This is a genomic window from Chryseobacterium sp. G0162 (assembly GCF_003815715.1).
Taxonomy (GTDB): domain Bacteria; phylum Bacteroidota; class Bacteroidia; order Flavobacteriales; family Weeksellaceae; genus Chryseobacterium.
This window is the reverse complement of record NZ_CP033922.1, coordinates 2063015-2895000: the sequence shown is the minus strand read 5'-3', so window position 1 is coordinate 2895000 and position 831986 is coordinate 2063015. Positions and strand designations below refer to the sequence as shown.

The 831986-nt window shown below is 35.7% G+C and carries 734 protein-coding genes, 11 tRNA genes, 4 rRNA genes, 2 pseudogenes and 2 riboswitches (1 of these 753 cut by a window edge); of the genes and pseudogenes, 327 read left to right on the top strand and 424 right to left on the bottom strand.

Annotation, left to right across the window (positions count from 1 at the left end):
- The 21 genes from EG344_RS13195 to EG344_RS13095 all read right to left on the bottom strand — a co-directional run.
- Window positions 1-1216 (bottom strand): 16S ribosomal RNA (locus tag EG344_RS13195); it reaches 301 nt to the left of the window's first position.
- Window positions 1217-1804: 588 nt separating this feature from the next.
- Window positions 1805-2485, bottom strand: a complete 681-nt coding sequence (locus tag EG344_RS13190) for a hypothetical protein (protein WP_123909824.1) — start codon at window positions 2483-2485, stop codon at window positions 1805-1807.
- A gap of 4 nt (window positions 2486-2489) precedes the next feature.
- Window positions 2490-3353, bottom strand: a complete 864-nt coding sequence (rfbD, locus tag EG344_RS13185; RefSeq protein ID WP_123909823.1) for a dTDP-4-dehydrorhamnose reductase — start codon at window positions 3351-3353, stop codon at window positions 2490-2492.
- A gap of 47 nt (window positions 3354-3400) precedes the next feature.
- A complete protein-coding gene (locus EG344_RS13180) occupies window positions 3401-3886 on the bottom strand; it encodes an acyl-CoA thioesterase (protein ID WP_123909822.1) in 486 nt (161 codons plus the stop codon).
- Window positions 3887-3956: 70 nt separating this feature from the next.
- Window positions 3957-4460: an OmpH family outer membrane protein gene (locus EG344_RS13175; protein ID WP_123909821.1), complete on the bottom strand. Its 504-nt coding sequence runs from the start codon at window positions 4458-4460 to the stop codon at window positions 3957-3959.
- A gap of 66 nt (window positions 4461-4526) precedes the next feature.
- Window positions 4527-5081: an OmpH family outer membrane protein gene (locus tag EG344_RS13170; RefSeq protein WP_123909820.1), complete on the bottom strand. Its 555-nt coding sequence runs from the start codon at window positions 5079-5081 to the stop codon at window positions 4527-4529.
- A gap of 8 nt (window positions 5082-5089) precedes the next feature.
- Entirely contained in the window at window positions 5090-7624 is a 2535-nt protein-coding gene (locus EG344_RS13165) for an outer membrane protein assembly factor (protein WP_123909819.1), read from the bottom strand.
- A 28-nt stretch (window positions 7625-7652) separates the two neighbouring features.
- Entirely contained in the window at window positions 7653-8402 is a 750-nt protein-coding gene (locus tag EG344_RS13160; protein WP_123909818.1) for an isoprenyl transferase, read from the bottom strand.
- Window positions 8403-8407: 5 nt separating this feature from the next.
- On the bottom strand, window positions 8408-9298 hold the full coding sequence (locus tag EG344_RS13155; RefSeq protein WP_123909817.1) for a DUF6089 family protein: 891 nt from the start codon (window positions 9296-9298) through the stop codon (window positions 8408-8410).
- Between the two features lie 213 nt (window positions 9299-9511).
- Window positions 9512-12004 (bottom strand): exopolysaccharide transport family protein, encoded by a 2493-nt coding sequence (locus tag EG344_RS13150; RefSeq protein ID WP_123909816.1) that lies wholly within the window; start codon window positions 12002-12004, stop codon window positions 9512-9514.
- A 4-nt stretch (window positions 12005-12008) separates the two neighbouring features.
- Complete coding sequence (locus tag EG344_RS13145) at window positions 12009-12881, bottom strand: polysaccharide biosynthesis/export family protein (RefSeq protein WP_123909815.1); 873 nt, start codon at window positions 12879-12881, stop codon at window positions 12009-12011.
- A 35-nt stretch (window positions 12882-12916) separates the two neighbouring features.
- Entirely contained in the window at window positions 12917-14035 is a 1119-nt protein-coding gene (locus EG344_RS13140) for a glycosyltransferase family 4 protein (protein ID WP_123909814.1), read from the bottom strand.
- A gap of 101 nt (window positions 14036-14136) precedes the next feature.
- Window positions 14137-15138: a glycosyltransferase family 2 protein gene (locus EG344_RS13135; RefSeq protein WP_123909813.1), complete on the bottom strand. Its 1002-nt coding sequence runs from the start codon at window positions 15136-15138 to the stop codon at window positions 14137-14139.
- Between the two features lie 3 nt (window positions 15139-15141).
- The gene (locus EG344_RS13130) at window positions 15142-16212 is read right to left on the bottom strand and encodes a formimidoylglutamase (protein WP_123909812.1); all 1071 of its coding nucleotides are present in this window, start codon (window positions 16210-16212) and stop codon (window positions 15142-15144) included.
- A gap of 149 nt (window positions 16213-16361) precedes the next feature.
- A complete protein-coding gene (topA, locus tag EG344_RS13125) occupies window positions 16362-18923 on the bottom strand; it encodes a type I DNA topoisomerase (RefSeq protein ID WP_123909811.1) in 2562 nt (853 codons plus the stop codon).
- Between the two features lie 54 nt (window positions 18924-18977).
- Window positions 18978-20126, bottom strand: a complete 1149-nt coding sequence (locus EG344_RS13120; RefSeq protein WP_123909810.1) for a hypothetical protein — start codon at window positions 20124-20126, stop codon at window positions 18978-18980.
- A gap of 238 nt (window positions 20127-20364) precedes the next feature.
- Window positions 20365-23634, bottom strand: a complete 3270-nt coding sequence (locus EG344_RS13115) for a hypothetical protein (protein WP_123909809.1) — start codon at window positions 23632-23634, stop codon at window positions 20365-20367.
- A 299-nt stretch (window positions 23635-23933) separates the two neighbouring features.
- Window positions 23934-28646 carry a T9SS type A sorting domain-containing protein gene (locus EG344_RS13110; protein WP_123909808.1) on the bottom strand — a complete coding sequence of 1571 codons (4713 nt, stop codon included), beginning with the start codon at window positions 28644-28646 and terminating at the stop codon, window positions 23934-23936.
- Window positions 28647-28911: 265 nt separating this feature from the next.
- Window positions 28912-29970 (bottom strand): acyltransferase family protein, encoded by a 1059-nt coding sequence (locus EG344_RS13105; protein ID WP_123909807.1) that lies wholly within the window; start codon window positions 29968-29970, stop codon window positions 28912-28914.
- Window positions 29971-29993: 23 nt separating this feature from the next.
- Window positions 29994-31133 (bottom strand): EpsG family protein, encoded by a 1140-nt coding sequence (locus tag EG344_RS13100; protein ID WP_123909806.1) that lies wholly within the window; start codon window positions 31131-31133, stop codon window positions 29994-29996.
- On the bottom strand, window positions 31133-32134 hold the full coding sequence (locus EG344_RS13095) for a hypothetical protein (RefSeq protein WP_123909805.1): 1002 nt from the start codon (window positions 32132-32134) through the stop codon (window positions 31133-31135). The genes EG344_RS13100 and EG344_RS13095 overlap by 1 nt, the downstream gene beginning before the upstream one ends.
- Window positions 32135-32328: 194 nt before the next feature.
- On the opposite strand from EG344_RS13095, the gene EG344_RS13090 reads away from it, so the two are divergent.
- From EG344_RS13090 to EG344_RS13070, 5 genes are read left to right on the top strand one after another with little or no spacing between them, the layout of a single operon-like run.
- Window positions 32329-35982 (top strand): MMPL family transporter, encoded by a 3654-nt coding sequence (locus EG344_RS13090; protein ID WP_123909804.1) that lies wholly within the window; start codon window positions 32329-32331, stop codon window positions 35980-35982.
- A 42-nt stretch (window positions 35983-36024) separates the two neighbouring features.
- Window positions 36025-36939 carry a dialkylrecorsinol condensing enzyme DarA gene (locus EG344_RS13085; protein WP_123909803.1) on the top strand — a complete coding sequence of 305 codons (915 nt, stop codon included), beginning with the start codon at window positions 36025-36027 and terminating at the stop codon, window positions 36937-36939.
- Between the two features lies 1 nt (window position 36940).
- Window positions 36941-38080 (top strand): beta-ketoacyl-ACP synthase III, encoded by a 1140-nt coding sequence (locus EG344_RS13080; RefSeq protein WP_123909802.1) that lies wholly within the window; start codon window positions 36941-36943, stop codon window positions 38078-38080.
- Window positions 38080-38511 (top strand): hypothetical protein, encoded by a 432-nt coding sequence (locus tag EG344_RS13075; protein WP_123909801.1) that lies wholly within the window; start codon window positions 38080-38082, stop codon window positions 38509-38511. Before EG344_RS13080 ends, EG344_RS13075 begins: the two co-directional genes overlap by 1 nt.
- A gap of 5 nt (window positions 38512-38516) precedes the next feature.
- The gene (locus EG344_RS13070) at window positions 38517-38960 is read left to right on the top strand and encodes an ABC transporter permease (protein ID WP_123909800.1); all 444 of its coding nucleotides are present in this window, start codon (window positions 38517-38519) and stop codon (window positions 38958-38960) included.
- A gap of 517 nt (window positions 38961-39477) precedes the next feature.
- Here the strand turns inward: EG344_RS13070 and EG344_RS13065 are convergent.
- Window positions 39478-42390, bottom strand: coding sequence for an insulinase family protein (locus EG344_RS13065; RefSeq protein ID WP_123909799.1), 2913 nt, complete (start codon window positions 42388-42390; stop codon window positions 39478-39480).
- 424 nt (window positions 42391-42814) lie between these two features.
- On the opposite strand from EG344_RS13065, the gene EG344_RS13060 reads away from it, so the two are divergent.
- The 16 genes from EG344_RS13060 to EG344_RS12985 all read left to right on the top strand — a co-directional run bounded on the left by EG344_RS13060 (window position 42815) and on the right by EG344_RS12985 (window position 55400).
- Complete coding sequence (locus EG344_RS13060) at window positions 42815-43219, top strand: hypothetical protein (RefSeq protein WP_123909798.1); 405 nt, start codon at window positions 42815-42817, stop codon at window positions 43217-43219.
- Window positions 43220-43271: 52 nt separating this feature from the next.
- Window positions 43272-44267 carry a BtrH N-terminal domain-containing protein gene (locus EG344_RS13055; RefSeq protein WP_123858111.1) on the top strand — a complete coding sequence of 332 codons (996 nt, stop codon included), beginning with the start codon at window positions 43272-43274 and terminating at the stop codon, window positions 44265-44267.
- 1 nt (window position 44268) lies between these two features.
- Window positions 44269-45027, top strand: coding sequence for an ABC transporter ATP-binding protein (locus EG344_RS13050; protein WP_123909797.1), 759 nt, complete (start codon window positions 44269-44271; stop codon window positions 45025-45027).
- The gene (locus tag EG344_RS13045; protein ID WP_123909796.1) at window positions 45014-46282 is read left to right on the top strand and encodes an ABC transporter permease; all 1269 of its coding nucleotides are present in this window, start codon (window positions 45014-45016) and stop codon (window positions 46280-46282) included. The genes EG344_RS13050 and EG344_RS13045 overlap by 14 nt, the downstream gene beginning before the upstream one ends.
- A 67-nt stretch (window positions 46283-46349) precedes the next feature.
- Window positions 46350-46778, top strand: a complete 429-nt coding sequence (locus tag EG344_RS13040; RefSeq protein ID WP_123909795.1) for an acyl-CoA thioesterase — start codon at window positions 46350-46352, stop codon at window positions 46776-46778.
- Entirely contained in the window at window positions 46775-47917 is a 1143-nt protein-coding gene (locus tag EG344_RS13035; protein ID WP_123909794.1) for a beta-ketoacyl synthase N-terminal-like domain-containing protein, read from the top strand. Before EG344_RS13040 ends, EG344_RS13035 begins: the two co-directional genes overlap by 4 nt.
- 7 nt (window positions 47918-47924) lie before the next feature.
- Window positions 47925-48467, top strand: a complete 543-nt coding sequence (locus EG344_RS13030) for a 3-oxoacyl-ACP synthase (RefSeq protein WP_410493974.1) — start codon at window positions 47925-47927, stop codon at window positions 48465-48467.
- Window positions 48468-48554: 87 nt separating this feature from the next.
- Window positions 48555-48812, top strand: coding sequence for a phosphopantetheine-binding protein (locus EG344_RS13025; protein ID WP_034692439.1), 258 nt, complete (start codon window positions 48555-48557; stop codon window positions 48810-48812).
- A gap of 84 nt (window positions 48813-48896) precedes the next feature.
- Window positions 48897-50096 carry a beta-ketoacyl-[acyl-carrier-protein] synthase family protein gene (locus EG344_RS13020; protein ID WP_123909793.1) on the top strand — a complete coding sequence of 400 codons (1200 nt, stop codon included), beginning with the start codon at window positions 48897-48899 and terminating at the stop codon, window positions 50094-50096.
- Window positions 50093-51154 (top strand): beta-ketoacyl synthase N-terminal-like domain-containing protein, encoded by a 1062-nt coding sequence (locus EG344_RS13015; RefSeq protein WP_123909792.1) that lies wholly within the window; start codon window positions 50093-50095, stop codon window positions 51152-51154. Before EG344_RS13020 ends, EG344_RS13015 begins: the two co-directional genes overlap by 4 nt.
- Window positions 51155-51316: 162 nt before the next feature.
- On the top strand, window positions 51317-52072 hold the full coding sequence (locus EG344_RS13010; RefSeq protein ID WP_123909791.1) for a polysaccharide deacetylase family protein: 756 nt from the start codon (window positions 51317-51319) through the stop codon (window positions 52070-52072).
- Complete coding sequence (locus tag EG344_RS13005) at window positions 52065-52691, top strand: LolA family protein (RefSeq protein WP_123858119.1); 627 nt, start codon at window positions 52065-52067, stop codon at window positions 52689-52691. Before EG344_RS13010 ends, EG344_RS13005 begins: the two co-directional genes overlap by 8 nt.
- A complete protein-coding gene (locus tag EG344_RS13000; RefSeq protein WP_123909790.1) occupies window positions 52657-53292 on the top strand; it encodes a hypothetical protein in 636 nt (211 codons plus the stop codon). Before EG344_RS13005 ends, EG344_RS13000 begins: the two co-directional genes overlap by 35 nt.
- A 77-nt stretch (window positions 53293-53369) precedes the next feature.
- Window positions 53370-53750, top strand: a complete 381-nt coding sequence (locus tag EG344_RS12995) for a 3-hydroxyacyl-ACP dehydratase (RefSeq protein ID WP_123858121.1) — start codon at window positions 53370-53372, stop codon at window positions 53748-53750.
- On the top strand, window positions 53747-54223 hold the full coding sequence (locus tag EG344_RS12990; RefSeq protein ID WP_123858122.1) for a hypothetical protein: 477 nt from the start codon (window positions 53747-53749) through the stop codon (window positions 54221-54223). Before EG344_RS12995 ends, EG344_RS12990 begins: the two co-directional genes overlap by 4 nt.
- A gap of 4 nt (window positions 54224-54227) precedes the next feature.
- Window positions 54228-55400: a DUF2062 domain-containing protein gene (locus EG344_RS12985; protein ID WP_123909789.1), complete on the top strand. Its 1173-nt coding sequence runs from the start codon at window positions 54228-54230 to the stop codon at window positions 55398-55400.
- Between the two features lie 59 nt (window positions 55401-55459).
- Here EG344_RS12985 and EG344_RS12980 read toward each other — a convergent pair whose 3' ends face one another.
- The 8 genes from EG344_RS12980 to hutH form a co-directional block, all read right to left on the bottom strand.
- Entirely contained in the window at window positions 55460-58111 is a 2652-nt protein-coding gene (locus EG344_RS12980; RefSeq protein ID WP_123909788.1) for a T9SS-dependent M36 family metallopeptidase, read from the bottom strand.
- 290 nt (window positions 58112-58401) lie between these two features.
- Window positions 58402-60093 (bottom strand): C45 family autoproteolytic acyltransferase/hydolase, encoded by a 1692-nt coding sequence (locus EG344_RS12975; protein ID WP_123909787.1) that lies wholly within the window; start codon window positions 60091-60093, stop codon window positions 58402-58404.
- An 11-nt stretch (window positions 60094-60104) separates the two neighbouring features.
- Complete coding sequence (locus EG344_RS12970) at window positions 60105-61622, bottom strand: phytoene desaturase family protein (protein ID WP_123909786.1); 1518 nt, start codon at window positions 61620-61622, stop codon at window positions 60105-60107.
- Window positions 61623-61773: 151 nt separating this feature from the next.
- On the bottom strand, window positions 61774-62658 hold the full coding sequence (locus tag EG344_RS12965) for a lipid A biosynthesis acyltransferase (RefSeq protein WP_123909785.1): 885 nt from the start codon (window positions 62656-62658) through the stop codon (window positions 61774-61776).
- 105 nt (window positions 62659-62763) lie between these two features.
- Entirely contained in the window at window positions 62764-63018 is a 255-nt protein-coding gene (locus EG344_RS12960) for an acyl carrier protein (protein WP_123858127.1), read from the bottom strand.
- A 4-nt stretch (window positions 63019-63022) separates the two neighbouring features.
- Entirely contained in the window at window positions 63023-64243 is a 1221-nt protein-coding gene (locus tag EG344_RS12955) for a beta-ketoacyl-[acyl-carrier-protein] synthase family protein (protein WP_123909784.1), read from the bottom strand.
- 107 nt (window positions 64244-64350) lie between these two features.
- Window positions 64351-65082: a 3-oxoacyl-ACP reductase FabG gene (fabG, locus tag EG344_RS12950; RefSeq protein WP_123909783.1), complete on the bottom strand. Its 732-nt coding sequence runs from the start codon at window positions 65080-65082 to the stop codon at window positions 64351-64353.
- Between the two features lie 79 nt (window positions 65083-65161).
- Entirely contained in the window at window positions 65162-66682 is a 1521-nt protein-coding gene (gene hutH, locus EG344_RS12945) for a histidine ammonia-lyase (RefSeq protein ID WP_185145559.1), read from the bottom strand.
- Between the two features lie 98 nt (window positions 66683-66780).
- On the opposite strand from hutH, the gene EG344_RS12940 reads away from it, so the two are divergent.
- A complete protein-coding gene (locus tag EG344_RS12940; protein ID WP_123909781.1) occupies window positions 66781-68031 on the top strand; it encodes an NAD(P)/FAD-dependent oxidoreductase in 1251 nt (416 codons plus the stop codon).
- A gap of 33 nt (window positions 68032-68064) precedes the next feature.
- Here EG344_RS12940 and EG344_RS12935 read toward each other — a convergent pair whose 3' ends face one another.
- The 3 genes from EG344_RS12935 to EG344_RS24435 all read right to left on the bottom strand — a co-directional run bounded on the left by EG344_RS12935 (window position 68065) and on the right by EG344_RS24435 (window position 71791).
- The gene (locus EG344_RS12935) at window positions 68065-68673 is read right to left on the bottom strand and encodes a hypothetical protein (RefSeq protein WP_123909780.1); all 609 of its coding nucleotides are present in this window, start codon (window positions 68671-68673) and stop codon (window positions 68065-68067) included.
- 45 nt (window positions 68674-68718) lie between these two features.
- The gene (locus EG344_RS12930) at window positions 68719-70011 is read right to left on the bottom strand and encodes a phenylacetate--CoA ligase family protein (protein ID WP_123909779.1); all 1293 of its coding nucleotides are present in this window, start codon (window positions 70009-70011) and stop codon (window positions 68719-68721) included.
- Window positions 70012-70102: 91 nt separating this feature from the next.
- Window positions 70103-71791, bottom strand: coding sequence for a M23 family metallopeptidase (locus tag EG344_RS24435; protein WP_123909778.1), 1689 nt, complete (start codon window positions 71789-71791; stop codon window positions 70103-70105).
- A gap of 453 nt (window positions 71792-72244) precedes the next feature.
- Here EG344_RS24435 and ileS point away from each other — a divergent pair, with 453 nt between their 5' ends.
- The 9 genes from ileS to trpS all read left to right on the top strand — a co-directional run bounded on the left by ileS (window position 72245) and on the right by trpS (window position 80605).
- Window positions 72245-75640, top strand: a complete 3396-nt coding sequence (gene ileS / locus EG344_RS12920) for an isoleucine--tRNA ligase (RefSeq protein WP_123909777.1) — start codon at window positions 72245-72247, stop codon at window positions 75638-75640.
- A gap of 58 nt (window positions 75641-75698) precedes the next feature.
- Window positions 75699-76079 carry a TraR/DksA family transcriptional regulator gene (locus EG344_RS12915; RefSeq protein ID WP_045501318.1) on the top strand — a complete coding sequence of 127 codons (381 nt, stop codon included), beginning with the start codon at window positions 75699-75701 and terminating at the stop codon, window positions 76077-76079.
- Between the two features lie 78 nt (window positions 76080-76157).
- A complete protein-coding gene (locus EG344_RS12910; RefSeq protein ID WP_123909776.1) occupies window positions 76158-76403 on the top strand; it encodes a DUF6576 domain-containing protein in 246 nt (81 codons plus the stop codon).
- Between the two features lie 17 nt (window positions 76404-76420).
- On the top strand, window positions 76421-76615 hold the full coding sequence (locus tag EG344_RS12905; protein ID WP_123909775.1) for a DUF2683 family protein: 195 nt from the start codon (window positions 76421-76423) through the stop codon (window positions 76613-76615).
- Entirely contained in the window at window positions 76615-77256 is a 642-nt protein-coding gene (locus EG344_RS12900) for a lipoprotein signal peptidase (protein WP_123858138.1), read from the top strand. Before EG344_RS12905 ends, EG344_RS12900 begins: the two co-directional genes overlap by 1 nt.
- Before the next feature lie 14 nt (window positions 77257-77270).
- Window positions 77271-77915 (top strand): vancomycin high temperature exclusion protein, encoded by a 645-nt coding sequence (locus EG344_RS12895; protein WP_123909774.1) that lies wholly within the window; start codon window positions 77271-77273, stop codon window positions 77913-77915.
- A 27-nt stretch (window positions 77916-77942) separates the two neighbouring features.
- On the top strand, window positions 77943-78653 hold the full coding sequence (locus tag EG344_RS12890; protein ID WP_123909773.1) for a hypothetical protein: 711 nt from the start codon (window positions 77943-77945) through the stop codon (window positions 78651-78653).
- A 1-nt stretch (window position 78654) separates the two neighbouring features.
- Window positions 78655-79515: a hypothetical protein gene (locus EG344_RS12885; RefSeq protein ID WP_123909772.1), complete on the top strand. Its 861-nt coding sequence runs from the start codon at window positions 78655-78657 to the stop codon at window positions 79513-79515.
- Between the two features lie 121 nt (window positions 79516-79636).
- Window positions 79637-80605 (top strand): tryptophan--tRNA ligase, encoded by a 969-nt coding sequence (trpS, locus tag EG344_RS12880; RefSeq protein ID WP_123909771.1) that lies wholly within the window; start codon window positions 79637-79639, stop codon window positions 80603-80605.
- A 54-nt stretch (window positions 80606-80659) separates the two neighbouring features.
- Here the strand turns inward: trpS and EG344_RS12875 are convergent, their stop codons facing one another.
- From EG344_RS12875 to EG344_RS12835, 9 genes are all read right to left on the bottom strand, one after another.
- Complete coding sequence (locus EG344_RS12875; RefSeq protein ID WP_123909770.1) at window positions 80660-81943, bottom strand: sensor histidine kinase; 1284 nt, start codon at window positions 81941-81943, stop codon at window positions 80660-80662.
- Window positions 81943-82614, bottom strand: coding sequence for a response regulator transcription factor (locus EG344_RS12870; RefSeq protein WP_123909769.1), 672 nt, complete (start codon window positions 82612-82614; stop codon window positions 81943-81945). Before EG344_RS12870 ends, EG344_RS12875 begins: the two co-directional genes overlap by 1 nt.
- 196 nt (window positions 82615-82810) lie before the next feature.
- Window positions 82811-83017, bottom strand: a complete 207-nt coding sequence (locus tag EG344_RS12865) for a PepSY-like domain-containing protein (RefSeq protein WP_123909768.1) — start codon at window positions 83015-83017, stop codon at window positions 82811-82813.
- A gap of 34 nt (window positions 83018-83051) precedes the next feature.
- Window positions 83052-83501: a PepSY-like domain-containing protein gene (locus EG344_RS12860; RefSeq protein ID WP_123909767.1), complete on the bottom strand. Its 450-nt coding sequence runs from the start codon at window positions 83499-83501 to the stop codon at window positions 83052-83054.
- 347 nt (window positions 83502-83848) lie between these two features.
- Entirely contained in the window at window positions 83849-84544 is a 696-nt protein-coding gene (locus EG344_RS12855; RefSeq protein ID WP_123909766.1) for a YjjG family noncanonical pyrimidine nucleotidase, read from the bottom strand.
- Between the two features lie 202 nt (window positions 84545-84746).
- Entirely contained in the window at window positions 84747-85337 is a 591-nt protein-coding gene (locus EG344_RS12850) for an RNA polymerase sigma factor (protein ID WP_123858146.1), read from the bottom strand.
- Window positions 85338-85532: 195 nt separating this feature from the next.
- Window positions 85533-86024: a hypothetical protein gene (locus EG344_RS12845; RefSeq protein WP_123909765.1), complete on the bottom strand. Its 492-nt coding sequence runs from the start codon at window positions 86022-86024 to the stop codon at window positions 85533-85535.
- An 85-nt stretch (window positions 86025-86109) separates the two neighbouring features.
- Complete coding sequence (gene metK / locus EG344_RS12840) at window positions 86110-87390, bottom strand: methionine adenosyltransferase (RefSeq protein ID WP_123909764.1); 1281 nt, start codon at window positions 87388-87390, stop codon at window positions 86110-86112.
- 235 nt (window positions 87391-87625) lie between these two features.
- A complete protein-coding gene (locus tag EG344_RS12835) occupies window positions 87626-88576 on the bottom strand; it encodes a LysR substrate-binding domain-containing protein (protein WP_123858149.1) in 951 nt (316 codons plus the stop codon).
- A gap of 133 nt (window positions 88577-88709) precedes the next feature.
- Here EG344_RS12835 and EG344_RS12830 point away from each other — a divergent pair, with 133 nt between their 5' ends.
- The 5 genes from EG344_RS12830 (at window position 88710) to EG344_RS12810 (ending at window position 93019) form a co-directional block, all read left to right on the top strand.
- The gene (locus tag EG344_RS12830) at window positions 88710-90197 is read left to right on the top strand and encodes a catalase (RefSeq protein ID WP_123909763.1); all 1488 of its coding nucleotides are present in this window, start codon (window positions 88710-88712) and stop codon (window positions 90195-90197) included.
- Between the two features lie 105 nt (window positions 90198-90302).
- Window positions 90303-91070 carry an enoyl-CoA hydratase/isomerase family protein gene (locus tag EG344_RS12825; protein ID WP_123909762.1) on the top strand — a complete coding sequence of 256 codons (768 nt, stop codon included), beginning with the start codon at window positions 90303-90305 and terminating at the stop codon, window positions 91068-91070.
- 50 nt (window positions 91071-91120) lie between these two features.
- Window positions 91121-91543, top strand: coding sequence for a deoxycytidylate deaminase (locus tag EG344_RS12820; protein ID WP_123858152.1), 423 nt, complete (start codon window positions 91121-91123; stop codon window positions 91541-91543).
- A gap of 6 nt (window positions 91544-91549) precedes the next feature.
- Window positions 91550-92464 carry a site-specific tyrosine recombinase XerD gene (xerD, locus tag EG344_RS12815; protein ID WP_123909761.1) on the top strand — a complete coding sequence of 305 codons (915 nt, stop codon included), beginning with the start codon at window positions 91550-91552 and terminating at the stop codon, window positions 92462-92464.
- Window positions 92465-92506: 42 nt separating this feature from the next.
- The gene (locus tag EG344_RS12810) at window positions 92507-93019 is read left to right on the top strand and encodes an NUDIX hydrolase (protein WP_123909760.1); all 513 of its coding nucleotides are present in this window, start codon (window positions 92507-92509) and stop codon (window positions 93017-93019) included.
- Between the two features lie 196 nt (window positions 93020-93215).
- On the opposite strand, the gene EG344_RS12805 is transcribed toward EG344_RS12810, so the two are convergent.
- From EG344_RS12805 to EG344_RS12795, 3 genes are read right to left on the bottom strand one after another with little or no spacing between them, the layout of a single operon-like run.
- Window positions 93216-93674, bottom strand: a complete 459-nt coding sequence (locus EG344_RS12805; RefSeq protein WP_123909759.1) for a heme-binding domain-containing protein — start codon at window positions 93672-93674, stop codon at window positions 93216-93218.
- A 4-nt stretch (window positions 93675-93678) separates the two neighbouring features.
- Entirely contained in the window at window positions 93679-95457 is a 1779-nt protein-coding gene (locus EG344_RS12800) for an Ig-like domain-containing protein (RefSeq protein WP_123909758.1), read from the bottom strand.
- A gap of 25 nt (window positions 95458-95482) precedes the next feature.
- Window positions 95483-96745 (bottom strand): serine hydrolase domain-containing protein, encoded by a 1263-nt coding sequence (locus EG344_RS12795; RefSeq protein WP_123909757.1) that lies wholly within the window; start codon window positions 96743-96745, stop codon window positions 95483-95485.
- A gap of 339 nt (window positions 96746-97084) precedes the next feature.
- On the opposite strand from EG344_RS12795, the gene EG344_RS12790 reads away from it, so the two are divergent.
- Entirely contained in the window at window positions 97085-98503 is a 1419-nt protein-coding gene (locus tag EG344_RS12790; protein WP_123909756.1) for a BspA family leucine-rich repeat surface protein, read from the top strand.
- A gap of 203 nt (window positions 98504-98706) precedes the next feature.
- On the opposite strand, the gene EG344_RS12785 is transcribed toward EG344_RS12790, so the two are convergent.
- The 5 genes from EG344_RS12785 to EG344_RS12765 all read right to left on the bottom strand — a co-directional run bounded on the left by EG344_RS12785 (window position 98707) and on the right by EG344_RS12765 (window position 104465).
- A complete protein-coding gene (locus tag EG344_RS12785; RefSeq protein WP_123909755.1) occupies window positions 98707-99639 on the bottom strand; it encodes a 2-hydroxyacid dehydrogenase in 933 nt (310 codons plus the stop codon).
- A gap of 144 nt (window positions 99640-99783) precedes the next feature.
- Window positions 99784-100335 (bottom strand): acyl-CoA thioesterase, encoded by a 552-nt coding sequence (locus tag EG344_RS12780; RefSeq protein WP_115969889.1) that lies wholly within the window; start codon window positions 100333-100335, stop codon window positions 99784-99786.
- Entirely contained in the window at window positions 100323-101075 is a 753-nt protein-coding gene (locus EG344_RS12775) for a hypothetical protein (RefSeq protein ID WP_123909754.1), read from the bottom strand. The genes EG344_RS12780 and EG344_RS12775 overlap by 13 nt, the downstream gene beginning before the upstream one ends.
- 176 nt (window positions 101076-101251) lie before the next feature.
- Window positions 101252-103369: a TonB-dependent receptor gene (locus EG344_RS12770; RefSeq protein ID WP_123909753.1), complete on the bottom strand. Its 2118-nt coding sequence runs from the start codon at window positions 103367-103369 to the stop codon at window positions 101252-101254.
- A 322-nt stretch (window positions 103370-103691) separates the two neighbouring features.
- Window positions 103692-104465, bottom strand: a complete 774-nt coding sequence (locus EG344_RS12765; RefSeq protein WP_228412734.1) for a WG repeat-containing protein — start codon at window positions 104463-104465, stop codon at window positions 103692-103694.
- Window positions 104466-104757: 292 nt separating this feature from the next.
- Between EG344_RS12765 and EG344_RS12760 the strand changes: the two genes are divergently transcribed.
- Window positions 104758-107541, top strand: a complete 2784-nt coding sequence (locus tag EG344_RS12760) for a bifunctional aconitate hydratase 2/2-methylisocitrate dehydratase (protein ID WP_123909751.1) — start codon at window positions 104758-104760, stop codon at window positions 107539-107541.
- A gap of 319 nt (window positions 107542-107860) precedes the next feature.
- Window positions 107861-110128: an aconitate hydratase gene (locus EG344_RS12755; RefSeq protein WP_123909750.1), complete on the top strand. Its 2268-nt coding sequence runs from the start codon at window positions 107861-107863 to the stop codon at window positions 110126-110128.
- A gap of 255 nt (window positions 110129-110383) precedes the next feature.
- Here the strand turns inward: EG344_RS12755 and EG344_RS12750 are convergent, their stop codons facing one another.
- Window positions 110384-111058 (bottom strand): LytR/AlgR family response regulator transcription factor, encoded by a 675-nt coding sequence (locus tag EG344_RS12750; RefSeq protein ID WP_123909749.1) that lies wholly within the window; start codon window positions 111056-111058, stop codon window positions 110384-110386.
- Window positions 111051-112058, bottom strand: coding sequence for a sensor histidine kinase (locus EG344_RS12745; RefSeq protein WP_123909748.1), 1008 nt, complete (start codon window positions 112056-112058; stop codon window positions 111051-111053). The genes EG344_RS12750 and EG344_RS12745 overlap by 8 nt, the downstream gene beginning before the upstream one ends.
- A gap of 265 nt (window positions 112059-112323) precedes the next feature.
- Between EG344_RS12745 and EG344_RS12740 the strand changes: the two genes are divergently transcribed.
- Window positions 112324-114450 carry a TonB-dependent receptor domain-containing protein gene (locus tag EG344_RS12740; protein WP_123909747.1) on the top strand — a complete coding sequence of 709 codons (2127 nt, stop codon included), beginning with the start codon at window positions 112324-112326 and terminating at the stop codon, window positions 114448-114450.
- Window positions 114451-114839: 389 nt separating this feature from the next.
- Window positions 114840-117071, top strand: a complete 2232-nt coding sequence (locus EG344_RS12735) for an outer membrane beta-barrel protein (RefSeq protein ID WP_123909746.1) — start codon at window positions 114840-114842, stop codon at window positions 117069-117071.
- Between the two features lie 193 nt (window positions 117072-117264).
- On the opposite strand, the gene EG344_RS12730 is transcribed toward EG344_RS12735, so the two are convergent.
- From EG344_RS12730 to EG344_RS12675, 12 genes are all read right to left on the bottom strand, one after another.
- Window positions 117265-117975: a HesA/MoeB/ThiF family protein gene (locus tag EG344_RS12730; protein ID WP_123909745.1), complete on the bottom strand. Its 711-nt coding sequence runs from the start codon at window positions 117973-117975 to the stop codon at window positions 117265-117267.
- A 22-nt stretch (window positions 117976-117997) separates the two neighbouring features.
- Window positions 117998-119116 carry a 2-iminoacetate synthase ThiH gene (gene thiH, locus EG344_RS12725; protein ID WP_123909744.1) on the bottom strand — a complete coding sequence of 373 codons (1119 nt, stop codon included), beginning with the start codon at window positions 119114-119116 and terminating at the stop codon, window positions 117998-118000.
- 11 nt (window positions 119117-119127) lie between these two features.
- Window positions 119128-119904 carry a thiazole synthase gene (locus EG344_RS12720; RefSeq protein WP_123909743.1) on the bottom strand — a complete coding sequence of 259 codons (777 nt, stop codon included), beginning with the start codon at window positions 119902-119904 and terminating at the stop codon, window positions 119128-119130.
- Complete coding sequence (locus tag EG344_RS12715) at window positions 119897-120517, bottom strand: thiamine phosphate synthase (RefSeq protein ID WP_123909742.1); 621 nt, start codon at window positions 120515-120517, stop codon at window positions 119897-119899. The genes EG344_RS12720 and EG344_RS12715 overlap by 8 nt, the downstream gene beginning before the upstream one ends.
- 165 nt (window positions 120518-120682) lie before the next feature.
- A complete protein-coding gene (locus tag EG344_RS12710; RefSeq protein WP_123909741.1) occupies window positions 120683-121270 on the bottom strand; it encodes a thiamine phosphate synthase in 588 nt (195 codons plus the stop codon).
- A complete protein-coding gene (thiC, locus tag EG344_RS12705) occupies window positions 121267-123078 on the bottom strand; it encodes a phosphomethylpyrimidine synthase ThiC (protein ID WP_123909740.1) in 1812 nt (603 codons plus the stop codon). Before thiC ends, EG344_RS12710 begins: the two co-directional genes overlap by 4 nt.
- Window positions 123079-123102: 24 nt before the next feature.
- Window positions 123103-123309, bottom strand: a complete 207-nt coding sequence (gene thiS / locus EG344_RS12700) for a sulfur carrier protein ThiS (RefSeq protein ID WP_123858171.1) — start codon at window positions 123307-123309, stop codon at window positions 123103-123105.
- A 57-nt stretch (window positions 123310-123366) separates the two neighbouring features.
- A riboswitch (TPP riboswitch) is annotated at window positions 123367-123462 on the bottom strand.
- Between the two features lie 105 nt (window positions 123463-123567).
- On the bottom strand, window positions 123568-124410 hold the full coding sequence (locus EG344_RS12695) for a hypothetical protein (protein ID WP_123909739.1): 843 nt from the start codon (window positions 124408-124410) through the stop codon (window positions 123568-123570).
- Window positions 124411-124429: 19 nt separating this feature from the next.
- Window positions 124430-125107 (bottom strand): RluA family pseudouridine synthase, encoded by a 678-nt coding sequence (locus EG344_RS12690; RefSeq protein ID WP_123909738.1) that lies wholly within the window; start codon window positions 125105-125107, stop codon window positions 124430-124432.
- A 5-nt stretch (window positions 125108-125112) separates the two neighbouring features.
- Window positions 125113-125436: a hypothetical protein gene (locus tag EG344_RS12685; RefSeq protein WP_123909737.1), complete on the bottom strand. Its 324-nt coding sequence runs from the start codon at window positions 125434-125436 to the stop codon at window positions 125113-125115.
- Between the two features lie 9 nt (window positions 125437-125445).
- Window positions 125446-126261, bottom strand: a complete 816-nt coding sequence (gene panB, locus EG344_RS12680; protein ID WP_123909736.1) for a 3-methyl-2-oxobutanoate hydroxymethyltransferase — start codon at window positions 126259-126261, stop codon at window positions 125446-125448.
- A gap of 63 nt (window positions 126262-126324) precedes the next feature.
- Complete coding sequence (locus EG344_RS12675; RefSeq protein ID WP_065400912.1) at window positions 126325-127038, bottom strand: Crp/Fnr family transcriptional regulator; 714 nt, start codon at window positions 127036-127038, stop codon at window positions 126325-126327.
- A gap of 89 nt (window positions 127039-127127) precedes the next feature.
- Between EG344_RS12675 and EG344_RS12670 the strand changes: the two genes are divergently transcribed.
- The 9 genes from EG344_RS12670 to EG344_RS12630 all read left to right on the top strand — a co-directional run bounded on the left by EG344_RS12670 (window position 127128) and on the right by EG344_RS12630 (window position 136703).
- Window positions 127128-129506, top strand: a complete 2379-nt coding sequence (locus EG344_RS12670; RefSeq protein WP_123909735.1) for a heavy metal translocating P-type ATPase — start codon at window positions 127128-127130, stop codon at window positions 129504-129506.
- Window positions 129507-129615: 109 nt separating this feature from the next.
- Window positions 129616-129825 carry a cbb3-type cytochrome oxidase assembly protein CcoS gene (gene ccoS, locus EG344_RS12665; protein WP_068939164.1) on the top strand — a complete coding sequence of 70 codons (210 nt, stop codon included), beginning with the start codon at window positions 129616-129618 and terminating at the stop codon, window positions 129823-129825.
- Window positions 129826-129846: 21 nt separating this feature from the next.
- Window positions 129847-132108: a cytochrome-c oxidase, cbb3-type subunit I gene (ccoN, locus tag EG344_RS12660; RefSeq protein WP_123909734.1), complete on the top strand. Its 2262-nt coding sequence runs from the start codon at window positions 129847-129849 to the stop codon at window positions 132106-132108.
- Window positions 132109-132125: 17 nt separating this feature from the next.
- Window positions 132126-132326 (top strand): cbb3-type cytochrome oxidase subunit 3, encoded by a 201-nt coding sequence (locus tag EG344_RS12655; RefSeq protein ID WP_045501410.1) that lies wholly within the window; start codon window positions 132126-132128, stop codon window positions 132324-132326.
- Window positions 132327-132336: 10 nt separating this feature from the next.
- Entirely contained in the window at window positions 132337-133218 is an 882-nt protein-coding gene (locus tag EG344_RS12650; RefSeq protein ID WP_123858180.1) for a cbb3-type cytochrome c oxidase N-terminal domain-containing protein, read from the top strand.
- 95 nt (window positions 133219-133313) lie between these two features.
- Window positions 133314-134768: a cytochrome c oxidase accessory protein CcoG gene (gene ccoG / locus EG344_RS12645; protein ID WP_123909733.1), complete on the top strand. Its 1455-nt coding sequence runs from the start codon at window positions 133314-133316 to the stop codon at window positions 134766-134768.
- A gap of 9 nt (window positions 134769-134777) precedes the next feature.
- The gene (locus tag EG344_RS12640) at window positions 134778-135230 is read left to right on the top strand and encodes a FixH family protein (protein ID WP_123909732.1); all 453 of its coding nucleotides are present in this window, start codon (window positions 134778-134780) and stop codon (window positions 135228-135230) included.
- Window positions 135221-135946, top strand: coding sequence for a sulfite exporter TauE/SafE family protein (locus tag EG344_RS12635; protein WP_123909731.1), 726 nt, complete (start codon window positions 135221-135223; stop codon window positions 135944-135946). The genes EG344_RS12640 and EG344_RS12635 overlap by 10 nt, the downstream gene beginning before the upstream one ends.
- Before the next feature lie 58 nt (window positions 135947-136004).
- Window positions 136005-136703 carry a hypothetical protein gene (locus tag EG344_RS12630; protein ID WP_228412733.1) on the top strand — a complete coding sequence of 233 codons (699 nt, stop codon included), beginning with the start codon at window positions 136005-136007 and terminating at the stop codon, window positions 136701-136703.
- 52 nt (window positions 136704-136755) lie between these two features.
- Here EG344_RS12630 and serS read toward each other — a convergent pair whose 3' ends face one another.
- From serS to EG344_RS12575, 11 genes are all read right to left on the bottom strand, one after another.
- Window positions 136756-138024, bottom strand: coding sequence for a serine--tRNA ligase (gene serS / locus EG344_RS12625; RefSeq protein ID WP_123909729.1), 1269 nt, complete (start codon window positions 138022-138024; stop codon window positions 136756-136758).
- Between the two features lie 63 nt (window positions 138025-138087).
- A complete protein-coding gene (locus EG344_RS12620) occupies window positions 138088-138591 on the bottom strand; it encodes a hypothetical protein (RefSeq protein WP_123909728.1) in 504 nt (167 codons plus the stop codon).
- A 27-nt stretch (window positions 138592-138618) separates the two neighbouring features.
- Window positions 138619-139854, bottom strand: a complete 1236-nt coding sequence (locus tag EG344_RS12615) for an oligosaccharide flippase family protein (RefSeq protein WP_164464432.1) — start codon at window positions 139852-139854, stop codon at window positions 138619-138621.
- Window positions 139855-139901: 47 nt separating this feature from the next.
- Window positions 139902-141014, bottom strand: a complete 1113-nt coding sequence (locus EG344_RS12610) for a glycosyltransferase (protein ID WP_123909726.1) — start codon at window positions 141012-141014, stop codon at window positions 139902-139904.
- Between the two features lie 6 nt (window positions 141015-141020).
- Window positions 141021-141509: a hypothetical protein gene (locus EG344_RS12605; protein ID WP_123909725.1), complete on the bottom strand. Its 489-nt coding sequence runs from the start codon at window positions 141507-141509 to the stop codon at window positions 141021-141023.
- Between the two features lie 82 nt (window positions 141510-141591).
- A complete protein-coding gene (locus EG344_RS12600; RefSeq protein ID WP_123909724.1) occupies window positions 141592-142428 on the bottom strand; it encodes an FkbM family methyltransferase in 837 nt (278 codons plus the stop codon).
- A 130-nt stretch (window positions 142429-142558) separates the two neighbouring features.
- Window positions 142559-143683, bottom strand: a complete 1125-nt coding sequence (locus EG344_RS12595; RefSeq protein ID WP_123909723.1) for a hypothetical protein — start codon at window positions 143681-143683, stop codon at window positions 142559-142561.
- Between the two features lie 20 nt (window positions 143684-143703).
- Window positions 143704-144489: a (Fe-S)-binding protein gene (locus tag EG344_RS12590; protein WP_123858192.1), complete on the bottom strand. Its 786-nt coding sequence runs from the start codon at window positions 144487-144489 to the stop codon at window positions 143704-143706.
- A 90-nt stretch (window positions 144490-144579) separates the two neighbouring features.
- The gene (locus EG344_RS12585; protein ID WP_123909722.1) at window positions 144580-145911 is read right to left on the bottom strand and encodes a (Fe-S)-binding protein; all 1332 of its coding nucleotides are present in this window, start codon (window positions 145909-145911) and stop codon (window positions 144580-144582) included.
- An 8-nt stretch (window positions 145912-145919) separates the two neighbouring features.
- Window positions 145920-146870, bottom strand: coding sequence for an MlaD family protein (locus EG344_RS12580; RefSeq protein WP_123909721.1), 951 nt, complete (start codon window positions 146868-146870; stop codon window positions 145920-145922).
- A 127-nt stretch (window positions 146871-146997) separates the two neighbouring features.
- Window positions 146998-149151 carry a peptidylprolyl isomerase gene (locus EG344_RS12575; protein WP_123909720.1) on the bottom strand — a complete coding sequence of 718 codons (2154 nt, stop codon included), beginning with the start codon at window positions 149149-149151 and terminating at the stop codon, window positions 146998-147000.
- A gap of 261 nt (window positions 149152-149412) precedes the next feature.
- On the opposite strand from EG344_RS12575, the gene lon reads away from it, so the two are divergent.
- On the top strand, window positions 149413-151818 hold the full coding sequence (lon, locus tag EG344_RS12570) for an endopeptidase La (protein ID WP_123909719.1): 2406 nt from the start codon (window positions 149413-149415) through the stop codon (window positions 151816-151818).
- A 192-nt stretch (window positions 151819-152010) separates the two neighbouring features.
- Window positions 152011-153123 (top strand): AI-2E family transporter, encoded by a 1113-nt coding sequence (locus EG344_RS12565; protein ID WP_123909718.1) that lies wholly within the window; start codon window positions 152011-152013, stop codon window positions 153121-153123.
- A 141-nt stretch (window positions 153124-153264) separates the two neighbouring features.
- Here EG344_RS12565 and EG344_RS12560 read toward each other — a convergent pair whose 3' ends face one another.
- Entirely contained in the window at window positions 153265-153519 is a 255-nt protein-coding gene (locus tag EG344_RS12560) for a bacteriocin-like protein (RefSeq protein ID WP_123909717.1), read from the bottom strand.
- Between the two features lie 154 nt (window positions 153520-153673).
- On the opposite strand from EG344_RS12560, the gene EG344_RS12555 reads away from it, so the two are divergent.
- Window positions 153674-154051, top strand: a complete 378-nt coding sequence (locus tag EG344_RS12555; RefSeq protein WP_123909716.1) for a MauE/DoxX family redox-associated membrane protein — start codon at window positions 153674-153676, stop codon at window positions 154049-154051.
- 52 nt (window positions 154052-154103) lie between these two features.
- Here the strand turns inward: EG344_RS12555 and EG344_RS12550 are convergent, their stop codons facing one another.
- On the bottom strand, window positions 154104-155462 hold the full coding sequence (locus tag EG344_RS12550; protein ID WP_123909715.1) for an acyl-CoA dehydrogenase family protein: 1359 nt from the start codon (window positions 155460-155462) through the stop codon (window positions 154104-154106).
- A gap of 210 nt (window positions 155463-155672) precedes the next feature.
- Between EG344_RS12550 and EG344_RS12545 the strand changes: the two genes are divergently transcribed.
- From EG344_RS12545 to EG344_RS12490, 11 genes and pseudogenes are all read left to right on the top strand, one after another.
- Entirely contained in the window at window positions 155673-156593 is a 921-nt protein-coding gene (locus EG344_RS12545; RefSeq protein WP_123909714.1) for a DUF4349 domain-containing protein, read from the top strand.
- 144 nt (window positions 156594-156737) lie between these two features.
- A pseudogene (locus tag EG344_RS12540) lies at window positions 156738-157613 on the top strand (TraB/GumN family protein).
- 99 nt (window positions 157614-157712) lie between these two features.
- Complete coding sequence (locus EG344_RS12530) at window positions 157713-158147, top strand: RNA polymerase sigma factor (RefSeq protein ID WP_410494002.1); 435 nt, start codon at window positions 157713-157715, stop codon at window positions 158145-158147.
- Window positions 158137-158742, top strand: coding sequence for a hypothetical protein (locus EG344_RS12525; protein ID WP_123909710.1), 606 nt, complete (start codon window positions 158137-158139; stop codon window positions 158740-158742). Before EG344_RS12530 ends, EG344_RS12525 begins: the two co-directional genes overlap by 11 nt.
- Before the next feature lie 207 nt (window positions 158743-158949).
- Window positions 158950-160590 carry a glucose-6-phosphate isomerase gene (gene pgi / locus EG344_RS12520; RefSeq protein WP_123909709.1) on the top strand — a complete coding sequence of 547 codons (1641 nt, stop codon included), beginning with the start codon at window positions 158950-158952 and terminating at the stop codon, window positions 160588-160590.
- A 44-nt stretch (window positions 160591-160634) separates the two neighbouring features.
- Window positions 160635-161519 carry a bifunctional 5,10-methylenetetrahydrofolate dehydrogenase/5,10-methenyltetrahydrofolate cyclohydrolase gene (locus EG344_RS12515; protein ID WP_123858206.1) on the top strand — a complete coding sequence of 295 codons (885 nt, stop codon included), beginning with the start codon at window positions 160635-160637 and terminating at the stop codon, window positions 161517-161519.
- 7 nt (window positions 161520-161526) lie between these two features.
- Window positions 161527-162156 carry a 7-carboxy-7-deazaguanine synthase QueE gene (locus tag EG344_RS12510; protein ID WP_123909708.1) on the top strand — a complete coding sequence of 210 codons (630 nt, stop codon included), beginning with the start codon at window positions 161527-161529 and terminating at the stop codon, window positions 162154-162156.
- A 43-nt stretch (window positions 162157-162199) separates the two neighbouring features.
- Window positions 162200-163570 carry an exopolysaccharide biosynthesis polyprenyl glycosylphosphotransferase gene (locus tag EG344_RS12505; protein ID WP_123909707.1) on the top strand — a complete coding sequence of 457 codons (1371 nt, stop codon included), beginning with the start codon at window positions 162200-162202 and terminating at the stop codon, window positions 163568-163570.
- A 96-nt stretch (window positions 163571-163666) separates the two neighbouring features.
- A complete protein-coding gene (locus EG344_RS12500) occupies window positions 163667-164419 on the top strand; it encodes an MlaE family ABC transporter permease (RefSeq protein WP_047097199.1) in 753 nt (250 codons plus the stop codon).
- Window positions 164419-165228, top strand: a complete 810-nt coding sequence (locus EG344_RS12495) for an ABC transporter ATP-binding protein (protein WP_123909706.1) — start codon at window positions 164419-164421, stop codon at window positions 165226-165228. The genes EG344_RS12500 and EG344_RS12495 overlap by 1 nt, the downstream gene beginning before the upstream one ends.
- Window positions 165212-165823, top strand: a complete 612-nt coding sequence (locus EG344_RS12490; protein ID WP_123909705.1) for an outer membrane beta-barrel protein — start codon at window positions 165212-165214, stop codon at window positions 165821-165823. The genes EG344_RS12495 and EG344_RS12490 overlap by 17 nt, the downstream gene beginning before the upstream one ends.
- A 37-nt stretch (window positions 165824-165860) precedes the next feature.
- Here the strand turns inward: EG344_RS12490 and EG344_RS12485 are convergent, their stop codons facing one another.
- Both EG344_RS12485 and EG344_RS12480 read right to left on the bottom strand, forming a co-directional pair.
- Complete coding sequence (locus tag EG344_RS12485) at window positions 165861-166172, bottom strand: hypothetical protein (RefSeq protein ID WP_123858212.1); 312 nt, start codon at window positions 166170-166172, stop codon at window positions 165861-165863.
- A gap of 211 nt (window positions 166173-166383) precedes the next feature.
- The gene (locus EG344_RS12480) at window positions 166384-167190 is read right to left on the bottom strand and encodes a M48 family metallopeptidase (protein ID WP_068939094.1); all 807 of its coding nucleotides are present in this window, start codon (window positions 167188-167190) and stop codon (window positions 166384-166386) included.
- Window positions 167191-167296: 106 nt separating this feature from the next.
- Here EG344_RS12480 and EG344_RS12475 point away from each other — a divergent pair, with 106 nt between their 5' ends.
- A complete protein-coding gene (locus EG344_RS12475) occupies window positions 167297-167848 on the top strand; it encodes a DUF4251 domain-containing protein (RefSeq protein WP_123909704.1) in 552 nt (183 codons plus the stop codon).
- On the opposite strand, the gene meaB is transcribed toward EG344_RS12475, so the two are convergent.
- On the bottom strand, window positions 167845-168837 hold the full coding sequence (meaB, locus tag EG344_RS12470) for a methylmalonyl Co-A mutase-associated GTPase MeaB (RefSeq protein WP_123909703.1): 993 nt from the start codon (window positions 168835-168837) through the stop codon (window positions 167845-167847). The genes EG344_RS12475 and meaB overlap by 4 nt on opposite strands.
- A gap of 197 nt (window positions 168838-169034) precedes the next feature.
- On the opposite strand from meaB, the gene EG344_RS12465 reads away from it, so the two are divergent.
- Window positions 169035-169328, top strand: a complete 294-nt coding sequence (locus EG344_RS12465) for a c-type cytochrome (RefSeq protein WP_123909702.1) — start codon at window positions 169035-169037, stop codon at window positions 169326-169328.
- 23 nt (window positions 169329-169351) lie between these two features.
- Window positions 169352-169639 carry a c-type cytochrome gene (locus tag EG344_RS12460; protein ID WP_106918105.1) on the top strand — a complete coding sequence of 96 codons (288 nt, stop codon included), beginning with the start codon at window positions 169352-169354 and terminating at the stop codon, window positions 169637-169639.
- 47 nt (window positions 169640-169686) lie between these two features.
- Here the strand turns inward: EG344_RS12460 and EG344_RS12455 are convergent, their stop codons facing one another.
- The 9 genes from EG344_RS12455 to scpA form a co-directional block, all read right to left on the bottom strand.
- Window positions 169687-172275 (bottom strand): T9SS-dependent M36 family metallopeptidase, encoded by a 2589-nt coding sequence (locus tag EG344_RS12455; protein WP_123909701.1) that lies wholly within the window; start codon window positions 172273-172275, stop codon window positions 169687-169689.
- A gap of 82 nt (window positions 172276-172357) precedes the next feature.
- Window positions 172358-172873 carry a tetratricopeptide repeat protein gene (locus tag EG344_RS12450; protein WP_123909700.1) on the bottom strand — a complete coding sequence of 172 codons (516 nt, stop codon included), beginning with the start codon at window positions 172871-172873 and terminating at the stop codon, window positions 172358-172360.
- Entirely contained in the window at window positions 172860-173558 is a 699-nt protein-coding gene (gene prfH / locus EG344_RS12445; protein ID WP_123909699.1) for a peptide chain release factor H, read from the bottom strand. The genes EG344_RS12450 and prfH overlap by 14 nt, the downstream gene beginning before the upstream one ends.
- Window positions 173559-173560: 2 nt before the next feature.
- On the bottom strand, window positions 173561-174106 hold the full coding sequence (locus tag EG344_RS12440; protein WP_123909698.1) for a hypothetical protein: 546 nt from the start codon (window positions 174104-174106) through the stop codon (window positions 173561-173563).
- A gap of 100 nt (window positions 174107-174206) precedes the next feature.
- Window positions 174207-175598, bottom strand: coding sequence for an RtcB family protein (locus tag EG344_RS12435; RefSeq protein ID WP_123909697.1), 1392 nt, complete (start codon window positions 175596-175598; stop codon window positions 174207-174209).
- Between the two features lie 10 nt (window positions 175599-175608).
- On the bottom strand, window positions 175609-176178 hold the full coding sequence (locus EG344_RS12430) for a hypothetical protein (RefSeq protein WP_228412732.1): 570 nt from the start codon (window positions 176176-176178) through the stop codon (window positions 175609-175611).
- A 591-nt stretch (window positions 176179-176769) separates the two neighbouring features.
- Window positions 176770-177465 carry a M28 family peptidase gene (locus EG344_RS12425; protein ID WP_228412731.1) on the bottom strand — a complete coding sequence of 232 codons (696 nt, stop codon included), beginning with the start codon at window positions 177463-177465 and terminating at the stop codon, window positions 176770-176772.
- Window positions 177449-177757, bottom strand: coding sequence for a hypothetical protein (locus EG344_RS23950; protein WP_164464360.1), 309 nt, complete (start codon window positions 177755-177757; stop codon window positions 177449-177451). The genes EG344_RS12425 and EG344_RS23950 overlap by 17 nt, the downstream gene beginning before the upstream one ends.
- 44 nt (window positions 177758-177801) lie before the next feature.
- A complete protein-coding gene (gene scpA, locus EG344_RS12420) occupies window positions 177802-179922 on the bottom strand; it encodes a methylmalonyl-CoA mutase (protein ID WP_123909696.1) in 2121 nt (706 codons plus the stop codon).
- Window positions 179923-180054: 132 nt separating this feature from the next.
- Here scpA and EG344_RS12415 point away from each other — a divergent pair, with 132 nt between their 5' ends.
- On the top strand, window positions 180055-180399 hold the full coding sequence (locus EG344_RS12415; protein WP_123909695.1) for a T9SS type A sorting domain-containing protein: 345 nt from the start codon (window positions 180055-180057) through the stop codon (window positions 180397-180399).
- A gap of 75 nt (window positions 180400-180474) precedes the next feature.
- Here the strand turns inward: EG344_RS12415 and EG344_RS12410 are convergent, their stop codons facing one another.
- From EG344_RS12410 to EG344_RS12375, 8 genes are all read right to left on the bottom strand, one after another.
- A complete protein-coding gene (locus tag EG344_RS12410) occupies window positions 180475-183465 on the bottom strand; it encodes a reprolysin-like metallopeptidase (protein ID WP_123909694.1) in 2991 nt (996 codons plus the stop codon).
- A gap of 137 nt (window positions 183466-183602) precedes the next feature.
- Window positions 183603-185705 carry a prolyl oligopeptidase family serine peptidase gene (locus EG344_RS12405; protein WP_123909693.1) on the bottom strand — a complete coding sequence of 701 codons (2103 nt, stop codon included), beginning with the start codon at window positions 185703-185705 and terminating at the stop codon, window positions 183603-183605.
- 105 nt (window positions 185706-185810) lie between these two features.
- Entirely contained in the window at window positions 185811-186476 is a 666-nt protein-coding gene (locus EG344_RS12400; RefSeq protein WP_123909692.1) for a hypothetical protein, read from the bottom strand.
- An 83-nt stretch (window positions 186477-186559) separates the two neighbouring features.
- On the bottom strand, window positions 186560-187645 hold the full coding sequence (gene prfA, locus EG344_RS12395) for a peptide chain release factor 1 (RefSeq protein ID WP_045501508.1): 1086 nt from the start codon (window positions 187643-187645) through the stop codon (window positions 186560-186562).
- Between the two features lie 147 nt (window positions 187646-187792).
- Entirely contained in the window at window positions 187793-189091 is a 1299-nt protein-coding gene (locus EG344_RS12390) for an APC family permease (RefSeq protein ID WP_123909691.1), read from the bottom strand.
- 7 nt (window positions 189092-189098) lie between these two features.
- The gene (locus EG344_RS12385) at window positions 189099-191543 is read right to left on the bottom strand and encodes a TonB-dependent receptor plug domain-containing protein (RefSeq protein WP_123909690.1); all 2445 of its coding nucleotides are present in this window, start codon (window positions 191541-191543) and stop codon (window positions 189099-189101) included.
- A gap of 94 nt (window positions 191544-191637) precedes the next feature.
- Window positions 191638-191742: riboswitch (SAM riboswitch) on the bottom strand.
- 98 nt (window positions 191743-191840) lie between these two features.
- The gene (locus tag EG344_RS12380) at window positions 191841-194675 is read right to left on the bottom strand and encodes an alpha-amylase family glycosyl hydrolase (RefSeq protein ID WP_123909689.1); all 2835 of its coding nucleotides are present in this window, start codon (window positions 194673-194675) and stop codon (window positions 191841-191843) included.
- 199 nt (window positions 194676-194874) lie between these two features.
- The gene (locus EG344_RS12375) at window positions 194875-195903 is read right to left on the bottom strand and encodes a T9SS type A sorting domain-containing protein (RefSeq protein ID WP_123909688.1); all 1029 of its coding nucleotides are present in this window, start codon (window positions 195901-195903) and stop codon (window positions 194875-194877) included.
- A gap of 143 nt (window positions 195904-196046) precedes the next feature.
- On the opposite strand from EG344_RS12375, the gene EG344_RS12370 reads away from it, so the two are divergent.
- A complete protein-coding gene (locus tag EG344_RS12370) occupies window positions 196047-196919 on the top strand; it encodes a helix-turn-helix transcriptional regulator (protein ID WP_164464431.1) in 873 nt (290 codons plus the stop codon).
- A gap of 93 nt (window positions 196920-197012) precedes the next feature.
- Here EG344_RS12370 and EG344_RS12365 read toward each other — a convergent pair whose 3' ends face one another.
- A complete protein-coding gene (locus EG344_RS12365) occupies window positions 197013-197300 on the bottom strand; it encodes a hypothetical protein (protein WP_185145558.1) in 288 nt (95 codons plus the stop codon).
- Between the two features lie 170 nt (window positions 197301-197470).
- Window positions 197471-199078 (bottom strand): fumarate hydratase, encoded by a 1608-nt coding sequence (locus tag EG344_RS12360; protein ID WP_123909686.1) that lies wholly within the window; start codon window positions 199076-199078, stop codon window positions 197471-197473.
- A 198-nt stretch (window positions 199079-199276) separates the two neighbouring features.
- Here EG344_RS12360 and fumC point away from each other — a divergent pair, with 198 nt between their 5' ends.
- Window positions 199277-200671, top strand: coding sequence for a class II fumarate hydratase (gene fumC, locus EG344_RS12355; protein ID WP_123909685.1), 1395 nt, complete (start codon window positions 199277-199279; stop codon window positions 200669-200671).
- Between the two features lie 82 nt (window positions 200672-200753).
- On the opposite strand, the gene EG344_RS12350 is transcribed toward fumC, so the two are convergent.
- The 11 genes from EG344_RS12350 to EG344_RS12300 form a co-directional block, all read right to left on the bottom strand.
- Window positions 200754-201791 (bottom strand): porin family protein, encoded by a 1038-nt coding sequence (locus EG344_RS12350; protein WP_123909684.1) that lies wholly within the window; start codon window positions 201789-201791, stop codon window positions 200754-200756.
- A 30-nt stretch (window positions 201792-201821) separates the two neighbouring features.
- Window positions 201822-202433, bottom strand: coding sequence for a hypothetical protein (locus EG344_RS12345; protein WP_123909683.1), 612 nt, complete (start codon window positions 202431-202433; stop codon window positions 201822-201824).
- Window positions 202420-202980 carry an RNA polymerase sigma factor gene (locus EG344_RS12340; protein ID WP_123909682.1) on the bottom strand — a complete coding sequence of 187 codons (561 nt, stop codon included), beginning with the start codon at window positions 202978-202980 and terminating at the stop codon, window positions 202420-202422. Before EG344_RS12340 ends, EG344_RS12345 begins: the two co-directional genes overlap by 14 nt.
- A gap of 126 nt (window positions 202981-203106) precedes the next feature.
- Entirely contained in the window at window positions 203107-203835 is a 729-nt protein-coding gene (locus tag EG344_RS12335; RefSeq protein ID WP_123909681.1) for an ABC transporter ATP-binding protein, read from the bottom strand.
- A 3-nt stretch (window positions 203836-203838) separates the two neighbouring features.
- Entirely contained in the window at window positions 203839-205305 is a 1467-nt protein-coding gene (locus EG344_RS12330; protein ID WP_123909680.1) for a DUF5687 family protein, read from the bottom strand.
- Window positions 205306-205355: 50 nt separating this feature from the next.
- Window positions 205356-207005: a DNA repair protein RecN gene (locus tag EG344_RS12325; protein ID WP_123909679.1), complete on the bottom strand. Its 1650-nt coding sequence runs from the start codon at window positions 207003-207005 to the stop codon at window positions 205356-205358.
- Window positions 207006-207646: 641 nt separating this feature from the next.
- On the bottom strand, window positions 207647-208552 hold the full coding sequence (locus EG344_RS12320; protein ID WP_123909678.1) for a DUF4835 family protein: 906 nt from the start codon (window positions 208550-208552) through the stop codon (window positions 207647-207649).
- A 122-nt stretch (window positions 208553-208674) separates the two neighbouring features.
- A complete protein-coding gene (gene coaBC / locus EG344_RS12315) occupies window positions 208675-209880 on the bottom strand; it encodes a bifunctional phosphopantothenoylcysteine decarboxylase/phosphopantothenate--cysteine ligase CoaBC (RefSeq protein WP_123909677.1) in 1206 nt (401 codons plus the stop codon).
- A gap of 123 nt (window positions 209881-210003) precedes the next feature.
- Window positions 210004-210327: a DNA-directed RNA polymerase subunit omega gene (locus EG344_RS12310; protein WP_034681463.1), complete on the bottom strand. Its 324-nt coding sequence runs from the start codon at window positions 210325-210327 to the stop codon at window positions 210004-210006.
- A 42-nt stretch (window positions 210328-210369) separates the two neighbouring features.
- Window positions 210370-211365 carry an outer membrane protein assembly factor BamD gene (locus EG344_RS12305; RefSeq protein ID WP_123909676.1) on the bottom strand — a complete coding sequence of 332 codons (996 nt, stop codon included), beginning with the start codon at window positions 211363-211365 and terminating at the stop codon, window positions 210370-210372.
- Between the two features lie 103 nt (window positions 211366-211468).
- Window positions 211469-212098, bottom strand: coding sequence for a TetR/AcrR family transcriptional regulator (locus EG344_RS12300; RefSeq protein ID WP_066693165.1), 630 nt, complete (start codon window positions 212096-212098; stop codon window positions 211469-211471).
- Between the two features lie 96 nt (window positions 212099-212194).
- Between EG344_RS12300 and EG344_RS12295 the strand changes: the two genes are divergently transcribed.
- From EG344_RS12295 to EG344_RS12280, 4 genes are all read left to right on the top strand, one after another.
- Entirely contained in the window at window positions 212195-212821 is a 627-nt protein-coding gene (locus tag EG344_RS12295; RefSeq protein ID WP_123911812.1) for a TatD family hydrolase, read from the top strand.
- Window positions 212814-213539 (top strand): ThiF family adenylyltransferase, encoded by a 726-nt coding sequence (locus tag EG344_RS12290; protein WP_123909675.1) that lies wholly within the window; start codon window positions 212814-212816, stop codon window positions 213537-213539. Before EG344_RS12295 ends, EG344_RS12290 begins: the two co-directional genes overlap by 8 nt.
- On the top strand, window positions 213539-213910 hold the full coding sequence (gene rnpA / locus EG344_RS12285; RefSeq protein WP_123909674.1) for a ribonuclease P protein component: 372 nt from the start codon (window positions 213539-213541) through the stop codon (window positions 213908-213910). The genes EG344_RS12290 and rnpA overlap by 1 nt, the downstream gene beginning before the upstream one ends.
- Window positions 213911-214201: 291 nt before the next feature.
- On the top strand, window positions 214202-214807 hold the full coding sequence (locus tag EG344_RS12280; RefSeq protein ID WP_123909673.1) for a DUF4126 domain-containing protein: 606 nt from the start codon (window positions 214202-214204) through the stop codon (window positions 214805-214807).
- 46 nt (window positions 214808-214853) lie between these two features.
- Here the strand turns inward: EG344_RS12280 and EG344_RS12275 are convergent, their stop codons facing one another.
- The 13 genes from EG344_RS12275 to EG344_RS12215 all read right to left on the bottom strand — a co-directional run bounded on the left by EG344_RS12275 (window position 214854) and on the right by EG344_RS12215 (window position 229946).
- On the bottom strand, window positions 214854-216863 hold the full coding sequence (locus EG344_RS12275) for a hypothetical protein (protein ID WP_123909672.1): 2010 nt from the start codon (window positions 216861-216863) through the stop codon (window positions 214854-214856).
- A gap of 1 nt (window position 216864) precedes the next feature.
- Window positions 216865-217416, bottom strand: coding sequence for an LptE family protein (locus EG344_RS12270; protein ID WP_123909671.1), 552 nt, complete (start codon window positions 217414-217416; stop codon window positions 216865-216867).
- Window positions 217406-218113, bottom strand: coding sequence for a hypothetical protein (locus EG344_RS12265; RefSeq protein WP_123909670.1), 708 nt, complete (start codon window positions 218111-218113; stop codon window positions 217406-217408). The genes EG344_RS12270 and EG344_RS12265 overlap by 11 nt, the downstream gene beginning before the upstream one ends.
- A 17-nt stretch (window positions 218114-218130) precedes the next feature.
- A complete protein-coding gene (locus EG344_RS12260; protein WP_123909669.1) occupies window positions 218131-219417 on the bottom strand; it encodes a sigma-54 interaction domain-containing protein in 1287 nt (428 codons plus the stop codon).
- A 30-nt stretch (window positions 219418-219447) separates the two neighbouring features.
- Window positions 219448-220245 (bottom strand): tetratricopeptide repeat protein, encoded by a 798-nt coding sequence (locus EG344_RS12255; protein WP_123858254.1) that lies wholly within the window; start codon window positions 220243-220245, stop codon window positions 219448-219450.
- On the bottom strand, window positions 220217-220732 hold the full coding sequence (locus tag EG344_RS12250) for a hypothetical protein (RefSeq protein ID WP_123909668.1): 516 nt from the start codon (window positions 220730-220732) through the stop codon (window positions 220217-220219). The genes EG344_RS12255 and EG344_RS12250 overlap by 29 nt, the downstream gene beginning before the upstream one ends.
- A 9-nt stretch (window positions 220733-220741) precedes the next feature.
- Entirely contained in the window at window positions 220742-222178 is a 1437-nt protein-coding gene (gene miaB / locus EG344_RS12245) for a tRNA (N6-isopentenyl adenosine(37)-C2)-methylthiotransferase MiaB (protein WP_123909667.1), read from the bottom strand.
- A 170-nt stretch (window positions 222179-222348) separates the two neighbouring features.
- A complete protein-coding gene (locus EG344_RS12240) occupies window positions 222349-222762 on the bottom strand; it encodes an energy transducer TonB (RefSeq protein WP_123909666.1) in 414 nt (137 codons plus the stop codon).
- Window positions 222763-222883: 121 nt separating this feature from the next.
- Window positions 222884-223363: an energy transducer TonB gene (locus EG344_RS12235; protein ID WP_123909665.1), complete on the bottom strand. Its 480-nt coding sequence runs from the start codon at window positions 223361-223363 to the stop codon at window positions 222884-222886.
- A 132-nt stretch (window positions 223364-223495) separates the two neighbouring features.
- Entirely contained in the window at window positions 223496-225229 is a 1734-nt protein-coding gene (locus tag EG344_RS12230; RefSeq protein ID WP_123909664.1) for a thiamine pyrophosphate-dependent enzyme, read from the bottom strand.
- A gap of 362 nt (window positions 225230-225591) precedes the next feature.
- A complete protein-coding gene (gene lysA / locus EG344_RS12225) occupies window positions 225592-226794 on the bottom strand; it encodes a diaminopimelate decarboxylase (protein ID WP_185145557.1) in 1203 nt (400 codons plus the stop codon).
- Window positions 226795-227053: 259 nt separating this feature from the next.
- Entirely contained in the window at window positions 227054-228277 is a 1224-nt protein-coding gene (locus tag EG344_RS12220) for a PolC-type DNA polymerase III (protein WP_123909663.1), read from the bottom strand.
- 142 nt (window positions 228278-228419) lie between these two features.
- A complete protein-coding gene (locus EG344_RS12215; protein ID WP_123909662.1) occupies window positions 228420-229946 on the bottom strand; it encodes a helicase HerA-like domain-containing protein in 1527 nt (508 codons plus the stop codon).
- A 355-nt stretch (window positions 229947-230301) separates the two neighbouring features.
- On the opposite strand from EG344_RS12215, the gene EG344_RS12210 reads away from it, so the two are divergent.
- Genes EG344_RS12210 through EG344_RS12200 form a run of 3 tightly spaced genes read left to right on the top strand, consistent with a single transcriptional unit; the run spans window position 230302 to window position 232406 of the window.
- Window positions 230302-231711: an MBL fold metallo-hydrolase gene (locus tag EG344_RS12210; RefSeq protein WP_123909661.1), complete on the top strand. Its 1410-nt coding sequence runs from the start codon at window positions 230302-230304 to the stop codon at window positions 231709-231711.
- A gap of 4 nt (window positions 231712-231715) precedes the next feature.
- A complete protein-coding gene (locus EG344_RS12205; RefSeq protein WP_123909660.1) occupies window positions 231716-232087 on the top strand; it encodes a rhodanese-like domain-containing protein in 372 nt (123 codons plus the stop codon).
- Window positions 232088-232106: 19 nt separating this feature from the next.
- Entirely contained in the window at window positions 232107-232406 is a 300-nt protein-coding gene (locus EG344_RS12200; protein ID WP_065396340.1) for a thioredoxin family protein, read from the top strand.
- Between the two features lie 46 nt (window positions 232407-232452).
- On the opposite strand, the gene EG344_RS12195 is transcribed toward EG344_RS12200, so the two are convergent.
- A complete protein-coding gene (locus tag EG344_RS12195) occupies window positions 232453-233202 on the bottom strand; it encodes a nitrilase-related carbon-nitrogen hydrolase (RefSeq protein WP_123909659.1) in 750 nt (249 codons plus the stop codon).
- A gap of 185 nt (window positions 233203-233387) precedes the next feature.
- Here EG344_RS12195 and EG344_RS12190 point away from each other — a divergent pair, with 185 nt between their 5' ends.
- The 3 genes from EG344_RS12190 to EG344_RS12180 all read left to right on the top strand — a co-directional run bounded on the left by EG344_RS12190 (window position 233388) and on the right by EG344_RS12180 (window position 235570).
- Window positions 233388-233828, top strand: coding sequence for a DUF6646 family protein (locus tag EG344_RS12190; protein WP_089738896.1), 441 nt, complete (start codon window positions 233388-233390; stop codon window positions 233826-233828).
- Window positions 233829-233934: 106 nt separating this feature from the next.
- A complete protein-coding gene (rseP, locus tag EG344_RS12185; RefSeq protein WP_123909658.1) occupies window positions 233935-235416 on the top strand; it encodes an RIP metalloprotease RseP in 1482 nt (493 codons plus the stop codon).
- Between the two features lie 80 nt (window positions 235417-235496).
- Window positions 235497-235570, top strand: a tRNA-Asn gene (locus tag EG344_RS12180).
- A gap of 50 nt (window positions 235571-235620) precedes the next feature.
- Here EG344_RS12180 and EG344_RS12175 read toward each other — a convergent pair.
- Window positions 235621-236829, bottom strand: a complete 1209-nt coding sequence (locus EG344_RS12175) for a hypothetical protein (RefSeq protein ID WP_123909657.1) — start codon at window positions 236827-236829, stop codon at window positions 235621-235623.
- The gene (locus tag EG344_RS12170) at window positions 236826-237524 is read right to left on the bottom strand and encodes a class I SAM-dependent methyltransferase (RefSeq protein ID WP_123909656.1); all 699 of its coding nucleotides are present in this window, start codon (window positions 237522-237524) and stop codon (window positions 236826-236828) included. The genes EG344_RS12175 and EG344_RS12170 overlap by 4 nt, the downstream gene beginning before the upstream one ends.
- A gap of 655 nt (window positions 237525-238179) precedes the next feature.
- On the opposite strand from EG344_RS12170, the gene EG344_RS12165 reads away from it, so the two are divergent.
- A tRNA-Asn gene (locus EG344_RS12165) sits at window positions 238180-238253 on the top strand.
- A gap of 741 nt (window positions 238254-238994) precedes the next feature.
- On the opposite strand, the gene rrf is transcribed toward EG344_RS12165, so the two are convergent.
- The 5 genes from rrf to EG344_RS12140 all read right to left on the bottom strand — a co-directional run bounded on the left by rrf (window position 238995) and on the right by EG344_RS12140 (window position 244169).
- A 5S ribosomal RNA gene (gene rrf, locus EG344_RS12160) occupies window positions 238995-239102 on the bottom strand.
- A gap of 145 nt (window positions 239103-239247) precedes the next feature.
- Window positions 239248-242006: ribosomal RNA gene (locus tag EG344_RS12155) — 23S ribosomal RNA — on the bottom strand.
- 197 nt (window positions 242007-242203) lie between these two features.
- Window positions 242204-242277: transfer RNA gene (locus EG344_RS12150), tRNA-Ala, on the bottom strand.
- An 87-nt stretch (window positions 242278-242364) separates the two neighbouring features.
- A tRNA-Ile gene (locus EG344_RS12145) sits at window positions 242365-242438 on the bottom strand.
- 214 nt (window positions 242439-242652) lie between these two features.
- Window positions 242653-244169, bottom strand: a 16S ribosomal RNA gene (locus EG344_RS12140).
- Together the 16S, 23S and 5S rRNA genes with 2 tRNA genes alongside form the textbook arrangement of a ribosomal RNA operon.
- A gap of 1751 nt (window positions 244170-245920) precedes the next feature.
- Here EG344_RS12140 and EG344_RS12135 point away from each other — a divergent pair.
- Complete coding sequence (locus tag EG344_RS12135) at window positions 245921-248455, top strand: DUF5686 family protein (RefSeq protein ID WP_228412730.1); 2535 nt, start codon at window positions 245921-245923, stop codon at window positions 248453-248455.
- 72 nt (window positions 248456-248527) lie between these two features.
- On the opposite strand, the gene EG344_RS23945 is transcribed toward EG344_RS12135, so the two are convergent.
- The 6 genes from EG344_RS23945 to rplU all read right to left on the bottom strand — a co-directional run bounded on the left by EG344_RS23945 (window position 248528) and on the right by rplU (window position 250427).
- The gene (locus EG344_RS23945; protein ID WP_164464430.1) at window positions 248528-248668 is read right to left on the bottom strand and encodes a hypothetical protein; all 141 of its coding nucleotides are present in this window, start codon (window positions 248666-248668) and stop codon (window positions 248528-248530) included.
- Window positions 248669-248720: 52 nt separating this feature from the next.
- Window positions 248721-248888 (bottom strand): bacteriocin-like protein, encoded by a 168-nt coding sequence (locus tag EG344_RS23940; RefSeq protein ID WP_164464429.1) that lies wholly within the window; start codon window positions 248886-248888, stop codon window positions 248721-248723.
- A gap of 129 nt (window positions 248889-249017) precedes the next feature.
- A complete protein-coding gene (locus tag EG344_RS24515; protein WP_410493973.1) occupies window positions 249018-249182 on the bottom strand; it encodes a bacteriocin-like protein in 165 nt (54 codons plus the stop codon).
- 41 nt (window positions 249183-249223) lie between these two features.
- Complete coding sequence (locus tag EG344_RS12130) at window positions 249224-249385, bottom strand: bacteriocin-like protein (protein WP_262697346.1); 162 nt, start codon at window positions 249383-249385, stop codon at window positions 249224-249226.
- A gap of 196 nt (window positions 249386-249581) precedes the next feature.
- The gene (rpmA, locus tag EG344_RS12125) at window positions 249582-249839 is read right to left on the bottom strand and encodes a 50S ribosomal protein L27 (protein ID WP_123858271.1); all 258 of its coding nucleotides are present in this window, start codon (window positions 249837-249839) and stop codon (window positions 249582-249584) included.
- A 12-nt stretch (window positions 249840-249851) separates the two neighbouring features.
- Window positions 249852-250427, bottom strand: coding sequence for a 50S ribosomal protein L21 (gene rplU, locus EG344_RS12120; protein ID WP_123909653.1), 576 nt, complete (start codon window positions 250425-250427; stop codon window positions 249852-249854).
- A 183-nt stretch (window positions 250428-250610) separates the two neighbouring features.
- Between rplU and EG344_RS12115 the strand changes: the two genes are divergently transcribed.
- Both EG344_RS12115 and EG344_RS12110 read left to right on the top strand, forming a co-directional pair.
- Window positions 250611-251498: a metalloprotease gene (locus EG344_RS12115; RefSeq protein WP_123909652.1), complete on the top strand. Its 888-nt coding sequence runs from the start codon at window positions 250611-250613 to the stop codon at window positions 251496-251498.
- A gap of 117 nt (window positions 251499-251615) precedes the next feature.
- The gene (locus tag EG344_RS12110) at window positions 251616-252710 is read left to right on the top strand and encodes an acyltransferase family protein (RefSeq protein WP_123909651.1); all 1095 of its coding nucleotides are present in this window, start codon (window positions 251616-251618) and stop codon (window positions 252708-252710) included.
- Here the strand turns inward: EG344_RS12110 and EG344_RS12105 are convergent.
- Complete coding sequence (locus tag EG344_RS12105; RefSeq protein ID WP_228412729.1) at window positions 252700-253887, bottom strand: porin; 1188 nt, start codon at window positions 253885-253887, stop codon at window positions 252700-252702. The genes EG344_RS12110 and EG344_RS12105 overlap by 11 nt on opposite strands.
- Before the next feature lie 197 nt (window positions 253888-254084).
- On the opposite strand from EG344_RS12105, the gene EG344_RS12100 reads away from it, so the two are divergent.
- The 6 genes from EG344_RS12100 to EG344_RS12075 all read left to right on the top strand — a co-directional run bounded on the left by EG344_RS12100 (window position 254085) and on the right by EG344_RS12075 (window position 261865).
- Window positions 254085-254663, top strand: a complete 579-nt coding sequence (locus EG344_RS12100) for a tRNA-(ms[2]io[6]A)-hydroxylase (protein ID WP_123909650.1) — start codon at window positions 254085-254087, stop codon at window positions 254661-254663.
- A 25-nt stretch (window positions 254664-254688) separates the two neighbouring features.
- On the top strand, window positions 254689-255306 hold the full coding sequence (locus tag EG344_RS12095) for a DUF502 domain-containing protein (protein ID WP_123858277.1): 618 nt from the start codon (window positions 254689-254691) through the stop codon (window positions 255304-255306).
- Window positions 255307-255397: 91 nt separating this feature from the next.
- Complete coding sequence (locus EG344_RS12090; protein WP_123909649.1) at window positions 255398-256774, top strand: tryptophanase; 1377 nt, start codon at window positions 255398-255400, stop codon at window positions 256772-256774.
- 244 nt (window positions 256775-257018) lie between these two features.
- Complete coding sequence (locus tag EG344_RS12085) at window positions 257019-258095, top strand: FAD-dependent monooxygenase (protein WP_123909648.1); 1077 nt, start codon at window positions 257019-257021, stop codon at window positions 258093-258095.
- Between the two features lie 5 nt (window positions 258096-258100).
- Complete coding sequence (locus tag EG344_RS12080) at window positions 258101-259258, top strand: pyridoxal phosphate-dependent aminotransferase (protein WP_123909647.1); 1158 nt, start codon at window positions 258101-258103, stop codon at window positions 259256-259258.
- A gap of 162 nt (window positions 259259-259420) precedes the next feature.
- Complete coding sequence (locus EG344_RS12075; protein ID WP_123909646.1) at window positions 259421-261865, top strand: TonB-dependent receptor plug domain-containing protein; 2445 nt, start codon at window positions 259421-259423, stop codon at window positions 261863-261865.
- Window positions 261866-261975: 110 nt separating this feature from the next.
- Here EG344_RS12075 and EG344_RS12070 read toward each other — a convergent pair whose 3' ends face one another.
- Window positions 261976-263193 (bottom strand): PQQ-dependent sugar dehydrogenase, encoded by a 1218-nt coding sequence (locus EG344_RS12070; RefSeq protein WP_123909645.1) that lies wholly within the window; start codon window positions 263191-263193, stop codon window positions 261976-261978.
- A 186-nt stretch (window positions 263194-263379) separates the two neighbouring features.
- On the opposite strand from EG344_RS12070, the gene uvrB reads away from it, so the two are divergent.
- Window positions 263380-265371, top strand: a complete 1992-nt coding sequence (gene uvrB / locus EG344_RS12065) for an excinuclease ABC subunit UvrB (protein ID WP_123909644.1) — start codon at window positions 263380-263382, stop codon at window positions 265369-265371.
- Between the two features lie 69 nt (window positions 265372-265440).
- On the opposite strand, the gene EG344_RS12060 is transcribed toward uvrB, so the two are convergent.
- From EG344_RS12060 to EG344_RS12045, 4 genes are all read right to left on the bottom strand, one after another.
- Complete coding sequence (locus EG344_RS12060; protein WP_123860621.1) at window positions 265441-265668, bottom strand: DUF3820 family protein; 228 nt, start codon at window positions 265666-265668, stop codon at window positions 265441-265443.
- Window positions 265669-265693: 25 nt separating this feature from the next.
- Entirely contained in the window at window positions 265694-266761 is a 1068-nt protein-coding gene (locus tag EG344_RS12055; protein ID WP_123909643.1) for an AI-2E family transporter, read from the bottom strand.
- A gap of 17 nt (window positions 266762-266778) precedes the next feature.
- Window positions 266779-267516, bottom strand: coding sequence for a beta-carotene 15,15'-monooxygenase (locus tag EG344_RS12050; protein ID WP_123909642.1), 738 nt, complete (start codon window positions 267514-267516; stop codon window positions 266779-266781).
- 73 nt (window positions 267517-267589) lie between these two features.
- The gene (locus tag EG344_RS12045; protein WP_123909641.1) at window positions 267590-268315 is read right to left on the bottom strand and encodes a hypothetical protein; all 726 of its coding nucleotides are present in this window, start codon (window positions 268313-268315) and stop codon (window positions 267590-267592) included.
- A 44-nt stretch (window positions 268316-268359) separates the two neighbouring features.
- On the opposite strand from EG344_RS12045, the gene EG344_RS12040 reads away from it, so the two are divergent.
- Window positions 268360-269337, top strand: coding sequence for an aminodeoxychorismate synthase component I (locus tag EG344_RS12040; RefSeq protein WP_123909640.1), 978 nt, complete (start codon window positions 268360-268362; stop codon window positions 269335-269337).
- On the top strand, window positions 269321-269947 hold the full coding sequence (locus EG344_RS12035; RefSeq protein ID WP_123909639.1) for an aminotransferase class IV: 627 nt from the start codon (window positions 269321-269323) through the stop codon (window positions 269945-269947). Before EG344_RS12040 ends, EG344_RS12035 begins: the two co-directional genes overlap by 17 nt.
- Here EG344_RS12035 and menD read toward each other — a convergent pair.
- On the bottom strand, window positions 269944-271620 hold the full coding sequence (gene menD / locus EG344_RS12030; RefSeq protein ID WP_123909638.1) for a 2-succinyl-5-enolpyruvyl-6-hydroxy-3-cyclohexene-1-carboxylic-acid synthase: 1677 nt from the start codon (window positions 271618-271620) through the stop codon (window positions 269944-269946). The two genes, EG344_RS12035 and menD, sit on opposite strands and share 4 nt — an antisense overlap.
- An 84-nt stretch (window positions 271621-271704) precedes the next feature.
- On the opposite strand from menD, the gene EG344_RS12025 reads away from it, so the two are divergent.
- Window positions 271705-272655 carry an isopenicillin N synthase family dioxygenase gene (locus EG344_RS12025; RefSeq protein WP_123909637.1) on the top strand — a complete coding sequence of 317 codons (951 nt, stop codon included), beginning with the start codon at window positions 271705-271707 and terminating at the stop codon, window positions 272653-272655.
- Window positions 272656-272698: 43 nt separating this feature from the next.
- Here the strand turns inward: EG344_RS12025 and EG344_RS12020 are convergent, their stop codons facing one another.
- Window positions 272699-272971, bottom strand: a complete 273-nt coding sequence (locus tag EG344_RS12020) for a bacteriocin-like protein (protein WP_123909636.1) — start codon at window positions 272969-272971, stop codon at window positions 272699-272701.
- A 216-nt stretch (window positions 272972-273187) separates the two neighbouring features.
- Here EG344_RS12020 and EG344_RS23935 point away from each other — a divergent pair, with 216 nt between their 5' ends.
- Together EG344_RS23935 and EG344_RS12015 are read left to right on the top strand one after the other, a co-directional pair.
- Window positions 273188-273352 carry a bacteriocin-like protein gene (locus tag EG344_RS23935; protein ID WP_164464428.1) on the top strand — a complete coding sequence of 55 codons (165 nt, stop codon included), beginning with the start codon at window positions 273188-273190 and terminating at the stop codon, window positions 273350-273352.
- A gap of 141 nt (window positions 273353-273493) precedes the next feature.
- Entirely contained in the window at window positions 273494-273664 is a 171-nt protein-coding gene (locus tag EG344_RS12015) for a bacteriocin (RefSeq protein ID WP_123909635.1), read from the top strand.
- A 40-nt stretch (window positions 273665-273704) separates the two neighbouring features.
- Here EG344_RS12015 and EG344_RS12010 read toward each other — a convergent pair whose 3' ends face one another.
- Window positions 273705-274751 (bottom strand): PA0069 family radical SAM protein, encoded by a 1047-nt coding sequence (locus EG344_RS12010; RefSeq protein ID WP_123909634.1) that lies wholly within the window; start codon window positions 274749-274751, stop codon window positions 273705-273707.
- Between the two features lie 122 nt (window positions 274752-274873).
- Window positions 274874-275068 (bottom strand): hypothetical protein, encoded by a 195-nt coding sequence (locus EG344_RS12005; protein ID WP_123909633.1) that lies wholly within the window; start codon window positions 275066-275068, stop codon window positions 274874-274876.
- Between the two features lie 174 nt (window positions 275069-275242).
- On the opposite strand from EG344_RS12005, the gene EG344_RS12000 reads away from it, so the two are divergent.
- Window positions 275243-275593 carry a hypothetical protein gene (locus EG344_RS12000; protein ID WP_123909632.1) on the top strand — a complete coding sequence of 117 codons (351 nt, stop codon included), beginning with the start codon at window positions 275243-275245 and terminating at the stop codon, window positions 275591-275593.
- Window positions 275594-275702: 109 nt separating this feature from the next.
- Here EG344_RS12000 and EG344_RS11995 read toward each other — a convergent pair whose 3' ends face one another.
- From EG344_RS11995 to EG344_RS11985, 3 genes are read right to left on the bottom strand one after another with little or no spacing between them, the layout of a single operon-like run.
- Complete coding sequence (locus EG344_RS11995; RefSeq protein WP_123909631.1) at window positions 275703-278360, bottom strand: hypothetical protein; 2658 nt, start codon at window positions 278358-278360, stop codon at window positions 275703-275705.
- Between the two features lie 2 nt (window positions 278361-278362).
- Window positions 278363-280138, bottom strand: a complete 1776-nt coding sequence (locus tag EG344_RS11990) for a WG repeat-containing protein (protein ID WP_123909630.1) — start codon at window positions 280136-280138, stop codon at window positions 278363-278365.
- 3 nt (window positions 280139-280141) lie between these two features.
- Window positions 280142-280939 (bottom strand): DUF2797 domain-containing protein, encoded by a 798-nt coding sequence (locus tag EG344_RS11985; RefSeq protein ID WP_123909629.1) that lies wholly within the window; start codon window positions 280937-280939, stop codon window positions 280142-280144.
- A gap of 90 nt (window positions 280940-281029) precedes the next feature.
- On the opposite strand from EG344_RS11985, the gene EG344_RS11980 reads away from it, so the two are divergent.
- From EG344_RS11980 to msrA, 12 genes are all read left to right on the top strand, one after another.
- Window positions 281030-282058 (top strand): GDP-mannose 4,6-dehydratase, encoded by a 1029-nt coding sequence (locus tag EG344_RS11980; protein WP_123909628.1) that lies wholly within the window; start codon window positions 281030-281032, stop codon window positions 282056-282058.
- A 135-nt stretch (window positions 282059-282193) separates the two neighbouring features.
- Window positions 282194-282415, top strand: coding sequence for a DUF2795 domain-containing protein (locus tag EG344_RS11975; RefSeq protein ID WP_002662059.1), 222 nt, complete (start codon window positions 282194-282196; stop codon window positions 282413-282415).
- A gap of 123 nt (window positions 282416-282538) precedes the next feature.
- Window positions 282539-285613, top strand: coding sequence for a preprotein translocase subunit SecA (gene secA / locus EG344_RS11970; RefSeq protein ID WP_123909627.1), 3075 nt, complete (start codon window positions 282539-282541; stop codon window positions 285611-285613).
- A 154-nt stretch (window positions 285614-285767) separates the two neighbouring features.
- On the top strand, window positions 285768-286901 hold the full coding sequence (locus tag EG344_RS11965) for a PepSY-associated TM helix domain-containing protein (protein ID WP_123909626.1): 1134 nt from the start codon (window positions 285768-285770) through the stop codon (window positions 286899-286901).
- The gene (locus EG344_RS23930; protein ID WP_164464427.1) at window positions 286898-287062 is read left to right on the top strand and encodes a hypothetical protein; all 165 of its coding nucleotides are present in this window, start codon (window positions 286898-286900) and stop codon (window positions 287060-287062) included. The genes EG344_RS11965 and EG344_RS23930 overlap by 4 nt, the downstream gene beginning before the upstream one ends.
- Window positions 287063-287072: 10 nt before the next feature.
- Window positions 287073-289280, top strand: coding sequence for a TonB-dependent siderophore receptor (locus EG344_RS11960; protein ID WP_123909625.1), 2208 nt, complete (start codon window positions 287073-287075; stop codon window positions 289278-289280).
- 30 nt (window positions 289281-289310) lie between these two features.
- On the top strand, window positions 289311-291491 hold the full coding sequence (locus tag EG344_RS11955) for a TonB-dependent siderophore receptor (protein ID WP_123909624.1): 2181 nt from the start codon (window positions 289311-289313) through the stop codon (window positions 291489-291491).
- A 39-nt stretch (window positions 291492-291530) separates the two neighbouring features.
- Window positions 291531-292733, top strand: a complete 1203-nt coding sequence (locus EG344_RS11950; RefSeq protein WP_123909623.1) for a PepSY-associated TM helix domain-containing protein — start codon at window positions 291531-291533, stop codon at window positions 292731-292733.
- The gene (locus EG344_RS11945) at window positions 292733-294847 is read left to right on the top strand and encodes a TonB-dependent receptor (protein WP_123909622.1); all 2115 of its coding nucleotides are present in this window, start codon (window positions 292733-292735) and stop codon (window positions 294845-294847) included. Before EG344_RS11950 ends, EG344_RS11945 begins: the two co-directional genes overlap by 1 nt.
- Before the next feature lie 50 nt (window positions 294848-294897).
- Window positions 294898-296112, top strand: coding sequence for a PepSY-associated TM helix domain-containing protein (locus EG344_RS11940; RefSeq protein WP_123858303.1), 1215 nt, complete (start codon window positions 294898-294900; stop codon window positions 296110-296112).
- A gap of 79 nt (window positions 296113-296191) precedes the next feature.
- The gene (locus EG344_RS11935) at window positions 296192-297160 is read left to right on the top strand and encodes an ROK family protein (protein ID WP_123858304.1); all 969 of its coding nucleotides are present in this window, start codon (window positions 296192-296194) and stop codon (window positions 297158-297160) included.
- Window positions 297161-297429: 269 nt separating this feature from the next.
- Window positions 297430-297984, top strand: coding sequence for a peptide-methionine (S)-S-oxide reductase MsrA (msrA, locus tag EG344_RS11930; protein ID WP_123909621.1), 555 nt, complete (start codon window positions 297430-297432; stop codon window positions 297982-297984).
- 33 nt (window positions 297985-298017) lie between these two features.
- Here the strand turns inward: msrA and EG344_RS23925 are convergent, their stop codons facing one another.
- Together EG344_RS23925 and EG344_RS11925 are read right to left on the bottom strand one after the other, a co-directional pair.
- On the bottom strand, window positions 298018-298194 hold the full coding sequence (locus EG344_RS23925) for a hypothetical protein (protein WP_164464426.1): 177 nt from the start codon (window positions 298192-298194) through the stop codon (window positions 298018-298020).
- Between the two features lie 36 nt (window positions 298195-298230).
- The gene (locus tag EG344_RS11925) at window positions 298231-298986 is read right to left on the bottom strand and encodes a hypothetical protein (RefSeq protein WP_123909620.1); all 756 of its coding nucleotides are present in this window, start codon (window positions 298984-298986) and stop codon (window positions 298231-298233) included.
- Between the two features lie 375 nt (window positions 298987-299361).
- On the opposite strand from EG344_RS11925, the gene EG344_RS11920 reads away from it, so the two are divergent.
- The 6 genes from EG344_RS11920 (at window position 299362) to EG344_RS11895 (ending at window position 303079) form a co-directional block, all read left to right on the top strand.
- On the top strand, window positions 299362-299556 hold the full coding sequence (locus EG344_RS11920; RefSeq protein ID WP_123909619.1) for a hypothetical protein: 195 nt from the start codon (window positions 299362-299364) through the stop codon (window positions 299554-299556).
- Between the two features lie 72 nt (window positions 299557-299628).
- Window positions 299629-301281 (top strand): ATP-binding protein, encoded by a 1653-nt coding sequence (locus EG344_RS11915; RefSeq protein ID WP_123909618.1) that lies wholly within the window; start codon window positions 299629-299631, stop codon window positions 301279-301281.
- A 4-nt stretch (window positions 301282-301285) separates the two neighbouring features.
- Window positions 301286-301951, top strand: a complete 666-nt coding sequence (locus EG344_RS11910) for a response regulator (protein WP_123909617.1) — start codon at window positions 301286-301288, stop codon at window positions 301949-301951.
- A gap of 146 nt (window positions 301952-302097) precedes the next feature.
- Window positions 302098-302304 (top strand): hypothetical protein, encoded by a 207-nt coding sequence (locus EG344_RS11905; RefSeq protein WP_123909616.1) that lies wholly within the window; start codon window positions 302098-302100, stop codon window positions 302302-302304.
- A gap of 21 nt (window positions 302305-302325) precedes the next feature.
- Complete coding sequence (locus EG344_RS11900; protein ID WP_123909615.1) at window positions 302326-302706, top strand: DUF6232 family protein; 381 nt, start codon at window positions 302326-302328, stop codon at window positions 302704-302706.
- A gap of 28 nt (window positions 302707-302734) precedes the next feature.
- The gene (locus EG344_RS11895; RefSeq protein ID WP_123909614.1) at window positions 302735-303079 is read left to right on the top strand and encodes a hypothetical protein; all 345 of its coding nucleotides are present in this window, start codon (window positions 302735-302737) and stop codon (window positions 303077-303079) included.
- Between the two features lie 93 nt (window positions 303080-303172).
- On the opposite strand, the gene EG344_RS11890 is transcribed toward EG344_RS11895, so the two are convergent.
- The 3 genes from EG344_RS11890 to EG344_RS11880 all read right to left on the bottom strand — a co-directional run bounded on the left by EG344_RS11890 (window position 303173) and on the right by EG344_RS11880 (window position 305067).
- The gene (locus EG344_RS11890) at window positions 303173-303625 is read right to left on the bottom strand and encodes a GNAT family N-acetyltransferase (RefSeq protein ID WP_123909613.1); all 453 of its coding nucleotides are present in this window, start codon (window positions 303623-303625) and stop codon (window positions 303173-303175) included.
- Window positions 303615-304241, bottom strand: a complete 627-nt coding sequence (gene yihA, locus EG344_RS11885) for a ribosome biogenesis GTP-binding protein YihA/YsxC (protein ID WP_123909612.1) — start codon at window positions 304239-304241, stop codon at window positions 303615-303617. Before yihA ends, EG344_RS11890 begins: the two co-directional genes overlap by 11 nt.
- 64 nt (window positions 304242-304305) lie before the next feature.
- Window positions 304306-305067, bottom strand: coding sequence for an alpha/beta fold hydrolase (locus EG344_RS11880; RefSeq protein ID WP_123909611.1), 762 nt, complete (start codon window positions 305065-305067; stop codon window positions 304306-304308).
- A gap of 272 nt (window positions 305068-305339) precedes the next feature.
- Here EG344_RS11880 and mraZ point away from each other — a divergent pair, with 272 nt between their 5' ends.
- The 17 genes from mraZ to EG344_RS11795 all read left to right on the top strand — a co-directional run bounded on the left by mraZ (window position 305340) and on the right by EG344_RS11795 (window position 325258).
- The gene (gene mraZ / locus EG344_RS11875; protein ID WP_123909610.1) at window positions 305340-305798 is read left to right on the top strand and encodes a division/cell wall cluster transcriptional repressor MraZ; all 459 of its coding nucleotides are present in this window, start codon (window positions 305340-305342) and stop codon (window positions 305796-305798) included.
- 47 nt (window positions 305799-305845) lie between these two features.
- Window positions 305846-306739, top strand: coding sequence for a 16S rRNA (cytosine(1402)-N(4))-methyltransferase RsmH (gene rsmH, locus EG344_RS11870; RefSeq protein WP_123909609.1), 894 nt, complete (start codon window positions 305846-305848; stop codon window positions 306737-306739).
- Window positions 306740-306835: 96 nt separating this feature from the next.
- Entirely contained in the window at window positions 306836-307201 is a 366-nt protein-coding gene (locus tag EG344_RS11865) for an FtsL-like putative cell division protein (protein WP_123858318.1), read from the top strand.
- Window positions 307185-309176 carry a penicillin-binding transpeptidase domain-containing protein gene (locus EG344_RS11860; protein WP_123909608.1) on the top strand — a complete coding sequence of 664 codons (1992 nt, stop codon included), beginning with the start codon at window positions 307185-307187 and terminating at the stop codon, window positions 309174-309176. The genes EG344_RS11865 and EG344_RS11860 overlap by 17 nt, the downstream gene beginning before the upstream one ends.
- Window positions 309177-309236: 60 nt before the next feature.
- Entirely contained in the window at window positions 309237-310697 is a 1461-nt protein-coding gene (locus EG344_RS11855; protein ID WP_123909607.1) for a UDP-N-acetylmuramoyl-L-alanyl-D-glutamate--2,6-diaminopimelate ligase, read from the top strand.
- A 54-nt stretch (window positions 310698-310751) separates the two neighbouring features.
- The gene (locus EG344_RS11850; RefSeq protein WP_228412919.1) at window positions 310752-311096 is read left to right on the top strand and encodes a four helix bundle protein; all 345 of its coding nucleotides are present in this window, start codon (window positions 310752-310754) and stop codon (window positions 311094-311096) included.
- Between the two features lie 43 nt (window positions 311097-311139).
- The gene (mraY, locus tag EG344_RS11845; protein ID WP_123909606.1) at window positions 311140-312381 is read left to right on the top strand and encodes a phospho-N-acetylmuramoyl-pentapeptide-transferase; all 1242 of its coding nucleotides are present in this window, start codon (window positions 311140-311142) and stop codon (window positions 312379-312381) included.
- 80 nt (window positions 312382-312461) lie between these two features.
- Window positions 312462-313799 (top strand): UDP-N-acetylmuramoyl-L-alanine--D-glutamate ligase, encoded by a 1338-nt coding sequence (gene murD, locus EG344_RS11840; protein WP_123909605.1) that lies wholly within the window; start codon window positions 312462-312464, stop codon window positions 313797-313799.
- A gap of 22 nt (window positions 313800-313821) precedes the next feature.
- On the top strand, window positions 313822-315060 hold the full coding sequence (locus EG344_RS11835) for an FtsW/RodA/SpoVE family cell cycle protein (RefSeq protein ID WP_123909604.1): 1239 nt from the start codon (window positions 313822-313824) through the stop codon (window positions 315058-315060).
- Window positions 315061-315124: 64 nt separating this feature from the next.
- The gene (gene murG, locus EG344_RS11830; protein WP_123909603.1) at window positions 315125-316225 is read left to right on the top strand and encodes an undecaprenyldiphospho-muramoylpentapeptide beta-N-acetylglucosaminyltransferase; all 1101 of its coding nucleotides are present in this window, start codon (window positions 315125-315127) and stop codon (window positions 316223-316225) included.
- Between the two features lie 126 nt (window positions 316226-316351).
- Complete coding sequence (gene murC / locus EG344_RS11825) at window positions 316352-317710, top strand: UDP-N-acetylmuramate--L-alanine ligase (RefSeq protein WP_123909602.1); 1359 nt, start codon at window positions 316352-316354, stop codon at window positions 317708-317710.
- 65 nt (window positions 317711-317775) lie between these two features.
- The gene (locus EG344_RS11820) at window positions 317776-318744 is read left to right on the top strand and encodes a cell division protein FtsQ/DivIB (RefSeq protein ID WP_123909601.1); all 969 of its coding nucleotides are present in this window, start codon (window positions 317776-317778) and stop codon (window positions 318742-318744) included.
- 83 nt (window positions 318745-318827) lie between these two features.
- Window positions 318828-320213 carry a cell division protein FtsA gene (gene ftsA / locus EG344_RS11815; RefSeq protein WP_123909600.1) on the top strand — a complete coding sequence of 462 codons (1386 nt, stop codon included), beginning with the start codon at window positions 318828-318830 and terminating at the stop codon, window positions 320211-320213.
- 91 nt (window positions 320214-320304) lie between these two features.
- Window positions 320305-322206 carry a cell division protein FtsZ gene (gene ftsZ, locus EG344_RS11810; protein ID WP_123909599.1) on the top strand — a complete coding sequence of 634 codons (1902 nt, stop codon included), beginning with the start codon at window positions 320305-320307 and terminating at the stop codon, window positions 322204-322206.
- 119 nt (window positions 322207-322325) lie between these two features.
- Window positions 322326-322772 (top strand): GatB/YqeY domain-containing protein, encoded by a 447-nt coding sequence (locus tag EG344_RS11805; RefSeq protein WP_123909598.1) that lies wholly within the window; start codon window positions 322326-322328, stop codon window positions 322770-322772.
- Window positions 322773-323227: 455 nt separating this feature from the next.
- The gene (locus EG344_RS11800; protein ID WP_123909597.1) at window positions 323228-323638 is read left to right on the top strand and encodes a BrxA/BrxB family bacilliredoxin; all 411 of its coding nucleotides are present in this window, start codon (window positions 323228-323230) and stop codon (window positions 323636-323638) included.
- Between the two features lie 105 nt (window positions 323639-323743).
- Window positions 323744-325258 carry a GH3 auxin-responsive promoter family protein gene (locus tag EG344_RS11795; protein WP_123909596.1) on the top strand — a complete coding sequence of 505 codons (1515 nt, stop codon included), beginning with the start codon at window positions 323744-323746 and terminating at the stop codon, window positions 325256-325258.
- 73 nt (window positions 325259-325331) lie between these two features.
- On the opposite strand, the gene EG344_RS11790 is transcribed toward EG344_RS11795, so the two are convergent.
- The 10 genes from EG344_RS11790 to EG344_RS11745 all read right to left on the bottom strand — a co-directional run bounded on the left by EG344_RS11790 (window position 325332) and on the right by EG344_RS11745 (window position 335040).
- On the bottom strand, window positions 325332-325778 hold the full coding sequence (locus EG344_RS11790; protein ID WP_123909595.1) for a hypothetical protein: 447 nt from the start codon (window positions 325776-325778) through the stop codon (window positions 325332-325334).
- Window positions 325779-325807: 29 nt separating this feature from the next.
- Window positions 325808-326170: a hypothetical protein gene (locus tag EG344_RS11785; protein ID WP_123909594.1), complete on the bottom strand. Its 363-nt coding sequence runs from the start codon at window positions 326168-326170 to the stop codon at window positions 325808-325810.
- A 4-nt stretch (window positions 326171-326174) separates the two neighbouring features.
- Window positions 326175-327146 (bottom strand): endonuclease/exonuclease/phosphatase family protein, encoded by a 972-nt coding sequence (locus EG344_RS11780; protein WP_123858334.1) that lies wholly within the window; start codon window positions 327144-327146, stop codon window positions 326175-326177.
- Between the two features lie 74 nt (window positions 327147-327220).
- Entirely contained in the window at window positions 327221-328192 is a 972-nt protein-coding gene (locus EG344_RS11775) for an endonuclease/exonuclease/phosphatase family protein (protein WP_228412918.1), read from the bottom strand.
- Window positions 328193-328231: 39 nt separating this feature from the next.
- On the bottom strand, window positions 328232-328960 hold the full coding sequence (locus EG344_RS11770; protein ID WP_123909593.1) for a rhomboid family intramembrane serine protease: 729 nt from the start codon (window positions 328958-328960) through the stop codon (window positions 328232-328234).
- Between the two features lie 5 nt (window positions 328961-328965).
- Window positions 328966-330762: a DNA mismatch repair endonuclease MutL gene (gene mutL / locus EG344_RS11765; RefSeq protein WP_123909592.1), complete on the bottom strand. Its 1797-nt coding sequence runs from the start codon at window positions 330760-330762 to the stop codon at window positions 328966-328968.
- A gap of 247 nt (window positions 330763-331009) precedes the next feature.
- Window positions 331010-331837, bottom strand: coding sequence for a YoaK family protein (locus EG344_RS11760; RefSeq protein WP_123909591.1), 828 nt, complete (start codon window positions 331835-331837; stop codon window positions 331010-331012).
- Between the two features lie 31 nt (window positions 331838-331868).
- Window positions 331869-332363: a hypothetical protein gene (locus EG344_RS11755; protein WP_123909590.1), complete on the bottom strand. Its 495-nt coding sequence runs from the start codon at window positions 332361-332363 to the stop codon at window positions 331869-331871.
- A gap of 562 nt (window positions 332364-332925) precedes the next feature.
- On the bottom strand, window positions 332926-334329 hold the full coding sequence (locus EG344_RS11750; RefSeq protein ID WP_123909589.1) for a sensor histidine kinase: 1404 nt from the start codon (window positions 334327-334329) through the stop codon (window positions 332926-332928).
- Between the two features lie 3 nt (window positions 334330-334332).
- On the bottom strand, window positions 334333-335040 hold the full coding sequence (locus tag EG344_RS11745) for a response regulator transcription factor (protein WP_123909588.1): 708 nt from the start codon (window positions 335038-335040) through the stop codon (window positions 334333-334335).
- A 407-nt stretch (window positions 335041-335447) separates the two neighbouring features.
- On the opposite strand from EG344_RS11745, the gene EG344_RS11740 reads away from it, so the two are divergent.
- The 6 genes from EG344_RS11740 (at window position 335448) to EG344_RS11715 (ending at window position 344820) form a co-directional block, all read left to right on the top strand.
- Window positions 335448-336017 carry a helix-turn-helix domain-containing protein gene (locus tag EG344_RS11740; RefSeq protein ID WP_045492263.1) on the top strand — a complete coding sequence of 190 codons (570 nt, stop codon included), beginning with the start codon at window positions 335448-335450 and terminating at the stop codon, window positions 336015-336017.
- Window positions 336018-336509: 492 nt separating this feature from the next.
- Window positions 336510-339335, top strand: coding sequence for a TonB-dependent receptor (locus EG344_RS11735; RefSeq protein ID WP_123909587.1), 2826 nt, complete (start codon window positions 336510-336512; stop codon window positions 339333-339335).
- Between the two features lie 9 nt (window positions 339336-339344).
- A complete protein-coding gene (locus EG344_RS11730) occupies window positions 339345-340643 on the top strand; it encodes a DUF5690 family protein (protein WP_123909586.1) in 1299 nt (432 codons plus the stop codon).
- A gap of 11 nt (window positions 340644-340654) precedes the next feature.
- Entirely contained in the window at window positions 340655-341809 is a 1155-nt protein-coding gene (locus EG344_RS11725; protein WP_123858343.1) for a TIGR03364 family FAD-dependent oxidoreductase, read from the top strand.
- Window positions 341810-341815: 6 nt separating this feature from the next.
- Window positions 341816-342484 (top strand): HAD-IA family hydrolase, encoded by a 669-nt coding sequence (locus tag EG344_RS11720; RefSeq protein ID WP_123909585.1) that lies wholly within the window; start codon window positions 341816-341818, stop codon window positions 342482-342484.
- 503 nt (window positions 342485-342987) lie between these two features.
- The gene (locus EG344_RS11715) at window positions 342988-344820 is read left to right on the top strand and encodes an alkaline phosphatase family protein (protein WP_228412917.1); all 1833 of its coding nucleotides are present in this window, start codon (window positions 342988-342990) and stop codon (window positions 344818-344820) included.
- A 76-nt stretch (window positions 344821-344896) separates the two neighbouring features.
- Here EG344_RS11715 and EG344_RS11710 read toward each other — a convergent pair whose 3' ends face one another.
- Genes EG344_RS11710 through EG344_RS11700 form a run of 3 tightly spaced genes read right to left on the bottom strand, consistent with a single transcriptional unit; the run spans window position 344897 to window position 347220 of the window.
- Complete coding sequence (locus tag EG344_RS11710; protein WP_123909583.1) at window positions 344897-345382, bottom strand: GNAT family N-acetyltransferase; 486 nt, start codon at window positions 345380-345382, stop codon at window positions 344897-344899.
- Window positions 345383-345394: 12 nt separating this feature from the next.
- Window positions 345395-346810 (bottom strand): PLP-dependent aminotransferase family protein, encoded by a 1416-nt coding sequence (locus tag EG344_RS11705; protein ID WP_123909582.1) that lies wholly within the window; start codon window positions 346808-346810, stop codon window positions 345395-345397.
- A gap of 41 nt (window positions 346811-346851) precedes the next feature.
- Window positions 346852-347220: a hypothetical protein gene (locus EG344_RS11700; RefSeq protein WP_123909581.1), complete on the bottom strand. Its 369-nt coding sequence runs from the start codon at window positions 347218-347220 to the stop codon at window positions 346852-346854.
- Window positions 347221-347410: 190 nt separating this feature from the next.
- On the opposite strand from EG344_RS11700, the gene EG344_RS11695 reads away from it, so the two are divergent.
- On the top strand, window positions 347411-348703 hold the full coding sequence (locus EG344_RS11695) for a DUF389 domain-containing protein (RefSeq protein WP_123858349.1): 1293 nt from the start codon (window positions 347411-347413) through the stop codon (window positions 348701-348703).
- Window positions 348704-348769: 66 nt separating this feature from the next.
- Here the strand turns inward: EG344_RS11695 and EG344_RS11690 are convergent, their stop codons facing one another.
- The 5 genes from EG344_RS11690 to EG344_RS11670 form a co-directional block, all read right to left on the bottom strand.
- Entirely contained in the window at window positions 348770-353569 is a 4800-nt protein-coding gene (locus EG344_RS11690; RefSeq protein WP_123909580.1) for a DNA repair ATPase, read from the bottom strand.
- Window positions 353570-353744: 175 nt separating this feature from the next.
- Complete coding sequence (locus tag EG344_RS11685; protein WP_123909579.1) at window positions 353745-355766, bottom strand: SPFH domain-containing protein; 2022 nt, start codon at window positions 355764-355766, stop codon at window positions 353745-353747.
- A 117-nt stretch (window positions 355767-355883) separates the two neighbouring features.
- Window positions 355884-356546 (bottom strand): hypothetical protein, encoded by a 663-nt coding sequence (locus EG344_RS11680; protein ID WP_123909578.1) that lies wholly within the window; start codon window positions 356544-356546, stop codon window positions 355884-355886.
- A 3-nt stretch (window positions 356547-356549) separates the two neighbouring features.
- Window positions 356550-357251, bottom strand: a complete 702-nt coding sequence (locus tag EG344_RS11675; protein WP_123909577.1) for a PspA/IM30 family protein — start codon at window positions 357249-357251, stop codon at window positions 356550-356552.
- A gap of 19 nt (window positions 357252-357270) precedes the next feature.
- Window positions 357271-357666, bottom strand: coding sequence for a YbjN domain-containing protein (locus EG344_RS11670; RefSeq protein WP_123909576.1), 396 nt, complete (start codon window positions 357664-357666; stop codon window positions 357271-357273).
- A gap of 125 nt (window positions 357667-357791) precedes the next feature.
- Here EG344_RS11670 and EG344_RS11665 point away from each other — a divergent pair, with 125 nt between their 5' ends.
- Window positions 357792-358397, top strand: coding sequence for a helix-turn-helix domain-containing protein (locus EG344_RS11665; RefSeq protein ID WP_123909575.1), 606 nt, complete (start codon window positions 357792-357794; stop codon window positions 358395-358397).
- A 2-nt stretch (window positions 358398-358399) separates the two neighbouring features.
- Here EG344_RS11665 and EG344_RS11660 read toward each other — a convergent pair whose 3' ends face one another.
- The gene (locus EG344_RS11660) at window positions 358400-359563 is read right to left on the bottom strand and encodes a PepSY-associated TM helix domain-containing protein (RefSeq protein ID WP_123909574.1); all 1164 of its coding nucleotides are present in this window, start codon (window positions 359561-359563) and stop codon (window positions 358400-358402) included.
- Window positions 359564-361948 carry a TonB-dependent siderophore receptor gene (locus EG344_RS11655; protein WP_123909573.1) on the bottom strand — a complete coding sequence of 795 codons (2385 nt, stop codon included), beginning with the start codon at window positions 361946-361948 and terminating at the stop codon, window positions 359564-359566. It abuts the gene before it with no gap.
- A 98-nt stretch (window positions 361949-362046) separates the two neighbouring features.
- On the opposite strand from EG344_RS11655, the gene EG344_RS11650 reads away from it, so the two are divergent.
- Window positions 362047-363033: a helix-turn-helix domain-containing protein gene (locus tag EG344_RS11650; RefSeq protein WP_228412916.1), complete on the top strand. Its 987-nt coding sequence runs from the start codon at window positions 362047-362049 to the stop codon at window positions 363031-363033.
- A gap of 100 nt (window positions 363034-363133) precedes the next feature.
- On the opposite strand, the gene EG344_RS11645 is transcribed toward EG344_RS11650, so the two are convergent.
- The 5 genes from EG344_RS11645 to EG344_RS11625 form a co-directional block, all read right to left on the bottom strand.
- A tRNA-Leu gene (locus EG344_RS11645) sits at window positions 363134-363217 on the bottom strand.
- 50 nt (window positions 363218-363267) lie between these two features.
- Window positions 363268-363352, bottom strand: a tRNA-Leu gene (locus EG344_RS11640).
- A gap of 122 nt (window positions 363353-363474) precedes the next feature.
- Window positions 363475-363558: transfer RNA gene (locus EG344_RS11635), tRNA-Leu, on the bottom strand.
- Window positions 363559-363564: 6 nt separating this feature from the next.
- Window positions 363565-363640, bottom strand: a tRNA-Gly gene (locus EG344_RS11630).
- 4 nt (window positions 363641-363644) lie between these two features.
- Window positions 363645-363726, bottom strand: a tRNA-Leu gene (locus tag EG344_RS11625).
- A 179-nt stretch (window positions 363727-363905) separates the two neighbouring features.
- Between EG344_RS11625 and EG344_RS11620 the strand changes: the two genes are divergently transcribed.
- From EG344_RS11620 to EG344_RS11610, 3 genes are all read left to right on the top strand, one after another.
- Window positions 363906-364283 (top strand): DUF3127 domain-containing protein, encoded by a 378-nt coding sequence (locus EG344_RS11620; protein ID WP_123909572.1) that lies wholly within the window; start codon window positions 363906-363908, stop codon window positions 364281-364283.
- A 62-nt stretch (window positions 364284-364345) separates the two neighbouring features.
- Window positions 364346-364999, top strand: a complete 654-nt coding sequence (gene aat, locus EG344_RS11615; protein WP_123909571.1) for a leucyl/phenylalanyl-tRNA--protein transferase — start codon at window positions 364346-364348, stop codon at window positions 364997-364999.
- Window positions 364986-365864, top strand: coding sequence for a DMT family transporter (locus tag EG344_RS11610; RefSeq protein ID WP_123909570.1), 879 nt, complete (start codon window positions 364986-364988; stop codon window positions 365862-365864). Before aat ends, EG344_RS11610 begins: the two co-directional genes overlap by 14 nt.
- 209 nt (window positions 365865-366073) lie before the next feature.
- Here EG344_RS11610 and EG344_RS11605 read toward each other — a convergent pair whose 3' ends face one another.
- From EG344_RS11605 to EG344_RS11570, 8 genes are all read right to left on the bottom strand, one after another.
- Window positions 366074-367456, bottom strand: coding sequence for a tetratricopeptide repeat protein (locus EG344_RS11605; protein ID WP_123909569.1), 1383 nt, complete (start codon window positions 367454-367456; stop codon window positions 366074-366076).
- Window positions 367457-367665: 209 nt separating this feature from the next.
- Complete coding sequence (locus EG344_RS11600) at window positions 367666-368637, bottom strand: zinc-binding alcohol dehydrogenase family protein (protein ID WP_123909568.1); 972 nt, start codon at window positions 368635-368637, stop codon at window positions 367666-367668.
- Between the two features lie 229 nt (window positions 368638-368866).
- Entirely contained in the window at window positions 368867-369448 is a 582-nt protein-coding gene (locus EG344_RS11595) for a Crp/Fnr family transcriptional regulator (protein WP_123909567.1), read from the bottom strand.
- Window positions 369449-369492: 44 nt separating this feature from the next.
- Window positions 369493-370875: a phosphoglucosamine mutase gene (gene glmM / locus EG344_RS11590; RefSeq protein WP_123909566.1), complete on the bottom strand. Its 1383-nt coding sequence runs from the start codon at window positions 370873-370875 to the stop codon at window positions 369493-369495.
- Between the two features lie 20 nt (window positions 370876-370895).
- Window positions 370896-371822 carry a toxin-antitoxin system YwqK family antitoxin gene (locus EG344_RS11585; RefSeq protein WP_123909565.1) on the bottom strand — a complete coding sequence of 309 codons (927 nt, stop codon included), beginning with the start codon at window positions 371820-371822 and terminating at the stop codon, window positions 370896-370898.
- A gap of 249 nt (window positions 371823-372071) precedes the next feature.
- The gene (feoB, locus tag EG344_RS11580; RefSeq protein WP_123909564.1) at window positions 372072-374105 is read right to left on the bottom strand and encodes a ferrous iron transport protein B; all 2034 of its coding nucleotides are present in this window, start codon (window positions 374103-374105) and stop codon (window positions 372072-372074) included.
- A complete protein-coding gene (locus EG344_RS11575) occupies window positions 374105-374311 on the bottom strand; it encodes a ferrous iron transport protein A (RefSeq protein WP_045501762.1) in 207 nt (68 codons plus the stop codon). Before EG344_RS11575 ends, feoB begins: the two co-directional genes overlap by 1 nt.
- A gap of 182 nt (window positions 374312-374493) precedes the next feature.
- A complete protein-coding gene (locus tag EG344_RS11570) occupies window positions 374494-375393 on the bottom strand; it encodes a GLPGLI family protein (RefSeq protein ID WP_123858367.1) in 900 nt (299 codons plus the stop codon).
- Between the two features lie 203 nt (window positions 375394-375596).
- Here EG344_RS11570 and EG344_RS11565 point away from each other — a divergent pair, with 203 nt between their 5' ends.
- Window positions 375597-376094 carry a DinB family protein gene (locus tag EG344_RS11565; RefSeq protein WP_123858368.1) on the top strand — a complete coding sequence of 166 codons (498 nt, stop codon included), beginning with the start codon at window positions 375597-375599 and terminating at the stop codon, window positions 376092-376094.
- 51 nt (window positions 376095-376145) lie between these two features.
- Here the strand turns inward: EG344_RS11565 and EG344_RS11560 are convergent, their stop codons facing one another.
- On the bottom strand, window positions 376146-378857 hold the full coding sequence (locus tag EG344_RS11560) for a carboxypeptidase regulatory-like domain-containing protein (protein ID WP_123909563.1): 2712 nt from the start codon (window positions 378855-378857) through the stop codon (window positions 376146-376148).
- A 678-nt stretch (window positions 378858-379535) separates the two neighbouring features.
- Between EG344_RS11560 and EG344_RS11555 the strand changes: the two genes are divergently transcribed.
- On the top strand, window positions 379536-380417 hold the full coding sequence (locus tag EG344_RS11555; RefSeq protein WP_123909562.1) for a cupin-like domain-containing protein: 882 nt from the start codon (window positions 379536-379538) through the stop codon (window positions 380415-380417).
- A gap of 61 nt (window positions 380418-380478) precedes the next feature.
- On the opposite strand, the gene EG344_RS11550 is transcribed toward EG344_RS11555, so the two are convergent.
- The 15 genes from EG344_RS11550 to EG344_RS11480 form a co-directional block, all read right to left on the bottom strand.
- On the bottom strand, window positions 380479-382203 hold the full coding sequence (locus EG344_RS11550) for a hypothetical protein (protein WP_123911808.1): 1725 nt from the start codon (window positions 382201-382203) through the stop codon (window positions 380479-380481).
- 108 nt (window positions 382204-382311) lie between these two features.
- A complete protein-coding gene (locus EG344_RS11545) occupies window positions 382312-382569 on the bottom strand; it encodes a hypothetical protein (protein ID WP_123909561.1) in 258 nt (85 codons plus the stop codon).
- Window positions 382570-382736: 167 nt separating this feature from the next.
- Entirely contained in the window at window positions 382737-383483 is a 747-nt protein-coding gene (locus tag EG344_RS11540; RefSeq protein ID WP_123909560.1) for a metallophosphoesterase family protein, read from the bottom strand.
- 76 nt (window positions 383484-383559) lie between these two features.
- Window positions 383560-384102, bottom strand: coding sequence for an RNA 2'-phosphotransferase (locus EG344_RS11535; protein ID WP_123909559.1), 543 nt, complete (start codon window positions 384100-384102; stop codon window positions 383560-383562).
- A gap of 15 nt (window positions 384103-384117) precedes the next feature.
- On the bottom strand, window positions 384118-384597 hold the full coding sequence (locus EG344_RS11530; protein WP_123909558.1) for a hypothetical protein: 480 nt from the start codon (window positions 384595-384597) through the stop codon (window positions 384118-384120).
- 43 nt (window positions 384598-384640) lie between these two features.
- Window positions 384641-385327, bottom strand: a complete 687-nt coding sequence (locus EG344_RS11525; RefSeq protein ID WP_123909557.1) for a Sir2 family NAD-dependent protein deacetylase — start codon at window positions 385325-385327, stop codon at window positions 384641-384643.
- A gap of 65 nt (window positions 385328-385392) precedes the next feature.
- Entirely contained in the window at window positions 385393-385908 is a 516-nt protein-coding gene (locus tag EG344_RS11520) for an O-acetyl-ADP-ribose deacetylase (protein ID WP_123909556.1), read from the bottom strand.
- Window positions 385905-386720 (bottom strand): TIGR02452 family protein, encoded by an 816-nt coding sequence (locus tag EG344_RS11515; RefSeq protein WP_123909555.1) that lies wholly within the window; start codon window positions 386718-386720, stop codon window positions 385905-385907. The genes EG344_RS11520 and EG344_RS11515 overlap by 4 nt, the downstream gene beginning before the upstream one ends.
- Before the next feature lie 157 nt (window positions 386721-386877).
- Window positions 386878-387306, bottom strand: coding sequence for an ADP-ribosylation/crystallin J1 (locus EG344_RS11510; protein ID WP_123909554.1), 429 nt, complete (start codon window positions 387304-387306; stop codon window positions 386878-386880).
- 10 nt (window positions 387307-387316) lie between these two features.
- A complete protein-coding gene (locus EG344_RS11505) occupies window positions 387317-387910 on the bottom strand; it encodes a DUF4291 domain-containing protein (protein ID WP_123909553.1) in 594 nt (197 codons plus the stop codon).
- Window positions 387911-387982: 72 nt separating this feature from the next.
- Window positions 387983-389053, bottom strand: a complete 1071-nt coding sequence (locus EG344_RS11500) for an adenylosuccinate synthetase (RefSeq protein ID WP_123909552.1) — start codon at window positions 389051-389053, stop codon at window positions 387983-387985.
- A 44-nt stretch (window positions 389054-389097) separates the two neighbouring features.
- Complete coding sequence (locus tag EG344_RS11495) at window positions 389098-389952, bottom strand: hypothetical protein (protein WP_123909551.1); 855 nt, start codon at window positions 389950-389952, stop codon at window positions 389098-389100.
- Between the two features lie 2 nt (window positions 389953-389954).
- Window positions 389955-390290: a hypothetical protein gene (locus EG344_RS11490; protein WP_123909550.1), complete on the bottom strand. Its 336-nt coding sequence runs from the start codon at window positions 390288-390290 to the stop codon at window positions 389955-389957.
- A 124-nt stretch (window positions 390291-390414) separates the two neighbouring features.
- Window positions 390415-390957, bottom strand: coding sequence for an NADAR family protein (locus EG344_RS11485; RefSeq protein WP_123909549.1), 543 nt, complete (start codon window positions 390955-390957; stop codon window positions 390415-390417).
- 321 nt (window positions 390958-391278) lie between these two features.
- A complete protein-coding gene (locus tag EG344_RS11480; protein ID WP_123909548.1) occupies window positions 391279-391974 on the bottom strand; it encodes an NUDIX hydrolase in 696 nt (231 codons plus the stop codon).
- A gap of 122 nt (window positions 391975-392096) precedes the next feature.
- Between EG344_RS11480 and EG344_RS11475 the strand changes: the two genes are divergently transcribed.
- Window positions 392097-392738: a DUF1579 domain-containing protein gene (locus tag EG344_RS11475; protein ID WP_123909547.1), complete on the top strand. Its 642-nt coding sequence runs from the start codon at window positions 392097-392099 to the stop codon at window positions 392736-392738.
- Between the two features lie 48 nt (window positions 392739-392786).
- On the opposite strand, the gene lepA is transcribed toward EG344_RS11475, so the two are convergent.
- The 4 genes from lepA to EG344_RS11455 all read right to left on the bottom strand — a co-directional run bounded on the left by lepA (window position 392787) and on the right by EG344_RS11455 (window position 396465).
- Window positions 392787-394583 (bottom strand): translation elongation factor 4, encoded by a 1797-nt coding sequence (gene lepA / locus EG344_RS11470; protein WP_123909546.1) that lies wholly within the window; start codon window positions 394581-394583, stop codon window positions 392787-392789.
- A 239-nt stretch (window positions 394584-394822) separates the two neighbouring features.
- The gene (locus tag EG344_RS11465; protein ID WP_123909545.1) at window positions 394823-395338 is read right to left on the bottom strand and encodes a hypothetical protein; all 516 of its coding nucleotides are present in this window, start codon (window positions 395336-395338) and stop codon (window positions 394823-394825) included.
- Between the two features lie 9 nt (window positions 395339-395347).
- Window positions 395348-395896, bottom strand: a complete 549-nt coding sequence (locus EG344_RS11460) for a hypothetical protein (protein ID WP_123909544.1) — start codon at window positions 395894-395896, stop codon at window positions 395348-395350.
- A 17-nt stretch (window positions 395897-395913) separates the two neighbouring features.
- A complete protein-coding gene (locus EG344_RS11455; RefSeq protein ID WP_123909543.1) occupies window positions 395914-396465 on the bottom strand; it encodes an RNA polymerase sigma factor in 552 nt (183 codons plus the stop codon).
- 182 nt (window positions 396466-396647) lie between these two features.
- Between EG344_RS11455 and EG344_RS11450 the strand changes: the two genes are divergently transcribed.
- From EG344_RS11450 to EG344_RS11435, 4 genes are all read left to right on the top strand, one after another.
- A complete protein-coding gene (locus EG344_RS11450; protein ID WP_123909542.1) occupies window positions 396648-397400 on the top strand; it encodes a Rossmann-like and DUF2520 domain-containing protein in 753 nt (250 codons plus the stop codon).
- Window positions 397390-397908, top strand: coding sequence for a KdsC family phosphatase (locus tag EG344_RS11445; protein ID WP_123909541.1), 519 nt, complete (start codon window positions 397390-397392; stop codon window positions 397906-397908). Before EG344_RS11450 ends, EG344_RS11445 begins: the two co-directional genes overlap by 11 nt.
- Window positions 397909-397916: 8 nt before the next feature.
- On the top strand, window positions 397917-398480 hold the full coding sequence (locus EG344_RS11440) for a Maf family protein (RefSeq protein ID WP_123909540.1): 564 nt from the start codon (window positions 397917-397919) through the stop codon (window positions 398478-398480).
- 147 nt (window positions 398481-398627) lie between these two features.
- Complete coding sequence (locus tag EG344_RS11435; RefSeq protein WP_228412915.1) at window positions 398628-401216, top strand: tetratricopeptide repeat protein; 2589 nt, start codon at window positions 398628-398630, stop codon at window positions 401214-401216.
- 57 nt (window positions 401217-401273) lie between these two features.
- On the opposite strand, the gene tsaB is transcribed toward EG344_RS11435, so the two are convergent.
- The 3 genes from tsaB to EG344_RS11420 form a co-directional block, all read right to left on the bottom strand.
- Window positions 401274-401948, bottom strand: coding sequence for a tRNA (adenosine(37)-N6)-threonylcarbamoyltransferase complex dimerization subunit type 1 TsaB (gene tsaB / locus EG344_RS11430; protein ID WP_123909539.1), 675 nt, complete (start codon window positions 401946-401948; stop codon window positions 401274-401276).
- 86 nt (window positions 401949-402034) lie between these two features.
- On the bottom strand, window positions 402035-402784 hold the full coding sequence (locus EG344_RS11425; RefSeq protein WP_123909538.1) for an SDR family NAD(P)-dependent oxidoreductase: 750 nt from the start codon (window positions 402782-402784) through the stop codon (window positions 402035-402037).
- Between the two features lie 122 nt (window positions 402785-402906).
- A complete protein-coding gene (locus tag EG344_RS11420) occupies window positions 402907-403278 on the bottom strand; it encodes a YraN family protein (RefSeq protein ID WP_123909537.1) in 372 nt (123 codons plus the stop codon).
- Window positions 403279-403361: 83 nt separating this feature from the next.
- Here EG344_RS11420 and EG344_RS11415 point away from each other — a divergent pair, with 83 nt between their 5' ends.
- Window positions 403362-404429, top strand: a complete 1068-nt coding sequence (locus EG344_RS11415; protein ID WP_164464424.1) for a PQQ-binding-like beta-propeller repeat protein — start codon at window positions 403362-403364, stop codon at window positions 404427-404429.
- Window positions 404430-404435: 6 nt separating this feature from the next.
- Here the strand turns inward: EG344_RS11415 and EG344_RS11410 are convergent, their stop codons facing one another.
- From EG344_RS11410 to rpiB, 5 genes and pseudogenes are all read right to left on the bottom strand, one after another.
- A complete protein-coding gene (locus EG344_RS11410; protein WP_123909535.1) occupies window positions 404436-405365 on the bottom strand; it encodes an LD-carboxypeptidase in 930 nt (309 codons plus the stop codon).
- Window positions 405362-406048, bottom strand: coding sequence for a LysE family translocator (locus tag EG344_RS11405; RefSeq protein WP_123909534.1), 687 nt, complete (start codon window positions 406046-406048; stop codon window positions 405362-405364). Before EG344_RS11405 ends, EG344_RS11410 begins: the two co-directional genes overlap by 4 nt.
- A gap of 278 nt (window positions 406049-406326) precedes the next feature.
- The gene (gene rnr / locus EG344_RS11400; protein ID WP_123909533.1) at window positions 406327-408480 is read right to left on the bottom strand and encodes a ribonuclease R; all 2154 of its coding nucleotides are present in this window, start codon (window positions 408478-408480) and stop codon (window positions 406327-406329) included.
- Between the two features lie 530 nt (window positions 408481-409010).
- Window positions 409011-409340, bottom strand: a pseudogene (locus EG344_RS23920) (thrombospondin type 3 repeat-containing protein); the annotation flags it as partial.
- Window positions 409341-409699: 359 nt separating this feature from the next.
- Window positions 409700-410134 (bottom strand): ribose 5-phosphate isomerase B, encoded by a 435-nt coding sequence (rpiB, locus tag EG344_RS11390; RefSeq protein WP_065395543.1) that lies wholly within the window; start codon window positions 410132-410134, stop codon window positions 409700-409702.
- Between the two features lie 649 nt (window positions 410135-410783).
- Here rpiB and EG344_RS11385 point away from each other — a divergent pair.
- Together EG344_RS11385 and EG344_RS11380 are read left to right on the top strand one after the other, a co-directional pair.
- Window positions 410784-411974, top strand: a complete 1191-nt coding sequence (locus tag EG344_RS11385) for a phosphoglycerate kinase (protein ID WP_123911807.1) — start codon at window positions 410784-410786, stop codon at window positions 411972-411974.
- 391 nt (window positions 411975-412365) lie between these two features.
- Window positions 412366-414264 (top strand): hypothetical protein, encoded by a 1899-nt coding sequence (locus EG344_RS11380; RefSeq protein WP_123909531.1) that lies wholly within the window; start codon window positions 412366-412368, stop codon window positions 414262-414264.
- Between the two features lie 993 nt (window positions 414265-415257).
- Here EG344_RS11380 and EG344_RS11375 read toward each other — a convergent pair.
- From EG344_RS11375 to EG344_RS11350, 6 genes are all read right to left on the bottom strand, one after another.
- Window positions 415258-416079, bottom strand: a complete 822-nt coding sequence (locus EG344_RS11375) for a class I SAM-dependent methyltransferase (RefSeq protein ID WP_123909530.1) — start codon at window positions 416077-416079, stop codon at window positions 415258-415260.
- 114 nt (window positions 416080-416193) lie between these two features.
- A complete protein-coding gene (mnmG, locus tag EG344_RS11370) occupies window positions 416194-418056 on the bottom strand; it encodes a tRNA uridine-5-carboxymethylaminomethyl(34) synthesis enzyme MnmG (RefSeq protein WP_123909529.1) in 1863 nt (620 codons plus the stop codon).
- Window positions 418057-418202: 146 nt separating this feature from the next.
- Window positions 418203-418622: an rRNA maturation RNase YbeY gene (ybeY, locus tag EG344_RS11365; RefSeq protein ID WP_123909528.1), complete on the bottom strand. Its 420-nt coding sequence runs from the start codon at window positions 418620-418622 to the stop codon at window positions 418203-418205.
- A 4-nt stretch (window positions 418623-418626) separates the two neighbouring features.
- Window positions 418627-420783, bottom strand: a complete 2157-nt coding sequence (locus EG344_RS11360; protein ID WP_123909527.1) for a patatin-like phospholipase family protein — start codon at window positions 420781-420783, stop codon at window positions 418627-418629.
- 2 nt (window positions 420784-420785) lie between these two features.
- Window positions 420786-423230, bottom strand: coding sequence for a bifunctional UDP-N-acetylmuramoyl-tripeptide:D-alanyl-D-alanine ligase/alanine racemase (locus tag EG344_RS11355; RefSeq protein ID WP_123909526.1), 2445 nt, complete (start codon window positions 423228-423230; stop codon window positions 420786-420788).
- A gap of 183 nt (window positions 423231-423413) precedes the next feature.
- Entirely contained in the window at window positions 423414-424001 is a 588-nt protein-coding gene (locus EG344_RS11350; RefSeq protein WP_123909525.1) for a thymidine kinase, read from the bottom strand.
- 61 nt (window positions 424002-424062) lie between these two features.
- Between EG344_RS11350 and EG344_RS11345 the strand changes: the two genes are divergently transcribed.
- From EG344_RS11345 to fabG (EG344_RS11330), 4 genes are all read left to right on the top strand, one after another.
- Window positions 424063-425550, top strand: a complete 1488-nt coding sequence (locus tag EG344_RS11345) for a hypothetical protein (RefSeq protein ID WP_123909524.1) — start codon at window positions 424063-424065, stop codon at window positions 425548-425550.
- A gap of 2 nt (window positions 425551-425552) precedes the next feature.
- Window positions 425553-426227, top strand: coding sequence for a 16S rRNA (cytidine(1402)-2'-O)-methyltransferase (gene rsmI, locus EG344_RS11340; RefSeq protein WP_123909523.1), 675 nt, complete (start codon window positions 425553-425555; stop codon window positions 426225-426227).
- Between the two features lie 7 nt (window positions 426228-426234).
- Complete coding sequence (locus tag EG344_RS11335; protein WP_123909522.1) at window positions 426235-427746, top strand: WG repeat-containing protein; 1512 nt, start codon at window positions 426235-426237, stop codon at window positions 427744-427746.
- A 170-nt stretch (window positions 427747-427916) separates the two neighbouring features.
- On the top strand, window positions 427917-428660 hold the full coding sequence (gene fabG, locus EG344_RS11330; RefSeq protein WP_045492138.1) for a 3-oxoacyl-[acyl-carrier-protein] reductase: 744 nt from the start codon (window positions 427917-427919) through the stop codon (window positions 428658-428660).
- A 108-nt stretch (window positions 428661-428768) separates the two neighbouring features.
- Here fabG (EG344_RS11330) and EG344_RS11325 read toward each other — a convergent pair whose 3' ends face one another.
- The 3 genes from EG344_RS11325 to EG344_RS11315 form a co-directional block, all read right to left on the bottom strand.
- Complete coding sequence (locus EG344_RS11325; protein WP_123909521.1) at window positions 428769-429806, bottom strand: GMP reductase; 1038 nt, start codon at window positions 429804-429806, stop codon at window positions 428769-428771.
- A 297-nt stretch (window positions 429807-430103) separates the two neighbouring features.
- Window positions 430104-430892: a 5'/3'-nucleotidase SurE gene (surE, locus tag EG344_RS11320; RefSeq protein ID WP_123909520.1), complete on the bottom strand. Its 789-nt coding sequence runs from the start codon at window positions 430890-430892 to the stop codon at window positions 430104-430106.
- A gap of 312 nt (window positions 430893-431204) precedes the next feature.
- The gene (locus EG344_RS11315; protein ID WP_123858417.1) at window positions 431205-431375 is read right to left on the bottom strand and encodes a lmo0937 family membrane protein; all 171 of its coding nucleotides are present in this window, start codon (window positions 431373-431375) and stop codon (window positions 431205-431207) included.
- Between the two features lie 336 nt (window positions 431376-431711).
- On the opposite strand from EG344_RS11315, the gene EG344_RS11310 reads away from it, so the two are divergent.
- The gene (locus EG344_RS11310) at window positions 431712-433841 is read left to right on the top strand and encodes a carboxy terminal-processing peptidase (RefSeq protein ID WP_123909519.1); all 2130 of its coding nucleotides are present in this window, start codon (window positions 431712-431714) and stop codon (window positions 433839-433841) included.
- A gap of 55 nt (window positions 433842-433896) precedes the next feature.
- Here EG344_RS11310 and EG344_RS11305 read toward each other — a convergent pair whose 3' ends face one another.
- Window positions 433897-434400 (bottom strand): superoxide dismutase family protein, encoded by a 504-nt coding sequence (locus tag EG344_RS11305; protein WP_123858419.1) that lies wholly within the window; start codon window positions 434398-434400, stop codon window positions 433897-433899.
- A gap of 295 nt (window positions 434401-434695) precedes the next feature.
- Here EG344_RS11305 and EG344_RS11300 point away from each other — a divergent pair, with 295 nt between their 5' ends.
- The 3 genes from EG344_RS11300 (at window position 434696) to EG344_RS11290 (ending at window position 438664) form a co-directional block, all read left to right on the top strand.
- Complete coding sequence (locus EG344_RS11300) at window positions 434696-435598, top strand: GyrI-like domain-containing protein (RefSeq protein WP_123909518.1); 903 nt, start codon at window positions 434696-434698, stop codon at window positions 435596-435598.
- A 115-nt stretch (window positions 435599-435713) separates the two neighbouring features.
- Window positions 435714-437960 (top strand): TonB-dependent receptor, encoded by a 2247-nt coding sequence (locus EG344_RS11295; RefSeq protein ID WP_123909517.1) that lies wholly within the window; start codon window positions 435714-435716, stop codon window positions 437958-437960.
- A gap of 47 nt (window positions 437961-438007) precedes the next feature.
- Window positions 438008-438664 carry a hypothetical protein gene (locus tag EG344_RS11290; RefSeq protein WP_123909516.1) on the top strand — a complete coding sequence of 219 codons (657 nt, stop codon included), beginning with the start codon at window positions 438008-438010 and terminating at the stop codon, window positions 438662-438664.
- An 89-nt stretch (window positions 438665-438753) separates the two neighbouring features.
- Here EG344_RS11290 and EG344_RS23915 read toward each other — a convergent pair whose 3' ends face one another.
- Both EG344_RS23915 and EG344_RS23910 read right to left on the bottom strand, forming a co-directional pair.
- A complete protein-coding gene (locus EG344_RS23915) occupies window positions 438754-438927 on the bottom strand; it encodes a hypothetical protein (RefSeq protein ID WP_164464423.1) in 174 nt (57 codons plus the stop codon).
- A gap of 97 nt (window positions 438928-439024) precedes the next feature.
- Complete coding sequence (locus EG344_RS23910) at window positions 439025-439186, bottom strand: hypothetical protein (RefSeq protein ID WP_164464422.1); 162 nt, start codon at window positions 439184-439186, stop codon at window positions 439025-439027.
- Window positions 439187-439492: 306 nt separating this feature from the next.
- Here EG344_RS23910 and EG344_RS11285 point away from each other — a divergent pair, with 306 nt between their 5' ends.
- The 6 genes from EG344_RS11285 (at window position 439493) to EG344_RS11260 (ending at window position 443498) form a co-directional block, all read left to right on the top strand.
- On the top strand, window positions 439493-440824 hold the full coding sequence (locus EG344_RS11285) for a 2TM domain-containing protein (RefSeq protein WP_123858423.1): 1332 nt from the start codon (window positions 439493-439495) through the stop codon (window positions 440822-440824).
- Window positions 440808-441119, top strand: a complete 312-nt coding sequence (locus EG344_RS11280; protein WP_228412914.1) for a 2TM domain-containing protein — start codon at window positions 440808-440810, stop codon at window positions 441117-441119. The genes EG344_RS11285 and EG344_RS11280 overlap by 17 nt, the downstream gene beginning before the upstream one ends.
- Before the next feature lie 91 nt (window positions 441120-441210).
- Window positions 441211-441780, top strand: a complete 570-nt coding sequence (locus tag EG344_RS11275; protein WP_123909515.1) for a methyltransferase family protein — start codon at window positions 441211-441213, stop codon at window positions 441778-441780.
- A 331-nt stretch (window positions 441781-442111) separates the two neighbouring features.
- Window positions 442112-442402: a 2TM domain-containing protein gene (locus EG344_RS11270; protein ID WP_123909514.1), complete on the top strand. Its 291-nt coding sequence runs from the start codon at window positions 442112-442114 to the stop codon at window positions 442400-442402.
- Window positions 442403-442424: 22 nt separating this feature from the next.
- Complete coding sequence (locus EG344_RS11265) at window positions 442425-442697, top strand: 2TM domain-containing protein (protein WP_123909513.1); 273 nt, start codon at window positions 442425-442427, stop codon at window positions 442695-442697.
- 57 nt (window positions 442698-442754) lie between these two features.
- Window positions 442755-443498, top strand: coding sequence for a LytR/AlgR family response regulator transcription factor (locus tag EG344_RS11260; RefSeq protein WP_123909512.1), 744 nt, complete (start codon window positions 442755-442757; stop codon window positions 443496-443498).
- 138 nt (window positions 443499-443636) lie between these two features.
- On the opposite strand, the gene EG344_RS11255 is transcribed toward EG344_RS11260, so the two are convergent.
- Together EG344_RS11255 and EG344_RS11250 are read right to left on the bottom strand one after the other, a co-directional pair.
- Entirely contained in the window at window positions 443637-444872 is a 1236-nt protein-coding gene (locus EG344_RS11255; RefSeq protein ID WP_123909511.1) for a DUF6051 family protein, read from the bottom strand.
- A 253-nt stretch (window positions 444873-445125) separates the two neighbouring features.
- Window positions 445126-446022: a hypothetical protein gene (locus tag EG344_RS11250; RefSeq protein ID WP_123909510.1), complete on the bottom strand. Its 897-nt coding sequence runs from the start codon at window positions 446020-446022 to the stop codon at window positions 445126-445128.
- A gap of 114 nt (window positions 446023-446136) precedes the next feature.
- Here EG344_RS11250 and EG344_RS11245 point away from each other — a divergent pair, with 114 nt between their 5' ends.
- Window positions 446137-446859, top strand: coding sequence for a glycine-rich domain-containing protein (locus EG344_RS11245; protein ID WP_123909509.1), 723 nt, complete (start codon window positions 446137-446139; stop codon window positions 446857-446859).
- A 26-nt stretch (window positions 446860-446885) separates the two neighbouring features.
- On the top strand, window positions 446886-447239 hold the full coding sequence (locus tag EG344_RS11240) for a hypothetical protein (protein ID WP_123909508.1): 354 nt from the start codon (window positions 446886-446888) through the stop codon (window positions 447237-447239).
- A 49-nt stretch (window positions 447240-447288) separates the two neighbouring features.
- Here the strand turns inward: EG344_RS11240 and EG344_RS11235 are convergent, their stop codons facing one another.
- Window positions 447289-447498 carry a hypothetical protein gene (locus EG344_RS11235; protein WP_123909507.1) on the bottom strand — a complete coding sequence of 70 codons (210 nt, stop codon included), beginning with the start codon at window positions 447496-447498 and terminating at the stop codon, window positions 447289-447291.
- Between the two features lie 157 nt (window positions 447499-447655).
- Window positions 447656-448843: a tRNA 2-thiouridine(34) synthase MnmA gene (mnmA, locus tag EG344_RS11230; RefSeq protein WP_123909506.1), complete on the bottom strand. Its 1188-nt coding sequence runs from the start codon at window positions 448841-448843 to the stop codon at window positions 447656-447658.
- Between the two features lie 212 nt (window positions 448844-449055).
- Between mnmA and EG344_RS11225 the strand changes: the two genes are divergently transcribed.
- On the top strand, window positions 449056-449583 hold the full coding sequence (locus EG344_RS11225) for a transporter (protein WP_123909505.1): 528 nt from the start codon (window positions 449056-449058) through the stop codon (window positions 449581-449583).
- A gap of 282 nt (window positions 449584-449865) precedes the next feature.
- On the opposite strand, the gene EG344_RS11220 is transcribed toward EG344_RS11225, so the two are convergent.
- Window positions 449866-452406, bottom strand: a complete 2541-nt coding sequence (locus tag EG344_RS11220; RefSeq protein WP_123909504.1) for an ATP-dependent Clp protease ATP-binding subunit — start codon at window positions 452404-452406, stop codon at window positions 449866-449868.
- A gap of 152 nt (window positions 452407-452558) precedes the next feature.
- On the opposite strand from EG344_RS11220, the gene EG344_RS11215 reads away from it, so the two are divergent.
- The 6 genes from EG344_RS11215 to EG344_RS11190 all read left to right on the top strand — a co-directional run bounded on the left by EG344_RS11215 (window position 452559) and on the right by EG344_RS11190 (window position 457041).
- On the top strand, window positions 452559-452783 hold the full coding sequence (locus EG344_RS11215) for a uroporphyrinogen decarboxylase (RefSeq protein ID WP_123909503.1): 225 nt from the start codon (window positions 452559-452561) through the stop codon (window positions 452781-452783).
- Entirely contained in the window at window positions 452783-453892 is a 1110-nt protein-coding gene (locus EG344_RS11210; protein WP_123909502.1) for a glycosyltransferase, read from the top strand. The genes EG344_RS11215 and EG344_RS11210 overlap by 1 nt, the downstream gene beginning before the upstream one ends.
- A 103-nt stretch (window positions 453893-453995) precedes the next feature.
- Window positions 453996-454415: a SufE family protein gene (locus tag EG344_RS11205; protein ID WP_123909501.1), complete on the top strand. Its 420-nt coding sequence runs from the start codon at window positions 453996-453998 to the stop codon at window positions 454413-454415.
- Between the two features lie 2 nt (window positions 454416-454417).
- The gene (locus tag EG344_RS11200) at window positions 454418-455383 is read left to right on the top strand and encodes a glycosyltransferase family 9 protein (RefSeq protein WP_228412913.1); all 966 of its coding nucleotides are present in this window, start codon (window positions 454418-454420) and stop codon (window positions 455381-455383) included.
- Between the two features lie 4 nt (window positions 455384-455387).
- The gene (locus tag EG344_RS11195) at window positions 455388-456287 is read left to right on the top strand and encodes a glycosyltransferase family 2 protein (protein WP_123909500.1); all 900 of its coding nucleotides are present in this window, start codon (window positions 455388-455390) and stop codon (window positions 456285-456287) included.
- A gap of 112 nt (window positions 456288-456399) precedes the next feature.
- On the top strand, window positions 456400-457041 hold the full coding sequence (locus EG344_RS11190) for a 4'-phosphopantetheinyl transferase family protein (RefSeq protein ID WP_123909499.1): 642 nt from the start codon (window positions 456400-456402) through the stop codon (window positions 457039-457041).
- Between the two features lie 254 nt (window positions 457042-457295).
- Here the strand turns inward: EG344_RS11190 and EG344_RS11185 are convergent.
- The 3 genes from EG344_RS11185 to EG344_RS11175 all read right to left on the bottom strand — a co-directional run bounded on the left by EG344_RS11185 (window position 457296) and on the right by EG344_RS11175 (window position 458772).
- Window positions 457296-457370: transfer RNA gene (locus EG344_RS11185), tRNA-Val, on the bottom strand.
- Between the two features lie 33 nt (window positions 457371-457403).
- Window positions 457404-457478, bottom strand: a tRNA-Val gene (locus EG344_RS11180).
- A 49-nt stretch (window positions 457479-457527) separates the two neighbouring features.
- Window positions 457528-458772 (bottom strand): bifunctional folylpolyglutamate synthase/dihydrofolate synthase, encoded by a 1245-nt coding sequence (locus EG344_RS11175; protein WP_123909498.1) that lies wholly within the window; start codon window positions 458770-458772, stop codon window positions 457528-457530.
- 183 nt (window positions 458773-458955) lie between these two features.
- Between EG344_RS11175 and EG344_RS11170 the strand changes: the two genes are divergently transcribed.
- The 5 genes from EG344_RS11170 to EG344_RS11150 are packed head-to-tail and all read left to right on the top strand — an operon-like array spanning window position 458956 to window position 463155.
- A complete protein-coding gene (locus tag EG344_RS11170; protein ID WP_123909497.1) occupies window positions 458956-460278 on the top strand; it encodes a TolC family protein in 1323 nt (440 codons plus the stop codon).
- A 1-nt stretch (window position 460279) separates the two neighbouring features.
- A complete protein-coding gene (locus EG344_RS11165; protein ID WP_123858443.1) occupies window positions 460280-460870 on the top strand; it encodes a SprT-like domain-containing protein in 591 nt (196 codons plus the stop codon).
- A gap of 2 nt (window positions 460871-460872) precedes the next feature.
- Window positions 460873-461955, top strand: coding sequence for a mannose-1-phosphate guanylyltransferase (locus EG344_RS11160; RefSeq protein ID WP_228412912.1), 1083 nt, complete (start codon window positions 460873-460875; stop codon window positions 461953-461955).
- A gap of 32 nt (window positions 461956-461987) precedes the next feature.
- The gene (locus tag EG344_RS11155) at window positions 461988-462653 is read left to right on the top strand and encodes a hypothetical protein (RefSeq protein ID WP_123909496.1); all 666 of its coding nucleotides are present in this window, start codon (window positions 461988-461990) and stop codon (window positions 462651-462653) included.
- On the top strand, window positions 462622-463155 hold the full coding sequence (locus EG344_RS11150) for a GNAT family N-acetyltransferase (RefSeq protein WP_123909495.1): 534 nt from the start codon (window positions 462622-462624) through the stop codon (window positions 463153-463155). The genes EG344_RS11155 and EG344_RS11150 overlap by 32 nt, the downstream gene beginning before the upstream one ends.
- A gap of 66 nt (window positions 463156-463221) precedes the next feature.
- On the opposite strand, the gene bcp is transcribed toward EG344_RS11150, so the two are convergent.
- Window positions 463222-463671: a thioredoxin-dependent thiol peroxidase gene (bcp, locus tag EG344_RS11145; RefSeq protein WP_123909494.1), complete on the bottom strand. Its 450-nt coding sequence runs from the start codon at window positions 463669-463671 to the stop codon at window positions 463222-463224.
- Window positions 463672-463704: 33 nt separating this feature from the next.
- On the opposite strand from bcp, the gene EG344_RS11140 reads away from it, so the two are divergent.
- The gene (locus EG344_RS11140; RefSeq protein WP_123858447.1) at window positions 463705-464325 is read left to right on the top strand and encodes an endonuclease III domain-containing protein; all 621 of its coding nucleotides are present in this window, start codon (window positions 463705-463707) and stop codon (window positions 464323-464325) included.
- A gap of 180 nt (window positions 464326-464505) precedes the next feature.
- Here EG344_RS11140 and EG344_RS11135 read toward each other — a convergent pair whose 3' ends face one another.
- Window positions 464506-464952, bottom strand: a complete 447-nt coding sequence (locus EG344_RS11135) for a DinB family protein (RefSeq protein WP_185145604.1) — start codon at window positions 464950-464952, stop codon at window positions 464506-464508.
- Between the two features lie 81 nt (window positions 464953-465033).
- The gene (locus EG344_RS11130) at window positions 465034-466830 is read right to left on the bottom strand and encodes a DUF885 domain-containing protein (RefSeq protein ID WP_123909493.1); all 1797 of its coding nucleotides are present in this window, start codon (window positions 466828-466830) and stop codon (window positions 465034-465036) included.
- Window positions 466831-466998: 168 nt separating this feature from the next.
- On the opposite strand from EG344_RS11130, the gene EG344_RS11125 reads away from it, so the two are divergent.
- The 4 genes from EG344_RS11125 (at window position 466999) to EG344_RS11110 (ending at window position 469746) form a co-directional block, all read left to right on the top strand.
- Window positions 466999-467460, top strand: a complete 462-nt coding sequence (locus tag EG344_RS11125; protein ID WP_123909492.1) for a hypothetical protein — start codon at window positions 466999-467001, stop codon at window positions 467458-467460.
- A gap of 175 nt (window positions 467461-467635) precedes the next feature.
- A complete protein-coding gene (locus EG344_RS11120; RefSeq protein WP_123858450.1) occupies window positions 467636-468340 on the top strand; it encodes a MotA/TolQ/ExbB proton channel family protein in 705 nt (234 codons plus the stop codon).
- Between the two features lie 94 nt (window positions 468341-468434).
- Window positions 468435-468833 (top strand): ExbD/TolR family protein, encoded by a 399-nt coding sequence (locus tag EG344_RS11115; protein WP_068941092.1) that lies wholly within the window; start codon window positions 468435-468437, stop codon window positions 468831-468833.
- A 22-nt stretch (window positions 468834-468855) separates the two neighbouring features.
- A complete protein-coding gene (locus tag EG344_RS11110; protein ID WP_123909491.1) occupies window positions 468856-469746 on the top strand; it encodes a ferric siderophore ABC transporter substrate-binding protein in 891 nt (296 codons plus the stop codon).
- 15 nt (window positions 469747-469761) lie between these two features.
- Here the strand turns inward: EG344_RS11110 and EG344_RS11105 are convergent, their stop codons facing one another.
- From EG344_RS11105 to EG344_RS11060, 10 genes are all read right to left on the bottom strand, one after another.
- Entirely contained in the window at window positions 469762-470154 is a 393-nt protein-coding gene (locus tag EG344_RS11105; RefSeq protein WP_123909490.1) for a hypothetical protein, read from the bottom strand.
- A gap of 36 nt (window positions 470155-470190) precedes the next feature.
- On the bottom strand, window positions 470191-470556 hold the full coding sequence (locus tag EG344_RS11100) for a four helix bundle protein (RefSeq protein WP_123909489.1): 366 nt from the start codon (window positions 470554-470556) through the stop codon (window positions 470191-470193).
- 49 nt (window positions 470557-470605) lie between these two features.
- Window positions 470606-472009, bottom strand: coding sequence for a nucleoside recognition domain-containing protein (locus EG344_RS11095; RefSeq protein ID WP_123909488.1), 1404 nt, complete (start codon window positions 472007-472009; stop codon window positions 470606-470608).
- A gap of 475 nt (window positions 472010-472484) precedes the next feature.
- Window positions 472485-472994, bottom strand: coding sequence for a DUF6973 domain-containing protein (locus EG344_RS11090; RefSeq protein WP_123909487.1), 510 nt, complete (start codon window positions 472992-472994; stop codon window positions 472485-472487).
- 55 nt (window positions 472995-473049) lie between these two features.
- Window positions 473050-473904: an acetyl-CoA carboxylase, carboxyltransferase subunit beta gene (accD, locus tag EG344_RS11085; RefSeq protein ID WP_123909486.1), complete on the bottom strand. Its 855-nt coding sequence runs from the start codon at window positions 473902-473904 to the stop codon at window positions 473050-473052.
- 90 nt (window positions 473905-473994) lie between these two features.
- Window positions 473995-475065: a class II fructose-bisphosphate aldolase gene (gene fbaA, locus EG344_RS11080; RefSeq protein WP_123909485.1), complete on the bottom strand. Its 1071-nt coding sequence runs from the start codon at window positions 475063-475065 to the stop codon at window positions 473995-473997.
- 69 nt (window positions 475066-475134) lie between these two features.
- Window positions 475135-476001, bottom strand: a complete 867-nt coding sequence (locus tag EG344_RS11075) for an NAD kinase (RefSeq protein WP_068941078.1) — start codon at window positions 475999-476001, stop codon at window positions 475135-475137.
- Between the two features lies 1 nt (window position 476002).
- On the bottom strand, window positions 476003-476656 hold the full coding sequence (locus EG344_RS11070) for a CBS domain-containing protein (protein ID WP_123858458.1): 654 nt from the start codon (window positions 476654-476656) through the stop codon (window positions 476003-476005).
- A gap of 187 nt (window positions 476657-476843) precedes the next feature.
- Window positions 476844-477374 carry an RNA methyltransferase gene (locus EG344_RS11065; RefSeq protein ID WP_123909484.1) on the bottom strand — a complete coding sequence of 177 codons (531 nt, stop codon included), beginning with the start codon at window positions 477372-477374 and terminating at the stop codon, window positions 476844-476846.
- A 5-nt stretch (window positions 477375-477379) separates the two neighbouring features.
- The gene (locus tag EG344_RS11060; protein WP_123909483.1) at window positions 477380-478000 is read right to left on the bottom strand and encodes a toxin-antitoxin system YwqK family antitoxin; all 621 of its coding nucleotides are present in this window, start codon (window positions 477998-478000) and stop codon (window positions 477380-477382) included.
- Window positions 478001-478055: 55 nt separating this feature from the next.
- On the opposite strand from EG344_RS11060, the gene EG344_RS11055 reads away from it, so the two are divergent.
- On the top strand, window positions 478056-478655 hold the full coding sequence (locus EG344_RS11055) for a hypothetical protein (RefSeq protein ID WP_123909482.1): 600 nt from the start codon (window positions 478056-478058) through the stop codon (window positions 478653-478655).
- An 11-nt stretch (window positions 478656-478666) separates the two neighbouring features.
- Here the strand turns inward: EG344_RS11055 and EG344_RS11050 are convergent, their stop codons facing one another.
- Window positions 478667-479545: a bestrophin family protein gene (locus tag EG344_RS11050; RefSeq protein WP_123909481.1), complete on the bottom strand. Its 879-nt coding sequence runs from the start codon at window positions 479543-479545 to the stop codon at window positions 478667-478669.
- A 275-nt stretch (window positions 479546-479820) separates the two neighbouring features.
- Between EG344_RS11050 and EG344_RS11045 the strand changes: the two genes are divergently transcribed.
- Window positions 479821-480699 carry a cupin-like domain-containing protein gene (locus EG344_RS11045; protein ID WP_123909480.1) on the top strand — a complete coding sequence of 293 codons (879 nt, stop codon included), beginning with the start codon at window positions 479821-479823 and terminating at the stop codon, window positions 480697-480699.
- 39 nt (window positions 480700-480738) lie between these two features.
- On the opposite strand, the gene EG344_RS11040 is transcribed toward EG344_RS11045, so the two are convergent.
- Window positions 480739-481269: a GNAT family N-acetyltransferase gene (locus EG344_RS11040; protein WP_123909479.1), complete on the bottom strand. Its 531-nt coding sequence runs from the start codon at window positions 481267-481269 to the stop codon at window positions 480739-480741.
- 122 nt (window positions 481270-481391) lie between these two features.
- Here EG344_RS11040 and mutS point away from each other — a divergent pair, with 122 nt between their 5' ends.
- Window positions 481392-483980 carry a DNA mismatch repair protein MutS gene (gene mutS, locus EG344_RS11035; RefSeq protein WP_123909478.1) on the top strand — a complete coding sequence of 863 codons (2589 nt, stop codon included), beginning with the start codon at window positions 481392-481394 and terminating at the stop codon, window positions 483978-483980.
- A gap of 230 nt (window positions 483981-484210) precedes the next feature.
- On the opposite strand, the gene EG344_RS23905 is transcribed toward mutS, so the two are convergent.
- On the bottom strand, window positions 484211-484372 hold the full coding sequence (locus EG344_RS23905; protein ID WP_164464421.1) for a hypothetical protein: 162 nt from the start codon (window positions 484370-484372) through the stop codon (window positions 484211-484213).
- A 195-nt stretch (window positions 484373-484567) separates the two neighbouring features.
- On the opposite strand from EG344_RS23905, the gene EG344_RS11025 reads away from it, so the two are divergent.
- From EG344_RS11025 to EG344_RS11015, 3 genes are all read left to right on the top strand, one after another.
- A complete protein-coding gene (locus EG344_RS11025; RefSeq protein WP_123909476.1) occupies window positions 484568-485056 on the top strand; it encodes a TlpA family protein disulfide reductase in 489 nt (162 codons plus the stop codon).
- A gap of 10 nt (window positions 485057-485066) precedes the next feature.
- Window positions 485067-485723 (top strand): thioredoxin family protein, encoded by a 657-nt coding sequence (locus tag EG344_RS11020; protein ID WP_123858467.1) that lies wholly within the window; start codon window positions 485067-485069, stop codon window positions 485721-485723.
- A 77-nt stretch (window positions 485724-485800) separates the two neighbouring features.
- A complete protein-coding gene (locus EG344_RS11015; protein ID WP_123909475.1) occupies window positions 485801-486202 on the top strand; it encodes a DUF2809 domain-containing protein in 402 nt (133 codons plus the stop codon).
- A 6-nt stretch (window positions 486203-486208) separates the two neighbouring features.
- Here EG344_RS11015 and EG344_RS11010 read toward each other — a convergent pair whose 3' ends face one another.
- Genes EG344_RS11010 through EG344_RS10995 form a run of 4 tightly spaced genes read right to left on the bottom strand, consistent with a single transcriptional unit; the run spans window position 486209 to window position 489392 of the window.
- On the bottom strand, window positions 486209-487126 hold the full coding sequence (locus EG344_RS11010) for a YARHG domain-containing protein (protein WP_123909474.1): 918 nt from the start codon (window positions 487124-487126) through the stop codon (window positions 486209-486211).
- Window positions 487123-487758 (bottom strand): DUF2306 domain-containing protein, encoded by a 636-nt coding sequence (locus tag EG344_RS11005; RefSeq protein ID WP_123909473.1) that lies wholly within the window; start codon window positions 487756-487758, stop codon window positions 487123-487125. The genes EG344_RS11010 and EG344_RS11005 overlap by 4 nt, the downstream gene beginning before the upstream one ends.
- A gap of 9 nt (window positions 487759-487767) precedes the next feature.
- A complete protein-coding gene (locus tag EG344_RS11000; RefSeq protein ID WP_123909472.1) occupies window positions 487768-488160 on the bottom strand; it encodes a hypothetical protein in 393 nt (130 codons plus the stop codon).
- A gap of 29 nt (window positions 488161-488189) precedes the next feature.
- On the bottom strand, window positions 488190-489392 hold the full coding sequence (locus tag EG344_RS10995) for an NAD(P)/FAD-dependent oxidoreductase (protein WP_123909471.1): 1203 nt from the start codon (window positions 489390-489392) through the stop codon (window positions 488190-488192).
- Between the two features lie 115 nt (window positions 489393-489507).
- Between EG344_RS10995 and EG344_RS10990 the strand changes: the two genes are divergently transcribed.
- The 5 genes from EG344_RS10990 to EG344_RS10970 all read left to right on the top strand — a co-directional run bounded on the left by EG344_RS10990 (window position 489508) and on the right by EG344_RS10970 (window position 494536).
- Window positions 489508-490002: an acyl-CoA thioesterase gene (locus tag EG344_RS10990; protein WP_123909470.1), complete on the top strand. Its 495-nt coding sequence runs from the start codon at window positions 489508-489510 to the stop codon at window positions 490000-490002.
- 91 nt (window positions 490003-490093) lie between these two features.
- Window positions 490094-491155, top strand: a complete 1062-nt coding sequence (gene thiL / locus EG344_RS10985) for a thiamine-phosphate kinase (protein ID WP_123909469.1) — start codon at window positions 490094-490096, stop codon at window positions 491153-491155.
- Between the two features lie 88 nt (window positions 491156-491243).
- The gene (locus EG344_RS10980; protein ID WP_123909468.1) at window positions 491244-492065 is read left to right on the top strand and encodes a helix-turn-helix domain-containing protein; all 822 of its coding nucleotides are present in this window, start codon (window positions 491244-491246) and stop codon (window positions 492063-492065) included.
- 169 nt (window positions 492066-492234) lie between these two features.
- Window positions 492235-493443: a multidrug effflux MFS transporter gene (locus EG344_RS10975; RefSeq protein WP_123909467.1), complete on the top strand. Its 1209-nt coding sequence runs from the start codon at window positions 492235-492237 to the stop codon at window positions 493441-493443.
- Window positions 493444-493627: 184 nt separating this feature from the next.
- On the top strand, window positions 493628-494536 hold the full coding sequence (locus EG344_RS10970; RefSeq protein ID WP_123909466.1) for a DUF6268 family outer membrane beta-barrel protein: 909 nt from the start codon (window positions 493628-493630) through the stop codon (window positions 494534-494536).
- A gap of 84 nt (window positions 494537-494620) precedes the next feature.
- Here the strand turns inward: EG344_RS10970 and EG344_RS10965 are convergent, their stop codons facing one another.
- Together EG344_RS10965 and EG344_RS10960 are read right to left on the bottom strand one after the other, a co-directional pair.
- Complete coding sequence (locus EG344_RS10965) at window positions 494621-495355, bottom strand: LytR/AlgR family response regulator transcription factor (protein ID WP_123909465.1); 735 nt, start codon at window positions 495353-495355, stop codon at window positions 494621-494623.
- On the bottom strand, window positions 495345-496193 hold the full coding sequence (locus EG344_RS10960) for a sensor histidine kinase (RefSeq protein WP_228412911.1): 849 nt from the start codon (window positions 496191-496193) through the stop codon (window positions 495345-495347). Before EG344_RS10960 ends, EG344_RS10965 begins: the two co-directional genes overlap by 11 nt.
- Window positions 496194-496260: 67 nt before the next feature.
- Between EG344_RS10960 and EG344_RS24280 the strand changes: the two genes are divergently transcribed.
- Window positions 496261-496464, top strand: coding sequence for a hypothetical protein (locus tag EG344_RS24280; protein ID WP_228412910.1), 204 nt, complete (start codon window positions 496261-496263; stop codon window positions 496462-496464).
- A gap of 15 nt (window positions 496465-496479) precedes the next feature.
- Here EG344_RS24280 and EG344_RS10955 read toward each other — a convergent pair whose 3' ends face one another.
- The 4 genes from EG344_RS10955 to pepT all read right to left on the bottom strand — a co-directional run bounded on the left by EG344_RS10955 (window position 496480) and on the right by pepT (window position 499473).
- A complete protein-coding gene (locus EG344_RS10955; protein ID WP_123909463.1) occupies window positions 496480-497076 on the bottom strand; it encodes a porin family protein in 597 nt (198 codons plus the stop codon).
- 162 nt (window positions 497077-497238) lie between these two features.
- Window positions 497239-497481: a hypothetical protein gene (locus EG344_RS10950; RefSeq protein WP_123909462.1), complete on the bottom strand. Its 243-nt coding sequence runs from the start codon at window positions 497479-497481 to the stop codon at window positions 497239-497241.
- 173 nt (window positions 497482-497654) lie between these two features.
- Window positions 497655-498221 carry a hypothetical protein gene (locus EG344_RS10945; RefSeq protein WP_123909461.1) on the bottom strand — a complete coding sequence of 189 codons (567 nt, stop codon included), beginning with the start codon at window positions 498219-498221 and terminating at the stop codon, window positions 497655-497657.
- 4 nt (window positions 498222-498225) lie between these two features.
- Window positions 498226-499473 carry a peptidase T gene (gene pepT / locus EG344_RS10940; RefSeq protein ID WP_123858483.1) on the bottom strand — a complete coding sequence of 416 codons (1248 nt, stop codon included), beginning with the start codon at window positions 499471-499473 and terminating at the stop codon, window positions 498226-498228.
- Between the two features lie 189 nt (window positions 499474-499662).
- On the opposite strand from pepT, the gene EG344_RS10935 reads away from it, so the two are divergent.
- Window positions 499663-500511 (top strand): hydroxymethylglutaryl-CoA lyase, encoded by an 849-nt coding sequence (locus tag EG344_RS10935; RefSeq protein WP_123909460.1) that lies wholly within the window; start codon window positions 499663-499665, stop codon window positions 500509-500511.
- A 172-nt stretch (window positions 500512-500683) separates the two neighbouring features.
- Window positions 500684-501520, top strand: coding sequence for a sulfurtransferase (locus EG344_RS10930; RefSeq protein WP_123909459.1), 837 nt, complete (start codon window positions 500684-500686; stop codon window positions 501518-501520).
- Window positions 501521-501593: 73 nt separating this feature from the next.
- Here the strand turns inward: EG344_RS10930 and EG344_RS23900 are convergent, their stop codons facing one another.
- Genes EG344_RS23900 through EG344_RS10910 form a run of 5 tightly spaced genes read right to left on the bottom strand, consistent with a single transcriptional unit; the run spans window position 501594 to window position 503698 of the window.
- Window positions 501594-501737 carry a hypothetical protein gene (locus EG344_RS23900; RefSeq protein WP_164464420.1) on the bottom strand — a complete coding sequence of 48 codons (144 nt, stop codon included), beginning with the start codon at window positions 501735-501737 and terminating at the stop codon, window positions 501594-501596.
- 58 nt (window positions 501738-501795) lie between these two features.
- Window positions 501796-502122, bottom strand: a complete 327-nt coding sequence (locus EG344_RS10925; RefSeq protein ID WP_027372057.1) for an SUF system Fe-S cluster assembly protein — start codon at window positions 502120-502122, stop codon at window positions 501796-501798.
- Between the two features lie 3 nt (window positions 502123-502125).
- Window positions 502126-502827: a 3'-5' exonuclease gene (locus EG344_RS10920; protein ID WP_123909458.1), complete on the bottom strand. Its 702-nt coding sequence runs from the start codon at window positions 502825-502827 to the stop codon at window positions 502126-502128.
- 17 nt (window positions 502828-502844) lie between these two features.
- On the bottom strand, window positions 502845-503192 hold the full coding sequence (locus tag EG344_RS10915) for a tRNA-binding protein (protein WP_123909457.1): 348 nt from the start codon (window positions 503190-503192) through the stop codon (window positions 502845-502847).
- The gene (locus EG344_RS10910; RefSeq protein WP_123909456.1) at window positions 503189-503698 is read right to left on the bottom strand and encodes a hypothetical protein; all 510 of its coding nucleotides are present in this window, start codon (window positions 503696-503698) and stop codon (window positions 503189-503191) included. Before EG344_RS10910 ends, EG344_RS10915 begins: the two co-directional genes overlap by 4 nt.
- Before the next feature lie 476 nt (window positions 503699-504174).
- Between EG344_RS10910 and EG344_RS10905 the strand changes: the two genes are divergently transcribed.
- Window positions 504175-504519 carry a hypothetical protein gene (locus EG344_RS10905; protein WP_123909455.1) on the top strand — a complete coding sequence of 115 codons (345 nt, stop codon included), beginning with the start codon at window positions 504175-504177 and terminating at the stop codon, window positions 504517-504519.
- A gap of 52 nt (window positions 504520-504571) precedes the next feature.
- The gene (locus tag EG344_RS10900) at window positions 504572-506233 is read left to right on the top strand and encodes a hypothetical protein (protein WP_123909454.1); all 1662 of its coding nucleotides are present in this window, start codon (window positions 504572-504574) and stop codon (window positions 506231-506233) included.
- A 57-nt stretch (window positions 506234-506290) separates the two neighbouring features.
- Here the strand turns inward: EG344_RS10900 and EG344_RS10895 are convergent, their stop codons facing one another.
- From EG344_RS10895 to EG344_RS10885, 3 genes are all read right to left on the bottom strand, one after another.
- Window positions 506291-506617, bottom strand: coding sequence for a HigA family addiction module antitoxin (locus tag EG344_RS10895; RefSeq protein WP_123909453.1), 327 nt, complete (start codon window positions 506615-506617; stop codon window positions 506291-506293).
- Between the two features lie 126 nt (window positions 506618-506743).
- Complete coding sequence (locus tag EG344_RS10890; RefSeq protein ID WP_123909452.1) at window positions 506744-507721, bottom strand: hypothetical protein; 978 nt, start codon at window positions 507719-507721, stop codon at window positions 506744-506746.
- Window positions 507722-507871: 150 nt separating this feature from the next.
- A complete protein-coding gene (locus EG344_RS10885; RefSeq protein ID WP_123909451.1) occupies window positions 507872-508702 on the bottom strand; it encodes a hypothetical protein in 831 nt (276 codons plus the stop codon).
- Between the two features lie 183 nt (window positions 508703-508885).
- Here EG344_RS10885 and EG344_RS10880 point away from each other — a divergent pair, with 183 nt between their 5' ends.
- Window positions 508886-512680 (top strand): hypothetical protein, encoded by a 3795-nt coding sequence (locus tag EG344_RS10880; protein WP_123909450.1) that lies wholly within the window; start codon window positions 508886-508888, stop codon window positions 512678-512680.
- Between the two features lie 107 nt (window positions 512681-512787).
- Here EG344_RS10880 and EG344_RS10875 read toward each other — a convergent pair whose 3' ends face one another.
- The 5 genes from EG344_RS10875 to EG344_RS10855 form a co-directional block, all read right to left on the bottom strand.
- On the bottom strand, window positions 512788-513165 hold the full coding sequence (locus EG344_RS10875) for a hypothetical protein (protein WP_123909449.1): 378 nt from the start codon (window positions 513163-513165) through the stop codon (window positions 512788-512790).
- A gap of 14 nt (window positions 513166-513179) precedes the next feature.
- Entirely contained in the window at window positions 513180-514100 is a 921-nt protein-coding gene (locus tag EG344_RS10870) for a hypothetical protein (protein WP_123909448.1), read from the bottom strand.
- 16 nt (window positions 514101-514116) lie between these two features.
- Window positions 514117-515619 carry a PIN domain-containing protein gene (locus EG344_RS10865; protein ID WP_123909447.1) on the bottom strand — a complete coding sequence of 501 codons (1503 nt, stop codon included), beginning with the start codon at window positions 515617-515619 and terminating at the stop codon, window positions 514117-514119.
- Window positions 515616-516149, bottom strand: a complete 534-nt coding sequence (locus tag EG344_RS10860; RefSeq protein ID WP_123909446.1) for an ATP-binding protein — start codon at window positions 516147-516149, stop codon at window positions 515616-515618. Before EG344_RS10860 ends, EG344_RS10865 begins: the two co-directional genes overlap by 4 nt.
- A gap of 113 nt (window positions 516150-516262) precedes the next feature.
- Entirely contained in the window at window positions 516263-516832 is a 570-nt protein-coding gene (locus tag EG344_RS10855) for a recombinase family protein (protein WP_123909445.1), read from the bottom strand.
- Window positions 516833-517095: 263 nt separating this feature from the next.
- On the opposite strand from EG344_RS10855, the gene EG344_RS10850 reads away from it, so the two are divergent.
- Entirely contained in the window at window positions 517096-517965 is an 870-nt protein-coding gene (locus EG344_RS10850) for a RimK family alpha-L-glutamate ligase (protein WP_123909444.1), read from the top strand.
- Window positions 517966-518191: 226 nt separating this feature from the next.
- Here the strand turns inward: EG344_RS10850 and EG344_RS10845 are convergent, their stop codons facing one another.
- A complete protein-coding gene (locus EG344_RS10845) occupies window positions 518192-519019 on the bottom strand; it encodes a universal stress protein (RefSeq protein WP_123909443.1) in 828 nt (275 codons plus the stop codon).
- A gap of 290 nt (window positions 519020-519309) precedes the next feature.
- Here EG344_RS10845 and EG344_RS10840 point away from each other — a divergent pair, with 290 nt between their 5' ends.
- The gene (locus tag EG344_RS10840) at window positions 519310-520368 is read left to right on the top strand and encodes a sensor histidine kinase (RefSeq protein WP_228412909.1); all 1059 of its coding nucleotides are present in this window, start codon (window positions 519310-519312) and stop codon (window positions 520366-520368) included.
- On the top strand, window positions 520365-521129 hold the full coding sequence (locus EG344_RS10835) for a LytR/AlgR family response regulator transcription factor (RefSeq protein WP_123909441.1): 765 nt from the start codon (window positions 520365-520367) through the stop codon (window positions 521127-521129). Before EG344_RS10840 ends, EG344_RS10835 begins: the two co-directional genes overlap by 4 nt.
- Before the next feature lie 205 nt (window positions 521130-521334).
- Here EG344_RS10835 and EG344_RS10830 read toward each other — a convergent pair whose 3' ends face one another.
- Window positions 521335-521925 (bottom strand): porin family protein, encoded by a 591-nt coding sequence (locus tag EG344_RS10830; RefSeq protein WP_123909440.1) that lies wholly within the window; start codon window positions 521923-521925, stop codon window positions 521335-521337.
- 305 nt (window positions 521926-522230) lie between these two features.
- Here EG344_RS10830 and EG344_RS10825 point away from each other — a divergent pair, with 305 nt between their 5' ends.
- The 9 genes from EG344_RS10825 to EG344_RS10785 all read left to right on the top strand — a co-directional run bounded on the left by EG344_RS10825 (window position 522231) and on the right by EG344_RS10785 (window position 535179).
- Window positions 522231-523349, top strand: a complete 1119-nt coding sequence (locus EG344_RS10825) for an efflux RND transporter periplasmic adaptor subunit (RefSeq protein ID WP_123909439.1) — start codon at window positions 522231-522233, stop codon at window positions 523347-523349.
- A gap of 29 nt (window positions 523350-523378) precedes the next feature.
- Window positions 523379-526537 (top strand): efflux RND transporter permease subunit, encoded by a 3159-nt coding sequence (locus EG344_RS10820; RefSeq protein WP_123909438.1) that lies wholly within the window; start codon window positions 523379-523381, stop codon window positions 526535-526537.
- Window positions 526524-527939 (top strand): efflux transporter outer membrane subunit, encoded by a 1416-nt coding sequence (locus tag EG344_RS10815; protein WP_123909437.1) that lies wholly within the window; start codon window positions 526524-526526, stop codon window positions 527937-527939. Before EG344_RS10820 ends, EG344_RS10815 begins: the two co-directional genes overlap by 14 nt.
- 300 nt (window positions 527940-528239) lie before the next feature.
- Window positions 528240-528815, top strand: a complete 576-nt coding sequence (locus tag EG344_RS10810) for a DUF4840 domain-containing protein (protein WP_123909436.1) — start codon at window positions 528240-528242, stop codon at window positions 528813-528815.
- Between the two features lie 94 nt (window positions 528816-528909).
- Window positions 528910-529476 (top strand): RNA polymerase sigma factor, encoded by a 567-nt coding sequence (locus tag EG344_RS10805; RefSeq protein WP_123909435.1) that lies wholly within the window; start codon window positions 528910-528912, stop codon window positions 529474-529476.
- Window positions 529469-530866, top strand: a complete 1398-nt coding sequence (locus tag EG344_RS10800) for a porin family protein (RefSeq protein ID WP_123909434.1) — start codon at window positions 529469-529471, stop codon at window positions 530864-530866. Before EG344_RS10805 ends, EG344_RS10800 begins: the two co-directional genes overlap by 8 nt.
- 45 nt (window positions 530867-530911) lie before the next feature.
- Entirely contained in the window at window positions 530912-531874 is a 963-nt protein-coding gene (locus EG344_RS10795) for a T9SS type A sorting domain-containing protein (protein ID WP_123909433.1), read from the top strand.
- A 669-nt stretch (window positions 531875-532543) separates the two neighbouring features.
- Entirely contained in the window at window positions 532544-533338 is a 795-nt protein-coding gene (locus EG344_RS10790; protein ID WP_228412908.1) for a hypothetical protein, read from the top strand.
- Between the two features lie 305 nt (window positions 533339-533643).
- Window positions 533644-535179, top strand: coding sequence for a YifB family Mg chelatase-like AAA ATPase (locus EG344_RS10785; protein ID WP_123909432.1), 1536 nt, complete (start codon window positions 533644-533646; stop codon window positions 535177-535179).
- A 113-nt stretch (window positions 535180-535292) separates the two neighbouring features.
- Here EG344_RS10785 and EG344_RS10780 read toward each other — a convergent pair whose 3' ends face one another.
- Entirely contained in the window at window positions 535293-536495 is a 1203-nt protein-coding gene (locus EG344_RS10780) for a spondin domain-containing protein (protein ID WP_228412907.1), read from the bottom strand.
- 224 nt (window positions 536496-536719) lie between these two features.
- Between EG344_RS10780 and EG344_RS10775 the strand changes: the two genes are divergently transcribed.
- Both EG344_RS10775 and EG344_RS10770 read left to right on the top strand, forming a co-directional pair.
- Complete coding sequence (locus tag EG344_RS10775) at window positions 536720-538756, top strand: hypothetical protein (protein WP_123909431.1); 2037 nt, start codon at window positions 536720-536722, stop codon at window positions 538754-538756.
- Between the two features lie 204 nt (window positions 538757-538960).
- Window positions 538961-539242 carry a hypothetical protein gene (locus EG344_RS10770; protein ID WP_123909430.1) on the top strand — a complete coding sequence of 94 codons (282 nt, stop codon included), beginning with the start codon at window positions 538961-538963 and terminating at the stop codon, window positions 539240-539242.
- A gap of 17 nt (window positions 539243-539259) precedes the next feature.
- On the opposite strand, the gene EG344_RS10765 is transcribed toward EG344_RS10770, so the two are convergent.
- A complete protein-coding gene (locus EG344_RS10765; RefSeq protein ID WP_123909429.1) occupies window positions 539260-539736 on the bottom strand; it encodes a YdeI/OmpD-associated family protein in 477 nt (158 codons plus the stop codon).
- Window positions 539737-539812: 76 nt separating this feature from the next.
- Window positions 539813-542017 carry a S46 family peptidase gene (locus EG344_RS10760; RefSeq protein WP_123909428.1) on the bottom strand — a complete coding sequence of 735 codons (2205 nt, stop codon included), beginning with the start codon at window positions 542015-542017 and terminating at the stop codon, window positions 539813-539815.
- A gap of 86 nt (window positions 542018-542103) precedes the next feature.
- Between EG344_RS10760 and EG344_RS10755 the strand changes: the two genes are divergently transcribed.
- The gene (locus tag EG344_RS10755; RefSeq protein WP_228412906.1) at window positions 542104-542538 is read left to right on the top strand and encodes an META domain-containing protein; all 435 of its coding nucleotides are present in this window, start codon (window positions 542104-542106) and stop codon (window positions 542536-542538) included.
- Between the two features lie 417 nt (window positions 542539-542955).
- Here the strand turns inward: EG344_RS10755 and EG344_RS10750 are convergent, their stop codons facing one another.
- A complete protein-coding gene (locus EG344_RS10750; RefSeq protein WP_228412905.1) occupies window positions 542956-543663 on the bottom strand; it encodes a LytR/AlgR family response regulator transcription factor in 708 nt (235 codons plus the stop codon).
- Window positions 543664-543858: 195 nt separating this feature from the next.
- On the opposite strand from EG344_RS10750, the gene hflX reads away from it, so the two are divergent.
- From hflX to EG344_RS10705, 9 genes are all read left to right on the top strand, one after another.
- Window positions 543859-545082, top strand: coding sequence for a GTPase HflX (gene hflX, locus EG344_RS10745; RefSeq protein ID WP_123909427.1), 1224 nt, complete (start codon window positions 543859-543861; stop codon window positions 545080-545082).
- Window positions 545082-545711 carry a DUF4919 domain-containing protein gene (locus EG344_RS10740; protein ID WP_123909426.1) on the top strand — a complete coding sequence of 210 codons (630 nt, stop codon included), beginning with the start codon at window positions 545082-545084 and terminating at the stop codon, window positions 545709-545711. Before hflX ends, EG344_RS10740 begins: the two co-directional genes overlap by 1 nt.
- 23 nt (window positions 545712-545734) lie before the next feature.
- Window positions 545735-547021 (top strand): cation:proton antiporter, encoded by a 1287-nt coding sequence (locus tag EG344_RS10735; RefSeq protein WP_123909425.1) that lies wholly within the window; start codon window positions 545735-545737, stop codon window positions 547019-547021.
- A gap of 20 nt (window positions 547022-547041) precedes the next feature.
- Window positions 547042-547764, top strand: a complete 723-nt coding sequence (locus tag EG344_RS10730; protein WP_123909424.1) for a DNA alkylation repair protein — start codon at window positions 547042-547044, stop codon at window positions 547762-547764.
- 124 nt (window positions 547765-547888) lie between these two features.
- Window positions 547889-548557 (top strand): hypothetical protein, encoded by a 669-nt coding sequence (locus tag EG344_RS10725; protein WP_123909423.1) that lies wholly within the window; start codon window positions 547889-547891, stop codon window positions 548555-548557.
- A gap of 17 nt (window positions 548558-548574) precedes the next feature.
- A complete protein-coding gene (locus tag EG344_RS10720) occupies window positions 548575-550608 on the top strand; it encodes a hypothetical protein (RefSeq protein ID WP_123909422.1) in 2034 nt (677 codons plus the stop codon).
- A complete protein-coding gene (locus tag EG344_RS10715; RefSeq protein WP_123909421.1) occupies window positions 550609-551844 on the top strand; it encodes a hypothetical protein in 1236 nt (411 codons plus the stop codon).
- Between the two features lie 17 nt (window positions 551845-551861).
- Window positions 551862-552200 carry a DUF6122 family protein gene (locus tag EG344_RS10710; protein WP_185145603.1) on the top strand — a complete coding sequence of 113 codons (339 nt, stop codon included), beginning with the start codon at window positions 551862-551864 and terminating at the stop codon, window positions 552198-552200.
- 66 nt (window positions 552201-552266) lie between these two features.
- Window positions 552267-553337 (top strand): calcium:proton antiporter, encoded by a 1071-nt coding sequence (locus EG344_RS10705; RefSeq protein ID WP_123909420.1) that lies wholly within the window; start codon window positions 552267-552269, stop codon window positions 553335-553337.
- A gap of 65 nt (window positions 553338-553402) precedes the next feature.
- Here EG344_RS10705 and EG344_RS10700 read toward each other — a convergent pair whose 3' ends face one another.
- Complete coding sequence (locus tag EG344_RS10700; RefSeq protein WP_123909419.1) at window positions 553403-553783, bottom strand: group III truncated hemoglobin; 381 nt, start codon at window positions 553781-553783, stop codon at window positions 553403-553405.
- Between the two features lie 144 nt (window positions 553784-553927).
- Between EG344_RS10700 and EG344_RS10695 the strand changes: the two genes are divergently transcribed.
- From EG344_RS10695 to EG344_RS10685, 3 genes are all read left to right on the top strand, one after another.
- Window positions 553928-554899 (top strand): ion channel, encoded by a 972-nt coding sequence (locus EG344_RS10695; RefSeq protein ID WP_123909418.1) that lies wholly within the window; start codon window positions 553928-553930, stop codon window positions 554897-554899.
- The gene (locus EG344_RS10690; RefSeq protein ID WP_123909417.1) at window positions 554900-555388 is read left to right on the top strand and encodes a YkgJ family cysteine cluster protein; all 489 of its coding nucleotides are present in this window, start codon (window positions 554900-554902) and stop codon (window positions 555386-555388) included.
- Between the two features lie 240 nt (window positions 555389-555628).
- A complete protein-coding gene (locus EG344_RS10685; RefSeq protein WP_123909416.1) occupies window positions 555629-555943 on the top strand; it encodes a hypothetical protein in 315 nt (104 codons plus the stop codon).
- A 44-nt stretch (window positions 555944-555987) separates the two neighbouring features.
- Here the strand turns inward: EG344_RS10685 and EG344_RS10680 are convergent, their stop codons facing one another.
- The 4 genes from EG344_RS10680 to EG344_RS10665 form a co-directional block, all read right to left on the bottom strand.
- Window positions 555988-556356, bottom strand: coding sequence for an iron chaperone (locus EG344_RS10680; RefSeq protein WP_123909415.1), 369 nt, complete (start codon window positions 556354-556356; stop codon window positions 555988-555990).
- A gap of 132 nt (window positions 556357-556488) precedes the next feature.
- On the bottom strand, window positions 556489-557847 hold the full coding sequence (gene gdhA / locus EG344_RS10675) for an NADP-specific glutamate dehydrogenase (protein WP_123909414.1): 1359 nt from the start codon (window positions 557845-557847) through the stop codon (window positions 556489-556491).
- A 190-nt stretch (window positions 557848-558037) separates the two neighbouring features.
- Window positions 558038-559147 carry a DNA-processing protein DprA gene (dprA, locus tag EG344_RS10670; RefSeq protein ID WP_123909413.1) on the bottom strand — a complete coding sequence of 370 codons (1110 nt, stop codon included), beginning with the start codon at window positions 559145-559147 and terminating at the stop codon, window positions 558038-558040.
- A 33-nt stretch (window positions 559148-559180) separates the two neighbouring features.
- Window positions 559181-559948 carry a rhomboid family intramembrane serine protease gene (locus tag EG344_RS10665; protein WP_123909412.1) on the bottom strand — a complete coding sequence of 256 codons (768 nt, stop codon included), beginning with the start codon at window positions 559946-559948 and terminating at the stop codon, window positions 559181-559183.
- Between the two features lie 9 nt (window positions 559949-559957).
- Here EG344_RS10665 and EG344_RS10660 point away from each other — a divergent pair, with 9 nt between their 5' ends.
- The 3 genes from EG344_RS10660 (at window position 559958) to EG344_RS10650 (ending at window position 562276) form a co-directional block, all read left to right on the top strand.
- Window positions 559958-560197 carry a hypothetical protein gene (locus EG344_RS10660; RefSeq protein WP_123909411.1) on the top strand — a complete coding sequence of 80 codons (240 nt, stop codon included), beginning with the start codon at window positions 559958-559960 and terminating at the stop codon, window positions 560195-560197.
- On the top strand, window positions 560197-561123 hold the full coding sequence (locus EG344_RS10655) for a DUF3078 domain-containing protein (RefSeq protein WP_123909410.1): 927 nt from the start codon (window positions 560197-560199) through the stop codon (window positions 561121-561123). The genes EG344_RS10660 and EG344_RS10655 overlap by 1 nt, the downstream gene beginning before the upstream one ends.
- 229 nt (window positions 561124-561352) lie before the next feature.
- Entirely contained in the window at window positions 561353-562276 is a 924-nt protein-coding gene (locus EG344_RS10650; RefSeq protein ID WP_123909409.1) for a DUF3078 domain-containing protein, read from the top strand.
- Window positions 562277-562343: 67 nt separating this feature from the next.
- On the opposite strand, the gene sufD is transcribed toward EG344_RS10650, so the two are convergent.
- The 5 genes from sufD to EG344_RS10625 form a co-directional block, all read right to left on the bottom strand.
- Window positions 562344-563651, bottom strand: a complete 1308-nt coding sequence (sufD, locus tag EG344_RS10645; protein ID WP_123911800.1) for a Fe-S cluster assembly protein SufD — start codon at window positions 563649-563651, stop codon at window positions 562344-562346.
- 164 nt (window positions 563652-563815) lie between these two features.
- Window positions 563816-564559: a Fe-S cluster assembly ATPase SufC gene (sufC, locus tag EG344_RS10640; protein ID WP_123909408.1), complete on the bottom strand. Its 744-nt coding sequence runs from the start codon at window positions 564557-564559 to the stop codon at window positions 563816-563818.
- Between the two features lie 18 nt (window positions 564560-564577).
- The gene (locus EG344_RS10635; RefSeq protein ID WP_123909407.1) at window positions 564578-565084 is read right to left on the bottom strand and encodes a GNAT family N-acetyltransferase; all 507 of its coding nucleotides are present in this window, start codon (window positions 565082-565084) and stop codon (window positions 564578-564580) included.
- A 6-nt stretch (window positions 565085-565090) separates the two neighbouring features.
- Window positions 565091-566539, bottom strand: a complete 1449-nt coding sequence (gene sufB / locus EG344_RS10630; protein ID WP_123909406.1) for a Fe-S cluster assembly protein SufB — start codon at window positions 566537-566539, stop codon at window positions 565091-565093.
- Between the two features lie 68 nt (window positions 566540-566607).
- Complete coding sequence (locus EG344_RS10625) at window positions 566608-566937, bottom strand: HesB/IscA family protein (RefSeq protein WP_027372006.1); 330 nt, start codon at window positions 566935-566937, stop codon at window positions 566608-566610.
- A gap of 215 nt (window positions 566938-567152) precedes the next feature.
- On the opposite strand from EG344_RS10625, the gene EG344_RS10620 reads away from it, so the two are divergent.
- Window positions 567153-568106, top strand: a complete 954-nt coding sequence (locus EG344_RS10620; protein ID WP_123909405.1) for a GLPGLI family protein — start codon at window positions 567153-567155, stop codon at window positions 568104-568106.
- Between the two features lie 13 nt (window positions 568107-568119).
- Window positions 568120-568971 carry a GLPGLI family protein gene (locus EG344_RS10615; protein ID WP_123909404.1) on the top strand — a complete coding sequence of 284 codons (852 nt, stop codon included), beginning with the start codon at window positions 568120-568122 and terminating at the stop codon, window positions 568969-568971.
- A 57-nt stretch (window positions 568972-569028) separates the two neighbouring features.
- Here EG344_RS10615 and EG344_RS10610 read toward each other — a convergent pair whose 3' ends face one another.
- The 13 genes from EG344_RS10610 to EG344_RS10550 form a co-directional block, all read right to left on the bottom strand.
- A complete protein-coding gene (locus EG344_RS10610; protein WP_123909403.1) occupies window positions 569029-569892 on the bottom strand; it encodes a neutral zinc metallopeptidase in 864 nt (287 codons plus the stop codon).
- A 77-nt stretch (window positions 569893-569969) separates the two neighbouring features.
- The gene (locus EG344_RS10605) at window positions 569970-570812 is read right to left on the bottom strand and encodes a hypothetical protein (protein WP_123909402.1); all 843 of its coding nucleotides are present in this window, start codon (window positions 570810-570812) and stop codon (window positions 569970-569972) included.
- A 184-nt stretch (window positions 570813-570996) separates the two neighbouring features.
- Window positions 570997-573075 (bottom strand): LTA synthase family protein, encoded by a 2079-nt coding sequence (locus EG344_RS10600; RefSeq protein WP_123909401.1) that lies wholly within the window; start codon window positions 573073-573075, stop codon window positions 570997-570999.
- 213 nt (window positions 573076-573288) lie between these two features.
- Complete coding sequence (gene ribH, locus EG344_RS10595) at window positions 573289-573807, bottom strand: 6,7-dimethyl-8-ribityllumazine synthase (protein WP_123909400.1); 519 nt, start codon at window positions 573805-573807, stop codon at window positions 573289-573291.
- A gap of 3 nt (window positions 573808-573810) precedes the next feature.
- Window positions 573811-574518: a tetratricopeptide repeat protein gene (locus EG344_RS10590; protein WP_123320372.1), complete on the bottom strand. Its 708-nt coding sequence runs from the start codon at window positions 574516-574518 to the stop codon at window positions 573811-573813.
- 157 nt (window positions 574519-574675) lie between these two features.
- Window positions 574676-575212 (bottom strand): adenine phosphoribosyltransferase, encoded by a 537-nt coding sequence (locus EG344_RS10585; RefSeq protein ID WP_123909399.1) that lies wholly within the window; start codon window positions 575210-575212, stop codon window positions 574676-574678.
- Window positions 575213-575215: 3 nt separating this feature from the next.
- Window positions 575216-576421 (bottom strand): hypothetical protein, encoded by a 1206-nt coding sequence (locus EG344_RS10580; protein WP_123909398.1) that lies wholly within the window; start codon window positions 576419-576421, stop codon window positions 575216-575218.
- Window positions 576422-576604: 183 nt separating this feature from the next.
- Window positions 576605-577936 carry a quinol:cytochrome C oxidoreductase gene (locus EG344_RS10575; RefSeq protein ID WP_123909397.1) on the bottom strand — a complete coding sequence of 444 codons (1332 nt, stop codon included), beginning with the start codon at window positions 577934-577936 and terminating at the stop codon, window positions 576605-576607.
- Window positions 577937-577944: 8 nt separating this feature from the next.
- Window positions 577945-578622 carry a c-type cytochrome gene (locus tag EG344_RS10570; RefSeq protein ID WP_123909396.1) on the bottom strand — a complete coding sequence of 226 codons (678 nt, stop codon included), beginning with the start codon at window positions 578620-578622 and terminating at the stop codon, window positions 577945-577947.
- Between the two features lies 1 nt (window position 578623).
- Window positions 578624-579145, bottom strand: coding sequence for a DUF3341 domain-containing protein (locus EG344_RS10565; RefSeq protein WP_047376185.1), 522 nt, complete (start codon window positions 579143-579145; stop codon window positions 578624-578626).
- Entirely contained in the window at window positions 579132-580529 is a 1398-nt protein-coding gene (nrfD, locus tag EG344_RS10560; RefSeq protein WP_089735129.1) for an NrfD/PsrC family molybdoenzyme membrane anchor subunit, read from the bottom strand. The genes EG344_RS10565 and nrfD overlap by 14 nt, the downstream gene beginning before the upstream one ends.
- 25 nt (window positions 580530-580554) lie before the next feature.
- Window positions 580555-583620: a TAT-variant-translocated molybdopterin oxidoreductase gene (locus EG344_RS10555; RefSeq protein ID WP_123858566.1), complete on the bottom strand. Its 3066-nt coding sequence runs from the start codon at window positions 583618-583620 to the stop codon at window positions 580555-580557.
- Between the two features lie 23 nt (window positions 583621-583643).
- A complete protein-coding gene (locus tag EG344_RS10550; protein ID WP_123858567.1) occupies window positions 583644-585002 on the bottom strand; it encodes a c-type cytochrome in 1359 nt (452 codons plus the stop codon).
- A gap of 182 nt (window positions 585003-585184) precedes the next feature.
- Between EG344_RS10550 and EG344_RS10545 the strand changes: the two genes are divergently transcribed.
- Entirely contained in the window at window positions 585185-585742 is a 558-nt protein-coding gene (locus EG344_RS10545) for an SPOR domain-containing protein (RefSeq protein WP_123909395.1), read from the top strand.
- Between the two features lie 47 nt (window positions 585743-585789).
- On the opposite strand, the gene EG344_RS10540 is transcribed toward EG344_RS10545, so the two are convergent.
- The 6 genes from EG344_RS10540 to EG344_RS10515 form a co-directional block, all read right to left on the bottom strand.
- Window positions 585790-587067 (bottom strand): DUF6080 domain-containing protein, encoded by a 1278-nt coding sequence (locus EG344_RS10540; RefSeq protein ID WP_228412904.1) that lies wholly within the window; start codon window positions 587065-587067, stop codon window positions 585790-585792.
- A 76-nt stretch (window positions 587068-587143) separates the two neighbouring features.
- Complete coding sequence (locus tag EG344_RS10535) at window positions 587144-588004, bottom strand: T9SS type A sorting domain-containing protein (protein ID WP_123909394.1); 861 nt, start codon at window positions 588002-588004, stop codon at window positions 587144-587146.
- Between the two features lie 84 nt (window positions 588005-588088).
- Window positions 588089-589630: a protein adenylyltransferase SelO gene (locus EG344_RS10530; protein ID WP_123909393.1), complete on the bottom strand. Its 1542-nt coding sequence runs from the start codon at window positions 589628-589630 to the stop codon at window positions 588089-588091.
- 75 nt (window positions 589631-589705) lie between these two features.
- Window positions 589706-592081 carry a transglycosylase domain-containing protein gene (locus tag EG344_RS10525; RefSeq protein ID WP_123909392.1) on the bottom strand — a complete coding sequence of 792 codons (2376 nt, stop codon included), beginning with the start codon at window positions 592079-592081 and terminating at the stop codon, window positions 589706-589708.
- A gap of 6 nt (window positions 592082-592087) precedes the next feature.
- On the bottom strand, window positions 592088-592552 hold the full coding sequence (locus EG344_RS10520) for a gliding motility lipoprotein GldH (protein ID WP_123909391.1): 465 nt from the start codon (window positions 592550-592552) through the stop codon (window positions 592088-592090).
- The gene (locus EG344_RS10515) at window positions 592545-593978 is read right to left on the bottom strand and encodes a stage 0 sporulation family protein (protein WP_123909390.1); all 1434 of its coding nucleotides are present in this window, start codon (window positions 593976-593978) and stop codon (window positions 592545-592547) included. Before EG344_RS10515 ends, EG344_RS10520 begins: the two co-directional genes overlap by 8 nt.
- A 479-nt stretch (window positions 593979-594457) precedes the next feature.
- Here EG344_RS10515 and EG344_RS10510 point away from each other — a divergent pair, with 479 nt between their 5' ends.
- The 5 genes from EG344_RS10510 (at window position 594458) to EG344_RS10490 (ending at window position 600457) form a co-directional block, all read left to right on the top strand.
- The gene (locus tag EG344_RS10510) at window positions 594458-595693 is read left to right on the top strand and encodes an OmpP1/FadL family transporter (protein WP_123909389.1); all 1236 of its coding nucleotides are present in this window, start codon (window positions 594458-594460) and stop codon (window positions 595691-595693) included.
- 11 nt (window positions 595694-595704) lie between these two features.
- On the top strand, window positions 595705-597261 hold the full coding sequence (locus tag EG344_RS10505) for a G-D-S-L family lipolytic protein (protein ID WP_123909388.1): 1557 nt from the start codon (window positions 595705-595707) through the stop codon (window positions 597259-597261).
- A gap of 85 nt (window positions 597262-597346) precedes the next feature.
- Window positions 597347-598285, top strand: coding sequence for a ribose-phosphate pyrophosphokinase (locus EG344_RS10500; protein WP_123909387.1), 939 nt, complete (start codon window positions 597347-597349; stop codon window positions 598283-598285).
- 55 nt (window positions 598286-598340) lie between these two features.
- Entirely contained in the window at window positions 598341-598994 is a 654-nt protein-coding gene (locus EG344_RS10495) for a 50S ribosomal protein L25/general stress protein Ctc (protein ID WP_123909386.1), read from the top strand.
- A 242-nt stretch (window positions 598995-599236) separates the two neighbouring features.
- On the top strand, window positions 599237-600457 hold the full coding sequence (locus EG344_RS10490; RefSeq protein ID WP_123909385.1) for a cysteine desulfurase: 1221 nt from the start codon (window positions 599237-599239) through the stop codon (window positions 600455-600457).
- 99 nt (window positions 600458-600556) lie between these two features.
- Here the strand turns inward: EG344_RS10490 and hemE are convergent, their stop codons facing one another.
- From hemE to hemA, 4 genes are all read right to left on the bottom strand, one after another.
- A complete protein-coding gene (gene hemE, locus EG344_RS10485) occupies window positions 600557-601588 on the bottom strand; it encodes a uroporphyrinogen decarboxylase (RefSeq protein WP_123909384.1) in 1032 nt (343 codons plus the stop codon).
- 46 nt (window positions 601589-601634) lie between these two features.
- On the bottom strand, window positions 601635-602318 hold the full coding sequence (locus EG344_RS10480) for a uroporphyrinogen-III synthase (protein ID WP_123909383.1): 684 nt from the start codon (window positions 602316-602318) through the stop codon (window positions 601635-601637).
- A gap of 67 nt (window positions 602319-602385) precedes the next feature.
- The gene (gene hemC, locus EG344_RS10475) at window positions 602386-603294 is read right to left on the bottom strand and encodes a hydroxymethylbilane synthase (RefSeq protein ID WP_123909382.1); all 909 of its coding nucleotides are present in this window, start codon (window positions 603292-603294) and stop codon (window positions 602386-602388) included.
- Entirely contained in the window at window positions 603281-604555 is a 1275-nt protein-coding gene (hemA, locus tag EG344_RS10470) for a glutamyl-tRNA reductase (RefSeq protein WP_123909381.1), read from the bottom strand. Before hemA ends, hemC begins: the two co-directional genes overlap by 14 nt.
- Before the next feature lie 327 nt (window positions 604556-604882).
- Here hemA and EG344_RS10465 point away from each other — a divergent pair, with 327 nt between their 5' ends.
- From EG344_RS10465 to EG344_RS10440, 6 genes are all read left to right on the top strand, one after another.
- A complete protein-coding gene (locus EG344_RS10465) occupies window positions 604883-605908 on the top strand; it encodes a rod shape-determining protein (RefSeq protein ID WP_002982450.1) in 1026 nt (341 codons plus the stop codon).
- 28 nt (window positions 605909-605936) lie between these two features.
- Window positions 605937-606791, top strand: coding sequence for a rod shape-determining protein MreC (mreC, locus tag EG344_RS10460; protein ID WP_123858583.1), 855 nt, complete (start codon window positions 605937-605939; stop codon window positions 606789-606791).
- Window positions 606784-607290: a rod shape-determining protein MreD gene (locus EG344_RS10455; RefSeq protein ID WP_115968295.1), complete on the top strand. Its 507-nt coding sequence runs from the start codon at window positions 606784-606786 to the stop codon at window positions 607288-607290. The genes mreC and EG344_RS10455 overlap by 8 nt, the downstream gene beginning before the upstream one ends.
- Entirely contained in the window at window positions 607287-609332 is a 2046-nt protein-coding gene (locus EG344_RS10450) for a peptidoglycan D,D-transpeptidase FtsI family protein (RefSeq protein WP_123909380.1), read from the top strand. The genes EG344_RS10455 and EG344_RS10450 overlap by 4 nt, the downstream gene beginning before the upstream one ends.
- Window positions 609329-610558: a rod shape-determining protein RodA gene (gene rodA / locus EG344_RS10445; protein WP_123909379.1), complete on the top strand. Its 1230-nt coding sequence runs from the start codon at window positions 609329-609331 to the stop codon at window positions 610556-610558. The genes EG344_RS10450 and rodA overlap by 4 nt, the downstream gene beginning before the upstream one ends.
- A gap of 81 nt (window positions 610559-610639) precedes the next feature.
- Window positions 610640-611221, top strand: coding sequence for a pentapeptide repeat-containing protein (locus EG344_RS10440; RefSeq protein WP_123909378.1), 582 nt, complete (start codon window positions 610640-610642; stop codon window positions 611219-611221).
- A gap of 176 nt (window positions 611222-611397) precedes the next feature.
- Here EG344_RS10440 and EG344_RS10435 read toward each other — a convergent pair whose 3' ends face one another.
- Both EG344_RS10435 and EG344_RS10430 read right to left on the bottom strand, forming a co-directional pair.
- On the bottom strand, window positions 611398-612108 hold the full coding sequence (locus tag EG344_RS10435) for a C40 family peptidase (protein ID WP_089735083.1): 711 nt from the start codon (window positions 612106-612108) through the stop codon (window positions 611398-611400).
- A 511-nt stretch (window positions 612109-612619) separates the two neighbouring features.
- Entirely contained in the window at window positions 612620-614815 is a 2196-nt protein-coding gene (locus EG344_RS10430) for a glutamine synthetase III (RefSeq protein WP_123909377.1), read from the bottom strand.
- A 307-nt stretch (window positions 614816-615122) separates the two neighbouring features.
- Here EG344_RS10430 and EG344_RS10425 point away from each other — a divergent pair, with 307 nt between their 5' ends.
- From EG344_RS10425 to EG344_RS10405, 5 genes are all read left to right on the top strand, one after another.
- The gene (locus tag EG344_RS10425; protein WP_123909376.1) at window positions 615123-616814 is read left to right on the top strand and encodes a DUF6909 family protein; all 1692 of its coding nucleotides are present in this window, start codon (window positions 615123-615125) and stop codon (window positions 616812-616814) included.
- A 185-nt stretch (window positions 616815-616999) separates the two neighbouring features.
- The gene (locus EG344_RS10420) at window positions 617000-617479 is read left to right on the top strand and encodes a DUF1572 domain-containing protein (RefSeq protein WP_123909375.1); all 480 of its coding nucleotides are present in this window, start codon (window positions 617000-617002) and stop codon (window positions 617477-617479) included.
- Between the two features lie 182 nt (window positions 617480-617661).
- The gene (locus EG344_RS10415) at window positions 617662-619500 is read left to right on the top strand and encodes a M1 family metallopeptidase (protein ID WP_123909374.1); all 1839 of its coding nucleotides are present in this window, start codon (window positions 617662-617664) and stop codon (window positions 619498-619500) included.
- 103 nt (window positions 619501-619603) lie between these two features.
- Window positions 619604-620362: a type III pantothenate kinase gene (locus tag EG344_RS10410; protein ID WP_123909373.1), complete on the top strand. Its 759-nt coding sequence runs from the start codon at window positions 619604-619606 to the stop codon at window positions 620360-620362.
- Between the two features lie 60 nt (window positions 620363-620422).
- Complete coding sequence (locus EG344_RS10405; RefSeq protein WP_123909372.1) at window positions 620423-620959, top strand: GNAT family N-acetyltransferase; 537 nt, start codon at window positions 620423-620425, stop codon at window positions 620957-620959.
- Window positions 620960-621038: 79 nt separating this feature from the next.
- Here EG344_RS10405 and EG344_RS10400 read toward each other — a convergent pair whose 3' ends face one another.
- The 11 genes from EG344_RS10400 to EG344_RS10355 form a co-directional block, all read right to left on the bottom strand.
- Window positions 621039-621224, bottom strand: coding sequence for a hypothetical protein (locus tag EG344_RS10400; protein WP_123858594.1), 186 nt, complete (start codon window positions 621222-621224; stop codon window positions 621039-621041).
- A 52-nt stretch (window positions 621225-621276) separates the two neighbouring features.
- Window positions 621277-621471, bottom strand: coding sequence for a hypothetical protein (locus EG344_RS10395; protein WP_123858595.1), 195 nt, complete (start codon window positions 621469-621471; stop codon window positions 621277-621279).
- 88 nt (window positions 621472-621559) lie between these two features.
- On the bottom strand, window positions 621560-621991 hold the full coding sequence (locus EG344_RS10390) for a nucleoside deaminase (protein ID WP_123909371.1): 432 nt from the start codon (window positions 621989-621991) through the stop codon (window positions 621560-621562).
- 5 nt (window positions 621992-621996) lie between these two features.
- Window positions 621997-622593 carry a hypothetical protein gene (locus EG344_RS10385; protein WP_228412903.1) on the bottom strand — a complete coding sequence of 199 codons (597 nt, stop codon included), beginning with the start codon at window positions 622591-622593 and terminating at the stop codon, window positions 621997-621999.
- Window positions 622594-622676: 83 nt separating this feature from the next.
- Complete coding sequence (locus EG344_RS10380; protein WP_123909370.1) at window positions 622677-623597, bottom strand: helix-turn-helix transcriptional regulator; 921 nt, start codon at window positions 623595-623597, stop codon at window positions 622677-622679.
- Window positions 623598-623960: 363 nt separating this feature from the next.
- A complete protein-coding gene (locus tag EG344_RS23895; protein ID WP_164464419.1) occupies window positions 623961-624131 on the bottom strand; it encodes a hypothetical protein in 171 nt (56 codons plus the stop codon).
- A 204-nt stretch (window positions 624132-624335) separates the two neighbouring features.
- On the bottom strand, window positions 624336-624890 hold the full coding sequence (locus EG344_RS10375; RefSeq protein ID WP_123909369.1) for a hypothetical protein: 555 nt from the start codon (window positions 624888-624890) through the stop codon (window positions 624336-624338).
- Between the two features lie 4 nt (window positions 624891-624894).
- Entirely contained in the window at window positions 624895-625578 is a 684-nt protein-coding gene (locus tag EG344_RS10370) for a hypothetical protein (protein WP_123909368.1), read from the bottom strand.
- Between the two features lie 70 nt (window positions 625579-625648).
- Window positions 625649-626236 (bottom strand): DUF2589 domain-containing protein, encoded by a 588-nt coding sequence (locus EG344_RS10365; RefSeq protein WP_123909367.1) that lies wholly within the window; start codon window positions 626234-626236, stop codon window positions 625649-625651.
- A 356-nt stretch (window positions 626237-626592) separates the two neighbouring features.
- Window positions 626593-627630: a patatin-like phospholipase family protein gene (locus EG344_RS10360; RefSeq protein ID WP_123909366.1), complete on the bottom strand. Its 1038-nt coding sequence runs from the start codon at window positions 627628-627630 to the stop codon at window positions 626593-626595.
- 190 nt (window positions 627631-627820) lie between these two features.
- Window positions 627821-628321 (bottom strand): M15 family metallopeptidase, encoded by a 501-nt coding sequence (locus EG344_RS10355; RefSeq protein ID WP_123909365.1) that lies wholly within the window; start codon window positions 628319-628321, stop codon window positions 627821-627823.
- 248 nt (window positions 628322-628569) lie between these two features.
- Between EG344_RS10355 and EG344_RS10350 the strand changes: the two genes are divergently transcribed.
- The 5 genes from EG344_RS10350 to EG344_RS10330 all read left to right on the top strand — a co-directional run bounded on the left by EG344_RS10350 (window position 628570) and on the right by EG344_RS10330 (window position 634430).
- The gene (locus EG344_RS10350) at window positions 628570-630150 is read left to right on the top strand and encodes a Na+/H+ antiporter (RefSeq protein ID WP_123909364.1); all 1581 of its coding nucleotides are present in this window, start codon (window positions 628570-628572) and stop codon (window positions 630148-630150) included.
- 170 nt (window positions 630151-630320) lie between these two features.
- Window positions 630321-631592, top strand: a complete 1272-nt coding sequence (locus EG344_RS10345; protein ID WP_123909363.1) for a Y-family DNA polymerase — start codon at window positions 630321-630323, stop codon at window positions 631590-631592.
- Window positions 631593-631823: 231 nt separating this feature from the next.
- Window positions 631824-632684 carry a hypothetical protein gene (locus EG344_RS10340; protein ID WP_123858605.1) on the top strand — a complete coding sequence of 287 codons (861 nt, stop codon included), beginning with the start codon at window positions 631824-631826 and terminating at the stop codon, window positions 632682-632684.
- An 11-nt stretch (window positions 632685-632695) separates the two neighbouring features.
- Window positions 632696-633508, top strand: a complete 813-nt coding sequence (locus EG344_RS10335) for a hypothetical protein (protein WP_123909362.1) — start codon at window positions 632696-632698, stop codon at window positions 633506-633508.
- Between the two features lie 10 nt (window positions 633509-633518).
- A complete protein-coding gene (locus tag EG344_RS10330) occupies window positions 633519-634430 on the top strand; it encodes a hypothetical protein (protein WP_123909361.1) in 912 nt (303 codons plus the stop codon).
- Here EG344_RS10330 and EG344_RS10325 read toward each other — a convergent pair whose 3' ends face one another.
- The 3 genes from EG344_RS10325 to EG344_RS10315 are packed head-to-tail and all read right to left on the bottom strand — an operon-like array spanning window position 634431 to window position 637753.
- Window positions 634431-635990, bottom strand: coding sequence for a helix-turn-helix domain-containing protein (locus EG344_RS10325; protein WP_123909360.1), 1560 nt, complete (start codon window positions 635988-635990; stop codon window positions 634431-634433).
- Window positions 635991-636003: 13 nt separating this feature from the next.
- Window positions 636004-636645, bottom strand: a complete 642-nt coding sequence (locus tag EG344_RS10320; RefSeq protein ID WP_228412902.1) for a YdeI/OmpD-associated family protein — start codon at window positions 636643-636645, stop codon at window positions 636004-636006.
- On the bottom strand, window positions 636620-637753 hold the full coding sequence (locus EG344_RS10315; RefSeq protein WP_123909359.1) for a serine hydrolase domain-containing protein: 1134 nt from the start codon (window positions 637751-637753) through the stop codon (window positions 636620-636622). The genes EG344_RS10320 and EG344_RS10315 overlap by 26 nt, the downstream gene beginning before the upstream one ends.
- A 97-nt stretch (window positions 637754-637850) precedes the next feature.
- Between EG344_RS10315 and EG344_RS10310 the strand changes: the two genes are divergently transcribed.
- The gene (locus EG344_RS10310; RefSeq protein WP_228412901.1) at window positions 637851-639176 is read left to right on the top strand and encodes a M48 family metalloprotease; all 1326 of its coding nucleotides are present in this window, start codon (window positions 637851-637853) and stop codon (window positions 639174-639176) included.
- A gap of 209 nt (window positions 639177-639385) precedes the next feature.
- On the opposite strand, the gene EG344_RS10305 is transcribed toward EG344_RS10310, so the two are convergent.
- The 3 genes from EG344_RS10305 to EG344_RS10295 form a co-directional block, all read right to left on the bottom strand.
- The gene (locus EG344_RS10305) at window positions 639386-640915 is read right to left on the bottom strand and encodes a hypothetical protein (protein WP_123909357.1); all 1530 of its coding nucleotides are present in this window, start codon (window positions 640913-640915) and stop codon (window positions 639386-639388) included.
- Between the two features lie 100 nt (window positions 640916-641015).
- Window positions 641016-641840 (bottom strand): hypothetical protein, encoded by an 825-nt coding sequence (locus EG344_RS10300; RefSeq protein WP_123909356.1) that lies wholly within the window; start codon window positions 641838-641840, stop codon window positions 641016-641018.
- 105 nt (window positions 641841-641945) lie between these two features.
- A complete protein-coding gene (locus EG344_RS10295; protein WP_123909355.1) occupies window positions 641946-643487 on the bottom strand; it encodes a glycine--tRNA ligase in 1542 nt (513 codons plus the stop codon).
- Between the two features lie 326 nt (window positions 643488-643813).
- On the opposite strand from EG344_RS10295, the gene EG344_RS10290 reads away from it, so the two are divergent.
- Both EG344_RS10290 and EG344_RS10285 read left to right on the top strand, forming a co-directional pair.
- Window positions 643814-644530 (top strand): pseudouridine synthase, encoded by a 717-nt coding sequence (locus tag EG344_RS10290; protein WP_123909354.1) that lies wholly within the window; start codon window positions 643814-643816, stop codon window positions 644528-644530.
- Window positions 644531-644751: 221 nt separating this feature from the next.
- Window positions 644752-645789, top strand: a complete 1038-nt coding sequence (locus EG344_RS10285; RefSeq protein ID WP_123909353.1) for a quinone-dependent dihydroorotate dehydrogenase — start codon at window positions 644752-644754, stop codon at window positions 645787-645789.
- A gap of 169 nt (window positions 645790-645958) precedes the next feature.
- Here EG344_RS10285 and EG344_RS10280 read toward each other — a convergent pair whose 3' ends face one another.
- Both EG344_RS10280 and EG344_RS10275 read right to left on the bottom strand, forming a co-directional pair.
- Complete coding sequence (locus EG344_RS10280) at window positions 645959-646852, bottom strand: hypothetical protein (protein ID WP_123909352.1); 894 nt, start codon at window positions 646850-646852, stop codon at window positions 645959-645961.
- A 16-nt stretch (window positions 646853-646868) separates the two neighbouring features.
- The gene (locus EG344_RS10275; protein ID WP_123909351.1) at window positions 646869-648113 is read right to left on the bottom strand and encodes a DUF445 domain-containing protein; all 1245 of its coding nucleotides are present in this window, start codon (window positions 648111-648113) and stop codon (window positions 646869-646871) included.
- A 177-nt stretch (window positions 648114-648290) separates the two neighbouring features.
- Between EG344_RS10275 and msrB the strand changes: the two genes are divergently transcribed.
- From msrB to EG344_RS10260, 3 genes are all read left to right on the top strand, one after another.
- Entirely contained in the window at window positions 648291-648737 is a 447-nt protein-coding gene (gene msrB / locus EG344_RS10270) for a peptide-methionine (R)-S-oxide reductase MsrB (protein ID WP_410494001.1), read from the top strand.
- 20 nt (window positions 648738-648757) lie between these two features.
- A complete protein-coding gene (locus EG344_RS10265) occupies window positions 648758-649144 on the top strand; it encodes a hypothetical protein (RefSeq protein WP_123909350.1) in 387 nt (128 codons plus the stop codon).
- A gap of 98 nt (window positions 649145-649242) precedes the next feature.
- Window positions 649243-650001: a murein L,D-transpeptidase catalytic domain family protein gene (locus EG344_RS10260; RefSeq protein ID WP_123909349.1), complete on the top strand. Its 759-nt coding sequence runs from the start codon at window positions 649243-649245 to the stop codon at window positions 649999-650001.
- Window positions 650002-650016: 15 nt separating this feature from the next.
- Here the strand turns inward: EG344_RS10260 and EG344_RS10255 are convergent, their stop codons facing one another.
- Complete coding sequence (locus EG344_RS10255) at window positions 650017-651396, bottom strand: sensor histidine kinase (protein ID WP_123909348.1); 1380 nt, start codon at window positions 651394-651396, stop codon at window positions 650017-650019.
- Entirely contained in the window at window positions 651393-652079 is a 687-nt protein-coding gene (locus EG344_RS10250; protein ID WP_123909347.1) for a response regulator transcription factor, read from the bottom strand. The genes EG344_RS10255 and EG344_RS10250 overlap by 4 nt, the downstream gene beginning before the upstream one ends.
- 240 nt (window positions 652080-652319) lie before the next feature.
- On the opposite strand from EG344_RS10250, the gene EG344_RS10245 reads away from it, so the two are divergent.
- The 3 genes from EG344_RS10245 to EG344_RS10235 are packed head-to-tail and all read left to right on the top strand — an operon-like array spanning window position 652320 to window position 654580.
- Window positions 652320-653648: a hypothetical protein gene (locus EG344_RS10245; protein ID WP_123909346.1), complete on the top strand. Its 1329-nt coding sequence runs from the start codon at window positions 652320-652322 to the stop codon at window positions 653646-653648.
- An 11-nt stretch (window positions 653649-653659) separates the two neighbouring features.
- Window positions 653660-654079 (top strand): Dabb family protein, encoded by a 420-nt coding sequence (locus tag EG344_RS10240; protein ID WP_123858624.1) that lies wholly within the window; start codon window positions 653660-653662, stop codon window positions 654077-654079.
- Between the two features lie 21 nt (window positions 654080-654100).
- On the top strand, window positions 654101-654580 hold the full coding sequence (locus EG344_RS10235; protein ID WP_228412900.1) for a hypothetical protein: 480 nt from the start codon (window positions 654101-654103) through the stop codon (window positions 654578-654580).
- An 82-nt stretch (window positions 654581-654662) separates the two neighbouring features.
- On the opposite strand, the gene EG344_RS10230 is transcribed toward EG344_RS10235, so the two are convergent.
- From EG344_RS10230 to EG344_RS10210, 5 genes are all read right to left on the bottom strand, one after another.
- Window positions 654663-655787, bottom strand: coding sequence for a TlpA family protein disulfide reductase (locus tag EG344_RS10230; RefSeq protein WP_123909345.1), 1125 nt, complete (start codon window positions 655785-655787; stop codon window positions 654663-654665).
- Between the two features lie 168 nt (window positions 655788-655955).
- Window positions 655956-657197: a beta-ketoacyl-ACP synthase II gene (gene fabF / locus EG344_RS10225; RefSeq protein WP_123909344.1), complete on the bottom strand. Its 1242-nt coding sequence runs from the start codon at window positions 657195-657197 to the stop codon at window positions 655956-655958.
- A 190-nt stretch (window positions 657198-657387) separates the two neighbouring features.
- Window positions 657388-658656: an acetyl-CoA C-acetyltransferase gene (locus EG344_RS10220; RefSeq protein ID WP_123909343.1), complete on the bottom strand. Its 1269-nt coding sequence runs from the start codon at window positions 658654-658656 to the stop codon at window positions 657388-657390.
- A gap of 10 nt (window positions 658657-658666) precedes the next feature.
- Window positions 658667-659272: a TetR/AcrR family transcriptional regulator gene (locus EG344_RS10215; protein WP_123909342.1), complete on the bottom strand. Its 606-nt coding sequence runs from the start codon at window positions 659270-659272 to the stop codon at window positions 658667-658669.
- Window positions 659273-659390: 118 nt separating this feature from the next.
- Window positions 659391-659807: an OsmC family protein gene (locus EG344_RS10210; protein WP_123909341.1), complete on the bottom strand. Its 417-nt coding sequence runs from the start codon at window positions 659805-659807 to the stop codon at window positions 659391-659393.
- A 254-nt stretch (window positions 659808-660061) separates the two neighbouring features.
- On the opposite strand from EG344_RS10210, the gene EG344_RS10205 reads away from it, so the two are divergent.
- From EG344_RS10205 to EG344_RS10150, 12 genes are all read left to right on the top strand, one after another.
- Window positions 660062-660940, top strand: a complete 879-nt coding sequence (locus EG344_RS10205; protein WP_123909340.1) for an AraC family transcriptional regulator — start codon at window positions 660062-660064, stop codon at window positions 660938-660940.
- Window positions 660941-661319: 379 nt separating this feature from the next.
- Window positions 661320-664280, top strand: a complete 2961-nt coding sequence (locus EG344_RS10200; protein ID WP_123909339.1) for a SusC/RagA family TonB-linked outer membrane protein — start codon at window positions 661320-661322, stop codon at window positions 664278-664280.
- A gap of 15 nt (window positions 664281-664295) precedes the next feature.
- A complete protein-coding gene (locus EG344_RS10195; protein WP_123909338.1) occupies window positions 664296-665933 on the top strand; it encodes a SusD/RagB family nutrient-binding outer membrane lipoprotein in 1638 nt (545 codons plus the stop codon).
- A 151-nt stretch (window positions 665934-666084) separates the two neighbouring features.
- Window positions 666085-667383 carry an MFS transporter gene (locus tag EG344_RS10190; RefSeq protein WP_123909337.1) on the top strand — a complete coding sequence of 433 codons (1299 nt, stop codon included), beginning with the start codon at window positions 666085-666087 and terminating at the stop codon, window positions 667381-667383.
- A 35-nt stretch (window positions 667384-667418) separates the two neighbouring features.
- Window positions 667419-668390 carry a glycoside hydrolase family 130 protein gene (locus EG344_RS10185; RefSeq protein WP_123909336.1) on the top strand — a complete coding sequence of 324 codons (972 nt, stop codon included), beginning with the start codon at window positions 667419-667421 and terminating at the stop codon, window positions 668388-668390.
- Between the two features lie 122 nt (window positions 668391-668512).
- Window positions 668513-670744 (top strand): GH92 family glycosyl hydrolase, encoded by a 2232-nt coding sequence (locus EG344_RS10180; RefSeq protein WP_123909335.1) that lies wholly within the window; start codon window positions 668513-668515, stop codon window positions 670742-670744.
- Between the two features lie 32 nt (window positions 670745-670776).
- Window positions 670777-672204, top strand: coding sequence for a glycoside hydrolase family 125 protein (locus tag EG344_RS10175; protein ID WP_123909334.1), 1428 nt, complete (start codon window positions 670777-670779; stop codon window positions 672202-672204).
- Between the two features lie 109 nt (window positions 672205-672313).
- Window positions 672314-674470, top strand: a complete 2157-nt coding sequence (locus tag EG344_RS10170) for an endo-beta-N-acetylglucosaminidase H (protein ID WP_123909333.1) — start codon at window positions 672314-672316, stop codon at window positions 674468-674470.
- 62 nt (window positions 674471-674532) lie between these two features.
- Window positions 674533-676938 carry an endo-beta-N-acetylglucosaminidase H gene (locus tag EG344_RS10165; protein WP_123909332.1) on the top strand — a complete coding sequence of 802 codons (2406 nt, stop codon included), beginning with the start codon at window positions 674533-674535 and terminating at the stop codon, window positions 676936-676938.
- A 118-nt stretch (window positions 676939-677056) separates the two neighbouring features.
- Window positions 677057-677920 (top strand): ROK family protein, encoded by an 864-nt coding sequence (locus EG344_RS10160; protein ID WP_228412899.1) that lies wholly within the window; start codon window positions 677057-677059, stop codon window positions 677918-677920.
- A gap of 21 nt (window positions 677921-677941) precedes the next feature.
- Window positions 677942-680224 carry a GH92 family glycosyl hydrolase gene (locus EG344_RS10155; protein WP_123909331.1) on the top strand — a complete coding sequence of 761 codons (2283 nt, stop codon included), beginning with the start codon at window positions 677942-677944 and terminating at the stop codon, window positions 680222-680224.
- Window positions 680225-680249: 25 nt separating this feature from the next.
- Entirely contained in the window at window positions 680250-680747 is a 498-nt protein-coding gene (locus EG344_RS10150) for a phosphoheptose isomerase (RefSeq protein WP_123909330.1), read from the top strand.
- Between the two features lie 320 nt (window positions 680748-681067).
- Here the strand turns inward: EG344_RS10150 and EG344_RS10145 are convergent, their stop codons facing one another.
- From EG344_RS10145 to EG344_RS10125, 5 genes are all read right to left on the bottom strand, one after another.
- Window positions 681068-683752, bottom strand: a complete 2685-nt coding sequence (locus EG344_RS10145) for a TonB-dependent receptor domain-containing protein (protein ID WP_185145602.1) — start codon at window positions 683750-683752, stop codon at window positions 681068-681070.
- Between the two features lie 67 nt (window positions 683753-683819).
- Window positions 683820-684182, bottom strand: a complete 363-nt coding sequence (locus tag EG344_RS10140) for a hypothetical protein (RefSeq protein ID WP_164464418.1) — start codon at window positions 684180-684182, stop codon at window positions 683820-683822.
- 19 nt (window positions 684183-684201) lie between these two features.
- Window positions 684202-684843: a hypothetical protein gene (locus EG344_RS10135; protein ID WP_123909329.1), complete on the bottom strand. Its 642-nt coding sequence runs from the start codon at window positions 684841-684843 to the stop codon at window positions 684202-684204.
- Window positions 684844-684925: 82 nt separating this feature from the next.
- A complete protein-coding gene (locus EG344_RS10130; RefSeq protein WP_002982671.1) occupies window positions 684926-685612 on the bottom strand; it encodes a response regulator transcription factor in 687 nt (228 codons plus the stop codon).
- A 144-nt stretch (window positions 685613-685756) separates the two neighbouring features.
- Complete coding sequence (locus EG344_RS10125; protein WP_123909328.1) at window positions 685757-687295, bottom strand: sensor histidine kinase; 1539 nt, start codon at window positions 687293-687295, stop codon at window positions 685757-685759.
- A gap of 201 nt (window positions 687296-687496) precedes the next feature.
- Here EG344_RS10125 and EG344_RS10120 point away from each other — a divergent pair, with 201 nt between their 5' ends.
- A complete protein-coding gene (locus EG344_RS10120; protein WP_123909327.1) occupies window positions 687497-687982 on the top strand; it encodes an SRPBCC domain-containing protein in 486 nt (161 codons plus the stop codon).
- A 332-nt stretch (window positions 687983-688314) separates the two neighbouring features.
- Here the strand turns inward: EG344_RS10120 and EG344_RS10115 are convergent, their stop codons facing one another.
- From EG344_RS10115 to EG344_RS10100, 4 genes are all read right to left on the bottom strand, one after another.
- Entirely contained in the window at window positions 688315-688653 is a 339-nt protein-coding gene (locus EG344_RS10115) for a hypothetical protein (protein ID WP_066694474.1), read from the bottom strand.
- Window positions 688654-688740: 87 nt separating this feature from the next.
- The gene (locus EG344_RS10110) at window positions 688741-690786 is read right to left on the bottom strand and encodes a S9 family peptidase (RefSeq protein WP_123909326.1); all 2046 of its coding nucleotides are present in this window, start codon (window positions 690784-690786) and stop codon (window positions 688741-688743) included.
- A 139-nt stretch (window positions 690787-690925) separates the two neighbouring features.
- A complete protein-coding gene (locus EG344_RS10105; RefSeq protein ID WP_034721908.1) occupies window positions 690926-691666 on the bottom strand; it encodes a uroporphyrinogen-III synthase in 741 nt (246 codons plus the stop codon).
- A gap of 11 nt (window positions 691667-691677) precedes the next feature.
- Window positions 691678-692247 carry a DUF4271 domain-containing protein gene (locus tag EG344_RS10100; protein ID WP_250252225.1) on the bottom strand — a complete coding sequence of 190 codons (570 nt, stop codon included), beginning with the start codon at window positions 692245-692247 and terminating at the stop codon, window positions 691678-691680.
- A 339-nt stretch (window positions 692248-692586) separates the two neighbouring features.
- On the opposite strand from EG344_RS10100, the gene EG344_RS10095 reads away from it, so the two are divergent.
- From EG344_RS10095 to EG344_RS10080, 4 genes are all read left to right on the top strand, one after another.
- On the top strand, window positions 692587-693303 hold the full coding sequence (locus tag EG344_RS10095; RefSeq protein WP_123909324.1) for a polyprenol monophosphomannose synthase: 717 nt from the start codon (window positions 692587-692589) through the stop codon (window positions 693301-693303).
- A gap of 46 nt (window positions 693304-693349) precedes the next feature.
- A complete protein-coding gene (locus EG344_RS10090; RefSeq protein WP_123909323.1) occupies window positions 693350-693715 on the top strand; it encodes a DUF4296 domain-containing protein in 366 nt (121 codons plus the stop codon).
- A 69-nt stretch (window positions 693716-693784) separates the two neighbouring features.
- Complete coding sequence (gene tgt / locus EG344_RS10085) at window positions 693785-694915, top strand: tRNA guanosine(34) transglycosylase Tgt (protein WP_123909322.1); 1131 nt, start codon at window positions 693785-693787, stop codon at window positions 694913-694915.
- An 8-nt stretch (window positions 694916-694923) separates the two neighbouring features.
- Window positions 694924-696036, top strand: coding sequence for an LptF/LptG family permease (locus EG344_RS10080; RefSeq protein ID WP_123909321.1), 1113 nt, complete (start codon window positions 694924-694926; stop codon window positions 696034-696036).
- Here EG344_RS10080 and EG344_RS10075 read toward each other — a convergent pair.
- Window positions 696030-696746 (bottom strand): biotin--[acetyl-CoA-carboxylase] ligase, encoded by a 717-nt coding sequence (locus EG344_RS10075; RefSeq protein ID WP_123909320.1) that lies wholly within the window; start codon window positions 696744-696746, stop codon window positions 696030-696032. The two genes, EG344_RS10080 and EG344_RS10075, sit on opposite strands and share 7 nt — an antisense overlap.
- An 87-nt stretch (window positions 696747-696833) precedes the next feature.
- On the opposite strand from EG344_RS10075, the gene rsfS reads away from it, so the two are divergent.
- The 7 genes from rsfS (at window position 696834) to EG344_RS10035 (ending at window position 705747) form a co-directional block, all read left to right on the top strand.
- Entirely contained in the window at window positions 696834-697199 is a 366-nt protein-coding gene (rsfS, locus tag EG344_RS10070; protein WP_123909319.1) for a ribosome silencing factor, read from the top strand.
- Window positions 697200-697220: 21 nt separating this feature from the next.
- Window positions 697221-699242 carry an ATP-dependent zinc metalloprotease FtsH gene (gene ftsH / locus EG344_RS10065; RefSeq protein WP_123909318.1) on the top strand — a complete coding sequence of 674 codons (2022 nt, stop codon included), beginning with the start codon at window positions 697221-697223 and terminating at the stop codon, window positions 699240-699242.
- 136 nt (window positions 699243-699378) lie between these two features.
- On the top strand, window positions 699379-699960 hold the full coding sequence (locus EG344_RS10060; RefSeq protein WP_164464417.1) for an LUD domain-containing protein: 582 nt from the start codon (window positions 699379-699381) through the stop codon (window positions 699958-699960).
- A gap of 24 nt (window positions 699961-699984) precedes the next feature.
- Window positions 699985-700857 (top strand): phosphatidate cytidylyltransferase, encoded by an 873-nt coding sequence (locus EG344_RS10055; RefSeq protein WP_123909316.1) that lies wholly within the window; start codon window positions 699985-699987, stop codon window positions 700855-700857.
- Between the two features lie 4 nt (window positions 700858-700861).
- Entirely contained in the window at window positions 700862-701515 is a 654-nt protein-coding gene (locus EG344_RS10050; protein WP_123858654.1) for a phosphatidylserine decarboxylase family protein, read from the top strand.
- Window positions 701516-703216: 1701 nt separating this feature from the next.
- Window positions 703217-703792 carry a helix-turn-helix transcriptional regulator gene (locus EG344_RS24275; protein ID WP_228412898.1) on the top strand — a complete coding sequence of 192 codons (576 nt, stop codon included), beginning with the start codon at window positions 703217-703219 and terminating at the stop codon, window positions 703790-703792.
- 152 nt (window positions 703793-703944) lie between these two features.
- Window positions 703945-705747 carry a hypothetical protein gene (locus tag EG344_RS10035; protein WP_123909314.1) on the top strand — a complete coding sequence of 601 codons (1803 nt, stop codon included), beginning with the start codon at window positions 703945-703947 and terminating at the stop codon, window positions 705745-705747.
- Window positions 705748-705936: 189 nt separating this feature from the next.
- Here EG344_RS10035 and EG344_RS10030 read toward each other — a convergent pair whose 3' ends face one another.
- The 4 genes from EG344_RS10030 to EG344_RS10015 all read right to left on the bottom strand — a co-directional run bounded on the left by EG344_RS10030 (window position 705937) and on the right by EG344_RS10015 (window position 709869).
- On the bottom strand, window positions 705937-706287 hold the full coding sequence (locus EG344_RS10030) for a DUF1801 domain-containing protein (protein ID WP_123858657.1): 351 nt from the start codon (window positions 706285-706287) through the stop codon (window positions 705937-705939).
- Window positions 706288-706309: 22 nt separating this feature from the next.
- Window positions 706310-708148 carry an ABC transporter ATP-binding protein gene (locus tag EG344_RS10025; RefSeq protein ID WP_123858658.1) on the bottom strand — a complete coding sequence of 613 codons (1839 nt, stop codon included), beginning with the start codon at window positions 708146-708148 and terminating at the stop codon, window positions 706310-706312.
- Between the two features lie 231 nt (window positions 708149-708379).
- Window positions 708380-709303 carry a M28 family peptidase gene (locus EG344_RS10020; protein WP_123858659.1) on the bottom strand — a complete coding sequence of 308 codons (924 nt, stop codon included), beginning with the start codon at window positions 709301-709303 and terminating at the stop codon, window positions 708380-708382.
- Window positions 709304-709479: 176 nt separating this feature from the next.
- Window positions 709480-709869, bottom strand: a complete 390-nt coding sequence (locus tag EG344_RS10015) for a DUF4293 family protein (RefSeq protein WP_123909313.1) — start codon at window positions 709867-709869, stop codon at window positions 709480-709482.
- 143 nt (window positions 709870-710012) lie between these two features.
- Here EG344_RS10015 and rho point away from each other — a divergent pair, with 143 nt between their 5' ends.
- On the top strand, window positions 710013-711845 hold the full coding sequence (rho, locus tag EG344_RS10010; RefSeq protein WP_123909312.1) for a transcription termination factor Rho: 1833 nt from the start codon (window positions 710013-710015) through the stop codon (window positions 711843-711845).
- A gap of 28 nt (window positions 711846-711873) precedes the next feature.
- On the opposite strand, the gene EG344_RS10005 is transcribed toward rho, so the two are convergent.
- Window positions 711874-712623: a 4-hydroxy-tetrahydrodipicolinate reductase gene (locus EG344_RS10005; RefSeq protein WP_123909311.1), complete on the bottom strand. Its 750-nt coding sequence runs from the start codon at window positions 712621-712623 to the stop codon at window positions 711874-711876.
- Between the two features lie 278 nt (window positions 712624-712901).
- Between EG344_RS10005 and EG344_RS10000 the strand changes: the two genes are divergently transcribed.
- Window positions 712902-713498, top strand: a complete 597-nt coding sequence (locus EG344_RS10000) for a superoxide dismutase (RefSeq protein ID WP_123909310.1) — start codon at window positions 712902-712904, stop codon at window positions 713496-713498.
- A 70-nt stretch (window positions 713499-713568) separates the two neighbouring features.
- Here the strand turns inward: EG344_RS10000 and EG344_RS09995 are convergent, their stop codons facing one another.
- Entirely contained in the window at window positions 713569-714000 is a 432-nt protein-coding gene (locus EG344_RS09995) for a DUF6146 family protein (protein WP_123909309.1), read from the bottom strand.
- Between the two features lie 49 nt (window positions 714001-714049).
- Complete coding sequence (locus EG344_RS09990; RefSeq protein WP_123909308.1) at window positions 714050-715249, bottom strand: endonuclease; 1200 nt, start codon at window positions 715247-715249, stop codon at window positions 714050-714052.
- Window positions 715250-715663: 414 nt separating this feature from the next.
- Here EG344_RS09990 and EG344_RS09985 point away from each other — a divergent pair, with 414 nt between their 5' ends.
- The 3 genes from EG344_RS09985 to EG344_RS09975 all read left to right on the top strand — a co-directional run bounded on the left by EG344_RS09985 (window position 715664) and on the right by EG344_RS09975 (window position 721116).
- Window positions 715664-718408 carry a TonB-dependent receptor gene (locus tag EG344_RS09985; protein WP_123909307.1) on the top strand — a complete coding sequence of 915 codons (2745 nt, stop codon included), beginning with the start codon at window positions 715664-715666 and terminating at the stop codon, window positions 718406-718408.
- 12 nt (window positions 718409-718420) lie between these two features.
- Window positions 718421-720580, top strand: coding sequence for a DUF5689 domain-containing protein (locus EG344_RS09980; RefSeq protein WP_123909306.1), 2160 nt, complete (start codon window positions 718421-718423; stop codon window positions 720578-720580).
- 215 nt (window positions 720581-720795) lie between these two features.
- Window positions 720796-721116, top strand: a complete 321-nt coding sequence (locus EG344_RS09975; protein ID WP_123909305.1) for a hypothetical protein — start codon at window positions 720796-720798, stop codon at window positions 721114-721116.
- 62 nt (window positions 721117-721178) lie between these two features.
- On the opposite strand, the gene EG344_RS09970 is transcribed toward EG344_RS09975, so the two are convergent.
- The 5 genes from EG344_RS09970 to EG344_RS09950 form a co-directional block, all read right to left on the bottom strand.
- Complete coding sequence (locus EG344_RS09970) at window positions 721179-721649, bottom strand: DUF6702 family protein (protein WP_228407579.1); 471 nt, start codon at window positions 721647-721649, stop codon at window positions 721179-721181.
- Between the two features lie 58 nt (window positions 721650-721707).
- Entirely contained in the window at window positions 721708-722460 is a 753-nt protein-coding gene (locus tag EG344_RS09965) for a TIGR00730 family Rossman fold protein (protein WP_123858671.1), read from the bottom strand.
- Window positions 722461-722468: 8 nt separating this feature from the next.
- Entirely contained in the window at window positions 722469-723182 is a 714-nt protein-coding gene (locus EG344_RS09960) for a nucleotidyltransferase family protein (RefSeq protein WP_123909304.1), read from the bottom strand.
- Between the two features lie 58 nt (window positions 723183-723240).
- Window positions 723241-723654, bottom strand: a complete 414-nt coding sequence (locus EG344_RS09955; RefSeq protein WP_123858673.1) for an RNase adapter RapZ — start codon at window positions 723652-723654, stop codon at window positions 723241-723243.
- Between the two features lie 82 nt (window positions 723655-723736).
- The gene (locus EG344_RS09950; RefSeq protein WP_123911791.1) at window positions 723737-724753 is read right to left on the bottom strand and encodes an aminoglycoside phosphotransferase family protein; all 1017 of its coding nucleotides are present in this window, start codon (window positions 724751-724753) and stop codon (window positions 723737-723739) included.
- Between the two features lie 240 nt (window positions 724754-724993).
- Between EG344_RS09950 and xrtF the strand changes: the two genes are divergently transcribed.
- Together xrtF and EG344_RS09940 are read left to right on the top strand one after the other, a co-directional pair.
- Window positions 724994-725524, top strand: coding sequence for an exosortase family protein XrtF (gene xrtF / locus EG344_RS09945; RefSeq protein WP_123909303.1), 531 nt, complete (start codon window positions 724994-724996; stop codon window positions 725522-725524).
- On the top strand, window positions 725511-725945 hold the full coding sequence (locus tag EG344_RS09940) for an exosortase F system-associated membrane protein (RefSeq protein ID WP_123909302.1): 435 nt from the start codon (window positions 725511-725513) through the stop codon (window positions 725943-725945). Before xrtF ends, EG344_RS09940 begins: the two co-directional genes overlap by 14 nt.
- A gap of 70 nt (window positions 725946-726015) precedes the next feature.
- Here EG344_RS09940 and EG344_RS09935 read toward each other — a convergent pair whose 3' ends face one another.
- The 19 genes from EG344_RS09935 to EG344_RS09845 form a co-directional block, all read right to left on the bottom strand.
- Complete coding sequence (locus EG344_RS09935) at window positions 726016-727014, bottom strand: cation diffusion facilitator family transporter (RefSeq protein WP_123909301.1); 999 nt, start codon at window positions 727012-727014, stop codon at window positions 726016-726018.
- A gap of 57 nt (window positions 727015-727071) precedes the next feature.
- Entirely contained in the window at window positions 727072-728064 is a 993-nt protein-coding gene (locus EG344_RS09930; RefSeq protein WP_123858677.1) for an aspartate-semialdehyde dehydrogenase, read from the bottom strand.
- Window positions 728065-728131: 67 nt separating this feature from the next.
- Window positions 728132-728563 carry a hypothetical protein gene (locus EG344_RS09925; protein ID WP_123909300.1) on the bottom strand — a complete coding sequence of 144 codons (432 nt, stop codon included), beginning with the start codon at window positions 728561-728563 and terminating at the stop codon, window positions 728132-728134.
- A gap of 85 nt (window positions 728564-728648) precedes the next feature.
- On the bottom strand, window positions 728649-731324 hold the full coding sequence (locus tag EG344_RS09920) for a TonB-dependent receptor (RefSeq protein WP_123909299.1): 2676 nt from the start codon (window positions 731322-731324) through the stop codon (window positions 728649-728651).
- Between the two features lie 208 nt (window positions 731325-731532).
- Window positions 731533-732393, bottom strand: coding sequence for a carboxylating nicotinate-nucleotide diphosphorylase (gene nadC / locus EG344_RS09915; protein ID WP_123909298.1), 861 nt, complete (start codon window positions 732391-732393; stop codon window positions 731533-731535).
- A gap of 10 nt (window positions 732394-732403) precedes the next feature.
- Window positions 732404-732973, bottom strand: a complete 570-nt coding sequence (locus tag EG344_RS09910; RefSeq protein WP_123909297.1) for a hypothetical protein — start codon at window positions 732971-732973, stop codon at window positions 732404-732406.
- Between the two features lie 89 nt (window positions 732974-733062).
- A complete protein-coding gene (nadB, locus tag EG344_RS09905) occupies window positions 733063-734634 on the bottom strand; it encodes an L-aspartate oxidase (protein WP_123909296.1) in 1572 nt (523 codons plus the stop codon).
- 30 nt (window positions 734635-734664) lie between these two features.
- Window positions 734665-735291, bottom strand: coding sequence for an NAD(P)H-dependent oxidoreductase (locus EG344_RS09900; protein ID WP_123909295.1), 627 nt, complete (start codon window positions 735289-735291; stop codon window positions 734665-734667).
- A 123-nt stretch (window positions 735292-735414) separates the two neighbouring features.
- The gene (locus EG344_RS09895) at window positions 735415-737679 is read right to left on the bottom strand and encodes a T9SS type B sorting domain-containing protein (RefSeq protein ID WP_123909294.1); all 2265 of its coding nucleotides are present in this window, start codon (window positions 737677-737679) and stop codon (window positions 735415-735417) included.
- Between the two features lie 36 nt (window positions 737680-737715).
- Window positions 737716-739983, bottom strand: coding sequence for a T9SS type B sorting domain-containing protein (locus EG344_RS09890; protein WP_123909293.1), 2268 nt, complete (start codon window positions 739981-739983; stop codon window positions 737716-737718).
- A gap of 162 nt (window positions 739984-740145) precedes the next feature.
- Window positions 740146-740622, bottom strand: coding sequence for a ribonuclease HI (gene rnhA / locus EG344_RS09885; protein ID WP_123909292.1), 477 nt, complete (start codon window positions 740620-740622; stop codon window positions 740146-740148).
- 24 nt (window positions 740623-740646) lie between these two features.
- On the bottom strand, window positions 740647-742233 hold the full coding sequence (dnaB, locus tag EG344_RS09880) for a replicative DNA helicase (RefSeq protein ID WP_123909291.1): 1587 nt from the start codon (window positions 742231-742233) through the stop codon (window positions 740647-740649).
- A 152-nt stretch (window positions 742234-742385) separates the two neighbouring features.
- Window positions 742386-744485 (bottom strand): T9SS type B sorting domain-containing protein, encoded by a 2100-nt coding sequence (locus EG344_RS09875; protein WP_123909290.1) that lies wholly within the window; start codon window positions 744483-744485, stop codon window positions 742386-742388.
- A gap of 34 nt (window positions 744486-744519) precedes the next feature.
- Window positions 744520-745107 carry a hypothetical protein gene (locus tag EG344_RS09870; protein WP_123909289.1) on the bottom strand — a complete coding sequence of 196 codons (588 nt, stop codon included), beginning with the start codon at window positions 745105-745107 and terminating at the stop codon, window positions 744520-744522.
- 298 nt (window positions 745108-745405) lie between these two features.
- Window positions 745406-746641: an MFS transporter gene (locus EG344_RS09865; protein ID WP_123909288.1), complete on the bottom strand. Its 1236-nt coding sequence runs from the start codon at window positions 746639-746641 to the stop codon at window positions 745406-745408.
- Between the two features lie 92 nt (window positions 746642-746733).
- Window positions 746734-747096 (bottom strand): hypothetical protein, encoded by a 363-nt coding sequence (locus tag EG344_RS09860; RefSeq protein ID WP_123909287.1) that lies wholly within the window; start codon window positions 747094-747096, stop codon window positions 746734-746736.
- A 69-nt stretch (window positions 747097-747165) separates the two neighbouring features.
- The gene (locus EG344_RS09855) at window positions 747166-748665 is read right to left on the bottom strand and encodes a GH3 auxin-responsive promoter family protein (protein WP_123909286.1); all 1500 of its coding nucleotides are present in this window, start codon (window positions 748663-748665) and stop codon (window positions 747166-747168) included.
- Window positions 748666-748804: 139 nt separating this feature from the next.
- Window positions 748805-749101, bottom strand: a complete 297-nt coding sequence (locus EG344_RS09850; RefSeq protein WP_123909285.1) for a hypothetical protein — start codon at window positions 749099-749101, stop codon at window positions 748805-748807.
- A 176-nt stretch (window positions 749102-749277) separates the two neighbouring features.
- A complete protein-coding gene (locus tag EG344_RS09845; RefSeq protein ID WP_123909284.1) occupies window positions 749278-749673 on the bottom strand; it encodes a hypothetical protein in 396 nt (131 codons plus the stop codon).
- A gap of 251 nt (window positions 749674-749924) precedes the next feature.
- Between EG344_RS09845 and mfd the strand changes: the two genes are divergently transcribed.
- From mfd to pth, 6 genes are all read left to right on the top strand, one after another.
- Window positions 749925-753293: a transcription-repair coupling factor gene (gene mfd / locus EG344_RS09840; RefSeq protein WP_123909283.1), complete on the top strand. Its 3369-nt coding sequence runs from the start codon at window positions 749925-749927 to the stop codon at window positions 753291-753293.
- A gap of 370 nt (window positions 753294-753663) precedes the next feature.
- Window positions 753664-754485 (top strand): hypothetical protein, encoded by an 822-nt coding sequence (locus EG344_RS09835; RefSeq protein WP_123909282.1) that lies wholly within the window; start codon window positions 753664-753666, stop codon window positions 754483-754485.
- A 9-nt stretch (window positions 754486-754494) separates the two neighbouring features.
- Window positions 754495-755316: a hypothetical protein gene (locus EG344_RS09830; protein ID WP_123909281.1), complete on the top strand. Its 822-nt coding sequence runs from the start codon at window positions 754495-754497 to the stop codon at window positions 755314-755316.
- Window positions 755317-755324: 8 nt separating this feature from the next.
- The gene (locus EG344_RS09825; protein WP_123909280.1) at window positions 755325-756065 is read left to right on the top strand and encodes a hypothetical protein; all 741 of its coding nucleotides are present in this window, start codon (window positions 755325-755327) and stop codon (window positions 756063-756065) included.
- Window positions 756066-756458: 393 nt separating this feature from the next.
- Entirely contained in the window at window positions 756459-757400 is a 942-nt protein-coding gene (locus EG344_RS09820; protein WP_123909279.1) for a hypothetical protein, read from the top strand.
- A gap of 85 nt (window positions 757401-757485) precedes the next feature.
- The gene (gene pth / locus EG344_RS09815; protein WP_123909278.1) at window positions 757486-758049 is read left to right on the top strand and encodes an aminoacyl-tRNA hydrolase; all 564 of its coding nucleotides are present in this window, start codon (window positions 757486-757488) and stop codon (window positions 758047-758049) included.
- A 154-nt stretch (window positions 758050-758203) separates the two neighbouring features.
- On the opposite strand, the gene EG344_RS09810 is transcribed toward pth, so the two are convergent.
- The 4 genes from EG344_RS09810 to EG344_RS09795 all read right to left on the bottom strand — a co-directional run bounded on the left by EG344_RS09810 (window position 758204) and on the right by EG344_RS09795 (window position 761627).
- A complete protein-coding gene (locus EG344_RS09810; RefSeq protein WP_123909277.1) occupies window positions 758204-758839 on the bottom strand; it encodes a carbonic anhydrase in 636 nt (211 codons plus the stop codon).
- Between the two features lie 55 nt (window positions 758840-758894).
- Entirely contained in the window at window positions 758895-760487 is a 1593-nt protein-coding gene (locus EG344_RS09805) for a SulP family inorganic anion transporter (protein WP_123909276.1), read from the bottom strand.
- A gap of 149 nt (window positions 760488-760636) precedes the next feature.
- Entirely contained in the window at window positions 760637-760936 is a 300-nt protein-coding gene (locus tag EG344_RS09800) for a hypothetical protein (protein ID WP_123909275.1), read from the bottom strand.
- Window positions 760937-760958: 22 nt separating this feature from the next.
- Window positions 760959-761627 carry a carbonic anhydrase gene (locus tag EG344_RS09795; RefSeq protein ID WP_123909274.1) on the bottom strand — a complete coding sequence of 223 codons (669 nt, stop codon included), beginning with the start codon at window positions 761625-761627 and terminating at the stop codon, window positions 760959-760961.
- 392 nt (window positions 761628-762019) lie between these two features.
- On the opposite strand from EG344_RS09795, the gene EG344_RS09790 reads away from it, so the two are divergent.
- The gene (locus EG344_RS09790) at window positions 762020-763132 is read left to right on the top strand and encodes a helix-turn-helix domain-containing protein (protein WP_228412897.1); all 1113 of its coding nucleotides are present in this window, start codon (window positions 762020-762022) and stop codon (window positions 763130-763132) included.
- Window positions 763133-763236: 104 nt separating this feature from the next.
- Complete coding sequence (locus EG344_RS09785) at window positions 763237-763845, top strand: DUF2306 domain-containing protein (RefSeq protein WP_123909272.1); 609 nt, start codon at window positions 763237-763239, stop codon at window positions 763843-763845.
- Here the strand turns inward: EG344_RS09785 and EG344_RS09780 are convergent.
- The 3 genes from EG344_RS09780 to EG344_RS09770 are packed head-to-tail and all read right to left on the bottom strand — an operon-like array spanning window position 763842 to window position 766126.
- A complete protein-coding gene (locus EG344_RS09780; RefSeq protein ID WP_123909271.1) occupies window positions 763842-764399 on the bottom strand; it encodes a serine acetyltransferase in 558 nt (185 codons plus the stop codon). The two genes, EG344_RS09785 and EG344_RS09780, sit on opposite strands and share 4 nt — an antisense overlap.
- 11 nt (window positions 764400-764410) lie before the next feature.
- Window positions 764411-765562, bottom strand: a complete 1152-nt coding sequence (locus EG344_RS09775; RefSeq protein ID WP_123909270.1) for a glycosyltransferase — start codon at window positions 765560-765562, stop codon at window positions 764411-764413.
- Window positions 765563-766126, bottom strand: coding sequence for an acyltransferase (locus EG344_RS09770; RefSeq protein ID WP_123909269.1), 564 nt, complete (start codon window positions 766124-766126; stop codon window positions 765563-765565).
- Window positions 766127-766167: 41 nt separating this feature from the next.
- On the opposite strand from EG344_RS09770, the gene EG344_RS09765 reads away from it, so the two are divergent.
- Together EG344_RS09765 and EG344_RS09760 are read left to right on the top strand one after the other, a co-directional pair.
- Window positions 766168-767142, top strand: coding sequence for a 3-oxoacyl-ACP synthase III family protein (locus tag EG344_RS09765; protein ID WP_123909268.1), 975 nt, complete (start codon window positions 766168-766170; stop codon window positions 767140-767142).
- A 26-nt stretch (window positions 767143-767168) separates the two neighbouring features.
- Window positions 767169-767405, top strand: coding sequence for a phosphopantetheine-binding protein (locus EG344_RS09760; RefSeq protein ID WP_123909267.1), 237 nt, complete (start codon window positions 767169-767171; stop codon window positions 767403-767405).
- A gap of 14 nt (window positions 767406-767419) precedes the next feature.
- Here EG344_RS09760 and EG344_RS09755 read toward each other — a convergent pair whose 3' ends face one another.
- Together EG344_RS09755 and EG344_RS09750 are read right to left on the bottom strand one after the other, a co-directional pair.
- A complete protein-coding gene (locus EG344_RS09755) occupies window positions 767420-768592 on the bottom strand; it encodes a glycosyltransferase (protein WP_123909266.1) in 1173 nt (390 codons plus the stop codon).
- A complete protein-coding gene (locus tag EG344_RS09750; protein WP_123909265.1) occupies window positions 768592-769431 on the bottom strand; it encodes a glycosyltransferase family 2 protein in 840 nt (279 codons plus the stop codon). The genes EG344_RS09755 and EG344_RS09750 overlap by 1 nt, the downstream gene beginning before the upstream one ends.
- A gap of 256 nt (window positions 769432-769687) precedes the next feature.
- On the opposite strand from EG344_RS09750, the gene EG344_RS09745 reads away from it, so the two are divergent.
- From EG344_RS09745 to EG344_RS09730, 4 genes are all read left to right on the top strand, one after another.
- Window positions 769688-770458 carry a class I SAM-dependent methyltransferase gene (locus tag EG344_RS09745; protein WP_123909264.1) on the top strand — a complete coding sequence of 257 codons (771 nt, stop codon included), beginning with the start codon at window positions 769688-769690 and terminating at the stop codon, window positions 770456-770458.
- A 148-nt stretch (window positions 770459-770606) separates the two neighbouring features.
- Complete coding sequence (locus EG344_RS09740; RefSeq protein WP_123909263.1) at window positions 770607-771635, top strand: acyltransferase family protein; 1029 nt, start codon at window positions 770607-770609, stop codon at window positions 771633-771635.
- A gap of 167 nt (window positions 771636-771802) precedes the next feature.
- Complete coding sequence (locus tag EG344_RS09735) at window positions 771803-773236, top strand: MBOAT family O-acyltransferase (protein WP_123909262.1); 1434 nt, start codon at window positions 771803-771805, stop codon at window positions 773234-773236.
- A gap of 1 nt (window position 773237) precedes the next feature.
- On the top strand, window positions 773238-774155 hold the full coding sequence (locus tag EG344_RS09730; protein WP_228412896.1) for a hypothetical protein: 918 nt from the start codon (window positions 773238-773240) through the stop codon (window positions 774153-774155).
- 23 nt (window positions 774156-774178) lie between these two features.
- Here EG344_RS09730 and EG344_RS09725 read toward each other — a convergent pair whose 3' ends face one another.
- The 29 genes from EG344_RS09725 to EG344_RS09590 all read right to left on the bottom strand — a co-directional run bounded on the left by EG344_RS09725 (window position 774179) and on the right by EG344_RS09590 (window position 803952).
- Complete coding sequence (locus EG344_RS09725) at window positions 774179-775120, bottom strand: glycosyltransferase family 2 protein (protein ID WP_123909260.1); 942 nt, start codon at window positions 775118-775120, stop codon at window positions 774179-774181.
- Window positions 775121-775361: 241 nt separating this feature from the next.
- Complete coding sequence (locus EG344_RS09720) at window positions 775362-776306, bottom strand: glycosyltransferase family 2 protein (protein ID WP_123909259.1); 945 nt, start codon at window positions 776304-776306, stop codon at window positions 775362-775364.
- 284 nt (window positions 776307-776590) lie between these two features.
- Window positions 776591-777526 carry a glycosyltransferase family 2 protein gene (locus EG344_RS09715; RefSeq protein ID WP_123909258.1) on the bottom strand — a complete coding sequence of 312 codons (936 nt, stop codon included), beginning with the start codon at window positions 777524-777526 and terminating at the stop codon, window positions 776591-776593.
- Window positions 777527-777528: 2 nt separating this feature from the next.
- Window positions 777529-778467, bottom strand: coding sequence for a glycosyltransferase family 2 protein (locus EG344_RS09710; protein WP_123909257.1), 939 nt, complete (start codon window positions 778465-778467; stop codon window positions 777529-777531).
- Window positions 778467-780263 (bottom strand): asparagine synthase (glutamine-hydrolyzing), encoded by a 1797-nt coding sequence (gene asnB / locus EG344_RS09705; RefSeq protein ID WP_123909256.1) that lies wholly within the window; start codon window positions 780261-780263, stop codon window positions 778467-778469. The genes EG344_RS09710 and asnB overlap by 1 nt, the downstream gene beginning before the upstream one ends.
- Before the next feature lie 46 nt (window positions 780264-780309).
- The gene (locus tag EG344_RS09700; protein WP_123909255.1) at window positions 780310-781233 is read right to left on the bottom strand and encodes a glycosyltransferase family 2 protein; all 924 of its coding nucleotides are present in this window, start codon (window positions 781231-781233) and stop codon (window positions 780310-780312) included.
- A gap of 45 nt (window positions 781234-781278) precedes the next feature.
- Complete coding sequence (locus tag EG344_RS09695) at window positions 781279-782412, bottom strand: hypothetical protein (protein ID WP_123909254.1); 1134 nt, start codon at window positions 782410-782412, stop codon at window positions 781279-781281.
- Window positions 782413-782445: 33 nt separating this feature from the next.
- A complete protein-coding gene (locus EG344_RS09690) occupies window positions 782446-783570 on the bottom strand; it encodes a hypothetical protein (protein ID WP_123909253.1) in 1125 nt (374 codons plus the stop codon).
- Between the two features lie 42 nt (window positions 783571-783612).
- The gene (locus tag EG344_RS09685) at window positions 783613-784575 is read right to left on the bottom strand and encodes a hypothetical protein (RefSeq protein ID WP_123909252.1); all 963 of its coding nucleotides are present in this window, start codon (window positions 784573-784575) and stop codon (window positions 783613-783615) included.
- Window positions 784576-784585: 10 nt separating this feature from the next.
- Window positions 784586-785374: a glycosyltransferase family 2 protein gene (locus EG344_RS09680; protein WP_123909251.1), complete on the bottom strand. Its 789-nt coding sequence runs from the start codon at window positions 785372-785374 to the stop codon at window positions 784586-784588.
- 12 nt (window positions 785375-785386) lie between these two features.
- Complete coding sequence (locus EG344_RS09675) at window positions 785387-786337, bottom strand: glycosyltransferase family 2 protein (RefSeq protein ID WP_123909250.1); 951 nt, start codon at window positions 786335-786337, stop codon at window positions 785387-785389.
- A gap of 1 nt (window position 786338) precedes the next feature.
- Entirely contained in the window at window positions 786339-787007 is a 669-nt protein-coding gene (locus EG344_RS09670; RefSeq protein WP_123909249.1) for an NAD(P)-dependent oxidoreductase, read from the bottom strand.
- Window positions 787008-787058: 51 nt separating this feature from the next.
- On the bottom strand, window positions 787059-788807 hold the full coding sequence (locus tag EG344_RS09665; RefSeq protein WP_123909248.1) for a glycosyltransferase family 2 protein: 1749 nt from the start codon (window positions 788805-788807) through the stop codon (window positions 787059-787061).
- 50 nt (window positions 788808-788857) lie between these two features.
- A complete protein-coding gene (locus EG344_RS09660; RefSeq protein WP_123909247.1) occupies window positions 788858-790189 on the bottom strand; it encodes a GNAT family N-acetyltransferase in 1332 nt (443 codons plus the stop codon).
- Window positions 790174-791136 carry a hypothetical protein gene (locus EG344_RS09655; RefSeq protein ID WP_123909246.1) on the bottom strand — a complete coding sequence of 321 codons (963 nt, stop codon included), beginning with the start codon at window positions 791134-791136 and terminating at the stop codon, window positions 790174-790176. The genes EG344_RS09660 and EG344_RS09655 overlap by 16 nt, the downstream gene beginning before the upstream one ends.
- Complete coding sequence (locus EG344_RS09650; RefSeq protein ID WP_123909245.1) at window positions 791129-791845, bottom strand: WbqC family protein; 717 nt, start codon at window positions 791843-791845, stop codon at window positions 791129-791131. The genes EG344_RS09655 and EG344_RS09650 overlap by 8 nt, the downstream gene beginning before the upstream one ends.
- 1 nt (window position 791846) lies before the next feature.
- Entirely contained in the window at window positions 791847-792929 is a 1083-nt protein-coding gene (locus tag EG344_RS09645) for a DegT/DnrJ/EryC1/StrS family aminotransferase (protein WP_123858733.1), read from the bottom strand.
- 2 nt (window positions 792930-792931) lie between these two features.
- A complete protein-coding gene (locus EG344_RS09640; protein ID WP_123909244.1) occupies window positions 792932-793708 on the bottom strand; it encodes an FkbM family methyltransferase in 777 nt (258 codons plus the stop codon).
- Window positions 793709-793718: 10 nt separating this feature from the next.
- On the bottom strand, window positions 793719-794969 hold the full coding sequence (locus EG344_RS09635) for a polysaccharide ABC transporter ATP-binding protein (protein WP_123909243.1): 1251 nt from the start codon (window positions 794967-794969) through the stop codon (window positions 793719-793721).
- A 54-nt stretch (window positions 794970-795023) separates the two neighbouring features.
- On the bottom strand, window positions 795024-795872 hold the full coding sequence (locus EG344_RS09630) for an ABC transporter permease (RefSeq protein WP_123909242.1): 849 nt from the start codon (window positions 795870-795872) through the stop codon (window positions 795024-795026).
- A gap of 156 nt (window positions 795873-796028) precedes the next feature.
- Entirely contained in the window at window positions 796029-796157 is a 129-nt protein-coding gene (locus tag EG344_RS24385; protein ID WP_262698152.1) for a hypothetical protein, read from the bottom strand.
- Window positions 796158-796421: 264 nt separating this feature from the next.
- Window positions 796422-797318 carry a glycosyltransferase family 2 protein gene (locus tag EG344_RS09625; protein WP_123909241.1) on the bottom strand — a complete coding sequence of 299 codons (897 nt, stop codon included), beginning with the start codon at window positions 797316-797318 and terminating at the stop codon, window positions 796422-796424.
- Window positions 797319-798419: a DegT/DnrJ/EryC1/StrS family aminotransferase gene (locus EG344_RS09620; RefSeq protein ID WP_123909240.1), complete on the bottom strand. Its 1101-nt coding sequence runs from the start codon at window positions 798417-798419 to the stop codon at window positions 797319-797321. It lies immediately after the preceding gene.
- Window positions 798403-798873 (bottom strand): acyltransferase, encoded by a 471-nt coding sequence (locus EG344_RS09615; RefSeq protein ID WP_123858739.1) that lies wholly within the window; start codon window positions 798871-798873, stop codon window positions 798403-798405. The genes EG344_RS09620 and EG344_RS09615 overlap by 17 nt, the downstream gene beginning before the upstream one ends.
- A complete protein-coding gene (locus tag EG344_RS09610; RefSeq protein WP_123909239.1) occupies window positions 798870-799268 on the bottom strand; it encodes a sugar 3,4-ketoisomerase in 399 nt (132 codons plus the stop codon). The genes EG344_RS09615 and EG344_RS09610 overlap by 4 nt, the downstream gene beginning before the upstream one ends.
- A gap of 22 nt (window positions 799269-799290) precedes the next feature.
- The gene (locus EG344_RS09605; protein WP_123858741.1) at window positions 799291-800268 is read right to left on the bottom strand and encodes a hypothetical protein; all 978 of its coding nucleotides are present in this window, start codon (window positions 800266-800268) and stop codon (window positions 799291-799293) included.
- 312 nt (window positions 800269-800580) lie between these two features.
- Window positions 800581-801444 (bottom strand): glucose-1-phosphate thymidylyltransferase RfbA, encoded by an 864-nt coding sequence (gene rfbA, locus EG344_RS09600; RefSeq protein ID WP_123858742.1) that lies wholly within the window; start codon window positions 801442-801444, stop codon window positions 800581-800583.
- Window positions 801445-801554: 110 nt separating this feature from the next.
- Window positions 801555-802634, bottom strand: coding sequence for a dTDP-glucose 4,6-dehydratase (rfbB, locus tag EG344_RS09595; RefSeq protein ID WP_123909238.1), 1080 nt, complete (start codon window positions 802632-802634; stop codon window positions 801555-801557).
- Window positions 802635-802638: 4 nt separating this feature from the next.
- Window positions 802639-803952, bottom strand: a complete 1314-nt coding sequence (locus tag EG344_RS09590) for a UDP-glucose dehydrogenase family protein (protein ID WP_123858744.1) — start codon at window positions 803950-803952, stop codon at window positions 802639-802641.
- A gap of 217 nt (window positions 803953-804169) precedes the next feature.
- On the opposite strand from EG344_RS09590, the gene rimP reads away from it, so the two are divergent.
- The 12 genes from rimP to EG344_RS09530 all read left to right on the top strand — a co-directional run bounded on the left by rimP (window position 804170) and on the right by EG344_RS09530 (window position 825713).
- Entirely contained in the window at window positions 804170-804637 is a 468-nt protein-coding gene (rimP, locus tag EG344_RS09585) for a ribosome assembly cofactor RimP (RefSeq protein WP_065395843.1), read from the top strand.
- 16 nt (window positions 804638-804653) lie between these two features.
- Window positions 804654-805889 carry a transcription termination factor NusA gene (nusA, locus tag EG344_RS09580; protein WP_123909237.1) on the top strand — a complete coding sequence of 412 codons (1236 nt, stop codon included), beginning with the start codon at window positions 804654-804656 and terminating at the stop codon, window positions 805887-805889.
- A gap of 78 nt (window positions 805890-805967) precedes the next feature.
- Window positions 805968-808922, top strand: a complete 2955-nt coding sequence (gene infB / locus EG344_RS09575) for a translation initiation factor IF-2 (RefSeq protein WP_123909236.1) — start codon at window positions 805968-805970, stop codon at window positions 808920-808922.
- 596 nt (window positions 808923-809518) lie between these two features.
- Entirely contained in the window at window positions 809519-812386 is a 2868-nt protein-coding gene (locus tag EG344_RS09570) for a SusC/RagA family TonB-linked outer membrane protein (RefSeq protein WP_123909235.1), read from the top strand.
- A gap of 22 nt (window positions 812387-812408) precedes the next feature.
- On the top strand, window positions 812409-813872 hold the full coding sequence (locus tag EG344_RS09565; protein WP_123909234.1) for a RagB/SusD family nutrient uptake outer membrane protein: 1464 nt from the start codon (window positions 812409-812411) through the stop codon (window positions 813870-813872).
- Between the two features lie 90 nt (window positions 813873-813962).
- Window positions 813963-815900 carry a putative porin gene (locus EG344_RS09560; protein WP_123909233.1) on the top strand — a complete coding sequence of 646 codons (1938 nt, stop codon included), beginning with the start codon at window positions 813963-813965 and terminating at the stop codon, window positions 815898-815900.
- Between the two features lie 12 nt (window positions 815901-815912).
- Complete coding sequence (gene bshC / locus EG344_RS09555; protein WP_123909232.1) at window positions 815913-817499, top strand: bacillithiol biosynthesis cysteine-adding enzyme BshC; 1587 nt, start codon at window positions 815913-815915, stop codon at window positions 817497-817499.
- Window positions 817500-817537: 38 nt separating this feature from the next.
- Window positions 817538-819493 carry a LysM peptidoglycan-binding domain-containing protein gene (locus EG344_RS09550; protein WP_228412895.1) on the top strand — a complete coding sequence of 652 codons (1956 nt, stop codon included), beginning with the start codon at window positions 817538-817540 and terminating at the stop codon, window positions 819491-819493.
- A 70-nt stretch (window positions 819494-819563) separates the two neighbouring features.
- Window positions 819564-820439: an ACP S-malonyltransferase gene (gene fabD / locus EG344_RS09545; RefSeq protein WP_123909231.1), complete on the top strand. Its 876-nt coding sequence runs from the start codon at window positions 819564-819566 to the stop codon at window positions 820437-820439.
- 12 nt (window positions 820440-820451) lie between these two features.
- Window positions 820452-821357, top strand: a complete 906-nt coding sequence (locus EG344_RS09540; RefSeq protein ID WP_123909230.1) for a GYDIA family GHMP kinase — start codon at window positions 820452-820454, stop codon at window positions 821355-821357.
- Window positions 821358-821484: 127 nt separating this feature from the next.
- On the top strand, window positions 821485-823101 hold the full coding sequence (gene pckA / locus EG344_RS09535; RefSeq protein ID WP_123858755.1) for a phosphoenolpyruvate carboxykinase (ATP): 1617 nt from the start codon (window positions 821485-821487) through the stop codon (window positions 823099-823101).
- Between the two features lie 1295 nt (window positions 823102-824396).
- Window positions 824397-825713 (top strand): hypothetical protein, encoded by a 1317-nt coding sequence (locus EG344_RS09530; RefSeq protein WP_123858756.1) that lies wholly within the window; start codon window positions 824397-824399, stop codon window positions 825711-825713.
- A 205-nt stretch (window positions 825714-825918) separates the two neighbouring features.
- On the opposite strand, the gene EG344_RS09525 is transcribed toward EG344_RS09530, so the two are convergent.
- Both EG344_RS09525 and EG344_RS23890 read right to left on the bottom strand, forming a co-directional pair.
- Complete coding sequence (locus EG344_RS09525; RefSeq protein ID WP_123858757.1) at window positions 825919-826326, bottom strand: type II 3-dehydroquinate dehydratase; 408 nt, start codon at window positions 826324-826326, stop codon at window positions 825919-825921.
- Between the two features lie 53 nt (window positions 826327-826379).
- The gene (locus EG344_RS23890; protein WP_164464416.1) at window positions 826380-826952 is read right to left on the bottom strand and encodes a helix-turn-helix domain-containing protein; all 573 of its coding nucleotides are present in this window, start codon (window positions 826950-826952) and stop codon (window positions 826380-826382) included.
- Window positions 826953-828022: 1070 nt separating this feature from the next.
- On the opposite strand from EG344_RS23890, the gene EG344_RS09515 reads away from it, so the two are divergent.
- Both EG344_RS09515 and EG344_RS09510 read left to right on the top strand, forming a co-directional pair.
- Window positions 828023-828982 carry a hypothetical protein gene (locus tag EG344_RS09515; protein ID WP_123909229.1) on the top strand — a complete coding sequence of 320 codons (960 nt, stop codon included), beginning with the start codon at window positions 828023-828025 and terminating at the stop codon, window positions 828980-828982.
- 35 nt (window positions 828983-829017) lie between these two features.
- A complete protein-coding gene (locus EG344_RS09510) occupies window positions 829018-829962 on the top strand; it encodes a hypothetical protein (RefSeq protein ID WP_123909228.1) in 945 nt (314 codons plus the stop codon).
- A 200-nt stretch (window positions 829963-830162) separates the two neighbouring features.
- On the opposite strand, the gene EG344_RS09505 is transcribed toward EG344_RS09510, so the two are convergent.
- Window positions 830163-831092: a helix-turn-helix domain-containing protein gene (locus EG344_RS09505; protein ID WP_164464415.1), complete on the bottom strand. Its 930-nt coding sequence runs from the start codon at window positions 831090-831092 to the stop codon at window positions 830163-830165.
- Window positions 831093-831579: 487 nt separating this feature from the next.
- Between EG344_RS09505 and EG344_RS09500 the strand changes: the two genes are divergently transcribed.
- Entirely contained in the window at window positions 831580-831792 is a 213-nt protein-coding gene (locus EG344_RS09500) for a hypothetical protein (protein ID WP_123909227.1), read from the top strand.
- Window positions 831793-831986: the final 194 nt, after the last annotated feature.

Sequence of the window (831986 nt, the reverse complement as noted above, 5' to 3'; positions counted from 1 at the left end):
TTACGTGTGTGGCCCAAGGCGTAAGGGCCGTGATGATTTGACGTCATCCCCACCTTCCTCTCTACTTGCGTAGGCAGTCTCACTAGAGTCCCCAACTTAATGATGGCAACTAGTGACAGGGGTTGCGCTCGTTGCAGGACTTAACCTAACACCTCACGGCACGAGCTGACGACAACCATGCAGCACCTTGAAAAATGTCCGAAGAAAAGTCTATTTCTAAACCTGTCATTTCCCATTTAAGCCTTGGTAAGGTTCCTCGCGTATCATCGAATTAAACCACATAATCCACCGCTTGTGCGGGCCCCCGTCAATTCCTTTGAGTTTCATTCTTGCGAACGTACTCCCCAGGTGGCTAACTTATCACTTTCGCTTAGTCTCTGATTCCGAAAAACCAAAAACGAGTTAGCATCGTTTACGGCGTGGACTACCAGGGTATCTAATCCTGTTCGCTCCCCACGCTTTCGTCCATCAGCGTCAGTTGTTGCTTAGTAACCTGCCTTCGCAATTGGTGTTCTAAGTAATATCTATGCATTTCACCGCTACACTACTTATTCCAGCTACTTCAATAACACTCAAGACCTGCAGTATCAATGGCAGTTTCACAGTTAAGCTGTGAGATTTCACCACTGACTTACAGATCCGCCTACGGACCCTTTAAACCCAATAAATCCGGATAACGCTTGCACCCTCCGTATTACCGCGGCTGCTGGCACGGAGTTAGCCGGTGCTTATTCGTATAGTACCTTCAGCTACCCTCACGAGAGTAGGTTTATCCCTATACAAAAGAAGTTTACAACCCATAGGGCCGTCGTCCTTCACGCGGGATGGCTGGATCAGGCGCTAACCCATTGTCCAATATTCCTCACTGCTGCCTCCCGTAGGAGTCTGGTCCGTGTCTCAGTACCAGTGTGGGGGATCACCCTCTCAGGCCCCCTAAAGATCGCAGACTTGGTGAGCCGTTACCTCACCAACTATCTAATCTTGCGCGTGCCCATCTCTATCCACCGGAGTTTTCAATAAAAAACGATGCCGTTTCTTATATTATGGGGTATTAATCTTCCTTTCGAAAGGCTATCCCCCTGATAAAGGCAGGTTGCACACGTGTTCCGCACCCGTACGCCGCTCTCAAGATCCCGAAAGATCTCTACCGCTCAGCTTGCATGTGTTAGGCCTCCCGCTAGCGTTCATCCTGAGCCAGGATCAAACTCTCCATTGTATGTTTGTCTGACTCACTCAAAGTTTTTTAACGCTTTAGTTTTTCCTTACTTGGTTGTTATATTGTATGTCAATGATCTTTATATCTTTCGCTTTTCAACGAAGCAATCTTTCTGTCAGTGTCGCTCCGTATTTGCGAGTGCAAAAGTAAAACTTTATTTTGATTCGACCAAATGTTTTGAAAGAAAATTTTAAAGTTTTTTAAGTAACCTTAATCTCTTTCCTAACCCTCAATCCCTCTACTCCTGCGCTCCCTTAATTGGGACTGCAAAGATACAAACTTTATTTTAACTCGCAACTTTTAAATCCTAAAAATTAAAAGTTTTTTTTTCGTCTGTCTCTTTCGTAAAGTATAATGTTTATGCTTATTTAAAAGCTCTTCTGCGCTTACCGAATTCCTTTCGTTTTTCAGTGGGGCAAAGATAGAAACTTCATCCATTTCACGCAAGTTTATTTAACATAAAATTCATACTCAGGTAATGTTTTACCCTTAAAGTACTGGTACTATGGGAGAAAAATTTTAACCAAAATTTGGTCAATTAGGATTCTTGTATAAGTAAAAGACAAATTAAGGCTTTTGGCAATGTTTTTATGGCATCATTTCTGTGTAAATAGCGCTCAAAAATTCCGCATATGATTTTTCCAAGCCAATTACATCTCCTGATTTAAGGTTTAACCCTCCAACTCCTGAAGTGTCCGGCTTAATTTTTAATGATGATACCTGAAAGTATAAGTTTTCATCATTTGTCTTCGGCTGGACTTGTACTGTTGAACCTAAAAGTTTCTTAGTTGAAATGGTATACACTTCTCCCGGAACAATTTTTAATTTAAAAAATGACCTCGGCTTTATTGTATAATCTTTTCTATTAATATTAATCTTCTGATCTTTCTCTGAAGAGGCAAATATATACATTGATCCTTCCTGAACTTTGAGTTTTTCTTTTGGAGTGTAATATAACGCGATCTTATAATTAGAAGCATTAAAGGCTTGAGGTGATCCGTCAATATTTTCAAAAGGTTTTATTACAAAAGTATTCGCACCAATCTCTTTTGCTTTTTTGTATACTAATGAAAATACCATTGCATCATCTTTTGAGAATCCCTGGACTTCAGCTTCTCCTAAATAGATGGATTCTGTTTCTGCTTCATTTTTTTTATACAGAAACTTATCTGAATGGTCAACGGTTTTCTCCACCTTGCTCAGATAAACATTTTGTGCACTCCAAAACTGAGTACATACTAAGGAAAAGATGATGGCTATATTTTTCATATTATTATTGTTGAGTAAGGATGTCAACACATTCTTCAAGACTGTGTTCCCAGTGTTTAGGTTCAATTTTATAGATCTCTTCTATTTTATCCAGAGACATGGTACTTCTAACAGGTCTTTTGGCAGGAGTTGGATACTGCTCGGTTGTTAATGCATTTAATTGTATTGAGGATTTTGAGAATTCAGCAATTTTCTTCGCAAAATCAAACCATGTGGTTTCCGGGTAATTTGAAAAGTGGAAAATCCCAAAGGTTTTATTTGGATTTTCGATGATTTCCATGATAGCATCTGCAAGATCATTAGCATTTGTAGGCTGACCAAACTGGTCTGCTACAATTCCTAACTCGGTTTTCTGAGAAAACAGGTTCAACATTGTTTTCACAAAGTTTTTGTTAAACTCAGAATATAGCCAAGAAGTTCTTAGAATAATAGTATTAGGATTAATTTCCAATGCTAATTCTTCTCCTTTTCTTTTTGATGCTCCGTATACTCCTATTGGATTGGTAAAATCATCTTCTGAATAAGGTAGGTTTGTATCTCCATCAAAAACGTAGTCTGTAGAAACATGAATCAGGATAGTTTTATAATCAGCACAAGCCTGAGCAAGGTGAGCAACTCCATCAGCATTTACTGCAAAAGCTTTTTCTTCTTCTTTCTCTGCCAAGTCTACCGCTGTATATGCAGAAGCATTGATACAAAAATCTGGTTTATTATCGTAAAAGAAGTCATTTACCTGTTCCGCATTAGTAACATCTAAGATTGTGGAATCTGTAAAAAGAAACTCATATTGATTTTCAAAATCGGGAGCAATCTTTCTAATACAGTTTCCTAACTGGCCGTTGCTACCTATTACTGCTATTTTTTTCATATATAATTAATTTTAAATGATCAAAAAATTCTCAATAGAAATATCAATTAAGAGTTTTTGGCATTTTGGGATCTTAAAAACTTAACTCTCGATTGGAAATCTTTTTGTATCAGATCTACATAAAACTTATTAAAAGTTTCTTTTATATCTTCAGGATGTACTTCCGATTTTCTTGTTTTCATATTGAAATAAATAACGGTTACCCAAAGTACTGCATGAATTGTTTTCTCATCTAAGCTTTTCATCAGGATTTCAACTTTGGCTGTTCTGTCCTGTACATCGATAGTTTTACTGCTGATGACTACCTGAGTATTGTATCTTACTTCTTTAAGATAGGCAATTTCATTTTGAATGGCAATCCATGTGCAGCCTGTTTGTTTGGTATATTCTTCATAAGTAAATCCGTAAAAAGTCTCTACGTGATCTTCTCTGGCATTGAACATATAATCGAGATATTTTACATTATTCAAATGACCGATGGGATCGCAATCGCTAAACCTAACTTTTACTATAGTTGATACTTCTTTTTCCATTCCGCAAAAATAAACAAACCGCCTCTTTTGGAGGCGGTTTGTGTTATAAATCTTTGTTAATTTGCCGAAATTATTGAATTCCTAATTCTTTCTTTACAGCTGCAGTAGCATCAGCACCTGCTTTGTAAAGGAATGCAGGTGAATTTGCATCCATTACATACTCATATCCGTTAGCTTTAGCAACTTTGTCTACAGCATCGTTCAATTTTTTCTCAATTGGTCCGAAAGCTACTTCTTGCTTAGCTTGAAGATCTTTTTGAGCTTTATCCTGCATTTGAGCTATTTCTTCCTGAATTTTTTGTAATTCAGCTTCTCTAGCTTTGTTTTCGTCTGCAGACTTCTTAGGAGCTTCTTCGCTATATTGCTTTAGTTTAGCTTGCCCAGCATCATATTTTTTCTTGATCTCAGCTTGTTTAGTATCGTAGAATGTTTTAAGGTCAGCATCTGCTTTTTTCTTTTCAGGCATTGCATTAAGAACTCCCAATACATCTAAAGTAGCCATTTTTTGAGCTTTTGCCATACCTACAGAAACAACCATCATTACTGCTGCAAATAATACACTTAATTTTTTCATAATTGGTAAATAAATAATTTAATTTTTTTTTAGATTTCAAATTTACGTAAAAGTTAACTTACAATTTTACTTTTTACTTTTACTTGTAGTTTTCTCTTTTTTATCTGTTCCCTTCAGTAAAATAGTTAATACTTTTTCTGTATAATCATATTTTCCCTGAAGAAAAATAACACTAATGTTATTGCTTTTATCAAGAACTATGCCCAACCCATTTTTTTCGGACATTGTTTTGATGGCTTCCCAGATCTGGTCCTGAAATGGTAAAACGAGATTTGTTCTCAATTTTGCTATTTCACCATTAGCTCCGAAACGTAAGCTGGTAGTAGTTTTGACATTTTTATCAAGATCTACCACTTCTTTTTCTCGAAGTTTCAGCTGGTCACCTATCAATAACACTTTTTCACTTTCAAAAGCCGCTTTTTTTCTTTCATATTCTGACTGCATGTTTTGAAGTTCAGACTGCCAGGTATCGATCTGAGAGTTGAGTCTCGCTTCGGCTTCTTTATACTGAGGTAATTTATTTAAAATTTCATTAGTATCTACCACTCCGATTTTCTGAGCATTTCCCAACCCAAAAATTAAGAGTAATACAAAAGTGATGGTTATTTTAAAGTTCTTCATATTTATAATTATAATGATTGGTTCATCAAGAAGTGGTTTCGCCATCCTGATGGGTTTCCTGACATTGTCTTATCAAATCCATAAGCAAAGTCGAACCCGATCAATCCGAATGCCCCCATATACACTCTAACTCCTACACCCACTGATCTTTTCAATTGGAATGGATTATAATTACTCCATGAGTTCCAAACGTTACCTCCTTCAGCAAATGTTAATGCATAAATTTTAGCGGTTTGGTTCATTGAAATCGGGTATCTTAACTCTAAAGTAAATCTGTTATAGATTGTTCCTCCACCTCTTTGGGTAATATCTTCAGCTTCCCCTCCATAAGTACTTGCATTTTCATACCCTCTTAAAGGAATCAATTCTCTACCGTCATATCTACCTCCAAATAATCCCGTACCTCCTACATAGAATCTTTCAAATGGCGGTGCTCCAAGATTTTTGTTATATCCATCCATGAATCCCATTTCAGCAGAAGATCTCAACACCAATTTACCGGCAATTTCGTTATAGATATCTGTCTTAAATTTAATCTTATAGAATTCCATCCAATTGTATTTATCAATCGGTTTCATTGTATCGTAGTTTTTATTACTGAACAATGAATATGGCGGTGTTAATTTAGCAGAAAGTTCAATATTCGAACCCATTGTCGGGAAGATAGGATCTATCCCGGCGGAGTTTCTGCTTAACCCTAAATTGATACTGAAGTTATTAGCTGATCCATTATATTCTGTAGTCTCTCCAAACTGGAATGGATAATTATTAAAGTCATACTTCTGGAACTGAATTCCCGTATATAGAGAGAAATAGTCATCCGGCCAGTTCAATAGTCTGTTCAAACCTACTGTTGCCGAGAATATATTTAATTTCTGAGAACCTCCAAGTCCATCACTATATCTTACTCTTGAGTTATTTAAACTCACAGAAAGTGCTGTTGGTCTTGTACCAAATAACCAAGGTTCTACGAATGACACTCCATAGTTCTGGAAGTACTGACCTGCCTGCACCTGAATAGAGAAAGTTTGTCCATCTCCCTGTGGTACCGGTTTGAAATCCTTAAACTTAAGGAAGTTTCTCAATGAGAAGTTATTAAATGTCAATCCTAAAGTACCAATAAAGCTGTTACCTCCGTAACCTGCCTGTAACTGAACCTGAGAAGATCCTTTTTCTACAAGTTTCCAGTTAACATCTACAGTATTATCTACCTGATTAGGCTGAATATCCTGTCCGATCTGTTGTGGATCAAAGAATGACATCCCTGCTAAATCAAAATAGGTTCTCTTTATTTCAGTTTTTTTGAATAATTCTCCAGGTTTTGTTCTTAATGCTCTAAGGATTACGTGGTCATGGGTTGTTGTATTCCCCTGCCACGTTACTTTGTTCCAGGTAGCCTGTTCACCTTCGTTAATTCTAACTTCTAAGTTTACAGCATCACCGTTCACAGATTTTTCAACCGGTGTAACATTGGAGAAAAGGTATCCGTTGTTCATGTAAACGGATTTGATATCAGAATCATCTTCTTTACCTCCATCTTCACCAACTTTTTTGTTGAATCCTACTGCATCATAGATGTCTCCTTTCTTGTATCCTAATAATCTCTGTAAGTATTCTGTAGCATAAACCGTATTACCAGTGAATGTAATATCACCGATATAATACTTTTTACCCTCGTTAAGCTTTACATTGATTTCGTAGTTGTTTTTCTTATTTCTCCATACAGAATCCGAAACGACTTTCGCGTCTCTATATCCTAAAGAGTTATAATAATTGATCAGGTTTTGTTTGTCTTCCTGATATTTATCTTCAATGAATTTAGAGGGTTTCAAAATACCACCGATGCTGAAACGTTTTTGTTTTGTTTCTTTAAAAGCTTTATTTCTAAGCTTTCTATCGGTTACACTCTGATTTCCTTCAAATTCAATATGGTCGATTTTAATTTTTCTACCCTTATCTACATTAATCGTCCAGTCTACCAAAGCAGGATCTCCGGCATTTACTTTATCCTCGATTGTGATTTTTGCATCAGCAAAACCTTTTTTGATATAGTCTTTCGGGATGTTTGTTTTAAGACTTGACACCAAGTTCTGGGTAATCTTTGTACCAGGCTTCAGATTGTTGTCTTTTGCCAGTTTCTCACTTTTTGATTTCCCAATTCCTTTCCCCTTAAATTTCACTTCCCCAAGTTCTTTCAGATCCTGAAGATAGAATTTAAGAACTACAGTCTGTCCTTCAATACTTTGAACGTATACTTCCACTTCAGAGAAGGATTGGGTATCCCAAAGCTTTTTAACAGCATTACTGATTTTCTGCCCTGGAATGTCTACGCTTTCTCCTTTGGATAAGCCAGTAAATCTAAGGATCTGAGCTGGTGTATATTTTTTTACCCCATCTACAACAATGTCTTTAAGCGTGTAAGTACCTACCTCATTGTCTGCATGTACAGCATTGTTTACTTTCGTGCTGTCTTGTGGAGTTACTTGTCCATAAAAATGTGCAGAAGCAGCAAACATAATGATGGGTAATAGTCTAAACTTCATTTTATCGAGTCTTTCTTTTCTTTAAAATTTATTGGCCTTGTATCTGCTCTCCGGTTAATCCGTATCTTCTTTCTTTGTTTTGATAATCAACAATACATTGGAAGAAAATATCTTTGGTAAAATCCGGCCATAGAACATTTAAAAACTGTAATTCAGCATAAGCAATCTGCCAAAGAAGGAAATTACTTATTCTTATTTCGCCGCTAGTTCTTATCAATAGATCTACAGGAGGAAAATCTTTGGTATAGAGATAGTTTTCGAATAGTTTTTCATCTATATTCTCTACTTCTACTTTCCCTTCTTTTACATCTGAGCTGATATTTTTAACGGCTTCCAGTATTTCATTTTGTGAGCCATAGCTTATCGCCAGTACAAGGTTTCCTTTTGTGTTTTCTTTTGTAAGTTCTACCACACGTTGCAGCTGCTCTCTTACTAAAGCGGGCAGCTTTTCAAGATTCCCTATCACATGCATCCTCAACCCTTTGCTAAAGATTTCCTCTGCTTCTAACAGCAAAGTTTCCACAAGCAAATTCATGAGGGTATTCACTTCTTCAGAAGGACGGCTCCAATTTTCTGAAGAAAATGTGTACAGTGTTAAATAAGGGATATTGATCTCATTACATGCATTAATAGCATTTCTTACAGCATTAATGGCATTTTTGTGACCGAAGCTTCTTTCTTCGCCACGAGATTTAGCCCATCTCCCATTACCATCCATAATGATGGCTACGTGTTTTGGTAAATTCTCAGAATTTATTTTATCTTTAATCAACGACATATTAATTAATCACAATAACATGGAGGTCTTCCGAACGAAAACGTTAATCCTAAACTGAATGTATTCAACCAGTCTTTGGATCTTTCATCTCCAATATTTCTCTTTTTAATAAACTCTTCTTCTCTTTCCTTAGCAACTGCATAATAGTTACCAGACTGTAGTAAAGAACCTCCTGAAGCCGGATCCAAGATGTCGGCATTAAAGGAGCTTTTCACATCCTCAGGTAGAATTTTACTATGATCAAGCTGATCAGTCAAAGTGTATCTAAATGTTGCTTCTGCAAATATAGCCCAAGTATGGTTAAATTTGTACTTTAACCCTACACCAAAAGGGATATGCATGGTAACTTTTTTGCCTAATGAATATTCGGTAGTTGTTTTAAAGTCCATTTCATTAATTGGAGCCAAGGCTACACCGTCCGGATCTCTTCTGAAATCATGGGCGAGATTAGCTTTAGGTGCATCAAACATCAAAGCTCCGATACCTCCAAAAATATAGGGGCTTACCATACCTATTTGTTCATTATTAACTGGGAAAAAATTATATTCAAACATTAAACTTGCCTCATATACGTTATTTTTCCCGTATGCATTTCTATTTCTTCTATATTCTTCTTTTGCAGCTTTATCGCTAAATTGAACCTGATTATATCCTAAATCCAATCTAACAGTTTGGTGAGGGTTAAAATTAAATCTATATAAAATACCACCATAAAACGGGATCCCCCAATCCGACATTCTATTTAAATCCAACGGCTTTTGTAAAATATAACTTGTGCTCCCTACATCACCCACTAGGTTACTCATACCTAGACGAACCCCCAATTCGTTTCTTTGTGCTTTAACACTCACCACTCCAAGGAAGGCAAGGAAGCTAAACAATAATTTTTTATTCATAAAAGAATATGGATTTATGGTTATTTTAAAATTTAATTTTTGCAAATATAAAACATTTTTATATTAATGATAATCTTAATGTTTAGTTAAAAATAAACAAAAAAACATAATTTGTTATAAAGTAAACGACAAAGTGGCAAAAATATTCTTTTTTCCATAGAATGAAAATATATAAAGTATGAAAAAACCCCCATCGAATGAGGGTTTAAGGCTCTATTTTTTATTAAACATTCTCTGCATCTTATTCCGTATTCTAATTAATAACGGTTCTTTATAATTTTTATCCTCATCAAAATACCCATAACCATAGCCATAGCCGTAGCCATATCCATAGCCGTAGCCCTGCTTCGTATTATAGTCATTATAAATAAGTCCTAAATGTTCAATTTCACTATTCTGATACTTCTCCGTGATGAGCTTCATCATATATTTCTCAGTATATTCGTGGCGAACTACATAGATATTGGCATCAGAATATTTCATAAGTTCGTAAGAATCTGCTACCAACCCTACTGGCGGTGAATCTATAATAATGAAATCATATTTTTCCTTCAGTTCCTGTAAAAACTTAACATTTCTCTGACTCATCAGCAATTCTGAAGGATTCGGAGGAATGGGTCCAGATGTAGCAACATCCAGATTAGGAATTTTGGTATGATTAATAATCTGGTCAATATTCACTTCTCCTGTAAGATAGTTTGAAATACCATATTTATTATCAATTTTAAAGTCACCAAAAATCTTTGGCTTTCTAAGGTCCATCCCTAAAAGAATTGTTTTTTTATCACTTAATCCTAATACGGAAGCCAAGTTAATGGAAATATAAGTTTTCCCTTCTCCTCCTACTGAAGAAGTGATCAAGATCACTTTCCCTTTTTCATCCTCATTATTCATCAGGAATCTCATATTAGCTCGAATTCCTCTAAACGCTTCTGAAACAGACGACTTCGGTTGTTCCAAAACCGTAAGCATATTTTCACTACTGTTATTTCCAATGACACCAAGAAGTGGAATTTTCGTTACACTCAATAATTCTTTAATATTCCTAATCTTATTATCAAGCACTTCACCAATCAGAATAAACAGTATGGGTAAGAACAACATTCCTCCTATTATTGCTGCTTTTGCCATTTTAATATTAGGGCTTACAGGTGGCTGGCCAATGTTCTTAGCAGGGTCAATCACACTAATATCAGATTGATTGGTTGCCACATTCATCTGAGCTTCATTTTGTCTGTTTAAAAGACTATTATATGTAGCTTCAATCATATTATACCCTCTTTCAGCATCCAGATATTTTCTTTCTTTTTCCGGATAAGAAGTTAAATCCGAATTCGCATCTGAAACCTGACGATCAATTTTGTTGATCTCATCATAATACTTGGTGTAGTAATTTTTTAAACTATTAAAAGATCCTGTTTTAGCTTCATTAATTAACCTGTTTACTTCCTTCATGGGCTCGGAAGCAGGTTTGTAAATTTGGGCTAATTCTGATCTTTTGGTATACAAAGCCTTAAGTTCGCTCACAGAAGCGGAGAAAAACCCATCTTCAAAACCGGCAGCATTGGTAGCAATCATTTTATCAAAATTCTGTGACTGAAGAGTACTTTTAATAGTATTCAGAGAGGTAATTTTGCTTACAATATCAGCTTTTTTTGCTTCAAGATCTTTTATTTTTTCAAGAGATTTTTCGTCTCTGTCTTTAATATTGTAAAGTTTTTCTGAGGTTTTCAAATAATTCAGAACAAGGGCAGCAGAATCTAATTTTTTACGGATTCCATTTAAGCTTCCTTGTAGATAAGCCGTTGTATTTTTATTAACCGTATTTTTATCTTCAAGTCTTTTTTTCTGAAGTTCAGCAACTGATTTATTCAAGAAATTTACTGTACTGTTAAGATTATAGCCTTTTTTATTGATAATCATGATGGTATTGATCTCCTTATCAAAGTTCACTGCTATAGTAGACACAATATCATTAACACTCTGGTTGACTGTCGCCAAATTGACAATAATATTATCTAATTTGATACTAGGGGTAACCGGGTTTTGAATTAACCTAAATCTCAGATTCGGGGAATTATACCATTCATTAACTTTAATAATCTTATTTGCCGGCCTGTTGTAGGTATTTATATTATGAAAACTTTCTGTTGCATAGCTATACAACCCTGTAGACTGTCCTTCTTCCGGCAGCACCACCTCGTATGTTCCGTTTCCTTTTGGTCTTAATGTAATTGGATAATTTACCTGTTGAAGATGCTTCTTATCAACTTCGAGAAAAACCGGAGAATCATCTTTATCCAGATAAGTAGATTTGATAAGCCCTTTGGTAGAATAATTTACAAAAAGGTTTAGTTCTTTAACCAAATATTCATTGTGAGATCTGGAAAAGAGCATTTTCTTTAAGTAAACACCATCCTGATTCCCTCCTTGTCCCCAAATGAAATTAATAGACTGATTAGGACTAAAATAACTTGAAGTATTATTAGAAATACTTAAGGATAAATCTGAAGCATATACATTCTGAGCATAGTATTTACTGTATACCCAAGAAATGGCATAGCCAATAAGGAACATAAAGGCAAACCAATACCAGTTTTTGAGTAATCTTCTTAAAAAATGTTCAATATCAAACAGCGCAAAGGTTCCGTACTTTTCTTTGGGAGCTTCGCTTTTTCCTACGTTAGTATCTTTTCCTGGAATCATGGGATTAAAGTCTTTGTAGGATTGTGTATAGAGTTAATGCCGTTGTAATAGCCGTTACACCAGTAAGCAGCGTCTGGATAGGATCTTTACCGAATCCGTTCAAGCTTTTTCTTCTGGTATTAAGATAAATTTCGTCACCATTCTGTACATAATAGTAAGGAGAGTTCATCAGATCTTCACGGGTAAGGTCTATTTTAGCAATTTTGATTCCTTCCGGAAGTTTTCTGTGGATAACAATTTCTTTTTTATCAATTGTTCTGTTTAGTCCACCATTGATTGCTAATGCCTCAGTAATTGTAAGCGTAGTTTTATGCGCTACTTTTTCTCCGGAAAGGCCTGTAGTTTCCACATCGCCAAGTATGTAATAGGTAATTCCGTCTGTATTTAATCTTACTTCGGATTTTCCTTCCTGAAAGTTCTCATTTACTTTAGTCTGTATTTCCTTTGCAACATCATCAAGGGTTCTTCCTTCTGCTTTAATGTAGCCTATCCCAAAGACGTTAATATCTCCGTTGATATCCACTTTTAATCCATTAAAATAGAAATTAACATTTCCTCCGATAGTTGCACCTGCACCACCAGCTCTTCCACCTGCTGTAGCTGCACTGTTGACTGCACCTCCGCCTCCAATTCCGCCTGAAGTATTGTAAGCTGAGTAAAATTGCGCTGCATCCCCTTTAGGAGTGGTCACAATATTAAGGTTAAGCATATCATTTTTGGTAATCCTATAGACAGGAATATTGTAGGGAACAAGACCTTCTTCATTGATTACAAGACTTTCACTGGGCTGTAAATATCTTACATCCTTTGTAGTGATACACGAGGTAAGTAAAAAAGGTAATAATATTAAAAATAAATACTTAAAATTCTTCATCATATTTGAATATTGTTTACAAAAGTAATATTTAATTGTTAATTTTTGTTATTTCTCAATCGATATATCAAATCTGGTAAATATGCTCCCATAAAACCTAATGAAACAATTACCAACAACAACAGATTCACATTGATATGTCTCAGATAATATGCTATTGCCACAATCATTAAATAATATACAATAATATAGAATGTAGATCTTCTGTGGGTAAGATTTAATTTTAGAAGTTTGTGATGAATGTGGTTCTTATCAGCATCGAAAGGTGATTTTTTATTGTAAAGCCTTACGAAGATTACGTTCAGCGTATCCACAATAGGTAAGATCAAGATAGCTACTGCGACTACCGGAGCAGACTGCAGGTGATATCTGGGTACATCGGCAAGCTTTTTATCTATAAAAATATCTATAAAACAAATAGAAGTAAAAGCCAACAGAAAGCCTAAAAGCATGGATCCTGTATCGCCCATAAACACTTTATTGGTTCTGTAATTTGACAGATTGTAATATAAAAATGCCAAAACCGTTCCTATAATTACTACCGATAAGACAACCAAAGGATAGTTATACTCACCTAATCTATAATAACTTATCCCAAACAGCGCACTACAGATCACGGAATATCCACCTGCCAACCCATCAATCCCATCAATAAGGTTGAAAGCGTTGATCAGAATAATAAAAGTAACAATACTGAATAGCACGCTTACGAAATATCCCAATTCAAACACTCCGAATATTCCGAATAAGCTTCTGATTCTGATATCTGAACCAATGACAATTAATGAGGATACAAGGATTTGTGCCACAAGCTTTTTGTACGCTCTCATCACCACAATATCATCCATCACTCCAATATAAAGAAGGATAATCAGTGAAGCAAAAAGGAATTTATAGAGGTCAAACAGCTCGTATGCAAAAATAGAGGCACAGATTCCGATGGAATAAAAGATGGCAATTCCCCCAAGATTTGGGATTTTTCTAAGGTGCGAGCTTCTGATACCTGGTTCATCCATAAGGTTCTTCCTTCTGGAAATCTTTACAATAGTAGGTATAGAGAAAAAAGTAATTAAAAAGGAAAACACGAAACCTAATCCTATTTTTACATAGAAAATAGGTATCCCTGATCCGCTTAAGAACAATTCAAAATTTTTCATTCTTTTCTTATCCAGTAACATTATCTCTCCAATTAAACCGATGATGCATGTATGCTTTCATCATGTTCTACTGTCCGAAACAATAGTACTTACATTTGTGTTTATATCAATTTTCTTATCAACTTTTTCTGTCCGGCAAAAAATAACAGATAAAAAATCTTTTTTTTCACCGGCAAAGATAAAAGATAATTTGTACCAAAACGACTATAGTTCAATATATCTTGAATTTTTATTTGTCTTTCTCTTATGAAAACAGACAGTTTCTCAGCCATACTGTAAAACGTCTTTTCATCTTTTACAAAAGCCAGATAGGCCAGAAAAGAATATACTCCTTCAAAAATCTGGAAGTTTTTCAGTTCTTTTCTTTTATGAGCATACCCGGACTTCCCAAATACATTTTCTACATCTTGCACCGCCTTTAATATATCAAGTCCTTTTTCCGTATGGGTTTTAGTGATAGAATCCGTACGCTCAAGATATTGATAGTGAAAACCTTGCGTCTGCGCAATCGTTTCACATTCCAGTAACAATTGTGGAATCAACTGAATATCTTCAAAATGAACTCCTTTTTTAAACCTTTTCTGTTCAAAAAGCTCTTTTTTGAATAATTTATTGCAGGCAAAATAACTGATATCCGAAAAAACAGAGAAATGCTCTTCCAATTTTATTTTTTCTGGCATATTGGGAATTTGTGTCAGCTTTTGGGTTACCTTCCCATTTTCATCAACTTTCTGAATATTACAGATTACCATTTCTGCCTGATGTTTTTCAGCCAGATGAAGCATTTCTTCAAACATGGTTTCCGTAACATAGTCATCACTGTCTACAAAACCAATATATTCTCCTGTTGCTTTTTCCAACCCAAAGTTTCTGGCATCACTTAATCCTCCATTTTCTTTGGTAAAGGTTTTTATTTTGTCGGAATATTTATCCCCATAACCTTTAATGATTTCCCCGGAACGATCTTTACTTCCATCATCTACTACAAGAATCTCAATATTCTGATGGGTTTGATTCACCAGGGAATCGAGGCATTTTGCCAAATAATTTTCGACATTATAAACGGGAACAATAATTGAAATTCTTGGGGGAACATTCACCATACATTAAAATTTCGTCAGTCTTGCATTCAACCAGCCTTTTTTAGCATCATCAAAATCCTTTCTTGAACAGGGAATGCAGTTTTCTATATTTTCATCGTCACCAAAATACCACAAATTACTGAAAGTATCACGCTTAAATGCAAATTGCCTGTCATCAATTAAAACATAAAACAATTCATATTGTCTTTCTTTGGGGTGGGACTGCTGGATATTGAACCCTTCAATCAGATACCATAGCATTTGTGCTAGCAGCTGATGATTCAGTTGATTTTCCGAATAGATATTATAATTAAAGATTCCTACTGTTTTCAGGTTTTCGCTCAGCCCGATCTCTTTCATGTAAGCGCAAATTTCTCTTCTGTTCAGTCCATTAACCTGTGGATTCATAGAAAATGGATCACTGAAACTTTCTATAGCATCACAATTTACCGTCACCAGATCTGCTTTTCTGAAGAAAGGTTCTGTTTTTTCAGTTGAGTTCATCATTTCTGCTAGACGGATGATATCAAACTCCACTTCTTTAATCAACCGCACAGAATCCATTTCATTTAAATGTTTCTGATAGCCTAAATGGTGATAATTTTTAATGGAAAAATTCTTAGCTCCAAAAATTTTACCTAAAAAAGTATATTCATTAATTTCCTCCCCTTGCTTAAGGGAAATAATGTTGCTGATCTGGGTATAATTAATGCTTTTCTGGTGGAAATTCAATGCTGAGAACAGTGAAAAAGCAAAATCATTGGAGCCGCCGATAATCACAGGAAGTGCTCTTTTATAATGACAGGCTGATAAAACTTCCTGTAAAATATAATGGGTATCCTGAACAGATTTCCCTGAGACTAAATCACCCAAATCCACAATCGGAATTTCAAAATCCAACTGTGAAAGTTTATAAAATTCTTTTCTGACTGCTGTAAAATCCTGTACTTCTGCATCGCCGCCTGCTCCTCTATAATCCGAAACAAATAAAAGAACAATACTATCTTCTTTTATATCTTTTGTAATCCGATTTCCGATCTGCCAGCTTTCTGTTTTAAAATTTCTTGGTGAAATGATAAAGTCTTCAAAATCCATATTTTAACCTAAAAATATAATCGTTTAATAATTTCTTGATCTAACAAACATACAAAAAAACGCAGCAACTGAAAATCCTGTGGGGACTTTTATTCGCAAAAAAAGCCGCTAACACTATTTGTTAACGGCTTTGTATTATATAATTAATATTATTTCTTCTTAGCAGCAGGTTTTTTAGCAGCTGTAGTTTTCTTAGCAGTTGTTGCCTTTTTTGCTGCAGGTTTTTTCTTTTCTGCAAAAGCATTTTTATCCTGATCGGTGATCCATTTTTTAACTTCATCCAGAGAAATTTCTTTCAATTCTTCTGCGTCATATTTGGTATCATCACTTTTCTTCGGAATTTTGAACATGGCTTTACCAAACTTAATGAAAGGTCCCCATCTTCCATTTTCAAGGGAAATTTTTTCTTTTTCCCATTGCTGGATGTATCGGTTAGCCTCTTTTTCCAGTTTAGCATCAATCAGCTCATTGATATCACCCTGAGAAAGATTATCGAAATTGTATTTCTTCGGTACATTGATAAAAATGTCTTTGTACTTGATAAATGGTCCGAATCTTCCTGATCCCTTGGTTACAGGCTCTCCTTTATAAGTGGCAATCGGAGCATCTGCTTTTTTCTTCTCATTGATGATCTCCTCTGCACGGTTTTGATCTATGGAAAGCGGATCTTCACCTTTTGGAATACTGATAAACGTTTCTCCCCATTTCACATAAGGTCCGAATCTTCCTACACCCACAGAAACTGCATTTCCTTCAAACTCATTCAATTCAAAAGGCAATTTAAATAGTTCCAATGCCTCTTCAAAGGTAATGGTTGCAATATTTTGTCCGGACATTAATGATGCAAAGATTGGCTTTTCTTCATCATCTGTTTCTCCAATCTGGATCATCGCACCAAATCTTCCGATTCTGGCATGAACATTTTTACCGGTCTTCGGATCAACTCCTAAAAGCCTGTCTCCTGTTGCACGGTCTGCATTTTCTTCTACATCTTCAATTCTCGGGTGGAATTTTGAGTAGAAATTCGTCATCATTTCCTTCCATTTTTGATCTCCGCTTGCAATTTCGTCGAAACTTTCTTCTACTCTTGCCGTGAAACCATAATCCAGGATTTCTTTAAAGTTATCTGTCAAGAAGTCATTTACAACTTCTCCTATATCTGTAGGAATGAATTTATTTTTATCGCCACCAAATTTTTCATCCAGAACTACTTTCTTGATTGTGTCTTTTACTAAAGACATTTTGATGACTTCACGGGTATTCGGTTCTATTTCTCTTTTATCTACATATTCTCTGTTCTGAATCGTCTGAATCGTTGGAGCATAAGTAGAGGGTCTACCAATCCCTAATTCTTCAAGCTTTCTGACTAATCCGGCTTCCGTATATCTTGCACTTGGTCTTGTGAATTTTTCTGTTGCCGTAATGGATTTGTAGCTTAGCACTTCACCAACTTTTACTTTTGGTAATAGTTTTTCATTGTTTTCCTCATCATCTTCTTCAGTTTTTACAATCCCGTAAGCTTTCAGGAAACCATCAAAAATAATGACTTCTCCCTGTGCTTCAAAATGGTGTGGCAATGAAGTATTTCCGATTTCGATGACCGTTTTTTCAATTTTAGCATTCGACATCTGAGAAGCTAGTGTTCTTCTGTAGATCAATTGGTACAGTTTATTCAACTGTGCGTCTCCAATGCTTTTCACTCCGAAATCCGTAGGACGAATGGCTTCGTGGGCTTCCTGTGCAGAAGCTGATTTTGTAGTATAGTTTCTTGGAGAAGAATATTCAGCTCCGTATTCTGAGATAATTTGTTTCTTAGCCCCTTCAATTGCTTCCTGGGAAAGGTTTACGGAGTCTGTTCTCATATAGGTAATGAATCCTTCTTCGTATAATCTCTGAGCCAGACGCATTGTATTGGTCACATTGTACCCCAATCTGGATGAAGCTTCCTGCTGTAGTGTGGAAGTGGTAAAAGGAGCGGATGCAGAACGTGTTCCCGGTTTTGTTTCAACATTCAGAACTTTAAATTCTGTAGTTTTAGCCTGTTCCAGAAATTTTTCAGCCTCAGCTTCTTTTTCGAAGTCTCTTTTCAGTTTGGCAGCAATTTCCTGCTCTGTATTGTTTAAGAAAATTCCGTCAAGTTTAAAACTTGCTTTGGGTACAAATTCACGGATTTCTTTTTCTCTTTCAACAATTAATCTTACGGCTACCGACTGCACTCTTCCTGCTGATAGTCCTGGTTTTACTTTCTTCCATAAAACCGGAGACATTTCAAAACCTACAATTCTGTCCAGCACTCTTCTTGCCTGCTGGGCATTCACTAAGTTCTGATCAATATCCCTTGGATTTTCAATTGCTTTTAGAATGGCATTTTTAGTAATCTCGTGGAAAACAATTCTTTTTCTGTTTTCGGGCTTCAGTTTCAATTCATCTGCTAAGTGCCATGCAATAGCTTCTCCTTCGCGGTCCTCATCGGAAGCCAGCCAAACCATTTCTGCTTTCTTTACTGCGGCCTTTAATTCTGTTACCAATTTCTTCTTGTCTGCTGAAACTTCGTAATCAGGACTAAAGGTGGCAAGATCTATTCCCATTCCTTTTTTAGGTAAGTCCCGGATATGACCGAAACTGGATTTCACTTCAAAATCCTTACCTAAATATTTCTGAATAGTTTTTGCCTTTGCCGGGGACTCTACGATTACTAAATTTTTTGACATTCTAAAAAAAATTTTTTGCAAAAGTAAAGCTTTTTTATTATATACTTTTTGAAATCACATTTTATTTAATAATTCCAGAGGGGCAACAAACAGTCTGTAAAATACTCCTTCGAACGTGAAGCCCATCCCGGACATTTCTACTCTATATAGTAAGGATAACAGTATTATAGCTATTGTTATATAAAATTTCCGGTCAATAATTACGGCTTCATAAGCATATATAGAGGTCCCTTTTTTCAGCATCATGGCAAAAAGGATAATGATCAGCATCATGTGAATGTACATCCATCTACCCCAGTCTATAGCCAGATAAAATAGTGGAAATGAAAAGATAAAGGCTCCGATTAATAAAATATATAAAATCTTTCGGCCCTTTAGATATTTTAAATAATAGCCGATATGAAATACACTTATCCCTAAACTGATAAAGTAAAGCAGATATTCATTAAGATGTTCTTTAATATATTGTCTTTCATCAATATCCCAATAAAAGATTCCATAAGTTGGATACACCCCTCTTCTGTTCAGTATTTCCAGCGACATTCCTTCATTTACATTTTTTCCAAATACAATAATGGCTGCAGCAGGAATAATTACCGCCATAAAGAACTTGATATATCTTTTAATTTCCAGCTTTCCATTTTTCACATAGAGCGCGATTGCAAAATAAGGGACATAAAATAGGGTAACCTCATGCAAAAGTGTACTTATAAAAAGCAGTATACAGAAGAGATATTCTTTATATTTTGAAAGCTTATCATTATCTAAAAGGTATACAAAGTAAGTAAACAAAAGAAATACAATAAATTCTTTCTTTCCTACATAGGTTACAGTATTCAGCAGACCTACAAAACCAATGGACGACAATAAAAGTGAGAGATACAACAGATCTGTTATTTTATACCTAATGAGTTTTGTATAACACCAAAAGAACAGCGAAATAATAATAAATTGAAAAAAGTAAACAATATAATTAAGACTAAGCCCTGTTATATCCTGTAGAATAAAAAAGAAACTCCCGGATAAACCTCTTCTTTTAAACCCACCGTCTTCATAATTTATGAGCCAGTCTGCCAGAATATATCCGTCGTCTTTAAGATTAAATACAAGGGTAAATGCTAGGGTATAAATTGCCGTAATGGCAATAAGAAAATAAATAAAGATCTTACTATTAAAATGTTGTACAAACTTTTCTAACCTCATAGTGTATTTTTAAAACCTGCGAAACAATAAGAGTAAGAAACGGTCTAATTTTTCACAATTTTACAAGTGCTAAAATTATGAATTTACAGTTATCTACAGACATATATTTCTTTTTTTTAACAAGATTCCCAAGTCCCCTGAAAAGAAATTTCGTTTTTGCCACATATAAGCAAACAATAAAGCCGGCCCTATAGTGAACCGGCATGTTTTTTAGGGTTTCTTCCATAAATTTTATTTTTTACCTCAACGGTTCTTCATTGAAAGTAATTAGTTCTTTGGGGATCTCGTTCTTTGATGCAGGTAAAGTCGTCACCTGATCTTTAGGAATGGGTCCCAATTCGTTCCCACTGGCATCAAATTTCATTTTTACACATCTGCAATTCATCCCAAAATACGGATCATTGTTATCATGGAAAGCTAACATACGATTCGCTGTAGAAGCAGCATCCCAAAGAATATTGATCGATCTTCCTATATAATTTGACAACAAAGCTCCCGTCCAGATTCCCGGATATTGAAAATTAATCACATTGAAACTTCCTGCTGCACTTTGATTGCCAATGACACTTCGGAAGCCTCTGGATCCTGAATTCGGATAACTTCCCACGCTGTATGACTGGTCATTAAAAGCATATCCGATGGTAGAAGTGGTACTTGGGTTTCTGACCCTTGTCCCTAAATAATCGTTAAGCACACTCAATGCTGTTGCTACATTCTTATCTTTTTTATACCAGGGTGAAATCCCAAAATCCTGATTCGTTGTAATAGAAGTTCCGGTAAGATCCGGGATACGCCATCCTTCCGGACATGGATCAAAAGGTGATTTCTTTGTTCCTCTTCCCCATCGGTCTGGCGCTAAATTAGGTTCATCTGCCAACCAATCTGTTCCATTGGTAAAGTTTGGGGTTGCACTGTTATAAGCAGCGAAAGTGCTTGGTATCATATAAACTAAAGGATTTCTAACTGAATAGGTTAAAACTTTTGAAATCTTATCTGCTATTTTATCTTTAGGCAATACGTTTGCATTGGCAGCATTTGTATAAGTATTGAATGGTACGATATAGCTTCCGCCCAAATTATTATAGGCTGCTCCTGTTAAAGAAGTATAAGCTACTGTTCCATCTGCCCCTGCTGTTCCCAAAAATATATTAAATGAAGCTCTGTTGTCTGCATATTGAAAAGTAGGAATAGGGTCTTTTCTTCCCCATTGATAATGCATTCCAGTTGAAGCCCGGATTTTTGAAAGTTCAACTGCAGTAGGCGTTAATGGATTAGCAACTACGGGAAAAGCATCGGTAGCTCCTAAATTTCTATCCATAAATTCTGTCTGCAACGGGGATGAACCTTTATCCACGTAATTTACATAATTAGTTACAGCTGTATTAGGTAGTTCTGTAGTATAGGCATTAGAAGCAATGGGAGTATCTGTTACCCAAATATGCCAACTCCAATATACAGGACTTGTAATACTTCCGTTATGCAACGTAATCACCGCATTTCCGCTTTGATTAGGATTAATCGTAACTAGAATTTTAGTGTTTGGAATCCCGTCCAATGAGCTTGGTGAACCTCCTGGGATTGTTACTTTACTGACCAAAGCCGTATTCGTACTCCAAAGAACGTTTGCTTTTAAATTATTGAAACTTGATAAGGAAAGAATATCTTTATTATTCAAAATTTCACTTTGAACAGAAAATGCTTTACTCACAGGTATTTCAAGGAGAGTTGGCGTTGTATTCTTTACAAGCTGATAGGTATTTGGATTGTTAATTCCTTCTTTAAATTCAACAACAGCAGGCAAATATTCTGTTGGAAAATCGTAACTATCCACAACATACAGTGGATCTTTTATACATCTGCATGCATTTGCTCCCGAAGTTTCACCTGCTGCCAGCGGCATATACCAATACCTTCCTTTCACATTCGGAAAAGCAGCATCCGGAACATCGGGTTGACCTTTATCCGGAACCATAAACAGCGCCCGGGCTCCCACAACAGGAGTATTATCAAAATGTTTAGCCATAGTTGCGGTCCACAAACCGGTATGGTGCTGATCTGTATATTGCCCTTGATGAACAGTGAGCGCTAATTGGCCCGTTCCAGGAAAAAGCCCCATATTAAAGCCATTCACATTGGATAAATCAAAGCCCGTATTAGCGTATAATTTAAAGCCTTTCATATAGTTTGGAGTGTTTGCATCCGTTGGTTTTATCACCTGATATTTATTGGCTTCAAAAGTATTTTTCCCCATATTTGTTCTTACTCCAAATGGTGAAAAGTCTATTCTCACGTCATCTATATAGGTTTGAGAAGCTAAATTAGCAACCAACATAGAAGGAATTCGCCATCCATTCGGACATGGATCATAGGAAGATTTATCCTGATAAGGTTTTGCACTGCTGTCATCGTTATAGTTTGCACTCACCTTTCCCTGAGCGTTGTCTGACCATAAATTTAATTCTGAAAGCTGTGCATCCGGAATTGAAGCAGATTTCCCAAACCAGTTCACCATTAAGGCAGTATTGTTATTATAGTAAGCCGGTCCTGAATTATCATCTTTATTAACGTAAATAAGGCTTATCGGATTCTTAATGGAAAGCTTTACATTATTGCTTACCTCAGCATTGGAAAGCAGAACAAACTTTCTAAGATCATCAATTTTTACGGCTCCGGTAAAATTTTTAGCCCCTCTGTGACGTACCCGCCCTATTGATCCTGAAACCTCATAAAAATCGTCTCCTTTTAAAGCCAAAGGAGGAATGGGATCTTTTCTCCCCCATTGATATAACAATCCTCCATTTTTAGTCCATTCCGTTGCAGTAATCGAACTTCCGATTGCACCCAAATTTCGATCCATCCACCTCCATTCTGAGTCGGGAATCAATTCTACAGTTCCGTTGTTTCTTTGTCTTGAGACTCCCGTAAAACTCTTATAAGTAGATCCATTTTCAGGAGTATCCGTAACCCAAATATGCCATGACCAAAAAACTTCTCCATTGATCTTTAAGGTAACTACTGCATTTCCTTCTTTGGATTTATTAATGGGAACTTTTATTTTAGCATTATCTCCGGAGCCTAGTATTTCCAAAAGATAGTCTGTTCCCGATTTTATCAATCCCGGATTATCTTCCCAAAGAACATCTGCCGTAGCTTGTCCTGCAGGGATTCCCGAGGCTCCAAGAATTTTATCCTGTTGCCACATCGCGTACGCCTTTTTTACAGGAATATATAAACCTTCGTTATTTTGAGCGGGATCAAAGAGATAGCTATTGGGAGCTTTCGTCCAGTCTCTTTCGTCATTAATAATTTTTTTATCGGGATTTGAATTCCTGACCTTAGTTTGAATCCTTTTTTCAGCTGAAGGTTTAATTATTGTATCCTGATCTGTTTTTGTAAGCTTTTCTATTGAAACCGCTTGCTTTTCCATCGTCATACCCCTGATAAAACAGATACATACCAATACCAGGCAAATGATTGCCCTCCATTTTTTTAATACTGATTTTTTCATGTCAATGATTTTTATATAAACACAAGTACACCCCTATACTTTTGATATAAAAAAGCCACATAATACGCCAATTACAATCAATTAAATTAATTATTAAACAAATAATTCAACATAATCATTTTATTAATAACAATTAAACAACAAGAATCAAAAAATACACCAAAAAGAACAAAAGTAATACTCTTAACATTTTAATAATCAATAGAAAAGTTATCCAACACTCTGGATTCGGGATGTAATAAGGGCATAAAAAAACCGGAAGAAAAATCTCCCGGTTACAGTCTTATGGAACAGATTATTTATTCCTTAATGATCTTCACTACATTTTCAGAATTATTAATCCTTATAAGATAAATTCCTGTGGTTAAAACAGAAAGGTCTGTTTTTTCATTTTCAAATTTTCCTGATTTCACCAATTGTCCAGACATATTATAAACTTGGTAATGATATTCTTTGACTTTATCATTTCCCTTAATGTATAATATACTCTTTACCGGATTAGGGAATACTTCAAGTTTATTCTGAACGATCTGTTCTTCAACAGCTTTTTTTGCCAAAATGTTTGTGGCTCTGGCCGTAGAAACTGTAGTTACCTGCAATCTTGGTATTGGTCCGGCTTCATTTGTTCCATCAGTTTTTACTTTTACACAACGGCAGCTTGCTCCGAAATAAGGGTCATTATTATCATGAAATGCCTGAATAAAATTTTGAGGCACTCCACTGTCATACTTTTTGAGAAGCAGGTTAATGGGTCTGCCATTGAAATTGGAACTTAAGCCTGATGTCCAGAAACCGGTGTACAGACTTCCATTGCTATCTCCTTCAGAAGAAGCAAAATTAGGTGTTGTATTTGTGGTAACACTTCTGTATCCTCTCATTCCTGTAAATATAGCATAGTTACCAATCGTGTAATCATTATTTGGGAACATAAACCCTGCAATTCTTCTCTTTCCAACTCTCACCTGAATTCCAAAATTGTCTGTAATGATTCTATATGAACTTGCAGCTCTATATCCTTTTCTATACCAAGGGCTAAGACCAAAATCTTCCTGTGCTACAGGATTTGAAGGGACAGCAATTACCGAAACGGTTGTTAAATCCGGGATTCTCCATCCTTCCGGACAAGGATCAAAAGGAGATTTTTTATCACCTCTTCCCCAACGGTCGGCAGCTAAATTAGGCTCTGAAGCCAGCCAGTCTGAACCTTTTCCGGTAGCATCTAATGTACTTGGTACCATAAAGGCCAATGGATTTTTCACTGAGTATGATAGTACTTTTGCTATTTTTTCAGAAGGTTTATCTGTAGCTACAACATTCGCATTGGCAGAATTACTATAAGTAGCATAGGGTCTAATATAATTGGTATTATAATTTGATTCAATTAAAGGGGCATAAGTAATGGTCCCGTTTGCAGCAGTAGTTCCTGTCCAGTATTTTACAGCATCTGTTTTATAACGATATTGACCATAATCAATATCTGATGCCGTTCTATAGGTTGGAATAGGGTCTTTTCTTCCCCATTGATAATGAAGTCCGCCAGATAACATAATTTGTTCCGGAGAGCCTGGCAATGCTGTCTCAGGGTTTAAGTTATCTCCATTAATGGTCGGAAATACTTCTACCGCCCCTAAATTTCTATCCATGATTTCAGTATCCAGAACTTCACTTCTTTTGGCAAAGTTTATATAGTTCACGGCGTTAGCATCCGGCTGATCTGTTATATAGCGATTAGATGTAATAGCTGTATTGGTCACCCAGATATGCCAGCTCCAATATACCGGGTTGGTGATACTTCCGTTGTGTAGAGTAACGACAGCATTCCCGCTTTTGTTTGGATTAATGATTACTTTTATCTTTGAGCTGCTGATTGCAGATATAGAACCCGGCTGATCTACGGAAACCTGCTTAATGAGACCTGTATCCGTTGTCCATAGAACATTTGTTTTTAAATTATCAAAGCTTGATGCATTTAAAATATCAGGATTATTCAGCAATTGACTCTGAGCTGAAAAAGCTTTACTGATTGGAATTTCAAGAGTAGATTCACCAGTAGATTTTACTATTGTATAGGTGTTCGGATTATCTAATCCTTCCATATATTGTCCTTCTGCAAAGAAATCTGTAGGGAAATCATAATCGTTCACTACATATAAAGGATCCTTGATACATCTGCAACCATTAGCACCTGAAGTTTCTCCCATAGATAAGGGCTGATAGAAATATCTTCCGTTAATATTCGGGTAATTTGAATCCGGAATATCAGGCTGCTCTTTGTCAGGAACCATAAATAATGCTCTGGCTACTATGGATGGGGAGGCATCGAAATGTCTGGTCATAGTTGCTGTCCATAAAGCGGTATGATGCTGATCTGTATACTGACCTTCATGTCTGTTGATAAGCAATTGTCCGGTACCTGGAAATTTACCCATATTAAATCCACCCACATTGGAAAGATCATATCCTACGTTAGTGTACAGTTTAAATCCTTTCATAAAGTTAGGCGCTCCTGCATCTGTAGGTTTGATGATCTGATACGTATTGGCCTCGAAAGTATTCTTACCCATATTGGTTTTTACCCCTAAAGGAGAAAAGTCAATTCTTATATCATCAATATAAGTCTTTGATCCTGCATTGGCCACTAACACAGAAGGAACCCGCCAACCATTAGGACATGGATCATAAGAAGATTTATTTTTGTAGGGCTGTGCATCATTATCTTCCAGATAATTATCTCTATACTTCCCTTCTGAATTATCAGACCATAAATTCAACTCAGAAAGACGATTGCTCCCAAAATCAGGTGATTTCCCAAACCAGTTTAGCATGAGTGTCTTGCCACTGTCATAATAAGCAATATCTGCACTGTTATTCCCGACATAGATAAGGCTTAAAGGATTTTTAACAGCAAGAGAAAGATTATTTCTCACATTTGCATTCGCCAATGGAACAAATTTTCTAAGGGCATCAATTTTAACTGAATTTGTCGTATACTGAGCATTTCTATGTCTTACTCTTCCTATAGAACCAGATACTTCATAAGAGTCATTTCCTTTAGCTGTCAAAGGAGGAATAGGATCTTTTCTTCCCCATTGATAAAGCAATCCTCCATTTTTATTCCAGTTTCCTGAAGTTAAAGAATTACTCATCGCTCCTAAGTTTCTATCCATCCAGCCCCAATCCGAATCCGGAATCAATTCCACCGTTCCATCTTTCTTTTGTCTTTTGAGCCCGGCAAAGCTTTTATAAGTGGAACCATTCGTAGGATCATCTGTCACCCAGATATGCCATGACCAATACACTTCCCCGCCCACTTTTAATGCAATAACGGCATTTCCTTTTTTAGCTTTGTTAACAGGAACTTTTATCTTGGCATCTTCTCCTGAACCCATCATTTCAAGGCTATAATTAGTTCCTGATTTAATCAATCCATGAGCATCTTCCCATAAAACATCTGCAGTTAATGTTCCTGCAGGAATATTAGATCCACCTATATATTTATCCTTCTGCCACATGGCGAAAGCTTTTTTAATAGGAATATAAAGACCGTCCACAGCATTTCCTGTTTTATCTTTTCCTGTAAAAATATAACTATTGGGAGCTTTGGTCCAGTCTGCCACACTATAATCTGAGACAGCATCCGCATTAACCGTAAAACATCCTTGCGAACATTCTGAAGTATCATCATAAGCGGTAGTTGAACCAAAAACGCCAGTATATTTAATGAATTTGAATACTTCTTTTTCAACATCCTGCATAGACCTTTTGGGCTGGTATAAAGTATTAACATCATTCCTTAGCGCACCCACACCATATAAAGTCATTTCTGAGGTATTGGAAATAATAAGGTTTTCAGATCCGGGACCTCTTCTCGCCACGTTGTTTGTATATCCGAAATAAGGAGCTCCATAATTACTTGTACTGCTTGGAGTAAGGTCTATATAAGTTCCATCACTTTTATAGATTCTTAATCCGGTCGTAAGACTTGATACAATCACAACCGGTTCCTGATCCGGAATAAATTCAGATAAACTTTTCCATGTCTTGTTATACATATTAAAGTATCTGCTTTCTATAAAGTTTGGATTTTTCCAATTAAAATACCCTGGGCCATTAGGCTCTCCCGGCCATTGACTGAATTTCACAAAGAACCCGTTCGCTGAAAATTTACCGGCAAACATATATACAGGGTCATCATAGCTATACAGGTAAGGAATGGGGTGCCCTGCTGCTTCATTGTAAATAAATTCGGAAGTAGCTCCTAAGGTATCACTGACAGCTCCTGTATTAACCAATTTTACAGATTTGCTCCCATTTGCATCTGTTATCAGATCTGATGGCTGAGTTGGCGCAAACACGACATCGTCTTTTTTATTATCCATCAAAACATTGCTCAGCTTATTCCAGGAATAAGCGGAAGTCACCCTGTCTTTTACTCCAATCACTTTTCCACTGCTGTTGGTAAGCAATGATCCTTCTTTTTTGGGAGTTAAAAGCATGGTATATTCATTCTCATCCAGGTCACAGTTGGCAGCAACATAATCATTAAGTTTATAATGACTTATACTCTTATCCCATACCACACTATTAAAATTGCTGAGATTCGTATCTGAACTCAATTCTACTTTTACATGATAAGAACTTTGAGCAGAAGCAGGAAGTTCAAAACGAACCGTAAGAATTTCATTGTACTGGTTATACGAATACAGGGTTTTACACCATCCGGTAACCCAATTATCTTGCGCATCCTTATACTTTACCGAAAGTTTTATATGGTCGCTGGTAAAAGGTTTTGTAAGTTTTCCACTCATTACCACCAACCCTTTCTGATTGACGTTCTGATTGATCATAATAAGCGGATCCAGATCATAAGTAAATGGAGCGACAAGACCGTTAAACCTGAGAACATCAGGCTTTTCATAAGTTTCCGGGGGCGAAAATTCCCGCGAAAAAGCATGAGTTGACACCACGCAGAATGCTGTTGCCAAAATTTTAGAAATAAATTTTGCTTTCATAAACGTTGTTGTTTGAATAAATGTGTTAAAACTTGATTATTGTATCCCGAAAAGATGATATCGGGTAAAAGAAAAAAGGAAGATATGAGTGATTTCACTCCTATTTTTGTTCATCATGGTGTATTTGTTTTTTTAGTTCAAACCTTGCACAGGTTGGGAATTATTTATCACAAATATATGAAAAACAGTATTAGATCATAACAAATTTAACAGCAACACATTATAGAAATATATCTATAAAAAAAACGATAGTAGTACCGTTTTTTTATTTTATATTTTTAAGCAAAACTTTTAATTTTTTCTGAATTGGAGGTTCAAGATATTTTGCTACAAGATATGCTATAGGAATAACAAGCGAAAAAGAAATAATAGGCAGAAGCCAGTAGGGAACAGGAATATGTTTATCAATCTTCACCATCCATGAGATCATCATATTTTCATGCAATAGATAAACAGGATAACTTACAAAACCAATAAACGTGAATAGTCTCATAGAAAAGAAACGTTCCATTTTATCCCAGAATAATGCCCCTACAAAAATAAGAACCAGCATCATAAGATATAAATTTCTTGTCATATCCTGAAGCCTGTACATATAAAACATGGCACATATTGTGGCTATAACAAATGCATACAGATATCGTTTATCCCGTTCTTTATAGTAAATATAGATTAATGCCCCTGAAACAAACCATCCAAAATATACAAAATTCCCAATGTAAGCCTTAAACTTCAACAATTCTAAAGGAAGCAAATGATGGAATTCCAGGATCTGATAGGATACGGCTACCAAATAAATGATAAAGATCCCCAACAATGCCAGATTTCTTTTAAACAGATAATAAAGTGCACCAAAAATCACATAAAATTTCACTTCAATATATAAAGACCAAAATGATGATTCTAAAACGGGAAAGTCTGTTTTAAAAACACGTTCAAGCAGCCCCTCGTCTACGAATAAAATTCCTGGAAGCAGAGATTTAAGCTCCGGAATTCCCAAAGGTCTTTCAGAAAAGAACCCCGCAGTAATATAGATAATCACTGAACAGATCAGCATACTTGGAAAAAGTCTCACCCATCTGTTTTTAATAAACTGGATAAAACCGGGTGTTTTTTCCATAGACATCAGAATAACAAACCCGGAAATCAGAAAAAACAGCTGTACTCCAAGATCTCCATATTTTACCAGGATATTATCTTTATACAAACCTCCAAAAGGATAATTTTTTTCCCAAATATAGTATCCATGGAAAAGAAAGACCAACAAAATAGCAAGCCCTCTTAAACCGTCTAAAACCAATATCCTATTTCTTTGTTCAGCCATATATGATAAAATATAGAAACACCTTACGGAAGAATATGGTTATGATAAAGATCTATTGTAAATCTTCCTGCCGTAATATTTTTAAACATGGAGAATACCACAAAGTTAAAAATCACCAAAAATATAATGAAACTATGGATGGCAGCTTTCATCCCTTTAGAAACCACAAACATGGTATTTGGAATTAGAATATAGGAAAATGCCAGAAAAGTTCCCGTTAATCTGGATGAAAAGATAGGGTTATTTCTAAAGATAAAGTAAAAGCAGATTCCTATTACGGTATAATTCCGGTGATATTCGTAATAAGGATATTTTTCTTTCATTTTTGTATCAAAAACAAAGAGGAAGGCTGTACAAATAGCCAACATTACCTCCGGAATTCCAAACCCTCCGTTCAGCCTCTCTACAGATTCATTAACATAACCGTTGAAACCGTCTATCAAAGTATTCTCGGACGCTATACTTCCCAGTAAATCTCCAAAATAACGGTATACCTCAAATGGAGAAAGGAATACTGATATCAGAATAAAAATAAGCATCCACATTTTATTCAGTGGAATTCTGGCTACCCAATACATCGGAAGCATCAGATAACAAACATTATGAATACCTGCTGCAAGGTAAATCCATAAAAGATACATCCACAAATTCCGCTCTTTAATATACCGGATGGCCCAATATGCCATGAAACAGCCTAAATTTTGTCTGATCTGACCACTCTCTCCAATAAAGAATCCCGGAATAAAGACAAAAAGCAAAAAGGTGAAAGGATAGTGCGTATTCTCTTCAACAAATTTTGTTTTAAAAAATGTTACCAGTGCTGCAATTACAAACGTTAACATGTAAAAGGGAGCATCAAAAATATTGAGAAGAATCTTATTAATCAACACATAGAGCCACTCCTGTTCCACAACCTGAGGACCTTTTATTGAAAGTGCCGAAAGAAAAATACTCAAATAATCTTTCGTATCCGAATACACATAAATTCCTACATAACTTCCATAATCCGGCCCTACATCATCACGAAACCCTGCAATAATAACAAGATAAACCGCCAAAATATAAAGCGCCCCTTTGTTCGTTTTCTCGGAATACACTTCGTGAAAACTGAAAATCAACATATAGATGATTGCAATGATATAATATGGGTGCAATAAACTCATTAGACGGATATGGTATTTTTAAATTGATATGAAGTAAAAATAAATCCCGTAAGAATCAAAGGGATAAACAATCTGACTTCCCAGAAAAGCCCTACCATGGCAATCATGACCAGGTAAGGAATGGCAAAGAACAGATATTTTCTGATCAATATTTTTCCTTCATCATTACACAACAGGTAACTGAAATATAAACTTAATGTTCCAAACAGAAGACCGCTTATATTAAAAGGACTGCTGAAATTATCCAGGAAATAAATTCCTTCCACAAAAGACACATCCTGATGAATCATCATCCTAAGTCCTGCGTAAGGAATAATAAAAGCAACCACCAAAAATATAAGCTCTTTGATGAAAGTAAAATCCTTCTTTTTCAATTTTTCAAAATCAATACACATTGCGGCAAAAAAAGAAATGTTCAGGCATGAAGTTTCTCTTGCCAACGTAGAAATAAATACCACCGCACATAAAAGAATAAAATCTATGGTTCTCCGCTTCTGGAAATATTTCAACGTAAGTAATGCTCCTGAAAGATAAAAGAAAATTGCAATAGAATCACAATTAGTGGGAACGTACTGCACAATAACAATAAAAAAAACAGCCAGCAAGTGAATCATTCTCCTGATATTCAAATGTAGAAGAACTCCTGTATGACTTAATTTGAATAGTGAATGCAAAACAATTGAAGACAGCACAAAAAAGAAACTGTTAATCAAAAAAATACTGTGATAAAACAAAGTTCCCTGTTTTAAAAGAAAGTTCTTCAGAAAAGGAAGGTAATTATTTACGATGAGGGTTACCACCTCTGTAGCATGTACACTCAGATAATTGGGGATTACTCTGTAAGCATATACAGAGGAGAACATAAAGTCCGGAGCCTTCTCCATGGTTTTTAATCTTACATACGAAGACTCAAAGCCATAATAAGACATCGCAAACAGCAAAAACGGGAGTACTGCTACAAATAGAAATCCGTTTATTTTTTCATCATTTTTTGTCAACATATCAAAAACAGATTCTTATTTTTTTAATAATAATTGTGGTTTAAAATACATTTTATCAAAGGGGAACTTTTGCAAAAGTAGAATATTTTTTCATTCTGCCTAGAATATTTTGTTGATTTTCAGCCAAAACTTATCCCTAAACTATTTTGATGTAATCCTTAAAAATTTAAATTTGCAGACTTGATCCAAATGCAATGCATCGCTTTTTTATATTTTTATATTATCTGATTTCCAGAAACAAAATTCTTTCTGTTTTTACAGCATTGGGAATTGCTCTCTTATGTCTATTCTTTGCTTCTAAGATTAATTTTGAAGAAGATATCAATCAGATCATTCCTAAAAATGAAAAATCCGATCTTACGGCAAAGGTGCTTAAACAGCTTAATTTTTCGGACAAGATCATTGTTATCATAGAAAACAAATCCGGTGAAGACAGCTTTCAGCTTTCTGAAACGGCCGATACTTTTTTACAAAAAACAGAGACTTTACAAAAGTATATTGCCTCAATCCAGGGAAAAGTGAATGATAATGAGATTTCTGAAACCTTTGATTTCGTGAATCAAAACCTGCCTTTATTTCTCAATGAAAATGATTATCAAGAGATTGAAAGGAAACTTCAAAAAGATAGCATTGCCAAACAGGTAGAGGATAATTACATCTCTTTGGTTTCTCCTACAAGCCTTGTGACCAAAGAATTTATCAAAAAAGACCCTCTGGGATTAACCTTTCTGGGAATTAAAAAATTAAATGCACTCAATATCAGCAAGGATTTCAAATTGGAAGACAGCTATATTGTAACCAAGGATGGCAAAAACCTTTTGCTTTTTATTGAACCTAAAAATAAAAGTAATGATACAAAATCCAATGAAGCTTTTATTGACCAGCTTAATACCATAAAAGATAACCTGAATAAACAGTTCAAAGGAAAAACAGAGATCAGTTATTTTGGTTCTCCGGTGATTGCAGTGGCCAATGCCAAACAGATCAAAAAAGACATTCAGAATACGGTTGTGATTTCTATGACGGTACTGCTGATTCTGTTGATCTATTATTTCAGGAACTTCTTTACTCCAATTATAGTCTTCCTGCCAACAGTATTCTCTGTTTTACTGGCCTTATTGGTCTTATATTTTATTAAAGATAAAATTTCGGCCATTTCATTAAGTGTTGGGGCCATCCTTATCGGGATTACCATAGACTATGCCCTGCATATTCTTACCCATTACAAGCATAATAACAATATTGAGGAGCTTTATAAAGAAATCACACAGCCAATTATTTTGAGTAGTGCTACTACAGCTGTTTCCTTTTTATGCTTGGTATTTGTACGCTCCGAAGCCTTAAAGGATCTGGGACTTTTCGCTGCCATCACGGTAATTTTATCCTCTATTACCGCATTGATTATTGTTCCACAGCTTTATAAACCTAAACATACCAAAGAGAAACTTAGCACCAATTTTATTGATACAATAGGCTCATATCCATACGAGAAAAATAAACCTTTGATTATTGGATGTTCCATAATCATTGTAGCATGCTTATTTGGATTCAGACATGTTGGGTTTAATGAAGACATTGGAGATCTGAATTACATTCCGAAAGAAATGAAAATCAGTGAAGCCAAACTCCAAAAACTATCGGATATTACTTCAAAATCCATTTATACGATTTCTTATGGAAACTCAGAAGAACAGGCTTTGGCGAGAAACTCCCAATTAAATACATTCCTGGAACAAGAGAAAAAAGAGGGTAAAATCCTCAGCTATAATTCTATTGGAAGTATTGTCCTGTCGGAAAAAGATCAGCAAAAGAAAATTGAGGAGTGGAAAAGTTTCTGGAATGATAACAAAAAGAATCAAACCGTTTCTGAGCTTATCAGCAATGGGAATAAATTTGGATTCAACAGTTCTGCTTTTGATAATTTTAATGAGGTTTTAAATAAAAACTATTCTACGTTAGGCATCAAAGACTATGAAAAAGTAAAAGCACTTCAGATTTCAGAATTCATGAGCAATGAAAACGGTTTTTATACGGTTTCCAATGTAGTGAAGGTAGATGATAAAAAAAGAGATGCTTTCATCAAAGATATTGAAAAGAAACATGATGCTATTGCCATTGACCGCCAGCAGATGAATGAAAACTTTTTAGGGTTATTAAAAAGAGACTTCAATACCCTGATTAATTATTCTCTTCTGGCTATCGTCTTAACCATCATTATCTTCTTCAGAAATTTTGAGCTGACTGTTTTGACCATGTTCCCCATTGTACTGACCGGAGTGGTCACTGCCGGAATTCTTTATTTCTTAGGACTGGAATTAAATATTTTCAGTACGGTAGTCTGTACATTGGTCTTCGGAGTGGGTGATGATTTTAGTATTTTCCTTACCCAGGCCATGCAAAAGGAGCATACAACCGGAAAGAATGAGCTGCCTACTTATAGAACTTCAATTATTTTAGCAGTATTTACCACCATTTTATCCATAGGATCTCTGATTTTTGCCAAACATCCGGCTTTGCATTCATTAGCATTGGTTGCCTTGATCGGAATGTTCTCCGTGATTATCATCACTTCTACCCTATACCCATTCTGGTTCAGATTATTAATCACCAACAGAGCAAAAAAAGGACTTTCACCAATAACATTCAGATTATTGATCGTCTCCCTCTTCAGTTTTTTATATTATGGGCTTGGAGGCATGATATTTTCAGCCATAGGAAGTTTCTTTGTGAAAAATTCAAAGGGTAAAACGCTGAACATTATCAAAATTATTTTGGCTAAGTTTTTAACTTCTGTTCTTTATTCGAATCCATTTGTAAAGAAGAAGGTCATTAAAAATCCGAATGAGAACTTCAGTAAACCGGCAGTCATTATTGCTAATCATACCTCTTTCCTGGATACATTAGCTATTGCAATGGCCACTCATAAAATCATTTATTTAGTCAATGATTGGGTATACAAATCTCCGGTCTTCGGAAAACTGGTAAGGGCACTGGGCTTTTATCCGGTTTCCCAGGGTATTGAAAACGGAATGGATAAATTAAAGGAAAAAATAGCACAGGGATATTCTCTTGTTGTTTTTCCAGAGGCAGAACGCTCTTATACCAATGATGTGAAAAGATTTCATAAAGGAGCCTTTTATCTTGCAGAACAGTTTGAGCTGGATATTCTTCCTTTGTATATTCATGGAAATTCTGAAGTACTTCCGAAAGGAGATTTTATTATCTATGATGGCAGCATTATTGTAAAAGTAGGAAATAGAATCAGTAAAGATGATGTAAGCTTTGGTAAAAACTATTCTGAAAGAACGAAAAAGATTAATGCGTATTACAGAGAAGAATTTGCTCAACTGAGAGAAGAGATTGAAGACGAAAATTATTTTAAAAAGCAGTTATTATTAAGCTATCTATATAAAGACAATGAGGTTGTAACAGAAGTAAAGAAAGATTTCAACACCAATAAATCAGCTTATTTTGAACTGAATAAACACATTCCTGCCGATGCCAACATCCTGCATATTGCTGATGATTTTGGACAAAAAGATGCTTTACTCACCCTATATCAGGCCAGTAGAAGAATTTTTTCAAGGATTATAAATGAAGATAAAAGAGCAACTGCTTCTCATAATTATCTGGTAAAAAGGAGAAAGATCAACTATATAAAGGATGTGTCTGAAGTAACGAAAAGCATTGATGTTCTCCTGATTTCGGATGATAATTTTGATCTCAATGAAATTCAAAATCTTCCTGAAACGATCATTTTTATCAATACCACAAAAACGGTAATAGAAAATAAAAATTATATATTAGAATTTAGTTCTGAATCATTAAAAGTATTTAAAACTAAATAATAAATATGAAAAACATATTTTTGTAAACGCTAAAAAGATTCCATGAAAAAAAATATACTTGTCATATATTATTCTCAAACCGGTCAGCTGGAGGATATTATGAGAAATATTGCCAAGCCTTTTGAAGCTCAAAAGGAAGAATATGATATTACCTATTATAATATTAAGTTGAGGGAAGACTTCCCTTTTCCTTGGCCAGGTGATGTTTTTTTCAACACTTTTCCGGAATCTTATTTACAGATCCCCAAAGAAATTGTTCCCCCTTCAGAAGAAATACTGAACAAAAAGTATGACCTCATCCTGTTCGGATATCAGGTTTGGTATCTTACCCCCTCTATTCCGATCATTTCATTTTTGAAGAGCGGCTATGCAGAGCGCATCCTTAAAGACACGCCTGTAGTTACCGTTTCCGGAACAAGAAATATGTGGATGCTCTCACAGGAAAAGCTGAAAGTATATTTAAGAGATTTAAAAGCCCAACTTGTCGGAAACATTGCATTAGTAGACAGACATGACAATTATACCAGTGTACTGACTATTCTTCGCTGGCTGACTACAGGGCAAAAGGAAAAATCCGGACTGCTTCCGGCAGCAGGAGTTTCGGATGAAGAAATTTCAGGTTCGGTAAAATATGGAGAGATTATCGAAAAGCATTTTAAAAACAATGATCTGAACAATTTACAACCGGATCTTGTAAAAAATGGAGCCGTCGAAATCCGCCCGTTTTTAGTACGTGTAGAAAAGGTAGGGAACAAGATTTTCACAGTATGGTCTAATCTGATTATCAAGAAAAAAGAGAAACGTCCATTGCTGATAAAATTCTTTAAGGTATATTTGATGGCAGCGATATGGATTATCTCACCAATCGTTTTGGTATTACACCTGCTTACAACCCCTATATTTTGGTTTAAAAGACAAAAACAAAAAAGATATTTACAAGGAATTAATTTAAAATAGAATGTACGACGTATTTATAACAAAAGCTTCAAAATATTTACCCAATGAACCGGTATCAAATGAGGAAATGGAGACATATCTTGGGCTTATCAATGACGCACCTTCTAAAGCCAGATCACTTATTTTAAGAAATAATAAAATCACGACAAGATATTACGCTTTAGATAAAGAAGGAAACCCTACGCATTCCAATGCGCAGCTTACTGCCAAGGCAATTGAAGGACTTTTTGATGAGAATTTCAAGAAGGAAGATATGAAGTTACTATCCGTAGGCACTACTTCTCCTGACCAGATTCAGCCCTCACATGCTTCTATGGTTCATGGTGAACTGAACATCGGGAAATCTATTGAAATCAATACTGCCACCGGACTTTGCAACTCAGGAATGAATGCCCTTAACTACGGATTCCTCTCAGTACGAGCCGGTGTACAGGAAAGTGCTGTATGTGCGGGTTCTGAAAGAATGTCTGCATGGATGACGGCCGATAAATTCAACCATGAAGCTGAAAATTTAAAATTATTGGAAGAAAGACCTATTATCGCTTTCAAAAGAGAATTCCTTAGATGGATGCTCTCTGATGGAGCTGGTGCTTTCTTACTAGAAAATAAACCGAGAGAAAACGGGATCTCTTTAAGAGTGGAATTCATCGATTTCTATTCTTATGCCCACGAAATCGAGGCATGTATGTATGCAGGATGTGAAAAACAGGAAGACGGAAGCTTAAAATCATGGGCAGATTATCCATCTGATTCATGGTTGAAAGATTCTATTTTTGCCATTAAGCAGGATACTAAAATCCTTGATAAATATATTCTTGTAAAAGGGGCGGAAAGCTTAAGAGCTTCCTTTGACAAACACAATCTTGATCCTGAAAAAATAGACCACGTATTGGCTCACATCTCTTCAGGATATTTTAAAGATGGATTGAAAGAAGAATTTGCTAAAAAAGGAATGGACTTCCCTGCTGAAAAGTGGTTCTACAACCTTTCTGACATCGGAAATATCGGTGCCGGATCTATCTTTGTAGCATTAGAGGAACTCATGAACTCCGGAACATTGAAAAAAGGAGAAAAAATACTTCTTTGCGTTCCTGAGAGCGGAAGATTTGCCTATTCTTGTTCTTTATTAACAGTCTGCTAATGGAAAACAGACTCCCCACATCCGATCAGGGTTTTGTAGAAAGCCTTATTCCACAGCGTGCACCATTTGTTATGGTACATGAGCTATCAGAATATTCTGAAAGCCACCTTATTTCCGGATTTGAAGTAAAGGAAGACAACCTATTCATTCAGGATGGATTTTTTCAGGCTTCTGGATTGATTGAACATCAGGCACAAAGTGTAGCTCTTCATACAGGGTACAAGTATCATTTGCTTGGAAAAGATGCTCCTACCGGATACATTGGAGCCATCAAATCTTTTGAAGCCGCAATATTACCTAAAATTGGAGATCAACTGAAATCTGAAGTAACCATCCTCAATGAAGTAATGGGAGTAACACTTGTAGACATCATTACTAAATTAAATGGTGAAGTGATTGCAAAATCTCAAATGAAAACCGCTGTAAAATAATTTTAATGGAGATCAGGGAAGAAAATATCATCAATATACACCACTTTTTACCGCATCGCGAGCCAATGCTGATGGCAGACTATATCCTGGAACTGACCAAGGAAAAAGTAGTGACTTCCTTTGAAATAAAAGAAAACAATATCTTTGTTCATAACAATGAATTTGTAGAAGCCGGCTTAATTGAAAATCTGGCCCAAACCTGCTCATCTATCCTTGGACAAAGCTTCTTCGAAAATCCGGAAGCAGATACCAAAGTGATAGGCTTTATCACCAATATCAAAAAGATTGAGATATTCGGACTTCCCAAAGTAAATGACAAAATCATTTCAAAAGCATCGTTGATTTCCCAGTTTGAAAATATCTGCCACATCTTCTGCGAGACCTTCAACAAAGAAGAATTGTTGATCAGAGCAGAGATTAACCTGTTTATTCAGGAGGTAAAATCGTAAAAAGAAAGAAAAAGACTATAAAAGCTGTACATTTTGTGCAGCTTTTTTGTTTTACAAGGATTGATATATTCTTTATTACTTTTAATACTATGATCGCAAAGGAAGCACTGATTATTTTTGACTGAGGGTTGTTACCTATAAAACAATTAGGTTTTGGCTAAAGCCAAATGAATTTTATCTTTTTATTTAGGCGGGCTAAAGCCCACCTCTATTGAATTAAAACCCAATAAATTTATCCAAGGCTTCTCTTGCTGAGTGAAACGCCTTTGCGATCAAAAATCCCCATAATGAATGATCCTTTGCGAACTCTTGCGCTAAAAAATACAATCCTTTAAAAGACCCATAAATCATTGTGACTATTTGTGGAGTTATGGGTGACATTTGTGTTTAAAAAACGTCATATTTCACGTGAAACATTCTACAAATCTGTGAAACATTCACTATCAGACAAATACCTTATTCAAACAAAAAAGTGGAACATTTCTGCTCCACTTTACCTATTATTAAAACTAAAATATTAGTATCCGAAGATCTCTTCAAGTGATACCTCCTGGAATTGTCCCATTTTATTGATAGATTCCATATTCAGGTTTTCTTTCTTACCGATAATTGCGGTATTATATTGTACAGGTTTCACTTCTGTATTGTAGAATCCTGTCAACTGAGGTAATGTCAATCCCTGAATCTCAGCATACGTATCTTTTCTTAGGTCATAATCAACTCCTAATTTTTTCAAAGCTAACTGGCTAAAGAAAATATTAGTTCTGTTGATTCTGTTAGAGGCAATCTGCTTCAATGCTGAACCTCTTGCATTTTCAAACTGCGTTGGAATTTGTGGTAATTCAGCCATTAGCTCACTCATTGCATTTACAGCTAAAGGAAGTTTGTTAGACTGCGTTCCAATATAATTGGTAATATAGTTAGCATGTCCTTTTTCTGAAGCATTGGCATAAGAAACATACGCAGAATAAGCTAAAGACTTACTTTCTCTGATTTCCTGGAAAACGATAGAAGATAATCCTCTTCCGAAATACTCATTGAAAACATTGGCTTTACCGAAGTTACTCAGGTTTACAGGACTTCCTTTCGCTACTTTAGCCATTTCCATCTGTACCATGTCATAATTGGTGAAATATACATTCCCTGTTGTGGCAGGTTCTGCATATTCCTTAGCTTTTGCCGGTTGCAGACTTACATTAGTAATATAAGGTTTTACAGCACTCTCCATACCTGCCTGGTCTTGCCCGTAAAGCAATATCTGATAAGGATATTGGTTCAGTGTTTTTACCTTTTTCATTAATTCTGCAGCATCAATACTTTCAAGGCGGGCTTTAGAAATAACATCCGTCATTCTTGAGTCTTTCCCATATTTTGCATAGTTGGAAAGAGCACCCATAATTCTTACTTTATCCTTTTTAGCGACTTCTCTCGCTTCAAGAATTGTTTTTACAGTTTGACTGTAAATAGCTTTATCCGCTTTTACGTTGGTCATCCAGTGATTCATTAGTTCCACTCCTTTCTTCATATTACTTTCAAGTCCTGATAAAGTAACAGTAGTTTGGTCATTAGAGGTTCTGAAACTATAAGAGATTCCTAGCTTATAGAACTCTTCCTTCAATTGCTCCGGAGTATATTTATCTGTTCCAAGGTATTCGAAAAGAGTTCCCGCTAACGAAAGCTCCTTATCATGATCTGTTCCGAAAGGAAAAACGTAACTTACCTGGGCAATCTCATTGTATTTATTCTTTACAAAGCTTACCGTTTTATCTTTTACTTTTGAAGTCTGAATTGCTGTTTTATAATCGATGAATTCTGGTTTGATCTCAGTAACCTTAGTATTTAAAATATCTTTAAGGAAAGGTGATTGAGCCTCTCTGTTCAGCTTAATAGGAGTAATTCCTGGGTTTTCTACACGAACAAGCTTATCATTCACTCCTTTTTCTTTGTAAACTACTACATAGTTATCCTTAAAGAAATCATTTGCAAATTTCACCACATCAGCTTTAGTGATCTTTTCATACTGGTTGATCTCATCTAACTCCTGTTCCCACGTTCTTCCTTTAATATAAGAATCATAAAGCTCAGTAGCCAATCCATCAGCGGTTTCCCAACCTTTCATACGCTGAACCTTTTTGTCATTGACAATAGCTTTCAGCATCCAGTCTGGGAATTGACCTTTTTTAACCAAATCAAGCTGATCCAGTAATAATTTCTTAGCCTCATCAAAACTTTGACCATCCTTAGGAGTCACGACTAATCCGAATGTTCCATACATTTTGAATGGAGATTCGTACGCCCCGGCACCTAACGTTTTCTGCTTTTGATTAATATTAAGATCAATTAAACCGGCATCACCTCTGTTGCTTAAAATCTCCGCAACAACATCTGCCAGTCTAGCCTCCTGGCTTCCATAAGAATCTGTTCTCCATGCCATGGTCATTCTTGGCGTAGATGGGCTTTTTACAGTTCTGGAAACAATCTGAGTCATTGGCTCCTCTGTGACCATCTTTTTCATTGGAAGCTCCTTGTATTTGAAAGCCCCGAAATATTGGTCAACTAATTTTATAGTTTTGTCAAAATCAAGATCTCCAACCAGTACAACCGCCATATTATTAGGTACATAATAAGTATCAAAATACTTGTGGATGGCTACCATTGAAGGGCTTTTCAAATGCTCAGAAGTACCGATAGTCGTTTGCTGTCCGTTCGGATGCTTTGGAAAAAGAGCTTCCATTAATGCATAGTTTACCAAACGGCCGTCGTTATCCTGAGCTCTGTTGTACTCTTCGTACACTGCTTCCAATTCAGTATGGAAAAGGCGAAGGACTAATTCCGAAAAACGTTCTTTTTCAACCCTTAACCATTTTTCAAGTTCATTCGATGGAATATTGTTTTTGTAAACGGTTTCATCCAGCCAGGTATGAGCATTTGTTCCCGTAGCTCCCAGTGAAGAAATAGCTTTATCATATTCATTCGCAATCGCAAATTTTGAAGCCTCCTGGGAAACCTCATCAATCTTTTTGTAAAGCTCTTTTTTCTTTGCCGGATCTTTTTCAGCTTTATGCTGCTCATAAAGATCAGAGATCTGTTGTAATAAGGCTTTTTCCTTTGCCCAATCCTGAGTTCCCAAGTGGGAAGTTCCTTTGAAAACCATATGCTCTAAGTAGTGGGCCAATCCCGTATTATCACTCGGATCATTATTGGATCCCGTTCTTACCGGAATATAAGTCTGGATTCTCGGAGCATCTTCATTTTTTGCCAGATAAACCTTTAATCCGTTTTTTAGGGTATATACTCTTACCCCTGCCTGGTCGTTCTTTACTGTTTCATAAGTATAGCCCTGGGCATCTGTTAGTTTTTGAGTATCGAATTTCTGAGCCATAGCACTAAGCATACAGAAAAGCGAAACAGAAATAAAAAATTTCTTCATAGTGGTTATTTAATTTTATATTCAAATTTCTAATCCATTAGTCTTATGATATGAGGTACTTGTTACAGTTTACCTAATTATAAACATCCTTCATAAGTATTAACAGTATTTCTTAAGATTTCATTACATCCTATTAGTTAAACATCCTTACCGTAAAAACAGAAAAAAACAAATATTTTTCTCAATATGTGAGATTACAAAACGATTTCACCCTTCATTAAAACGAAGAAAAACGGCAATCAGTTCTATCATTAAATTTTGAATAAAAACTTCATACAACCTTTATTTCAAAGTAATCTTATAATCAAATCAGGTATAATTTTCATATTATGTATTTTCACTATTTTAGCCACCTGATTAAAATAATCAAAAACAGATGAATCCTATTTCATCCGGAACCTAAAAAAAATTAAACATTATTCAGATGAAAAAACAAAACCTGCCTCAAGACGAAAGTAATCTGAAATCCGCCAACATGACAGAAGTATTGTATGTAACGGATGAAAATGATAATTACACCACCGCAAACAGTACGGGCTGGGATGCAAAAAAGGCTGCTTTGGATGAATCTATGGAATTGATCTATGAAAGAATTGAAGAAGCAAAGCAAAACGTTGCCAATAATACAGTAAGCCCTATCGTTTATTTTATGGAATTTAATAAAATGGACTTAGGAGTACTGGCCTCTTATGTAGGAATGTGGCAATGGAGGGTAAAAAGACATTTTAAGCCCAACGTATTTAAAACACTGAGTGAAACTGCGCTGAAAAAATATGCCGATGCATTTGGAATTTCAGTCAATGAACTAAAAAACTTCGACGGGAAATAAATAAAGTGATTCGTTCCATTTTATTTACCTATGAAAAAGATATAAACTGCAAATGAAATTAAACTTTGAACACCATCAGACTGCGCATTGCGAAAACGGTGTTGCTTCTAATCTACTGCTTAACAGAGGACTAAAATTAAGTGAACCTATGATTTTCGGGATCGGTTCAGGATTATTTTTTGTCTACCTTCCCTTTTTAAAGGTGAATTTTGCTCCGGGCTTCAGCTATCGTCCGATGCCGGGTGCTATTTTCAGTAAAGCAGCGAAAAGATTAGGAATTAAAATCAAAAGAGAGAAATTCTCCAATCCTCTGGATGCCCAAAAAGCATTGGAAAGAAACTTAGAACAAAATATACCTACAGGACTTCAGGTAGGTGTTTTCAACCTCACCTATTTCCCTGAAGAATATAAATTCCATTTTAATGCCCATAATCTTGTTGTATATGGTAAAGAAGATGGAAAATTCCTTATCAGTGATCCGGTGATGGATTATACCACAACCCTTACGGAAGCAGAACTGGAAAAAGTAAGATATGCTAAGGGAGCGCTTCCTCCAAAAGGACACATGTACTATCCTATTTATATCCCAGAAGATGTTCATCTGGAAGAAGCTATAAAAAAAGGAATCAAAGACACCTGCAAAAATATGCTGGCTCCGGTACCATTGATTGGGGTAAAAGCCATGAGATGGGTGGCAAAAAGTATCCCGAAATGGGCAGAAAAGAAAGGAACAAAAGTAACCAACCATTATCTGGGTCAATTGATCAGAATGCAGGAAGAAATCGGAACAGGAGGTGGCGGATTCAGGTTTATTTATGGAGCATTTCTTCAGGAGGCAGCTGTTATCCTTAAAAATGACGAACTAAAAGAGCTTTCAAAAGAAATCACTTCTATTGGTGATCTTTGGAGAGATTTTGCGGTAGATATCGCCAGAGTGTATAAAAATAGAAACTCTAAAAGCAATATTTACAACGAATTATCGAAGACAATGCTTCATATTGCAGATTTAGAAGAAGCTTTCTATAAAAAACTGAGAAAAGCGATCTGATATGGCAGAGAATATGATTGAGATTAAAAATCTATATAAAAAATACAAAAATTCCGACGAATTTTCTGTGAATGATATCTCTTTGAATATCGACAAAAATGAGATCTATGGAATTCTTGGACCCAACGGAGCAGGGAAAACCACTTTGATTTCCATGCTTTCGGGATTAATTAAGCCTACTTCAGGACAATTCACAATCAACGGGCTGTCTCCACAAAAAGACAGTTTTAAGATCAGACAGATCACAGGAATTGTTCCTCAGGAATATGCTCTTTATCCCACCCTGACAGCCAAAGAAAATTTAATGTTTTTCGGAAGTTTATATGGTTTAAAACATAAGCAACTTACCAAGGCCATTGATGATTCCCTGGAAATTATGGGACTTTCAAAATTTGCCAATAAACAGGTCGGACAGTTCTCTGGAGGAATGAAACGCCGTTGCAACCTCATTGCCGGAACTCTTCACAATCCGAAAGTTTTATTTTTAGATGAACCTACCGTGGGAGTAGATGTACAGTCTAAAAAAGTAATCATTGATTTCCTTTTAGAACTGAATAAAAACGGGACATGCATCATCTATACTTCCCACCATCTTTCTGAAGCAGAAGAATTCTGTACCAAGATTGCTATTATTGACAGAGGGAGAATTCATGCCGTGGGAACTCCTGAAGAACTAGTTTCACAAATTGCCCATGCAGAAAACCTTGAAGATGTTTTCATTTCATTAACCGGAAAAGAATTAAGAGATGTTGTTGTATAAACTGTGGAGAAGTTTTATTAAAGAAATTCTTCTCCTGAAAAGAGATATCGGAGGAATTGTCATTATTTTTGTCATGCCGTTACTTTTGATTGTAACCATTACCCTGATTCAGGATTCTACCTTTAAAAACCTTGAAGGTTCTAAGATTCCAATCATTTTCATTGACAATGATAAATCCGAGGTTTCCAAAAATATAAAAGGCGAACTGGAAAACAGTAAAACATTCCAGCTGCTAATGAATTTCAATGAAAAATCAGCACAAGATGCGGTATTTTCTGGAGACTACCAGATGGCTATCGTTATCCCTGAAGATCTTACGAAAGATTTAAATTCCAATATCGATTCAAAAGTTCAGGCGATTGTAAGTTCATTTGGATTGGAAGGTGATTCTGCAAAAACGAAAATAGAAACTCCGAAAACCAAAGAGATTCATTTGTATTTTGACCCGGCGACCAATGCAGGATTCAAAAACTCAGTGATGAACTCAGTGAACAAAATGGTTTTTGAGATCGAGAATAAAAAAATCTATAAAGCTTTCCAGGATCAGTTGGGAACAACGGAAAACCTTGAGGAAAATAAAAACCTCATCAGTTTCAAAGAAATCACTCCTAAAAAAGGAGAAATGGACGTTATACCGAATTCTGTTCAGCACAACGTCCCTGCCTGGACGCTTTTTGCTATCTTTTTCATCGTAGTCCCTTTATCCATCAATCTTGTAAAAGAAAAAAGCCAGGGAACAAGCGTAAGAGCGAGAATAAGCCCTACTCCTTACTTCGTTCATATCTTAGGAAAGACATTTACCTATCTTATTATCTGTCTTATTCAGTTCTTACTGATGGTGGCTGTAGGGATCTATCTTTTCCCCTATATGGATCTTCCGGCGTTTGATGTATCCGGAAAAATGTTTCAGCTTGTCACGGTAACCTTATTTGCAGGACTTGCAGCTATTGGATTTGGAGTATTGCTGGGAACCATTGCAGACACTCAGGAACAATCAGCACCTTTTGGAGCTACATCTGTGGTAGTATTAGCCGCAATTGGAGGAATCTGGGTTCCGGTATTTTTAATGCCTGAATTTATGCAAACTGTAGCCAAGTTCTCTCCTATGAACTGGGGATTGAACGCATATTATGATATTATTTTAAGAAACAGTGGAATCGGCGGGATTGCCAAAGAGCTTGTATTCTTATTTTTATTTTATCTTGTCACCGTAGCCATTTCTATTTTTTACGAAAGGAAGCTTCATAATATTTAATCTATTTATTACTAATATTGTCAGGGCGTTTCTGACATCCATAAAAACAACACTCAGGAAGAAAAGCATGCAGTCTAACGAAAATATATTAACCTGTACTGAAGAAGTAAGAGTACGATTCAACGAGACAGACCCGCTGGGAATTGTCTGGCATGGTCATTACATCGTTTATTTTGAAGATGGAAGAGAAGCCTTCGGACGCCAGCATGGCCTTACCTACCTTGATATTCAGAATGCGGGATATGTAACGCCTATTGTAAAAAGCACCTGCGAACATTTTCTGCCTTTAAAATATGGAGAAACCTTCAGAATTGTAACCACTTTTGTTAATTCTGTTTCTGCCAAGCTTATTTATAAATATGAGCTTTTCAATCAGGAAGACAAATTGGTATGCAGTGGAGAAACCATTCAGGTATTTTTAGACAGCAACGGAAGTTTATGTCTGTACAACCCGGAATTTTTTCAAACCTGGAAAGATAAAATGGGACTATCATGAAGAAGGAAACTTATATCACAGACTACAATTGCGTCACTCCTCTTGGTTTTAATGTAGATTCTAACTGGAGGGCACTTTTAGCCGGAGAATCTGGAGTTGCTTTACATAAAATTATAGAAAGTCAGGATGCTTTTTATGCCTCTGGGATCAATTCTGAAAAACTGAATGAAGAATTTGGTAGAATTTTCGATCAAAATAGCCATCAGGAATTTACAAGGCTGGAAAAAATGCTCCTGCTAAGCATGAAACCACTTGTTGAAAAGCATAATATAACTGAAGACACCGCTCTTATTCTTTCTACAACAAAAGGAAATATAAGCTTATTAAAAAATCAAACTGAATTACCTGAAGGCGTTTATCTATCACAATTAGCACAAAAGATTGCGGACTTTTTCGGTTTTAAAACCCAACCTATTGTTGTTTCCAATGCTTGTGTTTCTGGCGTAATGGCTATTGCCGTAGCTAAGAATATGATTCAGGCAGGGAAATATAAAGATGCTTTTGTAATTGCAGGGGATGAAATCACAGAATTTGTAATTTCCGGCTTCAATTCATTTCAGGCTATTGGTTCAGAACCTTGCAAACCTTATGATAAAAACCGTAACGGAATCAATATTGGGGAAGCGGCAGCAGCAGTTTATATCACTGCAGAATCTTCCGAGAATGAAAAATTCAGTTTTAAAGTATTGGGGGATTCAGCCATCAATGATGCCAACCATATTTCCGGACCTTCCAGAACGGGAGATGGTCTATACGGAAGTATCCGAAATGCAATGATAGAAGCGAATGTCTCCGCAGAACAAATTGATTTTATATCTGCTCATGGAACAGCAACATTATACAACGACGAAATGGAAAGTATCGCCTTCGGAAGAATGAATCTTCAAAACGTTCCTTTAAACAGTATGAAGGGCTATTACGGGCACTGCCTGGGTGCTTCCGGTCTTCTGGAAAGCATTATTTCTATGGAAAGTGCTCTTCAAAATACCTTGATCCCCTCTAAAAATTTTGAAGAAATGGGAGTCTCTCAACCGTTGAATATTATCAGAGAAAATCAGACTGCAACGATTAAATATATTTTGAAAACAGCTTCTGGCTTTGGAGGCTGTAATGCGGCGATTGTTTTGGAAAAATGCTAAAATGAATATGATGAAGAAAATAAGCAGCTGCACTATAGAACATTCAAAAATAACCGTTGATGGAAACCTTATTTTTGAAACTGAAAATAATACATTCCCGGAATTTGCTAAAGAAGCCTATAAAACTTTAGAACTCAGCTATCCGAAATTTCACAAAATGGATCATTTGAGTAAATTGGCCTTTCTAGCTGCCGAAATGATTTTAAAAGAGGAAGATCACAGCAGAACAGCGCTGATTTTTGCTAACAAATCATCGAGTCTGGATACTGATTTCAAGTATCAGGAAAGTATCAATTCCCAGGAAAACTACTTTCCCAGCCCGGCAGTCTTTGTTTATACCCTACCTAACATCTGTGTAGGGGAAATCAGTATTAAACACAAAATGCAGACTGAAAATGCCTTTTTTGTTTTGGATGAATTTGATGAAAAATTTTTAACCGATTATAGCGAACAAATCCTTCAATCCGGAAAAGCGGATAAAGTATTATGTGGCTGGGTTGAATTATTTCAGGAAAATTACAAAGCTTTTGTATATTTGCTAACCTTGTAAAAATGTAACAATATAACAATGTAGAAATGTAACAATTTTAGATATTGGTAAACTGTTACAATGATACATTGGTAAATTAATTAAATTATGGAAAACTTAAAAACTGAATTGAAGCACAAAATTATCGAAGTTCTTAACCTTGAAGACGTTTCTGTAGAGGAAATCAAAGATACAGATCCTTTGTTCGGAGGTGGATTAGGATTAGATTCTATTGATGCTTTGGAATTAATCGTTCTTCTTGACAAAGATTACGGAATAAAATTAGCCGATCCTAAAAAAGGAAAGGAAATTTTCCAATCTATCGATACCATGGCTAAATTCATCGAAGACAACAGGACAAAATAAATTGATATAATAGTTTAACGGTGTATCAATGTAGTAATAATTGATAAACTGTTACATTGATACATTGTTACATTATTTAATAGAATGAGTCAAAAAATTGCCATAACAGGAATGGGCATCATTTCCTCCATCGGAAACAATGTGGAGGAAAATTTTATTTCCTTACAATCTGGAAAACATGGTATTTCAGATATTCAAATGTTTGAAACCCGTCATGCCGGAGCTATTAAAACTGGTGAAATAAAATTATCTAATGAGGAACTTGTACAGAAACTTCAGCTTAGTGAAGATAACAACATAACAAGAACTTCTTTATTAGGAATGGTTGCTGCGCAAGAAGCTGTAGAAAGTGCCGGAATCTCAGACATCAACGGTTACAGAACCGGACTGATCTCCTCCACCAGTGTCGGAGGAATGGATATTACCGAAAAATACTTCTATTCTTACGAAGACTTTCCTGAAAAGCAAAAATACATTGACGCTCATGATGCCGGAAATTCCTCATTGGCTATTGCCGATCATTTAGGAATAAAAGGCATGGTTTCTACCATAAGTACAGCTTGTTCATCTGCAGCTAATGCCATTATGATGGGAGCCAAACTTATTAAAAACGGAGTCTTGGATCGTGTTATCGTTGGGGGAACAGATTCCCTTTCAAAGTTTACATTAAACGGTTTTAATACCCTAATGATCCTTACAGATTCTTACAATACTCCTTTCGACAATGACAGAAAAGGGTTAAACCTTGGTGAAGCAGCCGCTTTCTTAGTCCTTGAATCCGAAGAAGTTGTTAAAAAGGAAAACAAACAGGTACTTGCTTATCTTTCCGGATATGGAAACGCTAATGATGCTCATCACCAGACCGCATCTTCAGAAAACGGACAAGGCGCATTCTTAGCAATGCAACAAGCTTTAAAAATTTCAGGCTTGAAAAAAGAAGACATCGATTATATCAACGTTCATGGAACAGCAACTCCTAATAATGATTTATCTGAAGGAATTGCCATGATCAGAATATTTGGAGAAGATAATGTCCCTGAATTCAGCTCTACAAAAGCATTTACAGGACATACATTAGCTGCCGCTGCCGGAATTGAAGCTGTATTTTCAATTTTAGCAATGCAGCACAGTGTAATCTTCCCGAACCTGAATTTCAAAACGAAAATGGAAGAATTTAATCTGATACCGGTTACTGAACTGAAGGAGAAAAATATCCATCATGTTCTTTCCAATTCATTTGGATTTGGTGGAAACTGTTCAACCTTAATTTTCTCGAAATCATGAGTGCAGTATACATTAACAGTGCATCCTGTATCTCAGTTCAGGACACTTTAAATGAAAATATTCTTCAGAATCTTAAGCCGGAAAATTCGGTGAAGCTGGTTAAAGCCATAGAACCTAATTATAAAGAGTTCATTCCTCCAGCTATGATCAGGAGAATGTCCAAAACTGTAAAAATGAGCTCTGTAGCATCACATTACGCTTTAAAAGAAGCCGGAATTGAACAACCGGATGCTATTATTGTAGGAACCGGTATGGGATGTTCACAGGATTCTGAAAAGTTTCTGAAAAACGTAATTGATAATCATGAGGAGTTTTTAACCCCTACATTTTTTATCCAATCCACTCATAATACCGTGGCTGGTCAGATTGCGCTGGGATTACAATGCCATGCCTACAACTTTACCTACGTTAACACCTCTTCATCACTGGAGTTTTCATTTTTGGATGCACAACTTCAGATCAATGACGGTGAAGCTGAAAATGTTCTGGTTGGATCTACTGATGAGCAAACTGACAGAACAATGGAACTTTACTGTCTGAATAATACAATTAAAAAAGAATCAGATTTTCCTGTGGATTATCTGCATTCTACTACCCATGGTGTTATCTGGGGAGAAGGAGCAAGCTTTTTTGTTATTGGAAAAGATAAAACAGAAAATTCCTATGCAAAACTGACTGATATTAAAATCAGTAATAGAGTGGAACTGCAAGAGACAACAGTTTTTATAGAGGATTTTTTAACAAAGAATCATCTTTCAGCACAAGATATTGATGCTGTAATTTTAGGGTTCAGTGGTGATGCAGACTCTGATCTTTATTACAAAAAAGCTATGGACTTGTTTCCAGATTCTGCCTTATTGTATTACAAACACCTGAGTGGGGAATTCAATACGGCGAGTGGTTTTTCTACGTTTATGGCTTGTCATATCCTTAAAGAACAGCAAATTCCGGAAATAATGATGATTAACTCAGAGAGAAAAGAAGAAGTGAAAAATGTACTTCTTTACAATCATCTCGCAGGCAGCGATCATAGTTTGGTATTGCTGGAAAGAGCATAATTAAGATACTACCCTACAACATAATTGTTGTTCTGTCATTCTGACGAAGGAAGAATCTATACTTTTGTATTTCGGATTCCTTTCGTGGCTATAGGCGACATTCTGAATGACAGTACGAATGTAGTTAGAAATCGTCAATCACGAACTCAAAAATAGTACATCATGAAACATTATTCATTCATCCTATTTTATCTCTTCTGTAACGTTTTTATCTATGCGTTTCAGGGAAGTTTTTGGGTGTATATTGCATGTTTCCTGGCCTTTTCTGCCGTAGTGGTTTGGGGATCATTTGCTATTGAACTGGGATATTTTGTCAACAGTATTACTCATAAAAGAACAAAAATTAAGGAAGTTGCCCTCACTTTTGATGATGGTCCTACTGAATTCACTCCTAAGTTTTTAGACTTACTTAAAGAACGTGAAATAAAGGCAACTTTTTTCTGTATCGGAAAACAGATTGAAAAATATCCTGAAACATTTCAGAGAATTATTAATGAAGGACATGCCATTGGAAATCATACTTTATCCCATTCCAATTCAACCGGCTTTTTATCGACTTCAAAAATGATTGCAGAGATTGAAAACTGTGATGAAGTTATGAGAAATATTGGGAACCTGCGAACAGATTTATACAGGCCTCCTTTCGGAGTTACCAATCCGAGCATTGCCAAAGCGATACAGCGAACTCATAAAATCAGCATCGGCTGGAACGTCCGTTCTCTGGACACCATTACTGATGATGAAAAGAAAATCTATAAAAGAATAACTAAAGGTCTTAGAAAAGGAAGCATTATTCTCCTTCACGACACCTCAGAAAAAACGTATCGTGTGCTGACAGATTTATTAGTATTTTTGGCGGATAAAAAGTATTCAACCTTTACCGTTGATTCCATTACAAATTCAAGAAAAAATGATTAAAAATATTGCTTTTGGAGCATTTTTATTAATTTCCGGTTTCTTTTTTGCCCAAAACACGGCAATGTCAGGAGCAGAGGCTAAAGCATTCGTATCGAAAGTTTCAGCAGACACCAAGGAAATTAAAACTTTGCAGAGTGATTTTACCCAGACTAAAAAAATGGATTTTCTGGATAAAAGCATTGTTACTTACGGAAAAATGTCTCTACAGACGCCCAATATGCTAAGCTGGAAATACACCAAGCCTTATCAATACAGCATTGTTTTTAAAAGCAATAAGATCTACATCAATGATCAGGGGAAAAAATCATCTGTAGATGCTAAGAGTAAAACTTTTGAAAAGATCAACAAACTGATTGTTGGCAGTTCAAACGGAACCATGTTCAATGATCCGGAATTTACAGTAACGTATTTCAAAAACGGGAATTACAATGTGGCGAAGTTTGTTCCGAAGACTTCTCAGTTGCTCAAATATATTAAGCAGATTGAACTTTATTTCCCTAAAAACCAGTCTACGGTTTCCCAAGTGAATATGACCGAAGCGTCCGGGGATACTACCAATATTGTTTTTAAAAATACCAAGATCAATGCTTCGATTCCTGCGTCAGAATTTACTTTATAGCCTGATTCTGATATCGGCTATTTCTTGTAAGACCTATAAGCTTACTGATATAAAACCGGTACCATCAACGGAAAAAATTGTTGAAAATCTTTACTTTTCATCAACTGAAGATTATATCTACAAATGTCAGATGGATATTTATAAAAATCATGTAAGTGGTATTCTTATTGTCAAAAAATTGAATGAAACAACACATCGTGTTGCATTAACTTCGGATTTTGGGAATAAACTGATTGATTTTGAAATCTCAGATAACGATTTTAAACTCAATTATGTACTTCCTGATCTGGATAAGAAAATTGTCATTAATTTCTTAAAAAATGATTTCCAACAGCTGTTAAAGAGACAATATCCGGTGAATGAAAGTTTTGAAAATGAAAATGCTAAAATCTTTCTCTCTAAGATTAATAATAAAAGCTATTATCTGTTCTTCAACAAAGAAAATAATTTGCTGAAACAGATCATTTACACAAAAAATAATAGGGAGAAAATCGATTTTACTTTTGATGCAAAAAAGCATATCTTCGCAGACAGCTTAAACTTACAACATAAGGATTTTAAGATCAATATAAAACTATTTCAAATAACCGAAACAGAATGATTTCCAACGGCAAAACAGATTAACCTTGTTTTCCAACCTGGAGTTTTATCATACATTTAATCTTAAAAAATAAGATCATGCAAACCATTCTTACAGATTTTTATACGCTTACATCATACGAAAAGGCAGACAACGGAAGTTTTGTCGCTCATATCCATTTAAATAAGGATCATGATATTTTTAAGGGACATTTTCCAGGAAACCCTGTAACTCCGGGAGTTTGTATGATGCAGATCATTAAAGAACTGACCGAAGAATTTACAGGTTCAAAATTATTTTTAAAAACAGCCTCCAATGTAAAGTTTATGGCGATCATTAATCCTTTTGAAACTCCTGATCTGAAACTTCAGCTGGATATTACAGAAGATGATGAAGATGTTAAAGTAAAAAATGTAACCTCTTTTGGCGAGACTATTGCATTGAAATTGTCTGTAAGCTATAAAAAATTAATGTCATGAAACTTATTTTATCCTTTGTAGCGGCATTTTTATTTTTCTTTCAGTCTGATCTTGAAGCACTGAGAAACAGCTATGCCAAGGCCAATGATTCCAGCACGAATACATCCAGTTTTATTGAAATTGCAGAAAAACAATCCGGTTCTGATCCGGTAACTTTAGGCTATAAAGCGGCAGCCAAAATTATGGAAGCCAAAGTCTCTAAAGGAAATAGAAAAGCTCTTGTAAAGACAGGAGCTACCAACCTTGAAGGAGTCATCAAAAGCAATCCCAATAATGCAGAACTTCGTCTGATCAGATTAAGCGTTCAGGAAAACATTCCTAAAATTGTAGGATACAGAGGAAGCTTAAAAGATGACAAAGCATTTCTTTTGAATAATTACAATAAGCAGAATACCGCTTTAAAAAACTATATCAAAAGGTTTGCAATGCAGTCTAAAACCATGACCGAGGCGGAAAGAGCCACTTTAAAATAAAAACATGTCCCTTGCTGAAGTACAGAATGCAATTTCTGAAAGGAAAATCTGCGTTTTAATACCTACCTACAATAATGAAAAGACCCTGAAAAGGGTCATTGACGGTGTTCTGGATTACACCGAAAGTATTATTGTCGTGAATGACGGTTCTACCGATTCTACCCCTCAGATTCTGAGCCAATATCCTCAGATCACAATAATCTCCTTACCTGAGAACAAAGGAAAGGGAAACGGGCTTAAAACAGGCTTCAGAAAGGCAAAAGAATTAGGTTATAACCATGCCATCACTATAGATTCTGATGGGCAGCATTATCCAGATGATATTCCTGTATTTGTAGAGGCTCTTCTTCAGGAAGATGAAGAGGTTATTTTGATTGGAAACAGAAATATGTCTCAGGATGGCATTCCAAAGAAAAGCAGTTTCGGAAATAGGTTTTCTAACTTCTGGTTTTGGTTTGAAACCGGAATTAAACTGGAAGACACGCAATCCGGGTATAGGCTCTATCCTTTGCATAAAATTCCAAAAAAATATTTTACCCCTAAGTTTGAATTTGAAATTGAGATCATTGTAAGAACCGCCTGGAGACATGTTCCCGTAAAAAATGTTCCGATAAAAGTCTTATATGATCCTGCAGAACGTGTTTCTCACTTCAGACCGTTTAAAGATTTTACCAGAATCAGTATTCTGAATACTATTTTGGTAACCATCACCCTATTCTACATTATTCCGAGGAACTTCGTGAATAATTTCAAAAAAAAAAGCTTTAAAAGGTTCATAAAAGAAGATGTACTGGAAAGCGACGGAACTAACCGTACCAAAGCTTTTTCCATTGCACTGGGAGTTTTTATCGGACTTTCTCCTTTCTGGGGATTTCAGACTTTACTTGTGATCAGCTTATCTGTACTTTTTAAACTGAATAAAGTGCTGGCATTTGTAGCTTCAAATGTGAGCCTTCCGCCCTTTATTCCTTTTATTATTGCCGCCTCTTTATTTCTGGGTGCTCCGTTTGTTGATGGAGACAGTAATTTCCTTAGCCAGGATCTTAATTTTGACTTGATTAAAAATAATTTGCTTCAATATGTGATTGGAAGCTTTATCCTGAGCACCACACTATCTGCTATCGCCGGAATAAGTACTTTTCTTTTCCTGAATAAACTGAATCCCGAGAATAATTAGCTTAAAAGAAAAACCCCGAAAATATTCCGGGGCTCTGAAAATTCATAAGTTTAAAGTCTCTATTTTGAAACGATAATCTTTTGACTATAATCGATTGAAGAATTGTTCTTAATCTTTACAATATAAGTTCCATTAATCAGGTTACTTGCATTAACAGTTGTCTGTCTGTTAAGATTGATATTTTCCTGGGAAATAAGCTTTCCTGTAAAGTCATAGATAGAAACTGTGGTAATTCCAGCGAGATTCATTCCTGAAGGAGTCTTTATAGTGAATTCATTTTTAACCGGGTTCGGATAGATAGAGATTCCTTTTGAGTTCTCTGCAACTTCATTTACAGCTAATGACTGGCATTCACTAGGAATCGTGAAATCTTCTACCTGGTCACTCATATCTAATAAAGGTTGATTAGCGCCGAATTCCAATCCGTTAAGAAGTCCTGCTGAAGCATTTACTCCTAAACCTCTCTTAGCAAATGTCTTCCAGATCATACATTTGTTTTCACCATTCGTAGATGCCTGATCGGCTGCAAGAATAGCGTTTCTTCCCTGTACAAAAGTTGGATTACATGGTTGTAACTTAAGGGCATCCATCACCAGCTGCAACACTTTCGCACTTCCACTGTTCGGATCAGCTAAAACATTGCTACTGTATCCATATTTTTCTACATATTTCCAGTTAAGATCCCAAAGCATTGAAGCCCAGATAAACCCGATACTATGAACATCCGGCACTGTAAGTGCTCCGAATATAGCATTGTTGGCATTCACCTTCATCCCGTTGGTTCTGCCATAAGTAAAGTTATTAATTGCAAAATCAGGTGAATATTTTGCTGGTCTTATTCCTGCTCCAGTTGTAGCTTCCCCTGAAGCAAAAGTACCTACTCCTCTTGCAATAGAAGCATTATCTCCTGGTCTGGTAGTCATCATCAAAGCAAAGAAGTCAGACCATCCTTCTCCCATTTGCTCATTGGAAGAAATATAAGATAAACATGAGCTTCCTGTTCCTGTAAGACGGTTAGAAATTCCATGCCCATATTCATGGCTGATGATTCCGTTATCTAAACTTGCGTCTTTATAAACTGCTTCAGTTTTTAAAGTAGCATTTACAACAGTTCCGTTTGTTAATTCACTTACCAGGAACTCTCCTTCGTCTTTCCCTACCATAATTGTAGGAATGGTGATCGTATTATCTACACCCCCCAACCCAACAGGGGTATTGCTATTTGGATGATATTGTATAACCCCCACAGCACCTGCATTTTGTAGGTTTTTTGTTTTAACACTAAAGTTACATCCTCCTGCACTTAATACCCCTATTTTTCCAGTAAGGCTTCCGGCGGTAACTGTAGTACATCCATCAGCTGGTATTGGAAGGGCTAGATCTCCAGTAACAGGAGTTCCTCCAATAAGCTGTGGTCCAAAATTAGCAGTGGCTGCTGCAGGAGTTCTTGTGATATAATTAGACGGGGCATTATAATAAAGGTATCTTGCTCCATTAGGAACGAAAAGGAACATTTGCATTCTTCCGCTTGTTCCATCAGCACCAGGGTTAAAATTAGCATTATTAATACCACTTCCATCTCTGGATTCAGCAAGAACAGGATCATTACCTACTCCTCCATTTCCAAAATTATTTTTTTGATAGTTTCTGGCAGACTCTGTAAATCCAAATTTGTAGAATACATCATGCATTTTATTCGTTGTGTAGAATAAATTGGTAACTGCCGCTGAGGTATAAGTTTGCTGTGGTTGTGTCACATCTAAAGGAAAATCAAAAGCTCTGTTGGGACCACCATCAGGAGAAAATTGAGGTGTATTACTATTAGCTTCATCAGTATATGCAAAGGCATTATTTCCTCTTGTTATGGTATAGCTGGTAGTACCGTCAGAATGCCATCCTTCAGGAGATGCAACCAGATCCCAAGGGTTAGAAAGTAATGTTCTGCTTCCAAATGTTGGTGCTTCCACAGGAAATGCAAACACATTGTAAGTTGCATTATCAGCAGCAAAAACAAAGTTTGTAGTCTTTTGTAAATCTGCAACATCTAAATGACCCGGAAGAGCAGAAGGCTCAATATTCAGACCCGTTAAAGCTTCCCCAGCATGTCGTTCGTAAGCTTCAGGATGAAAATCACAAGAAAGTGTTGTATTCTCCTGATATAAAATAGAACCATCTTCTGCACTTACAATCGTATTCCAAACATTACTGGTTCCTTTTTCTTCGATATTAAACTGATACCCCAGTATTAATTCTCCTTTCTTTGCAAAATAAACAGTATTTATTTTTATCGGTTCTTCCTGACCATCAATATTTTTTGCTACAGGTGAACCATTCAATTTTTTAATAGCCTGCACCATTAAAGCATCTTTTCTTCCACTTTCTTTCCCTTTAATTGCTGTAGGATATGTTTTAATAAAGGTATCTGCAAAATTCAATACTTTACCGTCTCTAATCAAAACATTGGCAGAACTACCAAAAACAGGAATACCATCAATCGTCTGCTGAATCCCTACAACGTCTCCCTTCAAACTGCTTGAAGGATCAATGTTGATAATTTTAAAGCTTTTTAATTCCGGATTAGATCTCTGAAATGATCCTGCTGAATTAACATAGTCTTTAATTGTCTGTTCATACTTTTGAGCAGAGACAACCCCAGCACTGAAAAGAGAACAAAACAACAATAGCTTAACACTAAGTCGAATTTTTTTCATACGTTTTTTTTTAACAAATATTAATTTCCAATTACTCAGTTAGTAGAGAAATATATTAAAACGTTACATATTTGTTTAAAAAAATCAAAAAATACAAGCAAACAAAATCTTAAAAAACGATAAAAAACTAAAAATAATTAAATATAAGACCCTTTGTATTATTTTGACACCATCATCTTTTGGTTCCCATCATTAGGAGGTATTCCCAATTTTCACTCATTGAATTTTTAGCTTACTTTATGAGAATATTTATAAAAAATTAAGTAATGATTTAATAAATAATATTTCAATTATTTATTAATTTTTTTATTGGTTTTATTAAGATATTTTTCAATCATTTTCTGATCCGGAACAGTCGTTATTTCTTTGGTAAGAGCCTTTTCAAATTCTATTTTTGCTTTTGAATATTCTTTTTTGTGATAATAATATTTTCCACCCAAAAAATATCCTTTCCAGAAATCCGGATTTAAAGACTCATAAGAAGGAATAAAATCATCCGTTAATTCCATATTCTTCTTTTCTGTAGCCTCAATTATTTCTTTACTCAGCATTCTATACAATTCATAACTTTCAAATTCTTCAGAATCTGCAAAAGGATCTCGCGGAATATTCAATTGTGACTTTGAGAATTTATCGGGCTGTAACGTTTTGCCTGAAAATATTTCATTGAGATCATAGCACACAAATTCTCCTAACTGATAGGGATTGGATGATACCCAAGCCAGTTTCTTTTCAGGTGAAAATATAACAGCATGATGAGCTAAAAGTTGGTTTAAAGCTTTCTCATTTCCATAACCTATGCTTTTATCTTTTAAACCGGAACGGTTTCTTAAAATAGCAGCTATTTTTTCTGGATTCAACTTTTTTTCTTCCTGTAAAAGTTCCTGTAATTTTTCATAACGGTATGCCGAGTGGCTCTCTTCAATCTGCTTTTTATTTTTAGTATCCTCTTTATAAGTATCAGACTGAAAATGATTGGTGCAAAGCACTTTACTTGTGTTTTGAACTCTATATACTCCGAAGTTTTTCGGTGAGACTTCAATAATTATTGCATTTTTATCATGAGCACTTCCTACTAAAATGGATTCTGAAACAAATACATGTCTTTTTTTAGCAATAGCAATCGCTTCATCTATGTTTTTAGCATATTGCAGGATTTCTCTGGTCACCAGAGAAATAGGTGTTTTCGCCGTCAGAGGAATCCTTGATTTTCCAGCATTGATCGTTACGGTTATTCCCTCTTTATTCATTCCGGAAACTACACCGATCATTCCCGGCCAGCTTACTGACATATAAGGAAATCCGTCTTCCGGTTCTACAAATTCAACCAGCTTATTTTGGGCAAACTCGTCTCCTACGTAAAAATCGAAGTTTCTTCCGATCAGCATATTCCCATCTTCCGTATTCTCGTTCCAGACCGCCAGAGAAGTACAACCTACCATCGCAAGATCCTGCATCGCATGCCCAATATCATGAGCTCCATGCAGATACAGATTTCTCAGATATCTTGGTGCAATAAAATCATACCGATCAGATGAGTATTGTGACAACCCATACAATTCTGCCTGATAATCTTCTCTTACATTGAGATACATTTTACGATTGTACCACTTTAAGAAGGTATTTAAAAGTTTCTGCTTAAATTTTGAAGGAACAAAGCCTTCTACTTTGGAGAAGAAAATTTCCTCCTGCTTCTGCATCAGATCCTGAGTTAACGCTCCGTTGTTATACCCTAATTGCAAAGGGTTTCCTTTAATATAAAGCTCCCAAAGCTGTTGTTTATTTTTGGTGAGAACATTTTGATTATAGCTAAAGGTACTGTCATTGATCCTGGTAACCTTCGGAATTTCTAATGCATATTGTTTGACATCAGGAAGGTGATGAATAGATTTTGATACTCCACAAGAGCTCAGGAGAAAGAAAAAAAGGAAGGAGATAAGAACCCTTTTATATGACAGATGTTGGATATTAGTTTTTTTCACGATTGTCTTAATTAAGTCATTGAGTGCAAGCGACTGTCAATCGTTTCTTTTCCCAGAATTTCAGCACAGGTATTGAATGCACCTATGGTTACTCCCAAAATTCCGTGCATATTCACAGATTGACCTGTAAGAAACAGATTATCAATTTTTGTACGGGGAGAAACCATGGTTTTCAGAGGATTCTCTGAGTTTTTCATATACCCGTACATATTTCCTTCAAAACTTCCGATATAATCCCGGTAAGATAAGGGAGAAGAGGTATATATTCGTTGGATAGCATGTCTCAAACCCGGAATTTTCTTTTCCAGAGCGTCAATCATTTTTTCAGTCTTTTCCAGCTTGAAGCCTTCATACTGTTTTCCTCTTTCATGCTCATCAGCTACGGTATTGACTGTATTTTCCCATTGTTTAACCTCATCAAAATCCATATAAGAAATAGCCGTTAGACTTTCTGCAAAAACAGAATTTTGTTTTGAGGGGGTGGATGAAAGCATATACGTCTCCGGCCAGGCTTGTTTATGATAACGATAGGCGTTCCAAACCTGCTCTTCTGAGGAATAATGATAAATATTATAATTAAAATTCGGTAGGCAATGAGGTTTTAAAACAATGTAAACACTGAAACATGAGGAAACCGGCTGCCAACTTAAAACTCTGTTCAGAAAAGATTTTTTCAGTCTTTCTTCTCCAATCAGCTTAATGGCAGAACGAATTTCAATATTGGAAATAAACTTCTTTGCGGCATATTCTTTCCCTGTCTTTGTCTTTACAGAAGTCAGTGTATTATTTCCATTAAAAATAAATTCAGAAACTTCTGAATGTTTGTGAACTTCAGCCCCATACTGACGAAGTTTTCGAATGAGCAATCTGGATATCTGACTCCCTCCTTTTACACATTTATAGGCACTTTGTATGTAAGAATTCACCGTTAAAGCATGAACGTAAAAAGGAACGTTTTCCGAATCTCCGGCATACAGGAAATTAGATCCTAATAAGACTGCCTGAAGTTTTTTATTCTGGGTTACAGATTCAACGAATCTTTTGGTATTTAAATGCAGGATCTCCTCATTGTAATTATCCTTTCCTACTACATGATACCTTGGAAACTGGCTGCATACATATTGAATCTCTTCACAATAATTTTCAAGATTTTCTTTTTCCTCAGGAAAACAGACCGATAATTGTTCTACAAAGTTTTGATAGCCTTGAGCATGCGGATATTCAACAGCATCATCTCCAAAGGAAATTCTGTCATACCCGTCCTCATCCATTTGCTGAAGTTCCAGATCATCCATAATCTCAAGATAGGAGAAAAAACGGTGCAGGTTCTGCCCTTTTGAAAGGCCACCCAAATAATGCACTCCTGTATCAAAAATAAGCTTATCTCTTGAAAAAGTCTGAAGATTACCTCCATACTGATTGTTTTTTTCCAGCACGCAAACCTTCAGGCCTTCTTTCGCTAAAACAAGAGCTGAAACAAGACCTCCCAATCCGCTGCCGATTACAAGTATGTCATATTCTTTTTTCAAAGGAGGATGTGCTTTTTTTAAATTAAGAAATTTGGATATTATTTTATGATTATTGTACAGGAAAATCCTATTTGAACAATATCATTTTTGAATTTCACTTCCTTAATATTTTTGAGTTTTTATTAGTTTTTAGGGAATAAAAATAGAAAAATTAATCAACATCATCCCAAAAATCAAAATAATTAAACCATTGAAGCGGATATTTTTTAAGCATGGTTTCAAGATTCTGAACGTAAGACTGTAAAAGCCCCTGAGAATCCCGGTTCTTGATATTCTGTGCTACTCGTGCATACAAATGGTAATGAAGGTTCTTTTCTTTCATCACATAAACATATACCACAGGTACTCCCAAACGGGAAGCAATGAGGAATGGTCCGGCCGGAAATTTGGCACTTTTTCCTAATAATTCGGCTTCCAGAAATTTTGATCCTTCAAAGTAACGGTCTCCCGTAAAACAGATCAGTTCATTATTGGACAAAGCCTGATTGATCTCAAAGATATGCGACATATCTTCTTTGACATAGATGAATTTAATAGTACTCTTTTTTACAGAAACACTCTCCAGATATTCCTTGATGACGGTAACTTCCTGATCTGTAGTGACGAGGTTAATTTGACAGTCAAAATCAATGTCTGCAAAGAAATGCTCTGCTACTTCAAAATTTCCGATGTGAGCACTGATAAGAACTCCACCTTTCTTAGCAGCCAAAAGATTTCTCAGGTTTTCAATACCATCAAATTCATAGGTATATTTCTCTCTCAAACCTGCAGAAATAGCCGTTTTATCGATCAGAACCTGTCCGAAGGTGAAATAGCTTTTAAAAATAGAGCGCTTAGCCTTCCAATAGCTGAAATTCAGTCTTTTTTGGAAATAATAGAGAATGTATTGGTTGCTTTTTTTCTGAAACAGAACGTAATAAGCAGCCACAAGGTACAATACGAGATATGAACTTCTGATTCCGATATTTCTAATACACCAGACGAATATCCTGTAGCCCAGCACCGTCCCTTTAGATTTACCTTTCCACTTGTTCATACATACAGTTTGCTAATATAAAAGAGTACCAATGTAACAATATCTCTGAGTATCCTCTTCTATTATTACATTGGTACATTGTAAGGAATATAGATTATTTAATAACTATGCGTTTTTTGCAACGATCTTATTTTCAATCGTTGTGTAGAAATCATCAAATGTTACCATTTTCTTGAAGTCTGCTTCTCCTAATTTCACTCCGAAATTGGATTCAATCACTACGACCATGTCAATATAATCCAAGCTGTCTAGTCCTAGTGTATTTTTAAGGTTGGCATCATTACTGATTTCATCTCCGTCAACTTCAAATTCGTTAACCAGAAAATCATTAACAATAGCAACAATTTTTTCCCTTTCCATGTTTTTAATCAAATTTTTTAACTATTAATGCAGAATTGGTTCCCCCGAACCCAAAAGAATTCGACAAAAATACATCAATTTTTTGATTTTTTGTTTTGGAGACTAAATTTATCTTTTGAGCCTCATTATCAGGATTTTCCAGGTTAATATTCGGAGCTACAAAATCATTCTGCATCATCAGAATTGAGTAAATAACTTCACTTGCACCAGCCATCCAGCACTCGTGTCCCGTCATGGATTTCGTAGAGCTTACAGGAACTTCGCTTCCAAAAATCTCATAGATAGCTTTCGCTTCATTGGCGTCACCAATTGGAGTAGAAGTAGCATGAGCGTTAATATAATCGATGTCTGAAGCTTTCAATCCGGATTGTTTCAAAGCTCTATCCATCGCTAAAGCCGGTCCGTCAACATTTGGAGTTGAAATATGTCCGCCATTGGATGAAAAACCATATCCTATGATTTCAGCAATGATAGGAGCTCCTCTTCTTTGGGCAGATTCCAGACTCTCAACGATTAAAGAAGCGGCTCCTCCACTCGGAATCAAGCCGTCTCTTCCGGCATCGAAAGGTCTTGATGCTTTTGTAGGGTCTTCCTCTCTTGCTGAAAAAACACCTAATCCATCAAAGCTTGCCATAGAGTATTTGTTGGTTTCCTGAGCCCCACCACAAATGATCATATCCTGAAAACCGTTCTTAATCATCATGTAAGCAAGCCCTAAGGAATGTGAACCACTTGCACAGGCTGCACTGATGGTAAGATTGATCCCTTTTAGTTTAAAGATCGTAGAAAGGTTCATCGTTACTGTTGAGTTCATTGATTTAAAGATCGCTCCTGATCCCATCAATGTAGTATCTTTCTTTTCCCTTGCAATGTCGATAGATTCTACCACTGCTTGGGAAACACTGTCATTTCCATATAAAATCCCCACTTCATGGGCATCTAAAAAAGTTTCATCAAGATTGGCCTGTTTCAGGGCATCAAGGGTAGCAAGATAAGCATATTCACTTTCTTCTCCCATGCTTACACGCTGGCGTCTGTTCAGGAGATTCTTTAAATCAGGTTTTGGAACTACTCCTGTAAGTCCTGATCTGAAACCGAACTCTTTTCTATCCTGATCTAAAACAATACCGGATTTTCCTTGATATAGGGATTCCCTGACCTCTTCTAAAGACGTCCCGATGCAGGAATAAATTCCCATTCCGGTAATTACAACCCTATTTTCCATTTGTATATATTGAATTTAACAATGTATCAGTCTAGCAATGTAACAATATTTTCATTGGGATCCAATCAACATTGGTACACTGGTACATTGGTATATTGTTAGATTATTTACGAGTAAATTCCACCGTTAATATTAATCACTTCTTCTGTGATGTATGACGATTTCCTGGAAGCTAAAAATGCGACAAGATCTGCAACCTCTTCTGCTTCTCCAAACCGGTTGGCAGGAATCATTGCCTTCAATTCATCTTCATTAAACTCCTGAGTCATATCTGTTCTGATAAATCCTGGAGCGACCGCATTTACCGTAATATTTCTCTTAGCAACTTCCTGAGCAAGAGCTTTTGTAGCACCTACCAACGCTCCTTTAGCGGCAGAATAATTGGTCTGACCGGCCGTTCCTTTTACTCCGGATACTGAAACCATATTGATGATTCTTCCGTATTTGTTGCGAAGCAGCTTTTGAATAAAGAAATTAGTAACATTGAAGAAGCCATCTAAACTTGTATTGATTACGGTATTCCAGTCTTCTTTCTGCATCCACATAAATAAACCGTCTCTTGTAATTCCAGCGTTGTTAACGATAACTTCTACCAAAGCTTCAGGATTATTGTCCTGCCATGCTGTTAATATCTGCCGTACTTCTTCGGTATTTCCTACATCAAATTTAAGAATTTCTCCTGTAGCCCCCAATTCTTCAACTTGAGCCAAAGTTTCCTTTGCCGCAGCTTCATTGGAAGTGTAGTTAATGAGTATGTGGTAAGTCTTCTCTTCAGCCAGTTTTATACAGATTGCTCTCCCGATTCCTCTGGAGCCACCTGTTACAATTGCACATTTCATGCGTTAGTGTTTATTTTGTTTTAGTTTTTTTAAGTTACCTTGTTTTTCTTTTTTATAGACAATCTACTATTGTTAATAGTTACATTGCTTTTAAATATTTCTTTACTTCCTCCAGATACGGATACATTACCATATCATCTGAGAATGCAGGAATTATTTTTCTGATCTCATCGTATAATTCTTTTGTAGACGATGAAATTTCATTCTGAAAACCAAGATATTCTATAGCCTGAACAATGGTAATCGCTTCAATCGCCAGTACTTCAAAAGCATTTTCAATTACTTTTCTGCAGATTACTGCAGCATTGGTTCCCATACTAACCACATCCTGATTGTCATTATTATTTGGAATGCTGTGAACATACATGGGATTTGACAACATTTGACTTTCTGCTGTAGTAGATGTTGCTGTAAACTGAACGCCCTGCATTCCGAAATTGAACCCTAATTTACCTAAATTTACAAAAGGAGGCAAAATTTCATTGATTTTAGCATTCAAAAGATAGTTTAACTGTCTTTCTGCAAGCATTGTAAGTTTTGTAACCACAATTTTTAATTTGTCCATTTCCAGAGAAATGTAGTCTCCATGGAAATTTCCTCCGTGGTAAACATGCTGATCTTCTACATTAATAATCGGGTTATCATTGGCAGAATTGATCTCATTTTCAAGAACTTTCTCCGTATATTCTAATGTATCTAATACCGGACCTAAAATCTGTGGTACACATCTTAAAGAATAATACTCCTGTACTTTTTCCTTGAATACCTTTTCCTGTTCTTCAAAATGGGTATACAGATGATCTGCTCTTTTTCTGATCAGCTTACTGTCAGCCAGGTGAGCACGCATTCTTTCTGCTACTTTCTGCTGACCGTAGTGTCTTTTTGTTCCGTTTAATGCTTCTGATAAATGATCGTCATAAGCCTGAACAATTTCATTAATGGCGCAAGAAAGCTTAATAGAAATATCTGTTAACTGATTTGCTTTATAAGCATTTACAATACCAATTCCTGACATTACGGAAGTTCCGTTCATCAGGGCAAGTCCTTCACGGATCTCCACCTGAATTGGTTTCAGCTCTTCGATTTCAAAAACCTCTTTGGTCAGTTTTCTTTCTCCTTTATAGAAAACTTCTCCTTCGCCTATTAGCACCAAAGCAAGGTGAGCCAGCTGGACAAGGTCACCACTTGCTCCTACTCCTCCATGTTCAAAAATTAATGGGGTAATATCTCTGTTGATTAATTCCTGAAGAAGATAAATAACAGATTCATGCACTCCTGAATTTCCTAATGATAAAGTATTCATTCTGGCCAGCATACAAGCTTTCACTTCCTGGGAAGGCAAAGGGTTTCCGATTCCGGAAGAGTGGCTTCTTATCAGGTTATACTGAAGCTGGTGAGTATCCTCATCACTGATCTTGAATTGTGCCATTGGCCCAAAACCGGTATTCACTCCGTATATTACTTTATTTTTTGAAAATTCCTTTAAAAACTGAAAACTTGCATTCACTCTTGACAAAAGTGATTCATCCAGTTCTATTTTTTCATTTTCAATGATAATTTTTTGAAAGTCTTTCAGTTCTAAAAAGTTATTTATTTTCATCAATTAAAAGTAATAGTTGATAATTTTGTAAAATATTAATTATTTGTCACTAATTTTGCGGCAAAGATAAAAGTTATTATTAAAATAAAAAATCAAAGATGAGCAAAGAATTTGTTGACGTTCTTGTAATCGGAGCCGGACCTTCTGGATGCGTATCTTCTTCTTACTTAAAGAACAATAACGTCAGCGTGAAAGTGGTGGAAAAAACAAAATTCCCAAGACTGGTAGTCGGTGAAAGCTTAATCCCAAGGGTGATGGACCACTTTGATGAGGCCGGACTGTTCCCTGCTTTGGATAAAATGGGCTTTGAAAAAAAACTGGGTGCCCGTTTCCTTCGTGGTGACGAAGTCTGCATTTTTGATTTCAGCAATAAATTTGGAGAAGGCTGGGATTGGACCTGGCAGGTTCCGAGAGCTGATTTTGATAATACTTTAGCTCAGGAGGTCATTAATAAAGGGGTTGATCTTGAATTTGAAACAGAAGTGATCGACATCAAGTTTGAGGGAACAGATTCCATAACAACCGTACGAACTAAAGAGGGTGAAACTAAGGAAATCCACGCAAAATTTGTAATTGATTCAAGTGGTTACGGAAGAGTACTACCTCGTTTGCTTGATCTTGAAAAGCCATCCAAATTATCTCCACACTCTGCTATTTTCTCTCATGTAAAAGATCTTAACAGAGAACCTGGTGAAGAAGGAACTTTGATTTCTTTTGATATTATTGAAACCGAAGTATGGCTTTGGGTCATTCCTTTTTCTAACGGAAACACAAGTTTAGGAATTGTAGGACCTACCGAATATATTGAAAAACTATCTGAAAATGGGGATACTGCTGAAGCTTTAAGAAAAGCAATTTCCCTTTCTGATTATTATATGAAACGTTTTGGGGATGTAGAGTTTCTCTTTGAGCCAAGACATCTGAAAGATTATTCATGTTCTGTTAAAAGTTTATTCGGAGACGGATTTGCCTTAACTGGTAATGCTTCTGAATTCCTTGATCCTGTTTTTTCATCAGGAATGGCTTTCGCTACAGAATCCGGAATGCTGGCTGCTAAACTGGCATTAAGACAGCTAAATGGTGAGAAAATCGACTGGCAGACAGAATACACGGATTATATTTTATACGGTGTAGATGTATTCACCACTTATGTAAAAGAATGGTATACCGGAAATCTTCAGGAATTATTCTTCCACCAACCGGAAAATCCGGATGTAAAGAAAAAGATTTGTGCGGTTCTCGCCGGATATGTCTGGAATAAAGACAATCCTTTTGTGAAAAAGCATGATACGGTGATTAAGAATCTTGCGAACCTCATCAAACTTGAAAAAGAACAAACTCAAGAATAAAAAAAACGGTCTGAAAATTCAGACCGTTTTTTATTATTTCATCGATTTTTTGATTTCTTTTCCCAGATACCTTCCTGCTGATTCATATACTGTAGCAATTCTTCCATATTCCATAACCTCATCCTTACTTTGAATAAATTTATCAAATTTATTCAAAGCCACTTCAGCTAAAACCACTGAAGGATTACTAGCTTCCACCAACTTAATTGTGCCGCTTACCTGTGCTTCCATCACTACAAGTCCAGCATGCCATCCCGGTAAAAGCCATTTTGTATCCAGTATCAATGTGTATTTTGCAGAGCCATCCTTTTTAAATGTGACTTCTTTATAGTATTTGCCTAAACCTTTTGCAAAATGGTTAATATACTCTTCTTTTTTATACCGTTCCCATTCTCCAATCCATTGTTTCCATCCTTCTTTTCCTCTTTTAGGATTAGACAGAACATCTTCTTTCCTATTTTCCAGATATTGAGCTTCCGTAAAGTTTTCTTTCATAAACAATACATTATCAAATCTAAGCTCTATATTCACTTCTTTCTGATCTTTTAAAGCTTGAAAATTTCCTGAAATGAGTTCCATTTTCTCCTGTCCGAACACCATTGTCACCAAGATCAGTAATGTCAGTAATAATATTTTTTTCATGGGTCTTAGTTTTACTATTTAAGTTCAGCATCTAATATATTACATTTATCTCAAATCAATAAAAGTAATTGGCTTTCTGCTGTTTGGATTAAAAACGGTTTTAGACAGAATATCAAAATCAATGATTTCAATTTTCGGACTTACTCTTAATTTTGCACGGAAATGGTCTCTTACCTCATTCACAAAGTTTTCATTTTCCTGATCTGTACTTAATTTGATGATGATTTCATCCAGTCCGATCTCATTGGCCTGAATCACGATCTGGTAACAGAGAATATTATTAAAATCATTCAGAATATCGTTCATTGCAGGTGGATAGAGGGTTGTTCCTTTATACTTTATCATCTGCTGTTTTCTTCCAATTACAGGCCCCAATCGCATGGTATTTCTTCCACATTGACAGGGTTCATAATGGGCTTTTACAATATCTCCGGTTTTAAATCTTAGCAAAGGAATGGCTTCCACTCCTAAAGTAGTGATGGTCAGCTCTCCACTTTCGCCTTCTTTCACTACATTTTCATCTTCATCCAGAATTTCTGTAATAATCAGCTCTGGGTGATGGTGTCCTCCGATCTGAAACTCACACTCTGTAAAAGCGGTACTCATTTCTGTAGAAGCATAAGTAGAAAAAAGTTTGATATCCCATTTCTCTTTGATCTTCTGGGAAAGAATATTATCTGTAAAATCCTGATTTTTAATACTCTCTCCGATACATACTGCTCCATAAACACTTGAATTTTTATAATCCAGACCATGTTTTTCAGCATAATCAATCATCTTCAATAAAAATGAAGGAACTGTAATCAGGTATTTAGGTTTGTATCTGAAAATAGAATCCCATTGTAATTCTGGAATTCCAGGGCCCATTCTGACAACACTGGCACCCATTTTTCTTAATCCTAAAAAATAAGCAAGCCCAGCCATGAAACGTTTATCAATCGTAGTGATCATCTGTACTACATCTCCCTTCTGAATTCCGGCACAGGCAAAGGATATGGCCTCATTGTAAGCCAATCTTTCAAGGTCTCCATCAGACAATCCAAAGGTTACCGGATCTCCTAACGTTCCGGAAGTCGTGCTGTAGTCTACAATCTTATCTGGTGTAATACAGAAAAAATCATGATTATGCTGCTGCAAATCATTCTTTGTTGTAACAGGAATCTTTTGCAGATCTTCCAATGTCCGGATTTCTCCAATATTGATATTCTTTTCCTTAAACAACCTCTGATAAAAAGGTGAATTTCCTTCAAGATAAGCCAGAAGCTGCTGAAGTTTTTCTTCCTGAAACGCCTTTATTTCCTGAGTACTCGATTTTTCGATGAACGGATGAAATTCCAATGATTTTAATTTTTAAAGGACAAATGTATTTAAAATTACATGATTGTAGGATGTATTCATGTAAAATGTATTCACGATTTCAACTACAGTTTTATCTACGGAATGTAAAAGTCTGTGTGTTTATATTTCCCGCGGTATTGATTGTGGTTATTTTTAAACTATGTTCTCCCGAAGTTTTTGGACACTTTTCATCAAAAATGTAGATAAAATCATTTTTCACACGGGCAAATCGCAGCCATTTCCCATCCAGTTCTGCCCGGAATGAAACAATATCCCCTACTTTTGTACTTCCTTTTAAGCGTAAAGAACTTCCGCTTACAACAGCTCCATCTTTCCATCCTGAAGAAACTGATGGTAAACTGTTATCCAGTATAAGTTCTGCTGTACCTAATCTATTGAACTGTGCCTCTGCCTGGTCGCCGTTCCATTTTGCTTTTACGGCATCCTTATCACTTCCATAATTGAACAAAACCACTACTTTATCTTTTTCATCTTTGGATAATTTCCTGTTGGGTTTTATTTTCAAGGTATAATAATCATGAACCGGGATGTATGGATTCTGTAGAACAATGGTATTGGAAATGGCATTTCCATCACTACTGTTTTTTTCATACATACTAAAATTCACGGCATCATACATTGCATTTTTACTGAAGTTGATCTCTGCATTTTCAGTGGTTAGCGTTTTTCCTTCATTAGGCAAAACCACTTTCCCGGAAGGAGAAATTCCGTTACCTGTATTAGCTAACTGAACCTTTGTAGTCAACCTGCTGGTATTTCCTTTTACATCTTTTAGAATAATTTCAATAGTGTGAATTTCCTGATCCTGAAGATTGATGACTCCTGAAAGATTGGAAGTACTATAATTAGCTAATTTCATTCCCGGCAATGTAGACAGATGCTGAATTCCTACTTTATCTCTGATGAATTTGGTATAATCTATACAGCCATTCAGATAGCGGGTATCATCATAACTCACTTTATCAATGCTAAAGCCGTAGATCAGTTTTCCATCCATCAATAATTCTGCTTTATAAATCCCCAGATTAAATCCCTGGTTGGCTTTATCTACTGCTTTAATTCCAAAACTTATCATCGGAGAATTAACTCTGACAACATCTGCTGTATAAGCATTTCCTATTTTCTTAACAGCAATTCCATTAGCTCCCGGTTCATACGTACTGAATCTGCGGTCATACCAATACAATCCACTGATAATAGGCGCTACAGAATCCGGGATATTAAATCCAAACAGCAACGGATTAAGACATTCTTCTGTTTTGGTATCTCTTATCTCAAAATGTAGATGAGGTCCCGCTGAACCTCCGGTATTTCCACTCAGGGCAATGAGCTGACCTTTCGTAACCGGAAACTGTCCCGGCTGGAAAGTAATATCCTGTTCCCACTTTTCATCTTTGTACTGCTTCTCCTTCACATATTCATCAAGCTTATCAAAATATTTATTCAAATGGGCATACACTGTTGTAAAACCATTCGGGTGGGTAATATATATGGCATTTCCAAAGCCATAACGCTCCACTTTTATTCTGCTTACATAACCGTCTGCTGCGGCCAGTACAGATAAATTTTCCTGACTGTTCGTCCTCAGATCCAATCCCATGTGAAAATGATTGGTTCTTACCGCTCCAAAATTAGCGGCCAGCTGCATGGGAATATTCAACGGGTTTCGGAAATAGTTTTGGGGATAGTTATTTTGGGCTTGTGTGAGGATGGCAGTAATCAAACAGATAGCCGCCATCAGTTTAGAGAAGATTTTCATACAGCATTTGGGTTTAGTTCTACTTAAATATACGAGATTTCAAGCAATGATCGTGCTATTGTTTTATTTCAAATTGGATGATTTTTTATTTTTAACCACAGATGACACAGATTATCACAGATGGCCGCTGATAACATCTGCGCAATCTATCTAATCTGCGAGAAGTTATATTAAGTTTTGGCTGAAGCCAATGGATTGTTTTCTATTTTTTCAGCGGGCTTTAGCCTGCTTCTATTGAATTTTTCTTTGAATTTAAAGAGTTAAAAACGTTCAAGAAAGCTTAAGAAATATTCACGTATTTAAGGCTCACCATTGGCTTTTTAGATGCTTCTTCATTTATATTTCTGAGATTGAAGTTTTTAATAGAAATTACCTGCATAAAACATATCTTATAAACCGACAAAATTCACTAAATTTGCAGACTTAATTAATCAACGAATTGAGATATTTACAATGAGCCAATTTAAAGAATACAAAAACCTCAACCTTATTGACGTAGCAGAGAATGTAGCGGAGTTTTGGAAACAAAATAAAACTTTCAATAAGAGTGTTGAGATTCGTCAGGGAAATCCTGAGTTTGTTTTTTATGAAGGTCCGCCTTCAGCAAATGGTATGCCTGGAATTCACCACGTAATGGCAAGAGCATTGAAGGATATTTTCTGCCGTTACCAGACTCAAAACGGGAAACAGGTTTTCCGTAAAGCAGGCTGGGATACGCATGGTCTTCCTGTGGAACTAGGTGTAGAAAAAGAATTAGGAATTACAAAAGAAGATATTGGCAAAAAAATCTCTATTGAAGATTATAATAAAGCTTGTCGTGAAGCTGTAATGCGTTATACCGATGTGTGGAATAACCTTACAGAGAAAATCGGATATTGGGTAGACCTTGATGATCCGTACATTACGTACAAGTCAAAATATATGGAAACTGTTTGGTGGTTGTTGAAGCAATTATATGACAAAAGCTTGTTGTATAAAGGATATACGATCCAGCCTTACTCTCCAAAAGCAGGTACAGGACTTTCTTCTCATGAATTGAACCAGCCCGGAACGTATCGTGATGTTTCAGATACAACAGTGGTTGCTCAGTTTAAAGTAAAGAAAGATTCATCTGCTTTATTCAACGATGTTGATGGAGACGTACATATCCTTGCATGGACGACAACTCCTTGGACGTTGCCATCCAACACCGCATTGACAGTAGGTAGAGATATTGAATATGTTGTGGTTAAAACATTTAATCAATATACATTTGAGCCGGTAACCGTTGTATTAGCCAGCGTTCTTTTACCTAAAGTATTCGGTAAGAAATATGCTGAAGGTACAGACGAAGATTTTGCCAACTATACTCCGGAAACGAAAGTAATTCCGTTCAGAATTTTAAAAGAATTCACAGGAGAACAACTTGTTGATACAAGATATGAGCAATTAGTTCCTTGGTTTACGCCAAACGACAACCCTGAAAATGCTTTCAGAGTAATCTTAGGTGATTTCGTAACCACTGAAGATGGTACAGGTATCGTACACACAGCTCCTACTTTTGGTGCTGATGATGCAAGAGTCTCTAAAATGGCTCAGCCTGAGATCCCGCCAATGTTGGTAAAGGATGAAAACGACAATCTTGTTCCTTTGGTAGATTTACAAGGTAAATTTATTCAGGGTGAGAATGTTCCTGAAGTATTCTCAGGAAAATATATCAAGAACGAATATTACGATGAAGGAACTGCGCCAGAGAAATCTTGGGATGTAGAGCTTGCAATCTTGTTGAAAACAGAGAACAAAGCTTTCAAAGTAGAAAAATATGTTCACTCCTACCCACACTGTTGGAGAACTGACAAGCCGGTATTATACTATCCTTTGGATTCATGGTTTGTGAAGATGACTGCTGTAAAAGACAGATTGGTTAATCTGAACAAGGAAATCAACTGGAAACCAAAAGCTACCGGGGAAGGACGTTTTGCCAACTGGTTGGAAAATGTAAACGACTGGAATCTGTCCCGTTCAAGATATTGGGGTATTCCATTGCCAATCTGGAGAACAGATGACCTGAAAGAAGAAAAGATCATCGGTTCTGTAGAAGAACTTTACAACGAAATTGAGAAATCAATTGCTGCAGGATTAATGACTGAAAATCCATTCAAAGGTTTTGAGATAGGCAATATGTCTGAATCAAACTACGAATTGGTTGATCTTCACAAAAATGTTGTAGATAAAGTTGTATTGGTTTCTGATTCAGGAAAAGCAATGAAGCGTGAAAGTGACTTGATCGACGTTTGGTTCGATTCAGGTTCTATGCCCTATGCACAATTGCACTATCCTTTCGAGAATAAAGAAATGATCGATAACAACAAGGCATTCCCTGCGGACTTCATCGCGGAAGGTGTTGACCAGACTCGTGGATGGTTCTATACGCTTCATGCAATCGGAACAGCTGTTTTTGATTCTGTTGCGTATAAAAACGTAATGAGTAACGGTCTTGTTTTGGATAAAAACGGACAAAAAATGTCCAAACGTTTAGGAAATGCAGTAGATCCGTTTGAAACCCTTTCTGTATACGGACCGGATGCTACCCGTTGGTACATGATTTCCAATGCAAATCCTTGGGAGAACCTGAAGTTTGATATCGAAGGAATTGATGAAGTAAGAAGAAAGTTCTTCGGAACCCTTTATAATACGTATTCATTCTTTGCATTATATGCGAATGTTGACGGATTCAATTATTCAGAAAAAGAAGTGGAGAACCGTCCTGAAATTGACAGATGGATCCTTTCTGAGCTGAACTTACTGATCAAAGAAGTAAAGGCATTCTATGAAGATTATGAACCGACAAGAGTAGCAAGAGCGATCAGTACATTTGTAAATGATAACTTGAGTAACTGGTATGTAAGATTATGCAGAAGACGTTTCTGGAAAGGAGATTATTCTGATGATAAGATCTCTGCCTACCAGACTTTATATACTTGTCTTGAAGTAGTAGCTAAACTATCTGCTCCTATTGCTCCATTCTTCATGGATCAGTTGTATCAGGACTTAAATAAAGTAACAGGTAAAGAAAACTGTGAATCTGTACACTTAACAGACTTCCCGGTTGCTGACGAAAGTTTAATCGATCAGGATCTGGTTGAAAAAACACACTTAGCACAAAACATTACAAGTATGGTTTTCTCTTTAAGAAAGAAAGAAAACGTGAAAGTTCGTCAGCCGTTACAAAAAGTATTGGTTCCTGTATTGGATGCTAAAACAGAAGAACAGATTCTTGCTGTTGCAGATCTTATCAAGCAGGAAGTCAACGTGAAAGAATTACAGTTAATTAATGCTGAAGAAGCCTCTCACTTAATTGTAAAACAGATAAAACCGAACTTCAAAGCTCTTGGTCCTAAACTAGGAAAAGACATGAAGGTGGTGGGTGCCGAGATTACCAATCTTACCACAGAACAGATTGCCGCTCTTGAAAAAGAAGGAAAACTGGATGTTCAAGGCTATGAGATTACGCTTGAAGACGTGGAAATCTCTACTAAAGATATCCCGGGATGGACAGTAACTTCTGATGGTAAAACAACTGTGGCATTAGATTTGACGTTAACCGATGAGTTAAAATCTGAAGGAATCGCAAGAGAATTCATCAACAGAATTCAGAACTTGAGAAAAGAGAAAGATTTCGAACTTACAGACAGAATTAATATCTCCATTGAAGAGAATTCACCATTCCTTGAAGATATTAAGAAAAATGAAGAATATATTTCTTCCGAGGTCTTGTCAAGTAAAATAGAAATTGTATCTTCACTTTCAAATTTTAACGAAATCGAAATAGATGAGGTTAATTTTAAGATAAATGTTGAAAAAAATTAACATGTAGTTATTATATTTCAAATTCCATTTCATAATTTTATTAAAAAAGAGAAAGAATATGTCAGACGAAAGAGTTAGATACAGCGATGCTGATTTACAGGAATTTAGAGCGATCATAAAAGAAAAAATAGAAAAGGCGGAGAAAGATCTTCAGCTTATCAGAGAAAGTTTTATCAATGACCAGAATAATGGGACGGATGATACTTCACCAACATTCAAAGCATTTGAAGAAGGTGCAGAGACTTTGAGCAAAGAGCAGAACTCTATTCTTGCAGGAAGACAGGAAAAATTCGTTCGTGATCTTAAGAATGCATTAATCAGAATCGAAAACAAGACTTACGGTGTTTGTAGAGTAACAGGAAAGTTAATTCCTAAGGAAAGACTTTTAGCCGTTCCTCATGCTACACTAAGCATTGAAGCGAAAAACATGCAGAAATAGCCGTAAGGTTTGTAAAATAATATTGGGTTTATATGGTATCTCCGGATACCTTATAAACCTAATTTTTAATGTATACCCATGAGCGAAGTATTAATATTGGTAATCATTGTGGCAGCAGTGCTGGTTTTTTTCAACAGAGAATGGATCAGAAGCAGATTCTTTCCTCCAAAGCACACAAACTACACTATTGATGACCAGTTTAATTCTGATAAACGTGACCGGGAGAAAGAAATAGACAGACTATTGAGTAAGATGGGCAAAAACGGAGTCAACGATCTATCTGAAAAAGATAGAAAAAGGCTTGACGAGTTGTCCAAAATGTAAAATTAAAATACTAAGAAATGGAATCAATCATAGTACATCCTAAAAATTCTATGGAATTGAGCGCATTAAAAAGCGTTTTGAAAGAAATGAACATTAAATTTGAGAAAGCTCATGTGAAAAGTTCATATAACGGACAAAAAGTGGTTAAGAAAGCAAGCGATAATAAAAACGCAAGACCTGCTTCAAAACCTTCAAAACCTAAAGGAGAGTAATGAAAAAGATCTTAGCTATCACTTTTTTGGTATTATTGATAGACCAGGCTTCAAAAATTTACATCAAAACTCATTTTGAGCTGAATGAAAGTATTCCTGTTATAGAAGGTTTCTTCAATAAAACTTTTGTTGAAAACCCAGGAATGGCTTATGGATTTCATTTTGGTGGTATTATCGGAAAGTATTTTCTTGTCATCCTAAGGATTTTCCTGATTGGAGGAATGGTTTACATGTTTAAAAAATGGATCAAAGAAGGTGCCTCCAACTACCTTTTAATTCCAATGGCGATTATCTTTGCAGGAGCTATCGGAAACCTTATTGATGGCATGTTTTATGGAATGATCTTCGATAGCGGAACGGTGTATGATGCCAGTACAGACCGATGGATTGGTTATGGCGGGGTTTCAAAATTTGTTCCTTTCGGACAGGGATACTCTACTTTTATGAAAGGATGCGTTGTGGATATGCTTCACTTCCCAGTAGTGGACTGGTATGTTCCCGATAGCTGGCCTATCATTGGTGGAAAACATATTGAATTCTTTAAATATATTTTCAATGTTGCCGATTCAGCCATTACCGTAGGAGCTGCTTTCTTATTAATATTCAGAAAAAAAGCTTTCCCGAACGGACTTGAATTCTAACAGATGTATTTCGAATGAGAAAAACAATCAAAAATATTTTTAAATTTTTCCTGCTTCTTCTGGTAGCAGGAATTATTTTTATTGCCTGGGCTAATTATAGCATTAAAAAGGAAAGTGCAGCTTCTGTATCTTACAATATCGCCGATGTACCAACCGCAAAAACCGCTTTACTCTTAGGAACAGGAAAAACCTTAAACAATGGAATGCCCAATGCTTATTTCTATAACAGAATTAAAGCAGCTACAGATCTTTTTAAAAGTGGAAAGATTCAATACATTATTGTAAGTGGTGACAACAGCAGCAAAGACTATAATGAACCGGAAGATATGCAAATTGCATTGGTTCAGCAGGGGATTCCACAGGATAAAATCATTTTAGACCATGCAGGATTTCGCACTTTGGATTCCGTAGTAAGAGCAAAGGATATTTTCGGACAAACCAAGATTATTATTATCTCTCAGAAATTCCACAACGAAAGAGCAGTATTTCTAGCTCAGAAAAACGGGATACAGGCTTTTGGGTATAATGCAGAAGATGTAAATAAATACGCAGGTTTAAAGACTAATTTGAGAGAGTATCTGGCAAAGGCTAAAGTATATTGGGATCTTATCCTTGGTGTACAGCCAAAATTTGGAGGAGAAAAGATTTTGATTCCTTAGTATTAAAAACAAATACAATCACAAAAAATGAGTGTCTTCACGTATCATTTAGTAAAAACAGATTACTTTTCTGCGCTCAGAATTCTTTTTTCTTCACCGAAATCAAGAAATATCTCTGGGTTAATTCACGCAGAAATTATGACGGTGATGACCTTAGGCTCTCCTATTTTTTCACCCTCCCGAATGTTGATAAGACAAATCGCTGTATTTGCACAATGGGAAAATGAAAGGGATATCGAAAATTTTTTAGCTAAAGACAGTCTAGGCAAAATTTTATCTGAAGGTTGGCACACAAGATTAACTTTTATGAGAAAATGGGGAAAATTCAACAAGTTTGAAATTCCTGATGAAACCCTAGAATTTGAAAATCCGAATTCGCCAGTCGTTGCAGTAACCATTGCCAGAATGAAATTTTTGGAAATTCCCAGATTTATTCATTGGGGAAGGCCGGTTGAAAAATTGGTTCGGGATCATCCGGCAACCACTTTGTCTTTAGCTTCCATCAAATTTCTTAATACCGTTTCCACTTTTTCAATTTGGAAAAATCAAAAAGAAATGACTGATATGGTTCATGGACATAGCAAAGTTCCAAAACCAGAAAGGCACGCCGATGCAATGAAAGAAAGAGATCGAAAAGATTTTCATTTTGAATTTACAACGTTGCGCTTTAAACCCATTTCAGAATTTGGGGAATGGAATGGGCAACGCAACATTATTCCAAATCTTAAAAACAACTAAAATGAGATTGGCTTATCCCATACAGAAGTTCCAGGATTGGTTTACTCAACAATGGGTAATTCTGCGTGGAAGAAAAATTAAGCCTGAAAATTCTCTCTGGCTGATGGGGCCTTTTGGGAGCTTGACTGCAATGAGCGAAGATTTTATTCATCAATTTGCAGAAAAAGAGAATTTAATTGTAGAAAAAGGCTCAAAAGTAAAAGGTATTATTCCTTCAATGCTAAAGCTTAACTTATCTGAAACTGAGTTCTCCAATTTATCCAAAAATGTGATTGACTTCTATGAAAACACCTCAAATTATAACTTAAATTTTTCTATAGAATGGAATCCATTTTTCAAATTTTTTGGAATTTTAATTAATAAATTATTCAGTAATAGAATTAACCAACTGAATATTCCTACAAAAAACATTGACAATTCAGAATCTCTAAAAAGCGAAATCATCAACCTCACCGACCCAACGACCAATGGAATAAAACACACATTTTGGTTTCGTTCTATTGAATCAACCGGGCAAGTGATCTATTCCGGAGTGTATGGCATCAGCAATTTACCGTCAGGAAAAACTTGCGTAAAGGCTGTATTTCCTTTACCTAATGGGAATGCAACCGTGTTGATGACTCCTAGCATCGGAAAAAGTGGGGAACTGATTTTAGATTCTTCAGGAAAAAAATTTGGGGATGCAGGTTTCTATTTTTTACTTAAAGATTCTAAAGGTGAATATTGGTCACAATTTATACGTTCTTTCCGTGATCGTCTCATTATTGGTTCCGAAAATGATATTATATCAGCAGAACAAACTTTAACACTTTGGCATTTCAAGGTTCTTACATTTATTTATAAAATTGAATTAAAGAAATAGGTTTATTGATCCAGAATTCTTCACTAAAGAAAAGAGTAGGAATCGAATACTATAACACAATTAGAAAGTAATTTTGCGTAAATTTGCAATTCATTAATTTTTAAATATAAATTTTAAACAAATGTCAAGAATTCTTACCGGCATTCAAGCCACCGGAACACCCCATCTTGGAAATTTATTAGGGGCAATTATTCCTGCGATCGAACTTTCAAAGCAGGAGGGAAATGAATCATTTTTATTTATTGCGAATCTTCATACGCTGACTCAGATTAAAGATGCGCAAACTTTAAGACAAAATACCTACGAGATTGCTGCGGCTTGGCTTGCTTGTGGATTAGATACCGAAAAAACATTTTTCTACAGACAAAGTGATATCGCTGAAACCTGTGAACTATCTTGGCATTTATCATGTTTTTTCCCTTATCAAAGATTAACATTAGCGCATTCATTTAAGGATAAAGCTGACAGACTTCAGGATGTAAATGCGGGTCTCTTTACCTACCCTATTTTAATGGCTGCCGATATTTTACTATATGATGCAGAGATTGTTCCTGTAGGAAAAGATCAGCTTCAGCATTTGGAAATTGCAAGAGATGTAGCTTCAAGGTTTAATAACCAAATGGGCGAAGTTTTTGTACTTCCACAATCTGAACTTCAGGAAGACACTAAATATGTTCCTGGAACGGATGGCCGTAAAATGTCAAAATCCATGGGAAATATCATCAACATCTTCTTACCTGAAAAAGAACTGAAAAAGCAGGTAATGAGTATTGAATCTGATTCTAAGTCTTTAGAAGATCCTAAAGATCCTGAAACAGATAAAACATTCCAGATTTATGAACTAATCGCTACCCCTGAGCAAACTGAGGAATTAAGAGCAAAATATCTTGCAGGAAACTTCGGATACGGACACGCTAAAAAAGAGCTTTTAGATCTTATTTTGGTTCGTTTTGAAAAGGAGAGAGAAACGTTCAATTATTATATGAACAATCTTGATGAGCTGGAAGCGAAACTTCAGCAAGGAGCTGAAAAGACAAAGCCTATCGCTATGGAAACTCTTAAAAGAGTAAGAACAAGCTTAGGATTTTAATCCTGAGTTTTAAACATACAAAGCCCTTCAATTGAAGGGCTTTTTTATTTCACATTACTTTTTATTTCTCATAAGAATAAAGTAATGCATAGTATCTTCAAATTCGTAAGAAATGTCCCAACCTGGATACTGTTTAATGATTGTCTTGATAATAGATAATCCTAAACCTGTAGAGGTATGATCTGAACCCTGTTTATAAAAGCGGTTAAAAATTCTGGTTTTATCTAGCGATTCCTGCATTCCGCTATTTTGAAAGATAATTCTGTTGTTCTCAATAAAAATATTTAAAGTTCCCTCTTCATTATTGTATTTAACAGCATTTTTAAGAAGGTTAGACAGGAGAATATCTGCAAGATCCTGATTAAAATCGGCTTTAAATACACCTTTTTCAATAATATTAACCTTTACATTTTTAAAGGCAATAAAATCTTCATAATTCTGCACAAGCTTATTAACCATAGCATTAAAATCAACGTCTGATATTGCATTGAACTGGCTGTTCTCAATTTTGGAAAGCATTAACAGAGATTTATTCAATCCTACCATTCTTCTCAGATCATTTTTAACTTCAGTGAGAAAGGTCAGGTTCTTTTTATCCAGATTTTCATTCTGAATCAAAAGGTCTATTTTATTAATAACAATCGCAAGCGGCGTTTGAAGCTCATGAGAAGCGTTTTCAATAAACTGTTTCTGCTGATAGAAAACAAGCTCATTACGCTCGATCATCTCATTGATTTCCACATTCAGCTCTTCAAATTCTTTGATTGAATAATTCTGCTCTTCCTGAGAAAAAGGAATTCCAAACTGATATTTTTTCAGTTTATCCAGAATCAAATAGAAAGGACGCATTGCTTTATTCAACAGATAACCATTAACTGCAACAATACTTATCACCAAAAAAATATAGAGAACAATTAAAGCCGTTGTAAGATCATAAATCAGTTCATCTTCTTCAACGGTTGAAGTTCTGATGACAAGCCTTTGATGATTTTTATACTGATCGATAAAATCCGCTTCCAATACCCGGTAAGGCTGGTCTTTATCATCATACTCCATATAATACATCTTATTATAAAGCCTGCTTTTATTCTTATATTCTCCAGCAGTAATCGGCATGATCTTAAATTCATTGAATCCAAAATCATTATTTTTCAACAACTGTGGATTAAGATATACAGCCTTGATAATCTGTATTTTTCTATCCTTAAGTCCATCATCTACATTATCATGTACCTCATCCAGAATATAGGCATAGAATAATCCGGCCCAAACGGCAATAATTACCAGCAGGATCATAATAAGGTACTTTATCGTGTAATATTTTAAGGAAACCTTCATCAGACGAATTTATATCCTATCCCGTATACAGCTTGAAAATCGGCTTCAGCGTTGAGCGTTTTCAGTTTTTTACGGAGATTTTTAATTTGTGAATAAATAAAATCAAGGCTGTCTGCCTGATCGATATAATCTCCCCAGATCGCTTCTGCAAGAGTGGTTTTCTGCAAAGTTTTTTCAGGATGAATGACAAAGTAATACAAAAGGTCATATTCTTTTCGGTTAAGTATCAACTCTTCATTTCCTACCTTAACATCTCTGTTTTCCGGATCAATACTGATATTTTTATATCTGATGACATTCTCACCATCCTGATTTTTTCTCCTTATTACAGACCTGATTCTCGCCATCAGCTCTGCAAGATGAAAAGGTTTTGCCAGATAATCATCGGCACCTATTTCCAGTCCTGTCACTTTATCATCCACAGAATCCTTGGCAGAAAGAATGATCACTGGGTCTTTTTTGTGCATTTTTTTGATTTCCCGTAACAAATCTATTCCATTTCCATCCGGCAGCATAATATCCAGAAGGATACAATCATATTCATAGGAAATAATCTTTTCCAACCCGGAACTGTAATTCTCAGCCTGTTCTACAATGAAATGTTCTGCTTCCAGAAACTTCTGTACAGTATCCCTTAAGTCCGGTTCATCTTCTACTATTAAAATCTTCATAGGTTCTGCTGCTTGGATAGCTTATATCAAATATATAAAATTACAGAATAATAAGAGGAAAGTATAGGAACTGAGGATGAAACAATTAATATCCAAACATCGTCAGAATAAGAACCATTTGATAAATGATACAAAGCAGATCAATGATATATACATACCCTCTGTTCCCTTCTTTCCAACTTTCTTTCATAAATCATTAACTCATTTTCACATAACGTCCATCTTCATCGAAAATAAGGCATAAGCCATTCATCAGGTGAATTTTATAAGCATTATATTTTTTCTCAATAGAATCTATAACACTGCACGGATGGTGCTTAGTCATAAAAGACACAATACTCTTTCTAATCTTAGCGGAAGACGTTTTTCTTCCTTCACTTTTTATGATGCTCCAGTTTACCATAATCTTAAAATTTTATTGTTACTCTTAAATAATTTTAGTCATCAATTTTTTTAAAATTCCCATTTCTGTCAAATTCAAGCTCCAATCCGTTGGAAAGTTCCGCTTTATAAGACCATCTCTTCTTTTCTATCTTAACGATGTAAGTGTTTGGGAAATTTCTGCTGCTGTAGTTTTTAATGGAGGCAGGAATAAAACCGTAAGGTATTTTTTGATGTTTACCATCTATTTCCTTCCAGTTTCCTTTACTATCAAATTCTGCCTTCATTCCGTTATTCAGATACACTTTATATTCGTCAATCCCATAGATTTCTCTGTCTTCAATAGCAGATGAAACTGGAATTCCTTTAAAATGGCCCGCAAGAAAAGTTTTGATAGTCTTAGGTAATTGATTAGGGTTAATTGCTCTGTCTTGTGCTGAAACCAAACCTCCTATCAATAAGAAGATTAAAATAAATATCCCTGTGATTTTCTTTACATTTTTCATAAGATTTAATTTTTCTGTCATTATTATGGAGCAAAGTTCCAAATCAATTTGGGAAAGAATTGGGAAAAACTTAATGTGCAGAAAATAAGAGGGTAAATTGAGTATGTGAAAGAAATGAGAATAATATATTTCACACTTCTATCATTTTACACCATTGTTGTCATTCTGACGTAAGGAATAATCTCACTTTATAATATTCAATAGATTCTTCATCCCACTTCTGAACTACAGTTTGTATTCAGAATGACAAACCGAAAACTATATTTTTATTATCAGTATATTTTAAACAGAAAAGCCATTAAGATGAACTTAATGGCTTTCATTTCAGACTGAATCGTCTTAAAATTTTATAAGTATTCCTTAATCTGTTGAAGATGGGTAATAGCCTTTAATCCGGCTTCTTTTTTATCTTCTTTATACACATCAAAGAAGATCGCTTCCATTCCGAAATCTCTTCCTCCCAATGCATCAGCAATCCAGTCATCACCAATCATGATACTCTCTTCCTTCTTAGCTTCAGAAAGCCCAAGGGAATATTCAAAAATCTTTGGATTCGGTTTCCTTACTCCCACCGCATCTGCACTGGTAATGGTTTCAAAATAAGGCGCAATTCCGGAAAGGGTACATTTTCTTTCTGTTACCTCCTGAAAGCCGTTAGAAATAATATGGAGTTTATAATTCTTAGACTTCAGATATTCAAGGACATCTTCTGCCCCTTCTACCAGTTCATTATGACTTACAATATTATCCAGGAAGTTTTCCTCAAAATAAAGGGAAAGCTCCTTATTGTCTACTCCAAAATGCATGAAGGAGTCATAAAAACGGTGTTCTCTCAAATACTCTTTGCCTATAATTCCATCTCTGATTTTCTCCCATAATTCTTCATTGATATCATGGTAAACAGCATGAAACTCTTCAAAGTCGATATTATACTTCGAATTGATTTCCTGTTTTTCGAAAAGTTCTTTGATGGCCAGATAGGCATTTCTGCGATGATCCCAGAGCGTATTGTCCAGGTCAAAAAAAACGTGCTGCATTTTCATACAGCACAAAGTTAATAATTTTAATTTTTTGTAATAGGATAATTCTTGCTCTTGCTTTTCACAATTTCAATACTTTTAGAAAAATTGAGCAGAAAATCGATGGTTTGTTTTTTAGGTTTCAAAGTTTTCACTTTTAAGGAGTCATTTTTTTTCATAAGCGAAGTATGTTTTCCTTAAAACGTGAAATTTCATAGAATATTATCTATCTGGTTAATATTATGTTATTTTCTTCCATGATTTTTCTCAGGTTTATCAACGCATATCTTACTCTCCCTAATGTGGTATTAATACTCATATCGGTATGATCGGCAATTTCCTTAAAACTCAATCCGTCAAAAAACCTCAATTTAATTACTTCTTGTTGATTTAAGGGAAGAAATTGTAACATCCTCAGTAGGTCTTCCTGGATCTGATTGGTCACCAGCTGATCTTCAATATTTTCAGAAGGCTCTCTGATCAGGTCAAAAATAGAATATTCGTCCGACTCAAAAGTAGTCTCCGAAACTTTAATGTTTTTGGCTTTTGATCTGAAATGATCGATGATAAGGTTGTGAGAGATTCTTTTAGCCCAAAGGATAAATTTACCCTCTTCGTTGTAACGTCCTTCTTTTAGCATCACAATAATTTTCATGAATGTATCCTGAAAAATATCATTGGCTAAATCTTCATCATTTATTTTGTAAAAAATGAATGTAAACAGTTCTCTCTGATGACGATGAATAAGGGTTGATAATGCGCCCTCGTCACCTTTCTGGTAAAGCGAAATTAGTAAACTATCCGATTTTGATTTCATAACTCTTCTCAATATAATATTTGCAGCCCAGCTATCGCCCAGATACATTATCTGGTTTTTGCTGTATATACAAAACAGTTCTTCAGAGTAGAGTCTCTTCGATAGGCGGTACAATTATATTATGGCGTAAATATAATAATTTTTTAATAACTGTTAAGCAATTATTAAATTTTCACTATAAAAATTTAAAAAAAATCATTTAAACATATCATGAATGAATACAGTAGGGATATTTAATGTAAAATTAATATTTAACCCTTTCATTTCTTTTCCATTTAATCTGGCATCTCCAATAGGAAAAGCATACCCTCCGGTAAGATCAAGCATACCAAATAAGGTAACCCCTATCTTGGGAGCAATATATTTGTTGGTTCCTTCCGCCCCCATTAAAAAGTAATAAGAGTGGTAGAAATCCACATTCTTTTCAAAATTAAGTAAAACGTCTGCCTGCAATTTCGGCATAATGGCAAACTTTGAATCTGCTACTCCCATTAAAGCAGAGCCGCCCAATCTGTAAATTACATCATCATTTTTAAGAAAAAGCAACTTCCCACCTACTTCTCCAAAGCTTTGATTCTGGTAGGTATATCCTACACTGATCATTTTATGCATGGTATATTGTGCTTTCACCAATGTACTTAGCAAAAACAGGGATAGAATGGCAACTGCAGTTCGAAAATTCATCATCTTTCAATTTATTAAGCTGTAAAATTAAAAAAAACTGCCTTATCAGAAGATAAAGCAGTTCATAATATTTAGTCTGGAGAAAAAATTAAATTCCGAAAGCGGCTTTAATTTCGTCAACTTTGTCTAGTTTTTCCCAAGTAAAGAACTCAAGCCCCTCCAACGTAAGCTCATTCTTATGACCTTTGTTGAATGTTTTGTCAGCTACATAATGCTCTTTACCCATATGTCCGTAAGAAGCCGTTTCCTGATAGATAGGGTTTCTTAATTTTAAGTTCTGCTCAATAGCGTAAGGTCTTAAATCGAAAATAGTAGACACTTTTTTAGCGATATCTCCATCGTGAAGATCAATTTTAGCCGTTCCATAAGTATTGATGTATAAACCACAAGGTTCAGCCACTCCAATCGCATAAGAAACCTGCACCAAAACTTCATCAGCAACACCAGCTGCTACAAGGTTTTTAGCAATATGTCTCGTTGCATACGCAGCACTTCTGTCTACTTTTGAAGGATCTTTTCCAGAGAAAGCACCTCCACCGTGAGCTCCTTTACCACCGTAAGTATCTACAATAATTTTTCTCCCTGTAAGACCTGTATCTCCGTGAGGACCACCGATTACAAATTTACCTGTAGGGTTAATGTGATATTTGATCTGATCGTTGAATAGAGCTTTGATTTCCTCAGTCTGCTGAGCAACCACTCTAGGAACAAGGATGTTCTTGATATCTTCACGGATTTTGTTCAGCATTTCTTCTTCTGTTCCGAAGTCATCGTGCTGAGTAGAAACTACGATAGAATCAATTCTGATTGGTTTATGATCGTCAGAGTACTCAATGGTTACCTGGCTTTTTGCATCAGGACGTAAGTAAGCAATCTCTTTATTTTCTCTTCTGATCGCAGAAAGTTCTTTAAGGATTGTGTGTGCTAAATCCAAAGCAAGAGGCATATAATTTGCCGTCTCGTTTGTAGCGTACCCAAACATCATTCCCTGATCACCAGCACCCTGAGCATTTGCCTTAGCTTCGAATGACTCATCATTTACGGCTCTGTCAACCCCCTGGTTGATATCCGGAGACTGCTCATGGATCGCAGAGATTACTCCACAAGAATCACCATTGAACATGTATTCACCTTTTGTATACCCAATTCCGTTGATTACTTCTCTGGCAATGGTCTGTACATCAAGGTAAGCATCAGATTTTACTTCTCCTGCCAGTACTACCTGTCCTGTTGTTACAAGAGTTTCACATGCTACTTTTGAACTTTTATCGTATGCTAAGAAATGATCGATTAATGCATCTGAGATTTGGTCGGCGATTTTATCCGGATGTCCTTCTGAAACTGATTCAGATGTAAATAAATAAGACATATTATTCTTTGTTTTTTAGATTAAAAAATAGTGATGAAGAAAAATAAGAATAAAATTGCCCAGAAAAAAGAATACTGTTTTAGCATATTTTTATAGAGGTTGCAATCAGGTCAAATTTTTCCTCGTTAATAAACGTCAGCAAATTTAAGCACTATTTTCGTAATACTCAAAATTTTTGTTTATTAATTATAATTTTCTTTAAATTAATGATTTGTATCATTGTAAAGCCTCTTGACTACTGAGGCTTGATGCTTACAAATTCTTTCGGACTTTCGTGGTAATTCAACTTAAGCTCCAAAGAATTTTTGATAGAGTGCGCCAATTCATCAATGATCTTTTGCTTAAAGGTTGGCTTATAGTAAATAATACTGATTTCTCTGTAAGGGAAAGGCTTCTTGAATCTGAAAACATTCTTTTTCTGCTCTTCAGAAAGTTGACTTAACGCCAATTCCGGAAGAATACTGATCCCTCCTACTTTGTCTACCATGTGTACCAAAGTCTGAATATTGGAAGCTAAGAAATCTAAATTTTTAGGCTTCAGGGTATTTTCTTTCAGATGGCAGATATTTTCGAACTGATTTCTCAAACAGTTTCCTTCTTCAAGCAACCAAACTTTTTCTACATTCAATTCTTCAGGAATAATGTAAGAGTTCTTTTTATTTGCTTCCGTATTGGAACTGTAGATCATTAACTCTTCATTGAATAAGAAATCCTGGTAAAACTCATCAGCGGTATCGTATGGCGTAGAAATAATTCCAGCATCCAATTCTCCTGCTTTCAAAGCTTTAATAATATTATCCGTTGTCATTTCCTTTACATTCATCTGGATCTTCGGATTCGTCTCTAGGAATTTGAAAATCTCAGTAGGCAAGATAAACGAAGAAACAGTTGGAATAATTCCAAGGTTAATGGTTCCACCTAAAATGTTATTCAACAGGTTGGCTTTGTTTTTCAGCTCATTGACAGATTCTATAATCACCTTCGCCTGATCGATGATCTGAAGACCTACATCTGTAGTACGGATCGGGTGTGTAGTTCTGTCGAAAACCTTCACATCCAATTCATCCTCAAATTTCTGTATCATGGCACTTAAGGTAGGCTGGGTAATGAAGCACGCCTGAGCCGCTTTTCCAAAATGTTTATACTTATCCACAGCGATAAGATACTCCAATTGTTGAATGTTCATTTGATTAATATTATCTATTACAAAGATATAACGTTTTTGTTATTAGCAATTAAAAATTCAAGTAAATTTGATAATTAGTACCTTTACACTTCGATTTAGAAAATACGAGAATAATTATTCAAATCATCAATATATGGATTCTAAAAAATTAACGTTAAGCAACGGCGCACCTTATTTTGAGCATCAGGATTCCCAGACGGTAGGACCAAGAGGCCCGGTATTGCTGCAAGACTTTGTCCTTCAGGAAAATCTTGCACATTTCGTTAGGGAAAGGATTCCTGAAAGAATTGTACACGCCAAAGGAAGCGGAGCGTATGGAACTTTTACCGTAACGCATGACATCAGCCAGTATACTAAGGCTAAATTATTTTCAAAAGTAGGAAACTCCTGCAGAATGTTTGCCCGTTTTTCTACCGTTGGTGGTGAAAAAGGAAGCGCAGATACAGCAAGGGACCCAAGAGGATTTGCGCTGAAGTTTTATACGGAAGATGGAAACTGGGATCTGGTAGGAAATAACACACCAGTATTCTTTATTAAGGATGCCAAAAAATTCCCGGATTTTATTCATACCCAAAAAAGGGTTCCAAAAACCAATTTAAAAAGCGCCACAATGATGTGGGATTTCTGGAGTTTAAACCCGGAATCACTTCATCAGGTTCTTATACTTATGTCAGACAGAGGAACTCCTTATGGCTATAGACATATGCATGGCTTCGGATCTCATACTTTCTCCATGATTAATGATAAAAATGAAAGAGTATGGGTAAAATTCCACTTCAAAACAAAACAAGGGGTGAAAAACTTCACCGATGGGGATGCAGTGAAAATGGCAGGAGAAAACCCGGACTTTGCACAGGAAGATCTTTGCAATGCTATCGAAAATGGAGATTTTCCGAAATGGACCATGTACATCCAGGTGATGACTGAGGAACAGGCAAAAGATTTCAGATGGAATCCTTTTGATGTGACAAAGGTTTGGTTCCATGATGACTTCCCTTTGATTGAAGTAGGAGAAATGGAATTGAATGAAGTTCCTGTCAACTATTTTGCTCATGTTGAACAATCTACATTCTCACCAAGCAGTCTGATCAACGGAATTAGTTTTTCTCCGGACAAAATGCTTCAGGGAAGATTATTCTCTTACCCAGACGCCCACCGATACAGAGTAGGTGTAAATGCTCATCAATTAGAAGTAAACAGATGTCCTTTTGCTGTCAATAATTATCAGAGAGATGGTTATATGGCAGATTCCAGCCAGTATCAGGATAAACCGAATTATTATCCCAATAGTTTTGATGACATCAACCCCGATGTTTCTTACAAAAACTATGAATATGAATTAGATAGCGCTCATGTTGCCAACTACAACAGAAATGATAATGACAGCGATCATTATACGCAACCGGGGCTTCTTTATTCTAAAGCAATGAATGCAGAAGACAGGAATAATCTGATCCAAAATATCGTAGGCAGCATGAAGGGAATCAGTGGACCTAAAAGAGAGGAAATTATCAACAGACAATTATGTCACTTTTTCCGCGCCAACATTGAGCTTGGCATGAAAGTAGCTTCACAACTAAATATCAATATCGATGCAAATATGATGAATCACTCGAAATAATCATATTGAACAATAAATTAAAAAAAGGGAAAAAAAAATAATATTTTTTCCTTTTTTTTGTAAAAAATTCATAATTTGCAAGGGATGATATTTTAAAGTGGAAAAATGAGTTACGAAAATATATTATTAAAAAAGGAAGATAAATTATCTATCATTACCATAAACAGACCTGAGAGTTTAAATGCATTAAATGCAAAGACTATTCAGGAGATCAGCACCGCATTGGATGAGCTTAATTCTGATACTTCCTGCAGGGTAATTATCCTTACAGGCAGCGGAGAAAAATCATTTGTAGCTGGAGCTGATATCAAGGAGTTCAGTGACTTCGGACAGGAAAAAGCTGAGGAACTTGCAAGAAACGGACAAAATACATTGTTTAACAAAATTGAAAACCTATCCAAACCTGTCATTGCTGCCGTCAACGGTTTTGCATTAGGAGGAGGTTTAGAGCTTGCCATGGCATGCCATATCAGATATGCATCGGAAAACGCCCGATTAGGACTTCCTGAAGTAACACTGGGATTAATTCCAGGATACGGAGGAACCCAAAGGCTTCCCAAACTTGTCGGAAAAGGTATTGCCAACGAAATGATCTTCTCTGCCAAAATGGTCCCTGCTCAAAAAGCAAAAGAGATTGGATTGGTCAATGAAGTATACCCTATTGAAGAATTATTAACCAAAACGAAAGAATTAGCGAGTACTATTGCCCATAATTCACCAATGGCAATATCGAAGGCGATCAACGCCGTAAATTTATCGGATACGGAGAAAGGTTTTGAAACTGAAATTAAATATTTTGGAGAACTTTTCGAAATGGAAGATAAGAAAGAAGGAGTAGCTGCTTTCCTAGAGAAAAGAAAGCCGAGCTTCTAATCTTTCTAAAAGATTTTAATCCAAATTATTTCGAAAACTAATGCTGCGGTATGAATAAGTTTGATAAAGCTTATCTAAAAATGGCCCAGGAATGGGCGCAACTCTCCTACTGTAAGAGAAAACAAGTAGGGGCTCTTATCGTAAAAGATAGGATGATTATTTCAGATGGTTACAACGGAACTCCTATGGGGTTCGAAAACTGCTGTGAAGATGGAGAGGGAAAAACGCACTGGTATGTATTGCATGCTGAAGCCAACGCAATTTTAAAGCTGGCAGCTTCAACACAATCTGCAAAAGGAGCAACGTTATATTTAACATTGTCACCCTGCAAGGAATGCAGTAAGCTGATCCTGCAGGCAGGTATTACAAGACTGGTGTATATTAATGAGTATTCGGACGACGATGGAATATCGTTCCTGAGAGGCCATAATATTGAAATAGAACAAATATCGGAATGTGAACTAAAAAAATAAGCACAAATGACTTGGGATGAAAAGATCAAAGATTTTGAAATATTTCTTCGTTTCGAAAGAAATTTTTCAGACAACACGCTCGACGCCTATGTTCGGGACATTAAGAAACTAAAAGATTACGCAGAAGAAGATCTGGCAAACATCGGTCCAGATTCTATCGGATACGAAAACCTGCAGGAATACATTTTCAATCTTTCCAAACAGAAATTCAGTGAGAGATCACAGGCAAGATGGATATCTTCCATCAAAGCCTTCTTTAAATTTCTACTGGAAGATGAATATCGTGAAGACAACCCTGCAGCGTTACTTGAAGGCCCTAAACTGGGACTATACCTGCCGGATACGTTAAGCCTGCCGGATATTAATAAAATCATTGCTGCCATTGAGGTCAATACAGATCTCGGAAAAAGAAACCAGTGTATCATAGAGGTACTGTATGGTTGCGGACTCCGTGTATCTGAACTTATTGATCTGAAAATCTCCAATATCAACTTCAAGGAGCAATATATTAAGGTACACGGAAAGGGAAATAAAACCCGCTTTGTGCCTTTAGCAGATTACACTGCTGAGCTTCTGGAAAGTTATATTAAGGAGGTGCGCTCTAAAGGAAAGATCAATAAGAAATATGAAGATACTCTGTTTTTGAACAGCCGTGGAACTTCCATGTCAAGAGTGATCGTATTTCTTATTATTAAAGAACTTACTGATAAAGCAGGCGTTAATAAGAAGATTTCTCCGCATACCTTCAGGCATTCTTTTGCGACTCATTTATTGCAGAATGGAGCGGATCTCCGTTATATCCAGGAAATGTTGGGTCACTCCAGCATTACCACGACAGAGATCTATACTCATCTGAAGACAGAAGAGTTAAGGGATGTGATCTTAAGTTATCACCCGAGAAATATGAATATTACTCAGTGAAGCTAAAGGTTTATCTGACCTTTGAAAAATAATTATAGACAGATGAAAGTATTGAAATATTGCCCAAGCTGTGGCAAAGAGACCTTACATTGGGATGATGAAAAGAAATGGAGCTGCCCCGAATGTGGTTTTACCCTGTACAACAACGTAGCAGGCGCTGTAGCGGTTGTTATAAGATGTGGCGATGAAGTTTACCTTACCAGACGAAACAGAGATCCTAAAAAAGGAAAACTGGATCTTGCCGGAGGTTTTGTTGACCCTAAAGAAAGTGCAGAGGAAACCTGTAAAAGAGAGCTTTTTGAAGAGCTACAGCTTGATATTGATATTTCTAACCTGAAATACCTTACCAGTCTTCCGAATATCTATCAGTATAAAGAAATTGATTATAATACCATTGATCTCTTTTATGAGTATACTATTTCGGAGAAATTTGAGGTAAATCTTGAGCTTTCAGAGATCTCGGAAGCGGTATGGATTCCTTTACAGGAACTTGACCTTAATGAGATTGCTTTTGATTCTCAAAAGAGATTTTTTGAAAGTTATCTGAATAAATAATTTTTGTAATATATGCTCCCGCAGATTTTGCAAATGAGGCAGATTACCGGATTCTATCCACCTGTTAAGTTTGTAAAATCTGCGGGAGTTTTTTTATAACTAAAAACAATTTTCCCACAGATTTCACGAATTACACAGATGCATTTTGCATAAACTCTGTGATGATCTGTGGAATCTGTGGGAATTATATTTTTAATTAATAGGTTTTCGATTTCAGCATTTCATCAAAATACTGAATAAGCAAAGTTCTTTCTGCTTCTGATAAATTAGCTTCTTTATGGTAGACAATATATCCTGGAAACGGCATTGTCTTATGTTTAAGAGCTTCCATAGACCTGTCGAGCATATTCTCTTTTAATTCCTTATTGTAGGTTCCCCAAACAGAAAAATTAAGATGCTGACGTCCATCATTCACATGACTTTTCACAGACCATGAAATAGGTGCTATATAAGCATACTTTGGATAAACCGTCTCGTTTGAATGACAGTCATAACAAGCATTTTTAAGAAGCGTACGCACTTTTTCCGGACTGTTCTTCATCTGAACAAAATTCACTTTAGAATCAACCGGTTGATTTACTGTATCAATTGGAAAAAACTGGATAAGAGCAAACGCCACCAGGGTCCAAAAAATTATTTTCTTTGCCGTCTTCATAAATCTATTTAACCGGAGTTATGACTGCATTTGCAGATTTTAACTCTTTTTTACTTTCCTGTATCACAGCTTTCTCTTTCTCTTCGGAAACCGGAGGAGTAACCGGTACGGTTGGAGCCGTTGTCCCTTTAGGATTATCCAGTGTCCTGGTATCTTTCAGGTCCCATTCTTCTCTTGTTTCCCATAAGGCTTTTATCAAAGCTTTTTTATAGAAAACATAGGCATCCTCTGCAAAAGTTTCACTGGCGAAATCAGCTTCCCCCCAATACTTATCATTATTATTATCCACCAATATTCTGACTACATATTCTTCTGGTTTCAGAATATCAAATTTCACTTTATCTCCTTTGGTATATTTCTGATACACCACTTTATCTGAGGAATCCAGTAACTGAATCCAATAGTTAGAAGCAGGAGCATTGGTAAGAGTGAATTCAAGGCTTCCGAATTGTTCTATTTTATCAACAGTAAAATCGAAACGCTTGGATTGAGTATTTTTTGTATAAAAAGAAGAAACGGTTTCTTTAGGAATGGTAAGCTGATAATCTTTTCCACTGATAAAATCGGAATTCACCTGAATCTGATAAGGATTAGTCTCTGAAATCTTAGCAGTAAACGGCAGAGTATTCAAAGAGTCTCCTTTAATAGCTAATTTCCACTTTGAAGGATCAATCTTTTCAATAAAGTAGTTGGATGAAATTTTAAAATCAGATTTTGGAGCTAATGAACCACCTCCATTATCACTGAAAACATCCATCGCATTTTTCTTATTATACTTATAGAATAGAGAAACTGAATAAACCGTATCTTTTTTCGGACCAATATTATGGCTGAATAATAGTTTTTCGTTCGCTTCCTGCCCTATATCATTCTTCACTGCATCAAACCAGATCCTAACGGAGTCTGATTTTGGTGTGTGGGTTACTTTTATATCTTTAAGCTTATCATTGAGTGACTGAACTTTTACTTCATCAGGATGGCCTTCAAACGTCATAAGAATTCCACCAGCAATCTCCTTCATATCTGAATACTTCAAAGGCTTTTTTGATGGATAAACACTTAAATTTAAACCTGAAATTGATTTTTCAACATCAATAGTTTCTTTTTTAAATCCTATTTTCTCTTTTCCCGGATCATATACAGAGTTTCCGTTTTCATCTTCAAAAGCAATGATCTTATATTTTCCCGGAGAAAGATAATTCAGCTCATAATATCCGTCATCATCAACCTTGGTGATATAATAGGGTTTTTGCTTATAGTTCATCGTATCTTTTACCTGATATAATCCAACTACCAGCTTATTTTCATTAGTCCCGGTTTTCTTTTTGATCTGCATGGCATCCTTTACTTCGCCACTGATGTACAGATCATCTAACTTATCTCCTGTAGAGAAAGCAAAATTAAAATACCGGAGAATATTGGACTCATTATTATCCGCAATAGAATTTCCAAAGTTGAAATTATAGGTGGTGTTGGCCTGAAGGGTATCCGTCCACTGAATAAGAACAAATTTATTGGCGATATTCGATGGAAGAATGCGCTTGATATTCTTGATGGGTGGAGAAATAATAAGATTTTTATTGATGTCCTTTAGAGTCACGTATTCATCAAAATCCAGACGAAGTTCGTGGATATCTCTTTTGACGTTGATCCTCGTGGTATCAATGTTTGAACTTAAAAACTTTGGCGCTAAAGTATCTTTTGGGCCACCCACAGGCGATCCCACTCTTGCACATGAATGCACAAGAAAGCTGATAACGAATAATAAAAGAAACCTTTTCATGAAAATGTTTAAGCAAAAGTAAACATTATTCTCCAAAAACTTCGTGTCCGTTATTCAAAGTATCCTTATTGTCATTCATTACAGAATGAAGCTTATCCTTCTGTAAAGGGAAATCCTCAAATAATCCTGATAATGCAAGTGCTGTATAAACTTTACCCGAATATTTGTTTCCAATGGCTACAATAGTAACTTTAGATTTTAAAAGGTGGGCAAATACGGAATTGGTTCCATGCCACCATCCATTATGATAGGTCAGTTTTTCACCGTTATCAAATATTTTCATTCTAAAACCAAGACCATAATTGTTCATTCCTGCTTTTTCATTGCTGTATGGCGCAAATACCATCTGCATCAGCTCAGGTTTCAGAAAGTCCTTCGAATACATTGCTTTTGAAAAATTAAGCAGGTCTCTCGGTGTGGTATAGACATTTTTGTCTCCATAGATCAGATCTAATCTATCCAGTGGATATAATTTGTTCCCACCATAGTAGAATGATTGTGAAGCCGTTGGGATATCTTTTTCCTGGAAAATATAAGAATGGGTCATTTTCAGCGGTGTGAATACCATTTCTTTCATCGCCTGTGGAAAAGGAGTTTGAGTTACTTTTTCAATCAGCAAAGCCAATAAGGCAAAGTTTGTATTACAATACATAAACCCAGTATCGGTATCTCTAGCCAGATCCGGTTTATATTTAATAATCATATTCAAAACATCCTGATTGGTAATAAACTGCTTGGAAAGCTCTGCCGGTGCAGGCTGTATTTTGGTAATAAAGTATTCGTATTTAGGCAATCCGCTTCTTTGGTCCAATAACGTCTGAACCGTTACATTTGGATAAGGAAATCCTGGAAAGAATTGGGTAAGATGATCGGTAAGTTTTATTTTTCCGGCTTCTACAAGCTTCATCATGGCCATGGCCGTTAATGTTTTTGAAACCGAAGCTACATGTAATGGTGTATTTTTATCAATAGGCATCTGGTTACCTTCTCTTCCGAAGCCTCTATAGTTTTCATATAAAATTTCGTCACCTTTTGCCACTAAGATTCCCCCGCTAAGATCCCCGCCTTCCCATACTTTTTTATAGTACTGATCTATATAACCTGTGAGTGATTCCTTATTGGAAAGCTGTCTATCTGCTTTTGTAAACACATTTCCCAGATCTACATTCCCATAGTTCGGAAGATTGGTGGTATTTTCAGCTGAAACCTCTTTGGATTCAGATTTATTTTTACAGGATAAAAGGGATAAAGCAACCGTTACAGCAAGTACTAAATTACGCATCTTCATAAGATTCAAAAATGAGCGGCAATTTAGTAAAACTCAAAATAAATTATGAAAGAACAGTATAGATTATGAATTATTTAACATTATTAATGTACTTTTTTGAAGAATATAAATCACTTTACGCAAATCTTCTTAATGTCGAGACACTTTTTTATAATATTAGATTAAGTATTTATTTTTTTAATTGTAAAACTAATTAAGAACAGATTTTTAGAAATACATATTTTAAATAAATACAGTACATACACAAAAAAAAATAATTTGTACTTAATTTACATTTTTAATTTTCAATTAATGTCTTATTTATGGGAAATATGTATTTTTACAACCAAAAAAAAATAAATGTTGAAAAAAATTTACTATTTCTCTTTCTTCTTTTTGGTCATGAATGCTCTACAGGCACAGTCTCCACTTATATTAAAATTTTTAGTGAGCGATGCTAGCAACCCAAAAATAAAATTAAATACTCAAGGCATCTACAGCTATTCATATGTAAAGACCAACAATTCTACTATTACAGGTAATGGAACAGGAAACACGGGCTTAACAGAAATAAGCGTTCCCTCAATAGGAACCTATAATGTTTCAATAATGCCAACTGGCACATTTAGACTTAACTCTGGAACTGACGCAGATAAAGTTGTAGAACTAACACAATGGGGGCAAATTACCTGGAATACTAATTTATCAGGAATGTTTTCGGGATATGCAAATATTCAAATTACGGCAACAGATATTCCTGATTTTTCAGGAGTTACCAACCTTAGTTCGTTCTTTTCAGGGTGTACAAACTTATCAATTGTAAACAATATTAATAACTGGAATGTTGGCAACGTGACTAATATGAGTAGTTTATTTTTTAATGCTAAAGCTTTTAATAAGCCAATTGGTAATTGGAATACATCAAAAGTTACAGACATGAACCAGATGTTTTTTTATGCTGACGCCTTCAATCAGGATATTGGCAATTGGAATGTTTCCAATGTAACCAATATGAGTTCCATGTTTAATCGTGCTAAAGCATTCAACCAGAATATTAATAATTGGAATGTTTCAAATGTTCAGAATATGTCATTGATGTTCGAAGCATCTCAGTCTTTTAACCAGCCATTAAATAACTGGAATACTTCAAATGTCACAAATATGGCTCAGATGTTTTCTTATCCAAGTTTTAACCAAGACATTTCCTCTTGGGATGTTTCTAATGTTACAAACATGTCTTACATGTTTTGGTCTAACAATAATTTTAATAAGAATTTAGGCAATTGGACACTTTCTCCAATAGTCAATTTGACAGAGATTTTTGGCTATAGTGGCTTAGATTGTGGAAATTATGGGGCAACATTAAAAGGCTGGGCTGAAAATCCTAATTCTCCACTTGGGCGACTTGTCGGAGCAGTTGGAAGAACTTATGGCAATGGCGGCCAAATATATCGTAATCAATTAATTAATGATAAGGGTTGGACATTTGTTGGAGACAGTTTTTCTCTAAACTGCTCGGAACCTTTGTTACATGTTGAAGAAATAAAATCAGGCAAAACAAAATTACTACTGTACCCAAATCCTGCCTCAGAAATGATCTTTATAAAATCAGAATACATAACTAAATCAGTACAAGTTTTAGATGCTTCAGGAAAAGTATTGATCAAAGTTGGAGAAACCAATCAATTAGACCTGCGAAAAATTCCTACTGGAACCTATTTTATTAAGATTGCAACAGCCGACGGATCTGAGAGTACACATAAACTCATAAAAAAATAAACAACAGCAAATTTCCTTTGCTATATAAGTATACCAGTTTTTGGGCAATAAACGGCAAAGCACAGATCTTTCGATCTGTGCTTTTTTATAATTTAAAATTTAAAAATATTGTTTACTGAAACTCATATGGAAACCTTACGTTAAAAATAGATTTGCAACTATATTCTAACATAAATCAGTAATTTCAGTAGGGATTATATTAATTAGCTTGCAAATTTTCCAACAATCTTATCTACAATAAACTGAGCTAATTTTTCTTTACTCTGATGCGTCCAGCCAGCAATATGTGGAGTAACTATTGCTTTTTCTGATCCCAGCAGATATTGTAAATCTTCATTTTCAATTTCAAGGTGCTCAAAAGAGGACTTTTCATATTCCAATACATCTAAACAGGCTCCTTTTACTTTACCCGACCTCAACGCTTCTACTAAACTTTTAGTTTGTACGTTTTTTCCTCTTGCCGTATTGACAAAATAGAAATCATTTTTCATCTCAGAAATAAATGTTTCATCAATAAGATAACGAGTTTCAGAAGTTAAGGGAATATGTAAGCTCAACACTTCGGCAGATTCCTTTAGCTCTTCTAAAGTAACCTGAGTAGCAAACTCATCTTCCAATCCCGGAAGAATATCATGGAAAATCACTTTACATCCAAAACCAGAAAGTCTTTTAGCCGTAGCCTTCCCCATATTTCCGTATCCGATTAAACCTACAGTCTTCCCAAGTAATTCATCACCTCTGTTTTCTTCACGTTTCCAAATCCCATTCTTCACTTCCTGAGAGGCGATGAAAAGCCTGTTCATAATGATCAACAACATTCCTACTACATGTTCTGCGACTGAATCTCTGTTTCCCTCCGGAGAATTAATTAATTGAATGCCTAATTTTTCAGCGACAGGAATATCAATATTTTCCATACCAGCACCTACCCTTGCAATAAACTTCAGATTTTGAGCCTGCTCAAGAAAATTTTTATCTAAAGGAATACGGCTTCTGATGATAATACCATCATAGTTTTTGATCTTATTACAAACCTCATCATAAGTAGAAGTAAAGTCTTCTTCCAATATAAAGCCTTTAGCTAAAAGCTGTTCGGTGATGAGTGGGTGATTTTTATCTAAAAGGAGAATTTTCATAGTTTAAACACAAATGTCAAGAATTGATTTCACAAAATAACACCATCATCATTTCAGAGAAAGGTGTCTGTAATTGTATTATATGGATATAAAAACAAAATGCTTTTAATTTGGATATTCCAGTATTAAAAGCATTTTAAAGTCTTATTTTTTATCTTTTTTTGAAGATTGTGGTTCTTCCGGCTCCTGGAATAATTTCTTAAGCTCCACAGATTCCAAAGGTTTCATTCTTCCGGAAAGAATTAATGAAAGTTCTTTTCTACGGAAAGCCGCTGCATATCTTTCTTTTTCATCTTCTGTTTCAGGAACCATATCCGGAATTGGAATAGGACGGTTGAATTCATCTACTGCAACGAAGGTATAAATTCCAGAATTGGTATGAATTTTTTTCTGATTAATCGGATCATCAGACCATACATCCACATATACCTCCATAGAAGTAGAGAATGCTCTAGAAACTTTAGATTCCAGCACAACAACTCCCCCTTCAGGAATCGGATGATTGAATGAAACGTGGTTTACAGATGCTGTTACTACTCTTCTTTCACAGTGTCTAGCTGCAGAAATAGAAGCACATCTGTCCATTTTTGCTAAAAGTTCACCACCAAATAGGTTTCTTAGAGAGTTAGTTTCGTTCGGAAGAACGATATTGGTCATAATGGTCAGGGATTCTGACGCTGTTTTTATTTTTGCCATTTATTCTTAGTGTTTTTTGGAGCAGCCGGAACTGGTTTAGTCGTTTTTCCGGCAGGTTTTGCCAATGAATCTTTCTTCAGGGAATCTGAAACCGGAGGTTCAGGAGTATGAACCATTACTTTCACGGTATCCTTTACAATTCTATGGGTAGAAGTCTGTACAGAAACTTTGTTAAAGGATTTCTTTCCAAAGAGAAGTTCCTTTTGGGTAAATGCGAAGTATACAATACCTAGAATCGGAATTATCAGTAGAAAGAACCAAAGAATGGTCTTCTTAAACTTATAATCCTTTTCGCGATTTTCTGAAGTATTTACTTTCTCTCCATTATTAATGTCGGAGAACCTGATCTCTTCTAATCCGAAAAAATCCGGACGTCCTGCTTCTACTCTTTTTCCTTTGAAATGAGTATGTCCTTCTTCAGTAAAGATGGTTCCCAGATTTTGAATGTCAAGAACCTGTTCTGCCTGAAGCTTTTTCTTCCAAAAATCAGTCTGTATCTTCAGATCACTTCTGGAAGCCTCTACAGACATTTGTTTTTCTTTAGCAATATAAACGGTAAGATCTTCAGCCTGTACTTCATAGTCAATTGTAAACTCAATCTGACTTGCAGGAGGCAGGATACTTCCGTTTTCTGAATTGATAATTGCCTTAGAATTTTTCAGAGAAAACACCCCAAAGCCTGGAACCGTGACAGTTCCAAATTGTTTTAAATATTCTAAAATGTATGCTGAAATATTCATTTGGCAGCAAATTTATAACTTTTTCATGACTTTTTGAAGATATTTAACGCATATAAAAAAAGACTGCCGAAGCAGCCTTTTGAGTATTTCATATTAAAATAGGTTCACTATTCATGATCTCTAATCTCTTTCAGGGTAAATTTACAATTCACTTATTTACATTCAGTTCTTTCAATCTATTGAATTTTCCAACTGATTCCAAACATGAAGTTTGTTCCTGCCTGTGCAAAGTAAAGTGGACTTCCATCTTCACTCACAGAACCATTATTCACATACTTTTTATTGAACAGGTTGTTTACCAATAGTTTTAGTGCAATATCATTGTTCCCAATTTTAAACTGATACTGTGCATTAAAATCTGTCAGTAAATAATCTTTAAGCTCTAGATTTTTGTCTTCCGTATTATCCAGGTACTGCTTTCCAACATACTGGTTCATTAAGGCAAACTGGAAATTTTTATTTGGATTAAACTTTATGCCCAAATTAGCAATCATATTCGGAGAAAATGAAATTTGAGTATTTCCTAAACTTACAGGTGTTTTTCCAATTTCAATATTAAAATCCTGATTTCTGTTCTGGCTTAAGGTAATGTTACCGGAAACCTCCCATTGTTTTGAAAGCTTTGCCAAAGCACCAATCTCCACACCACGTCTGTAACTCTTTCCTGAATTGCTTCGGATAAATGCCCCCACACTGTTAAGTTGTCCATTCAAAACCAACTGATTCACATAATACATGTAATAAACATTCGCTGTCAGGGATAAAAATCCAAACTGCTTTTCTAAACCGGCTTCAAAATCATGAAGCTTTTCAGGCTTCACGTCATTGTTAGCCATAATATCTGCTCTATTTGGTTCTCTATGAGCATGAGCATAAGACAAGAATATCTTTCCACCCTCTATTTTATAATTCACCCCCGCTTTAGGATTGAAGAACAGCCAGTTTTTATCCAGGTCAGCACCATCATCGTCTCCAGCCATGATGACCTTAGTATTATAGTTAATGCTTCTAAGCTGTAAATCTCCAAAGAACTCAAAATTATCCATTCTGTATAAGGCCTTGGCAAAACCAGAAACTTCATTCTTTACAGAACGATTTCTGTAATATTCACTTTCATGGATCTGTGGATAAAAAACTCCGGTAACGTTTCCGTAATGCCTTCCATAGTACTGATTGGCTACTGCTCCAAAGTTCAGGTCAAGATTTTCAAACTTCCCATAAAGCGTAGAAACAACTCCATAGAAATCATTATTTAACCATTTTTTTCGGATAAAATCTGATTTGGTAATCGTTACCCCATTCTCAATAATATTAGGCAGTTGATATTTAGAGAAAGAGCTTGCTTGCTTATAGTTTTCGTAATATCCCTTTCCTTTCGTGTAGTGGAAAGTTGTTTCAAGATTCCAACGGTCATTGAATTTCTGTTCCCAAAGTAACTGATAATGATTCTGTCTGTAGTTATCCGTTTCATTATCATAGAATCCGGTAATATTCCCATTAGCATCCACAATTTTACCCGAATTGTTGAATCTTGGATTGGTTTCCCACATTTCTCTGCTGATTCCGTTCCATGCCTGATATGTTTTTTCTTTCCCACCAAAAGCCATTAAACGCAATTTGGTTTTTCCTTCTTCAAATAAGGCAGTAAAGTTGTAAGAATGCAGATCAGAAGAAGCTCTGTCTATATATCCATCCGAATGAATATTGCTGTACCTTCCCATTACGGAAAGACGGTTCTTCCAGAATTTCCCGGAACCTACCTCAGCTGAATATTTATAGGTATTAAAAGAACCATAACTATCATCGGTTTTAAAATAAAATTTCTCTTCCGGCTCCCTTGAAATCACATTGATACTTGCTCCAAAAGCTGAAACTCCGTTATTGGAAGTTCCAACTCCTCTCTGAATTACAATCTGTGATGCCGAGCTCGTTAAATCCGGAACATTCACAAAAAAAGTCCCCTGACTTTCTGAGTCATTATAAGGAACTCCGTTCATCATCACGTTAATGGCTGTTCCGGAGACCCCACGAATTCTAAAACCAGTATATCCTACTCCGTTTCCGGCGTCCGAGGTCGAAATTATTGAAGTTTGATTTTTCAAAAGAATAGGGAGATCCTGTCCCAGATTTTTACCATCTAAATCTTTCTGAACGTTGATAATTTCCTTAGCAACAGGAAGTCTTTTGGTAAAGTTAACCGCTTCTATTTCCCTGATCTTCAGAGAATCTGTGTTTTGAGCCTGCATAAAGGCTACAGAGCCTACACTAAGCCCTAAAAAAAATAATCCTTTCATTCTATAAATCTTTAACATTTAATGAATAAAAGGGGATCGATAAGATATTATACAAATTCAACTCTCAGTAAAGTTGATGTCCCTAAACAGCATTACCTGTTCCAGGTTCAGTGGGTATAATCTCAGCCTGTTAAAGCACCCCTTTATTTCAGCCGCGAAATTACGAAAAATATACGAGATGCAGGTTTTCGTGGTACAGGATTCGAGGTTTAAGGTTACAAATTATAATAAAGGCGATTATCAGAAGGTTTATTGTATAAAAAAATTAGAGTTATAAATAATGAATCACTATTATTGATCAATAGTATTCATTGTTTATGTTCTAGTATGTTTTGTTATTCGCGTCTACATAATAATAGTTTTTGCCATCTTTTGTCACTTCAAACATCTTCCCTAATTTCCAGCTGAAGTTTCTTTTAATGTTTGAATATTCGAAAGGAATGATAATTTTATTATTAACATCAATCACGCCGAATTTATCATTGTTTGAAGCCACAATCATCGGATCTGCAACATCATCTCCTTCCATAATGTAGAGATACTGATATTGCGGATAGATCTGATACTGGCGATAGTCTGCAGCATTCACGAATTTTGATTTTTCAATAATTCCATAGAAACCATTCAGAACATAGGCTTGAAAAAGTTGTTGCTTATACTCTTCAAACTTACATTTTCCTAAATCCGAATCTTTAAACTGATACACTCTTTTTCCGGAGTGGTCTACTCGATAAGAAATCATATTTTTTTCTACAGTTGCATAGTCTTTTGTTCCAAATTTTCTAACTTTTTCATTCGGCGAATTCAAAAGATTACAGTCTTCATAAAAAAATACAGCAATATGGTATTCAGGTTGAATGATGAATTTTCTGTTTTGATTGACATACCCGAAGCTATCCCCTTTCTTTTTAGGGATCAGAAGGGGAAGATCTTTATTGAGAACGACAAGATCAGGATTATGCCTGATTACGGCATTTTTCTCCTTTTTCACAGCGGATTTTGTAACATTTTTCGCTATAGGTTTTTTCACAGATTTAGCCTGAGAGAAAATAGAAATCGAAATAAAAATGCACAAAACATTCAGGATATTTTTCATATTCACCATTTGACTGCAAAATTACGACCAAAAATAGAAATTATCAAATTCATATTTATAAAGAATCTAAATAATTTCATTCTCATAAAATCGTAAAATTTCGTAATTTTGGGGAACATTTTGAATTGTTTAATAATTTAAAAAACTTTTAAAAAAGAGTGTAGATTATGCTGACCTTATTGGATTAATGTTGCATCCCATGCGAGATCTCAAAATGTCATTAATTGTATTTATACAGACCAGTAAAGAAGCAGCGAAATATTCTGCCTTTTAATATTGAAAGACTTCTATTATGAATATTTATAAGGATTACATCAAAGAGATTGAAGAAAGAAAAGACCAGGGGCTTCATCCAAAGCCAATTGATGGTGCTGAATTACTAAGCGAAATTATTGCACAAATCAAAGACTCAGGTAATGCAGATCGAACGGACTCTCTTAAATTTTTCATCTACAATACCCTACCAGGAACTACAAGTGCAGCAGGTGTAAAAGCTAAATTTTTAAAAGAGATCATTCTAGGTGAATCCGTAGTAGAAGAAATCTCTCAGACTTTTGCTTTCGAATTATTATCTCACATGAAAGGAGGTAAATCAATCGAAGTATTATTAGACTTAGCTTTAGGTAATGATTCTGCTATTGCTCAGCAAGCTGCAGAAGTTCTTAAAACACAGGTTTTCCTTTATGAAGCGGATACCAACCGTTTAAAAGAAGCATACAACAACGGAAATGCAATTGCTAAAGAAATTCTAGAAAGCTATGCACAAGCTGAATTCTTTACTAAACTTCCTGAAGTCGCTGAAGAAATCAAAGTCGTTACTTTTATTGCTGGTGAAGGAGACATTTCTACTGATTTACTTTCTCCGGGTAACCAGGCACACTCAAGATCAGACCGTGAGCTTCACGGTAAATGTATGATTACTCCTGCAGCTCAGGAAGAAATCAAAGCTTTACAGGCACAACATCCTGATGCAAGCGTTATGCTTATCGCTGAAAAAGGAACCATGGGTGTAGGTTCATCCAGAATGTCTGGGGTAAACAATGTGGCTTTATGGACTGGTAAACAAGCTAGCCCTTATGTTCCATTTGTAAATATCGCTCCAATTGTAGGAGGAACAAACGGTATTTCTCCAATCTTCCTTACTACTGTTGACGTTACCGGAGGGATCGGTGTTGACCTTAAGAACTGGGTGAAGAAAGTAGATGAAAACGGAAATCCTGTTCGTAACGAAAATGGTGATATCGTTCTTGAAGAAGCTTATTCAGTAGCTACAGGAACTGTATTAACGATTAATACAAAAGAAAAGAAATTATATAACGGTGATCAGGAACTGATTGACCTTACCAAGTCTTTCACACCACAAAAGATGGAATTCATCAAAGCTGGTGGATCTTACGCCATCGTATTTGGGAAGAAACTACAGACATTCGCAGCTCAGACTTTAGGTGTTGAGGCTCCGGTTGTTTTTGCTCCATCTAAAGAAATTTCTCACGAAGGACAAGGTCTTACAGCTGTTGAAAAGATCTTCAACAGAAATGCTGTAGGAACTACACCAGGAAAAGTATTACATGCTGGTTCTGATGTACGTGTACAGGTAAACATCGTTGGATCTCAGGATACGACGGGTCTTATGACTTCTCAGGAGCTTGAATCAATGGCTGCTACTGTAATCTCTCCAGTGGTAGACGGTGCTTACCAATCAGGTTGTCACACGGCTTCGGTTTGGGATAAAAAAGCACAGGCTAACATTCCTAAGCTAATGAAATTCATGAACGATTTCGGATTAATCACGGCTCGTGACCCGAAAGGTGAATACCACTCAATGACTGACGTTATTCACAAAGTTCTTAATGATATCACTGTAGACGAGTGGGCAATCATCATTGGTGGTGACTCTCACACAAGAATGTCTAAAGGAGTTGCTTTCGGAGCTGACTCAGGAACAGTTGCACTTGCATTAGCTACAGGTGAGGCATCTATGCCAATTCCTGAATCTGTAAAAGTAACGTTCAAAGGAGAAATGAAACCTCACATGGATTTCCGTGATGTGGTACATGCTACTCAGGCTCAGATGTTGAAGCAATTCGGAGGAGAAAACGTATTCCAGGGAAGAATCATTGAGGTTCACATCGGAACACTTCCTGCTGACCAGGCATTTACCTTTACAGACTGGACTGCTGAAATGAAGGCTAAAGCATCTATCAACATTTCTGAAGATAACACCCTAATCGAATCATTGGAAATTGCTAAAGGCAGAATCCAAATCATGATCGACAAGGGAATGGATAACCATAACAAAGTTCTTCAGGGATTAATTGACAAAGCAAATAAGAGAATTGAAGAGATCAGATCTGGTGAAAAACCAGCACTGACTCCTGATGCAAATGCTAAATATTACGCTGAAGTGGTTGTAGATCTTGATGTCATCGTAGAACCTATGATTGCTGACCCGGATGTAAACAATGATGATGTATCTAAGAGATATACTCACGATACTATCAGAGATCTTTCTTACTATGGTGGTGAGAAAAAAGTAGATCTTGGTTTCGTAGGATCTTGTATGGTTCACAAAGGAGACCTTAAGATTGTTTCTCAGATGTTGAAAAATCTTGAAAAACAAAATGGTAAAGTAGAATTTAGCGCACCACTGGTTGTTGCTGCTCCTACTTATAATATCATTGATGAGTTAAAAGCTGAAGGTGACTGGGAATTATTAGAAAAATATTCAGGTTTTGAATTTAATGACAACGCTCCTAAAGGTGAGGCTCGTACAGAATATGAAAATGTAATGTATCTTGAGCGTCCTGGATGTAACCTTTGTATGGGTAACCAGGAAAAGGCAGCAAAAGGAGATACTGTTTTGGCTACTTCAACCCGTCTTTTCCAAGGAAGAGTAGTAGAAGATTCTGAACGTAAAAAAGGAGAATCTCTATTGGCTTCAACTCCGGTTGTTGTTCTTTCTGCCATCATCGGAAGAATCCCGAGCATTGAGGAATACAAAGCAGCAGTTGAAGGGATTGACCTGACAACTTTTGTACCTTCTATTAAGGAATTAACAAGTACAAGCGCTCACTAACAGCATTGATAAATTAGTCGCAAGACTATTGAAAATTATATAAATGAAAGATTTTAGTCCTTTTAGGATTTAAAATCTTTCATTTTTTTTGTTTAGAATCGTTCTATTTTAAGTTAAATACGATTTTTTTCCGAGAAAATCGAGAAAATAGAATCTATTTTTTCTTAAATTGAAAGTTATAAAATCTCTTGGTTTTATATTCAGAATCAGCCTATTCATAGATTATAGGAACGTTTTTTGATGTATAAAAAATGGTTTTTCTTTTTTCAAACAGGAGAAAAGGAAACATTAATGGAAAAAGAACAAAACTAAATACGATATGACTTTTGATATTGATATGATCAAAAAGGTGTATGAGCGCTATCCTGAGAGAATTGCTTCGGCAAGACAAATCGTGGGAAAACCTCTTACCCTTTCAGAAAAAATTCTTTACACCCACCTTTGGGAAGGAAATGCTACACAGGCATATGAAAGAGGAAACTCTTATGTAGATTTTGCACCGGACAGAGTAGCCATGCAGGATGCAACAGCACAAATGGCGCTTTTACAGTTCATGCAGGCTGGAAAAACCAAAGTAGCTGTTCCTTCTACAGCTCATGCGGATCACCTGATCCAGGCGAAAGTAGGTGCTGATAAAGATCTACAGGAAGGTATTAACAAAAACTCTGAGGTGTTCAACTTCTTAAGTTCTGTATGTGATAAATACGGAATCGGATTCTGGAAGCCGGGAGCAGGGATTATTCACCAGGTGGTATTGGAAAACTATGCTTTCCCTGGAGGAATGATGATTGGAACTGACTCTCACACCGTAAACGCCGGTGGACTAGGAATGGTTGCTATTGGAGTAGGAGGTGCTGATGCAGTAGATGTAATGGCGGGAATGGCCTGGGAACTTAAAATGCCAAAACTTATCGGGGTTAAATTAACCGGTAAAATGAACGGCTGGACTTCTGCTAAAGATGTGATCTTAAAAGTAGCAGGAATTCTTACTGTAAAAGGAGGTACAGGATGTATTGTAGAATACTTCGGTGAAGGGGCAGAATCTCTTTCTGCAACAGGTAAAGGTACCATCTGTAATATGGGTGCTGAAATCGGAGCTACCACTTCTACTTTCGGTTACGATGATTCAATGAGAAGATATCTGGCTGCTACTGGAAGACAGGATGTAGTGGATGCTGCTGATAAAATAGCTGAACACCTAACAGGTGATGCTGAAGTATATGCCAACCCTGAACAATATTTCGATCAATTAATTGAAATAAACCTTTCTGAGCTGACTCCACACTTAAACGGACCTTTCACTCCGGACTTAGCGACTCCAGTTGCTGAATTCAGAGCTAAAGCTGAGGCTAACGGATGGCCATTAGAAGTGGAATGGGCACTTATTGGTTCTTGTACCAACTCTTCGTATGAAGATTTATCAAGAGCTGCTTCTATTGTAGAAGATGCAGTATCCAAAGGAGTAAAGCCTAAAGCAATCTTAGGAATTAATCCAGGTTCTGAGCAGGTGAAATTCACAGCAGAAAGAGACGGATTCTTAGATTCCTTCAGAAAATTTGAAAATGCAAGAATCTTTACCAATGCTTGTGGGCCATGTATCGGACAATGGGACAGAGAAGGGGCTGAAAAAGGAGAGAAAAACTCTATTATTCACTCTTTTAACAGAAACTTTGCGAAAAGAGCTGATGGTAACCCCAATACTCATGCATTTGTAGCGTCTCCAGAAATGGTAGCAGCTGTTGCGATCTCTGGTAGACTGGATTTCAATCCGATTACTGATACTTTAACAAACCAAGCAGGTGAACAGGTAAAACTTAACGAGCCTAAAGGTTTCGAATTACCTGCAAAAGGATTTGCTGTGGACGACAACGGATATCAGGCTCCATCAGAAGATGGATCAAGTGTTGTTGTTAACGTAAGTCCTACTTCAGACCGACTTCAATTATTAGAGGAATTCCCGGCTTGGGATGGTAAAAATATTACCGGGGCTAAAGTATTGATCAAAGCTTTCGGAAAATGTACGACCGACCATATTTCTATGGCTGGGCCATGGTTGAAATACAGAGGTCATCTTGACAATATTTCCAACAACATGCTGATCGGAGCTGTAAATGCTTACAATATGGAAACCAACCACGTTAAAAATGAATTAACGGGTGAATATGGTGAAGTTCCTGCTGTACAAAGAGCTTACAAAGCTGCAGGTGTTCCAACTATTGTTGTAGGAGACCAAAACTATGGGGAAGGGTCTTCAAGAGAGCACGCTGCTATGGAGCCTAGACACCTTGGTGTAAAGGCGGTACTGGTAAAATCATTTGCGAGAATCCACGAAACTAACCTTAAAAAACAAGGGATGTTAGGGATCACTTTTGCTAATGAGGCTGATTATGACAAGATTCAGGAAGATGACACTGTTAATTTCTTAGATCTTGACCAGTTTGCTCCAGGCAAGCAATTAACACTAGAGTTCGTTCACAAAGACGGAACAAAAGATATCATTATGGCTAACCATACTTATAACGATCAACAGATTGATTGGTTCAAAGCTGGTTCTGCCCTAAACTTGATTAAACAACAAGAGAAATAAGAATTAATTGTTAGATCGATTAATAAAAAGACGGCTTCTATTGAAGTCGTCTTTTTTGTTTTTATTACTGAATATTATTATCAAATTTCAATGGGAATGGACTTTTCCGCTTTCAGAATTAATAAAAATACTATTGGATATAGTCAAAACCTAACATCTGCTTAATCTCCGAAATCTGCGTGAGAATAAATTTTTAAATTTCTCGCAGATCTTACAGATTACGCATGTTTTTAATGATTGGATCTTTCTTCTGACCTATTTCAATCTCTCTAATAAATTAGCTCTATAACTATCCCCTATTGGAATTTCCTGCTCTGATAGCACCAACTTTTTAGTCCCGATACTTTTAATTTTATCCAGATTAATGATAAAAGACTTATGAATTCTTACAAATTTATCCGAAAGCTGGTTTTCCATAGATTTAAGCGTATCCAGAACAATATATTCTTCTCTGTCTGTTCGGATATTCACATAGTCTTTAATACTTTCAATATAAAGGATCTCATTAAAATTGATACGATGCTGCTGCCCTGAGGATTTAACGAAAAAATGAGCATCTTCCTCCTGAAAAGAAAACCGTTCCTGAGCTTTCATAGCACTTTTCAGAAATCTTTCAAAAGATATGGGTTTGAGAAGGTAGTCAACGATATTATGTTCATAGCCTTCCAATGCGTATTCAGAATAGGCAGTTGTTAAAATATACTTTTGTTTCGCCCCTACAATCTTCATAAAATTGATTCCTGTAAGCTCCGGCATCTGGATATCCAGAAAGATAAGGTCTGAATCATTATTCTGAATATATTCTAATGCCTCAATGGGGTTTTCTGCGGAAAAAACCAGTTCAAGAAAAGGAATTTTCTGCATGTATTGTTCAAGAAGTGAAATAGCCAGAGGCTCGTCATCAACGATGATACATTTTATTTTATTCATCCCGCAAATCAATTTTTAAATCTACAATAAATTCCGTTTCCGAATCGTGTATGTTCAGCTCATGTTTCGGGTACAGGATTTCCAGTCTTTTCTTCACATTCTGAATTCCAATTCCTGAGCTGAAATCTTTCATTTTATCATTCTTAAAATTTAAAAGATAAAAATGCAATAGTTTATCCTGATCGGAAATTTTCAACTCGAATCCTTTGCCACGAAAATCACCATGTTTAAAAGCATTTTCTACAAAGGGCACCAAAAGCATAGGTGAAATATTCAAATGAGGGTCATGAATATTTTTTTCCACCAGAATAAGTTCCGGGTTTCTAAGCCTCAACTTTTCCAGTTCAATTAAACTGTCGATATAACCAATTTCCTGATCCAGAGTAATAGAGTCTTTTTCAAGATCTTTTGTGCTGTATCTCAACAATTGTCCGAGTTCTTCAATTGCAGGTAATGCTTTCTCTGATTGCTGATAGACTAATGAATAAATATTATTTAAGGTATTAAAGATAAAGTGAGGATTGATCTGGGTTTTCAGAGCTTTCAGTTCTGCATTTTTCTTTTCTTCCACAAGCTGAAGCCTTTCTTCATCAAGCGAAGAATATATCTTAAACAAACAGAAAACCGTACTGATAAAGATAGACGTTACACTATTATAAATATTATCAAAAAAATAATACGCAAATCCTGTTCCTTCAGGATAATTAAGGATTCCGAAAAAATGTTTCAACACTATTTCTTCAGTAAAATAACGTACCAAAACAAAGCAGGTTACACTGATAAAAAAACCAAGAATAGTCTTATACAGCCTCTTAATGTCAAAAAACCGGTAAACAATAAAAAAGTAATTGAAATAAAAACATATAAAACTGGTCATAAAGTAAGTCAGTCCCAAGATAAGATACTCTTTATGATAAATAAAATAAGGAACAATAATAGTCCCCACAAAATACATCGTCCAATAAAAGATATGCAGAAAAAGCAATTGTTTTTGTTTCATATGTTAGCTATTCATAATTTTTTAAAAGTTATATGCAATCGCGTCATCTTTATCAGTGTTTGCATTTACAAATCATGACGATTTCATAGTACAAAAATAACTGATCAACCTCATCAAAAGTGCGGTTTTCGATAAACCTGCTCATTTTATCGATGAAAATAAGTTCACAGATTAAATTTCCCCCTTTATCTAAAGGCCATTTCAGAGCAAAATCATTGCTAATACCTTTGCTTCAGAAAATAACAAAACAGAACCTGATACACTCATGAAACAGCATATTCTTCTTATCACTACTTTATTAAGCTCTTTTGCGGTAGGACAAACGAAAGATTCAGCCAATCAGGTAAAAACTATTGAAACGGTTACAGTAAACGGTAAGAGAGCTTTAGTAGAGCGTAAAGTAGACCGTCTTGTTTATAATGTTCAAAACTCTATGTTATCCAACGGGAGCAGCGGAGCTGAAGTACTGGCAAGCACTCCCTTACTGAAAGTAGATGAAGACAAAGGAATTATTTCAATTGCCGGAAAAAATGGTGTTTCAGTAATGGTGAATGACAGAATGCTTAATCTTTCGGGAGCTGAACTTACGAATTACCTGAGAAATCTTCGTTCAGAAAATATTTTAAAAATTGAAGTAATTACTACTCCACCTGCAAAATATGAGGCCCAGGGAAACAGCGGAATTATCAACATTGTATTAAAAAAGAATGTAGATCTTGGCTGGAGCGGTTATTTAAACACTTATTATAATCAAAGAACTTATGGTGGTTTTGGCGGTTCATCAGGAATCAACTATCAGGATAAAAAGATACAAGCCACAGTAAAGTTTCAGGGATTTGATACGGCAAAACGTTCGGTAGAAAACTTTCAGATTGTAGGAAAAGAATCGTCTTTCAGCAGAGATGAAAGAAGGGATATGTATAAAGGTCTTGGACTTAATGCTAATGTTGATTATTCTCTTTCTGATAAATCTTCTGTAGGATTCATCTATGATATCACAAAAGGAGATCTTGATATGGATATTTATTCTACACAAAATTATTTCAGCGGAAATACCCCAACTCTATTAACAGAAACAGATTCTAAACACCGTTCCACTTTTACCACTCAAATGCTGAACACTTATTTCGATCATAAATTTGGCGACCATAAACTAAGCCTTGGATATAATTATTATGGAAATGTTCCGGATACCCAGGTCAATTTTATCACAACAGATCTTTCAGACAAGTCTAAAGAAACGGTTCGAAATCTGTCTGCTGTAGATTATAAAATTTCATCCGCCCAGGCAGATCTTATCTTAAATTTTAAAAAGCTGCAGGTAGAAACCGGAGCCAAATACAACCAGTTCTCCAACAATTCAAACATTGAATATTTTGATCTGAAAAATAATAATTATGAAATTGACTTGGGCAAAACCAATCAGTTTGAATACAATGAAAAAAATTATGCAGCCTATATCAGTGCCAGTAAAGACTTTGGTGAAAAATGGTCCGCTAAGGCAGGGCTCCGTTATGAATATGTTCAGACCAGCAGCTTCTCTCCTACCACAGAGTTACTGACTGAAAACAACTATGGAAAGTTTTTTCCAACTGCTTATATTTCATATAAAGCCAATAGCAGCAGCCAGTTCAGTCTAAACTATTCCAGAAGAATTAGCCGTCCGAATTTCAATGCTTTAAATCCGTTTAGATGGTATTCTAATCCTCGTAGCTATTCTACAGGAAACCCAGAATTGCAGCCATCATTCAATGATAATATTGAGCTTAATTATATTTTCAAAAATAAGTTTTCTGCCAATCTGTATTATCAGAAAACAACCAATAATTATGGCCAGATATTATTTCTTAATGAAAAATCTGTTACCAGCAGCTATTATAATTACTACAATCAGGATACTTATGGTATCAATTTCAATTACACAGATACCTTCTTTAAATTCTGGGAAACCAATATCTCTACTTCTTTTAGTTATAATGAAACACAAGTTACAAGATTCAACCTTATCCCAAAGAGTGGGCAAGCATTTTATTATTCTTTGAAAAATACTTTTCAGCTTAATAAGGCTAAAACATTTTTCCTGTTTGTGAATTATTGGGAATCATTACCGTCCAGGGATGGAAATACCTATCAGAAAAATATGGGGAGCCTGGATACCGGATTAAAAATGAGCTTTATGGAAAAAACATTACAGGTAAACGTTTCCGTAACCGACATTTTTAGACAGGGCAGATTCATAGGAGATGCTTATTATACCGATAATACCCAGTCATTTAATAATTATTGGGATGCCAGAAAACTGAATGTAAGTGTGACCTATAATTTTGGAAATCAGAAAGTGAAATCCAATACAAGGGCTGTTGATTTTGAAGAAAAACAAAGGGCTCAATAACTTAAAAAACTTTTAACCTTCTCTATATAAAAACTAATAACCATGAAAGTTTTAATTAACCAAGAGAGTTAAAAGGTTGAAGGCTGGAAGTAAGAGGCTGGAAGTTAATTTTAGTCAGAATAATAACTGATTATAACCCTAAAACAATCTTTAAAAAAGGTAAAAAACACAATAATTTTAGGTCTTATAACTTTCAGCTACCAGCTTCAAATTCATTGGTTCAAATAAAAGGTTCTTTGACAGATAACATTGATTATTTTTTGTAGCTCAAAATTATCTTCTACAACTAAATAATGGCTCATTGGTTTCTAAGAAATATGTAAAATTCTCTAAGTATCTGTAACAAAGTCTCTTTTTTAGCGTCTAACCGGATAGTAGTAAAAAACATTATGAAAAAAACTCTATTCGCTATATCACTGGTAAGCTCAATATTCGCTTTTTCTCAGGAAAAAAACAATAATAGCACCAAAGAAAAACAGATTGATGGCATTGTGATCACCAAAACTAAAAAAGCCGTTGAACAAAAAGCTGACCGTACAATTTTTGATTTTTCTGAACAACCCCAGCTAAATAACGGAAACGTGCTGGAAGGAATTAAAAAACTTCCGGGGCTTGTAGCCACAGACATCGCAGGGATGATGTATCAGGGAAAAATGCTGGAAGTATACCTCAACGGAAGACCTTTGAACATTACATCTAATGATCTTACTGCTTTCCTTGAAGGAATGCCGGCCAACTCTGTAGAAAGAATTGAAGTAATTACCCAACCGGGCGCTGAGTATCCTGCCACTTCAGGAGGCGCCATAATGAATATCATCACTAATAAAAACGCCAATAAATATTTAACGGCTACTTATTCAGGGAATTATTCTTTCACTAATTATGATCAATACAGAAGCAGAACGACCAATTCTGTTAATTTAAATGCAAGAAATAAATATTTCGGATGGCAGCTGAATGTAGGACAAAATTACCGTGAAAGTATGCTGAATGGCCAGCAGGATGAACTTTTAACAAGTCATACCGACAGATACGCACGTGGTTATTTTGCGAAGTCAGGATTAAGTTTTGATCTGGGACAGGACAGATTATTATTAAACTACGATATTTATCACAATAATAATGACAACTACACCTTAAGTGACGGGCATGGAGATTTACCTTTCAAGAGGGATCTGAATGATTTAAGAGAAGCTTTTTATAATTCTTCGGATGTTGCCCATACCAATACTTTAAGACAGGAAGCAGTAGTAACCTACCAGAAACGCTTTGCTGACAAATCTCAAAAACTTGATTTCCAATTTGGTTACACCAGATCAGATAATAAATTCTCTCAGGATAATTACTTCCAGGATGGTACATTTGTAGACTACCCCAATGTACCTCTTGATAGCCCGACTAATGGTTTAAAAGATATTCTGAACAATAAATCTGTAATGAATATCGCCAATTTCAAAGTAGATTATGCACAGCCTATCAAGCTTCTTGATGGCGGAAAAGTAAGCTTTGGAGGATTGTATGAAAAACAGAATTACGATACAAAAAGTTTTGGTTTAACCAATCTTGAATACCAGAGACAAACGGCTTCTACTTATCTTGAATTTCAGGCAAAACTGAAAAAATTTGATTTCACATTGGGTACCCGTGCTGAAAATTATGATATTTCAGGAGTTACAAGGTATTTTGATAAAGACAAAAAGTTGAAGGAAGCTGATCTGATCCCTTTCAATAAGTTTAAGTTTTTCCCGAATGCCAGTGTACAATATAGCATGATGAATCAGGTTTATATTGCTGCAAACTACAACCGGAAAATAAGTTTACCGAGCATTTCTGCCCTGAACCCGAATAACGTAACATTCTCCGGACCCAGTACGGAAGTAAATGGTAACCCGAATCTACAGCCTACTATCTTTGATAATTATGAGATAAAAATATCAGCTTTTGATTATGCTTTTATCGGGTATAGTGTAAGCTCTGCAAGCAATCAGGTAGCTCAGATCATCAGAAAAGACGGAAGAAAACTTTTCAATGAGCAGGTGAATATTTCGAATATGAAAATTCACAACTTTAATATTGGATTACCGGTTCCTTTTATGCTTTTCACCAAACCTTTAAAGGATGTCATGAAGTTTAATTTTAATCCCGATAAAATTAATTTCATGTACTTATATGCCGGATATCAGAAACATGACATTGACAATCTGAATAATAAAGGGTTCTGGATCTTCAATATTATGACCCAGATCATTTTACCTAAAGATATCAAGCTGACGGCTAATTACAGCTATCTGACTCCAAAGGCAGGATATTTCTACTTTACCGCTGAGAAACCATTCAACAACTCACTGGATATTACCCTGACGAAGAAATTTATGAATAATCGTCTGACACTGTCTGTTTTTGCCAATGATATTTTCAACGGACAGATGATGCAGGTACGTTCTAATCCACCGTCAGGAAACCCGGTAATGATCAGCAGTAAATATGACACCAGAAACTTTGGACTTTCCATTAATTATAAAATCCCGACAAAAAATAAACTGGCAAAAGAGGATCCGAATATCCTGAACCAGACGAAAAAAGAGGATAACGGCGGAGTTATACAGCAACCACAGCAATAGATTAAATAATTAATAACCAAAAATGAGGCAGTGATACGATTACTGCCTCATTTTTTATTTCTATTGATTTTATAATAAGTTATATATCACGTAGATTTAGCTGATAATGCAGATTTTTTTACCAAACATCACCCGCCAGAATCTGTGAAATCTGTGTGATCCGCGAGAAATAAAAACATCCTCAGAGCATTATCTAAAAATCTAACGTTTGAAATCTCCAGTTCAGCGTATCAATCAATGTTAATTGATTAAGATTGACAGGAAGGTTGGTAATTATTTTCAAAGCTTGAAGTGCCATCATACTGCCTATAATTCCCGGTAAAGCACCTAAAACTCCCAAACTATCACAATCCGGCATTTCCTCATCAACAGGTGGTTCAGGAAACAGATCCCTTAAGTTCTTACTTCCTTTATGGTTGAATATGGCCAGCTGTCCGGAAAATCCTAAGATACTTCCGTACACCAATGTTTTCTCCAATGCTACACAGGTATCATTTACCAGATATCTTGTTGAGAAATTGTCTGATCCATCTACAATAATATCGTATTGGGAAAGAATTTGTGAAGCATTGACTGCGTCAATCTTTTGCTCAATTCCTATTACTTTTACCTGATGATTAAGGGTATTCACAAATTTCTCAGCACTTTTGATTTTCAATATTCCTATTTCATTTTCATTATGAATGATCTGGCGATTCAGATTATGAAGCTCCACCTGGTCAAAATCTGCTATTCCAATGGTTCCTACTCCTGCTGCTGACAGATATTGGATCACTGGGCTCCCCAACCCGCCGGCACCTATAACAAGTACTTTTGATGCCATTATTTTCTTTTGTCCTTCCAATCCTATTTCATCAATAAAGATTTGGCGACTGTATCTTTTAAAAATATCTTCGCTTTGCATATTAAACAATCATCATTGAAATTTAAACTCCACTGTAAACGGAATCCCAATCCTTCATCACAGGATCATACCCTGCTTTTTTAATCATATTCTTTATTTCCTCCATGCTTCTTTCATCACTGGTTTCAAACTGTTCCAATGATTCTTTATCTACAGCATATCCGCCCGGATTGGTTTTTGAACCCGCACTCATCGTGGTAGCTCCTAATGTTACAATATGGTTTCTAAAGGTTTCATTCTCCCTGGTGGAGATTGATATTTCAAGATCTTCATTCCAGATTCTGTAGGCACAGATCAGTTGTAGCAAATCCTTATCTTCCATAACAAAATTAGGTTCAATAATTCCTTCTGCCGGCCTTAATCTCGGAAATGATACTGAAAACTTGCTTTTCCAGTACTGTTTCTGCAGGTAATCGATGTGAAGAGCATTAAAGAAACTGTCTACACGCCAATCTTCCAGCCCAAGTAAAACCCCTAGACCCATTTTATGAATTCCGGCTCGGCCAATTCTATCGGGAGTATCTAAACGAAAATGAAAATTGGATTTTTTACCTTTCGGGTGATATTCTTTATAGACTTCTTGGTGATAGGTTTCCTGATAGACCAACACCGAATGCACACCCTCCTCATGAAGAAGTTTGTATTCTGCCTCCTCCAAAGGCTGTACTTCAATAGAAATATTGGAAAAATGGGGCTTCAGTAGACGAACGGCATTCTGGAAATAAGGAATACCTACTATTTTATTGGCTTCCCCACTCACCAAAAGAACATGGTTCACTCTCATCGACTTTAAAACAGAAGATTCTATCATCAGCTCTGTATTAGAAAGTGTTTTTCTCTTGAGATTGTTATCCAGACTGAATCCGCAATACGTACAGATATTCTGACACTCATTGCTAAGATACAATGGAGCATACAACTGAATTGTCTTTCCAAAACGTTTCTGAGTAAGAGCTCTTGTCATAGTAGCCATAAGTTCCAACTCTTGTGAAGCTGCCGGTGAAAGCAGATTCAGAAAGTCATCCAATGTTTTATGTCTTTTCTGGAGACTGTTTCGAACCTCGAAGATTGTTACTTTTTCAAGTCTGGCTTTTATCTCATCCCATTGGTACTTCTCGAAAACCTCCTTAAAACTATTCATTATTCTGATTTTTATTCAAATAAAAACGAAGTTAATGGGCTTGATGCTTCAGCATGATTTGCTATTGCTCCCAATCCTGATTCAAAGGCTCTTCTTCCGGCAATCACCCCTTCTTTAAAAGCCACAGCCATGTTCACCGGATTTCGTGCTACTGCAATGGCGGTATTAACCAAAACGGCATCGGCTCCCATTTCCATAGCTTTTGCTGCATCAGAAGGTGCTCCTATTCCCGCATCTACCACCACAGGAACCTTGCTTTGACTGATGATAATTTCCAGAAAGTCCAGGGTTCTAAGTCCTTTGTTGGTTCCAATAGGTGCTCCTAAAGGCATTACCACTGCTGTTCCTGCATCTTCAAGACGTTTGCATAAAACAGGATCTGCATGAATATAAGGCATTACTACAAAACCTAATTTCGCCAATTCTTCGGTGGCATATAGTGTTTCAATAGGATCTGGCAATAAATATTTCGGATCCGGATGAATTTCCAGCTTTACCCAGTTCGTTTCTAAAGCTTCTCTGGCTAATTGTGCTGCTAAAACTGCTTCTTTTGCTGTTCTAGCTCCTGAAGTATTGGGCAAAAGATGAACATTTGTGCCTTTTAATGAGCCAAGAAGATCATCTTCTTGTGATTGGGCATCAATTCTCTTTAAAGCCATCGTAACCATATTGGATTCTGATGCCACCACAGAGGCTGCCATATCTTCAAGACTTCCGAATTTTCCTGTTCCTAAAAATAATCTCGATTCAAAGGTTCTGTCTGCTATTATTAATTTTTGATTATGCATATATCATTGCTTTTTTAAATTCATTAATGATGGACGGCTGGTTGGTAATCTGACCTGAAACCGCTACTCCGTATATCCCGATCTGCTGTAAAAGCTGGATATCTTCAAGATTTACTCCTCCAATGGCAAATATTTTAGGAATCTCCATTGATTTTTCCTGAAGCTGGTCTATAATTTCCTGATAGCCTTCAAACCCAAGAATAGGGCTGAGCTTTTCTTTTGTAGAAGTGAATCTTAATGGCCCCAAACCAATATAATCACATGATTCATTTATTCTTTGAAGGACATCTGAAATGGTATTCGCGGTTCCACCAATGATTTTATGTTCACCTAAAATGAGCCTGGCTTCATCAGTAGAACCATCGCTTAACCCTAGATGAACTCCATCCACATCTATTGTCTTTGCCAGTTGAACGTTATCATTAATAATACAAATAGACTGATACTCTGAACAAAGCAGCTTTGAAGCTTCACAAAGGTTTATTAATTCATTTTCAGGCGCATTTTTCCAACGGACTTGCACCCATTTTATCCCATTATCTAAAGCTTTACGGATATTCTGTTCCTGCTCTTTCCTTGTATTTCCTTGTGATATGTATTGTAATTTTTCCATATTGACTATGAATGTCTTCCCAATAAAGAGGGATTGCTTTTTAAAAATTGTTCGGTATATAATTCTCTTTTTTTACAGGCTGTTTCCAGAATTTCATCTTTTGTAAACTCTCCTGCAATGGCTGAGGATAGGCCTCATATTGAAGCGGGCTTTGATAGTAGATAATTACAAAAGGACCTTGTCCCTGCATTTTCTAAAAACATGTATAGGTTCATCACTCTCCCAAATTGCGCCTAATAAAGCCACACCATTCACTCCAAGATCGAAGACTTCCTTAATACGATGAGAATCAATTCCTCCCAAAGCAATCAGTTTTACATCCGGATTATTTCTTTGTTTTAAACTTTCAATAACTGTTGAATCAATTCCATATCCTTTTTTGGAAATACTTGGAAAGAATGGACTTATGAAAGCATATTCCCATTCTTTTTCCAGAGCATTATAAGTAGTGATCTCATGAACAGAAGTTGAAATCGTATTACCATTCATAAAAGGTTTGTATCTTCTTACTTTTCGGTCTTCTTCTCTAAAGTGTAATCTTGAAATTCCATAGTTTTTTCCAAGCTCATAATGATTATGCAGTACCAATTGAGCATAAAATGAAGGATCAATACTATCAATAAATTCAGTCATTTCTTGTGGGTTGGTCCAAGGTTTCCTGATATGAAGCAAATCAAGCCCATCATGAAACATTTGATTGATAATCCCTGATTCATTCGGAACTATGGTTTCAGGAGTGATGACGAGAATCATATATAAATTTCCTTTCCTTTTTCAATAAACTCTTGTGACTTGTCAAACATTCCTTTCTCTGCAGACTCACGAATTTCCTGTGTGATTTTCATAGAGCAGAATTTTGGCCCGCACATCGAACAGAAATGGGCAATTTTAGCTCCATCAGCAGGAAGTGTTTCGTCATGATAAGCTCTGGCGGTATCCGGATCTAACGAAAGATTGAACTGATCTTCCCATCTGAATTCGAATCTCGCTTTACTTAATGCGTTGTCTCTGTATTGCGATCCCGGATGTCCTTTTGCCAAATCCGCAGCATGGGCTGCTAATTTGTAAGTAATTACCCCTACTTTTACATCGTCTTTATTCGGAAGACCTAAATGTTCTTTCGGGGTTACATAGCAAAGCATTGCACATCCAAACCATCCGATCATTGCTGCTCCAATTCCTGAAGTGATATGATCATAGCCTGGTGCAATATCTGTAGTTAGGGGACCTAAAGTATAGAAAGGTGCTTCATCACATACTTCCAATTGTTTCTCCATGTTTTCTTTGATCATGTGCATCGGAACGTGTCCAGGGCCTTCAATCATCACCTGTACGTTGTGCTTCCAGGCAATTTTTGTTAGTTCTCCTAATGTCTCCAGCTCTGCAAACTGAGCCGCATCATTGGCATCAGCAATAGATCCAGGACGTAAACCGTCTCCTAATGAAAAAGCCACATCATACTTCTTCATGATCTCGCAAATCTCCTCAAAATGAGTGTATAAAAAGTTTTCCTTATGATGATACAAGCACCATTTTGCCATAATAGAACCCCCTCTGGAAACGATTCCCGTTACTCTGTTTGCTGTCAGGTGAATATATCTTAATAAAACTCCGGCATGGATGGTAAAATAAGAAACACCCTGTTCTGCCTGTTCTATCAAGGTATCTTTAAAAACTTCCCAGGTTAAATCTTCAGGTACTCCTTTTACCTTTTCAAGCGCCTGATAAATCGGAACAGTACCAATTGGAACCGGACTATTTCTGATAATCCATTCTCTGGTTTCATGAATATTCTTTCCTGTAGAAAGATCCATAATGGTATCTGCACCCCATCGGCAAGCCCACACTGCTTTTTCCACTTCTTCATCAATACTTGATGAAACCGCACTGTTTCCGATATTTGCATTGATTTTTACCAGAAAATTTCGTCCTATAATCATCGGTTCACTTTCCGGATGATTGATATTATTCGGGATAATAGCTCTTCCTGCAGCAATTTCATCCCTTACAAACTCTGGAGTAATTTTGCTTTTGGGAGTATTCGCTCCAAAGCTGTTTCCGATATGTTGACAAGCCATTTCTTTTGGAACCGTCGCAAGCTGTTCTATTCTTTGGTTTTCTCTGATCGCAATATATTCCATTTCAGGAGTAATGATTCCCTGTTTTGCATAATAAAGTTGAGTCAGTTCCTTACCATCCTGAGCAACTTTAGGTTTATGATCGTAAGAAAAACGCAATTCATCAAGCTTTGGATCTGCCAGTCGGGCTTTCCCATATTCAGATGTAATTCCTTCCAGAATCGTAACATCTTCTCTGTCCAGAATCCATTGTTCTCTTATTCTTGGAAGTCCTTTCTGAATATCAATGATTGCATTTTCATCGGTATAAGGTCCTGATGTATCATAGATTGTTACCGGAGCATTTTCTTCAAAATTTCCATTAGTCAGCTTAGTAGGGCTAAGTTGTATTTCACGCATTGCTACATTGATAGGATGAATTTTTCCTTCAACATAAATTTTCTTTGAGTTCGGAAATGGCGAACATGTAATTGAATGAGCCATAAATATGGGTATTAAGTATGAGAATTATCCGCCCTGAGTGGCAGTAATGATTAAAATTGAATCTTGATTGTTAAGAGGAGTTTCCGCCCAGGCTGACAGCGGAACAATACGATTGTTGAGTGCTACGGCAATACCTTTCTTTTTTCCAGGTAATTCCATAGCCAATAATGCTTCCAGGTTCTCAGGAAGTACATCAAATGTTTTTCGGGTGTGGTTGATTATAAGTTCCATTCCTAATGATTTAAATATACTTTAGGAATGGCTATTATTGTACAATAGAATGTACAGCAAAAGTCATCTACTTTTCCCTACGCTGGTATAATCCAGATCAGGTTCAAAGGGTAAAGTCTCAGTCTGTAAAAACAGACACCCCTAAAGTGTGGGACGAAGTTAGCTATTTTTTCAGAATGGGCAAAATCAAATTTTCCGGAAACAAAAAATCCATCTCAACTTTGGAGATGGATCTTATTAATATTTATTCAAAATGCATTAATAGAAAAGCTTTAAGCTGCCATTGGTATTATATTGATTAGTCCAATTTGATTGATTCAGAAAAAATTCGGAGCTATAAGGTTGATATTCTTTTGAAATTCTTCTCTGAGGATTATTTTTTGATAATGAAAAGTAGAAATAATCTTCAAAAATTCCCAAATTCTTAAATGGATTTTGTGCAGAATCAAAATTATCAAATGTAATTTCGTTCGTAATGTATGCATCAACATTATTATGCTTTTCAGTTTTAGTTGCCTTTTCTAAATTTCCTGAATTATTATAAATAAACTTTTCTACATACGTCAAAATATAATCTTGTGGGTCAGTTGGATCGTATGGAACGTTAGGATATTGAGTTAAAATCTCCATTAACTTTCCTGAAGCGTCATAAGTATAGGTCAAATACTTATCCATATATGAATTATTAACCTCTGGAATAACTAATTTAATAACTCTACCTTGATTATCAAATTCAAACCTTCTTTCCTTCAATTGAACATTGAAACTAGGGTCAGAGCTATAGTTTTTCATAATTGCTGTATTTCCTGTATACGTTATCATTGTATACACTGATTTTGAATAAGCGTAAGAAAACCCCGTACTTCCAGAAAGTTCCAACTTTCCTCCTACTTTTTTACTAACTCTTCCCTGAGAATCATATTCGAAAATATAATTTTGTTCCAATTCATTAAATACAGGTGATAAAACAGGATAATTCCACGAGATTTTGCTTGTATTTTCAGTAACCGTCTGTTGTGAATTATCAATAGGCATTTCATCATTGTCTGAACAAGATGCCATAACCAGCAATGTGGCTAATAAAAGTGATTTGAATTTCATGTTATAGTTTATGATATGGTTATTCTTCGCAAGCTCTCCAAACCGCATCATTCTGCGGAACAGGAGCTATGATTTCTATGTTTTCTTTAGTAACAGGATGAATAAATTCCAGTTTCCTTGCATGAAGATTAATTCCTCCATCCGGATTCGAACGTGGAGATCCATATTTTAAATCTCCTTTGATCGGAACCCCTGTTTTAGATAACTGAGCTCTGATCTGGTGATGTCTTCCTGTTTCAAGATCTATTTCAAGAAGAAGATAATTATCTAAAGTCTTGATAACATTATAGGTCAGGATTGCTTCCTTAGCTCCTTCAGTAGCTTTTGGAAAAACAATCGCCTTGTTATTTTTTTCATTCTTCTTTAAATAATGAACCAATCTTTGGCTTTGTGGAATCATCTCTTTTCCCACTACTGCCCAATACGTCTTTTTAACTTCACGATTCTTCACCATCTGGGTAAGACGGGAAAGTGCTTTTGAAGTTTTAGCATAAATGACCAAGCCTGAAGTAGGGCGGTCTATACGATGAACCAAGCCGAGAAAAACATTTCCCGGCTTAGCATCTCTTATCTTTATAAAATTCTTAATAGATTCTAATAGTGATTCATCACCGGTCTTATCGCCTTGTACAAGCTGTCCGACTTTTTTGTTCACTACAAGAAGATGGTTATCTTCATATACAATCTGCTCCTTCATTCAATCTATCTGTTACGGTTTCTATTTGACATTGAAAGAATAATCCCTGCCAAAAGACCAATTGTTTTAAGTCCTGCAATCATTGAACTATCCGGCAACAAAGCTCCAATTACGCATACTCCTGCTGCGGCATACATCGCATACATAAAGTTTTTATTGGTCAGCATAGGTGCCTGAATAAAGAAACTTGCACCTATCAGAACATAGAATACTTTTCTGGAAAGCAAGTGATTGATTTCAGGTGAAAATAAATTGAACCAGCCTATAGCAAGACAGATTAATGCTGCAATAGATAATATTCCCTGGGCAGATTGTTGTTGATTTTGCATGAATTAATTTTAATAACTTTCGTTTTGGTTAGGGAACTCTACGCTCTTCACATCTTTTACATATTGAGAAACCGCTCCTGTAATTTCTGTGTAAAGGTCTAGGTATCTTCTCAAAAACTTTGGGCTGAAACCTTTGTTCATTCCCACCATATCATGATACACTAAAACCTGACCATCACAGTCTGCTCCGGCACCAATTCCTATTGTAGGAATAGAAATACTCTCAGTCACTTTTTTAGCTAATTCCGCAGGAATTTTTTCCAATACAACAGAAAAGCATCCCAGTTCTTCTAAAAGCTGAGCATCAGCAATCAGCTTTTCAGCTTCTGCCTCTTCTTTTGCTCTTACTTTATACGTTCCGAATTTATAAATAGACTGTGGAGTTAATCCTAAGTGTCCCATTACAGGAATTCCTGCATTGATTATTTTCTTAATAGATTTTGAAATTTCTTTTCCACCTTCAATTTTCACCGCATGAGCACCTCCCTCTTTCATCATTCTTACCGCAGACTCTAATGCTTTTTCAGGATTACTCTGATACGTTCCGAATGGTAAATCTGCTACCACTAGAGCTCTGTCGGTTCCTCTTACCACACTTTGAGCATGGTAGATCATTTGGTCTAATGTAATAGGTAATGTAGTTTCAAAACCTGCCATTACATTCGCTGCAGAGTCTCCAATCAAAATAGCATCTACTCCACCTGCATCTACCATCTTTGCCGTGGTAAAATCATAAGCAGTAAGCATTGTTATTTTTTCCTTGTCGAATTTCATTTTGCGCAAGGTTTCAGTCGTAACTTTTTTAATTTCAGAGTGAACAGACATAATTTATCTATTTTTTAAAAGTTAAAAAGTCGGCCATTCAGCCGACTTAAGTTTTTATGATTTTTATAAAACTACGTGACCGAGTTTCATGAGTTTATCGTGATTTAGAATCTTGATATTTCGTCCGTCAACTTCGATCAGGCTATCCTGTTTGAATTCTGAGATCAGACGGATGGCACTTTCTGTAGCTGTACCGATAATATTGGCAATTTCTTCTCTTGTTAACGAGATTTTGATAAATCCTTCCGGATCTACGCCTAATTTCTGTTCCAGAAGCAGCAATATTTCAGCCAGCCTTTCTCTTACCGTTTTCTGGGCAAGGAACGTAATAGTATTGGAAGATTCTCCTAATTCGTAAGAAATTTTCTGAAGCATTACGAAAGACAGTTGCGGATCCACCTCCAGAAGATACATAAAGATATCTGCTGGTAAGAAGACACACTCAATGTCTGTCATGGCTTCTGCTTTGGCTTGGAAGTTTTCCCCGCAAAGCAAAGAACGATAGCCGATAATATCCCCTTCTTTGATAAATCTTAAAATCTGATCTTTTCCAAATGCACCTGATTTTGAAAGTTTAGCGGCCCCTTTTTCAAGCACGAAAACCCCTTTTGGAGTCTCTCCGTCTTCAAAAATAGTATCGTGTTTCTGAAAACTCAATCTTTTTTTACCGTTAATATATTTTTCAAAATCTGCGCTAGAAAGTCTTTCCTTAAAAGATTTATCATTAAAAACTCTGGCGAACCTCTCTTCAATGGCTATCTGTTGTTCCTGCGGCATTTTATATGATATTTATCACAAAAATAGAACTTTTTAACTCGATAAACAAAAAAAATTGTTATAATTTTGTAGTTCAATATTTTAGGGAGGTGAGCGAGAACTGTTTTCATTGTGGTCAAGGTATAGAAAAAGAGAGAATTTTGTTTGACGAAAAGACTTTCTGTTGCAATGGCTGTAAGTCTGTTTATGAAATTCTGAATATAAATAATTTAAGTAATTTCTATGAACTTAATAAAGGGGCAGGAATTCGTCCAAACGATGAAAATTCTACCCAGTTCGATTATTTGGATACTCCGGAAATTTTTGAAAAAGTTACCGACTTCTCTGAAGGAAATACCAGTCTTGTCACATTCAAGATCCCTGTAATTCACTGTTCTTCTTGTATCTGGCTATTGGAAAGCCTTCATACGCTGAATCCTTACATTAAATATTCTCAGGTTAACTTCACAAGAAAGACCCTGCAGATCTCATTCAATCATAACGATCTAAAATTAAGCGAACTCGCTAATTTTTTAACGAATTTAGGATACAAACCTGTTATTAGCCTTGAAACTGCTGAAAAAAATGTTGACCATCTTGATAAATCACTTCTTGTAAAGTTTGCGATTGCAGGTTTTGCTTTCGGAAACGGGATGTTTTTAGCATTCCCTGAATATGTAGGTGGAGAAGATTATTGGATGGAGCATTACAAGGGGCTTTTCAGGGTTTTGATGTTCTTATTAGCCTGTCCTGTTGTATTTTATTCTGCTTCAGATTACTATAAATCTGCATGGTACGGATTAAAAAATAAAATTGTCAACATTGACGTCCCTATTGTATTAGGAATATTCGTTCTTTTTGGAAGAAGTATTTATGAAGTAGCAACAGATTACGGACCTGGTTATTTTGACACCCTTTGCGGACTTTTGTTCTTTATGCTGATGGGTAAACTGTTCCAGAAAAGAACCTATAGCGCTCTTTCTTACGACAGGGATTACAAATCATTCTACCCTATTGCTGTAACCAAGGTAGACTTTGAAGGAAAGCAAGAAAATATTCTTCTTTCCGAAATAAAAGTTGGAGACAGAATATTAGTTAGAAACCAGGAAATCATCCCGGTAGACGCAATTCTTATCAACGGAGAAGGAAACATTGACAACAGTTTTATCACAGGAGAAAGTGAAAGTATCAGCAAACAACCGGGAGACAAAATTTTTGCCGGTGGAAAACAGATAGGATCATCTCTGGAACTGGAGGTAATTAAGGATGTTGACCAGAGTTATCTTACTCAGCTCTGGAATAAAGAGGCCTTCAAGAAACACGAAACAGGTCTTGATACTCTAACCAACAATATCAGTAAATACTTTACATTTATCATCTTAGGAATTGCTCTTATTTCCGGAATTTACTGGGCATTCATCGATTTAGAGAAAATGTTCCAGGTTGTTTCAGCAATTCTCATCATTGCCTGTCCTTGTGCGCTTGCCCTATCCGCACCCTTCACTTTCGGACACATTATGAGAATTTTAGGTCGAAATAAATTTTATGTAAAAGACACCCTAACGATTGAAAAAATTGCCAAATTAGATACTATTGTTTTTGATAAAACCGGAACCATCACTCACAGGAAAAGATCAAACATTAAGTTTGAAGGTTCTGAAATCAGCGAATTTGATCAACTGAATATCAAAACATTATTAAAGAACTCCAATCACCCTCTTTCTAAATCACTTTATGAATTCATTGAAGTGAATGACGATTATTTCCCAGTGGAAGACTTCCAAGAAATCTCAGGAAAAGGATACTTGGCAAACGTAAGAGGAAATCTTTATAAAATTGGTTCTGCCCGTTATAACAATCAAGAACCTAAAAACCTAGAAACCGCTGTTTATATCAGCAAAAACAATGAATTCTTAGGCAAGTTTATCTTTAAGAATGAATACAGACCTAAACTTAAAGATCTATTCAAGAAACTCACCCACTACAAAATATTTATTCTGAGTGGAGATAATTCCTCAGAGGAAAATCAGCTTAAAGAGCTCATTCCAAACTACAAAGGAATGGCTTTCAATCAAAGTCCAGAAGACAAATTGAATTATATCAAAAATCTCCAGGATCAAAACATGAAAGTTGCCATGCTTGGAGATGGACTGAACGATGCAGGAGCCCTAAAGCAGAGCAATGTAGGTATTGCTATTGCCGATGACACCAACAGCTTTACCCCTTCTTCTGACGTTATCATGAATGGTGAAAAAGTAGTGACTTTAGACAACTATCTGAATGTCTGCAAAGGCTCCATCACCATTGTGAAAATGACATTTATAATTAGTTTTCTTTACAATATCGTTGGGTTAAGTTACGCAGTTACAGGGCACATGCATCCGCTGTTCGCTGCTCTCATCATGCCAGCAAGCTCCATCACGGTAGTCACATTTACGACAGTTTCAACATGGATACTGGGTCGCAAATACTTCAAAAAACAGGCTTAAACCCTCTTATTTAGACTGATTTTAAATTAGCTGAAATCGGCATTTCGTGATGAATGTCATTATTTTTCACTAAATTTGAACCCCGAAAATAGGTTAATTTTGTTGTCCAATGGATATTCTATATTTAATGATCGTCTGCAGTGTTTCTTTAGCTGCGATCTTCCTGGTCGTATTTATAGTGTATGCCAGAAAAGGGCAGTTTGAAGACGACGAATCTCCTGCTGTCAGAATCCTTTTCGATGATGAAGTCAAGGAAAAAGATGAAACTGGCGACAAAAATAAAGACGAGAAAGAAATAGGAGAAAATAATAAAAATTGAGAAAAATAGTGAATAGTTGATATGGAAACACAAAAGTTTAGTTATGACAATAGTATTGTCCGTGCGTTCCTCTATGCGACCATTATCTTTGGTTTCATAGGATTTACGTTCGGGCTTACGGCGGCATTAATGCTTTTCTACCCTGAATTACCTGAATTCTTATTCGGTACAGATGATACAACCATTAAAAGTTTGGCATCGGGTAATATTCAAGGGTTAATAAACACTCATGGAGCGTTTGGTTTTGGTAGAATCAGAATGTTGCACACCAATACCGTGATCTTTGCGTTCGTGTGTAATATTGTTTATGTAGGGGTATACTACTCTACGCAAAGATTATTGAAAACAAGAATGTACAGTGATACATTATCTTGGATTCATTTCTGGACATGGCAGTTTATGATCGTTGCTACGTTCATTACCTTCTTTATGGGTATTAACACTTCTAAAGAATATGCTGAACATGAGTGGCCGATCGATATCCTGATTGCATTCTCATGGATCATTTTCGGGGCTAATATGATTCTCACTATTTCAAAGAGAAGAGTAAGACACCTTTATGTTGCTATTTGGTTCTATCTTGGAACTTGGGTAGCAGTAGCAATGCTTCACATCTTCAACAATCTTGAAGTTCCATTATCTTTCTCTGGCTGGAAGTCTTATTCTGCATACGCAGGAGCAAAAGATGCCATCGTACAATGGTGGTATGGTCACAATGCGGTAGCATTCGTATTGACAACTCCGGTTCTAGGTTTAATGTATTACTTCTTACCAAAAGCGGCAGACAGACCTGTATTCTCATATAAGCTGTCTATTATTCACTTTTGGTCACTAATCTTCGTATATATCTGGGCTGGTCCTCACCACCTTCAGTATACCGCTCTTCCAGCATGGGCACAGGCAGTAGGAACAGGTTTCTCTATCATGCTTATCGCACCGTCTTGGGGAGGAATGTTAAATGGTCTTCTTACCTTAAGAGGAGCTTGGGATAAAGTAAGAGAAAATCCTATCCTTAAGTTCTTCGTAGTAGCTGTTACTTGTTATGGTATGGCAACGTTTGAAGGACCACTATTGGCAACGAAAAACATCAACAAAATTGGTCACTTTACTGACTGGGTTATTGGTCACGTACACTTAGGAGCTCTTGGATGGAATGGTTTCATGGCATTCGGGGTTATCTATTACCTGGTACCTATTATGTGGAGAACAAAAATTTGGTCTGTAAAATTAGCTAACTGGCATTTCTGGTTAGGGACTTTAGGAATTATTTTCTATGCAGTACCAATGTATATTTCCGGATTCACACAAGGATTAATGTGGAAACAATTCAACCCGGACGGAACATTATTATGGAAAAACTGGTTGGATACTGTTACAGCGATCATTCCTTACTTCAAAATGAGATTCTTAGGAGGTATCTTCTATATTTCCGGAGCAATCTTAATGATCGTTAACGTAATTGCTACGGTAAGAAAAGGATCATTCCAGAAAGAAGTTCCTGCTGAAGCACCTGCATTAGCAAACATCGGGAACAAACGTAAAGAAGGAGAAGGATTCCACCTTTGGTTGGAAAGAATGCCATTATTGTTAACAGTATTATCATTGTTTACAATTTCAATAGGAAGTATGGTTGAAATCATCCCTACCCTATCCCTTAAGAAAAGCGTACCTACTATTTCAGCAGTGAAGCCTTATTCTCCGCTTGAACTTGAAGGTAGAGATATTTATATCCGTGAAGGATGTAATGCTTGTCACTCTCAGATGATCAGACCGTTCAGGGATGAGATTACAAGATTTAACGGTAAAAACGGACAGTACTCTAAAGCTGGGGAATTTGTATATGACAGACCATTCCTTTGGGGATCTAAGAGAACAGGACCGGATTTACATAGAGAAGGAGGTAAAAACCCAAGTTCTTGGCACTACAAGCACATGTATAACCCAAGATCAACCTCTGCAGGTTCTATCATGCCTCGTTACCCTTGGTTAATTGCTACTAACTTAGACAGATCTAAAATGGTAGATAAATTGAAGCTGATGAAGAATACATTTGATGTACCTTATACAAAAGCTCAAATTGACTCTGCAGATAAGTGGGCAGACAACCAATCGGCAAAAATTGTAAAAGATATCTTCTCTGAAGCAAATGACTTGAAAGAGGCTTATGCTAAGAGACCTCAGGGAGAATTAGAGAAAAAAGAAATTATTGCTCTTATTTCTTACCTTCAGAGATTAGGAACAGATATTAAAACAACTGAAATTAAAACAGCAAGTAATAACTAAAAACATTAAAGGTTAGTATGATTCCTCAGAACTTTAAAGATATATTATCCAATACAGAAAATGCTGGCTTCTACCAGACACTGGCTCTGATTTTCTTTATGCTGTTCTTCGTAGCTCTGGTAATCTATGTTTTTAGCAAGCCTAAGAAATATTACAAAGAGGAAGAAGAAGCTCCCCTTGGAGAGGATGAAGACGACGATTTTAATTTAAAAAATTAAACTATTTTTTATGAAACAAAGAACACCTGTTGTTGTAAACATCTTGATAATAATCGGACTTTTAATAGTTTTTTATTATTTGTTTGTGCAGAGCTACGCGTTCCTAGCTTCGCCTTACTTCTGGGGAACTGTTGTGATAGCTGGTATCCTTGCCTTTATCCACAGTGCTATTGGAGATTTGATTGAAAACAACAAATTCAAAAAATTATCTCCGGAAGAGAAAGCGGCTTATTTAGCTGAAAAGAAAATCCCTTTCTTCAAAAGAATGTATGCAGCTGCCTTCAAAAAGCAATCTGATACGGAAGAAAAAGATATCCTTATTGACCATGGTTTCGATGGAATTATGGAGCTGGATAACCAATTACCAAAATGGTGGGTAGGTTTATTCTACTTTGGGACTGCTTTTTGTATTGTATATATTGCAGCGTATGCGTTTACAGATTTCGCTCACCCATTAAGCGAATATGAAAAAGAATACAAAGAACAATTGGCAAGTATTGCAATTTATGAAGCAAGCCAGCCACCTGTAACAATAGAAACAGCTAAATATTCAGCTGATAATATTGCAGAAGGTAAAGAATTATTCAAGACAAACTGTGCATCTTGTCACAAAGAAGACGGTAGTGGAGGTATTGGTCCAAACCTTACTGATAACTTCTGGATCAACCAGCCTGAGAAGACGTTATTCAAAAACGTATTCCACATGGACTGGAATGGTTCTCCTACTAACCCGGCGATGAGAGCATTTGGTAAAAACGGGGAAGTTTCTGGAGCTGAAATTGAAAAGATTGCAGCGTATGTATATCACATCAACCAGGAATTACCGCCAGTGACTCAGGCTCAAGGAGGAGCTGCTCCTCAGGGAACTGAAGCACATTGGGAAAAAGAATAATTTAGAAAATTAGAAACATATGAAAAAAACATAATTTGTTATTACCTTAAAAATAGTAACGAATTATGTTTTTTCTTTTTTAAACACATTACAATATGTCAGACATAGAAGAAATAGAAGTACGAGGCGGACAGGGACAGGTTCTGGACCCTGAGACTTACAGAGATTCTATCGGGACAATGGAGCAATCCGGTAAAAGAAGATGGGTATTTCCGAGAAAACCAAAAGGGAAATACACCAACTATAGAAACATTGTAAGTTATCTACTATTAATCATTTATTTTTCATTACCGTTCATCAAAATCAATGGTAACCCATTGTTGATGTTCAACGTCATAGACAGAGAGTTTTTCATTTTTGGACAGCCTTTCTATCCTCAAGACTTTTTTATCCTGACTTTAGGTGCCATCGCATCTTTAATCTTTATTATCGTTTTTACGATTGCATTCGGAAGAATTTTCTGCGGGTGGATTTGCCCTCAGACAATTTTTATGGAATCCATTTTCCGTAAAATCGAATATCTGATTGAAGGTGACCGAAACAAGCAGATGAAGCTGGACAGACAGGAATGGGACAGCGAGAAGATCTGGAAAAGAACTTTAAAATGGTCTGTTTATATCATTATTTCACTCATCATCACTCACTTTATGTTTATGTATATTGTGGGATATGAACAAGTATTCAAAATTGTTTCTGAAGGACCCTTTACGCATCCTACCAATTTCATTGTAATGATTCTGCTTACTGCTGCATTTTACTTTGTATTTGCGTGGTTCAGAGAACAGGTATGTACTTTGGTATGCCCATACGGAAGACTTCAGGGAGTATTGATTGATAAAGATACAATCAACGTTTTCTACGATTTCAAAAGAGGAGAAAACAGATCAAAATGGAGAAAGGGTGAAGACAGAAAAGCAGCCGGTAAAGGAGACTGTATAGATTGTCATCAGTGTGTAGTCGTATGTCCTACCGGAATTGATATCAGAGACGGACAGCAGCTGGAATGTATCAACTGTACGGCATGTATTGATGCCTGTGACGAAGTCATGGAAAAAGTAGGTCTTCCAAAAGGCTTGGTAAGGTATGCTTCTGAAAATGAAATTGAAAAACAAACTCAGTTTAAATTTACAGGAAGAATGAAAGGATTCAGTATATTCTTATTTCTTCTGGTAGGATTCTTAGGGTATCTATTATACAGCCGTGGGGAAATGGAAGCTAAATTCATTAAGCCCGCTGGAAGCACATTCTTTGTGAAAGAAGGAAAAATTATCAATACTTATAATTATACTTTCCTGAATAAAACCAATGAAAAGAAAATTGTTACCATCAAGGTAATAGATCCTGCACATGGAGAAATCACTTACAGTGCATCTAGTAAAATTCAGGTAGATAGAGATAAAATTACCAAAGGAACGATCAATATCAGCTTTCCGGAAGATGAAATGAAGCTTTCTAAACAGAACATTACGATCGGAGTTTACGATATGAAAGGTAAACTGGTAGATTCTTATCAAACTTATTTTGAAGGACCATTTAAATTACAATTTTAATTAGACAAAATGAAGAACTTTAGTTGGGGACACGGTGTTGTAATTGCATTATTAGCATTTATTATTTTCATATTATCCATGATGTTTCTTTTCCCGAACGGACAAAAGAACTCTGAAATGGTAACCGATAATTATTATGAAGAGGAATTACAATACCAGGATGTAATTGATTCCAAGAAAAGAGCAGATGAACTACAGGAAAAACCTGTATACAGCCAGGACACTCAAGGAATTAAAATCAATTTTCCAAAAGATTATAATAACTCAAACACTACGGTAAAGTTTGTTTTAAACAGAACCGACGACCAGAATTTAGATATCAAAAAATCTGTAGAACTTGATGCCAACCATTCTTTCATTATTCCTGCACAGGTATTGAAAATGGGTAATTATACCTTAAGACTGAGTTGGACGAAGGACAAAACAGACTATAGAATGGATTATGATGTGATATGGAAATAGGACTTGTTATATCGGCTATTGCGTTAGGCTTTGCTTCCGGTTTTCATTGTATCGGAATGTGTGGGCCTATAGCTTTATCGATGGGATTAACAAAAAAACAGGCAGCCAATTTTTATCTTCAAAATCTTACTTATCAGTTTGGAAGGATTTTCACCTATTCATTATTAGGTGCGCTTCTTGGAATTATAGGACAGGGATTTGAGATGGCTGGTTTTCAAAAATACCTGACCATCACTGCCGGCATCCTGCTTATTATTATGGCTGTATTTTCATTTGGTGGAAAAGATTTTGCTTCAAAGATTCCTTTTTTGTCCAAATTTTTATATTCAGTAAAGTCAAATTTAGGACGTCTCCTGCAAAAAGCTGATTACCGTTCAAGATTTACAACTGGAATTCTTAATGGCTTTTTACCCTGCGGAATGGTTTATATGGCTCTCACTGCAAGCCTTGCAGGCGGAGGAATATGGCAGGGAGCTTTATATATGGCTTTATTTGGTTTAGGAACCCTTCCATTCATGTTTGCCATCGTTCTAGCTGGAAACCTCATGAATCAGGCCTTCAGAACAAAAATTTTAAAGGCGGTGCCTGTCATTATGATTATTTTGGGTGGACTTTTCATTCTCAGAGGCCTAGAACTGGGCATTCCTTATGTTTCGCCAAAAGCAGAGTCCATGACTATTTCAAAAGATCCTAATGGAGCTGTGAACTGCCATTAACTAGAATTTATAATATACCATGAAAAAAGCAATCGTCTTATTTTTAATAAGCTTGTTTATGTTGCAATCCTGTAGTGTCAATTCTGAGATTATCTACCATACCGATAAAGTAATTACCTCTGTGACGGATGTTGATACAAGAGAATTTATATCAGAAATGATGGCGATGACTCCTGATTCGTTAAAACAACAAGAATTTGAACAAATAGATAAACTACCGACCACCTGGAAAAGTATGTATGATCTTGCAAAGCAGGAAGGCACGTTAAAGACTAAAGATCCGGATACCCTAAAAATCATGAAAAAGGTATTCATAAAATCAAATAAAGAAAACAATAAATTGGCAGGTTTTTCCCTTAAAATGGAAAGTTTTACAACAGAGGATTATCAGTCTGTGAAAAGTATGACCAAAGAGGGAAGATTAGCCATAGATCAGAATATTTACAATCATTGGGACGGAAAGACTCTTACCATTGATACAGATAACTTTAATTTGGGATCTATTGAAGCGGCAATCCGAGCCAAAACTTCAAAGGAAGAATCAGAAAAAATGGAAGGCATGATGGAAATGTTTTTCAAAAATATCGGGACTACTTTAAAGTTCGAAAGTAAAATAAAATCGATCACCGGCAGGCATGACTGGCTGAAACAGGTAGATGATTATTCAGTAAGAATAGAATACGATTTGAAAGCCATATATGATAAGGATGTAAAATTGAAAAATGCTGATAAAAAGATTATAATCATTACGGAATAAAATAACAAAACCCACCGGAATCCGGTGGGTTTTTATTTGGAGATCAATCAAATTAGTTGATTGTATCAAATCTTGCATATTCAGCAATCTTCTTAGGAAGTTTAATTCCTTCTGCTGTCTGATTGTTCTCTAACAATGCTGCCATAATTCTTGGCAATGCCATTGCAGACCCATTCAGGGTGTGAACCAATTGAGATTTTCCATCTGCTTTGTAACGGCACTTTAATCTGTTAGCCTGGAATGTTTCAAAGTTGGAAACAGAACTTACTTCTAACCACATTTCCTGTGCAGCACTCCATACTTCAAAGTCATACGTCATTGCAGAAGCAAAACCTGTATCCCCACCACAAAGTCTTAATACTCTGAATGGAAGCTCAAGATCAGTAAGAATCTCCTTGATATGCTCTACCATTTCTTCCAATACAGCATAAGAATTTTCAGGTTTTTCGATTCTTACAATCTCTACTTTTTCGAATTGGTGAAGACGGTTCAAACCTCTTACGTGAGCTCCATAGCTTCCCGCTTCTCTTCTATAACACTGAGAGAAAGCTGTATTTTTAATCGGAAGATCTTTCTCATCCAATAATACATCACGGTAAAGGTTTGTTACAGGGACTTCTGCAGTAGGAATCAGATATAAATTATCTTCGTTAATATAATACATCTGACCTTCTTTATCAGGTAACTGTCCTGTTCCATACCCTGAAGCTTCATTCACTACGTGAGGCGGGTTTACCTCTGTATATCCTTTCTCTACATTTTTATCAAGGAAATACTGAACTAAAGCTCTTTGTAATCTTGCTCCTTTCCCTAAATAAACCGGGAATCCTGCTCCAGCTATTTTTACCCCTAATTCAAAATCAATAAGGTTATATTTTTTAGCCAGTTCCCAGTGAGGAATAGCTCCTTCACCAAGACCTTCTACGGTATGAGACTGGAAAATATTTTCATTATCATCAGCAGAAGCACCGCTTTTTACCAATTCATTTGGAATGTTGGGAAGTTGGTACAAAATATTTAATAATTCTGTTTCTTTTACTTCCAGCTGAACTTTCAATTCTGAACTCGACTCTTTGTACTGTGCTGTTTTAGATTTTGCCGATTCCGCTTCTTCTTTCTTTCCTTCCTTCATTAAAAGTCCAATTTCCTTGGAGATTTTATTGATCTCGGAAAGCTGGGAATCTAATTCAAATTGGATTCTTTTTCTTTCATCGTCAGTAGCAATAGCTTCGTCTACCAACTCAAGATTTTTGAATTGTCTTTTTTGAAGACCTTCTAAAACGCGTTCTTTATTGTCGCGTAAAAAATTGACTTGTAACATTTTATTTAGATGTTAAATATTAAATTTAGCCTAATATAAGCTAACAATTTTACAAATTTAAAACTATTTTATGATAGTTACGTTATTTATCGAATTGGGAGTACCCGAATCTTTTGAAAATACAGATTTTGTGTTGTATAAAACTTCTGAAACCTGAAAAACTTCCGGCGAATTTCGATAATGAATTTCAAGAATATCCGTAACTGGCTGAGGAGTATTATTAACAGTCTTATTTAAGGTTACAGCCATCCTCGAATAATAAGTTGTGCCAGCAGAATCAAATTTCTTTCTTTTGGCTCCTGCAATATACTCTATATAGAAAACAGAATCCTGTCTCATTCTTAGAGGCATAGTCGTCACAGGAGAGTTATCTTTATCCCCCAATAGATCATTCACTGAATAGCTGGTAAAAGAACCACTTTTTTTAGCATTCAACAAATCCGGATTGGTATCCGATTTCATATAGATATTCATTATCTGGTCAATTCTTTGCAGAGATTCTTCATCCTGACCACAGCTGATAACCACACAACTAAATAATAAGATATAAAGAAAGATATTTTTCATTCCAACAAAGATAAAAAGATTTTATCATTAAGGCAGTTTCCTTAAGTAGGAAAAGAAAAAAAACAGAAAACCCAAACCTGAAATAAGCAATGTTGCCGTCATGGCAATTCCCATCCCAATGGTACCATAGACAGGAACCAATATATATGCTAATACAGCCAGAAATAAGAGCGAACCCGCACTGAGCCAAGTATTGATTTCTACTTTACCTACAGCCGGCAAAAGATTCCCGTAAAGATTTCTGGTCAGCATTCCTAGTGTAAAACCCACCGATAAAATCATGAATAATGTTGTATTCTCCGCATAAGTTTCTCCAAAAAAGAAAATGATAATGTACTTTTTAAATAGATAAAAGAAAAGCAGAATTCCCAGGCAAATGGGAATGAAAAATTTATTAAAGTTCACAACATAGGACTGCAGGAACTTTTTATTCTTAAAATTCTTTGAGAGAACCGGAAAGTCACTCTGCAGAAAACTGGTCGCCAAAAAAATGATATTAGAAGGAATCAGAATAGCAGTTCTGTAATTGGCAACGGCATTCTCATTCATCATCAATCCAAGTAACAGAATATCCAATGAAAACAGAGCATCTGAAGTAAGGGATGTAAGACCAGTAAAGATTCCGTATCTCCACATCTCTTTATAATTTTCAAGTTTGAATGCCCGATGCGAATAGATATCCTTCTTTAACCATACTAAAGATAAATACGGTGCAATACTGATGGCAATAAGATATCCGTAAAACTTAAAAAAATAGGTAAGAATTAAAACCAACAACAGTCCTCCGATATTCACAACATTATTGATTCTGGCAAATATCTGATTGCTGCCGGTAATTCGGTAAAATACCTGAATATGATTGAGAAAATAAAACCCTCCAAGCCTTACCGCACAGGCCATAAAAATAATGAAGATATCTTCATACTTATGAAAATAGAAAACAGAGGCACTTAGAAACAGAAGAATCAGAATGACTTCAAAAAAAATTCCTTTGAAAAAAAAATAAGATGAAATTTTTAATTTTTCCTCTTTATCAGATGAGATAGATCCGAAACGGATTAAACTCTGGCTGCTTCCAAATCCTGTAAATGGAGCAAAAATAGTTAAGACAGAAAGGACAATGCTTAAGACCCCAAATTCATTTTCAGGCAATAATCTGATAATCAGCAAAGATCCTAAAAAACTGCAGATTTTAGCAATAAGGAATGAAAAGAAAACATGATGTCCACTATTGTTAAAAAAATTTCTAAAAAAATCTTTCATGCTTTTCATTTCAACCTTATCAACGGAGCATTTAGACTTTAACAGTCTTATATTATATTTTTAAATGCCTGATTAAATTTATCTGCTATTGCTGATACTGAAAACTTTTCGACAACATATTGATGAAGTTTTTCCGGAGAATCTGCTTTATAATTTCCATTCAGCATATTCTTCATTGCTCTATAGAGTTCTTCTTTAGATTTTTCAATGATAATTCCCTGATTTTCTCCAATAATTTCAGGAATTGCTCCTACACGCGTAGCAATCACCGGAACCCCCGAAGCAAGAGATTCTAACAAAACACACGAGAAACTTTCATAGTCACTGAAAAGGACAAAGCAATTGCTTTTTTTCATTTTTTCAGCAACCTCTGTATATGAAATTTCTCCAAATGTTTTGATGTAACTCTTTCCATCATACTTTTCGATAAGTCTATTTAATTGCTCTACATCCCCGTCGCCTCCAATTTGGAGTTCAAAGTTCTTAAAATCCTTTCTTAGCCTAATTGCAGCTTCTATGATAGCATCTGGGTTCTTAAGGGAAATAAGATTCGATATATGAAGAAATGTAAATGTATTGCTTTGTTTATTTTCCGGAAAAAAAAGATCTGTGTTAACCACATTTCCGATGACCTTAAAGTTTTTACCGATTTTAAGGTCTTTTAAATTATCCATCAGAGTTTTACTTACAGGAAATAAGAAAGAGGCTTTCCGGGCAATATATCGTGCTGTAAGAATACTTGTAAATGAAATTTTGGATCTATTAATCTGAAGAAAACCTGACCAGTGTTCTGAAACCACAAAGGGAATCTTATATTTTTCCTTTAGATAAACCGCAAAAAGCATGGAATTATGCAATATGTTTGCATGTACCAAATCAGGCTTTTGTAACTCAAGGAAACCCTTTTGGTAAGCCTGCATTCTATTTCTAAAATTCAGTAACGGATTTTTTGAGCTTTTATAATATACAATAAGAGTTCTTATTCCGTTGATCTTCTGATCATCGAAAATAAATTCCTGATCTTGGGAGAAATCCCCTATAGCATGTAGTATTTCTACCTCATGCAACGACGCAACGGCTTCTGCATGACGTTGTACAAAGTTGCCATTCGTAGGCTCCAACTTGTTGGGAAACCATGAGGAAATATACAGGATTTTCAATAGAGATTATTTTATGGAAGAAGCCCAGCTTTTCTCCAATGGAAGAAGGAAATGGCTTAAAAAATCCAAATAAGTATTTTTAGAAAAATCAAAAACCTCAATATCTTTTGACAATTCACCGTTTCTTAATTTGTTCTTGAAATCAAGAAGCTTTAATGTTTTCATCTCTCCGTTTTCTACGAAACTGGCTTTCATTCTGTCAAATAATCCCAACTGATACTCTTCATCAATCTCTCTCATTACCTTCCCTAAAGCATCAATACTGCACCCTGAAGCCATCTCCTTCTCTTCATCAACACATACAATAATGAATTGATTTTTTTCAATTTTGAAGGATGATGAAAGTGGCTTTCCATGCGCAGCCCAAGTTGCCAGAAAATCAAATAGTTTTTCCGTAATAGCTTTTGCTTCTTTAGTTTCAAATGGCCTGGATGCCGGATATATAATAACTCTGTAATCGTTTGTTTCTACAACGTTTGATTCTTCAATTTTCATATCTAATCAATTTAGAGGATAAAATTACGCTTTTTTCTTCAGACAGAATGTGACTTATATCCTGTAAAGATATTCTTTCCAATTAAAGACATTCAAAAACAGCATTATAAGAATTCTCATTTCTACTTAATACTTTGGTCTGAGAATAGCCTTTTTCAACAAGTAAATGGATGAGTTCTTCTTCGCTATGATTTGAATTTTTCAGTGCTATATTGTTTATTTCTATGATAATTTTAGGTTGGTAATGGGTAAGTATTTCGTGCATCCCCTGTAGTGCTGAAAATTCACCCCCTTCAATATCTATTTTAATAAGATTAATCTTTGTAATCTTTTGATTTCTAACATAATCATCCAGAATGACACTTTTTACCTTCTCTTTTGCCGTGAAATCTTCAAGATACAATGAAGCCATGCCTACATTTCCATAACTTTCGTTGTATAAAATTTCAATGTAATCATTTTTATCCGCAACAGCCAGGTGCTCAAGAGTTACATTTTTAAAATTATTAATAGAAAGATGCTGGGAAAATTTTTTATAATTAGGATTAAAGGCTTCAAAAGCGTACACATGACCATTATTTCCAATAATTCTGGATGCATTTAATGAAAACAAACCAATATTCCCGCCTACGTCTATGAAAGTATCTCCATCCTGTAAAACAGAGTATAGATAATCTATTTCGTTCTTTTCATAGTCTCCAACAAAATAAAGTTGTTGCTGAATCCAGTCATCAAGATCTAAATTAAGGATAATATTACCTCGGTAAACAATGCTTTTCTTTACCCCATTAAAAAGATGATAAGGTTTAAAGATATATTTATGAAAGGCAAAAAACTTTTGTCTGAAAAAAGGGAAACCTATGATGAATTTAAAAAATGAAGCTAAAAGACTTCCCATACTCGTTTTATCTGACTGCAATTTACAGCATTTTGAATAAAAAAACAAAACCAGGGATTCTTCCTGAACTGTATGATTTGATGTTATACATCTTCGTTTACATTCTTGAAATGTCTAGATATTATATCCATTTCTTAAGCCATACAATCATTTAATTTTTAATAGTATAATATTTTTGACTCAATGCATAGAGCATCATAATGAAAAGCGGAAAAATAAACGGAAAGAAGAGTCTCAATGCTGCCGTATGCGGAAAGAAAAAGAATTTGATGTATACATTCACCAGGAAAAGTACTGAAATCATTCTTACCCATGCATCTTTGGAACACCAAAATATTATTGCAATCATGATGATTACAGACAGTGTCACTTTTTTAAAGTAGATCATCCTGATATAAATAACACTCAGATAGTCTCTTACGCTTACTTCAATAGGATGGGTGGAAATAAAAGGTCTTCTGTCGATAAAAGTATCGTAAAAAACGTCTTTCCAACCGGGATAATGGTAAAATTTAATAATTGCCAGATATATCAGCAGAAGTACCGCACCCTGTGCAATAAGGGAAAAATCAATCTTCTTTTCTTTAAAATAGTAAAAGAAGAAAACGGCAATAATATAAGTCAGGGTAAATGTAATATAGTCCGGACGTATAAAGGTGATGGCAGACAGAGGTACAAACATCCCCCATTTGTTCCATTTTTTGATCAAACCGATGATAAAAATCAGGATAAACTGAAAAATGAACATATCCGGTGTCGAAATTCTTGCCATATCCGTCATGGGCGGCAAAAGCATGGCTGCAACCGTTAGTCCTATTGCAAACCAATATTTCTTCGGAAATAGGAGTTTTAGAATATAAAATAATAGTAACCCTGAAAAAAAATAAGAAATAAGACTGGTAAACAAGACTGCCATTGGAGAGGAAAGTCCCAACTTATAAAAGAGAGTTATTACAAGAATATACCCTACTTTGATTTGAAAATAGGGTAATTGTTCTGTAAAAGATTGTGTATTTTTTACGAAATATTGCCTTGGAATGTTCCACTGCTTTATGCCGATGATATCTGTATACTGGTCTGCAGGTGCTTCTTTTTTTATTTCATCGTAAGTTATAATTCGAACTTTATCTTGTGAATTCGGGAACTCAGAAGTATACATACTTCCTAAATATCCCGGCATATCCCAGTTATATACTCTGTTTTGGTAATTCCAGAATGTAAGAGCAGCAAGTATCGAAATGATAAATAAAAAGGAGAGTTTCAATTCTACCTTCATAAACCTGTATAAGATTACAATTATAAATCGTCTGCTTCAGCAAGAAGCTCAACGATATCTTTTACCGCAACTTCTGTATTTTTGTTGAAGTGTTTTACCCCGTCCGTCATCATTGTATTACAGAATGGGCATCCTGTTGCAATTACCTTTGGTTCAAAAGATAAAGCTTCTTCTGTTCTTTCAATATTGATGTCTTTATTCCCTTTTTCAGGCTCTTTAAACATCTGGGCACCCCCCGCTCCACAGCAAAGTCCATTTGTTTTGCAACGCTTCATTTCTACAAGCTCTGCATCCAGTTTCTCAAGAAGCATTCTTGGAGCTTCATATTCATCATTGGCACGTCCCAGGTAGCATGGATCATGGAAGGTAATTTTCTTTCCTTTGAACGCTCCGCCTTCAATTTTCAATCTCCCTTCTTCCATTAAGGTTTTAAGGAATTGAGTGTGGTGAACAACGTCAAAGTGGCCTCCAAGACTTGGATATTCATTTTTAAGGGTATTGAAACAGTGTGGGCACGCTGTTACAATTTTCTTTACCTCATAAGCATTCAGAACTTCAATATTGGTAAGTGCCATCATTTGAAAAACAAACTCGTTACCTGCTCTTTTTGCAGGATCTCCGGTACAGCTTTCTTCCTGTCCTAAAACAGCAAATTCAACCCCTATTTTATTCAATATCTTGCAAAATGCTTTTGTAATTTTTTTGGCACGGTCATCAAAACTTCCGGCACATCCAACCCAAAATAAAACTTCCGGTGATTTTCCTTCGGCAGCATATTCTGCCATTGTTTTTATATTGAAATCCATTTCTTTTTCCAATTTGAAAATGTGAGAATTTGGAAATTTGAAAATGACTTAGCTATCAGCAGTTTTCAAACTTTCAAATCGATTAGTTTTTTAATTTTCTGAAGCCCAGTTCAGACGATCAGCCTGATTATACTGCCAAGGAGCAGCATTATTTTCCACATTCGTCATCATCAGATTCAACTCCTGCGGAGCAGCAGACTGTTCCATGACCAGGAATCTTCTCATTTCAAAGATAATGGAAAGTGGGTCTAACAATACAGGACAAGCCTCTGTACATGCATTACATGTAGTACAAGCCCAAAGTTCTTCTTTAGTGATATAGTCATTCAACAGCTTTTTGCCGTCGTCTACAAATTTCCCGTTTTTATCAATATTCCGTCCTACTTCTTCCAGTCTGTCTCTGGTCTTCATTAAGATCAATCTCGGAGACAATTTTTTCCCGGTAATATTTGCAGGACAAACAGAAGTACAACGTCCGCATTCTGTACAAGAATAGGCATTTAACAATTGTACCTGATTAAGGTCAAAAATATCTTCTGCTCCAAACTTGGAAGGAACATCTGCTTCAGCTCCCTCTGCTGGTGCAGCATAAGGATCTGCATTAGGATCCATCATCAATTTGATTTCTTTTGTTACAGAATCAAGATTGTTGAATTTCCCTTTTTTATCAAGATTCGCATACCAAGTACTTGGGAATGCTAAAATAATGTGTAAATGCTTTGAATAGTAAAGGTAGTTCATGAAGAAAAGAATTCCTACAAAGTGGAACCACCAAGCTCCTTTTTCTGTAAAGTGCAAAAATCCATCACCGAAATTACTAAAAACAGGACCTAAAATAGAAGAACTAATCGGGAAGCTTCCAAGCGCCGGTAATACACCTCTTTGCTGTAGCACCCAATCAGCAGCATTCATTTTAAAGAACGCCATCATTAAAGCAAATTCAATGATAAGAATCCAGTTGGCATCTTGTTTTGGCCATCCAAAAAGTTCTTTCATGGTTAATCTCTTTACTCCATAAAAGTTTCTTCTGATGAAGAAAACCACAACTCCGATAACAACAAGAAGTGCCAGAATTTCTAACGTTGCAGTAAAGAAACTATAGAATCCGTTTCCGAAAACTGAAGCCAGGAAACGATGAGTTCCAAACAGTCCATCAACAATAATTTCAATAAGTTCTATATTGATAATCACAAAACCTACGTACACGAAAAGGTGTAAAACACCAGCAATAGGACGTTTCACCATCTTGCTTTGCCCCATAGCTACTCTTGCCATGGTAGTCCAGCGTTCAGATTTTCTATCCGTTCTATTGATCTCGTGACCAAGTCTGATATTTCTATAGATCTTCAGTAGGCTCTTGGCAAACAGTCCAAATCCCGCTACTAATAAAATCAGGAAAATAATGTTATCGATGTACTGCATAAGGCGTATTAGTCTTTGTTATTTTTACCGAAAACTGAGAAATTGATATATCGCTTAGGATTCGCTTTCATATCCTCGATTAATGTATTCAGGTTAGAAGAAGCTGAATTAAGATTATTATACAACTGATCGTCTTTCATTAGTTTACCCAAACTTCCTTCTCCTTTATCTATTCCACCAATCACCTGATTCAGTTTTCCTACAGTAGCATCAAGATTAGCAATCGTTGCATTTAATTGTTTTGTATCAATGCTCTGTGCAAGATTTCCGTATTTATCCAGGGTTACCTTTCCACTTTGCATAGTAAGACTTGCATCATCCAATACTTTCTGTAGTTTTGGATCATTATGACCTACCAGGCTGTTTACATTTCCTGCTGTAGTCTGAAGTGCTCCTACTGTTTTGTTAAGGTTGGATAATAAAGCTTTTACTTCGGCTCTGTTTTGTGCATCTACGAGCAGGTTAGCATTTGCCATTAAAGAGTCTACTCTGTGGAGAACTACCTGCAATTGATCTTTTACCGGACCTACCTGAGAAGAAAGACTTCCCAGCGTTCCCAGCTTGAAAGCTCCTTTCAGAGTATCTCCATCTTTTGCTGTAGCACCGCCATACATCAGGTTTACTCTCATTTCTTTACCGGACATTAATCCCGGTTCAAAAATTTCCAATGTTGAATTTCTTGAAAATTCAAATTTGTTATCAACCGTAATTTTTACAACAAAACTGATTTTACCGTCCTTTGCTGTTTGAGGTATAATCTTATCAACCTGGCCTACTTTAAGACCATTAATAGAGACTGCCGAAGACTGCGCAAGGCCTTCTACATTTTCATATTTTGCGTAAAAGATATTGTCGGTAGTAAAAAGGCTTTTCCCTTTCATAAATTGAAACAACACCACAAAGCCTACGATAGCTAGAAGTGCAATCACACCAGCTTTTAATTCTTTACTGAACTTCACTTGCTAATTTTTTTCTAATAAGCAAATATAATACATTTTAAATAAATCTTTTCCTTTATTATTCTGCGTTAAATACAAAAAAAAGCGACAAAAAATTGTCGCTTTTATATTAATAGATAAGAATCTCTTATTGTTGCTGATTTCCCAGCTTGTTCCAGATCTCGATTCTATAGTCCTGGATATCTGCGTTATCCTGAAGACTCTTCAACCAAGCCTGTCCAAACATTCCTGCATTTCTCTGAGAAATAGACTCCGTGAACTGCTTAAGATCACCAGGTTGCTTGTTTACAGTTTCAGATTTTTTAATCAGTACGTAAACTCCTGTTCCTCCTTCAACCGGGTTAGACAGTTTACCTTTTGCAACACCGAAGGCTGCACCAGCAACTTTAGGCTCCATAGCACCAGCTACTGAAGGGTTTAATAGGTTTACCTGAGCGGTTTGTTTTGTAGTAGCAAACAAAGCAGCAATCTGATCTAAACCTGAAGCTTTTGCTCCTGCAATTTTATCAGAAATTTGTTTTGCAGCCAATTTATTTTTAACAATTACTTCAATCTGATCTCTTACAGATTCAGGATCAGCAAGACCAGCTTCCTGTTTTCCGTTCAGGAATACAACAATTTTGTCTCCTGTTCCGTCTACATTAAATAATTCAGTATCTCCTTTAGATCTTTTCTTATCAAAAGCCCAAGTAAGAATATCGCTATCTTTTTCAGTACCTAGTCCCTGAAGTTGTCCTTCGAATCTCTTCGCAGCTTTAGGGTTAGTGAACTGGAAGTTTCCTTTCTTAGCAATGTTCACGAAATCGTTGAAAGATTTTCCTTGAACCTGCTGAATGAATTTTCTTGAGTTTTTATCTGTTTCAGCTTCTGTAGCATCTGAAGGCTTAATCTCTTTTACAAGATTTGCCACCTTATACCCCATTGATCCAGATTTTTTATCTTCGATATTGATGATATGGTAACCAAACTGAGTTTCCACAACTCCTGTTGCTCCTTTAGGATTGTTTGCCAAATAAGTAAGGAATTCAGGAACGAAAGGGGTTTCCGGAGTTGTCCAACCAAGGCTACCTCCTTGTGCAGCAGAGTTTGGATCATTTGAAAGCTTAAGGAACTCTGTAAATTTAGCAGGTGTTGCTTTTACGATAGCTCCGATAGAGTCTGCTAATTTCTTAGCCTGTTCTTTAGATCTTGTTACTCCTTCTCCTGCAGGGCTTCCTTTGAAAGCGATCAGGATATGTCTTGATAATGTAGAATCTGAAGTCTTCTTCCCTACAAGCTTAGAAACTACATAGAAATTTTGTTCTTTATAAGGACCAAAAGTCTGTCCTATCGCAGCTGTTGCGATCTGACCTTGTATAGTAGCAGGCAATTGTGTAGGCTTTACATACTGAGGATTGAAAGGTGAATCTGAGTTTGCCATTACAAACATAGAGTCGTTCTTCGTATTCTGGAAGTTTTCAGTACCTCCACTCGCATCCGTACCTCCTGAGTATAATTTTGTAATTTCCTTTAAAGCGGCTGCATCATCTGCTGCACTTGGCTTAGACGGGAAAAATACGATACCTAAGTTTCTGCTAGGCTCAGCTTTGAACATTACCGGGTGCTGCTTGATGTAGTTGGCAAGATCTTCTGTCGTAACATTGATCTTTGTTTTTTGAAGATAAGCTGCATAGTCTACCTTTACAAAGTCGATGTCAGCAAGCTGATCTCTTTCTTTCATCAATTCTTCAGCTTCTTTCTTACCCGTAGTAATACCTGCTGAAATATTGGTAAACACCTGTCTTGCCATCAGTCTGTACTCAATTGATTTTCTAGTTTTCAACCATTGAGCATATCCCTGAGGGTTAGTGTTTTGTAATGTTTCAATTTCTTTTTTAAGGTCTTGAGTTTTAAAGTTCCCCTTCTCATCAAAAAACTGCTGATTTTGAGCGAACATCTGATCGTACTGGATTTGATTCCAGAAATAATCATCATTCATTTCAAAGCCCAATTTCTCAAACTGTTGCTTGATAAGTTTAGATTGAACAAGTAACTGCCAAGCCTGTTCTTCAAGACCGTTCTTTGGACGACCCTGTTGTTCAGCTTGTTGCTGCAGCACGAAAAGCTGATCATTGAACTCTTCGCGGGTGATTTTCTCACCATTTACTTTTCCTAAAACGTCAGGATTCTTACCAAAAACCTTGTCGATACTGTCTGGGTTCACCAAGAACGCCAAAAGCGCTAAGGCTATTACTCCCATTAAAAGCCAAGGCTTACTCCTAATCTGTCCTAAAATTGCCATTTTATAAATTATAGTTTTTTATCAGTTTGCGAAAATACACATTTTTAAGAAATTAGAGAAGCAGAAGTTCTTTATTTTAATTTTAAATCCTAAAGATTATGTAAAAAAGGAAATTTTGACCATATTTTTTAGCAAAAAACAAATGGCATAAGTATTGTGCAATCTAGTATATTATAATATACCACACGTTTTCAGGGCTTATTATAAAAAAATCCATTTAACGATTAAAAACGAAAATGACAATTTGTCATTCGATCCATTATGACAGAATTTGAAGATATAAGTTTAGAAGAAATGATCAGCGACGGTTTTGATATCGTCACTGAAGAAATCAATCTTTCCGACTTTGGTGAGACTGAAAAAAATTCCGAACAGAAAATATTCCCAATACTTCCCGTAAGAAATATGGTAATGTTCCCGAATGTAGTAATTCCTATTACTGCAGGAAGAAAAACCTCTATACAACTCCTTGAGGAAGCGCAGAAAAACGGAGATTTCATCGGAATTGTAAGCCAGAAGAATTCTGATCTTGAACAACCTACCGAAAAGGATATTTATACCACCGGTACATTAGCAAAGATCATCAAGATCATTAAACTTCCTGAAGGTAATATTACGGCTATTACCAAAGGCTTCCATAGGTTTAAAATCAAGAAAATTGTTGACATTCAACCTTATTTTAAAGCTGAAATCACAAAATTAAAGGATAATAAACCTAAAAATCAGGAGGAATATGAAGCGTTATTAGAAAATATCAAAGAGCTTGCTTTAAAAATCATTGAGCTGGACCCTAATATTCCTAATGCAGCTAATTTCGCCATCAAAAATATCAATAATAATGATGATCTGCTGAATTTCATCTGTACCAACGCCAGCTTCCCATCTCTGGAAAAGCAAAGGCTGCTTGAGGAAAAAAGCATGATGGAAAGGGCCAATAAATGCTACGAGATGATGCATGAAGATTTCAGAAAGCTGGAATTGAGAAATCAAATTCACCAGAAAACTTCAAAAGATCTTGATAAACAGCAAAGAGAGTATTTCCTGAACCAGCAGATCAGAACCATCCAGGAAGAATTGGGTGGTGGACCTGAAAGTGATGTTGCAGACCTTATTGCTAAAGCTAAAACAAAGAAATGGAGCCAGGAAGTTGAAGATCATTTCCAGAAAGAAATTGGCCGATTACAAAGACAAAACCCTAATTCTCCGGACTATAATGTACAGAGAAATTACCTTGATTTCTTCACAGATCTTCCATGGGAAACCTATACCAAAGATACTTTTGATATTGCAAGGGCTGAAAAGGTGTTAGATAAAGCACATTTCGGACTTGAAGATATTAAGAAAAGAATTTTGGAGCACATGGCTGTTTTAAAACTAAAGAACAACATGAAGTCTCCTATTCTACTATTAGTAGGGCCTCCGGGAGTAGGTAAAACATCCTTAGGTAAATCTATTGCAGATTCTTTAGGCAGAAAATATATAAGATTATCTTTAGGTGGACTTCATGATGAAAGTGAAATCCGTGGACACAGAAAAACCTATATTGGTGCGATGGCCGGAAGAATTCTTCAGTCTATCAAAAAGGCAGGAACTTCTAATCCTGTAATTGTTTTGGATGAGATTGATAAAATTGCTCAGGGACTTCACGGAGACCCAAGTTCTGCACTACTAGAAGTCCTTGACCCTGAACAAAATAAATCTTTCTACGACAACTTCCTTGAAATGGGATACGACCTGTCGAAAGTAATGTTTATTGCAACAGCAAACTCCCTTTCAACGATTCAGACTCCACTTTTGGACAGAACGGAGATCATTCAGATTGCCGGATATACATTGGAAGAAAAGATTGAGATTGCAAAAAGACACTTAATCAAAAAACAGCAGGAAGAGAATGGACTGGACACCAAATCATTCAAACTTGGAAATGCTGAACTTAAGCATATTATTGAGGCTCATACCTCTGAAAGCGGCGTAAGAACCTTAGAGAAAAGAATTGCTTCTGTGGCAAGATGGGTAGCATTACAGACTGCTTTGGTAAAAGAGTATGACCCAAAAATTTCGCTGGAAAAAGTAGATGAAATCCTTGGCGTTCCAAGACCGAAAAGTTTATCTGAAATCACAGGAGTTCCCGGTGTTGTAACAGGTCTTGCCTGGACAAGCGTAGGTGGAGATATTCTGTATATTGAAAGTATTCTAAGCAACGGTAAAGGAGCTTTAACGATGACCGGAAATCTGGGAACCGTAATGAAGGAATCTGCTACTATTGCCCTAGAATACATTAAGGCTAAACATGATGAGCTTGGAATTGCCCAGGAAGACCTGGATAAGAAAAACATCCACGTTCATGTCCCTGAAGGAGCAACTCCTAAAGATGGTCCTTCGGCTGGTATTGCCATGCTGACTTCAATGGTTTCTTCTTTTAAAAACAAAAAGATCAAACCTCACCTTGCCATGACGGGAGAAATTACTTTAAGAGGAAAAGTACTTCCTGTAGGCGGAATCAAGGAAAAGCTTCTTGCGGCAACCAGAGCCGGAGTAAAAGATGTTATTCTTTGTGAGGCTAACAGAAAAGATGTGGAAGAAATCAAAAAAGATTATTTAAAAAATCTGAAAGTGCATTATGTCAATAGAATGGAAGAAGTCATTGATATTGCTATTGAAAAATAAAAACAATTTATTTACATATTAACTTCTCAATAAGAAACACGTTCTGAATTCCAGAGCGTGTTTCTGTTTAAATAGTAAGGATTTAGGAATGGAATTTGATGTGCAGAAAGAAAAATCCACACTGTTTGAATAAAAAATTCTTCAAATCGACGGGTTTTTCTTATTTTTATTCCACACTGCAGATTTTAGATTATGAACTTTCTTAGACTTCCTTTCCTTGTCAAGCTTACCCTTGTCGTTATTTCGATCATTGGGATCGGGTATCTTTTAGCTTTGGGGCAAACCATTTTAGCTCCATTTTTCTTTGCATTCCTGATGGCCATGCTGTTTTTGCCGGCAGCCACTTTCATGGAAAAGAAACTAAGATTTCCAAGATCTATGTCAACAATGACTTCCGTATTCATTATGTTGATTATTTTAGCGGGGCTTATTTATTTTTTCACCAATCAATTATCAGATTTTAGCAAAGATTTGCCTCATTTAAGAGAGCAGCTGACTACCGTTTTTAATAATGCTCAACATTGGGTTTCCAAAACATTCAATGTAAAAGTAGACGAGCAGGTAGATTACATCAATCAGGGATTGAATAAGCTTTTATCTTCTTCCGGTGCCATTTTAGGATTTACTTTTGGTATTTTCTCAACAGGATTTGGTTTTATCATATTTTTCACCCTGTTTTTTATCTTTATTTTAAATTACAGAAGACTGTTGAACAACTTTATTGTAACGGTTTTTAATGAAAGACATAAATCAAGTGTTCAGGCAGCGGTGAATGAAATTCGTGTCATGACCAAGAAATACATCTTCGGACTGTGTCTTCAGGTGATTATTGTATCCATTCTTACCTCTATAGTACTCACTGTTTTAGGGGTAAAATACGCTATCCTTTTAGCTGTTTTAACAGGTTTATTAAACGTAATTCCTTATTTAGGTATTTTTATCTCACTCATTATATCCTGCTTTATTGCCTTTGCTACAGCCAGTCCTTCAACATGTATTTATGTTGCTATCGGATATATTGGTATTCATGCTGTAGATGGAAATATTGTACTTCCATTTGTTGTGGGTTCCCGAGTGAAGATCAATGCTTTATTTTCTTTCATAGGAATCCTTCTGGGTGAGCATCTTTGGGGAATTGCCGGGATGTTTCTTTGTATTCCTGCGATTGCTATTATCAAGATCATCTGCGAAAAGGTTGAAGATTTAAAGCCTTGGGGAAAACTACTAGGAGAAGAGGAAAAACCAAACAAAAAGAAGAAAAGCTACAAGATTTCAAAGAATATTACTCTGAAGGAAATGGACTAACATCATTGCCGATAAGTAATTAATAATGAGCAATAAAACATTCATTAGCAATGACCACTAAATTGATATTTACAGCATAAATGAACATATTAAACTTTAAACAATAAAGACTGCTTTTCACAGCAGTCTTTATTTATTGTATTATGGAAGAGCACAAAGCGGTCTCATTCCATTTGGACAAGATTCTTCACAAGGAATATAGGATTGATTATCCGGGCAATATCCTAAATTAGGAGTTGTAGAGCCACCTCCACCAGGACCACCTCCTAAACACGGATCTCCCGGAGGTATTTTACACGGACAACCAATAGGACCTATGTCACATTTTCCAATGCCAGCTCCCCCCTGAATTTCTCTTAAATCTGTACGGTTTAATTTTTTAAGGTTTTTCAACATAATTTTTATGAGTTTAGTTTGTACTCAAATATAAATAATAAAATGATACAGAATATCACATTAACCTACCGTTAACACAAACAATGTTATTTTTAAATTGCAAAATCACAATAAAATTGTATTTTTATTTTACATTTGATATAAAATATTTATTATGAAACTCATTAAACTTATCATCTGTATCTTATTTGGCATTATGTTTATTAATGCAGGTTTAGACAAATTCTTTCATTACAATCCAACCCCTCCCCTCACAGAAGCACAAATGAAAATTTATGCTGCATTCGGAGAAATTGGCTGGTTACTACCATTGGTAGGCACTGTAGAAGTAATAGGCGGTCTATTATTTATTTTTCCAAAGACAAGAGCATTAGGTGCCATTATAATCCTGCCTGTTTTGACAGGAATTTTAATCCATAATGCTTACAGAGATCCTTCAACCACTGGAATTTGTATTTCCGGTATCTTGTTTCTGATCAATATCTGGATATTGATTGATAATAGAGAGAAATATAAAAATCTGGTTGGATAGCAATTAGAAACCCATATTTAGCAGATGACATCAACTATCATCTGCTATTTTTTTATATAAAAGCACTGAATCCTGTAATAGATCGCCCTACAATGAGTGAGTTAATTTCTTTTGTTCCTTCATAGGAATAAATAGCCTCGGCATCTGCTACAAAACGGGCCACATCATATTCCAGGAGAATACCATTTCCACCCATCACTTCTCTCGCTCTGGAAACAATATCCCTTGTTCTTAATGTACAGAAAACCTTTGCTAATGAAGCATGTTCATCTTTTAGAATCCCTTCATCCTGCATTTCAGACAATCTGAAAACCATAGTCTGCATGGCCGTAAGATTGGATAACATTTCTACCAAATGTCCCTGAATCATCTGAAATGAGGCAATAGGTTTTCCAAACTGTTCTCTGGTTCTGGTATATGCTAAAGCACTTTCATAAGCTCCTCTTGCACATCCTGTTGCCATCCAGGCAACCCCTGCTCTTGTCATTCTCAGAACTTTTCCGGTATCTTTAAATGAATTGGCATTCTGCAAGCGATTTTCTTCTGTAACTACGCAATCTTTAAGAGTAATTAATCCGTTTTGGACAATCCTCAAAGCCATTTTCCCTTTGATCTTTTCTACAGAATATCCCGGATTATCTTTTTCAACAATAAATCCTTTTACTTCTCCACTATCCAGATCTCTTGCCCAAATAATAATAAGATCTGCAAAAGTTGCATTTCCGATCCATTTTTTCTGACCATTTAAAACCCATCCTTCAGCTGTTTTCTTACAAGTCACTGTAAGTCCCCCTGCAGCTCCGGAACCCACTTCCGGTTCAGTCAATCCAAAGGCTCCTATTTTTTCAAACTTCTGCATCTGTGGGAGCCATTTCTGTTTTTGCTCTTCTGAACCACATATATAAATAGAACCCATTGCCAACCCGGACTGTACTCCAAAAAATGTAGCAATAGAAGCATCAATTCTTGCCATTTCCATCGCAATAACACCTTCCATCAGAAAAGGCATTCCAGGACATCCATATCCTTCATAAGTTACTCCACAGATATCCAGTTTTTGAAATTTCGGAATTAACTCAAAAGGAAATTCATCCCTAAGCCAGTAATGATTGACCAAAGGCTTAACTTCTTTTTCCATAAAAGCTCTTACTTTCAGTTGAATTTCCCGCTGTTCAGGAGTTAAAGTATGGTAGATATCGTAAAAATCGCCATCAATGGGAGGAAGTTCTTTCTTTTTCTTATCGGGATCAAGCATTTTCATAAGCCCGGCAAGTTGTTTATCATCCAGCTTTGAAAAATTATGCATTAGTTTCGGCAAATCTACTTTTTGAGAAATAGCACTTAGTTGTTCAAAATCTATGGATGTGAATAATCCTATTGCATTTCTGATTTTAGAAAAGGTATTTGACATAATGATATATTGTGATTTTGGTTTGTAAAAAGATAAGCAAAAATTACTCCGAAAGCAAACCACCAACCTAGACTCTATTTTACAAACCATTGATATATAATTAATTAAAATAGAAAATTCTCTTTACAAGTTTTTTACTTTCAATTTTCAAGCATTACAAAGGATCCTTGCTGAACTTTGACTCAAGCAAAACCTCAAAAATCTTACGCTATGAAAACGACTTACATCAAATTATCATTATCCGCAGTTCTTTTATTAGGAATTTATTCATGTAAAAAAGGAGAAGCTACTAGCAACGAACTTAAAAGCTATGAAGCTGCAACAGATTCTGCAGCTGTTACAACAGACAGTGTTTCATCTGCTGCCAGTATGGAAGTGAAGGATAAAAAGTTCATCAAAACAGCAGATGTCAACATGGAAGTGAAAGATGTATATAATGCAACCATTGCCATTGAAAAATCAGTACAGGACCTTGGAGGATTTGTCACCAAAAGCAATCTACAAAGTAATGTTGTTTATGAAGACACTTATAACACTTCTGATACTGAAGCAATGCTGATAAAAAAATACAAAACCGAAAATTCAATGCAGGTAAGAGTGCCTACTGAAAAGCTGGGCGAGCTACTGACCTTTATCAACACCAACAAGTTATTTCTGAACTCAAGATCCATCAATGCGGAAGATGTTACTGCCCATATTAAATATTCTGAACTGGAAGCGAAAAGAAACCAGAAGACTTCTGAAAATATTGATAAAATAAAAAACAATAAGGACAAGGTAATCGTGGATGACAATAATATGTCTGAAGGAAATCTTCAAAAACTAAATACCATGAGTATGGCTGACAACCTGAAATACAGCACCGTTGATATTTACATCAAAGAACCGAAATTACGCATCGCAGAAATTGCCGTTACCAATACGGACAGTATTGACAACAAATACAAATACAACTTTATTCATGATGCAAAAGACGGCTTCATCTATGGATTCTATCTGATCCAGAGAATTATCGTAGGACTCATCAACATCTGGCCTCTCGTTCTCATCGCAGGTGGAATTATTTATTTCCTAAGAAAAAGAAAAATCAAAAGATCTGAGCTGCCTAAATCCTCAGAACAGAACTCCTAACCTATAGGTTATCATCATAATTTTAGATTTTACAGCCTCCTGTTTTCAGGAGGTTTTTATTTTTTTGAAAAAAAAACTGTAACGATTGTAATATACCTCTTACCTACTGTTTAAAAGAACAGAAAATCAAAAAAAACAAATACTATGAAAAATTTAATAAAACTTGGATTCGCAGCATTATTATCAATGAATTTCATGACGGCAACGGCACAGAATAATAATACAGAAAATGAAAACAGCCTGTTATGGGAAGTATCCGGGAACGGACTTTCTAAACCCTCTTATATTGCCGGAACATTTCATATCTTATGCAGCAAAGATTTTGAGATAAAACCAAAAACATGGAATGCTCTTAATCAGGCTGAAAATTTTGTAATGGAAATTAATTACACCGATCAGAATGAAATAGTCGCAATGCAAAAAATGATGGCCGCAGATAAAAAAATTTCTGAACAATTAACTCCTGAAGAGGCAAAAGAACTGGATAAAATACTTGCTGACTATGGAACCAACCTGAAAAACATTGACCACCAAACCCCTCAAGCTCTTTATGCTCTTATTGCAACAAAAGCAATTCCTTGTCCTCCTAATGAAGTGAAAATGTATGAAATTGAGCTTCTGAAAACAGCTTTGAAAAACAAAAAAAGTGTGAATGGGCTGGAAAAGGTTGATGATCAGATTTATTCAATTGGTCAATCCTACAATCTGAAAGAAGTGATTTCTCAACTGAAATTGAGTAAAGAGTATACTATTGCTTCACAAAAAATGACATAGGCATTCAAAAATGAAAATTTAAAAAGCCTGGATCAGCTTATTAAAGATCCAAAATTCATGAATAAAAAACAGGAGAAATTCATGCTGACTGACCGAAATACAAAATGGGTAGAAAAAATGCCTGAAATAATGAAAAAACAAAGCTCTTTCTTTGCCGTTGGAAGTGGTCATTTATGGGGAAATAATGGGCTCATCAACCTTCTTAAAGCAAAAGGATACACCGTAAAGCCTGTATCAAACTTATAACAATAACCCAACCATGAAACTATTGTGAGTACCCCAACCGGAACAGCCTTTCTAAAGCTTGTCAATCAGCACAAAGGCATATTATATAAAGCTTCCCGGATCTATGCAGATTCCATAGAAGACCGGGAAGATCTTCAGCAGGAAATTCTTATCCAGCTATGGAAATCTTATCAAAACTTTAAGGGAAACAGTAAATTTTCTACATGGATGTATCGCGTTGCCATCAATACTGCCATTACCTATTTAAAAAAAGAAAAACAGAGGACAAAAAATCATACGGATCCGTCTCATCATTTTGAGGTACAACAGGAGGACTACAACCCCACAAAGGACAGGCAGCTCGAAATTTTTTACCGTGCCGTCCAAGAACTGAATGCATTAGAGAAGGCAGTTATCTTTTATTTCATGGAGGGGATGTCACATAAAGAAATTGGAAGCAACCTCGGGCTCAGTGAAGGCAATGCCCGTGTAAAACTTAACAGAACCAAAGAAAAAATACAGCAAATCATAAAAAAAACAGGTTATGAATCTTGATCAATTAAAAGAACAGTGGAATAATGAAGACAGCAACGTTCATATTCCAGACGCTATAGAACAATTAAAGGAGAGTAAACATCCTATAGAAAAAATCCAGAAAAGCATGAAAAAAGAATTTCCGGCACAGATTTTAGCCATCATTCTTATCGGATTCTTTCCTCTTCAGTTTAAATTTCCCTCTTCTCAATACATTATTTATTATATATCTTATACAATGATGGTTGTAATATCATCTTATTATCTGTTTGGATTTTATAAATTCTACAAACAAACGGAGCTTTATACGGGAAATACCAAGAACAGCCTTTGGAAAATCTATCATGAACTACGATTAAACATGGAAAGATATCAGTCATTCGGCTTTTTATTATTACCTCATTTCCTTATTACTATTGGATTATTTATCTATAACACTTTGGAAAAAAAAGGGAAAGATCTGACTGAACTCGCAACCCATACTCAAATCTATTTAATAATTGCCGTTTTAATTGGAACACTTTCTCTACTGGTAAGCATTGTTTTATGGACAAAATATTTCTATGGTGCCCACGCTAAGCAATTGGAAAATATTTTGAATGAAATAGACGAATAATGTCTCAAAAAACATTTTTATACCCATAAAAAGTAAACCTCAGGTCATTTCTGGGGTTTTGTTTTTTAAAAAATCGTTATTTATCATCCTCAAATTTATTTGAGGTTTTATTTTTCCTTAAATTTGCACATCAGAAATAAATCGTTATAGATCTCTAAAGATTTTGATCCGCGATATTATTTTTCTGAACTATAAATTCCCAACAACATGCTATCAAAAATAAACCCTATACAAACCAACAGCTGGAAAGCCCTTGATGAACATTTTGCATCTAACGACCTTGAGCTAAGAAGTCTTTTCCAGTACAACCCGAATCGTTTCGAAGAATTCTCCCTGCAAAAAGATAATTACCTTTTTGATTATTCTAAAAACTTAATTGATTCAAGAACAAAAGAACTTTTATTACAGTTGGCAGAAGAATGTCAGTTAAAAGATGCTATTTCTAAAATGTTCTCTGGTGATAAAATCAATGAAACAGAGGGAAGAGCAGTTCTCCATACTGCTTTGAGAGATTTCTCTGACCGTGAAATTCTTGTAGACGGCGAAAATATTAAGCCAGAGATCAAAAGAGTATTGAACCATATGAAAGATTTTTCTGAAAAAATCATTTCAGGAGAACACAAAGGATTCAGTGGAAAGCAAATTACAGATGTGGTAAACATCGGAATCGGAGGTTCAGATTTGGGACCTGTGATGGTTTGTTCAGCTTTAAAGCATTTTAAAACAAGACTAGACGTTCACTTTGTTTCCAATGTGGACGGAAATCATATTGCAGAGGTTGTTAAAAACCTAAATCCGGAAACGACTCTATTCATCATTGCTTCTAAAACGTTTACTACGCAGGAAACAATGACAAATGCCAATTCAGCAAAAGACTGGTTCCTTAAAGCAGGTAATCAGGAAGATGTAGCAAAGCATTTTGTAGCTTTATCCACTAATATTGAAGCGGTTAAGCAGTTCGGAATTGCTGAAGAAAACATTTTCGAATTCTGGGATTGGGTAGGCGGAAGATACTCGCTTTGGAGTGCTATCGGATTAAGCATTGTACTGGCTGTAGGTTATGAAAACTTTGAACAGCTTTTAAAAGGAGCTTTCGATACAGACCAGCACTTCCAGACTGAAGACTTCTCTGAAAACGTTCCTGTACTCATGGGGCTTTTAGGAATCTGGTATCGTAATTTCTACGCAGCAACCACCTATGCAATCCTTCCCTATTCACAATACCTTGACAGATTTGCTGCTTATCTTCAACAGGGAGATATGGAAAGCAACGGAAAATGTGTAGACAGAAACGGTGAATTCGTAGAATACGAAACAGGACCAATCATTTGGGGAGAACCTGGAACCAATGGACAACATGCATTTTACCAATTGATTCACCAAGGTACAGAATTGATTCCTGCAGACTTTATTGCTTATACTAAAAGCTCTAATAAAGTTTCTGACCATCAGGATAAATTATTAGCGAACTTCTTTGCCCAGACTGAAGCACTTGCTTTCGGGAAAACAGAAGAAGAAGTAGAAGAAGAACTTAGAAATGCAGGAAAATCCGATGAAGAGATTGACCGATTATTAAACTATAAAGTTTTCCACGGAAACACACCTACTAACTCTATATTATTCAAAGAATTAACGCCTTTCACATTAGGACAGTTAATTGCTATGTATGAACACAAAATCTTCGTTCAAGGGGTTATATGGAATATTTTCAGCTTCGATCAGTTCGGAGTTGAATTAGGTAAAGTACTCGCTAACAAAATCTTACCGGAGCTTGAAAACAACGAGACGATAACTTCACATGATAGTTCTACCAACGGGTTGATTAACTATTATAAAGAATTTAAGTAAAAAAGTAAAGTAAAAATAAATCTAAATAAAAGTAAAAAGTAAAAATGGCAGAAATTCTTGACGGACTTAAGGTTTCCAAAGAAATCAAAGCTGAGATCAAAGTTGAAGTTGAAAAAATCCTGGCAAATAAAAGAAGAGCACCTCATTTGGTTGCTATTCTTGTAGGAAACAACGGAGCAAGCAAGGCTTATGTAAACGCTAAGGTAAAAGATTGTGAAGAGGTAGGATTTCAATCCAGCTTAATCAAATTCCCAAGCACAGTTTCAGAATCTGAACTATTGGAGACCATTGACGAGCTGAATAAATCTAAAGCAGTGGATGGTTTTATTGTTCAGCTCCCTTTACCGGATCAGGTGGACCAGGAGAAAATCATCAACGCTATTGATCCAAGAAAAGATGTGGATGGATTCCACCCTGAAAACTTCGGAAAAATGGCTCTTGAAATGGATACTTTCTTACCGGCAACTCCTTTCGGAATCTTAACATTATTGGAAAGATATAATATTGAAACCAAAGGAAAAGACTGTGTAATCATTGGTAGAAGTAAAATTGTAGGAAGACCAATGAGTATCTTAATGGGAAGAAAAGATTTCCCTGGAAACTCAACGGTTACCCTTACCCACTCCTACACAAAAGACATTGAAGAATATACTAAAAAGGCAGACATCGTTATTACAGCCTTGGGAGATCCTCATTTCTTAAAAGGAGAAATGATTAAAGAAGGTGCTGTAATCGTTGACGTGGGTATTACAAGAGTAGACGATGACTCTCCAAAAGGATATTACCTTGCCGGTGATGTAGATTTTGACAGCTGTGCAGCAAAGGCAAGCTGGATTACTCCGGTTCCTGGAGGAGTAGGCCCAATGACAAGAGCAATGTTGATGAAAAACACCATTATTGCTTATAAAACTTCGGTCTATAACGACTAATTTTAAAATGAATAAAGAACAAGATATTTTATTAAAAGAAGGTAAAATGCTCCCTGTAATGGAGCATTTTTACACTTTACAAGGAGAAGGAGCACATACTGGAAAAGCGGCTTATTTTATCAGGCTGGGAGGCTGCGATGTAGGCTGCCACTGGTGTGATGTGAAAGAAAGCTGGGACCCGGAGCTCCATCCTTTGATGAATGCTGAGGAAATTGCAGAAACAGCGGCTAAACATTGTAAAACTGTCGTTCTTACAGGAGGAGAACCTCTTACTTGGAATTTGGAAGTTCTTACCTCCAAATTAAAAGAACTTGGATGTACTATTCACATTGAAACTTCAGGAGCATATCCTATGAGCGGGCATCTGGACTGGATTACTCTTTCTCCAAAGAAAACAGGATTGCCTAAAGATGAGATCTATCAAAAGGCTCATGAGCTTAAAGTTATTGTTTTCAACAATCATGATTTTGCATTTGCACAGGAACAGGCTGCCAAAGTTTCTGAAAGCTGTAAGCTTTACCTCCAAAGTGAATGGAGTAAAAGAGATGATATGTATCCTAAAATTACAGATTTTATTCTGGAACACCCGGAATGGCAGGCTTCTGTTCAGACCCACAAATATCTGAATATACCGTAAAAATACGTACATTAGCTGGCCCTTCCTGTTATAATACCGATAGATGCAGAGAATTCGATACTCTAGATACCTGAAATCGATCATTATTTTGCTTGACCTCATGGTTATTGCATCTATTTTCATATTCTTTTTTATAAGCAGAAACGAAAACCTGAAGTATCATAAGGAAACCTGGTACCAGAACGCTTTTTCTCTGGTTTTGCTGTTTTTGTTCTGGGTGCTTCTCAGCGGTAGGACAAAAATATACAATATTCCGAGGAACCTTACGTATACTCTCTTTCTGGAAAGGCTTCTGATTCATTTCATATCCTTTATACTTGGTGTTTTGCTTATTGGGAAGGTCAGTAATAATGTATTCTTCAACTCTGATATTTACTGGTTATCATTTTATCTGTTTATATTTATCTTTTTAGCAAAATCACTCATCTATTTTTCTATTAAGTACTTACGGTCTTTAGGGGTTAACTATCGAAATATCATGTTTTTAGGAGATGGAGATTCTACGGAGATCCTAAAAAACATTTTTAAAGAACGTAAAGATTACGGATACCGAATATTTGAACATGAAAACGCAGATGCCAGCACCGCCGAATTGGTGAGCTTCTGGAAAAAAAACGGTATCCATACATTGTTTTTATCTACAGAAAATTCTTACGGTGAAAGTGTTGAGTCTGACATATTCAAACTTGCAGAGGAAAACAAGGTTCATATTTCATTGATCCCCAGTATTACCCAAAGTGATTTTTTCCTCTATGATCTGGCTTATATTCAAACTCAACCCGTTCTTAATCAGGCAAGATATCCATTAGATTATTATTCCAACTTCCTGATGAAAAGAACATTTGATATTTTCTTTTCCATATTTGTTCTGGCTTTCGTTTGTACATGGTTATTTCCGATCATCGCAATTTTAATCAGGGTAAGTTCCAAAGGACCTGTTTTCTTCTTTCAGAAAAGATATGGTTTTCATGAGGAGGTGTTCAGCTGTATAAAATTCAGAACCATGGTAGTCAATGATGAATCTACAACGAGTACAACCAGAGAAAACGACACCAGAATCACCAAGGTAGGTAAATTTTTAAGAAAGACCAGCCTTGATGAACTTCCGCAGTTTATCAATGTACTGAAAGGCGAAATGTCTGTAGTAGGTCCACGTCCTCACATGTTGGCTGTTGATAATTACTACAAACCAAAAATCGGAAGATATAGCCTAAGAAGCATGGTAAGTCCAGGAATTACAGGTCTTGCACAGGTAAGCGGATTGCGTGGTGACTTTGGAGATGTGGAGGTAGAAATGAAAAAAAGAGTTCTCGCAGACGCATTCTATGTAAGGAACTGGAGTTTTGTGCTGGATCTGGTTATCATATTAAAAACCATTTTACTGGTTATTGGTGGGGACAAAAACGCAAAATAAAGCTATAGCTAAGGTTAGGATAATTTTAACATTTTCCGGGCTTCTGTCTTCTCTTCAACCTTAGCCTAATTCAATAAAAAAGTCTAATTTAGCAGTATGTTAAAAAAGTTTTTCACAGCAGTAGGGGAATATATGATCCTTTTAGGAAAATCCCTGCAAAAACCCCAGAAAATGAGGGTTTTTTGGAAGCTGCTCATGAGGGAAATTAATGATTTGGGAGTTAATTCTTTCGGTCTCGTAGTCTTTACCTCGATCTTCGTGGGGGCAGTAGTAGCGATTCAAATGTTTAATAACTTTGATGCTTCATCATTTCCTATTCCTCCTTCATTTGTAGGATATGCAACAAAAGCAGTACTTGTTTTAGAATTTGCTCCTACCATTATCAGTTTGATTTTAGCAGGTAAAGTAGGATCATACATTGCTTCCAGTATTGGAACAATGAGGGTTTCTGAACAGATTGATGCCTTAGATATCATGGGAGTCAATTCACCCAATTTTTTGATCTTTCCAAAGATCATTGCCTGTATGATTTTTAATCCTCTTCTTATCGCTATCAGTATCGTATTTGGTATTGGCGGAGGCTATATTGCCGGGATTTTAACAGGAAACTGGACCGAAAACGATTATATTGTAGGGATCCAAATGTATATGCCTAATCTATTTATCTATTATGCATTTACCAAAACCATAGTTTTTGCATTCATTATTGCAACGGTTCCTTCTTATTTCGGATATTTTGTGAAAGGAGGATCTTTGGAAGTAGGTAGAGCAAGTACCCAGGCAGTGGTATGGACAATGGTCTTCATTATCATTTCCGAATTAATTTTAACCCAATTAATATTAAGCTGATGATTGAGGTAAAAGATCTTAAGAAAAGTTTTGGAGATGTTGAAGTACTTAAGGGAATTTCGACTTCATTTGATAAAGGAAAAGTAAACCTTATCATCGGACAGAGTGGCTCGGGAAAAACCGTTTTTCTTAAAAGTTTACTGAATGTCTATATGCCATCATCCGGAGAAATTTTGTTTGACGGCCGGGATGTCAATACCATGACGAGAGAAGAAAAGCAACACCTTCGTTCAGAAATTGGAACCGTATTTCAGGGAAGTGCCTTATTTGACTCTTTAACAGTAGAGGAGAATATTATGTTTCCATTGGATATGTTTACCAACCTTACTTTTAGAGAAAAAAAGAAGAGAGTTTTCGAAGTAATAGGAAGGGTACATCTTGATAAAGCAGGAAGGAAATATCCTTCTGAAATTTCCGGTGGAATGCAAAAAAGGGTTGCCATTGCAAGAGCAATTGTAAACAATCCGAAGTATTTATTCTGCGATGAACCTAACTCAGGGCTGGATCCATATACCTCTAAGGTTATTGATGATCTTCTTTATGAAATCACCAAGGAATACAATACTACAACCATCATCAATACTCACGATATGAATTCTGTAATGACGATTGGCGAGAAAATTGTATACCTAAGACTTGGTATCAAGGAATGGGAAGGGAATAAAGATATCCTGATTACAGCAGGCAATAAAAATCTGATTGACTTCGTTTATTCTTCAGAACTATTTAAAGAGCTGAGAGAATATTTACTTGAGAATAACAAAACAATTGAGAATACAAAATTAGACGATAATGAAAAAGGTACTTAGTATAGCGTTAATCGGGTTTTCAATGTGGGCTTCTGCACAGATCTCACTGGCGGGTAAAGCCAATTTAATATTTCCTACAGGTTCACCTTCATGGTCCAACATTAAAGGAACTGTGAATGATGCCATTGAGGGAACAGGAAAAAACAATGTAGGGTTCAACGTAGGACTTTCATTAAAAGTAGGATTACCTACGTCATTATTCTTGATGCCTGAAGTGTATTATACTCATTTTAAAAATGAGTTCACTACAGAAAACACAACTTTTGATGTGAAGAGCAACCGTATTGACGTTCCGGTTCTTTTAGGATATAACGTTTTAGGTAATATGTTAGGCGTTTTTGTAGGTCCGGTAGGAAGCTTTAACCTAAGCAAAGACAATACCTATAATGATTTTAAAGAAAATGCGAAAAATAACTTTACAGTAGGCTACCAGTTCGGAGCACAGCTTGAAATTAAAAAGCTTATTGTAAATGCAAAATATGAAGGGGCTTTCAGCAAAGATGAGAGAAACTTCATCAATAAAGTTTCCGGTTCGGAGATCAGATATGATAACAGACCTAACCTGTTTATGGTTGGTTTGGGATATAAATTTTAATCAACAATCGAAAATAACAACTTTAAATCCTCAAATTTTAGATTTGAGGATTTTTATTTTGATTTTCAAGTTCGGCCTGGCGTTGTGCAATTTCTGCTGCCTGTTTTTCCAGTTCTTCTTTTTCTTTCTGAAGCTGCTTGAATTCTTTTTTCTTCTGTTCAGCCTTTATAGCACTTCCTTTGCTTAAATATCCTACCATTCCACCAATGATAAGCCCGATTCCTATCCCAGCCATTATTCCCATAATATGAGAAATCCTGATCTGTTCTACAGCAAAATCAGTAGTAAGATAAAATAGTAAAGCAGAAACTGCTAGTAGGATAAGTCCGGTAATTGATAAACTCTTCATAATATTGTGTTTAAGTAATTATGTGATAAAAGCTCTACCAAATTTACTAAAAATTTAATAAGTCTTTATACAGGAATAGTATTTAAATGGTGTTTTCAATAATAAATACAACCATAATTATTCCAAATCATGTGAAAAGAAAAAATATTATTCATAAAAAAGCGAACTCATTTAAAAAATCAGTCCGCTTTTTGATTAATAAGCTAATACATTATAATTTTCCTCCTGCAGCCTTATAATACTCTAAAGCTTTCGGCAAGTCTTTATTAATATCTGAAATTCTTGTATCCGGGCTCGGGTGAGTAGATAAGAATTCTGGTTGTCTCGCTCCTGAAGATGCAGCTTCCATTCTGTTCCAGAAAGGGATGGCTGCTCTTGGGTCATATCCTGCCATAGACATCAGGTAAAGCCCCATTTCATCAGCTTCTGACTCCTGGCCTCTACCATACTTTAATAATGCAACCTGTGAACCAATAGGATATACTTTCTGGAAAACACTTGCCCATTGTGCATTTGAAATAGCTCCTCCAAGGATAGCTCCTCCATATTGAGCCATCATAGCCTGAGAAATTCTTTCATTTCCATGACCTGCCAATGCATGGGAAACTTCATGTCCCATTACTACTGCTAGTCCATTATCATCCTTTGTAACTGGTAAAATTCCTGTATAAACAGCTACTTTACCTCCCGGCATACACCATGCATTTAATTCATTGCTTTGCAGAAGAGCAAACTCCCAGCTGTAATTGGCTAAATCTGCCGATCTTCCTATGCTCTGATAATATCTCTCTGCTGCGTTTTTAATTCTGTTTCCTACATTTACCACTCTCTTTGCATCTGCTGTTCCGGTAATAAGTTTACCTTTAGACAATGTCGTTTTGTATTCCTGTGCAGACATTGTTAAAATTTCTGAATTATTGGCCAGCTGTAAAGATGATCTTCCTGTAATCGGATTTGTAGTACAGGCAGCGACCAACAGAGCGAATGCTCCCATTCCTAATAGATGTGTAACTTTCATAGTTTGAGTGTTAATAATTCAACCTTAACAATTTTTATTCCAAAATATTATAGAAGGAATATATTTGCATACATTTTGCTGTTTAAATTTAATAATTATATCGATTATGAAAAAGTATATTTCTATTCTGATAATCTTTGGATTTCTATTCAGTTTTCAAAGCTGTGCATCACAGGGTTCATCAGATCCAACAATAGTAAATGCGTTAGTGAATTCTCAGGAATTTACTTTCTACGCACAGAGAGCCAATCCTACAAATTATGATGTTATCAATGTTATGAACTCTATGCCCAATTCGACTTCAACCAGAATGTTGAATCTGAATTCCGGAGATTATACTATTGATGTAAGTAAAAGCAATGTGGATGTAGTTCTGCCGTATTTTGGAAGATTATTCAATCCTTCTTTCGGTAATAATGATAAAAACGGCTATAGATTTACTTCAAAGGATTTTGTCATCAATAAATCTCAAAATAAAAAAGGAACCTGGACTGTTCAGATTAAACCTAAGGATGTGAGCACAGTTGAAGAGATTAATATTGAAATTTTTAAAAACGGAAAAGCATTTGTTTCAATGAAAAGTAATGACCGACAGCCCATTACTTATGACGGGTATGTCGCTAAAAGTGAAGTTAAACAGGAAAAAGAAAAACTTTAAGCCCTGTTTTCTCCCGATAAAAATTTTTCAACAAATAATTTTGCTTCAGTGCTTGGATTGGAAACCATCTCTGAAGCATTTTTTTTATGCATTTGATAAGCTTCTTCTACATCATTACTCTTTTTCATCAGGGATAGGATATATTCTTGCACCCAATATTCGAATCGCTTTTCTGCCTGTTGGGTACGGATTTCATCAAAACGTCCAGCTTTTTTTTTCAAATTAATAAACTCAGAGATTTTGTCATATATCTCCAGCAGCCCTTCATTGTGCAAGGCAGAACCTAATAATACCGGGATTTTCCATTCTTTTTCTTTTGGCGGAATAAAATCCAGGGCTCTTTTTAATTCAAGTCTGGTATTTTTTGCTTTTTGAAGATTATCCTGATCTACTTTATTGATGAAAATAACATCTACCATTTCCATTATTCCTCGTTTTATCCCCTGTAGTTCGTCTCCACCACCAATGATTTTAAGAAACAGAAAAACATCAGTAATATCAGCCACCAAAACCTCAGATTGCCCTACTCCAACGGTTTCAATTAAAATATAATCATAACCGGCAGCTTCACAGATCATCATGGTTTCAAAGGTGGTATTCGCAACTCCGCCCAAAAATCCTGAGCTTGGAGAGGGCCGTATGAAGGCATTTTCTTCTTTTGCTAATTCTTCCATACGGGTTTTATCACCCAGAATACTTCCTTTATTGATTGAAGAACTGGGATCAATGGCAAGAACTGCCACTTTTTTGCCCTGGGCAATCGCCAACCTACCGAAACTTTCAATAAAAGTAGATTTCCCGGCACCGGGGACTCCAGTTACTCCTACTCTTATGGAGTTCCCTGTTAAAGGCATAATTTTTTTCAGAAGGTCTTCCGCCTGTACTCTATGCTCAGCTTTTTTACTTTCAACCAAAGTAATAGCTTTTGCAATCAGACGTTTGTTTCCTGATTGTATTCCCTCAATAAGTTCTTCTGTAGAAAATTTCATTGATTCAAAATTAATAATTAAAAAGTGAACGGTCAATAGTTCATTGCCAAAGGAAGAAGAAAAGCTTGAGAATGGATTTTTTCACATTGTATTATTCACACTATTTCAATTTTTATTTCTTCTAAATTAAAACTACATTACAGTGTATCAACGGGTTTCGGAAATTATTACATTTGTTATCTATCAAAATAAGAAACATGAAAAAACTCATTGCTGCGGCATCATTCACTGCGATTCTATTAGTTTCCTGTACCCCTAAAGCTTCAACATCTGCTGCTACAGCAGGGACTTTAACTTCTACTGCTGAAGAGATGGCTCAGGGAAAAACTATTTTTGAGAATTCTTGCGGAAAATGCCATAAGCTACCGGACCCTACGTCTCATAATTCTGTACAATGGGTTGGAATTATGAATGCTATGGCTCCTAAAGCAAAACTAACGGATGACCAGAACAAATGGGTTTATGATTACATTGTTTCTGTGAAAAAGTAATTCACCAAACAAAAAATAAAGGTATGAAAAAATTAATCTTAAGCGGTATTGCGGCATCGGCATTTCTGGTATCCTGCGGTCCTAAAAGTACGGCCGTAACAGGTCCTAAGTATACCTCATCTGAACAGTTGGCCCAGGGAAAGACCATTTTTGAAAATTCCTGTGCAAAATGTCATAAGCTGCCTGAGCCTACCAAGCATGACAATCAGGGCTGGATCAACACTTTAAGCAGAATGGCCCCTAAAGCTAAGCTTAATGATGACCAACATCAAATGGTCTATGACTATCTGATCTCTGTAAATAAAAAATAAGCTTTCAAATGAAAGCTTATTTTTTTAATTATCATTAAAAGAAACTCTTATCTTACAATAAGCTTTTCTGTCTGGGTTTTATCTCCCTGCTGAATATGAACCATATAAACTCCTTTCTGCAATCCCTTTGTAGAAATGGCTTTCTTCGACCCAGACTCCCTGGCGTCTGAAAACACTAATTTTCCGGACATATCGAACATTTTAATCTTAACTTCCTGGGAAGATTTGTCAATATTTCCAACGAAGAACTCATCATAAGTCGGATTAGGGAAAACAATAAATTTATTGTTTAAAGCTTTCACTTCATCAGTAGCCAATGAAACGTTACATTCTGCAGGTACGGTAAAATCCTCTACCTGATCATTAGCCACTACTTTACTTCCTGCGGAAGCGTTAACTCCTAATCCTCTTTTTGCAAAGGCTTTCCAAATCATGCATTTATCTCCGCCCCCATTTCCTAAAAGATCAGCCTTAAGAATAGCATCCCTTCCATCTATAAATGTAGGGCTACAAGGCTGAAGTTTTAATCCATCTATCACAATTTGCAGCGCTTTTGCATTTCCTGATGTTGTACTTGCCAAAACATCACTGTTGTATCCATACTTTTCAATATAGTTCCAGGTAAGATCCCAAAGCATAGTGGCCCAGATAAATCCTACCCCATGTGGAATAGCTGCTGTATTTGTTTGTGCATAGGTATAACCATTTACATTGAAATCCGGTGAATATTGGGCAGGTCTGATCCCTACTCCTGTAATAGGCTGTCCTTTTGGATAGGTTCCTACGCCTCTGGCAAGGGCAGAAGTATCACCTGGTCTTGTGGTAAGCATGAGCGCAAAATAATCTGACCATCCTTCTCCCATCTGCTCTGTTGTATTGGCCGTAGAAAGACAGCTATATCCTTGTCCTGTAAGTCTGTTTGAAATTCCGTGTCCGTATTCATGAGCAATAATCCCGTTATCGAAGCTTGAATGTTTAAATCCGCTGTAATCAAAGTTCAAAGTGGCATTGACTGTAGTCCCACTATTCAGTTGAGCGATCATAAATTCGCCTTCCGTTTTTCCAATATTGATAGATGGAATCGTTACTTGCCCCCCCGAATTTCCTGCTCCCATACTTACAGGAGTATCACTTGAAGGTCTGTATACTATAACTCCAATGGCACCTGCATTTTGTGCATTCAGAACTTTAAGGCCATATTCGCAGCTTGTACTGGTCACAATGGCTATTTTATTGATAAGACTTCCTGCAGCGGGTGCTATACATGCATCGGCAGGAACGGAAACAGCGAGATCTCCTGTAACTGCAGGGCCAAAGATAGGTCCGAATGAAGCTCCTCCGGTTAACACTTTAGGCCTGCTTACAATGGTAGCCGGAGAATTATACTGATATCTTACAATAGGATCATCTGCCGTTTGAGTTCTATCATACAGATACATTTGCATTCTTGGGGCTAAAACCTGATTTTGCCCTGAAACAACTCTTTCATATCCTGAGCTGAAATTGGCATTATTGAGACCGCTTCCGTCAAAAGCTTCAGCTCGTACTGCATCACCACCTATTCCTCCATTAGTAAAATTATTGGTTTGAAAATTTCGAGCACTTTCTGTAAATCCGAACTTATAAAATACATCATGCATTTTATTATTCATATAAAACAGATTGGTAACCGCTGCATCTCTGTATACAAACGGATCTGCATATCTGTCATCTGCAAATGGGAAATTGAAGTTTCTGGCACTGCCTCCGTCAGGTGAATAACCTGGCAGATTGGTATTACCCTGATCAGAATAGGCATAGACATTATTTCCCCGGGTATTGGTATAGCTATTGGTGCCGTCAGAATGCCACCCTTCCGGAGAAGCCGTCAAATCCCATGGATTATTTACAACAGCACGGCTTCCAAAAGTGGGAGCTTCTAGAGGAAGAGGGAAAATATTATAGGAAGCATTAGAAGGAACAAGCAGATTACCTGCTGTATTCTGAATAGTCCCTTTAAAAAAGGTGGGTTGATCTACGATATTTTGAGATTCCTGTATCTCTTCAGATTTTTCACCGGAATCTGAACTGTGATCAAATTGACAGCTCAGGGTCATATTATCTTTACTAAGTATCTCTCCACTGCTGGCATCTGCAATGACATGCCATACATCGGAAGAATGAGCGTCTGATACAAATAATTCCTTTGAAAGAACAAATACTCCATTTTTCTCGAAATAGACATCAGATGAATAATCGATTTCCAAAATTTTAATAAGTCCTAATTTTTGTTTGATTAGATCTTCAGAGAGCCTTCCTTGGGCTTTATTTTGTTGAGCCACTACAACGTTTCGGCTGAAGTCATTTTTTTCAGAGATAATTTTATCTCCTTTAACAATGACTTTGCCTAACGCATTATACACTCTTAGTCCGTCATAGGTTTGTTGTACATCCACGATGTGAGCTCCAAGGCTTTGTGACTTATCTTCGTTTAGAATAATCACCCCAACCTTATCATTGGCACCATTCTTTTGAAGTAATTTTCCACTTTTTTGATAGTAATCCTGAATAAGCTTCGTGGAGTTTTGTGCATTTATTTTACCAAAGGCAAAAAAAACCGCTACCGAAATCGGGAGTAAAAATAATTTTCTATTCATAAAATTGTTTATTTATAACAAATCTATCAATTATTTAAAACATTCAAAATATTTAAAGAAATCTCATAAACAAAAATTAAATTTACACAACATTTTCCTTAGTTTTCCTCATTCTCGTTTTAGGCATTTTATTCTGAAGAAGCTTCTCTCTATCCTCTAAAATTTCAAGTGAACTTCTGCAAAAACTAAATTTCTTTGCTTCTTTAAGCTTTTCCATAGCTAGTTTATATTCTCCTTTTCTTTCCAGTAAAAGAGATTTAGCGTTCAAAATTTCTGCTTTGTCTATTCCCTTCATCTTTAGAGCATATTCAATGAGCTTTTCTGCTTCCTCATAATCTTCATTACTCAAAAGGCATTCAATATAATATTTAGGGGTGTTTACATTTCCGATATTACTCTGCATGGCTTCTTCAAAGTATCTTTTTCCTGTTTCATAATCTTTCAAGACCTCTGAATATACTCTTCCCATTAGACAAAGGCTGTCTGCATCTTCGGGTTCATAGGAAAGAGCATAATTCAAAGCATCCAAACACTCGGACATATTGTAAGGGAAATAGTCCAGGGCTTCAAAATAGTATTTATTTTTAGTTAAGGTCATTGCTGTAGTTTTTTAATTTCTGTTTAAGAATATTCCTTTGTTTTTTATAGGACTTATCCTCATATGTATTTTTAAAATCTGTTCCTGAAAATGTACGGACCGGATTGCCTCGTTCTACCTGAAGATGAAGGTTCCAGGTTTCTTTCATTCTATGTTCCAGCTGTTGAACATAAACTCCCATTACCTTTTCTTTTAATCTGATAATAGAAAGTTTTTTATTATTCAACTGTGATCGTGTATCCTGTACAAATACCGATTCATTGGTGGGAATATGAGTAGCACGAACGGCAGTATTTACTTTATTAACATTTTGTCCACCACTTCCCTGGCTTCTGGCTGTCTGAAATCTGATATCTTTTTCATTGAAATTAACCGGTTCCAAATTTTCCAATTCGAATATACCGATGAACCATTTACTTCTTTTATGCAGCTTTCTGAATGTACTTTTGCCTTCCCAACAGATGCTTCCAAGCCATGTTTTTAAAAATTCTTTAACGTGCTTCCCTTTTAGAAGAACGGTTGCAGATTTTATGGTCATATTTACATCTCCGTTTTCGCGATGAATGATTTCGTAATCTATATTGTTTTCTTTTGCTTCTTCCAAAAAGCTTTTTAATACTTTAGAAACAACCCACTGGCATTCTAAAGGTCCTCTTCCGGAAGTGATCTGTATTAATTTTTCCATTGTTATGTTGGCATTTTGCTTAATAAAGGATGTCCAATAGGATCTATTCCCTTTTGTAATAATTCTTTTGCAGCCATTACTGCCCAGCATTTATCGCTGGAATGAATATTTCTGTAGAATGAAAGTAAAAGATCAGGTTTCACCACCGTAAATCCATTGGCTTGAATGGTATCTAGATCATTTCTTTCAAAAAAATCGATCGTGATTCTATGAAATTTTTCATTTTCTAATTCTACAATTTTCTCATATCGCTTGAAGTTTTCCTGGCTAGGTAAGTGGTCGTACCGTGTCCAGACTTTTTGAAATCCATCCTGCCGGAGAATCATCACTACTTCAGCGACATTTTCTTTTTTTACAAAAACGTCAATATCTTTGTGGTCATGAGCATGTTTATATTCTGTATGTCCTGTTACAGACATAAAGTGCCATGCCCAACCACCTGATATGATGACTTTATTTTTTAGTTTTTCTAAAATTCTGAGGCCCAGCAGGATTCTGAATTCCGGCCAGACTTCTCCATATCTTTTTATATTATGAGGTGCTCCCATTTTTTTTAAGTTAAAGGTTTATAATTGACAGCTCTATGATCTGTCATCGTATTAAACCTTATAGGTTTTTGAAACCTACAAGGTTTGATTTTCACTGAGATTATCTATCCATTCTCACAATTCTTGGCTGGAATGTTCCCAGAATGTCTACCAATTCGCTTTGCGCATTCATTACTTCATGAATATCTTTATAGGCCATTGGTGCTTCTTCTGTATTTCCACCCATTAGGGTAACATCTTTAAGTTTTAACTCTTTTTTAATGTCATTTTGGATGAAAAGGCTTCTGCATTCTCCTCTTGAATGAGCTCTACCCGCTCCGTGTGAAGCTGAATTCAAAGAGTCAGGATTTCCTTTTCCGCGAACGATAAATCCTTTGGCAGTCATAGATCCCGGAATCATTCCCAATTCATTTTCATTGGCTGGAGTGGCTCCTTTTCTATGAACAATCACTTCTTTTCCGTTATGAATTTCTTTCCATGCAAAGTTGTGATGGTTTTCGATTCGGGCTTTTACTCTTCCGCCTACCGCTTTCACCAATCTTCTATGAATATCATCATGGCAGGCTGAAGCGTAGTCTCCTGCAAGGTTCATTGCCGTCCAATATTCCAAACCAAGGTGCGTGCTTAGATCCAACCAGGCAAATTGCTGCGCTTCTTTAGGCAACGGGCACTGTTCTACTGCTACTCTTGAGTAATATTGGGCGATTTCTGCTCCTAATCCTCTTGATCCGCTGTGTGAAAGGATTCCCAGATATTTTCCTTTGGGTAAACCGATTTGTTCATCTTCTTCAGTGATTTCTACTTCCCCGAATTCCACAAAGTGATTTCCGCCTCCTGAAGATCCCATTTGCTTGATGGCTTTTCCTTTTAATCTTCTTAAAATAGGAATCAGATCAAATGTATCTCTGTCGAAGATTTCGTGATCTATATGAGATTTGTGAGTCTCATACATTCCAAATTTTGTATGTTCAGCAAGAGCTTTTTCATATTTATCCCTTGCACCGTTCAGATATGAAACTGGTGTATCTAAAATGCTAAGGCTCATTCTGCATCCAATATCCATACCTACTCCATAAGGGATTACAGCATTTTCTACCGCTAAAACGCCGCCGATTGGAAGGCCATAACCGCTGTGAGCATCAGGCATCAGTGCTCCCTGAACAGAAACCGGAAGTTTCAATGCAGTGTACAGCTGATTTTTTGCTTCTTCTGAAATATTGTTCCCGAAAATCTCAAATGCTGCACGCTGTGCATTCAACATTCGTTTTTCTGTTTTTTTAGATGAAAGCAGCGTTTCTGCAATCTGTCCGAAGGTTAAATCTTTTTCAAAATTTTCCGGATGAATCAAAATATCCTTCAGAAGAGATTTCACATAATGGATATTTTTGGTTGCAAAATTTCTCTTCATCACTTCCAGGGCTACGTTTACGCTCTGATTGTTTGGATAGCCCAGTTTTAATATATCTTTTCCTTTTAGTTTTAAATTTCCCATTTTTTTTGTTTTAAATTATGGACGTATCGTCCAAAAAACTTTCTGCAATTTCTGTTGCAGACATTGTACAGGTAACATATTTCCTGCTTTTGATAAGATCTGTTTCATATTCCATTTTCCATGGATTAGATTTTCCGTAATTTTTTTTCTGAAGGATTCCCACAATTTTATACTGTTCCAAATACGCATATAGCTCTGCTTTCTCTTTTTCCAGTTCTGCATCTATAGGCTTTTGATGGGTAATCATGTGAGGTCTTGTCCTTAGGATAAATCTCCACGGATCAGTAAATTCGTAGTAGGTTTCATTGCGTTTCCGAAAAGGACAGTATTCTTCTTTTTTCAGAAAATATTGCCTTTCTTTTGGTGTAAGTCCAAATTTTGGACAGTTCCAGGAGTATGAAGAAATACGATTGAGTTTTTGTTCTCTTGCTACATATATTCTTCGGCCAAATTTTCTTTTCTTTTTTAAAAACTGGCGGCTTTCAGAATACATGTAAGTATTGATTTTCTTCAAGAGTCCTTCAAAGAACTCTCCATCACCACTCCTCATGACATCATCTCTTACAACAAAGAATCTCACGAATCCTAATTGGTAAGGATTTTCAAGAGGAATGGAAGGTTTCTTAACATCTTCGAAACTTCTTTACTACGTTTAAACTTTTTTCTTATCTGTTTTTCTAAATCTTTTTTTATTGTTCTTTTTCTGCTTCTTAAGCTTTTCAGCCGGTAAGACAGAAGGTTATCATCTCCCATATAAGGCACAAGATATCAGATACAAATCCAAAATATTGAATTTGATCTTAGTCTATTTTCCTTATCAACTAAAATATTAGTTGATTGAATTAATAATGATGAACTGTCATAGTTTTGAGAATAAAACCTCAGCCTATTGAGTTCTTAATAACACTTAAAAAGATTTCGGGGGAAACTAAATTTGAGTTTTGAAATATTGCGCAATAAAACACCCGAAACCTTTATGGCTTCGGGTGTTGATATTTCATTGTACTGTTATTCTATGAGTGTACCAAACCACGAAGCCTCACCACTGTAAGCGGTAATCCAACTGTAGAATTCTGATTAGTTCTGAACATTTGCTTCGTTGTTTTTAATTGGTTAAACTTGATTTTCAGGTGCAAATATATTAATTTTTCTGATAATCCAACTATTTTTTTCACTTAAGGTGAATAATACTTAGAAAAATAGCATCAATAACCTTTGTCATTCGCCCTATATCCAGAGTTTCCAGAGTATCAGTTGTTTGGTGATAATTTTTATTTCTAAAAAAGGAAGTATCAGTAATCATGAGGGCGGGGAAATCGAATTTCCAATAATTCAGGTGATCCGAATAATCTAAACCACCTACAAACTTCGGGGCCGGGAATGTTTCTGTTTTTATCTGATGGGAATCTTTGAAGTGATCTATAAAATTTCCAACAAACGGTCCTGCTCCACTAAATTTTTTAACCAAAGTAATAAAGTCTCCTTTATCTCCATAAACCCAGGAGAGAATTCCTATAGGAAAGCTCTGGGATTCTTGTTCATCTTTGAAATAGCCAATCATTTCTACACTGGCCATTCCATAGACGTCTATATTGTTGTCTTTTAAATATTTTGCATGAACATAGCTCCCCATATTTTCAGTCCTGAAATATGGAGGTTCTTCTAAGGTATAGGCCACCAGATCTACTCTATAATTGAGTTTCTGTTTTTGAAGCATTCTTGCCAGTTCCAAAAGTGCCGTAACTCCGCTCGCATTATCATCTGCACCCTGCTGATCTCCACAAACGTCATAATGAGCTCCTATAATAATTCTTTTACTATTTTCAGTCCCAAAGGAGCAGATTACATTTTTATATTCTTTTTCCATCTACTTTATATTCCTGAAAGCCTGTACTGTCACTATAGATATTAAAAGTCTGATGAATATACTCTGCAATGGCATTCAGCTGCTCTACATTTTTATGATTCCGGAACTTTGGAGTTTGGGTAAGTGAGACCAAATGTTTCTTAACCTGTGAGCTATCTGCAGGAACAGGAGATTTTTGTACAATTCGCTCTTTCTTTTCGCCTGAAATGAATATCAAAATACCTATAAAGAGAAAGCCTACAAAGAAAATCAGCTTTTTCTTTGTAGGCTTAGTTATATTTTTTAAACCCATAGATGTGCTTTTAATTTCTTAATGAAAATTAAAGCTTTTTCGGATTAGTTTTCTAAAAATCTCTCTAAAATTTCCACAGCACATTTTGGAAGATTGGTCCCAGGACCGAAAATAAAATCGGCTCCATTGGCGTACAGGAATTCATAATCTTGTTGCGGAATAACTCCACCTACTACGATGGTAATATCATCTGCACCCAGCTTTTTCAATTCTCCTACAACCTGAGGAACTAATGTTTTGTGCCCAGCAGCTAATGAAGATACTCCCAGAATGTGAATATCATTTTCTACAGCTTGCTTTGCCACTTCTTCCGGAGTTTGGAATAATGGAGCTACATCAACGTCAAATCCCATATCAGCAAATGCTGTTGCTACTACTTTTGCTCCTCTGTCATGACCGTCCTGCCCCATTTTAGCTACCATAATTCTTGGACGACGTCCTTCTTCTTCTTCAAACTTCTGAGTCAGATTAAGGGCTTTTTCAAAATATTCGTTTTTACCAGCATTCATAGCGTATACTCCAGATATCGTTTTAATGTTTGCTTTATATCTTCCAAAAGTTTCCTCCATCGCATCACTCATTTCACCCAGGGTAACCCTTCTTCTTGCGGCTTCAATACAAAGTGCCAGTAGATTACCTTTTCCTGTTTTTGCACTTTCACGGATTTCATTCAGGATTTGCGTTACTGCTTCAGAACTTCTTTCTGCTTTAATGCTATTTAGTCGTTCAATTTGTTTTCTACGAACTTCAGTGTTATCAATATCAAGAATCTCAATTGCATCTTGTTTTAATGAGGACCTGAATGAGTTTACTCCAATGATGAATTCTTCACCACTATCGATCTTGGCCTGCTTTTTAGCAGCGGCTTCTTCAATTCTCATTTTTGGAATTCCTGCTTCAATCGCTTTGGTCATTCCTCCTTCCTGTTCTACCTCGTCAATAAACCTCATCGCTTCTTCAATCATCTGCTGAGTAAGGCTTTCTACAAGATTACTTCCTCCCATCGGATCTACTACATCACATATTCTGCTTTCCTGCTGAAGAATGATTTGTGTATTTCTTGCAATTTTTGCAGAATAATCCGTAGGAAGGGCAATTGCTTCATCCAATGCGTTGGTGTGTAACGATTGTGTTCCACCTAATGCAGAAGATAGTGCTTCAATAGCAGTTCTTGTAATATTATTGAAAGGTTCCTGCTCTGTTAATGACCATCCGGAAGTTTGGGAGTGGGTTCTTAAGGCTAAGGATTTAGGATTCTGAGGGTTAAATTGCTTTAAAAGATTAGCCCAGATATATCTTGCGGCACGCATTTTAGCAATTTCCATGAAGTGGTTCATCCCAATGGCCCAGAAAAATGATAATCGAGGTGCAAAATCATCTACGTTCATCCCTGCCTTGATTCCTGTTCTTACATACTCGAGGCCATCTGCCAGGGTGTAAGCCATTTCCAGTACCGGAGTGGCTCCTGCTTCCTGCATGTGATATCCTGAAATGGAAATTGAGTTGAATTTCGGAATATTTTGAGAAGTATATTCAAAAATATCTGCAATAATCTTCATGGATGGTGCGGGTGGGTAGATATAGGTATTTCTTACCATAAATTCTTTCAGAATATCATTTTGAATTGTTCCTGAAAGCAATTCCTGCTTTACACCCTGCTCTTCTGCTGCTACGATATAGAAAGATAGAATTGGCAGTACTGCCCCGTTCATCGTCATGGAAACGGAGATTTCGTCTAACGGAATTTCATTAAACAAGATTTTCATATCTTCTACTGAATCGATCGCAACTCCTGCTTTCCCAACATCTCCGACAACTCTTGAATGATCTGAATCATAACCTCTATGCGTAGCCAAATCAAATGCTACGGAAAGTCCTTTTTGTCCTGCAGCAAGGTTTCTTCTGTAAAAGGCATTGGATTCTTCAGCGGTGGAGAAACCGGCATACTGGCGGATCGTCCATGGTTTTTGAACATACATGGTGGAGTACGGACCTCTCAGATAAGGTTCAATTCCTGGAGAAGTCTGCGTTAATGATTCATTTTTAATATCTTCTTTTTGATAGGAAGATTTCAACTGTAATCCATCTTTTTCAAAAGGATAGATTTCAGTTATTTTTTCAGTTATATTAAATTGAGGAGTTTTATTTTGAACTTCTCTTCTCATACTTACGGATTTATTAGATGCTAAATTTAAGCATTTTTAGAATAATAGATAAGCATTGATAATCTTATGATTACGTGAGTTTTAAATTGCAATCTTCCTATATTAAATTCTGTTTAAAAACTTTATCAAAACATGTGGAATGAATCTCTAAATCGTATTTTCAATATAAATTTAAGTATCTTCGGCGTTCCATTAACGGAAGCGTATGCCTTACCCACTTCTGTTTTAGCTGCAAAAGAAATTCAGGCTGGAAGTAAATTATCTGCTTTCCCCGTTCCGACGAATAAAATATTGAATGTGATGAATCCCGGAAACGGAGCAAATAAAATTGAGATTTTTGATGTCACCGGAAAATTAGTTACTAACAAATCTTTTTCGGCTTCAGAAGGTAAGATTTCGGTTGCTGTAGAAAATCTTCCAAAGGGAGTGTATGTATATAAGATTGGGAATTTGAGTTCTAAGTTTACGAAGAATTAATCAACTCAGCAATAATAAATAAAACCCCGGATGAAATTCATCCGGGGTTTTTAAATTATAGTTATTTATATCCTATTATTTTTTAATAAGCTTAGTATTGTAAGTGTTTTTATCATCTTTGATCGTAACAACATACATCCCTTTGATTAATGAAGCAACATTAATTCTCTGTCCGTCAATCTGACCTTCCTGAACTAATCTTCCGTCAGCAGAGTAGATTTTGTAATCTGCCTTACCTTTTAGGTTTTTCACTTCTACGAAAGTATCTGCAGGGTTAGGATAGATGGATACTTCTGATGCTTTTGTACCTCTTACTTCATCTGTTCCTAATGTTTCTGTGATCTTAACCGGAAGATCCATTACACCTCCTGCACCTGAAGGGATTTCAACACATGGGTTCGATAAGTCTGTATTACCATACTTTCCAACAACTCTCATTCTTAATGTTTTATCACCTGAATAAGCCGTGGCTGGTACTGTAAAGTTTACAGCTCCTCCAATAGCTGCATTTACTTGAGCATTATTTGATCCTAATCCAAAAATTCTTTCTGTATCTTCAAACACTCCATTTCTGTTATAATCTATCCAAGCATTAATTCTTAATTGTCTTCCTGACATTTGAGAATAAGCACTGGAGATTACTGCTCTAGCATCTAAACTATAAGTAGTTCCTTTCACTAGGTTAATTGTCTTAGCAGGGTTATCACTCACATCTTTATAAGCTCTGAATGTACCATCAGTATGAATTGCTGTGTTATTCAATGACACCTGATATACCATTCCAAAATCAGGAATTCCTGAATTTAGTATACAATAATCAACCCCTGTTGTAAGTCCCTTAGTTTTAAATGTATAATTATTAGAGAATGCACCAGGAACGGTGTTTACAACAGCAGCAACCTGTACTTCATAATTTGTTTCATCCTCTAAACCTGTCAATACAACATTGTTTGTCTGACTTAACACGTTTGACCAGTTTGAAGTAGCACCTTTTCTATAATTGATTGAGTAAGTAGCACCCGGAACACTATTCCAAGATACTCTCGCTGTTGTTTTAAACACTTCTGTATTTATTGTTGAAACTCCTGTTGGGGCTAAAGTTGTAGAAGTAGGAGCATCGGCAACAGTAATAGTAGGAGATACTGCATAGAATACATTTCCAATAGCTGATACTCTTAACTTAATTGGAGTTGTAATTGTACTTGGCATCTGCACAGTATAGCTTCCGTTGTTTGGAGTAGAGGCAACAAGTTCCGTCCAAGTTGCTCCATTCACAAGATCTGTTGTATACTCAATTTTTACATTCGTTGAGTTATAAGGAGCCTGGTTGGTATTGGCAACTTCCCATTGAATAACGTTATTAGCATTTCTATATAATACTGAAGATGTAGTAATACCATTAAATTTGAATGGTCCATCATTTCCAACTACTGTATTAATTTCCTTAGAAGAAACCATTGGTCTCATTGCATTTTGATCTCTTACAGTAACAGCATATGTTAATGTTCTTGGAATATAAGACACTGTCTCCCATACTGTTTTATTCGTAAGATTACCAGACATTACAACTGGTAAACTAGGGAAATATCTTCTTCCACTTGCAGTACCAAAATAAGACCTTGTCAATGCACCCTGTGGATTATATCCCCATCCACTATCTCCAGAGATAGAAGCATAATCATCTACACTGTCATTCTGTTCCCATGTATAGGTCAATGCATCTCCTTCAGCATCTGTTGCTGATGCATCAAGATAGTAAGCTGTTCCTTTAGGTACTGTATAGGCAGTAAGCTCACCTATTGTAGGTGGAGTATTGTTAGTAATTGCTTCTGAAGTTCCACAGCCTGATTTTCCTTCCAGACTTGTCAAAATCTGATCTATTGATTTATAATGAAAATAAGCATCTGAAGCCATTGCAACGTTATCACTAGTAATTCCTGCATATCCCATAATGGTAGTTCCTCCTCCAGGCTCTACATTAGCTCCGGATCCTTCTGATTTATTTGAGAAAGTATGATTACCTCCCAATTGGTGTCCCATTTCGTGAGCAACATAATCAATATCAAAAGAATCTCCCATAGGGTTAGTATTCTGGGTAAAGGCAGCGCCTTTCGCTAAAGCAGTAGAAGATGCCGGGTTAACACACATTACCCCTATTCCTCCTGCATTGCCATTACCCCCTGCTGCATTGAATACATGCCCAATATCATAATTGTCATTTCCAACTTGGGAAGTTAATGTCTGCTGAAGTTGTAGATTTAAATTCCCCGTATAAGGGTCTGAAGCAGGATCTGTGAAAATAATACCTGGTAAATCTTTCATAATAAGCTTAACTCCAAAATCTTTCTGGAAAACACCATTTACACGATCCATAGTTGCATGCATCTGGATAACAGTATTTGTAATTCCACCAGTTGGGTCAAACTTTTTAGTATATTCACCTGTTGTTGAAAGAGCTAATCTATAGGTTCTGAAAGTTGTACTAGAAGGTCTGCTTGTTATTCCTACATTAGAAAGGCTATTTTTTCCATTAAGCTCTAAAGCCTTTATATCTTTAAAGTTCTTCTCCTCTGTAGTACATTCAAAGCCGTGCTCTCCTTCGGTTCTTTTTGTTTTATAAAAAACTCCATAAACTTGCTTATCAGTACTAATAGGCTCTATAAACTGGAATTTTCCATCTTTAATAATCATAGACTGCATCTGAGTTGGAGCAGTACTGAATCTTACATATTTTCCGGGATCATCTACTCCAACCCCTACGTAAGAACCTAGCTGATATCTATCTGCCATAGATTTCTCCACAATAGGATCACTATATACAGCAAATCTCTCAATTTTCCCCTCTGCTGTAGGTAAAGATACAACTACTGCCTGGGCACCTCTTCCTCTTTCTACAGCATCTTTTAAAGTATTTCTCAATGACTGTAAATCTAATCTGTAAGAATATTGAACTTCTACTTCTTTTCTTACTTCAGACGTTTTTTGTGAGGCTGGCGTCCACCTCTGTGCATTAAAGCTAGACAGTCCTGCTGCCAATGCACAAACTAGTAAAATTCTTTTTTTCATAATTACTTAATTAATCTAAGATTAATAAACTTTAAATATCCGGCGTAAAAATAACAATTATAAACACAACTAAGCATAAAAAAACGACTAATTTATTAAAAATTAGTCGTTACGTTAAATATTTTATTTTTTAAGTACTATTTCTTTATTCCCATTTCATACAATGCAAATGATATCAAATCTGCATTTTCACCGATTACCTGATCTGTCGATCTCCCGGCACCATGTCCTGCATTCTTCTCAATTCTCAATAAAATAGGGTTCTTACAAGCCTGTTTTTCTTGTAATTCTGCTCCAAACTTGAAAGAGTGAGCGGGAACAACCCTGTCATCATGATCACTGGTAATAATCATTGTAGATGGATAACATGTTTTCATTTTTACATTGTGTACCGGTGAGTATGATTTCAGATATTCAAACATTTCTTTGCTGTCTTCTGCCGTTCCATAATCGTAAGCCCATCCAGCACCAGCTGTAAATTTGTTATACCTTAGCATATCCAACACTCCAACTCCCGGGAACGCAACTCTTGCCAAATCAGGACGTAAAGTCATTGTGGCTCCTACCAACAAACCTCCGTTTGATCTTCCGGAAAGTGCCATATATTCTTTTGAAGTGTAGCCTTTACTTTGTAGATATTCTCCTGCCGCAATAAAGTCTTCAAAAACGTTTCTTTTCTGCATTTTTGTTCCTGCATCATGCCATTTTTTACCATATTCACCACCTCCACGGATGTTTGGAACAGCATAAATACCTCCATTTTCCATCCAAATGGCATTCACTACTGAGAAAGATGGCTGTAAACTGATATTGAAACCTCCGTAAGAGTATAGAATCGTAGGGTTTTTGCCATCAAGTTTAGTTCCTTTCTTATAATTAATCATCATAGGTACCTTTGTTCCATCTTTGGAAGTGTAAAATACCTGTTCAGAAACGTAATCATCCGGATTGAATTTCACCTTTGGTTTTTGATATACTTCAGATTTCCCTGAGTCTACATTGAATTTATACGTAGTTCCAGGGGTAATATAATTACTGAAAGAATAATAAATTTCTTTCTCTTTTTCTTTTCCTCCAAAACCTGAAATATTTCCTTTCCCAGGAAGTGTAATTTCTCTGACTAGTTTTCCAGTTTTATCGTATTGCTTTACCTGATCTATGGCATCAATCATATATGTTGCAAAGAAATATCCACCCCCCGTAGAAATTCCCAATACGTTTTCTGTTTGTGGAATGACATCTTTCCATGTTTCCGGAGCAGGGTTACTGATTGTTGTTTTGACAAGGCGCATATTCGGAGCGTCTTTATCTGTAGAAATGAAAAGATCATCTCCCTGAGTGTCTACAATATTTGCATTGATATCAAATCCTTTATTAATCTGTACAAAATCGCCGCCTTTTTTCAAATCTTTGATAAACAATTCATTTCCATTGGTTGCGTTAGCTGCTGAAATGATTACATATCTCTGATCGTCTGAAACGCTCGCTCCCAGATATCTTCTTGGCGTTTTTTCTCCGCCGAAAATCAATTTATCTTCAGACTGCTTTGTTCCCAGCTTGTGAAAATACACTTTATGTTTATCGGTCATTCCGGAAAGTACAGTTCCTTCCTTCGGTTTATCATAACTCGAGTAATAGAATCCTTCGTCTCCCTGCCATGAAATCCCACTGAACTTAACATCTACTAAGGTCTCATCGATCTGTTTTTTGGTAACAGCATCAATGATAATAATCTTGTTCCAGTCACTTCCGCCTTCTGAAATAGAATAAGCAGCAAGAGTTCCTTTTTTGTTGAAAGAAAGATTAGATAATGAAGTGGTTCCTTTTTCTGAGAATTTATTCGGATCTAAAAATACTTCTGTAGCCTTAGTCTTATTATTTGTTCTGTATAAAACTGACTGCGCCTGCAGACCATCATTTTTAGAATAGTAAGTGTAGTCTCCCTCTTTGAAAGGTGCAGAAATTTTCTCATAATTCCAGATATCTTTCAGTTGGTTTTTAATTTTATCCCTGAATGGAATTTTTGAAAGGTAATTCTGGCTATATGCTACTTCTTCATCTACCCATTTTTTGGTAGCATCAGAATCGTTTTCCAGATCTCTGTACGGATCAGAAACTGCTGTTCCAAAGTAAGTATCGGTTTGACTTCCCTTTAATGCTTTTGGATAATTCATTGTTTGAGAATAAAAAGATGCTGAAAACAGAACTCCAGCAGTTAATAACATAGGTTTAAAATTCATACTGAACGGTTTTTATCAAAAATACATAAAGTATGTGAAATAAAAAAAGTCCCATTTTGGGGGACTTTTAATTATTTAATAATCTATTAATCAATCCTTCACTGATTATAAGTTATCGAAATAGAAATCGGTAAGATTGGTTACAATTTCATCCGGACTTCCGTTCCAGTAGTATATTTTATCACCTTCCTTCAATTCGTATAAACTGAATTCCTGGTCTGTAGTGATCGTTTTATCAGCATTACTTATATTCTGCGTCATCTGAAGCAAATATTTTTTCAGTTCATCAGCCTTAATTTTGGCAGGCTCTACTTTAGGCTCAGGGGTTGGGTTTGCAGGCACCTTAAAACTTACAATATACTTCACCTCAGCAATTTTCTGATCTTCTATATATTCATTCTGAACAACTTTGATGTCCTTAATTATAAGTTTAGCATTTCTGAAATTGGAAAATAAGATTCTGAAATAATCCTCAGCTTCTTTTTGACAGGCAGAAGTGGCCGCTTTAGGGAATACAGAAAGGAAGCTCTCTGCACTTGTTTTTATCATCCCCTCTTCATTTTCTTTAAAGTTCACGTCAAAAGCGTCTTTCCCTTCCACTGTAGGTCTCAGATAATCATTCAGTTTAAGACGGGTGGCTTCATCATTATTCAAAAAAGATCCGAAGAAAAGTTCAAATACTTCTTTTGGTTTCTTTACTTCTGTCTGTGCACTAAGCTGCTGCCCCATCATCGTGAGTAACAGCAAAAAAATAATTTTGTAGTTTTTCATAGTTTAATAATTTGAATTCATTGTACGTTTAAAAGAAAAGCCCCTGAAAAAATCAGAGGCTTTGTTTTATTTTTTTGAAACTTTTAGTAGTTTTCTTCTTCTCCTTTCATTTTTTCTGCATTCTCAGCCATAATTACAGCATCAATCATTTCAGAAATATCTCCATTCATATAAGCATCCAGATTATACATAGACTTGTTGATTCTATGATCCGTTACTCTTCCCTGTGGATAATTGTACGTTTTAATTTTTGCAGAACGGTCACCTGTAGAAACCATAGATTTACGTTGTGCTGCAATATCTCCCTGCACTTTCTGTAGTTCGATATCGTATAGCTTCGTTCTTAGCATTTCCATTGCCAATTCACGGTTAGCTAACTGAGAACGAGCTTGTTGACAAACTACTACCAACCCTGAAGGCTTGTGTGTTAACTGTACTTTCGTTTCAACCTTGTTTACGTTCTGACCTCCGGCCCCTCCTGAACGGGAAGTCTGCATTTCGATATCAGCAGGATTCAGTTCAAAGTCTACTTCTTCCGCTTCCGGTAAAACAGCTATTGTAATCGCAGAGGTATGAACTCTACCCTGAGATTCTGTTTCCGGTACACGTTGTACACGGTGAACTCCTGATTCGAATTTCATGATTCCGTAAACACCTTCTCCTTCCACCTTCATGATCAATTCCTTGTACCCTTTTGCTGCTTCATTAGAATCTGTCACTTCATGTCTCCATCCTTTTGTTTTGAAATACATGGTATACATTCTGTAAATGTCTTCCACGAAGATCGCTGCTTCATCACCTCCGGTTCCGGCACGTAATTCAACGATAACGTTTTTATCATCCGCAGGATCTTTAGGAATCAAAAGAACTTTAAGTTCTTCTTCTAATCCCGGAAGTTTGGATTGAGCTTCTAATTTTTCTTCTTTTGCAAGATCTACAAGATCTCTATCTGAGCCATCTGCAATAATTTCATCAGATTCTTCGATGCTATCTAAGGCACCTTTATACTGATCATAAACTCTTACAATTTTTCCCAAATCACTATATTCTTTGTTCAAAGAAGAATATCTTTTTTGGTCTGAAATGACATCAGGCTGTATAATAAGGTCTGCAACCTCATTATATCTTTGTTTTATAGCTTCTAATTTTGGAATTAATGATTTAGACATTGTCGAATTTTTGTGGGTGCAAAGATAAGGATTATTAATTCAAAAGTAAAGTATAAATTTTTGAGCATTAGGGATCAAGGAAACAAAATAATAAAAAGATCTCTTTACGAATTGGCCCATCCTCTTTTTTAGGTTTTCAATCTTCCTTTAAACTCCTTTGGAAAGTCTTCTGTCAATCCAATATAAAATGAGTCCTACAGCAATAATTCCTAGTCCTATTAAACTTTCTTTAGGGTTATGAATAAAGGTAAAATAAAGGATATAAAAACTGAATAGTAAAAAAACAGTCGGAAAAATATAAAAAGCATTAGATTTAAATATTTTTCTATCCTTCTTTTTAAGAAAATATACCGTCGAAATTGCTAAACTGGCAAATAATTGAAGGATAAATGCGGTATATACAAAAATCTCCTTGAAGCTTCCTGTTAAAATTATGATGGTCGCGATAACTGCATGAGCAAAGATCGCTCTCACCGGAATTCCTTTTTTATTTCCTACTGAAAGAGGTTTCCAGATACGGGTATCTTTTGCAAAGGCCTGAGTCAATCTTGAACCTACCCATAAGTATCCACTAATTGTTGCAATAAGCTGTAATGCGATAAAAATATTTACAATTTTCCCGAAGGAAATCCCAAACATATTCACCGCAGCCTCACCCATTACATCTTCTTTTCCCGCCAGTTGACTTACCGGAGCATGTTTCAGCATGATATAGTTCACAAGAATATAACTTACCGTCACAAAAACGGTTCCTATAATCAGTGATTTAGGAAGATTCTTCTGAACATCCTTTATTTCCCCAGCAATATAAGACGCTGAATTCCATCCGGTATAGGAATAGGTAACAAAAACCAATGAGGTAGCAAAGGCAGGAAGCATCATTTCATTCTGCCAGCTATTACTGAAATTCAGGCTGTTTCCAATTTGTGGAGAGCCTGATAATCCAACACCCAAAATTATCAATATAATGATAAAGGCAATTTTGATGAATGTAAAAAAATTATGGAACCGGCTTGAAGTCTTTAAACTGAACGACAAGGTAATAGCTACCAAAAAGATCGCTGCAATCGCAAAGCCATTTCCGAATGAATAATCAAATACAGAAAGATATTTCGACATGGCTAAAGCTGCCAATGCGACTGGCGAAGAAAACCCAATAATTAAGGAAATCCAACTTATCAGGTATCCAAATAAAGGATGATACGTTTCTTTAAGATAAATAAAATCACCGCCGTTTCCTTTAAAATGGGAGCCTAATTCCGCATAGCAGAAAGCTCCGAACAGCGCCAGAATTCCTCCGATTATCCATAACAGGAAAATACTGTAGGTATTGGTAATATCTGATAATTGAAATCCCAGGGTTGTAAAAATCCCTGTCCCTATCATATTGGAAACGACAATGGCTGCGGCTGTTTTCCAGCCAATCTGATGTGAAGCAGTACTCATTTACTCATTAAAAATTAAAATTAAGCCTTCCAAAAAAATAGCTTCCCAATGTACCCATTTGAACCGGTGCATATTTGAACACTCCATAATATGAATTTTTATAGATCTGAAGATCCGGGAAAACATCAAATACGTTATTAGCTCCCACCGTAAAGTTGATATTTTTTGTAATATCATACCCTACACTTACATCAGTAACTACCTTTGGTGAAAACTCCTGAACCTCTCCGAAAGGAAATCCGTCTCTTATGACTTTACCAAAATAGGTATTTCTTACGAGAAAATTGAATTTTCCAATTCCATACGTCAATCCTAATGAAGCTTTTGTTTTTGGGGATAAAGTTTCAATAATATTAATCTGATCCGGGCCAAAAAATTCATTCTGAGGTGTTCCCAGATGTTCAGGAAAATGAAAGTCTGTAATTTTTGTTTCTGTATAGTTTCCGGCAAGATTGATATTTAAGTTTCCACCTGCCAGTTTCCAATCATAGGAAACCACTACATCTACTCCTTTTGTTTCCGTATCAATCGCGTTGGCAAAGAATCTGCCGCTTTCTACTGCACTTCCTTCTCCTACTACTGAAATATCAGATAATCTGGAATCTGTGATATTGCTGGTAATGACAATTCTGTCTTTCACTTTAATAATATATCCGTCTACAGTAATGAATAAGCCTTTGGCAGGTTGTAAGGTAAATCCGGCACTTCCGTTTACAGATGTTTCTTGTTTTAATTTATCAAATCCGAGAACCTCTGCTGCCTTGCTGTCATTATTAAAAATTCCTTTCCTTACAATTCCATCACCTGAAGTAGAAATATCCGCAAAAGAGTTATTAAAATACTGCTGCTGAAGTGATGGCGCCCTGAATCCTGTTCCTACAGCTGCTCTTACTGCATAATTTTTCACAAACTCATATCTCACAGCCAATTTTCCGTTCAGGGTACTTCCAAAATCTGAATAGTTTTCAAATCTGGCAGCAGCATCAATATTCAGTTTCTTAGCAAGATCATAGGAAATATCAGCATACACCGCTGTTGAATGCCTATCTTTTTTCAAGGCATTATCCGGTGAAAAACCTATAAAAGACTGAGAACCTCCTGCCCCAATCACTGTAGAACCTTGTGTTGCAACATTACCGTTCACATCATATTGGGTATAAGAAGCCTCATCGCCTGCTTTAATCTGGTATTGTTCAAACCTGAATTCTCCTCCAAAGGCAATATTGAAGTTCTTTATCTTTTTTGAAATATCAAGATTAATGGTATTTTGCAGAAAACTGTGTGCTCCTGCATAAAATCGGGTGGGTGATTTTATCCCAAGAGAAGCATTATTGGTATTGCTTACGTTATAATTGAAAGTATTGCTCCCAAAGGTATTACTCAGGTCTATCAGCCAATTATTAACATTATATTTCGCACCTACAGCATAGGAAATATCGTAGATCTGAGAATTCAGAACTGCCTGAAAACCGTTAGGGTATATTTCTTTAACAATATTAAAATCTTCATTGGGAAGTCTTCTGAAACCATACCCTTTTCCTTCTTTAATGCTGAAACCACCAAAGGAATAGAATTTAAAGTTATCGTTCAAAGGGTATTCTGCATTGAAAAACACTTGCCCTTGTCTGATTTGGGCATCTCCGATCTGGAAATTAAAATAGTCTCTTGTTAATCCTCTTTTATTTATTTCATCATCATCATTTTGTCTTGCAATATCTGGATTATCTGCAAATTCGTAGGCAAAATTATTTCCGAAAATATCAAGATCGTGATTTTGGGTTCTCGTTGTTTTTCCTCTGTGACTTAGCTGCAATGAAAGATTGATAAAACCTTCATCTTTACCCAAAGAAGTTCCATAATTAACGCCGGCCTGGTAAGTATCACCATCATTTCTTCCGCTTAATCCATAGGTTAAACTTGCTGAAGCGCCTGCATTCTTTTTTAGAATAATATTAATTACTCCTGCAATGGCATCAGAACCGTATTGTGCTGCTGCACCGTCTCTTAATACTTCAATTTTTTCAATAGCAATGACAGGAATTGTACTTAAATCTGTTCCTACAGATCCATTTCCTACCGTATTCTGATAGTTTACCAGGGAAGTCGTATGTCTTCTCTTCCCGTTAAGCAATACCAACACCTGATCCGGCCCCATTCCTCTTAGTGTTACAGGATCAATATGCTCCGTTCCATCAGAAGCAGACTGTCTTACAGCATTAAATGAAGGGATCACATAATTCAGAATGTCCTGAGCCGTAATTTGTGGAGATGATCTTTGGACTTTATCAATATTGATTACATCTACAGGAACCGGCGTCTCTAATTTTGTTCTTTTAACATTTCGGTTTCCGACGATGATAATGTCTTCGATTTGTTTTCCTTTTTCCTCCTGCTCCTGGGCAGCGACTAAAATTGTCCCTAGCAATAATATAGCAGTGCTTAATTTTTTCATCTTTGTTCTTGCCAATTAATAATATTCTTCCGCAGATGATTCTGCAGCTACACAAGACTTCAAGAAATGGAATTCGTATAAGAAATATTGACTTCACTTATCTCCCCATCGGGTTGGAATTAGCACCTTTACACTTTTGGAATCGTGTAGGTTGCTAAGGTTTCATTGGGCCAAATCCCTCCACCTTTCTTGATAAATCTAGTGCAAAGGTAGACTAATTTTTCAAATATGCAAAAAGCGGATAATCACTACCAAGAAAAAAGGCAAATTCGCTGAATTGCCAATTTGCCTTTGTATTTATTTCACGATCATTTTTTCAATAGCCATTCCGTTTTCTGATTTCAGATGAACCAGATACATTCCCGACGGATAATTGACTCTTAGTTCATAAGTCCCATTTTCTTTATTCAACTTAAATGAATCCAACTTTTTACCACTTCTATCGAAAATCATGATTTCTCCATTTCTGGCTTTGTTAAATATTAATTTTGCAACACCATTTTTAATCGGATTATCAGCAATCTGAAGGGATAGCTTGTTTGCAGCACTCACATCAGAGGTAGATAAAGCTCCGGCATAGTTTCCAAAAATTCTGAATTCTCCAGCCTGTAAAGTGATAGGAGCTGTTGTTGAAGCGATGTTTGAAACCGTATCATCCATCAGGTTTTTCCACTGGCCAGCATAAGGAAAATAAGGAACAACATTTTGTACAGCAGTAGAATAATTTGCCAGAACGACTACGTTTTTCATTCCGTTGATTGTATTGTCATATACATAAATTCTTGTGATAAGCCCATCAGGATCATTGGCAAGATTGTTTGACTCTATGGTATAAGTCTTTGATTTGAATACCGGATTGGTATTTCTGATATCAATAATCTTTGCCCAAGTATCATAAACTGCCTTTCTGTTGGCATCAGTATCATATCCTAATGTGAAGGCTACAGGTTTTTCATCGGTTCTGCATCCATTGTTAATGCTACCATCCGTGCATCGGTTGATACTGAATTCGTAGCCCAATTCTCCAAACTGCCAGATCATCTTAGGACCGGGAATGGTAAAGAAGGTAGCTCCAAATGTTTTCATCCTTTCCAAAGCCGTATTCAAATTCTTTACACTATAACTTCCATTGATCGCTCCATAAGCGAGATTTTTAAACATCAGCCTTTCTTCATCATGACTTTCTCCATATCCCACAGCACACATATCGGTAAAACCATGAAGACTATGATTCATGCGGTCATAATTGCTATTATCTTTATACCCCATCGTATTTTGATTATAAGGCTCTGTTTGTTTATTCCAAAGCATCACTCCTTTTCCTTCTGCCACTCTGTAATTGGCCCATTGTTGTTCTTCTGCATCAGTTCCCAAATGCTCAAATATCATATAAGAATTAGGATCCAGTGCCCATTGTCTGTCTGCATAGTTCTTCATAATATCTACCCTATCCTGCTGATAAGCATTTGTACAGTTTTCATCATTTTCAGAACAGTTTTGCGTAAAGCCTTTTGTCAAATCCCAACGAAACCCATCAATACGATACTCCTTTAACCACTGCTGAAGACACCTTTCAACGTAATATTGAGTTGAAGGACTGGTATGGTTAAAATCATTAAACACATTATATGAATGTTTAGGAACCTGATTGAAATAAGGATTATTAGCTGCCACATCACCGTAACCATCACCATCCGGATCTATATTCCAGAGTCTTACCAAAGGAGAACGCCCTGTTGCATGATTAAAGGCAACATCAAGAATGACAGCAATCCCATTCTGATGACACAGATCAACAAACTCTTTGAATTTTTCAGGTGTTCCATAAGCTTTGTCTAAAGCATAATGAAAAGAGGTATTATATCCCCAGGAAAGATTTCCTTCAAATTCCATAATAGGGAGCAATTCAATGGCATTAATCTTTAGATTTTTTAAATAAGAAATTTTGTTAATTAAAGACTGCCAGTTTTTTTCCTGTGTAAAATCTCTTAACAACAATTCATATACAATAAGATCTTCTTTTGCGGGTCTTTGAAAATTAGTCACCTGCCAGTTGTAAGGAGTTTGCCCCGTTTTGAATATTGAAACCTCAAAATCCTGTCCTGCCGGAAATGCCGGAAGATTCGGATAGGTAGAAGAGGAAATCCACTGGTCATCATAAGATGATAAGATCTGAGGAGAATAAGGGTCAGCCACTTTTTTCAAATCATTAGTCCTATATTGGAACGTATACATTTGTTGTGGAGTTAATCCATTTAATTCAATCCAGTAAAGATCGGGATTAGCGGTATCTCTTTTCATCAGATAGGTATCATTCACAACCCAGTTATTAAAACTTCCGATCACGTGGACAAAGCTTTTGTGAGGAGCATACAAAGCAAGCCCAATCTTCGTTTGATCTGCCAGATCATAATTTATTCCCTGTTTGATCCAACCCGGTATGGCTTCAGAAACAACATTTCGGGGAACCTGTAAAATAAATGTTGCATTTTTTGAGCTGCTTCCCTCTGTGGCGATTACTTCCATATTCGCATCTTGAGATACCGTGTAATTATAAGAATAAGACTGAGAGGGTGTAGATGTAGAATTTATTACAACCCCATTGGCTTTAAGCTGAAAAGTAGCATTAACGTTCGTTGTTGCCGTAATATTAATTGAATTCCCTGTTGGAACTGTTGTAAGGCTGTTTGCAGTTGGATTCGTTAAATTTAAATTCAGTACCCCTACATTCACAAAAATATCAGGGGAAGTCTGATGTGATCCGGTTTTATCTTTTAATAAAAATCCAAATCTTCCGATTCCTGTTCTACCGAAAAAAGCCGTTGGCGTTAATGTTAGAGTGTATGTATCTGTTGAAACATTGTAATTAAGCTTATTCAATTCATTGGAGTTGTTCCAGCTTCCGTTGGTTGGACAATCCTGGCTGTTCTGATAATTGGTATCAAAGGACCAGGACCACATATAAATTGAATTATTAGTTACTCCCCAGGCCGATTCATCAATCTGATCACCTGGAACTGTCAGTGTAATTGCATCTGTTTCATTAAACGGATTGGGTGAAATCGTATAATTAATCTGCCCGAAAACAACCGTTGTAATGATCAACAAAACAACGAAATAGAATTTTTTCATATCTTTATTTTTATCGAATATAATATTAATTTCTTTTTTGCAGTGATGATTTTATTCTTTTTTTGATTAAACAAGGATCAACATAGCATAAAAAAGGCCCATGAAAAAAATTCCATGAGCCTTTCAATAAAAGTAATTGTAATGAACTATCGTATGTAACGGAAATCTAACAGATATATTGATTCAAATGTTAAAAAAATTAGTCTTTCATAATTTTCTTTACCACAGATTCTCCGTTCTTTAATTTTAACTGTATCATGTATAAACCAGAGGGAAGAGCATTCATGTTGATCTGATTATCTGAGAATGGGGCTATTATACTTTGCCCAACAGCATTAATGATCTTGATTCCTTCAATCAAAGAAGTACTTTTTACTGTAAGAATTCCTTTTACGGGATTTGGAAAGACCTCAACCGTTTTTTTCTTCAAATTGAGATCAGAAGTTCCAAGCTCTGACTCTATTTTCATACATCTTACTGAAGATCCTTGTCCTCGTGAAGCTCCTGCAGAAGCATTAGTAATGGTAGTTCCTATGTACAAATATTTTCCTCCAATACCAGTAGGTGTAGAACTCCAGAAGTATCCTTTTTGTCCTGCAGAAGTAATCCCTCCATTTGATGAACTACGGAAACCTCCCATAGGTAATTTTAAAACTCCTGCATATGCTTTTATGGGTGAATGAATTCCTGTAACTTCAATAGCATCTGTCCAGTCTGCCTGGGTGGGTAATCTCCAGCCATCCCCTATTGCCTTACATGGATCAATTCCCACCGACTCTGCTACTTCTGAAAAACCTGTACCAGCCCATTTATCATTGAGCCCATTAGTAGACCACCATGCAGGAGATCCTGTAATAAAGGATCCACCTTCTAGACCATTCGGAGAGTTAACAGCAGGTACAGAAGTTGTGGAAGAAGCCCGTAATTGATGTCCGTCATCCCATCTTCCCCACTGAAACAAGTCTCCATAAGATTGTTCATCATCTATAGACTCCGCAACCCTTTCACTTCCAAGATTTTGCTGAAGCCAGATCTTTCCATCTGCAGTCCTTACCGTAGTATAAGTAACTAATTGCCCCTGATATGTAAAGGTCACACATCCCAGATCTCCAGTATTATTTCCCGGATTTGTATTATTGCAGCTTTGCTGGGCACTTAATGCACTTCCTCCCATCAGCAATATTCCAATTCCCAGATTTCGTACTGCAAAATATAAATCTCTAATCATAAATATTATTTTTAATTATTCTAAATTTAATTTAATTTTGCGCAAAAGTACCTTACGTAATTAATTCCGGGTTATCATTTCCCAACTTTTAGTTATCCTATAAAGGTGCTTTACATGGTACTATGGCTGTAAAAATGTGTTGTATGGGGGATCAACAGGAAAAAGAGGTCGTTTTCAAATCGGAGCATATTGAAATTAACATGCAGAATTCATCTGCCATTGCAGGCTCTCCAAGATCATATTTGCTTGAATCCATTTCAAGTTTCAATCTTCTGTTTTTATTAAGTCCGGATATTCATCTGAAGGCTCATGATTGTGATACCCAATTCTTATTTAAGAAAAACCAGTATATCCTTCATTATTCATCACAGAAAAACAAGGCAGAATTATGGACTGACAGTGAAGAGAATCTGAAATATCTGCACATTCAACTCAATTACCAATATATTTCAAACCTTATCAATCCTGAAACCAATAAAGAAGGCGCAGAAATCCTGGAAAATATGATTCATAATAACTTCATCTTTCTTCAAAAAGCCACTCCCCCCAACATGACGGTTGAAATGCATATTATTTTAAAAGAGATTTTAGCCTATTCTAAAAAAGGAGTGATGCAGAAGCTGTTTACTGAAGCAAAGATCATCAAGCTCCTGATTCTTATTTTTGAACAGTTTAATGAAAAAAACAGTCTAGAGGTCGCTTCAAAAACTCCTGAAATGATTAAAAAATTCATTGATGAAAATTATCACCGGAATATTAAAGCTGAGGAAATCGGAAAATTGATTGGATTAAATCAAAACCTCATCAGGAAAGCGTTCAAGACGGAATATCACACTACGATCAGTCATTACATTTCTGAACTTAGAATGTTAAAGGCCAGAAAACTTATTACAGACAAAAACATTATGATTAAAGAAATTGCCATTGAGTGTGGTTATGAATATCTTCAGAATTTTACCCGAGCCTTTAAAAAGAAGTTTGGGGTATCTCCGGAACATCTGAGGAATAATAAATAGAAAAACCGCTTAAAAAAATTAAGCGGTTTATATATGTTGTTTTGCTTTGATATTACTTTTTCAGAATTCAGGTGAAAAAGCAATGACAATCAATTAATGATGATGTCCGTGATCGTGATGAAGGAAAGGTCCGTTTCCTTTAGGCTGGCTGTAAATAGTTTCTACACCTTCCTGCTCAGTAATAAGCTTTCTTCTGATATCTTCAGGATCGAAAGGCTTCACTTTTCCGAAGTACTCTTTCAAACCTTCAGTTAGCCACATTGGGATAACTAATCCGAAGAACATAAAAATACACCAGAATCCTACTAAGAACATAGTAATAAAGAATACAGTCCAAAGGAACTGGTAGAACGGCCAAAATGCTGATAAAATAGTTATCATTCTCTTAAAGATTTTAGGCAAAAATAAAGCTTTTTTCTTTTTTACACAAAAGATACCGTCTCTATTTTTTAATTTATTTTAATTCTATATAGATTTTGAGACGGTGAGAAGGGAGATTTGAGGCTCATATAAACAGCTCATATCTCCGCTCTCAAGGTCTTTTTATCTGATTAATGAGCTAGATCAGCAAAGAAATCGTTTCCTTTATCATCGGTAATGATGAATGCAGGGAAATCTTTTACTTCAATTTTTCTTACCGCTTCCATTCCTAACTCAGGGAAATCTACTACATCTACGGATACAATATTATCTTTTGCCAGAATAGCAGCAGGTCCTCCAATTGATCCAAGGTAGAAACCTCCGTATTTGTTACAAGCATTGGCAACATCCTGACTTCTGTTTCCTTTTGCCAGCATAATCATACTTCCGCCATGGCTTTGGAATTCATCTACATACACATCCATTCTCCCTGCTGTTGTAGGTCCGAAACTTCCTGAAGCCATTCCTTCCGGTGTTTTTGCAGGTCCTGCGTAATAGATTGGGTGATTTTTGAAATACTCCGGCATTGGTTTTCCGCTGTCGATGATTTCTTTGATCTTAGCATGAGCAATATCTCTTGCTACGATCAGAGTTCCGTTAAGTTTTAGTCTAGTTTTGATCGGATATTTAGAAAGCTCAGCCAGGATTTCAGGCATTGGCTTATTCAAGTTAATTTCAACAGCTTCTTCAAGGTGTGGCGGTGTAGCGGGTAAGAATCTCTTTGGATCCTGTTCCAACTGTTCAAGGAATATCCCGTCTTTTGTAATTTTTCCTTTGATATTTCTATCTGCAGAACATGAAACTCCCATTCCTACCGGGCAAGAAGCAGCGTGTCTTGGAAGTCTTATTACTCTTACGTCGTGAGTAAGATATTTTCCTCCAAACTGTGCTCCAATAGCACTTTCCTGGCAGATTTTCTGAACTTTCGCTTCCCATTCAAGGTCTCTGAATGCCTGACCGGCTTCATTTCCTTCTGTTGGAAGGTTGTCATAATATTTTGCAGAAGCTTTTTTCACAGCGGCAAGATTCGCTTCAGCTGAAGTTCCTCCAATTACCAATGCTAAGTGATAGGGTGGACAGGCTGCTGTACCAAGATCTGAAATTCTTTCCTTTACGAATTCTTCAAGAGATTTCTCGTTTAATAAAGATTTTGTCTTTTGGTAAAGAAATGTTTTGTTCGCTGAGCCACCTCCTTTTGTTAAGAATAAGAATTCATAATAATCTCCTTTTTTAGCATAGATATCAATCTGCGCCGGAAGGTTAGATCCTGAATTTTTCTCATCAAACATCGTTAAAGGAACCACCTGAGAATATCTTAAGTTTCTTTTTTGATACGTATTATAGATTCCGCGGCTTAAGAATTCACCGTCATCCACACCTGTGTATACGTTTTCTCCTTTTTTACCCATTACAATCGCTGTTCCCGTATCCTGGCAAGAAGGAAGTGCTCCTTCTGCTGCTACAGCAGCATTTTGTAATAAATTATACGCAACGAATCTGTCATTGTCAGTAGCTTCAGGATCATCAATGATTCTTTTAAGGCTTTCTAAGTGTGAAGAACGCAACATGAAAGAAACATCTGCCATAGCTTCTTCAGCCAATAATTCCAATCCCTTTGGGTCAACTGTTAAAATTTCTCTGTCGCCCAGTTTTTCAATCTTTACATAATCTGATGTAAGCTTTTTATACACCGTATCATCTTTCTGAATTGGATACGGATCCTGATATCTAAATTCCATTCAATTTTTTTGTTTGTACAAAAATACGGCTTCCAATAAAAAAATATGAGCAAAATCAGTCATTAAAATTGATATTTATAATGATTATAAATTGCGAGTTTTTGAGTTTATAAGTACCTTTATACTAATCAAATAATGAAGCCAAAAAAGATAAAAACAAGGCTTCAGGAATAAAAATACTATAAAATTTCAACCACAATGAATTACAGAATAGAAAAAGACACCATGGGAGAAGTGCAGGTACCTGCAGATAAACTTTGGGGTGCGCAGACAGAACGCTCAAGAAACAATTTCAAAATTGGTCCTGAAGGATCTATGCCTCACGAGATTATTGAGGCTTTTGCCTATTTAAAAAAGGCTGCAGCCTACACCAATGCTGATTTGGGAGCTCTTTCCTCTGAAAAAAGAGACATGATCGCTAAAGTTTGTGATGAAATCCTTGAAGGAAAACTAAATGATCAGTTTCCTCTGGTAATCTGGCAAACCGGCTCAGGAACTCAGTCAAACATGAATGTGAATGAAGTAGTGTCTAACCGTGCTCATGTGAATAATGGCGGAACTTTAGGAGAGAAATCTGAAATTCACCCAAACGATGATGTGAATAAATCCCAATCATCCAATGATACTTATCCAACGGCTATGCATATTGCAGCCTATAAAAAAGTAGTGGAAGTTACCATTCCGGCAGTTGAAAAATTAAAAAATACGCTTGCTGAAAAATCCAAAGCTTTCAAAGATGTCGTAAAAATCGGAAGAACACACTTAATGGATGCAACTCCACTTACATTGGGACAGGAGTTTTCCGGGTATGTTGCTCAATTGGAATTTGGATTAAGAGCTTTAAGAAACACACTCCCTCACCTTTCTGAACTTGCTTTGGGGGGAACCGCAGTAGGAACAGGTTTAAATACACCCGCTGGCTACGATGTAAAGGTCGCAGAATATATTGCAAAATTTACTAACCATCCGTTTATTACAGCTGAGAATAAATTTGAAGCATTAGCCGCTCATGATGCGATTGTTGAAAGCCACGGCGCTTTAAAACAACTTGCGGTTTCTTTATTCAAAATTGCTCAGGATATCAGATTACTGGCCTCCGGACCTCGTTCAGGAATTGGGGAAATCTATATTCCGGAAAACGAACCTGGATCATCCATCATGCCTGGAAAAGTGAATCCTACTCAAAATGAAGCTTTAACAATGGTTTGTGCACAGGTTCTAGGGAATGACACGACGATTTCTTTTGCAGGAACTCAGGGTAATTACGAGCTGAATGTTTTCAAACCGGTAATGGCCTATAACTTCCTTCAATCTGCACAACTTATTGCTGATGCATGTATTTCATTCAACGACCACTGTGCTGTAGGTATTGAGCCCAACCACGAGAGAATTAAAGAACTTGTAGATAAATCTCTAATGCTTGTAACGGCTTTAAATACTCATATTGGGTACGAAAATGCTGCAAAAATTGCAAAAACAGCCCACAAAAATGGAACAACTCTCAAAGAAGAGGCCGTTAACCTTGGCCTTTTAACTGCGGAACAGTTTGATGAGTGGGTAAAACCTGAAGATATGGTAGGCAGTCTGAAATAACAATTCTAATTTTCATTCATAGACTTTAAATAAAAACACTGGAGAGCTTTCTCCAGTGTTTTTTAATTGATATGAATAAGTATTATTCTATTCCAATAGAAACTCCGAAAATAAGGGCTTTATCATTTTTAAAATAATTGTCTTTAAAGAAATTACTAAAATCTTTCTTCACAAATACACTGATACTGTTATACGAAAAAGTAAGCTGGGCTCCATACACAAAAGGATTTACCTGATAATTTCCTTTGTTTCTTATCTCGCCTTCGTTTCCTTTTACAATATTATTGGTCGTCATTTTCACTCCTCCGTATACATTGGCTCCTACTTTGAACCCTCTGTAATAATTTCGGTATTGAATATCCATTCCTCCATTTTTAAGTTTTGAAAAATTATACTGCATTCCTAGCGGAACCATAATATAGCCTGTTCTCAATTTATTTTTACTCAGGTTTCCGTTATATTGCTCAAGAGCAACTCCATACTCCGGACCTTTTGTAAATAGCATATTATTATCCATTCTAATGGTCCTCCAGGAAAATCCTAATCCGGAAATTACTGCCCACGGGCTTGTTCTGCTTAGCTGATAGTTTAGTTTTAATCCAAATTCGAGATTATTAGCGTATCCTATATTCTTATCTAACTCATTATCTGGTAAATTATTGGTAAGCGTCATTACACCATAAGAAAAATATCCGGTAAGGTTTCTCGTTGGGCGAAATTTCTTTAACAGCTTTGCTTTAAGTTCTTCATTAGAGTTCACATCAGTATTTAAAAGTGAATATCTGACCTGCTTTTGGATGACCTCATCCAGATCAAATCCAAGATCTTCAATTCTTTTATCCATTTTTTCTGAATAACGATCTGCAATCTGAGCTTTTTCTCTATTAAAATCTGCAGTATCAAGATTTCTGGATTTCAATACCTCAAGCTCTTCTCCCATCATTTTTTTTTCTTCCTGAATAATTGCATTAATTTTTGTTGCATATTCTTCAACTTTCTCTTTCACAATAGGGCTTACTTCAGTATCTTTTTTAGACAAATTGATATTGAACTTCTTTTGTGCATAAAATGATGTCGAAACAAGGCACACCATTCCCATTACGATTAATTTCTTGATCATGTTATTATTTTTTTTATTATTTGGAGATAATTATTTAGTATTCAATTCTATAGTAGCCACATTGCTTCCACCTTTTGTTTTTTCAATCACATCTTTATGTTCTACTGAGAAGAGAAGTGTGGAGGGATCCACATATTTTTTCTTTTTTATCTGAACTTTTGAAGAGTCTGTCTTTGCAAGAATTGTAGGAGTCTGAATTTGAAGTATTTCAAGTTTCTTTTCAGCCATTATTTCTTTGGAGCTCAATTTACTTTCTTTCGTTATAGGTAAAGCTGCTATCTCTTCAGTTCCTTTTGGAATGGAAGTGTTTTTCAGTTCTTTCTTTGTATTGCTCTTCTCTGCAAGCTGAGCAGGCTCCTGCTCCGGCATGGTGATTACTTGTTCCACATCATGTTGCGGTGTTTTCTTTACCAATTCGGGTTGAACAGATGATGAATCTTTCAGTAAAAATAAAACCGTTCCTAAGCTGAAACTTAGCACAATACATGCAGCGACTAAAAACCAGTTTATTTTTGATCCTGTGATCGTTTTATTTTCGGATTGCAGCTCAATTTCAGACCACAAATCTCTGGAAGGGGTAATTTCCCGTTCTTCAATCTGTTTTCTGATGTGCCATTCAAAATTATCTTTAGACGTGTTCATTTTTCATTTTTTTTTGTTGTTGAAAGTAGATCTTTCTTAATTTTTCTTTTGCTCTGAACAACTGTGTTTTGCTCACTGCAAGAGAAATCTGCAAGGTATCAGCAATCTCCTGATGAGAATACCCCTCTAATACATACAGATTGAAAACCATTCTGTAAGCATCCGGCAACTGATCCAACAATTCCTGTGCATTGAAATCAAATTCAATGTTCGGTTCATGAATATCTTCCTGAAAAGACTGATTGATCTCATCGAGATAAAATACCGTTTTATGGCTTTTAATAAAATTCAGACATTCATTCACAACAATTCTCCTTGCCCAGCTTTCCAGATTTGCTTCTTCCCTGAAGCTTTCTATATGCTTAAATATTTTACAGAATGCTTTAATGAGACAATCTTCCGCCTGGTACAAGTCACTTACGTAACTTTTTGCCACACTTAGAAATCTCTTTACATTCTGTTCATAGAAAAGCTTCTGTGCAGCCGGATCCTGTTTTTTCAGAAGGCTCAACAAATCATCTTTTTTATTTCCGAACAAAAATTTCATTCTAATACTGTTTCTACTATAATGACAATCAAAATTGTAAAAGGTTACACAAAAAAAAATATTTTTTACTTTGAATTATTTGAGTGGTAAAAAAGACAGGAAATAGAGCGTTCCTGTCTTTTAAATTTATAATCCGGCCAATTCATTCGGGCCGGATACCTGATCTGAAAAATACTGTTCCAGATCTTTCAGGGTCTCAGGTGTTGTTTGGATATCTTTTACTAATTGTCCTTTGTTTACCACTACAATTCTGTTGCAAACTTCTGTAGTATGGGATAAATCATGACTGGAAATAAGAAAAGTTACACCGTCCTGTTTTGATAATTCTTTGATGAGATTTTTAAGCTTGATCTGGGTAGAGGGATCCAGGTTAGCGAATGGTTCATCCAGAATAATGATTTCAGGATTTCCAATAATGGCTCCTACAATTCCTACTTTTTTCTGATTCCCTTTCGAAAGATCCCTGATATATTTACCGGATGCAAGGATCTCACCGTTAAAAAGATCGTGAAAGGGTTTTAAAAAATCATCTACGGAAGCCTTATTCTGTCCTCTCAATTCACCGATGAAATAAAAATATTCCTCCGGAGTCAGATAACCAATAAGAAAGGAATCATCTACAAATGCGGAAACTTTGTTTTTCCAGATCTCTGATTCATTTACTTTTATTCCATCAATGCTTACAAAACCTGTACTTGCCTGAATAAGATCCAGCATCAAACTGAAAAGAGTCGTTTTCCCAGCCCCATTATTTCCTACCAGACCAAAAGTTTCACCATTAGAAATTTCAAGATGTTCAATGTTCAGAACGGTTGCCGTCCCGTATGTTTTAGATAAATTATTGATAGTAATCATAGCTTAGTCTTTATTTTTAAATGCATCTAATGTGCTGTATTTTTCTCTTTTATAATGCCTTACAATGATATCAAAGATTTTTTCCCGGAGTAAAAATCCTATCAGTCCCATTATGGCAATACTTATAACGCCTGCCGTAATTCCAAAAAGAGATTTTGCACCTGCAAATACAGCCATAGGAAGCAACATTTTAGGAATCATCAATAACATTGACTTCAGATTGAAACTATTTTTCTGTCCAAATCTTTTTTCTTTTGAATTAAGATCAATCTGGGTTTTATTAAAGGCTCCGGACCAAAGGGTAAATTGTGAATTCACTCCAATATTATAAAGTCCGGCAGCAAAAAAAGTAACATAAATTTCCCATCCAAAATAAGTATAGACAGCGGCTATAATAATTGAAACTCCAGTCACAATATTCATCAGCCACCACTTGGCTTTTAAATATTCTTTGTAAGGGACATTCAGGGTCATCATCAAAGGGTAATAAGAGCTGTCAAACGCAGGAACCCTTTGCCCAAACAGAAACTGAAAACCACCGGTTACAAAAAGTCCCATAAACATAGTCATTGCCGGAGTTTTATAAGCTTTAGAAGTATACATCAACAATCCATAGAAAAGAAACATAAAACTTCCCAAAAGAATCCCTTTGGCTACTTTATTACGCTTCAACATTTTAATATCGTTATTGATGAACGTTCCTATGACCCCATATTTATTCAGAAATGCAATATTCTCTGTTTTCCCTACTGACTTTTTAGCCTCAAGACCCTGATCCAGATAAAATTCTTTACGGATATACCTAAAACAGAAGATCCAAAATAGGGCAAACAAAGCAATAGGAATCAGTGAAAGATATGGGTTTTCATAAAGACTATGGAAGGCCATTTCTGAATAAGAAAGTACCGGGATAATATTATAATAACCTAACGCGCCTACTATCGCAAATACTATCGCCACAGCAATCGCAATCTTTTCTGTACTGTTCAGAAAAATATTGATAAAACTATTCAGGTAAAATAATGATGAAATACCAATCAGCCACGACAAAACTCCCACGACACTATAGCCGTGAAATAATGCAATTCCAGAAAATGTAATAAAAAAGAGAGAGTTCAGCCAACTGAAGGCCGAAAAAAAGGTTTTTACTAAAAGATAATTGACCAGGGTTCTCTTTTTAATATTCAAAGTAAGAAAGGGCTTAATATTCTGCGTTGGAATTTCCTGCCAGAGATATTTAATGGCTAAATCTACCACCCAGCCTATAAGTAAGAATTTGGAAACAATCTTTAAAGGATCCTGATGCATTTCTTCCTGTACATACATAAAGACCAGAAAGGCCCCACCAGTAAGACAGCCCATGAAATAAAGAATCGCAATGAATCTTAAAATCTTCATGGTAAGATTGATCCCTAAAGATGTACCACGGAAGAAGCTTTTAATTTCCAGCTTAAGGAACTTTAGAAACATAGTTGAGTTTTTTACATTAGTAACTATAAGGTAAAAAACGTTACAGCCTCTTAGCCAATAAGTTCTTTAGCCTGAGCAAGAGCTGCTTCGGTAATCTTACTCCCTGAAAGCAATTGTGCAATTTCATTCAGTTTTTCACCATCACTCAATGGAATGATGGTAGATTGAGTTTTCCCGGCAATATCCTGCTTTACCACTTTATAATTATCATTTCCTTTGGCTGCAACCTGTGCAAGGTGGGAAATAACAATCAGCTGCATATCTTCAGACATTTCACGCATAAGATTTCCGATTTCTTCGGCTACTTTTCCTGAAACTCCGGTATCAATTTCGTCTAAAATCAATGTTGGTAATTCATCACTTTCTGCAATGATCTTTTTTACCGCCAACATCACTCTTGATCTTTCCCCACCAGAAATGGCTGTCTGGATTGGCTTTAAAGGAAATCCTGAATTGGCCTGGAATAAAAGCTGGATATTTTCTTTTCCAAATAGATTAAACTCTTCAGCATCCTGCAATTCTATATCTACTCTCGCTTTTTCAAGACCTAGCTTTTTAAGAAGTCCCTCTGCTTTTTTAATGAAAACAGGAACATTCTTTTTTCTGTTTTTGGAAAGTTTTTCAGCCAGAATCTGAAGTGTTTTTTCTTTTTCAGCAATGTTTTCTTCAGTTTCAATAATTTGTGCTTCCAGCTCTGAAGCTCCTTTCTGATCTCCTGCAAGTTCATTTCTGATCTCAATCAGCTCAGTAAGGCCTGAAACATTATGTTTAAGGAATAAAGCATTGATTTTGTTATTCAACTCGGTAAGAACGATAAGATTTTCCGGATCGATCTCCAGTTTCTCTGATTCATGTTCCAACTCGGAAATAATGTCTTTTAACTCTACAAATGAGATTTCAAGTCTTTGATCCAATTCAGCAAAACTGGTTGAAATACCCGCAATTCTGGAAAGCTTAGCTTTGGCTTCATTAAAGAATGAAAGAATTCCAATTTCTTCCTGATGAAACCTTGACAGAATCTGACCAACATTTTCAGAGATCATTCCTGCATTTTCCTGAACAGCTAACTGGTTTTGAATATCTTCGTAATCTACATCATCCAGTTTTAATTCTTCAAGTTCGTTAAGCAGAAAATCTTTATAATCACTTTCTTTATTGGCTTCTGAAAGTTGTGTTTTCAGTTTTTTCAGGAATGTTTTCAAATTCTGAAACGCTGAAAACTCCTGCTGATAATCATCAATGATCTTTTTATTTTCAGAAAGTCCATCAATGATTTTAAACTGATATTCTGAGGTAAAAAGATTGGAAGTTTCAAATTGAGAATGAATATCAATTAATTGAGAAGAAAGTTCTTTCAATATATCCAGTGTTACCGGAACATCATTGATAAATGCCCTTGACTTTCCGGATGGTAATATTTCTCTTCTGATGATGGTTTGCAATTCATAATCAAGATCGTTTTCAATAAAGAATTTCTTGAATTGATTATTTAAAGCAAACTCAGTTTCTACAACACTTTTTTCTTCTGCTTTTGAGATTGATTTTACATCTGCCCTTTCTCCGAGAATAAGGCGCAATGCACCCAAAATAATGGATTTCCCAGCTCCTGTTTCTCCGGTAATTACCTGAAGACCGTTATTCAATGATACTTCAAGGGTATCAATCAGGGCAAAATTCTTAATGTAAATTCTTGAAAGCATGGATAAACGACGAGTTACTTTAAATGCAAATATAGAACTTTAGAAGTCAGTATTCAATATCTGAGAATGGCAATCCTGTGAAATTTTTAAATCTCCATATTGAAACGGGGAAAACTTACCATTAGACCAGTTTCAAAAATCAAGATACTGAAATAACAACCCAACATGCCTTAATAAACATATTAAAAAAAGTAATCCTTAAAGCGATCTGAGGCTTTTGAGGATTACTTTTAAAAATTACAGCCGGCTACAAATACAATTCCTGTTTTTATATGGCTTTTATCTTTATACGATTGAGATCAATTCATATATATCTCAATACAGTATTTTAAACCATGCAAGTACAATCTCTGTTAGGAGGATAGTATCCTATACATGTTCTTACACCGTCTTGAGTTGCCCACAAGCAGCAGCCACTGCATCCGTAAGAGATTGGACCACTTCCTAAAATGTTTTTTTGCTGATCTCTGGTTAACTTTTGTGATTTGATTTTTGATTTCATAATATTAAGATTTGGTAATAATTAAGTATTATAATAACAAATATAGAAAATAATATCAAACACCAATGAAAAATTCAAAATGCTTACCCCAAAAACAATGGAACCATTTCATGCATTCACCTCTCATATAAGCAAGATGCTAAACCTTCCACTTATTCCACTTATTATCAATGTTTTTAGGAGAAAGAATAATCATAGTCTGCTTCAGATCATTAAGGATAAGTCCGCCATTATTACCGGAATTGAAAACATTGAAGATTTCATCACTCTTTGTATCCATGAAAAGATTGAAGAAAAACCCTTGTTGGAAAGTATTCTCATACATCTTAAGCTGCATAAGGGCATCAAAAATCACTTTTTTACCTGGAGTCTGATCCTGATTAAAAAGGTTATCCATCCCGGATCTGTGATAAGTATACATGGTAGATCTCAACTGGCTCCAGTTGGGATTCATAATTTCATTGATTAATATGGTACGGCTTCTCGGTTCGTTGATTGTATTCCAGCCGTCATAGTTTCTGTTTTGAGAATTTTGAGCAATCTGCTGAGCTTTTGAAAACCATTGAGTTCCCCCCATAGACTGGAAACTGTCTGCATCATAACCCAAAATAAGGTAAATATAGAAACTGATTACATCAGTAAGGTTCTTTCCGGAAAACTGTCTTTCATTGAAAATAAGGTTTTCGTTCTCAATATATTCAAAACTAAAGCGCTGATCTTGAAGATTCAGTAAAGGAGACTCATATGTGGTATTATAAACCGGACGCACTGCCTGTACAACGATAGACCCTTTGAATTTGTTGACATCTCTTTCAGCAACGACAATCGAAAACCCACACTTGATTTTTTCAAAATTCTGTAACTTCTTTCCCGTCCAGCTGGTATTATTGATAAAATCCCTAAGACTTTTCTCCAAAGCTTTAAAGGCCTGCTGGTTACTTCCTCCTATTTGTTGGGAGTTCACCTGAACAGTTGCCAACAACTCCTGGGAAAAACCAAGATTACAGATAAATAACAGAAAAAATAAACTTATAATTTTTTTCATATGGAGATGCTTATTGTTTTTTTTAATGTCATATGTAATCGTATTATCCCCATAGATATTGTCTTTGCAAATTCTGACGATTTCATGGTCTATTAAAAATTGAGAACGGAAATTTATTAAAATTATTTTAAAAGCTGAGATTCAACAAAATTGAGAATATCTTTTGCTACTTCTCCTTTCGACTTCAAATCAAATTCTCTTTTCTCTGTTTTGGTGAATATTTTAATTTTATTGGTATCATTTTTAAAACCAGCCCCTTCATCACGTAGAGAGTTCAGCACAATCATATCAAGATTTTTCTTCTCTAGTTTTCCTTTGGCATTTTCCTCTTCATTTTGAGTTTCCAAAGCAAAGCCTACCAGAAACTGATGGGTTTTCTTTTCACCCATTGTTTTAAGAATATCTGGATTTTTCACCAATTCAATGGTTAGGTTTTCATCATTTTTTTTGATCTTTTCCTTGGCAATATCCTTCGGCGCATAATCTGCCACAGCAGCACTTGCAATCCCGATATCGATCCTGTCATAAAACTCAAATACTTTAGCCAGCATTTCTTTTGCAGAAGTTACTTTATGCAGTTCTACCCTTTTATCGGTAAGGATTTGTGAACTTGGTCCTGAGATTAGAATAACTTTTGCACCTCTTTTTGAAGCCTCTTCAGCCAAAGAAAACCCCATTTTTCCTGAAGAATGGTTTCCGATGAATCTCACAGGATCAATTGCCTCATAGGTAGGACCTGCAGTAATTAAAACGGTTTTTCCCTCCAAACTTTTTTCAGTTGTATGATCTGCAAAATAATCTTCAATTGAACTGAAAATCGTTGATGGCTCAGCCATTCTTCCCTGCCCGATCAGGCCGCTTGCCAGCTCTCCGTTTTCAGCAGGAATGATGCTGTGTCCATAGCTTACCGCCAATTCGAGGTTTTTTTTCGTAGAAGGATGTGCGTACATATCCAAATCCATTGCCGGAGCAATAAATACAGGGCATTTTGCGGACATATATGTTGCAATAACGAGATTATCACACATTCCGTGCATCATTTTAGATAAAGTATTGGCGGTACATGGAGCCACAATCATTACATCTGCCCATAAAGCAAGTTCAACATGGCTGTTCCAGGTTCCGTTGTTATCATAAAAATCGGAATAAACAGGTTTCTTCGATAAAGTAGCCAAACTCAGTTTGGTTACAAAATGTTCTGCATCGGGGGTCATAATCACCTGTACTTCGGCTCCTTGTTTTACAAAGTCTCTTATCAGAAAGTGAACTTTATAGGCTGCTATTCCTCCAGAAACAGCAATAAGGATCTTTTTACCGGAAACACTCATTTAGCTTTAATTTTTTTGAAATACTAAAATACTTATTTTTTCTTACAATCACGGTTTAAAACAGCAAAGGTCATAAAAGAACGTAATTCCTTTATGACCTTTGTTTATAAAAAAGACAGAAGATTACTTTCTCTCTTCTGTTTTTCTGAAATACACGTCTTCATTTAACCACTCTTCAATAGCAATTGAAGTTGGCTTTGGAAGTTTTTCGTAATGCTTAGAGATCTCAATCTGTTCTCTGTTTTCGAAAACTTCTTCTAATGTAGAATTGTGAACAGCAAATTCATCCAATTTATTGTGAAGCTCCGTACGGATCTCCGCATTGATTTGCTCTGCTCTCTTTCCCATGATAACAATAGCTTCGTAGATTGAACCTACTTTATCTTCAATCTTATCTTTGTCGTAAGTAATAGTATTTACTTCTGCTTTTGTATCTTTTACACTCATTTTGAGAAAATTATTTTTATTTTAAGATGGCAAATTTACGAATTATCTTTTAATTTTGAAAGTCGCTGCAGGTGGAGGGGTCTGAAGTGCCGCACTATCCCTCTGCATCTGCTTTGCCTGCTTTTCATTGCTGATCTGATCTTTAATCTGCTGTTCTTTTTTATCCTGGCTGGCAAGCTTTTCAGCCTCTTTCTTTTGCTTAGCTGTTAAAGCGGCAATTTTTACTTCGGTTTCTTTTTTAACCACTACAAAATGCTCCTTTTCTTTTTCCAGTTTTGCTCTCAGATCAGATGCTGTCTTAGAGTACTCTGTATTAGGAAGCTCCTTTTCAACCATTTTCACATAGGTCAAAGCACTTTCAATACGTTCGTCTTTAAGATTATAAATAGACTTCATGGCCAATTCATAACGGGATTTCATGATATAATCATAAATTTTCGGACGAAGTTTCGTACTTGGGAAGTCTTCCAATACATTTTCCAAGGCTACATTAGCAGCTTTGTACTCACCCATTTTAAAGTATTGTCTTCCGTTCTCATAAGCCTTAAATTCTAGCTTATAAGTTAATTCGTCAATAAGCTGACTGATATTCTTTGATCTTTCTGAATTTGGATAGTTGTTCAGGAAGTCCTGAAGTTCATTCACCGCTAACTCTGTACTTGACTGATCCAGGTTATAATCCATAGACCCTTCATAGTAGCATAATGCAGACATATAAGCCGCTTCTTCTGCTCTTGGATCTTTTGGAAAGTTAACCGCAAAGTTTTTAAACTGATGACCTGCCAGTTTATAACTTTTATCATAGTAGTTGGCATAAGCTGTATTGAAACCTACGTTAGGAAAATCATCCGTTCCTGCTACAAGGTTCGCAAGTCTGTCATAAAGAGCCAATGCATTTTTCCACTTTTTCTTAGCAAAGTTTTCATTGGCAGCTTTTAAGATAAAATCTTTATCAGCACTCTTCATTGCTCTTTCTTGCTGGCTTACACATGATGCCACCACTGCTACAGCAAAAAGACCTAAAATATATTTTTTCATATAAAAAGTTCAACAGTTTTCGGATTATACAGCCGATTTACTAATTTGCAAAAATATAACTTTTTTGCCAATAGATTTTTTTTTATGAATATTTAACGTAATTTTAGTCTGCAGCGTATCCCAAAATTGCAAAAACACTCAATAAAAGATTCATTCTTACTTTTTTCTCAGCCTCTTTCGCATAAGCTTCTTCGTTTTTACTTGGTACATAAAGCTCATAAAAATTTTTATTCCGGATCACAAATAAAGTAGAGCCGATAATCATGGTAAGAATATCTTCCGGCTTTGGCGTAAAGGTAAACACTCCAGAGGCCACTCCTTTTTTGATGACTTCATCCAGTTTTTTTACAAACAGCTGATAAAAATCAAGCAATTCGTCCTTTAAATTCTCTGTATGACGGAGTTCCTGGGTAACAAACCCATGAAAATAATTATATTTGAAGAGCTGGGAAACAATATATTTTATCATTTCACGCATCTGCATTTCTGGCTTTCCTTCTTTGATCGTATCCGCAAATTCTGAAAAATTTTCCCTCGTCTTTAATACTCTATATTGATAAAGGTAAGACATCATTTTCTCTTTAGAACCGAAGTAATAAGAGATCATAGCGACATTGATATTGGCTTTAGAACAAATATCTCTCACAGAAGTTCCTTCGTACCCTTTTTTTGCAATTAATTCTTCTGCAATATCCAGTATGTGAATCTGTTTTTCAGTAAATTTTTTTTTCATGAAGTGCACTTTGAGTAAAGTTAAGAAATTTTTAACACATTTATAAACGATCGTTTAATAATTTTATATTAATTCCAAATAGTCGTATTTTTGAATATGGAATTTTTTGATTTTCATCATCATAAAAAATACATCAAAGACGGAATTTACAATTTGGACATAGGGCAAATTCCGCCGGATTCTCTTTATTCAATAGGAATACACCCGAATGATATTGATAGTAATAATATAGACCATCAGCTGAATTGGATGAGAAATATGATGTTTCAGAACTGTTTTGCCATAGGTGAATGTGGGCTGGATTCTTTGGTTCCAATCGATCAGAAAATTCAGGAGGAAGTTTTTTTAAGACAGATCAATATTTCCAATGAGCTAAAAAAACCTGTTATTGTACACTGTGTAAAAAAATTTTACGCGGTGATTTCTTTTAAGAAAAAAGCAGAACAGCCCATGATTATTCATGGTTTTAATAAAAAACAAAAAATTGCTGAGGATCTTCTGGCCAATAATTTTTACCTGAGTTTTGGAAAAGCTGTTTTGTATAATTTATCTTTGCAGCAAACTTTGAAATCTACTCCTTTACATCGTTTTTTTTTAGAAACGGATAATGATGATTTTGATATTAAAGAATTATATCTGAAAGTTTCAGAGCTCAAAGAGATTTCACTGGAAAGTTTAAATAAACAAATTATAGAAAATTTAGAGGCAATACAAAATGGATAAATACTGGTTGGAAAGAACAGAACTTCTTATTAAGGAAGAAGGTTTGGAAAAATTGAACAAAGCAACTGTTCTTGTTGTAGGGTTAGGTGGTGTGGGTTCCTTTGCAGCAGAATTCCTGGCAAGAGCTGGTGTTGGAACAATGACCATTGTAGATGGAGATACTGTAGACATTACCAACGTAAACAGACAACTTCCCGCCTTACGATCCACTGTTGGGAAACATAAAGTAGAAGTTGTTGCCGAAAGATTGCTGGATATTAATCCTGACCTTAAATTAACAAAAATCAATGAGTTTCTGAATCCTGAAAGAATGGAGGAAGTGCTGGATTCATCACCATTTGATTATGTCCTGGATTGTATAGACAGCGTCACTCCAAAATTAAGCTTAATTATTGCTGCTAAAAGGAAAAAAATAAAGGTGATAAGCTCAATGGGAGCTGGTGGAAAGACAGACCCGAGCAAGGTATTGGTAAGAGATATCAGTAAAACCGAGCATTGCCATCTTGCAAGACAGATAAGAAAAAGACTGAGAAAAGTAAAAATTGACAAAGGAGTGCGTTGTGTTTTTGCCAATGATATTCAGGACGAGGAAAGCCTGAAAATGACCGACGGAACAAATTATAAAAGATCTTTTTACGGAACGATAAGTTATATGCCTGCCATTTTTGGACTTTATGCTGCTGCTGAAGTGATTAATTATTTAGTGGAAAAAGATTAATGCAGAATTCCAAATATCCCAGAGCGGAAAAGCTCAAAAAAAATACAGAAATCAGTTTACTTTTTGAAAAAGGTAAATGGAGAACTTCTGGAAATCTAAGAATCATTATTCTCAAAGATAAGCCTACTCTTCCGATTGAAAGCGGAAAATTTGGGGTTTCTGTTTCTAAAAGATATTTTAAGAGAGCGGTTCACAGAAACCGTATCAAAAGGTTGCTTAGAGAATGTTATAGGCTAAACAAAGCTTTATTTCAAGAAGCTTTTGGAGAAAAAACTATCGCTATGATGTTCTGGGTTTCTTCTGAAATGCCTCCAAAATTTCAAGATGTAGAAACACAGTTTATCAAGCTTTGTGAGGCCCAGAAAAAGTAATTTTCCTTTACATAATAAGAATCCGTGAAAATCTGTGTTTAATACTTTATCACAGGTTTTTATTTCTTATTTGGCATATTATTTTTCTTACTACAGATAAGAGTAACACAGATAATTGCCTATACAAACTTCTATCAAGTCTGTATTTCATAGGGTTTTGCTTATTATGCAATATACAACCCGAAAACTACACACTTTGTCAACCGAATCCCAAATCGAACCTCCTCATAACACTTCAAATCTCACATACTTTTTGTAATTTTATAGGAAACAATAAATCTGAAAATTAATATGTTGGATCAAGTTCCCTATCTTTCGTATGTCATTAGTGCCTTTATCGGCATTGGGCTATCTGCTGCTACAGGCTTCAGAGTCTTTCTTCCTTTGTTTGCCGTAAGCCTTGCTTCTTATTTTCACTGGATTCCGATGAATGAGAGCTTTGAATGGCTGGCGGGTTTGCCTGCACTCATCACTACGGGAATAGCAACGGTTGTCGAGATTCTGGCTTATTATATTCCATTCGTAGATCATTTACTGGATACTATTTCTGTTCCTATGGCGACTGTAGCCGGTTCTATCTTATTCGCCAGCCAGTTTGCCGAATTGGGCACATTTCCACAATGGGCGCTGGCTCTAATTGCGGGTGGAGGAACAGCAGCTACCATAAGCTCGGGCTTTGCAGGAATACGGGCCGCTTCTACTGCGACCACAGGAGGATTGGGAAATTCTGTAGTAGGAACTACCGAAACAGCAGGAGCGGGTATCATGACTATACTTGCTATGGTTGCACCCATTATTGCAGCTGTTCTGGCTATTACTTTATTGATATTGGTAGTTGTATATGGGCGAAAAGCATGGCGAAAAATTCGGGGTAAAAAAACGCCTTCAACTGAATAAAAAACAAAGGTACAGTCTATTATAGCTGTACCTTTTATATTATATTTTAGTTTTTACTCCTAAAATCTTTGATCTCTTTAATTCTGGTTTCGAAATATTCTTTCTTCTCCGGATGCTTTTTAATCAGGATATCAAATGCTTTAATTGCTTTTGAATATAGTTTCTGTTCAAAATAAAGATTCGCCAATGTTTCGGTCATCAGGTGGGAAATATCATCATTCTTTTCTTTGACAACATATGAGCTTTCTTCTTTCAACTGACTGATCCTAGGATTGTTTTCAATAAAAGTTTCAATCGCTTTTTCCTTGATCTCTTCTTTTTCTTTTTCAACCTCATCTGGTCTGTCTATTTTCAGCCAACTCTGCCATGTATTGATAAATCCAGGGACGTTGCTGTTGATTGATGACTGAGGATTGCTTTCTACTGCCGCTTCCTTCATTGGTTCTTCTTTTATAGGCTCTTCTGTTTCTTGCTTCGCTTCTCCAACTTTCAAACTCGATATATCTGAACCAAAGAATGAAACATTCATTACAGGAACTTCTTCATTCTTCTGACGATCCGCTTCGGGAATGCCCTGAACTTCTTCAGTATTTGTAGGTTGTTTTTCCTCTTCTATAGAAGTATCTTCAGCAGAGACTTCTACTACCGTTTCAGGCTCTTCAACAGACTGTATATTTTCCGTTTTTGTCTCAGCCGCAGGTATTTCTGTTACTACAGGAATGTTTATTACAGGTGCAGCTGTATCTAGCTGTTTATTAATTAAAGAATCAGGCACATTAGATTCAAGACTCATAGGCTTCCATGTTGTCTGAACTTCAGGAACAACTTCTTCAACAACTTCTTCTTTTGTAGCTTCTACTTCAGATTCTGTATCCTCAATTATTACTTCCTGTACTGGCTCTTCATTTACTTCTTCTGATTCTTCTGAACTTTCCTGATCGGTTGACCAGAAGTGGAAACTTTGAGTTTCCGCAAAGCTTATTTCGTGATCTTCAACAACTTCCGGCCCTGCCTGCTCTTCTTGCGGAACAGATTTAGTCTCCTTCATCTTTTTCTCAACCTCTTCAATCAGACGTCTCATTTCCTCCTCATGCTTATTTACATTAAGTGGAGAAACTTCAACAGGTTCAATACCTTCTTCATTATTGGCCTGGATTTTCACATCTGGCAGGAATGCATCTGTTGCGTGGAAACTTAATTCTGCATCCGGTTGTTCTGTAAGCTCTTCTTCAAGTTCTGAAACAGGAACTTCTTCATCAGCAATAGCTTCGGCATCTTCTGTTCGAACTTCAGATACATTTTCTTCAACAGCTCCTTCCGGAGATAAGGATTCTGTTCCCTCAAAACTCAGATTTTCTTCTTCATCAACTTTTTCTTCTACAGTTTCTGAAGCGATCTGGTCTTCATTAATAACGGTTTCCGGTGTAAAATTTTCTCCTGCATTCTCTTCGATTTCCTCCTGTACTTTTTCTTCTTCCTGTTGAACCGATACTGTAGTTTCCGGTTCGGATTTCTGAGTAACCAACGTTCCTGATTCTAATGTAGATTCAAGATCTATCGTTTCTGTATTTTCCTCATCCAGGAAATTTTCTTCCCCTTCAAACAGAATTCTGTTACGTTCTCCATTTACATAGAGATGCTTAACTTCTTGTCCTGTCTGTAATAGACATGTTTCCTTTTCTTCTTCCTCATTTTTTTCCTGAGCCGGAGTGGTTTCATCTCTTTTTATCGGGAAACCTTTGACATTATAATTGTACTTAACAGGCTTTTCAGCTGCTATTACAGAAGGTTTATCTTCAGTTATTTTCTCTTTTACTTCCTGCTGAATTTTCCCGTTGATCAGCTGATAAAGAATTTTTTTATCAGTGGTATAGGCTGCCGTTGTAGAAAGCTCTTTCTGATAGTTTTCTTTTTCATACAGGTGTACTCCATACAGATGGAGCGCCCTGATATTTTGAATATAGGGAAATGCGTGAATCTCTTCCTTCAAAAGTCCAAGGTCTTCTGACTGAATATTTTTCGGATTTTTTATTAATTCTAGAACTCTGGGATTCATCTTACCAATTCGCTACAATATCGTTAAATATCTTATTAATAATTCTTTCTGTCACAATCTTCACTTGAGAGTTTTCGATCTCACTTTGTGATAAGCTACTGTTAAAAGCAGCTTCATCACTATAGGTTCTGTCAAAACTGGAATCCGGGTGTACTTTATTTTCGTAATGCACCTTCACAGTAATTGTAAGCTTATTCTGAGCCTGTTGTACTACACCACCGGAAGGGTTGGTCTGCGTATTGGAACTGATGGTGGTAGGCGTAATCGCATAATCTGTAATTTCTCCTTCTATCAGGATATCAGGATTTGATTTTGTTCCTTTCAGAGTGGTTCTCTGTAAAAACCTGTTCTGAATATCTGTTGAGAACTGTTGTGACAATGTCGGATTTACAAGAGATGCATTGTTCGGAAACTCATTGATCTGAACCGTTTTTTCGTCTGTAAGAGAAGATCCGGTAAAACTGTAACATGAATTCAACATTCCCAGCAAAGCAAAGAATACCATCATTAATAATGGCTGTTTCAGACTGATATTTTTAATTTTAAAATTCATTTTTAGATCCAATTTCAATGATTTCGTCATGTTCAATTTGTTGAATAGCGTCTTCATAAGCAAAATAATTAGCAGTATATACGAAAGGAAGGGTAAGAAATATCCCGATCCCACACGCAAGAACTCCGATTTGAGCTAAAAGGCCTACCACGAATGAGAAAAGAAGAATTGCTATAAGGTTTCCCTGAGTCATTACTCTTGAAATATTCCATGCTGTTTTTAAGTCTTTAATTCCTTTCAGGCTGATCAATGGAACAATGTAGAACGCTTTCAAAGCAAAATAGTAGATGGCTACTATGATAAAAACTACATAAGGAATTACAAATATCATGGCAAGCGGACCAGCATCATTCCCATTATTAGATAATGCTCCTGTTAAAGCCAATACAATAATCAGTGGAATGTAAATAATGAAAACTCCTCCAAAAATAATTAACTGTAGAATAAGGTAGGGCATAAAATCCTTAAAATCAAAAATATCCCCAGGGCTTGCAGGCTGGTTTCTATTGATTTTTTGAAGATATTTATACATATTACCCATTGCTAACAACCCACAAAAAGGAATAATCGACATAATCATGCATACTAAAAATGCGATAAAAATGTTCCCGAAGTCTTTCTTTAAAAGTTCGAAACCTTTGTTAATATATTCTCCGAATTTAAAATTGACCGGCTTAGGCATTAAATTTACATTCATACTTATTTTGTGCTTTACTAATCTTCCAGATTATACTGTTTTATTTTTCTATATAAGGTTCTCTGCGAAATTCCAAGCTCATCAGCAGCTCTGTTTCTTCTTCCTTTATGTTTTTCCAGGGCTTTTATAATCAAATCCTTTTCGTTATTCTGAAGAGAAAGTGATTCTGGTCTGTTTTCTTCTATTTCAATATCCTCAATATCTTCATAGCTGTCATCCGGACTTGAAATAATTGTAGGGGTTTGTACCGCCGGCGCATCGTTATTCTCAAAATACAGTAAAGAACCGGAATTTACCTGTGGCTGAGCTTCAGGAGTATAAATTCTGTTGATGAGACTTTTTTCATGATTGCTCAGATCTGCTGTTCCTCTGTTCTTTATCAATTCCGAAGTTAAGGATTTTAAATCATTAATATCGCTCCTCATATCGAATAGAATCTTATACATGATTTCTCTTTCGCTTCCAAAATCATTCGATTTTGGTGTACTCTGATTGTTTACCACCATTGGGAGATGGGTTTCCATCGGAATATATTCTGCAAGCTTTTCTGCCGTGATATTTCTGTTTCTTTCCACAACGGTCATCTGTTCTACAAGATTCCTCAATTGACGGACGTTACCCGGAAAAGAATAATTTTCTACATAATGAACAGCACTTGGCTCCAGTTCCAGTTCCGGCATTCTGTATTTTTCTGCAAAATCTATGGCAAATTTTCTGAACAACAAATGAATATCTCCCTTTCTTTCTCTTAAAGGAGGCATATCAATCTGAACGGTATTCAAACGATAGTACAAATCCTCGCGGAATCTTCCGTCATGAATAGCCTTCATCATGTTTACATTGGTAGCTGCCACGATTCTTACATTGGTCTTTTGTACCTGCGAAGATCCCACTTTCATAAACTCACCGCTTTCCAGCACTCTTAAAAGACGAACCTGTGTCTGTAACGGAAGTTCTCCTACCTCATCTAAAAAGATTGTTCCTCCGTCTGCTACTTCAAAATACCCTTTTCTGGTGGCAGTAGCTCCTGTAAATGCTCCTTTTTCATGCCCGAATAATTCTGAGTCTATGGTTCCTTCAGGAATAGCTCCACAGTTGACTACGATATAAGGCTGATGTTTTCTTCTGGATTCTGAATGAATGATCTTCGGAATAAATTCTTTCCCTACTCCACTTTCTCCAATCACAAGGACGGAGATATCTGTAGGGGCAACCTGTATCGATTTTTCCAATGCTCTGTTAAGTGCCGGAAAGTTCCCGATAATTCCGAAGCGGTTTTTTATGTTTTGTAGCTCGTTGCTCATAAGTAAATTTTTGATTATTGATTTAATGTTCTACAGCTCTTCAATCTGCTGTCTGTAAACTTTGTTAAAATGATGGGTATAGACATCTTTCATTGTCTTGCCTTCATCATACGTTTTTAAGGCTAACATTTTTAAATCCAAATAATCCTTGTTTCTGATCTTAGAAACTTTACTTTTAAAGTATATATTCTCGGCAAAGTTGTACTCTTTGCTTTGTTTTTCAAAATTTTCCAGGGCTTTATCATATCTGCCCAGTTCAAAATAGGTAACGCCAAGCTGGTAATGGTCAAACATTCCCTTTACATACCCTCTTGTAGCCAGAAGCTTTTCGATAATGCCGGCCGCTTTTTCTTTCTTCCCTAAACCACTGTAGGACATAGCTTTCACCACATCCAAATGATAATCTCCATTTAAAGATCTTCCAAGATCTTCAGGATAATATTGACGGAACTCTTCTAAGTCCTGAATTGCCCCTTTATAATCCCCTAAAAATTGAAATTTACACCAGCCTCTGTAACCAAGGTGCATTTTAGGATTTAAGGCAACGGCTTTATCAATCAGGATTTTCCAGGTTGAAAAATCTCCGTTTTTAAGATAAGGTACCGCTTTCTCCATATAAGCATTGGAGAAATCCGGACAAAGTTCAATAGCTTTATCAAAACCTTCCTGAGACTCGCGGAAACCTTGTAACTCTGAAGCTTTGTTGTAAAGTTCACACGCTTTTTTACAGTCCTCACCCTCTATTGCATTACAGTTGACCTGTGCAATAGTATTGGTGTACACGATAAGTAACAAAAAGCTAAGGTAATACCTCTGAAACTTTTCCATCTTCAATTTTATAGGTTAAATACTGATAGTAATCTACTTTTAAACCTTCTATCTCTTTCGGCATCCAGCCATTTAATGATTTTGTGAACTTCAACAGCCTATTTTCCAGTTCTTCATCCAAAGCAATATCTTTCAACTCTGAATTCATATGCTTTAGTCTGAACAATCCTGTTTTTCCTTCACAATTTACTAAAAATCTAACGGTAATATAACCATTGATCTTCTTTTCTGAATATATATATTCTTTTTTAAGTTTTTCGACGATAGCATTTTTTTCTCCCTGATAATTGAACTTTTGCGGTCCGTGGTAATATTGAAAACTGAAAGGCTTGTCTTTTCCTGCTCCACACTTCTTAAAACCTGCTTCATCTAACTTGCTGTCAAAAGCTATATCACCCACGGTATCCGGATATTTGCTCCTATTTTTCTCTGCCTGACAAGAAAACAGAACAAAAGAAAATAGAGTAAAAAGGTAAACCGCTTTCAAAACTTAAATTTATTCTGTGATTTTCCCTAAAAGTGTGCCTTGGGTATTATCATATACAAATACGTCCACAATGTCACCTATTTTCTGCCCCTCAAGCTTATCGAAGACACAAACTGCGTTTTGAGAGTTTCTTCCTTTCCATTGATTTTCATTCTTTCTGGAAGTTCCTTCGATCAGAATCTGGTGAACTCTTCCCACATACGACTGCATTCTCATTCTGGAAAGCTCACCCTGAAGTGCAATTACCTCAGCAAGACGTCTCTGCTTCACATCAGCCGGGATATTATCTTCCATTTTCTTGTGAGCAGGTGTTCCCGGTCTTTCCGAATAAGCGAACATATATCCATAGTCATATTCCACTTCTTTCATCAGACTTAACGTATCCTGATGGTCTTCTTCGGATTCGCTGCAGAATCCAACGATCATATCCTGGGAGAAGGCAACTTCAGGAACAATTTCCTTAGCTTTTCTGATGAGTTCAAGATATTCTTCACGGGTATGTTGTCTGTTCATTGCTTCAAGCATATTGTTGCTTCCACTCTGCACAGGAAGGTGAACATATTTACAGATGTTATTATGTTTCGCCATCATTCTGAATACATCCAGGCTCATATCCTGAGGATTTGATGTGGAGAATCTGATTCTCATTTCAGGAACTGCCTTGGCAACCAAATCTAATAACTGAGCGAAATTAACCGCAGTTGCTTTCTGCATTTCGGATGCTTTGGCAAAATCTTTTTTAGGACCGCCTCCATACCATAGGTAAGAATCTACATTTTGTCCTAAAAGCGTAATTTCTTTATAACCACTATTCGCAAGGCCTTTACATTCCTCAATAATGGAATGGGGATCACGGCTTCTTTCTCTTCCTCTGGTAAATGGTACTACACAGAATGTACACATGTTATCACAACCTCTTGTAATGGTAACAAAAGCGGTAACTCCGTTTCCGCCTAAACGAACAGGGTTGATATCTGCATAGGTTTCTTCTTTGGAAAGAATTACGTTGATGGCATCTCTACCATCGTCAGTTTCCTTTAGTAAGTTGGGTAAGTCTCTATAGGCGTCTGGTCCTACCACAAGGTCTACCAATTGTTCTTCTTCTAAGAACTTGGTTTTCAATCTTTCTGCCATACATCCCAGAACCCCTACCGTCATGTTTGGTTTTTCTCTCTTAAGATTTTTGAATTGGGAAAGACGCATTCTTACTGTCTGTTCCGCCTTTTCACGGATAGAACATGTATTTAACAGGATCAGATCAGCTTCTTCCACTTTCATCGTTGTATTATATCCTTGTTCGTTAAGAATGGAGGCAACAATTTCAGAATCAGAGAAGTTCATCTGACAACCATAGCTTTCTAAAAACAGTTTTTTAGAATTTTCAGGTCTTTCGGCAATCGCAAATGCTTCTCCCTGTTTTGTTTCGTCTATATATTTTTCCTGCACGATAATCAATTTAAGGTTCGGGATTAAAACACGGGAAACCTTTCCGTGAATTTTAATCTACGAACAGATGAGTCTGCAAAGATACAAAATATTGTGACAGAATGGCAGGAGGATTATTATGATATGTTAAACTCATGAAAAGAGTGATTTTCCTCTACTTAAAATGAGTATTAATCTCCGTGATCAAAATGATCTGATGTAAAATTAATTTTAATGATTTTTTTAGAAACGACCGGCTGACCATCTTTCATTGCAGGTTTCCATTTCTTTTTTACTTTTTTAATAGCAAACTGCATGTCATCTATAAACATCTCGCTATTTTTCACTTTAGGTAAGACATCAAGATTTTCGACTTTCCCACTTGTATTCACATCAAAGACAAAAACAAACATTCCGTTTACTGCATATTTTTTCAAATCAATATAGGAATGGATCATTTGTAAGAATTCTTTGGTAAAAGCGTCATCACCACCTGGAAACGCTGCATTTTGAGAATTCATAACGGTTTCTGCCGGATTTTTTGATCCTTGTGAATATCCTATAAATCCAAAGAACAGGAACAGGATTAAAATGTATTTTTTCATGGTTATTATTGGTTCTTCAGTACAATCAATTTCCAGTCAACCCCAATATTCAGGTCGACGCAATAAAAAAAGAAAAAGTAAATAAGAAAATGGTTAGTAGTTTTTCATTCATGCCTTTGGATTACATATCTACTGATAAGGATGAGAAGTTCATTTTCACTTTCATCTCAGATTTTACCGGTTGTCCATTACAGGTAGCTGGCTTCCAGGTTTTTTTGATCCTTCTTACGACATATTGCATATCATCAAAGAAAGCTTCACTGTGTAAAACTTTTGGAGCTCCTACAGCATCTATTACTTTTCCCGTTTCATTGATTATCAGAGTAAATGTAAAGTCTCCACTCAGCGTATAGAAATCTGCATTCAGGTATGTATACATGTATTTGCTCAAAATATCTCTATATGCCGAAGCTCCACCTTCAAATGCTGCCGGTTTAAAATCAGTACATTTTGCTGCAACCTGTAAAAAAGGTTCCTTAATGTCTATTTTAAAAAGGTTTTTATTATTTTCTACAATAAAGGAATCATCTCTATCTTCAAGCTCTTGTGCAAAAGCAAAGTTTGCAAAACATAAGGCAAAAAATAAAAGTATCGTTTTCATAGCTTGATCTTTTCATTAAATTAATAAACAAAGGTAAATATTTAAGAGTCTTACCAAAAAGAAAACTTCACACAATGTATGAAGTTTTCAATTTTTTTCACTTCATCTTTATAAAGATATCTAAAACTGCCTCTATAACAAGCCTTTAATATGCTTATAATTACTTTTTACCGTTTCGAGTACTTCATCCATTTTTCCCCCCAGCATCAGCTGAGCCATAGATTTGGTCATCCCGAGAACCTGATCCATTTCAATCTTAGGAGGAAGAGCCAGCGCATTAGGGTTGGTAAAAATATTAAGGAGATAAGGTCCGTTATAATCCAGACATTCTTTAATCGCACTTTCTACCTCTTCGGGTTGATGAACATTTTTTCCAGGATATCCCATAGCCTGGGCAACTAATGCAAAATCAGGATTAATCATATCGGTTTCGTTATCCGGCATTCCACCCACTTCCATTTCTAATTTTACCATTCCCAACGTCCTGTTATTAAAAACAATCAATTTTACGGGAAGCTTATATTGGAAAATGGTTGCCATATCTCCCAACAGCATAGATAAACCACCATCCCCACACATGGCAATAACCTGCTTATCCGGATGGGCAAGAGACGCTCCAATAGCCATTGGCATTGCATTGGCCATTGATCCGTGGTTAAAAGATCCCAACATTTTTCGTTCTCCGGTTCCTGTAATAAATCTTGCCCCCCAAACACAGCACATTCCTGTATCTACAGTGAAAATTGCATCTTTTTTAGCCAAACGGTCCAACGTATGGGCAACATACTCCGGCTGAATAGCATTTTCTTTCCCGTAATCCTTTACATATTCCAGCTGATTTTCCTTTACTTTATCGTAAAATGCCAATTGCTCATTGAGAAAGTCAACATCTGTTTTCTCATTCAGCATGGGAAGCAATGCCATAATCGATTGTTTTACATCTCCAGTAAGACCTAATTCAAGCTTTGCCCTTCTTCCCAGCCTTTCCGGACTTTCATCGATCTGAACTATTTTATTTTTTACCGGCATAAACTTTTGGTAAGGAAAGTCAGTTCCCAGAAGAATTACAACATCTGCTTCGTGCATGGCATGATAAGCGGAAGGAAATCCTAACAAACCTGTAAGACCAATCTCATTAGAATTATTAGGCTGAATCGCCATCTTTCCCCGGAATGAATATCCTACAGGAGCCTTTAGTAAGTGAGATAATTTGATAACCTCAGCACTCGCTTCAGCAGCTCCAATCCCGCAGTAAAGGGTTATCTTTTTATTTTCATTAATCAGCGTTGCCAGATTTTTCAACTCATCATCTGATGGTCTTATTACAGGATTGGTTTTAAAGATTTGAGTAGAAGTCGTTGTTTCCTGTGCATCCAGTTCTGAAACATCACCCGGAAGGCCGATGACCGCTACTCCTTTTTTAGAAATCGCATGTTGGATAGCCGTTTGAACTGTTCGTTGTACCTGCTCAGGACGGGTAATCATTTGATTATAATAACTGCAATCGTCAAATAATTTTATTGTGTTTGTCTCCTGAAAGTAATCCATTCCCATTTCATCACTGGGAATTGTAGATGCAATCACCAGCATCGGAACATGCGATCTGTGTGCCTCATATACTCCATTAATCAGGTGAACGTGTCCAGGACCGCAGCTTCCTGCACACACTGCAAGACCATCAAGTTCAGCTTCGGCAGCAGCAGCATAAGCTCCTACTTCTTCATGTCGTACATGAATCCACTGGATGCTGCTTTTCTTCACCGCAACATTTAGGTGATTGAGGCTGTCACCTGTCACTGCATAAATTCTTTTCACATTAGCGTTTTCGAGCATTTCTACAATTTGCTCTGCTATATTTTTAGCCATAAATAATAGATTTGGTAGTTCTTTTTAATATAATAACTAGGATAAAAGTACCCTAATCCTATCAAATTTAGCCAATTAATTGGAGTTTTCGAGACGTTTAACTATTAAAAAAATGGTAAATTTTTCATCAAACTCTAATTCAGTTGTTTTTATTTTAACGCAGCGCCCGCTAAGGTTTTAGATTGTATAATAACTTTTAGTCCGAAAAGGCGTTTCACTCAGCTATCCTAAATAAGTCCTTTGCTGACGTTCTACCAGACTTAGGGTTCATTTTTTTACCACATTGGTTAAACTTTGCCAATCCAGCATAAAACAAAACGGCCATCCTAAAGGACAGCCGTTCGTATATTATTTTCTATTGATTAGATAACCACTTCAATCTGGTTTCTCAATAAGTCTTCAAATTCGTCTCTTTTACGGATCAGATGAGCTTTTCCATCAAGGAACAGAACTTCAGCAGGCTTTAATCTTGAATTGAAATTTGAACTCATCTCAAAACCATACGCACCGGCGTTGTGGAACGCAAGGATATCACCTTCTCTTACTTCGTGTAGTTTTCTGTCCCATGCAAAGGTATCCGTTTCACAGATGTTCCCTACTACGGTATAAATTCTTTCCGCTCCTTTTGGATTAGATAAGTTTTCAATAGCGTGGTAAGAATCATAAAACATAGGGCGGATCAGGTGATTAAACCCTGAGTTCACTCCTACGAAAACAGTAGCAGTAGTTTGTTTGATTACATTCGCTTTCACTAAAAGGTAACCACTTTTTCCTACTAAGAATTTCCCTGGTTCAAACCAAAGCTCGAATTTTCTACCTGTTGTTTTTGAAAACTCTCCTAAAACTTTTTCTACTTTTCTGCCTAATGTTTTAACGTCAGTTTCTTCTTCGCTGTCCTGGTAAGGGATTTTGAAACCACTTCCCATGTCCAGATATTTCAGGTTAGGGAAATGTTCAGAAAGTTCAAGCATGATATCCAGCGCCTGCAGGAATACCTCAGGATCTTTAATCTCACTTCCTGTGTGCATGTGAAGACCTTCAACATTAAGGTTGGTACTTTTCATCACTCTTTCAATGTGACGAAGCTGATGAATGGAGATTCCGAACTTACTGTCGATATGCCCTGTTGAGATTTTATAGTTCCCTCCGGCAAAGATATGCGGGTTGATTCTAACAAAAATAGGGTAAGAATTTCCGTATTTATTCCCGAATTGCTCAAGAATAGAAATGTTATCAATATTAATATGAACTCCGAAAGACATTGCTTCCTCTATTTCAGCTAAGTCAACACAATTGGGAGTAAACAATATTTTTTCTTTTGGAAATCCTGCCTTTAATCCTAATTTGACTTCGTTAATAGATACGCAATCTAAAGATGCACCCAGCTTCTTGACATACTTAAGGATATTGATATTGGTCAACGCCTTCGCTGCATAGAAGAACTTAGTATGTTTTAAAAAAGAAGATGTAAGTTTTTCGTATTGAACTTTGATGGATTCTGCATCATACACATACACCGGGGTGCCAAACTCATTGGCGATCTTTAATAATTCTTGTGAATTCATAATTTCATTTTAACATAAAAAAAGGCAGATTCTTTGAAAAAGAGCCTGCCACATTGATTATTTTTTATGCAAGACAAGTCTTTTAAATATTCCAAACCTTAGAGAACTTAATAGCTCCCTTTTTTCCAGTTTTTATTTGTTTAAGAATTTGCATTGCTTCTATTTATTTTTTGCAAAAATACTATTTATTTTTTATTCTGAGAAAATTGATTTAAAAGTATCTTCTTTCTAATCAAAATTTAAGGCCTAAATTTCTGTATTATTTAGGCAGCGGTAAAGTCTCAAAATCACCGCGCAGAAGAGCCAACTGTAGTTCATTATTCAAATCCGTTGAAGACAGCTGAAGATCAATTTTTAATTTGGCAAGTTTACTGAGCGTTTGTATCTGTGTAAACAGCTCATAAAAACCAAAGGATATTACTTTTCCGTTTTCAATAATTAAAAATAATTTCTCGCCTAATTTTCTTCCGGTGCCCAGCCAAAGCTCATTCCTTTTTCTGAATTCTATCTTCTGTTTTAACACATTTACATCATTGTATTCTTCCTGAGCACCAATAAACTGAACGGCTTTTGCACCTTGAGTAAATGATCTGAATTTCAAGATTGCCTTTTCTGTTTTATTGAGAGTATTTTTTTCAACAACATATTTGTTGTTTCTGAAATAAAGTCCGAATGGCAGAACCTCTTTTTTCTTAACCTTTTTAGAGTTTAGGATTAATTTCGCGATAATATCCGTTCCGGTAAGTTCAAAATTAATCTGTTCAACGTCCTTTTGAACCTGTTCCCATTTCTTGGATTTGGAATTGAATACTTTTTTTGAAAATTTATTGATATCCTGCACATAATCGGAAAAAATAATTTTTCCTGCTTCATCCTGAAAATAAACGAACCCTTTTTCGTTGGGAAGATCCTGTGTCAATTGCTTAATCTTATTGATATAGGTTTTGGCATTGGTTTCTTCGTGCTGTTTTTGGATTATCTCGTTTTCGGTATCTTTGGATATTAAAAGTTTAAACAGTTCCAGCGTAGCTCTGGCATCTCCGTCTGCTCTGTGATGATTAGTCAAAGGAATCCCTAATGATTTTACCAATTTACCTAATGAATAGCTTACTTCATCAGGAATCAGTTTTTTAGCTAAAGGAATAGTATCTAAAGTATTGATTTTAAAATCATAACCCAATCTTTTAAACGATTGGCGAAGCATTCTGTAATCGAAATCAATATTATGTCCTACCAGGGTTGTATTTTGGGTAATTTCAATCACTCTTTTAGCTATTTCATGGAACTTCGGGGCCGTTTTCACCATCTTAGGAGTGATACTGGTAAGCTTCTGAACAAAAGGAGTAATATCTCCTTCCGGATTGACAAGGGATATAAACTGATCTGTAATTTTCTGTCCATCATATCTGTAGATGGCGATATCTATAATGCATTCATTTCTATAACCTGCACCATTACTTTCTATGTCTATAATTGAATACATTGATTTTCCCGTTAACTGCTGTGTTTATTATTTAAAATTTCAATTCTTTACCCCGATATCATTTTCCTATCAGTAAAGATAACCTGCTAAAATAACAAAAAATATATCAAAATATAGCAGGTTACTCTATATTAGGTTCGGATTATCTTTTTCTGCCTCCAAGACCAAACATTCCGAGAATAGCTTTTGCACCTTCCCGCATTAATGTATTGGTAAAAGTTCTTCCTGCCTGGCTTTGCAATACCTGCTCAAACATTCCCGGTTCTTCTTTTACCGGTCTTGTTCTCTGATTGGTTGTTGGATTTTGGGCTGCTTGCTCCATTCTGTTGGTTAGCATTTCATAAGCAGATTCTCTATCGATTGCTTGCTCATATTTGGCTACCATGGCTGAGCCGGACGTTAATTCTGTAATCTCCGCCTCACTCAAAACATCCATTCTTGATTCTGGAGAAATAAGATAGGTATGAACCAGTGGTGTTGGAATTCCTTTTTCATCCAAAGCTGTTACAAATGCTTCCCCAATTCCTAAATTCTGAATAAGATTGGAGGCATTATAATATTCTGTCGTTGGATAATTCTCAACAGCCTTGGAAATTTCCTTTTTATCTTTTGCTGTAAAACCTCTCAAAGCATGTTGTATTTTTAACCCTAATTGAGACAAAACACTCTCAGGTACATCACCAGGAATCTGGGTAATAAAATAAATACCCACTCCTTTTGAACGGATAAGCTTTACCATCGTTTCAATCTGTGAAAGAAGAGTTTTTGAGGCTTCATCAAAAAGTAAATGTGCTTCATCTATGAACAACACTAATTTTGGCTTACCACTATCTCCTTCTTCAGGAAAAGTCATATAAATTTCTGCAAAAAGAGAAAGCATAAAGGTAGAAAATAGTTGTGGCTTATTCTGAATATCTGATACTCTTAAAATATTCACAACTCCTTTTCCATCTCTGGTTTGTAATAAGTCCTGAACATCAAAGCTTAATTCACCAAAGAAATCTCCCGCACCCTGTTGCTCTAGAGCTACAATAGATCTTAGAATAGCTCCCAAAGAAGCTGGTGCTATCGATCCGTAATTAGCGGCAAGCTCAGCTTTCCCTTGTGCATTATCTGTCACATACTGAAGTACTTTCTTTAAATCTTTAAGATCAATCAGAGGAAGTCCTTTATCATCACAATATTTAAAGACAATAGACATGATACTTTGCTGGGTATCATTAAGTTCAAGAATTTTACTTAATAAAACAGGGCCGAATTCTGTTACAGTAGCTCTCAATTTTATTCCTTTTCCTCCTGAAATACTCATCAATTCTACCGGAAAACCCTGTGGAGTATAAGGAAGCTGAGTTTTCGCATACCTCTCTTCAATGATAGAATTCATCTGCCCGGCTTCTGCAATACCGGAAAAGTCACCTTTGATATCCAAAACCAATGATGGAATTCCCTGATGAGAAAGCTGTTCTGCAAATACCTGTAATGTTTTGGTCTTTCCTGTTCCCGTTGCTCCTGCAATAAGACCGTGACGGTTGATTGTTTTTAAAGGAATAGTTACATTCACTTCCGGAACGACTTCTCCGTCCAGCATTCCTTTCCCTAATATGATGTGATCTCCCTTTGGAGTGTATCTAGCATTTAATTCTTCAATAAATTGTGCTTTGTCTGCCATTTGATTGCTTTTTTAACTTATAAATATAAAGGTTTTTGTAAAATATTTTGTGATATTTCCCCTCTAACTTTCATTAGTAACCTAGGGGAACAACTTTTCCCTGTTTAAGCAAATTTCAAACCATGGTTTCTGAGATTGAAAAAACAACCCTGATAAAGAATTGCCATTCAATAGAGACATGATAAAAAACAGCATTTCTATCTTAACATTATGTAAGGCATTCTTTTTGCTGAAAAAAACAAAAGAACTTAAACAATCGTTTAACAAGTATTGAAAGAAACTATCAATTGAATTTAACATTTGATTTAGAATTTATCTAATACTTTGTATCTTTAACTATTAAAAAAATACCCCAATGAAAATTGAACAAATATATACGGGCTGTCTGGCTCAGGGTGCCTATTATATTGTATCAGAAAATGAAGCTGTCATTATTGATCCTTTAAGAGAGGTAACACCTTATCTGGATCGTCTGGAAAAAGACAATGTCACTTTAAAATATATTTTTGAAACTCATTTCCATGCTGATTTTGTTTCAGGACACTTAGATTTAAGCAAAAAAACCGGAGCTCCAATTGTATACGGACCTACGGCTGCTCCTGAATTTGAAGCGATTATCGCAGAAGACAATCAAATTTTTGAGCTTGGAAAAGTAAAAATAAAGGTACTTCACACTCCTGGACATACGATGGAGAGTACCACTTATCTTTTAATTGATGAAAATGGCAAAGAAACCGCCATCTTCACGGGAGATACTCTGTTCTTAGGAGATGTAGGAAGACCGGATCTTGCTCAGAAGGCTACTAACCTTACTCAGGAAGATCTTGCAGGGATTCTTTATGACAGTCTCCAGAACAAAATTATGCCTTTGGATGACAGCATCACTGTTTATCCCGCTCACGGAGCCGGTTCAGCATGCGGAAAAAATATGCAGAAGGAGACCGTAGATATTTTAGGCAACCAAAAAAGAACGAATTATGCACTTAATCAGCCAGACAAGGCCTCTTTCATTAGAGAAGTACTTGATGGGCTGACTGCACCTCCAAAATATTTCGGAATGAATGTAGCCATGAACAAAGGTGGCTATGAGAGCCTGGATACAGTAATGGATAAAGGACTAAACCCTGTTTCTCCGGAAGATTTCGAAGCAATGGCAGAAGAAACCGGAGCTTTAATTCTTGATACCAGAGGAGCCGCAGATTTCCATAAAGGTTTTGTTCCGAATGCTATCAATATCGGATTAAAAGGAGATTTTGCCCCTTGGGTAGGAACTTTAATCGTAGATGTTAAGCATCCATTATTATTGATAACTGACGAAGGAACTGAAGAAGAAGTTATTATCAGACTAAGCCGTGTAGGTTTTGACAATGTGGTAGGTTATCTAGAAGGAGGTTTTGAAGCCTGGAAAAACGCAGGTAAAGAAATTGATGAAGTAAAAAGAATCTCTCCAACTGAATTTGCAGAGCAGTTTACAGCAGATGCAAAAGTAATTGACGTGAGAAAACTAACAGAATATTCTGCTGAACATATTGACAATGCTTATAACAGACCTTTGGATACCATCAGTGACTGGACACGCAATCTTGATGATTCTGAACATTTCTTCCTACACTGTGCAGGAGGATACAGAAGCATGATTGCCGCAAGCATTCTTAATTCACACGGAATCAGAAACTTTACTGAAATAGAAGGTGGTTTTAACGGGATTAAAAAAACAGAAAAACTTCCGACAACAGACTTTGTCTGTCAATCCAAAACATCATAACATCATGAAAGTTAATTTTTTTGGAATTTCTTTATTTTCTATTTTAGTGTTAAGTAGCTGTAAAACAAATCATTTCACAGAAGCTCCCAAGACTAACATTAAGGAAGTGGTGACCAGTTCAAATGTAACATTGGTAGACGTAAGAATTCCTGAGCAATATGCTGCTGGAACGGCAAAGAATGCTATCAATATTCCATTGGCAGAAATTCAGAACAATATAGAAACTCTGAAGGGTAAAAAAGTAGTTGTTTTCTGTAATAAAGGAGTACAAGCAGATCAGGCAATTGAAATTTTAAAGAAAAACGGAGTAGAAGCTTATGATGGAACGAGCTGGAAAAATGTAAAAGGTATCCAGGACGAAGTTGATAAAAAATAAATAAAAAGAAACTTAAACTATGTCACAAAAATTTCAGGAAATCATCAATTCCGAAAGACCGGTACTTATTGACTTTTTTGCCACCTGGTGCCAACCTTGTAAGGTTCAGTCTTCGGTTTTAAATACTGTAAAAGAAAATATAGGCGAAGGAGCCAGAATCATTAAAGTTGATGTGGACCAATACCCTGCTTTGGCAGCACAATATGGAGTAAGAGGAGTTCCTACTTTAGCTGTCTTCAAAAATGGAGAACTTCTATGGAAGGAAAGTGGAGTGCATGATGTAAATACATTAACAAACCTCCTGCAACAATATATTTAAGACTAAAAATAAGGCTGAGTTTAAATTAACTCAGCCTTATTTTTTATCAATCCATTGAAAAATGATCACGATCATTTAAAAACTGGAAATGATTTCTGAAATCTTTCAATTCGTTCATATCCAGCTCTGCCGATACTATATTTCCATTTTTATTCGAAATTTCTCTTCCATCAGCAAAGAAACAATGAGAACTTTCCTGATAGAACAGATTATTTCCATCCGTTCCTATTCTGTTTAGGCCAAATACAAAAGAAAGATTTTCAATGGCTCTTGCTTTTAAAAGATGCTCCCAAGCTCCTACTCTTTTTTCAGGCCAGTTCGCAACGTATAAAATAGCATCATAATCATCATTATTCCTTGCAAACACAGGGAAGCGAAGATCATAACAGACCTGAAGCAAAAATCGTATTCCTTTATACTCTACAATGACTCTGTCTCTTCCTGAGGTATATACTTTATCTTCTCCTGAAAAAGAGAACAAATGTCTTTTATCATAAAAAGTAATTTCACCGTTCGGTTGTACAAAATACATTCTGTTATAAAATTTACCCTCTTCTTCTACTGCAGCGCTTCCGCAGAATGCTGCATTTTTTTCTTTTGAGATCTTTTTCAAAAACTCCAGAGACTCTTTATTTTTGTCAGAAACTTCAGCTGCATCCATACAGAATCCTGTTGAAAACATTTCAGGAAGCAGAAACAGATCTGCATCAAGATTTTGAAGTTCGTTCTCTATTATGGTAAAATTTTCAGCTTTATTTTTCCAGATGATATCCAAGTTCAGTCCTACAATCTTCATCTTTTTATTTTTAGTTATGACGATATATAATGTATAAAAATACACCTTTTATGTTTAATAAAGAAAAGTGACTTATAATTCTTAATATTTATTAAAGTCTGCTATTTTTATAATATTCAGGCTCTTTCGGTTTCATTTTTGATGCAGGTAATTTTTATTAATATCATTAAAAAAATATAAAATTTATGAAGAAATTGGTTTTTATGGTGATGATGTTCTTTTTTGGAATCACGGCGAATGCTCAAGCATGGACAGGAAAAGGAGATCAAAAGGTTCAACTGGGTCTAAGTGCCTGGGGATACGGAACCGGGATAACGGGAACTTATGATTATGGGTTGAATAAGCTTATATCTGTGGGTGCCGGGCTTAACGGTTACTTCAGTAATTATAAGAACAACGATAAAGACAATCGGGTGTTTGTTTTCGGAAGACTGAACTTCCACCTGCAAGAAGCCTTAAACCTCCCGCCAAAGTTGGATATATATCCGGGTGTTGACGTAGGAGTTGTTGGAAAAGATTTTGGAATAGGGGCTCATATTGGTGCCCGCTACTTCTTTACAGAAAGAATTGGAGTATTTGCAGAGGTGGGTAATAACGGAAGTCTTGGCGTTTCATTCAATTTATAATCAAATAGTCCTGAAATATGACAAAGCTTCTCGTTTAGAGAGGCTTTTTTATTTGGCATAGTTTTGATAATTGTTACCTTTGCAAATTAAAATCTAAAATTTATTAATGGAAATAGCAATCAAACTCTTCCAGTTCATTCTGAGTATCTCTATACTTGTAGTTCTTCATGAGCTTGGGCACTTCTTACCGGCAAAATGGTTCAAGACCAGAGCAGAGAAATTCTTCCTGTTTTTTGATCCTTACTTCTCCATATTTTCTATGAAGAAAGTCAACGGAAAATGGAAGTATAAATTCTTCTCTCAGAATCTACCCGATACTGAAGTGATAGAGGTAAACGGGAAAAAGGAAGAAGTTCCTATCGATATATCAAAACTTTCTGACGACGATTGGAGAAAATATCCGGAGCAAACCAAATATGGTATCGGGTGGCTTCCTTTCGGTGGTTATGTAAAAATTGCCGGAATGGTAGATGAAAGTATGGATACAGCCCAAATGAAAAAACCGGCTGAATCTTGGGAATTCAGATCTAAACCGGCCTGGCAGAGACTAATTATCATGTTAGGAGGTGTTACAGTAAACTTCTTTCTAGCTTGGATCATATTCTCAGCTTTAGTTGGAAAAAATGGAGAAACAATTTTTGACGCAGATAAAATCAATACGCCCCTTCACTATACGGCAGCAGCCAAGAAAATGGGCTTCCAGGATGGAGATAAAATCTTGAAAGTTGATGGAAAAGTTCAGAAAGACTTCAAAAAACTGGCGTTAGACGTTTTATTAAGTGATGAAATCACAGTTTCCAGAAATGGAAAAGAGGTTACTTTTCCTACCAGCGATGATGGAAAAGTAATGGCATTTCATGATCCGGAACCAAGATCATTCTTAACTCCAAGAATGGCTCCTATTATTGATACCATTGTAACCCAATCTACAATTGATGCAGGATTAAAGCTAGGTGATAAAATTGTTGCCATCAACGGGAAACCTGTTTCTTATTATGATGAAGTAAAGCCTTTGGTAGTTCCTAATGCAGGAAAAGTGGTAGACTTCCAGGTGTCAAGAAATAGTCAGCTTGAAGACCTTAAAATCCCAGTATCTAAAGAGGGAACCATTGGTGTTCTTTCTTTCAAAGAAGCTGAGAAATTTATGGTTCATAATGAATATAGTTTCTTTGGTTCTATAAAAAGAGGATTTACCCTTACAATTGAGAGTTTAACATATCAGATTAAACAGTTTAAATTAATCTTCAACAAAAAAATCCAAGGGTATAAAAAAGTAGGTGGTCCACTTGCTATTGTAAAGAATATGCCGGTAAGTAAAGATGCACAAGGAGGTGTTTCTATTGACTGGACAGCATTCTGGGGCTTTACAGCAATGTTCTCAGTATGGTTGGCATTCCTTAACCTTATTCCTATTCCGGGACTTGATGGTGGACATGTTATATTTACACTATATGAGATGATCGTAGGAAAACCGGTTCCACAAAAAGTATTGGAAAATGCTCAGATGGTGGGAGTTATCTTCCTATTAGGATTAATGGCTCTGATCTTTGGAAGCGATATTATTAAAGCCATTACAGGAACACTATAATTTTTTGAAAATTTTTCTTAAAAATATTTGCAGGGTATAAATATTCGTCCTATATTTGCACCACTTAAAACAAAGGACATTCCTCCTTAGCTCAGTTGGTTAGAGCATCTGACTGTTAATCAGAGGGTCGCTGGTTCGAGCCCAGCAGGAGGAGCAAAAAAGACTTACAGAAATGTAAGTCTTTTTTTATTTGTAATCATGTATCTAATGAGAAATGATATACGTTTTCTGTTCATTATAGATCAGATCTTCTGCTAAAATATAAAAATGGTTTCCGATAGCATTGCTGATTATACTTATTTTTATTAGAGAGCCATCATATTCAAGAAATTTATACCAAGACCTACCACAATCTTCCGAATACATAAGCAGGCTCCTATTGGGGCTTAAATGATTATATAGACTTGCCCAAATAATCCCATTTTCCAAATAAAGCATTCTGAATATTACAGATCTTCTATACGGATCCGGAATCATTACATAATCAAATGTTTTAAGATCTGTTGTGGATACCATAAAATTTGTTCCATGATAGTAATCGGTACCCAATACTATATTTTCTTTGGTTTCGGCGATGCTGGTATAGCCCCCTTTTTGAATATGAAATCTATTCCGTTTAAACCATCCGGACTTTTCATCCCTGCTTTGTAATGAATAATTATCGGATTTGTTTGTCCAAATCCCTTTTTTATCATCGCCTTCCGTAAGAATCAAACATTTTAATTGATTAACCCATTGTAGTATATGAATGTGTTTATTGATGTGTCTTTCTAAAAAGTCATTTTTTTCCCACGTCTCTCCTTCATCATTTGATACATACACATAACCAACAAAAGTCCATTTACCCTTTTTTTCAACATTTCCATATTCTCCAATTAATATATGATTATCAGTTTCTGTTATTGTTTCAAATAAGAATCTACTCTCATCTGAAGAAAAATCCAGGACCTTTTTAAATGTCAATCCCAAATCATTCGATTTATATACCATACCACCACTACAAATGAAAGTATTTTCCCTTTTATCTATAAAAATACCCTCGATCTTAGTTCCAAAATCAAAACATTCCGTAGTAATTCCATGATGGTCTTGAAAGAATAGTTTTGAAGGTTCCTCTATTCCGGAGCCAAAAATTCCAATATTTCCTTTAGCAAACACTAGACTTAAATCTACTGAACTTTCGTGAAGCTTTACATGTGAGATTTTCTTAAGACTATCTAATCCACTCTCAATCATTAAATCTGGAAAGGCATTATTAAATTGAAGCAGTTTTATATTTTTTTTAAAAAACCGCCAAGAAAACTCCCAAATTATAAACGATAAAAATTCCTCCGTTTTATTAGCTCTTACTACATTATAAGCGAACGGGATAATATTTCTTACATTGATTTTCGAATACTTCTGTGTTATCATTTTTTACCAATAATTAAAACTAACCAGGAAATATGTTTTATAAAATTAAAATTCATCAGAATCTTATCAATCTTTTTTAAGATTGGCTTCACAATTTTAAATCCTGATATATAAAGTAAAGGACCAAAGACATGATAAGTTTTAACCCTGATTAAGCTAAAAAACTTTTTCATTTCTTTAATTTCTTTTAAGGTTAAATGATTCCATGGATATGATTGATAATCAAATTTTCTCAATTTCAGATAAGCTCTACCAACTCTTGTAATAGGATTATTTTTTAGATTTTCAAGAAAAATGACACATCCTCCCTTCTTTAAAACTCTGAGGCACTCCCTAAAAAAAGTATCATGATCTATATACTGTACAACACTGCTTGAAAAAATTACATCAAATGAATTATCGGCAAAAGGCAGGACATCTGTATAATTATAATTCAAAAAGTTAACATTTGAATATTTTGCTTTTGCTTCAGTTATTCTTTCAATGTCTGAATCTATTCCAGTAACCTCAAATCCCGCCTGATAAAAGACATCAGAAAGGTCTCCGAATCCACATCCAAAGTCTAAAACATTAGTGTAAGTATCCCTATTTTCATCTAAGAAATTTGAAATTTCATCAACAAAAGGAGCTATATAATAGAGTTTGTATTCATCATGAATAAGTTCATAAAATTTCTCCTTGAATGAAGATCTCATAAGTAATACAAGTTTAGTGTTATAACCAAATATAACAAAAATAGTATATTCTGTGAACAAAAATAAAATTCTACTTATTATTAGAAAGGAAAAGGATAAGCAAGAAATTATATGGAAGTAATAGTATTTTGGTATTCGGGAATGATTAAGCTTATAAATAACAAAATACGAAAAAATTACAACTTACATCAGAAACATTTTTTGTTGCCTTTTATTTACAAAGTTTTTACCTATCCATAAATGAGGTGAAAAAATTAGAACTTACCCCCTCAATCATAAGGAAAATTGACGAATTGAGTCTATTATAGTCCAATTTCAGAGATAAGAACAAATGATTTGGATACCATTAGCAGACAAAGAATAAAGCCACTTCAAATTCTATTATTTCGGATATTTAAAAAAGATCTTGGCACTGCAAGATCTGTTAAAAGTGATCCTGTATAGATCATTTTATAGCTGAAATATCTTATCTTGTTTCAAAAGATAGAGTCTTTAAACCCATTTTTAGTGTTTGTCTTTTAAATTATATTTATTTTATGCAATTTTAATTTACTGAGAAATAAAACAATAGCAATTTTTGCTAAATATTAAGTTATAAAAACTTGCTTGGTACGGATATTCCTATTATATTTGCACCACTTAAAACAAAGGACATTCCTCCTTAGCTCAGTTGGTTAGAGCATCTGACTGTTAATCAGAGGGTCGCTGGTTCGAGCCCAGCAGGAGGAGCAAAAAGACTTACATTTCTGTAAGTCTTTTTTTATTTCTATATAATTCTATACATTAAATTGGAGACGATGATTCTATGATTATCTAAGCCAAGGTCAATAATTGGTTGATTCAATCTAATTTTATTCTTAAGAGCAATAAAACCTTCTTCCTTTTCATTATCTATATCATTAATTGCTTTGACTTTTTTCAGATCTAAATGTAATTCATTACAAGCTTTCCTTCATGGCTTTAAATAAGCCTTATTTTTACCACAATTACTTCTATTTAATAATAAATATACTACAAATAATTTTAGGGGGAAAAAGGCATCAATTTGTAAATAATAGATGAAAGTCAGATAATGAATGATGAGTATTAGTATGATACTTCAGTTTGTTAGCAACCTTTCTCCCCCTTGTCATTCTGCAGAGACCCAAAAGAGCATTATCCATAATTATTATACTACTATGTTTACTATTGAAAATAAAAGTATTATAATTCTTTTACGTTATGGGTAAAACTCCTTACAGGATGGCAATAGAGGGTATAATTAGAGTTGTAATGATAACAAGGAAAGATCCAGGATAAATAAAGGTAAAAACTTAGATAAATAATCATGATGGGTATTGAGAACAGTCCTGATTACTCATCATTCATTGCTTATTACTCATTACTTATCGATTCTTGTTTTCCTGTGGAGTATAGAGCAAAAAAAAAGTCTCATACATAATTGTATGAGACTTTTAAAAATAAAATAAAAACTGGCGGCGGCCTACTCTCCCGCGTTAGCAGTACCATCGGCGCTGGTGGGCTTAACTTCTGTGTTCGGAATGGGAACAGGTGAGCCCCACCGCTAAAACCACCCTAAAGGTTGTATATAAGATGTCAGATGCAAGACATCAGATGTCAGACGAATTTGTCTGATATCTGAGATCTAATCTCTGATATCTGGTTTAAGCGATAAAAACTTTCACAAAGAGCTAACCTTGCTGCACTTTCGTGCGCCATATCAGGCTATAAATCTACGGGTAATTAGTACTACTCGGCTATGACATTACTGTCTTTACACCTATAGCCTATCAACGTGGTCATCTCCCACGACCCTTAAAAGATGTCTCATCTTGAGGCGAGTTTCGCACTTATATGCTTTCAGTGCTTATCTCTTCCAAACGTAGCTACTCAGCAGTGCACCTGGCGGTACAACTGATACACCAGAGGTTTGTTCAATTCGGTCCTCTCGTACTAGAATCAAGCCCTCTCAAACATCTAACGCCCGCAATAGATAGAGACCGAACTGTCTCACGACGTTCTGAACCCAGCTCGCGTGCCACTTTAATGGGCGAACAGCCCAACCCTTGGGACCTTCTCCAGCCCCAGGATGTGACGAGCCGACATCGAGGTGCCGAACCTCCCCGTCGATGTGAGCTCTTGGGGGAGACTAGCCTGTTATCCCCGGAGTACCTTTTATCCTATGAGCGATGGCCCTTCCATACGGAACCACCGGATCACTATGTCCTGCTTTCGCACCTGATCGACTTGTTGGTCTCACAGTCAAGCACCCTTATGCCATTACACTCTACGCACGGTTACCAAGCGTGCTGAGGGTACCTTTGAAAGCCTCCGTTACTCTTTTGGAGGCGACCACCCCAGTCAAACTACCCACCACGCAATGTCCTTCTAAAAGAAGTTAGGCTCCAAGTAAGTAAAGGGTGGTATTTCAACGTCGGCTCCACAGACACTAGCGTGCCCACTTCATAGCCTCCCACCTATCCTACACATTACTTACTCAAAGTCAATACGAAGTTATAGTAAAGGTTCACAGGGTCTTTTCGTCCCATTGCGGGTAATCGGCATCTTCACCGATACTACAATTTCACAGAGCTCATGGTTGAGACAGTGCCCAGATCGTTACACCATTCGTGCAGGTCGGAACTTACCCGACAAGGAATTTCGCTACCTTAGGACCGTTATAGTTACGGCCGCCGTTTACTGGGGCTTCAGTCAATGCCTTCGGTTTAACCCTAAGCACCTTCCTTAACCTTCCAGCACCGGGCAGGTGTCAGACCCTATACTGCATCTTTCGATTTTGCAGAGTCCTGTGTTTTTGATAAACAGTCGCCTGGGCCTCTTTACTGCGGCCACCATTGCTGATGGCGTCTCTTCTCCCGAAGTTACGAGACTATTTTGCCTAGTTCCTTAACCATGATTCACTCTAGCACCTTAGGATTCTCTCCTCGACTACCTGTGTCGGTTTTGGTACGGGTTGCTTCACTTCGGCTTTTCTTGGAAGCACTTTCCCTACAGCAGCTTCGCCCGAAGGCTAGGCCTTGACTATTCCGTCAGTCTCCAGTAAGTACGGCACTCCGTCCCCTTTTTAGTGTGAGCAAGTATGGGAATATTAACCCATTGTCCATCCACTACCCCTTTCGGGTTCGCGTTAGGTCCCGACTAACCCTCAGCTGATTAGCATGGCTGAGGAAACCTTAGTCTTTCGGTGAGCGGGTTTCTCGCCCGCTTTATCGTTACTTATGCCTACATTTTCTTTTCTATCCGCTCCACAATACCTCACAGTACTGCTTCGGCGCAAATAGAATGCTCTCCTACCAGATGTATTCTAAAATACAAATCCATAGCTTCGGTAATATGTTTATGCCCGATTATTATCCATGCCGGACCGCTCGACTAGTGAGCTGTTACGCACTCTTTAAATGAATGGCTGCTTCCAAGCCAACATCCTAGCTGTCAATGCAGTCCAACCGCGTTGCTTCAACTTAACATATATTTGGGGACCTTAGCTGTTGGTCTGGGTTCTTTCCCTCTCGGACATGGACCTTAGCACCCATGCCCTCACTGCCGTAGAACATTTATTAGCATTCGGAGTTTGTCAGGAATTGGTAGGCGATGAAACCCCCGCATCCAATCAGTAGCTCTACCTCTAATAAACTTATATACGACGCTGCACCTAAATGCATTTCGGAGAGTACGAGCTATCTCCCAGTTTGATTGGCCTTTCACCCCTACCCACAGGTCATCCGAAGACTTTTCAACGTCAACCGGTTCGGTCCTCCACTCTGTGTTACCAGAGCTTCAACCTGCCCATGGGTAGATCACAAGGTTTCGCGTCTAATCCTACTAACTATGCGCCCTATTCAGACTCGCTTTCGCTCCGGCTCCGGTACTTAATACCTTAACCTCGCTAGTAAAATTAACTCGTAGGCTCATTATGCAAAAGGCACGCCGTCACAGCTTAATGCTGCTCCGACCGCTTGTAGGCGTACGGTTTCAGGTTCTATTTCACCCTTCTATTCGAAGTGCTTTTCACCTTTCCTTCACAGTACTTGTTCACTATCGGTCTTTCAGGAGTATTTAGCCTTGGAGGATGGTCCCCCCATATTCAGACAGGATTTCACGTGTCCCGCCCTACTCATTTATCACTTAAATATGCCTTTCATATACGGGGCTATCACCCGCTGCGGCTGTTCTTTCCAGAACATTCTATTAAACATATAAAAGCTTTTGGGCTAATCCGCTTTCGCTCGCCACTACTTACGGAATCTCTTCGATTTCTTTTCCTCCGGGTACTTAGATGTTTCAGTTCTCCGGGTTTGCTCCTCTTACGAGGTGACTGGTCTTCAACCAGCCGGGTTGCCCCATTCGGACATCTGCGGATCAATTCGTGTGTGCCAATCCCCGCAGCTTTTCGCAGCTTACCACGTCCTTCGTCGCCTCTGAAAGCCTAGGCATCCGCCATACGCCCTTAACGATTTCTTTCCTAATATTAAATTAGTTCAGTATTTTTTGATAAACTCTCGTCTATCGATATTTTTATAAACTCGGCACTCGAAAGTGCTCGGTTATCTCTTTGTGATGTCTTTACCGTTAATGTCAATGATCTTTATCTATTTCTGATCTAATTCGCAAATATTGTTTTTGGCTCTATTTGCTTTTTTAAAATTAAACCATCGATGTGGAGAATAAGGGAGTCGAACCCTTGACCTCCTGCGTGCAAGGCAGGCGCTCTAGCCAGCTGAGCTAATTCCCCCTCTAGTAGACTTCAGATTTTAGATCTCAGATTACAGACTTTATTGTCTGACATCTGATGTCTTATATCTTCCCGTCTTATAATTAGTAGTCTCGGGCAGGCTCGAACTGCCGACCTCTACATTATCAGTGTAGCGCTCTAACCAGCTGAGCTACGAGACTTCATTATTAATTTTAAATTTTAAATTGAAAATTTTAAATGATTCTTTAAATCTAAAATCTATAATTTATAATCTAAAATCTCTCTATCCCTTTACTAATTTCTAGTGGGTTTTGTATTTTTAATATAATCAACCAAACAAAAAACTAAAGCTTGAACTTTAAGTAAGTTCTGTATCTTGCGATACTAATTTTTTTATCGTCTAACGACGCTCTAAAATGAGATGTTCCAGCCGCACCTTCCGGTACGGCTACCTTGTTACGACTTAGCCCTAGTTACCTGTTTTACCCTAGGCAGCTCCTATTACGGTCACCGACTTCAGGTACCCCAGACTTCCATGGCTTGACGGGCGGTGTGTACAAGGCCCGGGAACGTATTCACCGCGCCATGGCTGATGCGCGATTACTAGCGATTCCAGCTTCATAGAGTCGAGTTGCAGACTCCAATCCGAACTGAGACCGGCTTTCGAGATTTGCATCACATCGCTGTGTAGCTGCCCTCTGTACCGGCCATTGTATTACGTGTGTGGCCCAAGGCGTAAGGGCCGTGATGATTTGACGTCATCCCCACCTTCCTCTCTACTTGCGTAGGCAGTCTCACTAGAGTCCCCAACTTAATGATGGCAACTAGTGACAGGGGTTGCGCTCGTTGCAGGACTTAACCTAACACCTCACGGCACGAGCTGACGACAACCATGCAGCACCTTGAAAAATGTCCGAAGAAAAGTCTATTTCTAAACCTGTCATTTCCCATTTAAGCCTTGGTAAGGTTCCTCGCGTATCATCGAATTAAACCACATAATCCACCGCTTGTGCGGGCCCCCGTCAATTCCTTTGAGTTTCATTCTTGCGAACGTACTCCCCAGGTGGCTAACTTATCACTTTCGCTTAGTCTCTGATTCCGAAAAACCAAAAACGAGTTAGCATCGTTTACGGCGTGGACTACCAGGGTATCTAATCCTGTTCGCTCCCCACGCTTTCGTCCATCAGCGTCAGTTGTTGCTTAGTAACCTGCCTTCGCAATTGGTGTTCTAAGTAATATCTATGCATTTCACCGCTACACTACTTATTCCAGCTACTTCAATAACACTCAAGACCTGCAGTATCAATGGCAGTTTCACAGTTAAGCTGTGAGATTTCACCACTGACTTACAGATCCGCCTACGGACCCTTTAAACCCAATAAATCCGGATAACGCTTGCACCCTCCGTATTACCGCGGCTGCTGGCACGGAGTTAGCCGGTGCTTATTCGTATAGTACCTTCAGCTACTCTCACGAGAGTAGGTTTATCCCTATACAAAAGAAGTTTACAACCCATAGGGCCGTCGTCCTTCACGCGGGATGGCTGGATCAGGCGCTAACCCATTGTCCAATATTCCTCACTGCTGCCTCCCGTAGGAGTCTGGTCCGTGTCTCAGTACCAGTGTGGGGGATCACCCTCTCAGGCCCCCTAAAGATCGCAGACTTGGTGAGCCGTTACCTCACCAACTATCTAATCTTGCGCGTGCCCATCTCTATCCACCGGAGTTTTCAATAAAAAACGATGCCGTCTCTTATATTATGGGGTATTAATCTTCCTTTCGAAAGGCTATCCCCCTGATAAAGGCAGGTTGCACACGTGTTCCGCACCCGTACGCCGCTCTCAAGATCCCGAAAGATCTCTACCGCTCAGCTTGCATGTGTTAGGCCTCCCGCTAGCGTTCATCCTGAGCCAGGATCAAACTCTCCATTGTATGTTTGTCTGACTCACTCAAAGTTTTTTAACGCTTTAGTTTTTCCTTACTTGGTTGTTATATTGTATGTCAATGATCTTTATATCTTTCGCTTTTCAACGAAGCAATCTTTCTGTCAGTGTCGCTCCGTATTTGCGAGTGCAAAAGTAAAACTTTATTTTGATTCGACCAAATGTTTTGAAAGAAAATTTTAAAGTTTTTTAAGTAACCTTAATCTCTTTCCTAACCATCAATCCCTCTACTCCTGCGCTCCCTTAATTGGGATTGCAAAGATACAAACTTTATTTTAACTCGCAACTTTTAAATCCTAAAAATTAAAAGTTTTTTTTCATCTGTCTCTTTCGTAGAGTATAATGTTTATGCTTATTTAAAAGCTCTTCTGCGCTTACTGAATCCCTTTCGTTTTTCAGTGGGGCAAAGATAGAAACTTCATCCATTACCCGCAAGTTTATTTAACATAAAATTCATATTCAGGTAATGTTTCACCCTTAAAGCACTGGTACTATGAGAGAAAAATTTTAAACATTTGTTTGGGGATTGGAGGGAAAGGGTCCAAGGGGATGAAAGTTGGGAAGAAATGGGGGTGTTTATATATGATATACCATCTATATAATGATGAGTAATGGGTAATGGGTAATGGGTAATGGGTAATGGGTAATGGAAGGTATACATGATAAATAATACATGGGGTAAGTTTTCAGAGTTATTTTGAAATAGGTTTGGGCTAAAGCCAATGGCTGGGCGTTTATTTTATTTGAGTGGGCTAAAGCCCACTCCTATTGATGGATTTCTGTACGTTGGAAATTATAGATAGAGGTTTATTTTAATAATGCGGTGTTGAGATCCTTACAGGATGACAAAAATTGTGCAGAGAAAATAGATAAATAAAGAGACAGGAGGATATGATGGTTATTCTGTAAGATTATTTTATAGAAAAACGCAGTGTTTTTTTATTTCCCACAGAGGACACGGATTTTCACAGATGATAGTGCTGGTTGTATTGTGAGTAGCTTTCTGGTATATCTAATTGAAAGAGCCACTCGATCTTCTTAAAGGAATAGGTAGCTTTTGTGGGAGTTCTTACCGGAATAGAAGATTAAACCTCGCCAATGACAAAGACTTCAGGAGATGTGATGTATACTTATATATAAGAAGACAGGTTTTTATAAAAAACACATTCTAGTTATTAATAATATGAATGCTTACCTATGCAATAAAACCTATCATCTATTACTTATTACTTATTACTTATTACTTATTACTTATTACTTATAATATATGCCTACTACCCTAGCCCCGATAGTAACGGTTACCCCGCAACAGGGTGTGGAGAGGTGGAGGGTTAGAGCCTTGGAGGGTAAAGGCGTGAGGAGTAAGAGTGGATAGCGGGAAATAGCTCCTAAAAAGTTTTATGGAATAATTTTAATTGATTAGGATAATTAAAAACAAGATCAAATTTGAAAAAATTCATTTTTTTGCTGGAGTCGTTAAAGATTTTTTAATCTATTATATCTTAAAAACGAGAATTTCAATGGCTATAAGTCATAAATACAGTGACTTTTTACGTTGTCATTAATCAATTGATCCTTATCTGTTAAGACAATAAACATAGAAATAATTTTTTCTCAAATGATAGTACTATTTTTGTTAAATTTGCCGTTTTACATAGAAATGTAAGAACATTTTATTTTTATATATATATTTTAAAAAACTGCATACTTTTTGTTTGTGCTAATTGCCTGAAGAAACGAATGATGTTAAACAACAACTCCAAAAAACACTATTTTTTATTTTTTTTCCTGACCATTACCAGCTTCGCATATGCTCAAAACAGGGCCAGCGGAAAGATTGTTGATGCCAAAAACAACAAAGAGGTAAACAAAGTTGATATTTTTATTAACGATAGCAAGGCTCCAATCCTTACAACAACTTCGGGAAGTTTCAGTGTTCAGTCCGACAGTATTATTCAAAGGTTAAGATTTGCCAGAAAGAACTATACTACAGAAACTATTGACGTTACTCCTGAAAATGCGGAAAATATTTTTGTTCAGCTTTCTCAGGCCAAGGTAAGCAATATTCAGGAAGTTGTGATCCAGGCTGGAAAACCTAAATATAAAAGCAAAAAGGAAAACCCGGCTTATGCCATTATGCAAAAGGTTTGGGCTCAAAAAAGAAATAACGGTCTGGAAAAGTTTGATACTTATTCCTACAAAGAATATGAAAAGACTCAATTTGACCTTAATAATATAGACAGCGCCTTTATGAAGAAGAAAATCTTCAATAAGCTGGATTTTATTTTTGATTACGCAGATTCTACTGCCAGTGGAAGGCTTGGTCTTCCTATATTCCTAAATGAGGCTGTTTATGAAAACTATGGTAAGAATAAACCGGACAAAGACAGTAAAAGAACTTTGGTTGCTCAAAAAACCTCAGGATTTCAAGATAATCAGGTCATTACTGTTTCCGCAAAGAACCTTTACAGGGATATCAATATTTATGATAATACTTTAAATTATTTTGATATTGGATTTCAGAGTCCGGCAGGAACAGATGGATTCGGAACTTATGACTATAATCTTGTAGATACCATTTCTATTCGTGGAGAAAAGGCTTTTCAGATAAGATATCAGCCTAAGCGTAAGGATGTGCTGGCATTTCAGGGAAATCTTTATATAGATACAGATACTTACGCTGTTCTGGGAGCGACTTTAAGATCAACACAAAAAATCAATGTTAATTTCGTGAATAGTGTTTATACTCAACTGGAATATGACAATCCAGATGAAACAACATTCCTTCCTAAGAAATTGGTTACTGAGGTTGAGATGAGTCCTTTTTCAAAGAAGAAAGGATCTAAGAGTATTATTGCGCGAAAATCTGTTGATTATTCTAATTATGAATTCAACATTCCTCTTGATCCGAAAGTTTTCAAACGAAAAGAAGAAGAATACGATGATAAGTTTACTGATAAAGAGGAAGCTTACTGGACAAAGGCAAGACCTGATACTTTATCTAAATCTGAACAGGGTGTTTATAAAATGTTGGATCAATTACAACAAACGCCTAAGTTCAACCGTATGGTAAAATTATTTGAGACTCTTGGTTCCCGTTATTATAATGCTTTTAAAGGCGTGGACTTCGGACCTATTTTCTCCATATATGGAAGAAATGAAGTGGAAGGAGACAGAATAAGAATCGGGGCAAGATCTTATTTTGGTTTGAATGACCCTTGGAGAGTTCAATTCTATACTGCTTACGGATTTAAAGACCATCAGGTAAAATACGGAGCTGAAGCACGATATATGTTCAACAGGCTTAATCGATTTATGATTGGAGCCGGAACCAGCAGAGACATTGTTCAGCTAGGAGGACAGCTTACATCTGGTGACGGAGTGGCATCACGTTCTTTATCTTCAAGTACGTTTTTTGCGAGAGGAGAGAATATTTCTTTAAGTTCTGTAAATCAGACAAGTGTTTTTGCTGCTATTGAACCCTGGAAAAACATACAGATAAGAGTTGATGGAGTTATGCAAAGTATCAAGTCTGCCATTCCGGAAAAATTTAACCTTATGTATTATCAGCCGGATGGTCAACTAAGAAAAACGGTAAATGATTCTCATGTTACCATTAGTTTGATCGCTAAACCGGGCGCAAGATTTTCCCAAACCGGAATTGACAGGTATCAGGCAAGAAACCTGGCTCCTACTATTGTACTAAGATACACAAGAGGTATTGAAGGTTTATTCAATGCTGATTTCAACTATGATAAGCTGCAGTTTATGTTCTACAAACCATTTTTGATCGGAACATTAGGGAAAACCGTTGTGAGTTTTGAAGCCGGTAAAAATTTCAACACAGTTCCTTTGGCTTTACAGAATATTATTCCAGCTAACCTTTCTTATGGTTTGGTTCCGAATACGTTCTCACAGCTTAATTATTATGAATTTGTAGCCGATGCTTATACTACTCTTCATTTGGAACACCATTTTAATGGTAAAATATTGTCTTATATTCCTTTAATCAAAAAGCTAAAGTTTAGAGAAGTAGCTTTTATAAGAGCAGCTTACGGGACTTTGAGCGATGCATCCAAAGCAATTAATGTGGAAGGTTTTAAATACTCTGCTCCAAATGAACATATTTACTATGAATATGGATTTGGTATTGAAAACATTGGTATTGGAAATTTAAGGCTATTCAGAGTAGATTTTAACTGGAGAGGAAATTATCTTGACAGACCTGATATTTCAAAATTTGGCGTTAAGGCCGGAATTCAGGTAGGGTTCTAAGTAAATAATATGATATAAAGAATCGGGCGGCTTCTTCGAAGCCGCCCGATTTATTTTATTATTCTTTAAAAATTAACACTGGCAAGGCATAATTTCTTCTGCTGCATTTGGGCAGTATTGTTGCTGCCAAGGAGTAAGCCCACACCATTGAGCACATGTTGTTGCCAAAAAATCAGGACACATATAGTCATTTCCTGCAATGATTGACTTCAATTGCTTCTTTGTAATTTTTTTATAATTTTTCATATCTATAGAATAATTTGCATTAGATACACTCACAAGGCTCTTCAAAGATATTACTCGGACAATGTAACTTTTGCCATGTAGTCCAACGGCACCATGCATTACAAGAACTTGCTACAGGAGGACAGTTTCCTGCCCCACCATTAATTACTTTCAGATTCTTTTTTGTTAATTTTTTCAGATTTTTCATAGTATTTAGTTTTAATTAATTATCTATTCTATATATTTTTTGATTTCTAGAACTCCTCTAGAATTTATTGAAGCAGATAAATTGAAAAACACTGCTTCTCAGAAACAATGCCTTCAGCTTTATTTTTATTTATTCATCGCAAGGCATACATAGCACTTCAAGTAAACAACGTTGTCTCTGCCGCGGTGTCCATCTGCACCAATTGAAACAATCATCTGTTACAGGAGGGCAATATTCTGAACCTCCGTTAATATTTTTCAGGCTCTTCTTTGTAAGTCTTTTTAAATTCTTCATAGGATTCTATGTCAATTTTCTGACTGTTTATATGAAATAGACTAGCAGTCGCAAGGCATATCAATAACTGCATTGGCACAATGTGCTTTTTGCCATGCACTCCATCCACACCATTCGCTGCACCATGAAGCTGGAATTGGACATCCCTCCCCTCCAGCAATTGTTTTCAGCTGTCTTTTTGATAATTTTTTTAAATTTTTCATAGTATTTAGTTTTAATTTGTTGCCTACTCTATAAGCTTTTCGGCTTTCGCATGTCATTTGTTATTTGATATATAGCAAATATATAAATATTTCACTACCCGTAGATTATTTATAATAAATTTAACTTTTAGATAAGAAAAACAAAAAAAGCCTCAGCAAAAATGCTGAGGCTTTAATTTTTATAAAACGCTTACAATTATGCGTTTGGCTCTACAGATACGAAAGATCTGTTGTTTGCTTTCTTTCTGAAAACTACTTTACCATCTACTAATGCAAACAAAGTGTGATCTTTACCGATTCCCACGTTATCACCTGGGTGGTGCTGAGTACCTCTTTGTCTAACAAGGATGTTTCCTGCAATAGCAGCTTGTCCTCCGAAAATCTTCACACCTAATCTTTTAGAGTGAGACTCTCTACCGTTCTTGGAACTACCGACTCCTTTCTTGTGTGCCATTTTATTACTGGATTATTTGTTAAGTGCTTTAAATTGATCGATATTCTTAATGATAGCAGCATCTACTTCTTCATGAGTAAGGATCTTCTTTTCTAATTCAACTTTAACTGCTTTACCTAAAGTAATTAAAGTTTCTCTGTTCTCTTTAGACTGAGACAAGTTGTTTTTCTTTAAGTGATAGTTCAACTCGTGATCTTCACTAAAGTTAACAGTTGCGTTGTCAGAAAGAACTTCAGACTTTACAGTTTCTTTTTTAGCTGCTTTTTTAGCTCCGCCTTCAAATCCTGTAATACCAGTGATTACGATTTGAGTTAAAGATTGTCTGTGACCGTTTTTCACTTTGTAACCTTTTCTTCTTTTCTTTTTGAAAACGATTACTTTATCAGCTTTTACGTGGTCTAGGATCTCTGCTTCCACAGTGATTCCGCTTACAGCTGGGGCGCCTACAGTGATTGCTCCGTTTACAGTAAGAAGAACTTTATCGAAAGAAACTTTTCCTCCTTTGTCTCCTTTTAAACGGTTCACAAACAACTTCTGGTCTTGCTCAACTTTGTATTGAAGCCCTGCTATTTCTACAATTGCAAACATTGTTTATAAATTTTTAGTTATTTCGAGGTGCAAATATACAAATAAAATTCTAATCACCTTACAATCAAAGCAATGTTTTTTATTGAAAAAATATATTCACTATGTTTTGAATAATTTTTACTACTAAAGTGCTCATACATAAAAGATAATTTCTTACCTTCGTTTTACCAACTAAATAATTATATGAAAAGAAACTTTAATCTCTGCTTTATAGCAGGCGCTATTGCTGCATCATTCCTGACAGCATGTAGTGATGACAAAATGGAAGAAGCTGCTCTTCCTCAACAGGAAAGCCTTAGTGCAAAAATTGAACAACCTGGAGCCGTTGAAAAAAATTGCTCTTATGTTGATAACAACTGGAGCTCCAATTCTGTTTTAATGACCGGACTTCAGAATGCCACAGACACCAATTTTATGAATGCTCAAATGACTAAAATTGCAAGTTTATGGGGAAGAAGCAATCCTACTCTGCGTTTTGTGAACGATGCATCCAATTTTAATTCAACGTATAATGCGATTTCCTATTCTACAGGAAAAATCTATTATGGATACGCCATCTATTATGATGCAAAAGCAAAAGGCGGTGATATTGTCAATGCGATGATTCTTGCTCATGAGTATGGACATCAGCTACAGTATATCTTTGGACTTCCTTCAGTCAATGAAAATACGGCAAGACCTAATGAGCTTGAAGCTGACGGTTTCGCAGGATATTATCTAAGAAGACCAAATGGTTATAACAAAACAAATTTCTCTGAAATTGCCGCTGCTTACGAATTTGCTCAAAGCATTGGAGATTATCAAACCAGTAGCCCAGGACACCATGGTACTCCTGCACAGAGAAGATCAGCTGTTCGTTTAGGTTTCCTTTTAGGACAGTATGACCTTAATGCATCCAACTTTGATTACAATTTCTTCTATTATTATCAGGGAGTTCTTAATGGAACTTACAAAATGGCTAAAAACAAGGTAAACCCAGAAATTGACGCCTACATGAGCCAATATATAGATGAATTAAGAAAAATTCAGTCCGGAGAAATTTCAGCGGAAGAATTTAAGCATCTTCAATAAAGAAACATTCATTTTTAGCATATTTAAGAAAGGAGGCAGATCATCAGGTTCTGCCTCTTTTTATTTGATTTGAAAAATAACGGAAGTTTATTTACTTTTGACCCCATATCTATCATAATGAACAGAGATCTCTATATTGACTTCGCCAAAGGATTGGCTACCCTATCCATTATCTTTATCCATACAGCTTTCTGGTCGGGGCAGTTTTATATTCCTGCAGAAGTAAGGGTCTTTTCCCTTGTTTTTGATGTTGCTTTATTTTATGCATTAAGCGGAATCACTTCAGGAACTAATATTGAGAAAACGTTCTATAGATTGCTCAAATTACAGATCACTTATATGATCTTTGTGACTTTTCTGTTCTTTTTGGATTATTTCTTTAAGGTATTTGGTCTTTCATTCTTTTCTTTGGAGTGGCTGCAGAGTTTTTATTCAACATTTGGATCAAAATATTCCACAACCAGCATTTCAACCATCCCTCAATGGCAGAACCTGGGCAACTGGTATCTTCATCAATATACCAATGCTGATACTTTCCCAGTAGTAATGGGAAGCTTTTGGTATCTTAAAGTCTATTATATTCTTACCGTTTTAGGAGTATTAATCTTAAGATTTTTCCCAAATCATATCAATTGGTTCATTGGGCTTTGTATAGGCCTCACTTTATTATTCAACATCTTCCCGGAATATTACCCAACAGGACAGGTGGGCTATGTAGCCTTTTACATGACAGTATTCTTAATTGGAAACAGAATGCGTGGAAAAAAGATTCCCACTAAAATTGTTCCTGTTTTATATACCCTTGTAGCAGTAGCTTTAATATGGATGTTCTGGTATTACGGAAATGAAATTTTCTATAAGATCAATAAGAATAAATTTCCGCCACAGATTCCTTATATTATTTGGGCGCAGTTTTCATTAGTTACCTTATTCGTTCTTTATAACAGATTAAAAGTCACTAAAGAAAATCTCATCACTTATATAGGTAAAAATGCTATCTTCTTCTATTTTGCACAGGGGATAAGCTCTTCCTTAGTTTACTTTCTGGTGGTTCCTCTGAAAGAAAATATGCCTTGGTGGCTCTTGATTGTTATCATTTATATCATTAATATTATTCTAGCATTCGCTATTTCTGCAGGATTGAAAAAAGTAGATGCATTGGGATGGAATATTCTTGAATTTTTAAAAAAGAAAACAGCTGTTAAAGACTAACTTTCTTACTAAAGGTTCCTGAAAGATCAATTCTGAGACCCAAAGTGAAAACACTCTTTTCTCTTTCTCCTGCTGCTGTTTTTCCCATAGAAAATCTTTGTTCGCTATAAATTTGAGCAAATCTGAAGGGAGAATATGAAAGTCCTACAATAATATCATTCTTTTTGAATCCGGGATCCAGGTGATATTGTTCTGATATAGCCTTTAGATCCGGAACGTAAAGATTATATCCTGCTAAAACCGAGAACTTCTGGAATTTATATTTCCCGAAGACTTCTACTCCTTTGGCATTGAAAACGGTTGTAAGAGGTAATGATCCCATCGCAGGATCAAGGTAAGAACCTTGAGAAAAATCCCCATTTTTCTGTACTACTCCAACAATACTAAAATCGATGATTGGTCCAATATATTTAGTTCCTAAAGAAAAATAAGTAGGTTGCCCTGTTAGCCCAATAATTCTTCCGGCATTGACAAGATCGTCACTAAGTAAAGCTCTGTTATAAGCAGCTCCTGCAAAAAAACCTTCTTTTATCTCATATTGAAGAGAAGCTCCGAATCCATCAATAAACTTAGCATTATTTCCTCCTCTGGCCTGAATCTGCCCACCAATATAGAATGGGCCGAAATGATTTCGATAAATAACTGCCTGATCTGCGCGCCCGGTTCCTGTTTCTCCACCATCCGTTCCTCCGATAAATGTTGCGGATGCCCGTGCTCCAAAAACATTAAACCGGTCTGTATAAGCAGTAACATCACGATAAACACTCCATTGTTTTCCGATGGTAAGGGTTCCGAATTTTCCGAAATCTAATCCTAAATACCCGAGACGGTTACCAAAAACCTGTTGTTTTTGTGCTGACTCTACACTAAAAAAACCGCCTGACAAATTTCCGTCAACATTAAAGGAGGTACCTCCTTTAAACATATTCAACTGAATTTCGCCTCCTGCAATAAACCCAAAGTCACGGTTTTTAACATTTACTTCCAATCCAATTCTGGAAGCATTTTCCTGAAGTTCCAACTTATTATCATATGCCGCCAAATGTCCGCGAAGGCTTGCATAGGGTTTGAACAAGATTTCAAGTGAATCTTTTGTCTCCTGCGCCTGCATGTTTCCTACCCCTATAAAAAGTAATAAATATCCTATTGACAAACAGAACGGTCTTATTATATTCATTCGAATGATTATCTGATTATTAGTTTCGTTACTAGATAGAAATTTAAGAAAAAATATAATAATCCAAGAGCTTTGCCATTTATAAATACGGCATAAAACAAGCGCCTCGTTAAACAAAACCTAACAGAATATAAATTCTACCTCATCAAAAGTACCGAATATGCCTAATTTGTTTTAAATTTACAAAAATTTAAAACATGTTTAAGTTGAAACTCCCAACCGATCCAAGGTGGGCAAACATTGCAGAAGGAAACATCGAAGAAATTTTAACGGATCATGCATGGTGCGAACAAAAAGCGGCTACCAATGCCATTGGTCTCATCACAATGCTTCCTGAATATCCGGAGATCGTGACAGAACTTCTTGCTATTGCACAGGAAGAGCTGGATCATTTCAATCAGGTTCATGAGATCATTAAAAAGCGCGGGTATCAATTTGGAAGAGCTAGAAAGGATGATTATGTAAATGAACTTGCCAAATTTATCATCCAGGGAAGCAGAGAGGATCTTATTGTAGACAAAATGCTTTTTGCAGCCATGATTGAAGCCAGAAGCTGTGAAAGATTTAAGGTTCTTACTGAAAATATCAAAGATGAAGAACTTAAAGTCTTCTACAGAGAGCTTATGATCTCTGAAGCCAACCATTATACAACTTTCATTGCATTTGCAAGACAGCTTGGAGATCCTGAAAAGGTAAATGAACGATGGGAAGCCTGGCTGGAATATGAAGCCAATATTATTAAATCCTACGGAAATAAAGAAACCATTCACGGTTAAAAATATAAACAGTAAAGAATAAACGTTGAAGAAACCAAGCTTTGAAAGTATTGCCAATCTATTCCTGAAAAACTTTTTTCAGGGGCTGGTTATCATTGGACCAATCGGACTTACAATTTTTGTAATCTGGTATATTGTAAGCGCAATAGACAATCTTGTTCCTTCACTTGCAAAACAGGTTCCGGGGCTTGTTTTCGTTTCAATCATATTACTTACTGCTATTTTAGGCTATCTTGGAAATAAATTTGTGGTGGGAAAATTCTTTTTTGACACCATGGATAGCTTACTGGAAAAAACACCGGGAGTAAAACATATTTACACTCCTACCAAGGACGTCATGTCCTCTTTTGTGGGTGACAAGAAAAAATTCAACGATCCTGTATGGGTAAAAACGAATGAAAATCCGGAAATCTGGAGAATCGGCTTTTTAACTCAAAAAGAAATGTCGGACGTTGACAAGCATAATTACGTTGCGGTATATTTACCCCATTCTTATGCCATTTCGGGCTGGGTAATTGTTACTGAAGAAAAAAACATCAAACCTGTAGTAGGAATGACTGCTGCTTCTGCTATGAAGTTTGCAGTAAGTGGCGGTGTTGCCGGGTTCCATTCTGATGAGAATATATTTAAAGCACCGGAATAATACCTATTCTTCTTTAGATGTACATTGATGAATTTGAAAATTATTTTCAAACACATTTTCTTTTACACACAATTTAAAAACATACCAACCCATGAATTTACCGTACGCGGAACCTTTCCGCATTAAAATGGTGGAAGAAATCCACCAATCTACAAGAGCTGAAAGAGAACAATGGCTTAAAGAAGCAAATTACAATCTCTTCAACCTAAAATCTTCACATGTTTATATCGATCTTTTAACAGATTCCGGAACCGGAGCAATGTCTGACAAACAATGGGCTGCATTGATGACTGGAGATGAAAGCTATGCAGGGTCCCGTTCTTTTGAGCAGCTGCAGAATACTGTTGAAAAAATTACCGGATTCAAATACTTATTACCTACCCACCAGGGAAGAGCTGCTGAAAATGTACTATTCTCCGTTTTGGTGAAAGAAGGTGATGTAGTTCCCGGAAATTCTCATTTCGATACGACAAAAGGACATATTGAGTTCAGAAAAGCACATGCCATCGACTGTACGATTGATGAAGCTTTTGATATCAATGACCTTCATCCTTTTAAAGGAAATATCAACCTTGAAAAACTTGAAGAAGTTTATAAAAGCAATCCTAAGGAAAATATACCTTTCTGTCTGATTACAATTACCTGTAATTCTTCCGGAGGGCAGCCTGTCTCTCTGGAAAATATGAAAGCAGTAAAAGCTCTTTCCGACCAATACGGTATTCCGGTATTCTTTGATTCCGCAAGATTTGCAGAGAATGCGTACTTCATTAAGAAAAGAGAGCAAGGGCAGGAAAACAGAAGCATCAAAGAGATCTGTAAAGAAATTTTCTCTTATGGTGAAGGAATGACAATGAGTTCTAAAAAAGACGGGCTCGTAAATATTGGAGGTTTTATCGCTTTAAATAACGAAGAAATCTTCAGAAAAGCATCAAATTTCACCATCATCTATGAAGGGTTCATTACTTATGGAGGAATGGCTGGAAGAGACATGGCAGCTTTGGCGGTAGGTCTTAATGAGGCTACAGAGTTTGCTTATCTCGAAAGCAGAATTTCTCAGGTTGAATATCTTGGAAACAAACTTATTGAGTACGGAATTCCGGTTCAGAAACCCATCGGAGGACATGCTGTTTTCATTGATTCTTTAAATTTCCTTCCTAATGTTTCCCGTGAGGAATATCCGGCCCAGACTTTAGGTCTTGAGATCTATAAAGAAGCTGGAATCAGAACTGTAGAAATTGGAACTTTATTGGCAGACAGAGATCCTGAAACGAGGCAAAACCGTTACCCAAAACTGGAATTGGTACGTCTTGCGATCCCTAGAAGAACCTATACCAACAATCATATGGACTATATTGCTGCCGCAATAAAGAACGTATATGAAAGACGTGAAGAAGTCGCGAAAGGGTATAAAATTACATGGGAGCCTGAAATATTAAGACATTTTACTGTGCAGCTTGAAAAAGCATAAATATAAAAAAAAGCCGGAATTGATTTCCGGCTTTTTATATTGTTCAATTATTCCACAAATACCTTCCTCAAAATCTCACTTATAGATCCTTATATTTTTACTCTTTTCATCTAATTTCTCAAAAAACAAGAATCAATTTAATTCATTTTTTAAAAATAATGAATGATTTTAATTTACTTTTGTACCATAAAAACAGACCGAAAAGTATTTAAACACCAACCTGAAAAAAACCATTATTCCGAACATGAACAAAATTGCTGTCGTGGGCGCTGGTATTTCCGGCTTAAGCATGGCGAATTATCTTGAAAAATATAACATTGATTACCATATTTATGAAAGAAGAAAAAAAGAAGATCTGGCAGGTCATGGCTTTCTTATCCCACAGGAAGGCATTGAGTATCTAACCCAGATTATAGATCCTGCTCTTCTTTTTAAACACGGAAGCTTTCTGAAAAAATATATACAATATTCCCATACAGGAAAAAAATTAGCAGAAAAGGACCTCAACAATGTATTTGCCATTTCAAGACATTCACTCATCCAGCTTCTGTCAGAAAACATCTCTCCTGAGAAAATAACATATAATGCCACAGTAATTCCTTCTGATACAGAAAAAGGAAAACTTAAGCATTCTGATGGAGCAGCTATAGATGCTGAAATAGCTATTGTTTCTGACGGTTCCAGAAGCAGAATCAGAAGAAATCTTTTTAAGGATGAAAAAATGAGACAGGTAAGAGAAAATGAGGTGGTTAATATTATTAAAAATCAAGACATCGCAGCTTCTATTGAAAATGATTTCATGAAATTCCATCACGATCAGGGTGGACTTACTTTTGGAATTCTTAAGCTTTCTCATGATACCATTCTTTGGTACTCTCAGTTTGACAATGAAAAATATAAAGTCAATGAACACACGGCAGAGAATCTGAAAAAGTATATGCTTGAACTTTTTGCAGACTGGCATCCTTTAGTATCCTCCATTATACAACAATCTAACTATGAAAATGTACATTTATGGTGCGTCTACGAGCTGGAAGAACTTAATCCTTTCTATAAAGATAACATTGTATTCATCGGAGACGCAGCCCATCCGCTTATCCCTTTTACCAGTCAGGGAGTAACCTCAGCATTGAAAGATTCTTATATACTGACTAAATATTTAGTTGAAGAACACTCTATTAGAGAAGCTTTCCGCAAATATGAAATGGAAAGGAAGCCTGAAATAGAAATCCACATCAATAATGGCAGAATATTATTGAACCAGTTTCTTCTCCCGACAGACCAACACACAGACAATATTTTACCCATATCTTACAAATAAAAAAAATGTTCACCAATAACGATATCAATTTTGAAGCTTTAAAAAGAAAAGCCTATAACGGAAGATGGGCCACCCTGGAAGAAGGAATTATCCCTTTAACAGCTGCTGATCCGGATTTTAGAACGGCTCCTGAAATAGAACAGGGAATCATTGATTATATAAAGGACGGCTATCTGAGCTATGGCCCGTTTTCCGGACTTCCTGAATTTAAGAAAAGTGTGGCCTATCATTTTAATCAGGAAAAGCATGGTAACTTTACTTCTGAGAATGTACTTGCTGTTAATAGCGCTGCACAGGGAATGTTCCTGATCGCTAAATATGTTTTACAACCTGGTGATGAAGCCATCATTCTGGATCCTGTAGATTTTTTATTTAAAAAATCTGTAGAAACGGCTGGTGGAATCGTAAGGCTGTGCCCGGTAAATACCCAAACCGGTGAAATTGATTTTGAGAAACTGGTTTCTTTAATTAATCCTCATACTCAACTGATAAGCATCTGTAATCCGCACAATCCACTTGGCAAGGTATATTCCAAGGAAGTATTAAAGAAGGTTTCAGAGATTGCTTCAGCTCATGATTTATGGGTAATGAGTGATGAAATATGGAGTGATATTATTTATGATAACAGGGATTTTCACACCTACTCATCTGTTTCTGAAGAAGCCAAAAGAAAAAGTTTTACTGTATATGGATTCTCAAAGTCATTTGGAATTGCAGGATTGAGAATTGGAGCTGTTCTATGTAATGATCAGGAAGTTCTTGAAGATTTTACAGAAAAATCCAATTTCAACTCTACGATAGAAGGTGTTTCTACTCTATCACAGATTGCAGGAAGTGTGGCATTGGAAAAGGCCAAACCTTGGTATAAAGAGTTTTTAAACCACTTGGAACAAAATAGAAATCTGGCTTTCCAGCTTCTGAATGGATCAGGACTTGTAACCCCTAATCTTCCCGAAGCTACTTTTGTATTATTTCCGAAGATTGAAAATGGAATGTCCAGCGATCAGTTTGCACAACATGTTTTACAACATGGAAAAGTAGCCATTGTTCCCGGTTCGGAAAGATGGTTTGGAAAAGGAGCTGAAGGGCACATCAGAATATGCTTTTCTACTTCCAAAGAAATTCTGGAAGAAGGTATTAACAGAATCATTACCAGCTTTTAATGTTGAAAATTTTAATTAAATCAAATATTTTAATTATTATTTTACTTTCATTTAACATAAACAAGATTAAATTAAGACATTCATAACAAATATTTAATTTAAGTATTGATTTACAAATAAATATTGATAATTTTGAGTTAACCACCACTCAAAATTATCAATATGAAGATAAAATACATTAGCGTCATTTTTCTTACGGCATCTTCACTATCTTATGCTCAGCTGGTAAAAGATACCCTGACAAAAGAATCTAAAATTGATGAAGTAGCTATTACCGGAAGCCGAAACAAAAAAAGAACGGTCATTAATACTCCTGTTCCTATTGATGTTATCGATATCAAACAGGTAAGCCAGGCGACAGGCCAGGTAGAAGTAAACCAACTTTTACAGTTCTCTGCCCCTTCCTTTAATTCTAACAAACAATCCGGATCGGATGGTGCCGACGCAGTAGATCCGGCTACATTAAGAGGGCTCGGCCCGGATCAGACTCTTTTACTCCTTAATGGAAAAAGATACCATCAATCTTCCCTGATTAATCTTTTTGGAACCAAAGGAAGAGGAAATACGGGATACGATATGAATACCATTCCTATCGGAGCAATTAAACGGGTTGAAGTGCTGCGTGACGGGGCTTCAGCTCAATATGGTTCGGATGCGATCGCCGGAGTCATTAATGTTATCCTTAATGATCGGGATAAAGGTTTTGAAGGAAATGCTTTTTATGGAATGAACCTTTTTAAAAGTCCGGGAAATAATGATGTCGTTTCCGATCATAAAGTTGATGGAATTACGTTTGATTTCAGCGGAAACCTGGGAACGAAAATAGGCAACAAGGGAGGTTTTGGTAACTTCACTGCTGAATTTATCAACAAAGACTACGCAATCAGAAATGCTAATCCTGAAATCTACAATGATCCTCCAGCTCCAAGACAACGCTTCGGAGATGCAAAAGCTCAAAATGTATATTTCTTTGGAAATATTGAGCTTCCTTTAACTGATGGGCTAAAGTTCTATTCCCGCCAGGGCTTTTCACACAGGAATACCAAAGCTTATGCATGGACAAGAACAGCGGATGATGATAAAAATATCCCTTCGATATATCCAAATGGATTCAATCCTATTGAAAATACAAGTATTACAGATTTTACCTTTGATAATGGGTTAAAATTCAAAGTTGCCAATTGGGATGTTGACTTTTATAATGCGTTTGGAAATAACAGATTTACTTATCAAATCGACCAAACCCTCAATGCAAGTCTGGGGGCCAAATCCCCCACCAGCTTTAATGCAGGAGGGCATTCGCTTTTACAAAACACAACAGGCTTTAACGCCGTTAGGCAATTTAAAGTTTTGAAAGGTCTGAATATTGCGTTTGGATCTGAATTTAGATATGAAAAATTTAATATTATAAAAGGAGAAGAAACTTCATATGCGATGTATGATATTAATGGAAATGTTGTAACCGCTGACACGTCGAAGAATTTATGGGTAGAAGTGCCGGGTTCTGATCCTGTGCGCTATCGCCCAGGAGGTTCACAAGGATTTCCCGGTTACTCAATTGATTTAGGTAAAAGCAGAAATAATTTTGCTGCCTATCTTGATACGGAACTTGACATAACAGATAAATGGATGATCAGTGTGGCAGGAAGATTTGAGAATTACAATGACTTTGGAAGTACATTAAATGGTAAATTTGCCACCCGCTATGCCATTACCCCGCAGTTTGCTTTTCGAGGATCTGTTTCCACTGGTTTCAGAGCTCCTTCTTTAGCTCAGAAATATTACAGTCAGCAATTTACCAACTTCCAAGGGGGTGAGTTAGTGACAATTCAATTGGCTTCAAATGACAGTGATCTTGCTAATAAACTTGGAATAGAGCAACTCAAGCAAGAAACTTCAGTAAATGGAAGTGCAGGATTTACATTCAATACCGGAAAATTCACAGCAACAGTTGATGGATACTATATCAGTGTAAAAAACAGAATCGTTTTGACAGGCTATTTTCCAAGAGAAGAGCTTCCTACAGAACTTCAACAACTCTATCCTTTTATAGATCAAGTTCAATTTTTTTCCAATGCCATAGATACCAAAACTAAAGGTATCGATGTCATATTAAGCTATAGCGAAAATCTGGGATCAGGAAAATTAACGGCTACTTTAGCAGGAAATTATAATGATATGGAAATCACCAGAGTAAATACTTCTGAACAGCTGAAAGGGAAAGAAGATACTTACCTAAGCCCAAGAGAAAGAGCTTTTATTCTTGCTTCTGCTCCAAAAACAAAAGTTAATTTAAACCTCAACTATAAGATCAGTAAATTCAATGTAAATCTTCAAATGGTAAGATTTGATAAAGTAACACTAATCGGATATGATGATTCAGAACAGGTATACAATCCCAAAGTAACCACTGATATCTCTTTTGGGTATGAATTTTCAAATAATCTCAATCTTACTCTGGGAAGCAAAAACATATTCAACAGGTACCCAACTTTGCAAAGTGCACACGTTAGTGATGGGAATACAGAAGCCGGTGGAATTTTTGATCCGGTACAGATGGGATTCGCCGGAAGGCAGGTTTTTGCCCGACTTAATTTTAAATTTTAATAAAGGCTGGAATTGGAAAAGGGAGCAGAAAGTTCCTATTTGACAATTATTGACAGATAATTATTTAACAAAAAAAGAGCCGGGTTGCACATCTTCAACCCGGCTTTTTCTTATTTCTTTGAAATTCTATAAAGCTTTCCACTATCTGTGACGGCGTAGAGGTTTCCATCCATTCCGTCCAGTACATCTCTGAATCGTTCACTTTGGTCTGCAAGAAGGCGTTCCTCTCCTACCACTTTATTATCTTTCATCACAATCCTGTTAATATGCTCACCACTCAGGCATCCAATGAAAAGGTTTCCTTTCCATTCTTCTATATTTCCGGTATAGAAAGTAACTCCGCTTGGAGAAATTACCGGATCCCAATAATAAACAGGTTGTTCAGTACCTTCTTTCTGGGTAATACCCTTTCCTACTTTAGCCCCGGAATATTCAATCCCATAGGTTACATCTCCCCATCCATAATTTTTTCCTGGCTGAATAAGATTAATTTCATCACCTCCTCTTGGTCCCATTTCCACATCCCAAAGGTTTCCGTTTGGGTCAATAGCTAAACCTTGAGGATTACGGACTCCATAAGCATAAATTTCAGGTTTATATCCTTGTTTTCCTATAAATGGATTTCCTGGAGCTGGCAATCCGTCTTTGGTGATCTTAATGATCTTTCCTAAATAATTATCTGTTTTCTGAGCATAGACTCTTGTTTCTTTATCAGATCTTTCTCCTGTACTAACAAATAAATTTCCATCTTTATCAAAAACAAGCCTGCTTCCATAGTGTTTATCTCCATCATAAGAAGGTTCTGCGCGGAAAATCACTTTTACATCTGAAATTGATTTAAAATCCTCTGATAATTTTCCTTTCGCTACAGAGGTAAGGTTTCCTTTTCCAAATGGCTCTGAAAAACTAAAATAAATAGTAGAATTGGCTTTAAAATCAGGATCCAATGCTACATCAAGCATTCCCCCTTGTCCTTTAGAGTCTACCTTTGGAAAGCCTTCTATCTTGGAGACCTGTTTTCCATCTTTTGATACAACATTCATAGATCCTCGTTTATCTGTGATGAGGAACCTTCCATCCGGTAAATTAATAATTCCCCATGGCTTCCCAAGGTCTTTATTCAATATCTCCACATTGTAAGCGGTATTTGTTTTTACGGCCTTTATCCGTGTTTGTCCTTTAAATGCAGGCTGATATTCAGAATTGGGTTTTTCTGTCTCTACGCTCCCTTCATTTCCGGTTTGTTGGGCATGTGCATTATTCTTTTTACACGAAGATAAAGTCAGAAAAAGACTAAGCATTGGAATATAAAATTGATTGATTTTCATACTATTATGATTAGGTGTTCGAAAATGAATGGAAAAATAATGCCATAAAATAGCTTATTCAAACTTTAAGACAACAACTATAATACATAGTGTGAATAAAAAGAACTAATGTGGAAAATATTCATCATCAAAACTTTATCACGCCTAATAATTTCTTTCGTATTTTTGTTCTATACATTCTTTCTTATGGATTTCAAGCTTCAATCAGAATACAAACCCACCGGGGATCAGCCCCAAGCCATTGATAAATTAACTGCAGGAATAGAGATTGGTGAAAAGTACCAGACTCTTCTTGGGGTAACAGGATCCGGGAAAACCTTTACGGTTGCTAATCTTGTTCAAAATGTTCAACGTCCCACCCTCGTTCTTGCTCATAATAAAACCCTGGCAGCACAGCTTTTCATGGAGTTTAAAGAATTCTTTCCTGAAAATGCAGTGGAGTACTTTGTCAGTTACTATGACTACTATCAGCCGGAAGCTTATATTGCCACAACCGGAACTTATATTGAAAAAGACCTGAGTATCAATGAAGAAGTTGAAAAATTACGTCTTTCTGCTACAGCAAGCCTTCTTTCGGGGAGAAGAGATGTTCTTATCGTAGCTTCCGTTTCATGCATTTACGGTATTGGGAACCCAACGGAATTTCATAAATCTTTAATTTCCATTGCTATTGGTGAAAAAGTTACGAGAACAGCACTCCTGCATTCTTTAGTGAATGCATTATATGCCAGAACATTAAATGAATTTCAAAGAGGAACGTTTCGTGTAAAAGGAGATGTCATAGATGTTTTCCCTGCTTATACAGATAATGCGATCAGAATCCAGTTTTTTGGGGATGAAATTGAAAAAATTCAAAGCTTTGATCCTGTTAGCGGAAATGTAGAGGATAATTTTGACCAAATTCAGATCTATCCGGCGAACCTTTTTGTTACATCAAAAGAAACACTAAATGGAGCGATCAAAGATATTCAGGATGACATGGTAAAACAGGTAGATTTCTTCAGCTCTATAGGAAAACCATTAGAAGCCAAAAGACTTCAGGAAAGAACAGAACTGGATCTGGAAATGATCAAGGAGCTTGGATATTGTTCAGGGATAGAAAACTATTCCCGATATCTTGACGGCAGACTTCCGGGAACAAGACCTTTCTGCCTGATTGATTATTTCCCTAAGGATTTCTTAATGGTTATTGATGAAAGCCATGTAACAGTTCCACAGGTTCATGCAATGTATGGTGGTGACCGAAGCAGAAAAGAAGCATTAGTAGAATATGGATTCAGGCTTCCTGCAGCGATGGATAACAGGCCTTTAAAGTTTGAAGAATTTGAAGCCATTCAGAATCAGGTAGTCTATGTTTCTGCAACTCCAGCGGATTATGAACTGGAAAAAACAGGAGGGGCTTATATTGAACAGATTATCCGCCCTACCGGACTTCTTGATCCTATTATTGAAGTAAGACCAAGCTTGAATCAGATTGATGATTTAATGGAAGAAATACAGAAAAGAGCTGATGCTGATGAAAGAGTTCTGGTGACCACTTTAACCAAAAAAATGGCGGAAGAGCTCACCAAATACTTCACCAAATTCGGGATCAGGACAAGATATATTCATTCCGATGTTGAAACGCTGGAACGTATCCAGATTATGCAGGACTTACGGTTAGGGCTTTTTGATGTTTTGATTGGGGTCAACTTATTAAGAGAAGGTTTGGATTTACCGGAAGTTTCATTAGTTGCTATTTTAGATGCTGATAAGGAAGGAATGCTGAGAAGCAGAAGATCCATGATTCAGACCGTGGGACGTGCTGCGAGAAATATCAACGGAAAAGCCATTATGTATGCTGATAAGATCACCAAATCTATGCAGGCAACATTGGATGAAACCGAATACCGCCGTGCAAAACAGATGAAGTACAATGAAGATAACGGCATGGTACCCAAAGCACTGAATAAAAAAATATCTGAGAATCTTGTGGGTAGAAGCAAAGATTTTCCAGATGAAAAATATACCCAAAAAGAAATCCTTCAAAAGGTTGCTGAAGTTAAAGCTACTTATGCCAGTGATGAAGTTGAAAAGATTATTGAACAGAAGCAAAAAGAAATGGAAGCGGCAGCTAAAAATCTCGATTTTATTAAAGCGGCTAAGCTGAGAGATGAAATTGCAGCTTTAAAGGCTTAGAATAATTCATAAAAAAAATCGGCGGCTTCTTCGAAGCCGCCGATTTTATATCATAAAACAGAACTTTCTTTATAATCCGTTTCTTACGGAAGCTCTGATCGGAGCTAACAGATCCATCAAACCATTTAATTTAATTTCATAAACAGTTGACAACTGCATGCCCAATTTACCTTTAGGCATTCCATTTTTATTGAACCATTCCAGATAACTTATCGGAAGATCAATCAAGACTGTTCCTTCATATTTGCCAAATGGCATTTTAAAAACACAGATTTCTTTTAATATTTCCGGATTTATTCCCTCCACTTTTTATATAATTAAATCAATTTATTACTTCATTCTGATTGGGTAACTCCAGATCAGGAGGCGCATTCTCATCAGCAAATTCATTTCTGTATACCTGTATCAAAAGAAGGGTAAATGAGATCAGAATAGGGCCAAAAATAAGTCCCATAAAGCCAAACAGGTTCATTCCCATGATAATTCCAAATACCGTATTCAGAGGATGGATATTTTCAAGTTTCTTTAAAAGTGTAAAACGAAGCAGATTATCTGTAAGCCCTACTACCACTACACAATAAATTGCAAGACCAAGCCCTTGTGCGGTGTCGCCTTCTGCAATCATAAATATACAGACCGGGACATACACAATAGCCGTTCCTACAACCGGAATAACAGAAGAAGCTGCAGTCAGAGCAAATAATAACACAGCTCCCGGAGCTCCAAAAATCAGATATCCGATAAGTGATACGATTCCCTGCCCAATAGCAACTACAGGAATACCAATTGCATTGGCCATGATGAGTTTCCTTAGTTTCTCGCCCAGCAATGAAACGTTTGATCGTTTTAAAGGCGCCGAATTCGTTAGAATTCTCTCAAACAATCTCGGCTTTTCCAACATAAAATACAGGATAAAGTACATGGACATTATTACTGTCAGGGTATTGAATGTCCCACTCAATGCTGAGGTAGAAAATTTCCCTACAAAGCTTTTCAGCTTATCCATATTTTCCTGACTCAAAATATCAAAACCTGTTTTGGTTTGGATATAAGAATGTATTTTATCCAAAAATACATTGAATTTGTCCATATAAGCCTGTGCATTTCCTAATTTATCAATAATGAGATCTGCAATGAAATAAATAGGCAGGATCAGCACGATAAGGCTTGCAAACATTAATGCAAAAGCTGCAAGAGAAGGTTTCCACTTTTTTTCTTCCTGAAGATAGAAATTATACTTTCTGCAAACCACATAAATGGTAATAGCCCCTAAAACTGATGGAATAAACAAGGCAAGATTAAAGCAGACTAAACCTGCCAACACCAAAATAATGGCGAGCAAAGACATCTGCTTTATGGCAACACTGCTTATTTGATTGTCTTTATTCATCAATTTTTATTTTATTTTTATTGTTTTGTATACATGATTTGTCTCGGCTTTCCAACAAAAGCACAATAAGCAGAGTACATTACGACCATAATGAATGGCGCCGTTAAAATAAACCCGATTCCACATAAAATAATACCTGCCAGTGAGATTAAAAGCCCAAGGAAACTTACTCCTAATAGTGTTCCGTAATTCTCTTTTGCAATATTGAATGACTTACTTAAAGCATCAATAGCTGAAGAGTTTTCAAATAATAAGATAGGATATCCTAATAACAGAAATGGGTAAATAAAAATAAACGGAAGAAAGCAAAGCGTCAATGCAACAGAAGAAATAATCCCTGAAAGGAAGCTATAGATCAATATATTTACAAAATTCTGGCGGTATCCAATGAAAAGGTCAGAGAATTCAATCGGATTTTTGGTATTAAATTTATTCACCATATAGATCAAACCTACATACAGCGGAGTCAATAACAGTAAAAAAAGACTGGAAAACGTCATATACATTGAGAACCCAGGAGTTTCCCAATATCTGAAATTCCCATAATCACCCGAAGTTTTCATTTCTTCCATGATGGCTGCAGAATTGAAACCGGTAAGACTTTGGATAACAATCCCTCCAACGATATAAATTATCATGGCAACAATAGCGTACCCAAAAACACCTTTATACATTTCAAAGGCATGTGAAATGATTGATCCCGTTTCCCTACTGGGAACAGAACCTTGCTGATCAAATTCGTTAAATTCAGACATAGTTTAAATATTTTAATGATTTTATCAAATTTAACTTTTTTTGATAAAAAAACACATTAAACCTAACTGAATTTTAGCTTTTCTCCGAAAATATTGTTTTATATAAAGAATAAATCATAGCATTCCAGAAAGGAAACGTGAAAAGTCCTCCAATTAAAAACAAACTGAACCCCAGGTATTTAAACAGAACAGCAACGAAGACACACACCATGATTTCTACAAAATACATTTTAAGAGCTTTAAAATTTAAAGAAATGGCTTCGAATATCCTTTTATTGGTAAAAAACATCAATGGAGCTACAAATACCGTCACTGCTACCCAAATAATGGCCAAAAGAATCGTAGGAACTGTAAACCTATAAATCATAAACCAGAAAAGATAATATCCCAGATATTTAAAAAAGTTAATTCCGTTATACCCTACAAACAAATCTCCCAGTTCAATTTTTTCGTTAAGATCCAGTTTTCTGAAGATCTGGAACATTCCCAGATTCAGAGGATATAGAAATGCTGTAGTTGCCCAGATGGCAAGAGTAAACATCTGATAGTTTTCAGTAGCACTTAATTGTCCTATCTTTTCCATATAGGCCTTTGTTCCTTCTTTCAAAGCTTCCGTAAGCACCTGATTCTGCTCCCATATTCCATACCTGTCTCCGAAGAAGAAAAGAGAGGTAAGAAAGATTCCAAAAAATATCATTGAAAACATCAACTGAAAAACCAGTGTTTTATTCCAATAGAAAAAAGCCTGCTTCAATATAAAATCAATTCCCGGTTTCTGAGGATATTTACTCTGCATCATAAAAATTTTATGCAAAAGTAAACATCAATAAGTATTTTTGCCGAATGTTTTCAGTGAATCATCAAAAATTTATGGAAATGGACGAGCTTTCCCTTCAGAAGGTTCCCTATTTCTTTGTGATCGATTTCCTTTCAGAGAAGGTGGAAATCTATAAAGAAAATGAGATCGAAAAATCAGGGTTATTAATTGATTTTCAAATGTTTTCAACCACAAAACAGAAACAAGCGCTTGATAAAAAAGTAGAATGGAAATTCTTTCCGGAGACCCTGGAAAGCTTTAAAACAGGATTTGATAAAGTTCAGAAAAATATTCGTCTTGGGAATTCCTATCTGGTAAATTATACCCGAAAAACTGAAATTGAGACCAATTTAAGCCTTAAAGAAATTTTTTATCACTCCGAGGCAAAGTACAAGGTTTTTTATAAAGATTTTTTTGTATTTTTTTCTCCTGAAACTTTCGTAAAGATTATTGACGGAAAAATTTTGACTTATCCTATGAAAGGCACTATTGATGCCTCCATAGAAAATGCGGCAGAAATCTTAAAGAATGACCCGAAGGAAAAAGCTGAGCATTATACAGTGGTAGATTTGCTCCGTAATGATCTAAGCATGGTAGCAGATAATGTACGTGTAGATCAGTTTCAGCATATTGACTTCCTCAAAACACGGCAGAAAGATTTATATGCCATGAGTTCGGAAATTTCAGGAATATTAAAACCTGAATTTGACGGAAAATTAGGAAGTATTATGCAAAAATTGCTTCCTGCAGGATCTATTTTAGGTGCCCCAAAACCTAAAACGCTGGAAATAATCCTGGAGGCAGAAGGCTATGACCGAGGATATTACACGGGAGTTTGTGGCTGGTTCGACGGTGAAAATGTCGACAGCTGTGTAATGATACGTTTTATTGAAAAAGAGGACAATAAGCTCTATTTCAAAAGCGGAGGCGGTATAACGCACATGAGTAAATTAGAAGACGAATATCAGGAAATGAAAAATAAAATCTATGTCCCAATTCATTGAAAGCATTAAGGTAGAAGATCAGGAGATTTTTCTATTAGAACTCCATCAAAAACGTGTTAATCAAACATTCTCTCATTTTGGAAAAGAGAGTTCTATTGATCTGGCCAAAATCTACAAAAATCTGGAGCATGATGAAGACGGGCTTTTCAAGCTAAGAATTTCCTATGATCTTGACAAAAGAATTCGCACTCAGATGATTCCTTACGCGATCCCTGAAATTCAGGATTTCCAACTGGTAGAAAACAATAGTTTCGATTACTCATTCAAATTTGAAGACCGCAAAGAATTAGATAAAATGAAGATGAAATCCAAAGCGGAGGAAATCATCATTGTGAAAAATAACCATATCACCGATACTTCTTTTTCCAACCTTTTATTTTTAAAGGGTAAAGACTGGTTTACTCCAAACTCTTATCTTTTGAATGGAGTACAAAGACAACATCTTTTGAAAAATAAGAAAATAAAAGAGGCTGAAATTACTCTACAAAATATAAAGCAGTTCAGCCACTTTCAACTCATCAATGCTTTAAACGACTTTGATGATATGTTTATCTATCCTATTGACAGAATTATGAATCTGCCAGGAAATGAAGAATATCTTGATCTTTAGTTTTCTTTCATGAAATTAAAGTAAGCTTTCTGAATGTCAGCACTGTTTTTCCCATAAGTATTTACTTCCAGGATTTTTGGTTGTGCATCAGGTTTGAAGAAGTTCTCCAACACTCTGTCCAACGTGAGTTCATCTTCCACCTTAATGTAAGAGAAGCCGAAATGCTTGGCTAAATGCTCAGCATTTTTACGGTGTTTGGTGGCAATAAATTCGTCTAACGTATTCGGGTTGGCATTTCCAGGTCCCGGAATAATCTTGAAAATATTCCCTTCTCCGTTGTTGAAGATCATAATTCTTACAAAAGGAGGAATATACTGGTTCCAAAGACCATTGATATCATAAAAGAAGCTTAAATCACCGGTAATCAACAAAGTTGGATTGGCATTTTTAATAGCAAATCCCATTGCAGTGGATGTTGAACCATCAATTCCGCTGGTTCCTCTGTTGCAGTACATTTTTCTTTTGCCAAAATCGAACAACTGTGCATATCTGATCCCGGACGAATTGCTGAAATGAATATTATAGTTTTCAGGAACAGTTTGTGCCGCTTTATTAAAGAAATAAAAATCTGAAAATTCTACCGTATTTAAAAATTGCTGGTGCTTGGCATCTTTTTTATCTCTCAAAACATCCCACAAATTAAAATAAGGTCTTGGCTCCAGGTTAATGAACTTTAATAATTTGGAAAAGAATATCTCAGGTTTTACCTCTATTTTCTCTGTCAATGAGAAATACGTATCCGGCTGCCAAACTTCATCCAGATGCCAGTGTTGCTTTGGCCTTGCACTTCTCAGAAACTGTTTTACTTTTTTGGAAACCACATTCTGTCCTATCGTAATTAACAGGTCCGGAGCATAGGTTTTATAATCTTCTTCTGTAAAATTGAAGATATAGCGGTCTATATGTCTGAAAAACTTCTCATGATACAAATTGGAATTTGCTTCGCTGAGTACAACTACAGAATGGTTTTTAACCAGTTGTGTCAACTGATTTTCCAATTCTGGGCTGTAATCTCTTGTTCCCACTAACAACATAATCCTCTGAGACGTATGCCAATCCGCAATCAGGTTGGATGGGATCTCATACTCTTTATGCTTGATTGTTTTTTCAACCGTTGGAAAAGTTGGAAGCTCTGATACCAGTTCATATAATGGCTCTTCCAAAGGAATATTGATATGTACCGGTCCTTGCTTTTCAAAGCAAAGCTCGATAGCCTTTTTAATTGTATCAAAATTAATATCTTCTGCATTCTCCTTACTGTCTTCCAGTAACTGAAAATCTCCGTAAGAATGCTGATGAAAAACATCCTTCTGCCTGATCGTCTGCCCATCAAAAATATCAATAAAATCTGTTGGCCGGTCTGCTGTCAGTACCAAAAGGGGAATGTTCTGGTAAAAAGCTTCCGTAACCGCCGGATAATAATTGACTACTGCAGATCCACTGGTACAGGTAATTGCTACTGGTTTTTTCTCACTTTTAGCCATCCCCATTGCTACGAAAGCAGCACTTCTTTCGTCTACAATACTGTAACAATTAAAGCTGTCTATTTCTGAAAAATGAATCGCCAAAGGAGCATTCCTTGATCCCGGTGAAATTACAATGTCTGCAATTCCGTACTGCTGAAGAAGATGTGCAAGTATTTGGATACTTCTCTTAGAAGAATATTTTTTCATACAGCAAATTTAACTTATAAATAATGATTTTAAAATCATTTAAATTAAAAAAAATGTAATTTTGCTATTCGTAAATTTCTAAAAATGGACAAAATACCTAGTGTAGACCTGCGTGATTTCCTTTCGGGTAACCCGGAACGCAAACAGAAATTTGTAAATGAAATCGGAAAAGCTTATGAAGAAATTGGTTTTGTAGCCTTAAAAGGCCACTTTCTTGATGACAACCTTGTAGAAGATTTATATGGAGAGGTAAAAAACTTTTTTGACCAACCAGTGGAAACGAAACAAAAGTATGAGATTCCAGGAATTGGTGGCCAGAGAGGGTATGTAGGATTCGGTAAAGAAACTGCAAAAGGTTTCAAAAAAGGAGACTTAAAAGAGTTTTGGCACTTTGGACAGTATCTGTCTGAGGATTCAAAATACAAAAAGGAGTATCCTGACAATGTAATCGTTGATGAACTTCCGAAATTCAACGAAGTAGGTAAAGAGGCATTCCAAATGCTTGAAAAGACAGGACAGTATGTTCTAAGAGCATTAGCACTGCACCTTGGCTTAGATGAGTTCTATTTTGACGATAAAATAGCTGAAGGAAACTCAATCTTAAGACCTATTCACTATCCACCAATCACTGAAGAACCGGATGATGCCGTAAGAGCTGCAGCTCACGGAGACATTAACCTGATCACTCTTTTAATGGGTGCACAAGGAAAAGGTCTTCAGGTTCAGAACCATAACGGAGAATGGATCGATGCGATCGCAGAACCGGATGAATTGATGATTAATGTTGGAGACATGCTTTCAAGACATACTAACAACAAATTAAAATCTACGATTCACAGAGTGGTAAACCCGCCAAGAGAATTGTGGAGCACTTCAAGATTTTCAATTCCTTTCTTTATGCACCCTATCAGTGCCATGTCATTAAATGCTCTTGATAATTGTGTAGACGAAAACAATCCAAAATTATACGAAGACACTACTGCAGGAGAATTCTTGCACGAGAGATTAATCGAATTAGGATTGATAAAAAAATAATCATAATGAATAATAGTCAGTAATTAAATTACTGACTATTTTTTTATCCTGTTATACAATAAAACTCTGGACAAGGAGTAGGCTGCGTGAAAGTACCCCAAGGACAAATACAAGTATAACTACTGCCACCTCCACCGGGGTTACCACCTCCGCCAGGATTTCCAACATAGGGCACACAGTTACCGCCTGAACAGATATATCCAGGTGCACAACCACCTGTACCAGGCAATTCACCATCAAAACAATAAGCAGGACCCATGTCTCCCGCAATCATTTTCTTTTGTTCTTCTCTTGAAATTTTTTTGAAATTTTTCATAGTTTTTGGTATTTAGTTTTTCCTACTCTATAAGCTTTTCGGATATCGCTCTTCTAAAATTAATTTTTATTTCTCTAATAATCAAACATTTGCATACAAAAACCACATGATAAATATTTTTTTTAATAATTTTTAATTTTTCTCACATGATAATTCATTTAATTGAAAATATTTTATTTAATTTTACTATACTATCAAATTTTTAATTAAATCTATATGAAAAATCTAAAAAAACTAAGAAAAGACCAATTGAAAGGCATTTCCGGAGGAGCTCAATTGCCTGTACCAGAATTCTGTATGTACTATTGCAACGGAACTGTGATTTGTGCAGATTGCAGTGATGATTTTAAATGCCCTGTTACAGGTGGAGAAACAATGTAAGGAACTTCAGCAAGATGTAAAAAGCCGCTTTGTTAAAGCGGTTTTTTATTGTCTCATATTCAGCTACAATAAAAATAAAATACTAGTATACAAATACTTATCAATATTTTCATATCTTTATTTAAACCAAAATCATGCAATATGAAACATTTAAAGAAATTAAGTAAAAACAAATTGAAGACAATTTCCGGAGGAATAAGTTTCCCTTATCCCGGAGAATGTTTTTATGGGTGTAGTGACGGTAAACAGTATAGAGAATTATGCAGAGTAGAATTCTTTTGCCCTGACGGTGAGCAGCCTATTATTTATTAAAACCAAAAAAACGCTTCTTCGGAGCGTTTTTTAATATAACTTAATCAAACAATCTTAGCTGCTGATCTTTAGTTCCTGTAAAGTTAGCTGTTGACAGTTTAGGAAATTCTTTCCCTTCAAAAAACTTTTTCCGTCCTATTTTAAAGGTAGTGTGAATCATTTCAGCGATATTCCCCTCTCCTCTCTGCCTTTCAAAATATCTTTTATCCCCCAGCTTTCCGCCACGCATAGAGCGGATCAGATTCAATACTTTCTGTGCTCTGTCTGGGAAATGAGATTCAATCCAATTGACAAAAACAGGTTCTACGGTATCATTCAATCTAACTAATGTATATCCAAATCCCAATGCTCCGGCATCAGAAATTGATTTTAAAATATTCAAAGGCTCATCACTATTCAGCCCTGGAATAATTGGCGCTACCATTACGTGTACAGGAATTTTATTTTCGGAAAGGATTTCAATAGCTTTTAGTTTATTGGGAGCAGAACTTGTCCTTGGCTCCATTTTTCTTCTCAGTTCTTCATTGATGGTAGGAATACTTAAGGAAACAGAAACCAGGTTTTGTTCCGCCATCGGTTTTAAGATATCCAAATCCCTCAGTACTAAGGCATTTTTTGTCAGAATATTGACAGGATGTCTGTAATCGAGACAAACCTGCAATAATTTTCTGGTAATTTCAAATTGTCTTTCGGCAGGCTGATAGCAATCGGTATTTCCAGAGAGCAAAATAGGAGCAGCTTTATATCCTCTTTTCTGAAAAAACTTCTCCAACAGTTCAGGAGCATTTTTCTTCACCATGATCTTTCTTTCAAAATCAATTCCGGCACTGTATCCCCAATATTCATGCGTAGACCTTGCAAAACAGTAGGAGCAACCATGCTCACAGCCTTGGTAAGGATTCATAGAATATTCCATCGGAAGATCCTCACTTTTCACCTGATTCACAATGGTTTTGGGAAACACTTCGGTAAAAGAAGTCTTTACGGTTTCGAAATCTTCATCTTCAGGCTCATAGGTATACCTGTCGAAACGATTGATAACGTTTCGCTGAGCTCCCTGACCTTTTATGAAATTTTCGTTTGACATTCTGATGTAAAATTAGAATGGATTTTTTATAAAATAATGAACTTTAACATTTAAGTTTTCCACAAAAAAATCCAACACTTTCAAAAGCGTTGGATTTAAACATAATTTAATATATTTTTTTACTACTTCAGCGCGTAAAATTCCACTCCGTGTGTTTCGTCTTCGTGGTTCTTTTCATCAAAGTGTCTGTGATAATCTGAATAACTATCACTATATTTTTTATCTTTTTTTGTCAATATTTTTTTGATGCTTATTAAACTTAATACTGCCAAAAGACCAACTCCCCCTGCCAGTAAAACTCCAACTTCTTTTTTCATATTTTCTTTGATTTATTGTTTTTGATATTGCAAAAAGTGTACCTATTTTATTCTTCTGAATTATAAATTTTGTTAACATTAAGCTATATTTTTAAGAAAATTATAATCAGTTATTTTTCTTATCTTTAGAAAAGCAATGGTTTAATTATTGTACTTATCAACAAAAATATTATTATGGAAAATCCAGAAAACATCGACAGAATGACCACCTTAAGCCAAGTCATGAAAACGCTTTCTGAAAGAGGGATACACAGAGAGTTTAGAATGAATGAAAACTGCGAGATGAAATTCGAAAATTCTGAAAAAATCTATACTCCTTCTGAACTGACTATTTTAAAGACCTATCGTTTTGAAGGTGATAGTAATCCTGACGACAATGCCGTATTATATGTCGTGAAGGATGATGCTGGAAACCGTGGGATGATTATCGATTCTTATGGCGCAGACAGTAATTATCCTGGTGCGGAATTTGATGAATTTCTGAGAGAGATACCAATCCTAGAAAGTGATGAATTCAATTTTTAAGTATTGAACCTCAATATTTATTTTTTAAACCATTAAGGATTTTTACATTAAAAATGATTTTCCGCCAATTGCAAAATCAACTTAGTATTACACTTAATGGTTTAAAAAATTACTTCTCTCCGGAGTTATCTTTCTTTTTAAAAATGCCATTTAAAAAACCTTTCTTCTCCTTTTTCTCTTCCTGAGGCTGAGAAGTATTTTTTTTGTGTTTGATTTCTTCTTTAATATCCTTTACCGATTCTTTCATGTCCTTCACTGAAGAAACTGCACTTTTTACTGTTTTTTCTGTTTTTTCAACATTCTTTCCAATGAGTGTCTTCTTCAATCCCTGTTCAATCCCTTTCCAGAAAAGATTAAAGAATGACTTTGTAGGATCGCGTTCCACATTTTCCACTGTTACTGATTCTGGATAATTTCCAGAGTTCGATTTTAAGAAAACATTCGCAACAGCTGTTAAAAAGCCTTTCTTCTCATGATTATTTTTGTTCAGAACAGCAATCTTCAGGTCTTTATGTTTTAAATTAAATGTTCCGTGCAATCCGGCTGGATTTCCTTTAAAATTAAACAGCATTTCCTGAATCGTTCCTGCAGTGGCTGTTACATGCAGATAAGGCCTGATAAACGGATTGATACCATTTGCCGGAAGATTAGAGGTCTTTCCTGAAATTGTAAAATTATCATACTGATCCGCAACATCAAAGCCCCAGTTCACTGCCAGAGGTGAAAGGTTCATGAAGGAACAATTGATCTTAATATCAACTTTGGTAGGTCTTCCCTTTGCCTTGGCAGAGTTTAGGTTTTTGACATTCATATTAAAATTACTGAATGTAAGTTTTCCCGGTCCCATACTTTCAGGAGTATCTTCTTCGTATACCAAAACTGAATTCTTCAGATCCAGCGTATTGACATTCATAGGAATTTTAATGGAACGAAGCATTTTAGAATACAGTGCTTTAATTTTCGGATCATCTTTCGGTATTTTACTCCTGAAAATATTAGCATCTGCGGACTGGATCTCCACATGGGAAGCATTAATGTACTTATGTTGTGAAAACAGCTCCCAATCTCCCTCAGCAGTCACCTGCCCAGCCTTTAGATCATATAGATCCCTCTCCACAGGTATCATTTTGATAAACTGGTTTCTCGAAACAAGAGGCTTCATTGCAAAGTTATTGATCTGTATTTTATTCTTATTCAGCTTCAAAAGTCCAAGGCTGATATTGTAGAATTGGGTTTTATAAGCCAAATTACGGGTCGTTAGGAAATAATCTTTGACTGTAAAAGAAAGTCCTTCATTATTTGCTTTCGGGCTTATCTCAATACCGTTTACAGTAGCATTCAGATCATGAAAAGCCAGTGGTTCTTTTCCTTTATCATAAGTAAGGTTTGAGTTCTTCAAAGATACTTTTCTTACCATGACAGACTGTATGATCCCGGAATTGGTATTTTTCTTTGGTTTAATCTCCCCAGCCTTTATCGTTCCGTTTGCATTTTCAACCAGAACGTCTTTAACATCTAGATTCAGTTTTTTATAAATAAATTCAAGTTTATTGATATTAAAAGCAATATGGTTGGATTTTAAATCCATTGTCATTTTTCCGTTGGGCTGAGAACCGGGGGTCAATGAAAGATCTCTGATTTCTCCGTTAGTAGGTTTCAAAGCAATGCTTCCAATTGCAATATTCTGATGATCAGCATATACAATATCTTTCCCAGAGAATGTAAAATCCTTATATGCCACCGGAATCACCTGCTCAGAAGTTTCTTTATTGAACACAAGTTGACTGATATTCAGATTCAGATTTCCAGCAGACAGAAGTTTGTTTCCATCCGGCTTGTTAATTTGAGCCACAGCATTTTTAAGCTTTATATTCTCAAGATTAACTTCAAAGTCAGAGTTCCTCTTTTCTTTCTTAATCTTTTTTACACCAGTATTATACACTGTGAAAATTGGGCTCTGAAAGTACGCATCAGCAAGAGAAACTTTATTTTTCTGTAAAACCACATCTTTAAACTCCATTGTTGGAATAGTAACTTCAAACAGTTGAGTTTTTTGAGGATAAAACTTTTTAAACTGAGTAAAAGAAAGTAACGGAATCAGCTTAAAGCTTTCAACAGCCATCTGTCCATCAGTAGTATTGATGGTATGAATAGTAATGGCATATATATTATCGGGTCTGAAAAAGAAATTTTGTCCCTTAATACTGTATCGATCAAAAACAATAGGTAGCTTATCTTCAACTGACTCTTCCGTCATCTGCAGATTTTCAACCATAAGATCAAGTTGTTCTACAGACAAAAACTTTTGCTTGGTATGTTTGAAAATGGCAATTTTCCCATCATTGATCCTGATATTTTCAAATAAGAAAGGATTTCGTTTTTTTCCTTTTTTTTGGTCAACAGGTTTGGCTAAAATGACATTCAGATTGGGTTTTGCCAACAACAGATCTGAAGAACTTATTGTTTTATTGAAAATAGCATCATAAATTCCGAAACGGTTGACTTTTAATGTGTCAATCGTTCCCTGAAGCCCAATGACATTCGTATTTTGTGGGTTCTTGGAGTTAACAGAAATTCCCGTTGCAAGAATATTTCCTGTACTAAGATCCACATCCAGATTTTTATACGAAACCTTGTAGTCTGTATTTTTTTTAATGTATTCGGGGAGCTGGGTTTTAAGCCAAAAATTCAGTCCGAAATTAGCTACAAGAAGAAGTCCTGCAAGGATTCCGAAACTGATTAATAGTCTTTTAACCCATTTATTCATATTTACATATTTTGGTGTTCAGTATTCTTTTTATATTCTTTCTGAGAAATTTCTTTTATAATTTTCCCTGTTAAGGTTATTTCGTAAAACTTATTATCTTTTTTAGAGTAAATCCTGTTCTCATCTTTACGATATCCAATCCCAAAAAAGTACCCAGGTTTAATCTCATCAAAAATAAAAGGGCAAATTTCTTTATTATTAATATCTAAGATACCTGATTTTCCATTTTTGTGAGCAAAAATCACACCCATTCTTTGAATAAACTCATCATAAACTGGTGGAATTATAATCCTGAATGTTTCATATTCTATTAATCCATGCTTACCCTTTTTAACAATAAAATGTCTTTTTTCCGGTCCATATTCTACCCAATTTGATATTTCATCATATTCTAAAGGTAGTAATATTTTATTTTTAATATCAACAATTCCGTACTTCTTATTTTTAGATACAATAAACCTCTGGTTATTATAATAAATTGGTGTAATACGATCATATCCAGATAGTATTGGTTTATTATCTAAGTTTATAATTTTATCATCTGCAATAAATAACTGGCCATTATCATCCAACCTATCTAGACTTTTATATTCAAAAGGGATTCTTAGTCTTCCGCTTTTATCAAGAATTCCAACCTTTCCGTTCTTTTTTCCAAGAAAGAGATCTTGATTCAGTTTTTCAAGCTCGCTATATTCAAAAGGAATTACAATACTGCCATTCGAATTTACCATTCCATATTGTCCTTTCAAATTTTTAAATATAAGATTCAGCGCAGAAACTGAAAAATTACTGGAAACCTTTTCATACGATTCTCCTATTTTCTTCAGGTTCCTGTTATAGATATGGAATATGTTACCCTTTTTTGCATTATAATATTCTGAAGAGTTTTGATTTGTACCAAAGTAACCTATCCAGTCATATTCTATAGGAACTTTTGCTATTCCATCAGGCTTTATAATCCCGTATTTATTATTTCTTTTAACAATGGCATTTTTATAGGTATCAAATACTGATGCTAAATCGAATATATTGTCCTGAAATGCAGATTTTATCTCTTCATTAAGAAACTCATACTTCTTATTCTTTAATACCAAAACAGCTCCATTTTGAAAATAAGTAGTGGCTTCACTTATATCTGGAGGAGGTGGTATATTTACATTATAACCCTTAAAAACCTTATCGTACATAAAGTCTGACAATTGTTTTCCTTTAGAATCAAAAAAGGCCCACTTTCCGTTTTTAGAAGCAATCACAATAGAATCAAGATCAGAATTATCAACTGCATCATAAATAATAGGAATAACAACCCTTCCTTTTGGATCAATAAATCCGTGTTTTTTATTCTTTGAAACCCCGCATAAGCCCTGGCTAAAAAAACCAACTTCATCATACTCCATCGGAATGGCTACATTCCCCTCTGTATCCAGAAAACCATACTTCCCTTTTCGTTTGACACTGAGCAACCCTTCTGAAAACAAACCCATTTCATCATAATCAGAAGAAATAGCAACTTTGCCCTGTTTGTTGATATAAAATTCTTTACTTCCGTCTTTTGTATAAGCTAATCCATTTTCATCAAAAGGATTTATAAAATCATATTTAAAAGGAATGATTGTGATGGTGTCTTTATCTACAAATCCCCACTTCCCATTTTTATGATGTACTCTGAACAGATCTGTATTTTTATCTTTTTCAAAATAATCAATATCCTGTCTTGTAATTTTGGGATGATCGGGAGTGCATGACAAAAGAAATATCAGGGGTAAATATCTACGCATCTATTAATTTTTCACATTCAGTTCTATCACATATCCTTCATGCCCTCTTACATTAATAAAGTTTCCACCTTCAAATCCAAGATACTGTCCTTTTATTCCTGTAAGCCTTCCGGTAAATTCCGGTTTCTTATCTAAAGTAAATGAAGTTACTTTCTCCGGTTTTTCAAATGGGTAATCAAATGCCCAAAGTTCTTCTCCTTCACTGTAGAACTTCTGGAAATCCTCAGGGAAATATTCCTTGATCTTTTGTCTGAAATCTGCAAGATCTATTTCTCCTTCAAAGTCATCCTGAAGCATCTTTCTCCAGTTTGTTTTATCTGCTAAATGTTCTTTTAATGCAACCTCTATCATCCCCGCTTCATAACGGTTTTCAGTTCTTGCAATAGGCAAAGCAAAAGTGGCACCCTGATCAATCCATCTTGTAGGAATCTGAGTATTTCTCGTCACCCCTACTTTTACATCTCCGGTATAGGCCAGATACACCGTATGAGGCTGTAACTGAATTTCTTTTTCTACTTCAAGATCACGTTCCGCCACTCCTAAATGAGCTGTAGAAAGCTCCGGGCGAATGATGGTATCACTGGCGTAAGGACTTTCAAAAAAACAGCTTTTACAAAAACCCATTCTATAAATAGGTTTATTTTCACCACAGTTTACACATTGAAACCCTACATGCTTAATGCTTAATTCTTTCCCCAATAACTCATTAATATGAATCAGATCTCCTGAAAGATTCAAATAATATTGGATGGGTTTAGCATCGTAGCTTATCATTTTTAAAATTTGCCCTTGAAACTGCATATTATATTTATATTACTTTTTTACGTAAATTTAATGATTATATTTTTCAAAAAGTAAAATTTATATTTTTGTATTCATAAAAAACCATTGATGATTTATCTTGTAACAGGCGGTAGTGGGTTCATCGGTTCCCATTTAGTTGAACAATTATTAAGAAATGGACATTCTGTCATAAACATTGACAATTTTGATGATTTCTATAGCTATCAGATCAAAATTAAAAATACTTTAGAGTCTATTGATATAATTTCGGATTTTGAATTCTCTGATAAAGAGGCTGATATTCAACGTCTGGTTTCCCTCTCCCAGTCTGATCAATATTCCCTTTATTATCAGGATATCAGAGACAAAAAAGGGCTTGAAAGTATTTTCAGAAATCACCCCATTGATATGGTGATCCATCTGGCGGCATTGGCTGGAGTTCGCCCCTCCATTGAAAGACCTTTGGATTACGAAGAAGTGAATGTTCGCGGGACAATGAATCTTTGGGAATTGTGTAAAGATTTCAATATCAAAAAATTCATTTGTGCATCTTCATCAAGCGTTTATGGGAATAATGAAAAAGTTCCGTTTTCAGAAACAGATAATGTAGACTATCCTATCTCTCCTTATGCTGCCACTAAAAAATGTGGGGAAATCCTTGGCCATGTGTATCATCATCTTTATCATATTGATATGATCCAGCTAAGGTTCTTTACCGTTTATGGTCCAAGACAGCGCCCAGACCTTGCTATACATAAATTCACAAAGCTCATTTCAGAAGGCTTAGAAATTCCTTTTTATGGTGATGGAACCACCGCCAGAGATTATACCTATATTGATGACATTATTGATGGAATAACCAAATCTGTGTTATATCTGGAAAACAATTCCCATGTTTATGAAGTTCTTAATTTAGGAGAAAATCAGGTTGTCACTTTAACGGATATGGTAGCCACTATAGAAGATGCCCTGAATATGACAGCCCACAGAAAAATTCTGCCAATGCAACCTGGAGATGTCACAAAAACCAATGCTGATATTACCAAAGCAAGGACTTTAATAGGATATAAACCTGACACAGACTTCCAAAATGGCATAAAAAAATTTGTGGAATGGTTTTTGAGAAAACGACAATAGTAAATTTCTGACATGACTGCCATGCAGTTGGTGACAGTCGTTTGCAAGAAAATATTATAAAAAGAATTGAAAATCAAGTATAAAAAAGTTTATTATACAACCTATTTTTATACTTTTGCAAAAAATTAGAAAATTATGTACTGGACATTAGAATTAGCTTCCTATCTAAGTGACGCACCTTGGCCAATGACAAAAGCAGAGCTTATTGACTACGCAATCAGAACTGGTGCACCTATGGAAGTAGTGGAAAACCTTCAGGCCATTGAGGACGAAGGAGAAATTTATGAATCTATCGAGGAAGTTTGGAGCGATTATCCAACAGACGAGGACTTCCTTTGGAACGAGGACGAATATTAATAAAGCGATAAGCTTTAGGCTGCTTGCTTAGAGCTTTTTTGCCCTTTTTATATATTAACTACACGATAAGCGTGTCATTAAAACGCTTAAAGCATCTTGCATTAAGCATAAAGCAAAAAATTTATGAGTTTTTTAAACAAAGTTCTTAAAGGGTTTTTGGGAGACAAAAAAGCGCAGGACCTAAAAGAAGTAAAAAAAGTTGTAACAAAAATCAAGGCTGTAGAGCCTAACATCCAACAATTGTCGGATGATGGACTGAGACAAAAAACTGCTGAGTTTAAAGCAAGTATTAAATCTGCAACCAGCAATATCACAGCTCAAATAGAACAGATTAAAGAGCAGATTAAAAATTCAACAAACGTTGACGAGAAAGAAGCTCTTTTCTCAAAGATTGAGTCTCTAAAGAAAGAATCATACGAAATTGAAGAAAAAGTTCTAGTTCAGGTTCTTCCGGAAGCTTTTGCATTGATCAAAGAAACGGCAAGAAGATGGGCTCAGAATGGAGAAATTCGTGTAACAGCAAGTGACTGGGATAGAGAACTGGCTGCTGCAGGGAAAGATTTCGTTAGCATTCAGGGAGACCAAGCTGTTTGGAAAAACTCATGGGACGCTGCCGGAACTCCAGTAGTTTGGGATATGGTCCACTATGATGTTCAGTTTATCGGGGGTATTATTCTTCACAGTGGTAAAATTGCCGAAATGGCAACCGGTGAAGGTAAAACTTTGGTAGGAACATTACCTATTTACTTAAATTCTCTTCCGGAAAGAGGGGTTCACGTAGTGACTGTGAATGACTACCTTGCCAAAAGAGACTCCGCTTGGATGGGACCTCTTTATCAGTTCCATGGAATGTCTATCGATTGTATCGATAACCACCAGCCGAACTCGGACGGAAGAAGAAAAGCATACAACTCAGATATTACTTACGGAACAAATAACGAATTTGGTTTCGATTACCTGAGAGATAACATGGTAACTTCACCTTCAGAACTGGTACAAAGAGAATTAAACTTTGCCATTGTGGATGAGGTGGATTCCGTATTGGTAGATGACGCAAGAACACCGTTGATTATTTCAGGTCCGGTTCCTCAGGGAGACAGACAGGAATTTGATGTTCTTAAGCCTTCTATCGACAGAATCGTTGAAGTTCAGAAAAAAACAGTTTCTGCCATCTTCAATGAAGCGAAAAAATTAATTGCGGCAGGAAACACAAAAGAAGGAGGATTCAAATTGCTTCAGGCATACAGAGGTCTTCCTAAAAACAGACAATTAATCAAATTCTTATCGGAAAGCGGAAACAGAGCATTGCTTCAGAAAGTTGAGGCACAATACATGCAGGACAATAACCGTGACATGCCGATCGTAGATAAAGATCTTTATTTCGTTATCGAGGAAAAGAACAATCAGGTAGACCTTACAGACAAAGGTGTTGAATACATGTCTCAAGGGAACTCTGATCCAAACTTCTTCGTACTTCCGGATATCGGAACTGAAATTGCTGAAGTAGAGGCTAAAAACTTATCTAAAGAAGAGGAATTCGAAGCTAAAGAAAAACTTTTCGGTGATTTTGCTGAAAAATCTGAAAGAGTTCACACGATGAGCCAGCTATTGAAGGCGTATACATTATTTGAAAAAGATGATGAATATGTAGTCATTGATGGTGAAGTAAAAATCGTTGACGAGCAGACAGGCCGTATCATGGAAGGAAGACGTTATTCTGATGGTCTTCACCAGGCAATTGAAGCGAAAGAAAATGTGAAAATTGAGGCAGCTACTCAAACTTTTGCAACCATTACGCTTCAGAACTATTTCCGTATGTACAACAAACTTGCGGGGATGACAGGTACTGCTGAAACAGAGGCTGGTGAGCTTTGGGAGATCTACAAATTAGATGTTGTGGTTATTCCAACCAACCGTCCTATATTAAGACATGACAGACAAGATTTAGTTTTCAAAACTAACAGAGAAAAATATAACGCTGTAATTGAAGAAATTGAAAAATTAACGGCACATAAAAGACCTGTACTGGTAGGTACAACTTCTGTTGAAATTTCTCAGTTGCTTTCAAAAGCACTTCAGTTAAGAAAAATTCCACACCAGGTATTGAACGCTAAGCTTCACAAAAAAGAAGCAGAGATTGTTGCAGGAGCTGGACAGCCGGGAGTTGTAACCATTGCAACGAACATGGCAGGACGTGGTACGGATATTAAATTATCTAAAGAAGTAAAAGATGCAGGAGGTCTGGCTATTATTGGTACTGAAAGACACGATTCAAGACGTGTTGACAGACAGTTAAGAGGTAGAGCTGGTCGTCAGGGAGATCCGGGAAGTTCCCAGTTCTATGTATCTCTTGAAGACAACTTAATGCGTCTATTCGGTTCTGAAAGAATCGCTAAAATGATGGACAGAATGGGTCATAAAGAAGGTGAAGTGATTCAGCATTCTATGATCAGCAAGTCTATTGAAAGAGCTCAGAAAAAAGTAGAAGAGAACAACTTCGGAACAAGAAAGAGACTTCTTGAGTATGATGACGTAATGAACAAACAACGTGACGTTATCTACAAGAGAAGAAAGAACGCTCTATTCGGAGATCACTTGAAATATGATATCACGAACATGATTTTCGATGTAGCCAACTCTATCGTTGCGAAAGGAAAAGCTACAGGAAATTATAAAGATTTTGAATACGAAATCATTAAAACATTTACAATGGAATCTCCGGTTTCTCAAAATGATTTTAATAATAAAACCATTCAGGATCTAACGAACATCCTATTCAAAGCTGCTCAGGAAGATTATCAAATGAAGCTGAACCTATTGAAGGAAAAATCATTCCCTATCATTGAGAATGTATACCAAAACCAAGGTTCAATGTTTAAGATGATTCAGGTTCCTTTCACAGACGGACACAAAACGATGACTATCGTGGCAGATCTTAAGGAAGCTTATGATACTCAGTGTGAAAGCTTAATCAATGATTTTGAAAAGAACATTACTTTATCTATTATTGATGAAAACTGGAAGCTTCACCTTCGTGAAATGGATGACTTAAGAAGATCTTCTCAGGGAGCTGTGTATGAACAGAAAGATCCACTTGTAATTTACAAACAAGAATCTTTCCACCTATTCAGTGAAATGATGGAAAAATTAAACAAAGAGATTATTTCTTTCTTATACAAAGGAGAAATTCCTGCATAAGAAATAATTAACAATATTATTAAAAAACCGCTCTGGCATTGGCTAGAGCGGTTTTTTGTTATTGATTGTATAATAATTGTATGATAAATATCAATCTTATTATTTATTTAGAATAGTTAAAAACAATATATTTGCAAAAAATATTGACTGCTTCATGAAGCTAAAAACTGCTAAACGCTGGTTTAATTGGCATAAATGGACAAGCCTTATCTGTACCGTTTTTCTACTGTATCTCTGTGTAACAGGTTTACCGTTGATCTTTCACGAAGAAATTGAACATCTTTTGGAAGACAACAAAGAAGCCTTAGCTCAAAATCATGAAAAACTGAGCTTAGATAAACTTGTAAAAATTGCTGAGTCCAGATATCCGGGAGAGAAGGCAAGATTTGTTTTCTGGGATGAAAATGAAAAAAACAAAGTCCTTTTTGATATTGTTGATCAACCTAACGCTCCATATGAAAAAAGTAAATATTTAGTTTTGAATGAATATACCGGCGAAGTTTTAGGAGCTCCCAGAACAGACGGTTTAATGAATATCATTTTAAAACTCCATACAGATATGTTTCTCGGTATACCGGGGAAACTTTTTTTAGGATTAATGGGAATACTTTTCATGATATCCATTGTTTCAGGAATCGTTCTTTATGGGCCTATTATGAAAAAGTACGACTTTGGAATGGTCCGTAAAAATAAATCCAAGAGACTTAAATGGCTGGATACTCATAACTTATTGGGAATTGCCATTACTGCGTGGATGGTTGTCGTAGGATTTACAGGGGTAATCAATACTCTTTCTGATGTAATTGTTGGTCTATGGCAGCAAGGCCAGCTAGCAGAAATGACCGCTCCTTATAAGAATCAGAAGCCATTGACCGGACATTTCAGTTCATTGGAAGATGCTAAGAAAGCAGCAGAAAATACGATTAAAGATATGAAAGTATCTATAATTGCTTACCCAGGCACTGATTTCACAAGTAAACACCATTACGCAGTTTTTATGCGTGGAAATACTGAACTTACTTCAAAACTTTTAAAACCTGTGCTAATAGATGCCAAAACCGGAACTGTAACAGATTCCAGGGATATGCCATGGTATGTTAATGCACTTTTTATTTCTGAGCCTCTACATTTTGGAAATTATGGAGGCATGATACTAAAGATTGTATGGACCGTTTTTGATGTTTTTACAATTCTTGTCCTCATCACGGGTCTTTATTTATGGATTGCCAGAAGAAAGTCTGAAAAACAACAAATGAAATTAATGACGCCCAAAAATACAGGAAGATGAAAAATAACTTTCTAAAACTTTGGGGAATGCCTATCCTACTTGCTTTCATATCCCTATTCGGATTAATCGCAGCATTACTGGGTGATGGTTTATGGGATGTACTAGGGTGGCTGACACTTTCTATCCCTTTATTTTTGATTATAAAACACTATTATAAATAATCCTATTCCAATGAAAAAGATAATACTGAGTGCATCCATACTTTCAAGTGTAGTAGTTCTTGCGCAACAGAAAGACACTCTAAAAACTAAAAGCATTGATGAAGTAATCATCAGCACTTATGTGAAAAAAGACAGTGAATATTCCAACAAAATGCCTTTAAAAGCGATAGAAGATCCGCAAGTATATTCTTCAATAGACAAAGGAGTACTGGAAAATCAATTGTTATTTACAGTAGATGATGCATTCAGGAATGTTGCCGGTGCACAAAAGATGTGGAGCGCAACAAACAGAGCGGGAGACGGAGGAGTCTATCTAAATCTAAGAGGTTTCGTAGCAGGAAATTCTATAAGAAACGGAATGGTTGCTCCTATTACAACGTCTATGGATGCCATTAATGTGGAAAGAATTGAAGTATTGAAAGGTCCTTCTGCTACATTATTCGGAAGTAATGTAACTTCTTATGGGGGAGTTGTAAACAGAGTTACCAAAAAACCTTTTGAAACTTTTGCTGGTGCTGTTTCTCTAGCAGGAGGAAGTTATAATTTTTATAGAGTACAGGCAGACGTAAACACTCCTCTTACACAAGATAAAAAATTATTATTCAGATTAAATACAGCTTATACTAACCAGGGAACTTTCCAGAGAACCAATGCGAAGAATTCTTTCTATGCATTTACTCCATCCATTACTTATCGTCCTACGGATAACTTAGAGATCAATGCTGAATTGGAAATGTTTGAAACCAACTCGTATCCTGAGACAGCTTTCTTCTTTTATGTGCCAAGTGCACAGCTTGGTGCAGATAGCATGGACAAACTGGAAAAGCTAGGTTATAATTATAAACAATCTTACACAGGAGAAGGTCTTAAAACTATAGGTAAGGCCAGAAATTTCTTTGGACAGGTTAACTATAAAATTAATGAGCATATTAAATCCTCTACGAATGTAAGTACGGCTTATTCTTATTCTGATGGATTTAACCCTTATTTCTATTTTGCTCCGAAAGGAATGGTTACAGGAAATGCAAGTGATACAGAATTAGGAGTTGTAAGAGCTGATCAGTCAACCAAAGACAGCAAAAGAACTTATTTCCAGATTCAGCAGAATTTCAATTTTGATTTTAATATAGGAAGTGTCAGAAATAGAACTGTAGCTGGTTTTGACTATATGAGATTAAATGACAATCAATACTTTATGTTTACCAACTTTGACTGGGTTCCGTTCACAGGTACAGACTATACTAATATGAACGGGCAGACATTAGGAGCAATGTATGATAATCTGAGAAATCAGCCTGATTTTGAAAAAAATAACACCTATATAAGCTCTGGTAAAAAAGATACCTATAGTGGCTATATTTCTAACGTTATTACACCAGTAGCCGGTCTTAACATTCTTACTTCAGTACGATATGAAACAAATAACTACAGAGGAGGCCAGGTAGGGCAAAATAAAACAGCCGAATATAAGCAGGGAGCATGGTCTCCAAAATTTGGAGTTGTTTACCAAATTCTTCCAGAAAAATTATCCGTATTTGGAAATTATCAAAACAGCTTTACTGTAAATGGATATTATACTTCAGACAAGGCTGGAAATGTAACACTTTCAACTCCTGAAAGAGCCAATCAGTTTGAAGGTGGTATCAAAACAAATCTTATCAAAGGAAGAATTACAACAACCTTGAGCTACTATAATATTCAGGTGAAAAATACCCTTCTTAATACGGGTGAAATGACAGGAACAGGACAGGCTGTACAAAACCAAGCTGGTTTATTAAGAAGCCAGGGAGTAGAATTGGAAGCAAACGCTTATCTGATCAAAGGATTCTCCGTGATTGCCGGAGTAAGCTATAATGATATGAAGTACACAGAAGCTGATAACACAGTAATCGGAAGAAGACCAGCTACTGCTTCATCTCCATGGTTGGTTAATTTCAATGCAAGCTACCAATTCCTTGACGGAAAATTAAAAGGACTTGGTTTCGGAGTTGGAGGAAACTATGCCAGTGACAACAAGATTGTGAACTCTACAACCATGGGTACGTTCATCCTTCCAAAATATCTGGTACTGAATGCCAATGCATTTTACGATACTAAAAAATTCAGAATCGGGGTAAAAGTAGACAACTTTACGAACGAACATTATTGGAGCGGATATACAACAGCCAATGCTCAGGCCCTTGCCAACGTATTGGGAAGCTTCACTTATAAATTTTAAACTTTTAGAATAATTATTCCCTTAAAAACAATGAAAAGAATAACAATAGGAGCTGCATTATTAACATCAATGTTAAGTTTTGCACAGGAAAAAAAAGACACCATCAAATCCAACGATATTGAAGAAGTAATTGTTAATGGAAGGTATTACCAAAAGTACAAACTAAACGAAGTTTCAGGTTCATTAAGAATTCAGACACCAATTCTTGAACTTCCTCAAAACGTACAATCAGTAAGTTCACAAGTTCTTTCTGATCAGATCACATTGAATATGTCTGAAGGAATTGTCCGTAATGTAAGTGGAGCAAGAAAAGTAGAACACTGGGATAACGTGTATTCCAATGTTTATATGAGAGGAGCCAGTATTGCCACGTTCATGAATGGAATGAATGTTTCTTCTACATGGGGTCCTATCAATCCTGATGCATCCATTATTGATAGAATAGAGTTTGTAAAAGGTCCTGCCGGATTTATGGGTTCTATGGGAGATCCTGCAGGGTTCTATAATGTAGTAACTAAAAAGCCAACAGGAAAATTTGCAAACAGTGTACGTTTCACTACGGGAAGCTATAATCTTTTCAGAGGTGAAGCAGATCTGGATGGAGTTCTTGTGAAAGACGGAGTTTTAGACTACCGAATTAACTTAATGGGAAGTTCCAACAAATCATGGGTCGAAAACGATAAAACAAGCAAAATCATTGTTGCTCCATCTATTACTTTCAGACCTACAAAGACAACTACATTTACAGCACAATACAATTATCAGTATTTAAAATTCAATCAGCCCGGAGCTTATCTGATGTCTAATGACGGATATGCTTCACTGAATGTACATACCAACTTTAATGATCCCAATTTCAAGCAAACTGAAGTTAAAGATCAAAGTTTATTCTTGAGCTTAGACCAGAAACTTTTCAAAGATTGGGTTTGGAGCACACAATATGCTTATATGGACTTGAACTATGACGGAGGCTCATGGTGGGGAACTTTTGACCCAGCTAATAAAAATATTTTAAATAGAACATTAAGCAACTGGCAGGCAAAAGGAAAAAACCACATTTTCCAGACCTATGTAAGAGGAACGCTTAATACTGGAAACATTGTTCATAAAATTATTGCTGGATTCGATTATGGAGATAGAAGATACGAAGCAGACTTTTCTTCCTATTCAAAAATTGTAGATGGTAAAGAAACCTTACAATTTCCTATTGATATTTATAATGTGAATTATGGAGTAGATCCTACCAGGCTACCTTCTTCTGACTTTTATACGTTAAACACCTCTGCTCCTTTTTATAATGATCAGGGAGTAAAATATACATCTTATTATGCTCAGGATCAGATTGAAATGTTTGATAATAAGTTAAGATTAACCTTAGCAGGAAGATATACAAGTGGAAAAACTTATTCTGCTTATCCTAACCTAAGCCCAGGCACTCCTATCGTACCCGATACAGCTGGTGAGTTTACACCAAGAGTTGGAATGAGCTATTCTATTAATGAAAACTTCTCTGCTTACGGAATTTATGATAAAACCTTTGTGCCACAATCCGCAACAGGGATTAATAATACAAAGATTACAGATCCTTTCAAAGGTCAAAATATTGAATTTGGTTTAAAAAAAGACTGGTTTGGCGGAAAATGGAACTCTACTTTCTCCGTATATGAAATCAGAAGGAAAAACATACTTGTGTCCGGACCTATAGCAGAAAATGGTGGAAATCCATTTCAGGTTGCTACCGGGGAGCAAAGAGCAAGAGGTTTTGAATCTGATATCAAAGGAGAAATTATCAAAGGGTTGAACATTATCATCAATTATGCTTATACTGATGCTAAAACAATTAAAGATAGTGAACCTGCCAACATTGGAATTCAGTCTCCGGGAAATGCCAAAAATGTTCAAAATACATGGATCAATTACAGATTTGAAAATGGTATGATGAAAGGTTTCGGAATCTCAGCAGGATATCAATATCAGGGTGGAAGACAGTCTTGGTATGGAGTAAATGCTAAAAAAGACCAAAGTCTTCCGGATTATTTTGACACCAACTTCGGAATTTCTTATGTTGCCAAAAAATTCGATGTTAATTTAATGCTGAACAATGTTCTTAACAGAGCACTTTACAGTGGATACAGAGGAGATCTTGGTGAATATGCGTGGATCTACAATGCGCCACGTAACTGGAGATTATCAATCGGATATAAATTCTAAAAAATAAAAGTTAGCCCTCTTGGGGGCTAACTTTTCGCTATGAGAAAAAAGCAACACCATAAAAAGAAAATTTCTCCAAAGAAGAAATGGTCTGCCAAACTGCATTTGTGGTTTGGTTTGTCAGTTGGTATCATTGTGTTCATAGTCTCTCTTACAGGGACTTTGTACGTTTTTAAAGATGAAGTACAAGATAGCCTTCGTAAAGAAGCCATCTATGTAAAACAGAATGAAATCAATAAAAAACCCTTATCCATCGAAATTCTTCGTGAAAAAGTAAGTCTGGAGCTTAACGAGAAATATCCTGTGAGCTCAGTTGAAATCCCTTTGGACAAAAGTAAATCCTATCGTTTTTTATACTATGATAAGAGTAAGAAAGGATGGAACTATTTTCAACAGGTTCTCATCAATAAACAGGTGTATGTCAACCAGTATACCGGAGAAATTCTTGCTGTTTACAATGAAAAGTATGATGTATTTAATATTCTGAAGTATATCCATTGGGGACTTTTACTGAATTCAGAATGGGGACCTTATGTAACGGGAATTCCAACGGTATTATTTATTATTATGCTGATCACCGGAATTATTCTATGGTGGCCGAAAAATAAAAATGCAAGAAAAGGAAGGTTCTGGTTCAACTGGGAAAATGTAAAAAACTGGAAACGCAAAAATTATGATCTTCATAATGTATTAGGGTTCTATGCCTCATTTATTGCCTTAATAATGAGTGTAACAGGGATTTACTTTGCCTATCCTTATGTAAAAAACACTTTTAATCTTACCTTATCCGGTTATTGGGAACCTCCAAAAGAAAAGGAAGTCAAATCCCCGGATTCTCTGATGGTAAAGAGAGATGCAGTTTTTGATATCGCAGCATTCCAGACAGAAAAACTATACGCAGGATCATCCAGTTTCAGAATTACTTTAAATGGAAAAAATAAAAAAGGAAAGGAGCTCAAAAACCTTCCGGTCACAGTATACGGCCAGGATGGAAGATTCAGTGAAAGAAACCTGCTTACTTTCGATAAATATTCAGGAAAACTACTAGCCAATAAACCTCATCACAAACTCAAAGCCGCAGAAAAATATGCGAATGCCAATTATGATGTCCACACCGGATCTTATTTCGGATTGTTTGGAAAAATCATCTGGTTTATCGCAGGACTTATCTGCACCTCACTCCCTGTTACCGGATTTTTGGTCTGGTGGGGAAAAAGAAAGAAACAAGGAAAGAAAATATAATGAAAAAAGCAATTTTATCAGCTGCCAGTCTGGGAACTATAATGGTTTTTGGCCAGGTAAAAGATACTTTACAAACCCAAAATGTGGATGAGGTTGTGATGACGGCTTCCAGAAAAAAGGAGAACATTAAAGAGGTTCCCAGTTCAATCACAGTAGTGGGAGAAAAGCAGATTCAGTCTCAATTGACGGTTAATTCTGATATTACAAGCATCCTGCAATACACCGTTCCCAGTTTAGGAACCAATTCCGGGCAGACTTCAAACACCGGACAGACCTTAAGAGGCCGTCAGGTATTAGTATTGATTGACGGAATTCCACAGTCTACTCCATTACGAAACGGTGCAAGAGATCTGAGATCCATAGATCCTTCAGCCATTGAAAGAGTGGAGGTTATTAAAGGAGCATCATCAATCTACGGAAATGGTGCTGACGGAGGGATTATCAATTATATCACAAAAAGAAATAAAACAGATCAAAAGATTTCCGGAATATCACAGATTGGTTTTACCGGACAACCTTACGGAGGAACATTAGGAGTAAGAGCCAGCCAGCTTTTATCCGGTAAGATGAACAGATTTGATTACACCCTTTCATTAGCATATGAAAGAACAGGCTATATGAAAGACGCTGACGGCGTTTTCCTAAGCCCTACTTACAGTACTGCGAAAATGGACAATTACAATGGTTTGTTGAAACTGGGCTATAACATTAATGATAATCAAAGAATTGAAGCATCTTATATTGGCTATTCCTCAAGATCAGATCTTAATCTGGGTCTAAGTACAGGAAAGTATGGTACGAAGCCTACGATTGGTGAAGGATTGGGAAAAGGATTGGAAACAACTCCTCAGGGAACACCAAAAAACCATAATATCAGGGTAAGTTATGATAATAAGAACCTGTTTGCAGGAACTGCATTAAACGTAAATCTTTATTATCAGGATTTTAAAACAGTTTACGGATACAGTGATACCTTTTTCAATGGTGGTCAGTCTAACGTTCTTTCTAAAAAAGCAGGTGCCCGATTCAATTTTGATACCCAGCTTTGGAATTCTGCGAATTCTCAGGGAGAAATCATCTATGGAGTGGATATTCTGAACGATCAAACCGTACAAAAACTGGAAGATGGCAGATTCTGGACTCCCAATATGAGCATGACCAATATCGCGCCTTTCTTATTGGCAAAAGTTGACCTGTTAAAAAAATTGACCATCAAGGCGGGACTTCGTTATGAAAACATCAAAGTGAATGTAGATGACTTTAATACCCTTTCTGTAATTAAAAGTGACGGAACATTTACCAAGAGTATTCCTGTGGAAGGAGGAAAACTTAACTATAATGCTTTAGTAGGAAATATTGGAATCCGTTACAATATTGAACCTTATATCAATCTTTTTGCAAGTTTTTCACAGGCCTACTCTATCAATGAATTGGGAAGAATCTTAAGAACCTCAACGTCAGAAACCATTAAAAGTCTTGAAACAAAACCCATTATTGTCAACAATTACGAACTGGGAGCCACAGGACAGCTTTCCAGCTGGCTTAATTATGAGTTGACTTCTTATGTAAGTACTTCAAAACTGGGAGCCTCATTCGTACAGAGTCCTGACAGAGCTCTGATGATCCAGAGGTCACCGGAAATAGTATATGGAGTGGAAGGATTTTTACACTTTACCCCAACAAAATGGATCCAGTTTGGTGGAAGCTACAGCTGGATGGAAGGAATTACCTCTGTAAAAGATGACGGAGATTATTCCACCAAGATCAACAACAGTAGAATCTCAGCACCTAAGGTGCTTGCCTACATTCAGGCAAAACCTGTTCCTGCATTATCTGTAGGGTTGGATATGCTTCATTCATTTACTCAAAACAGATTTACTCCAAATATCAAAACCGGATTATATTCTTATGGAGAAGGGTATGTCCCGGAATATACGGTTTTCAATTTCAAGTCAAGCTATGAAGTCAACCGCAACTGGAAGCTATCTTTAGGTATCGAGAACATATTCAATAAAAAATACCAACCTGCTATCGCGTGGTGGACAGCAAGAGACAGTGAATTCGTTAATGCGCTGGGGATGAGAGGAACTTTCATTATTGAATATAAATTTTAATTAATCTAAATAAAAAGTAAAGTTTATCTTTGCAGAACTTTAACGATTATATGAAGAAAAATCATCACCATAAGAAGAAACAACCTGGATTTTTTAAGAAATGGTCTGCTAAGCTCCATTTATGGTTTGGGCTCGTCATTGGATTTTTAATCTTTATTATCTCTATTACCGGAGCATTATATGTGTTTAAGGATGAGGTGGAAAACTACACCCGAAAGGATGTGATCTACCACAATGAACAGAATATTGATCAAAAACAGATTCTTCCCATCCGTGTTATGGAAAAGGCTGTTGCCGAGCAGGTAAAAGAAAAATACCCAATCCATTGGGTCAATATTCCTATGGATAAGAAAATGTCCTATATGTTCTTCTGGTATGAGCATAATACGGATGCCTGGAATTATTTTGATGAATTTCCGATCTATAAGCAGGCCTATGTAAACCCATACACGGGAAAAGTACTGAGAGTATATGATGAAAAGAACGGATTCTTCAATATTGTCAAAATGATCCACTGGAGCTACCTTCTGAAACAGGATTGGGGAACTTATGTAGTGGGAATACCTGTGATTATCTTTATCATTATGCTCATTACAGGAATCGTTTTATGGTGGCCTAAAAATAAAGCAGCAAGAAAACAACGTTTTTCTTTTAAATGGAAGAATATTAAAAGCTGGAAAAGAAAGAACTACGATCTTCATAACGTATTGGGCTTTTATGCTTCAATCTTTGCCCTTATCTTTTCGATTACCGGGTTGTTTTACGCATTCTTTGTAGTTCAGGCGATGATTTATGTGATATTTTCCGGAGGGGAAACCCAATATCCTGATTTCTCGCATATCAAAACAAAAGCTCCAATTGAACTAAGAACTGAAAATACTCTGGATAAAATTATCAATACAGTTAAAGAAAAATACCCTGAATCTTATGGTTTTGCTATCGATCTTGGACATGAGCATATGGATGATCATGAGCACCCTAATTTTGAGGTCTATGTAAAACACCTTACCTATTCATATCACAAAAGCAGCAGTCTTATTTTTGACGAAAACTCAGGAGAATTGCTGCATACTCATGATCCAAAAGATAAAAACTTTGGAGAAAAGGTAGTAGGCGCCAATTACGATATCCACGTAGGGGCTATTTTAGGGCTTCCTACAAAGATTATTGCTTTTATTGTAAGTCTTATCTGCGCTTCTCTTCCTGTAACAGGTTTTATGATCTGGTGGGGTCGAAGAAAGAAAAAACCGGTAAAAAAAGCTTAATCTTTTAAATAATACAAGGTTAATAAGCTATTAATACAATCTTTTTTATAATTTTAGCCCTTAGAATTTAATAATAGAAATGTCATTAATAGATTTATCAAAACAGGTTGCCCTTGGAGTTGACATCGGCGGAACCAATACCAAATTCGGAATTGTAAACCACCGTGGAGAAGTTCTGGATAAAGGAAACCTTAAAACCGATGCCTATGATAAAGTAGAAGATTTTATCGATGCTTTATATGAACATGTACGCCCTTTAATGGAAAAACATGGTGCTGAAAAGCACTTCGACGGAATTGGTGTAGGGGCTCCCAACGCCAACTATTATAAAGGAACAATAGAATTAGCACCCAATCTGCCATGGAAAGGAGTAATTCCTTTTGCTGAACTGATGACCGCAAAATTCAATTTGCCATGTACAGTAACCAATGATGCCAATGCAGCAGCTTTGGGGGAAATGCTTTTCGGGGCAGCACGCGGCATGAAGGATTTTATCATGATTACCCTGGGAACAGGAGTAGGAAGCGGAATTATCGCCAACGGAAATCTAATCTATGGCCATGACGGTTTTGCTGGAGAATTGGGACACACTATTGTAAAACCAGGCGGAAGAAAGCATTGGAGTACAGGATCTGAAGGAAGCCTGGAAGCTTATGCTTCAGCAACAGGAATTACCATCACGGCTAAGAAAATGAGAGCCGAATTCCCGGAATCTATGCTGAACCAATATCCTGAAGACGAGATCAATTCTAAAACCGTATATGAATGTGCGATGAAAGAAGACCCGATTGCTATTGAAGTTTTCAGATATACTGGGCAAAAGTTGGGGGAAGCGTTAGCCAATTTTGTGATGTTCTCTTCACCTCAAGCTATTTTGCTATTCGGTGGAGTGATCAAAGCCGGAGATTTTATCTTAAAGCCTGCTAAACTTCATATGGAAAGGAACCTTCTTCCGATCTTCAGAAATAAAGTAAAATTAGTATTCAGTGAACTGGATGAAGCCGATGCTGCTATTTTGGGAGCAAGTGCTTTGGTTTGGGAAAAATAACTAATACACTTATAATATTTAAAGCGATCTCAATGTGAGATCGCTTTTTTATTTTACAACGAATTCACGAATAAGTTTATTAATGCATTCGTTGCAAAAAAATAAATATTCTATACAGCCCAGCCATTCTCTTTATCATTAGCATTATCTATGAAAACAATTCATGAGATTCGTATCAAAATCCATGAAGTTTTTCTTACTTTTGATTAGCATTTTCCGTGGTCTTTAAGATTAAAAAAATGCCATTAAACAATAATAATTACCAAAAAATGGATAACAATAATTTAGAAACCATCGTTTTCGGTGGTGGATGCTTCTGGTGTGTAGAAAGTTGCTTCAACTTATTAAAAGGTGTTGAAGCTGCTATATCAGGGTATTCCGGTGGTCATAAAGAAAACCCAACCTACCAGGAAGTGTGTACCGGAGAAACAGGTCATGCAGAGGTAGTACAAATCACTTATAATCCATCCATAATTTCTTATGAACAACTTATGGATGTTTTCTTCTTCCTACACGATCCTACTCAGCTTAACAGACAGGGAAATGACATTGGAACACAATACCGTTCAGTTATTTATTATAAAGATGAGACTGAAAAACAAAAAGCAGAACAAGCCATCAAAGCATCTCAGGAATCAGGAAGATGGACAGGAACTTACGTAACTGAGCTGGCTCCATTTGAAAAATTCTGGCCTGCAGAACAATACCATCAAGGGTATTATAATGAAAACCCTACACAACCATATTGTAGTGCAGTGGTTGGACCTAAAATCCAGAAGTTTAAAAAATATTTTGGAGAGTTGGGGATGCTGAATGCAGAATAGAAATTAAAAACAACTATAACCATAAAACATGATTCAATTTATTTTAATGCTATTTGGCTTTGCATTTCCTAATAGCACAACCCATGTAGTAGTACCAAGTAATTCATTAATAATACAATCTTCAGCATCCGAATCAAGCGGATCAATAGAAGATACCGGAGGAGAAACTGGACAAACTCCACCTCCTCCAAAAAAATAAAGACTATACATAAAAGCGGAATATTCTCTATTCCGCTTTTTTATTGTTTAATACCCTGCATATTTCCCAATAATATATGCTGTAGAAGCTCTCAGCTCACGTCCAGTATCCGGATCTACTCCATCCATAGTAAAAAACTCAACATTCCCATTAAACTTTGAGTACCAAGTACTACCTAAGGCATTATCCACAGTAAGCGTATCTTTTCTTGTAATCCGTTTAAAATACTTTAGCTGAACGGTATCTTTAGGAATAAGACTTCGTTGAGGGTTTTTATCTTCACAATCCCCCAGCTTATATTCACTATCATCCCAAAACATACACTTTTTATCATCAAGAATACCTTGAGGGCGACCTTTTTCTCTTCCAAATGGATAATGATTTCCAATTAAAACACTTATAACAAGAAAAGCTCCAGCTATACCTAATCCATTTTGCTTTAAAACCTCTGGCATCGCAAGAATAGGTTTATTAATGATTGTTATTACAATTTTAGATATAGCCTGCTGAATAGTGTATTCCATTGTTCTCCATTCAGATCGATAATCTTTAAACGTTTCATATCCTAAATACCTACTTAAATTATCCAAAGTCGATGTTTTTATATTATAATCTTCATCATTTTCTACTATAGCTTTATAATAATTTTCAAAAGATTTATAACTAAGCGGTTCAAATTCGTCTTTCAAAGTTCGATCAAGATATTGAATAATTCCATTAAATGATGTCTCTGTGGCCTCATTTGAAGCTTTTTTATAAACATCTTCTAATAACTTTTTCTTTTCGGATAAAAATTTTGACATACTCATGGTTATTGTGTTGAAAATTATGAAGTCCTACTTCAAAAACATTACGGTTTTCCGTACATCTCTCCAAAAAAAATTTCCAAAAATTTTCCAGAATCTTTCTAACCCTTGCCCCCTTTTCCGTAGCATCTTTGCATCAGAGATCAGTGAAAAACAAAACATTACAAAAACAAATTTACAAAACTGATTTCAAAAATCACCAGATAAAACGGAGGGAAAACTCCGGGTTGGGAAGCAGATGTTTCTCCTCCGTTTTTGAAGGTTCACTTCCCAAAAAATTTAGAAGCGCTTCGAAATTTTAACTGTGTACTGCCTGAGACAAAATGTCTCGGGAGGAAGAAAAACAATTTCAAACGAAAAAATTTTTAAGGAATGATCCAGTTTTTTATGATGCTACTTTTAGCATTTACCAATAATGTCAATACAACACACTATAATGACAATCAAAAGTCAAATATCACAACTCTAAGCGCCAAAGAAGACCCTGAAACTGAAACGGGTGATGGACACGGAAACGGAGGTAATACAGGAGGCAATACAGGCCAACTTCCTCCTCCAGGCATGTAGGCTTAATAAATACGAAAGAACAGATTGTATAATCTGTTCTTTTTTTTTATTTTGGATACCACAAAGTAATCCATGAAAAAACTCTTTATCATATCTCTTGCTATTCTACTATTCTCATGTAGCGACAAACAGGCCGATACAGAAAATGGAATAGCCAAGACGTATTATGAAAAAGCTAAAACCGACACTACGGGCTCTTCATTCTATTATTTCAACTTGGCAAAGAATGCTTATCTGGCCACAAAAGACTCTGTGGGGGCGGCCAAAGCACTCGTAAACATGGCAATCCTTCAGGAAAGTAAAGGAGATTACTATGGAAGCATTGAAACCTCACTTGAAGCAGATCGATATCTGGGAAAAAAAGAAGATAGTATAAGCCGTCAAACGTTTGCTTCAAATTATAACAGCATGGCCATCTGTTCTTCCTATCTTTATGAATTTGAGGATTGCATCAGATATTATCAAAAAGCTCTTCAATATACATCTGCTAAGGAATACAGGTATATGATTTTAAATAACCTTGGGACAGCCCAAATAACCTTAAAAGATTATAAAGCAGCCATCAAAAACATACAGCTTGCATTGCCCACAACAGACAGTTTGAAGTATGCTATGGTCATTAATAATTTAGCAAGAGCAAAGAATTTCGATAATAAAAATTATAATCCTCTCTCAGAATTTTATAAAGCTCTTGAAATTAGAAAAAGAGCAAACAACAGTATCGGAGAAAATTCCAGTTATGCTACTTTATCCATCTTTTATCTTCATTCAGATAAAAAGAAAGCTCTTTATTTTGCTGAACAAATGCTCAATACTGCAAAGAAAAATAACAGTATTGAAGATCAGCTTCAGGCATTACAAAAAATAATCAGTCTTACACCCAACAATAATTTAGCCTATTTTGATGATTTTCAGAAACTAAATGACAGTGTCCAAATTTCACGAAACAAAGCAAAAAATCAATTTGCAACCATAAGGTATGATGTCGAAAAAAAGAATTTAGAAAATCAATCGTTAAAATTACAGAAAGCAGAAAAAGAAATTCAAATATTATGGCAGTATCTACTTTCAGCATTACTTATTGCACTATTAATTATTAGTATAGTTTTATATAAGAAAAGACAAAAAAAGCTTCAGCAAGAAAAAGAGATCGAAGTAAAAAATACAGAAATTAAATACTCAAAAAAGGTCCATGATAAAGTTGCCAATAAGGTGTATCATGTCATGTCAGAAGTTGAAAACACTGTAAATATTGACAAAAACGAGCTACTTGACAAATTAGAAAACATTTACCATATCTCCCGGGACATTTCTTATGAAGACCAGGATATTATTTTGGAAAAGGATTTTTCAAAACAGCTCTCTCAAATGCTCAAGTCTTATTCCTCTGACACTATTAAAGTTCCTATCATTGGAAATGAAGAAGGATTCTGGAATGGAGTATCAGGGAATACCAAAATTGAGATTTTCTATATTCTTCAGGAATTAATGACCAATATGAAAAAACACAGTAAAGCCGATCGTGTTATTATTGATTTTGAAAGAGAAAATAACCTTATCAATATTTCATATACAGATAACGGAGTAGGAATTCAGGAACATTCTCCTAAAAATGGTTTGAAAAATACGGAATCCCGTATAAATTCTATACACGGAACAATTAATTTTGAAACAAAAACAGAAAAGGGATTAAAGATAAATCTTTCATTTCCAGCCAAAAAATAAAAATATGTTTAAAAAAGTACTAATAGCCGAAGACTTTGAGAGTTTCAATATTTCCGTTCAAAAAATACTTGAAGAGTTAAAAATCCTTACAATGGAAACTGCCCACTACTGTGATGATGCTTGGTTGAAAATAAAAAAAGGGCTTAGAGATCAAAACCCATATGATCTACTTATTACAGATTTATCATTTGATTCTGATTATAGAGAACAGCATTTAACTACGGGAAGAGAGCTAATTGCTGCTGTTAAGTCTGAACAGCCTACAATTAAAACAATTGTCTTTTCAATAGAAAATAGACCTGAAATTGTAGATGTTCTTTTTAAGGAACAAAAAATAGATGGTTTTGTATCTAAAGGCAGAAATGATATTAAAGAGCTTAAAAAAGCAATAAAAGCAGTCTATAATAATGAAAAATATACTTCTGCAAAACTTAAGGAATCAATAAAAAATAAAAATTCTTATGATTTCACAAAGTTTGATAAAATTCTAGTCACATTGCTTTCCAAAGGTATGATTCAAAAAAATATCCCTGATTATTTGAAAGAAAATAATATCAAACCATCCAGTCTTAGCAGTGTTGAAAAATCTCTCAACAATCTTAAAGAATCACTAGATGTATCTAATAATGAGCAATTGATTGCTCATTGTAAAGATTGGGGAATTATATAACCTCGTATTAGTATTAGTATTAGTATTAGTATAAATAAGTAAACCTTCCGATAAACCGGAAGATTTTTGTTTTTACGGATTCCCGTAAGGATGGGATTTTAAAGGGTTATATTTTTGGAATGTTAAACCAACTAAAAATAAAATACATGAAAAAGTATTATGTAAACAAGAATGCACAAAGCAACGGTGATCATGAAGTTCATGATGAAAACTGTTATAGACTACCAACCCTTGATAATAGAAAATACCTAGGTACATTTTCTTCATGCAAAGAAGCTGTAAAAGAAGCAAAAAAAGACTATCCTCAATCAAATGGTTGTTATTATTGCTCTCAGGTCTGTCATACCAAATAACACCAAAAAAAAATTACCCCCATGGAAACCTCAAACCCAACCGAAACAACATTTTACAAAGATAGTTCTGTAATTGTTACACAATCAAGATTTGTAACCCAATCAAAAACATATGCAATGCGAAATATTTCTTCTGTTCATATTTTTGAAATTATTAAAAGTAAGACAAAAGCGATTCTAATGCTATTTGTAGGACTAGCATTTCTTTTGTCTAAAAATATTTTTTGGGTAGGAGTAATACTTTTAGGTTTAGGGGTTTGGTTAATTTTCTCTATTAAAAATGAATACGCTGTTCGAATAAGCACAAATGCAGGAGAAGCCAATAGCATCGTTTCAAAAGACAGAAATTATATTCAAAAAATTGTAAATGCTTTAAATGAAGCTATCATTCATCGAGGATAATAAACTAATTTAAAAAAAAACAAATACTATGAAAAAACTACTTTTTACAGGACTTCTAGGACTTGGATTATTATTCCCTGCCAATATTTCAGCATCTACAGTTAGTACAACTTCAACTAAAGAATTTTTCAAAAAGCCAGGAAAAGGAAAAACTAAAACCAGCAGAAAGAGTAAATCGTCTAGATCACGCTATACTCCTTCAAGTTCCTATTCAAGCTACTCTTCTCCAAGATCTTATTCTTCAAGTTCCAGAAGCCGGGGATGCACATACAATGGTAATCAATTGTACGTTGGCTCAAGAGGAGGCTGCTACTATTATTCAGGAAACAGTAAGCAATATGTAGATAGATCTTATTGTTCCGGATGCAATTAAAATACGAAGCTAATAACCATGAATTTTAAATAAAAAAACACTCAACATATAACCATTGAAAAAGGTATCTCATCTGAGATACCTTTCTTTATTTTATTTTCTAATCATTTCCGTATGCGGAATATCATCCTCCAGATACTTCTTTCCAGTATCCTCAAATCCGAAATCACCATAAAATCTCAACAGATAATCCTGCGCTGAAATTCTGATTTCAGAAGTATGAAAACGGTTTTCTATCGTATCAACAGCATATTTAATCAATAGCTTTCCTAAACTTTTTCCTCTGCCTTTCTCCGTTGTAAGAACCCTTCCAATAGAAGTTTCATCATATTTTATTCCTTTATCGAAAATACGGCAGTACGCCAATACATCCCCGTTTTCCTCCGCCCAGATATGAACCGCTTTCTGATCATAATTGTCCAAATCAGGATAAGGACAGTTTTGCTCAATAACAAAAACGTCTATACGAGCTTTCAATATGGCATACAATTCAGGAACTGTAAACTCATCAAAGGTTTTTATTTTCCAGAGAGTATTATTGCTCATCGAAGCTTACACTATTTTGAGTTAAAAAGTCATTCGTGGTGTCTATGAACTTCAGAATCTCATCACCACCTGTTTTCTTTTCAGCTGAAGTAATATATAATTCAGGAAGATCCTCCCATGTTTTATGCAATTCCGATTTATAATTTTCAAAGTTTTTAATAACCTCGCTTGGTTTTAACTTATCCGACTTGGTAAAAACGATTGAAAATGGCACCCCACTTTCTCCACACCATTGGATAAATTCCAGGTCAATCTTCTGAGGAGCGTGTCTTGAATCTACCAATACAAAAAGGTTTACAAGATTTCTTCTGTTCAGAATATAATTGGTAATCAGCTTCTCAAAATCCTTTCGAAGAGCCTTTGAAACCTTTGCATATCCATATCCCGGTAAATCTGTAAGATACCAGTTTTCATTAACTAGAAAATGATTAATCAGCTGGGTTTTTCCTGGAGTCTGTGATGTTTTAGCTAAATCTTTATGATTCATCATAGCGTTGATCAATGAAGACTTTCCTACATTGGACCTTCCAATAAAAGCATATTCAGGAAGATTTGGTTCAGGACAATCCTGCCATTTTCCACTACTTTTTACAAATGTTGCTGTCTTAATAACCATTTTGAAATATATTTTAGAAAAATAAACCATTAAGAAAAGCTCTTAATGGTCATTTATTATGTTTTTAAACTTTATCTTTTACCCAGTTGTATAGGATTTCATTGAACTCTTCTGGCTTTTCCATCATGGCAGCATGACCGCAATGATCTATCCAAAACAGGTCCGAATTAGGAATAAACTTATGCATATCCTCAGCCACTTCCGGAGGAGTTACATTGTCCTGTCTCCCCCAGATCAGACACGTAGGTGTTGTAATCTTAGGAAGGTCATTCAGCATATTGTGTTTGATGGCACTTCTGGCCAACATTACTGTTTTTATTCCCTTCATTCTGTCATTCACCACTGCAAAAACTTCATCTACAAGATCTTCAGTAGCAACTTTCGGGTCATAAAAAACCTCTTCTGTTTTCTTTCTGATATAAGATCTGTCATTCTTTCTTGGAAAACTGTCACCAAAAGTTCTTTCATACAATCCTGAGCTCCCGGTAAGAACTAAATTTTTTACCAGATCAGGTCTTGCCAAAGTCAAAATAAGCCCAACATGTCCTCCCATTGAGTTTCCAACAATGGTAACAGGTCCTGAAATATGACTTTCTATAAACTTGATGATATATTTCGCGATAGTGGTAAGATTCGTATTGAGTACTGGCAAATCATAGATGGGCAACTGAGGAACATATACCTTGAATCCTCTGTCCGAAAAAAAATCTACCATTTTATCGAAATTACTCAAACCACCCATTAACCCGTGCAGCAGCACTAATGGATGTCCTTCCCCAGCCTCTACATAGGAATATTTCTTTTCTTTTTTTGTACTAAATATCATATAATGCCTTAATAAAGCCTTGCAAAAATACAAATTAAACCTCAAAAATATTTTGATTATCCTAATTTAAGATAAAAATAATACAATATTCCCCTTTTTAACTTTTTTTTTCAAAACCGCTTTATTATGGCTTGAATAACAGTTTTAACAACCTTCTACATATCAACCAATTACATTCTTAGAGCTCAATCTTTAATAAAACTTATTAACATTGAGTCAAAAAGTGGGAAAAAGTGGGAAATTTTGGAAATTATTATATAAATTTGTCCCAAATGAAAAATTTCATTGGGACATATGAGTGTAAAATTGACGACAAAGGCCGCTTAAAAGTTCCTTCATCTTTAATCAAACAGATGGAAAACTTCGAAGACAAGGCATTTGTAGTCAAAAGATCTGTGTTCCAACCTTGTCTGGAAGTCTATCCAATGAATGCGTGGGATAAACTGATGGGCAAAATTAATAAACTGAACAGATTCATAAAAAAGAATGCTGATTTCATACGAATGTTTACGGCAGGAGTAAAAACAGTAGAATTGGATAATGCCGGAAGATTACAGATTTCCAAAGACCTGATGACTTTTTCAAATCTTCAGAAGGAAGTAGTAATCACCAGCGCGGGAGAACTTTTCGAAATTTGGGATAAAGAAGCCTACGAACAGGTAATCTCCACCAATGAAACTGATTTTGCCAGCCTTGCCGAAGATGTAATGGGCTCTTTTGACGAAGAATAACTGTAGAAGTTATTAAAGATTTTATTTAATAAAAAACACAATTAAGCATGTATCATAACCCCGTTTTGTTGAAGCAGAGTGTAGATGATTTGGTGACGAATCCTGACGGAATCTATGTGGACTGCACCTTTGGAGGTGGTGGCCACTCAAGAGAGATTTTGAGCAGACTTTCTGACAAAGGAAAACTGTTCAGCTTCGATCAGGATCTGGATGCGCTTAAAAATACAATTGATGATCCCAGATTTACATTAGTTAATCAGAATTTCAGATTTCTGGAAAACTCTTTATTAATGTATGGCATTCCTCAGGTTGATGGTGTTTTGGCTGATTTGGGAGTTTCTTCTCATCAGTTTGACGAAGCAGACAGAGGATTTTCTACAAGAAGCAATGCTCCTTTAGACATGCGAATGAACGTCATGCAGAGTCTTGACGCTAAAAGAGTAATCAATGAATACGGCGAGGAAGAACTTGCAGATATTTTTTATTACTATGGAGAATTAAGAGAAGCAAGAAAGCTGGCAAGGGAAATTGTTCATCATAGAAAAACAAAAAGTATAAATACCACAGAGGATTTGAAAAAGCTTTTCAGCTACATTCCCCCTCATAAGGTAAATAAATTCTATGCTCAGCTATTTCAGGCAGTAAGAATAGAGGTAAATCAGGAACTTGAAGTATTGAAAGAAATGCTGGTACAGGCTTTCAATGTTTTAAAACCAGAAGGAAGATTAGTCGTAATATCTTACCATTCTTTAGAAGACCGATTGGTAAAAAGATTCCTGAAAAATGGAATGTTCGAAGGAGAACCGGAAAGAGATATCTACGGAAATTATAAAAAGGCATTCGAATTGATGAAGAGTAAAGCAATCATTCCTGACAATAAGGAGATTGAAGAAAACTCAAGAGCAAGAAGTGCTAAAATGAGAACAGGAATTAAAGTGTAAAAGTGAACCAGTAGATTATCTAAAGTGAATTTTTAAAAATAAGATTGACAATTGATAACAAGGTAAGTTCGCAGAAAGCAAATTGATTGAATTAAAGTGGCAAAAAGAACAACAAATCGCCCCCAGAAAAGACTCACTTTTATAGACATTATAAAAGGAAACTTTCTGAATCGTGATGAGATCAAAATACATTACAGGTATTTTCTCTTGTTGTTTATCCTGATGATGGCTATGATTTACAGTAACCATCTCGTCAATAAAAAAATTAAAATTGTAAACGCCTTAAAGGAAGAAACAGAAGAATATAAATCGAGAAACGCTTACGCCCAGAGTAAGCTAATCAAGGTGAAAATGGAATCAGAGCTGGGGAAAGAGGTTGCACGAGACTCATTAATGACCTTAGAAAACCATCCTCATAAATTGCTAATAAAACTGGACAGTACAGATGCAAAAGCAAAATGAATACGACAACAAACGTAAAAAAACGTTACGATGGGGCTACCTCTTTGCAGTGGTAGCTTTGTGCGTGTTTGTAATGTTCTTGGCAAGGATTGTCATCCTTCAGAATACCAATGTCCAGGAAATTAAAGATGATTACATTAACAAAAACTATCGCGAAGCTACTTTAAAAGCTGCCCGCGGTAATTTATTCGCTTCCGATGGCTCTATTTTGGCCACAACCGTAATGCGATATGACATCTATCTTGACTTCAAAACGATGAAAGATACGATTTACAGCAACAACATCGGAGCTTTAACGGATTCTCTGAGCAAAATGTTCGGAAAATCCAGAGGAGAGTTCAGACAAAAATTTGACGAACAGAAGAAAAAGAAAAATCAATATTATACCCTGGTCAAAGGGCTTGATTTTGATCAGTACGATAGAATCAGAAACTTCCCGATCTTCAAAAGAGGTAAAAACAAAGGTGGTTTCATTGTAGACAGAAACTACAAAAGAGAGCTTGCCACTTCTGAAATCGGAGCCGGAACTATCGGTATGGATAACGGAGAACTTAAGTCCGGATTAGAAGGAGCTTTTTCAAAACATTTAACAGGAACTGACGGAAAAAGATTAGAACAAAGAATAAACTCTTCCCAGTGGAAACCTATTGACTTCTGGAAAGTTCAGGAACCTATCGACGGAGAAGATGTTTATACAACCTTAGACCTTAGAATTCAAGACATTGCACACTCTGCATTAGAGAAACAACTGGTCCATTATGAAGCCAAACACGGAACCGTAATTGTAATGGAAGTGGAAACCGGAAAAGTACGTGCTTTGGTTAACTTAAGAAGAACAGAATCAGGAGAATACGAAGACTCTTACAACTATGCGTTAAAAGATAATATCGAGCCAGGATCCACCTTCAAAACCATTTCGCTGCTAGCAGCAATGGATGATGGATTCATCGATGAAAACACAACGGTAAATGTAGGAAATGGAGTTTGGACGTATGCCAAGCAAAGAATTTCTGATGGTCACGGCGGAGGAACTTATGATATCAGTGATGTATTAGCAAAATCCAGTAACGTAGGAACAGCAAAACTCATCACAAAGTTTTATGCTGAAAAACCACAAATTTTCCTTGATCACCTGAAACGTTGGAAATTATTCGACAAAATGGACATCGAACTTCCGGGAATCACAAAACCGAAGATCGTAACCCCGGAAAATAAAAGATGGAATGCGGCAACACTAGCCTCTATCTCTTACGGATACTCTTCAAACATCAACCTGTTACAGCTGACAAGCTTCTATAATGGAGTTGCCAACGGAGGTAAAATGCTTAAACCACTGTTCATCGATAAGATCATGAAAGACGGAAAGGTAATGTACAGCGCAAAGCCTGAAGTTATGGTAAATAAAATGGCATCCGAAAAGGCCATCAAAATGATGACCAGCGCATTAACTAAGGCTGTAGAAAAAGGAACAGGACGAAGCATCTTCACTCCCAACCTGAAAATGGCAGGAAAAACAGGAACCGCAAGATTTGAATACTGGCTTCCTGGCCCAATGAAATATCGCGCATCATTTGCAGGATTCTATCCGGCTGATGCTCCAAAATATACATGTTATGTGATGGTAAGCGAACCCAATACATCAATTGGGTTTTATGGAGGACCAGTAGCAGCACCGGTGTTTAAAGAAATCGCAGGAAAAACCTTCCTGAAAACACCACAAAACATTGAAAAAGAAATGCTCGTGGACAAAAAGGTAAACCTGAGTAAAATGGTGGAACCTAATGTAAAAGTAGCAGTCAATGATAAGCAAATGCCTAATGTAGTAGGATTGATCGGTAAAAACGTCATCCCACAATTGGAAAATTTAGGATACCGTGTCGATTTTAAAGGAGTTGGACGAATAAAAGAACAATTCCCATTAGAAGGCACAACCATTAGTAAGAACCAGAGAATATATTTATCTCTACAGAATTAAAAAACAGAGTCCCAACTGGACGACTTAAGCCCAAATAGGATAAAGTCCTATTGATATAAAATGATAATAACAGAATTAGTAAACAGAATCCCAGTAATAGAAATCCACGGTGATAACAACCGTGAAGTATCCGAACTGGTGTTCGACAGCAGAAAGGTTACAGAAAACGCTCTTTACATCGCTATGAGAGGAACAGTTGTGGATGGACATTCATTCATTGCATCTTCTATTGAGAAAGGAGCAACAACGATTGTTTGTGAAGAATTTCCTGAAACACTGGCAGAAAACGTAACCTATATCAAGGTTAAAGATTCTGCTAAAGCTTTAGGTCACCTTGCTTCGAACTTCTACGGAAATCCATCCAGAAAACTGAAACTGATAGGAGTTACAGGAACAAACGGGAAAACCTCTGTTTCTACCCTGCTTTTTGATATTTTCAGAAATTTAGGATATGATTCTGCTTTATTATCAACCGTTGAAATCAGAATCGGGGAAGAAATTATTCCAGCGACTCATACCACTCCGGATGTTATTACCATCAACAAAATCTTAGCTGAAGCAGTTGAGAAAGGATGTGAATTTGCTTTCATGGAAGTAAGTTCTCACGGAATTGCTCAAAACAGAATCGAGGGACTACACTTTAAAATAGCCGGGTTTACAAACATTACCCATGATCATTTAGATTATCACAAAACATTTGAAGAATATTTAAAAACAAAGAAAAGATTCTTTGATGAATTAGAAGATACAGCCATTGCCATCACCAATGTAGATGACAAAAATGGGAATGTCATGCTTCAGAATACAAAGGCTAAAAAGAAGTCTTATGCTTTGAAAACAATGGCAGACTATCACGGAAAACTATTGGAAGTGGATTTCAACGGAATGTTGCTAAACTTCAACGGAAAAGAATTCTGGACAACGCTGACGGGTAAATTCAACGTATACAATCTATTGCTTGTATTTGGAATTGCAGAAGAACTTGGTTTTGAACAGGACGAAATCCTACAAGCTATCAGCAAGCTAAAAAGAGTTTCCGGAAGATTTGAAACCCTAAAATCAGATGGTGGGATTTTCTTTATCGTAGACTATGCACACACTCCGGATGCTTTAGAAAACATTCTGGACAGTATCAACGATATCAGAACCAAAAATGAAAGATTAATCACCGTTTTCGGTTGCGGAGGAGACAGAGATCACTCCAAAAGACCTGAAATGGGAAATATTGCCACTAAGAAATCAACATTGGCAATCATCACTTCAGATAACCCTAGAACAGAAGATCCGGGACAAATTATCAAGGAAATTGAAGCAGGTGTTGAGCCTCAGAACTTCAGCAAATACACTTCAATTCCAGACAGAAAAGAAGCCATAAAAATGGCCATAAAGTTTGCAGAACCTAAAGATATCATTCTCGTAGCCGGAAAAGGTCACGAAAATTATCAAGAGATAAATGGTGTGAAACATCATTTTGATGACAAAGAAGTAATTAATGAACTTTGGAAATTAATGTCCAAGTAAATTGAAAGATTGAATTCATTGAAAGATTTAATAATTTGATAATGACAAAGAATTTTGAAAATTTCCCAGTATATATCAAAAGTTTATTCATTTCTTCAAAGTCAAAGTTTTGAAAAAGAATTTGAATTTAATAACCAGATAAAAAGAGCGAGTTTTTCAATTAGCAACAATATTGCAGAAGGCTCGGAATATAACAATAACAGACAATTTATTAGATATTTAAAAATTGCAAAAGGCAGCTGTGCTGAAGTAAGAAGCATGCTGATTGTAAGTAAAAGATTAAAATTAGGTAACGAAAATAAAGCAGAAGAAATCATTACCCTTTCGAGAGAGATTTCTTCAAACATATCAAACTTTATTAAGTATTTAAGTGAAAATATTGAGAAACCCAATCTTTAAATCTTTAAATAAATTAAATTTTTAAATAATAAAAAACAGAAACATGCTATACTATCTATACGAATATCTAACAGACCATGGAATTCACGTTCCGGGATTAGGATTGTTGAAATACATCTCCTTCCGTGCCGGAATGGCTGTATTGTTCTCTTTAATTATTGCCCTTGTCTACGGAAAAAGAGTGATTAATTACCTGAGAACAAAACAAATGGGTGAATTAGTCCGTGATCTTGGATTGGATGGCCAAAAGCAAAAAGAAGGGACTCCTACCATGGGAGGACTTATCATCATTTTGGCAACCATTATTCCCGTATTATTGTTTACAAGAATTACCAACGTATATATTGTCTTGCTGTTGGTTTCAATGTTTTGGATGGGAGCCATCGGATTCCTGGATGATTATCTAAAGAAAATAAAGAAAAATAAAGACGGACTTAGTGGTAAATTCAAAATTGTCGGACAGGTTGGCCTAGGGTTAATTGTCGGAGTTACCATGTATTTTCACCCGGACATCACCGTTAAAAGAAAATATGCGGATGCAAAAGTGGTGAACCGAAACAACGTAGAGCAAAATTTCATGCCTACAGAGAAAATCACAGTTTCTACAGTACCTTTTGCAAAGAACAATGAGTTTGATTATAGCGGAATCCTGTTTTGGATGAATGAAAAAGATGCCCACGAATGGGCATGGATTGTCTTTATTCCTATTGTTATCTTCATTGTAACAGCTGTTTCCAATGGAGCTAATATCACAGACGGAATAGATGGCCTCGCCGCAGGGACCAGTGCTATTATACTGCTTACCCTTGCCCTCTTCGCCTACCTTTCAGGGAACATCATCTTTGCAGACTATCTGAATATCATGTTCCTTCCGAATATGGGAGAAACCACCATTTTCGCCGTCGCAATGGTAGGAGCCGTAATTGGCTTTTTCTGGTATAACACCTATCCTGCCCAGGTTTTCATGGGAGATACGGGAAGTTTAATGTTGGGAGGTGTGATTGCTGTTTTAGCCATTATCTTAAGAAAAGAATTATTGATTCCCGTTTTATGCGGAATATTTTTGATCGAAAACCTGTCTGTGATGCTTCAGGTAATCGTTTTCAAATACAGAAAGAAAAAATATGGGTTGGAATATGCCCAAAACAATAGACTATTCAAAATGTCACCATTGCACCACCACTATCAGAAAGACGGATTTCACGAGAGTAAAATCGTCAACAGAATGATTATCATTGGAGTAATATTGGCAATTGTTTGTCTGATCACCTTAAAAATGAGATAAGATCAATTTAAAAATTGAAAGATTTAAACATTGAAAAATTTTTTAATCATTAAATCTTTTAATCATTAAATCAAAATAATATGAAAATAGTTGTTTTAGGAGGAGGAGAAAGCGGATGTGGAGCTGCTTATTTGGCTAAAAAGAAAGGTCTGGAAGTATTTCTTTCAGACAAAGGAGCCATTAAAGATAACTATAAGCAGTTTCTTACCGAAAATGAAATTGAATTTGAAGAAGGAGACCACAACGAAGAAAGGATTCTAAATGCAGATTGGATCGTAAAAAGCCCGGGAATTCCGAAAAAAGCAGAGATCATCCATAAAATTCATGAAAAAGGAATAAGACTTTCTTCAGAAATTGAATTTGCTTCTGAATTTACAGATGCTAAGATCATTGCTATCACAGGAAGCAACGGAAAAACCACCACCACTTCTCTGATCTACTATATCCTGAAAAATGACGGATTAAACGTAGGTTTAGGAGGAAACATAGGCTATAGCTTTGCAAAACAGGTTGCAGATGAAAACCATGAATATTATGTACTGGAAGTAAGCTCTTTCCAGTTGGATGACATTCAGAACTTCAGACCCTACATCTCTTTATTGTTGAACTTATCTCAGGATCACCTGGATCAGTACAATTACAATTATGAAGAATATGCATTGGCAAAATTCAGAATCACTGAAAATCAGGAAAATGACAACTTCTTCATCTACAATAAAGATGATGAAATGAGCAAAAACCTGCTTGAAAAGCTAGAAATAAAAGCGAAGATGATTCCTTTCTCCACAAAGGAACAACTTCCTGAAGGAGGTTTTGTAAATGATGATCAGATTGTGGTAAAAATGAAACATGAATTCTCAATGAAAGTTGAAGAGTTATCTCTTTTAGGAAACCATAATGTTGCCAATAGCTTAGCCGCATCAATTGCAGGTAAAATACTGAAGATCAACAATGAAAGCATAAGACATTCATTAATGACATTCCAGGCCGTAGAACACAGATTGGAATTCGTAACGGAAACAGACGGTGTAAAATACATCAATGACAGTAAGGCAACCAATGTGAATGCCACTTACTATGCTTTAGAAAGTATGAAAACCCCAACCGTATGGATCGTGGGTGGATTAGATAAAGGGAATGACTATACTGAAATTGAAGATTTAGTCAAAAGAAAAGTAAAGGCAATTGTTTGCCTTGGTGTTGATAATAAGAAAATTATAGATTTTTTCAAGGATAAAAAGGAATTTATCTATGATACTTCAAGTATGGAAGAAGCGGTGAAAATATCAAAATCACTGGCTAAAAAAGGAGACACCGTTCTGCTTTCTCCATGCTGCGCAAGCTTTGATTTATTCAAAAGCTATGAAGACAGAGGACGTCAGTTTAAAGAGCAGGTATTAAAAGCCAATGGCCATTAGTCAGAAGCCAATAGCATTAATTATGGACGAGCAGAATACAGAAACCAGATTTGAATTTCTAAAGGGCGATAAAGTACTTTGGATGGTCATTCTTGTGATCTCCATTTTCTCTATTTTCCCTGTTTACTCTGCAAGTTCAAACCTGGAATATATTGTGAATAACGGAACCACCACAGGCCACGTTATCAAACATATGTTCTTTGTACTCCTTGGATTAGCCATTATGAGGCTTGTAGGAACTATAAAATACGAATACATCGGAAAGCTCAGCAGTATTCTACTGGGGCTGATGATCGTTTTATTGATTGTTACCATGTTTACCGGCCAAACCATTGATGGAGCCAGTGCTTCCAGATGGTTGAAAATTCCGGGTACCCCCATTTCCTTTCAGCCATCATCATTCGCCTTCCTGATGTTGATTATCTATTTATGCAGATACTTAACCAAGAAGATCACAAGAGAAAGGCTTCCAATAGAGAATATCATGTATATTTTCGGACCTATTCTTCTTGTTTTTGTACTGGTAGCAAAAGATAACGGTTCTACCGCATTAATGATTCTGATGGTTTCAGTAATTGTTTTGATTGTCGGACAGCTTCACTGGAAATACATTGCGGGTTTTATTTCAGCCTCATTTGTAGCCATTGTATTCTTCCTGTTGATTGCATTAAATACCAATATGATTGGCGGAAACCGTGTTCACACATGGATGAGCCGTATTGAAACATTTACATCAAGCAAAGCAAAATCAGCAGACACAGATGATGAAAGTGTAAAAGCAAAGAACTATCAGGTAATGCAGGCCAAAGCCGCCATTGTACACGGTGGAATTACAGGAATGGGACCAGGAAAAAGTGCCTTAAAGCAAATGCTTCCACAATCCGCCTCCGACTTTATCTTCGCGGTTATCGTAGAAGAATACGGAGTAATCGGAGCTGCCTTTTTGATCAGTCTCTATCTGATTATGATGATACGAATTGTGATGATCGCGAGTAAAATGCCAGCCTTCTTCGGATCGTTGCTGGTGCTCAGTCTCGGGGTAATGATTTTTATACAGTTATCGGTCAATATTGCCGTTGCTGTGAATCTGATCCCGGTAACAGGACAGCCATTACCACTGATCAGTTATGGAGGAACCTCGATGCTGGTAACCTATTTACAGCTAGGAATTATCTTAAATATAAGCTCCAGAATTCAGATTTACGATGAAGAAGGAATGGGCAAAAAACAAAGCATAGCAGAAATAAACGATATCGCATAAACCTAAAAGAGTCCCGAAGGGACGATTTAACAAAAAATCGGACGCAGTCCTATTATATTAAACAATGAGCAAAAGACTAAAAATATTACTATCAGGCGGAGGAACAGGAGGACATATCTTCCCTGCCATCGCCATCGCTGATGAGATCAAGAGCAGATTTCCTGATGCAGAATTTTTGTTCATTGGAGCCAACGGAAAAATGGAAATGGAAAAAGTTCCACAAGCCGGATACAAAATTGAAGGAATTGATATCGCCGGAATCGACAGAGGAAACCTGTTGTCCAACTTAGGACTCCCTTTCAAGATTTTGAAAAGTTTAAACAGATCAAAAGCCATCATCAAAGAATTTAAACCGGATGTTGCGATAGGAACAGGAGGATTTGCAAGCGGACCTGCTTTATATGAAGCTACCAAATTGGGAGTTCCGGTCTTTATTCAAGAACAGAACGCTCATGCTGGTGTAACCAATAAAATTTTAAGTAAAGCAGCTAAAGCGATATTTACAGCTTACCCTAAAGTAGCAGGCTTCCCAGCAGAAAAGATAAAATTTCTTGGAAATCCGATCCGTTCTGTTATTATTTCTGGGATGCAGGATACTGCTCAGGCAAAAGAAAAAATGGGATTAAATAAGGATAAACTTACCATTTTATCGGTAGGTGGATCTTTAGGCTCCAGAACATTAAATAATGCCTGGAAATCTCATTTAAAACAAATTGTAGACAAAGATTATCAGCTGATCTGGCAGACCGGAAAGCTTGATTATAAAGATATTATTGAAGAAACGAAAAATATTGATACCAGGAATATTCAGATCCGTGAATTTATCAAAGACATGGAATTGGCCTATTCTGCAGCAGACATCATCGTTTCAAGAGCCGGAGCCATTGCCATTTCAGAGTTGGCAGTAGCACAAAAGCCGGTATTATTGGTGCCATTCCCATTTGCGGCAGAAGACCACCAAACCAAAAATGCCATGAACCTGGTTGAAAAAAATGCTGCCAGAATGGTAAAAGACTCTGAAATGCAGGAGAAATTCTGGAATACATTATCAGAAATCTGCGAAAACGAAAATGTGAGAAAAGAAATGTCCGACAATCTTGAGTATTTTGCTAAGCCAAATGCCACGAAAGAGATTGTAGATGAGATATTTAAAATAATAAGATAAATATGTAGGGTTTGTCATTCTGAACGAAACGTAGTGAAGTGAAGAATCTCAATTATTGAGATTTCTTGGTCCTCGGAAATCACAGATTCGGCACAGCCAATGACAAATGAAAATTTTTAATAAATAATGAAGAACTTAGAAACATATCAAAACTTTTACTTCGTTGGAATCGGAGGTATCGGAATGAGTGCTTTAGCACGTTACTTCCATGCGTCCGGTAAAAAAGTATTGGGTTACGATAAAACCAACACCAAGCTTACCCAAAATCTGATGAAAGAAGGGATTGATATTGTTTTTGAAGATCTTATAGACAAAAGAATTACATCCCTTCATAAAGAAGATACATTGGTAATCTATACTCCTGCCATTAAAACGCTTGGAATCTTAGATCATTTCAATCAAAGTCAGTTTGAAGTGTTGAAACGTGCAAAAGTTTTAGGCTTAATTACGGAAAATACAGACTGCATCGCAGTAGCTGGAACCCACGGGAAGACCACTACCTCTACCCTGGTTTCTCACCTATGCAAAGAAGCAAACTTACCGTTCTCATGCTTTTTAGGAGGAATTTCTGAGAACTTTAAGTCAAACTTTCTATACAACGGTTCCACCTATTCAGTGGTGGAGGCAGATGAATATGACAGAAGCTTTCTGAACCTCTCTCCGGATTGGGCAGTAGTGACTTCAACTGATGCAGACCACCTGGATATTTATGGAGATAAAAGCCATATTGAAGAAGGCTTCAGACAATTTGCAGCCCTAGTTCCTGAAGATAAACAACTATTTGTAAGAAAAGGAATTGAAATCGGAAGAGCCCATCAGACTTACGCTGTAAACGAAAAAGCTGATTACTATTCGGATAACCTGAGAATGGATCATGATAAGATTTATTTTGACTTCCATACTCCAACAGAAACAATAAAAGATTTTGTTTGGGAAATCCCGGGAATCCATAATGTAGAAAATGCTACAGTAGCATTGGCAATTTTGCATAATTTGGGCGTAGATTTTGATACGCTGAAAAAAGCAATTGCCAATTTTAAGGGAATTAAAAGAAGATATACCAAGCATTTTTACGAAAACGGTAAAATTTATATTGATGATTATGCTCACCACCCTACAGAAATCAATGCGGTAATGAGCTCTATTAAAACATTTTACCCCAATAAAAAATTATTGGTAGCCTTCCAGCCGCACCTGTTTAGCAGAACAAGAGATTTTGCAGACGGATTTGCAGAAAGTCTGAGTAAGGCAGACGAATTGATCTTATTGGACATTTATCCGGCAAGAGAACTTCAGGAGAATTTTGAAGGAATTACTTCAAGCTGGTTGTTGGACAAAGTAACATTAGACAAAAAAGAAGTATCAACTTTATCTGATGCTTTTGAAAAAATAAAAGAAAAAGAATTTGACATCCTTCTCACCGTAGGAGCCGGGAATATAGATACCCTGTACGACCCAATCTGTGAATGGATAAATAAATTGTAAAAAGTAATAATGTATTTACGTATTCATGAATACATTTTACATAAATACATGAATACAGAAAATGTATGAAAAATAAGTACAGAATATTAAAAATTGTTATCACGGTAATCATCCTTGGATTGTTACTGAGTTTCTCGTTGAAGAGATTCGGTGGCCAAAAGATTACGGATAATAAGATTTCTGTAAAAATGAATGAAAAAACTCCTGTTTACTTTGTTGATGAAAAAGATATCAGGGAAATTGTAAAAAAAGAGAATCCATCAGGAAAAGTAGGAGATCTGAATATTCCGGCTTTGGAAAAAAAGATCAATGCACTTCCCGCAGTGGATAGTGCCAATGTTTATCTAAACCTAAACGGAAAATTGAACCTTGATATCAAACAGAGGGTTCCGGTATTCAGGCTTAATAAAGATGGAAAAGACTTTTATGTAGACGAAAAAGGAATTGAATTTCCTATTTCAAGAACCTATTCCCATCCTTGTATGCTTGTAACAGGAAATGTACAGCCGGATGAATATGAAAAACTGGCAGAACTGGTTGGAAAAATTGATAACGATGATTTTAGTAAGAAATATTTTATTGGAATTTCAAAAAGCAAGGACAGCTATAACCTCCTGACCAGCGAAGGAAACTACAGAGTGGAAATTGGAGATCTCGATAATATTGATTTTAAAGTAAAAGGATTTAAAACCTTTGTGGAAAAATACCTGGTCTATCAGGATCCGCAAAAATACAGTATGGTCTCTGTAAAGTATCAAAACCAGATTGTGACCACTCTCAATCCTCACTTCAAGGAAAACGACAGTATCCTGAAGGCGGGTAGATTAGAAATGGCAAAAGCTCCTGCACTCACTGCCGCTGCTAAAAAAGCAGAGGTAAAGCCAAAGATTGCAGAAGTAAAAAAAACAAGCTCACCCCCGGCAAAACCGAAAGAGAGTACAAAACCTAAAATACAGGCAAAGAAAACAGAGAAAAAAACAACGGCCCCGGCACAGTCCAAGCCAAAGCCGAAACCAAAGGTGAAAATAGAATAAAAAAGGTCCTAAAGGACTATTAACACAAAGCAGGACCTGATCCTGCCATGGAAAAAGTAGAAAAAAATCAAATCGATATAAAAATGGAAAATCAAGAGTATTCAGTAGGTCTGGACATCGGGACAACAAAGATAGTCGCGATTGTCGGAAGAAGGAATGCACACGGGAAAATAGAAGTTCTCGGTGTAGGAAAAGCTAAAAGTCTTGGTGTTCATAAAGGTATTGTGAATAATATTTCACAGACAATTAATTCAATCAAGGCTGCAGTATCCGAGGCACAATCCAGTGCCGGGGTTCCTATCCGCAAAGTTACGGTAGGTATTGCAGGAAAACACATTCGTTCTCTGCAGCACTCCGATTATATTATGCGTGAACATCCGGATAAATTCATCACAGATGATGATATTGAAGCATTAAAAGATCAGGTCAAGAAACTGGTTATGCTTCCTGGAGAAGAAATTATCCATGTCCTTCCACAAGAATATAAAGTGGATTCCGAAGGGGAAATTCAGGAACCTGTCGGAATGCACGGAAAACGTTTAGAAGCTAACTTCCACGTTGTTGTCGGGCAAATGGGAAGCATCAGAAATATTGCAAGATGCGTTCGCGAAGCCGGACTAGAAATGGAAGCCCTTACTTTAGAACCATTAGCCTCTTCTGAAGCTGTTCTTACCAAAGAAGAGAAAGAAGCCGGAGTTGCTATTGTAGACATCGGAGGAGGAACTACAGATATTGCAATCTTCAAAGACAATATCATCCGCCATACCTGCGTAATCCCTTACGGAGGTGGAATTATTACGGAAGATATCAAAGAAGGTTGCTCCATTATTGAAAAACATGCTGAACAATTGAAAGTAAAATTCGGTTCGGCTGTTTCCGAATTAGAAAAAGACAGTACTTTTGTAACAATTCCCGGACTTCATGGGCGACCAGATAAGGAAATCTCTTTAAAAACCCTTGCTCAAATCATCAATGCAAGAGTAGAAGAAGTTTTGGAAATGGTAAATACCGAGTTAAAAGCCTACGGAGCCTTTGAACAAAAGAAAAAGCTGATTGCCGGAATTGTTCTGACAGGTGGTGGATCAAACCTTAAGCACCTTAGACAACTGGCCAACTATACCACAGGTTTTGACAGCAGAATCGGTTTTGCGAATGAATATATCGCCAACGATAAAAATCAGTATCTGAAAGGCCCTGAATTTGCTACGTCTATTGGGTTGCTGATGGAAAGTTTGAAGATCAGAGATAAAAAGCAGACTATTGACGATATAGAGGAGGTTGTAAAAGAGCAAACTAAGCCTGAAGCAGCTCCTGTACAGACAGAAACTGTTCAACCCGTTCAACAGGCTGCAGCTCCAGTTCAGGAACAATTGGTTGCCGATGAAAAGCAGGAAAACAGAAAAGCGAAGTTGACCTTCGGGCAGTCGCTTATGGAAAAAGTAAAAAAATTCTTTGAAGAAGTAGAGTAAATTATAAATGATGAATGATAAGCGATAAACGATCTTTTCCTTATCAATTATCATCAGTCAATTATCAATTATAATTATTAAAAGTATAGTTATGGAAAATATAGGTACACAAGGATTTTCATTTGACCTACCAAAGGGAAATTCATCCATCATAAAAGTAATCGGTGTAGGAGGCGGAGGAAACAACGCACTAAAACACATGTACGAAAAAGGGATCCACGGGGTTGATTTCGTGATCTGTAATACAGATGCCCAAACCCTGGATAATAACCCTGTTGCCAATAAAGTTCAATTGGGAACTTCCATCACGGAAGGTCTTGGAGCTGGTGCAGATCCTGAAGTAGGAGAAAAATCTGCTATTGAAAGTATTGAAGATATCAAAGCCGCTATGGGGCAGAACACGAAAATGGTGTTCATCACTGCCGGAATGGGTGGTGGTACAGGTACCGGAGCAGCTCCTGTCATTGCTAAAGTAGCAAAAGACATGGGAATCCTAACCGTAGGTATTGTTACCGTCCCTTTCAGTTTCGAAGGAAAAAGAAGATTGGAACAAGCTGAAAACGGACTTGATAAATTAAAAAATAATGTTGATTCATTAATTGTCATCAACAACGATAAACTGAGACAGCAATTTGGAAACCTTGGATTCAAACAAGGATTCTCTAAGGCCGATGAAGTGTTAGCCAATGCCGCTAAAGGAATGGCAGAAGTTATTACAGGGTACTTTGATGTAAACATTGACTTTAGAGATGCTAAATCTGTCCTTCAGAACTCTGGTACAGCGCTAATGTCTACAGGTACTGCTTCAGGTGAAAATAAGGCTGAAGAAGCCGTAAGAAAAGCATTGGATTCTCCGTTATTGAATGATAACAAGATTACAGGTGCTAAAAATGTACTATTGTTGATCAGAAGTGGTGCTGAAGAAGTTACGATGGACGAGATCGGTATCATTATGGACCACATCCAGAAAGAAGCTGGAAATACCGCAGATATTATTTTCGGGGTGGGTGCTGATGAAGAATTAGGAGATGCAGTAAGTGTACTTGTTATCGCTACAGGATTCTCTAATGATAATAAGAAATTTTCAGGTCCTACAGAAAAGATCAGAATCAGTCTTAACGATAATTTAGAGTCCCCAAAATCTTCTCCTTTTAAAACAAGAGAAGAAAGAGAGTCTGCTCCTGAAATAACGCATGATTTCGGAGGAAAAAGCCTTTTCAGGTTGGATGATGAGGACCATGATACTCCATTCAATGTGACTTCTACCGAAAAAAAAATGATTATTGAGGAAGAGGAAATCAGAACAGAAATAAAATTCTTTGATAAAGAAGAAAGTACAGTTAACACTCCTGAACAAGGATGGAGAAATGAAGATGAGCAGGAGGAATATAGCCTACTTTCTATTGAAGAAGAGGAAGATCCAAACGATTTGGAAATTCAGTCTTTCTCATTTGATTTTGATAATAAAAAAGAAGACCCTCAGTCTGGTAATGTATTCAATAACAATTCTTCACAAGAGAAACCGGTTGAATTCAATTTCTTCGTTAATGAGCCTATCAGGAATGAACCTAAGACAGATTACGGACAGCCTAAAGCAGAGTTTAATGCTCCGGCAAGTGCTGTAGCAGAACCTGCTCAGAAAATTGAAACCTTCTATCAAAAAGAAGAACCAAAAGTTAAAACAAAGCCTGCTTTTGAAAGCAAAACAGAAGTTGAAGCTCCGAAAACAGAAGAATCAGAATTCACTTTCGTGAACAAAACGATCGACCAGGACAAGATAATTGAAAGAAGAAATAAATTAAAAGAATTCAATTCCCGTTATCAAAGCTTTGACAGCACGAGTGAATTCGAATCTATTCCTGCTTTCAAGAGAAAAAATATCTCTATTGACGGAACTAATGCTTCAGACCAAAATATCAACACGTATATGTCTGACAACAATGGTTCTATGCAGATCAGAGAAAACAGGTTTTTAAATAAAGACGTAGACTAAATTAATTTGAAAATGATATAATTTGAGAATTTGAAAATTATTCTGTGGGAACGATAACCCCATTGCAGCAAAATAATAATTTTCAAATTGTTTCATTTTCAGATTTTCAAATTATAATTATGAGTTTAGAAAATACAATAAGCGAAGCAATAAAAACAGCTATGAGAGAGAAAGACAGAGTTGCTCTGGATTCCCTTCGTGCTGTAAAATCTCAAATTCTTCTTTTACAAACAGAAGCCAGAGGGGCTGAAGTTTCCGCAGAACAGGAAATTGCTATTCTTCAGAGAATGATTAAGCAGCGTAAAGACTCTTTTGAGCAGTTTTCTGCTCAGGGAAGACAGGACCTTGCTGAAGTGGAAGAAGCTCAGATGAAAGTCATTGAGAAGTTTTTACCGAAACAGCTTTCTGCAGAAGAATTAGAAACAGAAATTAAAAACATAATTTCAGAAACCGGAGCTGAGTCTATTAAAGATTTAGGGAAGGTAATGGGAGCTGCTTCCAAAGCATTAGCTGGAAAATCAGATGGAAAAAGTATTTCCGAGATGGTTAAAAAGCTCCTTTCATAATGTGATCGAGTTCTGGGGTTCGGAGCGATTTCGAATCTCACAAACACGTATCTCATTCCATAACTAAGGATATACAACCTTTGCATATCGATTTGATTAAGAAGCCCGGGACTGTTGAGTCTCGGGCTTCATTTTTTGGATATTAAAGTCTATTCGTCTTTTTGATTCAAAAAACTTTAAAAAAGAGTTTAGATACGATCATATTTCAGACAGTATTAAGTGATTGATTGCTTGAGGGAAAGCCTAAATGTTTTTTTCATGGTCGTTTGTTTTTCAGAATCATTTCAAATTTAATAATAATATTTCATTATTCCTAATTTTAATTCACATTTTTATGAATATTGTTATATTATTAATATTCAGTTAATTTTATATACCTAATCCATTCATAGTTATTATATATTGAACAAACGTAAAGAATTGTTTAACTTTGCATTGATAAAAAAACAAAATATATGTATCCAACAGATTTAGTAATGCCTATGAAGGCTGAACTTACAGATAAAGGTTTCCAGGATTTAACAACACCTGCTCAGGTAGAAGATGCTTTAAAGCAATCCGGAACAACATTATTAGTTATCAATTCCGTATGCGGATGTGCGGCAGGTGCCGCAAGACCAGGAGTTGTGTATTCTTTAACAGGAGATAAAAAACCAGATCATTTAACTACTGTATTTGCAGGTTTTGATACTGAGGCTGTAGCAGAAGCAAGAAAACATCTTGCTCCATTCCCGCCAAGCTCTCCGTGTGTTGCACTTTTCAAAGATGGAGAATTAGTTCATATGCTGGAAAGACACCACATTGAAGGAAATCCTGCAGGAGCAATTGCTGCTAACCTTCAGGCTGCTTATGATGAGTATTGCTAATAAGCAATAAACTAGATACTAAACCGTTACAAATTTTGTAGCGGTTTTTTTATTTAACTTCACAAAAAATTCTCTAAACATTCAAATATCATTATATTTGTTGGAATGGCAACCAAAGCACTTTTTAATACTGTAGTCAACTGGTTCATCCGTCAGAGGATAGACCAGATACAAAATTTCATGGATCATCCCATTGAAACTCAGAAGGGTATATTATTTTCCCAGCTGTTTCATGCGGAAGATACAGAATATGGTAAGCAGTACGGGTTTAATTCTATCTCAAGTTATCAGGACTTTAAAAATAAAGTTCCTATTGTTACGTATGAAGAAATGGAGCCTTATATTGAAAAAGCAAGACAGGGCCAAAAAGACGTAAGTTGGCCAGGGCTGATTAAACATTTTGCCAAATCTTCAGGAACAACGAATGCTAAAAGCAAATTCATTCCTATTTCTGCAGAAAGCCTTGAATACTGCCATATGAAGGCAGGAAAAGACATGGTTTCCATTTACGCCAACAATCATCCGGAAAATCAGCTTTTTAATTATAAAAATTTACGCTTAGGCGGAAGTTCTGAGTTATACGCAGATTTTAATACAAAATTTGGCGACTTATCAGCAATTTTAATTGATAATCTTCCGTTTTGGGTAGAAATTACAACTACTCCAAGCAAGAAGGTTTCTTTGATGGGCGAATGGGAAAGCAAGCTTAGGGCTATCACCTCTGAGGTAAAAAACGAAGATGTAGGAAGTATCCTTGGCGTACCCAGCTGGATGTTGGTTCTTTTACAAAGGGTATTGACCGAGACTAATGTAGATAATATTTCAGAGCTATGGCCTAATTTAGAGGTGTTTTTTCACGGTGGAATCAGTTTTAAGCCCTACAGGGAACAATACCGTAAGATCATCGGAAAAAACATCAATTACTACGAAATATACAATGCTTCGGAAGGGTTCTTCGGGATACAGGATAGATCCAACAGTGATGAAATGCTTCTGATGCTTGATTATGGTATATTCTATGAATTTATTCCTATGGATCAGTTTCATTTTTCAAATCCAAAAGTCGTAAGCCTGGAAGATGTGGAAATCGGAAAAAACTATGCCATGGTGATCACTACCAACGGTGGACTTTGGAGATACCTGATTGGAGACACTGTTGTATTTACTTCTATTAATCCTTTCAGAATAAAAATAACAGGAAGAACCAAGCACTATATCAATGCTTTTGGAGAAGAACTAATGATTACCAATGTAGAATCTGCCTTATCCAGAGCCTGTGAGCTAACCGGCGCTCAAATTACAGATTTTACAGGGGCTCCGGTTTTTATGAAAGAAAATGAAGGAGGTGCTCATGAATGGATCTTTGAATTCAGCCAATATCCTGATAACCTTGATAGCTTCATTGATGCTTTTGACCAACATCTGAAGAAAATCAATTCGGATTATGAAGCGAAAAGATACAATAATATGACGCTTAGAAGACCTATCGTTCATATTGCCAAGGACAACCTATTCTATCATTGGCTAGAATCTAGAGGAAAACTTGGTGGACAAAATAAGGTTCCAAGGTTGAGTAACGACAGAGAATACATTGACCCCTTACTGGAATTGAATAGATAAGTGTAAGGAATTTCCTGACCTTCAATTAAATAAAAAATAAAACCCGCCATTGAATTCAATGGCGGGTTTCTTTTTATTTGCTTAAATCTTCTTTTAATTTTTTAGCGGCGTCTTCTACTTTCGCAGCTCCTTTTCTGGCAGCGTCTTTTGCATCTTTTCCGGCGTCTTGTGCTCCGGCTTTGATATCTTTTCCAACTTTATTAGCCTCATTTTTGATATCCTGTCCTGCTTTATTAAGATCTTGTTTTGTCTTATCCGCAGTAGCATCAATTTTATCTTTAGCTTTTTGAGCGGCATTATCAATCTTATCTCCAGCCTGATCTAATTTGGCATCAACTTTTTCCTTAGCTTCGCTAACTTTTGCCGAATCAACCATATGAGGAGATGTTTCAGAAACCGTTGTAGTAGTGGTAGTAACAGATCCATCTGCATTTTCTACCTGTTCTGTCTTTGATGTTGATTTTGTGCAGGCAACTGTGAATACTGAGATTGCAATTGCTGCAAGAATTTGCTTTTTCATATTATATATTTTTAAAGATGTTTTTGAATTTATTCTGTTTTGGTATTAGTAGAAGGAGGAGTTTCAGCAGTTTTTTTCTGCTTTTCAGCATCTGCTTTTTTCTTTTCTTCCTCTTCTTTCTTTTTGTTTTCTTTCTCCAGCTCCGTTTTCAGTTTTTGTTCGTCTGCCAGCGCTTTTTTAGCCTGCTTTACAGAGTCCAGATACTGAGGCGAAGACATTTTAATCTTACGGGCAATATCTACCGTAACAGCCCCATTGGAGAAAGAATCAACAGCCATTGTATCATAATGAATTTTCAAATCCTGTTCAGCTCCAAATCCCGGAGATTCTTTCTTTGAACAAGCCGTCAAAAGGAGTACAAAAATGAAAATGGCAGACAATAAATTTTTCATGGAACTAATTTAGCAGAAATTCTGCAATTACAGGATAGTGATCCGATAATTTCACAGACTGATCTACTTTATAGCTTAGTGGAATGATGGATTTTGAACTGAAAATATAATCAATTCTTAAAGGAATCTTATAATCATGAAAACTGGAAGCACTTCCCTTTCCTGCTGTTAAAAAAGCATCCTGAAGATCTTTTCCCAAGCTATAATATTCATAAGAATTCGGGACCGAATTAAAATCACCGGCTAAAATTACCGGATAAGGAGAAAAGTCAATAGCTTTTCTGATCTTTTTAATCTGATCTTCATGGGCCTGAAAAGTAGGAATCATATGAGAAAGAAGATTAGATACATTTCCAATTCCCATGGCATCAAGCTTTGTAAACATTGTTTTCTGAAGTCTGAAAGGTTCCAGATAAACATTTACAATTCTGATGATTTTCCCATTGATGTCTACATCTGCATAGAACGAATTTCCTCTTGAATTATCTTCTATGATCTCTGCCTGTCTTAGAATTTTATGCTTTGTTTTTAAGATTACAGAAGGGTATTTTACGAGATCTTGTCTTAAAGCACGATTAGTGTCTTTTTCCTGTACCAAAATAATGTCCGGATCTTGCTCTTTAATATAGTTTTTCACCTTATCCCATCCGTAATCACCATATTTTACATTAAAAGTAAGAACTTTGATATCTCTTATTGTCTTTTCTTTATCCGATTTAGGAACAAAATTAACCCATCTTCTGATCGGGTTGTAAAAAAGTAATGTTCCCAGTGCAAAAGCGATAGCAATTTTATTTTTTTTGAAAATCCATACCAAAGTAAGAAGGATATGCGCAGATATCAGATAGGGAAAACCAAGAGAAAGTAAATTAAGGTTCCCTAAAATATTAGGCGGAACCCATGCATTCCCCAATGTGCACAGCAGTAAAACAGCAATAGCGATATGTATAAATAGTAATATCTGATTCGACTTCATGAAAAAACATTCTTGGTACCCGTTTTTTTAAGCAAAAACCCTACCAAGCAGCCAAATTTTAACTATTTTTATGATTATTTGTCGTTTAAAGAAATCCTCGCAACTACTGGATAATGATCTGAAATACTGACAGAACGGTCAACAACATAGGAAATAGCCGTCAACGATTTTGAGTAAAAAACATAATCTATCCGGATCGGAAATTTATAATCATGAAAGCTGGTTGCGCTCCCCTTTCCTGCTGTCATAAATGCATCTTCAAGACCGTCTGATAAGTGATAGTACTCATAAGAATTAGGAACAGAATTGAAGTCTCCTGCAACGATAACCGGATATGGTGAGTTTTCTATCGTTTCACTAATTTTTCTTACCTGATCCTGATGTTTTTTAAAGGTCGGAATAAGTTTTCTTACAACGCCCTTTACTTTTTGCTCATTGTCTTCGGAATTTCCATCAAGTTTAACCATCTTTTTTTCAAACTGAAACGGATAAAGATAAACGTCTACAAATCTATACGTCTTACCTTTTATTTCAATATCTGCCTGAAGACCACTTTGTAAGTTCATACTTTCGTCTTCAGAAAAAATTAATTTTTCGCTGGATAAATGATGCTTTGTCAGAATGGTTAAAATTCCATTAGATTTGGTTCTATTATAGCCTTTAAGGGTTGGATATTCCATTCCTCCATCTTCCTGCAAGAGAATAACATCCGCATCTTGAGCTTTGAGATAATTTAAAACCTCTTCCCTGCCCATCAACCCTGCTTTTATATTAAAAGATACAATCTTTATAGGATCAGCACTTTCTTTCTTCTCCGAGGAAAAATTGACCCATCGCTTGACAGGATTAATAAATACTAACCCTACCAACATGAATACAAAAGCTCTTTTTTTCCAGCTGAATACCCAAAATACGGTTAAGATAATATACAGGATAATAAGAACAGGAAATCCTAAAGACAGCAAATTAAACCACGGAAATATTTTAGGCGGGATATAGGCATTTAATAGAGAACCCAGCAATAGACATAGGATTCCTATATGCAAGATCAGTACTATAAGTCGGAAAATCTTCACAGAAAATGATTAATTGAATCTATATAAATGCTTCTTCCAAATCCTTGCCAGCAGCCAACCAACCAAAGCTCCACCAACGTGAGCTAGGTGAGCAATTCCACCTCCATTACCGGAAACCCCCAAATAAATAGAAATAACGACAATAATCGGCAATAAATATTTTACTTTAATCGGAACTGGAATAAACATAATTCCAATTTTTGAATCCGGATATAATGTTGCAAAAGCAGCTACTACTCCGAAAATAGCTCCGGAAGCACCAACCATAGGGGTTGCTACAATAGCTTTTAAACTTTCTAATAAATCTCTCTGCTTCAGAACAGCATCTGCATTCCCTGCAAATTGCACACTTGCTCCGGACATATAAGCATCTACATTAAAGCCTAGCTGTTGTAATTCGCTGGAAAGTTGTTGAGCTTCAACAAAATTCCATAAATTAAACAGGAAGAAGGCACCCAGACCACTTAAAAAATACAGTATAAGGTATTTTTTTTCTCCAAGTGTTTGTTCCAGAATAGGACCAAAACTAAAGAGGGTCATCATATTAAATAAAATATGCATAATACTTCCGTGCATAAACATGTGAGTAATCACCTGCCATGAATGGAAGTAAGGAGAAAAGGGATAAAACCCGGCAAGATATTCAATAACTTGATTCCCCATTAAAGAAGTAACGATGAATACGATTACATTGATAATGATAATATTCCTTGTAATGGGTGGTATATTGTTAAACATATTTTTTAAAATTTGTTTTTAAAATCATTAAACGGAACTTCATAGAAACATCTCTTCCCATCTGGCAAAAACTCGGGGAAGCCTAATGCTGTAAAGTCTTTGATAACCTGTTCCGCATCTTTTTTATAAATAAAGTCAAATCTTGACTTCGAATGCATTTTGCTCCATTGGTTATGATAATACTGCATAAATTCACCTTCTGTTTTATAATCAAGAATCTCGAAAAGGTTTTCCAGGAACTTCATCGCCTGTGTTTCTTTCAGTCCTTCCGGAAGTGAATCTATTCTCAGTACACTTTCATGAGCAATTTTCATGTCAAACCCAAGTTCAGGAAGATATTTTTTGATGGATTCGTATTTACTTTTCTCAATCTCGTTCATATGATACTCCAGGGAGAAAAGCAAAGCATGACTGTTTGTACCTGTATTTGTTTTCCTGGTTGTTTTATTATTTTCTGAAACCAGTAATCTATGCATTCTTCCCAAATCAAGCATCAGGGTAACATCTCCTTTATTAAATAACCAATACCCGTTAGGAAGTCTCATCAAATCTTCATCAAAGTCTTCATCTTCAAAAAGATTGATCTTTGAAGGCTCTGCGGAAATATTCTGATGGTACATTTCAGTCAGATTCTGAATTTCTTCGGGGTGTACTACATTTTTTTCTTCTAAAAACGGATTATAATCCCTATCTACAATAATCTCAGGCATTTTGATAACGCCACCTCCGCCACCGTTTCCTTTGCTTGGAATGGGCTTGTTCATCATCTCATCCAATTCCGGATCTCTGTCGAAATCCAGACTTGGAGAAACATTATAGATTCCCAATGATCTCTTGATTGTGGAACGAAGCAGAGCGAAAATAAGATGTTCATCTTCAAATTTCACCTCTGTTTTCTGCGGATGAATATTGACATCTATTTTCTCCGGATCCATTTCCAGATAGAGGAAAAATGATGGAACATATCCGGGCTGAAGAAGACCTTCAAAGGCTTCCTGCACCGCTTTATTGAAATATGGGCTCTTGAAATATCTCCCGTTTACGAAAAGAAACTGTTCTCCTCTTGCTTTTTTAGCTCCTTCAGGTTTGGCCACAAATCCGTGAAGTTTACACCAAATAATATCTTCCTTGATAGGAATCAAAAGCGGTTGTAATTTTCTTCCGAAAACATCTACAATACGCTGCATCTGGCTTCCTTTTCTTAATCTGAAAACGGCTTCATCATCATGAAACAATGAGAATTCTAACCCCTCATGTGCCAGTGCAACACGCTGAAACTCATCAATAACGTGTCTGAATTCAATATTATTATTTTTCAGAAACTTTCTTCTGGCAGGAACATTATAAAAAAGATTCTTTACCAGGAAGTTGGATCCTTCTGCAGTCTGTATAGGGTCCTGAAACTGGAAAACTCCACCTTCAATATATATGTTGGTTCCAATGGAAGCCTCCTTTTGCTTTGTTCTCAGCTCCACCTGTGAAACGGCAGCAATAGAAGCTAACGCTTCTCCGCGGAATCCTTTTGTTGAGATCTTAAAGATATCTTCTGTTCCTCTGATTTTGGAGGTAGCATGCCTTTCAAATGCAAGTCTGGCATCTGTTTCGGACATTCCTTTTCCGTCATCTACGACCTGGATAAGATTTTTCCCGGAATCCCTGATAATCAGTTCAATCTTCGTTGCATCTGCATCTATAGCATTTTCCAAAAGTTCCTTCACGATGGATGCAGGTCTCTGCACCACCTCTCCTGCCGCAATTTGGTTGGCTACATGATCCGGTAAAAGCTGAATAATATCTGACATAAAAACGTAAATCAACTTACAAAAATAGTCAATGAAAATGGGAATTAAAACATTAAAAACGGGAATTAATATTTAATTATCAACATTTCAACAATACAGCTTTCTGCAAATTCTGCTCCAAACTGTTTGTGATATTAGCATTTCATAGAGAACAATCCCCTATTGCATTTACATCAATAGAGGATTGAACCAGCTAGTTTATACAAAAAATTAATAGTGATATTTACCCTGCACCAGGTATCTAATCCTAGTCTTCAAAGACCAGTTTTCTATTCTCTTTACTTTTAGGAATCCCATGGATCTTTTCATACAGATAAGCCAAAAGATTCGGTTTTTTATAAATTCTGTTGTATCTGTACTTTGTATTAAAGTGTCTTACATGAATTTTATAAGCATCATATCCAATTACAATCATAAGACATAAGCTAATTACATAAAATACTCTAAACTCCAGATAATAATAGGTTAATCCTGAGAATACAGCTCCTAATACATAAGCTACCATAATACTCATCAGCAATTTTGCTCTTCCGATTAATTCACCGTTTTTTCTGTATTTCTTTTGAGTAAACATAGAAACCAGGATTCCTAAATCGGTTGTTGTTCCTGTAAGGTGGGTCGTTTTAACGGAGAAGTTGGATATACTTGCCGTTAAACCATTTTGTAGTCCTGTGGCAAAAAGCATGATTGCTACTAAAACTTCTGTTTCCGCCAACGTTTTTTGATAATATAATTGGCCATACACTCCTACTCCAAACAAACATAAGATTTCCAATACAAGAGGCATTGCGTGAGCAAAATACTTACTCTTCCTGTTGAAATTAATCACAATAAAATTGGACAGGAAACTTCCGAAGAAGAATAAAAAGATCCAGCTTGCCATTATGGCTACCTGAGACCAGTTTCCTTTACTGATTTCTGCGGCCAAAATAGCATAATGACCTGTTACGTTGGAAGTAAAAGAGAGAAATATGAGTAGGGATGCAATATTTATAGTACCCGCCGTAAAGGCAGTCAGCGTCCCCAACCTGATATTGTCTCCCAATGTTCTGCTGTTACTATAATTCCTTAACATTTTTTATTTTTTTAGATTGTGTTGATGATGATTAGACCTCTACAAAGATCTCTGCCAGCCTTCCTCTTTCCGGAAGTCTTTCTTTAATTTCAAGGGTAATTTCCCCGGCTTGAAGCACTTTGCATTTTTTGATATATGGAACAAGATCAAATTTTCCTTTACCTTTACTTTTAATAGAGCTAGAATAATAAGCTTCTTCAATAGTATTAGCCTCCACATATTGGTTAAAGGTTCTCTGAAAGCTACCTGTAAAGATGTCGCAGATAATTTTATTAACTAAATGAGGATACTTATTCTTGATGATTTCATAGCCATCACAAAACTCCACAGGTCTGATCTTATTGAAAATGGTTGTCTTGGTATTGAATAGAAGATCTCTGATAGAATCTCCTGAATCATATCCTGAAACCAAAAGGATGTTATATTGGTTCTGATCTTCAGAAGCGTCCTTTTCTCTTAGAACTTTTTTTAATATGTTTAATGACTCAAGGGAGTAATCTGTTGCAATTAGAATTGTTTTAGCCATGTTCTTATTATTTTGTATTGTGTTTATCTTTTTTGATGATACAAAACTAGAACGGTCAGATTAAAAGTTCTTTGGAACGGAATTAAAATGTCATTAAAGAGATTAAAATGAGATTAGAAAATTGTTAAGGGGTATTAATATGAACAAATCTGTAGCAAACAAAGCTACCTAACAAACTCATTGTCATTAAAATAAAACAATATGATTAAATTTTATCGCAGATAAAATCTTTGCGCCTTAAAAACACATACCATATAAAATTCTTTTGCGCCTTTGCGTTTCTCCAGCATAATGAATATTTTTTGGGGAACGCAAAGGCGCAAAGGTTATAAATAATAAGTTGCCTTTAAGGCGCAAGAAAATCAAAGATTTTCAGCAAGTGCATATTTTAAAAGAAACATTCTATGCATCTATGTGGTTTAATTTTTCTAACCACATAGACTTATGGTAAAGTAAAAAATAATAAAAACCGTAGATTATGGATTTTTAGAAGATCATTAACATTGAAACATCAATCTAAAGCACTTCAAGAAAATTTTTTGATTACTTTATATATTTAGATTTACACGGTCTCTTTTTGTGTGCTGTAAAAGTTAGGAAAGCGCATCTGTACGGTAGTTCCTTCGTTCTCATTGGAAGTAACGATCAATTCACCGTGATGCATTCTTACAATGTTTCTGGCCAGAGGAAGTCCAATCCCATAGCCTTCATAATTATTAGTATTGGATGCCCTGAAAAACGGATCATAGATTTTGTTCATCTCCGATTGAGGAATTCCAATCCCATTATCTTTTACAATAATATAAACATCTGCATCTGTAGCTCCCAAGGAAACTTTCACCTGCTGGAAATTAGAATATTTACAGCCGTTACTGATAATATTGGCAACGGCAAGATGTAGAAGCTGCTCATTCCCCTGTACTTTCAGTTTTTTAGGATTATCGGGAAGCATACTGATATCCAGATAGATATTGTTTCTAGAGTCAATTTTTCTCAAGGTTTCAATAACATCCCAAAGTAACTGATCCATTCTTACTTTATCCATTTTCTGGATTTTACCGTCAAACCCGGTTTGCGCGATCATCAATAAGGCCTTAATCTTTCTGTCAAGCTTTTCCGCTTCATCCAGAATGATTTCAAGGGTTTCTTTATATTCTTCGGGTGTTCTGCTTATAGAAAGAGCAACATCCGCTTCTCCCATAATCGAAGTAAGAGGAGTTCGTAATTCATGGGAAACATTTCCGATCAGATGATTCTGGGTTTCAAAAGAAGTTTCAATACGGTTGAGCATTCCGTTGAATGTGTCTACTAATTCATTCAGTTCCTTATTATCAGGTTGTGGCTCTAGTCTTAAATGAAGATTTTCTGAACTGATCTCTTTTACTTTTCCTGTTATTTTCAGGATCGGCTTAAATAATGTTTTAGACAGATAAAAAGAGAATATCATACTGAAAAACAAAGAGAGCACAATACAGGTAAGCAGTGTTCTTTTTAAAAATCCAAGGTAATAAATTACATAATGGTTTTTGGCTGAAGCAATAGCAATATAATCTTTATCATCATATTTAAAGCTCTGCCCGATGTAATAGAATTCCTTATCATTATAATTGTCCTCTCCTTTTTTAAGAACATTTTTAAAGAAATAATCGGGAATATGAACTTCCTGAGAGATTTTTTTGAAATTAGAATCTGTTGGAACGGCAAAAACATAATCTTTTTCCATCGGAAGTTCCTCGTCATTCAGATTGCTGAGAATATAATTTTCAGGAAGATCCAGATGATCTTTACTCTTTTCTATCTGAACAATAGTGGCCGTACGGATTTTTAAGAGTTCATAAAACCTCTGGTGGGAAAAATTAACGATTGAAAAATAAACCAAACCACTGAACAATAAAATAATGACGGTAAAAACCAACATTAAAAGCACCATCGTTTTGGTCTGATTTGTAATCACTTTGTTAAACATCCTTTATGCTTTTTTCAGAACATAACCCATCCCTATCACAGTATGAATCAGTTTATTATCATCATGACTATCCAATTTTTTCCTCAGATAATTCACATACACATCTACCACATTGGTTCCCAGTTCATAATTTACACCCCAGACCGCATCTAAGATTTCAGCTCTGGAAATTACTTTTTCAGGGTTATTAAGGAAATACACCAACAATTTATATTCTGTAGAAGTCAATGTAATTTCTTCTCCTGCGCGGGTTACCTTCTTCGTATAATCATTGACCGTTAAATCTGAAAATTGAAATACATGTTCATTATCCGGTTCTGGTTCCGCAATTTCTTGTGGGCCGTTATTATGGCTTCTTCTCAGAAGAGATTTTACACGGGCAACCAACTCAATAAATTTGAAAGGTTTTACTAAATAATCATCGCCCCCACTTTCTAATCCCAACACAATATTTTCAGAAGTTCCTAAAGCTGTTAAAAATAAAATCGGAACACTCTGATTGGTTTTTCTGATCTCCTTACAGACATCTAATCCATTCATTTCCGGCAACATAATATCTAAAATAACCAAATCGAAATCATTAGCTTGTACCAGCTGTACCCCCGTACGGCCGTCAAAAGCCACAGAAATTTCATATCCGTTTTCCTGAAGTCCTTTTTTAATGAAAGATACTACACTGGTTTCGTCTTCGATAAGAATTATTTTTTTCATAAATGAAATAAGGAGTTTTACAAAAATAGTGAAATTTTATTGGGATAAAAGCATTGGAAGGAAAAGCTTTTTTAGACTGGAAGAGGGAGGCTGGAAGCTGGATGTTTCTTTAGAACAATGTAGAGCTGAAGATTATTCATTGTTTTTTTAACGCTATGTACGCAAAGAATCTTAAAAATGATGCTTATAAAATATTCGCAAAAGCGTTTCACTCAGCAATAGGCTCCATATTCTATGTTGAGCGAGGCTTACTCTTACCATCGTAAAAAAACAACATAATTACTCAGCTTGAGAGCCATACGTTTTTATTTTTTCACTTTTTTACAATTTTACCTTTTTGTGAATTCCTCTTTTTGCCATACAACCTATATAGAATAATACTACCTTTGCTTTTCATTGACTACAACATGAATGACTTTTTAATAGGAATCGGAAAGAGATTAAAGGATATTAGAAAAAAAAACAACCTGACCATTAACGAACTGGCTTTTAGAGCTAATGTAAGCAACGGTCTTGTTTCCCGTATTGAAAATGGAAGAACAATTCCTTCGCTTCCTGTTTTACTGGACCTGATTCAATCACTGGATATTGATGCCAGTTACTTCTTTGAAGGAGTGGAAAAAAAGTCCAATGCAAAATTCATTTATGTTCCTAAAGAAAGCCAGCAGGTTATAGAAAAAGAGGTTGAAGCTGAAGGCTTTAAATACATGCATATCTTCAGCAAAAGTCTTCATTCTTTAGGATTTGAAGCAGTATTGCTAACTCTTGAACCCAATTCTAAAAGGGAAAAAGTTATTACAGATGCCTGGGAATTCAAATATATTCTGAAAGGAGAGGTAAAATACATCATTGATAATGAAGAAGTCATCATGAAAGAAGGCGATTCTCTATACTTCAATGGAAAGTTTCCACACGTTCCGGTAAGCATCAGTAATGAAAGCTGCGTGATGCTTGTTCTTTATTTTTATACTGCTTAGGTCCTCATATTACACAGAATTTTTTAGCCACAAATACACGAATAATTTTCTTCTATGCGCCTATGTGGTTATTTTTTTTCAACCACACAGGTACATAGTTTTTAGAGCTATGCATTGTTGATTGTATTCAAGCATTCATGGCAAAAAATATATTTTATCAGTATCTACACAATTATATCCCATCAAAAAGTTTACTATTTGTAAACTTTTGGTTTTCTTATTTTGGCTTAAAATGAACGGTATGTTAATCAAAAACTCCATTTCAACAGAAAATACTGATTCGGAAAACCAGTTCTCAAAAGAGCTATAACACCTTAAAAATAAAACACTTATAAAAACCACAATTTATTTGCTTTTCTTCTTGACACATGTTTGGAAAGTAAAATTTGGGTAATAAACCGGCTTGATTTGTTAAATAATACTTAATACAAAATATTTATATATATTAAAATTATTAGCGTGATTTGCATAAAAAATTTAATATATGTAAAAATGAAAACAAATTTAGAGAAAATACTTACCCTTGCTTCTGTCTGTTTCATCACTTTTGTTTCAGCGCAAAAGCAGTTAATTATAGGAACTGTTCTTGATGACAACCAGCCGCTCCCCGGTGCGACCGTTAAAATAAAAGGTTTATCCAAAAACATAACCACGGATGTTGACGGAAAGTTTACAATCAATGATATCAAAGAAGGTGAATACAACCTACAAATTAGCTATATTGGTTATGCTACAACGGATATTACGGTTAATTTAAAATCTGACGAGACTACAGATCTTGGAACCATAAAGCTATCTCAACCGAGGAAGAATATTGATGAAGTAGTGGTTACCGGAACTTTAAAGAATACCGAGGCAAGAGCCTTAAATCTACAGAAAAATGCAATTAACATTACCAATGTCATTGCTTCTGACGGAATCGGAAAACTACCGGACAGAAATGCAGCGGAAACCGTACAGCGCGTCCAGGGAGTTTCTATTGAAAAGGATCAAGGAGAGGGAAGATTTGTTTCTCTAAGAGGACTTCCTCCATTCTGGGCATCTACCACCATCAATGGAAACAGACTTCCTACAGCAGAAGAGGAAACGACTTCCAGAGCTACTGCTTTTGACTTCTTTCCAACAGAACTGATCTCTTATGTACATGTCAATAAGTCTTTTACTCCTGATATTGAAGCCGACGGAATTGGTGGCGGAGTAAACTTTATTACGAAAACTCCACCTATGAAAACGGAGTTTAAAGCAACATTAGGAAGCGGTTACAATGCCAAAGCGGATAAAGGAGTCTATAATCTTGGATTCTTGTATGGAGGAAGAACAAAGGATAAAAAATTCGGGTATTTATTCAATTTTGCCCATTTCATCAGAAACTGGTCAACGGATAATTTCGAAGCAAGAAGAAGTGGTGATGAAGGCGTTTTCAGAATGGAACTGCGTGATTATAACGGGGTAAGAAAAACTACCGGAATTAATGCTGCTTTCGAATATGTACTTTCCCCAAAAAATACTTTGTATCTGAAGGGAATGTATGGAACATTATCTGATGATGAAACCCATTACAAACACAGAGTACGATTTGATAAGTTCAGTGCTGCCAATAATACGGCAAGAGTGGAGCTTCAAAACATTCACAACTTACTGATTACAGAACTTACTTCTGTTTCATTAGGTGGAGTTCATAATTTGAATAAAGGAAAAATTGATTGGGATCTTTCATATTATGATAACCAGTTTAAATATGGAAATATTCCTGATAAACAGAACAATTCTTATTATGTCATTAAATATACCCAATCTGGAGTAGGCATCAACCCAGATTATATAGCTGACCGTGGAAATGGGCCAAGAGCCTACTGGAAAGCTGATGGTGGAAAATTAGATTATAAAAATCCGGATGCTTTATTCGGTTTCTACAGCAATCCCGATTTTAAAATGGATGCTACTCAGATGAGATTTACTGATCTGGAATTTTATAAAGTATTTGTTGAAGAAAAAGATAAGATTGTAGCAGCTTTTAATCATGAAATTAATGCTTCTGATAACCTAACGATAAAGTATGGTTTCAAATACAGGGATAAGGAACGTAATGCTAAATTCTCTGATATTTTCTACAACTGGAGCAACGGAACGGCACCTCTGTTATCTGATTACGCCCAATATATTACGACTCAGCCTAACGGAAGAAAGTATTTAAGTGAAATGAATGCTCATATCGGAAATACATTCGGACCCGTACTTTCTACAGGAGGAATGAACCAGTTCTGGTATGATAATCAAGGAAATTTAAAGATCAACACCACTGATTCCGAAGCTTTGGAATACAATAAGGCACTAGGAAGAAACTTTGATGTTTTTGAAAAACATGCGGATGCATACGGAATGGCCACTTACAAACTGAATGATAAAATTACCTTTTTAGGAGGAATCAGATTATCGAATACCAATACAAAGGTAAAAGGATATAATGTGGTTGATGATGTGCTAACACCAGTTGAGCATACTAAAAATTATCTGGCTGTTCTCCCAATGATTCATCTGAAATATGCCTTAAATGATAAGACCAATCTTCGTTTTGCAGCAACAAGAACTTTTTCAAGGCCTAACTTCGGAGATCTGACTCCTGGCGGAACTTATATTGAAGCTGATAATGCATTCAAAGGAGGAAATCCCAACCTTAATCCTACCTATTCTTTGAATTTTGACCTGATGGGAGAATATTATTTTTCAAATGTCGGGATTCTGAGTGGTGGTGTTTTTTATAAATCCATTACAGACCCCATTTTTCAGGATTCTTTTATTGGAAACTATAATGGAATGAACGGGGTACAGTTTTCTGCTCCTAATAACGGTAGTGCAGCATGGCTGGGAGGTCTTGAATTAGGTATTACCAAAAGATTTGATTTCCTGCCAGGCTTCCTTAAATATTTCGGAGCTCAGGTCAACGCAACGTTTATGACTTCAGAAATGGAAAAACCAAGCGGAAGAAAAGTTGCCCTTCCTTATCAGGCTAAAGAGTTGTATAACATCCAGCTATTCTATGAGCAAAAGGGATTCAATGCCAGACTGGCCTACAATTATAAAGGAAAATATGCGGTTGAATATGCTGAAGATGACATCAATGATTCTTACTATGGGAAATACAGTAGCTTAGACTTTGGGGGATCTTATCAGTTTACCAAAAATCTGGGACTATATATGGATATCAATAATATTCTGAATAAACCTCTGATCTACCACTTCGGAAAAAGTGAAGACCGTCCTGAACAGGTAGAATATTATGGAGTAAGATGTAACCTTGGAATAAAATTAAACTTCTAAACCATCACCATGGCCAGAACGATCAATACAAAAACATTAGTAACACTGAAGGCTGCCTTTGCTGCCTTTGGTGTCTACTTCTGCATGTACGGTTTCAGAAAACCTTTTACCGTAGCTTCTTTTGAAGGGCTCTCCTATTTTGGAGTGGATTATAAGATCCTGATTATCATCGCACAGGCTGTAGGATATTTTATTTCCAAGTTTATTGGAATTAAATTTATATCCGAATTAAAACCAACGAAAAGACTGACTTATCTATTTTCTTTTATTGCCATCGCAGAGCTTTCCTTATTAGGATTTGCGGTAGTTCCTGCTCCTTACAACATTCTTTTTATGTTTCTGAACGGGATTCCGTTGGGAATGATCTGGGGGATTGTCTTTTCATATATTGAAGGCCGTAAAACAACAGAAATTATCGGACTTTTCCTTTGCTCAAGCTTTGTGGTTTCTTCAGGATTCACCAAGTCTGTAGGAAAGTTTTTGATGGATACCTTTTCTGTTTCGGAATTCTGGATGCCTTTCTCAGCAGGATTGATTTTTATTATTCCATTATTTCTTTTTGGAATCCTTTTAGAAAGAATCCCCAAGCCCAGTGAGGAAGATATTATGCTTAAAAGCAAAAGACAGCCTTTGAACGGAACGGAAAGAAAAGCGCTTATTCAGCAATTCTTCATTCCTATTGTCTGTATTATTTTTCTTTACATCTGTCTTACTGTTTTAAGAGATTTCAGAGATAATTTCAACCGTGAGATCTGGGATGGACTTCATTTTAGCTTTGACAGTTCTATTTTTACCCTTACAGAAATCCCGATTGCCATCATGGTTCTTCTCATCATGAGTTTCATGGTGAAAGTAAAAAATAACAAAAAGGCTTTTGCTTACTATCATTACATTCTTTTTGCAGGAATTCTGACAGTAGGGCTTTCCACTTATTTATTCCAACAGAATATATTATCTCCATTTTTATGGATGACCGTTTCCGGCTTTGGAATGTATATCTGTTATATTCCTTTTAACGGAATTTACTTTGACAGAATGATTGCAGCCTTTGATATTAAAGGAAATGTAGGCTTTCTGATCTATATTGTAGATTCTTTTGGATACCTGGGGAGCGTTTTGATCCTTCTTTATAAGAATTTTGGATCGTCCCAGACTTCCTGGCTTAGCTTTTATATCAGTTTAAATTATATTATTACTATCAGTGTTTTAATTCTTTCAATCATTGCCTTTCTGGCATTTAGAAAAAAAGCAAAACCTAATTCAAATTCTAATCAATACATCAATTTCGATACTTCGAAAATCTTATAAATTATAGTACAATGACAACAAAATTTGATTTACTCGTTGTGGGAGGTGGGATTTTAGGAACATTCCATGCTTATCATGCCCTGAAGAAAAATCTTAAAGTAGCTTTACTGGAAAGAAATTCTGTTCCTCAGGGTGCCACGGTAAGAAATTTCGGACAGGTAGTTCCTTCCGGAATGGATCTTAAATGGCAAAACTTCGGAAGAGAAAGTCTCGCAATATATAATGAACTTCATAATCAGGCTGATCTTACGATCAGGCAAAACGGCTCTGTTTATATCGCATCCAATGATGAGGAACTTCAGCTTATTGAAGAACTGTACGAGATCAACAGAAATAATGATTATGAATCAGTTTTATTCTCCAAAAGTGACTGCATCAAGAAGTTTGACGGCCTTCGTTCCGATTACTGTAAAGGTGGATTATTCTTCCCTCAGGAGCTTTCTGTGGATTCAGCAGATATGATTGTAAAACTTCACAAGCTTTTACAGGAAAAAATGGGTTTACAGATCATTTACAATACTACGGTTGTTGAAACGCATGAAGACGATCAGAAATGTACCGCTATTACTGCGGATGGAGAAGAATATATGGCTTCGAAGATCATTATTTGTGGTGGACATGAGTTCAAAACATTATATCCTAACGTATTCAATGAAAGTGATTTGGAAGTAAGCAAGCTTCAGATGCTTCAAACTAAGCCTCAGGGAATTTATTCTCTTCAGGGAAACATTCTGACAGGGCTTTCTATCAGAAGATATGAGTCTTTTAGTGAATGTCCTTCTTTTCAGAAAATCAAATCGTTAGAAGATCCGAATTCATTTGAAAAGAAATATGGAGTTCACATCCTGTTCAAGCAGGCATTAGACGGTTCTATCATTCTTGGAGATTCCCACGAATACGCTAGTGCTAAAAATGCAGACGATCTTGGCTTTGACCTTAATATGGAAATTGATGAATTTATGATTCTTGAAGCTAAGAAAATCATTGATCTTCCCACTTATGAAATCCAGAGAAGATGGTTTGGAGTATATTCTCAATGCAAAACAAAGGATATTTTTGAACACAGTCCCTCTCCGAACATTCATATTGTAACGGGTATCGGTGGAAAAGGAATGACAGGAAGCGGAGGCTTCTCTAAGTTTAACATAGAAAAAATTTACGCATAAATTTCAATGAAAAATATAGAATTATTGGTTCTGGATATGGCCGGAACTACAGTGAATGAAGATAATGTAGTGTATAAAACGCTAACTAAAGCTGTTAATGAACATGGTTATGAAGTTAAGTTGGAACAGGTACTTATCACCTGTGCCGGAATGGAAAAACTGGAAGCTATTACAAGCTTATTAAAAGAAATCAATGGAAATGAAGAAGATGCTGCTGCTATTTTTGAAAACTTCTCTGGAAAACTAAAGGATGCTTATCAGAATCTTGAGGTAAAACCTATCAACGGAACGGAAGATTTTCTCCTTAAAATGAAAGCTAAGCATAAAAAAGTGGTTCTGAATACCGGTTATACCTATGAAATCGCTCAACAGCTTTTGGATAAACTGCAGTGGAAAGAAAATATACACTTTGACGCCTTAATCACCGCTGATGATGTTTCAGAAAGCAGGCCGAGTCCGGAAATGATCAATCTGGCTATGAAAAAATTTAATATCCTGGAACCTGAAAAGGTTTTAAAAGCCGGAGATTCCGTGATCGATATTGAAGAGGGCAAAAATGCCGGTTGTGGACTCACTGTCGCAGTGCTTTCCGGAGCTCAAAACAGAGCAGCGCTGGAAAAGGCTGAACCTGATTATATTTTCAATACGATTTCCGAAGCTGAGGGAATTCTTTAGATACTTCTTTTTTAATACTTATGGCACAAATGTTTTCTAATGAGAGCATTTGTGTTTTTTAAAACCAGCCCCTTCAGAGGAGGGGAACTATTACGTTCTCGACTGTCGCTTTGCCCAATATTTCAATTGACCCACTGTCATTCTGAGCGAAATGAAATGGAGCGAAGAATCTCACATCTAAAATCCATCTATAAGATTAGAATGAAAATTTGAATATTTGTCAACTTCAAAATCCTCCCACTTCTTAAGCATGCTTCTAGCACAAAGTATTTTGCTTAAAAACAAATTAAGTATTAAAACATTAATAGACTTATAGTTGTAAACAGTTTTAAGTTATCCGCGTTTCAATTTCAAAGGAAGTTTTTAATTATCAATTAATTAATTTTCAGTTTACATATGTTTACAAATAGTAAATTAATTTTACAAATAATAAAAAATAAATTACTATTTGTAAAATTTTAATGTTCTAAATCTTTTATCCCATGAAAGCAAAACTATTCTCAATGGCAGTTTTAATAAGCTGTGTCCTTGGTGCCCAAACCAAAAAAGTTCTTTTTATTGGTATTGACGGTTGTCGTGCAGATGTCATGATGTCTACCAACACACCTAACATCCAAAACCTCATCAGCCAGTCTATTTATTCTCTTGATGGATTATGTGCTGCCACAACCTGGAGTGGAAATGGCTGGAGTACCATGCTTACCGGTGTATGGCATACTAAACATAATGTACAGGACAATAATTTTACCAACCCAAATTATGTGAATTATCCTGATTTTCTAACCAGAGCAGAAAATTATAATCCTAATCTTAGAACGATTTCCCTTGCCAATTGGGCTCCAATCAACGACAAAATTGTAAAGAATGCAGATATAAAATCTAACTTAGGAAGCGACCTTGCCGTAAAAAATGCGGCCGTAAATGCTTTACAGAATGATAATCCTGATATCCTTTTCGTAGATTTTGATGATGTAGATCATGCTGGTCATTCGTATGGGTTTTCTTCTGCTGTTCCCCAGTATGTTTCTTCTATTCAGACTACGGATGCTTACATTGGAGAGATTGTGAATGCTATGAAAAACAGATCCACCTACAATAATGAGGATTGGATGGTTGTTTTAACGACAGATCATGGCGCAACAGATACTTCCCACGGTGGCGGAAATCTTTCTGAACGGGATATTTTCACGATTTATTCTAATCCCGGTTTTACCCCTCAACAGATCAGTAAAACTATTCTGGAATCCAATAAGACTTTTAATCAGCTTACTCTTCCTGCAGGAGCTTATGCAAAGCCCACCAACCAAACTCCATTTAATTTTGGAGCCAATCAGGATTTCACTATTGAATTTTGGGTAAAGCCCAACGCAGCCTATTCCAGTGATCCTGTATTTATTGGAAATAAAAACTGGGCCAATGGAAAGAACAAAGGGATTATCTTCTCCGGCTACTCCGGACAAACTTTTAAAATGAATATTGCAGATGGTACTAACCGAATTGACCTTATTGGTGGAAAATTGGAAACTAATAAATGGAAACATATTGCAGCGAGCTTTGACAGAGATGGTCTTGTTACCTTATATGAGGACGGTGTTCCCGTAACTTTTGCTAAAATGAGTACTATAGGAAATATAGATTCTGTACTTCCATTAACATTAAATCAGGATGGAACCAATACTTACGGAGTGACTCTTGCCGCTTCTTACAAAGACGTAAGAATATGGAAATCTGCCCTTCCTAATGATGTGATTGCGAACTGGGCTAACCAGGATATTACAACATCTCATCCTTATTATTCTCAGTTATTGGCAAATTGGACATGTAATGAAACTTCAGGAAACTCCTTGACTGATTCCAGCTCTAATGCCAATCCTATGACGATCACAGGATCTCCAACTTATGCTCTTAATACCTCAAATAGTTTTAAAATCTATGATTACACCTCAACAACGAGAGAAACAGATCATTTCCCAACGGTATTGAACTGGTTGTGTATTCCGGTCCTGTCTTCATGGGGAATTGATGGTGTAAACAGAATCCCTGAATGTTCAAAAGGAACTTTGGCAACTCAGGAAGTAAAAGAAACAACAGATCATTTTATTATATATCCCAATCCTGCATCTACTTATGTAAGCATCCGATATCAATCTGGAGATAAGGAAATTAAAGCAGAAATTATAGATACTAAAGGGTCACTTATTACCACAAAAAGCCTAAAGTCTTCCCACGGAAATTATGATGAGAAAATCAATATTGAAGGGCTTCCTTCAGGAATGTATTTTATTAAACTTAAAGGAAGTAAAAAATCTCTGACCAAAGCTTTTATCAAGAAATAAAACAGTAAAACAATTAGATTTAAATTTTGATATTGGAACAAGGATATGATGATCCGAGTTCCAATATTTTTTTTGCCTATGACTTAAGATCAAGCTCCATCTGTACATCTACACGATCATAGCCCGGATTGGTAATTTCAGTATGTTTAAACCCTAGTTTTTCGTATAACTTTATGGCAGGAACCAATATAGAGTTTGTTTCCAGGAATACTTTCTCGGCTTTTAACGCTTTAGCTTTTTCTACAAGAGCATTACCCAACAGATAACCGATTTTCTTTCCCTGTGCTTTAGGGCTTACCGCCATTTTTGACAATTCAAAAGCAAGAGGTTCTTCCTGAGCTCTTACCAAGGCGCAGGTACCTACAGCTTCACCATCCAGCAAAGCAAAAGCAATATATCCGCCTTTGTCAATAATATGCTCTTCAGGATTATCAAGCAATTTAAAATCACTGGATTCCATAACAAAGAATGTTTTGATCCATTCTTCGTTTAAAGTTTTAAAGGCTTCCTTATACTGAGGTTCATAGCCTATAATTTTTACTTCATTATTAATATCATTCATCGCTTAGGTATATTATATTCTGTTTTTTATCATTTTTCCCAGTTTTTCGAGATCGCTTTCTACACGGTCTGTCCATTCGAGGGCATAATTTAATCGCATACAGTTTTGGTACTGATTGTATTGTGAAAACATTCTTCCCGGGGCAAAGTTTACTTTCTGGCTGACTGCTTCATCATATAAATCTTCGGTACAAATTCTTTTATCCAGTTCCAGCCACAACATAAACCCTCCTTTTGGTTCTGAGATCTTGGTATTATCCGGAAAATACTGTGTTACCGACTTCTGAATCTGGAGATAATTAGCATACAGCTTTTTCCTGAACATCCTTAAATGATGATCGTAACGCCCATGAGCAAGGAAGTCGGCAATCACATCCGAAAATAAGGAAGGGCCACTTACCGTTTGAACCAATTTCTGACGGATGATCTTTTCTTTAAATTTTCCGGGAGCTACCCATCCTACCCTGAATCCAGGAGCCAGTGTTTTAGAGACCGACCCCGTCCACATTACAATTCCCGCCTCATCATAAAACTTACAGGGTTTAGGTCTTCCAGCCCCGAAGTAAATATTTCCATAAACATCATCTTCCACCAGAGGAACATTATACTCAGTAAGCATTTTTACCAGTTCTTTCTTGTTCTCATCCGGCATCTGAAACCCCAGCGGATTATTATAATTCACCACAAAACAACAGGCTGAAAGATTGGGAAGCACTTTTTTTAAGGCATCCAAATCTACTCCTGTGATGGGATGGGTAGGAATTTCTACAGCTCTCAGCCCTAATAGCTGAATAGCCTGAAGGATTCCGAAATAAACAGGACTTTCCACCGCTACTGAATCTCCCGGCTGTGTTACTGCCATTAAACAATTGTATACAGCATTCATCGCTCCTGAGGTAATCACCAGATCATCTTCTGTAATTCTCCCTTCCATTACGATAGACCATTTGGCAATTTCACGGCGAAGCAATTCGCTTCCCTGTACCGGTTCATAGTTGGTTCCACTATCCCCTTTCCGCTTTATCACATCAATCATACATTTTTTCATCTTGGCTACCGGAAGAAGGCTTTTCCCGGGAATACCCAATGCAAACTGCGTAACGTCTGTTCCTCCAATCGTTCCAAACACTTTATCAATAAGATCTTGTGGTGTATTTTTCCCTTCTGACACTTTCATTTGGGTGATAGAAGGCAATGCCAACTTTCGTTGCGAAGTTTGGCTTACATAATATCCGTATTTAGGACGGGACTCAACCAAAGAACGGCTTTCCAGCTCCATATAAGCCTGTTTTACTGTATTCAGGCTGACATTGTAAAGTTTTTGGGCGCTCCTCAACGAGGGTAGCCTGTCTCCAAATTGCAGGGTCTCACTTTTGATCTGCTCCGTGACAGAATTCGCTATTTTGAGGTATAAAACATCTTTCAACATTGAATTACAGTTTTAAGTAAATGTACAATTTTATTCAGGTCCTACTGAAGTTCAAGCCAGCTCATCATACTTTTGATGCTGCTTTTTAATTGTTTGGGATTTCTGAAATTGGGGGCTGTATTCCTTTTAAAGTAGTTTTCAACTCTTACAGAAAAGGATCTCTTTTCTATTTCAGTTATTCCTTTCTTATCATATACTACAAATGTTATTTCTCCTTTCTCATTAATGATAAGACTGGCAAATAAGACAATTTCTTTTTTTTTCTTTGCTAAAAGGAATGGAATTCCAAAATCGGAAGCCGTCTTAGAAGTACTCTGTGTCTGTAAAAATATGTTTTTCAATGCTAACATGTCTGAAATATATACTTCAGCATATTGAAGCTGTTCCTGATGTTGTGCAATTGTTTCCATAGTATTTCTTCTTTACCTTAACAAAATTATGGAGTCTCTCAGTTTGGATACAGATACAGAAGAATAGAATATTATGGGTACAGATAATAAGCTAACAAGTCTCAGCTACAATGAAAATTTTTAAAGCTTTCGTGTAAAATAATCTATAAATATGTATTTTTATTTTTGAATCTAAACAAGTGAATAAACAATGATGGGAAAATTTTTGAGATTTATTAATCTTCATTTCGGAGAAGAAGATAAAGGGAAAGTTCTGGAGAACATCACCGATAATATTTCGTTCCGGGGTTCGAATCTATGGATTTTAGCCTGTGCGATTGTTATTGCGTCCGTGGGACTCAATGTAAACTCTACGGCAGTCATCATTGGAGCAATGCTTATATCTCCTCTTATGGGACCTATAGTAGGAGCGGGTTTTGCCTTAGGTACCTATAATTTTCACTTACTTAAAAGATCAGCTAAGAATCTTCTTATTGCAACTATAGTCAGTTTATTGGTATCTTTTATCTATTTCTCCTTAAGTCCTTTTAAAGAAACTCAATCTGAGCTATTAGCCCGTACATCTCCGAATATTTATGATGTCCTTATTGCTTTTTTTGGTGGTCTTGTAGGGGTTATAGCCATCACCCGTGTGAAACAAGGTAATCCAATACCGGGAGTTGCTATTGCTACGGCATTAATGCCTCCTCTCTGTACGGCAGGATACGGACTTGCTATAGGAAACTGGAGCTATTTTGCAGGAGCATTTTATCTTTATACCATCAACTGCTTTTTCATTTGTATCGCAACGTTTCTTATTATCAAATATCTGAGGTATGAGCCTATTGAACTGGTAGACAGAAAGTATGAAAGACAGATACGATATGGCATAACGGCATTGATCATTATTATGATTGTGCCAAGTTCTTATCTGGCTTATAATCTTTTGAATCAGAAGAAGTTTACTCAAAATATTGATCAGTTCATCAATAGTGAATTTACTCAGAAAGGGTATACTCTCATTTATAAAAAATTAAACTATAATTCTTCTCCAAAAACAGTGGAATTGGCTTTTTTATCTAAAAAATTTAATAAAAGTGAATTAGATACCATTAATAAAAAAATTAAAGATCTCGGAATTGCCAATACAAAATTGGTTATTAAACAGGATGCTACCGATATTAAATCCGAAATACTTAACGAAATTGGACAACGGAATAATGTATTGTCTGAAAAAGACCTTGTCATCAACCAATTAAGACAACAATTGGATAAATACACGGTAAAAGACTCAAGCCTTATTAAGGAAATACATATTCTATTCCCGGATTTTAACCATATTTCTATTGGTAAAGTAACCAATTTCCCCAATACAGACAGTGCCAATGTAAGCACCGTAATCCTTTATCGGTCTGAAAAAGAAGAAAAGGAGCAAGAAGAAAAAATGAAACAATGGCTCTCGGAAAAGTTATCCGATAAAAACGCCAAAGTTATTCGTCAATAAGTATTAATAAAACAGCACCCATATATACAGGGCGCTGTTTTTACTTTTATGATAAAGTAAGGTTTACTATTCTTTTCTCAAAACCTCTTTTATTCCTTCAAGGCCATCTCCAAACTGTGCAAGGAGTGCAACAATCTGAGACATTCTATCGTTTTCTCCAAGTCCTTTTAAGGTTTTATTTTTTACAAAGGTCTTCTTGATCTCTTCCCAACGTACTGTTTCTTCTTCCGAGATATTCCCTATCAGTTCTTTCAGCTTCAGCATATTCGCTTCTGCGCCAGTTGTCAGCGTTTGGGATTCATTCTGATAATGATTCAAGACTATCTGAATCACTTCATTTTCCTTTAGAATAGGCTGAATCTGAGTAATCAGCTTATTCATGTTACGATACGACCCCTGAAGTTTAAACGGAGGTTCATTTCTGTAATCATCAGCCATTGCTGCTGAAGCAATATACTCTTTATTGACCTTCAGAATCATATTTCTGACCATGATGGTATTTTTCAGTACTGCTCTGAAGTCTGATATTTCATTGGAACTGAAGTTTCCTTTCAGATTGTCTGCAGGATTATCTGTTACCACACAATCATAAAGTTCATAGAGGTTCTCTATGCCTGGCTGCGTAAGTCTGGTCAGATACTCGTTAGACATAAGGGCGTTTTCTATCAAACTTAAATCAAAAAGGGTTGTTTTTGAGCCTGATATTTCTCCCAGATTATAAGTATCCGAACGGTTTGCCAACATATCCGGAATTTTAAATTTTTCTCCACTTTCGGTGTACGGGTTTCCTGCCATGACCAGACAAAATCTTTTCGAGCGTAAATCATAGGTTTTACTTTCTCCGTTATAAATTCCTTCAATTTTTCTCTGACCATCGGCAAGGGAAATGAATTTCTGCAAAAATTCAGGATTACAATGCTGAATATCATCAAGGTACAACATCACATTATCTCCCATTTCCAAAGCAAGATTAAGTTTCTCCAATTCCTGTCTTGCTCCTGCATTTCTGGCTTCACTTGGATCTGTAGAAACAATATCATATCCTAAAGAAGGCCCATTGATTTTCATAAATACCAATCCCATACGCTCTGCCATATATTCCATCAGGGTGGTCTTCCCATATCCTGGAGGAGATACCAGAAGTAACATTCCCATTCTGTCTGTTCTCTTATCTGAACCCACTGTTCCCAACTGTTTTGACAGGTTAGCTCCAATCAAAGGAAAATAAACATCATTAATCAGTTTATTTCTGACAAATGAACTTAATATCTGTGGTTGGAAAGTATCCAGTTTCAGAGCTTTTTTCTTCTCACTCACCCAACTGTATTTCAATTCCTGAAGCCTTTTGTATTTTGGAACAGTAACTGTATTGAAATGGCTCAATCTGGATACAAATTCAAAATAATTCAAATGGTATTCTGTATCTTTTTCAAGGGATTTCAAATCTTTAATCCCCGCTTCATAGGAAATACATCTGATATTTTTCGGATCAAACTTCTGGGTAATGATAAATCCAAGCACCTCATCTATGATATTTTTTTCTGCATCCGGATCAAAAGCTTTTAATGCTCCTTCTGCAATATAATAACATGCTGAAGGATATTGGTACATAGCCTGTATCTGAGCAAAAAACTCCAGATCTTTACCTTTTTCTTTAAGTTCTTTTAAAAATAAACCATACAAAGCACCTGCTTTTTCCGAGATCAGGAAGTTTTCTTTGTCTTCCTGCTTCAGATATACCGCTGCATTGATATAATCTATCTCCGTAAAAATACCATTCACTGATGCAAATGATTTCATTTCTTCTGCCAACTCCCTGTTTAGGTATTCAAAACCTTGTTTTACGGCAAAGGATTGAGCAATGATAGCCGTTGCTTCAAACTGTTTGCTGTAATATTCTTTTCTTTCAGGATTCAGGAAAAACCAAAAAAGCTGTGAAAGAGCTCTTTCCTGAGCCGTAAACCGCATCAATCCCAGCTCATTATGCATCTGTTGAAGCCTAGTGACGATAATCTGCGCATCTTTATCATGGATTCCCTTTACCAAACCTTCGCCAAAATGCTCTGCTGTAAATTGCTGAACTTCCTGTTCGTTCTGGGGCTCTGCGGCAATTTCTTTATGATTGGAAAACACATTCCAGGCAAGATATTCAAACCGTTTTACCTTGGTATTTTCTGAAACAAATTCCTGGTTCCAGACTTCTTTGAATTCATCAGCTGTAGTGAAGTTCAAGGGTTCATAAAAGCTTGTTCCGGTAAGATGATAGTAATATTGGGCATTTCTCAGGACAAGGGTAAGATCCAGTTTCTGTTGATTGACTGCAAACTTATAATCCCCTAATGCTATAATACTTTCCCCGTCTACATAGATTTCTTTTTTATCCTTAAGCTTTCTTACGGATTCCTGCTGGCATGTTTTTAAAAGAGTTTGTATCTCTTCAGATTTTGCTGAATCTTCTAATTCCGCTAATTGTCTTGAAAGGTCTCTTACTTTCTCTACCATCAGATCTGAAGCAAAATAACCGTTGATTTCATTTTCAGAGTCAAAGGATTCTGCCTTGGTCTGAACGGATTTCAGGATTCTTTGGGCTGCATCAAAGAGACTTTGGGTTCTCTTGTTTCTTGATTCTGTAAGCTGTACCCTTTTATTCTGGAAATGTCCGTAAACTTCTTCTCTTTTGGTTCCTATCTGCTGAATAAACTCATCAAAATCAATGAATTTCGTTTCCATCTCTTCCAGTTGAATGGAAAGCTTGGTTAAATATTCATCACATTTCTCCGGAGTCTTGGAAAGTTCCAGAAAATTAATCACAGACTGATCGAATAAGGTAATCTGTGCTTGAAAATCGGAAGCAAGTTCTTTACCTGAGATTTCTCTTTTCCTTTTGCTGAGCTCAAGTCTTTCCTGATTCAATCGGGCAAAGATCAAAGATATGTTTTCAATGATCTGGGTAGACTGGGAAGTATCTTCAATCTTAAGATTATTGACGATATCTACCAACAGCTCCAATTGTCCGGATAAGGTGTTTATATTTTCATCGATAGTTTTGGCATCAATAGCTTTTTGTAATGAAACAATATCCTCTGAAATCTTTTGTGCTTTCTCCTCATAAGGCAATAAAGCACCTTCCTGCAACAGAAAATCCACACAGGCATTGGAAAGTTCAGTATAGCGGTCTGCAAGTGCATTTTCAAGGGAATCTAATAAGTTTATATCTGCATATTTCAATTCTCTTGCTCCTGTAACCTCCCCTCTTAGCGCTCTTATTTGTGAAAGAGCATCAATATATTCTGTGAGCTGAGAATAATGAAGCCTTTTGGTATCATCAAGGATCTTATCACAGCTATGCTTTATTTTTTCTAATGCTTCTTCCGTATTTTTTCTTTGTTCAACGACTTTTTCGTATTCGTTGATCGCTGAATGGGCAATTTTGCGAATTTCTTTAAGCGGCTGATCCAGTTTCTGAACTTCATTCTCACCCAAAAAGTAATACGTATCCAGAATAAAGGTGGAAAGCTTTACAATATCATCGTATAATCCGCTGTAGGAATCTTTCTTATTCAAAAGTGTGATAAGTTCCTGACTTTCTGCCATTACCCTTACAATATCCTTGTTTCCGATCTTATAGATCAGACTATCTGCTTTTTCAGCATTCGGCTGCAATTCTTTGGAGAAAGGAGTTTGCCAAATCTGAGCAAGATGATGTTTGGTAGTTTCAATACTCTCTCTAAGATAGATTAGTTTTCCATCATTCAGAAGTGAGAAACCACTGCAGCGGATAGGCGTTTCTATTGTTTGGGTGATAATATTATAGGAGATCAGCTGATAGTTATTCGTTTTATCATCATAGAAAACATATAAAAAGTTTTCTCCGTTTGGTTCTGTAACGGTTTTAAGATAATAAAGTCTGTTCTGCTCCTGTGAAATCACCTTTAACCCACCCGTCTGGAGAGCATACCCGTTTGAGAACAACACTCCTTGGTTTTCAGGGAGCAACAATCCGGAATATTTAAGCGCATCAGCTCTTGAAACCGTCTTTTCTTTATGATTATAAATAAAATAGCGTTCTGTTTCCTGATAGGGTTTTATTTTGAACAAAACAAGATTGTCCAGGTCACAAAAATGAATCTCTGCATCATCCAGGTTCTGATCTTTATGAATCACATCCTCGGAGTAAATTCCTTTCCCCGTATCTGTATTATCTTCAACTTTAATGGTAATATCTCCACCGATACTTTCTACGAAAACCTTATCGGCCAGGGAAATATGTGGATGTCTTCCAGACCGTTGCATATCTCTTGTAGCTTTTGTCCATGCAAAACCATGCTGAGGCGGATATGATGTTTCTGAAGCACTCCTTGAATCTACATAAATAAGCTGATTGTCTTTGATCAGCCATTTGAATGCTTTGATGTCTGTGGTACTTTCCGAAAGCTGGAAAACCATATAGAGATAATTCTCTGTAAAACTAAATCTTGCAAAGAATGTATTTCTGTAGTATTTGTAAAGGTTTTTAAACTCATCAATAAAGACCTCATCATTGATAAGGACCTGATCCTGAGGTTCAAACCTGTTATTATTAATGGTATAGATTGAAAAAACGTCCGAAATATTGACTTCAGTCTGTAATCCTAAATGGGCATTGGAACCAAATATTAGATAATTGCCTAATGAATAGATATCCTTGGCTATACAGTTATGTTCAGTGGAAATCCGTTCATTGGCAATTAGCGAAAAATCTATTCCACCGAAGATATTTTTACGGTCTTCATTAAGCTGATGAAGCCTTTTTATAAGGTCATTCTTCTGCTCATTCAAACGGCTCTGAATAATTTCGTAGGTTCCGGAATTAAGTTGTTCTGACATAGTGTTGGGTTAAATTGTATGACTGCTGTTGAGCAGCATATCTTGGTGTAGAACTTATCATTTTTTGCTTTTATCTTCATGGAAACCTTATAGGTTTTGAGAACCTATAAGGTTTGTCATGCAAACAGCTAATCTATTTTTAATCTGATTATCAATAAATTAACTATTCTATATATTAAACATGGTTATTGTTTACCGGTTTATGTTCTACCCCCATATGTCTGGCCATATCAAGAGCTCTTTCCAGAATTCCTTTTTCCTGGTGATTCGCTACGCTGTTTAACTTAAAGATCAGGGATGCAATACTCATGTTCTTGATATCGTCTGATGAAATTTTGTATTTATCTACCATTCCCATTACCTTGCCAATGATATTTTCCCCATCTCCCAGCAAATTTTCTCTCACCATCTGTGCATTTTCGCTATGGCTGACAAATTTATCCAGTCCTTTTCCTGCTGAAACCTGACGAATTACATTATCAAAGAAAGTGTTGTCACCTCCTACGATATCAATCTTAGCCGTTTTAAAAGCTTCTGCCAATACCAGGGCCTGAGCTTCTGCAATCTCTTTCTGAATAGCAATTTCAGCCAGTTCCACTTCTTTTTCTTTATTCAGTTTCAGACGGAATTCTTCGTGATCTTTTCCTGCATCATTCAGCTTCTTCATGGCTTCTGCTTTTTCATTGATTCCTGCAGCTTCTGCCAATGCTTTTTCTTTAATCACTTCTGCCTGTGCAATACCTTCTTTTTTGGCTGCATCTGCTTTTTTCTCAATGACAACAGCTTCAGCCACACCTTGTCTTTCTGCTGCGTCTGCTTTAGCATGCATTACCTGAGCTTCAGATAAACCTACTGTAGCTTCTTCTTTCGCTTTTGCATCTGCAATAATCTTGCGAGCTTCTGCTTCTTTTTCAGCTGCATCTCTTTTTGCCTGAGCTTCAATCACGTATTTCTGTGCATCCTTTTCGGCCGATAATCTTCTTGATTCTGCAGCTCTTGTTTCTTCAATCAGTTTTTTCTCCGCTTCCTGAGTAGCTACCGTAATTTCAACCTGTTTGTTTCTTTCTGCAGTTTTGAATGCTTCCAGATCTTTGATTCCCTGCTGTTCTTCCACCACTGTTTTTTCCATGGTCAGACGCTCACGGATGGCATCCTGAATACTTTTCTTTTCCAGTTCTATTGCCTTCTCTTTTTCAATCTGTGCAAGAGAAACAATTCTTTCTCTTTCTGTTGCTTCTAAAGCTTTGTCTTTTAATACTCTTTCTGTTTCTACCAGATCTGCACGTTCTTTATTTTTAGCAGCAATCACCACCTGACGAAGTTTATTTTCTTCTGCAATCTGTAATTTCTCTTCCGTTGCAATGCGAACGGTTTCATATCTCAGACGTTCTTCTTCTTCTACTTTTAAGATTTCGGCATTTTCACGGGCTTTAATATTGGCCACTTCCCTTTTCTGGGATTCCTGTTTTTCTGCCAACTGTTTTTCCAGTTCCAGAATTGCCTCACGAGCTTCTACATTCTGCTTTGTAATGGTTTTTTCTTCATCACGGCGAACCTGATTAGCTTTAATATTCTGTGTTGCAGTTAATTCAGTGATTTTTTTTATTCCTTCTGAGTCCAGGATATTATCTTTATCTAGCTTATCAATAGAAGTTTGTTCAAGATAATCGATGGCACAATCGTCCAAGACATATCCATTCAGGTCTGTTCCGATAATGTCAAGGATTTCCTGACGGAATTCACTTCTTGCTTCGTATAATTCGGTGAAATCAAATTTCTTTCCTACTGTTTTTAAGGCTTCCGAGAATTTGGCTTCAAAAAGCTCTCTTAACGTCTGCGCATCAGATGCTCTCTGGCAGCCAATTGTTTGCCCTACATTAACAATATCATCTACTGATTTGTTCACACGAATAAAGAATGCTACCTGAATATCAGCTCTCATATTATCTTTACAGATCAATCCGGCTCTTCCTTCTCTTGATATCTCCAGTTTTTTCACAGAAATATCCATAGATTCCATACGGTGGATGACAGGAATTACGATTCCTGCGTTAAAGAAAACCTTTGTGCCACCATAACCTGTTCTTAAAATAACAATTCCCTGAACAGTTTTTTTATACATGGATAAAATCCAGAAAATCAATCCGATTGATGCTACCGCAACCATGATAATTCCAGCAATTAATGGTAAGTTCATAGTTTTATAAGTTTAATAGTTTATATATAAATGTGTTTTTTTAAAAAGTGTTGAGAAAGATCTCCAACATAGAATTCAATATGATTAAAAATAAGCTGAGCATGGTATTGTGTTTTTTTAATATCTCATGGATTTCTGTACGTAGTAAATCCGTTTATCAAGATCTTCATCCACAATCATGACACGGGTTCCATGTTCCAGTTTTGTTCCGTCCTGGCTTCTTACCATCAGGGTCATTGGATCACTTCCAATAAAGACTTCCATCATTCCTATTTTATCATCCTGAATACTCGACTTCAGCCTTCCTTCTCTCCCTAAAAAGGCATAGGAAGCTTCTCCCTTATGGTTAATTTCTTTAAAAAATGGATTTAAAGGCTTCAAAATGATTTTGGTAAGTAACATTCCACCAATCAACAATGGAAATAAGATCAGTATTCCCAGCCATGTTGGCAATGGAATAAAATAATTCAGATAAAAAGATCCGAGCCATGTCATCAATAATGACAGTGTCATGAAATAGGTAATAGGAACAATATCCAGATTAAGAAACTTCAGGAAATGCATCCACGTAGAAGGATCGTGATTATGAGCATGAAAATGTCCATCCGGGACATGGGTATCTGCACCCGCATCAACATCAAGGTCAGAATGCAACCCCACATCGATGTCCAGGCCCGTGATTATGGTAAATAACCAATACACAACCGAAAGCCCTAGCAATACACTCAAAACAGTGTTTACCGGCGAAAATGCAATGTTTAAAAATTCCTGAAAGGTCATATATTAGCCTTTTTTAAGTGTTTCCTTTAATCTGTTCAAAGCTTCCTCAGCTTCGGTATCTTTATTGTTTACCATAGCCTCAATCTCTTCATCAATCGTCTTTCCCGATTTTGAAATATCAGAATAGGCTTCTGCCAGCGTTTCCTGCTGTACCACTCTTTCTTTCAGCTTTTCCAGCATGCTTACAGTACTTCCTGTATCCATCTGGGTCATTTTCTGATTAATATCTTTCGTGGCTTCGCTTACCTGAACTCTTGCTTTAAGGGTTTTTAATTCATTTTCCCATTTGGCAATACTGGATTTCAGATGATTGATGGCAGCCTGCATCTTTTCACATTCAGTGTGAAGCTTTTCATGTTCTTTATGCAGCTGATCTGCATTTTCCTTAGACGAAACCTGTCTTTTTAAGGCTTTTTTGGCAAGGCGATCTGCTTCTGAAGATTCTACATCTCCTTTTTCAGCTTTCTGAACAATCACTATGGCTTTGTTGTAATAATCTTTGGAGATTTGTTCTTCGGCTTCCGCTTCATTTTTCTTACGAATGGAAAGCGCTTTTAGCTGTGCAAGGGATTCGATACTTCTCCCCAATTCTTCCTTCATTTCACGGATTCCCTGTTCCGTTAAGTTGATAGGATCTTCAAAGCTATCGATCACAGAATGGACCTCTGCTTTTCCTATTGTTAATAATCTTTTGAAAATGTTCATTTTAAATATCTTTTGTGAATTACTTACTCATTTCAAGCATCTCGTTGGTAAACTCGCCTACCAGAATTCCCAGTGAATTGATGGAAGCCATCACTTCGTTCTGAGCCATATGATCTGTAGGAAGGGTATCCCTGAAAATTACCCGTTTTCCGGTACTGTCTAAAACAAAAGCTCCATGCACGATATCCCTGTTTTTCTGAAGCAGTCTTCTAAAGGTTTGTTCTGTAGGATTTTTTATTTCGAAAAGAAACTGTTCCATAATAAGGATAGAATCTGATATAATAAGAATCATATTTTTGATCCCGTTGGATTCTTTTTCAATGATTAAGATTCTCTGAGCCTCATCTTCCAGGGTGATGGTAAACTCATAATCTAACAACCACTCTTTGACCGTTCTAAATATTTGATTTTTCATGCAGGCTGGTTTAGTGTTTTGATTTTTCGTTCTACACAAATATACCATAAAATTTTCAATTTGCAAATATTTTTAGCATTCATTTGTTTAATAATCTCTATCTTTGCAAAAAAGATTAGACAAAAATGAGCTTCTTTGGAACTAATATTAAGAAAATAAGACAGGTTAAAGGACTGAGTCAAAAGGCTTTTGCTGATTTATTTGACTTAAACAGAGGAGTAATCAGTTCTTATGAAGAAGGACGTGCTGAACCGAAGATTGAAACCATACTAAAAGTTGCGAGTCATTTTAATCTTGATCTTGATAAATTACTTACTGAAACCCTACAGGTAAACCAATTAGCGAGTGTTTCAGACATTGATCAATTGATGCTTTTTCCCGAACTTGCCATCAGTGAAAGAAAAGAAGCAGCAAATTCAGGAAAGCATAATACTGAAAAAAGCTCTATTGTGCAAAAAATATTAGCATCTGTAGATCTGGTATTTGAATTTACTACAGAAAAGCCCTTGATCTCTCCTTATCATTATGGAGATATTTTATTTTTGAATAAAGCTGATGCTAAGAAGGATTCTGTTTCCCAGTTATTGGAATACACTGAAGGTCAATTGCATTACGCATCACCCCAAATCAATAAAGATCTTTATAAAATTGTAGGGCATGTTTCCCTTGCAGAAAAGAATATTTTTACAGAGATTTTTGAAAGGCTGGAAAGGCTGGAAAGAAAAAGATAAATCTACGGTTTACCTTTCTTCTTTCTCTTAAACCACCATACCAGAAACCCGGTAATAGGAAGTGAGGCTCCTATCACCGTAATAAAGAAGTATAATACCCTTCCCCATATACCTCCAAGAGCTGACCCCACATGCAAATCATAATTAAGCTTCTGTACTTTGGTTGCAAAATCAGCCTTATCAAAAGGAGCGGCATATGCTGACGTATTGGTCAAACGGCTGCCTGTATTCCTATCATAACTAAAGCTTTGAAGATCATAAAACTGGCGGTGTGAAGGGTACAAATAGATCCCAATAACTCCGGTAGAATCTTCCGGAACAGACAGATAATACCCCATCGCATCTGCCTTCCCTGAAGCATCTTTCCAGGCTATATGCAATGACTGAGGTAATTTTTCCGGTTGGTAAGAAGAAATATTTTTAATTTCCTGTCGTTCGGTAGTCGTTTTACCAAGAGAAGTTGTGAAATATAGGAATTTATTGAACCAGGGAAGTCCATAATACATTCCGGTCATCGAAATAACCAAAAGGATAATCAGGGTATAGAAGCCAAAGACATTGTGCAGGTCATAATTAAGCCTTTTGATTTTCGCATCCCATTTTACTGAAAAACTCTGTTTTCTCATGGCTTTTGTCCATTTTTTAGGCCACCACAAAACCAGTCCTGAGACTAAAGTAATGAAGAAAATTAAGGTAGAATAATTGATTACAGGCCTGCCGATTTCTGATGGCAGCCATAAGAACCGATGTCCTTTTAATGTCCATTCAAAAAAATCAAACTCTTGTTTAAATGAGGGTTTGCGAATCACTTCACCTGTGTAGGGATTCAGATGCAGAATAAATCCCGGATTTCTTTTTCCGAAACCTATCATTGCAGCCTTGCCTGTAGGGCGCCATACAAAGGAGATCTCCTGTTCAGGATATAAAGCCTTTGCTTTTGCGTAAAGATCAGCTGGATTAGCCAAGTCTTTTCCCGGAACAGACTCAATTTTTAATTCAGGATCCAGCCAGTCTTTGATTTCATCACGAAAAGACCAGGTGATCCCGGTGAGACAGATCACCACAATAATACCCCCGGAAATAAGACCTAGCCACAAATGCAGCCAGGCCGATATTCTATAAAAAAGGCTTCTGTTGTTTTTCTTTTTAGGTTTTCCGGAATTCATTTAGAAATTATATGAAAGGTTGAGTCTGAAATTGATCGGATTTGATGCTCGCCATCCATAGTGAGTATACCCCCAGGCACCGGGATAAAATCCTACATAATTATAACGGTCGGTTAAGTTATTCACAAGGAATGACAGTTGGTAATGATCCCGTTTATAAGAAACTCCAACATCCAAAGTGAAATAATCATCAGGAAGATAAGGATGATCTAAAACCACCGGCCACGCCGCTCTTTTAGCTTGATATTCATACCCAAAGGAAAAACCAAGCCCTTCCAGACCTCCTTCTGCAATCGTATATTTTAGCCAGGCATTGGTGATATGTTTTGCTGTTCCATAGAGCATTCCCCCAATTTTTTTAGGATCATTATCTTCTGTTACTTTTGCATCTGTGTAGGCATAATTAAAAAGAATACTCCAGTTTTTACTGATATTTCCATTCAGATCAAACTCAATTCCTTTTGAGACGCTTTTCCCAGATTGTTCAAAGAGACCCGGATATTCAATTCCGGCGGCAGTCAGCATATTGGTTTTGGTAAGATGATAAAAAGTAAGATTAGTCATCAGTTGTCCATTGAACCATGTTTTCTTTACTCCAAATTCTGTATTCTTTCCATACGAAGGATCTGCTGTACTTCCATTAAGAAGTTTTCCGGTCTGTTCCTGAAAAGTTTCATCATACAATCCGTACACAGTGAATGTCTGAGTCAGTAATCCGGTAATACTGAACCTTGGAGTTACCGCCGTATTTTTAACTTCCGCTCCTTTATCCGCCGCACTTGTTTTTACCGTTGAAGTATAGCGGAAGCCTGCTGCTATTCTTAATTTATCTTCCAGAAAACGGGCTTCATCCTGTAGATGAAATGAAGTATAAGAATAATCCGTAAGATAATTAGCACCCCGTTCTCTAAGAGATCTTGAACGATCATATTCCGGAATATCGGATTTTTTCAAATGGCCATAGACAGGATTATAAATATTAAATACAGGACCTACCTTTTGTGGAAGCACTGACCAATCGGCCACATAAGATTTTTTTCCCATATCTATTCCCGCAAGAATATTATGACTGATATTTCCAGTCTCAAATTTTCCTCTCGTAAATACCTGACCTATTGTTGATGTATTCAAAGCATCATTAATACTGATTCCTCGATCTACATCTCCTTTTTTTCTTCCCTTCACAGGATCGTCCGCCAATGCAATCGTATTATAGCTAGCATACAATGATTCTCCCTGCATCTGGGACCGTATGTACCCAAACTGACCGGTAATCATCCAGTTATCATTAAAATTATGATTTATGGTTCCATACACATTATGTTCCCATGAACGGGTTGGATCTATAATGGGATCAGAAAAACTGAATGATCTTTTTACGTCTTTAAACCCATCAATACCATAGGCATATTTAGCAAACCCTCCCTGAAAGTTATTCTGCGAAAGAATATATTCCAATGTAATATTGGTGTTCTCTGATGCAATATATTTGAAAGATGGGTTGATTACGTATTGTTCATGCTCTACATATTGCTGAAAAGATCCTGATTTTGTCCCCATCAAATTAAGTCTTCCCCAGAACTTTCCATCTTTACTTAATTTTTTCTCAACATCTGTAGATGCCCGGTACAGATTAAAACTGCCTAAAGTAAGCTGAACATTTCCTTTTTCTCTCCCCACTGGCTTTTTGGTAACAATATTATAGAAACCTCCGGGCTGTGTATTCCCCATCATAAATCCGGCAGGGCCTTTTACAAACTCTACACGATCTACAAACGACATATCTTCACGAAGAGGACCAAAGCTTCCACTTACATCCATTCCGTTTCTAAGATTAGAAGCAGAGAATCCACGTACGGCAATTCCCACACTTCCTTCCTCCTGATGCGTAATCGTACGTACTCCACTTACATTTCGGCTAAGCCCTTCAGCTGTTGTAAGAATTTGCTGATCGTTCAGTAGACGCTGATCTATCACCTGAATATTCTGAGGAGTTACCAAAAGATTCTCTCCTAATCTTAAAGTAGAAGAAGGAATTGTTTTACGGTTTGCAGTAACGTTTACAGCAACAATCTGGTAAGTATCTGTTGTTTGTATAAAATCATGAGTAATACTGTCACTTTCCTTTAATGTAAAAGAATAAGTTTTAAGAACCTCAGGATCATCCACTTTAAGTACATAATTTCCTGAGGGCATATTAGTAAAACGATAAAAACCGTTATCATCAGTATAAGTTTCTGATTCTCCGTTATTAAGAATAACTTTTACAGCCGGAACCGGTTTCTTTTGGGAATTCATTACCTTTCCTGTAATCTGTGCTGTACTTTGTGCCCAGATCACTGCAGGAAAAAGCACTGCAGGAAAAAGGAATCTGTTCTTATTCATAAATTGTTATTTAGAATTAGTTTAATTAAATTTACACAGGCAAAATTAGCGGTTGCCAATAGGAAAAACTTTTGAGCTTGGGATAAAGACTTTAGATTTTGGGAGAGATTGTACCGAACCATACGATAGCAAGACAGATTTTGGATTTTTTCGGGGAAAATCATCGCAGCAGTGTGCCCGAAACTTTCGTTAATGAGCTTGGAACATTTGAAACCCTTACTCTGTATGAAGGGGATGAATTTTTAGTAAAAGAATATCAATTTTCTTATATCAGGAATTATACGATGAAATTCCGTACAGAAGCCATAAAATATATTGAACTGGCTTTTTTCCTTGACGGAGCAGAAGTTATCAGGGATTTGGTTGATGGGAAGCCCGGAGAATATAAACTGTTTCATCATTATATTTATTTTACTCCGGAAAATGCAGATGTACAAATAGATTTCCAAAAAGACATCTCTTATAAAAATCTCGATATCTACGTTTCCAAGGATTACTTTCACCAATTGGCAGAAAGCAGCGGTATTTTACAGGATTTCATTTTTAAAATAGATCAGAACCAGCCTGCCAGTCTATTCCCTGAAGGACTCCCTATAACCCCACAAATGATGGGTATTTTGTTAGAAATCAAAAAATGCAGTCTGGAAGGGTTCTATAAAGATTATTTTATTAAAAGTAAAATACTCAGTCTTCTTCTGCTCATCTTTGAATTTGCAAAAAAAGAGGAAAACGAAACTGAAACAAAAAGCAAAACTTCCATCAGCAATTCTGAAATTCACAAACTCATGGCCGTAAAAGATTTTATAGAGGGAAACCTAAAATCATTCTACACCATTGAACAGCTTTCTATAAAATTTGGTATTAATGAGTTTAAATTAAAGAACGGCTTCAAGGAATTGTTTGGGGATGGTGTTTTCCATTATGCTTCCAAGCTTAGGATGAAAGAAGCGCTTTATCTGCTTAAAAATTCTGATTATTCTATTAAAGAGATTGGCTATCATTTGGGATATGCTTCTCCTTCATCATTTAGTGTGGCTTTTAAGAACGAAGTTGGGGTTGGACCTAGTTATTATCGTAAAAATTGAAAGAAGTCAATAGAAAAGCTTTCTTGGACTAAGATTAAAAATAAGGGCACAGAATACTAAAATAAAAAACCCTCCGTATTCAAAATACAGAGGGTTTTTGTACCCCAGACGGGACTTGAACCCGTACGTCCTTACGGACACAGGATTTTAAGTCCTGCGTGTCTACCAGTTCCACCACCAGGGCATGGTGTGTGGTACAAAAAAAGGATTTGAAAGCAAATCCTACTTTTTGTATGGTGCGGATGAAGGGACTCGAACCCCCACGCCTCACGGCACCAGATCCTAAGTCTGGCGTGGCTACCAATTACACCACATCCGCTGGTTATATTGATCTGTTTTCACAGATACAAAATCAATTCTCTTACAAATATAAGAAATCCTATTAAAGAACTCTCTCTATAAAAACAAAAAACCCTCCGTAATGAAATACAGAGGGATTTGTACCCCAGACGGGACTTGAACCCGTACGTCCTTACGGACACAGGATTTTAAGTCCTGCGTGTCTACCAGTTCCACCACCAGGGCATGGTGTGGAGCGAAAAACGGGATTCGAACCCGCGACCCCAACCTTGGCAAGGTTGTGCTCTACCAGCTGAGCTATTTTCGCATAGTGCGGATGAAGGGACTCGAACCCCCACGCCTCACGGCACCAGATCCTAAGTCTGGCGTGGCTACCAATTACACCACATCCGCTGGTTTTTTTGTATTGTAAGTTTTAAAGAGCTTGCTTCGTTTTTGTGAGTGCAAATATAGGACAATTTCCTTTACCTCCAAACTTTTTCGAGAAAAAAATTAAAATTTCCAGATTTTTTTTCAGCAGCACCTATTATTACATTTCATTTTCTTACTTTTACATCGTTAATAATTACGATATGGAATTACAAGGAACGGTAAAGAAACTTTTTGAAACTCAAACATTTGCAAGTGGATTTCAAAAAAGAGAATTGGTTATTTTAACCCAGGAACAGTATCCACAGCCGATAAACATAGAATTTTTGTCTGATAAAATTAGTTTATTAGATAATATTAAAGAAGGTGAGAACGTAAAAATAGGAATCAACATCAGAGGTAGAGAATGGGTTTCTCCACAGGGTGAAACTAAATACTTCAACTCTATCACAGGATGGAAAGTAGAGAAAGTTTTTGATAATGGATCAGAACCTACTCAGGCTATGCCTCAGCAATCCGCATCTCCTGTTTCTAATGAGAATCCGTTTGCCGGAGACGACGATGATGATTTGCCTTTCTAATTAAAGAATTAAGATCAAATATAAATCCTGCTTTCTTAAAAGTGGGATTTTTTTTCTAAAAAATGGTTCGATTAGACGAAAACGAGATTTCATTTCCTGATCCGGAGGTGTATGATGGCCATGATGGGCTTATTGCTTATGGTGGTGATCTGTCTGTAGAGCGCATTTGGTTCGCTTATCAATTAGGTATTTTCCCTTGGTATAACCCAGGAGAGGATATCTTATGGTGGTGTCCTGACCCAAGATTTGTTTTGGTACCTGATGAAATCAAGGTTTCAAAATCAATGAGAAAGATATTAAACAGAAATATTTTCACTTTTTCCGAGAACAAAAATTTCAGAGAAGTCATCAAAAACTGTCAGCAAACTATCCGAAAAGGACAATCCGGTACCTGGCTTTCCGATGAACTGATGGATTCTTTCATCCAACTTCATGAATATGGTCTGGCCAAGAGCATTGAAGTGTGGCAGGATGAAGAGCTTGTAGGAGGTTTTTACGGGTTACAAATCGGAAACATTTTCTGTGGTGAAAGTATGTTTGCCAAAGTCAGCAATGCCTCAAAAGCTGGGTTTATCCATTTTGTGGAAAGCAACAAAGATCAGATTGAATTAATTGACTGCCAATCTCATACAGAACATCTGGAGAGTCTGGGTGCTAAAATGATTCCCAAAAAAGAATTTTTAAAAATCCTACACGAAAATAATGAACGCAGATAAAGAAAAATGGCTTCTTCTGGTGATCCTGAGTATTATTTGGGGATCTTCTTTTATTTTGATCAAAAAATCACTGGATCATTTCAATCCATATCAGGTAGGATCACTAAGAGTGCTTATCGCTGGTATTATTTTGCTTCCCATTGCCATTTCCAATTACAAACTTTTTCCGAAGAAGCATTTAAAATGGCTTGTTTTAGCTGCCTTGACCGGAAACTTCATCCCTATGTTCCTGTTCCCGATTGCAGAAACGGAGGTCAGCAGCAGTATTGCCGGGATCATCAACTCCATGATGCCTATTTTCGTCATTATTGTAGGTGCTTTGGTTTGGAAGTTTGAAACCACAAAAAAACAGATCGTCGGAACACTGATAAGCTTTACAGGAGTCTGTATTCTGGCTTTTGGTGGCGGTGACAGTGGTGAACTTAAAATAATACCGATTTTATTGCTATTACTGGCTACTTTATGCTATGCTTTAAGTACAACAACCGTAAAATCAAAACTTATGGAGGTTTCTTCCGTGGTTTTATCTTCTTTTATCTTTTCTTTTGTTTTAATTTTTCCTTCCATTATCGCTCTTACGAGTACAGGATTCTTTTCTGAGTTCAGTTTTTCAAAGGACAATATGCTTGGGCTGATGTTCGTCAGTCTACTCTCCATTTTCGGAACCGGGCTTGCCATGACTATGAATTATAGGTTATTAAAAGTTTCCACTCCGCTTTTTGCTTCAACAGTTACCCTTATAATGCCTATTGTGGCAATTATCTGGGGGATAATTGATGGTGAAAAACTAACTCTATTCCAATTTATAGGCGCAGGAATTATCATTGCCGGATTGATCTTTTTAAGGAGTAATCCGAAAAAATAGATGTACTACAAAGACTGGAAGCTGGAAGTTACTGTTAGTGATATAATTGTTAATTGTCACTATAGATTTTAAAAATGGTAAAACAGAGAGAATGGTGATTCTTTATGACCTTCATAACTTTCCTTCTCCAGTTCCCAGCTTCAAATCCAATCCTTAATCAATAAAAAAAGCCTGCATTTCTGCAGACTTTTTCGTTATTTGGAGTACGTTTAGTTCTTTTTCTTCACTTTACTTACCTTCACCTTTTTTACCTCTTCCTTGATGAATGGATATTTCTTTTGCATATCCTTTACCAAAGACGGATCCAGTTCCAAAGCTTTCTGAAGTGATTCTATTCCTTTATCCTGATCTCTAAGGTTGAAAAAACAATTGCTTAACTGATAAAACAGCTCAGCTCTGTGGTGATGCTTTACTGCTGCATTTAAAACAGTAACCGCTTCTTCATATTCTCCTACAAGCATCAGAACTTCTGAGTACGCATACCAGTTGTAAAACCTTGATGGTTCAGCATCTACAAGCTTTTTAAGACAGGCAAGACTTTCTTCAAATTTCCCTGAATCTATGAACAGGAATGCAAGTCTTTTTTGATAATCCAGGTTATTCTCGTTCAACTGGGTAGCCTCTTTAGCAAAATAAAGTGCTTCAGACATGCCGCCCATTTCTTCATATAAATAAGACTGCTCCATCATCGCCAGATAAAACTGAGGGTCTTCTCTCAATGATTTCTGAAATGAGTTTAAAGCTAAAATAGGTTGCTTTAATGCTTTATTACACAGTCCGATTTTATAGAAAGTAAATGCTTTGGTATATTCCAGCTCAAGCATTTCCTCATAGGTTTCAATTGCTTTCTGGTATTGTCCTAAAGCTTCATAGCAAGCTGCTTTATTGGCATATACTCCTACAGAATTTGAATTAATGGCCAATAGATAATCATATCCTTTTATGGCTTCATCAAAATTCTTTCTATTGAAGTAGAATTGTCCATATTCAAACCATGCAGTTTCGGAATAAGGGAATTCATCTAAATATTCATTAAGAAAGGCAATAGCCTCCTCACTCTTATTCAAATCGCTAAAGCACACCATCGCATTTTCCATTGAATATTCATCAGAAGGATCTTCTTTGAGTGCTTTTCTATAATGCTTAAGAGCGTTAAAAGGATCACCCAGATTTACATATTCATCCGCAATAAAGTTGTGAAGGAAATTTTCTTCTTCCTCCAGCGTAAGGGCTTTTTTACAGATTTCAATGGATCTTCTAGGGTTACCCAGGTTCGAATAATACTTGGCGTAACAAACCAAAAAGTCTGTATTCTCCATAGAAGAACCTTTTAACTCATCAATAAGTTCTTTCGCCGTATTATATTCTTCCCACTCCAGAAGAATTTCAAGTTTTTTGATCTTGATATCTAATGAATTGGGATGAAGCTTCAGTCCATAATTAACGGCCATATCGGCGTAATTAAAATCACCAAGCTCCAAATAATAAACAATGATATCTTCCAACTCCTCGGTATCGAAGTAGAATTCGTCATTGTTTTCCATCATTTCTTCGAACTTTTTTACAAGTTCATTTCCAAAATACTCTTCCAATAGTGTCCTCTTTGTCGGCCCAATGCCTGAATTTACTTACAGACCTCGGCAAACTTTATTAATTAATAATATATCTGAAACTGATATTCAAATATTTATGCAAAGTTGCAACTTTTTTTTGAATTTTCCATTTCATAAATTTCTATTATAAAAATAGTAAAAAAAGAAAACCAATAAAAGGATTGTGGATAAAAAAATGGAAATTGGGGTTAAATTCTTACTACAAGCCTTTTTCCGGTTTGTACCTCAGCATTCCATACCGTTTCGATATTTTTTATATCAACCTCTTCAGTTTCTATTTTAATTTTTCCTTCCACAGCTGCTTTAAACATTTCGGGAATAATTTCTGAAAATAAAAGTGCTGATTCTTCTTTTGTCCAACTTCCCAATCCTGATCCAGAAATCCGGATATCTGTTGCTCTGAGAATCTGTGAGGACAATTGAATCGTATCACCGCTCATTCCACCAATAGTAACCAGTTTCGTTGTATGAGAAAATGTTCCATCTCCTTTAAACGCTGATAAAATCATTTCTACAGAATGTCCCCAGATATAATCGATAACAATATCGATAGGACTTTCATTATGAATTTCTTTTATTCTCGTTTTAAAATCTTCGTCACTTAACTGTAAGGAAACAACCTCATCTGCTCCCAATTCACGAAGTGCCTTTAGAGATTCTTCGTTTCGTCCGGTAACAATAATTTTTTTTGCGCCATACACCTTTGCAATCTGAACGGCTATTCTGCCTGTAATTCCTGTTGCTCCATTCACCAGCACAACGTTTCCAGGCTGTATACCGGCTTTGAACTTTAATGCCATTGCTGATCCCATTACCGCATTGGGAAGTGCTGCTGCTATGGAAAAGTCTAATCCTTCAGGAATAGCCACCATCATGTTGGGATTAGCAACTGCTTTTTCTGCAACGGTTCCCTTTTTACTGAAAAAATAGACTTTTGAACCGTTTTCAAGATACCCCACTCCGTCTGAACCTACAATTGTTGGTTTATGGACTTCGCTTTCCGTAGAATAATGTTTCCCGCTAGCTCTTGCTTTATCAAGGTTTTTAATGGATGCTGCCTTTACCGTTACTAATACTTCGTTTTCATTTGTTATTTCCGGCTCAGGACAATCTGCATATTGAGGGATACTTCCTTTTTCAAATACTATCGCTGCTTTCATTGTTTTACATTTTTATACAAAATTATGAAGGGGAAAATGAGGAAGCGATAACATTTGTTATCAGTTGAGGAAACATAGGAAAATGAAAGCGGAAGGCTGAGTTCGCAAGTGTTTTTACTATGTTTTTTTATTTTTTGAATGTTAGGGCAACTTAGCAAACAAGGTAAGCATAGCCTTCATTTCTACATGGCCTGCGAAAAACCTCCTGCTCCAAAACCCGTCTTCCTGCCTAAGAACTCTTCTCTTTCAATATTTTACTCTTTATCCTACTGAGATGCACCGTGGTAATCCCTAAATAAGAAGCAATATAATGCTGGGGGACTCTTTTGATGATCTCCGGCTTTTGCTGAGCAAGATGAATATACCGTTGCTGTGGAGTGTCTTTTATAAATGAAAAGAAATGTTTCATATAATCGAAGATTCTTTCAAAAAGGGCATCCATCAATAGGTTTCTAAGTTCAGGAGTTTCGTAAGCTTCTTCAAGAAATGCTTCTACATCAGGTTTTTTAATTTTATACAAAATACAGGGTTCCACTGTTTCAAAGGAGACCATGCTCGGAAGACCTTTTTTAAAACTTTCCAGGGAAGAGAACATGGTATTTTCCAGGAAAAACTGAAAGGTAACATCTTTACCGTCGTTATTATACCAAGCTCTTACAATTCCTTTTTCCAGATAGAAGGCATTATTTGAAACATCACCTTCATTTAAAAGTACGGTTTTAGCAGGAACTTCCATCCGCTCGAAGTTGCCTAAAAATTTTCTCCATTTTTCTTTCGGAAAGGGAAATTTGTTTTTGATATGTTCAAACATTCGGGGATAAAAAAAGAACGGAGCAAGTCCGTTCTTATGTTTATTTAAATTAAACTTTTAATCTTAGCGATGATATCATCTCCCAATTTATCAGCTTCTTCCTGAGATTTAGCCTCAGTATAAATTCTGATGATTGGCTCTGTATTGGATTTTCTAAGGTGTACCCAATTGTTTTCAAAGTCTATTTTAACGCCATCAACGGTAGAAACTTCTTCGTTCTCATATTCTTTCTCCATTTTACTTAGGATAGCATCTACATCAATTTCCGGAGTCAGTTCAATTTTCTTTTTCCCCATGAAATAGCTTGGATATCCAGCTCTTAGTTCGGAAACGGTTTTATTTTCTTTTGCCAAATGAGTCAGGAATAAGGCTACACCTACTAAAGAATCTCTTCCGTAGTGAAGTTCAGGATAGATAATTCCTCCATTTCCTTCTCCACCAATTACTGCATTTTTTTCTTTCATTAAAGTGACTACATTTACCTCTCCTACAGCACTTGCGAAATATTCTGAATTGTGAGTATGCGCAACGTCTCTCAAAGCACGGCTTGAAGAAAGGTTGGAAATTGCTGCTCCGTTTTTATGTTTTAAAAGATAATCTGCAACGGCTACCAAGGTATATTCTTCACCGAACATTTCTCCTTTTTCATCAATTAAAGCTAATCTGTCTACATCCGGATCTACTACTACTCCAAGATCTGCATTTTCTTTTTTAACCAATTCACAGATGTCCCCTAAATGTTCTTTTAACGGTTCAGGATTGTGTGGAAAATGGCCTGTTGGTTCGCAATATAGTTTAATGGTTTCACAACCTAATTTGTCTAATAACATTGGGATGGCAATTCCTCCTGTAGAGTTTACAGCATCTAATACTACTTTAAAGTTTTTAGCTTTGATTGCTTCAACGTCTACCATTGGCAAATCAAGGATCTGCTTAATATGAATGTCAAAAGCATCATCTCTTGTTTCGTATTTACCCAAATCGTCTACTTCTGCATAATTGAATTCTTCACTTTCTGCTAAAGCAAGAACCTCTGCTCCATTTTCACCACTGATGAATTCTCCTTTTTCGTTTAACAATTTAAGAGCGTTCCATTGTTTTGGGTTGTGAGATGCGGTAAGGATAATTCCTCCATCTGCATTTAGCTCAGGAACCATTACTTCAACGGTAGGCGTTGTAGAAAGACCCAGATCAACCACGTTGATTCCTAATCCCTGTAATGTTGCAGTAACCAGGGAAGAAACCATCTGTCCTGAGATTCTGGCATCTCTTCCGATGATAAGGGTTAAATCTTTTTTATTTTTATTATTCTGAAGCCATGTTCCGAATGCGGAAGCGAATTTTACTACATCAAGAGGTGTTAAGTTATCATTTACTTTCCCTCCTATGGTTCCGCGAATTCCCGAAATAGATTTTATTAACGACATTCTATTTTATTGTTTATTTTCTAATCTACAGATAATATTACTGATAATCTTAATTTTTGTTTGTTCGGAACACCTCTTACTTTGGGAAGGATGAATTTCCCTGGGTATTTTTTTACAATATTAATAAGTCTTTCTTTCACTTTCTCATCAACAATATTTTCTGTTAACACATCAAAAATGTTTCCGGACTCATCTATTGTTATAATCATAACTATCGCACTTGAATAATTTTCTCTTAGAATTTTATTAGGAAATCTAAAATTATTTGCTACAAAATTTCTCAGATCACTATTTCCATTTTGGGGATAAGCGATTTCCTGAATTTTTGTGTAGGTGTATTTTTTTCCTGCGTGTTGACTTATCCCCTCCACAAACACTCCATTACTATATCTGTCTTCATAAGTAATGTCTAGTTCTTTCATATACCCTTTCCATAAGCCATCTTCCTTTCCTTCTTTAAGATTTCCTTCAATAAAAGAACCATCATCATTTTTTGAGAAAAAGAACCCATTTCCTTCTTTTACTGCCTGTATTCCGTCTTCTTTCCAAAAATTGATATATTCCGAATTACCATCTGTATCCGTATATCTTCCTTCCCATTTTAATTGTCCGTTAGGATACCATTTTTTAAATTCTCCGACAGGTTTATTGTTTGTATAATTTTCAACTAAAGAAGTTTTACCATTTTCATAGTAATATTTGAATTCCCCCTCTTTATGAAGATAAAGGTTATCAGAATATGATCCCTCCATTTGCAGAGTTCCGTCATGATAATAGTCTTTTACTGTATAAGGTCCGTTAGTTATTCTTTCAGTCTGAATTACTCTATAAAAACTATATTCTTCAGAACACTTTACTTGCTTCCAAGAGTCATTATAGCATTTTTTTTCCTGCCCAAATAGAATGGAGACAAAAAAAGTGGAGACAAATATAATTATGGTTTTCATGAACTATTTTTTTAAAAAAACTGCTGTTAAGATTACCATGGAAAGATACATTAATTCAAACAAAAGAAGAAAATGTTTTATAATATTTTTGATGAATCTATGAACAGCCACAATCTTTATCGCAGCCTGATCTTTTGGAACTGAACTTATTGGGTGCAAAATTCTTTTTAAGTACCTTGAATAAAGAATAGCAGGCAAATGCTACTATTAACGCAATCAGTATGTATTGAAAAATTAATGAAGAATCCATTACTTTAAAATTTGATATACTATCATCGACACAAAATATGCCAAACCTGTCATCATAGCTACCTGAAAGCCTGTCCATTTCCAGCTTTTGGTTTCTCTATAGACTACTGCAAGTGTAGACACACACTGCATTGCAAACGCGTAGAACAGAAGAACGGAAATTCCGGTCGCAAAGCTGAAGACTTTTTCTCCATTAGGCTTTACATCTCTTCTCATTTTATCAATAACTTTTACTTCCGGAGCATCATCTTCAAGGCTATACAACGTTGACATAGTCCCTACGAAGACTTCTCTTGCTACAAAACTGGTTAGTATCCCTACTCCCATTTTCCAGTCGTATCCCAACGGAACGATTAACGGTTCTATACTTTTACCCATTTTGGCCAGATAAGAATGGTCTAAATGAACGTTTGAAGCAACCATCTCATTGGGTTGTTGTTTAGGTCCAAAATAGCTTAACACCCAGATAATAATACTTACAATGAAGATTATTTTTCCGGCTCCGGTGATGAAATCCCATACTTTACCTAAAACCATTTTAAGATCATATCCAAAAAGCGGTTTTTTATAGGCAGGAAGATCCATTACCAAATAGGTTTTTCCTTTATCTTTAATAAATCTCTTAAGAATTGCTGCAGAGAATAATGCAACTAAGAATCCTAACAGGTACATTCCCATTAGAACCAAAGCTTTATACTTTATTCCTAAAAATGATCCTTCTGAAATGATCAGTCCTATAATGATACTATATACCGGAAGTCTTGCCGAGCACGTCATAAACGGTGTTACCAATATGGTGAGCAATCTTTCTTTAACGTTCTCAATGTTTCTTGTTGAAATGACTGCCGGAATCGCACAGGCTGTTCCTGAAACAAGGGGAACGATACTTTTCCCGTTCAATCCAAAAGGACGCAACAGTCTATCCATCAGGAAGACAACTCTTGCCATATATCCTGAGTCCTCTAACAAATAAAGGAAGTACAGTAAAATACCAATCTGTGGAGCAAACACTACAATTCCTCCGATTCCCGGAACAATTCCATTGGAGATTAGTGAATTAATAGGTCCTTCCGGAAGATGTTCATTTGTAAAGGCTGAGAGCCATGAGAAAAATTCTTCGATCCAGTTCATTGGATATTCTGCCAGAAAGAAAACACTTTGGAAGATGACCAATAAGATTAATAAGAAAACCACATATCCCCAGAATTTATGAACTAAAACTTTATCCAGTTTTTCTGTTAGCAATTCTTTGAACTGCGGTTGCTTTGAAATTACGTTCTCTAATATTTTATCTACGTTCTGATATCTTCTAACGGTCTCCTGAACCTGTAATCTTTTCGGAACCAAACTTTTAGACTGAGAATCATTAATCTGATCCATTACAGATTCTAGTTTATCAAGATCTGTTCCCAATGAAAGGCTCATCCAGGCTTTATATTCATTATCAAAGCCTTTACCAGATACCAATTTCTGGATGAACTCTTTGTGTTCACCAGGTATTTCAAATGAGGCATTTTCTGTTTTTACAAACTCGTTATTATAAACGGCTTCTCTCACTTCATCAATCCCGATCTGCTCCTTGGCATTGGTTTGAATGATCTTAATTCCTAATGCTTCAGAAAATTTCTGAATATCTATGGTGATGCCTCTTCTCTCTGCCTGATCAATCTGATTAACGATCAGAATCATCGGGATCCCAAGATCCTGAATTTGCTGGAATAGAAGCAGACCTCTTTTTAAACTTAGGGCTTCAAGAATATAAACAACTCCTGCGTAATTTTTCTGCTCATCACGAAGGTATTTTGAGAAAATAGCCTCATCTTCTGAACTTGGATAAACGCTGTAAGAACCTGGAAGGTCAATGACTTCAACGTCTTCGTTTTTATGCGTATAGTTTCCCGAATGGCTTGCAACGGTAACACCCGCATAGTTTCCGGTTTTCTGCTTTTTGTTACAAAGTGCATTAAAAACCGTTGACTTTCCTACATTAGGATTCCCAACTAAAAGTATCTGTTTTTTCTTGTTTGCCTGCATTAATTCAATTCTTCAACAATGATATAATCTCCTTCTTCCTCACGAAGAGCAATCCGGCTTTTCTCTGCTCCAAACTCCACATACATCGGTCCATTGAATGGAGCCTGGTACAAAATCCTGAAAACGGTCTCCGGTAGAAGTCCCATTTCAATGATTTTATTGGGCATTTTCAGATGGTCATTATCATATCCCAATATCTTTCCCATTTTGTTTTTAGGAAATCCACTTAATTTATGTAAATCTTTCTCTTTCAAAGCCCTATTTTTTTGTAGTGCAAATATACGCTATTTAAATTTAATCTAAATAACGTTTAGCCTATAAAAAAATCAACCCAAATACATTACTGCACCTGGGTTGATTCGGAATATAATTTAGTTGATATGAATGCTTATTTTTTCTTTTTATCAGAAGAAGCCTGATCTTTTTCAATCGGATTATCATTTGAGTTAAAGTAATCCTTTGTCATTTTTTCTTGTCTTTTAAGTGCATCACCGATGGTTACATCAGATCCCGGCATTTTCATATTCATCATTTCCGGAGTTACTCTTTGTCTGATTTCAGCCATTGGATCCTGCTTAAAGCTAGCATAGGCCTTGTCAAATTTTTCTTTTGTTGTAGGTGTTACTGTGTTGGAAACACCATATTTCGCATTGATCTTATCTGAATAGGATAACTCATCATAATTTTCAATCTTCTTATTCCCGCTTAACATCCAGGAATAGTTTTTCTCGTCATCTTCAATCTTAACGATTAACCCTGGAAGACCGTAGAACTTATAGGGGCCATCCTGAAAAGGAATATCTGAACTAAACCATGCAGTCCATTTTCTGCCTCCATATTCTGTAGTCGCTTTTTGAGTATTGTATTCTCCTATTTTCTGCTTCTCCGGAAGAATATTCCAGGTAAACTTAACAGGGTCATCATATCCAAATAAATTCATGCTTACTCTATCAACATACTGCTCTTTCATTTCCGGATATGTTTTCACAATCTTGTAGGCAAACTTAGGCATCCTGATGAGTTTAGAAATATCTTTCCATGTTTTGGCTTTCTCCATTTCCTCAACAGCGAGCTTGATAATAGAATCCTGAGAAGGAATGGTATAATCCTGATAAATAGATTTTTTAGGAGTAATATCCAAAATCGTTATCAGCTTATCTAGCTTTACAGAGTCTTTTTTGGGCTTAAATGTAAGTTCATAAAAGAATCGGTTAGCCGTTTCTTTAGCTTCCTGAGCATTAGCAAAGGCAAAAAGCGTGATAAGAAATACTGAAAATAGCTTTTTCATTTCTCAAGTTTTATTAATTAGTGATCACTTTGGTGAATTTGTTACAGTTTTTTTTCAATTTTTTTTTAGATGGAAGCAGGAAGATGGAGGGTAGAATTTAATATTGGTCAAACAATAACTCTTTGTATGTAAAAATTATGATTCTCTTAAAACATTTTAAGGCTTAAAATTTTTAACTTTAATCCTCTCAAAAACAAAATATTATGGATACTTTATCACAATTTAAAAATGAGCTGGAAGCCGAATACCAAACCACCAGAAAATTCTTTGAAGCTTATCCTGACGAAAAAAATGACTTTTCCCCTCATGAAAAAAGTATGAAAATGCTGCCTCTCGCTACTCACATTGCTGAAATTTTTGAATGGCCGAACACCATGCTTACCACATCTGAGCTTGATTTTGCCAGTGGGGCCTATCAGCCTAAGCAACTTTCTACGAGAGAAGATCTTCTTCAAACGCTTGATCAGAATTTCAAATCAGGAAAAGAAGCCCTGGAAAATGCCAATGAGAATGATCTTACAGCAAGTTGGGCGCTGAAAAACAATGGAGAAGAACTTGCAAAATGGTCTAAATACGAATCCATTCGCCATGCTTTAAACCAAATTACTCATCACAGAGCACAATTGGGTGTTTATTACAGGATCAATGACATTCCTTTACCGGGAAGCTACGGTCCTTCTGCCGATCATCAGGCTTTTTAAATCTATACTATATCTCAACAAAAAACCAATCCTTTCGGATTGGTTTTTATTTTATTTAAAATTGAATTTTACCGTAAACATGACCTGACTAGGACGGAGCTGCATTGTGGTTTGTTTAATTGTAGCATCTTCTACAGTTACCTTTTCAAATACTTTTCTATCAGCAATATTCATCCATTTCAGTTCAAAATCAACTTTTTTCTTAGTCCAGCTGAATTGATAGGATACATCAAAAAATCCATTGTTAAATTTTGTATCGCCCAATTTTGAATTAATCTGATCCCAATAGAATCCAAGCGTATGACCTTCCAAAGGATAGAAGAATACATTTAAATTATGGGTATATCCTTCTATTTTTCCTAAGTTTCCTGTCAGATAGGCATTAGATTGTTTGCTCCATGTTTTAGTAGCATTAAAATCTATACTCATCCATGAGAAATATGTATTGTTCAACTTAAAGCCTAATGTATTGGCATCAGTCTTATTATCAATCAAATCTGTATTCCTTATCAATTGTGATTTTGATAGACTATTATTAAAGCTAAATGATGCATTGGTTTTAAATTTTGGAAAATATTTTCCTATTTCTGCATAATAGCTATTGCTTGTTCTTTTATTTTCACGCTCTATATATTCAGTCATACTGATCCCTGATGCATTAACGACACTTGAAGCCAATAAGTTATTTTTAGCATCACTTAGCCTATACCCAACATTAAAGAAAAGATTATTAAGTGGATTTCTATATTCCAACCTTACTCCTCCATTTTTTGTAGTAGTCTGAGGTATTGGATTTTCAGGACTCATTATACTGAACCCCCCAGGGCTTGTAAGAATATATCCTGCATAAGCAGTTTGTATATCCCCGAAATTATTACTGATTCCTCCGCTCATACTTGCTTTAAAGAATGATGCAAAAGAGTATTGAGCAAAAATATTAGGGGTAAAGGTCACTTTATTTAAAGACTTTGAAACATTTCTGAACTGGTCTTCTGCTTTTATATTATTAAAGTTAACCGGAAAGCTGGAAAATAAGCTCCATGATTCTGATTTATAGTTTATACCTACTGAAGCAGATGGGTTAACTCTAGTGAACTTTAAATCATTTTCATAAGCCAGGGTACTGAAATCAGGTTTGTTATCCTCTGTAATTGCATCAAAATTAGTAGTTAACTTATCTGTAGAAAAATCAATTCCAACTTGTGGTGTAAACGTCCATCCTTTTGTGGTAAAACTGATATTTGCAGAGTGTGATGTATCTAAACTTTTAATTCTAAAACTCTGTAAAGCAATACTTCCAGGTGCAAATTTCATATTTTTAATTTCATCATCATCTTTCTCTTTATAAGGAATTAGTAAATAATTGGCAGGAGAAATCTCCAATACCTGTTTATCATTCTGATAACTTATATAGGATTTAAAATTGACCATTTTCTCTTTCCATGGAATGATGGTACTTAAGGAGTTCTGAAATGACGAAGTTGGAGACTGCAATGCTTCATTTCCATATCTATATCCAAATTTATCATTTCTCTCTGCAAAGGCTCTATCTGCATTCCAAAACTGGGAGAAAGTTGTTGTATTTTTAAAGAATCCCTTTTTAGCATTCTTTGTGAAAATTAATTCTCCTTTAAGTTTATCTGTATAAAAATTATTCAGAAACCTGGTATTGTACTTTATTCCCTGCTGGATATCTGTAGTTATAGCATTTGACTCTCTTTCCACCGCATTATTAGTATAATTGGCATTGGCTTTAAGTTCCCATTCTTTTTTCTTATCAATATTGGTAAGGTAATTGGCAGAGAGGTAATGTACACTATTCAGCAAATATCTTTTCACAGGAAGATTGGGTGCATCTGCATTTTCTACACTCAGCCAGTTATTCTGGGAAATATTGGATCTCTTCCCTTCCCATCCACTTCCGAATGCCAGAATATTTCCTTCATTTTCCACCTGCTCACCCATATTGTTGGTTTTATAGTTGACTACCCACTGGCTTTTCTGTCCGAAAAACATAGGAGTAAGCTTCACATTCCATAGCCATGGTTCACCAAAACCGGTCCCCACTTCGCCACGGCCGGTCATAGTTACTGAGTTTTTAAGTTTAATATTGATCGCCGCCTGGTCTGAAGGTACTTTATCCTGAAGGATTTTTACCGGCTGGTGATTTTCAAGGACTTCCACTTTTTGTACAGCATCTTTGGGAAGCGAATTATTGATCGTCCCATAACCGCCTTCCATAAGGTCTTTACCGTTAACATAGAATTTATTGATTGCATTCCCCTGATACAAGATGGTTCCGTCTGTATTGACTTCAATCCCGGGAATCTTTTTCATGACATCGGCCAGAGTCCTGTCATTTTTACTGTTGAATGCTTTAAGATCATAGGAAATGGTATCTCCTCTCGCAGTGATCATTTTTGTTTTCAGTTGTACTTCCTTAATTTCTGTAGCTTCAGACTGCATTTTAAAATTCAAGGTCTGATCACTGTTGCTGATTTGCTTTGTAAGCGATTTCAGGTTGAAAGCTTTTACCTTAAGATCCACATTGGATTCCGGAGAAGTGAAAGTAACCTTGTACTCCCCTTTGGAATTCGTTATTCCATAAGCTAAAATGGCATCTTTACCCGGTTCTTCAATGGTTACACTTGCACTCGGTATACCTACCCCATCATCATCCGTAATTTTTCCGGAAATTGTTTTCTGAGCAAAGGTGAATACCGTTATAAAAAGCATCAGAAATAAGGAAATTTTTTTTTTCATATCCACTATTTGAGTAATTAGTTAATCATTGTAGTTTTTCGTTACACTTTCTTTAAAGATATATTTTTAACTGAAAAGTTAAATTGTATCACTATAAAAATAGTTATTATTTGTTTTTCAGCAAAAGAAATAAGTCAATCCGGTCAATTATAGTTTTCTATTCTTTATCTTACCGTAATGGAAATTTATATAAATGAAGAATATTAAAAATCACTAACGAATGAATAACATTTAAATATAAAAATGTTAAAATAAGCACCTTTATATTAAATATTAAAAATTTGGTCATTTTCTTTGAATATAAAATATTCATAAGTAGTCTTCTTTAAAAATAAAATTTAAAAATATTTCCCTAAATTTTGAATTGAAATCGTTTAAGTCTCTTTTAATTCTTAAATTTATTCTCCTTTTAAAAAAAGTTTGTAAGTAAAAGGAATAGTTATACCCTCAAAATGGATTTTTATTCATGGATTTTTATGTTTTTACCCTGAAATTCTATTACAAGGCATTTTTTGTTCATATTGGTAATAAAATTAAACATCGGATAAACAATTGTAAATGTTTATATTTTTTATTTAGACTAAATAAGAAAATTTGAATTGAATCATATATTAAAAAAAAATTAAACACGGGTTCATAAATATTTATTTAATAATTTTGTAACATAAAATTTACAAAATGGGAATTATTTTAAAGCCTATAGATGTTGTCGATGATATTTCTAAAGAGGAATTCTACGAAAAATATCTAAAGCCAAGAAGGCCCGTTGTCATCAAAAATATGGCAAAAAAGTGGCCTGCTTATCAAAAATGGACGATGGAATATATGAAGGAGGTTGTAGGAGATGTGGAGGTCCCTTTATATGACAGCTCAAAGGCAGATCCTTCTGCTCCCATCAATTCTTCGGCGGCCAAAATGAAATTCGGAGATTATATAGATCTTATTCAGAGAGAGCCTACTGATCTTAGAATTTTCCTTTTTGACCCAATAAAATACGCTCCAAAACTTTTAGAAGATTATATTTCACCCAAAGAGCTTATGGGAGGGTTTCTTGATAAATACCCGAATATGTTCTTCGGTGGGAAAGGCTCCGTTACCTTTTTGCATTTTGATATAGATATGGCGCACATTTTCCATACTCATTTTAACGGAAGAAAGCATATTCTTCTTTTTGATTATAAATGGAGAGAAAGGCTGTACCAGATTCCTTATGCAACCTATGCTCTGGAGGATTATGATATTGAAAATCCTGATTTCACAAAGTTCCCGGCATTGGATGGTGTAGAAGGTATTGAATGTTTTCTTGAGCATGGTGATACCCTATTCATGCCTACAGGATGGTGGCACTGGATGAAATATCTTGATGGTTCTTTCTCTATCTCGTTGAGGGCTTGGGATAAATCATGGGCAGTAAAGGCACATTCTTTATGGAACCTTACCGTACAACGAAAGTTTGATGACATTATGAAGTCTAACTTCAAGAACAAGTACATGGACTGGAAGGAAAAGATGGCCATTAAGAGAGCAGAGATCGCTTTAAAAAGAGGCTTACCAAAATAAATCAAAAAAAGACGTTTCAATGAAACGTCTTTTTTGATTTTATCTATTTATTTTCAATTATTTACAGAACCCTAAACACCGGATACTGTTTGAAAGTTTTTTCTTCAAAATAAGGCGAATGTCTGTACACCCAATCCAGTTGGGCCTCTCCATCTTCTGCCAGTCTTTTATCTGATTTCTTTGCCATTTCAAATGCTTCCCTAAGCTTTTGATCTTTTTTGAGTAACTCAGCAGCTGTGTCTTCAAAAATATAGGCTGAATAATATTCTTTCTGAGCCAAGATGCCATCAAAGAAATTCCAGTTAAAAAAAGAATCCAATGCTTCAGGTTCAAGGGTTTCTATAATGTATTTAACTCCAGACTGATGGGTAGAAACAATATAATCACCTGCCGCAAATTTCTGATCTTTTTTGGAGGTCTCTACGGTGGTTTCATAATGCAGATAGTGTCCTTCGTAAGGGTTTTTTACCGTTTTAAAATCTTTGATCTTATAGGACTCCACGGCAATGGTACTGTCCTTCAGGATTGGCTTCATCTGGATGCCGTTTCTCTTAAATTCTTCAATGATCCTGTACTGCGATTGTGGAATAACATAGTATTTAGGAATAGTGATATATCCAGTAGGTACAGCTGTGGTAAAAAGTTTTATATTCTTAGTAAAGGGTTTGTTTCTATCATAATACAGCCTTGGTTTTCCTGAGATTTCGCTTGGTTTATACTTTCCTTCATACCCTTTAAAATCCATAGTTGTATATTGGGTAGAGTCTATTTTCCAACGAATTCCGTACTGTTTGCCGGCCTGGTATTGCTTAAGATTCTCTATACGAAGCTGTTTTATCTTCTGGTAGTCTTTATCAAGATTCTGTACATTGACCAACATATATTTGTAGGTAGCATCTACCCTTTTATCATAAGGCTTGAGCATGTGCGTTTCGGGAACGGTTCCTAAAGAATTGAACAAAGTAGTATACCCTGTAGAATATCTGGGTGAATCTTCGAATGATGCAAAGCCTACTTCCGGAACATCGCCATGAATATTAACATAAGGTGTACTCTCATAACCCAGCTTCTTCATATCATCAAGGTTTTTAGCCTGATAATCATTATAAAAATAGGTTCCTAATGTATTTCCTAACCGTTCTTTAAAGGTTGAGATATAGGTAAAAGTATATTGGTAATCTGCTCCATTACTAACGTGGTTATCAATAAAAACATCGGGTTTCAGCCATTGATAGATTTCCTGAAAGCTTTTAGCATTTTTAGAATCTGCTTTAATGAAGTCTCTGTTAAGATCATAGTTCCTTGCATTTCCTCTGAATCCATATTGCTCCGGACCATTCTGATTAGCTCTGGAATATGATCCCCTGTTCAGCATCCCACTGACATTATAGGCTGAAATAGCAGCGATGATAAAGTTTTGTGGAGTTTTAATCTTTTTCGTGGCTAAATCTCTCATCAGCATCATGGTAGCATCAATTCCGTCCGGTTCACCCGGGTGAATTCCGTTGTTGACAAAGAGAATAGCTTTATCTTTTCTCAGTTTTTCGGGATCTTTTTCAGGAAAAGGATTGTATATAACAACATAAATAGGCTTTCCGTTGTCATCTTCTCCTTTTTTAAGATACTGAATGGTATTAAAATTTTTGGCCAGATCCTGATAATAGGCATTCATTTCATCATAGGTAACAGTTTGGTTACCGTTTCCTTTTTCAAAAGGGGTCTGGAATGATTTCTGAGCAAAAAGAAGAGAAGAACTTAAGGTAAGCAGGAGATATTTCAGTTTCATTATTGACATAATTTTCAGGATTTAAAATTAATCAATATGATCCTGCCAAAAAAGCAAAATATACATCAATATAGTATTTTTTCTGCTTCCTGTCCAATGATAAGGGGATTAGAGATTTCTTGATTTGACCTCTTTATTGACTAAATTTAAATTGATAAACAAAGGAGCCATCGTTACAGGCATTACAATGAATGGAGTAAATGCTGCAAAGGGAAAGCCTTTCGCCCCTTTTATGACCAGAATTGTAATAAATGCTATAATGCCTAGTATAAAAACAATTCCAAAGCCAATAGAAACTCCTCTGAATGTATTTCTTTTTTTAAGCAGCTCTTCATCAGATAATTGTTCGTAGATATTTTTCTTCATAGCGGATCGTTTTTACAAATATAGAAGGTTTCAGGGATATAAAATACGAAAAGAAGAGAGGAAATCACTAAGTTTTAAAGTAGGCGCAATCCAACAAGATTAGTGCCTACGAACAAAAGGAAGAACACATTAATTTATGATCCTTGAAAAGTTTAATTCCTTATCTATCATCTATTTAACATATCGCCATTCCTTCCTTTTTCATTAGGATATAATGAGGGAAGCGGATCACTTTGCCAGAATTCATTGGTATCAATATCCATGATGGATAATGCACCTGTAAATGCAGCTCCGGTATCCATATTCCAGATATTGGCTTTATTGGTTGGAGTTTTACTTCCAATATACAGCGTTGGAGTATGTCCGATAAATATTTCCTTATAAAGAAGCAGCCTTTTGGGATATAACATGGAGTGCTTTTCCAGTTTCTTATCCATGGCTACAGCTGTTTCCCAAAGGGTTCTGTCCCAGCGGTAATTGCTGGAATACACTTCTTTTTCAGGTCCGTGCATGGACGAGTATCCGGCATGAATAAACAGACGGTTCTGGTCATCAACGTGATAACTTTTCATACGCTGGAAAAACTCAAGATGTAACTCTTGATCTTCCTGAGAATAATTCTCATAACTGTCTACCGTACTTTTCCCGCCATTGGAAAGCCATACACCAGGCCCTTCTCCACGGGCTAACCAATCTTCACACCATACGTCATGATTTCCTTTGATAAAAATACAGTTGTTCTTTTCGGAAAGTTCTATTAAAGTTTGAATAACCTGGAAAGATTCACTCCAACCGTCTACATAATCTCCAAGGAAGATCAGCTTGTCATTTGGGGCCACTTCAGCCCTTTCAAGTACCTGTTCTAATGCTCTAAATCCGCCGTGAATGTCTCCTATTAATAATGTTCTGTTCATTTCATGCTTTAGTTGGTGAAAAGATAAGCCATTATCTTTAAATAATGGCTCTTCCAGTTCAACACTGCTATTTTTATTATTTTGAAATGTATTTCGGATCTATAAACTCTGTGAGCCATACTCCATTAGCGGATTGGAAAAAGAATAAGCCATCCTCATGCATTTTTCCGGTTCTGATCGTCAGGATTATAGGTTTACCGTGTCTCATTCCTACTTTCGTAGCGGTCTCTTTATCAGCGCTTAAGTGTACATGCTGGCGGGTTCTTTTTTCAATTCCTTTTTCTAAAATGGAGGAAATATTGGCTTCAGCCGTTCCGTGATATAAAAACTCAGGCGGTTGTAGAGCTTCCAAAGCTAAATTGATGTCGATAGAATGTCCCTGGCTGGCTCTGATTTTTGTTTTATCATCATTAAAGGCAAATCTTTTTTTATTATTGGTTTCAACCACCTCATCTAATTCTTCAAAAGAAAAATGTACTCTTTTTTTTGCTGATTTTGCTCTCAGCTCTTCTACATCTGCCCAACCGTTTTCATCCAGCTTTAAGCCGATAGTTTCAGGTTGATGCCTCAAAATAAGGCTTAAAAATTTACTTATTCTTTTTGTTTCTATTTCGTTCATTGGTTTTTGTTTTAATTAAGCATTATAAAATTCCGGGGAAAAGGTCACTATAAATCCTGTTGTTTTATTGATTTCCTCTACATATTGATCAAAATAATAAATCTCCGGTGATATTGAAAGCATTACAAATGATTTTTCATACAGATAAACCCACAAACAAGCTTCAGCGGGCCCCCTTCCTTTAAGGACATTTTGAATTTCGATTCTACTGATCTTATTCAGAGGAACTAATAAGGTTCTCTTTTGATCCGTAAACCCCAGCAGGCTATTTTGACGATCCATCCAAAGTAAAGACTTATCCTTTAAAATATTCAATACTTCATCCGGTGTCTGAAATAAATAATCCGGCGAATAATGAACATGACAATCTCCTAATTCTACCACTTTATTGATATCTATTCTTCCTATATATTGCTGCAAAGGGAAATTCTGAATATCATTATCGGAATCATATTTGGAAAACATATTGAGAATAGCTTTTAGGAAAGATTTCATTCGCTTATAGGGTATTTATGGTTTAACTTTTCACATAGCTATCTCAGGCAAGGTTTACCAGTTTATCAAACAACAGTTTCATTCCCTGTGTGGCTGTTTCTTTCATCACTACTGCTCTTTGCCCATAACCAAAACCTGTTTCATTAGGATTGATAACAATTAAAAGACAATCATCTTTGATATCGTGGATCAGGCCCGCAGCCGGATATACCTGCAAAGAGGTTCCAATAACCAACAAAATATCTGAATCTTTTACTATTTCTCTGGCATCCTGATATAAAGGAACATCTTCCCCAAACCAAACGATAAAAGGCCTCAACTGAGCTCCGTCTTCTGCTTTATCTCCTATCTTAATATCGTCTTTCTGCTCATAGATCAATCTTTTATTATTGCATGAGCATGATTTGAACAATTCTCCATGGATGTGAAGGATCTTGGTGGAACCGGCTCTTTCATGCAGGTCATCAATATTTTGGGTGATGATCTGAACATCAAAGTATTTTTCCAGTTCTGTCACCAATTTGTGGGCTTCATTAGGTTGTACTTCATGAAGCTGACGTCTTCTCTGGTTGTAAAATTCCAATACCAAGGTTCTATCTTTTCTCCATCCTTCCGGACTGGCTACATCGGTTACATTATGATTTTCCCAAAGGCCGTCTCCATCTCTGAAGGTTTGTATTCCGCTTTCAGCACTGATTCCCGCACCGCTTAATATGGTTAGTTTTTTCATTGGTTTTAAATTTTTGTTTTTGTACACTGTGGTTTTTAGCCACGAATGCACGAATATAATTGATTCTAAAGAGGAGACTTTAAAAGCTTTTTATAAATCTCTTCATTTTCTTCATCAAAACACACAAAAATAACTGTCTCTATACTATTTGAGCGAAACTTTCTTACTTCATTAATAGCTATTTCTCCTGCCAGATCTTTTGGAAATTTATAAATTCCTGTGCTGATATTGGGAAAAGCTATGGTTTTCACTCCAAAACTTTCTGCCAACAGTAAAGAGTTCTTATAACATTCTGATAAAAGCTTTAAACTCTTTTCTTTATCATTATTCCAGACTGGTCCTACAGTATGGATGACATATTTTGCAGGAAGATTTCCAGCTGTTGTCACTACTGCTTCTCCTGTATTGCATTTACCTTGTCTGTTTCTGATCGCCATGCATTCTTCCAATATTTTTGGTCCTCCTACTCGATGAATAGCTCCATCTACACCTCCTCCTCCCAATAAGGAAGAGTTGGCTGCATTGACAACAGCCTCTGCATGAATCTTTGTGATGTCTCCTTTTATAACTTCAATTTTCATTGTATTTCTTCAAATGGTTTCAGCATCTCCTCTTTTTTTGTAAGCACTGCAAAAACCACTCTTTTAAATTTGTTCTTATATTTTCCGTGAAGATATTTTTTGAACAGTCCGGCGATTTCTTTCGGATCATTTTTGAATACGCCACAACCCCAGGCCCCTAAAATAAGGGTTTCATTTCCCTGGTGTAAGGCCAGTGCAAGCATCTTATCTGTCCTAATATCCATTGCTCCCAATATCTCATTTTCTCTTTGGGGTTCCTGTCGCTTTACAACCCCTGCATTCACTGCCGGAGAAGTAATGAAATTACATAGTACCGGTTTCGATAGCAATTCTCCTTTATCCTTTCTGAAAACAGGAACTTTAGGGCTGTAAATCATCGTATCCGTGTAAAAGCAAGAGGTCATACTGCGATGTAATGTATAATAATCTTCTGCCATTAACAGGGTTTCATACAATCCCGAAGTTCTTGCTAAGCTTTCTTCCTGCGCTTCGGCTCCATTGATAAATCCGCCACCCGGATTTTTTGCTGAGGCAAAATTCAGGCACATTACTTTTTCCGGATCTTCTTTTTGTGTTAAGTCTAAAATAGCCTTTAGTGAACTACAACACCAGGTTTCAAATTGAGTTTCAAAATGAGTTTCCGGCATTGGAGCAGCTGTGAGCTCAGAAAGTTGTTCCGGGGTGAAAAGAACGGTTTCCTTTTTACTGATTTCCAGCTCTTTTCCTATATCTATTCTTTCGTTTTCCGTATTTATATAATATTTCCTGGCCAGGATATCCAATGTATCTTTTGCCATTCCTTTATTTGTCATGATTCTTTTTTTTTTAGCCACGAATGCACTAATTTTTTTTAGGTTTATGGGTCGTTTTAAACTTCATAATGATTGCATTATCTTTTTTATTCGTGCATTCGTGACACTATTCATTTAATTCTTTTTTGGTCACGAATGCACGAATATTTTTACAATCCTATGGATTCGTGGTGGTTGTTTTTAAAGTCTTTACCAGACCTTCTATTTCGTTATTTGCAGATCCTTTAAAATCCTTTCCTACAAATACTTTGAAGACCTCTATATTTCCAATGATAGCCTGATTGAATGCTGCCAGTTCTTCTGAAGGAACCCACAATTCATTATGATTTCTGGCTCCTACGTTCTGTGCCGGATACTGATTGGCAACATCTTCCAACACTTCAAAACGGGTAACAAAACCAAGATAGTTTCCAAACTCATCTCTGGTATTCCATTTCTCAGCAATTTCCGAAGCATAATCTTCATCCAGAACCGGGTAAAAAATGGGCTGCCATTCCAGTCTTGGAGGAAATTTTTGATATCCGTTCTCAATAATAAGAACCATTTCCTTTTCTCCTACCGGTCTGTACAATCTTGTTGTTTTCATTTTGTTCATTTTAATTTTCTGATCCTATTCTCCGGGCAATTTCTTTGGATAATGGATATATTTTTTCTGTCGGTAATAGTTTTTTTGCCTTATTATATTCTCCCTTCTTTGTAAGATCTAAGATCTTTTTTACTAAAGGGGAATAATCTTCTATTTTTACGATCCAGTCTTCATTAAATTCTTCTATCAGATAACGGCTGATTCCCACCTGAATGGAGCGGTATTCAAGTTTATTTCCTTTGATATTCCTTTCCGGGTCCCATTGTACATACACTTTGGCATTTTCAAATGCTTCTTCCCAGGTTTTGGGATTGGGATAAACTCTTTTTTCAGGAGAGGTTAAAATCGCCAGTTCCAGTGCTTTTTCCCATGCTTCCCTTTTAATATGGATGGCAAGAGTACATTCCTGGTTGGATTTTTGTCCGTAATTGCTCCGTTCCATCATCCAAAGAAAAGAAGGCTTAATCCATGTCATTCTGCTGAATGAAAAAGGAGTACTGAACTTCTGATTTTCAACGGCAGTTTTTGCAATAGCTTTATTATAAGCCTGATAGACCACTATCGTATCACGGGTATAATCTGCTCTTATTTCAAATTCTTTCATTACTTATTAATCAAAATCATGTATACTTCACACTTTTACCTAAATATAAAATTAAAACCTTTATCTTCAGTATTAAATCAGTCTTTTAAAATCTTTTGAATAGGGAGAATAAGATCCTAAAATGGTATCAAATTTCATTTCTAGTTTCTCAAATTTAAACTCCTCGTCAATCTGATCCAGGCAAGTAACCACTAAGTTCTTTTTTGTTGCATTGATATAGGCTCCATCCAATTTCAAAGCATAATTCAGCAGGCTATAATCCAGTTCACCGAACCTCAACTCTCTTTGATATTCATTAAAGATACAGGTTTCCTCTTCATTGTTTTTTAAAACAAATTCTTTTTCATTGCTCATCCAGCCATTTCCATGGCGTGTTGCGTAGCTTCTGGTTACATAATACATTTCAATATCCTCAATATCAAGTTTCTTACAGATCTCATAAGCATTCTTTGAGGTCGTATGAGCATAAGTTACATTCGGAAAAACACCATGATCCATATCTAATAAAATGCCTTGGCTTCCCTCAAAAATGAGATTTTCAAACAAGTTCAGATAACTATAATCATCTATTTTCCAATCTATTTCCTCTACAGCTTCTAAAAAAGTAATGATCTGTTCATTGATCTGCTCTTCTTCCATAAAACCATAGTAATAAGCAATTCCTTTCAACTTTTCTATTAACATTTCCTTAGGAGCAATAAGATCAATGGCAAATAATTTATAAGGGCTTTCATTTCTTTTCATGGTAGCTCCTACTCCTTTTCCGCAGGTTCCATGTTCCAGATTTTTTGAATTGGTCCTGTTTTGCCAGACATCAAAAGGCGTAGTTACCTTGGCCAAAGGATGAATGTGTACCTCTGTATTTCCATTTTTTATTTTTAATTCCTCCTTTTCATTAAATAAAAATAAGGGATGAATTGTACAATGTTCGGTAAAATAAGAAGGCAATCCACGAAGCGCTCCACTTCCAAAACTGGAATGAACATGTTTCCTGTCATCCATCATTACTGTATGAGCAGCCTGCTGTCCTCCTGAGAATCTGATAACCACAGACTCAGGATTTTGCTGAGCAAGAAAATCTGTAGTAATTCCTTTTCCTTCATCTCCGAAACCTAATCCTATAACGATTTGCGCCTTTTTCATGTCTAGCATTTTTAAAGTGAGTGCCATTCCGGCAAATTTGTGATTTAAAGCATCTGGAAGTTGTCTAATCCTTCTCTGTTTGGTGTTCCAAAGGTTTTGTCTTTAAATGTATTACAGATAATCTTTGTGATCACCTTTGGAATGTCTCTATGGTCATGTATTGATATACAGTGTTGTCCTAATAATTCTTTCCAGTCTCTATCTGCTCTTATAGCCTGATCAGAATGCAGAACATTGATGTGATATACCTCATATCGTTTTTTAGCTTCTTCCAACAGCTCATAATGAGTGTAGGTTTGTTGTCCTGAGCCCATAATCTCTCTGATAGCTGATGCCGGAAGTACTTTTAAATAAGGTTCGTCACCTACGGTAAACAAAATCCCTTTCTGGTTTCTTTTTTCAAAAGCATCTGTTCTGGTATGGAAAGCGGCAAAATACCACGCTAAAAGATAACTTTCACCTCCATTTCCACCACCACCGGATTCAATATAAGTTCGGGTAAGCCACATATCCAGTTCTTCATCTCCTGATTCAAATTGTCCTACCTGTAATGGATAGCTGTCACATTCATGATCTCCTATTCCCAGGAAAAGTAATGCCGGATCCGGAACTCCACCCTGGATAATACCACCCATCAGCTTAGGTAAACCTTCTTTGATGAGTTGATGTGGAATATGTCCCATGCTTCCCGTTACATCCAATCCCAGAATGATAGGAACTGAATTGGGATGCACTTCAGAATCCCTGGATTCCCTGAAAGAAATTCCCTGTGGAACCATTGAAGGATGCGCCTGTCTTTTGGCATTCTGTGTGAAAATTTCACCTGCGGATTTTGTTCCGTAACCTGCTTTGCTTGCTCTGTCATAACGAGCGTCTATATCGTATCTTGTACTTCCCATGATTAAAATGTTTTTCCGAATAAATATTCAAATCTTTTTTGACTCACTTCTAACTGAATATTCAGATTTCTGATGGTTAATGATAATTCCATGTCTTTCTGAACAAATGCTTCAGGATTAAAATCTACAAAAGTCAGACTGTTCCTGTCCAAAGGACTGACATCAATAAGTCCTTCCTGCTCACGCTCGAGTCTTTTTATTTTCAACTCGATGTCTTCTACCTTGCGCCTGTAAATCAATTCCGAATCTTCTCCGATCGTTCGCGCACGGTCTTCTCTGATCTGATCATTATTTCTTTGTAATGACTCGATAAATCTTGGTTTTAATTCATCTTCCATACTGATCATTTTTTTGTGTTGTTATTACGCTAATTCAATAGGACATAGTTTTACTCCTCAATTTTTTGCTATTTATCCGGGATAATTTTCCATGATGCCTATTGTGTGATTGGTTATTGTGTTTTTACCCTCTTAATTCGTCTCTTACTTCCATCAAAGCAAATCCTAATAGGTTTTCTCCGTTCCATAATAAAGGATTTTCTGCTCTTGAATCTGTTTCCAGCATCCCGATTCCCCAAATGGTATCGTAAGGACTAGCTTCTACCAGGATTTTATCTCCTGTTGACAAAAGAAAGTCTTTATACTTTTTATTCTGAGAAAATTTTAAAAGATTTCCCTGTTTTACAATCTCATATTTGTGTTCATCCCAAAGTTTAGGATCAAAGTTTTTAACCTTTCTTCCCAGACTTTTAACCTGATTCGGACTTGCAGCTTTCAATATTTTTTCCAGGGTTTCAGCATCATTAAATAATCTTGCTTTACCAGCCATCATATAATGCTCTGCCGTTTTATAAACGGTCCCGTTTTCTTCAAAATTTCCTGTAAACCATTGGCTAAAACATGACTTGGTGATCTCATCTTTAGCAGTATGCCCCCAGAAAAATAAAAACTTTATTCTTTGTTTCTTCTGAAACTTCTCTTTACTATTTTGTAGGGTGTATTTCATATTGTGTTATTTCTACGCAAATGTAAAACAATATCATTTTATTTGCCAAATTTATTTGCGTTTATTTTACACTAATATACATGAATTACTGATTATCAGATAGTAAAATTTATTCAGAATTTTATTACTTTGCAATACCTGACAAAATATAAATACTTTTTGTTCAATAATTTACGATTACCGGAGTTAATAAACTGCCCATAGAAAGAATTCGCTTATTATGGCATTTCTTATTTCATCTGCGTTCCCCATGAACAATCAAAATGGTCGACTCAATTTGAGCCGACCACTTGATTTTAAGTATAATTTGTAGTTTTAAAACTATTTGATCTCGAAGTAGAATCCCTGTTCTTCCAGTTCTTTATATTTCTCCTGATTGAAAGTAAAGAGTTTTCCGGGCCTTCCACTTCCTTCTTTTTTAACGTTGTTGGTTTCATTAAGCAATCCGTAGCTCATGATTTTTTTGCGGAAATTTCTTCGGTCTATTTCCTGTCCTACGATGGTTTTATAAAGGTTTTCAAGGTCTGAAAAAGGGAATTCTTCATTGAGAAGATTAAAGCCGATCGGTTGATATTGAATTTTGGTACGAAGCCTTTTTAGAGCAATATCAATGATATTTTTGTGGTCAAAAGCCACTAAAGGAAGTTGATTTACACTGAACCACTGCGCATCATCTGCATCAGAGTCAGCAAAGAGTTCATGATAAGAAGGGTTCACCAACCCCAGATAAGCCACAGAAACCACTCTGTTTCTCGGATCACGGCCTACGTTACCAAATGTATAGAGTTGTTCTAAAAAATCGGGCTTTATTCCAGCCTCTTCATGTAGCTCTCTTTTTACAGCATCATCAAGGTTTTCATCATCCAGAACCAGTCCACCCGGAAGCGCCCAACCCCCTTTAAAAGGTTCAATATTTCTTTTAATCAGAAGGATTTGAAGATCTTTTTTATCGAAATACCCGAAAATGACTGCATCTACAGCCACTTTGATATCCTGTAATTTTTTTGGAGACTCCATAAATTTATTTGCGTTACGAATACGCAAAACTACAATTTATCATGAGAATAAAAAAGATTTTATATATAATAAAAGTTCATACCTTTAAGTTATCATCATAACCAACTTAAAATTAAATATTTATGAAAAATTTACTAGCAATCATTTCTCTAGCTTTTTTATGTACAGCTTGTGAGAAAGGAAAAACAAAAGCTTCAGATTATTCTGATAAAAATGATTCTGCCACAACATCTGAATGGAAACCTGTAGATTCTGCCACAGCAACTAAGGCATGGATGGACTTTGCAACGCCTGGCGATATGCATAAAATGCTGGCGAAATTTGACGGAAACTGGACGGGTTCTACGAGTATGTGGATGGATGACAGTGGAAAGGCAGCTACCAGTACCTCTGAATGTACTAATAAAATGATCTTTGATGGACGTTATCAGGTAAGTAATTACAAAGGAAACTTCATGGGAATGCCATTTGAAGGAATGAGTATTATGGGATATGACAATGCCAAGAAAAAATTTGTAAGTACATGGATTGACAATATGGGAACAGGCCTAATGCATGCAGAAGGAGATTGGAACCCTAGTAAAAAATCAATTGATTTTAAGGGCAAAATGACGGATCCAAGCCGACCTGGAAAAGAATGTGAAGTAAGAGAAGTCTATATATTCACTGATGATAACAACCATACTTTAGAGATGTACGGACCTAATCCGAAAACAGGAAAGGAAATGAAAACAATGGAAATAAAATTCACCCGTAAAAAGTAAAATAAAAACCCCCGTCTCAGTTTGAAGCGGGGGTTATTTTATAACAAATTAGTCATTAAGCTTTAATACAGCCATAAACGCAGACTGTGGTACTTCTACTCTTCCGATCTGTTTCATTTTCTTTTTACCTTCTTTCTGCTTTTCCAATAGCTTACGCTTTCTGGAAATATCCCCTCCGTAACATTTTGCGGTAACGTCTTTTCTTAAGGCTTTGATGGTTTCTCTTGCAATAACCTTCGTTCCTAATGCTGCCTGAACAGCGATATCAAACTGCTGTCTTGGGATCAACTCACGAAGCTTTTCACACATTCTCTTACCAATATAGTAAGCATTACTATCGTGAATCAATGATGAAAGAGCATCTACCATGTCACCGTTGATCAGAATGTCCATTTTTACAAGCTTGGAAGCTCTAAATCCGATCGGGTGGTAATCGAATGATGCATATCCTTTAGAGATTGATTTCAGTCTGTCATAGAAATCGAAAACAACCTCAGCCAAAGGCATATTGAAAATTAATTCAACTCTTTCCGATGTTAAATAACTTTGGTTAACGATCTCTCCTCTTTTTTCAATACATAAAGTCATTACCGCTCCAATAAAGTCAGATTTTGTAATGATAGAAGCCTTAATGAAAGGTTCTTCTACTCTATCCATTGTAGAAGGATCCATCATTTCAGATGGGTTATTGATCAGAATCGGAACTTCAGGTTCTTTTTTAGTATATCCGAAGTATGATACGTTAGGTACTGTAGTAATTACGTTCATATTGAACTCTCTATCCAAACGTTCCTGAACAATTTCCATGTGAAGCATTCCTAAGAATCCACAACGGAAACCGAAACCAAGAGCGGCTGAACTTTCCGGTTCAAAAACCAAAGAAGCGTCATTCAATCTTAATTTTTCAAGAGAGAATCTCAATTCTTCAAAATCCTCAGAATCAATTGGATAAATACCAGCAAATACCATTGGTTTTACTTCTTCAAATCCATCAATCGGTCCATCAGCAGGTTTCTCGAAAGAAGTAATGGTATCTCCTACTTTTACTTCACGGGCATCTTTAATCCCTGAAACAAGGTAACCTACATCTCCACACTGAATGGTTTTCTTTGGAACCTGCTTCAATTTCAGGGTACCTACCTCATCAGCTCCATATTCTTTTCCTGTAGCAAAGAATTTAATCTTTTCATTTTTGGTAATGCTACCGTTTACTACTTTGAAGTAAGCTTCAATCCCTCTGAATGGGTTGTAAACAGAGTCAAAGATCAAGGCCTGAAGTGGTCCGTCAGGATTTCCTACCGGTGCAGGGATTCTTTCAACGATCTGCTCCAATAAATGATGAACTCCTTCACCTGTTTTTCCTGAAACTCTCAATACATCTTCATATTCGCATCCGATAAGATTCATGATCTCATCAGTTACTTCTTCAGGATTAGCAGACGGAAGGTCAATTTTATTCAAAATCGGAATGATTGTTAAATCATTTTCCAATGCTAAATACAGGTTACTAATTGTTTGTGCCTGAATACTCTGAGCAGCATCTACAATAAGAAGCGCCCCTTCACAGGCAGCAATAGAACGGGAAACTTCGTAAGAAAAGTCTACGTGTCCCGGTGTATCAATCAGGTTTAGAATATATTTTTCTCCTTTATATTCATAATCCATCTGGATCGCGTGAGATTTAATCGTAATCCCACGTTCCTTTTCCAAATCCATATCATCAAGCGTCTGAGACTGTAATTCTCTTTGAGTAACGGTATTCGTGTACTCCAAAAGACGGTCTGCCAGGGTACTTTTACCGTGGTCGATATGAGCGATTATGCAAAAATTTCGTATGTTTTTCATTTAAGAATCTTGTAATTTGCAAAGATAAAAAAAAGCGAGAGATTATTGTCTTTCATCATCTTATTGTATCAATTTATTTAAATTTTCATCAGAATTATCATACTCTCTCTTGTTCGGAATATTTCTCTTCAACATAATAATCTCTTTATTCTCCGACAAAATATAGATTTAAAGAGATAATTAAACGGCTCTCACAAAAAGAAATTGTAAGAGCCGTCCAACATTAAAAAAATAAACTATTATGGGTTTTGTTTAGGTCCCGAAGTATTACTGTGTACATGGGGTTTTCTTTCGTTCATTTTATCTCTCATCATACCCTCAGACTGAAATAACTTCAGAACTTTCTGACAGGGAATTACCTCCTGCATTTTCTCTGCGTATTTTTTTCTGTTATCCAAAAGCTTCTGCCCTATTTCAAAGCTTTGCTGTAATTTAGCTTTCGCTTCGTCATCGGATAGTGTTTCAGGATTAAAGCCTGGATCAAATTGACTTTTTATCTGTTTCTGACTGTCAAGATACTCATTATAAAGCTGTGTAAATTCCGCCTTATCTCCCGGATCTACATTTAGGTTATCCATGATCATATTATTCCTGAATTTTTTAAGGAGTTCCTTTCTTTCTTCAGGAGAAAGATTGTTGATGACCTCCTTCCTTTGTTTAGGATCCATCTTTTTCCAGTCATAATCGGTTCTTTGAGCATTTAAGCCAAGACTAAAACCATAAATAATAAAAAACGTCAATAGTATCTTTTTCATCTTTCTTTATTAATTATATAAATCCAAATAAACATCCTGAGTCGAGTTACTTGCCAGTTCTGCAATTTCAGAATTGGAGAACGAATCCAGATATTCATTCATCCGTGTTTCTTCTTTTTTATTTACTGGTTTCACTACTTTTTGTGAAACAGTTTCTTTTTCATTTCCTCCCTCGCTTTTCACAGCTAAAGAAGTATTATTTTTCTGATTTACAACTGTTTGATTATTATTTTCAACAGAGGTTAAATCTCCTTTCAATGTTTCATAAGCAAGCTCAGCTTCCGTCTGAGGTTCTCCTTTATGCATCGCATACGCCTCTTTTGAATTCAGCTCTTTATCTGCAGAATCATTATTGGAATTATAAATAAAAGTTACTCCAAAGATCAAAGCCAGTGACGCTGCTGCTGCATACATCCAATTTAATTTAAAGACCGGTGCTGGTGCTTTTTGCTCCGCCTTTATATCATTCATAACCCTCTCCTGAATATTTTCAAACAAATTATCAGGGACTGTGTAAATGTTTTTACGTTCTAGTTTTTCTATGTCGAACTCTTTCATCTTTGTTTTGTCAAAAATTATCTTTCGTAATTTTCCTTAATATATTCTTCTATTTTCTGTTTGGCATAATGATAATTTGTTTTTAATGTTCCTACGGACATCTCTACAATTTTAGATATCTCTTCATAGGGCAAATCATCATAATACCGCATCATAAATACCAGTTTCTGCTTTTCCGGCAGGCTTTGTATGGCGTTCTGCAGTAACAGCTGTATTTCTTCGGCATCTCCTTCCACATTGTCTGCTACAAGATTTTGCATATGATACTCCGGATCTTCATCTGTTTTCTGCATTTTCTTCAGTTTATTAACCTGCTGTAGAGCTTCATTGGTAGCAATTCTATACAGCCAGGTATACAACTGGCTATCGTTTTTAAACTGATGAAAATTCTGATAAGCTTTAATAAAAGTTTCCTGCAAAGTATCCTGGGCAAGATCTCCGTCCACAATAATTCTTCGTATGTGCCAGTACAATCTGCTTTGATAGGCATCCATCAAGGCACGAACACCTTTATCCTGTGTCCGTGGATTCTGCATCAACGAAATAATCTCCGCGTCCTTAATCTTCATAAGATGCCTTTCACTATTTTGGATTACAAAAATAACTGAAAGTTAAATTAATTATTCAATTTTCAGTATAAATATTAAAAATAATATGAGACAGTTACGCAATAAACGTGCCTATATTTAAGTTTCAAGCTTCTGTATTACTCTTCCTTTCCCGACTCAGCTTAAAATCTTATATTTGTTAGATGCAAATTGTAATTATCGGTTCCGGAAATGTTGCGTATCACATGGCAAAAGCCTTCAACCTGAAAGGTATTTCCCTTGCTCAGATTTTTGGGCGGAACGAAAAAGAATTGAGTAAAATTTCTGAAGAACTGAATATTCCTTATTCTACGGAACATCTTGAAGATGCAGATCTTTATATCATCTGTGTAAGTGATAATTCTGTAGGAGAAGTCTCGACATTGATTACTAAAAATAACTGTCTGGTTGCCCATACTTCAGGTTCTCTTCCAAAGGAAACTTTGAACGGACAATACAGAAAGGCAAGTTTTTATCCGCTACAAACCTTTTCAAAATCCAAAGAACTTGAATACGACAAGATTCCGTTTTTCATTGAAGCTGAAAATGAAGAGGATACAAAAATACTCTTTGAACTGGCTTCGAGGATTTCGAAAAATGTGATGGAAAGCAATCATGAAAAAAGAAAGTACATTCACCTGACTGCAGTTTTTGCGTGCAATTTTGTGAATCATCTTTTTTCAAGAGCTAAGGAAATTTCGGATTCTCAGGAGATTCCATTTGATTATTTTTTACCCTTGATTGATGAAACGGTTCAGAAGATTCATGAGATAGATCCTAAAATGGCTCAAACGGGACCGGCTGTAAGAAATGATCTTAGGGTTTTAGAATTACATGAGCAATTATTACAAGACGAAGAAAGTCTTAGCATTTATAAGACAATGAATCATTCTATTCAAAAAATGTATGAGTTATAAAGAGAAATTAAAGGATATTAAGGCCTTTGTATTTGATGTAGACGGAGTTTTCACAGATGGAAGTGTTTATCTGATGCCAGGAGGAAATATGTGCAGGGTAATGAATGTACTGGATGGCTATGCAGTAGTTAAAGCCCTAAAAAACAACTATTTAATAGGAGTTATTACAGGTGGGAATGATGATATGGTAAAACATAGAATCAATTACCTTGGTATTCAGGACTATTATCCGAAATCCCATAATAAAATGGAAGATTTTGAAGATTTTAAAAAGAAGTATAACCTTAAAAATGAGGAGATTCTAACCATGGGAGATGATCTTCCGGATATTCATATCATGGAAAACTCTGCCATTGCGGCATGTCCTGAAAATGCTGTTCCTGAAGTAAAAGGAGTAGCTGATTATATTTCTCCAATAAAAGGAGGAAGCGGTGCTGTACGCGATGTCATTGAACAGGTAATGAAAGTTCAGGGGAACTGGCATGATGATAACACACAATCTGTATAATCCTACTTATGAAATTACTTTTAGCATCACAATCACCAAGAAGAAAGGAACTCCTTTCCAGCCTTGGTTTTGAATTTGAAGTGGTAAAAATCGACTGTGAGGAAATTATTCCTGAATCTATAAAAATAGAGGAAGCTGCTGCCTATTTAGCTGAATTAAAAGCAGATGCTTTCAGAAGTCTTACAGCTGATGAAGTTTTACTGACCGCTGACACTGTCGTTGCCATAGATCAGCAGATTCTGGGGAAGCCAAAGGATGAAGCAGATGCTTATCATATGCTCAGAAGCCTTTCAGGAAAAACCCATCAGGTATATACTGGAATAACCATCAAAACTGCAGATAAGGTATTTACGGAAACAGATGTTGCTGATGTGACTTTTGATGAGATCACTGATGAAGAAATTCAGTATTATATTCAAAATTACAAGCCTTTTGATAAAGCCGGAAGTTATGGTATCCAGGAATGGCTGGGAATGGCAAAAATCAAAAACCTTACAGGTAGTTTTTATACTATTATGGGGCTTCCGACCCACATGGTTTACAAAATTTTAAAAGAGATCTCCGCTAATTAAAAATCATAGCGGTTTCTGATCCTCATAAAGATGAAATAAAATATTTCCGGAAGAAATATAAATATTATTCATTATAAAATTTTATTATTTTTACAAAATCATCAAACTGCTGATAATAAAAAGCAGATTAGCGAGTTATATTGAATAATGAAAAAGAATATATTGTTCCTTTTAGTGATTTGCCTTGTTGCTTCCTGTGCTACCAAAACAAAGAAGCCGGAGCAGCGTTCCAAACTATTGAAAGGATTTTCCACATATTATAACACCCTGTTTAATGCTAAGGATGCCTTAAACAGTGAGTTTACAGCTAGAGATAAGGGACATAAGGACAATTTTTATGCTCCTTACATTCCTATTCTTACCTTTGAAGAACAGCCTTTAGGAAGTGACTTAGGACAATCAACTGCTTTTGCAGAGAATTCCATGAAAATGGCAGAAGTTGCCAACAGACCCTCCGGAAGAAATTCTGGAATTCCTAATATACCAAATATGCCAAGTAATCAGGGAAATACTTCTTCTAATCCTGATGGAGGAACGGCAACTAAAGGAGCAACAACTCTCGAAATTGCTGAAGCCAAGGCATTAAAAGCTATCAATAAATATTCTGTTACCAGAAACGGCGAGGAAAAAAACAAACAGATTTTTGATGCCTATATTATTCTTGCGCAGTCCAGAATTTATAGAAATAAACCGTTGGAAGCGATGGATGCACTTAATTATGTCTTCACTCATATGAAGGATGATAAAAGGATTCCATTGGCCAGAATTTATCAAGGGGTAGCTTATGATAAAATCAAAGACTACCACAGAGCCCATGAAACTTTTGCCAAGCTAAAGGGTGATGGAATCAATAAAACTTATTCCAAACTTTTAAGCATTTATTATGCTGAATCACTCTTGGATGCCGGAAAAAAGGAAGATGCTGCGAAAGAGCTTGATTTGGCTTTTGAGCTGAATTCCAATAGAAAGCTGAAGAGCAGAATTGCTTATTTGAGAGGTCAGGTTCTGGAAAATCTCGGACAAAACGATAAAGCAAGAGAAAGCTATACTGCAGCCTATAAGTATTCCAGTGATTTTGAATTTGAAGTAAAATCCCAAATTGCCATTGCCAAAACGTTCAATGGTAAAGGAGATTATAACGGAGCTAAAAACTATCTGGAAGGGATTAGTAAAAAAGGAACTTATTCTTCCAGAAAAAATGAATTTTACTATGCGTTAGGGCTTATGGCCAATAAAGCCGGAAAAAAGGATGAAGCACAGCAGTTTTTCAGAAAGTCTTTGTTTGAGAAGGTTTCTGATCCTCAGATTCGTGGATTGGCTTATTATGAGATAGGGAAAAGTTATCTTGAAAAGAATGATTATATTGGTGCGGGAACGTATTATGATTCAGCTCTTGCCGTAATGACTTATGAACCTTCAAAGATCTTACTACAGGATCAGTCTGCCTACATTAAAAAGATTTCTAAAAACTATTATCTGATCAAAAAGAATGACAGTATTCTTTCTTTAGCTAAGATGGATAATACACAACGAACAGAATTTTTCTCAAAATATATTGCCAAATTAAAGATTAAGGAGGAGAAAGAGGAACAGGAAAGAAGACGTGCAGAGCGAAACAAGGGATTTGATACCGGAGATTATAACGCCAATTCTATTTTTGCCAATAACAATTCTAATTCTTTTGAAGATTTTGGAGTAACAACGAAAGGTTTTTATTTCAACAATACAGGTACGGTAAGCAAAGGAACGTCTTCATTTAAACAGGTTTGGGGAGAAAGAGCTCTATCTGATAACTGGCGTTTTTCCAAGAAAATGGCTTCTATTGAGGATATGAAAAGTGAAGCGCTTGGGGTAACTACTGTTGCTAATCCGAGACGTTTTGAACCTGCTTATTACATTGAGCAGATTCCTACCGATCAGGGTAAACTGGCACTTCTTAAAAAGGACAGAGATACTGCATCTTTAGGCCTTGGGATTATGTATCAGAATTATTTTACCAATACTCCACTGGCCACGAAAACGTTGTATGACCTTGTAGATGTAAAACCGGAAGAAAAGGTAATGCTTCAGGCATTGTATGAGATTTTTGCCATGAATTATGAGAAAACTCCTCAGGCGGCTGAAAGAGCAAAACAAATTCTATTAGCTGATTATCCTTATACTTCATATGCTGAGTTTGCCCGAAATCCTAAAAACAATTCATTTGTAAAATCAACAGAGGATGTTGAAAATGAATACAAAAAAGCTTATGCGTTATATGAAGCTGAGAAATTCGGGGAAAGTAAAGAAGTTATTGACCAAACACTCCAAAAGTATCCGAAAGACGCATTAGTTCCGAAATTATACCTATTGAATGCTTTTAATACAGGAAAAGCCAGTGGGAAGGAAGTAATGATCTTACAGCTTGAACAGATTGCCTTAAACTACTCCAAAACTCCTGAAGGCATAAGAGCTAAAGAGATGCTGAATTATCTGAAAAGTGATCTCAGCTTCCAGGCAACTGATAATAAAGGGAATTCTATTCCCCAACAACCGGGGGCTCCTACTCCACCTGTAAACAACAATATTCAGCCAATGGCCAATGAGAACCTCAATGGAAACTCAAATGGAGCGCCGAAGGATCTTAAACAGGCACAACCAAAGCCTTCAGTGAATATGAACAACACACCTCAACAAAAAACTGATAAGCCAAAATTTAGAAATAAGAGTATTCCTGATAGGCCACAAAATCAATAAAATAAAAAAGCGAAGATGTACTCTTCGCTTTTTTTATTTTTCTGAGGGTATAGAATTCTATGAACCCTTTTTCTTTACCCCGTGGAAGTCTTTAAGATAAAAAGGCTCAAAGTAAGCCATATCTTCAAACTCCTTCTTTTCTATTTTCCCCAATGTCTTTTTGATCAGATATTGGGCAGATGGATAAATATCTTCTCTAAAGTCTGCATCAGGTAGGTTTAAAATATCTTTAGCCTTCTTAGCACCATCTCCTACAAAGACTACTTTCTTATCTCTAAACTCTTCAAAGGAAGTTTCATCTAAAATCTTTGCTTCCGTTACAGAAATTTCTCTCCCTGTAGAACCGTCATAAACACCTGTATAAACCTCCATTCTTCTTGCATCGATCAATGGCACTATAAAATCATAGTTCTGCCCTAAAAACGGCTCTATCATGCTTTCAAGAGAATTGATTGCTATAAACGGAACCTTCAGCCCATAACAAAACCCTTTTGCAGAGGCTGCTCCAATTCTTAATCCGGTATAAGAACCCGGTCCTTTTCCTAAGGAAACTGCTTCAATGTCTTTCAGTGATATTCCTGCGCCTTCCAGCGCCCATTCAACATAGGTATGAAGACTTTCAGATTGTTTATAGTTTTCAGAAACCTCTTCACATACACACAGCAGCTTTTCGTTATCTGATACGGCTACCGAACAGTTTTTAGAGGATGTTTCAAGATATAGAATTTTCATTTTCTTGTTTTAAGCTAAATGGTAACCTTGCGGAAAAGCAAAATTACTTTTAAAATTTTCTACAAATTTAGTCCTTTATTTTGAGACTATTTTCTGTAGATTGTTCTTGGTTCTGCCTGAGCACTTGGATAAATACACATATCGGCAATGGTAACATGTTTGGGAGCATTTACACAGTAAGCAATAGCATCTGCAATATCTTCAGCTTTTAATGCTTCGTATCCTGTATATACAGTTGCTGCCTTTTCGCTATCTCCTTTGAATCTTACCAATGAAAAATCTGTTTCCACAGCTCCGGGTTGGATATTGGTTACTTTGACCCCGAATTCAGTAAGCTCTAATCTCATTCCTTCAGAAATAACGTCTACTGCTTTTTTGGTAGCACAGTACACTACTCCATTGGCGTATGTCTGCCTTGCTGCCACAGAACTGATATTTACAATATGACCTAAATTTTTAGTTTTCATACCTGGGATAATCATTTTGGAAACATAGAGAAGTCCTTTCACATTCCCATCGATCATAGAATCCCAGTCATCTGTCTTTCCCGATGAAAGTGGATCAAGACCATGGGCATTCCCAGCATTATTAATCAGAACATCAATATCTTTCCATTCTTCGGGAAGCGAATTTATTGCGGTTTCTACTTCTTCTAGATTCCTTACATCGAACATTAGACTAAAAATTTCGGTAAAATGAGATAATTCTTCCTTTAAAGATTCCAGTACTTCATGTCTTCTTCCACAAATGATGATTCTGTTTCCCTGTTTTGCCAGAAGCTCAGCTGTAGATTTACCGATACCGGAAGTAGCTCCGGTGATGAATATTGTTTTCATAAAACTGATTATTATTGAATGTAATATTGAATCAGGTTAACAATTTATCAATGCATGTTCTTTATTGTTACACTGATATCTTCTTAAAGTGATACACCATTTATTATTATTTTTTAAGATGATTAATTGGCATCAAATGCCTGAAAAGCATCAACTATATGGTCAATCGTTAGATTTTTGTTGTGATCAGGCAAAACAGAAATGATATCAAATCTCACCTCATTCTGCTTATTGAATTCTTCCAGATAATGATTTGCTGCAGATACAATGGATCTGATCTTGGTTTTAGTCACCGCTTCCTGAGGCAATATAAAAGCATCGGTGGATCTAGCTTTTACCTCAACAATGATAATGAACTCATCCTTTTCAGCAATAATATCAATCTCTGCTTTCTGAAATCGGAAGTTCCTGGCCAGAATTTTATACCCGTTTTTTTCCAAATAATCAGCTGCTAATTCTTCTGCTAAGATACCGAAGTCATTGTGATTTGCCATATTAATTTTTGTATTTTCGCCTTGACTATATCAAACCTATGAAAATTAAATTACTTTTTGGCTGCATTATATTAACATGCGCAATGAGCTGCTCTTCATCTGAAGATACTACCGAAAATCCAACTAATTACACGAAGAACGTCATGTTCATTGGCGGGCAAAATAAATATTATGCACTTGACTCTCAAAGTGGTCAGCTAAAATGGTCTTTTCCTGTGACTAAAGGAACGTTTCAATATAGTACTGCTTTTTATAATAATAACGTATTATATGTGGGTTGTACAGATGAATATTTGTATGCTCTTGACGCAACTAATGGAACACTCATATGGAAATTCAAAGCAGGGGAAGCGATTGAATCAAGCGTGTATGTTTCTAACAATACCGTTTTCTTTGGCAGTGATGATGATAACTTTTATGCCTTAAATGCTGCAACAGGAGAATTAAAATGGAAATATAAAACTGATTTTAACGTTAGTTCAAGTCCAACAGTCTCCGGAGAAATCGTTTATTTTGGGAGTGATGATGGTTATCTTTATGCATTGGATCAAAGTAATGGAGTACTGAAATGGAAATATTATGCAGGTAGTTTTTTTAATTCCTCTTCGCCTTCAATAGTACAAAATAACCTCTATATCGGGAATAGAAATGGATATATTTATAACATTAATAAAGTAACAGGTGAATTAAATTGGAAAAAGCAGCTTGGAAGCTCTCTTGAATCTTCTTCTCCTACAATTTTAGATGGATATTTATATATAACCGATCAAAATTATTTATACAAATTAAATGCTTTAACAGGAGATATCATTTGGCAATCTTATAATTCAGGTAAATATTCGAGCAGCCCATTTGTCAATGAAAACTATGTTTCTGCAAATTCCAGTTCGGGAAATATTACTGTTATGGATAAGCAGACAGGAAACATAAAATGGCAAAAAACAATTTATTCTAATAGTGCAGAATCTGTTTCAACAGATGCCACAGTATTTGTTGGTGGTGGCGGTTCAAACTTTGTATATGCTTTCTTAGAAAGCAATGGCGCAGAAAAATGGAAATTTCCAATAAACTCAACCGCCACTTCAGCTCCTGTAATCATTAATAAAGATGGAAAAGTAGTTTACCCAAGTAAATCCGGGGGTAGGGATTAATTCTTACTAAAACTCAATCTTTGTCTTATCACCAATCTTTATTGTAACCGTCCCGCCAATTAAAAGAGGGCGGTTATCTTTGATATGTCCATTTGGAAAACCGAATACTACAGGGAATTTATATTTTGAAATTCTTTCAGAGATCAGTTTGTAGGCAAATTCATCAAAGCTGGATTCATAATCATTGTTGTCTTTTTCATCACCCATATTGGTCATTCCTCCTACGATAAGTCCTTTGATTTTATTAAAAACACCTGCAAGCTCAAGACTCATCATCATACGATCTAGAGCATAAAAGTTTTCACCGATATCTTCAATAAATAAGATTTTATCTTTAAAGTCAAAAGAATATTTGGTCCCCAGAAGAGCATAGATAAGGGCTAAATTCCCTCCAACTAATTCTCCTTCAATATTACCCTGTTTATTTAATGGGTGAGATTTTAGGCTGTATTTAGGCGTTTTTCCTTTTAAAATATCGAAGATTAAATCATAACTATCATCGGTAACCCCAAAACTGGAGGTTTTGATGGTTTGTCCGTGGATGGAAGCAAACCCTTTTTTCAACAGATAGCTTTGTATAACCGTATTATCGGAATAGCCAATATACCATTTTGGATTTTCGGTAAAATTTTTCAGTTTCAGGTGCTGGATCAGGTGCTGACATCCGTAACCGCCTCTTGAAGCCCAGATGGCACCAATCTCTTTATCATTTAAAGCCCAATTGATATCTTTTATTCTTTCCTTTTCTGTTCCTGCGTAATTGTATCCGTTTGAAAATTTGGTATAAAGGTGTTCCCCTAAAACAGGTTCAAATCCTTTACTTTTAATTAATTCTATTCCCTTTTCGAGTTGGGAAGCATCTACAGCTCCTGCAGGGGAAATAACAGCTATTTTAGCTCCTTTTTTAAGAGCTTTTGGAAAGATAATTTTTTTCATTTTGTTTGTTGATATTTTACTTCTTTTTTCTCAGCTTCTTCCAGTTGCCTGTCAAACTGATTGAACTTCTTAAAGCTCTGCAGGAAGATAAAGAAACTGAAAACGATAAGAATCACTCCTACAACTCTTCTGATCCTGTTGGCCAGTTTTTGGGTAAGTTTATCGTGAAACTGTTTAGCCAAAAATATCTTGGCAAGGTCAATGCCCAGATAAGTTCCTATTACAATGCTTATATATAAAATAAAACTGCTGGTATCCGGATATTGATTTCTCACAGAAATTACCGTTACCAGCCAAAAAAGGATGACCCCAACATTTAAAAGATTAAAGAAAAAACCATTGAAAAAGGTCTTAATATAGTTTTGGCTAATGATCTTCTCTTCACCAGGCATGTGCATTTTGGTCTTTGTTACCAGCATTACAATTCCATATATAAAAATAAGAATAGAAGTGATCCTATAAAAGCCCGGATGTTTATCTATTAAGGTAACAATATCTGCACTGGCATAATATGCTGCTACAATACACAGTAAATCTGCAGTGATGACTCCAAGATCCAATGATAAGGCATGTTTTGGGCCTCTTGAGAAACTGGTCTCTATTAACAGGAAAAATATAGGTCCTATAAAAACCAGACTCAACATGAATCCTAAAATAATGGCAGATAGTACAAGTTCAAGCATTTAATAAATTTTAAAATGAAAAAAATTCATTCCGTTTTATACAAAGTTATACTTTATGATTTAATTATTCAATAAAGATGTGATATATCAACTTTTATTTTATCTGGTATTTGAGACATGATTTTTAGAAATGAAGCGGGAATCGGGGAGGAGGGAAGTTTTGATAGTATGAAAAAACGGATCTGGTTTAAAGCACATTTTTTTTAATTTTCTAAAAATAAAAAGGTCATTCCAGCTTAGGAACAACCTCTTTTATTATGAATTTTTGCTGTTTGATTTTACTCAACAATCTTAAAGTCTAATTGTTTTTGGATCAGATTCGCTTTTACTACTTTGATCTGAACCTGATCTCCCAATTGATATTTATTTCCATGTCTTGTTCCGTATACTGCGTGTGTTTTGGCATCATACATGTAAGAATCGTCTACTAAATCTCTTAATTTGATAAGACCTTCAGCTCCGTTTTCAGGAATTTCTACCCAGAATCCAAATTCTGCCACTCCGGAAATTACTCCTGTGAAAGTTTCACCAAGGTGTTTTTCCATAAATTTCACCTGCATAAACTTGATGGAATCTCTTTCTGCATCAGCAGCTAATCTTTCCATGGAACTGCAGTGTTTTGCTTTTTCTTCCAATTCTTGTCTGCTTGGAGATTTTCCTCCATCCAGATAGTGCTGAAGAAGACGGTGAGCAAGCAAATCAGGATAACGACGGATAGGAGAGGTAAAGTGACTATAATAGGCAAAACCAAGACCGTAGTGTCCGATAGGTTCTGTAGAATATACCGCTTTGCTCATACTTCTCATCGCAAGGGTTTCGATCATATTTTCTTCTCCTTTTCCTTTGACGTCATGAAGAAGTTTATTTAAAGACTCTGCAACCTTTTTGGTATTGGCAAGGTTCATTTTATATCCGAACGTAGAGACAAAATCTCTTAATGATTCTAACTTAGCAGGATCCGGATCATCATGGACCCTGTAAATGAAAGTATTATTAGTGATTTCTCCTTTTCTTGTTAAAGAAATAAATTCAGATACTTTTTTGTTGGCTAAAAGCATGAATTCCTCAATCAGGTGATTGGAGTCTTTACTGATTTTAAAGTACACCCCAATTGGCTCATTATTTTCATCCAGGTTGAATCTTACTTCACTTCTGTCAAATGTAATAGCTCCGTTTCTGATACGTTCGTTACGCATGATCTTCGCTAATTTGTCAAGAGTATTAATCTCTTCAGCCAAATCTCCCTGCCCGCTTTCAATACGTTCCTGAGCTTCTTCATAAGTAAATCTTCTGTCGGAATGAATAACCGTTCTTCCAAACCACTGCTTTTGGATTTCTGCCTGATCATTCAGTTCAAAAACTGCTGAAAAGGTATATTTATCTTCATGTGGACGAAGAGAACATACATCATTACTTAACACTTCCGGTAACATCGGTACAACTCTGTCCACCAAATAAACCGAAGTTGCTCTCTGATACGCTTCATCATCCAGAATTGTTCCCGGAACTACATAATGAGATACATCAGCAATATGAACCCCGATTTCCCAGTTTCCATTTTCCAGTTTTCTAATTGATAGGGCATCATCAAAATCTTTCGCATCCTTAGGGTCAATAGTAAACGTACAAATAGAACGCATATCCCAACGTTTTGCTACTTCTTCATCTGTAATGCTTCTGTCTATTTTATCTGCATCCAATTCTACTTCCTGAGGAAATTCATAAGGTAAACCATATTCAGCAAGAATAGAGTGGATCTCTGTTTCGTGTTCTCCCGGAGCACCCAATACCTGTGTGATTTTTCCTTCAGGATTTTTATCTCCGGGTTTCCATTCAGTCATCTTCACAATTACCTTATCACCATCCTGAGCATCATTGAAGTTTGCTTTCGAAATAAAGATATCTGTATTGATTGATTTTTTATCACAAACTACAAATCCAAAATCCTTGTGCGCTACTTTCTGAAAAGTCCCTACAAACTCTGTTCTGTTTCTTTCCAAAACTTCCAAAACAGACCCTTCCATTTTCTTTCCTTTATAATGATAAGTTATAATAAGAACCTTATCTCCCTGAAGGGCATCCTTTACATTTTTGGCATGAACGAAAACATCAGTCTCTAATCCTTCTACATTTACATAAGCATTTCCGCTTTGGTTGAAATCGATAATTCCTGTTAACGTCCCTTCTATTTTCAGATTGACGATATACTTTCCTTTTTCTACTTCTTTAATCTTTTCAGAACCCTGAAGTTTATGCAGTGCCTGAATGACAAGCTCCCTTTGTCTTGGGTTTTTGTAATCTATTCCGTCAGCGATCTGCTTATAATTATAAATTTTTGATGCATTTGCATTCATGAAACGAAGGATCAATCTTCCGATCTCCATCATTTTCAAATCATTTTTATGACTTATATATTTTCTTTTTTTTGGCATTTTAATTTTTTTTAATTGTTATATTCCGACTCTGTGATCTCTACTATTTTTGAACTTTTACATTTAAAATAAAAATCTTTTTTATTCAGAGAAATGGCAACCTTATTGTCTTGAACATATACAAAAAGATCCATTTTATCACTGTCTGGAATCATTTTCTCATTAGAATTCGGTATTCCTGCAAATTTTCCTTTTGCATTATAAACCGTTCCATATTTCGTTTCTAGTTTAGGTACTCCTTTGAGACCTTTTATATTTTCTATACTTTCATAATCAAAAATACGGGGTCTTCCTATTGGAAGAATCATTTTATCAGGAAAAAGATTGGCAAATTTCTTAAAATTTCTCTCATCCCAGAATGATTGAAATATCAATTGCTGTACCATATTCCCTGCTGAATTATCAGATCTGTCCATCCCACAACCCGCTTCAAATTTTCTATACATGGAAAGATAAAGCACTTTATTTTTTAGATCCTTTCCCTCTATTTTTTTGAAAATAAAATCTGCTAATGCATGATAATTAATATGTTTATTATTAGCTAAAAAATCACTCTTTATTTTTTGCAACTCTTCTTCAGTAAACCTTTTTGGAGTAGGAATCGTCTTACAGCCTTTGCTTTCCGCATCCCCGGGTATCGTAGGACAGTCATCATCTTTATCTAAAATTCCATCACCATCTGTATCCGGCCATGGGCATCCATTATTTTCCATGGGTCCTGCTACAGTAGGACAGGCATCATCTTTATCTATAATTCCATCATCGTCTGTATCCGGCCAGGGACAACCATTATTCAGTTCTGGTCCTGATATCTCAGGGCAGAGATCCATATAAAATGGTACTCTGTCTTCATCCTTATCAGAAAGGCACGTTTTTTTACTGAATTCTTCTCTGCATTTTTTAAAGGCATTACGATCCGTGATCTCTTGGGCATGGAAACAACTGATCGTAAAAAATAATACTGCAGATCCTTTTATTTTCATCAAACCTTAATGTTTAATTTAATCTTAATTTTTCTAAATCTACTTTATAACGGAAGCTTTAGTTTTGTATAAATTTAATACAAATTTGGAGAAGAAAAGAGAAAAACCTTCTATAAAATATCTTTTAAATATTACAAAGGTTCAGGAGAAGTATAGAATGTTATTTCTATTGAACACTGCAAATGTACAAATAAAAAATAAATAAGGCCTGCAATAAATTACAGGCCTCAGTATATTTAGCAAACAGCAATCTTATCAACTCTGTTTTGGTGTCTTCCACCTTCAAATTCTGTTGAAAGAAATTTATCTACAATTTCAATCGCCAGTTCTTTTGATATAAATCTTGCCGGCATAGAAATCATGTTGGCATCATTATGCAGTCTTGCCAGTGTTGCAATCTCAGGCATCCAGCAAAGTGCACATCTGATTTTCTGATGTTTGTTCGCCGTGATCTGAACCCCATTTCCGCTTCCGCAGATCAAAATTCCAAGCTCATTTTCTCCGTTTTCCACAGAGGTTGCAGCAGGGTGGACAAAGTCCGGATAATCCACACTGTTTGTGGAAAACGTTCCAAAATCCTGAACTTCAAACTTTTCTGAAAGGTAGTTCTTAACAATCTCCTTATATTCATAGCCTGCATGGTCCGCTGCAATAGCAATTTTTCTTTTCATAATACTCTTATTAAGCTTTTTTAGATTTTATTTCCTTACAAAGGTAAGAATAATAACAATTCGTGTTAGTAAACCGTGAGTTAATTGTGAAAAGGTATGTTAATAAGTGTGGAAAACTTTTTTCAACTTTCTATTTTCAAAGATAAATTTATTTCGTATTAGAAAATCTATCGTAAAGTTTTCCCCACAACTTTCCAGATCTTTTCTTCAGCTATCCCCAGGTTTTTCCATAATAAAATAACTAATAATGCTTTGTTGGCAAAGTTATCAACAATTGTGAATAAGTGTGTGAATATGCAGGTTTACAGAGATTTATATTGTGAGTTATTTATGAATTATGTACCAGTTGAGTATTATGAACTTTATGCTTAAAACTTATCCCCGTTACTAACAATACATAACAACAACAACCTTATTTTTTTTTTAAAAGAGATAAAGAATGTTGATTAGTGAGTGATTGGGTTCGGGGAAAGTTTTTGAAAACTTTTATTTCGATCAATCTGTTGAAAAAGTTTAAAACCTTACATTTGTGAAACGAAAAATCAAAGAAGTTAACGGAATTGTCCCTGCCGAAATTTGCAGCAATGTAACCTGGCCCGGAGAGGACGATTGTTCGAAACCGAAGAAAAAAATAAATCTAAAGATAAAAATGAAAACAATTAACGACTTCAATTTTAAAGATAAGAAAGCTCTTGTAAGAGTTGACTTCAATGTTCCACAGGATGACCAGTTGAATGTGACTGATAATACCAGAATTGTTGCGGTGAAACCTACCGTTGAAAAAATCCTTCAGGATGGCGGTTCTGTTATTTTAATGACACACCTTGGGAGACCGAAAGGAGAAGTGAAAGATGAGTTTTCCCTAAAACATATTATTGGCGAGGTTTCAAATGTTCTTGGAAAGGAAGTGAAGTTCGTTGATGAATGCATCGGAGAGAAAGCTGAACAGGCTGCTGCTGATTTGAAGCCGGGAGAAATTTTATTATTGGAAAATGTTCGTTTTCATAATGAAGAAGAAAAAGGTGATGAAGGTTTTGCTGAGAAACTTTCTAAATTAGGAGATGCTTATGTAAATGATGCTTTCGGAACTGCACACAGAGCTCATGCTTCTACAGCTGTAATTGCTCAATTCTTTCAATCAACTAAATTTTTCGGTTTACTGATGGCTAAAGAACTTCAGGCTATCGATAAAGTTTTGAAAAGTGGTGAGAAACCAATTACTGCAATTTTGGGTGGATCTAAGGTTTCAACTAAGATTACTATTATAGAAAATATTCTTCCTGCAATAGATAATCTGATCATAGGTGGAGGAATGGCGTTCACATTTATTAAAGCATTAGGAGGGAAAATCGGAAACTCATTGGTAGAAGATGATAAACTTCCTTTGGCATTGGAAATTTTAGCGAAAGCAAAAGAACATAAGGTAAAGGTATATCTTCCGTCTGATGCGATCATCGCTGAAAGTTTCAGTAATGATGTTGAAAGAAAAGAAGTAGATATTTATGCAATTCCTGAAGGATGGATGGGATTGGATGCCGGTCACAAATCAAGAGATCAGTTCAATGATGTGCTATTGAATTCAAGAACGATTCTTTGGAATGGCCCGATAGGTGTTTTTGAAATGTCACATTTTGCCGGAGGAACAATTGCACTTGGAGATAGTATTGCTGAAGCAACAAGATTGGGAGCTTTCTCTTTAGTAGGAGGTGGAGACAGTGTTGCGTTCGTAAAGCAATTTGGATATGCTGATAAAGTAAGTTATGTTTCTACAGGAGGGGGAGCAATGCTTGAAAGCCTTGAAGGATTAGAGCTTCCTGGAGTAGCCGCAATCAACAATTAATAGAGATTAAATTTCAATATTTTGAAGCCTGCTAATAATATTAGCAGGCTTTTTTATGCTTATATTTTCATTGAGAAATCCTGAATTGATCGATGTTTTTATAACTTTTAGATATAACTACAGGTTATATTTAAATAAGGTGTTTTGATTTAGTGTGAGTTACGTTTTTATAGCGATAAATAAAGGAAAAATTGAGATATAGATTCTCTTAAAATAGAGCAATAATCAATAGTTAATTACAAATTTATCTTTAATAATTATATCCTGTTTTGTTTGAATTTTATAATTTTTAGTTGGGTGACTCATTAGAATCTTTTGAATTAAAAATCATTTTATACGTCGACTTTTGACGCTGGTGAGGGATACATTTGCAGTACTAAATTACAATATTATGATGTATACAAATGAATTTTTTGCAGTAGGAAATACAGCTCTCAATGATGATCTTGTTCAGCTCATTGATAGTTTTACTGGAGAGAATGTTAATTTTAAAAAAGTAAGTACGTGGATTGATGAAACCTTACTTGTTGCTAATGATTCTAGAGTATTAAATGATGAAATTATTTATCGCTCCAGGGGAAATGATTACTATGTAAACACAGTAATTTTTTCTACAAAAAGAGTGTATGTAACAATGTTTGGAGCAAAGTCTTCATATACTGTAGATCAAAGAGCTTCTATTCAAAAGGCTTTTGATATTACTTCTCAATTAGGATTGAAACTTGTTTTTCCCAGTGGTCACTTTCTTGTTAATTCTTATACTGATAATGTAGCTACGCGAATACACTCAAATATTTTTGAATTAAGATCTTATTTAGACATAGAATTCGAGGACTACAGTGTTCTAAAAGTGGGAACATATTTTGATGATAAACCTTTTCTATTATTTTCTGGATTTAATGCTAAAGAAGTCATTGATTTTATGCCGATTTACAATATCACACTGAAAGGTAGGGGAGTAATAGATTTCAATGGTCAATTTTCGCAAATGAGAACCTCCTATATGCGTAGAATAGGGTTTGAGGGCGGAAATTGTACCAATGTTGATATCGATGGATTATACTGGACAAATGGTGATTTAAGTAATTGTATAGGAGCCGGTTGGGAAGGAAATGGAAATAAAGTAACCATTCAAAATTGTGTTTTTGAAGATCTGGCTAAAAGTATTGAAACAATCAATTATGATCATTCCACCATTTATGGAAATGCTAATTTTCTATCGGTTCACAACAATATTTTTATAGGAAATGAGCAGATGAGATTAATAGGTTGTGCCTGTGAGATCCATGCTAGTAACAGCTCCTTCTCGAACAATAAGGTTTATAATTACACCAGAATGAATTTTATTGCAGGGATTGGGACTGAAAAAGGAAATATTACCAATATTTCAATTTCAGATAATATTGCGGAAATTGTTAATTCCGGAGTATACATCTGGCCGGATAAAAACTGTACAATCTCAAACTTACTCATTACTTCTAACAACATTAAGCATAGCCATGTACAAGGTAAAAATAACATGTTGTATAATGGAGGTCAGGCTTTATTTGTTATTCAAGGAAAAGGTGGAAACTGCCAAAGGATTACTGTTAAAGGTAATACTTCACATATCCTTTATACGGAAGGAAATTACTCCAGGGTTGCAGCTGGTATTTTTGCAGATACAGAATCTCTTGAAATCTCTGATAATAACTTTATCGGCCATTATTTAGGAATTTTATTTGATTTGGACCAAGATGAGACTATTAAAAAACTTAATAATTATTCTTTTGTAAAAATTTCAGGAAACAATATTACAGCAGCTTCCCAATTAGTAAAGATGGTAGCAGAAAAAGTTAATTATTGCCTAATTGCCAATAATTCAACGGTTCTTGAACATAACGGGATGGCAGATCTTATTACAATTGAAAGTCCTAGTATCCAATCAACAACTGTGAGAGATAATATTTACATCTCTAATCAGCCAAAAATTGAATTTACACCCTCTTCTGTATTTTTGGCAGATCCATCCAATAAGGCTAAATACGTTTTATCACTTGTAAGTACTCCTGTGCCTAGTATCAATGCCGGAGCGTCAGTTTTGATCAGTCCTGTGCTTTCTAGTAACCATAAAAGGGTAGGAGGGATGTATACGATTCAGCCAACATATCCTTTTCCTGAACTTTTCTTCAATGCCCATACTTTTGGTGCTGGCGGAACAATGGATGTTAAGTTTAAAGTTGATAACATGACTTCATCTATTTTCTCAGATAACCCAAATTTAGTTAGTAATTTGATTATTAACTTATAAAAGACAAGACTGGATTTGTTCCAGTCTTTTTTATTGAGTGTTATTGTTACTTTGTTTTGTGTGTAATATATTTAATTTTAATTGATTGTTTTTCAGGTTTTAAACTATGTTATTGATTGATGTATTATGTGTTTTTTATCAGTTTTTTAATTGATTTTTAGATAAAATATATTTTCATACGTCTTATAGTAAATATTAAACTTTAATTTATTGTAAATCAATATTTAAGCTTATTTATTAGTTGGCTTTTGTTTCTAATTTTTTTAGAGCTCTTATTTTTTTAAATTTCACATGCCATGATTTCGTAACAACATCAAAATCTGTTTTATTTCAGATTAGTTTTTCTGTGCAAAGATTTTTAGTCTTGAGATTATTTCAATTTTGAATAATTGATGAAGAGTAAGCTCTTAATTTTTTTCTAAGCCTTATTTTTTATTAATGATAATTTTTTATAAGAAGGTGATGAGAGATTTTTTGTTTTTTTAAGATTAATTTGAATTTCTTGAAAAATTACTATTTACTTCTGATTGACGCCAAAATATTTTGCTGGCATTTTTTGGCTAAACGCGGAAAATCGGATTCCAGAAATGGCTCAAAAATCAAAAAACTTTAATTTATTGAGTTTATATATGTAAATCAAAAATAAAACCTTAAATAGTGTATTTATGAAAGTATTCATGTTCTGAAATTCATTTTTTTGTCTTTAGCATTAATTTTTCTCTTTTTCTAAATGTAAATTTTTAATAACTTGAATTTATTATGTTTTTTTATCTCGTACAAAAAAATATGAGTTCATGTAAAAATGGAGTAGGGGAGTTCAAAAAAATTGCCCGAAGAAATTTACTTTGAATTTTTGAAATGAAAACGAGAATAAAATATAGCTTAGTATTTTTATAAAAATAAAAAACCCAGAAAGTATTTTCTGAGTTTTTTAAAGTTTTTCGCTCAAAATGCTGAAAAATGGCTTTCAGAAATGGCTTAAAAATCGATTTTCTATCTTTTTTCGATAATATATATCAAACTTGAAAATTCATTCGAAAAAAGGGCTTTTATGTTCGAAATTGTTCCGTAAATGGTTGCTTTCAGCCAGAATAGAGGAGATTTTTTATATTTTTCGCTCAACATAGAGATATAATACGAATCAAGCACCAAAGGTTTGATCTTTCTCATTTTCCAGTTAGGTTTTTTTGATATCAGATTTTCCATTCCATTTTTGGAAAAATGATAAATGTGTCTTGGGACATCATACGCAGCCCAATACTCTTTATAATGTTTTGCATCATAAGAAGTAGGGTTGGGTACGGCAATAATAAGAAGTCCTTTATCTTTTAATTTCGAATGGAAAATATTGAGCATTTCGTCCTGGTTCTCTACATGTTCAAATACATGCCACAAGGTAATAGCATCTAAACTTTTATCTTCAATTTTTTGAACATCGTCCAGAATTTTTGCTTTTACAATTTTTCCTTGTGCTGCTTTTCTAGCATCGGTATCAGGTTCAAAACCTAAAGTTTCAAAATCATTTTCTATATACTTTACAAATTCTCCAGCGCCGCATCCATAGTCTAATACTCTGGATCCTTTTTTAATTCTGTCAACCAGAATATTTTTTTTGTATTGCAAATTAAAAGACTGAAGAAATTTATATAGTTTTTCTTTCAGGCTCCCGGAATCCTGATGATGGGAAATATAATCTTCGCTTTCGTAGTACCTGGAAATATTGGATGGGATAGGGGAAGTTTTATAAACTCCCTTTGTTTCTGTTTCTTTAATTTCAAATATTTCCTGTGAAAGAAAATGATCTTTTATTTTCATTGAAGTCGAAATCTGTTATATTAAAAAATTAAGATATTCATAAACTTTATAAGCTTTTAAACACCTTAATTTTCGTTTTTATTGTAAAAAATGTTTCACGTGAAACATTTTATTTTAACGTCCTAAATACACTAGCAAAACGTTAATATCAGCTGGAGAAACCCCACTTATCCTTCCTGCCTGTGCAATAGTCTTTGGACGTACATTAGACATTTTCTGTTTTGCTTCTGCCGAAAGGCTAGAAAGACTCATATAATCAAAGTCTTCCGGTATTTTAATGTTTTCCAGACGGTTTAGCTTGGCTACATTCTCCTTTTCTTTTTCAATATATCCTCTATATTTAATATTGATCTCAGCTTGTTCTCTTACTTCATCATTATATTGAGAAGAAGCTTCCTTAATGAAGTCAATTTCATCAAGTTTTTCTAAAGTAATATTAGGTCTTGTAAGAATCTGAGATGCTCTATAAGCTTGATCTACCGGATTGCTTTCTACTGACTCTAAAATAGGGTTAATGACACCTGGTTTTAAAGAAGTTTCACGTAAAAATTCTTCAAGTTGCTGACTTTCAGATATTTTAGCTTCTACTTTTCTTAATCTGTCTTCTTTTGCTAATCCAAGGTTATAGGCTTTCTCAGTTAATCTGATATCCGCATTATCTTGTCTTAATAAAAGTCTATATTCAGCACGTGAAGTAAACATTCTGTATGGTTCTTCAGTTCCTTTTGTGATCAGGTCGTCAATCAATACTCCGATATAGGCTTCATCTCTGTTTAAGATAAAGTCATCTTTTTCGTGAACTTTATTGTGAGCATTGATTCCGGCAATCAGACCTTGTCCTGCTGCTTCTTCATATCCTGTCGTTCCATTGATCTGTCCTGCGAAATATAAATTGTCAATTAATTTTGTTTCCAGAGTATGTTTCAATTGGGTAGGAGGGAAGTAATCATATTCAATAGCGTATCCCGGACGGAAAACTTTTACATTTTCAAATCCTGGAATATGTTTCATCGCTTTGATCTGTACATCTTCAGGAAGTGAAGAACTGAATCCGTTTACATAAATCTCAACAGTTTTCCATCCTTCCGGTTCTACGAAAAGTTGATGTCTGTTTCTTTCTGCAAAACGATTAATTTTATCTTCAATACTTGGGCAGTATCTTGGACCTAAACTTTGAATGGTACCATTGAACATTGGACTTCTATCAAAACCTTCACGAAGAATATCATGAACCGTTTCATTAGTATATACAATATGGCAACTTAATTGTTTCGTTAATTTTGGTGTATCAAGATAGCTGAACTTTTGAGGATTTTCATCTCCTTTCTGTTCTTCCATTTTTGAATAGTCCAAACTTCTTCCATCTACTCTTGGTGGAGTACCGGTTTTCATCCTTCCGGCTTCAAAACCTAAAGTGACTAATTGTTCTGTGATACCAAATGCTCTTGGTTCACCCATTCTTCCGCCACCTAGTTGTTTGTCTCCAACATGAATCAATCCATTAAGGAAAGTTCCATTCGTTAGAACTACAGATTTTGCTTTAATCTCAATTCCTAAAGAAGTGATGACTCCGGTAACTTTATTATTTTCAACAATCAGTTGTTTCACCATATCCTGAAAGAAATCAAGATTAGGAGTATTCTCTAAAGCTAGTCGCCATTCTTCGGCAAAAAGCATTCTGTCATTTTGGGTTCTTGGGGACCACATGGCAGGACCTTTTGAAAGATTAAGCATTTTGAATTGGATGGCAGATTTGTCTGCTACAATTCCGGAGTATCCTCCCATTGCGTCAATCTCTCTTACGATTTGTCCTTTTGCGATTCCACCCATTGCGGGGTTGCAACTCATCTGTCCGATGGTCTGCATATTCATTGTAATCAATAGTGTTTTTGAACCCAGGTTGGCTGCTGCTGCTGCTGCCTCACATCCTGCGTGTCCTGCACCTACTACGATCACATCATATATTTCTGAAATCATTTTTATCTCGCTTATTTAAGCTTAAACTTTATCTTTAATCACTAATGTTTCACGTGAAACATTTTTGAAGAATGCACTCTAAGTAAACTTGTATTGTTGCTATAATAGAGTGCTTTAGATATAGGACTTTAAGTGATTGTTTAATTTTAATTCTTTAAATCCCTATACTTAGCCAGGTATAAATCCTCCATTCTTCTCATCTCTTTTTCCTCTTCTTCCGTCTTGTCTTTATAGCCAATAAGGTGTAAAACTCCATGGGCTAAAACCCTTCTTAATTCATCTTCATAATCTCGGGAAAGGGTAGAGGCGTTATCAGAAATGCGTTGCAAAGATACGAAAATCTCAGCGCTTATTGTCTTGCCTTTTACATAATCAAAAGTGATGATATCGGTATAATAATCATGCTGTAAATAATCCTGATTGATCTTCAGAAGATATTCATCATCGCAGAAAATGTAGTTGATTTCTCCTAGTTTTTTTCCTTCTGAAAGAATTAAATCTTCCAGCCATTGTTTGTAATCTGTATCTACCGACTCCGGTAAATTTTCGTAAAAAAATTGTATCATTGTATTAAAACCAGTGTCCTAAAATAACACTGAATATGCCTTTTTGATTGTTTTTAAGTGAATGGCTGAAGTTAACTTTAATCTGCCCGAAAGGAGATTTGTATCCAGCCGTAATGCCAAGCGAGCTATAATTTACTTTAACTGCATCTTCAAATTTAATGTCATTGGATAGGTTGGCAAAGCTAAAGTTTCCACTGATAAAATAGTTTTTATTAAACCTGAATTGAAGATCATTGGATGCCAGGATTACGTTATTCGTATATAATTGGGCAAAATAAAATCCTCCAAAACGTTTAAAGTTGAGAACATTCTGTTCAAAAATTCCTCCCAATCTATATTGATAATAGGGTGGAAGATGTTCTCCAAGGGTAATCCCTCCAAATAAATTAAGCTTGTAAGTAAACTGTTTTCCCAATAGAATATTGATCTTTAAATCTGCCTTTATCTGAACAATTCTTTTTTCTACTTCAGATTTTAAAAGGTCAATTACTTTTCCCTCAGCAGCAAAATAAATTCCTTTTGTTGCAAATTCTTTGTCATCCTGAGTATCCGTCTTCAGGAATATATATGGATTTAAAAAGCGGCTGTAACGTCTGTTATCACCATTAATTTCAGCTTTAAAGTAGTCATGGCTTATACCACCCCCAATAGCGTATTTATCCTTCCATACAGATTGTATATACGCTTCGTTTCTCATCCATTCCCATTTATCAATAACATTGTTATCTACATTTTTAAGATCAAAGCTCATTCCCGATGAATAAATACCAAATCCGGGAATGTAACCGTTATCAATAAAGTAGTTCAGATAATATCTTAATTTATCACCTACCACTACATCTACCGAAAGGTTAGAATTTTTAAATAAAAGTCTTTTTGCCGAATAGTTCAGAAGCAGACCTGTTTTAAAAATTTCATCATAATGCAATCCGAATTTTACGAAATGTCTTGCATCATCTTCCGTGACATAAAGCTTTAAATAATTGGCATCATTCTCCTGAACAATATCATAGTTAATGAATTTATAGTTGTTGGTAGCAACCAATTTATCAACCATTTTATTGATGTTTCCATAGGTTTGTAAAGAAGGGAGACGCAGTCCCATTTTTCCAAGAGTATAGTTTTTACCATAAATCTTGCTTCCTTCTATGGAAATACTGTCTATCTTATAGACGTTGGAATATATTGGATTTACACGCTGTCTGAGACGGTCAAACGGACGTTTAGGCAGTTGATCCAATACCTGAGAATATTTTAAACCTTCCACATAACCGCTGTCAAGTATTTTTTTCTTTTCATCATAACTTGTAGCAGACATTCCTTTAAGGTTAGGTTTAATGTTAATATCCGTGTATTTATACTGTTTTCTTGTATCTTTCTTGATTCCGAAATCAATGACCTGGTTCAGAATTGATATAATATTGTTTAAATCCTCTCTTTTGGACAGATCCTGGTTCAGATCTACTCCAATAACGATATCAATTCCTCGATCTTTTAATGGCTTAGAAGGGTAATTGACCGTCATTGCTCCATCAATATAAATGCTATCCCCAATTTTAACGGGATCCATTAGAGATGGAAAAGCAGAACTGGCCATGATAGACTGTACCAAATCTCCTTTTTCGAAGATCTGCATATTTCCGCTTTCAAGGTTGGTAGCTACACATAAAAAAGGGATGGGCATTTTAGAAAAGTCTTCAATATTGGAGACGTTTTTTAAAAGTTCTTTGAGAAGATAAACGTTTCGCTGTCCCGTACTGATGGAAGAGGGAAGTGTAATTTTTCCGTTTTTTAATGGAATAGATAAAAGATATTTATCAACAGATTTATTGAAAAAGCTGGATTCCTGTCTTGATTTTGGATCCATAATTAAAGAATAGAAATCCGTATCCATCACGATTTTTTCTATTTCTTTACCGGAATATCCGGAAGCGTACAGACCACCAACAATGGCACCCATACTGGTTCCGGCAATATAATCTACTTTTACTCCTAATGAATCTAATACTTTAAGTACTCCTACATGTGAAAAACCTTTGGCACCACCACCGGCAAGCGACAGTCCTATTTTAGGGTTTTTCGGAATCACCAGGTCTTTTTTTACCTGTGATTGGATCCATAGCAATTGGAATAGGAAAAGAAGAATCAGGAGTTTTCTCATAGTTAATCTTTTATATAAATCCGTTTCACCCGAGGCGAAATGGATGTTAATACTTCATAGGTTATCGTTTTGCAGTATCCTGCGAATTCTTTTAAACTTGGTTTTGCATTAAAGACGGTTACCATGTCACCTTCCTTTACATTCGGAACATTTTCTACATTAATCATCATCATATCCATACAGATATTTCCAACAATTGGAACCAATACCTTATTGACTCCCAGACTTCCAACCTGGTTTCCGATCAGTCTTGGAATACCATCAGCATATCCAACCGGGATCGTAGCGATCTTTGTCAGATGATCTGGTTTAAATCTTCTGCTGTATCCAACAGATTCACCGTTTTCAACCATTGATATCTGTGAAATTACGGTTTTAAAACTTACCACAGACTGTAATTGTTTCTGAATTTCAATATCCGGAGATTCTCCAAGCATGCCAATACCAATTCTTACCATATCATATTGATGATCTGTATAGCTGGTTATTCCAGAAGAATTTAAAATATGTCGCAGGGGAGCATAGCCTAATTTTTCAATCAGATAGCTTGAATTTTTTTCAAAAACTTCCATTTGTCTTAAAGTAAATTCTTTCTCTTCCGGCATGTCTGAGGAAGATAAATGACTGAAGATACTTTGAATTGTAAGATTTTTCTGACTTAAAGTTTCACTTAATTGATCCAGTTCAAAATCTTTAAATCCAAGACGATGCATTCCTGTTTCCAGTTTAATATGGATAGGATATTTTTTATCATATCCGGATTTCTGTACTGCTTCATAAAATAATTCCAATACCCTGAAACTATAAATTTCAGGTTCCAGATTATATTCAATGATGGTCTGATAGCTATGTTGCTCCGGATTCATTACAATAATAGGAGTGGTAATTCCTTTTTTACGAAGTTCAACCCCTTCATCGGCGAAAGCTACTCCTAAATAATCAATGTGGTGATGTTGCAAAAACTCTGCAATTTCATAACTCCCCAAACCGTAAGCATTGGCTTTTACCATAGCCATCATTTTTGTTTGTGGCTTTAAAAGAGATTTGTGATAATTGATATTATGAAGAATAGCATTTAAATTAATTTCTAAAACCGTATCATGTTTTCTGAGCTCAAGAACATCTTTTAATTTTTCAATTTCAAATTTTCGGGCTCCTTTCAGAAGAATGATCTGGTTTTCGATTTCAGATAGATGTTTGCTTTCGATCAGTTCTTTGGTATCAATGAAAGTATAAGTTTTAGATTTAAATAATTCACTGAACTTTGATATTTCATCACCAATCAGGTATACTGAGTCAAAATTTTGTTCATTAACCAATTCTGAAACTTCTTCGTATAATTCCTGAGAATTGGTATTCACTCCTACAATATCAGTTAAGACCAAAGATTTTTTGGGTTTATTGTATTCCTTCAAAAATTGCAGGGCAGTTTTCAAAGAATCAAGATCCAGATTGAAAGAATCGTTGATGACAATATTGCCTTTAATTCCTTCAATTGCTTCAAGCCTCATTTCGACGGCCTTTAAAAGATTGATTTTTTCAACGATCTTTTTATTTTCTATCTGTAACACCTTAAGGACTGCGATAAGCGCCGTAGCATTGGTTAACGTTGATTCGTCTCTCTGATGAGCCGGAAAACTGATTTCTTCACCAAAATATTCAACAATGATGTTTTCATCCTTAATATTTTTTTTGATGAAGACATTATTTGTTTCTTTAAATCCGTAAGAGATTAATTTTTTATCAGCGTATAATTTTTTTATTTTCTGATCTACCAAAGAATGATCACCATTATAAATAATCACTTCAGAATCTTTGAAAAGTTTAATCTTTTCATCAATCAGTTCCTCTTCGGAAGAAAAGTTGGCAGCATGAGCTGTTCCGATATGCGTTAACAATCCGATCTGAGGATGGAAAATATTTTCAAGCTTTTCCATTTCATTCGGTTGAGAAATTCCTACTTCAAAAATTCCCAGCTGATGAGAATTGTTGATTTGAAGGAGTGAAAGGGGAAGTCCTATCTGAGAATTAAAACTCTTAGGACTTTTTACAGTAGGAAATTCATTCCATAAACATTGGTACAGCCACTCTTTTAAAATTGTTTTTCCATTACTTCCGGTGATTCCGATGGATCTTAAATGAGAATTTTCGAAGTGATACTTAGCTAATTGCTGCAGAAAACCCACAGAATTTTTAACAATAATCCATGTTATATTTTCAAACTGTGGATATTGATGTTCAGAAATAATAATATTAATTCCTCTGTCTATAGCAGCTTCAATGAACTTTTCACCAGAATTTTTATGGGTGTTGATTGCAATAAACGCAGCATTCTTAATTGAATAAATAATTCTGCTGTCATAGGCTATATTTTTAACCACTAAATTTTTGTCTCCAATAACCTCTGCATTGGTGATCTCTGCAATTTGTTGTACTGTATAGTTCATTGGTACCCTTTCTGCTTTATTTTTAAGGCGAAATTGCAAACAGGTAAAATTGCAAAGAGGTTAGAAGAGCTCATTATGGTAAGCAGATCTCCTTTTAGAATTTTACAATATTGCTTTTTCGTTTTTCATTTATATTATATGAAGTGAATATATTTTATGTTTTCGAGCTTTTATTGATACTCATTACTTTCTTTTTGAAAGCACTTCATCAATAAAAACACGACGGCTTACGGCTTCGTAGCTTTCCGTTTCACCCAGTTCTACCAGATTATCTCCTTGGGAGGTTCTCATAGAGTAGTTGGCAAGGTTACCTGTTCTCTTGCAAATAGCATGCACTTTTGTAACGTATTCTGCGGTAGCCATCAAATTGGGCATGGGTCCGAAAGGACGCCCCAGGAAATCCATGTCTAATCCTGCAATAACAACTCTTATGCCGCTGTTGGCCAGTTGGTTTGCTATCTCAACAATGCTTTCATCAAAAAACTGTGCTTCATCTATTCCTACTACATCACAATTGGATGCCAATAGAAGAATCTCATTCGGATTATCTACTGCGGTACTGCGGATTTTATTCTGATTATGAGAAACAACATCCTCTTCAGAATACCGGATATCCAGTTTCGGTTTAAAAATTTCCACATTCTGTCCTGCCATTTCCGCTCTACGTAATCTTCGGATCAACTCCTCGGTTTTACCCGAAAACATAGAGCCACAAATCACTTCCATCCAACCACTTTGTTTGGAATGATTAATTGTATTTTCTAAAAACATTTGTTAAATTAGCCGTATATTTTCAACATCAAAAGTAAGCAATTTTAATAAGAATCTTATCATGCAAAATATCCAAGATTTAAAGGAAAAGATTTTATTTGAGTCCAAGAATATCATCGATAATCTTGACAAAATAAATAACGTAGATGAATTACTTTCCAAGCAAGATCTTGTGGATGAGCTTGCTAACAGAATTTCTTTTTTGAAATTGCTGGAAAAGAACATAGAATATTTCGTGACAGAAGAGCCTGCTTTACACTCAGGCAGTCATCCTATTTCTTTTGTTTCTAGTGAAGGAGATCATCATCATCATGATACTGGAAATGAAGTAACAGAAGAAGAAGCTATTTTTAATAATGAGCTGAACGAAATTGATGAGCACGAAAATGACAACTTTATCATCGGATCTGATGAAGAGGAAGCAGTCTTTAACAATCAATTGAATGAGATTGTTGAAAATGAGTTCCATGAAAATATCATTAGCTTTGTGGCCGAAAATAATGAGGTAAGAACTGTTGGAAATATTCAACAATCAGCCAACTCTGATGAAGTAACGGAAGAGGAAGCTATTTTTAATAACCAGCTGAATGAAATAGATGAAAATGAACATTCAGTTGCTCATGAAGATGTGCTAAACTTTGTAGATGAAGAGAAAATTCTTGCTGATGCAAAACCGGATTCAGATGAAGATATCAATGAAGATATGTTTGAAGATGAAGTAACAGAAGAAGAAGCCATCTTTAATAACCAGCTGAATGAAATGGATGATGATGAAATTGAAAATAAAAAAGAGGTAGATTTTGCAGAAGTAAGCGATACCAAAGAAAATAAAGTCAGAGAGACCATTCCAAGTATTTTTGATACTGAAATGCTTGATGACGAAATGCTGATTGAAGAAAATGAAGAACAATTTGTGGCTTCCACGATCTCTTTAGAACAAGGAGAACTGGCCACCGAAACTTCCAATGTAGAAAATATTGTGAATGACATCAAAAATGATCATTCTGAAGAAAAAACACAGGACGAACAGATACTTGCTGAAGTATATGACAGAAGAAAAATTGTTGAAATAGATAAACCTGTTCCCGAAGAAACAGAAATACATCCTTCTGATGAGAGTTTTGAAAATTTAGATGAATATCATCAGGAGAAAAAAATAAAATTAGCCAATATCAAAGGGTTGAAAGCTGTTCAATCTCTGTTTGATGACGATCCGCTGGAAAGAGATTTTCCAAAGGAAATCCAACCTGAATCTTTAAAAGAAGATGCCGGAAGTCTCCTGAAATCTAATATTCCTACCAACTTTATGGAAGCTGAAAAGCCAAAACCGGAGTTTAAATTGGATTTGAATGACAGGATAGCTTTTTCAAAAATGTTATTTGAAGGAAGCCAGGCAGATCTTAATGATACAGTAGCACAATTGAATCATTTCAGAACACTGGAGGAAGCCAAAGAATATCTAAGCGACCTTTATTACGAAAGAAAATGGAGTAAAGTAGATGAATATGCTCAACGACTTTGGATATTGGTGGAAAATAAATTTTTATAATTTTGAGCGGAATCCTATATTTTGTTCCCACACCCGTTGGGAACCTGGAAGATATGACTTTCAGGGCAGTAAATGTCCTTAAAGATGTTGATTATATTTTATGTGAAGATACCAGAACTTCCGGAATACTTTTAAAACATTTTGAAATCTCTAAGCCTTTAAAATCTTATCATTTACATAATGAACATCAGGCCACAGAGAAAGTAATTACAGACCTTAAAAACGGTCAGAATATTGCCATCATTACTGATGCAGGAACCCCAGGAATTTCAGATCCGGGGTATTTATTGGCAAAAGCAGGAGCAGATAATACCATAGAAATGATCTGTCTTCCCGGTGCAACAGCCTTAATTCCGGCTTTGGTGGTTTCTGGGCTGCCGAACAATGAATTTCTATTTGCAGGATTTTTACCACAAAAAAAGGGAAGACAAACCAAGTTAAAGCAGCTTGCTGAAGAAAAGAAAACCATTGTGCTGTACGAAAGTCCACACAAGATCAACACGACATTAGAACAGATTAAGGAATTCTTTGGTGAAAACACAAAAGCAAGTTTAAGCCGTGAAATTTCCAAGAAGTTTGAAGAAACTAAACGAGGAACAATCAATGAATTAATTGAATTTTCCAAGAGTAAAACTTTAAAGGGGGAGATTGTTCTTATTGTCAATAATTCTATTTAAATTTTAATTGAAAAAACTGATTTTTGTATTGTGTTCTACAGTTTGTATGGGGCAAACTAACCAATACACTAAGGTTCTTCTTTCCAAAAAGACCGGGAAGGAGGTAAGTTCATATTCTGATGGATTCGGGGTTGCATTTGATCCTGTTTCCAAAAAGCAGGGCATTATAGATGCTAAAGGCAATATTACTTTTGAATCTTCATATAAAGGAGGTATTTCCCACATTTTCAAAAACAGGTTTATTCTTTATTCTGAAGAAGAAAACAGGAGGAAATCAGCAATTATTGACGAAAAAGGAAATGAATTGCTTCCTTTTGAAGATCAGGATTTCAATACACCCTGGTGGAGCAAAGAACGCATTATTGCTTCCAGACAAGGAAAAGAATCTGTTTATGATTATAACGGAAAACTTATTATTCCGGATTCAGATAAGATCCGTTTTGCCGGAAAGGACACTTTTTTTGTTTTAAAAGATAAAAAATGGTTCCTGTATGATTTCAGTGGAAAACAGCTTAGCGATAGAGAATTTAAGGATGATTACAGCTTTGAAAATGAAAGAGCCCTAATCACTAATGAAGACAACCAAAGAGAGATCATAGGGACCAAAGGCCAAACTTTGCATAAGTTTTCAAAGAATGTAGTCGATATAAATGCCTATCCTTATCTGATTACTCAGAATAAAGCCACTGGAAAATATGGGCTGATTGATACTGAAAACAATATTTTAGCTGATGAAATTTACAGTGATATCACTCCGGAGTACTTTGGTAAAAAAGAATATATTTATCTGAGAAAAAGCAATAAAACAGCAGTTTTTTATAAAAAAGACAGGAGTATTTATCCTAATAGTTTTAAATATTTATATTCATTATCCAACCATTTTTTCAGAGTGTATAGAGACAAGTCAGATCAATCAGGGATAGCAGACCTGCAGGGGAATATCGTGGTTCCTCAAGAATATGACTTTATTAAAAACTTTATAGTCTCTGGAAAGGATTTTATTTATCTTAAAAACAGAAATGAGGAAAAGCTTTTGGATCATGAACTCAAAAATATTCTGAATGAGGGTGATCAGATTGTTGGTTTTTATTCTGAAAATATAATTATTAAAAGGCAGGATCAATATTATCGATTTTCAGTAATGAATCAATCTGCAGTTGAAATTAAGGATGTGAAGCAGGTAAAGCACCAAGATGTTGAATACTTTAATATTCTTAATGAATATTCAAAACCCCTTGTCTGTATGAATAATGCTAATCTTTATGGCATTCTGGACGCTAAGGGTACAGAAATTGTTCCGTTTGTTTATGAAGATATTATTGCCTTTGAAAACTTTGAAAATGAAATCGTGGTAAAGAAAGAAGGAAAATATGGAGTTTTAAATTTTCAAAATGAGCCTTTAACAGAGATTATTTATGATAAATATATCTGGATGAAGGAAGCATTAAAATTGAATAAAGATAAAAAAACAGACGTAATTTATTTCACCAGATTTAGAAATGATGTAGCAAAATTATAGCTAAATCATAGAAAATTAACAAAAAAGTTCAGTATTTTGATGTTTTCAATGTGTTGAATAACAATTTATAATATCTTTGCACACCGTTTAATTCTGAAAAGGAATTATGATACTAAGTGAGTCAGCTTTCACTAGCTGAATGAGTTATAAAAAAATAATCGTCAAGAGATATGAAATTATTAGAAGGAAAGGTAGCGCTAATTACCGGAGCTACAAGAGGAATCGGGAAGGGGATTGCTGAAATGTATGCTCAGCAAGGAGCAAAAGTAGCATTTACTTATGCCGGTTCTGTAGACAAAGCTAAAGAATTAGAAGCAGCTTTAAGTTCTGTAACCCAAATTAAAGGATATCAGTCTGACGCATCAGATTATGATGCGGCTCAAAAATTAGTAGAAGAAGTAATGGCAGAGTTTGGGCAGATTGATATTTTGGTAAACAATGCAGGGATTACAAAAGATAACTTATTATTGAGAATGTCTAAAGAAGATTGGGATCAGGTAATCAAAGTAAACCTTGATTCAGTTTTCAACCTTACAAAAGCGGTGATCAAACCGATGATGAAGGCAAGATCAGGATCTATTATTAATATGACTTCTGTAGTAGGAATTCAGGGACACGCAGGACAGGCAAATTATGCAGCTTCTAAAGCAGGTGTAATTGGATTTACAAAATCTGTGGCATTAGAATTAGGTTCCAGAAATATCAGATGTAACGCTATTGCTCCAGGATTCATTGAAACAGAAATGACTGCTATTCTGGATGAAAAAATAGTTCAGGAATGGAGAGATGGAATTCCAATGAAAAAAGGAGGACAGCCTGCTGATGTAGCCAATGCTTGTGTTTTCTTAGGAAGCGAAATGGCATCATACATTACCGGACAGACCCTAAACGTTGACGGAGGAATGTTAACTTAAAATATAAAGGCTACACAAAATGTGTAGCCTATTTTTTTGTTTCTCTTTTACGCAAAATTATATTCAGGGGTCTGGGTAATCTGAAAAATCAGCGAGAAAAATTATTTATTAGTTAAAAACCTGATTTTCCTGTTCCTGAACCCTTATAAAAGTGGTTCTTTTGGAAAGTTCTTTAAGCTTGGAAGCTCCTACATAGGTACAGGTAGAACGTACTCCTCCTAAAATATCTTTCACGGTTTCAGCAACCGGGCCTTTATAAGCTACTTTTACAGTTTTCCCTTCTGAAGCACGGTATTCAGCTACTCCTCCTGAATGTTTATCCATTGCTGTTTTCGAACTCATTCCGTAGAATAAACGGTATTTCTTACCATTTTCTTCAATCATTTCACCACCACTTTCATCATGTCCGGCAAACATTCCGCCCAACATCACGAAATCGGCACCGCCACCAAAAGCTTTGGCAACATCTCCCGGAACTTTACAGCCTCCGTCTGCAATAATATGGCCTCCTAAGCCATGTGCGGCATCAGCACATTCTATGATCGCAGATAATTGCGGATAACCAACGCCTGTTTTTACACGAGTGGTACATACTGAACCAGGTCCAATTCCTACTTTAATGATGTCTGCCCCTACTAAAAGAAGCTCTTCTACCATTTCACCAGTTACAACGTTACCGGCTATGATAATCTTATCAGGAAAATTAGCCCTTGCCGTCTTCACAAATTGAACGAAATGCTCAGAATAACCATTGGCAACATCTATACATAGAAACTCAATTTTTGGATGCTTATCAAGAATCATTCTGATTTTTTCTTCATCTGCTTTCCCTGTTCCGGTACTTAAAGCGATATATTGATGAATACTTTCAGGCTGGCTTTGCAGAAATTGCGTCCATTCTTCAGGAGTATAATGTTTATGTACAGCGGTGATGATCTTATCTTTAGCCAGTTCTACTGCCATTTCAAAAGTTCCTACGGTATCCATATTGGCAGCGATAACAGGAACTCCACTCCATTTCTTTCGGGTATGTTTAAAGATAAATTCCCTTTCCAGATTTACTTCTGAGCGGGATTTCAATGTGGAACGCTTAGGGCGGAACATTACATCCTTAAACCCTAATTTTATGTCATATTCTATACGCATTTTGTAATTATTTGTCAGAATAAAGGTAGTAAATAATCTGAAATGGACTGTTTTTGAAGCGATGGATTTTCCTGTATTATTTCATATTTCCGGTAAGAATATTACTGTCTATCTTCTTTTTGAGGCGGTTAGAAGGTTGCCGGGGAAGCGATATTATTTTTATTTTTTACCACAGGTGATTGGGCATAAGTCACAGTTGCGAAGGGTAAATTTGCATCATCTGCTTAATATGCAGGATCTCAAAAATAAAAAGCGTGAAATCAAATTTCACGCTTTTTTTATCTTTAAATAACAGTATTATTTAGTTTCCTTTACGGTATCAAAAACCATTACTTCTTCCAATGTTTTTATATATTCATACGCGGTAAGGTCAAACTTTACAGGTACAATAGAAATATATCCGTTAGCCAAAGCTGTTTCATCAGCATCTTCAGAATCATCCATATTATTGAAGTACCCAGTTAGCCAGTAATACTTTTTCCCATGTGGATTTACTCTTTCATCAAAGCTTTCTTCCCATTTAGCATGAGCCTGTTTGCAGACCTTTACGCCTTTTATTTCTGATGCAGGAAGTTTCGGAATGTTCACATTCAGAACAATTCCTTTCGGCATTGGATTTTCAAGAGTTCTTCTTACAATACTCTGAATATATTCTTTAGCCTGACTAAAATCTGCTTCCCAACTGAAATCCAGTAATGAGAATCCGATCGCAGGAATTCCTTCAACACCTGCTTCAACAGCAGCAGACATTGTTCCGGAATAGATTACATTAATGGATGAATTAGCACCATGATTAATCCCTGAAACTACAATATCAGGTCTTCTTTTCAGAATTTTATCAAGAGCCATTTTTACACAATCTACAGGAGTTCCACTGCAGGAATAATCTGTTTGTGGGCCATCAAGGGTAACTTCTTCGTAACTAAGTGTAGAGTTAATCGTAATAGCGTGGCCTTTGCCACTTTGAGGAGAGTTGGGGGCTACCACAACTACTTCTCCGATTTCATTCATAAAACTGATCAAATTTCTGATACCCGGAGCTGTAATTCCATCATCATTAGTAACCAGAATAAGCGGTCTTTCCATATATTATCTTAATTTTTTATACAAATGCAGTACAATCTGTTCATTTTAGAATGGAACAAAAAGAATTTTCAACACATCAAATGTAGTTAAAAATAAGACGCAATAAAACAACAGGTTATCATTCATTGATTTAATTTCAGGAATATACACACTACATTTTAGTATGGAAAGGAGCCTGGATAAAGAATGAAATAAACTCCCAATGGGTTAAATTACTTTTGAAATTTAGCATAAGTTTATCATCTTCCAAAGAAAATTTAACAATGAAATTAAAACAGAATAATACTGTGCAGTATTATGTATGGTTTATCATTAATCCAGTGGTTTTCTCCCTGTAATAATGTTATAAAGAATAACAATAATAGCTATTATAAGCAAAACATGAATTAAATAACCTGTGCTTATTCCCGGAACAATTCCTAGCATTCCTAAAAGCCATACAACGATGCAGATGACTGCAACTAACCATAATAAACTTCTCATAATAATAAATTTTAGTGATTTGTTTAAATCTTAGCATATTTTATGCCTTTATGGGGCAAAAGTATTTTTTGTGGTATATATTTATGAATTTTTAAGAAAGCTTTTTTTAAGTTTAAACTTTTAAAAATGGAAGAAATAGTGTGGCTTCACTTTATATTTTCATCAGAGGAGAAGCCTTTGGAAAATAAAACATAAAGATCTCATTGAATAAAAATTCTTAAAACTGTGCGATATTTGTAAATAAGGTATTAAATTTGATCGTTTGTAACAGTCTGCAAATTATTGCTACTTATTACAATACTTATTTTTCAAAAAATTAATAAATAAAGACAGTTTATGTGGAAAAATTTCAAACTGAATAAATTTTTACTACTTATTCCATTAACCAGTCTAATGTTTTGCTTCAACTCGCCGAAGAACGATGATGAAAAGATGCAGACAATAATGGTGAGCGTAAAAAACACTCTTTCTTACCTGCATTATAGTCCGAAGCCTATCAATGATGCCTACTCAAAAGATGTTTATAAGCACTATTTCGAATTGGTAGACCCTGCCAAAAGATACTTCCTGCAATCTGATATGGATGAATTCAATAAGCATGAAACAAAGCTTGATGATTATATCAACCAGGGGGATTTGAGTTTCTATAAACTCACGATAGACAGGCTTTACCAAAGAGTAGATGAAATTGATAAAATTACTCAGGATATTTTCAGCAAGCCTATCAACCTTCAGGAAGATGAAACGCTTACCCTGGAGCCAAAGCTTAAAAAAGTACCCGCAAATAAGCAGGAACAATATAATGAGTGGAAAAAATTCATCAAATACAACATTCTTCAGGAAGTTGAATCGATGAACAGTAAGGAAGAAGCTCAGAAAGAGAAGAAAGACTCTGTTCAGAAGTATAAATTAAACGATACCATTAAGCTTAAAGTTCTTACTCAGGATGAAAAGATCAAAAAAGCTACAGATGAAGTAAAAGATCTTGTAAAAGAGACTTTTACCCGATTTAAAAAGAGAAAGAAAATGGATTGGTTTACGGTGTACATGAATGCTTATACTGAAGTATTCGATCCGCATACCAACTATTATTCTCCAAAAGATAAAGAAGATTTTGATACTCAGTTTACCGGTAAAGTAATTGGTATTGGAGCATTAATTCAGGAGAAAAAAGGAAATCTTTATCTTGGGGCTCTTACCATTGGTGCTCCTGCATGGAAATCCAAGCAGCTTTCAGAAGGAGATAAGATCCTGAAGGTAAAATCAAAACCAAAAGATGATGCTGTAAATGTAGTAGGAATGCTTTCTGATGAAGCTGTAAGATTAATCAGAGGAGAAAAAGGGACACCTGTTACCTTAACCGTTCAGAAAAAAGACGGAACTATTAAAGATGTAACCATGATCCGTGAAGAAGTTGCTATTGAAGATACTTTTGCAAGAAGTATTGTGGTAAATGCTCCGAATGGTAAGAAATATGGATTTATCAACCTTCCAAGCTTTAACGCTGATTTTGAAAATTCAAAAGGAAGAAATGCTTCTGATGATATCAAAAATGAGATTGTTAAACTTAAAGCTCAGAATATTGAAGGAATCATTCTAGATCTTAGAAACAATGGTGGTGGATCACTAACGGAAGTAGGGGATATTATGGGGCTTTTCATGGATGCAGGACCTTACGTACAGGTGAAGGACGGAAATGGAAAAATACAGACTCTAAAGAATAAATATGAAGCTCCAATCTGGACAGGTCCGCTTGTTATCATGCAAAACGAACTTTCAGCATCGGCTTCTGAGATCCTTGCAGGAGTAATGCAGGACTACGGAAGAGCTATGGTAATCGGATCTCCACAGTCTTTCGGAAAAGGAACCGTTCAGACTTTTGTTGACCTGAACAGATTCCTGAATACAGAAGATGATTTCGGATCTTTAAAACTGACGATTCAGAAGTTCTATAGAATCACAGGTGAGTCTACACAGAGAAAAGGAATTGTTTCGGATATTCAGATGAAAGATTTCTTTACCTATGCAGAAGTAGGAGAGCGTTATGACGACTTTGCCCTGGCTTGGGATAAAATTCCGGCTACAAAATTTGAGAAACTTAACTACTTTAATATCCAGGCTCTTGAAAAAGCAAGTTCAGACAGAATGGCCAAGAACAAAAATTACCAGCTTCTGTTAGAATCAGCTCAATGGAGAGAAAAACTGGATAAGGAGGAAAACATTACTTTGAACATCAATAAATTCAATGAAGTGATGAAACACAGAAAATCTCAGATTGAAAAGTTCAAAGTATTGACAAAATTTGAGAACGGATTACAGTTTATTATGTATCCAAGTGAAGTTGAAAGAGAGAAGAAAGACGAAGCTTTCAAAAAGAAATCTGAAATGTGGATCAAGAATCTGAAAAAAGATCTTTACCTGCAGGAAGCAATGAATATTGTATCAGAGATGGGAGTAAAATCATAAACATAAAAAAACCGATAATGAAAATTATCGGTTTTTTTATTGCGTAAATAATAGATTACTTAATTTCTACACATCCTACTCTTCCTCCGGCATTTCCGGTAGGCTGAGTATGGAAATCATCAGCTGCAGCGTGTACAATAAGACCTTTTCCGATGATGTTTTTAGATTCATCTGTACAGCCCAGGCACCATTTATCAGTCTTGAAGGTTAAAACGGCAGTTCCGTTCTGGTCAGCTACCAAATTTCCTATATCTCCCATGTGGAAGTGCTCAGCACCCCATTTTCCGTGATCGTTCTTGGATGGGTTCCAATGTCCGCCTGTAGAGGTTCCGTCTGCTGCAGAGCAGTCACCTTTTTCATGAATGTGTACTGCGTGGATTCCAGGGGTAAGGTTGGTTACATTCAGTTTCATGATAACATCATTTCCCTGCTGGGTAAACTTTGCCGTTCCACCTGTTTGAGTTCCGCTTTTGGCATTTACGGCATACGTTTTTGTAGTTCCGCATGAAGCTGCCAAAAATGCACATCCTGCCAATAATGCTAGTGTTTGTACTTTCATTTTTAAATGATTTATAGTGATATTTATGCTAAAATTAATAAAGATTTTCCAAAACGCTTTATGATTTCAGTTTTTTTTCTGAAGCTCTAGTGAGTATTGCGCTTTAATTAGTTTCCTTTAGTCTCAGAATGTGCATGTTTACCATCCTGATAATTCAGGTTGAAAAAACAACTTTAAAAATCCTTTTTCATTAAAGCATAGTGTTTATAAAGACTATGAAACAATATTATTTAGCAACAATAGACAACTGAAATATACTTAGGATCAATACCTTTGTGATTCTACACTTTTTATTTTGGAAGACTATAAAAAACGGATTGTAAAAACCATACAATATATTGATGCAAACTTTGACGCAGATCTCTCTCTGGAAAGGATAGCAGAGATCAGTGCCTATTCACCTTTTCATTTTCACAGGATTTTTAAGCTGGTTACAGGAGAAACTCTTCAAAATTATATCATCAGGAAAAAAACCGAGAAAAGTGCTTTTTTTCTGGCGGTAAAGAAAGAAATGGAAATCAAAGATATTTACTTTGATCTTGGCTTTTCAAATCACTCGGTTTTCAGCAAGACATTTAAAAAATATTACGGACTTCCTCCTTCAGAATTTCGAAAGAAAGCTCCCGAAACATTTCACAAGATTTTACAAACAGAGCGCAAGAACGGACAAGTTGATACGGTTTTCAGCCAATACATTTGCACTATCGAAAACCTATTAAATTGGGCAATAATGAACTTAAAAATCGAAGTGAAAGAAATGCCGGAAATGAATCTGGCTGCAGTAATGAGCCTGGGGATTGCTAATGTAGAACCCTCATTCAATGTATTGATAGATTGGGCAAAAAAGAATCATTTGTTTCCCCGGGAAAATATCAAAATGCTTTCTGTTTATCATGACAGTTTCAAAGTAACCCCTCCGGATAAAGTCAGAATTCATGCATGTATGCTTCTGGATCAAAAACTTGAGGACTCAAAAGGAGAGGTTTTTTCAGAAACTATTGAAGCTGGAAAGTTTATAGTCGGGAGTGGTGAAGTGACGCTCAACGACTTTGAACAGTGCTGGGTATCCTTATTTTTATGGATGAATGAACACCATTACTCAATGAGAAGAACATTTCCTTTTGAAATCTATCATTCTAATTTTAAAGAACATCCGGAAGGAAAAATGATCGTGGATTTTTGTATTCCTATCGGGTAATTTTAACAGGTAAGTCTTGGTATTTACCATTCGGTTACAAAAGAATGCCTTTCAGTAATTATTTTTTTACAAAAAGGCATTTTTCATATTATTTTTGAACCAGATATTAAAAACTATGAAAACTCAAGGACAAAAAATACTACTTCTGCTTTCCTTTTTTGCTTTTATACTGGGATATTCCCAGGTGAAAGTTTCAGGAAAAGTAACGTATAGAAACAAAGGAATAGGAGAAGTAAATGTCACTTTAAAAGATACATATGATGGTGCAACAACTGATGCTCAGGGGAACTTTTCTTTTGAAACGACTGAAAAAGGCAATCACATATTAACTTTTACTCATCCCAAGTATGAAGAAGTGGAAAGAAGCATTGTTATTGATAATCAGGAGGTAATGTTGAATATGCAGCTTAAAGAACAAATCAGTGAAATTGATGCCGTAGTGGTTTCTGCGGGTTCCATTGAGGCCAGTGATAAAAAAAGAGCAACCGCATTGCTTTCTCCTATCGATATCTATACTACAGCCGGTGCGGACGGACAAATTTCTTCAGCTTTAACATATCTTCCGGGAGTACAGAAAGTTGGAGGTACCGAAGGGTTATTCATCAGAGGAGGTACCGGAACTGAAACCAAAATCTTTATGGATGGCAGCCTTATCAACAATTATTTTTCCAATTCTATTCCGGGAATTGCAGGGAGAGATCAGTTCAATACTTCTTTGTTTAAAGGAAATATATTTTCCAGTGGCGGATACTCTGCATTATACGGACAGGCTCTTTCCGGGGCATTATTACTGGAAAGTGTTGACCTGCCGGATCAGAGTTCCTATGATTTTGGAATTTCACCGATCTTTTTAAGCGCAGGTTTCCAGAGGCTTAGTGAAGATAAAAACCATTCCTATGGAGCGACCCTTGGATATTCAATGTTGAATTTGATGCAAAAGGTTTTTAATTTCAATACAAATTTTATTGATGCTCCCAAAGGATTGAACAGTGACTTCAACTTTAGAATTAAAACAAAGTCAGGAGGATTTTTAAAATATTACGGAATGTATAATTCCAACAAAATGGGGGTGAAAACAGAGAGTTTGGAACCCGGATATGATTTTGCCCTGGTAAGATTAAATGGTGCAAATACGTATCATAACCTCTCTTTCAGGCAGAAATTCGGAAAATATCTTCTCAATGTGGGTGGTTCTTACTCATATAACAAATCAGATCTTAATTTCTCTACCGAAACCAATGAAGTAGAATCAGGTAAAACCAGATTGTTAACAGATGGAAATTATATTAATTTCAAGGCTGTTATGGAAAGAAAAATAAATAGGATCAGTGCATTGAGAGGAGGTTTAGAGTTCAATAATACGAATGAAAAGCTAGACTTTGAGCAGGTGAACAAACGATATAAAGATTTGATTTCTTCTGCTTTTGTAGAAACAGATTTAGGCTTCAGTAATGCATTGTCTGCTAAAGTAGGGGTGCGAGCAGAGCATTCATCCTATTTAAATAAAAGTAATATTGCTCCCCGGTTAGCATTGGCTTATCGTTTTGCAAAAGACTGGACAAGCTCTATTGCGTATGGACTTTTCTATCAAAATCCTGAAAGTAAATATATCAAGGGCCCGGCTAACCTGGGTTTTCAAAAATCACAACATTATATTTTTCAGATTCAGAGAGCTTCAGAAGGAAGAACCTTACGTTTTGAGGCATTTTATAAAAAATATGATCAGTTAATTAAAACATTTAATGTAACACCGGACAAAGAACAAAATCAACAGGTACAAACTGCAATGAATAATGACGGTTATGGTTATGCCAAAGGACTTGAATTGTTCTGGAGAGACAATAAAAAAACATTCAAAAATATAGATTACTGGATTACCTATTCATTCCTGGATTCTAAAAGAGATTTTCTCAATTATCCGGTGAGTCTCAAACCGAGTTTTGCAGCAGAACACACCCTTTCTGCTGTGGTAAAGAGATTCATTCCTGAATGGAAACTTGGGGTAAACCTGTCATACACTTATGCAAAAGGACGACCTTATTATGATATTGCCTCTACATTTGAGAATGGAAAGGCAGTTAATTATACCAGAAATGAAGGAAGACTGAAAGACTATAATGCCCTTAATTTCAGTATCAATTATCTTCCCAATCTTGGAAAAAAGGATGCACGGGCATTTACGGTATTTGTGTTAAGTATTTCCAACGTGCTGGGATCGAAAAATGTGTATGGCTATAATTTTTCAGTAGACGGGGCAAGAAGCTCAGCTGTGGTTCCACCTGTAAACACCTTTGTATTTGTGGGAGCTTTTATAAGTTTCGGAGCAGATAAAACACAAGACGCTATCAATAATAACCTATAAAAAACTAACTTCGAAGAACCTTATTACTAACTTTTAAAATTAATAGTATGAAAAAATACCTTTTAAGCTTTGCTTTAGCTTTTATGAGTTTAACTGCTTTTGCTCAGACAGATTATGAAAAAATAATGACTGAGAAAATTGCAAAAATTGAAACGTGCAAAACTGCAGAAGACTTTCAGACCCTTGCCAATGACTTTCAAAGAATAGGAAGTAAAGAAAGTTCACAATGGCTTCCTCAATACTATGCTGCTTTCGCTTCTATCCAAAAAGGAAGAATTATGATGCGAGGCGGACAGGTGCAGGATCTCGATGGGGTTGCTGCACAGGCTGAAAAATACCTGGGAATGGCTCAGAATCTCGCAGGGGCAGATAATGCTGAAATTCATTTATTGAGAAAAATGGCCTATTCTATGCGAATGATGGTGAATCCGCAGCAACGATATATGACCGATGGAGCAAGAGCCGGGGAAGAGCTTAATATTGCAGAGAAATTGGATCCGGGCAATCCGAGAATAGCCTTGATTAAAGCAGAAGACACTTATTTTACGCCTGAACAATATGGTGGGAGTAAAACTAAAGGAATAGAGCAGTTTAAGGCTGCATTGGCAAAATTTAATGCTTATAAGCCGAAAACTTCCTTAGATCCGAACTGGGGTAAATCTGAAGCCGAATACTTTCTAAGCTTACCGGCAGAAAATAAATAATAATCTAATCGAAGGGCCTCAAATATCAGGCTTAAAAAAGAAAAAGTACCACATCACTATGGTACTTTTTCTTTATATAAAAGTGAATTTTACTCACATAGACTCCAGTCTTTGGTACAAAATCCTGCTTTGTTTCTGCACATATTCCATGCGCAACCATCATCATTTCCTGGTTCTCTTGGAATTGTATCTCCGCCTGAAATATTCTTTTGTTCGTTTCTGGAAAGGCTCTTTAAACCTTTTAGTTTAATTTGTTTCTTCATTATTAGTTTGTTTCTTGATGTTCCTATTTTTTAACTTTTTTCGGAAATACAATATTATATTTTCCTAATGTTTAGATTAATTTTACTTGTTCGGGTATTAGCATGCAAATACTGAGCATCTTCCATACTGATTTCTGCACATATTCCATCCGCAGCCATCATCCTCAAAAGGATCTTTTGGAATTAAACCACCACCCACTTTCTTTTGCTCATCTCTAGTCAGTTTTTTTAGCTCTTTGAATTTAATTTGTTTTTTCATTTTTAGTTTGTTTTTTGATATTCCTACTCTTTAAGCTTTTCGGATAACGCTGTTTTTATATTTCTCCAATTTAGGATAAATATTGTTATTCGCAAAATTATTATTATTAAAATATTTGTTTTTCAATGAATATATTGCTGATTTATGTTTTTTTTGTGTGAAATTAATAATACTGTGTATGGGGCCTGATGAGGCACAATTCAATATTATTTATATGTACGGCTCAGCGATAAAAACTAACCTTTCGGTAAAAAATAATTTTTGATACCTTTAATAAAAGCTATTTTTGAATCAAGAAAACTCATCATGAAACGTAAGGATATTATCACCATGTTTTGGATTTCATTCATAGTCTCCATGTTTTTCTTTTTTGCCTTTACAGGAGAGAAAAATCTGGAAAACTTTGTACTGACCATACTCATTTCACTTCTGTATACATTTGTATTAGGTGGTGGAAACGGCTTGTTGAACAACTTTCTCAACAAAAAGTTTCCCTGGTCTGAGGAGACATCCAAAAGAGCGGTGATAAGCATTATTTCCGTTATCATTATCAACATTATATTAGTCTATTTTTGTAACTATATCAATTTTGTATTGATCCAGAAAGCGGCTACTACGGAAGAATATTTTTCAGGAAAATATAACCTTGCCAACTGGTTTACCATCAACATTGCATTGCTTATTTCTGCCTTTCTTCACGCCAAAGGTTTTATGCAGGAACTGAAGAAGACTTCCAGAAAAGAAGTGGTAGAGCAGAAGCTCATTGCCAAGTCTGCCAATGCACAGTTTGAAAGTTTAAAAAATCAGCTGGACCCTCACTTTCTTTTTAATTCTTTAAATGTTTTAAGTTCATTGATTGATGAGAACCCTAATCAGGCACAGAAGTTTACCGCTTCAATGTCAAAGATTTACCGTTATGTACTTGAACAGAAAGATAAAGAGCTGGTAACAGTGGAAGATGAAATAGAATTTGCCAGAACCTATTGTGATCTTTTAAAAACTAGGTTTGAAGACAGTGTTGATTTTACTTTTGATGTTAAGAAAGAAGACTACCGGAAATTTGTGGTACCCCTGTCATTACAGCTTCTGTTGGAAAACTGTATTAAACATAATTTTGCCACATCATCAAAGCCATTGGTCATTAGAATTTTTTCAGAAAATGATATTCTTTGTATTGAGAATAATTTACAGGTAAGGGAACAGATCAAAGAAAGCTCGGGCATTGGATTGGCGAATATTGTACAACGGTATTCTCTGCTTACTAAAAGAAATGTTTTCATTGAAAAATCTGAAGATTATTTTAAAGTAAAACTTCCGATGCTTATTAATAAGCCTCATATTGTCAGTGAAAAGTCTGATGATGATCTTAAAGCTTATAAGAAAGCTCAGAAGAGAATGAAAGAGATCAAGGATTTCTATATGAACCTGATTTCTTACTGTATTGTGATTCCCTTTTTGATCTTTATTAATCTTTTTACCAAAAGCTCGTTTCACTGGTTTTGGTTTCCGGTATTCGGATGGGGAATTGGAGTAGCTTCTCATGCTTTTCAGGTTTTCGGAGTGGGAGATTCATGGCAGGAAAAGAAGATCCGTGAAATTATGAACAATCAAAAAAATAATAATGATGGAAACATTTAACGAAAATGATATTCAATATCAGAAAGCAAAAAGATATGTTGAGAAACTAAGAGGTTTTTACGCTCATTTATTTGTCTATGTCATTATTAATGTGTTGATTGTCTTTTACAATTATAGCCATCTGAAGCCCGGAGAAAGTTATTTTGAGTTCAAGAATTTCTTTACCCTTACATTCTGGGGTATTGGGATATTGGCGCATGCCATGACAGTCTTCCTTTCAAAAAATGGCTACCTGCAGAATTGGGAGGAAAAGAAGATTCGTGAATTGATGGAAAAAGACAGGAAAAACCAATAGGATAGTGAAATAATAAGACAAAATTTTCATTAAGTCTTTTAATCTCCTTTTTACTTTTTATCTATAAAAACACCTTAAAACAGTAATAAAAATGAATGCTTTAGAAATTCTGTACATACTATCCATGATGGCTTGGTTTCTTAGTGAGTTTCTTTATAAAAACATGTTGAAATCCGGAAAAGATGATAAAAAAGGAAAGGACAAATCCACCCTTAATATTCTCTGGCTGGCGATCCCTTTTTCAATTGCAGCAGCAATAACGATTTCCAATCTTTCAACGTTACCGATTAGCCAAGGAAACTGGATAATGTATGGGGGAGAGGCCCTTATTCTTATCGGTATTATTTTCAGGTTTATCATTATCAGATCTTTAGGGAAATACTTTACGGTGGATGTTACCATTAAAGAAGATCACAAGATCAAAAGAGAAGGCTTTTATAAGTATTTGAGACATCCATCATATGCTTTTTCTCTGCTTACTTCTTTGGGACTTGGGTTATATCTCAATAATTGGCTGTCACTTGTTTTTGCTTTTTTACCTCCGTTTTTAGCCTTTGCTTATAGAATCAAAATAGAAGAACAGGCTCTCGTAGAACAATTCGGTGACGAATATATTCAATACAGAAAAACGACAAAAAAACTCATTCCGTTTATCTACTAAATTTCTTAAATATCCAGCTTATAAGACTATGTGGCTCTATGGCTTAATTTAGTGTAACCACGTAAAATATGCTTGCTGCAAATTCTGGATTTTCTTTCGCCTAAATGCAGAATATTACTTAAAAATTTTAGGACTTTACATTCCAACAAACAATATCAAAGAAATTTTGATTTTTGTATCCCTTTCAACTCTATACAATTCATTACTCCTTTATTTTTTACCATTCGGGAAGCATAATCTACCGTTCGGTCATATAAAATTGATTTGAGGATCATTTCCGCCATACATTTGACTCAAGAAAAGAACAAATTAACCTTAAAAAATAAAAAATATGGAAACTTTTAATAAAGATACAACCGCTTATGAAAGAGCATCAAGAAGAGTAAAAGAATTAAAAGAATTCTACGGAAATCTTACCTCATTCTGTATTGTAATTCCGTTTCTGGCTTTTTTAAATCTTATGACGGCTCCTGGCTATTTATGGTTCCTATGGCCAATGCTGGGCTGGGGAATCGGAATCACATTTCACGCTGTAAATGTATTTGGAATTGGAAAAAGCTGGGAAGAGAACAAGATTAAAGAACTGATGGCTGAAGAGAACAAAAAAACTAAAACATTATAATAACTTAAAAAAACAATATATCATGGATTATAACAGAGCATACAACAGAGTTCAGCAATTGAAAAAATTCTATAAAAACCTAATGTGGTTTGGGATTATATCAGTAATTGTTATTGGAGATGATTGGTTTAATGATGAATTGCATTACCAAATGTTTGGTGGGCACTTACTGTTAGGCATTTGGGCGCTGATTCTTATAGTGAAAGCTATTTCATTATTTATTTTTAATGATGAATGGGAGGCAGGAATCATTGAAAAAGAGGTGGGAAAAAATAAGAAAACGTTAGATTTTTAAATTTGATTATTTTGTCTAATTTTATTTCTCAATTTTAAAACTAAAACTATTAGCTCAATGATCAAGACTGTAATAATCGAAGACGAAAAACCCGCTTCAAGGAAATTAGAGAGAATGTTAAGTAATTTTCCTGATATTGAGGTAGTTGCTAAAATAGAATCTGTAGAAGAAGGAGTTGTCTGGTTTTCTGAAAATGAACATCCGCAGTTGATTTTTTCAGATATTGTTCTTGGAGACGGATTGTCATTCGATATCTTTGAAAAAGTTCCAACCAAAGGATTTATCATTTATACGACAGCATTTGATCAATATACCCTAAAAGCCTTTAAATTAAATAGTATAGATTACCTATTAAAACCAATTCTTGAAGAGGATCTTTCAGGCGCTATCGAGAAATTTAAATCTTTTATACCTTCCAATAATGATATTGGATCACAGGACATCAAGCAGCTGATAAAAAAAGAAAAATCTGTTCTTTCAAGAGTTTTAGTGAAAATAGGATACAACCTGAAAATTGTTCAGACTCACGAAATAAGTTGTTTTTTCAGTGAGAATAAGATTGTGTATCTTCAGACTGATGAACGTTCGTATCCTTCAGATTTTACATTGGATGAACTGGCTGAAATTCTGGATGAGAAAAAGTTTTTTCGTGTTAACAGACAGTTTATTATCAATTCTGAATACATTAAGAATATTCACACTTCACCTTATTACAAAGTAGAACTTGAATTTCAGCCTCAGGAAGAAATTACAATAAGCCGGGACCGTGTCAAAGACTTTAAAGACTGGCTCGTAAGCTAAAAAATACAAAACACCCCGAATCCTGTATCCCAATTTACACCTCACTCACCCAGCACCTCCTAATCCGCATTTCGAATCACCAAAAACATAACCATGGATCTCATTCTCTTACTTTTCAGACTTCTCCTTTCCATTTTTTCATCCTGATGACCGGGAATAAAAATCACTGGCAGATTTTGTAAACTGATGAAAGGCTTTTGTTATTTCTGTTTTGTGTTTATGCGTCAGTGGGAAAGGAACCATGTGAGAATAATCAAAAGGAAAATCCTTTATTTCAACATCTACATGGATGTTTCTGTAACCTCCTTGTAGTGTATTTAATGCTTCCATTGGCGGAGCTACCGTATCTTTTTCTAAGACATAAGCTTTTATTTGGGACTGGATTTCATGAATTCGGTCCTCTCTTTCTCTTTGGAAATAATTGTACCTGAGCATTTTTTTGAACCAGCTTTCCTGTGGATGAAGTTCATCATCCTGATAATGCTTCAGCCTGCTATCAAATTTAAAATCAGAACTTAATAATTCTGTAAAAACAGACTGCATTTTAATCGTAGCCTGGGAATCCATGATGTATTTTGAAATCGGAAACATCCGGTCAATGGTCATACCGCCGCAAAAACAAAATACTTTGGATTGCGTGAAGAAGCTATGTGGATCAGCCATTTTAATAATCATAGACAGAAATGAACCTATTGAATATCCAAACAGATCCAGGCTGGCATCCGAAGCGATGCTTTTAATTTTGTGACCTTTAATTTCCTTCACTACTTCAATGATATCCGAGTAGGTTTGTAATCCTGACCAGAAAATTCGTTGGGGATGAGCTTCCAATCTCGAACTTGTTGCGGCATTTACATAAGAAAAGTGAGTGTTTTCCGGATATTTCTCTTTTCTGAACTTGACGATTTCTGTCATTTGGTGCCGGTCGCTCCACATAGCTTCAGCGCGATCCATGTGAAAAGCAATAGGAAATAATAGGATTGCTTTACGGGTTTTCTGAGCCAATTCATAAGCCCACGGAAGGTACTTATCCCATTTTTTTTCATTCAGCCCGTGGAAAAAGATAATACAGCCGTCAGCCGTTTCTATATCAGCCCTTTTGAGAACATGATACTCAAACTTTTTATTGCATTCAATGTCAAAATCCTTTATATCTATTGAAGATTGTTGATATGCCAGATAAGCATTTTCATTGACTTGTAAAGGATGATGATGTTTAGGACAATCCAGATTATCAGAACCATAAAGCAGGTCCGAAACTTTGGATTCAAAAGGAATAGATTCAATGGTTACATTCAGATCTCTGATTTCCACAATGTCTTTTCTGGAATCAAAATGATTTTTCAATACTTCATACAATTCATAATATTCCATAACAAGATCATTGAGGGTTCATATTTAGAACAATTAATTTATGTATTTATTTCAGTAAAGTATTGATTTTTAAAGGGTAAAAGTATTCCAGACATAACATCAATAAGAATCCATCCAAAACAAAACTGTTTCGGGTGGATATGGTGAATAACTGTTGATGTTTATAGAGTGTTTTTCTTAGCAGTTTTGGTTCCCTATTTCTGAACCATCCTTGTATCTAGTTCCAAATTTCCCGTACCCAGCATATCGCGTCCTACCTGTAATCAATCCTGTTAGATTCAGTATCCTCAAGCTGTTTAAGTATGGACTCCGGAATCTCATCACTGTCAATTGGAAAACTGATGGAGTCCGAAATAAAGTTTTTACGATCTGCTTTCCGGAAAATTTCAAATAAGGCAATAGGTTCCTGATTGAAACTTATACATGTGCTGATGAAGTGTAATTCATGAAGCTTATAATCTGGATTTTTAAGTTTTTCTTTACTATCCTTTATTCTTGATATAAAATGTCTTTGACGGATAAAAGTATTGCTGTTCATGATGATAAAAACATAATCAGAGTAGGCTGTTACTTTTCCGAAATATTTGTGATGGTCTCCGCCGCTTCTTTCTATGAAATATTCCCCGGTGGTTTCAGATTTATAAATCTCCATGGCAGAGCGCCATATCCGGTCTTCCAGGGCTTGTGTAGGGTTCTCCGGAAGATTTCTGTTATATGAATACCAACAGCCTACAAGACGCTCTAAAAGGGCTGTATTCTGATTCACATTATTCATATCGATCTTAAGATCATTAAAATTGAATGATTCAGTATTGGAATTGATAAAATCAATATAATTGGAATACCCTAAGACTTTGACAATCAGGCTTAATTTGGCAAGGTTAGGTCTGCTTAAAACAGCATTTTCATTCTGTCTGAATCTTTTCAGCTTATTGATAATCAGATGTTCATAAAGATAATGGGGTCCCAGAAGATTAGGATTCTTCTTTATTTCTTTCTCTGAATGTTCATTGGTAATAAGTTCATTAAGTTCAGCACAGATGTATGACCATTCCGTTTTGGTAACATCTTCCCACTGGTTTTTCTTTAAAAAATGCTGACTTAAGAAATTCATCAACTTCTCAAGATGTAGAATATCTTCCTTTTTCATATTTTGATTTTGTAAGACTAATTTAAGATTTTTATCAAACCAAATAAGATTTTTGAAAGACTTTTATATTTTAAAATCCATTGATATTTGAGTAGAAAAACAAAAGAAAAAACAATGGAAACAAAAATGTTATTAAAAGATGAGTCCCTTTGGAATAGAATCCAAGGATTCTCACTGGACGCTTCCGATGCTGATTTCCCTTTTTCAAAAAAACTGGCAAAAGAAGAAAACTGGAGCATGGACTTTACCAGAAAAGCCATCGAAGAATATAAAAAATTTGTCTATCTCTGCTGTATTCTTCCCAAAGGAGCTTCACCAAGTGAAATCGTAGATAAAGTGTGGCATATGCATTTGATCTATACTCAGAGTTATTGGGAAGAATTTTGTCCTAATATTTTAAAAAGATCCTTACATCATCATCCTTCAAAAGGAGGATTTAATGAGAAAATAAAGCATTATAATTGGTTTTCAACAACTTTGAAAAACTATAAAGAGGTCTTTCATTGTGAGGCGCCTCAGGATATTTGGCTAAATGGGAATGTGATTAAAGACATAAAAAGGAATTCACCAATATGGAAATGGATTCCGTTTCTGATTGTAATCTTAACGCTTAGTTCCTGCCTTGGAGAAGTGATAACGACTGTTGGTTCTATCTTCTTTTCCTTCGTAGGAATTATCATTTTTGGAGGAATAATATCTGCCATTACAAACACTAAAGATAAAAAAGACGGCAATTCCGACTTAAATGATAGTGGAGGCAGTAGTTGTAGTGGCGGAAGTAGCTGTGGCGGAGGCTGTGGTGGAGGTTGTGGCGGCTGCGGAGGTTGTGGCGGATAAGACAAATAATTAAAATATAATGAATCATGAAAAAGCTGATTATTCATGCTATACCGGTTGCAATAAGTTATATATGGCTTATTAGTGAATGTCAGACATTCAATCCGATTGCAATCAAAGGCCCTGACTTTTTAAAGTTCTATCTGATCCTGGTCATTGGATTTTACCTGTCTGTCTTTATTCTAAAATCAGTAGGGGAAATGATTTCACAGACAACTTTTTATTTTTTAATGCTTATTGGTGGCTTGGGAATTATCAAACTAATTCGCGGAGTCATGTTGGGAAAACCTATTGGATTCTTGACCATGATTTTGATCCTGGAGTTGATTATAATATTCTTGTTGGCCGCAATTAAACCTAAGGATGAATTCAGAAAATAAATCCAAAACAAACCCGAAACAAAAATGCTTCGGGCGTTATATATTGAGATTAATTATTTTCTTTTTTATCCCTGACCTGTTTGTATCCATATTTTCTGACCATAATGGACGTAAGAACCACCAAAATAAGGCTTAGAGCAATATTGGATTGGGCTGGATGTACAATCAACTGATAGAGATTATATCCAAAAACAGCTGATACCAAAACGATTAAAATGCTGTTGGCATAAGCATATTGATTTCTTGTAGTTGTTTTCATAATGATATTTTTTATTGTTATTTACTCAGTAAGTATGACAATTTAAAATACGTTACAAAAAAAATCAAAAAATATTTCTTTTAAAAAAACAAACCCGAAACAAAATGCTTCGGGCTTTATGATATCGTTAAGTAATGATATTAATATAATCCGGTTTTTACGAAATTACACCACTTCCAATCAGTTCTTCATCAATATACCATGAAGCGAACTGCCCTTCAGCAATGGCAGATTGTGGTTCTTCAAACTCAACATAAAAATCGTTTTCAAACTGATAGAGAGTCGCTTTTTGTAAAGACTGTCTGTATCTGAATCTGGCCATTACCTCCATAGATTCTCCATTTTGAAGTCTCATATCCTCACGAACCCAATGAAGTTCAGCATTATCTATTTTTAAAGCCTTCTTGTAAAGACCTGGAAAATGACTTCCTTCTCCCACAAAAATAATATTGTTTTCCATGTCTCTTGAAACGATGAAACAACTTTCTTTATGTCCGCCAATTCCTAATCCTCTACTTTGGCCGATCGTGAAAAATTGAGCACCCTGATGCTTTCCGATAACCTTTCCGTCAGCTTTTTTATAATTGATTTTTCTGGATAAGAAGCTAAGTTCTTCTTCTTTATTAGAAAATTCAGGAGTTTCTTCTGCAAATAAAGGGGAATCTTTGAAGATCTCTACAATTTCTCCTTCATTCGGTTTCAATTGCTGTTGCAAAAACTGTGGTAAACTCACTTTTCCGATGAAACATAACCCTTGAGAATCCTTTTTATCAGCGGTAACCAACCCGATTTCTTTGGCGATCTCTCTTACCTGAGGTTTGGTAAGTTCTCCGATAGGGAATAAAGCTTTTGACAACTGATCCTGGCTTAGCTGGCAAAGGAAATAAGACTGGTCCTTATTGTTATCTTTTCCTGCTAAAAGATGAAAGATTTCCTTTCCGTTTTCATCAATAGTAGAATCCACTCTGGCATAATGTCCTGTAGCTACCTTATCAGCACCTAAAGACATGGCCGTTTTCATAAAAACATCGAATTTAACTTCTCTGTTGCATAAAACATCAGGATTCGGAGTTCTTCCTTTTTGATATTCATCGAACATATAATCTACAATACGTTCCTTATAAAGCTCGCTCATATCAATCACCTGGAAAGGAATTCCAAGTTTTTGTGCCACCATAAGGGCATCATTACTGTCCTCAATCCAGGGACATTCATCTTCTAATGTTACAGAAGCATCATTCCAGTTTCTCATAAACAAAGCCACTACTTCATGACCTTGCTGTTGTAGCAAATGTGCTGTAACACTTGAATCTACACCTCCGGAGAGGCCTACTACTACTTTCATTGTATTTCAATTTTACGAAACTCTTAACGGGAGTTCTTAGTTTGACGTGGCAAAAATACAACTAAATAAATTCGTAAAAAAACCATAATTTTAAACATTGATAAAAACGATGTTAAAATAAAAACACCATTAATAAAGTTTTTTAAGTGATAAACACAGATGAAAATGTGATTATTTATCCCTTACTTTAGAACAAAATAAAATATTTACATATGAAAAAGTTTATTATTTCTATGATGCTGATGATCTCAGGACTCTCATTTTCCCAGGTTTCAATAGGTGCTCCGGTGCAGGAAAATAACAAATGGACTTTTGGAGGAGGAATAGGCCTTGGGTTCGGGAGCAATAGTTCGTTTTATCTGCAGGCCTCTCCAAGAGTAGGATACCGCCTTACTGAAGATCTTGAAGGAGGAGTGGTAGGAAGTATTTCCTGGCAGACTTCAGATTATTTTAGATCCACCATGTTTGGAGTAGGACCTTTTGTGAATTATTATTTTGCCCGTTCTTTTTATTTAAGCGCTAACTTCCAGCATTATTTCATCAATTACAATGATAAATATTACGATTATAAGTATAACAGAGAAGAAAATGCCTTGTACCTTGGTGGAGGATATATGCAGAGAATCGGAAATAATTCTTTTATGCAGATCGGTTTGATGTACAATGTACTTTGGAAAGAGAAATCAAGTGTATTTGCAAATGGGTTGGTTCCGAATATCGGATTTGTGGTGGGACTTTAAAATCTGACTGAATCTGTTTTCAAATGTAGAGAAAGGACTTTGGGTCTGGTGTTGAGGATGAAGTATTTGAGATTCTTTCTTCTTCAGAATGACATTAGACGGATTAAATATCATCTCACAGATTTTCCAGATTATACAGAGGATTTATTCTAGTATAAATATTCAATTAGCCATTCGATAAAAATTAAAAAAATCAATTGGTTGCAGCCAAAACCTATTGATGATAAAAGCAAAAAGCACCGGGATTTCCCGGTGCTTTTCTATTGAAATTAAATTATTTATTTAAGATTGAGAAGATTTCTCAGCAGCTGAAGACTTCTTAGGTTTTGAAGTTTTTCCTACTAATCCATCTTTCGCCTCATTAAGGTCAAGAACTACAGTTTCACCTTCGTTCAGTTGTTTATTGACCAGCATTTCAGCCAATAAATCCTCAATGTATTTCTGAATGGCTCTCTTCAATGGTCTTGCACCGAAGTCTTTATCCCATCCTTTTTCAGAAATAAAGTCTTTTGCTTCTTCAGTTAATTCCACTTTATATCCTAATTTTTCAAGTCTGCCATACAGCTTATTCAGTTCAATATCAATGATTTTCTTGATATCATCCTGTACAAGAGAGTTGAAGATCACAATGTCGTCAATTCTGTTTAAGAATTCTGGAGCAAATGCCTTTTTAAGGGCATTTTCAATTGTACTTCTTGCTCTTGAATCTGAAGTTGTTTTTTTCGCTGAGGTACCAAATCCTACACCGTCTCCGAAATCTTTAAGATCTCTTGTTCCGATATTAGAAGTAAGGATGATGATCGTATTTCTAAAGTCGATTTTTCTACCTAAACTATCGGTAACATGACCTTCATCAAGAATCTGTAACAGGATATTGAATACGTCCGGGTGGGCTTTTTCAATCTCATCGAGAAGAACCACAGCATAAGGCTTTCTTCTTACAGCTTCGGTTAACTGACCACCTTCTTCGTATCCAACGTATCCCGGAGGCGCTCCAACCAATCTTGAAACAGCGAATTTCTCCATGTATTCACTCATGTCAATTCGGATAAGAGACTCATCGGATTCAAAAAGCTCTCTGGCCATTACCTTTGCCAACTCAGTTTTACCAACCCCTGTGGTTCCAAGGAAAATAAATGTACCGATAGGGCGGTTAGGGTCTTTAAGACCAGCTCTGTTTCTTTGAATAGCCTTTACGACTTTCTTCACAGCATCTTCCTGACCGATAACTTTTCCATTCAGTTTTTCATCCATCTGAGCTAATTTATCAAGCTCATTTTTGCCAACTTTCGTTACTGGAACTCCACTCATCATAGAAACCACTTCAGCTACATTTTCTTCACTTACGGTTTCTTTTTTCTCTTTTACATCTTTATCCCATTTTTCCTGAGCGGCATTCAGTTCCATCTGAAGACGTTCCTCCTCATCCTTAAGCTTTCTGGCCTCAAGATAATCCTGAGCTTTTACAGCTTTTTGTTTCATTTCCTTGATCTCTTCAATTTTCTTTTCAAAATCAATGATCTCAGTAGGAACTTTCATGTTCTTGATGTAAACTCTTGACCCTGCTTCATCCATCGCATCAATTGCTTTGTCTGGTAAGAAACGGTCTGTAATATATCTTGATGTCAGGTTGACACACGCATTAATTGCTTCAGGTGTATAAATTACATTGTGGTGTTCTTCATACTTATCCTTAATCTGGTTCAAAATCTGAATGGTTTCCTCAATAGAAGTAGGTTCCACCATTACTTTCTGGAATCTTCTTTCTAAAGCTCCGTCTTTTTCAATATACTGACGGTATTCATCCAGAGTAGTAGCCCCGATGCATTGAATCTCACCTCTTGCTAATGCCGGTTTGAACATATTGGATGCATCTAAGCTTCCTGTAGAACTTCCTGCCCCTACAATCGTGTGTAGCTCATCAATAAATAAGATGACATCTCTGTTTTTTTCCAGTTCAGTCATGATAGCCTTCATTCTTTCTTCAAACTGACCACGGTATTTCGTTCCGGCCACTAAACTAGCCAGATCTAATGTGATGACACGTTTTCCGTAAAGAACTCTTGACACCTTTTTCTGTTGAATTCTTAAAGCTAGCCCTTCCGCAATGGCAGATTTACCAACCCCAGGTTCTCCAATAAGAAGCGGGTTGTTTTTCTTTCTACGGGATAAGATCTGAGAGACTCTCTCAATTTCTTTTTCACGTCCAATTACCGGGTCTAATTTTCCATCTCTGGCCAAAGACGTTAAATCTCTACCAAAGTTGTCTAATGTAGGGGTTTTGCTTTTTGCAGAGCCTAAATTGCCTGTAGGCTTTCTCATTTGCTCGAATTCCTCTCTTTCATCATCATCATCATACGCACTCATTTGTGGTGACTGCCCGGAATTTTTAAGCATAGTCTGGTACTCTCTTGAAACACCTTCATAGTCGATGTCGTAAGCTCCCAAAATATTTGAAGTAGGGTCCTCATATTTATATAGAATACCTAAAAGCAGATGAACGGTATTAATTTCATTGCTTTTGTATTGACGGCATTCTAACTCCGCACGTTTAATAGCATGATCTGCCATTTTGGTGAAAGAAATATTGGTAACCTCCTCAGAAATAGGATTAAGACTTGCTGTATTTAGAGTTTCAATTTTTCTTCTGATTTGTGTTAAATCCGCATTGAGGTTTTGAAGGATTTCTTTAGCAGAGTTTTCCGTTTTTATAATACCTAAAAGTAGATGTTCTGTATTAAGAAATTCACTTTTCAGCCTTTTAGCTTCGCTTTTGCTTTGTTTGAACACCTGGCTCAAACCTTGTGAAAACTTATAATCCATAATATATCTCATTAGAACAAAGGCAACATTACCTTTTATTCATTATCTAAATTACAAATATTTTACCAAAAATCAATTAATGACTTTATGGCAGTAAAAAATTTTATTATCTTCTTGAAAATGATTAAGTTTGTTATCCTTAAAAATCTCTCATGAATCCCGAAATTACTACTTACATCGGATACTCAGCCTCAGTTTTTATCGTATTGAGTTTCATACTGAAAGATGTAAGAAAAATCAGAGTTGTTAACATGATCGGTTGTATCTGTTTTGTCATTTATGGTTTCTTTAGTGGACCGTTATGGCCGGTTATTATTCCGAATGGGCTTATTTGCTTTATCCAAATCTATCATTTGCTGTTTGGAAAAAAAGCATAATGAAGAAAAAAATAATTACATCTGCCTTCAGTAATTTGTATACAGACCAGCGTATTGAAAAGGTATGCCGGACTTTACATGAAAACGGTTATGAAATTGATCTGATCGGAAATGACTGGAATGGAGCTGAAGAAATGCAGCGTCCTTATCCATTCTCACGGATTCATTTGGATTCAAAAAGTTTGAAAACAGCTTACTTTGAATTTAACTGGAAACTGTACCATGAGCTTAAAAGAAAGGCAGATCAAAATACAATTCTTCATGCCAATGATATTGATGCACTATACCCAAACTATCTTATTGCCCAAAAATTAAATATTCCACTGGTTTTTGACAGCCATGAAATTTTTTCAGAGATGCCAGCTGTTCAAGGCAAAATGTCACAAAAACTGTGGCGTTATGTCGAAAAGACTGTCATTCCGAAGCTTACCTTGATGATTACAGCAAGCGGAAGTTATGCAAAATGGTTTCAGAAAAAGTATGGCATATATCCGGTGGTGGTTCAAAATGCACCCAGGAAATTAGAGTCTAGTGTTGAAATTCCAGAAAATAATCCTAAAATTCTTCTGTATCAGGGCGCTATTAATCCTTTCAGAGGAATTGATAAAGTGATTCTTTCCATGCATCATATCAACGATGTACAATTGAGAATTGCAGGAGATGGCCCCAGAAAAAAAGAATATGAAGAGCTTGTGAAGAGTGAAAAGCTTCAGCATAAAGTTGAATTTCTTGGAAAATTAAAACCTGAAGATCTAAGAAAAGTAACTGCCACTGCGGATTGTGGAATGAGCATTGAAGAAAATGGGGGAGACAGTTACCTGTATTCCTTACCTAATAAAGTTTTAGACTGTATCCAGGCCAAAGTTCCTTTAATTTTGTCCAATCTTCCAGAACTTCAGAATATTAAAGATCAGTTTGATATTGGTGAGTTAATTAAAGATCATCATCCCGAAAATATTGCAGCGGCGATCAAAAAGGTTTTAGCAAAAGGAAGAATAAACTATCAGCCGGAACTGGAAAAGGCATCTAAAGTCCTTTGCTGGGAAAATGAAGAAATAAAGCTATTACAGGTTTTTCAGAAAGCTTCTAATGCATTAGGTTTTAAGTGATAGACGCTTCTCATAATATAATACTTCCAAAATCAATCTGTGGTTTACCGCTTTAGGCCTAAAGCATAATTTACTATCTTTGCACAAAGAAATTTGTTTTAAAATGACCATTAAAGAAAAACAGCAGGAAATAATTGACGAATTTGCGTTTCTTGACGACTGGGAGCAGAAATATGAATATATCATTGACCTCGGAAAAGAATTGAAAGGGCTTCCTGAAGATAAGAAAATAGAAGAAAATCTGATCAAAGGCTGCCAGAGTAAAGTTTGGATTGATGCTGAATTTAAGGACGGTAAACTTTTCTTTAATGCAGATTCAGACGGAATTTTACCAAAAGGTATTGTTTCTCTTTTGGTGAGCATTTATAGTGGGCATTCTACTCAGGAAATTTTAGATTCTGACTTTGAGTTTATTTCAGAGATTGGATTACAGGAGTTTCTTTCGCCATCCAGAGCTAATGGTTTGATGGCCATGACTAAACAGATCAAATTTTACGCAGTCGCTTATCAGTTGAAATCATAATCGTGACCAGAATTTTAGCATATCGTTTTTCTGCATTTGGAGATGTTGCCATGACGGTTCCTGTTTTTAAGGAATTTTTGGAGCAAAATCCCGGTGTGGAGATTGTCATGGTTTCCAGAAAAAACTTCGAAGCTTTGTTTACAGGGATTCCTAATGTTATATTCAAAGGAATTAATGTAGATGATTATAAAGGGTTCTTTGGACTGAGAAGATTGGGGGATGAATTGATTAAAGAATTTAACCCGGATTATATTGCCAATCTTCATGATGTCATCAGAACCAAAATTTTAGATAGAATCTATAGAAGAAAGGGATTAAAGGTTTTCAAAATAAATAAAGGAAAAGAAGAAAAAGAACATCTTACAGATGTCTGGAATCTGGATAAAATTCAATTGAAAAAAACAGTTGAGCGTTATGCGGATGTCTTCCGGGATATGGGTTTTAAAGTAGAGCTTTCCCAAAAACTCAGACCCGTTTCAGAGCATAAATCCGGAATAGGCTTTGCACCTTTTGCTCAGCATAAAGGAAAAATGCTTCCGTTGGAAAAATCATTTGAGCTGGCCAGGATTTTGGCTCAGAAACATACGGTATACTTCTTTGGGGGCGGGAAAAAGGAGACTGAAACTCTTGAGTCCTGGGAAAGTCAGATCCCCAATACTAAAAGTCTTTCCGGAAAATTAAGTCTTACTGAAGAGCTTCAAAAGATTTCTGAACTGGAAGTAATGATCTCTATGGATTCTGCCAATATGCATTTAGCAAGCCTTATGGGAACCCGATGTGTTTCTATATGGTGTGCAACGCATCCTTATGCGGGATTTTTAGGATTCGGGCAGAGTGAAGATGATGTGGTGCAGGTGAAAGATCTTTCCTGCAGACCTTGTTCTGTTTTTGGAGATAAAGAATGTTATAGGGGAGATTGGGCTTGTCTCGAAGAGTTCAGTATTCAAAAAGTTGTTGAGAAAATCTGACATCATGAAGCTTTCGATCTGTATTCCTATCTATAATTTTGATGTCCGTGAATTGGTTTTTGATTTAAAAAAAGAGATTGATAGCCAGAAAATTGATGCTGAAATTATCTTGATAGATGATGCTTCGAAAGAAGAATGCAAGCAGATCAACAGAGAGCTTCAAAATAGCATTCATCATTTTATATTTCTTGAAAAAAATATCGGACGATCCCGGATTCGGAATCTTTTTCTGCAATATGCAGTGGGAGAATATCTTTTGTTTCTGGACTGCGATGGAAAAATCGTGGGAGAGGACTTCTTAAAAAATTACACACAGTTTTTACAGAAACATTCTAATACTCAAATTATCTATGGCGGGCGAATGGTTTTAGACGCGGCAACAGATTCTAATCATTATTTACGATGGAAGTTTGCTGTTGAGAGAGAAAATCTTCCGCTAGAACTACGTAAAGAAAACCCCTATTTAAGTTTTCAGACCAATAATTTTATAATTCAAAAGGATGTATTGGGAAAAGTTGGCTTTAATCCTGAATTTCAAAAATACGGATATGAAGATCTTCTTTTTGCAATGGATTTAAAAGCAGAAGGTATCAAAATTGATCATATTGATAATCCAATCCTTAATAATGATCTGGAAAGCAATACCGTTTATCTTGGTAAAGTAGAAGAATCTGTGGAAAGTTTATCCAACATGCTTAAAGATGAAACCCTGAGTTCAAAATTATCTGAAGTTAAACTTATTAAGCTGTATAATAAGCTTAAAAACACACCTTTTAAAATCATTTTAGGACCCTTATTCAAAATGGGAGAGGGAAGTATAAAAAGAAAGCTTTCCAAAGGAAATGTAAGCCTCCGTTATCTGGATATATATAAGCTTGGGCTTCTTTTCAGGAAGATGAGATAGATCCCTTTTCCGGTTATAATGAACTTATAATGCTCACTCCCAATATTTCATTTCAAAAAATAGTAATATTTGGAGGTGATCTAATTATTGAAATTGATGATAAGCTTAAATTATGACAGCAATATATTATACCCAATGCAAGCAGCTGCCCGATCATGCTTTTGAAGAAGCTGTTTTTTTGTTACCCATAGAGATGCAACAAAAAATACGAAAGTATAGCCGGTGGCAAGATGCCCATGCCTGCTTATATGGGAACCTATTACTAAAAGAAGCAATCTCTCAATTAGGATATGATTACTCTCTTGAGTTAATACAAAAAACTAAATATGGAAAACCTTATTTTAAGGATAGTGATTTTGGATTTAATATTTCTCATTCAGGCGAATATATCGTTTGTGTAATTAGTACGGATGAAAAACAAAACTTAGGAATTGATATTGAAGAAAACAAACCCATAGCACTGGAGGGTTTTATGAATATATTTACTGAGGAAGAGCAAAAAGAGATTGGTGAACAAAATAACTTTTACACTTTTTGGACTCGTAAAGAAGCGATCGCGAAAGCAGATGGGAGAGGAATGCTTATACCCTTTGATACGATAAATACTTTGAGTTTATCCGTACAATTAGACAATAAAGAATACAATTTGTACGAAGTGGATATCGATCAAAATTATACTATTTATATAGCCGCTTCCGTAAGTCTTGGGAATAATATAAAATACTTTTACAAAGATCCTGGCTCCCTCTATTGATATAAATGTATCTTGGGATGTCAGATAGAGTTATTCCATGTTTATATCCGCAAAAGTTTGTCTGGAATAACAAAGACGTTTTTTATATTATTTATAGACTGAAGAAAATGAACGAGTCAATATTTAAAATGTTAATAACTGTCAGATGAAATATTGACTCGTCCATTTTAAATGATCTTAAAAATTTGAAGATTGCTAAGTGAACCTCTATAGAGGTAAAATAAAAAAACTCTCAGATTTCTGAGAGTTTTTTGTGGGCCCTGAGGGATTCGAACCCCCGACCCTCTGGGTGTAAACCAGATGCTCTGAACCAACTGAGCTAAGAGCCCGAATTTTTTTGAAAGGTTTCGTTTCCTTTTCTGTGGGTCCTGAGGGATTCGAACCCCCGACCCTCTGGGTGTAAACCAGATGCTCTGAACCAACTGAGCTAAGAACCCTCTAGACTTTGTTATTGTTTCCTCGTTTAGAGTGGTGCAAATATACAACTTATTCTTTACACTCCAAATTTTTTTCTAAAAAATCTCCAACAACAAAGTTACTTCCGCCAATAAAAATCATTTCTTCATTTGTACACCGTTCTTTTGCAGATAGATATGCTTCCTGCACAGAATTAAAAATTTTATAAAAAATTTTTGCCTCCTGAAGTAAATTTTCATAATCTTCGGGATGTCTTCCCCTGTTGATGGATGGTTTGGCAAAATAAAACTCAGAATTTTCAGGAAGCAAATTCATCACTTCATCTATTTTTTTATCATTTACAAACCCCAAAATAACATGCTTGTGCCTGTCAATAGAATTTAATTGTGAAAAAACATATTCCAAACCTGCCTGATTGTGTCCCGTATCACAAATAGTGAGCGGATCTTTTGAGAATTCAAACCAACGACCAATGAACCCTGTATTCTGATGCACATTCAATAAGCCGTTCTCTATATCTTGAGAGGTAATCTTTACCCCTAGTTTTCTTAATTCTTCAACAATGGCCAGAACCACCCGAATGTTCTTTCGTTGATAATTTCCTTTCAAATCAGAAGACAGGTCAGTATGAAGAAGAGTAGCATCTATGAAAGGAGCATTTTCTTTCGTAGCCTTTTCTCTAATGATTGTTTTTACAGGTTCATTTTCATCTCCTGAAATGATTGGAGTATTCTTTTTAACGATTCCCGCTTTTTCCCTCGCAATCTCTTCAATAGTATCCCCTAATATATTCTGATGGTCAAGCTGAACATTCGTAATAGCAGAAACCATAGGATTTATAATATTTGTAGAATCCAGTCTTCCGCCTAACCCTACCTCAATAATGGCAAAATCTACCTGCTGCTGATAGAAATATTCAAAAGCCATAATGGTGGTAAACTCGAAAAACGAAGGGCGGATATCTTCCGGAATATTTTTAAGCTTTTGGATAAAATCAAAGACAAACTCTTTACTACAGTTTTTACCATTCACCTTAATACGTTCTGTAAAATCAATAAGATGGGGAGAATTGTATAAACCTACTTTGTAACCGGCTTCCTGAAGTACGGATGCCAGCATATTGCTTGATGATCCCTTTCCATTGGTACCACCAACGTGGATGCATTTTATTTTTTCCTGAGGATTTCCAAAGTAATTACAAAGCTTGGTGATATTGTCAAGACCCGGCTTATAAGCCTGCTGTCCATCTACCTGGTAGTTGGGCATTTGTACGAAAAGCCATTCGATAGCTTCCTGATATTGTTCGTTTGTCATGATACAAAATTCTCAAAAGTTTTATTAAAATAAAACTATTTTTTTCAATCTGTAACTTTTTTATATTTACTTCGTCTAATAGGGAAAAATCTTAATATGAAATCGTCATGATTTGCAGACACAAATACTGATGAAGATGACGTAGATTTCATATGACCATTAAAAACAAATAAACATTTATATATGAAAAAAGTTTGGATTATCGTTTTTGGATTAGGCTATCTGGGTTTAAGTGCTCAGAAGAAATGGTCCTTAAAAGAGTGTGTAAGCTATGCAGTGGAGCATAATCTTCAGGTTATCCAAAATCAATATACCAAGCAAAATCAAGAATACAACCTTAAAGCAGCCAGAAAAGATTATTTACCTTCTGTATCGGGAAGTATGATGAACGGAGTGAGTTTCGGACAAGGATCATTAGGAGCAGGTAGTTATAGAAACGATAGATTCAATAACAGTGTTGGAGTAAGTGCCGATGTTCTGGTCTACAATAATGGAAGATTAGAGAAGAATGTGAGAAAGCTTCAGTTTGATGTAGAAGCCAGCCAATACGATATCGAAGCCATCAAAAATGATATCTCTGTACAAATTGCCCAACAATACTTAACAGCTTTGCTAAACAAAGAAATTGTTAAGATTTCTCAAAGTGCTGTAGAAAATGCTAAAAAACAGTACGATAGAGCGAAGATAACAACCCAGGTTGGAACTACAGCCCAAACTGTTTTGGCAGAAGCCGAAGCAGCACTAGCCAGAGAAAAACAAAATCTAAAAACAGCAGAAGTTAATGTGGGAAGAGCTCTATTTGCAATCGCTCAGCTTTTACAGCTTTCAGATTATAAAGATTTTGATGTAGAAAATGTAGATGTCCCTGAAGCATTAGATTCACAGTTGGTAACTACTGATGAGGTTCTGACAAAAGCCTATGAAATTCAGCCTCAGATCAAAGCCGCCGAAAGCAGGATAAGATCTGCCGAAGCACAAACTGAGGTAAGTAAAACAGCATTCTGGCCTACATTAACAGCGAGTGCTGGGCTTAATACTTTCTACAACAGATCATTTAATGTTCCTCCCGGTATCGTACAGGGAACTTTTTTTGAACAATATAAAGATCAGTTTGGACAAAATGTAGGATTGTCATTGAACATCCCTATCTTCAATAAAGGGAAAACAAAATTACAGGTTGAGCAGTCTAAATTAAATGAAAGCGTTAGCAAAATTACCCTTGAACAACAAAAACAAACCGTAAGACAGAATATACAGAAGGCTCAGTTTGATGCTGATGCGAACTATGAATCATATTTAGCTGCATTAGAAGCAGAAAAAAGCTCTAAGCTGGCACTTGATTTTGCAGATAAGAGTTACGCGGCGGGAAAAACAACCATTTACGACGTTAATGTTGCAAGAAATAATTATGCAAATGCACAGGGATCAGTAGCGCAGGCGAAATATAATTATCTTTTCAGCCTTAAATTATTGAATTTCTATGCAGGAATTCCACTAAGTTTGTAGAATGTCTATCCAATCGTTAGAAAAATATTTACCACAAAACACGCTTAAGTATTTAAGAATTTGGTTTTCAGATTATTATATTCATATAAAAGTCACAAGAAACAGGAATTCTAAACTGGGAGATTATAGAAAGCTTCCGGATAATTCTCATGAAATTACAGTAAACTCTACGCTTACTCCACAACTTTTTTTCTTTGTGCTTACTCATGAACTTGCACACCTGATTGCTTTTGAAAAATACGGAAGAAGAATTTCTCCCCATGGTAATGAATGGAAAGAAACCTTTAGAAATATGCTGCTGGAAAGCCTTGAAATTTACGATGAAGAACTGAAACCTATCATTGTGAAATTTTCAAAATCACCAAAGGCTAATTTTATGGCGAGCCCTGATCTTGTAAGATATTTTCATACTGAAAAACAAGATGATAGCCTCCATTTTATCGAGCAGCTTCAAAAAGGAGAATTTTTTATATATCGCAACGAAAAGTATTTATTAGAAGGTCTGATTAAAAAAAACTATCTTTGTAAGAACCTGGCTACGGGAAGGAAGTATTCTTTCAAGCCTTTAGCAAGGGTAGAAAAATGTAGCTAAGAATGTTAAAATCAGATAGATACTGCGTAATAATGGCTGGAGGAATCGGGAGCAGATTCTGGCCAATGAGCACGCAGAAATTTCCCAAACAATTTCAGGATATTTTAGGAACAGGACGTACCATGATTCAGCAGACTTATGATAGAATCAGCAAGGTAATTCCAAAAGAACATATATTCGTTATTACAAATAAAGAATATATTGCGCTTTCCCATCAGCAACTTCCGGAAATTCCTGAGGAAAATATTGTGGGAGAGCCTCTGATGAAAAATACAGCAGCCTGTAATCTGTACATGGCTAATAAAATTGGTGAGATCAATCCGAATGCTACTATGATTGTTCTTCCGGCAGACCATCTGATCCTGAAGGAAGATGTATTTCTGGAAAAAGTAATGCTGGCATTTGACTTAGCTTCTAAAAATGACTACCTGGTAACACTGGGAATTACCCCAACAAGACCTGATACAGGCTATGGATACATCCAGTTTGTAGAAAAGAAAAATTCAGAATATTTCAAAGTAAAAACATTTACTGAAAAACCAATTCTTGAAATTGCCCAAAACTTTTTGGAAAGCGGTGATTTCCTTTGGAATGCAGGAATTTTTATCTGGAATATCAAAAGTATTCAACATGCCTTCGAGAGTTATCTTCCCGATATGACACAACATTTTATGGCTTGTGAATACAATTCTGAGAAAGAAAATAACTGTATAGAAATCATTTATCCTAAGGTTCAGAAAATTTCCATTGATAATGGAATTTTAGAGAAAGCCAAAAATGTATACGTTATTCCATCTGATCTGGGTTGGAGTGATCTTGGAACATGGACTTCTATCTATGAAAATACAGAAAAGGATAAGAACGAAAATGCAGTGAAAATAAAGCATTTACTCACTTATAATTCAAAAGGAAATATTATCCGTTTAAAAAATAACAACAAAGCAGTTATTATTGACGGTCTTGAAAACTATATCGTAGTAGATACAGACAAAGCTCTTCTTATTTGCCCCAGAGACAATGACCAATTCATCAAGGATTATGTTCTGGATCTGAAAAATTTCAAGAAAGGAGATAAATTTATGTAGTATTTGGTATCTTTTATGCTTATTTTTAGGCTATGATTAAATATACACTCCGATTCGCGACTTTAGCCCTTTTACTTTTTAGTATTCTGGGATATGCTCAGGAAAAGAAAAAGTTTTCTGGTATCTCCAATATATTACAGAGAATTGAACCTGATGCTAAGGTAGATTCCTGGGTTTTGGTATACAACAGCTATGGAAAAGGAGAGGAGATTAAAACTTCCGGAGGGAAGTTAAGCTATACACCCCAGTTTTCCGGATTTAATCTGTTTCCTAATGAAGACAGTTTTTATTATATAGCCTATTCTTCCGGAGGGAAAATTAATTACATTCTTGATACAGAAACTTTAAAGAATTTTGTAGGAAAAATTGATAATGCTCAGGAAGCTGCTATTATATTGGCTTCCGATGGTTATATGGTGGATGAGGAATTCAAAGATCTTGCAGGTAATTATCATGAAGATCAAAAGAACTACTACCTGGACCTTGGAAAACTAACTTCAAAGGAATGCCCTTATCAGAAAACCCATTACACATTAACGGTTAATAAAACAACCGGGCTTGTAACGAATGTAAAAGATAATGGGACCTATATTGAGCTTTACAATAAAAAATGTGCTAATAACCCAAGACTTCTAAAAGTCGAAAAAAAAGAAGAACCAAAGAAAAATGAGCCTCAAAAAACACCCAAACGCAGATAATACCTATCAAACTGAACGACTGATACTTCGTCCCATGTCTGGTGAAGACAGAGATTTTATTTTTGAACTTTATAATCGGCCTAAATTTGTTCAATATATCGGTAACCGAAATGTAAATACAATTGAAGATGCTGAAAACTATATCCTCAACAGATTTGCCCCACAGATCGAAAGACTGGGGTTCGGGAACTACCTTTTAATAACCAAGGATACTAACGAAAAAATAGGAGCCGTGGGAATCTTTGAAAGAGAAGGGCTTGACATTGTAGATATCGGTTATTCTTTATTGGAAGAATTTGAAGGTAAAGGGTATGCTTATGAAGCGGCTCAGAAGGTGAAATCGATCGGTATGGAAGAATTTGGACTGCCAAAAATATCTGCAATTATATCAAAAGATAACCTTTCTTCACAAAAACTGATCGAAAAATTAGGGTTGAAGTTTAAGAAACATGTTACCCTGCCCGGTGAAACAGAAGAACTGAATTATTACGAAACAGAATAATCATTACAATACAAAAAATCCACAAAGACTCTTGTGGATTTTTTTTCTTTTTATCAGTACTGGAAATTATCCTTCTAAGATCTGTTCAGCAGCTGTTTTTGAAGTTACTTTCTCAATAACTCTTGTACAAACGCCATTTTCATCAAAAATAAATGTGGTTCTTACAATTCCCATATACGTTTTTCCAAACGTCTTTTTCTCCTGCCAAACCCCAAATTTTTCAATAATATCACGGTTTTCATCCGCAATAAGATCATAAGGAAAAGCAAATTTACTATGGAAATTTTTCTGTTTTTTTACAGAGTCTCCACTTACTCCCAATAGCTGATATCCAGCTTTTTCAAGCTTTGAATAATTGTCACTCAGATTGCAAGCTTCAACAGTACATGTAGGAGTACTAGCCTGTGGATAAAAGAAAACAACTAATTTTTTTCCGATTAAGTTTGATGAAGATACTGCTTCTCCATCTTGATTCGTTCCTTCAAATTGAGGTAATTTATCTCCAACTTTCAACATAATGATTTAATTTTGTTCAAATTTAAGGGTAAAATGACAAAAAAGCAAAGAGCTGAGCTCGTTCAGATTGAACTGGATAAATTGTATCCTACTACGCCTATTCCTTTGGATCACACTGATCCTTATACTTTAATGGTTGCCGTTGCCCTTTCTGCACAGACGACAGATAAAAAAGTAAATGAAGTTACCCCAAACCTTTTCGAGGTTGCAGGAACTCCACAGAGAATGGCGAAATTGGAAGAATTTCAGATCAAGGAATTAATTAAAGAAATAGGATTATCCAATACCAAAGCCAAAAACTTAAAGAGAATGGCCGAACTGTTACTGGAGAGGCATAATGGTATTGTTCCGCAAACATACGAAGAATTAGAGGCGCTTCCGGGGGTTGGACATAAGACGGCTTCTGTAGTGATGAGCCAGGGATTTGGATTCCCAGCTTTTCCGGTAGATACCCATATTCACCGCCTGATGACACAATGGAAACTTACTTCAGGGAAAAATGTAGTGGAAACGGAAAAGGATGCCAAGAAATTATTTCCCGAAGAAGTATGGAACAAACTTCATCTTCAGATCATTTTCTATGGAAGGGAATATTCTCCGGCAAGAGGAAAGGGAGAGAAAGACTTTATTACCAAAATGATGTTTGAAAAATAGCCAACATTTCTAGTGTAATGTTCGCGAATTTTATAATAATTGCATTAAAATAGTTCGCAAGGATACTTCATTTAGTTGTGGAAATCAAATTCTTAGCTGAGTAAAGCGTCCTTGCGAACTTAAGATAAAGCGCAGCGTGATATCACCTTATTTCCTTTGTATTCAATAGACTGTAAAAAACTAAATATCCAATAACCGTCTATGATAATTAATCTGTCCTAAATGATAATCCAGATGAGAGAGCAGATGAATCAGAAAATAGCCTGTTGTCATTTTATCTTCAAAAACAACAAGTGGATATTCTTTTTCCATTTCGCTCTCCGGAAGTTGGCTTACAACAAAATCTATCATGGTTGCTGTTGCCCCTATTTTGTCAATAAGTTCTGCTCTTGGAACGTCTTTTAATGAAAACTCTAACTCACGATTCCTTACATAACCGGTGTTCCCAAGGTAGGTTCCGATGAAATGATTAAGGTTTCCTATCAGGTGCAGACATAGATTTCCTGCAGAATTGGAAATGTTTTTATCAACTTTCCAAAGGTTTTCTTCTTTTTGATAAGCTTCTATCTCTGTTTTCAGTTTATTTAAATCTCTGTTGTAAAGAGATCTGAGGCTTTCTGTGATCATGTTTTTATTTTTTTAATTATTCAATTTTTTGAATAAGAAAGACAAGAAAAAAGGTACTGTTTTTTTCAGCACCTTTTGTTTTTATTTTTGTTTTTTAGCCCAAAGCTCCATCTTTCTGTTCAGAACATCTAATGGAAGGCATCCTTGGCTTAATACTTCATCATGGAAGCTTGCCAGATTAAACTTATTACCCAGCTCTTTCTGATATTTTTCTCTCAATTCACGGATTCTTAAAGACCCTATTTTATATCCTAAAGCCTGCCCCGGCATAGCCATATATCTTTCCACTTCAGCTATTGCCGCTCCTTCATCATAAGAAATATTGCTCAGAAAATACTTTATAGCTTCTTCTCTGCTCATTTTTCCAGTGTGTAAGCCAGTATCTACTACTAATCTTACCGCTCTAAGCATCTGGTCACTTAAATAACCCATTTTCTGGTAAGGATCAGTATACAAACCAAATTCAGGACCTAAAGTCTCACAATAGTGTGCCCATCCTTCTCCATACGCTCCAAACCATCCGAATCTCATGAATTTTGGAAGTTTTGTGTTCTCCTGTTGCAGAGAAACCTGATAATGGTGACCCGGAATCGCTTCGTGTAAGAATAAAGATTCCATTCCTGAAGTGACATTGAACTTGGTAGGATCAGGAAGTGGAACATAGAAAATTCCAGCTCTTTTTCCATCAGGAGTTCCGGGAATATATTCTGCACTTGCACTGGCTTCTCTGAATTTTTCCGTTTGTCTGATCTCAAACTTTGTTTTAGGAGTAACGTTGAACATAGTCTTCAGCTTCGGAGTAATCTTTGTCAGAATGCTATTGAATCCATTTAAGACATCCTTAGACGTCTTATAAGGCATTGCTTTTGGATCTGTTTTCACATAAGTGATAAACTCTTCCAGGGTTCCTTTAAAACCAACCTGCTGCTTTACTTTCTCCATTTCTGCGCGAAGCATAGCAACCTGCTGTTGTCCGATTTTGTTGATCTCATCCGGAGATTTTTTCGTTGTTGTCCAGCTTTTTACATAATAACCATAGATTTCATTTCCGTTAGGAAGACTGTTGTATCCGTCAGTATCTCTGCCTTTTGGTAGATATTCTTTTTCAAGGAATGCTCCCATTTTAGTATAGGCCGGAATAATTTTTTTAGTAATAGCGTCCTTGTAAAGTGCTGAAAATTTATCTTTTTGAGCCTGAGTGAAATTCTTCGGGAAGTTTTTAATCGGGCCATAGAAAATATTTTTCTCCATATCCTGAGTCGTGATTTCCTCGGCTTTCATTTGAGGAATCATTTTCACAATCAGTTTTTTAGGAAGCACTATTTTATTATTAATCCCTTCACGGAAGTTATCTGCAGCTGCATCCATCCATTCCGGGAATTTTTCCATTCTTTTGAGCCAATCACTGTAATCTTTTTCAGTTTTGAAAGGCTGGCTTCCCTGTCCGCTTCCGTACAAAGGAAAGTTCAAAGGAAGACCTCCAAACTGAGTGAACGGGATATATTCCGGATGATAGGCATAGGCTTCAATTTTATCTTTTAAAGTATAATCCAATACATCGTATACCACTTTGTCTTCATCAGAAAGTGCCTTATAATCTACATTTTCCAGCTGTTTCTGTACCGAATTGTAAAAAGCAATTTCTCCTGAGATGAAATCTTTATCAATATTGATGGGAAGTTGGTCATTATATCTTAGATCTCCCTGAGAAGTTGCATCTAAAGGATAGAGTTTAAGATACTGTTCATAATAATTGGATGCAATAGAATCCAGATTGGTAGGAGTCACCTTTGTTAGGGGAGAATCGGTCTTTTTGCACGAGGCAAGGCCAATCAAGAGCCCCAGTCCCAGAATACTTTTCGATAAAATACTTTTCATTTTCAGAATCTTTATAACAACAAAAGTAAGTATTATTGGGAGATTCATACCATTCTATGAATTGATTTTAAAAAATAATATTCAAAATCCTTTTCACATTAAATCAATTTTTTATCTTTGTCTAAAACGTTTAACAATCATATTATTACAGCTCTTTTTTAAGAAAAAATGAAAGGGATTTTAAAAATTTACCATCCGGACGAAACGCTAAAATACAATATCAGAAATACTTATTGTAAAGCAGTTTACAGCAACCAGCAACATTTTTTAGAGGTTGAAATTATTACGGATGACGGTCTGGATCACGTAGACGATGATTCATTACAGTACAATTTTCCGCAGCTTTCACTTGAGGTCTTCGATTTTCCTATCGACTCTGCGGAAATAGAAGGAAAAACAATCAAAATCAATGACTCTGATGAAGAAACTTATACAGAGGTAGATCTCTTCGATGATGAAGAGGCCTATATCTATGATAATGAGCTTCTTTTTGAAAAAAATGAGGAGGGTGAGCTTCAGATGATATGGAAGGGAACCATTGATGATTTCTATACCGGATCAGATATTCCGATTCCGTTTAGGCTAAAATGCGAGTTCAAACAGGATGATATTGAAGTAGACGAAGATTAAACGCTGCTTATCATTCTTTATTAATACCAGATTTCTTTTCAAAATTTCTTTTGGAAAGAAATTTGCTATTTATAAATCATAACAAACTTTAAGTTGTTTTTAAGCAATTTTTAAGAGAGCAATTCATAATATTCCACTACATTTGTCGTTGAAACTTTAATAAAATTCACATTTAATGCTGTTAACGGAACTTTCTCAGATTTTATTTGCACAAATCACTACACCTGCAGTTGCCGCAGACAATTTAGAATTTTCATTCTGGAAAATCATGTTCCACGGAGGAGCCTTCGCTAAAATAGTGATGGCGACCGTATTACTGTTGGGCGTATTTTCCCTGTATCTGTTTTTTGAAAGATTTTTCTTTATTAAAAGGCTAACCTCAAAGACAGATTCCAACTTCATGAATAATATTGAAGACTTTATTAAGGCAGGAAAGATAGAAGCTGCAGCAGATTATTGTAAAACACAGAACTCTCCGGAAGGAAGAATTCTGGAAAAAGGGATCTCAAGACTGGGACGTCCTGTTTCTGATATCGTAAGTGCGATGGAGTCTCAGGCTCAGGTAGAAGTGGCCAATATGGAAAAAAACCTGAACCTTTTGGCGGTGGTGCCGAGTATTGCACCAATGTTGGGGCTTTTGGGAACAGTAATCGGGATGATTATTGCCTTCTTTAATCTATCACATGCAACCGGATCTTTCTCTCCGAAGACCCTTTCGGAAGGGATTTATACAGCCTTAGGACAAACGGCGGTGGGTCTTGCAGTGGCAATTCCTGCGAACTTCTGTTATAATATTCTTTTGACAAAAATTGACAAGTTTGTACTGAAAGCTCAGAATATGTCTGGAGAATTTTTAGATCTTATCAACAAACCTTTATAAGTCTTGTTATGAAATCGCTTTCAGAAAAAGTTCTTTATAAAGAGTTATCATTTGAGCGATTCCATCTGACCCTTAAAAATAATAGAATAAACAGATGAAAATTCAGAGAAGAAATAAAGCGAATCCGGAATTCAGTTTAGCAGCGATGACAGACGTTATCCTGTTAATGTTGATATTCTTTATGATTACCTCTTCTGCAGCCAATCAAAGTGCTATAGAGGTGAATCTGCCGAAAGCCGGAGCTGTTGAAGATAATATTCCCAATCCTGTAGTTGTAAGCATTAAACCGGATGGGGCTTATTTTGTAGATGACAATCCTGTGAACAGAGGTGATCTGGAGAAGATTATTGTGGATAAATTGACAAGCCAGACCAATAAGTCTTTTACGATCAGAGCAGATGAAAATACGATGCATAAAGATGTTGTTTTCGTAATGGAAATCGCTGAGAAACATAAATTTAACATTGCTATTGCCACCGTTAAAGATAAATAAATGCTAAGAATCATTTTTTAAGATGAGAAGCTATACTACAAACAAAAACGAGGAAAACCGGGACCGGATAAAGAGCGCATTACTTTCTATCCTGATTTGGTGTGCCATTCTGCTTTTTGTTTTTTATTATAAATTAAAGCCTGAACTGGATAAAGACCCTGAAGTAATTACAACAATGTTAGTGAACTTCGGAGACAACAGAAACGGAAATGGAGCTGAAGAACCTGCAGAACAACCGGGAAGTTTAGCTGCTGAGACAGAAGTGGTAACACCGGAACCTGTAGAAGTTCCTGTTCCTGAAACAAAAACAGAAGTAAAGCCTGAACCGGTAGTAAAACCTGAACCCAAGAAAATAGAAGCAAAGGATAAGGTTATTACTGGAAATAATTCAAAGAATACCGTTCCTAAAAAAGAGGAGTCTAAAAAAGCTGAGAAAAAAGAAGCAACAAGTACGAGTACCTCTAAAAATACTAAAAAATCAGGAGCTGCTAAAAGCAATTCAAAAACCGGAAACGGAGACGGACAAGGAAATGCTGCCATTGGTAAGTTTCTTGGAGGAAAAGGACAAAAAACTGGAGGACAGGGAGATGGAAATGGCCCAGGAAATGCAGGAGATCCACTAGGTGGAGAAGGAAATGGGGACAGTAAAGTAGGCATCGATAGAAAATTGGTAGGATATATTCCCGGAACCATGGGAAGAGGAGGTGCTCAACCTTCTCACAGTTGTACAGCCAGTGGATCTATTACCATTGCCTATACGGTAGATAAAGCAGGAAATGTAGTATCTGCAAGAAGGGCAGGAGGTATTTCAGATGCTTGTGTATCGTCTACATCCGTTGCCTGGGTGAAGAAATATGTAAAGGCTGAGAAAGCCAACGTATCCTCAAGCGGAACTTATAAAATAACATTCTAAAAATACAAAAGCACTTTATTCAAGTGCTTTTTTTAATTCGTTTATTCTGTTGATAACGGGAAGGGCAAAGATTCCACTGGTCTGAAGATATAGTTCATAGAATGTCTTTGCTTTATCCTGAAAATCTTTATCTTGATCACGTTTGCCTGTGAAATAAAAGAGGTTTCCAAGCATTTCATAATAATCTTTATGATCTCTTTCCTGTCTTTCATTGACAAGGGTAATCATTTCTTCTTTGGTCATTGAAGATACTTCTGCGAAGTTCATCTTAAAAATATCCCGCATCAAAGTATCAAAATCCAGTTCTTTCTGTAGTAAACTTTCTTCTGGTTTATCCAGTATGAGTTTTTCTAATGCCTGAGTGAGCTGGCGGATAAGTCTTAATGTGAATTCTTTATCTGTAATCATAAGGGGTAATTTAGTTGCTAGTTGCTAGTTATTGGATTATGTACGCCAGCTTAGCTGAACATATTTTATAAAATTATTTATTTTTCCTCCTAATAGTTTATATTGTTCAGATTTGTCTTTAAATTCTTGGCTTAATTCTGGGTAAAGTCTTGTGATTTTTGATAAGTGACATACAGTTTCATCACAACTTGCCTGAGAATAAGTGAGAAATCTGATAAAGTCTCCTTTGTAATTATTTCTTCCATAGCCTTCTGCAATATTTGTGACAACTGAGTCTGCTGAGCGTCTTAATTGACTACCAAGTTCATATAGTTCATACTTTGGTAGTTGAAGTGACAATTGATGTGTTTCAATAAACAATTCAAAAGCAATATTATAAATATCAAGTTTATTGTAGCTCATATATCATTTTTTAACGGTAAGAACCAGCAACTGACAACCAGCAACTATATTAAGCAAAGAATAAATAAGCAAGCGCTATAGAGGTAATAATACCTACCAAATCGGCCAGAAGCATAGCTATTACCGTATATCTTGTGTTTTTTATAGCTACGGCACCAAAGTATACTGCAATTACGTAAAATGTAGTATCTGAACTTCCCTGAAGAACGGCTGCTAACTTCCCTTGGAAACTGTCTGCTCCAAAAGTTGCCATCGTGTCTACCATCATTCCCCTTGCTCCGGAACCTGATAAAGGCTTGATTAATGCTGTAGGAAGTCCATCCACAAATCTCGGATCCAGGTTGGCTGCATTGGCGATCCATTTCATGCCGTCAATAAGAACATCGAAAACTCCGGAAGTTCTTAATAAGGAGATAGCGATCAGCATTCCAACCAGGTAAGGAATAATCTTTACACAGGTGGTAAATCCTTCTTTAGCACCTTCAATAAAGGCATCAAAAACGTTGATCTTTTTATACACAGCTCCAAGTACGATCGCAAGGAAAATAAACAGAATAAGCCCGTTGCTTAATACTTTGCTGAAGTCATCAAGCTCGTCTTTGCTCAATTGTACAAGATAGACAACTAATAATCCGATAATCGCTGAAATTCCCCCCACATAAGCAATAACTATTGGACGAAGAAGATTGATTTTTTGGTATAAAGAAACAATAATCATAGCTGCCATAGTTGCGGTAAAGGTGGCAATCATACAAGGAAGGAAGATATCAGTAGGTGTTTTGGAACCCATCGAAGCCCTGATGGCAATAATTGACACCGGAATAAGTGTCATTCCTCCTGCGTGAAGACACAGGAACATGATCTGAGAATTACTGGCAGTATCTTTATTGGGATTTAAGGTCTGTAGACTTTCCATTGCTTTCAGTCCGAATGGAGTAGCAGCATTATCCAATCCCAGAAGATTAGCACTGAAATTCATCAGCATATGGCCAAATGCCGGGTGATTTTTAGGGATGTCTGGAAATAGTTTCGAAAAGAAAGGTTGAATAAACCGGCTTAAAAGATTAATTCCGCCTGCTTTTTCAGCAATACTCATGAATCCCATAAAAAGGGTCATGATTCCAATCAAACCCAAACATATTTTTACTGCAGTTTCTGAAGTTCCAATAACTCCATCAGCTTCCTGAACACGGTAAACTTTTACATTTTGCTTTAAAGAATCTGTTTTATAATGAATTCTGCTGTCTGCAAAATCATTTTTTTTCATCAGGCTGTCCTTCACAATTGGAGACAGGGTATTCATAGGCTGGGAGGTGATCTTCACTGTGTCACCGCCTTTTCCTACCACCATATCATTAAAAATGGTTTTGTAATGGCTTGATGAAATGTATTTTATACTGGCAATGGCAATGGCAATGATAATAAAAGCCGACCAAATTCTGCTAAGAACCATTCGATTGATTTAATTGTTTAAACTTATCAAAAATACTTTAAACTACAAAAGTCACAAAAGAATTAAGTATTTAAGTTTTTAAAAAGTTGGTACTATATGGCTGAAAGGGTATTTAAGCTTTTGAAAATCTTTGATTTCGACTTATGTTTTTATACAGATTTATTTTAATGCAAAATTCACAAAGGTTTTTATTGGAAAATATAAGTTTTACGTTAGTATTCAGCAGAGATTATTATTAAAGACCATTGCTGAATGAAGTGGCCTTGTGAACGAAAAATACCCACAAGGTTTTATTGTTTATTTGCGCATTTTTAGCGTTTGAAATAAAAATAACAGGCACTCATCATTGTAATTCTGAGAAAGAAAGAATCTCAATGATACTTAGATTCTTCATTTGAATTCGTTACATTAAAAATGACAGAACATCATGACTACCCCATAAGAGCAATATAAAATTTTATATACTTATTAAAAATTACTCTTCCAGATAAACAAGATGCCCTTCAAAATCATCATCCAGATTTTTTAACACCTTGGCATCATCCATCTTTTTTACTAATCCGTCTATAAAAAAGCTTTTTTCAAAGAACTGGCGGTGGATTCCTGGCAATAGCTCCATAAAATAATCCATTCCGAACTTGTTATTATGAAGATCCATTTTGGTTTCCAGAGGTTGATTGGGGAAAAGTTCTTCGTGCATATCGGTCATTCTTTTACAGAAATCCAAAGCTTTTTTAGGCGAAGAAATTTTGCTGCAATACATCATAATGAAACAGCACCAGAGCGCATGTCTGAAAGCGTTTCCTATCCCATTATTAGAGGCAGTAGCGGGAAATTTTGTCTGTGCAATGGTATATGCTTTAACGGTAGCATGAAAGCTGAGTATGGCAAAAAGAGGATGGGGGAGAATCAGTGATAAGAGACGGATGATCTTCTTAAAACTCATACTCCTGATGGTATTGAAAAATATTTTAAAAGTCCTCATAAAATAAAAATCTCTCCCTAATTAGAGAGAGATTGTATTGTTTTTGTTACAGAAACTATGCTTTAGCAGCTAATAAATTAACAGTTTTAGCTACAGTATCCTGAATTTCAGTTCTTTTTACAATGAAGTCAACAAATCCTTTTTCCTGTAGGAATTCAGAGGTCTGGAATCCTTCCGGTAGGTCTCTACCGATGGTTTCACGGATTACTCTTGGACCTGCAAATCCGATTAATGCTCCCGGTTCAGCCATGATGATATCAGCAGTCATCGCGAAAGATGCTGTAATTCCACCAAAAGTTGGGTCACAAAGGTAAGCGATATATAAAAGACCAGCTTCTGAAAGCTGAGCCAATTTAGCCTGCACCTTAGCCAATTGCATCAAAGAATAAGTGGCTTCCTGCATTCTTGCACCTCCCGACTGACAGATAATCATATACGGAAGTTTGTGCTGGATACAGTAGTCTACTGCTCTTCTGATTTTTTCACCCATTACAGAACCTAAAGATCCTCCAATAAAAGCAAAGTCCATACAAGAAACTACCATTTCAGTTCCTTTTACAGTTCCTACAGCGTTTCTGATAGAATCTGTAAGTTTTGTTTTTGCTTTTACTTCTTTTAAACGGTCTTTATAAGGTTTTGTATCCTTGAAGTTTAAGATATCAATACTTTCAACATTGGCATCCAGTTCGGTAAATTTACCACCGTCAAAAAGGATGTCAAAAAATTCCGCACTTCCTATTCTTACATGAAATCCGTCTTCAGGAGAAACATAACTATTTCTCTTTAATTCATCATGTTCCACAACTTTTCCGGATGGAGTCTGATGCCATAGACCTTTGGGAACGTCCTTTTTCTCATCAGTAGAGGTGGTAATGTTTTTTGCTTTTCTTTTAAACCAGTCGAATGCCATTTTTAATTGTATTAATGTATAAATGTAAAATGTACCAATGTAATTATATTCATTAGGAATACGTATTACATTGATACAGATGTACAGTTCTTATTTTAAAGTATTTACGTTATTTAAATCTTCAAATGCTTGTACCAATCTTGTAGAGAAAGTTTCCTCACCTTTTCTTACCCAAACTCTTGGGTCATAGAATTTTTTGTTTGGTTTTTCTTCACCTTCAGGGTTTCCGATTTGAGCTCTTAAATAATCAATATTGTTTACCATATAATCTCTAACGCCTTCTGTATATGCAAACTGAAGGTCAGTATCGATATTCATTTTGATTACTCCGTAGTCGATTGCTTCTCTGATTTCTTCCAAAGTAGATCCTGAACCTCCGTGGAATACAAAGTTAATTGGCTTATCAGCAGTTCCGAATTTCTCCTGAACATATTTCTGAGAGTTGTCAAGGATTTTTGGGGTAAGAACCACGTTTCCTGGCTTGTAAACTCCATGTACGTTACCAAATGCAGCCGCAATCGTAAAGTTATCAGAAATAGCTTTTAATTTTTCATAAGTATAAGCTACATCTTCAGGTTGAGTATATAATTTAGAGTTATCAACGTCTGAGTTGTCAACACCATCTTCTTCACCACCCGTTACTCCGATTTCTACTTCAAGAGTCATCTGAAGTTTAGCCATTCTTTCAAAATATTGAGCTGAAATTTCAATGTTTTCTTCTAAAGGCTCTTCAGAAAGGTCTAACATGTGAGAAGAGTAAAGAGATTTTCCTGTCTGCTTGAAGAATTCTTCGTTAGCATCCATTAATCCGTCGATCCAAGGCAATAATTTCTTTGCACAGTGGTCTGTGTGAAGAATTACAGTTGCTCCGTAAGCTTCTGCAAGAGTATGAATATGTTTTGCTCCTGCGATAGCTCCTAAGATTGCAGACTTTTGTCCGTCATTGCTTAATCCTTTTCCTGCATTGAAAGCCGCTCCACCGTTTGAAAACTGAATAATTACAGGAGAGTTTAATTTCGCTGCAGTTTCCATTGTAGCGTTTATGTTGCTTGATCCAATTACGTTTACTGCAGGTAATGCAAATTTGTTTTCTTTAGCATACTGAAAAATATCAGTAACTAACTGACCTGTGGCAACTCCTGCCGGAAAAATTCTGCTCATGTTTTACTTTTTATTATAAATTTATTAGGTGCTTAATTTCGTGTAAAGGTAATCATTTTTAAGAAATCATTAATTTCTTTTGTCACGTCCCCAAAGCAGCTTCTGACGGATGGTTTCGTAAAAGCTCAAATTGTTCGGTTGTACCAGAAGGAGCTGAAAGTCTGCTTTTCTGATGATGATTTCCTTATCGGTTTCAATATGGATCAGTCTGGAGTCTAAAGACAATGAATATTGAGGGACTCTGCTTTCTACTCTGAATTTAATTTCCACTTTATCGTTTACTACTAAAGGTCTCACATTCAGGTTGTGAGGGGCAATAGGAGTGATGACGAAGTTTTCGTTATTCGGAGAAATGATGGGGCCGCCGCAGCTTAAAGAATAAGCCGTAGATCCGGTAGGAGTGGAGATAATCACTCCATCCCCCCAGAATACATTTAAAAATTCATTATTAATATAAGAATCTACCGTAATCATGGAGGTGGTCTCCTTTCTTGAAATCGTTACGTCATTTAAGGCATAAGGAAAAGATCCTTCCAGATTTGGAGAAACCACTTCAATGACTGAACGACGGCTTGTTTTTACATCTCCTTTTAAGATAGAATCCAGTTCTTTAAAGGCCTCTTCTTTGGTAAAAAAGGCAAGAAATCCTAATCTTCCGGTATTTACACCTACGACTGGGATCTCAAGATCTTCAATAAATGTAAGGGAATTTACAATGGTTCCATCTCCCCCGAAGGTAAAGAAAAGATCTACCTCTTTATCTAAAAGGTCCTGTTTATTATTGAACGTTTCGAAAATTTTTGAAAACTGAAGTGCTTCAGCCATTTCATCATACAGAACAGATTTTACACCTCTGGTTTCAAGTTCAGAGATAAACTTGCTTAAATATAAAAAAGTATCAAGATCTTTTTTCTGAGAATATATGGCTGCCTTCATGTTATATTTCTATAAATTTTTGGAAAAAACCGAAGCGGTCTTTAAACAGATCGGATTTCTCATCAGAATAGTATTTTTCAACAATTCTGTAGTCGTACCGGTCAAAAGTTGAGTCTATCGAGGCTAAGTTTTCATTGCTGATCTTGATGGTAATGTGAATGACCTCATCTGACATAAAGCTAATGAATCCCCCATAAAATTTCGAATTATTGCTTTCCACAATATTGGCAATTTCCGTCATTGAGTATTTTCTGGCAGGCGTCTCTATCGTAAGAATAGCTCCTGATTCTGAAAATAGGGGATAACGGGAAAGGTCCTGAAAAATATCATCACAGGTAATATAACCCAAATACTTTTCACTCTTATTAATTACCGGGATCACATTGGTGCTAAACGTATAAAACAGACGGATACTGTCCATAATATTATTATCATCCAAAATGGCAAATCGTTCGATTTGATGCTCAAGATCCTTCAAAGTTCCCCCTTCCTCTTCGTATAAAAAGTCCTTAGCAAGGGCTCCATAAAAGTGGTGGGATTTTTTGATGAAAATATGAGAATATCCGAAGGCTTCCAATGTATTTCTTGCCGACTCTATAGAGTCCGACAAGCTAAAACATGGAAAATCTTTTGAGATATAGTCCTTGATAAACATTGTGCTAATTTATAAAAAATTAAACGAAACTGTTTCTGAAAACACGACTTTTTTTAAGTTAAAACAAAAAAAATGCCGTTAAAATTTGTTTGTAAACAAAAAAAAGGTACCTTTGTCGCCTTTCATTTTTACTTTTTATTAGATTTATTTCAAACTGCACTGTCTACTAATGACATATGCAGTTTTTTTATTTTAGGGCTTTTGCAAACTCCCACATTACAATTCCACCACATACACTTACATTAAGAGAATGCTTGGTACCAAGCTGTGGAATCTCTAGAAATACATCTACATTAGGGAGTACCTCATCACTGATTCCTTCCACTTCATTTCCTAAAATCAAAGCATATTTTTTTGATTTGTCAATAGTGAAATCTGTAATCATCTGGCTGCCGGTAGTCTGTTCAATTCCTATGATTTCATATCCTTTGCTTTTCAGATCTGCAATAGCATTGTTGGTGTCTTCTTCATGAGACCAGTCCACACTTTCTGTTGCACCCAAAGCCGCTTTGTGAATTTCACGATGGGGCGGTTGTGGAGTAATTCCGCAAAGAATTATTTTTTCAATTAAAAAGGCATCTGCCGTTCTGAAGGCAGCACCTACGTTGTGCATACTTCTGATGTTATCTAAAATGACGACCAACGGAATTTTTTCAACTTTCTTAAATGTTTCTACATCTATTCTGTTCAGTTCCTCCAGTTTTAGTTTCTGTACCAATTGTATTATTTTGTTGAGATTAATTTTCCGTCTTTATAGACCTCTGTTTTTTCAATGCTTCCGTCTTCACGGTAATGGATTCTGTTGCCGTTCCATTTATCATTGACAAATTCTGTTTCACGCTGTAGCTTGCCTGATGGATAAAATACTTTCCATTTTCCGGTGGCAAGACCATTATCATACAATCCGGTCTGCTTTATGGATTTTCCATCTTCATGAAAAAGTTTGGTTTCTCCATTCAGTTTTGCAAATTTATAATTAGAAACTTCTTCTACAACTCCTTTGGGAGAATAAAAAGTAGCGGTAAAGCTGTTATCATAAACATTTTTATCACCATTTCTATATATTTCTTTAGCAGTAAGCGTTCCATTTTTATCATAGTAAACCCATTCTTTTACTTTGAAATCTTTTTTGAATTCACCTTTTGCGTTTACTTTTCCGTTATCGTAATAAAAAACAGCATCCCCTTCTTTTTTCCCTTTCTTCCATTCGACCGTATTTTTTACCTGTCCGTTGTCATAGAATTCCTTGCAGCTTCCTTCCTGCAATCCGTCTTTATATCCACAAGGTTTCTGTGCCAGTCCCATCATGGAAAAAGAAAAAAACAATAGAAAAATGTATTTCATAGCTATTTTTATTTCAAAAATAGTAAAATACTTATATTTGATTCAAAAATATACTATGAAAAAATTATTCACTTTATTTATACTGATGTTTGCTTTTTTGCATACACAAGCACAAAATACGTATTATCCACAAGCTTTCTTTGATAAAAAATTAGCCCGTGATATGCTGGCATTCGGAAATTCAACGATTGAAGGGGTTGCTTCTACCAAACAAAAAAATAATTGGGGAATCAAACCATTGCTAGGACAGAAACATTATGCTCCGAAAGGAACAGTCATCATGCTTTTTCCGGTAACTCCTTATTTTGAAGAGTTTTATAATATGAGAAAGAAGTATGAAAATAAAAAAACAACGGTGTATATGTCTGAAGAGGCCTTTAAATATAGAGTGGAGGCTTTAACGGATGACCACGGGAGATTTAAATTTGAAAAACTGAAGCCTGGCAAGTATTACCTCGAAACGATTGTGAACTTTACGGCAACGGGAAGCTATCAGCAGCAGACCGGAACAACAGATACTTATAATGGATTGGGTAACTATTTGTATTCATCCCCTATCTATTCCACATTTTTCTACGGTTACGATGCTGCCAACAGAGAAAGTAAGTTTGTAGAAATTAAACAAGACGGAGAACTCAAAGAAATCAACCTTTAAAGGTTGATTTCTTATTTTTTGCTCATGATCTGATGAACATTTTTCTCAATATTCTGGGCTATTGTCTCCATTGGGATATCATTTTCATCATTGTTGAAAGGATCTTCTATCTCTTCAGCAATCATTTCAAGACTCATCAGTACATAATAGACAAAAACAGTAAGAGGTATCATGAAAAGCCCTATCGTAATCACGTAAGCAATAGGAAGAGCAAGTACATATAGGATGATGAATTTTTTAATAAACGAGGAATAAGAATAGGGAATAGGAGTATTTTTAATCCTTTCACATCCACCACATACATCAAGAAACCCTGACAGCTGAGTGTCCAGATACAGCATTTCAATCTCTGAAATCTTGCCTTCTTTTTTTAATTGGCTAAGTTTATGACTTAAAAGAATAATAATTTCACTCGGCCCATGGTTTTTCAACGTTTTTTCAATCTCTGAATAATCTTCGTCCAATGCCAGTCGGGTAGACTCCTTAGAAAGGTGTTTGGCTAAAAAGTGAGGGAAATATTTTAAATATCTTGAAACCTGTTCTGCATCCTGACGGTTATCTCCAAGAATGGTATTGATTTTTATAGCAAAGTTTCGGGTATCATTCACCAGCTTTCCCCAAAGTTTTCTTCCTTCCCACCATCTGTCATACGCAGTATTGGTTCTGAAGACCAGTAAAAGAGACAATACAAATCCCAGCAGGGAATGAATCATCCCTACATTACTGATGCCTGATTTTGCAGTAAGGTGAAAATATCCTACTTCCAGATACTGAATTCCCCAGGAATATAATCCAACCATAATCATACTTGGAAAAAGAATCTTCAGGGTATCACTTTTGTGTAAACTGAAAAGTATTTTAAGGAAATGTTTCGTGTTATAGACTCTCATAAATTCGCTTAATACCACAAATATAAATTTTTCATCCGAGCTCTGCTAATAAAGTAAGGAAGTCTGAAGTTGGAAAAGGGAAGTAATTGAAGCAAAAGAACAGGGATATCACGCTTTTAATGTCTTTGACAAATCCCGTCAATTTTATTATAACCGAATTCTTTTTTGAACCAACATTAACCTCGGGCCTCCTTTTTCCGGCTTCCCACCTTTTATCTTAATTTTTACGGTTTTCAAAAAAACACTATTTTTAATTCACATTAAATACAAAGTATATGATCCTCGAAAACGTAGATGTAGTCAATGATATCAGTAAAGAAGATTTTCAGAAGAATTATTTCAAAAAGCAGAAACCTCTTTTAATCAAGAATTTTGCGAGCCGTTGGGATGCTTTTGATCAATGGAATCTTGCCTATATCCGAGAGAAGGCAGGCGACCAGGATGTTCCTTTGTATGACAATAAACCTGCTGATGCGGCTAAAAGTTCCGATGCTCCGGTAGCCAATATGAAAATGAGGGATTATATTGATACGATAAAAAGTAAACCTTCAGATCTCAGGATTTTCTTCTACATTATTACAGACAGACTTCCGGAACTGCTTAAAAATTTCACCTACCCTGATCTTGGGATAAAATTCTTTAAAAGGCTTCCTACGTTATTCTTTGGGGGAAGTGAAGCTCATGTTTTGATGCATTATGATGTAGATTTGGGGGACTTTATGCACATCCATTTTGAAGGGAAAAAGAGAATTTTGTTATTCGATCAGAAACAGTCGCCGTTTTTATATAAAGTTCCATTATCTGTTCATACTATCTATGAGGTAGATTATGAGAATCCTGATTATGAAAAATTCCCGGCACTGAAGTACGCGAAAGGATATGAAATCTTTATGGAACACGGAGATGCTCTTTTCATTCCTGGAGCATTCTGGCATTTCAACCGATATCTTGAACCTGGATTTTCATTATCATTAAGAGCACTTCCCAATAAACCCAATGTGTTTGCCAATATGCTGTATCATGTCTTTATCATGAGATATACAGATAAGATTATGCGTAAGCTGTTTAAATCAAAATGGGTAGATTATAAACAAAAGTGGGCCTATAAGAAGAGTTCAGAAGCTTTGGAAAAGCACTTGAGGGAAGGAAATTAGAAGTTTCAAACCTCCAGTAACTTCATTCAATTTCCAGCCTTATTTATTAATCAACCCGAAGATTTTAGCGTCTACAAATTTTCCTTTTTCGAAAAAATAGTCCTTGAGGGTTCCTTCTTCCTGAAAATTCAGTGAGGTCAGAAGCTTTTCGGAAGAAATATTAGCAGGATCAATAAAAGCATCTACACGATGTAATCTCATACGTTCAAAACCGAATGTAAGAATAGGAAGAATGGCTTCTTTCATATAAGCCTGTCTCCAGTAAAGAGGATTGAGTTCATATCCAATTTCAGCTTTGAAATGTTCTTTGTACCAGTTATGATAACCGCAGGTACCAATTACTTTACCATCTGATTTTAGCTGTAATGCCCAACGGTAACCTTTTTCTTTCTCAAATTCACTGTTGAAATGCTGAATAATTTGCTGGGCATCTTCAATAGATTTGAATGCTTCAAGATCATAATATTCCATGACTTCTTCCAAAGAAAAATATTCGAACAGATCTTGGGTATCATTAAGGGAAAGCTGTCGCAAAATAAGTCTTTCAGTTTCTAAAACAGGAAATTCCATGGATGTGATTTTATGGTGAAAATACAATTAATTCCTGATAAAGAAAAGTTATTCAGGGATAACCGTGAAACAATTCTGTAACCCTGGATTTATTTTTTTAAATTTGGGGCTCATTTTTTACTATGGCAAAATCGAAGAAGGAAACTCCACTCATGAATCAGTATAATACCATCAAGGGCAAATACCCGGATGCACTTTTGCTTTTCAGAGTAGGAGATTTTTATGAAACTTTTGGGCAAGATGCCGTGAAGACCTCTCAGATACTGGGAATTGTTCTTACCAAAAGGAATAACGGAGAAGGAAGTGTAGAATTGGCAGGATTTCCGCACCATTCAATAGATTCTTATCTTCCCAAATTGGTAAGAGCTGGAATGAGGGTGGCTATCTGCGATCAGCTGGAAGATCCCAAAATGGTTAAAGGCATTGTAAAAAGAGGCGTTACAGAATTGGTAACTCCAGGGGTTACTTTCAATGACCAGGTTTTAAATTCCAAAAAAAATAACTTCCTGCTTTCCCTTCATAAAGAAAAGGAAAAATATGGAATTGCTTTAGTAGATATCTCTACTGGTGAATTTTTAGTAAGTGAGGGTAATCTTGAAAAGCTATTGCATATTGTCAATACTTTTGATCCCAGTGAAATCATTTTCCAGAGAAGCGTACAGATTCCTGAGCAAATTAAGAATAAAAACGCCTTTAAGTTGGAAGACTGGGCTTTTCAATACAGTTTTGCCTACGAGAAATTAACCAATCATTTTAAAACGAATTCCTTAAAGGGATTTGGAGTGGAAGCTCTTCCGTTAGCTATTACTGCAGCAGGAGCTATTTTTGCATATCTTGTAGAAGATACTCACCATAATTTACTTTCTCATATCACCAAACTTCAGATCATTCCACAGGAAGATTATCTGATGATGGATAATTTTACATTAAGAAACCTGGAGATCGTTTATCCAAGCAACCCACAAGGAAAATCATTGCTGGATATTATTGATAAAACCTCAACCCCAATGGGAGGAAGGTTGCTAAGAAGAAGGATTATTCTTCCTTTAAAATCTGTTGATGAAATTTCGAGAAGACTTTCCCTGATTGATTTTTTAAACGAAAACGATCATCTTAAATATGAAATAGGGCAGCTATTAAAGTCAATTTCCGATCTTGACCGATTGATGGGGAAACTGGCTGCAGAGAAAATTTCGCCTAGGGAATTAGGGCATCTGCGTCAAAGTTTAATCAATATTCATAAAATTAAAGCATTATTGCATCCTCATGCGGATGTACTGGCATGGTTAGAGCCTCTGTTTGATCTTGAAGAACTGATCAAGTTCCTGCAAAATAACCTTAATGAAGAACTTCCGGTAAGTATTGCCAAAGGAAACGTAGTAAAAGATGGGGTTTCTGAAGAACTGGACCGATTGAGAAATCTTCAGAGCAAAGGACGTGGATTTCTGGATGAAATGTGCCAGAGAGAGATTGAAAGAACAGGTATTACAAGCCTTAAAATTGATTTTAATAATGTTTTCGGATACTATATTGAAGTCCGAAATACTCATAAAGACAAAGTTCCGGATGACTGGGTGAGAAAACAAACCCTTGTGAATGCGGAACGATACATCACTGAAGAGTTAAAGGAATATGAAAGCCAGATTCTGGGTGCCGAAGAAAAAATAGGCGCTTTGGAAAGCCAACTGTACAAAAATGTATGTGCTGAAACTATGGTTTACATTGATCAGATTCAAGGAAACTCTAGTATTATTGCCCAGATTGATGTTGCTGCAGGGCTATCTGAGTTAGCAGTGTCAGAAAGCTATACTAAGCCTATCTTAAATGACGGCTATGCTATTGATTTGAAAGAAGCAAGGCACCCGATCATTGAAAATGCGCTTCCGTTAGGAGAAAAATATATTCCGAACGATATCTTCCTGGATAAAGATTCCCAGCAGATTATCATGGTTACTGGTCCCAACATGGCCGGTAAATCTGCGATTTTGCGTCAGACAGCTATTGTGTGTCTTTTAGCTCAGATTGGAAGTTTTGTACCTGCTAAATATGCGGAAATCGGGCTGCTGGACAAGATCTTTACAAGAGTAGGAGCTACAGATAATATTTCTGCAGGAGAATCTACTTTCATGGTGGAAATGAATGAAGCAGCCAATATCTTGAATAATATATCAGAACGAAGCCTTATTCTTTTGGATGAAATTGGGCGTGGAACGTCTACGTATGATGGGGTTTCCATTGCATGGGCTATTGCGGAGTATCTTCATCAGCATGTTACACAGGCTAAAACTTTATTTGCGACTCATTACCATGAACTGAATGAGATGACTGTGAATTTTGAAAGAGTAAAAAATTTCCATGTTTCTATTCAGGAGAACAAAGGGAATATTATCTTCATGAGAAAATTGGTTCCAGGGGGCAGTGAGCATAGTTTTGGTATTCATGTGGCTAAATTAGCCGGGATGCCTGCCAAAGTAGTAAACAGAGCGAATGAAATTCTTAAAACCCTTGAGGCGAGTAGAAGCCAGGAAGGGGGAGCTTCAGAAAATATCAAAAGGGTAACCGAAGAAAATATGCAGCTTTCTTTCTTCCAGCTGGACGATCCGGTTTTGGAGAATATTCGGGAAGAGCTTACAAAGATAGATATCAATACTTTGACCCCGATTGAAGCTTTAATGAAGCTCAACGCCATAAAAAAAATGATTGGGGGATAATCCAATCATTTTTTATTTTTAATATTTAAACTTGATTAACAGCAGTATCCGTCTTTACCTCTAGGACCGATAATCATAAAATGGCTGCTTACTCCTCTAAGTTTGCATAGGTCTTCTGCACAGTTGGCCTTAGCCCCACCGCTAATCTCCTTGAGCTCAGCTTTGGTAAGCTTCTTTTTTTGAGTGAATGATTTTTTCATATTTCTTAATTGGGTATTATTAATCTGTAACTAGCAGCAAGGTCCATCCTGAATGCCATAAACTCCATATAATTCTTCTCCTGTATTTCTGTCAGTACAGCTGAATACTAACGGACAGATAGGCCCTGCTCCGTTAATTGATTTCATTTCTCTCTTAGTAAGCTTCTTTTTTTGAATGGTTGATTTTTTCATAATAATTTGTTTTGATTGTATTCAAATATACAAAATTATCCAAATAATTCTATTGATCGTGAAAAAGATGTCAATGTAAGATAATAAAAAAGAGAGACTTAAGCTTTGTTGTATGTTTTAGAGAGGGAAAGGAGATGTTTCGAAGTGATTATGTTTTGTATACTTTTGATTTACATTATTTTATTAAATTTGAAGATGAAGAATTTATTAACACTCCTTGCAATCTTTATGTTCTGCACACTATATAAAGCTCAGCAGACCGAAATTTCTGTTTTGAAATACGAAGATCTGGAAAAGAAAATCCAATCGGAGAAAAATAAGTTTCTGGTCGTTAATTTTTGGGCAACCACCTGTGCTCCTTGTGTGAAAGAGCTTCCTCATTTTATGGAAATCAATAATCAATATGCCGGTAATTCTAAGTTTAAGATGATTCTGGTTTCACTAGACAGGCTGGTAGATAAAGAAAGGGTTTTAAAATTCATTAAAAACAAAAATCTGACCGCTGAAGTTGTGCTTTTAGATGATATTAAAAGAATGAATACCTGGATTCCAAGATTTGAAAAAAAGTGGGATGGAAATATTCCTGTAACAATTTTTTATAAAAACGGAGAAAAAGTATATTTCAATGACGGAGAAATGAGTAAAGAGGATCTTGGGAAAACAATTACTGAAAATCTACAATAAATAATTGATTATGAAAAATCTGAAAATTTTAATGGCAGCTTTTATCGCTGGATTAGGCTTATTAAGCTTTACAACAATGAATCACGATAAAAATAAACCTCAAAAAGAAAGTATTTCAGCTGTAAAAGGCTACGAAGTGGGAGATGAGGCTACTGACTTTAAGCTTAAAAATATTGATGGAAAAATGGTTTCCCTGAGTGATTTTAAAACAGCCAAGGGGTTCATTGTTATTTTTACCTGTAACCATTGTCCGTATGCCAAGAAGTATGAAGACAGAATCATTGAGCTTGATAAGAAATATAAAGATCAGGGATATCCGGTCATAGCAATCAATCCAAATGATCCAAATGTACAGCCTGAAGACGGCTACAAGCAGATGATAGATAGAGCGAAACAGAAAGGATTTACTTTTCCATATCTGGTGGACGAAGGGCAGAAGATCTATCCGCAGTATGGAGCTACCAAAACTCCGCATGTTTTTATACTACAGAAGGAAAACGGGAAGAATATTGTAAAATATATAGGCGCTATTGATAACAATTATGATAATCCTAATGATGTATCAGAATACTATGCTCAGGACGCGGTAAATGCTCTAATAAAAAGTGAACCAGTAAAAATGACAAAAACGGTTGCTATTGGCTGTACAATCAAGGTAAAGAAATAATATATTTGTCAGAATAAAAATCGGTGTTTTTAATGAATGCCGATTTTTTATGTCCTAACTTTTAATAAAACATACACATGAAATTCCAATTTAGCCTGAAATATCTCCTTATCTCCATTTTTATTTTCCTTGTTGAGGTACTGATCGCAACAAGATTAAAGAATATTTTCTTTGTAAGAGCTTATCTTGGAGATGTCATTGTTGTCATACTTCTTTATACTTTGGTGAAAAGCTTTTTCAGAGTTAATAATGAAAAACTTATTCTTGGAATTTTAATTTTTTCTTGTTTCGTAGAGTTTGCCCAATATTTCAATATTGCGGAAAAACTAGGCTTCCGTCCTGGAAGCCTGATGTATATTGTGATTGGAAATTCTTTTTCCTGGATTGATATTCTGTGTTATGTCGCAGGTTGTGTATTCCTCTATGTGTTTGTAAAGCTGATAAAAAAAGAAAACTTAATCTCACCTTCAAACTCCTAGTTTTTTCTATCTTCCAAAGCTGTCATATTTATCTTCAGCATATTTAATAAATTTGTTCAGGAGTGCCACATTATCTTTTTCCATAGGGGAAAGCTCGTTATCTACATTATTGGAAACCGGAATATACCAATTGGTCTGTTCAAAGAAATCCCTGTAAGTTTCTTTTTTAAAGGAATATCCATGTCTTGCAAATACGGAGTTCTTGATAATTTCCAGATCCAGTTTTCTTAAGTTTTTAAGGTCTTTTTCATTGAGTTTTTGTTTAGAGGCATTCAGCTTAAAGACGGCATCAGAAGCTACCCGATTTTTTGATGTTGTATAGCTTTCGGTTTTCCCATCACTATCTGTGTACTTCTCAACAAAAGACTTAGGATTATTCCAGTCTACCAGGTTTGAATCCGGATCAAGCATAAAATTGGGGTTATAAACAAATTCCTTTTTAATGAGTTTGAGTGATTTTAGAGGAGCTTTTACTCCTTTTGTGTTGAAGGCATTCCATTTTCCAGTTAAGCTATCTCCACTCAGTTTTACCTCAAATCTGCCATCTGTTTTATCATTACCCGGCTCATCCAGTACAAAAGATTTTGACGTTTCATTAAAAACTCCTCTTACCGGGCGTTGGTTTCCATTCACAATGCTTTGTCCATACACACTGTCTTTGGTAATCCTGTTGATTTTTAGAGAAATTTTTTTGTAGACGCTCTCATTATATTCAGAGCCATCTACATCGTCAACCATTTTTTCCATTCCTGCAAAATCACCGGTGTAAATCCCGTAATATTCTTTATGGATCTCAGGAATGACCACAGAGTCTTTTTTTGCTGTTAGGGAATCTTTGTTTGATTCATTCGGTTTTCCATCTTTTTTACAGCTAATAAGCGCTGCTGCAAGAAGAGAAATAAAGGTGTAATTTAAAATTTTCATATCTGTTTTTTTGTGATTAAATATTCAATTAAAAGGATATTGGGAATCCATCCCAGCCATGCAATGATTTGGTAAACATCCATAGGATTGGGATGAAATAAATATACGATAATAACTTTCCACATCCGTAATGTGATGGCTGATAATGTAAAAGCAAAGCTCCGCCACATCCATTGCTTATGTTCTTTAAACCTTTTCTGTCTGGCCAGCTGATAAGCTTTGAAGGTAGAAAACCACCATAAAAAGCCCAGTATAACGAATGAAATCTTTGAAAAAAGTCCTCCATTGGCAAAAAATCCCATATAAATTCCAGAAGGGGCAGCCAAAAACAATATAAGAAGAATATAGAGCTTTCCTATATTTCTGTGGAAATTTTTTAGCCTGAAATCTTTTCGGAGTATTGCAAGAAACCCTGAAAGAAGTACAAAAATACTGGTGTACACATGAGCGTAGAAAAAATAGAGATATTCCGGCCTGTGCTCCACTTCAGTTTGTTTAATCATCAGGAAGCTAACGTTAGGATTCAAAGGAATATATTCCAGAGTAATCATAACCATCAGCCAAAAGAAATATATAAATCCCATGATGAGCAGGATTTTGAAAAAAGTGATATTTCTTTTGGCTGAAAGCATACCCATATTTTAATCAAAATCTATCGACATTGGAAGGGTATACCAATAATCTACAGGTTTGTTTTTATAAACTGCGGGCTCCCATTTTTTGTTTATGGTATTGATGACCCGTATCAATTCTTTATTAAAGCTTTCCTGCTCTCCGTTCGCTGTCACAGAGCTCAGTTCTCCCTTGGAATCAATTAGAAACCGTATCTCTGAGTTTGCTGAGTCTGTAATGGTACTAAAATTTAATTTACTCATAATGAGTGTTTTGAATACAGCAATTCCTCCTGGAAATTCAGGTCTTATATCTGCTTTATTGGTGTAATCTTTTACAGGGGATTCTGCCGGGTCCTGTTTTGCCTGAGAAAAACACAATGTGAACCCAAACGTAAATAATAGAAATATTAATTTTTTCATGTGTCGTTATCCTTATTTTTAGTGATTTTTTATAGGGAATTTAAATCCTGTGCAATCAGCCAGCCTTCACTCCAGCATGCCTGGAAATTGAATCCACCTGTTACAGCATCTATATTCAATACCTCTCCGGCAATATAAAATTTGGGAAGAAGTTTTGAAGACATGTTCTTAAAGTTAATTTCCTTTAAATCAACACCTCCTGCCGTTACAAATTCGTCTTTAAATGTTGATTTTCCGGTTACCTGAAGCTTTTTCTTACATAAATTTTCAAGGATTTTCTGCATCTCCTTGCCTGAAATATTGGCTACCTGCTTATTGAGATCTACCTTTGAAATATCCAGAATTTTCTGCCAGAATCTGTTCGTAATATCAAAAATCTTCGATTGTCCGATGGTCTTTTTAGGATTGCTCTGTTTAAAGTTATGGAACATTTCCTCAGCATCTTCTAAATCAATCGAAATAAAATTAACCTCAATTTCAAAATTATATTTAAGCTTAGCCAAACTTATAGCCTCCCATGCAGAAATTTTCAAAACAGCAGGTCCGGAAAGTCCCCAATGGGTAATCAATAGAGGTCCGCTTTCTTCAGTTTTCAATTGAGGAATCGAAATTCCTGCATTTTCAAAACTGGTTCCTGGAAGATCTTTTAAAAGTTCATCCTTAATATTAAAAGTAAAAAGAGAAGGGACAAGGTCTACGATTTTATGGCCCAGATTTTCAATAATTTTTAAAGATTTGGGTGAACTTCCGGTAGTATATACAAGATAATCTGCTTCAAAATCTCCGGAATTGGTTTTTACAAGATATTTTTCATCCTGTTTTTCAATTTCCTTTACAGAGCATTTTGTCTGCACCACCACATTTTTCTTTTGAGCTTCATTCAAAAAGGTATTGATGATGGTCTGTGAAGAGTTGCTTTCAGGAAAAGTTCTGTTGTCATTTTCTATTTTCAACGGAACATTGCGCTGATCGAACCATTCCATGGTGTCACCCGGTTGAAATTTGGTGAAAACGCTCAATAATTCCTTGTTTCCACGAGGATAGAACTGTACCAGTTCTCTTGGATCGAAGCAGGCGTGGGTCACATTACAGCGTCCCCCTCCGGAAATTTTAACTTTCTGAAGGACATCTGAGTTCTGTTCTAAAATCGTAATTTTATATTTCTTTTCGTCAAGGTTGGATGCGCAGAAAAAGCCTGCAGCACCACCTCCGATAATAATGATCTGTTTCATGTATGGGTAATCCTATGCTGAAGATTATTTTTTCAAAAGTACAATTTTTATAAACCATCTTATTTGAGTATTTTTGAAGATTATAATTTTTTATTATACCCAAAACGATTTCAGTATGATTTTCTACCATAAATTTGAAGTGCGATGGAGCGACCTTGATGCCAATAAGCACTTAGCCAATTCATCATATGTACAATATTGTGCGCAAGCCAGGATGGCTTTTATGACCAAAGAGAAAATGGGGGTTACCCAATTAAGCAGATGGGGAATCGGTCCTGTTATCCTGCACGAAAGATATTCTTTCTTCAAGGAGATCTATGCTGATCAGGTAGTTATTGTAAGCGTAGAAATAGATGGATGTTCAGATGACTCTGCTATCTATCGTTTCGTTCATAAATTCTACACTCCGGATGGGGCACACTGTGCTACTGCCGAAGCTACGGGAGTTTGGATCGATATGATGTTAAGAAAAATGACAACACCACCAGATGATGTGGTGGAAGCAATGAATAAATACAAAACGCCGGAAACTGTGGTACTATCAAAAGAAGACTTTAAAAAGTTTCCTTTTCATCCACACAATGTTGATCCGGCAGAATTTACAAAGTAATTCAACGTTTAAAGTTCAGAGTTCAATGGTATAACAGACTTCCAAAGCTTTATACCATTTTGCCGTGAACATTGTACAAAAAAGAAATTTTATGTTTGAAGATAAATCCCAGGAGCTGACGCCCATTTCTAAATTAGGAGAATTCGGTCTTATTAAGCATTTGACTGAGCATTTTCCTCTATCCAATGAATCTTCGGAGCTTGGAGTAGGAGATGATGCAGCAGTGATTAACCCAGATAATAAAAAAGTAGTTCTTACTACGGATGTTCTGGCGGAAGGCGTGCATTTTAATTTAGGGTATGTTCCATTAAAGCATTTAGGTTATAAAGCAGTAGTTGTAAATCTGAGTGATATTGCCGCTATGAATGCGGTTCCTACACAGATTTTGGTCTCTTTAGCAGTTTCCAACCGTTTTCCGGTAGAGGCTTTGGAAGAAATCTATGCAGGAATTCAGGCTGCGTGTGTAAGATATAAAGTAGACCTGATTGGTGGAGATACCACAAGTTCCAACTCTGGATTGGTAATGAGCATTACAGCAGTAGGAATTGAAGCGGATGAAAATATCGTGAAGAGAAGTGGAGCAAAACCTAATGATCTTCTTGTGGTAACAGGAGACTTAGGAGGAGCTTATATGGGACTGCAAATTCTGGAAAGAGAGCATGCTGTTTACCTTGCAGATCCGAATATGCAGCCGGAAATGGAAGGGTATGATTATATCCTGGAAAGACAATTGAAACCTGAGGCAAGAACAGATGTTAAAGCAATTCTGGAAGAGTTGGATATTAAACCGACTTCCATGATTGATATTTCAGACGGTTTAGCTTCTGAAATCCTTCATCTTTCCGATCAGTCTAAAGTAGGATTCAGACTGTATGAAGAAAAGGTACCGTTGGATAACCTTACCATCTCTACCGCAGACGAAATGAACTTAAATCCTGTAATGACGGCATTAAGCGGCGGTGAAGATTATGAATTACTATTCACAATTTCACCAGACGATTTTGATAAAATTAAAAATCATCCTGACTTTACCATCATAGGACATGCTGTTGAAAAAGAAGAAGGGAACTTTATGGTAGCAAGAGGATCAAACCAATTGGTCGCTCTTACTGCTCAGGGATGGGATGCCTTTTTAGGAAACCAGAACGGATAAAATTATTTAATTTTAAATATTGTAGAAAACCGCAGCACTTTTTTTGCTGTGGTTTTTGTTTATAGCGTAACGATTAAAAAATACATTGATGATTATACCAGAAAAAGAAATACCAATGCATCATCTGACTTCTGAAAAATTTCAGATGAGCACTTTGAGTGCGGCTGGTCCAGAGAATTTTCATGATGTTCACCGGCATAATTTTTTTGAAATTATCTGGTTCAGAGAGGTGTATGACAATAGTTGTTTAGAACTGGATTTTGAAAGCTATACACTTGAAAACAATCAAATCTGTATTATTGCACCAGGGCAGGCTTTCAATATGAAAATAGAAGGAGAGGAAGGATATGCCATGGCCATAAGCCGCGAAATCTTCAACGAAGCCTGTGATATTGAATCTGTACTTACCGGAGGAGTGCTTCCGTTTTTTTTAGACCCTAAAAATGAGAAAACATGCAGTACAATCCTTTCATTGATTGAGCAGGAATACAAAGCAACGTCAAGGACAGAACTTTTAAAGGCCTATCTGAAAGCGTTTTGTATCATCATTGGAGAACAAATTAAGTCTCAGGAACCTTTATTGAATGACCGTCAGCGAATTCAGGACCTGGTAGGATTCATTGAGAAACATTATATAGAGCACAAAGAAACAAGTTTCTATGCTGAAAAATTGAAGATAAGTTCCCACCACCTTAATGACATTGTGCGTGTTCTTAGGGGAACAACAGTAAAAAAAATGATTGCCCAACGCCTTATCCTGGAAGCTAAAAGAGAACTAAGTTTTGGAGCGCTCACTGTAAAAGAGATTGCTTTTAAACTCGGTTTTAACGATGCTTCATATTTTTCAAGGTTTTTTAAGAAACATACCGGTCAAAACCCTGACTATTTTAAGAATAATGAAAAAAGATAATCTTCAGTATTTACAATTTTGATAAGCCTAAACTGATTGTTTTCATTTGTTTCTGTCTTTTAATCTTCAGTTTGTCCTATACTTCCTTCAGTTCTTTTATTGTAATTTTTTGCTTTTTAAGGCAATTTTGCATCCTGAAAAAAAAATCGCCTGTGAAGGCTTACAATTTATGAAGAAGTTAGGTATTGTAGTGTTTATTTTAGCATTACTCAACACGTTAGAATCCTTAAGTATAGATCTTTATCTTCCTGCTTTTCCGAGCATGGCTGAAATTTTTAAAACCGATATCGGGCATATTCAGATTTCTATTTCTGTTTTCTTTGCCGGATTTGCTTTTGGACAATTATTATGGGGACCTTTATCAGACAAAACAGGTCGTAAACCGATGTTATATTGCGGGCTTCTCCTTTTTATCATAGGAGCTACAGCCATCTATTTTACCTCAGACATTTACGTTTTATGGGCCATGCGTTTCTTACAGGCTTTTGGAGGAAGTGCAGGGATTGTTATTGGAAGAGCAATTATTATTGATCTTTATGATAAACAAAAATCAGTAACCATTTTCGCGCAGCAATCTCAGATCAGTGGAATTGCCCCTATTGTAGCACCCTTGATGGGAAGTGTATTTCTGAAATATTGGGGCTGGAACAGTTCATTTGCATTTTTATGTATCATGGGACTTATTACCTTCTTTATGGTATACAAATACGTACCGGAAACGAATACTAGAATCAACCTTCCTGATCATGAACGAGTTGATGAAAAAGGGTTAAAAGATCAGCTGAAAATGATTATTTCCAACAAAGAGTTTATCAACAGTACAATGGTTGGAAGTATTGCGTTTGCTTCTCTGATTATTTATATTTCAAATGCTCCGTTTTTATTTATGGAACTTCACGGGTTTTCCAGTGAGACTTTCAGTTTTATATTTGCATTTAATTCACTGGCCCTGATAACTGCGGCTTATATTACTCCGAGACTGATTAAAAGAATCAGTAATTCAGATCTTTTATTTGGAGCTACATTAATGTTGTTGCTGGTATGTGCGCTGCATATTCTGATTGCAGCAGGAAGTCTTTCTGTAGCATTGGAAATAGCAATGCTGTATTTATCATTGCTGGCCATAGGAATTCTGTTTCCTATTACTTCGGCACACGCTTTATCTCCTTTTAAAGAGGGAAGAGGGACTGCTGCAGCATTATTAGGATTCATGCAGCTTATGGTAACCTTTTTAATTTCGGGATTATTGGGTTTCCTGGAAGCAGATTCTATTATGCCGATGGTGGTTACACGCACCGGAATGGCGGTGGTGGCTGTATGGTTTGGATATCAGATTTTTAAAAGTAAAAAAACTACAATACAGCAATCTGTTGCTTAAATGAGTAGGGAAGGGGAAAGAATAGATATTATTGAAAACTGAGAATTGCTAAATTTCCCATTCCTCATTCCGAATGAAAATGTTTATCCTGCCATTGCTTCTATTGGTCATACTAATTAGACACTTAATCAAGTAATTTTTGTAAAAAATAGTCAAAAGGTTCTCTTTGCATAAAATTTAGAATATGAAAAGAAACCTTTTGACGGCTTTTTGCTGTCTGCTGCCGTTAGGGTATTGGGTAAATGCACAATCGGGAATCTCTGCAGAACTTAAAACAGAATACATTCCGTCCTCCAATTATATCCGCCCGGAAGACAGTGTGAAAACCAATTCCAAAAGTGATTTTAAAAGAGTAAATCTGAACCTCAGCATTCCATTATCAGTAAAAAAAGACAAAGAAGGGAAGGTAAAAGCATGGTCAATGCTGCTGAGTGGGTCTTATGCAAAAATGTCACACAAAAACTACGAAACTCCGTTATTTCCGGAGCAGATGCTGAACGCACAGGTCGGATTACAGCATGTAAGACCTTTAGGAAAAAAATGGAGTATGATGATGATGGCTTCAGTAGGAGTATATACTGATATGGAAAAAGTAAGCTTTGATGATGTGCTGGGGCAGGGAGGTATCGTATTTATCAGGCATTTTAGTCCGAATCTTGCTTTGGGTGGAGGTCCGGTGCTTACGACGGCATTTGGGGTTCCAATGGTTCTGCCATGGATTTATTTCGACTGGAAAACCAACGGGAAGGTCAAGTTCAGAATTAATTTCCCGGAAGGTGCGGAAGCCGGATATGAGTTTTCAGATGCTTTTACCTTAAAAGCAGTGGTTAACCTTAGTGGAATGACCGTAGAAAGAAAGAAAGACGGAGAATCTATAATGTTTGGTTATCAGCAGATCACAGCAGGACTAAGACCGGAAATAAAGCTCAATGATAAGCTGAGCATAGGAGTTACAGGAGGGTCAACCTTGGTAAGAAGCTTCACAGAAAGTGAGCGAAAAATCAAAAGTATCTTTAAAGAGAAAAAAATTGCAGATCCTAAGTTTGCCAGTACGTTTTATGTAGCTGTTTCTTTACGCTGGAATTTACCTTAAAATAGAAGAAAAGAGGCCGGAATGTATTTATTTGATCTTTTTTTTAACTTGAATAATTCCCCTATCATTTTCCGGCTTCTTCTTTTATTTACTAATCAGCTTTTTATACACCACCTGATTGAGCAATTCTTCTTTTCGGGTACGGGAAATAGGAAGCTCTGTTTTATTGATAAACAGGCGGCCTCCGGAGATCATATCAATATGGATGATGTTGATTAAAAACGATTTATGAATTCTGAAAAAATGTTCAGAAGGTAAGGATTCTTCAATGGCTTTCATCGTCTGATGAATGACCAGAGATTTATCCTTAAAATGAAGCTTGGTATAGTTCTGCATACTTTCAATATATAATATATCTACCCAGGAAACCTTGATAAAGGTATCAGACTGCCTCACATAAAGAAAAGGATCATCCAGAGGGGTATTTTTCCTTAATTTTTCATTAATGATAAACTGTTGCTGAGCCTTATTCACCGCCTGATAAAAACGGTTAAAGGCAATAGGTTTTAAAAGATAATCCACCACCTGAAGCCTGAATCCTTCCAATGCGTACTCGGAATAAGCGGTTGTGAAAATACATAATGGCGGGTTTTCAAGCTGCTCAAGGAAATCAATACCATTCAGATAGGGCATGTTGATATCCAGGAAAAGAAGGTCTATTTCACTTTCTTTTACTTTGGCATCTGCTTCCAGAGCGGTGGCACAGGTTCCTTCTACAGACACAAAATCAATCTTGTCTGCCAGCTCCTTAAGGTGGAATCTTGCCAGAGGCTCATCATCTACGATAAGGCATTTCATTTTAGGAATATTATTGCTCATTTTCAGATAGTTTTAAGGTTAAATTTACTTTATAGATCAGATTATCGGACTCAATTTTAAGATCATAAGCATCTGGATACTGCAATTTCAGACGTTTCTGTACATTTTGGAGCCCAATTCCGCCATCTTTCTTTTTATGAACTGCCATTTCTGAATATGAATTCTCGACATAAAAATAAAGAGTATTATTTTCCTCTTTGCAAGAAATTTTAACATAGCCGGTTTGCCCAGGCAGCCTGCAGACATATTTAAAGGCATTTTCAATAAAAGGAACCAATAATAGTGGAGCAATAAGAGCTTTTTTACTGTTCAGTTTAAAGGTTGATTTTACATCCAATTCATTTCCCCATCTTAATTTTTCTACCTCAATGAGATTTTGAAGATATTCAATTTCCTTGTCCAGAGGAACTAGATTTTGATTGCAATGATACAGCTGATACCGTAGAATATCTGAAAATTTCATTAATAAATAATCTGCAAGCTCTGTATCATGTTTCATCAGGATATGAATGTGGTTCAGAATATTGAATACCACATGTGGATTAATCTGATCCTGAAGAAGCTTAAGTTGATTTTCCAAATGTGCCTGTTGAAGAAGAATATGATCTCGCTCTATTTTTCCGAGCTCCTGATAGAACTTAATGCCACATGCGGAGCCATTAATTAAAAAAGAGGCTGGTAAACCCATATAAAAACCCCGCCATAAAAAAGAAAGGTGACCGGAAAAATTATCAGGAAGAGAGCCTTCAAATGCTACATCAACATAGGTATAGATACAAGAGTATATTAAACTCAGAATCAGTATTATAATTGAAATCTCAATAAGGAATCTCTTCATTTTTTTTAACCGTAAAGCCTTAGGAAGTAGCTTATTGGTGAGAAAATGGGTCAAAATAAAAGAGCTGATGATAATAAGAATAGACTGGATAAGGGCAGACAAAGCTCCTGCCGAAACCTGTATATTACACCATAATACAACAGCGAGGGCAAGCCAAAAAATAAATGAAAAAATATATTCTTTTAAAACAATGGGTTTTGTCATAGGACGATTGGAAGAATGGGTTTATAAAAAATTAGAAACTGTAGAGGGCACAGTTTCTAATAAGTAAAGATAATTCAAGTTTTTAGAATAAGAAATAACCGATCCCAAGACTAAAGCTGTGAGGCTTGGATTTAAATTCCTTACTGATGTTGGAAAGCCCGTTTTCGTATCTCAGGTCTACCGTGAAATTTTTATAGTCTACACCTACACCTCCAGTAATTCCAATATTTGACTTGTCAAATTTTTTAAAACCCTCCTGTATTGATTCAGAAGTGGATAATTTGTTATTTAAAGCATAGCTGTATACACCACCGGCAAATATTCTTACATTAAAATCATCATTTTTGACAAGTTTGTATCCAATTACTACAGGAATATCAATGGCGTTCCATGTTAGCTTGGCAGAACCGGAATCCTTTGCTTCGTAAGTTGTTTTTCTTTTGTTGAACAAGGTTTCTCCTTGTACATACAGGCTTCCAATATCCACTCTTGCCATTACACCTGCCTGATAACCGAAACCGTATTTCCCTTCCAAGGAAGAAGATTCCGTTGAGGTTTTTGTAAAATTTGTACCTCCCTTTATTCCGATGTGAATAGATGGAGTCTGCTGGGCCTGTGTATCCATAGAACAAGTGATACATAATAACAGTGAGCAGAATGCTAAAAATTGTTGCTTCATAAATTGATTGCTTTTAAAAATTTGATACAAAGCAAAGAATCTTAAAGAACGCTGGAAATTTTATTTGATGAATGGTAGAGATGCTTTGATAAGAATTCGGTTTTGGATGAATAAAAAAACGGAAGCCATTGTAGCTTCCGTAGATTGTTATTTGATTTATTTTTAATAAGGCTGTTCTGTGCAGTCATTTGGTGGAATACATCCACCGGTACCTCCACCACCAGGATTTCCACCGCCTCCGACGGCAATGCATTGTCCCGGGCTTCCGTCGTCATACATTTCGCAGGCTTTCCCCCAGGCACATTGGCAGTCACTCTGGCAGTTATAGGAATCTCCTCCCATATGGCAGTTGTCTATTCCATTACCAAGAATCGTTGAAAGATCCTTTCTCAAAAGTTTTTTCATGTTTTTCATAATGTAATCTGATATTAAAATTAATAGTTTTGTTAATCTGTCATCAGTAAATATAATGAAAAATGAGATTGGTTATGCTTTTAACTCTCCGTAAATGAATGGAATATAAGTTGGGTTGGGTAAGAGGTAAAAAATAAACCCACTGTGAAGCGGGTCTATTGTATTTATTTTTTAAATGTTAAAACTAGTGGTAGAGATACCGTAGATGATACCGGCTTCCCATTAATTTCTGCGGGTTTCCACTTGCCTTTTTCCTTAATACGATAAAAGGCAGCTTCAATAAATGCATTCACATCTTCGTTATTTCCCTTTGCTTGGGCATCCAAAGCATTTCCTTTAGAATCTACTACAAAGCTTAACGTTGCTTTATAAGAATTCGAAGCGTAGTTTAAGAAAACAAGATCAACTGCTTCATACAATGACTTTTGAAAAACTGTTTTTCCAGCTTCGTATTCCGCTTCTTTTGTCAATTTAGTTTTCACAGGAGGATCATTGGCCACTGCTTTCTTATCGTTTTCGGAAATCTTATCCAGAGCATTTTTATAAGATGTTATTTTGTCTTCTGTAAGAAGCCACTCTAGCTTAGTTCTCAAATCATTGGGCTTAGGGTATTTGTTGTACAATGCCGTTTTTTTTCTTTCATACTTAGAATCGGCCTTCTGAAATGCAGATATCTGAGCACTTCCGAAAGCAAAAGATAATATGAAGGCTAATGCTAAGAGTTTTTTCATCTCATTATGCTTTTACAATATTAATAATCACTTCTGTTGCCTTCTCCATACTTTCCAAGGCAACATATTCATACGGTCCGTGAAAGTTGATTCCTCCAGCAAAGATATTCGGACAAGGAAGTCCCATATAGGAAAGCTGAGCACCGTCTGTACCACCTCTGATGGCTTTGATTTTAGGCTCAATACCGGCTTCAGTCATTGCTTTGGCAGCAAGATCTACGATGTGCATTTTGCCTTCAAACTGCTGTTTCATGTTTCTGTATTGCTCCTTGATCTCCACTTCAGCGGTTCCTTCACCATGTTTTTGGTTGAATTCAGCCACTTTTTCTTCCATGAATTTCTTTCTTGCTTCAAATTTATCAGCATCGTGGTCACGGATGATGTATTGAAGTTTCGCTTCAGAAATATCAGCTGTAATGTCCATTAAGTGATAGAATCCTTCAAATCCTTTAGTGGTTGCTGGGGTTTCATTAGCAGGTAATGTTTGAGCGAACTCTGCAGCTAACAAAGCCGCATTAATCATTTTACCATAAGCATAACCAGGGTGTACACTTAATCCGTGGATTTTCACTACGGCTCCGGCAGCGTTAAAGTTTTCGTATTCAAGTTCTCCAACTTCTCCACCATCCATTGTATAGGCCCATTCAGCCCCGAATTTAGCCACATCAAATTTGTGGGCACCTCTTCCGATTTCTTCATCAGGAGTAAATCCTACAGCAATTCTTCCGTGCTTAATTTCAGGGTGAGCGATAAGATATTCCGCCGCAGTTACAATTTCGGCACAACCTGCTTTATCATCAGCTCCAAGAAGGGTATTTCCATCTGTAGTAATTAACGTCTGGCCAATATATTTTTTTAAACTTTCAAATCTTGAAGGTGATAAAGTAAATCCTGTGGTCTGGTTCAGTAAAAGATCATTTCCATCATAGTTTTTCCAAACCTGAGGTTTTACATTTTCTCCGTTGAAATCAGGAGATGTATCGTAGTGTGAAATGAACCCAATCGTAGGCCTGTCATCATTTTCAAGGTTAGAAGGAACATAGCCCATAATATAACCGTGTTCGTCAATTGAAACATCTTCCAAACCGATTGTTTTCAGCTCTTCTGTGATGTAATTGGCAATATCCCACTGGCGCTCAGTAGAAGGTGTTGATTCACTTTCAGCATCACTTGTTGAATATATTTTTACATAGCTAAGAAAACGGTTCAGTAATTTCTCTTTCCATAATGGATTGAATTCTATTGTACTCATCAGATTTATCATAAATTTTAACAAAGTTAGCAAATTTGATGCTCAGAATACATTATTTGCGAGTTAATATCAGTTATCGAAATTATAAATCAGATATAAAACTTTGAAAATCAAAATAATGTTAGATTTGTATGTACAGTATACTAAGTAGTTTAGTTTTATTATATTTGAGAAAATCAAAAAGTAAAAATGTTTCTTACCGAATGTCCTAGAGATGCAATGCAGGGATGGGGAGAGTTTATCCCTACTGATAAAAAGATAGATTATATAAACTCCTTAATGGATGTTGGTTTTGATGTATTGGATTGTCTGAGCTTTGTTTCTCCCAAAGCAATTCCCCAAATGGCTGACTCTGATGAGGTGGCTGAAAATATTGATAAATCCCACTCCAAGACCAAAGTTTCTGCTATTATCGGAAACTATAGAGGGGCTGAAAAAGCTTTAAAGCATGAGTCTGTAGATATCTTGGGGTTTCCCTTCTCTATTTCTGAAACATTTCAGCATAGAAATACCAATAAAAGTCAGGAAGAAGCTTTTGATGAGATCATTAAGATGCTTGAGTTGGTAAAAACTGAAGGAAAGCAGCTGAATATTTATTTCTCTATGGCCTTTGGAAATCCTTATGGAGAAATGTGGAAGTGGGAAGATGTAGACCAGTGGGCACAAAGATTCTCGGATATCGGCGTTAAAGATATTCTGCTTTCTGATACCACAGGAGTCGCAACACCTGAAACCATTGCTCTTCTATTTGAAAAAATTCCAGCAAAATACCCTGGAATTAATTTCGGTGGGCATTTCCATAACCGTTATGAAGAGTCATATTCAAAACTGAAGGCAGCTTATGATCAAGGTTGCAGAAGATTTGACAGTGCCATCAAAGGAATTGGCGGATGTCCTATGGCAAAAGATGATCTGGTAGGAAATATGCCTACAGAACAGGTGATTAATTTTATGAGTGTTGAAAAAGCAGATCACAAGCTGAATCTTTTAAACTTTGAAAGCTCTTATAATAAGGCTAAGGATATTTTTCATTTTTAAAATGACTTAGAATCTCTGGCAGATATAGCAAATTACGCAGATAAGACACTGGAAAATGAGGATCTGCTTGAAATCAAAATATAAACAGGAGCGGACTTTAGTCCGCTTTACTATATTCATTAATCCATTGGCTTTGGCCCAAACTTTATTACAATAACCTAAAATCAACACAATGTCTCCAATAGTTTCACCCTCTGATTTAAAAAAACTTCCAACGGAAAACCTCATCATTCTTGATGCAAGAGTAGGGAAAGATGTACAACAAAACTATCTTGAAAAGCATATCAAAGGAGCAAGGTTCATTGATTTGGATAAAGATCTGGCTGAAATAGGACCAGATGCTGCTTTTGGAGGAAGACATCCGCTTCCAACACCAGAAAAATTTGCAGAAACATTATCCGACCTTGGAATAGCTGAAAATTCTCATGTTGTTGTATATGATGATAAAAACGGTTCAAATGCTGCTGCCAGAGCATGGTGGATGCTCAGATCCTTTGGTTTTGAAAACATACAGGTTTTGGATGGCGGAATCCAGGCTGCTGAAAAGAACGCGATAGAACTTTCATCAGGAAAAGAGACTTTTGAAAAAGCTCCAACGATAAAAAAAGAAAATTGGACTCTTCCTATTTCAAGTTTGGAAGACGTTGAAAATGAATTAAAAAGCAATGTTTCCACCGTTGTTGATGTAAGAGATGCTTACCGGTACAGAGGGGAATCTGAACCTATTGACCTGGTTGCAGGACATATTCCGGGGGCAATCAATATTCCTTTTTCTGAAAATCTGGATGAAAATGGATTCTTCCTGAGCCCTGAAGTTCTTAAGGAAAAATATAGCCGATTACTGGAAAATAGACCTGGGAACCTGATTGTTCACTGTGGTTCAGGAGTTACGGCATGTCATACTATTTTAGCATTAGCTTATGCGGGGTTAAAAATCCCTAATCTTTATGTAGGTTCATGGAGTGAATGGAGCAGGAGAGAAGGAAAAACAATCGCAAAAGAAGTGTAAGAGCAACCCTGAATTTGAGGTTTAACAATACAAAAAAGGATGTCATATCATGACATCCTTTTATATTTTCATATTACTTTTTACCCAATTGCAGCAGTGAGATAATGATAAACCCTATGCCGGTTATAAAAGGAGGCTGAGCCTGCATTTTAGATCCCAGATAAAGCATATATATACCTAAGAAAGCAAGGAGTATTGCTCCTATCTTTTTTGCCATAATTACTGAATAAATAGTTAGTAATATTAATTTTATCTGAGTAGAAAATGCTTAAGGTTTATAGCATTCCCAATTCAAATTTTGCTTCTTCGCTCATCATATCCTTATTCCAGCTCGGTTCAAAAGTAAGTTCTAAGTCAACACTTTTTACATGTTCTACTTCTGCTACTTTATCTTTTACTTCCTGAGGAAGTGTTTCTGCCACCGGGCAGTTTGGAGTGGTAAGGGTCATTATTATTTTTACGTCAGCATCATCGGAGATCTGTACATCATAAATAAGCCCTAATTCGTAAATATCTACCGGAATTTCGGGATCATATACGGTTTTTAGCACGCTGATGATTTCTTCACCAATGTCTGCAATTTGATCGTCTGTAAATTTCATTTTTTAATCTAAATTGATATTCCTTTTCAACAAATCTTCCTGACGCATGCGTCGGAAAATATTTGCCAAAGTTAAGACATCTTTTTCACAATAATCAACAATTCGCTGCAAGTCTTTTTCTATGTAGTAAATTGATGAAACCATTGAGCCATCGATATCATCCTTGGGAGTGGGAATACCAAAGACATGAGCTAATAATTCCAGTGATACAAAACTTTTATAATCCCCGAATTTCCACAGTTCCATCGTATCTATATGAGGAATTTCCCACGGCTTTTTCCCAAACATCTGAAAAGGAGCAGGCGGCTGCATTCCATTGATGAGATACCTTCGTGCAATCCATGGAAAATCAAATTCTTTTCCGTTGTGGGCGCAAAGAATGACATTATAAAGCCTTGGACTGTTGAAAATTTCTCCAAATTCCTGGAGCATCTTTTTTTCATCATGCCCTGAGAAGCTTTTGATCTTTAAAGTTTCGTTCTTCTCCACCATTCCGATCGTGATGCAGATGATCTTACCGAATTCTGCCATAATTCCGGCTCTGTCATAAAATTCAGCTGCCGAAACATCTTCTTTTCTCTGAAATCTGGTTTTCTTATCCCAAAGATGCTGATCTGTTTCAGATAAATCGTCCCATGATCCGGCCTGTGGAACAGTTTCAATATCAAGGAATAAGACCTTTTCTAATGGTATGTTTTGTATCATTGTGTGTTTTTTATTTGCTATCCTACCTGCATTCCGTTTTTAGTAGGTAATGAAGGGGTTAAAAGAGTGACATCATTTTTATCTTCTCCATATAATCCGAGAACTAAACATTCGCTGAAGAAGTTGGCAATCTGTTTTTTAGGAAAGTTAACCACTGCCAGAATCTGTTTTCCTATCAATTCTTCTTTCTGATAAAGAGAAGTGATTTGTGCAGATGATTTCCTGATTCCTAAGTCACCAAAATCAATCTCCAATTGATAGGAAGGGTTTCTGGCTTTTTCAAAATCATTTACTGAAAGAATGGTTCCGCATCTGATGTCTATTTTTTCAAAATCTGCCCAGGTTATGTCTGGTTTTACGTTCATGGTAATGTATTAATTAAATGTTCTACTTCTATTTTCTGTTCTGCATATTTTTGTTGTAATTCCGAACCTTCGCCCATTCTTTTATAATATTCCAGGGCTTTTCCGCCAAAGAATTTTTTATGAAAAGCCGAAACCTCAGGAACTTGTGGGAAAACCTTGTGAAAAAGCATTTCATAGTAAGCCTGAAACTCTCTTTCATTTTTATTTTCAATTACCTGCCCCGGAGCCTTTTGTCTTACATGAAGCATTTCGTGGGCTACCATATTGAGGACAAGATTCAGATCAAAATCAAATAAATTTCTAGGAATCATCACAGTTTGAGGTCCTCCCAATTCTCCTTCTGCAGTAAGAAGTATCGAAGTAGGGGAAAGCTCTTCTCTGAAACCAAACCCTGCAAAATTGTCATGTTCCAGATCAAAAGAATGAATCAGATATTTTGCCGCATCCAGAATCTGATTATGTTCTTTATAGGCTTCAAGGTGTAGATTTACCTGCTCGAAATTCATTTGAAGTATGTTTTATAACAAATGTATTAAAATATTGAGAATTTAAGAGAGTGTTTGGGAATTAATGAATTCTAGGGTTGAATTTATAAATTTGACCTTTTAGATCTCCACATCATACAGTTTTTGAGCATGGGATGTGGGGTTTTGTGTCAATTTCAAAAGAAGATGATAATTTATAATTTAAATTGATAAAATAACAATTGTCGTTTAATTTATAATTAAAACTCTTATTACTTCAATTATTTTGAGGGCTATCTGAAATTATCGTAGGTAGCTAAAATATTTTCTAACTACTAAAAGCTTTAGAAATTCATTTTTCAAACAATTTACTTTTCCATTTTTTTATATATGGTCAGAGGTTACAATTGCCCAAAATACAGCTGTAATTGATATTGTTTTATGTTTCTGACAATGTGTTAAATAATATTCAGTTCATTGGATTTTTTGTTATCTTTAATTCTATAAAAACTAATAAAATGAGCGCAGAGATATTTATTCAATTACATAATATTCCTAAACATGAAATAGGGCTTGAAGAGTTTACTGGAATTGATCTTATTCCAGAAGAGATTCCAGAAGGAGCAATTGGGGAACCATTGACCTTTACTTTAGCCGTTACTGTTGGAGGGCTTGGTATTGTTGCTGCATATTTATTAAGAAAATCAAAATATAAGTCATTTGAAGAAAATATTGAGATTGTTAAGCCTGATGGAACCAAGATAAAGAAAGTTATTCGCTATAAGGAAAAACAAGCAGAAGCAGGTAAGGCTGAAGTAATAAATCAAATAGTAAAGTCTATTGAAGAACTTATGAATTTATAACAAGGCCATGTATACTCGATCTTTTACTCATCCTTTATCTAATACAATTGTATTGGATAAAATTGATGTATCAATAGTATTAGCAGACTTACTAACAGGGAAATTAAGTAAACACTTATTACCCTATGTCCTTCATGAAGTTACACATTATTGGACTTTTACTTCACTTGTAGGGCAGTCATTATCTATTATTGGCTTAGAAAGTAAAAGTAAATTAACTAAGATAAATGATGATGACCTATTATATGTTAAAGAGATGGCTAGCCTTGATATAATGTATAATTCTGTTTTTACTTTTCTACAACCTCTTTTAGAAGGAATGGCTGAATTTGCTGAGTTCGACTTAGCTCCAGGCTCTTCATCTCTTATTTCACAGGTAAGTAATATAATGGGAATCCTGTTTCTAATGAAAGATTTGAGGGAATTAGATATTCATAATATTAATGATGTAGATGTAAGTCAACTTTTAATTGAATCATTATATAGTAAACGATTAACAAATTTATTTATTGAACGAAAAAAAGCTCTTTACTATCATTCGATTGATCCATTGAAAAGTAGTTATTTAACAGGTTACCTCACTGTTAAAAACATGCAAAGAACGTTGATTCTGAACTGTAAAAGATTTACTGATTCTGAACTTTTTTTCATATACCTAAAAGCTTTTTTCTTTGAAGATCCAGAACTCGCTAAAATAATTCTTTCTGAATATAAAGATCCTTTTGAAATACCCTCAATTGTTATCAATTATTTCCATAAAAGAATTATGAAATTTTTTCAAATAGATCATTCAAAGTACATTGATGTATTTATTAATGAATTATTAAATAAAAAGAGCTCTATCTACAAAATTGATTCTTATGTTACGGGGAAAATTGAATCTTTTTCTGTTGATCAGCAAAAAACGGATGAATTAATTGAAGTATTAATGAATTCACGAATCAAATCAATGATTGATATTCATCCAGACAGTGATTCTAAAATAAGGAAACTGTTTATCTCATTACTTCTACAAAGAAATGTGATAACAATTGCAAATAATCAGGTATTAATTAAGACGGACAAAGCAGGTAGGTTGACATTATTTGATATTAATGGTAAACCAATGCTAAGTTTAGACACAGAACATACAATATGTAATAATTTTGAAGGCTTATTAGATGTTAATGTGTTCCTTCTTTTTGAACCTTTGGGATTACATGTTGTTATATCTGAACAAGATAAAGTTTTGAGTTCCTTTTGTCTAAATGGAAAAAAGATTCCTGATGATAAATTAGACTATTTTATAGGTAGAAATCAAACACTTGCCACAATAAAAGAATTAACAAAAGGATCTAGTTTCTTAAAAACAGACGAAGTATTTAATATTTATGTAAAATACATGGAAGAAAATATATTTCCAAACTTAAAAAATCTCTTTAATGGAGCTGCATTGTTCAATATACCTGACGATTTTTATTTGCAGACGTTAGAAAAAATGGAAATAGCAGGTTTGAGTAGTATTTTAGATGATGATGATTTGTTGTATGATTTTACTATCGCTTCTATTGTTTCTACACATTATCTTAATCCATATTCTTCAGAAATTAACTCTTTTGTTAGAGGCAAGTCACTTATTAATTCTATAAAAAAGATTAATTTTAAAATAGAAAAGATTTTAGGGTTCAAGAATTTTATTTTGGTTGGCAATGAAACTATACACACTTCTCTATAATTATCAATTTATAATACTAATTAATAAACTATATTTTATATTGTTACCAGAATGGAGCTATTTTAAAATATTGTGTAATTTAAAATCAAATTTATCTAATTTAATTTGTTTCTTTTTAAACTCCTTTTCGGCTTCTCTTAAATCATAAGCAGCTTGCAGTTTTATCCATAAATTAGCGCTTCCTCCGAAAACTTTGGAGATACGAATTGCCATTAAAGGGCTAATAGCACTTTTACCATTAACAACTTTAGATAAGGTCGGTTTTGTCACACCCAAAAGTTTAGCTGTTTTTTCAACAGATAATTTATTGGGTTTAATAATCTGATTGGAAAGAATTTCTCCAGGATGCGTGTTTTGCTTAATAGTACGAGCTAAAGGTTTCATATACTATAAATTTTATAAGAATTATGTAAATAGAATGATAGCATAATTAATTTATTTAGTCCATAAAGGAATTTCTTCTTTACAACCTACAATTATAAAACCTAGAATAAACTAATAATATTAGATTTAAAAATGCTTTGTTGCATCTCCAACTAGCTCTTCTGTAAATTCTTTTTTGATAATATTAAAAACTGTTTTTACATATCCATATCCCATAGGGCCTCTGCCTGTGGAATTAAAAGATGTGACAAACTGCCGGTAATCTTCAATTAATTCTGATTTAGGAAGATTGAATGCTTTATATGTTGTTGTAACTGCAGTTGGTATTTTTGTCCCATCAAAACTTTTTTCAATCTTATCTAATAATTTTGTAGATGTATTGGAAGTATGATGTGGGGTCTTTACATAGGATAATCCTTCAAAGTGATAGTCTGGAATTAAATTTATTGTTTGGTTTTCAATGTCTCCACTAAATAATAGACTTAATTCTCCAACTTTGAAAACAGTTGCTATTGAAAAGTCGTTTGCGTTCACATGAGTTGCTCCTGCTATTTTAGCCTGTTTCCTTCTTTTAATAATAGCAGATAAAGGAGCTATGCAAAAAACCTGAAAATTAAATTGTTTTGTTGTTTTTTCTTCTTTGATGATCCTTCGTACAATCTCTAGGTTTCCATCAACAGGTAGTGTTAAAGTATGAACGTTGTAATTTTGCTGCTTATTTAAAGAATTAATTTTTTCAAAACAATTTTTAACATCTTGATTATAGCTGAAAATATCTAATTCAGTTCCATCAATTCCTTCTGGAAGGTAAAAATTTGTCTTGGCTGAACAATAATTGTCAACTAATATATCAATTCCAACAGAATGGTCTTCATCAGTGTGTGTCCAAATGAAATAATCAATATTTGAAATTTTGTAATAATCTAGAATGTCTTTTGTTTTATGAAGCGTTGCAGTAGAATAACAGTCAATAACAAAACTGAATAAGACCTGATCTTTAACATTATCATAAAGCAAGATAACTTGACTTTCTCCTTTTTCGGAATAACCGATAGTAAAAACGTCAAGAGTTATCTCATTAATATCCTCAACATAATAAGTCACTTTTCTTTTCTAATTATAGGTTTACTAGTGCGGAGAAAATGAGAGACATTTACCTCTTTGGATATTGCACTTTTCCTAACAGATGGTTTAAATTCAAGTTTCTTAGGTTTGCCATCTTTTAAAGGGATGAAATTTTTATCAATAGATATTTTATTCATTTTGTGAATGATTTTTCAAATAATTTTCTGTTACGCTTAATTTAAAAATGTTAAATAAGTGATTGTGATTAATATTTTTTAAAATTGTTTCGACTTGTGTCTTATCAAAGTTAATTTTATTCAGAATATATTCTGGGTAGTATCCTTCAAGATCTAAAAGAATCTGAAATGCTGGAATGTCCTCCGATTTTTCATTTTTGTAGGCCCCATATTCAAAAGAACGGATTATATTAATAATTGGTTCATCGGAACCGCTTTGTAAAGTATCTTCGTATCTGTTTTGAATTGAATGATAACCATGATCTTTAAAGCCTGATTTAAAAAGATTGGGCTCAAAATCATCATAAATACTTTTAATATCGAAATATATATTACCACCTAGTTTACGCAATGCAATTTTTTTGATCTTTAGAAATTCATTTTCAGAATATAAAAACTCCAAATAATTAGTAAAAAAATTTAGATATGGATCTATATTTATATAATCCGTACATTCAATTGTTAAAGAAGAAAAATATTTATTAATGTCAAATGTTAGTTTATCTGTTCCAAAAGTATTTTCTGTAAATCTGAAAATTTCTTGGGACTGTATTTCGGTACGAGGTATTAACAAAGTATCAATAAGATCATCAATATTATTAAAGTCTAGTTCTAATCTATTATAGAAAGTTGTTTCAAATGATTTAAAATATTCTTTGAATCTTTCATAAAACCCTCTAATAATGTCTTCAGAATCAAGAATTCCTTGATAATATACGCGGAATATGATATTTTTCATCATATTCTTTTTTAAATCTTCACGCTGAATCTGGTCTTTATTCATTTGGTATATATCTGTATAACAAAGTTATTATAAATAATCGGTATTTTACACACACACAAGACTCTTAGTTTCGAATAGTATTAGTAAATTTCATATTTTATAGATGACCTCATTAAACTAATAAAAAAACAATTGTAAATTAATTTAAAAAATAAAACACCATAAATATATTATAGAAAAATAATGAATGAGATAAATATTGAAGATATAAAAAGACTTAAAGATCTACAGTTGTCACAACTATTACACCATTTAATTGGATTAGAAGCTGATAAATATCAACTTCAAGAATTTGAAAGATCCGTTCCCTTTAACATTACATCTGCTGATGGAGGATCTGATGGAAGAGCTATTTGGAATGGTAATCCTGAAACAACACGATGGCTCAAAAATAAATTTACAATCTTTCAAAATAAAGCAACAGATCTTATGCCATCTCTATGTGCAGATGAAATTTTAGAACCTGAAAAGAAAAATGTTAAAAGAAAGCTGAAGGAACAGATTGAAAAGCTAGTTAAGTCAAATGGGTGTTATATTTTATTTACTAATAAGCCTATTGTTGACAATGGTAAGGATAATAGAATAAAAGGTTTTAGAGATGCAATCAAGATTGCCGGAGAAGCAAATTATGCTACGTTTCATATAGAAGTATATGATGCTAACTCGATTAAGGACTGGGTTAATGAATATATATCAGCAGTAACTTTAGTACAAGGATTTAATGGAATACATAGACCGGATGGCTTTAGAACCTGGGAGGAATGGGAAATTTTTTCAAGGGCAAATCAGAATACATTTAAATTAGATGATATAGTAAGGAATAATATTTCACTTATAAATCTAATCGATGAAAAAAAATCTATTCGTATAACAGGACACTCTGGTCTTGGTAAAACAAGATTAGCTTTAGAAGCATTTAGAGAATCTTTAACACAGAAAGCTGTAGTTTATTATGATTTGGAAGGAAATGAAAATATTGCTGTAATTAAAAACTATATTATATCACATCAAGATAGTCAGAATGGAATTATAGTAATTGATAATTGTGATGCCAGAAGCCATAATATTTTGTCTAATACAATTAGCCCAACAAGTAAAATTAAGATTATTACTATAGGCCTAGACGATAATAATTCGATTGAGGATTTAAAAATTAAAATAGAAAGGGATAAACAACGTGATCTTGTAAGAGAAATTGTACAAAACAAAATTGGATACACTCATAATGTCTCAGATATAGAATATATAAATACTATATCAGAAGGTTATCCTTCTATGGCGATCAAATTTTGTGATATAGTTCTTAAGGATGGAATGTCAGAATTACATAAAATTCCGCTTGATGAGTTCACTAGAAAATTAATATTTGGTAATGGAGTTGAAAATGATATAGAATATGGTGTAGTTAGGGCATGTTCTGTCTTTTCCTCGTTTGGATTTTTAGATGATAGTTTTAGAGAAGTAATAAATACTGAAGTTAAAGAATCACTAAGAGCACAGATGGACTTTATTAGGACAAGAATATATGATGGAGATATTACATCTACGAAATTTAGAGAAATATGTACCAAATTTCTAAAACTTGATATTATTGAGAGAAGAGGAATCTATTATGTTGTAAAACCTACTTTATTAGCGATTAATTTAGCTGCTGATTGGTTATTGCATACAGATGCAGACCAAATTATTATAATTATTAAGGAACTCAAAAATGTTGGGCTTGATGAAAAATTTGTAGATAGGTTAAAAGATCTTGATCAAATTGATAAAGCTAAAGATATTGTTGCCGAGTTATGGGGCCCGAATAGCCCTTTTGGTTCAGCGGAGGTTCTTAATACTTCTTGGGGTTCACAACTCTTCCGCTATGTTGTAGAAGTGAACCCGATAATAACGGCTAAGGCTTTAGAATCTTCATTTGGTAAGATGTCTAAGCAAGAAATTTACTCTATAGATATTGGGAGAAGGAATTTAGTTTGGTCATTAGAAAAACTGTGTTTCAGAAAAGAATCATTTGATACTGCTGTAAAAATCTTATACTCATTCGCCGTATCAGAAAATGAAACATGGGGAAATAATTCAATAAGTCAATTTAAACAACTTTTTCAATTGTTTCTTTCAGGAACAGAAGTTTCATTAAATAATAGATTGAAAATTTTAAAGTGGGGGCTTGAAAAAAATGATGATGATTATACTAAAATTGCAATAGAAGCTATGGGACGGGCATTGATAGTAGATAATTTCATAAGATTAGGGGGATCAGAAAAACAAGGTAATAATGCTCCCTTACAAGATTATCATCCATCACAGGAAGAAATTCATATTTATTGGATACAAATTATGGAAATGCTCACAAGTGTTGCTTGTTCAAATAATATAAATGCCAATTTAGCAAAAGATAAAATTGCTAAATCAATTAGGGGGCTGTCGAGAATAGGAGAATTAACATTAATAATTAATTCTATTAGAGAAATTATAGAATTTAAAGATGAAATATGGTCTGAAGCCTTAAATAACTTAAAAATGACTTTGTCTTATGAAACGCATCTATCTCATATGGACAAAGAACAAATAAATTCATTGATTGATGATCTTTCTCCTAGAGATTTAAAAAATCAGTTGTTAATAAAAGTCATAAAACCTGAATGGGAGCCATTTGAAAGAGACGAAGAAGATGAATACCTTGATAAACCTAAGCTAAACGCCCAAAATTTGGCGTTAGAAATTATCAATAATAATCTGAAATGGGAATTATATTTAGATGATTTACTACAAGGAGATCAAAGACAAACATTTAATTTTGGTCAAAAAATTGGTGAATTAACAGTAGATAAGAAAAATTTAATTATTAATATCCTTGAAAGGTTAAAAGAAATACCACAAGAATCACAAAACTTAGACCTTTTAGCAGGAATTCTCTCTAATCCTGAGGATAAGCGTCTTGCAGAAAGTATTATTGATGATTTTCTTTTAGACTCGAATATGATGCGTCATGCTTTCTATCTTACTAGAGTAATAAATCCTTCTTTGATTGATATTGAAAAGCTTTTTATTTTGGTTGATAATCATAACTTTTCAATATATCAGTTTAAAAATTTTCAATATGGAATGATATTAGATCATCTCAATGTCGATGAGATGTTGAGGTTGTGTAAAAAGATAAGTCTATATGCAAATGCAGGTAAATGGACAGCTTTGTCTCTCGTTTATATGTATTGTCGTGGAGACAATCAAAGATGGGATAATTGTAAATCTTTTTTAAAAGATCTAATTTCAAGTGGAAATATGACAATAGATAATGATTCTACTGGTCAATTAGAGGGGTATTATTGGTCAGAAACCGTACGTAGAATATTGTCTGAGAATAAAGTAAAAGAATTTGCAGTAGTTATTACAAAGCAAATTATTGATTTTTGTTCTCAAAGAAATTTTAATTATTCATTTGACTCTTATATTTCAAATGTATTAAGTTTATTATTCGAGAAATATTTTAAAGATGTATGGGATTATATTGGTAATGGTATTATAGGGGATTACACTACTTATTTTCACTTAGAAAGTTTGGTAGGGTCTAAAAATGGATCATTAGCAGGAAGAGAGGGAATGTTATTTTTAAATCCCCAAAATTATGATTTTATTTTAGGATGGTGTAGACATTATCCAGATATTGCACCTAAAAGACTAGCGCGATTAATGCCTCTAAGTATTCTGAGAAATGAAGAAGTAGTATGGCACCCTTTTTCCAAAGCTATTTTAGATGAATTTGGGTATGACGAAAAAGTGCTTTCAGAATTATCAGCAAATATTGGAACCTTTGGAACTATTGGATCTCGAGTTCCATATTTTGAAACTATTAAATTGCTTTTGGAAGAATTAATTGATCATCCAATTCAGCAAGTTAAAGATTGGGCTGTTCAAATGTTAGAATATAATGCTCTTGATATTAAAAGAGAAAAACTAGATGACGAGCAATGGATTTAAACTAAAAATTTTAAGCTTTATTCTTTAATTGTAATAGCTACGATTGTTTTTGAAATAATGAAAAAACCTGTGTCTCTCACAGGTTTTTTCATTATTTCAAATTTCATTTATACAGTATCTAAATACATATAAGATTGAGGAGGAGAAACTTTAAAATCATCTTTTAACGATAAAGGTTCTGAATACTTTTTAACATCTTTGATTTTTATAGCATGAGCGACCTCTCTCTCTCCAAAATATTCATAAAAATATTTTTCAGTAATTCCCGATTGCTTTTTTGTCTTTTCCCATATATCTTCAGGGGCAGATGTTAAAATAGTATCAATTTCAAATTCTCCAATAACCTTTTGTACAGGTGATGATGCATAAACAACAACTGTTGTTACATCCATTTTTTTAAAAATAACTTTTCTGAATTCAAACTTTTTTTTACCCTCAAATATTTTAAAGGCAAACTCTGGTTTGATAGATAATAAAACTCTCATTATAATTTAATTCGTTATAATAACTTTAATAGTAAAAACTTAAATATATCATACAAAAAGCATCCCACTAATGATATACTTACCACAACTCCTAAATATTTTGCAATCGTTTTCCAATTATTTTTCTCATACTTAGATTTAATCAAAAGGGAACTGTTTTCTTGATTTGTCCATTTCCAATGATAGGCTAGGAAAATAGCATTCTCTATATCGGGTAAATCGACATAACCATTCCATCTATAATTTTCCAAATTACGGCAACTTAAATAAGGTGTATGATATCCTATAACATCTTCACTATTGCTGCAAATGTAAAAGAAATGTTGTTTTTCGATGTGACACATTTTGCCACAATATTCCATAAGATCTTTGTTTAGATCCCTTATTTCATTAACTCTAAAATCAATCATTTCTAGTTCAGAAAATGCACTTTCGAAAATTGAGTTAGACGGGCTCGTGATTGTAGAGAGTTGATTTAAAAAAGGGCCTGAAATTCTAAGTCTAATATATAATTTTTTGTTTATTTTCGGTACTTTTAAACTCACTATTGTCCCTCCATATTTATTTTCAAAGCTGATGTCATTATCAGAAAATTCATAAACAGTAAAAACTTCATCATCTTGATCACTGAGAATTTTATGCTGTTTACTTCCTTCAATGACAACTTTGTAGTTTTCATTAAATATTGCACTAACTAAATCAGGTTTCTTTATAAATTTGGAAACTATATCACAAAAGTCTTTTTTTTCTATCTTGGCTGGAAAATAGAAATTGATATACTCCGTATTCTGAGTCGATTTTAATTTAAGGCCAACATCTAAAAACTTGTGAAAATTTTTATCGTTATTAGGTATTTTCCAATAATTAAAATGTAATTCTATTTCTTGAAAGGGCTGCTTATCATTCCTTGACTCCCAAATAGCTATACTTTTCATTTTTTTAAATTAACTATTAATCAAGAATAAAGCTCTCATCACTTTTTGTATTTTTTAAAATATCGTTGAATTTTTTTTCGCTGATATGTTTAAATCCTCTTGGCGAATCATTTATGCCGTTAAGAACTTTTAAATCAATTAATTCCTTCATATTAATTCTGTGTGGAAAAGAATAGATATATAAAAAATTAACAACAAAAGGCTTATCATGAGAATGATTCCACATTTTCCGTAGGTCATATTCAGGAAATACTGTACTTTTTCTACAGTATAAAACGAAGTCGTCTTCGTCTTTAAAATCATATTTAACTTCTTGTACTATTCCTATTGTGGAAACTACACTCTTGTAATACCCCCCTGTCCTATAAAAAATAAGAATATCTCCACGTTCAGGGTGTGGTTCATAAGCTCGTGACACATATACTTTATTAATACCATTTCTGTGCGGAAAGTCTTCGATAAACTCCTCTGGAGATTCTGTGTTTAAAATTGAATCGGGTAATAGGTTAGTATGATAATCTGGGTAAATTGGTACTATGTAGCAATTTTGTGATCGTGAAATATAGGGATAATGTGCTTTTAGATTCTCTTTGTTAAAAGCTTTAGTAAAGTCTCTTACATATATTAACTCCTCATTTTTCTTCCCCCAGAAAATAAATCCCCATTGCTCCAACAGGTCGATGAGTCTTTTTTGTTCATCTCTTTTGTCAAATATAGTAACATATATCTCATCAACTTTATTTTTTAAAGCATTATCAAAAATAATTTTCATAAATCTTTCCCCAAGACGAAATCCATTATTAATTACCTTGAAAGTTCCAATTTTTAGTCTTTTCTTAGGAGTAAATAAAGGGATAATATCTTTATAATTTTCATCACTATCTTCAATCTTTAAATATAGGAAGGATAATAGTAAACCATTATTTGAGTTTACAGTAATATATGCTTCTTCATCAAATTTCTTTATAAACCACTTATCAAATCCATTATAATCTTCTTTAAGACTTTCGAAAAAATTATCATCTAAATTAATTCTACCGAACTTAAGCTTTTGAACATTAAGAACTTTATAATTGACAAGATCTGGATGTTCTGCAAATGTTTTTTCCAGAAAAGAATCTATAGTAAAGACTTTATCTTGAATTTTCAATTCAAGCGCTTTGCGATGCATTTTTTTATCTTCTGTAATTAATATATCCACTCTGCCAATATAAACTTCATTTAAAAGTTGAGTGTCATTTCTATCATTGTCATTAGCATCTATTATAGAAGATAACTCTATAACTTCCTTTTGTAAGGGAGATGGTAACTCGATTTGTTCATAACTGTCTAACTTTATATGAAAACTATTAACAGCTGTCTTATCCTTATATTTCTCAATTTCAACAATTGAAAGAGAATGTACGCATTTCGTATACTTGGCTCGTTCCAACCATCGATAAAGAATTCCAACATCTTGATTAATTACCCGAGAGGCCTCTCTATGTATAATAATGTTTGTATCTAATAATGCTTTCATGGTGTATTTAGTTTCTTATAAATTTTTTCTAATATTTCAGAATAATTATCTTGTGTTCCTATATTAAGATCTATGTTTAATTTTTTTGATAGTTCTTGTGCATATGATAGTTCGTAATTTTGAAATTTTTTTAGAAGCTCTATTGAATAAACTATGTTATCTCTATTTTGAAGTCTAGTACTAATTTCTGATACATTACCTAGAATAATGTTTAAGTTTATAGGATTAATTTGAATAAATGTGTCATGTGGAACGGGTTGCACTTTATTTTTTTTATTCAATAAACAATAATGCCCATCTAAAAGATAATTTTTATTAACATCAGTATTAAGTTTCAAACCAATTATTAATTTATTTTGCATTTGTAAAATGTTACTAACCTTTTTGTTTTTTGGGTCCTCAGATTCATCCCATTTCAAAAGTTGACTTGCTGATAAGTATTTTAGATTTAAATCCTTGCAGATGCTTTTACATATAGTACTTTTGCCAACTCCATGGATTCCTCCTATAAAAAATATTTTACCTGACATGATTTTACCTGTTATGAATATACAATTACTTCTTAAACAAAATTGGTAGAATGATTTATTACTATTTTTTGCAAAAATATATTTTAATACGACAAAATGTGACGTATTAAATATTAAGTTGTTTTTATTTTATCAATACGATAGAATGTTGCTTTGCTTATTGCTGCTTGCTGACAAGCTTTATTAATGGGAATATTTTTATTATCATACAGATGTTTAGCATATTGATATTTTTCTATACTTTTTTGGCTTGATCCTTTGGGTCTGCCTAAAAGTTTTTTTCTTTTTCGAGCACCTTCTAATCCAGATTTTGTTCTTTCACTAATTAGGCTTCTTTCAAACTCGGCTACAGCTCCAAAAATTTGAATAATAAACTTTCCATTGGCTGAAGTTGTATCAAAGGCTGGTTCGGTAATGCTTTTAAAAAGAATGCCCTTTTCATTGAATTTATCGATAAGTTCAATCATGTTTTTTAGTGATCTAAAAATTCGATCTGTTTTATATACTAGTATGATATCATCCTTTCGCAAATAGGAGAGCATTTCATTTAATCCTAATCTATCTTCTCGAACACCACTTGCAATGTCGGTGAATATTTTTTCACATCCATTATCTTTTAACATTTCAACTTGAGTAGAAATATTTTGTTCGGGAGTCGATACTCTGGCGTAACCTACAGTCATAATTTGGTTTTAAAAAACGATCGTTTTACTATGCAATATAAAAATTTAATTAGTCCATCCAAAATCAATTTTATTTTCCGTCTAATATAATTGTATTACAAATAAATGCTTTTTTGTTTGTTGTTCACTATTTAAAGGAAAATAATTGGTGTCAATATTTTATCATTTTCAATTGTACCCTTCCAAATATAAAAATCTGTGTCTGTGTTCATTCATAAGTTCTTTGCAACTTTACACCAAGAAAAACGTATAATAACAGACGCATGAAAATTACACTAGTAGGCTTTAAAAAAGAAGACCGTTTTTCGGTGGGAGTAACCAATGATGAAGATACGGAATTGATTAATTTTCTGAACAACAAAGGTGTGGATATTGTTCCCACCATTTGGAATGATGAAAATGTGGACTGGAGTCAGTTTGATGTGGCTATTATCAAGTCTCCGTGGGATTATCATAATCATTTGCATGAATTTCTGAACTGGCTGGATCATCTTGAAAGATTAGGAATTAAAGTGTTAAATCCAGTGGAAATCATCAAATGGAATTCAGATAAACATTACCTGAAAGATATTGCGGACAAGCAACTTCCGGTCATTGCCTCAGAATATGTGGAAAAAGGATCTTCTTTTGGTAAACATTTTTTTGAAGTTTTTGGAGCTGATCAATTGGTTGTAAAGCCTTGTGTGAGTGCTGGAGCTCAAAATACGGTAACCATAAACCGAGATAATTTTGATAAACGATCTAAAGAAATTAATGAGTTTCTGAAAGAACAGGATTATATGGTACAGCCTTTTGTAGAGGAAATTAAAAATGGAGAATGGTCATTCCTGTTTTTCAACGGAAAATATAGCCATTGTTCATTAAAAACGCCTAAACAAGGTGATTTCAGAGTGCAGCATTATCATGGCGGAAGTATTAGTTATCCAACCCCGGATCCGGTGCATATAGAACAGGCTGGGACGTATTTAAAAACTTTACCCCAATCAACATTGTATGCGAGGGTAGATGGTGTATTAATCAATAATTCATTTCACTTAATGGAACTGGAGCTTATTGAGCCTTATTTGTTCCTTAATGGCAGCAGTGAATTGCAAGAAAATTATTATCAGACATTAATGACTTTGATTTCCTGATAATTTTATATTATTATATTAAGGATGATCTTCTACGTTGATAGCGTAGAAGATTTTTATTATTAGAGCTTTATGATCTTGAACAGTAAATAATTTACAGCGAGTGAGGTTAAAATCAAAATAAGACCGAAGAAAACTCCGGTCTTATTAAACAAGATTAAGTGTAAAATTTAACCTTAAAAAGGCAAAAAAGGATAATTCAAATATGATTTTTATTGATTGAGTCTTAATCTATGTTTAGGGGGATTGATAGTAATGGAACTTTATTTTTATAGGCCATGATGGCTGTTTTGCTTCGATGGAAAAGAGATTCTACAAGATTATACCGGTAAGGAACCATTGTCAGGAGATCTGCATTGGCTAATTTTACTTCCTCCTCAATCGCTTTGATGATTTCAATAGATTTTATCATCTTAAAGCTGTATTTAATATCATCAAGATCATAACCGGAATTCAGATCGATATCATGAATGACTTCCGTAAAATCCTCTACACCCTCACTTACATTAAATACTTCAATTTCTGCATTGAACTCATTAATGAAAGAATAAATGTCATTCATGGCAGACCAGGTAATGGATTTATGAGTATCATAGGCAAAGAGAACCTTTTGGATTCCTGTATATTCTATATGTCCCGGAATAATTAATATCGGTTTTTTGATCCTGTGAATAGCCTTGATCACATTGTTCCCTAAAAGCCTCTGTTCAAGCGTTTTTTCTCCCATCCCCATCACAACAAAATCCCCATTTGTGGCTTGTATACAGTTATTCAGCTCATCAATAAAATTTCCTGAAGCTAGATAATACTCTGTTTTTACAGCATATAAAAGATTTATCTCCATGGATTTATCAGTAAGCTTTTGTTGGTTTTTAAGGGTCTGTTCATAGAAAAAATCAGCAGAAATCTGAGCATTCAGGGCATGGATAGAAATGCTCTGTAAATTGAACAGTATAATAATATGATATTGGTTTTCTTTAGCCATAGAAGCTGCATAATGAATTGCATTTTCAGCTTCCTGGGAAAAATCTGTGCAGACAATTATTGTTTTCATTGTACCGATTTTAATACTGCAAAACTAGGGTAGAAGCCCGTGGCCTTTTATTAAAAATATGGTGATGTTGCATAAAATGATGATGAAATGTATTTTTCAGGTGATGAAACGTCAGGTTTCATTTGAACTTGTTTATTTTACGTTTCAGGGACGGTTTTGGCGGTCTCGTTAAAAATAGGGCATGGGCTTCTAAAATCTATTTTTATATTTACATTCACAAAGTCCCGGATATGAATAGGGTTTCTACGATTAGAAAAAATTTAGTACGAAGTAAAAAGATCCTTTCCGCTATGAAAAGGAGGCTGGTAATTTGGGCCGTAGCAGTAATTGCTTTCTGCGGATTTTCCTATCTTATTGATCCTTTTGATCCGGTTTGGCAAAGGTATTGGGAAACTCCATTGAAAATGTTTATTGAAGATGCTTTGTGGGTATTCTTTTTTTCAATCATCATTTCAGAGGTTAGTATTTTTATAGATTCTACTCTCAATAAGCTGCTTCCGTGGAAAGATAGGACGGTTAAGCGATTACTCATCCAGGGATTTCTTCAGATTGTAGGAAGTGTTTTGATTGTAATGATTATTAATGCCATTGTAGACTGTACCTCTGATAATTTACCGGAAATGGATTCCCGAAAAGAATATACACTATTAGGACAATGGGTTGCTACGAATATTGTGATTTCGTTGATTATAAGTGGTTTTAATACAGTGGATTATCTGCTTCAAAATTGGAAAAGGACCGCTGTAGAAGCAGCTCAGCATAAACTTAGAGCCTCCAAGCATAAACAGGCAGCTATGGCCGCTGAACTTCAGGTTCTTAAATTACAAATAGATCCCCATTTTATCTTTAACAACCTGAGTGTTCTTTCCGAACTAATTCTGGAAGATCAACAGTTAGGATATGAATATTCAGAAAAATTTGCCCGTGTATACCGGTATTTGTTGGTGAACTCTAAAAAAGATATCATAGCCGTAGAAGAAGAACTGAAATTTTTAGATTCCTATATTTTCCTGATTGAAAAAAGAATTGGCGAGGGAGTATTATTTAAAATTGACATCCAAGAAGAATACAGATCTATGTATACGCTTCCATTATCCCTGCAGCTGTTGGTTGAAAATGCTATTAAGCATAATCAGACCTCAAAGGCGAACCCACTGGAAATTCATGTGTATACAAACTCAGAAAAAGAGCTGGTAGTTGCTAATACCTTTTTGCCATTACTCAATAAGCCGGATTCTTCAGGAGTTGGGCTTACCAATATCATTGCAAGGTATGAGATTCTGGGCTATACAAAACCGATTATAGAAAAAACTGAAGATAAATTTATTGTAAAACTCCCGTTGATATGAAGATTAATAAAATTTTAATAGTTGAGGATGAAAGACCCAATGCAGACCGGTTAAAAAGGCTGTTGCTAAAGTTAAGACCCCATATTGAAATTCTTTCCGTAGAAGATTCCATAACCTCTACTGTTAATTGGCTGGAAAACAATGTTGTTCCGGATGTCATTATGATGGATATTCGCCTGGCAGATGGTTTAAGCTTTGAAATTTTTAATAAACATGAGGTCAAAAGCGCCGTAATCTTTACAACAGCGTATGATGAATATGCCGTACAGGCTTTTAAATACAATAGCATAGATTACCTTCTGAAACCCATAGAAGAGGAAGAACTGGATGCCGCATTGAAGCGCTATGAGACCTTTATGGAAGCAGTTCCTGTTGTAGGATCAGCCATTGAGGGGCTTCTCAATTATATCCAGCCCAAAGACTATAGAAAACGATTCCTTATCGTTCATCGTGATGGATATAAAACAGTATTGGCAGAAGACATTTTATACTTTTATACAGAATTGGGAATCAGTAAGGCCATGCTGAACACTGGTGTAGTAGAAAATATTCCTCAAACATTGGAGGAGCTTGAAAAACAATTGGATCCGAAGTTCTTCTTCCGGGCCAATAGACAGTTTATCATTCATATTGATTCTGTAAAGCAGATTTTCAATCATTTCAATGGAAAACTGAAACTGGAGCTGAGAAAACAACCTGAGATGGAAGTGATCGTAAGCCGGGAAAAGGCATCAATTTTTAAATCCTGGATGGATTATTAATGGTAGGATGCTGGAGGTTATTGAAGACTGAAAAACAAAAGAAAAATCAATTTAATTAACGCTTTTCAGAGAGCCTCAAACCTTTCTGTAGCTATTAGATTTTGTCTGCACAATAGTAACTTCCAGCTTCCAATCTTATAAATAAAAATCCCCCCAAGAATTGCTCATGAAGGGATCATATGAAGAAAAAGCTATGAATTAAAGATTACAATGGAATAGCATATCCTAGAGAGATCGCAAAACCTCTGTTTTTTACATCTACTCCTTTCTCATCGGAGATATTATTTAATCCTAAATTATATCTGCCATCTACAATTACTTTTCCGGGTCCTGCAGGAATGGCTACACCTGCTCCCATCTGTAATCCAAAATCTATGGATTTGGTTTTACCATATGCTGCTTTTACCTTATCATTCTTTCCCATCAGGAAGCCTATAGAAGGTCCTGCATTTACATACACCGGACCAAAGCTGTATTTGGCTAACACCGGAACTTCTAAATAATTAAAGTTGTATGTTTCACTTCCAAAGCTGTTTTTAAACTTTGTTCCCTTGCTGATAAAGTTAACTTCAGGCTGTACAGAAAAGTTTTTTATTCCTGTTTGAATATTTACCCCTAAGCCGGCCTGAAAGGATGTTTTTGATTTCTCACCATTTACATTTTTAATAGATTGATTGGCAATATTGATTCCGGCCTTTGGAATTAATTCTATCCCTGATTCCTTTTTCGGTGTTGTAGTTTGAGCCTGTACTCCTACTCCTAATACGATCGCTGTGATTGCTAAAAACTTTTTCATTTGATAAAAATTTAAATTATTGACTTATTTTTTGATGTTTTGATACTGCGAAATTAGAAGGGAAAATAACCTGAACGATGAGTTTTAAAAGTGAAACGTATAAATTGAAACCTCAACCGTATTTTTGAAATACTAAAGTGATAAAGCCGTTTTTTATCGATCTGAATGGTAGAAATAACCACTTTTCCTTTCATTTTTGGTATCATACGTTTCACCTGCGATTAACTACGTTTCACCGGATTTTTACATGCACATCCTTATTATATGAACTTATTTTGCTGTTGTAAAATTTAAAAACAAATGTTATGAACTACAGAAAAGGATATCTGGCACTTTCACTTATAACTGCAGCAATATTGTACTCCTGCGGTTCGGGAAACGCGCAGGAAAATGCGCAGCAGGTACAGGCACTTCCTACTGACTTTATCCAGGTGAAGTCAGGAAATGAAGACGTTGCAACGGGGTATCCCGGAAGTATAGAAGGGCAGGACAATGTAGAAATAAAAGCTCAGGTAACAGGATACCTGGAAGCTGTATACATAAAAGAAGGACAATATGTGAGCAAAGGGCAAACATTGTTTAGAATTAATCCATCGGTATACAATGAACAGGTAAATACCAATGCAGCCGCTTTGAAATCCGCTTTAGCAGCTCAGGAATCGGCAAAACTGGAAGTTGAAAAGCTGAAACCTCTTGTAGAAGGAAAAGTAGTTTCTGATATGCAGCTGAAAACAGCACAGGCAAGTTTAAAGGCAGCATCAGCACAAGTGGCTCAGGCACAATCTTCTTTAGGTTCTTCAAAGATCAATGCTAATTTCGCATACATTAAGGCACCGGTGAGCGGTTATATAGGAAGAATCCCAAACAGGGTAGGAAACCTCATCAGCCCGTCTGATGCATCACCATTAACAACACTTTCTAATATAAGCAGTGTAAATGTCTATTTCTCAATGAATGAGGCAGACTTTATTGCTCATAGCAGAGCTGCTGCTTCAGGTGAAAACACAGAGAATGTAGAGCTTATTTTAGCAGACGGTTCTACCTATGGTTTTAAAGGAAGGTTGGAAAATGCCAGTGGGAACTTTGACAGAAATACAGGAAGTATCCAGATGAAAGCTGTGTTCCAGAATCCGGATAAACTTCTAAGATCCGGAGGAACAGGACGTGTGATGATACACAATGCATTAGATGGTGTAGTAAAGCTTCCGAAAACGTCTGTAAAAGATATTCAGGATAAGTTCTTCGTCTATAAATTAGAAGGAAAAGATAAAGTGAAAATGATGCAGATTGAAGTATCTGGAAGCACTTCTCAAGATTACTTTGTGAAAAATGGAGTGAATGCAGGAGACAAAATCGCCATCAACAGAATAGATGCCCTTGCAGATGGGGCACAGGTTGTGGCAAAAGTATCTCCTTCAAAATAATTTTATAATCATTCTTAGAAAATTCGAAAATGTTAAAAAAGATAATAGACCGTCCGGTACTGGCGACGGTAATATCCCTTATCATTGTCATTTTAGGGATCATCGGGTTAAACCAGCTGGCAGTGACCAGGTTCCCGGACATTTCTCCACCCACCATTACCGTTTCAGGTTCGTACCCAGGAGGAAACAGTGAAACGGTAATCCGTTCTGTGGTAACCCCTTTGGAAGAGCAGATCAACGGGGTAGAAGACATGAGCTACATGAAGTCTACGGCAAGTAATGACGGAACATTTACCATTTCTGTAATATTTAAGCAGGGAGTAAATGCCGACCAGGCGGCGGTAAATGTACAGAACAGAGTACAGCAGGCCACACCGATATTACCTCAGGAAGTGGTAAGAATGGGATTAACGACCTCAAAGCAACAGAATAGTATGGTATTGATTTTCAATATTTATACTGAAGATAATAAACAATATGATGAAACTTTCCTGCAGAACTTTGCCAACATCAACCTTATCCCACAAATTAAAAGGGTAAAAGGAGTAGGACAAGCACAGATTTTTGGAATTAAAGATTATTCCATGAGAATCTGGCTGAACCCTCAGAAAATGGCATCTTATGGATTGGAACCAACGGATGTTTCGAATGCAATTGCCGATCACAGTTTAGAATCTGCTCCTGGTAAATTGGGGGAAGAATCAGATGCTGCATTGGAATATGTGATCCGATACAAAGGAAAGAAGAATAAGCCGGAACAATACGAAAATATCGTGGTTAAAAATGATGGAACCAATGTAATCAGGCTTAAAGATGTTGCCAGGGTAGAATTTGGTTCCATTAATAACAGTGGAGATAACCTTTCCAATGGTAAAAATGCGGTTACCGTAGCCATTATGCAGACCACAGGGTCTAATGCCAATGAAATTGAAATAGGAGTCAATAAAGCGATTGACCAGCTTTCAAAATCCTTCCCTCCAGGTATTAAATATACCAAGGTAATGAGTACCAAGGAAAGATTGGATGAAGCAACAGGACAGGTGAAATCTACCCTGATAGAAGCATTTATCCTTGTGTTTATTGTTGTATTTATTTTCTTACAGGATTTCAGGTCTACCATTATTCCGGCGATTGCGGTTCCGGTAGCCATTATCGGTACTTTTTTCTTCCTCTTGGTATTAGGATTTACAATTAACGTATTGACATTGTTCGCTCTTGTACTGGCGATCGGTATTGTCGTAGATGATGCAATTGTCGTTGTAGAGGCGGTTCACAGTAATATGGAAGGGACAGACCTTTCAGGAAGAGATGCTACACACAAAGCGATGGGTGAAATTACAGGGGCTGTTATTTCCATTACATTGGTGATGTCTGCGGTGTTTATTCCCATTGGGTTTATGTCAGGTTCTGCCGGGTTATTCTATAAGCAGTTTGCCTATACTTTAGCGATTGCGATTATTATCTCGGCGGTAAACGCTCTTACTTTAACACCAGCCTTATGTGCGGTATTTTTGAAAAACCACCATGCAGAAGAAGGCGGAAAGAAAAAAGGCTTCGGACAAAGATTCGCCGTTGCTTTTAATGCAGGCTTCAATAATATGACAGAACGTTATGCAAAAGGTGTAAGATTTTTAATTGGTCGTAAATGGATTGCAGCAGGATTAGTAGCCGGAATTATAGGACTTTCGGCATGGTTGATGACAAGTACTACCAAGAGTTTTGTTCCAATGGAAGATGACGGATTCTTTATTTATTCATTGAGCATGCCTCCGGGAACCGGATTGACAAAAACTACAGAAGTTTCCAATAAGATCAATTCCATTTTAAAAACGGTAGATGCTGTTCAGGAGAATACTTCCATTACAGGATTTAACTTGTTAAGTAACAGTGCCGGACCAGCTTATGCCATGGGGTTTGTGAAATTAAAACCTAAGAAAGAAAGGGGAGCCGTTCAGGATATTGATGAAATCATGAATATCGTTAATGATAAGCTGTCTGTTATCAAAGAAGGAAGTGTAATGAGCTTCAGAATGCCTCCGGTTGAAGGATATGGAGTAACGAATGATGCAGAGATCGTTCTTCAGGACCGTATGGGTAGAGATCCACAGGTTCTTAAGGCAAAAGCAGATGATGTGATCGGACAATTGATGCAGGTACCGGAAGTAGCTTATGCCTACACGATGTTCAGAGCAGATTATCCACAGCTTGAACTTGAAGTAAACGAAGATAAAGCCAAACAGTTAGGAGTAAGTATCGCTAATTTATTAGGATCTATTCAGACGTATTTCTCAGGAGATCAGTCTCAGAACTTCTCAAGATTTGGAAAATTTTACAGAGTAAATATCAAGGCTGATGGTGTTTTTAGAATGGATGAACAGGCGTTTAATGATATTTTCGTGAAAAATAATAAAGGAGAAATGGTTCCTGCCAATACCTTAATCACCTTGAAAAAAGTCTATGGTCCGGAATCCGTTCAACGTTATAACCTATATAATTCATTGAACATTAATGTGGTACCAAAACCAGGGATCAGTAACGGAGCTTTGATGGATAAAATTGAACCAACCTTGAATAAACTTCCTTCTGATTATAGTTATGAATGGACCGGATTAAGTTTAGAAGAAAAATCAGCAGGAAACCAGACGGCTGTAATCCTCGGATTATGTTTACTGTTCGTATATCTGCTTCTTGCAGCACAATATGAAAGTTACATCCTTCCATTGGCAGTAATGCTTTCTATCCCAACGGGAATTGTAGGAGCATTCCTTGGAATCAAAGCTATTGGATTGGATAATAATATCTATGTACAGGTAGGATTGATTATGCTTATCGGATTGCTGGCTAAAAATGCAATTCTTATTGTGGAGTTTGCTGTCCAGAGGAGAAAAACGGGGCTTTCCATTCTGGATTCTGCATTGGAAGGAGCGAAGGCAAGATTACGTCCGATCATTATGACATCATTAGCCTTTATTGTGGGGATGATTCCATTAATGATCTCTACAGGAGGAATGGCTTCAGGAAATAAATCTATCAGTGTGAGTGCGGCCATAGGAATGCTGAGTGGAGTGGTGTTAGGGGTATTTGTAATTCCTATCCTGTATATGTTTTTCCAATATCTGGATGAGAAATTTTCATCTAAAAAGAAGTATCCCATAATCCAAAATCAATTGACAAATGAGAATATTTAATATAAAGAATTTCCTTATTTCAGGGGCAATGGCAGCGATACTGGTGTCCTGCACTGTAGGGAAACCTTATGCAAGAACAGAGCTTCAGGTGCCGGAATCCTACAAAGAATCTATGCAGGTAACAGGAGATACTGTAGTGCTACCGTGGAAAACGTTCTTCAAAGATCCTAAACTGATTGGTTTAATAGATAAAGCTTTAACAAGAAATAATGAAGTAAACGTTGCGCTGAAAAATATAGAACAGCTTGATCTGATGTATAAGCAAGCGAAGTTATCTCTTCTTCCAACATTGGATCTCAATGCCGGAGCCAACAGAAGCTGGGCTTCTAAAAATACACTTAACGGATCGCTTAATGAGCAGTTTGTAGGAACAACGCACATGGATGATTTCAGTGCCAATCTGAGACTTTCATGGGAGGTTGATATCTGGGGAAAAGCGAAAATGCAGAAAGAATCGGCGGCAGCGGAATACTTTGCTCAAAAAGAAAATTTAAATGCTGTAAAAAGCAGAATTATTGTTCAGGTGGCCCAGGCGTATTATAATCTGATAAGTTTAGATGAGCAGATGAAAATCGCGGAGCAGAATATTGAATTAAGTAATAATACCCTGAAAATGATGGATCTTCAGTTTAAGGCAGGACAGATCAACTCATTAGCGGTACAGCAATCAGAAGCGCAGAAGAAAACAGCAGAACTTTTGATTCCTTTAGCCAAACAGAATATATCCATTCAGGAGAATGCTTTGAGTATTCTTTGTGGAGAGTATCCAGCGAAGATTGAAAGATCAGGAGATTTGAAAATGATGATCCCGGGAAATAAGCTTTCAGAAGGACTTCCTGCACAATTATTAAGCCGCAGACCGGATCTTAAGATGGCTGAATTTAATGTGATAAGCCTGAATTCAAAAACAGGATTGGCAAAAGCAGCGATGTACCCAAGCATTAGTTTGAGTCCGCAGATTGGGGTAAATTCAAATAAATTCAGTTCATGGTTTGATATTCCGGGTTCTATTACTAAAGCAATTGCGGCGAACCTGGCAGCACCAATTTTTCAGAAAAAACAACTGAAAACAGCTTATGAAACGGCATTAATTGAACAGGAAAAAGCAGCAATCAACTTTAAACAGTCAGTAATGACGGCTGTTGGAGAAGTTTCTGATGCCATGGCGAAATCCCAGGGCACTTCAGAAAGATTACAGCTTTTAGAACAGAGAACAGCCATTTTAGATAAAGGAATCGGCGATGCGCTGAAGCTGTATAAAAGCGGAATGGCAACCTATCTTGAAGTGATTACAGCTCAGAATAATAAGCTTCAGAACGATCTGGAAGCGATCAACGTAACGTTGGAAAGATTAAATGCTGAGGTAGATCTATACCGTGCCCTAGGTGGTGGTGTAGAGTAAAATGCAGATGAAAACATAGGAAAGGAAGTTACACAATGTAGCTTCCTTTTTTGATTACAGAGATCATATACTAAAGGGATAAGTGGATCGAAAACCTAAACATGACAATATGAATTCCAGAATAATTATCATTTTTTATTGAAAAACTAATCATTTGAATTGATTTTTTTTATTCATGAAATCAATGAGTTACGTAAAAATTTGATAGTTTTTGAAAAAAACATGCAAGATTTCCGGGAAATGAGATTTATATCAATGAGTACTCAAAATAATTAATGTTTAATGAAAAAAAATAATGGAATGAAAAAATTTACAGTAACTCAATTTTTAACAGCTATTTTAATCGTATTAACAGGATTTTCTTTGTATTCATGCAGTGTTGATGGTCCGGAAATAAGACCCGTAAAACTGGAAGATGTGAATGGAAATTATAAAGGAAGACTTATTACCATACAAGGAGATAGCAAGTCAGAAAAAATAAAAAATTTTAAAGCAAAAAAAGATACGATTATGTTTTCAGAATTTCCGGTGGATGAAATTGTGAAAACAGTGGTGAAAGATCCGTTAAAAGCAGAAGCAGCGATTAAAGCAGTAGGAAAGGTAAAATATGATATTAAATATACAGCGTCTATAAATGCAGGCAATAATGTGATTGAATTATCCTTGAGCCCTAAACCATTGATGATTCTGATTCCTGTAGATGGTGTGAACAAAAAGACAGAAGTGGTATTGAATGCAAAGCAGAAAGGGTTTTATGTGGGAATGGATGGCTCACTGCGATTTGCTTTAACAGCAGAGAAAATTACCGTAGACGGTACAGTACTTGCCCCTTATGAAGCTATTAATTATAATTTTCCGTTCTGTGTAAAATATTAATTAACGGTTATTACTATAAATAGATTGTATTTATACGATGCAATCTATTTTAGCTTTAAAATTTTAATCAAAATATCGTATACTGGAGCAGTACATGGGAGAAAGTAAAGAACAGATGTTGGTAAACCGCCTTCTGCAGAAGGAGGAAACCGCCTGGAAGGAGCTTTTTGGAGCTTATTCAGGTAATCTGTCCTATGTGTGCTCCCGGTATATAACAGAAAAAGAAGATGTGCATGATGTCCTTCAGAACAGTTTTATCAAAATGTTTCGCTCCATAGAATCATTTGAATATAGAGGTGATGGTTCTCTTAGAGCATGGACTACCCGTATTACCGTAAATGAATCTCTGAAGCATATCAGGCAGAAAGGAGACTTTAAATCTTCCGTTGAAGTAGAGGAGCTTCCTGATCTTCCCAATGAAGAAGAACCTGATTTTGAGGAAATTCCGAAAGAAGACATTATGAAGTTAATTCATTCTCTTCCAGATGGATATAGAACTGTTTTCAACCTATACGTGTTTGAAAAGAAAAGTCATAAAGAAATTGCATTGTTGCTGGGAATTGCAGAAAATTCTTCAGCATCACAGTTTCACCGTGCAAAAGGGCTGTTGGTTCAGAAAGTAAAGGAATTTAAAATGTCAAAAAAAGCACAATATGAATAACGAATGGCTCAATAACCTGCGAAGCAGAATGGAGAACCATGAAGAAGAGGTTCCGGAAGGATTGTGGGATGACATCAAGGATGAATTGTTCTCAGGAGAAGAGGAAAATAAGCTGGTGACAGGAATTATTCCTGCAACCGACACTGAAAATGAAGAAAAGAAGACCGATAGAGGAGGTGTTGGAAGTACAATCTGGCTTTATCATATCGGAAGTGTAGCTGCAGCAGCTGTTCTGATTTTTATGATGATAAAGATGTGGCCGGAAGAAAATCAAAAAAAACTTACACAAAATTTGTCAGATCCTCATAAAGAAACAGATAGAAAGCTGCCTTTGAAAAATGAACAACAGCAGGAGAATATAAAGATTGAGGAGAAATCAAAGGCGGATTTTTCTTTAGCACAAAATGATTTTAATACAATAGATTCTCCTGTCAAAAATATAAAATACACAAAGGCTGAAGAGAAAGGGAAAAGAGGCGCTGAAAATCAAGGAAATAATCAGGTTATTATCAAAATACCTGTAACAAAGGAATCAGTATCCATTTATGATAATAAACCGCAGGAAATGCCTCTGGCGAATGATAAACTAGAGTATAAAGAGGCTGAAAAAGAAATAAATAAGGTGGAAAATGAGCTGTCTGAAAAATATGCAGATAATGCTAAAGTGAAGAATATAAAGGCTCGTTCTGAGAGGAAATGGATGCTCAGTATGCTTACAGGGAATGCCTCCTCCAATTCTGCAGAGCAGCAGTTTCATGGTTATGCTTCTGTCAGCGGAAAACCAATGAATTTTGAGCAGGTATGGAGCGCTTCCGAGTATGTAGATGATCCTTTGACACAAATACTATTGGCCAACCAAAGTAAGCCGATAGAAGCCAGGATCAGACATAAAGTTCCGGTAACATTCGGGCTATCGGTGTATTATAATCTGGGAAAAAGATGGGGAATTGGGACAGGTTTGAATTATACCAAACTGGCTTCAGAACTTCATTCAGGAAGCAATGATAATTATATTAAAGGAGAGCAGAAAGTTCACTATCTCGGAATTCCTGTTCAGGTTAATTATAATGTTATTCAGAAAGGAAGGTTTACAGGGTATATTACAGGAGGTGCACTGGTAGAGAAACCAATAGCAGGGAGTATTACAACAAGTTATGTAGTACATGATGAAGTAAAGGAGACTTCTAAGGAAAATCTGGATCATAAACCGCTGTCATTTTCAGTGAATACGGCAGTAGGGCTCCAGGTGAAAGTGGTTAATAGACTAGGAATTTATGCGGAGCCGGGGATTGGTTATCATTTCAAAGATGAGAATTCTCCCAACACCATTTATAAAGAAAAACCCCTGCATTTTAATGTGAAATTCGGGATCAGATTGTTGATTGATTAATGATGATGACTTTTAAAACAGAAATCAACTTAAATGTCAATATATATGAAAACAAAACTGATTTTTTTAACATTTTTATTATTTAACCTTCTGATTGTAAAGGCGCAGTGTAACCCTACCATTACCAGTCCAAGGCTGGGGGCTATCTTTGCAGATAAGATCCTGTTTTGTGAAAGTGAAGATGAAATTCTTTCTACTACACAGACGTACTCTTCTTATCAGTGGTACAAACAGGAATGGACCTGGCAAAGTCCTAATAATAATCCTTGGGAAGTCATTCCCGGAGCCACATCACAGCAGTTAACCATCAATGGGAATGATCAATTGTATTATTTCAAAGTAAAAGTTACACAAGGAGATTGTATTGAAGAAAGCCCTGCAGTAATGGCAGATGGGTATGTTTATGGTCTTCCTGCCATGATGTCTACCTTTGTTCCCGGAACTTATGAGATTGTAGATGGTGGAATAGCCCATGTATGCAATGAGGCTCCTGTAAAGTTTGATGATGTATTTCCTGTAGTGTATGGCCCTCATACATGGTTCAAATGTGTTCCGACAACTACGGCCCCATTTACCGGAGATCCTTGTGCAATTCCTAATCAGACCGGGGATAGCTATACCACTTCTGAACCTGGAGAATATGGTTTCTATGCCTGTACAGAATATTGTCCCAATCAATGCCAAATGTTAGATCCTTTTGCCTTTGTAAAATTAGAATATGGTAATTGGGAGTTCTGTGGAAAATTAGGAACAGGAGAAGTAAAACCTAAAGAAAATAAATTAAATATATACCCCAATCCTACAGCACAGTTCCTTTATATTGGCAAAGAATCAGAAGAATATAAAGAGATTAACATTATGGATATGTCCGGGAAACTGATTTTGAAGAAAAATGACCATCAATACAGACAAGCCATTGATGTAAGCCATTTGGTTCCCGGAAATTATATCATCGTTTCTAAAAGTAGTAAAGGAGAAGTCTATAGAAATAAATTCATAAAAAAATAAAGGATTAAATAATCTTTTCGTTAGTTTTTAATAGTGGTTAAATCGGTACATGTATTTGTGCCGATTTTATTTTGATACAGATTATCTATAATTCTGTGATGAGTATCTTATAAAAAACAGCTATAAATTGAAAGATTTATCTATATATCTGCTTTGTATGTAGGGATAAAGACTTTGTTATTTGAACTTGATTTTATATAATATTGTGTTTCTGTTTGATTATCAATGATATTGAAATATGGCCTGATGAAATGAGAAATAATAGACTTTTTATGTTTCACATGAAACAATGAGTATGTTTTTTTGTTATTATGAATCATTTTTTATTGTAAGGTATTTTATTTTAATAAGTTATCCGAAGTGTGTTTTTGCCGTGTTTGATAATATCTTCTATGAATAAAGCAAAAATCATCAAATAATACTTTATCCAACAACTAAAATTTGCAAGAATCCGGAGATTGTTCTGCCATTATTCATCATTCACATAAAACTACCATAGGCTTTACCCTTTCCAAACGAATCAGATCCATGTATTTCATGATACTTTGTATGGTTATAAAAGTCTAGTTTACAATCATTTTTTTAGATCAATTCAAGTGAAAATTCACCTTTATGAAAATTTTTTAGAGTTCTGCCGTGAGATTTTTACGATATTTATCAAAATGTTTAATGATGGAATTGAATCTTAATAAACTGCTTTTGCCTTTGATGGTATTCTGTACCGTGTTGGTATATGCTCAAAAAAATGAAGAAAACATCGATGGGGTGTATAAAGCAAAGGGCGCGGCCTTCGTTATTAATAAAAATAAAACATTTGTGATCATTGCCTATGCAACCTTGATAAAAGGAACATGGACTGTTGAAAAAGATCTTCTCTATCTGAAGCCTATAAATCCAGAAGCTAAATTTTATATGTATGCCCGCAAAAACCCTGACATAAAAGAAGGAATGAGAGTCAATTTTACTGGTGATGGTATAGGAAATAGCAATATTGTAGTGGGTGAATTTCCAAACAAAATGCAATCTCTTTTCAACAATGGAGCTAACTGCCTGGATTATCCCAATGTCCATATTTTCAAAGAAAAATTTTCTGCTATTACCTTATTGGAAGAAAAAAACTCTGAAAATAGGATAGAGGCAGATATTCCAAAATTGATGTATCAATTTTCAACCGGTGATTATAATGATTTTATTGTTCAGCATATGCAGGATAGCTTATATCACCATGATTTTATTTTTAAAATTACAAAAAAAGGGTTGTCAGATGTGAATAGAGATTCAGATGAAGTTATTAAAAAACATTCTGTTAAAGAGGTGTTTTCCAATGAAAAAGAATTAGAATTTTTGAATCAATCTTTCAATATGGCTTTTGCCGCAGATTATAAGTTGGTGAACAATTCCTATAATACAAATGATGATATGAACGGCACAATAGATTTGATGACTATAAATATGACAAATTAAGGAATGTATATGTAAATCCTGCTGTACCAGTCAAACAACTGAATTTTAAAAGTAAAGACTATCATTATAATGATGTATTGATGAAATTTGATAGAATTACGGGCACTTCACAGCCTCGGGTTGCTGTAAAAAAGTTAGGGAAACCTCTGTTTGTTGCCAATTGTAATAACTAAGAATTAAATAGATTTTAAACATTCACTTTTCTTAAAATCATTTTCAAAATTTTATTTTCTATAGAAAATTATCAGTATAACTATCAGATTTTTAAAATAGTATATTAATTACATTTACTTCAAAAACACATTATGCTGATCAAAATTTATGGCAGTGCTATTCATGGCGTTGCGGCCCAGACGATAACGATTGAAGTAAATGTAGATACTGGTGGAGTAGGATACCATCTGGTAGGGCTTCCTGATAATGCCATCAAAGAAAGCAGTTACAGGATTTCTGCTGCATTGAAAAATGTAGGGTATAAAATTCCCGGAAAAAAAATTACAATTAATATGGCTCCGGCTGATCTGAGAAAAGAAGGTTCCGCTTATGATCTAAGTATAGCTATTGGCATTTTAGCCGCATCAGATCAGATTCTGGCCGAAGAAATTCAAAACTATATCATTATGGGTGAGCTTTCGCTGGACGGAAGCCTACAGCCTATCAAAGGAGTTTTACCAATCGCAATTCAGGCTAGGGAAGAGGGTTTTAAAGGAATTATTCTTCCCATACAAAATGCAAGGGAGGCGGCGATTGTTAACGATCTTGAGGTTTATGGGGTAGAAAATATAAAGACAGTTATTGATTTTTTTAATGAAGGAAAACCTATTGAGAAGGTGATACTGGATACCCAAAAAGAATTTCATGAAAGAATTAATAATTTTCCATTTGATTTCTCAGAAGTTAAGGGCCAGGAAACGGCAAAAAGAGCCATGGAAGTGGCTGCTGCCGGTGGTCATAATATCATTCTGATCGGCCCTCCAGGAAGTGGAAAAACAATGTTGGCCAAAAGAGTTCCGAGTATTTTACCTCCCTTAACATTAAAAGAGGCTCTGGAAACTACAAAAATACATTCCGTGGCAGGGAAAATAGGAACAGAAGCTTCATTAATGACGGTTCGCCCTTTTAGATCTCCCCACCACACGATTTCAGATGTTGCCCTTGTAGGTGGAGGGAGTTACCCTCAGCCAGGAGAAATTTCACTGGCTCATAATGGAGTTCTGTTTCTGGATGAAATGCCAGAATTTAAACGGACAGTGCTGGAAGTGATGAGGCAACCTTTAGAAGATCGGGAAGTGACCATTTCAAGAGCTAGGTTTACTGTCAATTATCCTGCAAGTTTTATGCTGGTCGCTTCAATGAACCCCAGTCCAAGTGGCTTTTTTCCGGATGACCCCAATAATACCTCATCTGTATATGAAATGCAGCGGTATATGAATAAGCTTTCCGGACCGCTTTTAGACAGGATTGATATCCATATTGAAGTTCAGAAAGTAGAATTTGAACAGCTTTCAGAAAAGAGAAAAGGAGAGAAAAGTAAAGATATCCGGGAAAGGGTTCTGAAAGCAAGAGAGATTCAGAATGAACGATATAAAAATCTTAATATCAGCAGCAATGCCCAGATTGGTCCAAAGGAAATTGAAGCATTCTGTGAATTGGATGAAGCGTCTTTCAAACTTATTAAGTTGGCTATGGAAAAACTGAACCTTTCCGCCAGAGCATATGACAGGATCCTTAAGGTTGCCCGTACCATTGCTGATCTTGAAGCATCCGAAAAAATACTCTCCCATCATATTTCTGAAGCCATACAGTACAGGAGTTTAGACCGGGAATTTTGGAATGCTTAGTGACAATTAGAATGTTGTCTTTGTAATTTAACCTCCTAACATAAAAATACCAGACAGAAAGCTGCCTGGTATTTTTTATTTCATCATATGAATTTAGTTCACCGTGACCTTAATTACATTTTGTACAGCAGGAACAGGATACTGGTTTCCAACTTTTGAAATAACCATGGATTCACTTTGTGGGTTCCTCCAAATAACGCCTGGCGGTTTCCAGCTCCAGGGTATTGATCTACTCCAGTACCGGAATCAAATAAAGCTGTTTTGGAGCTCAGCTCACCCTTTACTGTTGCGTCAATACTTACTTCATTTGCATAGAACCAATCATTGGAAAAACCAAACATGGTAACGTAAGCAATTTTATCCCCCGGATCTGCTTTGAAATTAGTCATAATTTTATTTCCCGGTGGAACAGGAGCATTTCCGGCAACATAGATTCCTTTAATCCCTGGTAAAGATTGTAAGCTGCTTTGAAGTTTACTTACATTTCCAAATTGGGCAATCTCCTTTAATCCCATTCCATTATCCATTTTTCCCAATTCATAGATTGGATTTTTATCTCCGCGATAAATTACAACCAAAGCAGGGGAAAGGCCTGTTATAATCCCAGTATTGGCGCTAAGCTTTGCTGTCATCTTACCAATACTTCCCATCTGGGCTATGTCCGTAATTTCGGGATTAGATAAAGCATTCGGAGTAAAGAACGGTGCGTTGTTTAGCAGCTGAGAGCCGTTGTAATTAGAAACAGCCCAGACTCCAGGTGAAAAAGGCGTTTCATTGGCTGTTCCACCAGAAGTATTGGTAATTGTTAATGTGAATTCCGACGTCATCTCATTGTAGTCAAGATTAAGTTTCATCAGCTGTGAGGCATTCACATTAGGAACCTGAGCAATAGGCTTGCTTTCCACTTGTCCGGTCATATTATCCTTCGTTCCGTTGTCCCACAGCAATACGCTGGAAGAAACATCGCCGGTAATGGCTTTCCCGTTGGTGTCAAACAATTTGATGCCTGGCTGTTGAGAAGCAAAGAACCAATCTTTTGAAGCGCCATACATCGTTGCGAACATCAATGCCTGTGTTTTCCCCGCACTGAACTTGACGGATACGGATTGTCCGGGTAAAATGACAGGAACGGCTCCGGTTCCCTGAAAGCTCCCACTTTCTACAAAATCTTTTGGGGTAATGACATTTTCAAAAATGATGGTTCTTTGAGAAGATAAATCCATCATATTATTGTCTGAATCATTGCAGGAAGAAAGAGTAAATGCTGTCATAATTCCTGCTACAGCCACCGTAATTTTTAAAAAGGTCCTTTTCATAATAGTGATTTTTTTAAGTTGTATTTAAAAGGATAGTCGGGGACTTTTTCTAATCCTGACAAAAAAATTTTTTAATAATGGAAATAAAGGGGGGTAGGAGGATTTTTTTAGAAATAATACGTCAAGTTTTGGCGTTGGGTAGGACTAAATTTGCTTGAGAACAAAAGATGAATAGTTACCTAAGATAATCTTTGTTTCAAAACTAACCAACAAAAAATATTTTTATGAGTTTTCCATGTATTGTAAAGAACACTATGGCTGAGATGAAAAACCTATCGGCTTCAGAAGTAACAGATCTTCAAAATGGTGTTTATAAGGGAGTCTGTCTTTTAGGATATTATGAAAAAAGAGATACTCCCAACCCTATTGTTTATCACTTGTCTGCCACACTAGATGCAGATGATGCTGGGAGTATCGTTGAGACCGGAGGGATCAAGCTGGAACATAATTTTGCCCATGATTTGGATATCAGATACTTTGGGGTAAAAGGGAATGGAATGTATGATGATTCTCAATCTGTAATATCCTATTTTAAGTATGTAAATGCTAATAACCTCTTTTGGGTGATTCCGGGAAAATGTAAAGTGGTTGTAAAGCAGTCTTTTGAAATTAAAACAAGTGGGAGATGTGATGGGAAATTTATCCTGATTAATGAAAATACAGAGGTTGCCATAAAGATTACCCGAAAATTTAATGAGGAAATAGTGGATATAAGTTCATGGATTCCTGGAAAAATGAAAAGAGGAAGTGTTGATGTAGGCTTTAGTAATATTGGAGCTGTTAACTTATTCTTTCAATCTGAGGAGATTTTAACTGATCGTGATAATTCTTTAGAAACAGCTTATAAAAAGAGTGAGTTTATTAGAAGTTTAGATGGTAGATTGACAACGCCTTTAGTTTGTTCTTATCTGCAAGAAGCTAATTCACCCCCGCTAAATGTGAAGAAATTTGTTCCGGAGGAACATATCACTATAGATAATCTAACAATTGAAATAGCAGAGTCTTTAAATAAAGAAGCATATTTATTTGTATATAGGGATAATGTTACTCTTAATAGTCCACAAATTCTTAATAAGCTTAATAATTTTGGTGCCGTAGCACTGGAAGTGAATGCTTGCGCTGATGTTATCATAAATAGTCCTTTTATACATGGATTCAGGAAAGATGGTAGTGGTTATGGTATTGCAAATTATTATTCAATAGGACTTGTTATTAATGATGGAAACGTAATAGAATGCAGACATGGTTATACCGGTAGAAATAGTGTAGATGTTACGATCAACAGAGGTGTTTGGGAAGATGGGATAGATGACCATTGGACAGATAGATTTATAGCTAATCATACTATAGTAAAAACAGGTCTAGGGGCGGCGGCATTTCAATTTGCAGGCAATGATATTACTCTAAATTCTCCCGTAGTAAATGGGAGTGCTACTATATTCTTTGGAATCAGATTGGATACTCCCAGCTTAGGAGGAATTGTAAAGATAAATACCCCTGTTTTTAATAGCGAAAATCCTAATGACCAATCAGGCAAAAGAGATATCTATATGTTCTCGTATACTACTCCTGGGGGTAATGTTGGAGATAAAATGCTGGATAAATATAAGGTAACTCCAAAACTTCCTGAAAGTCTTCATATAATCAATCCAATTATTAATACAGATGCAGGTAAAGTATATGGATTTTTTTTAGGTGTGTTGAATAGGGAGTATGTTAACATTAAACACCTGAGAATTACAGATACGATTCTCAATGCGAAGTCTACGACAAGTTATGCTGCTGTACAAATTATTAAAGATGATATCAAACAGTTGATCTACGATACAAATATAGAAATTAGCGGGAGGTTGACAACAAATGCACTTGATACAACATGTGTCTATTTAAATTCTATAGATCACAAAGTTAATAGCCGCCGAGCTAATATATATTTAACTGACTGTTTTGGGTATGGTAGAATTGTGTTTAGTGGCGCAAATTTAGGAGAACTGATTATGGATGGAGGATCGATTAATAGTTTCAATACCGATTACGCAAGTGCATCGTTTTCTACTTCTAATATCCAGTTTAAAAATGTAGAATGGAAAGGCGGAGTTATTGACATGTTGAGTCATGCTCTTTTTCAAAACTGTGTCTTTACCGGAGATTATACATTTCCTTCAGCAGACAGTGTGTCTTTTGTAAATAATGTAAAACATGCCAATGTTTCAGGGTTGCCAACAAATATTGTAAATGATTTAAAGGCTCCATTTGTATAAAATAGATCTAAATGATCCAAATGAGATAAAGGCTGCCCGGAATTTTTCGGGCAACCTTTTTATATATTCCTTTTTTTTAAATAAGTTGATTATCTGTCAGGTTATTTTTGATAGCTCATTTTTAATAAATAATACGTCGAGTTCTGTCGCTACAGATCAAGATTTTTGTTTCAGGATAAAAAATATAATCAAAAATAATAGAAAATGAATAATTGTATGGTAATAGCTAAGGAATTTGTAGCCTATGAAAGTGTAGTGATAGATCTTAAATCATCTGGCGTTGCAAGCAGGCTCAATTCATTGATCTTTAAGAACCAAAGAGGAAAATCTGCACAGTTTTTATGGCAACCTGATAATATACAAAAGAGAGGATATTTTAAAGAGGTGATAAACGATCTTGGTGTGAAGATTGCTCATTATGACGGATTTCTAACAGTTACCAACGGCGGTGGGCAACAATATTTAGAAGCAGAAGTGAAAATGTAATAGGTAAAGAAAGGAGTCTATATCCCCTTTTTTCCTTCAAGAATCATCTGAATCATTTTTATCTTTCTGTTTTCTCTTGTTTCAGGCTTCTTAGCCTCTTCAATCCAGCGGATATATTCTTTTTTATGAGTATAACTCATCTTATCAAATAATACTTTTGCATCCAGATTTTCATTAAATATAAAAGCAATATCATTGGCAATCTCAACAATTCGTTCTTCCTTATCTTCAATAAGAGAAACGGAAATTTCATCTCCAAATGTTTTTCCAAGCTGTTTTCTGATTTCCTGAGTCAGCCCTAATATAGGGCAATCGGATTTCATTTTAGCTAGACTTCCGCGATATTCAACCTTCCCATCTAATGTGGCTTTAATTTTTATCTGGCCTTTTTTGTTGAATAGCTCTTCTGTTGAAAAAGGAAACTCTACAAAAGCAGCATTCATTGTTCCGTTTTGTTTAATGATAGCATTGAATAATATAGGTTGAGAACTCATGATCAGTATTTTAATATTCAAAAATAAAAAAACCGTGAAAATTACTTCCACGGTTTTAAAAATATATCAGATAAGATTATTTTTTCTTTGTTTTCTTAGGCATTGTTGTAGTACCTGAGTTTTTAGTTTTTGTATCAGCCGGAGTGTTTGCATCTCTCACAAGCTTTAATTCATCAACTAATCTTCTTGCCCCAGCAAATTTATCAATCGTCCAAAGAACGAAACGAACATCTACGTTGATTGTTTTCTGCCATTCAGGCTCGAATACGATATCTCCGCTTAATGCTTCGCTGTTTCCGTCAAATGCAATACCGATAAGGTTTCCGTCTCCATCAATTACCGGAGAACCAGAGTTACCTCCTGTAATGTCATTGTTAGAAAGGAAATTTACAGGCATATAACCTTTTGCGTCAGCATACTGTCCAAAATCTTTAAGGTTATAAAGATCGATTACTCTTTGAGGAAGGTCGAATTCTTCATCACCTTTCTTGTATTTTCCAACAAGACCAGACATGTCTGTATAGTAGTTATCTGTAACACCAAAATAGTTTCTGTCTTCTCTGATAGGAAGTTTATCTACAGTACCATAAGTTAATCTCATCGTAGAGTTCGCATCCGGATAGAATTTCTTCTCAGGCATAGCTTTTACTAACCCAGCTAAGAATAGACGGCTGTTTTTAGCGAAATTATCATCTATTTTAACAAATCTTTCATTATTCATTTTCTGATCTGCAACGATACCGTTTGCTGCTTTCCAAAGTGGATCAGCATCAAGTTTTAAAGCATCAGGATTTAATAAGAAGTTTGTAACAGAAGTTTTGTTTGCAAAAATAGAAGAGTAAGCTAAGTTAGAAACTGTTTTAGCATCTAATGCTAAGATGGTAGCAGAAGCAACATCTTTATTTACTCTTGCCTGATAAAGGCTGGTCATTGCAGCAAGCATTTCTCCTTCTAGTGGAGTGCTGAAGTTTTCATAAGCAGCTTTAATTGCAGCTTCAGTTTTAGCCTTCATAGCCAATCTTCCTTGCATATCTTGAGCAGCATAAGCTTTTAAAGCAGAACCTACCTGTAACGCAAGGGAAATATATTTAGCATTTCTAGTGAACTGAGCAGCATAGTTTCTTTCAACACTTCTGTCAGAAGTTTGTTTGTAATAGATACTGATATCATCTAAAATACCATCATACATAGTATTTCCTGGTTGAGCCGCCCATGTTTTGAACTTGTCCTCAATACCTATCTTATCAGTGATCGTTCCGTTTTTCATCACGGCATCAATGGTTCCCTGTCTGTTTTTCCAATAGTTAGCAACAGAAGCATATTGAGAAGCATAGTTAAGCTGAGTCGCTTTATCTTTATCCATGTACTTCTTCATTACGTCCATTGCCGTTTTAGAAGCTTCAACCCAAGCCGGATAGTCTTTGTTTACCATCTGCTGAATTCCGTAAGAAGTAAGGTAACGGTTTGTTCTGCCAGGATATCCAAGAATCATAGAGAAATCACCAGGCTTAATTCCTTTAAGAGAAACCGGTAAGAAATGCTTAGGCTTCATAGGAACGTTGCTAGGAGAATATTCAGCAGGATTTCCAGCAGCATCAGCATACACTCTGAAAACAGTAAAGTCCGCAGTGTGTCTTGGCCACTCCCAGTTATCCGTATCACCACCGAATTTTCCTAATGATGAAGGAGGTGCACCTACTAATCTAACATCTTTATAGTCTTGATATACAAAATAGTAGAATTCATTTCCGTTGAAGAAATCTTTTACCACTACAGTATATTTTCCGTTTTCAGAGTTTTCTGTTTGGATGGCTTTAGTTTCAGCATCAATTACAGCTTTTCTCTCTGCTCCGGTCATGTTGTTGTTTAGCTTGGATGTGATTCTTTGGGTAGCATCATCCATTCTTACTAAAAATCTTACGTAAAGATCCTTTGCATTGAATTCATCCTTCTGTTTCATGGCCCAGAAACCATTCTTCAGATAATCTTTTTCAGGAGTAGAAGCCGCAGCTACAGCTCCGTAACCACAGTGGTGGTTTGTGAATAAAAGTCCTTTATCAGAAACAATCTCTCCAGTACAGAATCCGCCAAAACTTACAATAGCGTCTTTTAAGCTGGAATTGTTAACTGAATAAATTTCTTCAGGCGTCAGATGTAAACCTTCTTTTTGCATATCAACACCGTTAAGTCTTTTGACAAGCATAAGAAGCCACATCCCCTCATCCGCCCTCATCTGAGCAAAACTCAGCAAGAAAGTGAATAGTAGAAATAGTCTTTTCATTTTATAAAATAATTTTTGTGTCGCTAATTTACTAATTTTTATGAGATTCTGCCCCGGATTGGTACGAAAATGGGATGATAATCAGCATGAAAAAAATATTATTCTCCCTTTTGGCTGTCTTATTCTTAGGACTTATGTTCAATTGTTCCGTTGTCCCGGATAAAAATCCTTATTTACAAAGACAATGGATGTTGGTTTCTTTCGATGGTTTTTCTAAAGATCAGTTGATCGCTCATAAAGCAGAGATGAACCTGACCGGAAAGATGGAAAAAGATAAGATTTATGGAACTGCATATATGGGTTGTAATCAGATGTCTTTTACTTCCGAATTTAAAAAAGGCGGAGCTGTGAAGATTTCCCAAGGAGTAAGTACGATGAAAGCCTGTCAGGATATGAATCTGGAAAGCTCTTTTCAGAAGAAGCTTGAGACTATGACAAGGTATTCTGTTGAAGGACATTTTCTTACGTTGTCTGACAACCAAGGGAATACTATGAAATTTGTAGCAGCTGATTGGGATTGATAATCTCAATGCTTACATATAAAAGTCCGCTAATGAGCGGACTTCTTTTGTTTGAAAAATCTAGTTTGGTTATCAGCTTTTCTGGGCTATTAGTTTTTAAGGGTCATTAGTTTTTAGAAATTGTTTTTTTATTTCTGCCAAAGAGGCAGTAGTGGATAGCCCGATCATTGTTTTTGTGTTCCTAGAATTTATTGTATTATGATTTGCCTGTCTGTTGGGAATTGTTTTGTAATCTCCTGAAATAAATGTTTTTTCATGGGTAACTGTTTTAAGATGATGAATTCAATTTTTTTTCCATAAGAAAATTGGGAAGACTAAATTACTACCTATCATAACCAGATTGCTGGAAAATAGACCAACTGCAAAAATAATCGACCAATGGCATTTTGATAATTATTGTTGATTTGTAATCGATTTTTAAGGCTCAAAGAAAGACAGGTTATTTTTATACGTTCTGCCGATAGGAAGCTTGATATGATGAATTAACTCTATTTCATGACAGCTTTTCCCACGGATGAGATGTTTGGGTACCGCATAGCTTCTGTGTATCCTCACAAAAGAATCGAAAAAACTTTTATGTAAAAGGTTTCCCAGAGAATCAAGAATACAGTGTTTTTTTTCAAGTGTAATGATTCGGGTGTAATCTTTGAGTGCCTCCAGGTAAAGAATATCCGTCTTTCTGATCTGAAAGATGTTTCCACTTTCCTTAATTTTAATAAAATCATGCCCCAATATAGCATCATAGTGTTCACATTTTTCTTTTACCTTGAAAAACTCGAAGAGCCTCTGCATGGAGTAATGAAAACGTTCTGAAGTGAGGGGTTTGGTGATAAAATCCAGGGTGTTGATCTCAAAAACACAGGCGGCCACTTCCGGATGGGAGCTTACAAAGATACAAGCAGGAATTCGATGCGCTAGTTTGCGAAACTCCAGGCCGCTCATCCCTTTTAAATTGGTTTCGGCGATCAGAAGATCAATGGGAAGTTCGAGATAAGGAATTGCTTTTTCAGCCGAATCAAAAGAAGCGACAATTTCTATATTCTCATACTGTTTAATATAATGCTGAAGAACCAGCCTGTCCAGTTCATCATCATCAATAATCATACATTTAATATGGGTAATCATGATTTTCTGGAAATTAATTTTTAAGTTAAACGTTTAAAAATCAGAAAATTATTATATAAAGTTATTGATTTTTTATAAAATAATAAATAATTGAGATTAAATTTATATTAAAAAATGTTATTAACGAAAAATTGATTTTGTTTTTTTTCTGAAAAATATTATCTTGTAAAAATCATAAACATAGACAGAACTTTAATGTTAGAAAAGAAAGAACATAATTATGAGAAGGCAGTCCTGGTGGGTATTATTACTCAAAATCAGGATGAAGAAAAACTGGTGGAATATATGGATGAACTGGAGTTTTTGGCTTTCACAGCTGGGGCAACCGTACAAAAGCGGTTCACTCAAAAATTAACACAGCCTGACTCCAAAACCTTTATTGGAAGCGGAAAAGCACTCGAAATAAAAGAATATGTAAAGGAAAACGAAATCGGAACAGTAATTTTTGACGACGAACTTTCTCCTTCACAGCTTAAAAATCTGGAAAGAGAAATGGAGGTTAAAATCTTAGACCGTACCAATCTTATTCTCGATATTTTTGCCCAAAGAGCACAGACTTCTTATGCAAGAACTCAGGTAGAATTGGCTCAATACCAATATCTTTTACCTCGATTGACCAGAATGTGGACTCACTTGGAACGTCAGAAGGGAGGTATCGGGATGAGAGGTCCCGGTGAAACGGAGATTGAAACTGACCGTCGTATCATTCGTGACAGAATTACTTTATTGAAGGATAAACTGAAAATCATCGATAAGCAAATGGCTACTCAGCGTAACAATCGCGGAAAAGTGGTGCGAGCAGCTTTGGTAGGATACACGAACGTTGGAAAATCTACCTTGATGAATTCTATTTCAAAATCTGAGGTATTTGCTGAAAATAAATTATTTGCGACCCTGGATACCACAGTACGAAAAGTTGTAATCGGAAATCTTCCGTTTCTGCTTACGGATACTGTAGGTTTTATCAGAAAATTGCCTACTCAGCTGGTAGAGTCATTTAAATCTACGTTGGATGAGGTTCGTGAAGCAGATCTTTTGATTCATGTGGTTGATATTTCTCACGAAAGTTTTGAAGATCACATTGACTCTGTTAATCAGATATTAATGGATATTAATGCTCATCAGAAGCCAATGATTATGGTGTTCAACAAAATTGATGGCTTTAGCTATGAGAAAAAAGATGAAGATGATCTGACCCCTGGTACAAAGAAGAATATTTCTCTTGATGAATGGAAAAAAACGTGGATGGCCAAATCAAAGCACCCCACCGTTTTCATTTCTGCTTTGACCAAGGAGAACTTCCCTGAAATGAAAAAAATGATCTACGATGAGGTTATGAAAATTCATATCTCCAGATTCCCATACAATGATTTCCTTTTCGAATACTTTGATGACGAAGAGGAAGAAAACAACAATTAATGAAATATCATTTTTTCCTTTTATTCATTCTGCTTTCGGTTTTTGGGTTCAGCCAGAAATCAAAAGTAGACTTTAAAGCCATTGAAAAGAGCCTTAAAAGTTCTGATTCTCCATATAATTACGAGAAACTTATTTTTAAGTACAAAGGATATCCGAAATCTCTGGATAGTATAGAAGCACAATATCTTTACTATGGAAGGAGTTTTAGAGAAGATAAGATAAGTACTTCAGACGAAGGTTTCAAAAATCTGGCAGAAGCTTTTAAGCAAAATAATTTTGAAGAATGTATCAAACAGGGAAAGGCTTTGTATGAGAAAGACCCTACCAATCTGGACATTTTGCTAATCTTGCTCAGAGCATATGATTCTCTAAAGGATGGGAATAATTTTATACATCACCTGAGTCAGTTTCGGGCTTTGGCAGATGGAATAAAAAGTTCCGGAGACGGAAAGTCTGAGAAAACGGCTTACCTGGTGAATTCGGTGGGAGACGAATACATTCTGCTGAATATTCTGAATATAGGAAATGATTACACCAGAGGATCAAAGCCATCGAAGGATGGCATGTTTGATATCTGGGAAAAAGGCGGTCAGAAGATATACATCAAGGTCCTTTACTTAGACTTATAAATTAATTTTAAAAAGAACACTGAGTGGAATTATATTATTCATTTTCAGCATTAATCGTATTAGCATCCATATTTGCCTATCTTAATTACAGATTCTTAAAACTTCCGAGTACCATCGGGATTATGGTAATTGCCATTGTGGTTTCCATTTTTCTGGTATTATTTGGAGAAACGATACTTCCAAGAACTTTTGGACATCTTCATAATCTGATGAACAGCATCGACTTTACGGAGGTTCTGATGGGAGCGATGCTTAATTTTCTTCTTTTTGCAGGAGGAATTCACATTAATATCAACGATCTTAAAGAACAATTCAGGCCTGTACTGATATTTTCTACTGTAGGCGTTGTGATTTCTACATTTGTAGTAGGTTTTGGGATGTTCTATTTACTCCCATATGTAGGTATTCAGCTTCCATTTATCTACTGTCTTGTTTTTGGAGCACTGATTTCACCTACCGATCCGGTGGCAGTTCTGAGTGTACTGAAACAGGCGAAAGTTTCCAAATCGCTGGAAACAAAGGTTGCCGGTGAATCTCTTTTCAATGATGGTATGGCCGTTGTGGTCTTTACAGTTGTATTACAGCTTGCTGTTGGTAAAGAAGTAGATCTTGGAGTAGAAAGTATTGGACTGCTATTGCTTCATGAAGCCGGTGGTGGTCTTTTATTGGGTGTTTTATTAGGATGGGTTACTTCCAGATTAATGCGTGAAGTGGATGATTATATTATTTCCGTACTGGTAACACTTTCTGTTGTGATGGGAGGTTATCTTATTGCAAGACAGATGCATATTTCAGGACCATTAACGATGGTAGCTGCAGGGTTATTTATGGGGAACTTTAATAGGAACTTTAAAATGAAATCTGTTACTCAGGATTACTTAATCAAATTTTGGGAGCTTATTGATGAAATTCTGAATGCAGTATTATTCTTATTCATTGGATTTGAACTTCTAATGATTAAAGATTTGAAACACTTCATGATCCCAGGCTTATTGGCCATTTTTGTAGTTCTGTTTGCAAGGTTTATTTCCATCTGGGGACCTACGAAGTTTACTTCTCTGAGAAGGAGTTTTAGCCCACAAACGGTAAAAGTTTTAGTTTGGGGAGGAATTCGTGGTGGTGTTTCCATTGCATTGGCGATGTCTATTCCTAAAAGTGAATATAGTGAGACAATCTTAAGTATTACGTATTGTGTAGTGGTATTTTCTATTATTGTTCAGGGGCTTACCATAGCGAAGGTTGCCAATCCTAAACAGATTGTAAAAGAAGAAGAGGAGCAGGAAAATAGTGTTTTAGAGAAGAATGCTTAGTTTTTAAAATTAGATGATCCATGCATACGGGTATTGTTAAAGAAATACAGGTGGCTCTTGCAGTTTTATCCATTCCTGAAAAAGCTGAATTCTTTCCAAGATTTTTCAAAACAGGAAAGGGAGAATACGGTGAGGGAGATCTGTTTTTAGGGGTAAAAGTTCCTGATCAGAGAACTGTTGCTAAAGAATATTACTCAAAAATCAGTTTGAAAGAATTGAGTGAAGTACTTTCTTCAGCATATCATGAACACCGGTTAACAGCTCTTTTTATGCTGATTTCAAAGTTTGAAAAGGCAAAAGACATAGTCGTAAAAGATGAAATCGTGGAGTTTTATCTTAAACATCTTCAGTATGTTAATAATTGGGATCTGGTAGATTCCAGCTGTTATAAGATTCTTGGCAGATATGCTTATGAAAATAAGAAAGAAATCCTATTGAGAGATCTTTCTAAGGCGGATGAGATGTGGCATAAGAGAATTGCGGTTGTGGGAACCATGCATTACATTAAAAAGGGATCTTTTGACCTCACCAAAGAATTTGTTACAAGAAATCTAAAGCATCCCCATGATCTGATGCACAAAGCCAATGGCTGGCTGTTGCGGGAAATGGGAAATAAAAATGAACAGGAACTCATTGGCTATCTGAATGAGTTCTATAAAGAAATGCCAAGAACCTGTCTGCGCTATGCTATCGAAAAACTGGACGAGGATCTTCGCCAGGATTATTTGAAAGGACGTATTTAAAAATAAAAAGTAGTAGAGTTTCCGGTCTTAAAAAGTACCGGAAAACAGCTATTTATGCTCAAAAAAATAAAGATTGTAAGGATTTAAGGCCAGAATTAAGTAATTTTGTGGTTTTAAACCAATCATGAAAAATTTCCTTAAATTATTTCTTCTATTTTTCCCCTTGCTATTCCTGACAAGTTGTTTTGATATTCTTGATAAAGTGAATGTAAAAGCAGATGGTACAGGAGAATACACCATCATTCTTAATGCCAGCAAGAGCAAGACAAGATTAGCTTCAATCTCCAAGATGGAAACCATCAATGGGAAAAAAGTTCCCAAAAAAGCTGAAATTGAAAACAAAATCAATGAAGCGGCTAAGATTTTTAAAGGAACTCCGGGAATCAGCAATGTAAAAACGTCCCTGGATTTTGATAATTATATCATCAAACTGAGCTGTAATTTCAAAAAAATTGAAAACATCAATGCAGGGCTGGAAAAACTAAAAGCTCAGAAAATATTGGGCAAAATGATTCCAACACAAGTCTACAGCCAGAATCTTGAGAAAAAGACATTGACAAGAAATAAAGTCAATACCTTCAAAGAAGATTATGATAAGATGAGTAAGGCAGATAAAGAAGTTTTTAATGATGCGCGATACACTTCCATCATGCAATTCGAAAATGCCGTGAAATCACAAACAAACAATACTTATGTGCTTTCTCCTAACAAAAAAGCACTTAAACTGGATGCTGATATCCTGGATTTGATTCTTCAGAAAAAACAAATACAAAACACAATTCTTTTTCAATAAATTTCTAAACTATAGTCATGAAATCTATCTTATTAAAAACGCAAAAAATTATTTTCATACTTTTTGGCTTTACATTGATTTTTGCTCAAAACAGCATGAAAATTCCGTCTGATGCTGTATTTTATATGGAAGTCAATGGAAAACAGCTTAATAATAAAATAAACTGGGATAAACTGAATCCTTTGCTGCATGAACTGAGCAAGAAGAGTAAAGAAAAACCTTCATGGACAGATTATTCCAAAACAGGAATCAAATACGATGCTGTTCAGTATCACTATGCAAGTTTTAATGATTCTATTAAGACTTACAATACTCATTTTATCATTGATAATAACGAGAAATTCCAGGATTTTGTCAATTCTATGAAGAAAAAGGGACAGGAAGTTTTCAAGAAAAAGAACTATTCTTATGTAGATATTGATGATGATATCTTTGTTGCCTGGAATGGAAGTAGAGCCGTTCTGAGCATGATAAGTTATACCAAACCTTACAAAGATTTGTGGGCTGCAGAAGCCGTTGCAGACAGTACGGCAGTTGCCGTTGATGCTGTTGCGGTTGATTCTGTTGCAGTAGATGCCACCACAGATGGTGTTTATACTGATGAACCGGAAAAACCTTTTAATTATAAAGAGGAAATTAAAAGTCTGAAGGAAGATATTAAGTATCTGAAAGAAAGTATTAAAGACAATAACAACGAGATCGCAAGAATTCAGAAAGATATTAAATACCTGCAAAAGCATCATCAATATCCTAAAGAAAAAGAAAGTGCAGAGAATCCTGAAAACGGAGAGGAGATGCCTAACGAAGCTTATGATGAGGAATATGAAAAAGCCTACCAGAAAGAACAGGATTCTATCCGCAAAGAAAACTTCAAAGTTGTTCAAAAGAATGCTGAGGACAGGTTTGATCTATATTTCAATTCAAATTTAGAGATTGAAGTTCCTAAAGAAATGCTTTCATTCAGAGATGCTAATTCTGATGTTTTTGTTTACACAGATTACGGAAGAATTGTAAATGAGGGCATCTATGGTAAAATGACGAAGTATTATACCTACGGGCAATTCTTCAAAAATATGTACAATTCTAACTATGCATACAACCTGTATTTTGATAAAGACAAAGTAAGGCTGGTTAATAATTATCAGCACAAAAATACTGAGATTCAGAAGAATATTTCTGCCATTTATAAAGGAAAGAAAAACAAAAAACTTCTACAGCTTATCAATGAAAAAAGTGTTGGTTACTATGCGATGAACGTAAATGGAGCGAAATGTTTTGACATGATGTACAGCTTACTTCAGAATTCAGGAGAAAATGAGTACAAAAAAGAAATGGAGCTTATTATGGAAACCATGAAAATTGTTCTGGATGAAGAAGCCATTACGAAAATCGCTCCAGGAAACGGAATTTTTGTTTTGAATGAATTGAAATCCAAAAAAGTAGAGTACACTGATTATGAATATGATGCTGATTTCAATGAAAAAGAGGTAAAGAAAACTAAGGAGATCGCTGTTCCGAATTTCACTTTTGCCTTTGCAACGGAGAACGAAGGATATTGGACCCGTATTTTTGATTTGCTGACTACCAATAAGAAACTGTCTAAAAGATTTTCTAAAAAAGGAAACCTATACACTTTTAAAGAAGATAAAAATGGAGGGTATATTGACCAGCTGTTCTTTACTGTAAAAGATGGAATTGTCTATCTGATGAGCTCTGCAGACAATATCTTACCTGTTAATCAGTCTGATATTTCCAGAAAATGGGCGAAAGATTCTGCCAAATATCCTTTATCCGGAAGATTGGATATCCAAAAACTTTTAACCGGTTTAGATAAAGAATTCAAAAGTCCTAAAGAAAGAAAAGCATTGGATGCGATCAGAAAAAGTGTAGGAGAATTGTATTATAAAACTGAAGTTAAAGGAGAAAGTATCCAGACAGAAATGAATTATAATATCAAAGGTTCTTCGGAGAATAGCTTAATGTATTTCTTTGATGTGTTCGATCAGGTTTTTAAAACAAAAGAAATAGAAAAGAAACCACAAATCTTATAGATGAAAAAAAAGAAGATTATTGTCCCGTTGCTTTTGTTGCTTGCTGTTGCTGTGTATTTTGTAGGTTTCTATAAAGACAAAAACCTTAAATATATTCCTGAACATGCAGATGCAGTTGTTTTAATTGATACTAAGAAATTAACGGGACAATATCTCTTCAGTTTTGTAACGCACCCTTCAAAGTGGTCTGGAAATAAAACAAAAAACAAAACCGGTTCGGTGAGAGATTCGGGAATCAAAATTCCGGATTTTTTGCAGATTTTTCATATTAAAGATACCAAATTCTCCGAGTGGTACAGTGTTTTAGAACTTAAAGATCCACAAAGGCTTATTGCCTTTTTAAAAAAGCAAAAGTTTACTGTTAAAGGGAATAATCACTTTCAAAAGGACCAGATTTTCTTAATGATAGAAGGTAGTCATTGCATTGTAGGAACTTCTGATCTTGCTTTTGAAACAATTAAGAAGGGACTTCTCCAATCTCCTGCAAATCCGGTTTGGGAGGCAGATCAGTTTATTCAAAATACATTGGGGAGTATTTCTGTTATTTCAGGACAGAAAATTCAAAACTTTTCTATCGAATTACATGATGATGAAATTGAAATAAAAAATAATTCAAACCCTGAAGCTTTTCACTCCATCGCTTCAAAACTTGAGAAAAGAAATCAGTTTCTGGAACTTGAATTAGATAAAGAGAACCTCAGAAATTTCAGCCTTTTTTTCCATAAGAGTATCGTAGATTCCTCGCAGGCAACTTCTTTAAAGGCTACTGCAAATATTGAACAGGTCAATGATACCATTATCAGTTATGAATATGATGATAATTTTAATGAGGTTGAAAAAAAGAGCTTCCAAAAGATTACACAACCTAATTATATCATTGATATTCAAAGTAAAAATCCTGAGAAAACATGGGGGTATTTCCAATCTAAAAAGTGGATTAATGGAGAAAGCCAATTCACAGCAATTCCTTTTCAGCCCAATGAGATCACCCGAAATAATAATGGGGTTATCATAAAATCGACCAGAAAACCTGTAATATTATCCCCTCAATTAAAAGAAAATTACATCCTGATCAGAAACAATGCTTTGTTGTATTCATCTTTGAAAGCATTGAGCAACACGGAGAAAAGGATTATTTCTGACATCGATTATGTGCTGTATGGAAATAAATCACAGAATTATTGGGTGAAAATAAAAGCGAAGAAAGGAGATTTACCCTTAATTTTACGGTGGTAACTGAAAAATATCCATTAATGGCTCCGTCAGAAATTGCTTTGCTCAAAACCTGTACACATTATTTTTTACATTTTGTATTTCCAGTCTTTATAGCACTGGTCTTTTATCCTAAAAACTGGAAGAAGGTATATCTTATTTTATTGGCGACCATGCTGGTAGATCTGGACCACCTTTTTGCCAATCCCATTTTTGATCCGTCACGGGAAAGTATAGGTTTTCACTTTTTACATTCCTATTATGCCATTGCGGTGTATTTTTTGATGTTATTTTTTAGAGGAAATGTCAGAATTATAGGAATTGGATTATTATTTCATATGTTGACGGATTATCAGGACTTTAACTTCTGGCCTCATTAAAATATTATTAATATTTTCTTTTGATATTTAAAATATTATAGATTTTTTGTATTTTGTAGTCACTTTATGAGACCAAAAGAATTTTTACACTACACTTATATTTTTCCTGTCCTTGCGGTAGGTTACTACTTTTCCGGACTAATGGGAAGTGGTGTTATTTATGATGTTATTGCCGGTATTTTACTTATTGGAAGTGTTTTATCTGCAGTACATCATGCAGAAATGGTGGCTCATAAAGTAGGAGAACCCTTTGGAACAATTATCCTTGCCCTTTGTATTACGATTATTGAAGTAGCGCTAATCATCTCACTGATGATTGCCGGCGGGGATCAGGCGATCACGCTGGCCAGAGATACCGTTTTTGCTGCTGTTATGCTTATTCTTAATGGTATTTTGGGAATCTGTATATTGGTGGGTGGTGTTAAATATCATGAACAGTTTTTTGCCAGAACTTCCGCTACAACCTATTTGGTGAGTACGGTTTCAATTCTTATTCTTACCCTGGTTCTTCCTAACTTTACATCAAGCGTTAACGGACCGTTTTACAACCAGGCACAGCTTATTTTTGTATCGATTGCCTGTCTGATCATCTATGGTGTTTTCCTGATGGTACAGACCGTGAGACACAGAAGCTATTTTATTGTTCCCGATGAACATCCTGAAGAACATTATATTCCTACATTAACTAAAACACTGATCAGTTTTGGCTTTTTAGTCGTTTGTCTGGTTATCGTTGTTTTGATGGCTAAAGGTCTATCTGATACCATTGAAGGAATGGTACAGAGTGTAGGGGCTCCTAAATCTTTAGTAGGAGTAATCATTGCTGCTGTTGTTCTTCTTCCCGAAGGTGTTGCAGCAATACGTGCCGCGAGAGCCAATCAAATCCAATCCAGTTTAAATCTTGCACTAGGTTCAGCGCTGGCAAGTATCGGATTGACGATTCCTGCAGTTTCTGTAGTGTGTATTACCTATGATATTCCGTTAGTTCTGGGATTGGATAAAAAAGATATTATTTTACTTTCTTTATCGGTATTTATCGTAATGCTTTCATTAAGCCGGGGAAAAACAAATATCCTGTATGGAACTGTACTATTAGTGAATCTGGCTGCCTATATCTTTACGGTAATTGTTCCTTAAAGAGAGCTGCCTCGTAGTATGAATTTCATCTCCCGGAACCCGAACTCCGAAAAGCCCGGAACTTACTAAAGTCTTCTCGCCAATTCCATTTTAAAAGCCATCAGTTTGGCAATATTCTCGGATTTGTATATCGCCATATCAGCGTTTTCACCTACGAAGTTCTCTTCAATAGTTGTTCTCCATAGCTCAAGCCATTTGTCGAAGTGCTTTTGCTCCATAGCCTGTATTTCATTAATCGGAAAATGGACGCCCATCGGATTTCCTTTGTAGGTCATCTGTCCAAAAAGAATAGATTCCCAAAACGAATACATTTTTGGAAGGTGTTTATCCCAGTCAACTTTAGCAATATCATTGAAGAAGAAACTAATGGTTTCATCCTTTATTACTTTGGCATAAAATGCGTTCACCAGATGTTCAATATCTTCTCTTGATTCAAGCTTTTTCATATTCCAAATTTACTGTAAAATCAAATTGAATGAGTAAAGGTTTCAATTGATAAAATTCATGAAAACAATATTTTATCTTTGTATCCGGAAACGCGATAAGGTGAATGATAAGTAATTAAGTTATTGAAAAACAAATAATATAAGATGACAAGAGGATTCAGAAAAAAGATCCGCCAGAAAAACACTGAGAATAGTGGTTTCGGAAGCAATGCCTCAGGAAGATTCATCAATAAAGATGGTCTCCCGAATGTGAAGAGAACAGGGGTGAATGTTTTCAACAGTCTTAGTTGGTATCATACCATGCTGAATTTGTCCTCATTTCGTTTTATTTCGTATCTCGTCGTAGCATATATTGTGATTAACCTCATATTTGCCATGATATATTACCTGATTGGAGTAGAGCATCTTACAGGAATAGATAAAAGTGACCCATTGAATGAGTTTATTGACGTTTTCTTTTTCAGTTCACAGACCTTTACTACTGTAGGATATGGAAGAATTGCTCCTGTTGGTTTTTTGGCGAGTTTAGTGGCCACTTTTGAAGCTTTTCTGGGATTGCTTACCTTTGCCATTGCAACGGGACTCTTCTATGGGAGATTTTCAAGGCCGAGAGCTTATTTAAGGTTCTCAGATATTGCAGTAATTGCACCTTTTGAAGAAAGTACGGCTCTCATGTTCAGATTAGCTCCTTATAAAAACAATGCACTGACAGATGCTGATGTGATTGTGTCTACAGCTATCGAAGTGATTGAGAACGATGTTCCTAAAAGTAATTTTTACAGGTTGGAAACACATTTAAGTAAAATCAATACGCTGGCTCTGAATTGGACGGTTGTTCATAAAATAAATGAAAGTTCACCGTTTTTCGGTTTCTCTGAGGACGATTTTAAAAGCACAGATATCGAGATCATTGTTCAGGTACGGGCATTTGATGAAGTGTTTTCAAATACTGTTGTTCAGCGATCTTCGTATGTGACGGGTGAGATTGTATACGGGGCGAAATTTGTTCCTATGTATTATCCTGATAAAAAGAATCTTGCTACCATTTTAGATCTGGATAAGATCAATGAATATCAAAGAGCTGATCTCCCGGTGCAGGTAGGAAATAAAGAATAAATGAATTTAGATTTTTATAAAAAGCAAGCTTTACAAAAGCAGAAAGAACATAAAAAATTTCTGGACGGATTAAAGAAAAAGCCGCCCAAAAATCTTGATTATATCGTACAGGAAACCCATGATGAAGTTTTTGACGAAATAGATTGTTTACAGTGTGCCAATTGCTGTAAAACCACAGGCCCGTTATATACTGAGAAGGATATTGAGCGTATTGCCAAACACCTCCGTATGAAATCAGCTGATTTTGAAGCTAAATTCCTGAGAGTGGACGAAGATAATGATAAGGTGTTACAGAACCTTCCGTGCTTTTTTCTGAATGGTGACAATACTTGTTCCATCTATGAAGTAAGACCAAAAGCCTGCAGAGAATATCCTCATACTGACCGTAAAAAGATCTACCAGATCAATAATCTGATGCTGAAAAATACAGTGATTTGTCCTGCCGCTTTTGAGTTTGTAGAAAAGATGATGAAGAATATAACGAAGTGATTTTGAAGGGAGAACGGGAATCTTTGTTAAGATTTTAAACCTTGTCAAGGATGAAGAAAAAAAGCCTCCTATAACTAAGACATATTTTCATATCCAGCTTCGGTTTTCCTTAAAATTTCAACTGAAATATTTTTGTAAATTCTTCTTAAAAAATGATAAAGTACGTTAAATAAGTAACTTACATATAATTTTTATAAATGATGTCTCGTTTAGTTTAAACAATCATTTAAATATTACATTATGAAAAAGTTATTTTTAACGGCAGCATTTGCATTAGTCGGAGTCACCGCAGTATCGGCTCAAACACAAACTCAGAAGCCAGCTGAAAGCACGACTAATACCCAAACAACAACGCAAACTCAACCACAGACATCGGAAACCAAAACAGATTGGAGTTCTACCACTACTAATGGGAAGAATCAAAGTACCACTACAACGGAAGCTTCAACAGCAACACCTGTCGCTGAAGCCACTGTTAGTACAGGAACTACGATGGAAGCTACAAAGCCTGCGGAAGCAACAAAAGAAGAAAAGAAATCTAAAAAGAAAAAGTGATAGTATTTTAGCAAACACTAGTCTGAATCCTGGAATCTTGTATTTCAGGATTTTTTTTGATCAATTTCTCTGATTTTGAATGCTACAATCCGGTTAATCAGATCCCGTGGGGTATCTTCATCTATCGGAAACTGTACTGCTCCTTTAGAGAACTTGTAATTCATTTCTTCAAAATCTTTTTCAAAATTTTTGATTCCTTCAGCACCGGGATAGAACCCGATGTGTTTTTTATATCCTGCAAAATAAACTAAAGGTTTTCCTTTATATTTAAAAGCTGGCATCTGATAGCCAATATATTCTTCAAGATCGGAAACCTCTGAATGAATGGACTTTCTCAGTTCAAGAAGTTTCTCCTGAACATTAATAGGAAAAAAGAGGATGTAATCATCAATATTTTTAAAGGTGCTTTTCATACTTATAAAAATAAAAAAAGCGCTGCATATAGCAGCGCTTTCTCCTTTCACTTTTTACTTTTTTCCCATTATCCCGGGAACAGGCTATATCAAAAAAGGTCGGGAGTTTTTCCCAACCTTTATCTTTTTATGCTACACAACTCCTTGAGCTAACATTGCTTCTGCTACTTTTACGAAGCCGGCAATATTGGCACCTTTTACGTAGTTTACATAACCGTCTTCGTCTTTTCCGTAGTCTCTACAAGCTTTGTGGATACCGATCATGATTTCCTTTAATCTTGCGTCAACTTCTTCAGAAGTCCAGTTAAGACGGATAGAGTTCTGAGTCATTTCTAATCCTGATGTAGCAACACCTCCAGCGTTGGAAGCTTTACCAGGAGAGAATAATACTTTATTGTCTAAGAAATAGTTGATTGCGTCAAGTGTAGAAGGCATGTTAGCCGCTTCAGTTACACAAAGACATCCGTTTTCAACTAATTTTCTTGCATCATCTAAATCTAATTCGTTTTGAGTTGCAGAAGGGAATGCTACGTCACACTTCACTTCCCAAGGACGTTTTCCAGCGTGGAATTCAGCAGATGGATATTTTTTAGCATAGTCCTCAGCTCTGTTGTTTCCAGAAGCTCTAAGTTCTAATAAATAGTCAATTTTTTCTCCGCTGATACCATCTTTATCATAGATATATCCATCAGGACCAGAAAGTGTTACAACTTTTGCTCCAAGCTCAGTTGCTTTTTTGATAACTCCCCAAGCTACGTTTCCGAAACCTGAAACAGTTACTATTTTTCCTTGGAAATTCTGTCCGATCGTTTTAAGCATTTGCTCAGCGAAGTATACCACTCCGTATCCTGTAGCTTCAGGACGGATTAATGAACCTCCGTAAGCAAGACCTTTTCCTGTAAGAACTCCGGTAAATTCGTTTCTGATTTTCTTGTATTGTCCGAATAAGTAACCGATTTCTCTTGCTCCTACACCAATATCTCCTGCAGGTACATCTGTTTCAGGACCAATGTGCTTACATAATTCCGTCATGAAAGCCTGGCAGAAACGCATCACTTCCATATCAGATTTTCCTTGTGGATCAAAATCTGAACCTCCTTTACCTCCACCCATTGGAAGAGTCGTTAAAGAGTTTTTAAACACTTGTTCGAAAGCTAAGAATTTAAGAACTGATAAGTTTACAGTAGGGTGGAAACGGATTCCTCCTTTGTATGGTCCAATAGCAGAGTTCATTTGGATTCTGAAACCTCTGTTAACCTGAATTTCTCCTTTATCGTCAACCCATGGAACTCTGAAGATAATAATTCTTTCAGCTTCAGCCATTCTTTCAAGCAGCTTCATTCCGGTATATTCTTTTCTCGTAGCAATGAATGGAATTACAGTTACGGCAACTTCTTTTACAGCCTGTAAGAATTCCGGTTCGTTAGGATTTTTTGCTTCAATTTTTGCAATAAACTCTTGGATTTTCTGGTCAATATTATATTGTTCCATATATTAAGGTTGAATATTATTGTCAACAAATTTAATTTTTTTTTCAAGATTCACAACACTCTATTTTAAGATTGTTAAAAATTAAATAATAATGTTTGGAAATATTATTAAATTAATAATTTATGATTAAAATTTATTAAAAATGAAATGTTATGTGTGAAATAATGCAGTATTAAGAAATCGTTAATTCTTAATTTGCTATAAATTGCCTCCCGGAAAATGATTTTACTTTCCCTAAAAGTTCTAATTCCAAAATAATCGGTAAGATTTTATGCGAAGAAAGGTCAATTTCCTGTGCAAGATCGTCCAGAGAAATCTGTGGATTTTGTTTAATAAATTGATAGACATTTTTCTGATTGTCAGTTAATTGTATTGTTGTTTCGCTATAAGGAAAAAGCTCAGCAATTTTTTCTTTTGGATTATGGAGGCCAAGCATACTGATAAGATCTTTGAGGGTAGAAATAGCAGTGGCTTTATTGTGTAAAATCAATTGATTACAGCCTTGGCTATGAACATCGGTAATCTTTCCCGGAAGAGCAAAGACCTCTCTGTTATAATCATTGGCGAAAGTTGCTGTACTTACAGATCCGCCACCAAATCCCGTTTCAACTACAATGGTTGCAGGAGAAAGTCCTGCCACAATTCTGTTCCTCTGAATAAAGTTTTCACGGTCCGGCTTTCTTGCCGAACAAAATTCTGTTAATAAAACACCCCCTTCCTGGAGAATTTTTTCTGAAAGTTTTCTGTTTTTGGCAGGATATAAAAACTCAAAACCATGGGCAAGAACTGCGATGGTTGGTTTCTGACTACAGATAGACTGCTCATGAACCTCTTTGTCTACTCCTAAAGCAAGACCACTCACAGAAACATATTTTGAAGATTGGGTGGCTTCAAAAAAATCTATGATAAACTGTTTTCCATAAGAAGTCATATTGCGGGTTCCGACCAAGCTAATCTTTTGAAGGGATTCATCAATGTTTCCTTTTTGGTAGAGAATAGCAGGAGCGTCTATGCATTCATTAAGAAGGGAGGGAGCTTCATCCAGATGCCTTAATCTGACCTGGATACTATTTTTTTCGCAAAATAACAGTTCTTTTTCTGCAAATTTCAGATGGGTTTCATTCCCAATATCAGCAACTGTTTTTTGTCCTATACCTTCAAGCTTTTTGTATTCTCTTTTTGCTTTTTTCCATGCATTTTCTGCACTACCAAAGGTTTTTACAAGTTTATGGAAATTGATGTCGCCAATCTGACTGCTTTCGCGCAAGGCGATGGCATATAAATATTCTTCGGAGATCATGTGTGTTTTTTATCAAATGTAATGAAATAAGTTTTATTTTCCTCTTAATTCATCCAAATGATCCCATATATCATCTCTTTTTTTATACGGGAGTTCCATGAAATCTTCCGGGTGGTTTTCTTTATATTCCTGCCAAAGTTTATCATCTTTTTCACTGTAATAATTAGGATATTCCCAGATGAATTTTTTCTTTTTCTCCCCTACATTTTTAAAAGCAAAAGCGATGATACTTCCTACAATCGCTCCGGAAAGGTGAGCCTGCCATGATATTTTACTAGGTTCCTGCATATTATAGAACAGTTCCTCGGGAAGCATTCCCCATACTAAACTTCCATAATATAAAACAACCAGTAAGGAAATAGTCAGAAATTTCATATTCCATTTAAAAACCCCACTGAAGAAGAGGAAAAAGGCTAATACATATACTACACCACTGGCTCCGATGGTACAGGTATACATATATTCACCAGTCATGATGTCAATAGGAGGGAGCAGCCATACCAAAAGTCCTGTTGCAATCCATCCGATAAAGAATACTTTATTGGCCACTAGGGGATAGAATTGATACAACAGAAACATCAATGCTGCTATGGGGATAGAGTTTCCAATAATATGGTCTATATTTCCATGTAATAGAGGAGAGGTTAGGATTCCCAGCAGCCCTTCCGGTACCAATGGAATAATGGCTCCGAAGCAACTTCCAAAAAAGCCATGCATTTGTAAAAAATATCCGAACCACATTGCAGAGAGCATCAGCAAAGGGTATATAATCGCTTTTTTGGAAATTACATTTTTAAACATGGAGATTGTATGTCAAATCAAAAGCCAATGATAAATTTCGGAAAATTTGTCGATGAAATTATTTATACTTCCCTGATTTTAAGACAAAAGGTATTAAATTTACCTTTTAAACCTTTTATTTTGGCATTTGTTTCATTGAAGTATTTTGTTGTCAATGGGTTGAAAATTAGAAAAAGTATATTGTTTAAGGCTAAATTTACCTTTAAAAAAAATTATATTAATACTTTTGCATTGAAATTATTAGAGTAATGAAGAAGTTTTTATTGATTCTTTCCATATTTATGGGGGTTTATGCAAGTGCACAAGAAGAGTTGAAAAAAGATTCCGTGAAGGTAGATACAGTAAAATACTGGTCAGTATTAGGAAAAAACACTGTAATGATTAATCAGGCAGCCTTTTCAAATTGGGTAGGAGGAGGAGCCAATAACGTTGGTTGGTTGGCTGGTGCTAATTATAATATTACCTATGAAAAAGACAATGATCTTTGGGAAAATATTATTGTCCTAGGATATGGACAGAATGATACTAAAGGGCTGGGAATAAGAAAAACCCAAGACGTCATCAACGTTTCTACAAACTACGGGCGAAAGTTTTCCAAGAGTTGGTACTTTTCTTTAGGAGCAGGCTTTCAGTCTCAATTTGCTCCGGGATATGAGGATGGAAATAATCCGGAAGCAAAGAAAATTTCAAACTTTATGGCTCCGGGCTATATGAACCTCGGGATGGGTATCACTTACAGGCCTAATGACAATCTTACGGTCACTCTACGTCCTACCAACGCCAGATGGACGTTTGTCTTGGATAAAGAACTTCAGTTTGCAGGCAGTTATGGTTTGAAAAGTGACGGTGATTCTTCTCTTTTCCAGTTCGGTTTCCTGGGAACAGCAATGTATAAGCTGAAAATCATGGAAGATGTTCATTTAACAAATACAGCTTCAATCTTTTCCAATTACCTGGATCGACCGGATAGACTGGTGTTGGCTTATGGAGCGCTTCTGAATCTAAAAGTTAACAAATATATCTCATCCAATATCTCATTAGATTTACTGTATGACCATAATCAGATTGAAAAAACACAGTTAAAGCAGACGCTGGGAATTGGATTTGCCTATACATTGGATAATGGGGTAAAACGTTCTGATCGTAAAGACAGCCAATGGTGGATTAAAAAATAAATCAACAATCAGAATTCAATCATAAAAGCACTTCAGCAACGAGGTGCTTTTTTCTTGTTTAAATGTTAAGATTTTAAGTTGTTTTAAGTTTGCTGTGTGTGGGATGATTATTTAAGTGGTTTATTTTCATTTTGTTATCACCGTGTTTTTAATTAAGAGCAATTCATTTTAATGTGAGTTTTATCTTGGCGTAAATTATTATTTATACATTTGTAGGAAATCGTTAATTATGAAAAAAGTTTTATTGATCGCTTCCGTTTCTTTTGGAGCTATGGCCATGGCTCAGGAAACAAAAACCGATGCTCCTGCAGCAGACACTGTTAAGGCCTGGTCTATTCAGGGACAAAATACTTTAATGCTTAACCAGGCTGCCTTTTCAAACTGGGTAGGTGGTGGAGCCAACAACGTAGGATGGCTTGCCGGTGTCAATTACAATCTTACTTATGAAAAAGGCAAAGACCTTTGGGAAAACATCATTATTCTTGGTTACGGACAAAACAACACACAAGGTACCGGAGTAAGAAAAACTCAGGATGTTATTAACTTATCTACAAACTATGGTAGAGAGTTTGCCAAACATTGGTATATTTCCGGAGGTATGGGTATTCAGACCCAATTTGCTCCAGGTTATGAAGATGGTAACAATCCTGATGCAAAGAAAATTTCAAACTTTATGGCACCTGGTTACTTGAGCGTTGGGGCAGGGGTTACTTATCGTCCGGATGATAATCTTACCGTGACACTACGTCCTGCAAATGCCAGATGGACCTTTGTTTTGGATAAAGATCTTCAAAAAGCAGGAACTTATGGACTTAAAAATGATGGTGATTCTTCTCTTTTCCAGTTCGGTTTCTTGGGAACAGCCATGTATAAGCTGAAAATTATGGAGAACATCACTTTGCTTAACACAGCTTCCGTATTTTCAAACTACCTGGACCACCCGGAAAGGTTAGTGCTTGGATATAGCGGAATTTTAAGTATGAAGATCAATAAATATATCTCTACGAATGTGACACTGGATCTGTTGTATGACCATAACCAGATATGGAAAACCCAGTTGAAACAAACGTTAGGAGTAGGTTTAGCTTATAATTTTGATAACGGAAAGAAACGCTCAGAAAATAAGGATAACCAAAGCTGGTTAAAGAAATAGCCCAAAAGGGTATAAATATAAAAAGCACTTCGTAAGAAGTGCTTTTTTATTGTCAATTATATAAGAATTAAAATTCTATATCTACTTCCAATTTCTCAGCTAAAAGCTTTGAAATTTTCTCTTTTAGAGGTTCAATATCGATATTTTGCATGGCATCATTGGCAAAGGCATATAAAAGTAGTGCCTGTGCTTCTTTTTTAGAGATTCCTCTCGCTCTCAGATAAAATAGGGCATCTTCATTAAGCTGACCTACTGTACATCCGTGAGAACATTTTACATCATCCGCAAAGATCTCCAATTGAGGTTTGGTATCAATACTTGCTCCCTCGCTTAGCAATACGTTATTATTCTGTTGATAAGCATTGGTTTTCTGAGCGATTTTATCAACAAAAACTTTTCCGTTGAAAACTCCGTGGGCATTACCATCGAAGATTCCTTTGTAGTTCTGGTAACTTTCACAGTTCGGGAAATTGTGGTGAACAGCAGTATGATGATCTACCAACTGATCTTTTCCGATAATTGTGATTCCGTTCATGAATGAATTGATATTTGATCCATTATGAATAAAATCGAGGTTATTTCTTACCAATTTTCCTCCAAAAGAGAATGTATTCACAGTGGTTAAGCTGTCTTTCTCCTGTTTTGCGAAGGTATGATCTACAAGGTAAGAAGTATTATTGTCGTTCTGAAGTTTGTGCCAGTCTGCTTTTGCATTTGGATAAGTGAAGATTTCCGTCACAGAGTTCGTTAAGACATAAGTGTCATCAAAATTGTGGTGACTTTCAATAACTTCAACTTTCGCTCCATCTTCTACAATTAGTAAGTTTCTTGTATTGTAGAATGTGTTTTCTTCTTGATTTTGAGAAATATAGAAAACATGAATAGGCTTTTCAATCACTACATTTTTAGGCACCTTCAGGAAGAAACCATACTTGCAGTACGCAAGATTTAAGTTGGTGAAAGCTAAATCTTTGGAAGCAATTGTATTGAAATATTTTTCAAATACCTCTTTATGTTTGTCATCATTCAATGCATAATTGAATGACAGAAATTCTACATTTTCAATAGAAACTTTTGAAAGTTCTTTGTGAAGTTTACCGTTTACAAAAACAATCCAATCAAAATTTTCTTCTCCAAGATGCAATTCATCAAACTGCTCTTTAGTGATATTGTGGCTTTCTTTCGGGAAGAAGTTGTAGCTTTTTTCCGTGATCTCCTTTAGATTGGTATATTTATATTCTTCGTCTTTTTTTGTCGGAAAACCCATGTTTTCAAACTTTTGAAGAGCAGCTTTTCTATTGTCATCCAGAAATCTGTGACGAAGACTCTCCAAAAACTCATGATGGTTTTCGATGATTTGTTCTTTTAATGCCATTACTGGTATATCTGTGGTTTGCACCATTTTTTCTTTTTATTTTGAACTAAAAATATTGCTGTTCCGAGAAACAGTGAAATCCAATTTTTAATATTAGAGATTCTTTTTTTGCTACATTTATGAATGACCGCGAAAGTTTTTAATCTCTGAAATAATGTTTCTTCTTAGTTAAGAAGCCAGTCGTACCCTTTTTCTTCAAGCTCTAATGCTAAAGACTTATCACCTGTTTTGATGATTTTTCCATTAGCTAAAACGTGAACGAAATCAGGTTGAATATAGTTAAGCAATCTTTGATAGTGAGTAATCAAAAGGACTGCGTTTCCTTCATTTTTAAAGTGGTTTACCCCATCCGCTACAATTCTTAATGCATCGATGTCTAATCCTGAATCCGTTTCATCAAGGATAGCCAATTTAGGGTTCAGCATCATCATCTGGAAGATCTCATTTCTTTTCTTCTCCCCTCCGGAGAATCCTTCGTTCAATGATCTTGAAAGGAAGTCTTTTTTGATGCCTAATTTTTCAGATTTTTCACGGATTAATGCAAGCATTTCTTTTGCCGGCATTTCTTCCAATCCATTTGCTTTTCTTGTTTCGTTTAAAGCAGCTTTGATGAAGTTCGTTACAGAAACTCCCGGAATTTCCACTGGATATTGGAAAGATAGGAAGATTCCTTTGTGTGCTCTGTCTTCCGGAGCATCTTCGATGATATCTTCTCCCTGGAACAAGATTTCTCCACCTGTCACTTCGTAATCCTCTTTTCCTGCGATTACAGAAGAAAGGGTAGACTTACCAGCTCCGTTTGGCCCCATAATAGCGTGAACTTCTCCTGGTTTTATTTCAAGGTTAATCCCTTTTAATATTTCTGCGCCATCTTCAATTTTGGCGTGAAGGTTTTTAATTTCTAACATTTTATTTGCTTAAACAAATTATTTTTGAATTCTATATACTAAACTTTCAGGTTGACCAGGAACATCATTTAGAGTCCCGATTTTGATCATACCTGCCTTTTCCAAAACTTTAACAGAAGCTAGATTACTGGGACGGACAATGGCAAATATTTCTTCTTTATTGTCTTCATTCAATCCAAAATCTATAGCTTTCTTTGTGAATTCTGTAGCATATCCTTTCCCCCATGCCTGGGAAGCAAAACGATAGCCTAAATTCAATTTTTCTTGTTCTCCGTAGAGTCTGTAGCTCAGTCCGCCAAAACCAATTATATTTTCAGGATTATCCTTTTCAACAATTGCCCAGCTTCCAAAACGATGGTTTTCCCAATGATCAAGCATTCTGGTAAATGTACTTTCTGCTTTTTCAAAACTCATCGGTCCGCCTGGGTTATGAATATTGGTTTCAGGGTCATGATTAATTTCGAAGAATCTTTCAAAATCTTCTTTTGCAGGTTTTCTTAAAATTAATCTTTCTGTAGCTACCATGTTTTGTTATCCTACTGATCCTTCTAGTGAAATTTCAAGTAGTTTTTGCGCTTCAATAGCAAATTCCATTGGAAGCTTATTTAAAACTTCTTTACTGAATCCGTTTACGATCAACGCAATCGCTCTTTCTGTATCAATACCTCTCTGGTTACAGTAGAAAATCTGATCTTCTCCAATTTTCGAAGTGGTTGCTTCGTGTTCCAACTGTGCAGTAGGATCTTTAATTTCAATATAAGGGAATGTGTGTGCTCCACATTCATTACCCATCAATAAAGAGTCACACTGAGAGAAGTTTCTTGCTCCTTTTGCAGAAGGCATTACTTTTACCTGTCCTCTGTATGAGTTTTGAGATTTTCCTGCAGAAATCCCTTTAGAAATGATCGTTGACTTGGTATTTTTCCCAATGTGGATCATTTTTGTTCCTGTATCTGCATATTGGTGATTGTTGGTTACAGCGATAGAGTAGAACTCTCCGATGGAGTTGTCACCTTTCAGAATACAAGAAGGATATTTCCATGTTACAGCAGAACCTGTTTCAACCTGCGTCCAAGAGATTTTTGCATTTCTTTCACAAAGACCTCTTTTCGTTACAAAGTTGAATACCCCTCCTTTTCCTTCTTCATTACCAGGGTACCAGTTCTGTACCGTTGAATATTTAATTTCAGCATTGTCTAACGCAATCAATTCTACAACCGCTGCGTGAAGCTGGTTTTCATCTCTTGACGGAGCTGTACATCCTTCAAGATAAGAAACATAACTTCCTTCATCAGCAATAACAAGCGTTCTTTCAAACTGTCCTGTTCCTGCCTGGTTGATACGGAAGTAAGTGGAAAGCTCCATTGGACATTTTACCCCTTTAGGAATATAGCAGAAACTTCCGTCAGAGAATACTGCGGAATTCAATGCTGCATAGAAGTTATCTCCTCTAGGAACTACTTTTCCAAGATATTTTCTTACTAAATCAGGATGGTTTTTAATAGCCTCAGAAATAGAACAGAAAATAATTCCTTTTTCTGCCAAGGTCTCCTGGAATGTTGTTTTCACAGAAACAGAGTCTATTACAATATCTACAGCAACTCCTGAAAGTCTTTTTTGCTCCTCAATATTAATCCCTAGCTTTTCGAAAGTTTTCAATAATTCAGGATCTACCTGATCAAGGCTTTCCAATTCAGGTTTTGCTTTTGGAGCTGCGTAGTAACGGATCGCTTGAAAATCAGGTTTTTCATATTTGATGTTGGCCCAGGTAGGTTCCACCATTTTTAACCAGATTTTGAAAGATTCCAAACGCCATTCAGTCATCCATTCCGGCTCCTCTTTTTTGGCGGAGATGGCACGGACGATATCCTCATTTAAACCAATCGGGAAATCTTCATAATCAATTTTGGTTTCCCAACCGAATTCATATTTTTTATTTTCTAGATCGACTCTTAAATCGTCTTCAGTATATTTACTCATTATAATTTTTTAGATTTCAGATTTTAGGCTTCAATTTTGCTTGAGGCCTAGTATCTTATGTCTTTTCTCTAAAGACTAAATGATTCTCCACATCCACATGTTCTGGATGCGTTCGGGTTGTTGAAAACAAACCCTTTTCCGTTCAATCCTCCTGAATATTCAAGAGTTGTTCCTGCTAAATAAAGGATGGATTTTTTGTCTATAATAATTTTAATGTTATTATCTTCAAAAATCTGATCTGTGTCTGTTTTTTGGTTGTCAAACTTTAAAACATACTCTAAACCAGAGCATCCGCCGCTTTTTACCCCAACTCTTATATAATCTTCAGCAGGGTTAAAACCATCTTCCGTCATTAACTGGATGGCTTTCTCCTTTGCATAGTCTGATACCTTTATCATTGTATTTATTTAGAATGATTTAATGATGCAAAAATACGAACTAATTTCCGCAATCTCAAATCGAAGATATCTATTTTAATGATTCTGATCTTCATAGACAATTTTAATGTCTCGTGATTTATGTTAAAGTTCCATAATTTTCTCCTTTAAACCTAAGGATCTGCTTTTTGATTTTAACCTTGAATTCTATTTTTTATCTATAAAGAAAATGAATCATGAAACAAAAACTGCTGGTCTTTTGTGTATTGTTTTCGGCCATAATGTCTAATGGACAAACCATAAGATACGTATATGCAACACTGGTGAATCCAGACTCCATTAATCTGGTAAGTATGAAAAGTGAAAGAACTTTTCTGGATATTAAAAACAATAGGTCTTTGTTTATCAGTGAAAATAAATTAATACGGGATTCTCTTTTGGCTTCTTTTAAATCGCAGGTAAAAGAAACTCATAAAAAAGAAGAAAAAGATTTTTCAAAACTGGAGGGAAGAAGATCTGCTGAACCTACTTTTTTTGAATATTTTATTATTAAGAATGTTCCGGAACAAAAAGTGTACTATTATGATAAAGTAGTCGGGAAACAAATTTATTATCAGGAAGACAGACCTGTAAAATGGACTGTTTCCAATATTGTAGAAAAACAAAACGGATATACAGTGCAAAAAGCGGAGGTTAATTTTGGAGGCAGAATCTGGACTGCCTGGTTTACAAAAGATATTCCTGTTTCTGATGGACCTTATAAGTTTTCAGGATTACCGGGACTGATTGTGAAACTGGAAGACGATAAGGGAGATTATAAGTTTGATCTGGTCCAAAAAGTAACCATTAATAATGCATTTGAGGAATCAATCAGTACAGAGGCGAAGCAAAGTACAAGAGTAAATTTTCATGGAGATAAAGCGGCATTAGAATTGGAATTTGGAAAAAACCGTAAAATAATGGCCGGGAATATGAATACTGGGGAAAAGCCTGCGGATTTTAATGGAGGTGGAAGACACGGAGGCGGAATGAATGGAGGTGGCATGAGAGGTGGCGGTCATTCAGGCGGAGGAATGCACCGGGGAATGGGCAATAATGGACAGGATTTTCCGATGTCAACTGCCAATATGAGTGATCTTTCTTTTAAAAACGGGATAGGGCAGAACCAAAACCCGATTGAGTTGAATTAAATAAAAAATATAAATGAAAAAATTAAGTATTATTGCTCTGGCATTGTTTATACAACAGGTTTCTGCACAAGCCAACCGATTTGTGTATCAGGTAACGATGAAGCCGGATGCTGAAAATAAAGCAGATATAAAAACTGAAAATGCATATCTTGATATTTCTCAGGATAAATCTGTTTTTTACTCTGAAAACAGAATTAAAAGAGATTCCATTATGCAGAAAGCCTTTCAAGGCGGCGGTGGAAGAGGAAGTATTAACAGGGATCAGATGGAAGGTCTGAGGTCCAATATCAATTATTCTGTAGAAAAAGATAAAGCTAACCAAAAAACTTATTTTAAAGACAGAATAGGAAGGGATATTTATTCTTATGAAGAAGACAGACCTTTAAATTGGAAAATTTCCTCAGAAACCAGAAAAATAGGAGAGTATAAGGTTCAGAAGGCAGAAGCAGATTTTGCAGGAAGAAAATGGACTGCCTGGTTTACTACAGATCTACCCTATCAAGATGGACCTTATAAATTTGGCGGACTTCCGGGACTGATTGTAAAAGTTGAGGATGATAAAGGAGATTATTCCTTTGATCTGATGAAGAATTACAAGATTGCTGAACTTCCTTCCTTAAACCAGTTTGGAAATACCTTAAAAGTAAAAAGAAGTGATTTTATAAAACAACAGCAAAAGTTTAAAACAGATCCGATGTCTTTTATGACTCAGGGATCTGGAGGAATTTCTTCTCCAATGCGAATTGGCGGTGGTGGAAGAGGTCAAGGGGGAGGTAATCAGGATCCTGCTGAGATGAGAAAACGAATGGAAGAAAGGGTAAAAGAAGAAGCTAAGAAAAATACAAATCCAATCGAATTGCAATAAATAAAATCGCCAGTGAAATCATTCGCTGGCGATTATTTTATAATGTAAGTCTATTGACTATTTTAAAAGTTGATTGAAAGTATCCCCTTGTCTGATATCTCCGGTATTATACCCTTTCATAAACCATTCTTTACGCTGAGCAGATGACCCGTGGGTAAAGCTTTCCTGATTGACATATCCCTGTCCTCTTCTTTGGATATTGTCATCACCTACAGCTTCTGCAGCATCTATAGCAGACTGAATATCTCCTGGTTCCAGAATTTTTTTAGTATCATCAGTACGTTTAGCCCAAACTCCGGCATAAAAATCTGCCTGTAGCTCCGTAGCTACAGATACCCTGTTCATTTCAGCTTCAGAATATCTTCCGCTTCTTCTTAAGGCATCTACTTTTTGTGTAGTCCCTAAAAGCGTTTGTATATGATGTCCCATCTCATGAGCAAGAACATAGGCTACAGTAAACTCAGTGACTTTAGCTCCAAATCTTTGTTGGAGTTCTCCGAAAAATTCCATGTCCATATAGATTTTCTGGTCAGCAGGGCAATAAAATGGTCCCATGGCAGACTGCGCTGTACCACATCCGGAATTCGTTGTACTTTCGAAAAGAACAATTTTAGGATCAGTATAGTTCATTCCATTTTCTTTAAAAATCTGGCTCCAGGTTTGGGAGTTCCATCCGGCCATCATATCAACCATTTCCCCGATCTTTTTTTCCTGTACAGAAAGTTCTCTTCTTTCTCCTGTATTTCCTGAAGATTGTATGCTCCCGGAATTCAATATCCCAGAAGGGTCACCTCCCAAAAAGAAAACAATGGCTGCTATAATTAAAGTTCCGAGTCCGCCACCTACAATCATACCGCCACCTCCGCCTCCGGAGCCACGGCGATCCTCAACGTTGCCGCCTCTGTCGTCTGTCCATCTCATAATAATATGTTTTTGTGTCGTAAATTTATAAAATTAAAGTTTACAACCGTTTATTAAGTTGTGAATGCTTCTATTTATTATTCATTGAATTTTTCCCTCAGGATTCTTTTGTAATATTCTTTATTGTGTCCCTCAATATGATTAAGGTAGTTATATTTCTCCTGAAAATATTGTTTTTGACAGTTTTGTGGCAGATACTGGTTAATTGTGTCATCATCAGTATGCTCAACAATAGGGTAAGTAGGGAGTTCTGCCGGCAATAGAGATTTATTTTTTGCTATAACCTCAATGACACGATATTGTAAAGATGTCGCACAGCTGAATTTTGGGATATCTGTTTCTATATATTTTTTGTAATAATAATTAAGCGCTTCTTTTTTGAAGTGTTTATCCTGATGATTGATCGTTGTAAATAAGGTATAAAGCCAATTATATTTAATATAATTTTTTAATCTTCTTATGGAGGTTGTATCCTCCGGAGAAATAATAATATTAGGTAATTGGGTTTTCCTTAAAATGTCTACAAGCAGCAATTCTGAGACATTTTTTAATTCACCGTTATTTCTTCTCTGACCTATTTGTTCGTAAGTACTTATTTTTCCAAAAGTATCTACATTTAATTGTTGGATAAGATATTCATGGCGTTCAGCCTGATCTCCTGTATAAACAAATTTGTTATCCTTTTCTATGGTGATATTTAATTTTTCTTTGGGCTCAAGAAACAGAGTAATATTTTGAACAAATTCATTGAGGATATTTATGGAAACGTTATTAGTTTCTGTAAACTCTTTTTTATCACGGTTGTTGAGAGTAACTTCCTTTTTGCCATTTTTTATAATGATAAGGTTACCTGAGTTATTAATGATGGTAAGTTTCTGGGCTCCCACTCCTGAAAATAAAAATAAGAGGATGAACACCATCCTCTTATTTAAAAATGAATAATAATTCATAATATCTTAAAGTATAAAACTCAATACGTTAATAAGCGCTGCATTCGTTTACAGTTTCTTTATTCTCTTCTTGAATTTTTTGATTTTGGTTAATGTTTTATTCTTTCAAATATAATAAAATATCCAATATTGGTGATTTTAAGAAAGAATTATTTTATCGGTTAAGTTGTTTAGTTTTCAACCAATAAGATGTTGATTGATAGGCTGAAATAGCATCATCTACGAGTTTCTGATCTGTGTTTTTCAACAACTTTTCATTATAATACAACTTAAACTCTGGAGCCAAATCACTTTTTTCCAGCTCAAGAGAATATTGTTTTGCTTTCTTTACTGGAGAAATAATGGTTAAACGATTGTCTTTTACAAAGCCAAGATCCTGGTAAGTAGCAATATAAGCTTTAGGCTGGAATTCCGGTTTGAAAACATCTTGTCCTAAAAATTTAGATTGGTAGCTGAAATTTAGCAATCCGAAAAGAGTAGGCATAAGGTCAATCTGCGACATCAATGTATCAAACTTCTGAGGCTGTATAAATCCTTCTGAAAAGATCATCGCAGGAATTCTGTATTTATCCATTGGAAGTTCCGTTTTTCCGGCACTGGAAGCGCAGTGGTCTGCAACGATCACAAAGACTGTATTCTTATACCAATCCTGTTTCTTTGCCATGTCGAAAAACAGTTTTAGAGAATAATCCGTGTACTTCACACCCCCTTCACGGGATTTTGAAGTTCCGGGAATATCAATTCTTCCATCAGGATAGGTAAAAGGTCTGTGGTTGGAAACCGTCATCCAATGGTTAAAGAATGGTTTTCCTGATTTCGCTTCAGCATTCATGACCTGAATGGCTTTTCTGGCCATATCTTCATCTGCAACCCCCCAAACATTGGCAAAAGTAATTTCTTCCGGTTTAAAGTTGTTTCTGTCTACAATATCATATCCGTTTCCTGCGAAGAAATCCTGCATATTATCAAAATAGCTGTAACCGCCGTATAGGAATTTAACATCATATCCTTTTGATTTGAATACATTTCCCGTAGTGAACTTGTTTTTATTATCATTTCTTTTGATGATACTTTCTCCTGCGGTAGGAGGAATACAAAGAGTCAAAGCTTCCAATCCACGAACGGTTCTGTTTCCTGTAGCATATAGATTCGTAAACATCATAGATTTATCTGCAAGACTATCCAGGAAAGGAGTAATTTTTTGAGTGTTGCCATAATGTTCTAAGAAATCTGCGGAAAGACTTTCGATAGAGATCAGGACTACATTTTTCTTTGCTTCCGGCTGTTCTGCCACAATATTTCTTGCTAACGTATGTTGTGGAAATTGGCTTAGGAAGTTTTTTTCTGCCTGCTGTTGATTAAGCTGTGAATAAAACTGGAAATAGTCAAGTTCATTATGGGTAAAAGCCCAGTAAAATTTAGGAAGTCCATTTGCTTCAATTTCATCAGCAAAAACATTGTCTGATTTGATCTCCATTAATGATGGAAGAGTCAGTAAACTAATGGCACAAAGTACAGCAAAAGACCCTAATAAGATCAGTTTCTGTTTAAAATCAGGTAACTCCAGTAATTCATCTTTTGTCTTTTTATAGATAAACCAGGTAATGGTTAATGTAACAATCATTATCCCTGAAAATAAAGGAATAACAGGGTAGCTTTCCATGATATTTCCAATAACCTCGTTGGTATATATTAAGTAATCTACTGCAATAAAATTGTAACGTACTCCAAATTCATTATAAAAGAAGTATTCACTTACTCCATTGAAGATGATAAGCAGCACATACAGTAATAATGTGATAAAATATAAAACATTACGGATTTTAATTCTTTGAGTAGGAAGGAAAAGCATTAAACCAAATAAGAATGTCTTTACTCCTACAAAGGAAAGCGCTACTTCGGTTACAGAGCCTCCGTATTGTTTGAAAATATTATTAGGAATAAGCCAGATATACAGGAAAAATGCTACCAAGGCTCCAAAAATAATATACCCATAGGGCTTTTTATATTTCGAATTGGAGAGGAATAAAAAGTAGAGCGCAAGGATGGAACTGGCGAGGATAAAAACAAAGATATCGTTGATAAGGCCTACAAACAGTACTTTAATAATCTCAAAAAATCCAAAACTGGCTGTGGTGATAGGATGGAAAAAGAATACTGTCCTTATTATCAATGAAATAATCAGATAAAAAACTCCTAAATATAGGAAAGGTTTTATTTTTTTTAGAAACATGGATTTATGGTCTATACGATTTTCACAAAGATAGTTGTTGTATACAACTTTTAAGTCAAAAAAAGCAAAACCTGACATTTATTAATAAGATTTTAAGACTTATTCCATGTGATTTAAACAGATGTTTAATGAATTTGTCTTTATTCTGAAATCTTCCAACAAAAAAGGACTATTAAAAAATAGTCCAATTATATTGTTAAAGGGGTCAACGAATTAAGAATGTCCAAAACCGATGTTTCCTTTTTTATCAGATAATTTCTTTTTGAAATCAATCATTCTTAAAGCTGTTACTGCTGCTTCTACTCCTTTGTTTCCAAGGTCTCCGCCGCTTCTTGCAATAGATTGCTCTTTGGTATCATCTGTCAGTACACAGAAGATCGTAGGGGTATCGGTCATGATGTTACAATCCTTGATTCCTTGTGCTACAGCAGAACAAACATAATCGAAGTGAGGGGTTTCTCCACGAATCACACATCCGATAGAAATTACAGCGTCGTATTTTCTTTCTTTGCAAAGCTGCATGCTTGCATAGCTTAATTCAAAAGCTCCGGGAACAGGGAAAAGCTTAATGTTTTCTGCCTTTACACCTTCTTTTTCAAGAATTTCTAAAGCTGCATCACGAAGATTGTATGTTACAAAATCATTCCACTCAGAAAAAACAATGCCGATAGAAAAATCTTCGGCATTAGTTATATGAAGTGGCTTGTAATCGGAAAGATTAACTGTTGCCATTTTTTAGTAATATTTAGTCATTTCAATGTAAGAATCAGACATTCCGTTGTCATAATCCTGGTATTTCTCGTCAATTGCAGAGAAGTATTTCTTAGCATCTGCATTTTTCTTTAATCCTAATGCTACAATACCTGCTTTTCTTGTGAAGAAATAAGTAGTATAAGGATCATCAGAAGCAGTCGCTGCTTTGTCTAATAACGATAAAGCTTCGTCGTTTTTGTTCAATCCTGATTTTGCATCAGCCATAGCTCCATATTTCATAGCCATTAGCGTTTTGTTGTCAGAAGAGAATTTATCTAAAAGATCGTAAGCTTCCTGGAATTTTCCCTCTTTGAATTTCAATAAACCAGCATTGTAAGCAGATAGCTGTCCGATGCTTGTTCCTGAATATTCATTAGAAGTTCCGATGAAACCTGGGTTTGCAGCAGATTTTCCTCCTAAAGCTTCTGCGTTTTTATTTTCTGTAAGATTTTTCTGAGCAGCAAGGAAGCTTTTTACAGCTTCAGCATTTTTAGGCGCAACTACAAATTGCTTATATCCAAAGAATCCTAAAACTCCTAAAACTAAAACTCCAAATACAATCCCTAAAGGTTTTGAATATTTTTCAAGAAATCTCTCAGTGTTTAAGGCCTCTCTGTCAAGGTCTTTGAAGAACTCAACTGTTTCTTTACCTTCTTGCTCATTCTGAGCATTCTTTCCCAATTTTGCCATAAGTTTTTAAAAATTGAATTGCAAATTTAATTGTTTCTTAGAGATTTACAAAATACTTTTAGAGCATTGTTATATAAATGTTATGAATTATCAACTGTTACTATAGAAAATGCCCCGAAAACATAGTTTTCGAGGCATTATTTTTTATTGATATAGATTAATATTCTAAAATGTGGTAGACTTCTGCACCAAACTTTTTAAGTTTTTCATCGCCATTCAAACCTGTTAAACCAATAAGGAAACTGAATTGAGAAACAGTAGCACCTTGTTTTTCTACTAATTTAGCAGCAGCTTCGGTTGTTCCTCCTGTTGCTAAAAGATCATCATGGATTAGTACTCTTTGTCCTGGTTTTATCTGTCCTTCACGGGTTTCGATAATTGCGCTTCCATATTCCAGGTCATATTTTTCTGAAATGATTGGCGGGGGAAGCTTTCCAGCTTTTCTGATTAAGATAAAAGGAACTTCTAATGCTACAGCAATCGCAATTCCAAAAAGATAACCACGGCTTTCTATTCCACATACTGCATCTACTTTTCCTTTACTGAAAGCAGCAAGGTCTGCAATGACATCTTCATAAAGTTTCGGATCTAAAAAAATGGGCGATATATCCTTAAACTGAATTCCCGGAATAGGAAAGTCAGGAATATTTTCAATTGTTTCTTCTAGTCTTTTGATTAATTCTGCTGAAGCCATTATTTATGGGTTGATTTTATAGCTGGAAATTTTCCAGTCTCCGTTTACATTTTTAAGTCCGAAAGTTACCTTTAATGAGGTTGTCTTACCATTTTTATCCGTTACATCATAAGTAGCATTTACACTCGCTCCGTTAGGATTAGAGGCACTTGTTGTAATATTTTTAACACTTACATTTTTAACGGCTCCAAAACCAGAGTTAGGGTTAGAGAATGATTCATAACTTCCCCAGCTTGGGTTATTGGACGTTTCATAAGCCGCTTTTAAATTCTGAGAACTTACACTATTCAGGAACTTGCTTACTGTATTTTTAGGATCTGCAGTCGGCTGTTTTGGAGTAGCCGGAGCTGTAGGGGTTACTGTACTTGGATCCGTTGTAGCAGGTGGAGTAGTGGTACCCGGATTATTAGGGTCTACTACCGCACTTGGTTGTTGCGGAACTGCCGTTGTATCTGTTTTTGGAACGGCAGGAACTTTCAGGGCTGCTGCATTTACATCCAATCCGATTTTAGACATTTTGAATGTCTTTGCCGTTGTTTTTACAGAAACAGTGATATCAATTTTGTTATCTACTACTTTTGAAGCAGGAATAGAGGAGAACTTAAGATTGAATCCTTTAAAGTTATTATCCTGCATCAGGTTTTTAGCAGTAGAAAGTCTTACTCCATTGCTGAAAACTTCTAATGTAGCTTCCAGACCTGCTCCGGTAAATGATACAGGATTTCCTGCTGCATCTACTAATCTTGGAACGATCTGGATGGATGTTGGTGCACCGCTTCCATCGTCTCCTGTTGGTCTGGTCACAAGGCTTAATGCTCCTGCTTTCACGTCATTAGGATCACTTTCCTTGGCTTTATCATCACCAAAGATATTCATTTCACCTAATGATGGTGGGGCAGAACTAGCCCATTCAATTCCATTTTTCTGTGCAACTTCGTCAGCTAAAGTCATGATTTCAGGAACTTTTTTCCCGTTAATCAGTTTTCCAAGAGCTTTTAGCTCATTTACATCCCCATCTGCTTCCACGCCAAATGTTTTAAGGATATAAAGAGCTTCATTAAACTTAATCTGTTTAATGGTTGGTAGGCTGGAAGTCATATCATTAATACTTGACTGCAGCGTTTTAGTATTCGTAGCATCTACATGATCTTTCTTACATGCTGTAAAAAGCAACAGACTGAAAACAAGTAGAAAAGAAAACTTTTTCATTTTTATTTGGTTTGTTGCAAATTTACTAAAACCTTTATTAATAGTGGATTTTATTTTTTGTTTTGTTTTTTCTGGAGTTTTCATTTGAAATTGTTGGAGAAAAATAACCGTCATATTTTGAACATAAAAAAAGACTGATTGCTTAAACAATCAGTCTTTTAGAGTTTATTGTGTTACAAGTCCTTAGAAAGGATACTCATAAATTTCAGATTCATGTAAGTATGGGTTTCCTGTAGGAATCAACTTTAATTTTGATAAAGCTGTTAATACAGTAAACATAAATAGTCCTGCAACAAATAAAACCGCTCCCGCTATTAATAGGAATACCTCAGGAGTGTTCCAGTAAGGTCCTACCGTTCCTGGCATTACCATATTGAAATAATCTAAAAGGTGACCTAAAATAACTACAACAGCCATTGTTGTTACTACTTTATAGTTTCTCTTGATGCTGCTACTTACTAATACCAATAAAGGTAATAAGAAGTTAACGATTAGCATTGGAAGGAACGTTGTTCCATAGTGTTGGAATCTTCCGAAGAAGTAGTTAACCTCTTCTGGTACGTTTGCATACCAGTAAAGCATGAACTGTGCGAACCATGTATATGTCCAAAGCATACTTGTAGCGAAAAGGAATACTCCTAAATCGTGTAAGTGGTTGTCATTGAACTGTGGTAAGAAACCATTTTTCTTAAGATAAACACTTAATAAAATGATAACAGCAATACCACTTGAAAGGCAGCTAACCATTGAATACCAGATATACATTGTAGAATACCAGTGAGGGTCAATAGACATCAACCAGTCCCAAGCCCAAGCTGCAGAAGCAAATCCGAAGAATGCAATATATCCTACCGCCCATCTGTAAAGCATTTGATACTCTACTTTTGAGTTCGTGTCATCTACTTTCTTAGATTGAGCTTTCAGTTTCCATGCGAAGAATGAAGCACCTATCACATAAATAAGAGTTCTGATAGCATAGAAAGGAATATTTAAGAATCTTTTCTTTTCAAATAAAATCACATCGAAATGTGCAGATTCTGGATCTGTTAAATCCGGATCCATCCAGTGGAATAAGTGACCTTGGTGGAAAATATTCAATAGCATAATTATTACTAGAATAGCACCTCCGTAAGGAATATAAGAAGCAATAGCCTCCATTACTCTTGTAATGATAATTGGCCATCCTGCATGTGCTGCATGCTGAATACAGTAGAAAAATAATACTGCACAACTTACTCCGAAGAAGAATACAGCTACGAAATGTATGGATGCTAAAGGCGAATTATGAACCTGCATTGTTGCATGCTCTAAATGAGCATTGTGATCCTGAGGTCCTACCATTTCACTTGAGTGTGTAGGAGCAGTATGACCAGAAGCATGAACAGCCTCCATCATGTGTTCTATTTTCTCAGTAGAAATTCCTTTGTTCAAAAAGAAACCAATACCGAAAAGAACTAAACCTACAACAAGAAGTATTATAGAAGTTGATTTTAATTTTGGTGAAAAACTATACATTTCTTTTCTTATTTTTTAGTTTCAGTAGTCGTTTCAGTTGCTGGTGCTGCGGCTGCCGGTGCTGCTGCGCCTTTTTTGAAAGCACTCATCACATACATTGCCACTCTCCATCTATCACCAGGGTTTAGCTGTCCAGCGTAAGATCCCATCGCGTTTCTACCGTTTGTTAATACATAATGAACAGACCCTACAGTAATTTCTCTGTCAGCATAGTTTGGTACTCCAGAGAATGCACCTGTTTGTACAATTGGTCCTTGTCCATCACCTCCTGTTCCGTGACATGCGGCACAAGTGTGGTCAAACAATACTTTTCCTCTTTCAATATCCTTAGCAGCATTAGCTGGGTTTAGAGGAGAAGCTGTTAATTTTTTAGAAGCATCATAACCTGCGTTGTACTCGTCAACATTCTTTGGCTTTAAACCTTCTTCAAAAATACCATCTTTATTTTGTGCTACTGATCCTTCTACTGGAGAAAGACCTGTTGCACCATTATTTTTAACAAAAGCAGGAATTTCATTTTCATGATCTGAATATGCATCCTGAGCTTTCATCAATGGATCATAAGCTACCGGAAAATACATGTCCGGGAAGTATACCAACGGAGTGTTCTCCTTTGGTCCGCAAGAGTTAAGCAAAACTGTTGTTAAACCTAAAACTGCTATAATTCTTAATACATTCTTTTTCATTTTAAGCGTCTTTAACAGTTATTTCTTCAACTCCAGTTTCAATTAGCAACTGCTTTACAGATTCTACATCTTCAGTTACGAATTCCATCATGAATTTATCATCAGTAGTTCTTGGATCTGGATTCTGAGCTGGAGCTCCTGGATACATTTTGTTTCTAACTAAGAAAGTTAAAGACATCATGTGAGCAGCACAGAATACCATTAATTCAAACATTGGAACTACGAATGCCGGCATATTGTGTGCCCAGTCAAAAGCTGGTTTACCACCAATATTCTGAGGCCAGTCATGGTTCATTACATACCAGGTAACCGTAGCACCGATAGTAACACCATAAAGAGCATATAGGAAAGCAGCATCAGAAATTCTGGTTTTCTTTAAACCTAAAGCTTTGTCTAGTCCGTGAACCGGAAACGGAGTATAAACTTCGTTTATTGCGATTCCTTTATCGTTGAATGCTTTAACGCCGTTCATTAAATCGTCGTCGTCAGCATAAAGTCCGTATACAATTTTAGTGGTGCTCATCTCCTTCTTTTGCTTTATAAGTTTCACCTGAAATTTTCAGAATCGATTTTAATTCAGCCTGTGCAATTACAGGGAATGTTCTTGCGTATAGTAAGAATAATACAGAGAAGAATCCGATTGTTCCTAAGTATACACCCACATCAATGATCGTTGGCTTAAACATAGTCCAAGATCCTGGTAAGTAGTCTCTAGAAAGGTTGATAACGATGATATCAAAACGCTCAAACCACATACCGATGTTGATGATTAATGCAACAATGAATGTCCAGATAATGTTTGTTCTTGCTTTCTTGAACCAGAACGATGCAGGAACAACAAGGTTACAGATAATCAATGACCAGAATGCCCACCAGTAAGGTCCTACTGCTGCACCCGGTGAAAGGTATGTAAAGTCTTCAAATCTTGATCCTGAATACCATCCGATGAAATATTCAGTAGCATAAGCTACCGTTACCATACCACCTGTTAAAACGATTACAATGTTCATAATTTCGATATGATACATCGTAATATATTCTTCTAAGTGACAAACTTTTCTAGCGATTAACAATAGAGTTTGTACCATTGCAAATCCTGAGAAGATCGCACCAGCAACGAAGTAAGGAGGGTAGATAGTTGAGTGCCATCCTTTAATTACTGAAGTCGCGAAGTCAAAAGATACGGTTGTGTGTACTGAGAATACAAGTGGAGTTGCCAAACCTGCAAGAACCAAAGAAAGTTCTTCGAATCTTTGCCAGTGTTTTGCTTTACCACCCCAACCGAATGCAAGGAATGTATAAATCTTTTTAGTCCAAGGAGTTTTTGCTCTATCTCTGATCATTGCAAAGTCAGGGATTAGTCCCATGAACCAGAATACAGTTGATACTGAGAAATACGTAGAGATCGCAAATACGTCCCAAAGTAGAGGAGAGTTGAAGTTCCCCCAAAGAGAACCGAATTGGTTTGGTAATGGGAATACCCAGTATCCAACCCAAACTCTACCCATGTGAATTACAGGGAAGATTGCTGCCTGTACAACCGCAAAGATCGTCATCGCCTCTGCAGATCTGTTTACAGACATTCTCCATCTCTGTCTAAATAATAATAATACTGCTGAGATTAGGGTTCCGGCGTGACCGATACCTACCCACCATACGAAGTTGGTAATATCCCAACCCCAGTTAATAGTTCTGTTAAGCCCCCATGAGCCAATACCTGTTCCGATAGTATAAGCGATACATCCGAATCCATAGATGAATAGAACTAAGGCTGCATATAATGAGATCCACCATAATTTACCTGCTCTTTCTTCGATAGGTCGTGCAATATCCTCTGTGATATCGTGATAAGTTTTGTGACCAATAATTAGAGGTTCCCTTATCGGAGCTTCGTAATGTCCTGACATTTTTTACCTATTTATTATTTAAACTTTATTTTTCTACTCTGTTTCTTACTTTAGTGTGATAGAACACATTTGGTTTTGTTCCGATCTCCTCTAGTAAATAATATCTTCTGTTGCTAGAATATAAATCTCTAACTTCAGATTCTTTATCATTCATGTCTCCGAAAGTCATTGATCCTGTAGAACAAGCAGCAGCACAAGCACAAGAGTTTTTGAACTCAGCATCTGTTACTTTTCTGTTCTCTCTCTTCGCTGCTAAAATAGTAGCTTGAGTTTCTTGGATACACAATGAACATTTCTCCATTACCCCTCTAGTTCTTACAACTACATCTGGGTTAAGTACCATTCTTCCTAAATCGTTGTTCATGTTGAAATCGAACTTATCGTTTAGGTTATAAGTAAACCAGTTAAAACGTCTTACTTTATAAGGACAGTTGTTTGCACAATATCTTGTACCGATACATCTGTTGTAAGCCATGTGGTTTTGACCTTGCTTACCGTGTGAAGTAGCCGCTACCGGACATACTGTTTCACATGGAGCGTGGTTACAGTGCTGACACATTACTGGTTGGAAGATTACATCTGGATTATCAGCTGGGTGATTTAATGCTCCTCCGTCTCCGAATGCAGTACCATACAATTCAGGTACAGCCATTCCTTCTTTTAATCCTTCGTATACTTCTACTTTCTGTCTTGAAGAATAGTAACGGTCAATTCTTAACCAATACATATCTCTAGACATTCTTACTTCTTCTTTACCTACTACAGGAACGTTGTTCTCAGCCTGACAAGCAATTACACAAGCTCCACAACCTGTACAAGAGTTCAAGTCGATAGATAAGTTGAAGTGAGGACCGTCAGTATCATCAAATGCATCCCAAAGGTCAATTTTTCTTGCTGGAAGAGCTCCACTGATCGTGTGGTATTCCAAAGGCTTGTTCCATCCTTTGTGCTCATCATCGAAAGGAACATTAATGAATTCAGCTAAAGGAACTTCCTTCGCGATTTCATAACGACCCATCAATGTATTTTGAAGCTGGATACCTGCAAATTCGTGGTCTTCTCCTGTCTTTTCAATTTTAACCCCTGAAAGAGCAAGGTTAGAACCGTCAAATAAAGGATAAGCATTTACCCCTGTATCTGCAGTTGCTCCTGAATTCTTTTTACCATAACCAAGGGCAAGACCTACAGATCCTTCTGCCTGACCAGGTTGAATAAATACAGGAACATCTTTTATTGTTACTCCATTTACAGTAAGGTTTACAATAGAACCATCCAGCTGCATTCTCGCGTTAAGATCGTTGTCAATTGCAAATTTCTCTGCATCTTTAGGAGAAATTGTCAAGTAGTTATCCCAAGACATTCTTGTCAATGGATCTGGCAATTCTTGTAACCAAGGGTTGTTTGCCTGAGTACCATCTCCCATTGAAGTCTTAGTATATAATACCAATTCTAATTCAGAAGCTTTGAAGTTTCCTAGTTCAGCAACAGCTTGAGCGGCGTTTCCACCTGTGTAAGCTAATGTTGTTGAATTATTAGAAGTACTGATACCATTATACAATGCTTTGTTGAAAGAAGTACCCCCTAGGATAGAAGCTGAGCTAGCTTTTAAATAATCGTAGTAATTGTTTGCCGCATTGTTTTTACCATTCTTCCAAACCAATAGAGACTCTTCAATCTGTCTTGATTTGTAGATTTTTTGGATAGTAGGCTGCATCAATGAATATACTCCAGTCTGAGGCTCAATATCTCCCCAAGACTCTAACCAGTTTGCAACTGGAATTACAGCTTTCGCTGCTTTGTACATTTCATTTTTCTTATCAGCTACAGCAACTACATAAGAAACTTTAGATAAAGATTTTTTGAAATCTTCTCCTTTTGGATGAGAGTAGATAGGGTCTACGTTGTTTGTAATTAATACTCCAACCTGACCTGCATTTACCCATCCTAAAAATTCCTGGTATCTTGCTTTATCAAATTCTTTTAGGAAGTTTGCTTTACCAGTGAAAGCTACTGAACCTAATTTTTGGTTGATTAAGTGTGCTAAAACCTGTGCTCCTTTAGAACCATCAGCTAAAACAACAGCTTTGCTGCCTTTTGCTTTCAATTCGTTAGCAATTTCTGTAGCGGTCTTATCAGAAGTACCACCACCTACAATTGCATTATAAACTTCAACTAAAGTTTTGTTTACAGCACTTGGTTTTAATCTATATCTTGAATCAGAGTTAGCTCCGGTTAATGACATGTTTGATTCCACCTGAATGTGTCTCAACATGTTTGGACCTGGTTTTCTAGCCGCAGCGTAAGATGTTTCTAAGCTTGAAGCGTTGTAATCTCCTAAGAAATCAGCGTGGAAAGAAACTACCAATTCAGAACCTTTAAGGTCATAAACAGGTAATGCTCTCTGTCCGAATACTTCCTGTGCTGCATCTAATGCTGCAGAGTATGGGAAAGCATCGTAAGTTACTAATTCTGCTGTAGGATATTTTGCTTTAAATTCACCAAATAACTTTTTGAAAGTAGGTGAAGCAAAAGAGTGTGATAAAAGCACAATCTTTTTACCTGAAGCTTTAGCTTCCTCTAAACCTTTAAGAACAAAGCTGTCTACTTTATCGAAAGTTTCATCCTTACCGTCTAATTTAGGCTGCTTTACTTTATCATTATCATAAAGAGAAAGTACACTTGCCTGAGCTCTTGCGTTAGTTTTACCTAAATCACCAGCAGCTGGGTTTGGATCAATTTTGATAGGTCTACCTTCACGGGTTTTTACTAAAACACTAGCGAAATCGAAACCGTCAAAATATGTTGATGCATAATAATTAGGAACCCCTGGAATAATATCGTGTGGTTTTACCACGTAAGGGATTGTTTTGATTACCGGAGCTTCGCAGGCAGCTAAAGTTACTGCTGCTGTAGAGAATCCTAGTAATTTAAGGAAATCTCTTCTTGAAGTACTTGATCCGTTTGTCTCAGCATCTCCAAGGAAATCTTCTACCGGAATTTCTTCCTGAAACTCTTTCTGAGCCAGCTTATTATTTAAAGCTGGATCTTTAAGTTCATGAATACTTCTGAATTGTATTTTGTTTGAAGCCATTTATACTTCTAATTTTTTAGTTATTAATAATGACATTTACCACACTCAAGACCTCCAATTGCATCTACAGTGATCTTACCTCCATCTTGTGGATATTGTTTTTTCAACTTGTCGTGTAGATTTTTGAAGTACTCTTTATTATAACCGTTGTTCATATCAACCTCAGTCGTTCTGTGACATTCAATACACCATCCCATAGTAAAGTCGTTAGCCATTTGAACAACATTCATCGTATCAATTTTACCGTGACAAGCCTTACATACAACATCAATTTTGTTGTTAGGATTCTTTTTGTTGAAAGAATTGATGATCGCTTGTTCACCCGCTACTACGTGCTGAGAGTGGTTGAAGTAAACGAAATCTGGCATGTTGTGGATTCTTGTCCATTCAACCGGCTGTGTTTTTCCTGTGTACTGTTGTTTAGCAGGATCCCAACCTGTTGCAGCGTAGATCTTCTGGATTTCTCCGTCATAGAATGCCTTGTCTTTTCCTGGCTCCATGTAGTGATCTGCGTTGTATTCAGAAATTGTTCTGTGACAGTTCATACAAACGTTCATAGAAGGAATTTCAGATACTTTTCCGTATTTAGCACTAGAGTGACATAATTGACAGTCAATTTTCTGTTCTCCAGCGTGGATTTTGTGAGAGAAGTAGATAGGCTGCTCAGGCTTATACCCTTTGTAAACCCCGATCCACATTAACCAGTTCCAAACTCCGTAAGCAGCAAGAATAGCAAGAATAGCTATTATACCTTTTCCTACATAGTGGAACTTCTCATACATTTCCTTAAACGAACGAACTCTCGTTTCGTTAAGCCCTGTTAATTCCTCAGATTGGCCTAGTTTTACTAATTGTCTTAGCTTAACCAAGATCCAAACTAATAGACCAGCAATGGCTAAAAGTGAAATGATGACAATGTTTGTTGTGCTTTTGTCTGCAGGAGCTGCCGCATCAGCGCCAGGTGCAGGAGTGGCTTCCGTTTTTTTCTCTTCCGGAGCCGGAGGATTAGTAGTGAAAGCTAAAATGTCATCAATATCCTTCTCCGTAAGGTTAGGAAACTGTAACATTTCAGTTTTATTATACTTTTCAAAAATTTCATTGGCGTATTTATCCCCAGAAGCTCTAAGAGCTTTGTTGTCTTTAATCCACTTGTGAAGCCAATCTCTGTCTACACCACCTTCTGTCTTTACACGTTCTACAACCCCCTTTAATGGTGGTCCTATTACTTGCTTGTCCAGCGCGTGACATGCAGTACAATTCGCTTTGAAAAGTTTCTCTCCGTTTTTAGGATCGCCGTCTTGCCCGTAAAATGAAGCACTGGTTGATAGCAATAAGCCTATTGCGATCAACGTTTTTTTATAATGCTTTCTCCAACTAATCATTTAAATTATCTTATGTTAGTAAATTATTGAAACATATCAATTCGGCAAAAATAATATTTTTAACAGAAATTTAACGGCATATATAAAGGGGAAAATATCATTTACGTTTAATTTGTATTGATTCTAAATAACTCGTTTGGTATAGTTTTTTAATTTGTATAAATTTGCGGAAACAAGTTTAAATGAGAAATTTGATCAAAATATTTTCGATATTATCATTGTTTGGTTTTTATAGTATTGAAGCCCAGCAGGTTGTTAAAAAAGATACGCTTTCAGGAACAGAGCTTGTCATCACTATGGATTCCAAAATAAATGCTGCTTTGGAAGGAGTTGAAGATAAATGTTCAAAGGTTGCTGTCAATAATCCCACTAAAGATTATAGTAATAACGACTATGGTATTTCTTCAGGAACAAGTACAAAACCTAATAAGATTTATGTGCCGAATAGGGAATTGACTAATGCAGAAATTTGTAGAAAAAATCCTAGAATTTTAGGATATAAAATTCAGATCACAACGGTTAAAAGCAATGAGGAAGCTAATGAGGTGAAGTCTTATTTCAGAAAAAGATTTCCTAATCTTAAAGTGGAAACAGATGCTTCTTTAAGACCAAATTATAAAATCTTGGCCGGAAGTTATTTCAGTAAGCAAAGTGCTGCAAGTGATCTTTCAAGAGTGAGAGAGTATTTTAAATCAGCAGTTGCTGTACAGTACAGAATTTTCTGTTCAGAAGCAAAATAATGTTCAAAATTTCAAAATATAAAAGCCGAGAATATTCTCGGCTTTTTTTATTGATAATAGGTTTCTAAAAACCAAAAGAATTCTGACATTCTGAATAGGTTATTAAGGAATAAATAGGTGATTAATAAACTGGTGACCAGCGTTAAAAAAGCAATGGTTTTTGCGGAGAATTTATAGGCGTAAAATAGCCAGCCAATAAGCAGTGGATACACAAAAACAAAGTGCCCGCCGTAGATGTATGAGGTATGAAGACCAAATCTCATTATGCAATGAATGAAAATATCAAAGAAGAAAGAGATCATGATGACCTGTACCCATTTGTTTTTAAAATTCTTTAGATAACTCCAACTTATCAGTATCAATAATATAATGATAAAAATATAGGAAAATACTGATGAGTAAAGATCCATATAAAGGCCTTTAAAGTTAAAACCTTTCATATTGTGTTTATCCGAAAGGATGAAGCTGGGAAGCAAAATATTGCCTCCGAAAAAGAAGGAGAGTATCATATCCCAAGTCGGCATAGATTCTACATTGGAAAACTTCTCGTATTGCTGATTTGTTTTTGAAAAAATATTCTGGTATTTGAAATCTATCCTATAAAGATAAAGCAGTACATATATGAGAATGGCGATTGTTCCTCTTAAAATAGCACCTCCTAATCTTTTCCAGCTTTTAAAAAGGTCTTTTTCAAAGAATACCGGAATGAAAACTTTTACAATGTTTGTAATGGTGAGTCCACCAATGGTAATGCTTGCTAGTGAAAGGGCTGCTGCGGGTATTTTTTCTTCCTTTTTAAGTTTTATCGCTGCATAATGGTTGTACAATGAAAGTAAAAAGAGAGTGTATGTAAAGTTTTCAGGGGTGAAAGAAAGAATAATGTTGGTAGAAAAGATTCCAAAAAATAACGTAATCAAAAGACTGTAAGGTAACGGAAGCCTGATAATGTTCTTGAGGTATTTGAAAATTTGAACAACATTTAAGGTAATGATGATATTACTGAGCCATGCCAAGGTAAGTCTGAAGGTCATGTCCATTTTTCCACCTGATATGAATAGGCAAAATTCTCTTATCCAATTGAAAAAATAATAGGATAGGGGATGTCTTTCAAAACTGCCTCCTGTCATTAGGATAGATTTGTTGTCAAAACTGAAATAGGCATCCCAAGGAATTCTGCTGTCGAAAATGATTCTGTAGTGTATCGCAATATAAGAACCAAGAATTCCGTAGCAGGTGATGAAGAACAGGAATACACTTAGTTCTGTATAAGAAGATGGAAAAACCAACCTTAAAAAGTTGACAAATTTTGTTTTGATAAATGACACGTGTCTTTTTTTTTGCAAAAGTAAAATAAAAAACCACCAGAATTGGTGGTTTTATGAAGATTGTATAACGTTATGGTTATTGTTTGATAATTTTTTCCGTAGTAGAAGTTCCATCAGTAAATTCTACCTTCATCAGATAGATTCCTTTTGGAAGACTTGAAATATCTGTATTTCCTGATTCTGCTCTACTAAGGGTTTTTCCTGACATGTCAACCACAGAAGTTGCTTTTATTTTTTTGTCAGTTTTAATATTGACTTCTCCTTTTGTAGGGTTAGGGTAGATAGATGTATTTGTTTTTGATTTTAAAGCTTCGGATGTACCAAGAGATCCATTCGCTACAATTTGTACATCATCTATTGAAACGGCATCAGCATTATCTGCTACATATTGGAATCTTATTTTGACATTTGCCTGCCCTACATAAGCTGCTAAATCTCTTTGTACAGTCACTGTATTGTATAGATCGGTATCTACGTCTCCATCTCCATCATCAATGAAGCCTGGTTCGTTGTCTTCATTCCATATTGTTGTCCAGGTTGTTCCTCCGTTAGTTGAAATTTGTGCAAGAAGGTTGCCCTCATTTAAGCTTATCATATATGACCAGCCTAATTTTACTTTGAAGCTGAGTACTGGATTCGTTACGCCAACTAAACTAAAAGAGGGGCTTATCAAGCTAGCGTCATTTGCTCCGTCCACCCAGTCAATGGTTGCAGAATTGCTTCCGTTAATGGTAAATCTATTTCTTAATTCAGTAGAAATAGGAGTGATACCGGCAAAAACAACACTGGTAGAGTTCCACTCTCTTTGAGAATTGGTATTTGATTTCGTCCAACCAGTTGGAGGAAATGTTGTACCATCAAAATTTTGTGAAAGTATCGTCTGTGCATTACTGTAAAAGCATGATACTACTGCTAAAGAAAGTATAATTTTTTTCATATTAAAAGATTTCTCTAAAATTAGTGAAAATATTTAATATGATGTCAATAATTTAATATTTGATACCTTTTTATGGTATATTTGTTAAGAACTACACGAAAGTGTAGAACATCCGGCAGTGTCGTCATATCCTGATGGCCTTTTATTGGAAAATTCCGGAAATATTTCTTTATAGGGATTTTCTAATGCTTCAGTAAGCTTATTTAGCATTTCTGTTCGTCCATTGTTGATCTCCTCAATACATTCGTAAAGTAAATAATTTCTGAGGATGAATTTTGGATTTGATTTTGCCATCATTTGTAAAGACTCTTCTCTTGAAATGGAGTTTGAATTCAATCGGAATTCATATTTTTCAATAAAATTCTTAAGTTTCCCAAGCTTTTCATCCGTTAAAAAAGAGTAGGATATACTACTGAAGTGTTCTTTTAAGTCAATACCAGTGGCTAACTTTTCCAATTGATTAAAAAATAAAGTATAATCGAACTCCAGTTCCTGCATTAATCCCTGCCAGTTGGTAAAAAATTCTTCGTCATCTTTTTTCAGTTCATCAAATCCGAATTTTTGGCAAAGCATTTTATCATGAGCTTCCCAGAAATAAGTACCATAGCTGTTTAATGTATTTTCTAAAAATTTTTCATCCTTGATTAACGGGTGAAGTGCATTGGCTAGTTGCCAAAGGTTCCATTGAGAGATCTGCCCCTGTTTTCCAAAAGCATATCTTCTTCCCGGAAGATCTGTAGTATTGGGAGTGAAATTTAAATCATATTCATCCATCATGGAATAAGGCCCATAATCGATAGTGAGCCCTAAAATTGACATATTATCAGTATTCATTACTCCATGTACAAAGCCGACCCTGAACCATTCAACCATAAGATTTGCGGTACGGGTGCAAATGCTTTCAAAGAAGTCTTTATATTTTTGAGTGTCTGATGATGTGATTTCAGGATAATAATTTTCAATAGTGAAGTCTAATAACTCCTGTAAGGTTTTATATTCCTGCTGGGCAGACATCAGTTCAAAGTGACCAAACCGAAGGAAACTTTCAGCGGTTCTGATGACTACCGCACCTTTTTCCAATTGTGGATTTCCATTATACATGATATCACGAACGACATCTTCGCCGGTGAAAGCCAGGCTTAAAGCTCTGGTTGTAGGAACGCCTAAATGATACATCGCCTCACTCATCAAATATTCTCTTACGGAAGATCTGAGCACAGCTCTTCCATCAGCGTGTCTGGAATAAGGGGTTGCTCCAGCACCTTTCCATTGAATTTCTGTTCTTTTTCCTGAGGTGTTGGTAATTTCTCCTGCAAGGATGGCTCTTCCATCTCCAAGCTGCCCAGCCCAGTTTCCAAACTGATGCCCCGCATAGGCTGTGGCATAGGTCTGAACATTATCAGGTAAATGATTTCCCACTAAAAAATCAAGGTCTTTCTCTTCAAACGTACCTAATCCTATTTCTTCAGATAAAGTTTCATTAAAGGCTATTAACTGTGGTTTGTCAAAGCCCGCAGGTTGGATGGTTGAGAATAAAACCTTAGGAGTATTTCTCTGCATAGGGTTGTTGGAAAAATCTCCAGGAAATTTCTTGAGAAAAGATTGGCTGATGCGTTCGATATTCATCCTTCAAAGGTATTAATTATAAAAGAAAAGACCTTCCAAATTATTGAAAGGTCTTATGTATTTCTAAAAGAGAAATTATTTATTAAAATCTACCTCATCATTTGAGTGAAGGTTTTCGTTGATGTTTTCCTCTTTCTTTTCTGTCGTTTTCTTAGGCGTTGGGTCTACCGGTCTTGGATTCTTGATTTCGTCAATGGTCTGAAGACTTCCGTCATCTCCATATCCGCCACCTAATCCTTTAAGATTTGAACAGCCGTCTTTCCAGTCTGAAGGTTTGATAAACTTGTCATCAGGACTCACTCCTAATGTTTTGTCTGCCCATACCTTTTTCATGAAGATGGCCCATATTGGTAACGCCATTCTCGCACCCTGTCCCTCACCGGTTCCGAAGAAGTGGGTGGCTCTGTCTTCCCATCCTACCCAGGCTCCGGTTGCCAGTTTTGGAGTGATCCCCATGAACCAACCATCGGAGTTATTTTGTGTAGTACCTGTTTTAGCAGCAATTTCAACACCTTTTGAGATTCCTCTTCTTCCTAATTCTCCTGATGCGGTACCATATTGTGCAACACCTTTCATCAATTCAATCATGGTGTAGGCGTACATTGGATTCATTACTTCCTTAGGTTCTACATTTACTTCTTTAATAACCCTACCGTTGGCGTCTTCAATTCTCCAGATCATTTCCGGTTTATTGTGATTTCCGTAGTTGGCGAAAGTACTGTAGGCCCCTAACATCTCATAGATGGTAATGTCTGATGAACCTAATGCGATGGTATTATTTCTTGGAATATCTTCTGTTACCCCCAGGTCTCTTGCAGTCTGGATAACAGCGTCTACACCCGTCATTTCAATAAGTCTTGCTGCAATCGGGTTTTGAGAGTGTGCTAAACCATCTTTTAAAGTAAGCATTCCTCCTCTTCCCGGAACGTGCCATCCATTGTGATCGTAAGTTCCGTTAGAAACAGTTGAACAAGGAGTCATTCCCAGTTTCATAATTGCAGTTGCATATACGAAAGGCTTGAAGGTAGATCCTACCTGTCTCTTACCTTGCTTAATATGGTCATATTGGAAGTGCTGCCAGTCAATACCTCCTACCCAGGCTTTGATTTCTCCCGTTCCCGGAACCATAGACATAAGTCCAGCCTGTGCAATTTGTTTGTGGTATCTGATAGAGTCCCAAGGTGACATTTCAACCTCTTCTTCTCCATTCCATGTGAATCTTGAAGTTTTGATTGGTTTTTTGAATTCCATCATAATGGAGTCATCTGGCATGCCGTCAGCTTTTAACAACTTGTACCGGCCGGTTCTCTTCATAGCCTGAAGCATCACATCGTTGATTTGTTTATCAGTAAGATAATAGAAAGGTCTGTTCTTTCTTCCTCTCTGCTCAGCATCAAATCTTTTCTGAAGATCAGTTAAATGTTCCTTAATCGCTTCCTCTGCATACTTCTGCATTTTAGAATCAAGGGTAACATAGATTTTTAAACCGTCTTTGTATAGATTAAGCTTTTTACCGGTTTCCTTTTCGTGAGACTCAAGATATTTATCAATCTCTTTTCTCAGATAGAATTTGTAATAAGCAGAATATCCGTCAGTAATACTCTTAATGGGATGGAAATCTACTTCTACAGGAGTATTGATTGCTTTTTCATAAGTAGCAGCGTCAATATATCCCGTTTTTTGCATCTGATCCAATACAACATTTCTTCTCTCTTTTGCTTTCTCAGGATATCTGTAAGGATTGTTTTTTCTTGGGTTTTCAAGCATGGCCACAAAAGTTGCAGCTTCCGGAAGCGTAAGCTCAGAGGTCTTTTTGTTGAAATAAACTCTGGATGCCATTTCAACACCGTTTGCATTGAATAAGAAATCAAACTTATTGAAGTAAAGAGTGATAATCTCTTCTTTAGTATATCTTTTTTCAAGACTTACAGCCACTACCCATTCTTTCAGTTTCTGGAATGCTCTTTCAAATTTATTCTGAGATGCAGTTCCTGTGAAAAGAAGTTTTGCTAACTGTTGGGTAATGGTAGAACCACCACCACGTCCTCCACCATAAGCAACGGCTCTGGCGATAGAGTATAAGTCGATTCCTGAATGTTCCTTAAAACGTTCATCTTCTTTTGCCTGAAGGGCATAGATAAGGTAAGGTGGAAGATCCTTGTACACAATAGGCTGAGTTTTTTCTTTCTCAAATTTACCTAGTGTGACCCCATCTGAAGATATGATTTCAGAAGCGACGAAGATATCCGGGTTTTCAAGTTCTTTTACATCCGGCATCTCTCCAAGGAACCCTTGGGAAACCGCAAAGAAAAGTCCTGAAATCCCTAAAACTACCGCAATGAGTCCAATCCAAATAAATGAGACCCATTTCTTCCAAGAGGTGTTCTTTTTTTTGGGAGGCAGAGGAAATGTTTTCCCCTTGTTTCCTGCATTTTTATTGTTTACTTCCATTTATGGTTACGGTTTAGCCGTTTCTATTTTTATTCCAATATCCTCAATTCCAGGAAGGTTGTCATTTCTCATTGCCTGGGTCAGGCCGATTTCATATTTTCCTTTCGCTGGGAATTTGTAATTTAATTTATACTGAAACAATGTTTCCTTTGTGTCACCAAAGCCTGTACCAAGCCATTCGCCATTTGGTTTTGCCAAAACATAATTCAGGGTATCGGTTTCCTTTTTCTTGTTCTGAAGGTTGGTGAAATTCACAATAAACCTTATATTACTGTAAGGATAATTGTTGTTATTTCTTACGACAAATATAATATTTTTAGGATTTTGCGGATCTGAAATTTCAAGATTAAATTTTTGCTCACTTTTCTTATTCCATTTATTGTCAACGGAATTCATAATAACATCTTCTCCCGAAGAAGAGTTACAGCTAAAGAAAAGGATAAAGGTGAATAATCCTAAAATTTTACGCATTTTTATCTTTTTTTGGAGGATATTTTTTTTTAAATTTTTTCTTGTTTGGGTTGCTTTGTTGCACTTTATCCACATCAGGATTGGCTGTAGCTTTTACATTTTCCTTTTCCACAGGTGCTTTTTGTTGCTGTTGCTGTTGCTGTTGTGGTTTTTGTTGCCTTGGCTGGTTTCCGGAATTTGTATTAGGATTTTCAGATTTCTCAGGCCTGTTAGCTCTTTCCTGTCTTTCTGGCCTGTTTTTCTTTTGTCCCTGAACTTGCCCTTGCCCTTGTCCTTGATTTTGATTTTGATTGTTGCTTTGCTTATTCTGATTGTTTCTGTTTCTGTTGTTTCTGTTCTTCTTCTCGAAGCGGTCTACATTGTTTTCCTGAATCAGGTCAATGCTTTGAGATGGTGTCTCAGGCTGTTTCAGATCTTCTAAAGGGAGTATTCTCTCTCCTCTCTTGTTCTTTGAAATCAGTTTTTTAACGAGATCAATATCAAAATCATACCATGCAATAGAATGGTCTACATAAGCAAACCACATTTTCTTTTTGAAAACATCTATTTTGATACAAAATGCCTTTCCTTTTTCTGTTTCCAGTGTAGTAGAAGAAGATGGGAAATTGCTTAATGCATCCAAATAGCTGTCAAGCTCATAGTTAAGGCAGCATTTAAGCTTACCGCACTGTCCTGCAAGTTTCTGAGGGTTAATACTTAATTGCTGATATCTTGCTACGTTAGTGTTTACAGATCTGAAGTCTGTTAACCATGTGGAACAGCAAAGCTCACGTCCACAAGATCCAATTCCTCCTACTTTTGCAGCTTCCTGTCTGAACCCGATTTGTTTCATATCAATCTTGGTTCTGAAAGCTCCTGCGTAATCTTTAATCAGCTGTCTAAAGTCTATACGGTTATCAGCTGTATAATAAAAAGTTATCTTTGATGAATCACCCTGATATTCTACATCAGTTACCTTCATTTCAAGACCTAATCTTTGAGCAATTTTTCTTGCTTCAAGTTTTACTCCGTCTTCTTTTTTTCTTGCTTCCTGCCATACCTCAAGATCCTTTTGGTTGGCCTGTCTGTATATTTTAAGTGCTGATTCTTCAGAAAACTTTTTCTTTTTCATCTGAATCTTTACTAATTCTCCCGTAAGGCTTACTACGCCTACATCGTGTCCCGGACTAGATTCTACTGTAATTACGCTACCTATATGTAAAGGGATATTATTTACATTCTTATAAAACGATTTTCTGTCATTTTTAAATCTAACTTCTACAAAATCACACCTGTTTGGTGCCGGATTGTTGATGTTAGAAAGCCAGTCAAAAACACTTAATTTATAACTATTCCCGCAGGTATTTACATTTTCACAGCCATTTGCGGTTTTTTTAGGACCACAAGAATGTGCAGAATCGCCGGATGTTTTGCATCCACAACTCATATTTCTATTATTTATAATCTTGCAAATTTATGTATTTTTATCTTTATGCAATTCTAAAATACTCAAATAACCTGAATTCCGGGTAAAACATTTCCATATTTTGATAAGGAGATAATTTGAGAATTGTAAAGAAGATGAGTTTAGCAGGTTTTGTGAGCTTCTTTTTGAATCATTCTAAAATTCAGAATCGTTGAAAAATAATCCAACGGAAAATTTTAACATTTTTTCAGATTTACCTTAATCGTAGTTTATAATAGGGTCAAAACTATCTTGTGTTAAACAATTGTTTAATATTAAACAGATATTATAGTCTCTGTAATGTGTTTTTATAATCAATTGCTAACTACAGTTTTGTGCTTTATTATGTCTAGAATGTTATTTTAAACATAATTTTCTTTTTGTATAATGTTTAAAATGTTGGGAAATATTAACAGGTGTATTCAAAATAATTTTATATTTGGATTATATAATAATAGTCTATGAAAAAAATATTAGTATCAACTGCTTTATTGGCGGGCGTTTTATCTTACGCAGGAGGCTTCAGAGTTTCTTTGCAGGGGGTAAAGCAATTGGCAATGGCGCATACTAGTGCTCATGCTGAAGATGCAAGTGTGACATTCTTCAACCCGGCAGGTATGTCATTTATTCCTTCCAAGCTGAGCGTGGTAGCGGGAGGGTTTGGTGCAAGTAATAAAGTTACTTTTCAAAACTTAAATACTTTGCAGAGTACGGAAACGGATAACCCTCTAGGGACCCCGATCTATGCAGCGATTACTTATAAACCAATAGAAAATTTATCTGTAGGGTTTAGTTTCTCGACCCCTTTCGGAAGTACGGTTAAGTGGCCAGATAATTGGGAAGGAAAGGAAATGGTGCAGAAATTAGAACTAAAGAGTTATTATTTCCAACCAATGGTTTCTGTAAAGTTAGCTCCTTGGTTGGCTTTCGGAGCGAGCTATATCTATGCAAGAGGAAAAGTAGATTGGGATAAAGCTGTGACACAATTTAATGGACAGGTCAATATCAATGACGATAAAGCAAGCGGACACGGATATGGGTTCGGTTTCTATTTCAGACCTGATCCGAAATTGGATGTAAGTATTGCTTACCGTTCAGCGATTGATATGAAAGCTAGTAACGGAACTGCTACATTCAAGTTCCCGTCTCAGACTCCTTATTCATTATTGAAACTGAATGCTGCAGGACAAGATGGTTTTACAGCAACACTTCCATTAGTTGAAGAATATACCATTGGTTTAACCTATAAGGTGACACCTAAATGGCAGGTTTCTGCAGACTTCAACTATCATGGATGGGAGAGATACAGCAAACTTGTATTGGATTTTGATAATGCACCGATCGGAAATCAGGCAGATCCTACTGTTCTTGTGAGTCCTAAGAACTTTAGAAACTCCAAGACATTTAGATTGGGAACTCAGTATGCATTCTCTAATATAATTTACGGACGTTTAGGAGCTTATTATGATGAATCTCCTTATACGAATGAGAACTTTATACCAGAAACTCCTTCATTTAATACTTATGTAATTACAGGCGGAGTAGGATTTAAACTAAAGCAGTTTGGGGTTGATATTGCAGGAGGATATGCAATGCCTCAATATAGAAATGTAAATAATGCTAATCTTGGATTCTACGGACAAGCGAAAGCAAAAGCGTTCTATTTTGGTCTAGGTTTATCTTACAATCCTTTTTAATTTAAAAGACTATGAAAAAAATTATAATATCAACAATAGCAGTTTCTGCACTTCTTTTTACTGTAACAAGCTGTAAAACTGACTTTGATACTGATGTAAAAGACATACAGGCATCAAAGGGAAGTGCTGATTTCTCAAAATATGTTGCTTTAGGGAACTCTCTGACTTCTGGATACAGAGATGGGGCTCTTTATATAGATGGCCAGAACGAATCTTATCCGTCAATGATTGCTCAGCAAATGAAACTTGTTGGCGGTGGAGAGTTTAAACAGCCTTTAATGGGAGATAATAACGGAGGATTGCTTCTCCCTCTAGGAGGAACTGCTACACTTCAGATTCAGGATACAAAGCTTTATATAAAAGGTTTTGTTGATGGAGCTCCTGATATTGGTCCGGTTAATGATAATAAGGCAGCCAATCTAGTAACCAATTTTGTGAAAGGTCCTTTTAATAATATGGGAGTTCCGGGAGCAAAGGTGGCTCATTTATTAGCGCCGAAATACGGTGATGTTGCTGGGTTAGTGACAAAAACGGCAAACCCTTACTTTGTGAGATTTGCTTCTTCTCCTAATGTAGCAGTAATTGATGACTTTGTTAGCCAAAATCCTACATTCTTCTCCTTGTGGATAGGAAATAATGATGCTTTATTATACGCATTGGCAGGTGCAGATAGTTCTGTTGAAACATTGACGCCTCCTGCTCAGTTTAAGCAATATTATGATTTGTTGATTTCTAAAATTGAAGCAACAAAAGCTAAAGGTGTTATTGCGAATATTCCAAGTGTAACCTCTATTCCTTCTTTGACAACAATTCCAACAAATCCTTTGACTTCTGCAGTTTTAGGAAAGGGTAATGTTGCTGTGGGGGAGGCCACAATTGATGACCTAAATAAAAATGTATATGGTCCTTTAAACCAGATCTTAACCGCATTAGGAGCTGGAGACAGAATTAAACCTCTTTCTAAAACAGCATCCAATCCATTATTGATTAAGGATGAAAGTATTGCAAACTTAGGAGCGCAGATCACTGCTGCTGCTACAGCGTCCGGAAATCCAACTTTAATGGCACTTGCTGGTTATTTCGGTGTTACTTATGGGCAAGCAAGACAGGCGAAATCCGGGGATCTTATTCCTTTGACAACAAAAGCCGCTATTGGTACACTTGAGACGCTTCCTACGGGAGTTCCGCCAACTCTTGGAGCTAGAGGAATAGCGTATCCATTTGCAGACAAGTATGTTCTGATTCCATCTGAAATTAAGGAAATCAATGATGCTATTGATGCTTATAACGTAACCATTAAAGCAGCTGCCACCGCAAAAGGATACGCTTTTGTAGATGCAAATGCTAAACTTAAGCAATTAGCTGCAGATTCTGGTATTTCTTGGGATGGAGTAAAATATACGGCTAAATTTGTATCCGGAGGTGCATTCTCATTGGATGGAGTGCATTTAACGGGTAGAGGATATGGTGTTATTGCCAATGAATTTATTATGGCAATTAACGCAACTTATAACTCATCGTTACCTCTTGTAAACCCTAATAATTACTCAGGAGTTACACTACCATAATTATTGATTAAATAAAAACTTAAAAACCACAGGAGTAAATCTTGTGGTTTTTTTTTAAATTTGCAAAATCTTTTAAAAAGTAAAAATGGCCGATCAGTTAAGTTATCTATTTTGTACAAGAACCAGCAGGGACTTGGCAGAGAAAATTGCCCAGAGTTATGGGAAAGAATTAGGAAAAATCAACTTTCAGGAGTTCAGTGATGGGGAATTTGAACCTGTTTTGGATGAATCTGTAAGAGGAGGAAGGGTTTTCCTAATCGGATCTACATTCCCGCCTGCAGACAATCTTTTAGAACTTCTTCTAATGATTGATGCAGCAAAAAGAGCTTCTGCAAAGAGCATTACCGTTGTAATTCCTTACTTCGGACTTGCCAGACAGGACAGAAAAGACAAGCCAAGAGCGCCGATCGGTGCTAAGTTAGTTGCGAACCTTCTTACAGCAGCGGGAGCAACAAGAATAATGACAATGGACCTTCATGCAGATCAGATTCAAGGATTTTTCGAAATCCCGGTAGATCACCTTTATGCTTCGTCCATCTTTGTTGATTACATTAAATCTTTAAATCTTGATAACCTTACCATCGCTTCTCCTGATATGGGAGGTGCAAAAAGAGCAAAAAACTATGCAGGTCACTTAGGGGCAGAAGTAGTAATTGCTTACAAGGAAAGAAAGAAAGCAAACGTTGTAGAAGAAATGTTCCTAATTGGAGATGTTACCGGTAAGAATGTAATTCTTATTGATGACATGATTGATACTGCAGGGACCCTTTGCAAAGCAGCAGATATTCTGATTGAGAAAGGAGCAAAAACGGTAAGAGCTATGGCTACGCATGGAGTGCTTTCAGGAAAGGCTTATGAGAATATTGAGAACTCAAAACTTTTGGAAGTTATTGTAACTGACTCAATTCCTGTTAAAAATAATTTGTCATCTAAAATAAAAGTGCTATCTTGCGCCCCATTATTTGCAGACGTTATGACGATGGTTCATGAGCACAAATCAATCAGTAGCAAGTTTGTTATTTAATTGATTTTAAATAGTTTGCAGATTAAATAAGAACAATTTTTTAAATTTTTTATAAATGAAATCTATTACAATTCAAGGTACAAAAAGAGAAAGCGTGGGCAAAAAGTCTACAAAAGCTTTACGTGATGCTGAATTAGTTCCTTGTGTTGTTTATGGAGGTGAGACACCTTTAAACTTCTCTGCTGAAGAGAGAGCTTTCAAAGGTTTAGTATACACTCCTGAAGCACACACGGTATCTATTGAAGTTGACGGAAAAACAATTCCAGCAGTTCTTCAAGATATTCAGTTCCACCCAATTACTGACAAAATTCTTCACATTGACTTCTATCAATTATCTGACGATAAGCCAGTTGTTATGGAAGTTCCGGTAAGAATTACAGGACGTTCAAAAGGTGTTGTAGCTGGTGGTGTTTTACGTCAGTCTTTCAGAAAGCTAAAAGTAAAAGCTATTCCTGCTAACTTACCTGACGAAATCGTTGTAGATGTTACTCCATTAAAAATCGGTAACAAACTTTACATCGGTGGTATCAAAACTGAAGGATATTCTTTCATGCACCCAGACAATGCAGTAGTAGTTGCTGTTAAGATGTCTAGAAATGCAATGAAAGGTGGTGCAGCAGCAATGGATGATGAGGATGAAGAAGAAGCAGCAGAAGTTGCTACTCAATCTCCTGATGTTCCAACAACAGAAGAAAAATCTGCAGAATAAGAATTGCTTATTTAAACCATATAAGACCCGTCATTTTTTGACGGGTTTTTTATTGGGAACAAGAGAAAAAGATTTCAATTTATCCTTTCGTCTTTTCTCTTATCGGTTTTCTTAGCGATCTCTCATTGAATATTTCTATCAACTGACAAGTATCACCTCTTCATCCCATACCTCCTTTCGGAAAAAAAGCCGTAAATTTGAAGTGTTCTAAATAAGAACGCTTTAATTTAAAAAATAAATAAATGTTTGACATTCAGGAAATAAGAAGCCAGTTTTCTATATTGGACAGAGAAGTGAATGGTAAGCCGTTGGTTTATCTGGATAATGCTGCTACATCTCAAAAGCCAAATTCGGTTTTAGAAGTCTGTCACGCATATTATACAGAACTTAATGCGAATGTTCACAGAGGAATTCATACATTAAGTCAACTTGCAACAGAAGAAATGGAACTTTCAAGAAGAAAGATCCAAAAGTTCATTAATGCAGAACATGATTTTGAAGTTATTTTCACCAAAGGAACAACAGAAGGATTGAACCTTATCTCTTATATTTTAACTCAAAAACTTAAAAAAGACGATGAGATTATCATTTCCTACCTGGAGCATCACTCCAATATTGTTCCATGGCAATTGCTTTGTGAAAGAACCGGCGCAAAACTTCGAGTGATTCCTATTGACGAAAATGGAATTCTTCAGTTAGATTATTTTGATGAGTTTTTAAGTGAAAAAACGAAAGTGGTTTCTGTTAATCAGGTTTCTAATGCATTGGGAATTGTAAATCCTATTGAAGAAATTATTGCAAAAACAAGAAAGAATACAGATGCTTATGTTGTTATTGATGGGGCGCAGTCTGCTCCTCACTTCAATATTGATGTTCAGAAGATGGATTGTGATTTCTTTGTTTTCTCAGGGCATAAAATGTATGCTCCGATGGGAACGGGAGTTTTATATGGTAAACGAGAGATACTGGAAGCTTTACCCCCATTCCATGGAGGAGGAGAAATGATTGCAACATGTTCTTTTGATGGGACAACCTATGCAGGGCTTCCATTTAAATATGAAGCAGGAACACCAAATGTTGGAGGGAATATTGCTTTAGGTGCAGCGGTTGATTTTATGAATAGAGTGGGGCGTGAGAATATTCAGAACCATGAAAATGCTTTGTTGGAATATGCTCAAAGACATCTTTTAGAAATTGAAGGGTTGAAAGTATATGGTGAAAAAGCGAAGAGGGTAGGAGTTGTTTCCTTTAATCTGGAAGGAGTAGGGATTTCTTCCGATGTAGGGATGATCCTTGACAAAATGAGTATTGCTGTAAGAACAGGACATCACTGTACGCAGCCTATTATGGAATTCTTTAATATTGCCGGAACAGTAAGAGCCAGTTTTGCTGTTTATAATACTTTTGAAGAGATTGATCTTTTGGTAGAAGGAGTGAAAAAAGCACAACGAATGCTGAGTTAATAATGAATTCTATTAAACATATAAAAAGCCCTGTCAGTAATGATAGGGCTTCTTTTGTTATCTTAAACCTTAAACCTTTAGAGTGAAGGTTTTTAATTCTTATAGATTAGGTTTCCAGTCAACAACCGCTCTGATGAATGCCTCAGCATTTTCTACAGGAACGTTTGGCAGAATACCGTGTCCTAGATTAGCGATATATCTGTCCTTTCCGAAACGGTTAATCATTTCAGTTACCATTTTCTTGATGGTTTCAGGTGTAGAGTGTAATCTTGCAGGATCAAAATTTCCTTGTAAGGTCATGGTGTGGTTTGTCAGAGTTCTTGCAAATTCCGGTTTAATTGTCCAGTCAACACCAAGAGCAGAAGCTTTAGACATGGTCATATCTTCCAATGCAAACCAGCATCCTTTTCCGAATACGACTACATGGGTAAGAGGACTTAATGCCTCAACGATTTGGTTGATATATTGCCAAGAGAATTCCTGATAATCAGTTGGAGAAAGCATTCCCCCCCAAGAATCAAAAATCTGTATAGCAGAAACACCTTTTTCAACTTTTCTCTTTAGATAAGCAATAGTAGTATCGGTGATCTTCTGAAGCAATAAATGAGCGGCTTCAGGTTGTTGGAAACAGAAAGATTTTGCAATATCAAAAGCTTTACTTCCTTTTCCTTCCACACAATAGCAAAGAATTGTCCATGGAGAGCCGGCAAAACCGATCAATGGAATTTCATTATCTAATTTCTGAAGCGTTAATTCGATAGCATCAAAAACGTATCCTAACGTATCATTCACATCCGGAGTTTCGATATTCTGAACCTGTTCCATAGTTCTGATAGGAGTATCTAACCAAGGGCCAACAGATTCTTTCATTTTGAAATCAATTCCCATAGCCTGTGGAACTACCAAAATATCAGAAAACAGGATCGCTGCGTCTAAAGGAAATCTGCGGATAGGCTGTAAAGTGATCTCAGCAGCAAGCTCAGGGGTCTGACATCTTGTAAAGAAATCATATTGGTCTCTTAAAGCAATGAATTCCGGCAGATATCTTCCAGCCTGCCTCATCATCCAGACAGGAGGTCTTTCAACGGTTTCTCCGCGAAGTGCTTTTAAATATAGGTCGTTTTTTATCATAATCTATTTAAACTAATATCACCGTTTAAATCCGGTAACAGATATTCTAAAGTTTGTTCACAATTTCCAGTCTTATCAGCTCAAAAATAGAGCTCAAGGTGTTCTCTTCGGACGTGAAAATGTTTTCGTGAGTATAATTTCTTAATTCTCCTGATGTAGTTTCTCCAATAGAAAACAGCTTCATATCTTTCAGGGAATTTTGCTTTGCAAAACTACGAACTCCGCTTGGACTAAAAAATACTGCGGCATGATATTTTTCAGGAATTAAAGGATTGGTTTCCTCTGTATTGTAGATCGTAATCTTTTTATACTTAATATTTTGAAGAGGAAGCTCCTTATCAAGAACATTAATGGCAAGATTGCCACAGAAGTGAAGAAACTGTTCATGCTGACAGTTCCCGATGATAAATCTTGAAAGTGCATCTGCATTCCTTAAGACCTTAAATGTCCCAAAGCCGTGCTTCCTTAATGCTTTTTTTGTCTTTTCACCCACGCAGTAGATCTTATTGTAGTTTTTAGCCGTGAAATTTTCATTAGGCTTAAATCTGTTTTTAAAAAACGAAGCTACGCCATTTACACTGGTGAAGATCAAAGAGTAGTTTTTCAGTTCAAACGGACTGATGAGAATAGGCTTGGTCTTAATTACCTCAACACAATCAACCAAGATATCCTCTCCTAATTCTTTGGATATAATAGCTTGGTCTATATTTTTGGTAAATAAGATTTTCATGTCTGTTGGATTAGAAAATGAAAAGAGTTTAAAGGAAATTAGAAATCTAAAATTGAACTAAATAATCTTAGATCTGGCTTTTGATTTCTGCCATCAATTCTTTTCCTCCGTTTTCCAGGACTACCTTGGCGAACTTTTCTCCAAAATTTTCTTCCAGGTTATACTCGAAGTTCTCATCAATTGCAATACAGTTTTTACCATCAAGAGAGCAAAGTGCAGCTGTAAAGCGGATCTGATCCTCAATAATTTCTGCAAAAGCTCCGATAGGTGCTGTGCATCCTCCTTCCAGCGTACTTAGGAAGTTTCTTTCGATTTCTACACAGATCTGAGTAGGATTGTGGTTGATCTGCTTCAGGATTTCATTGATCTCCGGTTTATCGGAATGTCCTGCAACCGCAATAACGCCCTGGGATGGGGCAGAAATCATTACCGGAAGCATTTCATAATCAATTTCCATTTTCATTCTTTTGATTCCGGCCAAAGATAGAATGGTGGCATCAAAATCTCCATCTTCAAGTTTTTGAAGACGCGTCTGAATATTTCCACGGATATCAGAAAACTCAGTATTCGGGAAATGTCTTAACCAGAACGCTCTTCTTCTCAAACTGCTTGTTGCAAGCTTCAGTTCATGAAGTTCTTTGTTTTTAGCCGATTCTTTTCTGATCAGAATGTCTTGTGGGAAATCTCTTTCCAAATAGGCAATCATCTCAATATTTTGAGGTAACAGGGTAGGGACATCTTTTAAAGAGTGAACCGCAATATCTATTTCATCATTCAATAGGGCAATATCAAGGTCTCTTGTGAAAACCCCGGTAATTCCTAATGAATATAAAGGTTGATTAAGGTTCTTATCGCCAGAAGAAACGATAGGAACAATCTCCGTTAAATAATTGTTGTTCTGAAGGTGCCTCGCAACCTCTCTAGCCTGCCAAAGTGCAAGTGCGGAACTTCTTGTTCCGATTCTAATGCTTTTCATTGAATTCGTTGTTTGGTTGTTCAACTAATATTTCGTGCATTAATTTACTAATTTCTTCGGCTTTTAAAGGATTATCGATGATATATTTTGCAAAACGGTTGGTGATCTTCTGGATCATTTTATCAGAAAGTTCCATGTCCGTGATGTCTATATATTTATTTTTCTTGTAAAAATTATGCATTTCATTGCGTTCCATGTTCTTTAAAACCGCTTTGAAATGGTGAATGTTTGGTGCTAGTTTTCTTTTTTTCTCCCACTCAATAAAGTCTTTCATCAGTTCCTTAATGATCTTTTCAGCTTTAGGGATTTCTTTTTCCCTTTGTTGAATGGTTTCCTGGATCTGTTTTGAAAGCTCATCCACATCAATTAACGTTACATTTTCATTTTCTGTAACATTCTTTTCAACGTTATGAGGAATGGAAAGGTCTATCACCAATGTTTCTTTTCCGTTCGGGAAATGTGATTGGTTGATAATCGGGTGCTTGGCTCCCGTAGCCACGATAAGAATATCGGTGTTTTTTAATTCCTTGTCAAAATCAGAATAATCAACGTGAGGAATATTATATTTCTGAGAAATCTTTTCAGCTTTCTCCTGAGTTCTGTTAGCGATTTTAATTTTCGGCTGATAAACATGTTTTACCAGATTCTCAACCGTGTTTTGTCCGATTTCACCCACTCCTAAAAGAAGAATATTCTTTTCAGTAATTTTCTTTTGACTGTTTAGGATATAATGAACGGCTGCATAAGATACAGAAGCAGCGCCATTGGAAATTCCGGTTTCGTTCTTTATCCTTTTAGAAATCTGAATAGCTGCATTAATGGCTCTTTCCAGATACGGGTTAGAATTCTGTCTTTCCTTTTTAAAACGGCTGTATGCTTTTTTGATCTGACCGATAATCTCAAAATCTCCAATAATCTGGCTTTCAAGTCCGGCAGCAACTCTGAAAAGGTGTATTAAAGCCTCTTCTTTAGTTAAAATATTAGCAAACTGAAGAAAATCAGTAATGTTTACCCCAATGGTTTTGCAATATTCTTCTGCTACTAAAAGATAATTGGAAGAAGTGGTGTAGATCTCTGTCCTGTTACATGTGGAAACCACAAATGCATCCCCAAGATCTTCCTGATGGACGCGGGAAACAAAATTTTTGATGTTTTCATCAAAGAATGCAAATTTTCCTCTCGTTTCTACATCAGCCTTTTCGTAGCTTATAGAAAGCACGGCAAAATTCGATGTTCGATGGATGTTGGAATACTGTAACATAAGCAACGGCAAATTTACGCTTTTTTTAATTAATCATCCTCTGAAAGTGTATATGATAATTATCGTAAAAAACTATAGCGTTAAGTTGAAAAAGGTCAAGAAAGGAGATCAGTTAATTTTTTCTATTTTCTTTGATCTTTTCCCGGTCTTTTTTAGCCTTTTGATGTTCCATTAATTTTGGTTGAAATCAAACTCTGTAATTATCTAAACAGAAAGTTAATAAAGAATTATAAATTTTAATAAAATTTTAACCAAATTATGTTGTGTTGAAATTTCTTTCGTAGTGTTAAATTTATATCTTTGTAAACTTAAAATCAGAAGAAAAATATGAGTTTATTTGATATGTTTACGCAAGAAATTGCGATAGACCTGGGAACAGCCAATACCCTTATCATCCATAATAATAAAATTGTTATAGATCAACCGTCAATTGTTGCAATTGAACGTTCTTCGGGTAAACCGATTGCTGTAGGCGAACAGGCGAAACATATGCAAGGTAAAACTCACGAGGATATCAAGACAATCCGTCCATTGAAAGATGGGGTGATCGCAGATTTCCACGCTTCTGAACATATGATTAAGGAATTTATTAAGAAAATTCCTGGAATCAAAGGTAAATTCATACAGCCTGCATTAAGAATTGTAATCTGTATTCCTTCTGGTATTACTGAAGTTGAAAAAAGAGCGGTAAGAGACTCTGCTCAGAAAGTAAACGCAAAAGAAGTACGATTGATCTACGAACCAATGGCAGCCGCTATAGGAGTTGGAATTGACGTACAGAAACCTGAAGGGAACATGATTATCGATATAGGTGGAGGGACTACGGAAATTGCTGTAGTAGCTTTAGGAGGTATTGTATGTGATAAATCTGTGAAAATTGCTGGAGATGTATTTACCAATGATATTGCATATTACTTAAGAACTCACCATAACCTTTACATTGGAGAAAGAACTGCTGAAAGAATTAAAATTGAAGTAGGTTCTGCAGTGGAAGATCTTGATGTAGACATCGAAGATATTCCGGTACAAGGTAGAGACCTTATTACAGGTAAACCAAAAGAAATTATGGTTGGGTATAAAGAAATTGCCCGTGCATTAGACAAATCGATCATCAGAATAGAGGATGCTGTAATGGAAACGCTTTCCCTTACGCCACCGGAATTGGCTGCTGATATTTATAAAACGGGTATTTATCTTGCCGGAGGTGGTGCATTGTTAAGAGGTCTTGCGGACAGAATCCACAAAAAAACAGGTCTTCCTGTATTTGTAGCTGAAGATCCGTTGAGAGCTGTAGTTCGTGGAACCGGTATTGCTCTTAAGAATATGGATAAATTCAATTTCTTAATTAAATAATTTTAACTTTTTACGACTGTATATCTGAATGGGATTTTTGCTGAGATTATTTTCGAAGAACACACTTTTTGTCTTCTTTATATTCCTGCAAATCATTGCTCTGGTTCTGATATTCTCTAGAAATGCCATGCAGAGATCCTGGATTGCAGGCCAAACGGCTGCGTTAAATTCATGGATTTCCGGGTATATCGATGAGGGAGTTTCTTATCTGAAGCTAAAACAGATCAATGAAGATCTTGTGGTTCAGAATAAAGCCCTTATGGCAGAATTGTATGGAAAAGATGGTACAAAGAACCCTGTTTTCAAAAGAGTACATGATACCATCGGAGGCGGTCAGATCTATACTTTTGTTGATGGTGAAATTGTTTTCAACAGCATCAACAGAAGAAATAACTATTTTACAATCAATCGTGGCCGAAGAGATGGAGTATTTCCTCAAATGGGAGTAATGGCACCTAGAGGTATCGCGGGGATTGTTATCAATTCTACAGACAGTTATGCATTGGTTCAATCCGTATTAAGTGTAAACAGGATCAGAATTAATGCCGCTCTGAAAAATTCCGGATACTTTGGAACGTTAACATGGAACGGAGATAACTCCAGGGTGATGCACCTTGCAGATATTCCGAAATATGTTGCTTTAAAAGTTGGAGATACCGTTGTTACAGACGGGAAATCTGCAATTTTTCCAAAAGGGGTAACCATCGGAACTATTGCCGGATATTCAGTAGATAATAAAACCGGTTTCTGGGATATCTCAGTAGAACTGAGTGAAAAAATGGGTGCGTTGAATAAAGTGTATGTCGTGAAGAACCTGAAGAAAGCAGAAGTGCAGAAAATTCAGGACACGATGCAGGCTGTAATAAAAAAGGAAAATGATTAGCAGAACTTTATTTACGGACATATTAATCATGATATTTCTTGTTGCATTACAGATTTTTGTATTGAACAGGATTACTATTTTCGGGAAGTATACTCCGGTATTATATCCTGTGTTCGTCATGTTCTATCCTTTCTTCAGAAACAAATTTCAATTCCTTGCTTTAAGTTTTTTGATAGGGCTGTCTATTGATGGTTTCCTCTATTCTTGGGGGATCAATGCCTTTGCTACAACGCTGATAGCCTATTTCAGAACCTTGATATTCAGAACATCTACAGATACGTCTACAGACTTTTTCTCTTTTCAGTCCCTGCAATGGGCGCAGTTTTTGCTGTTTTTATTTTCAAGTATTTTCCTGCATCAGCTTTTAGTACAATATATAGAGTTCTTTAAGTTTAGCAGATTTTTTGAAATATTATTTAATGTGTTGGTGACAAGTGTAATTTCATTTATATTTATAGTGGTCTATGCATTAATATTTAAAATCAAACAAAAAGTTTGAACACACGTTATTTAAAAATTTTTTCCATCCTTGTTGTTATCGCCCTTATTTTTGTGGCGAGACTTGCGTATTTACAGTTGTTTACAGATCGTTATGCCCTGAATGCAGCCAATACTTCCATCAAAATTGAATATGTAATTCCTCAGCGTGGAGTTATTTTTGATCGAAACGGAAAGATCATGGTAGGAAACCAGCCTGCTTATGAAATTTCCTTTACCCAAGGTTTAATGAAACCGGATTTTGATACATTAGGCTTTTGCAGTCTGATGAAGATCAGTAAAACGGATTTCATCAACAAAATCAATGTTATTAAGAAAGAAAAATATTATTCTAAGCTGACTCCTATGACATTTCTAAAGGACCTCAGCAGGGAAGATATTGCGAGAGTACAGGAAATTATTTTTAAATATCCTGCATTTAATATCGTACAGAGACCTCAGCGTCAATATGAAGTTTCTACTTCAGGAAACCTTTTAGGGTATACCAGTGAAGTAAATGAAAGAGAAATTAAAAAAGATTCTATCTATTATTTACCGGGAGATTTTATTGGGAAAACAGGAGTTGAAAAGTCTTATGAAAAGGAACTTCGTGGAGTAAAAGGAATGAAGTACATCCAAAAAGATATCAGGCTCAGAAATATTGGTTCTTATAAAAACGGATCTTTGGATAAAGATGTAATTACGGGTAAAGACATTACTCTTACTATTGATTATGACCTTCAGAGAACCGCTGAAGAAATGCTTGTCAACAAGCATGGGGCAATTGTAGCTATTGATCCTAATAATGGAGAAGTATTAGTGGCAGCAACCGGACCGGATATTGACCCGAACCTCTTCACCGGACCTTATAAATCCAAAAATTTATATGCTCTGTCAAAAGATACGCTTTATGAAAATAAACCTACTTTCGATCGTTCTTTGCAAGCAGGATATCCTCCAGGATCAACTTTCAAATTATTGACAGCCTTAGCAGCAATGCAAATGGGAGTAATGGATGAAAAAACGGTTTTCCCTTGTGGAGGTGGATTTTTCTATAAAGGTAAAAGAATTAAAGGGCATGGTGGAGCTGATCCGTTAATTCCTTCTATTCAGGTTTCCAGTAACTGCTTCTTTACTTATGCATTTATTGCAATTATTAAAAAGTATCCGGGAAATCCCTCAAAAGGTGTTGATGAGTGGAAAAAAATCATGAGCAGCTTTGGAGTAGGAGAATTTTTAAATAATGACTTTGCAGTGGGTGCAAAGGGTAGAATACCTTCCGGAGATTTTTACGAAAAAAGGTTTAAAGCCATCATGAAGGCAAGTGGTTCCAAGAGAACAGATTTCCAAAATTGGGATGAAATGTCAACCGGAGCTATCTATAATGGAATGGGGCAGGGAGATGTTTTGGTAACTCCTATTCAGCTGGCAAATTATGTAGCTGCTATTGCCAACAAAGGATGGTATTATACTCCTCATATCGTAAAAGCAATTGATGGAAAGGCTAATCCCGATCCAAGATTTAAGGTTAAGCACAAAACATTAGTTGATCCAAAGCATTTTGAACCTGTTTTAAAAGGTATGGAAGCCGTAGTTTTGAGAGGAACGGCAAGAGGATTGAAATCCAATGACTTTACACAATTAGCCAAAACAGGTACAGCACAGGTTCCACAAGGAAAAGATAATTCTATCTTTGTATTGATTGCTCCTGCAGATAAGCCAAAAATTGTTGTAGTTGCGGTAATGGAGCATGCTGGATTTGGAGCTACTTGGGCAGGTCCGGCTTGTACAGTGATTGCTGAAAAATATATTACCGGTGATTTGAAAAGAGAAAATCTGTATAAAAAAATGATTACCTCGAGTTTCATGCCGGAATACAAAAGGCAATGGATTGCAGATTTGAAGCGCAAGGGACTTTATAAAGACCCTAAACCGGATTCAATTAAACAAAAAAGAATAAAAGATAGCCTGGAACTTGTTAAACAACAAAAAGCCAAGCTCCAGAAAAAAATAGAAGAGGATAAAAAGAATACTAACGCTGCTAAAAAACCTGTTAAGCAATGAAATGGACAGAAGGAATAGATAAATTGGGTCTAGGACTGTATTTCATGCTTTGCATTTTTGCCATTGCTAATATTTACAGTGTTGACCAGAAATTAGGAGAAAAGCAATTGATCTTCTTCTGTATATCTTTAGTGGTAGGACTTGTTATATTTGTAGGAAGAAGTAAATTCTTCGAGAATATGGCAGGTATTATTTATATAGGCGGTGTTCTCTTACTGATAGGTCTTTTCCCTTTTGGAAAGGAAATTCTGGGACAAAAGAACTGGTATAAATTTGGAAGCCTTACGATGCAGCCCGTAGAGTTCGCAAAAATTGGTACAGCATTGATGCTGGCCAACTATGTTTCAGGACCTGATTTTAATCTTAAGAATAAAAAATCACTGCTTACAGCTTTAGGGATTATCGGTATTCCAGCGGTTGTGGTATTGGCTATTCCTGATGTGGGGTCTATGCTTGTATTTATTGCATTTTTTATTGCTTTATATAGAGAAGGATTAAGTGGCTTGCTATTTGGGGTGGGATTTGTTTTTGCTGCTGTTTTTTTAGTAGCTCTAGCGATTCCGCCAGTATATGTTGCTGTGGCTATTTTAATCATCGCCGGTATTCTGATCGCGATGAATTACCACAGAATGTCTTGGGATGTGATTTCTATATCAGGAATTTCGGGATCTATTCTTTTATTATGCGGATTGGCATTTGGTTCTCCTTATATTTTAGAAAAATTACCTAAACATCAGAGAGAAAGAATTGAGGTTCTTTATAAAGGTGAAAAAGCATTTAGAGATACTTCAGGATACAACTTATTATATTCCAAAACGGCGATCGGCTCTGGAGGACTTTTAGGAAAAGGTTACCGTGAAGGATCAGTTACCCAGGGAAAATTCGTTCCAGAGCAGGAAACCGATTATATTTTCTGTACGGTAGGAGAAGAATGGGGTTTCCTAGGAAGTGCTATCCTTATTTTATGTTATATGGTCTATATCGGACGAATCTATTACCTGGCGGAACAACAGAAGTCTACCTTTAACCGAGTATTTGGGTATTGCTTTGCTTCGATTTTGCTGATGCACTTTTCAATCAATTTAGGGATGGTTATGGGACTCTTTCCAACGGTAGGGATTCCGCTTCCTTATTTCAGTTATGGTGGAAGCTCTTTGCTGGCCTTCTCCATGATGACTTTTATTTTCTTTAAACTTAATTATTCAGATAAAAATAGCTTAGTATAACTCTTACCAAAGATTTAACTTAGTTTTAGTCTGCAACATTTGTGGATTCTATTTCTGTACCTATTAAATCATTACTTTTTTATGAAAGATGCTTATGTTTTAGATCAAAATTTTGAAAATACAGATTTCGTACAGGTTCCATTGGAAAAAGGAGAGTATGAAAACTGTACTTTTAAGAATTGTAGTTTTGAATATGGAAACCTATCCGGTTTTAGTTTTACAGATTGTGATTTTATAGGGTGTAATTTAAGCATGGCAAAGCTTACCTCAACAGCTTTTCGGGAGGTCTCTTTTAAAGAATGTAAGATGCTCGGTCTACAGTTTACTGATTGTAATGGCTTTGGGCTTTCTTTTAAATTTGATGGTTGTGCTCTTCATAGCTCTGTTTTCTATCAAACATCAATCAAGAAAACTATTTTCAAAGATTCTAAACTTATTGAGGTGGATTTTACAGAATGTGACTTATCTAGTTCGGTCTTTCATAACTGCGATTTGTCAGGCGCTGTTTTCGATACGACTAATCTTGAAAAGGCAGATTTAAGGACTTCTGTTAACTATTCGATTGATCCGGGTTTAAATAGGCTTAAAAAGGCTAAATTTTCGCTTTCAGAAGTATACGGACTGTTGTATAAGCTGGATATTGAAATAGACAGAAACAGCTAGGTTCTGAAGGCTGGTATAAACATTAATCATTAAATTCAATAGAAGTGGGCTTTAGCCCGCTTTTTATATAAAATATCTTCCATTGGTTTTAGCCAAAACTTAATTTTGAGTAAGACAAATAAAAAAGCCATCAGAATTTCTGATGGCTTCATTATTTAAATCAATTATTTATAAAATTAAAAATTTGCTGGTGTAGCTTGAGTAGTAGAAGCTAGGTTGTTGTAAGCTTCCCCTTCTGCATTGATTACTCTTTTTGCGAATCTGAACTTAGGTCCCCAGTAAGAGTCATTCAGTGAAGAAACCATTACTCCTTTAGATGTTGCCGCGTGGATAAATTTGATCTCACCTTCTTCAGTAACACTTTCTACAATTCCTACGTGAGAAATTCTTCTTCCATGAGAAAAGAAGATTAGGTCTCCTTTCTGTAATTCTCCTTTTTCAATTCTTTCACCTTCCTGAGCCTGAGAAGCCGCTACTCTTGGTAGAGTAAGACCTGCTGCAGCTCCGAAAACAGAAAGAACGAAAGCTGAACAATCAATACCTCTTCTTGTTGTTCCTCCGTATCTGTAAGGAGTTCCTAGGTATGTTTCAGCTTCTTCAAGGATACCGTCAATGGTTTTATTATGTTTGATTGCTTTTGCAATCTCAGAATTTTTAACAGCTTTTTTAGCATTTGCTATAGATGCAGCCTTTTCAGCAAGGAAAGAGTCGATCAATTTCTGCTTATCCTGCTCCATTTTTTTGTTATCAATAGAAGCTAGTTTGGCATCTGTTTTGTATTCTTTACTGTAAGTTGCTGGTTTTGAAACTACATAATTAGTAGCGCACGATTGCAATGATACTGTAGTAACTAGAGCAACTAAATAAAACAAAACTCTTTTCTTCATATATATTTGATTAACCGTGTTAAAATGGAATATTTATTTTCAAAAGCAATACAAAAGTAGAGATTCCGAGCAAAAGACCCCTGATATGATAATTGTCAGGATCTTATTTTAACACTATTTAACATATTATTTACATATGTTAAAGAAAAATAAACCGCAATTGCCTGTTTTTGGTAAGACTGCGGTTTTTTTTATTAAGATTCTTTAACAAAATCTATCGATTTTCTTCTATAAATCACGTTTTGGAATTTAAAACTCTAATTTTCCCGGCTGTTAAAAAAACAAAATAAATTCTATATAAAATGCTTTGCTAGAAGGCGTTTAAGGGATTTTTTGTTGGTGGTCTTACGTTATATATCGCTTTTCAGGATGAAAAAAGGATATGAGAAAATGTTTTGGTTAAAAGTAAAAAGTCTTAACACAGAAGGAATGGTTATACTAAGGAAATAGCTATCATAAAAAAAATTCCTCAGAAAACTGAGGAATTTAACTAATATGGAACTTTACAGAGTTATTTTGTGAACAACATCTCTCTGTATTTTGTCATCGGCCAAAGCTCATCGTCTACCATCATTTCCAGGTCATCAGAAGCTTCTCTGATTCCGTCAAATAATGGTTTTACTTTGTTACAGTATTCTTCTGCCTGCTTTTGGCTGTTTGATATGCCTTTTGCCGTCTCTCTGGCTTTAATAAGATCTTCAACACCCAGCTTGATTTTAGAAACATTTTCAGAAATGCTGGTGATCAGGCTCATCTGTTCTTTTGCCAATGGCTTAAATTCTTTATCTCCGAAAATATCCTTAAGACCTTTAACGTTCTCAATTAATCTGTTCTGATAATTTAAAGCTGAAGGAATGATATGGTTTCTTGCGATATCGCTTAATACTCTTGCTTCAATATCAATAACCGTAGAATATTTCTCTAATTTTATTTCGTTTCTTGCTTCAACCTCTCTGTGATTAAAGATTCCCATTTCTTCATAAAGATCCAGGAATTTTTTATCCATTTCCTGCTTAAGAGCTTCTGGAGTAGTTTTCAGATTGTTCAGTCCTCTTTTCTCAGCTTCTTTTGCCCAATCATCAGAGTATCCGTCACCTTCAAACATAATGCTTTTACATTGCTTGATGTATTCTCTTAATACATTGAAAATAGCTTCGTCTTTCTTTAGTCCTGTTTCAATCAAAGCATCTACTTCTTTTTTGAAATCACCTAATTGTTTTGCAGCAATAGTGTTCATTACAGTCATCGATTCTGCACAGTTTGCAGAAGATCCTACTGCTCTGATCTCAAACTTATTTCCTGTAAAGGCAAATGGAGAAGTTCTGTTTCTATCTGTATTATCTAATAGGATTTCAGGAATTTTTCCAACTACATTTAATTTTAATTCTGTTTTTTCTTCAGGAGATAATTTTCCGTTGGTAACTTTTTCAAGTTCTTCTAAAACGCTGAATAGCTGACTTCCGATAAATACAGAGATAATTGCCGGTGGAGCTTCGTTAGCACCCAGTCTGTGGTCGTTACTTGCAGAAGCAATACTTGCTCTTAAAAGATCTGCATATTCATATACAGCCTTAATAGTATTCACGAAGAATGTTAAGAACTGTAAGTTTTTCTTAGGGTTTTTTCCTGGACTTAAAAGGTTTTCACCAGTATCAGTAGCTAAAGACCAGTTGTTGTGCTTTCCGCTTCCGTTTACTCCTGCGAATGGTTTTTCGTGGAATAAGATGTGGAAGTGGTGCTTGTGAGCTACTCTCGCCATGATGTCCATCAATAAAGAGTTGTGATCTACTGCAACATTTACTTCTTCAAACATTGGTGCTAGCTCAAATTGGTTTGGAGCCACCTCGTTGTGTCTTGTTGTAGCAGGAATTCCCAGTTTCATACACTCAATTTCCAACTCTTTCATGAAGTTCATTACCCTTGTAGGGATTGAACCGAAGTAGTGATCGTCTAATTGTTGTCCTTTTGCCGGAGAATGTCCTAATAATGTCTTACCTGTTAACACAAGATCCGGACGTGATTGGTATAACGCGGAATCAACCAGGAAGTATTCTTGCTCCCAACCTAAAGTAGGAGTTACCTTTGTTACATTTTTATCAAAATACTGCATTACATTGGTTGCAGCTTCGTCTACAGCATTTAAAGCTCTTAAAAGAGGTGCTTTATAATCTAAAGTTTCTCCAGTATAAGAGATGAAGATCGAAGGAATACATAATGTAGTTCCCATAATGAAAGCCGGAGAAGTAGGATCCCAAGCTGTATAACCTCTAGCTTCGAAAGTATTTCTGATTCCTCCATTCGGGAAAGAAGACGCATCCGGTTCCTGCTGAATCAATAAGTTTCCGCTGAATCTTTCGATCGCTCTACCGCCTTCGATAGGAGTGAAGAAAGAATCATGCTTCTCTGCAGTGGTTCCCGTTAAAGGCTGAAACCAGTGAGTATAGTGAGTTACTCCTTTGCTCATTGCCCAGTCTTTCATTGCTACAGCAACCTGATCTGCGATGTGTCTCTGGATTTTAGTCCCTTTTTTTACCGCATCCATAATAGACTGGAATGCTTCTTTTGTTAAATATTCTCTCATTGTTTCTTCTGAGAAAACATTTTGGCAGAATAGTTCTGACAATTTCCCAGGGATTTCGACAGTGTTGTCTTTTCTGAAATCCTTAAATGGTAGGGTTTCTAATGCTTTGAATCTTAAGGTTGACATATTTGGGTGAATTTTGATAGGGCAAATTTACAAAAAAAATGAAATGAAATTCATTTGACCCCTAAATTTTTTAGGGGTCCTTTTGAAATTTGCACAAATTAAACGGTTGTTTGGTAGGTTTTAATTGGGGGTGTTTGTTTTTGTATGTGTTAAAATATAATATTGAAGGGTGTTTAGAAAGGGTGGTGGACTATAAATACATTTTACATGATACATTCTCCAATCCTATGCGAATTTAAGCCACTTATTAAAAGATAGTTAAAATAAAATGGACAAAGATTTCGTATATTTGTGTGAAATTTATTTTATGACAAATTCTAGAGCAAGAGAAACAACAGAGGCTATTGAAAGATTATATATCTCTATGAGACATTTATTCTATAGAGGATTTTTCAAGCCAGGGGGTGTTTCAGGAGAAAGTATCAGAAGTTTGTTGAAAACCATCAATCCAGAAATTTATGGAACCATGAATATTCCAAGCAAATTGGAGTTGGACGGTTTGATGTATGTTTTAGACAGGCTTCCGGAAGGGATTGAGGAGTGTGCTTTTATTCATCTTACATCTGATGAAGGGTTTGATAAAGGAAGTTTCGAACCTATTGTTCCAAAGAAAAGAAGAAGAAACTGTTATAGAATAGACGAACACCAGATGAATATTGAGGTTCTTTTGGGCCGTTCCGAAATTTATGACATTCTTACCCACCTTACATTCTTATTTATAGAAGCTGATAAAATCCGTAACCTGGCTTTCATTCAGGATGAAAACTGGAAACCAACACGTGCCTTCAAAATTATTGAAGAAGTAGTGAAAGGGGAAAAGAAATTCAGCAGAAAAGAAAAAGAAGTGGCATTGATTCACCTTTCTTCTTTAATAGGAAGATCTTTTGATGAAACATTAAGAGCTTACAATACTTTTGGAGATGATAATAATCCTGACCGTTTATTTAAAATCATCTATAACTTAGGAAAAGTAAGTCTTGAAGATGCAAAAGGATCCAGAGAAAGAGAAATTCATTTTAGTGCTATATTAAAGGAAAGAGTAGGGCATCACTATTTTGGTGAGAAATGGGCTAATAAAGTGAAGGAGGTCTTATTTGAAAATAATCTTCATACACGCCCATTGCATATCATTTCAGCGAATATGCATTCAGTGAAAAATATGCTGTATGCGAATGAAGCTCTTAAAAAGAAGCATCAAGACGAGGTTGACTATAAACTGTATGAAGAAATTTCCAACAAGAAAGAACTTCGTGATAAGGTATTGAAGTATGCTTTAGATGAAGGAATGATTCATATTGCAGATAAAAGCGGAAGTAATATTGATGTACAGATTATTGATCTTAGTAAGATGAATCTGAAGAATACTCCGTTTGCTGACTGTAAGTTTGGAGGAGACGATGTGGTAATGGTATTTGACTATGCTTTCGGAGAACAGGCTTTTGAGGTAATGGATGAATTATTGAAGCCTTATGAACATAAAGGAGAAGTGTACATGATGCATGTGAAATCTGTTTCTATTATGGGGAAAGCGGGAATTCTTACCGGAGAGAAAGGAGATATTATGATTCCGACTTCTCACATTTTTGAAGGAACCGCAGATAATTATCCTTTTGAAAATGCATTGAAGCTTGATGATTTTAAAGACGATGAACTGAAGGCTTTTGAAGGACCGATGATTACCGTTTTAGGAACCTCTCTTCAGAATAAAGATATTCTTTCATACTTTATGAATACTTCATGGAGAGCAATTGGTCTTGAAATGGAAGGTGCTCACTATCAGAAAGCGATTCAGGTTGCTTCTAAAATCAGACATCACATTTCACCGGATCTGTTTGTTTGCTATGCATATTATGCTTCGGATAATCCGTTGGAAACAGGAAGTACATTATCTTCAGGAGGTTTAGGGCTTACAGGAGTAAAACCAACCTATCTGATTACTTTAAGAATCCTTGAAAAAATCCTAAGAAGCGGAAAGAAAGAAGTTTCTGCTAAGAAATAATTGTAATTTCTAATAATAATATAAACCTCAGCTGTTTTTACAGTTGAGGTTTTTTTGTTTTAAAGAGAGCCTTGTCAAGGTTTTAAACCTTGACAAGGCTAATGGAAATCTGCGTTATCTGCAAAATCTGCGAGAGATTAAAAATCAATATTTTAATTACTTATCTTTAGAAAAACATATTGATCATGAGTTCAGTATTACAATTAGCTAAAAGATTTAGAGAAGTGTTGCTTGATGGTCTCTGGATTGCCAATACCAATTTTAAGAATCAGCTCTCTGATATTACATGGGAGCATGCTATAATAAAGGTTGGTTCTCTAAATACGATTGCCATGCTCACTTTTCATATTGATTATTATATAGCTGGACTTGTCCATGTTTTTGAAGGAGGAGACCTGGAAATAAAAGATAAATACAGCTTTGATCTTGCGCCCATTGAATCTCAGGAACAATGGGAAAATCTTTTAAATAAACTCTGGTTGGATTCTGAAAAATTTGCTGAACTATTGGAAAAAATGCCGGATTCAAAGCTTAATGAAACATTTGTAGATGAAAAATATGGATCATATCAGAGAAATATAGACGGTATGATTGAACATGCTTACTATCATTTGGGACAGATTAGTCTCATAAAAAAACTGTTGAAAGAACAATACACGGAGTAAAGTCCAAAATAATACTCCTAATTATCTATGAAAATCTGTATAATCTATGATTGAAAAAATAATTTTACTTTTCATTTAACAAGACCAGTAGAAAATCATCTAAAACAGACAAAACCCTCTTGTAACTCCACGTTTGAGGGTTTTATTTTAATTACCTACCTTTAGAAAAAATAAAATTTTAAATGAGAAAATCGGCTGCAATCATTTTTGCGTTTATCATTTCACAATTTCAGGCTCAGCAAGGAGCTTATTATCAGCAGGCTGCGAAGTACAAGATGGATATTGATGTCAATGCTGAAAAATTTACCTATCAGGGAAAACAAACCTTAGAATACACCAATAACTCACCGGATGAGCTGAATGTGGTGTATTTTCACTTGTACTGGAATGCTTTCAAGCCTAATTCCATGATGGATCAGAGAGTGTCTTCCCAAGGGAAAAATGGTGACGGAAGGTTGCAGAAAAATGGAATCTCAACACTGTCTTCCATTCCAAAAGATCAGGAAGGAGCTCAAAATATTCACTGGATCAAACAAAATGGTAAGGATCTGAAATTTGAAGCTCAGGAAACCATTATGAAAGTATATCTGGCGGAGCCTATTCAACCAAACTCTACAACAACTTTTACCATGGATTGGGATGCTGTAATTCCTCAGCAGATCAGAAGAAGTGGAAGAAACAATAGAGAGGGGGTGGATATGACTATGACACAATGGTATCCGAAGATTGCTGAGTACGATTATGATGGCTGGGCAACTTTTGATTACCTGGGAAGAGAATTCCATGCACCGTTTTCAGATTTTGATGTTACGATTAAAATTAATAAAGACTATGTAGTAGGAGCTGGAGGAATTCTTGAAAACCCAACAGAAGTAAAAGGATATGATGCTGCTGCAAAGATCAAAACAGAAAAAGATAAAAAAGTAACCTGGAAATGGACGGCGAAAAACATCCTTGATTTTGCATGGAGTGCAGACAGAGATTATTCTGTGGAAAGCTTTAATGTTCCGGAAGGTCCAAAAGTATATTTAGTCTATCAGAAAAATGATAAAACTAAGGTTTGGGGAGAAGCACAACCCTATATTACCAAGTATTTCCAGATCATGAATTCTCATTTTGGGAAATATGTGTATCCAACTTATGCCTTTATTCAAGGAGGTGACGGTGGAATGGAGTACGGAATGTGTACCATGATTCTTGGTGAGGCTAAAGATATCAAAGGACTGATGGGACTAATGGCTCACGAAGGTTCTCACTCTTGGTATCAGCAAATGCTTGCGACTAACGAATCTGTACGTCCTTGGATGGATGAAGGTTTTACCAGTTATGCAGAAGGATATACCATGTACCAGCTATTTCCGGAAGAGCTTCCGAATCCGTTTGCCAACACTTTGAACGCGTACAGAAACTTTGTTAAAAAAGGAATTGAAGAACCTGCGGTTTGGTTAGGAGATCACCATGATAACGGAACTTCTTACACGTATGCTTCTTACGTAAAAGGAGAATTGTACCTGGTACAGTTAGGATATATTATGGGAGAGCAGAATCTTGCAGAAACTTTAAAACAATATTATGACCAATGGAGTATGAAACACCCGTCAGACAGAGATTTCCTTCATATTGCTCAAAAGGTTTCAGGAATGGATTTAAAATGGTTCCAAAATTATTGGATCAATACTACCAAAACGATCGATTACGGAATTAAGGAGGTAAAGTATGATGCAAAATCTACTACAGTTATCCTTATCAATAACGGTCAGGTTCCGATGCCAATTGATTTCAGTGTAATGACTACGGATAAGAAAATTGTAACTTATCAGATTCCATTGAATATGACGCATACGTGGAAAGAAAAAGATGCTTATGGTGAATTCAAGACAATGCCTTACTGGCCTTGGACTCAGAAAGAATATACCATCACAATCCCTTATACAAAATCTCAATTGTCAGTATTGGGAATTGATTTCAGCCAGAGACTTGCAGATGTGAATATGGCGGATAATATAGTAGAGGTGAAATAAAAAGATCAACATAGAGATAAAAGGAGTATTTGTAAATACTCCTTTTATTTTTTTATAAATTTGGAACTCAAATTTTTTCAAATCATAGCCTGTTTAAATATAAATGAATTCAATTGTAATTAACGTAGGGAACAGCAATATCAGATTCGGCCTTTTTAATGGTGATAATTGTGATATTTCATGGGTAATCAATACAAAACCTTACAGAACAGCAGACGAGCTTTATGTACAGATGCTGATGCTTTATCAGACGTATAAAGTTGACCCAAAAGAAATAGAGAAAGTAATTATAGGATCAGTAGTCCCTCAGCTTACCAAAGTGATGAGTTCGGGAATCAAGAAGATCCACGGAGTCACTCCGGTAATTGTTGATCGTACAACGCCATCAGGAGTGCAGGCGAAGTCTAAGCAGATGGGAACGGATATTTATGCCAATCTTGTAGCGGCTCATAACCTTTACCCGAACAGGAAAAAGATCGTGATTGATTTTGGAACGGCACTTACAGCAAGCTGTGTGGCTGAAACGGGTGAAACGTTGGGCGTAATTATTGCTCCTGGAATTGTAACATCCTTAAATTCTTTAATTAACCAGACTGCTCAGCTTCCGGATATTGAACTTAAAAAGCCTAAATCAGTATTGGGATTAGATACGGTAACCTGCATGCAAAGTGGAATGGTATACGGTTTCCTGGGAATGGTAGAAGGGTTTATTAACCGTATCAATGATGAGGTGAATGATGATTGTTTTGTGGTGGCTACAGGTGGCGTTTCTCATGTGTATAAGCCATTAACGGATAAAATCCATGTAATGGATAGACTCCATACCTTGAAAGGACTTTATTTCCTTGGTAAAGATCTGTAGATATCATCCATAGATGTTGGGCTAAACCTCAACTTTTATTTCAATATAACCATGAATAAAATGAAAAAATTAAAAGAATTTCCAAGAATAGAAACTGAAAGGCTGATTCTCTCTCAATTGGATGAGAAGGATATCCCTTTTATTGTTGAGTTCCTTAAACATAGAATTTATTCAGATCTCACTTCTAATATTCCTTATCCTTATACGGAAAATGATGCTCAGCTTTGGGTGAAAATGTCCAAAGAGGCTTTTGAAGGTAAGACTGGTTTTACGTTTGGAATTAGAAATAAAGAAGAGGAACTTATAGGTGCTATTGGACTTCATGACAGAGATGATGATAAGGCTGAGCTGGGGTATTGGATAGGAATTCCCTACTGGAATAAAGGATATGTTACAGAAGCAGCGAGGGCTATAGTAGATTTCGGCTTTAATGACTTAGGTTTTAATAAGATTTATGCTACTCATTTCCTTCACAATCCTGCTTCCGGAAAAATCATGGAAAAAATAGGAATGGAGCAGGAGGCTCTTTTAAAACAACATGCCAAAAAAGACGACGAATATTTTGACCTTGCGATGTATTCTATCTTCAAAGATTAATTGGGATACGACCTTATAAAAACAAAAATCAGAGAACATTATATTCTCTGATTTTTTTATGGTTTTCAAAAGGGCCTTTTTAGAGATCTCCTGTACATGAATCACATTCTTTCAATGGATAGATCCATGTGCCACTATCCTCATTAAAAAAAGGTTGAGTTCTGCATCCGATTTTTCTTACCCCATTGTCATCAATATAAAAACATTGATCAGGGCGGATTCCACCATTAATTTTGGCCGTTTCTTTTCTTGCTAATTTTTTCATGTTGTTTTAATTTGAAGGTAAATGGAATTAGTTTAATTGTCTTTATTCATTTTTAAAGATCAGTAACTGTACATGGCTGGCATGCGTATTCAGGATTTGGATAAATCCATCCTCCACAACAGTCTGGAATGGGTCCTAATTGGCATCCAAGTTTTCTCTTGCCTGTATTAGGATCAGTGTAAAAGCATTGTCCCGGTGCGATTCCACCATTGATTTTAGCTGTTTCTTTTCTGGTTAACTTTTTCATATTGTTTTAATTTGAATGTAGATCAAATGTAGGTAATTATTTGATTACTTGTATCTTGTTTTTCAATATGCGGTGACAAAAAAGAAAGTTATCTTTTGCTTTTAAAAAAATCTTTAACAATGACAGAGCACTCATTTTCCATAATCCCTGTAATGACTTCTGTTTTTGGATGTAGAGAAAGATGTTTATTGATAAAACCCCTCTGTTTATCTCTGGCACCAATAACTACTTTGGAAATCTGTGACCATGATAAGGCTCCTGAGCACATGACACATGGCTCCATGGTAACATAAAGAGTACAATCCTTTAGATATTTACCTCCTAAGAAATTAGCGGCTGAGGTGATAGCCTGCATTTCTGCATGAGCAGTAACGTCGTTTAATGTTTCAGTGAGGTTGTGTGCTCTTGCAATAACACGGTTGTTGGAAACAACCACACATCCGATAGGAACTTCATCCTGTTCCAAAGCAGCCGCTGCTTCCTGCAGGGCCATTTTCATATAATATTCGTCTGTAAACATCTAATTTAGTCAACCATCGTTAAAGTTAAAGGAATCCTGAAACGGAATCTTGCCGGATCACCCTTTACCATTGCGGGAGAAAATTTTTCAGAAATAGAGTAGAGGGCAATTTCAGCTTGTCTGTTGAACGTGAAATTATCACCCTGAGCATGAACATTACTGACGCTTCCATCTTTTTCCACAATAAATATAACATCTGTTTTTACTGTTTTGGAATCGGAATTCACACCATCTACATACAGAAGATCTGCAACCTCTTGTCTTAGGGTATTGATGCCTCCGGGATAATCTGCCATCTTTTCTACATTCGCAGATTTATCGGTAAAATCCTGAGAGATTCCTTTTGTTGTTTTTAAAGTCTGAAGATCTTCAATATTTCTTACCCTCAACAGTGCCCCAATTAAAGCAGTGTTTTCAATGCTATCCATTTTTTTCATAAAAAAAAGGAAATCTCCTTTGATCGCATCCTTTTTAAGAACATTGGATTCTGCATCAAATTTTTTCTTGAATTCAGTATTCAGCATACCTCTGTGCTGGTTGTAATAATTTTTTACCAACCGGAATTCCTCTTTTTGCTGAGATAAACAAAATGAAGAAATCATACAAAATATGCAAATGAATAAAGTTCTCAATAGGGATATTTATGTAAATATAACTAAAAAATATGAGATTAGTTTACGATCTGTTAACTTTCAAGATAGCGATTTAGGGATTCCTGAAGATGGTTGCGGATATCGTCAACTAAACCTTTCGGTTCTAGCACGGTGACTTCTTTTCCATAGGATAAAATCTCCTGCATGAAATCATAAGTAGGATGAAGGAAAAACTCAAAATAGATCTCTTCCGGAGTTTCTTTAGTCTCTTTTTGTGACTGGTGAAGCGGGAAGCTTCTAATGTATTCTCCCTGATGGCGGCTGCATTTTAATACAATATTCTGCGGCTTTTGTTCTGCCAGATTCATCACTCCAAAAGCATTTTTAAAATGCTCTCTGAAGTTATATTTATACTTTTCTCTGAACTGATTTTTAGCCACATCCAGATAATTGATTCTGTCTAGTCCAAACGATTTTAAAATTTTATCCTTAGTGTCAATCGCAATAAGATACCATCTGTCTTTGGATTCTTTTAAAGCCAAAGGATGGACCTTTCGGGAAGTCATCAGTTTATTTTTGTAATTGTAATGTTCAAAAGTGACCACTCTTTTGTTACGGATGGCAAAGAACAAATCATAAAAATGCTCTATGCCGGTTGGTTTACGGCTTTCAAAGAAAATAAAATTTGAAAAATCAGGGTGAAGATTCAGGGCGTTGCTTACCTGGAAAGATTCCAAAAGTTTTTGGTTATACTCATCCACTTCCATGATGGGGCGGCTTTCAATATAATACCGGTTGTCGCCTTTTTTCTTATTGTGAATGGAAAGGTTGAAAAGGTCGGAAATCTCACGAATATCTCTCTGCAAGGTACGGATAGAATAACTTTTGATCCCGGCATCCTGGAATTCAAAAGAATTTAATAGATAGTCTTCCAACTGGGAATAGGTAGCCGGAGAACTTTCTAGTCTTTTAATAATTAAGGCATATCTTGTCAGATAAAAATCTTTCTTCATGGTAAAATTTTGTACCACAAATATATGGGCTTAATGCGACAAAACGTGTCGTGTTTTATTTTTTTTGTGATGAAGTTTGAAAAATAATAAGCCACAGAAACCCTGTGGCTTATTCAATATTCTAATATTTATTTTCAGAATAAATATTAATTTGAAGCTTTACAAGATCGCTTCAGGATCTTAGGCCTTGTTTTATGTGGTCGTAGGCCGAATTTCCACAGGTGTGTTATATTTTCAGACATCGTTCTGGCTGTCCAACATTTTGTGAATGATGATTCAAAGGTGTTGAGAATGTTTAATGAGACTGCTGGGCGCATGATAGAGAGTAATGGCGGACAGCATCAGAACTTGTCATATTTTTATTTAAAAGGGATCTTCTTCAAGGATATCTTCATCAAAATCTTGTCTGAAGAAATTTTCAATGTCATTGAGATAGTTTTCATAATCCATCTCTGCATTTTCGATGTCACTCCATTCCACGGTGTAGAGATCTTCATCGAAGAGTATATCTGTATTGTGATTGGATGTTTCCATGTTTTGTATTGTGATTTGGTGTTGGTTGTGTTTTGAACATATTTTAGGCTGCTCAGCATAGATCAATATTGAATTCAAAGGCTTTTTAAAGTTTTTTATTAATTGTTTTTGTGCTCTTGTTTATATTTCAAAGGTAATCGAGGGTGGCGTCAAAACTTGACGTATAAAAAAATAACTCAAAAGAATTTTGAGTTATTTTAGTTTTTAAGAAAAATCGTTAATATCTATTTCATCAGCAATAAGCATAATGATATCCATTTCAGAAAGCATTGATTTGAGTTTGATGCCTCCTAATTTTAAATCATTATCAGAAAGGATATGGGACCAGACTTTCTGTACAAAATCTTCAAATGTTATTTCTGAAGTATAAAGCGGGTTTGTTGTTTGTGCTGCTAAAGCCAGGATTTGCTTGGTGATATCTCTGCATTCATTCATTTTTGTTTCATGAGGCAGTAACACATTAAGCACACAGTTTTGTGCATCGTGAAGAAGATTTGCGGTAACCTTGAGCTGGTTTTTTTTAGCATTAAAACTTCTTTCATCACTGATTTTACCTGCCAGGATCTTACTTCTGAAACCGGCTATTTCCGAAACTTCACTAATGGTGTTCGTAGAAAGAATATTCTCTACAGACTTCAGCCATGAAAGCATTTTCTCAACAAAAAAAGGATCTTTTTTCTCCAACGAAGAAACAATAGCTGGAAATTCTAGCAGCTGATCCTTTAACTGGGAAACTAAAATAAACTGTGACTTTTTCATTCTATTATTCAGGGATAAGCGTTTCTATAATATTTCCATTGATATCCTCATATCTCGACCACTCCATTCCTGCTTCACTCACACTCATTTTAGCGAAAATCAGGCATTTGGCATCCAGTTGCATCAATTTGCTTGCCTCTACAATAATCTCCCGGTTATCTATCTTTTCAATAACTCTTCTGGCTTCCAAAACAATCCTGTTGAAAAGGCTTTGCTGTAAAAACTGGGGATCTGTATTCTTCCATGTAAAATTGGGAAGGGAACGACAGTATTCTACTGTATATTTTGAAATAGGGTCAAAATACTGTATTTGAGTATCGGTAAGGGTTGGTTTGTTTTCAGCTTTGATCTTCGTTATATAATCATTATAACTAAGCTCCTGATTGGCTAAAAAATTTCTTAAACTCTGATCATTTTTTGTGTCAGAAGGATTATAATCCGTTGAGGCAACTTTGGTAATTTCTTCATAAGAAAAATCTCTGAAAAGCAAGATAGGGGAGCTTCCTGCTGTAGCAAAAGGAATAGTAAGGTCTACCGTCCCCACTTTCATTCTTGGAATGGAAAAATGTTTCAATAAATCATCTTTAGCATATTCTTTTGCAATTTGTACAGTCTGTAAGTCTGTCATTTTTCTGGCTGCTGCAATTTCAGAGACAATACCTCCTAAATATTCATTCAATTTTGGCATGATAAGTTTTTTTTTAATTGATAAAGACTTTTTAAAAGGATGGCTGCCGGAGCAACCATCCTGAAAATAATTAAGTAGTAGTTACCGGTGCTGCGGAAGCAACAATAGCATCTTCTAACATATCCATAATTTTTGAAAGCCCTGCAGGTAATTCGTCATTTACAGCTTTTACATGTACGCCCAACGTATATGTTTTTTCCGTAGTTGAGGTACTTGAGTTGGTTTTCTTATAAGAAGCTGAAGCATTGAATTTAACTTTCCAGAATTTAGCGCTGATAGAAGCGCTTCCCTGGAATTCACTAGCAATATTCTGAGTTTCCACAGAATTAAGTTTGGCATTAAAATCAATAGTCATTTCATCAATTCTTAAAGCCGGAATTGTCAGCATACAAAGCAATGGGACACTTAATTTTACTTCTGATTTTACTACGCTGTCATTGTTTTCAGCTGTGCTGGGAACTGACTTTGTATAGATAAAATCCACATACTTAAGTTTTTTAGCGCCTCCTTCTGGTGCTCCTTCTTCAAAGCCAACTTCTTTAATGAAATTTACTTGCGACATGGATGCGTCATGCTGAGCCTTGATCGCTGCCTGCATAGGTCCTCCGATGTAAACACTGAAATCTAAACTGTTTAATTCTTGTACTAAATTTGCCATAATTCTAAAAATTTTTAAGGTTATTAATTGGTTAATAATATATAGTAGTGCTAGCAGACTAATATTCAATATTGGGCAATAGATATCCTGTTCAGTATTTGATTAACTGAAGATTATTAAAAATAATAGGGATAATGTAAGTTTGGAATGAGCTTATTTAGCTTTGGTTTCCTTGGTTATTTTATTTATTTAAAGATAGTTGACTCAAGCGTCAAAACTTGTCGTGTTATAATTTCTTTTCATTTTTATTTCATTTTTGATAAATATTATAAACTGACAAGGTCAAGTGTTTTAATTCAGTGAGAATTTTAATATAAGCTTAAAAGCTTATTTAAGTTCAATATAAGCTTTTAAGCTTATATTTTGTTTCTGATGAGCTTTTGGACAATCTGGTTCAGGACTTCTCTGTTATCATCAATATAGCTTAGTCCGGCTTGTATCAGGTTTTCAATATTAGACCGTCTTACGTTATCCATGGCTGGAGAAGCGTTTTTCAATGAGGGATTCAAACGGTAATAGTTTTTCTGGTTTCTCAGCCCCAAGGTCTGGAACATTTGAGAAAGCTGATAATCTACGGTTTCTGCATTGGCAGACATTAAAATATCAATAATGGGATTTACCCAGCCAATTTTTCCAGCCTTTTCGAGTTTATGAAAAGAATAAGGCCTCGCTTCAATTCCGGTTCCGATAGATATGATAATCATATCATTTACTCCGGGATGATTGGCTTTCTGATGATTTTTCAAAACTTCTGCAAAGGGAATTTTTCTAGCCTCTGCATAAGCACAAAGAGCAGGATTATTCGCAAACATACCGCCGTCAATCAGGCTGAAGATTTGGCCATACATTGATTTGATCTGTACCGGGCTGAAATAGGTAGGTGCTGCGGATGTTGCCCTGCAAACATCTTTTACATAAAAATTATCTGTACTGAGATGAGCTTCACAGGAATTGAAAAGTTTCGCTCTTCTGTTCTCTATATCATAACTTGTTATTAAACATGGCTTTATTAATTCCTTTAATTCTAAATTTCCAAAAAAGTCATTCAGGTTTTTTTCAAGAGCTTCCTGAGAAATTCTTTCATTCAATAATCCAAATGGATTAACCAGCTTTTCCCAAAAGGAAACCTGGAAGATATCACCGCCCTTTTCAGCATATAATTCCAATCCCTTTTGGATAGAATATTTTGCTTTACGGACTTCATCAGGACATAGAATAATAGAAGCAATCAGTCCTCCTGTGCTGCTGCCAGCCACCAGATCAAAATAATCCCCAAGCTTAGCACTTGGTTTATCATAATACTGGAGCTGTTCTTCTATGTAACGCAGAATAATACAGGTAATAATTCCCCTTATTCCGCCTCCGTCCAAAGAAAGAATGGTTGTCTTTTTCATGTTATTTTGTTAATTATTTTTTTAAGAATACATTACAATATGATCTTGTGGAATTGGTAATTTGGGGTCAGAAAAACAGTGAAACTCCATGTTCAGATCTTGTTGCTTGTAGTGGCTTTCTTGTAAAACAAAGGTAGGGCGGGGAAGCGACAGAACTTGACGTATTTAAATTAATTTTAAAGAAAAAAAATTAAAAAACAACATAATTTTGTTGATCTCTAGACATCTTCAAAAGCTTTCTCCAACTGGTTTTTACAGGTCCTTTCTTCGATGGAATTGTCTTTTTTTCAAAGTGGGGAAGATCTTTAAAAGTTTTCCAGTTTCCACCCCAATCCCAGCCATGTTTTGCAAAGATTTTTACACATTCATACCAGTCTGCAACCTTATCATTATCCCAATCTTTTACAGTGTCCCAACTGGCCGTTTTTCCGTCGATCATCAGGCAGATATCTACAGCAAGACCATAATTGTGGATACTCTGACCTGCTTTGGCATTCGTTACCTTTTTTCCGGATGTTATTCTTCCGATGGCATAAAGCTTTTCCTGTTCTTCAAAAGATCTTAATCCTTGGGTAATTCTTATCTTAGCTCTGCCGGTAAGCGCTTCATCACATTCTTTAATCATTTGCTTTACTTCATCTCTTACAAATGGGTGAAGTTTCTGAATTCTCTCTAATGTTACTTTATCCATAAATCTATATCGTTTGAGGCAAAAGTAGGAGTGGGAAGCGACAAAAACTGACGTGTTTTAATAAATTTTTACACCAATATTTTTTATAATCTTAGTTATTTTATTGTTTTTACAAGGTTGTGAATTAAGTTTGGATAAGATCATAAAAATAATATTCAAAATTTTAATTGACTGTATATTTGTATAATAAACTCCTTTCATTGATTTGAAAAAATAAATGAAGAGTATAAATCAAAAAACACAACATAATGCATACCGTCTTACCTTTCTTTTTGGCTATGATAGCCGCTATTGTACTATTAAATATGTGGGCTACAAAATTAAAAATAGCCTATCCTATTTTATTGGTCGTGTTTGGATTACTTGTTAGTTTGGTACCCGGTCTTCCTACCGTAAAAATTAATCCTGATCTCATCTTTTTTATTTTCTTGCCTCCTTTATTATTTGAAGCCTCATGGTCTATTTCCTTTAAAGAAATGAGAAGATGGTGGCGAATTATCGGAAGCTTTGCATTTCTGGTCGTATTTTTTACGGCTTTATCCGTTGCTGTTGTTTCCAATTATTTTATTCCCGGATTTAGCATTGCATTAGGTTTCTTGCTGGGAGGAATAGTCTCCCCTCCTGATGCGGTAAGTACTGGAGCTATCATGAAATTTGTGAGAATTCCTAAAACAACCTCTGCTATTCTGGAAGGAGAAAGTTTATTAAATGATGCATCTTCGTTGATTATTTTCCGTTTTGCATTAATTGCTATTGGTACAGGGCAGTTTGTATGGCAGGAGGCCTCTCTTACTTTTTTATGGATGATCGTCGGTGGGGCAGGCCTCGGATTACTACTGGCCTGGATTTTTGTGCAAATTCATAAACGTTTGCCAACAGATGCATCTTCGGATATTGCTTTAACGCTTATCGAACCCTATCTTATGTATTGGTTAGCTGAACAGTTTCATAGTTCCGGAGTGCTGGCTGTGGTGTGTGGTGGTTTGTATATGTCGAGTAAACGATTAATTTTTTTAAGCAGTACAAGCAGGATCAGAGGATACAGCGTTTGGGAGAGCTTTGTATTTATTCTGAATGGAATTGTATTTTTAATCATAGGTTTGGAACTTCCCGAAATTGTAGGAGGGTTGCGTTCAGAGGGAATCCCTTTAAATACAGCAATTAATTATGGAGTACTGGTTACAGGTATTCTTATCGCTGCAAGAATTATCAGTTCCTATGCCGCAATGATTGCTACAATTATTTTTCGGCCTGGAGTAGCTCCCAGACCTTCCTCCAACAGAAGGCGTCTGATGATGCCTCTCATCTTAGGGTGGACTGGGATGAGGGGCGTGGTGTCGTTGGCGGCAGCACTGGCGATTCCTATCAGTATTAACGGGGCTCCTTTCCCCAATAGAAATCTCATTTTGTTTATCACCTTTGTTGTGATATTGCTTACGCTCCTTGTGCAAGGGCTCACGTTGCCATACATTATAAGATTCGGGCATGTATTTGATGATTTTATTGATGAAGAAAAAGAGGAGGAAGTCCGTCAGGAAATAAAACTGAAACTAAGGCAGCATGTATATCATTTTCTTAAAAATAAGCATGAAAATGAGCTCCAAAGCCACGCCGGTTTGGAACGCATGTTAAAACACTGGGAAGAAAAAAATAAAGCAAATGACGCAGAATGGATGAGTGAAAAAAACAAAGTTATTTTCCTTGAAATACTGGAAAGCCAGAGACAGTATCTTTCAGAGCTCAATAAAGATGTTTCAATCAATGAAGAGATTATTCGTCATCAGCTTTATCAGCTTGATTTGGAAGAGGAAAGGTTAAGAATGATTTAAAATGGATATTTTTGAAAACAAAATTAAATCTTTAATGCGACAAAATATGTCGTGTTAAAAAATAATATTTATTTGTTTTTCAATGTGTTAAATATGATGTTAATTCGTAATTTAAAAGTGATTTTATTCTTGAAAAAGAATAATTTTGTATAAATAATTCACGTTACATCATGTATGCGCTGGTAGATTGTAATAACTTTTTTGTTTCCTGCGAAAGGACCCTGGATCCTGATCTTGAAGGCAAACCTGTTGTTGTTCTTTCCAACAACGATGGATGTGTAGTGTCTCGAAGTAAGGAGGCAAAGGATCTCGGAATTCCTATGGCAGCTCCTGCATTCAAATATAAAGAGCTCTTCAAGCAGCACGATGTAAAAAGCTTTTCTGCAAAATTTGAACTGTACAATTACAAGAGTCAACAGGTAATCAATATAGCCCGTTCTTATGTTTTAGAGTATGAAATTTATAGTATAGACGAGCTTTTTCTAGATCTTACAGGCTTTAAATATATTGACATTCACGAGTATTGTTCTAAAATCAAAACAGAAATTCAGGAGAAAGAAAATATTCCTGTCAGTATAGGAATTGCACCCAGTAAAACCTTATGTAAAGTGGCTAACAGAATTGTGAAAGAATTTCCGGAGCAATGTAAGGGAGTTTATATTATGGATACTCCTGAGAAAATAGAGAAGGCATTGAAATGGCTGAATATAGGAGACGTTTGGGGAATAGGGAGAAAGCTGGCTGCTAAAATGAATGATAATGGTGTTTATAAAGCCTGGGACCTTCTTCAGAAACCTGAAATGTGGGTTCGGAAAATTATGGGAATTCATGGGGTAAGGATGATTCATGAATTAAGAGGAATTCGTCAATTGGAACTGGATGCTCCATCTCCTAAAAAATCAATTGCTGTTACCAGAAGCTTTATGCAAATGCTTACCGATAAAGAATCCGTTAGGGAACGCGTAGAAACCTTTGGAATGTACTGTTCAGAAAGATTGAGAAAGCAAAATACCTGCTGTAAAATGATTACTGTTTTCGTACAAACAAATCGTTTTAGAAAGGACCTTCCTGAATACAGAAATGCTATGACCCAAATTCTTCCCAATCCAACCAATTCATCTATATTGATTGGAAGGGTCGTCAATGAGCTTTTTGAAGCCGTTTACAGAGACGGATTTCATTATAAAAGGGCAGGGGTGATGGTAAATGACTTTGTTCCTGAAGATCAGAGACAGATCAGCCTTTTTGAAGAAGATACACAAAATCAACATCTTCCTGTAATGAAGGCGATGGATGCCATGAACCGGAAATTCGGAAAGGATAAAGTACGTTTGGGAAGCATGAGCGGTGAAAATACTTTTGGCCGTGCCCAGCTATCTCCGGAATATGAAGCTTTCTTAAAAAAGAATACGCTGCCGGAAGCTAATTTTAGGTTTCATTGATATTGGAAAATCGAGAGAAAAGGGATTCGTTATTTTTTTAAACTTTCAGAAAAAATCAAATATTCATTTCAAAAAATATTAAAATTCCGTATTTTGATATTGTAAAACAGTTGCTTATTTATTACATTTTCAGTGTTTTATGTTTTGTTTCGGAAAGTGTCTGTTGTGTGGGATCTGTTTTTGAGTCTATCTTTGGCAGAGAATAGTACTCGTTTTAAAACCACAAATTACATGAAAAATTTAATTATTTTGAGGAAATGGATATTCATTGCCGGATGCCTTTTTATACATTCCTTAACAGCACAGGTTGGTATTAATACCTCTAATCCCCAAACCATTTTCCATATAGACGGAGCTAAAGATAATCCGGCATCCGGAACTCCTTCTTCTGTACAAGCCTCCAATGATGTAGCAGTTACCTCTTTGGGAGAAATAGGGATAGGTATTCTGTCTCCAGTTGTAAAGATCGATACAAGATCTGCCAGTAATACTGACAATTCGATTGGGGTGGGAGAGACTTCCCAGACTGCGTCTGTAGCAGGAAGTGGGGCGATAAGATATAATCCGTTAAATGGAGGGAAGATGCAGTATTCTGATGGAATAGTATGGCAGGATCTTATTTCTTCACCCACTAAAGCTGTAATCGTGGCGAATATTCAGGCAGCCAACTTTGCAATTAAAATTCCTTACCAGATTTCTACGGGTATTTCCGGCTGGAATGAAATCTCCGATTCTACAGTCAGTTTTAATCCGGGTACAGGAGTTTTTACTGCTCCACGAACAGGTGTATATCTGGTCTCTTTTACTTATGATTTTGTGAGAATTCCTATAGTATCCGGTTATTTTTCTGAGGCCAGGTATGTAGTGAACGGAAGCAATACCGTAAAAAAATGTGTAAAATCTTTTTCCAACATCTCAAAACAGGCACAAGTTGCAGGTTCATGTGTTGCAGGAGTCCAGCTTAATAAAGGAGATACCTTCCAGCCACAGATTTATCAGTCTGTTTATAATGGCAGTTTGAGTTTACGTACAGATATTTCTTCTGCAAGTAATGACTATGGCTTTGTAAATCTTTCAATTTTAGAACAATAACACATTTGAATATGAAAAAACAATTAATACTAGCCTTGCTCATGTGCGGAAGTGTATGGATGAGTGCTCAGGTAGGAATTAATATGTCTACTCCTGAGAGGATATTACATGTGGATGGTCTGAAAAATACTTCAGCTTCCACCCTTTCCAGCTATTATGATGATGTAGTGATCACCTCTTCCGGAAATATGGGAGTGGGAACGAAAACTCCCAAAACGAGATTGGATCTAAGATCTGGAGAGCGATTAAATGCTATGGGGATCGGAGGAACTGTGCAGACAGCTGCTGCTGCTAAAGCCGGTGCGCTGAGGTATAACTCAGGGACGCAGGATCTTAGCTACTCTAATGGGACTTCCTGGATCTCTCTGGCCCATAAAACATCCAATGATTTTGTAGATGCCGAAAATTCTTCTGCACAGAATTTTACTGATGGAGTACCATCTGCAATCACGGGCTGGACAGAGAGAACAGATGTTAACGATAGTTTTAATGCATCTACGGGAATTTTCACAGCTTCAAAAACAGGAGTGTACGTCGTTTCTTTTAGCATTTCATTGGCTTCAGGAAATATTGGCAATGATTCCCGGTATGAAACGCTCATTCAAACGAACTCAGCTTCTTCCTCAACGAATAAAGTGTTCAAATGTGTAGGGAGTTATCCGGGAAATAATACGATTGAAAACCGTGTGGCCGGAAATTGTTCAGGAATATTTAATTTAAACCAAGGAGACAATATTACCGTGAGCCTGAACCAGAAGCTGGGAAGTTCAAAGACTTTAGATACAGATGCAACCCTTACCTCTTTAAGTATTTTCGGATTATAAAAATAAGATGATGAAAAAGAATTGTTTATTTATACTTATGTTTTTAAGTTTCCATTGTGTATTCTCGCAGGTTGGAATCAATACCCCAAACCCACAGGGTATTTTACACATTGACGGGCAGAAGGATAATCCGTCTACAGGATCATCGTTTACTCCATCTCAGCAAAGTAATGATATAATAATTACAGCTGCCGGCAGGGTAGGAGTAGGAATGCTTACTCCAACGGTAAAAGTTGATGCGAGAAATTCAGGAAACGGAGCGATTGGATTTGGTACTTCTTCACTGACAGCAGCTGCGGCAGATGAAGGGGCACTTCGTTACAATAACGGCGTGGAATATTCTAATGGAAATGAATGGCTGCCTTTACTGACGGCACAGCCGGCAAGTAATAAAGTCATTGTGATTGCTGCCAAAACTAACAATAATGTAAAGCTTGCAGTTCCTTCTGCTGCGACAGTAACTGCGGGTCTTCAAAACCGGTCGAGCAATTATCTCGTAGACTGGGCAAAGATTTTTGAAAGTAATTCAGGAACTAACTTTAACGCATCCACAGGAGTTTTTACCGCTCCGCGAAATGGGGTGTATGTGGCTACTTTTACAACAGATCTGGCTCCTCTGGCCATCAATTATACAACAGACCCGTTAAACCCGATTCAAATAGAAGCTATCTGGCAGCTGTATGACAATACAGCAGGGCTATTGCCTGCAAATATTGTAAATACCATAAAATGTGTGAATACAATGTCTTCCAATAGTATAGGAAATATTGATGCCGGAAGTAATTGTACAGCATCATTCTATATGACTTCGGGACAGCGGCTGATGCCTTATATCTGGTTTAATTTAAATAATTCAAACCTGGCGAATTTCTCTTTGAACAACACGGGAGGATATAACAATCTTACAATAGCAGAACAATAATCAGGAGATCTCATCCAGAGTTTTGATAAAAGCGGAGGGATGAAGTCCTATCACCTTTTTGAATTCAAGGGAGAAGGCACTATGTGAAGAATATCCTGTAATCTCAGCAAGATGATTGATTTTGTATTTCCGGTATTGTGGTTCATTTTTTAATTGATTAACAATATAGTTGATCCGAAGATGATTGATGTACTGATTGAAGTTGAAATTTTTGTGCTTTTTAATGACCGCTGAAAGATATTTTGTATTAATATTCAAAGTGTGGGCAAGGTTGTAACGCGAGATATTCTTGTCATTAAAATGCAGATTTTCCTCAAAGGTCTGTAAGCCTGTTAAAATATTTTCCTCTACTTCAGGGGAAATTTTTATTTCTGAAGGATGGTTGATAGCTTGGAGTAGAGGATCTTCTCCTTTTTCTATAGGATCTTCTTCATAACTAACCGGAGAAATCCCTTCCTGGTATATTTTAGAGACCATTTCTTTATGCTTTTTTCTGAGTCTCATGATGTGAAACACAACAATACCCAGGACTGCAGTTAAAATAAGGCAGGCGGCAACTAAGGTTGTTGAAACCTTTTTACTTTTTGTAAGCTGCTGATCAAAATTCTCTTCTTTTTTTGAAAGGGTTTTATTGACTGCCATGGCTTTATTGTAGGCAATACTGTCTTTTAATTTAAGATTTTCAAGATTGTATTTCTGAACATTGGGAACATCATTCAACTGAGAATAGGCTTCTTCAAGATTTTTTGTAACCTCTATTTTTTTTTCATTAAAGCCATACCGATTAACGATGGCTAATGCTTTTTGGTAATATAAAACAGCACTGTCAGGCTTGTTTTGTTTAAAAAATGAGAATCCAATGTCATTGAGAATATTAGATTTAAGATAATAATTACTCTCACCTACTAAAGAAAGAGCCTTTACAAAATATGGCTTTGCTTCTGTGAACCTGCTGACTTCGGATAAACTGTAGCCTATATTGGTATAAGCAGAGACCAGTAGTTCATTTCTTCTAGAGGCGTTTTTGATCTTTTGAAATTCTCGGATTGCGCTTATTGAATAGAATTCTTTCTTTTTATACTCATTTTTATTGAGGAGAATCAAAAAAGAATTATAGATCATTCCTTTCAATTCGTGTCCTTCATCAGTATTATTATTTTTTACCTCAGATAAAGCACTTTCGAGGCTTTTGGAAGATTCGTTGAGAAGACCCAGTTTTGCATATTGTGTTCCCTGCATTCTGTAAGCCAGCGCTTTCCCTATTGGATAATTGCTTTGCGTGGAGATTTTTAAGGCCTTTTCTGCAAAATCAAGACTGCTTTTGGCGTCTGATCTTAGATAACTATTGTACGACTTTAAATAATAAGCTTTAGCAAGATATTCCGGAAAATTTCCTTTCTGTGCAGAATCAATAATATGATTCAAAACAATTTCTGAGCTGTCCGGATTTTTAGAAGAAAGAACCCGTGCATATTTATATTGTTCATCAAAATCAAATGTCTGTGAGAATGTAAAAATTGAAATAATGAAAAAGAAAAAGAAAGTGATTTTTTTCTTCATTGTGTTTTGTGTTTTATTTTTTTTCGTATTTCCAGTTTCTCCCTTTTCCTTCCAAAATCCATTCCAATGACTGTTCTATTCTTTTATTCCGGGTAGTTTCTGTTTTTGCTTCTGCAATCCATGTAATGTATTCTTTTCTGAATGATGGGGAAGCTTTTTTAAATACGTCCAATGCTTTTGGCTGAGCTTTAAGTGCAGATTGAAAATAATCAGGAATTTCCATTTCTGTTTTGCTAGGAGCAGCTTTTTTCATGGTAACCCCCATATCCGTAAGTTCTATGGCTTCTTTGATCGCTTTTTTCAGCTGAGGTTTTGAAGGAAGGTCTTCAATCTTTGTGATTTTACCTAAGCTAAACATAGAATTCTTTTCAATATCCTGAGTGATTTCCTGCATGGTTTTCATTTCTTTTTCCAGCCAGAACCCGAAGGTACAGTGTTGTTTGAATGAAGCCATCGCACAAAGGTTTTTTCCTTTGTAGATAAAATGCGGAAAACTCCACTTCATAGTTTCCTCAGCATCGGGGCAGTATTCATGAACGATTTCGCGGATATAAATGAGAATCGGTTTCGCAAAATCGTGAGACTTTTCAATATAGGCATCTATTTTTGAGCTGTATTTTTCCATAGCTTTATTGAAATAATTGTACAATTTCATTCACCAGGAATTTCACCTGATCTGGTCTTCCCCTGTCATTTTTAGGATTGTTAGCATAGCTTCCCGTTTTTACAATAACCATATTATACTCAGGAACCATAATGATATATTGTCCCTGAAGCCCTAGAAAATAATAATGTTTAATGGGGTTGTCGTGATTGATCCAAAGACCCATTCCGTAAATGTTTTCAGACTTTTCTGTTGGGGTTCTCATCTGCTCAATAAAATCTGTATTAAGAACCTGCTGATCTCCAACTTTACCATCATTCAGAAATAAAAGTCCCAGTTTGGCAAAGTCTCTTGCATTGGAGTGGATACAGCAATAGGTTTTTTCCATTCCATAATTATCTGTACTCCATTTTGCATCCTGTTCCATTCCCATTGGAATCCAGAATTTTTCAGAGAGATAGTTGGCCAGTGGTTGTTTCAGTGCTTTTTTTAACGCAAAACCGAGCAGTTGAGTAGTTCCGCTTTGATATTCAAATCTTGTTCCCGGCTGTTCTTTGAATTTTCGTGAAAATACGGCCTTTACAAGACTCTTTCCATAATACGCTTTGGCATTAGGAAGAAAAGGGTTATTATAGTTTTCATCCCAGTCAAGACCAGATTCCATTTGAGCCAGATTCTTAATGGTAACCTGGTCTCCGAAAGTTTTCTCTTTAAATTCAGGATAAAAATTGGATAGGTTTTCATTAATATTATTAATTATCCCTTCTTCTAAAACTTTTCCTAAAAGCATAACGGTAACAGCCTTTGCCATAGAAAAAGAATTGGTCTGAGAGAGCTGATTGTAGCCATCCCAGTATTGTTCATGAAGAATCTTCCCATCTTTTATCACTACAAAAGCTGCCGTTTTAGAATGTTTTAAATTATCAACTAAGGTTTTCGGTAATTCTTTTTTGTTGTATTCGGAATGCTCTTCCCATCGTTTAGGAGATCCTGTAGGAATAGGATGACTGGGAAACAGATTTCCATCATCAATATAGGCGCTTGATCTTCCTTTAAGGTAAGTTTTGGAAATGCCACTAAATAAATAATCATATCCCAAAAAGTAAGCTGCTGCTGCACCTGCTACAGCACCACCTATCATGTATTTTAGTATTCTCATTTTTCGTCAATTGGTCTTTAACAAATTTAAAATAATTTGGATGAAAAAATGAAAATGAATTATCAAATACATTATTTTTGTTTCATTGATGAAAAATATGACCAGAAAACTTATTGTATTAATGTGCTTCCTGCTATCTGTGGCAGGAATTTCCCAAACTTATAAAACAATTGATACCGCAGATTACCTTCAGCGGAAAGAATTTTTAAGAAATTTCACAGTTAATAATGAAAACCTAATAAAAAGGCTGAAGTCACAGTATTCTGGACGAGGAGGGACTGCAATTTCCAAGATGTATAAAGAATTCGGGACTAATTTTGAAAATCAGGTGAAAAATAAAGACTTTGTTTTTAAATCTGAGTTTGATGTTGTTATTAAATCTTTAGTAGAACGCCTTAGAAAAAATAATCCCAAAGTTCCCAAGGATCTTAAAATTCTGATCGCAAGAGATAATACTCCTAATGCTTACTGTCTTGCAGACGGAACTTTTGTCATTAACATGGGACTGTATAACTGGATGGATAATGAAGCGCAGATTGCGGGGGTAATTTCCCATGAATTAGGGCATAAAATGGAGAAGCATACCCTAAAAATGGTTCTAAATCTTGTAGAACAAAATGAGTTGGATAAAAGCACAGTGCAGAATATTAAGGAAACTACCGATATACGAAGCCTGGGGCGAAATCAAAAAGCATTTGATATTTTTAAAAATAGAGTTTACAAAAAAAGCATCGAAAAAAGAAAGCAGGAAATGCAGGCCGACTCTTTGGGGTATGTTATTTTTAGAAACAGTGAATTTAAGAACAGTGAATTTGTCAACGGTTTGAAAGTGCTTCAGACGTTTGATTCAATTTCTCCTAGAGAACTTAAAATAGAAACCTATAAAAAACTTTTTGATCTTCCCAAGCAGGCGTTTAAGGAGAAATGGATGAAGAAAGAGGATTTTTCTCTTTACAATTATAATTTTTATAAAGAAAAGCTCAACAAAGATTCTGTAGCATCACATCCCGAAATGGTTAGAAGGATAGAAAAACTTAAAAAGATTTTTCCTGAGCTGAATACCATAGAACAGGAAAAACCTTCCGAAGCTTATCTCGCTTTGAAAAAAACGGCAAGGATGGAGATTCTTCCGAACTATTTCCATTCTGAGGATTATGGAGTTGGGATTTATGCAGCGATGCAGTTTATTCAGGATGGAGAAGAGGAAAGATACTATAAAGAATGGTTAGGTAAATGTTTTGCTAAAATTTATGAAGCCAGAAAGAATTATAATCTAAATCGTTATCTGGACCGGATAGAACCTAAAAATCAAAGTGAAAGTTATCAGCAGTTCCTGAATTTTATGTGGAATCTAAGTCTGGATGAGATCAAAAATATTTCAGATTATTATCAGGTCGCTGGAATTGCTGCAATACCGAAATAGTATCATAAGTCGGTGTGAGCATCACAATACTTTAGATTTCTAAAACGAAAAACTATCTCAAATGTGAGATAGTTTTTCGTTTTAGCCAAGTATACACAAATAATTTTATTTACTTAAAGCCTACGTGCCTATATGGGTTAAAAAAATCTTTACCATATAGGCACATAGAATACAGATGTGAACAATAATGTTGAAAGAACAATTTTTAATTAATAGTTTAGTTTTTCGAAACGGATTTTGTTGAATTTTTCTTTCTCATTATACTCACGAAGTAAGATATAGCCTTCTTTTCCTACATATGGGATAACGGTGTAATTGTCTTTTTCCGAAATAGGAATGATCTCCTGTTTAAATTTTCCGTCAATAATAGTATTGATAAAGAGATTCCATCTTTTTTGCTTTGTAACTTCATCCTTCTGATAGTCACGATAGAAGAATACCACATCTTTACCTCCGTTAAGATATTGCGAAAACAGGTAGTCACTGTTTACCCACTTTGATTTTTCCTTTTCAAAAACCTGAACATTTTTTACTTTGAAGTCTTTATCTGTGTAAATGTAAACAAGATCGGTTGTTTTAGGAGCAGTATATTGGCCTGCAGGCTTATATTTTTCGGATAAAATCCCAACACTTCCGTCATTCATAAAATACATGTCTTTGGTTTGCAGCATATAGCCATTTTCTACAAAACCATTTTTATCAACTTTGGGAAGAAAAGCAGCAATATTCGGATCAAAATTAATGACCTTGGTATCTGTCGTAAAATTTGACTTATCCACCATCATTCTTGCAAACCCTACAAAATCAGAATTATTGTAATTTCTTCCCAAGAGGACCACTTTGTCATCAAACGTTTTATCATTATCAAGCTTTCTGTAATCAGAATAGAAAGAGTCAATATTATCTATAGCATCATCAGAAAGCCCTGTAATAGGTTTATTTGATGCTTCTTTTCCCGTTTTCATGTCAATGACCAGAAGACTGAATGTTTTGTCTTTTTCATTTACCTTTTTCATCACACAATACATATAGTTTTCATCTCTTTCAAGAACCGATAATGTGGTGAAAATCTTTTTGCTACCTTCGGTATTGTACTTATACCTCCAGACCTCCTTTTTGTTAGTGTCAAAACGGATCAGGTTATTGCTGTTTTGATACTTTCCATAATCCTTATATTCTATAGCAAAATAACCTCCTTCTTTTAATTCTCCGACTGCCGAAACATAATTATAGCCTTTTTCCTTTTTCTCGTCACGGTTTTCTTTACGCTGTTCTTTCCAGCTTTTGGGTTCATTGATCTCTTTGAAAGTGCCATCTTCCAGATAATCATAATATATTTTTCTGGTAATTGTATTTGTCTTGGGATCTATGACCATAGAAACAGGAGTGAATATTTCTCTGCTCTTTACCAGGGAATAATCCATCATAGAAGGTTTGAGAATAATCTGTCCTTTGAAGTCCACATATCCTCTGTAAGAAGCTGCTGTAATATCTCCTTCGAATTCCCTGTTCGCAACGGGGTTAAGATTTTTGTCTAAAATAACATATTCAAACTTCTTTGCCTTTTCTCCGGATTTCCCATAAGAATAGAGGGAAACATAGCCATAAAGATTGTCTTTATCATCAAATAGAGCATTCATTCCTACATGATCTCCTGCGGCTAATGTTGTTAAATCCTGAGTTTGGGAAAATGCAAATGTTTGGATAAGTCCAAACATCAATAAAGTAATTTTTTTCATGGTTGAATTTTGAACTAAAATAATAAATTATAGTACTCTTTGTTAAAGAAAATAAAAAGCCCTGAAAAATCAGAGCTCAGTATCTTAATAAAGTAAACAATTACTTGTTATACTCGTAAAGGTAAGTGTGTTTATTGGTTCCAAAAGCAGAGCTTGTATAGGTCATTACCGATTTAGTAGGGTAATTAGCGGTATTAAGAGTATGAACAGCGCTGGTCTTGGTCGTTCCATTCGATGCCCCTGCATAATTTCCATCTGCTTTTACCAGGTTATTGTAGCCTAATTCCCCATCTGAGAGAGAGAATAGATCCATTTTTATATACCCTTTTACGTTTTTCATAGGATGGTTATTGCCGTCATAAGAAAATGTAGTACTGTAGGTTGTTCCGTTGTTCGAATAAGTGATTGAAAGCAGGTTTCCATTAGCATCCAGATAAATATCTTTGTCCTGGTACTTAATATCTGAGTAAGTTCCGGTCGTTGGATTATAGAGATAGGTTTGAAGAGCTTTATGTTTTACATGGCTGTCACTCAGATATTGAAGGGTTTCGGTGTAAACCAGTGTTCCGGGCTGGTGTTTATCCGTTACTTTTTCAGAAATCAGTTTTCCGTTGGCATAAGAAAACTCTCTCATAATTTGTAGTGCACCAGTCTTGGAATATACTTCAGATTTTATGATATAATCGCCGTCATACGTATATAATGTCTTTTCATTGTCTGCAACATCAAAAGCTTCAACTATTCTTGTTCCGTTGTATTTATACTCTATAGTAAAAGAATCGCCGTCCTGAGTAATCTCGGTTGATTTCTTTAGAAGATAAGGAGTAGATTGATTATTATTGTTGTTATCTGTACTGTCATCATTTGATGAACTGCAGCTGGCCATTACTGCCAAAACAAGTGACGAAATAATTAATTTCTTCATAGGTATAATTAGTTTTTTTAATTGCTTCAAAAGTAATCATTTTCCCAATACGGATATGAATATTTTTTGAAAAGGAAAAAGCCCTGAATTATCAGGGCTTTTACATTATATTTTAGAAAGTAGATTTCTGAAGTTGGTCTTCTCATCAATGATCCTTCTTAACTCTGAAACCGGAACTCTTTCCTGCTGCATCGTATCTCTGTCTCTGATGGTAACGGTATGATCTGTTAATGAATCATGGTCTACGGTGATACAGTATGGAGTACCGATCGCATCCTGTCTTCTGTAACGTTTTCCGATCGCATCTTTTTCTTCGTAGAATAAGTTGAAATCGTATTTCAGATCGTTGAAGATCTTTTCTGCATATTCTGCTAAACCATCTTTCTTCATTAATGGAAGAATAGCCGCTTTAATTGGTGCTAAAGCCGGAGGTAAAGATAAAACTGTTCTTTCAGAACCATCTTCCAATACTTCGTCTTTTAAGCAGTGAGAGAAAATAGAAAGGAATAATCTGTCTAAACCTACAGACGTTTCCACTACATAAGGAACATAGTTTTCATTTCTTTCAGGATCGAAGAACTGAAGCTTTCTTCCGGAGAATTTTTCGTGAGCCTTAAGGTCAAAATCAGTTCTTGAGTGAATTCCTTCCAATTCTTTGAAACCAAACGGGAAGTTGAATTCAATATCAGCCGCTGCATTGGCATAGTGCGCTAATTTTTCGTGATCGTGGAATCTGTAATTATCATTCCCTAATCCTAAAGCTAAGTGCCAGTTCAGACGCTTTTGTTTCCAGTTTTCGTAGAATTCCAGTTCTGTACCCGGAGCTACGAAGAACTGCATTTCCATTTGTTCGAATTCACGCATTCTGAAGATAAACTGTCTTGCAACAATCTCGTTTCTGAACGCTTTACCAATCTGTGCAATACCGAAAGGTAATCTATGACGTGAAGTTTTCTGAACATTTAAATAGTTCACAAAAATACCTTGTGCCGTTTCCGGTCTTAAGTAAAGATCCATAGCACTGTCTGCAGAAGCACCAAGCTTAGTTCCAAACATTAAGTTGAACTGTCTTACTTCTGTCCAGTTTTTGGAACCTGTATCAGGATCAGCAATTTCAAGCTCTTCAATTAATGCTTTTACATCAGCAAGATCTTCATTTTCCAGAGACTTTGCCAATCTTGAAAGAATCGCCTCTCTTTTTGCTCTGTATTCTAAAATTTTTGGATTTGTAGCAACAAATTGGTCCTTATCGAAAGCATCCCCGAATCTCTTCGCTGCTTTTTCAATTTCTTTATTTTCTTTATCTTCAATTTTAGCACAATAGTCTTCTACCAAAACGTCTGCTCTGAAACGTTTTTTAGAATCCTTATTATCAATCAATGGATCGTTGAAAGCATCTACGTGGCCTGATGCCTTCCATGTGGTTGGGTGCATAAGGATTGCCGAATCAATACCCACAATATTTTCGTTAAGCTGTACCATAGCTTTCCACCAGTATTGTTTGATATTATTTTTAAGTTCAGCTCCATTCTGTCCATAGTCATAAACAGCGGATAAACCATCATAGATCTCACTTGAAGGGAAAATAAACCCATATTCTTTGGCGTGAGAAATTACTTTCTTGAAAACATCTTCTTGCTTTGCCATAATTTTTTTACGTCTGATGTGCAAAAATATGAATTTGGATTCCAAAATCATGAAATTCAACAAAAAAAGGTATAATAATACTTGAAATAGGTCTTTTTTTGTTTTTTAGGAGCCGGGAACCTGCTTTCGCTACTCGCTTTTTCTTAGTTTCGGCGGCGGCTTTGCCGCCGCCGAAACTAAGAAAAGAGCTCAAACATACCGCTCAATCAGGGCTATTGACTGCTGCGCCTCTACAAACCTGTTAGGTTTAGAATAAGAATAACCTCTTACATTTTTAAGCCTTCTCACTGAAATAAGAATCAGTAGAAAATTTCTACTTTTGCATCATGTTAGAAATTCTTTATCGGGACGAGCATATTATTGCCATCAATAAACCCAGTGGACTATTGGTTCATAAATCTTTCTATGCAGGAGAAGCCGATACTTATGCTATTCAGGAACTGAAGAAACAAATTGGGCAAAAGGTTTATCCTGTGCATCGTCTAGACCGCAAAACTTCTGGGGTTTTGTTGTTTACCTTAGATAAAGAAACGCTTAGAATCATGAGCGACCGTTTTGCAACCAGAGAAGTGGAAAAAAAATATATTGCCATTCTACGAGGCTGGGCCAAAGAAGAAGAAACCATCGATTACGACTTGGTTAATGAAAATGAAGTCAAGCAAAACGCGATTACCTATTATCATCTTTTGCAAAAAACAGAAATTGATTTACCTTTTTTAAAACATCAGACTTCGAGATATTGTTTGGTAGAAGCCATTCCTGAAACAGGAAGATTTCATCAGCTGAGAAAGCATTTTAAACATATTCTGCATCCTATCTTAGGTTGTAGAAAACATGGCTGCAATAAACAGAATAAGTTGTGGCTTCAAACATTTGACATTAACAAAATGACGCTTCATGCTCATCAATTGATTTTTAATCATCCTATTTCTAACGAAAGAATTATAGTAAATGCCACTATAGATGAAGAGTTCAAAAGAGTAGGGGATATTCTGAAATTTGATTTAAGTTCGTACTCTAAACTCAAAGACTTTATTGAATAAGCTTTCTGTATCAAAGGAAAAATTTCCGGGAATTATCCATGTCAAGGTTTTAAACCTTGACATGGATAATAGAATAGAGTAAAAAAATATCTCACTGATATTGTTGATTAAGCGGATGTTTAGGTTCTATAGATAGCGTTCATAATACCTTTTTTGATAAAATATCATAGGGTAATCAACCATTAATTTTAAAATGAGTAATTTTGTAAAACTTTTTTTCAATGTACAAATCGCTCATTCGTCCGATTCTTTTCAAATTTGATCCCGAAGAAGTGCATCACTTTACTTTTTCGATGCTTAAGAATTTTGGATTTCTTACTAAATTATTTTTCCCCAAACCTATTGAAGACAAACGTCTGGAAAGAGAAGTTTTCGGATTGAAATTTAAAAATCCTGTAGGGCTGGCTGCCGGTTTTGATAAAAATGCTGTTTTATTTAATGAATTGGGAGACTTAGGTTTCGGGTTTGTAGAAATTGGAACGGTTACCCCAAGAGCTCAGGCAGGAAATCCTAAGAAAAGATTATTCCGTTTGATTGAAGATGGAGGAATTATCAATAGAATGGGATTCAACAACGATGGGTTACAGGCTGCGATTGAAAAACTGAAATCCAATAAAGGAAAAATAATCATCGGTGGAAACATCGGAAAAAATACAGATACAAAACCTGAAAACTATACACAGGATTACCTGGATTGTTTTGAAGGCCTTCATCCGCATGTAGATTATTTTGTACTCAATGTAAGCTGTCCGAATGTTGGAAGTCATGCGAAGCTGGAAGATGTGGAATATCTGCGTGAACTGATTACGGAGGTAAAGAAAATTAATCAGTCAAAATCTGTACAGAAACCTATATTACTTAAAATTGCTCCGGATCTTAATGATGTCCAATTGGATGAAATTATAGATCTTATTGCAGAAACAAAAATAGATGGTGTAATCGTTTCCAATACCTCGGTGAATAGAGAAGGATTGAAGACCTCTCCTGAAGTTTTAGATCAGATCGGAAACGGAGGGTTAAGCGGAAAACCAATTCGTGAGAGAAGTACAAAAATGATTAAATATCTTTCCGATAAAAGCAAAAGAGCATTTCCAATCATCGGAGTAGGAGGAATTCACTCCGCAAAAGATGCTATTGAGAAATTAGATGCCGGGGCAAGTCTGGTTCAGTTATATACCGGATTTATTTATGAAGGACCAGAGTTGATTAATGAAATTAACAAAGAAATTTTAAAAAGAGCAAGCAGATTGCCAAGATAAATATAGAGAGACCGGATGGTCTCTTTTTTTTGTTTTAGCCACGGACACACGAATTTTCATTAATGCTATCTGCTATAAATTCACATAAAACCCTTTATTTTCTGAATGCATAAATAAAAAATTCGTGTATTCGTGGCAAGAAAAAATATGATGTTAGATAGAATCCTTTTTATTTTGACTTTGTTACAGCAGCATTTTTAATATCAACAGTTAGTGTATAAGCTGGAGAAGAATTCGATTTGCCGATTTTATACATTATCGTTTTGCCATCCTTTGATTTTGTTTTGGTGGTGTCATAGATATTTTCCAGACAGCTTTCAGTAAGGAATTCTTCATATCTTTTATAATTCCAGTCTTTGGTAAAATAAAGAACCCGATAACCTTTTTCACCCTCGCTGGCTCCGCATCTTCCACAAGCATTAAGGTTAGATGAATGTTCAAAATACAATAAAACCTGGTTCCCTTTTTCTCCGGAAATGGAGGAAATCAGTTCATTCCCTCCATATTGATTGATGATATCAAATGTATTGATTCTTTTATGGTTAGGTAAGATTAGATAATTATTGTAACGATAGATCATATCATTGCCGGTGAATAATTTAGCAGACTGAACTTTATCTTTATTCTCCAAATAAAAGCTTCCTGAAATAGGATTTTTCTGAGTTTGATCCTGCCCAAATAAGATCGTTTCTTTGGGAGTAAAATTTTTGACAATTTCAGCTGTTTTTTCAATGTCCTGTGGCGAGTTGATTTTTTCTTTAAACTGGTTGGAAATCTGTTTGTGCTTAGGACCAAAATTATACAATGACAGCTTACCATAATCATAAAGTCCTGTTAGAGGAATTTTCTTCTGGTATTTATCGTAGTAATACCAACCCTCCACAAAATGCTGGTATAAATTGCAATCCGGGATGCCGTCATAATGAAGCTCCAGTGTAACGGGAGCACCTGCAATTTCTCCCTTAAAGATTTGAGAAGAATCTGTGACGGTTTTTAATTCTACTTTTTGGCTTTTACCCGGAAGGAAAAAGGAAAGTAAGAGAACAATAAGAAGTTTTTTCATGGTTATATTACCGTTTTTAAATAAAGAAATGGGCAATGGTATAAATGATAAGCCCTACCAGACCTCCTACCAAGGTTCCATTAACACGGATGAACTGAAGGTCTTTTCCTACTTCCAGTTCCATTTTTTCGCTCAATTCCTTACCCTTCCAGTTACCCACAGTAGTACTGATGAGGTTTCCGAATTGATGCGTGTTTTTCAAAATATATTTATAGGCCGTTACCCGAACCCAATGATCGATTTTATTTTGAAGATTTTCATCGGTTTTTAAATTTTGTGAAAATTCGTTCAGGTTTTTGGAAAGATAATTTTTCAAGGCAGAATGGTCTTCCTGCAGTTCTTTTATCAGTGTTTTTTTGATAGAGACCCAAATATCATTGGAATACTCATCAAGCTTATCATTTTTAAGTAATCCATCTTTAATGGTTTTAAATTCCTCCTCCCATTTAGGATCTTCTTTAAGATCAACGGAAAATTCATGAATTTTTTGAGTAATTAAAGTTCTTACTTCATGTTCCGGATCTTCTTCTATTTCTTTGAAAAAATCAGACAGCCCATCTGCAATCTTATCTGCAATTTTATTATCAACAAAAGAGGGGATGAAAGTGTAACTTCCTTTCTTTACCCGGTCTTTAATCATTTCATCATTTTGAATAATGTATTCCTTGATCTGTTTGGAAAGATTGGTAATAATTCTCTGATGGTCATTCTTTTCCAGGATATAATGAATACCATTTCCTACCACTTTGTTAAGTTTGATATCATCTGTCATTTCTGAGACCTTTTTACTGATGAACAGACTCACGGTAGAATCATCAAGCTTATTGAGAATATCAAGAACTATATCAGACAGGTTGCGGATCAGAATATCTTGATTTTTTTCCTTGGCAAGCCACTCTCCGGCAAAGCCTGAAACTTTTATTTTTTGAATGTAAGGCCGGATATTTTGGGGCGAAAGAAAATTACTGACAACAAAACTTCCCAGATTATCTCCTAATCTCTGCTTGCTGTTTTCAATCAGATTGGTATGCGGAATCGGAAGCCCCAGCGGATGCCGGAACAAAGCGGTCACTGCAAACCAGTCGGCCAATGCACCTACCATAGCAGCCTCTGCAAAAGCACGTACATAGCCAATCCAATGAGAAGAATTGGACTTCTGCATGATGGTTGTCACAATGAAAATAAGGGCCATCAGAACAAATAGCCCTGTAGCAAATGCCTTATATTTTCTAAGCTGTTTTCTTTTTGCTTCGTCATTCATATTCTCAAATTTACTAAATTTGGTTATGAAACCATTTAATCTTAATAAAGCTTTTTAGTATAAAGGTTTATTAAACTTTAAAAGTTAAAATTTATGATGAGATTTTTAATTTCAGTCATCATATTAATTGTCCTGCAGGGATGTACGCAGAAACAACAACCTATTAAAATTACTTCTATGGAAAATAAAGAAGCAAAAAACAATCCATATTACTCAAGAACCAATACTGCAAAACTGAATGTCTCCAATGACGAATGGAAGAAAATTCTGGCTCCTGATCTTTACGCAATCGCAAGAGAAGCAGCTACAGAAAGAGCTTTTACCGGAAAATATAATGACTTTGATGAGTTAGGAGATTATTATTGTGCGGTTTGTGGGAATCATTTATTCCGATCCACTTCAAAATTTTCGAGCAGCTGTGGATGGCCAAGTTTCTTTGAAGCAGATAAAGAAGGCGTATACTACAAAAGAGATCAGGCGTATGGAATGGATAGGGTAGAAGTGCTTTGTAAGAGATGTGATTCTCATTTGGGACATGTGTTTGATGACGGGCCAAAGCCTACAGGATTGAGATATTGCATGAATTCCGTAAGTCTGGAATTCGTCCCGGATTCGCAAAAATAAAATCACTTTATTTTGTCGTTATGGAAAAAGATAGCCTGGAAAAACGGAAGCAGGTCTGGGTAGCTTTGTCGGAACTATATCTTGATACTGAGCTGCAGGAATCAGATTTTAAATACTTGATAAAGACTCTCTTTGAAAGCCCATTTACTTTAAAAGAGACCAAAAAGATTGACCAGTATGAGGTTTTTCCTGTACTTTTCTCAAACCTATTGAGTCCGGCAGGAGAATGGGGAGGATTCAGTGAACAAATATTGGTTAAAAATATTATGAAATGGATTGAAACAAGAAGTAAGCTGGATATTTTTGCCATTCAATGTCTTTACCCTATTTATAGCAAGATAAATAGGAGTTATTGGAAAAGGATAGAAGAGATTTATAATCAGATAGATGGCGGAGCTCACCGTTAAAGTTTCTTAAATTCAGTTAAACTTTTTAGACTTATAAGTGGCTGATAGCGATGTTTTTATAATTTTGCCCCACTAATTTGGTACTAATATATTATTGAATGAAAGGATTTTATGGCGTAATAGGCCTTGTTTACATGGTGACGACTTCATTCTACATCTCTCCGAAAGCGGTGGTGAAGAATGAAAACGTCAACATAACAAAGACAGAAAGAGTAACTGACACGAAATCTGAGAAAAATACTACTACAGCAGTATCTTCTTCAGAAGCACTCTACCAATCCATTGAATTTGACCCTGAGCATGAACTGAACTATGAAGTTTTTTCTAAAGCATTAACAGGATTTGAAAACCTAAAGAAAGCAGGATTGCTTACTGATGAGTCGCATTTATTGACTATCTGCGATTTTTCTATGTCTTCTAATACCAAAAGACTTTGGGTTATTGATCTTAATGACAAAAAAGTAATATTCAACTCATTGGTTGCCCATGGTAAAAATACAGGCGAAGAATTTGCCACGAATTTTTCTAACACGGAAAGTTCGCGACAGAGCAGCATGGGATTTTATATCACAGATGCAACGTATCAGGGAGATAATGGATATTCATTGAGATTATTAGGAATGGATAAAGGATTCAATGATGCTGCGTACAGAAGAGCAATTGTAATGCATGGTGCAGATTATGTAAGTGATGCATTTGCAGCAGTACATAAAAGAATCGGAAGAAGCTGGGGATGTCCTGCTGTTCCTAGAGAACTCTCACAATCAATGATCAATACGATAAAAGGAAGAAATCTATTATTCATCTACTATCCTGATCAGAATTATCTTTCCTCTTCGGAATGGTTAAAAGCATAAGAAAAAGCAGTCTGATCAGACTGCTTTTTTAATTTTAGAAGAAAATTCTATGGTAAATGTACTTCCTTTAGAAACCTCAGAATCTACATAAAGGTTTCCTTCATGAATTTCTACAATTCTTTTTACGATAGACAACCCAATCCCGTTTCCTTTTTCAAAATTTTTATTGGACCCTCTGTAAAACAGTTCAAATATTTTTGAGAGATCCTGTTCAGACATTCCTACACCTTGATCTACAAAACGGATTTCTATCGATGAGGCATGGGCTTCAATTTCTACCCTACAGCTTTTATCATTGGAATATTTACAAGCATTTTCCATAAGATTTGAAAAGGCTACTTGCAGTAAATAAGGGTTGCCATACCCATCATAATTACTTTCCTCTTCATCATTACTTATATAGTTGATTCCGATTTTATAGTGGATGTTTTTTTTGATCAGTGCCAGCTTTGCCTCTGCTAAAATTTCATCTAAACGAATATTGGTAAAGCTGATCTGTGAAACATCATAACTGGCTCTTGCAAAATCTAAAAGCGCTGATGAAAGCTCTGAAGCATCATTAGCGTCCTGAAGAGCATTGTCAATAGAAAGTTTATAATCATCCAATGTTACATTCAGTTCTTTTGCAAGTTCGAGTTCTGCAATCAGGGTAGAAAGTGGTGTACGGAATTCATGAGAAATGGTCGTCACAAATTGTTTATGATTGTTAAATGATTTTTCCAGCCTGTTAAAAGTAGAGTTAAAAGTTTCGGTAAGCTCGTAAATTTCATCTTTGGCTTTCGGAACATCCAGACGCTGGTTGAGATTATGTTCTGAAATATCCCGGATTTGAAGAATGATATCTTTCAGAGGCTTCAAAGTATAATAGGAAAAAAGAAACCCGATAATGAAAATAACAATAACCGAACTGATATAAATAATAATAATATCTTTCTTAAACTCGGCGATATGGGCATTCCCGGTTACATCTACTGCACTTCCAATGATATAATAATCTTCTCCTGCCGATTTGAATTTAATGGCGATATACTGGCGATCATCCTGTTGCCAGAATAGTCTGTTTTTGTTGGATTTAATGATTTTATCGAGATATTTTTCATTGCTTTTTAATGGCGGAATATCAGTAAATGTCAGGTCTTTTTTGCTGTTGTAAACGCTGATATCGGCCTCATTCAACAATCTCTGGTTTCTTTGATGCAGTTCACGGATCTTTTCATCACTGATTCGGACATCAAAAATAAATTCGGAGCGCCAGATGACTTTATATCCTAAACGATCATTAAACTCATCTTCTCTGTTTTTTTCAGAGACCACATAGAGCACATAAGCAAACATAAAGAGAATGCCTGCCGTAAGAATGGCGTAAATTAATGCTGTTCTGGTTGCTATTTTCATAATTGTGAAGCGAAAATAAATCCTACGCCCGGTTTGGTGTGAATGAGTTTAGTATCAAAATTCTTATCTATTTTTTTACGTAAATAGGCAATGTATACATCAATATAGTTGGTTCCTGTATCAAAATGATTTCCCCAGACATTATCCGCAATTTCTTCACGGGTAAGAATTCGTTCCGCATTACTTACAAGAAAAACCAGGAGTTTGAATTCTTTTGGAGTAAGTTCTATTTCTTCACTATTTCTGAAGACACGGTTTATTTTTCGATTAATCTTAAGATCATGATATTCCAGATCAGTAAGGTAAGTTTCTTTGGCTTTATTTGAACTTCTTTGGAGAATAGCCTTTATTCTTACAAAAAGCTCTCTTATTTCAAATGGTTTTACCATATAATCATCGGCACCGGCATCAAATCCTTCTACCTTCTCATCAATGGTTCCCAATGCCGTAAGCATGATAATTGGGAGATCAGTATATTTCTGTTTAATGAATTTACACAAGTCTATGCCGTTCATTTTGGGAAGCATAATATCTGTAATAGCCAAATCAAAAGTTAATTTACCAAGCAGCGCAATAGCATCTTCTGCATCTTCAGAAATATATACCTGATAGCCCTGGCTTTCTAACCCTCGCTTTAACAGACTTGAAACCCGTGAATTATCTTCTATTATTAAAATTCTCATAAGGAAATATTAAAGGTGTTGAAGGCTGATTTTCAGTTCAGTATTTTGTTTTTAAAATATTGATTTCCAGCTTTTCTAAAGCCCTTTGCAAAGGTATTTCTTATTTTCTTTTTATGGTAGCAGATTAACTCTTTTAATAGTTTTCTAAAAGGTTTCTAATAGATTTCTAATAACGGAGCAGGCCTTCCCGATCTAATTTTGTCCCGTTGAAATCAACAAAAAAGATTAGAACAGAAAAATATGAAGACAAGATCTTTCAGAACCGGAATCGCTTTATTTGTCCTGTTGGGAATTACGGGAAAATTAGAAGCTCAGAAAAAAAATGACTTTAATAACCCGGGATTAACTCATTATTTTAATGATGAACATTCCCGGTATATTTCCCTGAGTGGTTATGCCGAATTATGGGCAAGATATGCTCAGCTTAACCCCGGAAGCCTTATCAATAACGAAGCAAAAACAGATGTTTCTGACCTTTCTCTTCGTAGAGTTCGGGTAAAAATGACATACAAGCCTACTGAAAAATTAATGTTTGTTCTACAGGGAGGAACTACCAATGTCAATGTCAACGCAAAAGGAAGTAATTATTTTGATTTATTGGATGCTTATGCAGAGTATTCTTTCAGTGATAAAATCGCTTTCGGGGCTGGGCGTTCTACCTGGAGAGGTCTTTCAAGATTTACAACAGGCCCTTTGAATACGCTGCTGTATGATTTGCCGGCTTATGCAACAGCTAATGCAGGAGCTACCGATTATACGGTACGTGAGCTGAGTGCATATGTGAAAGGTCAGCTGGGAAAATTTGATTATCGATTGGTTGTTGCTGATCCTTATACTATGGCAACTTCAGATCCTAAATTTAATGTGGCCACCTTTAGTAAGAATTCTCCAGGAAAAGATTTTTCAGGGTATTTCAGATATGCTTTTTTAGATAAAGAAAATATTTCAACGCCATTTAATTCAGGTACCTATGTGGGGAAAAAGAATGTGTTAAGCTTAGGAGCAGGTTTTGATTACATTCACAATGCCTTATGGCATCAGGATACTGCTAAAAATACAGTCAATGATGATATGAAGAGCTTTGCGGTAGACTTATTTTATGATGCTCCTTTAAATAAAGAAGAAGGAACTTCAGTAAGTGCTTACGGAATGGCAATGCATAATGATTATGGGCCTAATTATATCCGTTATGTAGGAACAAACAATCCAGCTACTTCAGTAGATGTTACACAAGCCAGTCTAAACGGTGCTGGAAATGCAATGCCGGTTATTGGAACAGGGAATACGTATTATGTACAATTAGGAGGAACACTTCCTTATTTAAATAAAGAAAAGAAAAATCTTCAGCTTCAACCTGCTGTTGGAGTACAATTGTCAGATTTAAAAGGACTTCATGATAATGCTGTAGTCTATGATGCAGGAATATCATTGCTGATGAATGGAATGTCTTCGAGATTAACCTTTGACGCTCAGAATAGACCGGTCTACACTAATGATCCTTCAAATAATGCGGTTGTTTCAGATAGAAAATGGCAGTTTGTCCTTAAATACAGAATTGATTTTAATTAAAATATGTGACTATGGAAAGAAGAAAATTTTTATTCCGCTCTGTACAGGCTTCGGCTCTGTTACTAATTTCCGGAAATATGCTGGCATCTGCTTTACCCATGTTTAACCCTATAAAAAAGAAAAAAATGTACTTCCATTATTTATTATTCTGGCTAAGAAAAGATCTTTCAGATCCAGAGATCAAAGAGTTTGAAAATTTTTTTGAAGGCCTTAAAAAACTTCCTTATCAGAAAAACCTCCGCTATGGAAAACCGGCAGCCTCAAGTCCTAGAAATGTTTTAGATAATACATTTACCTACAATGCATCTATGGAATTTGATAGTCTGGAAGAACTGGAAGCTTATGGCCAGCTTCCTGAGCATCTTGCATTGGTACAAAAATATAAACCATTCTTTGAGAGAATGTTAGTTCACGATACTGTATATAATTAAAAAATAAAATTTAAATTTATAATGAAAAAAATAGGTAAAGGGCTTAGCCTTGTTTTAGCATTAAGCACCGTAGGATTTATGAATGGACAACATAAAAATCATAAAAATGTGAGCGTAACCACGGAAGCATCTACAGAATTTATTCCTGCCATAAGATTAATTAATAATCCGGATGGCTCATGTTCTTTCGAAAAAGGAAAGATTCCGACGCTGAAACACATGAATACAACTACTTTCTGGATGAGTAACAAGACTGAAGAATGGGAAAAAAATGCCCATCCTGCTCCAAGAAGGCAATATGTTATTACCATCAAAGGAAATATCAGGTTTAAAGTAACAGATGGCTCTACTTTTATGATTAAACCAGGGGTAGTACTTCTTGCTGAAGACCTAAAAGGAACAGGACATAGCTGGGATATGGTGAAAAGTAAAGAATGGGAAAGATTGTACATCCCGATTTCGGAAAATGCTGATGACTTTTTTGTACGTGATGGTCAGTAACTTTTAATACAACTCTTTATAGAGTATATAGATTCGTTATGTTATGAAGCAGCCAATTGGCTGCTTTTTTATTTTAAAGAAATTATTGTAAATATTCTTTGATAACGGTTCTGGCTTCCTCAATGCTGTTGCTGATTCGGGCAATTATTTTTCCGTTTTCGTCAATGATAAAATGAAGAGGATAGCTTGTAGCGTTTACCTTCTTTTGAAAGTCTTTGTTTGTATCAAAGAAATTAACCCAAGTGGCATTGTTTTTCTTTAGAATATTCTTTGCAACCTCCATTCTATTGAGTTTTTGCTCGTCAGTAATCGTAATGAAATTTACATTTTGGTCTTTATATTCATGATAGAGTTTCACAACTTCGGGCATACTTTTTATGCACGGAGCGCAAGTAGTTGACCAATAGTCAATAAACGTTAATTTATATTTCTTAAAGTCTTCAGAAGTCAACTTATTTTCCTGGTCAAAATAAATATCAGGTATTTTTTGTCCAATGGAGGTGGACTGTTCTGCTTTTAAACGAGCTTCAACACCTTTGTATAATTTATTTTGTTTAAATTTTGCTGAAAATAAATTCAGGTTTTTCAAGTAAGCAGGGTGGTAATTTTCAAGAGTATAATCATTCACAATTTCCCATAATGCAACATATGAATTGGGATTTTTCCTTATATATTCCCCTAAAAACTCCTGTTTTTTGTCCATGTTTATCAAACTGTCGCGTTGATGGGAACCTTTGGATTTGATATAAAACTGTTCCAATGTTTTTTGTAAATCTTTATATTCTTTATTGGTGGGAGAATCTATATTTAGCTCCAGATTATTAATGTTTTGAGGTAAATCAATTTTATATATTCCTTTTTCTAAGAAAAATATTTTGGTATTATAAACTCCCTCACCTTTTTTTCCTATATAACTAAAGGCTACAGGCTGAGGATATTCTATAAAACCATTGACAATATTTTTCTTTTGAATTTTAAAATAATAAATTGAATGATCTGTCTTGAACTTTTTCCCAAAATCAGAAATATTTTGATTCGTTTGTATTTTAAAGGTATAAAGATCTCCAAATCCTTTTCTTATCATTGGAGCTCCGAACATGAGACTGTCATTAATATATGAATCTGAACTGAAATCAATTTCAAAATTATTTTGAGAATAAATAAAATTTGAAATGAGAATTAGTAATACGTAGTGAAATTTCTTCATAAAATAATTTGTACGGAACTAACTTACAAAAAAAATTATACACAAAAATCCCTGTGCTTTAAAAACACAGGGATTATAAATATTTTCTTGTATTTTGTCCTTGGGACTCAATAAGAATGCATTGTTCAATTTCCGATTGAAAAATCTCTCAGAATGTTATTTTAAAAATTAAGAAAACTTCTTAAAGACTAAAGTAGCATTGTGTCCTCCAAAACCAAAAGCATTGCTCAATGCAAAATTGATCTCTTTTTCCTTAGCCTCTCCGAATACAATATTAATGTCTTTCGGAATGCTCTCATCAATGCTGTGAAGGTTGATGGTTGGTGGAATAATACCATTTTGAATAGCTTTAATAGAAAGAATGGCTTCAACAGCTCCGGCAGCACCTAATAAATGTCCGGTCATTGATTTCGTTGCACTGATATCAAGATTTTTACTTCCTTTGAAAGCATTATTAATTGCTTTTAATTCGATCAGATCTCCCAAAGGAGTAGAAGTAGCATGTGGATTAATATAATCAATGTCTTCTATGTTAGCACCTGCTTCTTTTACAGCTAAGTGCATTGCTTTGATGGCTCCAACCCCTTCAGGATGAGGTGCTGTCATGTGATATGCATCTGCCGTCATGGCTGCACCTGCTAATTCTGCATAGATTTTTGCTCCTCTGGCCACTGCATGTTCGTATTCTTCAAGAACCAATGCTCCTGCGCCTTCACCCATTACAAAGCCATCTCTTTCTGCATCATAAGGACGGCTGGCTGTAGCAAAGTCATCGTTTCTTGTAGACATGGCCTTCATAATAGAGAACCCTCCTATTGAAGCGGGAGTAATAGCAGCTTCAGAACCTCCGCTGATGATTACTTTAGCTTTCCCGAGACGGATGTAATTGAAAGCATCCATCAATGCTGTATTTCCTGTTGCACAGGCAGAAACGGTTGTATAATTGATCCCCTGAAGCCCGTATTTCATGGAAATCATCCCTGAAGCCATATTGGCAATAAATTTAGGGACAAAGAACGGATTAAAACGAGGAGTTCCATCACCCTGTGCAAAATCCATTACTTCCTTTTCAAAAGTCCACATTCCGCCCTGTCCTGTTCCCCAGATTACTCCTGAATCGAAAGGATCCATATTTTCAAGGTCTAAGCCGGAATCCTGTATTGCCTCTGCTGAAGCATACATTGCATATTGTGTAAAAAGATCACTTCTTTTGATTTCGTTGTGAGTAAGATGTAGTTTTGGATCAAAACCTTTTACCTCACAAGCAAAGTGTACTTTAAATTTTTCTGAATCGAAATGAGTGATTAACCCTGCTCCGCTAGCTCCGTTAATACTGTTCTGCCAAAAATCTTCGACATTATTTCCCAAGGGTGTCACTGCGCCCAATCCTGTAATGACAACTCTTTTCATATTGGTTGATTATTTAAAACTGATTAGATTTTCATGAGGTAAAGTGTTTTACCCATGCTTCATTTCACTGCTTTTCTTTATCATTCTGTTTTCCGTTTGCAATATTATCATTTTTCTTTCGCTGCAGACGAATAAACAGGTGTATTATTTATAGCATAATGAATGTTTTTTTAATAAAAATAGCTGGAAACTACTTTTCTAAGATCATTGTTACCCCTTGTCCGCGGGCAGCACAAATGGAAATAAAGCCTTTTCCGCTTCCTTTTTCATTCAGGAGTTTGGCTAAGGTGGCTATTATTCTTCCGCCTGTTGCTGCAAAAGGATGAGCGGCTGCAAGACTTCCGCCTTTTACATTGAGTTTACTTCTGTCTATCTTTCCAAGGGCTTTTTCTAATCCGAACTGTTGAGCCAGATCATCATTTTCCCAGATTTTGAGGGTGGCCAGCACTTGAGCAGCAAAGGCTTCATGAATTTCGTAATAGTCGAAGTCTTCTAAATTCATTCCTGCTTTTTTTAGCATTCTTTCTGCTGCGAAAACAGGTGCCAGTAACAAGTTTTGTTTGTTTTCAACATATTCTATCCCAGCAAGCTCTGAAAATGTGATATAAGCTAAAATAGGAAGATTATTAGCTTTAGCCCATTCTTCACTAGCTAATAAAACAGAAGAAGCTCCATCTGTAAAAGGAGTAGAATTTCCTGCTGTTAAAGTTCCGTTTTGCTTATCAAAAGCTGGTTTTAATTGGGATAGTTTTTCAAGGCTGGTATCACGACGTAGATTATTATCTTTCTCCAAGCCATAGGCAGGGGTAATCATATCATCAAAGAATCCCTCATCATAAGCTTTGGCCATATTCTGATGACTTTTCAAAGCCAATTCATCCTGATCTTCCCTTGGAATTTTATAATATTTTGCTGTTATTTCAGTATGTTCTCCCATCACCAAACCTGTCTTCGGTTCCTGGCCCTTGTAAGGGATGGGCATCCAGTCTTTTAGCCTTGGGCTTAATAACTGTTTTATTTTTCCAAATGCAGATTTTTCTTTATTTGCTTTTAAAAGAGCTTTTCTTAATCGGGGAGAAGATTCAAAAGGAATATTACTCATGGCTTCTACACCACAGGCAATACCACTTTCTATTTGTCCAAGAGCAATCTTATTTCCGATATAGATAGCCGCTTCAATTCCTGTATCACAAGCCTGTTGAAGATCGCAGGCAGGAGTGGCAGGGTTCAATGATGTATTCATTACCGTTTCTCTGATGAGATTGCTTTCAGAGATATGTTTGATAACTGCACCACCAGCTACTTCTCCAAGTAATTTACCCTGTAAGTGATAACGGTCTATCAAACCATTCAGAGCAGCCAGTAAAAGCTCCTGATTACCTTTTTCCGAATAGGCGGTATTCATTCTGGCAAATGGGATTCTGTTGTATCCTACAATAGCCACTTTTTTTGTTTCCATAGTATGCAATTTATGATGGAATAATTGTGAGTTCATGATCGATCATATCTTTTACCTTATCCAGAGCCTGGTTCAGGAATCGTTCATCATCCATGGTTTTTGAAAGTAAGATTCCCCCTTCAATAAGCATGATAAACAAAGACGCGTATTTATCAGCATTTATTGAAGCTTTCAATTCACTGTTTTTTTGTCCCTGAGTGATCACTGCAGATATTTTCTCCGTCCATAGGGTAAATGATTTCTGAACATATTCTTTAAGTGCAGGAAAGGAATCATCAGCTTCCGTTGCGGCATTCATTAGAGGACAACCTCCGTTTGAAAATACAGAACGCCAGTTTTTCCTGTAGAAAGATACAAAAGCATGAAGTTTATCAGTTGAGGTTAAGTATTGATCTCCAAGTGAATGGTTCATTACCTTACTCAGCAGTCCAGCATTGTATTTATACACTTCAATGGCTACCTGATCTTTATTTTCAAAGTTTCCATAAATGCTCCCTTTGGTTAGTCCGGTTGCCTGGGTAATATCTGACAGGGATGTAGCACTATAGCCTTTGGTATTGAACAAAGTAGCCGTTTTCTCAATGATAAATTGTTTTGTCTTTTCCGCTTTTGACATTTTAAACACTTAATTATGATGCAAATATACAAAAATATACCAAACGGTATATTTTATTTTAAAATGAAGTCTGAGAACGTATCAGAACTCAGACTTATTGTATTAATAGAGGAGCTTTTTAAGCTAACGTGGCATTCAGGGTAATTTCAAAGTTAAATGCTGCGCTAACCGGGCATCCTTCTTCTGCTATTTTAGCATATTTTTGAAATTCTTCTTCTGAAATCCCAGGTACCTTTGCGGTAAGGGTTAGTTCAGATTTTGTAATCTTTCCGATATTTGGATCAAGGGTGATTACCGACGTGGTGGTTAATTCTTCAGGAGTATAACCCGCTTGAGAAAGTTCTGCACTTAATTTCATCGTAAAACATCCGGCATGGGCAGCCGCCAGTAGTTCTTCAGGATTGGTTCCTACACCATCTGCAAAACGGCTGTTAAAAGAATATTGAGTCTGGTTTAAAGTGGTACTTTGGGTAGTAATGTGTCCTTTTCCTTCTTTAATGGTACCGTTCCAAACGGCTGTTGCGTTACGTCTCATACTGTTGGTTTTGATTAATATTAATTGATATTGATGTGAAAATTTATTTTCCTGATGAAAATTGTTCCGTATAAAGATACAAAAAAGCAATGCTTGAAGGAGATTAAATTACAGAAGCCTGATTTTATTCTGATATGCATCCCAAAATGATATAAAAAAAACGGTCAATATGTTTTTACATTGATATTATTTTATCATTTTTACAAAGATTTGTACTGTGAACGATATTTTAACCTTTTTTCAAAATTGGCTGCATGAACGGACTAGAAAATATTCTTAGAGAAATAACTCCACTATCTCCTGAAGACAGTTTTCTGGTGTTTGACAGGATCAAGGCTTCATTTGACTTTCCCTATCATTATCATCCGGAGATTGAAATTAATTTTGTGTACAAAGGAAAAGGATATCGCAGAATGATTGGGGATCATACAGGGGAGATCGGAGATATTGAATTGGTTTTAGTAGGTCCGAATTTACCACATTGTTGGGCCAATTATAAATGTAAAAACAGGAAGACCCACGAAATAACCATACAGTTTAATCAGGATTTTTTTAATCAGGCATTGATGCAAAAAAACATTCTGAAACCAATTAATCATCTGATTAAGGATTCGATCCGGGGAATTTTATTTTCTACGGAAACTGCTGAAAAACTAAAAGATTCGTTTCTCAATCTATCCAAGATGAACAGTTTTGAATCTTTCATAGAAATTATGAAAATTCTCAACGAGTTAGCCATTGCAGAAGATAAAACGCTTTTGTCTTCTTACAGTATTGAGCTTGAGACTTTTGATGATAATGATAAAATGAAAGTTATCCACGATTTTGTTCATAAGAATTTTGAGAATAAAATAACATTGGATACGGTAGCTTCATTGGTTAATATGAGTAACGTAACATTCAACAGATTCATTAAAAAAAGAACGGGTAAAACGTTTATCAATTATCTTAATGAAATCAGAATAAGCTATGCTGCCCGCTGGCTGATGGAAAAAAATCTTACTGTGTTTGAAATTGCTTTCGAAGCTGGGTTCAATAATATCGCGAACTTTAATAAAGTCTTTAAATCAATTAAAAAGACGACCCCTACTGAATTCAGAGAACACTTTAAAGGAGTTAAAAAAATTGAATAACGTTCTCCTTCTATTTTTGTTCTACACTCTTTGAGTTTTCTACATTTCTCAATATACTTTCATATTTAATGTTGAAAAAAAATAAGAAATAATTCCTCTTTTTTGATCGTTTCAATTTGGATTTAATTTTCTGATAATTAAATTGTTATGTGTTTTTAAATGAATAGACTGAAAAAATAATATCGTTTTATGATAAAATAGTATTATATCGGACTGGTTACAAAATTTAGATTTGTTAATGTGAATTAAATCTTAACAAAACTTTAAATAATTTAATACATAAACAGCAAAATATTGCTAAAAAAATAATAAAATTTTAGGTATTAAAATATAAAGTAATGTCATTGATTCTCAATTAAATCTAACTAATCTAAACCTTATGAGAAAAGCAGTTATACCGGTTCTATTTGTTTTTTCCCTTTCTGCCACTGCACAGGAAAAAAAAGCGGCCGACACTACGAAGACAACCGATATCCAGGAGGTCGTAGTCACCTCTTTGGGGGTTAAAAGGCAGGCTCGCGCTCTTACGTATTCCAGTCAGCAGATTGGCGGAGATGAGCTAACAGAAGTGAAAACTCCCAATTTTTTAAACTCAATCAGCGGAAAAGTTTCCAATGTACAGATCAATAGAACTAACGGTGTAGGAAGTTCGGTTAGGGTTTTAATGAGAGGAAATAAATCAGCCAGTAGCAGCCAGCCTTTATATGTAATAGATGGTATTCCCATTATTAACAGTGTTGGAAAATCTGCAGAGGCGAGCCAATACTCTACAATGCCGGATGCAGGAGATGTATTAAGCTCCATCAATCCAGATGATATTGAAAGTATCAACTTCTTAAAAGGTGCTTCCGCTTCTGCTCTTTATGGTTCTATTGGAGGGAATGGTGTAATTCTGATTACCACTAAAAAAGGAAAAGCAGGTAAAAGTTCTATAAGTTACAACACTAGTTTTACAGTAGATCAGGCCTATAGCCTTCCTAAGCTGCAGCATAGCTATCTTTCTTATGATCCCGCAGTTTCTGGCCAGGCTCCTGGTGTTTCGAATGAAAGCTGGGGAGCAAAAGGAGCTTCTAAGGATTATCTAAAAGATTTTCTACAAACTGGTACTACATGGGTTAATAGCCTTTCTTTTCAGTCAGGAACCGAAAAATCAACAAATTATTTCTCCATAGGGAATACCACAAATAAAGGAATTGTTCCTTCTTCTTATTTCGATCAGTACAATGTCTCTTTTAGAAATTCCAGCAAATATCTGAATGATAAATTAACGTTGGATGCTAATTTTATTGGCTCTATACAAAACAGTATCAACAGACAGACACCTGGTATTTCTTTTTCGCCATTAGTGAGTTTATATTGGTTGCCAAGAGGTGTAGATTTTGATCAGTATAATGATAGTAACTATTCTTTTATAGACAAAAAAAGATTATTACCTGCTCAGAATTGGTGGGCGATAGGACCAGATGGAAAATTCAACGGGAATCCTGCAACACAAAACCCTTATTGGGTATTAAACAGAAATAGAGTTACTGTTAATAACAAAAATACCTACAGTGCTGTATCTTTGGCCTATCAAATCAATCCATGGTTATCAGCAAGAGTAAGAGGGAATTATAGCTGGAATATTACAGATAGCCAAAGAGGTGTTTCTGCCTACTCAGATCCAATTCTGATAACGAGCAACGGAGAAAATGGAAGATTTCTTCAAAACAAATACGAAAACTCTTCTACTTATGGTGATGTTTTATTAGTAGGGAGTCCAAAATTAAGTGAAGACATTTCATTAGACTTTACAGTGGGTGGAAGTATCAATACCTCAAGAAATACAGTAACTGAAATTGATAATGCTTATTTGGCAATTCCGAATTTGTTTACGCTTAGTAATCTGCAGTGGAATGTAGATAGAGGAGTAGGAGATGGTTTTCATAATATAAGCTATAGTACCAAAAAACAAATACAGTCGGTTTTTGCAAGTGCATCTTTGGGGTATAAGAATATGTTCTTTGTGGATATGACTTTTAGAAATGACTGGGATTCCACTTTGGCTTATACAGGAACCAGTGGATATGATTATGAATCTGTGGATGCTAACGCTGTATTATCTTCAATCTTTAAACTTCCTGAAGCCATTAGCTTTTGGAAAATAAGAGGGTCCTATGCTACAGTAGGATTAGGACTGCCCGCAAATTTGACAACGGCTATGATTCCATATAATAGTGTTTATGGATACAATGTTGATGCCGGTCAAATTGTAAAACCTAAATATTCACTTGTAACAAATCCTGCTTACAAGGAATTATTTGTAAAACCAGAACTTAATAAGACTTTTGAAGCTGGAACTGAACTAAGATTGTTTAAAAACCGTTTAAGTTTTGATATCACCTATTATAATTCAAATGCTTCCAACCAGCTTTTGCCCCTTAATATTGACTCTAACTTAGGAGGTTTACCATCCGGTTCCTATTATATAAATGCCGGAAAAATACAAAATACAGGTTTTGAAGCTTCTCTATCCTATAAAATATTTGATTCAGAAAAATTTGGCTGGACGGCTAATTTAAATGGTTCTGCAAACAAAAATAAAATTGTAGAATTATTCCCTTCTAGGCTCAGTGGTCTTGAAAATCAGCTTCTTGCACTTACGGGTGGTGGTGTTTATACAAAACTTAAGTTGGGCGGATCTTTCGGAGACATTTATGGGGTTAAATTTTTGAGAGATGATCAGGGGCGAATTTTAGTAGATGCTGATGGAAAACCTATGGCAGATAAACAAATTGGTTATTTAGGGAATCCTAATCCTAAATTTATGTTAGGATTTAATAACTCTTTTAATATTGGAAAACTGGGGATTTCTTTTCTGATTGATGGAAAATTTGGCGGTCAAGTCCTTTCTCTTACAGAAAAAGCAAATGATATGATTGGGGTGAGCCAGAACAGTGCTTCTGCCAGAGATGCAGGGGGAGTAGCTATCCCGAATGCGGTATACGCACCAGGAACTCCAAATGCAGGAGCTGCCTATACTGGGTTAACTGATGCACAAGCTTATTATAAAGCGGTAGGAGCAAATCAGGAAGGAGCAGGAATTGATGAAGCCTATATCTATAGTGCAACCACTGTAAGGCTGCGCCAGGCATCTATAGGATATACTTTTGATATCAAATCTAGCTACCTAAAGAATGCAACGGTAAGTATCGTGGGAACAAACCTATTTTTCTTTTATAAAAAAGCACCGTTTGATCCTGAACAGGTTTCAGGAAACACCCCTGGTGGTGTAGGAGTAGATTCTTTTGGTATACCTATTACCAGATCTATCGGATTATCACTAAAAGCTAACTTCTAAATATTGAATACTAAAATGAAAATAATTAATATTAAAACTTATATACTTGGAGTAGCTGTGCTTTTTTCTGCCTCCAGTTGTATCGGAGACTTTGAAGAGTTTAATCAGCAGAAAGTTGGAGGTCCGGAAAATTTTTATGCAGATTTTACAGCCATTGTAAATCCTATGAAAGACATCCAAAGAGGTTTTCAGTCAGATTATCAGTTAGCGACCAATCTCAATGCAGATATGTTTAGTGGAATGTTTAGTACGGCATCACAGTTTAATGGAGGAACGAATAATCTTACTTATTTAATGATGGATGGCTGGAATAATAGAATCATTGCAAGACAGCGTGATGTTTTTAATAATTCTATTGTCATAGATGACGCGGCAAAATACAATTATCCCGGAATAGATTTTACAGCAACTTTTGCAGTTAAAAAAATATTAAAAATCCTTACAGCAGCAAGAGTTTCAGATCGCCATGGACCTGTAGTGTATAGTAAATATGATACTCCTAACGCAAACGGGATTACAGATTTTGATTCTCAGCAGGATGCTTACAATAATTTTATTACTGATCTTACCACTGCTATTTCTGATTTGCAAAAAGTACAAAATACTCCAGCAACACAGAATGTAGAAGATAAAGCTGTAGTAAAAAGAGCAGATTTGATCTATGGTGGAGATATTGCTAAATGGACAAAACTAGCCAACTCTCTAAAATTGAGATTTGCTTTGCGTATGAGTTATGCTGATCCCGCAAAATCAAAAAAATATGCTGAGGAAGTTTTTGCTTCTTCCGCAGGATTAATATCTGATAATGCAGATAATGCATTGATAAGTGTTGGGCAGCACGAATTAAGTTTTATTATCTATTCATGGGGTGATTGCTCTATAGGGGCACCCATAATGGCTTATATGAATGGCTTCAAAGACCCTAGAATTTCGGCGTATGCCAATACCGCAAAAGATCCGGCAACCTTTATAGCGGGTAAACCTCAATATATAGGAATACGCCAAGGTATTGATTTAATCAATGGGCAGCCAACCTATGGAGGATATTCTCAACCGGCAGCAAGAGCAGCAAGTGGAGATTATTTCTCCGGGACTGATGGAAAATTCAAATTGTTTACTGCCGCTGAAACTTGGTTTTTAAAAGCCGAGGCAGCTTTGAGAGGATATTCGGGCGCAGGTGATGCACAAGCTAATTATCAAGCGGGTATCACTCAGTCTTTTGGAGAATGGGGGAAAAGTTCTGATCTGGGTGCTTATCTTGCAGATGGTGTTTCTACAGAAGCTCCTTATATTGACCCTAAAAATGCAGCCAATAACGTTCTTGTGGGAGATGCTCAGTTAAGCACCATTACCATTGCCTGGAACAACAGCGATTCGAACGAAAAGAAACTTGAAAGAATCATCACTCAAAAATGGTTGGCGCTTTATCCGGATGGTCCTGAAGCATGGGCTGAACAAAGAAGAACAGGATACCCAATTTTGTTCAAAGTCAGAAAAAATGATAGTGGAGGATTAATTAGTACAGATCAGATGATTAGAAGAATTCCGTTCACAAATGATACAAAAAACTCGACTTTCAATTACGCACAAGCTGTTCAGCAATTAGGAGGCCCTGATAATGGAGGAACCAAGCTATGGTGGGATAAAAAATAATCAAATCACTTCAAAATACAGAGACATCTCATAAAGGATCATCATTCAGGCAGGAGATAAGCGTAGGATCTCCAAAAAATTTATAGTTTCGTTTTTTAGCCGGAATGAACCTTGAGATGTTCTCTTTTTCTTTAGAATCTTATTTTTAAATATGGGAAAAAACAACTCCGGAACCCGTCGGATTCAGCCAATTCTCTGGATATCCACATTATATTTTGCAATGGGAGTACCCTTTGTAACCATTAATGCGGTGTCGGGGATCATGTATAAGGATATGGGTGTTTCGGATTCACAGATCACATTCTGGACGGCTTTGATTATGTTTTCATGGACATTAAAGCCACTTTGGAGCCCTTTTCTGGAGATCTATAAAACTAAAAAATTCTTTGTTGTTTCTACCCAGTTTGCCATAGGAATTCTTTTTGCTTTGGTTGCCTTAAGTCTGCCTTTGCACGACTTTTTCAAATACAGCATTGCTCTTTTTGCAGTAGTTGCATTTTGTGGAGCAACCCATGATGTAGTAGCAGACGGAACGTATATTGGTTTTCTGAGTAATAAGGAACAGGCTAAGTACATTGGTTGGCAGGGCGCATTTTACAACCTGGCCAAAATTATCAGTAGTGGAGCTTTGGTGTATGCTGCCGGAGTGTTGGAAAAAACAAAAGGAGTTACCCATGCCTGGATGATTATTATGGTGATCTATGCATTATTATTTTTTGCATTAGCGATATATCACTATTTCATTCTGCCAAAAGAAAATAAAGAAGAAAATAAAGAAGAAAAAACGGCAGGTAATATCCGTAAAGAATTATTGGAAGTCATTACTTCCTTCTTTACCAAGAAGAAAATACTGTGGTGTATTTTGTTCATTATCTTGTATCGTTTTGCAGAAGGTTTTGCAATAAAGATTGCTCCTTTATTTTTTAAAGCTCCAAGAACTTCAGGTGGATTAGGGTTGTCAACTTCAGATATCGGGCTTATTTATGGAACTTATGGTTCTGCGGCATTCATTCTGGGATCTGTTTTGGCTGGATATTTTATTTCAGCCCGCGGATTGAAAAAATCATTGATATGGCTGTGCTGTGCATTTAATATTCCGTTTGTGGTATATGCATTACTGGCTTATTATCAGCCGGTTGATCTTTTACCTGTAGGAATGGCTGTAGTGGTAGAGTATTTTGGATATGGATTTGGTTTTGTGGGATTGATGCTCTATATGATGCAGCAGATTGCTCCCGGAAAACATAAAACAGCCTATTATGCCTTTGCCACAGGAATTATGAACCTTGGAGTAATGATACCGGGAATGTTCAGTGGGATGATTAGTGACTGGGTAGGATATAAAATATTCTTTATCTGGGTGCTGATCGCTACCATTCCTGCATTCCTTGTCACCCTGTTTGTTCCTTTCCCTTATTCAGAAAATCAGAAAGAAGAAATAATCAATTAATAAACAAATTTTAAATAAAAAAGTAAAAATACTTTATGACAGCTCAATCAGTAATGATCCCTTGGCAGGATCGCCCGGAAGGTTGTAATGATATTATGTGGAGGTTTTCCGAAAACCCGATCATTAACAGATATGCAATACCAACATCCAATAGTATATTCAATAGTGCAGTAATTCCTTTTGAAGATGGATTTGCAGGGGTATTCCGTTGCGATAATAAAGCCGTACAGATGAATATCTTTGCAGGGTTCAGTAAAGATGGAATCAATTGGGAGATCAATCATGATCCTATTGAAATGCAGGCAGGAAATACCGATATGATTGAATCCGACTACAAATATGATCCGCGTGTTACCTTTATAGAAGACCGATACTGGATCACATGGTGTAACGGATACAATGGACCTACTATTGGAATTGGATATACTTTCGATTTTAAAGAATTTTTCCAGTGTGAAAATGCATTCCTTCCCTTCAACAGAAACGGAGTCCTTTTCCCGGAAAAAATCAATGGTAAATATGCGATGTTGAGCCGCCCAAGTGACAACGGACATACTCCTTTTGGAGATATTTATATCAGCTACAGTCCTGATATGAAATATTGGGGTGAGCACCGTTGTGTGATGAAAGTTACTCCTTTCGAAGACAGTGCGTGGCAGTGTACTAAGATTGGTGGTGGACCGGTTCCTATCAAGACAGAAGAAGGATGGTTATTGTTTTATCATGGAGTAATCAACACTTGTAGAGGATTCAGATATTCAATGGGAGCTGCTTTGCTTGATCTTGAAGATCCTACAAAAGTATTGTATAGGACAAAACCTTATTTATTGGCTCCGGCAGAGGTGTACGAATTAACAGGAGATGTACCGAATGTGGTTTTTCCTTGTGCAGCTTTAACGGAGGGAGACAAAGTAACAGTATATTATGGGGCAGCCGATACTGTAGTGGCAATTGCCTTTGGGTATATCTCAGAAATTATTGATTTTATGAAAAAGAATTCAATCTAATCATTCTAAGATGAAAAAAATATGTTAACCAGCTTAATTTCTCTGCTTTTTGGGATCTTTGTAATGGTTTTCATATTTTTAAACAAACTTTTAAATTAAAAAATCTCTGATACTCTCTTATCATGAAAAAAGAATTGCTGATCTGTTTTTTTACATCCCTGATTTCCATAGCGAATGCCCAACAAAATAAGAATGACATTTTATCCTGGGTAGATCCGTTTATAGGGACAGGAGGACATGGACATACCTTTCCGGGGGCCACTACACCATTCGGAATGATTCAGCTGAGTCCGGATCAAAATACCAAAAGTGGAGATTGGGACTGGTGTTCCGGATACCACTACAGCAGTAAGACGATCATGGGATTCAGCCATAACCATCTGAGCGGAACTGGGTGGGCAGATCTTGGAGATATTCTGGTAATGCCAACTGTGGGACAGGTAAAAATGGTTCCCGGATCAGAAGATAAACCTGAAACCGGATATCGTTCAACATTCACTCATGATAAAGAAACCGCAGCTCCGGGGTATTATTCCGTAATGCTGGATAGCTATGGAGTGAAAGCAGAATTGACAACCTCTCCAAGAGTCGGTTTTCATAAATATACCTTTCCGAAAACTGATGAAGCCAATATTATTATTGATCCTACAAATAAGATCTTCGGAAATATTTACCATACATTGGTAAGCGTAGAAGGTAATAACAGAATAAAAGGATATTGCTACAGTAATGGCTGGGGTGGAAAAAGATTTGCCTATTTCGTGATGGAATTTTCCAAACCGTTTAAATCTTATGGAGTATATGCTGAAGGGAAAATAAAGAACAATGAAAAAATTGCGCTGGCAAAAGATGCCAAAGCCTTTGTAAGGTTTGCTACAGAAGATCAGGAAAGTATTGAAGTAAAAGTTTCTTTATCTCCGGTAAGCACAGAAAATGCACAGGAAAACTTTGATACAGAAGCGAAAAATGTGGATTTTGCAAAAGCTAAAGAAACTGCACAAAAAACATGGCGGGATCTTATCGGAAGATTCCAGGTAACCGGGGGAACAGATAGTCAGAGAAAAATCTTCTATACAGGAGTTTATCATACATTTATTGCTCCGAATCTGTATATGGATGTTAACGGAGACTATGTAGCAGCCGAGGAAAATATGAATACGAAATGGTTTACGAATTACAGTACCTATTCATATTGGGATGGTTTCAGAGCTACTCATCCATTATTGACTATTATGGATCAAAAACATACCAAGGAATTTGCTAACTCTCTCATCAGCAGATATACTGATCGTAAAGATCATATGCCGATCTGGGAACTATGCGGATATGATAATTTCTGTATGCTGGGTTATCACAGCGCATCGGTAATCTGGGATGCTATTTCCAAAGGAGTACCTGGTATTGATGGTGAAAAAGCTTTTGCAGCCATGAAAGATGCTTCTCTGACAGATAAAATGAGCAGCAGTGATGGAGGCGGAGGGCTTAATGATTATATTAAGCTAGGATATACTCCTTCAGAAAATGGGGCTTCTGTCTCTGCAACATTAGAATATTCCTATGATGACTGGTGTATTCAGCAGTTGGCAGAAAAATTAGGAAAAAAAGAGGAAGCTGAAGTATACAGAAAACGCTCCATGAACTTCCTGAATACTTTCAATAAAGAAAATAACCATTTCTGGCCGAGACAAAAAAATGGAAAATTTCTGGCAGATTTTCCTCTTAATGACTGGAAAAAGCTTCAGCCACATTGGGTTTCCGGAAATATCTGGGCTTATGATTTCTTTGTTCCACATCAAATCGATGAAATGATGAATCTGTATGGCGGAAAGAAAGGATTTGAAGAAAAACTGGATAAAACATTTACTGAAAACCTTAAAATGGAAGGAGAGCAGCATGTTGATATTTCCGGATTCATCGGGTCTTTAGGATTTGGAGATGAGCCGGGACATCATGTTCCATACCTGTACAACTATGCTGGAAGTCCTTATAAGACACAAAAGATGGTAAAATACATCCGTGATAATATGTATGCTGCCAAACCTGATGGAATTGTGAATAATGAAGACTGTGGACAAATGTCAGCATGGTATATTTTCTCTTCATTAGGATTTTATCCTGTTACACCTGGAAAACCTGTTTATTCGATTGGAGCCCCTCAGTTCCCGAAAGCTTCATTACAATTGGAAAACGGAAAAACATTCACAGTGATTGCTGATAAAATATCAGATAAAAATATCTATGTACAGAAAATGTTCCTGAACGGAAAAGAGTACAAAAGCTGGGAACTGAACCATAGTGACATCATGAACGGTGGAGAGCTGAGATTTGTCATGGGAAGTAAGCCTGTAAAATAAGACTAATAAAAATAAACGAAACAAAAGTATCAATGGAAAGGAGAAATTTTATTAAAACAAGTGCACTGGCAGGAGCCGGATTGCTGTTTACTCAAAATGTTTTTGCAAAAACCCTGGCTACGGAAGGTTTTCCTGTTGTCCGTGTTCCTAAAGATAAAAGACATTTTACCAGTGAATCCGTAGAAAGTGCTATTGCAGCTTTTAAAAAGAAAGTAAACAATAAAGAGCTAAGCTGGCTTTTTGAAAACTGTTTTCCAAATACATTAGATACTACTGTTTTTTATAGTGAAAGCAACGGTACACCGGATACTTATGTGATTACGGGAGATATTGATGCGATGTGGCTTCGCGATAGTTCTGCACAGGTTTTTCCTTATCTGCAGTTCTCAAAGAAAGATGAAAAACTTCACAAGTTGATTTCAGGAGTAATCCATAAGCAAACAACTTTCATCCTGAAAGATCCTTATGCCAACGCATTTTATAATGATGACAAGAAGATAAGCAAATGGAAAGAGTATGACCACACCGATATGAAGCCGGGAACTCATGAAAGAAAATGGGAGATCGATTCATTGTGTTATCCTATTCGTTTGGCATATCATTTCTGGAAAACAACAGGAGATACAAAACCTTTTGATGCTAACTGGCTACAGGGAATTAAACTTACTTTGCAGACCTTTATAGCACAGCAGAGGAAAAAAGATTTAGGACCTTATAAATTTGAGCGTACAACATCCTGGGCTACTGACGGAGTTCCTATGGGCGGATATGGTTATCCAACAAAACCTGTAGGGCTTATCAGTTCTATGTTCCGTCCAAGTGATGATGCTACGATCTATGGATTCCTGATTCCTTCTAACTTATTTGCAGTAGTAAGTTTACGCCAGGCCGCAGAAATGGTGTCTCAGATTAAAAATGAAAAAACGTTGGCTCAACAACTGAACAGCCTGGCTGATGAGGTAGATGCAGCCATCAAAAAATACGGAATTTACAATCATCCTGAATTTGGAAAAATATATGCTTTTGAGGTGAATGGCTTTGGAAGTTATAACCTGATGGATGATGCCAATTGTCCAAGCCTGTTAGGATTACCTTATCTGGATGCGGTGAAAGCTGACGACGCTGTTTATCAGAACACGAGAAAATTCGTGTGGTCGGAAAATAACCCATTCTTCTTCAAAGGAAAGCTGGCAGAAGGGATAGGAGGTCCACATATCGGACTTGACATGATCTGGCCAATGAGTATCATTATGAAAGCGCTCACTACAAAAGATACAAGTGAGATCAGATGGTGCATCAATACCTTACAGAAAACGCACGGAGGGACAGGCTTTATGCATGAATCCTTCCATAAAGACAATGACAAAAAATTCACCAGAGAATGGTTTGCATGGGCCAATACCTTATTTGGAGAATTGCTATGGAAAACCTTTAACGAAAACCCTGAGCTACTGACATAGCCCCATATTTTATACGGCTTATTTACTTAAGATGCTTTCCTCAAAAAGAAAGGATCAGGAGAATGCTATATAAAATTCAGACACCAAAACATCTTAAAAAAATTATACAATGAAAAAAAAATCCATCCTTACCGCACTGATGGCCATGGCGCTTCAGTCTGGTGCTTTTCTTAATGCACAACAGCTTAATCCTAAAGGAATATGCTATGTGGAAGTGAACAACAATAACCTCCTGAATGCAGGAGCATATAAACTGCAAACATCGAATAGTTACCTGTTCAATGTGGTCAATATTTTTGCGGCTAATATTAATTATGATACCAGCCGTGGAAGAGCCTATCTGTACTCTAATAATAATGTGACTAAGGTTCTTACCAATGCAGATACCTACATAAAGCCATTGCAGCAGAAAGGAATGAAAGTGGTCCTTACCATTCTGGGAAATCACCAGGGAGCAGGAATATGTAATTTTCCTACCCGTGAGGCAGCAAAAGACTTTGCATTACAATTAGCCAATACAGTAAATACTTATGGTCTGGATGGGATTGATTTTGATGATGAATATTCAGACTATGGAAATAATGGGACCGGGCAGCCTAATGACAGTTCCTTCGTTATGCTTGTTCAGGAACTAAGAGCATTACTTCCGGATAAGATCATTTCATTCTATTATTATGGAGATGCTGCTTCAAGACTTTCCTGGAACGGAGCCCGAGTAGGAGATAATATCAATTACAGCTGGAATGCGATGTACGGAACATTTTCCGCACCTAATGTTCCGCCTCTTACCAAAGCACAGATTTCTCCGGCAGCAGTATGGCTTGGGAATACTTCCAATTCTACTACCACCAGTCTGGCTACCCAAACAAAAAACGGGGGGTATGGATTATATCTTTGGTATGATCTTAAAGGAACCAATCAAACGTCACAACTTTCAGCAGGTACCCAGACATTATATGGTGAACCAACGGTTTTAAGCGGGACTTTACAATCATGGACCCAAGGAACCAATTGTGATGCTCCTATCGGATTATACACCAGCAATCTTACCGGAACAAGTGCTAAATTAAACTGGTCTACGGTAGGAACCAATACTTATGATATTGATTATAAACCAGCCTCTTCAACAACATGGACGAGTGCCGCTACAGCAGTTAACTCTAGTTCAATCACCGTTTCAGGACTAGCCGCTAATACCGAATACGATTGGAGAATCAGAACAAACTGTAGCGTAAAAAGTACATATATGTTTGCTCCAAGATTCAATAGCGGATCTGGAACAACGGCACCTACAGGTTCTTATGCTCTGTCTTTGGATGGAAGCACTGAATCCGGAGCAGCCGGAAATATGAACTTAAATGGTTCCACATTATCTTTCGAAGGCTGGATCAAACCTTCATCTTTTAAATCAGCATCCCCATACATCTCATCAATCATGGGAACGGAGGTAAGTGATAGCAATTCAGCGTTCTTGCGATTAGGAGATGCCAGCCTTGCCAATAATAAGCTTCAATTTGTAATAAGTGTCAATAATGTACAGCAAAAACTAGCTTCTGCTACTGCTTTGAATGCCAATACATGGTACCATGTGGCAGCAACCTATGATGGAAGTACGATGAAACTTTATATCAATGGTGCTTTGGATGTAAGTAAAGCACAAACCGGAAATATAAGTTCCAACGGAGCTTTCAATGTAGGATATTTATATAACACTTCCAGAAACTTCAATGGTAAAATAGATGAGGTCAGAGTTTGGAAACGTGCATTGAGCCAGACGGAAATCAGTCAGAATATGTGTAATGTATCTGTTCCTGCTTCTTCCCTTGCAGCTTACTGGAAGTTTAACGAGGGGAGTGGTTCTACCGTTCAGGATAGCTCAGGGAATGGTGTGACTCTAAGCTTGACAGGGGTAGATGCTTCCAACTGGGTAACTGATCTTCCATGTGCGACAGGGACTTCAAAATTATCAAGTAATACAATAGTTCAAAGAGGAATCAGTTCCGGAGAAATCAAAAGTAGTAATCAGATAAAATTGTATCCGAATCCTGTAAGCAAAGCTTCTTCATTTACGGTTTCAGTTCCTGATGAATACAACAAAGGAAAATTGACAATCTATGATTTTAACGGAAGAATGATAGACACAAAATCATTGAACACCGGAGATAATCATTATGAATCCTCAGGGCTTTCAACAGGAAATTATATCCTTCAGTTTGAATCCCAGAATGGAGGTAAAAAGCAGACCGAAAAATTAATAGTAAAATAATAAATCAGTCATTGGGTCTCAGGCCCAATGGCTTTTTCTCATTTTAATAAAATTAATAGACTATGAAAAAAAAATCCTTTCTTATTCCCCTGATGGCCCTGATGCTTCAAGCCGGGTCTCAACTCAAAGCCCAACAGCTCAATCCCTTGGGAGTATGTTATGTGGAGGTAAATAACAATAACATGCTGAATGCAGGTTCTTATACTCTACAAACCACCAACAGGCAGCTTTTTGATGTTGCTATTATCTTCGCTGCCAATATCAACTATGATGTTTCTAAAAGCAGAGCGTATATCTCAAATAATAATAACGTTACCAAAGTATTAAATGATGTAAATACCTATGTAAAACCTTTACAACAAAAAGGAATTAAGGTATTGCTGGACCTTTTAGGAAATCATCAGGGAGCTGGGATCTCCAATTTTCCTAATCGTGAAGCAGCCAAAGACTTTGCTTTACAGGTAGCTCATACAGTATATACTTATGGTTTAGATGGAGTGGATCTGGATGATGAATACGCAGGATATGGAAATAATGGGACAGGACAGCCTAATAACAGTTCTTTTGTAATGTTGCTGCAGGAGCTTAAAGCTGCAATGCCTGATAAGCTGATTACATTCTATTATTATGGACCTGCAACTTCAAGACAAACTTATAATGGGGATTTAGCAGGAAATTATATCAACTATAGCTGGAACGCGATGTATGGAACTTATGTTGCTCCAAATGTTTCTCCTCTTGATAAATCAAAACTCTCTCCTGCGGCAATTTGGATACAAAATTCAAATCCACAGTCTACTTCAGCGTCTACACTGGCATCTTTAGCTACCAGTACTAAAAATGACGGATATGGTGTATTTATGTGGTACGATTTAGGAGGAACCAATATGGCAAATTATCTAAGTACCGGTTCCAATATTCTTTATAATGAAGATACTCAATTAAGCGGACAATTGTATTCATGGAGCCAGGGCCAAACCTGTGATCCGCCATTAGGGTTGGATGTAAGTAATGTAACAGGAACTTCAGCTAAATTAAACTGGACGTCTAATGCTTCTCAAACCTATAATATTGATTATAAACCCGCCAATTCAACAACCTGGACCAATGTAGCAAGCAATTATTCAGGAGGTAATGTAGTCATCAATAATCTGACTATGAACACGGATTATGATTGGAGAATACAATCAAACTGCTCCCCAACTTTAACCAGTACCTACCTTTTTGCTCCAAGATTCAATTCCGGAAACGGATGTGCAACACCTTCGGGACTAGTATCAGGAAGCTATCTTGGAAATTCTGCTCAATTGTCATGGGATGCCGGAACTGCATCTTCTTATACATTACAGTACAAAACAACAGCAGCCACGTCATGGTCTGAAGTTCAGAATATATCAACCAATACTTATTCACTGCAAAATCTTACTCCTAATACAACTTATGTATGGAAAGTACAGACAGCATGTAACGGAGGAACAACAAGTACTTATTCAGGAGAAGGATCTTTCAATAGTGGCTTTGCACCTGTGGTAAGTCCTGGTCCAAGATCACTTTCTTTTAACGGAAGCACAAATTACCTGAATGCCGGACAATTCAATTTAAGTGGAAATGCAGTAACGATTGAAGGATGGGTAAAAGTAAATGCTTTTAAAACAGCTTTCCCTAATATTTCATCAGTGCTTGGCATTGAAGTGGGAGATAATAATTCTGCAATGCTTAGATTTGGAGACGGCAACCTGGCGAATAATAAACTTCAGTTTATATTGAGCTTTGGTTCCTCACAGACGAAAATCAATACCAATACAGCATTTAATACCAATACATGGTATCATGTGGCGGCAACGTATGATGGAACAGCGATGAAATTGTATGTGAACGGTAATCTTGATGCAACTACACCTGTTACAGGTAACTTTACCGCCAATGGTATTCTTTATTTAGCAAGAAATTATGATAATTCCCGTGCGCTTAATGGTTCTTTGGATGAATTCAGAGTGTGGAAGAGAGCATTAACAGCCCAGGAAATTATGAATAACAGCTGTAACGTGGCAGCGAACTCACAAGGACTGGAGGCCAACTGGAAAATGGATGAAGGAAGTGGAGCAGGAGCTTTGGATGCTACTGCAAATACTCACTTTGCCACATTGGTGAATATGAGTGATACCAATTGGAAAACAGAGGTTCCCTGCAACGCTTCATTGTCTGTACGAGATCTTGAATCTGTAAAAGAAAACAATACCGTTTATCCGAACCCCGTTAAAAGAGGAAGTGATATTCATTTTACAGGTACCGATAGCTCCAGCGAAGTTTCATTCTATGATATTTCAGGGAAATTATTGAAAAAGCAGGAAATTAATCAAAATAATAATACAGTGAATACACAGGATTTAACCAGTGGTACTTATATTTACAAGATTACATCCTCAAAAAATAAAGTGGTATCATCAGGTAAAATCATCGTAAAATAAAAATCAGTTGATGAAGATTTTATCTGGAAAATAAAAGAGACTGTAAAGCAGGCAGACAAGCAGTATCTTGTTTGTCTGTTTTTTAAGTCAATAGAACAGCTTGAATTTAAAATAAAAAATGATGCAGAATATATTAGGAATCGATATTGGCGGCTCACATATTACATTGGCACAGGTAGATCCTGAAAAAAGAGAAATTATCACTTCAACGTATGTAAGAGAGCACGTTAATTCTTTTGATAATAAAGAAACCATTTTTTCAGCCTGGGCTTCAGCTATTGAGAAAGCGGCCCATGATCTGGTGAAAGAAGATCTTTTACTTGGAATTGCTATGCCGGGGCCTTTCGACTATGAAAAGGGAATCTCTCTAATGCAGCAAGGGAAATTTATTGATATACACCAGGTCAATATAAAAGAAGAACTGGCGAATAGATTATCCATTTCTTCAAAGCAGATTCATTTTGTAAATGATGCTGCTGCCTTTATGGAAGGAGAAGTATTTGGAGGCTGTGTTCAGGGCTTTAAAAGAGTTTTTGGAGTAACACTGGGTACAGGATTGGGAACCACATTTTATAACGGAGAATTTGCGACCGATGAAGACTTATGGGACTCACCATTTAAAGACTCAATATGTGAAGATTACCTAGCTACACGCTGGTTTGTAAATAGGTATGAGAAACTTACCGGAGAGAAAATTTCAGGAACTAAAGATCTTTTGGATAAACCTTTAGAAATACAGCAAAAGATGTTTGATGAATATGCAGATTCTTTCTCCGATTTTATTGTAAAATATGTAGATCATTACAAACCGGAAGTTTTAGTTATAGGAGGAAATATCGCAAAAGCGTATCCTCATTTTGAGCAAAGATTTATTCAGAATCTAATAAAGAATAATATTAACTTGCAGGTTAAAATTTCGGCCATCTTTGAAGATGCGGCCATTCTGGGAGCGGCCAGCTATGCATTAAAAAAGCTTATATAAATTAACAAACGAAACGATACAATGAAGTCTATTTTTTCTACTTGCTTTCTTTTATTACAGGCCTTAGTGTTTGGTCAGAATATATCTCCTGTAGATTATGTGAATCCATTGATGGGAACCCAATCCAAACCCTCATTATCCAACGGAAATACCTATCCGGCAGTTGGGCTTCCATGGGGGATGAATCTCTGGACGGCACAAACCGGAAAGATGGGTGACGGATGGGCCTACACTTACGATGCCGATAAAATAAAAGGATTCAAACAAACCCATCAACCCTCTCCCTGGATGAATGATTATGGCGCATTTTCCATCATGCCGGGAGTAGGAAAATTAAAATTTAAAGAAGACGACAGAGCAAGTTGGTTCAGTCATAAAGCTGAGGTTGCAACCCCTTATTTCTATAGTGTTTATTTAGCAGATATCAATGTAACTACAGAATTTACCCCTACGGAAAGAGCTTCTTTTTTCAAATTTGATTTCCCGAAAACAGATAGTGCATATATAGTTATTGATGCCCTGAATAAAGGTTCATACATCAAAATAGTACCCAAAGAAAGAAAAATTCTGGGGTATACTACCCGATATTCCACAGGGAAATATGAAAATTTTAAAAACTATTTTGTCATCCAGTTTGATAAAGACTTTGAACTGACAAAAACATGGAAAGATGATAACTTGGTGAATGATAAGTTGGAGATTACCAGCGATCATACCGGAGCAATAGTTGGCTTTAAACTGAAAAATAAAGAAACCGTTTATGCAAAAGTTGCCTCTTCATTCATCTGTTTTGAGCAGGCTGAGCTTAATCTTAAAAGAGAAATCGGGAACAGAAATTTTGATCAGGTAAAGACCGATGCTAAAAATATCTGGAATACAACTTTAGGAAAAATAGAAGTAAAAGGAGGAACAGATCAACAGATGAGAACCTTTTATTCCTCATTATACAGAACTTTATTCTTTCCTCAAAAATTATACGAGATCGATGCTCAGAATAAAATAAAGCACTGGAGTCCTTACAACGGAAAAATTACAGACGGGAGAATGTTTGCAGGAACAGGATTCTGGGACACTTTCCGCGCTTTATATCCTTTTCTGAATCTGGTATATCCAAGCATCAATGTAGAAATGCAGGAAGGATTAGCCAATGCTTATAAAGAAGGAGGATTTTTACCAGAGTGGAGCAGTCCGGGATATTCTGATATTATGATCGGAAACAATTCCGCTTCCGTAGTAGCAGATGCGTATATCAAAGGACTTCGCGGCTTTGATGTGGAAACCCTTTGGCAGGCAGTAAAACATGGTGCCAACAATGAAGGTCCGATGAAAGCAGTAGGACGTGCAGGAGTAAAATATTACAATGAATTAGGCTATGTTCCTTATGATGTAAAAATTAATGAGAATGCAGCCAGAACATTAGAATACGCTTATGATGATTTTGCAATCTATCAATTAGGAAAGGCATTAGGAAAACCTGCCTCAGAAATTGATATTTACAAAAAAAGAGCGTATAATTACAAAAATCTGTTTGATAAGGAAACAGGATTGATGCGTGGTAAAAATAAAGACGGTAATTTTCAGAAACCTTTCAATCCTTTTAAATGGGGAGATGCTTTTACAGAAGGCAATAGCTGGCATTATACCTGGTCGGTTTTCCAGGATATCAATGGTCTTTCAGAACTAATGGGCGGTAAAAAGAAATTTGAAGCCAAGTTGGATGAGGTATTTTCTTTACCACCGGTTTTTGATGACAGCTATTATGGTGGAGTGATCCATGAGATCAGAGAAATGCAGATTATGAATATGGGGCAGTATGCTCACGGAAATCAGCCTATTCAGCACATGATCTATCTGTACAATTATGCCGGGGCACCTTACAAAACTCAATATTGGGCAAGACAGGTAATGAACAAGCTGTATCAGGCTACTCCGGATGGGTATTGTGGAGACGAAGATAATGGGCAGACTTCCGCATGGTATATTTTCTCAGCATTAGGTTTTTATCCGGTAACACCGGCAACAGATCAATATGTGTTGGGAGCACCATTGTTTAAAGAAGCAACCATTCACCTGGAAAATGGCAAGAAAATTGAAATAAAAGCACCGGAAAATAATGCTGAAAATTTATATGTAAAATCATTGAATGTAAATCAGCAACCTTATTCCAAAAATTGGTTAAGTCATAAAGAATTAATCAAAGGAGCGGTTTTAGACTTTAAAATGGATAGTAAACCGAATACTGACAGAGGAACGCAGGAAAAAGATTTCCCCTATTCAATGTCAAAAGAAGAGTCAGGTAAATAATTTTTAATTAAGAGAAAAAAGATATATGAGCACGGAAAAAAAAGAACTATTCGATAGAGTTGAAAAAACTTTGGAAACTCAGGGTTTTACAATTGCGGCAAAAGATGAAACCAGACCATGGGGAGGTTTTTTTGTAATAGATGAAACACAGGCACAGGATTTTGCCAACCAATACTTTGATGGAATTGATGTGGAGAACTTAAGAATAGGCGGGAAGCTAAGTCCAAAAATTCTTATTGTAGCTCCGGAAGCAAGATTAAGCTGGCAGTATCACCACAGAAGAGCAGAGATCTGGCAGGTTGTAGAAGGAACGGTAGGAATCAAAAGAAGTCCTACAGATGAAGAAGGAGAAATTGGAGAATACCATCCGAAAGATCAGGTCAAACTTCAACAGGGAGAAAGACACAGATTAATAGGTCTGTCAGGCTGGGGAATTGTAGCCGAAATCTGGCAGCATACCGATGCATCCAATCCTTCAGACGAAGATGATATCGTAAGAGTACAGGATGACTTTGGAAGATAAAATGAAAGAGCAGTATCAATTTTGATACTGCTCTTTTTATTGGGTAAGGAAGCAGAATGCTGGAAGAGAAGATTTACTGTCTTTTTTCATAAAACCTGTCCATTATTTTACCATCGAATTTATTGATTGAGATAGGTCTCCGGATTTTTGTAAAAATATATGAATACTTAAACCTATAAGGTTTTTTTGAAAGTTTTGATAATAAAAAAACAGCATCAATTTGATGCTGTTTTATATTTTCAAGGATTTTCTGAAACAGAAAAAGAAGTTATAAATATTTCAACTCAATAAACTGTCCAACAGTATTTCAATCTCCCTCTTTAAAACGTTACGTCCAGTCCCACATAAAAGTTCGCTTTCATAATCGGAGCGTATACCATTCCGCCATCAAAATAGTTTCCGAATGGATTTCTAAAATCGATGATTGCATTTTTCTGGTAATAAGAAGTAAGATTTTCTCCACCTACGTAAGCCCTTAGCTTCTTATTGAAGTTTTTTGAGATCTGTGCATTCAGTACAGCATAAGAATTGGAATAGGTTGGTAACTGAAATTCTGCAGGATTACCAGCCATATTCGGAAGTCTTTGTTTTCCTACCCAGTTTAGCGTGGTATCAAAACTCCAGAATCCACCTTTATCGTTTTTGTTCGTAGAATAGGCAAGGTTTATAAAACCTCTGTGTTTTGCCATAAAAGGAACCTCTCTTCTTCCGCCGATATAGTCCGCCTGTACATCATAGTATTTATAAGCTAATCTTACATCAAAATTTTTGAAAGGAGTAAAATCCCATTGCGTTTGGAAGGAATTCGCAAATGATTTTCCTTCCAGGTTATAGAATGTAAATTGTTGAGGAGATCGGTCTAAATCTACCAATACCTGATTCTGGAAATCGGTTCTGAAAAAATCAGCAATAATTGTGGATTTTCTTCCGAAAAGCTTGAACTCCTGTTGTAAGCTTGCTCCATAATTCCATGCAATTTCAGGCTTTAAACCATAAATGTTTCCTCCGTTTGGTAGAATATTAATTGCTCTGTTAGAGGCAAAATACTGTTGGCTTTCGGCAAAAACATTCGCTGTTCTGAATCCTCTTCCAGCAGAAAGTCTTAAAATAGTTTGCGGGGTAAAATCATATTTGAAATTCACTCTTGGTGTAAACTGAGTTCCTGCCAGGTTGTGGAAATCCACTCTGGTTCCGGCTACTAAAGTATATTTTAAACCTGTTAAAGTATATTCGGCAAAAATTCCCGGAACAATTTCATTTCTCTTAATATTGTCCGTTAAATACGTCTCCTCATAACCATCATACAGGAAACTAGCTCCCGCTTTATATTTATGATTGGTATTTCCAAGGATGCTCTCAAAAATTAAATTTGAATAATACGTATGCTGTTTCCCAGAATAATTTCTCAATCCGAAGAAACTGTCCTGCTGGTGGTATACATATTGGTTCATCCAACCAATACTCTGGTAAGGTTTTCCTTCAAAAACATATCCTGTTTTATTCCAAACCTGAAATCTTGAGATATCAATTCCTACCCCATAAGCAGATTGTTTATCCTGAGCCAGTTTCTTGTCAAAAGCAGTTTGGCCTGCAGTTCTTTCATCTCTGATGAAATTAATTCCAAAATGAGATCCAAATCCTGATTTTTCCAGGTCATTATAGTTAAGAAGGTAAGCAGCATTGATCTGCGTTCCTTTTGGTCTGTCAAGAAAGCCATCATCATTCATATCCGTATTTCCAAACGTTCCGTTTCCGTGAAGAAGGAAAGTCTGTGACCATTTATCATTAATGGGAGATACACTGGTAATATTTGCCTCAGCTCTTCCGTTAAAATCAGAAAAAAGGTTCAGGGAAGTTTCCGGAGTTTTGGCATTCTTCAACAATTCAGTGTTGATCTGCCCTGTAATACTTTCATAACCGTTGGTTACTGTACTTCCGCCTTTCGTTAGCTGAATACTTTCAATCCATCTTCCGGGAATGAAATTTAATCCATAAGCCGAAGCCAATCCTCTGATCTCAGGGAGCTGCTCTTTTGTTAAGCTTGTATATTTTTGATCCAGACCCAGCATTTTTAGCTGTTTCGTTCCTGTTACAGCATTGCTGAATGATACATCTACAGTGGCATTCGTTTCAAAGCTTTCAGATAAATTGCAACATGCTGCTTTTAATAGTTCTTTTTTATCAATATTAAAAACTAATCCTGCTTCTTTCTTGTTTAAAGAAGTAGCGGCTTTAGAACCTGTTACTACAACACCGTCAATACTCTTTTCATGCTTGCTGTGAGCATCATTGTCAGATGGAGCTGATTGATTTTCATGTTTAGCTTCTTCATAATGAACTTTTGGATTGGCTTCTCCAAAGGTAAAATCTCTGTCATACAGGCAACATCCGGGAAGACCATTGTAAGTAGCGTCCAAAGCCTTGTATTTTTCATTATCATGCCCTGCATCGGCAATTGCTTTTAAGATTTTATCCGATGAAGTTTTTGCAGCATCAAAATGTAAAGTAACCGTTTGTTTTTCTGCACTCCATTCCGCGGAATCTGCTCCTGCTCCCTGAGCTGCTTTTTCAATTCTTGCTTTGCATGAAGCACAGTTTCCTCTTACGTAAAATTCATTTTCTTTTTTGGCTGCAGGATGATGCTCATGATGTTCTGCTGCAGCTTGAGTAGGTTGTAAATCTCTTTCGTATAGACAACATCCCGGCAGGTTTTTGTAAACATCATCAGAAGCTTTAAATTTTTCATTATCATGACCTGCTTCCGCTACTTTTTTTAGAACTTCATCTGTGGAAACCTTATCCGTTTCTAAAGTCAATGTTTGAAGGTCAATAGAATAAACAGCCGTTTTTGCGCCTGCCTTTTTAGCGGCACCTTCAATTCTTGTTTTGCACATTTCGCAGTTCCCTTTTACTTTGAACTGGTTTTTCTGAAGATTTTGAGCGTATATAAATTGAGTAAATAAGAATAATGCACCAAGTATCAACCTGGAAATATATAATTTCATTTGTTTAAAATTTAGATTAAATAAAATACGGTTCGCTATAGAATATAACGAACTCACAATGTTTTAATTAACCTATTTTAGGCGGCTGCCAGATTTCCTTTAAACGGTCTGAAAGATAAGGGTCTGAATATTGAAACTGAGGATTCTTATTGGCTTTGTAATAAGACAGTTCCAAACGCAGGTTTTTTGAAAAAGGGGTCTCAATAAAAGTATAGCAGGCAATACATGATGAGCAGCAATCGTCATTACATGACTTTGTCGCATCATCTTTACCCTCTTTTTTTGAAGAATGATTTTTACAACAGTCACTCTTCTTTCCGGACTCTGCCTTGCAGCAGGTTTCCTGCATAGATTGAGCATAGAAGCCGTCCTTAGGAACCAAAAAGATTCCCAAACAAAATACTATTGCCAGTAGGTGAAACAGCTTCATATCTGCAAAAATACAAAATTTATGGCAAAGGATCACCAACTTTTAGAGAACAGCTATGCCAAGGTTCCCCATGAGCAGGGTTTACTTTGGGTTTTTCTCCCATAGCCAGATTTTGTGAAGCCACCTGAGCAGGGGTTGGTGTAGGGGTAACCTGGATGTTATTTTGAACCGTTTGCTGAGCCGGAGCCGGTTTACTGCTCAAAGGTTGTCCAACAGGAATATCACATCGGTGTCCCGGTTGCCCATGTGGTGGGTTCATTCCCGGAGCTGTTTTCCCGGGTTTAGCATTGTCCATCGTTATTTTCGCTGGAGATGCTGAACTAGGGTCAATTTGAATGGCATTGTTAGCACCTACGCTGATATTTTGTGAAGCAGGAGCAGCTGCAGGCTGGCTGTTTAAAGGCTGTCCAACAGGAATATCACATCGGTGCCCCGGTTGTCCGTGCGCAGGATTCATTCCCGGAGCAGTGGCCATAGCAACCGTTGCCGGATTGGATTGAACTCCCGCCTGATCCATTAATGAAACTTTTGGGGTATTATTGATAGCTACAGAAGATTGCTGAGAACCAGCCTCTTCTTTTAAATAAGTTGCTTTTTCATCTTTCTTACAAGAGACAGCTAATATTGATACAGAGATCAAACCTAAAAACGTATTTTTCATATCCTTGATGGGGTATGAAACAAAATTAGCAAAACATTTTCAATTGTTTTGCTAATTTTATATTTATAATACGGTTTTTAGATTAATTTTTTACAAGAAGTCTAAATCCTTCACCGTGAACGTTGATAATTTCTAATCCTTCGTCATCTTTCAATAATTTACGAAGCTTGGCAATATACACGTCCATACTTCTTGCCGTAAAGTAATTTTCCTTTTTCCAGATCTTTCTAAGAGCAAGGTCTCTTGGCATGAAATCGTTTCTGTGGATGCAAAGAAGTTTCAATAATTCGTTTTCTTTTGGAGAAAGCTTATATTCTTTATCACCCACCTTCAGCTGTCTCAGCATAGAATCGAAAAAGATATTGCTGATCTTAAATTGCTCCTGTTCCTCATTTTCCAGGGTAGAGCTTCTTTGAAGAATTGCTTTGATCTTGTATAAAAGAAGTTCCGTATCAAATGGTTTCGTGATGTAATCATCAGCTCCCAGTTGGTACCCTTTAAGGATATCTTCTCTCATATTTCTTGCTGTAAGGAATATAATCGGTGTATTTTTATCAATCTTTTTTACATCTTCAGCCAATGAAAACCCATCTTTCTTAGGCATCATGACGTCAAATATACAGATGTCGAATTCATTTTCCGTAAATTCTTTCAATCCCTGTTCTCCATCAGTAGCAAGGGTTACTTCAAAATTATTGATTGTTAAATAATCTTTAAGCACCGCCCCGAAACTCTGATCGTCCTCTACTAATAATATTCTGTTGCTCATAACTTTTACTAATTAATAATTAACAATTAAGAATGAACTATCTCACTCTCACTCTTCTTATATTTTGTTTTTTGGTTCTTTATTTTATAATTGATGGGTATAATTCATTAATCTGGTATTATTCATCAATCAATACTTATATATTTATCCCATTGGAAGTTTTATCGTAAACGTACTTCCAGTTCCTTTGTTGGATTCTACGATAATCTGTCCTTTGTGCAGTTCTACAATCTTTTTAACATAGGAAAGGCCTAATCCCTGTCCTTTTACGTTGTGAATATTTCCGGTTTCTTCCCTGAAGAATTTCTCGAAAATTTTTGTTTTATTCTGGGTTTCCATTCCCATTCCTTTATCTGAGATCTCAATAACATACCAATGGCCCTCATTTTTAGTTTCTACATGAATTTCCGGCGCTTCGGGAGAATACTTGTTAGCATTATCCAGTAAATTCACCAGCATATTCGAGATGTGGAATTCATCAATTTTAAAATTATAATGAGTGGCATTGAATTGTTGAGTCAGGGTACCATTTCTCTGTTGTACGATCAGATTAAAAGATTCTGTTGTTCTCTGGATCAATTCCCTGACATTGGTTTCCTTTAGGAAGAGTTCTACTTCATTTCTTTCAAGCTTAGACATATTCAGGACATTTTCCACCTGCTTTTTCATTCTCAGATTTTCCTGCTTAATCAATTCCGAATAGTATTTTACTTTATCCGGGTTGGTCGCAATTTTGTCATTCGCTAATGAATCCGTTGCGACGGAAATAGTTGCGAGCGGTGTCTTGAATTCATGAGACATGTTATTGATGAAGTCTGTTTTCACTTCAGCAAGTTTTTTCTGTCTCATCATATAATTGATAGAAATGATATAAATTCCAAGAATCGTAAGCAATGAAAGGAAAGTTCCCAGGAGCATCGGCCAGTTGTTCATCGCCAAAGCATATTCCTTTTTAGGGAAGACTAAAGCAAGATTGTATAAAGTATTGTATTTTTTATCTGTGAAAAGAGGATAGCTATAGGTATTGCTGTCTTTTTTTTCTTTGTAAGCCTTATTGGCAATGGAGGTAAGTTTATTGTCTTTATCAATAATTCCATACCCAAACTTTGCTGTAATCCCTCGGATTTTCAATTCTTTTGTGATCACTGAATCAAGAGTGGCCGGGCTTACCCTTTGTGCAATAGGTAAATTGTTTCCATATACCTTTACAAACTCTTTTACGGCATAATCCCCGGTTTCAATATCCTGATTGATATCCGAGGTAAGAATTTCGCGGTTGGTGGTATCTCTTTTTATTTTATAAGCGGCTTCATCAGTATATAAAGTTGTCAGCTTTACAGAGTCTCCTTTTTTAGAAATAGGAAGCTGTGCATTGGAAATAATATTTTTGGAATAAATAATTTGTCTCTGAGTCCCGGAATCCTCTACCTGTTGAATAGTAGTAAGTGAGGGGTTCTTACTGTTGGCAAGGATCGTACTTCTGTTATCCTTGGTAAGATATTTGTCGGCTTCAATTTCTTCAATTGTTTTTGATGTACTTTCTAAAACAGAATAAACTTTATTGGAAAAGTCCTGTTCCAGTACACCGTAATAGCCTTTCAGCCAATAAAATTGGAGCGTAACAAAGACAATCAGTGAGATCGTCATAAACACCGAAATTATTGGGATGAATTTATTATTCATTATTTAATTGTATATGTTTTGGAAAAATGAATGTTAAAATTAATTGTTTTAAGACTACGTAAACAAAAAACGAGCCAAAAAATTATGTTTTTTTTCTTAAAAGATAGTTTTTTAACAATTATTTATGAATTATTGTTTACTTGTCATAGGAAAAGTCCTTTCTGTAAATAAAGCGCTAACTTTATTTAAAATTATTACTTTATGGAATCTAATATCATTTTCAACAAAGATTTTGACTCGAAAAGCGTGTATGTAATGAATATTTACAACACTGATGTTTCGAAAGTATGGAATTATTTTACCCAATCCGAATTATTGGATCAGTGGTGGGGCCCCAGACCCTGGAAGTGCGAAACAGTAAAACAGGATTTTAAAGAAAACGGAATCTGGCTTTATGCAATGGTAGGTCCGAATGGTGAAAAAGGATATTCTCAATCCCAATATGGGGAGATTATAGAACATAGAAGTTTTGATTGGACCAGTGCTTTCTGTAATGAAAACGGAGAAGTGAACGAAGAAGCCCCAAGATCAAAATGGCTGATTGGTTTTACAGGAGTAGAAGAAGGAACAAAAGTAACGGTAAATATTCACTATCAGTCCGAAGAAGTAATGAAAAAAATGCTGGATATGGGTTTTGAAGAAGGTTTTAAAATGGGATTGGGTCAACTAAAGGAAATTATTGGGTGATAGGATAGTAAAAATGTGATGATAGATCATAAATTTTATGATATGAAAATAGGGTACTTCAATTGAGGTACCCTATTTAATGAAATATGGAGTAAAAAATGTTTCGCATTATTTCAGACTTAGAGTTTTGTATGCTCATGAAAGTTTCTTCTATAAAATGGTGAAATTCAGATATAATCAATCGGTAACGAAATAATTTTGGGGGTTGATTTTATTCAAAAAAAATAGAGACAATTTTTATTTGTCTCTATTTGTATAAGGAAATATGGCGTTTTTTTATTAATAATGATATAGTTTGATTATTAAATTTTCAAAATACCATGTTTTCACATTTAAATAAGTTCCTCTTCCTGAAAGTACTGAATAATAGCCTTTTTCATAAGCAAGGTCTGCTCATTAGGCTTTAATTCCGGAAGATCTTCCAGCTTATCAAACTGGGGCCACCCATCTTCATAGTGAGTGAATTTATAATATCCAAAAGGTTCAAGCAATCTGCAAACTGCAATATGGATAAGGTTTACTTTATCTTCTTTCGTATATTTTTGTTGTCCACTGCCCAATTCCTGTAGACCAATTAAAAACAGTAACGTTTCAATGGGCGGATTTTTCTCGGTTTGGAAATTATCTTCGAAAAACTGTTCTATTTTTTTCCAATATTCGGACTCGTTCATATAATTTACATTATTAATGTTTTGATTCCTCTTCTCATTTCATTTGTAAGGGAGGAAAGTTATTTTCAAAGTTTCGTCAACTTTGTTTTATTCTTTATTATCAATCTTTAATAAGAATGCATATTCTAATGCGTCTTCTTTCAGAGATTCAAATCTTCCACTGGCACCTCCGTGTCCTGAACTCATATCTGTTTTAAAAACCAGGATATTGTTGTCTGTCTTTAATTCTCTAAGTTTGGCTGTCCATTTTGCTGGTTCCCAATACTGTACCTGGGAATCATGGAATCCTGTTGTGATAAGGATATTTGGATAGTCTTTAGCTTCTACATTATCATAAGGAGAATACTCTTTCATATAATGATAATATTCTTTGTCATTTGGATTTCCCCATTCATCATATTCTCCGGTCGTTAATGGGATTGTATCATCCAGCATTGTAGTCACAACATCTACAAACGGAACCTGTGCAACAATTCCATTGAATAATTGTGGTTCATAATTGACAACGGCTCCTACCAAAAGTCCTCCTGCGCTTCCACCCATTGCATATAAATGCTTGGATGAAGTATAGTTTTCCTTTATCAGATATTTTCCTGCATCAATGAAATCGAAGAAAGTATTTTTCTTGAATAGCATTTTTCCATCCTCATACCATTCTCTTCCCAGGTATTCACCACCACGGATGTGAGCAATAGCATAAATAAAACCACGATCAAGAATAGAAAGTCTTACATTGGAGAAACTGGCGTCTACAGTGTGTCCATAACTTCCATATCCATAAAGTAGAAGGGGAGTGTCTGCTGATTTTTTGGTGTCCTTATGATACACCAGAGAAATGGGGATTTTGGTTTCTCCATCTCTGGAATCTGCCCAGATTCTTTCGGATATATAATTTTCCGGGAAGAATTTTCCACCTAAAACCTCTTGTTGTTTCAGAAGTTTTGTGGTTTTATCTTTCATGTTATACTCATATGTAGAACCAGGTTGAGTAAGGGAAGTGTAGCCATAACGTAACACCTCTGTGTCAAATTCAAGGTTGATTCCTATATAAGCAGTATAAGTTGGATCAGAGAATGGGAGGTAATAAGACTCCTTGGTTTTTTCATCAATAATTTTGATTTGAAGCAGCCCTTTTTCTCTTTCTTCCAGAACCAGATAGTCTTTGAAAATCTCAAACCCTTCCAGCAAAACTTGAGCGCGGTGAGGGATAACATCTATCCAGTTTTCCTTACTGCAGTGGTCAATCTTTGTTTTTACGATTTTGAAGTTCGTAGCATCATCAGCATTGGTGATAATGTAGAATTCATCTTCATAATGTTCTACGGAATATTCAAGATCATCTATTCTTGGCTGGATAACTTTCCAGTCTGCAAAAACATTGTCTGCAGGAATAAAATGATGCTCATCAGAAATCGTGCTTGAACTTGCAATAAAAATATATTGTAAGGATTTTGTTTTAAATACGTTTACATCAAAAGTATCATCCTTCTCATGGAAGATAAGGACATCTTCAGAAGAATCGGTTCCCAGTGTATGTCTGTACACCTGGAATGCACGGAGGCTTTTATCTTTTCTTATATAGAAAACATGTTGATTGTCATTCGCCCAAACTGCCTTTCCTGTAGTATTGAGTATTTTATCAGGAAGAATCTCGCCGGTCTTTAAGTTTTTAAAATTTAAAGTATAGATTCTTCTTCCTACATTGTCCGAAGAAAAAGAAGTCAGTTCGTTGTTTGGGCTTACTGCTACACTCCCCACTTCAAAGAAATCTTCACCTTCCGCTAAAATATTTACGTCAAGTATAATTTCCTCTTCGTTATCCATGCTTTCATGCTTTCTGCAGAAAATAGGATATTCTTTGCCTTCTTCATAGCGTACAATATACCAGTATCCGTTAAAGAAATATGGTAGTGATTCGTCATCCTTTTTATAACGGGCTTTCATTTCTTCGAAGAGTTCTTCCTGAAGTTCTTCAGTGTCTTTCATGATGAATTCTTCGTAAGCATTTTCTTCTTCAAGATATTGAATGACTTCCGGGTTTTCCCTTTCATTAAGCCAGAAGTAATGATCTGCTCTTATGTCGCCGTGGGTTTCTAGTATTTTTTCTATTTTTTTTGCCTGTGGAGCTTTCATCAGAATATTTTAATTTTTATACGCTCAGAACTGCTTCTGAGAACATACTATTCAATGTTAATTTTTGTTCAAATGTAGTTAAAAAAAAACCATCTTTCCTTTATTGGAGAGATGGTTAGCTTTATTTTTGTATTAAAGGCTATTTGTGTAGCGCTTTAATATATTTTTCTAGAGCCATGGTCATAGAAGGTGTTTCCTTCGTAGGAGCCATTAGGTCTACTTTTAATCCTGCTTCTTCTGCAGCAGCTAAAGTAGTATTTCCGAAAACTCCGATCTTTGTTTCATCCTGCTTGAAGTCTGGGAAATTCTGCTGTAGAGACTTGATTCCCTGTGGGCTGAAGAAGATCAACATGTCATAATCTTTAATGTTGATGTCTGTCAGGTCACTGCATACGGTACGGTACATGATTGCTCTTGTCCATTCTACGTTGGCAGAATCCAAAGTTTTTACAATATCCGGACTTAAAACATCTGAAGATGGCAACAGATACTTTTCAGTAGGAAACTTCTTGAACAGAGGAAGAAGATCTGAGAAGTTTTTCTCCCCAAAGCTGATTTTTCTTTTTCTGTACACGATGTGTTTCTGAAGATAGTTGGCAATTGCTTCCGACTGGCAGATATATCTCATTGTATCCGGCACTGCGAAACGTAATTCTTCCGCAAGTCTGAAGTAATGGTCAATAGCATTTTTACTGGTAAAAATAATACCGGTGTATTGCGTCAGATCTATTTTCTGAGTTCTGAGTTCTTTATTGTCAACCCCTTCGACGTGGATAAATGGACGGAAATCAATCTTTATTTTTTCCTTCTTCGCTATATCCAGATATGGAGAAGACTCACTAGGCGCTGGTTGAGAAACCAATATAGACTTTATTCTCATCTTTGACTTTATTAAAAAAATAACAACTTCCAAAGCAGTAATAATGGTGCGATTTGGAGCGTGCAAATATACAAAAATTTATAATACCATTTCTCGGGAAGAATCTTGTTCTTGTGAAATAAATAGAAAAAAACTTTGAAAATGAATACAAAAGAAAAGAAGAAGAAATAATAGATGAAGATTTTATTTCTGTCTACAGGGAAGTAATAGTGGCTAACACACAGAATTATCAACAAAAAAGACAGGATAAAATAAAATTTTGTGGAAGTGAAATAGAAAATAGTCCATTTTTTTCCATCACCTATACTTTGATAAAATAAAAAACCTAATGTAGATTTTATCAGATAAAAAAACATAACCGCAAGCAGAGTATATCCAAACTTATTAAGCTGATATCCCAAAATATGCAGATCTGCAATGAATTTAGGAACTACCGGAATATACTGAGAGATTAGGGCTGATAAAGTAAGAGTAGTTACGCAGGATGTGATAATCCAGCTCGGAAGGTTATTGCTTGCATCAAAATACTTTTGAAGCAGGAAGTCTTTAAGACTGGCATCTCTTTCTACAATGTTCATCATAAAAACATATAAAAATATACAGCCTATAAGTATAAAAATGACCCAATCATTGTTCTCAGGTATTCTTACATAATTGATGTAGTTTGGTGATGATGGCAAATTTTAAGTTTTTTTATTTTTTTATTTAACTATAAATAACACAACTTGGCATAGAATTTCTTTATTGCTTCATCTGTTAAATCTAATCTTAAACACTTTTTTCATTGATTTTATACATCATTCACAACTGCGGAAAACAATCTTAGTCTGATCCACTAATCTTTGAAAAATATTTTTGCAAAATTATAGATTATTTTGTATAAAATAAAAAGGTTAAATAAACTATCTTTGCAAACTGAAATGAAAAAGCTCGTCATCATCCCAACCTATAACGAAAAGGAAAATATTGAAAATATTATTTCCGCAGTTTTTGCATTAGAGGATGACTTTCATATCTTAGTGGTGGATGATTCTTCTCCAGACGGAACATCGGATATAGTAAAGGAATTACAGAAGAAACACCCACATTATCTGCATCTTTCGATAAGACATAGTAAAGATGGATTAGGTAAGGCCTATATTCATGGATTTAAATGGGCGATCGAAAATAAATACGACTATATTTTTGAAATGGATGCCGATTTTTCGCATAATCCTAATGATTTGCCCAAACTTTTTGAAGCCTGTCTGAATGCAGATATGGCCATAGGCTCCCGTTATTCAAAAGGAGTAAATGTGGTAAACTGGCCTATGGGGAGAGTTTTACTGTCCTATTTTGCATCAAAATATGTTAGATTTGTTTTAGGACTTCCTATTCACGATACCACAGCTGGTTTTGTCTGCTTTTCGCGAAAAGTGTTGGAAGAAATAGGATTAGATAATGTAAAGCTGAAAGGATACGGATTCCAGATAGAAATGAAATTCAGAGCCTTTAAAAAAGGTTTCAGAATTGTAGAAGTTCCTATTATATTTACCAATAGAATTTTAGGAGAAAGCAAAATGAATGGCGGAATTATCCATGAAGCCGTTTTTGGTGTTTTAAACTTAAAATGGAAGTCAATCATCAATAGATTATAAATAAGACATGACTAATTCTTCCAATACAAAATATAAAAATAAGCTGATGAAAAATTGGATTCTTGTTTTTGTTTTTCTGGGGCTGTTTTCATGTAGTGATTATATTGATAAGCCTAAAAATCTGATCGATCAGGAGGTGATGGCAGAAGTTATCGCTGACCTTGTGATGAACGATCAGGTTAATTTTATGTATCAGAACAGGAATATGGAAGCTGGTACAAGGTTTATTTTAAAATCTCATAATGTAAAGCCGGATGACTTTGTTGAAAGTTTTAAGTATTATGTGATTAAAGAAGAAATGGCAGACATCGCCACCGAAGCACAGCAAATTTTATTAAAGAAGGATCCTAAAGCGGATCAATATGTAAAAGATAAACTAAAGAAGGCTGAATTGGGAATGCCTCAAAAATAAATAATGGTGAAGCGGGTTTTGCCCGGACAATGATAATCGCTGATCGCAGCGAATTAAAAAAGTGTACAGATGAAATTTTTTAATATCGAAAAAACCTCTGAAGGAAAAGCCAGGGCAGGGGAGATTACTACAGATCACGGGAAGATTCAAACTCCTATTTTTATGCCGGTGGGAACTGTTGCAAGTGTGAAAACAGTTCATCAGAGAGAATTAAAAGAAGACATTAAAGCCCAGATTATTTTGGGAAATACTTACCACCTTTATCTTCGTCCAGGAATGGAAACGATGCAGGATGCCGGTGGTTTACATAAATTCATGAACTGGGATCTTCCTATTCTTACAGATTCAGGAGGTTTTCAGGTATTCTCGTTAGCGAGCAACCGAAAAATGACAGAAGAAGGGGCTAGATTCAAGTCTCATATTGACGGAAGCTATCACATGTTTTCTCCTGAAAGATCAATGGAAATTCAAAGACAGATCGGGGCTGATATTTTTATGGCTTTTGACGAATGTACTCCTTATCCTTGTGATTACAACCAGGCAAAATCATCTATGGAGCTTACTCATCGTTGGCTGAAAAGATGTATAGAATGGACCAATGATAATCCTGAATTATATGGACATAAGCAAAGACTTTTCCCAATTGTTCAGGGATCTACTTATTCCGACTTAAGAAAAATTTCTGCAGAAGTAATTTCTGAAGCAGGAGCAGAAGGAAATGCGATTGGAGGTCTTTCTGTAGGAGAACCGGAAGAGGAAATGTACAGAATTACTGACGAAGTAACAGATATTCTTCCAAAAGAAAAACCAAGATATCTGATGGGAGTTGGAACTCCTTGGAATATTCTGGAATCCATTGGATTAGGAATTGATATGATGGATTGCGTGATGCCTACAAGAAATGCCAGAAATGCAATGCTTTTCACATGGCAAGGGGTAATGAATCTTAAAAATGAAAAATGGAAGCGTGATTTCTCGCCTTTGGATGAGTTTGGAACAAGCTTCGTAGATCGTGAATATTCAAAAGCGTATCTTCGTCACCTGTTTGTATCCAAAGAATATCTGGCGAAACAAATCGCTTCAATTCATAACTTAGCATTTTATCTTGACTTGGTAAAAGTAGCAAGAGAACATATCATTGCAGGAGATTTTTATGAATGGAAAAACTCTATCGTACCGGTTCTTAGACAAAGAATGTAAAAAGAATTATGCTTAAGATTGTAGACAGATATATCATCAAAAAATACCTTGGAACTTTTAGTTTCATGCTGGTACTGTTGTCTATAGTAGTACTGGTTATCGATGTTCAGCAAAAAATCCCAAGGATAGAAAATGCAAAGGCTCTTGATCCTAAACTGGATCTTGGGTATTTCCTGCTTCATTTTTATCCTTACTGGATCATCAATCTTGTAGTAACATTTCTTTCCATTTTGGTATTTATCACGGTGATTTACTTTACCTCCAGGATGGCAAACAATACTGAAATTGTGGCTATTATCAGTAGTGGTGCTAGTTTTCACAGGTTTTCAAAACCTTATCTGTATACTTCAATTCTGATTGCATTAATGGCACTTGTGGTGTATCATTTGGTTCTCCCTTGGGCTAATATCAAGAAAAATCAGCTGGAAGCATATACCTATAATGCGGCCAATAAAGAAAAAATCCTGGGAACTGCTCCTGCCTCTTCACAATTGAGTAAAACAGAGTATATCTTTGTAGATTCCTGGAATAAAAGAGAAAAAAGAGGATCCAGCTTTGTGTATCAAAAGTTTGATACCCATAGAAAAATGGTGTACGAATTGAAAGCTAGTGAAGTATACTGGGATCAGGATAAAAAGCAGTTTGTACTCAATAACTATCTGGAAAAGACCATCAATAAAGATAATACAGAAAAGCTGAGTAATGGGATAGAGCTTAGGAAAAACTATAGCCATTCCCCTGAAGAGCTTTTCCCAAATGAACTTTTAGGACAGAATAAAACAACACCCGAACTTTTAAAATTCATAGAAAGAGAAAAAGCCAGAGGAAACAGTAACCTGAACTCTTATCTGAATGAGCTTCATCAGAGGACATCAATGCCTGTTTCTATTATTATTCTGACTTTCCTTGCGCTTTCTCTGTCTTCTCAAAAGAAGAGAGGGGGATTAGGGATTAACCTTGCGATAGGGATTTCATTGGCCTTCCTGTTTGTCTTTTCATTTGAAGCTTTAAAAGTGGTTTCAGAAAATAAAAGTTTATCTCCGGCTTTAGCGATGTGGTTGCCTAATCTGGTATTTCTTCCGCTTACTCTATATCTTTATATCAAAAGAGCTAATCAATAGAGGAGTTTTACCTCCTTATGGTAAAAAGAACGCATACCGTCTTTTTCCAATTCGATCCAAAGTTCTCCTTTGTCATCTGCATTGCGGATGATGCCATTTTGTCGCTCTTTTTCAATTTCAAAGACAGAGATCTCATCCTTTCGAAACAGACTCTCATTGAAACGACCCAGTATTTCCTGGTCAGAAGGGATGTTTTTTAGTTTTTCTGACAAGAACTCATGGAGGTTTACACTAAGCTCTTCAAGGTTGAATTCATGCCCTGTCTGCGTCAGAAGTGAGCCGGCATTTGAAATTTCTTCAAATTTGTCCTGCAGGATATTGATTCCGGTTCCAATGATGAAGTAATTATTTTGATTAATTTTTTTCTTTTCAATCAAAATTCCAACGATTTTTTTACCTTTAAGGATAATATCATTCGGCCATTTAATTTTTACATCATAATCAGCCAAATTGGCAAGGAAATCCCTGACAATAATTGCGGTATAATAATTGAATATAAAGTCGGAGCACAGGATGTTTTGAGTATTCACTGCCAGCGTATATGCCAGGTTTTTTCCGGCAGTCGGAATCCAGACATTTCCATACTGACCACGACCTTTAGTTTGGCTAAAAGTATGTAATCCTATAAAATCTGAATTTTCGTAAAGTAAAAACTTTGATATTTCGTCATTAGTAGAAGAACATTCTTTCAGATAGAAGAGTTGGCTCATTTAAGAAAACTTTAAGACATTAAGGAGGTAAAAGTAAGGTTAAAGTAAAGAAAAAACAATAAATTTGCAGATTATAGTATTTTTTTAATGAATAAAACAGCAGAAAAACAAGCACTAATAGATAAAATCGTTGAAGCACTTCAAGATGTAAAAGCAGAAGATATTATGATCTTTGATCTTTCAAACATTGAAAATTCAGTAGCGGAAACGTTCGTAATATGTAGCGGTAACTCGAATACACAGGTTTCAGCATTAGCTGGTAGTGTAGAAAAAAAAGTAAGAAACGACCTGAAAGACAGACCTTGGCATGTAGAAGGTACGGAAAATGCAATGTGGGTATTGGTAGATTACGTTTCAGTAGTGGTTCACATATTCCAGAAAGATGTTCGTGAGTATTACGATATAGAAGAACTTTGGGGTGACGCAGTCATTACCAAAATTGAAAATGAATAATAAAAATTTTAAAAAGTCTAAATGAATAACAAAGGATTCAACTGGTTCTTTCCTATTGCAATCATAGCTCTTTTGCTTTTCTTTGGTTCCAATTTCCTTGGTGGAGATGCAGCAAAAACTATTGATGAAGATGGTTTCTTTAGAGAAATGCAGGCGGGTAAAGTCCAGAATATTATTATATACAAAGACATAGAGAAAGCTGATGTTTTCCTTACCAAAGAAGCAAAATCAGCAATGGTTTCCAAAACCGGAAAGGAAAATAACCCTTTTTCAGCTTTAGATATGGCCCCAAAAGCAGATTACTCTGTAAAATATGGGGACCTTCAACTTTTTCTTCAGAAATTTGAACAGATCAAAGCAACTAATCCGGCTATTAAAACTGCTAAAGATTATGGAACCGGAAAAAGTCCTTTCGCAGATATTCTTATATCTGCATTAATCTGGATTGCAATTCTGGGATTATTCTACTTTCTTCTTTTCAGAAAGATGGGTGGAGGCGGAGGTCCTGGCGGACAGATCTTCTCTATTGGAAAATCTAAAGCTAAGCTTTTCGATGAAAAAGAAAGAATTCAGGTAACGTTTAAAGATGTTGCAGGATTAGAAGGCGCTAAAGAAGAAGTACAGGAAGTGGTAGACTTCTTGAAAAACTCTGAAAAATACACAAAATTAGGAGGTAAGATTCCTAAAGGAGTACTATTGGTAGGGCCTCCGGGAACAGGTAAAACCTTATTGGCAAAAGCTGTTGCTGGTGAAGCTAAAGTTCCATTCTTTTCCCTTTCAGGATCTGATTTCGTGGAAATGTTTGTTGGAGTAGGTGCTTCAAGAGTAAGAGACCTTTTTGCTCAGGCTAAAGCCAAATCTCCGGCGATTATCTTTATCGATGAGATTGATGCTATCGGACGTGCAAGAGGAAAAAATAACTTCTCAGGCGGAAACGATGAAAGAGAAAACACATTGAACCAGCTTCTTACTGAAATGGACGGTTTCGGAACAGATACGAATGTTATCGTAATGGCTGCAACCAACAGAGCGGATATCCTTGATAAAGCTTTGATGAGAGCAGGACGTTTTGACCGTTCGATCTATGTAGACCTTCCGGAACTTCACGAAAGAAGACAGATTTTTGATGTTCACTTGAAGAAAATCAAACTGGATGACAATGTAGACAGAGAATTCCTTGCTAAGCAGACTCCCGGATTCAGTGGAGCAGATATTGCTAACGTTTGTAACGAAGCAGCGCTTATTGCAGCAAGAAATAATCATACTTCAGTAACAAAACAGGATTTCCTTGATGCTGTAGACAGAATCATAGGAGGTCTTGAAAAGAAAAATAAAGCTATCAAACCTTCTGAAAAGAGAAGAGTAGCTTATCACGAGGCAGGACACGCAACTATTTCATGGTTGGTAGAACATGCTTCCCCACTTTTAAAAGTGACGATTGTTCCAAGAGGACGTTCACTAGGAGCAGCTTGGTATCTTCCGGAAGAAAGACAGCTTACGACTACTGAGCAGATGTTGGATGAAATGTGTGCAACATTAGGAGGTAGAGCAGCTGAGCAGGTAATCTTCAACAATATCTCTACAGGAGCCCTTTCTGATTTGGAAACGGTAACGAAGAGAGCACAGGCAATGGTAACCATCTACGGATTAAGCCCGAACATCGGTAATATTTCTTACTATGACAGTTCAGGTCAGTCTGAATATTCATTCGGAAAACCATATTCTGAAGAAACAGCTACTAAGATTGATGCAGAGATCAAATCGATTATCGAAAATCAATATGAAAGAGCGGTTAGAATTCTTGCTGATAACAAAGATAAATTAGATGCTCTGGCGAATAAACTTTTAGAAAAAGAAGTAATCTTCCGCGAAGACTTAGAGGAAATCTTTGGTAAAAGAGCTTGGGATCCTGAATTGACAGAGAAACCGGTTACCAATACGATTCCTGCAAAAGATCTGCCGGAAGTGCTAGAAACACCTCAGATTAAAGAAAAAGAGGATGAAAGCGAAATACAGGCTCCAGAAAGCCCAACACAGCTTTAAAAATCCTTACAAAATAGGAATTATAAAACCTGACAACTTTAAAATTGTCAGGTTTTTTCATATTTAAGGAGATATTTTGGAATCTATTGTAATTTATTTTCTATTTTTGTATAAAGTTGACTAAAAATAAATTAAGTTGAATTTATTCAAGAGGATTGTAAGCAAACTTACCAACCAGCCTGAGGAAGAGGATAAACAGAGCCTGGAGAAGCTTGGGGATTCGCTAAAAAATGCGGATCTCGACTATAAGTTTGCGCAATTATTTACGCATTCGGGGGGATTTTTTAATTATTGTGCAGATGAAGCGGAGGCTCTACAAACTTTAAATCAAATTATCAAAATAGAAGGTATTAACAACCTGTTCTGTTGGGATAAGGAACTTCAGAACTTTTTAAATGTTGTGAAGAGTTCTTATACTTCAGAATTGCAGCCGTCTAATGAAGCCGCATTTATCACCTGTGAATACCTGATTGCCTATGACGGAAGAATTATGCTTTCTCACAATAATATTCTTCATTATCATTCTTCAAGGCTGCCGGATAGAATTATCATCATTGCCAATGTTTCACAGATTGTAAACAATCTGAATGATGCCATGGGGAAAATAAAAAGAAATGGAAATATAAAGAACCTTACTTCCATCAGCGGAAGCCAGTCAAAAATGGACAGTTCTTCCAATTCCAATACAAAACTGTTTTTATTGCTGCTTGAAGATTAAGCATCCACTACTAAATTTTAAATTTTGGACAAAAACCTCATTCAAAGAACCGTTTCAGGTCTCGTATATGTAGCCATTATTATTCTTTGTTCGACTCCGCTAGGGGCGCAACTTATTAACAGTGTTTTCCCTGGTCTTATTCAGCAACAATATCTCTATCATGGATTGATGAGTTTTTTGTTGGTTGTAGGTACCTGGGAATGTGTTAAAATAATGAAGTTTGGAAAAGGCTATGAAAAATGGGTAGTGTATCCATTGGTTATTTTTATATTTTACATTTTTTCCAAAAGATACTTCCATCATGATTTCTTTTTTGATTTCAGGTTGAGTGAAATATTAGCTCTTGCTCTCATTGGTATCGCTATAGTCACTTTATTTAAGTTTCCTAACGAATTATACTTCGATAGCGGAAAATTGATTTTTACCGTTATTTATGTCGCCTTGCCATTCAGTTTTGCATTGGGATTACCTAAGTTCTCCAGCTATAACGATGGTTTTTCTCTGGAAGTTCTTTTCCTTTTTATCCTGATCTGGAGTAGTGATACTTTTGCTTATCTCGTAGGAAAGTTCTTTGGAAAACATAAGATGGCCCCTAAAATTTCACCTAAAAAAACATGGGAAGGATATGCTGGAGGTGTTGTTTTAACCTTGGTTTTATCTTACTTTATAGAGCATTATCAGCCAGAGTTAAGAGGGAACTGGATGGTTGTTGGATTTTTAGTGGCAGCTTTTGCTCCATTGGGAGATTTGGTAGAAAGCCAACTGAAGAGAAACTTCGGTGTGAAGGATAGTGGAAACATCATTCCGGGGCATGGAGGAGTATTAGATAGACTGGATAGTTTTATTATCTGCGTTCCTGTCGTATATTTGTACTTTATTTTAGAAAAATTTATTTAGTCTCATGAAATTACATAGAGAATCAAAAGGAACGATTACCGTAGCCACGATACTTTTTCTGGTATTGGGGGCATTAGCTATCTATTTCCTTAAAATATGGTCTTTGCTGATCATTGCACCTTTGTTGGTTATTTACTGTCTGGTATTTTGGTTTTTCAGAGTCCCGAATCGTACTATTCTTGACCATAAAGAGAACGTCATTGCTCCGGTTGACGGAAAAGTGGTAATGATCAAAGAAGTGGAAGAAAATGAATTCATTAAAGGAAAGGCCATTCAGGTTTCTATCTTCATGTCTCCTTTGAACGTTCATATCTGTAGATACCCGGTTACAGGGAAGGTAATATATAAAAAATACCATCCTGGAAAATACCTGGTAGCATGGCATGAAAAGTCATCTACAGAGAATGAAAGAACAACCGTAGCTATTGAAACTGAAACCAATCATAAAGTGGTTTTCAGACAGATTGCAGGATATGTAGCCAGAAGGATCGTATTCTATTGTAATGAAGGAGATCAGGCGAAAGCCGGACATGAGTTTGGATTTATTAAATTCGGGTCAAGAATGGACGTATTTCTGCCTTTAGATACTGAAATCATCTGTAAGATCGGAGACATTACCAAAGGAGGATTGGATGTCATTGCCAAATTGAGAGATTAATATTAGGCAAAATCAAAACATATAGAAAGGAGAAAACGTAGTTTTCTCCTTTCTTATTTCTTTTTTAGATGTATAAATATGATAAACAGTATTATTGGTGGCGAAGGATATTGTTATGTGTCAGATTTTATATCCAACCATTATGTGAGATTAGCTTCCTTTTTGCCGTAAAAAATATTTCTTACTCCTTTTAAATAATCTCTATCTAATTGTTTTAGATGAAGATCTTTTATTTTATAAAACGAAACGTACTCGTCTGATTTTATAGATTCAAATTGTTGAGGATAGGTAATTAGAGAAAAAAATAACTAAAAAATAAATTTCTATTTCATTTTTTATTTGTTGAAGATTTAAATTGAAGCTCTTTTTTTACGATTTTTACTACTCACGAGTGTTATTGCGTGTGTATATTTCTTATCGTTATTGAGTTTTTAATAATAATTTTGCTAAGTAAAATCTATGTATAGTTCCAAACAGATTTTCAAGGGACTTCAGATTTCGAGTAAGAGAATTTCCAAATTTTTCAAATGCAGTGAGGAAAAAATTCAGAAGATGTTTGAGCAAAAAGTATGGATAATGACCTTTTATTAAAATGGAGTAAGCTTTTGAAATATGATTTTTTAGATTATACACTGGCCATTTAATTTTAAATGCAGCCTCTATAAAAACCTAATTGCCTTTAAAAAATATATTCCCTGTATTTAGAAAAAGTGTGTATACTCAGAATGTGAAGAATTTTATTCTCGGAAAAATTTTTATGAAACAAATGACTCCTCATGAAGTGATTTTGAATTATAACATACCTAAAACAACTCTTTATAAATTATAAATGAATTAAGAAAAAATGATTAGATATGATACCAAATTATAAAAAAATATATACGATATTATCAGAGAGAAATTAAATATTCTAAAAATTAGCAATAAGCAACTCCGATCATATGACAAGAATTCTATTCTGGAAATTCTAAATTATCAGAAAAAAATAATCTCAACAATACAGAACTTGCAAATCATTTTGAGATTAGCAGAAATAGTATTACTAAATGGAAAGAGTTCTTACTACCTATCAATTTCATGATTTCTTGTAATTGAGCTTTTATTTGTAAATGAGTCTATACTGTGTTAGTTTTAAATACGTAATCTGTTTTTATTAATTTGTTTGCTGATTTTTTTAAATTAGCATTGTTGTAATATTCGGATTTTTATAGTGTTTAAGTTTCCAAACCTTCTTGGGCAATGACGCGAGTCAATTAAATTGTCCTTTACAATGATATTTTTAGGATGATGAAAAAAATATTTTATTATATAATCAATAGTGAGCTTGAATCACTGGATAATGATTTTGATCGCAATGATTTAATGCTTATCAATCGATATTTGCTTTTTCTTTTTTTGCTATTTCTATTCTATTCTGTTTTTATTATTTTTTTCTTTGGAGATCTTCTTAGTTCTGTATTCCTAATTATTATTACTCTTTTTTGGCTCGTTCTAATAAGTGTAAAAGGGAAGTTAGCAAGGTTCAGAAATGTTATAAAGAATATGATTGTTCTTATTTTTCTGATTCTTACTTTTATAATAAGTGTTTTCCACGTGTATACCTGGAAAGATGCGGGAGTTGAATATTTCTATTTCTCTCTCCTTTTTGCTCTTCCTTTTTATTTTAACTATAAATATGATTTTAATACAATACTACTTATTGTGAGTGTTGTAGCAGCAAATTTTATAGTATGCATGTATTTTGATCTTGATTTTTTGCCAAGAAGTGGATATATAAATCAAGAAGACCTAAGAACTATAAAGCTGCTTAATGTTCTTTTTGCCATTACAACTTTTCTGATTGATATTTATTTTGTTTCTCAAAAAGATAAGCTGATCCATGGTTTGAAGAAAGAGACTGAAATAAAAGATTCTACAATTGGCGATCTGCAAAAAGTGAATAACGAGCTGATGTACCAACAGGTAATTAATAACAATTTAACGCAGGATAATATTGCAGAAATTATAAATCTTGCAGAAGATAATTCTCCTTTGTTTTTTGAAAAATTTCAATTGTTTTTTCCTGAATTTATTCCCAAAATTTTAAGTATTAATAATGGTCTTATTTATTCTGAACTGCATATTTGTGCTTTAATGAGATTAAATTTTGATACTAAAAAAATTGCAACATCTATAAACAGTAGTGTAAGGGCTGTGGAAAGTCGGAAATACAGAATTCGAAAAAAACTAAACATTACCTCGAATATGAATATTAATAATTTTATTCTTAAAATATAAACTCGCTAAATTTAATGAGTTTTGATACGCATGCGTAGTATTGTGCGGTATTGATTTGTCGAATTCTTAACATCTATAATAACTTTGTAGCCGAAAATCACAAAGGCTTAAGGATTATTAGTTGAACAAATTAATATTAATACATATAAAACATGATGAATTTAAAATTTACAAAAACCAAAATCGGGACTTTGCTACTACTACTGCTCCTCACTTTTGGAAAACTTTATTCACAGACTTACAACGGTCCAGTAGGAATAAACACTACTTCTCCTAATCTAAATTCTGTCTTAGATGTTGTGTCTGGAGGAAATAATAAAGGAATACTAATTCCTAGACTTACGGAAGCACAAAGGGATGCTATTGCCATAAACACTGCTAAGGATGATGGCCTTACAATTTTTAACACAACGGAAGACTGTTATAACTATTGGAGCCTGGCAGATAATGAATGGAAAAGTGTCTGTGGACAAATCGGAAAATCTGTATTTACGATTGACTGTTCAAATTCCAAAGCAATGGGAACCTATGTTCAAGGAAAAGAATTAACCAATTCTAATTATCTAAGCATTTCTGTAAATGTTACCAAAGTTGGGAATTATACCATTTCCGGTACTACAACTAATGGATATAACTTTTATGGAACAGGTGTTTTCCTAAACACGGGTGCGCAGACTGTTCAGATCCCAGGGCAAGGTACACCTACTGCGGTGCAGTTAAATACAGTATCACTTTCCTCAAATGGAGTAGACGTTACCTGTACTCCTTCTATCACGGTAAACGTTTTAAGCGCAGCTGGAACCTATACTATGAGTTGTGGTAGTGCAACTGTAAATGGTGTCTATAAGGTAGGAACAAATCTAACTGCTTCAAATACCATTACGCTACCTGTTAATGTTTCTGCATTGGGAAGCTATACTATTACAACCAATACAGTAGATGGTATTTCATTTAGTGCTTCAGGAACGTTTACAGCTACAGGAACTCAAAATATAACCTTAAATGGATCAGGGGCACCAACTTCTACGACTACTAAAAGCATGGTAATTACTTCTGATAGCAAGGGCGGAGTTTCTACAACATGTTCTGTAAATGTAGTTGTAGTAATTCCTAAGAAAAAGTTATTGGCTATTGGAGATGCTCCTGATGGATGTGGATATAATGTTTCCGGTACATCTCCTTCAGGTCAGGTCCTTAAAGCTGGAGCGAATTATGGACCTTTAGCAAATAGTACAGTGAAATATGAAGGATGGGATCAGGTAATTAACGGTGGAGGTGCTCCAAGTGCCGCTCAATTGACTACCTGGACAACAGGTGCCAATGCTGTAGATATTATTGTGATAGGATATATATGGGGTATGGGTGCTAATGAAGCTCAGATAATTAAAAACTATTTATTAAAAGGTGGTGTTGTGATTGCTTATTCTGAAAATAACACAGGAATGCAGAATCTTTTGAGCAGTGTCTTTGACGGTTCTGTAAATGTAGGAAGTGTTAATACGGCAGGTTCAATTTATAAGCTTCCGTTGACGAATGATGCTATTCTTAATGGTCCTTTTGGAGACATAAGAGGACTTCAGTGGGGAGAAGATGCATCTGCTACAACATATGCGACAGGTCTGCCTGCAAGTGATATCACAATATACTCTGGAGATACCAATATATCTAGTGCCACACCTTCAGGTACAGTAGGAAGGGTAACAGCTTTTAGACACAATACATTAAATTTCATCTGGGTAGGAGATGGAGGATTTAATTCTCAATGTGGAACAGTTGCTGCTCCGAATACTTCTGATACAATTTGTCCTTTTTATGCAGATACAAACTTTAAACCAATTCCTAAACCAAATTATGGTAATGGTACAAAGATGAATGTATACAATTCTATATTCTATGCTAATGCTTTGGCTTGGGGTATAAAACAAGCTGAATTTAGTGGAGTAAATACACATTAATAACTATTTTCCTATAGTTAATCTTAAAAACACAAAGAGTAAATAATACTAGAATTAATACCAATGATATTTATATCATTGGTATTTTTTTTAATATAATTTGGAAACGAAAACTACGATTATGTAAAAATATAAGGTTGCAAAAGAAGACTAGAGAATAATATGAATGTCTGTTTAATGACCCGTAAATTATCCTTTTATATTATCCTTTACTTTTGTGAGAATTTCCAGAATAAGCGAGACAGGTAGATCTTCATCTGTGTTGATCAGAAGGATTTTAAATTTCTTTCTGCCGTCTTTGACCAATTCCGGATAATCGAGTTTATCACCGTGATAAAAGCTAAGGTAATGTTTTTTGTATTTTTTGCTGTAGTAGAAATAACACAGCATTTTCTTTTTGTATTTGATAAAGGGAAGTCCAAAGCTGAAAGTTTCTGTAATGTTTTCAGGATCTGAAGCCAGGATGGTTTCCCGTAAAAAAAGAAGAGTACTTCTTTCAGGCTCTTCGATTCTGTAGAAATACTCTTGTATAGGATTCATTTTTATATGGATTTAAAAATAATTAGTCAAAGTTTTGAAGTTCAACAAGTTTGTTATACATGCCCTTTTTAGCAATAAGGTCATGATGAGTTCCCTGTTCTACAATTGTTCCTTTTTCCATTACCACAATCCAGTCTGCTTTTTGGATGGTTGAAAGTCGATGAGCAATCACAAGTGAAGTTCTGTTTTCCATCATTTTTTCCAAAGCATCCTGTACAAATCTTTCAGATTCAGTATCCAAGGCTGAAGTGGCTTCATCCAGAATCATGATCGGTGGATTCTTCAATACAGCTCTTGCAATAGATACCCTTTGTTTCTGACCTCCGGAAAGTTTGTTTCCATCATCTCCGATATTGGTATCATATCCTTCAGAAAGACCTGTAATAAATGTATCTGCATTAGCAATTTTAGCCGCCGCAATCACCTCTTCTCTGGTAGCATCAGGTTTACCCATCAGAATATTGTTGTAAACAGAATCGTTGAACAATACAGATTCCTGAGTTACCATTCCCAGAAGCTGGCGGTATTCCTGTAGCTTCAAATGCTTAATATCTACACCATCAATAAGGATTTGTCCTTCAGAAACATCATAGAATCTTGCTAAAAGGTTAGCAATAGTGGTTTTTCCACTTCCACTTTGTCCTACCAATGCAACCGTTTTACCCTTAGGAATTGTTAGCTCAAAGTTTTTAAGGATAAGATTGGCTTTATCATAATAGAACCCAATATTCTTGAATTCAATATTGTTATTAAGCGTTGAAATGGAAACCGGTTCTGCAATTTCTTCGATTTTTACATCAGCATCAAGAATTTCCAATACTCTTTTCAGGGAAGCTTCTCCTTTCTGTACATTGGAAATGGATGTTGATAAACTTTTTGCAGGCGGAAGAATCTGGAAGAACATTCCCAGGAATACCAGAAAATCAGCAGGCGATATGCTTTGTTCCACAATGATTTGTTTACCTCCATACCATGCAATGATCAAAAAGGTGATAGAACCTAGGAATTCGCTCATTGGAGAGGCTAATTCTTTCTTTTTACCTAAGTTGATAGAACTTGATATCCACTTGTTCATTGATTTCATGAAACGGTTGTCCATGATCTTTTCGGCATTAAATATTTTAATAACCTTTGAAGATTTTAAAGTTTCATCTACAATAGAAAAGATGGTTCCCAACTCATGTTGTGCTTCATGAGAATCTTTTTTAAGACTTTTTCCAATGAGCGCAATCATTGTTCCCATTACAGGAAGTACAAGCAGAGAGAAAAGAGTCATTTCCGCACTCAGGAAAAATAAAGTAATCAATGTGCTGATAAGCATGAAAGGCGCATTGATAAGTTCTATTAAACTTCCCAAAATATTTCCTTCAACATCACCTACATCATTAGACATGCGGGACATCATATCACCTTTTCTGCTTTCTGTAAAAAAGGATACCGGTAAAGAAAGTATTTTTCTGTACATCGCACCACGAAGATCTTTAGTAACTCCAACACGATAGTTGATGAGCAATAAGGACCCGAAGTATCGGAATGCATTTCTTAAAAAGAACATAAAGGCAGTAATCACACAAAGCCATGCGAGAACCGTAAGGGCACCGTGAGTACTGACTAGTGTCTGAACATAATAGTTGGAATATTCTTTTATATAAGTGAAGAAATCTGTAATGTCACCGGAATAAACAGGAGGTACTTCATATTTTTCAGGCTTAATGGTGCCGAAAAGCATCCCTAAAACCGGTAAAATAGTCCCCAGAGAAGCAATCTGAAATACAGAATACAGAATGTTGAAAAATAAACTTCCGTAGATATATTTTTGATGGGGTTTGGCGAACCTCAGAATTTTTTTATACTCATTCATTCAATGAAAAATTTGGATAGCAAAATTACGTAAAATTAGAAGATAAGACGTTCTTAATCCGGTTTTACTTTAATTGATAAGTTTCAAAATGAGGATTTTTGTTACAACGCTTTGAAATAAAGTGAGAAAGAAGTGTAAAATACGGGTGAAACTCAAGGTTAAGAAATACAGAATTTCGGTTAAGGTCAAAATAAAACCGCCTTATCGGCGGCATGTATGTGGAAGTCAGAATTAATTAAAATTGACCTGATCGTTATACTTTGGAGCAAAATTTTTAGGGCTTAATTTATCTAATGTCTTTCCAAAATTATTGATGATCTGGGTCATATTATCAACATCAACAATATTCATGTCATCATTCACATGATGATAATGCGTTGCTTTGGTCATATCAACCGTTGAAAATGAATGCGCAATAATTTTCTTTTTTACAAAGCTTACATTATCAGAACGATAAAAGAGTTGCTGCTTAGCATATGGATCAGCATTGATTTTTAACCCATTTACTGCATGTTTATTGAATAGCTCATCAAGATCTGAAAAGCCGTCTCCAGTCATATATAATGCATTTTTACCCCATTGAGATTCAGTAGCTACCATTTCAAAATTAAAAAGGGCGGCCATATTATTGTAAATTTTATCAAGATTTTTATCCTCAGAGATAGCCTGTGATCCTAACATTCCTTTTTCTTCTCCGTTGAAAGCCATGAAAACCATTGAAAATTCAGGCTTCTTATTTTTAAAATAATCTGCGATGCCTACCAGTGTGGTAATTCCGCTTGCGTCATCATCGGCACCGTTGTAAATGTTGTCTCCACTTTTATTGTTGGTTCCAATATGATCAAAATGTCCTGAAAAGCCAAGGTTTTTATCAGATTTACCTTTCTTTATACCGCAAACATTATAAGCGGTTTTACCATTGTAGTCAAAAGGAATCAGATAGGAGTTTCCGGTACAGTACTCAAGATTGTTTTCCTTAAATAATGTAGCAATATAGTTGGCTGCATTATCATTTTCCGGGGTTCCGATTTCTCGTCCCTTCATTTCATCAGAGGCGAGAGTGGAAATAACGGTTTTTACTCTTTCTTTTGAAACTTCCTGAGCAAAAGTGGATATGGAGAATAAGGATAAAGTAAGATAAGTTAGCTTTTTCATAGTCTTTAATTAAAAGTTATTGGATCTGTCGTCTTTTTGATCAAAATGTTGCAAGGAAGTTACATAAATTACCTGATTCGGAAAGAATTACAGATTAGAATTGAAGAGTACAGCTATATAAAAATAAAAAACAGCTCCAAAAAGGAACTGTTCTCACTCAAAAAATCGTTGTAAGGTTATCGTAGTCTGTCTACAGATTTCACGAGCCTCTCATCTTTTCGGATGTATACGTTTGCTATCAGCAGACATATTATCGCAATTAATGGGAAAATCGGCTCAATACCCTTCTCAGGAAAATGTATTCCTCCGGATAAGTTTAGCAGCCAGTACGCCAATACACCAATCAACAAAGCGTTTATAATGATGCTGATGGTATTCAGCAAAATTTGTCTTTTTCTGTTTTTAAAACTAAAAACACTTAATGATCCAATAATAACAAGGATAATACATCCTATATTAAGTACAGGGATGCTGTCTGAAATTACGACATCCTGTCCTGTTATAAAAAGGAAAACAGCAGCTAAAACTGCTAATAAAGTCCATATAGTTTGTATTCTCTGTAGCATTGAATATTAAATTCTAGGCAAAAATAATATAAATTTTGCACAATTCAAAAATAAGTGTAGATTTGCATTATACAATGTACTTGAAAACAAAAGTCACCGGACTTACTTTTCTTACTCACAATTAATTACATTTTTACATAAATATGTTTAACATAGAAACGTTAAGGTCAAAATCCGTAACGGAACTGACTAAAATCTTAAAGGATTTGGGCGTTAAAGTTGCAAGAAACAGCAATGATAATGATAAGATCTTTGCAATTCTTGACTTTCAGGCTTCTAATCCTAAAGTATCAAAAGATTATTTCAACGCCACGGAAACCAGCGCCAATACTGAAGAAGCTCCAGCAGAAAAAACTGTAAAAGCTCCGGTAAAAAAAGCTGCTCCAAAGAAAGCCCCAGCAAAGCCAAGGGCAAGTGCGAAAGCACCGGCAGAACCAAAAGTAGAGGAAAAAGTAGAAGAAAAAACGCCGGTTGCTGAAGAAGTAAAAACAGAAGAGCCTATAGCTGAAGCAGTAGAAGCAACAGTAAATGAAGAATCATCTGCAGCCAATTCAGCTAAGAAAAAAAGAAAAAGAGTTTCTACCAATACTGGAAATACAGAAACTTCTCAGGAGAAAGCAGAAGCTCCTAAAAACACAGAATCTCAAGAGCCTGCCCAGGCAGATGAAAAGCCTAACAATACCCCTTCTCAACAACCACAGGCTAACAGACCTCAAAAAGGACACAACCATCCACAGAACAGTGGAAACCAACATAAAAACCAAAACCAGCATCAGCATCAAAACCAACACCAAAATCAGAATCAAAACAGACATTCTGAAAAGGCAGAGGAGCAGCATGACCATAAAAAAGAATTCAGTTTCGATGGAATGGTAAGCATTGAAGGGGTGTTGGAAATATTACCTGATAACTATGGATTTTTACGTTCATCGGATTTCAGTTATATTTCTTCTCCTGATGATGTATATGTTTCTACAGCACAGATCAGAAATTATGGATTAAAAACGGGAGATACCGTTAAAGGAATTGTAAGACTTCCAAAAGAAGGCGAAAAGTACTTTTCTTTATTAAAACCTACAGAAGTAAACGGACGTGACCTTGCATTTATTAAGGATCGTGTTGCATTTGAATATCTTACACCACTTTTCCCTGAAGAGAAATTCAATCTTGCAGGCAGTGAGTCTACCATTTCGACAAGAATTGTAGATTTATTTGCACCAATCGGAAAAGGGCAGAGAGCGATGATTGTAGCACAGCCTAAAACAGGTAAGACCATGTTGCTTAAAGATATTGCCAATTCTATTGCGGCTAATCACCCGGAAGTATATATGATGGTTCTTCTGATTGATGAGCGTCCGGAAGAGGTTACCGATATGGAAAGAAGTGTAAATGCAGAAGTTATTGCTTCTACATTTGATGAAGCTGCAGAAAAACATGTGAAAGTAGCTAACCTTGTTCTGGCAAAAGCGCAGAGAATGGTTGAATGTGGGCACGATGTAGTGATCCTATTGGACTCTATTACGAGATTAGCAAGAGCATACAATACAGTAACGCCTGCATCAGGTAAAGTTCTTTCCGGTGGGGTAGATGCGAATGCACTTCATAAGCCGAAAAGATTCTTCGGAGCGGCAAGAAAAATTGAAGGTGGTGGTTCCTTAACGATTATTGCTACTGCATTAATTGATACGGGTTCTAAAATGGATGAAGTTATCTTTGAAGAATTCAAAGGTACAGGAAACATGGAGCTTCAATTAGACAGAAAAATTGCGAACAGAAGAATTTATCCTGCTATTGATTTAATTTCTTCAAGCACCCGTAGAGATGATCTTCTTCTGGATGAAGTAACTTCTCAGCGAATGTGGATTTTTAGAAAATATCTTTCTGAAATGAATCCTGTAGAAGCAATGGAATTTGTAAATAAAAACATCAAAGGAACTCTTAATAATGAAGAATTCCTGATGTCTATGAATAAATAATAAATTAAATTGTTAATAGGCCGGGCTTCTATACTTTGAAATAAGGATGCAATAAATCCTCAAATTTATAGAAGCCCGGTTTTTTATTGATAAGATGTTCGGCAGCAAACAAAGCTCCGTTACCAAAGGCATCTCTTGAAATAGATTCATGAATGAGTCTTACCGTCTGGAATGGAAAACCGAAAATAACCTCATGTTTTCCAACAATTCCGCCGGCTCTGATGGTATTTATCTTTTCATCCTTCAAATCCAGAACATCTGCAATCCGGATGGCAGTTCCTGAAATTCCCTGTTTATCTTTAAAATGCTCTTCCACTATTTCGATATCTACAGAAGGAGCAATCTTTTTTAAGAACTGAGCGGCATATAGTAAATAGTTAATCCCCAAAGTAATATTAGGTGACCAAAATACAGTCGCTTTCTGAGCTAGTTTATTCAGAAAACGTACTTCCTTATCAGAATAATGGGAAATCGCTGATATGATTCTTACCTTCTTTTGTGCGGCAGATTCTCCGTAAGTATAAATTCCATCCTGGGATGAAAAGTCAATGATGGCATCTACCGGATGCTCTTCAAGTAATTCCTCCACGCTTATTCTTTTCTCTGAATAAAAATGACCGGGATCATCACTTTCCACTCCAAGAAAGTCTGCAGCATCTCTGGTAGAAGATCTGTTTGATTTTCTGTAAATCCATTGTAGAGAATGATCTTTGTTTTGAAGAATAACTGACGCTACAGCTTTTCCTGCTTTTCCAAATCCAAAAAGTCCGATTTTCATAATAAAAAGTATTTAAAGTTAAACATTCAGTGAGAGAAGTATTTTTTATAAAACTTACTTCATATTGTGGAAGTTACGAAATTGAAAATAAACCATGCTTTGAATAGGATATGGAATATCAAAGTAGACAGGTTACCTGATGAAATTAGAAATATTTAAAAAAATAATTCATTCTAAATCAATATATCAATGTTAAAGATTTATTAAAGTAATCCCCAATCTTTGATAATACCTTAAATATTGGCTAATTTTGAAGTATAACATTAAAAATAAAGATTATGTCATTTGAATTACCAAAATTAGGATATGCATACGATGCATTAGAGCCTACGATCGATGCAAGAACTATGGAAATCCACTATACGAAACACCACCAAGCGTATATTGACAATTTAAATAAAGCCATTGAAGGAACTGATTTAGCAGGAAAAACTATTGAAGAAATCTGCAAGACAGGAACTGATAAACCAGCTGTAAGAAACAATGGAGGAGGACACTTCAACCACTCTTTATTCTGGGAAATTTTAACTCCTGGTGGAAGCAAAGAACCAGTAGGAAACGTAAAAGCTGCTATCGAAAACTATGGTGGCCTTGAAAAATTCAAAACGGATTTCTCTGATGCTGCTAAAACAAGATTCGGTTCAGGATGGGCTTGGTTGGTAAAAAATACTGACGGATCTGTATCTGTTTCTTCAACTCCAAACCAAGACAACCCATTAATGCCTGTTGCAGACGTTAAAGGAACTCCGGTTTTAGGATTAGATGTTTGGGAGCACGCTTATTACCTAAACTACCAAAACAGAAGACCTGATTATGTTTCTGCATTCTTTGATGTAGTAAACTGGGATAAGGTAGAGGAATTATTCAACAAATAATTTTCAGCTATTATAAAAATAAAAGGTTCAGAATTTTCTGAACCTTTTTTATTAGATATGATACTTTGAATTACCTTCCGCCTCTGAAGACATCGCTTCCGGATAAACCGTTCATTTTTAATCCATACTTCCAGTTTACATACGCAAATACCTGGTAAAGCTTGTATTCAAACTTTATCCCATAATTTTCTCTTGGATTATAATCGATTCCGGATTCTATGATGTTTCTATATTTTCCAGTGCTGTAATAGCTGTTCCATTCATTTACCAGGAATGTATTTTTTGCTTTCAGAAAAGATTCTGAATATTGGCTTATAGGTTTGGCTACAGCATTCAGGAAATAATCAAATTCAGTGTCAATGACAGTAAGATCCCATTCTCCGTCATCATTTTTAGACGGTTTCATTTCATGCTGCTCCTTATCATTTTTAGAGTTGTTTTGCTGTGAAAGACAACTGAAAGGGATGAGAGCAATAAACAGAATTAGAACAAAATTTTTCATGATTCAATTATTTATTAAAAAAGCACTCCAATAAGAGTGCCTTTCTGTATTATTTTTTAATATATTCTTTCTGAACTACGGAAACCGCAGGGAAGTGGTCACTGTATCCACCAGTGAATCGGTCACCATCCCAAGAACGTAAAGGATATCCTTTCCACTGTCCTTCTTTGTTTACCAGATAAGCCGGAGCATAAATCTCAGCTTTAAAAATGGTATAAGTAGGAGTGATTTTTTCAGGAGAATAAAGATTTCTTGAAACAATAATCTGGTCAAACAAGTTCGGAGCATCTCTGTATGCAAGAGAAGCTACCCCTGCCTTATATAATTTATACATTAAATTATAATAAGGAGTCTTATCAGACAATTCACTTGGATCCCCCACGGCAGCCAAATGTTTTTTCAAACTTGGACTTACCGGGTCATCATTATAGTCACCCATTGAGAATAATTTAATTCCTGGATTTTCAGCAGTTACTTTGTCCATTTCCTCTTTCAATACAGTAGCGGCAGTATTTCTTTTTGCTAGGGAAATAGCTTCTCCCCCTCTTCTGGATGGCCAGTGATTCATAAAGATTCCTACTTTTTCTCCATCCAATAATCCGATAGCAATTACAATGTCTCTGGTATATTCTCTTTTTCCGTTCTCATCATAGATCTTAATCTCTTTTTTATACGAATTTAAAACAGAGAATCTTCCTTTCTGATAAATAATAGCTACATCAATTCCTCTGGAATCATAAGAATTGAAATGTACAATGCCATAGTTGCTCTTAGCTAAAGCAGGCTGCTTGATTAGGTCTTCAATTACCTGTCTGTTTTCTACCTCGATCAATCCACATATGGCAGGGTTATCGTTGGTATATTGTCTTCCAAGTTCAGAAATCACCTTAGCTTCATTAGCCAGCTTCTGATTGTAGTACTTTGTTCCCCATCTTTTTGGGCTGTTAGCCGTAAAGTCTTCGGATAAGAACTGTTTTCTGATTACTTTTTTGCCAATCAAAAGATCATCACTCCATTCCCCTTTATAGTCTTCTGTAGTTTCAAGGTATTTAAGAGAATCTACGGGTACACTTCTATGAAATTTAGGATTGGAACGTGGGAGTGTTCCGTCAATGTAATCTGCAGAAGGTATTGTGTCCCAAAGGTTTTCAACGTTCAGGAATGCGACAGCTGCTCTCTTTACCTGCCTCTGTTGTGAGAAAGCAGAACCAAAGCAAAATAGGGCGGCAATGATTAAATATTTTTTCATATTCTTAGTATATTCAAAAAATTGAGGGGGTAAAATTACTAATTTTATATAAGAATAAAGATTAAAATAACCTGAGTTTAATTTAATAAAATGTTAAGGTTTAGATAGAAAGTATGAAAGAAATGCACCATCATTCATTATTTTGACATTGTTAAGTGAGATTTATTATTTATATAATGCTAAAAAATAGGCTGTTTGTTTGGGATTAAAAATATTTTGTAATGATTGTTGAGTAGTTTTCCTAATATCTACTATCCTTTTTTGTGATTGATTAAAATTCGGGCATATTTTTAGGATAATGAGTGTAGGTTAAGAAAAATTAATAGAATAAATAACTAAAAATGTTTGAGTTAATGAAAATAGTTCTAAATTTGTTGCCCCTTAAATAAAGAAGGAGTTAAAAATAAGTTTATTATGATTAAAAAACTATCCCTAATCTCTTTGTTTACTTTAATGCCTGCTTCTTTCTATTTTGCGCAAACAACTGTATTTGCGTATGTTAAAGATCAGGATGGTAAGCCTTTAGAGAAAGCAGAAGTAGATCTAGCACAGTCCACTGATGACACATCTGTGGATAAAATTGGATACTTCCAGTTTGTGGATTTAAAACCTGGCCACTATCTTATCACAGTGACAAAACCAAATTTTGAGTCTAAGATCTTAGAGTTTGATGTAACTGCAGATGAGAAGAGAAAAGATTTAGGTGTTATTACACTTAATTACAACTTAGGATCAGATGCAGGAGTAATAGTTATTGACGACTCGGCAACTGATACTGAAGATGGAGGCTCATCAATGCAGCCTACAGTAGGACTTTTAAGCTCAGGAAGAGATGCTTTCCAAAATGTTTCCGCTTTTGAACTAGGTGCTTACTGGTTCAGACCAAGAGGAGTAGACAACAGATTTGAGGATGTTCTTTTTAATGGTGTTTCCATGTCGAAAAATGATGATGGAAGGATTGATTTCAATAACTGGGGAGGACTAAATGACGTAACGAGATATCCTTACGAAAATGTAGATAATATTACTCCTTCTGAATATACTTTTGGTAATTTAGGTGGGGTTGTATATTATAATACGAGAGCATCCAGCTATAGAAAACAGACTTCATTAGCCTATTCATTTACCAATAGAAGCTACCTGCACAGAGCAATGGCTACTTATTCTTCAGGTCTTTCCAAAAATGGTTGGGCATTTACTTTCTCAGGAAGCAGAAGATGGGGAGATAGAGCAATCATTGATGGGGTGTATCAGGATGCCTATGCTTATTTTGCCTCTATTGAAAAGAAGTTCAGCGATAGACACTCTATTAACTTAACTGCTTTTGGATCTCCTACATACAGAGCTTCCAATGCACCAAATACTCAGGAGGTTTATGATATCATGGGCAAAAACTATAACTCCTACTGGGGGTGGCAGGATGGAGAGAAAAGAAACTCCAGAATCAGAAACGTTTTTGAACCGATGTTTATCTTAACAGATTACCTGAAAATAGGTAAAAACTCAAACTGGACAAATACCGTTTCTTATCAGTTTGGTAGCGATGCCAGAAGTAGATTAGACTGGTTCCACGCTTCAGATCCGAACCCTACTTACTATAGAAAATTACCAAGCTTCGGACTGCTTACAGAAGACGAATTCAGACAACAGGCACAAATCGACTGGAATTATTTGTATAATGCAAACCGTCTTAACCTTACCGATATGAAAGGTGCGGCCAGAGGTGCCGTATATACAATTGTAGAAGACGTAAATAAAGATAAAACTTTCAATTTCTCTTCTCACTTTGATACAAAATTAAAAGACAACTGGAAGTTAAACATCAACTTCAACTATCAGAATTTAAAATCTGACAACTTCAGAAGAATTAAGGATTTATTAGGAGCTAACTTTGCTTATAACCTTAATGCATTCAATGGAGACGCAAAATATGATGCTGATAATAATGATGTAACAGTAAGAAAAGGAGATAGAACTCAGTACTCTTACGAGCTTACAAGAAATCACTATGCATTGAACGTTTCTACTGAAATAGATTTTAACAAGTGGAATGTAGTAGCTTCAATCTTCTCTTCATATTCTGAAGCTTACAGAGAAGGTAATTTCAGAAGTGGTCTTGCTAGATTCAGAGATAATTCAAAGGGTAAAAGTGCAATATACGATGCTTTAGATGCAGGAATTAAAGGAAAGATTACCTATAAGATCAATGGTAAAAACTTTATCGTGTACAACGGAGCATTCTTTAGCTTAGCACCTACATTGAATGAGATCTATATTAACCCAAGAATGGTTGACTACTTAACCCCAGGAGTTACCAATCAGATGATTAGCTCTAATGATTTAAGTTACATCTTAAGAGGTCAGATTTTAAAACTTAGGTTATCTGCTTATTATACTACCATTCAAAATGCTACTGAAATCTCAAGATATTATGCTGACGTAAATGACGGTACCTTAGGAAACTCTTTCAGTACGCTGGTAAACGAAGCAATGAGTGGAGTTAACAAGAGATATATGGGTCTTGAATTAGGTTTTGACGTTAAAGTTACCCCTACTTTAAGTGCAGTAGGGGTGGCAAGTATAGGTGAATATAAATACACCAATAACCCTGAAGTTTCTACTTTTGATGACCTTAATGGATTCAGAGGAACAGATGTTTGGGGGAAAGCCAATGTAAAAGATTATAAAGTAGCCGGAACTCCACAAAAAGCATTCTCTTTCGGATTGAAATACAACTCTCCAAAATATTGGTGGGTGGGAGCATCTGCTAACTATCTAATGGATCAGTATCTTGACTTCTCTGCGTTGAACAAGACACCTTATATGTATACTGACCCACAGACTAACGACCCTTTCCCGGGTGCAACTCCTGAATTGATAGAACAAATTACTAAACAGAAGAAATTTGATAATCAGTTTATGTTGAATGCTAATGCTGGTAAATCTTTCCAATTCGGAAAATACAGAATGGGTGTAAGTGTGTCTGTAAATAACATTCTGAACAACAGAAATTATGTAACCGGAGGATTTGAACAAGGACGAAATGTAAACTTTAGTGATGCTCTTGCTGATGCTCAAAGAGCAACTCCTTATTTTGGACCAAAACTTTGGTATGACAGAGGAATCACTTTCTTCACTAATGTTTATTTAAGATTCTAAAAACGATTACACATGAAAAAATATAATTCAATTTTAAAATATATTTTCGTCATGGCATCTTCTCTGTTCGTAGTGACAGGTTGTGTCCAAGATGATAAATACGATCAGCCTAATCTTGATGGGTATGATTGTGCTGATAAAAAAGGAATAGTAGTACCATTTGCAGACGTAAAAGCGAAGTATCAGAATGCAAGATACGTATTCCCTAAAGATACAACGCCAGACAATGAAGCTGACGATTTATATATGGTAGGATATGTTTCTTCTACGGATGAAACAGGAAATATTTATAAAACAATCTACGTTCAGGATGCATTAGAAAATCCTACACAAGGGTTTACAGTGAGTGTAGACGCAGTAAGTACTTATACAAAATATCCTCAGGGATCAAAAGTATATATTAAACTGAACGGTCTTGCTATTGGAACTTACGGTGGTCTGGTACAACTTGGTGTAGAAACAGGAGCTGAAACTTCTGCAACTTCTGTATCAAGAATTCCTGAGAAGCTTGTTGCAAAACAAATCTTCAGATCTTGTGCTCCAAAAGGAAAAATTATTCCTAAGGTGATGAAATTGGCAGATATGGTTGCTGCGAATGATCAGTATTTCGGATGTCTTATTCAGGTAGATGATGTAGAGTTTGATGCAAGAGCGTTGTGTACTACTTATGCTCCAAGTGGAGTAACAGTAGATAAAACAATTGGAGAAGGATGGGTTAGTGGAAAATATGCGAAAACTGCAGTAGTAAGAAACAGTGGTTTTGCTTCATTCGCAAGTCAGCTTCTTCCTTCTGGAAAAGGTAAGTTTGTTGGAATCTACAGTAAATTCCAATCGGGATCTACTACAACCTACCAATTGTATGTAAACAAGGCTGAAGATCTTGAGATGAAGACTTTCCCACGTTTAGATGGCCTTACAGCAGGTCCATGTGATTTTAACCCAAGCACTCTTACAGCTAAAACAGTGGCTGATATCAAGCAATTGGCTGCCGGAACTACAAACTGGGTACAGATTACAGGGGATTATTATCTTAAAGCTCAGGTAGTGGCTAATGATGAAACAGGAAACCTTTACAAATATGTTTATGTAGAAGATGCTACAGGAGGTATCAGAGTAAATATGAATAAAACGAATCTTTATCTTGATAGCAGATTCAGATTAGGTAAAGATGTAAATATTAAGCTTAAAAATCTTTATGTAAGAAGCGTTAATGGTGAAGTTCAGCTAGGGGCTTTATTCAGTAACAATACCCAGTTTGGACAGATCGAAGAAGTAGAAATGTATAAATATTTCTTTGATAGCAATACAGCATCAAGAGCGGTTGTTCCTACAGAAAAAACAATTTCTCAGTTAACGATGGCTGATGTTGGAAGATGGATCAAAATTAAAGACGTTGAATTTGTTAAAGGAGATTTAGGAAGAACATTAACTGATGGTAGTAATGTGACTAGCAGAACCCTTGAAGATTGCTCAGGTAATACTGTTGTTTTAAGAACAAGCGGCCAGGCAAGTTTTGGTAATATAAAGCCGGGAGGTTATGAAGTAAAAGGCGGAAAAGGTGATGTATATGCTATTCTAAGTGTATTCAATGGAACTTATCAGTTATGGATTACTAAACTGGCTAACATCGACTTTGATGCACCGAGATGTGACGGAAGTGTGTATATTCCAATTCCTGTTGTTTACAGTGATGATTTTGCAGCTGGTGGATTCAGTACAGATTGGACTACCGTAAACAAAGTAGGACCTAACCAGTTCTGGCAAACATCTAACCAAGGAAACGGAACCAATTATTATGCAGTGATGAATGGTAACGCAGGTGGTGCTAATAATAACATTGCCAATGAAGATTGGTTGATCTCTAAATCAGTAAGCTTAGCTGGTAAAACTAAAGCTGCAGTAAGCTTTACAACGGATGTAAGATATTCTGGAAATGCATTACAAGTGTATGCTACAGATAACTATACAGGAGATGTTACAACAACTAATTGGACTCTTCTTCCTGCAACTCTGGATACGAATGCTAATGCATTTGGAGACTGGGTAGGTTCCGGAAATGTTGACTTAGGTGCTTTCTTAGGTAAAAACGTAAGAATTGCATTTAAATATACTTCTACAACTTCTGGAGCAGCAACTTGGGAAGTAGATGACTTCAAAATTAAAGCACAATAATTATTGTTTTTATAAAATTGAAACCGGCTCGATAGAGCCGGTTTTTTTGATGCCCTAATTTGAACATTTTGTTGTTTCATTCATTTTTATTTCTTGTATTTAGCATTGGCTACCCCAATTTATTGTTATAACCATGTATTCCTAAATAAATATGACCAATAAAATCAAAATGATAATTGCATTTGTATGCTTTATAGGGTGGATGCTATACATCTATGTCTGATTATTATAATAAAAAACTAAATGGGTTGGGATATGATTACAGATTTAAATATGGATCAGAAGTAAGGAAAGACCACCGCAATGGAGAATTTAAATTAGGAGGGCGATATCTTGTAGCCTATGATTCTACGAATATCAAAAATGGATTTTTAATATTAGATAAATTTGATGTAACAGATTCTCTTGCCAAATATCAAATTGAGGAAGAATATGACGATTATCCTCAAGGCTGGTTTTTAGAAAAGATTCCTTTTCAGTATGATAAAAGTGATATTGAATATGAAGTAGGGAGATATGTATTGAGCAAGCAATAAATAGGTATAAAAACAAAAAACCACTGCAATTGCAGTGGTTTTTATATTACAAAATTAATTATCTAAAAAGAAACCTCATTCACTTCTTTTCCTCGTTGGAAGTTCATCATTTTCTGGCTGCCTTTGTAGGCAATACTCACCAGGTTGATTTGCTTCGGAAAAGAGCTTAAAAGGATCGTATTTTTTATCTTTAAGGTATTAATATCCGAAACCCCTCCGGTCTCAAAATATACCCATACAGTTTCTCCGCTGATCTGACTTCCCGTGAAGGTAATTGTTTTGGGAGCACCATTGACAAATACATCAAAATTATTGTTCACATATTTTTTCACCTCGGCTTCAAATCCTGCTGTGTTAGGATTGATCTTAATAGCGTCAGAGATATGGCTTGTATTCATTTTTGTGGTAAACTTCAATGTCTTGCTTCCATCAATATAATCCACTTTGGTCATTGAAGAGAAAAAGTCTACATACATAAAACTCATTAACACAAAAAATGTTAAAATTCCTGATATATATAAAAGTTTTTTCATCTTAATTAATAGATTTACAATCATACTTGCTAGTTATAGTTCACAAATAATATGCCAATTAAAAATTTACATTCACAGAATATTTATCATAGAAACCTTTAATATGTGCTACTGCCTCATCAGCAGTGTCTACCACACGATAAAGATCAAGATCATCTTCTGCAATCATTCCTTCTTTTAACAAGGTTGCTTTGAACCAGTCTAATAATCCTCCCCAGAATTCAGTGCCTACCAAGACAATTGGAAACTTACCAATTTTATTGGTTTGAATCAAAGTTAAAGCTTCAGTAAGCTCATCCAGTGTTCCGAATCCTCCTGGCATTACTACGAAACCTTGGGAATATTTTACAAACATTACTTTTCTTACGAAAAAGTAATCAAAATTCATGGAGTAGGATTTATTGATATAAGGATTAAAATGCTGCTCAAAAGGAAGGTCAATATTAAGTCCGATTGATTTTCCTTTAGCATTGAAAGCTCCCTTATTTCCGGCTTCCATAATTCCTGGGCCACCTCCGGTAATAATTCCAAAACCTAATTTTGTGATTTTCTCTGCGATTTCCACAGCCATTTCATAGTATTTATTTTCGGGTTTCAGACGTGCTGAACCGAATATAGATACACAAGGACCTATTTTTGCCAGTTTTTCGTAGCCATCCACAAATTCAGCCATGATCTTAAAGACCATCCAACTATCTTTGGTAATAGTTTCATCCCATGTTTTTTGTCTGAAACTGTTATGTAGCTTTGTTTCGTTACTATCTAATTCCGGGTTTACCAGGCTTTCATCCCTAATTCCATCCATTTCCATTGCAAAAATTATTTAAAATGTTTTTCGGCTTCTATTACAGATTCTGGTCTTCCTACATCTATAAGAATACTGTCATGCAGAAAGCCATGTATATGTTCAGTCTGCATCAGGTCCAGGTATTCTTCCATAACAGAAAATTTGCCTTTTCTTTTTATCTTTTCAAAGATGACAGGGCTGATACAATGAACCCCACTGAAAGCAAGAGCTTTAAACCCTTTATTGAATTCAGCAAGCCTCTGTTCACCCGTTTGCACATTCAGCCAACCTCTTAATACCATATCATCATTGAAAAGAAGCTTTCTCGAACTTTCACGATCCGATACTGCTAAAGTAGCAAAATCTTTTATTTTTTTGTGATACGTTACCAATTCATTAATATTGAGATCAGTTAAAATATCAGCATTTAAAATTAAAAAATCTTCTCCATGATCAAGAAATCTTCTGGCAAAAATCAAGCCGCCTCCGGTTTCCAATAGTTCATTGGTTTCATCAGAGATTTCAATCTTACAGCCGAAGTTATCATTTTTATTTAAAAAATCAACAATTTGATCTCCAAAATGATGAATATTAATCACAAAATCTTGTATTCCGTATCCTTTTAGATAATTGATATTTCTTTCTAAAAGAGGGATACCATTCACTTTTGCCAAAGCTTTAGGATGATGATCTGTAAACGGCTTAAGCCTGGTGCCTTTTCCGGCGGCGAAAATAAGAGCCTTCATATAGTATGAGTAATAAGTGATGAATAATGAGTAATGTAATAGTGGTAAGCAAATATTACTAATTACTATTGTTCAGTTGAGGTTGTTCGTCGTGATGAATGGTTACTTCAGTGCCATTTGGGTATTTTTCTTTGATGAACTCCGCAATTTTTATAGCAGAATACACAGATCTGTGTTGTCCGCCGGTACATCCGAAATTGATCTGAAGATTTTCAAATCCTCTTTCCAGATAATCTTCAATATTAATAGATACAAGAGATTTTATCAATTCCAGGAATTTAGGCATTTCAGTTTTGGTTTCAAGATATTCCTGAACGCCGATATCATTGCCGGTTTGGATTTTATATTCTTCAATTCTTCCGGGATTTAATATTCCTCTGCAGTCAAAGGCAAAACCGCCTCCGTTTCCTGAATGATCTTTTGGAATTCCTCCTTTTTTGTAAGAGAAACTATGGATGTCAATGTGTAGCATTTTCTTCTTTTTTATTTTTAAACCATTAAGGTATTTTACGGTAAGTTGTATTTGTTCTCAAAATACTATTTTATAATTTTTTTTATTTTAAAATAGTATCAATTTTCTTCTTAGTTTCTTGTAATGTTAATTGTTCTATAACCTTATTCAGTTCCGGGTAATTTTTCATGTCTTCCCAGGAGGCTGCAAATTGGGTAATGTTTTGGATTCCTTTTTCAAGACTGCCTATAAAATGCTGTTTCCTTTGAATCAGTCCTCTGAAGCCGTAAGCTCCCAGAACCTGAAGGAATCTCATCATCTGAATTGGCTTAACTGAGTTTTTTAGTTGATGTTGAATTTTTTGATCTTCAAATCGTTGAATATAGAAATCCAGCATTTCATTTTTAAAATTTTCTGGAAAATCGGCTTTAGCTTGAAACAGGAATGAAATGACGTCATACATTAAAGGGCCTTTCATTGCCGACTGATAATCGATGAAAGAAACTTCATCTTTTTCATTCACCATGATGTTTCTTGCCTGAAAATCCCGAATCATGATGCCTTTAGGTTCCAGATTCTCTACCAAGGCAGCAATTTTTTTAAACTCTTTTAGTAATGTAGATTTATTATATTCCAGTTCCAGAACATCTGCTACAAAGTTTTTAAAATAATAGAGATCATGAATCACAGGAAGTTCATCATAGGTTTCATATTCAAATGTTTTAGAAAAATCAATTTTTCCCTGTGTTTGAGTCTGTAGTCTGAAAAGTTTTTCAAGAGTTTGTTCTACCAAAGATTGTATACGGGGTGATACATGTTCTTTTGTAATGATTTCTGACAAAGTCTGTGCCCCTAAAAATTCCTGAACATACATTTTTCTGTCTTCTGAGATGGCAAGAATAGCAGGTGTATTAAGATTAAGCTCAGAAAAAACGTTGGAATAATAAAGAAAACTTTCATTTTCCGGAATATTCTCGTTGTAGGTGATGATGTATTTTTCAGTATCGGTTACGGCCAGAAAGTTGACCCTCGCAGAACCGCTTTGAGCTAATGTGATGAATTCAGTTGATTTTTTACCAAGATGGTTTTCAAAAAATCGATTTGCGTTTTCGGAAGTCATAATAATATAGAAACAAATATAGTAATTTAACATGAATAGTTTTAAGAAGGGAGTAGTGCGCTGGAAGAGCTGGGGATGGCTGATGAAAATTAAGTGATAAAGTTTATTTTATAAACTTTTTTTGAATGATTTTGAGTAGTTTTTTTATTATTTATCACCGAATAGTGTGTTTTTAGCTTTCTGTTTTAACTTTCTTGCTTCTCATTCAGGTTATTAGGCTCTAATTTTTATCTTTGTAGAATGTTAAAGGACTTTAAGCCGGTGTTAGGAATTTTATTGCGCTTCATCATTATTTACCTGGTGTTGCTCTTTGCTTATCAATTTTATCTGAATGGAAATAAAGATTCAGGTTTGGATCCGTTTTCAAGAATTATTGCCAATCAGGTAAGTGCTATACAAAATGTTTTGAGCTATCCTACTGAGCTTTACAATGATGTAAAGAATGAACAGGTCTGGTTTTATGTGCAGAAACAATATGTAACAAGAATGGTAGAAGGATGTAATGCTATCTCGGTCATGATCCTGTTTGTATCATTTGTTTTTGCCTTTTATAAAGGATCTAAGACATTTGTTTTTGTGCTGGCAGGGCTGGTTTTACTTTATATTATGAATCTTTTACGGATTGTAGGATTGAATATTGTGATGGCAGAACACAAGGAATATGGTAAAATGTTTCACGATTTTGTTTTCCCGGCAGTTATTTACGGGAGTGTGGTTTTGCTTTGGTTAATCTGGATTAAATTCTTTGCTTTAAAACATGAAAATTCTTAGTGGGCTTCTTGTTATTTTAGGAATCTGTGGTCTGATAGGGGTCAGGGTAATGGAAGATAAAATATTTTATGATCCGTTTCTTGGGTACTTCCATGAGGCCAATAAAAATATTAGTTTCCCGGTATTTGAATGGGGGAAGTTAGTAGGTGGATATTTGTTCAGATTTATTCTTAATCTATTTTTTTCCTGCCTGATTATTCAGGGACTATTTAAAAATAAACAGTGGACGATGCAGGGCGCTTTGATGATGGTGATTGTTTTTGCAATTGCTTTTCCTCTTTATCTGTTTTGTATTCAGAATAAATTCGAAATAGGATATCTCTTTTCCTTTTATATGAGAAGGTTCGTAATTCAGCCTTTAATTATATTACTGATTGTTCCTATGTTTTATTACAGAAAACAAATGATAAAGAGTAGATAAGGTTAAGAATTTACTTGAATCTTTTCTTTCTTAACCTTCTTAACCTTCTTGACCTTTGTATTTCTATTAATTATTCTACCGTATGTTTATCTACGCTGGTTACATTTTCAGCGGTCCATTCCACTCTTTTTACGAAATCTTTTTGCCGAACGGGACAGTTTTCAATCTGGCATACCGGACATGAAATAGGTTTACAGTCATCCATATGAAAATTGAACTCAATATTTCGTTTAATATTTTTAGCTAAGAGAATAATCACTTTTTCCATTTCATTGTGAGCATCCCTAAGGTCATAATACCAGGGCAGGGTAATATGAGCATCAATATGTAATGAAGCACCAAACTGCTGGATCTTCATATTGTGAACATCAATCCATTCTGTATGCCTGTTTGCTTCAAGGATTCTGATGACCTGATGCAGTATTTCAGGATCCTGTTCATCCATAATACCACTTAATGATTTTCGAACGATTTTATAGCCTACAAATATGATATAGAGTCCAAATACTAAAGCAACAACAGAATCCAGCCAATAGATTTTAGTAAAGTAGACTACTACCAAACTGGCTACTACTCCAAGGGTAGTGATGGTATCAGACTGAAGGTGTTTTCCAGAAGAAATAAGAACCAATGAATTCTCTTTTTGCCCCTTCTTTATGGAAATGTAGCCCAAGAGATAATTGATAATGGCTGTGGCTGTAATGATCCATATTCCCAAATCAATTTTGCTTAGCGTTTTTCCTACAATAAGGCTATGGATACCTTCATAAATAATCATCAGACCGGCAATGGCAATTAAAGCCCCTTCAATACCGGAAGTGACAAATTCAACCTTTCCATGGCCGTATGGATGGTCTTCATCCTTAGGTTTAGCGGCAAGATGAAGTGAATATAATCCCATAAATGCACTGATGACATTCACAATGCTTTCCATGGCATCAGAGAATACGGCATCGGAGTTGGTAAGTTTCCAGGCAATAATCTTTCCAATGAAAAGGATAACTCCAAAGGCAGCAATGAGCTTCTGGAATCCTATTTTATCTTTGTGGGTGTTCTTCTGTGTATTCATATTGTGTTTGATAAAAAAAAGAATCTCAATTCTGAGACTCTTTTTTATTTTGTTAGTTTATACTAAGTTGTTTGCTACAAGGTATTCTGCAATTTGTACAGCGTTTGTTGCTGCTCCTTTCCTCAGATTGTCTGCTACGATCCAAAGGTTGAGCGTTTTCGGCTGTGACAGGTCCCGTCTGATTCTTCCTACGAAGACTTCATCTTTTCCTTCTGAATATAGAGGCATCGGGTAGTGGTTGTTTTTTACATCGTCCATTACTACCACTCCAGGAGTCTCAGATAAAATCTTTCTTACTTCGTCCAGTTCAAATTCGTTTTCAAATTCGATATTTACACTTTCTGAGTGACCTCCCTGAACCGGAACTCTTACTGCAGTGGCTGTTAAATTGAAGGTGTCATCACCAAGAATTTTCTTAGGTTCTTTCATCAATTTAATTTCTTCTTTAGTATAATCATCCTCTGCAAATACATCGCAATGAGGCAATGCATTTTTGAAAATCTGATATGGATATACTTTAGCAGTAGAATCATCACCGCTGATCTCTCCGTTTAATTGGTCAACAGCTGCTTTACCTGTTCCTGTTACAGATTGGTAAGTAGAAACAATTACTCTTTTTAAATCATATTTTTTGTTCAAGGGTCCTAAAACCATTACCAACTGAATGGTAGAACAGTTCGGATTTGCAATGATCTTGTCTTCTTTAGTCAATACATCTGCATTAATTTCAGGAACGACTAATTTTTTATCAGGATCCATTCTCCATGCTGAAGAGTTATCGATTACAGTTACTCCAGCTTCTGCAAATAAAGGGGCAAACTCAAGAGAAGTAGAACCTCCGGCAGAAAAGATAGCAATATCCGGTTTGGCAGCTATAGCGTCTTTCATGCTTACAATCGTAAATTCCTTCTGTTTATACTTCACCTTTTTACCTACAGATTTTTCGGAAGCTACCGGAATTAATTCTGTTACAGGGAAGTTCCTTTCTTCCAAAACTTTAAGCATAACTTGTCCAACCATTCCTGTTGAACCTACTACAGCTACTTTCATTGATTTAATTAAAAATTTAAGATTAAACTATTTATAAATTATAACGCATATAATTTCTTTGTTTGTTTTAAGCCCCAAAGACTTTTACCCATGGGAATGCGAATGCGAATAAACCTACTGCAATTAATCCCATAATCGTAATACCAAGGGAAATCGTATCATTAGATTTTACTTTTTTGTTAACGATCGTCATTAATACTGCTGCAATAAGCATAGAAAATGGATGTTCAACATATTGGAATCTCAAATCTGCATTTTTCATTACTGAGCCCATGTCCATTCCTTTTGTAAAGTTGATTACCAACATAATGATTCCTAGTAAGAACTGAACGTGGAAGAAAATCATTGTGAAAAGGGTAGTTTTTTTCAAAAACTTGTTCACTTTCCCACTGAAACCGAACATGGTAGCTAAAAGTGCAATGATAAATAACGCCACCAAAAGAAGTTCAAGATACCCGAATCCTTTGTGGGCATTTTTCAAAATTCCGTAAAAATCCATATTTTCTATTTTTTTGTACACAAAGATAACAAAAATCCCGGCTCAAAGCCGGGATTCATATTTATAAAATCTAATATTGTGATAATTAGAAGTTGAATGATAGCGTTGCTGCCCAAGTTCTTCCGAATCCGAATAAAACACGGTTATCAGTTGCAACACCTTTGTACATGTAGCCTAATTGCTCATAAGTTTTCTTAGCAGTGTTGTTTGAACCGTCAGCTAACTTAGAAGGAGCATCAGATGAGAATACATTTGTTGATGCATCAGAAATATAGAATGTATCAAATAAGTTGTAAACGTTTGCTCCGATTGTGAAATACTGAGAAGCGTCTTTTAACTTGATTCTGTATGAAATACCTAAATCAAATAGATTGAAGTCAGGTAATTGTAATACTCCTTTATCTTGTGCTGCCTGATTGGAGAAAGTAGCAATATCAATAGATGAATATACTTTTCCTACATATCTCCATGTTCCAAAGATGCTAAGGTCTTTTACCGGTTTAACGGTAGCCCCTAATGAAGCTGTCATTTGAGGAATACTGTTATTGCTTGTTCCTCCTACTTTTACTTTGTCTAGGTAAAGAGTTGATGCGCTTGCTGTTGAAGATCCTGATAATGAAAGAGGATTGTTGTTGTCATCAAAAGCAGATCCTGTAGCATTTCCTTTGTAGTAGTAGTCACCCCAAGAGAACATTCCCTGGAATTCTAAGAAGCTTGTAGGCTTATATACTGCATCAAATTCAACTCCCTGGTGAATTTCAGTAATTCCACTGATTTCAGCATATCCTGTAGTTGTTGAATTGTCAGCTAATGTAAATGTCTGGTTAGTTCTTCTTAGCCATCTGTCTCTCCATTCAGTTCTGTACAAGTTAAGGTTTGCACTGAATTTAGGAGATCTGAAACCATATCCAACTTCAGCAGAGAAGATTTTCTCATTAGTTAAGCTAGGGTTTACAACCTGGAAGTTACTTGGGTATACAGAGTTCATGAATGGCTGCTTGCTGTAGTAACCAATGTTTGCAAATACATTGTTGTGATCATCAATGTTATAGTTGGCACCCCCTTTAATATTATATCCGAAAAGATTTTTGAATCCGGTTTTTGTATTAACAATTTGTCCCTGTTGTTTAGTTACTCCATCCTGAACGAAGTTATCAATTCTTTGATATCCTTGGTTAGAAACGGATCCCTGAAGGAATGCAGATAATTTATCTTTAGTATATTCAACCTGACCGAATGCACTGTACCAGATAACTTCTCCATCGTTGCTATATCCGATTTGTTCATTTAATGGAGCTGTTTTTCCTCCTAGTGGATTCCATGCAAGCTGCTTATAATCATATCCTCTTGATGGTGTGTAAGGAGGAACATTATTGTTTAGAATCTCTCTATATCCTTTTGCTCCATATAGATCAGAAACTACTTGGTAGTGATAACCGTAGTAATATCTGTCATCTGTACCGATTGAGAAATTCCAGTTGTCATTAACTTTGTGTTGGAAATTTGCTAAGATCCCATACCAGTTGTGAGAGTTGATACTTGATCTTCTGATAATACCGTCTCTTACCTGATATTGTCTTCCATTAGCAGGATTAGTTACCATGTAAGGGTTACCGGCTGCAACTAAATTACTATTTAAAGCAAAGATTTGGTTGTAGTCATATGTTCCGTCAGCTCTTCGGTAAGAGTTGATGTTGTTTGTTGCAGGGGTACCATTACTGTTGAATTTCCCGTTCCAGAAGCTTCCAAGATCTCCTGTTCCACCACCTCTACCATTAGACATGTATAAAACAGTACTTAACTTTGATTTTTCACTCATTGTCCAGTCCCAGTTCAACATCATTACTGGCTTCGAGTAATAGTTTGCTCTGTTTGCAATTGGAGTTCTTGATCCATCTGGATTTACGTAATATCCCCAGTCAGAGTTATAGGTTCTGTCAGGAGTGTTATCGCGATCTGGATTATAGTTGATGTAATCCTTGATGAAAGGAGAATACGTTCTTTGATCGTGCCATTGAGGAGATCCTGTAATGGTGAATTGGAAATTGTGTTTTTTGTTTGGTTCCCAACCTAGAGCAAAGAAGTAAGCATAGGATTCATAATCTGTATTTTGAATGTATGTGCTTCCAGCTTGTCTGCTCATTAGGAATGAAGAAGACCAACCTTTTTCTGATTTACCAGTATTATAAGCGAAAGATGTTTTTAAAAAGTCATTGTTACCAACTCCTAATCTAACAACACCTCCTTTTTTCATATCTGCAGATCTTGTAAGGAAGTTCATTGTACCTCCTACAGAAGCAATCGCTAATTTAGAAGAACCAAGTCCTCTTTGTATTTGCATTGTACTTGTTACATCTGATAGACCTGTCCAGTTTGACATGTAAACAGTACCCCCTTCCATATCATTTACAGGCATACCGTTTACCATTACTGCGATGTTTCTTGATTCGAATCCTCTGATTACAATTTGAGAGTCTCCGAAACCACCACCACCTTTAGTTGCATATACAGAAGGTGTTGTGTTTAAAATTTCAACAAGTTCCTGATTCCCTTGTCTTTCAAGAATTTGTGCTGCTTTAATAGTAGAAACAGCTACAGGTGTTTTTCTATCCTTAGCGATATCTGTAACACCTTTTAAGATTACCTCTTCAATGTCTTTAGACTTAGCTTGCACTGTGTCCTTGCCTTGTTGAGCGTAATAAACACTAGCTGTAGATAAAGTAATTACCGCAGTTAGTATTGATTTGTTGATTAATTTCATAATCGTTAGTAATAATTAGATTTAATTTTCTGCAAAATTCGCAAAATATATTTTAACTATTATTAACTCAATGTTAATTTTTAATCAGTCTTAATAATGTTAAATGCTTGATTGTTAGCAAAATGGCTAAAAAGCGACTTTTTATATGAAAAAAGTCATGTTATTGAATTTTTAATAAAGAGGGGGTGTTTTTATTAAAAATTCAACGCTATTTCACTGCTTTGAGACTCAAATCTATATTCTCAGCCGAGTGTGTTAAAGCCCCTACAGAAATGTACGTAACACCTGTAGATGCAATTTCTTTAAGCATATCACGGGTAATTCCGCCAGAAGCTTCAGACTCAGTAGAACCATTTATCATTTTCACAGCTTTCTTCATGGTTTTAACATCCATATTATCAAGCATGATTCTGTCAACTTTTGCATTGATGGCTTCCTGAACTTCTTCCAGATTTCTGGTTTCAACTTCAATTTTCAACTTTTTCTTCGTCTTTTTAACGTAATCTTTAGCCATTTTCACCGCATTGGTGATGCTTCCGTTATAATCGATATGGTTGTCTTTAAGCATAATCATATCATAAAGACCATACCTATGGTTGGTTCCACCTCCAATAGCAACGGCCCATTTTTCACACATTCTGAAGTTGGGGGTCGTTTTTCTTGTATCTAAAAGTTTGGTTTTGGTTCCTACTAATCTTGAATCCCAGTCATGAGTTAGTGTTGCAATACCACTCATTCTCTGCATACAATTAAGAACAAATCTCTCAGTAGAAAGAATAGATCTAGCACTTCCTGTTACGATAAGAGCTATATCTCCTACTTTACAAGGGGTTCCATCTTTAATAAAAGTTTCAACCTTAAGATTTTTATCAAAAGTTTTAAAAATGATTGCTGCCAATTCTACTCCTGCAAGGATGCAGTCTTGTTTTACAAGTAGCTTAGCACTTTGCTGAAGGTCCTCAGGGATAGTGGAAAGTGTAGAGTGGTCTCCGTCCTGGATATCTTCCTCAAGCGCACTTTTTATAAATGTTTTTAATGCTTTATCTGTAACGTAGGCCGGTCTTTTCATATTTTTAATTTTAGTAATAATAGGCTGATTTTTTTCCGAATAATAAATCATGAATTACGAACAACAAAATTACTTCATTTTCTTTAGCTTTTACTTTTTCAAATTCTATTTTATTTTTTATCCGGTTATTATCTTGATCTGTGCCTTCAAATTCTATAACATATTTTCCGTTACTTTTTCCATATTTATATAATCCATCAAGAAAATATCTCCAACGAAGGTCTTTCCAATTGTATTCACGATTGTGAAACAAAAGTTTATCTTCATTGAATTGTAAAATAGGATGTTGAGAATTATTGATGTAATAAAGAGTTAACGGTATTTTATTATCATTAATAATTTCATTCAGATCAAAATTTTCCCTTCCAAAATAATATGGTTTTCCTAATTCAATAATATTGCATAATAAATTTAAAGGAAGAGGATGTTTTGCTCTGGAGATAATTATTTTTTTTAAAAAACTAAATATATCTTTTACAAAAAACAGCATAATACCTGCACTTCCAAAAAACATTAAATTTCGAAGATCCTGTGGTTTAAAAAAGAAAATGGAGCACATGGCGATTCCTGCAATAAACATGATTATTAAGATCCGTAAAAATTGCAAAATATTAACAATAGTGAGAATTCTCAAACTGAATATTTCCATTCTTTATGTCATTGACTTTTTTACACTAAATCTTTATTGTAAAATGCCCCTTTATTCTCTTTCATTTCCATAGATTGGGTAATGATGAGGTGAGCAACGGTAGTCAGGTTTCTTAGTTCTGATAATTGTGGAGAAAGAATAGAGTAGTGGTAGATTTCATCAACAGCAGCTGCAATTTCCTGGTGTTTTTGTAACGCCATATTCAAACGTCTGTTGCTTCTCACAATTCCTACGAGGTCGCTCATCATTTCCTGAAGTTGTTTTCTCAGGTAGCTGACGATGACCATTTCATCCATGATCTTCATTCCTTCTTCATTCCACTCCGGAACTGCTTTTAAATCATCAAAGTTGAATAGGTTTTCATTAAGAAGAGATACTGTTTTCATGGCAGCATTATGTCCAAAGACTAATCCTTCCAATAGTGAGTTTGAAGCTAATCTGTTAGCTCCGTGTAATCCGGAATTGGTACATTCTCCTACTGCAAAAAGATTTCTGATGGAAGATTGTCCGTCTCTGTCTACTTCAATGCCCCCCATCAGATAATGGCAGGCAGGAACTACGGGAATTAATTGAGTGAATGGATCAATGCCTTCGTTTTTGCACTTCTTGTAAATATTCGGAAAGTGTTCTAAGAATTTTTCATGATTCATTTCCTTGCAATCTAAGCCGACAAATTCGTCTCCGGTAATTTTCATTTCGGCGTCAATAGCTCTTGCAACAATGTCTCTTGAGGCGAGTTCTTCACGTTCATCATATTTATGCATGAACTTTTCACCTCTTTTGGTTCTTAATTTTGCTCCGTCTCCACGAACGGCTTCTGAAATTAAAAACAACATTCCATCCATTTTGCTATACAAAGCTGTTGGGTGGAACTGGTAATACTGCATATTGGAAACCTTTCCTTTTGCACGGGCTACGAAAGCAATTCCATCTCCTGTTGCAATAGTAGGATTGGTTGTATTTTTATAAACATGTCCGGCACCTCCTGTGGCAGCCAGTGTAATTTTAGAGGTGATTTTTTTGATGGTTTTGGATTTTTCATCCAAAATATAAGCTCCATAACAATGAATGTCTCCTTCATTCAATTCTTTTCCAGGAACGTGGTGTTGGGTAATGATGTCAATTACATAGTGATGGTCTAGAATCTCAATATTCGGACTGCTGTTAGCTGTTTCCAAGAGCGCTCTTTCAATTTCAAAACCTGTAATATCTTTATGATGGACGATTCTGTTTTCGGTATGGCCTCCTTCTCTTCCCAGTGCAAATTTGCCATTTTTCATATCGAATTGAGCACCCCATTCTACAATTTCATTGAATCTTGCAGGAGCTTCCTTTACTACCATTTCTACAACATCACGCTTATTTTCTCCGTCTCCGGCGCGCATGGTGTCTTCTATGTGTTTTTCAAAATTGTCTTTCTGAAAGTCGGTGACTACAGCAAGGCCTCCTTGTGCGTATTTGGTATTGCTTTCATCTTCATCAGACTTTGTTACAATGATGATTTTGGCATCAGGGAGTTGTTCAGAAACTTTAATGGCATAAGAAAGTCCGGAAATTCCGGAACCGATTACTAATACATCCGCTTTTATCATGTGCTTGCTTTAGATACAATCATTTAAATATTAAATAAATTTAAACAATTTTTCGTTTGGTTTTCTTACTTTTTTCATATGCTGGAAGTGATCTTCCTCAGAACGGTAACCTAAAGCGAGGGTAACGGTTACTTTTTCTGTTTCAGGATTGATATTCAGAATTTCTTCTATCAGATCTTGCCTGAAGCCTTCCATGGGGCATGAATCTATGTTTTCAATAGCAGCGGCATACATCAGATTGGCTAATACGATATACGACTGTTTTTCTGCCCAGTTGAAAATTTCATCCAGTGTTTTTTGATTAATATGCTGATTAATACTATTCTTGAATGGGACAAGTTGCTCAAGTGGAGTTTCTCTTACCTCGGAAATATGTTTAAAATATCCTTTGATATAATTTTCTTCAATGATCTTCTTTGAAACAATCACAACAAGATGAGAGCACGTGGAAATCTGGGATGGGTTATAAAAAGCAGGAATTAATTTCTGTTTCATTTCCTCACTTTCAACAATGATAATCTTATAAGGTTGAAGTCCCAGAGAACTTGCAGACAGCTTTCCCGACTCAAGAATGTTGTGAAGGGTTTCCTGAGGAATAATTTGATTATTAAATTTTTTCACAGAATATCTTCTGTTTAAAGCCTCCAAATAATTCATAGCACAAATTTAAGAATTGAATATGAATAAAGGGACTTTAAAATGAAATATATCCTCTTAATTTCATACAAAAAATCACCCCGCATAGCGGAGTGACTCTTCTAATATGAATGATAAACGTGATTAATTTCTGTTTTTAACAATAATCCAGCCTGCAAAGTTGATAGGAGTAATCTTATTATTGTTATTTTCATTCCATGAAACGGAATACCAATAGCTTCCAGTAGGAACTCTTCTTCCGTTGGCAGTGCCATTCCATCTGTATCCATTGGTTTTATCTGCTTTGAAAACCTGTAAACCGTATCTGTCATAAATATTAACTTCAAAATTAGGTTTAACAGCCAATGCAGAATAATCAATAAAGTCATTGATGCCGTCATCATTAGGGGTAATGATATTAATGAGGTTAGGAACGGTAACATTAATGGTAATGGGTTCACAGTTATAATTATCTTTTACATAGATCTTAGCGACTCCTCTTGGGATATTGGTGAATACATTGGAATCCTGCCAGACGATATTATCCATTGAATATTGATAAGGTGGCATTCCGCCGTTTACGTGTACGGTAACAGATCCTCCTGAAATGTCTACACTTGAGATGACAGGGCTCTCAGCTGGAATTACTGTTACGGTCTGTGTCGTGATACATTCTCCGGTTTTTAGTTTTACCCAATAGGTGCCAACACCAACATTTTTAATAGCCTGTGTGGTGGCTCCGGTGCTCCATTCATAACTTTTGAATCCTGGGCCGGCATCCAGTGTTGTTTTGCTTTCCATACAGATGATTTTGTCTTTTAAAACTCTGGATGGAGCCGGAGCATTAACTTTTAGAGTAAGTTTAGCGATTGAAAAGCATCCGGTTGCATTGAAAACTTTGACATAGGCAACTCCATTGGGAGCAATATATGCACCCGGATTAGTTATTTCGTTTGTTCCATTAAGCGCATCTGTTAATGATGGGTAATATTTTTTTGTAAATGCAGCCGGATTTGGGATAACGCTGGCATTGATAAGATTAAAAGAGGCGGTCAGTGGATTGCTTTCTATAAAACATGATTCTATTTGAACATCATAAACAGTTATAACTGGATGAGTATTCAGTGTGATTTTGGCTGTGCTTACACATCCCTGTGCTGTAATTACCCTCACATAGATAATCCCTGGTGGAGAGACGTAAGCTGAGGGATTAGTAATCTGATTGGTGCTGGCGTTCAGGTCATGTATACTTGGATAGAATTCTTTTGTAGTACCTGTTAAGGTGGTAACGGCAGCTGAATTGAGATCAAAAATACCAACTCCTCCATTATTGTTGTTACATTCTGTAAGGCTAGCATCAGTTGCTGCAAACGGTGTAGGATCTAGTTGGATGATTCCGTCTCCGTTATCACAAAGTGTTGAGGTGGGATCTTTAACAATTACTTTTATAGTAGTGTTTCCTGTATACTGAAAGCTGGTAGGATTGGCAATGGGAGTGGCAGATCCCAGAATGTAATAAGTGAAAATATAATTACCGGGATTATTTACAAATTGTATATTATATGAAGTAAGATCTACAGTTCCGCTTCCTGTTGCAGGATTGGTACAAACAAAAGGTTTTAGAGTATTGTTTAAAATAGGAACTTTATCTACAAAAACCTTGGCATTTTGGATAGAGTGGCGGGCGCTGGCTCCTCCTGTTGCTGCTGAAAAACCAAAATATCCCTGTGTCATTCCTACCGCATTCCCAGAAGGAGCAAATGACTGATCGGCAATAAGTACCCCGTCTATCTTAATTTTAATGATCCAGTTGGTGGGGTTGGTGAGATCTGTTTCTCCGTTTACTTCAACGTGTCTGTAGGTATTGCCTACAAATGGTTGAGTGGGATTCAGATCAGGAGAGTGGAATGTACTTCCCGGAGTATTATTGAATTCTATATTATTGCCAGCAGTATTGTTGGTGCCATATAAAACATGCACTTTACTCATCTGGCCTTCTGTAGTATTATTAAAAATATCAAAACCTACCATAAGTCCTGATGCATTGGCTGGAATTCCAAGACCTCCTCCTGACACAAATCCTGTTGGAGGGTTGGCTAAATACCAGAATGTAAAACCATCTCCACGTCCAAACTGTGTTGTTCCGTTTCCATCAATTCTGAAATCAAATTCTACCTTCCATTTATCACAATAGCTTAAGGTGATTGGAGTGGCTAATTTTATGGCTCCATACTTACTTGTTTGGTCTGTAGTAAGTCTTATAAAATCTCCGCTTACAATAGCGTCAGATACAAGATCCCAACCTGTGGTATTTACCGGATTTCCGGTAAGTTGATAGGTTTGAGAGAAAGTTTTTCCTGGGAGACAGAGTAAAATGCCCAGTATAAAAAAGAGTAGAGTTTTTTTCATAGGAAAGTATTGTGATGTTGTTATTTGTATTAATGTTTATTCCATATTTTTTACCAATACCCAGCCTGAATATTTCGTTTCAGTGTTGTTTTTATTGTTTTCATTCCAAGAGATTGTATACCAATAGGTAGCACTAGGGATTTTTTTACCATAAGCCCTTCCGTCCCAGGTGTAATTTCTTATTTTGCTAGCTTCGTATAGTTTATTCCCGTACCTGTCATAGACTGTGAAGACTAAGTTTTTCTTGTAAGCTAACGCGGAATAATCTATGAAGTCATTTTTATTGTCTCCGTTAGGAGTGATGGCATTGATGAGGTTAGGAACGGTTATCTGAACCTGAATAGGAGAACAATTATAAAAATCTTTCACAAAGACCTTAACTTCTCCTCTGGCAAGACCGGTAAAAGTGTTTGATGTCTGCCAGTTAATTCCATCTATCGAATATTGGTAAGGTGGTCTTCCTCCGGCGACATTAACTATAATGGTATTGTTATGAATATCTATGTTGGATATTACAGGATTGACAGAGGGTTGTACATTTACAATTTGTGTAGTAATACAGTTTCCTGTTTTAAGTTTTACCCAATACGTTCCGACACTTACATCTTTAATGGATGAAGTGGTAGCTCCGGTGCTCCACAAATAGTCGTCAAAACCAGGGCCGGCATCCAAATCGGTTTTGTTCTCTATACAGATGGTTTTGTCTTTGAGAATTGAAGATTTAACGGGAGGAAGTACAACAAGATTGATCTTGGCTATAGCAAAACAGCCGTTGGTATCTGTTACTTTTGCATACACTGCTGTGTTTGTTGAAGTATATTGATAAGGGTCAGTAATCTCATTGGTGTCGTTAATAGCATTGGCAACTGTTTTGTAGTATTTTTTAATGATACCGGTAGTTAGCGAAGTTACATTGGCTGTTGTTAAATTAAATACGGCATTAGATATATTGTTCTCAATAAAGCAGGATTGTATGGTGTCGTCTCTTACCAGCGTTTCGGGATAGAAAGTAAGGGTGATTTTTGCTGTACCTATACATCCTAGAGGGGTGGTTATTTTTACATAAACTGTTCCCTGTGCAGATACATAAGTATCCGGAGATAAAATTTCATTCGTTCCCGCATTTAAATCATTGAGTGTTTTGTAGTATTTCTTTGTAACACCAATTATGTCAGTTACATTAGCGGAATTTAGGTTGAAAGTTGCTGTTCCTGCTTTATTGTTATTACATTCGGTAAGTGTTTTGTCGTTAGCTTTAAGAGGTGCCAGATCTAGCTGGATTTTTCCATCAGGATTGTCACAAAGTACTCCGGCATTATCTTTAATAACAATAGTTATCGTTTTATTGGTGTTAAAATCATAGCTTGTAGGGTTGGCTATAGGGGTGGAGCTTCCCTGAGGATAGTAAGTGAATGTATAGTTTCCTGGATTGGAAACAAACTGAGCGTTAAAATCAGTTAGGTTGACACTTCCATAGCCGGTGGTGGGGTTTGGGCAGAAAGATTGAGTGGCTAAGGTCTTTAAAATGGAAACCTTATCAGTATATATTTTTACATTTTTAATGGAATGTTTAGCACTTGCTGCTCCGGTAGAGGCCGAAAAGCCAAAATATCCCTGGGTCATAGTAGCAGCTCCAGCTGAAGGAATAAATGATTGTGATGTGATGGTGTTGCCATCTATCTTTACGGTAATAATCCAGTTGGTGGGGGTGGCGGGATCTGTTATTCCTGTAACTTCAACGTGTTTATAAGTAGATCCTACAAAAGGTTGGGTAGAATTGAGGTCTGGAGAATGAAATGAACTTCCTGGAGTATTGTAGTATTCCAGTCCATTCGTATCTATAGTATTAGGAACTACTCCATAGGCAACATGAACTTTGCTCATCAGCCCGCCTCCTGCCATATTGTTATAGATATCAAAACCTACAATCAGACCCGTTGCATTTTGCGGAATTCCCAGCCCTGCTCCTTGTTGGCTGGTGACTGGAGGGTTGGCAAGATACCAGAATGCAAATCCGTCTCCTTTACCTGTTGATGTTCCATTTCCATCAATTCTGAAATCAAACTCAACTCTCCATTTATCACAATACTTTAAATTAATAGGGTCGTTGAGCTTTATGGCGCCGGCTTTATTGGTGATGTCATCCGTGAGCATGATGAAATCTGTATTGGCAACTGCGCTAGGGACTATAGTCCATCCAGTGGTATTGATAGGGTTTCCGGTGAGCTGATAGGTCTGGGCAAAGGATGTTCCAGATAGGGTAAGTAAAAGAATAGAGAAGTAAAATAATAAATTTTTATTCATTTCACTGGGAATTTAATTAGTGTAAATATATTAAATCCCAATTAAAAAATAGTTGCTTTATGTTAATTTTGTTAAAAAAATTAGATATTATTCAAAAAATGATATTTATTATGATAAAGTAGTGAATGTTGTGCGTGTTATTTGGGATTAGTATTAATTAAATTAAAAGAGCGAATTGTTTTCAAGTCCTTCAAAATAAGTGTCAATTTCCAGTTCAGAAGAACTGGCTGCAGCAACGGCTAATTTGTCACAAAGTTCATTTTCGAAATGACCTGCATGTCCCTTTACCCAATGCATCGTAGGTTTATGTTGATTGTAAACTTCAATGAATCTTTTCCAAAGATCCGGGTTCTTTACGTTTTTCCAGCCTCTTTTGATCCATCCAGTAATCCAATTCTGGTTAACGGCATCTGCTACATACTTGCTATCAGTATATACATGAATATCATTTTCCGTAGATTTTAGTTTTTCCAGTGCAGAAATTACAGCAAGGAGTTCCATTCTGTTGTTGGTGGTTTTTCGAAAGCCTTTAGAAAATGTTTTCTGATAGTTTTTTTCAGGAACACGCATGAGAATACCATATCCGCCTTTTCCGGGATTTCCACTGCATGCACCATCTGTATAAATTTCGATTCTCAAATTTGCTTTATAAAATTGAATTATTTAAAATGGGAAGTCATCATCATCATCAAAATCATTCATGGAAGATCCTGAAAGTTTCGAACTGTCCGGAAGATCAAACGCTGCCCCCGGTTGGATGGTTGTTTTGATTTTATCAAAACCGCTTGGTTCCCCAAAGTTCGATGGATATCCACCTCCCATGCCGCCATCAAGAGCCGCTTCAATATCACCAAATTTTGCAAAGTGCTTTAAGAAAGATAGTCTTACATCCGCTGTGGCACCATTCCTGTGTTTTGCGATAATTAATTCGGCCTGATTTTCCGTGGAAGTTTCCTGTCCCTCTTCATCATTATCCCAAACAGTAATTTTATAGTATTCCGGTCTGAAGATGAAAGATACAATATCTGCATCCTGCTCAATCGCTCCGGATTCCCTCAGATCTGAAAGCTGAGGTCTTTTTCCGGGACGCGTTTCCACACTACGTGAAAGCTGAGAAAGTGCAATTACCGGGACGTTCAATTCTTTTGCAATCGCTTTTAATGAACGGGAGATCATGGAAATTTCCTGTTCACGGTTTCCAACTCCTTTTCCGCTGCTCCCCGCTGTCATCAGCTGAAGGTAGTCGACCATTATCAGTCTTACCCCGTGCTGCATTACCAGTCTTCGGCATTTTGCACGGAAGTCAAAGATCGAAAGTGATGGCGTTTCATCTATATATAAAGGAGCATTTTCCAATTCAGATACGTTGGAGAATAGTCTTTGCCATTCTTCATCGTCAAGAGTTCCTTTTCGGAGTTTTTCGGATGAGATTCTTGTTTCCGAGGCGATCATCCTGGTAATAAGCTGTACTGAAGCCATCTCGAGAGAGAACAGTGCCATTGGGATTTTATGGCCCACAGCAATATTTCTTGCCATCGAAAGAAGAAAGGCGGTTTTTCCCATCGCCGGACGGGCAGCAATGATAATAAGGTCGGAATTCTGCCATCCTCCGGTTTCTTTATCTACATCCCTAAATCCTGAAGGAACACCGGAAAGTCCCTCTTTGTCTTTTAAAGATTTGATGGTGTCAATCGCTTGTTTTACTAATGAATTAGCCGTGTCAAAACCTTTTTTAATGGTTCCGTTGGTGATCTCAAAGAAAGATTGTTCTGCTTTATCCAGAAGTTCAAATACATCCGTTGATTCTTTATAAGAAGAATCAATCACATTCGCAGAAACGTTAATAAGACTTCTTAAAATATATTTTTCAAGAATAACACGAACGTGATACTCAATGTGGGCAGATGAACTTACTCCCATAGTAAGGTCAATGATATAATGATCTCCTCCTGCCTGACTTAATTTATCCTCTTTTTTAAGATCCTGAATAATGGTCATTAAATCTACCGGATGGTTGCCTTCATAAAGCTTTAAGATGATAGAAAAAATAACCTGATGTCTGGGATCGTAAAATACTTCCGGAGTAAGGAGGTCAATGGAATGATCCAGACCTTTCTTGTCAATCAAAAAAGTTCCGATAACAAGTCTTTCAAAATCCACTGCATTAGGAGGCATTTTTCCATCCGCAATAGACAGTTCTTTTGCAAAGTTTCCGTGTGTAAGGGATGATAATGTTTCTTTCTGCGCCATGGTGCAAAGATAGCTTATTTAAAAAATATTAAAAAAATAGTATTCAACAAATTATTAGCAGTCTTTGTGAAAATACGACCAATAGGAGGTTGGGTATGTTGATAAAAAAATCACCTCAGTTGAGGTGACTTTTTTATTATATAAGTGAGAGGTTACTCTCTGTTTTTCACAATAATCCATCCTGAGAATTTGAATGGTGTGTTCTTTTGGTTATTCTCATTCCAGGTTAATGAGTACCAATAAGTACCAGTAGGTATTTTTTTACCGGCAATTGTTCCGTCCCATTTGTATCCATTGGATTTGTCAGCCTGGTGAATTTTAACACCATATCTGTCGAAAATACTTAAAGTCAGATTTAGTTTGCCTGCAATTGCAGAGTAATCCATAACATCATTAATTCCGTCTCCGTTTGGAGTGATAACGTTGACGATGTTAGGTACTAATGCCTCAATTTCAATAGGATCACAATCGTAAGCATCTTTTACATATATTTTGTAATTACCTCTTGCAACATTAGTGAATACATTAGAATCCTGCCATACAACATTGTCTATAGAGTACTTGTAGTCAGGAGTTCCTCCAATTACATTAACTGTTAGATTTGTTGTAGATACATCAATGCTTGTGATTACAGGTTGCTCAGAAGGGTATACTGTTACCTTTTGAGTGGAAATACATTCTCCAACTTTACTGGTAAGCTTTACCCAATAGGTGCCTACTCCTACATTGCTGATGCTTTGTGTCGTTGCTCCGGTGCTCCATTCGTATTTTTTGAATCCAGGTCCTGCATCCAGAGTGGTTTTGTCTTCCATACAGATGATTTTATCCTTAAGTACGCTGGATTTTTCCGGAGGAAGTACTTTAAGTGTTACTTTAACAACATTGAAGCATCCAAGATTGTCATATACTCTTACATATATTACACCATTAGGAGCGGTATAGGTCTTATAGTTTGTTATTTCATTGGTTGCATCTACAGCATCAGCCAGTGAAGGGAAGTACTTTTTCTTATAACCAGAAGCTGCTGTTATAACCGGTGCGTTTTCAAGGTTGAACAGCCCCATAGAAGGCGTTGCTTCTATATGACACTCAGTAAGTGTAGGTTCGGCAAGAACTTTTACCAGCGGGTGGAATTTTAATTTAATTTCTGTAATCGTAATACATCCATACTCGTTGGTTGCTTTTACAAAAGCGGATCCTTCAGCAGAAACATATTGATAAGGATTGGTTATTTCGTTAATGACATGGTCCAGGTCATACATTGAAGGGTAGTACTTTACAGTAAGATTAGGGGTTAGTCCTATATCTGCTGTTGATAAGTCATATAATGCTGTTCCTGAGTTGTTATTGCTACATGAGGTAAGTTCTCCGGGAGTTAATGCAAAAGATCTGTCAAAAAACTTGATGTCTCCAAATTCCCTACACTGATTTAAGAAGTTAACGGGTTTGGTAGGGTCAACATAAGAAATAGAGTAAGTATAATTCGCAGTTGTATTTACCGGAATAGGGGTTGTGATAGGGTCGTAATCACTCGCCGCATCCGCTGCACTTCGGTAATATTTTATAACAAAATTAGGGTTGTTATTTCTGATGTGATTGGATAGTGTGGCGAAATCAAATGTTACAGGATTTCCACAAATGTCAATATTTCCATCCTGTTTCGGGCCAGGCTTTAGAAACGGGAAAGGTTGGTAGATTTTTAATGAATTGTTGTCAAATGGAGTAAGCAGTGTTGCTGTTCCTCCGAAGCTTAACTTGAAAGGGGCAACCTCTGTTGAGTAGTTATTTAAAAATAAATGATATACCTGTCCTGGAAGTACATCGATATATTTTACAAATCCAGTTCCGCCACCGCCTTCTGTAATCTCTGTAGAAGTCATATCAAGTCCTGTTAAAGGTGGAGTGATAGAACTTCCTAATCCTGCAAAAGAACATCTTAGAGGTGTTTCTCTTATGTTGGCGCAGTCGTGGTTTGGACCGTAAAGTGCAAAGTCGTAATCGATGCTGGCTGCTGTAGGACCTATGGGGGTGACTAGAAAGGTAAGTGTTCCAGCTGTTTGTATGCTGAAAGTAAACCACATAGAGTTTGTTTCGTTGGTTAGACAGCCACTTCCTTCTTTTGTGCTTCCGTACCCATTAGGTTTCAGGGAGATCTCTGAATCACTGCATATGGGTATAGCGGTGATGCAGTCCTGTTGTGCAAAAACCATTTGGGTAATGAAAATTAGAAAAATCAGTAGATATTTTTTCATTTTGACCGATTTAAAATTGAATCCTTAATGTGAGTTATTTGTTCGTTTGGATAAGTTGTTTACCCCATCCTGGTACAGAATCTAGTGCTGTTGCAGCTTTTTGATATTGCATCTCAGCTTCAGATTTGTTTCCGGATTTTTCAGCTGACTTTGCCTTTAAAATCGCCAGTCTGGGATTGTTAGGATCAGAGTTCTCAGCTTTGGAAATAAACTGTGTAATAGCTTGTGCTCCTTTTGCAGGATATCTGTAAATGCCTATCTGCATACTTTGAAGAGTGATAAGGCCTAAAAGAGTATTTATTTCAGCATTGTCTGGCTGCGAGAGTGAGGTTCCAAGTGCAAATTTTTCAGCCATTGCATTTGATTCAGTAGCTGAAGCAGTAGACTTTTTTGATAATAATTCTGCTTTAAGATACATAGACACAGCAGCATAGTAATTAGCTTGCCATTTTTCAGAAGTTTTGGTTTCTGTAAATTTCTTAAACAGTTTGTCGAAATCACCTTCAGTATTGGTGGTATTGAGCTGTAAAGCGCTTTGTTGTAATGCTTTGTCAGTAAAAGTCTGAGCGCTTGCCCAGAAACCAGTCACGAAAAAGCTTAAAATAAATAAAAGTTTATTCATAAAGGGGGTATTTGTGACAAATATATGAAATTATTAATGTTTAATGATGAATTGTGATATATATTTATGAATATGGCTTATTGTTTCGATATGTGGTATTTTTTATTTTTGGTTGGTTTATATGGAAATTGTAATATTTGTTGGGTTTTTGTTTTTAAATTGTGGTGTGAATTGTGAGTTATTTGAAATAAATTAGGTATAAAATAAAAATAAGGATAGAAAATATTCTATCCTTATTTTATAGGGGTGTGATTTTTGTTGGTTTTAAGTGTTTTTAAATCAATTGATAATAAAATTGCTAATATTGCATCTTTCTCAGTTTTGGATTGGTGCTTCCAACAACTAAGGCTACCAGGACTGTCATGCATCCGCCAAATACTACAGAGCGAACTACACCTAGTAATTTAGCCATTACTCCACTTTCAAATTGTCCCATCTCATTGCTGGACATAATAAATATAGAATTAACACTCAATACACGTCCTCTTATATGATCTGGAGTTTTTAACTGTACAATGGTTCCTCTAATGACTACGGAAATACCATCAAGCATTCCACTTAATACCAGGAACATAAAAGAAAGCCAGTAAAGTTTTGATAGCCCAAATCCTACAATACAGATTCCAAATCCGGTCACTACCGCAAGCAGTATTTTTCCCTGGTTTTTACGTAAAGGAATAATAGATAAAAGTGTGATAATGAACATGGAACCAATATCAGAAGCAGCGTTCAGTAGACCAAATCCTTCGGCACCTGAATTCAGGATATCTGTTGCAAATACAGGAATCATAGCTACTGCTCCTCCAAAAAGTACGGCAAACATGTCAAGGCACAAAGCGCCCAGAATTTCCTTTGTTTTAAAGATATAAGTAATTCCCTCACGCATACTTTCCACAACATCTACATTTTCTTTCTTATGCTCAGAATGCTGCTGGCTCAGTTGCCAGAAAAAAAGCGAGGCAATAAATATCAGAGATAAAATAACAACCAATGTCCATCGTACTCCGAAATATCCGATAAGAAGTCCTCCGGCCGCATGTCCGCAAACTGAAGATATCAGGAAGGTTGCCTGGTTAAGAGTAACCGCATTGGGTAAGTTTTCTTTCTTTACAATTTTAGGAATCATAGAAGGAACAATGGGACCTATAAAGGCTCTTGCTATTCCTGTAAAAAATATAACTCCATAAATGAAATAGGTGATCTGATGCCCTGTAAAATGCATTTGAACATTGAAAAAAGCAGGAATCAAAAGAAGTCCGATGAGAAAAATATAAGCATAATTACAAATGAGTAACAATCTCTTCTTTTCATTCATATCAATAACATGGCCGGCATATAAAGCACAGCTCACCGCAGGAATAACCTCTGAAAGTCCGATAAGGCCAATTGAAAAAGGATCTTTGGTTAATTGATACACCCACCATCCTAATAAAGTGGCAAGCATTCTGAAAGCTAAAACAATAAAAAATCTCCCGGTAAGAAGATTTCTGAACTCAACATTTTGTAATGTTTGTAACGGGGTAAAGGAAATCATGAACAAAAATAGCCCTAAAAATTTATTTAGGGCTATGTATATGTCGTTTTTTAAAAGATATATTAAATATATATCAAAAGATAAAATCTATTTTAGTCTGCTCTTGAAGAACTGATAACGATAGCAGCAACTCCTGCCGCTCCGATAATAGTAGCACCTGCTGCAATTCTTGCCTTTCTTCTATCTTTTACTGCTGCTACATTAGATTTTGGAATAATTATTTCTGTACTGTCTTTTTTTCCGGCAGTACCTACAAGATTATCTCCAACAATATTTCTGAATAGTATTTTCTGCTTCGGGGATCCGTCTCTCATGGTAACTTTGTAAACTTTTCCGGCTTCCAGGTTAGAGTAATTGTTTTTTGAAATATCCTCGTTGTATTTTGTAGTCGCGCAAGAGGTAATAACAAATAAAGACGTTAATAAAGATGATTTCAACAGTACAGATGCTTTCATTATTTTCGTTTAGTTTTTCAAATTTATAATTTTTTTTGAATATACGTTTTTGTAATTGAAAAAATATCTCTAAAATTTGTAAATTTCTAACAGATCTGCGATATTTCTGTCATTGGCCAATCTTGGAGTCTTATTTTGTCCGCCCAGTTTTCCCTGGGACTTTGCATATTCGTGGAATGCATTTTTTTTCAGCCTAGTAATATAAAGCTTTTGCAAAATATTTCCGGAAATCAGATCATCATAATAGGTGTTTCTGTTTCTCAGCTGCTGGTCCAGTTCATCTCTGAATGCTTCCATATTTTCAGGATCTTTTTCAAATTCAATCAGCCATTCGTGATAAGGAAGACCCTCCCCCGGATTAACCTGTGGGGCTAAATGAAATTCAGTGATCTGTGCCGGAAGTTTTTCGAGAGTCGCTTTTAAAGCTTCCTCTACCTCAAATGCAATAACATGCTCTCCGAAGGCTGAAGTAAAATGTTTGGTTCTTCCACTTACCAGAACTCTATATGGTTTTTTATCAATAAATCTTACTACATCGCCAATAGAGTAGGCCCATAATCCTGAGTTAGTTGTTAAAATCAAGGCGTAATCTTTATGAAGCTCAATTTCTTTTAACGTTAATCTTCTGGGATTAGGTTTCCCATATTCTTCCAATGGAATGAATTCATAAAAAATACCATGGTTGGTCAGAAGAAGAAGACCTTCCTTTGTATAATCATCCTGAAAAGCAAAAAATCCTTCAGAAGCAGGAAAAGTTTGAATGATATCTACTTTTCCGCCCAATAAATCTTCCATTTTATCACGGTAAGGTTCATAATTTACACCACCTGTGACAATAAGCTGGAGGTTAGGGAAAAGTTGTTTTATTTTTTTTCCATGTTTTGCAGTCAGTTTTTCAAAATACATGATAAGCCAGGGAGGTATTCCTGAAATCAGGGTCATATTTTGTTTTTCCGTTTCTTCAACAATCTTGTCTACTTTTGCTTCCCAGTCTTCCATGATATTGGTTTCCCAGCTTGGTAATCTGTTTTTTTGAAGATAATTAGGAATATGATGGGCGACAATACCGGATAATCTTCCCGTTTTAATTCCGAAAACTTCTTCCAGTTCAGGACTTCCCTGAAGAAAGATCATTTTTCCGTTAACAAAATCCGCATTGTTCTTTTTGCTGATATAATGGAATAATGCACTTTGAGCCCCTGCAATCTGATAAGGCATTCCTTCTTTAGAGATAGGGATGTATTTTGAACCCGAAGTTGTTCCTGACGTTTTGGCAAAATATTCAGGAGTATCTGTCCATAAGATGTTTCCTTGTCCTTTTTTTACTCTTTCTATGTAAGGTTTTAAATCTTCATAATCGGCAACAGGAACTCTGTCCTGAAAATCCTTTACAGAACGGATGTTTTCAAAATCATGTTCCCGCCCAAAAAGTGTTTTCTGAGCTGTGCTGACAAGGGAAATCAATAAGTCCTCTTGGTTTCTCTCTGCATTTTTTTTGAATTCCTCTGCCTTTTGAACATGTTTTTTTGCCCAGATAAGTGCCGCGTTTTTCTTGAAGAAGTTTAACATGGTTCAAATTTATAAATAAGTAGAGAATTGTGGAATTATTTTTTAGAACGGAAGGCATAAAAAAAACCGATGAAATAAATCCATCGGCTTTTCTCGAAATTTGATTATGAAAATAACAACTATATGTTGATGTTATGCTTTATTTATTTGCTTTATACCTTTTGTCCGGAGTACCATCTTTTTTAAGATGTTTGTTTTCTTTATATCTCTTATCCGGAGTGCCGTCTTTTTTCATTTTAGCGGCAGGTTGAGCAGGTTTTACTTCTGCCGGCTTAGCTGTTTTAGCGGCCATAGGTTTTGCAGCTTTTACTTCTGCAGGTTTAGTGGCGGCAGCTTTTACAGGCGCATGAGGAGTACTTGTAGCGGGAGCAGTCTGCTGAGCAGTAGCAAGGCCTAATCCTAAGACTAATGACATTGCTGATAATAATTTTTTCATAGGAATACTGTTTATTTTTGTTGAATAAAGATATACAAAAAGTAGGCTAAAAATTTTGGTTTTTTAAACTTAACTAAAGTTTATTACAGCTTAAAAAAAAATTAAAGTAGTTTGCTGAAGAATAAAAAAAGCCTGCTTTCGGTTAGGAGAACAGGCTTTTGAATAATTAGTGGATGTTAACGTGTACAATTGGCTGTCCATGTTTTACCATCCTGGGTATAAAAAATTTTCAATGTATTGTTATCAATTCTGATATAAGAAGTGGCAGTAGATCCTACCATTACTAAGGTGTTGTCTCCCTGTTTGTTGAATTCTATTCCATTGAGACTCGGAATACTGTTTGAGAAGGAAAAGTTGTACTTAGTCCCACTGGCAATCTTTGTTACGAATACGCTTCCTGCATCCGTACTGATGTTGGTAGAGCCTCCATCTTTATAAGATACACTTCCTTTATAGGTTCCTGCAAAAAAGTCGTTGTCTGCCGGATCATCATCCTTGCTACACGACCAAAAAGATAATGCTGTAAAAACAAACAGCATCAAAACTCCTAGAATTTTCATTGCTTTTTTCATAATACTACTTTTAATGTTTGGTTCATTGTGAAATCCCAAACACTATGCCATGAGAAAATATTCGATTTTTTTTAACAGGTAATTAATTAAATTAATAAAAAATTAAGATTTAAATAGCCTAAGTAATTCATTTTAAATCTTAAAGTCTGCGGATTTCGATTCAAAGAAAAAAATATCCTTACCTTTGTATACCATTAAACGGTTTCGGAAAACTCCCGAAATCGCTTTTGTCGTTTATACCATTACTATTTATGCAGTTAAAATCCATCAATGAAAAGTTCCTTCCGGATCTGATGCAAAAAGAATTCGGAAAAGAAATTTTTACCCAGTTAGAAAATAGTCAGCATATTGCCGTGAAGGGGAGCGCAGGTTCCTCAGTTTCTGTTTTTGTGGCTGAACTGTTTTTGGTTCAGAAAAAAAATATTCTTTATCTGGTAGATGATAAAGAGGATGCATTGTATGCGAATACCGAAATGGAAGATTTGCTGGGGAAAGAAAAGGTATTGTATTTTCCGGCGACTCACCTTGAGCCTTACCAGGTGGAAAAAACACAGAATGCCAACCTTGTGTTAAGGACAGAAGTACTTAATAAAATCAATTCCGGGAGGTCTCCAAAAGTAATTGTTGCCTATGCCGGAGCTTTATCAGAAAAGGTATTGAAGAAGGAGGATTTTAAAGCCATTTCCCATCATATAAAAGTAGGAGATCAACTGGATTTCGATTTTGTAGATGAACTCCTTAACCATTATCATTTCCAACAGGCAGATTTTGTTTCAGAACCTGGAGAATTTTCTGTACGAGGAGGGATTGTGGATGTATTTTCTTATTCCTATGAAAAACCATACAGGATCACGTTCTTTGGTAATGAAGTAGAAAGCATTAAAACGTTTGACATAGAAACTCAGCTTTCTGTAGATAAAGTGAAAGATTTTCAGTTGGTATCCAATATGAATTTTTCAGTAACGGGAAGCAGGGTTTCATTACTGCAGCTACTGCCTAAAGAAAGCTATGTGGTTTCTAAAAATGGAATGATCGGGATGCAAAAGATTAAAACATTCTATGAAAAATCCCTTGAAAAATATGAAACCTTAAGTAAGGAGGTCGCTCATAGAACTCCACAAGAACTTTTTATTTCTGATCAGGAGTTTTTATTTGATTATAAAAAATTTAAAACGGTTGACTTCGGAAATGTTACTATTGAAGGATTGAAGGATATTGCTGAAGTAAAAATGGAGCAGCTTCCACAACCTTCTTTCCATAAAAACTTTGAGCTTTTGATTGAAGATATGGAAGAAAAGCAGGAAGATGGATTTGATACCTGGATTTCCTTTTCAACGGAAAAGCAGAAAGAAAGATTGGAGTCTATCTTTGAAGAGCTTGAACATGAACTTCCTTTTAAAAGCTTTAAATCAGAACTCCATGAAGGGTTTGTAGATAACGGACACAAGCTGTTGGTATATACCGATCACCAGATCTTTGACCGTTATCAAAGGTATAAGGCTAAAAATACCTTTGCAAAATCAGAGCAGCTTACTTTAAAAGACCTGATGTCTTTGAAGATTGGTGATTATATTGCCCATATCGATCATGGAATCGGAAAGTTTATGGGATTGGTGAAAGTGAATAATGACGGAAAAATTCAGGAATGTTTTAAACTGACCTATAAAAACGGAGATTTATTATATGTCAGTATTCATTCATTGCACAAGATCTCAAAATATAATGGGCCGGATGGAAGGGAGATTGTGCTCAGCAAACTTGGTTCTCCAACCTGGAAGTCTTTAAAACAAAAAACAAAAGCTAAGGTAAAACAGATTGCATTTGATCTTATTAAACTATACGCGCAAAGAAAAACGGCAAAAGGATTTGCTTATACACCAGATTCTTATCTCCAGAATGAGTTGGAAGCAAGCTTTATTTATGAAGATACTCCGGATCAGGAAAAAGCTACTGTAGATGTGAAAAGAGATATGGAAGCGGATACGGTAATGGATCGATTGGTTTGTGGGGATGTAGGTTTCGGAAAAACAGAGGTGGCAATCCGTGCTGCTTTCAAAGCCGCAACAGATGGAAAACAAGTTGCAGTATTGGTTCCTACTACTATTCTGGCATTTCAGCACTATAGAAGTTTCAAGGAGAGACTTAAAGATTTTCCGGTAAATGTTTCCTATGTTAACCGATTCAGAACTGCGAAACAGAAATCTGAAACCCTGGATGCCCTGAAAAACGGAAAAGTAGATATTATTATCGGAACCCATCAGTTAGCAGGCAGTTCTGTTAAATTTAAGGATCTTGGATTATTGATTATTGATGAAGAACATAAATTTGGAGTTTCTGTAAAAGATAAATTAAAAACTCTGAAAAGTAATGTGGATACCCTTACTCTTACTGCTACTCCGATTCCGAGAACATTGCAGTTTTCTTTGATGGCTGCAAGGGATTTATCCGTAATCAAAACACCACCGCCTAACAGGCAGCCGGTAGATACTCAGCTGGTAGGATTTAATGAAGAAATAATTCGTGATGCTATTTCTTATGAAATTCAGAGGGATGGCCAGGTTTATTTCATTAATAACAGAATTGAAAACCTTAAAGATATTGCCGGACTTATCCAACGTCTGGTTCCTGATGCCAGAGTAATTACAGGACATGGGCAGATGGATGGTAAACAGCTGGAGAAGAATGTGCTTGATTTCATGGAAGGAAAGTATGATGTACTTGTTTCTACCACGATTGTAGAAAGTGGAGTGGATGTTCCCAACGCGAATACCATCTTTATCAATGATGCTCAAAGATTTGGAATGGCAGATCTTCACCAGATGAGAGGAAGAGTAGGGCGAAGCAACAGGAAGGCTTTCTGCTTTTTGATTACTCCACCTTATGATATGATGACCTCGGATGCCAGAAAACGTCTGGAGGCTATTGAGCAGTTTTCTGATCTTGGAAGTGGTTTCCAGATTGCGATGAAAGATCTTGAAATTCGTGGGGCTGGAGACTTGCTGGGAGCAGAACAAAGTGGCTTTATCAATGAGATGGGATTTGAAACATACCAGAAACTGATGCAGGAAGCTCTGGAGGAATTGAAGGATGATGTTGATTTTGAGAATCTATTTGATAACGAAGAAGACAGACAGAAGCTTTTCAAATCTGTAAAAGATGTTAATATTGATACGGATCTGGAGCTGATGTTACCGGATTTCTATATCTCCAATACTGAAGAGCGGTTGTTGTTGTATCAGAAAATTGCCGAGATTAGTAATGAAAAAGATCTTTATCAGTTTGAACTTGAACTGATTGACAGGTTCGGTGCATTGCCGAAAGAAGCAGTGAATTTGCTGAAAAGTGTTTCTTTGAAATGGCTTGCCGCAGATATAGGCTTTGAGAAGATTGTAATGAAAAACGGTGTTTTTTTAGGTTATTTCCCAAGCAATCCCCAGGATAAATTCTATCAGACAGACAGATTTAGACATATCATTAATTATTTGACAAGAAATCCCTCAGAAGCACAGCTTAAGGAAAAATCCGGTAAGGAAGGAAACCAACTTATGATGAGAAAAGAACGTATTAAAAACGTAGATGAGGTTAATGTCCTGCTAAAGGCTATTATTGAAAATAATTAAGATATAGTTTTCAAAAATTAAAAAGTTTTCCGTTAACAATGTAAACCATATAAAAAAATTAGTTTTTATATGGTTTTTTGTGATTATTATCATGTTTTTCTGTTAAACTATTCATTTACAAGGGAATTAAGGGCTTTTTATGAGGTTCGAAATCACGTTTTGATGAGAAAAAAACGTTGAATAAACATCGATCAATAAGGGATTTGGAGGGCTTTAGTATTTTAATTGATTTGGAAAAAAAGCTTTTTGTAGAAATAATTCTACTTTTTCATATAATTAATTCTATTGTGTAATGTGTTTATTTCTATAGTTTTAAATATAATAACTGGAATTTTTTCGATTCGTAATTCGTACATTTGCAGTCCTTATTATGAAAAAAATTATATACAGTTGTGTAGTTGGATTTCTTTCTTTCCAAGTCCACGCACAGGTGGGAATCGGGACCACTAAACCAAAATCAACGCTCGATGTGAATGGAAAAACCACTTTAAGAAGAGAACTTAGAGTGGGTGGAACTTCCACTCAGGTAGGAAACGCAGGATTAAACGGACAGGTTTTAGTTTCTCAAGGAGAAGGCAAATCCCCTGTTTGGAAATCGTTAAATGTTCCCTTTATGGAAGAGGGGCAATATAAGCTAATCAATTCGTATTTATCATCTGATCAGGTGGGAATTACCGGTCTTTCCAACAGTGTTCAGGGAGACGGCATTTCTAAAAATAGTGTTGGAGATGATATCAATGACACTTCGAAAGGGAAATGGGTGAAAATTGATGGTCTTAAAAACACATTTACTATTAAAAACGGTAAAAACAGGCTTACTTATCAGTTCCAGACCGGAATTGAAATGAAAGCTCCACAATCTACTACTTCAGAGAATGTACGTTTTGCATGTGCTGTTTTTAGAAATGATAGGCTGGTAGCATTGCGTCCTGATAGAGTTGCTTCTACTAACAATAGCGGAAAATCAGGGATTCAGGATTATATTTTTACTCTTAATTATACAGAACTTAACGTTCCGGTTGGAGTACAGAACCTTGAAATTGCATGCCGCAAGATCAGTACTTCAAATTTAAGCTCTCAGTTTGCTATAGGTCGTGATGTTCAAAGTTCTAATGGAGCATCCAATGCGTTTACATTAGAGTCTAACATGAAGATCGATGTGATTGAGTATGTAACCTATAAATCCAATTAAAACGAACTGATGAAAAATATATTATCCACTTTATTTCTTGCCTCGGGACTGATGCTTTCTGCCCAGGTGGGTATTAATACTGAATCTCCAAAATCAAGATTAGATGTTAACGGAGACTTGAATCTAAGAGATAAAATTGCCGTACTTGATGCTACAGATAACAGTCTTTCTTTAGGAAATAATGACCAGTTATTAGTTTCTCAGGGAGAAGGATATCCGCCTATTTGGAAAACTCTTCGTATTCCTGAATATGAACCAAATAAATTTTATCTGATCTTTAATAACTCTTTCTCAGATAAAGTTGGGGTTGATTTTACGAATAGTGAACAGCCACCAGCAACGAGTACAGGTAAAGCGGCCGCTTTTATAAAGGGAGCCGATTTTTCTACTCTTCCTGCATTTAAAAAAATTAGTGGGTTATCACAGAAAATTCAGGTTTTCAGTACTGAGAGTAAAGCATATTTTCAGTTTGAAACTGTAGTGCAAGCCAATTTTGCGGCTAATGGAAGTACTGATACATCAATAGATTATGCTTGTGGTATTTTTGTAGATGATAAACTGATCAGTTTGAGGCAGAATAACCTTAAGGCAAGTAGTGCTCAGTTTACTTTCATTACCCATAATCAAATTGGAATGGTTGCAAACCTCTCTAAAGGTGAGCATATCGTGAGTGTAGGATGCTCGAGAATTGCATCGTATGGAGATGCTCCTAACAGAAAACTGGCGATAGGAACAAATACAAGTACCAACCTTAATAGCTTTATTGCTCAATCATCTTTGAAAGTTGATGTATATGAAATTCCACAAGTGTTTAACACGATTATAAAATAAAACCAAGTATGAAAAAAATATTTTTTGTTCAATTTTTATTAATTATTGGGCTTATTGAAGCTCAAGTCGGTATTAACACTCCAAATCCTGTTAATAAGTTAGATATAAATGGAGATCTCAATATAAGAAAGGAGCTAAGAACTAATGGTACAGATGCACTGAAAGGATCTTCGGGTAATAATGGAGACATCTTTCATAATAATTCGACAATGACTGCCAATGACTGGAAAAGTATTAAAATAGCTGATGGGCAGGGAAGTATGTCTCTGTTTTCTATTAATACGGTTGCAGATCAAACAGGAGTTACATTTAATAGTAATGGAAATCCAGTACCTTATAATGAAAATGATGATTTGACAAGCAGCTGGATTGTAATCCCTCAGGCAGTGGATACTTTTTCTGTAACAAGTGCTATCAATAAAGTAACATTTTCATTTCAAACCACTGCCCAAAAGGCAAACAATGGTACATCATCTGCTGGTTTTGCCTGCGGTGTTTTTGTAGATAATAAACTTAAAGCCGTGAGAGCTGATGTATTGCAGGGAGATAGTGGAGCTTATAAGATCTTCAATCTTAATGCAACACTTGAGAATCTTGCCCAAAAAAATAAATATTCAGTTAAAGTAGCCTGTATAAACAGGACGTTGAATGGTAATGCACTTGGAGTAGGAGCAGCGGTGGATACAGGAGCCCTTAAGGCTGACATGGCACAATCTGTTTTAACAACATCTGTATTGCAGCCATATTAATTTTCAAATTTATATAATAAATAAGAATCTAAAAGCGTTATGTTTTTAGATTTTTTTTATTTATTGGCTTTATTCTTTATGAATTTATTGGTTTTGATAGCCTGTGTTGTGTAAAATTGAATTATATTTGAACAAATTAAAAATATATGGTAAAAAACTATTTTCTTAATGTGTTTGCTTGTATTACTCCTTTCGAGGTACTGGCTTCACTTCATACAGTAGGGAGACATCAAAACCCAAATCAATTTGCGATAACAGGCCTCAAAATCTGATGTTTACCTATCCACAATTATAGGTGAATAATTATTGCTAATCTTATCAGAATATAAATAATCATATAATTTTTATGCAAAAAAAAATTATATTTGTGAAAAAATAATCAATTACCAGGAAATGAAACAAATTTTCTATTTTATCTTATTAATTGCAGGCTTTTCTTCAATCCATTCCTGCAAAGATTTATTGGATGAAGACGGGAATCCTCTTTTGGATTTGAATAATACAGGAGGACTGAGTGGCCCAAGAGCATTATATAGAGAAGTTACAGCTAAAGATACTCTGGCAGAATATCAGTACAGCGGATTGCTTGTAAACAGAGTAATTACAGACAGTGCTTCGATTACCGATATTATGTACAGTGGTGAGAGAATCAGCCAGATCAATTTTAGAGGTTTTCTTGATCTTGATGGAAACGGAAAACTAGATAAAGACAGTATATCTTATAGTAGACAGTTTAATTACGGAAACAACAGCCAACTGCAGTCGATTTCTGAAACCCGTTCTGTTTTCAGAAGACCTCCGCCGGTTCCTCCTTCCACTAAACCAGGACCTCAGACGTTATTCGCTTCAGAAAAATACATTCATACGTTAACGTATAATGCAGCTAGTTCAAAATTAGAGACTATCACTACCGTAAAAGGAGAAGAGGTTATCGGTGGTCCAATTAAGTATACAGATTATACAAAATCAGAATTTACTTATGTGGGAGATAATGTATCTAAAGTACTTCAGGTGTCAGGGCCGGTGACTTCAAATAATCCGAATGTATTTGGTGCACCTACTGAGAAATATAGCTTTGAATATTATGCTTACGATCAGCAGATCAGTCCATTCAGTTTATTGCCACAGGTCTATAAAATTTCAAGACTGTTAGCAACTAAAAGCAGTATTAAAGAGAGTTTGATTTTGTCTCCGAATAACCCTAAGAGATGGTCTGTAACAGACATTACAGTGCCTATTCCAGTTCCTATTGTAATGAGCACAAACTATGTATATGATATACAGACTTACATGACAAAAGGATATGGTATAAACTATATTTATAAACCACAATAGAATAGTTTTTCAACAATATTTAAACTCAATCTTCCTAAGGTTGAGTTTTTTATTTTTTATCCCTTAATTTTGCAAAAAATTTCTGATGAAATATTTAATCGTTGGGCTTGGTAACAAAGGCTCAGAATATGAAAATACACGACACAATATAGGCTTTAAAGTCGCTGAAAAAATAGCTGAAAAACTTGAAGTACCATTTAATACGGCTAATTTTGGCTGGATGGCGGAAGGAAAGTATAAGGGCAGAAAAGTTTTTGTTCTTAAACCGGATACCTATATGAATTTATCAGGTAATGCTGTGAGATACTGGATGCAGAAAGAAAACATCCCTTTGGAAAATGTACTGATTGTAACAGATGATCTGGCTCTCCCTTTCGGAACCCTGAGAATGAAAGGTAAGGGCTCTGATGCGGGTCACAATGGGCTTAAAAATATTAATGAAGTATTACAGACTCAGAATTATGCAAGGCTTCGTTTTGGAATTTCGGCAGATTTTTCTGCAGGACGTCAGGTTGATTATGTATTAGGAACATGGAATGAAGAGGAAACTGAAAAACTAGCTGAAAGAATAGATACTTTTTCAAAAGCTAGTCTTTCTTTTGTTTTTGCAGGAATCAACAATACGATGTCGGGATTTAACGGAAAGTAATTCGCCATTTTTGCTTCAGTTTTATAATAATAAATAAAGGCCATCGGATTTCCGATGGCCTTCTGTTTTACTTTTAAATTAATTTCCAATCAATTTATCTGAGCTATGTTATATACTTTTTAGTAAGTAGCTAAATAGGATCTCTTGATTATTTTTATAACCAGTTTACTGCTCCCGTTTCAACATCGTAGTTCGCTCCAACGATTTTGATTTTACCTTCTTCTTCAAGTCTTTTAAGCGTTGCGCTTTGTTTACGAATGTCTTGGATTGCACTTTTTACATTCTGGTGATTAAGTCTTTCTAAAAGAGAACTGTTTTTTGACGAACGTTCTTCATTTTCTTCAATCACTTCATTGATAATTGGATTGAAATGATTGATAAGGTGGTTCAGGTTGTCCATTCCCATTCCTTCAATTTGTGCTGCATCAAGACCTCCTTTCAAAGCTCCGCATTTAGTGTGTCCTAAAACTACAATCAGTTTAGAACCTGCCACGTTACAGCCAAATTCCATGGAACCAAGAATGTCCTGGTTTACAAAATTACCGGCAATTCTGATACTGAAAACATCTCCCAATCCCTGATCAAAAATTAACTCTGCAGAAGTACGGCTGTCTATACAGCTTAAAACGACTGCAAAAGGCCATTGTCCTTCACGGGTTGCGTTTACCTGCTCAAGAAGGTCTCTGTTAGCTTTAAGGTTATTAACGAATCTTTGGTTTCCTTCCTTTAAAAACTCTAATGCTTTTTCAGGAGTAATGGTAGATTGAGTTTCGTATGTATGTGCTTTCATATAATTTAGTTGTTTGTTGAATTGTTAAATTTAAAATAAAATAATTGAAGTGAGCTTACATTGCTCTTTTGTGCGTAATCAGGATGTGAGAATCTTCGCTTCTTTCATAATCTTTGTATGATGTTTTAAAGCCTAAAAGTTCTACATTGATATCTTCTTCTTTTGCACGGATATTGGCAAAATCCTGGATCATTTCCAGTACATCTGTTGTGATGTATGATGTTTCTCTTGCATCGATGATTACCGTAGAGTTAGATTTTATGTTTTTAAGTGTTTTTTTAATGGCGGCTTTGTTTAAGAATGAAACTTCTTCAGCCAGCTTTATTTTAATTCCATCTGCATCATCCAGCTTTTCTCTGCTCAGATAATAAGCTCTTTTCATATTTCCCTGAAGAATATAGAATACAGAGATGGCAAGACCAATTCCGACACCTTTTAGCAGGTCAGTGGCTACAACAGCAACTACCGTTGCTACAAATGGTACAAACTGGAATTTTCCAAGATGCCAGAAATGTTTAAAAGTAGCAGGTTTTGCCAGTTTATATCCTACAAGGATCAATACAGCAGCAAGGGTTGCCAGCGGGATCAGGTTCAGAATGAATGGAATGGTTAATACACAAACCAACAAAAGGACACCGTGGATCATTGCTGATGCCTTAGACGTTGCTCCGGCGCTGGCATTCGCAGAACTTCTTACTACTACAGATGTCATAGGAAGCCCTCCAATAAACGAGCTTATCAGGTTTCCTATTCCCTGTGCTTTAAGCTCAAGGTTGGTATCTGTAATTCTTCTTTGCTTGTCTAATCTGTCAGAAGCTTCAATACAAAGTAATGTTTCAATAGAAGCTACAATAGCAATAGTTGCTCCTACGATCCACACTTTAGGATTGGTAAAGCCTCCGAAATCCGGTAGGGTAATCAGATTCTTAAAATCATCCAATGATTGCGGAACAGGTAAGGATACTAAATGTTCTGTACCAATAGCCAATGTACTTCCTGATAGTTTGAATAGTTCATTTAACAATATTCCGGCCACTACGGCAACCAATGCTCCGGGAAGCATTTTCATTCTTTTAAGAGCAGGAAATTTATCCCAGGCAATAAGTATCCCTACAGATACAGCCGTTACCATAATGGCTCCAAGGTGAATAGCCCCGAATAGTTCTGTAAAATAATTAAAATTCAGACCATTGCTGAATAGTGACTGATTTCCTTCATAATCTTTATCAAACCCCAGTGCATGAGGAATTTGTTTTAAAATAATAATGATACCGATAGCTGCAAGCATTCCTTCAATAACGTTATTGGGAAAATAATTGGAAATACTACCCGCTCTTACAAAGCCTAAGACCAATTGAATCAGACCTGCAATAATCCCGGCACATAAGAAGAGTTCAAATGCTCCAAGGTCAGTAATTGCAGTAAGTACAATAGCCGTAAGACCTGCGGCAGGTCCTGAAACCGATATATTTGAATTACTAAGAAATCCTACAACAAGGCCACCTACAATTCCGGCAATAACCCCGGATAATGGTGGTGCTCCAGATGCTAAAGCGATCCCTAAGCACAATGGAAGTGCTACTAAGAATACAACGAGTCCGGAAGGGAAATTCTCCTTGATTCCTCCTAATAATGATGTTTTTTTCATGATATTTTTGAAAATATTATAACCGATTGATTTATTATTAAATAATCAATTATAAAAGATTGGAAAATTAATTTTAAAAGTATAAACAGCTTATTCATTACCTTAAAAGGCATGAATAACTATAAAAAAATCTAACTACTACTTTAAAATTAAGCTTCCGGAGGCGGAGAAAATATACTAAGTAAAGGAGATAAATGAAAGGAATCATCTATCAGTACAAAAGACATAGACTGAGGTGCAGGCTCAGAAAACTTCAGATAGTCGAAAACATCTAAAGGTTTTGGAAGTGTCTTTTCGTAAACAATAAAAGAGGATGGGTGAGAATGAGGTTCTTCTTCATTTACTATTATATTTGTTCTCAGAATATCCCAGCCTGCCACCGCAGCAATGCTTGGCAGCGCTGTAAAATTCAGAAAAAACGTTAATACAATAATACTCCAGAATTTCATTTCACATTCTTTTTTAGAAAAACTATTTAGTTTTTCTGCTCATTACCCAATCCGAACCGGTAAGGTTGTAGATCTTTTGGATGTCTTTTAAGATTTTCTCAAAATCAATTTCAAGATCAATAATTTTACCTGTTCTAAGGTCAAATACCCAGCCATGTACAATAGGATATTCTTCTAAAATATATCTTTCCTGTACGCAGGCCATTTTTATTACGTTAATGCATTGCTCCTGAACATTCAGTTCAACCAGTCTGTCATAACGCTTATCTTCATCTTCGATAGAATCAAGTTCTGTCTGGTGCAATCTGTAAACATCTCTGATATTTCTCAACCAAGGATTCAATAATCCTAAATCCTGAGGAGTCATCGCTGCTTTTACACCACCACAATTGTAATGTCCACATACGATAATATGTTTTACTTTAAGATGTTCTACAGCATATTGAATAACTGCTGTGGAACTCATATCCAAAGTATTCACAATATTTGCGATGTTTCTGTGAACAAAAACTTCTCCGGGTTTTGCACCCATCAATTCTTCTGCTGTTGCTCTACTGTCTGAACATCCTATATAAAGATAGTCCGGGTGTTGAGTTTTTGCCAGCTCATGGAAGAAATTTGGATCTGCCGAAACTTTAGATTCTACCCATTTCTTATTGTTCTCAAAAATAACCTCGTACGATTGTGACATAATTTTAAATTTTAAAAGGTTTATAATTATTTATTTCGTTTAAATTATTTTCGAATTCAATAGACTGAATCAATAATTATGCAAAAATATACTTTTTGCTGAAGAACTATTCACTTTTAACAAAGTTTAATATTAAAATATGCTTAAAATCATGTCTAATATTCCGGTATACTTTGCCTTAGCGTGAATAAGGTCTTCTCAATAATCCAAACGTTTAAAAAACTAAGATAAAATTACGAAGTAAAAATTATAATTTAAGAATTAAAGATTAAAATTTTTTTAAATTATAAGGTCATCTTAAGGAATTGGGGATTATTTTGTTAAAAAAATGGATACTTACTGTAGAAAAATGAATAAATTAACATCGTGATTTTAACCCTAAAGTTTCAATAGTGGATTTTGATTTGGGAATATTGTATTGGGCAGGAATTTTTATTGCCTTTTTTTCATCTTTTCTGATTTTGGGAAAACGGGAAAAGAAAACACAAGATTTTCTTTTAGCAATGTGGTTTTTGATTATCGGGGTCCATCTCATTTTTTTTGTATTACTGCGTTCAGATGGATACTTGAAATATCCTTATCTCATCGGATACGAACTGCTTTTCCCCTTTATGCATGGGCCAATGTTGTATTTGTATATTTTATCTGTAACGGGTGGAAATCCAGGTAAAAAGGACTGGCTGTTGAATTGGATTCCTGTTCTGATGATCTATATGATATTGTTTCAATTTCTCATGTTATCTCCTCAAAATAGAATGGTCGTTTATCAGAATAAAGGGAGGGGGTATGAGGTATTGAGTGACGTAATCAAAGTTTTAATGAATGTTTCAGGAGTTTTGTATGTAAGTCTGTGCCTCTTTGCTATTAAAAAATACAAACGGAAAATTTCTGATCAGTATTCTAATACTGAAAAAATTAATCTGAACTGGTCATATTATCTGATCACAGGAATTGCATTGATATGGATTGCTGTTATCATGAGAAATGATATCCTTATTTTTTCAATGGTTGTTTTGTTTATTTTGGTTGCTGCTTACTTTGGGATCAGTCGGGTTGGTATTTTAGATTTACCAGTTACAGTTGGTATTGAGGCTGAAACAAAAGCTGAAAATGAATTTGTAAAATACCAGAAAAATTCTCCCGGAGATGAAGTTATAAGAACTGTTTATGAAAAACTGGTAGAACGGATGGCTCATGAAAAACTGTATAAGGATTCAGAGCTTAACCTAAATCATGTTGCGGAATTGCTGGATATTCATCCAAATATATTATCTCAGACCATTAACTCTGTAGAAAATAAGAATTTTTATGATTATATCAACCGTCACCGGGTTGAGGAGTTTAAAAGAATAGCAAGCCTTCCTGAAAATCAAAAATACACGATTTTATCATTAGCCTTTGAAAGTGGTTTCAATTCCAAGACCTCATTTAACCGGAATTTTAAAAAATATATGAATTGTTCTCCCAGAGAGTTCTTAAAAAGTCAAAATCTTAACTTGGAGTAGTAAGTGTCAGATAACGAGTGTTATAATATTAGTTTCAACTTTCATTTTGGAACATTTAGGTGATTTTTTATATTCATTTTTGCTGAAAAATTTAATCAGCAGTTATGAAGAAATTCTTATTTGTCATCATGTGTTTTTTTGCATTAATGATCGGGATGTATCCTTTGATTTATTTTTTTGTAGAACATAAACATACTTTTTTAGGTTTAAAATCTCCGGAAATACTTCACAATCAAATTTGGAAGTTTGCATTTTTTGCTCATATCATTTTCGGTGGAATCTCTCTTTTCATTGGCTGGCGCCAGTTTGGTAGTAAATTTCGAAATAAGCATCCGCAACTTCATAGAATAATTGGAAAATCTTATGTTATTTCTGTATTGATAAGTTCTGTTTCTGCAATCTACATGGGAATATATGCCAACGGGGGAATTATATCGTCAGTTGGATTTATCTTTTTGGGATTGGTGTGGCTTATAACTACTTTAACTGCAGTTGCTCAAATCAGAAAAGGCAATGTGATGAAACACCAACAATTGATGATTTACAGTTATGCCTGTACCTTTGCGGCAGTAACATTAAGACTTTGGTATCCTTTGTTAACAAGTGTCACAAAGGATCCTGATAATTCTTATCTTGCTGTAGCATGGTTATGCTGGCTTCCCAATTTGCTGGTAGCCTATTGTATTAATAAAAAGAATGTTGAGGTTAATTAAGATATCTTATTGTTGATATATCCATTGGTAGCATTTTCTGTAGGATAGATTTTGCCGGGATTTCCCATGACCATAGAATCATCAGGAACGTCAAAATTAACGTAGGCATTGGGGGCAATCAAAACATTGTTTCCTATGTTTACGTTGCCAACAATAACGGCGTTTGGGCCAATCCATACTTCATCACCAATAACAGGGTAGCCTTCATTTTTACCTCTATTCTGCTGTCCGATCGTTACTCCTTGGGCAATATTACAGTTTTTGCCGATTTTCGCTTTAGGATTGATAACAAGCGCTCCCCAATGCCCCAGATATAAGCCTTCTCCGATCTGCGTTTCAGGATAAATCTGAAATCCATATTTTATCTGATAATGCCTTAAAACAAATTTCCAGAATAAACCGGAAATAGATTTTTTCTGGTATTTCTGAGCTTTTCTGAGGATATAGAGATAATGAAGATTAGGATTAATGCACTTTTTCCAAATCTCAAATGTAGAAAGCCATTTTCCGCTTTCCCTGTAAAAATCTTTCTGTATTGCTGTATACTCTGGCATAACAAAATATTTTATACATGATCAATGATTTCCTGAAGATGTGCTACTGATTTTTCGAGCACAAATGGAAGTTCTGTATGAGCTATTTCTTTTTCATAATTTGCTGAAAGCTCACCGTGAGTTAAGAATTGTTTCATACCTTCATAAATTCCTTCTTCGGAGTTCGGGGTAATAAGCCCCAGTTTTCCATCCTGAAGCAGGTCTTTTATTCCTGAAACATCGGTAGAAACAACAGATTTATTAAGGATAAGAGCTTCTGCAATAATGGTAGGAAATCCTTCATGACGGGATGACATTATATAAAAGTCTGATTGCTTAAGGTAAGGATAAGGATTACTTCTGAAGCCCAACATTTTTACGGTCTCCTGAAGTCCCAATTGATTGAGCTTTGCCTGGATATTTTCAAAATCAAACCCATCACCAATAATGATGATCTGATGTTTCAATCCTTCATCCATTAATTTTTTATGGACATCCAAAAGCCTGTCGTAGCCCTTTTGAGGATACACAGTGCCTATGGTTACAAAGGTTGGAAGATCCTTGGAAAAAGGATAATCAGTAATTTTAACTTCAGCTTTCTGCAGCGTGTCTTGAGAATCAATGGGATTGAAGATCTTCACAACAGCCTGTTTTTCTTTCTCATTACGGGCCAGTTTTTGCATTTCCTCCTTCAATTTATTGGAAATGACCAGAATCCGGTCAAATTTGAAAAACTGTTTGATGACATCCGGAGTATATTCTTTTAGATTAAAGATGTCATTCTGAACCCAGACGATCTTTTTGGAATCCTTTTGCGGACTGGATAATACTTCTTTATACATCCCATGAATCGCCGCTATTTCTACATCGTATTTTTTATTCTTTAGTATGTATTTATAGAGAAGGGAAGGGAACATCAGGAACATTTTCTGATAAAGTACCCTGAATGCTTTTACTGGAATTTCATGAGGTCTGTTGGTGGTAATCATTTCCCCTTTCAACAAATAATGTAATTTTACCCATGATGGAACTTCTTTGATGTACATTCCCGTATACAGGTTAATCAAAAGATCAACTTCATATTTGTCTTTGGGAAGGTTTTTAAGAAAGTTGATCAGAACTTTTTCTGCACCACCATGGCGAAGGGAACCGATTCTAATAAGAATTTTCTTTTTTTCAGACATTTATTTTTTTATAGGTTTATAAGTATGAGGGAGGTGTTTTTTTACGTAAGCTTCCAGTTGAGGCCTGTCTAATTCAAGCTCTCGTGGATACATGACATTGTTTTTTAATGCTTTGTCACCATACTCTTCAATAGTACAGATGAATTTTGCCGGAATTCCTGCATAAACCGTTCCGTTCGGCATAGAGGAAGTTAAAATGGAACCCGCTCCCAATACACAGTTGTCACCTATTTCTGAACCGAGCATGATGATGGTGTCTGCACCAATAAAGCACTGTTTCCCAATTTTTATGCGCCCGAAAGCTCTTACATCTTTATATTTTTCAAAAAAATGTAAAGCATTATAGCCGCCGTCATGATTAATGAATCTAACATTATTAGAAAGTGTTGTTTCGTCACCTATTTCAATTAAAAAAGGTTCAGTGCCTAATTCAGGAACTTCCACAAAACGAACATTTTTTCCTACCTTTAATCCTTTAGCAATACAAATTTTGAGATAGATTCTCTTGATAAGATATTGATAAGTGGTATGAATTTTTAATATGATACGATATATGAATATCATTATTCTAAATTTGTTTTTCTCATACAAAGAAAAGAATTTATATGATAAGAATTTCTAAAATAGAATATTATTTACCTGAATTGATTCTTACTAACATGGATCTGGAAAAGGAATTTCCTGAATGGAGTTCTGAAAGAATCCGGGAAAAAGTAGGGATTATGCAACGTCATATTTCTTCAGAAAATGAGACTGTGCTGGACTTGGCTATACAGTCATCAGAAAAGGTTTTTGAGGATTATGACAGGAACAAAATAGACTTTATTCTTTTCTGCACCCAAAGCCCGGATTATTTCCTTCCCACCACTGCTTGTATTCTACAGGATAAACTGGGATTGAGAAAAAATATTGGGGCTGTAGATTTCAATTTGGGCTGTTCCGGGTTTGTTTATGGATTGGCTTTTGCTAAAGGATTAATTACCGCTGGAATTGCCAACACTATTTTGTTAATCACTTCAGAAACGTATACCAAACATATTCATCCAAAAGATAAAGGAAACCGTTGCCTGTTTGGAGATGCTTCAGCCTCAGTAATTGTTGAGAAAGATACGGATGCAGGAGATTATAAATTCTGTATAGGCACTGATGGCAGCGGGGCTGAAAACTTAATAGTGAAAAAAGGAGGTTTCAGGACGAACTTTCTTGTAAATCCCAATCATGAATTCAATCCTGAGAATCTTTATATGAACGGACCTGAAATTTTTAATTTTACTATAGAAAAGATACCGGGGCTGATTAAAGAAACCATGAATGCAAATGGTCTTACTATGGATGATATTGATTATTTTGTTTTTCACCAGGCTAATTCTTTTATGCTGAATTATTTGAGAAAGAAGACAAAAATTCCCACCGAAAAATTCTACATTGATATGGAGAAAACAGGAAATACAGTCTCCGCAACGATTCCCATTGCACTGAAAAATATGCAGGATAAAGGCCTGTTAAAAAAAGGAAATAAGATTTTGCTTGCCGGCTTTGGAGTAGGGTATTCCTGGGCCGCTACCATTATAGATGTTTAATTCACAAATCACAAAATTTAAAATATATGAAAACTTCCGTTTTTTTAGAAAAATTACAAGAGGAACTAGAAGAAAATCAAGCGCTGAGCAAGGAAACCAAGCTGAAAGATCTGGAAAATTATGATTCTATCAGTTTACTTTCTGTGATTGCTTTTGTAGATGAAAACTTCGATCAACAGCTTGATCCTGATCAGTTTAAAAATATGGAAACAGTGTCAGATCTGATGAATATTATTGGGTTGGAAAACTTTGAAAGTGAATGATGGTTGCATAACCATCATTCACTTTGTTTTTGCTGGTAAAGATTCTCAAGGATCTGTTCAACGGCATTGAAGATCTTTTGATTGTCAAACTGATCTTCGATCGTAAGAAGGTTCTTTCTGATTCTGGAGATTAATTCCGGATCAGAAAGGAATTTTTTCATCGCTTCATACATTTCGTTAGTTTCGTAATTGATCAGATATCCTGTTTCGCGATCTTTAATCATAATTCCTACATCGCCGGTATCTGTTGCAATAATCGGCTTTTGAAGAATCAGTGCTTCGGCAATCACAAGTGGCCATGCTTCTGACTCGGAAGGAAGAATAAAGTAATCTGCATTTTTAATATAAGGATAGGGGTTCATTTGATTGCCACATAAAATAAATGTGCTCTGAACATTATTGGTGCTGATTTGAGCTTTCAGGTTTTCCATTTCTTCTCCGTTTCCAAGTATTAAGATACTGTGATGGAAACCTTCGTCTATCAGTTTTTTATGAGCATCAATAAGTTTGTGATAGCCTTTTCTGTGATGGAGCCTGCCTACAGAAACAAAGACTGGTCCTTGAGGGAAATCTTTTAATTTCTCTTCTGCCTTTTTTTTAATTTCTTCAATAGGAATGGCATTGATGACTACACTTTCTGCAGGATATTTTAAGTCCGGGTAATACAGATGCATCATTTCTTTGATCCTTTTCGAACAGTAGATCATATGGTCAAACTTTTGAAAGTTTTCTATAATCTCCGGAACTGCAGGTTGCAAAGCTGGCAAATTGATTTCAGAGTGAAACCATCCTATTTTTTTTGAATGTTTATTGCTTGAATTATTGACCGATGAGAATGTGGCGTAAGAAGGAGAGATCTCTATGTCAAATTTTTTATTTCCTAAGATACGATCAGATATTCTGGGACTTTTTAATATTCGCATCAGCTTTAATCTTCTGCGGACAAGCTGAAGTTTATTGATGAATGGATTTTGAGAAAACCCCTCTTTGCCTTCAGTGAGGTAAACCTTTTTTACATGGTCGGGAATTTCATTTCGAAGTTCTCCCTGATTCATGTTGAGGCAAATGGTTAATTCAAATTTGTCACGATTCAGATTGTTGAGCATGCTCAATACTACTTTTTCCACTCCTCCCATTTCCATCGAGCGGTGTCTGAAAAGAACCTGTATTTTCTTATTTTGTGCCATTATCTGAAAAGTTTTTGTAAAGTAATAATTATATTTTTTTTAATCCTGTACCAAATTCCATGCTGATATTCCAAAAGAGCAAAAATCTCCTGATGATGGGTGTAATTTTCCGGGATCTTTTTTCCATTGATCTTGGTAAGGTTTCTTCTTTTCATAGTCGCTAGGACAACCTGTGCAAAGTAATCATAAGACTTACCTTTATTATTATTCTGAGAAATACCTCCTGAATGGGCCCTGTAAAGATAATTGGTGTCATCTATAAAATACACGTCCCCTTTTTCATACATCTTTAAATACAGATCCTGGTCTTCTGCAATTCTTAATTCCGGATTCATTTTTTCTGTTTGTCCGTAAACATCCTTTCTGAATGTTACAAAATGATTGATCTGATTGGGATAATTGAAGAAATAAGGATCACCGTTCCTTACCTGCATTGCAGATTTAAATGGTGCAATGGGCTTCAGGTCTTTGTCACACCCCATAAAGCGGGAATAGGTGAGTACTACTTTCTTTTTATCTTTAAAAACCTGAATTGCCTTTTCAATAGCTGTAGGAAGGATGGCATCATCAGGATCAACAAAGCCACAAATGTCTCCGGAAGCCAGTTCTATAAGTCTGCTTTTTGTAACCCCTACACCCCTATTTTTTTCATTTTCAAAAAACTTAAACCTTTGATCTCCTGCAATGATGGCTTTTACAAGCTCTTTTTCATCTTCTGAAGAAGCATCATCCACAATAACGGCTTCCCAATCGGGATAGGTTTGTTTTAGCAGAGAATCGTAGCAATCTCTGAATAATGTAGCATTATTGTAATGAGCAATAAGAATGGAAAACTTCATGTTGGTTTATAAAGGGTATTGACAATTAATTTCTGTACTTAAAGACTCCATCCTTTTATCAGTTGTGGCTGACAAATATTTCAGGAAATAGACTGAAAGAAAATTGTTCATTGAAAAATGAAATCCTGATGGTAAACTGGCATTTTTCATCATAGAGAGAAGGTAATGTTTTTTTTCACTTGAGTTACACAAATATAATCCGTTTTTATATAAATGAAAAAAAAACTTTATTTTTGCTTTTATTAAAGGCTGTAGAGTGGGTGAAATAACGAGAGTTCTTAAAACATTTATCGGGTATCTGAAAAGACCGGATCTTTATCCGGAATTGGGCCGGAAGATTATTAAAAATACGGTTAACAGAGGTAATGCTTTTAAGGGGAAAGAAAAGACCAATTCCTGGGCAGCTGAAAAGGCCGTATCACAGAAGGAAGCCATTTCAAAGCTTTTTGGATTAGAAATAGATACTTTTCGTAATGATTATCATGAAGTTTTAGGGAAAGCCAATCAAAGAGAAAAGGAATGTCCTGTGAAAATGGGAGGTCCCGGAGCTTTGGAACTGATTTATTATGCCTGTGAGTTTACCAATGCACAACATGTTATAGAAACGGGAGTAGCCTATGGATGGTCTTCATTAGCTTCATTATTATCTCTTGTAAAAAGAAACGGAACACTGTACAGTTCAGATATGCCTTATTTGGCTCAGGATGGAGATCAATATGTAGGATATGTGGTTCCTGAAACTCTCAAAGGGAAATGGAAATTATTCCGTTTTGCAGACAGGGAATCACTACCGAAGATTTTTGCTGAAAACACAATATTCGATGTTCTCCACTATGATTCAGATAAAAGTTATAACGGAAGAATGTGGGCTTACGATGAACTTTACCATCATTTGAAAAAAGGAGGTGTTTTCATCAGTGATGATATTGGCGATAATTCTTCCTACCAAGATTTTTGTGAAAAAAATAAGATAGAGACTACCGTTGTAGAATATGAAGGAAAATACATCGGTGTTTTTATTAAATAACTTTATATCAAGGTTTTATTTGTTTGTTTTTTAGAAGAGGTTGTGGATATTTTGAATAAGAAATATCGGTAACATTACAAGCCGGTGAAGATCTGTGGATTAAAAAATGTACAAATAAATTTATGCAACAGCTGTTTAAGCAGTTCTTATGAAGATAAGTCAGATTACATTTACCAGATTTCTTGCGGCGATGGCTATTGTCATTTCCCATTTCAATAAAGATCTGTTTTTATATAAAATCGATTATATATCAAATATTTTCCTGAAAGCCAATGTAGGAGTGAGCTACTTCTTCATTCTTTCCGGTTTTATTATGATTGTGGCTTATCACAAAAAAGATAAGATCGAATATTTCGAGTATTATAAAAACCGGTTTGCAAGGATTTACCCTTTATATGTGCTGGGACTTTTATTGTATTTGGTAACCCGATATTCTGACTTCAGTATTTATAAAGGATTTTTATATTTGCTTGGGCTTCAGAGCTGGATTCCTGGTGAGGCTATGGTCCTGAATTTCCCAGGTTGGTCTATTTCTGTAGAGTTTCTGTTTTATCTGCTCTTTCCTTTGTTATACAATCATTTTTATTCTAAAGGAAATAAAAGTGTTTGGGTGATTACCATTATCATATGGATTATTACGCAGGCATTTTGCAGTCTATATTCAGAGTCATCTTATTATAAAGGACCTCATACAGAAATCCATGAACTATTGTATTACTTTCCGCTGATGCATATCAATGAATTTCTGGTGGGAAATCTTGCAGGGCTCTATTTTGTGAGAAATTCGAGACAGAAGAACTATGATATTCCTATTGTCATTATTTTTGGATTGATTATATTATCGCTGATGTTTACTTCATTTTTCTATCACAATGGTTTGATGGCATTGTTGTTTATTCCGCTTATTATCTTGATCTCAAGGAATAATGGAGTTCTGTCGAGGCTTTTCTCATTAAAACCTTTGGAATACCTGGGAGAGGCAAGTTTTGCAATATACATTACTCATATTCCTGTTCTCTACATTCTGAGAGAGCTTTTAAAGTGGGGAAAATATAAATTTTCCATTGATATCGTATTTGGGATTTACGTAATTTTTCTTATTATAATCTGTATTCTGTTTTATCAATTTATAGAAAAACCATTAAGAGATTATCTGAAAAAGTTGAAGATCAGATAAAAATTTTTATTTTTGTAACAAAGCAACACAATTATAGAAATGAGAAAAGTTCCCTTCATCCATATCTCAGACGAGAATCCAGATTTAGTTTTTTTTATAAAAAGAATAATGTAAAGGCTGAACTAAAGGTTTCAGAGAAGTATCATAACCAATAACTTCTATATACTATGTTATTCAATTCAATAGGATTTCTTATTTTTTTACCGATAGTATTTTGTCTCTATTGGTTTGTATTCAACAGAAAATTTCAGGAACAGAACAGGCTATTGTTATTGGCCAGTTTTTATTTTTATGCCTGCTGGGATTGGAGATTTCTTTTTTTACTGATGTTTTCCATTGGTCTAGATTATATATCGGGAATCAAAATTGAGAACAGTAAGACGAATCGGGAAGCTAAATTTTGGCTTACTTTGAGTATTGTGATTAATCTTGGTTTTCTGGGGTTCTTTAAATATTACAATTTCTTTGTTGATAGTTTTGCAGAACTTCTTGGCGGTTTTGGCTTTAAGGTCAATGTCTGGTTACTCAATATTATACTTCCGGTAGGAATTTCATTTTATACCTTTCATGGCCTGTCTTATGTAATTGACGTCTATAAAAAAAGGATAAAAGCTGAAAGAAGCTTTACTGACTATGCTGTTTTTGTAAGTTATTTTCCCCTTCTTGTAGCTGGTCCTATAGAAAGAGCGACCCACCTCTTGCCTCAGATACAGCGGGAGAGAGTTTTTAACTATGAACAAGCGGTGGATGGGATGCGACAAATTCTTTGGGGATTTTTCAAAAAGATGGTCATTGCTGATAATTGCGCGCCGCTGGTGAATGAGATATTTAACAATTATCAAACGGAAAGCCCTGGTAATCTTGTAATAGGAGCTGTATTATTTGCTTTTCAGATCTATGGGGATTTCTCCGGATATTCAGATATTGCCTTGGGGGTTTCCAGGTTATTTGGAATTGAATTGTTGAAAAATTTTGCCTTTCCTTATTTCTCCAGGGATATTGCAGAATTCTGGAGAAGGTGGCATATTTCGCTTTCCTCGTGGTTCAGGGACTATCTGTATATTCCATTAGGAGGAAGCAAAGGAGGTCTTTGGATGAAGATCAGAAACACATTTATTATTTTCCTGGTTTCAGGATTCTGGCATGGTGCCAACTGGACGTTTATGATCTGGGGTGGCCTGAATGCACTGTATTTTATGCCTTTACTCATTATGAATAAAAACCGTCAGAATATGGAAGTGGCAGCTCAGGGGAAATTTTTACCATCCTTTAGGGAATGTTTCCAAATTCTGATTACCTTTCTGATTACGTGCCTGGCATGGATCTTTTTCAGAGCAGGGTCTGTGACTCAGGCAATTCATTATATCGGTAGAATTTTTAGTCGTGAATTGTTGTCTGTTCCGCATGCATTACCATTTAAAGTATTGGGACTGATTGGATTTATGATGATGATTGAATGGATCAACAGGGAAAGGTTCCACGGATTGGAAATTAAAAGATTCAGCCCCTGGGTAAGGCGTATTTTCTATCTGGTTGTTATTTATATCATTCTCCGTTATGCCAACTTCGGGAATAATGAATTTATTTATTTTCAGTTTTAGCATGAAGAAGTTTTTAATTAAAATAGTGCCTTATTGTGTTGCCGTATTTATTGTATTGGTAATCCTTGGATCTTATGCGGACGGCAATACGGATGATAATTATATGCATTTTGCAGTTAAAAAGCCTCAGAATATGATACTAGGAGATTCCCGTGGATCTCAGGGTGTAGTTCCCGGTGTTTTAAAAAGTAAACTTTCTGCAAATTTTGATAATTTTTCTTTGAATATTGTAGAGTCACCCTATGGGCAGATTTATTTTAAAGCTTTAAAAAGAAAATTAGACCCTGAAACTAAAAATGGAATTTTTATCCTGACGGTGAGTCCCTGGAATCTATCATTGGATAAAGGGGTCAAAAAGGAAAAAGACTTTCCTGAAGAACATTCTCCATTAAATGATATGTATTTTTATGACAGGTCTCCTAATTATGAATATCTGCTGAAGCATTATACCAGAAGCTGGTTTAAGATTTATACAGAAAGGGCAGAGGCAGGGAAATCCAATACTTTTCTTCATGATGACGGCTGGCTGGAAGTAAACATCAATATGCATGCTGATTCTGTTGCCGTAAGGACGAATAGAAAGGAACAGTTTTATAAGGAGCTGGCCAATTCCGTAGAACTTTCACCGGAACGTCTCAGAGCGATTAATGAAATGATTAATTACCTAAGGACGAAGGGTAGGGTATATCTGGTCCGGCTTCCTACATCGAAAAGTCTTACCGCTATAGAGAGTAAAAAATATCCTTATTTTAATAAGCTTTTGAAGGATATAGCAAAAAAGCAGAATGTAACGTTTTTTGACTTTTCAGGAAATTATGCTGAATATGATTATACGGATGGAAACCATTTGTATAAAGAATCAAGTCGTAAAATTACTGCCCGAATAGGAGACTCCATCATGATGAGTAGAGGCAGGTAATCTCTTTTAAAGATTGTATAGAATTAGAAGAGATTATTTCTGAAATTAATGTTATAAATACCGGATCGTATACTCTTATAATCTGTTACAAGATATTTCAGGATCATTTGCCATCTTTTTGGCTTAGGGGAATTGGCAATCTGAAAACTGCGGTACATTCTATTAATATGAAGCTTGATATGTTCAGGAAGAGTCGTTTCATTTTTGGCCCATGCATCCACTTCTTTCCATAAAAGAACGCGGGTAGTTGCCGGATTTACTTTTTTGGAATCTACCTGTGTAATCCTATTGTCTTCATGTACACCCCGTATAGCAATGGCTTTGTCTATAGATCCGGGATAGAGATTAAGATAGTAAGATAGTCTCAACAAGAACTCTGTGTCCTGGTGAAGCCTTAAAGTTGCTTTAAATAGAGGTTTCATTTTTTTCATTAAAGAATCCCTGCGGATCGTTAATGCATCTATACTGAAGAGTCCAAAGCTCCCCAGCATATAGGTTTGTCCAGGGAAGACATCTTTAGGATCATGTCTTTTGTAAACAGTAGTTAATCGATCTCCAAATAAAGAATAATATTGTTCTTTTGCTTTTTCTGTATAATAATGAACCCCAAGTGCACCATAGACACCTTCTACTTCAGGCTGTTTAAAAAGTTCTTTTTCAGCGTCAAATCTATTGGGAAGGAAATAATCATCTGCATCCAGGAAAGCAATAAAATCTCCGGTGGACTTTTCTATTCCCAGATTTCTGGTTGGGCCAGCGCCATGATTTCTTTTGTCCGGATGCTGGTAAAGTTTTACCCTGTCGTATTTTTTGGCAAGATGTTCACATACCTCCAGTGCATTATCCGGAGATTGGTCTTCTATTAAAATGATTTCATATACTTCATCAAACTGCAAAGCAGATTCCACAGCCTGAGAAACATATTTCTCAGCATTGTAAACAGGAATAATTACTGAAATTTTCATTTTTTTGCCAACTTAATTTTTTATATCATTTGTGTGCGGAAAAGCGTTGCAAGATAATCAATTATAAAGACTTATGTCCGATTTTTTTTATAAAAAAACAGATAGGTTGTCTATTGAGTTGTTGATTCAAAAAGTCTGCCGAACAACAGAGGGTTCAGATGATTTTAACAGAGAATTTGTAACGCAATCCTTTTTTTGATTTTGTGTTTTAATGTAAGCTGTAAATGTATGGTTTTTATTTTTAAGAGATTAGTGAATGTCGGAAATTGATATTGTATAATCCGGACCTTATACTTTTATAATCGGTAAATAAATATTTTATAATCATTCCCCATTTTTTTAATAAAGGAGCTTTTGCAATCTCAAAACTGCGGTGCATCCTTTTGATATGGATCCTGACTTCTTCTGAAATATCATTTTCAGTGTGGGACCAAAGATTGACTTCTTTCCAAAGAATAGCCCTGGAGACTGCTGGATCTATGAGACGAAGATCCACCTTTGTTATCCTGTTATTTTCATGTACTCCTCTTATCGCTATAGCTTTGTCGAGAATTCCAGGATAGAGATCAAGATAATAAGAAAGACGGAAGAGAAATTCTGTGTCTTCATGAAGTCTTAAATGAGGTTTGAATAAAGTTTTTACTTTATTCATTAAAGCCTCCCTACGTACCGTTAAAGTATCAATACTGAAGAGACCAAAGCTTCCCAGCATATGAAGTTGTCCGGGGAAAACATCTTTGGGGTCGTACTTTTTATAGACCGTGGTCAGTTTGTCTTCGAATAATTGATAATACTGCTCTTTTGCTTTGGCAGAATAGTAATGAACCCCAAGAGCTCCATACACTCCCTCTATTTTTGGATCTTTGAACAGTTCTTTTTCAGCATCGAATCTATTGGGTAGGAAATAGTCGTCTGCATCGAGAAAAGCAACAAATTCTCCGGTTGATTTTTCTATGCCCAAGTTCCTGCTTGGGCCGGCACCATGATTTTCCTTATCAGGATGCTGGTAAAGTTTTACTCTTTCATGTTTTTCGGCGAGCTGCTGACATATTTGTAATGCATTGTCCGGGGACTTATCTTCAATCAGAATGATTTCATGAACTTCATCAAACTGAAGAACAGATTCTACTGCCTGGGAAACATACTTTTCTGCATTATAAACGGGAATAACTACTGAGATCCTCATTTCTTCTCCTTTTTACAATAAATTTAGAATTGCAATTGCGTTTTATTTAGTACCTTTTGAATTCGAAATTTAAGCTTTTAATTTTATTTTAAGGTTATTAAAAACCCAATTTTTCTGTAAAATAGGATGTATACGTGATAGAAGCAGGTGCAGCTATGTTTTTAAGTGAAAAAAATATTTTTTTGAGGTGAAAATAGGATGATAATTCCTCAATATTGGGAATTATTAACACTGTTTTTTTTCTTATTTGATCGCAGAATGCTTGAAAACCTTACAATAAATTATTATGAATGCGAATATGTAAATCTATATTTTGTTCTTAATATATTCGGATTTTTAAAAATAGCTGCCAGTAATCCTATTGTTTTTGAAACCCCTTTTTTTCCAGAAAGTTCGAATGCTTTTTTCTGAAGATAAATATGCTGCGCTACATCTGTTTCAAGAGGCAAGGTATTAGACCAATCGTAAAGGGAATTCCAGAACAGGAATTGTCGTTGGTTATATTGTAGAGAATACCTTACTATTTTGGTGATTCTGTTATCATCATGCATTCCTCTCATGGCGACAGGAATATCTATAATCCCGGATTTCAGATAACATTGATGGGCAAGTTTGATAATAAAATCTGAATCCTGGTGAAGACGGAGCGCTTCATTAAATCTTAATTTTTTAGATTCAAGTGAATGCCTTCTGACGGTAAGGGCATCTAAAGTGAAGAACGAACCAAAAGCTTTGGAAGTAAGTCCAAGTAATCCTCTGAATACTTCATGTCCTTCTGCGGGATAATTAACGGTGAGCAATTCACTATCATTGATATTGGACATGAATTCTTCTTTTCCTTTCTCAGTAAGGTATTCCGTACCAATAGCATTAAAAACGCCATCTATTTTTGGATCCTTAAAAAGTTCTTTTTCAGCATCAAACCGGTTGGGAAGGAAATAATCATCGGCATCCAGAAATGCGATGAATTCGCCAGCAGCTTTTTCTATTCCTAGGTTTCTGCTGGCTCCGGCTCCATGATTTCCCAGGTCAGGGTGTTGGAAAAGTTTTACCTGATTATGTTTTTGAGCCAGTTCCTTGCATCGCTGAAGCGAATGATCCGGAGATTTATCTTCTATCAAAATGATTTCATACACTTCATCGAGTTGTAAGGCAGATTCTACAGCTTTCGATATATATTTTTCTGCGTTGTATACAGGAATAATTACAGAGATCTTCATGTTCATCTGTTGTAGTAAGTGAAACGGTATTTAGTCTTTAATATTTCAGGGTTTTTAAGGGCTTCTTCTAAAATTGTATAGTATTTGATAAACCCTTTCTTTAAAGATAGATCAAATGATTTATACAGTAAATAAATTCTTTTTCCGGATTCTGATGGTATATGATTGGAAATAGCCCATTGATTAAGGGATTGCCATAAAAGAAATTGTCTCTGATTATATTGTGGCGAATATTTTACAATTTTAGTGATTCTGTTGTTATCATGAACGCCTCTCATGGCAACAGCTTCTGTTATATTCCCTGTTTTTAAATGACAGTGGTAGGCCAGTTTGATAATAAAGTCTGAATCCTGATGTACCCGAAGATCCTTATTGAAACGTAGATGATGAGGTTCTAAAGAAGCCTTTCGTATCGTAAGTGAGTTGAGGTGAAAAGATGTACCGAAAGTTTTAGTTGTTAAACTTAAGAGTCCTTTAAATACTTCTTCTCCTTCTGCAGGATAATTAACTGTACTCAGAGATACTTCTTTAAATTTAGACTGAAATTCTTCTTTTCCTTTCTCAGTAAGATATTCCGTCCCAATAGCATTGAAAACCCCATCTACCTTTGGGTTTATGAAAAGTTCTTTTTCAGCATCAAACCGATTGGGAAGATAATAATCGTCGGCATCCAGAAATGCTATAAAATCCCGGGTAGCTTTTTCTATCCCCAGATTTCTTGCGGCTCCAGCACCATGGTTTCCTTTATCTGCATGTTGAAATAATTTTACTTTTGGAATATCAGTACTGAGCCGCTCACAGATTTTCAAAGAGTCATCTGTGGATTTATCCTCAATTAAGATGACCTCTTTTACTTCTTCAAACTGAACAGCAGACCGAACTGCTTTTTCAAGGAATTCCGCAGCATTGTATACAGGAATGATAACAGATATTTCAAGCATTACAAAACAGATTTATTATTATCAGCCCATAATGCAAGCTGTAAAAGATTCCAATGTCTTTCATCCTTGTCAAGGAAATTCTGAGCGGCTTTAAAATCAATGAAATTAAACACTTTATGATTCGGATCTTTTAGCAGGTCATTTGAAAAATTCATCAGGTTTTCTTCTGCAAACCAATTTTTTACTCCAAGGCCAAACCCTTGTTTATGGCGTGATCTGATGGTTTCTGTCCAATAAGACCCCATTGCTTCACGAAGAATAATTTTATCATTGCTGTCATTAAGTTTCAGCTGATCCGGCAATTGGATGCAAAATTCAGCAAAGTCCAGATCCAGAAATGGAGTTCTCACTTCTAAAGAATTAGCCATTGCCATTCGGTCAGATTTCACCATCATATTAGCTGGAACATAATTTTCCAAATCTATCCTCATAATATCGTTCAGCGAATCCGGATTAGGAGTAAAACTATAAGTTTGCGGTTCATCTGAAGAAACTCCGAGAAGATCGCGCTCTTTTTTATTGAAGGCATTTCTTACATCATTCAGGTGGAAATCCATAATGGATGAAAACTCCATATTTTTACGGGTAAGGAATGATGTAGGCTTTATTTGCTGATATAGTTTTAACCCAAACTGAGCAATAATATTCTTATAGCTGAAATGTTTCTTTAATTTATTTTCAACGGTATAGAAATGATATCCACCGAATAACTCATCTCCTACATCACCGGATAATACAACCGTAAGATTCTTTTTGGCTGCTCGGCATATTTCATAGTGAGGAATAAAGGAAGCGTCTGCAAAAGGTTCATCAAAAAATGGAGATATTTTTAAAAGTGAGGTAACAAGATCAGATTTCTTCTCATGAACCTCAATATGATTGGTTTTGTACTTTTCGGCAATTTCCTTGGCATATTTGAGCTCATTGTCTTTGTGATCATATCCGAAGCTGATGGTGGTTTGATGAGGTAAAAACTCATCTACTAAAGCAACAACGGATGAAGAATCTAATCCTCCACTCAGGAAACTTCCTACTTCTACATCTGCAATCAGCTGTTTTTTTACCGCATTTTTCAACAGGTACAGAAATTCTTCGTTAGCGTCGGAAAGACTAATTACCCTGTCTTTTGCAGGTAAGCTATAATAACGGGAAACTTTAAACTGCCCATCTTTCCAGATCAGCTGGTGAGCGGGTGGAAGCGTATATATATTGCTGTAAATACTCTGATGAGAGCTTACATATCCATATTGGAGATAGTGAGAGAGTGCCTGGGAGCTTACTTTAGGCTGTATAAGTCCTGAAGCTAAAATGGCTTTGATTTCTGATGCAAAAATAAACTCATTATTGTTACCAATGGCATAATAAAAAGGTTTTTCTCCAAAACGGTCTCTTGCACAAAATAACTGTTGCTTCTGCTCGTCCCAAATAGCAAATGCAAACATTCCCGGAAGATCATGGATGAGATTTTCCTGTTTTCTCTGGTACATGGCAAGAATAACTTCAGTATCAGAACCTCCATGATAAGGGTATTCTGCATATTGTCTTTTGATGTCCTGATAGCCATATATTTCCCCATTGAGGACAATACATTCATTTTTAGTATTGGAGAACATGGGTTGCTTTCCATTGTCAGAAAGATCTATAATGGAAAGTCGACGGTGACCCAGTGCGGCATTTTCATAAAATTCATAGTGAGAAGAATCCGGACCACGGTGAACCAATGAATCTGTCATCTTTCGAATTTCCTCCTGGTAATTCCTGGCATTCCTGCTTATAATTCCCGCTATTCCACACATAATATTTTATTTTTCATCATTAATTTTCACTTTTTGTACAGCTAATTTACGACAGATTGAGAAAAGTAGGACCTGATTGAATCAATTGACTTCGTAAGCTGGTTAATTTTTCACTGTCTCTTGCAATTTTTTGATACTTCTGAGACAATTCTTTGTACTTGCTGAAATTTCCTGTTATAAAGTTTTTAAACATACTTTGTTTCAGTGATTTCTTTTCTGATAGCAAGCCATTTGGAAAACTCGGGTTCAGTGTGTTGATCTCTACACGAACATCTTCGTATTTGGTGAAGTCTATTTTATGGAGAAGCTGTACTCCATCATGAACCACTTTACTTCCCGGGACCAGTAAGACTTTCTTTTGATGAAAATGGACTCTGTTAACATATTCATCATCTTCTCCATAATGGAAAAAATAAGGATTAAATCCTCCTATGGTTTCTACTGTTTTCTTTGGTAACAGCCAATGAGCAGCATTGACAAAATGAATCTCATAGTAAGGTTTTAATGTTTGAAAATACAAATCCGAAATCATTCTTGTCTTTTCATAATTCTTAGCAATATACTGATCCAGGAAAATATCAAGGTATTTCTCTGAACCGTCTATATGAATAGGGCTTATAATACCAATTTCGTCTTTGTTGGGATGGCTGTTATAGACTTCCAGCATCTTTTCCATACTGTTTTCATAAAGCCATGCATCCTGATTCATCAGATAGAAGAAATCAGCCCCATTTTTATAGGCTTTTTCAATACCTATATTGTTGGCTTTTCCAAATCCAAGATTGGTTTCAGATTGAGTGAAATCTACTTCCGGGAAATGAGTTTTTATATATTCCTGAGTTCCATCTGTAGATCCGTTGTCTATGACGAAGCACTTTACAGGGACAGATGATGTTCTTAGACTGGTAAAGCACCGCTCTGCCCATTTCATGGCATTATAGGTAACAATGATAATATGAATCTCAGGCATTTTTTATTTTAATATTTTTATTGGGCTTAATGAGTTTCCCAGGTTCTAAAACAAATTGGTGATTCTAAAATACAAAAAATAGTAGATTTGCTTAAGAAACGCATCAAACTGAGGGAAAGTTAAGAATCCCTGAGTCATCAGCATCATTCTCCAGGAAAGATTAAATAAAATTAATATCACAGCAATAACTTCCTGTTTTTTGCTTAGAACCGCTCTTTGTTCTGTTATAATAAATATAGTCAAGAGTGAGAAAAATATATTCACCCATCTTCCCCAATCTACGGCCAGATAGAACAATGGAATCAAAAAAAGAATCTGTATAATCAGGAATAGGGTATTGATCTTAATTCTATTGAATTTGCAATATATATAGACTGTCAACGCACCTAATAATATGCTTATTCCGTAGGTTTGATAATCATAAGAGTGAGATTGATAATATCCCAGAACGTCATAATTGGGGTCGTAATCAAAAATTCCCATTTCCTCAAGTACCAATCCATGAGCTTTAAAGAAAGGTATTGTATTTTCTGTCCTTAAACTGATTCCAAATTTATAAAGAAAAACCATGATGATGGTGGCAGGAATAAACTGATAAAACAGTATTTTTTTGAGTTTATCAGACGAAGAACCCTCATTTTTCATGAAATAGGCTAATCCTACAAATGGCAAATAAAAGTAAGCTGCCTCATGGGTTAAAAGGGCAATAATGATAAAAACAGTGATGGTGATATCTTTAATAATAACCTTTGACCGCAGACATAAGAGGTAGAGAAGGTACAGGAAAAAAAACAGCATCTCTTTTCTTGTAGCAATATTAGGATCTTTTACCATCATTCCAAAACCTACCGGAAGCAGAAGTAAAGCGATGACAAGAAGATTGTTCTTTTCATTCCAAAAGAGTTTGAACAAAAGATAAAAAATGGCAGTATAAAGTACAGCTACAAATGCGAATACAATATACTCAAGCTTAATATGGGTGAGTTCATTGATCCACATAAACAGAGTTCCGAAAAGACCTCTTCGTTTGAATCCTCCATCCTGATAATTGATGATCCAGTCTCCGAAACACCAACCTCCTTTTTTTACTATGATAAGGGTATAAGAAGTTGTAATACTTACAAAGTAGTAAAGGCTAAATGTTAAACCAAGGATATAATTAATTATTTTCGTTTTCATGCTCGTTCTTTAAACAAGGGTTGTGTTTTTATTTTAAAAAAGTTTAAAATAAATAAAGTAATACAGTTTTTTTATAATGGTGTCAACGGCCGGGAAGGTAAGGAAGCCTGCTGTAAAAAGGAGCATTTTCCATAATGAATTAAACAGAATCAATACGAGTGCTGTAATATTTTTTTTAAAAGTACTAACCAATTGTGGTTCGCCAGCAATAAAGATCGTTAATAGGGTAAAGAAAATATTGATCCATCTTCCCCAATCGTAAGCCACATAAAATAATGGGATAAGGAAAATAGCCTGTACAACCAGAAACTTTTTGCTGATGCTTATTTCGTTTGATCTGCAATAAATATAATATGTTATTGTTGCAAAAAATAAACTGATGAGGTAGGTAAAATAACCATATGAATGAGCTTTATAAAATTTCAGTACATTATAATTAGGATCATAGCCGTAAATCCCTTTAAGAACCAATGTCAGTCCATGTTCCTGTAGAAATTGGATAGAGTGTGGGGTACTTATGCTGTATCCGAATTTATACAACAGTAACATCGTAACAACTGCAGGTGCTAAATGGTAAAGTATTATTTTTTTTATCTTTATAAAAGAGGGAGAATTGTCTTTAACAAAATAGGTAAAGCTTACAAATGGGATATAAAAGAAAGCTGCTTCATGATTCAGGATTGCGAGAATAATAAAAAAACTGACTGCAATATCTTTTACTGTCTTTTTACTTTCAAGCCTTAAAAAATAAATCAAATACAACAGGAAAATGATGATCTCCTTTTTTGCAATAATGGTAGGATCTTTCAAGACCATTCCCATTCCTGCAGGAAGCAGTACAATACTTATGGTGAGCAGCGTATTTTTCTTCTGCATGAACAATTGGATCAACAGCGTGAAAAAGACAGCATAGACTATAGATACAAATGCAAATACAAGGAATTCGAGCTTGATATTGGTAAGTTCGTTGAGGACAATAAACAGAGTTCCTAAAAGTCCTCTTCGCTTGAACCCTCCATCCTGATAGCTAATAAGCCATTCACCAAGATACCAACCGTTTTTATGAAAAACGAGCTGAATGTAACTGTTGGAAATACAGATACAGTAGTAAATGAGAAAGATCAATCCTATTATATAATTGATGATTTTCGTTTTCATAATTATTTGCTAGCTGGTTTTAAATGGGATAAAAAATATTCTTTAATCAATAAAAACCTTTTTAAATGTATCCATTACCGGATGAGGGAGAAATTTTTCATAGAGTTCTTTTGCAGATAAAGTGAGGTCTGCATCCAGGATAATGGACTTTAGCTCTTTACTATCATTATAATAATATGCTTTATCCTGTAAATGAGTAATGTGGGCTTTTTCTGGAGGGTTGGCAAAAGCAATCACAGGTTTTCCCATAATGGCAAATTCAGCCACGGTAATTCCGAAAGTTTCTCCTCTTTCACGGGCATGAAGTAATGCGCTGCACGTATTGATGAATTTCTGTTTCATGATAATGTCCGAACTTGGCGGAAGAAATATAATATTAGAAGGAACCGATTTCCACCATTTTTTCTTGATGAAAGGATCTACTCCCATAAAAATGAAATAGATATCCTTGTATTTTGAAGCGATCTCCTCAATCGTTTTTTGAGCAAAAAGAATGTTAAAGCTGATATGTCCACCATAATATCCAAATACTTTTGCTTTTGGAGGAATATTAAATTCTGCTCTCAAATCCTCGTGGGTCTGTGACTCAAAATTAACCATATGAGGAACATAAGGATATTTTGAACCGGTCATTTCCTGGCTCAGCCATTCGGAAACATATGCATATACATCTCCATGCGGTTCAAAATGTTTGAAAACACTGTGTATTGCGGATTTACACTCCTTAGTATCTATCCCATCGATATTCCCGTTTTTGATGGCATAAAAAAGATCTATATTATCTTCACGGATAAGCTGATCTACTTCACTGAAATCTGAATAGCCATGTACCCGGAATCTTTTTTCAAATTTTTCAATGCCCAACGGGTGATTGGTCTTTGCATTTTTGTTATATACAATGATAGATTCGTTCCCCAGATATTTTTCATTAAAATCTGCGTAATCGTATACTGCGATGGAAGTCCCTCTGTAATTGAGTTCATCTTCATGAAAAAGAATTTTCATCTTAAAAGTGTTATTTAAGTTTGTTTTTCAGTCTTCCTATGATCTTCTGAATAATCGTTTTTTTTGCATATTTGGTAAGATCATTATGTTTAAAAAGTCCTTCGCCTTGTGCAATCCTGAAGTTTTGCTTTACCCACCAGGCTGCGATATTTCTTTCCAGAGAGACCGTCTCTCCTGAAAAAGGAATAATGGTTTCCAGTAAAAAACTTTTTCTTACAAGATAAGGATTATTGGTCCAGTTGGCCCAGCGTGAAGTGGTCACAAAGTACTCACCTTGCTTTTGAATTTTATCCGGAAATTCTGAGGCAGGATCAAGCCAGTGCAAAGATTCCAGAAGATGAGGTGAAGTACACTCATGCCAGTCATCATAATAATTTAGCTCATTTCCTTTGTGCCTGATTGAAATCAGAGGGTAACCGGGTGTTTTTCTACTTCTGTAACGGACTACGTCAAAGCCGTTGTTCAGCATCTCAAGACCACTTTTAAGCCGAGAAAATACGATTTTTTGATCTTCGACAAGCTCAAAGTCATGTTCCAGGAAAAGAATATTTTCACAGGCCGCATTTTCTGCCAGCATTTTCATTCCTTTTCCGATACCTATATTATCCTTTAGTCCTATATATCTTACTTTATATTGATCTGCCAGCTTTTTATCTGACTCACTTACCTCCTGAAAAAGAATAACAATATCATCAATCATATCCAGAAGTCCATACTTTTTATATGATTTCAGCGTATTTTTCAGTGTTTTTCCTGTTTTCCAGGAAAGAATGCAGATGCTTATGGGTAGTTTTTCCATATTCATTCTTATTTAAAGATTCAGGAACGGATGCAGACCCGTCATTGCTGTTTTTCTGGCTCTTTCGATCTCATTAAATTTCCCTGAGAAATATTTATATTGTTCCATATAAAATTTATATTCACTAATATTTCCCTTAGCTCCCATTTTCAAAGCAAAAGAAAAGAGTGCCTTTTTTTCTCTTTTGGTGTCATAATGATAATTGGGATCAAGATATTTCGTTTCCCGCTGCATAATCATAGAAAGCCTTTTATTTTTCAATAATTCTGCTTTGTCCTTGGGCTCCTGCTTATAAAAGGACTGTACAGTATCATGTACCACTTTACTTTGGGAGCATACCACTATTTTAAGTCCGAAATAAGTGACACGGTTAACGTATTCATAGTCTTCAGCGCCATGGAAAAAATAAGGATTGAAACCTCCTATTTTTTCGATAATTGCTCTTGGAATGCACCAATGAGCCGCATTTACAAAACCAATTTCATAGTATGCTTTTACTTCATCAAAATAGATGTCTGAAAGCATTCTGTTGTTTCGTAAGTCTTTGGCTAAATAATTTTCAAAGTGAAGATCCAGTTTTTTTTCACTTCCGTCAAGGTGCATTGGGCTTAGAATTCCAATCTGTTTATTGTCCGGATAGTTATTGTACACGTCCAAAACTTTTTGAAGACTGTCCGGATAAATCCAGGCATCCTGATTCATCAGATAAAAAAAATCAGCTCCTTGTTTATGGGCTTTTTCTATTCCCAGATTGTTGGCTTTTCCAAAACCAAGATTTTCCGGAGACTGTATAAAATCTACTTCCGGAAAGTGGGTTTTTATATATTCCTGGGTTCCATCTGTAGAACCATTGTCTATCGTAATACATTGTACCGGAACAGAAGAGTTTCTTAAGCTGCTGAAACATCTTTCTGCCCATTTCATGGCATTGTAAGTAACAATAATAACATATATATTCGCCATTTTAAATGTATTTTTGGGTTAGATTTTTTAAATAATCCTCTGGGCTTATTGTGGAGAAAAAACTAATAATTTCTTTATCAAAATCTATTTTATAAAAATCTCCTTCATCAGATTCTGAATACCTCCCTTTTTTATGGATTTCTTTTTCAATGGCACTTACGATTTCCTTGAGATCGTAATAATAGGGATAAGAAAAATTGATTACTTTATTATGGGTATTCAGACAATGGGGCGTTATAAATTTTGGAATATCATCAATGTCTAAAAGTATTCTTCTTGCTTTCAGATGTATTGGGAATTTACAGTCATTAAAAATCTGAGTTTTCAGGAAGTTGAAAAGAGTGTTGGGGTTTCCTCCTTTTCCTACAATATTTCCTATTCTCAATATCAGGTAATTTTCAATATTATTTTCAATATAATCTTCAATTCCTTTTTTATGAATCACATACTGACTGTTTTGTTTGGATTGATCATGAATACTGAGCGTAGAAAAGTAAATTAATTTCTTTTCCTTGTTTTCTGCGGAGACTGTCTTCAAAAGAGACAGTTCTCTCTCGAACTCAGAAGTTCTTGTTTCCAATGAATTGGATACTCCTGAGGCAAAGAATAAATACTCTTCTGAATCAATTTTTTTTAATGAGTTGGCGATAAGCCCATTTCCTATAATCATTATCAGCGTTTGTGTTACAATTTTCTTATAAAGACTTTTTAAGTGACCTTGTTATTCATATTTTGCGATTCCTTTATTGTCATGTCCTCCTTTTGCATCCAGTTTCCACGAACTTGATTTATCCACCGATTGGATGTAGTGCAGATATTCTTCTGTATAATTTTGAGGATCCATATACCAACCACCATGTAAAGCAGTGTAATTACCACCCATTCTTATTCCTTCTAAAAAGGGTAAATTGTTGAATTTTATTGGATAATAAGGTTTGTACAGGGCAAAGGTTGTATCTACAAGTGCAGAATATACCTCGTCTTCCAGTTTGTTCGTCCAGAAGTTACTTTCCCATTTAATTACTTTGGATTTTAATGGAAAATAATCAGGAATGGTTTCTATATCCAAAGCAAATCCCACCTTGGTTATGGTATTATAATATTTATCCATCTTAGAGATCATTTCCGTCATAAAGTTTTGAGGGAGTTCTTTATTGGGAACAATATCAGGATCAGTTAATATAAAATAGCCATTACCATATTTTTCCTGTAAATCTTTGTGGTCAAAAAAAACTTTATGTCCGAAATTTCCGTTCATTCTTTCTATTGTTACTGTTTTATCAATAGACTGATAATAGTCAAGAAGCGGAGGGTAATCCGACTTATTGTCTATAATAACAATATTCTCAAATTTTCTTTCCTGTAAAAAGCTTATTAACTGTTTCAGATAATGTAACTGATTAAAATTAATGATAATCACAGGAATACTTAAAGGATTTTGTCTCTGGGATTTTACATGTTGATCATACCGAATAAGATACTGGTACAGATATTTATTTTTTACTTTATGGAGTTTTGCAGTATAATGTTGCAGGTCCCATACAGGATTATGATTTTTCAGCAACAAATACTTTTTCCGCGGAACTCCCAACAGCTGTTTGTAGCTTTTTAAATAATAGTAAAGCTTATACAGATCAATATTCAATTTCTTTTTATGCTGCCAGCAAAAATGCAGGTGCACATTGATTAATTTTTTCAGCGTCTCTACAGGGAATTTATCATAATAAGCCGTTATCAGATATCCAAAAAACTGATATCTGGCGTCTGTTTTCTGTTCCTGATAAGTGGTATTTTCTACATCTCCGGAAATACTTGCTGAGGAGATCCGTACAAATGTTTGAGCATGATTAATAAAATAAACTGATCCGAAATCAGAAAATTCCAATACTGCTAAATCATCCGTATGCCAGGCTAAAGGAAGTTCTTTAAATTTATATTTTTGATATGAAATTCTTCTGAAAATATGCTCTGACAAACTTGAACGATGCCCGTCATAAAGTTTTTGAAGCCATAAGTTGGTTGAAGATTCTATAGGTTTATATGTTGTAAAAGAAGTGAGAATTTGGTCATTCTCATCAATTAATGCCTGAGAATATTTGATCACATTGATCTTATTTTCTTCTACAGTCTTAAGGTTTTTATAGAATTCATCAACAAAATTTTCTGAAATGGTATCATCATCGCCTAAAATAAGAAACCAGTCTTCATGTATATTTTCCAGTACTCTTTCCCACTGCAAAGCTAAATTTTTGCCGCCTACGTTTTCTTTATAATCAAAGTAATGGTACTCTTCAGGATTGAGGTATTGAGTGAGAATAGGTAGAGGATTATTGGGGCTTGCATCATTTCCAATGTACAATGTAAAGTCCTTATTGGTTTGAGCAACAAGAGACTGGATAGTTTTTTCAAAAAAATCTATCTTGTAGTAAGGAATTATGATGGCAAGTTTATTTTGAAGATCCTGTAACATTTACGGTTTCTTTTATATAAATATAGATTTATTAGTTTAGATGAAACTTTTTATTTTTTCAAAAACCTATATATCTTTTCAACTAATTTATGTCTTCTTGAATTAAGAATTCTATCACTTTTCTGAAATTCTTCATCTACTAATGAAAGGGCATCCTGAAGATGTTGGTAAAAAATCTCTTTTATTACAGGGTCTTTTTCATAAGAATAGAGATTAGTAAACAATAATATATTGACCTTGATGTGTTTAAGCCTGTTTAAAGAACTAAATATACCCACACCATATCTGTACACTGCCATAGAATCTTCTAGATATCCTATTTTTCCATATTTTGTCAACATCATATAGAGGAAATAATCTCCAATAGGCGAGTTTTTAAACTCCATGGCATCCACTTCTGTTTGTATTACATTTCTGAAAAGAACTGAAGGAGTATGTATATAATTTAGTTTTTTTGCTAATGTTTCTCTTAACTCAAAATTTTCAGGAACCTTAGTGATGAAATCATCTACGAGTTCACCTGTTGGTTTTACTATTTTCACTTTGTGAAAACATAGGACACAATCTTTATTTTCCTCTAAAAAATCTACTTGTTTTTGAAGTTTTAGTGGATCTGTCCAGTAATCATCACCTTCACAAATTGCGATATATTTACCCGTACAGTTTTTAAATGTTTCATTTTGATTCTTCATGGCTCCGATATTTTGAGGATGGAGCAGAAGTTTAAACTTTCCGGGATATAGCTTTTGATAAGTAAGTAATATTTCTCTGGAATTATCCTGAGAACAATCTTCACCTATTACAATATCGTAGTTGAAATTTGTTTTTTGCAATAGGATATTATCAAGACATTCTTTCAGGTATTTCCCATGATTATATATCATCATAAATATACTTACAACGGTATTGGGAAGCTCAGATAATACTACTGACATGGTAATCTCTCCTTCAGTTTGTTCTTTAATAACAAAATTATTTTTTTGATAAGATTTTACAGCAGCAATATTTTCTGATTTTACAGACAGATAAACCTCTTCTAGTTTTAAAACCTCTTTAGCAAAGTATAATATTTGGTATGTTGCCAATTGAGAAATCCCTTTTCCCCAAAATTCTTTTTTACCAATGAAAATATGAAACTCAGCAGAATACTTATCAATATTAGTAAGCTGTACATTTCCAATATATTCTTCATTGCATACAATAGCAAATCTTTTACTGGTATCATCCTGCAGTACTTTTTCAATCCACTCGGATTCTATTTCCTTCGTTATTGTAATATCTGGTCTGGAACCTGTATATTTCCAGATTTCAGGATCATTTCTCCATTGGTATGAAGTCAATGCATCTTCTTTAACAAGTGGTCTTATTAATACATTATACATTCTAAAATTTTTTTCATTTCATTAACCGAATATCTCTGGTCTATCGGTAATGCTATTATTTCTTGTGCTAAAATATGAGAGTTCTTATCTTCCGTACACCAGTTTAAAACATTTGGCCAATAAGTGGCGCAGTAAATTCTTTCACTGATGAGCTTTTGTTTAAGTTTTTTATCCTGAGTCCTGAAAGGATATACCATGGGAACAGACTCTTTGGATAATTCAATAGGAAGACTATTTTTTTCTTTTAACGCTTCATGTAAAAAAAGAAAATTTTCTTTTCTGTGCTTTTTTATATAATCATAATCAATGCCTGTTAACATTTTTTTTGTCAGATTAGACATGGTCTTAATGGGCTGATTTTCCAAAGATTTATCATTTTCACTGAAATCAGAATACCCTTCTTCTGCAGATAGATCTATTCTTTTCAACAGATGGCTCATCCGTTGGTAACTTTCATCTTTTTCAAAATCAATGTTCAGATGTTTATTAGTGTATAAAAATCCTCCATCAGCTACCCCAACAAACTTTCTTGGTGAGTAGAACTGATCAATATTCATTATTACAGGAGCAAACAGAGCCTGAGCATTATCAATAATGATATTATTGGGAATCTTGTGGATTAACTCTTGAATAAAAAGATCTTTAATCCCAAAATAGTTGGTATATAAAAAAACTTCACTCTCTTTTATCGTTGAGTAATCGAACAGAGGTTCCAGATTAGAATCCACATCGTAAAATTCATATTCAAGATTAATTTTTTGGATAGGTTCTAAAATGACATCACAAGTATAATAAGGAATATAAATTTTTGACTTCTTCCGGGCACGGAGAATATACTCAAGGCAATTTCGTGCAGAATTAAGAGTAATAGAATTATTACCTGCAAAATCTGAGTTACCAACAGGCAGCTCAAGTTCAAAATATCCTCCTATTGCTTTATTATTCATTGACCAGCTCAAATTGATCTAACATATTATTAATCTCTTCAGGCGAATTAAACATCATAACATCAATGATTGATAATCCGTATTCAAAAGGTGTTCTTTTTTGGTCATAATGAACCGGAATCATTTTCTGAAATGAAATATCAATATGCTGATTTGTATATTTTTCTGTATCAAAAAATTCCAACCCTCCGATAGGGTTGATATAATGAATCTTTCCATCCAGTTTTTTACATATATTTAAAGCCCATTCATCCGGACTATTGGGTTCCTCTATTTCAAGATTCATTTCTGAGAATACAGGAAGTTCTTTCGGGAAACCAAGATAATTACATATTTTTTCCAGCGAAGCTTTATTCAATGCTGTAATCGTATCATATTCTCCTTCAAATATTTCCTTCAGTAGCTGGACTGTTTTATAATAGTAAGGAGCTTGTTTTTTATAAATCTGTAACTGAGACAGAATTTTACCTTTCCAATCTTGAGAATTATCAATCAGACACTCCTTAATTAAAGTGTCTCTGCCACTTTTTACTAGCGGAACCTGTATATATAACCAGCCCTCGTTCTGCTTAAGGATTCTGTTTCTTTCTATCCATCCATGTCTGATGAATTGTACAGGATCAAACAAAATAAACAGATCAGAATGCTTAATAAGACTTAAATAGCCTATATAGGGCATAAAATAGGGCTGCATTATTGCTGTTTTCATACTAATTATTTTGGATTCTTAGCATCAATCTTGAAATGAATTCAACTTCTTCAAAAGTCATATCATAGTAAAGCGGAAGACATAAAGATCTTTTAGAAATATCTTCAGTAATAGGTAATTCTAATTTTGGAAGATAAGGTAAAGCTGAGGCTAAACTTGGATAAAAGTATCTGCGTGTGAATACCTCATGGCTATCCATCTCTTTTTTTAATTTTAATAAAAGTTCTTCACTTTCTAAAACAATAGGATAGTACGGGTAATTCTCAGTGGCCTTGGCATGCCATAGGGGTTTTACAGCCTTTAGTGTTTTAAGCTTTTCGTCATACAATTCTGAAAGAGCCTTTCTTTTTTCGTGAATTTGGGTGATATATTTTAGATTAGCTAATCCCATTGCCGCATGAAATTCTGAATTTTTCCCATTGATTCCCAGATCAGAAAAGGAATCATACCCGGAAATTCCAAAATTCCTTATGGAGGCTAATTTTTTTAAAAGCTCAGGTTTCTTGGTAACTAATAATCCACCTTCGATAGTATGATAAAGTTTGGTAGCATGTAATGAACAGGTAGAAATATCTCCATATTCAAAAATAGATCTCCCATTTATTTTTACTCCAAAAGCATGGGCTGCATCATAAATGACTTTTAAATTATGCTTTTTAGCAATGGCTTCTATTGCATCCACATCACAAGGGTTTCCATAAACATGAGTAGCAAGAATTGCCTGGGTGTTTTCTGTGATAGCTTCCTCTATTTTCTTTGGATCTATACATAAACTTTTTGGGTCAATATCTACAAAAACCGGCGTACATCCTTCCCAGACGATAGTACTGGTAGTTGCAATAAAAGAGAAAGGAGTCGTAATGATCTCTCCTGTAATTTCCAACGCTTTTATCGCCATTTGTATAGCAACAGTTCCGTTAGTGACAAAAAGGAGATGCTGTAACTTAAGATGATCTTTAAGTTCCATTTCAAGCTGACTGGCCAGTGGTCCCATATTGGTAAGCCAGTTTCTTTTCCAGATACCTTCTAAATATGCATCATACTCTTCCTTCGGGGGAAGAAAAGGTTTTGTTACAGGAATCATAATTATAGATTTATTGGAAATTGAGTAAGTTTACCGCCTTTTTTTACAAAGACAAGTTCTACAAGCCATAAAACAGGAATGTCAATTGGTCTGTTTAAATCTGTAATATCATACAGCTCATATCCAGCTTCGTCCATTTTGTTGACCAATCTCAATAAGGAGTTTTTATACACTTTAACCTGAACGCCTGCTTCTACCATAAACACTTCTGTTTTTCCAAATAAATCGGAGGCACCATCAATCACTTCCAGGTCCAGTCCTTCAGCGTCAATTTTTACAATGTCAGGATAATCAAGATTATTTTCCTTGATAATGGAACTCAGAGTTTTGATAGGAACTTCAATTTGCTCATATCCCATTTTGGCAGCTTCCTCTTCTGAATAAATAAAAGAGCAACTGTCATCTCTATCAACTATTGTGAATTTTAAGATATCATTTTTATCTCCAACTCCCACAGGTAAATATTTGATTTTAGGATTTTGCAGCAAGTCTTGAAAATTTGCTGAAAGCCTTTCCTGTGGTTCTATAAGAAGATAGGAAGAGTCAGGGAATTGTTTTAAAGCCTCTCTTGTCCATGTTCCGGTATTCGCCCCAATATCAACAATAAAATTAGGCTGAAAGTTTAATGCTTTCAGGGTTGCATAAAATTTATTCAGCAGGTCATTTTTCTCGTTTGCAACTGCTGCTTTTTTACTTCTTTGGACCATACTATCATAAGTGTCGTTCTTAATGATTGTATAGCCTACTTTGTTGGCTATTTTTTGTAATAAATCTTTCATCTTTTTAATTTTAATCTAAGGTCCAGTTGAAGGTCGGGCGAATATATCCAGGTTCACGACCCATCCAGTCGCCTAGTTCCCTTGGAGTATCTTCAACTATAAATGTAAATATATCAGATTCAATAAAATCTGCTCTTAAAGCATCTTCAATAATGTATAAACTCAAATAATAGTTACCTGACTGAAAATATTTTGCCGGGAAAGTGCATTTTATTTTATTATGTCCGGGTTTTAGTCCAAATTGTTCAAAATGAGAAAGAGAAAAAAGAGGTTCTCCCTGTTCATTATTCAAAACATAGGTCAAATGATATCTTCCCGGATTATTTGAAAGAACATTAATATCTGTGATTAATTCTATTGCCTGGTTTTCATATAAATTCTTAAAATCATCTGAGCCAGCGTTTTTCACGGTAACTCTTTGGATTCTTACGTTCTCGCTTCCAATATCAAAGGTTTTTATATATTCATTTTCTTTGGAATTTCCGAGATAATAGCTTACACATTTATCGATATTCCCTGAATATTTTACCATTCCTTTCTCTAATAAGATACCGTTGTTACAAAGGGTTTTTACAGCAGCCATATTATGACTTACAAACAAAATAGTTCGGCCTTCTCCTTTGGTAACATCTCCCATTTTCCCCAAACATTTCTTCTGAAATTCAGCATCACCTACGGCTAAAACTTCGTCAACGACTAATATTTCAGATTCCAGGTGAGCAGCAACAGCAAAAGCAAGACGCACATACATTCCGGAAGAATATCTTTTTACAGGGGTATCTATATATCTTTCAACTCCTGAGAAATCTACAATTTCATCAAACTTACGCTTGATTTCTTTTTTGGTCATCCCAAGGATAGCGCCATTCAAGAACACATTCTCACGACCAGTCATTTCCGGGTGAAATCCGGTTCCCACTTCTAATAAAGATGCAATTCTTCCATTGGTATAAATTTTTCCAGTGGTAGGTTTTGTTACTTTACTTAAAAGTTTGAGAAGAGTAGATTTTCCAGCTCCGTTTCTCCCTATGATCCCCACAGCATCTCCCTGGTTAATCTCAAAATTGATATCACGGAGGGACCATACATAATCAGATTCACCTTTGGTTGTTCTGTCATTGGCTTCACCAATTTTTAGATAAGGATCTTCCTTACCTCTTACTTTATGCCAAAATCTGTTGAGGTCATGGGATAAAGTCCCGGTTCCCACTTCTCCAAGACGATATTGTTTTGATATATTTTCTGCTTTTAAAGCTAACATGTTTTTGTGATTTAAATTTTTACTCAAGTGTTTTTATATCCAATGCTATAGTTTTTATACTGTGTCCATAAAGGTTTTTTCAACCTTGTTAAAAGTAACAACTCCAACCATAAGAAGAAGTAAGATAATCACAGTACTGGCAACCAGCATAACCGGAGAAAAATCTCCCACGCCCAGCCAGCCATATTTGAAGCATTCAAAAATACCTGTCAATGGATTAAATTTTGCTAACTTTTTGAAATATCCCGGAAGCATTGATACAGGATAAATAACCGGTGTAGCATACATATATAAGCTGATACCGAATGTTAAAAGCATACTTAAATCTTTATATTTTGTAGTAAGTGCAGAGAATATCATTCCAACACCAAGTGCAAAAAGGGCCATCAGAACTAATAAAAATGGAGTTGCCAGGATCCACCAGTTAGGAGAAACCTCATGATTAACAAGATAGTATACCCATACCATAAGAAATAGGATAAACTGAACACTTAAACGCATCAGGTTTGAAATGACAATTGAAATGGGAGTTACTAATCTTGGGAAGTAAACTTTACCAAAGATATTGGCGTTTCCTGTAAAAGTCGCCGTAGTTCCCAGCAATGCGCCTGAAAAATAATTCCATAAAGTAACTCCGGAGAGATAAAATATGATACCGGGAGCTCCATCTGTAGGTAACTTAGCAAATCTCCCAAAAATAATAAGGTAAGTAATCGTTGTAAAGATGGGATTTATAAAAAACCAGATTGGTCCTAAAATGGTTTGCTTGAAACTGGATATGAAGTCTCTCTTTACAAACATGTAAATTAAATCTTTGTAGTGCCAAACTTCTTTTAGTTTTAGATTAAATAAAGAATGGTCTGCTTCAATGGTTTCCGTCCACTTTTGTTGTGGTTCATTCATCTGTGTAAGTTTTAACAAATTTATAATAATTAATTTTTACCATTTTTTTAGTCTGTAAATTATTGATTATATAAAACTAAAAATAATAACTAATATATTGGTGTTGTTATTATGTATAAAAATTATTGACTCTATAATGTAATTATTTTGCAAAGTTTATAAATACTCAGTATAGGCAGGCATCTCAGGAGTAATGGTTATATTTTCCGAATGATTTTTTATAAATTCTTCTACAATATAGGATTCAATGAATTCTGCTATGCCTGTAATCATGATATTTTCCATTTCTTATTTTGTAATTGCTTTTCTACTTATACTTTTATAATGAAACTTTTTTTATCCCGGGATTTCAAATGAATAGATATTCCCTTTGTCAAAAATAACCTTATTTTCCTTACTATCAGTTCAAAGTTTAAATTTTTGAACCCAGATTATTCTGCAGTAATACATATAAAGTATTTACATCTTCCAATGCATCATACCTCAGTTCTTATATCCGTTACACATAGATAACAACAAGAAAGTATGGTTGAGATTAAAGAATTGATCTTACATAACTTTCTTTAAAATCTTATACAAAGAAACAGGAAGATTCTTTTTTATTGCAAAGTCCAGTTTTTTTGACCGAAACGGATATGCATGATAAGCGTTGATATATTCCTCAGGTAGTTGAGTTCCAGATTGATATAATTTTTGAGTAATATGATTGATGCTTCCTCTCGAAACTCCTTTTTTATCAAACATCATCTGAAGTGTAGCTGCCTCCATTTCGATTCTGTCTGCCTTTACTTTTGAAATATTGTCAGCATGAAGCCTGTAATATGCCAGCTTTTCAGGAATATAGGCAATTAAATATTTTTGACTGACCTTGAGCCATCGATAATAATCTTCTATAATAAACTGTGAATCATATTTTCCGGTTTCCCTTACAACGTCTGTTCTTAATAAGACGGTGAGCGCTGCAATTCTATTTCCTTTTAATAGTTCTTCTCTGAAAATATAAGGGTCTATATTTCCCAATGCATCATAGTCAGCAATATCCTCAATAATCTGGCTGTCGTTATTTACAGCATGGGTATGAGAAAAAGACATTCCATATTCATTTCCCAGTTTTTCAAGGGTATATACTGATTTTTCAAGGGATTCAGGGTGTAGGAAATCGTCTGCAGCAATGATTTTTATATATTTCCCTTTAGCCAAATCAAGGCACTCATTAAGCATTGTGGGTAAGCCTGTATTTTTAGTATGGAAGTTTTTTTCTGCAGGATAGTTGTTTTCCTGTAACCATTGTTCAAAAACTTCTACTGAATGATCCGGAGAAGCATCATCGCCTACAATTAACTGGATGTTTTTGTAGGTTTGATTTTTTATGCTATCTAAATTTTCTTTTATAAACTGTGATTGATTATAAGAAACTACGACAACTGTTACTAAGGGTTGTTCCATTTAAAATTTATTTACCGTTTCAATAATTGCCAGGACTTCCTCTTCTTCTAAAACAGATGAAATTGGCAGACTTAACACTTCCGCATGAATTTTTTCGCTTATAGGAAAAGAAAGATCTTTCCACTCTTTATATGCTTCCTGATGATGAGGAGGAATAGGATAGTGGATAATGGTTTGTATTCCATGTTCTGTAAGATAAGCCTGAAGTTCATCTCTTCTTTGGGTCCTGATTACGAAAACATGCCATACATGCTCATTTTCATTTTCAGGATACTCAGGAAGGATGATCGCAGGATTGTTGATTTCTTCAATAAATCTTTTTGCGATAAATCTTCTTGCATTGTTTTCATCATCAATATATTTCAGCTTGATGTCTAACACTGCTGACTGAAGTTCATCGAGTCTGGAATTTAACCCCTGATAAATGTTTACATATTTTTGATTGGAACCATAATTAGCCAATGCTCTGATAGCTTTGGCTAGCTCATCATCATTAGTTGTTACAGCCCCTGCATCTCCTAAAGCTCCTAAGTTTTTTCCCGGATAAAAGCTGAATCCGGCAGCATCTCCAAGATTTCCGGATTTTATACCATTCCACTCTGCCCCTATAGCCTGGGCATTGTCTTCAATGATTTTTAAATGGTATTTCTGAGCAATTTCTTTAAGCTGATCTGAGAAAACAATTCTTCCCTGAAGGTGAACAATAAGAATTCCTTTTGTTTTTGGGGTGATTTTTTCTTCAATTTTAGCAATATCAATATTATAGGTATTGAGTTCCGGTTCTATTAATACAGGTACTAATCCGTTATCAGAAACAGCCAGTATAGAAGCGATGTAAGTGTTGGAAGGAACAAGGATTTCGTCTCCTGCTTTCATGATGCCTAATTCTATGTAAGCACGAAGAATAAGGCGTAAAGCATCCAATCCGTTGGCTACTCCAATAACATGTTTTGATCCGATATATTGTGCCAAATTAGTTTCAAAAGCTTTGGTTTTTTCTCCTAAAAGATACCATCCTGATCTGAATGTCTGTAATAAGGCACTTTCTATTTCCTGTTGGTATTTGAGATTAACTTTTTGTAAATCAAGAAACTTTATCATTGTTATTATTCTTTAAAAATTTTGCAGGGTTTCCCACCCATATTTCATTATCGGGAACATTTTTGGTCACTACGCTGCCTGCACCGATTAATGCATTTTCACCTATCGTAACTCCAGCTAAAATAGTCGCATTGGCACCAATCGAGGCTCCTTTTTTTACCAAAGTTTTTTCTAATGTGAAATTTTTATTTTTAGATTTTGGAAAAAGGTCGTTGGTAAAAGTTACATTAGGTCCGATGAATACATTGTCTTCAAGATCTACACCATCCCAAATCTGAACTCCGGGTTTGATGGTGACATTATCTCCAATAGTAACCTCATTTTCTATAAGGACCTGGCAGTTGATATTGCATCCACTTCCGATTTTGGCGCCTTTTAAAATGACACAGAATTGCCATACAGAAGTTCCTTCGCCTATATTTTGAGACTGTACGTCAGCTAAAGGGTGTATCATTTTTTGTAATTTTTAAACTCTTCAAAATCTCTGAAATAATCATGCTCGTCATAATGTTCAGAAGCAAGGCATAAAAGGACTGCACTGTGGCTGAACTTAATATCTCTCCAGATTAATTCCGGAATATAAAGTCCCTTGGAAGGGTTGTCTAAAACGAATGTTGCCTCATTACCATCCAGGTCCTGAGTGTTGAATTCTATTGTTCCTGAAACGGCAAAGATCACTTGCTGTAGTTTCTTATGGGCATGTCCTCCACGGATTACATCTTGAGGCGTAAAATAAGTCCAGTAAACTCTATTGATGGGAAAAGGAATATTCTTTTGAGTTTCTGCTACAGTAATATATCCTAATTCCGGAGATCCGATCTTTGAAAAATCTATAATATGCGGAGTCATAATCATTTAATTTGTATATCTATTAGGGCTCGTTTTTAGTCCCTTCAATTCCATAAGAATTTTGTATTTTCTTGCCATCATCATCTAAAGAATATAAAAGCTCTTTTTTGTCCTCTTTTACTACACTTACTTCGAATGGAACAATATTGACGACATCAATATGATCGGGAAGCCCGAGATGAAGAGTATATCCTTCGATGAATTTTTCATTTAATTCATCCACGCTGATGTTGATCGTTGGGTTAAATGTTTCCACAGAAACCCGATTTAAGGTTGTTCCTACCAATTTGGATTGTAACGGCCCCATCCCTTTTCTGAAAAGTTGATGTTGCAATGCATATCGAAACACATTTTCTTCCAGAGTGATTGGATTATGATAAGGTATTTTTTCTAAAACCTTTAGCAGGTGTTTGGTATTGTATATAGTTCCATCAACTGAAAAAGGGTAGGACCAGTGCGTAATGTTCTTATCAGCATAATAATCCCATTCATAATAATTGTCCTTTTTCTGAATATAATCAGGGAATCCTTCAATATTATCACCTACATACATCCTGTAGGACGAGTTTTCGGGATCTTTTTTAAATTCAGAAAGAATATTTTCATCAAGAAAGACATCATTATAAAAAACACCGTCATCAGTGTTAAACATAATGAGTTCATGTCGGCTTTTTCGCAGAAGCCCCTGAAGTAACCCTTTAAAATTATCTCCTTGTTTGCTCTTTAGGTTTTTCTCAAGAAAGAATTTTATGTTTTTTTTGTTGGTCAGTGTTCTGAAAAAAGCAGGATCAAACCATATTTCTTTTCTTTCTTCAAAGCGGATATTGGGATAGTTTTTATATTTTTCAATTAATTTTTTGTAGCCTAAATGATGATTGCCGGTGGTATGGTATAAAACTACCGTTTCATAATCATCTATTTTGATTCTTTTTAAAATGGTACTCAACAAGTAATCTACCTGCATGGCACGGTTATATGAAAAGATAATATTTAAAAGCATGATTAATTATTTTGAATGATGAGCACGGAAAAGGTATAACTTTTTGATTTCTGAAACAACAGCAAGGAAAATTACACTAGGTGATTTTTGATTCCATTGATTTCAAAACTCATAGTTGCCTGTTTCTCTACGTCCAATAATCATAAAACGATTACTCATCACAATTATTTCATGAGAACTTTTCAGGTAAAAAAGGTCTATTGTGGTATTATCTACTTTTATCCTTATTCCTGAATTGATCTTCGTTATTAATTACAAAAACTATTGGCTATAAGCCAATAGTTTGTAAAGTTTATAAATTATATTATATGATTACTGACCAACAAGTTGTTTTAAATACTGACCATAACCACTTTTACCATATTTTACTGCTGTTTCCAGTAATTTTTCTTCGTTGATGAATTTATTTCTGAAAGCAATTTCCTCAATACATCCAATCTTGAAACCTTGTCTTTTTTCAATAACACTTACGAATTCCGAAGCATCATGAAGGGAATCAAAAGTTCCTGTATCCAGCCATGCTGTACCTCTGTCCAGAACCCCTACTTCAAGTTTTTCATTTTTAAGGTAAACATTGTTAATATCAGTGATTTCCAATTCTCCTCTTGCAGAAGGCTGGATGTTTTTAGCAATCTCCACAACGTTGTTGTCGTAAAAATATAGACCAGGTACTGCATAATTAGATTTAGGTTTCAAAGGTTTCTCTTCAATAGAAACTGCTTTGAAATTGTCATCAAATTCTACGACACCATATCTTTCAGGGTCTGCAACGTGGTAAGCAAAAACAACACCCCCATCCGGATTGGTTTTGTTTTTTAATAAAGTCCCCATTTCAGAACCATAGAAGATATTGTCTCCTAAAACAAGTGCTGCAGGATCATTACCAATAAACTGATCGCCCAGAATAAAGGCTTGTGCCAGTCCATCCGGACTTGGCTGTACAACATATTCTATATTACAGCCAATTTGAGATCCATCTCCTAAAAGTTTAATGAACCCAGCTTGATCATGTGGAGTCGTAATGATTAATATATCCTTAATTCCAGCCAGAAGAAGGGTGGATAGCGGATAGTAAATCATAGGTTTATCATAAACAGGCATTAATTGCTTGCTTACGGCAATTGTTAGAGGGTAAAGTCTTGTTCCGGAACCTCCGGCTAATATTATTCCTTTCATCTTTTTATTATTTGATATTCTCTATTCTAGGGAAGTAGAGCCTGCTCCTTTGATTAAATAAGGTTTAATTTAAGAAGCAATAAAATATGTTTCTTCAATCTTACTCAATCTTAGTTATACTGATTTTCGTAATATTTCTGATACTCTCCGTTGGTAACGTTTTCCAGCCATTCTTTATTTTCAAGATACCAATCGATGGTTTTTCCTAATCCTTCTTCAAATGTTACGGATGGCTTCCAGCCCAAATCTTTGTTTAATTTATTGGCATCAATAGCATAACGTTTATCGTGTCCCGGTCTATCTTTTACAAAAGTGATTAGTTTTTCAGAATGCCCTTCTGGTTTTCCTAATTTAGCATCCATTTGCTTAATCAGTTCTTTTACCAGGTCAATATTCTGCCATTCGTTGAATCCGCCAATATTGTATGTTTCACCCGTTTTAGCTTCATTGAATATCTGGTGAATAGCCCTTGCATGATCAATTACAAATAACCAGTCTCTTGTATACTTTCCGTCCCCATAAATAGGTAAAGGTTTTTCGTTAATGATATTGGAGATACAAAGAGGTATTAATTTTTCCGGGAAATGGTTGGGTCCATAGTTGTTTGAACAATTGGAGACAATAAACGGCATTCCATAAGTGTTTCCATAAGCTCTTACCAGGTGGTCTGAAGCAGCTTTTGATGCAGAGTAGGGAGATTGTGGATCATAAGAAGTGGTTTCAAGGAAGAATCCTGTTTCCCCTAAGCTTCCATATACTTCATCAGTGGACACATGATAGAATAAGTTTGTTCTTTTTTCATCCGGGAATCTGCCATGGGTATGATCCGGATTTAAGGTCCAGAATTCTTTACAAAGATTAAGGAGATTGGCTGTTCCGTTTACATTTGTGTTGATGAACGCCGTTGGATCGGTGATACTTCTGTCAACATGACTTTCTGCAGCTAAGTGTACCACTGCATCTGGATTATATTTTTCAAAAACCTTTCTTAGTTCTTCAGGTTTTGTAATGTCTGCTTTTTCGAAAACATAATTAGGTTCATTTTCAATGTCCTTCAGGTTTTCTAAATTTCCGGCATAAGTAAGTGCATCAAGGTTGATAATCAAACTTTCCGGATTGTTTTTTACAAATTCTCTTACAACATGAGATCCAATAAATCCCGCTCCTCCTGTAATAATGATATTTTTCATTTCTTTATTTTGTAATTGTTTTTCTGCCTATACTTTTATAATAAAATCCTTTTTGCTGTGGGATTTCAAGCGGATACATATTCCTTCCGTCAAAAATAACCTTATTTTTCATTTTCTTAGCCATAAGGTCAAAATTAGGATTCTTAAACTCTGGCCATTCCGTAGCAATAAATAAGGCATCTACATCTTCCAAGGCATCATACATTCCTTTAGCATATTGAATTTTGTCTCCCAATAATTTTTGAACATTCGTTTCAGCAACTGCATCATAGGCTACAATTATTGCGCCTTTTTCTAATAAAAGAGCAATGTTGTCTAAAGAAGAAGCTTCTCTGATGTCATCCGTATTGGCTTTGAAAGCAAGCCCCCACATAGCAATCTTTTTTCCTTCTATATTTCCACCAAAGTATTTTTCAATTTCTGAAACAAGAATGACCTTCTGGGAAGTATTTACGTTTTCTGTAGCTTCCAGAATCTGGAAGTTGAAATCTTCCTGTTTTCCTGATTTTATAAGTGCTTTTACGTCTTTAGGGAAACAGCTTCCGCCGTATCCGATGCCAGGGAACAGGAATCTGTGTCCAATTCTGTCATCGCTACCCATTCCTAATCTTACCTTATCTACATCAGCCCCTACTTTTTCACAGTAGTTTGCAATTTCATTCATAAAGGTAATCTTTACAGCCAGGAATGAATTGGCTGCATATTTTGTAAGTTCAGATGATTTCTCATCCATGAAAATAATTGGGATACCCGTATTGGTAAATGGCTGATAAATTTTAGCCATAATATCTTTAGCTCTTTCAGAACTTGCTCCTACAACTACTCTTGCAGGATTCATGGAATCTTCAACAGCAAACCCTTCTCTTAAAAATTCAGGATTGGAAACAACATCAAAAGGAATGTTCGTTTTAGAAGATATGGTTTCTCTTACTCTGTCTGCAGTGCCTACAGGGACAGTGCTTTTATTAACAACAACTTTATACTCGGTCATCTGTTCTCCAATATCATTTGCTACCTTCAATACATAAGAAAGATCAGCTGAACCATCTTCTCCGGGAGGAGTAGGTAATGCCAGATAAATGACTTCACTTTTATCTAAAGCTTCTTTTAAGTTGGTCGTGAAAAATAATCTTTCAGATTGGATATTTCTAAGAAACATCTCTTCAAGGTTCGGCTCATAGATGGGAACGATGCCGTTTTTCATACCTTCTACTTTTTTTTCATCAATATCAACACAGTATACTGAATTGCCAAGTTCTGCAAGAGTAGTTCCTGTAACTAATCCTACGTAGCCTGTTCCTACAATCGTTATATTCAAAATGTTTTTGTTTTTAAAATTCAAAGACAAAAATAATAAAAATACCTTCATCTGCTTCTTTAATTTAATGTAAATGAATTTCGTTCTATTTGCTTGATAATAAGATAATTTTGCTTTTTTAGAAAAAAAGCGTATATTTGCAATGGATTTACGGAAAAAATGGGAAGGCTTCGCAAGAAAGCCTTTTTTCGTACTGTAAATCAAGATAAAAGAATGTATGGAGTTTAAAAAAAGAATTGAAGAATTATTAAATGAATTCCTTGAGACCAGAAAAGATCTTTTCCTTATTGATCTTAAAATTTCTGCAGGGGATGATATTACAGTGATTTTAGATGGTGATAATGGAGTTTCTTTGCAGGACTGCCTTGATGCAAGCCGTGCAATAGAATTCAATATGGATCGTGAAGAACATGATTTCAGCCTTCAGGTAATGTCTGCGGGATTAAGCGAGCCATTAGTAACACCAAGACAGTTCAATAAAAACATAGGAAGAGAGATTGAGGTGATGCTGGAGGATTCTTCTAAAATTGAAGGAGAGTTGTCAAAAGTAGACGAAGAGAAAATCACTCTTGTTTTACGTTACCGTAAACCGAAGGATATCGGGAAAGGAAAGGTGGATGTGGAAGAGGAAAAAGAAATTCCTTACACTGAGATCAAAAAGGCATTAGTAGTAATTAAATTTTAAAAAAGAAAAAAAATAGATGGATAATATAGCGTTGATTGAATCCTTTGGTGATTTTAAAGACGAAAAAGGGATCAGTAAGATTGATCTTATGGCAATTATTGAGGATTCACTGAAGACACTTTTGAGAAAAAGATTCGATTCAGATGACCACTTTGATGTGATTGTAAACCCGGATAAAGGAGATTTTCAGATATTTTTAAATAAAACAATTGTAGAGGACGAAATGTCTGAAGATGATGATTTGGAAATTGAAATTTCTGAAGCGAAGAAGATTGATCCTACCTTCGAAGTAGGGGAAGACTTTACAATGGAAATTCCTGTTGCACAGTTGGGAAGAAGAAATATTCTTACCTTAAAGCAAATTCTGGCTACAAAACTACAGGAGCATAATAATGCAATGCTGTACGAACAGTTTAGAGATAAAATTGGTGAAATCGTTGTAGGAGAAATCCACCACATCCGTCACAAACATGTAATCTTGTTGGATGATGAAGGAAATGAATTCATTTTACCAAAAGAAAACCAGATCCCATCCGATTTCTTTAAAAAGGGTGAGAATATCAGAGCTATTGTTGAGACAGTAGATTTTAAAGGTTCTAAACCACAGATTATTATTTCCAGAACTGCACCTAAATTCCTAGAGAAGTTATTAGAACTGGAAATTCCTGAGATCCAGGATGGAACAATCATGCTGAAAAAAGTAGTGAGAATTCCTGGTGAAAAGGCGAAAATTGCAGTAGATGCTTATGATGACAGAATTGATCCTGTAGGAGCTTGTGTGGGTGTTAAAGGATCCAGAATTCATGGAGTTGTAAGAGAGTTGAGAAATGAAAACATCGATGTTATTCAGTGGTCTAAAAACCCTGAAATTTTGGTGAAGAGAGCTTTAGGAAATGTGACGGTCAATAAAATTGACATTAATGAGGAGCAAAACTATGCATTAGTATATACTCCTGTTGAAGAGATTTCTAAAGTAATTGGAAAACAAGGACAGAATATTAGACTGGCTTCTTGGTTGTCAGGATATGAAATTGATGTTTACAGAGAGTCCAGCGAGGATGACGATGTTGAATTGAGAGAATTTAATGACGATATCGAGCAGTGGATTTTGGATGAGTTTAAGAAAGTAGGACTTACAACTGCAAAATCAGTATTGGATAAAGAAACTGAGAGTCTTTTAAATATGGTTGACCTTGAAGAAGAAACAATTGAAGAGGTTAAACGTATTCTGAGAGAAGAATTTGAAGATTAAGATTTAAAATGAATCTTAATAAAACAGTAAAAAGGAAATACTTTAATTTTAAAAATTAAAAAACAGTAAATAATATAGATGCCAAAAATTAGATTAAATAAAGCGGTTAAGGAATTCAATATTTCGATGTCCAGATTAGTAGAGTTTTTACAATCAAAGGGTTTCGAAGTTGAAGGCAATCCTAACGCTCAATTGGAAGAATCGGCATATTCTGCATTGGAAGCTGAGTTTGCTAAAGATGGCGAACAAAGAAAAGCTTCCCATGAGGTGGTGATCACTAAAGTTCCGGAAGAGAAACTGGAAATTGAAGAGAAGAAAACCCCTGAAGTGATAAGAGCTAAAGCAAACAAACCAGAAACTAAGATTTTAGGTAAGATAGATTTAGAACCTGCGAAACCTGAAGTTGAAGAAACCCCTGCAGCTCCTGTAGCGACACCGGTGGAAGAAAAGAAAGAAGAAATAGTGAAAGAAGAACCGGAAGTAAAAGCAGCTCCTGAAAAGCAGGAATTTAAAGTTTTGGATAAAATTGATTTGTCTCAGATAGAATCTAGAAATAGACCTGTAAAAAAAGACAAGCCAAAAATGGAGGAGAAAAAAGAAGAAGAAAAACCGGTTGAACCTGTAAAAGAAACTCCAAAACCAGTGGTAGAAGAGAAAAAAATAGACGCTCCAAAAGTGGAAGCTGAACCTGAGTCTCAGGAACCTCAAAAAATTGAAACTGTTTATCAGAAACTGGACGGTCCTAAGATCGTAGGTGAAAAAATTGACTTAACTCAGTTTGCACCAAAGCCAGGAGCTGGAGCAAAAAAGAAAAGAAAGAGAATTGAAAAACCTGGCGGCCAGAATAATCAAGGCCAAGGAGGAAACAATCAAAACTCTGGAAATAATAACCAAGGTGGTCAAGGAGGAAACCGTCCGCACAATAATAACAATGGTGGTGGCCAAGGAGGAAACCGTCAAGGACAAGGTGGTCAAGGTAATCGTCCACAAGGTCAAGGTGGTCAAGGTGGAAACCGTTTCGGAAATAACCAGGGTGGAAACCGTCCAGGTGGCCAAGGTGGTGGATTTAAGAAAGGAGGTCAAAACAACAGACCTGGTCAAAGAGTTATGCCAGTTGAATTAACTGACGAACAAGTTAAGAACCAGATCAAAGAAACCCTGGAAAAACTTACCAACAAAGGGGGTAAGTCTAAATCTGCAAAACACAGAAAAGATAAGAGAACTTACCGAAGAGAACAGGATGAACGTCAGCAGGAGCTTGAAGCACAAGACAGAACGCTGAAAGTAACAGAATTTATTACGGTAGGAGAATTAGCGAGTTTAATGAACGTTTCTCCAACTGAAGTAATCTCTGCATGTTTCTCACTTGGGGTAATGGTGACCATGAACCAAAGATTGGAAGCTGATACCTTATTATTAGTAGCTGATGAATTCGGTTATAAAATTGAGTTCTCTGATGCTGATCTTGAAGATGCGGATGCAGAAGATGAAGTTGATACTGAAGAGAGCTTGGTGTCAAGAGCACCAGTGGTTACTGTAATGGGACACGTTGACCATGGTAAAACTTCATTACTGGATTATGTTAGAAAAACTAATGTAATTGCAGGGGAGTCCGGAGGTATTACCCAGCACATCGGTGCTTATAATGTGAAGCTGGAAAACGGTCAAAGAATTACATTCTTAGATACACCAGGTCACGAGGCATTTACAGCGATGAGAGCCAGAGGTGCTCAGATCACGGATATTGCAATTATTGTAATTGCTGCTGATGATGATGTAATGCCACAAACAAAAGAGGCAATTGCTCACGCTCAGGCTGCGCAAGTGCCAATGATTATTGCAATCAACAAAGTTGATAAGCCAAATGCAAATCCTGATAACATCCGTCAACAACTTTCAGGTTTAAACCCTCCGGTTTTAGTGGAAGAATGGGGTGGAAATGTTCAGGCGCAGGAAATCTCTGCTAAGTTTGGTAATAATGTGGACGTGCTATTGGAGAAAGTTTTATTACAGGCTGAAATGCTTGAATTGAAGGCTAATCCTGATCGTTCAGCTAATGGAGTTGTTATCGAAGCATCTCTTGATAAAGGTAGAGGTTATGTTGCTACAATGTTGGTACAAACCGGAACTTTAAGAGTGGGTGACTACGTAGTAGCAGGTAAAAATCATGGTAAAGTAAAAGCTTTGCTTGATGAAAGAGGGAAAAATCTTGCGGAAGCAGGTCCTTCAATCCCTGCAACAATCTTAGGTTTAGATGGAGCACCTACAGCTGGTGATAAATTCCGAGTATATGCCGACGAAAGTGAAGGTAAAGCTATCGCTAACAAGAGAGAGCAACTTCAAAGAGAGCTTTCTATCAGAACGAAAAAACATACAACACTTGAAGAATTGGGTAGACGTATAGCTTTAGGAGAATTCAAAGAATTGAATATTATCCTTAAAGGTGATGTGGATGGTTCTGTGGAAGCACTTTCTGACCAGTTACAAAGATTGTCGACAGAGGAAATCAGTGTAAAAATTCTTCACTCAGGTGTAGGACAGATTACAGAATCAGATATCAACCTAGCAGCAGCATCAGATGCTATTATCATTGGATTTAATGTAAGAGCGGGTGCTAATGCAAAAGAACTTGCAGATCGTGAGGAAATTGAAATCAGAACATATTCCGTAATCTATAAAGCTATCGACGAAGTAAAAGAAGCGATGGAGGGAATGCTTTCTCCGGAAATTCAGGAGCAGGTAATTGGTAACGTTGAGATCCGTGAGGTATTCAAGATTTCTAAAGTTGGTTCCATTGCAGGTTGTATGGTTCTTACCGGAAAAGTTACAAGACAGTCGAAAGTACGTTTGTTAAGAGATGGTATTGTGAAATTTGATGGAGAGCTTGAAAGCTTGAAGCGTTTCAAAGATGATGTGAAAGAAGTAACAAAAGGTTATGAATGTGGTCTGAACTTGAAAGGGTATAACGATATTGAAATCGGAGATATTCTTGAAGTTTACGAAGAAGTAGCTGTTAAGAAAAAGCTGAAATAATATTCAGATACATATATAAAATAAGCCGTCTCATTGAGACGGCTTATTTTTGTTTGCATTCACTTTGTTTAAACCTCTTTTTTCTAAACTTACCGATTTCCTTTCAGTGTAATTTTTTCAAATGTTTATTTTAGTTTAGGTTTGAATTGAAAACTAATGTATTGAATGTTAAAATTATTTTTTTTATTAATGACCAAAGGATTAGATGTGCAATGGGTTGTCTGCTAGATCTTTTTAGGTAGAATATGGGTAAGCGATGGGATTGTAAAGAAATGTATAAAACTTTATATCCTGTCAAAACTGATTGATTTTTTTTACTTTTAAACACCTATTTAACTGAAAATTAGCACTTTTATAATTTAGATTGATTATAAATAATTTTTTTTACACCGAATTATTAATTGTTAAATACCATTTTAAAACGGTTATTTTTTATTTTCATAAACAAATGTGGGGAAATATTACGAATCTTTCTGTTTTGTGGGGGGTGTTTCTGATGTATTGTGAATGAAATTGATCTATCTGTGCATATAAAATTTGCTAGTGTTAATATTTATTAACATATTTGCCTCTAAAATATATTAAAATTTGTTAATATGAATGTTAAACTACGTGTATTAAGTGCTGGAGCATTGTTCTTTTTGGGGCAGGTTGCTTATGCACAATCAACAAAAAGAGATACAGCTACAAAAGAAACGAAAATTGAAGAGGTAGTATTAACTGGAGCTTTTGGTACAAAACTTACGCCAGAGCAGTCCATTGGATCTACTTCAACTGTAAAAGCTGCTGAACTAGAGAAGCCTGCAGCTATTTCTATTGATAATGTTTTACAGGGGAAGGTTGCAGGTTTATATTCCTCTGCCAGTTCTGGACAACCGGGAGCAAGTACAATCACATTAATTAGAGGTCTTACGTCATTAACTGGTAATAACGAACCTTTATATGTGATTGATGGTGTTGCTGTACAATCAGGAGATATTGCTGGAGCATTAACATCACAGAATGCTCTTTCATTAATAAATCCTTCGGATATTGAAGATATTCAGGTTTTAAAAGATGGTGTTTCTACAGCGTTATATGGATCTAGAGGAGCGGCTGGTGTTGTCCTTATTAGAACGAAATCAGGAAAGAAAGGTAAGTCACAAATAAACTTCATCAGTGAGATTGGAGGAAGTAGTGTTGCCTTTGAAAAATTTAAAATGACAAATGCATATGAGAATACTAAATTATTTGGTTTAGGATTATATAACTCGGGGAATGCAAGTTCATTACAAGAAGGTTATGATATAGCTAAGTCTGAATTTGACTGGGATGGTGTTACTGATACTGATTGGAATAAATTAGCAAGAAGAAATACTCCTTCTTATAATAGATATAATTTTAGCTATACCGGAGGAACTGAAAATTTTAAAATATTTTCTTCCTTAGGATATTTGAAGCAAGAAGGACTGGCTAGAAATGCAGATTTCCAGAGATATTCAGGGTCTTTAAAAGGAGATTGGAATGCTTCTGATAAATTAAAAATGCATTTTAATATCAATTTATCCAGATCTATTCAAACAGGAGCTACTGATGGATCTTCTTATTCTAACCCAATATTCTCATCAAGGCTTTTGTCACCAACACAAAAACCATATAATGCTGATGGATCATATAATACAAACTTATATTTTCTAAATCCTGAGTTCAACCCAATCGGTATAGAAAATGAAAATATTGAGAAAGGAACTTTTGATAAGGTTATTTCAAGTGTAGGTGCTGATTATAAAATCTTACCATATTTAACGTTCTCTACCAACTTTGCGATTGATAATACTCAGTCTAGAGAAATGATTTACTATAATCCTGATTTTGGGGATGGTAATTTTGATGGAGATGTAAAAGGGAATGGTTATTTGTATGGGTATAACAAAAATCTGTTTACATGGGATTGGTATTCATTCTTACACTTCAATAAAAAATTCGGAGAAAAACATGATGTTTCAGCGTCTATTGGTATAGAAAGTTATGTAACCGAAAATAATAATAGTAATTGGGATGCTCAAGGATTCCCAGCAGGAACTAGAATTCCTTATGCTGCTGTAGCTGCAAACCCTTCATCAACTCCTTCTTCTAACTTTACAAGGATCACAGATGTAGGTTACATGGGTAGATTTGCGTATACTTATGACAAATTTGTAACATTATCAGGATCATTTAGAAGAGAAGGGAACTCTATATTTAGTGATTATTGGGGGAACTTTTATGGTGTAGGTGCTAGTGTGAATCTTACTAATTTAAATATCTTGAATAATGTATTCAGAAATTTAGTAGTGAGAGGTTCAATCGGGCAAAATGGTAACCCATCTTTAACTGCATATCAGAAAGCTGCACTATATGCCTATTCAGGTGATTATCTTGCGTCAAATGCAGGTTATATTTTCCAAACAGGAGCATATCCTGGAGAGAGATTAAAATGGGAGGTATCTGAAAAAGTTAACTTAGGAGTAGATTTTAGTACAAAAGGAAATAATAACCTGTATGGTACTGTTGATTTCTTTAAGAACAGCAACAAAGATCAATTGTTGAGTTTTCCAATTCCTACTAGTGGATCTGGATTTACAGGTATAACAAGAAATCTTGGTAGTACGGTTTCTCAAGGAATTGAAACAACATTAGGATTTAGAAGAAATACAGAAAACTTTAGCTTTGATACTAAGTTTCTTTATACTTACAATGAAAACGTAATCAAGTCTTTAGGGGCAGGAGGAGCTACTACAATTGTAAGAAACGGAAGCAAGGCTTGGGCAGTTGATCACAATCCTACTGAATATTATTTACGTTTATGGGCTGGTGTTGATCCTAAAAATGGAGATCCATTATGGTATACGGATGAAACACGTACAGCTACAACAAATAGCTCTTCTATTGCTAAACAAGTGTTTACAGGAAGAAGTGCATTACCTAAACATATGTTAAACTGGCAAACTGATATGGAGTATAAAAACTTTAAATTAAGTTTCCAATTTAATTTCTTAGGAGGATATTCTGTATATGACCGATGGGCGTTTATCTATGATGGAGATGGTCAATATGCTAACGTAAATGCATTCAGTGATGCATTATATAATTCTTGGACGCCAGATAATCCTAATGCTACCAGACCAAAATATGTATTTGGAGGTAACAGAAATTCAACAGCTGCTTCAGACAGATTCCTATATGATGGAGATCACATTCGTTTAAGACAAGTTGAACTAGGATATAAATTTACTAAGAACGTTTTAAATATTGATGGTGTTAATGGTATTTATGTATATGTAAGAGGGGTGAATCTTTGGACTTATGCATTTGATAAAAGATTATATTTCGATCCAGAAGCGAACTCGAATGCATGGACTTATACTTCAGAGAACATGGGTATTTATGACCAGACACAGCCTAACATGAGACAGTACATTATGGGGGTTTCAATCGATTTTTAATTTTATTAAATAGTTAAACATTATGAAAAATATAAAGACAAAAATAAATACATTAGCTATTGTCAGTTTAGGTTTTTTAGTGACATCTTGTGGGGAAGAAGGCTTTTTGAAACAAGAGTCACCGGTAAATCCACCGACAGAAACAGCTATTAACAATGAAAAGACTTTACAGATTGCGGTTAATGGGTTGTATAATTTAATGCAGACCAATAGTAATGGTTCTCAGAACTCTTATGGCGCATTGATTCCTACTTTGAATGAATTGTTAGCGGATAACGGTTTTGTAAGTTTACGTAATTCTAATAGATTTTCTGCTACTAGACAGCCTACACTAACTTTCTTTGTGAGACAAAGTGGGGATATTCAGACATTGTGGAATTCTCTATATAAGATTATTGCCAATGCCAACTATATCATTAGTAAAGAAGGAACAATCTCTGATGACATAACAACGCCGGCGCAAACACCAGCAAATTTATTTGCTCAGGCTCACTTAGTGAGAGCAATGTGCTACCATACTTTGGTTACTTTCTTTGCTGATAATATAGGAGGAGCAAACCAAAACTTAGGGGTTCCTATTGCATTAAAATATGATCCTTCTCAAAAGTTATCAAGATCTTCTGTGCAGGCAGTATATGATCAGATTAAATCAGATTTAAATGCATCTCAGAATATTAATGATATAAATGAAAGTACTAGTGGGAGAACTAATCTTTTAGGGAAGGCAGCGTTAGATATGATGTATTCTAGATATTATCTTTCTATTAAAGATTATGCTAATGCAAATGTATATAGTCAGAAAGTATTGGATAATGCGAACTATAGTCTTTTACCTTTAAGTGGAGTAGGTAGCTTCTTTACTGCTGAAGGGCAGCCAGAAACAATCTTTGAACTTCAATATACTCCTAATGACCAACCAGGCGCAAATGATGGTATCACAGCAACTTGGTATTCAGGAGGAAGATACAGACAAAATTTTGCAACAAGAGCATTTTATAATCAGTATAGTAATACGGATGTTAGAAAGAATGCTTGGTATAGTTTAACAGGTATTGGAGCTCCAAGTATTACAACTTTCCCAGATAATCCTAAGCCTGTAGATGTGAAAAAATACACTACACCAGATCAGGATATCATCATCATGAGAAAAACAGAAGCTGTATTTAACCAATTGGAAGCTTTATATTATACTAATCCGGCTTCTGCTTTAACTAAACTAGTTACTTGGGTGAATACTTATAGAGATCCTAGTTATGCATTTGCAGGAACAGGAACTGCTCTTCTAGATGAGATCTTGAAACAAAAGAATATGGAATTCTTCTTGGAAGGATTTAGATATAATGACTTGAAAAGAAATGGTAGAGGGTTTACTAATCCACAAACTACGGTTACTTTAAGTCCAGGTATGAAAGAATTTCAGGCTTTCCCTGTTCCATTACAAGAACAGAATGCTAACCCAAATGTTCAACAGTATCCTGGTTATTAATCTATAATGATCATATTATATACAACCCCTGCTCTACGCAGGGGTTTTTATTTACTATTATTTCTTATTTTTGCTGTACAATAATGAATAATGAAGTATATCCTTTTCATAATCACTTTCTTCGGCTTCGCTGCCAGTGCACAGGTTGTTAAAACAGAAGATGCCAAAAAGCCTAAACAGCCGGAAGATACTCTGGTCATAGACTCCGGGAAGAAAGATTCCTTAAAAATTTTTAAACCAACGATCAACGATTATCAATACCAGACTCAGTTTTCGGAAAAGAAAGTTTTTGATACGGTTATGACGTTTAATAAAACGTATATTTTCTCACAATATAACAATAACGATAACTTTGGAAGAATACAGCCTGCGAATATCGGATCAGGATTTAATCCCTTAGTCTTTGAGGTGAACGCAGAACAGAATTTATCTTTATTGCCTTCCAATAAATCGTATATGATTTTAGGTGCAAATGATGTGAAGTATTACGATGTGAAAACACCTACTGCAACATTTATCTATCATAATGCAATGAGAAATGGAGCCGCACTAAATTCTACCTATACCCAAAATATTGGAAAAAGATTCAATTTTTCCATTGAATATATGGGGCTTCGTTCACAGGGACTTTACAGAAATTCATTGGCGGCTAATAACAATACCATTTTCTCCGGACATTATGTTTCAAAAAGTGGAAACTATGAATTATTTGCGCACTACCTTCATCAGAATGTTAACAACCAGGAAAGTGGGGGAATTACCGAAGATAACTTGTTTCAAAGTGGAGACAGCAATTATAAGAACAGACAGAATGCTCAGGTTAATCTGGCGTCAACGAGTTCGCAGTTTGCCTACAGAAGATATTATCTAAGCCATCAGTTTACTCCGTTCAATGCTGAAAAATTTCCATTCAGCATCAGGCATACGATTTTTCATCAGGGAAATAAATATTATTATAATCAGGGAGCCTTGGAAAGCTATTGGTATGAAACTGCTGCTGATTTAGTTAATGGATTTCCTTTGACAACAAAAAAATATTCCAGTAATCTGAGTAATACTTTGAGCCTGGTTTTTAATAATGAAAAGTTCAAGTTAGATGCTGGGGTTCGATATCAGATGATTAAATTTGGAATAAGAGATGTTGTCTCTCTTGATGGAGTACCTTTTCCGGGTGAGCTTAAAGAAAACAGAATTGGAGCTGTAGGAAACCTACAGGTAAAACTTTGGGATAAAGTTCAGCTTAATTCATTCCTTGAGTTTTCAAACGGAAGTCAGTTTAAAAGCTATCTGAGAACAACAAACAATCTGAAGTTTGAGCCTATAAAAGATTATTTTGTGAATGCAAAAGTGAACTTCCAGAGTGCTTATCCATCATTCAACTATTTATTGAATACTTCAGTTTATAATAACTTCAATTATTATCTTGAAAATGCGAAGAATCAATCTATAATGGAGCTTGGAGGAAGTATTAATCTGAAATGGTTTAAAACAGAACTTTTTGCCAACTACTTTAGAATTGATAATTATACCTACTTTGATAACAATGGAGCTCCTAAGCAGAGTGAGAACTCATTGAATATTTCTCAAATTGGGGGGGATGCTACATTCAGCTATGGTAAATTCCATTTAAATACAAGACTGCATTTCCAAAATGCGCTAACGAATAAGAACTTGCTTCCAATGCCAAGTTTTGTAGGGAGAGCAAACTTCTTCTATCAGACACAAGCATTTAAAAAGGCAGCAGAAATTCAGGCAGGACTTAAAGTATATTATTTCTCTAAATTTAATTCCAGAGAATATTTCCCGGTTCTTAATGAATATGTTCTTCCAGGCAACGATTCATTCGCTATTGGTGGACAACCTATTGCCGATCTATATATTAATATGAAGGTGAAAAAAATGTTCTTCTTCATAGAGGGACAACAGGTGGGTACCTTTATTTCTAATAACAAAGCTTACGCATTTCCACATTATCCGGTGTATGATTTCAGACTGAATATCGGAATCGTATGGTATTTGTTCAACTAAAAACGATACAGGTTGAAAACAATTAATAAAATATCATTTAATGATATAGAAAGCATACCTCAATTGGTAAAAGATTTTTTGAATCATGATATTGAAGGTTTTGAAAATAAAACATTTTCTGTAGAGCATTTCAGCGAGCAGATTCACTTGAAAAAAGATTCTTTTTCTTCAGAACAGAGGAATATATTATATGATGTATTTGAAAAGCAGTTGTCAGATCTTACCCTTTCTTCAAAGCAGAAAGAAAACCTTGAACATCTAAAACTGCCAAACACTTTTACCATTACAACAGGACATCAGTTGAATTTGTTTTCAGGACCGGTTTTCTTTGTCTATAAAATTTTACAGACCATTAAAACCTGTGCCTATCTTAAAGAACATTTTCCAGATTTTAATTTTGTTCCAGTATATTGGATGGCTTCTGAAGATCATGATTTTGCTGAGATCAACCATTTTAAAACGGAGAATAATTATTATGAAATTAATGAGAAATCCGGTGGTCCTGTAGGCAGAATCAAAATTAATGATACTTACTTTATCTCTGAATTTGAAAAAGAATTCAAAGATTCAGTTTTTGGTACAGAACTGATCTTGATGTTGAAAGAAGCCTATAAGGTTGGAAATACTTTGACGCAAGCGATTCAGATCTTGGTAAACCGTCTTTTTTCAAAATTTGGATTGTTGATATTGGATGGAGATTCAAAGGAACTTAAAGAGCAGATTAAAGAGGTCTTTAAAGATGAATTGCTACATTTCAGCTTACATAAAACTTCAAAAGATAAAGTCGATTTTCTGACTGATAAATATGGCAAGGTTCAGGTGAATCCTCGTGAAATTAACCTTTTCTATCTTTCTGAAACGAGAGACAGAATAGATTTTAATGGACAGAAATATATTGTTGTAGATAAACATATTCAGTTTACGGAAGACGAAATTATTGCTGAGCTTGAAAATCACCCCGAAAAGTTCAGTCCAAATGCTTTAATGCGTCCGGTATATCAGGAAAAAGTATTGCCAAATCTTGCTTATATCGGGGGGAATGCTGAAATTATGTATTGGCTGGAGCTGAAAGATTATTTTTCAAAATTAGATATCCCATTCCCAATTCTGATTCCAAGAAACTCCATGCTTTTCCTGAAAGAGAAAATATTGGGGAAAATTGAAAAATTGGATCTTAAAATAGAAGATTTTTTCCAAAATTTTACAGTGATTACCAATCAAAAGATTTTAAATAATAATCCTATTTTAGAATTACTGAATACAAAAGAAGAAATGCTGGTTAACAATTTTGTTGCGTTAAAAGCAGCAGTTGAAACTACTGAGAAATCTTTTGGAAATATGGTGAAAGCAGAAGAAGTAAGACAGCTGAAATCATTTAAAAGAATGAAAAAACGTCTTCTTCATGCAGAAAAAATAAAACAAAATGAATTATTGGAAAGACTTGAAAAGCTGTTTTTAGATGTACATCCTTCCAAAACATGGCAGGAAAGAGTTTTCAACTTTAGTGTATTCTTTTCAGATGAAGGTTATCCATGGCTTGAAAATTGTTTGGAAGAGATGGTGGTTCAAGATTCCAAATTAATAATTGTTGCCATTTAATTTTAAAGAAGTATTTTTGTAAATTATAATTATCGAATATGATAAAGAGGTTTTTTATTCTATCCAGTTTATGTATGGTTTTGGGAGTTTCAGCCCAGAAGTCGCATACCGTTGTACAAGGTGATAACCCTTACAACATTGCAAAGAAGTATGGAATGACTGTAGATGAATTGCTGAAACTAAACCCTAAACACAAAGATGGCAAGCTAGCTATTGGAGATGTTTTAGCCGTAAAAACAGAAAAGGCAGTAACTCCGGTTGCTTCTAAAACTGCTACACCTGAAAAAGTAGGCACAATTGCGGGAACTGCGGTAGGTAAAATTATTTTGCAGCCTAAGCAGACAATCTATGGGATTACAAAGCAATACAGAATCTCTGAAACTGATCTGAGAAAACTGAATCCTGAATTGGATTCTCATATGAAGATCGGAGATGAAATCACATTACCTCTTACCAGCATCAAAAAATATGGTGGAGACCAGCCTACAGCGACTGCAACTGCAACTGCAACAACAAAACCTGTAGAAACTCCTGTTGAAAAAACAGTTACGGTTACACCCACTACCTCTGCTGCAGAAGGAGAAAGCTATGTGATTCAGGCTAAAGATAATTATTACAGAATTACAAAACAGTTTGGGATTAGCCAACAGGATCTTTACACCTTAAATCCAGGATTGGAAGAAAAAGGACTGAAGCCTGGTGAAACCATTAAAATAAAAAAAATCAATACTGATTCTGGAGTTGAAACAACCAATTCAAAAGAAAAAATGGATTCAGGGAATGAAAAATCTACACCTGTTTCCAACAACGTAGTGGTTGGTGATGACTATGTGACTTATACCGTTCAGCAGGGAGATACCGTATTCTCTATTGTGAATAAGTTCGGAGTAAGTATCGATGAATTAATTGCTCTTAACCCAGACCTTTCCAAAGGGTTGAAATCAGGAATGGTTTTAAAAATCAAAAAACAGGATCCGGTTTACGTTAAGAAAAATGGTGATGCGCTAAGTGTGGTATTGATGCTTCCTTTCGGTTACAGCACCAATGAAACACAGTACAGAGGAATGGCTCTGGATTTCTTAACAGGTGCTAAACTTGCTATTGAAAGAAACGCAAGAGGAGGTCAGAAACTGGATATTAAAATTGTAGATTCAGGAAATGAAGCTTCTTTTAAAAACTCTCTAACGCAGATCAATCCTGAAAATACGGATCTTATCATTGGACCATTCTTTAAGTCCAATGTAATTGATGTATTAGATTTTACTAAAAATCAAAAAATTCCAGTTGTGGCTCCATTTGCCAATACACCGGAATTATATAACTATAGCAATTTGATTATCGTTGAAACGAATAATCAGACGTATGCAGATAAACTTATAGAAGAAGTTAAATCAGTATATTCAGATCAAAAGATATATGTAGTAGCAGACGCTAAAAAAGAAAATGCAAACTACATCAAAGCAGGGCTTGAAAAAGCAGTGAAAAATCCTAATATCATTATTGTTAATTCTCCGGCAGATATTCAACCGGATCAAAACATGATGACAGGACAGTCTGCTCCGGTTATTGCTGTTTTAGCTAGTGATGAGATGGGAGAAGCTTTTGCTAATAAAGTGATTGCCCTTTCTAAAGAAGTACAGGGAGTAAAAGCATTCAGTATGTTCTACTCTCCGGTTTTTGAGAAGAAAGTGGATGATTTGAGCCAGGCAAGTCTGGTATATCTGATGGACAGAAAGATCAATACAGATGGTAACTTTGAAAAAGAAATTCTTGCAGCTTATAAAAGTAAATACTGTAAGACTCCACCAAAATATGCTATCGTAGGTTTTGATGTTGTTAATGATATGTTGACAAGAGAAAATAGAAAAGGAGAAATCTTCAAACAAATGAATAAAGTACAGACTCAGCTTGCCACCAAATTTGAGTTTGTAAAATCTAAGTCGAACGGTGCCTATGTAAACACAGGTTATAGAGTAATCAGGCTGGTACCTTAGATGATTTATCTTTGTTTAAAAGAATATTGTTAACATTATAGTTATATTTGCATAATATTTAATTCAATACATGAAAGCACTTGTATTTCCAGGGCAGGGTTCTCAGTTCGTAGGAATGGGAAAAGAATTGTATGATTCTAGAAAAGATATTAAAGATCTGATGGAATCTGCTAATGAAATTTTAGGTTTCGACATTCTTTCCATTATGTTTAACGGAACGGATGCGGATCTTAAGAAAACAGAGGTTACCCAGCCTTCAATTTTTATTCACTCAGTAGCAGCATTAAAAGCAGTAAACGGTCTTGGCGCTGAAATGGTAGCAGGACACTCTTTAGGAGAGTTCTCAGCATTGGTCGCTAATGGCGTTTTATCTTTTGATGATGGTTTGAAATTGGTTTCTGAGAGAGCTAAGGCTATGCAGGAGGCTTGTGATGCAAATCCAAGTTCAATGGCAGCTATTTTAGGTCTTGAGGATGCTAAAGTTGAAGAAATCTGTGCACAGATCAGTGGAATTGTTGTTCCGGCAAACTATAACTGCCCAGGACAATTGGTAATCTCAGGAGAAACTTCTGCAGTAGAAGAAGCTTGTGTGAAATTAAAAGAAGCAGGCGCAAAAAGAGCTTTATTATTACCGGTAAACGGAGCTTTCCATTCACCTTTGATGCAGCCGGCTCAGGAAAGATTAGCGGCTGCTATTGAAAAAACAAAATTCAGAAAAGCTACTATTCCTGTATACCAGAATATCACGACTACAGCAGTAACCAATCCTGATGAGATCAAACAAAATCTTATCGATCAGCTTACAGGTCCTGTAAAATGGACACAGTCTGTACAGAATATGATTAAAGATGGTGCTTCTAACTTTGTAGAAGTAGGACCAGGAAAAACTCTTCAGGGACTAATCAAAAAAATTGACGGATCAGTAGAATCTAATTCTGCCATCTAATTAATAAAAAATATGAGCGCGATATTTTCACCGGGCAAGCTGATGCTTACTTCAGAATATTTCGCAATCGACGGAGCTCTTGTCTTAGCGGTACCTACCAAGCTGGGACAAGAGTTTTTTTTTGAAGAAAAAGATGATAACAAGTCTTTGATTTTCTGGGAAGCTCTTCATCAAAATAAACCTTGGTTAAAGGTTGTCATTGATTACAAAAAATGGCAAATCCTGGAAAACAACATTCCATCAAGTGCTGAATTTATTGTAAAAACATTAAAGAACGTTCAGCAGCTTTCTACTACAAAATTCAAAAACGATTATACTTACCATTTAAAAACCAATCTTCAGTTTCCTGCTGATTTTGGCCTTGGAAGCAGTTCAACATTGATGAACAACCTTTCTGAATGGGCTAAAGTTGATCCTTTCTATTTAAATACAATCAGTTTAGGCGGCAGTGGGTATGATATTGCTGTTGCAAAAGAAAAATCAGCCGTACTTTTTCAGAGCAAACCAGAAATCTGGTATGAGAAGATAGATTTTAATCCATCCTTTAAAAATGAATTGATTTTTATTCACTTAAATCAAAAGCAGGACAGCCGTGAAGGAATCAATCTTTACAAATCAAAAAAGAAGTCTCAGGAATTAGTTAATGAATTTTCAGATATCACAAAGAAAGTTTTATTATGCAATGAATTGGAAACCTTTTCTGAACTAATGATGATTCATGAGCGTAAAATTTCCGATTTTATTGAAATTCCTACAGTTAAAGAAAAAATATTCTCAGATTGCCCTGTATTTGTCAAAAGTTTGGGTGCTTGGGGCGGAGATTTCGTGATGAGTGCCAAATTTGGGGGCTTTAAAGAGTATTTTTGGGAGAAAGGTTTTACTACTGTTTTTAAATGGTCTGATTTAATTGATTTATAATCAGTGTTTTATAGCTCCTTTTTTTTATTTGCCATTCTGACTTATATCAGTATATTTAAACCGCCTTTAACAAATAATTAATATTATTTTTGTTGAAGTCAATAAAGAAATAGAAAATATAAGTAAAATGAAAAACACTAAAATCATCCAGGATTTAGAGAAATTAGGGATTAAAGGAAACTATGAAGTAGTGTGTAACCCTTCGTATGAAGAATTATACCAGGCTGAAGTTTCTCCTGAAAATCAGGGGTTTGAGAAAGCGGAACTTACAGAATCGGGCGCGGTATCAGTAAAAACAGGAATTTTCACAGGTCGTTCACCTAAAGACAGATATATTGTTCAGGATGATGTTACAAGAGATACAATTTTCTGGGATGGTAAAGTAAACTTACCAACAACGCAGGAAATTTTCGGGTCTTGTAAAGAACTAGTGATGACTCAGCTTTCTGAAGCTAAGAAAATTTATGTTGTAGATGCTTTCTGTGGAACAAATGCAGATACAAGACTTAAGGTAAGATTTATTATGGAAGTAGCATGGCAGGCGCATTTTGTTACCAACATGTTTATCCGTCCTTCTCACTTCGAGCTTGAAAATTTTGGAGAACCAGATTTTACAGTAATCAATGGTTCTAAAACAACTAACCCTAACTGGGAAGCTCAGGGATTGAACTCTGAAAACTTCGTGATGTTCAACCTTACTGAAAAACTACAGATCATCGGAGGTACTTGGTACGGAGGTGAAATGAAGAAAGGGATGTTTGCTATGATGAACTATTACCTTCCATTAAAAGGAATGGCTTCAATGCACTGTTCTGCAAACGTAGGAGAAAAAGGGGATGTTGCTCTATTCTTTGGTCTTTCCGGAACAGGAAAAACTACTTTATCTGCAGATCCGAAAAGATACCTTATCGGTGACGATGAGCACGGATGGGATAACAATGGAGTATTTAACTATGAAGGTGGATGTTATGCTAAAGTAATTGACCTTTCAGAAGAGAAAGAACCGGATATCTTCAGAGCAATAAAAAGAGATGCGCTTCTTGAAAACGTTGTAGTACACAATGGAGTAGCAGATTATACAGATGGATCTATCACTGAAAATACAAGAGTTTCTTATCCAATCTATCATATTAATAAAATTGTATTACCATCTAAAGCTGGTCATGCAAGTAAGATCGTTTATCTTTCAGCGGATGCATTCGGAGTACTTCCTCCGGTTTCTATCCTGAATGAAGATCAAGCTCAATACCACTTCCTGTGCGGTTATACTTCAAAATTAGCTGGAACTGAAAGAGGAATTACTGAGCCTCAGCCATCTTTCTCTCCGGCATTTGGTGAAGCGTTCCTTACATTACACCCAACAATGTATTCTAAAACATTGATCGGAAAAATGAAAGAACACGGCGCTAAAGCGTATTTAGTAAACACAGGTTGGAATGGTACCGGAAAGAGAATTTCTCTAAAAGATACAAGAGCAATTATTGATGCGATCATTGACGGATCTATTGATAATGCTCCTAAAACTCAGGTTCCAATCATGAACTTAGAAATTCCTACTGAACTTCCAAACGTATCTACAGGTATTTTAGATCCTAGAGATACTTATGAAAATGCTTCAGAATGGGAAGAGAAAGCAAAAGATCTTGCTTCAAGATATATCAAAAACTTCGAACAGTATTGTGATACTGAAGAAGGTAAGAGATTAATTCCTTCTGGACCACAATTACAAGAACAAACTATCTAATAAGATAGAGTACAAATAGAAAGCCTCATCCACGATGAGGCTTTTTTTATTTTATATCTTACGGATTAAGCTGATGCCATATTACATAAAAAGAATAGACTTTTCAGAATGAAAAATACTCTTAATCTATTAAATCTAGAAGAAAAAAATAAACCGATAACCCGCTAGATATTATGACATTATTTTGTCTGAGATAAAGAATATGAAAATAGTGATATAAATAGCTAATATGGATATCATAATTGCCAGATGTCTATCCATCAATTTTAATTTCAGTTTTTTTATTTGTTCCTTTTTACACTTAATGAAGCGATTAAATTATTATATATTGGATAATCAGTTTCTCATAATTAATTTTTTTAATTTGCTGTTTTATAGCTTTTTATGTACTTGTTATAAGTCATTTTCTAGATTTTCATTTATGATTTAATTTTTTGTAGGACCGTAAAGAATAACTTTGCAACAGGGCTTTGAAAAGTTGAAAATAATGAAAATACTCTATCACTAATTCCTTATATTTTTTAAAAAAATTAAATTTCTTTTTGTCTATTTTAGTTACAAATAATAATTCTATTTTGTAGAGTTATTGTAATATTTGCTGCTTTTACAATAGAAGATTAACGAATAATTTTAGCAGGTTGGAATAAAGGATAAAGTATTAATGAATATGAAAATAAGCTTTAAGTAAATAGTCAATGATTATGAAGGAGAAATTTATTTTTATAAATGACGCTGCGTTAATGTATGATTAATGGCTTTTTAATTTTGAGAGTGATGTCTTTGAGTGTATGATCATTTTATCAATTAATGGTTCTTAGTAAATATAAGGTAATGAAAAAAATATTTTGAGTGTTACTAATTTTATAGAGTACGTTGCTTCTGATACACGGGTAGGTTGGTATTAGTACGACAACGGCGAAAAGGGCTTTTCGTTTCTTCTCGTTATAATCATTTTTACATCATAAAGGAAAATACCTCTATTTATTCAGATCGTTTACTTTTCAAGCTTGAATTGAAAATCTCTTAATCTTGAATAAATTATAGTAAAAAATATTCCTATCTATTTTGAGGATAGAGTATTAAGAACTTGTTATGCCATAATCTAATAAAATAAACACAATTGCTATATATATTAAAAACACAAATGGTGATTAATACATACTGTTTAAAAAAATAACCACTTTTGAAATGAATACAGTGTGATTTTAAAATAATGGAGATCCTGCTATAGCGTAAAGCCAGTCAGGATAGCTATCTGTTTTAGATACAAAAGAATACAAATTAAATATAAAAAAATGATGAAACACAAATTATTACAAATGGTGGCTTTTATAGCCCCATTCTTATTGATCTATGGCCAGGTAGGGATAAATACTGCTACACCAAACCCTAAATCAGCGCTAGAAGTATTTTCTAAAAATAAAGGTTTTCTTCCGCCACGCATGACAACTCTGGAAAGAGATGATTTGCTTTCTCCGGAATCTCCAAATGTAGAGGCTGAAGGGATGGTGATTTACAATACAACCGTTCACTGTCTGGAATTTTGGAATAGTTTGGAATGGATTAATATGTGCCAGGGAGGCTCATCAATTTATACGATCAATTGTGAGCCTGTTGTCAGCGGAAGCTTTTATGCAGGTGCTGCGGCAGCAGGTTCTGTAAGGATTAAAGTAACCGTAAACAAGCCTGGAAATTATAAAATTAATACGGCAACAATCAATGGGTTGAGTTTTAGTGGAGATGGAAATTTTGAGAATACAGGAGAACAATATGTTATTCTTTCCGCTGAAGGAACTCCTTTACAAACAGGAACCTATACCTATTCTATTATTAATCCTTCAGGAAATGACAGTTGTACGTTTAATATCACGGTGACGAATCAGCCTTCTGGAAGGACAATAAAAGTACTTTCCATAGTTCCTGATGCTTGGAATGGTACTTTATCGACAGATTCTTATGGGAGATATTCGTCAGTTGCGAGGTCTAAGTTGACCAATCCTAGTAACTTTGGGCCCAATGGAAGTGTGGTAATGTCAAATTTTATTTTCAATACTGTTAATATCCAGACTGCAACCTCTGCTGAATTATCGCAGGCAATCGATAACTCAGATATTATTTGGATTGGTTATGTATATACTAGTTATTTCTCGGATCAGGCTATCACTATTTTGAAACAGAAGATTCAAGAAAAGAAAAAGTTTTTTATTATTGATGCGGAACATCAAAATCTTACTCCAATCAATAAACTTAATATAGGTTACAGTGTACAATATATTAATTCTCAAAGACCAGGATCTTTTTTTACCACAACCTCTCAAGGACCAAATAGTGGTGTATTTGGGAATCTTACCGAAAATACAAGGATACAGACTAACCGTTATATGGGAAGAATCACGCAATTTCCTTCTACTGCCAAATTATTTATGAAAGACAGCGCCGGTGGAGTTGCTGGGACCATAGATGGTAATCTATTAGTGTATACCGATGTGAATTTATTTTATAATTATGAATCCACAGATAAATTTTATAATGAAGGAACAGGTTGTACAGAAAGTCCTAATGCCAGAATGTTTTGTAATATATTTAGTATAGCGATCGAATATGTAAGGTAGATTTTGAAAATATACAGTTAAATTATAGAATTCTGGAAAATTACAATGAACATAGATCTAATACAAATTTTAACCTTATCATTCTTAGACAGAGGCTAAGAAAAAAATAAAAGAGTCCATTTTCACGGGTAGTGAGATGGACTCTTTTGGTTTTTAATATGTCTATGTAATTGTTGACTAATTCATTTCGGTAATTGGTCAAAATTTACTTAAGGCTCAATAAGGCCAATCTATATCCATCCATTCCGAAACCTGATAAAACCGCATCTGTATTGGCTGCTGTAACAGATTTCTGTCTAAATTCTTCTCTTTTGTAGATGTTACTGATGTGAACTTCTACCTTTGGTTTTTGGATATTCTTTAAACAATCTGCTATTGCATAAGAATAATGGGTAAATGCTCCTGGATTAATCACAATGGCATCAAAATCATCTTCCTGAAGCCTGTTGATAAGCTCGCCTTCAATATTGGATTGATAATATTTTAATTCATGAGAACGAAACTCAATTTTTAGATTTTCTAAATAAGCTTCCATAGAAATACTCCCATAAACTTCAGGTTCTCTGGTGCCTAAAAGATTAAGGTTAGGACCATTAATAATTAAAATTTTCATAAAAAGAATTTATCCAAAGATAAATATTTTTACAGACTATTATCTGTTACAAATTACAGGTTTTGCTGAATATATTCAGAGGGTGTAATCCCCTCAATTTGCTTAAAAGCTCTGTTAAAGGTTGATTGATTCGAAAACCCGGCTTCAGTGTAGATAAACATTAAAGTGATTTTTTTGAAATCAGTTTCAGTGAATAACTTTTTCACATAATTAATTCTATACCTATTAAGATAGGTATTGAAGTTGGGATATTCTTTATAACGAATAGCCTTGGAAATATAAGAGCTGTTGACATCCAAAACAACACTCATCATTGAAAGATTAAACTTTGGATCTTTAAAAAGCATGTCCTGATTCATTGTTGTTTCTATTTTTTCAAATAATTTTTCAAAAGCTTCTATATCTATAGAGTCTGGTATAGTCTTGATTATACTTTCATTTTCATCTTTAATCAGGGTAGAAGAAGGTGAAATAACCTGATCTGATGTTTCCAGTCTTTTAATTTTATCTTTATAGTGGATCAGTAAAAATACAATTGATATATTGGAAATAAATAGAAGGGTGTCATTAAACTTAACCTCTTCTTGGGTATGTTTGGGGAGATCAAAATTGAAATTGTTAGCCATTATACTGACTGTAACAATGGTAAGTATTACATAAATGGTATATAATATAACTTCTTTTTTAGAAAAAAATATGTAAGCGCCCAACGGAATGGGCAATAAGATAGAGAAACTTGCTACAGAGTTCTCCCAAAAGGATAGTATAATATAAGCACTGTATAGAGGAACACAAATTAAAAAAAAATTGACCAGTAAATCAGGTGAATATTTTTTTCTTGTTAATATGTAAGGAAATCCTAAAGAAAATAAACCAAAAGCCAAATACCATGACATTATTTTGTCTGGGATAAAAAATATGAAAATAGAGATATAAATAGCTAATATGAAAATCATAATCGCTACATATCTATCCATCAATTCTAGTTTCAGGTCTTTTATCAGGTCTTCTTTTTGCACTTAATGAAGCTATTAAATTATTTTATACAGGTAATCAGTTTTTCATAATGGGTTTGTTTAATTTATTGTTTTATAGTTGGTTATATGTTTGTTGTAAGTCATTTTCTAGATTTTCATTTATGCTTTAATTTTTTTTAGCATCGTAAATAATAACTTTGCACCAGGACTTTGAAAAGTTGAAGATAATGAAAATACTCTATCATTAATTCCTTGAAGTTTCTTAAAATTAAATTTCTTTTTCATCCAATTTAGTTACATTATTTTGCTTCTCAAACTTTGGATTGAAAATATATCAAGTCTACTAAATTATAGAAAAAATATAAAATTAATGAACATATAATAATTCTTTTTTGTGGAGTTATTGTTGGACGTTTAATTAATATTAACTGTTTTGGTAGTTAGAAAGTAAAAACTATAAGATGAATTGACAGCGTAAATTCTATTAAAATGGGATAGGACTTTAGCTAAAAGTTGGGTGAATAATAAATCCTTTTCAGGGTTTAATTCTGCGTAGTTGTTTTAATTTAATTATAAGATACTTATAATATTTCTTATTGATGATTTGAAATGAAGATTTACTACCAAAGAGAATTGGTTTGATGATGCTAAAGTTATAATAGCCAGATGTATTTCAATGATTTCCTCTCAATTGTATTATAATTAATAAATATAAAGTAATGAAAAAAAAAATTATTTTGACTGCTGTGGTCTTATGTAGTACACTACTTCTGGTATATGGGCAAGTGGGTATTGGTACGGTAACGCCGAGAGGTGCTTTAGATATCAATAAGCCTACTACAAATACTTTTGGATTGGTTCTTCCTACTAATTCAGATACTGATAATATTGTTAATCCTCAGGGAGGAAATGTTGCCCTTGCAACAATGATGTATGACTCTACTCAGGATTGTATCAAGGTTTACAGATCAAATGGATGGTCGCGATGTTTGTCTGATAAGATCAACAGACCAGAGACTGTTCGTTTTGCTTATTGGTCAACATTTGCTATTGGCAGTTCAGGTTTGACTACTTTTAATTCTCAGTTAAATAATATTAATAATTATAGTGTATCCGGGACATATAAAAATGTTTCCGGATTTCAGTTTACTAACATTACCTCTACTTTGGCAAATGCAACCGTTGAAGACCTTCTGACTAATTATGATATTATCTGTACAGGGTTTTCTAATATGAGTGCTGCTGATGCTGCCAAGATTAAAAGTTATGTAGACAGAGGGGGTGTTGCTATCATATTGCTTGATAATAATATTGGAACAGCATTACTTCAAGCTTTTGGAGTTACTGGTAATGTAACAACGGGAGGTCTTGCAGGGAATAGCACAACGAGCAATATTAATAATGGTGTTTTTGGAGATGCAAGAAATGTAGCATTAACAGGGGCAGCCAGTGCAGGCAGGGTACAAATATCCCAACTTCCGACGGGCAGTAAGCTACTTGCTAATGAAGCTACTAATAATGCAGGGGCGTGGATTACTGGAGCTGGTGGAAGAGCTGTTTTCTTCTGGGATGAAGGAGTTTTTCGTTCATCCGATGTAGCGGGTACTGTAATAGATACTCCTCAGGAGAAGTTCTTGCACAATGTAATAGCATACACTTTAGATAGGGTTGGATTATAATCTGCCATCTATATTTAATTAAAAAACAAGAGGTAATGAGAAAGAAAATTATTTTTAGTATTGTTGTTTTGTGCAGTGCATTGTTTAAGATGTATGGACAAATGGGCATAGACACAACAACGCCAAGAGGTGCTTTAGATATTAATAAGTCTGTCACCAATACTTCCGGATTGGTAATTCCTACCAATTCAGATATGGATAATATTATTAACCCTCAGGGAGGTAATGTTGCTGTTGGGACTATTATATATGACTCCACTCTGGATTGTATTAGATTTTATAAATTAAACGGATGGTCACGGTGTGTGTCTGACAGGAAAGGAAGACCACCTGTTTTGCGTATGGCCCAGTGGGCTGTTCCTGCTGGGATGCCTTTTAATTCTCAACTTACTGACACCAATAATTATGGAACTTCCGGAACATATAATAAAGTTTCCGGAATTCAGATTACGAATATCACCTCTACTTTATCAAACATGACGGCTGATGAATTACTTTCCAACTTTGATATGATATGTACAGGATGGAATGGGTCTAACTTACCTGCTGCTGATGCTGCGAAGATTAAAGAGTATGTAGATCGGGGTGGTGTTGCCCTTTTACTATTTGACAGAAATGTAGGAACGGGATTGCTTCAGGCTTTTGGAGGTAACGGAACTGTGGGTAGTGGTGCAGTTATTGCGAGAAGTACAAATGATGTTGTAAATAATGGTATTTTCGGTGATGTGAGAGATATTGCATTATCAGGTGCTGATACTGCTGGAAGAATACTAATGTCACAACTCCCTGCAGGTGCAAGGCTTCTTGCTACTGAGGCCACAAATAATGCTGGAGGGTGGATTGCAGGAGCGGATGGAAGGGCTATTTTCTTTTGGGATGAAGGAGTTTTCCGTGCATCTGTAACAGGAGCTATAGATACTCCTCAGGAGAGATTTATTCATAATGTAATTGCATATGCTTTGGATAAAACGGGATTATAATTTGTTTTCAAATATAAAAGCACATAGGTGATTTAATGATCTAAATTCAGATTTATTTTTAGAGATCACTAAATTGATACTGAAAAAATAATGATTTTTGAGAATCTGACCGTAAAAAGGTGGCTGTTTTTAAACAACACCTTTTTATGATGTAATATTTTTCTTAAAAAATTGACGGGAAATGGACTGTACTATACATCCTAATTGTCATCAATTTTTAAGTTCTGTTGAATATATTCTGAAGGAGTGATTCCCTCAATTTGTTTAAAAACTCTATTGAATGTAGATTGATTTGAAAACCCTGCTTCAGTATAGACATACATGAGAGTGGTTTTCTGAAAATCAATTTCTTCTAAAAGTTTTTTTACATAGTTGATTCTATAGGTATTGAGATAAATGTTGAAATTAGAATGTCCTTTATATCGAATTGCTTTAGAAATATAAGAACTGTTGACATCTAGAACAACGCTTAATCGTGAAAGGTTCAATTTAACATCCTTAAAAAGCATTTCCTGGTTCATGGCTTTTTCTATTCTTTCAAATAATTTTTCCATGCCCTCAATATCTGCAATGTCTGTTGCGCTTTTGGGTTCATAAGGTTTAGCCTTTGGGAGAGGTGGTGAATCTGCATGTTCCAGTATTTCTTGCTTTTTGATTTTGTCTTTGTAATAAATCAATAAGGATACGACCAGAATATTTGAAATAAATAAATTGATGTCTGTAAACATGACCTCCCTTTGAGTATGCTTTGGAAAGGCATATTTCAAATTGTCAGCGGTGATACTGGCTGTAATAATTATGATCAGAGTATAGGCAACATACTTTATGGTGCCTTTTTTAGAAAAAAAAATATAAGCTCCTAAAGGAATGGGTAATAACCATGAGAAGCTGGCTACAGAATTTTCCCAAAAAGCAAGCATGAGATAAAAACCGAATATGGGGGCAAGTATGAGATAAGTATTTACAATGAGGTTGGGAGAAAATCTTTTTCGTGCAAATGAATAACCGGATCCTAAGAATAAGATCCCTGCCGGCAGATACCAGGATAGAATTTTGTCGGGTATAAAAAAAATAAAAATGATGGAGTAGACTCCTAAGATAGAAATCATAAGAATCACATATCTATCCATCAGTTCCAGTTTTAACCTATGTATCTGGTCTTTTTTTATTTTCAATGTGGACATTTAAATTAAATATTATAATAATTGTTAATGAAATCTAATAAATCATTCTTTTAATTGTTTGGCTTTAAGATCCTTATGAATGTTAAGTCAATTTCTAGATTATCATTTATAGTTGATTTTTTTTGAATCTTCTTGAGGAATAACTTTGCAAAAAGCTTGTTACAAAATCAAAAATGATTGATTATAAATGAATTTTTAATCTTAGGTTATTATAATAGTTTTTATGAATTTTTCTTTCACATATATTTTTCGAATTTATGACAAAAATTTAAATAAAGAAAAGAAAAGTGGTTTTGAGGTTATTTTTAACAAGTAAACTATTATGCTAAAAAATAATTATGATTTAGAAATTAAGATAAACTAATCAATCCTTTATGAAATGCAAAAATCAATAATTAACAACACAAATGTCATTCAATAAATAAAAACACAAATGATGATTTTTAATACTTATGGAGTCTCTAAGAAATACCTTATCAATTTTTTAACTAAAATAAAAATACATTTACTAATGGTTGTTGTTTCTGAAGTATCATTTTCCCACGTAGGGATTAATAATGCCGGGACTCCTTATATGGGAACCATGAATGTTCCTTATCTGGGAGAAAGTGGTGGAACTTATCCTACACAATCCATAGGACCGTGAATGGGCTTACAGCAACTCTTTCTTCAGGGAATTTTAATTCTGGAGAGGGCACATTGAGGTATACGGTGTCAGTATACCTATAATTACCAATCCTACTACTACCATCTTCCCAACTAAATATTGGAGAACAGTCATGTTATGCAACAATAGGAGGAGGTAATATCCTGAAGATGGATAGACGGAATGATTTCTTA

Coding starts and splice junctions, on each gene's coding strand:
- ccoS (WP_068939164.1), top strand. CDS start 129,616: ATGGATATTCTATATTTAATGATCGTCTGCAGTGTTTCTTTAGCTGCG.
- EG344_RS10395 (WP_123858595.1), bottom strand. CDS start 621,471: ATGAAAAAGTTAACCAGAAAAGAAACAGCTAAAATCAATGGTGGAATC.
- EG344_RS10570 (WP_123909396.1), bottom strand. CDS start 578,622: ATGAAAAAGAATGTATTAAGAATTATAGCAGTTTTAGGTTTAACAACA.
- EG344_RS10415 (WP_123909374.1), top strand. CDS start 617,662: ATGAGAAAATCGGCTGCAATCATTTTTGCGTTTATCATTTCACAATTT.
- EG344_RS12590 (WP_123858192.1), bottom strand. CDS start 144,489: ATGGATTTCAATATAAAAACAATGGCAGAATATGCTGCCGAAGGAAAA.
- EG344_RS11050 (WP_123909481.1), bottom strand. CDS start 479,545: ATGAGAGTCTATAACACGAAACATTTCCTTAAAATACTTTTCAGTTTA.
- msrA (WP_123909621.1), top strand. CDS start 297,430: ATGGATAACAATAATTTAGAAACCATCGTTTTCGGTGGTGGATGCTTC.
- EG344_RS23910 (WP_164464422.1), bottom strand. CDS start 439,186: ATGAAAAAACAAATTAAATTCAAAGAGCTAAAAAAACTGACTAGAGAT.
- EG344_RS10535 (WP_123909394.1), bottom strand. CDS start 588,004: ATGAAAAAAATTATACTTTCTTTAGCAGTAGTATCATGCTTTTACAGT.
- hemC (WP_123909382.1), bottom strand. CDS start 603,294: ATGAAAAGCATTAGAATCGGAACAAGAAGTTCCGCACTTGCACTTTGG.
- EG344_RS13145 (WP_123909815.1), bottom strand. CDS start 12,881: ATGATGAAGAATTTTAAGTATTTATTTTTAATATTATTACCTTTTTTA.
- rsmH (WP_123909609.1), top strand. CDS start 305,846: ATGTATCATAACCCCGTTTTGTTGAAGCAGAGTGTAGATGATTTGGTG.
- EG344_RS10280 (WP_123909352.1), bottom strand. CDS start 646,852: ATGAAAAAACTTCTTATTGTTCTCTTACTTTCCTTTTTCCTTCCGGGT.
- EG344_RS11070 (WP_123858458.1), bottom strand. CDS start 476,656: ATGTTTATCAAGGACTATATCTCAAAAGATTTTCCATGTTTTAGCTTG.
- EG344_RS11685 (WP_123909579.1), bottom strand. CDS start 355,766: ATGAACTTACCATTAATTGCTGGAATTATCATGGTTGCGGTAGCATCA.
- EG344_RS10550 (WP_123858567.1), bottom strand. CDS start 585,002: ATGATTAGTTGGAGAAAGCATTATAAAAAAACGTTGATCGCAATAGGC.
- dnaB (WP_123909291.1), bottom strand. CDS start 742,233: ATGGCGCAGAAAGAAACATTATCATCCCTTACACACGGAAACTTTGCA.
- EG344_RS12735 (WP_123909746.1), top strand. CDS start 114,840: ATGAAAAAAACTCTATTCGCTATATCACTGGTAAGCTCAATATTCGCT.
- EG344_RS10310 (WP_228412901.1), top strand. CDS start 637,851: ATGACCAGAAAACTTATTGTATTAATGTGCTTCCTGCTATCTGTGGCA.
- EG344_RS12915 (WP_045501318.1), top strand. CDS start 75,699: ATGTCAGACGAAAGAGTTAGATACAGCGATGCTGATTTACAGGAATTT.
- EG344_RS12820 (WP_123858152.1), top strand. CDS start 91,121: ATGAATAAGTTTGATAAAGCTTATCTAAAAATGGCCCAGGAATGGGCG.
- fumC (WP_123909685.1), top strand. CDS start 199,277: ATGAATTACAGAATAGAAAAAGACACCATGGGAGAAGTGCAGGTACCT.
- xrtF (WP_123909303.1), top strand. CDS start 724,994: ATGTTAAAGGACTTTAAGCCGGTGTTAGGAATTTTATTGCGCTTCATC.
- EG344_RS12050 (WP_123909642.1), bottom strand. CDS start 267,516: ATGTCTGAATTTAACGAATTTGATCAGCAAGGTTCTGTTCCCAGTAGG.
- EG344_RS10725 (WP_123909423.1), top strand. CDS start 547,889: ATGAAAAATTTCCTTAAATTATTTCTTCTATTTTTCCCCTTGCTATTC.
- EG344_RS12510 (WP_123909708.1), top strand. CDS start 161,527: ATGAATAAAGAACAAGATATTTTATTAAAAGAAGGTAAAATGCTCCCT.
- EG344_RS12870 (WP_123909769.1), bottom strand. CDS start 82,614: ATGAAGATTTTAATAGTAGAAGATGAACCGGACTTAAGGGATACTGTA.
- EG344_RS12890 (WP_123909773.1), top strand. CDS start 77,943: ATGAGTGTCTTCACGTATCATTTAGTAAAAACAGATTACTTTTCTGCG.
- EG344_RS12015 (WP_123909635.1), top strand. CDS start 273,494: ATGAAACATTTAAAGAAATTAAGTAAAAACAAATTGAAGACAATTTCC.
- EG344_RS12675 (WP_065400912.1), bottom strand. CDS start 127,038: ATGCCGCAGGAACAACAGATAGCCATTGAAGAGAGGTTCGCCAGAGTT.
- EG344_RS10990 (WP_123909470.1), top strand. CDS start 489,508: ATGATTTTCTACCATAAATTTGAAGTGCGATGGAGCGACCTTGATGCC.
- EG344_RS11980 (WP_123909628.1), top strand. CDS start 281,030: ATGATTTATCTTGTAACAGGCGGTAGTGGGTTCATCGGTTCCCATTTA.
- EG344_RS10215 (WP_123909342.1), bottom strand. CDS start 659,272: ATGTCAAAAGCGGAAAAGACAAAACAATTTATCATTGAGAAAACGGCT.
- EG344_RS12595 (WP_123909723.1), bottom strand. CDS start 143,683: ATGAAGGTAGAATTGAAACTCTCCTTTTTATTTATCATTTCGATACTT.
- EG344_RS10615 (WP_123909404.1), top strand. CDS start 568,120: ATGAAAAAATTAAGTATTATTGCTCTGGCATTGTTTATACAACAGGTT.
- EG344_RS12110 (WP_123909651.1), top strand. CDS start 251,616: ATGAACAGAGATCTCTATATTGACTTCGCCAAAGGATTGGCTACCCTA.
- EG344_RS12810 (WP_123909760.1), top strand. CDS start 92,507: ATGAAAGTATTGAAATATTGCCCAAGCTGTGGCAAAGAGACCTTACAT.
- ileS (WP_123909777.1), top strand. CDS start 72,245: ATGAGCCAATTTAAAGAATACAAAAACCTCAACCTTATTGACGTAGCA.
- EG344_RS09650 (WP_123909245.1), bottom strand. CDS start 791,845: ATGAAAACAGCAATAATGCAGCCCTATTTTATGCCCTATATAGGCTAT.
- rodA (WP_123909379.1), top strand. CDS start 609,329: ATGAAATGGACAGAAGGAATAGATAAATTGGGTCTAGGACTGTATTTC.
- EG344_RS12655 (WP_045501410.1), top strand. CDS start 132,126: ATGATTCCTCAGAACTTTAAAGATATATTATCCAATACAGAAAATGCT.
- EG344_RS10165 (WP_123909332.1), top strand. CDS start 674,533: ATGAAAAAAAAATCCTTTCTTATTCCCCTGATGGCCCTGATGCTTCAA.
- EG344_RS13025 (WP_034692439.1), top strand. CDS start 48,555: ATGGAAAACTTAAAAACTGAATTGAAGCACAAAATTATCGAAGTTCTT.
- EG344_RS09820 (WP_123909279.1), top strand. CDS start 756,459: ATGAAACAAATTTTCTATTTTATCTTATTAATTGCAGGCTTTTCTTCA.
- EG344_RS11465 (WP_123909545.1), bottom strand. CDS start 395,338: ATGAAAAAGATACTATTGACGTTTTTTATTATTTATGGTTTTAGTCTT.
- EG344_RS12850 (WP_123858146.1), bottom strand. CDS start 85,337: ATGAAATCAAAATCGGATAGTTTACTAATTTCGCTTTACCAGAAAGGT.
- EG344_RS10850 (WP_123909444.1), top strand. CDS start 517,096: ATGAAAATTACACTAGTAGGCTTTAAAAAAGAAGACCGTTTTTCGGTG.
- EG344_RS12360 (WP_123909686.1), bottom strand. CDS start 199,078: ATGGAATTTAGATATCAGGATCCGTATCCAATTCAGAAAGATGATACG.
- EG344_RS11295 (WP_123909517.1), top strand. CDS start 435,714: ATGAAAACTCAAGGACAAAAAATACTACTTCTGCTTTCCTTTTTTGCT.
- EG344_RS23905 (WP_164464421.1), bottom strand. CDS start 484,372: ATGAAAAAATCAACCATTCAAAAAAAGAAGCTTACTAAGAGAGAAATG.
- asnB (WP_123909256.1), bottom strand. CDS start 780,263: ATGTGTGGAATAGCGGGAATTATAAGCAGGAATGCCAGGAATTACCAG.
- EG344_RS11935 (WP_123858304.1), top strand. CDS start 296,192: ATGTCATTAATAGATTTATCAAAACAGGTTGCCCTTGGAGTTGACATC.
- rseP (WP_123909658.1), top strand. CDS start 233,935: ATGGAAATAGCAATCAAACTCTTCCAGTTCATTCTGAGTATCTCTATA.
- EG344_RS10105 (WP_034721908.1), bottom strand. CDS start 691,666: ATGAGAATAAAGTCTATATTGGTTTCTCAACCAGCGCCTAGTGAGTCT.
- ftsZ (WP_123909599.1), top strand. CDS start 320,305: ATGGAAAATATAGGTACACAAGGATTTTCATTTGACCTACCAAAGGGA.
- EG344_RS09700 (WP_123909255.1), bottom strand. CDS start 781,233: ATGCCTGAGATTCATATTATCATTGTTACCTATAATGCCATGAAATGG.
- glmM (WP_123909566.1), bottom strand. CDS start 370,875: ATGTCGTTAATAAAATCTATTTCGGGAATTCGCGGAACCATAGGAGGG.
- EG344_RS10525 (WP_123909392.1), bottom strand. CDS start 592,081: ATGGAAGTAAACAATAAAAATGCAGGAAACAAGGGGAAAACATTTCCT.
- infB (WP_123909236.1), top strand. CDS start 805,968: ATGCCAAAAATTAGATTAAATAAAGCGGTTAAGGAATTCAATATTTCG.
- EG344_RS12230 (WP_123909664.1), bottom strand. CDS start 225,229: ATGGCTAAAAATATAGCAGAGCAAATTGTAGAAATGCTCGAAAACGCT.
- EG344_RS12325 (WP_123909679.1), bottom strand. CDS start 207,005: ATGCTTTCAAGAATTTACATTAAGAATTTTGCCCTGATTGATACCCTT.
- EG344_RS10170 (WP_123909333.1), top strand. CDS start 672,314: ATGAAAAAAAAATCCATCCTTACCGCACTGATGGCCATGGCGCTTCAG.
- EG344_RS10960 (WP_228412911.1), bottom strand. CDS start 496,193: ATGAAGAGATTCCTTATTGAGATTTCAATTATAATACTGATTCTGAGT.
- EG344_RS10365 (WP_123909367.1), bottom strand. CDS start 626,236: ATGGCAAATTTAGTACAAGAATTAAACAGTTTAGATTTCAGTGTTTAC.
- EG344_RS11750 (WP_123909589.1), bottom strand. CDS start 334,329: ATGTTTAACAAAGTGATTACAAATCAGACCAAAACGATGGTGCTTTTA.
- EG344_RS10810 (WP_123909436.1), top strand. CDS start 528,240: ATGAAAAAATTTACAGTAACTCAATTTTTAACAGCTATTTTAATCGTA.
- EG344_RS12305 (WP_123909676.1), bottom strand. CDS start 211,365: ATGAAAAAATATATTTTAGGTCTTTTTGCTGTAGCAGTGGTGGCATCA.
- EG344_RS12170 (WP_123909656.1), bottom strand. CDS start 237,524: ATGAGATCTTCATTCAAGGAGAAATTTTATGAACTTATTCATGATGAA.
- EG344_RS10665 (WP_123909412.1), bottom strand. CDS start 559,948: ATGTTTAAAAATGTAATTTCCAAAAAAGCGATTATATACCCTTTGCTG.
- EG344_RS12900 (WP_123858138.1), top strand. CDS start 76,615: ATGAAAAAGATCTTAGCTATCACTTTTTTGGTATTATTGATAGACCAG.
- EG344_RS10130 (WP_002982671.1), bottom strand. CDS start 685,612: ATGAGCAACAGAATATTATTAGTAGAGGACGATCAGAGTTTCGGGGCG.
- EG344_RS11820 (WP_123909601.1), top strand. CDS start 317,776: ATGAAAAATAAGTACAGAATATTAAAAATTGTTATCACGGTAATCATC.
- EG344_RS12760 (WP_123909751.1), top strand. CDS start 104,758: ATGAATATTTATAAGGATTACATCAAAGAGATTGAAGAAAGAAAAGAC.
- scpA (WP_123909696.1), bottom strand. CDS start 179,922: ATGAGAAGAGAAGTTCAAAATAAAACTCCTCAATTTAATATAACTGAA.
- EG344_RS12835 (WP_123858149.1), bottom strand. CDS start 88,576: ATGAACATTCAACAATTGGAGTATCTTATCGCTGTGGATAAGTATAAA.
- EG344_RS13020 (WP_123909793.1), top strand. CDS start 48,897: ATGAGTCAAAAAATTGCCATAACAGGAATGGGCATCATTTCCTCCATC.
- EG344_RS13070 (WP_123909800.1), top strand. CDS start 38,517: ATGGAGATCAGGGAAGAAAATATCATCAATATACACCACTTTTTACCG.
- EG344_RS11115 (WP_068941092.1), top strand. CDS start 468,435: ATGAAAATTCAGAGAAGAAATAAAGCGAATCCGGAATTCAGTTTAGCA.
- EG344_RS12035 (WP_123909639.1), top strand. CDS start 269,321: ATGTCCCAATTCATTGAAAGCATTAAGGTAGAAGATCAGGAGATTTTT.
- EG344_RS10235 (WP_228412900.1), top strand. CDS start 654,101: ATGAAAAAAATAGGTAAAGGGCTTAGCCTTGTTTTAGCATTAAGCACC.
- EG344_RS09760 (WP_123909267.1), top strand. CDS start 767,169: ATGAAAACTTCCGTTTTTTTAGAAAAATTACAAGAGGAACTAGAAGAA.
- EG344_RS12070 (WP_123909645.1), bottom strand. CDS start 263,193: ATGAAAATCAATCAATTTTATATTCCAATGCTTAGTCTTTTTCTGACT.
- EG344_RS10160 (WP_228412899.1), top strand. CDS start 677,057: ATGATGCAGAATATATTAGGAATCGATATTGGCGGCTCACATATTACA.
- EG344_RS11325 (WP_123909521.1), bottom strand. CDS start 429,806: ATGCGTATAGAATATGACATAAAATTAGGGTTTAAGGATGTAATGTTC.
- EG344_RS12105 (WP_228412729.1), bottom strand. CDS start 253,887: ATGAATATAATAAGACCGTTCTGTTTGTCAATAGGATATTTATTACTT.
- EG344_RS10530 (WP_123909393.1), bottom strand. CDS start 589,630: ATGAATATCGAACGCATCAGCCAATCTTTTCTCAAGAAATTTCCTGGA.
- EG344_RS10755 (WP_228412906.1), top strand. CDS start 542,104: ATGAAAAAAATATTATTCTCCCTTTTGGCTGTCTTATTCTTAGGACTT.
- EG344_RS11860 (WP_123909608.1), top strand. CDS start 307,185: ATGCAAAAGCAAAATGAATACGACAACAAACGTAAAAAAACGTTACGA.
- EG344_RS11790 (WP_123909595.1), bottom strand. CDS start 325,778: ATGAAAAAGCAAATTCTTGCAGCAATTGCAATCTCAGTATTCACAGTT.
- EG344_RS10780 (WP_228412907.1), bottom strand. CDS start 536,495: ATGAAAAGGACCTTTTTAAAAATTACGGTGGCTGTAGCAGGAATTATG.
- EG344_RS09785 (WP_123909272.1), top strand. CDS start 763,237: ATGAAGAAATTCTTATTTGTCATCATGTGTTTTTTTGCATTAATGATC.
- EG344_RS23900 (WP_164464420.1), bottom strand. CDS start 501,737: ATGGCAAAAAAGATAGGAGCAATACTCCTTGCTTTCTTAGGTATATAT.
- EG344_RS09525 (WP_123858757.1), bottom strand. CDS start 826,326: ATGAAAATTTTAATTATTAATGGTCCTAACCTTAATCTTTTAGGCACC.
- EG344_RS09630 (WP_123909242.1), bottom strand. CDS start 795,872: ATGAATGAACCACAACAAAAGTGGACGGAAACCATTGAAGCAGACCAT.
- EG344_RS10685 (WP_123909416.1), top strand. CDS start 555,629: ATGAAAAAGTTATTTTTAACGGCAGCATTTGCATTAGTCGGAGTCACC.
- EG344_RS09940 (WP_123909302.1), top strand. CDS start 725,511: ATGAAAATTCTTAGTGGGCTTCTTGTTATTTTAGGAATCTGTGGTCTG.
- EG344_RS23925 (WP_164464426.1), bottom strand. CDS start 298,194: ATGTATAGTCTTTATTTTTTTGGAGGAGGTGGAGTTTGTCCAGTTTCT.
- EG344_RS11780 (WP_123858334.1), bottom strand. CDS start 327,146: ATGAAGTCGAATCAGATATTACTATTTATACATATCGCTATTGCTGTT.
- EG344_RS10865 (WP_123909447.1), bottom strand. CDS start 515,619: ATGAAAGCATTATTAGATACAAACATTATTATACATAGAGAGGCCTCT.
- prfH (WP_123909699.1), bottom strand. CDS start 173,558: ATGGAAAAATTAATACAGATCACTTCCGGAAGAGGACCTTTAGAATGC.
- EG344_RS09795 (WP_123909274.1), bottom strand. CDS start 761,627: ATGTCACAATCGTACGAGGTTATTTTTGAGAACAATAAGAAATGGGTA.
- trpS (WP_123909771.1), top strand. CDS start 79,637: ATGTCAAGAATTCTTACCGGCATTCAAGCCACCGGAACACCCCATCTT.
- EG344_RS11530 (WP_123909558.1), bottom strand. CDS start 384,597: ATGAAATCTTTCCTAAAAGCTATTCTCAATATGTTTTCCAAATATGAT.
- EG344_RS11835 (WP_123909604.1), top strand. CDS start 313,822: ATGGACGAGCAGAATACAGAAACCAGATTTGAATTTCTAAAGGGCGAT.
- EG344_RS10115 (WP_066694474.1), bottom strand. CDS start 688,653: ATGAACGAGTCCGAATATTGGAAAAAAATAGAACAGTTTTTCGAAGAT.
- EG344_RS10050 (WP_123858654.1), top strand. CDS start 700,862: ATGAAATTACATAGAGAATCAAAAGGAACGATTACCGTAGCCACGATA.
- EG344_RS13055 (WP_123858111.1), top strand. CDS start 43,272: ATGAAATTAAACTTTGAACACCATCAGACTGCGCATTGCGAAAACGGT.
- EG344_RS10955 (WP_123909463.1), bottom strand. CDS start 497,076: ATGAAGCAACAATTTTTAGCATTCTGCTCACTGTTATTATGTATCACT.
- EG344_RS11695 (WP_123858349.1), top strand. CDS start 347,411: ATGATGGGAAAATTTTTGAGATTTATTAATCTTCATTTCGGAGAAGAA.
- EG344_RS10980 (WP_123909468.1), top strand. CDS start 491,244: ATGATTATACCAGAAAAAGAAATACCAATGCATCATCTGACTTCTGAA.
- EG344_RS12565 (WP_123909718.1), top strand. CDS start 152,011: ATGAACTTTCTTAGACTTCCTTTCCTTGTCAAGCTTACCCTTGTCGTT.
- EG344_RS09980 (WP_123909306.1), top strand. CDS start 718,421: ATGAAAAAATATAATTCAATTTTAAAATATATTTTCGTCATGGCATCT.
- EG344_RS10095 (WP_123909324.1), top strand. CDS start 692,587: ATGAAAAAGCTCGTCATCATCCCAACCTATAACGAAAAGGAAAATATT.
- EG344_RS10205 (WP_123909340.1), top strand. CDS start 660,062: ATGAACGGACTAGAAAATATTCTTAGAGAAATAACTCCACTATCTCCT.
- EG344_RS10380 (WP_123909370.1), bottom strand. CDS start 623,597: ATGAAGAAAGATTTTTATCTGACAAGATATGCCTTAATTATTAAAAGA.
- EG344_RS12575 (WP_123909720.1), bottom strand. CDS start 149,151: ATGGCAATTTTAGGACAGATTAGGAGTAAGCCTTGGCTTTTAATGGGA.
- EG344_RS13180 (WP_123909822.1), bottom strand. CDS start 3,886: ATGGAAAAAGAAGTATCAACTATAGTAAAAGTTAGGTTTAGCGATTGC.
- EG344_RS13035 (WP_123909794.1), top strand. CDS start 46,775: ATGAAGAAGGAAACTTATATCACAGACTACAATTGCGTCACTCCTCTT.
- EG344_RS12685 (WP_123909737.1), bottom strand. CDS start 125,436: ATGCAAAATCAACAACAATCTGCCCAGGGAATATTATCTATTGCAGCA.
- EG344_RS13165 (WP_123909819.1), bottom strand. CDS start 7,624: ATGAAGTTTAGACTATTACCCATCATTATGTTTGCTGCTTCTGCACAT.
- feoB (WP_123909564.1), bottom strand. CDS start 374,105: ATGCAGGCAAACAAGAAAAAACAGATACTTTTAGTTGGGAATCCTAAT.
- mreC (WP_123858583.1), top strand. CDS start 605,937: ATGGGATTTTTGCTGAGATTATTTTCGAAGAACACACTTTTTGTCTTC.
- EG344_RS12455 (WP_123909701.1), bottom strand. CDS start 172,275: ATGAATAGAAAATTATTTTTACTCCCGATTTCGGTAGCGGTTTTTTTT.
- EG344_RS11100 (WP_123909489.1), bottom strand. CDS start 470,556: ATGAGCTACAATAAACTTGATATTTATAATATTGCTTTTGAATTGTTT.
- EG344_RS12045 (WP_123909641.1), bottom strand. CDS start 268,315: ATGATGCAGAGTAAATATCCTCAGAAACCGGGAATTGATTTTATATTG.
- EG344_RS11220 (WP_123909504.1), bottom strand. CDS start 452,406: ATGGATTATAAGTTTTCACAAGGTTTGAGCCAGGTGTTCAAACAAAGC.
- mraY (WP_123909606.1), top strand. CDS start 311,140: ATGCTATACTATCTATACGAATATCTAACAGACCATGGAATTCACGTT.
- nusA (WP_123909237.1), top strand. CDS start 804,654: ATGGATAATATAGCGTTGATTGAATCCTTTGGTGATTTTAAAGACGAA.
- EG344_RS09740 (WP_123909263.1), top strand. CDS start 770,607: ATGAAGATAAGTCAGATTACATTTACCAGATTTCTTGCGGCGATGGCT.
- EG344_RS12495 (WP_123909706.1), top strand. CDS start 164,419: ATGATTGAGGTAAAAGATCTTAAGAAAAGTTTTGGAGATGTTGAAGTA.
- EG344_RS11165 (WP_123858443.1), top strand. CDS start 460,280: ATGTCTATCCAATCGTTAGAAAAATATTTACCACAAAACACGCTTAAG.
- EG344_RS10885 (WP_123909451.1), bottom strand. CDS start 508,702: ATGAATAAAGACCAGATTCAGCGTGAAGATTTAAAAAAGAATATGATG.
- EG344_RS11195 (WP_123909500.1), top strand. CDS start 455,388: ATGAAGCTTTCGATCTGTATTCCTATCTATAATTTTGATGTCCGTGAA.
- EG344_RS12115 (WP_123909652.1), top strand. CDS start 250,611: ATGAAAAGAAACTTTAATCTCTGCTTTATAGCAGGCGCTATTGCTGCA.
- EG344_RS12630 (WP_228412733.1), top strand. CDS start 136,005: ATGTTGCAATCCTGTAGTGTCAATTCTGAGATTATCTACCATACCGAT.
- EG344_RS12330 (WP_123909680.1), bottom strand. CDS start 205,305: ATGTTTCTAAAGTTCCTTAAGCTGGAAATTAAAAGCTTCTTCCGTGGT.
- EG344_RS12175 (WP_123909657.1), bottom strand. CDS start 236,829: ATGATAACACAGAAGTATTCGAAAATCAATGTAAGAAATATTATCCCG.
- EG344_RS11770 (WP_123909593.1), bottom strand. CDS start 328,960: ATGTTTAACAATATACCACCCATTACAAGGAATATTATCATTATCAAT.
- EG344_RS12425 (WP_228412731.1), bottom strand. CDS start 177,465: ATGGAAAAAGAATATAAAAATGTAATCTGCTCCTTTGGGACTGAAAAT.
- rsfS (WP_123909319.1), top strand. CDS start 696,834: ATGAATAAAACAGCAGAAAAACAAGCACTAATAGATAAAATCGTTGAA.
- EG344_RS10855 (WP_123909445.1), bottom strand. CDS start 516,832: ATGACTGTAGGTTACGCCAGAGTATCGACTCCCGAACAAAATATTTCT.
- EG344_RS10605 (WP_123909402.1), bottom strand. CDS start 570,812: ATGGTGTTCATCCTCTTATTTTTATTTTCAGGAGTGGGAGCCCAGAAA.
- serS (WP_123909729.1), bottom strand. CDS start 138,024: ATGTTACAAGTCAATTTTTTACGCGACAATAAAGAACGCGTTTTAGAA.
- EG344_RS11045 (WP_123909480.1), top strand. CDS start 479,821: ATGATCCTCGAAAACGTAGATGTAGTCAATGATATCAGTAAAGAAGAT.
- EG344_RS09865 (WP_123909288.1), bottom strand. CDS start 746,641: ATGATTTCCTTTACCCCGTTACAAACATTACAAAATGTTGAGTTCAGA.
- EG344_RS23890 (WP_164464416.1), bottom strand. CDS start 826,952: ATGGCTAACAATTTCAATTTTGATCTCCCCAAACATACCCAAGAAGAG.
- EG344_RS11705 (WP_123909582.1), bottom strand. CDS start 346,810: ATGTTGAAAGATGTTTTATACCTCAAAATAGCGAATTCTGTCACGGAG.
- EG344_RS11545 (WP_123909561.1), bottom strand. CDS start 382,569: ATGAAGAAAAATATCTACGAACAATTATCTGATGAAGAGCTGCTTAAA.
- EG344_RS12365 (WP_185145558.1), bottom strand. CDS start 197,300: ATGATAACTATTTTATCAGCATTTTGGCCGTTCTACCAGTTCCTTTGG.
- EG344_RS10405 (WP_123909372.1), top strand. CDS start 620,423: ATGAAAAAATTAAAAGAATTTCCAAGAATAGAAACTGAAAGGCTGATT.
- topA (WP_123909811.1), bottom strand. CDS start 18,923: ATGTCAAAAAATTTAGTAATCGTAGAGTCCCCGGCAAAGGCAAAAACT.
- EG344_RS09850 (WP_123909285.1), bottom strand. CDS start 749,101: ATGAAAAAATTATTATCAGCAATGTCATTAGTCTTAGGATTAGGCCTT.
- EG344_RS11075 (WP_068941078.1), bottom strand. CDS start 476,001: ATGAAGGCAGCCATATATTCTCAGAAAAAAGATCTTGATACTTTTTTA.
- EG344_RS12985 (WP_123909789.1), top strand. CDS start 54,228: ATGTCCCTTGCTGAAGTACAGAATGCAATTTCTGAAAGGAAAATCTGC.
- EG344_RS11725 (WP_123858343.1), top strand. CDS start 340,655: ATGACAACAAAATTTGATTTACTCGTTGTGGGAGGTGGGATTTTAGGA.
- EG344_RS10240 (WP_123858624.1), top strand. CDS start 653,660: ATGGAAAGAAGAAAATTTTTATTCCGCTCTGTACAGGCTTCGGCTCTG.
- EG344_RS12020 (WP_123909636.1), bottom strand. CDS start 272,971: ATGAAAAATTTCAAAAAAATTTCAAGAGAAGAACAAAAGAAAATGATT.
- EG344_RS11920 (WP_123909619.1), top strand. CDS start 299,362: ATGATCCAGTTTTTTATGATGCTACTTTTAGCATTTACCAATAATGTC.
- EG344_RS10175 (WP_123909334.1), top strand. CDS start 670,777: ATGGAAAGGAGAAATTTTATTAAAACAAGTGCACTGGCAGGAGCCGGA.
- EG344_RS11410 (WP_123909535.1), bottom strand. CDS start 405,365: ATGAAAAAAATTATCTTTCCAAAAGCTCTTAAAAAAGGAGCTAAAATA.
- gdhA (WP_123909414.1), bottom strand. CDS start 557,847: ATGGAACAATATAATATTGACCAGAAAATCCAAGAGTTTATTGCAAAA.
- menD (WP_123909638.1), bottom strand. CDS start 271,620: ATGAAAAAATATTCTTCTAAGAGAAGTATCCAAATACTTGCACATCTT.
- EG344_RS11360 (WP_123909527.1), bottom strand. CDS start 420,783: ATGAGAAAACTCCTGATTCTTCTTTTCCTATTCCAATTGCTATGGATC.
- EG344_RS10705 (WP_123909420.1), top strand. CDS start 552,267: ATGAGACCAAAAGAATTTTTACACTACACTTATATTTTTCCTGTCCTT.
- EG344_RS24515 (WP_410493973.1), bottom strand. CDS start 249,182: ATGAAGAATTTAAAAAGACTTACAAAGAAGAGCCTGAAAAATATTAAC.
- EG344_RS10295 (WP_123909355.1), bottom strand. CDS start 643,487: ATGGCAAAGCAAGAAGATGTTTTCAAGAAAGTAATTTCTCACGCCAAA.
- EG344_RS11570 (WP_123858367.1), bottom strand. CDS start 375,393: ATGAAAAAGCTATTTTCAGTATTTCTTATCACGCTTTTTGCCTTTGCT.
- EG344_RS11940 (WP_123858303.1), top strand. CDS start 294,898: ATGAAGAAAAATCATCACCATAAGAAGAAACAACCTGGATTTTTTAAG.
- EG344_RS12765 (WP_228412734.1), bottom strand. CDS start 104,465: ATGAAAAATATCCTGAATGTTTTGTGCATTTTTATTTCGATTTCTATT.
- EG344_RS10840 (WP_228412909.1), top strand. CDS start 519,310: ATGAAAAGGAGGCTGGTAATTTGGGCCGTAGCAGTAATTGCTTTCTGC.
- EG344_RS13135 (WP_123909813.1), bottom strand. CDS start 15,138: ATGGTGAATGTTCCCCCAAGAATTTCAATTATTGTTCCCGTTTATAAT.
- EG344_RS12635 (WP_123909731.1), top strand. CDS start 135,221: ATGGAAATAGGACTTGTTATATCGGCTATTGCGTTAGGCTTTGCTTCC.
- meaB (WP_123909703.1), bottom strand. CDS start 168,837: ATGAAATTTTCTACAGAAGAACTTATTGAGGGAATACAATCAGGAAAC.
- xerD (WP_123909761.1), top strand. CDS start 91,550: ATGACTTGGGATGAAAAGATCAAAGATTTTGAAATATTTCTTCGTTTC.
- EG344_RS24385 (WP_262698152.1), bottom strand. CDS start 796,157: ATGGAAAATATCATGATTACAGGCATAGCAGAATTCATTGAATCCTAT.
- EG344_RS09900 (WP_123909295.1), bottom strand. CDS start 735,291: ATGAATTATTTGGAGGCTTTAAACAGAAGATATTCTGTGAAAAAATTT.
- EG344_RS13160 (WP_123909818.1), bottom strand. CDS start 8,402: ATGTCGTTGATTAAAGATAAAATAAATTCTGAGAATTTACCAAAACAC.
- thiC (WP_123909740.1), bottom strand. CDS start 123,078: ATGGCTCATTCAATTACATGTTCGCCATTTCCGAACTCAAAGAAAATT.
- EG344_RS12780 (WP_115969889.1), bottom strand. CDS start 100,335: ATGGCAAAAATAAAAACAGCGTCAGAATCCCTGACCATTATGACCAAT.
- EG344_RS10190 (WP_123909337.1), top strand. CDS start 666,085: ATGGGAAAAAACAACTCCGGAACCCGTCGGATTCAGCCAATTCTCTGG.
- EG344_RS12290 (WP_123909675.1), top strand. CDS start 212,814: ATGGATAAATACTGGTTGGAAAGAACAGAACTTCTTATTAAGGAAGAA.
- EG344_RS11910 (WP_123909617.1), top strand. CDS start 301,286: ATGTTTAAAAAAGTACTAATAGCCGAAGACTTTGAGAGTTTCAATATT.
- rnpA (WP_123909674.1), top strand. CDS start 213,539: ATGCAGAATTCCAAATATCCCAGAGCGGAAAAGCTCAAAAAAAATACA.
- EG344_RS11455 (WP_123909543.1), bottom strand. CDS start 396,465: ATGAAGATTAAGGACGCGGAGATTATTTCGTTGATGCAGAATCCACGG.
- EG344_RS10125 (WP_123909328.1), bottom strand. CDS start 687,295: ATGAATAATAAATTCATCCCAATAATTTCGGTGTTTATGACGATCTCA.
- mutS (WP_123909478.1), top strand. CDS start 481,392: ATGGCAAAATCGAAGAAGGAAACTCCACTCATGAATCAGTATAATACC.
- EG344_RS10100 (WP_250252225.1), bottom strand. CDS start 692,247: ATGATGAACATTGTAGAAAGAGATGCCAGTCTTAAAGACTTCCTGCTT.
- EG344_RS23930 (WP_164464427.1), top strand. CDS start 286,898: ATGAAAAATAACTTTCTAAAACTTTGGGGAATGCCTATCCTACTTGCT.
- EG344_RS12505 (WP_123909707.1), top strand. CDS start 162,200: ATGCAGAGAATTCGATACTCTAGATACCTGAAATCGATCATTATTTTG.
- EG344_RS23915 (WP_164464423.1), bottom strand. CDS start 438,927: ATGAAGAAACAAATTAAACTAAAAGGTTTAAAGAGCCTTTCCAGAAAC.
- EG344_RS11130 (WP_123909493.1), bottom strand. CDS start 466,830: ATGAAAAGTATTTTATCGAAAAGTATTCTGGGACTGGGGCTCTTGATT.
- EG344_RS11210 (WP_123909502.1), top strand. CDS start 452,783: ATGAAGAAAAAAATAATTACATCTGCCTTCAGTAATTTGTATACAGAC.
- rplU (WP_123909653.1), bottom strand. CDS start 250,427: ATGTTTGCAATTGTAGAAATAGCAGGGCTTCAATACAAAGTTGAGCAA.
- EG344_RS10650 (WP_123909409.1), top strand. CDS start 561,353: ATGAAAAAAGTTTTATTGATCGCTTCCGTTTCTTTTGGAGCTATGGCC.
- EG344_RS11505 (WP_123909553.1), bottom strand. CDS start 387,910: ATGAAAGAATTTGAAATAAGAGCAGATTATACCCGTGATACGATAGTG.
- EG344_RS11600 (WP_123909568.1), bottom strand. CDS start 368,637: ATGAAAGCAGCGATAGTATTTGAAAAAGGAAGTATCCCTCAATATGCA.
- EG344_RS12485 (WP_123858212.1), bottom strand. CDS start 166,172: ATGAAGAGTTTATCAATTACCGGACTTATCCTACTAGCAGTTTCTGCT.
- EG344_RS10440 (WP_123909378.1), top strand. CDS start 610,640: ATGAAAGATGCTTATGTTTTAGATCAAAATTTTGAAAATACAGATTTC.
- EG344_RS12275 (WP_123909672.1), bottom strand. CDS start 216,863: ATGAATCCCAGAGTTCTAGAATTAATAAAAAATCCGAAAAATATTCAG.
- EG344_RS09695 (WP_123909254.1), bottom strand. CDS start 782,412: ATGAAAACGAAAATAATTAATTATATCCTTGGTTTAACATTTAGCCTT.
- EG344_RS10945 (WP_123909461.1), bottom strand. CDS start 498,221: ATGAAAAAACTCTTAGCATTAGCCTTCATATTATCTTTTGCTTTCGGA.
- EG344_RS09780 (WP_123909271.1), bottom strand. CDS start 764,399: ATGCCAGAGTATACAGCAATACAGAAAGATTTTTACAGGGAAAGCGGA.
- coaBC (WP_123909677.1), bottom strand. CDS start 209,880: ATGAGTGTTTCCGGTAAAAAGATCCTTATTGCTGTTTCTGGAGGAATA.
- EG344_RS12550 (WP_123909715.1), bottom strand. CDS start 155,462: ATGTCAAATACCTTTTCTAAAATCAGAAATGCAATAGGATTATTCACA.
- EG344_RS11565 (WP_123858368.1), top strand. CDS start 375,597: ATGGATACTTTATCACAATTTAAAAATGAGCTGGAAGCCGAATACCAA.
- EG344_RS09665 (WP_123909248.1), bottom strand. CDS start 788,807: ATGTTACAGGATCTTCAAAATAAACTTGCCATCATAATTCCTTACTAC.
- EG344_RS11135 (WP_185145604.1), bottom strand. CDS start 464,952: ATGATCACAGAAAGCCTCAGATCTCTTTACAACAGAGATTTAAATAAA.
- EG344_RS10090 (WP_123909323.1), top strand. CDS start 693,350: ATGAAAAATTGGATTCTTGTTTTTGTTTTTCTGGGGCTGTTTTCATGT.
- EG344_RS11755 (WP_123909590.1), bottom strand. CDS start 332,363: ATGGCTAAAACAATTCTAATTGCAACAGATTACTCCCTTGAGTCATTA.
- panB (WP_123909736.1), bottom strand. CDS start 126,261: ATGTCTGTTCACTCTGAAATTAAAAAAGTTACGACTGAAACCTTGCGC.
- EG344_RS09925 (WP_123909300.1), bottom strand. CDS start 728,563: ATGGATTTTTACGGAATTTTGAAAAATGCCCACAAAGGATTCGGGTAT.
- EG344_RS10245 (WP_123909346.1), top strand. CDS start 652,320: ATGAAGACAAGATCTTTCAGAACCGGAATCGCTTTATTTGTCCTGTTG.
- EG344_RS09710 (WP_123909257.1), bottom strand. CDS start 778,467: ATGCTTGAAATATCTGTTATCATTCCTGTATACAATGCTGCGGAATTC.
- EG344_RS12695 (WP_123909739.1), bottom strand. CDS start 124,410: ATGAAATTCAAATCACTTTTATTAGCCACATTGCTGGTTATGGCATCT.
- rpmA (WP_123858271.1), bottom strand. CDS start 249,839: ATGGCACACAAGAAAGGAGTCGGTAGTTCCAAGAACGGTAGAGAGTCT.
- murG (WP_123909603.1), top strand. CDS start 315,125: ATGAGCAAAAGACTAAAAATATTACTATCAGGCGGAGGAACAGGAGGA.
- EG344_RS12560 (WP_123909717.1), bottom strand. CDS start 153,519: ATGTTGAAAAACCTTAAAAAATTAAACCGTACAGATTTAAGAGAAATT.
- hemA (WP_123909381.1), bottom strand. CDS start 604,555: ATGTTACAGTATTCCAACATCCATCGAACATCGAATTTTGCCGTGCTT.
- EG344_RS12135 (WP_228412730.1), top strand. CDS start 245,921: ATGATGTTAAACAACAACTCCAAAAAACACTATTTTTTATTTTTTTTC.
- EG344_RS09910 (WP_123909297.1), bottom strand. CDS start 732,973: ATGTTTATTGCAGGAATCGCCATGTGCTCCATTTTCTTTTTTAAACCA.
- thiH (WP_123909744.1), bottom strand. CDS start 119,116: ATGAATAGTTTTAAGGAGGTTTTCGAGAAGTACCAATGGGATGAGATA.
- EG344_RS10620 (WP_123909405.1), top strand. CDS start 567,153: ATGAAACAAAAACTGCTGGTCTTTTGTGTATTGTTTTCGGCCATAATG.
- EG344_RS09855 (WP_123909286.1), bottom strand. CDS start 748,665: ATGTTAAACTTCTTCAAGAAAAACGCGGCACTTATCTGGGCAAAAAAA.
- thiL (WP_123909469.1), top strand. CDS start 490,094: ATGTTTGAAGATAAATCCCAGGAGCTGACGCCCATTTCTAAATTAGGA.
- ribH (WP_123909400.1), bottom strand. CDS start 573,807: ATGGCAACAGTTAATCTTTCCGATTACAAGCCACTTCATATAACTAAT.
- EG344_RS09825 (WP_123909280.1), top strand. CDS start 755,325: ATGAAAAAAATATTTTTTGTTCAATTTTTATTAATTATTGGGCTTATT.
- EG344_RS09765 (WP_123909268.1), top strand. CDS start 766,168: ATGATAAGAATTTCTAAAATAGAATATTATTTACCTGAATTGATTCTT.
- EG344_RS11925 (WP_123909620.1), bottom strand. CDS start 298,986: ATGTCAAAATTTTTATCCGAAAAGAAAAAGTTATTAGAAGATGTTTAT.
- EG344_RS12650 (WP_123858180.1), top strand. CDS start 132,337: ATGAAACAAAGAACACCTGTTGTTGTAAACATCTTGATAATAATCGGA.
- EG344_RS12955 (WP_123909784.1), bottom strand. CDS start 64,243: ATGGAAAATAGGGTTGTAATTACCGGAATGGGAATTTATTCCTGCATC.
- mutL (WP_123909592.1), bottom strand. CDS start 330,762: ATGTCAGATATTATTCAGCTTTTACCGGATCATGTAGCCAACCAAATT.
- EG344_RS09775 (WP_123909270.1), bottom strand. CDS start 765,562: ATGTCTGAAAAAAAGAAAATTCTTATTAGAATCGGTTCCCTTCGCCAT.
- EG344_RS12755 (WP_123909750.1), top strand. CDS start 107,861: ATGACTTTTGATATTGATATGATCAAAAAGGTGTATGAGCGCTATCCT.
- EG344_RS11535 (WP_123909559.1), bottom strand. CDS start 384,102: ATGAACGAAATAGAAACAAAAAGAATAAGTAAATTTTTAAGCCTTATT.
- EG344_RS10830 (WP_123909440.1), bottom strand. CDS start 521,925: ATGAAAAAGTTTTTAGCAATCACAGCGATCGTATTAGGAGTAGGAGTA.
- EG344_RS11150 (WP_123909495.1), top strand. CDS start 462,622: ATGAGCCTCAAAAAACACCCAAACGCAGATAATACCTATCAAACTGAA.
- EG344_RS12440 (WP_123909698.1), bottom strand. CDS start 174,106: ATGGGAGCACCTCATAATATAAAAAGATATGGAGAAGTCTGGCCGGAA.
- EG344_RS11285 (WP_123858423.1), top strand. CDS start 439,493: ATGAAACGTAAGGATATTATCACCATGTTTTGGATTTCATTCATAGTC.
- EG344_RS09870 (WP_123909289.1), bottom strand. CDS start 745,107: ATGAATAAACTTTTATTTATTTTAAGCTTTTTCGTGACTGGTTTCTGG.
- EG344_RS10300 (WP_123909356.1), bottom strand. CDS start 641,840: ATGAAGAAATTAATTATTTCGTCACTTGTTTTGGCAGTAATGGCCAGC.
- fbaA (WP_123909485.1), bottom strand. CDS start 475,065: ATGAGCAGAATTTTTCCGGCAGGAGTTGCCACAGGTCAGTTAGTTACT.
- ftsH (WP_123909318.1), top strand. CDS start 697,221: ATGAATAACAAAGGATTCAACTGGTTCTTTCCTATTGCAATCATAGCT.
- EG344_RS11800 (WP_123909597.1), top strand. CDS start 323,228: ATGTATCCAACAGATTTAGTAATGCCTATGAAGGCTGAACTTACAGAT.
- EG344_RS10625 (WP_027372006.1), bottom strand. CDS start 566,937: ATGATAAAGGTATCAGACTATGCAAAGGAGAAAGCCATCCAGTTAATG.
- EG344_RS12960 (WP_123858127.1), bottom strand. CDS start 63,018: ATGGAAAGGGAAAAAATTGTTGCTATTGTTAATGATTTTCTGGTTAAC.
- EG344_RS12130 (WP_262697346.1), bottom strand. CDS start 249,385: ATGAAAAATTTAAAAAAATTATCAAAAAGACAGCTGAAAACAATTGCT.
- tsaB (WP_123909539.1), bottom strand. CDS start 401,948: ATGAAAATTCTATATCTTGAAACATCCTCTAAAAACTGTTCGGTAGCC.
- EG344_RS10575 (WP_123909397.1), bottom strand. CDS start 577,936: ATGTATAGTTTTTCACCAAAATTAAAATCAACTTCTATAATACTTCTT.
- EG344_RS10815 (WP_123909437.1), top strand. CDS start 526,524: ATGAGAATATTTAATATAAAGAATTTCCTTATTTCAGGGGCAATGGCA.
- EG344_RS09515 (WP_123909229.1), top strand. CDS start 828,023: ATGAAAAAAAAAATTATTTTGACTGCTGTGGTCTTATGTAGTACACTA.
- EG344_RS10610 (WP_123909403.1), bottom strand. CDS start 569,892: ATGAGATGGACAGACGACAGAGGCGGCAACGTTGAGGATCGCCGTGGC.
- EG344_RS12400 (WP_123909692.1), bottom strand. CDS start 186,476: ATGAAAAACTACAAAATTATTTTTTTGCTGTTACTCACGATGATGGGG.
- EG344_RS12690 (WP_123909738.1), bottom strand. CDS start 125,107: ATGAAGGAGCAGATTGTATATGAAGATAACCATCTTCTTGTAGTGAAC.
- EG344_RS11375 (WP_123909530.1), bottom strand. CDS start 416,079: ATGAAAATAAAAGATCATTTTCTTTCACAGGAAATATTTGAAATTAAA.
- EG344_RS11190 (WP_123909499.1), top strand. CDS start 456,400: ATGACAGCAATATATTATACCCAATGCAAGCAGCTGCCCGATCATGCT.
- EG344_RS12585 (WP_123909722.1), bottom strand. CDS start 145,911: ATGCAGTACATCGATAACATTATTTTCCTGATTTTATTAGTAGCGGGA.
- EG344_RS12215 (WP_123909662.1), bottom strand. CDS start 229,946: ATGGCAGACAAAGCACAATTTATTGAAGAATTAAATGCTAGATACACT.
- EG344_RS12905 (WP_123909775.1), top strand. CDS start 76,421: ATGGAATCAATCATAGTACATCCTAAAAATTCTATGGAATTGAGCGCA.
- EG344_RS11575 (WP_045501762.1), bottom strand. CDS start 374,311: ATGGGAAAGATATTGGGATATGATAATGACCATCTGAAAATGCCCAAT.
- EG344_RS12210 (WP_123909661.1), top strand. CDS start 230,302: ATGAAAATTGAACAAATATATACGGGCTGTCTGGCTCAGGGTGCCTAT.
- EG344_RS10005 (WP_123909311.1), bottom strand. CDS start 712,623: ATGAAAATCGGACTTTTTGGATTTGGAAAAGCAGGAAAAGCTGTAGCG.
- EG344_RS11960 (WP_123909625.1), top strand. CDS start 287,073: ATGAAAAAGATAATACTGAGTGCATCCATACTTTCAAGTGTAGTAGTT.
- EG344_RS12805 (WP_123909759.1), bottom strand. CDS start 93,674: ATGAAGACGGCAAAGAAAATAATTTTTTGGACCCTGGTGGCGTTTGCT.
- EG344_RS23935 (WP_164464428.1), top strand. CDS start 273,188: ATGAAAAATCTAAAAAAACTAAGAAAAGACCAATTGAAAGGCATTTCC.
- EG344_RS10555 (WP_123858566.1), bottom strand. CDS start 583,620: ATGGCTTCAAACAAAATACAATTCAGAAGTATTCATGAACTTAAAGAT.
- EG344_RS12800 (WP_123909758.1), bottom strand. CDS start 95,457: ATGAAAAGGTTTCTTTTATTATTCGTTATCAGCTTTCTTGTGCATTCA.
- EG344_RS09500 (WP_123909227.1), top strand. CDS start 831,580: ATGATGATTTTTAATACTTATGGAGTCTCTAAGAAATACCTTATCAAT.
- EG344_RS10510 (WP_123909389.1), top strand. CDS start 594,458: ATGAAAAAAATATTAGTATCAACTGCTTTATTGGCGGGCGTTTTATCT.
- EG344_RS11255 (WP_123909511.1), bottom strand. CDS start 444,872: ATGGAATATTATGAATTGTATGAAGTATTGAAAAATCATTTTGATTCC.
- EG344_RS12340 (WP_123909682.1), bottom strand. CDS start 202,980: ATGAAATTTTTGTTCGGAAATAAAAAAGATGATTTGTTGAGCCTTCTG.
- EG344_RS10715 (WP_123909421.1), top strand. CDS start 550,609: ATGAAAAAAAAGAAGATTATTGTCCCGTTGCTTTTGTTGCTTGCTGTT.
- EG344_RS10265 (WP_123909350.1), top strand. CDS start 648,758: ATGGAAAAAGATAGCCTGGAAAAACGGAAGCAGGTCTGGGTAGCTTTG.
- EG344_RS11915 (WP_123909618.1), top strand. CDS start 299,629: ATGAAAAAACTCTTTATCATATCTCTTGCTATTCTACTATTCTCATGT.
- EG344_RS11760 (WP_123909591.1), bottom strand. CDS start 331,837: ATGTTAAGGAATTATAGTAACAGCAGAACATTGGGAGACAATATCAGG.
- EG344_RS12100 (WP_123909650.1), top strand. CDS start 254,085: ATGTTTAAGTTGAAACTCCCAACCGATCCAAGGTGGGCAAACATTGCA.
- rfbA (WP_123858742.1), bottom strand. CDS start 801,444: ATGAAAGGAATAATATTAGCCGGAGGTTCCGGAACAAGACTTTACCCT.
- EG344_RS12940 (WP_123909781.1), top strand. CDS start 66,781: ATGAGCAAAGAATTTGTTGACGTTCTTGTAATCGGAGCCGGACCTTCT.
- EG344_RS12615 (WP_164464432.1), bottom strand. CDS start 139,854: ATGAAAGATTTTTTTAGAAATTTTTTTAACAATAGTGGACATCATGTT.
- EG344_RS09985 (WP_123909307.1), top strand. CDS start 715,664: ATGATTAAAAAACTATCCCTAATCTCTTTGTTTACTTTAATGCCTGCT.
- EG344_RS12090 (WP_123909649.1), top strand. CDS start 255,398: ATGAATTTACCGTACGCGGAACCTTTCCGCATTAAAATGGTGGAAGAA.
- EG344_RS12790 (WP_123909756.1), top strand. CDS start 97,085: ATGTTGAAAAAAATTTACTATTTCTCTTTCTTCTTTTTGGTCATGAAT.
- EG344_RS11520 (WP_123909556.1), bottom strand. CDS start 385,908: ATGAAAATTGAAGTTATAAAAGGAGACATCACAAAGATTCATGCAGAG.
- EG344_RS12605 (WP_123909725.1), bottom strand. CDS start 141,509: ATGAAAATTGAAGAATCAAACGTTGTAGAAACAAACGATTACAGAGTT.
- pth (WP_123909278.1), top strand. CDS start 757,486: ATGAAATATTTAATCGTTGGGCTTGGTAACAAAGGCTCAGAATATGAA.
- EG344_RS11475 (WP_123909547.1), top strand. CDS start 392,097: ATGAAAAATTTACTAGCAATCATTTCTCTAGCTTTTTTATGTACAGCT.
- EG344_RS10325 (WP_123909360.1), bottom strand. CDS start 635,990: ATGAAGAAAAAAATCACTTTCTTTTTCTTTTTCATTATTTCAATTTTT.
- thiS (WP_123858171.1), bottom strand. CDS start 123,309: ATGGAACTTATAATCAACCACACCCGAAAAACATTTGATGTACTTCCT.
- EG344_RS10585 (WP_123909399.1), bottom strand. CDS start 575,212: ATGGCTTCAGCAGAATTAATCAAAAGACTAGAAGAAACAATTGAAAAT.
- EG344_RS09680 (WP_123909251.1), bottom strand. CDS start 785,374: ATGGAAAAACTACCCATAAGCATCTGCATTCTTTCCTGGAAAACAGGA.
- EG344_RS11120 (WP_123858450.1), top strand. CDS start 467,636: ATGCTGTTAACGGAACTTTCTCAGATTTTATTTGCACAAATCACTACA.
- mnmA (WP_123909506.1), bottom strand. CDS start 448,843: ATGAAAGTAGTAGTAGGCCTCTCCGGAGGTGTAGATTCAAGTGTTACA.
- EG344_RS12415 (WP_123909695.1), top strand. CDS start 180,055: ATGTGGAATGAATCTCTAAATCGTATTTTCAATATAAATTTAAGTATC.
- EG344_RS11620 (WP_123909572.1), top strand. CDS start 363,906: ATGGAATTACAAGGAACGGTAAAGAAACTTTTTGAAACTCAAACATTT.
- sufD (WP_123911800.1), bottom strand. CDS start 563,651: ATGGCATTAAAAGAACAAATCATCGAAAACCATCATGAGTTTTTGGAG.
- EG344_RS10845 (WP_123909443.1), bottom strand. CDS start 519,019: ATGAAAACAATAATTGTCTGCACAGATTTTTCCCAGGAAGCTGAAAAT.
- EG344_RS11240 (WP_123909508.1), top strand. CDS start 446,886: ATGAAAAAGCTGATTATTCATGCTATACCGGTTGCAATAAGTTATATA.
- EG344_RS10505 (WP_123909388.1), top strand. CDS start 595,705: ATGAAAAAAATTATAATATCAACAATAGCAGTTTCTGCACTTCTTTTT.
- aat (WP_123909571.1), top strand. CDS start 364,346: ATGGTTCGATTAGACGAAAACGAGATTTCATTTCCTGATCCGGAGGTG.
- EG344_RS12370 (WP_164464431.1), top strand. CDS start 196,047: ATGGGGGATCAACAGGAAAAAGAGGTCGTTTTCAAATCGGAGCATATT.
- EG344_RS10870 (WP_123909448.1), bottom strand. CDS start 514,100: ATGAAAAGTATAGCTATTTGGGAGTCAAGGAATGATAAGCAGCCCTTT.
- EG344_RS11355 (WP_123909526.1), bottom strand. CDS start 423,230: ATGAACTATACAGTACAACAAATTGCAGAGATCACCAATGCAGAGGTT.
- EG344_RS10390 (WP_123909371.1), bottom strand. CDS start 621,991: ATGTTTACAGACGAATATTATATGAAAATGGCCCTGCAGGAAGCAGCG.
- EG344_RS13110 (WP_123909808.1), bottom strand. CDS start 28,646: ATGAAAGCAAAATTTATTTCTAAAATTTTGGCAACAGCATTCTGCGTG.
- EG344_RS10495 (WP_123909386.1), top strand. CDS start 598,341: ATGAAATCTATTACAATTCAAGGTACAAAAAGAGAAAGCGTGGGCAAA.
- EG344_RS09690 (WP_123909253.1), bottom strand. CDS start 783,570: ATGAAAACGAAAATCATCAATTATATAATAGGATTGATCTTTCTCATT.
- EG344_RS12460 (WP_106918105.1), top strand. CDS start 169,352: ATGAAAAAATTAATCTTAAGCGGTATTGCGGCATCGGCATTTCTGGTA.
- EG344_RS11260 (WP_123909512.1), top strand. CDS start 442,755: ATGATCAAGACTGTAATAATCGAAGACGAAAAACCCGCTTCAAGGAAA.
- EG344_RS10720 (WP_123909422.1), top strand. CDS start 548,575: ATGAAATCTATCTTATTAAAAACGCAAAAAATTATTTTCATACTTTTT.
- EG344_RS12965 (WP_123909785.1), bottom strand. CDS start 62,658: ATGAACAAGTGGAAAGGTAAATCTAAAGGGACGGTGCTGGGCTACAGG.
- EG344_RS11965 (WP_123909626.1), top strand. CDS start 285,768: ATGAAGCTAAAAACTGCTAAACGCTGGTTTAATTGGCATAAATGGACA.
- EG344_RS10950 (WP_123909462.1), bottom strand. CDS start 497,481: ATGAAAAAACTTTTGAGAAAGGATCTTTCAACGATTCTTGGTAATGGA.
- secA (WP_123909627.1), top strand. CDS start 282,539: ATGAGTTTTTTAAACAAAGTTCTTAAAGGGTTTTTGGGAGACAAAAAA.
- EG344_RS11450 (WP_123909542.1), top strand. CDS start 396,648: ATGCAAATTGTAATTATCGGTTCCGGAAATGTTGCGTATCACATGGCA.
- EG344_RS12825 (WP_123909762.1), top strand. CDS start 90,303: ATGAGTTACGAAAATATATTATTAAAAAAGGAAGATAAATTATCTATC.
- EG344_RS11560 (WP_123909563.1), bottom strand. CDS start 378,857: ATGAAAAAAAAAATTTCCTTATTTCTGATGCTTTTTATAACGGTATTC.
- uvrB (WP_123909644.1), top strand. CDS start 263,380: ATGGATTTCAAGCTTCAATCAGAATACAAACCCACCGGGGATCAGCCC.
- EG344_RS10035 (WP_123909314.1), top strand. CDS start 703,945: ATGATGAATTTAAAATTTACAAAAACCAAAATCGGGACTTTGCTACTA.
- EG344_RS09810 (WP_123909277.1), bottom strand. CDS start 758,839: ATGAAAGCACATACATACGAAACTCAATCTACCATTACTCCTGAAAAA.
- EG344_RS13175 (WP_123909821.1), bottom strand. CDS start 4,460: ATGAAAAAATTAAGTGTATTATTTGCAGCAGTAATGATGGTTGTTTCT.
- EG344_RS11290 (WP_123909516.1), top strand. CDS start 438,008: ATGAAAAAATACCTTTTAAGCTTTGCTTTAGCTTTTATGAGTTTAACT.
- EG344_RS12910 (WP_123909776.1), top strand. CDS start 76,158: ATGAGCGAAGTATTAATATTGGTAATCATTGTGGCAGCAGTGCTGGTT.
- EG344_RS12710 (WP_123909741.1), bottom strand. CDS start 121,270: ATGATTCTCGTCATCACTCCTGAAACCATAGTTCCGAATGAATCAGGG.
- EG344_RS10565 (WP_047376185.1), bottom strand. CDS start 579,145: ATGAGCACCACTAAAATTGTATACGGACTTTATGCTGACGACGACGAT.
- pgi (WP_123909709.1), top strand. CDS start 158,950: ATGCTATCAAAAATAAACCCTATACAAACCAACAGCTGGAAAGCCCTT.
- msrB (WP_410494001.1), top strand. CDS start 648,291: ATGGAAAATAAAGAAGCAAAAAACAATCCATATTACTCAAGAACCAAT.
- EG344_RS11270 (WP_123909514.1), top strand. CDS start 442,112: ATGGAAACTTTTAATAAAGATACAACCGCTTATGAAAGAGCATCAAGA.
- EG344_RS11515 (WP_123909555.1), bottom strand. CDS start 386,720: ATGACAAATAAAGGAATGGCAAAAGATACATTGGATATCCTGGCCAGG.
- EG344_RS11170 (WP_123909497.1), top strand. CDS start 458,956: ATGAAAAAAGTTTGGATTATCGTTTTTGGATTAGGCTATCTGGGTTTA.
- EG344_RS11205 (WP_123909501.1), top strand. CDS start 453,996: ATGACCATTAAAGAAAAACAGCAGGAAATAATTGACGAATTTGCGTTT.
- EG344_RS11510 (WP_123909554.1), bottom strand. CDS start 387,306: ATGAAAACAACAAGATTGTACAGACCGGTAGGAGAAAAGGAAATGGTT.
- EG344_RS12320 (WP_123909678.1), bottom strand. CDS start 208,552: ATGAAAAAAATTATAAGTTTATTTTTTCTGTTATTTATCTGTAATCTT.
- EG344_RS10400 (WP_123858594.1), bottom strand. CDS start 621,224: ATGAAAAAATTAGCAAGAAAAGAAACGGCCAAAATTAATGGTGGAATC.
- EG344_RS11495 (WP_123909551.1), bottom strand. CDS start 389,952: ATGGGAAGTACAAGATACGATATAGACGCTCGTTATGACAGAGCAAGC.
- EG344_RS10785 (WP_123909432.1), top strand. CDS start 533,644: ATGCTGATCAAAATTTATGGCAGTGCTATTCATGGCGTTGCGGCCCAG.
- EG344_RS09895 (WP_123909294.1), bottom strand. CDS start 737,679: ATGAAAAAAACTCTACTCTTTTTTATACTGGGCATTTTACTCTGTCTC.
- EG344_RS12860 (WP_123909767.1), bottom strand. CDS start 83,501: ATGAAAAATGTAAAGAAAATCACAGGGATATTTATTTTAATCTTCTTA.
- EG344_RS11040 (WP_123909479.1), bottom strand. CDS start 481,269: ATGGAATTTCCTGTTTTAGAAACTGAAAGACTTATTTTGCGACAGCTT.
- EG344_RS11435 (WP_228412915.1), top strand. CDS start 398,628: ATGAAAAAGAATATATTGTTCCTTTTAGTGATTTGCCTTGTTGCTTCC.
- EG344_RS10580 (WP_123909398.1), bottom strand. CDS start 576,421: ATGAAAAAGTTTTCTTTTCTACTTGTTTTCAGTCTGTTGCTTTTTACA.
- EG344_RS10420 (WP_123909375.1), top strand. CDS start 617,000: ATGAGTTCAGTATTACAATTAGCTAAAAGATTTAGAGAAGTGTTGCTT.
- EG344_RS11890 (WP_123909613.1), bottom strand. CDS start 303,625: ATGAGCAATAATACTCTCTGGAAAATAAAAACCTTTGATGAGTTTACA.
- fabF (WP_123909344.1), bottom strand. CDS start 657,197: ATGAAAAGAGTTGTCATTACAGGATTGGGCGCAGTGACACCCTTGGGA.
- EG344_RS09935 (WP_123909301.1), bottom strand. CDS start 727,014: ATGAATACACAGAAGAACACCCACAAAGATAAAATAGGATTCCAGAAG.
- EG344_RS10690 (WP_123909417.1), top strand. CDS start 554,900: ATGAATTTAGATTTTTATAAAAAGCAAGCTTTACAAAAGCAGAAAGAA.
- EG344_RS10030 (WP_123858657.1), bottom strand. CDS start 706,287: ATGAATCCTATACAAGAGTATTTCTACAGAATCGAAGAGCCTGAAAGA.
- EG344_RS09510 (WP_123909228.1), top strand. CDS start 829,018: ATGAGAAAGAAAATTATTTTTAGTATTGTTGTTTTGTGCAGTGCATTG.
- EG344_RS11020 (WP_123858467.1), top strand. CDS start 485,067: ATGAAAAATCTGAAAATTTTAATGGCAGCTTTTATCGCTGGATTAGGC.
- hemE (WP_123909384.1), bottom strand. CDS start 601,588: ATGATAAAAAACGACCTATATTTAAAAGCACTTCGCGGAGAAACCGTT.
- lysA (WP_185145557.1), bottom strand. CDS start 226,794: ATGAATTCACAAGAATTATTAAAGATCGCCAATGAGTTTGGCACCCCG.
- EG344_RS12335 (WP_123909681.1), bottom strand. CDS start 203,835: ATGATTACTATCAATAATTTATCTAAAACATACGGGACGGCAACCGTT.
- EG344_RS11655 (WP_123909573.1), bottom strand. CDS start 361,948: ATGAATAAGAACAGATTCCTTTTTCCTGCAGTGCTTTTTCCTGCAGTG.
- EG344_RS11905 (WP_123909616.1), top strand. CDS start 302,098: ATGAAAAAGTATTATGTAAACAAGAATGCACAAAGCAACGGTGATCAT.
- EG344_RS10935 (WP_123909460.1), top strand. CDS start 499,663: ATGTTTCTTACCGAATGTCCTAGAGATGCAATGCAGGGATGGGGAGAG.
- EG344_RS10465 (WP_002982450.1), top strand. CDS start 604,883: ATGAGTTTATTTGATATGTTTACGCAAGAAATTGCGATAGACCTGGGA.
- EG344_RS11110 (WP_123909491.1), top strand. CDS start 468,856: ATGAGAAGCTATACTACAAACAAAAACGAGGAAAACCGGGACCGGATA.
- EG344_RS10995 (WP_123909471.1), bottom strand. CDS start 489,392: ATGAAACAGATCATTATTATCGGAGGTGGTGCTGCAGGCTTTTTCTGC.
- EG344_RS09995 (WP_123909309.1), bottom strand. CDS start 714,000: ATGAAAAATTTTGTTCTAATTCTGTTTATTGCTCTCATCCCTTTCAGT.
- EG344_RS12555 (WP_123909716.1), top strand. CDS start 153,674: ATGAAACTCATTAAACTTATCATCTGTATCTTATTTGGCATTATGTTT.
- EG344_RS10590 (WP_123320372.1), bottom strand. CDS start 574,518: ATGGCAAAATTGGGAAAGAATGCTCAGAATGAGCAAGAAGGTAAAGAA.
- hflX (WP_123909427.1), top strand. CDS start 543,859: ATGTTAGAAAAGAAAGAACATAATTATGAGAAGGCAGTCCTGGTGGGT.
- EG344_RS11950 (WP_123909623.1), top strand. CDS start 291,531: ATGAGAAAAAAGCAACACCATAAAAAGAAAATTTCTCCAAAGAAGAAA.
- EG344_RS11160 (WP_228412912.1), top strand. CDS start 460,873: ATGTTAAAATCAGATAGATACTGCGTAATAATGGCTGGAGGAATCGGG.
- EG344_RS09835 (WP_123909282.1), top strand. CDS start 753,664: ATGAAAAAAATTATATACAGTTGTGTAGTTGGATTTCTTTCTTTCCAA.
- EG344_RS10275 (WP_123909351.1), bottom strand. CDS start 648,113: ATGAATGACGAAGCAAAAAGAAAACAGCTTAGAAAATATAAGGCATTT.
- EG344_RS11895 (WP_123909614.1), top strand. CDS start 302,735: ATGAAAAAACTACTTTTTACAGGACTTCTAGGACTTGGATTATTATTC.
- EG344_RS12260 (WP_123909669.1), bottom strand. CDS start 219,417: ATGAGCAACGAGCTACAAAACATAAAAAACCGCTTCGGAATTATCGGG.
- EG344_RS10075 (WP_123909320.1), bottom strand. CDS start 696,746: ATGAGCCAACTCTTCTATCTGAAAGAATGTTCTTCTACTAATGACGAA.
- EG344_RS10680 (WP_123909415.1), bottom strand. CDS start 556,356: ATGAAAAGCACCTTTAAAAATATTGATGATTACATCCTCTTTTTTCCT.
- sufB (WP_123909406.1), bottom strand. CDS start 566,539: ATGAGTAAATATACTGAAGACGATTTAAGAGTCGATCTAGAAAATAAA.
- EG344_RS10975 (WP_123909467.1), top strand. CDS start 492,235: ATGAAGAAGTTAGGTATTGTAGTGTTTATTTTAGCATTACTCAACACG.
- murD (WP_123909605.1), top strand. CDS start 312,462: ATGAAAATAGTTGTTTTAGGAGGAGGAGAAAGCGGATGTGGAGCTGCT.
- hutH (WP_185145559.1), bottom strand. CDS start 66,682: ATGAAAATAAATAACTTTTTAGAACTGAAAGACTTTCAAAAAATTATC.
- EG344_RS13170 (WP_123909820.1), bottom strand. CDS start 5,081: ATGAAGAACTTTAAAATAACCATCACTTTTGTATTACTCTTAATTTTT.
- EG344_RS09890 (WP_123909293.1), bottom strand. CDS start 739,983: ATGAATAAAAATTTATTATTTTACTTCTCTATTCTTTTACTTACCCTA.
- EG344_RS11710 (WP_123909583.1), bottom strand. CDS start 345,382: ATGAATGATATTAATAATGAAGTAAAAATTATAGGCTATGAACCTCAG.
- EG344_RS10970 (WP_123909466.1), top strand. CDS start 493,628: ATGAAAAGAAACCTTTTGACGGCTTTTTGCTGTCTGCTGCCGTTAGGG.
- EG344_RS12855 (WP_123909766.1), bottom strand. CDS start 84,544: ATGAAAATGCAGCACGTTTTTTTTGACCTGGACAATACGCTCTGGGAT.
- EG344_RS11805 (WP_123909598.1), top strand. CDS start 322,326: ATGAGTTTAGAAAATACAATAAGCGAAGCAATAAAAACAGCTATGAGA.
- EG344_RS13045 (WP_123909796.1), top strand. CDS start 45,014: ATGTTGTTGTATAAACTGTGGAGAAGTTTTATTAAAGAAATTCTTCTC.
- rpiB (WP_065395543.1), bottom strand. CDS start 410,134: ATGAAAAGAAAAATTGCTATTGCAGCGGACCATGCAGGCTATGAATAT.
- EG344_RS11380 (WP_123909531.1), top strand. CDS start 412,366: ATGATGTATACAAATGAATTTTTTGCAGTAGGAAATACAGCTCTCAAT.
- EG344_RS12770 (WP_123909753.1), bottom strand. CDS start 103,369: ATGAAAGGATTATTTTTTTTAGGGCTTAGTGTAGGCTCTGTAGCCTTT.
- tgt (WP_123909322.1), top strand. CDS start 693,785: ATGAAATTTTTTAATATCGAAAAAACCTCTGAAGGAAAAGCCAGGGCA.
- EG344_RS11500 (WP_123909552.1), bottom strand. CDS start 389,053: ATGAAAAAGGCGCAAATCGTTATAGGATTAGGTTTCGGAGATGAAGGA.
- EG344_RS12935 (WP_123909780.1), bottom strand. CDS start 68,673: ATGAAAAAAATATTATTACTGACATTACTGATCTTGGTGACAATGGTG.
- EG344_RS13010 (WP_123909791.1), top strand. CDS start 51,317: ATGAAACATTATTCATTCATCCTATTTTATCTCTTCTGTAACGTTTTT.
- EG344_RS10340 (WP_123858605.1), top strand. CDS start 631,824: ATGAAAAATTTAATTATTTTGAGGAAATGGATATTCATTGCCGGATGC.
- EG344_RS10345 (WP_123909363.1), top strand. CDS start 630,321: ATGTATGCGCTGGTAGATTGTAATAACTTTTTTGTTTCCTGCGAAAGG.
- EG344_RS11415 (WP_164464424.1), top strand. CDS start 403,362: ATGAGCTGCTCTTCATCTGAAGATACTACCGAAAATCCAACTAATTAC.
- EG344_RS11730 (WP_123909586.1), top strand. CDS start 339,345: ATGGCCAGAACGATCAATACAAAAACATTAGTAACACTGAAGGCTGCC.
- EG344_RS13105 (WP_123909807.1), bottom strand. CDS start 29,970: ATGGCTGAACAAAGAAATAGGATATTGGTTTTAGACGGTTTAAGAGGG.
- EG344_RS11675 (WP_123909577.1), bottom strand. CDS start 357,251: ATGAACATTTTCAAAAGATTATTAACAATAGGAAAAGCAGAGGTCCAT.
- EG344_RS13115 (WP_123909809.1), bottom strand. CDS start 23,634: ATGAAAAAATCAGTATTAAAAAAATGGAGGGCAATCATTTGCCTGGTA.
- EG344_RS10355 (WP_123909365.1), bottom strand. CDS start 628,321: ATGGATAAAGTAACATTAGAGAGAATTCAGAAACTTCACCCATTTGTA.
- EG344_RS12715 (WP_123909742.1), bottom strand. CDS start 120,517: ATGGAAAAATTACAATACATATCACAAGGAAATACAAGGAAAGAGCAG.
- EG344_RS11025 (WP_123909476.1), top strand. CDS start 484,568: ATGAAGAATTTATTAACACTCCTTGCAATCTTTATGTTCTGCACACTA.
- EG344_RS10910 (WP_123909456.1), bottom strand. CDS start 503,698: ATGAATTTCGAGCAGGTAAATCTACACCTTGAAGCCTATAAAGAACAT.
- EG344_RS23940 (WP_164464429.1), bottom strand. CDS start 248,888: ATGAAAAATCTGAAAAAATTAACAAAAAAGAATCTGAAAGTAATTAAT.
- EG344_RS11215 (WP_123909503.1), top strand. CDS start 452,559: ATGAATCCCGAAATTACTACTTACATCGGATACTCAGCCTCAGTTTTT.
- surE (WP_123909520.1), bottom strand. CDS start 430,892: ATGGAAAGACCGCTTATTCTGGTTACTAATGATGATGGAATTACAGCT.
- EG344_RS12220 (WP_123909663.1), bottom strand. CDS start 228,277: ATGTATTCAATTATAGACATAGAAAGTAATGGTGCAGGTTATAGAAAT.
- EG344_RS11880 (WP_123909611.1), bottom strand. CDS start 305,067: ATGATATTTAGTACAAAAAAAGAAAAGAAATATTCCTATGTAGAGGCT.
- EG344_RS10150 (WP_123909330.1), top strand. CDS start 680,250: ATGAGCACGGAAAAAAAAGAACTATTCGATAGAGTTGAAAAAACTTTG.
- EG344_RS12730 (WP_123909745.1), bottom strand. CDS start 117,975: ATGCAAAGCGAAGATATTTTTAAAAGATACAGTCGCCAAATCTTTATT.
- EG344_RS12200 (WP_065396340.1), top strand. CDS start 232,107: ATGTCACAAAAATTTCAGGAAATCATCAATTCCGAAAGACCGGTACTT.
- EG344_RS11310 (WP_123909519.1), top strand. CDS start 431,712: ATGTGGAAAAATTTCAAACTGAATAAATTTTTACTACTTATTCCATTA.
- ccoG (WP_123909733.1), top strand. CDS start 133,314: ATGTCAGACATAGAAGAAATAGAAGTACGAGGCGGACAGGGACAGGTT.
- EG344_RS10410 (WP_123909373.1), top strand. CDS start 619,604: ATGAATTCAATTGTAATTAACGTAGGGAACAGCAATATCAGATTCGGC.
- EG344_RS10635 (WP_123909407.1), bottom strand. CDS start 565,084: ATGGTAGCTACAGAAAGATTAATTTTAAGAAAACCTGCAAAAGAAGAT.
- EG344_RS10490 (WP_123909385.1), top strand. CDS start 599,237: ATGTTTGACATTCAGGAAATAAGAAGCCAGTTTTCTATATTGGACAGA.
- EG344_RS10545 (WP_123909395.1), top strand. CDS start 585,185: ATGAGAAATTTGATCAAAATATTTTCGATATTATCATTGTTTGGTTTT.
- EG344_RS11140 (WP_123858447.1), top strand. CDS start 463,705: ATGACAAAAAAGCAAAGAGCTGAGCTCGTTCAGATTGAACTGGATAAA.
- EG344_RS11785 (WP_123909594.1), bottom strand. CDS start 326,170: ATGAAAAATTTATTGTCTGCCATTTTCATTTTTGTACTCCTTTTGACG.
- EG344_RS13015 (WP_123909792.1), top strand. CDS start 50,093: ATGAGTGCAGTATACATTAACAGTGCATCCTGTATCTCAGTTCAGGAC.
- pckA (WP_123858755.1), top strand. CDS start 821,485: ATGAAAAACACTAAAATCATCCAGGATTTAGAGAAATTAGGGATTAAA.
- EG344_RS12405 (WP_123909693.1), bottom strand. CDS start 185,705: ATGAATTTTAAACCTATGTTATTAACTGCTGGAGTTCTGTTTTCAGCA.
- EG344_RS12475 (WP_123909704.1), top strand. CDS start 167,297: ATGAAAAAGTATATTTCTATTCTGATAATCTTTGGATTTCTATTCAGT.
- EG344_RS12265 (WP_123909670.1), bottom strand. CDS start 218,113: ATGAATGTAAATTTAATGCCTAAGCCGGTCAATTTTAAATTCGGAGAA.
- EG344_RS10500 (WP_123909387.1), top strand. CDS start 597,347: ATGGCCGATCAGTTAAGTTATCTATTTTGTACAAGAACCAGCAGGGAC.
- EG344_RS12240 (WP_123909666.1), bottom strand. CDS start 222,762: ATGAAAAAATACATTTTAATCCTGTTCCTGTTCTTTGGATTTATAGGA.
- EG344_RS10480 (WP_123909383.1), bottom strand. CDS start 602,318: ATGAAAATCTTATTTACCAAAAATATAGACCAAGCTATTATATCCAAA.
- EG344_RS09735 (WP_123909262.1), top strand. CDS start 771,803: ATGTTATTCAATTCAATAGGATTTCTTATTTTTTTACCGATAGTATTT.
- EG344_RS09805 (WP_123909276.1), bottom strand. CDS start 760,487: ATGAAAAAAACATCATTATTAGGAGGAATCAAGGAGAATTTCCCTTCC.
- EG344_RS10255 (WP_123909348.1), bottom strand. CDS start 651,396: ATGAAAATAGCAACCAGAACAGCATTAATTTACGCCATTCTTACGGCA.
- EG344_RS23895 (WP_164464419.1), bottom strand. CDS start 624,131: ATGGAAACATCCAATCACAATACAGATATACTCTTCGATGAAGATCTC.
- EG344_RS10700 (WP_123909419.1), bottom strand. CDS start 553,783: ATGAAAAAGCTTGAATCAAGAGAAGATATTGAACATCTGGTGAACGCA.
- EG344_RS11680 (WP_123909578.1), bottom strand. CDS start 356,546: ATGACCTTTCAGGAATTTTTAAACATTGCATTTTCGCCGGTAAACACT.
- EG344_RS12980 (WP_123909788.1), bottom strand. CDS start 58,111: ATGAAAAAAATTCGACTTAGTGTTAAGCTATTGTTGTTTTGTTCTCTT.
- EG344_RS10120 (WP_123909327.1), top strand. CDS start 687,497: ATGGAATCTAATATCATTTTCAACAAAGATTTTGACTCGAAAAGCGTG.
- EG344_RS10775 (WP_123909431.1), top strand. CDS start 536,720: ATGAGTTTTCCATGTATTGTAAAGAACACTATGGCTGAGATGAAAAAC.
- EG344_RS24435 (WP_123909778.1), bottom strand. CDS start 71,791: ATGAAAATCTTCTCTAAACTGATGGCGGCTATCTGTTTGATTACTGCC.
- EG344_RS10895 (WP_123909453.1), bottom strand. CDS start 506,617: ATGAAACCTTTAGCTCGTACTATTAAGCAAAACACGCATCCTGGAGAA.
- EG344_RS12490 (WP_123909705.1), top strand. CDS start 165,212: ATGAAAAAGGTACTTAGTATAGCGTTAATCGGGTTTTCAATGTGGGCT.
- EG344_RS11315 (WP_123858417.1), bottom strand. CDS start 431,375: ATGAGAAGTTTATTATGGTTAGTTGCAGTCATCTGCATCGTTGTATGG.
- EG344_RS10025 (WP_123858658.1), bottom strand. CDS start 708,148: ATGAATGAGTATAAAAAAATTCTGAGGTTCGCCAAACCCCATCAAAAA.
- rfbB (WP_123909238.1), bottom strand. CDS start 802,634: ATGAAAAATATCATTATTACAGGAGGAGCGGGATTTATTGGATCTCAT.
- EG344_RS10435 (WP_089735083.1), bottom strand. CDS start 612,108: ATGAAGAAAAGAGTTTTGTTTTATTTAGTTGCTCTAGTTACTACAGTA.
- EG344_RS10805 (WP_123909435.1), top strand. CDS start 528,910: ATGGGAGAAAGTAAAGAACAGATGTTGGTAAACCGCCTTCTGCAGAAG.
- EG344_RS10915 (WP_123909457.1), bottom strand. CDS start 503,192: ATGAACGTAAAACCAGACATAACCTGGGCAGATTTTGAAAAAATAGAC.
- lepA (WP_123909546.1), bottom strand. CDS start 394,583: ATGAAAAACATACGAAATTTTTGCATAATCGCTCATATCGACCACGGT.
- EG344_RS10835 (WP_123909441.1), top strand. CDS start 520,365: ATGAAGATTAATAAAATTTTAATAGTTGAGGATGAAAGACCCAATGCA.
- bcp (WP_123909494.1), bottom strand. CDS start 463,671: ATGTTGAAAGTTGGAGATAAATTACCTCAATTTGAAGGAACGAATCAA.
- EG344_RS12040 (WP_123909640.1), top strand. CDS start 268,360: ATGTTTTCAGTGAATCATCAAAAATTTATGGAAATGGACGAGCTTTCC.
- EG344_RS11715 (WP_228412917.1), top strand. CDS start 342,988: ATGGCAGTTTTAATAAGCTGTGTCCTTGGTGCCCAAACCAAAAAAGTT.
- EG344_RS12375 (WP_123909688.1), bottom strand. CDS start 195,903: ATGATTAGAGATTTATATTTTGCAGTACGAAATCTGGGAATTGGAATA.
- EG344_RS10195 (WP_123909338.1), top strand. CDS start 664,296: ATGAAAATAATTAATATTAAAACTTATATACTTGGAGTAGCTGTGCTT.
- EG344_RS09620 (WP_123909240.1), bottom strand. CDS start 798,419: ATGATAAAGTTTCTTGATTTACAAAAAGTTAATCTCAAATACCAACAG.
- EG344_RS10335 (WP_123909362.1), top strand. CDS start 632,696: ATGAAAAAACAATTAATACTAGCCTTGCTCATGTGCGGAAGTGTATGG.
- rfbD (WP_123909823.1), bottom strand. CDS start 3,353: ATGAAAAAAATAGCAGTAATAGGTAGCAACGGCCAGTTAGGAAACTGT.
- EG344_RS09875 (WP_123909290.1), bottom strand. CDS start 744,485: ATGAAAAAATATCTACTGATTTTTCTAATTTTCATTACCCAAATGGTT.
- EG344_RS12350 (WP_123909684.1), bottom strand. CDS start 201,791: ATGATCAAGAAATTAATCGTAATGGGAATGGTGTGCCTTGTTTCGACA.
- EG344_RS11945 (WP_123909622.1), top strand. CDS start 292,733: ATGAAAAAAGCAATTTTATCAGCTGCCAGTCTGGGAACTATAATGGTT.
- EG344_RS10655 (WP_123909410.1), top strand. CDS start 560,197: ATGAAGAAGTTTTTATTGATTCTTTCCATATTTATGGGGGTTTATGCA.
- EG344_RS10305 (WP_123909357.1), bottom strand. CDS start 640,915: ATGAAAAAAATTACTTTATTGATGTTTGGACTTATCCAAACATTTGCA.
- EG344_RS24280 (WP_228412910.1), top strand. CDS start 496,261: ATGATAATAAGAATAGACTGGATAAGGGCAGACAAAGCTCCTGCCGAA.
- EG344_RS10320 (WP_228412902.1), bottom strand. CDS start 636,645: ATGAAATTGTACAATTATTTCAATAAAGCTATGGAAAAATACAGCTCA.
- EG344_RS10145 (WP_185145602.1), bottom strand. CDS start 683,752: ATGAAATTATATATTTCCAGGTTGATACTTGGTGCATTATTCTTATTT.
- EG344_RS09830 (WP_123909281.1), top strand. CDS start 754,495: ATGAAAAATATATTATCCACTTTATTTCTTGCCTCGGGACTGATGCTT.
- EG344_RS12745 (WP_123909748.1), bottom strand. CDS start 112,058: ATGAAACAAAAACAATTGCTTTTTCTGCATATCTTTTATTGGACGATG.
- EG344_RS10520 (WP_123909391.1), bottom strand. CDS start 592,552: ATGCGTAAAATTTTAGGATTATTCACCTTTATCCTTTTCTTTAGCTGT.
- EG344_RS13100 (WP_123909806.1), bottom strand. CDS start 31,133: ATGAGTTTATTGCACCCATATTATATCATTGCAATCATCTATATGTTG.
- EG344_RS11245 (WP_123909509.1), top strand. CDS start 446,137: ATGGAAACAAAAATGTTATTAAAAGATGAGTCCCTTTGGAATAGAATC.
- EG344_RS09955 (WP_123858673.1), bottom strand. CDS start 723,654: ATGCTACACATTGACATCCATAGTTTCTCTTACAAAAAAGGAGGAATT.
- EG344_RS12775 (WP_123909754.1), bottom strand. CDS start 101,075: ATGAATATTTCAGCATACATTTTAGAATATTTAAAACAATTTGGAACT.
- mnmG (WP_123909529.1), bottom strand. CDS start 418,056: ATGATTTCAGAAATATATGATGTGATCGTAGTAGGTGCAGGACACGCA.
- EG344_RS10285 (WP_123909353.1), top strand. CDS start 644,752: ATGTACAAATCGCTCATTCGTCCGATTCTTTTCAAATTTGATCCCGAA.
- rho (WP_123909312.1), top strand. CDS start 710,013: ATGTTTAACATAGAAACGTTAAGGTCAAAATCCGTAACGGAACTGACT.
- pepT (WP_123858483.1), bottom strand. CDS start 499,473: ATGAGTACAATAGAATTCAATCCATTATGGAAAGAGAAATTACTGAAC.
- EG344_RS10015 (WP_123909313.1), bottom strand. CDS start 709,869: ATGCTACAGAGAATACAAACTATATGGACTTTATTAGCAGTTTTAGCT.
- EG344_RS10800 (WP_123909434.1), top strand. CDS start 529,469: ATGAATAACGAATGGCTCAATAACCTGCGAAGCAGAATGGAGAACCAT.
- EG344_RS10455 (WP_115968295.1), top strand. CDS start 606,784: ATGATTAGCAGAACTTTATTTACGGACATATTAATCATGATATTTCTT.
- EG344_RS12620 (WP_123909728.1), bottom strand. CDS start 138,591: ATGAAAAATATCTTTCTTTATATCTTATTATTTAGTTGTGTGGTTATC.
- EG344_RS11055 (WP_123909482.1), top strand. CDS start 478,056: ATGAAAAAATTATTCACTTTATTTATACTGATGTTTGCTTTTTTGCAT.
- EG344_RS12515 (WP_123858206.1), top strand. CDS start 160,635: ATGGCAGAAATTCTTGACGGACTTAAGGTTTCCAAAGAAATCAAAGCT.
- EG344_RS10730 (WP_123909424.1), top strand. CDS start 547,042: ATGCATACGGGTATTGTTAAAGAAATACAGGTGGCTCTTGCAGTTTTA.
- EG344_RS12010 (WP_123909634.1), bottom strand. CDS start 274,751: ATGTCAAACGAAAATTTCATAAAAGGTCAGGGAGCTCAGCGAAACGTT.
- EG344_RS10860 (WP_123909446.1), bottom strand. CDS start 516,149: ATGTCAGGTAAAATATTTTTTATAGGAGGAATCCATGGAGTTGGCAAA.
- EG344_RS10375 (WP_123909369.1), bottom strand. CDS start 624,890: ATGAAAAAGTCACAGTTTATTTTAGTTTCCCAGTTAAAGGATCAGCTG.
- EG344_RS11665 (WP_123909575.1), top strand. CDS start 357,792: ATGAGCTTCTTTGGAACTAATATTAAGAAAATAAGACAGGTTAAAGGA.
- metK (WP_123909764.1), bottom strand. CDS start 87,390: ATGTCTTATTTATTTACATCTGAATCAGTTTCAGAAGGACATCCGGAT.
- EG344_RS09950 (WP_123911791.1), bottom strand. CDS start 724,753: ATGACTTCCGAAAACGCAAATCGATTTTTTGAAAACCATCTTGGTAAA.
- EG344_RS11525 (WP_123909557.1), bottom strand. CDS start 385,327: ATGAAAAAACTAACCATATTAAGCGGTGCGGGAATCAGTGCTGAAAGC.
- EG344_RS11480 (WP_123909548.1), bottom strand. CDS start 391,974: ATGGAGTCTCCAAAAAAATTACAGGATATCAAAGTGGCTGTAGATGCA.
- EG344_RS10795 (WP_123909433.1), top strand. CDS start 530,912: ATGAAAACAAAACTGATTTTTTTAACATTTTTATTATTTAACCTTCTG.
- EG344_RS10965 (WP_123909465.1), bottom strand. CDS start 495,355: ATGAGCAATAATATTCCTAAAATGAAATGCCTTATCGTAGATGATGAG.
- EG344_RS10710 (WP_185145603.1), top strand. CDS start 551,862: ATGGCTCCGTCAGAAATTGCTTTGCTCAAAACCTGTACACATTATTTT.
- EG344_RS09930 (WP_123858677.1), bottom strand. CDS start 728,064: ATGAAAGTAGCTGTAGTAGGTTCAACAGGAATGGTTGGACAAGTTATG.
- EG344_RS11425 (WP_123909538.1), bottom strand. CDS start 402,784: ATGAAAACAATATTCATCACCGGAGCTACTTCCGGTATCGGTAAATCT.
- EG344_RS10290 (WP_123909354.1), top strand. CDS start 643,814: ATGTTAGAAATTCTTTATCGGGACGAGCATATTATTGCCATCAATAAA.
- EG344_RS13120 (WP_123909810.1), bottom strand. CDS start 20,126: ATGAGGTTAGAAAAGTTTGTACAACATTTTAATAGTAAGATCTTTATT.
- EG344_RS10820 (WP_123909438.1), top strand. CDS start 523,379: ATGTTAAAAAAGATAATAGACCGTCCGGTACTGGCGACGGTAATATCC.
- EG344_RS11090 (WP_123909487.1), bottom strand. CDS start 472,994: ATGAGGACTTTTAAAATATTTTTCAATACCATCAGGAGTATGAGTTTT.
- EG344_RS11125 (WP_123909492.1), top strand. CDS start 466,999: ATGAAAGGGATTTTAAAAATTTACCATCCGGACGAAACGCTAAAATAC.
- EG344_RS11460 (WP_123909544.1), bottom strand. CDS start 395,896: ATGAAAGAGTTCGACATAGAAAAACTAGAACGTAAAAACATTTACACA.
- EG344_RS11015 (WP_123909475.1), top strand. CDS start 485,801: ATGAAATTCCAATTTAGCCTGAAATATCTCCTTATCTCCATTTTTATT.
- EG344_RS09730 (WP_228412896.1), top strand. CDS start 773,238: ATGAAGAAGTTTTTAATTAAAATAGTGCCTTATTGTGTTGCCGTATTT.
- EG344_RS11265 (WP_123909513.1), top strand. CDS start 442,425: ATGGATTATAACAGAGCATACAACAGAGTTCAGCAATTGAAAAAATTC.
- EG344_RS12075 (WP_123909646.1), top strand. CDS start 259,421: ATGAAGATAAAATACATTAGCGTCATTTTTCTTACGGCATCTTCACTA.
- EG344_RS12025 (WP_123909637.1), top strand. CDS start 271,705: ATGGACAAAATACCTAGTGTAGACCTGCGTGATTTCCTTTCGGGTAAC.
- EG344_RS12990 (WP_123858122.1), top strand. CDS start 53,747: ATGAAACTTATTTTATCCTTTGTAGCGGCATTTTTATTTTTCTTTCAG.
- EG344_RS13130 (WP_123909812.1), bottom strand. CDS start 16,212: ATGGATTTTGAAGACTTTATCATTTCACCAAGAAATTTTAAAACAGAA.
- EG344_RS11445 (WP_123909541.1), top strand. CDS start 397,390: ATGAGTTATAAAGAGAAATTAAAGGATATTAAGGCCTTTGTATTTGAT.
- EG344_RS13030 (WP_410493974.1), top strand. CDS start 47,925: ATGATGAAGAAAATAAGCAGCTGCACTATAGAACATTCAAAAATAACC.
- EG344_RS11350 (WP_123909525.1), bottom strand. CDS start 424,001: ATGTTTTTAGAAAATACAATTAATCATTCCAAACAAAGTGGTTGGATG.
- EG344_RS11660 (WP_123909574.1), bottom strand. CDS start 359,563: ATGAATTCCGGAAAACCTAAAAAGAAAAACAACAGAAGCCTTTTTTAT.
- EG344_RS10200 (WP_123909339.1), top strand. CDS start 661,320: ATGAGAAAAGCAGTTATACCGGTTCTATTTGTTTTTTCCCTTTCTGCC.
- EG344_RS13005 (WP_123858119.1), top strand. CDS start 52,065: ATGATTAAAAATATTGCTTTTGGAGCATTTTTATTAATTTCCGGTTTC.
- EG344_RS10230 (WP_123909345.1), bottom strand. CDS start 655,787: ATGAAGAAATTTCACTACGTATTACTAATTCTCATTTCAAATTTTATT.
- EG344_RS11745 (WP_123909588.1), bottom strand. CDS start 335,040: ATGAAAAAAATAATTCTTATCGAAGACGAAACCAGTGTAGTATCTTTC.
- EG344_RS10880 (WP_123909450.1), top strand. CDS start 508,886: ATGAATGAGATAAATATTGAAGATATAAAAAGACTTAAAGATCTACAG.
- EG344_RS09860 (WP_123909287.1), bottom strand. CDS start 747,096: ATGAAAGCATCTGTACTGTTGAAATCATCTTTATTAACGTCTTTATTT.
- EG344_RS10515 (WP_123909390.1), bottom strand. CDS start 593,978: ATGAGTTGTGGATGCAAAACATCCGGCGATTCTGCACATTCTTGTGGT.
- EG344_RS11305 (WP_123858419.1), bottom strand. CDS start 434,400: ATGAAAGTACAAACACTAGCATTATTGGCAGGATGTGCATTTTTGGCA.
- EG344_RS13190 (WP_123909824.1), bottom strand. CDS start 2,485: ATGAAAAATATAGCCATCATCTTTTCCTTAGTATGTACTCAGTTTTGG.
- EG344_RS09625 (WP_123909241.1), bottom strand. CDS start 797,318: ATGGAACAACCCTTAGTAACAGTTGTCGTAGTTTCTTATAATCAATCA.
- EG344_RS10875 (WP_123909449.1), bottom strand. CDS start 513,165: ATGAGAGTTTTATTATCTATCAAACCAGAGTTTGCCTTTAAAATATTT.
- EG344_RS13090 (WP_123909804.1), top strand. CDS start 32,329: ATGCATCGCTTTTTTATATTTTTATATTATCTGATTTCCAGAAACAAA.
- fabG (WP_123909783.1), bottom strand. CDS start 65,082: ATGAAATGTGCAATTGTAACAGGTGGCTCCAGAGGAATCGGGAGAGCA.
- mfd (WP_123909283.1), top strand. CDS start 749,925: ATGCAGTTAAAATCCATCAATGAAAAGTTCCTTCCGGATCTGATGCAA.
- EG344_RS12740 (WP_123909747.1), top strand. CDS start 112,324: ATGAAACAGCATATTCTTCTTATCACTACTTTATTAAGCTCTTTTGCG.
- EG344_RS09975 (WP_123909305.1), top strand. CDS start 720,796: ATGTCTGATTATTATAATAAAAAACTAAATGGGTTGGGATATGATTAC.
- EG344_RS12465 (WP_123909702.1), top strand. CDS start 169,035: ATGAAAAAACTCATTGCTGCGGCATCATTCACTGCGATTCTATTAGTT.
- EG344_RS12845 (WP_123909765.1), bottom strand. CDS start 86,024: ATGATGAATTTTCGAACTGCAGTTGCCATTCTATCCCTGTTTTTGCTA.
- EG344_RS10140 (WP_164464418.1), bottom strand. CDS start 684,182: ATGAAGCTGTTTCACCTACTGGCAATAGTATTTTGTTTGGGAATCTTT.
- EG344_RS13050 (WP_123909797.1), top strand. CDS start 44,269: ATGGCAGAGAATATGATTGAGATTAAAAATCTATATAAAAAATACAAA.
- EG344_RS12865 (WP_123909768.1), bottom strand. CDS start 83,017: ATGGTAAACTGGAGCATCATAAAAAGTGAAGGAAGAAAAACGTCTTCC.
- EG344_RS11010 (WP_123909474.1), bottom strand. CDS start 487,126: ATGAAAATTTTAAATTACACCTTTATTTCTCTTCTTGCAGCAGCGCTT.
- EG344_RS10750 (WP_228412905.1), bottom strand. CDS start 543,663: ATGATTACCCATATTAAATGTATGATTATTGATGATGATGAACTGGAC.
- EG344_RS12380 (WP_123909689.1), bottom strand. CDS start 194,675: ATGAAAAAATTCTATTTCGTTGTTTTGTTGATCATTACAACGGTTGTT.
- EG344_RS10110 (WP_123909326.1), bottom strand. CDS start 690,786: ATGAAAGCTCCACAGGCAAAAAAAATAGAAAAAATACTAGAAACCCAC.
- EG344_RS11420 (WP_123909537.1), bottom strand. CDS start 403,278: ATGGCAAATCACAATGACTTCGGTATCTTAGCAGAAGAATTAGCAGCT.
- EG344_RS10315 (WP_123909359.1), bottom strand. CDS start 637,753: ATGAGAATACTAAAATACATGATAGGTGGTGCTGTAGCAGGTGCAGCA.
- ccoN (WP_123909734.1), top strand. CDS start 129,847: ATGGAAACACAAAAGTTTAGTTATGACAATAGTATTGTCCGTGCGTTC.
- EG344_RS12235 (WP_123909665.1), bottom strand. CDS start 223,363: ATGAAAACGATACTTTTATTTTTTGCCTTATGTTTTGCAAACTTTGCT.
- EG344_RS12310 (WP_034681463.1), bottom strand. CDS start 210,327: ATGAGTGTAAAAGATACAAAAGCAGAAGTAAATACTATTACTTACGAC.
- EG344_RS10135 (WP_123909329.1), bottom strand. CDS start 684,843: ATGAAAAATACGTTTTTAGGTTTGATCTCTGTATCAATATTAGCTGTC.
- EG344_RS09635 (WP_123909243.1), bottom strand. CDS start 794,969: ATGTTAGCTTTAAAAGCAGAAAATATATCAAAACAATATCGTCTTGGA.
- EG344_RS10155 (WP_123909331.1), top strand. CDS start 677,942: ATGAAGTCTATTTTTTCTACTTGCTTTCTTTTATTACAGGCCTTAGTG.
- nrfD (WP_089735129.1), bottom strand. CDS start 580,529: ATGTCAGGACATTACGAAGCTCCGATAAGGGAACCTCTAATTATTGGT.
- EG344_RS12005 (WP_123909633.1), bottom strand. CDS start 275,068: ATGAAAAAAGAAGTTGGAGTTTTACTGGCAGGGGGAGTTGGTCTTTTG.
- EG344_RS13095 (WP_123909805.1), bottom strand. CDS start 32,134: ATGTTGACAAAAAATGATGAAAAAATAAACGGATTTCTATTTGTAGCA.
- EG344_RS10430 (WP_123909377.1), bottom strand. CDS start 614,815: ATGTCAACCTTAAGATTCAAAGCATTAGAAACCCTACCATTTAAGGAT.
- EG344_RS10600 (WP_123909401.1), bottom strand. CDS start 573,075: ATGTTTCTAAAAAAAATAAAACCTTTCCTATATTTAGGAGTTTTTTAT.
- EG344_RS12390 (WP_123909691.1), bottom strand. CDS start 189,091: ATGAGTACTGCTTCACATCAGATTGGCTGGAAAACAGCCGCAGCCATT.
- EG344_RS12190 (WP_089738896.1), top strand. CDS start 233,388: ATGAAGAAATTGGTTTTTATGGTGATGATGTTCTTTTTTGGAATCACG.
- EG344_RS12410 (WP_123909694.1), bottom strand. CDS start 183,465: ATGAAAAAAAGAATTTTACTAGTTTGTGCATTGGCAGCAGGACTGTCT.
- EG344_RS11955 (WP_123909624.1), top strand. CDS start 289,311: ATGAAAAGAATAACAATAGGAGCTGCATTATTAACATCAATGTTAAGT.
- rnr (WP_123909533.1), bottom strand. CDS start 408,480: ATGCCAAAAAAAAGAAAATATATAAGTCATAAAAATGATTTGAAAATG.
- EG344_RS11175 (WP_123909498.1), bottom strand. CDS start 458,772: ATGACAAACGAACAATATCAGGAAGCTATCGAATGGCTTTTCGTACAA.
- EG344_RS11280 (WP_228412914.1), top strand. CDS start 440,808: ATGATGGAAACATTTAACGAAAATGATATTCAATATCAGAAAGCAAAA.
- EG344_RS09960 (WP_123909304.1), bottom strand. CDS start 723,182: ATGAAGGCTCTTATTTTCGCCGCCGGAAAAGGCACCAGGCTTAAGCCG.
- EG344_RS12300 (WP_066693165.1), bottom strand. CDS start 212,098: ATGAAAAAAAAATTTACTGAAAAACAGATTCACATACTGGATATTGCA.
- EG344_RS10425 (WP_123909376.1), top strand. CDS start 615,123: ATGACAAATTCTAGAGCAAGAGAAACAACAGAGGCTATTGAAAGATTA.
- EG344_RS13150 (WP_123909816.1), bottom strand. CDS start 12,004: ATGATTCCAGGAAAAGATACTAACGTAGGAAAAAGCGAAGCTCCCAAA.
- EG344_RS12640 (WP_123909732.1), top strand. CDS start 134,778: ATGAAGAACTTTAGTTGGGGACACGGTGTTGTAATTGCATTATTAGCA.
- EG344_RS11740 (WP_045492263.1), top strand. CDS start 335,448: ATGAATGACTTTTTAATAGGAATCGGAAAGAGATTAAAGGATATTAGA.
- EG344_RS12525 (WP_123909710.1), top strand. CDS start 158,137: ATGAATCTTGATCAATTAAAAGAACAGTGGAATAATGAAGACAGCAAC.
- EG344_RS09540 (WP_123909230.1), top strand. CDS start 820,452: ATGAGCGCGATATTTTCACCGGGCAAGCTGATGCTTACTTCAGAATAT.
- EG344_RS12280 (WP_123909673.1), top strand. CDS start 214,202: ATGTTGGATCAAGTTCCCTATCTTTCGTATGTCATTAGTGCCTTTATC.
- EG344_RS12500 (WP_047097199.1), top strand. CDS start 163,667: ATGTTAAAAAAGTTTTTCACAGCAGTAGGGGAATATATGATCCTTTTA.
- EG344_RS11610 (WP_123909570.1), top strand. CDS start 364,986: ATGAACGCAGATAAAGAAAAATGGCTTCTTCTGGTGATCCTGAGTATT.
- EG344_RS09645 (WP_123858733.1), bottom strand. CDS start 792,929: ATGATTCCTGTAACAAAACCTTTTCTTCCCCCGAAGGAAGAGTATGAT.
- EG344_RS12830 (WP_123909763.1), top strand. CDS start 88,710: ATGGATTCTAAAAAATTAACGTTAAGCAACGGCGCACCTTATTTTGAG.
- EG344_RS10260 (WP_123909349.1), top strand. CDS start 649,243: ATGAAAGGATTTTATGGCGTAATAGGCCTTGTTTACATGGTGACGACT.
- EG344_RS09655 (WP_123909246.1), bottom strand. CDS start 791,136: ATGAATAATAAAGCAATAGGAGGATATTTTGAACTTGAGCTGCCTGTT.
- EG344_RS12785 (WP_123909755.1), bottom strand. CDS start 99,639: ATGAAAATTCTCCTTTTAGATAAAAATCACCCACTCATCACCGAACAG.
- EG344_RS09505 (WP_164464415.1), bottom strand. CDS start 831,092: ATGGATAGATATGTGATTCTTATGATTTCTATCTTAGGAGTCTACTCC.
- EG344_RS11595 (WP_123909567.1), bottom strand. CDS start 369,448: ATGTTTGAACATATCAAAAACAAATTTCCCTTTCCGAAAGAAAAATGG.
- EG344_RS13140 (WP_123909814.1), bottom strand. CDS start 14,035: ATGAAAAATTTTGAATTGTTCTTAAGCGGATCAGGGATACCTATTTTC.
- EG344_RS11975 (WP_002662059.1), top strand. CDS start 282,194: ATGTACTGGACATTAGAATTAGCTTCCTATCTAAGTGACGCACCTTGG.
- EG344_RS10020 (WP_123858659.1), bottom strand. CDS start 709,303: ATGAAAAAGCTAACTTATCTTACTTTATCCTTATTCTCCATATCCACT.
- EG344_RS13080 (WP_123909802.1), top strand. CDS start 36,941: ATGTACGACGTATTTATAACAAAAGCTTCAAAATATTTACCCAATGAA.
- yihA (WP_123909612.1), bottom strand. CDS start 304,241: ATGGTTATTAAGACAGCAACATTTGTAAAAAGTAGTGGAAAATGGCAG.
- EG344_RS12055 (WP_123909643.1), bottom strand. CDS start 266,761: ATGAATAAAGACAATCAAATAAGCAGTGTTGCCATAAAGCAGATGTCT.
- ftsA (WP_123909600.1), top strand. CDS start 318,828: ATGGAAAATCAAGAGTATTCAGTAGGTCTGGACATCGGGACAACAAAG.
- EG344_RS10760 (WP_123909428.1), bottom strand. CDS start 542,017: ATGAAAAGACTATTTCTACTATTCACTTTCTTGCTGAGTTTTGCTCAG.
- EG344_RS10765 (WP_123909429.1), bottom strand. CDS start 539,736: ATGAGTTCTCAACCTATATTATTCAATGCTATCATTAAACAAAACGGA.
- EG344_RS12205 (WP_123909660.1), top strand. CDS start 231,716: ATGAAAGTTAATTTTTTTGGAATTTCTTTATTTTCTATTTTAGTGTTA.
- EG344_RS12385 (WP_123909690.1), bottom strand. CDS start 191,543: ATGAAAAAATTAAGCACTGCTATATTATTGCTAGGGACAATTTTAGTC.
- EG344_RS12545 (WP_123909714.1), top strand. CDS start 155,673: ATGAAAACGACTTACATCAAATTATCATTATCCGCAGTTCTTTTATTA.
- EG344_RS10370 (WP_123909368.1), bottom strand. CDS start 625,578: ATGCCAAAATTGAATGAATATTTAGGAGGTATTGTCTCTGAAATTGCA.
- EG344_RS09560 (WP_123909233.1), top strand. CDS start 813,963: ATGAAGTATATCCTTTTCATAATCACTTTCTTCGGCTTCGCTGCCAGT.
- EG344_RS10770 (WP_123909430.1), top strand. CDS start 538,961: ATGAATAATTGTATGGTAATAGCTAAGGAATTTGTAGCCTATGAAAGT.
- EG344_RS12255 (WP_123858254.1), bottom strand. CDS start 220,245: ATGGAAAAGTTTCAGAGGTATTACCTTAGCTTTTTGTTACTTATCGTG.
- nadB (WP_123909296.1), bottom strand. CDS start 734,634: ATGATAAAAGCGGATGTATTAGTAATCGGTTCCGGAATTTCCGGACTT.
- EG344_RS12875 (WP_123909770.1), bottom strand. CDS start 81,943: ATGAAGGTTTCCTTAAAATATTACACGATAAAGTACCTTATTATGATC.
- EG344_RS12085 (WP_123909648.1), top strand. CDS start 257,019: ATGAACAAAATTGCTGTCGTGGGCGCTGGTATTTCCGGCTTAAGCATG.
- EG344_RS09670 (WP_123909249.1), bottom strand. CDS start 787,007: ATGATTATAGGAAATGGGCTTATCGCCAACTCATTAAAAAAAATTGAT.
- EG344_RS11690 (WP_123909580.1), bottom strand. CDS start 353,569: ATGTCAGAACAACTTAATTCCGGAACCTACGAAATTATTCAGAGCCGT.
- EG344_RS09685 (WP_123909252.1), bottom strand. CDS start 784,575: ATGAAAATTCTTTTTCATGAAGATGAACTCAATTACAGAGGGACTTCC.
- EG344_RS11155 (WP_123909496.1), top strand. CDS start 461,988: ATGATTAAATATACACTCCGATTCGCGACTTTAGCCCTTTTACTTTTT.
- EG344_RS12195 (WP_123909659.1), bottom strand. CDS start 233,202: ATGAAGATTGTAGGACTGAACTTGGATATCATCTGGAAAAATAAAGCT.
- EG344_RS10220 (WP_123909343.1), bottom strand. CDS start 658,656: ATGGAAACAAAAAAAGTGGCTATTGTAGGATACAACAGAATCCCATTT.
- EG344_RS11900 (WP_123909615.1), top strand. CDS start 302,326: ATGGAAACCTCAAACCCAACCGAAACAACATTTTACAAAGATAGTTCT.
- EG344_RS11440 (WP_123909540.1), top strand. CDS start 397,917: ATGAAATTACTTTTAGCATCACAATCACCAAGAAGAAAGGAACTCCTT.
- EG344_RS09675 (WP_123909250.1), bottom strand. CDS start 786,337: ATGGCGAATATATATGTTATTATTGTTACTTACAATGCCATGAAATGG.
- EG344_RS09570 (WP_123909235.1), top strand. CDS start 809,519: ATGAATGTTAAACTACGTGTATTAAGTGCTGGAGCATTGTTCTTTTTG.
- EG344_RS09965 (WP_123858671.1), bottom strand. CDS start 722,460: ATGGAAATGGATGGAATTAGGGATGAAAGCCTGGTAAACCCGGAATTA.
- EG344_RS10210 (WP_123909341.1), bottom strand. CDS start 659,807: ATGAGACGTAACGCAACAGCCGTTTGGAACGGTACCATTAAAGAAGGA.
- EG344_RS12885 (WP_123909772.1), top strand. CDS start 78,655: ATGAGATTGGCTTATCCCATACAGAAGTTCCAGGATTGGTTTACTCAA.
- EG344_RS09800 (WP_123909275.1), bottom strand. CDS start 760,936: ATGAAATTCTGGAGTATTATTGTATTAACGTTTTTTCTGAATTTTACA.
- EG344_RS12895 (WP_123909774.1), top strand. CDS start 77,271: ATGAGAAAAACAATCAAAAATATTTTTAAATTTTTCCTGCTTCTTCTG.
- EG344_RS11670 (WP_123909576.1), bottom strand. CDS start 357,666: ATGAAAAATCAAATATTTAGAACGGTCAAAGAGTGGTTGTTAGATTAT.
- EG344_RS11585 (WP_123909565.1), bottom strand. CDS start 371,822: ATGAAAACCATAATTATATTTGTCTCCACTTTTTTTGTCTCCATTCTA.
- EG344_RS10920 (WP_123909458.1), bottom strand. CDS start 502,827: ATGATACAAAACATACCATTAGAAAAGGTCTTATTCCTTGATATTGAA.
- EG344_RS12750 (WP_123909749.1), bottom strand. CDS start 111,058: ATGAATAAAATAAAATGTATCATCGTTGATGACGAGCCTCTGGCTATT.
- EG344_RS11490 (WP_123909550.1), bottom strand. CDS start 390,290: ATGGAAGATGAATTAAAACCAAGATTTATCGAGTCATTACAAAGAAAT.
- EG344_RS09990 (WP_123909308.1), bottom strand. CDS start 715,249: ATGAAAAAATATTTAATCATTGCCGCCCTATTTTGCTTTGGTTCTGCT.
- EG344_RS10925 (WP_027372057.1), bottom strand. CDS start 502,122: ATGAAATTTACAGACGATCAAATTGCAGACATTGGTGAAGAAATCATC.
- EG344_RS12995 (WP_123858121.1), top strand. CDS start 53,370: ATGCAAACCATTCTTACAGATTTTTATACGCTTACATCATACGAAAAG.
- EG344_RS11985 (WP_123909629.1), bottom strand. CDS start 280,939: ATGCAGTTTCAAGGGCAAATTTTAAAAATGATAAGCTACGATGCTAAA.
- EG344_RS11540 (WP_123909560.1), bottom strand. CDS start 383,483: ATGAACAGAACATTATTAATAGGAGACATTCACGGCGGATTTAGAGCA.
- EG344_RS11225 (WP_123909505.1), top strand. CDS start 449,056: ATGAAAAAGTTTATTATTTCTATGATGCTGATGATCTCAGGACTCTCA.
- EG344_RS12795 (WP_123909757.1), bottom strand. CDS start 96,745: ATGAAGATGCGTAATTTAGTACTTGCTGTAACGGTTGCTTTATCCCTT.
- EG344_RS11095 (WP_123909488.1), bottom strand. CDS start 472,009: ATGGTTCTTAGCAGAATTTGGTCGGCTTTTATTATCATTGCCATTGCC.
- nadC (WP_123909298.1), bottom strand. CDS start 732,393: ATGAAAAGACCGGCCTACGTTACAGATAAAGCATTAAAAACATTTATA.
- EG344_RS09920 (WP_123909299.1), bottom strand. CDS start 731,324: ATGAAATTAATCAACAAATCAATACTAACTGCGGTAATTACTTTATCT.
- murC (WP_123909602.1), top strand. CDS start 316,352: ATGAAGAACTTAGAAACATATCAAAACTTTTACTTCGTTGGAATCGGA.
- EG344_RS12270 (WP_123909671.1), bottom strand. CDS start 217,416: ATGAATTTTAAAATTAAAAATATCAGTCTGAAACAGCCATTATTAATG.
- EG344_RS11250 (WP_123909510.1), bottom strand. CDS start 446,022: ATGAAAAAGGAAGATATTCTACATCTTGAGAAGTTGATGAATTTCTTA.
- EG344_RS12295 (WP_123911812.1), top strand. CDS start 212,195: ATGGAATTTTTTGATTTTCATCATCATAAAAAATACATCAAAGACGGA.
- EG344_RS10000 (WP_123909310.1), top strand. CDS start 712,902: ATGTCATTTGAATTACCAAAATTAGGATATGCATACGATGCATTAGAG.
- EG344_RS11000 (WP_123909472.1), bottom strand. CDS start 488,160: ATGAAAAAATTAATATTTCTATTATTTACGTTTGGGTTCACATTGTGT.
- EG344_RS11995 (WP_123909631.1), bottom strand. CDS start 278,360: ATGAATAAATGGGTTAAAAGACTATTAATCAGTTTCGGAATCCTTGCA.
- EG344_RS11550 (WP_123911808.1), bottom strand. CDS start 382,203: ATGAAACTGAAATATCTCCTGCTTACCTTAAGTTCTTCTCTTCTTTTT.
- EG344_RS13075 (WP_123909801.1), top strand. CDS start 38,080: ATGGAAAACAGACTCCCCACATCCGATCAGGGTTTTGTAGAAAGCCTT.
- EG344_RS10905 (WP_123909455.1), top strand. CDS start 504,175: ATGAGCGCAGAGATATTTATTCAATTACATAATATTCCTAAACATGAA.
- sufC (WP_123909408.1), bottom strand. CDS start 564,559: ATGTTAGAAATTAAAAACCTTCACGCCAAAATTGAAGATGGCGCAGAA.
- EG344_RS11990 (WP_123909630.1), bottom strand. CDS start 280,138: ATGCGTAGATATTTACCCCTGATATTTCTTTTGTCATGCACTCCCGAT.
- EG344_RS09610 (WP_123909239.1), bottom strand. CDS start 799,268: ATGACTCCGCATATTATAGATTTTTCAAAGATCGGATCTCCGGAATTA.
- EG344_RS13155 (WP_123909817.1), bottom strand. CDS start 9,298: ATGAATAAAAAATTATTGTTTAGCTTCCTTGCCTTCCTTGGAGTGGTG.
- EG344_RS09530 (WP_123858756.1), top strand. CDS start 824,397: ATGATGAAACACAAATTATTACAAATGGTGGCTTTTATAGCCCCATTC.
- EG344_RS09845 (WP_123909284.1), bottom strand. CDS start 749,673: ATGAAAAAAGCAATGAAAATTCTAGGAGTTTTGATGCTGTTTGTTTTT.
- prfA (WP_045501508.1), bottom strand. CDS start 187,645: ATGTCTAAATCATTAATTCCAAAATTAGAAGCTATAAAACAAAGATAT.
- fabD (WP_123909231.1), top strand. CDS start 819,564: ATGAAAGCACTTGTATTTCCAGGGCAGGGTTCTCAGTTCGTAGGAATG.
- ybeY (WP_123909528.1), bottom strand. CDS start 418,622: ATGATACAATTTTTTTACGAAAATTTACCGGAGTCGGTAGATACAGAT.
- EG344_RS12080 (WP_123909647.1), top strand. CDS start 258,101: ATGTTCACCAATAACGATATCAATTTTGAAGCTTTAAAAAGAAAAGCC.
- EG344_RS10080 (WP_123909321.1), top strand. CDS start 694,924: ATGCTTAAGATTGTAGACAGATATATCATCAAAAAATACCTTGGAACT.
- EG344_RS13040 (WP_123909795.1), top strand. CDS start 46,350: ATGCAGTCTAACGAAAATATATTAACCTGTACTGAAGAAGTAAGAGTA.
- EG344_RS13065 (WP_123909799.1), bottom strand. CDS start 42,390: ATGAAGAAATTTTTTATTTCTGTTTCGCTTTTCTGTATGCTTAGTGCT.
- EG344_RS10330 (WP_123909361.1), top strand. CDS start 633,519: ATGAAAAAGAATTGTTTATTTATACTTATGTTTTTAAGTTTCCATTGT.
- EG344_RS12345 (WP_123909683.1), bottom strand. CDS start 202,433: ATGAACACGTCTAAAGATAATTTTGAATGGCACATCAGAAAACAGATT.
- EG344_RS09550 (WP_228412895.1), top strand. CDS start 817,538: ATGATAAAGAGGTTTTTTATTCTATCCAGTTTATGTATGGTTTTGGGA.
- EG344_RS11485 (WP_123909549.1), bottom strand. CDS start 390,957: ATGAAATACACCCTACAAAATAGTAAAGAGAAGTTTCAGAAGAAACAA.
- EG344_RS12000 (WP_123909632.1), top strand. CDS start 275,243: ATGGAAAATCCAGAAAACATCGACAGAATGACCACCTTAAGCCAAGTC.
- EG344_RS09970 (WP_228407579.1), bottom strand. CDS start 721,649: ATGAAAAAACTTTTATATATATCAGGAATTTTAACATTTTTTGTGTTA.
- EG344_RS10360 (WP_123909366.1), bottom strand. CDS start 627,630: ATGAAAAAGACAACCATTCTTTCTTTGGACGGAGGCGGAATAAGGGGA.
- EG344_RS13060 (WP_123909798.1), top strand. CDS start 42,815: ATGAAAAAACAAAACCTGCCTCAAGACGAAAGTAATCTGAAATCCGCC.
- EG344_RS11720 (WP_123909585.1), top strand. CDS start 341,816: ATGAAAAATATAGAATTATTGGTTCTGGATATGGCCGGAACTACAGTG.
- EG344_RS23950 (WP_164464360.1), bottom strand. CDS start 177,757: ATGGGTTTAAAAAATATAACTAAGCCTACAAAGAAAAAGCTGATTTTC.
- EG344_RS11735 (WP_123909587.1), top strand. CDS start 336,510: ATGAAAACAAATTTAGAGAAAATACTTACCCTTGCTTCTGTCTGTTTC.
- dprA (WP_123909413.1), bottom strand. CDS start 559,147: ATGATCTCCGAAGAATATTTATATGCCATCGCCTTGCGCGAAAGCAGT.
- EG344_RS11795 (WP_123909596.1), top strand. CDS start 323,744: ATGGCAACCAAAGCACTTTTTAATACTGTAGTCAACTGGTTCATCCGT.
- EG344_RS09770 (WP_123909269.1), bottom strand. CDS start 766,126: ATGATATTCATATATCGTATCATATTAAAAATTCATACCACTTATCAA.
- EG344_RS09750 (WP_123909265.1), bottom strand. CDS start 769,431: ATGAAGTTTTCCATTCTTATTGCTCATTACAATAATGCTACATTATTC.
- EG344_RS11700 (WP_123909581.1), bottom strand. CDS start 347,220: ATGGAAACAATTGCACAACATCAGGAACAGCTTCAATATGCTGAAGTA.
- EG344_RS11235 (WP_123909507.1), bottom strand. CDS start 447,498: ATGAAAACAACTACAAGAAATCAATATGCTTATGCCAACAGCATTTTA.
- EG344_RS11345 (WP_123909524.1), top strand. CDS start 424,063: ATGCAAAATATCCAAGATTTAAAGGAAAAGATTTTATTTGAGTCCAAG.
- EG344_RS09720 (WP_123909259.1), bottom strand. CDS start 776,306: ATGAGGATCTCAGTAGTTATTCCCGTTTATAATGCAGAAAAGTATGTT.
- accD (WP_123909486.1), bottom strand. CDS start 473,904: ATGGCATTCGACTGGTTTAAAAGAAAAGCAAAAAACATTACCACCTCT.
- EG344_RS11405 (WP_123909534.1), bottom strand. CDS start 406,048: ATGCTTGAACTTGTACTATCTGCCATTATTTTAGGATTCATGTTGAGT.
- EG344_RS09725 (WP_123909260.1), bottom strand. CDS start 775,120: ATGAAAATTTCAGTAATTATTCCTGTTTACAATGCTGAGAAATATGTT.
- EG344_RS09640 (WP_123909244.1), bottom strand. CDS start 793,708: ATGAAAGATTTATTACAAAAAATAGCCAACAAAGTAGGCTATACAATC.
- EG344_RS11005 (WP_123909473.1), bottom strand. CDS start 487,758: ATGCTTTCAGCCAAAAGAAATATCACTTTTTTCAAAATCCTGCTCATC.
- EG344_RS10185 (WP_123909336.1), top strand. CDS start 667,419: ATGACAGCTCAATCAGTAATGATCCCTTGGCAGGATCGCCCGGAAGGT.
- EG344_RS09615 (WP_123858739.1), bottom strand. CDS start 798,873: ATGATACACCCTTTAGCTGACGTACAGTCTCAAAATATAGGCGAAGGA.
- EG344_RS10180 (WP_123909335.1), top strand. CDS start 668,513: ATGAAAAAAGAATTGCTGATCTGTTTTTTTACATCCCTGATTTCCATA.
- EG344_RS10660 (WP_123909411.1), top strand. CDS start 559,958: ATGTCAAATCAAAAGCCAATGATAAATTTCGGAAAATTTGTCGATGAA.
- EG344_RS09565 (WP_123909234.1), top strand. CDS start 812,409: ATGAAAAATATAAAGACAAAAATAAATACATTAGCTATTGTCAGTTTA.
- EG344_RS12435 (WP_123909697.1), bottom strand. CDS start 175,598: ATGGGAAATTTAAAACTAAAAGGAAAAGATATATTAAAACTGGGCTAT.
- fabG (WP_045492138.1), top strand. CDS start 427,917: ATGAAATTATTAGAAGGAAAGGTAGCGCTAATTACCGGAGCTACAAGA.
- EG344_RS10790 (WP_228412908.1), top strand. CDS start 532,544: ATGATGGAATTGAATCTTAATAAACTGCTTTTGCCTTTGATGGTATTC.
- EG344_RS12450 (WP_123909700.1), bottom strand. CDS start 172,873: ATGACCTTAACTAAAAATAAATACTATTTTGAAGCCCTGGACTATTTC.
- EG344_RS13085 (WP_123909803.1), top strand. CDS start 36,025: ATGAAAAAAAATATACTTGTCATATATTATTCTCAAACCGGTCAGCTG.
- EG344_RS12480 (WP_068939094.1), bottom strand. CDS start 167,190: ATGAAAGTTACACATCTATTAGGAATGGGAGCATTCGCTCTGTTGGTC.
- EG344_RS09715 (WP_123909258.1), bottom strand. CDS start 777,526: ATGAAGATCTCTGTAATTATTCCTGTATACAACGCAGAAAAATATATA.
- EG344_RS10825 (WP_123909439.1), top strand. CDS start 522,231: ATGAACTACAGAAAAGGATATCTGGCACTTTCACTTATAACTGCAGCA.
- EG344_RS09605 (WP_123858741.1), bottom strand. CDS start 800,268: ATGCTTTTAAATATTATCTTTTCATATAACCGTGCCATGCAGGTAGAT.
- EG344_RS10350 (WP_123909364.1), top strand. CDS start 628,570: ATGCATACCGTCTTACCTTTCTTTTTGGCTATGATAGCCGCTATTGTA.
- EG344_RS11555 (WP_123909562.1), top strand. CDS start 379,536: ATGGGAATTATTTTAAAGCCTATAGATGTTGTCGATGATATTTCTAAA.
- EG344_RS11105 (WP_123909490.1), bottom strand. CDS start 470,154: ATGATTACAGATAAAGAATTCACATTAAGACTTATCCGCCAGCTCACT.
- rimP (WP_065395843.1), top strand. CDS start 804,170: ATGGAGTTTAAAAAAAGAATTGAAGAATTATTAAATGAATTCCTTGAG.
- EG344_RS10695 (WP_123909418.1), top strand. CDS start 553,928: ATGACAAGAGGATTCAGAAAAAAGATCCGCCAGAAAAACACTGAGAAT.
- EG344_RS10250 (WP_123909347.1), bottom strand. CDS start 652,079: ATGAGAATTTTAATAATAGAAGATAATTCACGGGTTTCAAGTCTGTTA.
- EG344_RS10740 (WP_123909426.1), top strand. CDS start 545,082: ATGAAATATCATTTTTTCCTTTTATTCATTCTGCTTTCGGTTTTTGGG.
- lon (WP_123909719.1), top strand. CDS start 149,413: ATGACAGAATTTGAAGATATAAGTTTAGAAGAAATGATCAGCGACGGT.
- EG344_RS09755 (WP_123909266.1), bottom strand. CDS start 768,592: ATGGCACAAAATAAGAAAATACAGGTTCTTTTCAGACACCGCTCGATG.
- mraZ (WP_123909610.1), top strand. CDS start 305,340: ATGAAAAATTTCATTGGGACATATGAGTGTAAAATTGACGACAAAGGC.
- EG344_RS09660 (WP_123909247.1), bottom strand. CDS start 790,189: ATGTATAATGTATTAATAAGACCACTTGTTAAAGAAGATGCATTGACT.
- EG344_RS13000 (WP_123909790.1), top strand. CDS start 52,657: ATGCTTCGATTCCTGCGTCAGAATTTACTTTATAGCCTGATTCTGATA.
- EG344_RS10930 (WP_123909459.1), top strand. CDS start 500,684: ATGTCTCCAATAGTTTCACCCTCTGATTTAAAAAAACTTCCAACGGAA.
- EG344_RS10385 (WP_228412903.1), bottom strand. CDS start 622,593: ATGATTTCTTCATTTTGTTTATCTCAGCAAAAAGAGGAATTCCGGTTG.
- EG344_RS11060 (WP_123909483.1), bottom strand. CDS start 478,000: ATGAAATACATTTTTCTATTGTTTTTTTCTTTTTCCATGATGGGACTG.
- EG344_RS11385 (WP_123911807.1), top strand. CDS start 410,784: ATGAAAACAATTAACGACTTCAATTTTAAAGATAAGAAAGCTCTTGTA.
- EG344_RS11855 (WP_123909607.1), top strand. CDS start 309,237: ATGATAATAACAGAATTAGTAAACAGAATCCCAGTAATAGAAATCCAC.
- EG344_RS11275 (WP_123909515.1), top strand. CDS start 441,211: ATGAATGCTTTAGAAATTCTGTACATACTATCCATGATGGCTTGGTTT.
- EG344_RS12720 (WP_123909743.1), bottom strand. CDS start 119,904: ATGCATAATCAAAAATTAATAATAGCAGACAGAACCTTTGAATCGAGA.